Source organism: Chromobacterium sp. HL1, from assembly GCF_057418835.1.
The window spans coordinates 3,271,809-4,182,124 of record NZ_CP162399.1; the positions used below are offsets into that span (position 1 = coordinate 3,271,809).

Here is a 910,316-nt window from a genome sequence, read left to right on the forward strand (position 1 = left end):
GCGCGCCGCCAGGGCGACAGCTGGCACGTGTATCCGGGCAGCCACGACCGCTGCATCAACGGCCACGAAGTCACCTATCTGGCGGTGCAGCCGCCCAAGCGGGCCAACAACAAACGGCTGCTGGTGGCGGTGCTGGACGATATGGACGCCGACATCCTGGCGGCGGTGCTGGTGCGCCAGGGCCTGTTCGCCCTGCCCTACGAGTCCCCGTCCGAGCTGCTGGCCGCGCTGCCGCACGAGGAGTTCGACGCCTTCGTGCTGGACTGGGTGCTGGGCGACGACGATTGCATGAAAGTGATAGAAACCATACGCCAGCGCTCGGCCACCGTGCCCATCATCGTGCTGACCGGCCACGCCGAGGAATACGAATCCGCCTTGCAGCAGGCGCTGCGCATCCAGGGCGTTTACTACATCGGCAAGCCCACGCCGGGCTCCATCCTGGCGCTGCAGATCACCAATGTGGTGACCGCGGCCCACGATCTGGAAGTCTGAGCAGACCCGCTCCAGCCGCCGAGCGACATGAAAAAGCCCTGGATCTCCAGGGCTTTTTTCTGGCCGGCCATGCGCCGCCGCGTTCAGCCGCGTCTGGCCACCACGTCCAGCATCTGCCTCAGCTGGCCGGCGTCGAAGGGTTTGGCCAGGATGCCGGCGAAACGCTGGGCGCGCGGATCCTGAAACGCCTCCGGGTAAGCGCTCATGCCGACGACGGCGGTCTGTTCGGCGCGCCGGCCGCTCCAGGCCCGTTCCGCCACCTGATAGCCGCTGTCCGCGCCCAGATGCATGTCCAGCAACACGGTGTCGAAATCGGCCCGCTCCAGCGCCTGCTCGGCCAGCGCCGCCGTCTCCGCGGTGGCCACTTGATAGCCGTCGCGCTGCAGCAGCTCGGCCAGGGTGTCGCGGATATCGGCGTCGTCGTCCACGATCAGCACCGACTGCGGACCGGCCGACTCCAGCGCCTGCACCGGCAGGCGCACGGTGAAGCAGGCGCCCTTGCCCTCGGCGCTGTCCAGCTCAATGCAGCCGCCGAACAGATTGACCAACTCCTTGACGATGGACAGGCCCAGGCCGCAGCTGCCGGCGCGGCGGTGCTTGCCCTGGATGAAGGGCTGGAAAATGCGCTGCTGATACTCCAGCGGAATGCCCACGCCGGTGTCGCGCACCTGCAGCACCAGTTCATGGTGGCCGGTGGCGCGCAGGCAGGACACGCTGACCGTCACCGCGCCGCTGTCGGTGTAGCGGATGGCGTTGGACACCAGATTGCCCACCACCTGGCGCAGCCTGACCTCGTCCAGCACCACCTTGGCCGGCAGCGGCCCGGCCTGGTAGTTCAGAGCCAGGCCCTTGGCGTCGGCCAGCGGCCGCATCACGTCCATGGTGGCTTGCAGCACCTCGGCCAAGGGCATGGGCTGCGGATTCATCCGCAGCTTCATATTGCGGATGGCGCTGATGTCCATGATGTCGTGCACCTGGGCCGACAAATGCGACACGCTGGTTTTCAAACGCTGCAAGGCGGTGCGCGCGGTCTTCTGGCCGTCCGCCACCGGCTCCAGCAATTCGATGCACACCTGCATGGACTGCAAGGGCGAGCGGATCTCGTGGCTCAGCGTGGCCAGGAAGGTGGTGCGGTCCAGCTCCATCGCCACCGTGGCCTGATGCGCGGACTGCTCCTTCTCCAGCAAGGCCTGTTTGGCGCTGGCCAAACGCTTGACCGAGCTGTAGCGCGACAACAGCAGGATGACCGCGCAGATCACGCCCCACAGCACCGATTGCAGATACAGCACATTGCTGCGCTGGCGGTCCAGGTCCTCCAGCCGCTCGGTGCGGCTCTTGACCTCGGCCACCCTCGCCTCCACGGCGAAGGCCATCAGTTGCGGCCGCAGCAGATCGATGCGCTCCAGCAGCGCCGGCGCCGAGTCCAGCGCCGGGTGACTGAAGGCGGGGTCGTTGAACAATTGCTGGTAATCCGCCACCAGGGTGTCGAAGCCCTTCACCTGGCGCAGCAACATCTGCACCCGCACCGGCGCCGGTTCGGCAAACACGTGGAAACGGCTATTGGCCACTTCCAGCCGCCGCAACAACTCGTCTTGCTTGATGCGGCCGGCCTGGAAACCCACCAGCGCGGACTTGGCGCGCTCCATTTCCAGCTGGAACTGCGCCACCGACCAATACAAATCCTCGCTGCTATTGGCCACGGAATTGACCTTGCCCAGCTGGCTGATGCTGTAATACATGCCGCCGGCGGCGGTGATCAGCACCAGCAAGCCCACCCACAGCATGCGCCGGCCCTCCGGCCAGCCGCCCCAGCCGGAAATCAGCCGCCGCAGGCGGCTGAGCCAGCCCGGCGCGGCGTCGGACGACGCTTGATTGTCCTGGTCCATCAGTTCACCACCAAACCGTCTATCTGCCAGATCAGCTTGGCGTCCAGCGCCGGCCCCTTGGCCGAATCCGGCATCTGCTCCAGCGGATACATCAACCACAAGGGCCCGTAGCGGGCCACGTTCATCGGCTGCTGATTGAAGCGGCGCGCCAGGATGGCGCGATACTTGACCAGCTCACTGACCGGAATGGAATAGGTATAGTCGTTGAGCGCCACGAACTGGGCCTGGTGGCCGTAGGCGCCCACTTTATTCAGAATGTCCCGCACCAGCGGCCCGCTGAAGGTGGCCTTGGGCGTCCAGCTGGTGGCGGTGACCAGCGAAGTTTGCGGCAAGGCCATCAGCGCGCTCTCGCGGAACTCATACACGCCGCGCGCCGAATCGGTGAAATGGCTGATCTTGCCCGACACCACCAGCAAAACCGGATCGTCGCCGGCCCGGCACGCTTGCGCCAGCAGGGCGAAAACCAGCAAGCAAAAGACTCTCTTCATCTTGGCCAACGCTTCACTTGATTGAAAAACCGTACCGCCGCGCGCTGCTGGGCAACAGCCAGCGGCAGTTGAGAACCCGTTCGCGATCCGCGGGCCGCTTCGGCCGCGGCGTCCGTTTCGCGGGCTTGCCCCGCGGGATGGCGAACAACTTCTAAAAAAAATCGGCACTCGGGACCGGTGCCGCTTCGCCGCCGCAAACGGCGCCGCCCGCGGGCGGCCCGTTCTGGCGGCCGGCTTACTCTTCCAGCAGACGCTTCACCACGTCCACGTATTCCTGCTTGGCCTCGTCGCTGCTCTTGCCTTTCAGCTTTTCCCAAGCGTCGAATTTGGCGCGGTTGATGAAGTCCATCATGCCCGGGCGCTCGCCGGCGGCGTCGCCTTCGGTCGCCTGCTTGAACAGCGCGTACAGCTGCAACAGGGTCTGGTTGTCCGGACGCTCGGACAGGGTCTTGACATCGGCCTGAGCCTGGGTGAACAGAGTCTGCAGATCAGACATGGGAATTCCTTTGTTGAAGGCCGGGACGTTCGTACGCCCCTGATTGGAGATGTTAGCCTCCGGCAAGCAGCGCCGGAGAGCGGAATTTACCACGAACCCGCGCCCTTGGTCAGCCGCCGGCCCGGCGTCCGGCCTCAATTTTGTTCCACCGGCCCGCTCCAAGACCGCCCTGGCCCGGGAGAGCCTTGCACAGGCTTGAGAACGTGTTCGCGATCTCGCGAGCTAAGGCGAGACAAGGCGAAAACGTCTGAGAAAGCGGAGTGCGCGCGCGGCGCATGAGCCTTTCGAAGGGGCGCTCACCGTGCAACGCCCCACGACGCGCGGCGGATCGTAAACATGTTCTAAGGCCGGCCCGGCGCCGCCGTTTCCGTCAACGGCGCCGTCTCCAGCAGAATTCGTTTATAGCTCTTCACCGCAATGCCGTCTTTGCGCGCAGGCAAGAAGCGCGCGCGCCGGAACGGCTCCAGCTGCGCGTCGCCGTCCGCCGGCGCCGCGCCCGCCCATTGCGCCGCGTCCACCCCGCCCTGCTCATTGATATAGACGCGCAGCTCGAACACCGGCGGATCCCCAGGCATATCGGCCAGTATCGGCGGCACGATGGGCTCCAGCGGCTCCGCCAGGCGCTCCAGCTGTCCGGCCGGATAATAAAGGTCCAGGCCCAGCCGCTGCGGCAGCCCCTCATCGGCGGCGGCGGCTTGCTCGCCGTTTGCCGCCGGCGCGGAGGCTTCCGGCGCGGGGACGAACGCGGCCGCGGGCAGCGTCTCCTGCCGCGGCGCCGACGCCTCCGCCAAGGCTTGCGACGCCCCGGGCCCGGTCATGGCCGGCGGCAGAGCGCCCGGCTCCGCGGCAAGGCCGGAAGCCGCGGGCCGGACGGCGTCCCGCGCCGCGCTGGCAGCGGGCGGCGCGGCGGACAGACGCACGCTCAGGCCGGAAACCGCGCCCTGCGCGCCGCCGGCCGGCCACGGCGCGAACAAGGCCAGCCCGTGCAAGGCCAGCGACAGCGACAGGCCCAGCAACAGGCGGTCGCCGTCGGACAAGCGCCGGCCCGGCCGCGCCGTCATCGCCGTCCGCCAGGCGCGACAACGGCCTGCCCCGGCGTCGCGCGGACGCAGGGGCAGGCCGTGAGAATCCGCTTAGCGGCGCCTGCCTTCATGCGCTCACTTGGCGTTGAGCAGCTTCTCGATATCGTCGCCATCGATCGCGCCCGGCACCAGCTGGCCGTTGGCGAAGATCAGGCCCGGCGTGCCGGTGATGCCCAGCTTCTCGCCCAGCTGCTGAATCTTCTCCAGCGGAGTGTCGCAATTGTCCGGACCGGTCAGCGGCTTGCCGTCGCGCATGAAGCCGGACCAGGCCGCCACTTTGTCGGGCGAGCACCAGATCTGCTTGGACTTGCGCATCGCGTCCGGGTGCAACTGGGACAGCGGGTAGAGGAAGGTGTAGATGGTCACGTTGTCCAGGTTCTTCAGGCCTTCGCGCTCCAGCTTCTTGCAGAACGGGCAGTCCGGATCGGAGAACACCGCCAGCTTGCGCTCGCCCTTGCCGCGCACTTCCTTCAGCGCGTATTCAAACGGCAGCGACTTGAAGTCCACCTTGTTCAGCTCGGCCATTTTCTTCTCGGTCAGGCTTTCCTTCTTCACCGCGTCGATCAGATCGCCGACAAACAGATAGCTGGCGTCGGCGTTGGTGTACACCACCTGCTTATTGTCCACCACCACCTCGAAAATCCCTTTTACCGGGGTGGCGCTCACCGCCTTGACCGGCTTGCCGGGGAAACGGCCTTCAAACGCCTTCTTCACGTCGCCGGCGTTGCCGCTGCCGGCGGCTTGCGAGCAAGCGGCCAGCGCCATCATCAGGGAGGCGCCCAGCGCCAGGGACTTCAGGTTCTTCTTCATCAATCTTTATCCTTGAAAGGAGGTTCAGTAACCAATCGCCTGCCGAGCGAATTGCCGCTTCAAAGGCTTCAGGCAATTGGTCAGGTTCAAGCCGGTGTTGCGCAGCCAGGACAGGCCCGGCCCTTGGGCGTGAAACAGCTGGAACAAGCCGTCGCAGCCCAATTGCATGGTTTTCACCGCTTCGCGCCGCCGGCGCTCGTAACGGCGCAGCAGCATCCAGTCTCCGGCGTCGCGTTCGCCGGCCAACAGCGCGGCCAATTGCGCCGCGTCCTGGAAGCCCAGGTTCACCCCCTGGCCGGCCAGGGGATGCACGGTGTGGGCCGCGTCGCCCACCAGGACCACGCGTTCCGCCGCCACCCGCTCCGGCTGGATCAAACGCAGCGGAAACGCCGCCGCGGGGGTGAGGCAGGTCAACTCGCCCAGCTCCCGTCCTCCGGCCGCCGCCACCGTCGCCGCCAGTTGCTCCGGCGGCAGCTCCAGCAAGCGCGAGGGATCAGAAGTTGACCACACCATGGAAATTCGGTTCCCGGCCATGGGCAGCCAGGCCAGGATGCTGTCGCCGGTGAACCATTGCCGCGCCACGCCGCCGTGCGGGCGTTCGCAGTCGAAATTGGCCACCACCCCGCTCTGGCCGTAGGGTTTGACGCTGGCGTTCAAACCGGCCTGCTCGCGCACCCAGGAGTTGGCGCCGTCGGCGCCGGCCAGCAAGGCGGCGCTCAGCCGGCGGCCGTCTTCCAGCGTCAGCTCCGCGCCCAGCGCGTCGGCGCGCAGCGCCTGCGGCTTGATGCCCGCCAGGCAATCCACGCCGGACGCCGCCAGCCGCCGCCACAAGGCGGCCAGCAGCCAGCGGTTCTCTGCGATCCAGGCCAGCGCCGGCTCGCCGGCGTCGCTGGCGGCGAACTCGATGCGGCCGCCGGCGTCGCCGCGCACGTCCATAGCCTCGATCGCGCCCAGGCGCTCGGCGCCGGGCCAGGCGTCCAAGCTCTCCAGGAAACGGCGATTGGCCGGACTCACCGCGTAGATGCGCGCGTCCCAGCCCTGGTCCAGGTCCTGAAGCTCGGGCGGCCGTCCTTCGAGCAAGGCCACCCGCTTGCCGGCGAGGTCCAGCGCCAGCGCCAGGCTGGCGCCCACCAGACCGCCGCCGACCACGATCACGTCGTACTGCAATGCTTTCACATCCGCTCCCATCAGACGCCGAACACCAAATGGCTGGCGAACTTGCGCCGCAGCGGCGGCAGCGCGTCCAGCGCGCTGAGGCCGACGCTGCGCATCGCGCTGACCACCGGATGGTGGCCGTCGAACAATTTGATCAAACCGTGGGTGAAGCCCACCACCGCGTGGCTGTCCACCCGCCGCGCCGCCGCGTAGGCCGCCAGCGCGGCGGCGTCGCCGGGATCGGCCGCGCCGGCCAGCGCCGCGCTGAGGCCGGCGGCGTCGCGCAGGCCCAGGTTCAAGCCCTGCGCCGCCACCGGATGCATGGTTTGCGCGGCGTTGCCTATCATCGCCACCCGGCCGCTGACCACGCGGTTGAGCTGCTTCAACGCCAGCGGAAACGCCGCGCGCGGCCCCACGCTCAGAATGCGGCCCTGGCGCTCGCCGAAGGCCTGCTGCAAGGCGGCGGCCACCTCGGCGTCGTCGGCCGCCTGCAAGCGGGCGGCGTCCTCCGCGCTGCGGGTCCACACCAACATATAAGCGTCGCCGTGCGGCAACAGGGCCAGCGGCCCGTCATGGGCGAAGCGCTCATAGGCCACGCCCTTGGGCGGCAACTCGGTGCGCACCTCGGCCAACACCGCGCACTGGCGGTAATCGTGGCTCAGGCGCTTGATGCCGGGCAGGCTCTCCGCCAACGCGCCGCCCTCGGCCATCACCGCCAGCCGACAGGTCAACACGCTCTCGCCGGCGTCGGACGTCACCGTCACCACCGCGTAATGGCTGAGGCTTTTGACCGCCCGCACCCGGTGCCGCCACAACACGCGCACGCCGGCGCGCTCCAGCGCGCCGCCCAGCGCCGCCACCAGCGCCGGATAATCCACCACCGCGCCCAGGTGCGGCAGGCCCACGTCCTCGCCCCGCAACAGGGTGCGGCCGCAAGCGCCTTGCTGCGACACATGCACGCTGTCGATCACGGACGCCGGCAAATCCTCCGGCCAAGCGCCGGCTTCGCGCAGCAGTTCGCGGCTGTGCCAGGACAGCGCCAGCGCGCGCGCGTCGCGCACCGCCTCGTCGCGGCCGCGGGCTTCCACCAAGGTCACCTCGCGGCCGGCGCGCGCCAGCCGCAAGGCGGCCAGCGCCCCCACCGGGCCGCCGCCTATGATCACCACGTCCGCATGTTCATTTATCTGTTGCTGCATTCTGTTTCCTCCTGTTTCCTCGGGACACAGGCTCCGGAATTCAATCCTGATTCATCAGCGCCTCGATCTCGTCGATGCGCTTGGGCACGCCGCCGGTATAGACCTCGCAGCCCTGCTCGGTGATCAGCACATCGTCTTCGATGCGCACGCCGATATTGTGCAAGGCGGCCGGCACTCCGTCCGCCGGGCGGATGTACAAGCCCGGCTCCACCGTCACGCACATGCCGGGCTGGTAAGCGCGCCACAGGCCGTTGCGCTTGCGCGCGCCCACATCGTGCACGTCCAGGCCGATCAGATGGCCGATGCCGTGCATGTAAAACTGGCGGTAGGCGCCGGATTCGATCACCCCGTCCACGCTGCCTTGCAACAGCCCCAGGTCCAGCATGCCCTGGACCAGCACCGCCAGCGCGGCGTCGCCGGGCGCGTTCCAGGGCACATTCGGCCCCAAGGCGGCGATGGCCGCCGCTTGCGCCGCCAGCACCACTTCATAGACGTCGCGCTGCGGGCCGCTGAAGCGGCCGTTGATCGGGAAACTGCGGGTGATGTCGCCGGCGTAGCCTTCCAGCTCGCAGCCGGCGTCGATCAACAGCATTTCGCCGTCGCGCAGCAAGCCGTTGTTGGCGCAGTAATGCAGGGTGCAGGCATGGGCGCCGCCGGCGACGATGCTTTCGTAGGAAGGCTGGCGCGCGCCGCGGCTGACGAAGGCGTGCAGGATTTCCGCCTCGATCTGGTATTCATGCAGGCCGGGCCGGGTGGCGCGCATCGCCTGCACATGACCGGCGGCGGAAATCTCGCCGGCGCGGCGCAGCAGCGCGATCTCGCTGTCGTCCTTGATCAGGCGCATCTCGTCCAGCAGCGCGTGCACGTCGCCGTAGCAGCTGGGCGCCGGCGCGCCGTGATAGGCGCGCTGGCGCAGGCTGTCCAGCCAGCCGTTGACGCGCACGTCGAATTTGGCGTCGCGGCCCAGGCTCCAGCACAGCCGGCCGCAACCGGACAGCAGCTCCAGCATCCGCGCGTCCAGCTCGGCGACGGGATAAGCCTCGTCGAAGCCGAAAGCCTCGGCCGCCGCCTGCGGCCCGTGGCGGAAGCCTTCCCAGATTTCCATGTCCGGATTCTTGTCGCGGCAGAACAGGATGGACTTGCCGCTGCGCCCGTCCAGCACCAACACCGCTTCCGGCTCGGCGAAACCGGTCAGGTACAGGAAATGGCTGTCCGGGCGATAGGGATAGAAATTATCGGCGTTGCGCACCGCTTCCGGCGCGGTGGGCAGCACCGCGACGGCGTCGCCCAGGGCGGACAGCAGGCGGGCGCGGCGTGCGGCATGAGGCGTGGGCATGGCGGAATCCAGGCAAGGGACCGACGCGGTCGTAAAAGCGGCAGTTTACACCGCCGCCCGCGCCAACCCAAGCCCCGCCGCCGCGCCTCAGGTCGCGGCGGACAGCATCCACTCATGCGCCGGGTCGTTGTGGAAGCGCCATTCGCGGCGCGGCCCGGCCATCACGTTGAGGTAGTAGGATTCATAGCCGTGCGGCACGCACACCGGATGATAGCCGCGCGGCACCAGCACCACGTCGCCGTCCTCCACCGCGTGGGACTGGTCCAGATCGCGCTCGTCGGTGTAGACGCGCTGGAACACGAAGCCCTGCGCCGGGCTCACCCGGTGGTAATAGGTTTCCTCCAGCTGGCTTTCCGCCGGCAGCGCGTCGCGGTCGTGCTTGTGCGGCGGATAGCTGGACGAATGGCCGGACGGGGTGCGCACTTCCACCACCAGCAAGCCGTCCGCCTCCGCCTGCTGCGGCAGGATGTCGGTGACGTAGCGGGTGTTGCTCCCCTGCCCGCGCACGCTCTGCGCCATGTCCTGCGGCCGGATCAGCCGCGGCGGCCGGGTCAGCGGCCGGCCCGGCGCCGAACACAAAGCCACTTCCGCCGCGCCGCGGGCGACGATGCGCAACGCACAGCCGGCGGGAATATAAGCCGCCCACGGCGCTTGCCCGTCGAACACATCGGCGCGGCCGCCCACGCCCGGCCAGCGCTGTTCGCCGGCGATGAGATCGACGACGCCGGCCAGCACCACCACGCAGCATTCCCGCTCCGCTTGCAGCCAGTCCTCGGCTTCGCCGTCGGCCAGGCGCAAGGCGCGGAAACCGACATGGCGCCAGCCGGCGGAGGCCGGGGTGATGTCGGCGGCGACGCGGCCGGCCGTCGCCTTGACGCGCAAATCAGGCTGATTCATGCGCAGCTCCTTTCCAGCGCGCCGGCGCGGATGGCGGCCACCAGCCCGGCCAGGGTGCGGAAGCCCAGTTCGGCATAGCGGTAGCTGGGCGCCACCACCGGGTCCTGCTCCGCCTCCACCACCAGCCAGCCGCGATAGCCGTGCTCGGCCAGCATGCGCAGCAGGGCTTCGAAATCGATGACGCCGTCGCCGGGCACGGTGAACACGCCGTTGAGCACCGCTTCCAGGAAGCTCCAACCGCGGTTGCGCGCCAGCCGCGCCACCTGCGGGCGGATATCCTTGCAATGGACATGGACCACGCGGCCGATATGGCGGCGCAGCACCGCCAGCGGTTCGCCGCCGGCGAAGGCGATGTGGCCGCTGTCGAACAGCAGGCCCACTTCCGGGCCGGTGACCGCCATCAACGCGTCCACATCGTCCGGGGTTTCGACGTAGGCGCCCATATGGTGATGGTAGGCCAGCGTCAGGCCGTGGCTTTGCAGGTGGCGGCCGAAGGCGTTCAGCCGCTCGCCGTAATCGCGCCATTGCCGCTCCGAGCCAAAGCGCGGACGCTGGCTCAGGGGGCGCGGCTGGCCCTGTATCGCCTGGGCCACTTCGCCGTAGACCATCACCCGGCAGCCGCTGGCGGCCAACAAGCGCAGATGCGGCTCCACGGCGGCGATTTCCTCATCCACGCCGCGCTCGGCCAGCCGGCCGGAATGCCAGCCGGACACGCATTGCAGGCCGTGCGGCGCCAGCGCCGCCGCCAGCGCTTCCGGCTGGCGCGGAAATTTATTGCCCAGCTCAAAACCGCGGTAGCCGATGGCCGCGCCTTCGGCCAGCGCCTGTTCCAGCGAGATTTCGCCGCCCAGCGACGGCAGGTCGTCATTGCTCCAGGAGATCGGATTGATGCCGATTTTCACGTCGAATGTCTGCATAGTGCCCTCATTCAAAAACTCGCCACGAAATCCACGAAAAAATATGAAATCAAGAGTAAGGAAAAACCGACTTAGCCACGGAAACACACGGAAGAACACGGAAAAAGGCGTATTTTTGCCACGAAGTCCATGAAATGACACGCAGGCTACGTTTGTATTCGCGATGTGCTTACTCTGTGTGTTTCCGTGGTAAAGGGGATTTAAAACGGTGCACACCGCAGCACTGACGATTTCGTGTTTTCCGTGGGTTTCGTGGCTAAAAACCCAAAACGCTGACCACGAACCCCAGGAAACGATAAACAAGCTACGTTTGTATCCATGCTGTCGTCTTTTTCCGTGTCCTTCCGTGTGTTTCCGTGGCAAAAAAGATTTTCCTGGCTAGAAGCTAAGCCCTGGCCCGCAGGCGCTCCTCATATTCACGCCGCGCGGCGCGGACCTCGGCCCGTTCCGACACCTCCGGCACCGCCACTTCCCACCAGCAGCCGCCGGCCTCGGTGGTGCGCGCCGGATCGGTGTCGATCACGATCAGATAACTGCGTTCCGCGGCGCGGGCGCGGACCAGCGCCGCCTCCAGGCCGGCGATGTCGGCCACGTGCTCAGCCTCGGCGCCCAGCGCGCGGGCATGGGCGGCGAAGTCCACCCGCGGCGCGCCGTGGCGGCCCTGGCGGCAGTCGTCTAGCAGATTGTTGAACGGCGCGCCGCCGCAGGCCTGCTGCAGCCGGTTGATGCAGCCGTAGCCGCGGTTGTCCAGCAGCACCACGATCAGTTTCTGGTCCAGCATCACCGAGGTGGCCAGCTCGCTGTTCATCATCAGATAGCTGCCGTCGCCCACCATCACGATGACTTCGCGCTCCGGCCGCGCCATCTTCACGCCCAGGCCGCCGGCGATTTCATAGCCCATGCAGGAATAGCCGTATTCCAGGTGGTAGCCGCCCGGCGTCGCCGCGCGCCACAGCTTGTGCAGCTCGGCCGGCAGGGTGCCGGCGGCGCAGACCACGATGTCGTCGCGCTCGGAGCCGGGGTGGCGCTGCACCGCGCCGATCACCTCCCCGTCGTAAGGCAGGCCGTGCGGCTGGCGCTGACCGGTGACGCGCGCCGTATCCGCGCGCCAGTCATCGGCCAGCGCGCGCGCCTCGGCGCTCCAGCCGGCGTCGGCGCTCCAGCCGTCCAGCCGCGCCGACAGCGCGTCCAGGCATAGCGCGGCGTCGCCGCTCAGGGCCACGGCGTCGGCCTTGATCCCGTCCAGCGCATTGACGTTGACGCTGAGCAGCCGCGCCTGGCGGAACAGCTGCCCGGAGCCGGTGCTGAAGTCCTGCAAGCGGCTGCCCAGCGCCAGCACCAGGTCGGCCCGTTCCGCCAGCCGGTTGGCGGCCGGCGAGCCGGTGACGCCGATCGCGCCCAATTGCAGCGGGTGGTCCCAGGACAAGGCGCTCTTGCCGGCCTGGGTCTCGGCCACCGGCGCGCCGTGGCGCTCGGCGAAGGCGCGCAAGGCCGCCGCGCCGCCGGCGCTGTAGAGCACGCCGCCGCCGGCCACGATCAGCGGCCGCCGCGCGGCGGCCAGCGCCCGCGCCGCCCGCTCCAGCGCGTCCGGTTCCGGCGGCGGCGCGGCGATGCGCCACAGCCGCGGCCGGAACCAGTCGGCCGGATAATCCCAGGCCATGGTCTGCACGTCCTGCGGCAGCGCCAGCGTGGCCGGCCCGCATTGCGCCGGATCGGTCAGCACCGCCAGCGCGCGCGGCAAGGCCGTGAGCAGCTGCGCCGGGTGGACGATGCGGTCGAAATAGCGCGACACCGGCCGCAGGCAGTCGTTGACCGACAGCGTGCCGTCCTGCGGCGCTTCCAGTTGCTGCAGCACCGGGTCCGGCGCGCGCGACACGAACACGTCGCCGGGCAAGAGCAGCAAGGGCAGCCGGTTGACGTGGGCCAGCGCCGCGGCGGTGACCAGATTGGTGGCGCCGGGACCGATGGAGCTGCTCACCGCCATCATCCGGCGGCGGAAATGGGCTTTGGCGTAGGCGATGGCGGCGTGGGCCATGCCCTGCTCATTGTGGGCGCGCCAGGTGGGCAGGCTGTCGCCGGCCTGTTGCAGCGCCTCGCCCAAGCCGGCAACGTTGCCGTGGCCGAAGATGGCCCACACCCCGGCGAACAGCGGCGCCTCCTCGCCGTCCAGTTCCACCCGCTGCGCGGCCAGATAGCGCACCAGCGCCTGGGCCATGGTCAAACGGATCGTGCTCATGCTCATTCCTTATAAAATCAGCGCGGCTTTTCTTGCCACGGAACCCACGAAACCATTTATTAGCCACGGAAACACACGGAAGCACACCGACAATGCCAAAAACGATGACTGCATTTGTGTCACTCCCTGAGCTGCATGACAAAAATCGGGTCAAACACGGCGTTCTTCCTTGTGTTTCCGTGGCTCAAAACCCAAAACGCCAACCGCGAAACCCACGAAACAGCACGCAAGCCACGTTTGTATCTACGCTGTCTTTTTCCGTGTCCTTCCGTGTGTTTCCGTGGCTAAAAATCTTTTCGTGAGCTTCCGTGGCAAGAATTAGTCGGCGTTTTTCCGTGGATGTTGTGACTCAAGCGCCAACGCCCTCTCCTCGCGCCACACCGCCACCAGCTCGGCGAATCGCGCGCCGGCCTCGGCCACCAGGCCGGCGTCGTCGATCTCGCCCGCAAGCCAGCGTTCGGCCGGCCGCTGGAACAGGCTGCGCCCCACCATGAAGCCGCGGCAGCTGCGGCTGGCGCGCGCGGCGGCGAAGCCCTGGCGCAGCGCGTCCAAGGGCGCGTTCAGCCCCAGCAGCACCACGCCGCGGCAATAGGGATCGCGCTCGGCGATCAGCGCATCCAGCGCCGGCCATTGCGCGGCGGCGGGCGGCTCCAGCTTCCACCAGTCTGGATAAACGCCCAGGTTGTACAGGCGCTTGAGCGCGCGGTAGACGGTGTCGTCGGCGCGCGGCAAATCCTTGGACGGGATGATTTCCAGCAGCAATTCGTGGCCGCTGGCCTGGGCGGCGTCGTAGAGCGCGCGGACCTGCGCCTCCTGCTCCAGCCGGTTGTCCAGCTCATCGTCCGGGTGGTACTGGACCAGGCATTTGATCACCTGCTCGCGCGGCCAGGCGTTCAAAACGCCAGCCATCGCGCGGCCTTGCTCGAACACCAGCGGATTGGAGCCGGGCAGCTCCACCGGCCGGCCCACCCACCAGCCGCGGCCGGTGGCGGCGGACAGCGCGTCGGCGCCGTAGCGCTCGTCGATCAACACCCCCACCCGCCCGTGCAGACTCAGCCGCTGCTCGACGTCGGCCACCGCTTGCACCAGCAGTTGCTTCAAACGCGGCAGCCGCGCCTCGTCCGCGCCCGCCGCGCGCGCCAGTTCGAAAAACTGGCTGCGGTGGTCGAAGGCGAACACGCACAATTCGTCCCAGCGCGGCCTCGCCGCGCTGACCCGATGCAGCCGGCTCAAGGCCACGTCCTCGCCCGGCCGCCGCATCGGCGCGGCGAGAAAGCGCTCCAGTTCGGCCGGGGTCGGCATCGCCGGCGCGCAGCCGTGGCGCGACACCACCAGCGCGCCGCAGGCGTTGGCGCGGCGGCAGCATTCGGCGTAGTCGCCGCCGCGCAGCCAGGCGGACAGGAAGCCGGCCAGGAAGGCGTCGCCGGCGCCCAGCACATTCATCACCTCCACTGGCGCGCCGGCCACGCTGAAGGCGTCCTCGATGCGCGCCGGCACCGCGTCGGGAATCACCGCGCAGCCCAAGGGCCCCAGCTTGACCACCAGCACCGCCCGGCTCAGCGCGCGCACCCGGGCCAAGGCCGGCATCAGCTCGGCCGCGCCGCCGGCGATCAGGAACTCCTCCTCGGTGCCGACGATGAGGTCGAACTCGGGGAGCAGGCTCTGCAAGTGGGCGCTGACCTCCTCGCTGGCGATGTAGCGGGTTTCGCCGTCGCCGCGGCCGGCCAGGCCCCACAGCACCGGCCGGTAGTCGATGTCCAGCACCGTGCGCGCGTCGTGGCGGCGCGCGTATTGCAGCGCGCGGCGGCTGGCCGCCTCCACCCCGGGCCGGGACAGATGGGTGCCGGTGATCAGCAAGGCCTGGCTGCCGGCGATGAAGTCCTCGTCGATGTCCTCGGCGCCAAGCGCCATGTCGGCGCAGTTTTCGCGGTAGAACAGCAGAGGGAAGGTGTCGCGGTCCTTGATGCCCAGCAGGGTCAGGGCGGTCAGCCGCTCCGGGTCCACCCTCACCTGGCTGACGTCGCAGCCTTCGGCGCTCAGGGTGTTGAGCAGGAAGCGTCCCATCTGCTCGTCGCCGACGCGGGACAGCATCGCCGATTTCAAACCCAGCCGGGCCGCGCCGAAGGCGATGTTGGCGGAGGAGCCGCCCAGGTATTTGGCGAAGCTGGCCGCGTCTTCCAGCGGCGCGCCCAGCTGCTGCGCGTACAGGTCCACCGCCAGCCGGCCCAGGCAGACCAGGTCGCGGTCGCGGCCGCTGGCGAAACGGGTGGTGTTTTGCATTCATCCTCCTTCGAAAGCTTGATTGGCCACGGAATACATAAAGAGACATCAGCAGGCATTTTTAGCCACGGAAACACACGGAAATACACTGACAAACCCAACAAAACCTTGGGGGTTCTTTAACTTGGGGGTCGTAGTTGGCGCTATTCGTTTTCCGCTTTTTTCCGTGTGCTTCCGTGTATTTCCGTGGCTCAAAATCCAAAACGCCAACCACGAAACCCACGAGACAGCACGCAAGCCACGTTTGTATCCACGCTGTCTTTTTCCGTGTCCTTCCGTGTGTTTCCGTGGCTAAAAATGGTTTCGTGGATTTCGTGGCGATACCGTTGTTAGATATGGACGCCGTCCAGCTCGGCCATCAGTTTCTGCATTTCTGCGCCGCCGGCCATCATGTCCAGCACCTCCTCCTTGCTGACCGCGTCCTTGGCGTAAGTGCCGAGCGAGCGGCCGCGGTTGAGCAGGGTGAAGCGGTCGCCTATCGGGTAAGCGTGGTTGACGTTGTGGGTGATGAAGATCACCGAGATGCCCTTGTCGCGCGCCTTGGAAATCAGCTTGAGCACATTGACGCTCTGCTTGACGCCCAGCGCGGCGGTGGGCTCGTCCAGGATCAGCACCCGCGCGCCGAAGTAAATGGCGCGGGCGATGGCCAGGCATTGCTTCTCGCCGCCGGACAGGGTGCCTATCGCCTGGTGCGGGTCGCGGATGTGAATGCCCATTTCCGCCAGCTTGTCGCGCGCCACCTCGCCGGCCAGCTCCAGATCCAGCACCGGCAGCAAACCCAGCCATTTCTTCATCGGCTCCCGCCCCAGGAAGAAATTGCGCGCCACCGACATCAGCGGCACCAGGGCCAGATCCTGGTAAACGGTGGCGATGCCCTGGTCCAGCGCCTGGCGCGGCGAGTCGAAGCGCACCGGCTGTCCGTCCACCCGGTATTCGCCGCCGCTGGGCCGGTGCACCCCGGCCAGGGTCTTGATCAGCGTGGACTTGCCGGCGCCGTTGTCGCCCAGCAGACAATGCACCTCGCCGCGGCGCAGCTGCAGATCCACCTGCTGCAAGGCGATCACCGAACCGAAGGTCTTGCTGACCTGATCCAGCTCCAGGATGTAGTCGTCACACGGTTTCATCTTCGACTCCTTGCGGCCCGCGGCCAGGATTGTTCGGCGCAGCGGCTGCGGCAAGGCGCGCCGACGCGGACAGTACATCGAGTACGGCAAGGAAGCGCAAGGCCGCCACATCGTTTTGCCGGCTCGACCTCTGCCCGTCACGGCCGGAAAAATCCAGCACAGCGGCTGCGGCAAGGCGCGCCGACGCGGACAGTACATTGAGTACGGCAAGGAGGCGCAACGCGGCCGCAGGGATTTTGCCGGTCGTGACCATCATTTGGCCTCCGTCACGCGGCGTCTGACATAGTGATTGAACAACACCGCCATCAGCAGCATCAGGCCGAGGAAAACGCGGAACCAGTCGGAATTGATATTGGTGTAGGTGATGCCGATCTGCACCACGCCGAAGATCAGCGCGCCGAAGCAGGCGCCCACCACCGAGCCGTAGCCGCCGGTGAGCAGACAGCCGCCTATCACCGCGGCGATGATGGCCTCGAACTCCTTTTGCAGGCCGCGGTCGGCGGCGGCGGAACCCACGTCGCACACTTGCAGCACCGCGAACAGGCAGGCGCAGAAGGCGGTAAACATGAACAGGCCTATCTTCACCTGCTTGACCGGCACCCCCACGTTCTTGGCGGCGTTGGCGTCGCCGCCGGCGGCGAAGATCCAGTTGCCGATCCGGGTGCGCGCCAGCACGAAGGCCGCGATCGCCGCCAGCGCCAGCCACCACAGCAGCACCTTGGGCACGCCGGCCGCCGCCGCGCCGCCGTCCGGCAAGGAGGCGATGGCGCCGATGCCGGCCAGCCAGTGGAACAGGCCGGCGCCGACATGGCCGACGAACAGCCATTGCGCCAGCGGGTCCGCCGCCGCCAGATCGCCGACGCCGCTGACGATGGTGCGGTTGGCGAACAGAATGGACAGCGCCAGCGTCAGGCCGCGCAGGATGAACAGAAAAGCCAGGGTGACGATGAAGGACGGCAGCCGGGTCTTGAGCACCAGATAGCCGTTGAGCCAGCCCACCGCCAGCGAACCGGCGAAGGCGAACAGGACGGCCAGCCAGAACGGCCAGCCGAAGTACAGCGGCGGGATCGCCACCATCATGCCGGCGAAGCCTATCATCGAGCCCAGGCTCAGATCGAACTCGCCGGCTATCATCAGCAGGCAGGCGCCGATGGCGATGATGCCGAGATAGGCCGCCACCTGCGACCAGTTGACGATGCCGTCCACCGCGAACATGCCGGAACCGCCGGCGCCGACGCCGAACACCGCGAACACCAGCGCCGCGCCGGCGACGGCGGCGAATTCCGGCCGGCCCATCAGCCGGTCGAACAGCGACAGCCGCCGCACTCTTTCATCATCGCCGGGCGGCGCCATGCGGATGCCCGCGGCCTTGCCCGGGCTGGCCTTGCTCATGCTCATAGCTATGCTCCTCGCCCCGCAGCCGTCGCGGCGCCGGGCGTCAGATCCATCGGGAAACGGCGGTCAGCGGAACTGCCCGGCGTACTTCTCCACCTTGGCGATATTGTCCTTGGTGACGAAGCCGGGGCCGGAGTTGATGTGGCGGCCCTTGTAGAGGGGGGCCAGCCCGTACTCCCTCAGCCGGGCCTGGAATTTGGGATTGGCCTTGAGCGCCGCTTCCACCTTGACCGGGTCCGCGGTCTTGTCGCGTTTCATGATGGCCAGCGCCGCCACCGGGATATAGCCCTGCAGATAGGGTTGCTGGTCGATGGCGAACTTGATGGTGCCGTCCTTGATCGCCTTGGAAATGTCCTCGGACAGATCGAAGGTGGCGAAGTAGAGCTTGCCGGCCAGACCCATCTTCTTCACCGCCTTGATCGCCGGGCTGGCCGAGGTCGGCCCCAGCGTCAGCAGCGCCTGGGTGCCGGGATTGTTGCGCAGATAGGCGCTGACCTTGCTTTCGATGCCGGTGGGGTCGTCGCCGGCGTCCAGCGTGGATTTGCGCACATCGGCGCCGATGGCGTCGGCGAAGCCCTTGCAGCGCTCGAAGGAGGCCGGATTGGTGGCGTAGTGGTTGACGCAGAGAAAGCTCTTGATCCCGGCGGCCTTGGCCTGCTTGCCGGAATCGAAGCCGGCGTCGTATTCCGGCTGGCCGACGTGCAGCAAGGCGCCCAGGCTTTCGCTTTGCTTGACGGTGCCGGAATTGATGGTGACCAGCGGAATCTTCTTGGCCACCACCTGGCCCAGCGGCCGCTTCAGCACATCGTAATCGGCGATGCTGGCGATCACGCCGTCGTAATTGCGCGCCGCCGCCTGCTCGATCAAGCGCGCCATATCGGCCAGGTCGCCATTGGGCGGATTGCGGTAATCCACTTGGACATTGAAATCCTCGCCGGCCTGCTTGATGGCGTTCTTGATGGTGTTCCACCAGGCGTCGGAATCCGGCGCGTGGCTGACCAGCACGAAACGGGCGTCGGCCGCCAAGGCCGGCTGGGCCAGCGCGCAGAGCGCCAGCGCCGCCGCGGGCAGTGCCCGCCTCCACTTACACTTCCAGGATCGCTGCTGCATCTCTCTCCTCCTTCTTCTCCGCCGGCCCATCGTGGGGCCCGCTATGGTGTCGGCCGCGGCCGCTGTCTGGCGTCGGGCGTGAAATCACCTTAAGAGCTTTCGCTCTATTCTGCAAATAATTTTCCAAATATGTTTTTCAATAGAAAATTATTTTCGAACACAAGGACAAAACGTATACTGGTCAAAACCTTAGGAAAGCCCGCCCATGGCCAACACCGCCCCCGCCGAGGAATTGATGCAGCGCATCGCCGCCGAATACGACACGCTGAGCAAGCAGCTGAAAGTGATTGCCGGCTACGTGGAGCAACACCGGGGCACGCTGATGCTGCAACGCATTACCGACATCGCCCAGGCTTGCGAGGTGCAGCCTTCAGCCATCGTCCGCTTCGCCCAGCGCTTCGGCTTTGCCGGCTTTTCCGATATGCAGGCCGTGTTCCGTGACGCATTTACGCCACAGGGCGCGCCGCAGCCCAATTACCGCCAGCGCATCCAGAGCCTGATCGCCAGCCGCGACGAGCAGCGCTCCGCCGCCGGCATGACCCGGGACTTCATCGCCGCCTGCCAGCAAGGCCTGCAGGAACTGGACGCCGCGCTGGACGAGGCGCAACTGGAGGCGGCGGTGGAACTGCTGCTGAACGCCGACAACATCTACGTGACCGGGGTGCGGCGCATGTTTCCCATCGCCTCCTACATCGCCTACGCCTTGCAGCACACCGCCAAGAAAGTGCATCTGCTGTCCGGCCTGGGCGGCATGTTTCCGCAGCAAATCCGCAGCATTGGCGAACAAGACGTGCTGATCGCCATCAGCTTCCAGCCCTACGGCAAGGAAAGCCGCTATTGCGCGCGGGTGGCGGCGCAGCACAAGGCCCGGCAATTGGTGATCACCGACAGCCAGCTCAGCCCGCTGGCGCGCGGGGCCGACGCGGTATTGACGGTCAGGGAAGGCTCGGCCTTCTCCTTCCGTTCGCTGACCAGCACCATCTGCCTGTGCCAGGCGCTGTTCATCGCGCTGGCCTGCCGGCTGGAGCTGAACATAGAAGAAACCAAGGAGACTGGAGGATATGATGATTGACGCAGCGCTGTTCGGAGCCGGCCGCATCGGCAAAATCCACGCCGCCAACCTAGCCCGCCTGCCGGGCATGCGGCTCAAATACGTGGTGGACAGTCACGCGCCGGCGGCGCGGGAGCTGGCCGCCGCCCACGGCGCCGAGGCCTGCGCCGCGGAACAAGCGTTGGACGATCCCGCGGTGCGCGCCGTCATCATCGCCGCCAGCACCGACACCCACGCCGAGCTGATCCTGGCCGCCGCCGCGCGCGGCAAAGCCATCTTCTGCGAAAAACCGGTGGACCTGGAGCTGGAGCGCGCGCGCCAGTGCGCGCGGGCGGTGGCCGCGGCCGGCGTGCCCTGCCTGATCGGCTTTCAGCGCCGCTACGACCCCACCTTCGCAGCGCTCAAGGCCAGGCTGGCCGCCGGCGAGATCGGCGCGCCGGAAATGCTGATCGTCACCAGCCGCGACCCCGGCGCGCCGCCGCTGGACTATATCCGCCGCTCCGGCGGCATCTTCAAGGACATGCTGATCCACGACTTCGACATCTGCCGCTGGATTCTGGACGACGAAGTCCTCAGCGTGCACGCCAGCGCCAGCGCGCTGAGCGACTCGGCCATCGCCGCCGCCGGCGACGCCGACAGCGCGGCGGTGACGCTGCGCACCCGCCAGGGCCGGCTGTGCCAGATCAACACCAGCCGCCGCGCCGCCTACGGCTACGACCAGCGCTTCGAAGTGCTGGGCAGCCGCGGCATGCTGCAGGCCGGCAACCACCGGCCCACCGAGGTGATCGCCTACGGCGAGCGCGCCGTGGCCGCCGACCTGCCGGAGCCCTTCTTCCTGGAGCGCTACCGCCAGGCCTACGCCGCCGAGATGGCCCACTTCCTGGAGGTGATCCGCGACGGCGCCGCGCCGCGCACCACGGTGGCAGACGGCGTGCGCGCGCTGGAACTGGCCGACGCCGCCACCCGCTCCTGGCGCTCGGGTCAGGTCGTCGAATTGGATCAGGTCTAAGAGCCTGTTCACAATCTCGCGAGCAAGAGCGAGACAAGGCGTTGCGGCTGAGAAAGCGGAATGTACAAATGGTACATGAGCATTTCGAAGCGGTTTTCAACGCGGTATCGCCGCAGCGCAGCAGATCGTGAACAGGTTCTAGCTCAACAGGGAGGCTTGTCATGTCTACATTAAACCTCGGCGTCGCCGGCCTGGGCCGGCTGGGCCGCCGCCACGCGCTCAATCTGCGCGAGCGCATCGTCGGCGCGCGCGTGATCGCCGTCTGCTCGCCGCTGCCGGAAGAACTGGACTGGGCGCGCCGGGAACTGCCCGACGCCGCCGGCCACGCCGCGCTGGACGAACTGCTGGCCGAACCGGGGCTGGACGCGGTCTTGCTGGCCACCCCCACCGCGCTGCACGCCGAGCAGATCATCGCCTGCCTGGACGCGGGCAAACACGTGTTCTGCGAAAAGCCTCTGGCGCTGAATCTGGAGGACTGCCTGCGAGTGGAGCGCGCCGCCGCCCGCCGCCCGGAGCTCAAGGCCATGGTGGGTTTCGTGCGCCGCTTCGACCCCAGCTACCAGGACGCCGCCGCCAAGCTGGCGCAGGGCCTGGTGGGCCGGCCCTATCTGGTGCGCTCGCAAACCTGCGATCTCAACGACGACAGCGGCTTCTTCGTGCAATTCGCCCCCGCCAGCGGCGGCATCTTCATGGATTGCAGCATCCACGACATCGATCTGGCGCGCTGGCTGCTGGGCGCGCCGCGTCCGTTGCGGGTATGGGCCAGCGGCGTCAACGCGGTGCACGGCGCGCTGGCGCAATACGGCGACGTGGACAACGGCGTGGCGATGTGCGAGTTCGAGGACGGCAAGCTGGCCTGCTTCTACGCCTCGCGCACTCAGGCCCACGGCCACGAGACGCTGACCGAGATTTTCGCCACCCAGGGCCGGCTGAGCGTGGGCGCCAACCCGCGCGCCAACCGGGTGGAGATCAGCGACCGCCACGGCGTGCGCAATGAATGCGTGACGGATTTCTATCAGCGCTTCGCCGAAGCCTTCACGCTGGAGCTGCAGCACTTCGTCGACGCCACGCGCCTGGACCTGCCGCTGGCCTTGAGCCTGGCCGACGCCCGCGAAGCCACCCGCATCGGCCTGGCCATCGCGGAGGCCTTGAGGACCCGGCAGGCGGTGGAGTTGTAGAACCTGTTTACGATCTGCTGCGCGTCGGCGATACGGCGTTGAAAACCGCTTGCCTCGCGGTCGCCGCACAGGCGTGATCACCTTCAAAACTACCGCGCCGGGGGGCTTGCCGCCGGCGCGGCGATACCCTATCGTCCTACTCCTTTTCACCAAAACAAAACCATGACGATGCCGATGGACTGGCCGGGTTTCATCACGCCGACATCCGCGCATCCGATCATGGCGTCGCGCCAACGCCCATTGCGAACCACCCTAATATAAGGAGAAGCCATGTCATTCGCTTGCAAACCCCTGCTCGCCGCCGTCGCGCTGGCCATCGGTCTGGCCGCGTCCGCCCAGGCCGCGGACAAGATCGTCATCGCCCACCGCGGCGCCAGCGGCTACCTGCCGGAACACACGCTGCCGTCCAAGGCGCTGGCCTACGCCCAGGGCGCGGACTATCTGGAGCAGGACCTGGTGATGAGCAAGGACGACAGGCTGGTCGTGCTGCATGACCATTACCTGGACCGCGTCACCGACGTGGCCGAACGCTTTCCCGAGCGCGCGCGCAAGGACGGACGCTATTACGCGATCGACTTCACCCTGGCCGAAATCAAATCGCTGCGCTTCACCGAAGGCTTCGACATCGACAAGGGCGTCAAGCGTCAGAGCTATCCCGGCCGCTTCCCGATGGGCAAATCCGATTTCCGCATCCACACTTTTGAAGAGGAAATCGAGTTCATCCAGGGCCTGAACCACTCCACCGGCCGCAATATCGGCATCTATCCGGAGATCAAGGCGCCGTGGTTCCATCGCCAGGAAGGCAAGGACATCACGGTGAAGGCGCTGGAAGTGCTCAAGCGCTACGGCTACACCGGCAAGAACGACAAGGTCTACCTGCAGTGCTTCGACTTCAACGAGCTGAAGCGCATCAAGACCGAGCTGATGCCCAAGGCCGGCATGGACCTCAAGCTGGTGCAGCTGATCGCTTACACCGACTGGCAGGAAACTTTCGAACAGAACGCCGCCGGTCAGTGGGTGAACTACAACTACGACTGGATGTTCCGTCCGGAAGGCATGAAGGAGATCGCCAAGTACGCCGACGGCATCGGCCCGCAATACCCGATGCTGATAGACAAGGCCTCCGCCCCGGGCAAGATCAAGCTCACCGGCATGGGCCGCGCCGCGCACGCCAACGGCCTGGTGATCCATCCCTACACCCTGCGCAAGGACGCGCTGCCGGCCTACGCCAAGAATATGGACCAGCTGCTGGACGCGGTGTACAACCGCGCCCAGGTGGACGGCGCCTTCAGCGACTTCCCGGACCTGGCGGTGGATTTCCTGCGCCGCCAGAAACAGCACCGCTAAGAGCCGCTAACAAAACCCCTGATCCGGCGTTGCGCCTCCTTGTCGTACGACTTGTACTGCCTGCGTCGGCGCGCCTTGGCTCAGGTACGCTGCGCGGTTTTGTTAGCGGCCCTAAGCCCGCGTTCCGAAGCCGGTAGCCGCCGGCTGTCAACGCCAGAGCCGGGCCGGCCCAAAGCCAGCCTAGGCTCTGCCTGCCGCATGCGCACGCTCACAGAAATAAGCCTCAAGTTTCCGCGGGCCCGGCCGAAAATATGGCCATACTGAGGTAAGGCAGCCCTCGGTGTCCTTGCGCCCGCTGCGCAAGCCCCCAACAACACAGCAGATTCAGACCAGGTCGACCAACACCAACAGCGCCTTGGGCATGAAGGCGTCGCGCCGCTTCCGGCCGTCGATCGCAACCGCCCTTTCCGCTTAGGAGCGCACTATGTCCGTCAATTCCGTGAACAACCCATCCGTCGGCAGTCAGCTCAGCGCCAGCGTCCAGCAGAGCCAGACCAGCACGTCCTCCAGCCAGAACGTCAGCAGCACCGTCACCGCGCGCAATCAATTGAACGCGCGGTTGGTGGCCAATCTGGACGTTTCCACCAACGCCGACGGCAAATCGCTGTCCCTGCTCTACCGCACCGCCATCGACAGCATCAACCAGATCCTGGCCGATCAGCTGAACGGCGGCGGCGACGCCCAGGCCGCGTCCGACGGCCAAAGCGCCCAGGGCGCGCAGCAAACGCCCAACATCCTGCAACAGAAGATGAGCGAGGACAATTCGCCGGAAGGCACGTCCCAGCGCATCCTGTCCGGCGCGCTCAGCTTCTTCAGCACCTACGCCAAGCAACATCCGGAACTGAGCCAGGAAGAGCAGGCCAAGAACTTTGTCGACATCGTGCGCGGCGGCTTCGAGAAAGGCTATGCCGAGGCCGTGGACGTCCTCAACGGCCTCAAGGTGTTCAACGGCAATATCGCCGACGAGATCAAGAAAACCCGCGATCTGGTCAACAAGGGCTTTGACGACTTCGTCGCCAGCATGAAGCCCAAGACCCAGAGCGACGCCGCCGCGGCAACAAGCTGACGGTTAAAACTGAATGCAGCGTTAAATTAAAAATAAAGTTTTCCCCGACCATGCCGAAAATAGGTCATGGCCGGGGAAGCGAAACAGATCCGCACCGCGTTTCCGACCGAACGCCGCCAGCCAGACCGGCGGCATGCTCGCAAGGAGACCGTCATGCCCATCCTGCCCATTACCCTGACCCATGCCGGCCGCGCCGCCGGACATCAGCTCTCGCAACAGGAGCATGGCGGCAAACACGGCCGCCAGCGCGAGCCCGCGGCCGCCGCGGCCAAGCCCGGCGCCGACAGCCGCTTTTCCGCCGACAAGCAATTCCTGGATTTATTTCACCACGCGGTGATGGACCCGCTCAGCTGCGCGCTGGATCTGCCGCTGATGGGCAAGGACCTGCTGAGCGGCCTGGGCCTGGAACACAATCCCGGCTACGCGGCGGAACGGATCGTCCGCGACTTCTACCAGCTGTACGCCCTCTACCGGCAGCAACACCCCAAGCAATCGCCGATGCAGCAGCTGTTCATCTTCCTGGCCGTCGCGCGGCAGAGCCTGGACTGCGGCTTCAATGAAACCCATCAGGTGCTGGAAAACATGAATATGCTGCACCTCGCCTACCACGATCTGGTCTCGGCCAAGGAGCAAGTGACGGTGGCGCTGATCAACTTCGGCCAGCCGCCGGTCTAGGCAACGATTCCGGCTCTAGCGCGGAACGCGCTTCAGGCGCCTGTCCCTCTCTCCCTGCCCTCCCTAAGCGCGGCCGAACGCCACGCTCTTGCCCCATATCAATTTTGATTCATCTAGAAATATGCTCATTCGTATTTTTTAGTAAATTATAATTTTGTTATTTACATTGAGCTGGATATGGAATTACTGATAGGCACGATAGTCACGCTGCTGGTGGGCCGGGCTATCTTCAAAGGCTACTCCGCCACCGGCGTGCTGATGCTGGGCGGTCTGGCGCTGTTGATCGCCACCGCCTTGCAAGGCATGCCGGTGCTGCCCAAAAACGTGGCCGCCACCGGCCACGCCGCCACGGACATCGCCGAGTTCGTCAAATCCCTGCTCAGCAGCCGCGCCGCGGACCTGGGCCTGATGGTGATGGCGCTGTGCGGCTTCGCCGGCTATATGACCCATATCGGCGCCAACGACATGGTGGTCAAGCTGGCCTCCAAGCCGCTCAGCCGCATCAAGTCGCCGTACGTGCTGATGGTGGCGGCCTACTTCGTCGCCTGCCTGCTGTCGCTGGCGGTGTCGTCCGCCACCGGCCTGGGCGTGCTGCTGATGGCCACCTTGTTCCCGCTGATGGTGAACATGGGCATCAGCCGCGGCGCAGCGGCGGCCATCTGCGCGTCGCCGGCGGCGCTGATCTTGTCGCCCACCTCCGGCGACGTGGTGATCGCCGCCCAGGCCTCGGGCATGCCCTTGATCGATTTCGCCTTCAAGACCACGCTGCCCATCTCGCTGCTGGCCATCGCCGGCATAGGCTGCGCCCACTTCTTCTGGCAACGCTATCTGGACCGCAAGGAAAACCTGCCGCTGACGCGCCAGGACGTGCACGAGATCGTCACCGACGCGCCGGCGCTGTACTGCCTACTGCCGTTCACGCCCATCGCCGGCGTGCTGGTGTTCAACGGCAAGCTGGCGCCGGAGCTGCACATCGTCACTGTGCTGATCCTGTGCATCGCCCTGGCCGCGCTGGTGGAATTCCTGCGCCATCGCCGCGCCGCGCCGGTGTTCGCCGGCCTGGAAGTGGCTTACAAGGGCATGGGCGACGCCTTCAGCAGCGTGGTGATGCTGATCGTGGCCGCCGGCGTGTTCGCCCACGGCCTGTCCGCGCTGGGCTTCATCAATCAGTTGATCGGCCTGGCGCAGTCCTTCGGCTCCGGCGCCATGGTCTTGATGCTGGTGCTGGTGGCGATCACCACGCTGGCGGCGCTGACCACCGGCTCCGGCAACGCGCCCTTCTACGCCTTCGTGGAACTGATCCCCAAACTGGCGGCCGAAGCCGGCATCAACCCGGCCTTCCTCGCCATCCCCATGCTGCAGGCGTCCAATCTGGGCCGCACCGTGTCGCCGGTGTCCGGCGTGGTGGTGGCCTGCGCCGGCATGGGCCAGGTGTCGCCGTTCGAGATCGTCAAGCGCACCTCGGTGCCGGTGATCGTCGGCCTGGTGATTGTGGTGCTGGGCACGCTGGCGCTGGTGCCGGCCTGAGAACCCGTTCAATGTCTGCTGCGCGTCGGCAGGATGGATGTAAGAAGCGCGTTGAAAACAGCTCCGAAATGCTCATGTACCGTATGTACATTCCGCTTCCTTAGCCGCAACGCCTTGTCTCGCCCTAGCTCGCGAGACTTTGAACAGGCTCTGAGAACCCGTTTCCGATCTGCTGCGCTTCAGCCATAAGGCGTTTGAAGCGCCGCCAAACCCGGTTCCCGCCGAAGAGAAAACGGCCGCCCTCAGGCGGCCGCTTCTCATTGCGCAAGGGAAAGCTTATTGCTGGGCCGGGGTGTTCTCGGCGAAGTATTCGTGGTTGTCGGCGTTGTTCAAGGCCTGGGTCGGATTGGTCTTCGCCAGGTTCTTGGCGCCCGCCTGGCCATAAACGTGGTCGTCGGTGCCCGCCACCACGGTGAAGTGGGACAGCTCATGCACCAGGGTGCCGCCCTTGGAGTCGGTGCCGCTGGTCGGCGCGTTCCAGAAGGCGCCGCACAGATAGATCTTGTACGGCTGCGACGGATAGACGTAGGCGTAAGTGCCGGCCTGGGTGCAACCGCAATCGATGCTGATCGGCTTGGTGTCCAGCGCGTCCTTGATGCTGACGTAATGGGACTTGGCAGTGTTCCAGTTGGCCAGCGCGTACTTGCCGAACCACGTGGTGTAGCGCGGGGTGCCGGACGGAGAACCGGACAGATAGCTGACCGAATCGTTGGCCATATTGATGGCCGCGCTGACGCCGCCGTTGGTCTGGCTTTGTTGGGTCACCGAGCAATTGGCCGCGTAAGTGACGCTGGAAGCGGCCGCCTTGCGGCTGAGGATGGACCATTCGCGTTGCGCGTCCAGCGACTGTTTCAACAGCTTGCTGCTGCGGCCGGCCACCGACACGCTGGCGGTATTGGAGCTCAGCACCTCGTCGGCGGCGACGGCGGCGTCCGCGCCGGAGGCGATCTTGGCGTTCAGCTGCGGCGCGGCGCGGTTCAGCACGCGGGAGCTGGCCGCCTGGAAGCGCACGTCGAAACGGCCGCTTTTCGACATATCGTAGTAGTCGGACACCTTGACCTTGACGCTCAGCGAAGCGCCCGGCGCCAGCGCCACGGTATCCTTGATGGTGGGCACCGCCCGCTTGTAGCGCGGCCCCAGATAGCTGACCGGCTTGCCGTCGCGGCTGACCTCGAAAATCTGTTCCTGCAAATCCTGCCCCGGCACGTACCATTTGTAGATATGCAAGGTTTCCTTGCCGGTATTGCGGTAATTCAATACCACCTCGACGTCCTGATCCGCCGCCACCGCGGCCTGCTGCTTGGCCACGCTCACTTGCAGATCATGCGCCTGGGCGAAGCCGCCCCCCAAAGCCATCACGAACAAGGCAATCGGCAACACTTTTTTCATTGATCTTCTCCTGGCGGAAACACCGGCCCCTCTGCCGCGCTTGTGGCCCGACAGCGCGTTGCCAGCCCTTCCAACCCCTTTGTCATCACGTGTTTATTAAAATGGATCGCAAACATATTTCGAATGCGAAAGTCATTAATTACATGACGAAGACATGATTTCAATCAAGAAAAGCGGCCTTGCCGACACGAAATCGGCGGCTGTCTGATTTTTGGCACGCTTCATAAAACAGCCTGTTCTAGGTTAAAGTAGCGGGTTGCCCTGCTTGGTGAGACCGATCCAGGCAGGCGACATGCCGGCAGGCCCGCGCCGCGCCCGGCTCCGCATCTCAACCTTCGACTGTTTATCGAATGGCGAACACAATGAATCAGACTCCTGAAAAGGCTCTGGTCGTCCTTTCCGGCGGCCAGGACTCCACCACCTGCCTGTATTGGGCCTTGCAGACCTTCGGCCGCGACAATGTCGAAGCCGTCACCTTCGACTACGGCCAGCGCCACCGCGTGGAGCTGAACTGCGCGCGCAAGATCGCCGCGCTCGCCGGCGTGCGCCAGACCGTGCTGCCCATCGACACCTTCGCCGCCATCGGCGGCAACGCGCTGACCGACGCCGACATCGCGCCGGAAGACGGCGCCCGCGATGACGACGCGCTGCCCAACACCTTCGTGCCCGGCCGCAACCTGATCTTCCTGACCTTCGCCGCCGCGCTGGCCTATACCCGCGGCGCGCGCCACCTGGTCGCCGGCGTCGCCCAGACCGACTATTCCGGCTATCCCGATTGCCGCGAAAACACCCTCAAGGCGCTGGAAGTGGCGCTGCGGCTGGGCATGGACAGCCGAGTGGAGCTGCACGCGCCGCTGATGTATCTGTCCAAGGCGGAAACCGTGGCTTTAGCGCAACAAGTCGGCGCGATGGACGCATTATCCTGGAGCCACACCTGTTATAACGGACAGGTGCCGCCCTGCGGCCATTGCGCGTCTTGCGAGTTGCGCGCCAAGGGTTTCGCCGAAGCCGGCGTGCCCGACCCGCTGATCGTCCGCTGCCAAACCCGCCAGGAGGACTGAGATGCACACCTCCAGCCTGATCGCCGGCGCCCGCTTCGAAGCCGCCCGGCAGGTGAGCGGCGCGTCCGACCTCACCGCGCGCCCGCATGGCCACAGCTTTCGCGTCATCGCCCGCGCCGACGCCCAATACCCGGCCCACGAGCGGCTGCAGGCGGCGCTGGACGCCGCCGTCGCGCCGCTGGACTACGCCGATCTGAACCGCCAACTGAGCCAATGCGACGATCTGGCGCTGGCCGCCCACCTCGCCGCCGCCCTGCCCTGCCCGGCGGCGCTGAGCCTGCAAAGCTCGCCGCAGCGCGGCGTGACGCTGGACGGCGACCTCGCGCTCAACTGGATACAGGTTCAGTTCGAGGCCGCCCATCAACTGCCCCATGTGCCGGCTGGCCATAAATGCGGCCGTCTGCACGGCCACGGTTTCGGCGTGCGTCTCGCCGCCGACGCCAGGCTCAGCGGCCATCCGCGGCTGGAGGCCGCCTGGCGGCCCTTGTTCCAGGAACTCAATCACCGCTATCTCAACGACATCGCCGGCCTGGACAACCCCACCAGCGAAGTGCTGGCGCAATGGCTGCATCAGCGGCTGGCCGACACGCTGCCGGGCCTGGCCTGGGTGGAGGTGCGCGAAACCCATAGCGCCGGCAGCCAGTTCGACGGCGGGCGCTTCCGCATCTGGAAGGAACAGCGCTTTGAAAGCGCCCGGCCCTTCAACGACCAGGGCGCCTACACCGGCCACAGCTATCTGGTCCGGCTGATGCTCAGCGGCGAGCTGGACCAGGCCATGGGCTGGCTGCTGGACTTCGGCGACGTCAAGGACCGCTTCAAGCCCATCTACCGCCAGCTGGACCACAATCCGCTGGACCGGCTCAGCGGCGTACGCGGCGGCGACAGCGCCTCGGTGGCGGAGTGGGTGCACGCCCATCTGTCGCCGCTGGTGCCGGAACTGGCGCGCATCGATCTGATGGAGCAGGAGCTGCGCGGCGTGTCGCTGATGTTCCGCGACGATATGCGCTGGCCCCTGCTGTAAGAACCTGTTTACGATCTGCCGCGCGTCGGCGGGATGGATAGAAATGGGCGTTGAAACCAAGCTCAGTGCTCATGTACCACGTGTACATTCCGCTTTTTCGCTCGTTTTCGCCTTGTCTCGCCTTAGCTCGCAAGATCGTAAACACGTTCTAAGCCTGTCCCTTCATTACATTTAGAGAACGCGCTGTGACGACTTACACGGTCAAGGAAATCTTCTACACGCTGCAAGGCGAAGGCCGGCAGGCCGGCCGCGCCGCGGTGTTCTGCCGCTTCTCCGGCTGCAATCTATGGTCCGGCCGCGAGGAGGACCGCGCCAAGGCGGTCTGCCAATTCTGCGACACCGACTTCGTCGGCGTCGGACCGGACGGCGGCAAATTCAAGAGCGCGGCGGCGCTGGCCGCGCGCATCGCCGCGGAATGGCCGGCCGGCGCCGGCGGCGCGCCCTATGTGGTGTGCACCGGCGGCGAGCCCTTGCTGCAACTGGACGCCGAGCTGATCGCCGAACTGCACCGGCTCGGCTTCGAGGTGGCGGTGGAAACCAACGGCACCGTGGCCGCGCCGCCGGGGCTGGACTGGATCTGCGTCAGCCCCAAGGCCGGCGCGGAACTGCTGCTGCAAAGCGGCGACGAACTGAAGCTGGTCTATCCGCAGGCGACGCAGACGCCGGAAAGCGTCGAACAGCTGGACTTCGACACCTTCTATCTGCAACCGATGGACGGCCCGAACCTCGCCGCCAACACCCGCGCCGCCATCGCCTACTGCATGGCCCATCCGCGCTGGCGGCTGTCGATGCAGACACATAAAGTTACCAATATCCGCTGAACTTGCCGGGCCCTTCGGGGCCCAATCCTTATCCGCCTCCCTCGCCCCCTCGCTCCCCCCGCAAAAAAAATCGCGTTCCGCCGTAATGGAACCGCCTTGACGCCGACTTACCGGCAAGAAGGGCGGCCAGGCGGCGCGGTGAATCAAAAAATCGCATCTTACAGTGTAAGAAGCCGGCAAGGCCCCCGACTCAATCCATGTCCGACCCGGTGAAAGCAAGGGCGGGAAACGCGGGCTCGTTTATAATCCGCACCATCAAGTTTCGGCCACAGGCCGTTAAACAGGAGAACCACCATGAGTACCAGCAAAACCCTGATCGCATCCGCTCTCGGCGCCGTCGTCGCCATCGGCGCGCTGGCATCCGCTCCGGCGGCCGCCGCCGACAAGGAAAAGTGCTACGGCATCGCCCAGGCAGGCAAGAACGACTGCGCGTCCGCCACCGGCGCCCACTCCTGCGCCGGCCAGGCCAAGACGGACAAGGACCCGGGCGACTGGAAATACGTGGCCAAGGGCAGCTGCGAGAAAATGGGCGGCAGCACCGCTCCCAAGAAGTAAGCCGGACCCGGCCGGAGCGCGGCCCTTGTCGCGCGTCGGCCGGAATCTGAACGAAATCTGAAAGAACGAATTTCAAATCCATGTAGTCTCAGCGAGGTTTGCCAAACGCCGGTCTTGGAGTCCGCTCACAAACCGGCCCGCACCCACCTCACAGGAGACTGACATGAACACCGCTCGCAAACTGCTCGCTTCCGCCGTCGGCGCCGTCATCGCGCTGGGCGTCGCCGCCTCGGCTCAGGCCGAAGATCCGCCTCAGCCCAAGGAAAAATGCTACGGCGTCACCCCGGCCGGCAAGAACGACTGCGCGTCCGCCGACGGCGCCCACTACTGCGCCGGCGAAGCCAAGGTGGACAACGATCCCAACGAGTGGCACAACGTGCCCAAGGGCACATGCGAGGGCCTGGGCGGCCGCACCACGCCGCCGCCGAAGCAATCCTAATCGCGCCGCCGGGCCCGCCCGGATGGGCGACCCGAGGTGAATGATGATGGAAACCAAGCTTCCCGCGGTGTGCGGCGTCGGCCTGCGCGCCCCGCATTACCGCGAAGCGCTGGACAGCCGCCCGGAGCTGGGCTGGGTGGAAGTGCACAGCGAGAACTTCTTCGACGGCGGCATGCCCTGGAGCATGCTGCGCGAAGTGGCCGCCTGTTGGCCGCTGTCGCTGCACGGCGTCGGCCTGGGCCTGGGCTCGGCCGCGCGACCGGACCCGGCCCATCTGGCCTCGCTCAAGCGGCTGGTGGACGCCGTACAGCCGGCCGCGGTGTCGGAACACCTGTCCTTCAACCACTCCGAACGCCGCTTCGTCAACGATCTGCTGCCCATTCCCTATACCCGCGAATCGCTCGCGGTGATCGCCGGCCACGTCGCGGAAACCCAGGACGCGCTGGGCCGAGTCATCCTGCTGGAAAACCTGTCCAGCTATCTGGAGTTCCCCGGCAACGAGATGCACGAGGGCGAGTTCCTGGCCGAACTGGTGCGCCGCACCGGCTGCGGCATCCTGCTGGACATCAATAATCTCTACGTCAACCGCGTCAATCTGGGCGTGGACACCGACGCGGTGCTGGACGCGCTGCCGCCGGAGGCGATAGGCGAGATCCACCTGGCCGGCTACAGCGAACGCGAGGGCATGCTGGTGGACACCCACAGCCAGCCGGTGCACGACGGCGTCTGGCAGCTGTACCGCGAAGCCATCGCCCGGCTGGGCCCGCGGCCCACCTTGATCGAATGGGATCTGGAGATTCCACCGCTGGCCACCTTGCGCGGCGAGGCCGCCAAGGCCCAGGCCATCCTGGAGGCCGCGTATGAACGGGTTTGATTGGCAGGCGGAACTGCTGGAACAGATCGCCGATCCGGCGCGCGCGGCGGAAGCGGCGCTGGCGCTGAATCCGGCCGGCCTCGCGGTCTACCGCAACAATTACCGGGTGGGGCTGATCGACACCCTGGCCTTCATCTACCCGGTCTGCCGCCAGCTGGTGGGCGAGGACTTCTTCACCGGCCTGGCCCGCGTCTTCATCGGCGGCCACCCGTCGCTCAGCGGCAATCTGCATCTGTACGGCGCCGGTTTCGGCGACTTCGTCGCCGGCTTCGAACACGCCCGCGAGCTTCCCTATCTGGCGGACGTCGCGCGGCTGGAATGGCGGGTCCACCGCGCCTACTACGCCGCCGACGCCGCGCCGGCCGACAGCGCCGCGCTGGCCGCCTTCCCGCAGCAACGCTGGGGCGAACTCAGGCTGCGGCCGCTGCCCGACGTCGCCGCCCTGCTCAGCCCCTGGCCGGCCGCATCGATCTGGCTGGCCCACCAACGCCAGCCGGTGGAGCTGGACGTGGATCTGCACCGGCAGCCGGAGGCGACGCTGGTCTACCGCCTCCAGGGCCGGGTTCAGGTCGACATCGTCGGCCCCGGCCTGGCCGCGCTGCTGCAAGCCTTCCTCGACGGCGCGACGCTGGAAACCGCGGTGGAACAGGCGCTGGCCGCCGAAGCGGACTTCGACCTGCAAGCCGGCCTGCTGCGGCTGTTCCAGCAGCGTCTGATCCAAGACGTCACGCTGTAAACACGCTAAACCCTGAGTGCAGAACCTCATCCAAGCTTGCGGGCATGGAGGGGGAACGCACGCCCGCGGCTTGCCATGCGCCGCCGCTGAACCATACTCAACACACAGGAGACACCCGCCATGAACCCCTTGACCTGCTCCCGCCTCAACGCGCCCTACCGCTGGCTGATCCACGGCGGCGATCTGCTGCAACCGCTGCTCTTGCTGCTGTTCCGGCTGTGGATCGCCAATGTGTTCTTCAAATCCGGCCTGACCAAGATAGACGACTGGGACACCACCCTCCTGCTGTTCACCGAGGAATACCACGTGCCGCTGCTGCCGCCCGCCGTCGCCGCGGCCTTGGCCACGGCCGGCGAACTGGGCCTGTCCGCGCTGCTGGCGCTGGGCCTGGGCGCGCGCTTCGCCGCCGCCGGCCTGTTCATCCTCAACGCGGTGGCGGTGATCAGCTATCCGGGGCTGACCGAGGCCACCCGCGAATTCCATTACTACTGGGGCATGCTGATCGCCGCCGTGTTCGCCTTCGGCCCCGGCCTGCTGTCCCTGGACGCGCCGCTGCGGCGCTGGAGCCGGTGCCATGCGGCGCGGGACTGAACCGGCGGCCGGCGCGGCATGGCATAATGCCCGTTCCGACACGCATTGACCCGCCACGCCATGAGCCTCGCCTACACCCTGGTGATCCAAGCCGACGCGCTGGACCCGCATCATCTGCATGAACTGGCCCACCTCGCCGAGGCCACCCATATGGACCATCCCAGTCCAAACGTGGCGCGCCTGCGCGGCGCGGCGCCGGCGCAACGGACCGCGGCGCTGGCCTTGTGCGAGCAATGGGGCTACGACGGCGCCTATGTCGAAGCCGGCCGCAGCTTCGCCGATTTCGGCCTGCTGGTGTCGGATATGGACTCCACGCTGATCACCATCGAATGCATAGACGAAATCGCCGACATGAACGGCCTCAAGCCTCAGGTGGCGGCCATCACCGAGCGCTCGATGCATGGCGAGCTGGACTTCGCCGCCTCGCTGACGGAGCGGGTGGCGCTGCTGCGCGGGCTGCCGGAAAGCGCGCTGGAACAGGTCTATCGTGAAAGAGTCAGGCTGATGCCGGGCGCCGAGGCCTTGCTGGCCGCCTGCAAGCGCCACGGCGTCAAATTCATGTTAGTGTCCGGCGGCTTCACCTTCTTCACCGACAGACTGAAAGCCGAGCTGGGCCTGGACTTCGCCTTCGCCAATCAGTTGGAAGTGGAAAACGGCGCCTTGACCGGCCGGGTGCGCGGCCCCATCGTCGACGCCGCCGCCAAGAAGCGCTTGCTGATCCAGCAGCGCGAGGCGCTGGGCCTGAAGCCGGAGCAGGTGCTGGCGATGGGCGACGGCGCCAACGACTTGCAGATGCTGGCCGAAGCTGGCGTCGGCATCGCCGTGCACGCCAAGCCGGTGGTGCGCGCCCAGGCCGACATCGCCGTCAACCACGGCGGCCTGGACCGCATCCTGAACCTGTATCACTGAACGGCCACGCCGCGGGAGCCGACCGATGAGCTTATTTCCCGAACTGGGCAGCGCCAGTTTCGACGCCGAACTGCCGTTCTCGGTCCAGCCCTTGCCGGGCGGGATCTGCCCGGCGCGCCAGGAACGCGAAACCCGGCTGGCGCTGCGGGTGCTGGCCGCGCCCACCGAAACCCTGCCCGAGGCCGATCCGATGCTGGTCAGGCTGGAGGCCAAGCTGGACCTGGCGCTGGAAGTGTCGCTGCTGTCCCGCCATCCGGAGCGCCCGCCGCTGACGCCGTGCCGGCTGGGCCTGGACAGCATCGCCTGGATCTCCGACCACGCCAACCACGGCAGCGAGCCGGTGCTGGTGGCGCTATGCCCCAATCCCGATTCCGCGCTGCTGCTCTTCCTCGCCGCCCGCATCAACACGGTGACGCCGGGCGAAAACGGCAACTATCTGATTCGCGCCGACATCGCCGGCGCCTTCGACGAAACCACTCGCCTGCTGTGGGAGAAATGGGTGTTCCGCCGCCATCGCAAGGCGATACTGGAACGCTAAGAGCGTGTTCACGATCTCGCGAGCTAAGGCGAGACAAGGCGAAAACGGCTGAGAAAGCGGAATGTACGCACGGTACATGAGCATTTCGAAGCGGGCACTCATCGCACAATGTCTCTACCGACGCGCAGCAGATCGTAAACAGGTTCTTAGCCCTCGCGCGGAAAGGCGATCAAATGATCCAGTTCCAGCCGGATGCCTATCGCCTCCCCCACCGCGTGGTCGTGATGGCTGGGCACCTGGGCCAGCACCCGCTGACCGGAAGGCAGCGCCAGCGTGTAATGGAACTCCGCGCCGCGGAACACCTTGGCGCAGACCAGGGCCCGCGTCGGACTGGCGTCGTCGTGCTGCACATCGTCGGGCCGCACCAGCACGTCCACCTCGTCCCCGGTCTCGAACTGCAAGGGCACGATGCCGCAGAACTCGCCTATCTCCAACGCCACGCAACGCGGCCCGGTCACCTTGCCGGCCAGGAACACGCCCTGGCCGATGAAGTCGGCGACGTAGCGGGTGGCCGGCTCGTGGTACAGCCGGTACGGCGTGTCCCACTGCAATAGCCGGCCCTGCTGCATCACCCCGACGCGGTCGGCGATGGCGAAGGCCTCGTGCTGATCATGGGTCACCATGATGGCGGTGGCGCCCTGGCTTTTCAGGATGTCGCGCACCTCGCGCGACAAGCGCTCGCGCAGGTCCACGTCCAGATTGGAAAAGGGCTCGTCCAGCAGCAGCAGGCTGGGCCTCGGCGCCAGAGCCCGCGCCAGCGCCACCCGCTGCTGCTGGCCGCCGGACAGCTCGTGCGGGTAACGCCGCGCCCACTCCGCCAGGCCCACCACCTCCAGCACCTCCAGCACCCGCGCCGCGCGCTGGGCCTTGGGCAAGGCGTCCAGACCGAAGCCGACGTTGCCGGCCACGGTCAGATGCGGGAACAAGGCGTAGTCCTGAAACACCATGCCGATGCGGCGTTGATGCGCCGGCACCTGCTCGCGGATGGAGCTGATCACCTGGCCGTTGAGGCGGATCTCGCCGCCCAGCAGGCCCTCGAAACCGGCAATGCAGCGCAGCACCGTGGTTTTGCCGCAGCCGGAACTGCCCAACAGGCAGGCGATTTCGCCCGCCCGCAATTCGAAACTCATATTGTCGACCACGCGGGTCTCGCCGTACTTCTGGCTGACCAGATCGAACTCCAGCAACGCTTGCATATCCATACGCTTCATCTCAGGCCGCATCCTTCTGCCGCGACAGCACCCATACCGGCAACAGGCCGGCCAGCACGATGGCCACCGCCGGCAAGGCCGCGCGCTCCCATTCGCCCTCGGTGGTCAAATTGAAAATTCTCACCGCCAGCGTGTCCCAGCCGTAAGGCCGGGTCATCAGCGTGATCGGCATCTCCTTCATCACGTCGACGAACACCATCAGCGCCGCGGTGAACAGGCCGCCGCGCAGCAGCGGCAGATGCAGGCGCGCCAGCAGGCGCAAGCCGCTGTAGCCCATATTGCGCGCCGCCTCCTCCTGGCTGCGGCTGATGCGGTGCATGGCCGCGTCCACCGCGGAATGCCCCACGGCCAGGAAGCGCGCCACATAGGCCAGCATCAGCACCAGCAACGTGCCCTTGATCACCGCGCTGGCGTCCGCCGCCAGCCAGGGGCGCAGCCAGTCCAGCAACAGATTGTCGAACCAGGCCACCGGCACGAACACCCCCACCGCCAGCACCGTGCCCGGCACCGCGTAGCCCAGGGTCGCCAGCCGGCTCCACAAGCGGGTCCAGCGCGTAGGATCGCGCCGCGCCGCGTAACTGAGCAATAAGGCGATCATGGCCACCAGAACGGCGGCCAGCGAGGCCAGCAGCAGCGAGTTGGCCACGTGGCCGAGGAAATCCGCGTCCAGGTCCTCGGCCAGGTGGGCGCCGGCCCAGACCAGCAGCTGGCCGAAGGGCAAGACGAAGGCCAGCGCCAGCACCAGCGAGCAGGCGGCGGCGGCCAGCCAGCCGGCCGCGCCTTCCAGCCGCAAGCGCGGCTGCGGCGCCGCCTTGCCGGCCTGGGTATAGGCGCGGCGGCCGCGCGAACGCTGCTCCAGCCACAGCAGCAGCAGCACCATCAACACCAGCAAGGACGCCAGTTGCTTGGCCGCCGGCAAGGAGAACAGGCTGAACCAGGCCTTGTAGATGGCCGAGGTGAAGGCGTCGAAATTGAAAATGGCCACGGTGCCGAAATCCGCCAGCGTTTCCATCAGCGCCAGCATCAGACCGCCGGCGATCCACGGCCGCGCCATCGGCAGCGCCACGCGGCGGAAGCCCTGCCAGCGCGACAGGCCCAGCGATTGCCCCACCTCCAGCGCGCGCCGGCCCATGGTGGCGAAGGCGTTGCGCGCCAACAGATAGACATAGGGGTAGAAGGCCAGCGACATCACCAGGATCACGCCCGGCGTGGAACGGATATTGGGCACCCAGGACGAATCGCCGAAACGCTCGCGCAGCCAAGTCTGCAAAGGCCCGGTGAAATCGAACAGGCCCAATTGCGAAAACGCCAGCACATAGGCCGGCATCGCCAGCGGCAGCATCAGCGCCCAGTGGAAGAAACGGCGGCCGGGGAAATCGTGCACCGCGGTCAGCCAGGCCAGCGGCACGCCCAGCAGCAGCACGCCGGCGCCGACGCCGCCTATCAGATACACGGTGTTGAGCAGCAGCTCCGGCAGCGTGTAATCGTACAAATGCCGCCACACCTCCCAATCCGGCGCCAGCAGCGACCATAAAATCACCAGCAAGGGCGCGACGGTCAGCAGGCTGACGCCAAAGGCCAGGCCGCGCCAAGGCGACAGAGAACGGATCATCGGCGGAGAAACCATGTCAAAAACGCAGGGAAACAAGCAAAGACAGCCTGCCGGGGCTTTGGTGCCCGACAGGCTGTAAATAAATGCGGACTGGCTGCCCGCCGCGGCTTATTTGTAGCCGACGCGGTCCATCAGCTTCACCGCTTCCGCCTGGCGCGAACCGGCGTTGGCGACATTGATGTAGCTGTGCTTGAAGTCGCCCCAGGCGGCCACGCGCGCGTCAGGCTTGACCTTGGGGTTGACCGGGAACTCCATGTTCACGTCGGCGAACATATTCTGCGCCTTGGCGCTGGACAGCCACTCCAGGAACTTCAGCGCGCCCTTTTCGTTCTTGGCGTACTTGACCACGCCGGCGCCCGAAACGTTCACATGGGTGCCTTTGCCCGCCTGGTCGGCCCAGAAGATGCCTACCGGCAGATTGGGCGATTTTTCCATCAGGCGGCCGTAGTAATAGGTGTTGGCGATGCCCACTTCGCACTGGCCGGCGGCGATGGCCTCCAGCATCTTGGTGTCGTCCGGGAATTCGCGGGTGGCCAGATTATCCACCCAGCCCTTGACCACTTTCTCGGTCTTCACCGGGCCCAGATCGGACAACATCATCGCCACCAGCGACTGGTTGTAGACCTTCTTGGACGTGCGCAGGCACAACTTGCCCTTCCACTTGGGGTCGGCCAGGTCGGCGTAGCTGGACAGCTGGCCCGGCTTCACTTTCTGGGTGTTGTAGAAAATGGTGCGCGCGCGGATGGACAGGCCGTACCACTCATGACCCGGATCGCGCAGATAGGACGGAATGTTGGCGTCCAGCAAGGGCGACTTCACCGGCTTGAACAGACCCATCTTGGCGGCCTGCCACAGATTGCCGGCGTCCACGGTCAGCAGCAGATCGGCCGGGCTGTTGCTGCCCTCGGCGCGCAGGCGCTCCATCAGCGGACCTTCCTTGTCCGACACCAGCTTGATGTTGACGCCGGTTTCCTTCTTGTAAACCTCGATGATGGGCTTGAGCAGTTGCTCGGCGCGAGCGCTGTAAACCACTACGTCTTCCGCCATGGCGTGGCCGGCGAAACCCGCCAGGACGGCGGCAAGCATCAGGTGCGTTTTCAAGGTGTGTCCCCTGTTGGGTTGAGCGATAGGAATCAGAGCCTCAATCTAAGAGCCTGTTTACGATCTGCTGCGCTGCGGCGATACGGCGTTGAAAACGGCTTCGAAATGCTCATGTACCGTGTGTACATTCCGCTTTCTCAGCCGTTTTCGCCTTGTCTCGCTCTAGCTCGCAAGATCGTAAACGGACTCTAACAAAAATGAGAATGCTTATCAATCTAGTAAACACCCCTGCTTTCGTTTTAATCGAAACAAATAAAAAGACCCGCCGCGGCGGGTCTATCCCAAGCTTGCCAGCCATCACGGCCAGGCTTCACACATCCTCGGAATCGCCCCAGCCGCTGCGGTCGCCAATATTGAACACCTTGTCTGCCGGGGCCACGTCGCCGGCGCCCAGCGTCGGTTCCGCCGCCAGCCGCGCGTAGATGGGCGCGAAGTCCGGCGCGGTGGCGTCGAACAACTGCTGGAAGCTGTCGATGACGAAATAGGTTTTCTGGAAAGTGTCGATGCGGTAGCGGGTGCGCATGATGCGTTCCAGATCGAAGCCGACGCGGTTGGGGCTGGCGCTGTCCAGGCAGTACACCGATTCGCCCTTGCTGGACACGATGCCCGCGCCGTAGATGCGCATGCCCTTGGGCGTGTTGATCAGGCCGAACTCCACCGTGTACCAGTACAAGCGCGCCAGCATCGGCAAGACGCCCAAGGCCTTGGCCTTCATCCCGCCCTTGCCGTAAGCCTCCAGGTAGTCGGCGAACACCGGATTGATCAACAGCGGCACATGGCCGAACAAATCATGGAACACATCGGGTTCTTGCAGATAGTCCAGCTGATGCGGCTCGCGCAGCCACCAGGTGACCGGGAAACGGCGGTTGGCCAGATGCTCGAAGAACACGTCGTCCGGAATCAGGCCCGGCACCGCGACGATCCGCCAGCCGGTGGCGGCCATCAGTTGTTCATTCAGCTTGGCGAAGTCCGGCACCCGGTCCGCGTCCACGCCCAGGCGCTCCAGGCCTTCCAGGAATTCGTCGCAGGCGCGGCCCGGCAGCATCTCGCTCTGGCGGCGGTACAGCGTGGCCCAGGTGGCGTGGTCGGCGGCGGTGTAGCGCTCCAGCGGTTGCGGCAGGGTGAAGTCCGCGCTGTCGTGGCTGAGTCCGACGTTCTTGCGCGTGGTGATGTCGGGCACGACGAAATCGGCTCGGTCGTTCATGGCGGTGGGTCCGGATATTTAGGTGGATAACTCTAGTTTAGGCCCGGAGCGATGCGGGAAGACCGCAAAATTTGCCTGTATGCGATTTTTTTTGCACACTTGCCGCATATAACCGCCATGAAATGCTCACTATGCGCAAAATTGAATTGGACCGCTTTGATTACCAGATCCTGGACGCGTTGCAGCACGACGCCCGCGTCACCCATCAGAAACTGGCGCAGCAAGTGGCTTTGTCCGCGTCCCAGATCGGCCGCCGCATCCAGCGCATGGAGGAAAGCGGCGTGATCCAGGGCTATCAGGTGGCGCTGAAGCCGGAACAGGTGGGCTTGTCGGTGATGGCTTTCGCCCACGTCAGCCTGGAGCGCCACAGCGAAAGCGCCTTGCAGGAATTCGCCCAGGCCATCAACGAGCTGCCGGAAGTGCTGGAATGCTACGCCGCCGCCGGCGAGGCGGACTATCTGCTGCGCATCGTGGTGCCGGACCTGCCCTCGCTGTCCACCTTCGTGATGAACCGGCTGATGCGGCTGTCGCTGGTGCGCAGCGTCAAATCCACCATCGCCTTGAACGCGATCAAACAGACGATGAAGCTGCCGCTGTCCTCGGTGCCGGAATGAAAAACGGCGGGCAATGCCCGCCGTTTTTCTCTTAGAACCTGTTCACGATCTTTCCGAGAGATGGCTCCAAGACATGGAATCCGCTGCGCGGATGGTGATTTTCTTTGCCGGGGCTGCCCGGCGAGCAGGGAGGAGATATTTGCTTGGCCAAATATCCCCTCCACCCCTAAAGGCCACCCTGCAAGCCTGGCCTACGGCTTCCCGCCGGTTCCCGTCAGGCCCGAGGCGCGGCTGAACTCGCAGCGCGCTACCGTCGCGCTGCTCGAACAGGCAGCCGCTTAAGACCTCGGACCTGCCACCCGACGGCAGGCTTGAAGGGACCCGGGGCGCGTCGGATACGCGGCCTCCTGTGCAGAACACCGTGTTTCAAAACACAGACAAAAGATCGTGAACAGGCTCTTAAAACCGCCTCAGCGCTTGAGCTTGGCGAACGCCGCCGCCATCGCGGTGTCGCCGGCCGGCTGCTGGCCGCGCTGGCGGTCGCCGCCGCGCCGGTCCTGAGCGCGCGGGCCGTCGTTGCGCGGGCCGCGGCTGTTGCCGGCGCCCGGCGCGTCGTCCAGCCGCATGGTCAGCGCGATGCGCTTGCGCGCCGCGTCCACTTCCATCACCTTGACCTTGACCACGTCGCCGGCCTTGACCACTTTGCGCGGGTCGTCGACGAACTTGTTGGACAAGGCCGAGATGTGAACCAGGCCGTCCTGGTGCACGCCGATGTCGACGAAAGCGCCGAAGTTGGCGACATTGGTGACCACCCCCTCCAAGACCATGCCCGGCTGCAAGTCCTTGATGTCCTCGACGCCGTCCTGGAAGGTGGCGGTCTTGAACTCCGGACGCGGGTCGCGGCCCGGCTTGTCCAGTTCGCGCAGAATGTCCATCACCGTGGGCAGGCCGAAGCGTTCGTCGGTGTAATCCACCGCCTTCACCGTTTTCAGGAAACCGGAATCGCCGAGCAGCGACTTCATCTCGCGGCCGGTTTTGAGCACGATCCGCTCCACCACCGGATAGGCTTCCGGATGCACGGCGGAGCCGTCCAGCGGGTTGTCGCCGTCGCGGATGCGCAGGAAGCCGGCCGCCTGTTCGAAGGTTTTGTCGCCCAGCCGCGGCACTTTCAGCAATTGCCTGCGGTTGCGGAAAGCGCCGTTCTGATCGCGGTAGGACACGATATTGGCCGCCAATGTGGCGTTGAGGCCGGAGATGCGGGTCAACAGCGGCGCCGAGGCGGTGTTGACGTCGACGCCGACGGCGTTGACGCAATCCTCCACCACCGCGTCCAGCGCGCGCGCCAGCTGGCTCTGGTTGACGTCGTGCTGGTACTGGCCGACGCCGATGGACTTGGGATCGATCTTCACCAGCTCCGCCAGCGGGTCCTGCAAGCGGCGGGCGATGGACACCGCGCCGCGCAGCGACACGTCCAGATCCGGGAATTCCCGCGCCGCCAGTTCCGAGGCCGAGTACACCGAGGCGCCGGCTTCGGACACCACGATCTTGGTCACGCCCAGCTGCGGATAGGCGCGGATCAGCTCCTGCGCCAGCTTGTCGGTTTCGCGGCTGGCGGTGCCGTTGCCGATGGCGATCAGATCCACGCGGTGACGCGCGCACAAGGCGCCCAGCACCGCCAGCGAGCGGTCCCAGTCGCGGCGCGGCTCGTGCGGATAGATGGTGGCGGTGTCCAAGAGCTTGCCGGTGTCGTCCACCACCGCCACCTTGCAGCCGGTGCGCAGGCCCGGGTCCAGGCCCAGGGTGGCGCGCCGGCCGGCCGGCGCCGCCAGCAAGAGATCATGCAGATTGTCGGCGAACACCTTGATCGCCTCGGCGTCGGCGGCGTCCTTGAGCCGCGACACCAGTTCCAGTTCCAGCGACAGGAAGATCTTGGCGCGCCAGCACAGGCGCACGCCGTCCAGCAGCCATTTGTCGGCCGGGCGGCCGGCGTCGCTCACGCCGAAGCGCGCGGCGATCAACTGCTCGTAGGCGGAGCGCTCGGTGATCGGCGTCTCGTCCGGCTGATACTTCAGCGTCAGACTGAGCACGCCCTCGTTGCGGCCGCGCAATAGCGCCAGCGCGCGGTGCGAGGGCGTGGCGCGGATGGCTTCGCGGTGCTGGAAATAATCGGAGAACTTGGCGCCCTCGTGTTCCTTGCCGGCTACCACCTGGCCGGCCAGCTCGCCCTCGCTCCACAGTTTTTCGCGCAACCGCCCCAAGAGTTCGGCGTCCTCGGCGAAGCGCTCGATCAGGATGGCGCGCGCGCCGTCCAGCGCCGCCTTGGCGTCGGCCACGCCGGCTTCGGCGTTGACATAGGCGGCCGCGGCGGTGTTGGGGTCCTGGCTAGGGTCGGACAGCAGGCCGTCGGCCAAGGGCTCCAGCCCGGCTTCGCGCGCGATCTGCGCCTTGGTGCGGCGCTTGGGCTTGTAAGGGAGGTAAAGGTCTTCCAGCGTGGTCTTGTTGTCGGCGGCGTAGAGCGCGGCCTCCAGTTCGGGGCTCAGCTTGCCTTGCTCGGAAATGCTGCCGAGGATGCTGACGCGGCGCTCGTCCAGTTCGCGCAGATACACCAGGCGCTCGGCCAGGGTGCGAAGCTGGGTGTCGTCCAGACCGCCGGTGACTTCCTTGCGGTAACGGGCGATGAAGGGAACGGTGGCGCCGCCGTCTATCAGTTCGATGGTGGCGGCCACTTGCGCCTCGCGGACGGAGAGTTCCGCCGCCAGACGATGGGAAATGCTTTTCAACATCGGTTTTTATTCTTTCGAGTTGAACAAAAACCGCTACTCTACCGCCATTGCCGACAAAATCAACCGGGACGCCGCATAGGGCGTCCCGAAATCAGCGCAACCGGACAAATCAGGTGCCCGCCGCCACCGGGCTTTCCAACCAGGCCTGGGCCTCTTCCGCGGTATCGAAATACTGAGTGCGGGTATTGGACAGCAGGCCGGCGATGTGGGCGGCCAGCTTGATCCAGACATCGCTGACCACCAGCGCCACACGGCCGACGTGGTTTTCATGGGCGCGCATGAATTTGACCTCTTCCACCGCCATGTCCAGCGTGAAGTCCTTCAACTCGGTCAGGTCCAGCAGCAGGTCGGGCTTGGCGCACTCGGACTGGCGCTTGAGCAAGGCCTCTTCCAGCAGCTTGAAGTCCGCCAGCGTGAATTCGTTGTACAGCGCCACGTCCAGGCCGTAGTGTTGTTCGCGTATCGAGATCATGTGCTTCTCCTTTGCGGTGTCGCTTTCATTTTAAGGCCTGGCCGCATTGGCGCGGCAAGCTTTTTCAGGCGGCCGGCAGCGTCTTGAGCCAGGCGACGAGCCGCCCGCGGGCGTTGCGGCAGGGCGAGGCGGTATTGAACTGTATCATCCGCCCGCGCGTCCATTTGTCGTACCAGGCGCGGCCGTACAGCGCCTCGTCGGAGTAGCTCTCCACCAGCGCCTCCACCTGGCGCTGGCTGTCGTCCAGCATCGCGCATAGCCGCGTCCAGTCGCCTATCCCCTGGTAATCGCGGTAGAACTTCTGCGCCAGCAGACCCAGTTGATTCCAGCGGTAGCCGGCGTCGGGAAAGTCTATCGGCAGGCCTTCCCGCTCCAGCCGGTGCCACTTCAGCACCAGCGCCTGCCAGCCCAGCAGATAGGCCAGCAGATCCGCCGCGCTCATCCGGCTGTGCTTGGCGTGGCCGTCCAGTTCCTGGACGAAGGCGCGCTCCGGCGGCACCCGCGCCAACACCGCGCGCAAGCGCCGGTATTCGTCCCTCATCGCCGCCAGCAAAGCCGCCTTGTCCGCCGGTACCGCCATCCTCCCACCCTCCAGGCCGGGTCCGGCGCAGCGCCGGGTTTCGCTTCCAGCTTAACGCCGGCTGGCCAGCATGCCGCTGACGATGATCAAACCCATCGCCGCCAAGCCGGCGGCGCTGAGCGGGTCGCCCCACAGCCCCACGCCCAACAGGGTGGAAAACACCACGGTCAGATAGGACAGATTGGCGGCCAAGAGCTTGCGCCCCACTTTATACGCGCGGGTCATCGCCAATTGGGCGATGGTGGCGGTGGCGCCCAGGCCCAGCAGCAGCCAGACGTTTTCCAGCGTCACCGGGTGCCAGGTTTCGAACAACATCAGCAGCAGGCCGCCCAGCGTGGAGATCAGCGCGAAATAGAACACCACCTTCCATTCCGGCTCGCCCTGGCGGCCCAGTTCCCGCACGTGCAGATAGGACCAGCCGGCCAGCAGGCCGGAGCCGACGCCGAGCAGGCCGGCCACCCAGGCCTCGCTGGACAAGGTGGGCCGCAGCAACAGCACCACGCCGACAAAGCCCAGCGCCAGGCCGGCCAGCGCCTGCTTGGGCAGGCGTTCGCGCAGCAGGACCACCGACAGCAGCGCCAGGAACATCGGCGAGGTGTAGTTGAGCGTGACCGCCGTGGACAGCGGCAAATGGGCGATGGCGTAGAAATACAATAGCATCGAGACGTAGCCGATCAGGCCGCGCTGCACGTGATAGCGCAGCAAGGGGGTGGCGAAGCGATCGCGCCGCCACAAGGCCGCCGCGCCCAGGGTGACCACGCCCATCAGCGTGCGCCAGAACACCAGCTCGGTGGAGGAGAAATACTCGGCGCCCAGCTTGACGAACACCCCCATCAGGCCGAAAAACACCGCCGCCACCACCATCCAGCCCGAACCCAGGCGCCACTTTCCGCTAGTCAAACCACGTTATCCTTATGCATTGTTGTTGAATATCCAAGTTCTGTTTCAACGCAGGGCCGCCATCAGGCCGGCCCCCACAATCAAGGCCATCGCCGCCAGCGACCATCCGCTCAGCGGGTCGCCCCACAACACCACGCCCAGCAGCACGGAAAACAGCACCGTCAGATAAGCAAAGCTCGCCACCAGGTATTTGCGCCCGTCCTTGTAGGCGCGAGTCATCGCCAGTTGGCCCAGCATGCCGCAAACGCCGACGCCCAGCAGCGGCAAGACATTGTCCGCCGTCACCGCGCTGAAGCCCGGCCCCAGGATCAGCCAGACGCCGCCGAACAGGCTGGAAACGGAGAAGAACCAGAACACCACCTTCCAGGACGGTTCGCCCATCCGGCCCAGCTCCCTCACCTGAAACACCGCGTAGCCGGCGCTGACGCCGGACAAGAGTCCGATCAGGCCGGCCAGCCACTGCGCCGAACTGAAAGTGGGCCGCAGCAGGATGACGATGCCGACGAAGCCCAGCAACAAGGCCAGGCCGGTGCGCGGCGTCAGGCGCTCCTTCAGTTTGACCACGCACAATAAGGCGAAGAACAGCGAGGAGGTGTAGTTCAGCGTCACCGCGGTGGACAAGGGCAGCCGGGTCAGCGCGTAGAACAGCGCCACCATGGACATATAGCCGACGAAGCTGCGCTTGATGTGGCCGCGCCAATGCGGCGTCCGCGGCGACTGGCGCTTCCAGGCCATCGCCGCGCCCAAGGTCAGCGCGCCGATGGCGGTGCGCCAGAACAGCAGCTCGGTGGAGCCGAAGGCGTCGGCGCCCAGCTTGACGAACATGCTCATCAAGGCGAAGCACAGGGCCGCCACCACCATCCAGCCGGAGCCCAAACGTCCCTGGCGCAAGCGCAGCCCCAGGGTTCTCGCGCCCTCGCTCAGCGCCGGCGTCATCGCTTCAGCAATTCCAGCGACAGACAGATGGCCTCCATCTGCCGGCGGTAGGTCTTGAACTCCGACGCGTTGGCGGCGCAGCGCGCCTCCGCCATGCGCTTTTTGTCCCCCAGCTGGAACACGTGCAGATTATGCCGGACGATCCACAAGCGGTTGGAGACGAAACGGCCGTCGCGGTATTCGGTGACCAGCCGGCCGCTGCGGCTGTTGCCGCGGGCGAAATTGGCGGCTTCGCGGTTATCGCCCTCGCGGCGGTATTTCTGCGCCAGCCGGGCCAGGGTGTCGCCGCGCCCCGGCTTGCGCGCAAAGACCTGCACATCGATGGCGGCGCGCTCGCGCTGGTCCGCCTTGGGCGGCACCACGCGCAGCACGCGCTGACCGTCCACCACGCTGGGGCGGACCTTCCAGCCCGGCGGCACATTGAAACGCACCCGGCTGGCGGCGTCGGTATAGACGGCGGCCTGGGCCAGCGGAGCCAGCAAGGCCAGCGACAAGGGCAAACAGCGGAAAAGCGTTTTGAGCATGGAATCGGGCAAACCAGAATAAGAAAGGCGCGGACTGGGTCCGCGCCTTTCCATTATGACACTGCAAGCCGCCGCTTAACCAGCCAGCGCCGCGCCCATTTTGCGCCGGTAGAACTCGTGGAAGTGCAACATGCCCTCCTCGGTGGGAGATTGATAAGGCCCCACCTCGTTCTCGCCGCGCAGCCACAAGGCGCGTCGGCCTTCGTGCATGCGGTAGCAAATCTCGTCGTCTTCCTTGGCGGTTTCGAAGTAGGCCGCCTGCTCCGCCTCGATGAACTCCGGCTCGAACCACACCACGTCCTCCGGGTAGTAGAACTCGGTCAACACCGTGCACTGCTCCGGCCCGCGCGGCATCACCACGCTGACCACCAGCACGTGCGGATACCACTCCACCATGATGTTGGGGTAGTAAGTCAGCCAGATGGCGCCGAACTCCGGCTGCTGATCGGCGTAGCGCCGGCGGACTTCCTCATGCCATTTGCCGTAGGCGCGGGAACCGGAAGTGGCCAGCTGGTTCTTCACGCCCACGGTCTGCACATGGTATTGCGCGCCCCACTCCCATTTCAGGTCGCCGCAATCGACGAAATTGCCCAGGCCGGGGTGGAAGGGATCGACGTGGTAATCCTCGGAATACACTTCGATGAAGGTCTTCCAGTTGAAGCCGTACTCGCTCAGATGGCTGGAATGGTAGGCGTAGCCGTCAAAACTCATGTGCTTGGCCACGCCCAGGTTTTCCAGATCGCGCGCCACATTGCGGCGCGCGTCGAACAAGAGGCCGTTCCAACGCGTCAGCTCGGTCTGGTTCAACTTCAGGCACGGTGTTTCCGGAAAATGCGGCGCGCCCAGCAAAGCGCCTTCGGCGTCGTAAGTCCAGCCATGCAGATTGCAGACGATATGATTGCCGTTGCCGCGGCCTTTATAGATGACCGCCTGGCGATGGCGGCAGACATTGGAGATCAGCTTGACCCGTCCATCCACGTTCTTGAGCATCTTGCCGTGGCCCATCCATTCCAGAGTCTGATAATCGCCGGCGTTCGGCGTCATCAGCTCATGGCCATAGTAGAGGGGCGCGTCTCCAAACAGCAGCCGCTGTTCCTGAGCGTAATAGGCAGGATCGAAATAGGTATAGACGGGTAGCTGGGCAGCAGAAGCTTGAAGCAACTGAGCGGAAGCCAGATCAGACATTATTCCCACACCTCCGTGGTAGAAGATATAAGACCAGCCGAATCTCGCTTAAAACGAGTTTGCGGGACTATCAAAAACAATCAACAAAAACAAGGCCGAACCTTGCGACCGAGGGGCGGATTATGCCCCCGCCCCCCCACCGGGGCAAGCCTTTCCTCTCTGCTGGAAGCGGGTTCTTGGCGTAAAAACATCAGCTTGCCATACCCAAATCATACTTAGAATAATATTTTTGATAGGAATCAAAGCTTTAGCATTCACGCTGCAATGCAATATTAGAGTCGCTTAATTCATGATGTTATAATCGCCGTCATCGCCGCCGTCCGGCCCTGGAGCCTGACCCCATCTGGACTGTAGCCGATATGCCGCCAGTTACAATGCCTGCCGCGTAAAAGCAGGCGCAGCCATGCTTTTCGCCGGAGACCCCGCGGCGCTGACGCCGGCTTCCGGCAATGCTATACCGATTGAAAGCCGCGTCCGACGCAGCGGGAATCCATGCCCGCCGCCGCGGCCGCGAGCTCGGGTCCAACGGCGACAAAACCGCTGATTTTTGCCGAAATGCTGAATTTAACGACTCATCGCGCCAAGCGCCTGCAGCCTGCGACACCGTTCGGTCGGTGCCGGACCGCCATTCGCGCCCATTCCCGCCGCGCGTCACAGGAAAGTCTCTGAAACCATGCAAACCTTTTTCCTCGCACCCATCGGCTTCAACGCCGGCCTGACCTCGGTGGCGCTGGGCGCCATCCACAGCCTGGAACAGGCCGGCCTGCGCGTCGGCTTCGTCAAGCCCATCGCCCAGGGCGCGGACCCCAAGGAGCCGGAGCGCTCCACCCACTTCACGCGCGCCATCTGCCGGCTCAATCCGCCGGAGCCGATTCCGATGGAGCGGGTGGAACACCTGCTGTCCAAGGGCCAGGTGGATCAGTTGATGGAGGAAGTGGTCAGCCTGTATCAGCAGGCGGCCCATCAGGTGGACGTGGTGCTGGTGGAAGGCCTGGTGCCGGACCAGAAGCAGGTGTTCTCCACCTTCCTCAACACCAAGATCGCCCGCAATCTGCAGGCGCAGACCATCCTGGTCAGCGCCGCCGACAACCTGGCCAGCCACGAGATCGCCGAGCAACTGGAAATGAGCATCCAGGCCTTTGGCGGCGGTCAGGGCGGACAAGTCGCCGGCTACATCCTCAACCGGGTGCCCAAGGATCAGAACGCCCAGGACATCGCCACCGAGGTGCTGGAAAGCGGCAGCCTAATGAAGAAGGTCAGACTGCCGCTGCTGGGCGCCATCCCGCACGAACCCGAGCTGCTGGCGCCGCGCACGCTGGACGTGGCCAATCATCTGAAGGCGCGGCTGCTGCACGCCGGCCAACTGACCAGCCGGCGCGTGCGCACCATGGTGGTGACCGCCCGCACCGTGCCCAATATCGTGCACCTGCTCAAGCCCGGCGCGCTGATCATCACCCCGGGCGACCGCGAGGACATCGTGCTGGCCACCGCGATGGCGGCGATGAACGGCGTGCCGCTGGCCGGCCTGCTGCTGACCTGCGACTCGATGCCGGACCCGCGCATCATGCTGCTGTGCCAGCAAGCCTTCACCGGCGGCATGCCGGTGATGGCCAGCGAATCCAATACCTTCGACACCAGCAGCGCGCTCAACAATATGAGCTTGCAAGTGCCGTCCGACGACCGCGAGCGCATGGAGCGCGTGATCGAATTCGTCGCCGAACACCTGAACGTGGCGCCGCTGAAGCAATACATCGGCGCGCCGCAGGAACTGCGCCTGCCGCCGCCGGCCTTCCGCTATCAGCTGATGGAAAAGGCGCGCAAGGCCAATAAGCGCATCGTGCTGCCGGAAGGCAACGAACCGCGCACCATCCAGGCCGCCGCCATCTGCCACGAGAAGGGCATCGCCCGCTGCGTGCTGATCGGCCAGCGCGCCGAAATCCTGCAAGTGGCGGAAGCCCAGGGCGTGGCCCTGCCGGAATCGGTGGAAATCATCGACCCCAACGAGGTGCGCGGCCGTTACGTGCCGCCGATGGTGGAGCTGCGCAAGAGCAAGGGCCTGAACGCGCCGATGGCCGAGCAGCAACTGGAAGACAATGTGGTGATGGGCACCATGATGCTGGCGCTGGACGAAGTGGACGGCCTGGTGTCCGGCGCGGTGCACACCACCGCCAACACCATCCGCCCGGCCCTGCAGCTGATCAAGACCGCGCCGGGAGCCCGCATCGTCTCCAGCGTGTTCTTCATGCTGATGCCGGAGCAGGTGCTGGTTTACGGCGACTGCGCGGTGAACCCGGACCCGGACGCCGAGCAATTGGCCGACATCGCCATTCAGTCGGCGGACTCCGCCGCCGCCTTCGGCATTCCGCCGCGAGTGGCGATGATCTCCTACTCCACCGGTTCCTCCGGCAGCGGCTCGGACGTGGAAAAAGTGCGCGAAGCCACCCGCATCGCCAAGGAAAAGCGGCCGGACCTGCTGATAGACGGCCCGATGCAGTACGACGCCGCCAGCGTGGAATCGGTGGGCCGCCAGAAGGCGCCGGACAGCGCGGTGGCCGGCCGCGCCACCGTCTTCGTGTTCCCGGACCTCAACACCGGCAACACCACCTATAAGGCGGTGCAGCGCTCGGCCAACGTGGTGTCGGTGGGCCCGATGCTGCAAGGCCTGCGCAAGCCGGTCAACGATCTGTCGCGCGGCGCGCTGGTGGACGACATCGTCTACACCATCGCCCTGACCGCGCTGCAGGCGGAGCAAGGCGAGTCCGCTTGAACTGAAGCCGCCCTCCCCCAACCGCCTGCCGCCCGGCAGGCGGTTTCGCCGTTCCGCGCAACAGCGCCCCTCCCCTTCGCCGCCCTGTCCGGTCATGCCATTGCGTTAATTCAAACAATTGTTTTACATTGGAGCGCCATAAGAGCCGCACAACAACAAGCTGCGTCCGCAGCCGCGTCTACAACGCATCAGAGGGGCACTCCATGTCGATTCAAACCATCACCGAATGGTTCATCCCGGACCGCGTCCGCCAATCCCCGGAACAGGCGATCCGCGGCCGCACCGTCGTCGGCGTCGGCCTGCTGGCCGGCCTGGTGGCGCCGCTGTTCGCCGTCGAATACCTGCAACTGGGCCACCGCGCGATGGCCGCCGGCATCGCGCTAGGCGGCCTGGGCCTGCTGCTGGGGCCGCTGCTGCTCAAGCTCAGCGGCGCGGTGCGCTTCAGCGCGGAATTCATCACCAGCTGCATGTACGCGATGGTGTGCTGGATGGTCTACGTCAACGGCGGCATCCAATCCACCAGCATTGTCTGGTTCGCCGCCATTCCCTTCACCGCCGTCTTCGTCGCCACCCGCGTCTCCGGCATGGTCTGGCTGGCGCTGACCGCGGCCGCCATCGGCCTCTTCCTGTGGCTGAGCGCCCGGGGCCTGCTGCCGGCCAACCCGATTCCCCACGCGGAAATCCCCAAGCTGCAAGCCAAATCTCTGGCCGGCCTGTCCCTGGTGGTGCTGGCCCTGGCGCTGGCTTTCGACAAGGCCAAGGTCAAAAGCTTCGAGAAACTGGAAAGCGCGCGGCGCGAGGCCGAACAGGCGCAACAGGCGATGCGGCAGCTGATGGCCCAGCTGACCCAGTCCATCCAGGCCGCTTCCAGCGCCAGCCGCGACATCGCCGGCAGCACCGGCAATATGGCCGACACCATGGCCAGCCAGCGCGAACGCTCCGAGGACATGGTGGTGATCGCCCAGCAGATGGCGGTGGTCACCAGCCAGAACGCCGAGCAATCGGTGACCGCCACCCAGCTGGCCCACACCGCGGGCCAGGCGGCCTTGGGCGGCGGCGAGGCGATGGACCAGGCGGTGCGCCAGCTGAGCAAGGCCGGCGAGGTGATTGCGCTGGCCTCCGGCCGGCTGGAACAATTGGGCGAACGCAGCGCCGAGGTCAGCGGCATCGTGCAGCTGATCCGCGACATCGCCGACCAGACCAATCTGCTGGCGCTCAACGCCGCCATCGAGGCGGCGCGCGCCGGCGAGCTGGGCCGCGGCTTCGCCGTGGTGGCCGACGAGGTGCGCAAGCTGGCCGAGCGCACCCAAAACGCCACCTTGGACATTGAGCAGAAGATCCGGCTGATCGTCGACGGCACCAATCAGGCGCTGGTGGCGATGCGGGACGGCAATCAGCAGATGCGGACCGGCCGCGACCACTCGGTGGACGCCCAGCAAAAACTCACCGGCATCATCCGCGAAACCGGCGAGCTGGCCAGCCTGCTCAGCCAGATGTCTCAAGCGGAAGCCAATCAGAACCAGGGCTTCGCCCAGTTCGCCCACGACATCACCGCGGTGGGCGAATCCACGCGCAGCCTGTCCGGCGAAACCCAGGCCATCGCCGACGCCATCGCGCGGCTGGACCGCTTGCTGGTGGAACTGGGCCAAAACACCCGCCACCTGCAGCCGCACACCGCCGAGGCATGAAAAACGCCGGCCCCGGGCCGGCGTCGTCCTTTGGACTGGCGAACGCCCTTACTGCGGCAACTCGCTATTGCTGAACACCTCCAACTGCACCTGCTTGACCCGCTTGTCCGCGGCCAGACGCTGCTGCAAGGACAGCAGCTCGGCCTGGGCCGGCGCGTCGAACACCACCACGCTCTGGGTGCGGTAGCGCACGCTCAGGCTGTGATCGCGCGCCAGCGCGGCCTCGTCGCGCGGCGAAGCCAGCTTCACCATCACCACGCCGCTGACCTTGGACGGCGCCAGTTCGCCTTCGGAACGCAGCACGTCGCCGCGCTTCAGCGTCGCGCCGCCTTCGCTCGCCGCCGAGCGGGCGCTGACGCCCAGCGGCAGCTTGCCGGCCGGCGCCGCTTGTTTGTAATAAGTCTTGCCGTTGATCACCAGCGGCTGACCGCCCGGCTTCTGCTTGAAGGACGGAACGTCGGCGGCTTGGGCGCCGGCGGCCAGGGCCAGCAGGCCGGCCAGAATCAGGGAATGTTTCATCGTTATGCTCCTTTGTGGCCGATGAAGCGGATGGACCAAGACCGCAGGGTGCCGGCGGCGTTGGGCAGGCTCAGCGTGCGCTGACCCTGAGCGTCGCGGTAGTCGTAATAGTACTCGGCGCCGTTGGTGTCGATCACGCGCAGCCGCCATTGGCCGCGCGCCGATTCGCCGTAGAAGTGGTTGGACAACAGGCGCTGCTGGTTCAGGCCGTAGCTCTCATTCACCAGGCCGGTGCGCGGCGACAGCAATACCGAGCGGGTGCCGGCCGGCGAGATCAGCTCCACCGCCAGGTCGTTGGCGCGGCCGTGTTTCGCGTCCACCAACACCTGCACCGCTTCCACCGTCAAATCCTCGGCATGGGTGTACGCGCTGTCCAGGCCGGCTTCGCTGGCGTCCGGAATCGCCTTCATCACCGACACCGTCTGCCAGCGCGTCTTCTCCAGCGCCGTCAGCGGCTTGTGATTGCGGCCCAGTTCCACCGCCTTGTCCACATCGATCAGGCCGAAGCCGTAGAACGGGTGGAAAGCAAGGCCGGCGGCGTTGTTCTGCCATTCCGGCAAAGCCTGGTAGCTGTGCGCGCCGCCCTTGGCGTCCTTGAACGCCAGAGTCACGCCGGCATGATTGGCGTCCACTTTGCGCGCCGATTTGATCAGCAGATCGCGCACATCGCGCGCGCTCAGATTGGGATACGCCGACATCAACACCGCAAACGAACCGGAGGCGGCCGGCGCCGCGGCGGAAGTGCCGTTCATGGTGCCGCGGTAATCGCAATTCGGGTCCAGCGCAGTGCCGCCGTGCAACTGATTGGTGGACGGACGCAGCGTGGAGTTGGAACCGCGGTCGCAACCCACCAGATCGGTGGTCACCATCGCCGGGCTGGCGGTGCCGTACTCGCCGCCCGGCGAGGTCAAGAGCACGTTGGCGCCCACCGAGGAGTAGGACGAGCGCACGCCGTCGGCGTTCAAGGCCGATACCACCACGTTCCAGTAATTGCTGTTGTCGGTAGTCAGGTTGGAGTCCTGGATCGGCAGGCCGTCGTTGCCGGCCTTGGCCAAGACATAAGTGGGCTTGCCGTCGTCGTCAGAGCCGGACTGGAAGCTGACGTAGGCGTTGCCCGCCGACTTGACGAAGACCGCGCCCTTGCCGCCGTTGCTGCGCAGGCTGACGTCCTCGTGCGCTTCGTCGCGCACCCGCAGCGTCATATCGGTGTCCGGATTGCCCGGGATCGAGCGGATCGCCGAGCTGCCGTAGCTCTGGTTGAACACGCGGGAGAGGGTGGACGACCGACCGGCGCTGTCGCTCGGCGACTTGCCGTGAGACAACATCCAACCGGCGGTGGTTTGCGCCTTCAGCCAGTTGAAGCCGTTCAGGCTGGCCGCCGGCGCCACGCCGCGGCCGCCCAGATTGTTGAAACCCACCGCGGCGGCGATGCCGGCCACGGCCGTGCCGTGGCTGTCGGTGGCCGAGCTGGGGGTCGGGTCGTCGCTATTGTTGGCCAGGTTCTTGGAACCGGGCACCACATTGCCCGCCAGGTCCGGATGGCGGATTTCCAAGCCGTCGTCGATGACGGTCACCGTCACGCCGCGGCCCTGGATGCTGCGCGAATGGCTGAGCGCCAGGTTCAGATCGATGCCGGCCACGCCGCCGCGTTGCGAAAACGCGTTCTGCCCCGTGTTTTGCAGGAACCATTGCTGGGACACCAGCGGATCTCCCGCTTGCAAGGGCGTTGCGGCCTGACCGGCCAGGGACGCCAGGGCCAGCGAAACCGCGCCCACCGTGATATGGATACGCATTGCATCTCCTAAGTGTCGAAACTGCTGTCGATAGGGAACAACCGCCGCGAGTCCGGGGCTGCCACCCCATCGCTCCCGGCCATTCGCCGCCGCCTGCCAGCGGCGGTGAAATCCTCGGTTCTTCGCCGGCGCCCAAACCCGGAACACTAGCCGCCCTGCTCCGGGCGCCATGCGGCGAACCTGCGTCGGCGCTCGCGCCGGGCCGCCGAGGCGGCGTCCGTCGCCGCGTTCAGCCGGCCCAAGCGGCGCCTGCCTAAGCAGTGAATCATCAAAACCAAAAATGCCAAAGTCCTATTTATTTTTATCGTATATAAAAACTTCATAATACAAAATGCAATAATTCCCATTCGCAAATATGACAATACGAAGCAACAAATCCCGAAAAATCTTGTCAAAATCAACCGCTTAGCAGGGAAAGGACTAGACAAGCCACCGCCAGCCACGCCGCGAGCGGCCAGCCGAAAGCGCCGCCGGACCGGTGGGCGGGCGTCAGGATTTGTCAGACAGAAGCGCTAGGGAAGGGAAAAAAAAGGAACAAAAAAACGCCCCGGACGGGGCGTTTTGATTGGAAGGCGATGCCGGCGCGGGTTTTAGTCGCGCTCGCCGGCGAAGGCCAGCAGCAGTTGCAGCAAGCTGGTGAACAGATTGTAGATGCTGATGTAGATGGACAGCGCGGCGGAAATATAGCTGTCCTCGCCGCCGTCCACCACCACCTTGACCTGCCACAGAATCATCAGCGAGCTGAACAGCGCGAAGGCCGCCGAGATCATCAGATGGAAGGCCGGGATGCGCAGGAAGATGTTGGCCACCACCGCCACCATCAGCACGATGGCGCCCACGGTCAGGAAATTGCCCAGGCCGCTCAGATCGCGCTTGGTGGTGGTGGCGATGCCCGCCATCACGAAAAACACCAGCGCGGTGGCCGCGCCTGCGGTCATGATCAGCTGGCCGCCATTGGAAAACTTGAACGCCAGTTGCAGCAAGGGCCCCAACAGCAAGCCCATCAGGAAGGTGAAGCCCAGCATCAGGAACACGCCGGCCGAGCTGTAGCGGTTTTTCTCGATGGCGAACACCAGGCCGTAAAACACGGCCAGGATCGCCAGCATGCCGATGATGGGGCTGCCGGCCAGGAAGCCGAAATTCATATTGGTGCCGACGATGGCCCCCATCACTGTGGGGATCATCGACAAGCCCAGCAAACCATAAGTATTGCGAAGAACCTTATGGCGTACCTCGGCCATACCGGTCGTCTGATAGGCCGTCTCAAGGTTCGGGTGCATAATTAAGCCTTTCTCCAAAGGGATTTTTATCAAATTGTACCGACAGTGACCGCCGCCGTGGCAATAAGTTTCCAGGCGGGCCGGCTTGCGCCGGGAAAGCGCTTCGGGTATTCTTGCACTCCCTTGCAAATTAGGGCTTCTGGCCGGATTTGCAAGCGGCATCAAAGCGAAAGTGGCGGAATTGGTAGACGCACTGGATTTAGGTTCCAGCGCCGCAAGGCGTGAGAGTTCGAGTCTCTCCTTTCGCACCATCTCCTGGTTTTAGCTCCTAGCGGCGCAGCGCCGCGGCCCTCCCCTTAAAAACCCGCACAGCGGCGATTTTCCGCGTCCGGAATCATCACGCGCGCGCCGCAAGACACTGTCGTTTTGCGCCATCTCCTGCCCGATTCTCGTGCTGGACGCTGCAAACGCAAACACGCCACGCCATGAGGAACGCCCCCGAAACCGTTACGCTTCGAGGGCGTCAAGCCGGACGCCGGCTGCGCGCAAACCCGCCGCCGCATCAGCTCGCGGCGGCCGCCTGCTTGTCCATCATGATTTTCAGAATCTGCACATCGGTCTGCACCATGCCCTGGCTGGCCAGCTTGCCCAGGTTGGCAATGGAGGCGTCCAGTTCGCACTCGACGATGCCGTCGCTGCCGGCCACGCACACGCCGTCCAAGGCCATCAACACCGCCTTGTAAGCAGAGCCGGCCGAGGTGGACACCTTCATCGCGCAGCTATTGGACGCGCCGTCGCAGATCATGCCGGCCAGGTCGCCTATCATGCTCGAAATGGCCATGCCGGCCACCGCGTAGCCGCCGCCCAACAGATGGGCCATGCCCGCCGCCGCGCCCATGGACGCGGTGGTGACCGCGCACAGCGCGGACAGCTTGGGCAAGCGGGCGTGAATGTAAATCGCCATCAAGTGAGACAGCATCAGCGCCCGCGTCAGGGTTTCCCGGTCGGCGCCGACATGCTCGGCCACCACCACCACCGGCATGGTGGCGGCGATACCCTGGTTGCCGGAACCGGAATTGCTCATCGCCGGCAGGGTGGCGCCGCCCATGCGGGCGTCGGACGCCGCCGTGGTGCGGGTGAGAATGCGGGTCAGCAGATTATCCGACAGCAAGCCGGCGCTCACCTGCTTGTGCAAGGTCGCGCCGATATGCAGGCCGAACTGCCCTCCCATGCCCGCCCGCGACAGCGCCTCGTTCAAGGTGGCCGCCTCGTGGATGAAGTCCATCATGTCCAGCGGCGCCTGGGTGGCGAAGTCGTAGACATCCCGCGCCGTCGCGTCGGAAAAATCGTACGCGGCGCCGGCCTGGCCGGAGGTCTCGAGTTCAGCGCGGAACAACGCCGTGCCATTGCGTTCGATCAGCACCACATGGGTGTGCGAATCGGCGATGCAGACGCGGGCCGTCTCCTCGCCGGCGAAAACCCGGGCTTCCGAATAGAGGATGTTGGGCACGTCCGCGATGCTCAGCGTCACGCGATGCTCGGCGAGCATGCGCTTGGCCGCGTCCACCGTTTCACCGCTCAAACCCTTGAGCACTTCCAGCTTGCCGTCCGGATCGCCGCCCAGCGCGCCCACCGCGGCGGCGATCTGCAGGCCCACGGCACCGGTGCCCGGCACGGTCACGCCCATGCCGTTCTTCATCAGATTGGGCGATACCCGCGCCTCGATGCGCTCAGGCGCGCGGCCCAGCGTCTTGGCGGCGATGGCACAGGCCAGGGCCAATGAAATCGGCTCGGTGCAACCCAGCGCCGGCGCCACTTCCGCGCGTGCCGCCTTGACGAACTTCGTCCACAAATCAGTGTTGAGAGTCGATGTACACATGGTGATTAGCTTTCCAATCAAATTAAATCAAAGTCTTGCCGCCGCCCGCAAAATGGAACGGCGGCGGAAATTCAGGAGAAGGCCAGGAAGGGCGACACGCACAACAGCAGGCCGGTGGCGATGATGATCTTGAGCGCGCCGCCCTTGTATTTGTGCAGGAAGGGCACTTGGTAGACCAGATAGGCCGGGATCAAACAGCCCACCAGGCCGAAGACCGGGCTGCAGATCGAGGTGAAACTCAGCACCGGCGCGTTCAGCACGATGGCGCCCCAGGACAGCAAAACGGTGAACACCATGATGCCCTTGGCCACCCAATCCGGACGGATACGCTCCTCCGGCATCACCCGGCGCAGCAGATTCATCGCCAGGCCCTGGCAGGCCTCGCGGAAGCCCAGATAAACGCCGAAGTACGCGGTCATCACCGCGAAAATATTCAGGATCAGGCTGAACAGCTTGACCATATCGCCCGGCATGCTGCTGGCCACCATGGCCAGGGCCGAGATGTTTTCATGCGAGGCCTTGACCGCCTGCTCATGCCCCATCGCCAGAGTGAAGGACACCGCATAGAAAAAGACGGTGACGAAGAGGATGCCAAAGGCGATGTTCATCGCCCGCATCGCCTTGTATTGCGCCACCTTGCGCGACTTCTCCCGCGCGCGGTAGGAAATCACCATCGGGCTCAGGCTCTGGATGAACAGAATGGAGGTCAGCGTGAACGGCAGCATGATGATGGCGTCCTTGATCAGGCTGCCCACGGACGGGAAAGCGCCCACATTGACCAGCTTCCATTCCGACACCATGGCCAGGCCCAGCACCGCCACCACGCCCAGCTTGGTCAACACCATGCCGGTGGAAATCTTGAACAGCAGTTGCTCGCCGCGGGAGGCCAGCGCCACCAAGAGACAGATCAGGCCCAGTCCGTAGAAGGGGTTGGCGGACAACAAGGTCTCGGTGATGCCGAAGCTGTGCAGAAAGGAGGCGCTGTCGTTGGTGATGGCGGTCGAATACACAAAGACCCAGATCACCAACATGATGAAGTACAACGCGCCCAGCAAAATGCCCCAGTTCTTGCCCAGGTAGCCGCTGATCACGCTGGGGTAGTCCTTGCACTCGGGGGACTCCGCCAGGGTGTTGATGAACAGACGCTGAAACAGATACATCGCCGGATAGCCGATGACGGACGACAGCAGGAAAACCCACAAGCCCATCAGCCCCACCTGCACCGGTAGGAACACAATGCCGGCGCCTATCGCCATGCCTATGCTCATCACGACCCAACCGCGGTCGATGCCGTCGAAACGCACCGCCTCCCGCCACTCCGCCTCGCTCATTCCCGCGCGCTCGGCAGCGCTTGCCCTGGGCTTGACGCCCACCTGGGTGATGTCCATACTCGTTGATCCTTTAGTGGTTTCAATGCTGTCCCAAGCGCTCCGGCGCCAACCGGATGCTTGGATGTCCCCGCCGCGCTGCGCCAACAGCGCGGGAAGGGACGACGGACGCGAATCAGAAGCCCTCAGTCACGACACTGCTTCAGATAGCGGTAAAGCGTGGGCTCGGAAATCTCCAGCGCCTGCGCGGCCTTGCCGACGAATCCGCGGACGGAAAACAAGCCGCGCTGATTCAATTCCCGGATCGCCTCCAATTTTTCATCGCCGGACAAGCGCGCCGGATCGATCGCGTATTGCTCCAACACGCTTTGCATGATGCCCACGCCCACATCGTCGATACCCTGCGACAGCGTTTCCTGGTGCGGATCGTGAGACAGTTCCGCCGGCAGCAGCGCCTGCACCGCTTCCAGCGCGCGCTTGTAGCGGCTGTCGTCGGAGTTGACGCAAAGCATGGCCTGCGCGCGGCCGGCGTCGTCCTTGATCACCAGGGTGGACGAGCGCAGCGATACGCCGCTCCGGGTCTTGCTGCGGTAGTTCAGCCGGTAATCCTCGCCGCCCTTGCCGGAACACTCCCGCGCCATGCTCAAGGCGAGATCGGTGGCCGGCGCGCCGACGCTGCGGCCGGACACATGCCCGTTGCGGATGATTTTGAGCGAAGCGCTGGGATTGGACAGATCGTGCACCGCCACCTCGCTGTCCGGCCCCAACAGGGCGGATACGAAGTCGGCGAGCACTTCGGCGTCTAGATGCAGTTTCATGGCGATGACAAAAAAATTATCACGGCGAGATTCTATGCATCAGATTTCACCCATGTCATGCGCAACCACGAGCGCATTTGACGCGCGTCAAATTCGGCAAAACCGCCAGATTCCACCCTGGCGGCGCCCAATGAAAAAACCCGCCGGCGCGGCGGGTTGCAGGATTCGGGTCAGATCTTCGGGCGCTCGCTTCACAAGGCCTCGTCGGCCAGCAAGCGCCTGGCGAACACCTCCACCGGCGTGTCCGGAATAAAGTCCAAACTCAGCCTCCCCTCCACCGCGAAACCCAGTTTGCCCAGCACGCGAGCGGACCCGGCGTTGTCGGGGTGCACCAGGCCCACCAGCCTATCCAGCGCGTAGACGTCCCGCGCCAGACGCAGACAGGCGCGGCCGGACTCGGTGGCGAGGCCCAGGCCCCAGTACTCGGGCAGAAAGCGATAGCCCAGCTCCACCGCGTCCACCGCCGCCATGTATTTCAGGCCGCTGAAGCCGATCACCTCGCCGCTGTCCTTCCACACGCAGGCCACTCGGCCGAAACCGTGTTTTTCGTAGTCCGCCAGCGGGCCGTCGCGCATCGCTTGCAAAGCCTGTTCGCGCGAGCCGAAGGGCGTATTGCCCACATAGCGGATGGCCTCGGCCACAGTGCCGAGCCGGTAAAAAGCGTCCAGGTCGTTTTCGTCGAAGGGCCGCAGAATCAGGCGGCCGGTATCCATGGCTTGCATTGTTTATCCCCTTTGTTCCCCGTCTCATGACGATGGAAACAATTTGCCAGCAATCCCCCGTCCCCGCCAGATTTTTTGCGTCGCAACAAATCCGCGCGACAGCCGCGCCCGGCGGATCAACTGATATACTGTCGCTTTGATTTTCCCCGCCGCAGAACCCCGCCATGAACGATCTGTTTGCCAATGAACCGAAAAAACCGCTGGCTGAAGCGCTGCGTCCCGGCCGCCTCGACGAGGTGATCGGCCAGCGGCACCTGATCGGCCCCGGCAAGCCGCTGCGGCTGGCGGTGGAAGCGAGCACCCCGCACTCGATGATTCTGTGGGGCCCGCCCGGCGTAGGCAAAACCACGCTGGCGCGCATACTCGCCGCCAGCTTCGACGCTGAATTCATCCCGCTGTCGGCGGTGTTCTCCGGCGTCAAGGACATCCGCGAGGCGGTGGAGCGCGCGCACGCCGCGCTGCAACGCTCCGGCCGCCACACCATCTTGTTCGTCGACGAGGTGCACCGCTTCAACAAGAGCCAGCAGGACGCCTTCCTGCCCTTCGTCGAATCCGGCCTGCTGACCTTCATCGGCGCCACGACGGAAAACCCCTCTTTCGAGGTCAATTCCGCGCTCTTGTCCCGCGCCCAGGTCTATGTGCTCAACAGCCTGGACGAAGAAGAGCTGCGCCAGTTGTTCGAACGCGCCGCCGCCAACGGCGCGCTGGAGGGGCTGAGCTTCGACGACGCCGCCATCGACACCCTGACCGGCTACGCCGACGGCGACGCCCGCCGCTTCCTCAACCTGCTGGAACAGACCCGCACCGCCGCCTACGCGCGCAAGACCGGTCAGATAGACCGCGACTTCCTGTCCGAGGTGCTGACCGTCAACGCGCGCCGCTTCGACAAGGGCGGCGACGATTTCTACGACCAGATCTCCGCGCTGCACAAATCGGTGCGCGGCTCCAATCCGGACGCGGCGCTGTACTGGCTGACGCGGATGCTGGACGGCGGCGCCGACGCGCGCTATCTGGCGCGCCGGCTGGTGCGCATGGCCTGGGAGGACATCGGCCTGGCCGATCCGCGCGCGATGCAGATCGCCAACGACGCCGCCGCCACCTACGAGCGCCTGGGCAGCCCGGAAGGCGAACTTGCGCTGGCTCAAGCCGCGCTGTATTTGGCCGTGGCCGCCAAGAGCAACGCCGGCTACAAGGCGTATAATGAGGCCCGCGCCTTCATCAAGCAGGACAAATCCCGGCCGGTGCCGGTACACTTGCGCAATGCGCCCACTCGGCTGATGAAGGAGTTGGGCTACGGCCACGAATACCGTTACGCCCATGACGAACCCCATGCCTACGCCGCCGGCGAGACCTATCTGCCGGAAGGATTGGAGGACATGCGCTGGTATCAGCCGACTCCGCGCGGACTGGAAAGCAAAATAAGGGACAAGCTGGATTTCCTGCGTCAGCTCGACGACGACGCCCAGCAAGACTCCGAATAAGTGAAAGAAACAGGACCAACCTAACCATGCTCGACATCAATCTGCTTCGCAACGACATCGAAGCCGTCGCCGGCCGTCTGGCCGGCCGCGGCTATACCCTGGACACCGCAGCCTTCAACCAGCTGGAGTCCGAACGCAAATCCCTGCAAACCCGCATGCAGGAACTGCAAGCCAAGCGCAACGCCTCCTCCAAGCAGATCGGCGTGGCCAAGGGCAAGGGCGAAGACGTGTCAGCCATCCTGGCCGAAGTGGCGACGCTGGGCGACGAATTGAAAGCCGCCGAACAAGGTTTCGACGCGGTGCAAAAACAGCTGGACGCCTGGCTGATGTCCATCCCCAACCTGCCGCACGAATCGGTGCCGGCGGGCAAGGACGAAAACGACAATGTGGAAGTGCGCCGCGTGGGCGCGCCGCGCCAGTTCGACTTCGAAGTGAAAGACCACGTCGACGTGGGCGCGCCGCTGGGCCTGGATTTCGACACCGGCGCCAAGCTGTCCGGCGCACGCTTCACCGTGCTCAAGGGCGACATCGCCCGGCTGCACCGCGCCATCGCCCAATTCATGCTGAACACCCATACCGGCGATCACGGCTACGTCGAGCACTACACCCCCTACATCGTCAACGACAGCGCGCTGCTGGGCACCGGCCAGCTGCCCAAGTTCGCCGAAGACATGTTCAAGGTGACCAAGGGCGGCGAAGAAGGCAATGTGGACCAGTACCTGATCTCCACCTCGGAAATCACCCTGACCAACACCGTCAGCAACAGCATCCTCAAGGCCGAGGAGCTGCCGCTGAAACTGACCGCGCACTCGCCCTGCTTCCGCTCGGAAGCCGGCAGCTACGGCCGCGACACCCGCGGCATGATCCGCCAGCACCAGTTCGACAAGGTGGAGATGGTGCGCATCGAGAAGCCGGAAGACTCCTACGCCGCGCTGGAAGACATGGTCGGCCACGCCGAGAACATCCTCAAGGCGCTGGAACTGCCCTACCGCGTGATCACGCTGTGCACCGGCGACATGGGCTTCGGCGCCGCCAAGACTTACGATCTGGAAGTCTGGCTGCCGGCGCAGAACACCTATCGCGAAATCTCCAGCTGCTCCAACTGCGAGGCCTTCCAGTCCCGCCGCATGATGGCGCGCTACAAGGACGAAAACGGCAAGAACCAGCTGGTGCACACGCTGAACGGCTCCGGCCTGGCGGTGGGCCGCACCCTGGTGGCGGTGCTGGAAAACTACCAGAACGCCGACGGCAGCGTGACCATTCCGGCCGTGCTGCGGCCTTACTTCGGCGGCCGCGACAAGATCGGCGGCTAAGCCCCGGTTGATCCTCCGCCGCAGGAAGACAACGGCGCCCGCCATGGGCGCCGTTTTTCATGCCCGCGCCGCCAACAACGCCTCGAACTCGGCTCGCGGCAGCGGCTTGCTGAACAGATAACCCTGGCCCAAACGGCAGCCCTGCTGCAACAGGAAGTCTCGCTGCGATTCCAGCTCCACCCCCTCGGCCACCAACTCCAGGCCCAGGCTGCGGCCGATGGAAATGATGGCGCGGGTGATGGCGGCGTCGTCGCCGTCATGGTGCAAGTCCATGATGAAGGAGCGGTCTATCTTCAAGCCCTTGACCGGCAGCCGCTTCAAATAGGACAGCGAGGAATAGCCGGTGCCGAAATCGTCGATGGACAGATAGACGCCCAGCTCGCGCAGCCGCTGCAAGGCTTCCACCATGCCGCAGTCCTCATCCATCGCCACGCTCTCGGTGATTTCCAGCTCCAGTTCGCCGCTATCCAGGCCATGTCGGCGCAGCGTGTGCGCCACCGTGTCGGCGAAGCTGCCGTACTTGAGCTGGCGGCCGGACACATTGACCGCGATCCGCCCCGGGGTCAGGCCCTGTCTCCGCCACAGCGCCCAGTCGCGGCAAGCGGTGTCCAGCACCCATTCGCCCATCGGCACCATCAGCGAGCCGTCCTCGGCGATGGGGATGAACTTGGCCGGCGCCATCAGGCCCAGCTCAGGATGACGCCAACGCAGCAAGGCCTCGGCCCCCACCACCCGCCGCGTGGCCAACTCCACCTTGGGCTGATACCACACTTCCAGTTCTTCCTGCGCCAGCGCGCGGTGCAGGCTGTACTCCAGCTTCAGCCTCTCCATCGCCCGCGCGTTCATGTCCGAGGTGTAGAACTGGAAATTGTTCTTGCCGCGCTCCTTGGCCTGGTACATCGCCGAGTCCGCGTTCACCAACAGGGCGTCCGCGCTGACCCCGTCCTCCGGATACATGCTGATGCCTATGCTGGCCGAGATGAACAGTTCGTGGCCGGTCAGGCCGGACTGCTCGGTGACGCCGTCCAGCAGTTGCTGCGCCAGCGCCGCCACCTGGGTGACACGTTCCACCGTCGGCAGCAAGAGGATGAACTCGTCGCCGGACAGCCTGGCCACGGTGGAATGCGGCGGCGCGTGCTGCAACAGCACCGAGGCGATGCGCACCAGCAATTCGTCGCCGGCGTGATGGCCCAGGGTGTCGTTGACCAGCTTGAAGCGGTCCAGATCGACGAACAACAAGGCGAACTGGACCTGGGTCGGCGGCGCCCGCTCTATCGCCTCCTGCAAGCGCTCCAGAAACAGCGTCCGGTTCGGCAAGCCGGTCAGCGCGTCGTGATTGGCCAGAAAATGCAGCCGTTCTTCGGACTGCTTGCGCTGGGTGATGTCGGAGAACACCGCCACGTAATGCAGGCATTCGCCGTCCGCGTCGCGGATGGCGGTAATGCTCAGATGCTCGGTGTACAGCAAGCCGCCCTTGCGGCGGTTGACCACCTCGCCTTGCCAGACTCCGCTCTCTTTCAGGCTTTGCCACAGCTTCTGGTAGAAATCCGCCGGCTGCCGGCCGGACTTGAGCAAGGCGGGCGTGCGGCCCAGCGCCTCCTGGCTGCTATAGCCGGTGATGCGGCTGAACGCCGGGTTCACCATCTGGATCACCCCGTTGCCGTCGGTGATCAGAATGCCTTCCAGCGTCGATTCGAACACCTTGTCCGCCAGCAACAAGCTGCGCCGCGAATGCAGCAGCGCGTCGTCTCGCTCGCGCAAGGCGGAGTGCAATTCCTGCAGAAACTCCTGCTCCACCATCTGGATGATGTCGCGAAAACCCAGCAGCTGCAGCAGAACGCCGTCGGCGTCGTACACCGCCAGATGACGGATCTTGTGCTGCAGGATCAACTGCCTGGCCTGCAGCAGGCTGCTGCCGTCGCGCACGCCCAACAGCGGCCAGGAGCAGGCTTCGGCCAAGGTCGCCGGCGCGCGCCCCTCGGCCAGCAGCCGCAATAGGTCGCGCAGGGTCAGAATGCCGTAGTCGCCGTTGTCGAAGCGCACCGCCAAGGCGGTGGCGCCCTGCAGCCGCATCAGGGCCAGCGCCTGCTCCGGCGAGTCCGCCGCCCCCAGCTGGCACAAGGGCGCCGCGCGGTCCGCCGCCACCCGCCGCACGCCCAGAAAGGATTCGCTGCCCTGACTCAATACGATATCGGTCAGCGACACCACGCCGCACGGCTTGCCGGCCTGTTCCACCAGCGCATGCCGGATGCCGCGCTCGCGGAATAGCGCCACCGCCTCGCTCACCGGCAGATCGTGCGGCAGCACCACCAAGGGCGCGCTCATCGCGCCGCCCACCGGCCGCATGCCTGCCGCGCCGTCCAGCCGGTCCAGCGCCAGCGCGTCGGCCTCGGTCCAAATCCCCAGCGGCCGTCCCGCCTCATCCTGCACCACGATGGAGCCGCAGCCCGCCAGCAGCATGCGCCGCGCCGCTTCCGCCAGCGGCGTATCCGCCGCGCACGCCAGGATGTCAGGGCTAGAGATTTCTTTTATACACTGTTTTAAGTAATACATTAACAATCCAAGCCGGGCTGTTCACGTAAAAATTCCAAATGGCATTATAACGATGCAAACCGCCGTCATGTAGTCGGATTGCAACAGCCCCGCCCCGCAGCGGCGTCGAGACTCGAGATCTCCGCTCCGCTCCCGTCCCGCCCTCCCGCAGCGCATTCCCTTTGCATTCAGTAAATCGTCAAATACTCATATACATGATCTAGGACAAAGCGCGAGACCGGGGAGCGCTGCTAGGCTAGCAACAGAATCGGCGAATTTAAATTCGCCAAGGAAATGACAAAGGTATTGCGCATCGCAGCAAAACCTCTCAGAGCCTGTTGACGATCCCTCAAGCCGGAGCGGGACCAGGCGTTGCGGCGGAGACAGCGGAATGCATGCTTAGCACATCGGCATTCCCAACGCAGCACTCACCGCGCAGCGGATCGTGAACGACCTCTCGGACTGGCGGCATTGCGCATGACCTGCCCTACCACCCACACAGCGACACAAGCACCATGAGCCAACAACGCATCCACCTATCGGTTCAGGGCCGGGTTCAAGGCGTCGGCTTCCGTCCCTTCATCTGGCGCACGGCCAGCGAATGCGGCCTCACCGGCTTTGTCCGCAACAGCGGCGAAGGTGTGACGCTGGAACTGCAGGGCGAACCGCAGGCGCTGAGCGCCTTCCGGCAAGCGCTGCGAACCCGGCTGCCGCCGCTGGCGCACATCGACGCGCTGCAAGAACGCGACATCCCGCTGCGCGACGCCGAACAACGCTTTCAAATAGAAGAAAGCAGCGGCGCGGTCACTCACGCCCGGCTGCCGGCCGACGTGGCCACCTGTCCGCGCTGCGTGGAGGAGTTGTTCACCCCCGGCGACCGCCGCTACCGCTTTCCCTTCATCAACTGCACCGATTGCGGGCCGCGCTACACCGTCACCCACCGGCTGCCTTACGACCGCGCCAACACCAGCATGCTGGCCTTTCCGCTGTGCCCGGTCTGCCGCCAGGAATACCTGGACCCGAACAGCCGCCGCTTTCACGCCGAGCCCACCGCCTGCCCGGTGTGCGGCCCCAAGCTGCAACTGACCGACCGCTTCGGCCAAAGCCTGAACGGCGACCCCATCGTCGGCGCGGTGCAAATCCTCAATATGGGCCGCAGCATCGCGATGAAAGGCCTGGGCGGCTTCCATCTGGTCTGCGACGCGGCCAGCCCGGCGGCGGTGTCGCGGCTGCGCCAACTCAAGCATCGCCCCGGCAAGCCGCTGGCCATCATGGCCTTGAACGTGGAATCCATCCGCGCGCTCTGCCACGTCAGCGAGGAAGAAGCCGCCTGGCTGCAGCGCCCGGAACGCCCCATCGTGCTGTTGAACAAGAAGCCCGAAGCCGACCAGCTGTTGCCGGACATCGCCCCCGGCCTGTCAGCGCTGGGCGTGATGCTGCCCTACACCCCGCTGCAATGGCTGCTGTTCCACGAAGCGCTGGGCCGCCCGGGCGGCGCCAGCTGGCTGCGCCAGCCCTGCTCGCGGCTGTGGGTGATGAGCAGCGCCAATCTGTCCGGCGAGCCCATCGTCACCGGCAACCAGGAAGCGCGTGAACGGCTGAACCAGGTCGCCGACGTCTTCCTGCTGCACAACCGCGCCATCGTCACCCGTTGCGACGACAGCGTGGTGTCGCTGGAACGGCGGCGGCCGCTGTTGTTCCGCCGCGCGCGCGGCTTCGTGCCGGACCCGGTGCCGCTGGCGCTGGACGGCCCGCCGGTGCTGGCGCTGGGCGCCTATATGAAGGCCACCGCCACCGTGCTGCGCGGCAAGGACGCCTTCGTGTCGCAATACATCGGCGCGCTCAACCATCCGCTGACCTGCGAGGCGCTGCAGCAGGCGGCCGACCATCTGCTCGACCTCACCGGCGTCGCCCCGCAGGCGGTGGCCTGCGATCTGGAAACCGGCACCTACTCCAGCCTGTTGGCCGAACACCTGTCCAAGCAATGGGAGGTGCCGCTGATCCGGGTTCAGCACCATCACGCCCACCTGGGCGCGGTGCTGGCCGAACACGGCGTGACCGAGCCGGCGCTGGGCCTGGCGCTGGACGGCTACGGCCTGGGCCACAACAACGGCGCCTGGGGCGGTGAAATGATGCTGGTGGACGGCGACAGCTGCGAGCGCATCGGCCACATCTCGCCGCTGCCGCTGCCCGGCGTGGGCCGCAGCCGGCTGCCGCCGTGGAAGCTGGCCGTGGCCTTGTGGCAAACCCTGGAACTGGGACCGCTGCCGCCGCGGCTGGCGGCCCAGCCCGGCACCCAGCAATTGGAGAAGCAGCTCGCCATCCGCCGCGATTGCCAGGACAGCACCAGTCTGGGCCGCTGGTTCGGCGCCATCGCCGGCCTGACCCGCCAATGCGGGGTAGAAACCTTCGAAAGCGAAGCCGCGCAAAGACTGGAGGCTCAGGCCGGACCGGCCGAGCCGCTGGCCGGCGGCTGGCGCACCCGCGCCAATCTGCTGGACCTGACGCCGCTGGCGCGCCATCTTTGCGGGCTGGACGACGACCAGGCCATCGCCAGCCTGTGGCACGCCACGCTGGCCGCCGCGCTGGCGGACTGGGCGATCAAGGCGGCGCGCACCACCGGCACCCGCATCGTGGCGCTGGCCGGCGGCTGCTGCGGCAATCGCCAGTTGATGGCGCAACTGTTGCCGCTGCTGGAACAGGCCGGCCTGCGTCCGCTGACCGCGGAGCAGCTTCCGCCCAACGACGGCGGCCTGAGCCTGGGCCAGGCCTGGGTGGCGCGCCAGCGCCTGCTGCGCCGGAGCTGAAATGAAAACGGCGCGTCGCCCGAAAGCGACGCGCCGCGTGGATCGGCTCTTGTCGGCGGATCAGGACGACAGGCGCTCGCCCCACAGATCGTGCTCGCTGCAATCGACGATCTTCACCGAATAGAACTCGCCCGCGCGCATACCGGCGGCGTCCTCGACGAACACCAGGCCGTCGATCTCCGGCGCGTCCGCGTAGCTTCGGCAAATCGCCGTGCCTTCGTCGTCGATCTCGTCCACCAGCACCTGCATGGTCTGGCCGACGCGGCGCTCCAGGCGACGGGCGCTGATCTCTTCCTGCACCGCCATGAAACGCTCTTTGCGCGCCTCCTTCACCGCTTCCGGCACCGGGTTCGGCAAATCGTTGGCCGTGGCGCCTTCCACCGGCGAATAGGTGAAACAGCCTACGCGGTCCAGTTCCGCCTCGCGGATAAAGCTCAGCAATTCTTCGAAGTCTTCCTCGGTCTCGCCGGGGAAACCGACGATGAAGGTGGAGCGGATCACCAGTTCCGGACAGATCTCGCGCCATTTCTTGATGCGCGCCAGCACATTGTCGCTATTGGCCGGACGCTTCATCAGCTTCAGCACCTTCTGGCTGGCGTGCTGGAACGGGATATCCAGATAGGGCAGGATCTTGCCGTCGCGCATCAGCGGAATCACCTCGTCCACATGCGGATACGGGTAGACGTAATGCAGACGCACCCAAATGCCGTGACGGCCCAATTCCTCGCACAGCTCGGTCATCCGGGTCTTCACCGGACGGCCGTTGTGGAAGCCCAGCTTGTACTTGGTGTCCACGCCGTAGGCCGAGGTGTCCTGCGAGATCACCAGGATTTCCTTGACCCCGGCCTTGGCCAGGTTCTCCGCTTCGCGCAGCACATCGTGAATCGGCCGGCTTTCCAGATCCCCGCGCATGGACGGGATGATGCAGAAGGTGCAGCGATGGTTGCAGCCTTCGGAAATCTTCAGATAGGCGTAATGCTTGGGCGTCAGCCGCACGCCGATGTCCGGCACCAGATCGACGAAGGGATCGTGAGGCTTGGGCAGATGCGCGTGCACCGCGCTCATCACCTCGTCGGTGGCGTGCGGGCCGGTCACGGCCAAGACCGACGGATGCGCGTCGCGCACCACATCGCCCTTGGCCCCCAGACAGCCGGTGACGATGACCTTGCCGTTCTCGTTCAGGGCTTCGCCGATCGCGTCCAGGGACTCGGCCACGGCGGAATCGATGAAGCCGCAGGTGTTAACCACCACCAGGTCGGCGCCGGCGTAACTGCCGGAAATATCGTAGCCTTCGGCGCGAAGGCGGGTCAGGATCTGCTCGGAGTCGCTGGAGGCTTTGGGACAGCCCAGCGACACGAAGCCGATGCTTGGAATCTTGTCTGCCATGATGATGGCCTTGCTGAAGAAAAACGCGAGAGTATACAACGATTTGACAGGCGATGCGCAGCGTTCGGAGGGGTTTGCGCCGCGGGCTCCCCGATTCGTTTTCACCCCGCCGACGCAGGGCCGGATGCGGACGCCGCCGAGCAACGCTCTCCTTTCAGACCTCACTTGATAGTAAAATCCGACGCCTCCATATAGGCCTGAGAGCCGGTTCAAAGTCTCGCGAGCTGGGGCGAGACAAGGCGACAACGGCTGTAAAGCGGAATGTGGCAGTGATGCATGAGCATTTCGAAGCCGGTTTCAACGCCCAGGTCTAAAATCCCGCCGCCGCGCCGCAGACTTTGAACAGCTTCTGAGCCGTCAACCCCTCACACGATACCGATATGAAAACTCTCGTTTCACGCATGGAGTCCCTGATTTTCGCCAGCCGCTGGCTGCAGGCTCCGCTCTATCTTGGCCTCATCGTCGCCCAGGGGGTGTACGTCTATAAGTTTCTGCTCGAACTGATCCACTTGGTCGCCGACGCCTCCAGCATGACGGAAACCCAGATCATGCTGATCGTGCTGGGCCTGATCGACGTGGTGATGATCGCCAATCTACTGATCATGGTGGTGGTGGGCGGCTACGAAACCTTCGTCTCCAAGATCGACAGTCTGAACAGCCACGAGGACCGGCCGGAATGGCTGTCCCATGTCAACGCCGGCGTGCTGAAGACCAAGCTGTCGCTGGCGCTGATCAGCATCTCCTCCATCCATCTGCTGAAAACCTTCATCAGCGCGTCCAATCTGGGCAGCCCCGGCAACCCGCTCACCGAACAGGGCGTGATGTGGCAGGTAGTGATCCATTGCACCTTCCTGCTGTCCGCGCTGGTGATGGCCTGGACCGACAAGCTGATGCAAAGCAAGCACTGAGCGCCGGCGCCCGCAGAGGCCTGACTAAGGCATGCGCTCGGCGCAATAGAAAGCGCCGGGCACCGGACACCCCGCCTCCTCCCGCAACATCATGTCCCGGCGCTCCCGCAACGCCAACCCGCACGCCGCCAGCAGCCCCTCCACCCAGTCCGGATCGTGCAGATAGCGCCCGCAGGGCTGCAGCCGGTGGCCGCCCGGCAAAGCCCGCGGCGCGCGCTCTATGCTGAACAGCAGCAAGCCGCCCGGTTTGAGCGCGCGCGCCATCCAGCTCAAGGCCGGCTCCAGATCGCCAAAATAGCTGAGCGTGTCCAGGCAGCAGATCAGATCGACCGGCAATGGAGCCGTCGCCAGGAATTCGATGATGTCGCCCTGGGTCAAGACGTCGTACACGCCCTTGTCCGCGGCGCGCGCCAGCATTTCGCCGCTGAGATCCACCCCCTGCAAGCGGCGCGCATACGGCCGCAAGACCCCGCCGGCCAGGCCGGTGCCGCAGCCCAGATCCAGCGCGTCCAGAGCGGCCGGCGGCGGCGCCAATCGTTCCAGACATTGCGCCAGCCACTGCGGCCCCTGGTAATGCAGGCGGGTCAGGGTGGCGTCAAACGCCTCGGCGTTGGCGTCGAAAGTCCGCCGGATGAATTCCGGGCTGCACTGCGGCGGCGGCTCCGCACCGCCGCAGGCGGCCAGCAGATGCAAGGCCACCGGATCGTCCGGCGCTTGCGCCAGCCAGTCATGCAACAAGGCCAGGGCCGCGTCGCGCTGATCCAGCTCGCAATGCGCCTCGATGCGCGCGATCGGCCCATGCGCGGCCGGCTGGGCCACGATGCCCAACGCATTGTGGCGCCGCGCCTCGGCATGGCGCTCCTGTCGCAAACACAGGCCGGCCAGCAGGAAGTGCGCGTCGGCGCAGCCGGCGTCCGCGCTCAGCGCTTGCCGGCACGCCTGTTCCGCGGCGGCGAAATCGCCGTCCTGCTCGCAGGCGGCGGCCAGATTGGTCCAATACATGGGCTGGCCGCCGTCCAGCGCCGCGGCCGCGGCGAAAGCTCGCCGCGCGTCGCCCGAACGGCCCTGCCGCGCCTGCGCCATGCCCAGGCTGAAATGCCAGTCCGCATGGCCCGCCTCCGCGGCGATCGCCTCGCTCAGCCAGGCTTCGGCCTCGGCCGGGCGCTGCGTCTGCAACAAGAGGAAAGCCAGAAAGGATTTGGCCGCGGCGCACGCGGGCCAATCGCGCAGGCAGGCGCGATAAGCCCGCTCCGCCTCGGCCCAGTCGCCGTTCAGATGGCTGCGCTGCGCCGCGCGCAGGCAGGCGCTCAGCGCTTCGGCGGACATGGCGCGGCGCCTTGCCGGCCTGGCCGGCTAGAGTCGTCAATGGGAAATGGGAAAAATCGAAACACGGCGGACGCCGTGCAAGAGTAGCGGGCGCCGCTAACGGCGCCCGGCATCCAACATGCGGGAATCGGCATGGCAAGCCCTCCGGGGGCAAGCGGCGGATGGAAACGGACAGGCGGCCGTTCCAGCCGGCCGCCTGCGCCTTAGAGTCTGTTTGCGATCTGCTGCGCTGCGCGCGATACGGCGTTGAAAACGCCTTGTCTCGCTGGCTCGCGAGATCGTACACGCGCTCTTTAGGACGGGTCCTTGTCGTCCTCGCCCTGCTTGTAAGCCGGGAAGGCGAAACCGCCGAACAGTTGCTTGGTCTGTTCCTGCATCCGGTTCTGCATGTCCAGGAACATGCTGGTGCTCTGTTCCATGTAGTTGGCCATCATGTTCTGCACCGCCGGCCCCTGAAATTTCATGAACTCGCCCCACAGATTGGCGTTCAACATGGTGTTGTCGCCGTAAATCGCGCGGGTTTGTTCCTGCATTTTCTGCTGCAGCTGGGCGAACAGTTGCAGATTGTTCTCCAGGAAGGGCCCCATCATGCCCTGCATGGCCTGGCCGTAGGAGCGGATAAACTGGGTCAGCACCTCGTAGCTGAACATCGGCATGCCGCCGTTCTCCTCCTCCAGGATGATCTGCAACAGCACACTGCGGGTGATGTCCTCTTGGCTCTTGGCGTCGACGACTTGAATATCCACATTATCAAGCACCAATTGCTTCACATCCCCCAAGGTGATGTAGGAACTGGTGGCGGTATCGTACAGCCGGCGGTTCGGGTACTTTTTGATGACCCGCTTTTCAACACTCATGTAACGCTCCCGGTTTATTTTGGTACGGTGTGCCGTGTGCCGGCAATTTATCATAAATACAACACGCTAGAGTAAATCTTCAGTCAGTGCTCCCAATTTTGCTGCAATGCATGATACATTTACTCGTCATTGTGCAGTGCAAAATTTTTGATTCAGACTATCTCCTTTTAAGGTCTCACCCCACAGCGGAGGAATACATTATGTCCATCAGCAATGAGCAACTGAACAAGCTGTCCCTGAACGGTCTGGAAACCATTTTCCGCTTTTCGCAAATCACTCTGGATAGCGCCGAGCGCCTGGTCAAGCTGAACCTGGAAATCTCCAAGCAGTCGCTGGAAGAAAACGTCAAAATCGCCAAGCAGCTGAGCGGCGTGACCGACCCGCAAGAAGCGGTTAGCCACCTGAACAAGCTGGCCACCCAGAACATCGACACCGCTCTGGCCAATTCCCGCAATCTGTACGACATCGTTTCCTCCGCTCAAAGCGAACTGACCAAGCTGGCCGAAGAAAACCTGGGCAGCTTCAACAAGTCGCTGATCGGCGCGATCGAATCCGCAGCCAAAAACGCTCCGGCCGGCTCCGACGCCGCGCTGAACGCGGTGAAAAGCTCGGTAGCCGCCGCCGCCGCCGCGGTCAACACCTTCAGCAAAGCCGCCCAGCAAGTGGTGGAGTTCACCGACAGCAGCGTCAAGGCCGCCACTAGCGCCACCGCCGACGCGGTGAAGACCGCCAGCAAGCGCGCGCCCACCGCTTAAGTCCAGTTTCAGGCTAAAGCGCAACCCCGTCCAGCCGACGGGGTTTTTCTTTGCCTTGCGCCTGAGGATGGCATGTGAGCGGCGACAGGTTTACAATCTCCGCCTTAAGCACGTTTCAGGAAACCAATAGGTTCAGCGCATGAAAATCAGCAGCAATTTTGACGCCGGCAGCATCGAGATCGTCTCCGCCGACAACTACGAAGACATCCAACTGCGCATCCGCCGCGACAATGCGGCCGATTTCGCCCAGTGGTTCTACTTCCGCGTGCAAGGCGCCGCTTATCAGCACTGCACCTTCAATTTCCTGAACGCCGGCGAAAGCGCCTATCCGGACGGCTGGGTCGACTACCAGGCAGTGGCCTCCTACGACCGCATCAACTGGTTCCGCGTGCCCACCCACTACGAAAACGGCGTGATGACGATAGATCACGTGCCGCTGTCCGGCAGCATCTACTACGCCTATTTCGAACCCTATTCCTACGACCAGCATCTGAACCTGATCGGTCAGGCGCAGGGCTCCGGCCTGTGCCAGGTCAGCGACCTGGGCTTTACCGTGCAGCAGCGCGACATCAATCTGCTGACCATAGGCCACGAGGTGGAATCGGATCTCAAGATCTGGATCATCGCCCGTCAGCATCCGGGCGAAACCATGGCCGAATGGTTCATCGAAGGCCTGCTCAACCGCCTGCTGGACCCGCAGGATCCCACCAGCCGCGCGCTGCTGGACCGCGCCACTTTCTACGTGGTGCCCAATATGAACCCGGACGGCTCGGTGCTGGGCAATCTGCGCACCAACGCCGCCGGCGCCAACCTGAACCGCGAATGGGCGGCCCCCAGCGCGGAGACCAGCCCGGAAGTGCTGGCGGTGCGCAACAAGATGCAGGAAACCGGCGTGGACCTGTTCCTGGACATCCACGGCGACGAGAACATTCCCTATGTGTTCCTGGCCGGCACCGAAGGCGTGCCGTCGTGGAACGAGCGCCTGGAAACCCTGGCCGATCAGTTCCGCCACCACCTGCTGCTGGCCAGCCCGGACTACCAGACCGAACACGGCTACCCGCGCAACGCGCCGGGCAAGGCCAATATGACCATCGCCACCAACTGGGTGTGCGAACACTTCGGCTGTCTCGCCTTCACGCTGGAGATGCCGTTCAAGGACAACGCCAATCTGCCGGACGACGACTTCGGCTGGAGCGGCCAGCGCAGCCTGCGCCTGGGCGAGGCGGCCTTGTCGCCCATCTATGCGATTGCGCAGAACCTGCGCGCCTGAGAACCACCAGGCCGAAACCAAAAAAGCCACGGAGAACCGTGGCTTTTTTCATGCCCGCCGTCGCTCAAACGTGGTCGAGCAATTGCAGCGGATGATCGATGGCGATGTCGGCGCCCCACTCCGCCGGCCGGTCGCTGTCGGCGATGTAACCCCAATTGGCCAACACCGTCTTCATGCCCACGCTGCGGCCGGCGGCGATGTCGCGCTCAGCGTCGCCCACGTACAGGCAATGCTCGGGCGCGATGCCTATCCGCTCGGCGGCGAAGCGCATCGGCCGCGGGTCCGGTTTGGGCACGCCCACCGTGTCGCCGCTGACCGTCACCGCCGGCGCCGCGATGAAAGGCAGCGAAGGCACCAGACGGTCGGTGAAGCGCATCGGCTTATTGGTGATGATGCCCCACAGCAAGCCCTTGTCCATCAAGCCCTGGATCAGGCCGTTGACGCCGTCGAACAGGACGGTCTCGTCGGCGAAGCTGTGCTCGTAGTGATCCAGAAAGCGCAAGCGATATTCCTCGAAACGCGGGTGCTCGCGGTCGATGCCGAAGCCCAGGCTGACCAGCCCGCGCGCGCCGTGGCTGGCGATGGGACGCACCGCCGCGTACGGCTGCGGCGGCAGCCCCTCCTCGGCCAGCAGGCGGTTGAGCGCGGCGCCCAGATCGCGCGCGGTGTCGGCCAAGGTGCCGTCCAGATCGAATAGAACTGCCTTGATCATGATTCGCTTCAAAGAAGGAGCGCGGCGTCAGGCTGCCGACCACGAGCAGCCCGCCGGCCCGGTTCAACGTATGGTCTTGCCCAGGAACAGCTTGTAGGCCGGGTTCTGGGTTTCCTCGACATAGGGATAGCCCAGATTGTCGAGGAAGCGCTGGAACTCCGCGTCGTCGCTGGCCGGCACCTGTATGCCCACCAGCACGCGGCCGTAATCGGCGCCGTGATTGCGATAATGGAACAGGCTGATGTTCCAGTCCACGCTCATCGCCTCCAGGAAACGCATCAGCGCGCCCGGACGGTCCGGAAACTCGAAGCGCAGCACTCGCTCGTCCTTGAGCTGCGGCGCGTGACCGCCCACCAGATGGCGGATGTGCAGCTTGGCCAATTCGTTGTCGGTCAGATCGATGCTGTCCAGCTCATGCGCGTTCAGGCTGGAGAGTATGTTCTCCAGGTCCTGTTTGCCGCTGATCTGCACGCCGACGAAGACATGGGCGGTGCCGGGATCGGCGAAGCGGTAATTGAATTCGGTGATGTTGCGGCCGCCTATCACGGTACAGAAGCGCTTGAAGCTGCCCGGCTTTTCCGGAATGGTCACCGCGATGACGGCCTCGCGCCGCTCGCCCAGTTCGGAACGCTCGGACACATGGCGCAGGCGGTCGAAATTCATATTGGCGCCGCAGGAGATCGCCACCAGGGTCTGGTCCACGCAGCCTTCGCGCTCCACGTAAGCCTTGGCGCCGGCCACCGCCAAGGCGCCCGCCGGCTCCACGATGGAGCGGGTGTCTTCGAAGATGTCCTTGATCGCCGCGCAGATAGCGTCGGTGTCCACCAGGATGATCTCGTCCAGCAGCTCGCGGCAAATGCGGAAAGTCTCCTCCCCCACCAGCTTGACCGCCACCCCGTCGGCGAACAGGCCCACGTCCTTCAACTCCACGCGCTCGCCCTTGGCGATGGATTGGCGCATGGCGTCGGAATCCACCGGCTGCACGCCTATCACCTTGATCTCCGGCTTCAGCCGCTTGATGAAGCTGGAAATGCCGGCGGCCAGGCCGCCGCCGCCGATGGCGACGAAGACGGCGTTCAAGCCGTCCGGGTGCTGGCGCAGAATCTCCATGCCTATGGTGCCCTGGCCGGCGATCACGTCCGGGTCGTCGAACGGCGGAATATAAGTCATGCCGTTTTGCGCGGCCAATTCAGTCGCGTGGTGGAAGGCTTCGTTGAAGGAATCGCCATGCAGCAGCACCTGGCCGCCGTATTGCTTGACCGCGTCTATCTTGATCTGCGGCGTGGTCACCGGCATCACGATGGTGGCCGCGCAGCCCAGCCGGCTGGCGGACAAGGCCACGCCCTGCGCGTGGTTGCCGGCGCTGGCGGTGATCACGCCGCGCGCGCGCTGTTCCGCGCTGAGCTTGGCCATCTTGTTGTAAGCGCCGCGCAGCTTGAAGGAGAACACCGGCTGCAGATCCTCGCGCTTGAGCAGAATCGTGTTGCGATAGCGGCGCGACAGATTGGGCGCCAGCTCCAGCGGCGTTTCGATGGCGACGTCGTAAACCCGCGACGTCAGGATGCGTTCCAGATAGTCTTGCTTCTCTTGCATGGCAAAGCCTTTGTCCCGATCATTATTTTGCTTGAACTGCCAGAGTAGCAGGAACTCCAAGCAGACGGGAAGCCTTGATAATATTGGATTGTTGCATTGCGGTATCGCAACGGCTCCGTCCGCCCCGCCCGCAGAAAATCCCCACTTCGCGGCAACCGGACGGCAATCCGCGTGTATAATCAACGGCTACTATTTGGACCTCAACCCCCAGCGTTGCCCATAGGAACAATGAAAACATTCACCAGCATTCTCACGGCAGCGGCGATCGCGCTGCCGTCCGTCTCTTTCGCCTCCGCCGCCTTTCTGCCGCCCGCGCCCGAAATCGCCGGCAAGGCTTATTACCTGACCGACTTCAACAGCGGGCAAGTGCTGGCCGAGCGCGACCCGGACTCCCGCGTGGAGCCGGCCTCGCTGACCAAGCTGATGACCGCCTACCTCACCTTCAAGGCGCTGAAGGAAAAACGGCTGACTCTGGAACAGACGCTGACGGTGTCGCAAAAAGGCTGGAAAACCGAAGGCTCGCGCATGTTCCTGGATCCCAAGGTGCCGGCCAAGGTCGACGACCTGATCAAGGGCATGATCGTGCAATCCGGCAACGACGCCTGCGTGACGCTGGCTGAAGCCATCGCCGGCAGCGAGGAAGTCTTCGCCCAGGTGATGACCCAGCAGGCGCAGAAACTGGGCATGAAGAACACCCAGTTCCGCAACGCCACCGGCCTGCCCAATCCCGAGCACTACACCACCGTGCACGATCTGGGCATCCTGGCCGGCGCGCTGATCCGCGACTTCCCGGAGTTCTACCCGATCTACTCGATCAAGTCCTTCACCTACAACAACATCAAGCAGCCCAACCGCAACCTGCTGCTCTACCGCGACCCCAACGTCGACGGCATGAAGACCGGCTACACCGACAGCGCCGGCTACAATATGATCACCACCAGCCACCGCGACGGCCGTCGCGTGATTTCGGTGGTGGTGGGCACCGCCAGCCCGGAGGCGCGCGCAGTGGAAAGCTCCAAGCTGCTCAACTACGGCTTGCAGTTTTACGATACGCCCAAACTGTATAGCGGCGCCAAGCCGGTGTCCGAGCTGCCCATCTACAAGGGCGCGGCCAAAACCGTGTCCGTCGGCTTCGCCAGCGACGTCTACGCCACCGTGGCCAAGGGCCAGGCCGCCAAGCTCAAGGCCGATCTGACCACCATGCAGCCCTTGATAGCCCCGGTCAAAGCCGGCCAGGTGGTGGGCAAGCTGGTGGTGTCGCTGGACGGCAAGCCGCTGTTCGAGCGCCCGGTAGTGGCCTTGAAGGCGGTGGAAGAAGGCGGCTTCTTCAGCCGGCTGTGGGACAGCATCAAGCTGATGCTGGGCTGGAAATAAACGGCGTCCGCCGTTAATCGCTGCGCCGGGCATCGCCCGGACGCCGCGGCTGTATTATGATGTGACGTTTTAGTAATAAAGACGACCGTAAAATGTATTGGCGCGGGCGGCCCGGTTTGCAGTACAACTGGCTGCTGCGCCTTTGCCCGTTTCGGGTTCGGCGTCTTTAGAACCTGTTTACGATCTGCTGCGCTTCGGCGATACCGCGTTGAAAACCGCTTCGAAATGCTCATGTGCCGTGTGTACACTCCGCTTTCTCAACTGTTTTCGCCTTGTCTCGCTCTTGCTCGCGCAATCGTAAACACGTTCTTAGCGGATTTGATTGCATATGTCTGAAAAACAGGAACTCATGGAATTCCCCTGTCGCTTCCCCATCAAGGTGATGGGCGAGCGTCACGAGGATTTCGTCCTCACCATCACCGAGGTCGTCCGCGTCAACGCGCCCGACCTGGCCGATCACGACGTGACGCTGCGCGAAAGTGCCAACGGCCGCTTTTACGCGCTGACCGTCACCGTCACCGCCACCTCGCGTCAACAGCTGGACAACATCTATCTGTCGCTGACCGGCCATCCGATGGTGAAAATGGTGCTTTAAGCGCCTGGAGATTGCCGTGTCGCGCATCGTCAAACATCTGGGCCGGGTGGATTACGAACCAACCTGGCGCGCCATGCAGGCGTTCACCGACGCCCGCAACGCCGACACCCCCGATGAACTGTGGGTGGTCGAACATCCGCCCGTCTACACCCAGGGCCTGGCCGGCAAGCCGGAGCACCTGCTGCACGCCACCGCCATTCCGGTGGTGAAAACCGACCGCGGCGGCCAGATCACCTATCACGGGCCGGGCCAGTTGGTGGTTTATCTGCTGGTGGATTTCAAGCGCATGGGCATAGGCGTGCGCGAGCTAGTGCGCCGCATAGAACAGGCGGTGATAGACACGCTGGCGGAACTGGGCATACACGGCAACGGCGATGTGGACGCGCCCGGCGTTTACGTGGCCGGCGCCAAGATCGCCTCGCTGGGCCTGCGCATCAAGAACCACGCGGTCTACCATGGCCTCAGCTTCAATGTGGACATGGACCTGGCGCCTTTCGATTCCATCAATCCTTGCGGTTACGCCAACCTCAAGGTGACCGACCTGAAACAACTGGGAGTGGAGCTGAGCCTTGCCGCCGCCGCCGATACGCTGCTGCCGCATCTGGAGCGCCTCCTGAACAGCACCAAGGAACTGACATGAAGCCGGAAAACCAGGCTGGGGTCAAACACAAGGGCGCGGCCAAAACCGCCCGCATCCCCATCAAGATCGTCCCGCTGGACGAAAAACTGAAAAAACCGGAATGGATCCGCGCCAAGCTGCCCAACGGCCAGCGCTTCCACGAGATCAAGCAGATTCTGCGCGAACAAAAGCTGCACACAGTGTGCGAGGAAGCCACCTGCCCGAACATCGGCGAATGTTTCAGCAAAGGCACCGCCACCTTCATGATCATGGGCGACATCTGCACCCGCCGCTGCCCGTTCTGCGACGTGGGCCACGGCCGTCCCAATCCGCTGGACGCGGACGAGCCGCGTCACCTGGCGGAGAGCGTGGCCGCGATGAAGCTGAAATACGTGGTGGTGACCTCGGTGGACCGCGACGATCTGCGCGACGGCGGCGCCCAGCATTTCGCCGACTGCATCAGCTCGGTGCGCGAAATGTCGCCCAACACCCAGATCGAAACCCTGGTGCCGGACTTCCGCGGCCGCCTGGACGTGGCCGTCGACATCCTGAGCCAGACACCGCCGGATGTGATGAACCATAACCTGGAAACCGTGCCGCGGCTGTACAAGCAGGCGCGTCCGGGCTCGGATTACGCGCACTCGCTGCAATTGCTGAAGGACTACAAGGCCAAGAACCCCAATGTCCGCACCAAGTCCGGCCTGATGGTGGGCCTGGGCGAGACTGACGAAGAGATCCTGGAAGTGATGCGCGATCTGCGCGCCCACAATGTGGACATGCTGACCATAGGCCAGTATCTGCAGCCGTCCGACGGCCACCTGCCGGTACTGCGCTATGTGCACCCGGACGTGTTCAAGATGTTCGAGAAAAAAGCCTATGAAATGGGCTTCGTCCATGCCGCCGTGGGCGCGATGGTGCGCTCCAGCTACCACGCCGACGTGCAGGCGCACGAGGCCGGTGTGTGAGTAACCTTTTAATGCGGCTAAACAACGCTGACGTGCGCTGAACGTCAAACTAAAAAAATGCCTGATCAAATTCATGATCAGGCATTTTTTATGACTTCTCCAGCACATCAACCGGGGAAGGCTCCCAGATATTGCTGCCCCGTTCGAACTATCCGCAACGCCTATGGCGCCCCGCCAAAATGGAGACGCGCTAAAGCCACCACCGCTAAAACCTGCTTCAACGATCCACCAAGGAACCGACGCTGACAGCCGGCTCCGCCACATATTCATAACCCTGCTTGCGTCTCAGCACATTGCGCGCCCGCTCCAAGTCCATATCCCGCTCCCAGCGCGCCACCACCACCGCGGCCACGCAATTGCCGATTAAATTGGTCAACGCCCGAGCAATGCCCATGAACCAGTCCACCGACAACACCAACACCAGCCCGATCACCGGAATGGCGGGTATTGCCGACAGAGTCGCCGACAGAATCACCAAGGCAGAGCCAGGAATTCCATGCGCGCCCTTGGAGGTCACCAACGACACCGCGAGAATGGTCAACAAATCGTAATTGGACAGCGGCGTATTGGTGGCATGGGCGATAAACACCGCCGCCAGGGTAAGATAAATGGAAAAACCATCGAGATTGAACGAATAACCGGTGGGAATCACCAGGCCCACGGTGGCATTGCCGATGCCCAGATGTTCAAGCTTTTGCATGACTTGCGGCAACACCGCGTCGGACGAGGCCGTCCCCACCACGATCGATAACTCGTCTTTCAGATAGCGTAAAAATGCTACGATGTTAAGACCCGCCAATTGCAAAATAGTCCCCAGCACCACCAGAACAAACAAAGCGCAAGTGAGATAAAACATCAGCACCAGACCACCCAACTGCTGCAAGGACGATACCCCGTAACTGGCGGTGGTAAAGGCAATGGAGCCGAACACTCCCAGCGGCGCCAATTGCACCACCAGACCGATCAGCTTGAAAAACACATGGCCCGCCTCATGCACCAGCCGAATCACTCCGCCAGCGGAATCGCGCACTAGATTCAAGGCGCAACCAAACAATAAGGCAAACACCAACACCTGCAAGATATCGCCCGAGGCCAACGCGCCAAACACCGTGCCGGGAATCAAGTTCATGAAAAACGACCAGGTGCTGCCATGCTGCAAAGCCTGGGCTCTATCGGTGTAGGCGGCCATCGCTTGGGTATCCAAGGAGCCGACATCCACGTTCATCCCCAGACCGATGCTGCTATGCAGGGCCAACAGCAAGCCCAAAGCCAGAGCCAGAGTCGTGACCAGCTCAAAATACACAATGGCCTTCAAACCCACCCGGCCCACTTTTTTCAAGTCACCGGCACCGGTAATCCCGCTCACCACCACACAGAATACAATCGGCGCGATCAGCATCTTGATCAGCTTGATAAAACCATCTCCCAACGGTTTCAACTGTAGAGCCTGTTCCGGCCACAACAAGCCGGCGCAGATGCCGAGGACAAGTCCGATCATGACTCGTACAAACAACGACTTCTTAGTCAAACGCAGCATGGCTTCCCTTTCTCCTAATGAGGAGGTATGGCGAGAAGCCGCCCAGACAAGTCATCCAGGCCAAGACGGTTGACGCGGCGGCCTTCCGGAAACGGCTTCCAACATCCAACTGGCTTAGGTACCACCCTCCCCTTGTTGTGACCAGACGACAGACGTGCCACGAACCGGAATCCCCAAGCGTTCGCAAGCATGAATGATGTGCTGTTGCATGGCGGCGCTGGCCGCCGCGCTGTTATGCGCCTTGATGGCCCGCAAAATGGCCTCTTTCTCAATCAACGCCGCCTGTAACTCCTGCGGTCGCGCCAGCATGATGGCGCGGGCGTGACCAATGGCCTCGCTGGCCTGCTCCATCGACTGCTTGAACACTGGGTTGCGGCTAAATCCCACCAACTGCCGGTGGAACAAAATATCCGCCTCCACCACCGCAGCCATTTCGCCCGCAGCCAGCGCCTCACGCATATCCAGCAGCGTTAGCCGCAACTGCATCAGTTCTTCGGAAGTTATCGACTGCGCGACCAAGCCCACCACGAATGGCTCCAGCGCCAAGCGCAGTTGAAACACGTCCTCCGGACGCACCGTCGGCTGCGCCAACGGCTCACCCTGGGGATCGGTGCTAAGCACAAACACCCCCTTGCCGGGATGGGAGCGGACAAAGCCCAAGGCCTCAAGCACCGAAATCGCCTCGCGCAGCGGCGGGCGGCTTATGCCAAACTGCTCTGCCAGATCGCGCTGCGACGGCAGCATCTCTCCAGGCAACCAGACGCCGCGCTTGATGGCATCAAGAATATTGCGGGCGGCGACATCGCCCAGTTTGGAAGAAGTGAACATGGCGGCCAGGCGATCAAAAACATGATTAGTCATAAACGGCAAACTACACTGGTCTAACTGGCATTACCAGTAAGACCAATATTTTACCCGCTATCAAGTCGCGCCTCCGTCGCCCAAAACCGCCTCCGGCCAAGCCAGTTGCGGCATAGCTGCCGGTGACATTTCCGCAACGCACCGGGCGACCGAACTCAGCATCGCCGAAGTTCTGGCGGGCCGCCGGCAATCGACTGGCCTGTGCAGCTTGTTGCCAAGCCTGCGCTCAGATGTCGATATGCTCGTCATTCGCCACCACGGCGCTAATGATAAAGCTCGAAACCCGCTTAGATGCGCTCACGCGTGAAGGAACCACCCTAGCCGACCTCGATAGAACGATGAAAACGGCCAAACCAAAGGGAGTACCGGAGCGCCCTTTTCATTGCCATATCATTGGTACAGGCTCGCTGCAACAACGGATCGTCTATACCACGACATGCGCCCGCCATAGCGTCCGCGCACGTTTCATCCCGCAAACCGCGCGGTCGCGTCAGCGCCCGCCTGCCGATGGAGCAGCGCCATGTCCGCCAGCCCTTTCTTCCGCCTGCTGCCTTTGCTGCCGCTGCTGCTGGCCGCCTGCGCCAACGCCCCGGACACGCCATTCGCCGATTTCGACAACGCCGCCCGCAGCGTCACGCAAAGCTCCGCCGGCACCTTTGCGCGCATCCAGCAGAATGCGCGGCTCAACGCGGTGCTCACCGCGCCCAACGCGCCGCTGCGCGCGGACACCTTCCGCCCGCAAGCCGGCAACGGCGCCAGCTACGATCTTGCCCCCGCTCTGGCGCAGTTGCAGGCGACGTTGGACGCGCTGGAAAAATACGCCCGAACTCTGCGCAGCCTGGCTGGAGACCGGGAGGCCGAGGCCCGGGTCGACGCCGCCGCCCAGGACTTGGCCGACAGCGTTCAGGATCTCAAACTGCGCGGCGGCGACGAGGCCGCCGCCAAGATTCTGGCCACCGCGGCCGATGCGCTGGGCCGCCAGCTCACCACCGCGCAACGCAAGAACGCGCTGCGCGACACCATGGCCACCGCCCAGCCCGGACTGGACCGGCTGGCCGTCAGCAGCCACCGCGTCTTGAGCGCGCTGCCCGGCTATCTGAGCGTGCTCAGGGACAGCCTGCTGCGTCACGCCAATTTCAGCCGACCGCCCTACGGCAGCTGGGAGCGCTACCAATTCGACCTCGCCATCTCCGACCGGCTACGCGAATTCGAGCAGATCGAGGCCGCGCTGCAAGCCAGCGACAAGGCGATTCAGGGTTTTCCCGACACCAACCGCCAGTTGCTGCAAAGCCTGGACGCGCCCCAGTCCAAGCTGCAAGCGCTGCGCGACTTCGCCGCCGAAGCCAGGCGGCTGCGCAATTTTTATCGCGACCTGCCCGCCAAATAAAGGAGGCAGCATATGGACAGCCACCGAGTCACCGAGCTTGTCAGCGGCCTGGCATCCCGCATCAACAATCTGGCCGTCGCCAGCCTGGGCGCGGACAGCCGCGCCTTGCTGGCGCAACAGGATGAATTGGCCAACCAGACCCTGGCGCTGATCGCGCGGGATCTGAACGCCGACACCGACGACTTCCGCAACGCGATCGCCGCGCTGCAAGCGGCGACCGAGGCGGCCGATCACGCCGGGCGGCAGCTGCAACGCGTGGGCGACACCATCAAGCTGACCGCCAAAGCCATCGGCGCGGTGGCCAAGCTGCTGGCCTGAACGGCCGACGACGGGCGGCTACTCCCGCGCCGGGCGCGGCCGCGCACGTCCGTCCGCCAGGCTGAACGCCAGCATCAGGCCGGCGCTGGTCAGCAAGCTGAAATAAATCGGCGTATTGGCGTCCAGACCGTCCCGCAGCATGAAGAACACCGCCGCGCCCAAACCGCCCATCATGGCGCTCACCGCGCCGGCGGTCGTCGCCCGCGGCCAGCAGATCGCCGCCAACAACGGCACCAGCATGCTGCCCACCAGCAGGTTGTAGGCCAGGGTCAGCGCCTGGATCACGTCATTCACCCGCATCGCCAGCAGCAGGACCAAGGCCCCGGCCAGCAAGGTGGCCACCCGGTTGCGGCGTAAACCGGCGCGCCCTCCCGGCAACAAGTCCTCCGTCAAGGTGGTCGATGCGGCCAGCAAGGCGGCGCTGGCGGTGGACATCATCGCCGCCAGCGCCGCCGCGATCACCAAGCCGCGCACGCCGTCCGGCAACACCCCTTTGACGACGGCGGCGAAAGCGTTGTTAGGGTTCTCCAGCTCCGGCAGCAATACCCGCGCCGCCATGCCTATCAGCGCGCAGACCAAACCGTACAACAGGCAATACAGGCCGGCGGCGCTGCCGGCATAGCGCGCCACCTTGTCGTCGCGCGCGGTGAACACCCGCTGCCATACGTCCTGACCGATGAGGATGCCGAAAAAATAGATCAGGAAATACGTCAGCACCGTGCCCCAGCCCAGGCCCTCGAAGCTGAACGCGGACGCCGGCAGCCGGACGGCCAGTTGCTCCCAACCGCCCGCCCGCCACAGACAGATGGGCAGCAGCACCAGCATCAGGCCAACCGTCTTGATGACGAATTGCACGATGTCGGTCAAGGTCAGCGACCACATGCCGCCAATCGCCGAGTAAATCACCACAACGCCGCCGCCGATGACGACGGCCAGCCAGAACGGCAGCTCGAACAGCACCTGCATCACCGTGCCTATCGCCAACACCGAAGTCACGCAGATCATCAGCGCGTACGACAACATCACCAGCGCGCTGGCCTTGCGCGCCAGCGGATGATAGCGGCGCTCCAGCACCTGGGTGACCGTGAAAACCCGCAAGCGCAGCAACGGCTTGGCCAGAAACAGATTGAGCACCACGATGCCGCTGCCCAGCGCCGCGCACAACCAAAAGCCGGAAATGCCGTAAACATAGCCCAGCCGGACCGTGCCCACGGTGGAGGCGCCGCCCAGCACTGTCGCCGCCATGGTGCCCATATACATCATCGGCCCCAGATTGCGCCCCGCCACCAGGTACTGCTCCCGGTCGCTGGCCCGCCGCATGCCCAGCCAACCCAGCCACAACATGGCGCCGATATAGGCGGCCACCGTCAATAGATCCAGACTCATCTCGTTCTCCTCTTGTTCTCGGGACCGCGGCGCATTCTCCGGCGCTCGCGGGCATGGAATCAGCGCGGCTTAGCGCGCCGGCGCGGGCAAAACGCACAGCATTTCGAACAGCAGATTGGCGCCCAGCAAAGCGGTGTTGCCGCTGGCGTCATACGGCGGCGACACCTCGACCAGATCGCCGCCCACCAGATCCAGGCCCCGGCAGCCGCGCACGATTTCCAAGGCCTGCGCCGAACTCAGGCCGCCCACTTCCGGCGTGCCGGTGCCGGGCGCGAACGCCGGGTCGATGCCGTCGATATCGAAACTCAGATACGCCGGCGCCGCTCCCAGCTGCGCGCGCACCTCGGCCATCAACGGCGCCAGCGAGCGATGCCAGCATTGCTCCGCCGTCTCCACCCGAAAACCGCGCTGGCGTGACCAGTCGAAATCCGCCGCCCCGTAGCCGCTGCCGCGCAGACCAATCTGGACCACCCGCCCCTCGGCCAGCAGCCCCTCCTCCCAGGCGCGGCGGAAGGTGGTGCCGTGCGCGATCTTCTCGCCGAACATCTCGTCGTTGACGTCGGCATGAGCGTCCACGTGCACCAAGCCCAGCGGGCCATGCTTGCGCGCCAGCGCGCGCAGCGCCGGCAAGGTGACGGTGTGGTCTCCGCCCATGCCCAGCAAACGCACCGGGTGCCGCAGCGCCAGATCATAGGCGGCCTCGATCCGCGCCACGCTGTCCGCCAGGTTATAGGGATTGGTGGCGACATCGCCGAGGTCCGCCACTTGCAGCCGTTCGAACGGCGCCGCGCCGCTGCCCAGGTTGTAGGGGCGCAGCAGCGCCGACTGGCTGCGGATTTCACGCGGGCCAAAGCGGGTGCCGCTGCGGTTTGAGGTGCCGATATCCAGCGGCAGGCCGATGAAGGCGGCGTCCAGACCGGCGGCGCTGTCGCGCAGAGGCAGGCGCATCATGCTGGCGACGCCGCCGAAACGCGGCATCGCATTGCCGCTCAGCGGCTGGTTGAGCAAAGGGGCGGACATAAGACCTCCTGCGTCTTGATGGATGGGATCACGCAGTCTATGCGGCCGCCTCTCCGGCTAACATCACCAAACGCCACGGTTTACATGGATAAAAATGAATGTATTAATCAGCGGGTGCCCACTCATTGCGCCGCCGGCGCGGAGGCCCATGCTCAATACCTTAAGCAATATGGATTTGCGGCTGATCCGCGTGTTTCAGGCCGTGGTCGAGGCTGGCGGCGTCTCCGCCGCGCAAGGCACGCTGAACATCAGCCAGTCCACCATCAGCAATCAACTGGCGGCGCTGGAAACCCGGCTGGGCTATCGGCTGTGCGAGCGCGGCCGCGGCGGCTTCGCGCTGACCGCCAAGGGCGAGCGCCTGCTGGCCGCCAGCCGGCAGCTGTCCGAATCGATGGAATTATTCTGTCGGGAAGCCCGCCAACTGGACCGGCAGTTGGTCGGGCAATTGCGCATCGGCGTGATCGGCCATACCGCCCTGGGCGCCAATGCGCGGCTGTCGGCGGCGATCCGGCGCTTTCGCGCGCGGCCGCAAGCAGTGGAGTTGATTCTGTCCATGTTGCCGCCGGGCGGCCTGGAGGAGGCGCTGCTGTCGGGCGGGATTCACCTGGGCATCGGCTATTGCTGGCATCGCGCGCCCCAACTGGAGTACCGGCCGCTATTCGTCGAACGGCAGCTGGCCTACTGCGGCCGCGACCATCCGCTGTTCCCGCAGGCCGGCGCGCTTGGCCCCGCCGAGCTGGCCGCCCACGACTGGGCCTGGCGCAGCTATCCGCTGCCGGATACCGGGCTGCCGGTGGCGGATTGGCGCATCAGCGCCCGCGCCGACAATATGGAGGCGATCGCCGCCCTGATTCTGTCCGGCCGCCATCTGGGCTTTTTGCCGGAACACTATGCCACGCCGCTGGCGGAGCGGGACTTGCTGCGAGCGCTGGCCCCGGCGCGCTGGCGCTATCTGGCCGAATTCCAACTGGTCACCCGCAAACGCGGCCATCCCAATCCGACGCTGCAAGCCTTCGTCGACGACCTCGTCGCCGCCCACGGCGAGCCGCTTGCCGAGCGCCGGACATGAAAAATGCCGCCCCTGTTGCCAGGGGCGGCATTCCAAACTGTTCGCAGCTTTACGTCTAGCCCGTAACGCTTAGAACTTGTGTACGACGTTCAGACCGAAGGCCTTGATCTTGTCGGTGGCTTGACCATTGCTGACCAGGTAAGCGCTGTCAGCCTTGATTTCGCCGTACTGAGCGCCAATAACGGTGCGCTTGGACAGGCTGTAGTCAACGCCCAGCAGGAACTGCTTGTAGCCGCTGTCATCTTGCTTCACGCCGTCAACCTTCATGTCGCGAGCTTGAGCATAAGTGAACTTGGGCATGAAGGCGCCGATCTGGTAGCCGGCGGTCAGCGCGTATTCTTGCGATTCAAACTTGCTGGTCGCCCCACCAAGCGCAGGAGCCACGGCGGAAACAATACCATTGCTCAGGAAGTCTTGCGGGGTCACGGTGGCGTCACCCTTGTCATTGCGATAGCCCAGCGCCACGAAGATGTTGTTGGCGTTGTAGCCAGCTTCGATGCGGTGCTTGTTGTTGGCCTTGCTGCTCAGGTTCAGGCCGGCAACGATCGGGCTTTCGTGGATGTACTGGTACTTGCCGAAGAAGCCGCTGTTCTCGTAGGACAGGCCCAGGTTGTAGGTTTCGCGATCGGTGTTTTGAGCAACGTTCGGGTTGGTGGGATCAACGATGAAACCACGCTTGTCTTCCTTGGTGCCGTACAGGAAGGCAGCCTTGAAGCCGGCGAATTCCGGGGTGTCGAAACGCACGGCGTTCTTAACATAGCCGTCGCCGCGGGTAAAAGCGTTCAGTTGCAGCGCGTTGCTGCTGCTTTCCCACGGGTTAACTTGAGCCATGTCGGACTCGCCGAAGTTGGCCAGGTGACCCAGACGGAAGGTACCGAAGTTGGAGGACAGACCCACGAAGGATTCGCGGCTGGCGAAGGAACCGCTGCTTTCGCCGGTGCGGCTCTGGCCGTCGATGCCGAAGCCGGTTTCAACTTGCCAGATGGCTTTCAGGCCATTGCCCAGATCTTCATTGCCTTTGAAACCAATACGGGAACCCAGGTCGTCGATATTGGTTTGCTTGGTGCCCTTGCTGCTGTCGACGTATTCAACGCCGCCTTTGATGGTACCGAACACGGTTACGTCGGCGAAAGCGGCTGCCGGCAGAGTGGCAACCATCAGAGCGATCAGACTTTTTTTCATGATGTGGCTATCCTTCTTGTTTACTTAGGAAGTGAGCGAATACTAGTTGCTGTGTTTCACATTTGCAACTAGCCATGCAAACTTGTGGTCATTAAACAACAGTAGTGTCAAAAAAACAACATCAGACTTCAGGCAATCAGACTGGAACACTCAGGCGAAGTTTCACTCTCAACTTGTTAAAATTCATTAACTACAAGCATTTGAGCAAAAAAATGCCCGCACGCGGCGGGCTGAAGATTGGATAGACTTGACTCGAATTCAAAGAAGCGAAAAAGAATCTGTATCAGTGAATTCTGACACTGATTGTAATCAATCACTTTGTAAATGTCCATTTACAATACGGCTTTAATGTAAATAGAGTGTGAACACATCGTAAATTTTGAGAATTCGGCAGATACAAAACCGCTCACCCGCCCCCTCTCTCATCACACCCCGGCGATAAGACAAGAAAAAAGCCGCGCTAGCGCGGCTCGCCACAAGATCAATGCGTTCAATGTCCGGCCGGCAAACTCAGTTTCACGCACAAACCGCCCTGAGGCCGGTTGTTCAGTTTGAGATCGCCGCCATGGTCGCGCGCAATCGCCCGCGCGATGGCCAGGCCCAGGCCGCTGCCCCCGGTATGGCGCGCCCTGGAGTCCTCCAAGCGGACATAAGGCTCCATCACCCGTTCCAGCTCCGCCTCGGCGATGCCCGGCCCCTGGTCCTGAATCCGCACTTCCACCCAGTCTCCCCGCTGCCGCAGGCTGACCTCGATCCCCGCGCCGCCGTAACGGCGCGCGTTCTCCAGCAGATTGCCCAGGCAACGGCGCAAGGCGCCGACCTTGCCGGCGACCGGCGCCACCGCTTCGCTGTGCAGTTGGATGTCGGCGCCGAAAGCCTCCATATCCTCCACCACGCTTTCCAGCAAAGCGTTGAGATTCAGCTTCACCACCTGCTCGCTGCCGCAGCCGCCGCGCAGATAGGTCAGCGAGTCGTTGATCAATTGGTCCATTTCCAGCAGGTCGCGCTCTATCGCCTGCTTTTCCGACGACTCGGCCAGCCCTTCCAGGCGCAGACGGATGCGGGTGATGGGCAAACGCAGATCGTGCGACACGCCGGCCAGCATCTGATTGCGGGTTTTCAGCAGGCGCTGCAGCTCGGTCTGCATCCGGTTGAAGGTTCGGGCGGCTTCCGCCACTTCTTCGGAGCCGGTTTCCGGCAAGGGCGCCTGATTAAGATTGCTGGCCAGGCCTCGGGCCGCCTGCGCGAACAGGCCCAGCGGCCGGATCAGCTGCCGCACCGCCCAGGCGCCCAGAATAGCGGCGGTCAAGGCCACCAGCAGCAGCCAGGCCAGGATGCGGATGGGCTGATCGGCCAGCGAAATGGGCCGCGAGGCGTTGAAGGTCAATACCGTGCCGTCGCTCAGCCTGGCCTGCACCGTGGCCAGATGGGTCTTGAATTCGGCCAGCGGGCCCAGGGCGGTCAGTTCTTCGCCGACGATGGAGCCGGCAAGGCCGGCGTCCCGCGTGGGCGTGAAATTTTTCATCCCCAGCCCGCCCACCCTATCGATCAAGGCCGCGCGGCCGCCCGCCGACGAGTCCTGCTGCTTGGACAACACCTGCAGCTGATAAGGCTTGATCAGGTCGCGCTTGATCAATTGCTGAAACGAGCGGCCATGCCGGCTCAGCGTATTTTCTGGCTGCTCCCAGAACCGGTCCATGCGCACCAGCAGCGTGGGCTGGTTCAGGGCGGAAATCACCTGTTCCCGATATTTGCTTGGACACTCGTCCAACAGATTGACGATGTCGGCGATGTGCTGCGCGGTGTATTGCACGCGCAAGGAATTGCTCAAGCGGTCGCGGTCGCTGAGAATGAAATAAATGCCCAAGGCGTTGGCCAGCAGCAAGCCCCCCACCAGCGTCAGCGAAATCTGGCCATACAATGTGCGCGGCAACCACCTCATCGCAAGGCTTCCACCTCGCAGGCCAGCATATAGCCGCCGCTGCGTATGGTCTTGAGCAGCACGGGTTCGCGCGCGTCCTCGCCCAGCCGGCGGCGCACCCGCCCTATCATCACGTCGACGGTGCGGTCGAACGGTCCGGCCTCCTTGCCGTTCATCGCCTCCATCAGTTGATCGCGCGACATCACCGCGTTGGCGTTTTCCGCCAAGGCCTGCAGCAGTTTGAATTCGCCGCCGGACAGCGGAGTGACCACCCCGGCCTCGTCCAGCAGATGCTGGGCGTTCAGGTCCAGCGTCCAGCCGGCGAAACGCAGCCGGCGCACGCTGGCCGCGTTCGCCGGCTGATCCGACACCCGGCGCAGAATGCTCTTGATCCGCGCCAGCAGCTCGCGCGGGCTGAACGGCTTGGTCAGATAATCGTCGGCTCCCATTTCCAGGCCGATGATGCGGTCCAGTTCGTCGCCGCGCGCGGTCAGCATCAGGATGGGCATGCAGGAGCGCTCGCGCAGATTGCGGCACAGGGTCAGGCCATCCTCGCCCGGCAACATCAGGTCCAGAATCAACATATTGTAGTTCTGCGCGGCAATCGCCTGATGCATGGCCTGGCCGTCGCCGACGGCGTCGACGGCGAAACCCTGCTTGCCCAGGTAGTCGCGCAGCAGGTCGCGCAGGTCGGGGTCGTCATCCACCACCAGCAATCTTGGCACTTCGACAGTCATAACAGCTCACCTCCATTGCGGCTTTATTATAAGACCCGCTAACCCAAGCCCTGATCCTGCCTTGCGCCTCCTGGCCGTACGACTTGTACTGCCTGCGTCGGCGCGTCTAGGCTCAGCTTCTCTGCGAGGTTTGGTTAGCGGCTCTAAGGATACCGCGCCCGCCCGCCGGGCTGAGGGAGAAATCGTGGCCAAATGAGAGAGGTTTACAGAAGGTTTACAAAAAACCGGCCACGCGCATCGCGCATGGCCGGTTTCCCTTGCCCGCCGGAGCCCTGCTCCGGCGCGAACTTATGCATCCGCCTCAATCGTTGGGGTTCTGATCGCGCGTCTTGTGCAGCGAATACAGCACGCCCGCCAGCAACAGACCCAGCGTCGCCGCCAAGGACCAGGCGGTGGGGATCTTGAACGTCACCCAGCCCACGTCGTTGAAGAACACCAGACCCACTTTGACGCCTATCATCACCAATACCAGCGACAAGGCGTACTTCAGATAATGGAAGCGATGCACCATCGCCGCCAGCGCGAAGTACAGCGCGCGCAGGCCCAGGATCGCAAAGATGTTGGAGGTGTAGACCAGGAACGGGTCCTGGGTAATGGCGAAGATGGCCGGGATGCTGTCCACCGCGAACACCAGGTCGGCACTCTCCACCATGATCAGCGCCAACAGCAGCGGCGTCGCCCACCAGCCGCGGGCCAAGCCATGCGCCTCGCCGCGCACCAGAAACTGTTTGCCGTGCAAGTCCGGCGTCAGCCGCAGGTGGCCGCACAGCCATTGGTACATGCGGTTTTCCTGGATGGGCGCGTGCTCGTCGTCGGAAAACAGCATCTTGATCCCGGTGGCGATCAGGAACAGGCCGAACAAAACCAGCACCCACTGGAACTGCGCCACCAGCGCCGCGCCCAGGCCTATCATCAAGGCCCGCATCACGATCACGCCGAGAATGCCCCAGAACAGCACCCGGTGCTGGTACAAGCGCGGCACCGCCAGGCTGGAGAAGATCAGCGACATCACGAAGACGTTGTCCATGGACAGCGACTTCTCCACCACATAGCCGGTCAGGTACTGCATGCCGGCGTCCGCGCCCTGATACCACCAGATCCAGCCGCCGAAGGCCAGGCCGACGCCGATGTAGAAAGCCGACAGCATCAGGCTTTCCTTGACCCCGATCTCCTTTTCCTCTTTGTGCAGCACGCCCAGATCGAAAGCCAGCAGAGCCAGCACGATCGCCATGAACATCAACCACACCCACAAGGGGTAGCCGGCGAAGCCGGCGCTCAACCATTCCATAAGCATTCCTTTAGGCAATAGAAAGGCCCCGGGCCGAGCGAGCCGCCCCGGGGCCTGAATTCACATCAGCCGCCTCCGCTGCCGCGGAGGCGGATCAAAGCTTAACGACCGTGTTCCAGCGCGCCGATGCGCTCCTCGATGCTGGGATGGCTGGAGAACAGCGCCATCAGGCCGCCGCGCCCGCCGGAGATGCCGGAGGCCGCCATATTCTGCGGCAGGTCGCCGGCGGCGACGCCGCCGAGACGGCGCAAGGCGTTGACCATGGGACGCGCGCCGCCCAGCAGGGTGGCCGCGCCGGCGTCGGCGCGGAATTCGCGCTGACGCGAGAAATACATCACGATGGCGGAGGCCAGGATGCCGAACACGATCTCACAGACGATCACAGTGACCATATAGCCAATGCCCGGGCCGCTGGATTCTTCGTCGTTGCGGCGCAAAAAGTTGTCCACCAGATAGCCGACCACGCGCGCCAGGAAGAACACGAAGGTGTTGACCACGCCCTGGATCAGCGTCAGCGTCACCATGTCGCCATTCTGGATGTGGGCAACTTCGTGCGCCAGCACCGCTTCCACTTCTTCTTCCGTCATCGAGGCCAGCAGGCCGGTGGACACCGCCACCAGCGAGTTGGATTTGCTCGGGCCGGTGGCGAAGGCGTTGGGCTCGCCCTCGTACACCGCCACTTCCGGCATCGGCAGATTGGCGCGGCTGGCCAGCTTCTGCACGGTGTGCACCAGCCAGCGTTCGGTGTCGTTGCTCGGGGTTTCGATCACGCGCGCGCCGGTGCTCCACTTGGCCATGGTCTTGGACAGCATCAGCGAGATGAAGGCGCCGCCGAAACCCATCACCGCGGCGAAGCCCAACAGCGTGCCCAGGTTCAGGCTGTTGCCCGTCATGAAGCGGTTCAGCCCCAACAAGCTGGCCACAATGCTCAGCACCACCATCACGGCGATGTTGGTGGCGATTAATAGGATGACTCGTTTCATGGTGTTGGCCCTTGCGTTGAATTCGACGGCATTCCGAGGAACGCCCGACACAGTGCATTCTAGACGCTGCGTCCCTCGGAAAAAATCAAATATAATCAGAAAATACATCAAGTTTTTTCGAACCATTATGTCCGAACGGATCAACTTCAAGCATCTGCATTACTTCTGGGCGGTCGCCCACGCCGGCGGCGTCACCCGCGCGGCGGAACAATTGGGCGTCAGCGCTCAAACCGTCAGCGGCCAGATTTCGCGGCTGGAACAGAGCCTGGAGCGAACCTTGTTCCGACAACAGGGACGCCAGCTGGTTCTGACCGAGGCCGGCCATGTGACGCTGCGCTACGCCGATCAGATCTTCATGCTGGGCGAGGAATTGCAGGAAACGCTGGAAGACGCGCAGCTGGACAAGACCATCCGTCTGGCGGCGGGCATCTCGGACGTGCTGCCCAAGGCCATCGCGCTCAAGCTGCTGGAACCGGCGCTGCGGCTGGACGCCAAGGTCAGGCTGCAATGCGGCGAAGGCGATTTCGACGAGTTGCTGGCCGACCTGACCCGCCACCGGCTGGACGTGGTGCTGGCGGACCGGCCGATGGCGGCCGGCGGATCGCAGCCTTTTCAATCCTGGCTGCTGATGCGCTGCCCGGTGATGATAGCCGGCGCGGCCGAACTGTGGCGGCGCTACGCCGAAGGCTTCCCTGCCAGCCTGAACCAGGCGCCCATGCTCTTGCCCAGCCGCCACCATGTGCTGCGCAGCCAGTTGGACCAGTGGTTCGAGGAGCGCCGGATCAAGCCGGACATCGTCGCGGAGTTCGACGACGGCGCCTTGCTGGACGCCTTCGGCCGCCAAGGCTTCGGCCTGTTTCCCAGCACGGCGCCCAGCGCCGGCGACGCGAACGCGCCGCAGGCGCTGGGCGAGGTCGACGGGGTCTGGGAGCATTATTACGCCATCGCCAACCGCCGCCGGCTGCAGCATCCGGGCGTGCAGGCCATGTTGCAAGCCGCCATCGACGCCGCGCTCTGAAAGCAAAAAACCCCGGACAAGTCCGGGGTTTGGCGACGCGCGGCGAACTCACTCGCCCAGATAGGCGTTGCGCACGCGCTCGTCGTTGAGCAGGTCCTTGGCCTGACCGCTCATGGTGATGCGGCCGCTTTCCATCACATAGCCGCGCTGCGACACCTCCAGCGCCAGCTTGGCGTTCTGCTCCACCAGCAGCATGGTCACGCCTTCCTTGGCCACCATCTGGATGATCTCGAAGATCTTCTCCACGATGATGGGCGCCAGACCCATGGACGGTTCGTCCAGCAACAGCAGCTTGGGCTTGGACAGCATGGCGCGGCCCATGGCCACCATCTGCTGTTCGCCGCCGGACAAGGTGCCGGCCAGTTGCTTCTGCCGCTCCTTCAGGCGCGGGAACAACTCGTACACCCGCTCGGCTTCGCTCAGGATCGCGGCCTTGTCGTCGCGATAATAAGCGCCCATCAGCAGGTTCTCTTCCACCGTCAGCTTGGCGAACACCCCGCGGCCCTCCGGCACCATGGCCAGGCCGTGGCGCACGAAGTTGTGCGGCGCGATGGTGGAGATGTCCTTGCCGTCGTAGTGAATGCTGCCGCCGGATTTTTTCACCATGCCCACCAGGGTTTTCAGCGTGGTGGTCTTGCCGGCGCCGTTGGCGCCGATCAGGGTCACCAACTCGCCCTGCTCGATGTGAAAATCGACGCCCTTGACCGCCTGAATGCCGCCATAGGCCACTTGCAGGTCTTTGACTTCCAAAATGCTCATGCGTGTGCCGCTCCCAGGTAGGCCTCAATCACTTTCGGGTTCTTGCGCACCTCTTCGGGAACGCCTTCGGCAATCTTCTTGCCGTAGTCCAGCACCGCGATGCGGTCGCACAAGCCCATCATCAGTTTGACGTCGTGCTCGATCAGCAGCACCGTCACGCCTCCGGCGCGGATTTTGGACATCAGGGTCTTCAGTTCCTCGGTCTCGCGCGGGTTCATGCCGGCGGCCGGCTCGTCCAGCGCCAGCAGCTTGGGCTCGGTGGCCAGCGCGCGCGCGATTTCCAGCCGACGCTGATGGCCGTAGGACAGGTTGCGGGCGCGCTCATGCGCCACATCGGCGATGCCCACGTATTCCAGCAATTCCCAGGCCTTGTCGGTGATCGCCCTTTCTTCTGCCATGGTGCGTCTGTCGCGCAGCACAGCGCCCAAGGCGCCGGCCTTGGAGCGAATGTGACGCCCCACCATCACGTTTTCCAAGGCCGTCATTTCGGCGAACAGACGGATGTTCTGAAAGGTGCGGGCGATGCCGGCGGCCACCACCACGTGCGGCTTCTGTTGGAACAGATTGTGGCCGTCGAACTCGAACGCGCCTTCGTCCGGCACGTACAAGCCGGTCAACACGTTGAACAGCGTGGTCTTGCCCGCGCCGTTGGGGCCGATCAGGCCGTAAATCTCGCCCTTGTTGATGGTCAGCGCCACGTTGTTGAGCGCGTGCAGGCCGCCAAAGCGTTTATGGATGCCTTCTATCTTCAGCAAAACTTCAGCCATGGCTCAGCCTTTCTGCCCTGCGGCTTCTCTATCGTCACGGAACTCGGCTTTACGGCGCTTGGACGGCCACATGCCCTCCGGCCGCACCAGCATCATCACCACCATCGCCAAGCCGAACAACAGCATGCGGGCGTTTTCCGGATCGATCAGCATTTTACCGAAGGTTTTCATCTGCAGCGGGCCTATCACTTCGCGCAGGATCTCCGGCGCGATGGTCAGCACCACGGCGCCGAGAATCACGCCCGGGATGTGACCCATGCCGCCCAGCACGATCATCGCCAGAATCATGATGGATTCCAGCAGGCTGAACGATTCCGGCGACACGAAGCCCTGGAAGGACGCGAACAGGCCGCCGGCCACGCCGCCGGACAAGGCGCCCAAGGCGAAGGCCAGCAACTTGATGTTGCGGATGTTGATGCCCATCGCCGCGGCGGCGATGTCGTCTTCGCGCAGGGCCACCCAGGCGCGGCCGATGCGCGAATGCTGCAGGCGCCAGGCCATGATCACCACGCCCACGGTCAGCGCCAGGAACAGATAGTAGTAGAGATAAACGCTGTGGAAGCTCAGGCCGAACAGCTCCATCGTCTCGCCCAGCGATACGCCGCCCACCTTGATCGGGTCGATCAGGTTGATGCCCTGCGGGCCGTTGGTGATGTTGACCGGGGTGTTCAGGTTGTTCATGAAGATGCGCACGATCTCCCCGAAGCCCAGCGTCACGATGGCCAGATAGTCGCCCTTGAGCCGCAATACCGGCGTGCCCAGCAAGATGCCGCAGAAAGCCGCCAGCACCGCGCCCAAGGGGATGGTGATGTAAAACGGCAGATGCAGGCCGAAATGCGGCGAGCCCAGCAAGGCGAAGGTGTAGGCGCCCACCGCGTAGAAGGCGATGAAGCCCAGGTCCAGCAAGCCGGCGAAGCCCACCACGATGTTGAGGCCCAACGCCAGCATCACGTAGAGCAAGGCGAAGTCGACGATGCGGACCCAGGAGTTGCCCAGCAGGCCGCCCACCAGGAAAGGCAGTACCGCCATCGCCACCGCGGACAGCACGAACAGGCCGACTTTCTTGCCGGTGTCCATCTTGTTGATATTGAGTGCCATGGTCATGATATGTCGTCTCCAGGATCAGGCACGGTCGGCCATCTTTTCGCCCAGCAGGCCGGACGGACGGAAAATCAGCACCATGATCAACACCATAAAGGCGATGATGTCCTGATAGTTGGAGCCGAGGAAGCCGCCGGTCAGCGTGCCGATATAGCCGGCGCCCAGGCTTTCGATGATGCCCAGCAGCAAGCCGCCGGCCACCGCGCCGCCCAGATTGCCGATGCCGCCCAGCACCGCGGCGGTGAAGGCCTTCAGACCAATCATGAAGCCCATATAGTAATGAGCTTGCTCGTAGTTGGTGGCCACCATCACGCCGGCCACCGCGCCCAGGCTGGAGCCGATGACGAAGGTGGCGGAAATGATGGTATTGACGTTGACGCCCATCAGGCCGGCCACCGCCGGGTTCTGACTGGTGGCGCGCATCGCGCGGCCCAGCTTGGTGCGCTCCACCATCAGCAGCAGGCCGGCCATGATCACCAGACACAGCACGATGATGGTGATCTGCAGCTTGGTGATGCTGGCGCCGAAGAAGGACACCACGTCGTGGTCCAGGATTTGCGGGAAGGGAATGTAGTTGCGGCCCCAGATCAGGATGGCCACCTGCTGCAGCACGATGGACAGGCCGATCGCGGTGATCAGCGGCGCCAGTCTTTGCTTGCCGCGCAGCGGACGGTAAGCGATGCGCTCTACGGTGAAGCCCAGCAGCATGCAGGCCGCAATCGCCACCAGCAATCCGATCAGCACCAGGGCGGGACCGGGCAGGCCGGAACCGGACAAGGCGTTGACGACGGAGATGGTGACCATGGCGCCGAACATCACCACTTCGCCGTGGGCGAAGTTGATGAGCCCCATGATCCCGTACACCATGGTGTAGCCCAATGCGATCAACGCATAAATGCTACCCAGAACGAGACCGTTCAGGATTTGTTGCAGAAAAATGTCCACGTTGGGAGATCTCCTTTGTATTGACGACCGGCAGCTTGCGGGGTTTCCCCTCTTATTGGCTGCTGCCTGTTCTTGAGTGCCCGGACGAGCCTTGATTATTTGGATTCTGTCAGACAGGCGAACGGATTATGTAGGCGGATTCCAGCGACTGTCAATCTTAAAGATTGGTTAAAACGGCACCAAATCAAGCCCATTTAAAAACAATATAACACATTGTTTTTCATGCATTTTTTCAAAAAACAAGACGAAACCGGCCAAAGAAATTTTGAATTTCTCCGGATAAAGGAAAACCCTGGGCCAGCAGGTCGTTTTTCAGATTTTGATCATGCTTTGGCGCAAAATATGTTCGCTTTCGAAAAGACGTCCATCAAAGAATTCGCATTACAACATTCGCTCGCTTTCGCGATTCGAATGGATACAATCTCCCAAAATAAGGCCCCAAGTCGACAAAAATTGCATGCCGCGGCGCATCAAACATCAAGCAAGAACAGGGCCATCGCCTACAGCGCCCATCCGACATTCCAGCCTCCGCGCTTTTATGGCTGAAACATAGCCCATTCAGTCCGTCTTGGCTGCAACTGTCTAAGACGCCGCCCAAGCTCTCGCCCTTGCTCGCGATCCCTGGAGCCGGTCTGAGCAAGCGTCCGTCCCCTCCCCCGTCGTGGCCCAGCGCCTGAGTAGACGACGGAAAGCCCCTGAGGCTCCGACCAATTAGATCGAAACAAGCAACAATTTATTGCGATTTAGATGGTTTATTCCCATTAAGCGCACGTTTTATAGTGAGCGTCGAAATCCAGCCTACTCACCGCCGGCGATAGAAGCCGGGCCATATGGAGAATGAATCGATGTTCCGCCAAACCCTGATCGCCGGCGCCCTGACCCTGGCGGCAACGGCCGCCGTCGCCGCGCCGCTGAAACTGTCCATCTACAACGCCGACGGCAATAGCTTCAATGTCAGCTCGGTCCTGGTCAGCGGCGAGAAAGACGCCATCCTGATCGACACCGGCTTCACCCGCGCCGACGCCCACCGCATCGCCGCCAAGGTGCTGGACAGCGGCAAGCAACTGAAAACCATCTATATCAGCCAGGCCGATCCCGACTACTACTTCGGCGCCGCCGAACTGAAGAAGATCTTCCCGCAGGCCCAAGTGCTCAGCAACGGCCCAACCCTGGCCAAGATCAAGGCCAATATCCAGGGCAAGCTCGCTTACTGGGGCCCGCAAATGGGCGTCAACGCGCCCAGCGCGCCGCTGCTGCCCGAAGCGCTGAAAGGCGAACGTCTGGAACTGGAAGGCAAGGCGCTGGAAATCAAGGGCGCGCACGGCGTGCTGGCGCACCGCGGCTATGTGTGGATTCCGTCCCTGCGCGCGATTGTCGGCAATGTCGGCGTCACCGCGCCCAGCATGCACGTCTGGACCGCGGACACCCAGAGCCCGGCCGAACGCCAGGCCTGGATCAAGCAGCTGGACGAAATGGAAGCGCTGCAACCGGAAATCGTAGTCCCCGGCCACATGCAGGCGGGCGACAAAACCGATCTGAGCGCCGTGCGCTTCACCCGCCGGTACTTGCAGCAGTTCGAACTGAATCTGGCCAAATCGGCCAATAGCGCCCAGTTGATCCAGGCGATGAAGCAAGCCTTCCCGCAAGCGGGCGAAGACATGTCGCTGGAGATCGGCGCCAAGGTCAATAAGGGCGAGATGAAATGGTAAGCGCCTCCACGATCCGGCTGCACTACTTTTACGATCCGCTGTGCGGCTGGTGCTACGGCGCTTCGCCGCTGCTGCTGGCGGCCGCGGCGCGGCCGGAAGTCGAACTGGCGCTGCACGGCGGCGGCATGCTCAGCGCGCCGCACAACCGCCGCGTGAACCTGGAGTGGCGCGGCTACGTGATGCCGCACGATCACCGCATCGCCGCCCTCAGCGGCCAGCCCTTCGGCGACGCCTACTTCGACGGCTTGCTGCGCAGCGAGGCGCGTTTGGACTCGACGCCGCCCATCGCCGCCGTCCTGGCCGCGCCGGAACTGGGCATTGCGCCGCAGACCATGCTGGCCCGCGTGCAAGCCGCTCATTACCTGCACGGGCTTGAGATCGCCGACGTCGCGGTGCTCGCCCGGCTAGCGGCCGAATTGGGCGTGTCCGCCGACCGCTTCGCCGACGCCTACGCCGGCGGTCTGGCGCGCAGCGTCGAGCATATAGACCACAGCCGCCGGCTGATGACCCGCCTGGGCTTGCGCGGCTTCCCGTCCGCGGCGCTGGAAGTGGACGGCCGCTTCCAAGCCCTGGATCTGGGCTCCTATCTGGGCAAGCCGGACATGTTCAGCCAGCACCTGGCGCAACTCGGCGCCGCCACCCTCTCAGGCTCGGCCGAGCTGCCGCCGATGTGCGGGCTGGACGGCTGCTAAGCGCCTGTTCAAAGCCGCGCGCAGGGGCGCTACCTGGTGAAAGCCAGCGCTGAAAAAGCGGCCTTGCTCATGGGACGCATGAGCATTCCGAATGCGGCACGCCCCGAGTCGCGCCCTAGGCCGCGCAGCCTACCGTGAACGGCTGCCAAGGCCCCTCCCCTCGCCCTCCCCGCCAACGGCGGCCACGCCTGGACATGGCCGCCGTTCGTCTTCTCCGCTCGCGCGGCGCTTGATGACAAACAAATTCTCGGACGTTACAGTATTCGGACACATCAAAACAAATCCACTGTCTACAGCCATTGGCTGAATTAAGGGAAACCCGTCCGGATGAAAACCTTAGGCACCCCACTGTCCTTCGCCCTGCTCGCGCTCTGCGCCGCGGCGAACGCCGCGCAAGACCCCTATCTATGGCTGGAGGAGATTCAAGGCAAGGAAGCGCTGGCCTGGGTCGGCCGGCAAAATGAAAACACGCGCCAGGACCTCGGCCGGCAAACCGACTACCCGGCGCTGCGCCGCGAGCTGCTGACCATCCTGGACTCCAACGACCGCATCCCCTCCGTGGAGAAGATAGGCGGGCTCTACTACAACTTCTGGCGCGACAAAGACCACCCGCGCGGGCTGTGGCGACGCGCCACGCTGGACGAATACAGCAAGGCCGCGCCGCAATGGGAAACCGTGCTGGACCTGGACCGCTTGGCCAAGGACGAGGGGGAAAACTGGGTGTGGCAAGGGGCCGACTGCCTGCGCCCCGATCAGGAACGCTGTCTGCTGCGCTTAAGCCGCGGTGGCGGCGACGCCGCGGTGGTGCGTGAATTCGACCCGGCCGCCAAGGCCTTCGTCAAGGACGGCTTCCAACTGCCCGAAGCCAAGAGCGAAGTCAGCTGGCAGGACCGCGACACCCTTTATGTGATGAGCGACTTCGGCCCCGGGTCGCTGACCGACTCCGGCTATCCCCGCATCGTCAAGACCTGGCGCCGCGGCCAGCCGCTGGCCGAAGCGCAAACCGTGTTCGAAGGCCAGCAGGCCGACGTCGCCGTGCACGCGGCCAGGATAGACGCCCAAGGCCGACGCTACGATCTGATCACGCGCGCGCCCACTTTCTTCAGCACCGAGGCGCGGCTGCGGGTGGATGGAAAATGGCGCAAGCTGGACAAGCCCGACCATGTCGGCGTCGATTTCTTCGGCGACTGGCTGCTGTTGACGCCCAAACAGGACTGGACCGCCGGCGGCAAGACCTGGCGCGGCGGTTCCTTGCTGGCCATCAAGACCGACGCCTACCTGGCCGGCGAACGCGGCTTCAGCCCCCTGTTCGAACCCAGCGCCGCCGTCTCGCTGGCGGAGCAGACGTCCACTCGCGACAGCTTGCTGCTGACCATGCTGGACAATGTCGGCAGCCGCTTAATGGAATGGAAGGTCGTGGACGGCCAATGGCGGTCGCGCCCGGTGGCCACGCCCAGCTTCGGCAGCATCAGCGTGCGCGCGGTCGATCCCGACCGCGACAACCGCTACTTCTACAGCTTCACCGATTTTCTGACACCGCCGACGCTGGCCCTGGCCGAGACCGGCAGCGATGAGCGCCGGATGCTGAAACAGCAGCCCGGCTTTTTCGACGCCGGCCCCTACCGCATCCAACAGTGGTTCGCCGCCTCTCGCGACGGCACCCGCGTGCCCTATTTCCTGGTCAGCCGCAAAGACATCAAGCTGGACGGCTCCAACCCCACGCTCTTGTACGGTTACGGCGGCTTCGAAGTGTCGCTGACCCCGCGCTACAACGGCGCGCTGGGCAAGGCCTGGCTGGAACGCGGCGGCGTCTACGCGCTGGCCAATATCCGCGGCGGCGGCGAATACGGTCCGGCCTGGCACGAGGCGGCGCGCAAACAGCTGCGCCAGAACGCCTACGACGACTTCGCCGCCATCGCGGAAGACCTGGCCAAACGCGGCGTGGCCGACGCCCGTCATCTGGGCATCAAGGGCGGCAGCAACGGCGGCCTGCTGATGGGGGTGATGCTGACCCAGCGTCCGGAGCTGTTCAACGCCGTGGTCTGCCAGGTGCCGCTGCTGGATATGCGCCGCTTCAACCGCTTATTGGCCGGCGCTAGCTGGATGGACGAGTACGGCAACCCCGATTTACCGGAAGACTGGGCTTATATCCGCCGTTACTCGCCCTATCAGAACCTGAAAGCGGACGCGCGTTACCCGGCCACCCTGTTCATGACCTCGACGCTGGACGACAGAGTTCATCCCGGCCACGCCCGCAAAATGTTCGCGGCCATGCAGGCGATGGGCGCCCCGGTGCAGTATTTCGAGCGCACCGAGGGCGGGCACGGCGCCGCCGCCAACCATCAGCAGGAAGCCGATATCGCGGCCATGGAATACGCCTTCCTGTTGCGCCAACTGCGCTGACCCGCCCGGCCCGGCGGAACAGATGCGGGCATCAAAACAAACCGCCTGCGGCCGAAACGGCGGCAGGCGGTTTTGCATGGGACGCGGACCGTTCAATCATCGCCGGACTCGACCCAGCTGGGGCTGCGCTTGGCGATGAAGGCGCTGACGCCCTCGATCTGCTCCGCGCTGCCCATCAGCTGGCGCACCGCGGCGCGCTCGCGCTCCAGATGCTGAGCCAGCGTCAGATTGCCGCTCTCCTCGATCAGCCGACGCGCGGCGGCCACCGCGCCCGGCGCCTGGTTCGCCACTTTGTTGGCCAGGCTGATCGCCACGATCTTGGCGAAGCCCTGGTCCACCACTTCCTCGATCAGCCCGATGGTCAGGGCCTTCTCCGCCGTCACCACTTCGCCGCCCAGAATAATGCGCTTGGCCCAGGAAACGCCCACCTTGTCCGCCAGCGTCTTGGTGCCGCCCGCCGCCGGGATGATGCCCACCTTGGCTTCCGGCAGCCCGAGCTTGGCGCCGCGCTCGGCCACCATGTAATCACAGCCCAGCGCCAATTCCAGACCGCCGCCCAGGGCGTAGCCGTTGATCGCGGCCACCGTGACGCCGCGGTACTGCTGCAAACTGCGCAAAGCGCCGGCGAAGGCATCGAACACCTTGTCCGCCTCGGCCGCGTCGCCGGACGCGAATTGCTTCAAATCGGCGCCGGCGGAAAAAAACGCGTCGCCCGCCCCGGTCAACACCACCGAACGCACAGCCGGATCCGCATCCAGCGACCGCATCGTCGTAGCCAGCTCATTCAGGCTCTCCGTGGTCAGCAAATTCGCCGGCGCGTTTTTGAGAGTCACGATCGCTGACTGGCCCAGCCGCTCAAGTGTCAGATACTTGGCCATATTTTCCTCACTCTATCCCCATGGATTACATCGCTAATGCATATGTTTTGACCAGGTCGAGCGCCTGGATCCTCAGCGGGGGACCCATTGCGCATAGGTCCGAAGCCAAAGCAGCATTCTCATTGCAAACTGACCTTTTGACCAGTAGTCGGCCAGCTAGACCATCATTTTTTTTATAACTTTCTTTAAGGAGATGCCAAGTAAAATTTTGATAAAGGCAATAAATGCCAAAAGCAAATATGACCGCCGCGCGCGCAAGCGCGAGCCGCCACTCTGTTACCATAGAGCTTTCTGAGACAGGTTGCGGCATGATTGAAACGAGCGGGTGGATATTGTTTCTGGCGGGCTTGCTGGGCGGCGGCCACTGCATGGGCATGTGCGGCGGCATCGTCGCCGCGCTGACGCTGAATCTGCCCCCCGAGACCAGCCGCTGGCGCATCATGCTGGCCTACAATCTGGGACGCGTCGGCAGCTACGCGCTGATAGGCGCGCTGCTGGGCGGCCTGGCCGCCACCGGCCTCGCTCTGCTGGACATCCGCGGGCTGCAATTGGCGCTGGCGCTGTTGGCCAACCTGATGCTGGTGGCCATGGGCCTGTACCTGGCCGGCCTGTCCGGCGCGGTCAATCTGATCGAACGGCTGGGCGCGCCGATCTGGCGGCGCTTGCAGCCGCTGCTGGGCCCCCTGCTGCCGGTCCGCTCGCCGCAAGCCGCGCTGCTGGCCGGCATGGTCTGGGGCTGGCTGCCCTGCGGCCTGGTTTACAGCGCCTCGCTGTCGGCGCTGGCCACCGGCAGCGCGTCCGGCGGCGCGCTGGCCATGCTCGCCTTCGGGCTCGGCACCTTGCCCAATCTCCTGCTGATGGGCGCTTTCGCCGACAGCTTGCGCCGCTGGATGCAACAACGACCAGTCCGCCTGACGGCGGGACTGGTCGTTGCGGGCATCGGCGCCTGGCAGTTGCTGCGGGCGCTTATTTGAACGATTTCAAAATGGTGTCCACATTGTAACGGAACATCGCCAAATAGCTGGGCGCCGGACCGGACGGGCCGGACAGCGCGTCGGCGTACAACTTGCCGCCTATCGCCACCTTGGCCTCGCGCGCCAGCTGCTCCAACAGACGCTTGTCGGTCATGTTCTCCATGAATACCGCCGCCACTTTTTCCTGCCGCACTTGGCGCACCAGCCGCGCCACCGCCTTGGCCGACGCCTCGGACTCGGTGCTGACGCCCTGGATGGCCAGCACTTGCAGCTGGTAACGCTCGCCCAGATAAGCGAAGGCGTCGTGCGAGGTCAGCATCTTGCGCTTGGCCGCGGGCACGGCGGCGAAGGCCTTGGCTGCCCAGGCGTCCATCTCCTTCACCTTGGCCGCGTAGTCGGCGGCGCGGCGGGCGTACTCCGGCTTGCCGGCCGGGTCCGCCTGGCTCAGGCCGGCCTCGATGTTGCGGATATAGGTCAGCACGCGCCTGGGGTCGTGCCAGGCGTGCGGATCGACGGCCCCGTGGTCATGCCCGGCATGGCCGTGGTCGTGCCCGTGGTGATCCTCGTCTTCCGCTTCGCGGGTCTTGATGCCCTTGCCCGCCTCCACTTGCACGCCCTTGAAATGAGCGGCCTTGCTCAGCCGCACCATCCAGCCTTCCATGCCCAGGCCATTGGTGACCAGCAGCTTGGCGGCGGCCACTTTCTTGACGTCGGCCGGCGACGGCTGGAACACGTGGGCGTCCTGATCCGGCCCCACCAGCGAGGAGACTTCGACGCGATCGCCGCCGATCTCGCGCGTCATATCGGCGACGATGCTGAAGCTGGCGACCACCGGCAGCTTGGCCCAGGCGGACAAGGGCAGGCCCAGCAACAGCAGGGCCATGATTGATTTCTTCATCGGCGACTTCCTTATCAAGGGTTCAGGATTCCAGATGCCGGGCGCGGATGTAGCGCGGCAAAGCCCCGCCCACCGGCGCCAACAGCAGCGACAGCAGATAGACCAGGCCCGCCAGCAGAATGATGGCCGGCCCGGAAGGCAGTTCGAAGTGATAGGACAGCAAGAGGCCGCCCAGGCCGGCCAGGAAGGCGATGGCCACCGACAGCCCGAGCAGGGCCTCGATGCGCTCGGTCCACAAGCGGGCGGTGATCGCCGGCAACATCATCAGGCCCACCGCCATCAGGGTGCCCAGCGCCTGGAAACCGGCCACCAGGTTCAGCACCACCAGCATCAGGAACAGCATGTGCCACAGGCCGCCGCGCGCGCCCACGGCGCGCAGATAGACCGGGTCCAGGCTTTCCAGCAGCAAGGGGCGGTAGATCAAAGCCAGCGCCAACAGGGTGAAGGAAGCGACGCCGGCCACCAGGTACAGCGCCGCGTCGTCCACCGCCAGCACCGAGCCGAACAGGATGTGCATCAAGTCCACATTGCTGCCGCCGCGCGACACCAGCAAGACGCCGATGGACAAAGACAGCAGGTAGAAGGCGGCGAAGCTGGCGTCCTCCTTGATGCTGGTGAAACGCGTGGCCAGGCCGGCGAGCAAGGCCACCAGCACGCCGGCGAAGAAACCGCCCAAGCTCATCGCCGGCAGACTGAGACCGGCCATCATGAAACCCACTGCGGCGCCGGGCAGCACCGCGTGGCTCATTGCGTCGCCCATCAGGCTCATGCGCCGCATCACCAGGAACAGGCCGATGGGGCCGCTGCCCAAGGCCAGGGCCAGGCAGCCCACCAGCGCCCGGCGCATGAAGGCGAATTCGGCGAACGGCGCCACCAGTAAATCGTATAAGTGCAGCATCAGGCTTGCGCTCCATCCACTTCGCAGACCGCGGCCTGGGATTGCCAATGCGCGGCGGTGTCCACCGCGCGTTTCAGATTGGCGTCGCACAGCACCTCGGCGGTATCGCCCCAGGCCACCACTTCGCGCGCCAATAACAAGGTATGCGGGAAATACGCGCGCACCTGCTCATAATCATGCAATACCGCCACCACGGTGCGGCCTTCCTCGCGCCAATGGCGCACCAGCTCCAACAGATCGTAAGTGGTCTTGGCGTCCACCGCGTTGAACGGTTCGTCCAACAGGATCAGCCGCGCGTCCTGCACCAGGATGCGGGCGAACAGCACGCGCTGGAACTGGCCGCTGGACAGCGCCGAGATCGGCCTCAGCGCGAAGTCGGCCAGCCCCACCTGCTCCAAGGCCAGCAAGGCCTGGTCGCGGCCGCGGCGGCTGACGCCGCCGAACACGCCGGTGTCGTGCCACAGCCCGGTGCACACCAGATCCAGCACGCTGACAGGCAAGGAGCGGTCGATCTCCGATTGCTGCGGCAGATAGGCGATGTCCCGCCGCCGGAAGCCGCCCAGCTGCACCGAGCCTGAGTCCGGCTTCAACGCGCCTATCATGGCCTTGAGCAAGGTGCTCTTGCCGGCGCCGTTGGGGCCGAAGATGGCGGTGGCGTCGCCGGCGGCGAAACAACCGCTGACATGGTGCACCGCCGGATGGCGCTGATAGGAAACCGTCAGGTTCTGCAGACTGACGCTCATGCCGCCTCCCGCAAAGCCCAGATCACCAAGAACCAGAGCACCGCCAACGCGGCGCCGGCCAGGCCCAGCCGCTGCCAGGCCGACAGCGCCAGCAGGCTGAACGGCGCTTTGAAATTGTCCGGCGTCAGATGCCGGTGCGCGTGTGTGTGTTGATGTTTGGGCGTCATTCGAAACACCTCCGCAGGGTGTTCTCGATCGCGGCGGCGTCGAAATCCTCCGCGATCAGTTCGAAGCGGCTATCGCGTCTCCAGGACACCTGGGCCGCGCCCCACTGTCCGGCCGCCCAGTTCAGCCACACCCAGCTGTCCAGCACTTTGAACACGCCCTTGGCACGCACCAGGCCCGGCACCAAGGCGGGCAGCTCATCGAAGAAACGGGTCAGCCGCTCGCCGTCGAAAGCCTGCTCCGGCCCGAAAGTCCAGCCCATGGAACGCCATTGCGCGGCGGCATCGTCCGGCACCGCCGGCCGGTAACGCGGCTTGGGCGCGGCGGCGGCGTCCAGCCAGGCCGGATCCAGCTCGCCGTTGCGCACCTCGCCCACCAAGGACTTGGGCGGGAACAAGGCCGCCGCCTGCCGGCGGAAAGCCTCCATCGTCGGCACGTCGGCGGTGTCTATCTTGTTGGCCACCAGCACGTCGGCGATGGAAATCTGGTCGCGGTACAGCGGCTGGCGATGATAGTCCGGCTGAATGAACTGGCGCGGGTCCACCAGGGTGAGCACCGCGCCCACCTCCAGCGCCTCGCCCAAGGGCTTGGCGCGCAGCTCGTCGATGACGCCGGCCGCGTGCGCCAGGCCGCTGGCCTCGATCAGCAGACGGTCCGGGCGTTCGCGGCGCAGCAAGGTCGCCACCGTGGCGGTCATCTGCGGTCCGGCCACGCAGCACAGGCAGCCGCCGGCGATTTCCGCCACCGCCAGCTCGTCCTGGCTCAGCGCCGCGCCGTCGATGCCGACCTCGCCGAACTCGTTGACGATGATCGCCCACTTTTCATGCGCGGGACGACGATCGATCAAATGGCGCAACGCCGTGGTCTTGCCCACCCCGAGAAAGCCGGTGAACAAATTGACTATGGTTTTTTTCATGGATCAGGGAATTCTTGGATTCAGGCGCTGCAAGACTGGCAACGGCCGGTCAGCACCAGGTTTTGCGGACACAGGGAAAAAGCCACCGCTTGCGCGGCCTGGCGCAGCGCGCTCAAGGCCGGCGCGGCGTCGATCTCCTGCACCTGGCCGCAATCGCCGCAGACCAGGATCAGCCCTTCGTGCTGGCATTCGAAATGATCGCAGACGATGAAGCCGTTCAAGGCGTCCACCTTGTGCAGCAGACCGTGCTCCACCAGGAAATCCAGCGCGCGGTAGACGGTGGGCGGCGCGGCGGCGCCGCGCTCTTGCTGCAAATCCGCCAGAACCTGGTAAGCCTTGACCACCCCGCTGTAACGCAGCACCAACTCCAGCACCTGACGGCGCAATGCGGTCAGTTTGCTGCCGCGCCGTTCGCAATGCCGCTCCGCCGCGGCCAGATAGGCTTGATGGTCCATGCAGGACACCCGCTTGTTTAATCAGGACGCAATGTTACTGTATAACATATCGAATTCACAAGGATTAATCATTCATCGGTTTATCATGGCCGTCGGTCGTGGTAGCTTTGTGCTCCAGAATGTCCATGATAGGCTTATGGCTTATCCCTCATCGCTCATATAAGGAAATAACATGAAAACACTGATGATGGCCGTGGTGGCCGCCGTATTCGCCGGGCAGGCTTTCGCCGCCGATCCCATCGCGCAGCGCCAGGATGTTTTCAAGCAATACAAGCCGGTTGTAGGCGGCATGGGCAAGATGGTGAAGGGTGAAACCCCTTACAACAAAGACGAGTTCGCCAAACTCGCCGGCGAACTGGAAGCCCTGTCCCAAAAACCGTGGCAGCACTTCCCGGCCGGCAGCACCGCCGGCAAGACCGACGCCAAGCCGGAAATCTGGAGCAAGCCCGCCGAATGGCAAAAAGCCATCGACAACCACAAGGCCGCCACCGCCAAACTGAAGCAAGTGGCCGCCGCCGGCGATCTGGGCGCGATCAAGGTGCAGTTCGGCGCCACCCAGAAAACCTGTAAGGCCTGTCACGACGCCTTCCGCAAGGACTGAGCCCCGTCGCGTCGCGACCCCAGCAGCCCGCCCGCCAGCGGGCTGTTTGCTTGCCCGCCCCCAGCCAGACCCCACCCCCGAAGACCCCGGAATGAAAAAACTGCTGACCGTATTGCTGTTGGGCGCCGTCGCGGCGCCGCTGGCGCTGGCCGACACGCCGGCCGAAACCCGCACCAAGTCCTTCAAGAAAATATTGCTGGCCTTCGAGCCCATGGGCGCGGTGGTGCGCGGCCGGGATCCGTACCGGAAGGACGCCTTCATCCGTCAGGCCGACGCCTTGCAACAGATCGCCGCCGAGCCCTTCAATCACTTCCCCGCCAACAGCATCAGCGGCAAGAGCCGCGCCAAACCGGAAATCTGGAGCCAGCCCGCCAAGTTTCAGGCCGACAAGGACGTGTTCCTGAAATCGGTCGCCGATCTGGGACAGAGCGCCCGCGGCGGCGAGCTCGCCGCCATCAAGAAAAGCTACGGCGCGGTGGCGCAAAGCTGCAAAGCCTGTCACGACGCTTTCCGCGGCCCGGAGAAATAAGCGACGCCCATGAAAAAAGGGCGGATGCCCGCCCTTTTCGCCCCGCTGACGCCGCGGTCCGCCGCTTACAAACGCGTCAACAGCACATAGACGCCGCCGCTGGACACCAGCAGGGCCACCAGCGCGATGATGGCGGGCGCGAACGCCAAACGCGGCACATCGCCGGCGATGGCCTTGTTGCCGGTGATCATCGCCTTGACCAGATTGTTCTTCTTGAACACCCGGTAAGCGATGATGGCCAGCAAGTGCAGACCGACCAGGCCCAGAATCACATTGAAAAAGCTCTTGTGAAACGAGGTCGCGGCTTCGGCCATGTCGCCGCTCAGCAGCTTGGCCAGCGGGCCGTCGTACAGATAGCTGTCGACGTCGGCGGCGAACAGGCCGGTGCTCACCTGGGCCAGCAAGGCCAGCAACATCGCCAGCACCATCAGGCCGCCCAGCGGATTGTGACCCGGCTGCTCGTTCTCGCTCAGCTCGCCGCGCAGATAGCGGACAATGTTGCGCGGCCCCTTGATGAAGTTGCTGAAACGCGCGGTCTGGCTGCCGATCACGCCCCAGATCAAACGAAACAGCAACAGGCTGGCAAGACAGGAGCCGAACCAGATATGGTATTGCAGCCAATCGCCGCCCTGCTCGCCGCTATACCACATGCAGCCGAACAGAATCACCAGCGTCCAGTGAAACAAGCGAGTGGGAACATCCCACACTTTTACCATTTGCGTCATTGCGCTTTCACTCCTTGAATCCAAAACTCGCCCGCTCAGGCGCACCCGAATTAATGCATTGCAACATGATGATACCGTGCCGGCGGGACAAACCCTAAGCCAAATGGGGTTTTGTCCGGATTCTACCGACAAAAAGGGGGCAAAAACCACCGGTTTTCGGTTAATATCCTTGATTGGGCTCGCCTGGCGAGTCCGGCTACGCCGCCCGCCAACGGGCGGCCTAACTTTTTGCGGCGGCGCGTTCATTCCGCCATTGCCGCGCATCACCCTGTTGTTGGAGACCCGATAAATGAACCATGCCCCCCTGATTCAGGATCTGCAGGCCCGCGGCCTGATTGCGCAAACCACGGACGCCGTTGCGCTGGAAGAACTTCTGAGCAAGGAGCAGGTAACCCTTTATTGCGGCTTCGATCCCACCGCCGACAGCCTGCACCTGGGCCACCTGGTGCCGGTGCTGATGCTGCGTCGCTTCCAGCAGGCCGGCCATCGCCCGGTGGCGCTGGTGGGCGGCGCCACCGGCATGATAGGCGATCCCAGCTTCAAGGCCGCCGAGCGCAAGCTGAACACCCCGGACGTGATCCAGAGCTGGGTGGAGAAGATCCGCGGCCAAGTCGAACCCTTCCTCAGCTTCGAAGGCGACAACGCCGCGCTGATGGCCAATAACTACGACTGGTTCGGCCAAATGAACACGCTGGATTTCCTGCGCGACATCGGTAAGCATTTCTCGGTCAACGCGATGATCAAGAAGGAATCGGTGCAGCAGCGCCTCAACCGCGAAGACCAGGGCATTTCCTTCACCGAGTTCTCCTACAGCCTGTTGCAGGGCTATGACTTCTCCGAGCTGAACCGTCGCTTCGGCTGCAAGCTGCAGATCGGCGGCTCCGACCAGTGGGGCAACATCACCGCCGGCATCGACCTCACCCGCCGCCTGCAACAGCAACAGGTCTTCGGCCTGACCGTGCCCCTGGTGACCAAGTCCGACGGCACCAAGTTCGGTAAGACCGAATCCGGCGCCATCTGGCTGGACGCCAAGAAGACCTCGCCTTACGCCTTCTATCAGTTCTGGCTGGGCACCGCCGACGCCGACGTGTACAAATTCCTGCGCTACTTCACCTTCCTGTCGCTGGAAGAAATCGCCGCGCTCGAGGCCGCCGACCAGGCCCGTGACGGCAAGCCGGAAGCCCAGCGCATCCTGGGCGAGCAGATGACAACCATGGTGCACGGCGCGGCCGCCCTGGAGGCGGCGCAGCGCATCACCCAAAGCCTGTTCAACAACGATCTGAGCAGCCTCACCGCCGACGACTTCGCCCAACTGGCGCAAGACGGCCTGCCCAGCATCCAGCTGGAACGCGACGCCGACAGCCTGATCGACGCGCTGGCCGCCGGCGGCCTGGCCAAATCCAAGAGCGAGGCGCGCACCTTCATCCAGAGCGGCGCGGTCAGCGTCAACGGCGACAAGGCCGACAGCCTGGAGCAGCGCTTCGGCGACGCCGAACGCCTGTTTGGCCGCTACACCCTACTCAAGCGCGGCAAGAAGAATTACGCGCTGGTGGAATGGCGCTGAGCGCAACGCGCGCATAAGACCAAGCGGCCGTCACGGCCGCTTTTTTATCGCCCTCGCCTCACTTTCCCACTTCAAAAGCCTCCCCGGTCGCGAAAAAAGCGCCGCCGGCGATATAGTGCAAGCTGCGCTTGGCCTCGTCGTCGAAACGCCAATGGCCGTCAGCAAACACCTCCGCGTCGGCCTCCGCCGCCACCACTTCCCCGATGAAAAGATCATAGCGCTGCTGATTCAGCGGCTCGCTGATCACCTTGCACTCCAGATAGGCGATGCAGCCGTCCACGCGCGGCGCGGCCACCTCTTGCGCCGGGATCCGGCTCAGGCCGCTATGCGCGAACTTGTCCACCTGCCTGCCGTCGGCGCCGCCGGCCCGCAACACCGCGGCGGCCTGGGCGCGGCAAGGCAGATTGAGCACAAACTCGCCCGAAGCCTCGATCAACTCCCGGGTATGGGTCGCCTTGTCGATGACCACCGCCACCTTGGGCGGATCGAAATCCAGCGGCATCGCCCAGGCCGCCGCCATCACATTGCTGCGCTCCCCAGCCGCGCTGGACACCAGCACCGTGGGGCCATGATTCAATAAACGATAGGATTTCGCCAGATCGACTGCGAGCAAACGGGACATAAGCAAACTCGAGAAAGCATGAAGCGGCTATTCTAGCCGGAGACTCGAAGGCCCCGCCGGCGCGAATAAAAAAAAGCCCGGCGCTCGCCGGGCGTACAGATTGCTAATTTCAACAAAGGAGAAGTCATCGAGATGACTATCCAGATATAGGACGCTTTATATTGCGTTGCAAGAAACCCGCAAAGCCTTATCAAAACAGGAACATCGGCCCGCTGCCTAACGGATTGCCCTTCCCTTCCAGGCCGATATACACCTTGCGGCCGTAAAAGAAGGGCAAGCCCCAGTCAAAGTAGCTGCTAAGAAAGCCGCTGGCCGGCCCGCCCACCGCAGGCAGAGCGGAGTAACCTTGCGACAACAGTGTTCCAGCATTGCCCAGATTGAAGCCCACCGCGCTGCTGTTGCCGCCGCCGCTCAAGGTGGCGTTGAGATTCACGGTGCCGCCGGGGCAGAACCAGGTGCTGCTGCCCACCACGCAGGTGGCGATCGTGGCATCGGCGAAAAAAAGCCCATTGGAACCGCTATCCAGAAAGCTGCTGTAGTTGAGCGATTTATAGCTGGTCGTGATCGCATCCACGCCATTGCCGTCCAGCGTAGTGGGAAAAGCCTTGGCCGAACCCAAAGCGTTGTTGCTCTGCGTGCCCACACCGAAGTACAGCGTTCCGGCGGCGCTGGGCGCGCCGCTGATCGCCACCGCCGGCAATTGCAGCATCACCCCGTTATTGTCGCCGGCGAAGGCCGCCACGGGATTGGACACTTGCAAGGCCGCGGCCGCCGGCGCCTGCTGGCAGGTCAAGGCGGTGGGGCAGGTGTAGTAAAAGCCGTTATTGCTAAAGTTGACGCAGTTGCTGCCGCAATCCTGCTGCCGCAGGCCGACGCCCAGAATGCCGTTGGCCCCCAGAACCGACACGCTGCCCAAATTACTCCCCGTCCCGCTGCACGCGCCCGGGATGAAGCCGTAGGCCGGGTCGCTGATGATCTGGATGGGCAGGGAGGACGCCGTCTTGCCCGCCATTTTGACATCGGCGTAGCGGACGCTGCCCCAGGTGAAGCCGCTGGCGAACTGCATGCACTCCGCCAGTTGCCGGCTATTCGACGTCACGCCGGGCAGGCTGCCCAGCGTCGATCCGCTCACGGCGCTGGCCAACAGGCGCAAACCGCTGGAGCCGGTATCCACCAGCACCCGGCTGATCGTCTGGCATTGGCTGCCGCCCGGCGCGCACACCGTCACCGACACATAGGGCATATTGATCTGATAAACATTGGCCACCGGCCCGCTGTCTACCGTCAGCGTCACCGAATTGACCGTCGATCCTCCATTGTCCGGCGGCGCGACGCTGCCGACCCCGCCGCCCCCTCCTCCGCACGCCGTCAACAACAAGGCACAGCTCAACACCAGCCCAAAGATAGCCTGTTTCATCTCGTCCCCGCCCTGATTATTTGAGTTGATCGATGTCGAGGCCCGCCGGCACCAGCGCGGGCACATAGGCCAGGCCGAAGAAAGCGCGCGCGCGCCCGGCGGAGATCACCGTCAGCCCAGGCCCTCGGCCTTCCAAGCGATTCAGACCGGCCCGATTGGACTGCTGCGAGGAAACATAACTGGGAAAGTAATCACCAAGCAGCTGCCTCATATCCGGCAGCGACGCGCCCTGCCACGCCACCGCGAACACAACGCCGTCCGTCTGCCGGACGAACTCGCGGATGAGGCGGCCAGCCTCATCCCGGCTCTGCGCCACGGAATAGACCGCGGGCGGCGCGGTCTTCAAAGCCAGCGCTTGCGGAGCAGCGGCCGCGCGGCCCGCCGGCAAGGGCTGCCCCAAGGTGGCCAAGGCAGGACTGGAGAACAGGCTGAAGCTGAGGCAGAGCAGCAAGGCGCGCCTCGTCAGAAAAGACGTCTGCATGAATACCCCCGTCGAATGGAAACGACCGCCGCCCCGGATGCTTTGCCCGGGACTTCTGAATATGCGCAGCGTCGACGCCGCCATCAAAATATAGCACCTCAGCATGAAACGGCTGCCCGATCGAACGGAAGGGAAGAAACGTAGACCATAAAAAAAGGGGGGCGAAAGCCCCCCAGCGTCCTCAAAATTCGACCAGCTGCCCGCCAGTCAAATCCTGGATTTCTCCATCAATACGCCAGCGAATCGTCATGCCGGGTCGTCACCAGCTTGCCCGCGCCCAAGGACAGCATCAGCAGGGCGACGCGTTCATGGACGATCACGGTATGGGTATTGCCGGAAAACTGCATGTAACGCCGCAAGTCCTCGCGCACTTTGCGCGAGCCGGTCACATCGATGATGATGTCAATGCTGCTGCCCTGCTCGGCCAGCTCGATGAAATTATCGGTGACGGAAATGCCGCGCTGCTGGGCCAGCAAAATGCCCGGCGAATCCAGATTCAAGTCCGCCACCCCCACCATCCCGACAAAGGGTGCGTCCAACAGCTGCCGCAACAGCGGCGTTCCGGTTTCACCCGCGCCTATCATGCCTACTTTGATCTGTTCCATGCGGCCACCTGAATATGACTATCAAATAAACACAGCACTGTAACAGCTTTAGCCCGGGTCGCTATTTGAGCCAAATCAAGCGGAGCTGCGGGAAGGCTCCACAATGCAGCAGGCCCGGACATCGCCGGGCCTGCGAGCGTAAAGCCTAGAAGGGGTTCAATGCAGATTTTGCTGCGACAAAAAGCGTAGATAGCCAACGCCCTCCAACCAAAAACCGCCATCGGCCAACGGCGTCGCCTCCTCCAGATCCGCCACGGTCAACACCAACTCCTGACCATCCAGATTGGCCTCCAGCACCACATCGTCGTCATCGGAAAACTCTTCGGAAGCCGTATGGAAATCCGGCTTCACGAACTGATTGTTAACCTGAATATAGTCGGACTCATTCAGCAGACGCAGGATGTTCATGGCGACCTCCTAATGATGCGGTGAGAGACAAGGTCCAACAAGACAGCAAAGGCGGCGCCGGTTCCAAGCGTCGCGAGCGCTCCCCGCAACGGCTCAACGCCTACAACCAGCCTCGCTCGGCAAAGGATTCCGCCCGCGCGCCGGTCACGACGAAGTGATCCAGCAACCTTATATCGACCAACTGCAGCGCAGCTTTTAATGTATTGGTTAGAGAATGATCGGCGGCGGATGGTTCGCACACGCCGGATGGATGGTTATGGGCAATGATCACCCCCGCCGCGTTGTTGGCCAGGGCCCGCCGCACCAGTTCGCGCGGATAGACCCGGGTTTCGGTCAGGGTGCCTCGAAACAACTCTTCTACCGCTATCACTCGATTCTGCACGGTCAAAAACACGGCGACGAACACTTCCACGTCCTTGCCCGCAATCGCCAGTCTCAGAAAATCGCGCACCTGCCCCGGATCGCGCAAAGCGTCCGTCAGACTCATATTCTCCGCCAAGGCCCGCTGCGCCAACTCCTTGCAGGCCATCAGCTGCGCGTATTTGGCGGCGCCCAGGCCCCTGCGCGCCCGGAACTCTTCAAAACTGGCGTTGAGCAAGCCGGACAGCGAACCGAAGTCCAGCATCAACTGCCTGGCCATCTCCACCGCGCTCAAGCCTTGCATGCCGGTGCGCAGAAAGATGGCGAGCAATTCGGAGTCCGACAACGCCGCCGCTCCCTGGGCCAACAGTTTTTCACGGGGACGCTCGGCCTCCGGCCAATGGGCGATAGACATCTGCACGCTCCTCCTCTGGCTATAGCACTGTTTTCAAGGTCAGACCAAACGCGATGAGGCATGGCTCACCATATCATCGAAGCAATATGCCCGCCAGCGCGCCCAGTCCGTGGAAATCCGCTAAAATTGGACATTTACCGCCTGTTGCGACAAGTCCATGACAAGCAAGAAAATTCTGCTAGGCATTACCGGCGGCGTCGCCGCCTACAAGGCGGCGGAGTTGACCCGCCTTCTCGTCAAAGCCGGCCACAGCGTGGAAGTGGTGATGACGGAAGCGGCCATGCGCTTCGTGACTCCCGCCACCTTCCAGGCCTTGTCCGGCCATGCGGTGTACACCGATCTGTGGGACGAGCGCCCCAGCAACGCAATGGCCCATATCGACCTGTCGCGCCGCGCCGATGTTTTCCTGATCGCGCCGGCCACCGCCAACACGCTGTTCAAGCTGGCCCACGGCGCCTGCGACGATCTGCTGTCCACGCTGGCCGCCGCCCGCGCCTGTCCGCTGATCGTGGCGCCGGCGATGAACCGGCAGATGTGGGACAATCCGCCCAACCAGCGCAATGTCGCGCAGCTGCGCGCCGACGGCGTCGCCGTCTTCGGACCGGCCAACGGCGCCCAGGCCTGCGGCGAAACCGGCGAGGGCCGCATGCTGGAGCCGGAGGAGATCGCAGAGCTGCTGGAAGGGTTTTTCCGGGCCAAGGTGCTGGCCGGCAAGAAGGTGCTGCTCACCGCCGGCCCCAGTTACGAGGCCATAGACGCCGTGCGCGGCATCACCAATATCAGCTCGGGCAAGATGGGCTACGCGCTGGCGCGCGCCTGCCGCGACGCCGGCGCCGAAGTCACGCTGATCTCCGGCCCCACCGGCATGGAGGCCCCGCTGGGCATGCGCCGCATCGACGCGGCCAGCGCCCGGCAAATGCACGACGCGGTGATGGCCGAGGTGGGACGCAGCGATATTTTCATTTCCGTCGCGGCGGTGGCCGATTACCGGGTCAAGAACCCGTCCGACCACAAGATCAAGAAAGGCGCGGCGCCGCCCAGCCTGGAACTGGAGGAAAACCCGGACATTCTCGCCGCCGTCGCCTCCTTGCCCGCCGCTCCGTTCTGCGTCGGCTTCGCGGCGGAAAGTCAGAACCTGCTGGAGTTCGCCGAAGCCAAACGCCTGCGCAAAAAGCTGCCGCTGCTGGTGGCCAACCTGGCGCAGCAAGCCATGGGCGCCGACGACAATCAGGTGGTGCTGTTGGACCAGAACGGCCCCCACCCCTTGCCCGGCATGCCCAAGCCGGACGTGGCCAGGGCCATTGTCGAACATCTGGCCCAGCTGTTGCCGCACAAGCAATAAGCCATCAACACCGCGGCTGCCCCGCGCAGCCGACAAGAAAGGACTCTCATGAAAAAACCCGTCATCGACGTCAAGATCTTGGATCCGCGTCTGAAGCAGAATCTGCCCAACTACGCGACGCCGGGCTCCGCCGGGCTCGACCTGCGCGCCGCCATCGAGCAGGACATCACCATCGCTCCGGGCGAAACCCAGTTGATCCCCACCGGCATGGCCATCCATATCGCCAACCCCAACCTGGCCGCCATGCTGCTGCCGCGCTCCGGCCTGGGTCACAAGCACGGCATCGTGCTGGGCAACCTGGTGGGCCTGATCGACTCCGACTACCAGGGACAGTTGTTCGTATCGGTCTGGAACCGCGGACACGAGCCGTTCCGGCTGACGCCGCTGGAACGCATCGCGCAGATGATCATCGTGCCCATCGTCCAGGTGGGCTTCAATATCGTCGACGACTTCGACAGCTCGGAACGCGGCGACGGCGGCTTCGGCAGCACCGGACGCAACTGAGGCCGGCCGCCGCGCGATTGCCTATACTCACACCGTAGCGCAGCCGGCCTCGCACGGCCGGCTTGCGCCGCGCACGCGACCACCGCCCTCAATCGCCGGCAAAGGATGTCCAGGCATGACGCAAGCCCCTCAAGAGGACGACAGCAAGCGGATTCTCGACAATCTGGTCGAACTCACCTCCCAGCGCGAACAGGACATGCTGGAAAGCAGTCTGGCCTCCACCTTGGTCGAGGTGATGCGGGTGGACAAGGTGGAGTTGTTCGCCTGTCGCTGGGTCAACGGCGTGCCCTACACCCGCCGGCGCCTGAGCGCCTCCTCCGTGGACGGCAAGACCCAGATTACGGAAACCGCCAACGACAGTTGGCTGCCGCCGCCCATCTTCCTTTACGACCTGCTCAACTCGCTGGACAGAGACGAGGGCATTTTCCGTATTCCCCACGGCCTATGCCTGCCCTTGCGCTGCATGGGCAGCATCGTGTCCCTGCTGGTCATCCACGTGACGGCGGAGCAAAAGGTCAACAAGGCCATGCTGAAAGCCATGGCCAGGATTCACGAAAACTTCCTGCGCCTGCTGTTCGAGGCGGACCGCGACATGCTCACCGCGCTGAACAATCGCCGTAAATTCGATTTGCGCCTGTTCAACCTGATGGCGGCGCAATTGCAATCCCCCGGCGAAAATCACGCCTGCACCTTGGCGTTGCTGGACGTCGACCATTTCAAGCAGGTCAACGACCAGTTCGGCCACATGGTGGGCGACGAGGTGCTGCTCTTGCTGGCGCAGCTGATGCAACAGTCGTTTCGCGAAGACGACAGCTTGTTCCGCTACGGCGGCGAGGAGTTCGCCATCATCTTCCAAGGCTTGCCTCCAAACGAAGCCGCGGTGGCGCTGGAGCGCTTCCGCCAGCGCGTCGAGCAATACTCGTTTCCCCAGGTGGGCCGCCTGACCGTCAGCCTGGGCTTCACCCGCATCCTGCCGCAGCTCTTGCCGGGCCAGTTGGTGGAACAGGCGGACCGAGCGCTGTATTACGCCAAAACGCATGGCCGCAACCTGGTATGCGGTTACGAAGAGCTGGTCGCCGGCGGCCAACTCGACAATGCGCAACGCTTTGGCGAGATCGATCTGTTCTAAGCGCCCGTTAAAGCAGGCAAGCGGAACCCGCTCAAACCATCCAAGCCTTTCGAAGACGGTTGCAGCGCCCTTCGTCCTCCATCCTGCCGGCGCGCGGCCCATCGTAAACAGATTCCAAATTTCCCTGCCCCGCATCCCAAGCAGGTCCTCCGGACGCAAAAAAACCGGCTCCTAGGAGCCGGTTTTCAATTGACGCGATCCCTAGCGGGCGATCAGGCCAGCAGGTGGTTGCTCAGTTCGCGCATGCCGGCCGACAGCATGGCCAGATCCAACACGCTGAACGACTGCAGCTCGGCGAACATCTGCGCGCACACCTCCACTTCGTGATGGCGCTTCTCCATCCACTGCTGCGCAAACGCTTCCGCGCCGGCGGCGTCCTGCAAGGCCTGCCCCGCCAGATTGCGATGCACGCGGTACAAGTCGTCGCGCAGCGCGGAGCGCGCCAGCGACTGCCAGCGGTTGTCGCGCGGCAGGCTGGTGATCGCGTCGCGCAGCCAATCCAGCTGCATCGCGTGGCCCAACTGGTAGTAGTTCTTAGCCAGCTGCTCCAGCGGCAATGCGCTGCCTTCGCTGATTTCGATGATGTCCATCAACGGCACGGCGAACTCCAGACGCGCCAGCACCTGCGCCAGCGGCTGCGGCATGCCCGGCTGGCTCAGGCGCGCTTCCAGCGCCTCCACTGCCGGGTAGCTGCCGGAAGCGATCAGCTGAGGCAGTTGCGCCAACAGCGCTTTCACCTTGGTGGCGTACTGCTCGATCACGGCGTTCACCGAGGCGAACGGACGCTTGTTGCGCAGCACCCAACGCGTCACACGCTCCACCAGCGTGCGCACCAGCACCATCATTTCCACCTGATGATCCGCCGACACCTTGTTGTCCAACGCTTCGATCTCGCTCCACAGGCGCTCGGCGTCGAACACGCGGCTGGCAATCCACCAGGCGCGGGCGATGTCGCCGGCGGAGAACGGAGACTCTTCCTGCATGCGGAACACGAAGGTGGTGCCCATGCGGTTGATGATCTGGTTGGCCAACTGGTTGGCGATGATCTCCCGCTTCAGCTGATGCTGCTGCATCTGCGCGCCGAAGCGCTGCTGCAGCGGTTTCGGGAAGTAATGGGTCAGGATGGACAGGAAGTCCGCGTCGTCCGGCACATCAGTCGCCAGAATCGCCTGATCCAGCGAAATCTTGCTGTAGGACAGCAGCACCGCGATTTCCGGCACGGTCAGACCCTGACGCGCCAGGCGGCGCTCATTGATCTGGGTTTCGGACGGCAGGTACTCGATTTCGCGGTTCAGTTCGCCGGTTTTCTCCATGTGCGCGATCATGCGCGCATGGGTGGTCAGCATCGCGGCGGCCTCCTGGCGTTTGATCGCCAGGATCTGGGTCTGCTGGATATTGTTGCGCAACACCAGCTGCGCCACCTCGTCGGTCATTTCCGCCAGCAGTTGATTGCGCTGCTTCAAGGTCATGTCGCCGGCCTGCATTACGCCGCCCAGCAGAATCTTGATGTTGACTTCGTGGTCGGAGCAGTCCACGCCGGCGGAGTTGTCGATGGCGTCGGTGGCGATGCGGCCGCCGTTCAGCGCGAACTCGACGCGACCCAGTTGAGTGCACGTCAGGTTGCCGCCTTCGGCCACCACCCGGGCTTGCAAATCGCGGCCGTCGACGCGCACCGGATCGTTGGCGCGGTCGCGCGCGTCGGCGTGGCTTTGGCTGGACGCCTTGACGTAGGTGCCGATGCCGCCGTTGTACAGCAGGTCGATCTTGGCCTTGAGGATCTCGTGGATCAGCTCGTTCGGCGCCATGCTGTCCTTGTCGGTCTCCAACCAGGCCTTCACTTCCGGCGACAGCGGGATGGACTTGGCCGAGCGTTCGAAGATGCCGCCGCCCTTGGAGATCAGCTCGCGCTTGTAATCGGTCCAGCTGGAACGCGGCAGTTTGAACAGACGCGCGCGCTCGGCGTAGCTCTTGGCCGCGTCCGGCGTCGGATCCAGGAAGATGTGCAGGTGATTGAACGCCGCTTTCAGGCAGATGTGCTCGGACAGCAGCATGCCGTTGCCGAACACGTCGCCGGCCATATCGCCGATGCCGATCACGCTGAAATCCTGCTCCTGGGTGTTGACGCCCAGGTGGCGGAAATGGCGCTTGACCGATTCCCAAGCGCCGCGGGCGGTAATGCCCATGCCCTTGTGGTCGTAACCCGCGGAACCGCCGGAGGCGAAGGCGTCGCCCAGCCAGAAGCCGTAATCGGCGGAAATGCCGTTGGCGATGTCGGAGAAAGTGGCCGTGCCCTTGTCGGCCGCCACCACCAGGTACGGATCGTCCGGATCCAGGCGGCGCACATCCGCCGGCGGCACGATCTGGCCGTTCACCAGATTGTCGGTGACGTCCAGCAGCGCGGAGATGAAGATCTTGTAGCAGGCGACGCCTTCCGCCAGGAACGCCTCGCGGTCGCTAGGCGCCGGCAGTTGCTTGCCGACGAAGCCGCCTTTGGAGCCCATGGGCACGATCACCGAGTTCTTCACCATCTGCGCCTTCACCAGGCCCAGCACTTCGGTGCGGAAATCCTCCATGCGATCGGACCAGCGCAAGCCGCCGCGCGCCACTTTGGAGCCGCGCAGATGCACGCCCTCCACGCGCGGGCTGTACACCCAGATTTCGAACATCGGGCGCGGCTGCGGCAGGAAGGGAACCAGATTGGATTCCAGCTTGAACGAGATATAGGACTTGAACTCGCCGTCGGCGCCCTTCTGCCAGAAGTTGGTGCGGCGGGTGGCCAGGATCACCGACAGGAAACCGTTCAGAATGCGGTCTTCGTCCAGATTGGCCACGCCGTCCAGCTGCTCGCGCAGCTTGGCCAGCAAGGCGTCGGCGCGCGCATCGTCGGCATGCGCCGGGTCCAGACGCACGGCGAACAGTTCAACCAGCAAGCGGGTGATGGCCGGGTAATTGGCCACGCACTGCTCGATGTAAGCCTGGCTGAAGGTCAGGCCGCCCTGGCGCAGGTACTTGGCCAAGGCGCGCACCAGCGAAATTTCACGCCAGTCCAACCCGGCCACCAGCGCCAGGCGGTTGAAGCCGTCGTTCTCGCAACGTTTGGCGAACACCTGGGTCAGCAGCTCCTGGAAGTCCTGCTGCACTTCTTCGCTGGCGATCTGCTCTTCCGCGGAGCCCACGTCCAGGCCGAAGTCACTGATCCACACCTGACGGCCGTCCGCGCGCTGCACGCAGTACGGATGCTCGTCGCGGACCTTGACGCCCATGTTTTCCAAAATCGGCAGGCTGGCGGACAGGCCCAACGCCTCGCCTTCGCGGAACAGCTTCAGATTGAAGGCCGATGCGCCGCGATGGAAGGGCCGGTACAACTTCATCGCCAGCGGGGATTCGGCGTTGACCGATTCGATATGCTGGATGTCCAGCACCGCGTTGCGCACCGCGAACTCTTCGCGGTAAGCCACCGGGAAAGCGCCCTTGTAACGGTTGAACAGCGCATTGCCCAGTTCTTCGCCGTGTGTTTCCACCAGCAGTTGATGCAGCTCTTCCACCCAGCCGCGCACCAGGCGGGCGATTTCGGCCTCAATGTCGGCCTCGTGGAATTCCGGCAATTTGGCGGCGTTGGTGCGGATGATGTAATGCACGCGTGCCAGCGAGCCGTCGCTGATCTGCACGCTGAACTCGGCGCTGGTGCCGTTGAAGGCGTTCATCAACACCTTCTCTATCTTCAGGCGCACTTCGGTGTTGAAGCTGTCGCGCGGCACGTAGACCAGGCAGCTGACGTAGCGGTGGTAGCGGTCTTTGCGCACGAACAGGCGCACGCGCGGGCGTTCCTGCAGGCTGACGATGCCCTCGGAGATCGGTCCCAACACCTCGGCCGGGATTTCGAACAGCTCGTCGCGCGGATAGGCCTCCAGCACAAAGCTCAAGGTCTTGGATTTATAGCTGTCGTCCACGTAGTCGCAGTTGCTGACCACGGTCGCCACTTTCTGGCGCAGGATGGGCACGTCCTTGGGGGAGTCCTGGTAGGCGCTGGCGGTGTACAGGCCCAGGAAGCGGCGCTCGCCTATCACTTCGCCCTTGTCGTTGAAACGCTTGATGCCGACAAAATCGATGTAGGCCGGGCGGTGAATGATGGAGCGGGTCTGCGATTTGTTCAGAATGATCAGTTGCGGCAGGTGAGCCAGTTCACGCAGCTCCTGCGGCAGCTGTTCGAAGCTGGCGGAGTATTCCTTGTCGCCCTGGTCCTTCAAGATGCCCAGACCGGAGGTTTTGACGATCTTCAGGCTGTCCTTGCCGTTGCGGCGCACCAGGTCGTAATCGCAATACCCCATGAACAGGAAGTTGCGCTTGGACATCCAGGCCAGGAAGTCCACCGCCTCCTTGGCTTCCGCCGCGCGTTTGCCCTTGACCAGGGACAGGTCCTTGCTGATGTCGGCCAACACTTCGCGCATCTTGGGCTCGTCGCTCACCACCAAGCGGATGTCTACAATCACGCGGTTCAAATCCGCTTCCAGCTGCTTCAGCACCGCCGGATCGGTGACTCGGTCAATCTGCACGTGGATGAAGGACTCCAGCGGCAGGCTGCGGTCCTCGGTGCGCTTGACCGCCTGGATCGCACCGTTCTTGTCGCGGCCCACCGACAGCACCGGGTGCACCAGCAGGTGCAGGTTCAGGCTATGGCGCGACAGCAGCATGGTGATGGAGTCGATCAGGAACGGCATATCGTCGTTGACCACTTCAATCACGGTATGGGTGCTTTGCCAACCGTCGCGCTCGAAATCCGGGTTGTAAATGCGCGCCTTGTGCTGACCGGCCGCGCGCTTGGCGCCGAACGCGTAATGCGCCGACGCGGCGCCGAACAAATCCAGCGACGAAAACTGTCTAAGGTCGGCATGCTCGGCTTCCTCGAAGTAGATCGGGAAGAAGGGTTCGAGCTGGTGTTTCTCCTTTTCGGAAAGCTTGGTCTCTGCTACAGCCTGAATATCGGCGATCAGACTCGCGAGTTCGGTCTTATTGGTAAGCGACATGTTGCTTCTCTTGTTGTGTGCACGGAGTGTGTCGAGGCATTGTAGATACCCCCTTCATGCCGGGATTTCCTTAATGCGACGTGGACGTACATTTTCATGGAAAAGCCTGTTCGCCCCCATCGAATGCCGCAGGGATAAATCGTGGCGAACGCCACTTTTAGCCTTATAGCAATGCGACGGCGGCTTACAAGTTTCTCTCCCAGCCCCACATTGTACACAAGTCCAAAAAAGAAATATAAGTCATTGATTTTTCGCACATTTCACATGAAGCAAGAATATCGGTTAAAATACGAACACTTGCTCACACCGATTGCCAGACAATGGCCCCATCTTGCGCACGGCGGATAACCGTTGCAAGCTGCGGCCAACTACTGGCAAAAGTAGAAAAAACTACAATGGTTCCGGCTTGGGCGAGACACCGTGAGCAGCCTCGTTCCAAGCGCCGGGTTTACAAGCTTGGGTTTGCGTTCGTCGCAACGACGCGAACACCCGATAGAGAAGTAGAAATCCACGCCATGAAAAAAGTCCTGATCGCCTCCGCAGCGGCAGCTCTGCTGTCCGGTTTTTCCGTCCAAGCAGAGACTCTGCGTTTTGGGGTTGACCTCAACTACCCGCCGTTCTCCAAACAAGGCGCCGATGGCAAGCCGCAAGGCTTCGACATCGACATGGCCAATGCCCTTTGCGCCGCCATGAAAGTCAGCTGTCAAATCGTTCCGCAAGACTGGGACGGCCTGATTCCCGCCCTCAACGCCAACAAGTTCGACGCCATCCTGTCCTCGATGCAAATCACCGAGGAGCGCAAGAAAGCCGTCGACTTCAGCCGCAAGTACTACAACATCGCCAGCCGCATCGTCGCCAAATCCGGCACCGCCGTTGACCAGAACAGCTTCAAGGGCAAGAAGATCGGCGTGCTGCGCGCCTCCACTCAGGAAAAGTTCGCCAAGGACTACTGGGGCAAATCCGGCGCCACCATCGTGCCGTACGCCAAGTCGCCCGAGTCCTTCCTGGACCTGAAGTCCGGCCGTGTTGACGCCGTCTTCGTCGATGGCGCAGTCGGCGATCAAGAGTTCCTGAAAACCGCCAACGGCAAGGGCTACGCCTTTGTCGGCCCGAACTACGCCGACGTCAAATACTTCGGCCTGGGCGCGGGCATCGCCGTCAAGAAAGGCAATAAGGCGCTGGCCGAACGCCTGAACAAGGCGATTGATCAGGTGCGCAAGGACGGCAGCTACAAGAAAGTCCAAGACAAGTACTTCAGCTTCGACGTCTACGGCGGCTAAACCCCTCGTAACCGCATCCGTCCCGGCCAAGCGCCCCAGGCGCTGGGCGGCTTGCTGCCGCCCGCACCGCGCGCCTCGCCGGGACTTTTTTGTTCGGCCGTTCCCCCAGCGGCCGAGCAAGGACCGGCCTTGCGCGCAAGGCTGATGAATGAGGCAGTAACACCATGTTTTTGCAAGGTTACCTTCCCAGCATATTGCAAGGAGCAGTGCTCACATTGCAGCTGGCCGGCTCAGCACTGCTCGTGTCCATCGTGCTGGGCCTGATTGGCGCGCTATTCAAATCCGCTCACTCCAAACCGCTGGTCTGGCTGGCGGAACTCTATTCCACCGTGGTCCGGGGCGTGCCCGATTTGGTCTGGATGTTTCTGCTGTTCTTCGGCGTCCAGATGATGATCAACGACCTCTGCGGCCGCATGGGCTGGGAAAGTCCCAATATCGATCCCTTCGTCGCCGGCGTGCTGACCCTGGGCTTCATCTTCGGCGCTTATATGACGGAAACCTTCCGCGGCGCGATGATGGCGGTGCCCAAAGGACAGATGGAGGCCGGCATGGCCTACGGCATGACGCCGCTGCGCGTGTTCTTCCGCATCACCGTTCCGCAGATGATTCGCTTCGCCCTGCCCAGTTTCTCCAATAACTGGCTGGTGCTGGTCAAATCCACCGCCCTGGTTTCGGTCATCGGCCTGAACGACGTGATGTATCGCGCCGACGCGGCCAAATCCACCACCCAGGAACCCTTCACCGTCTATCTGATCGTGGGCCTGCTGTTCCTGGCGATCACCGGGGTGTCCAATCTGCTGTTGGGCAAACTGGAAAAACGCTATTCGCTGGGCGTCAAGGAGAGCGGACTGTGATCGACTTCCAACTGATTCTGGACAAGCTACCCGCCTTCTTCGGCGGCGGAGACGGCAACGCCGTCATGAGCAGCCGCGACGGCTTGGTGATGACGCTGGAACTGCTGTTCATCTCCCTTATTCTGGGCATGGCGATGGCCGTCCCGATGGCGCTGATGCAAGTCTCCAAAAACCGGCTGGCCTCCGGCGCGGTCCGCGTTTACGGCTATGTCTTCCGCGGCACGCCGCTCTTGGTCCAGCTGTTCATCATTTATTACGGTCTGGCCCAGTTTGGCTGGATCCGCGACAGCTGGGCCTGGCACTACCTGCAGGAAGCCTATTTCTGCGCCATCCTCGCCTTCACCCTGAACACGGCGGCCTACACCACCGAAATCATCGCCGGCCAGATCCGCAACACCCACTGGGGCGAGATCGAAGCCGCCCAGGCCATGGGCATGAGCAAATGGCTGATGATGCGCCGCATTGTGCTGCCCTCGGCGCTGCGCCGCGCTTTGCCCGCCTACAGCAATGAAGTCATCATGATGCTGCAAAGCACCGCCATCGCCGGCCTGGTCACTCTGGCGGACATTACCGGCGTGGCTCGCCGCATCTACGCGGACAGTTACATGGCTTTCGAGCCCTTCCTCACCGCAGGCGCCATTTACCTTGCGCTCACCTTCCTGCTGGTCTGGTTGATGAAGCAGGCGGAAAAACGCTGGCTGGCCTATTTGGCGCCACGCAAGCACTAATGCGGATAGCGATACAGGAACACCATCATGCACACCCCCACGGACAAGAATCTGAAGCTGCAAGTCAGCGATCTGCATAAGAGCTACGGCTCGCACGAAGTGCTGAAGGGCGTGTCGCTGACCGCTCACGCCGGCGACGTCATCAGCATTATCGGCTCCTCCGGCTCAGGCAAAAGCACCTTTCTGCGCTGCATCAACATGCTGGAACAGCCCAATAGCGGCCGCATTCTCGCCGCCGGCGAAGAACTCAAGCTGGTATCCGACCGCAAGACCGGCGCGCTCAAGGCCGCCGACGCCAATCAGCTGGCGCGCATCCGCACCAAGCTGGCCATGGTGTTCCAGCACTTCAATCTATGGGCGCACATGACGGTGCTGGAAAACATCATCGAAGCGCCCATTCACGTGCTGGGGCTCAGCCGGGACGAAGCCTGCGCCCGCGCCCGCAAATACCTGGACAAGGTCGGCCTGCGCGGCGTCGAAGACAAGTATCCGGCCCATATGTCCGGCGGCCAGCAGCAGCGGGTCGCCATCGCCCGCGCGCTGGCGATGGAACCGGAAGTGATGCTGTTCGACGAGCCCACCTCGGCGCTGGACCCGGAACTGGTCGGCGAAGTGCTGCGCGTGATGAAAGACTTGGCCGGCGAAGGCCGCACCATGGTGGTGGTCACCCACGAGATGGGCTTCGCCCGCGAAGTGTCCAATCACGTCATCTTCCTGCACCAGGGCCGGATAGAGGAGCAAGGTCACCCCAAGGAAGTGCTGATCCGCCCGCAAAGCGAGCGATTGGTACAATTCCTCTCCGGCAGCCTGAAATAAATCGTACAATAGGAAAATGTCGCACACCATGCCGGCCTCATGCCCGGCATGGTGTGTTTTTGTAATCTCCACCCTTCGCCGCGAAAACCAATGGGTCAGCATCCGTCCCACCCCGCCAAGCCTCTGCGCTACGGCTTCCTGCTCTTGCCCCATGCCTCGATGGCGGATTACGCCATCGCCTCCGAGGTTCTGCTGCACGCCAATTGGCTGGCGGAGAAAAAACTCTACGAAACCCTGCTGCTTTCCCTGGACGGACAAGCGGTGCCGCTTTCCAACGGCACGCGGCTGGCGGTGGATCTGCCGCTGGACGGCGCCCCCAAGCTGGATTGCCTGCTGATCCTGGCCGACGACATCAATCCCGACTTCAGCCTGGACGTCCTGAGCAAGGGGCTCACCGCCTGCGGCCCGGATAAAATCCAACTGGGCGGCATCGGCTGCGGCAGCTATTGGCTGGCCCGCACCGGACACTTCAACGGCCTGCGCGCAACGATACACTGGCGCGAGATCAGCCGTTTCACCGAAGAGTTTCCGGACATCATCACCTCGTCCAATCTATTTGAAATCGACGGCAAACGCCTCAGCTGCGCAGGCGGAGCGGCCACCTTTGATTTCATGCTGACCCAGGTTGGCAATCAGCACGGCCACGAATTTGTCGCTCAGCTGTCGGAACTGTTCAGCATGGAACGCATCCGTCCCGGCAATGAACGCCAACGCATCCCCCTGGCCACCCGCATCGGCGGCAGCCAGCCCAAGTTGACGGAAGCGGTCAGCCTGATGGAGGCCAATATCGAAGAGCCGCTGAGCACCGACGACATCGCCTACTATGTCGGCGTCTCCCGACGCCAGCTGGAACGGCTGTTCAAACAATACCTGAGCACGGTGCCGTCCAAATACTATCTGGAGTTGCGCCTGAGCCGAGCGCGCCAGCTATTGCAGCAAACCAGCAAATCCATCGTACAGATCGGTCTGGCCTGCGGCTTCTCCAGCGGCCCCCATTTCTCCAGCACCTACCGCAACCATTTCGGCATCACCCCGCGCGAAGAACGCTCGCATCGCACGCAGACCGCATCGCCGGCTCCGGCCCCCAAGAGCTAGCACCGTCAAACACCGGCGCCGCAGCCGTCAGGCGAGGGCACCGGAGCACGCTCCGGCTCGCCTTGGCGCGACAAAGGCAACTCGATCCGGAAGCAAGCGCCGCTGGCCGGGATGTTTTCCGCCGAGATCAGGCCGCCGTACTGCTCCACAATCGTCTGGCAGATGGACAAACCCAGCCCCATTCCGTTTGGCTTGGTTGAAAAGAATGGATGGAACAGCACCTCCAATGAACTCGGCGTAATGCCGCGACCGGTGTCCCGCACCTCCAGAATCGCTTTCTTGCCTTCTCGCCGGGTATGCACGATCACATGACGCTTCATCATCGGCTCGTCGCGCAAAGCGTCCATCGCGTTTGACAGCAGATTCAGCACCACCTGCTCCAGCTGAATGCTGTCGGCCAGCACCGCCACCGGATAACCCGACAACAGCTGAACCACCTCGATGCCGCGCTCCTTCAGATCGTACTCGGCCAGGAACATGCAATTGCCCACCACCTGGTTCAAATCGATCAGCCGCGTCTCGATCGCGCGCTTGCTGACCAAGGCGCGCAAGCGCTTGATGATCTCCCCCGCCCTCTCTGCCTGCGCCACCGCCAGACGCAGCGCCGCGTTCACCTGGGCCGGCGCCTCCTCAACCCCCTCCAGCAACTGAATGCTGGCCTGGCAATAATTAGCGATCGCCGTCAGAGGCTGATTCAGCTCATGCGCGATGCCGGACGCCATTTCGCCCATCGTATGCAACCGGGCCACATGGGACAATTTCTCCAAATGCTCTTTGACTTTGCTCTCGCTGGCCTCCAACGCCGCCACCGTGCGTTGCCGCAAAGGCCCCAGGTCGCGCAAGGCGCACACCACGCCGATCAGCCCCCCTTCCCGCGAGAACAACGGCGATACCCCGCCCTCCACCGAACGAATCTGACCTCGCGCCGACGTCAGCTGCATCCTCTCCGCCAATACCACCGGCTGCGCGGTCCGGAAACACTCTCGGATCGGATCCTCCGCCAGCTCCGCGGCCAACTCGGCCTGCAAGTGGAACACCTCGTGGCAGACGCGGCCAACCACCTCCTCCGCCGCCATGCCCATCAACTCCAAGGCCATCGGGTTTGCCAGCTCGATCGCATGGTCCTGGCGCAGAATGATCACCCCGTCATGAATCGCGCTCAGCGTGACGGACGCCCGTTCGCTCTGCAGAAAGATCGCCTCGTCCGATTGCTGACGTTCATGCCGCAAAGCCATTCTTTGCAAGTGAACCAGGCCGGCGAACACGAAGAAAGCCAGCAACAAAGACTGCTGCCACAGCCAAGGCAACAACGCCAAGTCCGTCACTCTGACATCCCGAGCCACGCCCAGCACAAAAGGCTGGGCCACGCTGGACAGCGGAAGCCGAGCCTCCAGCCTACGCAACACCGGCCACCAATCACGCTCGGACGAAGTATGCAGGCGCTGAAACAAGGGCGCGCCCGGCGCAAGGACGCCGTCCTGGTACAGGGTCAAGTCCAATCCAGGCAACAAGCGCTCCAGAGCCGGCGCCTGCAATAGGCGATCGCAAAACACCACCAGGCCCACCACGCCAACCAATTTGCCCGGCGCCTTCTCCCTATCTTCGAACAAGGGCTGGAACAAGAAATAAGCGCGTCCACCGCCCTCGTGCAACTCGAACGCGCCGCTGGCCACTCGCTGCCCAGTCTCCAAGGCCCTGCTCAAGGCCGGCCGGAAATAAGCATCGCCCAAAATATCGTAGCCAAACATCGGACCGGCTTCCGGCCGATCCGGCTCCAGCATGGAAATCACCAATGACTGCGGACGCACGGCGGCCGGCCGCCATGCCCGATTGCCCGCCACGTCGAAATCGCGAATGTAAAAGGTCGCGCCAAACTTGCCGCTCATCTGGCGCAAGAAGAGCGGCCTCTCCGCCAAGGGCACGCTTTGAAAAAAGATAAAGGAATGAAGCTGCGGATAATGGGGCAATAGCTCGCGCGCAAAGGTGGACAGCTCAGATGCCTCAAATGGCCGGCTTGCCGCCATCAGCGCATCCACGGAAGACAGCACCGACTCATTTTGGTCCAGCTTGCGCGCCACCATTGCATGCGCCCGCTGCGCCACTGATTCGAACTCGTCCCTCAAACGCTGCAGCTCCCCCATCCCCCACAGCACCGTCACCAACAAGGCGCAGAGAGCCCAGGCCAATACAAATAAATGCACACCATCCCGCCTGAAATTTCTCAAAATTCCCGCCTCGATTCCCGATCTTGATGCTGGAATTCTATTCATAACCAATAGGTTCTGCTGAGTAATTAGCCGAAATTTCAGTAAAAATAAGTGAAAATACAGCCACAAAAAGAACAATGGCTTAATAATCAAGGAGAAAGCTAAAGAATGGGGAAGACAGGAAGGAGAGTTCGATCGCGCCGTCTGGCGGTCAGCACAATGCATAAAGCCCAGCTCGTGTGAGCTGGGCTTTGCAATGGGGCGTCTGGCGGTGTCCTACTTTCACATGGCGAATGCCACACTATCATCGGCGCTAAGGCGTTTCACGGTCCTGTTCGGGATGGGAAGGCGTGGGACCACCTCGCTATGGCCACCAGACATAAACTGGTACAAACTTGAAGAAGCCTGGGATGGTCTACACCACCCCACATATATTCGGTATTCAATTGTGTCGCACAACACTATCTCGTCGCTCAGTTTCCCAAGCCACTCAAATGATAGGATCAAGCCTCACGAGCAATTAGTATCGGTTAGCTTAACGCCTCACAGCGCTTCCACACCCGACCTATCAACGTCCTGGTCTCGAACGACTCTTCAGGAGGGTCAAGCCCTCAGGGAAGTCTCATCTTCAGGCGAGTTTCCCGCTTAGATGCTTTCAGCGGTTATCTCTTCCGCACTTAGCTACCCGGCAATGCGACTGGCGTCACAACCGGTACACCAGAGGTGCGTCCACTCCGGTCCTCTCGTACTAGGAGCAGCCCCCGTCAAACTTCCAACGCCCACTGCAGATAGGGACCAAACTGTCTCACGACGTTTTGAACCCAGCTCACGTACCACTTTAAATGGCGAACAGCCATACCCTTGGGACCGGCTACAGCCCCAGGATGTGATGAGCCGACATCGAGGTGCCAAACACCGCCGTCGATGTGAACTCTTGGGCGGTATCAGCCTGTTATCCCCGGAGTACCTTTTATCCGTTGAGCGATGGCCCTTCCATTCAGAACCACCGGATCACTATGTCCTGCTTTCGCACCTGCTCGACTTGTCGGTCTCGCAGTTAAGCTACCTTTTGCCATTGCACTATCAGCACGATTTCCGACCGTACCTAGGTAACCTTCGAACTCCTCCGTTACACTTTGGGAGGAGACCGCCCCAGTCAAACTGCCTACCATGCACTGTCCCCAATCCGGATCACGGACCAAGGTTAGAACCTCAAACACACCAGGGTGGTATTTCAAGGACGGCTCCATGAGAACTAGCGTTCCCACTTCATAGCCTCCCACCTATCCTACACAAGTCTGTTCAAAGTCCAATGCAAAGCTACAGTAAAGGTTCACGGGGTCTTTCCGTCTAGCAGCGGGGAGATTGCATCTTCACAAACACTTCAACTTCGCTGAGTCTCAGGAGGAGACAGTGTGGCCATCGTTACGCCATTCGTGCGGGTCGGAACTTACCCGACAAGGAATTTCGCTACCTTAGGACCGTTATAGTTACGGCCGCCGTTTACTGGGGCTTCGATCAAGAGCTTGCACCCCATCACTTAACCTTCCAGCACCGGGCAGGCGTCACACCGTATACGTCCACTTTCGTGTTGGCACAGTGCTGTGTTTTTGTTAAACAGTCGCAGCCACCGATTCTCTGCGACCTCTCAAAGCTCCTCCCGCAGGGGATTCACTCTAAGAGGCATACCTTCTCCCGAAGTTACGGTATCAATTTGCCGAGTTCCTTCTCCTGAGTTCTCTCAAGCGCCTTAGAATTCTCATCCTGCCCACCTGTGTCGGTTTGCGGTACGGTTCTTATGCAGCTGAAGCTTAGTGGCTTTTCCTGGAAGCGTGGTATCAGTCACTTCAGGTCCGTAGACCCTCGTCATCACGTCTCGGCCTTAAGGGGCGGCGGATTTGCCTACCACCCCAGCCTACCGGCTTAAACAGACTATTCCAACAGTCTGATGACCTAACCTTCTCCGTCCCCACATCGCACTGCATAAAAGTACGGGAATTTTAACCCGTTTCCCATCGACTACGCTTTTCAGCCTCGCCTTAGGGGCCGACTCACCCTACGCCGATGAACGTTGCGTAGGAAACCTTGGGCTTTCGGCGAGCGGGCTTTTCACCCGCTTTATCGCTACTCATGTCAGCATTCGCACTTCTGATATCTCCAGCATCCCTTACGAGACACCTTCACAGACCTACAGAACGCTCCCCTACCATCTGCACTTACGTGCAAATCCGCAGCTTCGGTTATCAGTTTGAGCCCCGTTACATCTTCCGCGCAGGACGACTCGACCAGTGAGCTATTACGCTTTCTTTAAATGATGGCTGCTTCTAAGCCAACATCCTGGCTGTCTATGCCTTCCCACCTCGTTTACCACTTAACTGATCATTTGGGACCTTAGCTGGCGGTCTGGGTTGTTTCCCTCTTGACGATGGACGTTAGCACCCACCGTCTGTCTCCCATGCTCGCACTTTCCGGTATTCAGAGTTTGCCATGGTTTGGTAAATCGCAATGACCCCCTAGCCATAACAGTGCTTTACCCCCGGAAGTGATACATGAGGCACTACCTAAATAGTTTTCGGGGAGAACCAGCTATCTCCGAGTTTGTTTAGCCTTTCACCCCTATCCACAGCTCATCCCCTAGTTTTGCAACACTAGTGGGTTCGGACCTCCAGTGCGTGTTACCGCACCTTCATCCTGGCCATGGATAGATCACTCGGTTTCGGGTCTACGCCCAGCAACTAAATCGCCCTATTCGGACTCGGTTTCCCTACGCCTCCCCTATTCGGTTAAGCTCGCTACTGAACGTAAGTCGCTGACCCATTATACAAAAGGTACGCAGTCACGGAACAAGTCCGCTCCCACTGTTTGTATGCATCCGGTTTCAGGTTCTATTTCACTCCCCTCCCGGGGTTCTTTTCGCCTTTCCCTCACGGTACTGGTTCACTATCGGTCGATCATGAGTATTTAGCCTTGGAGGATGGTCCCCCCATCTTCAGACAGGATTTCTCGTGTCCCGCCCTACTTATCGTACGCCTAGTCCTTGGAATGCGTTTTCGTGTACGGGGCTATCACCCACTATGGCGGTCCTTTCCATGAACCTTCCACTAACACAATCCATAACACGTACAGGCTCTTCCGCGTTCGCTCGCCACTACTAACGGAATCTCGGTTGATTTCTTTTCCTGCAGCTACTTAGATGTTTCAGTTCGCTGCGTTCGCCTCCTCAGACCTATGGATTCAGTCTGGGATCTCCTTGCGGAGGGGTTTCCCCATTCGGACATCGCGGGATCAAAGCTCTATTGCCAGCTCCCCCGCGCTTTTCGCAGGCTTACACGTCCTTCTTCGCCTATGATCGCCAAGGCATCCACCAGATGCACTTAGTCGCTTGACCCTATCATTTCAGTAACCTAGATCACCAAAACAACAAGTGTGTTTGTGCGACGACTACACCGCCCCTTTTGATATGGCGACGTAGCCTAGATACAATCAAATACCCAAGATGACGATCCGTCCACGTAAAGAGTTAACTCTACGTTTCCTTCTCGCCGTCTTTATATATTCGGCTTCTTCAGTTTGTTAAAGATCAGTGCGTTCAAACAACGCGATCACAGTACTCATCCAAGCACTCTGATCGCGAGACTCAAACTCGCGAATAACCGATAGGCTGTAAGTACTCGATCAACAACCTTCTCTAGAAAGGAGGTGATCCAGCCGCAGGTTCCCCTACGGCTACCTTGTTACGACTTCACCCCAGTCATGAATCCCACCGTGGTAAGCGGCCTCCTTACGGTTAGCCTACCCACTTCTGGTGAAACTCACTCCCATGGTGTGACGGGCGGTGTGTACAAGACCCGGGAACGTATTCACCGCAGCATGCTGATCTGCGATTACTAGCGATTCCGACTTCACGCACTCGAGTTGCAGAGTGCGATCCGGACTACGATCGGTTTTATGAGATTGGCTCCACCTCGCGGCTTCGCGACCCTCTGTACCGACCATTGTATGACGTGTGAAGCCCTGGTCATAAGGGCCATGAGGACTTGACGTCATCCCCACCTTCCTCCGGTTTGTCACCGGCAGTCCCATTAGAGTGCCCAACTTAATGATGGCAACTAATGGCAAGGGTTGCGCTCGTTGCGGGACTTAACCCAACATCTCACGACACGAGCTGACGACAGCCATGCAGCACCTGTGTTAACGCTCCCTTTCGGGCACCGCCACATCTCTGCGGCGTTCGTTACATGTCAAGACCAGGTAAGGTTTTTCGCGTTGCATCGAATTAATCCACATCATCCACCGCTTGTGCGGGTCCCCGTCAATTCCTTTGAGTTTTAACCTTGCGGCCGTACTCCCCAGGCGGTCAACTTCTCGCGTTAGCTACGCTACCAAGGATTCAAACCCCCAACAGCTAGTTGACATCGTTTAGGGCGTGGACTACCAGGGTATCTAATCCTGTTTGCTCCCCACGCTTTCGTGCATGAGCGTCAGTGTCATCCCAGGGGGCTGCCTTCGCCATCGGTATTCCTCCGCATCTCTACGCATTTCACTGCTACACGCGGAATTCTACCCCCCTCTGACGCACTCTAGTCGTGCAGTCTCCAATGCCGTTCCCAGGTTAAGCCCGGGGCTTTCACATCAGACTTGCACAACCGCCTGCGCACGCTTTACGCCCAGTAATTCCGATTAACGCTTGCACCCTACGTATTACCGCGGCTGCTGGCACGTAGTTAGCCGGTGCTTATTCTTCCGGTACTCTCAGACCCAGCGGTTATTAACCACTAGGATTTGCTCCCGGACAAAAGTCCTTTACAACCCGAAGGCCTTCTTCAGACACGCGGCATGGCTGGATCAGGCTTGCGCCCATTGTCCAAAATTCCCCACTGCTGCCTCCCGTAGGAGTCTGGGCCGTGTCTCAGTCCCAGTGTGGCGGATCATCCTCTCAGACCCGCTACTGATCGACGCCTTGGTGAGCCTTTACCTCACCAACTAGCTAATCAGACATCGGCTGCTCGTATAACGTGAGGCCTTACGGTCCCCCACTTTCCCCCTCAGGGCGTATGCGGTATTAATCCGGCTTTCGCCGAGCTATCCCCCATTACACGGTACATTCCGATGCATTACTCACCCGTTCGCCACTCGTCAGCGGTGCAAGCACCCTGTTACCGTTCGACTTGCATGTGTAAAGCATGCCGCCAGCGTTCAATCTGAGCCAGGATCAAACTCTTCAGTTCAATTCCAAGCAAATTTTCTGGCACGCAAGATCAAAGAAACATCGAGACATTTCTCGTCTTGCAGTGCAAGTGTTTGGTCATCGACCGAGCACTTACACCTATCGGTTATTCGTTCTGTTAAAGATCAGTGCAGGTCGCTGCGTTTCGTTTCCGTCGCTGCGTTGTCTGCTGAGGAGGCGAACTATACGTCAGCCCCCTAAACCCGTCAACACCTTTTGCGAGAAAAACCTCAACAAAAGCGGGCCCCGCAGGGCAAACCCTTGATGCGGCAAGCAATATCCGGAAAGGGTATTTGCCGACACGCCTCAACCGCCCCGCCGAACCATGAAAAACGGGCCGGCGAAACGCCGGCCCGTCATGGCTTGCTATACCTTTTTATATAGAAGCGCTCCGGAGAGGTCAGTCCTCGCTACGGCGCTTGCTATTACTCCTGCGCGCCGCCGGCCTGCGTTGACGCGGAGCGGGAGACGCCTCTCCCACCGGCGACTTGCCGGCAAGCGATTGACCCGCTGGAGGCGTTGCAGCCTCGGACGCAGGCGTCGCTGTCGTAGGCGCCGGCTTGGCCGCCGCAGGCGCAGCACTAATAGTTTTGGGAGCTGCCGGTTTGCTTGCTGCTGGTTTGCTTGCTGCTGGTTTGCTTGCTGCTGGTTTGCTTGCTGCTGGCTTGCTCGCTACTGGCTTGCTCGCTACTGGCTTGCTCGCTACTGGCTTGCTTGCTACTGGCTTGCTTGCTACTGGCTTGCTTGCTACTGGCTTGCTTGCTACTGGCTTGCTTGCTACTGGCTTGCTTGCTACTGGCTTGCTTGCTACTGGCTTGCTCTCCGCCGGCGCGCTCGCGGCGGACGGACTCGCCACAGGCTTGTTGACCGCAGGCTTCGACACCGGCGATTGAGCCCCCCCTCTGCTTCGTCCCTTGGGCGCCGCTGGCAATGCCGGCGGTTTTGCCTCTACAGGCTTAGGCTCGGCAGCCCGGCGCGAACCGCCCTGGCGCGAACCGCCCTGGCGCACGCCGGCGCTACGCGCGGGCACTGGCCTGGCGGTTTGCAGGTCGCCTTCTTTGACCAGAGCGAAGTCGACTTGAGCGCTTTCCAGATTGGCGCTCATCACCTTCACGGTCAGCGTATCGCCCAAGCGGTATTGCATGCCGCTCTTCTCTCCGACAATCGCCTGGACGTCCTTTTTGAAGTGGAAGTAGTCCTTGCCCAGTTCGGAGATATGCACCAGGCCTTCGACATACACCTCATCCAGCAATACGAATACGCCAAAGCTAGTCACCGCGCAGATCTTGCCCTTGAAGATCTCGCCTACCTTGTCCCGCATATAGTAGGTTTTCAGCCAGGACTCGACGTCGCGACTGGCGTCGTCCGCCCGGCGCTCGGTCATAGAGCAGTGCACGCCCAGTTGCGCCCATTTGCCCGGCTTGTATTTGCCGCCTTTGAGCACCGCCTTGATCGAACGGTGCACCAACAAGTCCGGGTAACGGCGAATCGGCGAAGTGAAATGCGCGTAAGCCTCGTAAGCCAAGCCGAAGTGGCCGTTATTGTCCGGGGTATAAACCGCTTGCTGCATGGAACGCAGCAACATGGTCTGCAACACCGGCGCATCGGGCCGCCCATGAATTTGTTCCGCCAGTTTGGCGTAGTCCTTGGCCGTGGGCTTTTCCCCGCCGCCCAGACTCAAGCCGACCAGGCGCAGGTAGTTGCGCAGATTCTCCAGCTTCTCCTCGGTCGGGCCTTCATGCACCCGATACAAAGCCTTGTGCCCGTTCTGCTCCAGGAAATCTGCCGCGCAGACGTTGGCCGCCAGCATGCATTCCTCAATCAGGCGATGGGCATCGTTGCGCACCACTGGCACGATGCGCTCAATCTTGCCCGCGTCGTTGAAGATCATCTGAGTCTCCACCGAGTCGAACTCGATCGCCCCGCGCTGACTACGCGCGGCCAGCAGCACTTTGAACAAGGAATACAGGGTTTGGATCTGCGGCAACAGCGGGCTGTCGCTGCCTTTCTGGATCCAGTCCCAAACCTGGGTATAGGTCAGCCTGGCCTTGGACAGCATCACCGCCGGATAGAACTGGTAGCGCTTGACCACGCCCTTGGCGTTGATCTGCATATCGCAGACCATGCACATACGCTCCACATCCGGGTTCAAAGAGCAGATGCCGTTGGACAAGGCTTCCGGCAGCATGGGAATGACACGGCGCGGGAAGTAGACCGAAGTGCCGCGATTGAGCGCCTCCTGATCCAAGGCGTCGCCCGGCTCCACATAGAAGCTGACGTCGGCAATCGCCACCACCAGGCGGAAGCCCTTGCCCTGCTTCTCCGCATACACGGCGTCATCGAAGTCGCGCGCGGTTTCGCCGTCTATCGTCACCAGGGGCAAATCGCGCAGGTCGACGCGATCCTTGGTCCAGTCTTTCTTGCGAACCTTCTTCGGCGTCGCCTTGGCCTGAGCCAGCACCGCCTCCGGGAATTGGTGAGGCAGGTCGTGCTTGCGCAGCGCGATCTCGATCTCCATGCCGGGGTCGGCATAGTTGCCCAGCACTTCCACCACCTGGCCGACAGGCTGACGATAGGCGTCTGGGTGCTGGAGGATTTCCACCATCACCACCTGACCATCCTTGGCCCCCGCCTCGCCGCCCGGCTCAATCAGTATGTCGTGATTGATGCGACGGTCTTCCGCCGTCACCACCCACACGCCCCGGACCCGGTTGATGCGGCCAACCAGCCGCGTCACCACATGGTCCAGCACCTCAACGATCTTGCCTTCCTGGCGGCCTCGACGATCGACGCCGGACGGACGGACCATCACCCGATCGCCATGCATCGCTTTTTTCATTTCCCGCTCTGGCAGGAAAATATCGCCACCCTGGCCTTCGCCTTCATCCGGGATGGCAAAACCGTAGCCATCGCGATGACCGGATACTTTGCACTTGATCAGATCCAGCTTTTGGGCAACGCAAACAGCGCCTTTGCGATTGATGATGATTTCGCCGTCACGTTCCATTGCCCGCAATCGACGCTCGAAATAAATAGATTCGGCCCGCGCAATCGACAACATGCGCGCTAATTCGTCAGGAAACAGCGGCACCCCCTGCTCGGCCAGAATTTTTAAAACGAACTCTCGGCTCGGCAAGGGATTGGAATATTTAAGTTTTTCCCGTTCCAGGAAGGGGTCCTGTTCGCGGAGGGACAGGGTCTTTTGTTTTTTTTGTGTTCTAGCCATTGACACCCTCAAGAATATGTCTATAATTCGCATCTCGTTGCAGAGATGCAGCGAAATAATACAGCAAAGCGAAGCCCAGGTGGCGGAATTGGTAGACGCACTAGGTTCAGGTCCTAGCGCCCGCAAGGGTGTGGAAGTTCGAGTCTTCTCTTGGGCACCACTGATTTACTCTATTGTAATCGTGTTGTTCGCTCTGTATAGTAACAATCTGGTTGGCCCAGGTGGCGGAATTGGTAGACGCACTAGGTTCAGGTCCTAGCGCCCGCAAGGGTGTGGAAGTTCGAGTCTTCTCTTGGGCACCAACAGTTTCAATGGCTCCGATGATGTTTATATCGTAGTCGAGCAGCAAAACAATTTAAGTTTTATGCCCAGGTGGCGGAATTGGTAGACGCACTAGGTTCAGGTCCTAGCGCCCGCAAGGGTGTGGAAGTTCGAGTCTTCTCTTGGGCACCAATAAACCCCCGTTGATTTATGATCAACGGGGGTTTTGCATTTCCTCCCCTTCTCAGCGCGAAGCCATCTCTTCGCCAGCGCGCGGATCCAGCGAGGCGAACATCAGGCTGGACAACATGGTCAAGGCGCCCATGATGGCGAAAGCCCATGCGAAGTCGACCACGGTCAAGCGCGCATGTCCTTGCAACAGACTCACCCCCTGCACGACGAAGGCCCCCACCGTCACCCCCAAGCCCGCCGCCAGCTGCTGCGCCACCCCGGAAAGACTGGTGGCATGACTCATGCCGGCCGGCTCAACCTCGGCAAAAGAGATCGCGTTCAGGCTGGTGAACTGCAAGGAGCGAAGACAGCCGCCCAGCACGAAGACCAGCAACATCCAGACATAGCTCGGCGCCTCGTAGAACAACGCGTATGCGGCGATGGAAAGACCTGCGAGCACGCTATTGGCCATCAAGACCCGGCGAAAACCGTAGCGCCGCAAGATGCGCATCACCAAGGTCTTCATGAAGATGGCGCCCACCGCGGTGGAACAGGTCAACAAGCCGGAGACAAAGGGATTGAGGCCCAGACCCAATTGCAGCATCAGCGGCAGCAAAAAAGGCGTGGCGCCAATGCCGACGCGGAACACGAAGCCGCCCACCACGCCGGCATGAAAGGTCGACAGCCGCAGCAAGGACAAATCCAGCAAGGGATGAGCCGTGCGACGGTAATGCAGCAGATAAAGCCACAGCAAGCCCACGCCTGTCGCCGCCAGCACGACGGACCATTGCGCCGAGACCAAATGCTTGCCCTCGGAGGCCAGGCCAAGCATCAGCAAGGACAGGCCCACGCCGCTCAGGGCAAAGCCCAGCCAGTCCAGCGGCGGCACTTGTTCGTCTTTCAAGTCTTCGATATGACGCCTTGCCAGCACCCAGCCGAGCACACCGATCGGGATATTGATCAAGAATATCCAGCGCCAATGCAGATAGGTGCTGATGAAACCGCCCAAGGGCGGTCCAATCACCGGCCCCAACAAGGCGGGCACCGTCAGATAGCTGAGCGCCCGCACCAAGTCCGCTTTCGCGGTGGTGCGCAGAATCACCAAGCGCCCCACCGGCACCATCATCGCTCCGCCTATGCCCTGCACAAAGCGCGCCAACACAAAGCCGCCCAATGTATTGCTGAGCGCGCACAATACGGAACCCGCGACGAAAACGGCGATGGCGGCGCGAAAAATACGCCGCGAGCCGAAACGGTCCGCCATCCAACCGCTGATAGGAATGAACACGGCCAGACTGACCAGATAAGACGTCAGCGCCAATTTCAAGCCAATTGGATCCACCAATAGATCGCGCGCGATTTCCGGCAAAGAGGTGGAAATCACGGTGGCGTCCATGTTCTCCATGAACAAGGCGGTGGCCACGATCAACGGGGTCACCATGCCGGCGGCGAGCTTGAGCTGCATGACGATCAAACTTCTGGAAATGGAAACAGCAGTGTAGCACCCGCCGCCGCCGGAACGACGGACCCGGGCCGCGCAAATGATGTCGAAAGGTGAAGCGGGCTCGCTCAAGCCTCCGGCAGGCAAAACAGGCGCCGTCCCTCCCGCGCGCTCCTCTCCCCCAACTCCAGCAAGGCCATCACCTGACACGCCTCCCGCGCCGTCACCGGGTTGGCGCCCAAGCCCCGCGCGGCAAGCGCCACCGCCCGGTAATAATCTCGATAATCGCCCGAAGGGGACGGCCGAGTTTCGCTGAGGGCTTCATCGTCCCGCTGGCGGTACAAGACGCCGGGCGCAAGGTCCGCGCCCCAGCCTGCCTCGCCGGGGCGGCCGCCCCGCTTCAAGCACTCCTCCTGGCCGTCCAGGCCGAACTTGACGTAGCTCGCGAGCCCGCCGTGCAGACTAAAGCGCGGAGCGCCGCCGCTGACCAGGCAAGAGGCATGCAAGACCGCCTGACACTCTCCATATCCCAGCTGAACGTGAAAGTAATCCGTCGCCCGCGCGCCGACCCTTTGTTTGGACAAGCTCGCATAAATCGTCTGCGGCCAGCCCAGCAACTGCAGAACCTGATCCAGCAGATGCGGCCCCAGGTCGTACCACAGCCCCGCGCCCGGCTGGTCCTGTTCGCGCCAGCGCGCGCGCACCTGCGGCCGGTAACGATCGAAGTGGGACTCGAAATGGCTGAGCGGCCCCAACTCGCCGCTGGCCAGCAAGGCCTTGAGCGCCAGAAAGTCCGCGTCCCAGCGCCGATTGTGGAATACCGACAACAGCGGGCCGCCCGGCCGCTCCGCCATCAGGCACAACTCCCTCGCCTCCGCCTGCGTCACCGTGAACGGCTTGTCCACCACCACGTGCTTGCCGGCCTTCAAGCTCGCGCGCGCCTGCGGATAATGCAGTTGGTTGGGACTGGCGATAACGAGCATATCGATAGCCGGATCGGCCAGAGCCCGCTCCAAATCGGCCAACACCGGCACTTGCGGCCAATCGGCCCGCACCGCGTCCGGCCGGCTGCTGACCACGGCCGCCAGCCGCAACTCGGGCACAGCGGCGATCAAGGGCGCGTGAAAAGTCTTGCCGGCGTAGCCGTAGCCCACCAAGGCGACATTCAATGGCTGCATTTATATTGCCTTCGGAAACCAGAATCCAACAGTCTACGCCCGCCGCGGGCATGAAAAAACCCGCCTTGCAGGCGGGTTTCCATCGATGGGTCGAATCGGGCTTACAGACCGAAAGGATGACGCATCACGATGGTTTCTTCGCGGTCCGGACCAGTGGAGATAATGTCCACCGGCGCGCCGCACACTTCGGCGATGCGGGTCAGATAAGCCTGAGCGTTGGCCGGCAGGTCTTCCCAGCGCTTGGCGCCGAACGTGCTTTCGGTCCAGCCCGGCATGGTTTCATAAACCGGCACGCACTGGCTGACCGCGTCGGAACCAAACGGCAGGATGTCCACTTTCTCGCCGTCCAGGGTATAGCCCACGCACAGCTTGATCTCTTCCAGGCCGTCCATCACGTCCAGTTTAGTCACGCACAGACCGGACACGCCGTTGATCTGGATAGAGCGCTTGAGCGCGGCGGCGTCGAACCAGCCACAGCGACGCGGACGGCCGGTCACCGAGCCGAACTCGTTGCCGCGCTTGGCCAGGAACATGCCGATCTCGTTTTCCTGCTCGGTCGGGAACGGACCGGAACCCACGCGGGTGGTGTAGCCCTTAACGATGCCCAGCACGTAGTTGAGCATTTGCGGAGCCACGCCGGCGCCCGGCGCTGCGGCGCCGGCCACGCAGTTGGACGACGTCACGTACGGATAAGTGCCGTGGTCGATGTCCAGCAGCGTGCCTTGCGCGCCTTCGAACAGCAGCGGAATGCCCGCCTGGTTCATATCGTACAGGGTGCGGGACACATCGGCCACCATGGGCTTGATGCGCTCGGCCAGTTTCAGGGTATCGGCCAGAATGACGTCGAAACTCACCGGCTCGGCCTGGAACAGCTGGGTCAGCATGAAGTTGTAGTATTCGACGTTTTCCTTCAGCTTCTCGGCAAAGCGGGCGGTATCGAACAGGTCGATCACCTTCAAGGCGCGGCGCGCCACCTTGTCTTCATAGCAGGGGCCGATGCCGCGGCCGGTGGTGCCGATCTTGCCTGCGCCCTTGGCGGCTTCACGCGCCTGGTCCAGAGCGACGTGGTAAGGCAGGATCAGCGGGCAGCCTTCGGAAATCTTCAGGCGGGCGGCGACATTCACGCCGGCAGTTTCCAGCTCGTCGATCTCTTTGAGCAAGGCTTCCGGAGACAACACCACGCCATTGCCGATGAAGCACTCGACATCGTCACGCAGAATGCCGGACGGAATCAGGCGCAGCACGGTTTTCTTGCCGCCCACCACCAGAGTGTGCCCCGCGTTGTGGCCGCCCTGGAAGCGAACCACGGCACGCGCGTGGTCGGTCAGCCAGTCAACGATCTTGCCCTTGCCTTCATCACCCCACTGGGTACCGATCACGACAACGTTCTTGGACATTGGAAAAAACCTCTTCTTCAGTCAGATTCAAAAATCAGTTAAATGAAACCACATGCCAATCCGAGCCGTCCGAAGTCAGCTCGCGATCGCAATTCAAGGCCTGGGCGGACTCGCCCAGATAATCAATCACCACCATTTCGCCCGCTGCGCGCAGACGGGCCACTTCAGCCCGCGCCTGCGGCCAGTGCTTGGCGGCCAGGCGGATGCCCCTGACCGAGCCTTGCTCTGGCAGGATGCGGATCAGGTCGCGCAAATCCAGGCTGAAGCCGGTGGCCGGCCGGGCGCGGCCGAAACGACGACCCACATTGTCGTAGCGGCCGCCGCGCGCCAGCTCTTCGGCCCAGCCCTCAGCATAGGCGGCGAACAGCAGGCCGTTGTGATACTGCGTGCCGCGCAGTTCGGTCAGGTCGAAGCTCAGGGCCACCCTGCCCTCCAGCGCCTTGGCCACAGCGGACAGCTGCATCAGGCCAAGCTCCACCTCGGGCAAGGACGGCAAACGGGAACGCGCCCGGTCCAGCTCCTCGATCGGACCATAGAGCTCCGGCAAAGCCAGAAAAGCGCTGCGGTACGGTTCGGCCACATCGCGGACCAACTCGCGGATGCTGGCCACGTCCTTGCTCTGCAGCTTGGCGAACAACGCCCGGCTGGCCTCCGCCGACAAACCGGCGGCGGAAGCGATGCCGCGATAAATCGCCATATGGCCGATGTCCAGCCGCAGACCGGACACGCCGGCGCGCTCCAAGGCGCCCAGCATCAACTCAATGATTTCCAGGTCGGCCTCGATGCCGGCGTAGCCGTACAGCTCCGCCCCCACTTGCAGCGGCTCGCGGGAGCCGGCCAGGCCGTCCGGCCGGGTATGCACCACGCTGCCGGCGTAGCACAGCCGGGTCACGCCGGTGCGCTCGCCGAGCAAGTGCGCGTCTATGCGCGACACTTGGGGCGTGATGTCGGCGCGCAAGCCCATTTGCCGGCCGGACAACTGATCGTCCAGCTTGAAGGTCTTGAGCTCGAGCGAAGCGTCTTCCTCGCTGACCAGCGAATCGATGTACTCGATCAGCGGCGGCAGCACCAACTCGTAGCCCGCCACGCGAAAGCCTTCCAGCATCGCCGCCTTGGCGGACTCCACCTGGCGCGCGGTGGCGGGCAGAATATCCGCGATGTATTCCGGTAACAGCCAATTACGCATGATTCTTTTCAACAGAATAAAAGGCGGGAAGCGTCCCGCCTTGTTATCAGCAAACTGGCCAGGTCGCCCCGGCCAGTGTTCCATACTCGATTGTCTTGCGCGGCGTCTTCCGCCTGCCTTGGCCGCTTACTTGGCCTTGGCCGCTCCCGACTGCGGGTTCTTGAAGTACTTGAAGAACTCGCTGCTCGGCTCTAGCACCAGGACGTCGCTCTTGTTCTTGAACGACTCCTTGTACGCGTCCATGCTGCGCCAGAAAGCGTAGAAGTCCGGGTTCTTGCCGTAAGCCTCGGCGTAAATCGCCGCCGCCTTCGCGTCGCCCTTGCCCTTCAGCTCCTGAGCCTGACGATACGCTTCGGCCAGCACCACTTCGCGCTGCTTGTCCGCTTCGGCGCGGATGCGTTCCGCGTCCGCGGCGCCCTCGCTGCGCAACTGGCTGGCGACGGTGCGGCGCTCGGACTGCATGCGATCGAAGACCGAACTGCTTATTTTATCCGGAAAATCGACTCGTTTTAAGCGCACGTCGAGAATTTGTACGCCTATTTTACGCGCATCCGCGTCCGCGCGCTTGCGAACCGTATCCATCACCTGATCGCGCTTGCCGGAAATGACGTCGGCAACCATCTTTTGGCCGAATTCCGCGCGCAACCCGTCATTGATGGTCTGTTTCAAACGCGCCACAGCGGCGGCCTCGGAACCCACGCTCTTGTAAAACTGCTCAACGTCCACCACGCGCCATTTGACGAAGCTGTCCACCAACACGTTCTTTTTCTCGCGGGTGTTGAACAGTTCCGGCGCCTCGGCGTCGATGGTCTGCACGCGGCGATCGAAATAACGCACGTTCTGCAGCAGCGGCACTTTGAACTGAATGCCCGGCTCCTTGATGATGCGCACCACTTCGCCAAACTGGAAAACCAGCGCGTATTGGCGCTGATCCACGGTGAACAGCGACAGGCTGGCAACAAATAGCACACCGGCTATGGCAACTACAGTCGGAATCAGTCTATCCATTGCTTATCGCTCCGCCCCAAAAAAATCACGCCCGCGGGTCACGTCCCGCCCCCCTTTGGCATTGCCGGCCTGAGCGGCCGGCGCAGCCGGCTCCGCCTGCTGCGGAACCGCGCTGGCGGCGGGCGCCGCCGCGCCGGAAGCACCCGGATTGCTCTGCTGGATCAGCTTGTCCAAAGGCAGGTACAAGAGATTGTTGCCGCCCTTCTGGTCCACCACCACCTTGGTGGTGCTGCTCATGATCTGCTGCATCATGTCCAGATACAGACGATCGCGCATGACCTTGGGCGCTTTGTTGTATTCAGACAACACTTGCTTGAAGCGCGAAGCGTCGCCTTCCGCGCGGGAAACGACTTTCTGCTCGTAGGCTTCGGCCTCCTGCTGCAGGCGCGCGGCCAGGCCCTGGGCCTTGGGCAGCACCTCGTTGGCGTAAGCCAGGCCTTCGTTGCGCAGCTTGTCCTTGTCCTGACCGGCCTTCACCGCGTCGTCGAAGGCCGCCAGCACCTGCTCGGGCGGCTGCACCGCGTTGATGTTGACCTTGGCGATGCGCACGCCCAGCGAATAACGATCCAGCACTTCCTGAATCAGTTTCTGGGTTTCCACCGCGATCTGCGTCCGCCCTTCGTTCAACACGAAGTCGACCTTGTTGCGGCCCACCACTTCGCGAATCGCGGTTTCGGTCGCCTGCTTGACGATGTCCTTGGCGTCCCGCTCGCGCGAGGCGTTGTTGAACAGGAAGGCGCGCGCGTCCTTGATGTCGTACTGCACCGACAATTGGACGTCGATGATGTTCTGGTCCGAAGTCAGCATCAGCGACTCTTCCGCCACTCGCGTCTGGGCGGTGTTGCGGTAGCCCACTTCCACGCTGCGCACTTCGGTCAGGTTGACGATCTCCACCTTTTCAATCGGGAACGGCGCGTGCCATTGCAGGCCCGGCTCGGTCACCCGGTTGAAGCTGCCCAGGCGCAGCACCACGCCTTGCTCGCGCGCGTCCACCACGTAGAAACCGCTGGCCAGCCACAAGGCCGCCAATACGCCCACCACGGCGATGGCGCCGCCCTTGAACGGCGGTTTGACGCCGGACGCGGGACTGCCGCCGGCGCCGCTGCCTTTGGCGCCCAGCAGCCGCGACAGCTTCTGATTTAGGTTGCGGAATACTTCATCGAGGTCCGGCGGCCCTTCATTGCCTCGGCGGCCTCGGTTAGGGTCATTCTGCGACATGCTCGTAATAGTCTTTATGGTTGTTTTGGGAAGGATGCACGCATTCGGCAATCGCCGCGCGCAAGAGTTCCAGGCCGGCCCCGGTCAGGGCCGAAACCCGCACCGAAACCGGACGGCCCGCCGCATCGCGCTCGATCTCCGGCTCCATCTCGCGCAGATCGCATTTGTTCCAGACCAGCAGCTGCGGAATGCCGTCCGCGCCGATCTCGGCCAACACCTTGTTGACCTCCTCGATCTGCACATCACGCATATCGCTGGAGCCATCCACCACGTGCAGCAGGAGATCCGCACGCACGGTTTCCTCCAGTGTGGCGCGGAACGCCGCCACCAGGGTGTGCGGCAGATCGCGGATAAAGCCCACAGTATCCGAAATCACGATGGATGTCTGGTGATTGAGGAACAGCTTGCGGCTGGTGGTGTCCAGCGTGGCAAACAATTGGTCCGCCGCGTAGATGCGCGCCTTGGTCAGCGCGTTGAACAAGGTGGACTTGCCCGCGTTGGTGTAACCGACGATGGACACCGAGGCGATGCCGGCCCGGCCGCGCCCCTTGCGCTGGGTATTGCGCTGCTTTTGCACCTGGGCCAGCCGCTCTTTCAGCGCCTTGACGCGGATGCCGAGCAGCCGGCGGTCGGTTTCGAGCTGGGTTTCGCCGGGGCCGCGCAAGCCTATGCCGCCCTTCTGGCGCTCCAAGTGGGTCCAGCCCCGCACCAGGCGGGTGGACATATGCGACAGCTGGGCCAGTTCGACTTGCAGCTTGCCTTCGTGACTGCGCGCGCGCTGGGCAAAGATGTCCAGGATCAGGCTGTTGCGGTCGATGACGCGACACTGCAGCGCCCGCTCCAGATTACGCTCCTGGCCAGGCGCCAAAGCATGGTTGAATATCACTACATTGGCATCGGTGGCGCGCACCAGCAGGCCGATTTCCTCGACCTTGCCCTTGCCCGCGAACAGCGCGGCGTCCGGGCGCTGCCGCTTGCCCTGCACCACGCCCATCACCTCTACGCCGGCGCTCTTGACCAGCTCGGCGCACTCGGCGATGTTTTCCTGGTAATCGGCATCTCCAAAATCCAGGCAGACCAGAACCGCCTGGTCGCCTAAGTCGGGACGATCAAACACTATTCGGAAACCATAGTTGGGGCGCAAAAGATAAAAGGCCGACAAGCCGCGCCGGTTTGGCGCGGCCGATCGGCCCGGTCACAAGCACAGCAACGCTTTAGGCGTCTTGCTGCTCCTGCTTTTGCACCGGGTGTTCATGGGGAAGATTGACCGGACGGGCGGGCACGACGGTGGAAATGGCGTGTTTGTACACCATCTGAGTCACCGTGTTTTTCAACAGCACCACGTACTGGTCAAAGGATTCTACCTGACCCTGAAGTTTAATACCGTTGACCAGGTAGATGGACACCGGCACATGTTCCTTACGCAGGATGTTCAGGAACGGGTCTTGTAACATTTGCCCTTTAGAGCTCATTCGTTATTCTCCGAATCGTTGATTGTTGTATTAACTGAACCTTACAGCCCGGTTGTCTGCTTATTATTAGCAGAAAACATCCCGGCGTACTATTTTTTACTGCTGCTGCCCTTGCCGCTCTTGCCGTAACGCACTTCTTTTTCGCGTCCGCGCATCTTGGACATCGGCTTGGGCTTGGCTCGGGACTTCTCCTTGCCGTCGTCGGTGTCGAACGGATTCTCCGAAGACTTGTACTGTACGCGCAGCGGCGTGCCCTGCAGCTTGAACACTTTCCGGAAGGTATGTTCCAGATAGCGGGTATAACTGTTCGGCACCGCATCCAGCGCATTGCCGTGCACCACGATGATGGGCGGGTTCTGGCCGCCCTGGTGCGCGTAGCGCATTTTCGGGCGGATCAAACCGGAACGCGGCGGCTGCTGGCGCTCCAGCGCCACTTGCAGCACCCGGGTCAGCTTGGGCGTGGCCAGCTTGGCCATGGCCGCCCGGTAGGCCTCGTCGATGGACTTGAACAAGTCTGCCACGCCGCGGCCTTCAATGGCGGAGATGTAATGGAACTTTGCAAAATCCAGGAAGTTCAGCTTGCGCGCGATCTCGCGGCGCACCGTTTCCTTTTGCTCCCCGTCCAGGTTGTCCCATTTGTTCACCGCCACCACCAGCGCCCGGCCCGCTTCCAACGCGAAACCCGCGATGGTGGCGTCTTGCTCGGAAATGTCCAGTTGAGCGTCCAGCACCAGCACCGCCACGTTGGCGTCTTCGATCGCCTTCATGGTCTTGATCACCGAGAACTTCTCAAGCATCTCGCTGACCTTGGCCCGGCGACGCACGCCCGCGGTGTCAATGATGGTGTAGGTATGGCCATCTCGCTCAAAATCAATATATATGCTGTCGCGAGTGGTGCCGGCCTGGTCGAAGGCGATGACGCGCTCCTCGCCCAGGATGGCGTTGACCAGGGTGGACTTGCCGACGTTGGGCCGGCCGATCACCGCGAACTTGGGATGGCGCGAGGCTTCTTCTTCCACTTCTTCCGGGAAGTCCGCCAGCACCAGTTCCATCAATTCGCGCACGCCGTCGCCATGGGCGGCGGAGATCACCAGCGGCTCGCCCAGCGCGAGTTCGTGGAACTCGGCGCCGGCGATGGCGTGCCGCATGCCTTCCGCCTTGTTGACGGCGAGGAAGACCGGACGCTGCAGCTGGCGCAGACGATTGGCGATGATTTTGTCTTGCGGCGTCAGGCCGTTGCGGCCGTCCACCAGGAACACCACGGCATCGGCTTCGTCCACGGCCTGCAGCGTCTGCTTGGCCATTTCGAACAGAATGCCTTCGTCCACCACCGGCTCGAAACCGCCGGTATCGACCACAAGATACGGCTTTTCGCCCACGCGGCCATGGCCATAGTGGCGATCGCGCGTCAGGCCGGGCTGGTCGGCGACCAGGGCGTCGCGGCTGCGGGTCAGCCGGTTGAATAAGGTCGACTTGCCCACATTGGGGCGGCCGACCAGAGCTACGGTAGGTTTCATGAGTACTGCTTTATTATCCCAAAGTCAGCATCGCCAGACGGCCGTCCTTGCCTTGCATCAAGGCGGACGAACCCAGCGACACCGGTTGATTGGTCAGGGCGGGCCCGACCTTGACTCGGCCCACGATGCTGCCGCTCTCATTGGATAGCAGATGGGCGTAACCTTCGCCATCTCCCACCAGCACAAAGCGGCCCAACAGAGCGGGGCCGGTGACGTCCCGATATTTCAGGTCGTCGGTTTTCCAAATATTGCGGCCGGTGCCGCGATCAAACGCCCAGACCGAACCGTCTTCCGCGCTGACGTAGACATTGCGGCCGTCCACGGCCAGGCCGCGGCTGGACGAGATTTCGCGCGCCCACAACAGATTGCCGGAACGCGCTTCGAAGCAGGCCACGCGCCCCTGATAGGCGACCGCGCACACCTGGCCGGCGTCGAAGACCGGCCGCGAAGTCACGTCGGTCATCCGCTCCAGCTCGGTGGCGCCGCGGGGGTTGGCCACCGCGCCCTGCCACAAAGCGTTGCCGGTTTGCGGGTTGACGATGTCCAGGCGGCCGCCGGCCTGCCCCACCATCACCGCCTCCTTGCCCACCGCCTGCATCGAGCCGTTGTTGCGCACGGTCAGCTGCGGCAGCACATTGCCGCTGGACCACAGCTGCTTGCCGCCTTCGCTCAGGGAGAAGCCGGTCAGGCGCGCGTCGTTGGTGCGCACCAGCACCATATCGCCGGCCACTTGCGGCGCCTCCAGCATCAGGCTGGTCAGCGGCTGCTGCCACAGCACTTTGCCGCTGGCGCGTTCCACCGCCAGCAACTTGGCATCCTGGGTGCCCACCAGCACCATGTCGCCGGCCACGGCGACGCCAGCGCTCAGCTTGCGCTTCAGATCCACGTCCGCGCTGACGCGGCCGCTGAGGGCGTCGATGCTGCGCACGCGGCCGTCGGCGTCGGCGCTCACCACCAGGCCGTTGGCGTAGACCGGCAGGAAGCCGGCGGCCGGCGCGGCCTGTCCTGCCGTCCATTTGACCTCCAGCCCTTGCAAGGGCTTGATCGCGGCGAGCGGGGTGGGCTTGAACTGGGTATTACTTTCAAACCAGCTGGCGCAGCCGGCCAGCAAGGAGGAGGACAGCACAGCGGTCAGCAACAATTGGCGGCGCATGCGATCAGCCTCCCAGCGCGTCGAGTTTGGTCTGGATGAACTGGCGATTCGGGGAATCGCCCACCAGTTTGGCCAAAGCGGATTTATAGGCGTCGCGCGCGGCGGCGGCGTCGCCCTTGGCAACCAGCACGTCGCCCTTCAAATCCAGGAACAGCGCGTCGAAGCCGGCCGGATGCGCCTTGTTCAGTTCGGCGATCGCCGCATCGTAGGTTTTCTGGTCCAGCAACAGGGAGGCCAGACGCAGTCGGGCGATGGCGCTTACCGATTCGTCCTTGCTATTGGCCAGCACCCATTCCAGCTGGCTCTTGGCCAGCGCGAGCTCGTTCTTGTCGAAGGCGGCCTTGGCCAGAATCAGCGAGCCGCGGGTGGCGTAGGCCGAAGAGCCGAAGTCGTTCTGCAACAGCGTCACTGCGGACTTCAGCTTGGCGATGTCCTTGGACGCCACCGCCGCGTCGATGTTCTCGTAAGCGGCCGCGGCTTTCTGCGCCTGCTGCTCCTGGTAATAGCGGTAGCCCTTGAAGCCCAGATAGGCAATGGCGGACGCCGCCAGCACGCCGGCGATCAGCTTGCCCCACTGCTGCCAGAAGGCCTTGATCGAATCAATCTGTTCCTGTTCCTGCAAGTCGAACGCCATTGCGCCCCTCTCCCTTAAGCTTTCAATGAGATCAGCGTGGCGGCCACCGCTTCCGCCGCCACAGTGTGTTGGTCCATCTCGGCGCGCAGCGCCTTGATCACCGCCTGACCCGTTTTTATTTCATCTTCGCCAACGATGACGGCGAACTGCGCGCCGCAGCCGTCGGCTTTTTTCATTTGCGACTTGAAGCTGCCTTCGCCCAAGTGCTGCACCACCGACAGGCCGGCGGCGCGCAAAGTCTGCGCCAGCTTCATCGCGTACAGCCCCGCGCCCGCGCCCTGGTTCACCAGGTAGACGTCGACGCTGCGTTGCGCCGGCAAGAGCTGCTTGTCCTGCAATAGCAGCACCACGCGCTCCAGGCCCATGCCGAAGCCGATGCCGGCCGCGGGCTTGCCGCCCAGTTGCTCGATCAGGCCGTCATAGCGGCCGCCGGCGCAAATCGTGCCTTGGGCGCCCAGCTCGCTGGTCACCCATTCGAACACCGACTGGTTGTAGTAGTCGAGCCCGCGCACCAGACGCGGATTCTCCACGAAGTCGACGCCCAGTTCGCGGATCATCGCCTTCCAGCCTTCGTAATGCGCGCGGGACGCCTCGCCCAGGTAGTCGGACAGCTTGGGCGCTTCGTCGGCCATCTGCTGCAGCGCCGGGTTCTTGGTGTCCAGCACCCGCAGCGGATTGCTGTACATCCGGCGCTTACCGTCTTCGTCCAGGATGTCCACATGCCGTTCCAGATAGGCGATCAGCGCCTGACGGTGCGCGGCGCGCTCTTCCTGGTTGCCCAGAGAATTGATTTCCAGGCGCACATACTGGGACAGGCCCAGGCGACGCCACAGATCGGCGGTCATCGCGATGATTTCGGCGTCGATATCCGGGCCGGCGAAGCCCAGCGCTTCCACGCCCATCTGGTGGAACTGACGATAGCGGCCCTTCTGCGGACGCTCATGGCGGAACATCGGCCCCATGTACCACAGTTTCTGGGTGGCATTGTACAGAAGGTTGTGCTCGACCACCGCGCGCAGGGTGCCGGCGGTGCCTTCGGGCCGCAGCGTCAGGCTGTCGCCGTTCAGGCTGTCGATGAAGGTGTACATCTCCTTCTCCACCACGTCGGTGACTTCGCCGATGGCGCGGACGAACAGCGGCGTGGTTTCGACGATGGGGGTGCGGATATTCTGATAGCCGTAGTCGGCCAGCAGTTCGCGCAGCTTGCCTTCAAAGAACTCCCACTGATAGGACTCGGCCGGCAGCACGTCATTCATGCCTTTGACCGCTTGATATTTTTGAGCCATTGCTTGTTTTCTTGTGTATCGCTTGAATCAGTGCCCGGTCATTGCGCCAAACGCGCTCAAACGCCTACCGGACGAATCGGAATGGTGCGGCTCCCGCCCTCGCGGCGCTTGGCGCCGCCTTCGCCGTAACGGCTTTGCACATAGCGATCAACCAAGGCCGTGAACTCGGAGGCGATGTTGTCGCCCTTGAGGGTAACATCCTTTTGACCATCGACGTAAACCGGCGCCACCGGCACTTCGCCGGTGCCGGGCAGCGAGATGCCGATATCGGCCAGCTTGCTCTCCCCCGGGCCGTTGACCACGCAGCCCATCACCGCCACCTTCATGTCTTCCACGCCCGGGTATTGCAAACGCCATACCGGCATCTGCGTGCGCAGATACGTCTGAATCTGATCCGCCAGCTCCTGGAAGAAGGTGCTGGTGGTGCGGCCGCAGCCCGGACAAGCGGTCACCAGCGGGGTAAAGCTGCGCAGGCCCATGGTCTGCAGCAACTCCTGCGCCACCACCACTTCCTTGGTGCGCGCCTCGCCCGGCTGCGGCGTCAGCGAGATGCGGATGGTGTCGCCTATGCCTTGCTGCAGCAAGATCGCCAACGCGGCGCTGGAGGCGACGATGCCCTTGGAGCCCATGCCGGCCTCGGTCAGGCCCAGGTGCAGCGGGAAATCGCAGCGGCTGCCCAGATCGCGGTACACGGTGATCAGGTCCTGCACATTGCTGACTTTGCAGGACAGCAGGATCTGCTCGGCCGGCAGCCCCAGTTCCATCGCCTTGTCGGCGGACTCCAGCGCGGAAACGATCAAGGCTTCGCGCATCAGCCGCTCCAAGGGCAGCGGCTGGGCGACGCGGTTGTTGGCGTCCATCATTCTGGCCAGCAAAGCCTGATCCAGGCTGCCCCAGTTGACGCCGATGCGCACCGGCTTGCCGTATTCGATGGCGGTGCGGATCATGAAGGCGAATTTGTCGTCGCCCTTGGCGCCCTTGCCCACATTGCCCGGATTGATCCGGTATTTGGCCAGCGCGCGCGCGCAATCGGGATATTCCTTCAGCAGGCGATCGCCGTTGAAATGGAAATCGCCGACCAAGGGAACGGCACAGCCGGCATCGTCCAGCCGTTGGCGGATTTCCGCCACCTTGGCCGCCGCCTCCGGCGAGTTGACGGTGATGCGCACCAGCTCCGAGCCGGCTTCCGCCAGCTCCAGCACTTGGCGCACCGTGGCCGCCGCGTCCGCGGTGTCGGTGTTGGTCATGGACTGCACCACCACCGGAGCGTCCGATCCTACAATGACATGCCCCACCCTAGCCTGCAGGGTGGGGCGTCGCGCGATGTTCACGCTATCCATTCGCTACCTTGAATTACTTGAGTTCCAGCTTTGCCGTGGTGCCGCGGATCTTGTCCGTGAGGTCCACCGCTTGGCCATTGAAATTCACCGCCACTTGCGAGGCGTTGCCGATCACCAGTTTGAACGGCGGCGTGCCGACCGCTTCCTGGGTGCTGCCCGGCTGCAAGGTCTGGAACACCAGCTTCTTGCCGGTGGCGTCCACCACCGACACCCAGGCTTCCGCCTCCTTGACCGTCAACACCAGCTTGCCACTGGCCGCCGCCACGGCGGCGCTGGCCTGCGGTTTGGCGAGCGGCGGCGCCGACAGGACCGGGGCGCTGGCCACGCTGGCCGCCTTGACCGGCTGCGGCGCGGAGGCCGGAGCGACAGCCGGCGCCGAGGCGGGCGTCTCCGCGACGAAGGCGGCGGGAACGGAAGCCTCGCCCGTCGGCGCCGAAGACAGTTCGGTCGCCATGGCTGCGGACGCGTCCGCGGCCGCCCGGCCTTCGCCGCCACGGCTGCTGGCCAGCCACGCCACGCCGCCGCCCAGCGCCGCCACCACCAGCAAGCCTACGATCCATTTGCCGGAAGATCCGCCCTCGTCCGACGCAGGCGTCTCGCCGGAATGCCCGGGCGCCTCGTGCGCGCCGTCGCGCACCAGATTGGCCACGTCGTTGACCGCGGAAGGAAACTGCCTGTCCAGCGCATGCATCAACGGTTCGGGGTCAATCTGCAAAAAGCGGGCGTAATTACGGACAAAGCCGCGCACGAAGGTCGCGCCCGGCAAGATTGTGAAATCGTCGCGTTCTATCGCCTCCAGCTGCCGCATCGACAGTTTCAGCCTATCCGCGACTTCCCCCAAGCCCATGCCTGCCGCCTCTCGGGCGGCTTTCAGCCGGGCGCCGACGCTGGAACCCGTCGGTTGTCCCTGTTGTTCGAATTGTTGCTCCATCCTCAGCTTCCACTCAACAGCAGTTGTGTTTCTTTGGAATCCGGATAGCGGTTCTTGAGCGCGACGGAACATTCGCTCTCCAACGCCCTGTTGCCGCTTTTGCGCCCGATCTGCACGCCAAGCCACAGGTCGTCGGCTTGCAGCGCCGCGCCCTTGCCCATCCGTTCGAAATAGAAAGCAGCCAATTTGGCATTACCCAGCCCAAGATGCAACTGTGCTAATTCCCGCAACGCGGGCGCGAAATTGGGCGCGGCGCGCAGCGCCGCCAGCAAGTAATCATTGGCCTGCTCTTGATTGCCGGCCTTGGCGCTGCAATGCCCCAGGTTCAAATAAGCCGTCTGAGGCGAATCATACAGCGGGTTGGCCAGCGCTTTCTGAAAATAGGACAAAGAATCCTGCAGCCGGTTTCGGTCGCACAGAAACAAACCGTAATTATTGTTCGCTTCCGGGTTGTTTGGATCCAGTTGCAGGGCTTTGCGGTAATTGGCTTCGGCGGGCCCTTCTTCGCGCAGCTGGGTCAAAACATAGGCACGGGACACATAGGCCGGGACATAGGCCGGGTCCGCGGCGACGGCCAGATCCGCCGTTTCCAGCGCCACTTTGTAGTTGCCGATCTTGGCGTATTCGATCGCCAGCTGGCTGCGTATCGTCGCCAGCTCGCGCGACGTTTCGGGATCGGCGGCAAATGCGGTTGAACTCACAGCCATCCATAAGCAGGCCATCAACCCCATTTGCCGTATCGTCATTGCTTATTGTCCTCTACGAGCTGCATCCATTTGGCTTGACGGCGGGTTTTGTCCATCACCTGGCCGGCCAGCTGGCCACAGGCGGCGTCGATGTCGTCCCCGCGCGTTTTCCGCACCGTCACCACGTAACCGCGCTCCTGCAGAATTTCGCGGAACGCTCGAATCGCATTATTGCTGGAACGCTCGTAACCCGAGTTCGGGAACGGATTGAACGGTATCAGATTGAACTTGCACGGCACGTCCCGCACCAGTTCCAGCAGTTGGCGAGCATGTTCCGGCCTATCGTTGACACCGTCAAGCATCACGTACTCGAAAGTGATGAAGTCGCGCGGCGCCTTTTCCAGATAGCGCTGACAGGCCGCCATCAGCTGCGCCAGCGGGTATTTCTTGTTTATAGGCACAATCACGTCGCGAATGGCGTCATTGGGCGCGTGCAGCGACACCGCCAGCGCCACCGGGCATTCTTCGCGCAGCCTGTCCATCTGCGGCACCAGGCCGGAAGTGGACAGGGTCACGCGTCTGCGGGACAAGCCGTAGCCGTGGTCATCCAGCATGATCTGCATCGCGCTGACCACATTGTCGAAGTTGGCCAGCGGCTCGCCCATGCCCATCATTACCACATTGGACACCACGCGTTCGTTCTTGGGCGTAACGCCCATCGCCTTATTGGCCCACCAAAGCTGACCGATGATTTCCGCGGTGGACAGATTGCGGTTGAAGCCCTGGCGGCCGGTGGAGCAGAACGTGCACTCCAGCGCACAGCCTACCTGGGATGACACGCACAAGGTGCCGCGTTCATCTTCCGGGATGAAGACGGTTTCGACGCCGTTGCCGGTGCCTACGTCGAGCAGCCACTTGCGGGTGCCATCACTGGACGCCTGCCCGGTCATCAGCGAGGGGACCTTCACTTCGGCGCGCTCATGCAGCTTGGCGCGCAGGCTCTTGGCCAGATCGGTCATCGCGTCGAAGTCGGCTTCCGCCATCTGGTGCATCCAGCGCATCACTTGCTTGGCGCGAAACGGTTTCTCGCCCATTTCGGCGAAATGCCGGGTCAGCTGGTCCAGATTGAAGTCGAGCAGGTTGGTTTTCATGCATTCCTCGGGATAAAGCAAAGGCGGTGTGGACGACCGCCTTTTAGACGGAGCCCGTCCATGACGACGGGCTCCGCAAACAACGGAGTACTCTTTAGAGATTAGCGGGCGCTGATCTCGGATGCAGCAAAGAAATAAGCCACTTCGATCGCGGCGTTTTCCGCGCTGTCGGAACCATGAACGGCGTTGGCGTCGATGGAGTCGGCGAAATCGGCGCGGATGGTGCCGGCTTCAGCCTTCTTCGGATCGGTCGCGCCCATCAGTTCGCGGTTTTTCAGCACGGCGTTCTCGCCTTCCAGCGCCTGGATCATCACCGGGCCGGACACCATGAAGTCAACCAGGTCCTTGAAGAACGGACGTTCTTTGTGCACGGCGTAGAAGCCTTCGGCTTCGGCGCGGGACAGTTGCTTCATCTTGGCGGCCACGATTTTCAGGCCGGCGGATTCGAAACGATCGTAGATTTTGCCGATGACGTTTTTACCAACGGCGTCCGGCTTAACGATGGACAAGGTGCGTTCAATTGCCATATAAATTCTCCCAAACATCAAGACAAGTGGCTAAACTTGAGTATTATGCAGCCACTCGGGTTACCCAATTTTGACGAACCCGATATTTTAGCAGTGTTTTCAACCATGTGCTGCACATTTCTCAAGTCTCACGGACCATGCGCGAACAAAATCAACAAGACCCCGACAAGACCGGCGGCGAGGCCGAACTCAACAGCAAACTGAAAAAGCGTTTGCTGATCGCCGGCGGCCTGGTCGCCGTGGCGCTGGCCGCCATTCCGCTGACCGACAGTTTCAACAAACCCAAGGTGGAAATGACCGCCAGCAGCCAGAGCCCCAGCTCCGGCAAGATCATCAAGCCCGCCTCCGCCCCGGCGGAAGCGCCGCCGGCGCCCGCGCCCGCCAGCGCGCCGACGGCGGAAAGCAGCGCGCCCGCGACGGAGCCCGCCGGCGCGCCGCAAGCGCCCAGCGTAGCCAGCCCGGCCAGCCCGGACCTGGACAAGACTCCGGCCGTGGTCAACAACCGCCCGCCGGTCCATGCCGCCGCGCCGGCACCGGCGCACGAGCGCGCGGCGGCGAAAGCGCCTCCCGCGCCAAGCGCCGCAGCGGCTCCGCCGCAGACGGCAGCCGCCAAAGCCGCGCCGGCCGAAGCCGTCAAAGCCGCCCCGCCCGCCGCCGCCATCGCGGCGGACAAGCCCGTCGCGCCGGTCAAGGAGGCCCCGGTCAAGGCCAAGCCGGCCGGCAGCTCCATCGGTTATCAAGTCCAGCTGGGCCTGTTCTCCAGCATCGGCAACGCCGAAAAGCTGGTGAAAGAGCTGAAACAGCACGGCATCCCGGCCCACACCGTCACCCGCGTGCAGGTCGGCCCGTTCAAGAGCCGCGCCGAAGCCGACGAAACCATGGAGAAGTTGCGCGGCCTGGGTTATGCGCCCTTGCTGGCGCCCGCCGGACAATAAGACGAAATAAAAAAATCCCTCTCCGCAATGCGGAGAGGGCAAGCTCTGAACTCACTCAAACAATCGGAACAGAACGCACCGCCGCGCGCGGCGCGGCCCAAGCCGCGAAGACCGGCCAGCGGCCCTCCGCCCCATCCCTTTTGTCAGCGCATTCTCGCCGCCCGCCCCTCAAGACTCAAACAATCTCAAAGCAGACTCAAGCCGCGTCCCCCATGTGAAAAACCCTCTTCGCCGGCGAAGAGGGTTGATGCGTCCAATCCTTTCCGGCCGTCAACTCCAGTCCAGAATCACCTTGCCGCTCTGGCCGGACAACATGGCGTCAAAGCCCTGCTGGAACTCCGCCACCGGGAAGTGGTGGGTGATGATGGGGGTGATGTCCAGACCGGACTGGATCAGGGCCACCATCTTGTACCAGGTCTCGAACATTTCGCGGCCGTAGATGCCCTTGATTTCCAGGCCCTTGAAGATGACGTGGTTCCAATCGATGGCGGTGTCGGCCGGGGGAATCCCCAGCAAGGCCACTTTGCCGCCGTGGTTCATGGTGTCCAGCATCTGACGGAAGGCCTGCGGATTGCCGGACATTTCCAGGCCGACGTCGAAGCCCTCGCTCATGTGCAATTCGGCCATCACTTGCTTGAGGTCCTGCTTGGCCACGTTCACCGCGCGGGTCGCGCCCATTTTGCGCGCCAGTTCCAAGCGGTATTCGTTGACGTCGGTGATCACCACGTGGCGCGCGCCGACATGGCGCGCAATCGCCACCGCCATGATGCCGATCGGACCCGCGCCGGTGATCAACACGTCCTCGCCCACCAGGTTGAAGCTGAGCGCGGTGTGCACCGCGTTGCCGAAGGGGTCGAAGATGGACGCCAGATCGTCGGAAATGTCGTCCGGAATCGGGAAGGCGTTGAAGGCCGGAATCACCAGATACTCGGCGAACGCGCCCTCGCGATTGACGCCCACGCCGAAGGTGTTGCGGCACAGGTGGCGGCGGCCGGCGCGACAGTTGCGGCAATGGCCACAGGTGATGTGTCCTTCGCCCGACACGCGCTGGCCAATGCTGAAGCCCTGCACTTCCGAGCCGATGTCCTCGATCACGCCGACGTATTCATGGCCGACGTGCATCGGCACCGGGATGGTTTTTTGCGCCCAATCGTCCCAGTTCCAGATATGAATGTCCGTTCCGCAGATCGCGGTCTTGCGAATACGGATCAATAGATCGTTGTGGCCGATTTCCGGCTTGGCCACATCGGTCATCCACAGGCCGCGCTCGGCCTTCAGTTTGGATAATGCTTTCATTGCTGTTCCTATCCGCCGCGGCGCCCTCTTGGGCGCGCGGCGCTACGCCTCAGATCACGCCGAGCTCGCGGCCCACTTTGATGAAAGCCGCCACCGCCAGCCTAACCTGTTCTTCGCTGTGGCGCGCCGACATCTGGGTGCGGATGCGCGCCTTGCCCTTGGGCACCACCGGGAAGGAGAAGCCGATCACGTACACGCCCTCTTCCAACAGCTTGGCCGCCATCTCGCCCGCCAGCCGCGCATCGCCCAGCATCACCGGCACGATGGGATGCTGGCCCGGCACCAGGGTGAAGCCGGCCGCGCTCATTTCCTGGCGGAACACTTCGGCGTTGCGGCGCACCTTGGCGCGCAGCTCCGCGCCTTCCCCGCCCTTGAGGATGTTCAGCACTTCCAGGCTGGCGGCGGCGATGGCCGGGGCCAGGGTGTTGGAGAACAGATACGGACGCGAACGCTGACGCAGCAGATCGATGACGGCTTTGCGGCCGGACACATAGCCGCCGGACGCGCCGCCCAGGGCCTTGCCCAGGGTGCCGGTGTAGATGTCGATGCGATCGGCCACGCCGCACAGCTCCGGCGTGCCGGCGCCGCTGTCGCCGATGAAGCCGACGGCGTGGGAATCGTCCACCATCACCAGCGCACCGTGGCGTTCGGCCACTTCGCACAGGGTTTTCAGATCGGCGATGATGCCGTCCATGGAGAACACGCCATCGGTGACGATCAGCTTGAAGCGCGCGCCGGCCTGCTCGGCGGCGACCAGCTGCGCCTCCAGATCGGCCATGTCGTTGTTCTTGTAACGGAAGCGCTTGGCCTTGGACAGGCGCACGCCGTCGATGATGGACGCGTGATTGAGCTCATCGGAAATCACCGCATCTTCTTCGCCCAGCAGGGTTTCGAACACGCCGCCGTTGGCGTCGAAGCAGCTGGAATACAGAATGGTGTCGTCGGTGCCCAGAAAGCCGGAAATCGCCTGCTCCAGGTCCTTGTGCACTTGCTGGGTGCCGCAGATGAAGCGGACCGAGGCGCAGCCGTAGCCGAAGTCGTCCATGCCCTTCTTCGCCGCCTCGATCAGGCGCGGGTCGTCGGCCAGGCCCAGGTAGTTGTTGGCGCAGAAATTCAGCACATTGCTGCCGTTGCTCAAGGCGATGTCCGCGCGCTGCGGCGTGGCGATCACGCGCTCGGGCTTTTCAAAACCGTCGGCGCGAATCTGCGCCAGCGTGGCTTCCAGGTGGGCTAAGTAGGTTCGGTTCATGACTGTCCTTGTCCAGGGATGACAAAAGAATCACCATTGCGCCGCCGGATCCGCGGCGACTCAAAAACTGGCACCATTCTAGCCCAGCCATTTCACAGCCATCAGTGACAGTTCAATGCGTTTTTCCAAGATACTGTAACCTTGATAAATTAATACGAACCAACACTGTCACCATAAAATACCGCACGACAACTATCGTCACTTCAAATATTTGGCGATGATTTTTTCCAGCTTCCCGCTTTCGCGCAATTGCTGAAACGCCCTGCTCAGCCTCAGCGCGGTCGCATCCGACATTTTCGGACTGCAGGCTAGATAAATGCTGGTGGTTTGCACCTGCAAGGCCTCGCGGATGCTGTCCGTCGGCGTGCCCACCTGTTTGATGGTGTAGTTGGCCACCACGTCATGCACCGCCCAGATGTCCGCCACGCCCGCCGCCAGTTCGCGCTCGGCCTCCTCCGGCGTAGGCCTGACCGAATACCCTATATTGTTTTTTTTCAGATACTCCGCCAACGAGGAGCCCAGCAGCACCACGACGCGCTTGCCCTTGGCGTCGTCCAGCGAGTTCAAGACCACGGGATGATGCGTATTGATGAACAAGGATTGCTTGCTTTCCATCACCAGCCCCACCCAGCGATACATTTTCTCTCTCTCCGGGGAGCGGGTAAAAGGCGTCAGACAACTGTCCGCGTCTTGCTGCACCTGCATTTGGGCGCGCTTCCAGGGGATCTCCGGCATGCGCGCACTCAAGCCGGCCAATTGCAGCGCCTGGGCCACCGCCTCCGTGGCGATGCCGCTCAATTTGCCGCCCTCTCCTTTCAACACCAGCGGCGGATACTCCACGCTGTAGACGGAGAGCGTCGACGGCTCCGCCGCCAACGCCGCCATGCACCACAAGCCGCTTATCGCCCACCCCAGTTTCATCCCGCACCTCCGCCCGATGCCCATGCCCGTCACAGTCCTTAACATGATTTTTAGTCCAGCCGCCGGCGTTTGCGCACAGAAACCGCGCAGCCGCGGGCTGCGATGCTAAAATCGGCGCCATGTCCTTGCGCGTCCGCCTTATTTCCAGCTCCCTGTCCCTGCTGCTTGCCGCCTGCGCCAGCACCTCGCAACCCGCCGCGGTGGAGTCCGCCGGCTTTTACCGCGTCAAACCGGGAGACACCCTGTTTCGCATTGCCCAGAACCACCGGGTCAGCGTGGCGAACCTGGTGCGCTGGAACGGGCTGAAAGACCCGGGCAGCATCAATGCAGGGCAATTGCTGCGCGTATCGCCCCCCGGCGGCTCCGCGCAAGCCTCCGCCAAGCCCGGCCGTCCGCAGCCCAGCCGGCCCGCGGCCAAGCCTTCCGCCTCCGAGCCCAGCAAGCCCGCGCCTCGGCCGACGGCCAATATCAAGCTGGTCTGGCCGGCCAAGGGCCCCGTCATCGCCAAGTTCAACGGCCAGGGCAGCAAGGGCATCGACATCGCCGGCGAGGCGGGCGCCCCCATCCGCGCGGCGGCCGGCGGCAAGGTCACCTACTCCGGCAAAGGCATCCGCAGTTACGGCAATCTATTGATCATCCAGCATGACAATGCCCACCTCACCGTCTATGCTCACAATCAGTCCTTGCTGGTCAAGGAAGGGCAAGCGGTCAAGGCCGGCGACACCATCGCCACCATGGGCAGTTCCGGCACCACCCGGGTCAAGCTGCACTTTGAACTGCGCGTCCGCTCTTCGGCGGTCGATCCCCTGCCCTATCTGACGGACTGAGCCGCACGGCGGCGGAGCGCTTGTCAGCGCCGGCGGCGTACGCGCAAAATACATTCCTTATCTGATGCGCAACCTATCGCCCGGACAGCACGGTTTCCACTGCGCGGGCCCGAAGCGAGGAAGTCGAGAAGGCAAGCCGATGGGGAGATTACTGTTACTTGGCAGCTTGCTGCTGGCCCTCGCCGCCAACGCCCACGCCGCCAAGATCGTCAAGGTGGCCTTTGGCGAATCGCTGGAGCCCTATGTGATGGAGGGCGGCAAGAGCGGGCTTGAAGTGGAGATCGTGCGCGCCGCCTTGCAAGAGCGCGGCTACCGGATAGAACCGGTTTTCTTTTCCCAACCCCGGCTGCCGATGGCGCTGAAGAACAAGGACATCGACGCGGTGGCCACCGTGGGCGAGCAGGCCGGATTGCAAGCCGAGTATTCCGACGTCTACATCAGCTACGAGGATGTGGCCATCACCCTCAGCAGCCGCCGCATCCAGCTGCACCAAGCCAAGGAGTTGGGCGCCTATCGGGTGCTGGCCTTTTCCCTGGCCAGGCAATACCTGGGCGAAGCCTTCAAGGACATGGCCCGAAGCAATCCCAACTACGCGGAAACCGCCAATCAGGTGGATCAAAACCGGCTGCTGTACCGCGGCTCCGTGGACGTGGTGGTGGCCGACCGCAACATCTTCGCCTGGATGAACCACAAGCTCGCCACCCAGTTCAAGGAAAAAACCGCGCCGGTGGACATTCACCGGCTGTTCGCCCCCACCGTGTACCGGATGGCCTTCCGTAGCGCCCCCCTGAAGGACGAGTTCAACCTGGGCTTGCGCGCGATACAAAAAAGCGGCGCCTACAAGCAAATCGTGAATCGTTACCAGAACCTCTGAGCGCGATTGCCGATGACAGCAAGATAGCCTAACCTTCACGGTTTGATTCCGCACCGTCCCGCGCACCGTGAAACCGTCCCGTTTGCTGTTTGCCCTTTTGCCCGCGCTGCTGAGCGCCTGCGCCAACGTCAGTCCGCCGGCCCCGGTCGCCGCTCCCGTCGTCGTCGCGCCCGTCCCCCCCGAGCCGGAGGCCCCTGCGCCGGCGGTCGAAGCGCCGCCCTCGCCTCCGCCGGTGAGCGCGCCGCCGCTCAGGCCCGCCTACAACGATCCGCAGGCCGGGCGCCTGTTGCTCAACCGCCTGCTGCCGGCCAAGATCCGCGACCGCCAGGGCTGGAGCAACGACATGCTCTCGGCCTTCGCCCACCTGAAGATCCCCTACACCGCGGAGAATTTCTGCGCGCTGGCGGCGGTGATCGAACAGGAGTCCAGCTGGCAGGCCGATCCCACCGTGCCCAATCTGCCCGCCATCGTCTGGGACAAGATCGCCGAGCGGGCCCACGGCTATCTGATCCCGCTGCCGGTGGTCAAAGCCGCGCTGATGAAGACATCGCCCAACGGCAAAAGCTATAAGGCGCGCATCGACAGCCTGCGCACCGAAAGGGAAATGAACGATCTGTTCGAAGACATGGCGCGCGAAGCCAGCAAGCTGGGCCTGCCGATGAGCATGAAGAACCCGATCCGCACCGGCGGGCCGATGCAGGTCAGTGTCGAGTTCGCCGAAGGCCACGTCAGAGTCTGGCCCTATCCCTATCCGCGCAGCGGCAGCGTGCGCCAGGAAGTGTTCACCCGCCGCGGCGGCGTCTACTTCGGCGCGGCCATCCTGCTGCAATACCCTGCGCCTTACAGCCAGATGCTGTACCGCTTCGCCGACTTCAACGCCGGCCGCTACAGCAGCCGCAACGCGGCCTTCCAAGCCGTCATGGAAAAACTCAGCGGCAAGGACCTGACGCTGGACGGCGACCTGCTCAGCTACAAGGACGGCAAGGTCTACCCCAGCACCACCCAGAGCGCGGTCATCAGCCAGGGCGGCAAACTGGGCATGGGCCAGGGCGAGATTCTGCGCGACCTGAAACTGGAAAAAAGCGCCGCCTTCGGCCAAAGCGAGCTCTACCGCAAAACCTACGCGCTGGCGGACCAGCGCTTCGGCAAGCCCGCGGCGCGCGAACAACTGCCGCAGATCGATCTGAAAAGCCCAAAGATCACCCGCAAGCTGACCACCGAGTGGTTCGCCAAGCGCGTGGACGGCCGCTATCAGAGCTGCCTGGCCCGCGCGCGTTGACCTCAAAACCGCCGCGATTATAATCCCACGTCATCACCCGCCGGCGCCGCTCCCGACGCCGGCGCCGGGCGGGCCTGGCTCGTCCGGCACAACAAGGCGAATTCATTCATGCGCACCACGCTCTCCTACTTCACCGGCTCGCTGCTGTTCAGCGTCGTCGTGCTGGCCGCCGCCGGCTGGTACGGCTTCCAGCTGGGCGGCCCCGCCATGGCCAGCTCTTTCCTGGTCACCGCCCTGGTGCTGGCGATTCTGGAAACCAGCGTTTCCTTCGACAACGCGGTCGTCAACGCCAGCGTGCTGCAGGCGATGAGCTCCTTGTGGCGCAAACTCTTCATGACGGTGGGCATCGCCGTCGCCGTGTTCGGCATGCGCATCCTGTTTCCGCTGCTCATCGTCGCCGTCGCCGGCGACACGCCCTTGCTCGAGGCCTTCTCCATCGCCACCCGCGAACCGCTGCGCTACCAGCAGATCATGCACGACTCGCATCTAATGATCATGGGCTTCGGCGCCACCTTCCTGCTGATGGTGGTGGTGGAATACTTCGTCAAAAAGGAAAAGGACGAACACTGGCTGCCGGCCGTCGAGCCGCTGCTGGCCCGATTGGGCTCGGTTGAAAACGCGCAGTCGATGATCGCCATCCTGTTGATCGCGCTGGTGGCCGCCGCCATTCCCGCCGGACAGAAGATGGAGTTTCTCAGCAGCTGTTTCTGGGGCTATGTGGTGTTCATGGCGCTACATGTGTTCAAGCAGCTGTTCGGCGGCATGGACATTCAGACCGCCGCGGCCAAGAACGGCCTGATCGGCTTCGTCTATCTGGAAACGCTGGACGCCAGTTTCTCCATGGACGGCGTGATCGCCGCCTTCGCCATCACCAATAATTTCTGGCTGATCGCCGCCGGGCTCGGCATAGGCGCGATGTTCGTGCGTTCGATGACCATTCTGCTGGTGGAGCGCAACATCATCGGCCAGTTCAAATACCTGGAGACGTCCGCGTTCTGGGCCATCGGCGCCCTGGTCGCCATCATGTTCGCCGCCGCGCTCCACGTAGAGCTGGGCGAAGTGCTCACCGGCCTGATCAGCGTCGCCATCATCGGTCTGGGCATCGTCACCAGCCTGCCGGGGCGCAAGCGCCGGCGCGACTGAAACGCCCGCGCCGTAATGCGAACAGGCCTGGAATCCAGGCCTGTTCGTTTAGAGCGGCGACGGCCTTGCGCCGGCGCGCCTTGCTTCGGCCGTGAAACCGACTGTTGTTAGCCGCTCTTATCCGTCAAAGCCGATAACTGGCTCCCGTCATCAGCTTGGCGGACAGCTTCATCGCCCCCTTGACCGGAGCCGGCAATGGGGCCGCGCCCAGATCGTGGGCCATATCCGCATGCTTCAATTCGTCGTCGCGCATCTGCTCGACGATGGCGCGGCTCTTGGCGTCCGCCTCCGGCAACAGCTTCAGATGGCTGTCCAGATGCGCGCCCACCTGTTGCTCGGTTTCCTCCAGAAAGCCCAGATTCCACTTATCGCCCAACACCCCGGCGGCCACGCCTATCGCCAGCGAGCCGGTGTACCACAGCGGGTTGAACACGCTGGGCCGGCCGCCCAGCTCGCGAATGCGCCGCTCGGTCCAGGCCAGATGCTCCACCTCCTCCTGCGCCGCTTGGCGCAAGGCTTCGCGCGCCTGCGGCGTGCGCGCCGTCAGCGCCTGCCCCTGGTATAAAGCCTGGGCGCACACCTCGCCGCAATGGTTCACCCGCATCAGGCCCAAAGCGTGCCGCTTCTCCTCCGCAGCCAGCTCCGCCTCGTCCAGCGCCGCGTCAGGATGCGGCCGCAGGCTTTGCGCGGAAGCAAACAGGGTGCGCAGCCCCTTGTCGAACTCGACGATCCATTTGTCCAGCATCAATCGCTCTTTCTCGCGCTCACTCAATCGCCGGCGATTATACCCGCCCGATACGCGACGCGGCAGCTACTGCTATAATTGCGCGGTTTATCGAAACATTGTGTTCAACACGCTCAACAAGGATTCCCTGATGGATCTCGCTAGCATCGGCCCGGGCAAAGACATGCCGGGCGACTTCAACGTCGTCATCGAAATCTCCGCCAACGCCGCCCCGATCAAGTACGAATTCGACAAAGACTGGAACGCGCTGGTGGTTGACCGCTTCATGGGCACCTCCATGATGTATCCGGCCAACTACGGTTTCGTGCCGCAAACCCTCGCCGGCGACGGCGATCCGGTTGACGTGCTGGTGGTGACCCCCTTCCCGCTGCCCCCGGGCGTGGTGGTGCGCTGTCGCGCGCTGGGCCTGATCAAGATGGAAGACGAGTCCGGCGTTGACGCCAAGCTGGTGGCCGTGCCGGTGGAAAAACTGTGCCCGATGTACAAGTCCATCCAGAAACTGGAAGACCTGCCGGAACTGCTGCGCAACCAGATGGTGCACTTCTTCGAACACTACAAAGACCTGGAAAAAGGCAAGTGGGTCAAAGTGCAAGGCTGGGGCACGCTGGACGACGCCAAGACCGAACTGGTCGACGGCATCGCCAACTTCGAAAAATAAGCGCTCGGCGCTTATCCCAAGACAACCGGCGCGCGTCGCCGGTTTTTTCATGCCCGGCGTTTGCCTCCGCACATTCGCCAACGCTGATATTGCAACGCAATATGCCATCATTATTTGCTACAATCGCTGAGGCTTGGACACCGCGGCCGCCCGCAGTTAGAAAAGCAAGTGATTGTTACTAAATACCATAAATAATTCTTTTACCCGTCGCCGCATTGCAGGTATCGTTCCATTAGAACCTGCGACGGCCCCGCGGGCTAAAGTAAAACAAGGCCTTGCGGCTGAAAAAGCGGAATGCGCATACGGCAGATAGGCGCTTCGAAGGGGTTCTCAAAGACCGTACGCCGGCGCGCGGCGGATCGTGAACCGCTTCCGGAAGCCCGCCCGCGTCCAGGACCGCAATGCCCCGAACATGGCCCCCATGCCCCGCCGCCTGTCGTCGCCATGGCGTCGGGCAGCCCAACCGGAACCATAGTGACCTATATCGCCCAAGGCTCAGCACCGCAACTCCACTGGCTCCAGCAGCGCCTGGCCAGCCGGGGTTTGCCCGCGTCCGCCGGCGCGAGCGGTCCGCCGTCCTGGCTGCCTGGCGATTGGCAAGGCTTTTACCTGCCTTCCGGCTGCTGGATCAATATCGACCCCCTGCATCAAGCTCCGCTGCCTCCCCGCCTGCGGCTCTGCCGCAAGCACGAGGTCCAGTTGCTGGAGCTGGACGGCGCCTGGCAGGCGCTGGGCTCGGACTTCGGCTTCATGCTGTTGCTGGGCGCCGACCGCGCGCCGACCGCCGACGCCTTGGCCTTGCTGGACGCGCTGGCGCCGCTGCCGGCCGCCTGGCTGCGCTGCGGCCCGACGGGCAGCGCGCGCTACACCCGCCAGGTCTGGGAAGCGCTGCTGTTCATGCTGAGACGGCAGACGCCGCCCAGCCCGGCCACGCAAACCGCGCCGGACTGGGAAACCGGGCTGCGCGGGCAATGGCGGCTGTGGGAACAGCTGGTGCGCCTGTCGCAACGCTATCTGCGGGAACGCAAGCTGCCCGAGGACAATCCGACGGCGCGGCGGGACTTCGCCGAACCGCCGCGGGAGCAAGAACACTACGCCGCCAGCCTGGCCGGGCTGATCGTGCAGGCGGACGGCTGCCAGCAGGCCTGGCGGCAATTATGGGACGACTTCGCCGCCCAAGCTCCTCTGAGCCCCAAAAACTAAAAAGCCCGCGAGAACGCGGGCTTTTTTCACGACAAAGCCGGAATCAGGCGGCGCTGGTCGCCTTCTTGCCGCGGGCGACGGCGGCGCTGGCGGCCTTGGCGGAGTTGGTGGCGGCTTCCACGCTGGCTTCGGCGATTTCCGCGCTGACTTTCTTGGCGGTCTTGGACACGCTTTCGAAAGCGGCGTTGGAGGTGTTCACCAGGCTTTTCAGAGCGGACACCGCGGCGTCGGAGCCGGCCGGCGCGTTCTTGGACAGACGGTCCAGATTGCTCAGCAGGGTCTGATTGCCTTCGGCGATCTGCTCTTCAACAAAAGCGGCCAGTTCATTCTGGGTGGTCAGCGCGGCGTCGTAGACATTGCGCGCCACGGAGAAAGCCTGATCGATGGACGGCTGAGCCAGGCTGCTCTGCACTTCGGCGAAGGCCTTGGGATCCTTGGCTTCGCTCAGCGCCTTGATCGCCTGGGCGTTGTCGGCCAACAGCTTGCGCGACAGGTCCAGTTGCAGCGCGGCCAGACGCTCGGCGCCGGCCAGCACGATGGAGGAGAAACGCACGGCCTTGTCGAACTGCGACTGGCCGAGAGCGGAGAATTCTTGAGTAGTGGTAAACATGACGACTCCTAAAAAATATCCAAAATTGACAGCTCAGCAACGACAGCGAACTTAACCTGCGCCCTTGATGTTGCATCGCAACAATTGCCATTCTGGCGGGTCGGCTCTCTCGAGTCAAGAAAATGTTGCAATGCACAAGCGGCTAAACCGCTATTTTTCATGAATTTTTGCAACACAAACATTCCAAAGACATTACGGAAACGCGCTTCCTTTCTTCTCCGCGCGACAATTCCCTCAATTGCAACACTTGCCTGCGTCCAAGCCCGCCGCCTCGGCCGATTTCGGCCTTTTGGCCCCAAGCCGAGCAACGCCATTGAAAGCCTGTCAGCAACCCAGTACACTCGCCCCATAGAATAAATCTATCTACATGAAGCCAAGTACAATGAGCCCTGCGGCCAACGCATTCGACATAAAATCCGCCAGCCTGGATCTGCTGGCGCTCTTGCTGCGCACCGACGACCTGGACGAACTGAGCCAGGCGCTGGACGCGCGTTTCGGCACCGGCCACGACGCGCCGGCGGAAGCCTTCGTCCTCGACGTGGAAGCCTTGCCCGCCCCGGCCGAGCTGGATTACGGCCGCCTGCTGCCCATGCTCAGCCGCCGCGGCATCCGCGCGGTGGCCCTGCGCCACCCCAGCACCGCGCTGGCCGGCGTCGCCAGCCAGTTCGGCCTGGCCTACACCAGCAGCGCCACGCCGGCGCGCTCGGCGCAAAGCGCGCCGGAACCCGCCGACAAGCCCGCCGCGCCGGAACCGGCTCCGGCCACCGGCGCCATGATCGTCGACCGTCCTGTGCGCGCCGGCCAGCAAATCTACGCCAAGGGCTGCGATCTGATCGTGCTGGCCATGGTCAGCGCCGGCGCGGAAGTGATCGCCGACGGCAATATCCATATCTACGCGCCCTTGCGCGGCCGCGCTCTCGCCGGCGCGCGCGGCAACGCCGGCGCCCGCATTTTCGCCCGCAGCATGGAGGCCGAACTGGTGTCCATCGCCGGAGTCTATCGAACTATCGAACAAGCCTTGCCCGACAGCATTCTGGGCAAGCCAACTCAAATCTATCTCGAGAACGAGCGCCTGGTCATGACCGCGCTCGGCGAGTAACAAGCCATTATTCAAAGGGATCGACTGTGGCAAAAATCATCGTTGTGACGTCCGGCAAGGGTGGCGTCGGTAAAACCACTACCAGTGCCAGCTTCTCCTCCGGCCTGGCGTTGCGCGGTCACAAAACCGTCGTCATCGACTTCGACGTCGGTTTGCGCAACCTGGACCTGATCATGGGTTGCGAACGCCGCGTGGTCTATGACCTGATCAATGTCGTCAACGGCGAAGCCAGCCTGAACCAGGCGCTGATCAAGGACAAGAACTGCGACAACCTCTACATCATCCCCGCCTCGCAAACCCGCGACAAAGACGCCTTGACGCTGGACGGCGTGGAGAAGGTGTTGAACGACCTGGCCGAAGCCGGCTTCGAATACATTGTCTGCGACTCGCCGGCCGGCATTGAAAAAGGCGCGCTGATGGCGCTGTACTTCGCCGACGAAGCGCTGATCGTCACCAATCCGGAAGTCTCCTCGGTGCGCGATTCCGACCGCATCCTGGGCATTCTGTCCTCCAAGTCCAAGCGCGCGGAAGAAAGCCGCGAGCCGGTCAAGGAACACCTGCTGATCACCCGCTACTCCGCCGGCCGCGTCGACAAGGGCGAAATGCTGTCGGTGGACGATGTGAAGGAGATTCTGCGCGTGCCGCTGCTGGGCGTGATTCCGGAGTCGCAGACCGTTCTGCAAGCCTCCAACTCCGGCACCCCGGCCATCCACCTGAAAGGCTCGGACGTCGCCGACGCCTATTCCGACGTGGTGGCCCGTTTCCTGGGCGAAGAGCGCCCGATGCGTTTCCTCGATGCCCCCAAAGTGGGCATTCTGAAGCGCCTCTTTGGAGGTTAAGTCATGTCCCTGATCGAAATGATCTTTGGCAAGCGCCAGAAAACCGCGGCCATTGCCAGAGAACGCCTGCAAATCATCCTGGCCCACGAACGCAACGGCCGCAGCGCGCCCGACTATCTGCCGGCGCTGCAGCGCGAATTGATGGAAGTGATCTCCAAATACGTCGCGGTCAATCTGGACGACATCAAGGTGCAAGTGGAGCGCCAGGACGACTTCGAAGTGCTGGAAGTCAATATCGTGCTGCCGGAGCACCAGCGCTGAGCCATGACGCTGACCGAACTTCGCTATATCGTCGCGGTGGCGCGGGAGCGCCACTTCGGCCGCGCCGCGCAAAGCTGCTTCGTCAGCCAGCCGACGCTGTCCATCGCCATCAAGAAGCTGGAGGACGAACTGGGCGTCACGCTGTTTGAGCGCGGCGGCCAGGAAGTCAGCGTCACCGAGATCGGCGAACGCATCATCGAGCAATCGCAACGCGTGCTGGAGGAGGCCGAAACCGTCAAACGCCTGGCCGGCGAACATCAGAACGAATTGGTGGGCCCGCTGAAGCTGGGGGTGATTTTCACCATCAGCCCCTATCTGCTGCCGCGGCTGATCCCGGCCTTGCGCATCCTGGCGCCGGACATGCCCTTGATCCTGGAGGAGAACTACACCTCCCGGCTTTCGGAAATGCTCAAGCGCGGCGAAGTGGACGCCATCATCGTGGCCGACCCCTTCGACGAGGCCGGTACCGTGGCGAGCCCGCTGTACGACGAGCCCTTCGTCGTCGCCACGCCCAAGGGCCATCCCTGGGAAAAGCTGGGCGCCATCGCCGCCAATCAGCTGGCCGACGAAAGCGTCCTGCTGCTGACCCAGGGCAATTGCTTCCGCGATCAGGTGCTGCAGGCCTGCAGCGATCTGGCCAGCCGGCAGAGCCACGGCGGCACACTGGCCGCCAATCTGCAGGGCAGCTCGCTCAACACCATCCGCCACATGGTGGCCAGCGGCATGGGCGTCACCGTGATGCCGTCCACCTCGATAGGCCCCACCGACGAATCCTTATTGTCGGTGGTGCCGTTCAAGACGCCGGCGCCGCAGCGCCGCGTGCTGTTGGTGACGCGCAAGCAGTTCTTCCGCAAGAAGGCGATAGACACCCTGCAACAGGCGGTCTTCCGCTCCGGGCTGGAAGGCGTCGCCATGCTGGAAGGCGAAGCGCCGGCGCAATAAGCCGGCTCCCGCCCCCAAACGAGACAACCGCTGCGCGCCCTGCCGCAGCGGTTTTTTTCCGCCCCACCACCGCAAGGAGTTTCCCCGTGTCTCAATTGCGCAGCATTGAAATCAAAGCCTTCGTGCCCGCCCGCGACTACGCGCTGTCGCAGCGCTTTTACGCCGATCTGGGCTTCGAGCAAAAGTCGGACAGCCACGGCGTCAGCTATTTCGTCCATGGCCAGTGCAGCTTCCTGCTGCAGGACTTCTATCATCCGCAATTGGCGGAAAACCTGGTCTTGCACTTGCTGGTCGACGATGTCGACGCCTGGCACCGCCAATGGCTGGCCCAGGGCGTCGCCGAGCGCTATCCGGCCAAGATAGGCCCGCTCGTGGACCAGCCCTGGGGCATGCGCGACTTCTGCCTGCACGATCCCTCCGGCGTGCTGTGGCGCGTCGGCCAGAACCTGTAAGCCGCCGCGGGCCGGGCCCTCACACAGCGCGGCCAAGCTCCTCCTTCAGTATCGCGAACAGGCTTTCCGGCCTCCCGTTCAGGAAGAAGTGATCGCCGGGCAGGATCTCGCTGCGAAAACCGCCGGTGGCATAGCCCTGCCAGGAAGCGGCCGCCTCGACGCCGCCCTCTTCTTCGCTGCCGCCCAGGGCGACGATGCGGCAGCTCAAAGGGGGACGCGGCGCGGGACGGTAAGTCTCTATCGCCTCGAAATCGGCGTGCAGCACCGGCAGGATGACCTGGACCAGTTCCGGATGGGCCAGCACTTCCGCCGGCGTGCCGTTCATGCGCATCACCTCGTCCAGAAACTCATCGTCCGGCAAGCCGTGTATCGGCCGCTCTCTCGGCGGCAGATGCGGCGCGGCGCGCCCGGACACGATCAGGCAGCAGGGCGCCGGCAGGCCGCGCGCCCGCGCCCGCTGGGCCACCTCAAAAGCCAGGCTCGCCCCCATGCTGTGCCCGAACAAGATGTAAGGCCGGTCCAGCAGCGGCGCGATCGCGTCCGTCGCCTCCTCGGCCTGCTGATCCAGCCGGTAGCGCAGCGGATCGTGAAAGCGCCGCCCCCGCCCCGGCGGATGCATGGGCAGCACATCGACCGCGGCCGGCAAGCGCTCCGCCCAGCCGCGGTACACCGCCGCGCTGCCGCCGGCGTAAGGGAAGCAGAACAGGCGCAAGGCCGCGGCTTGGCCGGCCGGCGCGGCGTCCACCCAGCCGCGGTTCACGGCGCCACCTTGCGGATGAAGCCGCCGGCTTCTTTGATCGCCGCCCTCGCTTCCGGCAGCATGGGCGTCAGGGTGGCCCAGGCGTGCGGCAGCCGCCGCCACACTTTGAAATCCACGCCGACGCCGGCCGCGCTCGCCTTGCTGGCCACGCGCGCGGCGTCGTCCAGCAGCACCTCGCTGTCGCTGGCCTGGATGAACAGGTCCGGCAGGCCCGCGTACTCGCCGTAGAGCGGCGAAGCGATGGGATGATCGGCGGCGGCGTCGCCAAGGTAGTAGCGCGAGAAATTCCTCACCGCCACCGCGCTCAGCATCACGTCGGACGCGTCGTTCGCTTCCAGCGAGGCCCCGGTCGCCGCCAGATCCGTCCACGGCGAGAACAAGACCGCGCCGGCCGGCATCGGCGCGCCCGCGTCGCGCAGCGACAGCAGCAGCGCCAGCGCCAGCCCGCCGCCGGAGGAATCGCCGGCGACCACGATGCGCTCAGGCGCCACGCCCTCGTCCAACAGCCCCCGATACGCCGCCAGCGCGTCGTCGACGGCGGCCGGGAACGGATGTTCCGGCGCCAGCCGGTAAGCCAGCGAAAACGCGCGCGCGTCCGCCTCCCGCGCCAGCGCGGCGGCCACGCCGCGGTGCGTCAGCGGCGAGCAGAAGCAATAGCCGCCGCCGTGCAAATACAGGATCACCCGCCCGCCCGCCTCGCGCCGCGCGGCGGCTTCAGGCTCTATCCACTCGCCGCGCAGCGCCTCCGCGTCCAGCTTGCGCACCCGCCAGCCGCGCGGCGGCTTGATTTCGCCGCGCGCCCATTTCGCGCTGCGCTCGCGCATTTCCTGGGCGGTCAGGCCGGGCTTGCGGGTCAGGGATTTGGCCGTTCTGCGCAACAGCCAGGAGAAACATAGGTTTTGCCAACTCATGAATCGCTTTCCAGTCATGAAGAGAAAGAAGTCTGCCGTCGCGCGCGGCTTATCCGAACACCAGTTTGCGATGCGCGGCGATGCCCGCCAGCGCGCCGTTGCCGATGGCCAGCGCCACGGTGCCGCCCCGCTGCGTGATGTCGCCGCAGGCGAATACGCCCGGCGCCGATGTTTCCATCGCGTCGTCGGTCTGCACATAAGGCCCCAGCGGCCCCTCCTCGATCACGCAGCCCAGCTGCTCCGCCACCGGGCTGGACAGGCGGAAGCGGTTCATCATGAACAGCCCGTCAAAGGCCAGCCGGCGGCCATCGGCCAGCTCGACGGTGGCGTGCTCGACGATGCGCGCGATCCGTTCGCGCACGATGTCGACGCCCCGCTGCGCCAGCGCCTCGCGCTGCGCCGCGTCCGGCTCGAAGCCGCCGTCGCTCAGGAAGACGGTCGGGCCCCATTCCGGCATCAGCATCGCCGACAGATAGGACAGGGGGCCGCCGCCGAGCACGCCGATGCGGCCCTGCTTCAGTTCGTAGCCGTGGCAGTAAGGGCAGTGGAACACGCTTTCGCCCCAGCGCTCGCGCAGGCCCTCCAGCTCAGGCAATTCGTCCACCACGCCGAAGGCCAGCACCAGCTGGCGCGCCGCGTAGCTTTGGCCGGAGGCGCAGCGCAACGCGTAGCCGGCCTCGCCGCTCTCGGCCCGGACCACGGTGTCCGCGCGCCATTGCGCGTTGGGATAGGCCAGCAATTGCGCCTTGCCGTCCGCGGCGATCGCGTCGGGCGAGCGCCCGTCCAGGCCGATCACGCCGTGGGATTGGGCGGCGAAGCGATTGCGGCGCGCGCCGGCGTCGATCACCAGCACGCGGCGGCGCGCGCGCGCGATCTGCAAGGCGGCGGATTGTCCGGCGTGACTGCCGCCGATCACGATGACGTCGAATACAGTCGTGGAAGTTTCGGTATTCATGATGGGATGTCCTTATCGGGATGAATCGGAGGGCGCGCGGACGGCCGTCACAGCCGGCCGCCGCCGCAGGCTTCCGCCGCGCGGTCCAGCAGCCAGCGCACGATCAGCTTGGCGCGCGGCACGCGCTGCCCTTCGTCGCGGCGCCGCAGCGCCAGTTGTTGCGTGATCACCGCCAGCCGCAGCAGGCCGTAGGCGTACCAGTAGGCGGGTTCCGCCACCTCGCGTCCGGCCGCGGCGGCGTACAGGTCCACCAGCGCCGCGCGCGTCGGCGCGCCCGGCGCGCAGCTCGGCCCGGGCGCGTCCAGCCGCAGCAGCGACGAATCCCGGCCCTCTATCCAGTAAGCGAGCGCGGCGCCAAGATCCGCCAGCGGATGGCCGACCGCGGCCAGCTCCCAATCGACGACGCCCACCAGCCGCGCCGGATCGCCCGGGTCGACGAGGATGTTGTCCAGCTTGTAGTCGTTGTGCAGCCAGGCGGAGGGCGCGGTCTGCGGCATCCGCTCGCTCAGCCAGTCGGCCACCGCCCGGAAGTCGGCGTCGGCCGCCGCGCCCGCCTCCTCCGCGTTCCAGCGTCGCCGCCATTCGCTCAGGATGCGGCGCAGATAGTCGGGGGGCCGGTCGGCCGGCGCGACCTCCAGCGCATGCAGGCTCGCCAGCGTTTCGATGAAGTTTTCCGCGAGCCGGCGCACGGTGTCGGGGCCGAGCGCTCCGCAGGCGGCCGGCGCGACGCCGTCCAGCTTTTCAACCAGCAGCAGCGCGGCGTCGCCGTCCTCGTCCACCGCCAGCGGCCTGGGCGCCAGCCGGAACTGGCCGGACAGCCGCTCCAGCAGCGCGTAGCGGCGCCTCGCCTCGCGCGCGCCGCCCTCCGGCAGCCAGTAGGCGATGAGTTCGCTGTCGCCGCCCTGCACCAGGAACACTTCGCTGGCCCGGCCGCCGCCCACCCGCGTCGCGCGCGCGCCGACGCGGGGGCGGCCCAGCGCCGCCATCGCGCGCTCCGCGATCCGCGCGCTCATGCCAGCTCCCGCCGGAAACCGGCCAGCGCATGGCGCGCCACCAGGCTCTTGTGCACCTCGTCCGGGCCGTCGTAAATCCGCCCCGCGCGTTCGTGCCGCCACAGCACATTGAGAATCGTGTCGCCGCTGACGCCCAACGCGCCCTGCACCTGCAACGCGTGATCGAGCACGGTCTGCGTCACGCCGGCCACGAAGAACTTCGCGATCGAGATGTCGATCTGCGCGCGCTCGTGGCGGTTCTGCAGCCGCGTGGCCGCCTGGGTCACCAGCAGGCGCGCGGCGTCTATCGACGCGCGGCTCTCGGCGATCCAGTTCTGCACCGTCTGGCGCGAGGACAGCAGCTCGCCCGCCGCCAGCTCCCGGCGGCAGGCGCGCCGGCACATGATGGCGAAGGCGCGCTCGCACACGCCTATCCAGCGCGCGCAATGGTGTAGCCGCCCGGTGGCGAGCCTGGCCTGCAGCACGACGAAGCCCTCGCCGGGCTTGCCCAGCATCGCGTCCTCGCCCACCCGGCAATCGTCCAGCACCAGTTCGCCGTGGCTGGCCCAGCCGCAGCCCTCGTCCCCCATCACCCGCAGATTGCGGACGTGGCGGAAGCCGGGCGCGTCGGCGGGCACGATGAAGGTGCTGGTGCGCGCGTGCAGCGGCGCGGCCTCGTCGGTAACGGCCAGCACGATGGCGAAGCCCGCGCCGTCGGCGCCGGACGCGAACCATTTGCGGCCGTTCAGATGCCAGGCGCCGTCCCTGTACACCGCCGTCGTTTTCAGCGAGGAGGGATTCGATCCGGCGGACTCCGGCTCCGTCGCCGCGAAGCAGCTGCGCAGTTCGCCGCGCAATAGCGGCTCCAGCCAGCGCCGGCGCTGCGCGGGAGTCGCGTACTCCAGCAGCACGTCGATATTGCCGGCGTCGGGCGCCTGGTAGTTGACCGCGTAATGGCCCAGCGGCGAGGCGCCCAGCAGCTCGCCCACCTCCACCAGCTCAAGCAGGTTCAGGCCCAGGCCGCCGTCGGCGCGCGGCACCTGCGGCAGCCACAGGCCGTGCGCCCGGTTGGCCGCGCGGATGCCGCTCATCAACTGTTCCACGGTTTCGAAATCGCCGTTGGCGAGCGCCGCCTCCGGTTCCGCCAGCGCCGCCTCGACGGCGGCGAATGCCTTGACTCTGGTGTTCATTGTTCTTCCTCGGTTTCCATGTCCGAAACGGCCCGCCGCGCGGCGGCCTCCATGGCGCGCAAGGCGCCGGCCAGCCCGCTGACGAAGGGGGGGCGCATGATGCCGACGTGATCGCCGGGCAGGCGCAGCGGCGTCGCCGCGGCCGGCGCCGCCGCGCGCCAGCCGTCGATGAGCGCGTCGTCGTCGGGCGCGTCCGCCTCGCCGTCCCTGTCCGCGGCCACAATCAAATGCAGCGCCCCGGCATAAGGCGTCGCCGGCGCGTAATCCGTCAGCGAATGCGCGATGAAGGCGCGCACGCGCGCCGCGAACTCGGGCAGGCCAAGCTCCTCCGGCAGCACGCCCGCCGCTATCAGCCGCTCGCGCAAACGCCCCACTCTCCGCGCATCGTCCAGCGCGTCGAATTCATCGGCGTCGAATAGCCGCTTGGCGTCGGCCAGACGCGCGAAGCTGTTGCCGATCTCCGCCATCCAGCGGCTGTCCCGCCAGTCCCGCTTGTGCGGCCGCGCCGCCGGTCCCGGCGGCAGGCTGTCCACGATGGAGACCCAAGCCACCGCCTCGCCCTGGCCGGCCAGTTGCCGCGCAATCTCAAGCGCGACCCAGCCGCCGAAAGAATGGCCGCCCAGGCGATAAGGCCCGTAAGGCCGCACCCGCCGGATGTCGGCGATCAGCGCCGTCGCGATGGCTTCGACGCCGGCCGCGTCGGCCTCGCCGGACCCGGGCAGCTCCATGCCCCATACCGAGAAGTCCTTGGACAGCTCGGCCGCGAGCGCGCGCAGATACGGCACATGCCCGCCCGCGCCCGGCGCGAAGAACAGCGGCGGCGTGTCGCCCGGCGCGGACAGCGCGACGAGCGCGCCGACCCGGACGCCGTCCGCGCCCGCGCCCTCGGTCTCGATGATCCGGGCCTGCTCGGCCACGGTCTGCGCAGTCAACAGACGGGCCACCACCGCCGCGTCCAGGCCAAAGGCCCGGCCGGCGCGGGAGCAGATCCGCAGCATCAGCAAAGAATCTCCGCCCAGCGCGCTGAAATCGCTGTCCTCCGACGGCGGTTCGCGCTTGAGCACGGCCGTCCACAAGGCGCTCAGCTCGCGTCGCAACGCCGCGCCGCTGGGCCGCGCGGCGGCGGGCGCCTTGGCCGCCGCCGGCGTGGCGGCCGCCGAGGCCAGGCTCCGGCGCTCGCCGCCGTCCGCCCTGATCGCGCCGCCGCCGGCCGCGTCCCCAGCCGTGGTTTCCCCGAGCAGCGCGCGCAAGGCCGCCGCGTACTCCGCGACGAAGCGGACCACGGTCTCCGTCGAGAAATGCCCGCGCGACGGCACCAGGGTGATCCGCAATACGCCTTGCCTGCCGTCGAAGCTGCTTTGCACCACCAGCGGCACATTAGTCGTGTCGCTCGCGTAGCCGTCGGACACCTCGATGTCGCGCACCGCGTCCTCCAGCGCGCGGAAGTGCGTGAAGTTGAACAGCGCGTCGAACACCGTGCCCATCTGCCGATGCAGTTCGATCAAGGGATAGCGCCGGCGGCTGAACACCTCCAGCTCGGCCGCCTGCACCGCGCGCACCAGCGCGACCGCATCGAAGGCGCCGGCCGGGAAGTCGAAGCCGAGCGGCAGGCTGTTCAGGAACAGGCCCAGCACCCGGTCGCCGTCCGCGCCTTCGCTGCGGCCGTTGAACACCACGCCGCTCGTCACCGCCGGCCTGCCGCAGATGCGCGACAAGGCGAGCAGATGCGCCGTCAGCAGCACGCTCTTCACCGAAGCGCCCGCGCGCGCGGCGAGCGCTTCCAGGCCGGCGGACTCAGCAGCCGAAATCGGCACCTCCGCCGGCGCCGCGTCGCCGTCCGGCTCCCGCGCCAGCCGCGTGGCCGGCAAGGATTGCAGCCGCGCGCGCCACCAGTCGCGCAGCGCGTCCGAACGCGCCGCCTCGCGCTCGCGCTCGACGAAGTCGCGGTAGCGGCTGGCGGGCGCCGTCAGCGCCAGCGGCCGGCCGGCCAGCCGCGCCGAATAGTCCGAGATCAGCTCGGAGAGCAGCAGGTTGAAGCTCCAGCCGTCCAGAATCGCGTGGTGCTTGGTCACGCCGATATGCATCTCCTCCTCGCTCAGGCGATGCACGGCGAAGCGGATCAGCGGCGGATGCTCGACGTCGAAGCGCCGGCGCCGCTCGGCCTCGCGCCAATCCAGAATCCGCGCGTCCTGCCGCGCCGCGTCCAGGCCTCGCCAGTCGCTGACCGCCAGCGGCAAGGGCACTTGGCGATGCACGTACTGCAGCGGCTCCTCGTCGGCGGCCAGATCGAAGGCGGTGCGCAGCGCCGGATGGCGTTCGAAGGCGCCGCGCAACGCCGCCTCGAGCGCGGCCGCGTCGAAGGGCAGGGCCAGCCGCTGATCGTTGACGTTGTGATAGGCGGAGTCCTGGCCGTGCCGCATCTCGTTGGCCAGCATCGCCATCTGCATCGCGCTGAGCGGATAGGCGTCCTCGTAGGCGGCGTCCAGCGGCGGAGGCGGCGGCGGCGCGCTCGCGGCCGGCGGCGGCGAATCCGTGCGCCGGACCCGCGGCGCCAGCCTTGCTATGGTCAGCGAGCGCATCAGCTCGTCCAGCGTGAAGTCGATGCCGACCTTGTGCGCGGCCGACAGGATCTGGATGCTCAGGATGGAGTCCCCGCCCAGCTCGAAGAAGTTGTCAGTGACGCCGACCGGCGAGCGCTTGAGCACGGATTCGAACACGCCGACCAGCGCCTGTTCCACCGCATCGCGCGGCGCGACGTGCGGACGCGCCGCGTCGCCGTCCGCCGCCAGCGCGTCGGCCAGCCGGCGGCGATCGAGCTTGCCGTTAGGGGTCAGCGGGATCGCGTCCACCTCGATCAGGCGCGCCGGAATCGCGTGCGGCGGCAGGCGCTGCGCCAGCCAGTCCCGCAGCGCGGCGGGAGAGAGCGACGCGCCCTCGCGCGGCGCCGCGAAACCCGCCAGTTGCGCGTGGCCGTCTATGCTCGCCTCGTCCACCATCACCGCCGCGGCGGCGACGTCCGGGTGCCGGGCCAGCGCCGCCTCCACCTCGCCCAGTTCGATGCGGAAGCCGCGGATCTTGACCTGCTCGTCGATGCGGCCCAGATAGTCCAGCTCGCCGTCCGCGTCCCAGCGCCCGAGGTCCCCGCTGCGGTAAAGCCGCTCGCCGGGCAGGAAGGGGTCGGCGATGAAGCGTTCGCGGTCGAGCTCGGGACGCTTGTGATAACCGCGCGCCACGCCCTCCCCGCCCACGTAGATTTCGCCCGGCACGCCCGGCGGCACCGGATGTCCGGCGGCGTCGAGCAGGTAGACGCGGTAGCCGGGCAAGGGCCGGCCCACCGGGCTGCGCGAGGAGAGCGCGTCGCCCGCGCCCAGCACGCGCTCGGTCACGTGCACCGTGGTTTCGGTGATGCCGTAGAGATTGACCAGCGCGACGCCGCTCTCCTCGCCCAGGCAGGCGGCGAACTGGCTGGGAATCAGCGCCTCGCCGCCGAAGAACACATGGCGCAAGCCGGCCGGCAAGGGCCGCCGCGCGTCGCCCAGCGCGCGCAGCAGCTGCTTGAAGGCGCTGGGGGTCTGGCTCAGCATCGTGACGCCCTCGCGCTCCAGCAGCGCGAGAAATTCCTCCGGCGTGCGCGAGCAGCGGTAAGGCACGATTTCCAGCCGCCCGCCGTGCAGCAGGGCGCCCCAGATTTCCCATACCGAGAAGTCGAAGGCGTAGGAATGGAACAGGGTCCACACGTCCGACGGTCCGATGCCGTAGCTCCGGCGCGTCGCCGCGAACAGATGGTCCACATTGCGGTGCTCCACGCACACGCCCTTGGGCTGTCCGGTCGAGCCCGAGGTGTAGATCACATAGCACAGGTCGGCGGGCGAAGTGTCGCGCGGCGGCGGCGCGTCGTCGCGCTCGGCCAAGGCCCGCGTCTCTGCCATGACGATCAGCGCGCCGCCGAAGCCGGCGAAGCGCTCGCGCGCTTCCTCGCCGCAGATCAGCGCGCCGGCGCCGATATCCTCCAGTATCCAGGCGAGGCGCTCCGGCGGATGGTCGAGATCGAGCGGCACATAGAAGGCGCCCGCCTTCAACACCGCCAGTATCGCGACGATGCTGTCCACGCCGCGCCCGAACGCCAGCGCAACCGGCGTGTCGCCGCGCACGCCGGCGGCGTCCAGCCGCCAGGCCAGCCGGTTGGCGCGGCGATCCAGTTCGGCGTAAGTCAGCGCCTCGCCCTCGCATTGCAGCGCGACGGCGTCGGGCCGCGCGCGCGCCTGCGCCTCAAAACGGCGATGCAGGCACTGGCGCGCCGTCTCGTCCGCGCGCCGGGCCGCCGCGTTCCAGCCCGCGACCAGCGCGCCGCCCGCCTCCGCGCCCAGCAGCGACGCCGCGCCGATGCGCAGCGCGGCGCCGCCGCGTTCAAACTGCTCCAGCAGCCGCGCCAGCATCGCGACGATCCGCTCCGCCGACGCCTCCGACACGCGCTGGCGATCGTAATGCAGGCGCAAGCGCAGACGCTCGCCGGGAATCGCGACCACGGTCAGCGGATAGTTGGTCTGTTCCACCACCTCGATGTCTCCGACGCCCAGCCGTTCCCGATAGCGCGTCGCGTCCGCGCGCGCCGGATAGTTCTCGAACACCACCAGGCTCTCGAACAAGGGCGCGCCCGGGGCCACGCCGCTCCAGCCCGGAATCGCGTGCAGCGGCGTATAGGCGTAGGCTTCGGCGTCCACATGCCGGCGGTGCAGCTGTCTGAGCCAGTCGCCCAGCGTCTGCGCGGCGTCGACGGTCGCGCGCGTCGGCAGCGCGTTGACGAAGAGCCCCACCATCTGCTCGACCCCGCGCAGCTCGGCCGGCCGGCCGGACACGGTGGTGCCGAACACCACGTCGTCGCGGCCGCTCGCTCGCGCCAGCAGCAAGGCCCAGGCGGCCTGGATCACCGTGCTCTGCGTCAGCTCGCAGGCGCGCGCCAGCCGCTGCAGGCCCTCGCTCGTCCGCGGGTCCAGCTCGCGTTCCAGCAGACCGTGGCCGGACGCGCGTTCCGGGCCCGCCTCCTCGGCCAGCGGCAAGGGCGTGGCCGCGCGCACATCGCCCAGCCGCTCGCGCCAGAAGGCTTCGGCCGCCGCGCCGTCCTGCTGGTCCAGCCAGCGCAGAAAAGCGCTGTAGGGCTGGGGCGGCGGCAAGGCCGGATCGGCCCCGCGCCGGTAGGCGTCGTAGCAGGCGAGCGCTTCGCCCAGCACGATCTGCACCGACCAGCCGTCCAGCAGCAGATGGTGATAGCTCCACACGAACTCATAGCGTTCTTCGCCGGTGCGGAACAAGGCGCAGCGCATCAGCGGCGCGCGGCTCAGGTGAAAGCCCGGACGCCGGTCCGCGTCCCGGTAGGCGGCGAGACGCCGCCGCTGTTCCTCGGGATCGAAAGCCCGCCAGTCCTCCTCCACCCACGGCAGTTCGACGTCGCGGAAGACCACCTGAACCGGCTTGGACGGCCCGTCCCACAGAAAGCCGGTGCGCAGCACGCCGTGGCGCGCGATCACCGCTTCCAGCGCGCGCCGGTAATCGGCCGCGTCTAGCGCGACCTGGAAGGCGCAAGCGACCTGTTCGTAATAGACGCCGGACTCCGGCGCTTTCAGCGTATGAAACAGCAGGCCCTGCTGCGTCGGCGTCAACGGCAGCATGGTCTCGACTTTCGAGCCGGCTTGCTGCGCGGCGTTTGATAATGTTTTGTTCATGGCTGTTCGTTCAGTAGCTGTAACACTTCGTCGATATCGTTCTGGTCAAGATGGGCGAGCGGCAGGTCCGACGGCGTCAGGCCGCCCGACTGCGGCGACAGGCAATGCGCCAGCACCGCGTCCAGCTCGGCGCGGAAGTGCTCCGCCAGCGCCGTCATCGCGTCCGCCGCTTGCAGCGCCGCGTTGTACAGCCAGTCCACCCGCAGCCGCCCTTCGTGCACCTGCGCCACCACGTCCAGCGCGTAGCGACGCCTCATCCCGCCCGAGCGCGCGCCGCCCGGCGGCTCGCCCAGCCAAGCCGCGCCCGGCGCGCCGCCTTCCTCCAGCCGCCATTGGCCCAGGTAGTTGAAGCACACCGTGCGCGCATGGCCGCCCAGCTCCGATCCACGGCCGCCGTAACGCAGCGCCTGATAGGCGATGCCGCTGTCCGGCACGCCGCGCATCCGCTCCTTCACCGACTTCAGATCCCGCGGCAAGTCGCCGCTCAGCGGCAGCCGCAGCGGATACAAGCTGGTGAACCAGCCCACGGTGCGCGACACATCCACGCCCGCCAGCCCGTCGCGGCCGTGGCCTTCCAGGTCCAGCACGCATTCCTCCGCGCCCGTCCATTGGCACAAGGCCCGCGCCAGCGCGGCCAGCAGCAATTCCTCCGGACGCATCCGGTAGGCCTCGCCCGCCTGTCGCAGCCAGCGTTCCGTCGTCGCCGCGTCCCATTGCAGCGACACCCGCGATTCCGCCGCCACCGTGTCTTCGCCCGCGCCGACGCCGGGCAGGGTCATCCCCGGCGCGTCCATCTCCCGCCAGTAGTCCAGCGTCGATTCCGGCAAGCTGTCCGCCCAGGCCCACAGCCGCTGCGACCACGCCTGGTACGACACCGTCTTGGCCGGCCACGACGTCGCCTCGCCCCGGCTCAGCGCCGCGTAGGCCCGCCACAGGTCTGCCAGCAGAATCCGCCACGACACCCCGTCCACCGAGGCGTGATGCGCCAGCCACAGCAGGCGCCAGCCTTGGTCCAGCCGGTACAGCCGCGCCGCCCACAGGCCGGCGCCGTCCAGGCGCAGACCGGCCTGCAGTTCGGCCGCGTCGCGCTCCAGCGCGGCCTCGGCGTCGGCCAGGCCGCGCAGGTCCGCTATCTTCACTTCCGCCGGCGCGCCGGCGCCGCTTTCCTGAATCCAGCGCTCGCCGTCCCGCCGCCAGCCTATCCGCAGCGCGTCGTGCCGCTGCGCCACCGCCTGCAGCGCGCCGATCAGCGCCTCGGCGTCGAGCGGACCGCTCAGGCCCAGATAAGCCCCCTGGCTGAACTGTTGCCAGTCCGTGCCCGGCCAATCCAGATACCAGGCCTGGATCGGGCCGGGCCTCACTTCGCCCCTCACCTCGCCCTGCTCCGCCGGCGCGCCGGTTTCTTCCGCCGCGCCGCTTTCCGCCGCCAGTTCGGCGATGGTCGGATAGCGGAACACTTGCTGCGGGCTGATGCGCAAGCCCCGCTCCGCCGCCCGCGACGCCATCTGTATGCTCAGGATGGAATCGCCGCCCAGCGCGAAGAAGTTGTCCCTCACCCCCACGCGCTCCAGCTCCAGCAGGCCTTGCCAGATCTCCACCAGCACCGCCTCGGCCGCGTTCTCCGCCGCCGCCGCGCCCGCCTCGATCTGCGGCTCCGGCAGACGCTTGCGGTCCACCTTGCCGTTGGCGCTCAGCGGCACGCTGTCCAGCGCCATGATCGACGCCGGCAGCATGTATGGCGGCAGCCGCCGCGCCAGCGCGTCGCGAATCGCGGCGGAATCCAGGCTCGCGCCCGGCAGCAACAGCACATAGCCGGCGATGATCCGCCGCCCGTCGCGCTCGACCACCGAGGCCACGCCGCGCTCCACGCCCGGCGCGGCCGCCAGCGCGGCCTCGATTTCGCCGATCTCGATCCGGAAGCCGCCGATCTTGACCTGATCGTCCACTCGGCCCAGGAACTCCAGATTGCCGTCGGCAAGCGCGCGCGCGCGGTCGCCGGTCCGGTACATCCGTTCGCCCGGCACAAAGGGATTGTCGACAAAGCGGTAAGCAGTGAGATCCGGCTGGCCCAGATAGCCCAGCGCCACGCCCGCGCCGGCGATCCACAGATCGCCCGGCACGCCCACCGGCACCGCCTGCAGCGAGGAAGACAGCACATAGAGCCGCTGCCCCGGCAGATGGCGGCCGTAGGGCACGAAGGCGGCGTCGGCCGCCAGTCCCCGCGTGTCGTACCAGCACGACCAGATGGCCGCCTCGGTGGCGCCGCCCAGCGCCAGCACCTCCGGATCGGACGTCGCCGCCGCGCGGATCTGCGCGGGCAGCCCCACCGGCACGCGGTCGCCGCTCAACATCGCCAGCTTCAGCGAGGGCGGCAGCGCGCGCCCGCTCTGCCGGCACTCCAGCAACAGCAGCTCCATCACCGCCGGCACGGATTCCCAAACCGTCGCCCCCTCGCGCGCCATCAGATCCAGCCACGCCGCCGGCGCGATCGTCGACGACTCCGGCGCCAGCAAGACGGCGGCGCCCGCCGCGAACGCGCCGAAGAAATCGAATACCGACAGGTCGAAGCCCGCCGCCGACACGCACATCAAGCGGTCGGACGCGCCGATCTCATAACGGCGCAGGAAGACTTCCATCGTCAGCGCCGCCGCGCGGTGGCTGATCATCACGCCCTTGGGCTTGCCGGTGGAGCCCGAGGTGAACATCACATAGGCCAGATCGTCGGGCGCCGCCTCCGGCAGCGCGACCTCGGCCGGCGGCGTTTCGTCAATCAGGATCGCGCGCGCCGCGACGCCGTCCAGCAGCGGCAGATGCTCACGCGTCGTCAGCACATGGCCGACCGTGGCCAGCAGATCGCGCAAGCGTCCCGGCGGCATCGCCGGATCGGCCGGCACATAGGCGCAGCCGGCGCGCATCACGCCCGAGTAAGCAGCGACCGCGCGCGCGCTCCTCGGCAGCAGCACCGCCACCGGTTCGCGCCGCGCGCCCGCCGCCGCCACCGCCCTGGCGACGCGCAGCGTCTCGTCGGCCAGTTCGCGGTAGTTCATCGCCTCGTCCACGCCTATGATCGCCGGCGCCAGCGGCGTCAGCTCGGCGTGCCGCTCTATGCCGGCGTGCAGCAGATAGCCGTCGCCGACCGGCGGCGTCGCGTTCCAGTCGTGAATCAGCCGGCGCGCCTCCGCCTCGTCCACCAGGCTCAGATCGCCCAGCCGCGCGTCCGGCTGCGCGGCGAGCTGGGCCAGCAGATGCAGGAAGCTCGCGCCCAGCCGGCCTATGCCCTCCTCGTCGTAGCGCGAGGCGTCGAAATCGACATAGAGCACGGTCTCCTCGCCCGGAATCAGCTGGCCGACCAGCGGATAATTGGTGCGCGTCTCGGCCGCCGCGAACTCGCTGACGTCGAAACCGGCGTCGCCTCGGGCCAGCTGGCGGTCCACCGGATAGTTTTCCACCACGAACAGGCTGCTCAAGAGCTCGCCGCCCTCGTAGCCCGCCCAGCGCCGGATGTCGGTCAGCGAGGCGGCGCCCAGTCTGGCCCGTTCGCTCTGCTGTCCATGCAGTTGCTGCAACCATTGCGATACGCGCGCGTCGTCGTCTATGCCGACGCGCACCGGCACCGTGTTGATGAACAGCCCCACCATCCGCTCGACGCCCGGCAGCGTCGCCGGCCGGCCGGACAGCGTGGTGCCGAACACCACCTCGCGCCCGCCGCCGGCATAGCCCAGGGTCAGCGCCCAGGCGCCGGTCAGCAGGCTGGCGCGGGTGACGCCGGCCCGCCGCGCGGCGCGGTCGACCTGCTCGTTCAGCCCCGCGTCGAACACGAAGGCGCGCCGGCCCTGGCCCCGCGCTCGCGCGCCGCGCGCCGGCGCGGCGAAGCCTATCGGCGTGGGCTCTTCTATGCCTGCCAGCACCTGTTGCCAGTACGCCGCCTGCTCGCTCTCGTCCCGCGCCGCCAGCCAATTGACGAAGGGCAGAAAACGGCTGCCCGGCAACGGGGCCGCGTCACCGGCGCCCAGCTCGGCGTAGCGGCCGATCACCTGCTTCAGGATCAAGGGCACCGACCAGCCGTCGACCACCGCGTGGTGGTAGCTCCACAGGAAGCGCCAGGCGTCGCCGGGTTCGCGGATCAGGGTGCCGCGCAGCAAGGGCCCGTGTTCCAGATCGAAGCCGCGTTGACGGTCCAGCTCGCGCAGCGCGTCGAAGCGGCTGACGCAGGCCTCGGCGGACAGCGCTCGCCAATCCAGCGTGTCCCAGTCCGGGTCCAGACGGGGATGGACGATTTGGACCGGGCTCTGCAACTGCCGCCAGCGGAAGGTGGTGCGCAGCGCGGCGTGCGCCGCCGCGACGTCGAACCAGGCTTGACGGAAGCGTTCCGCGTCGAAGACGCCGCTCATTTTCCAGTGCAGTTGTTCTATATAGAGCGGCGCGTCCTCGTCCGCGATGGAGTGAAACAGAATGCCCTGCTGCAACGGCGTGACGCCGTACAAGGCCTCCAGCCCGGGATGCTCGCGCTCGATCGCGTCGATATCGCTCTGCTCCAGTTGGGCGAGCGGCAGGTCCGACGGCGTCAGGCCGCCCGACTGCGGCGACAGGCAGTGCGTCAGCACCGCGTCCAGCTCGGCGCGGAAGCGCTCCGCCAGCGCCGTCATCGCGTCCGCCGCTTGCAGCCCCGCGTTGTACAGCCAGTCCACCCGCAGCCGTCCTTCGTGCACCTGCGCCACCACGTCCAGCGCGTAGCGCCGCCTCATCCCGCCCGAGCGCGCGCCGCCCGGCGGCTCGCCCAGCCAAGCCGCGCCCGGCGCGCCGCCTTCCTCCAGCCGCCATTGGCCCAGGTAGTTGAAGCACACCGTGCGCGCATGGCCGCCCAGCTCCGATCCACGGCCGCCGTAACGCAGCGCCTGATAGGCGATGCCGCTGTCCGGCACGCCGCGCATCCGCTCCTTCACCGACTTCAGATCCCGCGGCAAGTCGCCGCTCAGCGGCAGCCGCAGCGGATACAAGCTGGTGAACCAGCCCACGGTGCGCGACACATCCACGCCCGCCAGCCCGTCGCGGCCGTGGCCTTCCAGGTCCAGCACGCATTCCTCCGCGCCCGTCCATTGGCACAAGGCCCGCGCCAGCGCGGCCAGCAGCAATTCCTCCGGACGCATCCGGTAGGCCTCGCCCGCCTGTCGCAGCCAGCGTTCCGTCGTCGCCGCGTCCCATTGCAGCGACACCCGCGATTCCGCCGCCACCGTGTCTTCGCCCGCGCCGACGCCGGGCAGGGTCATCCCCGGCGCGTCCATCTCCCGCCAGTAGTCCAGCGTCGATTCCGGCAAGCTGTCCGCCCAGGCCCACAGCCGCTGCGACCACGCCTGGTACGACACCGTCTTGGCCGGCCACGACGTCGCCTCGCCCCGGCTCAGCGCCGCGTAGGCCCGCCACAGGTCTGCCAGCAGAATCCGCCACGACACCCCGTCCACCGAGGCGTGATGCGCCAGCCACAGCAGACGCCAGCCTTGCTCCAGCCGATATAGCCGCGCCGCCCACAGGCCGGCGCCGTCCAGGCGCAGACCGGCCTGCAGTTCGGCCGCGTCGCGCTCCAGCGCGGCCTCGGCGTCGGCCAGGCCGCGCAGGTCCACTATCTTCACTTCCGCCGGCGCGCCGGCGCCGCTTTCCTGAATCCAGCGCTCGCCGTCCCGCCGCCAGCCTATCCGCAGCGCGTCGTGCCGCTGCGCCACCGCCTGCAGCGCGCCGATCAGCGCTTCGGCGTCGAGCGGGCCGCTCAGGCCCAGATAAGCTCCCTGGCTGAACTGTTGCCAATCCGTGCCCGGCCAATCCAGATACCAGGCCTGGATCGGGCCTGGCCTCACTTCGCCCCTCACCTCGCCCTTCTCCGCCGGCGCGCCGGTCTCTTCCGCCGCGCCGCTTTCCGCCGCCAGTTCGGCGATGGTCGGATAGCGGAACACCTGCTGCGGGCTGATGTGCAAGCCCCGCTCCGCCGCCCGCGACGCCATCTGTATGCTCAGGATGGAGTCGCCGCCCAGCGCGAAGAAGTTGTCCCTCACCCCCACGCGCTCCAGCCCCAGCAGGCCTTGCCAGATCTCCACCAGCGCCGCCTCGGCCGCGTTCTCCGCCGCCGCCGCGCCCGCCTCGATCTGCGGCTCCGGCAGACGCTTGCGGTCCACCTTGCCGTTGGCGGACTGCGGCAAGGCGTCCAGCCACATCCAGGCGCGCGGCACCATATAGCCCGGCAACCGCGTCTCCAGCCATGCCTGCACCGCCGCCGCGTCCGCGGCTTCGGCCGAATCTTGCCGCGCCACCAGATAGCCGACCAATTGCTTCTCGTCCGCGGCGCTGCGCCGCAGCGCGACGGCGCAGCCACTCAAACCGGGGTGATGGCCCAGCGTCGCCTCGATCTCGCCCAGCTCGATCCGGTAGCCGCGCAGCTTGATCTGCTCATCCACTCGGCCGAGGAACTCCAGCGTCCCGTCACGCCGCCAGCGCACGCGGTCGCCGGTGCGATACCAGCGCCCGCCGTCCGGCGGCGGCGCTGCGACGAAGCGTTCCGCCGTCAAGTCGGCGCGGCCCAGATAGCCGAGCGCGAGTCCGTCGCCGCCCGCCCACAATTCCCCGGGCACGCCGACCGGCACCAGCCGGCCGCCGGCGTCGACCACGCGCACCTCGGTATTACCTATCGGCCGCCCAATCGGAATCGAACCGCGTTTCACGTCGCCAGCCGTCACCCGATGGCTGCAGGTGAAGGTGGTGTTTTCCGTCGGGCCGTAACCGTTGATCAGCGCGACGCCCGGGCAGGCCTCGAGAAAGGCGCGGCAGCTCGCCACCGGCAGCGCGTCGCCGCCGGTCAGCAGTTCGCGCAGGCCGCCGAGCGCGGCCGGCTCCTCTTCCACCATCATGCGGAACAGGTCGGCGGTCAGCCACATCGTGGTGACGCCGTCGCGCGACGCCGCGTCCAGGAAGGGCATGCCGGGCTCGGCCAGCACCAGCCGCCCGCCGTTCAGCCAGCAGCCCCAGATTTCGAAGGTCGAGGCGTCAAAGCCCAGCGGCGATTGCTGCAGCATCACCGTCGACGCGTCCAAGCGCGCGTAGCCGCCGCCGACGGCGAGCCGGACCACCGCGCGATGCGGCACCGCCACGCCCTTGGGCCGCCCGGTGGAGCCCGAGGTGTACATCACATAAGCCAGGTCTTCCGCGCGCCGCGCCGCAGACGACAAGGGCCGCGCGTCGCCGGCCTCGCAGTCGGCCAGGCTCAGCACCGGTCCGGTGTAATCGCCGAGCCAGCCGGCGTCCAGACCGTCGGCGACGATCATCAAGGCCGGCGCGGCGTCGGCCGTCATCGCGCTCAGGCGCGCGGCCGGATAAGTCGGATCCAGCGGCAGATAGGCGGCGCCCGCCTTCAGCGCCGCGAGGAAGGCGGCCAGCAGCCGCGGCGAACGCTCGCCCGCGACGCCCACCACCGCGCCCGCCTCGACACCGGCCGCGCGCAGCGCGCCGGCCGCGCGGTCCGACCACTGATCGAGCTCCGCGTAAGTCCAGCGCTCGCCGCCCTGTTCCAGCGCGACGCGTCCGGGATGGGCAGCCGCGCATTCGCGGAACAACGCGTCGATCGCGGCGCCCGCCCGATACGGCCGCTCATGCCGCCCCCATCCGCGCAGGCGCGCTTCTTCGGCCTCGGACAGGATGGACAAGCCGCGCGCGTCCGCGTCCGGCGCGGCCAGCGCCGCGCGCAGCAGCGCCAGATAATGTTCGCCCAGCTGGCGGATGGTGGCCGCGTCGTACAGATCGGTGTTGTACTGCCACACCGCGAAAGTGCCGCGCTCGTCGCCCTCGATCGACAGATAAAGATCGAAGCGCGCGAACGGGCTGTCCAGATCGAAGGGCACGGCCGCGCCGCTCGCGGTGCGCACCGCCGGCAGGCGGACGTTCTGGAAGGCGAACACGGTCTGCGCCAGCTGCTCGTGCCGGGGGCCGCCGCGCGCGCGCAGCCGCTCCACGATGGCGTCCAGCGGCACGCTCTGGCGCGCGAAGGCCTGCGCGCTGGCGTCGCGGACCCGGTCCACCAGCGCGCCGAAGCTGTCCCCCTCGCCCACCTCGGTGGCCAGCGCCACCAGGTTGACGAAGTAGCCGGCGATGTCCTCCGCCGCCTGGAAGGGCCGGTTGGCCGCCGGCGTCAGCGTCAGCCCGCGCGCTTCGCCGGTGTAACGCTGCTGCAGCAGCGCGAAGGCGCTGAACAAGGTGGTGAACAGCGTGGTGTTATGGCCGCGGGAGAACGCGGCCGCCGCGTCCATGCACGCGGCCGGAATCTCGAAGCGCTCGGTGCCGCCGCGCCCGCTCAGCGCCGGCGGACGCGCGCGGTCGCCGCGTATCGCCGGCACCTCGTCCACCTCCGCCAGCGCCTCCGTCCAGGCGTCCAGTTGCGCGGCGTAGTCCGGCGACGCCATCCAGCGGCGCTGCCAGGCGGCATAGTCTCGATAACTGAGGCGGGGCGCCGAGGGCTCGGCCGCGTCCGGCGACGCGAGATAGGCGCTGAAATCGCGGATCAGCACGCTCATCGACCAGCGGTCGAAGATGGCGTGATGGATGGTCAGCACCAGCACCGCGGCGCGCTCGGGCGTCGAGAACAGATCGACGCGCCACATCGGCGCGCCGGCGGCGAAGGGCTGTCGCGCCAGTTCCGCGGCGCGCGCGCGCAAGGCGTCGTCGCCGTCCACCGCCCACGCTTGCAAGGCGACGAGCGGCTCGGGCAGCACCCGCTGTTGTTCCGACTCGCCGTCGCTGAAGACGGTGCGCAGGATGTCGTGCCGGCGCGCGAGCGCCGCGAAGGCGCGGGCGACGGCCTCCTCGTCGACGGCGTCCGCGAGTTCGATCGCCGCCTGTTCGTTGTACATCGCCGGATCGCCCAGCCGCGTCGCCGCGACCAGACGGGCCTGCCCCGGCGACAGCGCCGCCGCGTCGCCGGCCTCGCCCGGCAGCGCCGGCGCCAGCGGCGCGGCGCGCGCGCCTTCGTCGTCGAGCACGCTCAGCAGCGCCTCCTTGGCCTCGCGCAGCCGCGCGACCAGCGCGGCGTCGAGCGCGCCCTGCGGCGCCTGTACCTGAAGCTGGTCGCCGCGACGATGCAGCGTGACGCCCGCGTCGGCAAGATCGGTCATGAGCCGTGCCATGGTCATAGCGTGATTTCCTCCGTGTCGGCGCCCGCGGCCGAATGTTGTTCCGTCACCAGCTTGCGCTCCAGTTGCGCCATCACCTGGTCGATCAGTTCGTCCAGCGAGGAGCCGTCGATCAGGTGCGAGATCGCGACGGACACCCCCAGCGCGCGCTCAAGCGCGTTGCGCAGTTCCGCACCGGTCAGCGAGTCCACGCCCAGATCCAGCAGCGAAGTCTGACGCGGCAAGGCGGCCGGGCTGGACAGCACCGCGCGCAATTCCGCGTCCAGATAGTCGGCGACCCGCGCGCGGCGCTCGCCGGCGGGACGGCCGCGCAGTTGGTCGAAAGACAGGGTCCGCGCATTCGCCGCCGGCGCGCGGCCGACCAGGCCTTCGATCAGCGGCGGCAGATCGGGCTGCGCCGCGATCCGCGCAAGATCGATCGCGGCCACCACCAGATGCGGCTCGCCGGTGAACGCCCGTTCCAGCGCGGCGAAGGCCTCGCCCTCGCTCAGCGGGTTCAGGCCGCCGGCGCGAATCCGTTCCGCCGTCTTCGCGTCGGCCGCGCCCATGCCGGCCGCCCACGATCCCCAGCCTATGGACAGCGCCGGCCGCGCGCGCAAGCGCCGCCGCTGCGCCAGCGCGTCGAGATAACCGTTGGCGGCGGCGTAGGCGGCCTGGCCGTGACGGCCGACCGCCGCGGAGATGGACGAATACAACAGGAAGAAGTCCAGCGGCTCGGCCTCGGTCAGCCGGTCCAGCAAGACCGCGCCGCCCACCTTGGCGCGCAGGGTCTCGGCGAAGGCCGCGGCGTCCAGCGCGTCCAGCGTCGCGTCGCGCACAATGCCCGCGCAGTGCGCGACGCCGCGTATCGGCCGGCCGGCCGCGGCGAGCGCCCCGCGCAAGGCGGCCTCGTCGGCGACGTCGGCGGCCGCCACGCGGACCTCGACGCCGTCGCCGCGCAGACGGGCGCAAGCGGCCTGCGCCGCCGCGCCGGCTTCGCCGCCGCGGCTGATCAACAGCAGATGGCGCGCGCCGCGCCCGGCCAGCCAGCGCGCGGTGGCGAGGCCCAAGGCGCCGGAGCCGCCGGTCACCACATAGACGGCGTCGCCGTCCAGCGCGGGGAGTGCGCCGGCCGCGCCGGCGCCGGCGCGCCGCAGCCGCGGCGCCAGCACGGCGGCGCCGCGCACCGCCAATTGCTCCTCGGCGGCGTCGTCGGCGAGCAAAGCCGCCAGCGCGTCGAAGGACGCCGGCGAACCGTCGATATCTATCGTGCCGCGCCAGCTCCGGCCCTGTTCCCGCCGCGCGACGCGCACGGCCGCGCTCAAGGCGGCGAGGACGGGATCGAGCTCCTCCGCCGGCCCGGTGGCCGCCCCGCCGCGCGTGACAACCGTGATCGGCGCCGCCGACGGCGTCGCGGCGCGCTCTCGCGCCAGCGCGCTCAACAAGGCGCCGCGGCGCGCGACGGCCGCCAGCGCGTCTTCGTCTCCTGCCGCGCGGTCGAAGGCGAGCACCAGGCCGGCGTCGCCCGCGCGGCGGATGGCGTCGATCTCGGCGGGCGCAATCGCGCAGCGCTCGCCGGCGGCTTCCAGCGCGCGCGCCACTTCCGCGCACAAGGCCGGATCGCCGGCGACGATGCGCTCGCCCGAGCGGCGCGCGCCGGCCGGGGCCGGCAGCGGCTGCCAGGCGATGCGGTACAACGGCGACTCCGCCTGCGCCCGCCCTTCGTCCACCCAGTAAGGCTGGCGATCAAATGCGTAGCTCGGCAGCCGCGCGACGCGGCGCCCGGCGCCGGCCGGCGCCGGCCAGTCGACCGGCAGGCCGGCCACATAGCGCCGCGCCAAGGCGTCCAGCCGCTCGGCCGGTTCGCGTCCCGCGTCCGCCGTCTCCGGCGACGCGTCGCGGCTGGGCGGCATCCCGCCGCACACGCCGCTGTGAACGGCGGCGCCCTCGCCGCGCGCGAAGCGGCTCAGCTCGCGCGCCATCTCTTCCACGCTGACGGCCGTCAGCGCGAGCCGATGCGGGAAATGCGAGCGCGCCGCCCGCGACGCGTGGCAGGCGGCCGCCCACGCCGCGGCGTCGAGCCCGGCCAGATGGGCGGCCAGCCGCGCCGCGTTGCCGCGCAGCGAGGCGTCGGATTTCGCGGAAACGACCAGCAATTGCGCGCCTTCGTCCGCGCCGGCCGCCGTTTCGCCGGCGGCCGCGCGCGGCGGCGCGAGCAGCACCGCGTGCGCATTGGTGCCGCTGAAGCCGAAGGAGCTGACCCCGGCGACGCAGGGCGCGCCGCCGGCGTCTATGCGCTCCGCGCCGAGCGCGAGGCGCAGCGGCAGCGTGTCCCACTCAATGCCGCGGTTGGGCGTGCGCACATGCAGGGTGGCGGGCACCACGCCATGGCGCACCGTCAGCGCCGCTTTGATCAGCCCGGCAATCCCCGCCGCGCCTTCCAGATGGCCGAAATTGCTCTTGATCGAGCCCAGCAGCACACGCTCCTCGCGGCCGCGGCCGGCGAACACGGAGGCCAGCGCCGCCGCCTCTATCGGGTCGCCCAGCGCGGTGCCGGTGCCGTGCGCCTCGACATAGTTCACCTGCGACGCGTCGATGCGCGCGGCGCGCAAGGCCGCCCGCACCAGCTCGCGCTGCGCGTGCTCGTTAGGCACCGTCAGGCCCGCGCTGCGGCCGTCGTGATTGACCGCCGAGCCGGCGATCAGCGCGTCTATGGTCCGCCCGGCGGCCTCGGCGTCGGCGAGCCGCTGCAGCACCACCACGCCGCAGCCCTCGCCGCGCACGAAGCCGTCCGCGCCATCGTCGAAGGAGCGGCAGCGGCCGCTGGGCGACAACATGTGCGCCCGGCATTCGGCGGCGGTGGACAGCGGCGACAGCACCACATTGACGCCGCCGACGATGGCGATGTCGCACTCGCCGGCGCGCAGCGCGCTGCAAGCCAGGTGCACGGCGACCAGCGACGACGAGCACGCGGTGTCTATCGTCAGCGTCGGCCCGTGCAGGCCGAGCGCGTGCGACACGCGGCCCGCCAGCACGCTGGGCGCGTTGCCCGAGGCGGTGTAGAGGTCGACCTCCTCCGCCCGGCGGAAACGGTGCGCGTAGTCCTGATGCATGACGCCGGCGAACACCCCGGTGGCCGAGCCCTTCAGTTCCGCCGCCGTCATGCCGGCGCGCTCCACCGCCTCCCAAGCCACCTCGAGCAGCATGCGCTGCTGCGGATCCAGCATCGCCGCCTCGCGCGCCGAAATGCCGAAGAAGCCGGCGTCGAAGGAGGCGATATCGTCCAAAAAGCTGCCGGTGCGGCAGTAGATGCGGCCGCTCGCGTCCGGGTCGGCGTCGAAGTAGCGCTCGACGTCCCAACGCTCGGCCGGCACCTCGCTCACGCCGTCCGCGCCGTCGAGCAGCCGCTGCCACAGCGCCTCCGGCGAGTCGACGCCGGCGAAACGGCAGCCCATGCCGACCACGGCGATGGGCGCGTGCCGGCGCTGTTCTGCGCCGTCCAGTTCGCGCTGCAGGCGTTCGATCTCGCGCAGCGCGTTCCGCATCAGCGCGGTCGTGTCGATCTGGCTCATCGCGCGTCCTTTCTATTCAGTTCCTTCAGTTTCGCGGACAGCATTTCCACGATCTCCTCCTGCGACATCGCGGCGTCCGCCGGCGCGTCGGGCTCGGCGGCGGGCGCGGCGGGCGTCGCCTCCGCCTCGGCCATGCCGAACACCGTCCGCGCCAGATGGTCCGCCAAGGCGGCTATGGTCGGATTCGAGAAAATCACCGTGGTCGGTATCGCGCGGCCGAAACGCTTTTCCAGCAGCACGCGCAGATCGGTGATCAGCAAGGAGTCCAGGTCGTAGTCGAACAGCGAGCGCTCGGGGTCCAGCGAGGCCAGCGGCGTGCCGGTCACCAGCGCGGCGTCCTCGGCCAGCAGTTGGAACAGACGATGCCGTCTTTCCTCCGCCGGCAGCGCCAGCAGCTCGCTGACCGAGGAGGTGGAACCCGCGCCCGGCTGGGCGGTGGCGATGCCGGCGAAGCGGCTGGCCGGCACATGCGGCGGCCATTGCTCGATCAAGCGCCCCCAATCGATGGGCAGCAGCACGAGGTGGGCCGGCAGGTCCGCCCCCAGCGCGATCTCGAAAGTGGCGCGGCCGCATTCGGCCTCGATCTGGCCGATGCCCAGCTGCGCGAGCCGCCGCTTGGCGTTGGCGCTGGAGCGGGCCAGCATGCCCACGTCCTGCCACGGCCCCCAGGCGATGGACAGCGCGGGCAAGCCTTGCGCGCGGCGGCGCGCGGCCAGCGCGTCGAGGTAGGCGTTGGCCATCGCGTAGGTCGATTGCCCCGGCGCGCCGAAGGCGGCGGCGGCGGAGGAAAACAGCACGAAGTGTTCCAGCGGGTAAGCCAGGGTGCGCTCATGCAGCAGCCAGGCGCCGCGGGCCTTGCCGGCCAGGGTGGCGGCCAGCGAGGCCGGCGTGACGTCGCCGACCAGGCAGTCCTCCACCACGCCCGCCAGATGGCAGACGCCGCGCAGCGGCGGCATGGTCGCGTCGATCTCGGCCAGCAGCGCGTCGACGTCCGCTTCCGCCGCCACGTCGGCCTGCCACACCTTCACCTCCACGCCGTCGCGGCGCAGCGCGGCCAGCGCCGCCTCGGCCGCGGCGTCGGCCGGCCGGCGGCCGGTCAGCACCAAGGCGCGCGCGCCCAGCGCGGCGAGCCAGCTCGCGACGCGCAGGCCGAGTTCGCCCAGCCCGCCCGTGATCAGCCACGTGGCGTCCGCCGAGAGCGCGAGGTCCGCTCTGAGCGGCAGCGCGCGCTCGTCGAAGCGCGGCGCGGCGACCGCCTCGCCCTTGACCGCGACTTCGGTCTCGCGCTCGAAGTAATCCAGGCCGCGGCGGATCGCCCGCGCGTCGCCCGCGTGCAGCGCCAGCGTCTGCAGATGCGGCGTTTCCATCGCCACCGCGCGCGACAGCGCCTGCAGCGGCGCCGAGGCCGGCGCGTCCGGCGCCAGCGCCAAGGCGATGCGGCAAGGCCGCTCGCGCCGCGCGGCCGTGGCGAACAGTTCCAGCGCCCCGGCGTAAACCACCGGCGCCGGCGCGTCGCCGCGCGCCTCCAGCCCGCGGCAATCGACGATCAGGCCCGCCTTGTCGAAGGGAATATCGTTCACCGCCGCCACCACGACGGCCTCCTTGCCTTCGTCGCGCAGCATCGCCGCCAGCCCGGCCGCCGCCTGCCCCGCGTCGCTCAGGATGGCGATGGTCGCCGGCAGCGCGGCGGCGTCGCCGCCCGCCGCGTCGCGCCATTCCACCGCATAGCCCTCGCGCAGCGGTTCGACGCGCAGCAATTCATTGCGGGTCACCTCGCGCGACTCCAGGCCGGTCATTTCGAGCAGCACCTTGCCGGCGTCGAACAGGCTGGCCTGCCCCCGCTCGGCCGACGCGTGACAGCGCATCCCGGCGCCGGTCCGCCCGTGCAGCGCCAGCCGCGCGATGCGCGTCGGCACAAAAGCCTTGCTGCCCTCGGGCCGCGCGGCGGCGGCCACCAGTTGCAGCACCGAATCCAACACCCCGGGGTGCAGCAACCAGCCGGCGTCGTCGGCGTCGTCCCGCATATCGCAAGACGCGTCGCCGTCCCCGACCACGATGTCCGACAGACGCCGGAAGGTCGGCCCCATCACCACGCTGCGCGCGCGCAGCCAGCTATCCAGCAGCTCGGTGGAGATCGCTTCTCCGCGCACCGGCTCCGCCGGCGCGGCGCCCGGCGCCTCGCCGGCGTCCACCCTGGCCGTCGCGTGGACGTCGGCGGACTCCAGCGTCAACACCGTGGCTTCGAAACCGTCGCCGTCGCGCACCAATTGCAGCTGGACCTTGCGCGCCGCGCCCGACGGAATCACCAGCGCGGCCGGGAAGCGCAGATCGCTCAGCACGCAGCCGTCCGATCCGGTGAGCGCGCGCGCGCCGTCGGCCATCATCACCGCGAGCGCCGCGCCGGACACCACCACCTTGTCGTAAATCACGTGATCCTGCAGGAAGGGCAAGGCGGCCACACTCCATTCGGCGTCGAAGAAGGTCGCGCCCAAGGCCGGCGCGTCGGTGCGCCGTCCAAGGAAGGGCGTCGCGCCCGCCGCCAGGAAGCGCGGCGCGCGGTCTATCCAGTGACGCTGGCGCTGGAAGGGATAGGTCGGCAGCGCCACCCGGTTGCCGTCGCGGTAATGCTGGGACAGCTCCAGCGTCAGGCCCGCGGTCCACAGCCGCGCCAGCGCGTCCGGCGAGGCCGGATCGAGCGACGCCATGCCGGCAGCGCCCGCGCCCAGCGCCGTGTCGCCGAAGTCCAGCACCCATTCCGCGCCGGCCGCTTCCAGCGCCTCGGCGGCGTCCGCCGCGCCTGGCGCCGTGCCCGCGCCGGCCAGTTCTTCGCGCACCGCCTCCGCGCTGTCCAGCGGCAGGCCCGAGGCCGCGCTGATCCACAATAGCGACGGCGCGACGGCGCGCTCCGCGCGGCGCTGCCGCGCATCCTCAAGACTCAGCGCGCCCGCCGCGAAGGCCGCGGCGAACACCCCGCTCCCCGTCGCGCACACGCTGGCCGGCACGACGCCGCTCGCCTGCCACAGCTGCACGCGGGTCAATACCGCGTCCAGATCCTCGGCGCCGCCGAAGGCGAAGCTCAGCTCCGGCGCGCGCGCCGGCACTTCCGCCGCGATCGTCTCCGCGCTCGGCTTTCCGGCGGCGAAGGCGCGCAGCGCGGCGATCAAGGCCTCGCGGGATTCGGCGCGGAACGCCGCGCGCTGCTCCCAATGCCGCCGCCCCAGCGCCGCCGTCAGGCAAACGTCTTCTATCCTCAGCTCGGGATGGCCGTCGAGAAAGTCCGCGTAGTCCGCGCACAGCGCGGGCAAGGCCTCGCCGCGCGCCGACAGCAGCAAGAGCGGCGTGACGTCCGGCGTGCGCGGCACGCGCGGCGGCGCCGCTTCAAGGATCACGTGGGCGTTGGTGCCGCCGATGCCGAAGGAGCTGACCCCGGCGCGCCGCTGCGGCGCGTCCCAAGGCGCGGTTTCGGTCGGCAGGTAGAAGCCGGCGTCGCCGCGCAGCGCGTCTATCGCGCGTTCCGCGCCGACGGCGGCCGGAATCCGCCCATGCGCCACCGCCAGCGCGGCCTTGATCAGCCCGCAAGCGCCCGCCGCCGCGTTCAGATGGCCGACGTTCGCCTTCAAGGTGCCCAGCGCGCAGCGCGCGTCGGCGCCGGAACGCTGGCCCAGGGCCGCGCCCAGCGCCGCCAGCTCCACCTCGTCGCCGATCGCCGTGCCGGTGCCGTGCGTCTCCACATAGCCTATCGACGCGCCGTCCACCTCGCTGAGCGCCAGCGCCTGGCGGATCACGTCCTGCTGCCCGCGCCCGCCGGGCGCGGTGAAGCCCACCTTGGCCGCGCCGTCGTTGTTGACCGCGCCGCCGCGAATCACCGCCATGATGGGGTCGCCGTCGGCCAGCGCGTCCTCCAGGCGGCGCAGCACCACCACGCCCGCGCCGTTGCCGAAGACGGTGCCGCTGCTGTCCGTGGTGAACGGACGGCAGGCACCGTCCGCGGACAGAATGCTGCCCTCCTCGTACACATGGCCCTGCCGCTGCGGCAAGGCGACGCTGACGCCGCCCGCCACCGCGAAGTCGCACTGGAAGCTCAGCAGTCCCTGCATCGCCTGAACCACGGCGACGAGGGAAGTCGAGCACGCGGTCTGCAAGCTGATGGCCGGGCCGCCGAAATCGAGCCGGTAGGCGACCTGGGTGGCCAGATAGTCCTTGTCCACGCCCACCCATTGCTGCAGATAGCGGTTGGGCGACGCGCGGTCCAGCCGGTCGCGCACGTGGTCGACGAGATAATCGACGCTGGCCGAGCCGGCCCAGACGCCGACGCGCGCGCCGCGCGCCGCGCCGTGACCGGCGCGCTCCAGCGCCTCGTGCACGCATTCGAGGAAAATCCGCTGCTGCGGGTCCATCGCCGCCGCCTGCGACGGCGGAATGCCGAAATAGGCCGCGTCGAATTGATCGACGCCGTCCAGCGGACCGCCGGCGCCGACGAAGCCGGGCTGGGCCAGCACCGTCTCCGGCACGCCCTCGCGGCGCGCCGCGTCCGCGCCGAAGCGTTCAATCGCGACCCGGCCGTCGGCTATCATCGACCAGAACTGTTCCAGGGTGCTGACGCCGGGCAGGCGGCAGCTCGCGCCGATGATCGCTACGGCGTCTACGGGTGTTGCATCAGTCATTACAAAGCCTCCTTGCGTGCGCGTACGCGCTGTCGATAGGCGCGCGCGCCGTCGACGTCCATCATTGGGGAAAGGTCCGCCTCGCCCGTATCGGCGCGCTCGGCGAGCGCCCGTATCGTGGCCAGCGAAAAGAAATCGACCAGCGGGGGCACCGCGACGCCGCGCGACGCCAGCAGCGCGCGCAGCCTCACGATGTGCATCGAGGTGGCGCCCGCGTCGAAGAAGCCCTGCCGCGGGTCTATCTCGACGCCGACCACCTCGGCGAAGGCGGCCAGCATCGTGGCCTCCAGCGAAGCGTCGCGCCGCGCCGCCGCGGCTGGCGTCGCCGGCGCGGGAGCCGGGGCCGCCAGCTCGGCGAGACGCGCGCGGTCCACCTTGCCGTTCGCCGTCAGCGGCAAGGCGTCCAGCACCATCACGTGATGCGGCTGCATATAGGCGGGCAGATGCAGCACCAGTTGAGTGCGCACGGCCGCGACCACGTCGCCTTGATGATCCGGCAGCGCCACCACGTGCAGCTGGATCACCGTCGCGTCCTTGCGCCGGGCCACCGAGGCCACGGCGCGCGCCAGGCAGCCGGCGCGCATCGCGGCCGCCTCGATCTCGCCCAGCTCGATCCGATAGCCCTGCACCTTGACCTGCCCGTCCATCCGTCCCAGCAGTTCAAGCTCGCCGTCCGGCTGCCAGCGCGCGAGATCGCCGGTGCGGTAGAGCCGCCGGCCCTCGGCGTCGATGAAGAAGCGGCGCTCGGTTTCCGCCTCGTTGCCCAGATAGGCGAGCGCGAGGCCGCGGCCGCCCAGCAGCAATTCGCCCACCACGCCGTCCGGCCGCTCCCGGCCGTCGGGCGCGCGCACGAAGCATTGCTGGTTGGACAGCGGCCGGCCGTAGGGAATCGACGCCAGCACGGCGTCCTCGGGCGCGATCGGATGCACCACCGACCAGATCGACACCTCGGTCGCCCCGCCCAGGCTGATCGGCCGCAGCGCCGGAAACGCGTCGCGCAGCCGCCCGGCCAGGCCGGGCGCGATCCAGTCGCCGCTCATCAGCGCCAGGCGCAGATGCGGCGAACGCGGCGCGGACACTTCCAGCATCAGTTCCAGCACCGCCGGCACGGAATTCCAGATGGTGATCCCGCCGTCGCTGAGCGCCTGGGCCATCGCGTCCGGATCGCGCGAGCGGGCCGGGAACACCACCTCGCCGCCGACCGCGAGCAGGCCGAAGATGTCGTAGACCGACAAATCAAAGGCCAGCGAGGACACGCACAGCGCGCGATCGGCCGGGCCGACCGCGAAGCGTTGGTTGATGTCGTCTATGGTGTTCGCCGCGGCCTCGTGCGCGATCAGCACGCCCTTCGGCCGCCCGGTCGAACCCGAGGTGAAGATCACATAGGCCGCGTCGCCGGTCTCGAGGTCCGCGGCCGGACCCGCGTCGCCGCGCGGCAGCGGCTGGTCCAGACGCAGCGCGGGCACCGGCAGCGCCGGGCCTGCCGCGCTCAGCAGCGCGAGACGGGCGCCGGCCTCGCCGAGCAGTTCTTCCATGCGCGCGGCCGGCCAAGACGGCTCTATCGGCAGATAGACCGCGCCCGCCATCACAATGCCCAGCAGCGCCGCCACCGCGCGCGGCCCCGGCGCGACGATGGCCGCCACCACCTCGCCGCGCGCCACGCCGCTTTGCCGCAGCGCGCCGGCGATGTCTTCCGCCTCGCGCAGCAGCGCGCCGTAGCTCAGCGTCGTCTCGCCCTGCCTGACCGCCACCGCCTCCGGCGCGATCCGCGCCTGTTGGACGATGGGGGTTTCCAGCCGGCGCGGCGCGCGCTCCGCCGCGGTGGCGTTGACGGCCGCGCGCCGCGCCGCCTGCTGCGGCGCGAGCCGGGCCAGCGTCGGCCGCTCCACCGCCGCGGCGTCCGTCGCCATCGTTTCCAGCGCGCCGAGAAAGACCTCGAACATCGCGTCCACCATGCCGTCGGGGAACAGCTGCGCGACGGACTCCCACATCAGCACCAGCCTGTCGCCGCGCCGGCCCAGGACGGCGTGCAGCGATACCTGGGGCGTGGGATTGGCCATATCGACCACGCGGCCGACGCCGTCCAGCAGGGCCAGATCGTCCGCCGGGTCGCCGGACAGCAGGCTGGTCAGCACCACCGGCATCAGCACGGGCGCGCCGTTGCGCCGGCTCAGCTCGCGCAGAATCGACACGCCGGAGCACCAGGGCGCGTCCAGATCGGCCCACACTTGCCGCTGCACCGCTTGGGCGAAGGCGGCGAACGAGGGGTGACGCTCGCTCAGCGACAGCAAGGTGTTGCTGGTGTAATCGCCTATCGCCAGCCCCGCCTGCTCCGCCCGCGTGTTGCAAGTCACGTTGAGCGTGAAGGCGTGCGCCGCCGTCCACAGCCGCAGCGTGTCGGCGAAGGCGGCGATGCACAGCGAAGTCAGCGTGACCCCGAGCGCCTGCGCCCGCGCCGTCAGCGCCGCGGACATGGCGGCGGGCAGCTCCCGGCGGCGGTTGGCGAAGCGCGGCTCGGCCACCTCGGCCAGCGCCATCTTCATCGGCAACTCCGGCGCCGGCGCGATGGCTTCGACCCGGCGCAGCCAGGCCTCGCGCTGCGCCTCGGTCGCCGCCGGCGGCGTCATCGGCGTGATGCATTGCGCGGGGGCCTCGTCGGCCGCGTCGCGCGCCAGCTCGGCCATCAGTTGCAGGAAGCTGCGCAGATCGCCGGCCAGCAGGCTGAGCCGCAGGTGCAGGATAGCCGCGCTCTCGGTCAGACGGGAGACGACGGCGAGCACGGGCGGGCCGTCGCGCTCGGCCAGGCTCTCGCGCGTCGCCTCCAGCCGTTCCGCCGCCTCCGCCGCGTCCAGCCCGCGCAAATCCTGCGGCGGCAGCAAGGGGTCGTAGGCCAGCGCGTCGAACGCGCCGCGCCCGTCCGCGCCCACCGTCATCCGCAAGGACGGGTGGCGGGCGACCAGCCGCGCGAGGCGCCGGCCCAGTTCCGGCGCGCGCGCGGCGTCTATCTCGAAATCCACGCGGATATGCGGGGACACGCTGCCCAGCGGCACCCCGCCCTGCTGGCCTATCCAGTAAGCCTGCTGCATCTCGGACAGCTCGAACGCCTCCCCCGCCGCATAACGGCGAGCCGCGGCCGGCGCCGCGGCGTCCAGGCGCGGGGCGTCGACGATTTCGCGCCGCAGTTGCCGGGCGGAGAGCGCGAACAGCGCCGCGAACGACAACTCCACGCCATGACGCGCGCGCGCGGCGGCGGCAAGCCGCGCGGCCGACAGCGAATCCAGCCCCAGATCGATCAGCCTGGCGTCGGGCGACGCGGCCGCGCCGGGCACGAAGCGCGCGATCTCGGCCAGAATCGCGTCGTCGGCCGCCTCGGCCGCATCGTCGGCGACGATGCGCAGTTCGCCGCGCAGCAGCGCGTCGCGGGTGGCGCCGCGCCGGGTCTTGCCGCTGGAGGTGCGCAGGATGCTGCCGCGCCACAGCAGCGCGATGCGCGCCGGCGCCACGCCGTGCTCCCGCGCCAGCGCCGCGCGAATCACCGGCAGGATGTCACGGGCCTCCGCCTCCCCGCAGCCGCCGCGCACCTCGGCGCCGATCAGAATCCCTTCGCCGTCCTCGCCGTCGACGGCGGCGGCGAAGGCGCGCCCCTTCCGAATCGACGGATGGCAGGCCGACACGGTGTCCTCCAGATCGTGGCTGTAGACATTCCGGCCGCCGACGATGATCAAATCCTTCAAGCGGCTGGTGACGAACAGATCGCCCTCGTGCAGAAAGCCCAGATCGCCGGTTCTCAGCCATGCGCTGTCGCCGTCGGCCAGCCGCGCGCCGAAGATCTCGCGCGACTCCTCCGGGCGGCGCCAATAACTGTCGGCGACCGTGCTCCCGGTCACCCATATTTCGCCGACGGCGTCCGGCGCGCACGGCGCGCGCGTGTCCGGGTCCACGATGCGGACGCGCGTATCGATCAGGCTGACGCCGCAGGCCGCCAATTCGACGCCGTCCGTCTGCGGCGACACGCGGCCGCGCGCCAGCGCCTCCCGCGCGAAGCGCACGCCGCGCGTGCCCTCGCCGCAACGGCCGGCGGTCACCTTCAAGGTCGCCTCGGCCAGGCCGTAGCCCGGCACCACCACCGAAGAACGCAGCCCAAACGGCGCGAAGGCCGCCTCGAAGCGGCGCACCGTGTCACAGCGCACCGGCTCCGCGCCGTTCAGCGCATAACGCAAGGACGACAAATCGGTGCCCGGCGCGAGATCGCCCGCGCGGTCCGCGCACAAGGCGTAGGCGAAATTCGGCGCGGCGGTGTGGGTACCGCGCCGCGCGGCTATCGCGCGCAGCCAGGACATGGGCTGGGCGACGAATTTCTCCGGCGCCATCAGATAGGCGGGGAAGCCGCATTGCAAGGGGGTGAGAATGCCGTACACCAGGCCCATGTCGTGGAAGTACGGCAGCCAGCTGATCATCGCGCTGTCCGCGTCGTGCATCGCGCCGCGGTCAAGATCGTCTATCGTCGCCCACAGCCCGGTTTGCGTGACCACCACGCCCTGCGGCGTGCGCGTCGAACCCGAGGTGTACTGCAGCAGCGCCGGACTGGCGTCCTTCGCCGCCCGCAAAAAGGGCGCGGCGCGCTCGGCCTCGTCGGTGCGCATCCAGCGCAGGCCCGGCAAGGCGTCCCGCGCCTCCGCGCTCAGCGCGATGGCGGCGCCGCAGTCCTGGGCGATCGCCGCCATCGTGTCGCGGCCGTGACGCGGCGCCACCGGCACCGGGATCACGCCGGCCAGGCAGCAGCCGAAGAAGGCCGGAAGGAAATCGAGCGGCTCCTGATAGACCAGCATCACGCGCTCGCCGGCCTCGGTCGCTTGCGCCAGGCGCGCGGCGATGCCGGACGCGCGTTCGCACAGCGCCGCATAGCTTAGCGCGAGCGCTTTCTCCGGATCGGCCGACGCGTAGGCGAGACGCTCGGGACTCGCCTCCGCCCGCCACAGCAACTGCCGGGCGATGCTAGGCGCTTCGCTATGCGAAAAAGCTTGATGAGGGCCGAACTTGTCGGCGGCGGGCGTCCGCCGAGATGCGACATCGGATGAGGAATACATTGCATGACCTCCATGTATCGACAACTGCTCCGGGTATGCCGGGCGCGCGCCCATCGAATCCACCCATATGGCATGGCTCGAGTCGTCGCGTCGCCCTAATCGGGCCGGCTTGCGCCGTCGCCCTGTCACGCGCTCAGCCGCGACGGAATGCCGCGACGATCGCGAGAACCTTAAATACAGGCCGGGCCGTAGCCCGCCCCATTCAAGAAGCAGCCATGCTGTTTTTGATATATTCCGCCCTATCGAAACCGTTTCTTCGACAGGTTGGCGAGGATCATCCCTTCGTTTTCACGTAAGGATGCGTGACGCGTGCGCGGCGGTTTGCCTAAGCAGCGTTTGAATCAAGAGAATAGAATTGCCAATGTGTCTCATGCGCCGTAATCGGACTTTCTTTTGAGATGATTCGATATCATTTCAGCGATCAAACCATTGCGAATCAGCATTGCTTTACGCTTTGCATTCCTATTTCCCCGTGTCGTCCAAAACCAGGAAAACGCAATGAATATTGACGCTCAAATTGTTTTCGTATAGATTTACTTGATCGCGTTAATTCTAAAAATCCCGCACAGGAAGAATTAAGCGTCAGCACTATACTGAAAGACCTCTAGGAAAAGCATCCCCCGAACTGCCAGTTACAACTTCAGCCGATTTACGGCTTATATTTTTTGAAACACGAATTTTCGCGGCAATATCAAAGATTTAAGCGCCGCGAACTGGCCTATAAAAAGAGCGCCGAGGCCGATCAATTAAATTTCAATCGACCTGACAATTACGGCATAAACAACAGGCAATTGTTCAATTAATTGATCCAATACCGGAAAATCTTTTATTAAAGAAAATAAATATAAGGATGACGTTCGGTAACGAAACATCCGGCGCAGGCAGCATTGTCATAATGTTCGGACATCAATCAATGCTTATGACATATTAAATTTTCTTAATAATGCGATCTGGGCGGACAGACGGAAGGATAGAGGGGGAAAGCGAACCGAGGCCGGATGGCGGGAAGAGAGTGTGAAGCGCCGCCTCAAGGACGAGGCGGCGCGGTTCCGCTTAAGGCGCGGACTGCGCGGAGACCTGGAGCGGCGGCTTACTCCGCGGCGGCGGTATCCCGCAGCAAGGCCGCCAGTCTGGCGATGCCGATCTCGATCCGCTCCGGCGAGGCATGGCTGAAATTCAGGCGCAGATAGCCCAGGTTCTGTTCCGGCTCGGGGAAGAAGGCCTCGCCCGGCATGAAGGCGACGTTCTGCTTCAAGGCCAGCGGCAGCAAGGCGCGGGTATCTCTCGCCCGCTTCAGCTTGAGCCAGAAAAACAGCCCGCCCCGCGGCAACTGCCAATCGGCCAGATCGCCGAAATGCCGCTGCAGCGAATCCTGCATCGCGTCGCGGCCGGCGCGATACACCTCGCGCAAGTCCAACATCCGTTGCTCATGACCGGGGTCGCTCAGCTGGCGGGCGATGAACCACTGCGCCGGGCGGTTGGTGTGCAGATCGGTCGCCTGCTTCAGCCGCATCAGATAGGGATACAGCTCCGGCGAGGCGATCAGGAAGCCGACGCGCAGCCCAGGCGCCAGGGTTTTGGAAAAGGAGCCGGAGTAAATCCACGGCGCGCGCTTCAAATGGCTGACCAGCGGCGCCGGCGCTTCGCCGTCGTAGCTGAGCGCGCGATAAGGATCGTCCTCGATCAAGGGCACGCCGGCGGCGTCGATGACGGCCGCCAGCGCCTGCCGGTCTTCGGCGCTGTAACAGCTGCCCGCCGGATTTTGAAAGCTGGGAATCAGATAAGAGCAGCGCGCCTGAGACTCGCTCAAGGCGGCGGCCAGCGCCTGCGGCTCCAGCCTGCCGTCCCGTTGCGCCACTGCGTGAACGCGGGCGCCGAACAACTTGAAAGCCTGCAAGGCCGCTAGATAAGTCGGCCCTTCGGTCACCACCGGCGTGCCGGGATCGATGAACAGCTTGGCGCATAAATCGATGCTCTGCTGCGAGCCGGACAGCACCAACACCTGCTCCGCCTCGCAAGCGATGCCCATGCGCCGCGCCTGCTCCGCGATCAAGCCGCGCAATTCCGGCTCGCCTTCGCTGGCGCCGTATTGCGCCAGGCCCGCCGGCATATCGGTGAAATCGAGCTGCGGCAAGCATTGGCCGGCCGGCAGGCCGCCGGCGAAGGAAATCATCTGCGGCTGTTGCGCCGCCGCCAGGATTTCCCGGATCAGCGACCCGCTGAGCCGTTCGATGCGCTCAGAAAACATGGTACTCTGCATAAGCTTGTCCGCAACTTTCTTACTAATGTCAATAATATTGACTCAATCTACCGACCACAGCAGGTTCCGTCAACATGGCTGACCTATCTCCGTCCGACGACATGCGCGCCGCCATGGAAGCCTTCTTCCATGCCTACAAGGCTTTCACCGATAAACCGGATGAAATGCTGGCCAAACGCGGCCTGGCGCGCGTGCACCACCGCATCCTGTTCTTCGTCGCCCGCTACCCCGGCCTGTCGGTCAAGGACCTGCTGGCCGCGCTGGGCGTGACCAAGCAGGCCATCAATATGCCGCTGCGCCAACTGCTGGAAATGGCGCTGGTGCAAAGCGTGGCCGCGCAGCACGACAAACGGGTCAAACAGCTGACGCTGACTTCGGAGGGACGCAAGCTGGAGGAAGCCCTGCACCGCGAGCAGCTGAAACTGCTGCAGACGGCGTTTGAGCAGACGGGGAAGCCGGCCACCGCCGGCTGGATGCAGATCAACCGCAGCCTGGCCTCGCACTCGCGCCCCGACGACGCGCCCTCGCGCGGCAAAGCTTGACCCTGTAGCCGCTTCATGGTTTGCAATGCGCTGGCGAGGTCCGTCCATCGCATTTTCCCGACCTACCGCGCCAGTCCGGCGCGCCGAGGAGCACGCCATGAATTGTCCCAGTTGCCAAGTCACCCTGCTGATGGGCGAACGTTTGTCCGTCGCCATCGATTACTGTCCGCAATGCCGCGGCGTCTGGCTGGCGCCCGGCCAGCTGGAGCGCCTGCTGCAAACCCAGGCTCCGGCGGCCCCCGCCGCCGCTTACGCGCCGTCCGCGCACGGTCGCGGCCATGACGACGAACACCGTCGGGACAGCCGCCACGGAGGCCATCACGGCGGCAAGCATGGCTGGCTGCGCAAGCTGCTGGACTGATCCGTCCCCGGATACAAAAACGGCCCGGACTCATGTCCGGGCCGTCTTCCCCTGCTCTTGCTCGAAGATTCAGTCTATGCGTTCGTAACGCACTTCCAGCACCTCGATGTCTTCGTCGCCGTCCGGCCCGCGAAACAGCACCGAATCGCCCTCGCGCGCCTTCAACAGCGTCCGCGCGATAGGCGAGATCCAGCTGATGCGGCCGCGCGCCAGATCGATCTCGTCCACGCCGACGATGCGCAGCAATTGCTCGCTGCCGTCGCCGCGCTCTATCAACACGGTGGCGGAGAAGAACACCTGATCGGTCGCTTCCCGGGTTTCCGGGTCCACCACCTCGGCGATTTCCAAGCGCTTGGTCAGGAAACGGATGCGGCGGTCGATCTCGCGCAAGCGGCGCTTGCCGTACAGATAGTCGCCGTTCTCGGAGCGGTCGCCGTTGCTGGCCGCCCAGTTCACGACCTGCACCATTTCCGGCCGCTCGCGGTTGACCAGATGATAAAGCTCGTCCTTCAGCCGCTGCCAGCCGCCGGGCGTGATGTAGTTCTTGGTGGAAGCGGGCAGACGCCGCTCAACCGGAAGATCCTCTTCCGCCTCGTCGTTTTCCCTGGTAAACGCTTTGCTCATCTTCGTCCATCCATCCATGAAAAACGCCAGCCTCAACGGCCGGCGGCGGGTTCCAACAAGGCCAGGCAATGCGGCAGCAGCCCCTTGGGCTTCAGCTTGATCCGCTGCAACTGCTCGCGATCCAGCCATTCCAGCGCGTAATGATTGTCCGGCCCCATCTTGGCCAGCTCCGGCCCGCCCAACCTGAGTTCACCGGCGTGGCTGGCCGCCAGGAACACGTGTTCGACCCTGTCCTTGGCGTCCAGCACGCACAGGCTGCCGCCCAGACGGACGTTGAGCCCGGTTTCCTCGCGCGTCTCGCGCACGCAGGCGATGGCCGCCGTCTCGCGCCGCTTGATGCCGCCGCCCGGCAACACATAATAGTCCTTGCCGGGTTTGAGGCGATGCATCAGCAGGATGCGCCCGCCGTCGACGATGGCGATGGAAGCGCGCTCGCGTTTGCCGCTCGCAAGCGGAGCCGGCGCGGAGACCGGCGCCTCGCCGCGCAAGCGCGTCCAGGCGCGGGCGGCCAGGCCCCACAATAGGGCGCGCACGCTCAGCGGTGCGCCTTGGCCGAAGCCTTCTTGACCGGAGGCGCCTTCTTGCCGCCGGTGACGGTCAGATTGGACCACTTCATCACCGCGGCCACTTCAGCGGAGTTCAGTTCGTAGAACTGACCGCGCTTCAAGCGCGGAGGCAGGCCGATATTGCCGAAGCGCACGCGGATCAGCCGGCTGACGGTCAGACCGAAGTGCTCGAACATGCGGCGCACTTCGCGGTTGCGGCCTTCCTTGATCACCACGTTGAACCATTGATTGGCCGCCTCTTCCGGGCCGCCTTTCTGGAAGATGCGGTCAAAGCGCGCGTCGCCGTCTTCCAGCTCCACGCCGGCCACCATTTCCTTCATGATTTCCGGCGTCAGCTCGCCCAGCACCCGCACCGAGTACTCGCGCTCCACTTCGAAGCTGGGGTGCATCATGCGGTTGGCCAGTTCGCCGCTGGTGGTGATCAGCAGCAGGCCCGAGGTATTGACGTCCAGGCGGCCTATCGCCACCCAGCGGCTGGATTTGGCCTGCGGCAGGCGGTCGAACACGGTGACGCGGCCTTCCGGATCGTCGCGGCTGACGATTTCGCCTTCTTCCTTGTGATACATGATCACGCGCGGCAGGCGGTCCGGCCATTTCAGTTTGATCTGGTCGCCCTTGACCATCACGCGGTCGCGCGGGCCGACGCGGTCGCCCAGGCTGGCTTTCTTGCCGTTGACCGTGACCTGGCCGGCCTCGATCCACTCTTCCATTTCACGGCGCGAGCCGACGCCGGACGCCGCCAGCGCTTTTTGCAGCCGCACCGGCTCGATGTCGTCCAGGTCCACGCGGACTTCGCGCAGGCGCTTGGCCTTGTCCTTGATGTCCTGATTGGGGCTGCGCAAGCGCAGCTTCTTGGCCTTCTGCACCAATTGCGGCCTGCCGCCCTCCGGCTTGCCCTGACGCGGCTGAGCGCCGCCCTTGCCCGCGGCCGGCTGACCCGCCGGCGCGGCGGCGTTCTTGTTGCCGAAGCGGCGCTCGTGATCCAGGGCCACGTTGCCGTTGACGTCGCCGTTGCTGTCGCGCTGGTAGGTCGGCTTGTTGCGGCCTTGCGCCTGCTGCATCTGCTGCTGTTCCTGCTCGCGGCGGCTCAGCTTGAACAGCGGCGTGCCTTCGTGCATCAGCGGGTTGCCGTAGGCGTCGCGCGCGGCGCGGCCGTTCTGCGGCGCGCGGCCCTTGCCGCCGTTGGCGCGGGCTTGGCCTTGCCGGGCGTTGGCCTCGGCCGGCTGGCCATTGCGATTTTTGATCATGCCGCCCTGGGTCTTGCCGCGCGGCTGAACGCCGCCGGTGCCCGGCTGGCGCGCTTGGGATGTTTCGCGACCTTTGACACGCGCCACCGGCTGGCGGGCGTGATTGCGTTGTCCTTTAGACATATGTGCTTTGCTCTTTCCGTGCGAGCAACCGGCAGAATGTCGATGTTATTCTGCGATGGGCTCGAAATTATCCGCCTCATCGTCGAGGGGGATGTCGTCTGTGGCCGCTGCCGGGCCTTGATCCCTAGGCATCGCCTCGGGCACTACCAGGCTTCCCAGCTCCGCCAACGGCGGCAGATCCTTGAGCGAGACAAAGCCCAGATCGTCCAGGAATTTTCGGGTAGTGGCATACAAGCCCGGCCTGCCGGGTACGTCCTTGTGGCCGATGACTTCGATCCAGCCGCGTTCCAGCAGAGTCTGCATCACGCCGGTGGACACCGATACGCCGCGTATCGCTTCGATATCGCCACGGGTCACAGGTTGTTTGTAGGCGATGATCGCCAAGGTTTCCATTACCGCGCGCGAGTATCGCGGCGGCTTTTCCGGGTTCAAGCGGTTCAAGTATGGCGTGAACTCCGCTCGGGCGCGAAAGCGCCATCCCGACGCCAATTTGACCAGTTCAACGCCCTTGCCCCTCCAGTCGCTCTGGATATCGTCAAGGATGTCGTTGATCAGCGCGGCTTTCACCTCTTCGGTGAACAGCTTTTTGAGCATGGCAACCGACAGAGGTTCCTGCGCGGTCAGTAACGCCGTCTCCAGCACGATCTTCAGATATTTTAGGTCGGTGATGGTGGACATTGAGCCGTGAAGCCGAAACACGTTTGCGCAGGAAACCGGACATTCTACATGAACTCTCCGTCCGGAGCTAAATTAATCCTTCCGCCATGTCGTCCCAGGCCGCCAGCGCGGTCAGGCTGTAACGTCGGAACGCCCGCCCGCCGTGCTCCATCGTTTCCAGCAACTGGCCGCCGCAGGCCTCCACCGTGCGCACCGCCGCCGGCCGGTCCGCCGGACAGACCAGCACCCAGTTGCCGTGCGCCGGCTTCTCGCCCAGCGTCTGCACGTATTGCAACAGCACCCGGCCGTAGCCGTGGCCGCGCCAGGCCGGCAGCACTTCGAAGGCGATGTGGCCGATGCGCTCCACGATCAGCGCGCTGTCGGCCAAGCGCTGACGGATCGCGCCTATGATCTCGGTGCGGCCGTTGATCAGGAACCAGGTGCGGCACGGCACCCAGCCCTCCGGCAGCGCCCGCCCTTCGGCGTGTTCCAGCAATTGCCCAAGCCAGGCGTCGGGGTCCGCGCCGGCGCGGCGGTAATAGTCCAGCCCTTCCTCGTGGCAGGCCTGAAAAAAAGGCCGATAGGCTGGCAGATGTTTCTGGTCGGCCGCTTCGATGTGCATGGCATGCTCTCGCAATGGATACCTGTATCCTAATCGCTGCCGCGCCAACATCAAGTGCAAATCGGCGCGCGCCCGCCTCAGACCAGCGCAATCCTGACATAAATGGGCTGGTACGGCGCCTCCTGGCTGACCTTGACCATCCCCTCCTTCACCAGTTCCAGCACCGCGATGAAGTTGACCACCAGATGGGCGACGCCCTTGTCCGCGTCGAACAGCTCTTCGAAAGGCACGTACTCGCGGCCGTCCAGATAGCGCAGAATCCAGCTCATCTGCTCGCGCACCGACAGTTCGTCCTTCTCCACCTTGTGGTGGCGATGGTGGCGCGCGCGCGACAGAATCGCCATCCACGCCTGGCGCAGATCCACCGGGCAGACGTCGGGCAGCCGCTGCTCGGCGGACTGCTCGATCAAGACCGCCAGCCAGGCGAAGTCGCGGTCGGCCTGCGGCAGCTTGTCCAGCTCCAGCCCCGCCAGCTTCATCTGCTCGTATTCCAGCAGGCGGCGCACCAGCTCGGCCCGCGGATCGTCCGGCTCGCCCTCCTCGTCCAGCTGCGGCCTGGGCAGCAGCAAGCGCGACTTGATCTCGATCAGCAGCGCCGCCATCAGCAGGTATTCGGCGGCCAGTTCCAGACGCCCGTCGCGCATCGCGTCGATATAGGCCATGTACTGGACCGTGATGTCCGCCATCGGGATGTTCAGCACGTCCAGATTCTGTTTGCGGATCAGATAAAGCAGCAGGTCCAGCGGGCCTTCGAAGCTGTCCAGAATCACTTGCAACGCGTCCGGCGGGATGAACAAATCCTGCGGCACTTCCAGCACCGGCTGGCCGAACACGTGCGCGATCGGCACGCTGGGCGGCAATTCCGGCGCGGTCAGCTGAAAATCGTCGGCCGAAGATCCGGCCTCGGGAAGGGGGGCGTTGCTCATGGCGGCAAGGATACCAGCACTGGCAGGCTGCGTGGCGGAACTTGTCCGCCGCCGGGCCCGCCGCTCAAACGGCCGCGTCGGCGGGCAGCAGCTCGTCTATCTTGATTTCCACGAATTGATAATGCGCGGTCTGCTGCAATAAGCGCAGCGCGCGCACCCGGCACTCGCCGTCTGCGCCGCGCAGATGAAACGGCCGCATGGCCTGATACAGGCGGCCCGGCAACACCAGGATGCCGGAGTGGCGGAAATGGCGCTCGGCCTGCATGCGCAGCGCCGGCTCGAAACCGCCGGCCGCGTGGCTGGTGACGGCGGCGACTTCGACCGCCTGCGGCCGCTTGCCGATGAACTCTATCCCGCACTCGGTCTGCATGTCCTCGCCGCCGAAGCTGACCCAGCGCACCAGGCCCAGCTGCCAGCCGAAGCCCCGGCGGCGCAGCATCACCACCTCGCCGGCGCGCAAGGGCTGCCGCAAGGATTCGCCCTGCAGCAACAGGCCGGAAGCGCTGAGATTGCTGATCTGCAAACGGCAGGGCTCCAGTTCGCCGTCGGCCGGCTCGCCGGCGGCCAGCCGCCAGCAGCGCGGCAGCAGGCTGACCAGCTCTACGGTTTCGACGCTGAGCCGGCGCAGCCGGACATGGCGCCGGCGCGGCGGCGCGCCCCACTCCTGACGCAGACGCGCCAGCAGCCAGGCTTCGTGGCCGTCGTCCAGGCCCTGTCGCTGGCGCTGACGGCCCAATTCGTCCAGGCGCTCCAGCAAGCGGCCGGCGTCCAGCCGCCACCACACGCCGTCGCCGTCCAGGTCCAGTTCGGCGCAGAAGCGCGCCGGCCGGTCGGCGTCGGCGCGGAAGGCCAGCGCGCCGTCCTCGCCCAGCGGCTGATCCAGCTGCTCCACGCGCAGCAGGCCGGCGTGCTGCTCCAGCCATTGCAGCAGCAGGGCGATCTTGGCCGCCTCCAGCCGGTTGCTGGCGGTCATGCCCAACAACATCAGCCGGCGGTAGCTGAGCCCCGGCGCCGCCGCGCCGCCCTGCGCCTGCCGGCCCTCCCAGCCCTGGGCCAGCGCGTAGGCGTACAGACGGTGGCAATCGCGCCAGAAGCCCTTGTGCATCGGCGCGTAGCTGCGCGCGTGCAGCGCCAGCAAATCGTAGCCGCTGGCCAGCGCCAGTTGCAGAGCCTCCAGCCGCGGGCGCGAACTGGAAAAACGGCCGGTCTCCTGCGCGCTGAACGTCTGGGCCAGCAGCTTGCACTGCTCATGCCATTGCCGCAGCACATGGCGGGCCGACTGCAAGGCCGCGCGCGCCTCCGGGGTGCAGGACAGATCCTGCCGCGCCGCGCCGCGCTCCAGCCGCGCCGCCAGCGCGGCCAACGGCGCTCTCAACGCCTGCAGCAGTTGCAGGCGTTCCGCCGGCGCCAAGGCCGAACGCCGCCATTGCGCCAGCCACTGGCCGGCCTTGTCCGCGGCGAGGGCGGCCGGCTGCGCCGCCAGCGCCTCCAATTGCGCCTGGACCGCCTTGAGGTCCAGTGCCAGCCAAGGGCCATCCGGCAGGGCGTGAATCAGCGACAGTTCCATCATGACCAGGTCATAGCGAGAGAGAAGCCGCCGATGATACGCCCCGCCATGATTTTTGGCGCGGCATTATTGCCAGCGCAAAAAAAATGCCCCGCGCTCGGCGGGGCATTGCTGTGGAAGCGGCGTCCGGCTTAAGCCGACAGCTCCAGCATCAGCTTGTTGATGCGCTTGACGAAGGCGGCCGGGTCTTCCAGCTTGCCGCCCTCCGCCAGCAGGGCCTGGTCGTACAGCACCTGGGCCAGATCGCCGGCGCGCGCCTCGTCGGCCTCCTCGGCCAGTCGTTTCACCAGCACGTGCTCGGGGTTGATCTCCAGCGTGGGCTTGCTGGCTTCCACCGGCTGGCCCGCCGCTTTCAGCATGCGCTCCAGATGGGCGCTCATATCGTGCTCGCCGGCCACCAGGCAGGCCGGGCTCTCGGTCAGGCGGGCGGTGGCGCGCACTTCCTTGACGCGGTCGGCCAGGGCTTTCTGCACTTTCTCCACCACCGGCTTGGCGCTTTCCTCCACCTGCTTTTGCGCTTCCTTGTCGGCTTCGTCTTCCAGCGCGCCCAGATCCAGCGCGCCCTTGGCCACGGACTGCAGCGCCTTGCCGTCGAATTCGAACAGCGAACCCGCCACCCACTCGTCGACGCGGTCGGTCAGCAGCAGCACCTCGACGCCCTTCTTCTTGAACACTTCCAGATGCGGGCTGTTCTTGGCCGCGGCCAGGGTGTCGGCGGTGATGTAGTAGATCTTGTCCTGGCCTTCCTTCATCCGGCCGACGTAGTCGCCCAGCGTCACCGCCGGTTCGGCGCCTTCGGACGCGGTGGAGACGAAGCGCAGCAGCTTGGCGATGCGCTCCTTATTGGCCATGTCCTCGCCGACGCCCTCTTTCAGCACCTGGCCGAACTCTTGCCAGAACTCGGTGTATTTTTCCGGCTGATTGGCGGCGAGGTCTTCCAGCAGGCCCAGCACTTTCTTGACGCAGCCGTTGCGGATGGCGTCGATGTCCTTGCTTTCCTGCAGGATCTCGCGCGATACGTTCAGCGGCAGGTCGTTGCTGTCTATCACCCCGCGCACGAAGCGCAGGTAGTGCGGCATCAGCTTCTCGGTGTCTTCCATGATGAAGACGCGGCGCACATAGAGTTTGACGCCCTGCTTGCGCTCGCGGTCGAACAGATCGAAGGGCGCGCGCGACGGGATGTAGAGCAGTTCGGTGTATTCCTGGCGGCCCTCGACGCGAGCGTGGCTCCAGGCCAGCGGGTCGGTGAAATCGTGGGCGACGTGTTTGTAGAATTCCTTGTACTGCTCTTCGCTGATCTCGCTCTTGCCGCGGGTCCACAGCGCGGAGGCGGAGTTGACCGCTTCCATTTCGTCGCTGACGATGACTTCGCCGTTTTCGCCGTAGCTATTGCCCTTTTTCATCTCGATCGGGATCGAGATGTGGTCGGAGTACTTGCGGACGATACCTTTGAGCTTCCAGTCGTTCAGCAGCTCGTCCTCGCCCTCTTTCAGGTGCAGCACGATCTCGGTGCCGCGGCCGGCCTTTTCCACCTGTTCCAGCGTGTATTCGCCGGCGCCCTGGGATTCCCAGCGCGTGGCGGCGGCGTCGCCGGCGCGGCGGGTGGTCAGCGTGACCTTGTCCGCCACGATGAAGGCGGAGTAGAAGCCGACGCCGAACTGGCCGATCAGATTGGCGTCCCTTTTGGCGTCGCCGGACAGCTGCTCGAAAAAGGCCTTGGTGCCGGACTTGGCGATGGTGCCGATATTGGCGATGACTTCGTCGCGGCTCATGCCGATGCCGTTGTCGGCGATGGTCAGCGTGCGCGCCTCGGCGTCGTAGCCGATGGTGATCTTCAGCTCCGGCTCGTTTTCAAACAGCTCGGGCTTGGCCAGACCTTCGAAGCGCAGCTTGTCGGCGGCGTCCGAGGCGTTGGAAATCAGTTCACGCAGGAAGATTTCCTTGTTGGAGTACAAGGAGTGGATCATCAGCTGCAGCAGCTGCTTGACTTCGGTCTGAAAACCCAGGGTTTCTTTCAATGCGCTCATGGTGACTTAAACAAGAGTTGGTCAACGATGCGCATCAGATAAGGGCTGTCCCGGGGTTTTCAATACCCCTGCCTGCAACCCAGGATCGTCGCCGCGCGAACATGAAAAAGCCCCGCGACGAAATCGCGGGGCGGTTTGGCCTTTGGACCCGCCGGGCGGGCTCAGGCGCGCTTGTCTTCGCGCAGGGCCGGCGGCAGCGCGAACACAGTGTTTTCCTCCACGCCGTCCAGTTCGCTGACGCTGTCCGCGCCGAAAGCCTTGATCTGGTCTATCACCGCCTGCACCAGCACTTCCGGCGCGCTGGCGCCGGCGGTGACGCCGACGCGCCGCTTGCCGACGAACCAGGCTTCCACCAGTTGGCCGGCGTTGTCCACCATATAGGCGTCCACGCCCTTGAGCGCGGCCACTTCGCGCAAGCGGTTGGAGTTGGAGCTGTTGGGCGACCCCACCACCACCACGATGTCGCACTCGTCGGCCAGCACTTTCACCGCGTCCTGCCGGTTTTGCGTGGCGTAGCAGATATCGTCTTTTTTCGGGCTGGAAATCTCGGGGAAGCGCGCTTTCAGCGCGGCGATGATGTCTCGGGTCTCGTCCACCGACAGCGTGGTCTGGCTGACGTAGGACAGCGCCGCCGGGTTGCGCACTTGCAGCTTGGCGACGTCGGCGACGTTTTCCACCAGATACATGCCGCCGTCCACCTGGCCCATGGTGCCCTCCACCTCGGGGTGGCCGGCGTGGCCTATCATGACGATCTCCATGCCCGCCTTGTTCATGCGCTTGACTTCGACATGTACTTTGGTGACCAGCGGACAGGTGGCGTCGAACACCTGCAGGCCCAGCAGCGCCGCCTCTTCGCGCACCGACAGCGGCACGCCGTGAGCGGAGTACACCAGGGTGCTGCCGCTGGGCACGTCTTTCAATTCTTCGATGAACACAGCGCCCTTGGCGCGCAGGTTCTCCACGACGAAGCGGTTATGCACCACTTCGTGGCGCACGTAGATCGGCGCGCCGTAGAGTTCGATCGCCCGCTCGACGATGGCGATGGCCCGGTCCACCCCGGCGCAGAAGCCGCGCGGGTTGGCCAGCATGATGGTCTTCGTCATCACTCAATCCTTGCTCAAGCCGCGGCGCTCAGGCGCGCGGCTTTCTGAAACTGTCCAGCACCATCAAGGCGGCTCCCACGCAGATGAAGGAGTCAGCCAGATTGAAGGCCGGGTACGACCAGCTGCTGTAGTAATGCACCTGGATGAAATCGATCACATGGCCATGGACGATGCGGTCTATCACATTGCCGAGCGCGCCGCCCATGATGAAGGCCGCGGCCAGGTTCATCAGTCCGCTGAAGCGGTTCTTGAAGATATTCCAGCCCAGCCAGCCGGACACCGCGAAAGCCAGGCCGGAAAACAGATACTTCTGCCAGCCGCCGGCGTCGTGCAGGAAGCTGAACGCCGCGCCCGGATTGTACAGCAAGGTAAACCCGAAAAAGCCGGGAATGATTTCCCGGACTTCGCCGTACTGGTAATTGCCGTTGAAATAGATCTTGGTCAATTGATCCAGCAGCACGATCACCGCGGCCAGCGCAAACCACTTCGGCCATTGCTTGGCCTTGGGCATAGTCATTGCAGATTCCATCAGACCTTTCCACGACGCGAAGCGGAACTCCGCGCACTCTATATCAAAGCGCCGGAAGCCCGGAACGCTGAGCGTTCCCATGCTTCCGGCCCGGCCGTGCCGCCGCGTCGTCGACGCGGATCAGGCGAAGCGGCGCGTCTCGCCCTTGCCGTCGATATTGTCCACGCAACGGCCGCACACCGCGCCGTGGCCGGCGTGGCTGCCGACGTCGGCGCGGTAGTGCCAGCAGCGCTCGCACTTCTGCTCCGCGGACGACGCCACGCTGACGCGGGTTTGCTCGCCTGGCTTGACGCTGGCTTTAGAGACAATCAGCACGAACTTGAGTTCATCGCCCAAGGCGTTCAGCCACTGCGACAGCTCGCCGTCGGCCTCGATTTCGATCTCCGCCTGCAGCGAGGAGCCCAGCTGATCGGCGCTGCGCAGCGCTTCGATCTGCTTGTTGACCTGGGCGCGCAGCTCGCGGATGGCCTGCCACTTGGCGGACAAGGCCGCTTCGCGCTCGGCGGACTGGGCCGGGAACTCATGCCAGACGTGATACAGCGGCGATTCTTCCTCGCTGTCCACCAGCACGTTCCACGCCTCGTCGGCGGTGAAGCACAGGATGGGCGCCACCAGCAAGAGCAGGCTGCGGGTGATGTGGTACAGCGCGGTCTGAGCGCTGCGGCGCGCGTGGCTGTCCGCCTTGGTGGTGTACAAACGGTCCTTGATCACGTCCAGGTAGAAGGCGCCCAGATCCTCGGAGCAATAACCCACCACCTCCTGCACCACATGGTGGAAGGCGTAGCGCGAGTACAGTTCGCCCGCCGCCTTTTCCTGCACTTCGCGCGCGCGCAGCAGCGCGTACTGGTCCAGTTCCACCATATTGGCCAGCGGCACGGCGTGTTCCAGCGGATCGAAATCCGACAGATTGGACAGCAGGAAGCGGATGGTGTTGCGCAGACGGCGATAGCTTTCCGTCGTGCGCTTCAGGATTTCCTGCGACAGCGACATATCGCCGGAGTAGTCGGCGCTGGCCACCCACAGGCGCAGGATGTCGGCGCCCAGGGTGCCGCAGATCTCTTCCGGCGCAATGCCGTTGCCGCGCGACTTGGACATCTTGTAGCCCTTGTCGTCCACGGTGAAGCCGTGGGTCAGCAACTGCTTGTACGGCGCGCGGCCTATGGTGGCGCAACCGGTTTTCAGCGAGGACTGGAACCAGCCGCGATGCTGGTCGGAACCCTCCAGGTACAGGTCCGCCGGCCAGGCCAGTTCGGCGCGCTGCTTGAGCACGGCGAAATGGGTGGAGCCGGAATCGAACCACACGTCCAGGGTGTCGGACAGCTTGCGGTACTGCTCGGCCTCTTCGCCCAGCAACTCCTTGGCGTCCAGGCTGAACCAGGCTTCGATGCCCTGCTGCTCGATGCGTAACGCCACTTCTTCCAGCAATTGCGCCGTGCGCGGGTGCAGCTCGCCGCTTTCCTTGTGGATGAAGAAGGTCATCGGCACGCCCCAATTGCGCTGGCGCGACACGCACCAGTCAGGGCTGTTCTTGATCATCGCATCCAGGCGCGCGCGGCCCCAGGCCGGGAAGAACTCGGTGGCGTCCACCGCGCGCTGGCTGATGGAGCGCAGAGTCTCGCCGCCGTGGCCGGCCTTGTCCATGCCGATGAACCACTGCGGCGTGGCGCGGAAAATGATGGGGGTCTTGTGGCGCCAGCAATGCGGGTAGCTGTGCTCCAGCTTGGCCTTGTGCACCAGCGCGCCGTGCTCTTCCAGCGTTTCGATGATGCGCGGATTGGCGTCCCAGACCAGCAGGCCGGCGAACAGCTCGGTGCCCGTCTTGTAACGGCCGTTGTCCGCCACCGGGTTGGCCACCGGCAGCTTGTAATGCAGGCCGGCCTGGAAGTCTTCCAGACCGTGGGCCGGCGCGGTGTGCACCAGGCCGGTGCCGGCGTCGGTGGTCACGTGATCGCCCAGGATCACCGGCACTTGGCGCGCGTAGAACGGGTGTTGCAGCTGCAAGAGCTCCAGCGCCCGGCCCTTGGCCTCGCCCAACACCTGGCAGCTCTCGACGCCGTAGCGCTTCAGCGCCGCCTCGGCCAGCTCCTTGGCCAGGATCAGCTTGCCCTTGGGCGTATCCAGCAATTGATAAACCAGTTCGGCGCCGGCGGCGACCGCCTGGTTGGCGGGCAAGGTCCACGGCGTGGTGGTCCAGATCACCGCCATCGCGCCGGAAGCGTCGGCGCCGAAGGCTTCGCCCGCCTTGTTCGCGTCCACCACCTTGAAGCCGACGTCGATCGCCGGCGACAGCTTGTCCTCATACTCGACTTCGGCCTCGGCCAGCGAGGAGCCGCACTCGATGCACCAGTGCACCGGCTTCTCGCCCTTGGTCAGATAGCCGTTCTCGAAGATCTTGCCGAGGGTGCGCACGATGTCGGCCTCGGTCTTGAAATCCATGGTCAGATAGGGATTGTCCCAATCGCCCAGCACGCCCAGGCGGATGAAGCCCTTCTTCTGGCGCGCCACTTGCTCTTTCGCGTATTCGCGGCACAGCTCGCGGAATTTGGCGGCGGGAATGTCCTTGCCGTGCAGCTTCTCCACCATCAGCTCGATGGGCAGGCCGTGACAGTCCCAGCCCGGCACATAGGGCGCGTCGAAACCGGCCAGCGTCTTGGAGCGGACGATGATGTCCTTCAGCACCTTGTTGACCGCGTGGCCCAGGTGGATGTCGTTGTTGGCGTACGGAGGGCCGTCGTGCAGGATGAACTTGGGACGGCCGGCGGAGAGCTTGCGCAGCTTCTCGTAGCGCTTCTCCTCCTGCCAGCGCTTGACCCAGGCCGGTTCGCGTTTGGCCAGATCCCCGCGCATGGCGAAGGGGGTATCCAGCAGGTTTACGGTTTTTCGATAATCGATGCTCATGCCTGCTCTCGCTGCAAACTTGTCAAATAGGTCTTGGCGCTGGCCGCGTCTTTTTCGATCTGAGCGATCAGCGCCGATAAATCATCATACCGCGCCTCGTCGCGCAGTTTCTTCAGGAATCGCACCGTCAGCCGCTGGCCGTAGAGATCGCCGGCGAAATCGAACAGATGCACTTCCAGTTTGTAGTCCGGGGTATCGCTGACCGTCGGGTTCAAACCCAGACTGGCCACGCCGCCCAGCACGCCGGCGTCGGTCTCCGCCTGCACCACGAACACGCCCTGCAAGGCCGGACGCAAATGCGGCAGATGGATGTTGGCCGTGGGGAAACCTATGGTGCGGCCCAGTTTCTTGCCGTGCACCACGCGGCCGGAAATCTGGTACTCGCGCCCCAGCAGGCTTTCCGCGCCGCTCAAGTCGCCGGCGGCCAGCCGCTCGCGCACCAGGCTGCTGGACGCTCGCTCGCCCATGGCCAGCACCGTCGGCATCGCCTCGGTGACGAAATGGGGACAGGAGCTCAACATCTCGAAGTGGCCCTGCCGCTTGGCGCCGAACTGGAAGTCGTCGCCGATCAGCAAATACTTGGTCTGCAAGCCCTGCACCAGGACTTTGTCGATGAAGTCCTGCGCCGACATGCCGGCGAAACCGTGGTTGAAGCGATAGACGAACACATAGTCGACCAGGCCCAGCCGCTGCAAGAAAGCCAGTTTGTCGCGCAGCGTTGACAGGCGGCCGGGCGGCTTGTCGCGCGCGAAGAACTCCCGCGGATGGGGTTCAAAGGTCAACAGAGCCGTCGGCAAGCCGCGCGCGTCGGCTTCCAGCCGCAGGCGCTGCAGCATTTTCTGATGGCCAAGGTGCACGCCGTCGAAATTGCCTATGGTCAAGGCGCAGGCTGGCAGCTGATAACGCCGCGGATCTCCAAAAAATACCTGCATGTGCTGGTCTTATTGCGTCCTGAAAACCTTCGATTGTATCTGCCAGCCACGGATAGCGTCCAGACATGAAACGCAATTGGGGCGGCGACGGCGAAAGGAGCCCGCCCTCCGCCGTACAATGCAAAAAGCCCCGCAAGATTGCGGGGCTTTTTGAACAGAGCGACTAATCGAGATTACTTCTTCTCAACCAGGGACTCTTTAACCGCGTCGATGGTCAGCTCAACGCGACGATCAGACTCGATGCATTCCTTGATAGCCAGGTTCTGCTTGGAACCTTTCTTCTGGTATTTCGGGAATTTGGCCTTGCACTCGGCGGTCATCTTGGCTTCAGCGGAGCCGCGACCTACGGAGGTCACTTTTTCAGCCGGAACGCCAGCAGCGATGAAGTAGCCTTTAACAGCGTCGGCGCGCTCTTGCGACAGACGGTTGTTGTAAGCGGCGGAACCCATGAAGTCGGTGTAGCCAGCAACTTCAACGGACTTCAGGTAGCCTTTGCCGGCGTTGGCTTTCAGCTTTTCAACCAGCGGGTCCAGTTCGTTCTTGGCGTCGGCGCGCAGCTTGGCCTTGTCGAAGTCGAACAGCACTTTAGCGGACAGGGTGACTTTTTCTTTTTCGGAAACCAGCACCGGCTTCGGAGCTTCGGCTACCGGCTTGGCAGCTTCACGGTCGCCACATTCAACCAGGCCGTCCTTGGCCTTGTCGAAGAAGTTGGTTCTCCAGCACTCGCCGTAGTTGTTGCGAGTCACGGATTCGGTGGACTGGTCAACGGCATAGCCAGGTTTAGCAGCAAAAGCGCTAGCGGAAACCAACAGAGCAGCAACCAGGGCGCTCAGTTTCAGCTGTTTAGTCATGTTATTCCCTCTTTAATCTATAAAATGGGTAGCAATGCGGGCTGACGCAAAGACCACACGAACAATTTTACTGCAAACAACAGGGTGATCTGCAAACTGTGTTTATGCAGTTAACCCGCACTATAGAAACGCTGCAATCCCATGTCAACTTGAGGCGCCACAGATTGCGAGCAATCCGTTGCAAAAAAACGTCAAAAAAAGCGTTTTTTTTCAGCCTCTGTCTCGCATAAGCCACACATTACACCGATGTGACGCGCCTACGAAACAGTGGCAGCGGGTTCAGCACGGTAGCCTGATAGTTTTCGCTAAAAGTATTGAAACCATCCAGCGAAGATTCCAGTGTCTTGCCGTCCTTGATGGCAAATGCATCAAAACCAACTTGCGCCATGGAATGCAGCAAGTCTTGCCAGACATCCCCGATCGCCCGCAGTTCCCCGCGATAGCCGTAGCGCTCGCGCAGCAAGCGCGCATGACTGTAGCCGCGCCCGTCGGTGAAGGCCGGAAAATCGACGGCGATCAGCTCCAGCTCTGGCAAATCGGCCAGTAGCCGCGCCGGATCGTCCTCCGGTCCCAGCCAGACGCCCACCCGCGCCGCATGGCTGCGCCAGAACGCGCGTCGTTCCAGCCAATCGGACAGCGGCACGATCACATTGCCGCCCGCGGCGGTTTCCGGCAACTGGCCGTTTTCATCCTGGCGCAGCAGATTCCAATCGTCGGGCCGGACTTGTCCCTGTTTAATGATGTTTGGCATACACCCGCTCCTTGAAGGGTTCGATGCCGATGCGGCGCACGGTTTCGATGAAGCGCTCGCCCGGACCGCGTTGCTCCAGATAGACGCTCATGATGGTGGTGAAGGCCTTGGGCACGTCGGCCTGGGCGAACGAGGGCCCGATCACCTTGCCTATGCTTGTGGCGCTGCCCTGGCTGCCGCCCAGCGTGATCTGGTACCACTCTTCCCCGTTTTTATCCACGCCCAGAATGCCGATATTGCCGATGTGATGGTGGCCGCAGGCATTCATGCAACCGGAGAAATTGCAGTCGATGTCGCCGAGGTCGTAGAGATAGTCCATGTCCTCGAAGGTTTGCTGGATGGCCTCGGCCACCGGAATCGAGCGCGCGTTGGCCAGCGAGCAGAAGTCGCCGCCCGGACAGCAGATGATGTCGGTGAGCAGGCCGATATTGGGAGTGGCGAAGCCGTGCTGGCGCGCCAGCTGCCACAAGGCGTGCAAATCCTTTTCCGGCACGTCCGGCAGCACCAGGTTCTGTTCATGGGCGACGCGCAGTTCGCCGAATCCGAAGCGCTCGGACAATTCCGCCGCCGCGTCCATCTGTTCCGCGCTGATGTCGCCGGGCGGCACGCCGGCGCGTTTCAGCGACAGCACGACCGAGCGATAACCCGGCCGCTTGTGAGCGCGGGTATTGCGCTCCGCCCACCGGGCGAAGCCTTTGTCTTCTTCCAGCCAGGTCCGCAGCTCGGGCGGATTGGCCGGCAGCGTCTGATACGGCGGATCGGTGAAAAAGCTGGCGTAGTGCGCGACGTCCTCGTCGCGCAGCGTGGCCGGGCCGCCCTTGATATGCAGCCATTCGTCCTCCACCTTGGCGGCGAAGCCCTCCACCGTCATCGCCTTGACCAGGATCTTGATGCGCGCCTTGTATTTGTTGTCGCGGCGGCCGAAGCGGTTATAGACCCGCAGCACCGCGTCCAGATAGGTCAGCAGATGCGGGGTGGGCAGAAAATCCTTGACCACGTCGCCGACGATGGGCGTGCGCCCCAGTCCGCCGCCCACCATCACGCGGAAACCGACTTCGCCGGCCTCGTTGCGCACCACGTGCAGGCCGATGTCGTGCACGCGGGTGGCCGCGCGGTCTTCCACGCTGCCGGACACCGCGATCTTGAACTTGCGCGGCAGGAAGGTGAACTCGGGGTGCAGCGTGCTCCACTGACGGATGATCTCGCACCAGGGGCGCGGATCCAGCAGCTCGTCGCCGGCCACGCCGGCGAAGGCGTCCGTGGTGGTGTTGCGCACGCAGTTGCCGGAAGTCTGGATCGCGTGCATTTCCACCGTGGACAGCTCTTCCAGGATATCCGGCACCCGCGCCAGCTCCGGCCAGTTGAACTGGATGTTCTGGCGGGTGGTGAAATGGCCGTAGCCCTTATCGTAGCGGCGGGCGATGTCGGCCAGCTTGCGCAGCTGGCCGCTGCGCAGATGGCCGTAGGGAATGGCGACGCGCAACATGGGCGCGTGGCGCTGCACGTACAGGCCGTTCATCAGCCGCAGCGGGCGAAACTCGTCCTCGCTCAGTTCGCCGGCCAGATAGCGCCGGGTCTGATCTCGGAATTGAACCACGCGCTCGCGCACGATGCGGTGATCGACTTCATCATATTGATACATGGTGCTCTTTCAGGCGGCGCTATGCCGGGCGTTTCAACGGGCTGGCCTTGACGTGCAGGCCGCATTCCTTGGAATCGGGGTTTTCCCACCACCAGCGGCCGGCGCGGACGTCCTCGCCCACCGAAATGGCCCGGGTACAGGGCGCGCAGCCGATGGAGGGGTAATGGCGGTCGTGCAGGGCGTTGTAGGGCACTTCGTGCGCGCGCAGATAGTCCCAGACCTCGCCCTCGCTCCAGTCCAGCAGCGGGCTGAACTTTTGCAGGCCGTTGTCGGCGTCGTATTCGCTGACCTGCAGATCCTGGCGCGTCGGCGACTGTTCGCGCCGCAGCCCGGTGATCCAGGCCGAACGCCCGGCCAGCGCGCGCCTTAGCGGCTCCAGCTTGCGCAGCTGGCAACAGGACTTGCGCGCGTCCACGCTGCGGTAAAAGCCGTTGATGCCGTGGAGGGCCACATACTGCTCCACCGCGGCGGACTGCGGAAAATACACGGCGACGGGGTGGCTGGGATAACGCTCTTCCACCCGCTGCATCAGGTCGTAGGTTTCCGCCGGCAGGCGGCCGGTGTCCAGGCTGAAGGCCGCGATGCCCAGGCCCAGGCGGGCGATCAGATCGGTCAGCACCATGTCCTCGGCGCCATAGCTGTTGGCCAGCACGGCGTCCGGATGCTCGGCCGCGATCGTCCTGAGGCAGGCGACGGTGGCGTCCAGTTTTGCTTCCAGGCTCATCAAAGGCTCCAGGCAGGAAATTTCATGACAATCCTACCCAAGCCGCTTATAAACCGAAAAGAATATTGTGTTAGTATTTAATTACTACAGGTTTTATAGAGGATGGCGTCGCATGAAGCTGCAACAACTGCGTTACTTGGTCGAGGTGGCCAAGCAAGGGCTGAACGTCTCGGAGGCCGCGGAAAAGCTGCACACCTCGCAACCGGGCATTTCCAAGCAAATCCGGCTGCTGGAGGACGAGCTGGGCATCCAGGTTTTCATCCGCAACGGCAAGCGGGTGGTCTCGGTGTCCGAGCCGGGCAAGGAGGTGCTGCGCATTTCCGAGCGCATTCTGCGCGAAGCGCAGAATCTGAAACGGGTGGGCGACGAATTCTCCAAGGAGGCGGAAGGCGCGCTGACCATCGCCACCACGCACACTCAGGCGCGCTACGCGCTGCCGCCGGCCATCGCCGAGTTCGTTCGACGTTACCCCAAGGTGAGGCTGTCGATCAAGCAGGGCAGCCCCACCCAGATCTGCGAAATGGTGGTGTCCGGCGAAGCCGACCTCGCCATCGCCACCGAAGGCATCGCCTTGTATAAGGAATTGGCGATGCTGCCCTGCTATGAATGGAACCGCTCCATCGTGGTGCCGGAAGGGCACGAGCTGACCAAGCTGGATCGCCCGTTGACGCTGGCGGACATCGCACGCTACCCCATCGTCACCTACGACTTCGCCTTCGCCGGCCGCTCCAAGATCAACAAGGCCTTCGCCGATCAGGGCCTGGCGCCCAATGTGGTGCTGACCGCGATAGACACCGACGTGATCAAGACCTATGTCAGCCTGGGGCTGGGCATCGGCATCATCGCCAGCATGGCCTACGAGCCGGAGCGCGATATCAATCTGCAGCTGCTGGACGCCGGCCATCTGTTCGAGCCGTCCACCACCAAGATCGGCATCCGCAAGGACGCCTATCTTCGCGGCTTCGCCTACACCTTCATCGAACTGTTCGCGCCCCATCTGCACCGGCGCGAAGTCGAAGCCGCGCTGCTGGCGCGCGACCCGGACAGCGAGGATTGAGCCGCTTCCGGCCAGGCAAAACAAAACGCCCCGATATCGGGGCGTTTTCGCGTACAGGGGCGCCGGATCAGAGCGTCAGGCCACCTGTCACCTCGATGGCCGCGCCGTTGATGTAGCTGGCCTCGTCGGACGCCAGGAAGGCGTAGACGTTGGCGATCTCGGTCGGGTCGGCCATGCGCCGCATCGGCACCTTGTCTTCCATCGCCTGGATCACTTTTTCCGGCATCGATTGCAGGATGGGAGTGGCGACAAAGCCCGGACACACCGCATTGGCGCGGATGCCCTTCTTGCCGAGCTCCTTGGCCCAGGTCTTGACGAAGCCGATGACGCCGAACTTGGACGCCGCGTAGTTGGTCTGGCCGAAGTTGCCGTAGACGCCCACCACCGAGGACGCGTTCAGGATCACGCCGCCGCCCTGCTCCACCATGGTGTCGATCACCGCGCGGGCACAGTTGTAAACGCCTTTCAGATTGATGTCGATCACCTTGTCGAACTGGTCTTCGGTCATTTTCATCAACTGGGCGTCCATGACGATGCCGGCGTTGTTGACCAGCACGTCGATGCGGCCGCGGCGGTTTTTCAGGTCGGCGACCATGTCGGCGATCTGGCCCTTATTGGTCACGTCCACCTTATAGCCTATGGCTTCGCCGCCGGCCTGCTGCAACTCCTCGACCACCGCGTTGACCGCGTCCAGATTGAGGTCGCAAACGGCGACGACTGCGCCTTCTTTGACGAATTTCTCGGCGGTCGCCTTGCCGATGCCGCTGGCGGCCCCGGTGATGATGGAGACTTTACCTTTCAAGCGCATGGATTTTCCTTACTGACTTTGTAGATGACAGGCAATCCGCCCGGAGGCCGGACTTACAACTCCACCATCGACCACCTATGGCCAAACACCTGTTTTTATTGGTTATTTTCTAAAGCAAAAAAGAAAAGCGGGAGTTTGTGCGCTGCAGCCATTGCAGCGCACAAGACGCACTGCAATATAGCGCACTGACTCCCGCCGGTAAAGCAACTGCTCTACAGGTCAGTTACCGCGTGTAACCGACCAAGAGCCGAGGCTTACTCCAGGCCCTTGCTGGCCAGATAGTCTTCGTAGTTGCCGGTGTAGTAGTCGTAACCGCCCTTGCCGTCCAGTTCCAGCACGTGCGTCGCCAGCGAGCTGACGAACTGACGATCGTGGGAAACGAAGACCAGGGTGCCCTTGTACTTCTCCAGCGCCATGTTCAGGGACTCGATCGATTCCATATCCATATGGTTGGTCGGTTCGTCCATGATCATCACATTGGGCTTTTGCAGAATCAGCTTGCCGTACAGCATGCGTCCCTTCTCGCCGCCGGACAGCACGCGCACCGGTTTGCCCACTTCGTCGCCGCCGAACAACAGACGGCCCAGCGTGCCGCGGATCACCTGCTCGTCATCGCCTTCCTGGCCCCATTCGCGCATCCATTCGGTCAGCGTCATATCGCTGTCGAAATCGGCTTCATGGTCCTGGGCGAAATAGCCGACCTGGGCTTTTTCCGCCCATTTGATCGAACCGCGGTCGGCGCTCAGGCCTTCGGCGAACGGCGCGTTGAAGGCGCCGGCCAACAGCTTGACCAGCGAGGTCTTGCCCGCGCCGTTGGGGCCGATGACGGCCAGACGGGCGCCGGCTTCCAGGATCAGGCTCAGATCCTTGAACAGCACCTTGGCGTCGTAAGCCTTGTTCAGGTGATCCACCTCCACCGCCTGACGGTGCAGCTTGAACTTGTCGTCCATTTCAAAACGGATGAACGGGTTCTGACGGCTGGACGGCTTCACTTCCACCATTTCGGACTTCAGCTTGTCCACCTGCTTCAGTCGGCTGGTCGCCTGGCGCGCCTTGGATTTGTTGGCGGAGAAGCGGGCCACGAACTCCTGCAGTTCCTGGATGCGTTCCTTGGCCTTGCTGTTGGACGACAGCTGACGCTCTCTTGCCTGAGCCGACGCGATCATATAGTCGTCGTAGTTGCCCGGGTAGATGCGGATAGTGTTGTAGTCCAAGTCCGCCATATGGGTGCACACCGAGTTCAGGAAGTGACGGTCGTGCGAAATGATGATCATGGTGGCGTTGCGCTCGTTGAGCACGTGTTCCAGCCAGCGGATGGTGTTGATGTCCAGGTTGTTGGTCGGTTCGTCCAACAACAGGATGTCCGGATTGGAGAACAGGGCTTGCGCCAGCAAGACGCGCAGCTTCCAGCCCGGCGCCACTTCGCTCATCGGGCCGGCGTGCTGTTCCACCGGAATGCCCACGCCCATCAGCAGCTCGCCCGCGCGCGCCTCGGCGGTGTAGCCGTCGTATTCGGCGAACTTGGCTTCCAGTTCGGCCGCGTGCATATAGTCGTCTTCGCTAGCCTCCGGGTTGGCGTAGATGGCGTCGCGTTCGCTCATCGCAGCCCACATCTCGGTGTGGCCCATCATCACCACGTCGATGACGCGCTGATCTTCATAGGCGAACTGATCCTGACGCAGCTTACCCAGGCGCAGACCGTTCTCGATGGCCACCTCGCCGCTGGTCTGCTCCAGGTCGCCACCCAGAATCTTCATAAAAGTGGATTTGCCGGAACCGTTGGCGCCGATCAGGCCGTAACGGTTGCCTTCGCCAAATTTGACGGAAACCTTTTCGAACAAAGGTTTGACGCCAAACTGCATGGTAATGTTGCTTGTGGTAATCACGCTTAGGGATCCTTCAGCCAAATAGCCGTAAGTATCGGAAAAACGTGGGATTCTAGCACAGTGCCGGCGTTTTCCCGAGCCGTCCGTCACGGAAACGCCGCCTACCTTTTGCCAGCATCTGGAATTCCGCTACAATCGTAAGCCTTGTTTTCTATTCCCTGAGATAGGCTGAACTATGCTTACCGGCAGCTTGGTCGCCCTGGTCACCCCGATGTCCGCAGACGGCTCGGTGGACTACGAGGCACTGCGACGACTCGTCGATTTCCATATTGAGAATGGCACCGACGGCATTGTCGCGGTTGGCACCACGGGCGAATCCGCCACATTGAACGTGACCGAGCATATCGCCGTGGTCAAGGCGGTTGTCGAATACGCTGAAGGCCGCGTCAAAGTCGTCGCCGGCGCCGGCGGCAACTCCACGGCCGAAGCGATCGAGCTGAGCCACCTGTCCCAGGAGGTTGGCGCCGATTACGTGCTGTCCGTCGTGCCTTATTACAACAAGCCCACTCAGGAAGGTCTGTACCAGCATTTCAAAGCGATCGCCGACGCCAGCAAGCTGCCGGTCATTCTTTATAATGTGCCCGGCCGCACCGTTGCCGACATGAGCAACGACACCGCGCTGCGCCTGGCCGCCCACCCCAACATCGTCGGCCTGAAAGACGCCACCGGCGACATCGGCCGCGCCTGCGATCTGGTCATGCGCGTTCCGGACGGCTTTACCCTTTATTCCGGCGATGACACCACCGGCATGGCCTTCATGCTGTGCGGCGGCCACGGCGTGATCTCGGTCACCGCCAACATCGCCCCCAAATCCATGAGCGAGCTGTGCAAAGCCGCCACCAGCGGCAACGCCAAGCTGGCTCGCGAGATCAACGACAAGCTGCAAGGCCTGCACAAGCAGCTGTTTATCGAACCCAACCCGATTCCGGCCAAGTGGGCGCTGACGCGGATGAACCGGATTCCCTCCGGCATCCGCCTGCCGCTGACTCCGCTCTCCCCCGACGCGCAAGCGGCCGTGGAAGCGGCGATGAAACAAGCCGACGTCCTTTAACCCTTCCCCTGCCGAAACGATGGGAGACCGCATGAAACGAACCGCGCCCGCCGCGATTCTGCTGGCAACTGGCATTATCGCCGGTTGCAGCTCGCAACAGCCGCTGACCAAAAAGCTGGACTACCAGTCCGACAAGCCCAAAACCGTCAACACTCTGGAAGTGCCGCCGGATCTGACCGCGCCGCAAGTCCAGAACAAATACACCATCCCAGGCGCCGCCAGCGCCGCCGCCCAGGGCGCCAAGACCGACGCGCCGGCGCAACAGCCGGCGGCCGGCAGCTCGGTCGCGCTGAACCAGCTGGACAACGTCAAGATGGAACGCGCCGGCACCCAGCGCTGGCTGGTTGTATCCGGCAAGAGCCCGGAACAGCTGTGGCCCGCGCTGAAAGCCTTCTGGCAGGACAACGGCTTCGTGATCAAGAGCGAAGACCCGGCCGTGGGCGTGATGGAAACGGATTGGGCGGAAAACCGCGCCAAACTGCCCAACGACGGCCTGCGCAAGCTGCTGGAAACCGTCGGCCTCGGCAGCGTCTACTCCACCGGCGAGCGCGACAAGTTCCGCATTCGTCTGGAAAAGACCGCCAACGGCACGGAAGTTTACTTCTCCCACCGCGGCATGGAAGAAGTCTATGCCGACACCACCAAGACCAATACCATCTGGCAGCCGCGCGCCACCGACCCGGGCCTGGAAGCCGAGTTGCTGGGCCGCTTCATGATGAATCTGGGCATGGCGGAAGATAAAGCCCGCGAACAGGTCAAGCAGACGCTGAGCGCGCCGGCCAAGCCGCAAACCCCCATCGTCGACGGCCAGTTGCTGCTCAGCGACGAGTTCGACCGCGCATGGCGCCGCGTCGGCCTGGCACTGGACCGCGTCGGCCTGGTGGTCAGCGACCGCGACCGTTCCCAGGGCGTTTACTTCGTCAAACCGGCCAAGAGCGAAACCGACAAGAACGAGTCCGGCGGTTTCTGGTCCGGCCTCGCCTTCTGGAAGAGCGACGACGGCAAATCCGCCAAACCCACGGAGCAGGAATACCGCGTGCAGATCAAGGAAACCGCGCCCGGCTCCAGCACGGTGTCCATCCAGGACAAACAAGGCAAGCCGCTGTCGGACGCCTTCAGCAAGGCCGCGCTGTCCAAGCTGCAAACCGAGCTGCAATAAGACGCGAAATCAACGCGTCCCAAAAGATAAAGCCCGCTGTCGCGGGCTTTTCTTTGCGCCTTGTTTTCCCAATGGCCGGTCAATGAATCCGGCCATCCGTTATCAGGCGAAATGTAACGCTTTGTAGCGAACAGACAATTGTGTTGTTTTCATGTTGCAACACCCCTTGTTCCATTTGCTACAGATACAAAAAAACCGGCCATAGCCGGTTTTTTTGTCGCAGGCCAAGAATTACTTGGCAGCGGAAGCCTCAGCAGCCGGAGCGGAAGCAGCAGCCGGAGCGGAAGCTTCAGCAGCCGGAGCGGATGCCGGAGCGGCAGCCGGAGCGGATGCTTCAACAGCAGGAGCGGAAGCTTCAGCCGGAGCTTCAGCTTTCTTACCGCAAGCGGACAGGGCTACAGCCAGCAGGGCAGCAACGAGGAGCGACTGTTTCATTTTTTCATTACCTTTGAGGATAAGTTGAACAAGACGTCAGTTATCGCACGGTCTTCGAAATAAGCCGGGCGACTGAAAATCCATCAGTGCGCAAATTGTATCACGAAAAAAAAGGCTGTATAGGGGGCAAAATTCCAAAAAAACACCTTTGCCCATAATCCTCTTCCGCAAAGCAGCATAGCCACAAAAACGGGCGTTTACCCCTGTCGTTGAGGCCAGAATTTGTCGATATCACTTGCGCATCCGAACAATTTCTGTGGTTATTTTGCTACATTCGTCGCCAAATGCCAATAGCCTGCCAGGTATCCCTCGTACAAACATTCCTGCATGCCAGGCCCAAGCGCCGCGCCGGCAATGCTTCTGGCATTGGCGAAGACGCGCCAAGCGGCGAAATCCTCTTCCGCGGCCTCCAGTTTCTCGCCGTTGCAATAGAAACTATCGCCGCAGAACAGGATCTGGCTCTTGCGGTCCAGTTCCAGTCCGCGCAATGTCGCTTCGCTCTCGAATTCGGCCTCGTCCAACTCCTCTTCCGGCGCGTCGTAAAATACATGCGCCTTGGGTTCGGTCAGATAGTGGCCCAGGAAGTCCCCCACCGCGGCCTTGTCCCAACGGATCTGCTCCAGCAGACGGCTGACCTGCTCCACCATCTCGTCGCCGATCCGCGCCGGGTCCTGCTGCAGCTTGAGCCCGGGATCGGCGTACACGCCTTCCGCGCAGATGCGGTCCTGCAGATGCACCAGGAATTGCGTCGCCAGTTCCTGCGCCGGCGGCGCGCGGAAGCCGATCGAATAAGTCATGCCCGGGTCCAGCGCCACGCCGTGATGCGCGCACTTGGGCGGCAGATAGAGCATGTCGCCGTGCTCCAGCACGAACTCCTGCTCGCAACGGAAGTCCTTCAGCACCCGGATCGGCGCGTCTTCGATGAAGTCGTCGTCGTGCTGGGTGGAGATCTGCCAGCGCTTGCGCCCGCCCACTTGCAAGAGGAACACGTCATAGGCGTCGAAATGCGGCCCCACGGTGCCGCCCGGCGGCGCGTAGCTGATCATCAGATCGTCCAGCCGCGCATAGGGAATGAAGTTGAAGCGCCACAGCAGCTCGTCGATGTGCGGCAGATGCTGATTGACCCCCTGCACCAGCAAGGTCCAGTCCGTCTCCGGCAGCCGGCGGAAACGCGCCGGGCGGAACGGACCGCGCTCCAGGCTCCAGCGGCCGTTGCGGCATTCAATCAGACGCGACTCTGCGTCTTCACGGGTTGCCAGTTGCGACAGCACCGAAAAATCCGCCAGCGGCCCCACTTCGGTCAGGGCGCCGCGGATCAGCAAAGGCTTCTTATGCCAGTACTCGGCGAGGAACTGTTCGGGCGACATCCCGCCCAGCAAAGTTGTTGTGTTCATGGCAGTTTCACGGGCTGAAACGCCCGGCAATGGTTTACAATATGGGATGCGCGCAATTGGCGGCGCATCTGAAAATCGTTTTCGATGGCCGGCTTGCGCCGCCATCCGCTTTATTTACCTTCCTTCACGGATCCGCACTCATGCAAATCTCCAAAAACACCGTCGTGACCCTCCACTACGAGATGTTCGACGCTGACAACAACCTCCTCGACAAGACCGAAGAGCCGATCAGCTATCTGCACGGTGGCTACGACGGCATCTTCCCGCTGGTGGAAGAAGCTTTGGAAGGCAAGGCCGTTGGCGACGCCATCGACGTCAAGATGACGCCGGACGACGCTTTCGGCGACCCGGAAGAAGAACTGATCCGCTTGGAAGACCTGGACGTGTTCCCGGCTGACGTCGAAGTCGGCATGATGTTCGAAGCCGACGATCCGGAAACCGGCGACGTGCTGCTGTTCCGCGTCACCGACATCGCCGACGGCAAGGCCGTGGTCGACGCCAACCACCCGCTGGCCGGCCAGAGCATCCGCTTCACCGCCAAGGTAGTGGAAATCCGCGCCGCCAGCGCCGATGAAGTCAGCCATGGTCACGCCCACGGCGAGCACGGCCACCACCATTGATCAGGCATCCGGCCCTGCCGGCACCGGCGTCATTGTAATGCTTTTGCCGGCGCGCCGGCCTGATTTCGACAAAGGCGGCCCATTGGGCCGCCTTTGTCATGCCTGAGCGCAAACGCTCCGGCGCTATCCCAAGCGCGCGCGCCGCCAGCGCCAACAACCCGCGGCCAGCACCAGCGCGCACACCGCCAGCCTCAGGCCGTACTCCTCATGGCTGCCCGGCTTGTACAACAGCCACAGCAGCTGCAGCGCCAAGGCCGGCAGCATCAGCGACTGCAGCCGCGCGCTCAAGCCCGCCGGCCATCCCCGAGGCCAGGCCCAGCGGCAAGCGGCGCACATGGACGCCCATCCCAGCAAGGCGCCCACCGTCACATCCAGCGGCCAGTGCACGCCTATCGCCAAGCGCGACAACATCACCAAGGCCACGGCCGCCGTCAGCAAGGCTCCGCGGCGCAAGACGCCTGAATAATAAAGAAAGCTCGCCAGCGTGGCGGATGCCATCGCATGGCCGGAGGGGAAAGAGCCGTTGCCGGGCAAATCATCCAGCAATTGCACCGAGCCCGGCGGCAGCGCCAACGGCGGTCGCGGCACGGCGAAGCCCGCCTTGAGCACGATGGCCAGAAACACGCCGACGCCGCAGCCCGCCAACAAGGCCGGCAGCTTGTCCGGCCGCCGCCAGCTCAAGGCCAGCAGCAGGGCCAGCACCGTGGGCCAGTCGCCCAGCACGCTCAACAGACGCCAGAACGCGCCGGGCGCGACGCGGCCGGCTTCATGCAAAATCAGGAATAAATCGCGATTGAAGACCGGAGACGCCGCCAGCGGAATCGCCAGCGGCAATAACAACAACGCCGGCCACAGCCGGCGCAGACAGGACAACTTAAACCACATCAGTCAGCTTTCATCGTTGCGAGGGTGATTCGATCCAGACCCGCCAGATCGACAATGGTTTCCACTTGCAGCAAACCCGCGTCGGCGAAAAGCCCGCGCACCGCCGCGCCCTGGTCGTAGCCGTGCTCGACGATCAAGCCTCCGCCCGGCGCCAGCCGTCGCGGCGCGTCGGCGGCGATGGCGCGCAGACAGTCCAGCCCATCGGCCTCGTCGGTCAGCGCCATCCGCGGCTCGAAGCGCACATCCCCCTGCCCCAGGTGTTCGTCGTCGCGCTGTATATACGGCGGATTGGACACGATGAGATCGAAGACCGCGTCCTCGGGCAAGGCTTGATACCAGCTGCCCTGATAAAAATCGACGCGCGCGCCCAGGCGTTCCGCGTTGCCGCGCGCGATGGCCAGCGCCTCCGGCGACAGATCGACAGCGCAGACCCGCCATGCCGGCGCCTCCAGCGCCAGCGTCGCGGCGATGGCGCCGCTGCCGGTGCCCAGGTCGACAACGCGGGCGGCGCGGTCGCCAAACCGCTGCAAGGCCGCCTCGATCAAGTGCTCGGTTTCCGGCCGGGGGATCAATACCTGCGGGCCCACGGTGAAATCGCGGCCGTAGAATTCTCGCCGGCCGATCAAATAGGCCACCGGCTCGCCGGCGGCGCGCCGGGCGGCGAGCGCGCGGAAACACGCCTCCTGTTCCGCGCTCAGCGTCTGTTCCGGGTAGGCCGCAATGCGGGCGTGAGTCAGCTCCGGCGCCGCCTGCTGCAACAGCATGCGGGCTTCCAGGCGGGGCAAGGGGTATAGGCGCAGCGCCTCGGCTATCGTCAGCATGGTCGTCACAACAGGAACAGGGTGGCGAGACCCAGGAAAATGAAAAAGCCGCCGGAGTCGGTACAGGCGGTGATCAGCACGCTGGAGCCCAGCGCCGGATCGCGGCCGGAGCGCTGCATCAGGCAAGGAATCAACACGCCCATGGTGGCGGCCAGCATCAGATTGAGCAGCATCGCGCCCAGCATCACCAGACCCAGCGAAAAGCTGCCGTACAACAGCCAGGCCACGCTGCCTATCACCCCGCCCCACAGCACGCCGTTGATCATGCTGACTCGCAACTCCTTGCGCCACAAACGCCAGGCCTGGCTCAGCTGCATCTGCCCCATGGCCAGCGCGCGCACGATCATGGTGATGGTCTGATTGCCGGAGTTGCCGCCGATGCCGGCGACGATGGGCATCAGCGCGGCCAGGGCCACCAATTGGGAAATGGAGTGTTCGAACACGCCGATCACCCGCGAGGCGATGAAGGCGGTGCACAGATTGATTGCCAGCCAGGCCCAGCGGTTCTTCACCGAGTCGATCACCGGCGCGAACAGGTCTTCTTCCTCTTTCAAGCCGGCCAGATTCAGCACTTCGCTGTCGGATTCCTCCCGGATCACGTCCACCATCTCGTCCACGGTCAGCCGGCCGATCAGCTTGCCGGCCTCGTCCACCACCGGCGCGGTGATCAAGTCGTAGCGTTCGAAGGCCAGCGCCGCGTCGGCGGCGTCCTCGTCCGGGCTGAAGCTGACCAGCTCGGTGGCCATCACTTCGGCCACCAAGGCGTCGGGGTCCGACACCAGCAGTTTGCGGATGGACAGCACGCCCTTGAGCAGGCCCAAGTCGTCGATGACGAAGATTTTGTCGGTATGCGCCGGCAGTTCGTCGAAACGGCGCAGATAGCGCAGCACCACTTCGCAGCTGACGTCGGCGCGGATCTTGACCAGGTCGAAGTCCATCAGCGCGCCGACCTTGTCCTCGTCGTAGGACAGCGCGGATTGCAGCTGGGCGCGCTCTTCCTCGTCCAGGCCGCCCATCACTTCGTACACCACCTGGCGCGGCATGTCCGGCGCCAGTTCGGCCAGTTCGTCGGCGTCCAGTTGCTCGGCGGCGTTGACCAGCTCGCCGTGCTCCATCACTTCGATCAGCGATTCCCTGACCGCGTCGGACACTTCCAGCAGGATGGCGCCGTCGCGCGCGCCGCCCACCTGGTCCCAGACCAGCAGGCGGTCTTCCAGCGGCAAGGCTTCCAGGATATGGGCGACGTCGGCCGGGTGCAGCTGCTCCAGCTTCAGCCGCAGCGCTTCCAGATTGTAATGCGGGGCCAGCGGGTCCGTCGGCGGCTCGGACGCCTCCTGACGGGATACAAGATCTTCCAACTGCCGCTGGCGCTCGATCAGGCGCTGCACCAGGGCCAGGCTTTCTTGCAGACGATCGGCGGATTGTTGCTTGAAGGCAACCGTCATGCACGTCTCCTTCCGCCCAGATGGCGCGCGCGGCGCGGGCGGTCTGAGGCGGGCGTTATTCTCTAACGGTAAATCGGGATTGGATTACGGGGTAACTGGGTAAGTCCATTGCGTAGCCGCCATGCCTCGCGCATGGCGCACTCAAAGAAAGTCGCGATTGTAACATGCCGCCTGCGCCGCTCCAATCCGGCCCCCGGGCGCTCACGGCAGTTCCACATAGCCCATTCGCCGCTGGATGATGCGGGTCTTGCGCGCCAGGCCCGGCGCGCCGCGATGGCTGTCGTAATAGCGCGGATTGGGCACCATCGCCGCCAGCTTGGCCGCCTGCGACGAAGACAGCCGCGCCGCGCTGGAGCGGTAGTAATAGCGCGAGGCCGCCTCTGCGCCGAAAACCCCGTTGCCCCACTCGATCACGTTCAGGTAAATCTCGAAAATGCGCCGCTTGTCCAACACCGTTTCCAGCATCACCGTGATCAAGGCTTCCTCCACCTTGCGCCACGGCGTCTTGCTGCTGGACAGGAACAAATTCTTGGCCAGCTGCTGGCTGATGGTGGAGCCGCCGGCGACGATCTTGCCCTTCTTCAGGTTTTTTTCGAAAGCGGCCTCGATGCCGTCCCAATCGAAACCTTCGTGATCGACGAACTTGGCGTCTTCCGACGCGATCAGCGCGCGCTTCAGATTGGGCGAGATCTGCTCGTAACTCACCCATTTGTGGCGCAGCTCCGCCTCGGGATCGTCCTGCTGCAGCTTGGCCAGCTGTTCGTTCATGAAGGCGCTGGCCGACGGATTGTGGCCGCGCCAATAAACGATATGGCCGAAGATCCACAGGTTATACAGCAGAAAGGCGGCCATCAGGGCCGCCAGTACTTTCAGGAAGAGACGCATCATCTGACTCGCGAAGCGAGCCCCCTCGCAGGGCAAGGGGGATTGGGATTCAAACCGCGGGAGGGAAAAGCGACGCCTTGTTGATGGGTCCGGACCCGCCGGACCCGGCGAGCGTCAGGCCAGCACTTCCCGCAGCATATTGGTCACCTTGCGGGTGGCCGGCTCCACGCCGCGCCAGATGGCGAAGGACTCCGCCGCCTGCTCCACCAGCATGCCCAGGCCGTCGGCCAACATGCCGGCGTTTTCCGCCTGCGCGCGTTGCAAGAAAGGCGTCAGGCCCTTGCTGTACACCATGTCGTAAGCCAGGGTGCGCGCGGTGAACAGGCCGTAGGGGATGGGCGGCAATTCATTGCTGAGGCTGGTCGAGGTGGCGTTGATCACGATGTCGAAGCTGCGGCCCTTCAATTGCTCGTAGCCTATGGCCTCCACCTTGCCCCAGGGCGCGAAGTGATGCGCCAGAGCCTCGGCCTTGATCAGCGTGCGGTTGGCGATGGTCAAGGAGGCCGGCTTTTGCGCCAGGATGGGTTCCAGCACGCCGCGCACCGCGCCGCCCGCGCCCAGGATCAGCACCTTGGCGCCGGCGATCGGGTAGTCCAGATTGTCCACGATGTCGCGCACCAGGCCCACGCCGTCGGTGTTGTCTCCGTAGATCTTGCCGTCGCGGAAGCACAGGGTGTTGACCGCCTCCGCCGCGCGGGCGCGCTCGGTCAGCTCATTGGCGAAACGGTAGGCGTCGCCCTTGAACGGTAGCGTGATATTGAGGCCCTTGCCGCCGGCGGAGACAAACTCGGCCACCACCTCGTTGAAACGCCCCAGTTCGGCGAACAACTTGTCGTAAGCGATATCCTGGCCGGTGGCCGTCGCGAATTCGTTATGGATGAACGGCGACTGGCTGTGCGAAACAGGGTTGCCGATAACGGCGTAACGGTCGGTCATGAGTCAGCTTTCCAAGATTTGGCTATGTTTTCGGTATTCGGATAGAGAGTGGCTAACAAAGCCCCGGCGCCGCGTCTCGCTTGGCTTTGTTGGCGGCTCTCGTCGCGTCCGCGCCGCCCTGCCGGCGGCGCTATGACACTTTGCCGTGGAATACGCCAAACTTCAACCACGACGTCGCCGCGCCGGCCCCGGCTCAGCCTTGTTGCCAGGGCAGGCCGCGCGCTTTCCAGCCGCCCACGGTGTTGCGGTGGCCGTCGGCGTCCTTGTCGCCCTCAAACCCCTCCAGCACGTTGTAGGCTTCGGTGTAACCGGCGGCGGCGGCCATGCGCGCCGCTTCGTCCGAGCGCACGCCGGAACGGCACATCAGCATCAGCACGCCGTCCTTGGGCAGCATGTCCTGCAATTGCTCGATGAAACGCGGATTGGGCTGCATGCCGGGAAAGCTTCGCCACTCCAGCCGCTGGGCATAGGGCACCACGCCGACGAACTGCCATTCCGCCGCGCTGCGCACGTCCAGCAGCACCGCTTCCGGCATCGCCTGCTTCAGCTGGTGCGCTTCCTGCGGCGTCAAGGCGCCGCGATAGGGCAAGCCCTGTTCTTCCGCCCGGCGCCGCGCCTGTTGCAATAGCCGCGTCATCTGATCCATGCAAGCTCTCCCCGCGGCCCGGCCGCCTTGTCGAACCGCCGACACCCCTTGACGCTGCGCCGGCCGGCCTCAGCGTCTTAGCGGGGTTTTGTCAGCCGCTCTCGTTACCTTAATATACGGAATATACGGATTATCCATATCGACGAAGACGGCCGCAATGCCGTCAACGCCCTGTTTTGGTGCATAAGCCGAATCCAGGCACCACCCTGGTTCATTCAACTCCGCTAGCGCCCGGTTTTGGGCTATGACACAATGGAATCTCAGCGATTTCAAAGCTGGCACGCTTAATGCTTAAGAGCCTGCCATCCACTCATTCGCACATGATGCATGTAGCCTTTCAGGAGAAAACCATGGCGGTTGCAGACGTAGTCAAGCTGATTACCGAAAATGATGTCAAGTTCATCGACCTGCGCTTTACCGATACCCGCGGCAAAGAACAACACGTGTCGATTCCGGCCCATGTGCTGCTGGACGATCCGGACGCATGGTTCGAACACGGCCACGCTTTCGACGGTTCCTCGATCGCGGGCTGGAAAGGCATCCAGGCATCCGACATGCTGCTGATGGCCGACCCGGCCACCGCCCGCATCGACCCGTTCTACGATGAACCCACCGTCTTCCTGCACTGCGATGTGATCGATCCGGCCGACGGCAAGGGCTACGACCGCGACCCGCGCTCCATCGCCAAACGCGCCGAAGCCTATCTTAAGGCCTCCGGCCTGGGCGACACCGCCTATTTCGGCCCGGAACCGGAATTCTTCATCTTCGACAGCGTGACCTGGGGCACAGACATGTCCGGCTGCTTCGTCAAGATCAAGGCCGAAGAAGCCGCCTGGGCTTCCGCCGAGGAGTTCGAAGGCGGCAATATGGGTCACCGCCCGGGCATCAAGGGCGGTTACTTCCCGGTGCCGCCGGTGGATTCCTCGCAAGACATCCGCTCCGCCATGGTGCTGCTGCTCGAAGAGCTGGGCATCCCGGTGGAAGTGCACCACCACGAAGTGGCCACCGCCGGCCAGAACGAGATCGGCACCAGGTTCAGCACCCTGACCCAGCGCGCGGACTGGACCCAGATCCTGAAATACGTGGTGCACAACGTGGCCCACAGCTACGGCAAGACCGCCACCTTCATGCCCAAGCCCATCGTCGGCGACAACGGTTCCGGCATGCACGTGCACCAGTCCATCTGGAAGGACGGCAAGAACCTGTTCGCCGGCGACGGCTACGCCGGCCTGTCCGAAACCGCGCTCTACTACATCGGCGGCATCATCAAGCACGCCAAGGCGCTGAACGCGATCACCAACCCGGGCACCAACTCTTACAAACGCCTGGTGCCGCACTATGAAGCGCCGGTGAAACTGGCCTACTCCGCCAAGAACCGCTCCGCCTCCATCCGCATTCCGCATGTGGCCAGCCCCAAAGGCCGCCGCATCGAAGCACGCTTCCCGGACCCCTTGGCCAACCCCTATCTGTGCTTCTCCGCTCTGCTGATGGCCGGCCTGGACGGCATTCAGAACAAGATTCACCCGGGCGACGCCGCGGACAAGAACCTGTACGATTTGCCGCCGGAAGAAGACAAGCTGATCCCGACCGTGTGCGCCAGCCTGGACGAGGCACTGGCCGCTCTGGACAAGGACCGCGAGTTCCTGACCCGCGGCGGCGTGTTCTCCAATGACTGGATCGACGCCTACATCGAACTGAAGATGCAGGAGGTCAGCCTGACCCGCATGACCACCCATCCGGTGGAATTCGCGATGTATTACTCGCTGTAATACCGGCGCATGGAAAAACGGCAGCCTCCGGGCTGCCGTTTTCATATATGACTTGTCCGGCGGATTTGCATATCATTGCAGAGCTGAAACCCGGAACTCGACACGCCGCCCATGAAAACTCTATCGCTTTGTCTCTTGCTGTTGCTGAGCGCCTCCGCTCACGCCACCGTTTACAAGTACGTGGACAAAGACGGCAACGTCACTTTCACCAATGTGCCGATACGCGGCGCGCAGGCGATCCGGCTCAACCCGCTCTCCTCCTATCCCAGCCAGCACAAGAAAAGCGCCTCCCCCGCCAACAGCAGCGGCGGCAACGGAGACGCCAAGCCCTCCGGCAGCTACCCCAGCGTCGATCCCGGCACCCAGAAGCAGCGCGACAACGGCCGCCGCAAGATCCTGGAACAGGAGCTGGCCAATGAGCAAAAAGCACTGAGCGAGGCGGAAAAGGCGCTGACCGACGGCAAGGCCACGCGCAACGGCGACGAAACCCGCAATTACCAGAAATACCTGAACCGGGTGCAGAAGCTGCAGGACGAAGTCACCGACCGCCAAAAAAACGTGGAAGCCTTGCGTCGCGAGCTGGGGCAGAACTAGTTTGACGCACCATCATGGTGCATACTGAAAAGAAATGGGCCATTCCCGGGCGCGCGGGCATGGCCCGAATTTTGCTCAGCCTGCGCAAGCCCTCCGCCTCAGCCTACAGGACACACCGCACCATGCCGCCGACCAGCTTTGCCGGACTAGAACTGCTGGACACCCCCGTGCTGATCGTCGACGCCGACGGCGCGCTGCATTTCGTCAATCCCGCATGCGAGAACCTGCTGGCGCTGGGCAGCCGCGAGCTGCGCCGCCACAGCCTGTTCGATCTGTTCCAGCCCTGCCCGGCGCTGCGCCAGGCGCTGTCCACCGCGCTGCGCCACAACGCCAGCTTCATCGAGCACGATCTGGAACTGATCCCGCAGCACAGCGAACAGGCGCTGCACATCGCGCTGTCGGTGGCCCCGGTGGACGCGGACGGCGGACTCGCGCTGATCGAATTGCGGCCGCTGGATCAGCAGTTGAAGATCGCCAACGAGGAACGGCTGCTGCTGCAACACCAGGCCAATCGGGAGCTGATCCGCAACCTGGCGCATGAGATCAAGAACCCGCTGGGCGGCATCCGCGGCGCGGCGCAATTGCTGGAGCACGAATTGCTGGACCGCCCGGAGCTGAAGGAATACACCGCGGTGATCAAGGAGGAGGCGCTGCGGCTGCAATCGCTGGTCGACCGGCTGCTGGCGCCGCACCGCAGCCATGTGCGCGGCGAGATCAATATCCACGAAGTGCTGGAACGCGTGCGCAGCATCGCCCTGGCCGAATATCCGCAGGGCCTGCAGATTCGCCGCGACTACGACACCAGCCTGCCCCAGCTGGTGGCCGACAAGGAACAGCTGATCCAGGTGGCGCTCAACATCGTCAAGAACGCCGTTCAGGCGATGAAGGGCCGCGGCCAATTGATTCTGCGCACCCGGGTGGCGCGCCAGGTGACGCTGGCGCGCAAACGCCACACCCTGGCATTGAAATTGCAGATCATCGACGACGGTCCCGGCATCCCCGACGAGATCAAGGACCATATTTTCTACCCGCTGGTCACCGGCCGCGCCGAAGGCACCGGCCTGGGGCTGACCCTGGCCCAGGCCTTCGTCCACCAGCACGGCGGCAATATCGAATTCGACTCCCGGCCGGGACAGACCTGCTTCACCGTGACCTTGCCTTTCGCCACGGACTGAGCGGACCCGTCCACCCCAAACACATTGCCGCCGCCCGCTCACGCCGGCGGCGCCGAGCACAAGGATTTCGCGATGAACCAAGCGGTATGGATTATTGACGACGACAAGGCGATACGCTGGGTGCTGGAAAAGGCGCTGGGGCGCGCCGGCATCGGCTTCGACAGCTTCGCCAGCGCCGACGACGCGCTGAACGCGCTCTACGACCGCGCCCCGCAAGTCATCATTTCGGACATCCGCATGCCGGGCACCGACGGGCTGAAATTCCTGTCCAAGGTCAAGTCCGAGCACCCGACGCTGCCCGTCATCATCATGACCGCGCACTCCGATCTGGATTCCGCGGTAGCGGCCTTCCAGGGCGGTGCCTTCGAATACCTGCCCAAACCCTTCGACGTCGATCAGGCGGTGCTGCTGATCGAGCGCGCGCTGGCGGAAAGCCGGCCGGACATCACGGTCAGCGATCATCCGGAAGCGATGCCGGTGCTGCTGGGCCAAGCGCCGGCGATGCAGGACGTGTTCCGCGCCATCGGCCGGCTGTCCCAGTCCAACGTCACCGTGCTGATCACCGGCGAATCCGGCACCGGCAAGGAGCGCGTGGCCGAGGCCCTGCACCGCCACTCGGTGCGCGCGGGCAAACCCTTCATCGCGCTGAACACCGCCGCCATTCCCAAGGACTTGCTGGAGTCGGAACTGTTCGGCCATGAAAAAGGCGCGTTCACCGGCGCGCAAGCCACCCGTCGCGGCCGCTTCGAGGAGGCCGAGGGCGGCACCCTGTTCCTGGACGAGATCGGCGACATGCCCACCGAGCTGCAAACCCGGCTGCTGCGCGTGCTGTCCGACGGGCACTTCTACCGCGTCGGCGGCCACACCCCGATCAAGGCCAATGTCCGCGTCATCGCCGCCACGCATCAAAACCTGGAACAGCGCGTGCGCGACGGCCAGTTCCGCGAAGACCTCTACCACCGCCTGAACGTAATCCGCCTGCGGCTGCCGCCGCTGCGCGAACGGCGCGAGGACATCCCGCTGCTGGCCCGCCACTTCCTGGCCAAGAGCGCCACCCAGCTGGGCGTGGAACCCAAGCGGCTCAGCGACGCCGCCATGGACGTGGTCAAGCACAGCCTGTTCTCCGGCAATGTGCGCGAACTGGAAAACCTGTGCCAGTGGATCAGCGTGATGGCGCCCGGCCAGACCGTGGAAGTGGCCGATCTGCCGCAGGAACTGCGCGACCCGGCCGCCGGCGCGCGCCATGCCGGCGGCGCGGAAGCGGGACAGCTTGACTGGCCGCAGCTGCTGGCCGAAGAGGTCAGCCGCCGCCTGCGCGCCGGCGAGGCCGGCATCATCGACGAGCTGACCCGGCGCTTCGAAACCAGCTGCATCCGCAGCGGCCTGACCCATACCGGCGGCCGCAAAGTGGAGGCCGCTCACCTTCTGGGCTGGGGCCGCAACACCCTGACCCGCAAGATCCAGGAACTGGGTTTGGAAGCCCATGCCGATGAAAGCCATGACAAGGCCGATCTCGGGCTCATAAAATGAATCCATGATCATTCCGCAAGGACCCGCCCATGTCCAAATCCGCGCTGGCGCTGCTCACCCTGCTGGCCGGCGGGTGGGTCCACGCCGCTCCCGTCCTGCGCATCGTCGTCGGCAGCGCCGAACCGGCGCCCTTCATCCAACAGACCTCCTCGCAACTGTCCGGCCCCGTCATCGACCTCGCCCGGCAAGCGGCGGAACACTGCGGCCTGCACGCCCAGTTCCGACAGCTGCCGGCGCGACGCCTGCTGCGCAGCCTGGCGCTGAACCAGGCCGACGCCGCCGCCATGCTCTCCTTCCAGACTGACCGCGCCAAGCAGATGCTCTATCCGATGCGCGGCGAGCTGGCGGACAGCCGGCTGAGGCTGACCGCGCTGTCCTACGTGCTCTACGTTCCGCAAACTTCAACACTGCGTTGGGATGGCCACCGGCTGGACCTGCCCGAGGACGACAGCGTCGGCGTCAATCGCGGCTGGTCGGTCATCCGCGTATTGAAAGCCCGCCGGATTCCCACCGAGGCCGGCGCCGATCTGGAAGAAAATTTCGCCAAGCTGCAGGCGGGCCGCATCGCCGCCTTCGCCATGCACGAACCCGGCGGCGACGCTTACCTGGCGCAACACCCGCAGCTGCGCATGAAAAAGCTGCTGCCGCCGCTGAAGACCGAAAACAGCTATCTGGTGTTCGGCAAGGCTTACGGCCAGGCGCATCCGGAACGCATGCGCTGCGTCTGGAATCAATTGCCGTCGCTGCGCCGGCAATTGGACCTGCCCTAAGAACCGGTTCAAAGTCTCGTGAGCAAGGGCGAGACCAGCGGAGAAAGCGGAATCTACTCGTGGCGCATGAGCATGTCGCAGACGGCGCGCAGCCGATCGTAAACCGCTTCCCAGTCAGGCGGCCGCGCCCAGCGGCGTCAACCCCGGCAAGGTGGCGAAGCTCTGCTCTCTCACCGTGGCCAGAAAATCCTGCATATAGGCGAGGCCGCCGTCGTCGCTGCGCACCGCCGCGTACAACTCGCTGCTCAAACCGCTCTCGCCTATCGGCCGCGCCACCACGTAGCCGCGCTCCAGATAGGGTTTGACCGCCCAGTAGGGCAAGGCCGCCACCCCGCGGCGGCTGGCCACCAGCTGGATGATGGCGATGGTCAGCTCGCTGCTGCGCCGCGCCGGGTTGACGCCCGCCGGACGCAAAACCTTGCGCACCAGATCCAGCATCTCGTCCGGCACCGGGTAATGGATCAGCGTTTCCCCGGCGAAGTCCTCCGCCAGCCAGCAGCGCTTGTTCGCCAGCGGGTGATCCCGCGCCACGATGCCCACCATCTCATAAGCGAACAGCGGCTGGTAATCGACGCCGGCCTGCAGCTCCGCCTCCGACACGATGGCCAGATCGGCGCGATGGCTCAGCAGCAGGCTGACCGGATCGGTGTGGAAGCCGGACACAATGTCCAGTTCAACGCCCGGCCAATGCTGGCGGAATGCGTCCATCGCCGGCATCAGCCAGTCGAAGCAGGTATGGCACTCCACCGCCACCCGCAACTCGCCGGCCTCCCCCTGGCGCAGCCGCGCCAGATCGCGCTCCGCCGACGCCACCCGGGCGTTCAGGTCGTGCGCCAGCGCCAGCAGCCGCTCGCCGGCGGCGGTGAAGCGCAGCGGCTGGGTCTTGCGCTCGAACAAGCTCATGCCATAGCCCTGCTCCAATTGTTTCAACTGGTGCGAGAGCGCGGACTGGGTCAGGAACAGGCGGCTGGCCGCCAAAGACACGCTGCCGGTTTCGGCCAGCGCCAGCAGGGTGCGCAGATGTCGGATCTCCAGAATGCTCATCATGAATTCATTTCATGTTAACTGGCAAAATAATGAGTTTGTATCATACAACAGCTTGCGCAATGCTAGGGACATCACGAACCAAGGAGTCCGCCATGACCACCCTGCACCTGCTCGGCTTTCCCCGCATCGGCGCCAAGCGCGAACTGAAGACCCTGCTGGAAAACTACTGGAAAAACGAAATCGACGAAGCCGCGCTGCTGAGCGGCGCGCGCGAACTGCGCCAGCGCCACTGGCTGCTGCAAAAAGGCGCCGGCGTGGAACTGTCCCCGGTAGGCGACTTCTCCCTGTACGACCACGTGCTGGACGCGCAGCTGCTGGTGGGAGCTATTCCGCCGCGCTTCGGCTTCGACGCCGCCCGGCTGAGCACCGAGCAATATTTCCAACTGGCGCGCGGCAACGCCGGCCAGCCGGCGCTGGAAATGACCAAATGGTTCGACACCAACTACCACTATCTGGTGCCGGAATGGCATGAGGACACCGCCTTCCAGGCGCAGCCGGAGCGCCTGCTGGCGCAAGTGCGCGAAGCCCAGGCCCTGGGCCTGCGCGCCAAGCCGGTGCTGCTGGGACCGCTGTCGCTGCTGTGGCTGGGCAAGGCCAAGCACGCCGGCCTGGACAGGCTGTCCTTGCTGCCCGCCCTGCTGCAGGCTTATCGCGACGTGCTGGCCGCGCTGGCGGCGGCCAAGGTGGAATGGGTGCAGATCGACGAGCCCATCCTGGCGCTGGACCTGCCGCCGGAATGGCTGGCCGCCTTCGAACCCGCCTACCGGCAATTGCAGGACGGTTCCTTGAACCTGCTGCTGGCGACTTACTTCGGCAGCGTCGCCGAACACGCCGAGCTGCTGCAACGCTTGCCGGTTGCCGGCCTGCACCTGGACCTGGTGCGCGCGCCGCTGCAACTGGCGGCCTTCGCCGACGGCTGGCCGCAGGACAAGGTGCTGTCCGCCGGCGTCATCGACGGACGCAATATCTGGCGCGCCGATCTGTCCCGCGTGCTGGCCAGCCTGCAACCCTTGGCCGCCGATCTGGGCGAGCGTCTGTGGATCGCCCCCAGCTGCTCGCTGCTGCACGCGCCCTTCGACCTGGCCGCGGAAACCCAGCTCGACATCGACGTCAAAACCTGGCTCGCCTTCGCGGTGCAAAAACTCAATGAGCTGAAAGTGCTGAAACGCGGCGTGGAGCAAGGCCGCGAAGCCATCGCCAATGAATTGGCCGGCAGCGACTACGCCCGTCAGCAGCGCGCCGCCAGCCCGCTGATCCACCGCCCCGAAGTGCAGCGACGCCTGGCCACGCTGCCGGCCGACGCCGACCGCCGCCACAGCGCCTATCCGGCGCGCGCCGCCGCGCAGCAAGCCTGGCTCAAGCTGCCGCTGCTGCCCACCACCACCATAGGTTCCTTCCCGCAGACAGCCTCCATCCGCGGCGCTCGCGCCGCCTTCAAACGCGGCGAGCTGTCCGCCGACACCTACCGCCAGGCGATGCGGCAGGAAATCGAGCTGGCGATCCGCCGTCAGGAGGCTTTGGACATCGACGTGCTGGTGCACGGCGAGGCCGAACGCAACGATATGGTGGAGTACTTCGGCGAGCAATTGTCCGGCTTCGTGTTCACCGCGGGCGGCTGGGTGCAAAGCTACGGCAGCCGCTGCGTGAAGCCGCCCATTTTGTTCGGCGACGTGGCGCGGCCGCAAGCAATGACCGTGGAATGGGCGGAGTACGCGCAAAGCCTGACCCCGCGTCCGGTCAAGGGCATGCTGACCGGCCCGGTCACCATCCTGCAATGGAGCTTTGTCCGCGACGACCTGCCGCGCGGCGAAGTCTGCCGCCAGATCGCCCTGGCGCTGAACGACGAGGTGCGCGATCTGGAGACCGCCGGCATCCGCGTGATCCAGATCGACGAACCGGCCATCCGCGAAGGCCTGCCGCTGAAGCGCGCCGATCGCGCCGCCTATCTGGATTGGGCCGGCGAGGCCTTCCGGCTGTCTTGCCACGGCGTGGCCGACGCCACCCAGATCCACACCCATATGTGCTATTCGGAGTTCGGCGACATCCTGCCGGCCATCGCCGCACTGGACGCCGATGTGATCACCATCGAAACCTCGCGTTCGGACATGGAGCTGTTGCAGGACTTCGGCCACTTCCGCTATCCCAACGCCATCGGCCCCGGCGTCTACGACATCCACAGCCCGCGGGTGCCGCCGGAAGCGGAAATCCAGCAGCTGCTGGAAAAGGCGCTGCAAGTGATCGAGCCGGAAAAACTGTGGGTCAACCCCGACTGCGGCCTGAAAACCCGCGGCTGGCCCGAGGTGGAGGCCGCGCTCTCCAGCATGGTCAAGGTCAGCAAGACGCTGCGCCGGCGTCTGGCGCAGGAGGCCGACGCCGTCGTTTGAAGCGTTCAATCTGTCGACACAATAGAAAAGGCCCCTCGATCGAGGGGCCTTTTTTCGTTCCGACTCAAGGCTGCAACATGCCCGGCGTCATCATCGCCTTCAAACGCGTCTGCTCTATGCCGTGGCGCTCGCGGTGGCTCAACCACCAGATCGAGCCCTTCTTCACGCTCCACAACTGCTGCTGCTCGGACAACAGGCTGGACGCCAGCCAGCCGATATAAGGCTGATGGCCGACCAGCACCACGGTGCGGTCCGTCTCCGGCCAGCCTATCGCCTCCAGCACCTCCTCCGGCGACGCCGTCGGGTTCAGCGCCGGCAAGGTCTGAAAGCTTTTCGCCAGCAAGGCCGCCGTCTGCTGCGAACGCTTGGCCTCCGAGGCCAGCAGCAGATAATCGCGCGGCAGGCGCACCCGCAGCCAGGACGCCATCTGGCTGGCCTGCTGCTGTCCGCGCCGCGTCAGCGCGCGAGCCAGATCATCGGAGCCGTCCTCGGCCTCGGCGTGGCGCCACAAAATCAAATCCATACACACCCCTCGTCAAATATTTTTAATTCGGCGCAAGCGAGCCAAGTCGGGCACCCGCCCAAGGCGGGATGCGCGGCTTGGCGCGACTGCGAAATGAAAACCGCCGGCGCGCTACAACGGGAACAGCGCCAGCAGCAAGGGCACCAACAAGGCGGTGAGCACCCCGTTCAAGCCCATCGCCAGGCCGGCGAAGGCGCCCGCAGTCTCCGACAGCTGAAACACCCGCGCCGTTCCAATCCCGTGCGCGGAAATGCCGGTGGCCACGCCCAGCGCCATATCGTCGCGCAGGCGCAGACCGTTGAACAAGGGCCGCGCCGCCACCGCGCCGAAAACGCCGGACAGGATCACGCACATCGCCGCCAACTCCGGCACCCCGCCTATGCTTTGCGACACGCTCATCGCGATCGGCGTGGTCACCGCCCGCGTGCTCAGCGACAGCAAAACCTCGCGCGGCAAGCCGAACAGCCAACCCAGGCCCACGGCGCTGATGATGCCGGTGACGCCGCCCAAGGCGATGCTCAGCGCCAGCGGCCCGGCCGCGCGCTTGAGCCGGCTCAGATTGCCGTACAAGGGCACCGCCAAAGCCACCGTCGCCGGCCCCAGCAACATCTGTATCCACTGCGCGCCCTGCATGTACTGCCGGTAATCGGTGCGCGTCAGCAATAGCCAGCCCAGCACCAGCAACACCCCGATCAAGACCGGGTTGGACAGCGGATGGCCGCGGCAACGGCGATTAAACCCCAAGGCCAGCCGGTAAGCCAGCAGCGTGATGAACACCCCGGTCAGCGGCGACTCCCTCAGCGCGGACAATACGCCGACGCTAGTCATGCCCGCCTCCTCGCCGCCGCGCCAGCATCCAATGCAAGGCCAGCCCCGGCACCAGCAAGGTGATCAAGGTCGACAAGACCAGCACCGCCGCCAGGCGCGCGCCGTAATCGGCCAGCAAGGCCTGATACGCCAGCACCGCGCCGCCGGCCGGGATGAACAGCAAGGACATATGGGCCAGAAAACGCGGCGCATGGGTCTGCAGCGTCGCCGGCGCCCCGCGGCGCGCGCACAGGGTGACGAACAGCAGCAGCATGCCCAGAACCGGTCCCGGCACCGGCACGCCCAAACCGCGCGACAAGACCTCCCCCGCCAATTGATAGCCCAGCAGCCACAGCGCAGTCTCCATCATGCGATCATTCCTCCTTCCCCTTGATGACGACATGATAATCCGCCGGCTTGCGCTTGGGGATAGACAGATGGGCGCGCGTCGCGTCGCAGAAGGGGCGGGACAAGCCCCCGCCGGCTTTGGCATAATGCGCGCCATGCCCAATCCCCCAATCTGGCTGCCGGAACCGCCGGCGCTGTCCGCCGCCGCGCAATCCTGTCTCACCGAAGCCGGCTCGCTGACCGAACGGCTGCAAAGCACCGGCCGCCGCTTCGCCGTGCGCGTGCTGCGGCAAGGCCCCGACGCCTGCCTGGAAGACGAGGCGCAGCCGCTCGGCCTGGCCGCCGGCGCGCCGCTGCAGGCCCGCGAGGTGGCGCTGACTCTGGACGACACCCCGGTGGTGTTCGCCCGCAGCGTCACCCGTCTGGACTGCGCGGCCTGGCAGCCCATTCTAGACCGCGGCAGCCGCTCGCTGGGTCTGACATTGTTCGGCGGTCTGCCCGATTTGCTCCGCGACCCGCTGCGCTACCGCCTCATCGCCGCCGATCATCCGCTGTTCGCGCCGGCGGCCCGACTCAGCCCGCACGCCAGCTACCCGGCGCGGCGCTGCCGCTTTCTGCTGCGGCAGGCCCCCTTGCTGGTTTGCGAACTCTTTTTGCCGGAGCTGGAGAATTTCCTGCGATGAACGCCACCCGCCTCAATGAACGTTTGACGGTTTACATGCAACTGATGCGCATGGACAAGCCCATCGGCACTTTCCTGCTGCTGTGGCCTACGCTGTGGGCGCTGCTGATCGCCGGCCAGGGCCGGCCCGACCCGCTGATCGTGCTGATCTTCGTCGTCGGCACCTTTCTGATGCGCTCGGCCGGCTGCGTGATCAACGACTACGCGGACCGCGACTTCGACGGCCACGTGGCGCGCACCCGGCAACGGCCGTTCGCCCGCGGCGCGGTCGGCAAGAAGGAGGCCTTGCTGCTGGCCGCCGGTCTGGCCTTGCTGTCGCTGCTGCTGATCCTGCCGCTGAACGGCCTGACCCTGCTCTTGAGCGTGCCGGCGCTGTTCATCGCCGCCAGCTATCCGTTCACCAAGCGCTTCTTCCCGGTGCCGCAAGCCTATCTGGGCCTGGCCTTCTCCTTCGGCATCCCGATGGCCTTCGCCGCCCAGACCGGCGAGGTGCCGGCGCTGGCCTGGCTGCTCTTGCTGGCCAACGCCAGCTGGACGCTGGCTTACGACACCGCCTACGCGATCAGCGACAAACCGGACGATCTCAAGATCGGCATCAAGACCTCGGCGATCACCTTCGGCGACTACGACGTGCTGGCCATCATGCTGTTCCACGCCGTCTTCCTCGCGCTGATGGCCGGCATCGGCCTACACCTGGCGCTGGCCTGGCCTTTTTACCTGTCCTTGCTCGTGGCCGTCGTCTTGATGGCCAAGCAATATCAGGACATCAGGGAACGCGACCGCGCCGCCTGCTTCAAAGCCTTTCTCGACAATAATCGCGTAGGCGCGGCCATCCTCGTCGGCGTGGCGCTCAGCTACTGGTTGCCGTAAAACCCAATGTCATCATTTTGCGGCGCAGCGATACTTTATGAATTCCTGTGAACTTTTCGAGAAGGGTTCAATCCCAGAGAAGGCATATTCCACCCATTTGGAATTGCAGCCGACATGCACCACCGGCTTCACACAAGAAAGGACATATCATGAAACTGATTTCCGCTCTGATCGCCGCTGCTTTCGCCACTAGCGCCCTGGCCGCCTCCCCGGCGTCCGCGCCCGCCGCCGAAAAGAAAATGGAGCACAAGGCCGAACACAAGCAGGCCGGCAAAAAGCACCACAAGAAACATGCTTCGGGCGCCGCGCACCACAAGAAATCCGGCCACAAACATTCGGGAAAGAAAGCTGAACACAAAGCGGCTTCCGCCGCCAAGTAATTGATCGCCGGGCCGAGGGCCCGACGCAAAAACGCCGCGGCTCGCCATGCGCCGCGGCGTTTTCATATCCGGGTACGATCAAAGGCCGGCCGGAGGCCGGCGGCGGGCGTCAGCCGGGCGGAGAATTATTCGCCGAAGCCACAGAACACCTCGCGCATCATCTTCAAGACTTCCAGCGTGCGGATGTCGCCGACGCGGTAATAAACGCGGTTGGCGTCCTTACGCGTGCGCAACACGCCCTTGTCGCGCATAATGGCCAAATGCTGAGAAATATTGCTCTGCGACGTGCCCACCTGCTCGACTATATCCTGCACGCTCACTTCCTGGTCTTCCAGCACCGATATGATCTTCAAACGCAGCGGGTGCGACATGGCTTTCATCGCCCTCGAGGTCTGCTCGATCTGGTCATCGTTGAACAGCAAGGCTTCTCTCCCTGTAGAGTCATTTTATTTAGTCTGACTGCGGTACAATACTACACTAAATCCAATACCATCAAGATTTTCTAATATTCAGAATGTGAATGCCATGAAATCCATCAAACCGGTGTTGTTGTTGATTCTCGACGGTTTTGGCCATCGCACCGAAGGCGATGACAACGCAATTCTTCATGCCTCGATGCCTAATTGGAACCGTCTGCGCCAGACCTTCCCCTACGGCACCATCAACGCCTCGGAAAACTTCGTCGGCCTGCCCTCCGGCCAGTTCGGCAATTCCGAAGTGGGCCACCTCAACATCGGCGCCGGCCGCGTGGTGCAACAGGACATCAGCCGCATAGACTGCGACATCGAAGACGGCCGCTTCGCCGCCAATCCCGCGCTGGTCTCCGGCATCGCCAAAGCCAAGGACGCGACGCTGCACATCATGGGCCTGCTGTCCGACGGCGGCGTTCACAGCCATGAAAACCACATTCACTCGCTGATCCGCGCGGCCCAGGCCGCCGGCGTCGCGCGCATCCACGTGCACGCCTTCCTGGACGGCCGCGACACCCCGCCGCGCAGCGCCAAGACCTATCTGGAACGGCTGGACGCGGTGCTGGCGGAATGCCCGGCCGCGCGCCTGGCGTCCGTGACCGGCCGCTACTGGGCGATGGACCGCGACAAACGCTGGGAGCGCCTGGAGCCGGCTTACCGGCTGCTGGTGGAAGGCGAAGGCCGGTTCCACGCCCGCAACGGCCTGGAAGCGCTGGAAGCGGCCTACGCCCGCGACGAGAACGACGAGTTCGTCAAGGCCACCGCCATCGGCGAGAGCGCCCGGATGCGCGACGGCGACGTCGTGGTGTTCATGAATTTCCGCGCCGACCGCGCGCGCCAATTGGTCAGCGCGCTGACCGACCCGGCCTTCGACGGCTTCAAGGCGCGCCAGCCCAAGTTCGCCGACTTCGTCACCCTGACCTCCTACGGCGAAGCCTACAGCCGCCTGTCCATCGCCTATCCGCCGCAGAAAATCAGCAACGGCTTCGGCGAATACCTGGCCAGCCAGGGCCTGAAACAGCTGCGCATCGCAGAAACCGAGAAATACCCGCACGTCACCTACTTCTTCAACGGCGGCGAGGAGCAGGTCTATCCCGGCGAAGACCGCATCCTGGTGCCATCGCCCAAGGTGGCCACTTACGACCTGCAGCCGGAAATGAACGCTGGCGAAGTCACGGACAAAATCGTCGCCGCCATCGCCTCCGGCCAATATCAGGCCATCATCTGCAATTACGCCAACGGCGACATGGTGGGCCACAGCGGCATCTTCGACGCCGCGGTCAAGGCGGTGGAAGCGCTGGACGACTGCGTCGGCCGCTGCGTGGAGGCGATGCGCGCCGCCGGCGGCGAGGTGCTGATCACCGCCGACCACGGCAATTGCGAACAGATGTACGACGCCGAACACCACCAGCCGCACACTCAGCACACGCTGAGCCCGGTGCCCTTCCTCTACGTCGGCCGTCCGGCCCGGATCCGCGCCGGCGGCTCGCTGCGCGACATCGCGCCGTCGCTGCTGGCGATGATGGGCCTGGAACAACCAGCGGAGATGACCGGTCAATCGCTGATCGAACTCCAATAAGACCCGCCGCCGCCGGCTCCGCCGGCGTCAAGGAGCCGGACCCCTCGCTCGAGGACGGGGCGTCCGGCCCGCGGCCCAAGCAGAAAGCATATTCCCGGCCATGAAACCCTATGTCCTGATGGCGGCCTTGATCGCCGGAACCAGCCACGCCGCGCCTCCGGCCTCCGCCGCGCTGTCCACCGCCCCGCACCAGCAAGATCTCAAATCGGTGCGCAAGGAAATCGACACCCTGAAAAAAGACATCGCCCAGAAACAGGCGGTGCAAAAAGAAGCGCAATCGGCGATCAAGGAATCGGAACAAGCCATTAGCCAGACCAGCCAGGCGCTGGTGAAGCTGGAAAAGAAACAAAGCAGCTCGGAACAGCAGCTCGAAGCGCTGCGCGCCCAGATCAACGCCAGCCGCAACAGCCTGGCCGCGGTGCGCCAGCGCGTGGCCCTGATGCTGGCGCGCCAGTACAAGAGCGGCCAGCACGACGCGATGAAGCTGATGATGAACGCGAACGACCCCAATCAGAGCGCGCGCGACCTCGCCTACTATCAGCACATCGCCCGCGCCCAACAGCAATTGGTGGCCCAGCTGATCACCCACCAGCACGAGCTGGAAGCGCTGTCCTTCCAGCTGGAGCAGGAACTGGCGCGGCTCAACTCGCTGTCGGACCGCAAGAGCCAGGAAAAGAGCTCGCTGCAGCAGGACAAGGCCAGCCAGCAGCAAGAACTCAACAAGGTCACCGGCGAGATCAAGACGGGACAGAGCAAACTCAGCCAGTTGCAGGAAAACGAAAAACGCCTGACCGGCCTGATCGCCCAGATCAACAAGGAAATCCAGCGTCGCCGTGCCGAGATCGCGCGCAAGGCGGCGGAAGAACGCAAGGCCAGGCTGGCCGCCGCCCGCGAAGCCGCGCGCAAGGAAAACGAACGCCGCCGCAAGCTGGCGGAAAACGCCAAGAAACAAGGCAAGCCGGTGCCGGAGGAAGCCAAGCAGACGGTCACGGTGAAAGAGGAAGCCATCACCGACGTGGCCGACGACAGCGCCGCCGGCCGCGCCTTCGTCAGCCTGCAGGGGCGGATGAAAATGCCGGTGGCCGGACAATTGGTCGGCCGCTTCGGCAAGCCGCGTCAGCAAGGCGTCAGCTGGAAAGGCCTGTTCATCCAGACCGCCAACGGCACCCCGGTGCGCAGCGTGGCCGACGGCACCGTGGTGTTCGCCGATCAACTGCGCGGTTTCGGCAACGCCGTTCTGGTCGATCACGGCGGCAATTACATGACGGTCTATACCGGACTATCGGTGATAGGCAAATCCGTGGGCAGCAGCGTCAAGGCCGGCGACACGATCGGCAACACAGGAACACTGGACAGCGGCGAATCCGGCCTGTACTTTGAAATCCGACACATGGGACGACCCCTAAACCCGCAAGCCTGGGCGCGCTAAGCCAGGCAACGGAGACAGATAACAAACATGAGCAGCCAAAGAATGAAGAAGATTGCCTGGCTAGTGGCCGGCGCCATGGCCGGCGGCGTGCTGACGCTGAGCATGCAAGCCTTTGCCGACAAGGGCGAATCCCCTCTGCCACTGAGCGAGCTGCGCACCTTCGCCGAAGTGTTTGGCCGCATCAAGCAGGACTACGTCGACCCGGTGGAAGACAAGAAGCTGATCACCGCCGCCATCAAGGGCATGCTGACCGGTCTGGACCCGCACTCCGACTACATGGACCCGGAGGCCTTCAAGGAACTCAAGGAAGGCACCCAGGGCGAATTCGGCGGCCTGGGCATCGAGATCGGCGCCGAGGACGGCCTGGTCAAGGTGGTGTCCCCTATCGAGGACACGCCGGCGCAGAAGGCGGGCATCAAGAGCGGCGACCTGATCATCAAGATCGACGACACTCCGGTGCGCGGCCTGTCCCTGACCGACGCGGTGAAGAAAATGCGCGGCAAGCCGGGCACCAAGGTCACGCTGACCATCGCCCGCAAGACCGAGACCAAACCGCTGGTGTTCACGCTGGCGCGCGCGGTGATCAAGACCAAGAGCGTCAAATACAAGCTGTTGGAGCCCGACTTCGGCTATGTGCGCATCACCCAGTTCCAGGAGCACACCTCCGAGGACCTGGCCGCCGGCGTGCAGGCGCTTTACAAGGAAAACAAGCAGGGGCTGAAAGGCCTGGTGCTGGACCTGCGCGACGATCCGGGCGGACTGCTCAACGGCGCGGTCGGCGTGTCCGCCGCCTTCCTCGCCAAGAACCAGCTGGTGGTCTATACCGAAGGCCGCACGCCGGACGCCAAGATGCGCTTGACCGCCAATCTGCAGAACTACGCCCGCCCCAACGGCAGCGACCCGCTGGCCCGGCTGCCGGTGGAAGCCCGCAACGTGCCGCTGGTGGTGCTGGTCAACGGCGGCTCCGCCTCGGCGTCGGAAATCGTCGCCGGCGCGCTGCAAGACCACAAGCGCGCAGTGCTGGTGGGCACCCAGACCTTCGGCAAGGGCTCGGTGCAATCCATCATGCCGCTGGGCAACGCCGGCGGCATCAAGCTGACCACTGCCCGCTACTTCACGCCCAACGGCCGCTCGATCCAAGCCAAGGGCATCGTGCCCGACGTGGTGGTAGAGGACGGCACGCTGACCGCGGCGGAACAAGCCATCCGCGTGCGCGAAGCCGATCTGGAAAACCACTTGGCCAACCCCAACGGCGAGGACAAGCCGGCGTCCAAGAGCAGCGTCAAGCCGGCTCCCGCTCCGGCCCCCCAGCCGGCCCCGGCCAAGCCGGACGACGGCAAGGACAAGGCCAAGCCGGAAGAAAAGAGCCAGTTCGGTCCGCGCGATCCCAACCCCAAGAACGACAACCAGCTGTCGCAGGCGCTGAACATTCTCAAGGTGCAGCAAATCCTGCAGAAAAAAGGCAGCTGATCCCGCGACGGCAGCCATCCCGCGCCCCTGGTTTTTCCAGGGGCGTTTTTCATGCGTGCCCGCTATTGTCCTCCTGCAAAACACCGTCATTCCTGCTACGCTATCCGGCTCAACCCTAGTTTTCCGGCCGGAGCCGCTGACCCCATGCTTACCCGCGAATTCGTGCTTTCCTTTCGCGAAGCCGCCCCCTATATCAACGCCTACCGCGGCAAGACCTTCGTGCTGGCCGTTAGCGGTGAAACCCTGCAGGACGGCGAATTCGCCAGCCTGGCCCAGGACATCAACCTCTTGGTCAGCCTGGGCGTGCGCATCGTGCTGGTGCACGGCATCCGCCCCCAGATCGAAGGCCTGCTGAAACGACACGGCATCGCCCGCCTGTTCCACCGCGACCGCCGCGTCACCGACGCCGCCACCATGGATGTGGTCAAGCAGGCGGCCGGCGCCACCCGCTGCGACATCGAAGCGCTGCTGTCCATGGGCATGCCCAATTCGCCGATGCACGGCGCCCATCTGCGCGTGGCCGGCGGCAACTTCGTCACCGCCCAGCCGCTGGGCGTGCTGGACGGCGTGGACATGCAATACACCGGCCAGGTGCGCCGCGCCGACGGCGCCGCCATCCGCGCCCGCCTAGACCACGGCGAGCTGGTGCTGCTGTCGCCCATCGGCTACTCGCTGACCGGCGAGGCCTTCAACCTGACCATGGAAGAACTGGCCACCCATGTCGCCATCACCTTGAAGGCGGAAAAGCTGATCTTCGTGATCGAACAACGCGGCGTGATGCTGGACGAGGAACTGATCAGTACGCTGACCGCGCAGCAGGCCGAGGATCTGCTGGCCTCCGGCCGGCTGCAGGAAGACGTCAGCGCCTACCTGCCCTACGCCATCCGCGCCACCCGCGAAGGCATTCCGCGCGCCCACTTGATCAGCCGCCACGCCGACGGCGCCTTGCTGGTGGAACACTTCACCCGCGGCGGCAACGGCACCATGATCGCCCGCGATCCGCTGGTGAGGGTGCGCAACGCCAGCATCGAAGACATCGGCGACATCATCGGCCTGATCCAGCCGCTGGAAGAACAAGGCGTGCTGGTCAAGCGCAGCCGCGAACACCTGGAAGTGGAGATCGGCGAATACTCGGTGCTGGAGCACGACGGCAAGATCTACGGCTGCGTGGCCATGCACTCCTTCCCCGACTCCGGCACCGCCGAACTGGCCTGCCTGGCGGTGGCTCAGGACAAGCGCGACGGCGGCTTCGGCGAGATGCTGCTCAAACATGTGGAATACCAGGCGCGCACCCAGGGCCTGCAATCGCTGTTCGTGCTCACCACCCAGACCGCGCACTGGTTTGTCGAGCGCGGCTTCGCCGAAGCGGACAAGAGCGCGTTGCCGCTGGCGCGGCAGCAGTTCTACAACTATCAGCGCCGCTCCAAGGTTTTCGTCAAGGTCTTGTAAGCCTAGGGCCGCGTCGAGGTTGGAAGCGTTTCATCTCTGTGACACAATATTGAATTAACCTTTTTCCGATATTTTAAGGATTGCGCCATGAGCAGAACCGTCAATTGCGTCAAGCTGGGCCGCGAAGCCGAGGCCCTCGACTTCCCGCCGCTGCCGGGCGAACTGGGCAAGCGAGTGTTTGAGAACGTGTCCAAGGAAGCCTGGCAAGGCTGGCTGCGCTATCAGACCATGCTGATCAACGAAAACCGCCTGAGCCTGGCCGACGCCCGCGCCCGCCAGTATCTGGCCGCGCAGCTGGAAGCCTATTTCTTCGGCGACGGCGCCGACGCTCCCGCCGGCTATACTCCGCCGCAGAACTAATCGCCATGCCCAGCCCTCCAAGCGAGGGCTTTGTTTTTCCCTGAACTCTCCACTGTTGGCTTGAACCCCGTATGTCACACACGCAAGACCTGCTGATCAACCGCGAACTTGGCCTGCTCGAATTCAACCGCCGCGTGCTGGCCCAGGCGGAAGACGCCAACCTGCCGCTGCTGGAACGGCTGAAATTCCTGTGCATCGTGTCCTCCAACATGGACGAGTTCTTCGAAGTGCGCGTGGCCTGGCTGCAGGAAACCGCCGAGGCCACGCCGGAGCGCATCCTGGCCGACGGCTCCACGCCGGAACAGGCGCTGGCCAAGGTGGCCACCGCCGCGCACCAATTGGTGCGCGACCAGTACGCGGTGATGAGCGAAGTGCTGTTCCCGGCGCTGCGCGAGGAAAACATCATCTTCCTGCGCCGCAATGAATGGAGTCCGGCTCAGCAGCAATGGGTGCGGGATTTCTTCTTCCGCGAACTGATGCCCATCCTGACCCCGATAGGTCTGGACCCATCCCACCCCTTCCCCAAGGTGCTGAACAAATCCTTGAACTTCGCGGTGGAGCTGGAAGGCCGCGACGCCTTCGGCCGCGCCTCCGGCATCGCCATCGTCCAGGCGCCGCGCATCCTGCCGCGGGTGATCAAGCTGCCGGCGGACGTCAGCGACGGCCATCGCCACACCTTCGTCTTCCTGTCCTCCATCCTGCACTCGCACGTGCACGAGCTGTTCAGCGGCATGGCGGTCAAGGGCTGCTACCAATTCCGCGTCACCCGCGACAGCGAGCTGACGGTGGAAGACGAGGAAGTGAAAAACCTGCGCACCGCCTTGCAAGGCGAGTTGCGCCAGCGCCAGTTCGGCGACGCGGTGCGGCTGGAGATCGCCGACACCTGCCCGGCGCACATGGAAGAATTCCTGCTGACCCAGTTCAACCTCAAGCCGCGCGACGTCTACCGCGTCAACGGCCCGGTCAATCTGGTGCGGCTGATGCAGGTGCCGGACCTGGTGGACCGGCCGGACCTGAAGTTCACGCCCTTCATCCCCACGCTGCCGGAAATGCTGCGCAAGAAAACGCCGCTGTTCGACGCCATCCGCAAAGGCGACATCCTGCTGCATCACCCCTTCCAGAGCTTCCAGCCGGTGATAGACATGCTGACGCTGGCCGCGTCCGATCCGCACGTGGTGGCCATCAAGATGACGGTGTACCGCACCGGCACCGACTCGGTGCTGATGGAATCGCTGATCGCCGCCGCCCGCGCCGGCAAACAGGTGACCGTGGTGGTGGAATTGATGGCCCGCTTCGACGAGGAAGCCAATATCGGCTGGGCCAGCCGGCTGGAAGACGCCGGCGCCCACGTGGTCTACGGCGTGATCGGCTACAAAGTGCACGCCAAGATGCTGATGGTGGTGCGCCGCGAGGAACACGGCCTGCGCCGCTACGTGCATCTGGGCACCGGCAACTACCACCCGCGCACCGCCCGCCTCTACACCGACTTCGGCCTGCTGACCTGCAACGAGCAGATCGCCAGCGACGTCAACGACATCTTCGTGCAGCTGACCGGCCTGGGCCGCGCCAGCCAGCTCAAGCTGCTGTTCCAAAGCCCGTTCACCCTGCACAGCATGGTGATGGAGGCGATAGACCGCGAAATCGCCCACGCCCAGGCCGGCAAGCCGGCGCAGATCATCGCCAAGATGAACGCCCTGCTGGAAAGCCAAGTGATTCACGCGCTGTACCGCGCCAGCCAGGCCGGGGTCAAGATCCAGCTGATCGTGCGCGGCGTGTGCGCGCTGCGGCCCGGCGTGCCGGGGCTGTCCGACAACATCGTCGTGCGCTCCATCGTCGGCCGCTTCCTGGAACACCCGCGCGTGTTCTACTTCCACAACGACCGCAAGGAAGACCTGCTGATCGCCAGCGCCGACTGGATGGGCCGCAACTTCTTCCGCCGCATCGAAACCTGCGTGCCCATCGTCGACGTCAAACTCAAGCGCAGGGTGATTAAGGAAGCGCTGCGTCTCTATCTGGACGACAACGTCAACGCCTGGGACATGCTGCCGGACGGCAGCTACAAGCGCCGCACCTCCCGCGGCAAGCCGCACTGCGCGCAACTGCAATTGCTGGAAGAGTACACCCGCTGACACCCGGCCCGCGGCCTGGCCGCGGGCGCGTTCCCCCGCAAGGACCACCATGGAAATCGCCGGCTACAGTCTTGCCGCCCTGCTCATCGTCGCCGGCCTGGCCGGCACCATGCTGCCCATCATCCCCGGCCTGCCGCTGATGTTCGGCGGCCTGCTGCTGGCCGCCTGGCTGGACAACTTCAACCACCTGGGCGCCATCAGCCTGATCATCATGGCCCTGCTCACCGCGCTGGGCCTGGTGATCGATTTCTTCGCCGGCCTGCTGGGCGCCAAGGCCAGCGGCGCCAGCAGCCAGGCGCTGTGGGGCGCCTTCATCGGCGGCATCGTCGGCATGTTCTTCGGCCTGGCCGGCGTGCTGCTCGGCCCTCTGGTCGGCGCCGTCATCGGCGAGTTCATCGCCCGCAAGGACGCCTTCCAGGCCGGCAAGGTCGGCATCGGCACCTTTATCGGCTTCATCGTCGGCGCGGTGGCCAAGGTGGCCTGCGCCTTCGCCATGCTGGCGACGGCGGCGCTGGCGCTACTGTTCTAGCGGCCGGCTACGCGGCCGCGCGGCTGACCTAAGAACCGATTCAACGTCTACTGCGCTTCAGCGATACGGCGTTGAAACCGGCTTCAGAATGCTCATGTACTGTATGTACATTCCGCTTCTTCAGCCGTTTTTGCCTTGTCTCGCCCTTGCTCGCGAGACTTTGAACAGGCTCTACACCGGGGGATTTGGTAGAATCCCGGTTTATCCCCTTCAATCCAGCGTGAATACCGATGGCACAATATGTAATGTCCATGCTCCGCGTGAGCAAGATCGTTCCGCCCAAGCGCCAGATCATCAAGGACATCTCCCTGTCCTTCTTCCCCGGCGCCAAGATCGGCCTGCTGGGCCTGAACGGCGCCGGTAAATCCACCGTGCTGCGCATCATGGCCGGCGCGGACAAGGAATACGAAGGCGAGGTGCAGCACCTGGCCGGCGTCAAGATCGGCTACCTGCCGCAGGAACCGCAGCTGGACCCTGAAAAAACCGTGCGCGAGGAAGTGGAAAGCGGCATGGGCGACGTGATGGGCGCGCAAAAGCGCCTGGAAGAGGTCTACGCCGCCTACGCCGACCCGGACGCCGACTTCGACGCGCTGGCCGAAGAACAGGCCAAGCTGGAAGCCATCATCGCCGCCGGCGCCAACGACAACGTAGAACACCAGCTGGAAATCGCCGCCGACGCGCTGCGCCTGCCGCCGTGGGACGCCAAGATCGCCCCGCTGTCCGGCGGCGAGAAGCGCCGCGTGGCGCTGTGCAAGCTGCTGCTGTCCAAGCCCGACATGCTGCTGCTGGACGAACCCACCAACCACCTGGACGCGGAATCGGTGGAATGGCTGGAGCAATTCCTGGTGCGCTTCCCCGGCACCGTGGTGGCCGTCACCCACGACCGCTACTTCCTGGACAACGCCGCCGAATGGATTCTGGAACTGGACCGCGGCGAAGGCATCCCGTGGAAAGGCAATTACTCCAGCTGGCTGGAGCAGAAGGAAGCCCGCCTGGCGCAGGAATCCAAGAGCGAAGGCGCGCGCATGAAGGCGATGAAGCAGGAACTGGAATGGGTGCGCCAGAACCCGAAAGGCCGTCAGGCCAAATCCAAGGCGCGTCTGGCCCGCTTCGAGGAACTGTCCAGCTACGAAACCCAGAAGCGCAACGAAACCCAGGAAATCTTCATCCCGGTGGCCGAGCGCCTGGGCAATGAGGTGATCGAGTTCAACGGCGTGTCCAAGGGCTTCGGCGACCGCCTGCTGATCGACAATCTCAGCTTCAAGGCCCCACCGGGCGCCATCGTCGGCATCATCGGCCCCAACGGCGCCGGTAAATCGACGCTGTTCAAGATGATTGCCGGCAAGGAACAGCCGGACAGCGGCGAGGTCAAGATCGGCCAGACCGTGCAGATGGCCTTTGTCGAGCAGACTCGCGAGGGCCTGGACGGCGACAAGACCGTGTTCGAGGACGTGGCCGCCGGCGCCGACATCCTCACCGTGGGCAAGTTCGAGATGTCCAGCCGCGCCTACCTCGGCCGCTTCAACTTCAAGGGCGCCGATCAGCAGAAGAAGGTGGGCATGCTCTCCGGCGGCGAACGCGGCCGCCTGCACCTGGCCAAAACCCTGCTCCAGGGCGGCAATGTGCTGCTGCTGGACGAACCGTCCAACGACCTGGACGTGGAAACCTTGCGCGCGCTGGAAGACGCCTTGCTGGAATACGCCGGCACCGTGTTCGTGATCTCCCACGACCGCTGGTTCCTGGACCGTATCGCCACCCACATCCTGGCGGCGGAAGGCGAATCGCAATGGACCTTCTTCGACGGCAACTATCAGGAATACGAAGCCGACAAGAAGAAACGCCTGGGCGAGGAAGCCGCCAAGCCCAAGCGCATCCGCTACAAGCCGATCAGCCGCTAAAACAAAGCCCGGGTTCTCCGGGCTTTTTTCATGCGCTCACAGCGTCTTCAGCCGCCCGCGGAACTCATCCAGCCGCTGGTAACCCTTGGCCTGCATGATGGCGGCCAGCTCCGCCTCGATGCGATCGAAGGCGCTGACGCCCTCCTCGTGCAGGCAGGTGCCCACCTGCACCGCGGCGGCTCCGGCCAGGATGTGCATGAAGGCCTCCGCCCCGCTCTTCACCCCGCCGCAGCCTATCACATGCTTGTCGGCCAGCAGCAGAGCGAACTCGCGCACATTGGCCAGCGCCGTCGGCAACACGTAGTCGCCGCCCAAGCCGCCCAGCCCGCCCTTGGGCTTGATCACCGCGGACTCGCTGTCCAGGTCTATCACCAGGCCGTTGCCCACCGAGTTGATGCAGGTGACGAAGCGCAGCAGCGGGAAGGCGTTCAACACCGCGGCCATGGCGGCGAAGTGCGCCGGATCGAAATACGGCGGCAGCTTGACGCCGAACGGCCGCGCGTACACCCGGCTGATCGCCGCCAGAGCCTCGGCGCTGGCGGCGAAGTCATAGCCCAGCTGCGGCTTGCCCGGCAGATTGGGGCAGGACAGGTTCACCTCCGGCAGGCAGGGCAGCTTCAGCGCCGCCAGTTCGGTCAGGATGGTCAGGGTGTCGTCCAGCGTCATGCCGGACACGGACAGAAACAGCGGCTTGGCGTCGTCGTAAGCCTGGGCGTAGTCCAGGTAATAGCGGTAGCCCTCGTTGGGCAGGCCCATGGAATTGATGCTGCCCAGCGCGGTGCGCCGATAACGCGGCTCGGGATTGCCGGCGCGCGGCTCCAGCGTGCAGCTCTTGGTCACCACCGCGCCGGCGGCGGAGCGGCGCACCTGCTCCAGTTCCTCCCGCGTGCGGCAATAGACGCCGGAAGCGTTGAACAGGGGGCTGGCCATCTTCATGCCCAGCCAGGAAACGGATAGATCCAGCGACATCGCGCCCTCCGGCGAATTCATCTGCCGGCGATGATAGACGCAAGCCTCGCCGGCCATGCTGCGCCAAGTCAAAACCGGCGCGGACGCCGCAAAACAAACGGCCGCCCTGAAGGCGGCCGCGTCTTAACGCCGAAATCCCCGGAGCTTACATTTGGGACTGGATATAGTTCTGCTCACCCACCATATCGATCAGGCGCAGTTGCTGCTCCAGCCAGTGGGCGTGGTCGTTCTCGGTCTCTTCCAGCAGCACCATCAGTTCCTGGCGCGTCACGTAGTCCTTCACGCTCTCACAGTGGGCCACCACTTTTTTCAGCAAGTTGCCGACGCGGTATTCCACTTCCAGATCGCTGGCCAGCATCGCCCGCACGTTCTCGCCCACCACGATGGGCACGCGCTTGGCCACGTTCGGCTTGCCTTGCAGGAACAAGGTGCGCGCGATCAGCACCCGCGCGTGCGACAACTCGTCCTCGCGCTCGTGATCAATGCGCTCGAACAGCTTGTGCAGACCGAAGTCCTTGTACATCTCGGCATGAATGAAATACTGGTCCGCGGCGGACAGTTCTTCCGCCAGCAGTTCGTTCAGCAACTCGATGGTTTTGGGATCACCTTGCATAAAACGACCTCTTGTTGTTGTAGTTCAATAACGCCGGCGGGCGCGCCGCCGGCGCGAACGGAATTCGCGAACCATTCATTCTAAGCCCTCAGGGCCACAGTTGCACGCCGGCTTGATAAAACGCGAACGACAACAACCAGGCCAGTCCCACCGACCACGCCACCGACATCGCGGTGTAGGCCTTGCTGCGCGACTCGCGGTACATCGCCGCCACCGTGGACAGGCAGGGCACGTAGATCAAGGTGAAGATCAGGAAGCTCATCGCCGAGCGCCAATCCAGATGTTGCAACAAGGCCGCGCCCAGGCCGGCCTCCGGCACCCCGTAGATCACCGCCAGGCTGCCCAGCAGGATTTCCTTGGCGATGAAGCCGAACAGCAAGGCCGCCGCCAGTTCGTGGCGGATGCCTATCGGGTCCAGCACCGGGGCCAGCAGGCTGCCCAGAGCGTCGGCCAGGGTCTTGCCCTCGCCGGCCGGCACATGGGTCAGCAGCCAGACCAGCACCACGCCCAACAGGATGAAACTGGAGGCCAGTTGCAGAAAGGCGCGCACCTCCCCCACCGCCCGGCTCAGCAAATGGCTCAAGCCGGGCAGCCGGTACGGCGGCACTTCCAGCAAGAAGGCCTCGCCGCCGGCGTAACGGCGCTTGAACACCCAGGCGGTCAACACCGCGACGGCGAAGCTCATCAGATAAAGCCCCATCAACACCCACGGCGCCTGCGTCGGCGTGAACAACAGCCCGGCGAAGAACGCCACCACCTGCAAACGCGCCGAACACAGCGAAAACGGGATCACCAGCATGGTCAGCAGCCGCTGCTTGCGCTCGCGCATCACCCGGGTGCCCATGATGGCCGGCACATTGCAGCCGAAGCCCATCAGCTGCATCACGAAGCCGCGGCCGTCCAGCCCCAGCCGCGCCATGAAGGCGTCGGTCAGATAGGCGGCGCGCGCCAGGTAGCCGGAATCCTCCACCATCGCCATCAATACGAAAAACACCAGCAAAATGGGCGCGAAGGTCAGCACCGTCGACACCCCCTGCCAGATGCCGTCCAGCGCCAGGCTCTGCACAATCTCGGGCAAGGGCGCGAGCAAGGGCGTCAGCGCCTGCTCCTTGATCCAGTCCAGGCCGGCGCCGGCCAGCTCCTGCAATGGGGTGCCGATCTGATACGTCAGATTGAACAGCAGCGCCATCAGGGCGAAGAACAGCGGCAGGCCCAGCCATGGATGCATCAGCCAATGGTCCATCTTCTCCGTCAGCCCCGCCGGCAGCACGGGCGGCAAGGCCCAGCACCCAGCCAGCCGCCGCTTGGCCTCCGCCATCGCCTCCCGGGTGTCCGGCACCGCGTCCAGCCTGGCGCGCGCCGCCGGGCCGCCGTCGTTGGCCAGCCGGTTCAAACCCGCCATCAGCGGCGGCCAGCCTTGCATATGCCGGGCCGAGGCCAGAAACACCGGAGCGCCCAGGCGCTCCGACAAGCGCTCCACATCCAGGCTCACGCCCAGGGCTTTGGCCTCGTCGGCCATATTCAGCACCACCAGGCAGTTGAGGCCGCTGGCCAGCACCTGCAAGGCCAGCGGCAGTTGCCGGTCCAGCTGGCTGGCGTTGAGCACCAGGACCGCGCCGTCGAAGGCGCTGGCCAGCAGCACGTCGCGCACCACCGCCTCGTCGTCGGAATAGCCGGTCAAATCATTGACGCCGGGCAAATCCACCAACTCCACCATGTGGCCGCCCAGCAACAGGCGCGCGCTGCTCAACTCTATGGTCAGGCCCGGCCAGTTGCCGACGCGCTGCGACATGCCGGTCAGACGGTTGAACAAGGTGGACTTGCCGGTATTGGGCAGGCCGATCAGGGCGAAACGCTTCATACCGCCACCCTTGCCACGATGAGGCGCGCCAGGCTGCGGCGCAGCAGGAAGCGCGTGGCGCCGACGTCCAGCAATAATGGCCCGCCCAAGGGCGCCGCCCGACGCAGATAAAACCGGCAGCCCGGCTCCAGGCCAAAGGCGGCGACGCGGCGCATGGCCTCTTCGGCCAGCTCCAGGCTGTCGACCACGCCGTGGCGTCCGGCGGGGAATGCATCCAAAGTCAACATGATGATCCGATCAAGAACGAGAATGGTTTGCATTAGTATATCCAGCCGAACCCCGTCGAATATCGGCAAACCGCGGCAATTCCCGCCCTGCTTGACCTGCATCAATAGCATTGTCCTATCCGGATCGACGATGGATTATCGATAGCCGGCCACTGCGCTTGCGGTTAAAATCGCGGACAATCAATCGACAAGCTACGGGCCCAAGACAATGAGCATCAAATCGGACAAGTGGATTCGCCGGATGGCGGACGAGTACAAAATGATCGAACCCTTCGAGCCCAACCAGATCAAGATGGTGGACGGCCAGAAGGTGATCTCCTACGGCACGTCCAGCTACGGCTACGATATCCGCTGCGCCGACGAATTCAAGGTGTTCACCAATATCAACAGCACCATCGTCGACCCGAAAAACTTCGACCCCAATTCCTTCGTGGAAGTCTCCGGCAAGGGCTATTGCATCATCCCGCCCAACAGCTTCGCGCTGGCCCGCACCGTGGAATACTTCCGTATTCCCCGCTCGGTGCTGACCGTCTGCCTGGGCAAATCCACTTACGCCCGCTGCGGCATCATCGTCAACGTCACCCCGTTCGAACCGGAATGGGAAGGCTATGTGACGCTGGAGTTCTCCAACACCACGCCGCTGCCGGCCAAGATCTACGCCAACGAGGGCGTGGCCCAGGTCTTGTTCTTCGAATCCGATGAAATTTGCGACGTGTCCTACAGCGACCGCGCCGGCAAATACATGGGCCAGGTGGGCGTGACCCTTCCGCGCCCCTGAAACGCTTCCCGCCAGCAAAAAAGGGATGGCTTAGCCATCCCTTTGTCATTTAAATCCCGCCAAATCCGTCCTCGCAATTTCACCTTAATGTTCTAGGATAAACAGAGGGTTAGCTGACTTTCCCGGTTGGTCGGCCCTTGTACAGCAATTGATTTCTTCTTGGGGCGTAGCGGTTCCCCCTTGCCGTTGCGCCCCTTTTTTTTATCCGCCGATCCCATTGCCCTGCCTCCGGTTTCTTGCCATGATCTTCGCTTTGGCGAAAGGCGGAAATATGCCGGACATATATGATTTTTCCATTGAGTCTTTAAACGGGCAGACCCTGCCGCTGGCGAGCTATCGCGGCAAAGTGCTATTGCTGGTCAACACCGCCAGCGAGTGCGGCTTCACCGCGCAATTGGGCGGCCTGGAACAGCTGTACCAGCGCTACCGCGAGCAAGGCCTGGAGATCATCGGCTTCCCCTGCAATCAGTTCGGCAACCAGGAGCCTGGGGACGCCGCCGCCATCGGCCAGTTCTGTCAGAAGAATTTCGGGGTCAGCTTCCCGCTATCCGCCAAGATCGACGTCAACGGCGCCGACGCGCATCCGCTCTGGCGTCATCTCGTCGCCGCCAAGCCCGGCTTGCTGGGCAGCCGGCGCATCAAATGGAATTTCACCAAATTCCTGGTGGACGGCGAAGGGCGCATCCGCAAGCGTTTCGCCCCCTACGTCAAGCCGGCGGCGCTGGAGCGCGCCATCGAAACCCTGCTGCGAACGCAGAAGCGCTAGATTCTCTAGCGACAGCTCAGCTCAGTTCGCCGGACAGATAGAACCAGCGGCCGTCCTCGCGCAGGAAGCGGCTGCGCTCGCGCATGCGTTCGGCCTTGCCGCCCACCTTGTAGCGCGCGGAGAACTCCACCACGCCCTCGGCGTCGGCCGCGCCGCCGGCCTCCGTCGCCAACACCTCCAAGCCCAGCCATTTGACCACGCCGGCGTCCGCGGCCAGATCCAGCGCCTGCGGCCGGGTGCTGGGATGCCAGCTCGCCAGCAGATACGCCTCGTCGCCGCGCGCGTAAGCGGTGTAGCGCGAACGCATCAAGGCTTCCGCCGTGGGCGCGGGCGCGCCGTCCGCCCCCAGGTAACGGCCGCAACAGGCCGCGTAAGCGCCGCCCAGCCCGCAGGGACAGCCGGCCGCGTCCGGCTTGGCTTTCTTGCCCATGCTCAAGCCCCCAGGGCCGGCAAGCCGTACAGCTTGAGCAGGAAGTTGGTGAAGGCCGGCTCGGCCGGTTTCGGATTCATCTTGGGCCAGCGTCGCATCCATTCGCGCAGACGCTCGTCCATCTTGGCGCGAAACGTTTCCTGGTCGATGCGGCCCGCCTCGCGCTCCACCGTCAGATAGCGGTACATGGCGAAGGTGTTGTCGTCGATGGGATTGGAGCCCACCGCCTTGAGCCGGAACGCGCCCAGTTGATCCGCGGCGGCCAGCCGGGTCAACTCGCCGCTCTTGACCTTGTCGGCCAGGCGGTTGGCTTCCCGCAGCAAGGCGTCCGATTTGGCGCTGGGCGCCGGCGCCGTCTGCGGCCGGCTCTTGCCCGGCGAGGAAGGATGCGAGCTGATGGGCGCGCCCAATTGCTGCAGCGCGCTGCAAGCGGACAAGCTCAGGGCCATCGCGGCCCACAAGAAATAACGTTTCATGCCGGGAATTCTACTCCTGTCCTGATTCGGCGCCGCCGCACGGCGCGTTCTGCTGCGACCGCCCCGCCCACGCCAATGTTCCGTCCCGCCAATGCAAAACAGCCTGACAAACGGGTCTGTCAGGCTGTTTTACGTTCATGCCACGCGGCCGCGGCACGCTTATTCCGCCGCGTCGCCTGCGGGTTCGGCCGGAGCCGGGGCAGGGGCCGCCGCGGCCGGCTTGGGCGCGGACATCTGTTCCGCCGCCTTTTTCTCCTCGGCGCTGACTTCGCCCACCGGCTTGTTGGCCAGATCGAACCGCTTGCCGCCGCGCGCCAGAGACTTCACGTAGCGCGGCTTGCGACAGTGATTGGCCACCACGCGGGAGATCAGCGTAGAGTCGAACTGCGGCAAAGCCGCGATCAGGCTCTCATGGATGCCCAAGGCCAGCGGACGAAACTGGCGGAAAACGTCGAACTTGCTGTAGACATGATCCGCGATCATCTCGGTCTGCTTTTTCTTGGACAGACTTTGTACAGCGGACTTAAGTGCAGCACCGAGTGCCGTTTCAGTATTTGGCTTCATGAACTTCTATCTAGATCCATTGATGCAAAAGCAGCGCATGCTGCCCAATCAAGCGAAGCGCCGCAACCCGCCGCCCGGCCAGCTTGACAGCCGGTGAAAAAATGACGACATCGTAATGCGGTTTGACCAAGGCGCTCCGGCAAGACGCCGGCGCGCCGTAAAAAATCGCCGAACATGGCGAAGGCCTGGAACCGGGCCCAAGCGGCGCGGCCGGTCCGAAGACCAGGCGCCCGCCCCCATCGACCGCCGCTGTTTGTCGGCGGAGGAGCCGACTTGGCGGTCATGGGCGAAAACACCAGACGGAACGCTCCGGGCGTTCCCTCGCTCGGGCTGGCGCTTACGAGGGAGGGAGAGTACTAAGTAATGCCCCTTGATGTCCAGCATTAGACGCCGATTGCGCCCTTTCCGCCCTTATCCCGTCTTTCTTTTGCCACTTTCTCAAGCGTGATCCGGCTGCTTACAGGCAGGCGACGGGAAAGCGGCGATTCAAGCTGTCCCAGTCCGTCGCCGCGTCAGGGCCGGCGCTGGCCACCACGCAGGCCGCCAGCCGGTTGCCCAGATCCACCGCGTAATGCAGCGGCCAGCCGCTGGACAGGCCGGCCAACAAGCCGGCGCAATGCGCGTCGCCGGCGCCGATGGTGTCCACCACCGAAACCTGGTAGCCGGGTAGGTGCCACGGCGCGTCGGTGCCCGGGCACACCCAGGCGCCGTCCTGCCCCAGCCGGCAGATCAGCGTCAGCCGGTAATCCTTGGCGAAACGCTGCGCCGCCGCCACCGGATCGCCGTCGCCGCACAACAGGGCGATCTCGTCCCGGTTCAGCGTCAGCAAGGTCTCGGTGCCGCTCAGAGCGGACAGAAACGCCGGCTCCAGCAAGACGACGCGCGGACCGGGGTCTATCACCCGCAGCTGTTCCGCCGGCAAGGCCAGCAGCCAGGCGCGCAACGCCCTTCCGCCCTCTCCGGCCAGTTCATAGCCGTTGGCGTACACCAGGCCGTCGGCGGGCAAGGGCAGCGCGTCCAACTGCTCGCGCGTCCATTCCGTCTCGCAACCGGAGATCGAAATGAAGCTGCGCTCGCCGCTGGGCTCCACCATGGCCACGCACCAGCCGTTGTCGCGATCCGCGTTGCGCAGTAGCACCGGCAAGCCCAGCTCCCGCATGGCCGCGTCTATCGCCGCGCCCCAAGGGCCGTTGCCCACCGGCATGCCGTTGATCACGGGAGCGTTCAACTGGCGCAACGCTCGCGCCACATTGAAGGCGCAGCCGCCGATCTCGCGTTCCTGCTGCAACGCCTCCACGTCGGCGCCGCTGCGCGGCAAGGCCGGGAGGGTCAACACTACGTCGCCCACGGCGCCGCCCAAAGCCAGGATGGCTCTGGTCGGATGATAGTTTGGACACGGAATGGTCATGCGCGTCGCTCCTTCAGCAACAAATACAATCCATAAGCCAGCAAACTGGTCCCAAAGGATACAAACAGTCCCAGGCTGGAATCTGCGAAAACGCCCACCGCCAGCGGGCCGTCGATGAAGCCGGTCTTGCTCACCAGCAGGCCGCAAGCGGCGCCCAGCAGCCAGCACAGCAGCGGACCGCCGCGGAAGGCCTGCCGCCCGTCGCCGGACAGGGCCGCGGCCTCATAGCCTTGGCGGTGACGCAACAAGAGGTAATCCAGCACGAACACCGCCTCCCAGGCCGCCAGAAACACGCCGCAAAACAATAGAAACGCGATGAAGGGCCCCAGGAAGTCGCTGGACACGAACAAGACGTAAGCGGCGATGGCCAGCACGATCAGCGCATTGATGGACACCGCCTGCGCCTGCCTGACCTTGACGCCTATGGTCAGCAGATTGAGGCTGGCCGAATACAGGCTGAGCACGGCCATGGTGACGATGCCGGCGGTAGCGGTCAGCAGATAGGGCACCGCCATCCAGGCCGGCAGCACCGCGCCGATCTTGGCGATGGGATTGGCCGCGCTGGCCAGATCCGGGATCTGCGCCGACAACAGCACGCCGGTGAAGATCAGCAGCATCAGCGGCAGCGACGCCCCCACCATCACCGCACCGAAAATGCTGCCGCCGGACGCTCCGCTCCGCTGGTAACGGCTGTAATCGGCGCCGGCGATGGCCCAGCTGATGCCGGTGCCCGCGGCGATCACCGATACCGCCGGCCAGAAACCGGTCAGCCAGTCGCCGTCCGGCCGCGCCAAGATGGCGCCCCAGTTCGCGGTCGTCGCCACGTACAGAATCACCACCAGGGTCATACTGCCGAAGATCCGGCTCAGCCAGCTTTGCATCCAGACCACGGTGGCCTGGCCCAGCAGGCTGACCACGATGGTCAGACCGATGAACAGGAACAAGCAGACCGCGGTCAGCGGACGGCTTTCCGCCATGCCCAGCGACTGGCACAAGGCCGCCAGCGTCAAGGCGCCGGTCACCACATTGACCGCCTCCCAGCCCATCAGGTTGAACCAGCTGAAGGCGGTGGGCGCGGCGTTGCCGTGCAGGCCGAAAATGGCCCGCGACAAGGTCAGCGTGGAAGTGCGGCCGCGCTGGCCGGCAATGCTGGTCAAACCCACCAGCGCGAAACTGGCCACTCCGACCGCCGCGGCCAGCAAGGACTGGTAGAACGACAGCCCGAAGCTGGTGACGATGCCGCCGTACACCACGCCCAGGATGCCGATATTGGCGGCCAGCCATACCCAGAACAACTCCACCGGCCGGCCCTTGCACTCATGCTCCGGCACCAGATCTATGCCCGCGCTCTCCAGCCGCCAGCCGTCTACCGCTTGTACATCGCTCATCCCCTCACCCCCTAAACCGCAATGCGCACAAAGCCCGCGCGTAAGATTCGAAATCAACGCCATTCACGTCCCGGATGCGTTCCCGCCATGCGGCCGGCAAGGCGTCCGCCCCCTGCAAGGCGCCGCACACCGCAGTCGCCATCGCGCCTATGGTGTCGGTGTCTCCGCCCAGATTCGCCGCCAAGACCGCGCAGCGGCGCGGATCGCCTTGCGCGCAGTCCACCAGGGCCAAGGCGGCGGGCACCGACTCTATGGTGTTCATGCCGGCGCCCAAGGTCTGGTACAGCTCGGCCACCACGGCCGCATCGTCTTGGCCCCGCAAGCCTTCCGCCAGCTCGAAGCCCCAGGCCAAGCGCCGGCTCAGCAAGGGGCTGAACGTCGTCACCCGCTCCAGCTGCGCCAGATCGGCAATGGCGGGCAGCTCGGCCTTGATGTCGGACCAGGCCGCGCCCTCCACCGCCCGCGACACCGCCCAGGCGATGGCCGCCGCCCCGGCCACCGCGATATCGGACTGATGCGTGGGGCTGCAACTCAGCCTCACCGCTTGCACGAAAGCCGCGCGGTCCTGGCTGGACAGCAGGCAACCCAGCGGCGCCACCCGCATCGCCGCGCCGTTGGTCACGCCGTTGGCGCCCAGAGAATCAATGGACTGGCCGGACAAAATAGCCCTGAGCGCGGCCTTAGAACTGGGCCCCAGAATATTCTTGTTGAAGGCGTCGATGCGCTCGGCCCAGGCGATGATGTTGTCCGCGATGCGCTCCGGCTCTACCGCGCCGTCCGCGGCGATCAACGCGTCCATCAAGGCGATGGCCTGCTGGGTGTCGTCGGTAAACTCTCCGGCGGCGAACTCGGAAGCGGCGAAATTCTCGGCCGGGCCCGGCAGAAAATCGTCTATCCAACCAAAAAACGCCCGTACCTGCCGCTGCGGCCACAGCTCCGAAGGCATGCCCATGGCATCACCCGCCGCCTGCCCGTACAGGGCCCCGAGAATGGACTGGTAGCCCTTGCTGATCATCGTCAAACCCTGCCTCTCCGCCAGGATGCCCATCGACCGCCAGAACCCGTTTACGATCCGCCACGCGTCAAGGAAACCAGGAGCCGCCCGCGAAACGCCCATGCCTCGCAGGCGCATTCCGCTTTCCCGGCTGTTTCGCCTTGCCCGGCCTTCGCGCAATGCGAGCGTAAACAGGAACCATGGACTTCGATTGGCATCGTATGATAAGTCCAATACAAATCCAATAGTACATAACCATACTATTGATCAGGAAAGCATGCCACAGAGCTCAGCCCACCCCATTGCCGTCGGCATTGATTTAGACTGAAGCCCGCACGCACAGGAGCTTTCACACGATATGAGCGAGATTCTGGAATGCCTGTCCGCCAGCCTGCGGCAGCCCGGCGCAACGCCGCGCTATCTGCTGATCGCCGACGCGCTGGAACAGGCCATCCGCCAGCACCAGTTGCCCGAAGGGGCGTTCCTGCCGACCGAGCGGCAGATGGCGGAAAAACTGGGACTGTCGCGCGTCACCATCAGCAAGGCGATGGCGGAACTGGAACGCAAGCGGCTGATCACCCGTCAGCAAGGCCAGGGCACTCGCGTCGCCCAAGCCTTTCGCTATTCGCTCAACGACAGCGGAGGTTTCACCGAGCAGGTGCTGCGCAGCGGCAGCAGCGTGGCCAATCAGTGGCTGTTGCGGCGGCGGGAAAGCGCGCCGGCCGCCATCGCCAGCCTGCTGCGCCTGCCTGTCGGCGCGGACATCGCCAAGCTGCGCCGCCTGCGGCTGATGGACGGCACGCCGGCGGCGCTGGAAACCACCTATATCCCGCTGGCCTACCTGCCCGAACCGGAGCGTCTGGAACACTCGCTATACCAATGGTGGGAACGCCATGGCGTCGAGATCGGCCGCAAGACCTTCCGTCTGGCCTCCTGCGCGGCGGATCAGGACAGCGCCGCCCTATTGCATGTGCAGGCCGGCACGCCGCTGCTGCGCATCCGGCAGACCAGCTTGAACGCGGCGGAACAGGTATTGGAGTTCAGCGAAGTTTTGTGCCGCAGCGATCTCTATGAATTCGAGGCGCAGCTTTAAGAGAAGCCGATAAAAAAAACCCGCCCAGCGCCAGGCTGTGCGGGTTGTTTTCGTCTCGTGGACGGTTTTGCCGTAGTGGTGCCCCGGGCCGGAATCGAACCGGCACGACCGAAGTCGAGGGATTTTAAGTCCCTTGTGTCTACCAATTTCACCACCGGGGCGGGCAAAGAGACGGCGATTCTATCCCAGAGCCGGGCCGCTGGCAAACAGGGATGGCGATCAAGGCCATGGCACGCCGCCGCGGGGGACGGCGGGCCTGATCCCGATCCGGGATAAAGAGGAGAAACCACGCTGAGCTTGGCGATTGCGGGCGCGGGCCGAACAAAGCAAAAGCCCCGCAAGTCTTTGACTTACGGGGCTTTAACTGGAGGCGGGGGTCGGAATCGAACCGGCGTAGACGGATTTGCAATCCATTGCATATCATTACAAATCAAAGCATTAAAAACAAAAACACTCTAAAATCCACTCCGTTGTTTAAATGTGAATCAGTATATATAAGGAGTAACTTAAGATTTGCATGCATAGCGCGCATGAAAGTGAATGAACCAAGCCACCCCATCAGCCGACCGGAGCGCCGCACCTAGGGCGTTTGCGGGGCATCTATGCAGGTGCATAAATCCCGGCCTATTTAGTGCGGGGGCGAGGCGGGGCTTCGATAGCGCGCGCCGGGGGCTAGTGGGCCTCCTTAGCGGCCTGAGATTGTACAGATTGTCATACATGGAAAAAAAAGCCTCGCATCCGCTGGGCTGGTAGTTAGTTTGGGGAGCAGTAGAATGGGAAAAACAGCTAGGCTATTGGCATTTTTCGTGGCATAGCTTCTAGGTCCGATCCTCGGACTCCTCGTTCCCCACGGCCACCGACCCTCTACCTACCCGCCCCCCGGAGAATCGCGCGATTTCATAACAAACGAACTACGCGCATAAGTTTATTGAGTTATGCACACAAATAGCGCATCATGCGAGAATGACATTGTACGAGGAGTGACACATGGCATTCAGAGCGGACGAAGCGGCACGGATCGGATATGAGCAGGTTGAGGCCTACCTTGTCCCTAGGCCACGGGATGCGGATGAGAACCAGCGGGCGCGTAGCAAAGAGGCGCTACGGGACATCGTTGATAAACTTGGCCCAGTAGTTGACGCCTACCCCTCATGGCATCCACTGGTTTTTCACCACAATAGCCAGTACCCAGAAACGAGCCCAAGTTCTAAGTGTGGATACGAAGGTCTCGACCACACACGATACTTCGCTAACGGGTTTATCACCTGCCCCTATGGCGATGGACAGGAAGTCATGGACTCCGTTGCTGCACTTCCCCACCACCCAGCTGCCACTATCACGGCAGAAAGGTTGGGCGTGCAGCTATACAGCTCAAACGCAACACCCATACTGGTCAAGTGCGAATGGAATAAAACCCTTGAAGCAGATGGAACAATTCCTTTGTCTGTTGCCATTCCATTGCTTCTGGAAATGGAGGTGCCTTGCTGGAGGTGGTCGCAGGTAGCCGAAACATGGGAATCAATGCGTCCTTACTTCCTTGGTCAGCCACATGGTAGCCGATCGTCATTGTTTGTGAGCCAAGAGACCGGGCAGGCGATAAAGAAAATCTGGAATGCTCTGATCAACACGGGGATGTTTGGTCCGATCAAGGTCTGACCTGGCGGACAGATCGGTAAGTTTGGGGTTTGGGGAGCAACGGAACGGTTGTGCGCAGCAGAACATAACCGTTCCGTTGCTCCCCAAACCCATAGATCAATGGGGCGTGTCAGCCTGGGGGGGTGGCTAGTGCGTACTCTCCGAACTGGATCACCTCCTCACCCATCCAGTCGTTAACCTCCTGCACCCGCATCATCAGCGGCTTGATCTCATTTTCGTAGAACACCCCAGCCGCCTTTGGCGCATCGCCAAAGCCGCCGACGTTGCCAGGCATGATGCCAAGTAGTTGGGGCGGAACCCGGTGTGCGGCCAGCACGTCGTCGCGCGTCACGCTCTTGATATTGAAAAACTCATCCTTTGCAGCCACCTCGGCGAGCGGGATAACTTGGACTCCGTCTTTCTTGCCATTCGGCGTGTAGAGGAAAAGGTTTTTGAAGTTGCCCGGCCCCTTGCTGTCCTTCAATGCCTGACGCATGGCGTCGATGTCCTTCTCGTTATGGGCGGTGTCGGATAGATGCAAGATGAAGCCGGCGTGCGAGCCGTTCAGGTAGTACTTGCGGCGGAACAGCGTAGCCGATTCGTTGAGCCATGCAGATTGCAGCGCGGCCAGGTATTCCGGCAGGCCGTACACCTCCTGATTGATGTCCGCATCCATCAGGTGCATCACCTGGCCGGCAAGCAGCTGCTCTTGATCGTATCCCGGCACCCACCAGAATCCGAGCAGGTCTTTCGCGCGTCGCACATACTTGGCGCGCGCCGGCTTCATTTCCATCACTCCGCCCAGCCTGTTGGTGATGACCTGCAGGTAAGCATTGCCGAAGACAAGATAATCCATCAGCCAAGCCGAAAACGCCGACCGGCTCAGCAGCCGATGCGGCTTGAAGGTGCTGACCAGCACATTGCGCTTTACCGTCAGCGCGCTGGCATGGTGGACATTGGCGCGCAGGCTACGCGCCAGGCCATCCCAGCTGATGGGCGGCTCATACCAATGGTCATTGCCCATGCACTGCAGATAGTCCATGATCTCGCGCCGATCCAACATCGGCACCGGCTCGCCGAAAGTAAACGCAAGCGGCGAACCGCTGTCGCCGGCGGCTGCCGGCGTGCCAAGATGCGGCGGTGATGTGTGGGGAAGAAGGCGATAACGGTTACGCATCAGAAAATCTCCATGAGGCTGGAATTGGTGGTGGTCGCGCCTTCAAGTGGTTCGTTGAAAAGGGCGTGCATCGTGGCCCACGCGAGATCCGCGTGGCTGGTTTCTTCGGAACGTCCGGCCTGATATGTCGCCTGGCGGCCAGATGGTGTAAGTACTTTCTTGATGGACATGAAGCTGGCGGCGATATCGGTATGGCCGGCGTCGTACTCCAGCCGACCATTGCCCAGCACGTTCATCGCCTTCAGCACCATCTTGGTTTTCAGCTCGACGTTGTAATCGAAGGAGACCGCATCCGGCCGGAACTTCTGCACCAGTTGATAAACGGCGGAGCCAAGGCCAGTGCTATCGATGCCGATGTATGCCACATGGAAGCGGTCGCAAGTATCTTTGATGAACTTGGCCTGCGCCTCATAATCCGCGCCCTGGAACTGGTGGCGCTCCAGAATGCGGAACTTGCCACCAGGGACGGCTGGCGGCGCCAGCACCACCAGCGCCGATTTGTCGCCGCTCTTGGCCGGATCGTAGCCCAGCCACACGGGGCGATTGCCGAACGGTCGCAAGGTGAAGGGCTTCCAATCGCTGCCCCACTCCTCAAGGCTGTCCACCATGGCCCGCTGCATCAGGTTGAAGCTGAATACCGATGCACCGTCGTCGATGAACTGGCACAGGTAGAGCTGGGCGAAAACGTCCGGCGTGTTCTTGCGGCGCAAGTATTCGATATTGAACAGGTTGCAGCCGCTGGCCTGGGCGTCCTCAATTGTCACAATCTGGCGCCACAGGCCATCACCGCCGCGCGCGCCTCCTTGCAGCGCACCGTGGCTGACGTCGATTTGTACCTGCTCGGCTTTTGGCCTGCCCTGGTTGAACTCGTCGCCGGTCCACCACTTGTACGCCTCATGCGTCATGGTGGAAGGCGTGGAAAAGTAAGTGCTGCGGTATCGGGACTGCGAGGCGATAGCGCCCGCCAAGTCCCTCAATTGGCGATATCGCGGAATCCAGAAAAATTCGTCCAGATACAGGTTGCCGTGATAGCCCTGCGCGGTGCGCGAGTTGGTCCCCAGGAATGCCATTTCCGCGCCGTTGGGCAAGATAATCGTCTCGCCTTTTAGTTCCACGTCCGCCACCTGGGCGGCGAACTTCACGATGTAGTTGCGGAACAGCAGCGCCTGGCTTTTCGAGGCCGATAGGAAGATCTGATTCCGGCCGGTTTCGATGGCATCAATCAGCGCCTCATGGGCGAAATAATAGGTAGCCCCGATCTGCCGCGACTTCAAAATGACGCGGTCGCGCTCCGCCAGGCCGGCTCTGTGCCAGTGTTTCTGGTAGCCAAACATCCGCTCCAGAAAAGCGGCCTTAAGCTGGGCCGCCTGTTCCTCGCTGATCGCATTCTTGACCGGCTGGCGCTTCGGCGCGGCGTTGCGGTTCGCAACCTTTGGGTTGAGGTCCGCCGCGTTGCCGCCGTCGCGAAAGCGTCGCACTCGCTCCAGCCGCTCCATCTGCCGGCCGAGGGCGTCCAGCTCCTTGTATTCGCTGTTTCCCTTCGTCGGCAGGCTGATCAGCTGAATCATGCGCGTTTCCAGCGCACAATCCACGCGCTCCAGTGGCGTTGTGTCGTCCCACTGGTCGCGGCGCTTCCAGCTATGGATGGTCGCCGGCTTCTGTTTCAGCGTCTCCGCAATGCGCGCCACCCGCCAGCCCTGAAAGTACAGATGCTTGGCCAGGCGGCGCGGGTCCAGATCGTCGGGAATGGGAAAAGTGCTTGTCATGCCGCGAGTGTGCAGAGCGCTCCCGGCTAAATCCCGCCATGCCGGTTGTCCTGCGGCGTGACACAACGACATGTCGATGACGGCACGGCCTCACCGCCGGAATATGGGCGCATCGCCACGACCCATACCCGACCGAGGACAGCAAACCATGGCAAGCAAGGCAAAGAAATTCCGTGTCGCCACCGAGGGCGCGACCACCGACGGCCGCATTATCGAACGCAGCTGGATTGAGCAGATGGCCGCCAACTACAACCCGAAAAAGTACGCCGCCCGCGTCAACTTGGAGCACTTCAAGGGCTTGCTGCCCGATGGCCCGTTCAAGCGCTATGGCGACATTCTGGAGGTGGGCGCGGAAAAGGTTGAAGACGAAAAGTTGGGGCTGTTCGTCGTTGTCGACCCGACCGAGGATCTGGTGGCGATGAACAAGGCGCGCCAGAAGATATTCGCGTCCATCGAAGTGGACACGGATTTTGCCGGCACCGGCGAAGCCTATCTGGTGGGCCTGGCCGTCACCGACGACCCGGCCAGCCTGGGTTGCGAAATGCTGAAGTTCAGTGCCACCCAGAGCAAAAACCCGCTGGCCGGCCGCAAGCTCAGCCCCGGCAATCTGTTCACCGAAGCCGTCGAATTCACCCTGGAGCTTGAAGAAGACGGCACCAGCGCGCTGGCCGGTTTCAACGACAAGATCAAGGGCTTGATTGGCAAGTTCACCAAACGTCAAAGCGCCGACACCGCCGAGCTGTCCGCCGCCGTCCAAACCATTGCAGAGAGTCAGGGCGAGCTGCTGGAACAGTTCAGCGGCATGCCGACTGCTGCTCAGTTCAAGACGCTCAGCGAGCAAGTCGCCGCAGGCAAGGCTGAGCATGAGGCTCTGGTCGTCAGGCTGAGCAAAGAGCCAGCCAACCCGGCGCGCGCCCCCGCCACCGGCGGCGACGTCGAACACGTCACCGACTGCTGATCAGCCCTCACCCATCACCGGAGCCAAACCGAATGAAGACCAATACCCGCAATGTATTCACCCAGCTGATCGAGCAAATCGCCAAGCTGAACGGCGTCAGCGCCAGCGCCGTCGAAAAATCCTTCAGCGTCCAGCCGTCGATCCAGCAAAAGCTGGAGACTCGGCTTCAGGAATCCAGCGAATTCCTGTCCCGTATCAACGTTGTAGGCGTCGATGAACTGGAGGGCGAAAAGCTGGGCCTGGGCGTGTTCGGCACCATTGCCGGCCGCACCAAGGTCACGCCGAACAACCCGCGCCGCCCGCGCAACCTGGCCGACATGAACAGCCACAAGTATCGCTGCGAGTTCACCGAGTTCGACACCGCGCTGCCCTATGTTCAGCTCGACGCCTGGGCCAAGTTCCCGGATTTCCAGACCAGGCTGCGCGACGTCATCATCAAGCAGCAAGCGCTGGACCGCATGATGATCGGCTTTAACGGCGTCAGCGTGGCCGAACAAACCGACCGTGCCAAAAACCCGCTGCTGCAGGACGTTAACAAGGGCTGGCTGCAACACTACCGCGAGAAAGCGTCGGAACGCGTAATGGCCGAAGTCAAAAAAGGTTCCGGCAAAGTGGTGATTGGTAAATCTGACAAGGGCGGCGATTACGCCAATCTGGACGCGTTGGTGATGGACGCCGTGGCCGGTCTGATCGACCCGACCCTGGCTGGCAATCCTGAGCTGGTGGTCATCCTGGGCCGCGACCTGCTCCACGACAAGTACTTCCCCATCGTCAACCAAGACAACCAGCCGTCCGAGCAAATGGCGGCGGACATGGTCATCAGCCAGAAGCGTGTCGGCGGACTGCCGGCCGTCACCGTCCCGTTCTTCCCGGCTGGCGCGATGTTGATCACCCCACTGTCGAACTTGTCCATCTACTACCAGAACGGCAGCCGCCGCCGTCATCTGCGTGAAGAGCCTGATTACAACCAGGCCGCCAACTACGAGAGCAACAACGAAGCCTTCGTGGTGGAACGCTACGAGGCCGGTTGCCTGGTGGAAAACATCGAGCCGGTTAAAGCGGCATGAGCCACGCCCGCGCCCACTTCCAGCGGGCCAGCGCCGCCAAGGCTTCGACCTTGGTTAGCGACGAAAGCCCGGTCAACTGCTCAGCCTACGAGCTGATGCTGGTCAAGCTGGCGGAAGATCGCCGCCAGCTCAAACTGGTGCACTCCATGGAGCGCAAGGCAGAGGTCAAGCGCCAGGTGCTGCCGGATTACCTCCCTTGGGTGGAAGGTGCGCTGCAGTCGGATAGTGGGCGGCCTGACGATGTGGTCACCACCGTCATGATGTGGAGCATCGACGCCGGTTGCTTCAGCACCGCCTTGGACATCGCTGAGTACGTGCTCCGTCATGATCTGCCGCTGCCGGACCAATTCACGCGCACGCCGGCGACGGCTGTTGTCGATCAGTTCGCCATCGCCGCCAAGATAGCCAGAGACGGCAAGCAGCCTTTCGATGTCGGCATCCTCGTCTACACCAACGAGCTGACCAAGGGACATGACATCCCGGATGCCGCGCGCGCCAAGCTGCTCAAAGAAATCGGCCTTGCGCTCGCCGAAAGTGACCCGGCCGGCGCACTGGAGCATTTGCGCCGAGCCCAGCAACTGTATGACAGCGTCGGCGTGAAAAAAGATATCGAGCGCATTGAACGCGCCATCAAGAACAACGCCCAGCCGCCCAGTGGCGGACAGGCGTAACCGAGCGACCCCGCGCGACTGACGGCAGGGGGTTGACGCCGGGCACCCGCCCACAGCCGAAGCCCCCTCCACCGTCACACCAAGGACAGCCATGATCATCCCTTCCACCGCAGCCCCGGCCGCCGACAGCCCGCTGGCCAAGGCCATCCGCGCTGGCGCGTTCTGGCCGGAGATAGACCCGGCCCACGCGCGCGCCGTCATGCGCCTGGACGGCACCGTCACCGATGAACGGCTGCGCCATGAACTGGTGGTCGCCATCGCCAGCGTCAACGGCGAACTGACCGCGTGGCGCCAGCGCCAGCAGGCCGCCGGCGTCCAGCGGCTGGCCGACGTCGCCGGCGAAGACATCGACGGCGAGCCCGTCAATCTGACCCACTGGCGCCGCGCCATCTACGCCACCGCCGCGGCCGCGCTGAATGAACGCTATCGCAGCTTCGACAGCACCGCCGAAGGCCGGCGCCGTGCCGAGGAGCTAGACCTGGCCGCCGACGACCTGCGCCGCGACGCGCGCTGGGCCATCAGCGACATTCAGAGCAAAGGCCGCGCCACCGTGGATCTGATCTGATGCGCACCGTTCGCGCCCAGCAGCATGACAGCGTCGACGCCATCGCCTGGCGGCACTACGGCAAAACCGCCGGCGTGGTGGAGGCCATCCTGGCCAGGAATCCCGGCCTGGCCGACCACGGCCCGACCCTGCCCATGGGCCTGGCGGTGCAACTGCCGGAGCTGGACTCCGCCGACGCCGACCCCGTCAAAACCTTAATCAACCTGTGGGACTAAATATGGCCGAACCCATCAGCACCACCACCACCGCCGGCGCGCTCGCCACCGCCGCGCTGCTGACCCTGATTCCCGGCGTCGACGCCGCCGTCGTGCTCGGAGCGTTCGCCGGCGGCGCCGTCTTCGTCATCAGCTCAAGCGACATCAGCGTCGGCAAAAAAGCGGTCTTCTTCGTGCTCAGCTTTGTGGCCGGCCTCATCGCCGCCCGCGGCGTCGCCACCTTCGTTGACTGGCTGCTGCCGGAACCGGTGGAAGTCAGCAACGGCGTGGGCGCGCTGATCGCCTCCGCCCTCGCCGTCAAAGCGCTGCTGAGCCTGATCAGCGCCGCCGACAGTCCGGAGTTTTTCCAAAAGCTGCGCCTGCTCAAGGGGAAAGAGAAATGACCCTGCCCATCGCCACCGCCCTGGTTTGCCTGCTGATCGCCGCCCGCCTGCTGCTGTTCGCCCGCGGCGGCGCCGTGCACCGGCCGCGCGCCGGCCTGTTCGCCTACCTGCTGGCCGTCGCCGCCGGCAGCGTCGGCGTGTTCGAGCTGTTCGGCCTGGACAGCCGCCTGCCGCAGCTGGCGCTGAACTTGGCCTTGCTGCTGGCGTTGCTGGCGGTGCGCGGCAATGTGGTGGAGCTGTTCCGCACCACCGACAACCGCCAGTCCTGGCTCGCCATCCTGTTGCGCAAAGAAAAGTGGATCTGAGAGAGGAGATCGCCATGCCAAGCCGTCGCATTGAAGACCTGCACCCGGCGCTGCAGCCGCTGTGCCGCCAGTTCCTGGAACGCTGCCAGGCCGCCGGCCTCGACATCCTGATCACCTGCACCTGGCGCAGCGGCCAAGAACAAGACCAGCTCTATGCCCAAGGTCGCACCGCGCCCGGCGCCAAAGTCACCAACGCCCGCGCCGGCCAGTCCGCCCACAACGCCATGTTGGCCGGCAAGCCGGCGGCGCGCGCCTTCGACATCGTGCCCAAGGTGAACGGCAAACCGGAATGGAACGCCGCCCACCCGCATTGGCAGATCGCCGGCCGCATCGGCATGGAGCTGGGCCTCAACTGGTATGGCCGCCCCGGCGCGCCGTTCCGCGAGTTCCCCCATTTTGAGCTGCCAAAGGACGTGCGCTGATGCTCGCCGACATCGTCAAACGCTACGCCGTCACCCTGGCCCTGCTCGCCGCGCTGCTCGGCGGGCTCGGCCTGTGGCTGCAAGCCCGCGTCATCCAGCAGCAGCAAGCGGCGGCACGGGAGCGGATCGCCGCCTATGCCCAGCTGGAAGCCGCCCACCGCCAGCAGACCGCGCAACTGCGCCAGCAAGAACAGGACGCCCGCGCCCAGGCTGCCGCCGTGCGCCGGCTGACCGAGCGCCTGGAAGCCCTCGCCCGCAAACACGCCGCCAACGCGGCCAAACTGGAGCACGCCCTCAATGCCACCCCGGAAAATATTGCTTGGGGCGATGTGGCTATCCCTGCTGACATTGCCCGCCTGCTCGACTACGCCGCCGTGGGCGCCCCCGGTGCTGAGCAGCCAACGCTGCGCGCCGCTGACCCGCTGCCAGCTGCCGCCGACGGCGCCGGCCAACAACCGCCAGCTGGCCCAGGCGCTGCAACTGCAGCGGCAGGCGCTTGAAGTCTGCGCCGCCAAAGTCAACGCCACCATCGAATGCCAAGACCATGACTGACTTTTACGACCGCGCTCAGGCGCTGGAACAGCTGCAGCGCGACGCCGCCATCGACGCCCACTTCGCCGGCGTCCGCGCCGCCGGCGACAGCCTCAGCCACTGCGAGGATTGCGGCGAACCGATACCGGCCGCGCGCCAGCGCATCGTCCCCGGCTGCACCCGCTGCGTGCCCTGCCAGCAATGGGCGGAACGATGAACAAGCCGCATGCCCTTCGCGCGGCGCTGGAGGCAGCGCTGCCCGAGCTGCGTCATAGCCCGGACCGGCTGACCATGTGGACCGAGGACGGCCAGCTGGCCACCCGGCCCGGCGCGCTTCACTTCACCCTGCACTACACCGTGAAACTGGTCGTCATCGAGTACGGCCGCGGTATCGAATCCATTCTGCTGCCGCTGCTGGACTGGATCGCCGCCAACGAACCGCCGCTGCTGCAAAACCCGGACGCGCGCGCCGACGGCCTCAGCTACCGCAGTGAAATCATCAGCCACAGCGCCGAGGACATCGAAATCACCCTCAAGCTGAGCGAGCGCGTCAAGGCGGTCAAGGACGCCGCCGGCGACTTCGCCTTCGAATACCTGGGCGAGCCGGAAGACCCGCCGGGCATGTTCTGATGGCCGACGCCCTCGCCCAGCTGGACAGCAAACTGTCCGGCCTGCTCGCCCAGCTCGGCCCCGCTCAGCGCCGCGCGCTGGCGCGCCAGATCGTCTCCCGCCTGCGCGCCAGCCAGCAGCAGCGCATCCGTCTACAGCAAAACCCGGACGGCAGCGGCTTTGAAGCGCGCCGGCCGCAGCTGCGCAAGAAAAAGGGCGCCATCCGCCGCCAGATGTTCGCCAAGCTGCGCCTGGCGCGCTTCCTCAAGACCCAGGCCGGCCCGGCCGGCGGCGCGGTGGAATTCATCGGCCAGGTCCAGCGCATCGCCCGCGTGCACCAGCTCGGCCTGCGCGACCGCGTCAGCCGCCAACGCGGCGTGATGGCGCAATACCCGGCGCGCGAGCTGCTGGGCTTCAGCAATGCCGATATCGATGCGATACAAGGCCAGATTGTCGACCATCTGGCCTTCTAGGTTGTCGCAAGGCCCGGCACAACAGTCACCACGCCACAAGCTACGCCATGCCGGGCACACTGCCCGGCATGGACCACATCGACCTGATCACCCGCTTTGAAAACCTGCTGCGCACCGGCACCGTCGCCGCCGTGCAGGCCGAGCCGCCGCGCGTCCGCGTCCGCTCCGGCGGCCTGTTGACCGGCTGGCTGGCCTGGTTTCACGCGCGCGCCGGCGGCACCCGCGATTGGGACCCGCCGACGCCCGGCGAACAATGCCTGATCCTGAGCCCGTCCGGCGAAACCACCGCCGGCCTGGTGCTGCTCGGCCTCAATGCCGACGACGCGCCGCCGCCCAGCGCCGACGCGGGCGAATGGGTCCGCGTGTTCCCGGACGGCGCCCGCCTCGCCTACCACCACGGCCGCGGCGCACTCAGCGTGTCCGGCATCCAGACCGCCACCGTCCAGGCCGCGGTGCGCTGCCTAATCGACTGCCCGGAAACCGAAACCAGCGGCAATCTGATCGTGGGCGGCAATCTGCTGGTCAAGGGCGCCACCACCAGCGAAGGCCTGCTCAGCTATCAAGCCGGTCTGGCCGGCACCGGCGGCGGCGCCGGCACCGCCATCAGCGGCGCCATCATCCACAGCGGCGGCCAGCTCAGCAGCAACGGCGTGGTGCTGGATGGCCACACCCACCCCGACGCCCATGGCGGCAACACCGGAGCCCCGCAATGAACTACCTCGGACTCAACGCCAGCACCGGCCGCGCCATCGTCGACGATGCGCAGCTGCGGCAGTGCGTGCAAAAAGTACTGACCACACCGCTGTATCAGCGCGTGCAACGCCGGCTGTTCGGCAGCCAACTGCCGGAGCTGGTGGACGCGCCGCTCAACGGCAAAACCCGCATGCAATGCCTTGCCGCCACCGTCATGGCGCTGGCGCGTCATGAGCCACGCATTGAGCTACAGCGGGTGGGCATGCATATCGGCGCCGGCAGCCAGGCCAGCATGCTGACCATCGACATCGAGGCGCGGCGTCGTGACGGCCCGTCCGCCGGGCAGGCGCTCAATCTCTCGGTGGGCCTGCGATGATAGACCTGACCCAACTGCCGCCGCCGGACGTGATCGAAGCGCTGGACTTCGAAGCCCTGTTCCAAGACCGCAAGGACCGGCTGCTGGCGGCGGCCCCTACGGAGCTGCGAACCGGCCTCGCCGCCGCGCTGCAATTTGACAGCGAGCCGCTGACCATGCTGCTGCAGGAATTCGCTTACAACGAGCTGCTGCAACGTCAGCGCATCAACGAAGCCGCCCGCGCCAGCCTGCTCGCCTACGCTGAAAAGTCCGACCTGGACAACCGCGCCGCCGACTACGGCGTGCAACGGCTGCTGCTGCAGTCGGCTGACCCGGACGCCGTGCCGCCGGTGCTGGCGCGGTGGGAAGAAGACGCCGCGCTGCGCCGGCGCTGCCAGATGGCGCTGGAAGGCCTCAGCGTGGCCGGCAGCCGCGGCGCTTACCTGTTTCACACCTTGAGCGCCAGCGCCGACATCGCCGACGCCTCGGTGGACTCGCCGCGCTTCGAAGCGCTGGAGCTGTCAGCAGAGTTGCGCCGGCAGCTGCCCGCCGACGCCCTGGTCCTGCGCTGCAGCTACGATGCCGGCCTGAGCGCCCCCTTGCCCGGCGATGTCGCCGTTGCCGTGCTGCCCCGGCCTGGGGTGGACGCCGCGCCATTACTGGCGCGCGCGCTGGAGGTGTTGAGCGCTGACGATGTGCGGCCCTTGACCGACCGCCCCCGCGCGCTGGCCGGCCAGCCGCAAGCCTTTAGTGTGGTGGCCACGGTGGAAACCGAAAACGGGCCGGATGCCGATGTCGTCATGCGCCAGGCCCGCCAACGGCTGGACCAGACCCTGGCCGCCGCCCGACGCCTGGGCGGCGTGTTGCCGCGTTCCGCCCTCTTCGCGGCGCTGCATGTCCCCGGCGTCCGCCGCGTGGACCTGATCGAGCCGGCGGCGGATCTGCAATGCGACGTCCGGCACTTCCCGGACTGCCTGCGCATCGAGCTGCGAAGGGTTCAGCCATGAGCCGCCACTTGCTGCCCAACAACCGCACGCCGCTGGAAGCGGCGCTGGCAGACAGCTGTGCGCTGACGCTGGACACCACCCCACTGCGCGGCCTGGCCGACTCGGCGCGCTGCCCGGCGGAGCTTCTGCCGTGGCTGGCCTGGGCGATGTCGGTGGAAAGCTGGAGCGAAGCCGCCGATGAAAAGCAGCGCCGCGCGCTGATCCGCCAGTCCATCCCGATCCACAAACACAAAGGCACCGCCGGCGCGGTGCGGCGCGCGATGGCGGCGCTTGGTGTCAGCGTCGAATTTAAAGAGTGGCGAGATTACGGCGGTGCGCCTTACACCTTCCGGCTAACCGCCTGGGCCAACGACAACCACAATCCTGGTCACGAACAAGTGTTAAGCGCGGATCTATACCGCCGACTGCGGCGCGTGGTGGACGACGCCAAGAACGAGCGCAGCCATTACAGCCTCCGACTGGGTGCCCGTTTTGATAACGCGCTGGGCATTGCCAGCGCCGCCCGCGTCAGCGCGGTGCGTCGTGATGCCGCGGCATGCCGGCCGGCGCCGGCCCATCCCATCAATCACCCGGTACAGCTCGCCAGCGCCGCCCGCGCTCGCGCCGTGCTGCGCCTCACCATGGAGGGCAAACCATGAGCGGCACCGCTCTACTACCGCAAATGCTGGACGCTGGGCTGGCCGCCATCCAGCTGGCCAGCGGCGACGGCGTTCGCTTGCGCATCAGCCACATCGCGCTAGGCGACGCCGGCTACACCCCACACCCCGGACAGCTCGGCCTGCGTCATGAGATCGTGCGCTACCCCATCGCCGACGGCAAAACCACAGGCCCGCGGCAGTTGCATCTGACCGCGCTGGCAGACGACGGCGCTGAATTCTGGGTGCGCGAGGTGGCCTTCATCCTGGAGAACGGCCAGGCGCTGGCGGTGTGGTCGCACCCCAGCCAGGCGCTGGTCTACAAGCAAGCAGGGCTGGAGCTGCTGCTGGCCTACGACCTGACCCTGGCCGGCGTGCCGCCGGATAGCGTCGTCGTGCAATCGACGGGCGCGGGTCTGAATCTGCACCTGGCCGAGGAACTGGCCAGCCTGGCCAGTGCGGTGGTGGTGGGCATGAATGTCGATCTGCAGCAGGATGCGCAACTGGCGGGTCATCGCCAGTCGCTGTTCGATATCGGCGCGGACCTGTCTGCACTGGACAGGCGTACCGCGTACACGGCCATTGAGCATGACAGCCGGCTGGACGCGCTTGTCAAAGCCGGCCAGCGAACAACGGAACGCATTGACCACCTCACAAGCCAACACACAGCAGAGCATGACAGTTTGCTGACGATTCAAGCCGCCAATGCAGCTGCCATCGTTGACCTGCAACACCATTACCTGAAAGGAGCAACAGCATGAGCCTGGAATCGAGTATTGCCGATCTGGTCCGCGCTTCAACTGAATTGACCGGCACCGTGCGCGGCAAGTCTGCCGAAATTGACAGCAAAGTTGCCGCTAAGATGGCCGAGCTGGACAGCTGGCGTAGCGTGGCAAGATGGGAACTCCCGTTTCACCGCATCACCAAAAATCAGTTTGGAAACATGCTGAATGGTGCGCTGCTAGGGTGGTCGGTCGATGCTGGAACAGCCGTCACAGTGGCCGTTAAACGGGACATTGTTTCCGGTGTTGCGTGGGGGTCTCGTGATCCCGAAGAAGTCGCAATTTTGACCGCAATGGGGATGGCCGGGGTGCGTGACTTTTCGCCTGGCATTATCCGAGTGCTCTCGCTCACATGGAGCAAAAATCCTGGTGTCCCCAATACGCTGTTACCATTTCAAGTACTGCCGATGCGTCACGACGTGACGGTTGCAAGCTACGCCAGATTGATCAGCGGTGCGGTGGATGGTAGTTACCTGAGCGGCATCTCGGCAGTGTGGAAACAATGTGGTACGCACTTTGGCCACAGCCACGGCGGAGGCTACGCGCACATTCATCCTGTGGCGAGTACTGATGCCGGCTCTTTAGAGTTGATCCTGCCCGCGGCTGTCGCGGGGCACTACCCGCTGGACCCTTCCAGTCCGACATGGGGATGGTTTGATCATCGCAGTGCCGTGACGAATTTTGACACGTCCATCTGAGGAAAAACCTGTGGAAAATCCAATCAGCACCAGCGCCGTTGCAATCATGCAGTCTGAATACTATCGAAATCTGGCTAAAGCTCGCATCGAGGCGGTTTACCCTTTGTTCAAGCAGATGAACGTCTTGCGAGCCGGCAGCGCTGCGGAGAAGGACAAGATGGGCAAATATATTGATGCCATCCGGAGTTGGAGCAACGACGCGCAGCCGGACCCGGCCGAGTTGGAGCGCATCCACCCCTAAGCCCCAGCTACAAACAAAAAGCCCGGCCAATCGCCGGGCTGTTTCATTGGGGTAATGGGAATCAACGTTGACCCAGCCTGCCGGCTTCAAACCGTAGCGCCGCCGCGCAGCTGGCGGTGAAAAAATAGATGGACGGATCGGCATGACTGGCCGCCAGCGTTTCGCCCAGCCGGTTCAAACAGGTGGTCAAATTTTCCAGCGTGTCATGGCATGTGTCCCCGATCAGGGGGTTGAGTTGTTGTGGAGTCGTCACGGTGCCCAAGTTCATTTTTAACCTCGCTTGTTGTGCTGCTAATGCCAGGCAATTGTGACAATCCATGACGGCGGCGTTAATCGGCGGAAACGCCGATACGGTGCATAAACCCGCTTAAATACACATGGTGAATGATTTTTCTAACTGTGCTTTTTTTGTCTTCCAAACTGTGCACGCCAAGTTTTTTCCCAATATTTTCAATGTGATTGCGTACCGTTCTTTCGCTGATTTTCAGCCGCTCCGCTGCTTGTCGGTTGCTGCTGCCGGCGGCCACCACCTCCAAAACCTGAATTTCCCTGTCCGTCAATTGCCCGAAAGCATGGGAAATTTTTTGTTCACGCGCGGCCGCCTCACCCAATAAGCGTCGTAAATCCACCGCAATTCCGCTGGCCAGATGGGGCGGAATCTCGACATGGGCAACACCGGCCACATGCCGCAACAACATACGCATATCGTTGTCGCTGGCCGCCGCCAGGTAGTGCTGGAGCAGGTCGGCGGCATCTGGCGGCATCTCAAACATTCTAATCAGTACATTTACTTATTCACTCTAGGTTGTCCGCAGCTCTGACACAACGCCGCACGGTCGCATCATTGAACCGCCTGCGCCACCATGCCGGAAACCCCGCATGGAGAAGCCCGCATGGCCACTGATTACCATCACGGCGTCCGCGTCCTTGAAATCGACGAAGGCAGCCGCCCCATCCGCACCGTCGCCACCGCCGTTATCGGCATGGTCTGCACCTCCGACGACGCCGACCCGGTCGCGTTCCCGGAAGACGTGCCGGTACTGATCACCGATATTGACCGCGCCATCGGCAAGGCCGGCGTCAAGGGCACGCTGGCAACCAGCCTGGCCGCCATCGCCGACCAGTGCAAGCCGGTGCTGATCGTCGTGCGCGTCAAGCCCGGCAAGACCGCAGAAGAAACCACCACCAAAGTCATCGGCACCACCACCCCGGACGGCCGCAAGACCGGCATCAAGGCCTTGCTGAACAGCAAAGCCCGCTTTGCCCTGTCGCCGCGCATCCTCGGCGCGCCCGGCCTGGACAACCAACCGGTGGCGGCGGCGCTGGCGGCGCTGGCGCAGCAGACCCGCGCCTTCGCCTACCTGTCCGCCTACGGCTGCAAGACCATGGAAGACGCGGTGGCTTACCGCAAGAACTTCGGCCAGCGCGAGGCGATGCTGATCTGGCCGGACTTCATCGCCTGGGACAGCGCCGCCAACAAAGAGGCCGCCGCCTACGCCACTGCGCGCGCGCTGGGCCTGCGCGCCTTCATCGACGAAACCGTAGGCTGGCACAAGACCCTGTCAAACGTGCCGGTGCAAGGCGTCACCGGCATCAGCGCTGACGTCTACTTCGATCTGCAAGGCACCGCCACCGACGCCGACTACCTGAACAGCAACGACGTCACCACCCTGATCAACCAGAACGGTTACCGCTTCTGGGGCTCGCGCACCTGCAGCGCAGACCCCTTGTATGCCTTCGAAAGCTACACCCGCACCGCCCAGGTGCTGGCCGACACATTCGCCGAGGCGCAGTTCTGGGCCGTCGACAAGCCGCTGACCCCGGGCCTGGCGCGCGACATCATCGAAAGCCTCAAGGCCAAGGGCCGCAGCCTGGTCAACCAAGGCTATCTGCTCGGCTTCGACTGCTGGTTCGACGCCAAGGTCAACGACAAGGACAGTCTCAAGGCCGGCAAGCTGGCCATCGACTACGACTACACCCCGGTGCCGCCGGCGGAAAACATCACCTTGCGCCAGCGCATCACCGACCACTATCTGATGGACTTCGCCAGCCAGGTAAAAGCATAAGGACACACTCATGTCAGGCATCGCACTGCCGCGCGCGCTGCGCAAATTCAATGTCTTCATCGACGGCGTCGGCTTCATCGGCCAGGCGCTGGAAGTCAAGCTGCCCAAGATCGCCATGGAAACCGAAAAATACCGCGGCGCCGGCATGATCGGCTCCGTCGCGCTGCTCAAGGGCTTGGGCGATCTGGAGATGGAGCAGACCTATAACGGCCCCATCCGCGAAATCGTCATGACTTTCGGCGCCGAACGCCACGACGCCGCTCAAATCCGCTTCATGGGCAGCTACGCCAAGGAAGACGACGGCAGCGCCCAGGCGGTGGAAGTCGTGGTCCGCGGTCGCCACAACGAACTGGACATGGGCGACGCCAAGGCCAAGGAAAACGGCTCGTTCAAGGTCAAGACCGACCTCAGCTATTACAAGCTGATCGTCGACGGCGAGGAGTGGCTGGAAGTCGACGTCGTCAACGACGTGTTCAAGGTGTTTGGCAAGGATATCCAAGCCGCGCACCGCGCCAACGTCGGTCTGTAAAACCCTCACCCGGCCCGCCCGGGCCGCTCACACCAAGGATTGAACATGCACGACAAAGACCCGATCACCCTGGACCAGCCTATCCAGCGCGGACAGACCCAAATCGCCGCCATCCGCATCAGCAAGCCCAGCGCCGGCCAGCTGCGCGGCACCAAGCTGGTGGATCTGCTGCAAATGGACGTCGGCGCGCTGATCACCCTGTTGCCGCGAATCACCCTGCCGCCGCTGACCGAGCAGGAAGTGCAAGCCATGGACCCGGCCGACCTGACCGAATGCGGCATCGCGGTGGTCAGTTTTTTGGGGAAGAAGGAGCGGCAGCCGAGCGAAGCGGACACGGCCTCCCCGGCCGCGTAGAAGACGCCATTGCCGACGTGGCGGTCATTTTTCACTGGCCGCCGTCGGCGTTTGAACACATGAGCCTGGCCGAACTGGCCGACTGGCGCGAACACGCCCGCCTGCGCAGCGGCAACGAGGACACATGAGCGATACCCGGATGAAACTGGAAGTGCTGCTGGCGGGCGTGGACAAATTGAGCCGCCCGCTGCGCGACGCCATGGCCGGCAGCAAGGAGCTGGCCCAGACGGTCAAGCACTCCCGCGAACAGCTTAAGGCGCTGGAGCGCACCCAGGGGCAGATGGCCTCCTTCAATCGCTTGCGCGAGCAATCCAAGGCCTCCACCGAGGCAATGCGCAAATCCAACGAGGCGCTGGACAAGCACCGCCGCGCGCTGGGGCTGGCGCAAACCGAGCGCACCGCCACCGCCGCCAAACTCAAGGCCGCGCAAAAGAGCTATGACAACCTCAATCACGCGCTGATCAAGTTTCCCAGTCTGGCCGGCAACTACACCGCCGCCATCGCCAAACAAAAGTTTGAGCTGGAAGCGCTGCAGCACAAGCACAACCTGCAAACCAACGCCATCCGCCGCGCCAAGGACGCAATGCAGAAGGAAAGCCTGACGCTCAAGGAAAACACCGCCAGCCGCCAGCGGCTGGCGCAAGAGCTGGTGAAAAGCCGTCAGCTGCTGGGCAATGCCGGCATCAAGGTGGGCCAGCTGGCCCGGCACGAGGAGCAGCTCAAGTCCAGTGTCGCCGGCGTCACCGCCTCGCTGGAAAAGCAGCAGACCGCGTTAGAGAAGGTCAGCCGCCACCAGCAGCGCCTGAACGACATCCGCGGCCGCTACGGCCGGGCCAAGGAAGTGCGCGACAAGGTAGCCGGCGTTGGCGTGGCCACCATGGCCGGCGGCGTGGCCACCGGCGCGGCGGTGCTGAAGCCGGTTGCGGCCTATGCGGAGGCGGAAGACTCGGCAACCCAGTTGAAGGGCGCCATGATGCGCGCCGGCGGCGTAGTGCCCCCCGAATACGAGCAAGTCAACCGGCTGGCCGAAAAGCTGGGCGACCGTCTGCCAGGTACAACGGCGGACTTTCAGGACATGATGACGATGCTGCAGCGCCAGGGCATGAGCGCCAAGTCCGTGTTGGGCGGCTTGGGCGAGGCCACCGCCTACCTGGGCGTGCAACTGAAGATGGCGCCGACGGAAGCCGCGGAATTCACCGCCAAGCTGCAAGACGCTACCCGCACCAGCGAAAAAGACATGATGGGGCTGGTGGACATGATCCAGCGCGGCTTCTACGCCGGCGTCGACTCCGGCAACATGCTGGAAGCCTACAAGGGTTTGGGCGCGGCCATGGACATGATCAAGGTCAAGGGCCTGGAGGGCGCCAAGGCCTTCGCGCCCTTCGTCGTGATGATGGACCAAGCCGGCATGCGTGGAGAGTCCGCCGGCAACGCCATCCGCAAAGTCATCGCGGCGGGGCTGAACGTCGACAAGATCAAAAAAGTGGAGAAGTCCCTGCTCAAGAAGAAAAAGATAAGCCTGGGGCTGGACTTCACCAATGGCAAGGGCGAGTTCGGCGGCCTGGACAATCTGATGAAGCAGCTGGGTAAGCTGCAGAAGCTGGACACCGTCAACCGCCTGGCGGTGCTGAAAGACATTTTTGGCGACGACAAGGAAACCAATGAAGTTCTTTCCAAGATCATCGAGAAGGGCCAAGGTGGCTACGACGATGTGGTAAAGAACTTGGCGGAACAGGCCAGCCTGCAGGAACGCGTCAACCAACAGCTCGGCACCCTCAAGAACCTTTGGGACGCCGCCAGCGGCACCTTCACCAACGCCATGGTGAAGTTTGGCGAATCCATCTCGCCGGAGTTGAAGGCTGCCGCGGAATGGATCGCCGACTTATCCGAAAAAACCGGCGCCTGGGCGCGGGAAAACCCGCAACTGGCGGCCACGCTGATGAAAATCGCCGCCGTCGTCGCCGTGGCGCTCACCGCGCTGGGCGGGCTGCTGATCGCCGCGGCGGCCGTCGCCGGTCCCTTCATGCTGGCGCGCTTCGGCCTGTCCATGTTCATGGCCACCCTCAGCAGCGGCCTGGGCGTCCTCGGCCGGATAGGCCCGGCGCTGATGACGGTGCTGAAAGTCGTCGGCTTCGTCGGCCGCATGATGATGTTCACCCCGATTGGCCTCGCCATCACCGCCATTGCCGCCGCCGCCACGCTGATCTACCTCTACTGGGAGCCGATCAAGGCCTTCTTCGCCGACATCTGGGCGGAAATCGTTATGGCGTTCAGCGGCGGCGTCGCCGGCATTGCCGCGCTGGTCCTCAACTGGTCGCCGCTGGGGCTGTTCTATCGCGCCTTCGCCGCGGTGATGGGCTGGTTCGGCGTGGAGCTGCCAAACCGCTTTACCGGCTTCGGCAGCATGATCATGCAAGGCCTGGTCAGCGGCATCAAAAGCGGGCTGGACTGGGTCAAAGACGCCATCCTCGGCGTCGGCGACATGCTGCCGGAGTGGCTGCGCAACAAACTGGACATCCACTCGCCGTCCCGCGTGTTCGCCGGCATCGGCGGCTACGCCATGGCCGGGCTGGAGCAAGGCATCACCCAGGGCCAGGGCAGCCCGCTGGCCGCGCTGCGCAGCGCCACCGGCAAGCTGACCGCCCTCGGCGCCGGCGTCATGCTCGGCGCCGGCCCGGCGCTGGCCGGCCAGCTCGATACCCGCCCGCCACTGGCGCGGCCGGCCATGGCCGCCGCCGCCCCCATCATGATCAACGCCCCGATCACCATCCATGCCGCGCAAGGTATGGACGAACGCGCGCTGGCGCGGCTGGTGCGTCAGGAGCTGGAAAAAGCCCAGCGCGACGCCCAGGCCCGCGAGCGCAGCAAATTTGGAGACATCGACTAATGCTAGGCCTGCCAATGATGGCGCTCGGGCTGTTCGTGTTCACCCGCAGCACTCTGCCCTATCAGGAAATGAAACAGCAATACGGCTGGCGCTGGCCGGGCAATCCCCGCGTCGGCGCCGCGCCCGGCCGCCAGTACACCGGGCCGGAGGAGGAGCCGATTACCCTGTCCGGCAAACTGCTGCCGGAGCTGACCGGCGGCGACAGCTCGCTGGCCCTGCTCAAGCTGATGGCCGATCAGGCGCTGGCCTGGCCGCTGATTGAGGGCACCGGCATGATTTACGGCTTCTACGTCATCGAAAAGCTGGACCTGACCCGCCGCGAATTCTTCAGCGACGGTAAGGCGCGCGAGATCGACTTCACCCTAACCTTGCAGCGTGTCGACGGCAGCATGCTGGACCTGCTCGGCAATCTCAGTCGCGCGGTGATGGAGCTGGCGTTTTGAGCCCGGACAGCCTGATGGCCGCCGGCCAGGATATCGCCCAGCAAGGCATGGACCTGGCCGGCCAGGCGCTGGACGGTCTGGCCAGCTTCGCCGGCCTCAACGGCGCGCCGACGCCGGCCTGGCGGCTCACCCTCAACGGCAAGCCGCTGGACAGCGCGCTGCGCCGCCGGCTGGTGGCGCTGACGCTGACCGACAACCGCGGCTTCGACGCCGATCAGCTCGACATCGTGCTGGACGACAGCGACGGCATGCTGGAACTGCCCGGCCGCGGCGCCGTCATCGCCGTGGCGCTGGGCTGGCGGCATAGCGGCCTGATCGACAAGGGCAGCTACACCGTCGACGAAGTGGAGCACAGCGGCACGCCGGACATTCTGACCCTGCGCGCCCGCTCAACCGACCTGCGCGAAGGCATCGCCGCCAAGCGCGAAAAGAGCTGGAGCAAGACCACGCTCGGCGCCATCGTCCGCGCCATCGCCGCCGCCAACCAGCTGCAGCCGGCAATACCGGACTGGCTGGCCAAGCGCCGCGTCGAGCAACTGGACCAGCGCAATGAAAGCGACGCCCAACTGCTGCACCGGCTGGCGCGCGAACACGACGCCGTGGCCACGGTGAAAAACGGCCGCCTGGTGTTCTGCAAAGCCGGCGACGCCGAAACCGTCAGCGGCAAGCCCTTCCCGGTCTGCACCCTCACCCGGGCCAGCGGCGACAGCCACCGCTTCAACATTGCCGACCGCAACGCCTACACCGCCGTCAAAGCGCAATGGCAGGATCTGAACCGGGCAAAGCGCGGCGAAATCATCGTCGACAAAAACACCCGCTTCGAACGCCGCGCCACCGTCACCAAGCTGGGGCGCAAGACCAAACGCAAAAAACTGACCGCCATCCAGCAAAAAGGCGTGGAGCCCAGCGCCGGCAACGTCAAAGTGCTGCGCCACATCTACGCCAGCGAAGCCACCGCACTGCAGGGGGCGAAAGCCACATGGGAAAAGCTGCAGCGCGGCGCCGCCGAGTTCAGCATCAACCTGGCCTACGGCCGGCCGGAACTGTTCGCCGAACTGCCGGCCAGGGTGCAGGGCTTCAAGCCGGCCATCGACGCCACCGACTGGGTGATCAACAAAATCACCCACACCCTGAACGACGGCGGCTATACCTGCCAGCTGGAACTGGAGATGAAGCTGGAGGCGGCGGAAGACCCCGCGCCCTCCGGAACAACGCCGCGCTAGGCGACGTTGCGGCCACTTACACAGCGTCCATTCATATCGGGTTTTCCGATCAAAACCATCTTCTCACCATCTATAAAACCAATATAATCGCCTCACCTGTGATACACATTCCACCACGGAAACCCGAGTAAGCTTATTAAACGGGCACGCGGTGAATAGGAGAAAACATGCAAGTACAAGCACCCAAATCCTGGCAAGAACGCGTCTTCTACGCAGTCGTTTATGAAGTGTGCGCCATCATCCTGCTGATGCTGCTGGGAACCTGGCTGCTCAACCAAGACACCACCAAAATGGGCGTATTGGCTGTCATGCTGACCACCATGGCCATGCTATGGAACATGGTGTTCAACGCGCTGTTCGAGCGACTGGAACGGAGACAAGGCTGGACGCGCACCCCCGCGCTGCGCGTATTGCACGCCTTGCTGTTTGAAGGCGGCTTGGTAATCCTGCTGGTGCCGCCGACCGCCTGGTGGATGGGTCTCAGCTACTGGCACGCCTTTCTGCTGGACATCGGCTTCTTCTTGTTCTTCCTGCCCTACACCTTTGTCTTCGGCTGGGTGTACGACAAGCTCCGCGCCAGCCTGCGGAGCCGCCAACACGGCTTCTAAACAGCCAGCCGTACCGCAGTGTTGGAAGAAACGCCCGGCGCCGTGCCGGGCGTTTTTCATTAACAAGACTTGCGCCGCCGCGCATTCAGTGCCGCTTTGGACAGACCCTGAACTGGCGTCCAAACCTTAACGCAGCACGATTTTTGAGATCGAGCATTGCGTTCCATCCAAAGAGATGATTGGCGTGGAGATGACATCGTTCTTGCCCTGGTTTTTCGCAATGCAACTCAAGGGCGAAGCGGGTGAAAAAGTGATCGTTGTATCGGTAAACACAACGTCTCCGACCGGCTTCTGGTCATACCCCTCGATCACGAAAAATGCGCGGTTTTGGCTTTGCCGCTTCATGTCGATACTGAAGTCAACAGACCGCCCCGTCCGCATATTCCTTACCTTCTGATGCCACGCCGTGTCGCGTAGAGTCATAGACATTTTCAAGCGATCCCCCACATTGACCGGCATGATCGGACCGCCGTGGCAGTCCGTGTATCCGGGATGGCGCCCAAAAGTATTCACGTACTGCCCGGACACCCACCATGTCGAATATTCAGAAGGCTGGGCCCCCGGCGCGCAGGAGGGCCCCCAGGTTAACACTGGCTGCAAAACGCCATTGTCTATCGGCAGAAAGTTCGCCCCCTCAGGTCCGAGTCCGGGCCATAGAAAAAGCGTGCCGGAAGCCGGCGGTTTTTCCGGAACCGTCAGCGTGGTCTCCAGCGATACAATCTTCGTCTCCAAGGGATTGAACCCCGTAAACTCTCGCGTTTGATCATCATCAATCATGGTCGGCGGGGCGACGTAAACGGTGAGCGTTGCCGTTTTCTGCGGGTCCTGCGAAGCCACGATATTGATGTCGATTTTTCCACTCGCTGAATGGGGTATTGTCGCCCTCCACACTGAGTGTGTATTCGAATTGACCACCGGCGAAACCTGGCTTGATGTTGGATTCCATCTCACCGACGACCTGCTCGAATCCAGCTCAAGCGTTTGGCCTGCCTGCATGCCAATGGCTACAGTTTGGCCGGGAGCCAGTGAGAGAGAATCGACGGCCTTGCCGCCAACCTTGGCAGTGGCGCGGAAAGTGATGGAAGCCTTTGGAGAGTCTTGACAGCCTTGAAGCGTGATGGCCCCAAGCAGGAGAGAACGCAACGCCATTCGCATAACATATTCCTTGTTTGATTTGGTACCACGCGAAGGCTATGCAAATGAAATGCTATTGTTTTTTATCTACCCACAGCCTTAGCGACTGAACGGATAAGCTACCATAAAAATTCAGTCGGCAATTGAAGTGGCCCACGGCCGGCCGGAGCGGTTCGCCGAACTGCCTGCCAGGGCGCAGGACTTCAAGCCCGTCATCGACGCCACGAAATGGGCGATCAACAAAATCACCCACACCCTGAACGACGGTGGCCAAACCTATCAGTTGGAGCTGGAGAGGAAGCTTGGTGAGATGAAACAAAAGCAGGCCATACTATTTCAAATTTGTACTCGCATGACTCACGATATACCGCCAATGGTTTTCACGGCCTTCAGGCGAAGCAAACACATAAACATAATCATACCTATCCACAAAATAGACGATCGTATTGCCATTCTTGCCCGCCTTGCTGGTTGCAGACCTAACATTGCGTGGAATTAACGCATAAAGTTGTCCAGCCTCATCAGGGCTGTTTTCCCAGGTCACATTTGCCAAGCAAATCTTGAAAAACTCCGCTCCGCCTGGATAAACAAACACCGTGTTCTTTTTGACAAATCGAGGATTTTCAAAACTTAACCCCCCATTGCGATGCTGATGAATCGCTATTAATTCATCATCGCTCCCAATCGAGTCTCTAAGGTGCTTTTCTACAAAACCTTCACCGTATTGAATTTTTGCCATTTGTCGCCTCTACTTCATGAAAAGCGTCGCTGACAACAGAAGCTCTAACAAAACTATGAACATTTCAATCAAATAATTCAAATTACATCCGCTGTCATTTTGGATGGCTACTCAGCCCCTTCCCCATCCCATCCGGGACAAAGCCGCGCCCAGGCAAACCGCGCAGAGTAAAGCGCAAGACTGCCTTGTTCGCTTGCCGTTGCTTGACAATATCTCATTTTGAGATACACTAAGCTCATGAAACTGATCAGCAACCGCGCCTTGCGCGACTTCGCCCAGGCTCACCCGGACGCGGAACAGCCACTGCAAGGCTGGCGCCGCGTCATAGAAAAGAACGCGTTCGCCAACTATGCCGCAATGAAGCAAGCCTTCAACAGCGTGGACAAGGTGGGAGAGCTGATGGTGTTCAATATCGGGGGCAACAAGTTCCGGCTGATCGCCTTTGTGCAGTTCCCTCGACAAGTAGTGTATGTGAAGGCCGTGCTGACGCATGGCCAGTATGACAAAGGAGACTGGAAATCATGAACGCCCGTATCGACGCCGCCAGCCTGCTGCCCGCCTGGCGGGCTTTCAGCCAGGCCACCGACATCCGCCCCATCCGCGATGCCGACCACTACGACCGCATGAGCGAGCTGCTGGACGCACTGTGGGACAGCACCCAGGGCGATGAACAGCACCCGCTGTGGGATTTGAGCGAGCTGGTTGGGGATTTGGTCCACGACTACGAAAACCGCAATCACCCAATGCCGGACGCCAGCGGCCTGGATGCGCTGCGCCATCTGATGCAAGAGCACGGCCTGCGCCAGAACGACCTGCCGGAGATTGGCAGCCAGGGCGTGGTGTCCGAAGTGATGGCCGGCAAGCGCGAGCTGAACCTGCGCCAGGTCAAGCAACTGGCGGCCCGCTTTGGCGTCAGCCCGGCGACCTTTATCGATTGATTAGGCTAAGACATGCAAAAGCCCCGCTTGATGCGGGGCCTTGCATTGCTGGGACGCAAGAGCAAACGCAAGAAACTCACTCCCATCCAGCAAAAGGGCGCGGAGCCAATCTTCCACTGACCATGCAGGTCCGCAGATGCCCCCTCTTTCCTCATTGCAAAAACGAAACGCCCCACTTGGGGCGTTTTTTCATGGCTTTCATTTGCTCTAACCAGCTAGCTACACCCTCCACTGCATCAAACTAGGCAAGACCAAGCCTCAAATGTACAAGCTTGACTTACCGCCTGCTCCTTGTTACATGCCGTTCCTCTTCCGTTACAAAAAAAATCTGGATGTATCAAATCGTAAAAACAAATAATTCACCGGTGGATGCACATCAATTGAATATGAACACCCAAGCGCAAAATCACAATATCAAAAATCTTGCAAGCGCAGAGCGCGTAAAGAAGGTAAGAGGCTTCTTTCAACCCCTAAGACAGAAAGGAGGTGGAGAGGAAACTGTCAAGACTTGTAAAAAATGGAGATTTAGCAATACCATGATTGCGCTCGAATGAAGCTCAACAGCGCAGCGAGAAAGGGAATCTATTTGAAGAAAGCATTGCTGCAACTATGTGTACTGATCCATGTAGTCGGCACCTATATGGCGCCGCTTCTGGAGGAGAGAGACACAAATGAAAAGAGCGCCAGCTTTAGCGGCGCTCCCGTCATCGTCCTAGGGACGAACAACCAAATTATGATCAACCCACGCACCCCGAATGACGCATCGGAGAAAGGACAGCCTTAAGCTGGAGAAGGAGCTGGCGGCAACCAGCTCTTTCCCTTGATACATAGGCGGAGTGTAGTTAAGCCCCCTGCATCCGTCAACCCAAGCTCACTTATCCACAACATGGCACACCGCTGCCCCGCGCCAGTGAACAAGCCTGCGGCTACGCGCCAACCGTTTTTGGCGCTTGCGCGTCAGCTCGACCGCCTGGGTTTTGGTCTCAGGCTTGGACTCGGCGCCTTGATCAACAACTCGAATCATTCTCGAAAAAAACAGACTACAGCGGTCTAATTTATCTACTGTCATTCCCACAGACATCAATAAAAACCCACCCCCCAAAGCAGATAATAGATATAAAGCCAAATTCTGCAAAAATGGAAATATGCCCATAGCCGGACTAGAAGGGTCTTCTACCCTGTAAATATCGGCCATCGTTGTCAGGGCATCCGCAGCCACTACGCCACACATGATGGAAGAAAAACCGAGCACCCGTAGCATGGCTTTGCTATGGTGCCCCAAGTCAGCAAGCCTCAAATACAAGGAGGTGGAAAAAGCATAAACACCACTAAGACTCAGCAGCTCAATCTTGATAAAACTTGGATTACGGACCGCCAATTGACCAAACCAATAAAAAACTATTCCAGGGATAAGAAAAAAAATAACACTCGACGTGAACCTTGCGTATTTCCAAACTTGATGAACCATTATTCAGCCGATCATTTTCCCAATTCTTTAAAAATTAACCTTGTGTAGACATACGCTATGTCGACTACACATCAGGCCTGACCCAGCCAAAGCGAACAAACACCCCAAGCACATCATCATACACTTCCAGATCACCCATTCTTTGACAATGCACATAGAATTTAATCATTGCCTCATTTGAAGGCTTATTCATAAGCTCGGCGCTTCTCAAAGCAACAAACAATAGCCACGGAGTATTATTCGCGCTCCAGTTCTGCCCATTTGACACAACTGCATTTAACAACTCATCCCATTGATCACCATTCATTTCCTCAGCAAATGGAACAATCAATTTTCTAAAATTCTCCTCAGAACCGCGATAACTTCCTGACTCCCTATATATACTAATTCCACGACTCCAAAGTTCAGGAATAGCGACTTGAGATACTGCGCTTATCACAGATTCTGCATCTAACTCAGAAATAACTCTCAGCAAGGCACGCCGAAACTGTGGAGCATTCACACCTAACAAAACACGGTAATCAGTTATGCTTTGCGGGTCTATATTATTTACGGTTTCTTGAAGTGCTGTTTTGGTAGGATCTTGCAATTGATCCCAAAAAGCAGGAAAGCGGGCCAAAAATGCAATTATTCGATAGCGATACTCAGGCTCAGAGTTATCAATCAGTCTCACAATAGAAGCAGCGACATCTTGCCACGCCTCTACAGCGCGATCCTTTACCGCAACGAGGGAAGACTCAATCTTACTGTAATGAGCATCCCATTCAGCTGGCACAGCCTTAACTAACGACTTGGCCAACACGACACCAAAATTAGGGATATTAGCAACCCTAACTCGCTGAAGGTATCTCTGCTCAACATAGTCAATAATTTGCTCATGGTCTGCAGGAAACCCCACCGACTGGACATCCACATCAAATACATCGAAGATTGCCCGTCCCTGTCTTGGCTCACGCGCTAGCACAAGATCAACCACATTAACCAAATGAAGCCGTACAAGCTCCGATGAGGGCTCAAAAAGCTCAGCCTCGGCTGAGTATGCCGGATGTGCACATAAATGCCGGTCCTCGCGCAAACGAGACAGCTGAGTGAAGTCAATACTATTTAATATCTGTGTTTTATCTTTAGCATGGCCAAGGATATCTTTCTCCAACTCCAAAAGTTTTCTAAGATCCTGGCTACTATTGGCCTTGTCCCATGTTTTAATAAAATCAACTGCCGATCCTTCACCATCAGCGCTAAGCTCACGATATTTGGCGATCAAATCAAAAACCAAAGCCACCCAGGCTGAAGTTAGAGATGCACGCAACGCCCCAGCCTTATAAGACCTTACCGATTCAATAAAATATTTCTTTGATGGTGGGTTTCTAATTCTTGAAACCAAAATATCCAAATCAATAAAACCAGCATCCATGCTATCTGTTACCCTCTTGATTTATGAGTATTCAGCCCATCACTCAGAGCAATCCATATTGCTTTGATTAAAATCCATCTACATCTGCACACAGCCTTGCTCAAGGCAAGGCATTGCCATGGAGAGGTGGCCATTGGGCTAACGGTCCTAGCCGCGCCACAACAACAGCCAGCCTGTCAGCAGCACCCCGGCCAGCCAGGTGAGCCGCATCACCATCCGGCCGTAGCGGCGCGCGTCAGCGTAGTCGTCGCCATGGCGCCAGAGGCGCCAGTTCAGCGCGGCACGCCCAAGCAGATAGCTGGCCAGCGCAAAGCCGGCCAGGGAATAGGCCAGCCAGTACAGCGGAGTCAGGAAGTCGAGTGTCATTGGAATTATCCCAAGCAAAGACGCCACAATACGAAGCTACTTAAGCCCGCGAGGTTCTCAGGTCATGCGCCCAATCGAATGGGCTGGCCACCTCGCCGGACTCTTCAGACGTCACATAACCCTGAACCCGGTCCAGGCGAAAGGTGCGCTTTGACTGCCGTGTCAGGCAGTGCCCCTGGAAATACTCTTCATCGACCACCCGCACCACTACACGCCGTTCTGAGTACTCGCCATTGGCGTTGCGGTAAGCGAAACGGATGGTGTCCAGCTGGTTTCCGGTGATCCGATGTCGGCTGGGGGTCTTGGAGCGGCGCTTGACCTTGGGCGGGCTGGTATCGGTTGGTGGTGTCAGGGCCGTCCAACCGCGCATATCGGCGATGCTTTTGCCATAGGCCACAGCCTCGGCCAGTTCCAGTACATCCATGCCTTCCATGACGGAGACTTCGCCATCGGCCAACACTTCTCGGATGTAGTCGGCCATGAGTTTGACCGGGCCGCCGCTCGCCACCCAGGGGTGCAGATCCAACCAGCCCGCCAGCATGCGGACTTCCCCCTCCTCCATCACCCCGTCTTCCGCCATTTCGCGACACATCTCGCGCAGCTCTTCCAGCGCGCCATTCAAGCGCACGCCGCCAGAAAATGAAGTGCTGACCGGTTTAGGCTGCCGGGAAGGTGCCTTGGCAGTCGGAGGGCTTGAGGTCTTCGGTTTCTTGGCCTCCATGAGGCTCCCGGCAGCGCCAAGAACGATCAGGAAGCCCGCGGCATTCCAGTACCAGGCATCGGCGGCAAACAGCATGGCTTGGAGGGTGCCGATAATGAAAGCGGTGATTCCCGCTAACCAATGCCTGGTCAACCCGCTGCGGCCTTTTGAGGCATGTTCTTTTGCTGCCGCATACCAAAAGGCAGCCATGCTAAAAATGGCGGAAAGGAAGAAGATAAGGGACATGAGAGCCTCAATGTCAAAGGTGCAATATGTCGCGATACATTGTCGCAACACTCATTACAACCCAAAAGCATAGCACGTTGACATGATGCAAATCACAAACAAAGCACCCGGCACTTGGCCGGGCGTTGCTTTTGCGGACTTGGTTCCGCACTACTCGGAAAGATTCTGGTGGATCTGCTGCATCACCCCGAGGGCCAGGCGCTGGCCGCGCGGGTCCAGTTGTTGGAACTGGTTCAAGAGGGCGTGAGCTTCCGGCGTGAGCTTCGAGTCATCGCGCTTGCCGGTGATGATGTAGGTGACATCGAAGCCGGCAGCATAGAGCTTTGCTAGCACTTCAGCGTTAGGGAAGCTGGTCCCCTTTTCATAGCCGAGGTAGGTCGCATAGCTAACATCGGCGGCCTTATGCGCTTCCATCTGGATCAAGCCAAGACGGCCTCTTTCCTCTTTTAGACGTTCCCCGATGCTCACATTACACCCCGTTCGCCTGTGGCGAATATGAATCACACCTCTAGTTTTCTCGAGTATGTGGTTTGCAATATCAAATTTTCTAGAGTACGATTCACATCAACTCTACTTTTCCATAGATAGTAACTCACATGCAAAACGCCGAACAGACAGCCCGCCCGCGCCGCGCTTACGGTCCGCGCGGCACCTCCAAGGTCAAGGTTGTGCAGATGCGCCTGCTGCCGGCCGAACGCAGCGAGTTCGATCAGGCTAAAGCCGACGCCGGTTGCTCCGAAAGCAAGCTGGCCCGCGATATCTATCTGCTGGGCCTGGCCGCCTGGAAAGCCCGCCGCGCCGGCCATGTTTGAACTGTAGCCAAGCCGCCGTGGCCTGGAAACCACAAGACCTCTAGATTTTTGGTGATACCCGATGGACAACTTCAGAAATTGCTACCAACAGATGTGCAAGGGCATGCCCGGCGGCTGGCCGGCGATGGCCGCCGCACTGGGGATCACCAAGGACGCGCTGGAGAACCGCGTTTACGAACGCAAGGGCCAGGTGGTGAGCCTGCATGAGGCGATGCAGATGCAGGCCTTCCACGGCTCCACGCTGTTTGCCGAGGCGGTGGCGATGGACAGCGGCGGCGTGTTTGTGCGCATGCCGCATGTGGGCCCGGTGGACAACGAAGAAATCCAGAGTCTGTACATGGAGCTGGTGGAAGACGTGGCGCGGCTGGCGCGCGAGTGGCGCGAGGCCACCCGCGACGGCGAGGTGGACGGCCGCGAACGCCGCCGTCTTGAGCGCATCCAGCACGATATCTGCGCCAAGACGGTGCAGATGAACGAGCTGACATTCCAGTTGTTTTGCCGGAGCTGAGGCATGGCTTACCCGTGCAAATACTGCGGCAGTGTCTCCTACGCGCGCACCAGCCGAATGCTGACTGAAACGGTGCGGGAAACCTACTACCAATGCGGCGATTACGAGAACTGCGGCAAGCCGTTCAAAACCTATAGCGAAGCCTGCGCCATCGAGCACCAGCGCAAGCGCCTGGACTTGAGAACGCCCGTAGATGAAAGGCAGCTGGAGCTGCCCGGCCTCGCCTGACGAACTGACTTAACCCCGTTTCCCCCTTGCAAAAATCGCACCCGCGCGGCGCGAGGGGGCTTTTTACGCCCAAAAACTGGAGAACACCATGAAAAAGCTGCGTTACGTCCGCTTCAAAAACGGCACCGGCTGCTACACCGCGCCGCTGCGCCAGCCGGCCGGCAACGGCCAGGCCATCGCCGCCGCCCTGGTGCTGGCGCTGTTGGTGGTGCTCCAGTTCACCCTGCCCGTCTGAGGAAACCGTCATGTCCTACGCCGCATTCCAACAGGCCCGCCAACGGCTGGCCACCCAGGCGGAAGACCGCCGCACGGTCCAGCACTTGCAGTCGGTGCGCGCCTTGCAATCCAAGGTGCTGACGCTGGCGCAGCTGGAAGCCATCGCCGATATGCAAGACGGGCTCAAGGTGATGGCCGGCGTGCGCGAGCAGATCGTCCGCCTGTCCGCCTTGCACCGCCTGCCGCTGGCCGGCCTGGGTCTGGGCATGGCGGAGATGGGGCAGCTTTGGTATCAGCTGGAAACCCTGTTGGCGGAAAGCGAGCATGCCGCGGCGCGGCTGGCCGCCGGTGCGGTAGAAGTGGAAGCACCGGCAGCGCGGCCGCACAGCCAGGACGCGGCGGCATGACGCCCAAAACGCCGGAACTCAGCTATTTGCCCGACAGCTGGGCGCTGGCCAAGATCGGCCACTTTCCGCGCCACTTGCAGCGCGCGGTGCGCGGCAACTGGCTGCGCCGCCGCAATCGCAACATCACCGGCCGCAAGGGCGTGCTGGACGATGGCCGCGAGGCGGAGGCGAACAACTACTTGCGCGAACTCGTGAACAGGTTTCCGGCTAAGGCGCTGGAGCTGGGCGCCAGCGAAAGCCAGCTGGTGGAGTACGCCAAGGCCAAGGCCGGTCAGGCCGAGGCGCTGCACCGCGACGGCGCCAGCATGAAGGACTTGGAACGCTTCTGCAGCGAGCACGGCATTGCGCTGCCGAACGCGGACACCGACGGCGGCATCAAGCTGCGCCTGGCCTGCAGCCTGTGGTGGCGCCGGAATCTACGCAAGGTGAACGCGCGCAAGGCCGAGGCGTTGTCCATCGCGCTGGGCCTGGTGCACAAGCGCCACGCCTTGTACGCCAGTCACGACGCGGTGGCGCGCCGGCGCGAGCAGAAGCGCCGCAACCGCGCACTGCTGGAAGCGCTGACCGCCATCAACGAGCTGGGCGATGAGTTCAATCTGGCCGACGTGGCCGACGCCGGCATGAGCAATCCGCGCATCCGCCGCGCCGAGCTGATGTGTCGCATCGCAGGTTTTGAGCATATCGCCATCGGCCTGGAGCTGGCCGGCGAGTTCATTACCCTCACCGCCCCCAGCCGCTTTCACCCCCGCGTGGCGGCCAGTGGCCAGCGCAATCCACATTACGACGGCGTGAGCACGCCAACGGATACCCGCGATTACCTGGGCGGGGTGTGGTCACGCATTGGCGCCAGCCTGGCGCGCGCCGACATCAAGATTTTCGGCTTCCGAGTGGCGGAGCCCCACCACGACGGCACGCCGCACTATCACGGCTTGTTCTTCATGAAGCCTGAGCATGTGCGCGAGTTTCGCCGCATCGTGGCTCGCCATGCGGTGCGCGAGGACTGCCACGAGCTGGGGCTGCGCTACGCGCTGACGAAGGCCGACGCCATGGCCATAGCGCGGAAGCAAAAGGCCGCCGGCGCCAAGGAACCGCTGGCCGCGCTGGCGGACGCCATCGGCTGGGAAAAAGCGTTCTGGGCCGGCAAGGCCACGCGCTGGGTGTGGAAGGCCATCAAGGCCCGCGTCGACTTCAAGCGCATCGACTGGAGCCGCGGCACCGCCGCCGGCTACATCGCCAAATACATCGCCAAGAACGTGGACGGCACCCGCCAGGACGGGTTTTCCATCGGCCAGGACTATGAAGCCGTTGGCGGCCGGCCGGATGGCGACGATGGCGTAACGCTGGCCGAGGATTATGCCACCGACGCCACCGTCACCGCCCAGCGCGTGGACGCCTGGGCCAGTACCTGGGGGATTCGTCAGTTCCAGCAAGTGGGCGGGCCGCCGGTGGGGGTGTGGCGCGAGCTGCGCCGCATTGACTACGCGGACGCCGAGGACGTGCTGATGCGCGCCGCCGCCGCGGCGGACGCCGGAAATTGGGGCCGCTTCGTTGAGGTGATGGGCGGCCACGAAGCCAGCCGCAAGCACATGCCGCTGCGGCTGGCCAAGGACAGCGCGCCGGCCACCAACCGCTACGGCGAGCCGGGGCAGAAGCGTCTGTTCGGGGTTGTTGAAGTGGACGGCGGACAGCTGGCGGTGACTCGGATGCACACCTGGGAAATCAAGCGCGGGGTTGAGGTTTTAGGGCGCGAAAGCGCCCCTTGGACTCGTGTCAATAACTCTACGGAAACGAAATTCACCCCAATTCCGGCCCAGCCGGGCGACGCCCAGCGCATTGCGGCCGAGGCCGACGAGATGGACATCTACATGAGCACACGACCGGAAGACGACGCCTTTCTGCCGGAGGCCGAAAACCGCGCCCGCCAGCAGCGAGGCCGCTCCGCTCAGCGGCAGTTCCAGCAGCAGATCAGCGAGTTCATGCGCTTTGCCGACGACTGGGTGCAGCAAGCCCAACGTCAGGCCGAGCAGAAACGCGCCGACACCGTGCTGCGCCTGACCAGCCAGCGCCTGACAAAGCGCTTTAAGCGCATGGCGCCGGCGGCCGGCCTGGAACACATCAACGAAATCCGCATGGCCGCCCTGCTGCAAAGCCAGGACGCGCCACGGCCAGGTGCACGCTGGCGCGCCGAGGGCGGTAGCAGCAAGCCCATCGCCAGACAGCTGAACAACGCAATCGACCGCGCGCGGAAGTTCACCGCTCGGGTCCAGTGAGGAGGAGTCCGTAATGAACGTGCAAACCAATCTCTACATCCGTCTTGTGCAAGCCGCCACCGGTAAATACCGCGATGAACTGGACGCGGTAAATGGCCAGTTCCACAACATCGAACGTGCCGAACGCATCGCCCGGCGGCTGCGAGACATCGAGCTGGACGCCACCACCGAGGCTGGACCGGGTGCAGTTCCGTTCATCGTGCTGCGCTTGCCGATTGAGCTGTTGCAGCTGCAAGGCAACGTCATCGCCCTGGTGCGAAACACCCTGGAGCGCCAGCTCGTGCAGAACGGCTGCGACAGCCAGGGTCGCGACTGCTTCCAGATCCTGGACGACGAGCGCGCCAGCCTCGCTTTGGTGGTGGAGCCCATCTAATACCCCGGCCGCAACCGCGGCCATAGGCGAGCGGCCAGCCCAATCAACTGGGGTGCGCCGTTCTCTGATAAGCCGGCAAGGCCGCTCGCCTATGGCCGCTAGAAGAATGAAGAAGGAAAAGACGATGAAAGAAACGCTGAATCTCGACGAAGCCGCCGGCCTGATGAACATCGGCACGGAAACGGCCAGGGAGCTGGCGGACAAGGGCGCGCTGCCCGGCTGCAAGGTGGGCGTGGCCTGGGTATTTCTCCGCGACGATGTGCTGACCTACATCCGCGACGAAGTCCGCCGTCAGACCAATGAACGGCTGGCGCTGGCCGAGGCCTCCCGCGTCATGGGCGAGGGCTTCAAACCGGCGCGGGTCAAAACGGCCGCGCGGGCGGCGGGGACGCGGGGCAAGCAAACTCGCACACTGCCCAACTTGGAAGGATTAGAGGCTGTTTGAATTGAAGCCCGTGGGCCGCTAGTGAAGCTAAAGCATAGTCGGCCATGCTTTGGAGAGCCGACTCAAGAAATACCAAAATCCTTGAAAATGACAAAAACAAAACCAAGAGCATTTTTTGCCACATTCATGACATTTTTTAGTCCTTTTCCACTACATCTGTCTAATTTTTGCACCAACATTTCTTCGTCTGAAGAAAAAACCTAGACGAACAGCCTCCTAACTTCTACAATCCGAACCAATGATCAATCAATCAGTCATGACCGATTGATCATTGGCATGAGAATGACTTTGTCTTTGAAAAACCACCCTAAGGAAAATTGCAAATGCATAAAACCGCCATCGCACTGGCTTTACTGGCAAACATCGGCACGGCCTTTGCCGCGGAAAAAACAGGCCCCTACATGTATGGCAACATTGGGGGAACAATGAGCCCAGAAAAGTTTGGTGATAATTTTAGCAACACTTTTGTGGACGCTTTATTTAGCTCTATTAATGGACAAAAAACTGAAAGCGATGGGAATAGCAGCACCATAGCTTTTGAAGTTGGAGCCGGCTATAGGGTTAATAACAACTTTGCAGTTGAAGCAGGCTATTACCACACTGGTAAATTTAAAAATCCAAAGCTTGGCGACCTCGACTCCAGAGCCTTGCGATTATCTGGGCTGGCAATCGCTCCCATAGGGGAAAGCTTTGAACTCTATGGCAAAGCTTCTTTATACGGGGTACAAGAAAAATTTAGTAGTCACACAGCTCAAGTCGAAAGTTCAAAAACACACAAAATGGCCTATAGCCTGGGGGTAGGTGCAGCCTACCATGTAAACAAAAGTGTCAGCATAAAAACCGAACTGGATTACATGCAGTCATTTAAACAAAAAAATCCTATGTTCAAAAAAGATGGGAAATACAACTTTAATGTCGGCTTAAACTACCACTTCTAAAAAAAGCTAGCTGAGACATCGTAAGAGTTTCAGCTAGCTCGTTTTGCAAAATTAACACATCAATTACATTTTACTCTTAAGCTCTCCGCAGTCTCCAAAGCATCAACACTAGCAGCCACTATAGACTTGGCATAGGGAAGAACCACTACACCATGGGCCAACAACCCGTCAAACATTGCCATCAAATATACGCCGCACATTTTTTTATCTAAGCTTTTTGGAAATTCACCCTGTTCTATCCCACGTTTAATTTGCTTGTATATAAATGAATACGCAAATCTATCCATGAACTCTCGACACCTGATTATTTTTTCATTCTCACTATTGTTTTCACAACGACCAAACAAGATAGCAACAACCCTTTGAATTGAGCTAGGATTAATCAGTCTCTCCAAATAAAACAAGCCAATACACATTAACGCCTCTTTTGCTGAAGCAGGCACTCTAGGCAGCTTAAGCGTCTCATCACTAATGGCTCGCTTTACCATTTCAACGCACACATCTATCTTATTTTGATAATGGTTATACACGGCACCTCTAGACACCCCTGCTTTTTGTGCGATATCCGCCATTGTCGAAACTGAAAGCCCCCGCTCCATAAAAACCAATTCAGCAGCATCTAAAATAAGTTTTTTTGTCTTCTGAGAATCTTCTTTTGTCTTTCCAGCCATACCCACCCCCATCAAAATCAAGCCATTAAAATAGCTCAATTGAAAATCCAATTTTGCAGAGAACACAAACTAATACAAAATCATGTATGGCATCTATTGAAAAGTAAATACCATATTTTAATAATCACCAAAGTAGACAAGCAAGATCGCTCCCCCTCAGGTTGGCATACCTTGATAGCATCCTCGGATCTTTATGCCCAGTTACCTTCGCAATCTGCAGATCGGACAATTGAGTGCGTTCAAAAAAACGGCTAGTCGCCTCGTGCCTCAAGTCATGGAACCCAAAGTCAGTACAGCCGGCCGCCTCGAAAATCCGCGCGTACTGCCGCGAAAGCAAGGCGGTGGTCTGCTTTAAAGCCATGGGGCTGTCGTTGCCATTCCACCATGGTAGCAGTCGACCGCCGTCAAACTTCCAGCCAGCCATCCCACGTTCGCCAGTGTCTACCTGCAAGCGGTATCGCGCCAACGCCCCCAGCGCAATGGACGTCAAGGGCACCTGTCGCTTGTCCCCGTTCTTGGTCTTATCTAAAAAGATGGTTCGGCGTTCAGTGTCGATCTGATCCAGCGTCAAGGTGTACATCTCACGCAAGCGCATGCCGGTTTCAATCGCCAGCTCGAACAGCAGCTCAAGCGCACCTTGCCAGCGCAGCGCCAGGGCGCGCTGGCGGCCTTCCGGCTTCTGGCCATCCATGATGCCACGCACGGCCTTTTCTTCGTCTGGCGCCAGCCGCCTGTCCCGCCATTCATCAACCGGCACCTGTACCGCTTTCCCCTCTTTTGCTGTCGCGCGGAGCACGGCGGCATCGGCGTCGTTGTAGGTGGCGTAGCGCTTGGGCAGTAGCCGCAGCGGGTTGGTGACAAATGTGCTGTTCGGTCGTCGGGTAAGGTGGTCAAAACAGCGGGCCAGCGAGCCTACATAGTGACGAATGGTGGAAGGCGAAAGCTTTGCATCCTGCTTCATGCTGCGAACCCAGCTTTCCGCCCATGAGTAGTTGACCGTGCGCAGCTCAATCTCGCCCACCTTGCCTGTTAGCGTGGCCAGCACGGGCTTGTCGGACTCCGCAACGGCGACCTGCACCAGATAGTCACGGATCGCGTCGCGGATGGTCGCTATGTCCGGTTTCTCGTTGAGCAATTCGGGCGGCACAATGCCTCGGTCCAGTAGTGCTTCCAGCCTGGCACAGTAGTTGTCGCCCTCCTCCTCTCGTTCGAAGGTGAGGGACACGGGGCGCGGCAGTACGCCTTTGCGGCGGACGATGAACTCCCAGGAACCACTGGGGCGCTGACGTTTTGTGGCCATGCAAACTCGCGTAGTCGGCAAAAACTATAGTCTACGCGTGGTTCGCCGCTCTGAGCGAGTGGTTAAGGGCCGAAAAGGATGGGGAAAAGCTAGGATTTCGGTGGTTGACAGCTGGCGCCAGACAAAGCAAAAGCCCCGCAAGTCTTTGACTTACGGGGCTTTAACTGGAGGCGGGGGTCGGAATCGAACCGGCGTAGACGGATTTGCAATCCGCTGCATAACCACTTTGCTACCCCGCCGTTGCCGGCGAACCATCAGCCATGGCTGATGATTTTAATTTGGAGCGGGAAACGAGGCTCGAACTCGCGACCTCAACCTTGGCAAGGTTGCGCTCTACCAACTGAGCTATTCCCGCAGGGGTGATGCAACAACAAGCATGTGGGCGCTGGAGCGGGAAACGAGGCTCGAACTCGCGACCTCAACCTTGGCAAGGTTGCGCTCTACCAACTGAGCTATTCCCGCGTCGCACAATGCTATTGCAGAAGTTTTGGAGCGGGAAACGAGGCTCGAACTCGCGACCTCAACCTTGGCAAGGTTGCGCTCTACCAACTGAGCTATTCCCGCGTCGCATAACGCTATTGCAGAGGATTTGGAGCGGGAAACGAGGCTCGAACTCGCGACCTCAACCTTGGCAAGGTTGCGCTCTACCAACTGAGCTATTCCCGCATTCAAAACTGCTGCAATACTTCTGCTTTCTCTTCGCTGCTGCTGGAGCAGCGCTGAGAGATGCGAATTATAAGGATTTATCAGTCACTGTCAACACTTCAAACATCAATTTTTTTCCCGGAAAACTCCTTGGCGGCCATCCTCAGGTAATAAACCATTGACCACAAAGTCAAAATCACCGCCACCACCATGAAGGCATTGCCCAAAATTAATGTCGAAACCCCCGGCAGCAGCGGGCCGGCATACAGCAACAGCAGAATCGCCACCATTTGCGCCGCGGTTTTCAACTTGCCGATATAGGCCACCGCCACGCTTTTGCGGGTGCCCATCTCCGCCATCCATTCCCGCAGCGCGGAGATGGCGATCTCCCGGCCGATGATGATCATCGCCATCCAGCCCTCGGTGCGCCCCATCTGCACCAGCAGGATCAAGGCCGCGGCGACGATCAGCTTGTCCGCCACCGGATCCAGGAAAGCGCCGAAGGCCGAGGTCTGACCCAACTTGCGCGCCAGATAGCCGTCCAGCCAATCGGTGATGGCCGCCAAGGCGAAGATGGCGGCGCCTACCTGGTTGCGGCTTTCCAGCAGCAGCACGGAATCCGGCAAAAAGAAGACCGCTACGCAGATGGGGATCAGGGCAACCCTGAGCCAGGTTAGGAATATCGGCAAATTGAAGGGCATCGGTGTCAGTAATCTTATTGTTTGCGGCTCGGTCAAAAACTGCGCGTCCGCCCCAAGCCACAACGGGACGCACGGCAATGGTTACAGTGTATAAACGATGGCGCGCCGGCAATCAATGCAGCGCGTTGTAAATCTTCTCCGCCAGGGTGCGGCTGATGCCGTCCACCTGGGCCAGGTCGTCCATGCTGGCGGCGGTCACGCCGCGCAGGCCGCCAAAGCGCATCAGCAGCTGTTGCCGGCGCTTGGCGCCCACGCCCGGAATCTCCTCCAGCGTGGACGCGGTGCGCGCCTTGGCGCGCCGCGCGCGGTGGCCGGTGATGGCGAAGCGGTGGGCTTCGTCCCGCACCGTCTGGATCAGATGCAGCGCCGGGTGGTCCTGCCGCAGCTGCAGGCTCTTGTCCAGATAAGGCAGGATCAAGGTCTCCAGGCCCGGCTTGCGTTCCTCGCCCTTGGCGATGCCGACGATGGGCAGGTTCAGGCCGATTTCGGCGAACACTTCCAAAGCCACGCCCACCTGCCCCTTGCCGCCGTCGATGAACACCGCGTCCGGCAATTTGCCGTCGCCCGCCGCCAGCTTGCCGTAGCGACGTGACAACACTTCGCGCATCGCCGCGTAATCGTCGCCGGGCTTGGCGGTTTCGATATTGTAGCGCCGGTATTCGCCGGGCTGCATAGCGCCCTTGTCGTAGATCACACAGGACGCCACCGTGGCCTCCCCCATGGTGTGACTGATGTCGAAGCACTCGAAACGGCCGGCGCCCTCCAGTTCCAGCACCTCGTTGAGCTGGACCAGCCGCTGGTTTTGGGTGGCCTTGCTGCTAGCCCGCTGCATGATGGCCAGCGCGGCGTTCTTCTCCGCCATTTCCAGCCACACCCGTCGTTCGCCGATGGGATTGCTGGCGATGGCCAGCTTGCGCTCGGCCTGCCGCTCCAGATGCTGGCGCAGGGTCTCGGAAATTTCGCCGTTGATGATGATGGCCGGCGGCAAGGGCGCGCCCAGATAATGCTGGGCCAGGAAGGCTTCCAGGCTGTCTGCCAGTTCCCCCTCCTCCCCGCTGACCGGGAAAAAGCTCTTGTCTCCCAGATGCCGGCCGCCGCGTATCATCACCAGATTGACGCAAAGCATGCCCTCCTGCTGCACCGCGGCCACCACGTCGCAATCCTGCTGGCTGGAGTTGCTGGACACGAACTGCTTCTCTTGCACCCGCGCCAGCGCCTGGATCTGGTCGCGCAGCTCCGCCGCCTGTTCGAACTCCATCGCCTCGGCCGCCGTCATCATGCGCTGGGTCAGGCCGTCGATCAGCTCGCTCTGGCGGCCTTGCAGGAAGGCCACCGCGCTGGCCACGTCGCGCGCGTAATCGTCCTTGGAGATATGGTCGACGCAGGGGCCGGAACAACGCTTGATCTGATACAGCAGACAGGGACGGGAGCGATTGGCGAACACCGCGTCCTCGCAAGTGCGCAGCCGGAACACCTTTTGCAGGATCTGGATGCTCTCGCGCACCGCGTAGCCGTTGGGATAGGGGCCGAAATACTGGTGCGGCCGCTTGGGGTCGCCGCGGTAATAGGCCATTTGCGGGAAGGCGTGACCGCTCAGCATCAGATAGGGATAGGACTTGTCGTCGCGGAACAGGATGTTGTAACGCGGCGTCAGCGCCTTGATCAGGTTGTTTTCCAGAATCAGCGCTTCCGCCTCGGAACGCGTGACCGTGGTCTCGATGCTGGCGATCTGGCGCACCATCAGCTGGATGCGCGGCGACTGGTCGTTTTTCTGAAAGTAGGAACTGACCCGCCGTTTCAGGTCTATCGCTTTGCCAACATAAAGCACGCTGCCCGACGCGTCGAGCATTCGATACACGCCGGGCAGATTGGGCAGGGAAGCCAGTACCGCCTTGTAGTCAAAAACCGGTTTCGTCACTTATTTTCCGCACCAGGTTTGCACATTGGCCTGCGCCTGGCTAATCAGCTCGTTGCGCTGGGCGTCGGTGGCCAGCGCATTGGAACCCGGCATGCGGATGCGGCTATTGGTCTGCACCGAGGCCAGCTGATTGCGCGCGTTCTGGCAATTCTGCTCGCGGATCTTGGCGTTGGCCTCCACGATCTTGGCGTTTTCCGCCGCGATCTTGGCGTTTTCCCCGCCGGCGTCCTTGCCCGACGCTTTCTTGCTTTCCTTGGCCGGAGCCGATGCCGGCGCCGGCGCGCGCGTATTCATGCGGCGGGCGTTGACGCTGGCCGGCGGCTGGTCCGAATACACGGTTTTTCCGGCCTCGTCCTTCCATACATAGACTTCCGCGCTGGCGGCGGAGGAGCCCAGCAAAGCCAGCAAAAAGGTCCATACTAAGGTTGACTTCATCATCGACTCCCTGACCCGAATGCGCTGCAGATACTCAAATTGTAAGGCCTGCGCGGCCTGCGAGCAAAAAGGTAACAGGGTTGCGGGCGGAAAGCCCCTTTTTTTGCAATAGCGACAATGCCTCGGTATAATGCCGCTTTGCCGCAAAGGAAACGCCAAGATGCGTATCATCGAGAAAGCCTATACTTTCGACGACGTTCTCCTCGTCCCGGCCCATTCTGAAGTTCTGCCGCGCGACGTAGTTCTCTCCACCAAGCTTACCCGCAACATCACCCTGAACCTGCCCCTGGTGTCCGCCGCCATGGACACGGTGACCGAAGCCCGTCTCGCCATCGCCATGGCTCAAGAAGGCGGCATCGGCATCGTGCACAAAAACATGGACCCCGCGAAACAGGCCAGCGAAGTGTCCAAGGTGAAACGCCATGAAAGCGGCGTGGTCAAGGATCCCATCACCATCGCCCCGGACATGCTGGTGCGCGATCTGGTGCTGCTGACCCGCCATCACAAGATTTCCGGCCTGCCGGTGATCGAAGACGGCAAAGTGGTCGGCATCGTCACCAACCGCGACCTGCGCTTCGAGACCCGTCTGGACCAGAGCGTCGGCTCCATCATGACCCCGCGCGAGCGCCTGATCACCGTCAAGGAAGGCGCCAGCATCGACGAAGCCCGCGAGCTGATGCACACCCACCGCCTGGAGCGCGTGCTGGTGATCAACGACGCCTGGGAGTTGAAGGGTCTGATCACCGTCAAAGACATCATCAAGACCAGCGAACACCCCAACGCCAATAAGGACAACCAGGGCCGTCTGCGCGTAGGCGCCGCGGTCGGCACCGGCGGCGACACCGAAGAGCGCGTGATCGCGCTGGTGAAGGCCGGCGTGGACGTGATCGTGGTCGACACCGCCCACGGCCACAGCCAGGGCGTGATCGAGCGCGTGCGCTGGGTCAAGAAGAATTTCCCGGAAGTGGACGTAATCGGCGGCAACATCGCCACCGCCGCCGCCGCGATGGCGCTGGTTGACGCCGGCGCCGACGGCGTCAAGGTCGGCATCGGCCCCGGCTCCATCTGCACCACCCGCATCGTAGCCGGCGTGGGCGTGCCGCAGCTGACCGCCATCCACAATGTGTCCGAAGCGCTGAAGGGCACCGGCGTGCCGATGATCGCCGACGGCGGCATCCGTTTCTCCGGCGACATTTCCAAGGCGCTGGCCGCCGGCGGCAATTGCGTGATGCTGGGCGGCATGTTCGCCGGCACCGAGGAAGCCCCGGGCGAAGTCGAGCTGTTCCAGGGCCGTTCCTACAAGTCCTACCGCGGCATGGGCAGCTTGGGCGCGATGAGCCAGGGCTCGTCCGACCGCTACTTCCAGGACAACGAAGGCAATGTGGAAAAACTGGTGCCGGAAGGCATCGAAGGCCGCGTGCCGTACAAGGGCTCCATCGGCCAGGTGATCCACCAGTTGGTGGGCGGCCTGCGTTCTTCGATGGGCTACCTCGGTTGCGCCACCATCGCCGACATGCACGCCAAAGCGGAGTTCGTGGAAATCACTTCCGCCGGCATCCAGGAATCCCACGTCCACGACGTGCAGATCACCAAGGAAGCGCCGAACTACCACGTATCCCGTTAAGACCCGACGTCGTCAGGCATCCTTTACGGCAAAACCCGCGCCAAACGGCGCGGGTTTTTCATGGCTGAACCACCAGCGCGGTCAGGCCAGCGACAACATCAGCCGAGTGCGCAAGGCGGTGGGCGGATTGTCGTAAGGCGAATTCAAATACTCCTCCACGCACGGCACCTCGCCGAGCGCGCGCCCGCTGCCGGGCAGCCAGTGCCGGTACAGCCAGGACCAGGCCGTGGACAGTTCCGCGTACGGTCCCAGATGCGTCACGCAAGCGTACTCTCCGGCGGGAATCTCCCCCCATTCAAACCCATCCGGCAGCGTCCGGTCCTGCCAGGAGTCCGGCACCGTCACGCAGGCGATGGAGCGCAGCTTGGCCTCCTCCGTCTGTTCCGTATCATCCAGATACATCCCGAATGTGCGGCCTGGCGCGTCGCCGGCCGCGCAAGCCGGGCTGATGGCCTGTAAAGCGCCGAAGGCTTGGCCGATCTCCATATAACTGCCGATATGGCGGCGCATCAGCACCTTCAGCCCCTTATCCTGCTTGAGCAATGTCACTTCATGCATAACGGTCTCCCAGTCTTGCCTAGAAATGAACGCTCTGCGCTGGCGATAGCGGCCCGGACTCTCGCCGTAAGCCCTGGCGAAGGCCCGGACGAAGGCCGCGGTGCCGCCGTAGCCGGCGCGCGTCGCCACCCTCGACAAAGGCAGCGAGCCGCCGTCCAGCTGCCCGGCCGCGCGATGCAGCAACAGCCGCTGCCGGGTCTCTCCCACCGTTTCGGCCATCAGGCCGCGATACACGCGGTGAAAGTGAAAGGGCGACAAGCAGGCCTCCTCCGCCAACCTTTCCAGCGGCACCGGCCCATCCAGATGGCGCCACAGATAGTCCAGCACCCGCAGCATCCGCCACAAATACGGCGAATCCGGGCCGCCGTTGCGATAGAGCGTTCTCATGAAGTGAGCTTATCCCGCATCGATTGATTCGTTTTGCTGAGTTGGCTGTTGCAGCAGCAACCATTGCATGCGCTGGCACAGCTCCACCACGTAGTCCCACACCACGCGGTAGCGCAGCGTGCGGCGGATGTCGCTGCGGCCGCTGATCCAGTAAGAGCGGATGATGCGCAGCTCCGGCAACAACTGGCGCAGCCGCGCGTCGTCGTAGGTCAGATAATACGGCAATACCGCGATGCCGCCGTCGGCCAGCGCCGCCTGCTGCTGGCCCACCACGCTGGTGCAGCGCAGAGGGATCAAGGGGTTGCGGCACAGGCCGCGATGGAACATCAGCTCGCGCGAGAACAGCAGATCGTCGACATAGCCGACGATGGGATGCCCGGCCAGGTCCTCGCGCTCGCGGATGGGCGCATGCGCGTCCAGATAGGCCGGCGTCGCATACAGGCCCAGGCAGTAATCGGTCAGCTTGCGCGTCACCACCATATTGGCCTGCGGCCGCTCCAGCGCGATGGCGATGTCCACCTCGCGGTTGGTGATGCTGACAAAGCGCGGCACCGACACCAGATCGATCTCCAGCGCCGGGTAACGCTCCGTCAGCCGCGGCAGGTGCCGCGCCAGAAACAGCGAGCCCAAGCCCTCCGGCGCGCCCAGCCGCACCAGGCCGGCCACCTCCACATGGCCCACCCGCGCCTCGTCCTGCATCCGCGACGCGGTGTTTTCCAATTGCTCGGCCAGGGGCAGCAACTGCCGGCCGGCCGCGGTCAGTTGATAACCGTCCGGCTGCTGCACGAACAGCGGCTGGCCCAGCTGCCGCTCCAACTGTTCGATATGCCGGGCCACCGTCGCATGCGTGGTGCGCAGCTGCCGAGCCGCCGCCAGCAGCTTGCCGCTGCGCTGCAAGGCCAGAAAATAACGGATGTCGTTCCAGTCGAACATCAAGCCCTCCCCGTGTTTATGGTGCGCTTGCACACAAATATGACAGGCTTCAATTGCGCGGCTGTTAGAAAACTAACAGCTGTTGTTCCACTCTGGCTATTCCCAGGCCGGCCCGGCTTGATCTTATATGGTGGCGATACAGACGTCATAGGAAAGCGCGGCATGCAGGCATTGGCGGACACATTCGACTACATCATCGTCGGCGCGGGCAGCGCCGGCTGCCTGCTGGCCAACCGCCTGTCGGCCAATCCGCGACACCGCGTGCTGTTGCTGGAAGCCGGCGGCGAGGACAACTATCCGTGGATACACATCCCGGTCGGCTATCTCTACTGCATCGGCAATCCGCGCACCGACTGGTGCCTGCGCACCGCGCCCGAGGCCGGCCTGGGCGGACGCAGCCTCAACTACCCGCGCGGCAAGGTGTTGGGCGGCTGCTCCTCGATCAACGGCATGATCTATATGCGCGGCCAGGCCGCGGACTACGACGGCTGGGCTGCCCAGGGCTGCCCCGGCTGGAGCTGGGACGAGGTGCTGCCGGACTTTCTGCGCATGGAAGACCACTTCGACAGCGCCCGCGCCCAGCACGGCCACGGCGGCGAATGGCGGGTGGAACGGCAGCGGCTGTCCTGGGCGATCCTGGACGCCTTCCGCGACGCCGCGGAGCAGAGCGGCATCGCCCCGGTGGACGATTTCAACGGCGGCGACAACGCCGGCTGCGGCTATTTCGAAGTCAACCAACGCGGCGGACTGCGCTGGAACACCGCCAAGGCTTTTTTACGCCCGGTGCGCCAGCGCCCCAACCTCACCGTGCTGACCCATGCCGAGGCGGAAACCCTGCTGCTGGAGGACGGCCGCGCCGCCGGTATTGCATTCCTGCAACAGCGGCAACGCTGGCAGGCGCGCTGCCGCGGCGAAATCATCCTGGCCGCCGGCGCCATCGGCTCCCCGCTTTTGTTGCAGCGCAGCGGCATCGGTCCCGCCGCGCTGCTGCAAGAGCACGGCGTCGCCGTGCGCCATGCGCTGGCAGGCGTCGGCGCCAATCTGCAAGATCATCTGCAACTGCGCATGGTGTTCAAGGTCAGCGGCGCGCGCACGCTGAACCAACTGGCCAATAGCTGGAGCGGCAAGCTGGCCATGGGCTGGGAATACCTGTGGCGGCGCAGCGGCCCGCTGGCGATGGCGCCCAGTCAGTTGGGCGCTTTCGCCGCATCCGGGCCGGAACAGACGCGCGCCAACCTGGAATACCATGTGCAGCCGCTGTCGCTGGAACGCTTCGGCGAGCCGCTGCACCCCTTCCCCGCCTTCACCGCCTCGGTGTGCGACCTGCGTCCGCTCAGCCGCGGCCGGGTCGCCATCGGCGGCGCCGGTCTGGACGCCGCGCCGCTGATCCAGCCCAACTACCTCAGCCACCCGCGGGACCGCGCCGTCGCGGTGGCCGCGCTGCGGCTGACCCGGCGCATCGTCGCCGCGCCGGCGCTGGCGCGCTACCGGCCGGAAGAATACCTGCCCGGCCTCGCCGCCCAGAGCGACGCGGAGCTGGCCGCCGCCGCCGGCCGCATCGGCACCACCATCTTTCATCCGGTCGGCACCTGCAAAATGGGACAGGATACCGAGGCGGTGGTCGATGCCAGACTGCGCGTTCACGGACTATCCGGACTGAGAGTGGCGGACGCCTCCATCATGCCCGCCATCACCTCGGGCAACACCAACTCGCCCACGCTGATGATCGCGGAAAAAGCCGCCCGCATGATTTTGCAAGACCGCGCCGCGCAGGACTGAGCGCCGCGCGACATCGGAATCCATCCAAACAGAGGAAGCCCACTTCCCGCCCCACAACTTGTCGCAAAGCCACACCAAGAGGAGACAGCACCATGAGCAGCACCCTGACGCCCGCCGCCACGGCGGGACACGCGATCAGCGGCTCCGAGCGCAAAGTGATCTTCGCCTCGTCGCTGGGCACCGTTTTCGAGTGGTACGATTTTTTCCTGTACGGCGCGCTGGCGGCGGTGATCAGCAAGCAGTTCTTCGCCGGCGTCAATGAAACCACCGCCTTCATCTTCGCCTTGATGACCTTCGCCGCCGGCTTCCTGGTACGCCCCTTCGGCGCGCTGCTGTTCGGCCGGCTGGGCGATATGATAGGCCGCAAATACACCTTCCTCGCCACCATCCTGATCATGGGCGTGTCCACCTTCCTGGTGGGCCTGCTGCCCGGCTACGCCAGCATAGGCATCGCCGCGCCCATCCTGCTGGTGGTGCTGCGCATGCTGCAGGGCCTGGCGATAGGCGGCGAATACGGCGGCGCGGCCATCTACGTGGCCGAACACGCGCCGGATCACAAACGCGGCGCCTACACCAGCTGGATCCAGGTCACCGCCACCGCCGGCCTGCTGCTGTCGCTGCTGGTGATCCTGGCCTGCCGCAAACTCACCGGCCCGGCTTTCGACGACTGGGGCTGGCGCCTGCCCTTCCTGCTGTCGCTGGCGCTGCTGGCCATCTCCACCTGGATCCGGCTGTCCATGCACGAATCGCCGGCCTTTCTGAAAATGAAAGCCGAAGGCAAGCATTCCAAAGCGCCGCTGACCGAATCCTTCACCAACTGGAAGAACCTGCGCATCGTGCTCACCGCGCTGTTCGGCATCAACGGCGGCCAGGCGGTCACCTTCTATTGCGCGCAGTTCTACTCGCTGTTCTTCCTCACCCAGATCCTCAAGGTCGATTCGCAGATCGCCACCCAGCTGCTGGTGATGTCGCTGCTGATCGCCGCGCCGCTATTCCTGTACTTCGGCTATCTGTCCGACCGCATCGGCCGCAAGCCGGTGATGCTGACCGGCCTGCTGCTGGCGGCCTTGCTGACCTTTCCCGCCTTCAAATGGCTGACCGCCTACGCCAGCCCGGACATCGCCAACGCCGCGCGCCAGGCGCCGGTGGTGGTGGTGGCGGACCCGGCCAGCTGCCGCTTCCAGTTCGATCCGGTGGGCAAGGCCAAGCTCAGCAGCAGCTGCGATCAGGCCAAGGCCCTGCTGGCCAAGAACGGCGTGCCCTACCAGCGCCAGGCGGCGCCCACCGGCGGCGAAACCCAGATCAAGGTGGGCGAACAGACGCTGACCGGCTTCGACAAGGCCGCGTTGCTGGCCGCGCTGAAGCAGGCCGGCTATCCGGACAAGGCCGACCCGGACAAGATCAACTACCCGATGGTGGTGGCCGTGCTGGTGCTGCTCAGCCTGATCGCCGCCATGGTCTACGGCCCGCTGGCCGCCACCATGGTGGAGCTGTTCCCCACCCGCATCCGCTACACCTCGATGTCGCTGCCCTACCACATCGGCAACGGCTGGATAGGCGGCCTGTTCCCCACCGTGGCCTTCTCGCTGGTGGTCTACACCGGCGACATCCTCTACGGCCTGTGGTATCCGGTCATCGTCTACAGCGTCAGCTTCGTGGTCTGCCTGCTGGGCTTGAAGGAGACGCACCGCGCCGACATCCATCAATAAGCCCCTTCCCACGCGCACGGCGGACCTCCCGGTTCGCCGTGTTTCTGGGTAGACTGGGGCTTTCATCCCACCGCTCGCGCCGCCATGCCGATTCAACGCCTCAGCCAGCCCGAAACCCTGACCCTCAACCGCCACCGCCATCATCTGCGTCGCTGGGGCCCGCGCGACGCGCCGCTCTTGGTGCTGCTGCACGGCTGGATGGACAGTTCGGCCACCTTCCAATTCCTGGTGGACGCGCTGCCGGACGGCTGGCAAGTGGCGGCGCCGGACTGGCGCGGCTTTGGCGACAGCGACTGGAACGACGGCAGCTACTACTTCCCCGACTACCTGGCCGATCTCGACGCGCTGCTGGACGCGCTGTCGCCGCAACAGCCAGTGAAGCTGCTGGGCCACAGCATGGGCGCGATGATCGCCGGCATCTACGCCGGTATCCGCCCCGAACGCATAGAAAAGCTGGTGCTGGCCGAAGGCTTCGGCCTGGCCGCCACCAAGCCGGCGGAAGCGCCGGGCCGCTATGCGCGCTGGCTGCGCGAAACCCGCGCCGCGCCGGAGTTCGGCGATTTGCAGTCGCTGGACGCCGTGGCCGCCAAACTATTGGAACGCAACCCCAGGCTGACGCCGGAGCGCGCCCAATGGCTGGCGCGCGAACTGACCCGCCAGCGCGACGACGGCCTCTACTACCGCGCCGATCCGCGCCACAAAATGGTCAACCCGGTGCTGTACCGACTGGAAGAAGCGATGGCTTGCTGGCAGCGCATCAGCGCGCCGGTGCTGTGGGCGCTGGGCGGCGACACCGACGACCACCCGCTGGCCAAGAGCGTGGCCGCCAGCATGACGCAGCGGCGCGCCTGTTTCGCCCAACTCCAGGAAACCGTGATTGCCGACGCCGGCCACATGCTGCAATGGGAACAGCCGGAAACGCTAGCGGCGGCGATCCACGCGTTTTTCAGTCAGCCCCAATAAGAGCCGCTAAGAAAACCTCGCAGAGAACCTGAGCCAAGGCGCGCCGACGCAGGCAGTACAAGTGGTACGACAAGGAGGCGCAACGCAGGATCAGGGGTTTGGTTAGCGGATCAAAAAAAGCGCGGCCAAGCCGCGCTTTTCATCTCCCTTCCACAAACTCAAACACCTAGATAACGCCGCTCCAGGTGCGCCTTGAAATGCGCCGGGTTCAGCGTCTCGCCGGTGGCGCGCCGCACCAGTTCGTCCGTGCTACAGCGGCTGCCCTGGCTCCAGATATGGGTGTTCAGCCAGTTGAAGATGGGCTCCAGATTGCCGGCCGCCACCTGCGCGTCCAGCTCCGGCTCGGCGCGGCGCAGGCTGGCGAAATACTGCGCCGCGTACATCGCGCCCAGCGTGTAGCTGGGGAAATAGCCGAAGCCGCCGTCGGTCCAGTGGATGTCCTGCATGCAGCCGTTGGTGTAATTGCCGCGGGTGTCCACGCCCAGATAGGCCATCATCTTCTCGTCCCACAGCGCCGGGATGTCCTCGGCCTCGATCTCGCCGTCCATCAGCGCGCGCTCGATCTCGAAACGCAGAATCACATGCGCCGGATAGCACAGCTCGTCGGCGTCCACGCGGATGTAACCCGGCTGCACCCGGCTGTACAGGCCTTGCAGATTTTCCAGTGTAAACGCCGGCTGCTCGCCGAAATGGCTGCGGATCAGCGGCGCGATCAACTGCAGGAAGGCCGGGCTGCGGCCCAGCTGCATCTCGAAGGACAGACTCTGGCTCTCATGAATACCCATGGAGCGCGCGCGGCCCAGCGGCTGTTCCAGCCAGTCCTTGGGCAGGTTCTGCTCGTAACGGGCGTGGCCGGTTTCGTGAACAATGCCCATCAGGCTCTGGACGAAGTCATCGTCGCGGTAGCGGGTGGTGATGCGCACGTCTTCCGGCACCCCGCCGCAGAAGGGATGGCTGCTGACATCCAGCCGGCCGCCGTCGAAGTCGAAGCGCAGCAGCTTCATCGCCTCCACGCCCAAGGCGCGCTGCTGCGCCACCGCGAACGGCCCCACCGGCTCGATCACCGTTTCCGACGCCTGCTTGGCGCGCGCGCGTTCGATCAGGCCCGGCAGCCAGGACTTCACCTCGGTGAAAATGCGCTCGATCTCCGCGCTCTTCATCCCCGGCTCGTACTTGTCCATCAACGCGTCGTAACGGCTGCCGCCGCTGGCCTCCGCCAGCAAGCGGCCCTCCTCGCGCGACAGTTTGACCACCTCGCGCAGGTTTTCCAGAAAGCCCTTCCAGTCATTGGCCGGGCGCTGGCTGCGCCAGGCGTGCTCGCAGCGCGCGCCGGCCAGGGTTTTGGCCTCCACCAGCTCCGCCGGCAGCAGATTGGCCTGCGCCCATTCGCGGCGCATCTCGCGCAGATTGGCGCGTTGCAGCTCGTCCAGGTTTTCCTGTTCCGCCGCGTCCAGCTGCTCCTTCAGCTGCGGCGCGGTGATGATGCCGTGAGTCAGCACCCCCAGCTCCGCCAGCGCGGCGGCGCGGGCGTCGTTGCCCTTGCTCGGCATCATCGCCGCCTGGTCCCAGCCGGCGATGGCGCCGAGGTGGTTAAAGCGGTGCAGGCGGGCGAAAGTGTGGGTTAAAGCCTGGTAGGCGGATGTGTGCGTCATCTTGTCTCCTCTCTATAAAGAACCGATTTACGATCTGCTGCGCGTCGGCGATACGGTGTTGAGAACCGCTGTAGAATGCTCATGTAGCGCTACTCCTTCCGCTTTCTCAGCCGCAACGCCTGGTCTCGCCCCAGCTCGCGAGATCGTAAACACGCTCCACTTGTCAAAGCATGATGCCATCAGACTATTTGATCTGACAACTTCCGCCCCAAAATCCGCCAAAGCCGCGTATTGACAAGGATTTTGATTTTGTACATTATCAATATTCTATGACTCGCATGAGGTAAAATCATGCCATCCATCGCCGCCCAACTCTTTCTCGCCTACCAGGACCGCGACTGGGAGCGCGCGCGCCGCCTGCTGCGCGACGACGCCGTGATGCTGTGGCACTGCAGCGGCGAGTGCTTCCGCGGCGCGGACGCCATCGTCCACGTCAACCGCGTTTATCCGGAGGGCTGGAGCATACGCCTGCTGCAGGACAATCTGCTGGCCGACGGCCGCTGGCACGTGGTGGCGCAGGTAGACCACGGCGAGGCGCGCTTCTTCGCCAATTCCCTGTTCACGCTGGAACACGGGCTGATCAGCCAGATCGAGGAATACTGGGCCAGCGCCGAAGCGCCGCCGGCCTGGCGCGCGGGCTTGCCGGGCCGGGCCAGGCTGGAAGCCGCGCAGCCGGCTTGAGGCCGCGGGAACGGAAGCGTCGGGGGATGAAATAGCGGGCCCGTCGTTCCGACTCAAGCCGCCGGCTGGCCGGCGTTGCGCGCCTGGGCTTGCGGGAATTGGTGCCAGTAATAGAAGTACTCGCGCACCAGCAATAGAAAGGTGTTTTTCAGCTCCGCCTCGCGCAGATGCAATAACACCGCGTCCACCATCATGCGGAAGCTGTCGCCCTGGATGGGCTGGCCGTCCAATAGATAGAGCAGGGATTTGAGCAGGCGCTCGCGCAGATGGATGTCCGGCTCGGACATGCCGTCCTCGAACAGCTTGCCCAGGTAGAGGCCCAGCGACGGCGGGAAGCGGGAGAAGCCGTCGCGCTCCATCCGCGTCAGCAGCCCTTCCCAATCCGTCTCCAGCCACACCCGCACATTGCGCACCGAAAAACCGCTGCGCGCGGTGATCTCCACCACTTTCTTGGTATCGCCCAGCCAGAAGTAATAGAACTCGCGGGTACAGGTCAGCGCCAGCACCTGCTCGTCCGGCGAGCAGGCCTGCAGCAGGCGTTCGCAAGGACCGCGGAAGCCTTCCGCGTTGCGCTCGACGCCGTCCAGCCAGGGCAGCAGCAGTTCCAGAATGCGACGCCTTTCGTCGATCACCTGAGCCAGCGCGCCCTGACGCGCCAACAATCGCATATAAGCTTCCAGCGCCGCCTTCAAATCGCTCATGCCCTTTCCCCAGCCCTCCCGGATGCCGCGACTGCCCCGAATGCGAAAGCGAGCCGTTCTTGGCGGCCCGTCCTGAGCGTGCGTTCGCGCCCGCCGTCACGCGTCATGCGCACAGCGGGCGAACTGCTCTTATTTTCGGACAGAAATGTTGCAGACTCCAGACGGGATTCGCGGCGACGCGGTCATTTTCCCAAGCGCGGAGGCCATCCTCGCCTTGTCTCGCCCTAGTTCGCGGGACCTTGAGCAGCCGCCAAGACCGGCGTCAGGCTCAGGCGCAAATCCGCGCCCACCATGCGCGCGTCGCGTATGCTCAGCCGCTGCTTGTCGGCCAGGTCTTCCAGCGGCGGCCAGGCGAACAGGCCGCGCGCGGCGTCGCCGGCCAGCGACGGCGCCAGGTAGAGCACGATCTCGTCCACCAGCCCGGCGCGCAGCAGCGCGCCGTTGAGACCGGCGCCCGCTTCCACCATCAGCATATTGACGCCGCGTTGCGCCAAGGCCGCCAGCAAAGCCGGCAGATCGGCATGGCCGTCGGCCAGCCGCGGCAGGGTCAGCAGCTCCGCGCCGGCGCGGTAGGACTCCAAACGCGCGGCCTCGTGATCGCAGGTGGCCAGCAAGGTGGCGCCGTCCTGGTAGATGCGCTGTTCCGGCCGCGTGCGCAGATCGCTGTCCAGCAGCACCCGCAGCGGCTGGCGCTCGCAGGGGACTTCCCGCACCGTCAGTTGCGGATCGTCGGCCAGCACGGTGCCGCTGCCGGTGAGCACCGCACAGTGTTCGGCGCGCAGGCGATGCACGTCCCGCCGCGCCTCCGGGCCGGTGATCCATTGGCTGCGGCCGTTGAGCAAGGCGGTCTTGCCGTCCAGCGTGGCGGCGGCCTTGAGCGTGACCCAGGGGCGGCCGCACTCGACGCGCGACAGAAAACCGCGATGCACTTGCCGCGCCTCGGCTTCCATCAGCCCGGCGTCGGCGGCGATGCCGGCGGCGCGCAGCATGGCCAGGCCGCGGCCGGCCACTTCGTGGTAGGGGTCCACCATCGCCGCGGCCACCCGAGCCACGCCCTCGTCGATCAGACGCCGCGCGCACGGCGGGGTGCGGCCGTGGTGGCTGCACGGCTCCAGCGTGACGTAGGCGGTGGCGCCGCGCGGGGACAGGCCGCGCGCCAGACAGTCCTTGATCGCCTGGATTTCCGCGTGATCGCCGCCCACTTCCAGGGTGGCGCCCTCGCCGATCACCGCGCCGTCGCGCACCAGCACGCAGCCCACGCCCGGATTGGGCGCGGCGCGGCGGGTGGCCGCGGCGGCCAGCCGCAACGCGCGCTGCATGTGACGATGGTCATCGGCGGAATAATTCATGATTCATTGCTTCCATTCTTGAGCCAGCAGGCTGTACTGCCTGGCGTCGCAATAGCGGCCCTGCAACAACAAGTACTCGCGCAGCACGCCTTCGTAGCGGAAGCCCAGCCGCTCCGCCACCGCGCAGCTGCGATGATTGTCCGCCGCCGCGTCTATCGCCACCCGGTGCAGGCCCAAGGGGCCGAAGGCTTCGGCCAGCAACAGGCGCAGCGCCGCCTGCATCACGCCCTGCCCCACCTGGCGGCGGTCCAGCCAATAGCCGACGAAGGCGTGGCGGTTCAAATCGTCGATGGCGTGCAGATCGCAAACGCCGGCCAGCGCGCCGTCGCGCAATACCAGCCAAGTATAGGCCTTGCCGATCTGACGGCCGACGGCGGCGGATTCCAGAAAAGCGCGGGAGTCCGCCTCGGAGCGGGTCAGGGGCTCCCACGGCATCCACGGCCGCAGCGCATCGCGGTTGGCGTTGATCAGCGCGAACAGCGCCGGCGCGTCGGACAACTCCGGCGCGCGCAGCGAAACATTGGAAGGCAGGGGTTCTACCATGGAGGGCACCCGCGATGACGGAAGAATAGAGCAGTCTACTCCAGCCGCCCGCCGGTCGGTCAATGCGAAGACTTCTGGATTTCCTTGATGGCGTCGGAAAACTCGGACACATCCTGAAAGCTGCGGTACACCGAGGCGAAACGCACATAAGCCACTTTGTCCAGGCGCGCCAGTTCATTCATCACCATTTCGCCGATCTCGCGGCTGGAGACTTCGCGCTCGCCCAATTGCAGCAGCTTGTGACAGATGCGGTCTATCGCCTCGTCCACCAAGGCGGTGGGCACCGGGCGCTTGTGCAGCGCGCGCAGGAAGCTGGTGCGCACTTTCTCGATGTCGAATTCCGAACGGTGGCCGGCGGTTTTCACCACCTGCGGCATGCGCACGTCGGCGGTTTCAAAGGTCGTGAAACGCTTCTCGCACACCGGGCAGCGCCGCCGCCGCCGGATGCTGCTGCCGTCCTCACTGACGCGGGAGTCGATTACCTGAGTATCGGCATTGCCGCAGAACGCGCATTTCATGACTTAATCCTAAGGGTTCCAATGTAGGGATGTTATCAGCAATGCGCAGTCAAGTTAATGCCGCTATCGCCCGCCCATGAAAAAGACGCCCCTGGGGGCGTCTTTCAGCGGCCGAGACCAGCTTGGCTTATTTGGAGTACACCGGGAAACGATGGCACAGCGCGGTGGCTTGCTCGGCCACGCGGGCGATCAGCGCGTCGTCGTTCGGGTTGTCCAGCACGTCCGCCACCAGATTGGCCACCTGGATGGCTTCGGCTTCCTTGAAGCCGCGGGTGGTGATGGCCGGGGAGCCGATGCGGATGCCGGAGGTCACGAACGGGGTTTCCGGGTCGTTCGGAATCGCGTTCTTGTTCACGGTGATGTGGGCGCGGCCCAGCAGCGCGTCGGCCGCCTTGCCGGTCAGGCCCTTGGCGCGCAGGTCCACCAGGAACACATGGCTCTCGGTGCGGCCGGATACGATGCGCACGCCGCGCTCGCCCAGGGTCTTGGCCATGATGGCGGCGTTCTTCAGCACTTGTTCCTGATACACCTTGAACTCGGGCAGCAGCGCTTCCTTGAAGGCCACGGCCTTGGCGGCGATCACGTGCTCCAGCGGGCCGCCTTGCAGGGTCGGGAACACATTGCTGTTGATGCTCTTCTCGAACTCGGCCTTGGCCAGGATGATGCCGCCGCGCGGACCGCGCAGGGTCTTGTGGGTGGTCGAGGTCACGAAGTCGGCGAACGGCACCGGGTTCGGGTAAACGCCGGCGGCGATCAGACCGGCGTAATGCGCCATGTCCACCATGAAGTAAGCGCCGCATTTCTTGGCGATCTGACCCATGCGCTCGAAGTCGAAACGCAGCGCGTAAGCGGAAGCGCCGCCGATGATCAGCTTGGGCTTGGTTTCCATCGCTACGCGTTCCATGTCGTCGTAGTCGATTTCTTCCTTGTCGTTCAGACCGTAGGCGACGATGTTGAACATCTTGCCGGACAGGTTGGCCGGGGAGCCGTGGGTCAGGTGACCGCCGTGGCCCAGGTTCATGCCCATCACGGTGTCGCCCGGCTTCAGGATGGAGAAGTACACCGCCTGGTTGGCCTGGCTGCCGGAGTGCGGCTGCACGTTGGCGTATTCCGCGCCGAACAGCTGCTTGACGCGGTCGATGGCGAGCTGTTCCACCACGTCCACGTGTTCGCAACCGCCGTAGAAGCGCTTGCCCGGGTAGCCTTCGGCGTACTTATTGGTCAGTTGGGAGCCCTGGGCTTCCATCACCGCGGGGCTGGTATAGTTTTCCGAGGCGATCAACTCGATGTGATCTTCCTGGCGTTGGCACTCGGCTGCAATCGCAGCGGCAAGTTCTGGATCAAATGTGGCAATCGTCTGGTCAGCAGCGAACATCTTTGACTCATCCATCAAAGGGTTAACGATGCGGGCATTCTACACGAAATGCCGGAGCGAAATCCTTAACGTGAAGCAATTGTCGCGGGGGAAAATCCGCCCCGCCGCGCGTTCAAGGCAGGGTGTAATCGAAGTCGTAAAAATGCTCGCCGGCGGTGATGGTGATGCGCAGGCAGCCGCTGATGCCGCTCAGTTCCTCGGTTCCGGAATCCGGCGTCACCATGATGGCTTGCTCGGCAGTTCCGCGCGTCATCGTGGCGCTGTGCTGCAGCACAAAGCCGCCCTTGCGGCCGTGCAGGCTGCCCTGCACCCGCTCCATGGCGACATAGCCGGCCGAACCCGGCTCCGCGCTGCGAAAGCTCAGCATCTCGCCCTGGCTGACCGCGTCCAGGTCGCCATGGAAACGCTTGTCCAGCGACAGGCGGCCAAGACCGCTGGAGGCGGCGGCCTCGCTCAATGGCTCCGGGGCGAGCTTGACGTCGAAACGGCCGCTGGCGATGGCTTTCATCATGTCTCCTCAAGGTTGCGCCGCCGCGAGCGCGGCAAGCCATCGTCATGATAGCGCAGCCGCTCCGGCTTGCGCTCGCCGATAAGCCGCGTCCCATCCATAGGCGCGCGCCTTCCCGAACCAGGGCCTTTGATTAAGGAAAGAGGGCAACAGCCCCCTTTCTGTCATTCCCGGCTATCCACCAGAATCAGCTCGGCGTCTTCGCTGGCGACGATGCGCAACAGCGCTTCATCCTTAATCGCTGCGCCGTCGCGGGCTTGCAGCGCCACGCCGTTGACTTCCGCCAGGCCGCGGGCCAACACCAGGTAGCCGCGGCGCTCCGCGCCCAGCGGATAGTCCGCGCTTTCGCCGGCTTTGAGGGTGGCGCCCAACACGCGGGCGTCGGCGCGGATGGGCAAGGCCTGATCGTCGCCATCCATGCCGCTGGCCAGCGCGACGAAGGCGCCGGAGCGGTCCGCCTTGGGAAAGGGCTTGCTGCCCCAGGACGGGTCCCCGCCGCGCCGCTCCGGCATGATCCAGATCTGGAAGATGTGGGTGTCGACGGCTTCCAGATTGTATTCAGAATGCACGATGCCGCGGCCGGCGCTCATCACTTGCACGTCGCCGGCCTCGGTGCGGCCCTGGTTGCCCAGATTGTCGCGGTGGCTGATCGCGCCTTCGCGGACATAGGTGACGATTTCCATGTCCGCGTGCGGATGCGGCGGGAAGCCGGTGCCCGGCGCGATGACGTCGTCGTTCCACACTCGCAGCGCGCCCCAGTGCATGCGTGCCGGGTCGTGGTATTCGGCAAAGGAGAAATGGTGCTTGGCGTCCAGCCAGCCATGATGGGCGCCGCCCAAGGCGGCGAAGGGACGATGCTCGATCATATGGTCCTCCGATATTGTGGCGAGGCGCCGCCTGCGCGGCGACGCGTCCGATGCAGCCACTATACGCAGCGGGCCAGGGGCTGATAAGCCGAGGGATCGAATAGCATTCTTTCCATTTTTGATGCAATCAATGCGCCATACTGATTTTTAAACGCTAAAATTGGAATCAATCTATCCAACTCCTGCCTATTTATGAAACGACTGCCCGATCTGGAAGCCTGGGCGATTTTCGCCAAGGTGGCGGAATGCGGCTCCTTCGCGCGCGCCGCCGCGGAGCTGACGCTGTCCCAGGCCACGGTGTCCAAGGCGATTTCCCGCCTGGAAGCCCGGATGAAAACCATGCTGTTGCACCGCAGCTCGCGGCGGCTGTCCTTGACCGAGGCCGGCCACGCCGCGCTGGAGCGGGCCAGCCGCATCCTGGCGGAAGGCGAGGCGGTGGAGGCGGACATCGCCGAGCAATCCTCCAGCTTGCGCGGGCCGGTGCGGGTGACTGCGCCGATGTCTTTCGGGCTGTCTCATTTGGCGCCGCTGCTGCCGGAGTTCATGGCGCGGCATCCGGAAGTGGAGCTGGATTTCCATTTCAGCGACGAGCAAGTGGACCTGGTGGCCAAGCGCCTGGACCTGGCGCTGCGCATCGCCTCGCTGGCCGACTCCAGCCTGCTGGCGCGTCGCCTGTGCGCGGTGCGCATCCTGCTGGTGGGCTCGCCGGCGTATTTTGCGCGCCACGGCCGGCCCAGCCATCCCCGCGAGCTGTCCGCGCATCGCGCGCTGTTGTACAGCAACGCGCCCGGCGGCGAGTTCTGGCGCTTTCGCCACGCGGAGCAAGGCGAATTCGCGCTGGAAATGCCTACGTCGCTGCGGGTCAACAACGCCGAGGCGCTGACGCCGGCGCTGCGCGCCGGCCTGGGCCTGGCCTTGCAGCCGGAGTTTCTGGCCTGGCGGGACTTGCAGGCCGGCGAGCTGGAAACCGTGATGATGGATTGGCAGGTGGACCCGATCGCGCTCTACATCCTGACGCCGCCGGGCCGCAGCCGGCCGGCGCGGGTGCAGGCCTTGATCGACTACCTGGCGGCGCGGCTGGCCGTCGCGCCGTGGGCGGATTGCCGTTAGCGGCTAACGATAAGCGCAATGGCAAAGCCCCGCTCGAGGCGGGGCGTGATCACCGGACAAGGCGGGACGAGGCTTACAAATCGTCGGCGGTGAAGAACAGCGGCACGCCGTCCTTGCTGTCCGGATGCAGCTCCGCCAGCACATGCACTTCGCGCACATGGCATTCCGCCATCAGTTCACGGAAGCTTTCCTCGATCAGCGGCACAGTGTCCAGCGCCGCCAGCGGCCAGACGAAGGCTTCCCAATTGCGTTCGTCGCCTTCGGCGGACAGGGTGATGTGCAATTCGCCGTTGTCGTGGGCGGACAGGATGGCCACCGGCTCCTTGTTCAGTTCGCGCAGTCTGCGGATCTGGCTGCTGGCGAACACCTGCATCGCCACCTCGAAGCGAGCGTAGTTGCCGGCCACCATCGCCTGCATCGCCGGCATCGGCGGGCGGGCGATGGGGAAGAGCGTCACGCCGTCGGCCTTCAATTGCTCGCCCAGGAATTTCATCAGCGGCATGCCCCAAGCGCCCACCGCGCCGCCCAGGCGCAGCGGCGGCTCGGCGCCTTCCGGCTGGATCGCGACGCCCAGCAGGTAGCGCAGGAACACGCCCTCTTCCTTCACCGTGACCGGCGCCGGCTGTTGCGGCAGCAGCGCGCGCGCATGGGCCGGATCGCGGTTCAGCTTATAGAGCTGGGCGGAGTCCAGCCCCACCACGCTGTCCGGGTGCAGCAGCGCGCCGCCCAGGGCGACGTCGGCGTCGGCGGCGAACACGCCGTGCTCGCGCAGCAATTGGTTCAGGCCGGCCACATCTGCGATCTCGCCCGGCAGCGTGGTCTGGTTCTTGCTGCCGGCCACCAGCACCAGCGGCATGGCGAAGACGATGGCGCGGCCGCCGCCGGTGTTTTCCACCGCGTCGCGCAGCGCGTCCCACACCAGTTGATAGCATTGCTGAGACGGCACCATGGCCAGCGCCACCGAGATGGACAGCAGTTCGCCGCGCGCCAGCATCTCGGCCATCGCGTCGCGCACCGCGGAGAACCACATTTCCCGATCGGACTCGGTCTTGGCGTTCAACGCCGACTGGGCGTTGTGGATCAGCATATTGGTCAGCGCCACTTGCGGGTGGTACTGGCGCGGATCGGGAAGGGTGTGGCGTACGGCGTCCATGAAGGGGAATCCTGCGGCAATCGGAAAACCGCTATTTTGGCACAGCTGCGACAGCCATGGTGCGCCGCGACAGCGACGGCCTCGGCCGCGATGTACCAGATGCGCGACAGAAAATTATAATTTCACACATTTGCGAAAAACAACATGTTGACACTCGATACCGCAATCTGGATAATTCGTTCTCGTTGAGATGCAGCAATTGCTTCTTGATAGTTTCTCCTCTATTTCTCCTTTGTAGACTTGGCGCGGACCTAACGGTACCGCGCATTTTTTTTGCCTTTTTCCGGCGACGCCCCATGCTAAGCAAACGCTAAGCTTCTGTTAAATCAATAGAATTATTAAAATCCATGTAGCTAGGGAACTTGCCTGCCGGCACCGATCAGTGTCTCCGTTTTCTTCTTCACCCCCATCTCGCCCCTGCCCCGCCCCAGCCGAATCTTAGTCCCAAGCAATGCCATTTAGATTTAAACAGACCAAGTATATGATTAATGGCATTAGAACGGATTTCGTTTGTGAAAATTTAGGAAAACAAGCGGGAAGGAACTGTTGGATTCGAAAACAAATGAACAAGACTAAGACGCCGCCGAAAACCAGGAGGCTGGGGAGAGACGGGGCCGCGCCAGTGGAAAGCGGCGGCGGACGAATGAGGAGCAGATGGTTGCTGCGCCCCAAAAAACAATGGGCCGCGCGGCAAAAAACCGCACGGCCCGAATCCTATCCGGAAACCGGTTAAGGAAATATGACAAATATCAACGGCGTTCGACTTGCGTCACGTCGCGCACCGCGCCGGTGTCGGCGCTGGTGGTCATCGCCGCGTAGGCGCGCAAGGCCGGGCTGACCACGCGGTCGCGGCCCAGCGGTTTCCAGGCGTCGCGGCCCTTGGCTTCCATCGCCGTGCGCCGCGCCGCCAGCGTTTCATCGCTGATCGCCAGACGGATGGAGCGGCCGGGGATGTCGATCTCGATGCGGTCGCCCTCTTCCACCAGGCCGATGGCGCCGCCCTCGGCCGCTTCCGGCGACACATGGCCGATGGACAGACCAGAGGTGCCGCCGGAGAAGCGGCCGTCGGTCAGCAAGGCGCACTCCTTGCCCAGGCCCTTGGATTTCAGATAGCTGGTGGGATAGAGCATTTCCTGCATGCCCGGGCCGCCCTTGGGGCCTTCGTAGCGGATCACCACCACGTCGCCGGCCACGATGCGGTCGGCCAGGATGGCCTCCACCGCCGCGTCCTGGCTTTCGAAGATGCGGGCGCGGCCGTTGAATTTGAGGATGGAGTCGTCGACGCCGGCGGTTTTGACGATGCAGCCGCGCTCGGCGATATTGCCGGACAGCACGGCCAGGCCGCCGTCCTGGGAATAAGCGTGCTCGCGGTCGCGGATGCAGCCCTCGGCGCGGTCGTCGTCCACCGTCGGGTAACGCATGGACTGCGAGAAGGCGATGGTGGTGGGCACGCCGCCCGGCGCCGCGCGGTAGAAGCGCCGCGCTTCGCTGTCTTCGCCGTGGCGGCAGATGTCCCAGGCTTCCAGCGCTTCGCCCAGCGTGGCGCTGTGCACGGTGGGCACTTCGCGGCGGATCAGGCCGGCGCGGTCCAGCTCGGCCAGGATGGCCACCACGCCGCCGGCGCGGTGCACGTCTTCCATATGGTATTTCTGGGTGGCCGGCGCCACCTTGGCCAGACACGGCACCGAGCGCGAAATGCGGTCGATGTCCGCCATCTTGAAGTCCACGCCGGCTTCCTGCGCCGCCGCCAGCAGGTGCAGCACGGTATTGGTGGAGCCGCCCATGGCCACGTCCAGGCTCATCGCGTTCTCGAACGCGGCCTTGGAGGCGATGGCGCGCGGCAGCAAGCTGGCGTCGTCCTGTTCGTAATGGCGCTTGGTGATATCCACGATCAGACGGCCGGCGCGCAGGAACAATTCCTTGCGGTCCGCGTGCGTGGCCACCAGGCTGCCGTTGCCGGGCAGGGACAGGCCCAAGGCCTCGGTCAGGCAGTTCATGGAGTTGGCGGTGAACATGCCGGAGCAGGAGCCGCAGGTGGGACAGGCGGAGCGCTCCACGCGCTCGACGTCCTCGTTGGACACCGCGCTGTTGGCGGCTTCCACCATCGCGTCCACCAGGTCCAGCTTGCGGATGTCGTTGCCCCACTGCACCTTGCCGGCTTCCATCGGGCCGCCGGAGACGAACACCACCGGGATGTTCAGGCGCATCGCCGCCATCAGCATGCCGGGGGTGATCTTGTCGCAGTTGGAGATGCACACCAGCGCGTCGGCGCAGTGGGCGTTGACCATGTATTCCACGCTGTCGGCGATCAGGTCGCGGCTGGGCAGGCTGTAGAGCATGCCGCCGTGGCCCATGGCGATGCCGTCGTCGATGGCGATGGTGTTGAATTCCTTGGCCACGCCGCCGGCGCGTTCGATTTCCCGCGCCACCAGTTGACCCATATTGTGCAGGTGCACGTGCCCGGGCACGAACTGGGTGAAGCTGTTGGCGATGGCGATGATGGGTTTGCCGAAGTCGTCGTCCTTCATGCCGGTGGCGCGCCATAGAGCGCGGGCACCCGCCATATTGCGGCCGGCGGTGGAAGTGCGGGAGCGGTATTGGGGCATTGCTGATTCCTTAATTTCTACATGAGGGGAAAGGCGCTCCGGGCCTGGCCTGCTTTAAGGCCGGGCCGCCTGGCTCCGGGTGCCGGGGAGCTCAAGGCAAAAATGCGTCGGGCGGCGGGTGGGCCGCGCGACGCGTGGGAACGCTTTCCCATATAATCCGTCCACATTCTTTTACCGCAAACGCACACGGCTGACAAATGATCATTCATCCGCAGTTCGACCCCGTGGCCATCCAGCTGGGCCCGTTGGCCATTCATTGGTACGGCCTGATGTACTTGCTGGGCTTCGCCAGCTTCCTGATCCTGGGCAACTACCGCATCAAGCGCGGCCACGCTTTCCTCACCTCCAAACTGCTGGACGATCTGCTGATGTACGGCGCCGTCGGCGTGGTGCTGGGCGGCCGCCTGGGCGAGGTGCTGTTCTACCAGCCCGGCTATTATTTTAGTCATCCGCTGGAGATTCTGATGGTGTGGAAAGGCGGCATGTCCTTCCACGGCGGTTTCATCGGCGTGCTGATCGGTGTGGCGCTGTTTGCGCGCAAGCACGGCCGCAGCTTCTGGGAAGTCACCGACTTCATCGCGCCGCTGGTGCCGCTGGGCCTGGCCGCCGGCCGCATCGGCAACTTCATCAACGGCGAGCTGTGGGGCCGGGTGGCCGATCCCCAACTGCCGTGGGCGATGCTGTTTCCGCAGGCCAAGATGGACGATCTGATCCAGGCGCAGCAATCGTCCGACCTGATGGTAACCCTGCTCAACTACGGCGGCCTGCCGCGTCATCCGTCGCAGCTGTACGAGTTCGCGCTGGAAGGCCTGGCGCTGTTCGCGCTGCTGTGGTGCTTCAGCGCCAAGACCCGCGCGCGCGGCCAGGTGTCGGCGCTGTTCCTGATCGGCTACGGCCTGGCGCGCTTCGGCAGCGAATACTTCCGCACTCCGGACGCCGGCATCTTCGGCCAGTCCGACGTGATCAGCATGGGCCAGTGGCTGAGCCTGCCGATGATCGTGATCGGCCTGGCGCTGTTCTACCTGTTCGGCAAGCGCAAGGCGGCCTGAGCCGGGCTAGGCTAGAATGCTTGCTATACGCGGCGGTTTTTAGTCCGCCGCTTCAAGGCCAGTCTTAATGACTGGCCTTTTTGAATCGCCGGCCCGCCGGCGCCAGCCCTTGCGGCTTTTCGTCCGCAATAGAGGAAAACACTGCCATGACCGCCATCAAACTGACGCTGGCCGGCGCGCTGCTGGCCGCCGCCGCCCTGACCAACGCAGCCCCGACCGTGCTCAAGGTCTCCGCCATCCCGGACGAGTCCCCCACCGAGCTGCAGCGCAAGTTCGCGCCGCTCGGCCAATACCTGGAAAAAGAGCTGGGCATCCCGGTGCAGTTCGTGCCGGTGTCGGACTACGCCGGCGTGGTCACCGCGCTGACCTCGGACAAGCTGGACATGGCCTGGCTGGGCGGCTTCACCTATGTGCAGGCCAGCCAGCGCGGCAAGGTGGTGCCGCTGGTGCAGCGCGAGGAGGACAGCAAGTTCACCTCCACCTTCATCACCAGCGGCCCGGCCAAGAGCCTGAAGGAGCTGAAGGGCGACAGCTTCGCCTTCGGTTCCGCCTCCTCCACCTCCGGCCACCTGATGCCGCGCTATTTCATGCAGAAGGACGGCCTCAAGCCGGAAAGCTTCTTCAAGAACGTCGCCTATTCCGGTGCTCACGACGCCACCGTGGCCTGGGTGGCCGCCGGCAAGGTGGAGGCCGGCGTGTTGAACAGCTCGGTGTGGCAGAAGCTGGTGGAAAGCAAGAAGGTGGATACCGCCAAGGTGCGCGTGATCGCCACCACCCCGGCCTACTACGACTACAACTGGACGGTGCGCGGCAGCATGGACAAGGGCTTGCAGGACAAGATCCGCCAGGCCTTCCTCAAGCTGGACGCCAAGAACCCGGATCAGAAAGCCGTGCTGGATCTGCAACGCGCCAGCCGCTTCATCCCCACCAAGCCGGACAACTATAAGGGCATCGAAGCCGCCGCCGCGGCCGCCGGGCTGCTGAAATGAGCCTGGAGCTGCGTGGCGTCGGCCTGAGCCTGGACGGCGCCGTCATCCTGCGCGGCATCGATCTGCAGCTTGCCGCCGGCGAGCAGGCGGCCCTGATCGGCCCGTCCGGCGCCGGCAAAAGCACCCTGCTCTTGCTGGCCAACACCGGCCTGCGCCCGGACTGCGGCGCGGTCCGGCTGCTGGACGCCGATCCCTGGCGCTTGCCGCGCCGCGCCTTGCGCGCGCTGCGCGCGCGCATAGGCAGCGTCTACCAGACGCCGCCGCTGCCGCCGCGCCAGCGCGTGATCCACGCGGTGGCCGCCGGCCGGCTGGGCCAGGGCGGCGAACTGGCGGCCTTGCGCCGCCTGCTGTGGCCGGACGACGCCGCCGGCGTCGCCGCCGAGCTGGAACGGCTGGGTCTGGCCGACAAACTATGGCAGCGCTGCGATCAGCTGTCCGGCGGACAGCGTCAGCGCGTCGGCATCGCCCGCGCGCTGTACCAGCGGCCAGACCTGATGCTGGCCGACGAGCCGGTGTCGGCGCTGGACCCCAAGCTGGCCAACGACAGCATACGCCTGCTGTGCGAGGACGCCCGCGCCCGCCGCGCCACCCTGCTGGCCAGCCTTCACTCGGTACAGCTGGCGCTGGCGCATTTCCCGCGCATCATCGGCCTGCGCGACGGCGCCGTCGCCTTCGATCTGCCGCGCGAGCAAGTCCATACCCAGCTGCTGGCCGAGCTCTACGCCGGCGAGATGCCCGAGACCGCGGCAGAGCCGGCAGCGCCCGCCGCGCTCAGAGGCCTGCAATGCTGAGACCCGCGCCGCGCGACCCGGCCGCCCGCACGCGGCTGGGCTGGCTGCTGCTGACCCTGGCCTTGCTGCTGCCGACGCTGCCGCTGACCCAGTTCACGCTGAGCACTCTGTTCAACGGCGACACCTGGCTCAGCCTGGCGCGTTTCGCCGCCGGCTTTCTGCCGCCGGCCCACGACGGTGATTTTCTGAAAGAAGTGGCCAAGGAAACCGCCACCACGCTGGCGGTGGCCAGCGCCGGCCTGTGCCTGGCCATGCTGCTGGGCGCGCCGCTGGCCTTCGCCACCAGCCGCGCGCTGGACGATCACCAGCTCACCGCGGTCCGGCCGCGCCGCACCGTCCTGGCCGCGCAAAGCCTGCTGCGCGGGCTGATGGTGTGGCTGCGCGGCGTGCCGGACATCGTCTGGGCGCTGCTCTTCGTCCGCGCCGCCGGCCTGGGCAGTCTGCCGGCGGTGCTGGCCTTGGGCCTGGCCTACGGCGGCATGCTGGGCAAGGTTTACGCGGAGATCCTGGAATCCCAGCCGCGCGCGCCGGCCCAGGCGCTGGCAGCGGCCGGGGCCAGCCGCTGGCAACGGCTGTGCTGGGCGCTGTGGCCTCAGGCCCTGCCGGAATTGATCAGCTACAGCGTTTACCGCTGGGAATGCGCGATCCGCGCATCGGCGGTGATGGGCTTCGTCGGCGCCGGCGGCATCGGCCAATTGCTGGACAGCAGCCTGAAAATGCTCAACGGCGGCGAGGTCGGCGCCCTGCTCCTGGTATTCCTGCTGCTGGTGGGCTTGAGCGAGGGCGTCAGCCGCTGGTCGCGGCGCGCGCTGGAGCGCGACGGCGGCGGACGCCGCCTATTGCTGGCCGGCGGCGCGCTGACCGCGTTCAGCCTGTGCTGGCTGTGGCCGGATTGGCGCGCCAACGGCTTTGATTGGCGCGGCCTGCCGCGCTTCGCCATGGAATTCCTGCCGCCGGACCTCTCCGCCCCAAACTTGCGGCCATTGGGACAAGGCGTGGTGGAAACCTTGGCGATGTCGGCGCTGGGCACGGTGCTGGCCGCCTTGCTGGCCATGCCGCTGGCGCTGCCGGCCGCCGGCCGGCTGGGCACAGCCGCCAAGCGCGCGACGCGGCTGTTGCTGAATATGCTGCGCGGCATTCCGGATCTGCTGTGGGCGGCGCTGGCGGTATTGGCGCTGGGCCTGGGGCCGGCCGCCGGGGTGCTGGCGCTGGCGCTGCACACCGCCGGCGTGCTGGGCCGTCTGTTCGCGGAAACGCTGGAAAACGCGCCGCCGCAAGCGGAACAGGCGCTGCTCAACGCCGGCGCGGGCCGCATCGCCGCCTTCTGCTACGGGCCGCTGCCCATGGTGGCCAGCCAATGGCTGGCCTATACGCTGTACCGCTGGGAAAACAATATCCGCATCGCCACCGTGCTCGGCATCGTCGGCGCCGGCGGCCTGGGCCAGCAGCTGTATCTGGCGCTGTCGCTGTTCCAACAACAAGCCGCCTCGGCCGTCATCCTGGCGATGGTGGCGCTGTCCTGGGGCGTGGAACAGCTGAGCCGCGCGCTGCGCCGGCGCATGGGCTGAAACGAGGACGGGGCGGCAAGCCTAAGCCTGCCGCCCCGTCGTCTAGCGCCCTCACCCCACGTCTATCGAGCTTCCCTGCACGCGGCCAGGCCGCAGAGAAACATCGCCAGCGCGGCGAAAGCCAGCCCCTTGGCCAAGACGAACGGCCACGCCGCCGAACCGGCGTCCGCCAACGCCATGCCCAGCAAAGCCACCGCGCAAGCGGCCGCGGCCATGCACAAGGAGCCGAGATACCACCCTTTCTTGCTCATCACGTTTCTCCTCTTCCCACACATCGAATCTTCTTATTGTTCCAGCCTGCCTCGCCAGGCGACGTCCACGAACATCGCCCGTTCAGATTGCCAGCCATGGCCGGCTGCCGCAATAGGGCGTCTCCCCCAAGCCCGCCAAGGGGCGGACGGCGACGTCTCAGCCCTCCTGCTCCGCCGGCGCGGCGGGCAGCGTTTTTTGCTTCAAGTACAACAAGGCTTCGCGGATACGGTCGCGGAAAGCCGTTTTCTCTTCCAGCCACTGTAACGGCCGACCAACGGCGATGTCGACGAAGAAGGGCACCGGCAGCCATTGACCGCGCCCCATCGCCCGGCCCAGGCCGTGCAGATAGACCGGCACCACCGGCACCTCGGGGAAATCCCGGCTCAGATACCAGATGCCGGACTTGATCTCGGACAGCACCTCGGGCTCGCCGCGCGAGCCTTCCGGAAACAGGATCAGGATGCGGCCCTGGCGCAGCGCCTCGCGGCAGCCTTCCAGCGGGTCCAGACCCTTGGCCACGCCCCCGCGCACCACCGGGATGATGCCCACCACCTGGGTGGCGAACCAGGCGAACAGGCGGTTCTTCAGGAAGTAATCCGCCGCCGCCGCCGGCTGCACCTCGGGGATGCGGCCCAGCGGAAACAGGCTGTACAGCGCCAGGATGTCCAGGTGGCTGTTGTGGTTGGCCACCACGATGGCCGGGCCGCGCAAGGGCAGCCGTTCCTGGTGGCGCACCGTCACCCCCAGCCACAGACGCACCACCGGCCGGGCCAGCAGCAGTACGAACAGAATGCGCAGCAATCGGCTCATCATCGGCTCAGAAGTACAAGTAATGGACATAGTGGAAGAACAGCGGCGCGGTATAGGTCAGCGAATCCAGCCTGTCCAGCACCCCGCCGTGGCCGGGCAACAGGCGGCCGGAGTCCTTGACCCCGATGTCGCGCTTCACCGCGGAAATCACGATGTCGCCGATAAAGCCCATCACCCCGATCAGCAGGCCGGCCAGCGCCGCGTGCAGCGGCGAGAACGGCGTCAGCAGCGGCCCCAGCAACCAGCCCAGCAGGCAGGTGGTCAGCGCGCCGCCGAGGAAGCCCTCCAGCGTCTTGTTGGGCGATACCTTGGGCGCCACCTTGCGCCGGCCGAAGGCCTTGCCCCACAGGTATTGCGCCACGTCGTTGAGCTGGGTCAGCGCCACCAGGTAGAACAGCAGCATCGCGCCCTGGGCCGGTTCGCCGATATGCGTCAGTTGGGGCAGGGTCAGCACCGCGGCCATATGGCTCAGGCAGAACACGCAGATCATCAAACCCCATTGCAGCGAGGCGGCGGCCTTGAGAAAGCCCTGGGTCTCACCGATCAGCACCATGCGCATCGGCAGGAACAGGAAGATGTAGACCGGGATGAAAATGATGAACATGCCGTACCAGTGAACCCCCAGCCAGTAATACTGCAGCGGGATGCTCAGATAGGCCCAGAACAGCACCACGTGATCGGCGGTGCGGGTGGCGCACAGCGTCAGGTATTCCTTCAGCGCCAGGAAGCTGATCAGCGCGAACACCACCAGCGCCAGCGGCACATTGCCCAGCAAGGTCAGCGAGAAGCAGGCGACGATCCACCACCAGGTACGGATGCGCAGCTTCAATTCCAGCCAGTTCTTCTGCGGCGAGCGGCTCTCCAGCACGCGGATGGCGACGCTGGCGATCACCAGCAGTGCGAATACGGCGCCCAGCGCCCAGATCAATGCTTGCGGCAACAGCGGTTTAAACATCTTCGCCCTCTTTCAAAATGGCCCGCGCCCGGTTGACGCAGGTCAGCGCCATCAAGGCGGCGCTCAATCCAAACACCCAGCCGCCCCAGGCCGCCGCCTGCGGCCACAGGCCCAGCAGCAGCGCGAAGGCGCCGTAAACAAAGGCGCGGTCGCTCTTGCCCATCGGCCCGTCGTAGCGCCGGCTCGCGCCAAGGCTAGGGCCCAGCACGCCGACGAACTCGGTCAGCAGCGCCAACGACACCGCCAGCACCGCCCAGGCAGGCTGGGCCAGCAGCAGGGCGAAGGGCAGATAGAGCGCCGCGTCGGACACCACGTCGCCCACCTCGTTGAGAATGCCGCCCAGCCGCGACTTCTGGCCGTGCTCGCGCGCCAGCATGCCGTCGATGGCGTTCAAGGCCATGCGCAGGAACAGGAAGACGGGCAGCAGCAGCCAGGGCAAGGCCTGATCCGGCCGGCAGGCCAGCCAGCCGCCGTAGGCGATGGAGGCCAGCATGGCGCCGAGCGTGACGTGGTTGGCGGTGACGCCAAGGGAAACCAGGCCGCGCAGCAAGGGGCGCAGCAGGTCCTGAAAACGGGATTTGAGTTGATAGATGCTGGGCATTTCGGCTTCGGCTCGTCTGCTTCGTCCCGACGCGCTTTCGCGCCAGTCATCACAGTCGTCAAGAAAAGTTGCAAATCCGTCGACGCGTCCGCCAATGGGGAACGCACGGAAAACGCGATTATGCCGATTGCAGAAAAGCGCGGCAAAGGAAATTGTTTGGCAATCCTACCTAGAACAAAAATACCGGCCCGCCGCCGCCGCGGCCTCAATGCGAACAAGGCATTGTTCCAATGAGGAAAATCACACAATCAAAACAAATTAATATATAAGACTAATTTTTAATAATTTCCAAGAATTTGCAAGATGCCTTAGCATCAGCTCATCGCATGTCATGGGTTTATCCATGGCAGGAAATTTCTCAGAATCACGATGCGCCGGCATCTTCTGAAACCGCGCCGCCAACAGGCGCGATCGAAACCCGCGGCGCGTCTTCAGACTAGGGGCATCATCATGAAACACGCCATCGCATTGGCCATCGCCTTGAGCGCCACCGCCACCGCCGCCTGGGCCGACCGTCTGGACGACATCAAGAAAGCCGGCGTGCTGCGCGTCGCCGCCTTCGACAGCAACCCGCCCTTCGGCTTCCTCGACGCCAAGACCCGTCAGATTTCCGGCCTGGACGTGGACGTGGCCCAACACATCGCCAAGAAACTGGGCGTAAAACTCAGCCTGATCCCCACCAATCCGGCCAACCGCGTGCCGCTCTTGGTGTCCGGCAAGGCCGATCTGGTGGCCGCCAACTTCACCGTCACCGACGAGCGCAAGAAGCAAGTGGCGTTCAGCCTGCCCTACTTTGCCTCCGGCCAGCAGTTCATCGCCCGCAAGGGGTCGCTGCAAAAGCCGGAACAACTGGCCGGCCTGCGCGTGGGCGTGGACAAGGGCACCACCCAGGAAGTGAATCTGCGCGACAAATACCCGAAAACCACCGTGGTGGCTTACGACGACACCCCGCTGGCCTTCACCGCGCTGCGCAATGGCAACGTCCAGGCCATCAGCCAGGACGGCTCCAAGCTGGCCGCCTTGCTGGCCAATGCGCCGGACAAGGCCAAGTTCGAACTGGCGCCGTTCACCCTGACCCGCGAATACCAGGCCATCGGCCTGCCCAAGGGCGAGGCGCGTCTGCTGAAAGCGGTGAACGACAGCCTGCTGAAACTGGAAAAATCCGGCCAGGCCGCCAAGATCTACAATCAGTGGTTCGGCCCGGCCACCAAAGCGCCGCTGCCTAGGGACTTCAAGATCGGCGAAGCCAGCTAAGACCCGCGTTTTCCCATCCGTATCCCCAGCCGCCGGGCGCGCCCGGCGGTTTCGCCATTTCAGACGCCGCCGGCGCTGAAAGGCGGAGCGCAATCGCAATACAGGACAGCAAGCAATGAATCCCCCCTCCTGGCTCGGCCACCACTGGCTGGAGCCCCACTACCTGGGCTGGCTGCTCAAGGGCGCGCTGCTCACCGGCTGGCTGGCCCTGCTGGTCTGCGCCGCCGCCACCGCGCTCGGCATGCTGCTGACCGCGGCGCTGGAGTCGCGCTGGCGCGCGCTCGGCCGAGGCGTCGGCCTCTGGGTCAGCTTGCACCGCAACACTCCGCTGATGGTGCAATTGCTGCTGTGGTATTTCGGCGTGGCCGGCCTGCTCCCTGAAGCCGCCATGCTGTGGCTGAACACCCCGCGCAGCCTGCCCTTGCCGGGCGGTCTGACCTTGCCGTGGCCGTCCTTCGAATTCCTGGCCGCGCTGGTGGGCCTGACCCTGTACAGCGCCAGCTTCATCTGCGGCGAACTGCAGGCCGGACTGCGCGGCGTCGCCGCCGGCCAGCGCCAGGCCGCGCGCGCGCTGGGCATGAACGGCTGGCAGGAATTCCGCTGGGTGGTGCTGCCGCAGGCCTGGGCGCTGGCGCGCCGGCCCTTGGTCGGCCAATACACCGCGGTGGTGAAGAACACCTCCTTGGCGATGGCCATAGGCGTGGCCGAGCTGTCCTACACCTCGCGTCAGGTGGAAACCGAAACCCTGCTCGCCTTCCAGGCCTTCGCCGTCGCCACCGCCGCCTATCTGCTGCTGGTGTTGCTGACCCAGGCGCTGAGCCAGCGCGGCGAGCCGGCATGGAGGGCGCCGCGATGATGCCGCCGGTGATTCAGGACAATCTCGATTATCTGCTGTGGGGCAATCTGGCCAACGGCGAGCCCGGCGGCCTGCTGCTGACCCTGGCCATCAGCGCCGCCGCCGGCGTGCTGGCCAGCCTGCTGGGCCTGGCCGGCGGCATCGCCCTGGTGATGGGCGGGCCCGGCCCGCGCCGCGCGCTGGGCGCGCTGGTGGCGCTGCTGCGCGCCATCCCGGTGCTGATGCTGATCTTCTGGTGCTATTTCCTGCTGCCCATCCTGTTTGGCGTGGACATCCCCGGCGTGCTCACCGTGGTGCTGGCGCTGGCGCTGATCAACGCCGCCTATCTGAGCCAGTCGGTGCAGGCCGGCATCGCCGCCATCGGCCCCGGCCAATGGGCGGCCGGACTGTCGCTGGGGCTGGACCGCTGGCAGACGCTGCGGCTGATCGTGCTGCCGCAGGCGCTGCGCATGATGCTGCCCTCCTTCGTCAATCAGTGGATCACCCTGATCAAGGACAGCTCGCTGGCCTATGTGGTGGGCGTGGCCGAATTCACCTTCGTCGCCACCCAGGTCAACAACCGCGAGCAGGTCTACCCGCTGGAGATTTTCGCCTTCATCGCGCTGGCTTATTTCCTGGTCTGCGGCGGCCTGCAGTTGCTGGGCCGCTGGAGCGACAAGCGCTGGAGCCTGCCGGCCCGGGCCTGAACCCGGGGAAAACCACCCCGGAGCTGGAGCCGACCTCATCGAGCAGAATAACGTAGGAGTCGGAGTCCTGTAGCGCGGGGCTCCGGCTTTTGGATTTGAACTGGATGCGCTCCGGCGGGAAACGCGGCGAGCAAGCGCTTGATCCGCGTCAAGCCGCCTCGCAACAGCCCGTGCGTCCGCCGGGCCGCCGGGCGTAGCCTATTTCGGTCTCGGACAATCAGGATCATCATCATGCACTTGCCGCTACGCTTCGCCATCGTTTCCGCCTTCGCCGCCCTGCACCTCAGCCCGCCCGCGCACGCCATGCCGGCCGCGCCGGACTATGTAGACGACAGCCAATACCTGTCCGCCGCGCGCCAGCGGGTGTTGCCGCCGGACATCCCCTGGCAGGGCGACAGCCAGCGCTTCGCCGCCAAGGCGGACGACGCCTGGGCCACCCCGCTGGAAGCCAGCGGCTTCAAGCACACGCCGGCCTATCCGGAAACCATCGCCTACCTGCAAAAGCTGGCCGCCGCCAAGCCGGCGCTGCTCAAGCTCAGCCCGATGACGGAGAAAACCGACCAGGGCCGCGACATGATGATGGCGGTGGTGTCCGCCGCCGCCGATAAATCGCCGCAGGGCCTGCGCGCCAGCGGCAAGCCGCTGATCTATGTGCAAGCCGGCATCCACCCCGGCGAAGCCAACGGCAAGGACGCCGGACTGATGCTGATCCGCGACCTGCTGATCCGCGACGACGCGCTGCTGTCCAAGGTCAACCTGCTCTTCGTCCCCACCGTCAACGTGGACGGCGACATGCGTTACGGCAAATACGGCCGCATCAACCAGAACGGGCCGGAACAGACCGGTTGGCGCGTCAACGGCCGCAACCTCAATCTGAACCGCGATTTCACCAAACTGGACAGCCCGGAAATCCGCAATGTGGCGCGCGCGCTCGACGACTACCAGCCGGACTTCTTCATCGACACCCACAGCACCGACGGCGTCAACTACCAGTACGACGTCACTTATTGCAATAACGGCCAGGGCTGGTCGCCCGCGTCCAGCCGCTGGATGGACCAGGTGATGACACCCGAGGTCTACCGCGAGCTGCGCCGCTACGGCCACGAGCCCAATGTCTGCATCTCGATGAACGACAACGAGAACCCCGACAAGGGCTATTACCCGTACTACAGCGACCTGGCGCGCTTCTCCAACCAATACGCGGACGCGCGCGGCATCCCCGCCATCCTGGTGGAACTGCACGCGCTCAAGCCCTACAAGCAGCAAGTGCTGGGCAACTACGTGCTCTACCGCGCCATCTTCGACAGCGTGTCCCGACATTACGACGGCCTGCGCGCCGCCATCGCCAAGGACCGCGCCGCGCGGCCGGACCCGGTGACGCTGACCTGGAAGGAGGCCGAGGGCAAGCCCAAGCTGGTGGACTTCAAGGGCGTCAAATTCGACAAAGTGCCCTCCCCCGTCACCGGCGACAAAATCATGCGCTGGAGCAATCAGCCGCGCGACTACCGCCTGCCCATCACCCCACTGACCGTGCCGGACCTGATCGCCGCGCGGCCCAAGGCCTATGTGGTGCCGGCGCAATGGCATGAGGTGATCGCCCGCCTGCGCGCCCACGGCATCCAGCTACGCGAACTGAGCCGGCCGGAAACCCTGGACGTCACCGTCTATCGGCTGGACGACATCAAGCTGGGCACCCCGTTCGAGCCCGATCGCGAATCCGCCGACAAGATCCCCGGCTATGAAGGCCGCTTGCTGATAGACGGCAAGCCCAGCCCGCTGCAGCGCAAAGTCACCTATCCGGCCGGCTCCGTGGTGGTGGACCCGCAACAGCCGCTGGGCACGCTGGCGATGCTGCTGCTGGAGCCCGCCAGCCCGGATTCCTTCCTGCACTGGGGCTTCTTCAACGCCAACCTCACCTCGGCGGAAGCGCCGGAAGCCTATGTGATGGAGCCGATGGCGCGGCGCATGCTGGCGGAAAGCCCGGCCCTGCGCCAGGCCTTCCAGGCCAGGCTCAAGGACCCCAAGTTCGCCAAGGACCGCAACGCCCGGCTTAACTGGTTCTATGAGCAGACCCCGTTCGCCGACAGCAACCGCTTCCTCTACCCGGTAGGCATCGTGCGCTGATCCCGTCCCGCGCAAGCGTCCGCCGGCTTGTCTACAATGAATAGATTAAAGCCGGCCGGACTTCACGGCGCGGGCGCCCACTCAAGGCGGGGCGGGCAGCGGATCGTTTCCATGTTTGCAGCGGCGGACCGGCCAGGCCGGTCAACGGCCGCAACCAGGAGAAACCCATGCACATCAAGATTCTCGGCGCCGCCGCCTGCATCGGCCATCCCGGCCACACCACCAGTTTCCTGATCGACGAGGACACTCTGATAGACTGCGGCACCGGCGTCACCAGCCTGCGCCCGGACGAAATGCTGTCCATCCGTCAGGTGCTGCTCACCCACAGCCACGCCGATCACTGCGGCTGCCTGCCGCTGCTGGCCGACGTCCACGCCAGCCGCCGCGGGCCCGGCCTCACCGTTTACAGCCAGCAGGAAACCCTGGACGCGCTGCGCGCCCACCTGTTCAACGGCGAGCTGTGGCCGGACTACACCCGCCAGCCCAGCGTCGAGCAGCCCTGGCTGCGGCTGCAGGCGGTGGAACCCGGCTACGCGCTGCCGCTGGGCGAAGGCCTGGCCACCGCGCTGCCGGCCAATCACAGCGTGCCGGCGCTGGGCTGGCTGATAGAAGGCAGTTGGCGCGCGCTGGCCTTCAGCGGCGACAGCGGCCCCTGCCCGGCTTTCTGGCAATGGGTGTCCAATGTGCCCTCGCTGACCGACGTGATCTGCGAACTGACCTACACCGACGAACGCCAGGGCGAGGCCGCGCGCCAAGGCCATATGACGCCCTTGCTGCTGCTGCCCTTCCTGCCGCAGCTGCCGGCCAACACCCATCTGTGGATCAGCCACATCGACCCCGGCTGCCGCGAGCACCTGCTGGAACAGCTGCGCTCGGAATACCCCAACGGCCTGCGCGTCTGCCCGCTGCGCGAAGGCATGGTGATCGAACTGTAGCCGCAGGAGACCCGCGCCATGCAAGGCTATCAACTCTCTTTCTTCACTCAGCAGGGCCACAGCCACGACGGCCTGCCCTTGGCGGAATGGATACTGCAACAGGCGCGGCGGATGGGCGTCCGCGGCGCCACGCTGTTTGCCGCCAGCGAAGGTTACGGCCGCCACCGCCGGCTGCATTCCGCTCACTTCTTCGAACTGGCGGACCAGCCCGAGGAAGTCACGCTGGCGCTCAGCGCCGACGAGGCCGAACGACTGCTGGCCGCGCTCGCTGCCGCCGGTATCAAGGTGTTTTACGTGAAGACGCCGGTGGAGTTCGGCGTGCTGGGGGAAGAGGAATCATAAAAACGAAGCGCCAAGGGACGGCGGATAAAACAAACCCGCCGGCGGGCGAGGGAGAAGCTGCGTCGATTCAAGCGCTCAAACGCTCCGGCAGAGGCTGGCGCTCTTCCTTCATATGCTCGTACACGTCTTTCACCAGCGCGACGATGCCATGCAAGGCCTTGTCCTGAGTACTGTCAAGGTGCGACAGCAAGGGAAACTCGTCGCAGAGCCCAACATACTCCTCGTCTTCCGACGACCAGACGACCCGGTACGAGTAGTGTCGATAATCCATCTTACGCTCCTTCAATCTTCTCAATCGCTTTCAGCACCTGCTTAACCTGATAGGCTTTCGCTTTGCCGTGGCCATTGTCTTGAATATTAACCCCGCCCGGCACACCTGGGATCTTGTAGATATGATGGCTGCCCTTAACCCGCCCTTTGCCGAAAAGGGCATCACACACGGTCACAAGTTCATCAAAACTGATATTGCCCGCCGATGTCCTCATTTTCCCTATGGTTTTCTCGACAGTCATCATTGACCTCTGCCAGCCAAGTATAGCTTGATGCTGGCACCCACCCCTAAACCGTCAAGCCGGCAAGATCATTGAAAAACAATACATTGCCGTCAGCCCGCCGACGTCCACCCCTCTGAAAATCGCAGGTGCTCAGTCAACGCCCCACCATGGAGCACAATGAAATAGGGCATGGCTCGCAAGCCATGCCCTGTTCCGCTAAGTCGCCGTTTAAGGCTCAGCGCGTCACGTCGAAGCCCGCGTCCTCCACCGCCGCCGCCAACTCCTCCGGCGACACGATCTCCGCGTCGTACACCACCTTGGCCTGCTTCGCCTCCAGGCTGACCTCGGCCTCGCTGACGCCGGCCATGCCGCTGAGCACGCCGCTAACGCTTTTCACGCAACCCTGGCAGGTCATGCCATCCACTTTCATGATCAATTCGGACATTGCTTTCTCCTGAAAAAATTCAAAACTTCGCTAGCGCCGATGCCGCCTTATTTCCAGCGCCGCAACAACAGCGAATTACTCACCACCGATACCGAACTCATCGCCATCGCCGCGCCGGCGATCACCGGGTTCAACATGCCCAGCGCCGCCAGCGGTATCCCCATCACGTTGTAGATGAAGGCGAACAGCAGATTCTGCCGGATTTTGCGCAGGCTGGCGCGCGACAGCCGGATCGCGTCCACCGCGTGCATCAGGTCGCCGTGCATCAGCGTGATGTCGGCGGCCTCGATCGCCACGTCCGAGCCGGCGCCCATCGCCAGGCTGACGTCGGCGGCGGCCAGCGCCGGCGCGTCGTTGACGCCGTCGCCCATCATCGCCACCTTGAAACCCTGCGCCTGCCAGCGCCGCACCTCCGCCGCCTTGTCCTGCGGCTTCACCTCGGCGCGGTAATCGCGGATGCCCGCTTCCGCGGCGATGCCGGCGGCGGTGGCCGGGTTGTCGCCGGTCAGCATCGCCACCCGTATGCCCATGGCCTGCAACTGCGCCACCGCCTGGGCCGAACTGGGCCGGATGCGGTCGGCGATCGCCAACAGGCCCAGCAGTTCCTCGCCGCGCGCCACCGCCACCACGGTGTTGCCCGCCTGCTGCAGGGGCAAGGCGGCGGACAGCGCCTGCTCGCCCAGCCAGCCGGGCACGCCGGCGCGCACCAGGCCGTGGCCGGCCACCTCCGCCTGCACCCCCTGCCCCACCTGGGCGGCGAAGCCGCTGACCGGCAGCAAGGGCAAGCCCTGCTGCTGCGCCTGCTGCAGGATGGCGCGCGCCAGCGGGTGTTCCGAACCGGCCTCCACGCTGGCGGCCAGTTGCAGCACCAGGTCCGCGTCCGCCGCCAAGGGCAGCACTTGTTTCACTTGCGGCTTGCCCTCGGTCAGCGTGCCGGTCTTGTCCACCAGCAACACCCCCACCTGGCTGGCCAGTTCCAGCGCGGTGGCGTTGCGGAACAGAATGCCGCGCCGCGCGCCGTTGCCCACGCCCACCATCACCGCCGTCGGCGTGGCCAGGCCCAAGGCGCACGGGCAGGCGATCACCAACACCGCCACCGCGTGAATCAGCGCCGCCGACCAGTCCTGCAGCCACAGGCCGGTGACGACGAAGGTCAGCAGGCTGATGCCCACCACCACCGGCACGAATACGCCGGAAATCACGTCCGCCAATTGCTGGATCGGCGCCTTGGAGCCCTGGGCCGCGCTGACCAGACGCACGATCTCGGCCAGTTGGGTGTCGCCGCCCACGCCGGTGGCGCGCACTTTAAGCATGCCGTCCTGATTGCGGGTGGCGGCGTAGACGCTGTCGCCCACCCGCTTGGCCACCGGCAGGCTTTCACCGGTGAGCATGCTTTCGTCCAGCGCCGCCGCGCCGTCCACCACCTCGCCGTCCACCGGCAGGGTTTCGCCGTGGCGCACCACCACCACATCGCCCTGGCGCAGCGCGGTGACCGCCACCTCTTCCACCCGGCCGTCCTCGCGCTCCACGCGAGCGGTCTTGGGCGCCAGCCGGATCAACTCCTCGATCGCCGCCGAAGTCTTGCCCTTGGCGCGCGCCTCCAGCAGCTTGCCCAGCAGCACCAGGGTGATCACCGAGGCGCTGGCTTCAAAATAAACATGCTGGTCCTCCAGGCCCAACAACGTCACCACCGCCGATAGCAGCCAGGCCATGCTGGTGCCCAAGGCCACCAGCACGTCCATATTGGCGCCGCCGCCGCGCAACGCCGCCCAGGCACCCTTGTAGAAACGCCAGCCAACCACGAACTGCACCGGCGTGGCCAAGGCCAGCTGCCAGTAACGCGGCAGCCAGCCATGGTGGCCGCCGCTGAACATCGCCACCATTTCAATGACGAAGGGCAGCGTCAACAGAGCGGAAAACGCGAACCACAGCCGCTCGCGCCGGTAGCGGCGCGCATGCTCGGCCGCCAGGGTGTCGTCGCCCGGCCCGGCCTTGGCCGCGGCCTGGTAGCCGGCGCGGCTGACCGCGGCGATCAGCGCCGCCTCGTCGGCCAGCCCGGCCACGTAATCGACGCGCGCGCTCTCGCTGGCGAAGTTGACCTGGGCGGACACGCCCGGCAGCCGGTTCAACACCTTCTCGATGCGGCCGGCGCAGGCGGCGCAAGTCATGCCCTGAATATCCAGCTCCGCCTGCCGGCGCGGCACGGCGAAGCCGGTCTTGGCGATGGTGTCCACCAAGGTTTGCGGCGGGGTTTTGACCGGGTCGAACGAGACCTTGGCCGATTCGCTGGCGAAGTTGACCGCCGCCTCCACTCCGTCCAGCCGGTTCAACTGTTTTTCAATCCTGGCGGCGCAGGCCGCGCAACTCATGCCCTCAATCGGCAAATCCACGGTGCTTGCTGTCATGATGACCTCCTGAGCCGAATTATATACCCCCATAGGGTATTTGTGGCAAACCATTTTTTCACTCTTGTCTCCGTGGCGGGCTTTACCACGCCGGCGGCCGCGTGGTAACAAGATAGGCTGAGAACCCTTGCAGGAAAACGCTATGCCCCTGAAACGCTACGGCGACGATTGCGCCTTGATCGTGGTGGACGTGCAAAACAGTTTTTGTCCCGGCGGCGAACTGGCGGTGGCCGACGGCGATCAGATCGTGCCGCTGATCAACCACATGATGCAGTTCTTCAATCGGGTGATCCTGACCCAGGACTGGCATCCGGCCAAACATGTGTCCTTCGCCAGCCGGCATGCCGGCAAGCAGCCTTTCGACAGCATCCAGCTGCCTTATGGCGAGCAGACGCTGTGGCCGGACCACTGCGTGGCCGGCAGCCATGGCGCGGCATTCCACCCCGAGCTGGACACCAGCCAGGCCCAACTGATCATCCGCAAGGGCTGCAACCCGATGCTGGACAGCTATTCCGCCTTTGTCGAAGCGGATCGCCAAACCCCCACCGGCCTGGCCGGCTACCTGGCCGAGCGCGGCGTCAAGCGGGTGTGGCTGGCCGGGCTCGCCACCGACTACTGCGTGGCCTGGAGCGCGCTGGACGCGCGCGCCGCCGGCCTGGAAACCATGGTGGTGGACGATGCCTGCCGCGGCATCAATCTGAACGGCTCGCTGAGTAGCGCCTGGGCGCAGATGCTGGCCGCCGGCGTGCAGAGGCTGCGCTCGGACGAGGTGTAAGAAGCTGTTTACGATCTGCTGCGCGTAGTGAAGCGTTGCACGGTGAGTACGAACTCAAAATGCTCATGTACCACCTGTACATTCCGCTTTTTCGCTCGTTTCCGTCTTGTCTCGCCTTAGCTCGCGAGATCGTGGACAGGTGCTAAGCAAGCCCGGCGCTGGCAGGCGCCTGGAAACAAAAACACTTAGGAGAAAAAGAATGAAGCTATTCAAACACGCCCGCCTCTGGCTGGCCGCCGGCCTGCTGCTGGCCGGGCTGGCGCGCGCGGACGCGCCGCTGGTGCTGATGACGGACTTCGGCCTCAAGGACGGCGCGGTGTCGGCGATGCGCGGCGTCGCCTACTCGGTGGACCCCAAGCTGACGCTGTCCGACCTGACCCACGAGATCCCCGATTACGATATCTGGAGCGGCGCCTACCGGCTGTACCAGACCGCCAACTACTGGCCCAAGGGCACGGTGTTCGTGTCGGTGGTGGACCCGGGCGTCGGCACCGAGCGCCAGTCCGTGGTGCTGAAGACCCGGGACGGCCGCTACTTCGTCAATCCCAACAACGGCCTGCTGACCTTGATCGCCGAGCGCGACGGCGTGGCCGAACTGCGCCGCATCGACGAGAAAACCAACCGCTTGCAGGGTTCGGCCGACTCCTACACCTTCCATGGCCGCGACGTCTACGCCTACACCGGCGCGCGGCTGGCCGCCGGCAAAATCCGTTTCGAGGACGTGGGCCCGCCGCTGCCGGCCGCCGCCGTGGTCAAGCTGTCGTACCAGCGCGCGGAAGCCGCCGACGGACGGCTCAAGGGCATGATCCCGGTGCTGGACCCGCAATACGGCAATGTGTGGACCAATATCCCCAAAACCTTGTTCGAAGCCCAGGGCTTCCGCCCCGGCGACGCGGTGAAAGTGCGTATCTTCAAGCAGGGCAAGCCGGTGGACGAGGTGGTGGCGCCTTATCGCCGCACCTTCGGCGAAGTGCCCAGCGGCCAGCCGTTGGTCTATCTGAACAGCCTGCTGGACGTGTCGCTGGCGCTGAATATGGACAACTACGCCGCCAAGCGCGGCATCGGCTCCGGACCGGAGTGGTCGGTGGAGCTGAGCCGGCCCTGAACGCCGCCGCTACTCGAAATCGAATTTCAAAGTGGCGCTTCCCTGGAACCCGCCCGGCGTCGGGTTCTCCACCATCTTCACCGGCCAGGCGGTCAAGCCGAACAAGGCGCGCAGATTGTCGTAATCCAGCGCGACCGGAATCAATTGCCCGCCCGCCGGCGTCCCGCCAGGCAGGCTGGGCGGCACCAGCTTGCCGGCGCTCTCCATCGCCACCGCCACATTCTGATGCGTGGTTTCCAGATAGCGCGCGTCCCGGCCGTGCGGCCGTCCCTCCAGCGCCAGATTGATCTTGACCCCGGCGGAAATATTGGTGCATTGAATCTGGAAAGTACGACTCACCGCGCTTTGCCTGGCCGCGCCGGGGCGAGCCAGTTGCGCGGCGATCAAGGGGCCGAAATCGATGGTGGTTTGCTGCCCCGCGGCCAACTTACAGTTCTGCGGCACCGTCACGCTCATGCTCATGAACAGGCTGACCATGGGAGAGCTGCCCAGCGCCGTAGGGTAGCCACGCACGCCGAACACATCCAGCACTTTGAATTCCGGCACATTCAAGGTGCCGACAAAGGGGCGGCTGATCAACAAATGCACCCGTCCCAGGCTACCGGTTTCAAAGGGCCGCGAACCTATCGTCTCGCCATTTACGCAGCGTAGCTGGCCGGTCATTTCATTGCTCAAACTGTCCCACGGCACCGCTTTATACCGTCGAACCTCCCCGGCAAGAAAGATTTCCACCCCCACTTGCAGATTGCGGTTCAAGGCATAAAACTGCAGCGGCACGCCATTGACTGTTCTGGTCTCGCCCTGGGTCAGCTCGGTCCTGGTGGTGTAGAACACCTTGTAAGGTATTGTCGATCCAGTACAAGCGCAGCCCGCCACATACGTCTTGCCCAAATCCCATAAATAAGCGTTCGGATACAAGGCCCCCGCCGCATTGTCATCCGGCGAGGTAAAGGTCCGGTTAAACGCGAAACTGAATCGGGGGATCGAGCCGGTAGGCTCGCAAGGCCCCGCATTGGCCATGCCTCCAAGCAGGAAGCTCAGCAGCATGACGCCGATGCTCCGCCAGATTTTTATGTGCTTCATTCGCTGATGCTCCACTCGATCATATTGCAAAGTCGGCCCGCTCCCGCGGGCTAGCCGCAGTTCAGAATCCGCCGCTGGTAATAGCGGCCGGCCTTGGCCGGCGGCAGCCGGTAATCGGCCATACACTGGCCGCCCCGCCATTTCACCGTCAGCCGGCCGGTCTCCCGCTTCAGCAAGGCCAGCACCTTGCCCCTGGGGTCGACGATGCCCAGCGGTTTGCCGTCGGCGTCCTCCACGCTGGCGCCAAACGGCGCCGGAGCGCCGTCCGGCCGCAACAGGGTGAACTGGGCGCGCTGGCCGCTTCTGGCCTTGAACACGCCCTTGACCACGGCGCCGCGCCGCGGCACCACCAGCTTGACCGTATCGTCCAGTTCCACGTCGGCCCCCAGCTGCCGGGTGTCCAGGCTCAGGGTGTTGACGCGGTAGGGCTGCGCGTAGGGTTGCACCGCGTAGCCGTTGCGCCCCAGTTCGCCGCCGTTGCCGGTGCGCAGCGCCGGTCCGGTCACGCCGTCCACTTGCAAGAGCGCGAAAGTGTCGCCCACCGGACGGCTCAGGTTGACGCCGCCGCCATGGGCGACAATGGCGCCGGATAGGCCGACGCTGGCAGACTGGTAATGACGCGCCGCGTTGTAGGCCGCGCTCAATTGCACGAAATCGGCGTTGTGGTTGACGCTGAGCCCGCCCGAGGTGCTGCCGTTGCGCCCGGCATGGCCAAGCTGTACGGAATAGGTGGTGTTCTCGCCCAGCTGGCCGCTGACCCCGGTTTGCAGCGTGGAGCCGTTGCCGGAGGTGTGGCTCAGGTTGGCGTACATCCGCGGCGAGCGCGGCTTGGGCCCCAGCGGCACGGTGAAGGTCAGCATCACCTGGTTGCTGCTGACGCCGCCGGGCCGGCTGTCGCGGCTCCGGCTTAAGGTGAAGTTGTAGCCCAGCAGTTTCCAGTTGTTGCCGTAGCCCAGGCCCACGCTGCCGCTGCTGCCGTTCTGTCCCCAGTAGCTTTGCTGGCTCAGGTTCAGATACAGGCTGCCGAAACGCCGCTCGCGGCCCAGGTCCTGCTGGGTGCTCAGATCGATGCGCGAGCGGCTGCGGCCGAACTGTCCCTGGCTATTGCCGGCGAGATCGTTGGCGTGGTCGTTGAAACTGCGATAGCCGGAGGTCGAATAGCGATACGCGGCCAGCGTCAGGTTGGTCAGGGTGCGGGTAAAGGTTTTGGCGTAAAGCAGTCTCAAGCTCTGCCCTTGCCGCCGCGCGCCCCTGACCCGGCTGTTAGACTGGGTGAAGTCCAAGGACAGCGCGCCCAGCGGGGTGTTGGCGCCCACGCCCAGGTTGACGGCCTGAAAATTCGATGTGAGCTGGAAGCCCACCGCCACCGTGCTGTCGTCGCCCGCGCCGTAGACCAGGGTGCCGGCGGCGAAGCTGGGATGCACGTCCTGGCTGCCCTGATACTCGCCGAAGGCGGCGCTGTAGCGCCAGCGGCCCTTGCGCAGCATCAGGGGCAGGCTGGAGAAGGACTGCTGCGTCACCCGCTTGCTGCCGTCGGCCTCGGTGACGATGATTTCCAGATCGCCGTTGGAGCCGGACGGGAAAATATCGCTCAGCTCGAACGGCCCCGGCGGCACATTGGCGCGGTACAGCGTATAGCCGTTCTGGCGGACTTCCACCACTGCGTTGCTCTGCGCCTGGCCGCGCACCACCGGCGCGTAGCCGCGCTCGCCGTCCGGCAGCATCGCGTCGTCGCTGGCCAGCTGCGCGCCTCGGAAACGCACGCTGTCGAACAAGGTGGAGTCGGCGTATTGCTCGCCCAGCGCCAGCTGGCTTTTCCAGCCGATCAAGTCGCGCTGCAACACGCTGCGGTTGCTGCGCGCGCTCATGGACTGGCCGTCGGCCCAATTGAAGGTGCTGTCGTTGCGCAAACGCCAAGCGCCCAGATTAACGCCGTTTTGCAGGCCGAGGAAAGCGCTGCGGCGGTTGACCCCGCCCGGCTCGCTGCTGCGGCTCTCATTGCCGTTGAACTGGTAGTTGACGTAGGCGGCGGCCACGCCGGCGTCCCAGAGCGCCGGGTCGATATAACCGCGCGCGCCGCGGCTGAGAAAGGCCTGGGGAATGCTCAAGCTCAGTTGCAGCCGATTGGCGTCGTAGTCCGCCGCCGCCAGGTCCATCAGCGCCGGCAGATCCAGGCAGGCCGGGTCGTCCGCGGACAAGGGCGGCGTCAGGCTTTGCAGCTGCACGCCGGCCGCCTGCAGCAAGCCGGCGTCGATGCAGGCTTCCACCTTGCCGCTGGCCGCCTGGCGAAACAGCACGTCGCGGCGGCCGGTCAGATTGCCGTTGACCAGCACGTCCACGCGATAGTTGCCGGGCAGCAAGGCGTTGCCGGCGCTGAGCACCGCGCTCAAATCCGGCATCCGGCCGGAGCCGTTGATGAAGTTGGTGTTGAAGGCCAGCAAGACGGGCGCGGACTGCGCCTCTCCTTCCGCCGCCTCCGCCCGGGCCAGTTCCGCCAGCGCCATCAACAGGGCCAGGCAGCCGGGCTTCAGCGCGGAACGGCGTCGGATCGAGGTTTTATTCCAGGGCTGACGATTTGGACGTATGCGCATGATTGGGCTTTATACGGAGGGGATCCGGCAGATGGCCGAGGAAGATGGAAGCGACATGGTCAAGGTTCCTGGGGGCGCTGCTGAGGGCGGCCTTCCCGGCCGGCTTCGAGCGCGACCTCGTACTCCACGAGCCCGCCGAAGTCGTTGATGATGCCGTAGCGCAGTTGCGCGCTGCCGGCGGCGGACGGTTTCAGCGGCCATTGCCCGCTGCCGCCCGGCGCCACCATATAGGCGCTCGCCAGCTCCTGCGCTCCGGCGCCGGCCTTGAGTGTCAAATCCACCACCGTCACGTGATAGCGGCTGGGGTTGTCCACGCGCAAGGCCGGCCTGCCGTCGGCCTGGAGCAGGCTCCAGCGCAAGCCTTCCGGCGCTTGCAAGGCGGCATCGCTGCCCAGCCCCTGAGGCCGGAAGAACACCTTGACGCGCTGGCGCACCGCCAGTTGCAGCACATTGTCTCCGCGCGCCGCCTGGGGGATTTCCTGCACGTTCAGCCAAAATACCGACTCCCGGTCGGGCGCCGCTCCGGCGCCCTCGTACAACACCCGCAGCAACTGCTGCTGTTTAAGCGGCAAGCGCGCCAGCGGAGGCGTCACCGCGAACGGCAGTTCGTCCGGCTGGCCTTCCGCCGACTCCAACCAGGACTGGACCAGGATCTCCTCGCCCAGATTGCTGACGATGATGGAGGCCTCCTTGTCATTGCCGTCAAAGATGACGCGGGTGCCGTTAAGCGCGATGCCGGCCCAAACCGGACTGATGAGCAAGGCCAGGGAGAGGAACAGAATGATTTTCATGAGTGAGGCCACGAGATATCCAACAATGGTCCCAAGGCGGCTGACGCGGCCGGGAACGCGATGAGGAAAGGGAGGACGGCGCGCCGCCCTCCTGGCAGAGCCTGTTCAAGGGACTGCGCAGCGCGGCCAGTCCCGCGCCGCGGCATGGCGCGGACGCCTGATGACGCCGCGCCGGCGCTTTAGTCGTAAGTCAGGGTAAACGGCAGGCTGGCGTTGGCGATGCCGGGCGACATGGCCCCGCCGGAGCCGACATAGGCGGCGGCGAAACTGACGCGACGGATATCATCGGGCTGACCCGGCTGGTCCTCCTGCAAAAGAACGCCGCTGGTCAGGTTGTAGGCGGAGGGGTTGGCCACCGCGGCGCTGTCGAACACCGCGATGCCGACGCCCCGGGCAAAGCCCGGAGACGAGGTGCCGTTGTTGACGCGCAGGATGTTGTTGCCACTCATCACTTCCGGCGCCGCGCCGGCCAGCTTCATTGTCACTTTGCTGGCGGTTTTGCAAATGATGTTGAAGTTCACCTGCCGGCTGCCGGCGCCGGTGAACTTGGGATTGGCCAGCGTGCCGATGTCCTCCACCGACACCGTGCCCATGTCCACCTTGATGCTGTTGGCGTCGCCATTGGGCGAGCTGAGCCGGCAAGAATCGGAAATCACTCGGCCGGTAAAGTCGATCTGGCCGGAAAGGGTATCGGCAAAGACCGGACTGACGGCAAAGGCGGCCAGCGCCGCCAAAACGAATTTCCCTTGCTTGCTGTTTAACAATTTCATGCAAAACCTCCCTCAGATTGAAAAAGCCGCAGACCAAAGCCTGCGACGTTCGAATGGCGAAAACACGCCAATGCCAAGATTGTCAAACAATCTGAAGAGGATTTTAGGTTTTCAAATACTTATGAAATATAGGATTTATCCTATTTTATTGTCATATGGTTATATGAAATGCTAACCATGAGGTAATCATCTTAAAATCGCATAATATTAATATGCGAAATTAATGGATTTTTATTGGGAAACTCCATATAAAAATAAATCCCCCTCAGGGGAAGGAGAAAAGCCCAAGGCAAGCTGGGCCGAAAGAGGACTCGCCGCGCTTTTCAAGCGCGCAACGCGCGGGCGGAAAAAAAACGGCAGCCGCCGTACAGGCGTCTGCCGTTTCTCAGGGAATACGCTGGCCTGGTCCGGCCTAGGCGGGACCGCGCCTCAGAGCCAGCGCCGCTTCCAGAACAACCACCCCAGCCCGCCGGCGATGCCCAGCATCGCCACCAGCACCAGGTGATAGCCGTAATGCCATTTCAGCTCCGGCATGTATTCGAAGTTCATGCCGTAGATGCCGGCGATCAGCGTCAGCGGCATGAAGATCATGGTCAAGACGGTGAGCACCCGCATTTGCAGGTTGAGCCGATGGGACTGGGTGGACAGGTAGAGGTCCAGCATGTCGCCCACCATCTCGCGCGACATCTCCAGCGATTCGATCACATGCATGGTGTGATCGTAAGCGTCGCGCAGATAGACCAAGGTCTCCGGCTTGAAAAAGCCATGCTCGCCGCGGTTCAGCGAAATCAGCATTTCCCGCATCGGCATCAACGCGCGGCGCAGCTTCAGGCAATCGCGCTTCAGCCTCTGGATCTGCAGCAAAACGCCCTGATCGCGTCCGCGCAGCAGCATGGTGTCCATGCGCTCCACTTTTTCGTTGAACTCGGTGAGCACGCCGAAATAGTCGTCTATCATCGCGTCCAGCAAGGAATAGCCCAGGTAGTCGGCGTCCTTGTGGCGCAGCAGGCCGCGTCCGCGGCGCAGCCGTTCCCGCACCTCCTCGAACACGCCGGTGGGGCGCTCCTGAAAGCTCAGCACGAAACGGCGGCCGATGACCAGATAGATCTGATCGGACAACAAGCGCCCGGCGCCGTTTTCACTGTGCTGGTGGTAGTCGAACACCCGGCTGGCGACGAACAAATAATCGCCGTAGTCCTCCACCTTGGGCCGCTGGCGCGCGTTCATGATGTCTTCCAGCACCAGGGAATGCAGGCCAAAGCGCTGGCCGATGGCGCGCATCACCTCGGGCTGGTGCAGGCCGTAGACGTTGAGCCACAAGACGCCGCCGCCGGGCTGGTGGGCCAGGCCCTCGGCCACGGTCTGGAACACGGTTTCCTGCAATTGCTCCGGGCCGTATTCGAACAGCGAGATCGAGGCTTCCGGCAATTTCGCCTCGCCCACCGACAGCAGGGTACCGGGCGCCTCGCCCAGCGTGGGAATGCGTTTTTTCAGCGTGGCGTGGCGCATGGGCGGATCACACTTGCACGATGTCGAGCACGAAGCCGACGTTCTTCCACTGGCCGATCTCCTGCTTGAAGCCACTCGCCGTCAGCGGGCTGCCCTTCAGCCAGACCTTGTTCAGCGTCAGCGCGAAGCCGGTGGCGTGCTGGCGCAGGTCCAGCATTTCCGGCAGCGCGATGCTGTTGCGGCTGCGGTGGAACAAGACCGCCAGCCGCAGCGACACCACTGCCTGCCACAGGCTGGAGTCTTCCATGTATTGCCGCATCTTGCCCATGTCGCCGCGGTGGCCCAGCACGATGGCGGCCAGCGTGGCCTGCTCGCGCTTGGAGAAGCCGGGCATGTCGGCGTGCTGCAGGATGTAGGAAGAGTGCTTGTGATAGGCGGTGTGCGAGATGGTCAGCCCGATCTCGTGCAGCTTGGCCGCCCACAGCAGGCGCTTGAGCATGGCCTGGTCCACGTCCTCGCCGGCCACCATCCGGTACAGGCGCTCGGCCAGCGCGGTGACGCGCTCGGCCTGGGCGGTGTCTACATGGTAGCGGCGCTTGAACTGGGTGACGGTGGTATCGCGCATGTCCTTTTCACGCTGACGGCCCAATAGATCGTATAGCACGCCGTCGCGCAAAGCGCCTTCGGCCACCGTCATCTTGTCGATGGCCAGTTCCTGGAACACCGCGATCATGATGGCGAGGCCGCCGGCCAGCACCGGCGCGCGGTCGGCCTTGAGGCCGTTGACGTCGATGGCGGCGATGCCGCCCTGGCGGATCAGCAGCGCCTTGAGCTTTTCCATGCCGGACAAGGTGATGTCGGCCGTGCTCCAGTCGTTGATTTCCAGCACGTCGCGCAGGGAACGCGCGGTGCCGGAGGTGCCCACCGCCAGCTGCCATTCTTCGCGCTGGTATTGGTGGGCGATGCGCTGAATCTCGTTGCGCGCGGCCAGGATGGCGTCCCGGAAATTGGCCTGGGTCAGCTTGCCGTCGCCGAAATAGCGCAATGTGTAGCTGACGCAGCCCAAGGGCAGGCTTTCGGTGACCAGGGCTTTGTAATGGCTGCCGATGATGAACTCGGTGGAGCCGCCGCCGATGTCCACCACCATGCGCCGCTCCTTCGTGTCCGGCAGCGAATGGGCGGCGCCCAGATAGATCAGCCGCGCCTCTTCGCGGCCGGCGATCACCTCGATGGGAAAGCCCAGCAAGGGCTCGGCCTTGGCGATGAAGTCCGCCGCGTTCTTGGCCACGCGCAGGGTATTGGTGCCCACCGCGCGCACTTGTGCCGGGGTGAAGCCGCGCAGGCGCTCGCCAAAGCGGGCGAGACAGGCCAGGGCCTTGTCCTGGGTTTCCTGGTCCAGTTGTTTGTCGGCGGTCAGGCCCGCGCCCAGGCGCACGGTCTCCTTCATCACGTCCAGCGCGTACAGCTGGTCGTCCACCACCCGCGACACTTGCAGGCGGAAGCTGTTGGAGCCCATATCGATGGTGGCGAGCACGTTGTTTGGGGGCGTGGTCAGTGTCAAAGACACCCCTTCTCTCTTTATCAAGGCCCGCGCCCGCGCGGCGGCGCCGGCGGAAACGGGGGGATTCATCATCAGGTTGGATCGCCGGGGGACTGGCACGGACGCCGGACGCAACAATGGCGGTAACACCGAATGTTACCGCCATTTTAGGCAAACCGTCATGTCAAGTCGCCGTGGCCGGCGCGGGCCGGCTCAGCCCAGGGTTTCGCGCTTCTTGGTTTCCAGCGTGGTGTGGCGGATGTCCTTGCCCTTGACCAGGTAAACCACGTATTCGGAAATATTGGTGGCGTGATCGCCGATGCGCTCTATCGCCTTGGAGATGAACAAGGTGTCGATGGACATGCTGATGGTGCGCGGGTCTTCCATCATGAAGGTGATCAGCTGACGCAGTTCGGCGGCGAAGTCTTCGTCCAGCTCCTGGTCGGCTTCGGCCAGTTCCAGCGCGGCGCTGGTGTCCAGGCGGGCGAAGGCGTCCAGCGCGCGGCGCAGCATGCCCAGCGCCGCGTCCGCCATTTTCTCAATCTCGCGGAAGCGCGGCACCTGATAGCGCTCGGACTGGTAGATGGTCTTGCCCATGCGCGCGATCTTCTTGGCTTCGTCGCCGATGCGCTCCAGATCGGTGATCACCTTGATCACGGTGAACACGATGCGCAAGTCGCTGGCCGCCGGCTGGCGGCGGGCGATGATGTGCAGGCAGTCGTCGTCGATGGTGACTTCCATCGCATTGACCAGCGCATCCTCGGCTATCACCTTGTCCAGCTTGTCAATATCGCCGGCCAGCAGGGCTTCCACCGCGGACAAAATCTGCTGCTCCACCAGTCCGCCCATCTGCAGGACGCGGGTGCGGATGGTTTCCAGCTCCATATCGAACTGTTTGGAAATATGCTCTGCCATGTCTGCCCCAAACCAAAACCAGTCAAAAAACGCTATGTTAATGCGGGCAGATGACGCCGATGTGACAATTCATCTGCCCGCCTGCGGGCGGCCTGCTCGAAGGCGGACGGCCCTTAACGGATTTCTTCCACGCCGTTCTGCCGCCCCAACACCAGCACGTCGGCGCGACGGCGCGCGAACAGGCCGCAGGTGACCACGCCGGCCAGATGGTTGATGATCTCCTCCAGTTCCACCGGCTTCTGGATCTTCAAGCCGTGCACGTCCAGGATCACGTTGCCGTTGTCGGTGCTCACGCCCTGGCGCAGTTCCGGGTGCCCCCCCAGCTTGACCAGTTCGCGCGCCACATAGCTGCGCGCCATCGGAATGACCTCGATGGGCAGCGGGAAGCCGCCCAGCATGGCGACGTATTTGCTTTCGTCGGCGATGCAGATGAATTGATCGGCCACGCTGGCGACGATTTTCTCGCGGGTCAGCGCGGCGCCGCCGCCCTTGATCATGTGCAGGTGGTGGTTGATTTCATCGGCGCCGTCGATGTACACCGGCAGCGCGTCCACTTCGTTCAGGTCGAACACCGGGATGTGGTGGGCCTTGAGGCGGGCGGTGGAGGCGTCCGAGCTGGACACCGCGCCGCGGATGCGGCCCTTGATGGCGGCCAGCTCTTCAATGAACAGATTGACGGTGCTGCCGGTGCCGACGCCGACGATGCTGTCGTCCGGCACGAATTCGATGGCCTTCTTGGCCACGGCAAGCTTCAGTTGGTCCTGAGTCAACATGGTAATGCCTCCTGTGTTGGGATGGTATTGCGCCGGGCGGATTATGGCACGGGGCGGGCCGCCGGACACCTGTCATCAATCTCGAACGGCGAATCTCGGCGCGGTTTTACACGGGCATCAGCAGGCAGGCGGCTTGCGCCTCTATCGCCTCGCAGCGGCCCAGATAGCCGAGCTTTTCATTGGTCTTGCCCTTGACGTTGACCGCGCCGATCTCCAGGCCCAGGTCTTCGGCGATGGCCGCGCGCATCGCGTCGATGTACGGAGCCAGCTTGGGCTGCTGCGCGATCAGCGTGCTGTCCACGTTCACCGGGCGCCAGCCGGCGGCGCGCACGCGCTTGGCCGCTTCGCGCAGCAGCGCGCGGCTGTCCGCGCCTTTGAATTCGGGATCGGTGTCCGGAAAATGGCGGCCGATGTCGCCCAGCGCCGCCGCGCCCAGCAAGGCGTCGGTAATCGCGTGCAGCAAGGCGTCGGCGTCGGAGTGGCCCAATAGGCCCTTATCGTGCGGAATGCGCACGCCGCCCAGGATCAACGGCCGGCCGGCCACCATCTGATGCACGTCGTAGCCCTGTCCAACTCGAAACATATCAATCCTTTCTTGCCGCCAGCACCGCGCGCGCCAAGGCCAGATCGCGCGGATAAGTCACTTTGAAATTCTGGGCGTCGCCCTCCACCAGCCGCGGCTTGCCGCCGCAGCGCTCAATGGCGGAGGCTTCATCGGTCACATCCGCCAGATCGCCGCCTTGCAGCGCTTCCCGCAATTTGCCGCGGCGGAACATCTGCGGAGTTTGCGCCAGCCACAGGCCGGCGCGGGAAACGGTGACCGCCACGCGCTGTTCGGCGTCGGCGCGCTTGACGGTGTCCGGCACCGGCAGGGCCAGCAGGCCGCCCACCGGATCGTCGCCCACCTCGGCTAGCAGCCGCTCCACCGCGTCCGCGGTCAGACAGCAGCGCGCGGCGTCGTGCACCAGCACCCAGTCGTCGTCGGCGCAGTCCAGCGCCTCCAAGCCGTTGCGCACGCTCTCGGCGCGGCTGACGCCGCCCGCGCGCAGCACTTGCAGCTTGGGGATGTCCCAGTCGAAATCGTCGAACCACTCGTCACAAGGAGAGATCACCACCGCCACCGTCTCCACGGCGGGCACCGCGGCCAGCGCCTGCAGGGTGTGCCACATCAGCGGCCTGCCGTTCAATTGCAGGTATTGCTTGGGGCTGGGCGCGCCGAAGCGGCTGCCATGGCCGGCGGCCGGCACCAAGGCCAGATAGCGGCTCACGCGCCCTCTCCGGCCGGCGTCTCCAGGCTGCGCCACAGGCAGCTGCCCTTCACCGACTTGTCCAGATCGTTCAAATAACTTTGATGATCGGCCAGCTCCCGCTCGTTGGCGCGCTTGACGATCAGCGGCTTGCGCTCAAAATCCATCGCGCCGTGCTGGCCGCCGGGCAGATCGACGTCGATGTCCATCACCAGGCTTTCCTGGCCGCGGGTCATCCACAGATAGACTTCGGACAGCAGCTCGCAGTCCACCAGCGCGCCGTGCAAGGTGCGGTTGGAGCGGTCGATCTCGAAGCGGTCGCACAAGGCGTCCAGGCTGTTGCGCTTGCCGGGGAACTGGTCGCGCGCCTCGCGCAGGGTGTCAATCACATTGGCGCACAGGTTTTTGATCGACGGCAGGCCCACTCTTTCGAATTCGGCGTTGAGGAAGCCGACGTCAAACGGCGCATTGTGGATGATCAGTTCCGCGTCGCGCAGGAAGTCGGCCATTTCCTCGGCCACCTCGCGGAACTTGGGCTTGCCTTCCAGGAACTCCAGCGAGATGCCGTGCACGCGCTGGGCGTCCGGATCGATGTCTCGCTCCGGGTGGATGTAAAGATGCAGATGCTTGCCGGTCAGCTTGCGGTTGATCATTTCCAGGCCGGCGAATTCGATGATGCGATGGCCTTGGGCGTGTTCGAGACCGGTGGTTTCGGTATCGAGAATGATTTGTCTCATGCGCTATCCTGGCGACGGCCGCCGGCGGCGGCGTCGCTCTGACTTCAGAAGAAGGGCGGACGCGGCCGGCTCAGGCCAGCTCTACGCCGCGGTTGGCCAGCTGATCGGCCCTTTCGTTGAGCTCATGGCCGGCGTGGCCTTTGACCCAGCGCCACTCCACATGCAGATGGCGGTTGCGTTCGGCATCCAGTTGCTGCCACAGATCGGCGTTCTTCACCGGCTCCTTGGCCGCGGTCTTCCAGCCGCGCGCCTTCCAGCCGTGGATCCATTCGGAAATGCCTTTTTGCACGTATTGGGAGTCGGTGTACACCACCACCTGACACGGCCGGTTCAAGGTGGCCAGGCCCTTGATCACCGCCAGCAACTCCATGCGGTTATTGGTGGTGTTGGCCTCGCCGCCGCACACTTCCTTTTCCTTGCCCTTGAAGCGCAGCAAAGCGCCCCAGCCGCCCGGTCCCGGATTGCCCTTGCAGGCGCCGTCGGTATACATCTCTACCTTGTCTTCAGTCGTCATGCTGTCTCGTCATTGCCGGGGCTCGCGCCCCGCTTGCTGTGTTGTTTCATGGTTCCCGGTGGCTGTGATGGCGCTCGTTGCCGGCGGCCACCGCCAGGCCGGCCTTGGCCTTGCCCTGCTTCCAATTGGGCAGGATCAAGCGCATGCCGCGCTGGCGCTTGATCGCCTCGATGCCGTACACGCCGGCGGCCAGTGGCCACCAGCGGTCCCCGGCCCGCTCCATGAAGCGGAAACGCTGCACCCAGTCGCAGCGGGAGAACGGCGGCGCGTAGCCCATGAAGCCTCCGCTCGCGGGCTCCAGCTCCAGCAGGGTCAGCCAGTCCTTGATGCGCACCAGCGACAGAAAGTTGCCGCTCCACGGCGCGTTCTCGCGCCCTTGGACCAGTCGGCGCACGCCCCACAGCGACACCGGATTGAAGCCGGTGAGGATCAGGCGGCCCTCCGGCATCAGCACGCGCTCGGCTTCGCGCAGTACCTGATGCGGCACGGTGGTAAAATCCAGCACATGCGGCATCACCAGCAGGTCCAGGCTGCGACTTTCGAACGGCAGTTGCTCCGGAGCGCACAGGATCTGCGCCGGTCCGGAGTCCGAAACGCGGCACTGCCAGGGAATGCGGTTGGCGCGCAGGAAATCGACTTCCGGCAAACCCAGCTGCACCGCATGAAAGCCGAACACGTCGGCGACGGCGCGGTCGAAATAAGCCTGCTCGCGCTCCAGCAGATAACAGCCCAATTCGCTGGAGCTCAGCCAGTCGCTAAACGAATTCTTCATCGAGAGAAGCCTTATGCCAGCCAAATACACCGTCAGCCCGGTAGGGGCCTTCAGTGACAATTATATCTGGGTTTTGCATCACAGCGGCCGCGCTGTCGTGGTCGACCCGGGCGAAGCCACGCCAGTGGCCGCCTTCTTGGAACAGGAAGGACTGCAACTGGAAGCCATCCTGATCACCCATCACCACGCCGACCACATCGGCGGCGTGGCCGAGCTGTCCGCGCGCTGGCCGGACGCCGCCGTCTACGGCCCGGCCGACATCGCCTCGGTCTCCCGCCCGGTGATGGACGGCGCCCGCGTCGAGCTCTCCTTCGGCGCGGCCGCGGTGCTGGAAGTTCCGGGCCACACGCTGAACCACCTGGCCTATGTGATCGACGACGCGCTGTTTTGCGGCGACACCCTGTTCGGCGCCGGCTGTGGCCGGCTGTTCGAAGGCACGCCGCGGCAAATGCACGATTCGCTGGCCAAGCTGGCCGCGCTGCCGGACGCCACCAAGGTCTATCCGGCCCATGAATACACCTTGGCCAATCTGCGCTTCGCGCTGACGGTGGAGCCGGGCAACCCGGTGCTGGCCATCCGCATGAGCCGAGACCTGAAGCTGCGCGAGCAGAACCTGCCCACCCTGCCCTCCACCATCAGCCTGGAACGCGCCAGCAATCCCTTTCTGCGCGCGCATGAACCGGCGGTGCGTCAGTCCGCCGCGCACTGGAGCGGCCAGCCGCTTAATGATGTTGTCGAGGTCTTTTCCGCGCTGCGCGAGTGGAAAAATCGCTTCTGAGGGATTTGTTCACAATCTTGCGAGCCAAGGCGAAACACGGCGAAAACGGCAGGGAAAACGACGGGAAAAACGGAAGGCGCGTCGCGGTCCATTCGTATTTCAAAACGGTTTTCAAGGCCGTATCGCCTACGCGCGGCCTACCGCGAACGGCCCCTCAAACCATGACAAGGAACTGAATCCTGAGCGCCACTGTTAAAAATAACTGGCGCAGGACAGTCTGCATGGCCTATATGTCAGCAAAGCACATGAAGTTATTTGGTTTTTTGGTTGACACCCCTATGTTGGCTGTTTAGCATCAGCCGAAATCAGAATTCCGGGCCCGCCAAATGAATCGCTTCACCCCGTTGGCACTTTCGCTGTCATTTGCTTTTTTATTTGCCTCCGCCGCGCACGCGGACGGGGCGTTTCGCCAATCCGTCGGCGTGGACGAGGGCCTGGCCTCCGGCCTGGACATGATGCTGCTGAACTCCAGCCTGCTTCGCAACGGCGACAATGTCTGGGAGCGCGCGCGCGAAGGCTTCCAACTGCCGGAAGTAAACGCCGACATCGTGCGCCGCCAGGAACGCTTTTATGCCAGCAAGCCGGAATACTTCCGCCGCACGCTGGACCGCAGTAGAAAATATCTGTTTCACATCATGAACGAGGTGGAGCGCCGCGGCATGCCCACCGAACTGGCGCTGCTGCCGCTGGTGGAAAGCGCCTTCGTTCCCACCGCGAAATCCCATGTCGGCGCCTCCGGCCTGTGGCAATTCATGCCAGCCACCGGCCGCCACTACGGTCTGGAACAGACCTGGTGGTACGACGGCCGCCGCGACGTGATGGAAGCCACCCGCGCCGCGCTGGACTACCTGGAAAACCTGTACGGACAGTTTGGCGACTGGAATATCGCCTTGGCCGCCTATAACTGGGGCGAGGGCAACGTCTCCCGCGCCATCGCCCGGCTGCAGGCCAGCGGTCAGGAAGTGACGTACGAAAACATCCGCATGCCCAACGAGACGCGCAACTACGCGCCCAAGTTGCTGGCGGTGCGCAACATCCTCAACGATCCGGCCAAGTTCGGCGTGCGCCTGGACAAATTTCCCAACAAGCCTTATTTCGTCGCGGTTTCCACCGGCAAGCACATGAATATCGACATCGCCGCCAAGCTGGCCGGCGTGTCCATCGGGGAATTCAAAGAACTGAACCCGGCTTTCAACCTGCCGGTATACGCGCACAAAAACGGCCGCCAGATGCTGATCCCGGCGGCCAAGGCCGACAAGTTCCAGGCCAATCTGGCCAAGTGGGACAAGCCGCTGCTCACTTGGGAAGTCTACACTCCGCCCGCGGACGCCAACGTCAGCCTGATCGCCAGCGAGCACGGCATGAGCACCGGCCAATTGATGAGCGCCAACAATCTGAGCAGCAGCTCGCTCAAGGCCGGCCAGCCGGTGCTGGTGGCGATGAGCAAGGATCAGCACGACATCCGTCCGCTGGACGCCACCGACACCGCCTTGCCGGAAAGCGGCGACAGCGCCACCCTGTTGGCGCAGGCGGAAACGCCACGCGCCGCGCCGGCGGTGATGGTCGCCTCGGCCCAAGCCGTCCCGCAAGCCACCCCCGTCGCTCAGGTTCAGACGCCGCCGGCCGCCGTCCAGCCCGCTCCCGCCCTGGCGGCAGCGCCGGAAGCCCCGCCGGCCCCGGCCAAAACCGTCCTCGTGGCGGCCGCGACAACGGCCACGGCCGACGCCGACGGCAATTACACCGTGGCCGCGGGAGACACCCTGTACAGCGTCGCCCGTCGCTTCAACCTTAGTCTGGACGATTTGAAAACGGCCAATCAGTTGGACTCCAACACCGTTCTGGTCGGCCAGGTGCTCAACGTCAACAAAACCCTGGACAAGAGCGTGACCCTGCTGGCGGACAGCCGCGCCAGCCAGGCTCAGCAAGACACCTTGCTGAAAGTCAGCGGCCTGCAGATCAACCAGCGCGCCACCGGCAGCGTGCCGGCGGAATACGTGGTGCAGCGCGGCGACACCCTGTTCAGCATCGCCCGCCGCTTCGGCGTCAATCACAACGACATCCAGCGCTGGAACGATTCCCGCCAGTTGACCCGGCTGCAGCCGGGCCAGAAAGTGCGCATCCAGGGCCTGTAAGGACTTGGGCCGCAAAAAAAAGCCAGGGCTCGCCCTGGCTTTTTTTCATGTCCGCCGCTAGCGGCTGCGCCCCTGGCTGGCGCTGCTCAGCCAGTGCCACACCATCAGCAGCACCCCGCGGCTGGGCGGCGGCACCTGCATCAGGCTGGGCAGCAGCAGCGCCAAATCCTCGCGCAAATGCTCGGCGACCAGATTGAACTCCGCGGTCAGCCAGTGGCAATACGAAGGCTTGTCCAGCGCCAGCGGACTGACCGCCTCGCTCAGCACCTCCGCCAACATCGCCGGCTGATTGAAGCGCATGCCGTGAGCGGCGCGCATCAGCGTACGCACTATGGCGCGGCGCTGCTCGGCGCCGTCGCTCAGGGCCGGCGTGTTCTGGGCCACCTCGCCCATCCGGTCCAGCAAGCTGCACAGCGCGCGCTGACGCCGCTGGATGGCGTCGAAACCCGCCGCGGGCAGGCCGGACTCCTGCACCGCCGCCGCCACCAAGGCACGCATGCGGATCAAGCGGCTGTTGAAACGCTCCAGCGCCAGGCCAGCGTCCACCTCGCGCCGCCGCGCGATCTTGCTGTACAGGGTGGCCGCTTCGCGCAAATTATCCGCCAGCAAAAAACGCCAGCTGTCTATCGCCCGCAAAGGAAACAGGCCCGCGGCCACCAAGCCCAGTAGGGAACCGGCCAGCACATTGAAGCCGCGCCACAGCGCGGCCTCCACCGGCTCGTTGCCCAGGCCGGCGACAATCACCATGGTCAGCCCCACCAGCAGCGCCAGATACTCGCCCTTGCCCAGCGCGAACCAGGCGCTGAGCATCACCAGCGCCGTCATCCACAGATAGCAGGACAGCGGCGAATGGCGGTACAAGGCCATGGCCACCAGGCCGGCCGCCGCCCCCAGCAAAGAGCCGCCCATGCGCTGCAAGGCCTTGCGCCTTACCCCGCCCCAGTGCGGCACGCTGCCCAGCACGATCAGAATGGTCACCAGCATCCAGCTGCCATGCGGTATCTCGAACAACAGGTTCAAGGCCAAACCCACCAAAAACGCCGCGGCCACCCGCAGTACATGCGCCTGCCGGGCGTACAGGTTCAGATAATACGGCGTCAGCAGAATGCGCCAGGAGCGCCAGCGGCTGCCTTCCATCTCTCACTCCATCGTCTTGCTGTCCAGCCAGATCGTCACCGGACCATCGTTGACCAGCGCCACCTGCATGTCCGCGCCAAACACCCCGGTGGGCACCGGCTTGCCCAAGGTCTGCGCCATCGAGGCGACAAATTGATCGAACAGGGGACTGGAGCGCTCCGGCCGCGCCGCGCGCGAATACGACGGCCGATTGCCCTTCTTGGTGCTGGCGAACAGGGTGAACTGGCTGACCGCCAACACCTCGCCGCCGCAATCCAGCACCGAGCGGTTCATCACGCCGGCCTCGTCGTTGAAGATCCGCAGTTGGCTGAGCTTGCGCGTCAGCCAGGCGATATCCTCCGCCCCATCTTCCTCCTCAATGCCCACCAGCAACAGCAGGCCGGGACCGATCTCCCCGGTCACGCGCCCTTCCACCGTCACCGACGCCTGCCTCGCCCTTTGCACCAATACCCGCATGTCCTCTCCTTGCCAGACCATCATAGATTCAAATCCCGGCCTGCATTCTAGAGCCAAGCGCGCCGCCGGTCACGACGACGGGCCAAGCCCGGCGCAGTCCAGTACAATGACGGCTGCTCAATAAGGATTCGCCTCATGCTGATGGTCATCTCCCCAGCCAAGACGCTGGACTTCGACACCCCCGCCGCCACCGATCACTACACCCAGCCGGACTTTCTGCAACACAGCGCCGAACTGATTCAGGTGCTGCGCGCCAAGAGCCCGCTGGAAATCGGCAAGCTGATGAGCATCAGCGACGCGCTGGCGCAATTGAACGTGGGCCGCTACCACGACTGGCAAGCGCCGTTCAGCCCGGCCAACGCCAAACAGGCGGTGCTGGCCTTCAAGGGCGACGTCTACGAAGGCCTGAACGCCGCCAGCCTGGAGCCGGGGCAGATGAGCTATCTGCAAAACCATTTGCGCATCCTGTCCGGCCTCTACGGCGCGCTGCGGCCGCTGGACCTGATGCAGCCCTACCGGCTGGAGATGGGCACCCGCCTGAGCAACCCGCGCGGCAAAAACCTGTACGAGTTCTGGGGCGACACCGTCACCCACGCGCTGAACGCCGTGCTGGAGCAAAGAAAAGACCCGGTGCTGGTGAACTTGGCCTCGGAGGAATACTTCAAGGCGGTGAAGCCGGCCAAGCTCAACGGCAGCCTGATCACCCCGGTGTTCCAGGACCGCAAGAACGGCCAGTACAAAATCATCAGCTTCTACGCCAAGCGCGCGCGCGGCATGATGGCGCGCTGGGCCGCGCTGCATCAGGTCAGCCAGCCGGAGCAGCTCAAGCACTTCGACAGCGCCGGCTACGCCTTCGATGCGGCTGCCTCCAGCGAGCTCAACTGGGTGTTCCGCCGCGACCTGCCCTAAGAACCTCTAAAGTCTGCTGCGCTTCAGCGATACGGCGTTGAAAACCACTTCGAAATGCTCATGTACCCTCGTACATTCCGCTTTCTCAGCCTCAACGCCTTGTCTCGCTCTGGCTCGCGAAATCGTAAACAGACGCTAAGACCCGCTAACAGCATCCCTGATCCTGCGTCGCGCCTTCTTGTCGTAGGACTTGTACTGCCTGCGTCGGCGCGCCTTGGCTCAGCTTCTCTGCGCGGTTTTCTTAGCAGCCCCAACTAGGCGGAGACGGCGTTGACCAGCGCCTCTCCCCGCTCGAAAGCGCCGGCATTGCCCAAGGTGGTGTCGGCGATATTCATCAGCGCCTCGCGCGTCAAAAAGCCCTGGTGCGACGTCACCAGCACATTGGGGAAAGTCAGCAGCCGCGCCAGCTGATCGTCCTGCAGCCCGCTTTCCGACAGGTTCTCGAAAAACACGCCCTCTTCCATCTCGTACACGTCCAGGCCCACGCCGGACAAGCGCCCGGCCTTCAAGGCCTCCAGCAAGGCGGCGGTATCGATCAGGCCCCCGCGGCTGGTATTGATCAAGACCGCGCCCGGCTTCATCCGCGCCAGCGTCTCGCGATTGACCACATGCCGGCTCTCCGCCGTCAGCGGCAGATGCAGACTGATCACGTCCGCCTGCCGCCAGACCTCCTCCAAGGACACGAACTCGCAGCCCAGGCTCGTCGCCAGCTCGGCGTTGGGATACAGATCGTAAGCCAGCACCCGCATGCCGAAGCCGCGTGCGATGGACATCGTGGCCTGGCCGATGCGGCCGGCGCCCAACACGCCCATGGTCTTGCCGTGCAAATCGAAACCCACCAGTCCATCCAAGGAAAAATCCATCTCCCGCACCCGGGTATAGGATTTGTGAATGCGGCGCACCACCGCCAGCAGCAAGGCGAAGGCGTGCTCGGCCACCGCGTGCGGCGAATAGGCCGGCACCCGGGTCACCGCGATGCCGTGCCGGCGGCAGGCCGCCAGATCCACGCCGTTGTAGCCGGCGCAGCGCAAAGTCACCAGCTTCACCCCCGCCGCCGCCAGCTTGGCCACCACCGCCGCGTCCAGCCTGTCGTTGACGAAGGGGCAGACCGCGTCCACGTCCTGAACCAGGCCCACGGTGTCCAGGTTCAGACGCGGTTCGAAAAACTGCAATTGATGATGGTGGCTTTGATTGGCGGCCTCCAGCGCGTGGCGGTCGTAATTCTTGGCGTCGAAAACGGCAATGCGCATGCTGCGGCTCCTGAATGCGGATGGATGAGACCACTATAAAGCAGCTCTTCTCCCAACTAAAAGCCTAGCGTGCAAGCAACTCCGGCCCTCACGGGCGGGAACGGAAATGCAAAAAACCCGAAGCCGTTTGGCTTCGGGTTTTTTAACTTGGTTGCGGGGGCAGGATTTGAACCTACGACCTTCGGGTTATGAGCCCGACGAGCTACCAGACTGCTCCACCCCGCGTCTGATCTGTCTGCTGTGTTTCGTGCAGAGGAGCGAACTATACCCCGCCCCGTTTTTCTGGTCAAGCGTTTTGGGAAAAAAGATTTTTGATGCGGGGAAAGTTCGCACCAAGACGATTCATACTTGTTAACAGTTGATCTTTACTACCACACACCTGATCAACAAAGACCGTCTAAAGTGAACTCAAGGTCAGCGCAGTCGTTCTCCCCGAGCGATTGCGGCCCGAGAAGTCAGCCGCCTGTCTGCCAACAGGCGCTGCCGATGCGGGCGCGATCTTGTGCATTTTGGAAGACATTGCCGCTGCGGTTTCGACTGCCAGCGAAGCCGCAAAACAAGCAGCCGTGTCTTTCCTCCTAAGTGTTCATCACGGAACTTCAGGGCCGCTTTTGCGGCCCTTTTTTTTGTCTATTCGCCCGCGATCCGCTTCAAAGCGCGGCCATGGCCACGGCGGCTTCGCGGCGCATCTTCCGCCTATACAGCAAGGTCATCAGGCACAGCCCGCCCATCACGCCGTAGCTGATGAAGGGCGCCACCAGCAGAAAACGCTCCACCGGCCAGGTCCAGGCCAGATAAGCGCGCCCGCCCGCCTCCAGGCTCAAGCCCAAGCCCCACCACAGCGTCATTTGCTGGATGGCGCGCCTGAAGCCATCCGCGCGCCATAGTTGTTCGAACCGCTCCCGCCCCTGCTCCGATTCCCGCGCCAAGGTCGCCCGCGCCAGATAGAAGACCAGCGGCCGGCGCAGCGCCAAGGACAGCAGAAAGCCGCAGCCGATCAAACCGGTGATCAGGGACTCGCGCAGCAACAGCAGGCGCGCGTCGCCGCCCAGCAGCATGGCCAGCAAGGACAAGCCTATGCCCAGCAACACCAGCAGGCTCAAAGCGTCCACGCGCCGGAAGCGCAACAGCTCGATCACGCTCCACAGCACCGGCGGCAAGGCGGAAAACATCAGCGCGCCGGCTTCGCCCCAGCGCGGCTCGCCATAGCGGTAGCACAACCAGGGCAGCAGGAAATTGACGATGATTTCCAGTATCAGTTTTGCGCGTTTCGGCACGGCGCCTCCGCCTTCAAATGCAAAAAGCATGAACAATTTGCATCGAAACGTCAACTGCCTGACTTGAGTTTTTCGCAGGGAGAGAAAAAGGACGGGCCAAAAACAAAGCCCCGCGTTTTGCGGGGCTTCATCTGTAATCTGCGCAATGGAATGGACAAACGCAGGGGAGTGGCATCAGGCGGCCGCCTGAATGAAGGCGTTGGCGGGATACAAGGCGCTGGCCAAGCCCAAGGCGGACTTGAAAGTCACTTCAAACATCTTGCCAACCTGTCGAATGCTGACCACTTCGTAATGCATGGTAGAGCCGCTGTCCTTGTGCTCAAGGATTTTGTAGCCGGGTTTCAGTTGAGAAATTTTCATGATGGTTCATTCCTTTTTCTTTTTTTTGGGTTGTTCAAAATTCATTTCATCTAGAGACATACCATATTTTCAAAAGTTCCGCCAGCCGGACGAGAATGTTTCGCATTTGGCTTGCAGTGAATGTAACAGCCTCAGATGACAGCCCGGTGAAGGTTTCGGGGCCGCGAAATGACGCGGCCCCTGCATGCCAATATGACAGCAGGGGCCGCGGGACCCAACTAGTAAAAAGAACAGTCAGGATTAGGAACTACCGGCTCAGCCTATGCGCATGCCCGGCTTGGCGCCTTGATCGGCGTCCAGCAGGAACAGGCCTTCGCTGTCGTCCTGGCCGGAAGCGCAGACGATCATGCCTTGCGACACGCCGAAGCGCATCTTGCGCTCGGCCAGATTGGCCACCACCACCACATTGCGGCCCACCAGTTTTTCCGGCTCCTGATAAGCCTTGCGGATGCCGGAGAAGATGTTGCGCTTCTCAAAGCCCATATCCACGGTGAACTGCAGCAGTTTGTCCGAGCCTTCGACGAAGTTGCACTCCAGCACCTTGCCGATGCGCAGGTCCAGCTTGGCGAAGTCGTCGATCTTGATGGTTTCGGCCAGCGGCTCGTATTGAGCGGCGGCCGGGGTGTCTGCGGTGGCTTGCATATTCTGTTTGTTCGCTTCTATCAGTTTGTCGATCAGCACCGGGTCGATGCGCTGCATCAGGTGCTGGTAGGCGTGGATCTTCTTGCCCAGCAGCAGGTTGGCGGCGTCGCTCCAGGCGAGCGGCGCCACGTCGAGGAAGGCTTCCACGCCTTCGGCCAGCTTGGGCAGCACCGGCTTCAGGTAAATGGTGAGCAGGCGGAAGGCGTTGATCAACACGGTGCAGACTTCCTGCAAGCGCGCGTCCTGGCCTTCCTGCTTGGCCAGTTCCCACGGCTTGTTGGCGTCCACGTAGGCGTTGACCACGTCCGCCAGCGCCATCACGTCGCGCAGCGCCTTGGCGTATTCGCGCGCTTCGAAGGCGGCGGCCAGTTCATCGGCGGCGGCCTGCAGCTTGGCGAGGATGTCGCCGTCGCTGACCTGGCTGGCCAGCATGCCGTCAAAGCGCTTGGCGATGAAGCCGGCGGAGCGGCTGGCGATGTTGACGAACTTGCCCACCAGATCGGAATTCACCCGCGCGACGAAGTCGTTCAGGTTCAGATCGATGTCTTCGATGCGGCCGTTCAGTTTGGCGGCGATGTAATAGCGCATCCATTCCGGATTCAGGCCGCAATCCAGATAGCTCTTGGCCTGGATGAAGGTGCCGCGCGACTTGGACATCTTCTGCCCGTCCACGGTGAGGAAGCCGTGAGCGAACACGCCGGTGGGCGCGCGCAGGCCGGAGTAGTTCAGCATCGCCGGCCAGAACAGCGCGTGGAAATACAGGATGTCCTTGCCGATGAAGTGGTACATCTCGGTCCGGCTATCCTTGCCGAACCACTCGTCGAAATTCAGGCCGCTGCGATCGCACAGGTTCTTGAAGCTGGCCATGTAGCCGATGGGCGCGTCCAGCCACACATAGAAGTACTTGCCCGGCGCGCCCGGGATTTCAAAGCCGAAGTACGGCGCGTCGCGGCTGATGTCCCAGTCCTGCAGGCCGCCGGAAATCCACTCGTTCATCTTGTTCAGCGATTCCGGCTGCAAATGCGGCTGGGTCGCGCCGTCGGCGCGCACGCTGCTGCCGCCGGTCCATTGCTTGAGGAAGTCGGCGCACTCGCCCAGACGGAAGAAATAGTGCTCGGAGGTTTTCAGCACCGGCTTGGCGCCGGACACCGCCGAGTACGGGTTCTTCAGTTCGGTGGGGTTGTAAGTGGCGCCGCAGACTTCACAGTTGTCGCCGTATTGATCCTTGGCGCTGCACTTGGGGCATTCGCCCTTGACGAAGCGGTCCGGCAGGAACATCTGCTTTTCCGGGTCGAACAACTGCTCGATGGTGCGGCAGGCGATCTTGTCGTCGGCTTTCAAGGCCAGATACACCTGCTCCGCCAGCGCCTTGTTCTCCGGGCTGTTGGTGCTGTAGTAGTTGTCGTGGCCGATCAGGAAGCCCTGGGAATCCGCCAGGTGCAGTTCGCGCACGCTGTCCACCAGCTGTTCCGGGGTGATGCCCTGTTTTTCCGCCGCCAGCATGATGGGGGCGCCGTGGGTGTCGTCGGCGCAGACGTAATAGCATTCGTGGCCGCGCATCTTCTGGAAGCGCACCCAGATATCGGTCTGAATCTGTTCCAGCATGTGACCCAGATGCAGCCCCGCGTTGGCGTAAGGCAGTGCGCTGGTCACCAGAATCTTGCGTTTGCTCATTAGGATTGTTCCAAAGGTGCGATCTGAAACGATCGATTATAGAGGCAGTCGCCCCCGGCGGTCACGACGGATATCCGGGAAACGGCGGCCATCAAGACAAAGCCCGGCCGCGCATGCGGGCCGGGCTGTGCCAGCGGGGCCGGGTTCGGGCTCAGGAAGCCTGATTGGCCAGTTCCGGCTGCTTGGCCTCGGCCTGTTGCGCGCGCTCCAGCATGGCCCCGCGCACGGTGCGGCGCGCCACCTGCACATAGGCCAGCGAGAAGGCCAGCGACAGGCAGGCGAAGCCGAGCATGCCGGCCTGCTGGTAAGCGATGCGGAACAGCTCCACGCCCAGCGCGTAGCCGGCCATGGACAACATGCTCATGCTGGCGGACACCGTGCCCTTGCCGGCGGCGTCGCAGGACATCAGCGCGAAACGGTAGAGCACGCCAAACGCCAGGCCTTCGCCGAAAGCCATCAGCGTCATGCCGGCCACCATGAAGTATTGCGGATGCGCGGACAACAGCACGCCGGACAGCATCAGGCTGAGGCCGATCACGATGGGCCACATGCCGATCAGCGCGGAACGGCCCAGCGGCCAGCGGCCGGCCACCAGCACCAGCGCCAGATTGCCGGCGATCAGGCCGCCGAACACCGGCAGCTGCATCAGACCGTACTCCAGCGCGCTCATGTGCAGATCATTCACCAGCAGCACCGGCGACATGGCGATCCAGCCCATCAGCGGCAGCGCCAGCAGCGGGATACACAGCGCGGACAGCACGAAGCGGCCGTTGCCGAACACTTTCAGATAATCGCGGCCCATCTGCGCCAGCGGCAGTTTCTCGTGGCTGGGCTGGGTGGTTTCCGGCATTTTCCAGATCAGGCCCAGCAAGGCCAGGAAGGACAGCGCGGCGATCAGCAGGAAGCTGGTGCGCCACGGCGCCAGCTCCATCAGCGCGGCGCCGGCCAGCGGGCCGGCCAGCGGCGCGATCAGCGCCACATTGGCCATCAAGGCGGTGACCTTGACCGCGGCTTTTTCTTCAAAGGCTTCCTGCACCGCGGCGTAACCGACGGCGTTGATGAAGCACAGGCCAATGCCCTGCAGCAGACGCAGCGCGATGAAGGCCTCGATGGAGTTCACCAGATAGGTGGCCAGGCAGGTCACGGTGAAGTAGGCGACGCCGAACAGCAGCACCGGCCGGCGGCCGATGCGGTCGGACAGAGGGCCGGTCAGCCAGGACAGCAGCGCGCCGCCCAGCAGGAAGGCGGTCATGGACGCCGGCACCCAGGAGGCGTCGACCAGGAATTCCCGGGTGACCGCCAACATGGCCGGCTGCACCATGTCGTTGCAGATGTAGACGGCGAATTCGAACAGAACCAGGGCCAGCGGAAACAATAGATTGGAACGGCTAAGCTTTGCGTGTAGAGCGGACATTAGGGAGATGCAGCCTTTCTGAGACCGGCAAGCGGCGCGCTTGCCCATGCGGCCGGACGGACAAGGGCCAAATAAAGCGAAAAAGGGGCGCAATTGTACCTGCAGAAAGCCTGGCGCGCAAAGCAATTTTTGCCACAAACACAATAAAAACAGCAATTTGCAACTCAAACACCCCACGCCCCCGCCAAGAGAAGCGAGACGAGCGCGCAGGCGCCGGCCAAGCCATCGTCGATCGCTCCGGCTCGGCGCCACGGCGCGATTGATAGAAAAACAATCAATAAGCTTATGCTTATTAATATGAGTAAAGCGCGGGGAATATCGGTAAAATCGCCGCTTTTCGCCGTATTCCCCGGCGCGGCCGTGCGGGCTCCCGCCAGCGGCGCCCCGCCGGGCGAAGCTTTTTTATCAGGATTCCAAGCTCGTCTGACCTCGCTCAAAATGCCGACGCCGCGCCGTCGCTACGCTGAGCCCAGCTCGCCGCCCCACCCCAAAACCCGCCCCTGCGCTTTGACGCCAAGCCGGCCCGGGCGGCCAGCGGAACCTGACGACAAAACCAATAGATTAAGGGGTTTCCCATGACCTTGACCGTCATCGCCACGCTAGCCGTCACGCTGGCCTTGTTGGCGCTGCTGTGGCAGCAGCAACGCACTCACGTCTCCTTCACCAAGCGGGTCTTCACCGGCCTGGCGCTGGGCGTCGCCTTCGGCGCCGCGCTGCAATGGCTGGCCCAACCCGGCTCGCCGGCGCTGGCCGCCTGCCTGGAACTGTGCGAAATCATCGGCTCCGGCTACGTCAAGCTGCTGCAGATGATCGTAATCCCGCTGATCATGGTGTCCATCATCGCCGCGCTGTTGAAGCTGGAAGGCGGCTCCTCGCTGGGCAAGATCAGCGCCGCCACCCTGGGCGTGCTCTTGTTCACCACCATGCTCGCCGCCGGCGCCGGCATTCTGATGGCCAATCTGTTCGGTCTCAGCGCTGAGGGCCTGACCGCCGGCGCCGCCGAGGTGGCGCGCGGCGAATCGCTGGTGAAGAACCTGAGCACGGTGGAGGACTTGTCCTTCAGCAAGCTGGTGCTGGACTTCCTGCCGGCCAACCCCTTCCTGGACATGACCGGCGCGCGCAAGACCTCCACCATCGCGGTGGTGATCTTCTCGGTGCTGATCGGCCTGTCCGCCACCGGCATCGCCCGCAAAAAACCCGAGCTGTTCGCCAGCTTCAGCCATTTCATCGCCGTGGCCCAGGCCATCGTGATGCGCATGGTGACCCTGGTGCTGCGCCTGACCCCTTACGGCGTATTCGCACTGATGACCAAGGTGGTGTCCGGTTCCAGCTGGGCCGACATCGTCAACCTGATCAACTTCGTGCTGGCTTCCTACGGCGCGATGCTGCTGATGTTCGCCGTGCACCTGCTGCTGGTGGGCCTGGCCGGCGTCAATCCGCTGCGCTGGACTAAAAAAGTGATCCCGGTGCTGACCTTCGCCTTCACCTCGCGCACCAGCGCCGGCTCCATCCCGATGAACGTGGCCACCCAGAACAAGCTGCTGGGCATTCCGGACGGCATCGCCAACTTCGCGGCCTCCTTTGGCGCCACCATCGGTCAGAACGGCTGCGCCGGCATCTACCCGGCCATGCTGGCGGTGATGATCGCCCCCACCGTGGGCGTCAATCCGATGGACCTGCACTTCATCGTGCCGCTAATCGCCATCATCACCATCAGTTCCTTCGGCGTGGCCGGCGTTGGCGGCGGCGCCACCTTCGCCGCGCTGATCGTGCTGTCCGCGCTGGACTTCCCGGTGGCGCTGGCCGGCCTGCTGATCTCGATCGAACCCTTGATCGACATGGGCCGCACCGCGCTCAACGTCAGCGGCTCCATCACCGCCGGCACCGTGACCAGCCGCCTGCTGGGCCAGACCGATATGCAGGTGTTCAATAGCGACCGCGAGATCAATCTGGACGAAGAAATGGCTTAACAAGCGGCGCGAGACTCCGCCTTGAAAACCGCCTGGGAATGCCTATTTACAACCTGTAAATCCAGCATACTAGGCGGTTTTTCCATTAAAGCCGCCAACTGCCCCACAATGCGGCACAGCAACAACCCGGACGGGAACACACTATGAAAATCGTCATCATCGGCGGCGAAGCCGCCGGCATGAGCGCGGCGGCCAAGGCGCGCCGCAGCGCGCCGCAAGCCGAAATCGACGTCTACGAGATGTCCGAGGTCATTTCCTTCGGCGCTTGCGGCCTGCCCTACTTCGTCGGCGGCGAGTTCGACGAGCCCGGCTATATGGCCGAATTCAGCGTGGAAGACTTCGCCAAGCGCAATATCCGCGTGCACACCGGCCACCAGGCGCTGAGCATAGACCCCGCCTCCAAGCGGGTGCGCGTGCGCCGGCTGGCGGACGGCGAAGCCTTCGACGCCGCTTACGACAAGCTGATGATCGCCACCGGCGCCAGCGAAATCCGCCCGCCGCTGCCGGGCCTGGACTTGCCGGGCGTGCACACGCTGCGGGTGATGGAAGACGGCCTGGCGCTGCGCGCGGCCGCGGCCCGCGAGGACGTGCGCGAGGTCGCCATCATCGGCGCCGGCTTCATCGGTCTGGAGTTGGCCGAAGCCATGGTCCGCCTGGGCAAGCGGGTGAGGCTGATCCAACTGGCCGAGCGGGTAATGCCGGACGCCTTCGACGCCGAAATCACCAGCCTGATGGAGCAGGAATTGCGCGAACACGGCGTAGCCTTGCACCTGTCCGAGGCCGTCACCGCGCTGCGCGGCGACGGCGCGGTGCAAAGCGTGCTCACCGAACACGGCGACTACCCGGCCGACCTGGTGGTGCTGAGCATAGGCATACGCCCCAACACCGCCTTCGTCGCCGACGCCGGCCTTACGCGGCTGGGCAACGGCGCCATCGTGGTCAACGCCTACGGCGAAACCAGCCTGCCGGACATCTACGCCGCCGGCGACTGCGCCGCCGCGCCGCATCAGCTGACCGGCCAACCGGTCTACGTGGCGCTGGCCACCGGGGCCAACAAGCTGGGCCGGCTGGTGGGCGAGAACCTGGCCGGCGGCCGCCAGGCCTATCCGGGCACCCTGGGCTCCGCCGCGGTGCGGGTGCTGTCGCTGGACGCCGCGCGCACCGGCCTGTCCGAAGCCCAGGCGCGCGCCGCCGGCTTTGATTGCCAAAGCGTGCTGGTCAAGGACAAGAACCACACCAACTACGTGCCGGGCCAGGCGGAAGTCCACGTCAAACTCTGCTACGAAACCGGCAGCCGGCGGCTGCTGGGCGCGCAGATGATAGGCCGCAACGGCGATGTGGTGCACCGGCTGGACGCGCTGGCGGTCGCCATCGCCAAGGGCGTCAGCGCGCGCGAACTGGGCATGATGGATTTCTGCTACGCGCCGCCCTTCGCCCGCACCTGGGACGTGCTCAACGTCGCCGGCAACGTGGTCAAATAAGCCAGGCCGGCAGCCCCCGCCCGCCCGCGCCGATGCCAGCGCGGGCAAGTTGGGGTAAACTGCCGGACAGCCAAAGATTCAACGGATGTCCTCCCCATGCTCTCCAAGCTCACCCGCCTTTTCCAGTCCTCACCGGGAACCGAAAACAGCATGTCACTCAGCGATGCTCAAGTGCTGGAAGCCGTGTCCAGCCTGATCGACGACAACACCGGCAAACCCTTCGTCGCCGCCAAGGCGGTGAAAAACATCAAGATCAGCGACGCCGAACTGTCGCTGGACGTGGTGTTGGCCTATCCGGCCAACAGCCAGCACGAACCGGTTCGCCTGCGCTTTGAAGCCGCGCTGGCGCCGCTGGCCGAGCAACGCAAACTCAGCGTGCGCGTGGGCAGCCTGATCACCAGCCACTCCGCCCAGCGCGGCGTGCCGCTGCTCTCCGGCGTCAAGAACGTGATCGCCGTCGCCTCCGGCAAAGGCGGGGTGGGCAAATCCACCACCGCGGCCAACCTAGCGCTGGCGCTGTCCGCGGAAGGCGCGCGCGTCGGCATCCTGGACGCCGACATCTACGGCCCGTCCCAGCCGCTGATGATGGGCTTGCAGGGCCAGCGTCCGGAAACCCCGGACGGCAAAAGCCTGAAGCCGCTGGAAAGCCACGGCGTGCAAACCATGTCCATCGGCTATCTGGTGGACGCGGACCAGGCCATGGTCTGGCGCGGCCCCATGGTCAGCCAGGCGCTGCAACAGCTGCTCAACGACACCCGCTGGGACAATCTGGACTATCTGGTGATCGACATGCCGCCGGGCACCGGCGACATCCAGCTGACGCTGTCTCAAAAAGTGCCGGTCACCGGCGCCGTCATCGTCACCACCCCGCAAGACATCGCGCTGCTGGACGCGCGCAAGGGCGTCACCATGTTCCAGAAAGTGGGCATCCCCATCCTGGGCATGGTGGAGAACATGGCCATCCACGTCTGCTCCCACTGCGGCCACGCCGAACACATCTTCGGCGAAGGCGGCGCGGCGCGGATGGCGGCGGACTTCGGCGTGGACGTGCTGGGCTCCCTGCCGCTGGACATGGGCATCCGCCTGGCGGCGGACGGCGGCACCCCCACGGTGGCGGCCGACCCGGACGGCAAGGTGGCGGAACTGTACAAGGCCATCGCCCGCAAAGTGGCGGTGAAGGTGGGCGAGAAAGCCCAGGACTTCTCCGGCAAATTCCCCAAGATCGTCATCCAGAACAACTGACAAACGCATCATGATCGCGATGTTCGACTCCGGCCTCGGCGGCCTTTCGGTATGGAAGGCCGTGCGCGCCGCGCTGCCCGGCTGGGGCATCACCTATCTGGCCGATCAGGCCTACTGCCCCTACGGCCAACGCAGCCACAGCGACATCGCCGAGCGCAGCGTCAGAATGGGCCGCTATCTGCAAGAACAAGGCGCCACCCTGCTGGTGGTGGCCTGCAACACCGCCACCACCGCCGGCATCGCCGCCATGCGCCGCGAGCTTTCCATCCCGCTGGTGGGCATAGAGCCGGCGATCAAGCCGGCGGCGGCCATGAGCCGCACCGGCCGCATCGCCGTGCTGGCCACCCAGGCCACGCTGCAAAGCGAGCGGGTGCGCAAACTGCTGGACACCCACGCCGGCCACGTTGAAGTGCTGCGCCGCGTGGGCGCGGGCTGGGTGGAGCAAGTGGAGGCCGGCGAGCTGGACAGCCCGCGCACGCGCGAACTGGTGGCGGCCGTAGTGCGGCCGCTACTTGACGAGCGCATCGACCACATCGCGCTGGGCTGCACCCATTACCCGTTTCTGGAGCCGCTGATCCGCGAACTGACCGGCGACGGCATCGCCTTGTACGACCCGGCCGAGGCCATCGCCCGGCGCGTGGCCTCCTTGCTGCCGGACGCCGCGCCCGCCGTCGCCCCGGCCTACCGCTTCATCACCACCGATGCCGACAGCGCCGGCATGCGCCGCATCCTGCCGCTGCTGATAGGCGCCGACCACCCGGTTGAATCCCTGCCTCTGGAGCAAGCCCAATGATTCCACGTTTATCGCGCCTGTTGGCGCTGGCCTGTCTGATCGCCACCCCCGCCACCTGGGCCTTGCCGCAATGCTCGCTGGTGGCGGTCCAAGTCAATCAGCAAGCCGGCAACAAGCTCAACCAGAACGAGCTGAGCGCGGTGCTGAGCCAGTTGGGCAAGAACGGCCAGCTGCCGGCGCAATTCATCAACAAGCGCCAGGCCAAGAACGCCGGCTGGCAGCCCGGCCGCAGCCTGTGGAGCGTGCCCGGCCTCAACGGTAAATCCATAGGCGGCGACCGTTTCGGCAATTACGAAAAACGTCTGCCCAAGGGGCAATGGCAGGAAGCCGATCTGAACTATAAAGGGGGCAAGCGCGGCGCTTACCGCATCGTGTTCTCCGGTTCCGGCCAGCGTTTCGTCACCGTAGACCACTACAACCGCTTCATCGAGGTGCCACCATGCCAGTGAAAGTTTGCGAACTGCACCACATCAAGAGCCTGGACCAGCTGTTTGACGAGCTGAGCCGCCAGTTGCTCCTGCCGGCCCACTTCGGCCGCAATCTGGACGCGCTGTACGACAGCCTGGCCAAAGACGTGACAGGCCCCTTCGAGATCGTCTGGCGCGAAACCGAGGAAGCGCGCAAGGCGCTGGGCGTGGACCTTTACGCCACCATTCTGGAAATTCTGGAAACCGTGGCCGAGGAACGCGGCGACGTCACGCTGGACATCCACCACTGAAACACCGGGCCGCCGCCGCAAGGCGCCGGGGCGGCCCTTCATCCCGATGGCAAGTTCATCATCATTCGTTTCCGCAACACACACTCCGCTGCGAAATTCAAGACTCGAAATACAACAAAGACAAGCGTTCGCTAATTCACTATAATCCCACCCCTAAATAGGTCAACAACTGTCCTACAACTGGCAGCAATGCCAATAAAATCAAACAACAATAACGTAGGCAGGCCACTACATCGGCAACCTTGACACACACGAAGCGGCTGCTCCCTCCACCGGACCGGCGCCGGCATTGTTTCATTGCGAACTTGCCGTGTTGTTATCAAAACGCTCTCAAATACAGGTAGGAACTTCTCAATGCAGTCGAAAAAACTCACAGGGCTGATCCTCATCGGCCTGGTGCTGGGCATCATCACCGGCTATCTCTATCGCGAGAACGCCGCCAGCGAAGCCGACATCAAAGCCTTCGCCAGCAATATCTCCATCCTGACCGACATCTTCCTGCGCCTGATCAAGATGATCATCGCGCCCTTGGTGGTGTCCACCCTGATCGTTGGCATCGCCAAGATGGGCGACGCCAAGACCGTGGGCCGCATCGGCGGCAAGACCATGCTCTGGTTCATCAGCGCGTCCTTGATGTCCCTGACCCTGGGCCTGATCATGGTCAACCTGCTCAAGCCGGGCTTGGCGCTCAACCTGCCGCTGCCGGACACCCACGCCACCAGCGGCATCCAGGCCGGCGCGCTGTCGGTGAAGGACTTCGTCACCCACGCCATTCCCAAGAGCGTATTTGAAGCGATGGCCACCAACGAGATTCTGCAGATCGTGGTGTTCTCGGTGTTCTTCGGCTGCGCGATGGCCGCTTTGGGCGACCGCGCCAAGCTGCTGATCGACACCATTGACGTGGTGGCCCACGTGATGCTGAAAGTGACCAGCTACGTGATGCTGTTCGCGCCGCTGGCCGTGTTCGGCGCCATCGCCGCCACCGTGGCCAAGGAAGGCCTGAGCATCCTCGCCACCTACGGCAAGTTCATGGCGGAGTTCTACCTGTCCATCGGCATCCTGTGGGGCCTGCTGATCCTGGCCGGCGCGATGTTCATCGGCCCGCGCGTGCTCAAGCTGATGGGCATGATGCGCGAACCGCTGCTGCTGTCCTTCACCACCGCCAGTTCCGAAGCCGCCTACCCCAAGACCCTGGAACAGCTGGAGCGCTTCGGCTGCTCCAACAAGATCGCCAGCTTCGTGCTGCCGATGGGCTACTCCTTCAACCTGGACGGCTCGATGATGTACTGCACTTTCGCCGTCATCTTCATCGCCCAGGCTTACGGCATCGATCTGACGCTGGCGCAGGAAATCTCCATGCTGCTGATCCTGATGCTCACCTCCAAGGGCATGGCCGGCGTGCCGCGCGCCTCGCTGGTGGTGATCGCCGCCACCCTGGCCCAGTTCAACATTCCGGAAGCCGGCCTGCTGCTCTTGCTGGGCATCGACCACTTCCTGGACATGGGCCGCTCCGCCACCAATGTGGTGGGCAACTCCATCGCCACCGCGGTGGTGGCCAAGTGGGAAGGCGAGCTGAAAAAACACTGAGCATGGTCTGCTCCGTTGAACGCGCCGCCCCTCAGGGCGGCGTTTTTTATGGCTAGCTGCGACAAGGCTATTGACAGGTAATCCCTTGCCCAATAGAATGCCCCACTCTGAGTCGGAGAGGTGGCAGAGTGGTCGAATGTACCTGACTCGAAATCAGGCGTACGTGCGAGCGTACCGAGGGTTCGAATCCCTCCCTCTCCGCCAGATCACGCAATTAAGCCCTTGAGAAATCAAGGGCTTTTTTGTTTTGTTCTTCGCCCCGTTTGCGCCTACCATTACAGCCTTCCGCACCTGTCCAAGCCGCAGCCGCATGAATCATCTGGTCAACTACGTCAACGCCATCCTGAACGCGCCCTCCCCGCGCCGCGCGCGCCTGGACGGCTCAAGCCGGAACCGTTGGACGGATCAGGACTATACGGTCGTTGCAGAGCAGTCCACCTATGTTTTCGACGATGGCGCAATGATCCAGCGAACGACGGAACAGGACGATTACCCGGCCGAGGCCGCCTGCGCCGAGTGCTGGATTCGTTACGAAGTCGTCCGCCAGCCGTCCGGCGACGCCATCCAGCCCGGCCATATCAGCTTCAACAGCACCTGCCGCGAAGCTTTCTGGCGGCGCTACTTCAGTACGGCCCCATCCACCGGCACCAGACAAGACGGCTCTGGAGAGACCGGAGTTTGAATCACTACAGTGATAGCCCTTTTGAGCGCGCTCGCTCTGAAGCCTATTTGCCGCCGATAAGACGGCGAATCTTGAACGAGGCCAGCCTTCCCCACCTAACCTGGCCCTGGCAAACAGTAATGGTTATCGAACGGCTCCTGGCTCATCAAGACAAAACCATGACGCTGATAGAAACAATTGGCCTCACTATCGCGCAAGGCCGTGACACGTACCGCCAAACGTAGCGAGGCAGCGCGCTCCAGCACCCATCGTAGCACCAAGGCACCGACTCCTTTACCCTGATGCTCGGGCAGCACATAGAGATGGTCCAAGTGCATCTCTCCCTCTCGCTCCTGAAAAACGACAAAACCCAGCCGCTGTTCAGCACCGACAATAAAAAAGGTATCCTCTGGCTCAAATCCGACACGTAAGCGCTCTAGGGCACGAACAGGATCAAAAAGCCCGACACGCTCCAGGCTGACACGCATCGCGGCGATACGCATCCGGGCCAAGGCCTCAAAGTCCCCGGCGCTCACCGGCTCCAACAGTATCCCGTCAAGGCGATTGCTCCCCCTAGCTTCCATCACGCCACCTCCTGACAATCATCCACTCCCTGTTCGTCTTGGCCATTCCTCGCCCGGCCAAGCCAAGATCAAGGCGAGCGAGACCGCTGAGCTCCATCCAGACACCGACCCCAGGGCCTCCTACCCAGCCATGCGTCGCTCCCTACAAATCCCATTCGGCAAACAAGCCAGACCCTAACCCAGATCCATCCAAGCCACCAACAGCCGCTGGCTTGACCCTCCATCCCCAATCAGTAACAATCGCCGCGTGCCGCCTCATTCCGCGGCATTTGGGTGTAGCAGCTCATAAAGCCATAGCCTCGCCATAGTCCCCGCCTTATCAAAGGCAGGCGCTGGCGGGGAGGTGCATTCGTGCGCCTGCCGGAGCTATGGCCGGTCTGCTACCCTCGTCATTCGCCTGCCGTACCCGCGTAGCAGCGAAGGCAGGCCCAGCCATAGGAGCCTTCCGATGACGCACCAAACCCGGCGCTATCGCGCCCTGCTGTCTCCCTCTCTTCCCCTGAATACGCTGCTCTCCGAATTGCGCCCGTTCAACAGCGTGGCGCCGGCCTCGCTGAAACGGCTGGAAAGCCGGCTGTACGCCCGCGAGCAAAGCCTGCGCAGCGCCATACGCGATCTGCGCAAGGGCCACGAAAGCCTGCGCGCGGTATTGGCGCTGCTGGAGCAGGCCAAGGAACAGCCCTGCCCCTGCAATGTGCTGTACCTGACGCTGGAACCGGCGCAGCAGTGGTTGCAACACGGCCTGGACGCGCTGCAGGCGCGACCTTGAAGGGATGGCTAGCCCCGACCTGAAAAACAAGCAAGGAGGCGCCAAGGAGAGCGCTACAGGCGTGGTCATGTGCACCTATCGGAGCAGTCACCGCATGACAAAGCGGCTTTACACGAACAACAGGCGGTAGCTATTCCCTGCCACCATAAAAAAACGGACCGTGCTCTTCTGAGTAACGGTCCGTTTTCTCATTCGGCCGGCGCCCCGGCAGATGCTTCAATGCAGCAGATCGCCATCCTCCGACTTGGGCGAACGGCTCAGCAACTCCTGCACCACCCGCTGCGGATCATGCCCCTGGTAGAGCAGGCCGCAGACCGCGGCGGTGATCGGCATGTCCACTTCCAGCCGCTCCGCCATGGTCAGCACTTCGCGGGCGGTGGCCACGCCTTCGGCGACATGGCCCAACTCCTGCAGCGCTTGCTGCAAGGGTTTGCCCTCGGCCAGCTTCAGGCCCACCTGGCGGTTGCGCGACAGCGCGCCGGTGCAGGTGAGGATCAGGTCGCCCATGCCGGCCAGGCCCATCATGGTGTGCTGGCTGGCGCCCAGCGCGGTGGCCAGGCGGGTGATTTCCGCCAGCCCGCGGGTGATCAGCGCGGCGCGGGCGTTCATGCCGTATTCCAGGCCGTCGGCCACGCCGGTGGCGATGGCCATCACGTTCTTGACCGCGCCGCCCACTTCCACTCCCACCAGATCGGCGTTGGCGTACAGACGCAGCAAGGGGCTGTGCAGATCGCGCGCCACTTGCCGGGCGAAGGCTTCGTCGTCGGAGGCGACGGCCGCCGCCGCCGGCAAGCCCTGAGCCACTTCGCGGGCGAAACTGGGGCCGGACAGCACGCCGCAGCGGTGGTTGGCCGGCAATTCCTCGGCCACCACCTGGTGCGGCAGCAGGCTGGAGCCGGCCTCGAAGCCCTTGCAGGCCCACAGCAGCGGCGGCAGTTGCGAAGACAGCGCGGTCAGCGCCCGCAAGGTGGGGCGCAAACCGGCCATCGGCGTGACGATGAGGATGAGTTCGGCGTCGTGGATGGCGCGCGGCAGTTCCGCGGACAGCTTGAGCGCGTCCGGAAACGGGCAATCGGGAAGATAGCGCTGATTGACGCGCTTGGCGGCCAGTTCGGCCACCTGGTTGGCGTCGCGCGCCCAAAGCGTGACTTGATGGTGACGGGCGAAGGCGATGGCCAGGGCGGTGCCCCATGCGCCAGCGCCCAGGATGGCCAGTTTCATGCGTAGCCCTTACAAGCCCCAGAGGTCGGTAATACGAGCATAGCCGATGCTGCCGTCGCGGTGGCGCACTTTGACCCAGCCGCCCTTGGGCGGCTCTTGCAGCTCCACCACGCCGTCTTTGGGCACGGTGTAGGCCAGCGGGCCGTCGTTGGCCGGCGCGGCGCGCACTTCCGCCTTGTCGGCGGTGATCAGCAGCCAGCGCTGCTTGGACAGCGCGGCGGCCGGAATCCAGGCGATGCCGCCGGTGGCGTCGCGCACCCGCGACCATTCCTTCTGGCTGCTCAGCACTTCCACCGGGTAATAGCGGCTCACCACGAACAGTTTCTTCGAGGTGAGCGTCGGCGCCTCGTACAGCGCCACGCCGGTTTCCTTCACCGAGCGAAACTCAAGTGCGGCGGCGCCGTGGGACAGCAGGCCCAGGCTCAGCGCCAGCGGATATACGAGGCGTTTCATTGCTTGCGTCGCCTCAGGCGTTGCCGGCTTCGGCCTGTTGCGCGCGTTGCTGCATGTACAGAGCTTCGAAGTTGATCGGGGACAACAGCACCGGCGGGAAGCCTGCGCGGTTCACTACGCTGGACACGGCTTCGCGCGCGTAGGGGAACAGGATGTTGGGGCAAGCCACGCCCAGGATGGGGTCGATGTCTTCGGCCGGCACGTTGCGGATCTGGAAGATGCCGGACTGGCCCACTTCGCACAGGAACATGGTTTTTTCCGGCAGCTTGGCGGTCACGGTCACGGTCAGGGTCACTTCGTAGAAACCGTCGTCCAGCTGTTTGCCTTCGCTGGCCAGCTGCATGTCTATTTCCGGCTGTTCTTGCTCCAGGAACACCTGCGGCGCGCTAGGCACTTCCAGGGACATGTCCTTCACATAAATTTTCTCGATGGAAAACGCCGGCTGCAGCTCTTGTTGTTCGCTCATCTCTTTGTCTCACACGGAGGCCGCTCGCAAGCGGCCGGTTTTGGAATGGTTAAAACAGGCCTGCATCATCGCACGAAAGCGGTTCAGGGCCAACCGCCCGCAAGCGCGCGGTTTGATCGCGGGCAAGCCGGCTCAATCGGCCAGCAGCAGGTCCAGCTTGCCGGCCTGGTTCAGCGCCACCAGGTCGTCGCAGCCGCCGACGTGGGCGTCGCCGATGAAGATCTGCGGCACGGTGCGGCGGCCGGTCAGATCCATCATCTTGTCGCGCTCGACCGGGTCCAGATCGATGCGGATTTCCTTGATCTCGGCCACGCCTTTGGCGGAGAGGATTTGCTTGGCGCGGATGCAATAGGGGCACACCGCGGTGGTATACATGGTTACAGGTTTCATCGATGGCTCTCGCGGAATCGGGCGCTCCGGCGAGGAGCGCGCAAAACCCGATAGTATACTCCCGCCGCGCGCGCCGAAACCGTCAATCCGCCACGTTCTTACTTGGACGCCTCGAAGCGGTCGATCAGATCGGCGACGATCTGGTCCATCGCCTTGCCCATCTCCGGCGCGCGCGGGCTGTTGACGATCACCGCCAGCGCCAGCCGGCGGCCGTCCGCGCCCAGCCAGTAGCCGGCCAGCGCCTTGACGTCCTTGAGGGTGCCGGTCTTCATCCGCAGCCGCGGCCCTTGCTCGGCGAAGCGCTTGCGCAAGGTGCCGTCCTCGCCGGCGATGGGCAGGCTGGCCAGGAGTTCGCTGGCGTAGGGGCCGCGCGCGGCGTTGAGCAGTACTTGCCCCATCAGGCGCGCGCTCACCCGCTCCCGCCGCGACAGGCCGGAGCCGTTTTCCAGCACCAGGGTTTCATCGGAAATGGCGTTGGCCGCCAGCAGACGCCGCACCGCGTGCTCGGCGTTGGCGCGGGTGTCCTCTCCGCCGCCGCCCTCCTTGCCCAAGGTCAGGAACAAGGTGCGCGCCATGGTGTTGTTGCTGTATTTGTTGATGTCGCTGATCGCCACGGTCAGCGGCTGGGAATCGTGACCGGCCAGTTCGCGCGCGCCGGCCGGCACCCGCCCCAGCCCCGCGCCCTTGGGCCCGACGCCGCCCAGCGCCTGCCACAGGGCGGCGAAATCCTGACTGGCGAAGGCGTCGTGGTCCAGCACGTTGACGAAGGTTTTGACGCCGTCGCAACTGGGCGGCAAGGTGCCGCTGACGGTGACCGAGCGCACGTCGTTGGCGATGCTGACGTAGCGGCGCACGTCGGAGCAATCGTTCGCGCCGCCCTGGCCTCCGGCCTGCAGCTTGGCGTTGACGCTGACGCCGGCCAGCGGCGGGTCCAGCGCCACGCGCGCGCCGTCGGCGTCGACGTAGAAATTGAGCCAGGCCACTTTCAGATTGGTCAGATGGCTGTCCGGCTCCACGGTGAAGGCGCGGCCGGCGTCTTCGTCGAAGTCGCGGGCGCTGGACACGGCCTTGAAGGCGCTCTTGTCCAACACCAGCTTGCCGTCTATCCGTTGCACGCCGCGCAACCGCAGGCCGTACAGCAGATTGAGCAGGCTGTCGTTGTTGAAGCGCGGGTCGCCGGCGCCCAGCCAGTAAAGGTCGCCTTGCAGCGCGCCGTCTCGCAGCGGAGCGGTGGACCACAGCCCGGTATGCCAGCGATAACCGGGCTTGAGTAGATTCAGCGCGCTCCAGCTGGTGATCAGCTTCATGGTGGAGGCCGGGTTGACCGCGCTGTCGGCGCGATGGCCGGCCAGCGTCTTGCCGCTTTCCACCGGCGCGGCCCAGACGGCCACCTCCTCCGGCTTGAGGCCGTGCAGGTCCAGCGCGCAGGCCGGCCATGCCGACAGCAGCAGGCAAGCCGCCGTCAGGGTTTGTTTCGTTTTTGCTTTCATTGGGCGATCACATGTCTTGCGGATCCACGTCCAGCGACCAGCGCAGGCCGCGTCCATGGCGTTTGGCCGCCGCTTCCACCTGCGGCAGCAATGGGTTCAAAAAAGCGTGCAGCGCCTGCCGTTGCGGCGCTTCCAGCACCAGCTGGGCGCGTTCGCGATTGGCCAGCCGCGCCATCAGCGCCGGCGCCGGGCCGGCGATCAGCACCTCCGCCGCCAGCGGCTCGGCCAGCCGGCGCACTTCGGCCAGGAAGGCGGTGGCCAGTTCCAGACTGGGACTGTCGGCGCGCAACAGCGCTTGATAGGCGCAGGGCGGGAAGCCGGCGATGCGTCTCTCGTCCAGCAGGGTCTTGGCGTAGCCGTCGAAATCGTGGCGCGTCAGCGCTTGGTATAGCTCATGATCCGGCCACTGAGTCTGGATCAGCACTTCGCCGGGAGCGTCGGCGCGGCCGGCGCGGCCCGCCACTTGCATCAGCTGCGCGAACAAGCGCTCGGAGGCGCGGAAGTCCGCGGAGTACAGGCCGCCGTCCGCGCCCAGCGCCACCACCAGCGACAAGGTGCCGAAGTCGTGCCCCTTGGCCAGCATCTGGGTGCCCACCAGCATGTCCACCTCGCCTGCATGGACCTTGCGATAGATTTCGTCCCAGGCTTCCTTGCGGCTGGTGGTGTCGCGGTCTATGCGCAGGATGCGCGCCTCGGGAAACAAGCGCGTCAGCGCGGACTCCAGCCGCTGGGTGCCTTCGCCCAAGGGTTTGATGTCGGGATTGCCGCAATCCGGGCAGGCGCGCGGCACCGCTTCTTCCCAACCGCAATGGTGGCAGCGCAGCTTGCGCTCCAACAGATGAACCACCAGCTTGGCGGAGCAGCGCGGACAGCCGCTGGTCCAGCCGCAATCGGTGCAGGCCACCACCGGCGCGAAGCCGCGGCGGTTGATGAACACCAGGCTCATCTCGCCACGCGCCAGGCGTTGGCGCAGCGCCTGGATCACCGGCTCGGACAGGCCTTCGGCCAGCTTTTGCCTGCGCACGTCGACCAGCTTCACCTCCGGCAGCCGCGCCGCGCCGTGAGCGCGCCGGCTCAGGGACAGCCGGCGATAGCGGCCGGCCTCGACATTGGCCATGGTTTCCAGGCTGGGCGTGGCCGAGCCCAGCAGGATGGGCACGCCGGCCTGGCGCGCGCGCCAGATCGCCAGATCGCGCGCATGGTAGCGCAAGCCGTCCTGCTGCTTGAAGGAGCCGTCGTGCTCCTCGTCCACCACGATCAGGCCCAGGCGCGGCAGCGGCGTGAATACCGACAAGCGGGTGCCTATCATCACGTCGGCGCGCCCCTGCCAGCCGTCCAGCCAGCCCCTCAGACGCTCGCCGTCGGCCAGATGGCTGTGCTGCACCGCGATGCGGCTGTCCGGAAAGCGCTGGGTGAAGCGCGTGATCAGCTGCGGGGTCAGATTGATTTCCGGCACCAGCACCAGCACTTGGCGGCCGACGGCCAGCTGGTCGGCGATCAGCCGCAGATAGACTTCGGTCTTGCCGCTGCCGGTAATGCCGTGCAGCAACCAGGGCTGGTAGCCGGCCTGGCCGCGCAAGGCATCCAGCGCGGCCTGTTGTTCTTCGTTCAGTTCGGGACTGTCCGCCACCCGCAAGGGCGTGGCTTCCGGCTCCACGCGGCGGACCTTCTTGTCCGCCAGCCAGTCCGCCAGCACCTTGCCCGCCTGCGGCGTCACCACCTTGGCGGCGGCCAGCGTCAACGCGCCGTCCTGCAGCGCCTGCCACAGCGCCAAGCGGGCGCGCTGGCGGGCCGGCGGCGCTTCCGCCTCGCCTTGCGGCGTCAGCGCGTACGGCCGTTCATCCGGCAAGGCGATGTCCCGGGGCTCGCGCAAGCCGGTGGGCAAGGCGGTGAACAGCGCCTGCCCCAGCGGATGGTGGTAGTAATCGGCGGCGAAGCGGACCAGGGCCATAAAGTCCGCCGGCAGCGGCGGCAGTCCGCTCAGCACGCACTCCAGCGGCTTGAGCTTGGCCGGGTCGATACCCTGCTGAGGTATATCCGTGACAACCACGCCACACAGCCGGCGCGGCCCGAAGGAAACCGCCACTCTTTGCCCGGCCATGACAGACAACTGGGTCAGGTAACTGAACGTACCTGGCAGCGGCACGTCCACGGCCACTTGCACGATGCTTTGCTGCCCCATCCGGCGCGCCCCCGAAGACAAATGCTGTTGTGACAAGGCTTTGCGGCCACTGTACACAGATGCTGTGGATAACTTTGTGAACAAGCTGTCGCCTTGAGGTCGAAACGGCCCCAGATCAACATTTCCGTTAGATTGCGCAAAAATTAATCAATTATTTTTCTCTTTATTTTCAAAGACTTAAATTGATCAAAAAAACATGAGCAATCGGCTTGACAAGAACCTGAACTCTGACTAGCAAATGTGCATAACTCCGAGAACGACTACGGTTCGCCTTGTCAATATCCTTGTTCATCCCAGTGTAAAAATACAATCCGGCCGCAGGAGAACCATTGGCCGGACAGGTAAGGATACCCCGACGACGCGCGGACGGCCTCAGGGGAAAAGTTAAATTTTCTGTTGAAAAAACAAATCCTTTTCCGCCGGCCGCGCTAACAGCAGCTTGATGCCGGATTTAGACACTGATAAAGCCGGCTTTAATGCCCGCCGGCCCGCGCCAACTTGGTGCGCCCGCCGGGGGGTATCACGCCGGAACGGCAAAAACATGCCGCCGGCTTGGAAAGCGGTTTTTCAGCCCGCGGCATGGTAGGGGCGCGACAAGCGGTGCACCGCGTCCACCAAGGCTCCGGCATGCTCCGGTTTGACGTGCTGGGAGATGCCGTGGCCCAGATTGAAGACATGGCCGCTGCCGGCGCCGTAGCTGGCCAGGATGCGCGCCACTTCGCGCTCGATGGCGGCGGGCTCGGCGAACAGCGCGTTGGGATCGAAGTTGCCCTGCAAGGCCACCTTGTCGCCCACCCGGGCGCGCGCGGCACCCAGATCCGTGGTCCAGTCCAGGCCCACGCAGTCGGCGCCGATGGCCGCGATCTCTTCCAGCCACTGTCCGCCGCCCTTGGTGAACACGATCACCGGCACGCGGCGGCCGTCGGCCTCGCGCTTCAGTCCGGCGACGATCTGACGCATATAGGCCAGCGAGAATTCTCGATAAGCCGCCTGGGTCAGCGCCCCGCCCCAGGTGTCGAAAATCTGCACCGCCTGCGCGCCGGCGTCGATCTGGGCGTTCAGATAGTCGATCACCGTGCGGGCGTTCACGTCCAGGATATGGTGCAGCAGTTCCGGACGGCTGTAGAGCATAGCCTTGACGTGGCGGAAATCGTCGGAACCGCCGCCTTCTATCATGTAGCAGGCCAGGGTGAACGGGCTGCCGGAGAAGCCGATCAGCGGCACGCGGCCGTCCAGCGCCTTGCGGATGCTGGACACCGCGTCGAAGACGTAGCCCAGCTTGTCCAGCGCCGGCACCGTCAGCGCGCGGACGGCGGCTTCATCGCGCAAAGGACGCTCGAACTTCGGGCCCTCGCCTTCGGCGAAGTACAGGCCCAGGCCCATGGCGTCCGGCACGGTCAGGATGTCGGAAAATAGGATGGCGGCGTCCAGCGGGAAACGCTCCAGCGGCTGCAGGGTGACTTCGGTGGCGTAATCGGGACTGGTGCACAAACCCATGAAGCTGCCGGCCCGGCTGCGGGTGGCGCGGTACTCCGGCAAATAGCGGCCGGCCTGGCGCATCATCCAGATCGGGGTGTATTCGACGGGCTGGCCAAGCAGCGCGCGCAGGAAGGTATCGTTCTTGAGCTGGGTCATGCGGCAATCAGTCCTGAATGACGAAAAAATAGAGCGTCATTATACCCGAGTCCCCCGGCCCAGTCCCCCCGCTTGGCGGCGCGCCTCCGCGCGGCTAAGCTGTGCGCCATGAAGAAAACCGTACTCTTGTCCTGGAGCAGCGGCAAGGACAGCGCCTGGGCCTTGCATGTGCTGCGCCAAGATCCCGACGTCGAAGTCGTCGGCCTGTTCACCACCGTCAATCAGGCTTTCCAGCGCGTGGCCATGCACGCGGTGCGGGTGGAACTGCTGCAGGCGCAGGCCGCGGCGCTGGGTCTGCCGCTGCGCCAGCTGGCCATCCCCTACCCTTGCGGCAACGAGGATTACGCCAGCCGGATGGCCGACTTCGTCAACGCCTGCCGCGCAGACGGCGTCAGCCATATGGCCTTTGGCGATCTATTCCTGGAGGACGTGCGCGCCTACCGCGAGCAGAACCTGGCCGGCAGCGGCATCGCGCCGCTCTTCCCGCTGTGGGGCCTGCCCACCGCCGAGTTGGCGCAAACCATGCTGCGCAGCGGGCTCAAGGCCAGGCTGACCTGCCTGGACCCGCGCAAGCTGCCGCGCGAACTGGCTGGCCGCGAGTTCGGCCAGGCCTTGCTGGACGCGCTGCCGCCCGACGCCGACCCTTGCGGCGAATACGGCGAATTCCACTCCTTCGCCTGGGACGGCCCGATGTTCCTTCGCCCGGTGCCGCACGCGGTGGGCGAGACGGTGGAGCGGGACGGATTTGTATTCACGGACTTGCTGCCGCTGGACCCTCAACGCGGATAGAACCACAGCTCCTTGCGCTGCAGCGGCGTCTCCTTGGGCAGCAGGGGGTTGGGCAGCTCGATGATGCGCCGCTGCGCCAGGTTCAAGGCGCGCAGGCGCGGACCGTTGAAGCGCAGGAACAGCTTGTCGAAGCTGCCGTCCTTGATTGCGGCTTCCAGGCCCTGAGTCAGCGCCCGGGCCAACTCCGGCCGGCGCGGCGACACGAAGAAATAAAAAGCCGCCGGATAATGCAGCACAATGTAAGGGTCCAATACCAGGCCCTTGGCGGCGTCTGACTCCAGCTCCTGGCCCACCTCGATCACGCTGCGCGGGAAATAGTCGAAACGCCCCTGACGCAGCATGGCGAACAGCGGCAGGTACAAGGGGCTGGCCACCACCGGCAAACCGGCGGCGCGCAGAATCTGCGTATCCGGCCAATCCTGCCCTTGCCCGGCGCTCAGCGTCTTCAAATCCGCCAGCGTGAACGCCTTTTCAAACAGCCGGGCGCGCTTTTGCGACACCAGCGGCACGCGCCAGCCGATCAAGCCCTTGTACAGGGGAATCCGCACCGGCAGGGCCTTCTGTTCGCGCTCGCGGCTGCTCATGCCCCAGAACAGATCCACGCCGGCGTCGCCGTGCGCCATCTGCTCCAGCGCCCGCCCCTGATTCATGTCCAGCGCGCTGCTCAGCTCGCAACTGAGTTTGGCCTCGCTGCACGCCAGTTGCAGCAAAGCCTGCATATAGGGCAGATGCGGGTCTTGCTCTCCGGACACCAGCGCGTAGCGGATAGACAAAGTTTGCCCCTGCGCCGGCAGCGCCAGTACGCACAGCAGCAGCATCAAGATTCGCGTCAATGCGCGCCCTCCCGAGAAAACCCAGTTCATTATGGCCGCCGCTTAGACGCGGTTCAAAGTCAGCCGCGCTTCATTGAGCCGCTGCTTAGAGCCAGCCCAAGCCGCCCAGCAAAGCGCCGGCCGACAATAGCCACAAGGGATTGATCGCAGTGCGCCACGCCGTCAGCGCCACCGCGCCGCACAGCAGCCAAGCGCCCGCGTCGGCATTGGCCGCCTGGCTCAACAGCCAGGCGCTGGCCGCCACCAGTCCTATGGTCAGCGGCGCCAGTCCCCGTTGGATTGCCCGGGTCAGCGGCGCCTGCTGATAACGCTGCCACCAGCGCGCCACGTAATAACTCAACACCGACGACGGGCCGCAAATGCCGAGCATGCTGACCAGCGCGCCCGGCACCCCGGCCACCTGCCAGCCTATCAGACTGACCACCAGCACATTGGGGCCGGGCGCGGCCTGGGCGATGGCGAACAGCGCGGCGAACTCGCGCGCGTTCATCCAGCCCTGCTCCACCACCAGGCGTTGCAGCTCGGGTATCAGCACATTGGCGCCGCCCACCGCCATCAGCGACAACAAGGAAAACTGCCATAGCAGCGTCAGCAGTATCACGCGCCCTCCTTCGGCCGGTCGCGCCAGGCCAAGCCGATGGCGACGGGCGCCAGCAAGGCCAGCGACCACAGCAAGGGCAGTTGCAAGACGCCCAAGGCGCAGAAAGTCAGCGCCGCCACCAGCGCGCACCACAACTTGCGCTCGATGCGCGCCAGCAGCCGCAGCCCCATCGCCGCGATCAAGCCGGCGGCGGCGGAGGCCAGGCCGTGCAACACATTCTGCACCAGCGGCAGTTGCCGATAATGGCCGTAGAAGGACGCCAGCAGCAGCACGATGACCATGGGCGCCAGCAACAGGCCGGCGATGGCGGCCAAGGCTCCGCTCACGCCGTGAAAGCGGCTGCCCACCGCCACCGCGACATTGACGATATTGGGGCCGGGCAGCACTTGCCCCAGGCCCAGCACCACGGCGAAGTCCGCCTCGCTCAACCAATGACGGCGCAGCACCATCATCCGGTGCGCCTGCGGCAACACGCCGCCGAAACCGGTCAGCCCGATCGAGAAAAAACCGGCGAACAAATCACGCCGGCTGGGCGTCCGCACATCCGCTTCCATGCCCTTTCCCCTCGTCAAATCAGCCATGCGTCCACGCTACGCCGATGCGCGCCGCAGCTCAAACGAAAATCGCTGACAGGCCCTGTCAATAAAACTCACAGCGCGCCCAGGCGCTCCAGAATGAAGTCTATGAACACTCGCAGCTTGGGCAAAGGCCGGCGGTCCTGCAGATAAATCAAATGCATGGGCTTGGGCGGCGGCAAACAGCCCGGCAGCACCTCCACCAGCCGGCCGGCGGCCACATCGTCGCCCAGCAAGGCCTCGGCTTGCAGCACGATGCCGCCGCCGGCCAGCGCCACCATGCGCAGCGCCTGGCCGTGATTGGACTGAAAGCGGCTGGCGCGCGCCCACTCGCCTGCGCCCAGCAATTCCCAGCCATCGTCTTTGCGCCACAGCGAGAAACCCAGGCAATCATGCGCGGCCAGATCCGCCGGCGCGCGCGGCACGCCCTTGCGCGCCAGATAGGCGGGCGCCGCCGCCACCATCATCCGATAGGGCTGCAAGGGCCGCGCCACCAGGCCGGAGTCCGGCAGCCGGCCGATGCGAAAAGCGGCGTCGTAGCCGTCGGCCACCAAGTCGACCAGCTCGTCGGACAAACTCAGGTCCACGGTGATGTCCGGATAGGTTTGCATGAACTCGGCCAGCAGGCCGGCCAGGCGCAGAGAGCCGAAAGTCACCGAGGCGTTGACGCGCAGCACGCCGCGCGGCGCGCCGCTGATCAGTTCGGCCCCGCTTTCCGCCGCGCGGATTTCCGCCAGAATGGACTGGCAGCGCTGGAAATAGTGCGAGCCCAATTCGGTCAGTTGCTGGCGGCGGGTGGTGCGCGCCAGCAGCCGGCCGCCCAGCCGCTGCTCCAGGCTGGCGATATGCTTGCCCACCATAGGCTGGGACAAACCATGCGCCTCCGCCGCCGCGGTGAAGCTGCCGCGCTCCACCACCGCCACGAACAGCTCCATGCTCAATAGGCGATCCATGCCATTCATAACCCACAGTTTTCAATCTTGTTCATCTTAGCGGATTAATCAAGACGCCGCGCGGGCGCAAAATGGCCGGGTCTTGTACTTGTCCGGGAGATCCCCCATGAAAAAAATTCTCATCGTCGGCGCCCACGGCACGCTGGGCCAGGCCGTCAGCCAGGCGCTGTCCCATCATCAGCTGATCAAGGCCGGCAGCCGCCGCGGCGACACGCTGGTGAACCTGACCGACGGCGACAGCATTCGCGCGCTGTTCGAACGCATAGGCAAGGTGGACGCCATCATCAGCGCCACCGGCAAACTGCATTTCGGCCCCCTGGCGGAAATGAGCGCCGAGCAGTTCCGCGTCGGCCTCAAGGACAAGCTGATGGGCCAGGTGGAACTGGCCTTGATCGGCCAGCACTACCTGAACGCCGGCGGCTCCATCACGCTGACCAGCGGCATCGTCAGCGAGCAGCCCATCCGCTTCGGCAGCAACGCCAGCGCGGTGAACTCGGCGCTGGAAGGCTTTGTCCGCGGCGCGGCGGCGGAACTGGACGGCGGGCGTCGCATCAATGTGGTCAGCCCCAATGTGCTGCAAGAATCCTGGGAGCAGTACCGGGACTTCTTCCCCGGCTTCGAGGCGGTGCCGGCGGCGCGCGCGGCGCTGGCCTATGTGCGCAGCGTGGAGGGCGTGCAGACCGGTCAGACGCTGCGCGTCTGGTGAGCCCGGCGCCTTAGAAACCGTTCAATGTCGGTAGCGCGCCTGCGCTACGGCCTTGAACAGCGCCTTAGTCGTAAATCGTCAGCAATTCGGCCATTTCGCGCCTGCCGGCGCCGGACAGACAGGCGGCCTTCAGTTTGCCCAGCATCGCGGCGTCGCGCGCCAGCTCGCTGCGCTTGGACACGTAGAGCGCCATCGGTTCGTCGCCCTGCGCGTATTCGGTCAGATTGGGCAGGCTGCCGCCCATCTGCCGCAGCGCGTGGCCGCAGCCGGGACGCACGCACATCATCGCGTCCAGCCGGCCGGCTTGCAGCATGCGAAAACCCTGCGGCATGTCGGACACTTCCACCGGCGCTGCGCCGCTTTGGGCGATAAAGCCATCCAGGGTATGGGTGCCGCGCAGGACGCCCAGGCTGCGCTGGCGGAACCAAGACGGGCCGATAGGCGACACCAGGCCGCGGCGATGATAGAGCACGGAGATGCGGATCGACGCCGGCCGGCACAACTCCACGGCGAAACGCGAGCGCTCCGGCGAGGCGGTCACCAGCGCCAAGGCGTTGCGGCCCTGTTTCAGTTCTTCTATCACCCGAGGCAGAGGCCGAACGTCTTGGGTCAGCGCCAGCCCCGCCTGCCGCGCGACGAAGCGGATGAAACGCGGCGCCAGGCCGTCCTGGCTCGCGCCGTCGCCCCAGGGCCCGATGTCCTGGCTGGAAGAGTGGTAGCCGGCCGCCAGCGCGGGCAACGCCAGCCAGCCCGCCAACAGTCCCCGCCATCGCTTGGCCATGCCTTTCCCCTTGAGTTGAGACGCCGCGCCTAGCCTCACTATAGCCCGCAATGAAAAAGCCCCCGCAAGCAAGGCTCGCAGGGGCTTTCCTTCAAGCGGAACCGCCGACGCGGCCGCTCAGATGTCGGCCTCGACCGCGTTGCCGTTGGCCTCCATCCAGCTGCGGCGGCTGGACGCCTCGCCCTTGCCCATCAGCATGACGAAAGTGGACAGGGTCTGCTCCAGTTCGCCGACGCGCACGCGCACCTGCGACAGCCGGCGGGTGTCCGGGTTCATCGTAGTGTCCTTCAACTGCTCCGGGTTCATCTCGCCCAGGCCCTTGAATCGGGAAATGCTCCAGGCGTTTTCTCGCACGCCTTCGCTGCGCAGCCGGTCCAGAATGGCCGTCATCTCGCCTTCGTCCAGCGCGTACAGCTTGCGCGGAGGACGATGCTTGCCCTGCCCCGGCACGTCCACGCGGAACAGCGGCGGCTGGGCCACGTAGATGTTGCCGTTTTCGATCAAGCGCGGGAAATGGCGGAAGAACAGCGTCAGCAACAGCACCTGGATGTGGGAACCGTCCACGTCGGCGTCGGACAGGATGGCGATCTTGCCGTAACGCTGGCCGGACAGGTCAGGACGGTCGTTAGGGCCGTGCGGATCCACGCCGATGGCCACCGAGATGTCGTGAATCTCGGCATTGGAAAACAGCTGATCCTTGTCGGTTTCCCAGCTGTTGAGCACCTTGCCGCGCAAGGGCAGGATGGCCTGGTATTCCTTGTCGCGCGCCAACTTGGCGGAACCGCCGGCGGAATCGCCCTCCACCAGGAACAGCTCGTTGCGATCGATGTCCTCGCTCTCGCAATCGGTCAGCTTGCCGGGCAGCACCGCCACGCCGGAGCCTTTTTTCTTTTCCACCTTCTTCACCGACTTCAAGCGCGACTGCGCCTGGCGTATCGCCAGCTCGGCGATTTTCTTGCCGGACTCCACGTTCTGGTTCAGCCACAACTCCACCGGATCGCGCGCCAGGCCGGAAATCAGCTTCAAGGCGTCGCGGCTGGTCAGCTTGTCCTTGGTCTGCCCCTGAAACTGCGGGTCCAGCACGCGGGCGGACAATACGAAGCGCACGCGGCTCCACACGTCCTCGGCCATCAGCTTGACGCCGCGCGGCAACAGATTGTGGTGATCGATGAAGCTCTTCACCGCGTCGAACACGCCGGCGCGCAAGCCGGCCTCGTGAGTGCCTCCCACCGGGGTCGGAATCAGGTTGACGTAGCTTTCGCCGCTGGCGCCGTCTTCAAACCAGGCCATGGCCCACTGCGCGCCTTCCCCCTTGGCGAACTGCTCGTGATCATCGCCGATATAGGCTTCGCCGGCGAACAAGGGCGCCACCGGCTCGTCGCCGTTGCACAGTTCCGCCAGATAGCTCTTCAAGCCCTCCGGGTACTGCCAAACCTTGACTTCGTCGCCGCTGGGGCGCTCCACCACCAGGGTAACCGCCACGCCGGGCAGCAACACCGCCTTGGCGCGCAGCAGACGCTCCAACTCCGGCAAGGAGTAGCGCGGGCTTTCAAAATACTTGCCGTCCGGCCACACCCTGACCCGGGTGCCGCTGGTGCGCGGGCCGCAATCCGCCACCCGAGCCAGCGGCTCGATGACGTCGCCGCCGGAAAACACCAGGCGGTGCACGCCGCCCTCGCGCTTGACCTCCACCTCCAGCCGGGTGGACAGCGCATTGGTCACCGATACGCCGACGCCATGCAAACCGCCGGAGAAGGCGTAGGCGCCGCCGTCCTTCTTGTTGAATTTGCCGCCGGCGTGCAAGCGGGTGAACACCAGTTCCAGCACCGGCACGCCTTCTTGCGGATGCAGGCCGACCGGAATGCCGCGGCCGTCGTCTTCCACCGACAGCGAGCCGTCCTGATGCACCGTCACCGCGATCTTGCGCGCAAAGCCGCCTAGCGCCTCGTCGGCGGCGTTGTCTATCACTTCCTGGCAAATATGGGTGGGGTCGGTGGTGCGGGTATACATCCCCGGCCGTTCCTTGACCGGCTCCAAGCCTTTCAGCACCCGTACCGACGACTCATCGTATTGTTGCGTCATGTTTGAATCTTGTTGCTCAGCAAATTACGCCAAACGCCGCGGCCAAGGCCGCGGCGCAAAAAAAGACAGCGGGCCAGGCCCGCCGTGTCGCTTCGAGGCCGCGCGCGCAGACGCCGCCGCCCGGCGGCGCGTCAATGCGGCTCCTGGGCGCGGCCAAGCCGGGCCAGATAGGCCTCCCGACTCTCCACCCCGCGCAGGAAGCGCGACAACTCGGCCAGCGCGCGCTCGTACACCTCGCGCTTGAACTCGATCACCGCGTCCACCGGCGCCCAGTATTCGTTCCAGCGCCAGCCGTCAAACTCCGGGTGGCTGCTGGCGCGCAGGCAGACATCGCACTCGCGCCCCACCAGCTTCAGCAGAAACCAAATCTGCTTCTGCCCCTTGTAACTGCCGCGCCACTCCCGACGCACCCAATTGGTGGGCACCTCGTAGCGCATCCAGTCGCGGGTGCGTCCCAGTATTTTCACATGTTGCGGCAGCAAACCCACCTCTTCCAGCAGCTCGCGATACATCGCGGCTTCCGGACTTTCGCCTGGCTTGATTCCGCCTTGCGGAAACTGCCAGGAATGCTCTCGCACTCGCTTGCCCCAGAACACCTCATTTTTGCCGTTGATGAGGATGATTCCGACATTGGGGCGGTATCCGTCCCGGTCCAGCATTGGAAAACCTGCAATTCATCTAGTTGAACGAATTTTTGCACATTTCGCCCCGCCTTGCCATGGACTCTATCGCCGGCCCGGCAAAGGCCCGACTTCGTCCGGAACTGCGCTGGCGCAAGGATTGCGCAGGCGCGGACTCCCCCAAGAGGCGAAAACGATGCTACGATTCCACGATTAAACGTCAAACCCAACGCTTACATGGCATTTCTGCTAAAAAGATCGTTGCTGGCCCAGCTGCCCAAGCTTCGCCTGCAAGCCGACGCCATCACCACCCTGCACCAGACCGCAGACTTCCGTCTTAGCCTGCTGGAAGCGATCGCGCAGGCCCGGCACCGCATTTATATCGCCGCGCTCTATCTGGAGCACGACGAGGCCGGTCAGGAAGTGCTGGACGCGCTGTTCGCCGCCAAACAACGCCAGCCCCAGCTGGACATCCGCGTGATGGTGGACTGGCACCGCGCCCAGCGCGGGCGCATCGGCGAGAGCCAGGACAGCTGCAACGCCTCCTGGTATCGGGCCCAGGCGCTGCGGCACAGCGTTGACGTGCCCGTCTACGGCATTCCGGTGCAAACCCGCGAGTTGTTCGGCGTGCTGCACCTCAAAGGCCTGATTGTCGACGATCAGGTGCTGTACAGCGGCGCCAGCATCAACAACGTCTACTTGCACAAGCTGGACAAATACCGTTTCGACCGCTACCACCTGATCCGCAACCAGGCGCTGGCGGACGTCATGGCCGACTATATGCACGAGCAGTTCTTCAACGACCCCGCCGTCTTCCGGCTCGACAAGCCGGCGCCGGCCACCCGCAGCATCCGCAAGGAAATCCGCGTCTTCCGCGACAAGATCAGCCATAGCCAATACCGGATTGAAAACCAGGCCGGCGCGGAAGACGAGCTCAGCGTCAGCCCGATTGTCGGCATCGGCAAGGGCAACGCGCTCAACCGGGTGATTCTGGAACTGATTGCCAACACCCGCAGCTCGCTGTTCATCTGCACCCCCTATTTCAACTTTCCGCGGCCGGTGGTGCTCGCCATCAGCAAGGCGCTGCGCCGCGGCGTGCAGATCGACATCGTCGTCGGCGACAAGACCGCAAACGACTTCTACATTCCGCCCAGCGAGCCCTTCCGCGTCATCGGCGCGCTGCCCTATCTCTACGAAATGAATTTGCGCCGCTTCGCCAAGCGCCAACGCCATTACATCGGCACCGGCCAGTTGCGCGTGCACCAGTGGAAGGACGGGGACAACACCTATCACCTCAAAGGCATGTTCAGCGACCAGCGGCACATGCTGCTGACCGGCAACAACCTCAATCCGCGCGCCTTCCGCCTGGACATGGAAAACGCCTTGCTGATCAGCGACCCCAAGGCCGAACTCAAGCACCAGAACCAACAGGAACAGGAAAACATCCTGCGCCACAGCCGGCAGCTGCTGCACTACCGCGAGCTGGAAGACGTGCGCACCTATCCCGAGCAAATCAAGAAGCTGCTGACCCGTCTGAGCCGCGTGCGCATCGACCGCATGCTCAACCTGATGCTGTAAACGGTTCAAGGCGCGCTAAAACGCCGCCGTTCCCCGCCGGCATCGGCCCATATGCTAAAAAGATGAAAACGCTTAGCAAAACATGGAGCCCCCGATGCCGGCCATCAAGATCGACACCCAAAACCTGAGCATCAGCCGCGATCTGTCGGAAAAGTGGCAGCAGGTGCTGGATCTGCTGGCCAAAATCGTCGACATCCCCGCCGCGCTGATCATGCAAAAGCAGGCTCCGCGCATCAAGGTCTTCCTCTCCAGCCATAGCCAAGGCAACCCCTACGAAGAAGACGAGCTGGCCGACCTCAACACCGGCCTGTATTGCGAGACCGTGATGAGCAGCCGCAGAGAGCTGCTGGTGCCCAACGCCTTGAAAGACCCGGACTGGGATCACAATCCCGACATCAAGCTGGGCATGATCTCCTACCTGGGCATGCCGCTGATCTGGCCCAATCAGGACGTGTTCGGCACCATTTGCGTGCTCGACCGGGCCGAAAATCCCTATAGCCAGACCCACAAACAATTGCTCGGCCAATTCCGCGCCATGGTGGAGCGCGATCTGCACCAGGTGTATCACGATCAGGCCAGGGAACAGGAAGACGCCATCCTGCGCGCGGACGAGGCCGAGCGGGTCAGGCGGGAGTTCGAATCTTTGCGAGCCGGGGAGCAAAAAGCGCTGCAGGCGCTGCGTGAAAGCGAGGAGCGCTGGCATTTCGCGCTGGAAGGCGCCGGCGACGGCGTCTGGGACTGGAATATCGCCGGCGACACCGTCTTTCTGTCCTCCCGCTGCCGACAACTGCTGGGACTGGACGAGCGGGACAGCGAGGCGTTCAAGCTGTGGCAAACCGGCATTCACCCCGACGACCTGCCCGATGTAGAGGCCGCGATCAGCCGCTACCTGCGCCAACCGGAAGGGTCTTTCACCTCGGAACACCGTTTCCGCTCGCAAGACGGCTGGATATGGCTGCTGAGCCGCGGCATGGTGGTGGGCCGCGACGAGCAGGGACGGCCCTCGCGCATGATAGGCACCTACTCCGACATCAGCCGGCGCAAACAGGCGGAATCCGAGCTGCAGCAACTCAACAGCCACCTGGAAGAACGCGTTGCCAAGCGCAGCGCCGAGCTCAAGCAAGCCATGCAGCAAATCAGCATCGCGGAAAAACAGACTGCGCTCGCCCGCATGGTCGCCGGCATGGCGCACGAATTGAACACCCCGATAGGAAATATCCTGCTCAGCGCCTCGGTCTTGCACGCAGACCTCAAGTCCATCATTCAAGCCGATGAAGCCAAACAGCTCTCGCGCGGCAATCTGCAAGATTTTCTGCGCAAGACAGTCGAAACCAGCGAACTGCTGCAAAGAAACAGCGAGCTGGCCGGCGACCTGATCGGCCGCTTCAAGCTGATCGCCTCCGATCAACTCACGCAGCCCAAGCGCGCCTTCAAGCCCGCTCAAACCCTCGCCCAACTAACGCGAGCCTTGCTGCCGCCGGAGCACTATCCGGACATCCGACTGACGCTGGAAGCGCCGCAAGACCTGCAAATCGAGAATTATCCAGGCGCTTTAGAGCAACTCCTGTCCCACTTGATCGCCAACAGCCTCGCCCACGGCTTTGACGGGCATGATCGCGGCCATATCGACATCCGGCTGCAAGCGCAGGAAGATGCCCTGCTGCTCTGCTATTCAGACAACGGCAAGGGCATCGAGCCGGAGCTGCAACACAAGGTGTTCGACCCCTTCTTCACCACGCAAATGGGACAAAGCGGCTTGGGACTGGGGCTGGCCATGGTGCACAACATCGTGCACACCATCCTGAAAGGCGACATCCGGCTGGACAGCGCGCTAGGACAAGGCGCTAGCTTCACCATCCGCTTCCCGCCCAACCAACGCTGAGGCCACCAGGCGAAAATCCATAAAAAAAGCCTCCCTTTGGGGGAGGCTTCCGTGTCGCCGTTCAACAGCACAATGCATAAAGCCCAGCTCGTGTGAGCTGGGCTTTGCAATGGGGCGTCTGGCGGTGTCCTACTTTCACATGGCGAATGCCACACTATCATCGGCGCTAAGGCGTTTCACGGTCCTGTTCGGGATGGGAAGGCGTGGGACCACCTCGCTATGGCCACCAGACATAAACTGGTACAAACTTGAAGAAGCCTGGGATGGTCTACACCACCCCACATATATTCGGTATTCAATTGTGTCGCACAACACTATCTCGTCGCTCAGTTTCCCAAGCCACTCAAATGATAGGATCAAGCCTCACGAGCAATTAGTATCGGTTAGCTTAACGCCTCACAGCGCTTCCACACCCGACCTATCAACGTCCTGGTCTCGAACGACTCTTCAGGAGGGTCAAGCCCTCAGGGAAGTCTCATCTTCAGGCGAGTTTCCCGCTTAGATGCTTTCAGCGGTTATCTCTTCCGCACTTAGCTACCCGGCAATGCGACTGGCGTCACAACCGGTACACCAGAGGTGCGTCCACTCCGGTCCTCTCGTACTAGGAGCAGCCCCCGTCAAACTTCCAACGCCCACTGCAGATAGGGACCAAACTGTCTCACGACGTTTTGAACCCAGCTCACGTACCACTTTAAATGGCGAACAGCCATACCCTTGGGACCGGCTACAGCCCCAGGATGTGATGAGCCGACATCGAGGTGCCAAACACCGCCGTCGATGTGAACTCTTGGGCGGTATCAGCCTGTTATCCCCGGAGTACCTTTTATCCGTTGAGCGATGGCCCTTCCATTCAGAACCACCGGATCACTATGTCCTGCTTTCGCACCTGCTCGACTTGTCGGTCTCGCAGTTAAGCTACCTTTTGCCATTGCACTATCAGCACGATTTCCGACCGTACCTAGGTAACCTTCGAACTCCTCCGTTACACTTTGGGAGGAGACCGCCCCAGTCAAACTGCCTACCATGCACTGTCCCCAATCCGGATCACGGACCAAGGTTAGAACCTCAAACACACCAGGGTGGTATTTCAAGGACGGCTCCATGAGAACTAGCGTTCCCACTTCATAGCCTCCCACCTATCCTACACAAGTCTGTTCAAAGTCCAATGCAAAGCTACAGTAAAGGTTCACGGGGTCTTTCCGTCTAGCAGCGGGGAGATTGCATCTTCACAAACACTTCAACTTCGCTGAGTCTCAGGAGGAGACAGTGTGGCCATCGTTACGCCATTCGTGCGGGTCGGAACTTACCCGACAAGGAATTTCGCTACCTTAGGACCGTTATAGTTACGGCCGCCGTTTACTGGGGCTTCGATCAAGAGCTTGCACCCCATCACTTAACCTTCCAGCACCGGGCAGGCGTCACACCGTATACGTCCACTTTCGTGTTGGCACAGTGCTGTGTTTTTGTTAAACAGTCGCAGCCACCGATTCTCTGCGACCTCTCAAAGCTCCTCCCGCAGGGGATTCACTCTAAGAGGCATACCTTCTCCCGAAGTTACGGTATCAATTTGCCGAGTTCCTTCTCCTGAGTTCTCTCAAGCGCCTTAGAATTCTCATCCTGCCCACCTGTGTCGGTTTGCGGTACGGTTCTTATGCAGCTGAAGCTTAGTGGCTTTTCCTGGAAGCGTGGTATCAGTCACTTCAGGTCCGTAGACCCTCGTCATCACGTCTCGGCCTTAAGGGGCGGCGGATTTGCCTACCACCCCAGCCTACCGGCTTAAACAGACTATTCCAACAGTCTGATGACCTAACCTTCTCCGTCCCCACATCGCACTGCATAAAAGTACGGGAATTTTAACCCGTTTCCCATCGACTACGCTTTTCAGCCTCGCCTTAGGGGCCGACTCACCCTACGCCGATGAACGTTGCGTAGGAAACCTTGGGCTTTCGGCGAGCGGGCTTTTCACCCGCTTTATCGCTACTCATGTCAGCATTCGCACTTCTGATATCTCCAGCATCCCTTACGAGACACCTTCACAGACCTACAGAACGCTCCCCTACCATCTGCACTTACGTGCAAATCCGCAGCTTCGGTTATCAGTTTGAGCCCCGTTACATCTTCCGCGCAGGACGACTCGACCAGTGAGCTATTACGCTTTCTTTAAATGATGGCTGCTTCTAAGCCAACATCCTGGCTGTCTATGCCTTCCCACCTCGTTTACCACTTAACTGATCATTTGGGACCTTAGCTGGCGGTCTGGGTTGTTTCCCTCTTGACGATGGACGTTAGCACCCACCGTCTGTCTCCCATGCTCGCACTTTCCGGTATTCAGAGTTTGCCATGGTTTGGTAAATCGCAATGACCCCCTAGCCATAACAGTGCTTTACCCCCGGAAGTGATACATGAGGCACTACCTAAATAGTTTTCGGGGAGAACCAGCTATCTCCGAGTTTGTTTAGCCTTTCACCCCTATCCACAGCTCATCCCCTAGTTTTGCAACACTAGTGGGTTCGGACCTCCAGTGCGTGTTACCGCACCTTCATCCTGGCCATGGATAGATCACTCGGTTTCGGGTCTACGCCCAGCAACTAAAGCGCCCTATTCGGACTCGGTTTCCCTACGCCTCCCCTATTCGGTTAAGCTCGCTACTGAACGTAAGTCGCTGACCCATTATACAAAAGGTACGCAGTCACGGAACAAGTCCGCTCCCACTGTTTGTATGCATCCGGTTTCAGGTTCTATTTCACTCCCCTCCCGGGGTTCTTTTCGCCTTTCCCTCACGGTACTGGTTCACTATCGGTCGATCATGAGTATTTAGCCTTGGAGGATGGTCCCCCCATCTTCAGACAGGATTTCTCGTGTCCCGCCCTACTTATCGTACGCCTAGTCCTTGGAATGCGTTTTCGTGTACGGGGCTATCACCCACTATGGCGGTCCTTTCCATGAACCTTCCACTAACACAATCCATAACACGTACAGGCTCTTCCGCGTTCGCTCGCCACTACTAACGGAATCTCGGTTGATTTCTTTTCCTGCAGCTACTTAGATGTTTCAGTTCGCTGCGTTCGCCTCCTCAGACCTATGGATTCAGTCTGGGATCTCCTTGCGGAGGGGTTTCCCCATTCGGACATCGCGGGATCAAAGCTCTATTGCCAGCTCCCCCGCGCTTTTCGCAGGCTTACACGTCCTTCTTCGCCTATGATCGCCAAGGCATCCACCAGATGCACTTAGTCGCTTGACCCTATCATTTCAGTAACCTGGATCACCAAAACAACAAGTGTGTTTGTGCGACGACTACACCGCCCCTTTTGATATGGCGACGCAGCCTAGATACAATCAAATACCCAAGATGACGATCCGTCCGCGTAAAGAGTTAACTCTACGCTTCCTTCTCGCCGTCTTTATATATTCGGCTTCTTCAGTTTGTTAAAGATCGGGCGTTAAAAATACAACGCAAACACAATCAAGCTATCTTGCAAACTCGCTTGTGTTTGAGTTGTGGTGGAGGATGACGGGATCGAACCGACGACCCCCTGCTTGCAAAGCAGGTGCTCTCCCAACTGAGCTAATCCCCCTCTAAACCTGAAATGCCGCGTTGAAACGCGCCTCGTGTGCATCAGCACACTTCGCCGCCTTTCGCCTTGCCTTTCAGCTTTATTTGTGCGGCCGGATCACTCCGACAACAGAAATTCTGGTGGGTCTGGTTGGACTCGAACCAACGACCCCCGCCTTATCAAGACGGTGCTCTAACCAGCTGAGCTACAAACCCATTTCTTGTTCAGCCATCGCTGGCTGACGCCCTTAACTACAAATAACCGATAGGCTGTAAGTACTCGATCAACAACCTTCTCTAGAAAGGAGGTGATCCAGCCGCAGGTTCCCCTACGGCTACCTTGTTACGACTTCACCCCAGTCATGAATCCCACCGTGGTAAGCGGCCTCCTTACGGTTAGCCTACCCACTTCTGGTGAAACTCACTCCCATGGTGTGACGGGCGGTGTGTACAAGACCCGGGAACGTATTCACCGCAGCATGCTGATCTGCGATTACTAGCGATTCCGACTTCACGCACTCGAGTTGCAGAGTGCGATCCGGACTACGATCGGTTTTATGAGATTGGCTCCACCTCGCGGCTTCGCGACCCTCTGTACCGACCATTGTATGACGTGTGAAGCCCTGGTCATAAGGGCCATGAGGACTTGACGTCATCCCCACCTTCCTCCGGTTTGTCACCGGCAGTCCCATTAGAGTGCCCAACTTAATGATGGCAACTAATGGCAAGGGTTGCGCTCGTTGCGGGACTTAACCCAACATCTCACGACACGAGCTGACGACAGCCATGCAGCACCTGTGTTAACGCTCCCTTTCGGGCACCGCCACATCTCTGCGGCGTTCGTTACATGTCAAGACCAGGTAAGGTTTTTCGCGTTGCATCGAATTAATCCACATCATCCACCGCTTGTGCGGGTCCCCGTCAATTCCTTTGAGTTTTAACCTTGCGGCCGTACTCCCCAGGCGGTCAACTTCTCGCGTTAGCTACGCTACCAAGGATTCAAACCCCCAACAGCTAGTTGACATCGTTTAGGGCGTGGACTACCAGGGTATCTAATCCTGTTTGCTCCCCACGCTTTCGTGCATGAGCGTCAGTGTCATCCCAGGGGGCTGCCTTCGCCATCGGTATTCCTCCGCATCTCTACGCATTTCACTGCTACACGCGGAATTCTACCCCCCTCTGACGCACTCTAGTCGTGCAGTCTCCAATGCCGTTCCCAGGTTAAGCCCGGGGCTTTCACATCAGACTTGCACAACCGCCTGCGCACGCTTTACGCCCAGTAATTCCGATTAACGCTTGCACCCTACGTATTACCGCGGCTGCTGGCACGTAGTTAGCCGGTGCTTATTCTTCCGGTACTCTCAGACCCAGCGGTTATTAACCACTAGGATTTGCTCCCGGACAAAAGTCCTTTACAACCCGAAGGCCTTCTTCAGACACGCGGCATGGCTGGATCAGGCTTGCGCCCATTGTCCAAAATTCCCCACTGCTGCCTCCCGTAGGAGTCTGGGCCGTGTCTCAGTCCCAGTGTGGCGGATCATCCTCTCAGACCCGCTACTGATCGACGCCTTGGTGAGCCTTTACCTCACCAACTAGCTAATCAGACATCGGCTGCTCGTATAACGTGAGGCCTTACGGTCCCCCACTTTCCCCCTCAGGGCGTATGCGGTATTAATCCGGCTTTCGCCGAGCTATCCCCCATTACACGGTACATTCCGATGCATTACTCACCCGTTCGCCACTCGTCAGCGGTGCAAGCACCCTGTTACCGTTCGACTTGCATGTGTAAAGCATGCCGCCAGCGTTCAATCTGAGCCAGGATCAAACTCTTCAGTTCAATTCCAAGCAAATTTTCTGGCACGCAAGATCAAAGAAACATCGAGACATTTCTCGTCTTGCAGTGCAAGTGTTTGGTCATCGACCGAGCACTTACACCTATCGGTTATTCGTTCTGTTAAAGATCGGTGCAGGTCGCTGCGCTTCGTTTCCGTCGCTGCGTTGTCTGCTGAGGAGGCGAACTATACGTCAGACCCCGAAACCCGTCAACACCTTTTGCGAGAAAAACCTCAACAAAAGCGGGCACCGCAGGGCAAACCATTGATGCGGCAAGAAATATCCGAAAGGGGTATTTGCCGACACGCCTCAACCGCCCCGCCGGACCATGAAAAACGGGCCGGCGAAGCGCCGGCCCGTTGCGGGATGCGCGCAAATCTTCTAGTTTTTCACGCTCTCCGCCGGCTTCAGATAAGGCAGGAAGGCGTTGACGACTTCCGGATCGTCCGGCTTGGTGCGCGTGCCTATACTGACCACCTTGCTGGCGCCGGGCAGGATCAGGTATTTGTGGAAGTTCCATACCGGAGCGTCGTCGGTGGCCTTGATCAAGGCTTTGAAGAACGGCTGCGCATCGGCGCCGCGCACATGCCCTTTTCCGGCCATCGGGAAGGTCACGCCGTAATTGGCTTCGCAGAACGCGCCGATCTCCTTATCGCTCTCCAACTCCTGAAAGAAATCGTTGCTGGGAAAGCCGACTACCATCAGCCCCCTCTGCCCATAGGTCTGATACAGCGATTGCAGTTGCTTGAACTGCGGCGTGAAACCGCAGTGGCTCGCGGTATTGACCACCAGCAACGGCCGGTCCGCGTACTGACATAGATTGATCTGACCGCCCATCAGACCCGGCACCGTGTAGTTCAATAAAGCCGGGCAAGCCGCCATCACCGCCTGACTGCAAAAAATCAGCATTGCGCCCCATCGTTTCATTCGCGTCTCCTCGCTGCGCCATACCTATATAGATGGCAGACAAAATAATAAGGCAATGCCTGAAGCATTGCCTTATCTATTGTCCTGAGCGCCGCGCCTCGGCGCCAGCTGTCATTCCTGCTGGCTGGCGATGTCGGCCCGCACCTTGTCCATGTCCAGTTCGCGCAGCCCCTGGATCAGTTGTTCGAATTGCGCCGCCATCATCGCGCCGGCCTGGTTGAACACCATGATGCCGTCCTTGATGGCGATCAGCGTCGGAATGGAGCGGATATTGAAGTGAGCGGCCAGGTCGCGCTCGTCTTCGGTATTGATCTTGCCGAACACGATGTCGGCGTGTTTTTCCGACGCGGCTTCGAAAGTGGGGCCAAACATTTTGCACGGACCGCACCACGGCGCCCAGAAGTCGAGGATGACCAGGCCTTCCTCTTTCATATGGGTGTTGAAGTTGTCGGCGTTGAGATTGATGTAAGCCATGGGGATGTCTTTCGCTGTCTGAAGCGCCCGCCAGCGGCGGGCTGTTGCAGCAAAGATAGGTACGCGGTCACGGCATTGCAAGGCTATCGCCTGGTTGAATTTATCAATCCGGGCGATAGCCTCCGCTGCCGCAAGGCTTAGCCGATGAAGGGCAGCGCCAGGTAGAGCTTGATTACGATGGCGTTGACGATGTCGATGAAGAAGGCGCCCACCATGGGCACCACCAGAAAGGCCAGATGCGAAGGACCGAAGCGCTCGGTCACCGCCTGCATATTGGCGATGGCGGTGGGGGTGGCGCCCAGGCCGAAGCCGCAATGGCCGGCGGCCAGCACCGCCGCGTCGTAATTGCGGCCCATCACCCGGAAGGTGACGAAGATCGCGTACATCGCCATCGCCGCGGTTTGCGCCAGCAACAGCACGAAGATGGGCAGCGCCAACGCCGCCAAATCCCACAAGCGCAGCGACATCAGCGCCAGGGCCAGAAACAGCGACAGGCTGACATTGCCGAGCACCGACACTTCGCGCTCGAAGATCTGATACCAACCCAAAGCCGCCAAGCCGTTGCTGATCAGCACGCCGACGAACAATACGCAGACAAAGGTGGGCAGCTCCAGCGGCGTGCCTTTGAGCAGGCCGCCGAGAAAGGTGCCGCCAAGCAAGCAGACGGCGATCAGCGCCAGGGTCTCGATGAAGGAATGCGGCGTGATCAGACGCTGGGCGTCCGGTTGTTCGAAGGCCAGCGGCGGATCGTCGGCATTGTGCTCGGCGCCCGGGGTTTTGACTTTCTTGACCAGGAAGCGCGCCACCGGACCGCCGATCAGGCCGCCCAGCACCAGGCCGAAGGTGGCGCAGGCCAGCGCCAGTTCCGAGGCCGAGGCCAATCCGTATTTGGAGGCGAAGGTGCCGCCCCAGGCGGCGCCGGTGCCGTGACCGCCGGACAAGGTGATGGAGCCGGCCAGCAAGCCCATCAATGGGTCCAGGCCCAGCAGGCTGGCCAAGGCGATGCCCAAGGTGTTCTGCACCAGCAGCAGGCCGACCACCACGGCCAGGAAGACGCCGACGGTCTTGCCGCCCTGTTTCAGGCTTTTCAAATTGGCGTTGAGGCCAATGGAAGCGAAGAAGGCCAGCATCAGCGGGGTTTGCAGCGAAGCGTCGAAGCGGACTTCGCTGCCGGTGACTTGGCGGAACAGCAGCAGCAAGGCGGCGATCAGCAAGCCGCCGACCACCGGCTCGGGGATGTTGTAGGTGCGCAGCGCGCCGACATGCGCCACCAGTTTGCGCCCGAGCAGCAAAACCAGCGACGCGGCCACCAGGGTGCCATAGAAATCGAGTTGAATCATCGAGTCTCCTTATTGTGATGAGCGAAGGCGCGCATGATTCAGACTAGCAGCTGTCGGAATGTTGTCGCGCCATGCAATACGATAGGAAACCCGGCGATAAAGTTCGGCCTCTAATTAACCGGAACCTTATATAGAAGACTCAAACCGCTAGTCGCGGCGTATCTGCCAGCACTGATGGATGGCTCGGTTGCGGAAGTCTTCCGGCACCGATTGCGCGCTGATGTCGCGGATGACGTAATCCTCGGCCAGTCTCTCGTCCAGCTTGAAACTGCGCAGATTATTGGAGAAGTACAAGGTGCCGCCCGGCGCCAGCAGCGCCATCGCGTAGTCGATCAGCCAGACGTGATCGCGCTGCACGTCCAGGATGTCGCGCATTTTCTTGGAGTTGGAGAAGGTGGGCGGGTCCATCACGATCAGGTCGAACTGCTTGCCGCCGTCCACCGCCTCTTCCAGATACTGGAACACGTCGGCCCTCACCAGCTGATGCCGGGCCAGATCCAGGCCGTTGAGCTCGAAATTGCGGCGCGACCAATCCTGATAGGTATTGGACATGTCCACGGTTTCGGAACTGATCGCCCCGCCGCAGCCAGCATAGACGGTGAAGCTGCCGGTATAGGCGAACAGATTGAGGAAACGCTTGCCGGCGGCCTCTTCCCTCACCCGCTTGCGGGTGTTGCGGTGATCCAGGAACAGGCCGGTGTCCAGGTAGGCGTCCAGATTGACGATGAAACGCTGGCCGAACTCATCGATGATGAAGTCGTCGCCCGACTGTCCCACTTTCTCGTACTGGCTGACGCCCTTTTGACGGCGGCGGTTCTTCAGCGTCACCGCGCCGGGCGCAAGGCCGGTGACCGCGCACAGGCTGTCCACCACCGCGTTGATCCAGTCGCGATAGGCCTCGTCCTCCATCTCCCAACCAGTGTCGTACTCCTGCAGATGGACGCGCTCGCCGTACAGGTCCACCGCGAACGGGAACTGCGGCACGTCCTTGTCGTAAACGCGCCAGGCGTCCAGCCCCTGGCGGCGCGCCCATTTGGCGTGGTGCTTGAAATTCTTGGCCAGGCGATTGGCGAATGGGCTGACGTCCAGCATGAGTCCTCGATATGGGCGATGGGCAAAACACAAAACAAACGCGCCGCTGACTGCAGGCGGCGCGTGAACGGATATCCAATTCTATTACAGCCGCGGCTATTCGGACGAATACATCTCGATCAGCTTGCGGTAGACCGGCTCCGGCAGATATTGGCGAATCACGCTTTCCCAGCCGCGCGGCCCCACCAGGCCTTTGACCATCGTCGACGACACCTCGGCGTATTCGCGCGGCGGCAGCAGGAAGATGGTGGTGATGTCCGGGTGCAAATCGGAGTTGATGTAGCGCATGGTGCGCTCGTACTCATAGTCGCTGGCGGTGCGGATGCCGCGGATGATGTAGTTGGCGCCTATGCTTTGCGCGTAATTGACCAGGAACTGGTTCTCGAACACATCCACCCGCAACTTGCTGAAGCCGCCGGTGACGGCGCGCAGCAAAGCCACTCGTTCCTCGACACTGAAGGTACAGTGTTTTTCCGGGTTCACTCCGACCGCTACGATCAATTCGTCAAACAGTTCCACCGCTTCGCGAATCATCCATAGGTGACCGTTGGTCACCGGGTCGAAGCTGCCCGCGTACACGGCTCGCTTCAATTCTCGTTTTCCTTTGACTGTGTGTGCCATGGCGAATGTATCGTGGTCGTTGGGGGCGGGTAAAGCAATTTTTGTGCATTGCGCAAAATGTTTCGCTTCCAGCTGGACTATCCGCAGCAGAATCTGTCCATTTTCCTCATTATCGACAAAGCGCGGCCAAAAAAAAGCGGGCCGCGCATGGCGGCCCCGCTGACGATAGGACAATACGCGCTCAGACGTTGATGTCTTCGGCGCGATGGCAGGCGATCATGCGCTGATCCAGCTCGCGCAATTCCGGCACTTCTTCCGCACAACGCTGGTTCGCGTGCGGGCAGCGCTTGTGGAAGGCGCAGCCCGACGGCGGCTTCAAGGGGCTGGGCAGTTCGCCCTCGATCTTGATCTTGATGCGACGCTGCTCAGGATGGATGGACGGCGTCGCCGACAACAAGGCCTGGGTGTAGGGGTGCAGCGGCCGTTCGTAAACGCGGTTCTTTTCTCCCACCTCCACCGCCCGCCCCAGGTACATCACCATCAGGTCGTCGGCCACATGCTCAACCACCGACAGATTGTGGGAGATGAACACATAGGCGGTCTTGAACTCGTCCTGCAAATCCATGAACAGATTGAGCACCTGGGCCTGGATGGACACGTCCAGCGCCGAGGTGGGCTCGTCCGCCACCACGATCTTGGGGTTCAGCATCATCGCGCGCGCGATGGCGATGCGCTGACGCTGGCCGCCGGAGAACATGTGCGGATAGCGGAAGAAGTGCTCCGGCCGCAGACCGACCCGCTGCATCATGCCGCGCACCTTGTCTTCGCGCTCCTTGGCGTTCAGCGAGGTATTGATCAGCAGCGGCTCGGCCAGCTGGCTGCCGATTTTCTGACGCGGATTCAAGGACGCGTACGGGTTTTGGAACACCATCTGCACCTTGGTGCGCATGGCTTTCAAGTCGGCCTTGCCGGCCTGGGCCGCGTCCTTGCCGTCCAGCAGCAAAGAACCGGAGGTCGGCGCTTCGATCAGCGTCAGTTGCCGGGCCAGCGTGCTCTTGCCGCAGCCGGACTCGCCCACCACCGCCAAGGTCTTGCCGGCCTGCAGTTCGAAGGAGACGCCGTTGAGCGCCTTGACCTGCGCCGAGGGCTTGAGGAAGCCCTGGGACACGTCGTAATAGCGGGTCAGATCCCGCGCTTGCAATACGGTGCTCATTTCGCCTCCTTGTCCAGCAACGGGTAGTGGCAGCGCACGGCGCCGCCTTCCACCGGGGTCAGCCCCGGACGCTGGGTCCGGCAGTTGTCCTTGACATAGGGGCAACGCGGCGACAACAGGCAGCCGCTGGGACGGTCGTACTGCCCCGGCACGATGCCGGGCAAGGTGTTCAGCCGATGCGCGCCTTTGCTGTGCTCCGGAATCGACGACAGCAGCGCCTCGGTGTACGGGTGGGTCGGGTGGTTGAACACGCCGGGCACCGCGCCCATCTCCGCCACTTGGCCGGCGTACATCACCGCCAGCCGGTGGGCCACCTCGGCCACCACCGCCAGATCGTGCGTGATCATGATCAGCGCCATGTTCTGGCTTTTCTGCAGACTGACCAGCAACTCCATGATCTGCGCCTGAATGGTCACGTCCAGCGCCGTGGTCGGCTCGTCGGCGATCAAGAGCTTGGGATTACAGGCGATGGCCATCGCGATCACCACGCGCTGGCTCATGCCGCCGGACAGCTGGTGCGGATAGGCGTTGAGCCGCGAGGCCGGCGCCGGAATCTCCACCAGTTCCATCAGTTCCAGCGCGCGCCGCTTCAGTGCCGCTCCGCGCAGACCCTGATGCAGCTTCAGCACTTCCATGATCTGGTAACCGACGGTGTAGCTGGGGTTCAGCGAGGTCATCGGGTCCTGGAAGATCATCGCGATGTCCTTGCCGACGATCTTGCGGCGCTCGCGCGCGGAAATGGTCAGCAGGTTCTTGCCGTCGAAGCTCAGTTCGTCCGCCACGATGCGGCCCTGGCCTTCCAGCAGCCCCATCATCGCCATCATGGTCACCGACTTGCCGGAGCCGGATTCGCCGACGATGCCGACGATCTCGCCCTGATTGACCTCTAGGTCCAGCCCTTCCACCGCGCGGAAGGGATTTTTTTCCGAACCAAACTCCACCGAGAGGTTCTTGATTTGCAACAAACTCATGTCCATCCCCTCAAGCGGCGCGCTTCAGTTTCGGGTCCAGCGCGTCGCGCAGGCCGTCGCCCATCAAGTTGATGGCGAGCACCGACAGCAAAATGGTCAGGCCGGGCAGCGTCACCACCCACCAGGCGCTTTCAATGTAATCGCGGGCCGAGGCCAGCATGGTGCCCCACTCCGGGGTGGGCGGCTGCACGCCCAGGCCGAGGAAGCCCAGCGCGGCGATCTCCAGAATGGCCGAGGAAAAGCTCATGGTCGCGTGCACGATCAAGGGCGCCATGCAGTTGGGCAGCACGGTGACGAACATCAGCCGCGGCAGGCCCGCGCCGGCCACGCGCGAGGCGGTGACGTAGTCGCGGTTCAGCTCGGTCATCGCCGACGCGCGGGTCAGGCGCACATAGGCGGGCAAGGACACGGTGGCGATGGCGATCATCGCGTTCATCAGCCCCGGTCCGAGAATGGCCATGATGGCCACCGCCAGCAACAGCGAGGGCAAGGCCATCATGATGTCCATCAGCCGCATGATCGCGCCGCCGAGGGCCTTGGGAAAGAAGGCGGCCAACAGGCCGAGCACCACGCCCGGCAGCAAGGCCATCAGCACCGAGCACAGGCCGATGAACAGCGACAGCCGCGCGCCGTGAATCAGCCGCGACAGGATGTCGCGCCCCAATTCGTCGGTGCCGAACAGGAACTGCGCCGAACCGCCGTCCACCCAGGCCGGCGGGGTCAGCAAATGATCGCGGTACTGCTCGATGGGGCTGTAGGGCGCCACCAGCGGCGCCAACAGCGCACAGGAGGTGACGATCAGCATGAAGATCAGGCCGGCCACCGCGCCCTTGTTGTGGGAAAAACCCTGCCAGAACTCCTTCAGCGGCGAGGGATAGGCCAGCGCCAGGTCCGGCCCGGCGTTGACTTGCGTAGTCTGAGTCATAAGTCCACCTACTGGCTGTTACTTGGCGTGACGGATGCGCGGATTGGCGATGCCGTACAGGATGTCGACGATGAAGTTGGTGACGATCACCAGCGTCGCCACCATCAGGATGCCGTTCTGCACCACCGGATAATCGCGGCGGCTGATGGCGTCGATCAGCCATTTGCCTATGCCCGGCCAGGAGAAGATGGTTTCGGTCAGCACCGCGCCGCCCATCAGCGTGCCCACTTGCAGGCCGATCACGGTCAACACCGGGATCAGCGCGTTGCGCAGGGTGTGGATGAAGATCACTCGCGCCGGCGACAGGCCCTTGGCGCGCGCGGTGCGCACATAGTCTTCGCGCAGCACTTCCAGCATCGACGAGCGCGTCATCCGCGCGATCACCGCCAGCGGAATGGTGCCCAGCACGATGGCGGGCAGAATCAGGTGCATCAGCGCGTTCTTGAAGGCGCCGGCGTTCACTTCCGGATCCGCGACCTCCGCCATCCAGGAGTCGATCAGCATGAAGCCGGTGTGCGGCGCGATGTCGAAGGTCAGGTCGACGCGGCCGGACACCGGGGTCCAGCCCAGCTTGACCGAGAAGAACATGATCAGGATCAGGCCCCACCAGAAGATGGGCATGGAGAAGCCGGTCAGCGAGATGCCCATCACGCCGTGGTCGAACAGCGAGCCGCGCTTGATGGCGGCGATGACGCCGGCCAGCAGACCCAGCACGGTGGCGAAGATCAAGGCGGAGATCGCCAATTCCAGCGTGGCGGGGAACAGGGTTTTGAACTCGGTCCACACCCCGGTCTTGGTCACCAGGGACTCGCCCAGGTCGCCATGCAGCAGATTGACCACGTAGTCGAAATACTGAGCGTACAGCGGCTTGTCCAGACCCAGGCGATGCAAGGCTTCGGCGTGCATTTGCGGATCGAGCGCGCGCTCGCCCACCATCACCTCCACCGGATCGCCCGGAATCATGCGGATCAGGCCGAAGGTCAGCAGCGTGATGCCGAAGAAGGTTGGCACCAATAAACCCAACCTTCGCAGAATAAAGGAAAACATGAGGACTTCTCCCTTGCGCCGGCCCCGCTGGGCGACTGGGCGCAATACTCAAATGAGACCCAGAGCGACGACGCCTTGCATGGCAAACGGCGAACGACGGCTCTATTGCGTTTTGGGGAGACGTTACCGGAATCGGACGGAGAAGAAGCAAGGAAAACAGCAAGAAGAGCGCCGAAGCGATGGCATGCAACTGAACCACCCACCCACATCAGCTGCGCCACCGCCACGGCAAGTGCAAGATAGCACCCCTCGCCGCAGACGAGCTTGACCCAGGTCAAGCCGGACGCACAGCCTCTCCACGCTGTGACTGACTACCCTCTGAAAACCACCCAGTAGACGTTCCGCCGCCATCGGGCCCGCCGCCTCTGCGTGCGACTGGAAACCCAAGGCTTGTAGTGGCCAATAGCGCTCCGCTTCAGCGTCGGTCCCGGCCGCAACGCGGACAGGCCGGCATCAGCAGCGCCATTCGCCGAACTTAGCCAAAACATCGGGGGCCAGGCCCCGATGTCGCCGTGTTTTTATTATTTCAGGCTTACTTGACGCTGACGCCGTAGAAGGAGTTCAGGCCGAAGGGGCTGACCTTGAAGCCCTGCACCGATTTCAGCATCGGCTGATTGACGGTGGAGTGGGCGATGGTGGTCATCGGCACTTGCTGTTTGACGATTTCCTGAGCCTTCATGTACAGCTTGGTGCGCTCGGCCACGTTGGCGGTGCGCTTGCCCTTCTGGATCAGGTCTTCAAACGGCTTGTAGCACCACTTGGAGAAGTTGTTGCCGTTCATCGCGTCGCAGCCGAACAGCACGCCCAGCCAGTTGTCCGGATCGCCGTTGTCGCCGGTCCAGCCGATCAACATCGTGTCATGCTCGCCGGCCTTGGCGCGCTTGATGTACTCGCCCCATTCGTAGGAAGTGATCTTGGCCTTGACGCCGATCTTGGCCCAGTCCGACTGCACCATTTCCGCCATCAGTTTGGCGTTGGGGTTGTACGGACGCTGTACCGGCATCGCCCACAAGCTCAATTCAAAGCCGTTGGGGTAGCCGGCCTTGGCCAGCAGCGCCTTGGCCTTGGCCACATCGTAAGGCGCGTCTTTCAGGCTCTTGTTGTAGGACCACTGGGTCGGCGGCATCGGATTGGTGGCCGGCTGGCCGGCGCCCTGGTACACCGCGTCGATGATGGCTTTCTTATTGATCGCCATGTCCAGCGCCTGACGCACTTCCAGCTTCTCCAGCGGCTTGTGCTTGACGTTGTAAGCCAGGTAGCCCAGGTTGAAGCCCGGCTGCGCGGTCACCGACAGCTTGGAATCGGCCTTCATCGCGGCCAGATCGGTCGGCCGCGGGTTGACGGTGATCTGGCACTCGCCGGCTTTCAGCTTCTGGTAGCGCACGGAAGCGTCGGTGGTGATGGCGAACACCAGATTGTCCACTTTCGGGCCGTCGGCCTTGTTCCAGTATTCCTTGTTGGCGGCGAAGCGGATCTGCGCGTCTTTCTGGTAACGCTTGAAGATGAACGGGCCGGTGCCCACCGGCTGCTGATTGATCAGCTGCGGCTTGCCGGCCTTGAGCAGCTTGTCCGCGTACTCGGCGGACTGCACCGAGGCGAAGCTCATCGCCAGGTTCTGCAGGAAGGCCGCGTCCAGGCTCTTCAGAGTGAACTTGACGGTGTTGGCGTCAATTTTCTCGACCTTGACGATATTGGTGTCCAAACCCATATCGGTGAAATACGGGAATTCGGTCGGATAGGCTTTGCGGAACGGATGGTTCTTGTCGACCATGCGGCTGAAGGTGAACACCACATCGTCGGCGTTGAATTCGCGGGTCGGCTTGAAGTAATCGGTGGTCTGGAACTTCACGCCCTTGCGCAGATGGAAGGTGTAGCTCAGGCCGTCGGCGGCCACATCCCATTTCTCTGCCAGCGCCGGCACCACCTTGGTGCCGCCGCGTTGGAACTGCACCAGGCGGTTGAACACGGTTTCGGCGGAAGCATCGAAATCGGTGCCGGTAGTGTATTGACCAGGGTCGAAACCCGCCGGGCTGCCTTCAGAGCAGTACACCAGGGTGCCGGCGGCCTGGGCGGCCATCGCGGTCCCGGCGATCAGGCCGGCTGCCAACAGCGCTTTCTTGACAGTTTGCATCTTTATTTCCTTTCCCTTGTACAGACTCATCGGTCTTTCTTGTCAGCGGGATCCAAGCCCGCCATGGGGGGATACATTATGCAGAGAGGACGCTTTTGACAAGCATCCTCTGCTTTTTTCTGCCAAGGGCCCTTCGCGCTAGGACTATTTTTTCCGGCTTATCAGATTTTCCTCAGCACAACGCTGCCCACCGAATAGCCCGCGCCAAAAGATGAAATGACGCCGACATCCCCGCTCCGCAGGTCATCCGAATGCAGATGAAATGCAATCACGGAGCCGGCGGAACTGGTGTTGGCGTAACGGTCCAGAATCACCGGCGCCTCTTGATCGCCGGCCTCGCGGCCCAGCACGCGCCGGGAGATCAGCTGGTTCATCGCCAGATTGGCCTGGTGCAGCCAGAAGCGCGCCACCTCGGCCGGCGCGATGCCCAGGCCTTCCAGATGCGCGGCGATATGATCGCCCACCATCGGGCAGACTTCCTTGAACACCTTGCGGCCTTGCTGCACGAAAAGCTTGTCCGGCTGGCCTATCCCCGCCTCGTCGCAACGATTGAGGAAGCCGAAGTTGTTGCGGATATTATTGGAGAACACCGTGGCCAGCTTGCTGCCCAGCACATCGTAACGCTGCGCCGAGCTCGCCGCCTCGGCGCGCTCCAGCACCACCGCGGTGCAAGCGTCGCCAAAGATGAAGTGGCTGTCGCGGTCGCGGAAGTTCAAATGGGCGGAACAGATTTCCGGATTCACCATCAGCACCGCGCGCGCCTGGCCGCAGGCGACGGCGTTGACCGCGGTCTGAATGCCGAAGGTGGCGGACGAGCAGGCCACGTTCATATCGAAGGCGTAGCCCTGGATGCCGAGCGCCTGCTGCACTTCGATGGACACCGCCGGGTACGGACGCTGCATATTGGAGCAGGCGACGATGACCATGTCGATGTCCGCGGCGCTGCGGCCGGCGCGTTCCAGCGCCTGGCGCGCCGCGGCCACCGCCATCTCCGCCTGCACCGACAACTCGTCGTTGCCGCGCTCCGGCAAACGCGGCGCCATTCTGGCCGGATCCAGCACCCCGCTCTTGTCCATCAGGAAACGTTGCTTGATGCCGGAGGCTTTCTCAATGAATTCGGAACTGGACTCGGCCAGCGCTTCCATTTCTCCGGCGGCGATCCGGTCCGCGTGCTGCTGATTGTGAGCGTGTACAAAGGCATTGAAAGCCGCGACCAGTTCCTGGTTGCTGACCGCGTGCGGCGGCGTGAACAAGCCGGTTCCGCTAATGACGACCTTGTGCATGAATTGTCCTTTTAGCCCCCCGTGACCCGGGTAAGTGTAGATTTTTGTTGCGGCGACGACAGTCCTCGCTGCGCCGCCCGAGCGGAAATGCCCGCCCCGTTTCGGCCCGTCCGCGGACGATCCTTATCCGTCGCCGGATTCTACACCAAGCCCTTCATCTGAAAGTAATAAAACCGCAAACGCGGCCGCGGCGCGGCTCGCGGCCCTTCCCGCCTCTGCGCGGCCGGCTCGCGCCGCCCTGCCGACGCCCGATTCCGGCCTGCGGCCTGCCGCGGATCCCGTAGGCAAAACTACCCCTCGAACTAAAAACCGAGTAAAATGATCGGCTTTGCGCAGCCGCATCCTCTTGCCTCCGCCGATAATAGTTGACTAAAACAGTCGGATATTAGGTATAATCGTCTGCATCAGGAATTCATCCTCCTCCAAATACCCACTCTTGGAGACCAGAGACATGCGTTTAACCACTAAAGGGCGTTTTGCCGTCACCGCGATGCTGGATCTGGCATTGCGCGAGAGCGGCGGCCCGGTCACGCTGGCCGGCATCAGCGAGCGTCAAGGCATCTCGCTCTCCTACTTGGAACAACTCTTCGGTAAGCTGCGGCGCGCCGAACTGGTGGACAGCGTGCGCGGCCCCGGCGGCGGCTACACCCTGGCCAAGGCCCCGATCGACATCTCCGTGGCCGACATCATCACCGCCGTGGACGAACCGGTGGACGCCACCCAGTGCGGCGGCCGCGAGAACTGTCGCGGCAACCAGCGCTGCATGACCCACGATTTGTGGACCAATCTGAACGTCACCATTTTCGACTACCTGTCCAAGGTCAGCCTCGCCAGCCTGGTTGAGCAGCAAAAGACCAAGGAAAACACTGTATTGCAGGATAAGCGCGAATGCAGCGTGGTTCACGCTTCTGCCGCCTCCGGCGCCCTGTGAGGCGCGGACCCATCTTCTGTGGAGAGAATATAAATGAGCCAGCTCAAGCATCCGATCTACCTCGACTACTCGGCCACCACGCCGGTAGACCCGCGCGTTGCCGACAAGATGATTCCCTATCTTTACGAAAAGTTCGGCAACCCGGCCTCCCGCAGCCACAGCTTCGGCTGGGACGCGGAGGAAGCGGTGGAGAACGCACGCGCTGAAGTGGCCAAGCTGATCAACGCCGACTCCAAGGAAATCGTCTGGACCTCCGGCGCCACCGAGTCCGACAACCTGGCGATCAAGGGCGCCGCCCACTTCTACAAGAGCAAGGGCAAGCACCTGATCACCGTCAAGACCGAACACAAGGCGGTGCTGGACACCATGCGCGAGCTGGAGCGCCAGGGATTTGAAGTGACCTATCTGGGCGTGCAGGACAACGGCCTGCTGGACATTGAAGAATTCAAGGCCGCCATCCGCCCGGACACCATCGTCGCCTCCGTGATGTTCGTCAACAATGAAATCGGCGTGGTGCAGGACATCGAACAGCTGGGCGAAATCTGCCGCGCCAAGGGCGTGATCTTCCACGTCGACGCCACCCAGGCGCCGGGCAAGGTGATCATCGACATGGAAAAGCAGAAAGTGGACCTGCTCAGCCTGTCCGCCCACAAAGTGTACGGCCCCAAAGGCATCGGCGCCCTGTACGTGCGCCGCAAGCCGCGCGTGCGCCTGGAAGCGCAGATGCACGGCGGCGGCCATGAGCGCGGCTTCCGCTCCGGCACCCTGGCCACCCACCAGATCGTGGGCATGGGCGAAGCCTTCCGCATCGCCCGCGAAGAGATGGACAGCGAGCGCGAACGCATCCGCATGCTGCGCGACCGCCTGTGGAACGGCATCAAGAACATGGAAGAGGTCTACATCAACGGCGACATCGACCAACGCGTGCCGCACAACCTCAATGTCAGCTTCAACTTCGTCGAAGGCGAAAGCCTGATCATGGCGATCAAGGAGCTGGCCGTATCCAGCGGTTCGGCTTGTACCTCGGCTTCGCTGGAGCCGTCCTACGTGCTGCGCGCGCTGGGCCGCAACGACGAAATGGCCCACAGCTCGATCCGCTTCACGCTGGGCCGCTTCACCACCGAGGAGGAAATCGACTTCGCGGTGAATCTGCTAAACCAAAAGATCGGCAAGCTGCGCGAACTGTCCCCCTTGTGGGAAATGTTCAAAGACGGCGTGGATCTGAATTCGGTTCAATGGGCCGCCCACTAAGGGCGACAGCAATATCCAGCGCCGAGCCGGCCAGGCCGGAGCGGCGCTGAAGGAGACAATCATGGCATACAGCGACAAGGTAATGGATCACTACGAAAACCCGCGCAACGTGGGCTCTTTCGAAAAAGGCGACGACAGCGTGGGCACCGGCATGGTGGGCGCGCCGGCCTGTGGCGACGTGATGAAGCTGCAAATCAAGGTGGGCGAGGACGGCGTGATTCAGGACGCCAAGTTCAAGACTTACGGCTGCGGCTCCGCCATCGCCTCCTCCTCGCTGGTGACCGAATGGGTCAAGGGCAAATCGCTGGACGAGGCGCTGGATATCAAGAACACCGCCATCGCCGAAGAACTGGCCTTGCCGCCGGTGAAGATTCACTGCTCCATCCTGGCCGAAGACGCGATCAAGGCCGCGGTCAACGACTACAAGCAAAAGCACGGCAAATAATCAGCGGGGACACATCATGGCTATCACCCTTTCCGAACGCGCCGCCGCTCACGTCAGCGCCTTCATCGCCAAACGCGGCAAGGGCTTGGGCATCCGTCTGGGCGTCAAGACCTCCGGCTGCTCCGGCATGGCCTACAAGCTGGAGTTCGTCGACGCGGCCAGCGACGAAGACGTGACCTTTGAAAGCCATGGCGTCACCGTGTTCACCGATGCCAAGAGCCTGGCCTATCTCGACGGCACCGAGCTGGATTACGCCAAGGAAGGCTTGAACGAGGGGTTTCAGTTCAACAACCCCAACGTCAAAAACGAGTGCGGCTGCGGCGAAAGCTTCAACGTCTGACCCCGGCAGGCGGGCGCGCTTCGGCGCCGCCCGCCCGTCGTCCAACTGTACGCTAGGTTTTCCGGCCCCGTCCCTATGAGCACCGATTTCAGCCAAGACTTCTTCTCCCTGTTCAATCTGCCGCGCCGTTTCGCCATCGACGGCCAAGCGCTGGAGCACGCCTGGCGCACCGCCGCGGCCCAGGTCCATCCCGACCGCTACGCCAGCAGCTCCGACGCCGAAAAACGCAGCGCGCTGATGCAGGCCACCCGGGTCAACGAAGCCTACCAAACGCTGAAGTCGCCGCTGAACCGCGCCCGCTACCTGCTGACGCTCGCCGGCGTGGACACCCAGGAAGACACCAATACTCAGATGCCGGCCGCCTTCCTGATGGCGCAGATGGAATGGCGCGAAAACATCGAAGACGCCCGCGCCGGCGGCGCACTCGAACGCCTGGAAACCTTGTCGCGCCAGTTGCGGGACGAGAGCCGCTCGCATCAGGCTGAGCTGGAGCTGGCGCTGGACCAGCGCGCCGACTTGGACGCCGCCGCGCTTCTAGTGAGAAAATTGCGGTTTTTGGAAAAACTGGACCAGGAAATCGGCGATGCCATCGAGGCGCTGCTTGACTGAGCCCTCGGCCGCCGGCCCTTCCCCGTCGTGGGGATCGCGCTCCGGCCCGTCCTCTCCATCCGCCTCCGCAGCAGCAGGCGGCTTACCTCGAACTGATTTGAACTGAATATGGCCTTACTGCAAATCGCCGAACCCGGCCTCTCCGCCGCCCCTCACCAACACCGCTTGGCGATCGGCATCGATCTGGGCACCACCAATTCCCTGGTGGCCTCGGTGCGCAGCGGATCCGCCGCCGTGCTCAAGGACGAGCACGGCCGCAGCCTGCTGCCCTCGGTGGTGCGCTACGCCGAAGAAGGCGGCGTCAGCGTGGGCTACGACGCCCAGAAAGAGCAGAACAAGGACCCGCACAACACCATCGTCTCGGTGAAGCGCTTCATGGGCCGCGGCCTGGCCGATCTGCCGGACGTCCGCAACCTGCCCTATCGCTTCGTCGACGCGCCCGGCATGCTGCAACTGGTGACCCGCGGCGGCATCAAAAGCCCGGTGGAAATCTCCGCCGACATTCTGCGCACCCTGAAACAGCGCGCCGAAGCCAGCCTGGGCGGCGATCTGACCGGCGCGGTCATCACCGTGCCGGCCTATTTCGACGACGCCCAGCGTCAGGCCACCAAGGACGCCGCGCGTCTGGCCGGCCTGAACGTGCTGCGCCTGCTGAACGAACCCACCGCCGCCGCCATCGCCTACGGGCTGGACAACGGCAGCGAAGGCATATACGTCGTCTACGATCTGGGCGGCGGCACCTTCGACGTATCCATTCTCAAGCTCAGCCGCGGCGTGTTCGAAGTGCTGGCCACCAGCGGCGACTCCGCGCTGGGCGGCGACGACTTCGACCATCGCGTCTACTGCTGGATGCTGGAACAAGCCGGCCTGTCCGGGCTAGGCGCTCAGGATACCCGCTTGCTGCTGACCCGCGCCCGCGAGGCCAAGGAAGCGCTGACCGAGCACGCGGAGACTCAGATCACCGCGCTGCTGTCCGACGGCCAGGCCCTGAACCTGACGCTGGACCAGGACACCTTCCGCGGCATCACCAAGAACCTGGTGGACAAGACTCTGCTGCCGGTGCGCAAGGCGCTGCGCGACGCCGGCGTCGCCGCGGACGAGGTCCATGGCGTGGTGATGGTGGGCGGCGCCACCCGCATGCCCCAGGTGCAAAAAGCCGTCGGCGATTTCTTCCGCCAGGAGCCGCTGACCAATCTGGACCCGGACAAGGTCGTCGCCTTGGGCGCGGCGATCCAGGCCAATGTGCTGGCCGGCAACAAGGGCGAGGACGAGTGGCTGCTGCTGGACGTGATCCCGCTGTCGCTGGGCATCGAGACCATGGGCGGCCTGACCGAGAAGATCATTCCGCGCAACAGCACCATCCCGGTGGCCCGCGCTCAGGACTTCACCACTTTCAAGGACGGCCAGACCGCGATGTCCATCCACGTGCTGCAAGGCGAGCGCGAACTGGTGGCCGATTGCCGTTCGCTGGCCAAGTTCACCTTGAGCGGCATCCCGCCGATGGTGGCCGGCGCGGCGCGCATCCGCATCACCTTCCAGGTGGACGCCGACGGCCTGCTGGAAGTGTCCGCCCGCGAACAGACCAGCGGCGTGGAAGCGCGCATCGAGGTCAAGCCCTCCTACGGCCTGAGCGACGAGGAAATCAGCCGCATGCTGACCGAGTCCATGACCCATGTGCATGAAGACATCGAGGCGCGCAAGCTGCGCGAAGCCGTCGTCGACGCCACCAGCCTCAGCGAGGCCTGTCGCGTTGCGCTCGCCAGCGACGGCGATCTGCTGGACGCCGACGAACGCGCCGCGGTGGAAGAGGCGCTGGCTGCCGTGGACGCGGCCATCGCCGCCGCTCAAATCGCACGCGAGGTCAACGAGGCCTCCGGCCGCCTCAACCGCGCCACCGAAGAATTCGCCTCGCGCCGCATGGATCGCAATATCCGACGCGCGCTCAAAGGCCACAACATTTCCGATTTGTAAGGATCCGCCATGCCGCGAATCATCGTATTGCCCCACGCCGACCTCTGCCCGGAAGGCCTGGTCATCGACAACGCCGAACCCGGCCAGAACATCTGCCAGGTCCTGCTGGATCACGATATCGAGATCGAGCACGCCTGCGAGATGTCCTGTGCCTGCACAACCTGCCATTGCATCGTCCGCGAAGGCGGCGACTCCCTGAACGAAGCCGACGAGCTGGAAGAAGACCTGCTGGACAAGGCCTGGGGACTGGAAGCCCAGTCCCGGCTGTCCTGCCAGGCCATTGTCGCCGATGAGGATTTGGTGATAGACATTCCCCGGTACACCATCAACCACGCCCGCGAACACCACTAGGAACACGCCCTAAAATCCCTGTAGCCGCGTTGCGCCGCCTTGCCGTACCTCATGTACTGTCCGCGGCGGCGCGCCTTGCTACAGCCGCTGCGCTGGATTTTATGAGCGGTTCCCCGCTCAGGAGACAAGAAGATGAAATGGACCGACGTGCTGGACATCGCCATCGAACTGGCGGAAACCCATCCGGAAGTCGACCCCAAGACCGTGCGCTTCGTTGATCTGCACAACTGGGTCGTCGAGCTGCCGGATTTTGACGACGACCACAGCCGCGGCGGCGAACGCGTGCTGGAGGCGATCCAGCAAGCCTGGATCGACGAGGTGGAATAAGCCTCCCCACCCCCCGTTTTAGCAAGGCCGCGTCGCAGGATGCGGCCTTTTTGCCGTCTTGGGCCCAAAACCCGCCGTCTCCGCATAGGAAAAGACGGGCCGATGGCGGTATCATCGGACAAAGGCTGCGACAGCCCGCCGGCAGCCTCCTCTTTCGAAACGGAGCTCCCTGATGTTCACCCTCATCATCGGCAATAAAAACTACTCCTCCTGGTCCCTGCGCCCCTGGCTGGTGCTGAAAATGCTGGACGAACCGTTTGAAGAGCAGCAGATCGATCTCTACCTGTCCGACACCAAGGCCCGCATCCTGGCCGCCAACCCGGCCGGCAAGGTGCCCGTGCTGATAGACCGCAAGCTGCGGATCTGGGATTCGCTGGCCATCTGCGAATACCTGGCCGAATGCTTTCCCGCCGCCAAGCTGTGGCCGGACGACGCGGGACTGCGCGCGGTCGCCCGCTCCATCGTCGCCGAGATCCACTCCGGCTTCTCTGCGCTGCGCGAACACCTGGCGATGAATCTGACGCTGCGCCACATCAATTATCAGAGCACGCCGGCGGTGGAGTTCGACATCGCCCGCATCATCTCGCTGTGGGAAGAGCATCTGCCGCGCCACCAGGCCAACGGCGAATTCATCTTCGGCGGCTTCAGCATCGCCGACGCCTTCTTCGCGCCCATCGCCACCCGCTTCCACACTTATAACGTCAAATTGCCGGAGCAATCGCAGGCTTACGTCGATCGTCTGCTGGCTTTGCCGGCGATGCGGGAGTGGTATGAGGCCGCCCAGGCGGAAGGTCAGCGCGCTTCATAGCGGATAATGTCGCAATTAGAGTGGAAGGACGCGCCATAACTCATTAGAATGGCGCGTTTTTTTATCATTTTTACGCGTAGAAGGATAGTTTCATGACCACCCCGTTCATCATCGGCGTTGCAGGCGGCAGCGGCAGCGGTAAAACCACGGTGACCAATCAAGTGCTGGAAACCATTGGCTCCGAGATGGCGGCAGTGATCATTCAAGACTATTACTACCGCGATCAGAGCCATCTGACCTTCGAACAGCGGCTGGCCACCAACTACGACCACCCGCAAGCCTTCGATTGGCCGCTGCTGATCGAGCACATCGACGATCTGCGCAACGGCCGCGCCATCGAAATGCCGGTCTACGACTTCGCCAACCACACCCGCGCCGAGGAAACCATCACCGTGCAGCCGGCGCCGGTCATCGTCATCGAAGGCCTGTTCCCGCTGTACGACGCCGCGCTGCGCGACATGATGTCCTTGAAGATCTTCGTCGACACCGATTCCGACGTGCGCTTCATCCGTCGTCTCAAGCGCGACATCACCGAACGCGGCCGCACCACCGACAGCGTGATCGAACAATACCTGACCACGGTGCGCCCGATGCACAACCAGTTCATCGAGCCCACCAAGCGCTTCGCCGACGTGATCCTGCCGCACGGCGCCAATGATCCGGCGGTGGACATCATCACCACCAAGGTGGCCAGCCTGATGGTGCACAACTGATTTACCCGGCGGCGTCCGCGCCGCCGTCTTCCGCCCGCTTAGCGGGCCCCAAGCACAGGAGCACTCCATGCACACGATCAAACCGCGCAATCCGCACGCTTGCGCGCCCATCATGAAAAAAGGCGGCGCCCACGGACAAAGCCGCTCCGGACAGCGCCAGGCCGGACGCCAGGCCATGCTGGCCGAACTGGATCTGGATTGGGATCTGGATTGGAACGAAGCGGACGCCTATCCGCCGCAGCCGCAAGCCGCTGCCGACGACGAGCCGGCGGTTTTTGGCGACGTGAATAACAAAGAGCCGCGCAATGCGCGGCTCTTTGTTATTCACGGGGCCCAGCCGGCGTTTAAACGTCGGACTTCAACTGCAGCAAATCCCAGCGATTACCGTACAAGTCCTCGAACACCACCACGGTGCCGTATTCCTCCTCGCGCGGCTGCTCGCTGAAGCTCACGCCCGCCGCCGCCATGCGGCGGTAATCGCGCCAGAAATCGTCGGTATGCAGGAAGAAACCCACGCGGCCGCCGGTCTGGCCGCCCACCGCCGCCTGCTGCCGCGCATTGCTCGCCTTGGCCAGCAGCAGCGCGCACTCGCTCGCTCCCGGCGGCGCCACGCGCACCCAGCGCTTGTCCTCGCCCTGGCGTTCATCCTCCAGCAAGACAAAGCCCAGCTTGTCCACATACCAGGCGATGGCTTCATCGTAATCCGTCACCACCAGGGCGACCGAACCCAAAAACTGTTTCATATCACGCTCCAAACAAAAACGGCGCCCCCGAGGACGCCGTGACGCGTTAGCCGCTCAAGCCCCAAGGGGCCAAGCCGACAGCGCTTACTTGCCGATATGCGGCGCCAGCGTATGCAGCAGCTGCGCCAGCACTTTCGGGTTGGCGGCGACGATGTCGCCGGACTCCAGCCAGCCTTGTTCGCCGGACAAATCGGTGACGATGCCGCCCGCTTCCTGCACGATCAGGCTGCCCGCGGCGATGTCCCAAGGCTTGAGGTTCAGCTCCCAGAAACCTTCCACGCGGCCGCAAGCGACATTGCACAGGTCCAGCGAGGCCGCGCCTTCGCGGCGCACGCCGGCGGTCTTGGCCAGCACATCCTTGAGCATGCCCAGGTATTGGTCGATATAGCTTTGGTCGGACACCGGGAAGCCGGTGGCGATCACACATTCATTCATCATGAAGCGTTTGGACACGCGGATGCGGCGATCGTTGAGGAAGGCGCCGACGCCGCGCGAGGCGGTGAACAGATCGTTGCGGTTGGGGTCGAAGACCACGGCTTGCTGCACCTGGCCCTTATGCGCCAGCGCGATGGAGATCGCGTACTGCGGGTGGCCGTGCAGGAAGTTGGTAGTGCCGTCGATCGGATCGATGATCCACTCGTATTCCGACGAACCGATGCCTTTCGCGCCGGACTCTTCTGCTAGAATCGCGTGCTTGGGATAAGCTTCCAGAATGGAAGCGATGATGGACTCTTCCGCGGCGCGGTCCACTTCGGTCACGAAGTCATTGTGTTTCTTGCGCTCTACGCGCACCGCGTCGAGATTCAGCGACGCGCGCTGGATGACACTGCCGGCGCGGCGAGCGGCTTTCACCGCGACATTGAGCATCGGATGCATTGACGGCCTCTACACTTTCAACCATGACAGACGTCCGCCACATGACGCGACGTCTGCTAGTAACAATCTGGGTTAAGGAACAAGAAAAACCCGGCGCAATCGGGCAAGGCGACACGCCTGCCCAATCCGGCAAACGCTGGCCTTGCGCGCAAAACGGCGCGCGGGCTTTTCGATAAGCCGGCTATTTTAATGTGAAACTGCTGATGAATAAACCCCAAGTACCTGATTTTCTGAAAAACATTCGCATCGTGTTGGCCCGCCCCAACCATCCGGGCAATATCGGCTCCGCCGCCCGGGCGATGAAAACCATGGGCCTGAGCCGGCTGTATCTGGTTGAACCCAAAGTGTTTCCCAGCGACGAGGCCAATACGCTGGCCTCCGGCGCGGTGGATCTTCTGGAGCAGGCCACCGTGGTGTCCAGCCTGGCCGAGGCCTTGCAAGACGTCACCATCGCCTGCGCGCTGACCAGCCGCCGTCGCGAGCTGACCACCCCGCTGTCCACCCCGCGCCAGACCACGCCGGAACTGGTGGCGCGCGCCCGCGCCGGCGAACAGGTGGCCCTGGTGTTCGGCAACGAGACCTTCGGCCTGTCCATTGAAGAAGTCGAACAATGCAACCGCCTGGTGACCATCCCCGGCAACCCGGACTACTTCTCGCTGAATCTGGCGATGGCGGTGCAGGTGATGACTTACGAATTGTTCAGCCACACCGGCGTGGACGTCGACTATCTGCGCGCCGACAGCGACGCGGCGGCGCTGGGCGAGGTGGAGGGCTTCTGCGGCCACCTGGAACAGACCATGGACAAGATAGGCTATTTCCGCCGCCGCAACAGCGAACGGATGATGCGCCGGATGCGCACCCTGTTCAACCGCGCCGGCCTGCTGCGCGAGGAAATCGACATCCTGCGCGGCTTCCTCAAACAGGTGCAGCGCGCCGCCGACGGCGAAGTCCGCCGCGACGCGCCCGGACAGGATGGCGAATAAGCCGCTATTCACCCTGCCCTACGCGCACCCGGCGGTGCGCGATCTGGCTTTTCTGCTCTCCGCGCCCTCGCCCTGGCGCAGCGGCGCGGACATCCCGCCGCAGCGGCTGCTGGGGGCCGACGGCCCGGCCTTGCTGCAAACGCTGGACGCCGATCCTGCCGAACTTCAGCACTGGCTGGCGCGCCAGCCCACCCGCCGTCTGGGCCATTACGCGGAACGGCTGCTGTCCTTCTGGTTCCGGCTGGCGCCGCACATCGAACTGGTGGCCAGCAATCTGCCGGTGCGCGCGCCGGACGGCCGCACCGTCGGCGAGTTCGACTTCCTGCTGCGCCTAGACGGCCAACCGCTGCATCTGGAAGCCGCCAGCAAGTTCTATCTGCAACTGGGCCGCAGCGCGGACACCTTGACCGGCCCCAGCCTGCGCGACGCCTGGGCGCTGAAAGCCCATAAACTGCAAACCCAGCTGCGCCTGTCCCGCCACCCGGCGGCGCAAGCGACGCTGCCGGCGGGCTTTGAGGGCTGCGCGGTCGGCGCCCGGCTCAGCGGCTGGCTGTTCCACGCCCGCGACACCGCGCCGGAAGCGCCGCCCGGCGCCCAGCCGCTGTACGGGCAATACTGGCCGCTGCGCGGCGACTGGCCGGCGTTGAATGCGGATTCGCGCTGGGCCTGGCTGCCCAGGCTCAGTTGGCTGGCGCCGGCGCGCCGCTCGCGGGAACACACCGCCGACGCGGCGGAACTGCGCGCGCGCCTGGAACAGGCCGAGGCGCCGCAGCTGCTGGCCGAACTGCAGCCCGGCCCCGACGGCGACTGGCATGAAGTGGCCCGCGGCTTCGCCGTGCCGCCGGGCTGGCCTCAGGAAGCGCCGCTGTCGCGGCTGCTGCTGCAAATCGCGGACTGCGCGCCGGCCCCATGAAAAAAGGCAAGCCCGAGGGCTTGCCTTGCGTTTTCCATCTGTCCGCCCGCGCGGCGGAATCAATGTCCGTTGGCGTGAGCGCAGCCGGAAATCAGCGCCTTCAATTCGTCCACCATCACCAGTTGGATGTGCTTGTGATCGACGGTGATCCAGCCTTGCTGCTGGAACTTGGACAGCGTGCGGCTGACGGTTTCCAGCTTCAGGCCGAGGAAGCTGCCGATTTCCTCGCGGCTCATGCGCAGGATGAAGTCGTTGGCGGCGAAGCCGCGGGTGGACAGACGCTGCGACAGATTGAGCAGGAAGGCGGCCAGGCGCTCTTCCGCCTTCATGTTGCCCAATAACAACATTACATTCTGATCGCGAACGATCTCGCGGCTCATCAGACGGTAGAAATGGTGCTGCAGGGTGGGAATTTCGCGGCCCAGGCTCTCCATGCGGCTGAACGGCAGCTCGCACACCTCGCTGTCCTCCAGCGCGATGGCGTCGCAGCCGTGCACATTGGCGGAAATGCCGTCCAGGCCCATCAGTTCGCCGGACATATGGAAGCCGGTGACCTGCTCGCGGCCGTCCTGGCTGGCGACGCTGGTCTTGAAGAAGCCGGTGCGCACCGCGAACAGCGAACGGAAGCCTTCGCCGCTGCGGAACAAGTACTCGCCGCGCTTCAAACGGCGGCTTTGGCGGATCACCGCGTCGAGCTGGGTCAGCTCCTCGCGGTTAAGCCCCACAGGTAGACAAAGTTCCTTCAGGCTGCAGTTGGAGCAGGAGACCTTCAGGTTATGCAAAGAGATATGGTTCTGATCGGACATGGCATGTTTAGTACAAGCTTGCGATGAAGCTTGACCCTTATCAAAGCGAAATTCGCAGGATTTCCGCAAATTTACCAGTCCACCAGAGGTTTTGCCATCCAAATACGACATGAAGACCACCCACCCATTTTCTCCTGCCCATTTTGAATTCGACCGCGCGCTGATTGAGCGCCTCGACGGGACAGGTCCTAGATATACGTCATACCCGACAGCGGATCGCTTTACGCCGGGTTTTGCCGAAAGAGACTACATCCACTGGCTACGGCAGCGCAGCATCGGCGCCAACCGGAAACCTTTATCATTGTACGCTCATATACCTTTTTGCAACACTATCTGCTACTACTGCGGTTGCAACAAGATCATCACCAAGGACAGCGGCAAAGCGGACTTGTACCTGGACTACCTGGAGAAGGAGGTCCGCATGATCGCCTCCTGTCTGGGCCGCCGCGAGCAAGTGATACAGCTGCATTTCGGCGGCGGCACCCCCACTTTCTTGTCCGACGCGCAACTGGAACGATTGATGACCTTGCTCAAGACTCATTTCGAGTTCTTGAAGGAGGGGGAGTATTCCATAGAAATAGACCCGCGCAAAGTCAGCGCGGCGACAATCTTCAAACTGGCCGAACTCGGCTTCAACCGCATCAGCGTCGGGATTCAGGACTTTGAACCGGCGGTGCAGCAGGCGGTGAACCGGGTGCAGTCCGAAGAGGAAACGCTGGAGGTGATCCAGGCCGCGCGCGACGCCGGCTTCAAGTCCGTCAGCGTCGACCTGATCTACGGCCTGCCGCTGCAGACCCGGGAATCGGTGCGCCGCACGCTGGACAAGGTGATCGCCATCGGGCCGGACCGGCTGGCGCTGTACAACTACGCCCACCTGCCCACCGTGTTCATGCCGCAGCGGCGCATCAACGAGGCCGATCTGCCCTCGCCGGAAACCAAGCTGGACATCCTGCAGGACTCGGTGCAGCGCCTGGCCGACGCCGGCTATGTCTTCATCGGCATGGATCACTTCGCCAAGCCGGACGACGAACTGGCCTCCGCCCTGCGCCAGGGCCGGCTGCAACGCAATTTCCAGGGTTACTCCACCCATGCGGACTGCGACATGATCGGTCTTGGCGTGTCCTCCATCGGCAAGGTCGGCCCCTGTTACAGCCAGAGCGCCAAGGACTTGGACAGTTATTACGCGGCGCTGGACAGCGGCCATCTGCCGGTGTTGCGCGGGCTGACGCTGGACAATGACGACATCCTGCGCCGCAGCATCATCCAGGGCCTGATGTGTCGCTTCTCGCTGTCGGTGGAGGCGCTGGAAGAGATCCACGGCATCAACTTCGCCGAGTACTTCGCCGAAGAACTGCCGCAGATCCGCGAATACCAGCAACTGGGCCTGCTGTCCTTCGACGGCGACTTCATCATGGTGGAGCCCAAGGGCCGCTTCCTGATCCGCAATATCGCGATGATCTTCGACCGCCACCTGCGGGAGCGCCGCACCCAGGCGCGCTACTCCAAGACCATTTGAACGGGGCTAGCAACAAAACAGCCCGCGTCTGGACGCGGGCTGTTTATCGTTGGAGCCGGACGCGGCTTACCAGATGTCTTTTTCTACCTTGGCGGCCAGTTCCGGGTAATCCGCCACCTTGAACACCGGGGTGGACTCGCCCCGCTTCAGCTGACGCTCGTAATCCTTCAGCACAATGAAGAAATAACGCGACAGCAGCACGATGGCCACCAGATTGATCAGCGCCATCAGGCCCATGGCAAAGTCAGCCATATCCCACACCAGCGGCAGGCTGGCCACCGCGCCGAACATCACCATCGCCAGCACGATCAGACGGAAGGCCAGCAAGATCCCCTTATTGCTGCGGATGAATTCGACATTGCCCTCGGCGTAAGCGTAATTGCCGATGATGGTGGAAAAGGCGAACAGGAACATCGCCACCGCCAGGAAGGACGCGCCTATCGGGCCGAACTGCGATTCGATCGCCTTCTGCGTCAGCGCCACGCCGCTCAAACCCTGGTCATACACGCCGGACAACAGAATGATGGCGGCGGTGGCGGTACAGATCACCATGGTGTCGATGAAGACGCCGAACATCTGGATCGCGCCCTGGCTCGCCGGGTGACGCGAAGTCGCCGTCGCCGCCGCGTTGGGGGCGGAGCCCATGCCCGCCTCATTGGAGAACAGGCCGCGCTTGATGCCCAGCATCATCGCCTGGCTCACCGCATAGCCGGCGAAGCCGCCCGCCGCCTGCTCCAGACCGAAGGCGCTCTTGACGATCAACACGATCAAACCCGGCAGCTCGGCCGCGTGCGCCGCCAAGACATAGAAGGTCATCAGCAGATAAATGGCCGCCATCACCGGCACCAGCCACTCGGCCACCCGCGCCACCGAGCGCACGCCGCCAAAAATGATGGGGGCGGTCATCACCACCAGGGCGATGCCCACCATATAGCGGTTCCAGCCCCAGGCGCCCTCGGTGGCCGCCACGATGGAGTTGGCCTGCACCGCGTTGAACACCAGGCCGAAGGCCAGGATCAGACACAGGGCGAAGATCACGCCCAGCCAGCGTTGCCCCAGGCCTTTCTGGATGTAGTAGGCCGGGCCGCCGCGGAAGGTGTCGTCATGGTGATTGGTCTTGAACAGCTGCGCCAAAGTCGATTCGGCGAAAGCGCTGGCCATGCCCAGCATGGCGGTCAGCCACATCCAGAACACCGCGCCGGGGCCGCCGGCGGCAATGGCGATGGCCACGCCGGCGATATTGCCGGTGCCCACCCGGCTGGCGAGGCCGGTGGCGAAAGCCTGGAACGGCGAAATATCGTCCTTACTGCGATGGCCGCCGCGGCCGCCCATCATTTCGCGCCAGCCGCGCGCGAACAGCCTCAGCTGCAACAGGCCGGAACGCAACGAGAAATACAAGCCGACGGCCAGCAACAGGCCGATCAGCATCTTGCCCCAAATCACATCATTGGCGGCATTGATAAACGAATGAAGCAAGTCCATGGATCCTCTTAAAGCTCTGAGCGTGGCAATCTGGAAATGGGCGACGCGCGCCGGAAGGATTTCAGACTGGAAGATTGACCCCGTCCCGATCTTGGCGCCGGGCTCGAGGGTTGCGGTCTTGACGAGACAGCTCCCCGCAGCCGTCAGGCCGCCTGCTTCGGGACACCGCTTCGTCAGACTGTTTTGATGCGAAACCCGGCGAATTTAGCAAAATAGAGTGATTGCTGGCAATGCCGGACGCCATCGGCCAAAGCCGCGCCAGCCGGCTTTCCGTCGCGCCCGGACACGCCTTTGTCATTGATCCTATCCAGAGAGCGGCCTATTTATCCAAGCACAAAACAATCAAAAGTCATTTTTGATGACTTAAGCATTATGGCCGGTTGCCTGCATACGCCAGACAAGGCAAAGCTCATGCTCCCGCCCGCAATGAACTGATACGCGGCGCTTCAGCCCAGCCATCGCATTTCATGCGGCAATCGCAGTCCGTGAAAATTGCCTATTCTGGAACTGGCGCGGTAGACGTTCACATTGCGGGCGTCGCCGCCACAGTCAGGAGCGAAATCATGACAACGCCCGTGGTAAGGCTGATGCAGCGCTTGAGCTACCCCAGCCGCTTTGCGCTGATCGGCGCGGTCTTTGCCGTCGCCTTACTCTATATGGTGTACGGTCTGTATCGAACCAATCAGGACAATATCGACTTTTCGCAAAAAGAAAGAGTCGGCGTGTCCTACATCCAGCCGCTGCATCACCTGCTGGGCGCGCTGGAACAAGCTCAGGATCTGGCCGTGCGAGCGGCGCAGGGCGAGGCCGCCGCCAAGGCGGCGCTGCCGGCGGCGCAGGCGCAGTTGGAGCAAGGCTGGAACCGGCTGCAAAGCGCCCATGAACAATACGGCGCCATCCTGCAAACCGACGAGGCCTGGAAAACCGCCAGCGCCGCGCGAGGCACGCTGTCGCGGATAGGCGCGGCGCCGCCGCCGCAAGTGATCGCCAGCTTCGACAGCACAGCGGACAAACTCAACGCCCTGCTCGGTGCCGCCAGCGACAACTCCAATCTGACGCTGGACCCGGACATCGACAGCTATTACCTGATGGACGCCGCCACCGCCAAGCTGCCCTCGCTGAGCAACTACATCGGCGAAGCGCTGGCCTGGGCCGCCAAACCGGAAGCCGGCCAGGCGCTGACGCCGGCGGAACGCGACCGCCTGGTGGAACTGCGCCCGCTGATCAACGGCGCGCTGGACGGCTTGAATGGCGATCTGGCCAAGGCGCTGGCCTACAATCCGGCGCTGAAGACCGCGCTGAACGCCGAATCCCAGGCCTTGGCCGCGTTTCATCAAGGCCAGGGCGCGGCCATAGACAAGGCCATCGCAGGCCAAACCGGCGCGGCCTTGGCGGTGAGCGGCATGGCGGCGAAAAACGCCGAGATCGGCGCCCGCTTCGGCGACGTGACGCTGAACAATCTGGACACGCTGCTGCAAGCCCGCATCGAACGGATGCAGGCCCAGCGCAATTTCTACATCGGCATCGGCCTGGCCGCCATGCTGCTGGCCAGCTTCCTGTTCCACCAGCTCTATCTGTCCATCACCCTGCAACTGGGCGGCGAGCCTTTCTACGTTCAAAGCGTGGTCGAGCAATTGGCCGCCGGCCAGCTGGGCACCCGCATCCAGTTGCGCGAACAGGACCGTAGCAGCTTGCTCGCCTCCATCGGCCAGATGCGCGACCAATTGCGCGACACCGTGACCCAGTTGCTGGACACCTCGCGCGAAGTCAATTCGGCCGCCGACCAGATGGCGCAAAGCGCCCAGAACGTGTCCCACAGCAGCACCAAGCAAACTCAGGCGGCGGCCAGCATGGCGGCGGCGATCGAACAGTTGAGCACCAGCCTGATGGTCAGCGCCGAGCAATCGGAACAAGCCAATCAACTCTCGCGCGCCGCGGTCAGCCAATCCAGCGAGGGCAACGCCATCATCCACGACGCCAGCGCCAGCATGGACAGCATCGTGCGCGACGTGTCCTCGGCCTCGGAAACCATAGGCGCGCTGGGCCAGCAATCGGAGTCCATCGCCAGCATCGTCGATGTGATCCGCGATGTCGCCGACCAAACCAATCTGCTGGCGCTGAACGCCGCCATTGAAGCCGCGCGCGCCGGCGAACAAGGCCGCGGCTTCGCCGTGGTGGCCGACGAGGTGCGCAAGCTGGCGGAACGCACCGCGCAATCCACCACCGAGATCAGCACCATCGTCTCCGACATCCAGCGCACCTCGCAGCAGGCCATCGCCAATATGCAAACCGGCATGAGCGCCATCATGCAAGGCCAGGAAAACACCCGCAACGCCGGCGCCAGCATCGCCTCCATCCGCCAATGCGTGGACCAGGTGCTGGACAGCATCCATCAAATCACTCAGGGGCTGAAGGAACAGAGCAGCGCCAGCCAGTCCCTGGCTCAAAACGTGGAGAGCGTGGCGCGGATGTCGGAAACCAACGCCAGCGCCGTCGAAGCCAGCGCGCAGACCGCCGGCGAACTGCAGTCGGTGTCGCAGCGGCTGGGGCAGCTCGCCGGCCGCTTCAGCGTCTAGGCCGCGATGCGGCGCCTGCTGTGGCTGGGGATTGCGGCGCTGGCCCCGGCGCCGGCCGCGGCGGCCGGGCTGACCATACTGGTCAGCCCTCAGCCCCCCATCATCGAAGTGTCAGCCGATCAGCAACGCGTCTCCGGCGCCGCCATCGACCTGATGCGCGCGCTGTCGCAACGCGCCGGCCTGCCGTTCAAGTTCGCGCCCTACCCCACCGCCCGCGCGGTGCTGCTGGTCCGGCACACCCCGGACACCTGCCTGACCGCCGCCCGCTTTCCCGAACGCGAGGCGCTGTTCCGCTGGAGCGAGCCCATCATCCGCCTGCGACTGGTGCTGCTGGCGCGTCAAGACGAGACCCGCCGCTTCGGCAAGGCGGAGCAGGCCCGGCAATTCCACATCGGCGCCGTGCGCGGCACCGCCGTGGCCAGCCGGCTAAGACAACAGGGCTGGGCGCTGGACGAAAGCGCGGACTTGGAAACCAGCCTGCGCAAACTGCAGTTGGGGCGCATCGACTTGCTGGCCACGCTGGATGTGGGCATACAGGGCATGGCCGACAAAATGAAAATGGCGACGCCGCGCGTCGCCCTGGTGGTGAATGAGACGGACATCTATTTCGCCTGCCATCCTCAGTTGAGCGACGACGCCATGCAACGGCTGAACCACGCCATCCTGACGATGAAGGCGGACGGGAGCTTCAAGGCTTTCAATCTGAAATAGGCCGCAGCAAATCCAAGCGATCCGTGCAGACGCTGTCCACGCCCCAGGCCAGCAAGCGCTCGGCGTCGGCCGGCCGGTTCACCGTGTAGCACAGCAATTGAAAGCCGGCTCGCTTGATCTCGGCGCTCAGCTCAGCGCTCAAGCTCTGGTGATCACAGTGCAGCGCAATACAAGCCAGCTCGCGCAAACGCGCCTCCCAGTCCGCCGGCACCTGCTCCACCAGCCAGGCGCGCGGCAGACGCGGCGCGGCGTCGCGCGCGGCGCGCAGCGCCTCGTCGGAAAAAGACGACAGCAAGGGCGGCTGCGCGGCGCCGGCCCATAGCCGCGCGGCTTCCGCCGCCACCGCCGCTCCGGTGTCCGCCTCCCGTCCCGGGCAGGGTTTGATCTCGATATTCAAGGCGATGCCGTGCGCAAGGCAATAAGCGGCGACATTGTCCAGCGTCGGCATCGGCTCGCCGGCAAAAGCCGCGCCCTTCCAGCCGCCGGCGTCCAGCCGCGCCAATTGCGCCATGCTCATCGCCGCCGCCGCGCCTCGGCCGTTGCTGGTGCGCTCCACCGTGTCGTCGTGCAGCAAGAAGCAGACATCGTCGGCGGACAGCTTCACATCGCATTCCACGCCGCGGTAGCCGTAGCGCAAGCCTTCGCGAAATCCCGCCAGGGTGTTCTCCGGCGCCAGGACGCCGCCGCCGCGATGGGCGATGAAGCGGGGATAAGGCCATTGCCGGCCGGACGTGGACTGGGACATGGGCGCTTCCTTGCGGACCTCGGACAAAAGGCGTCATTGTCGCCGACGCGGATTGCAGGCGGATGACGCGCTTCCAGTATGGCAAAAGCCGCCTCTGCTCGGCAAAGGCGGCTTCGTCAAGGACGGAAATCGCAAGCTTATTGGTAAGTCAGCGCATTGGCCTTGCCGTGGAACACCCGATAGACGAAGGCGGTGTACAGCAGAATCACCGGCAGCACCGCCGCCGCGCCCCAGAAGATCACCCACAAGGCCGCGGTGTCGCTGGCCGCCTGCCAGATGTTCAACCGACCGATCACCACCTCGGGGAACACGCTATAGGTCAGGCCCCAGAACGACAGCAGCACGATGCCGACGGTGCAGGCGAACGGCGCCCAGCACCAATTGTCGTTGCCTGCCGCCTGGCGCACCGCCAGCCGCGGCAGGATCACCCACAAGGTGGCGAACAACACGATGCAACCCAAGGGCAGCGGCAGCAACAGCAGGAACTCCGGCAAGGCGAACCACTTTGCGGCGATATGGCTGCTGGCCAGCGGCGTGGCCGCCGACACCAGCAGCACCGACAGGCCGGCGCCGGCCAGGCTGCGCCGCGCCCAGGCCACCGCCTTGGCCTGCAAGGCGCCGCTGGTTTTCATGATCAGCCAGCCGGCGCCCAGCAAGGTGTAGGCCGCGGCCAGGCCGATGCCGGCCAGCAAGGCGAAACCCCAGGCCAGCCAGCCTTCGGCGAAGCCAGTCAGATAACGGCCCAGCATCACGCCCTGGGTCAACGCCGCCAACAGGGAACCGCAGGCGAAGGCGACGTTCCACCACGGCTTGTGCGGTTCGCGCGCCTTGACGCGGAAATCGAAAGCCACGCCGCGCACGATCAAGCCGGCCAGCATCAGCGCCACCGGCAGATAGAGTTCGCCCAGGATGATGCCGTGCGCCAGCGGGAAGCCCACAAGCAACAAGCCCACGCCCAGTACCAGCCAGGTTTCGTTGGCGTCCCAGAACGGGCCGATAGACGCGATCATCATGTCCTTCTCGTCGTCCTCGGCGAAGGGCAGCAGCAGGCCCACGCCCAGATCGTAACCGTCCAGCACCACGTAAATCAGCATGGCCAGGGCCATCAGGCCGGCGAACACCACCGGCAACCAATACACAGCGCCACTCATGCCAGTTTCTCCTCGAGATGCGCGGCTTCGCCGCCGGACTGCCCGGCAGCCTTGCCGGCCATATAGAACAAGACCGACACATAGGCGGTCAGCAACACCAGGTATAGACCCAGATACATCGCCAGGGTGGACGCCACCATGCCTCCGGTCGCCGGGCCCGCCGCCTGCGCGGTGGTCAGCACCCCTTCCACCAGCCACGGCTGACGGCCGATCTCGGTCACGTACCAGCCGGCCAGGGTCGCCACCCAACCGGCGAAGGTCATGCCCACCAGCGCCCGCAGCATCAGCGGCGCCAGCTGGCCGCGGCGGCGCAGTTGCCAACAGGCCAGCCAGGACACCAGCAGCATCAGCGCGCCGACGCCCGCCATCACCCGGAAGCTCCAGAACACCTTGCCCACCGGCGGATGCTGGGCGAACTCGTTGAGGCCGCGGATCTCGCCGTTGGGATCGTGGGTGATGATCAGGCTGGCCAGTTTGGGAATGCCCACCGCCATATCGTTCTGCCGCGTTTCCGCATTGGGCAGCGCGAACAGCAACAGCGGCGCGCCCTTCTCGGTATGCCAGACGCCTTCAATCGCCGCCAGCTTGGCCGGCTGATGCTTGAAGGTGTTCAGGCCGTGCATATCGCCCACGAAGATCTGCAGCGGAATCAGCAAGGCCGCGGTGATCACGCCGGTTTTCAAGGCCATCTTGGCGCCGTCGCTGCGGTCGCCCTTCAGCCGGCGATAAGCGGACAGGCCGGCCACCAAGAAGGCCGTGGTCAGGCCGGAAGCGATCAGCATATGGGTCAGCCGGTAAGGCAGCGAAGGATTGAAGATCACCTCCAGCCAACTGGTCACCACCGCCTTGCCGTCCACCATCTTGAAGCCGGCCGGAGTCTGCATCCAGGAATTCAAGGCCAGGATCCAGAACGCCGACACCGTGTTGCCGAAGGCGACCAGGAAGGTGGCCCAGGTATGGACCCGCTCCGACACCCTGGAACGGCCGAACAGCATCACGCCGAGGAAGGTGGCCTCCAGGAAGAAGGCGGTCAGGATTTCGTAAGCCAGCAAGGGACCGGCGATATTGCCCACCGTCTGCATATAGCCTGGCCAGTTGGTGCCGAACTGGAAGCTCATGGTCACGCCGCTGACCACGCCCAGCGCGAAGGACAGCGCGAAAATCTTCACCCAGAAGCCGTAGGCGTCCATCCAGCCCTGCTGGCCGGTCTTGAGATAGCGCAGTTTGAAGAACAGCAGCACCCAGCCCATCGCGATATTGATGGTGGGAAACAAGATGTGGAAGGAAATATTGGCGCCGAACTGAATGCGCGCCAATACCAGCGGGTCAAAGTCCATAGCTACTCCCTGTCGCCGTCGCGACTGGTCAGTTTCGAAAGCGAGTGGGTGAACTGCAGGATCTTCTGCACCTGCGAGCCCAGTTTCATCAAGCGTTGCAAGGTCTCCACGTCCATGTGCTGGATGTCGGAAAACCAGGTGGTCACCAGTTCGATCAACTGGTGCATCTCCTTCATCCGCTGCTGCGCGTGGCGTTCCGCGTCGCTGGCCGGCTTCTCCATGATGGCGCCGCGCAACATGGTCAGCGTGGGCTCCACCTCGCGCTTTTTGCGCTCCTCGGCCAGGGTCTTGAAGATGGCCCAGACATCGTCGGGCGTGGAGAAATATTCGCGGCGGTCGCCGGGAAAGTGCTGCAGCCGGACCAGGCGCCAGGACTCCAGCTCCTTGAGTCCCATGCTGACGTTGGAGCGCGAGAAGCTCAGGCTTTCGGCGATTTCATCCGCGTTCAGCGGCTTCTCAGATACATATAGCAGCGCGTAGATCTGCCCGACGGTGCGATTGATGCCCCAGCGGCTGCCCATTTCACCGAAATGCAGCACGAAAGACTGGACGAGTGGCGATAGATTCATGACGTTCTCAATTTTCAGGAATTTCTGAAACTTTGATATAAATCATAAATTCGCAATGAAACCAAGTCAATCACAACCATCGTTGAGCGGCTCGCTTGACAAGACGCCGCCTCATGCAAACCGCATTGCGACGCCCATGCCCGGCGCGGCTGACGCCGCTGTCGGGCTGCGCTAAAATAGCGCCGACTCTCCAAAGCCCCGCCCCGCGCGGGGCTGAAATCTTTAATCAGGGATGCCCGGCGCCCGCGCGGCCTTGATCCGCGGGCCGCGGCCGCGGCATCCTGTTGTCCATTGAAAACATAAGAGCCCATAGCCGATGAGCACGCCCCAACACACCCCGATGATGCAGCAATACCTGGCCATCAAACGCGAACACGCCGACAAGCTGGTGTTCTATCGCATGGGGGACTTCTACGAACTGTTCTATGAGGACGCGGAGAAGGCGGCGCGCTTGCTCGACATCACCCTGACCACACGCGGCGCCAGCGGCGGCAATCCGATCAAGATGGCCGGCGTGCCCTATCACGCCGCGGAAGGGTATCTGGCGCGCCTGGTCAAGATGGGCGAATCCGTCGCCATCGCCGAACAGATCGGCGATCCGGCCTTGTCCAAGGGTCCGGTGGAACGCAAGGTGGTGCGCATCGTCACCCCCGGCACGCTGACCGACGCCGCGCTGCTGGACGACAAGCGCGACAACCTGGTGCTGGCGGTGAACATGGTCAAGGGCGTGCTGGGCCTGGCCTGGCTATCCCTCGCCAGCGGCGAATTCAAAGTGCTGCAAACCCGGGTGGACGATCTGCACAGCGAGCTGGAACGCTTGAAACCGGCCGAGCTGGTGATCCCGGACGACACCGGCCTCAATGTGTTCGAAACCGTGGCCGCGCCCAAGAAAAAGCTGCCGCCGTGGCAGTTCGACATCGAATCGGCGCAGATGACGCTGACCCGGCACTTCGGCACCCGCGACCTGGCCGGCTTCGGCGCCGACACCCTGCCGGTGGCGGTGGGCGCCGCCGGCGCGCTGCTGGAATACGTCAAGACCACCCAGAGCGTGAACCCGGCCCACATCGCCAATCTGGCGGTGGAAGACGCCGGCGAACTGATCCGCATGGACGGCGCCACCCGCCGCAACCTGGAACTGACCGAAACCATACGCGGCGAACCGTCGCCGACCCTGGCCTCGCTGCTGGACGGCTGCGCCACCAGCATGGGCAGCCGTCTGCTGCGCCATTGGCTGCATCACCCCATCCGTAGCCACGGCAAGCTGGCGCGCCGGCTGGAAGCGGTGCGCGCCCTGCTGCCGGCCTACGACGACGCCCACGCCCAGCTGCGCGAAGTGGCGGACATCGAACGCATCACCGCCCGCATCGCGCTGCGCAGCGCCCGCCCGCGCGATCTGGCCGCGCTGCGCGATTCGCTGAAGGCGCTGACCGGCGTCAAGCGGCTGGCCGCCGGCCTGGACGCCGAGCTGCTGGGCGAGCTGGCGCGTCTGCTGCCGGACGACTCCCCGGTGGAAACCATGCTCAGCCAGGCCATCCTGCCCGAGCCCTCCACCTTCCTGCGCGACGGCGGCGTGATCAACCACGGCCTCAACGCCACGCTGGACGAATTGCGCGCGATCCAGACCGACTGCGGCGCCTTCTTGCTGGCGCTGGAAGCGCGCGAGAAGGAACGCACCGGCATTCCCACGCTGAAAGTGGAATTCAACCGCGTGCATGGCTTCTACATCGAAGTCACCAAGGCCCAGGGCGACAAGGTGCCGGACGATTACCGCCGCCGCCAGACGCTGAAGAACGCCGAACGCTACATCACGCCGGAACTGAAGGAATTCGAAGACAAGGCGCTGTCGGCGCAGGACCGCGCGCTGGCGCTGGAAAAGCAGTTGTACGAAGACCTGCTGGACCAGCTGGCGCCGCACATCCCAGACCTGAAGCTGATCGCCCAGGCGGTGGCCGGGCTGGACGTGCTGTCCGCCTTCGCCGAGCGCGCCAGCGTCAACAACTACGTGGAGCCGGAATTCGTCGCCGAACCGCGGCTGGAAATCATCGAAGGCCGCCACCCGGTGGTGGAGGCGGAGGTGGAGCGCTTCATCGCCAACGACACCCGGCTGTCCGACACCCGCAAACTGCTGCTGATCACCGGCCCGAACATGGGCGGTAAATCCACCTATATGCGCCAGAACGCGCTGATCACCCTGATGGCTCACGTCGGCAGCTTCGTGCCGGCCCAACGCGCGGTGATCGGGCCGATAGACCGCATCTTCACCCGCATCGGCGCCTCGGACGACCTGGCCGGCGGCCGCTCCACCTTCATGGTGGAAATGACGGAAACCGCCAACATCCTCAACAACGCCACCGAACACTCGCTGGTGCTGATGGATGAAGTGGGCCGCGGCACCTCCACTTTCGACGGCCTGGCGCTGGCCTGGGCCATCGCCAAGGCGCTGATAGAGAAAAGCCGCGCCTATACCCTGTTCGCCACCCATTATTTCGAGCTGACCAGCCTGGAAAGCGAATATCCCAGCGTCGCCAACGTCCATCTGTCCGCGGTGGAGCACAAGGACCGCATCGTGTTCCTCCACCATGTGGAGGAAGGTCCGGCCAGCCAGAGCTACGGCCTGGCGGTGGCCCAGTTGGCCGGCGTGCCCGGCAAAGTGATCCGGGAAGCGCGCCGCTATCTGACCGAACTGGAGAACCACTCCGCCAGCCGCGTGCAGCCAGACCTATTTATCAGTTTACCCACGACGGCAAACGTGGAACCGGAACCGAATCCCGCGGTCGAACGCCTTCTAGAGGTCGATCTAGACGATCTCTCGCCACGGGAAGCGCAAGCTCTGCTCTATGAATTAAAGAAACTGGCCAAATGACCAGGCCAGACCCGGGGACGTTTCCTATATTACTAGAAGGTAACATCCGAGACAGGAGCAACAACAATGTCGCTTGAAAACACTGCCACCGCCCCGGGCCTGGTCCAGCTGTTCAGTCAGGTCACGGACGATGGAAGCATTGCCCTTTCCTCCATCCGCGAGCGGGCCAACCTCGAATTGTCCAGCTTCGCCGAACTGGCGAACCAACAATTGCAACAACTGGACATCAGCATGCCGCCTGCGATCAGCCTGATCAGCACGCCGGCCTGCCAGCTGGACTTGGAAAACAACCACCCGCATGCCGAGGAAATCCGGGCCTGGTTGCTGGGCAATGACAACATCACCCGAAAATTCAAGGAAGTGGAAGTGCTGTACGAGATCGTGCGCGCCGCGGAAAGCATAGGCGAGACCTTCCCGGAAAGCTCAACCTTCCACATCGGCCTAACCAGCGCCGGGCCTATCGCCTACTTCGAGGACAGCCACCGCGCCTAAGCGCAGGCCCAAAGAACAGGGCCGCGTGCGACACCCAGGACGGGGAAGCGAAAGCTTCCCCGTTTTTCTTTGCGCCGTCGGCGCCAGGCAAGCCTCGCTTCGGGTGCGGTTCAAGGCTTGCGCGGGCCTCCGCGCCGAAAACCGCCGCCGCGCGGCTGCGCGCCGGGCTTGGCGGTGCGCTGAGCTTGCGAGACCCGCGGCAAATCCGCAAGGTCCACCTCCAGCTCGCGCATGTCCCCCGGCTGCAGGCCGTCCAGCGCCCACGGCCCGATCGCCGCCCGCACCAGGCGCAGCGTCGGCAGCCCCACCTTGGCGGTCATGCGCCGCACCTGGCGGTTCTTGCCCTCGCTGATGACGATCTCCAGCCAGCCGTCCGGCACCGTCTTGCGAAAACGCACCGGCGGCGTGCGCTCCCACAGCGCGGGCGCCTCAATGCGCCGCGCCTGCGCCGGCTGGGTGGTGAAATCGCCCAGGTCGACGCCGCGGCGCAGCTGCTCCAGCTGCTCCTCGCGAATCTGCCCCTCCACCTGCACCCAATAGGTCTTGGGCAGTTTCCAGCGCGGATTGGCGATGCGGTGCTGCAATTCCCCGTCGCCGGTCAAGAGCAACAGGCCTTCGCTGTCGGTGTCCAGCCGCCCCGCCGGATACACGCCCGGCAAGGGCACGCAGGATTTGAGCGTCGGATGCTTGGGATGCTCGGAAAACTGACAGATGACGCCGTAGGGCTTGTTGAGCAGAATGAGTCGGGACATGGCGTGAAGAGCGGCAAGAAAGAATGAGGCGAATGATACAAGAGCCGCGCGCCGCGCGCCGCAAGTTTGCCGGCGAAGCCGGCGCATGCACGCGCCGGATGCGGCCTATAATTCGCATTCGAACCGCCGTCGCGCAGTTATCAAGCATAAAAGTTCAAATGCGCTGCGAGCCAAGCGCGCGCACAGAGGTATAATTCGCTTTTGAAAATTGCCAGAGAGTCTCCGGACCGCGTTCAGGCCGCGTCGCCTGGGCCCGGCATCCGCCTTTCCAAGGTCTTTCAATGCGCCGGCAGCGCCCTGCGCAATCGTTCTGTCGTCACAAGATAAAGGAGATAGAGTAATGCCATCGGAACAGCCCAAAATCATCTACACCCTGACCGACGAAGCGCCGGCGCTGGCGACCAGCGCCTTCCTGCCGGTCGTGCAAGCCTTCGCCGGTTCCGCCGGCATTGAAATCGCTACCGCGGACATTTCGCTGGCGGCGCGCGTCCTGGCCGAATTCCCCGACTATCTGGCCGACGAACAGAAAGTGCCGAACACCCTGGCCGAGCTGGGCAAGCTGACCCAGCAGCCCGACACCAACATCATCAAGCTGCCCAATATCAGCGCCTCGGTGGCTCAGCTGATCGCCTGCGTCAAGGAACTGCAGGCCAAGGGCTACCCGCTGCCGGACTATCCGGAAAACCCGGCCTCGGACGCCGACAAGGCGATCAAGGACCGCTACGCCAAGTGTCTGGGCTCGGCGGTGAACCCGGTGCTGCGCGAGGGCAACTCCGACCGCCGCGCGCCGCTGGCGGTGAAGAACTACGCCAAGAAGCACCCGCACTCGATGGGCGAATGGAAGCAATGGTCGCAGACCCACGTCTCCCACATGCACCATGGCGACTTCTACCACGGCGAAAAGTCGATCACGCTGGACAAGGCGCGCGACGTGAAGATGGAACTGACCACCAAGAACGGCCAGACCATCGTGCTCAAGCCCAAGGTCGCGCTGCAGGCCGGCGAGATCATCGACTCCATGTTCATGAGCAAGAAGGCGCTGTGCGACTTCTACGAGCGTGAAATGGAAGACTGCCGCGAATCCGGCATCTTGTTCTCCCTGCACGTCAAAGCCACCATGATGAAGGTGTCCCACCCCATCGTGTTCGGCCACTGCGTCAAGATCTACTACAAGGAAGCCTTCGAGAAGCACGGCAAGCTGTTCGAGGAACTGGGCGTCAACGTCAACAACGGCATGGCCACCCTGTACGAGAAGATCGAAACCCTGCCGGCCTCCAAGCGCGAAGAAATCATCCGCGATCTGCACGCCTGCCAGGAGCACCGCCCGCGTCTGGCCATGGTGGATTCGGCCAAGGGCATCACCAACTTCCACTCGCCCAACGACGTGATCGTGGACGCCTCCATGCCGGCGATGATCCGCGCCGGCGGCAAGATGTGGGGCGCCGACGGCAAGCCTTACGACGCCAAGGCCGTGATGCCGGAATCCACCTTCGCCCGCATTTACCAGGAGATGATCAACTTCTGCAAATGGCACGGCAACTTCGATCCCAAAACCATGGGCACCGTGCCCAACGTCGGTCTGATGGCGCAGAAGGCCGAGGAATACGGCTCCCACGACAAGACCTATGAAATCCAGGAAGACGGCGTCGCCAACATCGTCGACCTCGCCACCGGCGAAGTGCTGCTGTCGCAGAACGTCGAGCAAGGCGATATCTGGCGCATGTGCCAGGTGAAGGACGCGCCGATCCGCGACTGGGTCAAGCTGGCCGTCACCCGCGCCCGCAACTCCGGCATGCCGGCAGTGTTCTGGCTGGACCCGTACCGCCCGCATGAGAACGAGCTGATCAAGAAGGTGCACGCCTACCTGAAGGATTACGACACCAGCGGCCTGGAAATCCACATCATGTCCCAGGTGCGCGCGATGCGTTACACCCTGGAACGCGTGGCCCGTGGCCTGGACACCATCTCGGTGACCGGCAACATTCTGCGCGACTACCTGACCGATCTGTTCCCCATCATGGAACTGGGCACCTCGGCCAAGATGCTGTCCATCGTGCCGCTGATGGCCGGCGGCGGCATGTACGAGACCGGCGCCGGCGGCTCCGCGCCCAAGCACGTGCAACAGCTGCTGGAAGAAAACCATCTGCGTTGGGACAGCCTGGGCGAGTTCCTGGCGCTGGCGGTGTCGCTGGAAGAACTGGGCATCAAGACCGGCAACGACAAGGCCAAGATCCTGGCCAAGACGCTGGACCTCGCCACCGGCAAGCTGCTGGACGAGGACAAGTCCCCGTCGCGCCGCACCGGCGAATTGGACAACCGCGGCAGCCAGTTCTACCTGTCCATGTACTGGGCTCAGGCGCTGGCCGCCCAGTCCGACGACAAGGAGCTGCAAGCCCGCTTCGCGCCGCTGGCCAAGAGCCTGGCCGACAGCGAGCAGAAGATCCTGGCCGAACTGAAGGCGGTGCAAGGCAAAGCGGCCGACATCGGCGGCTACTACCACCCCGATGCCGCCAAGTGCGGCGCGGTGATGCGCCCTAGCGCCAGCTTCAACGCCGCACTGGCCACCGTGCTCGGCTAAGCGCTGCGCAGCCATGGCGGAAAACCTCCGCCGGACAAAACGCCAAGACTCTCGTCTTGGCGTTTTTTTGCGTCAATCCTCCACCTGCTGTCCTGCGTCCACGCCTTGCAAGCCCATTCGCCGAAACGGGCATGGCTCGAAGACCGAAGCGAGACCGCCGAAGCATGCCCCACATCCAACAAACGGCTACAGTAGTCCGTGCTCATTCTCACGCCAGGCCTGCTGCACGCCTCAACTTTCGGCCCCCGCGGAGCGGAAAAACTGGTTTTGATCCTATTTCGCTCCTTCACGAGCCGAGTCATTAAGGAGTCATGAATGGACTCAGCAACACTTGCTCTCTACGTGGTCTCGGTGTCCGCCGTCACCGCCACGCCCGGCCCCACCATGTTGCTCGCACTGAACAATGGCGCCTATGGCGGCAAACGGGTCGCGGCCTGCGGTATCGCCGGCGCGGCCTTGTCGGACCTGATCTTGATCGGCGCGGTCGCCTGCGGCCTCGGCGCGCTTCTGCTGGCCTCCGAACAGTTGTTCACGCTGGTGAAGTGGATCGGCGCAGCCTATCTGCTTTATTTGGCCGCGGCGCTATGGCGAGCGCCCGTCCGCCCTATTCAGGCGGACGCGAGCGCCGTAAGGCCTCCAACCGGCCGGGCCGCCTTTGTCCGCTCGCTACTGGTCGCTCTTTCCAATCCCAAAGGGCTGCTGTTCTTCTCCGCCTTCCTACCTCAATTCATCCGTCCCCAAGACGACATCGTGACTCAATACCTTAGCCTCGCGTTGCTGACCGCAGTCATCGACATCGCCTTGATGAGCGTCTACGCCCTGGGCGGCTATCATTCGATGCGCCTCTTATCCGGCCGGACGATGCGCTGGCTGAACCGGGCTTGCGCCGGCATGTTGGCGGGACTGGGCGTCGCGCTGAGCCTGTATCGTCGCAACGAGCTCGATTGACCGCCCCCTGACCCGCTTGAACGGAAAACGCGGCAAGGCGGCAAACCTCATCCGGAACCCGCAACCGCCTTCATCAAAAAAACCCGCTCAAGGCGGGTTTTTGGCTCGAAACCGGTTCGCAGTCGCCTGCGCAAGGACAAGGCGAGGCGAAACCGCTTCAGGACGCGATCTCAGCGCCGCAGATAATCGACGAAGGCGTAAGCCAGCCCGGCGGCGCTGACATGTGCCTCGCGGCTGTCCTCGCGCCAGAGCTCGGCGGACACCTCGGGGAAATGGGCGTCGCCCGGGTAATCGCCGTCGATCTCGGTCAGACGCAGGCAATCCGCGCCGGCGATCGCCTGGCGGTACAATTCGGCGCCGCCGATCAAACACACCTCCTCCACCGCGCCGGCCAGGACCAAAGCCTGCTCCAGCGAATGTGCGGCCTCCGCGCCGTCGGCGCGCCAATCCGTCTGGCGCGTCACCACGATGTTGCGGCGGCCCGGCAGCGGCCGGCCTATCGAGTCCCAGGTCTTGCGGCCCATGATCACCGGCTTGCCCAGCGTCACCGCCTTGAAGTGCTTGAGATCCTCCGGCAAATGCCAGGGCAGGCGGTTGTCTATGCCTATCACCCGCTTGGCCGCCATCGCCGCCACCAGGGTCAAGCGCGGCTTCCCGGCCGCCGTCATACCGCCACCGCCGCTTTGATGTGCGGATGCGGATCGTAGCCTTCCAGTTCGAAATCCTCGAACTTGAAGCCGAAGATGTCCTTGACCTGCGGATTGATCTTCATCGTCGGCAAAGCGCGCGGTTCGCGCGACAGCTGCAACTCGGTCTGCTCCAGATGGTTGCTGTACAGATGCGCGTCGCCCAGCGTGTGGACGAAATCGCCCGGCTGCAGTCCGCACACCTGCGCCACCATCATGGTCAGCAAGGCGTAGCTGGCGATATTGAAGGGCACGCCCAGAAAGATATCGGCGGAGCGCTGATAAAGCTGGCAGGACAGCTTGCCGTCGGCCACGTAGAACTGGAACAGGCTGTGGCAGGGCGGCAGCGCCATCTCGTCCACCAGCGCCGGGTTCCAGGCCGACACGATCAGGCGGCGCGAATCCGGGTTGTTCTTGATCATCGCCACCACATTGGCGATCTGATCGATGTGGCGGCCGTCCGGCGCCGGCCAGCTGCGCCACTGGTAGCCGTAGACCGGCCCCAGATCGCCGTTTTCATCGGCCCACTCGTCCCAGATCGACACGCCGTTTTCCTTCAGATAGCGGATATTGGTCTCGCCGGACAGGAACCACAGCAATTCATGGATGATGGAACGCAGATGGCACTTCTTGGTGGTGATCAGCGGAAAACCCTGTTGCAGGTCGAAACGCATCTGGTGGCCGAATACCGAACGGGTGCCGGTGCCGGTGCGGTCGGACTTGTCGTGGCCATGTTCCAGCACATGGCGCATCAGGTCGAGATACTGTCGCATTGTGTTCATTCCATCTTTGATACCGGCCATTGTACCCGACTTGAAGCCGGCTCGGAAAAGCTGGCCCGGCCTCGCCGCTTCGGCTACCATTCTCTTTAAAATCAAGACAGAAGCATGAAACACCGGACATGGCTGAAGATTCCGATCTAGAACGCACCGAACCCGCGACCGCGAAACGGCTGGGCCTCGCCCGAGAAGACGGCAATATCCCGCGCTCGCGCGAGCTGACCACCTTCGCCATCACCATGGCCGGCGTGGCGCTGCTGATGGCCCAGGGCGGCCACATCGCCACCAATCTGGCGCAGACCATGCGCATGCTGCTCACCTTCGACCAGACCACGGTGCACAATGTGGAGCCGGCGCTGACCCGCTTCAAGGAAACCATTTTCAACGCGCTGTGGAGCCTGGCGCCGCTGTTGGCCGGCCTGGCGCTGGTGGCGCTGTTCGTGCCCATGCTGGTGGGCGGCTGGAACCTCACCTTCAAGGCGGTCGAGCCCAAGTTCAGCAAGCTCAACCCCTTGCCCGGCATCAAACGGATATTCTCGGTCAACGCCGCCACCGAAGCGCTGAAGGCCATTCTCAAAAGCGTGCTGATCGGCGGCATCGCCACCTGGTTCATCTGGCGCGAGCGCGCGGAAATCATCGGCCTGATCTCCATGCCGCTGCCCACCGGCATCGCCAAGATGACCGATATGATCATCACCACCTTCTTCGTGGTGACTTCGGCGATGATTCTGCTGGTGGCGATCGACGTGCCCTTCCAGCTATGGAGCTATCACAAGAAGCTGCGCATGACCAAGGAAGAGGTCAAGCAGGAATACAAGGAAGCCGAGGGCTCGCCCGAGGTCAAGGGCCGCATCCGTCAGATGCAGCGCGAAGCCGCGCGCAAGCGCATGATGCAGGAGATTCCCAGCGCCAACGTCATCGTCACCAACCCTACCCACTACGCGGTGGCGATCAAGTACGACGACGGCATGCGCGCGCCGCAAGTGGTGGCCAAGGGGTCTTTGAAGCTGGCGGAAAAAATCATCGACACCGGCAAGGACCACCACGTCATCGTGATGCGCTCGCCCAGCTTCGCCCGCGCGCTGTACTTCCACGCCGAAATGGGAGAGGACATTCCGGCCAAGCTCTATTCCGCCGCCGCCCAGGTGCTGGCCTATGTGTTCCAGCTCAAGAGCTATCAGGACAACGGCGGCCTGGCGCCGGTGTTCCCGGACCAGCTGGACGTGCCCGCCGAGCTTGACCCGCAAAGCAAACGCCAGCAAGATGCGACGCCACCATAATGATAAGGTCGACGAACCGATTCGACCGGCTTAAGCCATAAATCCAGCATGGACTCCATACTAGACATACTGAAGCGCTTCAAAGTCACCCAGCTGGCCGGCCCCGTGCTCATCATCCTGATTCTGGCGATGATGGTGCTGCCGCTGCCGCCGGTGCTGCTGGACATCTTCTTCACCTTCAATATCGCCGTTTCGGTGATCGTGCTGCTGGTGGGGATCAATGTGCGCAAGCCGCTGGACTTTTCCGCCTTCCCCACCGTGCTGCTGGTCACCACCTTGCTGCGGCTGTCGCTGAACGTCGCCTCCAGCCGGGTCATCCTGCTGGAGGGCCACTCCGGGCCGGACGCCGCCGGCAAGGTGATCGAATCCTTCGCCCACTTCCTGATCGGCGACAACGTCGCCATCGGCATCGTGGTCTTCGTCATCATCACCATCATCAACTTCGTGGTGATCACCAAGGGCGCCGGCCGCATCGCCGAAGTGAGCGCCCGCTTCACCCTGGACGCGATGCCCGGCAAGCAGATGGCCATCGACGCCGACCTCAACGCCGGCCTGATCGGCGAGGACGAAGCCCGGCTGCGCCGCGTCACCATCGCCGAGGAAGCCAACTTCTTCGGCGCGATGGACGGTGCCTCCAAGTTCGTGCGCGGCGACGCCATGGCCGGCATCCTGATCATCATCATCAACATCGTCGGCGGCTTGATCGTGGGCATGGTCCAGCACGATCTGGACGCCGGCGTCGCCGCCAAGACCTATACCCTGCTGACAATCGGCGACGGCCTGGTGGCGCAGATTCCGGCGCTGATCATCTCCACCGCCGCCGGCATCGTGGTGTCCCGCGTGGGCACCGACAAGGACATGTCCGAGCAATTCCTCGGCCAGATGTTCACCAAGCCGCAAGTGCTCTACATCACCGCCGCGGTGATCGGCATGGTCGGCCTGATCCCCAATATGCCGCACTTCTCCTTCCTGCTGATCGCCGGCAGCCTGGGCCTGCTGGGCCGCATGATGGAGAAGCGCCAGAAGGCCGAGGCGCAGCAGGCGGAGCAGCAGCAACAGGCCGCGCCGCCGCCGGAACACACCACGACCGAAGTCAGCTGGAACGATGTCCAGCACGTGGACCAGTTGGGCATGGAAGTGGGCTACCGGCTGATTCCGCTGGTGGACCGCAGCCAGGACGGCGAACTGCTGCGCCGCATCCGCGGCATCCGCAAGAAGATCGCCCAGGAGCTGGGCTTTCTGGTGCCGCCGGTCCATATCCGCGACAACCTGGAAATCAAGCCCAACGCCTACCGCATCCTGCTCAAGGGCGTGGAGCTGGGCCTAGGCGAAGCTTTCATCGGCCAATATCTGGCCATCAATCCGGGCCGGGTCAACGGCGAACTGGCCGGCACCCCCACCACCGATCCGGCCTTCGGCCTGCCGGCGATCTGGATAGACGCCGGCAAGCGCGAAGAGGCGCAGAGCCTGGGCTATACCGTGGTGGACGCCAGCACCGTGGTGGCCACCCATATTTCCAATCTGCTGCAGACCCACGCGGCGGAATTGCTGGGGCGCGAGGAAGTGCAGGCGCTGATCGATCATCAGGCCAAGGAATCGCCCAAGCTGATCGAAGACCTGGTGCCCAAGGTGGTGCCGATAGGCACGCTGCAAAAAGTGCTGCAACAGCTGCTGACCGAAGGCATCCACATCCGCGATTTCCGCACCATACTGGAAACGCTGGCCGATCACGTGGCCACCACTCAGGACATCGACGAGCTGACCAATATCGTGCGCACCGCGCTGTCCCGCGTCATCGTCCAGCAATTATTCCCCGGCGAGCAAGAATTACCCTTGATGACCCTGGAGCCAACATTGGAAAATGTGCTGATGCAGGCGGTGCAATCCAAGACCGGCGGCGGCCTGGAACCGGGCCTGGCGGAAAATCTGCTGGCCAGCGCCGCCCAGGAAACCGAACAAGTGGAAATTCAAGGGTACAATCCGGTACTCTTGACCGCGCCGGGACTGCGGCCTTTGCTGGCGCGCTTCCTGCGCCGCGCGCTGCCGCAGCTGCGTGTTATTTCTCATAATGAGATACCGGACAATAAATCAATTCGTATAATTGCTGTAATTGGGGGAAGCAAGGGCTAATCGAACATGGTGGTGAAAAAGTTTTTCGGCAAAACCACGCGTGACGCGCTCAGACAAGTTCGAGAAGAACTGGGCGCGGACGCCCTGATTCTGTCCAACCGCCCCACCATGGGCGGCGGGGTGGAAATCATGGCGGTGGCCGACGCCGACGTCGCCAACCTCGCCACCAATCTGGCCACTTCCTCCAGCAAGCATCCGCCGCGCAACGCGCCGCCGGTGGTCAACCGCGCGCCGTCGCCGCTGCCCACCCCGGCCGGCGCCGCGGTCAACCGCGCCATCGCCCGCACTTACGCCATGCCGGTGGAGCCGCTGGACAGCCCGCCGCCGCCGCGCATCGAAGCGCAAGCGCCGCGTCAGCGCATCGAGCCGGCCTTCGCGCCGGAGCCCCAGGCCGCGCCGCGGCCGGCCCAGCCGTCCTATCCGCCGCAGTACGCGCAAACCGCGCCCCAGCCCGCCGCCCCGCGCGTGCAGCCGCCTGCGCAAACCGCGCCGCCGCCCCGCCCCGCTGCGCCTCCGGTCGCGAACAACGGCGAGGAGCCGGAAGTGATGGCGCAGGAGCTGAAGCAGATCGGCGACGAGATCAAGCTGCTGCGCAGCCTGCTGCAAAGCCAGCTGGCCAGCTTCGCCTGGTCCGATATGGAGGGCAAGGCGCCCAATCGCCTGGAACTGTTCAAACACCTGCTGGCCATGGGTTTTTCCGCCCATCTGATCCGCCAGCTGATCGAAAAGATGCCGGCCCAGTACGAGGCCGATGTCGCGGTCAAATGGGCGCGCTCGGCGCTGATGCACAATCTGAAATGCGCGGACGCCGACAAGGAAATCATGGACCGCGGCGGCATCTACGCGCTGGTGGGCCCCACCGGCGTCGGCAAGACCACCACCGTCGCTAAGCTGGCCGCGCGCGCCACCATGCGCTTCGGCGCCCAGCACGTGGCGCTGATCACCACCGACAGCTACCGGATCGGCGCCCAGGATCAATTGCGCATCTACGGCAAGATTCTCGGCATACCCGTGTTCTCCATCCAGAACGAGGGCGATCTGCAGCTGACGCTGGCTGATCTGTCCAACCGCCACATCGTCTTCATCGACACCGTGGGCATGGGCCAGCGCGACGCCCGCGTGCTGGCGCAGATCGAAATGTTCCGCACAGCCGGCCGGCCGATAGAAAGGCTGCTGCTGCTGGCCTCCAACGCCGACGGCCAGACGCTGGAAGACGTGGTGCGCCGCTATCGCGGCGATGGTCTCACCGGCTGCGTGCTGTCCAAGATAGACGAATCGGTGGCGATGGGCCCCAGCCTGGACGTGATCATCCGCAACCGGCTGCGCCTGTTCTACATCACCAACGGCCAGCGCGTGCCGGAAGACCTGCACGCCGCCCACGCCGGCTTCCTGGTGGACCGCGCGATGCGTTCGCAGCAACAGCATTCCCCCTTCACCCTTCAGGCCGACGAACTGCCCATCATGAACGCGGCCCAGGCCGGATGGTTGTAAGCGCGATGCAGGATCAAGCCGCCAGCCTCCGCCTGCTCAGCGCCCGGTCCGCGCGCGCGCCCAGTTTCGCCTTCATCGGCTCCGCCAGCGCCGGCGCCAGCACCCTGGCCACCGAACTGGCGCTGGGCCTGGCCTACGCCGGCCAGCGGCCCTTGCTGGTGGACTGCACGCTGGGCCAGGTTCAGGCGCGCCGTCTGGGCGTGCCCACCACCGCCACGCTGGAAAGCCAGGTGCTGACCCTGGGCGGCCTGGACGAGATGATGATGAGTTCGCGCCAGGGCATTCAGTTGATCAATCTCTACGCGCGCCCGGAAGAGCGCGCGCTGTTCTCCGCCCAGCTATGGCTGAGGCTGGGCAGCGAATTCGCCGCGCTGGAGCGCGACGCCTCGGTGCTGCTGGTGGACGCCCCCAGCCCCGCCCACGACCCGGTGCCGGCCAGCGTGGCCGACAATTTGGTATTAGTGCTCACGCCGGCGGCGGAGTCGCTGACAACGGCCTACGCTAATATCAAGAGGTTGTCCGGCAGCTACGGCCGCCAGCGCTTCAATGTGCTGATCAACCGCGCTCGCCATCTGGAGGAAGCGCGCGAATTGTTCACCCGGCTGTCCGCCGCCACCGGCGAATTCCTGTCGGTATCGCTGCGCTGGGTGGGCTTTGTGCCGATGGACAACGCGGTGCGTCGCAGCCAGACGCTGCGCCGGCCGTTGATGGAGGCGTTTCCGGACAGCGAGGCCGCGATGGCCTTCTCGCAGCTGGCCGCGGTGCTGCCGCAGTGGGACACCCAGGAAACGCCGCGCAGCGGCACCGGATTCATGGATTTGTTGATTGCCGCCTCGCGCGACTGGGCCGAGGCGGATGGAGTCAAACCGCTATGAGCTTGCCGTCCTTACGCCGAACCGGCTACACCGCCGCCTCGCCTCCCGCCGAGATCGACGTGGAGGCCTACGCGCCGCTGGTCAAGAAGCTGGCCGGCATGATGATCGCCCGGCTGCCGGCCTCGGTCGACATCGACGACCTGATCCAGGTCGGCGTCATCGGCCTGATCGAAGCCGCGCGCCAATTCGACCCGGCCCAGGGCGTGATGTTCGAAACCTTCGCCAGCCAGCGGGTGCGCGGCGCCATGCTGGACGAACTGCGCCGCGAAGACTGGATGCCGCGCCAGGCGCGCCGCCACTCGCGCCAGATCGAAGACGCGGTCCGCCAGCTGGAACACCAGCTGGGCCGCTCGCCGCTGGAATCGGAAATCGCCGCGCAAATGGGACTGGAGCTGGAACAGTACCAGGACATGCTGGGCGATTGCCGCGGCATGACCTTGCTGCATTTCGAAGATTTTTCCAACGACGACGGCGACGCGCTGCCCGACGCGGTGGCCAATGTCGCCGACGACGACTCGCCGGACCCGTTCGCCGCGCTGGCCGACGGCGGCTTCCGCCAGGCGCTGATAGACGGCATCAAGCTGCTGCCGGAGCGCGACCAGTTGGTGATGTCCCTGTATTACGAGCAGGAATTGAACTTGAAGGAAATCGGCGCGGTGCTCGGCGTCTCCGAATCCCGAGTCAGCCAACTGCACAGCCAGGCCATCGCCCGGCTGCGCGCGCGCATCAAGGACTGGCTCTGACCCTCCGCGCCCTGACGCGGCATAACATTAAAAACCGGAACTTCGCGTGGACAAGATAAGCATTGTAGCCATTCTGATGGGCCTGACCGCCATTATCGCGGGGCAGGCGCTGGAGGGCGGCAACATCGGCTCCCTGATGCAGCTGACCGCCTTCATGATCGTCATCGGCGGCACCGTCAGCGCGGTGATGCTGCAAAGCACGCCCAAGCAATTCGCCGCCGGCGTGCGCATGCTCAAATGGATCTTCCAGCCGCCGGTGCTGGATCACGACAAGATGATCCGCGAAGTCATCAACTGGAGCCAGACCGCACGCAAGGGCGGCCTGCTGGCGCTGGAAGGCTACATCAATCTGCAAAAAGACCCCTTCATCAAGAAAGCGCTGCAAATGCTGGTGGACGGCGCGGAGCCTGACACCTTGCGCTCGGTGATGGACGTGGAGATCTCCATGTTCGAACACGCGCGCAAACAGGCGGCGCGCATCTGGGAATCCGCCGGCGGCTACGCGCCGACCATGGGTATTCTGGGCGCGGTGCTGGGCCTGATCCACGTGATGGAAAACCTGTCCGACCCGTCCAAGCTGGGCGCCGGCATCGCCGTCGCCTTCGTCGCCACCGTCTACGGCGTCGGCTCCGCCAACCTGTTGTTCCTGCCCATCGCCAACAAGCTCAAACACCTGATCGCCTCGGAAGTCGCCTTGAAAGAGCTGGTGGTGGAAGGCCTGGTCTCCATCGCCAACGGCGAAAACCCGCGCATCATCGAAAGCCGCCTCAAGGGCTTCCTGGCGATGCACGAATAAAAAGCGCGCGCCCAGCGCGCGCTTTCCCGCCAGCGGCCTAAAAACCTGTTCAATGTCTGCTGCGCTTCAGCGATACAGCGTTGAAAACAAGCTCAAAATGCTCATGTGCCACGTGCACATTCCGCTTTTTCGCTCGTTTTCGCCTTGCCTCGCCCTTGCTCGCGAGACTTTGAACAGGCTCTAAGCGGCCGCCTTCCTCCTCTCCGCTCTCCCCCTCCCCGTCGTCGTTTTTTGAAAGACAGGCCCCTCCTTTTTCGCTGCAATGGTCGGCGCGGCCAGCCCCCTGGCCCGAAACCAAAGCAGCGCCCTCGCGCCGGCCCAGCGCCACAGCGAGGGAAAGCCCTTCTCCATCCCCTATTCCGCCTGGAACAGCAGATGAAAATATCGAGTCCGATATCCATCAAAACAATCTACGAACAATTGCTTCAACAGCCGGCGGCCAAGCAGGGCAAAGCCCAAGACTTGAGATTCGGCCTGAGCAAAAGCGGCGCCCTGGTGGTGTACAACAGCCGGCTGCACAGCCTGCTGCACCCGGATCAGACCAAACGCGCCAAGGCCTTCGTCCGGCAGCTCTGCCAGGACCCAAATGCGCAAGCCAATCTTTACCACGCCAAAAAGGCCTTGATCAGCCAAAGCCGCGTCGTGCACGACCACGCCAAATACGGCGATCCCACGGCGAACTTCAGGCAGGACGTCAGACAAAACAAAACCGTCACCACCTCCTCGCCGCAAGAAAAGCTCTTGTTCGAGCGGGATAAATCGCAAGTGTTGTCCGGCAGCGTCGCTCCGCTGATCGGCAAGGGCGTGCTTTCCGTCGAAGGCGGCGCCCAGGCCTCCGCTCCGGCCGGCGTCGTCGACTGCGTCCGCCACGACCGGGAGGGCGATAAAAAAGGCGGCGACGCCGTCTCCTCGGACTTCATCAAGTACTCTCACGGCGGCCAGGCCAAAGCCAAGGAGCTGATTCCCGGCACGCCGATCGGCAACTATTACAATAAATTCCAGTTCGGCGACACGCTGCGGCTGATCGAAATCGGCAACGGCCTGCAAGGCACGGTAGGGGTGAAGTTCGACACCGGCGCGCTACGGGACGGCGATTGCTGCCTGTTCAACTCCGGCGCGCTCTCCGGCTGCACCATGGTCTACGCGCTGAAAGCAGGAATGCTTTACGCCTATCACGCCGGCACCGTGAAAAACGGCGACGGCGAATGGGAGACGGCGACCGACGGCGCGCGCTCCATTGTGGACGCCCATAGACGGCTATGCGGCGACCAAGCTCCGCCAGACCGTCCGGTCGGCAATAACCGCGAACTGGCCGCCTTTCTTCGCGATCACTTCGATCACGCGATGATGGTCTACAGCGGCAAGGGGGAAACGCCGGATCTAGCGGACAGCGGCCATGTCCACCACTTTGACTACAACAAGACGCCGCTGGGGCAAGAGCTGGCCAGCGTCGGCAACGCGTTGGCGTTGCTCAAGAAGACCGGCGACAGCCTGAGCCTTGAGTTCCTGGGCGACAGCATGCGGATCAATCACAACTGCGGCGTTCATTCACAGGACGCCGAAATTTACGCGGTCGACATGAGTCGGCTTTGAGCCCACGGCCAATCAGCTACGCGCCGCCGCTACTGGAAAAACTGCTGTAGGTAATCGACGAAAGCCCGGACCTTGCCCGGCACGTGCCGCCGCGCCGGGTACACCGCCGACAAATCCAGGCAGTGCCAGTCGTAATCGCTGAGCAGCGGCACCAGCGTGCCATCCGCCAGGCCCTGCTCCACCAGAAAGCGCGGCTGCAGGATCACCCCCATGCCGTGGACGGCGGCGTCCGTCAGGATGTCGCCGTTGTTGGCGCGCAGCATGCCCTTGACCTTGACCCGGCCGCTGCTGCCGTCCGGCGCGGTGAAATCCCATAGATTGGGCTGCGCGGTCAGCGCGTACAGCAGACACTGATGCTCGGCCAGATCCGCCGGCGTCGCCGGCGTGCCGCAGCGTTGCAGATAGCTGGGCGCGGCGACGACCAGATCCCGTATCCGCGCCAGCCGGCGCGCCACCAGGGAAGAGTCGGACAGATTCGACACCCGCAGCCCCAGATCGAAGCCCTCCTCCACCAAGTCCACCCGCCTGTCGTTCAAGTTCAGCTCCACTTCGATCTGCGGGTACTGCAGATGAAAGCCCGCCACCGCGCGCCCCAGATAACGCATGCCGAAGGACACCGGCGCCGACACCCTCAAACGCCCCACCGGGCTGCTGGCGCCGTGCGATAAACGCGCGTCCAGATCGTCAAGCTCGGCCAGCAGGCCGCCGGCCAGCCCCAGATAGGTTTCGCCCGCCTCGGTCAGCGACAAACGCCGCGTGGTGCGATGCATGAGCCGCACGCCCAGACGCCCTTCCAGACTGGACACCAGCTTGGTCACCATCGCCCGCGACAGCTCCAGCCGCTCGGCGGCGGCGGCGAAACTGCCCAGCTCCGCCACGCAGACGAAGGCGCGGATTTCCGAAAAGCGGTCCATGATCATTTCCTATTGGTAAACAATATTTTTATTAATAGCGGATTTATTGAGTTTTCTCTACATGGTCAAATGCACTCCATCGCAAACTTGATTGGAACCCACCATGAACCGCTTCCAGAACCCCGCCCTCGGCACCCTGATCCTGCGCCTGTCGCTGGGCCTGATGTATCTGTCCCACGGCCTGCTCAAGCTGCTGGTGTTCACACCGGCCGGCACCGCCGGCTACTTCGCCAGCCTGGGCCTGCCCGGCTTCGTCGGCTACCTGGCCATCCTGGCCGAAGTCGGCGGCGGCCTGCTGCTGCTGTCCGGCTTCTTCGCCCGCTGGGTGGCGCTGGCGCTGACCCCGCTGCTGCTCGGCACCATCGTGCTGGTGCACGGCGCCCACGGCTGGATGTTCGCCAACGAAGGCGGCGGCTGGGAATACCCGGCCTTCCTGATCGCCGGCTCGCTGGCCCTGTTCTTCCTCGGCGACAACAAGCGCCAGGCCTGAAACAACGGCGCCTGACCGCCTCCAAGACGGCGGCCCTCTCGAGAGGCCGCCGTTTTTCATTTCGCGCATAACAAAAATGCAACAGCCGCCCGGCCGCGGGCCCCGCCGCCAAGACGCTCGCATTTCCACGCCAAACCCATCCCCGTCGCAGCCCGCCTCGTCCCTCCGCCATCGTCTCCGCGCGAACTAGTGCAAATACGTGAATTCCTACTTGCGCAATTTCTTGATTGCCATCAAGCTGCACCGTTATTTCGATGTAGTTAAACTACAATATTGGCATCATATCGCCAGCTGGACAGTAAGCGTCTGTACTGTTGCCGCGCGATGGATGCCGCAGCGCCATCGAATCAAGACAGGCCTTTCCGTACGGTGTACCCTATCCGGCACGCCACGCGGAACCGCTCATGAAGAAGCAGGCCGACGCTCGTAATAAAACAACTGATAAATTCCCGATCTGAGGAGTTACATATGAGCACACCCTTGCCAAGACTGAAGATCCTCGCCCCCCTCTCCGGGTGGCTGGTCGCCCTGGACACCGTCCCGGATCCGGTGTTCGCCGGCAAGATGGTGGGAGACGGCATCTCGCTGGACCCCACCTCCTGCAGTCTGCTCGCGCCGGTGTCCGGCGTCGTCAGCAATCTCCATTCCGCGCACCACGCGCTCACCATCACCTCGCCCGAAGGCGTGGAAGTGATGGTGCACATCGGCATCGACACCGTGATGCTCAAAGGCCAGGGTTTCCAGCCGCTGGTGGAACAAGGACAACGCGTCAGCGCCGGCCAGGCGCTGATCGACTTCAATCTGGACATGGTGGCGCGCAACGCGCAGAGCCTGCTGACCCAGATCATCATCACCAACGGCGACGAAACCGTCAGCGCCATGCACCGCGCCAGCGGCTTGGCCGAGGCCGGCAAGACCGCGGTGCTGGAGTTGGAGCTGGCCGGCGCGGCCGCCGCCGCCGCGCCCGCGGCCGGCGGCGCCAAGCTGCTGTCCCCGGAAATCGAAATCACCAACCCCGCCGGCCTGCACGCCCGGCCGGCCGCGGTCTTCGCCAGCAAGGCGAAAAGCTTCCAGGCCGACATCCACCTGCTGCTGGACGAGCAGTCCGCCAACGCCAAATCCGTGGTCGGCGTGATGGGCCTGTCCACCCGCAACGGCGACAAGGTGCGCATCGAAGCCGTCGGCGCGGACGCCGAACAGGCGCTGGCCGAGCTGACCCAGCTACTGCTGGACCGCTGCGGCGAAGCCGAAGACGAAGCGCCGGCCGCGCCCGCGCCCATCGCCGCCGTCGCCCAACAACAGGAAAGCGCCGAGCTGCTGGTCGGCGTCGGCGCCTCTCCCGGCCTGGCCATCGGCCGCGTCTATCATCACCGGCTGCAGGAATTCGACGTGCCGGAATTCGGCCAGGGCGCCAGTCTGGAACAGCAACACTTCGCCCGCGCCACCGAAGAAGCCGCTCAGCAGATCGACGCGGTCAAGAGCCAGCTGACCGACAAGGCCAAGCAGGCCATCCTGTCCATGCACCAGGAACTGCTGCAAGACCCGGACCTGCTGGCGCAGACCTACGCCGGCCTGGCCGACGGCAAATCCGCCGCCTGGTCCTGGCGCGCCGCCTTCAGTTCCTACTCCGCGCGGCTGGAAGCGCAAGACAACGCGCTGCTGCGCGAACGCGCCAACGACATCCGCGACGTGGGCCGCCGCGTGCTGGCGCTGCTGGCCGGCGTCAAGCAGGCCAGCCTGGACGTGCCTGCCGGCTCCATCCTGATCGCGGAAGACCTGACCCCGTCCGACACCGCCGCGCTGGACCCCAACAAGGTGCTGGGCTTCTGTACCCGCACCGGCGGCGCCACCAGCCATGTGGCCATCCTGGCGCGTTCTCTGGGCATCCCGGCGATCTGCGGCATCTCCCAGGCCGCGCTGGCCCTGCCCGATAGCGAACAAGTCATCATCGACGGCGGCCGCGGCACGCTGCGCATCGCGCCGAACGCCGAACAGCTGGCCACCGCCGAGGCGGAGATCGCGCAGATCGCGGAGCGCCGCGCCGCCGAGGCGGCGATGTCGCAGCGGGAAGCCCGCACCAGCGACGGCGTCCGCATCGAAGTGGTGGTCAATATCCGCAACGCCGCCGACGCGCGCGAAGCGGTGGCCAAGGGCGCCGAGGGCGTGGGCCTGCTGCGTTCGGAGTTTCTGTTCGACAACCGCGACACCCCGCCCAGCGAGCAGGAACAGGCGGAGGAATACTGCGCGGTGGCCCGCGCGCTGGGCAAGGAGCGCCCGCTGGTGGTGCGCACCTTGGACGTGGGCGGCGACAAGCCGCTGTCCTACCTGCCGCTGCCCAAGGAGGACAACCCCTTCCTCGGCCTGCGCGGCATCCGCGTCAGCCTGGAGCGCCCGGACCTGCTGCGCACCCAGTTGCGCGCCATCCTGCAAGCCGCGCCGCTGACCCGCTTGCACATCATGTTCCCCATGGTGGCCTCGCTGGACGAACTGCGCGCCGCCAAGGCCGTGCTGGCCGAAGAGCAGGCCGCCAGCGGCCAGCATGACGTCAAGGTGGGCATCATGGTGGAAGTGCCGTCCGCCGCCGTCATGGCCGCGCGCTTCGCGCCGGAAGTGGACTTCTTCTCCATCGGCACCAACGACCTGACCCAGTACGTGCTGGCGATGGACCGCGGCCACCCGCAGTTGGCCAAGCAGGCCGACGCGCTGCACCCGGCGGTGCTGGCGATGATCGCGATGACTTGCGACGGCGCCCGCGCCCACGGCAAGTGGGTGGGCATCTGCGGCGGCCTCGCCTCCGACGAGCGCGCCGCGCCGCTGCTGGTGGGCATGGGGGTCAGCGAGCTGTCGGTCAGCACGCCGGCGCTGGCCGCGGTCAAGGCCACGCTGTCGCGCTGGAGCGCGGCGGAGTGCGAGGCTCTGGCGCAGCAAGCGCTGGCCCTGTCCACGGCGAGCGAAGTCCGCGAACACCTGAACGCGCAAGCCCGATAAACGAGACTCTCCGGCCATCCGGAGCGATGTGGGGCGGCGAGTGCGCCGCCCGCTATTTCCTACGCTGTTGAGCAAGGAATGAACCACCATGTTTAGTCAATCATTCGCATTTCTGCAAAAGATCGGCAAAGCGCTGATGCTGCCGGTGGCCGTGCTGCCGGTGGCCGGCCTGCTGCTGGGCATAGGCGCCACCGATTTCCACACCCAGAACACCGTCGCGCTGGCCATCCTGTCGCTGATGAAAAACTCCGGCGACGTGATCTTCGGCAATCTGCCGCTGATCTTCGCCGTCGGCGTGGCGCTGGGCTTTACCGAAAACGACGGCGTGGCGGCGATCGCCGCCGTGATCGGCCATCTGGTCACCACCGTCACCCTGGGGGTGATGGCCGGCCTGATGGGGGTCAAGCCCGACACCATCATGGGCCTGCCGTCCATCCAGACCGGCGTGTTCGGCGGCATTCTCGCCGGCGGCCTGGCGGCCTATATGTTCAACCGCTTCTACCGGATCAAGCTGCCCGAATACCTGGGCTTCTTCGCCGGCAAGCGCTTTGTGCCCATCATCACCGCCATCAGCGCCATCGCGCTGGGCGTGGCGCTGTCCTTCATCTGGCCGCCGATAGGCAACGGTATCAAGAGCTTCTCGCAGTGGGCCGCGGTCAGCGATCCGCGCACCGCCGCCACCGTCTACGGCCTCGTAGAACGGCTGCTGCTGCCCTTCGGCCTGCACCATATCTGGAATGTGCCCTTCTTCTTTGAAATCGGCGCCTTCCCGGACGCGATCAGCGGCAAGATGATACACGGCGACATCAACCGCTTCTTCGCCGGCGATCCGACCGCGGGCATCCTGTCCGGCGCCTTCCTGTTCAAGATGTTCGGCCTGCCGGCCGCGGCCATCGCCATCTGGCATTCGGCCAAGCCGGAGAACCGCGTCAAGGTGGGCGGCATCATGATTTCCGCCGCGCTGACCTCCTTTTTGACCGGCATCACCGAGCCCATCGAATTCTCCTTCCTGTTCGTGGCGCCGGTGCTCTACCTCCTCCACGCCTGCCTGGCGGCGTCGGCGCAGTTCATCGCCAACACCCTGGACATGCACATGGGCTTCACCTTCTCCCAGGGCGGCATCGATTTCCTGATGTTCAACCTGATCGGCGACAAGGCCAAGCACGCCTGGTACGTGTTCATCCTCGGCCCGATCTACGCGGCCATCTACTACGGGGTGTTCCGCTTCGTCATCGCCAAGTTCAACCTGAAAACCCCGGGCCGCGAGGACGAGAGCGCCGACGCCGGCGCGGCGGTCAGCGAAGACGCGCGCGCGCGCGAACTAGTTCTGGCCTTTGGCGGCCGCAGCAACATCAGCAGCCTGGACGCCTGCATCACCCGCCTGCGCATCGCGGTGCGGGAGCCGGCCAAGGTCAACCAGGCCAAGCTCAAGAGCATGGGCGCGTCCGGCGTGGTGGTGGTGGGCAACGGCATCCAGGCCATCTTCGGCCCACAGTCGGAAAACCTGAAAACCGATATGGAAATCTATCTGCGCGGCGCGGGCGCGGACGCCGAAATCGACGCCCCGGCCAGCGCGCCGGCTCCGGCGGCGCAAGCGGCGACGCCGACGCCGACGCCCGCAGCGGATCAAGGCCAGGCCGCGGCGCTGCGCCAGGCGCTGGGCGGCGCGGCCAATCTGGCCAAGGTGGAAGCCATCGCCCATACCCGCTTGCGCGTGGAGCTGAAGCAGAGCTCGCTGCTCAATCAGGACGCGGCCCGCGCGGCCGGCGTGGCGGCGATGCTGGAAGTGGCGCCCGGCGTCTGGCATTTGATCGTCGGCGATCAAGCCGCCGGCCTGGCTCAGGCGCTTCAAGGCTGAGCGAACCGAAACGATCCGCACCACGTAAAAACGCCAGCGCAAGCGCTGGCGTTTTTTATTGGCGGGGCCCGTCTCGGCTATAAGGCGAACAACTCGCGCAGATGGCGCGCCACGCCGGCTTCGCGGTTGCTGCCGATGCGCGGCACATCCGGCAGTTGCTCGGCCAGCCGCGCCTGGGCGTTGCCCATCATCCGCGGGTGGCCGGCGGTGCGCAGCAGTTCGATATCGTTCTGACCGTCGCCAAAGGCCAGGCAATGCGCCTTGTCCAGGCCCAGATCCGACAACACCAGCTCCAGCGCGTGGCCCTTGGATACCCCGGGCGCCATCACCTCCAGGCAATCGTCGGCCGAGAAAGTAATGTACAGCTCATCGCCGAAGGCCTGGTGCAGCTTGCGCTCCACCTCCAGCAAATACGCGTGCTCGCCGATGTAGAGCACCTTGCCGACGCCCTCGCCGCCGTGCCCGGCCAGATCGGCCAATTGATAGCGCAGGCCGGAATCGGCGTGGAAATTGAGTAGATACTGGCAGGGTTGGTCGATCAGCCAGGCGTCGTCCAGATAGAAATTCAGCACCGTGCCGGCGGCGAACTCCGGCTGCGCCAGCCGGCGCACCAAGGCGGGATCGATATCCTGGCGATGCACCAGCTTGTCGTCGGGATCATGCACCCGCGCGCCGTTGGACGTGATCAGGTGAGCGCGGATGCCCAGCGCCTGGCGTATGCCCTGCACATCCAGATAATGACGGCCGGTGGCGATGGCGAAACGCACGCCGCGCGCCTGCAGGGCCTGCAAGGTGCTGGCGGTGAAATCGTCCACCGCGTGATTGGGGTCCAGCAAGGTGCCATCCAGATCGGATGCGATGAAGTGATACACCATCAAACTCCCGCGACAACAGAAGCGCACAGTATACGCCCGCCCGGCGGCGCTGCCCATCAATGCGAGCGAGCGCTTTCTGGTCCGAACCGGGATCAGTCGGGCGCGGCCTCGCCGCCGAACTGCTCATAGGCCTGCAAGGCCTCCGCCGCCGTCATCAAGGAAGGACCGCCGCCCATATAGACGGCCACTTGCAGCATCTCCATGAATTCGGCGCGGCTGCAGCCCAGTTCCACCAGCGCCTTGGCATGGAAAGCCAGACAGCCGTGGCAGCGGTTGGCGATGCCTATGGCCAGCGCGATCAGTTCCTTGGTCCGGTTCGACAAGGCGCCGTCCGCGTGAGCAGCCCGGCTCATCTGGCCGAAGCCTTTCATCGTTTCCGGGATTTCCTTGCGCAGCTTGCTCAACTCCGCGCCCAGTTCCGCACTCAAATCAGGGTAATGAAGGCTCATGCTCGTCTCCTTAACATAACAATATATATTATATTTAATCATATATTGAAAGATGAAAGCAAGCCGCAATGCAAAAAGCCGAACTCATCGAGTTCGGCTTTTCTGGTAGCTGGCGGCCAGCCGCCATGGACAGCATGTAAAACGCCTCCGCCGCCCGCTCGGCCTAAATCCCCTCCCTGCCCGACAAGGCCAGCAAGCGCTCCTTGCGGGTTTTGCGCATGCCCACCAAGCTGATGACGATCCACAACACTTGCGCCAGCAATGAAGCCAAGTTGAAGGCGTAACACAGCGAGATCAGCAGCAGCATCGCGCCAATCAGATTGAAGCCGCTATAGCTGTAGTCGCTCAAGTCCACCAGCCTCCATTGCAGCAGGCTGTAGGCCAGGAGATAGAAAAACACCCCGATCAGCCCTATCCAGTCATACCACATCATCGCTCACCATCCTTGCGGTGTTCCGCCTTATTGGACCTGACGAGGCACCCATTCGTCCCATTCCCGCCGTTGCAGCAATTGCTCCCCCTCCCAAGCGCTTTGCTCCGCCTGAATGCGAAAATGATGGGCATCCGCCGTCAGCCTCAACTCGCTCTCCACCCTGACCCGCCAATCACCGCGGCCGGCGCTATAGCTCCACTTCACCACCCCGCTGGCCGATAAAGGCTGCTCGGGCCGGATACAGTAAATTTCCTCGCAGCTTTGCGCCACTTCCAAACCATGGTCGTCAAAGCGATAGTGGCCGAAGTCGTCGCGAATCTCGGTGCGCACCTCGCCGCTCATCGCGTCCTCGATGATTTCGCGGCTGCTGGCGGGAGAGCGCAAATAACTCAGCGCCAGCGGCGGCGCGCCTTCCGGCTCGGCAAAGGGCTGCGCCACCACGGTGCTCAGATCATGCACCGGCAGGCTGAGCGTGGCGCCGGCCAGATCCAATGTCAGCCGGGCATGATCCGCTGCCGGCCAGATCAGCGGGAAGTAAGCGCTGGAGACGCTCAAGCGCAGCCGATGGCCCGCCGGCAGACGGTAGCCGCAATCATCCAGTTGCAGCCGGATATCCATCCACTCGTCCGGCCTGACCGCCCGCCGCTGTTGATAACCGTCGCGCAGCGCCAGGTTCAGCACCCCGTAACTGATGCGGGTGACCGCGCCATCCGGCGCCACATCGTTGAGCCGCACCGCCAGTTGACCGCTGGGGCTGTCGCACTTCAGCCGCAGCCGCAGCGTCGGCGCGCCCAACAGCGGCAGCTCCCGCTCCAACGCAGGGCTGTCGAACACCAGCGAGCCGGCGTCGTCGCGGCGCTGATCCAGCGGGAACTCCGGTCCCAGCCAGATCACGCAGTATTCGCCGCAGGCGGCGCCGGTGGTCAGCGGCGAACGAATCGCGGCCACCCCCTCGCCGGCCATGTCCGGCCGCAGCTCGCCCGCGGCGTTCAGCCCCCACTCCCTTCGCTGAACATGCGGGCTGGGCCAGGCCGGGTCGCGCAGCCAGACGCCCGGACGTGCGGCATAACTGGCCCGCGGCGGCGCCGCGTCTTGCAGATACAGGGTGACCGGGTCTTCCGCCATGATGCCGGTGTCGATATCCTTCAGCCAGTAGTCCCACCAGCGCAGCGCTTCCTGCAAAAAGCCGATCGCCGGATCCGGTACCGCGAAGTGCGGATACTTATGGGCCCACGGACCGATCAGCGCTTTTTTCGGGCAGCTCAGATGCCGCATCATCCGGCCGACGGCGTTGTGATAAGCGTCGCCCCAACCGCCCACCGCGTAAACGGCGGCCTTGATGCTGCTGTAATCGGCGCAGATGGAACCATGCCGCCAATAGTCGTCATCGGTCTGATGGCTCAGCCAGGTTTTGAGCAGCAGGGGCGTCCGCTCCAAGCGTTGCAGCCAACGCTCCCGCCAGGCCTCGCCCACCAACAGCGGATCGGGCGCGGCGGCGCAATAGCTGAACATGGTGCCGGCCCAGCCCAGGTTTTCCAGCAATAGCGCACCGCCCTTATAGTGGATGTCGTCGGCATAGCGATGGTCGGTGGAGCATAGCGTGATGATGGCCTTCAAGGCCTCCGGTTGGCGGGCCGCCACTTGCAGGCTATTGAAGCCGCCCCAGGAGATGCCCATCATGCCGACCTTGCCGCTGCACCATGCTTGCGCGGCGATCCAGGCAATCACCTCCAGCGCATCGTCCTGTTCCTGTTGCAGGTATTCATCGACGAAGTCGCCATCGGACTCGCCGCAGCCCCTCATGTCCACCCTAAGACATACATAACCGTGGCCGGCGAAGTACGGGTGAGTCAGTTGGTCGCGCACAGCCGTGCCGTCGCGCTTGCGGTAAGGCAGGTATTCCAGAATCGCCGGCACCGGGCTGGCTTCGGCGTCCATCGGCAGCCACATCCGCGCGGCCAATTGGCAACCGTCAGCCAGCGTGATGGTGAAGTGCTCCACTTCGCGAATGGCCCGCGGCAGCTGAGTGACGGTTTTCATGATCGCGTCTCCTTGACGACTACGGGCGCGTCGGAAGGCGGACATGTCAGCTTGCCGGAACGCACCAAGGCGATAAGCGACAGCATGCAGCCCATGATGATGAGCAAGGCCGGCAAACCACCGAGATTGGACATCATTTTGACGCCATCGACGCCGCCGGCGTAACTGGTCATCACCCAAGACACCACGCCGATCACCCCGCCCCACACCACTTTCATGCCCATGCCCGCTTTTTCGGCGCTGTCTGAGGAAAAACCGGCGGTGCACAGATTGCTGATAGCGTCGGTATTGCTGTCCGCCGCAGTGACATAGTTGAGGAAGGCGATGAACACCACCATGGCCACCATCAGTTCGCTCAAGGGCATCTGGCGGATGATGGTGTACAGCACATTCTCCACGCCCTGACTCTCCAGCACGCCTTTGAGCAGGCCGGCCTGGCCCAAATCAATGGATAGGGCCGTGCCGCTGAAAATCATGATCCACAAGGCGGTGAAGCCGGCCGGCAGCAGCAAATTCATCACGATCACCTCCCGCACGGTGTAACCGCGGGAGATCTTGCCCAGAAACATGGCGCTGATCGGCGCCCAGGCAAACCATACCGCCCAATAGAAGATGGTCCAGGAGCCCGCCCAACCATCCTGGCTGGCCGCGCCGGTGGACAGGCTTAACCGAAAGAACTGGTTCAAATAGTTGCCAAACGACTCCAGGCCAAACGCCAGGATGAAAGTAGTCGGCCCAAAAATCAGCAAAAACCCGGCCAGCCCCAGCAAAACCCAGGTATTGACGCTGGACAACCAGCTCAGCCCGCGTTGCAAGCCGCTGAGCGCCGAGCAGACAAAGGTCACGACAATGCAGGCAATCACCAGGCCGATGCTGAACGGGCTGGCAGGCAGGGGCAGATACTGGTTGATGCCGCCCACCAGCGCCAGCGCGCCGGTGCCCAGGCTGGACGCCATGCCGGCCACCAGAGAGTACAAAGCCAGGGCGTCGATCAATTGCCCGCTGCGGCCGCCCACCCAGCGTCCCAGCAAGGGCCGCAACATGCTGCCTACCGAGAACGGCAGCTTGAGGTTGTAAAACACCAAGCCGAACAGCAGGGCCGGCACGGTGTAAATGGCGTAAGGGGTGAATGTCCAGTGCAGAAACATGGCCGACATGGCAAAACTGGCGGCCTCGGCGCTACCGGCGCGCAGGCCATACGCCGCCGGCGGGTAGTACAGGTGGTAGATCGGCTCGGCCGAGGTCCAGAACAGTACCCCAACCGCCATCGTGGTCATCAAGGTGACGGCGAACCAGCGCTTGCGGCCCAACAAGGGCAAGGCGTCCGCACCGCCGATGCGCAGCTTGCCTATCGGCGAGCAATAGACCCAGACACAGGTCAACAACAGGCTGAAACTGGCTAGGCTGAATAGCCAGGAAAAGTGGCCCAGTATCCATTTATTGGCTGCGCCGGCCAGACGGAGAAAGACCGACAGGTCAAGATAGCTGAGCAGCAAGGCCGCCAACAGCAGCAAAAAGGTGGGCCAGAACACCAGGGGCCGGATGCGATGATGGCTACGCATGGTTTGTCTCCTTGATGGAGCCTGCCGCCGCTGTCGCCCCCGGGGCGGCGGTTCTGATGCCGGCGCGGCTTGCAGGCAAGCCTGAGCTATTACCCAGGCCAAACCAGTGTCGGCGATAAACCCAAGCCGGGACAAACGATAGTTTTAGATAGATTTATGTTTTCAGCTCATCAATCAAGCCGTGTGATCGCCATCTTGCAGGCGTGAGGCCATCATCCGATGTCACCGCCGCATCACCGCCAGCGAGGCCAGCCAATCCGCGAACAATCTGGTGGCCGGCTTGGGCCGCCTCCGTTCCGGCAGCAACAAGTAAAAAGCGCCGCTCATCGTCACCTTGGCGTCCGACGCCATCACCAGCGCTCCGCTGGCCAGATAGCTGTCGATCAGATGCCCCCAGGCCAGCGCCACCCCCTGCCCGGCCAGCGCCGCCTGCACTGCCAAATGGTGGTTGGTCACGCTCAATTGTCTGGCGGCCGGTCTCCAGGCGATGTTTTGGGCGGCAAACCACTGCGGCCAGTTGAACCAGTCGCGCTGACCGCCATCCATGGTGATCAGCGTCTCGTCCAACAAAGCCACTGGCTGGGCCGGACCGGCCGGCAAATAGCCCGGGCTGCAAACCGCGTACATGTGCTCATCGAACAAGGCCACCGCATCGGCGTCCTTGGGAGGCTGACGGAAATAGTAAACGCCGAGGTCGAATTCGAATGCCTGCAGCTCTTGAATATTATCGTTGGCCAGAATGCGGATTGAGAGGTCAGGCTGAGCCTGGCGGAAGGCGGAGAGATTGGGCATGAGCCACAAGGAGGCGAGCGCGGTGGAACAGGCCACCGTCACCTGCTTGTCTTGCTGCCAATGCATCAGACTGGCGGTGGCGCCGGCCAATTGCTCCAGGGCGGAGCGGACTTCGCTCAGGTATTGTTCGCCGGCCGGAGTCAATTCCACCTTGCGGGTGCCCCGCTGCAGCAATTTGCACCCCAGATAGTCTTCCAGTAACTGCAGCTGACGGCTGACCGCGCCTTGCGACAGATTCAGTTCACCGGCGGCCTGGGTAAAACTGGAGAGCCGGGCCACAGCTTCAAAAGCGATCAGGGTATAAAGAGGCGGCAGCGGTTTCATGGCCTCATTATGGCACGCCCCCCAAAACCGGCGACAGGACAGGCGTCCGCCGCCGAAATGCAAAAAGCCGAACTCGATGAGTTCGGCTTTTCAGGTATCTGGTGGCCAGTCGCGGAATCGAACCACGGACACGCGGATTTTCAATCCGCTGCTCTACCAACTGAGCTAACTGGCCGACGGGTGCTGAAGCTAAGGCGGTGATGGTGGCCAGTCGCGGAATCGAACCACGGACACGCGGATTTTCAATCCGCTGCTCTACCAACTGAGCTAACTGGCCATCACTGCTGCGCTGTCGCGCCGTCAGAGCCACGCATTTAATCAGAGGACGAATTCAGAGTCAAGGAATAATTGCAAAAAAACGAACCGCGGCGGCGCGGGAAAAGCAGGCGGGCGGGCCGTCTGAAACGACCGGCCCGCCGGATCAAAGACTTAGATCGCGTCCGGCTGACGGGATGGATGCGCGTCGGCGAAAGCCGGCAGTTGCTCCAGCGCGTCCGCAACGCGGACGATGTGCGGATACGCGCTCAGGTCCAGGCCGAAACGCCGGGCGCTGAACACCTGCGGCAGCAGGCAGACATCGGCCAGCGTCGGCTGCTCACCCGCCGCGTAACGGCTGGGCGATTCCGCCAGCGCTTGCTCCAGCGCGTCGAAGCCGGTGCGAATCCAGTGCCGTATCCACGCCGCCTTGCCCTCTTCGTCCTTGCCGTACTCGGTCTGCAGATACTTGCCGACTCGAGTGTTCTGCAAGGGATGGATGTCGGCGGCGATGGCCAGGGCCAGCGCGCGGACCCGCGCCCGAGCCGCCGGAGCGGACGGCAACAGCCGCGGCGTATCCGGATAGGCCTCGTCCAGGTATTCGCAAATGGCCAGGGACTGCGCGACCTTGACCCCGCCGTCGTCCAGCAGCGGCACCAGCCCCTGCGGATTGAGGGCCAGATACTCGGGGCTGCGCTGCTCGCCCTTGAGCAGATTGACCGCTTGAGAGCGGTAATCCAGCCCCTTGAGATTCAGCGCGATGCGCACCCGGTAAGCGGCGCTGGAACGGAAATAACCGTAGAGCACGCGCTCAACCATGTTTCACCACCGTCTGCTCGATGGCGCCGAAGACGCTGGCGCCGGCGGCGTCCTTCATCTCGATGCGCACGCGGTCGCCCACTTTCATGAACGGAGTCGTCGGCGCGCCGTTCTCGATGGTTTCTATCATCCGTTGTTCCGCCAGGCAGCAGGAGCCTACGCTGCGGTCGTGATTGGACACGGTGCCGGAGCCGATGATGGAGCCGGCGGCCAGCTCGCGGGTCTTGGCCACGTGCGCCACCAGTTGCGGGAAGCTGAACTGCATTTCCACACCGGCGTTGGGACGGCCGTAAGGCGCGCCGTTGTATTCCACCAGCAGCGGCAGGTGCGCCTTGCCGTCGCGCCAGGCGGCGCCCAGTTCGTCCGGGCTCACCGCCACCGGCGAGAAAGCCGTGGCCGGCTTGCTCTGGAAGAAGCCGAAGCCCTTGGCCAGCTCGTTGGGGATCAGATTGCGCAGGCTGACGTCGTTGACCAGCATCAGCAGACGGATCTGGCCCGCGCAGGCGTCGGCGTCCGCGCCCAGCGGCACGTCGCCGGTGATCACCGCCACCTCGCCCTCGAAGTCCAGGCCCCAGGCCTCGTCGCGCAGCGGGATGGGCGCCAGCGGCGGCAGGAAGGCGTCGGAGCCGCCCTGGTACATCAGCGGGTCATGGTAAAAGCTGGCCGGCACCTCGGCGCCGCGCGCCTTGCGCACCAGCTCGACATGGTTCAGATAGGCGCTGCCATCCGCCCATTGATAGGCGCGCGGCAGCGGGCTGTGGCAGCGCTGCGGCTCGAACGGGAAAGCGCCCGGCACCTCGCCCGCGTTCAGCGCGGCGTAGACTTCCTGCAGCCGCGGTGCCAGCGCGTCCCAGCCGTCCAGCGCCTGTTGCAGACTGGCGGCGATCTGCGGCACCGCCACCGCGCGGGACAGGTCGCGGCTGACGACCAACAACTGGCCGTCGCGGGTTTGATTCTGATATGTGGCGAGTTTCATCTTCTATTCTTTCTGCAGCTGGGCAGCTGAAATTCTAGTGATACTGGTATGACATGAAAGCTTCGTTTGAGGAGCATTTCGTCGCGAGCGGGCTGAGGTCGAAACGAGAAGCGCAGCGGTACAAATGGTACCGCGAGCATCACAGTTTCGAGATCAGCCTGCGCAGTAGAAATGAACTCAAACAATCAGGGCTTGGGTTTCCAGCTGTCCACATACTGGGTCCACTCCACCGCCGGCATCTGCGGCCCCTGCTCCAAGGCGTCCCGCGTGTCTATCATCACCGCCACTTCGTCGGTGAAGGTCTTGGGCTCCGTCATCGCCTTGGCGAAGGCCTTGGGATGCGGCCCGTGAGTGAAGCCCGCCGGGTGGAAGGTCAGCATGCCCGGCTTGATGTTGTCGCGGCTGAAGAAGTCGCCGGCGTGATAGAAGATCACTTCGTCATAATCGTCGTTGTTGTGATAGAACGGGACCTTCAAAGCGCCGGGATCGGATTCGATCGGCCGCGGCACGAAGGTGCAGATCACAAAGCCGTCGGCGACGAAGGTGGTGTGCGCCGACGGCGGCAGATGGTAGCGATGGCTCATCAGCGGCCGGATGTCGCGCCAGTTGATGCGGGCGACGGAATGATTGCCGTGCCAGCCTATCGCGTCCAGCGGATTGAACGGGTAAGTCACGGTGGACAGCGCGCCGCGGCGCTTGATCACCACTTGCCACTCGTCCTCGGTCTGCTGCGCGCGGAAAGCATCGTCGATGGACGGCACGTCCAGCATCGCCTCGTCGAAGATGGCGTGCGGTCCCACCAGGCCCTTGTCCGGCAACTGGTAAGCGCCGTTGCTGGCTTCGATCAACAGCATGGTGGTGGGCGCGGCCGGTTCGATGCGCCAGCTGGTGGAGCGCGGCATCAGGATGTAGTCGCCGTCGCGGTAGCTCAGGTGGCCGTAATCGCAGAACAGCTCGCCGCTGCCGGCGTGGATGAACAGCATGTCGTCGCCGTCGCCGTTGCGGAACAGCTGGGTCATCGCCTGATCCACGCTCCAGATGCGCAGCTTGCATTGAGCGTTGTGCAGCACCAGCGGCGCGGCCCAGGGCGCGGCGACGCTCTTGGGCAGTTCGTTCAGATCAAAGGCGCGCGGGCGCAACGGGCCTTCCCAGGCGCTCCAGCCGGTGGGCGGATGCTTGTGGTGCAAATGAGTGGCGGGACCGAAAAAACCGCTGCGGCCCACTTCGCGCTCATAGATGGCCGTGTCCGGGAAATCGGCGTGGGCCTGGCGCGAGACGGTGCCTTCGCGGTGGGGGTACTGAATCCATTTACGCATGGTGTGTCCTTCAATCCCGCCGCCTGGGCGGCGGGATGGCATCGATGAACTGCGGGCTTTAGATGACGCCGCGGCGGATCTGGTCCTCTTCGATCGACTCGAACAGGGCGCGGAAGTTGCCCTCGCCAAAGCCCTCGTTGCCCTTGCGCTGGATGATCTCGAAGAAGATCGGCCCGATCACGGTCTCGGTGAAGATCTGCAGCAGAATGCCGGCGCCGTCCACCGGCGCGCCGTCCACCAGGATGTGGTTTTTGTGCAGGCGCGCCAGGTCTTCGCCATGGCCCGGCACCCGCTCGTCCACTTTTTCATAATAGGTGTCCGGGGTGTCGAGGAAGCGGGTGCCGGCGGCTTTCAGCGTTTCCACGGTGCGGTAGATGTCGCGGGTGGTCAGCGCGATGTGCTGAATGCCCTCGCCATGGTATTCGCGCAGGAATTCCTCGATCTGGCTCTTGTCGTCGGAGGATTCGTTGATCGGGATGCGGATTTTGCCGCAGGGGCTGGTCATCGCCTGGGACACCAGGCCGGTGAGCTTGCCCTCGATGTCGAAGTAACGGATTTCGCGGAAGTTGGCGATATCGGTGTAGAAACCCGCCCACTTGGCCATATTGCCGCGGAACACATTGTGGGTCAGGTGATCGATCTCATACAGGCCCACGCCTTGCGGATGCTGGTCTACGCCGTCCAGCGGCTGGAAGTCCACGTCGTAGATGCTGTGTTCCGGACCGTAGCGATCGACGAAATACAGTGCCGAGCCGCCAATCCCCTCCACCGCCGGAATATTCAGCTCCATGAAGCCGATCGGGCGCTCGTATTTCTTGGCGCCGTGGGCCAGCGCGTATTCATAGGCCTTGGCCGCGTCTTTGACGCGCCACGCCATCGCACAAGCCGACGGGCCGTGCTCGTGGCCGAAATCGTTGGCCGGCTGCGACGACTCGCCGTTCAAGATGAAATTGATGTCGCCCTGGCGGAACAGGCTTACGTTCTTGCTGCGGTGGCGCGCCACTTCGCTGAAACCCAGCGACAGAAACAAGGCCTTCAGTTTGGCCAGGCCTTCGGCGCTGGGCGCGGTGTATTCGACAAATTCAAAGCCGTCGGTGGCCAGGGGGTTTTGCAGTATGGTTTCCATTTTCATCTGTTTCTCCTGTTGTAGATGAGTGTGCGGCCGCTGGGCGGCGAGCGGAGCGTGGCGCCGCTCTGAACCGGCGACTTGATCTGGTATTCCGCGCAACAAGCTTGTTTATAAACAAGTAACAGTAGCTTTTGATGACATGTCTTGTGATAGTCTTGTCATGACATGTTGTAAAAAGCCCTGTGCAACGCATTTGGCTTCGCGTGGAAAAGTCGGAAGGGAAAAGACTGAATGAGGAGAAAGGCGCTTGCCGCGCGCTGGTTTGACTTGCCGCGACGAACGACAAGCTTCTCCTCAGAATGTGAATCTTATCTCCGCCGTCTTATTCACTCGACAAACCCCGGTGCTTTTTTAGCGCCGTGTGTAGAATGCGTTTTTAGGCTTTTTATTCTATGGAAACTACGGGGCAATTTTCTTGCTAAATACCAAGAAACCAGTAATAACTAAGTATAAAACACTAATATTTTGCCTCTTTTAGGAGAAAACATGCCAAGTCTTACATTAGATAAGACAGACTTGCGTATTCTGGCCGAACTGCAACACGACGGCCGCTTAACCAATGTGGAATTAGCAGAACGGGTGGCCCTGTCTCCATCCCCTTGCCTGCGTCGCCTAAAGCAGCTGGAGGAATCCGGCGTGATCCGCCAATACGTGGCGCTGCTGGACCCGGCCCGCATCGGCCTGGGCCTGCAAGCCTGGGTCAGGGTCACACTGGAGAAACGCGGCAACGCGCATCTGCAAAGCTTCATCGAATCGGTGCAAAGCTGGCAGGAGGTCATCAATTGCTTTGCGATGACCGGCGAGATGGACTATCTGCTGCAGGTGTACTTCGAGGACATGGAGCACTTTTCGCGCTTCGTGATGGACGAGCTATTGCAACACCCCGGTGTCGCGGATGTGAAGTCCAGCTTCGTGCTCAAGGAGATCAAGCGGACCACCTCGCTGCCGCTCGGCCAGCTGCGTGGTCTTTAAGGCGGCGCGGCCCCGAGCCGCATACGGATTTGAAAAAGAACGGCCCGGAATACCGGGCCGTTTTGCATGGGAACGCGTCCCGATTCACAAACCTAGCCGCTGCCAAATGGTGGACACCAAGCCGGCCTGATTCAGCGTGTAGAAGTGCAGACCCGGCGCGCCGTGCTGCAATAAGCGATCGCACAACTCGGTCACCACGTCCAGGCCCAGCGCGCGGATGGACGCGCTGTCGTCGTAATAGGCCTGCATGCGCTGGCGCAGCCAACGCGGCACTTCCGCGCCGCACATGTCGGAAAAACGACACAGTTGCCCGAAATTGGAGATCGGCATGATGCCCGGCACGATGGGAATATTCACTCCCCGGCCCTGAACCTCGTCGACGAAGCGGAAATAGGCGTCAGCGTTGAAAAAGTACTGGGTCATCGCCGAATTGGCTCCGGCGTGGACCTTGCGCACGAAGTTGCCGATGTCGTCCTCGGCCGAGCGCGCCTGCGGATGGAACTCCGGATAGGCGGCCACCTCGATGTGGAAATGGTCGCCGTGCTCGGCGCGAATGAATTCGACCAACTCGTTGGCGTAGCGGAATTCGCCGGCCGCCACCATGCCGGACGGGATGTCGCCGCGCAGCGCGACGATGTGGCGGATGCCGTTGTTGCGGTATTCCTTGAGGATGGCGCCGATATTCTCGCGGGTGGAGCCGATGCAGGACAGGTGCGGCGCGGCGGCGTGGCCTTCGCTGCGGATTTCCAGCACCGTCGCCAGCGTGCCGTCGCGGGTGGTGCCGCCGGCGCCGAAGGTGACGGAAAAGAACTGCGGCTTGAACTGGGCCAGCTGCTGGCGCGTGGTGCGCAGCTTGGCGATGCCTTCCGGCGTCTTGGGCGGAAAGAATTCGAAACTGAAGGTTCGGCTCTGTGCTGTCATGATCTCTCTGCATCTCCCTGCGGGAGACTCCTTTGTTTTTATAGATTGGCCGCGATCCGCAACAGCGGACAAGAAAAAACGGACAGCACCATTCTAATAGCCCTGTCCGTTTTTCTATCGTTATAAAAATCAATAACGATAGTGATCCGGCTTATATGGACCTTGCTTGGGCACGCTGATGTAGGCGGCCTGTTCGTCGGACAGCTCGGTCAGCCTGGCGCCGATGCGGCCCAAGTGCAGGCGCGCCACCTTCTCGTCCAGATGCTTGGGCAACACATACACCTGTTTGCCGTATTGCAGGCCGTTGGCGAAGATTTCCACCTGAGCCAGCACCTGGTTGGTGAAGGAGTTGGACATCACGAAGCTGGGGTGGCCGGTGGCGCAACCCAGGTTGACCAGCCGGCCCTCGGCCAACAGGATCACTCGCTTGCCGTCAGGGAAAATGATGTGGTCCACCTGCGGCTTGATATTGTCCCACTGGTACTGGCGCAGGCTGGCGACTTCGATCTCGCTGTCGAAATGGCCGATATTGCAGACGATGGCGTTGTTGCGCATCTTCTTCATATGTTCGTGGGTGATCACGCCGACATTGCCGGTGGCGGTGACGAAGATGTCGGCTTGGTCGGCCACTTCGTCCATGCGCACCACGCGATAGCCTTCCATCGCCGCCTGCAACGCGCAGATCGGGTCCACTTCGGTCACCCACACCGTGGCGCCCAGGCCGCGCAAGCTCTGCGCGCAGCCCTTGCCCACGTCGCCGTAGCCCAGCACCACCGCCACCTTGCCGGCCACCATCACGTCGGTGGCGCGCTTGATGCCGTCCACCAGCGATTCGCGGCAGCCGTAGAGGTTGTCGAACTTGGACTTGGTCACCGAGTCGTTGACGTTGAAGGCCGGGAACGGCAAACGCCCCTCCTTCTCCAGCTGATAGAGCCGGTGCACGCCGGTGGTGGTTTCCTCGGTCACGCCCTTGATGTGCTTGAGCCGCTTGGAATACCACTGCGGGTCTTTTTCCAGATAACGGGCGATGGCGGCGAACAGCGCGGTCTCTTCCTCGTTGGACGGGTGGCTGATCGCGCCGCGATCGCTTTCCGCCTTGCTGCCCAGCATCAGCAGCAAGGTGGCGTCGCCGCCGTCGTCCAGAATCATATTGGCGGGCTCCTGCTCCGGCCATTCGAAGATTTTGTGACTGAACTCCCAGTACTCGTCCAGGCTCTCGCCCTTGAAGGCGAACACCGGGATGCCGGCCGCGGCGATGGCGGCGGCGGCGTGGTCCTGGGTGGAGAAGATATTGCAAGAGGCCCAGCGCACTTCCGCGCCCAGCGCCACCAGGGTCTCGATCAAGACCCCGGTCTGGATCGTCATGTGCAGACTGCCGGCGATGCGCGCGCCGCGCAGCGGCTGGCTGTGCCGGTGCTCGTCGCGCAAGGCCATCAGGCCCGGCATTTCTGTTTCGGCAATCGCCAGTTCCTTGCGGCCCCAGGCGGACAAATTGATATCGGCAACATGAAAATCGGTGAAATCAGCCATCGCGAGCATTCCTTAGTTCACGCAGCCGGCCAGGATGCGGCTCACCCGCTCCCGTGCCCGGCACGGTTTTGATCAGGTGAGCGCCGTTGAAACGGGAGCGGCCCGAGCCTGGGGACGGATCATCCTCGCAGCGCCCCTCGGGCCGACCGGCCGCCGGCGGCGTGGACACGCGGACGGCGACGTTTCGATTATACCTATGCCGCTCGGAAAAGGTAGGAGTCTGCATGCCAAGAAGATACACTAGCCGCTTGCCGATTCATCCTCGCCCCATGACTTTCGACTTCACCCCGCTGGCCGCCCTGTCCGGGATCGCCGCGCTGATTTCCACCGCCATCGCCGCCATCGCCTGGTATCGCCGCCAGTTTCCCGGGGTACGCTGGCTGGCGCTGCTGATGAGTTCGGTGGCGTTCTGGGCCGCCGGCGCGATGTGCGAGCTGTCCGCCGCCAGCCTGTCCGCCAAGATCGCCTGGTCCAAGCTGGAATACCTGGGCACGCTGAGCACCCCGGTGCTCTTCCTGCTGCTGGCGCTGGACTACAACCGCATCCAGCTGAGCCGGCGCTGGCTGGCGGCGCTGTTCGCCCTGCCCTTGCTCTGCCTGCTGCTGGCGCTCAGCAACGAAAGCCACCAATTGGTGTGGACCAGCTACCGGCCCAGCCCCTCCGGCTACAATCTGCTGATCTACGGGCACGGCCCGGCGTTCTGGATCGGCGTCGCCGGCTATTCCTACCTGATGATGCTGATCGGCTCGCTGATGCTGATCCGCGCGCTGCATTACTACCCGGCCCACTTCCGCGGACAATCCATCGTGCTGATGGCCAGCGCCTGCGCGCCCTGGCTGGGCAACATCCTTTACCTGAGCGGCGCCATGCCCTTACAGGGCCTGGATCCGACGCCGCTCGCCTTCACCGTCACCGGCCTGGTGTTCGCGCTGGACCTGCTCTACCTGCGCCTGCTCTACTTGGTGCCGGTGGCGCGCGCGCGCTCCTTCGAAGCCATGGGCGACGGGGTGCTGGTGGTGGACGACGAGCTGCGCATCCTGGACCTCAATCCGGCCGCCGCGCGGCTGCTGGGCCGACCCGGCCGTCAATTGCTGGGTCAGCCCTTGCCGGCGGACTGGCCGCGGGAGCAGATCCTGCGCGGCCGGGAGCAATCCCTGGAGCTGTCCTTGCAAGACGGCGCGCGCATCCTGGATCTGCGCGTGTATCCGATCGCCCAGCAGCCTCAGCCTCACTCCAGCCGCATGCTGGTGGCCCGCGACATCACCGAGCGGCGCCGGGCCGAGGAGGCGCTGCGCGGCGCCAATCAGACTTTGGCCCTGCGCATCGCCGAAATCGAAGCGCTGCAGGCGGCGCTGCGCGAGCAGGCCTTGCGCGATCCGCTGACCGGTTTGTACAACCGTCGCTATCTGGACGATACCTTCGCCCGCGAACTGAGCCGCGCGCGCAGCGAGGGCGCGCCGCTCAGCATCGCGCTGATCGATCTCGACGATTTCAAGCGCATCAACGACAGCTTCGGTCATTACTTCGGCGACGAGGTCTTGCGCCGCCTGTCCGCGCTGCTGGCCGAAGACGGCCGCGGCGGCGACATCCTCTGCCGCCTGGGCGGGGAGGAGTTTCTGGTGCTGATGCCCGGCTGCTCGCCGTCCCAGGCCTGGGAACGCGCCGAGCGCTGGCGGCAAGCCTTCGCCCGTCAGCCTCACGGCGCCGGCGACGACAGTTTCTGCGCCACCTTCTCCTGCGGTCTGGCCGCCTTCCCCTTGCACGCGGACAGCCCGGCCGCCCTGTACCAGGCCGCGGACCGGGCTTTGTACGCGGTCAAGGCCGGCGGCAAGAACGCCTGCCGCCTGAGCGCGGCCCTCTAGCAAGGCACAAAAAAACGCCTGTCCATGGACAGGCGTTTCTTGGCGCGAAGCCGAGCGCGGTTTACAGACCGGCGTCGGCGCGCAGCGCTTCCACCTTGTCGGTGCGCTCCCAGCTGAATTCCGGCTCTTCGCGGCCGAAGTGGCCGTAAGCGGCGGTCTTGCTGTAGATCGGGCGCAGCAGGTCCAGCATCTGGATGATGCCTTTCGGGCGTAGATCGAAATGCTTTTTCACCAGCTCGACAATCTTCTCATTCGGAATCGAGTTGGTGCCGAAGGTGTCCACCGCGATCGAGGTCGGCTCGGCCACGCCGATGGCGTAGGAAACCTGGATCTGGCACTGGCGCGCCAGGCCGGCGGCGACGATGTTCTTCGCCACGTAGCGGCCGGCGTAGGCGGCGGAACGGTCCACTTTGGACGGATCCTTGCCGGAGAAAGCGCCGCCGCCGTGCGGCGCCGCGCCGCCGTAGGTGTCGACGATGATCTTGCGGCCGGTCAGACCGCAATCGCCCATCGGGCCGCCAATCACGAAGCGGCCGGTCGGGTTGATCAGGAATTTGGTTTCCGGCGTGATCATATCCGGCGGCAGCACCGGCTTGATGATGTCCTCGATCACCGCCTCGGTCAGCGTCTTGTGATCGATCTCCGGGGTATGCTGGGTGGACAGCACTACGGTGTCGATGCGCTTGGGCAGGCCGGTGGCGCCGTCATAGACGCAAGTGATCTGGCTCTTGGCGTCCGGGCGCAGCCACGGCAGGCGGCCGTCCTTGCGCAACTCGGCCTGACGCTGCACCAGACGGTGCGCGTAGTAGATCGGGAACGGCATCAGCGTCGGGGTTTCGTCGCAGGCGTAGCCGAACATCAGGCCCTGGTCGCCGGCGCCCTGGTTCAGATCCAGGCCTTCGCCTTCGTTGACGCCCTGGGCGATGTCCTGCGACTGCTTGTCGTAGCAAGCCATCACCGCGCAACCGCGGAAATCGAAGCCCAGCGCGGAATCGTCGTAACCGATGCGCTTGATGGTTTCGCGGGCGATCTTGATGTAATCGATATTGGCGCTGGTGGTGATTTCGCCGGCCAACACCACCAGGCCGGTGTTCACCAGGGTCTCGGCGGCGACGCGCGCGTGCTTGTCCTCGCGCAAGATGGCGTCGAGGATGGCGTCGGAGATCTGATCGGCGACTTTGTCCGGGTGTCCTTCCGACACCGACTCAGATGTAAACAGATATTCGCTCATTTATTATTCGTTCCCGAAAAATGCAAAACCTTGTGATGATAAAATAGGTCGCTTTAAGACCAAGACTGAGCTTCATATGTCTAAGCTAGTCCATTTATTGCTGTCTTTCCTGGCGCACCTGCCTTTATCCTGGCTACAAGGCCTAGGTGCCGTTCTTGGACGACTGACTTATCATGCGTCCCCCCGCTACAGAGCACGGCTCCGGGAGAACCTAAGTTCTAGTAAAATCTGTGGAAATTATCAGCTTTTACCGCGTTTAGTCAAACAAAGCGCCGCGGAAACCGGCAAGGGCGCGCTGGAACTGGCCATCGCCTGGTGCCGCGAGCCGGACGACATCGCCGCCATGGTCCAGTCCTGCTCCGGCTGGGAGCACGTCGAGGCGGCGCTGGCCAAGGGCCACGGCATCGTCTTCGTCACCCCGCATCTGGGCAGCTACGACATCGCCGGCCGCTACATCAGCTCGCGGCTGCCGTTTCCGCTGACCGCGATGTACCGCCCTCCCAAGATGGCTTGGCTGGAACCGGTGATGCAGGCCGGCCGCGCCCGCGGCAAGGGCAAGACCGCGCCGGCCACCGGCGCCGGCGTGCGCGTGCTGATGAAGGCGCTGAAATCCGGCGAAGCCACCATCATCCTACCGGACCAGGTGCCCGGCAACGGCGAGGGCGTGTGGGCGCCGTTCTTCGAACGCCCGGCCTACACCATGACCCTGGTGCCGCGCCTGGCGCAGATCAGCGGCGTGGAGACCTTGTTCTTCGTCGGCGAGCGCCTGCCGGGCGGCCAGGGCTTCCGCGTCCACATCGAACCGCCGGCGCAAGCCTTCAGCGGCGACAAGGAACAGGACGCCGCCCAGCTCAACGCCCAGGTGGAAGCGCTGATCCGCCGCTTCCCCAGCCAATACCTGTGGAGCTATAACCGCTATAAATGTCCGCCCGGCGTCAGCCGGCCGGACGCGCAATAACAGGGATCCAAGACAAACCGTCACGAGCGGCTTGAGAGCAAGGCGCCCCCGTTGGACATTGGCGCACAGCGACCGAGATAGTACAAACAGTACAGCGAGGGAGCGCGCACGGAGCAACGCAGCTATCGAGCCGCGCAGTCGGTTTGTCGAGCATCCCAACAAGGAAATCTATGAAATTCGCTTTTGCCCTACTCTGGCTCATCCGCCTGCTGCCGATGTGGGCGATCGGCCTGCTGGCCCGCGGCCTGGGCAATGTCGCCTACTGTCTGGCGCGCGACCGCCGCCGCGTCGGCATGATCAATCTGCGCCTATGCTTTCCCGAGATGCCGGTGGCGGAACGCCGCCGGCTGATCCGCCGCAATTTCCAGCACATGATACGCATGGTGCTGGAGTACGGCGTGGTCTGGTGGAGTTCGGCCGCGCGCATCGACAAGCTGGTCGAGATCAAGAACCTGCACTACGTCACCGAGCTGCGCGAACGCGGCGAAGACGTGATTCTGTTCTACCCTCACTTCATCGGCTTTGAAATGTGCGTGTATTCGCTGAACCAGCACATCCCGCTGGTCAGCGTCTACTCCCACCAGAAGAACGAGGCGCTGGACCGCCAGATCTATCAGGGCCGCCAGCGTTACGACAACGCCTACATCGTGTCCCGCCAGGAGGGCCTGCGCCCCATCATCAAGGCGATGCGCAAGGACCACGCGCCCTTCCTCTATCTGCCGGACCAGGACTTCGGTGTGCGCGACTCAGTCTTCGTCGACTTCTTCGGCGTCAAGGCCGCCACCATCACCGGCCTGTCCCGCATCAGCAAGCTGGCGCGCGCCAAGGTGGTGCCGGCCATCGCCCGCCGCGTCGGCGACCGCTTCGAGCTGGAGTTCTACCCGCCGTGGGACGACTATCCCAGCGAGGACGTGGAGGCCGACACCCGCCGCATGAACGCCTTCCTGGAGCAGCGCGTCCGTGAAATCCCGGACCAGTACTTCTGGCTGCACAAGCGCTTCAAGAGCCGGCCGCAGGGCGAGGCCCGCTTTTACTAAAAACCTGTTTACGATCTGCTACGCGTCGGTAGAGACATTGTGCGATGAGTGCCCGCTTCGAAATGCTCATGTACCGCTTGTACATTCCGCTTTCTCAACGATTTTCGCCTTGTCTCGCTCTTGCTCGCAAGATCGTAAACACGTTCTAAGCAAGGCGCCGCAACGCGGCGCCTTTTTCAATCAGCTGCCGGCCTCGGCGAAGGCGTCCATCAGCAAAAAGGTGCCCGCCTGTCGCTGCCGGCTGTCGATCTGCGGCACCAGCCGCCGAAAATGTTCGGTTTGGCAATGCCGATCCAGGGCCTCCCTGTCCGGCCAGGTCTCGATGAAGACGAAATGGCCGGGGTCTTTCTGATCGATGAACAGCTCATAGCCGATGCAATCCGGCTCTTGCCGCGTCTTCTCCACCAGTTCGCGATACAGCGGCATCACCTCGACCACGCGGTCCGGCTGAATGAAGTCCTGAGCAATCACTTTCAACATCCCGTCTTCTCCCTTCGTCTCATCGCGCGGGCCTCGCTACGCCGCCGCGCCCTTCCCCAAAAAAAACAGCGCGGACGGGAGATCCCGTCCGCGCCGCGTATTGCGTCCGCCCAGCCCGGCTAGGCCCGTCGCCGCCAGAAGTAGCGATAGACGTAGCCCGGAAACGCGAACACCAGGAATAAGGACAAGGTGGTCACGTAGAACTGCCAGTTCTGCGACTGCACCGGCATCAGCCGGCTTTCCAGCAGGTAGGCGAAACCGCCCACCAGCAGATACAGCGCCGTCAATTCCAGAAAGCGCCAGCCAAAATGCTTGTTGGCCACTTTCCACACTCCGCCCACTTTCTGGGTCAGGAACGGCAGGTTCGCCGCCGCCAGGGCGACGATCAGCAAAACGATGACGCTGGATTGCATGGTGGACAGGCCTTAAATCACGGTGAGCGATTGACGCACGACTTGCAGGCACAGCTCCATCGCGCGTTCCGGCAGCAGGCCGATGAAGAGCAAGGCCAGCGCGTTCAGCGACAGCACCAGTTTCATATCGCCGCGCACCACGATGTCGCTGCGGTCTTCTGCGTCGTCGAAGTACATCGCCTTCACCACGCGCAGGTAGTAGAACGCGCCGATCACCGACATCAGCACCGCGAAGATGGCCAGCTTGATCATGCCGATGTCGACAATGGCCTTGATCACCGCGAACTTGGCGTAGAAGCCCACCAGCGGCGGGATGCCCGCCATGGAGAACATGGTCAGCAGCATCAGCAGCGCGTACCAGCTGTTGCGGCTGTTCAGGCCCTTCAGATCGTCGACCTTCTCGCATTCGAAACCGGCGCGGGACAGCGCCAGCAGCATGCCGAAGCTGACCAGCGACATCAGCACATAGCTCAGCGCGTAGAACAGCGCCGCCGAGTAGCCGACCTTGGTGCCGGCCAGCACGCCCAGGAGCAGGAAGCCCATGTGCGAGATCGTCGAATAGGCCAGCATCCGTTTGATGTTGGTCTGCACGATGGCGGTGATGTTGCCGATGGCCATGGACAGCGCGGCCACGATCACCAGCATCTGCTGCCAGTCCGCCACCAGCGCGTCCAGGCCCTGGGCCAGGATGCGCAGCGTGAACACAAAGGCCGCCAGCTTGGGCGCCGCGCCCACCATCAGCGTCACCGAAGTCGGCGCGCCGTGGTAAACGTCCGGCACCCACATATGGAACGGCACCGCGCCCAGCTTGAAGGACAAGCCGGCCACGATGAAAACCAGGCCGAAGACCAGCAACACGTCGTTGGCCTTGTGCGCGGCGATGGACTTGGCGACCGTCGCCAGTTCCAGAGAGCCGGTGGCGCCGTAAACCATGGAGATGCCGTAGAGCAGCAGGCCGGAGGCCAGCGCGCCCAGCACGAAGTACTTCATCGCCGCCTCGGTGGCCTGCACGGAATCGCGCTGCAGCGCGATCAGCGAGTACAAGGCCAGCGACAGCAGTTCCAGGCCCATGTACAGGGTCAGGAAGTGCGAGGCCGACACCATCAGGTTCATGCCCAAGAGCGCAAACAGGGCCAGCGAGAAGTACTCGCCCTTGAACAGCTGACGGTCGGCGGTGTACTGCCGGCTGTAGATCAGCACGATGGCGGTGACCGCGTACATGGCCAGCTTGACCACGCCGCCCATCGGATCGGCGACGAACATGCCGGAGAAGGTGAGCACCGGCTGCGCGGTGAAAGTCATCACCTGCGCCACCGCCGCGCCCAACAGGCTCAGCAGGGTCAGGCCCAGGGTGATGCCGCGCTTTTCGTCCGAAACGAACAGGTCCGCCATCAGCACGAACAGAATCGCGCCGGCGAGGAACATCTCGGGAATTGCCGGTATCAGGTTGAGATCAGCCCAATTCATTGTTTCCATTCCTTCCGCGCTTACAGCTTGCTCTGCGAGACATGCAGGATCAGGTCATTGACCGACAGGTGCATTTTCTCGACGAAGGCTTGCGGATACAGGCCCATGCCCAGCACCGCGATGGCCAGGATGGCCAGCACCAGGAACTCGCGCTTGTTGACGTCGGACAGCTCGGCCACATGGCTGTTGCCTACCTCGCCGAAGATCACGCGCTTGTACATCCACAAGGTGTAGGCGGCGCCGAAGATCAGCGTGGTGGCGGCCAATACCGCGTACCAGAAGTTCACCTGCACCGCGCCCATGATCACCATGAACTCGCCGACGAAGCCGGAGGTGGCCGGCAGGCCGGAGTTGGCCATCGCGAACAGCATCATGAAGGCGGCGAAGATGGGCATCTTGTTGGCCACGCCGCCGTAGTCGGCGATGTTGCGGCTGTGCACGCGGTCGTACATCACGCCGATGCAGAAGAACATCGCGGCGGAGACGAAGCCGTGGGACACCATTTGCACCAGCGCGCCTTCAACCGCCCACTGGTTCAGTTCGGAACCGGTGAACAGGAACAGGCCCAGGGTGACGAAGCCCATGTGCGAGATGGAGGAATAAGCCACCAGCTTTTTCATGTCTGACTGCACCAGCGCCACCAGGCCGATGTAGACCACCGCCACCAGCGACAGCGCCACCATCACGCCGGACAGCTCGCGCGCGGCGTCAGGCAGGATGGGCAGCACGAACCGCAGGAAGCCGTAAGCGCCGATCTTCAGCGTGATCGCGGCCAGCACCATGGAGCCGCCGGTCGGCGCTTCCACGTGGGCGTCCGGCAGCCAGGTGTGCACCGGCCACATCGGCACCTTCACCGCGAAGGACAGGAAGAAGGCGACGAACAGCAGAATCTGCACCGTCAGCGGGATCTTGGCGATGTCGTGGAAAGCCTGGATGTCGAAGGACTTGCCGGCCTGGAAGTACAGGTAGATCAAGGCCACCAGCATCAGCAGCGAGCCGAGCAAGGTGTAGAGGAAGAACTTGATCGACGCGTACACGCGACGCGGGCCGCCCCAGACGCCGATGATCAGATACATCGGAATCAGCATGCCTTCGAAGAAGACATAGAACAGGATGGCGTCCAGCGCGGCGAAGGCGCCGTTGATCAGGCCGGACATGATCAGGAAGGCGGCCATGTACTGCGACACGCGCTTCTGGATCACCTGCCAGCCGGCCACCACCACCAGCAAGGTGGTGAAGCTGTTGAGCACCACGAACAGCATCGAGATGCCGTCCACGCCCAGGTGATAGTTGATGCCGAGGGATTCGATCCACGGCTTCATCTCGACGAACTGCATGCCGCCGCTGAGGTTGTTGAACTCGGTGAACAGCGGCAGCGACAGCAGGAAGCCCGCCAGGGCTCCCGCCGCGGCCAGCCAGCGCGCCAGCGACGCGCGCTGATCGCCCCCCGTAGCCAGCACCAGCAACCCGGCCGCGATAGGGGTCCAGATCACCAGAGACAATAGATTTGTGAACATAGTCAAACCCAAGTTGTTATTCCAATCCCGGAGCCCGGGCTCAACGCCAGATCAGTTGCCAGAACCACATCGTCATCAGCGCCAGCACCCCGATGATCATCGCGGTGGCGTAGCTGTAGATGAAACCGGTCTGAGCGCGGCGGATGAAGCCGGAGAAAGTCGCCACCAGCTTGGCGGTGCCGTTCACCAACAGACCGTCGATCAGCAACATGTCGCCCACCTTCCAGAAGAAGGTGCCCAGAGCGCGCGAGCCCTTGGCGAACACGGCGAAATAGATCTCGTCCAGGTAGTACTTGTTTTCCAGGATCTTGTTCACCAGGCTGAACTTCTGCTTGATGGCGGCCGGAATCTGCGGCGCCTTCATGTAGAAGAACCAGGCGGTGGCCACGCCAGCCAAGGCCAGCCACAGCGGCAGCGTGCTCAAGGAATGCACGCCCATGGCGGCGGCGCCGTGGAACTCGCGGGCGATCTCTTCCATCGCCGGATGCAGTTCGTGGTTGACGGCGATCACGCCCTTGAAGAAGTCGCCGTACAGCAGCGGCTCGATCGCGAAGTAACCGACCAGCACCGACGGAATCGCCAGCAGCACCAGCGGCAGGGTCACCACCCACGGGGACTCGTGCGGCTTGTCGTTCGGACCCAGACCATGGTGATGGTCGTGATCGTCATGGCCGTGATCGTGATGATCGTCCTTCTTCTCCATCCAGCGTTCCTTGCCGTGGAAGACCAGGAAGTACATGCGGAAGGAGTAGAAGGCGGTGACGAACACGCCGGCGATCACAGCGAAGTAGGCGAAACCGGCCGCGGACAGATTGGACGCGTGCACCGCCTCGATGATGGAGTCCTTGGAGTAGAAGCCGGAGAAGAACGGCGTGCCGATCAAGGCCAGCGAACCCAAGAGCGAAGTCAGCCAGGTGATGGGCATGTACTTGCGCAGGCCGCCCATATTGCGCATGTCCTGATCGTGATGCATGCCGATGATCACCGAGCCCGCCGCCAGGAACAGCAGCGCCTTGAAGAAGGCGTGGGTCATCACGTGGAACATCGCCACCGAGTAGGCCGAGGCGCCCAGCGCCACGGTCATATAGCCCAGCTGCGACAGCGTGGAGTAAGCCACCACGCGCTTGATGTCGTTCTGGACCACGCCGAGGAAGCCCATGAACAGCGCGGTGATGGAACCGGCGACCATGATCACGTTCAGCGCGGTGTCGGACAGTTCGAACAGCGGGCTCATACGCGACACCATGAAGATGCCGGCGGTCACCATCGTGGCCGCGTGGATCAGCGCCGAGATCGGCGTCGGGCCTTCCATCGAGTCCGGCAGCCACACGTGCAGCGGGAACTGCGCCGATTTGCCCATCGCGCCGATGAACAGCAGGATGCAGGTCACGCTCAGCAGCGACCATTCGGTGCCCGGAATCAGGCTGATGGTCTTGTTAGCCAGCGCCGGAGCGGCGGCGAACACATCGCTGTAGTTCAGCGAGCCGCCGAAGTAGGCCAGCACCAGGCCGATGCCCAGCAGAAAGCCGAAGTCGCCGACGCGGTTGACCAGGAAAGCCTTCAGGTTGGCGTAGATCGCGGTCGGACGCTTGAACCAGAAGCCGATCAGCAGATAGGACACCAGGCCCACCGCTTCCCAACCGAAGAACAGCTGGATGAAGTTGTTGCTCATCACCAGCATCAGCATCGAGAAGGTAAACAGCGAGATATAGCTGAAGAAACGCTGATAGCCCGGGTCTTCCTGCATGTAGCCGATGGTGTAAATGTGCACCATCAGCGACACGCTGGTCACCACCACCAGCATCATCGCGGTCAGCGAATCCACCAGGAAGCCTACGGAGAACTCGTAGCCTCCCACCGTCAGCCAGGTGTAAACCGGACCGTTGAACACTTCAGCCTGCCCGGTCAGGAAGGCGTGAAGCACCTTGAGCGACAGCGCGGCGGACAGCGCCACGCCGGCTATCGTCACGACGTGCGAAGCGCGCCGGCCGATGGCCCATCCAAATAGGCCTGCAATGATGGAACCCGCCAGCGGGGCGAGTGCAATCAGCAGGTATAAGCTCTTCATATCCATGCTTGTGTGCTTTGTGTAGGTTCCGGTTTGCCTTAGCCTTTGAGGCTGCCCAAGTCTTCAACGTTGATGGTGCGCAGATTGCGGAACAGCACCACCAGGATGGCGAGACCGATCGCGGCTTCGGCCGCGGCCACCGTCAGGATGAAGAATACGAAGATCTGGCCCGCCGTATCCGACAGGTAATGCGAGAACGCGATGAAATTGAAGTTCACCGCGAGCAGCATCAGCTCGATGGCCATCAGCAGCACGATCAGATTTTTCCGGTTCAGGAAAACGCCCAGCACGCCGATGGCAAACAGGATTGCGGCCAGCACCAGGAAGTGAGTCAGTGTCAGCACATTTCCTCCCTTATGTTGATTGGCCGTCAGGCCTGTTGCTTACCGGATTCGGCCTCGGAGGCCTCCTCCACCGTGGATTCTTCAGCAGGCTGTTCGGCCTGCATCTTCACCAGACGTACGCGGTCGTTGCGCTTGACCTTGACCTGCAGCGCCGGATCGATAGCTTTGGTGTCCTTGCGGCTGCGCATGGTCAGACCGATGGCGGCCACCATGGCCAGCAGCAGCACCACCGCCGCCACTTCGAAAGGCAGCAGATACGTGGTGTACAGCTGGCGCCCCAGCACTTTGACGTTGCTGAAGTCCGCCGCCAGCGGCGCGGCCGCCTGGTAGGCGTCCAGCCGCGCGCTGGGGCTGGCTAGAATCATCGCCATTTCAAACACCATGATGATGCCGACGGCGGCGGCAACCGGAAGATTCCTCCAGAAGCCCTCGCGCAGTTTCTCGATGTTGATGTCCAGCATCATCACCACGAACAGGAACAGCACCATCACCGCGCCCACATACACCACCACCAGGGTGATGGCCAGGAACTCGGCTTCCATCAGCAGCCACAGGCCGGCGCTGTTGAAGAAGGCCAGCACCAGGAACAAGGCCGCGTGAATCGGGTTCTTGGCCGTCACCACGCGGATGCCCGCGAACACCAGGATGGCGGACAGAACATAGAAGACAAACAGTGTGAAGTTCATGACCCCCCCTTAGCGATACTTGGCGTCGGCCGCCTTGTTGGCGGCGATCTCGGCCTCGTACTTGTCGCCGATCGCCAGCAACATCGGCTTGGTGTAGTACAAGTCGCCACGTTTTTCACCGTGGTATTCGAAGATGTGGGTTTCCACGATGGCGTCCACCGGACAGGCTTCCTCGCAGAAGCCGCAGAAGATGCACTTGGTCAGATCGATGTCGTAGCGCGTGGTGCGGCGGGTGCCGTCGTCGCGCTGCTCGGACTCGATGCTGATCGCCATCGCCGGGCACACCGCCTCACACAGTTTGCAGGCGATGCAGCGCTCTTCGCCGTTGGCGTAGCGGCGCTGCGCGTGCAGACCGCGGAAGCGCGGCGAAATCGGCGTCTTCTCTTCAGGGAACTGGACCGTGATCTTGCGGGCGAAGAAGTAGCGGCCAGTGACCATCAGGCCCTTGACCAGCTCCACCAGCAGGAAGGTCTTGAAAAAGTTTCGGATCGAATTCATCTTTTCACCTATCCCCGTCTCAGTGCCACAAGGACAGCGGGGTCATCATCCAGACGCCCACCACCAGGATCCACACCAGGGTCACCGGGATGAACACCTTCCAGCCCAGACGCATGATCTGGTCGTAGCGATAACGCGGGAAGGTGGCGCGGAACCACAGGAAGCAGAACAGCACCATGGCCACTTTAAGCGCCAGCCAGAAGAAGCCGCCCGCGCCCAGAATGCCCCAGGACGCAGGGAACGGCGACAGCCAGCCGCCGAGGAACAGCAGCGCGGTCAGCGCGGCGACCAGGATCATGTTGGCGTATTCGGCCAGGAAGAAGATGGCGAAGGCCATGCCCGAGTACTCGACGTGGAAACCGGCGACGATCTCGGATTCGCCCTCGGCCACGTCAAACGGCGCGCGGTTGGTTTCGGCCACGCCGGAAATCAGGTAGACCACGAACAGCGGGAACAGCGGCAGCCAGTTCCACGACAACACGGAACCGCCGGCCATGCCCTGCCCTTGCTGCTGGACGATCTCCACCAGGTTCAGGCTGCTGGACACCATCAGCACGCCGATCAGCGCGAAGCCCATCGCCAGTTCGTAGGACACGATCTGGGCGGCGGAACGCATGGCGCCGAGGAAGGAGTACTTGGAGTTGCCCGCCCAGCCGGCGATGATCACGCCGTACACGCCCATCGAGGTCAGCGCCAGGATGTAGAGCAGCGAGGCGTTGACGTTGGCCAGCACCAGCTTGTCGGTGAAGGGAATCACCGCCCAGGCCGCCAGCGCCGGAGCGATGGACAGCACCGGGGCCAGCAGGAACAGGCCCTTGCTGGAGTTGGTGGGCAGGATGATTTCCTTCATCAGCAGCTTGACCGCGTCGGCGATCGGCTGCAGCAGGCCCAGCGGGCCTACCCGGTTGGGGCCGATGCGGATCTGCATGAAGCCGATGACCTTGCGCTCGGCATAGGTCAGGTAGGCGACGCACAGCAGCATCGGCAATACGATGGCGATGATCTTCAACAGGGTCCAAACCACGAGCCCCGCGTCAGTGCCAAGAATACCTTGCAAGAACTCCATGCTTTACCCCTGGGTGATCTCGATAGCGTCGAACATGCCGCCCAGCGCCAGCGTGGCCGCGTGAGCGGTGGCGATGCGGACCGTATCCTGCGGCAGGCTGTCGTCGGCGACGATGCGCACGCGCGCCTGGCCGGAACCCTGGCTCAGCAATGCGGTGCTGTCGACGGCGATGCCCAGCTTCTGCAGCAGGCCGCTGTGGGCGGAAGCCACCGGCTCGGCCGCGTCGCGGGTCTGTTGCAGCGACTCGGCGCGGCGGCAGACGGCGTCGGCCTGGTACAGCGGCACTTCGCCGATGCGCGCCACGCCGGCGGCCGCGGCGGCCGCGACGTTCAGCTGGCTCAGCGCATTGTTCAGGCGCGCGGCGATGTCGCCCTTGGCCAGCAGCTCCGCGCGCACTTCCTCGGCGCTGTTGAAGTCGAAGCCGGACAGATTCAGCATATTGCCCAGTACGCGCAGCACTTTCCAGGCCGGGCGGGCTTCGCCCAGCGGACGCACCACGCCGTTGAAGCTCTGCAGCTTGCCTTCCATATTGACGAAGGAGCCGGCGGTCTCGGAGAACGGCGCGATCGGCAGCAGCACGTCGGCGTAATCCAGCAGGCCCTGGCCCTTGAACGCGGTCAGCGCGATCACGGTGGCGGCCTGCTTCATCGCGGCGACGGCGGCTTGCGGGTTGTAGCTGTCGAACTCAACTTCGGTGTTCAGCAGCACGTAAGCCTTCTTCGGCTGGGCGATCATCGCGGCGGCGTTGGCGCCCGCGCCTTGCGGCAGCGCGCCCGCCAGTTCAGCGCCCACGCTGTTGGCGGCCTCGGACAGCACGCCGAAGCGGGCGCCGCTCAGGCGAGCGATCTCCTGCGCCACGGCCAGCAGCTGGCTGAACGCCGGATGGTGTTGCGCCACGTTGCCCAGCACCACGGCGGCGGTTTCCGCGCCGCTCAGGCTCTCGGCGATGCGGCGCGCCTCGGCGGACACTTGCACCGCGGACAGATCGACGGCGGTTTCGCCGCCCTTGATCTCGGCCACGGCCTTCAGCACCTGGGCGAAGCCGTTGACCAGGGCCAGCGGCGATACGATCAGCTTGGCGTTGATCTTGATCAGCAGCTCGTCGTCGGCGACATGGATAATGTTAAGCTCGCTGCCTTTCTTGGCCGCGGTGCGCAGACGCGAGGTCAGCAGCGGCTGTTCCTTGCGCAGCGTGGAGCCGACCACCAGCACCGACTTGGCCGCGACCAGATCGGCAATGCCAGAACCCAGCCACTCGGCGCCCTGCTTGGCCGCGTCGGCGGCAAAGTCGCTGCGGCGCAGACGGTAATCAATGCTTTCCACGCCGAAGGCGCGCGCCAGCTTTTGCGCCAGATGCAGTTCTTCGGTGGTGGAGTGCGGGCTGGTCAGGAAGCCGATGGCGTCCTTGCCGTGATCGGCGGACACGCCGTTCAGGCCCTTCACCACGTAGTTCAACGCGGTTTCCCAGTCGGTCTCGTGCCACTGGCCGTCGAACTTGATCATCGGCTGCTTCAGACGCTCGGCCGAGTTCAAGCCCTCGTAGGAGAAGCGGTCGCGGTCGGCGATCCAGCACTCGTTGATGGCCTCGTTTTCCAGCGGCAGCACGCGCATCACTTCATTGCTCTTGACCTGAACGATCAGGTTGGAGCCCAGGCCGTCGTGCGGGCTGACCGATTTGCGGCGCGACAGCTCCCAAGCGCGGGTGCTGTAGCGGAACGGCTTGGAGGTCAGCGCGCCCACCGGGCACAGATCGATGACGTTGCCGGAGATTTCCGAATCCACGGTCTTGCCGAGGAAGGGCAGAATCTCGGAGAACTCGCCGCGATGAGCCATGCCGATTTCCTGGAAGCCGCCGACTTCCTCGGTAAAGCGCACGCAACGGGTGCAGTGAATGCAGCGCGACATTTCTTCCGCCGAGACCAGCGGACCCATGTCCTTGCCCACCACCACGCGCTTTTCTTCCTGATAGCGCGAGGAGGAGTTGCCGTAGCCCACGGCCAGATCCTGCAACTGGCATTCGCCGCCCTGGTCGCAGATCGGGCAATCCAGCGGGTGGTTGATCAGCAGGAATTCCATCACGCCGGCCTGGGCCTTCTTGGCCATGTCGGAGTGGGTATGGACCTTCATGCCGTCGGTCACCGGGGTGGCACAAGCCGGCAGCGGCTTGGGCGCTTTTTCCACTTCCACCAGACACATGCGGCAGTTGGCCGCGATGGACAGCTTCTTGTGGTAGCAGAAGTGCGGAATGTACGTGCCCACCGAGTGGGCCGCTTCCATGACGGTGCTGCCTTGCGGGACCGTCAGTTTTTTTCCGTCGATTTCGATTTCAAGCATCGCTCAACACCATTTGTGGTCCACCAAGGTCTTTCCGTGTTCGATCGCGTACTCGAACTCGTGACGGAAATGCTTGGTGAAACTGCGAACCGGGAACACGGCGGCGTCGGCCAGCGCACAGATGGTGCGGCCCGCCATATTGTTGCCCACGGAATCCAGAAGCTCCAGATCGCCCGGACGGCCCTGGCCGTTGGCGATGCGATGGATCACGCGGTACAGCCAGCCGGTGCCTTCGCGGCACGGCGTGCACTGGCCGCAGGATTCTTCATGGTAGAAGTAGGCCAGACGCTCCAGCGCCTTGATCATGCACACGTCTTCGTTCATCACGATGACGGCGCCGGAACCCAGCATCGAGCCGGCTTTGGCGATGCTGTCGTAGTCCATCGTGCACTGCATCATGACGTCGGCGGGCAGGATGGGCGCGGACGAGCCGCCCGGGATCACCGCCTTGAGCTTTTTGCCGTCGCGCATGCCGCCGGCCATTTCCAGCAGTTCGGAGAACGGGGTGCCCAGCGGGATTTCGTAGTTGCCCGGACGGTTCACGTGGCCGGACACCGAGAACAGCTTGGTGCCGCCGTTGTTCGGCTTGCCCTTTTCCAGGAAGGGCTGCGCGCCGTCGCGGATGATGAAGGGCACCGAGGCGAACGATTCGGTGTTGTTGATGGTGGTCGGCTTGCCGTACAGGCCGAAGCTGGCCGGGAACGGCGGCTTGAAGCGCGGTTGGCCCTTCTTGCCTTCCAGCGATTCCAGCAGCGCGGTTTCCTCGCCGCAGATGTAGGCGCCGTAGCCGTGATGGGCGAACAGGTCGAAGTTGAAGCCGGAACCCAGAATGTTCTCGCCGAGGAGGCCCGCCTTGCGCGCTTCGTCCAGCGCTTCTTCGAAACGCTCGTACTCGGCGAAGATTTCACCGTGGATGTAGTTGTAGCCGGCCTTGGTGCCCATCGCGTAACCGGCGATGATCATGCCTTCGATCAGCGAATGCGGATTGAAGCGCAGGATGTCGCGGTCCTTGAAAGTGCCCGGCTCGCCCTCGTCGGTGTTGCACACCACGTATTTGTCGCCCGGGAAGGAGCGCGGCATGAAGCTCCACTTCAGGCCGGTGGGGAAACCCGCGCCGCCGCGGCCGCGCAGGCCGGAGTTCTTCACTTCGGCGATCACGTCTTCCTGGGCCATCTTGCTGTCCAGGATGCGGCGCAGCGCCTGGTAGCCGCCGCGCGCCTCGTAGGCGCTCAGTTGCCAGCAATGGGGGTCGGAAGTGTCGACGCCATCGAAAATCACGCCATTGACGAAGATTGCCATTATTTCAGCTCCGCCAGTTTCTTATCGATTGCTTCGGGCGTCATGAAGCTGCACATCTTGTGGTTGTTGACCAGCAAGACCGGCGCGTCGCCACAGGCCCCCATGCACTCCCCTTCCAGCAAGGTGTACTTGCCGTCGGCGCTGGTTTCGCCGATGGCGACGCCCAGCTTCCGGGAGATGTACTCGGCCGCGTTGACGCCGCCGGACAAGGCACAGGGCAGGTTGGTGCAGACAGTGATCTTGTACTGCCCAACCGGCTTCATGTCGTACATATTGTAAAAGGTGGCGACTTCGTACGCGGCTACCGGCGGGATCTGCAGGTAGTTGGCGACGAACTCGATCACCTCGGTATTCAGGCAACGCTCCTCCGGAGCGGAGCCCGCTTCGCGACGTTCAGTCAGCGCGATGCGCAAGGCGCCCATCACCGCGGACCGTTTCTGGTCGGCGGGATATTTGGCGACTTCGCGATCGATTTTGGCTAGCGATTCAGCGGACAGCATCAGCGGTCAATCTCCCCAAACACGATATCCTGCGTACCGATGATGGCCACCACGTCGGCGATCATATGGCCCTTGGCCATCTCGTCCAGCGCCGCCAGGTGGGCGTAGCCGGGCGCGCGGATCTTCAGGCGGTACGGCTTGTTGGCGCCGTCGGACACCAGGTAGACGCCGAACTCGCCTTTCGGGTGCTCGGTGCCCACATAAGCCTCGCCCTCCGGCACGTGCATGCCTTCGGTAAACAGTTTGAAGTGGTGGATCAGGTCTTCCATATTGGCCTTCATGCCTTCGCGCGAAGGCGGCGCCACTTTATGGTTGTCGGTGATCACCGGGCCCGGGTTCTTGCGCAGCCACTCCACGCACTGGCGGATGATGCGGTTGGACTGACGCATTTCCTCGACGCGCACCAGGTAGCGGTCGTAGCAATCGCCGTTGACGCCCACCGGGATGTCGAAATCCAGCTTGGAATACACATCGTAGGGCTGCTTCTTGCGCAAATCCCAGGCAATACCGGAGCCGCGCAGCATCGGGCCGGTCAGGCCCAGGTTCAGCGCGCGCTCGGGCGTCACCACGCCGATGCCGACGGTGCGCTGTTTCCAGATGCGGTTGTCGGTCAGCAGGGTCTCGTACTCGTCCACATAGCCCGGGAAGCGCTGGGTGAACTCGTCGATGAAGTCCAGCAGCGAACCCTGGCGGCCTTCGTTGCGGCGGGCCAGCTCGCGGGCGTTCTTGATCTTGGAGACGGTGTACTGCGGCATGCTGTCCGGCAGATCGCGATACACGCCGCCGGGACGGAAGTAAGCCGCGTGCAGACGCGCGCCGGACACCGCCTCATAGCAGTCCATCAGGTCTTCGCGTTCGCGGAAGGCGTACAGGAACACGGTCATCGCGCCGATGTCGAGGCCGTGCGCGCCAATCCACAGCAAGTGGTTCAGCAGACGGGTGATCTCGGCGAACATCACGCGGATGTATTGCGCGCGTTCCGGCACTTCGATGCCCAGCAGCTTCTCGATGGACAGGCAGTAAGCGTGCTCGTTGCACATCATGGACACGTAGTCGAGACGGTCCATATAAGGCAGCGACTGGATGAAGGTCTTGCTCTCGGCCAGCTTCTCGGTGCCGCGGTGCAGCAGGCCGATGTGCGGGTCGGCGCGCTGGACGACTTCGCCGTCCAGTTCCAGCACCAGGCGCAACACGCCGTGCGCGGCCGGGTGCTGCGGGCCGAAGTTGAGGGTGTAGTTACGGATTTCAGCCACCGTAGTTCTCCTCGCGAATGATGCGCGGCGTGATTTCGCGCGGCTCGATGGTCACCGGCTGATAGATCACGCGCTGTTGTGTCGGGTCGTAACGCATTTCCACGTGACCGGACAGCGGGAAGTCCTTGCGGAACGGATGGCCGACGAAACCGTAGTCGGTCAGGATGCGGCGCAGGTCGGGGTGGCCGTCGAAAACGATGCCGAACAGGTCGAACGCTTCGCGCTCGAACCAGTTGACCCCGCTCCAGACGCCGACGACCGAGTCGACCACCGGAAAGGCGTCGTCTTCGGCGAACACGCGCAGGCGGACGCGCTGATTGTGCTTGACCGACAACAGGTGGTAGACAACGGCGAAGCGCGGACCGTCCCATACCTCGTCGCGGTATGCGCTGTAGTCCACGCCGCACAAATCGATGCATTGCTCAAAAGACAGGTCGGCGTGGTCGCGCAGCGTGGTCGCCACGGCGATCAGATCCGCCGCCTTGCATACAATGGTCAGCTCTTCCAGAGCCAGCGTGCTTTGCACGAGCTTGTCGCCCAGCGCCTGCTGCACAGCCGACCCTAACGCTTCCATTTTCTTGGAGGCCATAAGTTTCTACCTTAGCGGGCGATGGTGTTGGTGCGTTTGATCTTGTTCTGCAGCTGAATGATGCCGTACAGCAAGGCCTCTGCAGTTGGCGGACAGCCGGGCACGTAGACGTCGACCGGCACGATGCGATCGCAGCCGCGCACGACTGAATAGGAATAATGATAATAGCCGCCGCCGTTGGCACAGGACCCCATCGAGATCACCCAGCGCGGCTCGGCCATCTGGTCGTAAACCTTGCGCAGGGCCGGAGCCATCTTGTTGCACAGCGTGCCGGCCACGATCATCAGATCGGACTGGCGCGGGCTGGGACGGAACACGATGCCGAAACGGTCCAGGTCGTAGCGCGCCGCGCCGGCGTGCATCATCTCGACCGCGCAACAGGCCAGACCAAAGGTCATCGGCCACAGCGAACCGGTTCGGGTGTAATTGATGAGCTTGTCAGCCGTCGTGGTGACAAACCCCTTCTCCAGAATACCTTCTACTCCCATTCCAGAGCTCCTTTTTTCCACATGTAGACGAAGCCCAGGGTCAATACGCCCAGGAACTCCACCATGACGCCCAGACCATAGGTCCCCAGCTCCTTCAACACCACCGCCCACGGCAGCAGGAAGGCGACCTCGAGGTCGAACAGGATGAAGAGGATGGCTATCAGATAATAGCGGACGTCAAACTTCATGCGGGCATCTTCGAAAGCCTCGAAGCCGCACTCATACGGAGACAGTTTCTCAGGATCGGGACGGTTGGGAGCCAGCAGTTTGCCCAATAAAATAGGGCCTACGCCGACCAACAGTCCGACCATGACAAACAGCAGAATGGGAAAGTAATTTTGCAGCATTTCCCGTACACCCCCACAAAAAAGGGGGTTACCCCCCTTGGCTCCAAATAAAACAGGCCACCGGAGTCCCGGTGGCCTGTTTTTGAATGGTGGTGCCGACAGTGAGACTCGAACTCACACAGCTTTCGCCACTACCCCCTCAAGATAGCGTGTCTACCAATTTCACCATGTCGGCACAGCAAGCTTTAATTGTTACTCCGGTATTTTCGATGTCGTACCCGAAGCTTTATCGCTAGGCACACCGGCCGGGATTTGCGGTGCAACCTGTTCAACCTTGGTCCCCATTACGCCCAAATCGCTTTTTCCGCCCCCAGACAGAAAAACCAGAGCAAGGGAAGTCGAGAAGAACACGGCCGCTGCGACAGCGGTTGTCCTACTCAAGAAATTCGCAGAACCAGACGCGCCGAACAAGCTACCGGAAGAGCCGCTACCGAAAGCCGCTCCCATGTCCGCGCCTTTGCCGTGCTGCATCAAAACCAGCACGATAATAGCCCCTGCAGACAGGATATTTACAATCCAGATAAGCGTCTTAATAAGTTCCATACTATATCAATTTTCCTGCGGCTTGGCAAATTGCCCTGAATGAACCGGCGTCCAGAGATGCCCCTCCAACAAGGGCTCCGTCGACATTTTCAGTCGCCAGAATCGCTTCGGCATTCTCTGCCTTGACACTGCCGCCGTAGAGGACGCGAATATTATCGGAGGCCTTGACGTTTTGCAAGCACCAATTTTTGATCGCGCCGTGGATTTCGGCGATTTGCGCCAGCGTCGCCACCTTGCCGGTGCCGATGGCCCAGACCGGTTCATAAGCCACAACGTATTCACCATGGTCTATCTCGGACAGAAGCGCAAGCTGATCTCTAATCACCTCCAACTGACGGCCCGCCTCGCGCTCGTCCAGCGTTTCCCCGACGCACAGCACCGGCACCAGGCCGGCGGCGATGGCGGCGCGCATCTTCTTCAGTAGAACCGCGTTGCTCTCGCCGAAGTACTGGCGGCGCTCCGAGTGGCCCACTAGGGTGTAAGCGCAGCCGATGTCGGCCAGCATCGCGGCGCTGGTCTCGCCGGTGAAGGCGCCGTCCTGATCGAAGGCGCTGACGTCCTGCGCGCACAGGCGCAAGGCCTGACCGCGCAGCCGCTCGCCCAGGCCGGCCAGGTAGACCGCCGGCGCGGCCACGCCGACCCAGTCGCGGTTGCTCGTCTCATCCGCCAGCAGCGCCTGCAGCAGCGTCTGCGCGCTGTCGGCGCGGGTATTCATCTTCCAGTTGCCAATCACCAGCTTGCCGGCCATCTCCGCCTCCCGCGATTCTTGAATATCCGCCGATTATATCCGCAGCCGCCATCTTGGCTCAAACCGGCATCCGACTGATGTTGATTGTCCGCAAACAAAGCCGTTTCGACGACTTGTAATATTCCTGAAAAATTTCAGCCTTAGCATGCGCCCATCACCACGCACCTCATCCATTCTCAGGAGTAGGCATGAAACAGTCTGTTCGTCTGGCCGCATCGTTTGTACTGGGTTCCGTCTGCCTGTCCGGCGCGGCCGTGGCCGCCGACATCACCGGCGCGGGCGCCACCTTCCCGTACCCGCTGTACGCCAAATGGGCCGCCGCCTACAAGGCCGGCACCAATAATAATCTGAACTATCAATCCATCGGTTCCGGCGGCGGCATCAAGCAGATCCAGTCCAAGACCGTGGATTTCGGCGCGTCCGACATGCCGCTGAAGCCGGAAGAGCTGGAAAAATCCGGACTGACCCAATTCCCCACCGTGATCGGCGGCGTGGTGCCGGTGCTGAACGTGCCCGGCATCACCCCGGGACAAGTGAAGTTCACCGGCCCGCTGCTGGCCGACATCTACTTGGGCAAGGTGTCCAAGTGGAACGACCCGGCCATCGCCAAGCTGAACCCCGGCGTCAAGCTGCCGGACCTGCGCATCTCCGTGGTGCGTCGCTCCGACGGCTCCGGCACCACCTTCATCTTCACCAACTACCTGTCCAAGGTCTCTCCGGACTGGGCCAAGGAAGTGGGCTCCAACACCGCGGTCAGCTGGAAAGGCAACCCGGTGGGCGGCAAGGGCAATGAGGGCGTGGCCAACTACGTGACCCGCATCAAGGGCGCGATCGGCTACGTGGAATACGCCTACGCCAAGCAGAACAAGCTGGCCTTCGGCCTGATGCAGAACCAGGCCGGCAGCTTCGTCAAGCCGGACGAGTCCAGCTTCAAGGCCGCCGCCGCCAACGCCGACTGGAAAAAAGCGCCGGGCTTCTACCTGCTGCTGACCAACCAGCCGGGCAAGGACAGCTGGCCGATCGCCGGCGCCACCTTCATCCTGATGCACAAGAAACAGGACAAGCCGGCGCAAGGCGGCGAGGTGCTGAAGTTTTTCGACTGGGCTTACAAGAACGGCGACAAGACCGCGCTGGATCTGGACTACATCCCGATGCCGGACGCGATCAAGGGCGTGATCCGCGCCAGCTGGAAGCAAATTGCCGACAACGGCGGCAAGCCGGTGTGGAACTGAGCCGCATACAATGCACGCAAGCGGCCGGGGACGCGCTCCCCGGCTTTTTGTCTGATAAATGAGCATGCATATGCAAAAGTTGAGCAATCCGCAGCAAATCAAAACCCAGTTATTGCTGGACAATCTGTTCCGCTGGGTCACCCGTTTTTTCGCCTTCCTGGTGCTGGCCTTGCTGGTGGGCATCCTGATTTCGCTGTTGATCGGCGCGCTGCCGAGCATCCACGCCTTCGGCTTCAAGTTTCTGGTCACCAGCGACTGGGACCCGGTCAATGAGCGGTTCGGCGCGCTGGTGCCCATCTTCGGCACCCTGGCCACCTCTTTCATCGCCTTGCTGATCGGCGTGCCGGTCAGCTTCGGCATCGCCCTGTTCCTGACCGAGCTGTGCCCCACCTGGCTGAAGCGGCCGCTGGGCATCGCGGTGGAACTGCTGGCCGGCATCCCGTCCATCATCTACGGCATGTGGGGCCTGTTCGTGTTCGCGCCCATCTTCGCCGACCACGTGCAGCCGCTGCTGATCGACACCCTGGGCGAGGTGCCGCTGCTGGGCGTGCTGTTCCAGGGCGCGCCGATGGGCATAGGCATTTTCACCGCCGGCCTGATCCTGGCCATCATGATCATTCCCTTCATCGCCTCGGTGATGCGCGACGTGTTCGAAGTGGTGCCGGTGATGCTGAAGGAGTCCGCCTACGGCCTGGGCTCCACCACCTGGGAAGTGGTGCGCTACGTGGTGCTGCCCTATACCAAGACCGGCGTGGTCGGCGGCATCATGCTGGGCCTGGGCCGCGCGCTGGGCGAGACCATGGCGGTGACCTTCGTCATCGGCAACTCCACCCGTTTCGCCGCCGGCCTGTTCGAGCCGGGCAATTCCATCGCCTCCTCGCTGGCCAATGAGTTCGCCGAGGCCAACGGCGAGCTGTATCTCTCCTCCCTGATTCAACTGGGCCTGATTCTGTTCTTCATCACCTTCGTGGTGCTGGCGTGTTCTAAACTGCTGTTGCTGCGCCTGAAGAAACAGGAAGGTCGTCCTTCCTGAGCATGAGAGACGCTAACCGCATGAGCCAAACCGTTATGACTTCCGCCCTGCGCCCGCCCCAGTCCGCCATCGCCGCCAAAGCCGACAGCAGCGTCTATCGCCGCCGCCGGCTGGTGAACCGCGTCAATATGGGCGCCTCGATGTTCACCATGGCCTTCGGGCTGTTCTGGCTGTTCTGGATTCTGACCACCCTGTTGCAGCACGGCCTGTCCGGGCTCAACTGGGAGGTGTTCACCTCCAGCACCCCGCCGCCGGGCAGCACCGGCGGCCTGGCCAACGCCATTTACGGCAGCCTGATGATGACCGGCTTCGGCACCTTGTTCGGCACGCCGATCGGCATCCTGGCCGGCATCTATCTGGCCGAGTTCGGCCAGCGCGGCTGGCTGGCGCCGGCCACCCGCTTCATCAACGACATCCTGCTGTCCGCGCCGTCCATCGTCATCGGCCTGTTCATCTACGAAGTCTACGTGGTGTCGGTCGGCCACTTTTCCGGCTGGGCCGGCTCCTTCGCGCTGGCCATCCTGGTGATTCCGGTGGTGGTGCGCACCACCGAGAACATGCTGCGCCTGGTGCCGGGCAGCCTGCGCGAAGCCGCGTCCGCGCTGGGCGCGCCGCAGTGGAAAGTCACCTTGCACGTCACCCTGCGCTCGGCCAAGGCCGGCGTGCTGACCGGCATCCTGCTGGCGGTGGCGCGCATTTCCGGCGAAACCGCGCCGCTGTTGTTCACCGCGCTGAACAACCAGTTCTTCAACAGCAATATGAACCAGCCGATGGCCAACCTGCCCATCGTGATCTTCCAGTTCGCGATGAGCCCGTACGAGGACTGGCACAAGCTGGCCTGGGCCGGCTCCCTCTTGATCACCTTCAGCGTGCTGACGCTGAACATCGTTGCCCGCTGGATGGGCAGCCAGAAAAACCAATCGCATTAAGGCTTGCAGACCATGGCTGAAATCCACTCCAAGCTTCAGGTCAAGAATCTGAACTTCTTTTACGGCAATTTCCACGCGCTGAAGAACATCCAGCTGGAAATCGCCTCGCGCAAGGTCACCGCCTTCATCGGCCCGTCCGGCTGCGGCAAGTCCACGCTGCTGCGCACCTTCAACCGCATGTACGAGCTCTACCCCGGCCTGCGCGCCGAGGGCGACATCCTGCTGGACGGCCACAACGTCCTGGGCCGCGACGTGGACGTCAACCTGCTGCGCGCCAAGGTGGGCATGGTGTTCCAGAAGCCCACCCCGTTCCCGATGTCCATCTACGACAACATCACCTTCGGCGTGAAGCTCTACGAAAAACTGTCCAAGGGCGAGATGGAGGACCGGGTGGAATGGGCGCTGCGCAAGGCCGCGCTGTGGGACGAGGTCAAGGACAAGCTCAAGCAGTCCGGCAACTCGCTGTCCGGCGGCCAGCAGCAGCGGCTGTGCATCGCGCGCGCGGTGGCGTCCAAGCCGGAAGTGCTGCTGCTGGACGAGCCCACTTCGGCGCTGGACCCGATTTCCACCGCCCACATCGAAGAGCTGATCCATGAGCTCAAAGAGGACTACACCATCGCCATCGTCACCCACAATATGCAGCAGGCGGCGCGGGTGTCGGACTACACCGCCTATATGTATCTGGGCGAATTGATCGAGTTCGGCGACACCGACTCCATCTTCACCACCCCGCAGAAGAAGGCCACCGAGGACTACATCACCGGCAAGTTCGGCTGATTCCGCCCCGGCTCGCAGACCGCCGTCATGACCGTTTCCGGCATGACGGCCTTTGGCGTTTCCACGCGGGCAAAAGCGCATGACGGCGGCAAAAAACGGCCTAAATCCGCCGTTCTCCCCGCCCGGTCTGTCAAGGCGATTCCGCATGCTTTTCCGGCAAATGCGACACCATTTATTTTTTTTTTATAAGTACTTGACGGCATTGGCCTTGGACACAACAATCCCGCCTTTACGATACTGCGTGCACATTTCACCATGTTGGACCTGTTTTCCGGGCTTGAGACCCACGTCGCCATCACCTTGGTGCTTTCCCTGGGCTTCGTGCTCGCCTTTGAGTTCATCAACGGCTTCCATGACACCGCCAACGCGGTGGCAACCGTTATCTATACCCAATCGATGAAACCGCGTCTCGCGGTGTTCTATTCCGGCATTTTCAACTTCCTCGGCGTGATCACCGGCGGCCTCGCCGTCGCCTACGCCATCGTGCACCTGCTGCCGGTGGACCTGCTGATCTCGATCAACACCACCCGCGGCATGGCCATGGTGTTCGCGCTGTTGACCGCCGCCATCGCCTGGAACCTGGGCACGTGGTATTTCGGTCTGCCCGCTTCCAGCAGCCACACGCTGATCGGCGCCATTTTGGGCGTGGGCGTGGCCAATAGCCTGATCCACGGCACCTCGCTGTCCCACGGCATCAACTGGAGCAAGGCCATCGACGTCGGCGCCTCGCTGCTGGCCTCGCCCGTGGTGGGCGCCCTGCTCGCCGCGCTGATCGTCATTCTGCTGCGGCGCTACCGGCCGCACAGCAATGTGCATAAAACCCCCTACCAACGCCAGCAGGTGGAAGGCCGCAAGCATCCGCCGTTCTGGACCCGCTTCATGCTGATCGTGTCGTCCATGGGCGTCAGCTTCGCCCACGGCTCCAACGACGGCCAAAAAGGCGTGGGCCTGATCATGCTGGTGCTGATCGGCATTGTGCCGGCCAAATTCGTGCTGGATCTGGACAGCACGCCTTACCAGCTGGACCGCACTCGCGACGCCGCCATTCACCTGCAGAAGTTCTATGAACGCCATCAGGTCGAACTGAGCAAGATCATCGTGCCATCCAAGGGCAGCAGCCAGTACGAGTGCCATCCGCTGGAAACCGGCGACACTGTCAAGCGCCTGCTGAGCACCATGGGCGACGGCGGCGACTACCACGCGCTGAGCTCGGAACAGCGTTGGAACGTGCGCACCGAGCTGCTGTGCCTGGACGACGCCGCCAAGAAGGCCTCCGCGCTGCCCAAGCTGTCCGCCGACGACAAGCAGATGCTGCAGAACCTGCGCAAGGATCTGACCACCACCACCGAATACGCGCCCACCTGGGTGATCGTCGCCGTGGCGCTGTCGCTGGGCATCGGCACCATGGTCGGCTGGCGCCGCGTGGTGAAGACCGTGGGCGAAGGCATAGGCAAGAAGGACATGACTTACGCCCAGGGCGTGTCGGCGCAGATGACCGCCGCCATCTCCATCGGCCTCGCCAGCCAGTTCGGCTTCCCGGTGTCCACCACCCAGGTGCTGTCCAGCGCCGTGGCCGGCACCATGGTGGCGGACAAGGCCGGCCTGCAGATGTCCACCATCCGCTCCATCGCGCTGGCCTGGCTGTTCACCCTGCCGGTGTCCATGCTGCTGGCGGGCGGGCTGTACTACGTGGCCTCGCTCTGGCTGTAATCAAGTCCGGTCACGGTCTTTCAGCCTCTGTTTAAGGCTGCCGGAAAAAAACAAAGCCACCGCATCGCGGTGGCTTTTTCTTTTGGCATTTCCGCCCGGAAAATTTTCGATTGACCTGGGTCAAGCTTTAAGCCCGGATTGCTTGTGCCAATATTTTATAAATTGCTAATATTTGCTCGCTTCATCATGGTTTCTCCTTTGTTGTTTGCAGCAATCCCTTTGCGCCTCAGCCCCCCAGCCGAGGCGCTTTTTTTTGCCCGATTCATGGCTCACTCAAGCCTTGAGAAACTGTTCGCGCCCCGCCAGCCAACGGTCCAGATGAGCGTCCACCGCCTGCGGATGGCGCTCCAGCAGCAAGGGCGCCAGCTCGCGCGCCGCTTCCAGCAGTTCCAGGTCTTCTTCCAGGTTGGCGAAACGCAGCATGGGCAGGCCGCTCTGACGCGCGCCCAGCAGTTCGCCGGGGCCGCGGATCAGCAAATCCTGGCGCGCGATCTCGAAACCGTCAACATTCTCGTAAATCACTTTCAAGCGCGCCTTGGCCAAGTCCGACAAGGGGTTGTCGAACATCAGCACGCAGACGCTGCGCGCGCTGCCGCGCCCCACCCGGCCGCGCAATTGATGCAACTGGGCCAGGCCCATGCGTTCGGCGTGCTCGATCACCATCAGGCTGGCGTTGGGCACGTCCACGCCCACCTCGATCACCGTGGTGGCCACCAGCACTTGCAGCTCGTTGCGGGCGAAGGCCGCCATCACCGCCGCCTTTTCGTCCGCCTTCATCCGGCCGTGCACCAGGCCCACGCCCAAATGCGGCAGATCGGCGGTCAGTTGCTGGTGGGTGTCCACCGCGGTCTGCAATTGCAGGGTTTCCGATTCTTCGATCAGCGGGCACACCCAGTAGGCCTGCTGCCCGTCGGCGCAGGTCTTGGCCACGTGGGCGACGATTTCCTCGCGGCGCGCGCTATTGATCAGCTTGGTGACGATGGGCGTGCGCCCGGGCGGCAATTCGTCTATCACCGACACGTCCAGGTCGGCGTAGAAGCTCATCGCCAGCGTGCGCGGAATCGGCGTCGCCGACATCATCAGCTGATGCGGCTCGCCGCCCTTCTCTTTCAGCGCCAGCCGCTGGCCCACGCCGAAGCGATGCTGTTCGTCGACAATGACCAGGCCCAGGCGCTCAAAAGCCACCTCGTCCTGGAACAGCGCGTGAGTGCCCACCGCCAGCCGCGTTTCGCCGCTGGCGATGGCCGCCATCGCCTCCTGTTTCTGCTTCTTGCGCAGGCTGCCGGCCAGCCAGCGCACCGGGACGCCCAGCGGCTCCAGCCAGGCGGACAGCTTGAGGAAATGCTGCTCGGCCAGGATTTCGGTCGGCGCCATCAAGGCCACCTGGTAGCCGGATTCGATCGCGGTCAGCGCCGCCAGGGCCGCGACGATGGTCTTGCCGCTGCCCACGTCGCCCTGCAGCAGCCGGTGCATCGGGTGCGGCTGGGTCAGGTCGGCGCGGACTTCCGCCAAGGCGCGCTGCTGCGCGCCGGTCAGCGTGAACGGCAGGCGCTCGGCCAGCGCCCGGCTCAAGGCGCCGTCGCCGCGCAAGGGCGGCGCGCGGCCCAGCCTGCGCGCGCGATAGGCCAGCCGCATCGACAGCTGCTGCGCCAGCAACTCGTCGAATTTGAGCCGCTGCCAGGCCGGCAGGGCCGGATCGGCCAGCTGGCCGGCGCTGTAGTCCGGCGTCGGCAGGTGCAGCAGGCGGATCGCCTCGGCGAACGGCGTCAGCCGCAACGGCGCTGCCAACTCCTCCGGCAGCGTCTCGCCCAGCGGCTGGCTGTCCAGCTCGGCGTGGATCAGCTTGCGCAGCGCCGGCTGGGTCAGGCCGTTGACCGTGGGATAGATGGGCGTCAGGCTGTCCGCCAGCGGCGCGCCGTTGCCCACTTCGCGGATCTTGGGATGCACCATCTCGTCGCCTGCGAAGCCGCGGCGGATCTCGCCCAGCGCGCGCACCCGGTTGCCGGTGGTGAATTGCTTGACCTGGTTGGGGTAGAAATGAATGAAGCGCAGCACCAGGCTGCCGCTGGCGTCCTCGATGCGCGCCACCAGTTGGCGGCGCGGTCGGAACTGGATCTCATGGGCGATCACCTCGCCCTCCACCAGCACCGCCTGGCCGTAAGGCGCGTCGGCGATGGCGTACAGATGGGTCTCGTCCTCATAGCGCAGCGGCAGATGCAGGACCAGATCGAAACGGCGGCGTATGCCCAGCTTTTCCAGCTTCTTGGCCAGCGCCGGCGCCACGGCCGGCGGCTGATTGGCGGGGTCGATTAGGGAGCTCATCAGCAGCGATTGTACCCAATAAAGAAAAAGGCGGAAGCTGTTCGCGCTTCCGCCTTGCTCACGCGCGCCGCGTCGCGGCCCTTGCGCTTACTGGCGCTCCCACACCTGGGAACGGAAGAAGGGGCCGATGTAGCCGCGCACGCGCAGCTTCTTGCCGTCTTCGATCAGCTTGGCGCCGGAGGTGTAGATCTTGCCGGACTTGGGATCCAGGATTTTGCCACTGCCCCACTCGGCACCGTCCTTCTTCAGGCCCCACAGGATTTGCATGCCGTTAACCGGCTTGCCTTTGCGGTCCCCTTCGCACTTGTCGCACACCGCTTCCGGATTGGCGAACAGCTTGATGATCTTGCCGTTCAGCTCGCCGCCGGCGCTTTCGGTGATCTGCACCAGGGCCTTGGCCTGCTTGCTTTCGTCGTCTATCGTCTTCCAGACGCCGGCGGCGCTGTCGGCCAGCGCCATATGGCTGAACAGGCCCAGCGCGGACGCCAGGCAGGCGGCTTTGGCGAATTTGCTCATCTTGATTTCCTCGCGAATCGGACCGCGAGGCCGCGCCGCGAACGGGCGGCCGCAGCGGCCTTTTAATTATCTGAACGCCGCCCCGGAACCGCCGGCGCGCCGAAAAGAAACGTTGGTTTGGAGCAGCGGCTCTAGGATGCCAACAGCCAATGCCGACGTCAAGAATGGAAACGAGGGACGATGCAACTCACAGGGAGATCTCGCCGCGGCCTATCCGCAACACCCGCCCGCCCACCAGGATATCGCCCGCGGCGTCCACTTGCAGATGCAGCACATTGGGCCGCGCCAGCGCCGCGCCCTGCTCCACCCGCCACTGCAAGGGCCCCAGACCGTTGAGCGCGCACCAGCCGCCCAGATTGGCGCAGGCCGAACCGGTGCCGGGATCTTCCAGCACCGCGCCCTGCTGTTCGAAAAACAGCCGCACGGTGGCGACGCCGCCGTCCTCATGCCACAGATAGGCGACGCTGCGCCCCGGCCGCAAGGTGGCGTCGTGCACCAGCAAGGCGTGCACCGGCCGGGCGCGCAGCACCGCGCCGGCGCTGGCGGCGCGGATCAGCAATTGTTCGCTGCCGGTGTCCACCCATGTCGGCTCCAGCGCGATGTCCTCCTCGTCCAGCCCCAGCATCGCCGCGGCCTGGACGCGGCTGAGGCCGGCGTCGCGCGCGCTTGGCGGATTCGCCCGCAAGGTGTAAACGCCGTCGCTGTGGAGGATGGGGATCAGGCCGGCATTGGTGCGCAACTGAAAGCGGGAATCCAGTTCGCCGCGCCAGTGCAGCACCGCCGCCGCGCCCAGGGTGGGATGGCCGGCGAAGGGCAGCTCCTGGCTGGGCGTGAAGATGCGCAAGCGCGCCGCCGCTTCGCCGTCCGGAAACAGGAATACGGTTTCCGACAGATTCATCTGTCTGGCCAGGAGCTGCATCTCGCGCTCGTCCAGCCCGCTGGCGTCGGTGAACACCGCCAGCGGATTGCCGCCGAAGCGCTCCTCGGCGAACACATTGACCAATTCGAACGAATACCCGCTCATGCCCCCTCCTGGAATCGATGACACGCCGCCGCGGCCAGTTTCTCTTCCACGCCGGCCAAGCGCTCGGCCAGGGATTTCCTGGCCGGCGCCGCCGCCGCGGACTGCCGCAAGCGCCGTTGCTGAAGCTCCAGACCATGACAGCGGCGGCGCACTTTGTCCAGTTCCCGCGCCTGCGCGCGCTCGTCGCGGCGTTGCTGCGCCTGGCGCCTCCTAGCCTCGCGCGCCTCGTCGGCGGCCCAGCGCCGGCCTTGGTCCTGGTACTTGGCCGCCTCGCGGCGCTGGCTCTCGTCTTGCTCCACCACATTGAGCGGCGGCGGCTGGAAGGTTTCCGCCGCGCCGCCGTCGGCGCAAGCCCGATCGCTGTAGGCCAGCCGGCCGTCCGCGCTCCGACATTTGTAAACCTGGGCCCAGGCCAGGCCCGGCAGCAATAGCAATAGCGCGATCCGGACTCTCATGCGACCTCCACGGCTTAAGATGAGGAGTCCGGATAGTTAACATGAAAAAAGGCGGCCTGGGCCGCCTTGTGGTCTGACATTTGGAGCAGTTGGCGCTCAGAGCACCAGAACCGCTTCCGCTTCCACCAGCACGCCCTTGGGCAGGCTGGCCACGCCGACGGCGGCGCGCGCCGGGAAGGGCTGGCTGAAGTACTGGCCCATGATTTCGTTGAAGGTGGCGAAATTGGACAGGTCGGTCAGATAGGCGTTGAGCTTGACGATCTGGTCCAGGCTGCCGCCGGCGGCTTCGCACACGGCCTTCATGTTCTTGAACACTTGATGGGTTTCAGCGGCAAAACCGCCTTCCACCACGTTCATGGTGGCCGGGTCCAGCGGGATCTGGCCGGACAGGTAAACGGTGTTGCCGGCTTTCACGGCTTGCGAGTATGCGCCGATGGCGGCCGGAGCCTTGTCGGTGTGGATGATTTCCTTAGCCATTATTCATCTCCTTCTTTCAGGAACAGGGTTAATAAATCATTGAGGAAACGCTGGCCCTTGAGCGTGGGCCGCAACATCACGGCGTCGCGCGCGATCAGGCCTTGCGCCTCGGCTTGCGTCAAGGCGGATTGTATGACGGACAGCGGCAGGCCGGTGCGCTCCTGGAACAGGCGCAATTCGAAGCCTTCGGTCAGCCGCAGCAGATTCATCATGAATTCGAAGGGCAGTTCGCTCCGCCCCACCTTGCGGCTGTTTTGCAAGGGCTTGCCCTCGGCCACCGCCTGCAGGTAGGCGGCCGGCTGCTTGTAGCGCATCTGGCGCACGATGCCGGCATGGCTGCTGATCTTGCCATGGGCGCCGGCGCCGATGCCGATATAGTCGCCGAACTGCCAGTAGTTGAGATTGTGGCGCGCGCGGCGGCCCGGCCGCGCGAAGGCCGAGGTCTCGTAATGTTCGAAGCCGGCGGCGGCGAGCCGGGCTTCTATCGCCTCCTGCATGTCGGCGGAGACTTCGTCGTCCGGCAGATTGCGCGGCGTCTCCACGGCGAACAGGGTGTTGGGTTCTATCGTCAGATGGTAGGCGGACAGATGGGTGATGCCGTAGGACAGCGCGGTGTCCAGATCGGCCAGCGCTTCGTCCAGGGTCTGCCCCGGCAGCGCGTACATCAGGTCCAGATTGACGTTGTCGAAGTGGCTCAGCGCGATGTCGATGGCGCGACGCGCTTCCTCGCCGTCGTGAATGCGGCCCAGCGCCTGCAAATGCGCCGGCTTGAAGCTCTGGATGCCGATGGACAGCCGGTTGATGCCGGCCTCGCGGTAGCCGCGGAAACGCTCGGCCTCGAAGGTGCCGGGATTGGCCTCCATGGTGATTTCCGCGTCCGGCTGCAGCCGCATACGCGCGCGCACGCCGGCCAGCAGCGCGTCCATCGCCTGAGGCGAGAACAGGCTGGGGGTGCCGCCGCCCATGAAGATGCTGCTCAGCGGACGGCCCCAGACCTCGGGCAGGCTGAATTCCAGATCGCGCAGCAAGGCGTCGACATAGGCCATCTCGTCGAAGCCGCTCTTGGGCTCGTGCGAGTTGAAGTCGCAATACGGGCATTTGCGCACGCACCACGGGAAGTGGATGTAGAGCGACAGTGGCGGCAGCTCTTTCAAGCCGACTTGACCGCCCAGCCCAAGCGCGGACAGCGAAATCTTGCTCACCTGCACGTCGCGGCTCCTTGCGGCTCCAGCCGCGCCGGCCGGGCGCTGAACGAAGGGACCCGCTTCATGCCAGCGCGCGCAGCTTGGCCAGCAGCGCTTGCAGCGCCTGGCCGCGGTGGCTGACGCGGTTTTTCTCCGCCGCGTCCATCTCCGCCACGCTACAGCCGTGCTGCGGCAGCCAGAAATGCGGGTCGTAGCCGAAGCCGCCGGCGCCGGCCGCCTCGTCGCGCACTTCGCCGAACCACATGCCGTCCGCCACCAGCGGCTGCGGATCGTCGGCGTGGCGCACCAAGACCAGCACGCAGTAATACCAGGCGCGGCGATTGGCCTCGCCCTGCAGCGCCGCCACCAGCTTGGCGTTGTTGGCGGCGTCGGACTTGGGTTCGCCGGCGTAGCGAGCCGAGTACACGCCCGGCGCGCCGGACAGCGCCTCGACGCAGATGCCGGAGTCGTCGGCCAGCGCGGGCAAGCCGCTCACGCGGCTGGCGTGACGCGCTTTTTCCAGCGCGTTTTCCAGGAAGGTGTGGTGCGGTTCCGGGCATTCCGGCACTTGCAGTTCCACCTGCGGAATCACTTGTATGCCCAGCGGCGCCATCAGCGCGGCGAATTCCTTCAACTTGCCGGCGTTGTTGCTGGCCATCACTAATTTGTCGAACATGAGAACTCCATCGAATGCGACGCAGCCCCGACGATGCCGGGGCTGCGGAATATCTATTAAAGACAAGCTTAACGGCTGACCTTCACTTCCGTCCACATCCGCGCCAGCGAGCGCCGCTCCGCCGGCGTCAGTTCGCGCAACACCGTCCATTTTTTCACGGTGTCCGGCGTCGGATCGATCACCGGATGGCTTTTCAAATCCGCGCGGAAAAAGGGCGCGGCGGTCTTGACCGGATTGGTGGCGCCGTTGAGATTGGTCAATTGAGCGGCGTTCTTGCCGTCCAGCATGAAGTTGATGAACTGATGCGCCAGGTCCGGGCGTTTGGCGCTGGCCAGCACCGCCATGGTGTCCACGCCCAGCTCATTGCCTTCCTTCTGCGCCACATTGGCGATGCGGAAGCGGCGCTTGGCCTGGCGCGCGTCCTCGGCGGCCTGGAAGAACTCGGTGGAGTAGCCCAGCGACACCCAGATATTGCCCACCGCCAGCTCTTTCAGATAACTGGCGTTGGAGAAGGTGGCCCAGTAGGGCTTGGCCTGCTTGATCACCGCCTGCGCCGCGCGATAATCGGCCTGGCTGGCGGTGTTGGGGTTCTTGCCCAGGTAGAACAGCGCGGCGGCGAACACCTCGCGCGAGCTGTCCAGCACCGTCACCTTGCCCTTGATCTTTTGCAGCACCTTGGGATCGAAGATCACCGACCAGCTGTGCGGGTCGATGCCCAGTTTCTGCAGACGCTCCGCGTTGTAGCCGACCGAAGTCAGCGACAGCACCGTGGGCACGGTGTAGCGGTTGCCCGGATCGTAGCTTTGGGACAAATAGGCCGGGTCGACATTCTTCAGGTTCGGCAATTTGGCGTGATCCAGCGGCCGCAGCAGCTTCTGCTTGCTCATCGCCTCGATCACGAAGCTGGACGGAAACACCATATCGTAGCCCTTGGCCCCGGCCGCCAGCTTGGCCAGCATTTCCTCATTGTCGCCGTAGTAATTCTGCACCACGCGGCAATCACAGCTTTTCTCGAACTGGCGGAGGATGGCGTCCGACAAGGAGCCGCTCCAGTTATAGATGTGCAAGACGTCCTTGGGTCCGGCCCAGACGGCGGACGACAGGATGGAGGACAATAGGACAAGCTTCAGCGGTTTCAATTCAGATTCACCTCCAGACGGCCATGACCAGCATGGCGAACAGAAAAGGCGGCAAGCCGCCATGGCGGGCTCCCCCTTGGGAAGTCCCGCGACTTGGAACCTGTTCACGATCCGCAGCGCTTCGCGGGAGCTGACGCGGCGTCGAGACGCTCTTGCGCCACGCGCGGCTTCCGCCTTGTCTCGCGCTTGCTCCTTGGATCGTCAACACGTTCTTAATATGGCGGCGTCGGGCCCTGCCTCAGCAAGAACAGCGCTCTCGCCTTGCTACAGCAGACCCCGGCGCCGCGAATCCGTTCCTGGCCGCGGCGGCCAGGCGGTTTATTCTGTTGATTCCGCGCGGCGGGCGGCGCCCAGCGTCGCTTCCAAGGCCTGTTGCAGCAGACGCTCGTCGGCGCCGTCCAGCAGTTTGGCGTCGGACAGCATGCGCCGCCAGTTTCTCGCGCCGGGAATGCCCTGGAACAGGCCCAGGATGTGGCGGGCGATATTGCGCGTCTTGTGGCCCTCGGCCAGGCGCGCCGCCACATAGGGCATCATCGCGGCCACCACCTGTTCACGCTCCGGCGCGGCGCCGGCACCGTAGTAGCGCTGGTCCCAATCGGCCATCAGCCAGGGATTGTGGTAGGCCTCGCGCCCCACCATCACGCCGTCTACATGACGCAGATGCTCGTCGATCTCGGCCGGATTCTTGACGCCGCCGTTGATCAGGATTTCCAGATCCGGGCGTTCCCGCTTCAGCCGGTAGACGTAATCGTACTTCAGGGGCGGGATTTCGCGGTTTTCCTTGGGGCTCAGGCCCTTGAGGATGGCGTTGCGCGCATGGACGATGAAGGTGCGGCAGCCGGCGTCCGCCACTTGCTCGACGAAGTCGCGCAGATAATCGTAATGCTCGATGCGATCGATGCCGATACGGTGCTTGACCGTCACGTCGATGGACACCGCGTCGCGCATCGCCTTGACGCAGTCGGCCACCAATTGCGGCTCGGCCATCAGACAGGCACCGAAAGCGCCCTTTTGCACGCGCTCCGACGGGCAGCCCACGTTCAGATTGACTTCGTCGTAGCCCCATTCCGCCGCCAGCCTGGCGCAACGCGCCAGCTCCGCCGGCTCGCTGCCGCCCAGTTGCAGCGCCAGCGGGTGCTCCGCCTCGTCGAAGCGCAGATGGCGTTCGACGTCGCCGTGCAGCAGCGCGCCGGTGGTGACCATCTCGGTGTAGAGCCAGGCATGCCGGGTGATCTGACGCGCGAAATAGCGGTAGTGACGGTCGGTCCAATCCAGCATCGGCGCCACCGACAGCCGGCGCGACGGCAGGCCGCCGCTCTCCTGAACCCTAGAATGCTTCACTCCGCTGTCCTGCATCGTATCCCTATCCACCCGAAAGCCAATCGCCGCTCAGCGTTGGCGGCCAGCCGGCCCGCCATCGCGCTAAGCGTTTGAAAAAAGGCATGAATTATCCTCCCGTAGCCGATCCAGGGTCAAGCATTGAGACAAAAACGCCGAGCAATCAAGTAGATGCGTCACACAGCCCCAGGCAATTCCTCGCCGCAGGCAACTTTTTCAAAAATTGAATTTCATAAGCTTTAGTCTTGGCGAGCGCTTCTTCGCGCCGAGCGCGCCCTGGCAGGGGCGTCCGACGCGCAATTCATTACTAACAAAAACCATTCACAAATGAATATATTCACAAAAAGAGATCCCAGCCTCCACGGCTGTCCGCAGGTCCGGCCTCGCCGCCGGACCTGCGTCGCCAGCGGCAAGACGGGCCTGCCCGTCATTCCGGATGCCTCCACTTCAGCACAAGGTTGAACCATGTCCAAACCACTTTCCCTGCGCCTGCCGGCGCTGATGCTGTTGCCAGCGCTGCTGAGCGGCTGCCTTGAGCAGCCCAGCGTCGAGCAGCAAGCCGCGCGCATCGTCGAACAGATGAGCGTTCGCGAGAAGATCGGCCAGAAAATCATGATGGCCTTCCGTTACTGGTGCCCGGACGATCAGCCCGCCTGCACCGCCGGCATGACCGAACTGCCGGACGCCGCCAGCCGCGCGCTGCGCGACAACGCCATCGGCGGCGTGATTCTGTTCGCCAACAATCTGAGCGATTTGCAGCAAACCCGCCGTCTGTCCGAGCAGATCCGCCGGGCGCGGCCGCAGAACAGCCCGGTTGGCCTGCTGATCGGCTCGGACCAGGAAGGCGGCAATGTCTTCCGCCTGCCGCGCCCGCTGGCCACCAGCTTTCCCGGCAATATGGCGCTGGGCGCCGCCTATCAGGCGACGCGGGACAGCAACCTCGCCCGCGACTCCGGCCGGGTGCTGGCCGCCGAGATCCGCGCGGTCGGCTTCAACGTCAACTTCGCGCCGGACGTGGACGTCAACAGCAATCCGCTCAATCCGGTCATCAATGTCCGCGCCTACGGCGACGATCCGGCCACCATCAGCCTGCTGGGGCAGGCCACGACGCAGGGCATGCGCGAGCAAGGCGTGATCGGCTCCTTCAAGCACTTCCCCGGCCACGGCGACACCGCCACCGACTCCCATTACGGCCTGCCGGTGGTGAACAAGTCGCGCGCCGACGCCTACGCCATCGACCTGGCGCCCTACCGCCAGGCCATCGCCTCCGGCCAGCCGCCGGAGATGATCATGACCGCCCACATCCAGTACCCGGCGCTGGACAGCAGCCAAATCACCGCCCGCAACGGCGAACGCATGATCGCGCCGGCGACGATGTCGCGCAAAATCCAACACGATCTGCTGCGCGGCGAGATGCGCTACCAGGGCGTCACCGTCACCGACGCGCTGGACATGAAGGGCATCAGCGATTTCTTCGAGCAGGCCGACGCGGTGATCAAGGTGTTCCAAGCCGATGTGGACATCGCGCTGATGCCCACGGAGTTCCGCACCGCCGCGCAGGCCGGCCGGCTGCGTCAATTGATAGACCAGGTGGCCGCCGCGGTGGCGGACGGCAGGATAGACCGCGCCGAACTAGACCGCTCGGCGCGGCGCATCGTGGCGATGAAGCTGCGCAACGAGGTCACCCCGGCCGGCGAGGCCAAGCCGCTGCCGGCGCTGAGCACCATAGGCGGCGCGGAGCATCGCGCGGTGGAAGCTAAAATCACCCGGCAATCCATCACCCTGCTGCGCAATCAGGGCGCGGCGCTGCCGCTGCGCTCGCCCAGCCAGCGCATTTTCATCCTGACGCCCTGGGGCGAACAGGCCGAGGCGATGCGCCGCCGCTTCGATGAAAAGGGCTATCGCCAGGTCAGCGGCGCCAAATTGAGCGCCACGCCGTGGGAAGCGCAGAAACAGGCGATCGATCAGGCCGACGTGGTCGTCATCGGCACCCTGGCCACCGGCGTCAGCCCGGTGGAACGCAACGGCGACCCCAACGCGCCGGCCATCGCGCCGCGGATGAAGCGCAGCCTGCAGGCCGAGCCGTCGCCGGCCGCCGGCAACGGTTCCCTGGTCTTCAATGTGGCGGAAGACCTGCCCGCGCTCCGGACCCGCTTCGCCCGCAGCCTGTCCGCGCCGCCGCTCAGCGAGGCCCAGCAAATGCGCAATGCGATGGAATACGCCAAGCGGCAAGGCAAGAAGCTGATCCACGTGACCCTGCGCGCGCCTTACGACGTGATCAATTACGACGATCTGGCCGACGCCACGCTGGCCACCTACGCCTACTACGGCTATGAGAACGGCCTGCGCGGGCCGTCCATGCCGGCGCTGGTGGACGTGATGCTGGGCGCGAACCCGCCCGGCGGCAAGCTGCCGGTGGCCATCCACGCGCTGGACGAAAACGGCCAGCCGGGCGCGTTGCGCTACGCGCGCGGTTTTGGGCTGAGCTTCTGACGAAGCATCGCTCTTCTTAAACCCTCCTCCTGCGCACCGCGGCCCTCCGGCCGCGGTGTTTTCTTTTGTCCCTGCGGCGGGCGGCTCGGCCGCTCCAAGGCATTCGCATTGAAATAGACACAATTTATACTGTATGAATATTTTGTGCGCTGCAGTATCATGAGCCTGAACCGACGGCTGAAGACGCCCGCACAACAGGGCCGCAAGCCGCGCGGAACCGGGCTACCCTCAAATAAGAAAGCAAGCGCATGGCCATAGAATCCAACGCCGTCCTACCGGACTTCGCCGCGTGGAGCATGTCCAAGGACTTTCCCAGCGGTCATCAAGTCGGCCGCCACCAACACCGCGAAGGCCAGCTGATTTTCGCCGTTTCCGGCGTGATGGAACTCTCCACCGCCGACGGTCTGTGGCTGGTGCCGCCGCAGCGCGGCGTCTGGATGCCGCCCGCGGTGGAGCACAGCATGCGCGCCCGCGGCACGGTGTCGCTGCGCACCCTGTACATCCAGTCCCCGCACTATCTGGCGCAATTGCCGCGCCACTCCAAAGCCATCGCCATTTCGCCGCTGATGCGGGAACTCATCATCCGCCTGATGCGCACGCGCGGCATTCCCCACGCCGATCAAAAAGAAGGCCGCTTGCTGGACGTGCTGATCGACGAAATCGAATGGTCGGGGGAAACGGCCTTGCCGCTGCCGCCGCTGAGCGATCAGCGTTTGCAGCGGGTGTGCTCGGCGATTCTGGCCAATCCCGGCGACCGGCGCGGGCTTAACGAATGGGCGGAACTGGTGGGCGCGTCCAGCCGCACGCTGGCGCGGCTGTTCCAGCAGGAGCTGGGCGTGTCTTATCTGTACTGGCGTCAGCAAGTGTGCGCGATCTCGGCGCTGCCGCGGCTGGGCGCCGGCGAGCCGGTGACCCTGATCGCCTCCGATCTGGGTTATGAAACGCCCGGCGCGTTTTCCTCCATGTTCCGCCGCATCATGAACGCGGCCCCCAGCCAGTACTTCTCCTGATCCCATCCGCGGTTCAAAGCCCCGCCGACAAGAGCGAGGCTTTGAACCGTCTCTTTTCCGCCCCGCGGACCCGCGCGCCGACACGGCTTTGCCGCAGCGCAGCATGATTGTCCGTTTTGAAGCAGCAATTGTCCGCTTACAAGAAGCCTGAACCAAACCGTTTCAATATGATAAATGGCTATTGAAACCGCCGTCTGGCCAGGTGACCATGTCCCATCCCAACTACGACGCCAAACGCTATTGGCTGCTGATTCTGGCCGCCACCTTTCTGTTCGGCTCCACCTTTCCCACCTCCAAGATCGTGTTGTCGGAAATGCCGCCCTTGTGGGCCGCGGTGGCGCGTTTCACCGCCGCCGCCGCCGGCATCGTGCCCATTCTGCTGTGGCAGCGCTTCCGCTATCCGCGCGCCTTCGTCCGCCCTCGCCCCTGGGGCGTGCTGGCCTTGATCGGCCTGTTGCAGACCGCCGGATCGATGGGCTTTCTCAATATCGGGCTGCGCAGCACCACCCCGGCCAAGGCCGCCATCCTGATGGCCTGCACCCCGCTGATCGTGGCCTTGATGTCGCGGCTGGCGCTGAAGGAAAAAATCCACTCTCTGGCCGCCGTCGGCCTGGTCCTGGCCTTCTTCGGCGTCGCCGTCTGCATCGGCCTGAACAAGCTGGACGGCTTCGGCGCCGGCGACGCGCTGGTGCTGTGCGGCGCGGCCTGCTGGGCGGCATCCACGCTGGTGATCAAGGGCAGCCGCATCGTGATCAACGTCTGGGCGCTGACCTTCTGGCAGATGCTGGTGGGTTCGGCCTGCCTGGCGCTGCTGGCCTGGGCCGGCGGCGAAGTCCCGACACTGCCTCACAGCGAGCGGGTGCTGGCCGCCTTCCTGTGGCTGGCGCTGCCGGCCACCACCGGCGCGATGGCGCTGTGGTTCATGGCGCTGGATCTGGGCGGCGCGGTGCGCACCAGCGGTTTCCTGTTTCTGTCCCCGCTGTTCGCCACCCTGATTTCCTTCGCCGCCTTCGGCTATTCGCTGTCGCTGCATGAGCTGATCGGCGGCGTGCTGATCGGCGTCGGCATTTATTTGGTGTCCAAGCGCCCGGACGCCGCCGCGCAGCCGCAAACCGCGCCCGTCGGCGACAAGATCTGAACACCGCAGCTTTTTCCTCTTTCATTCACATGAGCGTTCCCACCATGCAAAAACTCATCATCACCGCCGCCGTCAACGGCGGCATCACCAGCCGGCAGAAACATCCCGGCGTGCCGTTTTCGCCGGAAGAAATCGCCCAGGCCGCCTATGAATGCTGGAACGCCGGCGCTTCGGTGGTCCACATCCACGCCCGCAACCCGGACGGCACGCCCAGCTACGACGCGGACATCTACGGCGATATCGTCCGCCGCATTCGCGAGCGCTGCGACATCCTGATCAATCTGAGCACCTCCGGCCTCAATCTGCCGCCGCAGCTGGAGAAGAAGGAAGCCTGGAACCATCTGTCCTTCCGTCCGGACATCGCCTCCTTCAACTGCGGCTCGGTCAACCACGGCAGCAAGCCCTTCATCAATCCGCCTGAACTTGCCCGCGCGCTGGCGCTGGACATCCGCGAATACCGCGCCAAGCCGGAGATCGAGGTCTATCACCAGGGCATCATCGGCGAGGCGCTGAAACTGCAGGAAGACGGCTATCTGAGCGGCCCGCTGTGCTTCAGCTTCGCCATGGGCATACAGGGCGGCGCGGCCGCCACCTGCAAAAACCTGCTGCATTTCGTCGAAAGCATTCCGCAGGACAGCGTGTGGTCGGCGCTGGGCATAGGCAAACACCAGCTGGCGATCAATCTGCACACCCTGCTGCTGGGCGGCCATGTTCGCACCGGCCTGGAAGACAACGTCTATTACCGCTACGGCGAACTGGCCCGAGACAACGCCCAATTGGTGGAACGCCTGGCGCGCCTGGCCGGCGAAGTCGGCCGCGAGATCGCCTCCCCCGCCGAAGCCAAGCAAATTCTGGGCATCCACTAAAGGACACATTACATGAGCACGATCGATCCCAATCCGCATAAAGAACACGGCCTGGAAATCTACGGCGCGCCGCTGAACCAGGCCAAGCTCGCCGTGGTGCTGCTGCACGGCCGCCGCCAGAGCGCCCAGGACGCCTACAAGAACGGCGAGGCCATCGACCTGGCCGACGTCGCCTACATTCTGCCCATCGCCAAGGACCGCACCTGGTATCCGCACAGCTTCATGGCGCCGCTGGACAGCAATCAGCCCTCGCTGGACCAGGCGCTGGACTGCGTCGAGGCCACCATCGAGGAACTGCGCGGCTACGGCTTCGCCGACAGCCGGATCGTGCTGATGGGCTTCTCCCAGGGCGCTTGCCTGGCCGCCGAGTTCATCTATCGCCGCCCACGCCCGATAGGCGGGCTGATCGCCTTCTCCGGCGGCCTGTTCGGCCCCGACGAGGCGGCCTGGGGCGCGCCGTCCGCGGCGCTGGACTTCCCGGCCTTCTTCGGCACCAGCGACAGCGACAGCTGGATGCCGCTGGAGCGCATCGAACGCAGCGCCGAGGCCTTCCGCCGCGCCGGCGCCGAGGTGGATTTCCGCGTTTACCCGGACATGCCCCACCACGTTTGCGCCGACGAGATCGACGCCGCGCGCGATTTGCTGTCCGCGCTGTTGCAACCGCAAACCAGCTTGAGCTGAGAGGAGACCGCGATGACCGACGCTTTCATCTGCGACGCCGTGCGCACCCCTATCGGCCGCTTCGGCGGCGCCTTGTCCGGCGTGCGCGCCGACGATCTGGCCGCGGCGCCGCTGCGCGCGTTGCTGGAGCGCAATCCGGGCCTGGACCCGGCGGCGATAGACGAAGTGATCCTGGGCTGCGCCAACCAGGCCGGCGAGGACAACCGCAACGTGGCCCGCATGAGCCTGCTGCTGGCCGGCTATCCGGAGAGCGTCCCGGGCCTGACCGTGAACCGCCTGTGCGCGTCCGGCCTGGACGCGGTGGCGCTGGCGGCGCGCGCCGTCAAGTCCGGCGAGGCCGAGCTGCTGATCGCCGGCGGCGTGGAGTCCATGTCGCGCGCGCCCTTCGTAATGCCGAAATCGGACAAAGCCTTCGGCCGCGACATGCAGATCTACGACACCACCATAGGCTGGCGCTTCGTCAATCCGGCGATGGAGAAACAATACGGCGTGGACACCATGCCGGCCACGGCGGAGAACGTGGCGCGCGAATTCGGCGTCAGCCGCCAGGATCAGGACGCCTTCGCGCTGCGCAGCCAGCAGCGTTACTTCGCCGCGCTGGAAACCGGCTTCTTCGCCGAGGAGATCGTCCCGGTGACGATCCCGCGCCGCAAGCAGGACCCGCTGATCGTCAGCCGCGACGAGCATCCGCGCCAGACCTCTCTGGAGGAGCTGGCCAAGCTCAAGGCGCTGTTCGGCCCGGAATCCAGCATCACCGCCGGCAACGCCTCCGGCGTCAACGACGGCGCGGCGGCGATGATCATCGCCTCGGCCGCGGCGGCGCAACGCCACGGCCTGCGTCCGCGCGCGCGGGTGCTGGCCTCGGCCAGCTCCGGCATCGCGCCGCGCATCATGGGCGCGGGCCCGATCGAGGCCAGCCGCAAGGCGCTGCGCCAGGCCGGCCTCGGCATCGAGGACATCGACGTCATCGAACTGAACGAAGCCTTCGCCGCCCAGGCGCTGGCGGTCACCCGCGCGCTGGGCCTGCCCGACGATTGCGAACGGGTGAACCCCAAGGGCGGCGCCATCGCGCTGGGCCACCCGCTGGGCATGAGCGGCAGCCGGCTGGCGCTGACCGCCGCCGCGCAGCTGCAGGCCGGCGGCAAGCGCTACGCGCTGTGCACCATGTGCGTGGGCGTGGGACAGGGCCTGGCGCTGATTCTGGAACGGGTATAGGCCGGACGAGGCGGCCTTGACGGCCGCCGTCAAACCATACGAGGGGGGAAACATGCATCAACACGCCAATATCAAAAAAGCCATCCAGTTGAGCAACAGCTTCTGGGACATCACCACCCAGGCCGGCCTGGCCAATATCGTCACCCGCAACCTGGGCGACGGCCGCCATGAGGCGGTGGCCAACGGCAAGCGCTTCGTCAATATGTCGTCCTATTCCTATCTGGGCCTGGACTCGCACCCGGACATTCTGCAGGCGGCGGCGGACGCGGTATTGAACACCGGCTCGTTGAACACCTCGATTTCGCGCATCCGGGTGCAGTTCGACATCCTGCAACAGGCAGAGGACGCGCTGGCGGAGCTGGTGGACGCGGAAACGCTGACCGTGCCGTCCTGCGCCGCCGCCGCCGCGGCCGCCCTGCCCCTGCTGGCCTCCGGCGCGCTGACCGAAGACGTGCCGCCCTTGATGGTGTTCGACAAGAACGCCCACTTCTGCCTGAACATGATGAAGCCGATCTGCGCCGACGAGGCCGAGATCCAGACCATACGCCACAACGATCTGAACGCGCTGGAAGACCTGTGCAAGACCCATGCGCGCGTGGCCTATGTCGCCGACGGGGTCTACAGCACCGGCGGCATGGCTCCGGTGCCGGAGCTGCTGGCGTTGCAGGACAAATACGGTTTGTTCCTGTTCTTCGACGAAGCCCACGGCCTGTCCACGCTGGGCCGCCACGGCCGCGGCCTGGTGCTGGAAACCATGGGCGGCATCAATGAGCGCACCTTGATCGTCACCTCGCTGAACAAGGGCTTCGGCGCGTCCGGCGGCGCCATCTTCCTGGGCCCGCGCCACGACGCCCAGCGCCGCAAGCTGGCCACCCGCTTCGGCGGGCCGGTGACCTGGTCGCAACGCATCAACACCGCCGGCCTGGGCGCCATCATCCAGTCGGCGGCCATTCACCGCTCCGAGGAGCTGCCGCGTCTGCAACAACGGCTGCAGGACAATATCCGCCTGTTCGACCAGCATGTGGCCTCGGACAATAGCGGCGAACCGCTGCCCATCCGCTTCGTCTCCATCGGCTCGGAGGAAAACACCATCTTCTACGCCAAGAGCTTGCTGGAAGACGGTTTCTACACCTCGCCCATCTTCTTCCCGGTGATCGCCAAGGGCCGCGCCGGCCTGCGCATCATGATCCGCGCCAATATGACGACGCAGGAGATCGAGCGCTTCGCCGCCTGCCTCAATCAGTTGCGAGCCGCCCATGAATGAGAAAACCCTGACCGCGCCGCCCGCGGCGCTGGCGCAGCCGGCCGGCCGGCTGATGGCGCTGGCCTGCCTGATCGTGTTCATGGCGCAGATGGCCACCACCGTGTATCTGCCCTCGCTGCCGGCGGTGATGCGGGAGCTGGCGATGAGCCAGAGCCTGGTGGAGATGTCGATTTCCGGCTATGTGGTGGGCGCGGCCTTGCCGGTGCTGTTCTGGGGCTCGGCGGCCGACCGCTGGGGCCGGCGCGGACCGCTGCTGATTTCGCTGGCGCTGTTCGTGGTCTGCAGCCTGCTGCTCGCCTTCGTGTCCAACGCCGCGGAGCTGCTGACGCTACGGGTGGCGCAGGGCATCGCCGGCGGCGGCGCGGCCATCATCGCCCGCATCATCGTGCGCGATCACTGGCGCGGCGACAATCTGGCGCGCAAATTGTCCGTGCTCTCCATCGCCTTCATCACCGCGCTGGGCGGCGGCCAGTTCATCGGCGGCCTGATCGGCAAATACAGTCATTGGGAAGCCGGCTTCGCCTTGATGGCGGTCACCGGCGCCGTAGCGGCGCTGCTGACCATGGGCCTGCCGCTGCAAGCCGGCCGCCCGGCCGCCGCGGCCTCCGGCCCCAGCCCGTACTGGAGCATTCTGCGCCGGCCCGGCTTTCTGTGGCCGGCCTGCGCCGGCGGCCTGGGCTTCGCCACCACGGTGACCTTGCAAGAGGTCAGCCCCTTCGTGTTTCAGGAGCACTTCGGCCTGGCGGTGGCCGGCTTCGGCAACGTCGGACTGTTGATCGGCCTGTCCTATTTCAGCGGCGCCATGGTGGTGAACCGCCTGGTGGCCCGCGTGGGCGGGCTGCGCCTGATGCGCGCCGGCGCGGCGCTGCTGGCCGCGGCCACGCTGGCCATGCTGCTGGGCTGGCACTTGGGCCTGCTGGAGCGTCTGCCCGGCCTGTGGCTGTTCATCGGCCTCTACTGCCTGACCATTTTCGGCCAGGCGGTGCTGTTCCCCAACAGCATGGCCACCGCCGTCAGCGACGCCAAGGAGCACGGCGCGCACGCGATGGCGCTGTGCGGCTTCCTGCAGCAGGGGCTGGCCGGCATCGCCGCCACCGTCTCGGTGCTGCTGCATCACGACGGCGCCTGGACGCTGGCAGTGGCCGCCCTGGGCCTGTTGACCCTGTCGCAAGTGCTGTTCAAGGTGCGCGCGCGCGCCGCCTGAATCGAGGAAGCTCTTCCATGTCCCGTATCGAATCCCGCGTTCCCGCCTCCGGCGAGACGTTTGAACGCAACGCCGAAGCCTACCGCCAGCTGCGCGAGCGCATCGCCGCCGCCCGCGACGCCGCCTTGCAAGGCGGCGGCCCGGAGGCGCGCGCCAAGCAAGCGGCCAAGGGCAAGCTGTCCCCGCGCGAACGCCTATCCCTGCTGCTGGACCCCGGCACGCCCTTTCTGGAGATCGGCCAGTTGGCCGCCCACGACGTGTACGAGCACGCGGTGCCCTGCGCCGGCATCGTCACCGGCATCGGCATCGTCGCCGGCCACGCGGTGGCGGTGTTCGCCAACGACGCCTCGGTCAAGGGCGGCACTTATTACCCGCTGACGCTGCGCAAGCATCTGCGCACCCAGCAGATCGCCCGTGAACAAGGCCTGCCCTGCCTCTATCTGGTGGATTCCGGCGGAGTCTACCTGCCCTTGCAGGAAGACATCTTCCCGGACGAGCAGCACTTCGGCCGCATCTTCCGCAATATCGCCGAGATGTCGGCGCTGGGCCTGCCGCAGATCTCGGCGGTGCTCGGCTCTTGCACCGCCGGCGGCGCCTACATCCCGGCGATGAGCGACGAAACCATCATCGTGCGCGGCAACGGCTCCATCTTCCTGGGCGGCCCGCAACTGGTGCGCGCCGCCACCGGCGTGATCGTGGACGCGGAAACCCTGGGCGGCGCCGATGTGCACACCCGCGACAGCGGGGTGGCGGATCACTACGCGCTCAGCGACGAACACGCGCTGCGGCTGATGCGGGACATCGTCGCGCGCCGCGGCCGCGGCCGGCAGTGCGCGCCGCCGCAAGCGCCGCGGCCGCCGCGTTACGATCCGGCGGAACTGGCCGGCATCGTCAGCGCCAACCCGCGCGAGCATATTCCGGCGCGGGAAATCCTGGCCCGGCTGCTGGACGACTCCGCCTTCGCCGAATACCGCGCCCGTTTCGGCGCCACCATTCTGTGCGGCACCGGCCACATCGGCGGCTATCCGGTGGGCGTGCTGATCAACGACGGCGTGCTGTTCTCGGAAAGCGCGCAAAAAGCGGCCAACTTCATCGAACTCTGCGCCCAACGCGGCATTCCGCTGCTGTTCCTGCACAATATCAACGGCTTCATGGTGGGCGCGGAATACGAGGCCGGCGGCATCGCCAAACACGGGGCCAAGATGGTCAACGCCGCCTCCTGCGCCCGCGTGCCCAAGTTCAGCATCCTGATCGGCGGCAGCTACGGCGCCGGCAATCTGGCCATGTGCGGCCGCGCCATCGGCCCGCAGTTGATGGCGATGTGGCCCAACGCCAAGACCACGGTGGTGGGCGGCGAACAGGCGGCAACGGTGCTGGCGCTGATCCGCGCCGAGCAATTGGAAAAACAGGGCAAGGCCTGGACGCCGGAAGAAGAGGAAAGCTTCAAGCGGCCGATCCGCGACGCCTACGAGCGCCAGGGCCAGGCGCTGTACGTGGCGGCCCGCATGTGGGTGGACGCCATCGTCGACCCGGCCCAGACCCGAGAATGGCTGGCGCTCAGCCTGGCGCTGGCCGCCGCCGCCCCGGTCCAAGACACCCGCTTCGGCGTATTCAGGATGTAAACACCATGTTCAAACGAATTTTGATCGCCAACCGCGGCGAGATCGCGCGCCGCATCGCCCGCAGCTGCCGGCGGCTCGGCATCGAGCATGTCGCCGTCTACTCCACGGCCGACGCCGGCGCCGCGCACCTGGAAGGGGCCGCGGAGCGGCGCTGGATAGGCGAGGCCCCGGCCAGCGCCAGCTATCTGAACGGCGAGGCCATCATCGCCGCGGCGCTGGACAGCGGCTGCGAGGCCATCCATCCCGGTTACGGCTTCCTGTCGGAAAACGCCGACTTCGCCCGCGCGGTGACCGCCGCCGGCCTGGTCTTCATCGGCCCCGACGCCGACACCATCGCCCAGATGGGCGACAAGGCGCGCGCGCGCCAATTGATGGCAGCGGCGGGCGTGCCGGTGACGCCGGGCTCGGCGGAAGCCACCGAGTCCTACGGACTGATTCTGGAGAGCTGCGCCGAGATCGGCTATCCGGTCATTCTCAAGCCGGTGGCCGGCGGCGGCGGCAAGGGCATGCAAGTGGTGTGGGAAGAAGCCGCGCTGCGCGAGGCGGTGGACGCCGCGGTGCGCGTCGGCCGCTCCAGCTTCGGCGACGGCCGGCTGCTGGTGGAGCGCTATATCGCGCGGCCGCGCCATCTGGAAGTGCAGGTGTTCGGCGACCGACACGGCAATGTGGCGCATCTGTTCGAACGCGAGTGCTCCTTGCAGCGCCGCCACCAGAAAATCATCGAGGAGGCCCCGGCCTGCGCGATGCCGGCCGCCACCCGCGCCGCGCTGCTGGACACCGCGGTGCGCGGCGCGGCGGCCATCGGCTACCAAAACGCCGGCACTTTTGAATTCATCCTGGCGCCGGACGGCCAGTTCTATTTCCTGGAGGTGAACACCCGCTTGCAGGTGGAGCACCCGGTCACCGAGGCCGTCACCGGACTGGACCTGGTGGAGTGGCAGCTGCGCGTCGCCGCCGGCGAAGCCCTGCCGCTGCGCCAGGAGGAGATCCGCGCCGACGGCCACGCCATCGAATGCCGGATCTACGCCGAAGACCCGCTGCGCGAGTTCGCGCCCATGCCGGGCATGGCGCTGCTGGCGCGCTGGCCGCAAGGCTGCCGCGTGGACGCGGCTTTCGACGGCGACGGCGGCGAGGTGCCGGCTTTCTACGACCCGATGCTGGCCAAGCTGATCGCCCACGGCGGCAGCCGCGCCGCGGCCTTGGACGCGCTGCAAGCCGCCGCGCGCGACACCGCGCTGCCGGGCCTGAGCACCAATCTGGGCTTCATCGAGCGGCTGCTGCGCGAGCCGCGGGTGCGGGCCGGCCAGCTGGACACCCATCTGGTCGACCAGCTCGCCGCCGCGCCGGAAGCCGCGCCGCTGGCCGAGGCCGCCGCCTGCGCCGCCGCCGTCGAACTGACCCTGGCCTGCGTCGAATCGTCCTCGCCCTGGCAGGGCGGCATCGGCCCGCACGACCGCGCCGCGCTGGACCCGGACGCGCCCTTGGGCCGGCTGAGCTATCGCGCCGGCGCCTCGCGCTGGCAGGCGCGCTTGCTGGAACGCTCAGGCGCCCAGGTCCGCGCGGCGGTGGCGGAGCGGAGCCTGCGCGTGGAACTGCGCCGCGACGGCGAGCTGTGGCGCGGCGAGGTGGACGGGCGGCAATGGAGCGCCCTCCCCTGCGGCGACGACATGGAGTTGACGGTGGCCGGCCATCGGCTGCGCTTGCAAGCGGAGCAGCCGGAAGCCGCCGAGGCGGACGCCGACGCCGGCCAGCGGGTGGCCTCGCCGATGCCGGGCACGGTGGTGGCGCTGCCGGTGGCGGTCAATGAGCGGGTGGAGGCCAATCAGGTGCTGGCCGTGGTCGAGGCGATGAAGATGGAAAACCGCATCTACGCGCCGCGCGCCGGCGTCGTCAGCGCGCTGCATTGCCGGGTGGGCGACATCGTCGCCGCCGACCAGCTGCTGGCCAGCGTCGCGGCCGACGAGGCTTGATCGGCCTCTAGCCGCTCAGCCATGAAAAAAGCGCGGGCCGCGGCCCGCGCTTTGTCTTGGCTTGCTGGCGTTCAGGACTGCGCTGACGCGCTCAGCCCGGCCAGTTGCTGCCGCTCCGGCTGCCGGAAATCCACCGCCATCATCACCGACAGCGCGGTGATGGTGACGATGGAGAAGAAGAACAGCTGACGCGCCCAGACGCGGTCGTCGATGCTGCGCTTGTAGCCGGACAAGGCCATCTTCAGCCACCACAGGCTGGTGGCCCCGGCCACCGCCAGATAGCCGTAGCCGGCGTAGCCGCCGAAAGCCAGCATCGCGGTGGCGGCGCCGAAGGCCAGGATGTAGAGCACGATCTGGCGCTTGGCGCTGGAAATGCCCTTGACCACCGGCAGCACCGGAATCCCCGCCGCCTGGTAATCCTGCAGACGGAAGATAGCGATGGCGTAGGAATGCGGCATCTGCCACAGACAGAACATCAGCAGCAGGATGGCCGCGCCGGCGTCGAAACGGCCGGTCACCGCGCAGTAGCCGGCCACCGGCGGCACCGCGCCGGACAAGCTGCCCACCAGGGTGCCGTACACCGAATGGCGCTTCATATAGAGGCTGTACACCCCCACATAGATGACGAAGCCGAACAGCACGCAGCCGAAGGCCAGCGGATTGGTCCAGCGCCACAGCGCGTAGAAGCCGGCCAGGCCGAGCAGCAGGCCATGAGCCAGCGCCGCCCGCGCGCTCATCGCGCCGGTGACCAGCACCCGCTTGCGGGTGCGGGCCATCTTGGCGTCGATGTCCCGGTCTATGCAGTTGTTGATCGCGCAGCCGGACGCCACCACCAGCGAGAGGCCGGCCAGGGTGGCCAGCAGCAAGCTCCAGTCAACCCGGCCCTGGGCCGCCAGCAGAAAACCGCCGACGGCCGAGATCAGGTTGCCGAAGATGATGCCCGGCTTGGTCACCTGCAGATAGCGCTTGAATGTCAAGACGGTCTCTCTCAAACCCGCCTCAGCGCATCATCAGCGCGTCGGCGGTGTAGATGATCCAGATCGACAGCCCGACCAGCAGCACGATCACCATGCCGGTGAACAGGAAGGAGAAGGTGTTGAGCTTGCCCTCCTTGCTGAAGTCCAGGTGCAGGAAATACTTCAGATGCACCACGATCTGCACCACCGCCAGCGCGAAGATGCCGATCGCCGTCGCCTGCGGCGTGAAGGCGCCGCCCATCACCATCCAGAACGGAATGGCGGTGAGCGCCACCGACAGCAGGAAGCCGATCAGATAGCTTTTCACGCTGCCGTGCGCGGCGTGTTCATGTGCCTGGCTCATCCCATGGCTCCTTTCAGGTAGACGACGGTGAACACGCAGATCCACACGATGTCGAGGAAGTGCCAGAACAGCGACAGGCAGTTCAGACGCGTCATCGCGCGGCCGGTCAGGCCGGTCTTGGCCACTTCCACCATCATCACCGCCATCCAGATCAGGCCGGCGGTCACGTGCAGGCCGTGCAGGCCCACCAGGCCGAAGAAGGCCGACAGGAAGGCGCTGACCTGCGGGCCGTGGCCCTCGGAGATCAGGTGGTGGAACTCGTTGATTTCCAGGCCGATGAAGGCGGCGCCGAACAGGAAGGTCATGCCCAGCCAGCCCAGCACCGCGGATTTATTGCCCTTCTGACCGGCGATCATCGCAAAGCCGTAGGTGATGGAAGACAGCAGCAGCGCCGCGGTCTCCACCAGCACGTATTGCAGATCGAAGATCTCCTTGCCGGACACGCCTTCCGCCACATTGCGGAACAGCACGGCGTAAGCCGCGAACGCGCTGGCGAACAGGATGCAGTCGGTCATCAGGTAGAACCAGAAGCCCAACACGGTTTGCGAACCGCTGTCGTGGTGCTCGTGGTCGTCGTGCGCTTCGTGCGCGTCTTTTACATAAGTCGTCATGTCGGATTCAACCTGTTACGCGGTGGTGGTCGGACGCGCCGCCTTGTGCGGCTGGGCCGGGTCGCGCTCGGTGTAGTTGTCCACATCGATGCCCAGTTTTTCGAAACGCTCGCGCTCGATGGCCTCCACTTCCTCCGGCTGCACGTAGTAGTCCAGATCGTTGTCGTAGGCGCGCGCCAGCATGCAGCCGACGATGCCCACCAGACCGACGATGGCCAGCCACCAGATATGCCAGATCAGGGCGAAGCCCAACACCGTGGTGAAGCCGCCGATATAGACGCCCATCGCGGTGTTCTTCGGCATGTGGATGGGCTCGTAGGACTTGGGCACCGCGTAAGCCACGCCCTTTTCCTTCATGTCGGTGAAGGCGTCGATGTCATGCACCACCGGCAGCTTGGCGAAGTTGTAGAACGGCGCCGGCGACGAGGTGGACCATTCCAGGGTATGGCCGTTCCACGGGTCGCCGCTGACGTCGGCCAGCTTCTTGCGGTCGCGGATGCTGACCACGATCTGCAGCAACTGGCAGGCGATGCCGCAAGCGATCAAGAGCGCGCCGAACAGCGCCAGATACAGCCACGGCTCCCATTCCGGGTTGGTGGTGTAGTTCAGGCGACGGGTCATGCCGAGGAAGCCCAGCACGTACAGCGGCATGAAGGCGAACATGAAGCCGATCTGCCAGAACCAGAACGAGGCCTTGCCCAGTTTCGGGTTCAGCTTGAAGCCGAACACTTTCGGGAACCAGAAGGTCACGCCGGCCAGATAGCCGAACACCGCGCCGCCGATGATGGTGTTGTGGAAGTGGGCGATCAGGAACAGGCTGTTGTGCAGCACGAAGTCCGCGCCCGGCACCGCCATCAGCACGCCGGTCATGCCGCCGATGGAGAAGGTGACCATGAAGCCCAGCGTCCACAGAATGGGGGGGTCAAAGCGCAGGCGGCCGCGGTAAATGGTGAACAGCCAGTTGAACAGCTTCACCCCGGTCGGGATCGAAATGATCATGGTGGCGATGCCGAAGAAGGCGTTGACGCTGGCGCCGGAACCCATGGTGAAGAAGTGATGCAGCCACACCATGAAGCCCAGGATGGAGATCGCGCCGCTGGCGTAGATCATGGACTTGTGGCCGAACAGGCGCTTGCCGGTGAAGGTGGACACCACCTCGGAGAAAATGCCGAAGGCGGGCAGCACCAGGATGTACACCTCCGGATGGCCCCAGGCCCAAAACAGGTTCAGATACATCATCGCGTTGCCGCCGGCTTCCGCGGTGAAGAAATGGAAGTCCAGATAGCGGTCCAGGCTCAGCATGGCCAGCGCGCCGGTCAGGATGGGGAAGGAGCTGGCGATCAGCACATTGGCCCAGGTGCAGGTCCAGGTGAAGATGGGCATGTCCATCAGCTTCATGCCGGGCGCGCGCATCTTGATCACGGTGACCAGGAAGTTGATCGCCGTCAGCGTCGTCCCTATCCCTGATATCTGCAAGGCCCAGGTGTAGTAATCCACCCCCACGTCCGGACTGAAGGCGATGCCGGCCAAGGGCGGATAGGCCACCCAGCCGGTGCGGGCGAAGTTGCCCACGCCCAACGACAGGTTGACCAGGATCACCGCCGCCACCAGCAGCCAGAAGCTCAGCGAGTTCAGGAAGGGGAAGGCCACGTCGCGCGCGCCGATCTGCAGCGGCACCACGATGTTCATCAGGCCCGTCATGAACGGCATCGCCATGAAGATGATCATGATCACGCCGTGGGCGGTGAAGATCTGATCGTAGTGATCCGGCGGCAGCACGCCGTGGCTGCCGCCGGTGGCGATGGCCAATTGCGCGCGCATCATCAGCGCGTCGGCGAAGCCGCGCAGCAGCATGATCATGGCGACGATGATGTACATCACGCCGATCTTCTTGTGGTCGACCGAAGTCAGCCACTCATGCCACAGATAGCCCCATTTGCCCATTTTGGAGATCAGGGCCACCAGCATCAGCCCGATCAGGCCGACGCCGCCCAGCGCGCCCATCACAATGGGCTCGTGGAAGGGGATGGCGTCCAGCGTAAGTTTGCCTAACAGCATGTCTTGATTACTCCTTCACCGTCAGCGGTTCGCACAGGCTCTTGGCCAGAGCGGCCAGCTTCACGTCGGCCTCGGTGGCGGCCAGCGAGGTGCGGCCGGTCATGTATTTGTGCAGCACGCCCTGGAACAGATAGGGGGTGACGGCGCCGTAATAGGCCACCGGGTTCTTTTCGCTGGGCAGCACCAGGCCGCGGTAGCCGTTCACGTCCAGCGTCTTGCCGGAGGCCTTGACCTTGGCGACCCAGGCTTCGAACTCCGCCGGCGTCTTGGTGGCGACGGCGTTGAACTTCATGCCGGAGAAACCGGCGCCGCTGTAGTTGGCGGAGAAGCCCTTGTACACGCCCGGCTCATGCGCCAGCAGATGCAACTGGGTCTGCATGCCGGCCATCGCGTAAATCTGGCCGCCCAATTGCGGGATGAAGAAGGAGTTCATCGCCGCGTCGGAAGTGATCTTGAAGTTCACCGGCACATTGCTGGGGAAGGCCAGCTCGTTGATCGTGGCGATCTGCTGCTCCGGATAGATGAACAACCATTTCCAATTCAACGCCACCACCTGCACCTCGATCGGCTTCTGGTCGGAATCCAGCGGGCGGTACGGGTCCAGCTTGTGGGTGGTTTCCCAGGTCAGCACGGCGAGGAAGGCGATGATGATGCAGGGAATCAGCCAGACCACCAGCTCGATCTTGGTCGAATGCGACCATTTCGGCTCATAGACGGCGTCCTTATTGCTGGCGCGGTACTTCCAGGCGAAGAAGAAGGTCATCAGGATCACCGGGATGACCACCAGCAGCATCAGCGCGGTTGCCGTGATGATCAGGGACTTCTGCTCCGCCGCCACGGGGCCCTTGGGGTCAAGGATTCCGCCTTGACACCCGGCGAGCAGCAGCGCCGAAGCTACAGCAAGTCCCCGCCACAGGCGTGAGGGTCTTTGGTTTCTCATCATTTACGACTTTACGGGTTGAACATTCTTGTTATCTCGCCCGGGCGCGTAAGGCTGCGCGCCATCGGCCCCGGCGGCGGTAATCCAGGCCCGGCTCATGACCGGACGGCAACGGCAAGCCCTTGCGCGGCCGACGGCCATGCAAATGCTATTGGCATAATAAAAAGCAATGCGGAACTCGCAGCGCGAGCTGATCAAAATCGAAAGGTCGGCATGATCAATCGACAGGGGCGACGCGAATCGCCCCGGGTGGATGACGCGACAGGAAAACGGCGACAAGCGGCCTTCCCCTGCTGGGACATCACAACGCTGACAGCCGGCGAACCCTCGGGCGGAGACGCGTCTTCCGGCGGGCCAAGCCCTGGACGGCGCAGAAAGCGGCGGGAGCATCCCGGTTGTGAAGCCAGGCGGCGCTATTAAAAACAGTTCGCCCCCAACTTTCAAGGGCAAATTTGATCCAGGTTAACGGCCGCTCGCGGGGTAAATCCAGAGAGCTTGTTACAGATCAATGACGAAAATAGAGCCAAAGCGCAGACATGGCGTGATCTAGAACGAAAGCATGAAGTAAATACTCGAACCTATATACAGTTTCAAACTGTTACAAAAAAGCTGGAACTCCGCCCCTTGCAGTGCACAAAAACAACGCGATTAAATACAAATCGCAACAAAAATATAAACCAAACAATATGGATTGACAGCGAGGAAAACGCCGGCCCCGCCTGGCTCAGGCGTCGGGCAGACATAGCAAGGCATTGCGCAGAAACGCTTCGAAACTGCGGCTCTCCACCAGCCGGGCGCCGGCGCGCTGGCGCATGAAGGAAACGAACAATTCGTAGATCGCCATCGCTTCCTCGTACTCGGTCTTGCTGATCGCCAGCAGGAAGATCACCCGCGCCACGCCGCCCTCCCCCCAGGCAATGCCGTGAGGCGCGATGATGGTGCACACCGTGGTCTTGCGCGCCAGCAAGCCCAGCGAGTGCGGCAAGGCGATGCCGTCGCCCAGCATGGTGCTGAGGATGTCCTCGCGCTCGCGCACCGAAGGCAGGAAATCGGCGTCGACATAGCCCTCCTCGCGCAGCCGCCCGCAAACGCGCTCGAACAGCGCCTGCTGGCTCAGCCCCTGCTCCGCCACCCAGAAATGCTGGGCGGAAAAATAGCGCTCCAGCATATAGGGCCGGGTGCGGTCCACCGCCACCAGCCGCGCCAATTGCTCCAGCTGGTAATCCGACGGAAACGGCGACAGCAGCGCCACCGGCTTGCGCTTGTCCTCCAGCCTCACCGTGGACACCACGAAATCCGCGCCCACATGCTCCAGCGCCTCGTACTCCTGACAGGACAAGGCGGCGCACACCTCCAGCTGCGGAAAGCGACGCCGCAGCACCGCCTCCAGCGTGCGCAGCGTGGCGTTGCCGCCGTCGCACACCAGCAGGGCCTGCGGCCGGCGCAGATAACCGATCTGGTAATGGCGCTCCAGCCCCACGCCGATGTGCAGCACCAAATAGCCGATCTCGTTCTCCGAGATCCGGTACGGCGAGTGCTTGGCCCAACTCGACACCGCCGCCAGCGTGAAGTCGTAGGCCAGCGCGTAATGCTGCTTGATGTCGGCCAGCACCGGATTGGCCAGCGTGATCTGGTAACGCACCCGGGTGATCATGGTTTTGACGTGGGTGACCAGATCGTCGCGCAATTGCCGGTCGGCGCGCAGATCGTAGCGGTAATGGCGGTTGATGTAGTCGAGGATGTAGCGGACCAGCGCGTCGGCGTCGTCGGCATTGATCGCGCTGGGCAATATGCCGCTCAGGCTGCGCGCGGCGATGTTGACGCAGAGGAAGGCTTGCTCGGCGGCGGCCATCTCCACCCCGCTCATGCGCCGCAGCAGGCCGGCGATGTGCGTCGCGGCCTGGGCCGCCGCCGGCGGCGCTTCCTCGCAGGAGAAATCCTGCAAGGGAAAACCGTCGACGATGCGCTTGGCCGCCACCGCGCAATAAAAGCTCAGGAACTGGGCGCCGTCGTCGCTGAGACGGACGCCGGCGCGGCTCAGGCAGCCGGGCAGGCCGGCGCGCACCGTCGCCAGCGCGTCGGCCAGCACCGGGTCCGCGCTCAACAAGGGATGGTCCGCCCGCTCCGCCGCCAGCTGCGCCAAGAGATCGCTGAGGCAGACGCGGATGGAGGATTCCGCGCCCAGCAGCTTCATGCCGTAATGCGGCTTGGCCTCTATGCTCAGGCCGTAGCCGGCCAGGCGCTCGCGCACCTCGGCCATGTCCGTCTGCAAGGTGGCGCGGCTGACGCACCAGGCGTCGGCCAGATCCTGCAGCTTCAAGGCGTAGGCGGAGCCGAGGAACTGCGCCAGCAGATAATGCACCCGCTCGCCGGCCTGACGCGGGATGGCGCGGCCGGAGCCGGCCTGCGGCCGCACCTGCTGGAAGCGTTCCGGGTCGTCGGCCTGCAGCCGGTAGCCCTCGCCGCGCTTGAGCACGAAGCGCGCGCCGTGCTCGGCCAGAATGGCGTTGAGCGCGTCGATATCATTGCGCACGGTGCGGGTGGACACCGCCAGCCGGCGCGCCAGCTCTTCCTGCGGCAACGCTTCCGCCTGCAGGGCGGCAAAGGCCTGGGCCAGCCGTTGATAGGGGAATTTGACCATGAGCCTCCTTCTTAAACCCATCCGCGCCCGGCCTCCCCGGACGCGTCTACAACAAGGCTTTCACCATCGACAACAGCCGCTCCACGTCGCCGGGCCGGGTTTCGCCGCTGGCGTCGATGATGGAACTGTACACATGCGGTATCACCTTGGGCACGCCGGCCTCCAGCGCCAGGCGGACGATCTCGCTGAAATTCTCCAGCGTGATGCCGCCGGTGGGCTCCAGCCAGAAATCATGCCGCGCGCAGGCCTCCGCCACCGCCAGGTATTCGTCGCGGCAATCCAGCCCGCCCATGGGGAAGTACTTGATCGAACTGCCGCCCATATCCTTGAGCATGGCGATGGCGGTGTCCACCGGCGCGGCGCAGACCGGCGCGCCGGCGCTGAGCGGGCCGGTGGACACCTTGACCAGGCCCGGAATGCCGCTGGGCGACACCAGGCCGTTGACCACGGTACGCGCCTGACCCAGCAGCGCGCGGCTGGCGCCCACGCCGGTGAACACCTGATTGACGTGCTGCGGCTGCACTTGGCCGGCAATGGCGCTGACCATGTCGGACTGGCGCGGATCGCCGGCGCCCAGCCCCACCGACAAGGCGTTGTCTATCAAGGCCGCGTACTCGCGCATGTCCGCCACCGCGCTGTCCACGTCGGCGTAGTTCTTCGACAGCACGCCCACCAGCACATGGCCTTCCGCCGCCTGATGAATCTGACGGGCATTGTGCTTGCTTCCAGCCAGTACATTCAAGCAAACGCGGTCCTGATAAAAATGGGGTTCCAGTTTCATGCCTTCTCTCCCGTCAGCAAGCGGCGGATGCGCGTGCCGATCTGTTCCAGCTGAGCGGCGTCCACGCTGCGCGCGTCCACCTCCAGCTTGCCCTCGTTGGCCCGGTATTCCCGGAAATAAATGGCGACCTCGCCCTGTTTCAGCGCGGCGGCGGCGGCCACCGCGCTGACGCCGGTGGCGCTGGCGTCGAAAGCGATCTCGGCGCGGGCGATGTCGCGGCCGGCGGCGTCCCAGACCAGGCGCGCGCTGACGCCGGCCAACTGGTTCAGCCCGGTGATGAAGGGCCGCAGCCGCTCCGCCATCGCCGCCCCGCTTTCCTTGTCCTGCTTCAGATAGCGTTCTATCGCGCACGTCAGGCCCAGAATGCCCTCCTTGCCCACCTTCATCGCCCGGCCTATGCCCTGGCTTTGCAGCTTGACCCATTCCACATACTGGCGGCGGCCAAGCACCAGGCCGCTGGTCGGCCCCTCTATCGCCTTGGCCCCGCTGTAGATCACCAGGTCCGCGCCCAGCCGGTAATACTCGCGCAAGTCCTCCTCCGCCGCCGCGTCGACGATCAGCGGCAGCTTCCGGCGGCGCGCCACCTCGGCGGCCTCGGCCACGCCGAGCACGCTTTTCTGCAAGGCGTGGTGGGACTTGATATACAAAATAGCCGCCGTGCCGGGGCCGACCGCCGCCTCCAATTGCGCGGCCGAGCACTCATTGCCCCAGCCGGCCTCCACCACCTGGCCGCCGCCCAGCGCCACCATGGCGCCCACCGGCGCGCCGAAATTGACGTTGTGCCCCTTGGGCAGCACGATCTCGCGCGGTCCGGCCACCGGCTGCGCGTGCAGATTCACCAGCAGGCGCGGATCGTCGCGGACGATGACGGCGGCCACGGACTGGGCGATGCCGGCGGCCGCGCAGGACACCACCGTCGCGGCCTCCGCCTCCAGCAGCCGGGCGATGTAGTCGCCGGTCTTGTCGACCAGATCCTTCATCTCGAAATACCGCTCCAGGCCCTGGACCATCGCCGCCCTCACTTCCGGCGCCGGCGTGGACACGCCGAGCAGGGTCATGCGGCCGGAAGCGTTGATCACCGGCTTAAGCTGGTACTGCTCATAGATCGAAGACATGGCAAGCCTTTCCTTGTTCGGTGGGCAGCAAGACGCCGCCCGCCACCGCCGCCAGCGGCGTCAGGTGCCGCACGCCGGTCAGCGTGTCGCCGTCGCTATCGCTCTGCGGCCGCGGCGCGGTTTCAATGTCGAAGATGGTCAGATCGGCGTCCGCGCCCGCTTCCAGCCGGCCTTTGCCGCCCAGTCCCAGCGCTTCCGCCGGCCGCCGGGTCACGCAGTCCAGCACCCTCTCCAGCGGCATGCCCAGGCTCAGGAATTTGGACATCACCGCTGCCAGGCCGAACACCGGCCCGGCCACGCGGTTGCGGCAATAGATGTCCGAGCTGATGGTGTCCGGGTACAGGCCCAGCGCCATGGCCTCGCGCGCCACGCGGAAACTGAAGCTGGCGCTGCCGTGGCCGACGTCCAGCAGCACGCCGCGCTCGATCGCTGCCCGCACCGAGGCGCGCAGCGCGCCGGCGGCGTCCAGGATGCGGTTGGGCTTGCCGTTGAAGCAGTGGGTGACGATGTCGCCCGGCTCCAGCCATTCGGCGATCTCGTCCAGCGACGGCGGGGTGTTGCCGATGTGCACCATCAAGGGCAGCGGCCCGAAGCGCCGCTGTATCTCCTTGGCCCGCGCCAGCGGCGCGACGCCGTTGGCGCCGACCACGCTGCCGCTGAGCCGCGCCTTGATGCCGACAATGAAATCGCGATGCGCGCGGATGGCCGCGCCGGCCAGCGCCACGTCGACGTCGTCCAGATTGGCCAATTCATGCTGGGTGACGAGGCCGATGCGCGAGATGTTCAGCAAGGCGCGCACATCGGTGCGGCAAGCGCCGGCCAGCTCGCGGAAGGCGGCGACGTCGTCGGCCCCTACGCTGCCGGCGTCCACCACCGTGGTGACCCCGCCGGCCACGCCCACCTGATCCGGCTCGTCGTGATAAATCGGCGAGGCCGGGTTGCAATGCACATGGCCGTCTATCCAGCCGGCGCTGAGCCGCCAGCGTCCGTCCAGCCGCAGCGTGCGCCGGGCCGGGCCGTCCAGCTGCCCCAGCCCGGCGATCTTGCCGTGACGGATAGCGATGTCCAGCACCGAGCCGTCGGCCAGCAAAGCGTCCTTGATCAGCAAATCATCCATCGCCGCCTCCTCAGGCAATCGCCACCGGGAACAGCGTGCCCAGCAGCATCGCGCCCAGGATGGCGCCGCCGGTGATGGGCTTACCCCACAGATAGAAGACCAGCGCGCCCAGCAGCGAGCCGACGCCGATGGGAATCGACGCCGCCATCGCCGACAGGATGATCAGCGGGCCGAGGAAGCGGCCGGAGGAGTTGCCCGCGCCCATCATCACATCGGCGCCGTAAGTGGAATTGCCCTGATTGATGGTGAATTTGCGCGCGAAAATAATGACCGCGCCGATCAGCAAGCCGATCACCATCCCGGTGGCCAGCGCCGCGCCGAAGTTTTCCACCGGAAACAAGATGCCGGCGCCGAGGAACATCGCCGGAATGCCCAGGCCGACGCCGGTCATGATGGCGCCGCCGATGTCCAGGATGCCCACCAGCGAGCCTTCTATCACCCGGGCGAACAAGAAGCTGGCGCCGAAGGCGGCCACCGCGCCGTAGACGCCGGTGTCCATGCCGGCACGCAGCATCGATACGAAGGCCACCTCGTTGAAAGCGCCGATGCCGTAGACGTAATACATATGCGTGCCGGCGAACACGCCGGCGGACAACAGCCCCACCAGCAAGGGAAAAGACCAGTCCGCCAGCCAGAAACCCCCGGTTTGTGCTTGTTCAGTCATCATTCTCTCCTTCAACCTCAAGCGCCGCGCACGGCGGCGTGCAGCAGTTCCAGCCAGGACGGGGCGTTCAGGTGGAAGCTGCTCAGCAGCTTCAGATCAAAGCCGCGGAAGAAGGCGCTGAGCGCGAACAGCGCCACGATGGCCGCCATCATCAGCTTGGTCACCTTGTTCCAGCCGCCCTCGTCCACGCCCTTGCCGATCAGAATGCCCAGCACCAGGCCCGGCACCGCATTGCCCATGATCAGTTGGGCCAGGCCGCCGAACACCGTGCCCCACAGACCGGAACGCCGGCCGGCCTCAATCGCCGCCAGCCAGAAAATCACCGGCATCACGGTGTTGACCAAGAGGTTGGCCGCGGGCACCAAGACCTTGACCGCGGTGATTTGCAGCGAAGCCGGCACCGCCGAAGCGGTGGTGTTCAGGAAGGCCACCAGCAGCATGCCGATTACCCCGCACACCAAGGCCATCTTGCGCGGGTTGTGCAGGGTCTCCGCCAGATTGCGGTTGCGCGCCAGCAAAGCCGCGGCGCCCCAGTGCGGAATCACCCGGTGGTCGATGTCCTGGGTGAAGGCGCCGGCGGCCACCGACGAGGCCCAGGCGTTGAAGAAAAAGCCCAGGCCGAAGGAAAAATGCGAGGCCGGGTCGCCCTCGCAGGAATTGAGCTCGCCCAGGGTGCGGAAAGCGCCCATGCCCTGGGAAGTCGGCGCGTGGAACATGCGGGCCGCGCCGGCGCCCACCGCGACGCCGACCAGACCGCCTATCAACAGCGACTTGAGAAGAATGATCAGAAGCATGGCTTCCTCCTCGGAATGAAACGACAGCCGGCGCCTAAACCTGGCGCGCGACGAAGGGCACGGCCTCGATATCCAGCGCCGTCACGCTGACCTCCACCTCCAGCGTGACGGCGTAGCTGAGCCTGTCCCGCGGCAGGAAGAAGAACAGAAAGCGCTCGCGGCGGCGGATCTCCTCCGCCGCGACCACCGTCACCCGCATGGGCTCGATGCGCAACAGCACCGGATGGCCGGCCGCCGTCACCGCGCGCTGCACGCCGGACAAGGCGTCGGCGCAAGCTTGCGCCTTGCTGTCGCCGCGGCCGCTGACCGTCACGCTGGACTCGAAACGCCTTTGCATCGCTCAGCCGCCGTATTTCTTCTGATAGGCCGCCACCAGCCGCTGCCCCAGCTCTTCCTTGTCCATGAAGCCAAAGCCGAGCACGGTGTAGCCCTCCTCGATCGCGGTCACGCCCTCCTCCACTGAACGCATGCCGTACTTGGCCTTGTAGCCGTACTTGGTCTGCGCGGTGATGGCGCCGGCGCCGCCGCTGCCGCAGAAGGAAATGCCCAGCTGCGCGCCCTCCGCCTGCATCACGTCGCCCAGCTTCATATCCGCGGCCATGCCCGCGATCACCACCGCGCGCGCGCCGGCGGCCTCCGCGCCCGCGCCCACTTTCTGTCCCTTGCCCAGGCGGTCGCCAATCACTACGGTTATCTGCGTCATTGTCTTCTCCTCTATCTCTCTATCTATGCACGGCGGACTTCAGGCCTTGTTCTTGGCCATCTCGAAATGAATGGACAGCAAAAGCGCTTCCTCTTCCGGCAGATTGCCGAACAAGGCCACCACCGCGGCGGACAAACGCCGCGTGGTGTCCGAGATCTCGTCGAACAGGCTCTTGTCGAAATCCGGCAGCCCTTCGCCGGTCAGCGAGCGGCGCGCCATCGCCAGCACGTGCGAATCCAGCTTCTGCTGCTGAACCTCGGTCAGAGACTTGCCGGCCGCGTCCAGCAAGGCGGGAATCTGGCCCAGAATCTGGTCCGCCAGGCGGCGGATCGCGGTCTGGTCGACGGCGGCGGGACGGACTTGATCGTTCATGAGCTTTCCTTTGCAAAACGGTTGGCGATGTCAGGAAACTGTAATCAAGCCGCCGGCAACTGTGGACCGGTGGATTTTCCGCTTCGAAACGGAAATCGCCTGCTCGCCGGGCGGAAACAAGGCGGTCCTGACCGTGCTTGCAGTTGAAGCGCGCGGCGGCTCGGGCGATACTTCGCGGATTGACCACTGAATAGATGGATGCAAGGCATGACCCACCGCATCGTGTTTGTAGAAGACGACGCCGACCTGGCCGAGCTGATCAGCGACTTTCTGTCCCGCCATGAAATGGACGTGGTGGTGGAACCGCGCGGCGACGCCGCGCTGGACACCATCGCCCGCGAAGCGCCGGACCTGGTGCTGCTGGACATCATGCTGCCCGGCAAAGACGGCCTCTCCATCTGCCGCGAGCTGCGTCCCAAATTCGACGGCCCCATCATCATGCTGACCTCGCTGGACAGCGATATGAACCAGATCCTGGGCCTGGAACTGGGCGCCAACGACTACATCCTGAAAACCACGCCGCCCTCGGTGCTGGTGGCGCGGCTGCGCGCCCAGCTGCGCAATCTGCGGCCCGCTTCGGCCAGCGCCGACGCCGCCGCGCCCAAGCCCGGCACCCGCAAAGTGGTGTTCGGCCAACTGGCGATAGACCCGATCAGCCGCGACGTGACGCTGGCCAACGAGAAGATTCCGCTGTCCACCTCGGACTTCGACCTGCTGTGGCTGCTGGCCAGCCACGCCGGCGAAACCCTGAACCGCGACATCCTGCTCAAGGAAATGCGCGGCGTCAGCTACGACGGCCTGGACCGCAGCATAGACGTGGCCATCTCGCGGCTGCGCAAGAAACTGGGCGACAATCCCAGCGAGCCGTTCCGCATCAAGACGGTGCGCAACCGCGGCTATCTGTTCTCCTTGTCCGGCTGGGAGTAAGCGCGCATGCGCCGATTGTTCATCCAGTTCTACCTGCTGCTGATGACCTGTTTCCTGGTGGCGGTGGTCTTGGTGGGCGCGGTCTACAAACAGGCGGTGGACGACGTGGGCGAGCGCTATCTGTCCGACCTGCTGCGCACCACGCTGTCGCTGATCGAAGCCGATCTGCGCGGCGTGCCGGAAGACCGCTGGAGCGAAACGCTGGCCAACTCCGACCACGGCTTCACCTTCCGCGTCAAAGTGGAGAAGATGAGCAGCTATCTGTTGGACGACGAATCCAAGCAGGCGCTGGACCGCGGCGAAATCGTGATGCTGGAAGACAAATACGTGTTCCTGCAAAAGCTGGAGGACAGCAACTACCTGTTGGTGGCCGGTCCGCTGCGCTATCTATTCTTCCTGCACCAGCTCAAATGGTTCGACTACGCGCTGCTGGGCTTCATCGGCCTGTCGCTGGCGATACCGGTGTTTCTATGGATGCGGCCGCACTGGCGCGACCTGGTGGCGCTGGAGCAAACCGCCGGCAAGCTGGCCAGCGGCAATCTGTCCGCCCGCGTGGACCTGCCGCCGCGCTCCGGCGTCAGCCAGCTGGGCGTCGCCTTCAACCACATGGCCGACAATATCGCCGCGCTGATCAATAGCAAGAAAACCCTGACCAACGCCGTGGCCCACGAGTTGCGCACGCCGCTAGCGCGGCTGCGCTACCGGATGGCGCTGCTGGAAGGCGACGAGAGCAGCCCGGAGCGGCAGGCGATAGAGCGCGACCTCTCCGCCATCGACAAGCTGGTGGAAGAGCTGCTGCTGCACGCGCGGCTGGACCGGCCGGAAGCGCCGCTGAAGCTCAGCAGCTTCGACGCCATCCCCTGGGCCAAGGACCGCATCGCCGGCCAGGCCGCGCTGACGCAGGACATTCAATGGCTGGAGCCGGCCGGGGCCAGCCTGGCCATCACCGCCGACGAACACCTGCTGACCCGGGTGCTGGACAACTTCCTGTCCAACGCCCGCCGCCACGCCAACCGCCTGGTGCAGACCAGCATCATCGTCGAGCAGCGCCACTGCATCATCATGGTGGACGACGACGGCCCCGGCATTCCGGAACAGGACCGCGGCCGGGTGTTCGACGCCTTTGTGCGGCTGGACGAAAGCCGCGGCCGCAAGACCGGCGGCCACGGCCTGGGACTGGCCATCGTCGCCGGCATCGCCCGCGCCCACCGCGGCGAGGTGAAAGTGGAAAGCTCGCCGCTGGGCGGCGCGCGCTTTCTGTTCCGCTGGCCGATCTGACATCTGCCGTCGCCGCGCCTGTACATTCCGTAACATTGGGATACACAGAAGGCATAGACTCAGCCCCTTGTCATGGTTAGCATTTCGGCCTGAAAAGGACTACATGTCCACTTTCATACCAATCCAAGAAACTTAGGAGTTTCATAAATGAAAAAGCTGGCTCTGCTTGCTCTGACCGCTGCTTTCAGCCTGGTGTCCGTTAACGGCTTCGCCGCTGAAAAAGCTGCTGCTTCCGCTCCGGTTGCGATCCACAAGGCTAAGAAAGCCGAGAAAAAAGTAGCGAAGAAAGAAGCTTCCGCTGCTCAAAAAGCTCAGGCCGCCAAAGCCGAAGCTTCCGCTCCGAAGGCTAAAAAAGCCAAGAAGCACGTAGCTAAGAAAGAAGCTTCCGCCGCTCAGAAAGCTCAAGCCGCCAAAGCTGAAGCTTCCGCTCCGAAAGCTAAAAAAGCCAAGAAGCACGTAGCCAAGAAAGAAGCTTCCGCCGCTCAGAAAGCCCAAGCCGCCAAAGCCGACGCTTCCGCTCCGAAAAAAGCCAAAAAAGCCAAAAAGCACGTAGCTAAGAAAGAAGCTTCCGCTGCTCAGAAAGCTCAAGCCGCTAAAGCCGACGCTTCCGCTCCGAAAGCTAAAAAAGCCAAGAAGCACGTAGCCAAGAAAGAAGCTTCCGCCGCTCAGAAAGCCCAAGCCGCCAAGGCCGACGCTTCCGCTCCGAAAAAAGCCAAAAAAGCCAAAAAGCACGTAGCTAAGAAAGAAGCTTCCGCTGCTCAGAAAGCTCAAGCCGCTAAAGCCGACGCTTCCGCTCCGGCCAAAAAAGCCGCTAAAAAGCACAAAAAGCACGCTGCTAAGAAAGAAGCTTCCGCTGCTCAGAAAGCTCAAGCCGCTAAAGCCGACGCTTCCGCCCCGGCCAAAAAAGCCGCTAAAAAGCACAAAAAGCACGTAGCCAAGAAAGAGGCTTCCGCTGCTCAGAAAGCCCAAGCCGCTAAGAAAGAAGCTTCCGCTCCGGCCAAGAAAGCCGAGAAGAAAGCTTCCAAAAAAGCTGCTTCCGCTGCCAAGTAATCAGGCGGCGAGCATTGCCGGAACCTCCGGCAATCGCACATAATTCGGGGCGCTTCGGCGCCCCGTTTTCATTTGCAAGGCCAAACTCGATGAAACTCCCGCTGCTTGTCCTCAGTGTTCTGCTTGCCCTGCCGGCGTCCGCCGCCCCCACCGTCTCCGCGGAACACAAGATCCTGTTCTTCGGCCAGGACGATCGCGTCCGCACTCGCCCCGACCATCAACCCTGGCTCGCCGTCGGGCAATTGCAAACCCGCTCCCGCACCATTTGCACCGGCGCGCTGGTGGCGCGCGACGTGGTGCTGACCGCCGGCCATTGCTTCGTCGACGAGAAAGGCCGTTTCGATCCGGCGGTCAGCTTCACCGTCGGCCTGTGGGGCGATGAATTCACCGCGCGCAGCAAGATTTTGGAAGTGCAGGTGGACAAGAGCTTCCTCAAAGGCCTGGACCGCCGCGCCGACGGCCTCTACATCCCGCCGCGCATCGCGCCGCGCGACTTCGCCTTCGTCCGCCTGGCCACCCCCTTGGGCGACACCCAGGGCGTGCTGCCCGTCTTCAGCGGCAACGCCAAGCAGTTGCGCGAATTGCTGAACCAGCGGAGCTGGACGCTGACCCAGGGCGGCTACCCCATCGACGATCAAAAACACCTGCTGGTACACAACGCCTGCAAGGCGACCAAGCTGCGCCCGGACGGCCGCCTGACCCACCGCTGCGACACGCTGGAAGGCAATAGCGGCTCGCCGGTGTTCGTGATGGGGCCGGGACAGCCGGTCATCGTCGCGGTGCAAAGTTCCGCCCCCACCGCCGCGCGGCGCAAGCAAGAAGACAATATGAGCGTCAGCGCGCCGATGTTCTACGATGCGCTGCAGCAGTTCATCAGCAAGAGCGCCAAGCCATGAAAAAAGCCCCGGCGACGGGGCTTTTTACTATTCAGGGCTTGCGCCCTCACTCCGCCAGCGCCTGGCGCTGCAACGCCACCAGCTCGCGGATGCCGGAACGGGCCAGGCCCAACATCGCCTGCAGCTCTTGATCGCCAAACGGCTCGCCCTCGGCGGTGCCCTGCACCTCCACGAAGCGGCCGTCGCCCGTCATCACCACATTCATATCGGTGTCGCAGTTGGAGTCTTCCGCGTAATCCAGATCCAGCACCGGCATGCCCTGGTACAGGCCCACCGAAATGGCGGCCACCTGGTCGCGCAACGGGTTCTCGCTCAGCTTGCCCTCGCGCAGCAGCAGGCCGATCGCGTCGGCCAAGGCCACGTAGGCGCCGGTGATGCTGGCGGTACGGGTGCCGCCGTCGGCCTGGATCACATCGCAATCGATCTGGATCTGGCGCTCGCCCAGCTTCTCCAGATCCACCACGGCGCGCAGCGAGCGGCCGATCAGGCGCTGAATCTCCTGGGTGCGGCCGGACTGCTTGCCGGCGGAGGATTCGCGGCGCATGCGGGAGCCGGTGGAGCGCGGCAGCATGCCGTACTCGGCGGTCACCCAGCCGCGGCCCTTGCCCTTCAGGAAGCCCGGCACGCCGTCGTCCACGCTGGCGGTGCAAATCACCTTGGTGTCGCCGAACTCGATCAACACCGAACCTTCGGCGTGCTTGAGGTAGTGGCGGCTGATCCGCACCGTGCGCAGGGCATCGGCCGGGCGTTGGGAAGGTCGCATCATGTCATCGTCCAGAACGGTAAATGCCGACGATTATATCAGTCGCCACCGACGACGGCGCTTAGTCGCGCTTGCCCGCCACCCGGCTGGCCAGAATCTCCTGATGCATGGTTTCCAGATTGGAGTCCAGAATCATCCGTCCCATCTGACGCGGCGTCGCCGTTTCCGTGTCCAGCACGTCCTCGCGCTCGCCGTAGTCCTGCGTCTCGTCCAGCAGGGTGACCGCCGCCGCGGACAGATTGTCCCCGCCGGCGCCGGCACGGCGCTCCGCCACATTCATCAGCGCCGGCAAGACCTGGCTGACATTACGGCGGACGAAGACCTTTTCCAGCTCCGGGTCCATCACCTGCGACCACAGGCCGTCGGAACACAGCAGGATGGAGCAGCCCGCGCCCACGCTTTGTTTCTCGCCGACGTCGATGTCCGGATCGCTGGCCGCGCCCAGACAGTTGTAAATCTTGTGGCGTTCCGGATGCACCTTGGCGGCGTCCTCGCTCAACTGGCCCTGATCGATCAGGCGCTGCACCTGGGAATGATCGCGCGAACGCAGACGCAAGCCCTTCTCGTCCAGCAGATAGAGCCGGGAATCGCCGACATGACACCAGTACAACTGCCCCTGCTGAATGATGGCCGCCACCACCGTGGTGCTCGGCACCTCCGGCAGCCGGTGGTCGGCGGCGTAATCGAGAATGACTTGATGCGCGGTGCTGACCGCGTTGACGAGAAAGCGGTTGGGATGCGTCAGCGTCGGCGTGGCTTGCTGGTAGAACAGCTCGCTGAGCAGGTCCACCGTGATTTGCGCCGCCACTTCGCCGCGCATATGCCCGCCCATGCCGTCGGCCACCGCCAGCATCACGGTGTCGCGCGAGTGCGCGATCACCAGCCTGTCCTGGTTGTACGCTCGCCCGCCGATGCGGCTTTCCTGATAGATGGATAGTTTCATGCCGATCCCCTCATCACGAGCGTCCGCCAGTCAGGTTTTTTATCCATCCCACCCACTTGCTGCCCGCCAGTTCTTCCGGCGGACTGTACTCCTCCGCCATCAGGCGCTTTTGCAGCCCCGGCACGGTGGCCGGCCTCTCCTCCGGAGACAGCGCCAGGCACTGATCGGTCAGCTCCAGCAGCTCGCGGGAGTACAAATGGCGGAAGGCCTTGCTCGCCGGCGTCAGCCGATCGCTTTCCTTGCGCTCCTTGGAAATCTGCGGCGTGCCGCCGCCCATGCAAGCGTAAAGACAGGCGCCCAGCGCGTAGATGTCGGTCCACGGCCCTAGCGGCGCGTCTTTTTCATATTGCTCGGGCGCGGCGAAGCCCGGGGTGTACATCGAGGCGAAGTGCTTGTCGCGGCGCGACAAGGTCTGCCTGGCCGCGCCGAAATCCAGCAGCAGCGGCGCGCCGTTGCGGCGCAGATAGATATTGGCGGGCTTGATGTCCAGATGCAGCAGACGCTGCAGATGGACCTCCCGCAGCCCGGACAAGAGCGCGGCGAACCATTTGCGCAGGCGGCGCTCGTCCAGCCGTCCGCCGGCCAGTTCCAGTTCCCGCACCAGCGAGCGGCCGTCGGCGTACTCCATCACCATATAAACCGTCTGGTTGGCGCGGAAGAAATTGATCACTCGCACCACGGTGGGGTGGGAAATGCCGGAGAGAATGCGCCCTTCCTCGAAAAAACATTTCAGGCCCAGATTGAAGGCCTCGCGGTCCAACTCATGCGGCACCGTCACGTGGCCGTCCTCGTCGCGCAGCGCCAGATTGCGCGGCAAGTACTCCTTAATCGCGAACTTATTGTCCTGATCGTCCAGCGCCAAATAGACAACACTGAAGCCGCCCACGGAGAGTTGGCGGACAATCGTGTACTCGCCCAGCCGGGAGCCGGCCGGCAAAGCGGTCTGCTGGTTCGATTGAGTCATGGGGTGTCAGTTGTTATAGTGTCCACAGGCCTTGGATTGAGCTTAGCAAAGCAATTCGGGCCCAGCCTTGAGAAAGTAAACAATCCGCTCATCTAAGGGGGTGTCTGATGATTTTAAGTATGACAGGCTTTGCCGCAAGCAGCAGGGAATTTCCCGGCGGTTTGCTGAGCCTAGAAATTCGCTCGGTCAACCACCGTTACCTTGATTTGCAAATGCGCTTGCCGGAAGAATTGCGCGTGATCGAGCCGCAATTGCGCGAGCTGATTTCCGCCAAGGTCAGCCGCGGCAAGCTGGAATGCCGCGTCGGCATCAATCAGGTGGACAGCGCCGTGCCGACGCTGGAATTGAACCAGGCCGTGCTGCAGCGCCTGATCGAGGTCTCGCAACAGGTGCGCGAGCAGGCCGGCGAAAACCGCGGCCTGTCGGTAGGCGAGCTGATGCGCTGGCCCGGCGTGATGAAAACCAACGAGTTGCCGCCGGAAGTGCTGCAGCAGCTGTGCACGGAAAGCCTGGCGGTGGCGCTGAAGGACTTCAACGCCTCGCGCGGCCGCGAAGGCGAAAAACTCAAAGTGGTGCTGGAAGAACGCATCACCGGCATGGAAGCCATCGTCGTCGCCATCAAGCCCAAGCTGCCGGCCATTCTGGACGCTCATATGTCCAAACTGTCCAGCCGCCTGCAAGAAGCGCTGGGCAATGTCGACGAAGACCGGCTGAAGCAGGAATTCGCGCTGTTCGCTCAGAAAATAGACGTCGATGAAGAACTGGCCCGCCTCAGCACCCATCTCAGCGAAGTGCGCCGCATCCTGAAAGCCGGCGGTCAGTCCGGCAAGCGTCTGGACTTCCTGATGCAGGAGTTGAATCGCGAAGCCAACACGCTGGGGTCCAAATCGGTCTCCACGGAAACCACACAGGCCTCGGTGGAGTTGAAAGTACTGATTGAACAGATGCGCGAGCAGATCCAGAATATCGAGTAAGCGCGGCGCCGGCGGCCAGAGCCGCCGCGGCAAGCCCTCCTAGACCTTAGGGAAAGACCAAAACATGACCAAAGCAGAACTGATCGCGGCCTTGGCCGAGACATCCGGCCTGAGCAAGGCCGACGTGCTCCGGGTGTTGGGCGCTTTTGACGAAGTGCTGCAAAACGCGCTGGCCAACGGCGACGAAATCACCACCGTGGTGGGCAAATACAAAGTCAAGGAAAGCGCCGCCCGCACCGGCCGCAATCCCAAGACCGGCGAGACCATCGAGATCGCCGCCAAGCGCAAAGTGGTGTTTCTGCCCAGCAAGCAGCTGAAAGACAAGGTCGCCTGAAGCGCCCTCCGGCGCTTCTGCTAAAACGGCGAGGCCTGGCCTCGCCGTTTTTTTGTCCGCCGCCTCAGTTCTGCCGCCAGATCAGCCGCGCGATCGCCGACGAATCCAGCTCGCCCTCGCCCTCGGCCACCAGCTGATCGATCAGGCCCGACACCCGTTCCGCTTCCGGCAAGCGGATGCCCTGCTCGCGCGCCGTCTCCAGCACGATGCGCATGTCCTTGGCGTGCAGCTTGGCCTTGAAGCCCGGCGCGTAGTTGTCGTCTATCATCCGCTGGCCGTGGACATCCAACACCTTGCTCTGCGCGAAACCGCCCAGCAGCGCGGCGCGCACCGGCGCGGGATCGACATTGCAGGCCTGGGCCAGCTTCATGATTTCCGCCACCGCGGCGACGCCGACGCCGACCGCGATCTGGTTGCAGGCCTTGGCCACCTGGCCGGCGCCGCTGGCGCCGATATGGGTGATGGTCTGCCCCATGGCCTGCAGGGCCGGACGCGCGCGCTCCAGGGCCTCGGCCTTGCCGCCGACCATGATGGTCAGCGTGCCGTTGACGGCGCCCACCTCTCCGCCGGACACCGGGCAGTCCAGAAAGTCCACGCCGTAAGCCGCCAGTTTCTCCGCGATGCGGCGCGCGCCGTTGGGCGCGATGGTGCTCATGTCCGCGCAGACCAGGCCCGCGCCGGCGCCGTGAACCGCGCCTTGCTCGCCCAGCAGCACTTGTTCCACATCCGCGGTGTCCGACACATTGGTGATCAGCAGCTCGACCTGGCCGGCCAGCTCGGCCGGGCTGTCCGCCCAGCTTGCGCCCGCCTGCAACAAGGGTTCGGCCCGTTCGCGGCTGCGCGCCCACACCGTCACCTGGTGACCCGCCTTCAGCAGGTTCAATACGCAGGGACGGCCCATGATGCCCAGACCGATATAAGCGACTTTCATTTGCGACTCCACGATGAAAACGACGAGATTCATCGAGGATAAGGGGAAGCGCGCCGCAACGCCAGCGCGCGGCGGGGAGAATCAGGGCTCGGGCAAAGGCGCGGGCTTGCGCCCGCCCAGCCAGGCCTCGAATTCATAATCCTTGCCGGAGGCGTGATGCTCCAGAAAGTAGACGAAGGCCAGGACCTCGGCCACCGCGCGGTAGAGCTCCGGCGGAATGTTCTTGTCCAGGTCCACCTGCATCAGCAAAGACACCAGCTCCGGCGAGTCGTGCACGAACACGCCGGCCTCCCGCGCGCGGTCTATGATGCGCTCGGCCAGCTCGCCATAACCTTTGGCGACGACCTTGGGCGAACGGTGCCCCTCCTGGTAAGACAAAGCCACCGCGGAGCGGCGCTTGTCCTCACTCGGCGGCCGCGCCATCGTCCTTCACCACCAAGCTGGCCAAGGCCAGGCCGGCCGAGGCCAGGCCCGCCTCCAGCCGGCCGGCGTTCTGGGTGATCAACTGCCCGGCCTGTTCGTCCTCGGCGGAGAACGACACCTGCACCGACTGGCCCACCAGACGAATGCGCGCGGCCATGCCGCCCAGGGCCGGCAGATTCAAGGACAGATTGGTCGACCAGGCCTGCATCTCCTGCTGGCCGTTGCCTTCGCGGTCGGCCTCGGTCTTTTCCTGCTCGATCACCATCTGCATGGGCTGGCCGGGCCAGGCCATGCCTTGAAACTGCAGTTGCTGGTTTTCCAGGCCGTTGAGCTGCCTTTGCACCAGATTGCCCAACTCCTGGGTTTGAGCCTGCGCCTGCGGCCGCGCGCTGGCCGCCGCGTGCTCGGTATTGGCCAAGGCTTGGCTCATCTTGGCCTGCGGCTCCTGCTTGATCTCGGCCAGGCTGGTGCGGCCGTCGGCGAAATCCTTCAGGTGGGATTCGTAAAACAGACCGCTCTTGGCCACGCCCTGCTGCAAATCCTCCGCCACCTTGGGCGGCGGCTGCTGCGCCGCGTTGACCAGCACCGGCTTGCCGGCGTCGCTGGTCTGGGTGGACAGCAGATGGGTCAGATAACGGGAAGCCGGGCTCAGGGCCACTTGCACCGAACTGCCCTTGGTCTGCTCCGCGCTCTCCTTGCCGCCGTCCTGCAATAAAAAGGTCAGCGCCGGTTGCAGCGACGCCACCTTCAGCTGCAGCGTATCGCCGCTTACCGTCGCCCCTTGGGGCAGGTTAAGCGTGAACAGCGAATTCTTGATCAATACCGCCAGCTGATTATTGTCGAGGCGATCCGCCACGCGCGCCGTCACCTGCTCGCCCAGCAGCAGCGTCGGCAAGCGGCTGGGAAGGGTCGCGGTTTCCAGCAGCAGCTTGGCGCCCTCGCCCAATAGCTGCGAGGGGTTGATCTGCTGCGCCGGCAAGACGCCGGTATTGATCGACGGAATCATGAGGTGGGACTATTTCGGTACAGGGAAACGATCAACTCGGCCTCGCTGCGGGAGATGCCGCAGCGGGAGGCCACTTCGGAAGCCGTCAAGCCCTGGCGTATCATCTCGATCGCCTGATTGTAAGGGCTGAGTCCGACATCCCCGTGCGCCTGCTGCTCCACCCGGGACAACAGGCGCGACATATCCCGCTGCATAGCGCTGATCTGCTGTTGCTGCTGGTCGAGATACATGGTGGTCAAGCTGTCGCGTTTGGTTTCCAGACGCAGCACGCGCCAGTAGACATACGCCACCGCCATGGCCAGCATCAGCCAGAGCACGACCATCAGGTATGGGAAAAAGGTGCCGGACATCTTGGTTCCCCATGGAAGAGTTTCCGCCGTGACTTAATTTTATGGCGAAACCTCCAACAACCCAAGGCCAACCCGCCATCAAATCGACTCCGCCGTCCTGGCCGGGCCGTCGCGGCGATTTGCGATCAACGATAGTGTTTCAGCACCCGGGAGTTCTGATTGATCAGCACCAGCTCCGAGCGTAGCGCTTCCGACCATTGGACCAGATCGGCCTGGATTTCCTCGCGCCGCCGCACCAGCTCGCGCAGCCTGTCGCGCTGAGCCTCCTCCAGGCCGGACAATGTTTCCTGGGTCAGCGAAGCCAACAGGCGCGACATCAGCTTTTCCTGCTGCGCCTGCAAGGCGTTGAAACGCTCGTAATCCTTGGCGGACACCGCTGCGGACACCTGAGGCGTCAAAGCCTCCAGTTCCGCCACCAGCTGTCCCAAGGTCGTCGCGCGCGCCGTCGCCGTCATGCGCCCGCCGCCGCGCTGGCCGCGGGCTGACTGCGGTCGACTTGCTGCCAGGCGGGGAGAATCGTTTCCAACAGGCTGCGGACTTCCCCCAAAATGGTCAGATCGTTCTTGAGGCTGGCTTGTCCCAAGCGCGTCTTCATATAGAGGTACAGCTCGTTCAGGTTGACGGCCGCCTCGCTGCCGGCTTCCACATCCAGCGCGATGCGCAGGCCTTCGATGATGTCCATCGCCTTGGAGATCATGCGCGCCTTTTCATCGAAGCGCTGAGCTTCGATCGCAATGCCAGCGGTCATGATCGCCTTGATCGCGCCTTCGTACAGCATGACCACGATCCCGATCGGGCTGGCGCCGTACACCGCTGCCTTCAAGGCGTCGTTTTCATAAGCCTTGTTGAATTGCTTCAACATTCTGGAGTTCAGCATATTGTTGCCACCGGCTGAGCCGGGCCGGCGGGCGGTTCTGCCCGATCCGACCTCAGCGTAAAATCATGACGAAATACCAAATTCATACTTGAGACATCAGACCGCTCAGATTATTGGTCGAAGCCTGCATTTTAGCCAGCGTCGAATTCAAGGCGGTGTATTGCTGGATATATTGTTTCTGTCGCGCGGTCAGCCGAGCGGTCAGCGCATCCTGCGACGCTTTCTCAGTGCTGATGCGCGAATTGATCGAGCTCTTGCTGCTTTCCACCACGCCGCTCGGGCCCAACAAACTGTTGATCTCTTTGTTCAACAACTGGGCAATCCCATTGCTACTGGTATTCCCGAACAGGTTTTTCACCGCGGTCGGGTCTTTTTTCAAGGCGTCGTTGAACTTGGTCTGATCCAGCTTGAGAGTGCCGTCCTTTTGAATCGCGATCCCGATCTGAGACAGGTAGGCAAAGGAGTTGACCGGGTCGACGCCGGGAATGGATTTGGTCAACACATCCTGCAGCTTTTGCTGAATCGACAAAACCGAGGCATTGCCTTTCATGCTGCCGCCGCGAGCATCCTTGATCGCGCTTAGGACTTGATTATACGCGTCGACAAAACCTTGCAGATTCTTGCCGATGCCGGCGGAGTCCTGATTCAGCGTCACCGTGGTGGAAACGCCGGTTCCGCCCTTGTACAAGTCCAACTCAACGCCAGGAATCGCGCCGCTGACTTTATTGCTGCCGGAGGTCACCTGCACGCCGTTCACAGTCAACTCGGCGTTGACCGCGTCCTTGGACTCGCCGTTGGCGGTTGGACTTTGCGTCAAGCCAGCCAGCGTCGAACCGCTGACTCCGCCGGAGTCGGTGCCGCCTGCGCTGATGGAGAACTTATTGTCGGTGCCGGAGGCGGTCGACGCCACCACCAGCTTGTAGTTGTCGCCGTTTTTAACGACAGAGGCGTTGATGCCCATGCCTTCGGCGTTGATCTTGTCGGAAATGGACTGCAAGGTGACTTTGTCGCCAGGATTATCCCTCAGCTTGACCGTCTGTTCCTTGCCATTGATGGTGAACTTCAGTTCATTGGGCGCGCCGGTGATTTCCGTTTGCGCGCTTTTGATGTCGGTGCCGTTGAACTGGTCGAACACCAGTTGCCGAGAGGTCGCCAGCTTGGCGACGTTGACGACATAAGTGCCGTTGACGCCGCCGGAAGTGGTGCTGACCCCGGCTACGGAAGTGTCGCTGGAGGACACCTTGAACGCTTGCAAGAACGATCCCGACGACAAGCTGGTGATCGCGCTTTGCAGCGCGGACAGCGCGGAACCGATCTTGCCAAGATCGCTCAACTGGGTGTTGTAGCCGTCCAGTTTCTTCTGACTGGCGACCAATGGCCGGGAATCGATCGCCATCAACTGGCTTACGATGGTTTGGACGTCGATCGCGCCGACTGATGTGGTTATCCCTGCCATGTTCATCACCCTTTAATGTGTATTTGTTGAGCCGCTCCCGGGACTCAAGCCTTGTCCTTCAGCAGCATGCCCTTGAAGTCGCCGATCGCCTTGGCGATCCGGATCGCGTCCTCGGAAGGTATCTGCCGGATGACCTTCTGAGTTTCCTTGTCCACGACTTTCACCACCTGCAGATCGGTGTCCTTGTCCACCGAGAACTCCAGCTGGTTATTGTACAGCGAGGCCACGCTGTTCAGTTGCTTCAGCGAAGACTGCAACTGCTCGGTAACCGATGGTTTTTCCTTGGCCGCGGTATTTTGCGCCTGCTGCTGCTGCGCCTGTCCGGCGGCGGCAACGGCCTGGGCATTGTCCGGCAAAGCGGAAGCGGCCTTATCAGCCCCCTGCCCGCTTTGCGCCAGCTCCACCGTTTGCTGCCGCGGCGCGGATGCGCCCGCGTTGGCAATCGGCAGCGATTGTAAAGAAGGTATTTGCATGACAACTCTCCTGACGCGCGCAGCTCCGGTTGCCCAACCAACCGGAGCCGCCGCTGGCTCATACCATCATTCTAGACTTATTGCAGCAGGGTCAGTGCCGACTGCGGCAGCGAGTTGGCGTTCTTCAGAATCGAAGTACCGGCCTGTTGCAGAATCTGGTTCTTGGTCAGGGTAGCAGTTTCCGCGGCGAAGTCCACATCCACGATACGGCTGTTGGCTGCAGTCAGGTTTTCCACGTAGTTCTGCAGGTTGGCCACCACCGCGTCGAACCGGTTTTGCACCGCACCGAAGGTCGAACGGATGTTCGAAATCTGGGCGATGTCGGCATCCAGCGAAGACAGCGCACCCGACGCGCCACCTTGAGTCGTAACGCTCACGGTGCCGGTGTTGGTCAGGCTCGAGTTGTAGCTGTTCAAAATCCCCGCGGAGGTCAGGTCGGTCGACGAGATCGAAACCTGGTTGGTCGCCGCGCCGGACGAGCCCACTTGGAAGGTCAGTACCGAACCGCCGGACAACAGGCTGGTGCCGTTGAACTGGGTGGTTTGAACGATACGAGAAATTTCCTGGGTCAGCTGGTCCACTTCACTTTGCAGCTGCGAGCGGTTGGTGTTGCTGACCGAACCGTTGGACGCTTGCACCGCGATTTCACGGATACGCTGCAGGTTGTTGGCGATCTGGCCCAAAGCGCCTTCCGCCGTCTGACCGACGGAGATGCCGTCGTTGGCGTTCTTGATCGCTTGGTTGTTACCGCGGATGGCGGCGCTCAAGGTCTGCGAAATCGCCAGACCGGCGGCGTCGTCCTTGGCGCTGTTGACGCGCAGACCGGAAGACAGACGTTGCAGCGAAACTTGCAACGAGTTGTTGGAGTTGCTGAGGTTACGCTGCGCGTTCAGCGAAGCAATGTTGGTGTTGACGGTAATAGCCATGGTGATTCTCCTGATGTTCAGTTGGGCAAAGCGACTTGCTTACTCACCATATCGTCAGGGCTTCTATAAACTTTACGGTCAAAACGTGAATTTTGCCAAAAACCTCATTCAAACCATGCCATTTCCCATCCAAGCACCAAAATAGAGCGGGGGCTTTGCCCGGTATGACAAAGCCCCTTCCCTCATTACTGCAGCAGCGTCAACGCGGATTGCGGCAGCGAGTTGGCGTTCTTCAGGATGGAAGTGCCGGCCTGTTGCAGAATCTGGTTCTTGGTCAGGGTGGCGGTTTCCGCCGCGAAGTCGACATCCACGATGCGGCTGTTGGCCGCCGTCAGGTTCTCGGTATAGTTCTGCAGGTTGGAGACCACTGCGTCAAAACGGTTCTGCACCGCGCCGAAGGTCGAACGGATGTTCGAGATCTGGGCGATGTCGGCGTCCAGCGAAGACAAGGCGCCAGATGCGCCAGCCTGCGTGGTCACGCTGATCGTGCCGGTATTGGTCAGGCTGGAGTTATAGGCGTTCAACGTGCCCGCCGAGGTCAGGTCGGTGGAGGAAATCGACACTTGGTTGGTCGCCGCGCCGGACGAGCCCACCTGGAAGGTCAGTACCGAGCCGCCGGACAACAGGCTGGTGCCGTTGAACTGGGTGGTTTGCACGATACGCGAGATTTCCTGAGTCAGCTGGTCCACTTCGCTTTGCAGTTGCGAGCGGTTGGTGTTGCTGACCGAGCCGTTGGACGCCTGTACCGCGATTTCGCGGATACGTTGCATATTGTTGGCGATCTGCCCCAGCGCGCCTTCAGCGGTCTGACCGACGGAAATGCCGTCGTTGGCGTTCTTGATCGCCTGATTGTTACCGCGGATGGCGGAGGTCAGGGTCTGGGAAATAGCGAGGCCCGCGGCATCGTCTTTGGCGCTGTTGACGCGCATGCCGGAAGACAGGCGTTGCAGCGAAACCTGCAGCGAGTTGCTGGATTGGTTGAGGTTGCGCTGAGCGTTCAGCGACGCAATATTGGTGTTTACTGTAATAGCCATGTGATTCCCCTTGAGATCAAGACTGCGTCAACCGGAGCGCCCGTATTCCGCAGCACAGCCATTAGATCGTCCAAAGGTTAATAAACTTGACCAAAATGGTATTTTTACCAATTAACACGCTTCAAGCCGATCATTAAAAAGCCGCTTTGGATCTCAATGATCGCAAAGCGGCTCCCCTACCCCCCTAGACTCAACCACGCAAGACTTTGGCCCAGTCCTCGTGATGGTCTTCCAACCAATAGTCGCGCTCTACCCAGGCACGCAGCAGGTCTCCCTCCCGCTCCGCCTGATCCAGGTCATGCGCGCGGCTGCGAATGGCGTCGACCCAGACGGAGACATCATTCGGCACGCGGCAAACGGGCGCGCCGTTGGTCTGATACGGATAGATGTCGGTACACACCACCGGCCATCCCATCGCGCCGTACTCCAGCAAGCGCAGATTGCTCTTCGCCTCATTGAACGCGTTCATCTCCAAGGGCGCCACCGCCAGGTCCAGATTCAGGGTTGCGACCTTTTCCGGGTATTCGCTGAAGGGCACGCCTTGATGCGCCTCGGCCACATATGGCCGGAACTGGGGCAGGCACATGCCCATGAACACCCAATCGACCTCCTGGTGAGTCTGTTTGATCACCTCGAACAGCAGCTCAAGGTCGCCGCGGTGTTGCGACGCGCCCACCCAACCCACTCTGGGCTTGGCTCCGACTCGCCGCTTGGCTTGCAATTCGCCCCAGATGCTGCGACGCAAACGGTTGGGGATCACCGCAACCTCGCCAACCATGCCCTGCGTGAACTCACGCAACGGTTCCGTCGACACGACCAGGGCATCGGACATGTTCAACGCCCGACGCAGACGCTGCTTGGCATCGGGATAGTGGCGTCGCCAATGGTCGTACAAGTCGCTCTTCAGCGGCGTGCCGCCCACCAGGTCGTCAATGCCCAAGATGGTTCGAATGCCAGGGAAGTAGGACCGGTATTGCCCCAAAGCGTCCAAAACGCCATCGTTCACCGCGGTATGCAGCAATAAGACATCCGGCGCCATGCGCGCCATTTCCACCAGAGAGGGCAAGCCATGCACCGGCTGCAGAATCTCCCCGTCCAGCAGGCCGTGCTCTTGCAATACCGATAAGGGCTGACTCAGCCGGTACTCGCCGCTGCCGCCAGGCACCGGCACACCCAATACCCGCTGCCGTCCGCCCAGGCTCGGGTCCCAAGATACGTGCCGTTCAGTTTCCAGTTCCATTCTGCGCTTGCGCAGGGATAGGTGCCGGTTGAAGCCAGGGTCTCGTTTCAACACCGGCATCCAGGCATGGAGGAAGTTCTCCATTTCCCCGCGCTCGCGAACCGCGGCCTGCAACGCTATACGCGGATCGGAAGTGGTGCGCCCTATGCTCTTGGCGTGATGGTGGTACATCACGGCAAACGGATTGTAAACATTGCGCCAACCCGCCGCCTGAACCTTCAAGCACAGATCGACGTCGTTAAAGCACACCTGGAATTTTTCTTCATCCATGCCTCCCACATCCAGGTAAGTGGACTTGGCCACCATCAGACAAGCTCCAGTGACGGCGGAGTAGTTCTGCATGGTCACGGCGCGGCTCATATACCCCGGCAGATTCATGTCCTGAGGCTCGAACACGTGATCCGCCACCGAGTGCATGCCCCCCGGCAAGCCCAATACAATGCCGGCATGCTGAATTTGCCCGACTTCCGGATACAGCAGGCGGGCGCCGACCACGCCCACTCCCGGTTGCTGAGCTGTCGCCAACATGCGTTCCAACCAGCTTTCCAGTGCCAGTTCGGTATCGTTGTTCAAAAGCAGCAAGTAGTCGCCGCGCGCATGCGCTGCGCCAAGGTTGCACTGGGCGGAGAAATTGAACGGCTGGTCATAGGCCACGATCTGGACCCGCCCGGGATAGCTCGCCTGCAACGCTTGGTAATACTCCTGGGTTTCCGGCTGCTCCGAACGGTTGTCCACAATGATCAACTCAAAGTGTTGGTAGGCGGTGCGCTGCAGCACGCTGTCTATGCACGGCTCCAGATATTCAAGCTTATCCCGCGTCGGAATAATGATGGAAACCAGAGGGCTGCCCTGGACCTGATACTCAAAATGGAAGGTCCCGTCCACCAGCCCCGGCCCCACGCTGGCAGACTGGTCGCAACGCTTGGCATGCTCTTCCAAGGCTACCTGGCAAGACGCCAGACACAAGGGCTGTTGATCGGGATGCCGCCACGGCAAGGAAAGCAACATGTCGTCGACATGGCCGATGACATGCGAGCCTTGCAGCTCGAACAAGCGCAGCAAGGCGTCGAAATTGTAGGCGCCGGGATAGGGCTGGAAGCCGCCCAGCATCGACAGCGCGGTTGTGGAGAAGGCGACCGCGTCGCCGATGTAGTCCATCGAGCGCAGATATTCCGGCGAGAAGTCCGGCCGGAAGGCCGGCAGGAAACGCTCCCCCATCGGCGACACGACGTCGCTGTCGCAATACACGGCTTTCCAGTCCGGATGCTGATGGATGGCCTCGCCAAAACGCAGCAAGGCCTGCGGTTGTAGACGGAAGCCTGCGGGCAACAACCACGTCCAATCGGATGCCACTTCGGAGATCACGCCGTTGATGGTCGCGGCCACCGTCTCAAAGTCGCTCAGATCATCCAACTGCACCCAACCCAGTTGATCGCTGCTGTTGAACACCGGATCCGGCACCGCGCTGTCGGACAGCACGATCAATCGCCAATTAGGGTAAAGCTGGTTTTCCAAGGCCGCCAGACTCTCCGCCAGACGAGTCAGCCGGGTTTGCGGCGCCAATACGATCAGATTGAACCAAGGCCGGCTTTGCCAGGCAGTGCACATCGACTCCGCCAATTGCTCCGCGTGGATCTCTCGTAGATTATGGTTTCCCAGCCAGCGCCGGTAGTCCCGCAACGCAAACTGTTCGGGTTCGGAAAAGGCGTAAGTGGTGACCTTTCCCATTTCGCTGATGCCGTTTGGCCGCAAGTTCTTGGGCAGCAGCTGGCGCCATTGATCAAACAATAAAGGCACGGCGTCTTCCAGTACCCTGCGCTCCTTGATGTAATGCTGGGACAGCGCAATACGCCGCTCTCTGAGATCCGCGTCCTCAACCAAGGCCGCCAAGGCCTCGAACCATGCCTGCTCCGTGTTCTCCACCACGCTGGCCATGCCGCTATCCTTGAGCCAGGCGTAGGCCGGCGTATCGGACAAAACCGTCGCCGCGCCGACCACGGAGTACTCCAGCCATTTCAAATCGGACTTGCTGTCGTTGAATGCGCCGTGAGCCAAAGGAGCGATGCCGATATCCAGCCGCAGGTCCGCAAGATCGGTCAGAAACTTGCTGTAATTCACAAACGTGGTGACTTGCCGGACATCCTTCATCCCCACCATGGATTTGGGGACTTCTCCCCAGAATACGAATTTCACCAAACCGGCGTATTCTCGATAAATACGCATCAGCGCCGGCTCTATCGCCGCCATTTCTTTGCCGCGGGACGTGGTGCCGGCAAAACCGATGGTGACTTTGTCATTGCGCGGCCTAGGCGTTACGAAGCGGTCCCGGGCCAGAGTGTTGGTGAAAACAAAAACCTTATCGTTGAAGGGGCGCACTTTCTCCGCCAATGGCTCGGTGGTCACCGTGACCAATGCGCATTTGGGCAGCAGCCATTTGATCTGCTCAAAAGAAGATTCGCACTCTTTGTACATCAGGTGCGACTCAGGCATTTCCGGCAACCAGTCGTCCACTTCGTAAACGATGGGCTTGCCGGATTCGACCAGCTTTTCAAGCATGGCCTTGCTCTCCGGCCTTGGGAACAGGCGCTGCACCAGGAAGATATCCATTTCCCTGACGAAATCGTCATCGCTGTCGAACGGATACACCCCGTCATATAGGTAGGCGGCCGAATGCTTGTAGTAATAGTGGTCGAACTCTTTTTCCACCAACTGCAGGGCGTCTCCCAAACGCAGACGATAACAAGCCTCGTCCAGGGCATCTCGGGTCAAGACGCCGATTCTCGGCTTGCGGCGCGGCGCTTCGGGAGCGGCAAGCACAGGACTCGCCAGCCCTGAAATATCCTGTCTGCTCTCGTTCTGCAAACGGTTGGCCTTGCCCCAGGAGAACGGCAATGGAATGTTTTGCAGCAGGCGGCTGCGCCACTGTTGATTCGGCACCTCTTGCAGCATGCCGGTGGCGGCGGTCAGCACCGACTCCACCGTCAGCATATCCATGCAATACGCGTGTCCTCTACGACACAGCGGCGCGGCTTCCGCCGGCAGCTCTGCGAGACACCCCTTGCACTCGATATCGGCAATCAGGCCCCGCGATGCGCCGCGCAACGGCAGGCGCTGCGCCGGCTCAGCCATGCCGAACAAGCCAAGCACCGGCGTGCCGACCGCATGGGCGATGTGGATCAGGCCGGAGTCCGGAGCGATCAGCATGTCGGCAACCGAAATCGCCGCCGCGGTTTCGGCCAGACGCAGCTCATTGACCAGGGACACCACGCCCGCTCTGGCGGCCTCGGGCAGGTTTTCCAGCGTAAAATCCTTGCCGCTGCCCAACAACACAAGCCCGATATTGCGGGCGGCCAGCGCCGGCAACAATTCTCCCCAACGCGCCGCCGGCCAGATGCGGTCCGGCGAACTTGCCGCCATATGGATGGCCACCAGATGCTCCGGCTTTTTAGCCGCCAGCCAGCCCGAGGCCACGATCTTGTTGGCCAATGGCCGATAATCCTGCATCAGCCGCGGCAGCGAGGGTGCGCTCGGCGCAACCCCGCTGCGTCGCGCATACGCCTCAATGATGTGCAAATCCCTGGCATGTTCATAAGCGCCATCCAGATCGACGACAATATCGTCCGGACGCAACTGCAGCGACATGCAACCAACGATGTCGGCCTCCTCGATGGCTTGGAAAGCCTCAACCACCTGGGTTCTGACCAACAATTGCCGATCAGGATATTTCCGGCGCAAAGCGGGCAATACCGAGCTGGCCAAGAGCGCGTCGCCCATGGCAAAACGTCTTTGAACGACCACCCGCTTGGCCAGTGCCCGCGGTCTTGGCTGCTCCAGCACCAGCAGGAAGCCTTCATCCTCGCCAGACTCGGCGCAGTTCTGGTGCAGCAACCCGGACTGGAAGGTCTCAGGGGACACCAACGATAACCGCAAACGATGCAAGTCCACCTTTTCGAATACGCGCGAGCACAAACGACGCACTCTGGACTCCGTCCAGTTGGTCCAATGCGTCGGGTTCAGGTGAGAGCCGGCCCAGCGCTCGGTGGGCAAACTCAGCAGCAAGCGGCCACCGGAAGCGATGCGTTCGGAGAGCTCCCACAGGAACAGCTCCGGATCATCCGTGTGCTCTATGGTTTCAAATGAGATCACCGTATCGTAGGCGGCAGGCGGCAGCGTATTCAGCAGACGCGCCTCAAATCGGCAATTCTCGGCGTCGCCGGGGATGAAACGCTGGGAAAAACGGATTGCGTCGGCGTTGAGGTCAATGCCGGTGTAATCGGCCATGCTGCCCGCGTCCGCCAGAATATGCCAGCCGTAGCCGGCCCCCGACGCACAGTCCAGCACCCGGCCCAGAGGCCCAAGATCGGCAGCCGCCCGGTAGCGTAAAGCGTGCTGGACCAAGGTCGCATACCCTTCCAGCCCAGGCAGAAAACGCCCGGCGCCGCTCTGCTCAAGCTCGCGCGCCAGGGCCGCATCGCGGACCTGGGCATGGTTGGGCTGAATCCCTTTCGCGCCATCCTGCAATAGCTCAGTCAGGCGAATCAAGGCGTCCTCCGGCCACGAGGCGAGCAAAGACGGCAGCACCCAGCGGCCATCTCCGTCCCGATAGAGCGCCATCAACTGCATGAACTGCCCATCCGGGTCTTGCAAGGTCGCGTCAAAACACTCCACACCCAGCAAACGGTCCAGACGAACCCATTCATGACGGATGGTCGCCAGCGTCATCGCTCCGGCTTGCGCTGCGAACGATTCCGCATAGGCGAAACTGGCCACCTGGATTCGGTCTATCTGCGCTTCCGCCATAACTCGCCAGCCTGCGCCCTCCAATAGCGGGCTTCTCAGCAGCGGCGCCTGAGGATATTGCTGGCGAAACACGCTGGACAATTGGCCAACCAAGTTGTCGGCCGCGCCTCGGTCGGTCAGCAGCCATGGCCGGTTCAGCGGCAGCAAGGCTTGCAAGGCCAAGCGCACCAGCAATTCATCCGCATAGACGTCGCACAACAATTCAAGCCAGCCCACAAGTTCACGCTGCAACCACAGGACTCGCTCTTCCTCTCCTTTAGCCAACGCATCGATATGCGTGGCCGCGGCCTGGGGCGAATGAGTCAAGACAACGGTTTCACCTCCCGCGAACGCCTGCCGTAAACGACGATGCAGCCATTGATGCGGCGATAAACGACGAGCGCCTGCGGCCAATTGCAAGAGCCAGCTTTTGCGTAGCCAGCCGTTGGCTTGCTGCGCCAATAGCCAACTCGGTTCCCCGCATTGCTGCAGATGAGCGGCGAAGTCCTCCACGCCGCTCAATTGGAAGCGGCCATAATCGCCTTCGCTCTGCCGCGCTCGCTCTCGACGCAAAGGCACTCCGCCCGGCAAACAAGCCCAACTATCGCTCACGCGCCAATGAGCGCCGTCGTCGGCGACCGGAGCGGTATCGACCGGCAAGCCCAAGCCGCAGGCAAAACCCACCCACTCTCCGCCGGCTGCAGCCAGATTATGCGCATCCAACATGGGCAGGCCATTCACGAATGGAACCAAACACACCTTGGAACGGGCTTGCAGCGCCGATAATGCCGGCGACATCAACTGGGCGTTAATCACCAGTACCAACTCAAACTGGTTGGGATCATGAACGGCAAGATAGGCCTGGACTTGCTCCAACTCCGCTTGAGTTTCGACAGTGAGAAAAAGTGAGTTCATCTTCTTGGTTTCCTGAATGGCGACAGCACAGCCCGCCAGGCTAAGACGGCAGGTTAAAATTCGGGTTGCCATATATTACTGAGAAACGTCATGGGCAACAGCCCAAATCATGCCGAAATCCTCGGAATCAAAGGGGGCCGCAGCGCCTCAGCGACACGATGTCCGCATGAATGGCCGCCCGCGACGCGAAAGACCGGCCTTTCCGAAGAATAGCCGGCGAACGCGGACAAGATACAGGACGCTCAGATACAAGCCCATGTCATCTTCGTACAGGAGCTAGGCAGCAAGCCCGAAGCGAGGTGGTCCCCCACCACACCGGCTCAAACCATGAAACCCGTCCCTCCCAAAGGAGATTCGGCCCGTATTCATGAAAATGTCATCATTGGTACGATTACCGCATACAAGCCAGACCTGCCGCCAGCGTCTCTGATTGGGATGGGACTATAATGCAGCAGCCCCGGACGCTGACACGATAAGGCCTGGACATGGCCCAAAGGCTTGATTTGCGCAATGCGCGCCTTAAGTTGAACGCGGACACCCAAACATGGCGGCTCGCCTCACATCATGCCCAGCTTAACGGAATCGCGTTTATCGCCGCCCAAAGAGGGCGCCGCCGCCAAGCCCGGCCTTTGAATCCCCATGCCGCCGCCTTGGCAAGGGACTACCGGCCCCTACCCCGCCTGGGTAGAATAAGCGCGCAGCCAATCGCGCCGCTTGCGACCGCAATGCGCAAGACTTCCCGGGCCGCTGTTTACAGTCGCCGATCTTCATCGGCCTTGGCTAGAATGCAGGCAGCAGCAACGACTTCCAATCTTTACAAGGTAGAACAATGACTATTCCAAAAGTAAGCATCGGCATGCCCGTCTACCGGGAGGCAAGATATCTGGACATGACTTTGCAATCGTTGCTGGGGCAGACTTACGGCGATTTTGAACTGATCATCTCCGACAACCATTCCGACGACGGCACTTATGAACTACTGCAAAGTTATGCCGCGGTAGATTCCCGCATCACTTTGCTGCGCACGGAAGAAACGGTTGCCGCGCCGCAGAACTTCTACCGGATTTTCGACCGCTGCCGCGGCGAATACATGATGTTCGCCGCCGGTCACGATCTGTATCACAAACAATACATTGAGCGCTGCGTCGCCCAACTCGACAACCAGCCCGATGTGGTTCTGGCGGTGACGGCATCCGCTTTTTTCAATGAAAGCGGCGTGGGCAGCCAGATCGGCGGTATTTTCGACACCCGCGGCATGGACACCTTCTCGCGCATGCATGTGGTGGCCTGGGGTCTGGTCTACGCCTATCAGGCCTACGGCATGAACCGCATGTCGGCCTTCCGCAAAGTGCAATACCGCAATGTGGCGATGCCCATCGTCGGCATCGACCATGTGCTGTTGTTCGAGATGGCAGCCCAAGGCGCATTCGCTTACGACCCTGAAATCCTGTTCTTCATGCGCCAGGCTCACGACTACGGCGATCAGGAAGCCTATAAGCGCAAGCTGATGCTGGATGGCCTGGATGGCTTCGCCAGCTATGAAAACCAGATCAACGCCTATATAGACGTCATCCGGCGCAATCTGCCCGCCGGACAGGAACGGGACATGATGATCAACAGCATAAGCAACTGCTGCCTGCTCAAGTACCGCAACACCCTGGCCTGCTATGGCTTGTCCTTCCCCCAGATCAGCGAAGAAACCTCCCCCATCCTGACCGAATACATCAAGGCCCAGGCCTCGGCCGCCAATTTCATGGATGTGTTGCTGCACGAGCGTTACGGCAGCATTCGTTGATTGACGCCATGGAAACTTGCAGATGAAAGCCGTGATCCTGGCCGGCGGACTCGGCACCCGGATATCGGAAGAAAGCCACCTCAAACCCAAGCCGATGATCAGCGTGGGAGGCCGGCCCATTCTGTGGCACATCATGAAGATCTTTTCCGCGCACGGCATCAATGACTTCATCATTTGCTTGGGCTACAAGGGCTATGTCATCAAGGAATATTTCGCCAATTATTTCCTGCACATGTCCGATGTGACATTTGATTTCACCCAGAATCAAATGAAGGTGCATCGCCAGCATGCAGAGCCCTGGCATGTGACTCTGGTCAATACCGGAGAGCACACGATGACCGGAGGCCGGCTCAAACGCGTGGCCCCTTACCTGCCGGCCGGCGAAGCGTTCTGCTTCACTTATGGCGACGGGCTGGCCGACATCGATCTGACCGCGGAGATCGCCTTTCACCGTGAGCACGGCAAACTGGCCACGGTGGCGGCGGTACAAGCGCCAGGCCGGTTTGGCGCCTTGGTGTGCAAAGGCTGCCGCGTCACAGGCTTCAAGGAAAAACCGCCGGGCGACGGCGGCTGGATCAATGGCGGCTTTTTCGTGCTGCAGCCCGAAGTGATCGCCTTGATCGAAGGCGACCACTCCAGCTGGGAGGGCGAGCCGATGGCGAAGCTGGCCGCCATGGGTCAGCTGACGGCCTTCCAACATGCCGGCTTCTGGCAGCCGATGGATACGCTGCGCGAAAAAATCCAGCTGGACGAGCTGTGGGAAAGCGGCCGGGCGCCGTGGAGGGTCTGGCAGCCCGAGCTGTCCTGATGGCTCAGGCGATACGCTTCAGATAACCGTCCGGCGCAACGGTGATCAGCAATTTATGGTGAATATCGGCGTCGATCTCGAATTCGGGATGGTCGGCCAGGTATTCGCGCACCGCGGTTTTGGGATTGTTGCCCGGCCCCCAGGGCCGATCCGTCGATAGTTCCGCCGGCATATCGTCAACAATGGTGTCGAAAACCACGCAGTAGCTGCCCGCCGTCACCAGGGGCGCATACGCCTTCAGCTCGGCCAGCACATGCTCATGAGTATGGTTGGAGTCCAGGCTCACCAAGATGCGCCGATGTCCTTTGGCGATGTCCCTGACCTTGGCTACCGTCTCGGGCGCCACGCTGGAACCCTCTATCATCTGAATCCAGTTGGCCATCGGATGGCTCTCAATCGCCGCGCGGTTGTGCGAGCGGATGTCGATGTCCAGACCCAGGACCTTGCGCCGGGTGCTTTTGGGATCGCACGCCGCCCCGCTTTCCACCGCCTCGCTCATATCCAGCATGGCCAGCAAGGACGCGTAATACACCAGGGAGCCGCCATGAGCGATGCCAGCCTCGATGATGAGATCCGGCTTCACCTGCCAAATCAATTCCTGCATCGCCCAGGCGTCGTTGGGAAACTGGATCGCCGGCCGTCCCATCCAGGCGAAATTATAGGACCACTTATGCCGGGCCACGTCGCGGGTCCAGGTGCGCGACAGTTGCTGGAGCGCTTGGTCTCCCGCCAGGCCTTGAATATTCTGCTCGACTTCCCGGGCAAACTTTTGAATCTCGTCCATTGGGTGCTTCCTTAGCATGGAATCCGGCGGCGGGCCTGCGAAGCAGCCCCGGCGTCGGAGGAAATCATCACTCGGGCTGTTCGATCACAAGCCGGAAACAATAGCGCTCATCCGGGCTGGATTCGTCTGACGCGCCCATCTCCCAGCGCGTTTCTCCGTTTTTGACGCGTTTGATCAGGGGATGACGCAGCCAGCCGGTGAAACCTATCTGCTTGTTCATCATCACCGAGGCCACGTTCTCCGTCATTACATAGGCATGGACGCGCCGCACCGCGGCCTCTCGCAATAACCAGGCAACCAACCGCCTTCCGGCGTAGACGAATAGTTTAGGATGCCCCAGGCGCTCGCCTCGCATCGCATTGTCGAGCAGAACCTCGTCCCGGCTCAGGTCCTTGAAGCCGAAATGCCCAACCACCTGGCCATCCGCACATACCAGGAACAGCAGCTGCCCCGGCGTTTTGAACAGCACCTCGCTCATCCAGCGCCGGGTTCGCTCAGGCGTCGCGACAAAATGGCTGAGAAAATTCGCCATATTCTGATTCCGCCATTCGGTGAGCTTGCGGATGATGTCGTCGTCGTCGAGGTCGGCCCGCGTCAGCGGCCGCAACACGCCGCAAGCCTGGCCCTCATCGTCCAGGATGTCGAGCTCCAGCGTCTGCCGGCCTGCGATCACATCGTCCAGGCGGGGCTGGATGGCATTAAGCGTCATCACGTTCAATGTCCCATTTTCACCTTAAGTAGAGGCCGGCTCATGGTCCGCCAGCAACGCCCACGTCAGCACCGTCTCAGCGCCCAGATCCTGTTTGAGCGTTCGCCCAAGCACCACCGCCAACTGCGATGGCGCAATGCCGTCGCCGGGGCGCTTGGCGTCTAAATCGGCCTCGGTCAATACATGGCCGGCGGGCAAAGCGCGTCGGGTGACGATGCTGCGGCGCATTTTCAATGCTTGCGCCCGCTCTTCATCGCTCAGCACGCGCCCCGCGCCGCCCATGGCCTCCTGCACCCGGTGACAGGCGCGTATCATCGCCCGCATCTCTTCGGGCTCCGTCGCCATCTGATTGTCCATGCCGATGCGCGAGCTATCCAAAGTGAAGTGCTTCTCGATCAGGCAGGCCCCCAGCGCCACCGCGGCGGCGGGTATCTCAATGCCCTGGCTGTGATCGGAATAGCCGATGGGGAAGGCGGGAAACTCGCTGCGCAAGCCGGCGATGTTCTGCAGACGGATCAGTTGGGGAGGAGACGGGTAGATCGAAGTGCAGTGCAATATGATCAGCTGACGGTTCCCGCTGGCCTCGATCGCGCGCACAGCCTCGCGGATTTCCTCGAACGACCCCATGCCAGTGGATAGCACCAGCGGCGCGCCCAGGCGTCCCAGCTGCTCTAGATAGGGTAGATTGTTGAGCTCCATCGAGGCGATCTTGATGAAGGGCGCCTTGCACTCCGACAGCAGAAATTCAGCTTCCTGGATGGAGTAAGGCGTAGAAGCGAAATCGATACCCTGCGCGGCGGCGTATTCGGCCAGCTCCTTGAGCTGGGCGCCGTCCAGAGCGAATTTCTTGACGATGCGCTTGGCGATGGCGTTGGCCTGGTAATAGCTGTCGCAATAAAGCGTCTCCGCGCTCCAGGACTGAAACTTCACGCAATCGCAACCGGCGGCCTTGGCCTCGTCTATCATCGCGCGCGCAATGCCCAGATCGCCGAAATGACTGGTATTGAGTTCGGCCACCACATAGGGCTTTAGATAATCCCCGACTTGGCGTCCATTGCCTAGGGTAATCACTGACATGCAAGGTCTCCGGCTTACTGGTCGATGGGCTCGACTATCATTTCTCGCAAGAACAATTCGCGTTCAAGAAAAGGCTGCTGATCTTCCAGCGGACGACGCACAAACCGGCGGTCCGCCTCGCTGCGGGCATGGCCCAACTCGATATAACCCTGATCGACTCGCCCCATGATTTCGCACAGCACCGGCCCGTCGTGGGCCAGCATGGCGGTCAAACCGGCATCCAGTTCGGAGGTACGCTCAATCCTCTGGTAGTGGAAACCGAAACACTGGGCCAATTGGGCGAAGTCGGGACAACTGACGCCGTTGTCCGGATCCGTGCCTATGGTCCGCTTGCGGAACAGATCCCGCTGCCGCCGCCGGATGATGGAGTAGACATTGTTGTTGATGACCACCACCTTGATCGGCAAGCGCTGATAGCGGATGCTCTCCAGCTCCTGCAGATTCATCATGATGGAACCGTCGCCGATAACGGCGACCACTGGCTGCGCGCGGCCATGCCATGCTCCTATGGCCGCGGGCAAGGCAAAACCCATCGAGCCTTGGGAAACCGGATGGACACAGTTGATTCCGGAGGAAAAGCGCATATTGGTCGGCAGAATCACTTCGGCCAGACCCGAGTCCGTCACCAACGTGGCCGGCGCGGGCAGCAGCCGTCCCAGGGACTCGGCCAACTGATAAAGATCGACGGCGGCGTCGGAGGCGAACGCAGGTTCTACCGCGCCGAACAGCGCTTTCCAATACCGACACTTGTCGGCCCATGGCGCCGGAGCCGTCGGCGTATTCTCGCTCAACAGCGCGCTGAGGAAGGCATGGACGTCGGCTTGCACCAATTGGTCGATGCGGACGCCGTCCTTGCTGTGTTCAACTGGATCGATGTCCACGACGACGGTATGCGCGCCGCGCGCGAATTTGCAGAAGTCAGGACCGGTGGTGAGCGAAGACAGCCGCGAGCCCAGCACCAGCACGAAGTCAGCGTTCTGCACCGCGAAATTGCCGGCGCGCGAGCAGCCCATGGACCCAACCGAGCCTATGGACAAATCATGGGCCGCGCCATAGCAGTCCGGCGCGGCGCTGGTATAGGTCAGCGGAATATTGCAGCGCTCGACCAGGATCTTGAGCAAATCCTCCGCGCCCGAGGCGCGCACGCCGCTGCCAATCAGCAATACCGGTCGTTTCGCGTCGCGCAGGCGAGCGCGCACCGCGGCCACGTCTTGCGGCGCCGGCCGCGGCGCTTCTACCGGGTACGCAGCGGGACGCTCGATCTGTTCCGGATCGATCAACGCGCTTTGCAGATCCAGCGGGATATCCAGCCAGACCGGGCCTTTGCGGCCAGACATGGCTTGCCGCAACGCCTCTTCCATCGCCGGGACGATTTCCTCCGGCGTGGAGATCATGCGCGCGAACTTGCTTATCGGGCTCACCAGAGCCACGATGTCGGCCTCTTGCTGCCCGTAGGTGCGCAAGGGAATGCCGGTATGGCGGCTGGTCTCGCGCAGGGTATTCTGGCCCGAGATGAAAATGCACGGCACCGCGTCCTGCCAGGCGCAGAGCACGCCGGTCAAGGTATTGGTGGATGCGCAGCCGGTAGACACCAGGCAAGCGCCCAAGCCCCCTCTTTGCTCCGCATAGGCCAGGGCGGCGAACGCGCAGGACTGCTCATGATGCAAGGACACCGGCTGCAAAGCCGCATGCTTGGCCAAAGCGTCGTTCAGAAACAAGGAGCCGCGCCCAGTCACCTGGAACACATGTTCCACGCCGGCTTGCGCCAGCCGCTGCATGATGTAGTCCGCAACCCGCATCATCATGCTTCCCTCGGCGCCTTGGGTTTGAACTGATCAAGAATATCCGGCACCGCCACCACGAATTCGGCGCTGCACGCCGGCTCGTCATCCACAAAGCTTTCGGCCGAGCCGATGGCGATGCCGCGCTTGAAGGACTTCAGGCTGGCTTCGATGCGCAGGGTGTCGCCCGGCACAATCTTGCGTTTGAACCGGATATTGTTGATTGAGACGAAGTTGGTCTTCATTCCCTTGTACTCCTCCTTGCACAAGAAGGTGAGGATGAAGGTCTGAACCAGGGTTTCGATCTGAACGAAACCGGGCACATTGGGCTCATCATCGAAATGGCCGGGAAAGAACCACTCGTTGTAAGTAAACCGTTTGACGCCGGTCGCCCGTTCTCCGGGCTGCAACTCAACAATCTTGTCGATCAACAGCACAGGATAGCGGTTGCGCTGACACTGGATGATGTCCTTGATGTCGAGGACCGCCGGTCCGTTCAGCGTGCTCATGCCGCCGGCTCGATGACGACCTTGTACTTGGCCAAAATCCCCTGGCCCGCCGCATAGCTGGAAAACTCGATGATGTCGTCGATATCCATCTCGATGTCGAACGCCTCTTCCAGCGCCGCCATCAAGGCCATATGCCCCACACTGTCCCAAGCCGCGATGTCTTGATATTTCAGCGCAGCCAAATCCTTTTGCTCCACCATGAAGGTTTCCATGAAAGCCTGGTCGTATTTTTCAAGATGACTCATCGCTTAATCCGTCGAAAGTTGAAAACCTTAGTTTACCGGTCGCTGATCACTCTAGATAGCGTGCCGACCAAGTCGTAACCGTCCCAAATCACGCCGATATCCAATGCTTTGCCCACCGGAACCACCCGGTCTATGCCAATCAGGCCTTCGGCCACGACAAACTGGATCAATTGCTGCCTGTCCACGCCAAAACAACTCAGGGTTTGATAACGCTCGCCCACTATCCGCTTCAGGCAATTCAGATCGGCGCAGACATATTCAAAAAAGAAACCATGGCTCCCTCGATGAATATCGATATCCTCAGGCAATTCCGCCAAACGCACGCGATAAATATCGTTGGCGTGCCGGCTCGAAGAAACGGCCGCATCCAAATGAATGGCCGTGCGGCACAAATGCGTGAACTTCTCGACAGCGTGCAGCGCCGGCGTCGCGCCCTTGCTCGCCAGCAAGCGCTGCATCGCCGGCCAGAAACGAAGCATCGCCGCTTCCGCTTGCTCTTGGCCGCCCAGCCATAAAATCAGATGCGGCGACGAGCAAGCGTTCTGATCCAGGAAAAACACATCGTTGTAAAACCCTTCGGCCAGCCCCCTCAGTTGCGGCTCGGAAGCCGTTAGCACCGCCTCCGCCGCCATCACGCACAGCGAGTAACGGTCGGCAAAAGCGACATCCACGCAACGCGCTTGCGTCGGCATCGCCCGCAAATGGGCAATGGTGCCGTCTCCGCCCCACAGCACGCGCGCATGGCAGGCGCGGGACAGCGCCGCCGTGACATCGTCGTTGCGCGGGTAACGGATCAAGGCGTTCATCGCCGCGATATCCGCGTGTTCCGGCAGGGAAAACAGGCGCTCGATCTCCTCGCAGATCACCGCCACTTGCGGATGAGCCGCGCCGGGAACGCGCACGATATTGGCGTTGCCCGCCAGCAATCCGAAGGCGAACGAGAAAGCGAAATTGACCGGCACATTGGATGGCGCGATATGCAAGGCCAGGCCGCGGCCAAGTCTATGCCCGGCCTTACCAAAGGCCCCGGCCAGCCGCCTCAGATTGGCTTTGCGGCACCAGAAGGCAAACGCGGCGATATCGGGATAGCGCCGCAGTTCCGGACGCGACAACAAGGCCTTGGAAAGATCCGCCAAAAACGCGATGGAGCTAGGCGAGTAAGGCGGCAACGGCCGGCAGGCGATCCGCTCCGGGCTGGCGCCGGCCAGAATCTCTACGGGGATATCAGACATGCGCTTCATAAGCATAGGTATCGCTGCAACCACGCGCTTCGGCCCGCGCCACGCGGCCGGACACTTTGAAATACTTGCCCAGCCGACCGCAAGGACAATCGTCCTCGCCCAGCACGGCGCCCAGGTCCTCGGTCAACAGCGCATGGCCGGGGTAGCTGCGCGGCGCCAGCGACAAGACCTCGATCAAGCCCTCCTCTCCCACGCCCGCAAGGCTGAAATCGCCGGGCCGGCGAACCAGGACATCGGAATAGATGGAGGCATGCAAATGGCCTTGCTCGCACTCCAGAAAGATGGAGCCGGTCTGCTCGACCATGCCGTAATAATTCACCACCTGCTCAACGCCGGCGCACTCCTGAAGCGCGCGGCGGAAATCCTCATTGCCCACGGCCAGATCCTGCAACTTTTTCCAGCCTCCGCCATGCAGCACAATGCCGCCGGCGATAGCCAGGCGTTGATTCATTTTCCGCAGCGGCAGCACCAAATGCTGCCAGATCATGAAGGTAAAACCGAAGATGAAGATAGGCTTCCCCGCATGCCGCTCCAGAAAGGCCTGCACCAGGCCCAGATCCAGTTCCATTCTCTCATTCAGCGCGTACGTCACATCCTGTCCGAACAGGGAGAAGCCCAGTATGCCGGCTCCCCGCGCGGAAAACGCCGCCCGGTCCCGCAGCACGCTTGGCGAATCGATCACCAGCATCGGCAATCTCTTCTTGCCCAGCACCGTTCCCATCAGCCGAGTCAGGATCTTGGTTTGCCAGGCCGCCGTCTCCTTATCCAGATAAATGCGCGACACTTGCTGACCAGAGGTGCCCGACGAAGTCATGGTCTTGAATACCTGGCTGCGCTCCACGCTGAGCAGATCAAACTCCTTGAACAAGCGGACAGGCAGGTATGGAACCCCCGCCAGACCAACGGCCGACGCGTCTTCCGCGCCCTGCAATGCCAGGATTCGCGCATACTCCGGGCACTGGCCGGCATGCCATTGCGTCAGTTCCCGCAAAGCGGCGGAGAGCGCGGCGGCTTTGGCCGCCGCATCCAACGAATACGGCCCCCACTCCAGCCATGGCGTGAAATCCGGCGCGCTCATGCCTGAGCTCCCCAAGCTTGCGGCGTCAATTCCGAATACAAGATCTTTCCCGAAGCATTGCGCGGCAAATCGCCTCCCGTCATCACCTTGACCGACTGCGGCGTCACCGTCAGATAGCGCGCCAGCATGATCTTGATCTCCTTGGCCAGGGCCGCGTCGCCCTGCGGCACATAGACTTCGAGCCTGTCGTCGACGCCGGCGCAAGCGGCGACATGGCCGGCGTCAAGCAGATACTGCTCCACTTCCTGCAAATTGATTCGATGGCCGAACAGCTTCAAAAAACGTTTCAACCGCCCAACAATGTAGTAATCGCCGTCGCTGTCCCTACGCGCGACGTCTCCGGTTCTCAGCACCCCCTGGCGCTCGTCGCCCGCGGCAAGATCGCCGAATCCGCAAGCATAGCCCATAGAGACATTGGGGCCTTGATACACCAGTTCCCCTTCCGCCTCCGCGCCGTCGAGCCGCTCGCCGCGCTCATCCTCCAGCCAGAACTCGCCGCCCGGCACCGCCGCGCCTATGCTGCCCGCCTTGAGCGCCGCCTTGTCCGCAGACAGATAAGACATCCTGGCCGTGGCTTCGGTCTGACCATACATGGTGAAAAACCGTATGCCGCGGCTCTGGCAATGCAATGCGAACTCGCGGCTGAGCTCCGGCGCCATTCGCCCTCCGGCCTGGGTCAGCGTGCGCAAGCTGGGCAGCTCCATGCCGGTGAAGCGCAACTTCCTCAGCATCTCGTAATGGTAGGGCACGCCGCCGAAACTGCTCGCGCGAACGGCTTGCAGGAAGCCCCAAAAACCACGCTCGAGAAACGTTTTCCGGCTCACCGCGATCTTGCTTCCCGCCAAGGCATGGCTGTGCAGGATCGACAGTCCGTAGGTATAACTGGGCGCCAAAGTGGTAATCGGCACTTCGTCGGCACCCAGCTCCAAATACTGAGCGATGGCCATGGCGTTGCTCAACACATTGCGCTGCGACAGGCGCACAAACTTGGGACTGCCGGTGCTGCCCGAGGTGCTCAGCAGCAAGGCCAGCTCGTCATGAACGCGATAGTCGGCCTCCTCTTGCGCAATCAGGCAGTAATCGCGGTAGGCAAACAGAGCCGTCGCCTCTGGAAACTCCGCGCGCCTCGCGGCAGGCAGCCAGATGAACGCGGGCCGATACGCGTCCAGCAAGGGCTGCAATTGCTGACTGGGCAGATTGGCGGCCAGCATCAAAGGCACCGCGTTGACGCTTAGCAGATGGAAATAACCGGCCAAACCGCCTATATCGTTGTCGCAAAGACAGAACACCAGCCGCCGCGCCAAGTCGCTCCCCAGCGACGGCGGCGCCAGCGCCAGCACCTCGCCATATGAGACGACCTCGCCTTGCTCCGACTCGAACAGCGGACGCGCGCCATGCTCCGCGAACGCGCCGGTCATGGCTTCCATCAGGCTAAGCGCCCTCATCGCAGAATGCTCCATCCGCTCAGCGGCCTTGCAGCACATCGCGCACCACGCCCGCAATGCGCTCGATGTCATCCGGCGTCATATCGTGAAAGCTGGGCAAATTGATGGCGCAGGCCGGCAAGGCCCAGGCATTGCGGTTTTCTGGCTTGGCGTCAAACATCGGCAAGCCCGACAAAGGCCAAAAGAACACCCGCGCATCGGCGTTTTCCTCAGCGAACGCCGCCTGCAGCACCTCGCGCGTAACCCCGGTCTCAGGCGAAAACACCGCGGTAGGCATCCAGGCGCCATTGACGACGCCCTCGGGTTCCGGATTCATCCTCACGCCGGAGAGCGGCTGCAACCGTTGGCGATAAGCGTCGAATATCTCACGCTTGCGCTGGATCAGTTCCTCGATGCGCTCCATCTGAGCGCAGCCCAGCGCGGCTTGGATATTCGACATCTTGTATTTGAAGCCCACCAAGTCCGGCCAGAACTGCTTGCTCTGACCGCTGGCGCGGCCATGATTGCTGAGGGTCAGCACGCGCTGATAGAGCTCGGCGTCATTGGTGACGAACATGCCGCCTTCGCCGGTGGTCAAGGTTTTGGTGCCGTGAAAGGAAAATGCGCCGAATCGCCCCATAGAACCGGCCCGCTTGCCGCGATACTCGGAGCCGATCGCCTCGGCGGCGTCCTCGATGACGGGAATCCCATGACGTTGCCCTATCGCCAGCAAAGCGTCCATATCGCAGACATTGCCGTACAGATGCACGGCCACGATGGCCTTGGTCCGCGGCGTGATGGCCGCCTCCACTTGGGCCGGGTCGAGGCACCAGGAGTCGGGCAGGATATCGACGAACACCGGCTCGGCGCCGAGATGGACGATGGGAGAAGCCGTTGCAATCCAATTGGTGTCGGCCAGGATCACTTCATCGCCGGGACCGATGCCAAGCGCGGCCATCCCCATATGCAAGGCCCCGGTGCAGCTGGAGGTCGCAATCGCGTAGCCCACCCCCAGATGGTTCTTGAACGCGGCCTCGAACTTGACGATGTAGTCGTAGCAGTGCTCGCCCCAGCCGTTGCGGGCGGCATCGGTCGCGTATTCGACCTCCAGATCGGTGATGGACGGCTTGGTGTAATGGATACGCGGTTTCATCGAATCTCCAGCGCGGGAGCCGCGGTGGCGAAGCGGCCGCCCCACTCCCGGATATAGTGAAGCTGTTGCATGACTTCGGCAGCGATATTCCAGGGCAGGATCAGCACGATGTCGGGTTTTTCCTGCTCCATCCTTGCCGGCGCGAAAATAGGCACATGGCTGCCCGGCAGATATTTGCCCTGTTTCGATGGCGCGGCGTCGCAGACGAAAGGCAGCAGATCCGGCTTCACCCCGGCGTAGTTGAGCAAAGTATTGCCCTTGGCCGCAGCGCCGTAGGCGGCCACTTTCTTACCTGTCCGCTTTTGTTCCAGCAGGAAAGTCAGCAAGCCATCCTTCACCTCGTCCACCCGCTGCTGGAAGGCCGCATAGACCGTCAGTTGACGCAGCCCGGCCGCGGCCTCCGCGGCCAACACGGCGGCGATGGCGGGACCATCGGCTCTCTCGTCGTCAACGTGGCAGGCGAACACGCGCAGGCTGCCGCCATGGGTCGGCAGTTCTTCCACATCGAACACCCGCAGGCCGGCGGCGACCAAAATGCGGGAAACGGTATACAGCGACAGGTAGGAAAAGTGCTCGTGGTAGACCGTATCGAATTGGACATGCTCGATCAGGCGCATCAGATGCGGAAACTCCAGCGTGATGGTTCCCCCAGGCTTGAGCGCCGCTTTCAGGCCACGGCTGAAATCGTTGATGTCCGGGATATGGGCAAACACATTATTGCCGACGATCAAATCCGCTTGTCGTCCCTCCCGCGCCAGACGCAGCCCCAAGTCCTCTCCAAAGAACTCGCGCAACACCGGAATGCCCAAGCGCTCCGCGGCCGCGGCGGTGCTGGCGGTCGGTTCGATGCCCAGGCAAGGAATGCCGGCGGCCAGCACATTCTTCAACAGATAACCGTCGTTGGCGGCAACCTCGACGACAAAGCTGTCCGCGCCCAGTCCCAAGCGCCCAAGCATCTCGTCGACATAGCGCGCCGCGTGAGCCAGCCAGCTGCTGGATGTCGAGGAGAAATACGCGTAGTCCTTGGAAAAGAGCAAGTCCGCCTTCGCGTAATCCTCGGTCTGAACCAACCAGCAATTGCCGCAAACTTTCAACTTGAGCGGGAAATAAGTTTCCGGCACACCCAGCTCCGCCTCGCTCAGATAGGCGTTGGACGGCGGCGCGAAGCCTAGATCAAGGAAGGTGTGCTGCAACGGCCCTGCGCAATGTCGGCAATTCATGGTTCAAACCCGGTGAAATCAGAGGACAACAAGGGATGGTTTTGGTCCCGCGTGGAAAGATCGCGGACCGGCAGCGGCCAGCGGACGCCCACCCGCGGCTCATCGTAACGCAAGCCTCCTTCGGCGGCGGGCTGATAGAACGCCGTATGCAGATACAACAGCTCGCTGTCCGGTTCCAGCACCTGGAAACCATGCGCGCAGCCCTCGGGAATGATCAGCATGCGTCCCGTGTCGGGGCTCAGCTCTTCCGCATGCCAATGCAGGAAAGTGGGAGAGCCCGCGCGCAGATCCACCAGCACATCCCATACCCGGCCGCGAATGCAGCGCACCATTTTCATCTCAGCATGCGGCGAGTGCTGAAAATGCATGCCGCGCACCGCGCCAAGCGCCTGGGTCCGCGAGTGATTGATCTGAACGATGCGTCGGCCGCCCAGCAAGCCGGCCAGCTCCTGCTCGCAAAACAAACGGGAAAACGCGCCGCGGTGGTCGGCATAAGGCGCAGTCTCCGCAAGCGCGGCACCGTCTATGTTGGTTTGTCGAATACGCATCAGGACACCCAAACCGCGTTTGCCGCGCGAGCGGACTCGATATAGCTCGCAAGTTGATCGAAGGTGATGATCTGCCCGGAGGCGTGGTGGTGACGATACCAGTCCGCCGTCATCTCCAGGCCTTGCTCCAAGCTCAATACTGGAAACCAGCCCAAGCGACTACGGGATTTCGCACAATCCAGGTACAACAAGCCAGCCTCATGCGGCTGCTCACCGACCGCCGCTTGCCAAGCCAATTGCAGCCAAAACCGCTGCAGCTTCGCCAATACATCCGCCACGCTGCGGTTGGCCTCCGCCTGCGGGCCAAAATTCCAGGCCTCGGCCAAGGATCTCTCACCTTCTAACAAACGCTGGCCAAGCAGCAGATAGCCGGACAGGCACTCCAGCACGTGCTGCCATGGGCGGGTGGAGCCTGGCGAACGGATGTGCAAGGGCCTTCCTTGCGTTACGGCTCGCACCAGATCAGGAATCAAGCGATCCTCGGACCAATCTCCTCCGCCAATGACGTTGCCGGCGCGAACCGTTGCCAACAGCGGCGCGTCGTCGTTCTGCCAGAAAGACTTCCGATAACTGTCCACCAGCAGCTCGCAAGCGGCCTTGGACGCGCTATAGGGGTCATGGCCGCCCAGCGCATCCACTTCTCGATATCCCCAAGACCACTCATGATTGGCGTAGACCTTATCGGTAGTCGCCACCACTACGGCGCGCACGCTAGGGGTTTGACGACACGCCTCTAGAACCTGGGCCGTTCCCATCACATTGCTTGACCAGTTCTGCAACGGGTCGCGATAGGAACGTCTGACCAAGGCCTGAGCCGCCAGATGAAAAACCATCTCCGGCTGCGCCTGATCAAATGCGGCGCGCACGGCTGCGGGGTCGCGAATATCCCCGCGCAGGTCCCGCACCGGACATTCCAGCAGATCCCAGTGATTGGGCGAGCCGTCCGGTTCCAAAGCCAGACAGGTGACATCGGCCCCCAAACGCGTCAGCCAGGCGGCCAGCCAGCTGCCCTTGAAACCGGTGTGGCCGGTCAATAGCACCCTGCAGCCAAGGTAGCGATCGCCAAACAGTCTCACGACCACACCTTCCACGGAGGATTGCCGTCCGCCCACAGTTTTTCCAACTGGTTCTTGTCGCGCAGCGTGTCCATTGCCTGCCAGAAGCCTTTATGCCGATAGGACATCAACTGCCCCTCCTTGGCCAAGCGCACCAGAGGCTCAGCCTCCCAACTGGTCTGATCATCCTCGATGTAATCGAAGATCTGAGATTCCAACACGAAAAAACCGCCGTTAATCCAAGCCCCATCGCCGGCCGGCTTTTCTTGAAACCCGCTCACCGTTTCACCCTTGATTTTCAGCGCGCCATAACGGCCAGGCGGCTGAATTGCGGTAACCGTGGCCGCCTTGCCGTGCGAACGGTGAAACTCAATCAAAGCCCTAATATCGATATCGGCAACCCCGTCGCCGTAGGTAAAGCAAAAAGGCTTGTTATTCAAATGCTCTCGGACTCGCTTAAGCCGCCCGCCAGTCAAAGTATCCTCGCCGGTATTGACCAGCGTCACTCGCCAAGGCTCGACATAGCGCTGATGCACCTCGATCTCATTATTGGACATATCAATAGTGACATCGGACATATGCAAGAAGTAATTCGCAAAATACTCCTTGATAATGTAGCCCTTGTAGCCGCAGCAAATCACAAACTCATTCACGTCGTAATGCGAATAAGTCTTCATGATGTGCCATAAAATAGGCTTGCCGCCAATTTCAATCATCGGCTTAGGCTTCAAATAGGATTCTTCCGATATTCGAGTACCCAGCCCGCCTGCAAGTATCACCGCTTTCACATTTGCTCCTATTTATTCTTTTCGCAAAATGGAACACACGCCTTGCAATGCGGCGCTCTCCAGCACAAGCCCTCGCACCTTGCTCCAAGCGAAAATACTATTCGACTACCGCTGCCGCTTCAGCTACTTCGAACAACAAAACGCCGCCAACGCCGCCATCACGCCCTCGACGCCGCGCGCGCCGGTTTCCGGATTAAACTCCACCGTCGCCGCGCCGCCCTTGCCGGCCGCCCAGTTGCTGACTAGGCACAGATGCGCATAAGGCAGATTCATCTCCCGCGCCAAGGCCGCCTCCGGCATGCCGGTCATGCCGACTATATCGGCGCCATCCCGCTCCAACTTCAATATTTCCGCGGCGCTTTCCAAACGCGGCCCCTGAGTGCAGGCGTAAACGCCGCCCACCACGCCGCTGTGGCCGCTGTCCGCCATCGCGCGGATCAGGCGCTCTCGCAACGCCTCGTCATAAGGCGAGGAGAATTCGGCGTGCACCACCGGGCGGTCCAGCCCCTCGAAGAAAGTGTGCTTGCGGCCCCAGCTGTAGTCGATGATGTTGTCCGGCACCACCAGGCGGCCCGGCGGCATGTCGGGGCGGATGCCGCCCACAGTGCCGATGGCGATCACGCCTTTGACGCCTTGATCGTGCAGCGCCCAGATATTGGCGCGGTAATTGATTTCATGCGGCGCCAGCGAATGGCCGTAGCCGTGGCGCGCGATGAACACCACGTTCTGCCCGTTCAATAGGCCGAAGGTCAGCGCGCAGGAGGGATCGCCGTACGGGGTGCGCACAACTTGACGGTGGGTGACTTCCAATACGGGCAGCTGGGCCAAGCCGCTGCCGCCGATGATGGCCAACATGATGTGTCCCCTTGTAATGGCGCGACGAATCGCTGTTTTTGCCGCGGCCTGAGCTGGGCGGCTGTGGGATTCTTGCTTGCGGCGGAGCGCCGACGCTCCAATTATGGCCGATTATTTTCCGCCGGCACATGCCGCCGCGCGGTGAATTTGCCCGCGGCCGCAGGGCTGGCGACGGCCGCTTTTGAAAACAAGCACTTGGCGAGCCGCCTGGAATTCCCGATGATTTATACAGATGTACAAATTCGGCTTGCATGAACTTATACATTCGTATAAGAATAGATGTATGAAACCGAACAACGCGACTCGACAGCAATTGCTGGACTACGGACTGGCCATGGCCAAGGAGGCCGGCCTGCGCGCGCTCACCGTGCGCGGCCTGTGCCAGCGCGCCGGGGTCAATCCGGGCAGCTTCGTCTACCACTTCGGCAGCCGCGACCGCTACTTGGCCGAACTGCTGGAAAACTGGTACGCGCCGCTGTTCCGGCACATGCAATCGCAGTTGCAGCAGCAAGCGTCGGCCTTGCCGCGGCTGCAGACCCTGCTGCGTCAGCTGCTGGCCTTCGTCGCCGAACACGGCGAGCTGATCGCCCACATGCTGCTGGACGCGGCCGCCGGCGAAACCGCCGCGCAGGGCTTTCTGTCCACGCTGGCGCCCCGCCATCCCAAGCTGCTGCTGCAAAGCATTGCCGACGCGCAACAGGCCGGCGAACTGGAACGCGGCGACCCGCTGCACCAAGCGCTGTTCCTGATGGCGGCGCTGGGCCTGCCGGCGCTGGCCCAGCACATCATCGCCGGCAAGCCGCTGCTGCCCGGCCTGATCCAGCAAGCTTTCAACACCTACGCCATCGATCCGCGCCATATCGAGCAACGCCTGCAATGGGCGCTGCGCGGTTTGCGCCCATTGGAGCCACAGCCATGAAGCGTCCCCCTCTGCTCATCGGCCTCATCGTCGTCGCCCTGATCGCCGGAGGCGGCTACGCTTGGCGGCAACGGCAGCTCGCCCAAGAACGCCTGAGCCTGTCCGGCAACGTCGACATCCGCGAAGTCAGTCTGTCCTTCCGGGTGGCCGGCCGCTTGCGGAGCCTGAACGTGGACGAAGGCGCCAGCGTACGCGCCGGCGAGCTGCTGGGCGAACTGGACGCGCAGCCTTATCAGAACGCCTTGCGCGACGCCGACGCCGGCCTGGCCGCCGCACAGGCGCGCAGGGCGCTGTACCGCGCCGGCCCGCGCGGCGAGGACATCGAACAGGCGCAGGCCAATCTGGACGCGCGTCGCGCCGCGCGGCTCAATGCCGAGCAGACCTACCAGCGCCAGCGCCAACTGGCCGACACCGGCGCCTCCGCCCAACGCGCGCTGGACGAGGCCCGCGCGCAACGCGACCAGGCGGCGGCGCAGGCCGAGGCGGCGCGCCAGCAATGGCAGGCGCTCAAGCGCGGCTACCGCAAGGAGGAAATCGCCGAGGCCGACGCCAACGCCGAACGCGCGGCGGCGCAGCAGGCTCAGGCCCAGCTGCAACTGGCCGACACCCGGCTGCTGGCCCCGGCCGACGGCGTCATCCTCACCCGCGCGGTCGAACCCGGCGGCATGCTGAGCGCCGGCGGCCCGGTGTTCACCCTGTCGCTGACCCGGCCGGTGTGGGTGCGCGCCTACGTCGCCGAGCCCGAGCTGGGCAAGGTGGCCCCCGGAACCAAGGTCAAGGTCCGCAGCGACGGCCGCGCCCAGCCTTACGACGGCGTGGTCGGCTTCGTCTCCCCCAGCGCCGAATTCACTCCCAAGAACGTGGAAACCCAAGACCTGCGCACCGCCCTGGTCTACCGGCTGCGCGTGGTGGTGCAAAACCCGGACGCCGCGCTGCGCCAGGGCATGCCGGTGACGGTGACGCTGGCGGACGGCCGCTGAGATGGACGCGCAAAACGCCATCGTCCTGCGCGGCTTGCGCCAGCGTTTCGACGCGCACGAGGCGCTGGCCGGCATAGACGCGACGATACGCCGCGGCGCGATCACTGGCCTGGCCGGGCCGGACGGCGCCGGCAAGACCACCTTGCTGCGGCTGCTGGCCGGCCTGCTGCAAGCCAGCGACGGCGCCGTCCGCGTCGAAGGGCTGGACCCCATCGCCGACGGCGACGCGCTGCGCGCGCTGATCGGCTATATGCCGCAGCAATTCGGCCTGTACGAAGACCTGACGGTGCTGGAAAACCTGGAGCTGTACGCCGATCTGCGCGGCGTCACCGGCGAGCGCCGCCGGCACAGCTTCGAACGCCTGCTGGCCTTCACCGACCTGGCCCGCTTCACCGCGCGGCCGGCCGGCAAACTGTCCGGCGGCATGAAGCAGAAGCTGGGTCTGGCCTGCGCGCTGCTGGGCGAGCCGAGGGTCTTGCTGCTGGACGAGCCCAGCGTCGGCGTCGACCCGATTTCCCGGCGCGAGCTGTGGAAGATGGTGGGCGAACTGGCCGCCGGCGGCATGACCGTGCTATGGAGCACCTCCTATCTGGACGAGGCCGAACGCTGCGACGAAGTGCTGCTGATCAACGCCGGCCAGCTGAGCTACGCCGGCGCGCCCGGCGAGCTGATCCGACGCATGGAGGGCCGCAGCGTGCAGCTGCGCGGCATCGCCGGCAACCCTCGTCAGATACTGCGGCGCGCGCTGCGTCAGCCGCAAGTGCTGGACGGGGTGATCCAGGGCCAGGCGCTGCGCCTGGTGCTGCGCCAGGCCGGCCGGCCGCCTGAGCTGAGCGCCTTGCAGGCCGGGCCGGACGCCTGTTTCGTCGTGGTTCCGCCGCGGCTGGAGGACGCCTTCATCGAACTGCTGGGCGGCGGCCCCGGCGGCGACTCGGGCCTGGCCGAGCAGATGCCGCCGGCGCAACTGCCGGCCGGCGTGGACCCGGAGGCGGTGATCCGCGCCGAACAGCTCACGCGCCGTTTCGGCGATTTCGTCGCCGCCGACAATATCGACTTCCAGGTGCGGCGCGGCGAGATCTACGGCCTGCTCGGCCCCAACGGCGCCGGCAAATCCACCACCTTCAAAATGCTGTGCGGCCTGCTGCGGCCCAGCGCCGGCCAGGCCAGCGTGATGGGCATAGACCTGAAACGCAGCGCCAGCCGCGCGCGCCGGCAGCTGGGCTATATGGCGCAGAAATTCGCGCTCTACGGCAATCTCAGCGTCGCCCACAATCTGGACTTCTTCTCCGGCATCTACGGCCTGAGCGGCCAGACGCAACGCGACACCGTCGCCGAAATGGTCCGCGTGTTCGCGCTCGCGCCCTATCTGGACATGCTCGCCGGCGCGCTGCCCCTGGGCTTCAAACAGCGGCTGGCGCTGGCCTGCGCGCTGATGCACCGGCCGCCGCTGCTGTTTCTGGACGAGCCCACCTCCGGCGTCGACCCCATCACCCGCCGCGAATTCTGGACCCATATCAACGGCCTGGTGGACAAGGGCGTCACCGTGATGGTCACCACCCATTTCATGGACGAGGCCGAATATTGCGACCGCATCGGCCTGGTCTACCGCGGCCGGCTGATCGCCAGCGGCACGCCGGACCAGCTCAAGCGCCAGGCCGCCGGCGTCGATGAAGACATCACCATGGAGGAAGCCTTCATCCGCCTGGTGACGGCCGACGACCGCGCCGGAGCCCCCGCATGAGCGCCGCCGTCAAACCCGCGCGCCTGCTGGCCTTGTGCCGCAAGGAAGCCATGCAGATCGTGCGCGACCCCAGCAGCATCCTGATCGCCTTCGTGCTGCCGATGGTGCTGCTGTTCATCTTCGGCTACGGCATCAATCTGGACGCCAACAAGGTGCGCATCGGCGTGGTGCTGGAAGACAGCGGCGTCGAAGCCCGCCGCTTCGCCGACGCGTTGGCGGGCTCGCCCTATCTGGAAGTCCATCCCGGACATGACCGCGCCGAGATGCGCGCGCGGCTGGCCGCCGGCGAAGTGCGCGGCATGGTGGTGATTCCCGCCGACTTCTCCGCCAAAACCCTCCAGGGGCGCGGCGCGGCCGCGGCGCAGCTGCTCACCGACGGCGCCGAGCCCAATACCGCCAACTTCCTGGCCAGCTATCTGCAAGGCGCCTGGCAGATCTGGCAGACCCAGCGCGCGCAGGATCGCGGCCAGCCGCCGCCGGCCCCGCTGCGGCTGGAGCCGCGCTACTGGTTCAATCCCGACACCGTCAGCCGCAACTATCTGGTGCCCGGCTCCATCTCGGTGATCATGACCATCATCGGCGCGCTGCTCACCTCTCTGGTGGTGGCGCGCGAATGGGAGCGCGGCACCATGGAGGCGCTGCTGTCCACGCCGGTGACCCGCGCCGAACTGCTGCTGTCCAAAATCCTGCCCTATTACCTGCTGGGCATGGCCGCGATGCTGGTCTGCGTGATGGCGGCCACCCTGTTGATGGACGTGCCGCTGCGCGGCTCCTGGTGGCTATTGTTCATCGTCAGCAGCCTCTTCCTGGGCAGCGCCCTCGGCCTGGGCCTGCTGCTCTCAACCATCACCCGCAACCAGTTCGTCGCCGCCCAGGGCGCGCTCACCGCCGCCTTCCTGCCGGCCACCATGCTGTCCGGCTTCGTATTCGAGATCAACAGCATGCCGCCGCCGGTGCAGGCCGCCACCTATCTGGTGCCGGCGCGCTATTTCGTCAACGCGCTGCAAACCCTGTTCCAGGCCGGCGACATCTGGCCGGTGTTGTTGCTCAACACCGTCTGGCTGCTGCTGTCCGCGGCCTTCTGGCTGGGGCTGACCGCGCTTAAATTCCGCCGTCGGCTGGACGGTTAGAAAGGGTTCTCATGTGGCACTCACTGCTAACCCTGATCCACAAAGAATTGCGGGCCCTGCTGTCCAACCCGCAAAGCCGCCGGCTGCTGATCATGCCGGTGCTGTTGCAACTGCTGCTGTTCCCCTTCGCCGCCACGCTGGAAGTCAAGAACAGCACCCTGGCCATCTACAACCAGGACGGCGGCGCCGCCTCCATCGAACTGTCCCAGCGCCTGGCCGCGGCCCAGGCTTTTCCGCAGCTGCTCAATATCCGCAGCGAAGCCCAATTGCGCGACGCCATAGACCGCCAACAAGCGCTGCTGGCCATCCGCATTCCGCCGGATTTCTCCCGGCGGCTGGCTCAAGGCAGCGCGCCGCCGCTGCAAGCCGTCATCGACGGCCGCCGCTCCAATAGCGCGCAAATCGCCTTCGGCTACGCCCAGCAAATCGTCGCCCAGTACGCGCGCGAACTCAGCCCCGCGCCGCCGCCGGCCCAATTGCTGGTTCGCCATCTGTACAACCCCAATCTGGAATACCGCTGGTTCGTGCTGCCCAGCCTGGTGGCCATCATCACCACCATAGGCTGTCTGATGGTCACCGCGCTGTCATTGGCGCGCGAACGCGAGGAAGGCACGTTCGACCAATTGCTGGTCACCCCGCTGACGCCAGGCTACATCATGGCCGGCAAGGCCGTGCCCGGCATGCTGGTGGCCGCGCTGCAAGGCAGCGTCATTTCCGCCGCCGCGGTATGGATCTACCAAGTACCCTTCGGCGGCGGCGTCGCGCTGCTCTATCTTTCCATGCTGTGTTACGGCCTGGCCCTGTCCGGCTGCGGCCTGCTGATCTCGGCGCTGTGCGCCAACCAGCAGCAGGCCTTTCTCGGCGTGTTCGGCTTCATGGCCCCGGCGGTGATTCTGTCCGGTTATATGGCGCCGGTGGAAAACATGCCCTGGCCGCTGCGCGCGCTCAGCGCCGCGGACCCGCTCAGCCATTTCATCATCGTGATCAAGGGCCTGTTTCTCAAAGGCTACGGCGCGGCCGAGGCCTGGCCACATTTGTGGCCGCTGCTGCTCATCGCCGCCGCCACCCTTGGCCTGGCCTACCTGATCTTCCGTCACCGGAGCGGACAATGAATCCATCTCGCCTCGCCATCTGCGTCTTGCTAGCCCTGCTCGCCGGCTGCGCCGTCGGCCCCGACTACCGGCCGCCAACGCCGGCGCAACTGCTGCCCGCCGCCAGCGCGGAAACCGAGCCGGAAGCCGCAGGCTGGTGGCAGGCCTTCCAGGACCCGGCGCTGAACCGCCTGGTCGGCGCCGCGCTGCGCCATAGCCCGGACCTGGCCAGCGCCGACGCCAACATCCGCCAGGCGCGCGCCGCGCTGGAGATCAACACCGGCGCGCAATGGCCTCAACTCAACGCCGGCGGCCGCGTCAGCCGCGACCAACTAAGCCGCCGCGGCGAAGCGCTGGCCAATATCCCCTTCGCCAACCCGCAGACCCTATTTACCGACTACCGCGCCGGCTTCGACGCCAGTTGGGAAATCGATCTGTTCGGCCATACCTCCCGCAGCATGGAAGCCGGCCGCGCCCGGCTGGACGCCAGCCGGGAACAAGCCGCCGACGCCGCCTTGCGCGTGGCCGCCGAAACCGCGCGGCTGGCGCTGGACTACCGCTACTGGGGCTTGCGCGCCGACAACGCCGCCGCCCAGGCCCGCTGGCGCGCGGAACTGGCGCGGCTGAGCCGGCTGCAAGTCCAGGCCGGCCTCGCCGGCGCCGGCGAACTGGATCAGGCGGAAACCGAAAAGCTGCGCGCCGACGCACAGTTGCAACCGCTGCTCGCCGCCCGCCAGGCCGCGCTCGCCGCACTGGGCCCGCTGACCGCGCTGCCGACGGAACAGCTGCGCGCGCTGCTGGACACCCCCGCGCCCGCCCCGCGGCTGCCAGCCGCGCCCGCCGCCGGCCTGCCGTCGGAACTGCTGCTGCGCCGGCCGGACCTGCGCGCCGCGGAACGGCAGCTGGCGGCCGCCAGCGCCGACATCGGCGTGGCCGCGGCCGAGCAATACCCGCGCTTCAGCCTGCTGGCCAGCGGCGGCTGGGACAGCGTCCGCCCCGGCGACTTCGCCTCCCAGGCCAGCCGCTACTGGAGCCTGGGGCCGCAGCTCAGCCTGCCGTTGTTCGCCGGCGGCCGGCTGCAAGCCCAGGTCCGGGCGCGCGAGGCCGGCTACGACGCCGCGCTGGCGCAATACCGCAAGGCGGTGCTGCAAGCGCTGGCCGATGTGGAAACCGCGCTGCTGCGCAGCCAGACCGGCCGCGTCCAGGACGCCCGGCTGGCCGAGGGAGAAGCCGCGCTGCAACGCCAGCTTGGCTACGCCCGCCAGCGCGTCGCCGTCGGCGAGGCCGCGCAAAGCCATGCGCTGGAAGCGCAATTGCAGCTTGCCGCATTGCGCGAACAGCGGCTGGCCGCGCGGCAAACGCTGTCCGCCGACCTGATCGCGCTGTACAAGGCGCTGGGCGGCGGCGCCTTAGCCGCCGACGCGCCGCCGCGCTAAACCCGCCCCCGCGCCGCGTTTAAGCTGCGCTTAAGTTTGCGGTGTTCCAATCGCCTTAATCCCCTATCGCAAGAAAGGACTAAGGCGATGAACCCTAGACTCCCCCTGCTCAGCCTGCTGCTCGCCAGCGGCGCCTTGTACGCCGCCGCCAGCCTGTGGCAAAACGGCCTGCCGGCCAACTACTGGCAATGGCGACACGAACTGGTGCTGCTCAGCGGCGTGCAATTGATGGCCGTCATGAGCGCCGCCATGCTGCTGGCCGCGCGCCCGCGCCGGCTGGAACCGCTGCTGGGCGGCCTGGACCGCCTCTACGCGCTGCACAAGCAGCTGGGCATCGCCGCCGGCCTGCTGCTGGCGGCTCACTGGCTGATCAAGCTGTCGCCCAAGCTGATGCTGGCGCTGGACTGGGTCGCTCCCCGCGTCAGAAGCGGCGGCGGCGGCAAAGACCCGCTGGTCTCGCTGGCCAAGGACGTGGGCGAATGGGCGGCCTGGGCGGTGCTGGCCATGGTGATCCTGGCGCTGCTGCGCGCCGTGCCCTATCGCTTCTGGCGCAAGCTTCACAAGCTGTTCGCCCCGCTCTACCTGATGGGCGCCTTCCACGGCCTGATCCTGATGCCGGCCGAGATGTGGGCGCAGCCGGTGGGCTGGCTGCTGGCCGCGCTGATGCTGATCGGCTCCGGCTGCGCGCTCTACTCGCTGGCCGGCCGCATCGGCAAGCGACAACAATACCCCGGCCGGGTGTGCGGCATCGAAACGCTGCCGGCCGGACAGTTGGAAGTGATCTGCCAGATGGACGCCTGGCCCGGCCACCGCGCCGGACAATTCGCCCTGGTCAGCTTCGACGCCGCCGAAGGCGCCCACCCCTTCACCATCGCCAGCGCCGACCATGACGACGGCCGGCTGCGTTTCATCATCAAGGCGCTGGGCGATTACACCCGCCGCCTGCCAACCGAACTCCAGATCGGCCAGACCGTCACCGTGGAAGGCCCTTACGGCCGCTTCCAGCCGCGCGGCGGCGCGCGCCAAGCCTGGGTAGCCGGCGGCATCGGCGTCACCCCTTTCCTGGCCTGGCTGCAAAGCCGGGAACTGAAGGAGAAGCAGCTCGACGTGGATTTCTATTATTGCGTGCGCAACCGCGGCGAAGCAGCGCGGCTGGAAGAAATGCGCCAGGCCTGTCGCCAGCGCGGCGTGCGGCTGCATCTGATCGAAAGCGAAGCCGGGGCACAGTTGAACGCCGGCATGCTGCCGGAAGTGGACGAGGTCTGGTTCTGCGGCCCGCAAGGCTTGGGCAAGGCGCTGCGACGCGGCCTGAAACAACGCGGCGCGCAGGCGCCGGCTTTCCACCACGAGGCGTTCTCAATGCGCTGACGCAAGACGGGCGTTCCGACCTGCCGGAACGCCCGTCATACACTCAAGCAAGCCGCTGCAAGGCGGCTGGCGCATCGCTAATCTAGAGTCTGTTCCAAGTCTTGCGAGCGAGAGCGAGACAAGGCGGAAACAACCGAAGAAGCGGAATCTACATACGGTACATCAGCATTCTGAGGTCTTTTCCAACGCCCTTTTCTATCCATCCCACCGCAGCGCAGCAGATCGTAAACAGGTTCTTAGAGTCGCTAACAAAACCGCGCAGCGTACCTGAGCCAAGGCGCGCCGACGCAGGCAGTACAAGTCGTACGACAAGGAGGCGCAACGCAGGATCAGGGGGTTTTGTTAGCGGGTCTTAACGCGTGGCGTAGACGCTGCGCCTCCCCTGCCCATCAAAACTCAACACCTGATAAGGCTGCTTGCTCGGCCCCTCCATGCCCGGGCTGCCCATCGGCATGCCCGGCACCGCCAGGCCGACGATCTTGGGCTTGTCCTTCAGCACCTTCTTCACCAGATCCGCCGGCACATGGCCTTCGAACACATAGCCGCCGATCTCGGCGGTATGGCAGGAACGCAGATCCGCCGGCACCTTCAAGCGGGCCTTCAACGCTGACATATCCGCCTCGTTGCGGCTTTGCAGCGCCACGCCGTTCTTTTGCATATGCTCGGCCCAGGCGGAGCAGCAACCACAATACGGGTCCTTGTGCATCACGCCGCCGGCGGCGGCCACCACGGGGGACATCAAGGAAACGGCCAGCGCGGCGGCGGCCCAATACATGCGTTTATTCATGAGATGAAATCCAATGCTATTTGAATGAAAAAGCGAACCAGCCCGCAAAACCGCGGTTGGCGCAAAAAAAGAATCATTCAACAGATTGGGGAGGCCGCTCCGGCGGCGCGGGGATGAAACCGGACCACACTATTTCAGCCTTGGCCTGCAGCACCGGGCGGATCGCCTGCAAGGGCAGGCTGGGCGCCGCCGGCCATGGAGCGGCCGGCAACTGGCAGCAAGCGGCGGCCTGAGCGGCGCTGGCCGGCTGGGTATGGCAAGCCGCGCCGTCGTCGGCCATCCAGACGCAGGGCGCGCTGGCGTCCACGCGTCCGCCCATGCTCCAACCCGCCTGCGGCAAGAGCAGCAGACACGTTAGCAACAGTAGCAAGGGCAGACGAATAGGCATCGATTCAGGTAGGGCGCTGAGTCCGGAACAGGCTTGAGACTGGCGGATAGCGCCTTGGTTCCCAAGCCATTTCGCCATTTCTCCCACCCCGCGCAAAGTTTGAGCCAGGTCATATCCGCGCCAGATTTGTGGCGACCGAGTACAATCACACCCTCAATCAATAACGATTCGCATTTGCGTTCGCATTAATTCGGTGGGATACTTATGGTCCCATTTGACATTCCTTGCGCAAACTAAACGCCAACGGCATGCACACAGCGCCGGCCTTGCCGGGACGCGGATCAAATGGGCTTCGTTCATGTGATGATTTCCAGGTATCCACGATAATGAAAACCTTTGACTCCGCCGCCCGTCACGGCGTGCGCCTTGCCCTGTTGTCCGCGGCGGTTTCCGCCCTCTACCTGCCCGCCGCCCACGCGGCGGAAGTCGAAGCCACGCTGCCCTCGGTCGTGGTCACCGCTTCCGGTTACGAGCAAAAAATCAAACAAGCCCCGGCCAGCATCTCGGTGATTACCCGTGAAGACTTGGCGAAAAAACCGTTCACCAATCTGACCGACGCGCTGACCGATCTGGAAGGCGTCAGCATCAATGGTTCCGGCCCCGGCGACAAGGACATCGCCATCCGCGGCATGCCCGGCGAATACTCGCTGATCCTGGTGGACGGTCGCCGTCAAAACACCCGCGAAACCCGCAGCCGCGGCACCGGCGGTTTCCAGCAATACCAGATCCCGCCGATGGAGGCGATTGAGCGCATCGAAGTGGTGCGCGGCCCGATGTCCTCGCTATACGGCTCCGACGCGATGGGCGGCGTGGTCAACATCATCACCCGCAAAGCGCCCAAGGAATGGCATGGTTCGATGACGCTGGGCGGCACCATCGCCGAACATTCGAACGAAGGCAATACCGGCCAGAGCAGCTTCTGGCTGGGCGGCCCGCTGATGAAGGACCTGCTGTCGCTGCAAGTCTACGGCGCAATGAATAACCAGGCCGAAGACAATATTTTCTACAGCAAGAGCGGCGACGGCGGCAAAGTCGCCAGCCATGTGGCCGACATCAACGCCAAGTTGAGCTTCACTCCGAATCAGGACCACGAGATCACCTTCGAGGCTGGTCATAACGAGTTGCGCAAGACCACTACGCCAGGCAAAAGCGTCGCGGCCCAAGTGAAAGACCGGAACGGCAAGCTCGTTTCCAATACTAAGGATGACTACTTTGACGTCCGCGACCACTGGAGCCTGAGCCACAACGGCAAGTACGGCAATGTACGCTCCAATGTCTCCCTGTATCAGGAAATCGATAAGCCCAGCCACTCGGTCAATAACATGGACGACGGCAAAGGCTTGAAGCTGACCAACACCACGCTGGACGGCCAACTGACCTTCCTGCTGGATCGCCATACCGTGAAAATCGGCACCCAAGCGGGTCAGCAAGTCGGCTCCGGCATGCGTGCCCAAGAAGCCATTGCCGGCTTCGTCGGCCCGGCCAATCCGGACAAGGTCACCGTCAATACCTGGGCATTGTTTGCCGAGGACAGCTTCGAAGCCACCGACAGCCTAACCATTACCGCCGGCGGCCGCGTCGACCATCACAGCTTGTTCGGCACCCATTTCACCCCGCGCGTTTATCTGGTTGAGCACCTGAACTCTCAGTGGACACTAAAGGGCGGTATCGGCAAAGGCTTCAAGGCGCCAACTATCCGCCAAAGCACTGACGGTTATTGCATGCGTACGGGAGCACAGAATGGTCCTGGCATCCTATGCGGCAACTCTCAGTTGAAGCCGGAAGAGAGCACCTCCTACGAAATCGGCCTGCACTTCGACGATGAGAAAGGCCTGAGCGCCAACGCCACCCTGTTCAACAACGACTTCAAGAACAAGGTGGTGAGCTACGGTACTGACAAGTTTTCCAATCAGTACGCTCCAGGAGTTACACCTGCCCGCATTTATGTTTATGACAATGTAGACTCTGTCAACATCCGCGGCCTGGAGTTGTCCAGCAGCTGGACCTTCATGCCGAAGTGGACGCTGTCCGGCAACTACACCTACACCAAGTCCAAGCGCGAAGGCGGCAAGGAAACCAGCTATCTTGGCCAGTCGCTGAACGGCATGCCTCTGGACAAGACGCCGGAACACGCCGGCAATGTGAAGCTGGCTTGGGCGCCGATGGAAAAGCTGGACCTGTACACTCGCCTGAACTTTGAAGGCAAGCAGTACTACACCGGCTTCCGCAACGGCGCCAATGTGGCCCGTAGCCGAGGCGGTTCCAGCACTTGGGACTTTGGCGGCAGCTACAAGCTGAACAAGAGCTTCGACGTCAACTTCGCCGTGTACAACCTGGCTGACCGCACCGTCGCGATCGACGACCGCGGTCGCGACGGCGGTCTTGATGGCAACTGGATGGTCGACGAGGGCCGCCGCTATTGGCTGACCTTGACCGGCAAGTTCTAAGCCGCACCCTGACGGCCCGTCCCCGGACGGGCCGGAAACACCGCACGGCAGTTGCCGAATCCGCCGGATTCGCCAACTGCCTGTTCCCGTTTTTACGATTGGAGAATTGATGATGTTGAGCAGCCGCGCCCAATTGACCACGCCCAATGCCGACAAGGTGCTGTACAAGCTGTGTAAGCACTACGCGCTGAAAGTGCCCGTCGAGTTCGACAGCCACCAGGCTCATGTGCACTTTCCGATCGGCGAATGCCGGATTCAGCGCCAGGACGACACCCTGGACATGATCTGTGCCGCCGACGCCGCCGACAAGCTGGCCAAGATCGAATTCATCATGGACGAGCACCTGGGCCTGATGGCCAAGACGCCGGACTTGAAACTGGATTGGGCCAAGACCGAGTAAGACCCCCAGCCCAGCCGCGTTTTCCGAGCGCGCCGGGCCTGCCCGGCGGCTCCCGTTTCTGTATGATGCTTGCCACCCGCTCCACGGCTAAAGCCCGTCCACCCGCCCTCTCCACCGCGGCGGGCTTTGGCAGCGGAGCCGTATCGCTCAAGGAATCACAATGAAAACACTGTTCTCCCGTCTGCTGCTGGCCGGCGCGCTGGCCGCGGCCACGCTGGCGGCCCAAGCCGCCACCGTCACCGACATCGCCGGCCGTAAAGTGGAAGTGCCGGCCAAGGTCAACCGCATCCTCCTGGGCGAAGGCCGGCTGTTCTACGCGCTGGCCCTGCTGGAAGGCAAGCAGCCCATCGCCCGCATCGCCGGCTGGCAGGGCGACTTCCGCCAACTGGACCCGCAAACCTACGCCCAGTACAAACAACGCTTCCCGGCCATCGACCAGATTCCGCTGATCGGCAAGACCAGCGAGAACTCGGTCAGCGCCGAAAAAGTGCTGACGCTGCGCCCCGACATCGCCGTGTTCAGCATCTCCGGCCACGGCCCGGGCCTGAACAACCCCATCGTGCAGCAATTGCAAGCAGCCAAGGTGCCGGTGGTCTTCGTCGATTTCCGCAACGCGCCGCTGGAGCACACCGTGCCCAGCCTGCGCATCATGGGCAAGGCGCTGCAGCGTGAGGCCGAGGCCGAGCGCTTCATCCGCTTCTACCAGGGCAAGATGGAGGCCATCCGCAAAGTTGTCGCCGCCATCCCGGCGCAGCAAAAGCCCAAGGCCTTCCTGGACCTGCGCGCCGGCGCCTTCAGCAACGTCACCAGCGCCGGCCGCGGCAGCCTGGGCGAGCTGGTGGACGCCGCCGGCGGCGTCAATATCGCCGACAAGCTGATTCCCGGCGCGGTGGGCGAAGTGAATATGGAGCATGTGCTGGCCAGCAATCCGGATCTTTACATCGGCACCGGCACCGCGGACGCCGCCGACAAGACCGGCATCCAGTTCGGCGCCAACATCAGCGCGGCGCAGGCGCAGGCCTCGCTCAAGCGCACCGCCGCGCGCAGCCCGGTGGGCGCCTTGCGCGCGGTGCGCGAAGGCCGCACCTTCGGCGCCTGGCACCACTTCTACAACACGCCTTACCACATCGTGCTGCTGGAAGCCTTCGCCAAGGAACTGCAACCGGCGCGCTTCGCCAAGCTGGACCCGGACGCCAGCTGGAAGCAGCTGCACCGCGACTTCCTGGCCATAGAGCCGCAAGGCACTTACTGGGTCAAGGGCGTTAAATGAGCGGCGAAACCCTAACGCTTTCCGCCGCCATGGTGGCGGCGGACTACCGCCGCACCCTGCTGCGCCGGCTGCTGCTGGTGGCCGTGCTGCTGAGCCTGCTCGCCGTCTCGCTGACGCTGGATGTCACCACCGGCGCCAGCGGCATGCCGCTGGCCGAGTTCTGGCAGACGCTGTGGCACCCGGCCGCCGCCGATCCGGCCACCGAGGTGATCGTCTGGCAGATCCGCCTGCCCTATGCGCTGATCGCCATCGCCGCCGGCCTGGCGCTGGGTCTGGCCGGCGCCGAAATGCAGACCGTGCTGCACAACCCGCTGGCGGACCCGTTCACCCTGGGCCTGCAGCCGGCGGCCGCCTTCGGTGCGGCGCTGGCCATCCTGCTGGACGTCAGCCTCCCCGGCATCCCCGGCCCGTGGATGCTGCCGGTCAACGCCTTCGTGTTCGCGCTCGGTTCCGCGCTGCTGCTGGACGTGGTGGCGCGCTGGAGCAATATGCCCACCAGCGGCGTGGTGCTGTTCGGCATCGCGCTGTTCTTCAGCTTCAACGCCCTGGTGTCCCTGCTGCAATTCGTCTCCACCGCGGACTCGCTGCAAGACTTGGTGTTCTGGCTGATGGGCAGCCTGTCGCGCGCGGACTGGCCCAAGATCGCTTTGCTGTTCGGCGCTTTCGCGCTGATCCTGCCCTGGTCGCTGAGCCAGTCCTGGCGGCTGACCGCGCTGCGACTGGGCGAAGACCGCGCCGCCAGTTTCGGCATCAATGTGCGCCGGCTCCGGCTCAGCTCGCTGCTGCGCGCCAGCCTGCTCACCGCGCTGGCGGTGGCCTTCGTCGGCACCATAGGCTTCATCGGCCTGATCGCGCCGCATATCGCGCGCCGGCTGGTGGGCGAGGATCACCGCTTCTACCTGCCGGTGAGCGCGCTGACCGGCGCCGCCATCCTGTCCATGGCCTCGGTGGTGACCAAGAATCTGGTGCCCGGCGTCATCGTGCCGGTGGGCATCGTCACCTCGCTGGTGGGCATCCCCTTCTTCATCGCCATCGTGCTGCGCAACGGAGGCCGCCAATGAGCTCCGCCCTGTCCATCCATCAACTCTCGGTCAGCTACGGCAAGCGCCAGGTGATACGCGGGCTGGACGTGCCCTGTCTGCGGGCGGGCGACATCACGGCCTTGCTGGGCCCCAACGGCAGCGGCAAATCCACCTTGCTGCGCGCCTTGGCCGGCCTGCAGCACAGCCGCGGCGACGTCCGCCTGGACCAGCGCGCGCTCAGCCGCCAGCGCGGCGAAGTGGCCTACCTGCCGCAAACCCTGCCGCCCAGCGTGCATCTTTCGGTGTTCGAATCGCTGATGGTGGCCGGCCAGGCCACCGCCGCCGGCCTGTCGCGCCGCCATGACGACCAACAGGTGTTCGCGCTGCTGCAATCGCTGGGCATCGAGCAACTGGCGCTGCGCTATCTGGACCAGCTGTCCGGCGGCCAACGCCAGCTGGTGGGCATCGCCCAGGCGCTGATCCGCGAACCGGCGGTGCTGCTGCTGGACGAGCCGCTGTCGGCGCTGGACCTCAACTACCAGTTCCACGTGATGGACCTGCTGCGCCGCGAAACCCGTCGCCGCGGCATGGTCACCGTCATCGTGCTGCACGACCTCAATGTGGCGCTGCGCCACTGCGACCGGGTGCTGATGTTGAAGGACGGCGCGCTGCAAGCCAACGGCGCGCCGGACGAGGTGATAGACAGCCAAAGCCTGCGCCGCGTCTACGGCGTCAGCGGCCGGGTGGAGCGCTGCTCCCAGGGCGTGCCGCATGTGCTGGTGGACGGGCTGCACAGCGGTTTGCGCTGAGAGCCTGTCCGATGTCTGCTGCGAACGGCCGAGGCCGCCGGCGATACCCACGCCGCCTCGGCCGTTTTCATTGCCAGCGCGCCTCAAGCCTTGCAAAACCCCAGCGCCGGATGGAAGCGCCATCCATTATCCGACTGCGGCAAGCTCAGCCCGCCAAAGCGCCGCGCGCAGGCGTCCAGCTCCATGCCCAGTTCCGCCGCCAGCTCGGCCAAGGCCGCCGGATAATCGCTGACGCCCCAGGGCCGGATATTCGGCTGCGTCAACGCCGCGTCCGGCACCCGCTGGTTCAGGCTGGCCTCCACCGGCGTGAAATGCGGCGGCTCCGGCCAGGGCCGGCTTTCCACCCGGTGCAGCGCGTAATCGTCCCCGTCCTCGGTGGGCAATAACAGTAAATCCAGCTCCGGCTCGCCGCCGGCGCGGAAAGGCTGCTGCTGCGCCAACACTCCGCTGAGCAGCGCCTGCGGCTGCTGCCAACAGCTATACGCGCCCAAGGGCGCGATGGCCTGACCCTCGCGCCCCGGCCGGCTGCTGGCGGCCTTGGCCTGGCCGGCCGGCGACATCATCTGCGCCAGCCGCGCATGCTCCAGATGCGACAAGCGCCGCTTCGGCCGCAAGGGCTCCGGCTGCACGATGCGCGGCCGCGCGTCCAGATGCCGGTACTCGTCCTCCTCCAGCAGTTCGCTCAATAGATGGCTGTCCAAGGCAAACGCCTCATTCTCGAAGCCCGGCCTGCGGAAGGCCGGCTGGCTGGGCTGTTCCACGCTGCGCAGATTGCGCTCGGCAATCAGCACATTCACCTTGTCCCACGGATCCGGACGGTGGCGGCGCAGCCGGCCGGCCAGCTGGATCAGCGAACGCATCGACGAGGGCTCGACGATCGCCCAGTCGTAATCGTGGTCCCGACCCACCTCGGTTACCGGCGAGCCCAGCACGATGAACACATGCTCGCGCTCCGGCTCAGCGTCCAGCTCGCGACGGATGGCCGGCAGCGTGAACACCGCTTCCGCTTGTTCGCGGTTCAGCGCCTGGTCCAGCTGGCGCTCGATGGCGGAACGCAACATCAACGGGTATTGCGAGTGGTAGACGCATAAATGCAGCTGCCAGTGCGCCGGCCACGGCAGCGCGTACAAGGCCAGCGCCACTTCGAACAAGGGCTGGATATTGGCCATGCGCACCAGGCCGAAGCTGACCGCCTGGCCGCTGATCGGGTCCCGCTGCTGATTGAGCCGGTGCAAGCGCTCGATGGCCGGCTGCAACTGGGCGGCGAACTCCCGACGCAAGGCCGGCGCCTGCCCCTGGCCAAAACTCAACGGCAATAGTTCAGCGTTGCGCCGCGCCGGCTGCGTGGCCAGCCAATCGGCGCGCCGGCCGGCAAACTGACGCTGCCGCCGGCGGAAAGCGTCGACATCGGCGCAGTCTTCCTGGGCCCGGTCCTGTTCATCCACCCAGGCGCAGCATACCGCCAGCGGCCGCCCCGGCTGGCCGCGATTAGCCTGGAACTGACGGCGGCCAGCCAGATAGGCCTCGAACAAGCCTTCGATCAGCGCCGGCGGCAAGGTGGCGGACGACAGCAGCAGCCGGCTGCCCAGCAAGCCGGCCCAATGCGCCAGCCGAGTCAGCGCCGGCAAGTCCGCCAGGTCGAAATCGTCCGGCTCGTCCAGCACCAGATCTCCGCTCATCAGCCGCAGCATGGGCGCGATCTGCCGCCCGCCGCGCTGGCTTTCCGTCGCCGGCGTCAGATGGTCTATGGTGCACACCAGCAGCGGCGCCTGCAGCAGCTTGGCCGTTTGCGGATCGCGCAGCGCGCGCGACAACAGCGGGTGCTCGCCGCCGGCCTCGTAACGCACCTCGCCGCCCTCGTCCCACAAGGCTTGGCGCGAGGCCGAGCCGCTGGCCTCCGCCTGCCGTTGATAGTGTTTGAACAACTGGGTGTTGGCGCTGCCGCCCACGCAGATGGCCAGATCGTCCTCGTTCAGGCGCAGCCGCTGGCGGAAGGCCTGGCCGGTTTGCAGCGTCAGCGCGCGCAAGCCCAGCGCAAACGCGCAACGCAGGCCCAGCGTCGGGTCCGCCAAGGCGTACATGATCCGCGCATTGCCCAGCGTCTTGCCGCAGCCGGTGGACGCCATATTGACGATGAAAGCGCCCTGCTCCGCCGCCCGCGCGCGCATTCCCGCGGCCAAATCCGCGGCGCGGTCCTGCCAGCGGAAGCGCGCGTCGGCGCTGCGTTGCTGCAAGCGCTTGCGCCGCAGCAGCCGCGGCAACTCGCGCTCGAAACCGGGCAAGGCGCGGCACACCAAGGCGCTCTGCTCCGCCACGCCCAGCAAATGCTCGTCCAGCGGCTGATTGAAATCGCCGGACCGGCCATGGGTATTCGCCCACAGCGGATAGCCGGCCTGGCCGCGCTTGTGCCGCAGCTGGGCGTAATCCAGGCTGGAAAAATGGTGATCCGCCAGCATCAGGCTCAGCCGCGCCACGTGCATCGCGTAAAGATTGTCCAGCCAGCGCGTCTCACCGCGCACGGTCAGGCGCGCCGCCAGCTTGTCCGCCAGCCGCGCGGCGCGGCGGCTCCAGGCCGGCGTGTTCACCGGCAGACCCTGTGGGAAACGCCAGTACGGCGCCAGCTGCGCCGGCTCGGCCTCCGCCTCCCGCCATTCGTTCCAGCGCGCGTCGATATGAGCGGGGATATTCAACAGCATGCGGCTTTGAAAACCCTGCACCTTGGCACCCAAGTAGCGTTGCTTTTCATGCTCGAAGTCCGGCATCAGCGGCAGCCGGTGATGCGTCAGCACCAGCCAGCCCACCGCGGCGCCCAGCGGCGGCAGACGGGAAAACGGCGGTTCGCACGCCGCTCCCATGCCGTCCGCCTGCAAACGCGCCAGCCAGCTGGCATGGTCTTGCGCCGTCGGCTGCCGCAAGCGCGCCAGCCAGCCGGCGTCGTCGTCATCGCCGACAAAGGCCTGGAACAAGCGCAGCGACACCCACTCGTGGCGATAGAGATTGCGCTCGCTCCGCTCGCCGCGCAGCCGTTGCTGAAACGCCTGGCTAGCCTTGCCCAGGTCGTGCAGCAAGGCCGCCAGGCCGGCCAGCAGCTGGATGTCCTCGCCGCTGTGCCAATCGTTCTCGTCCGCGCTGCGCAGCACATTGCGGCGGGTGCTGTGCGTGGGCGTGGCGCCGTCGGCGTTGAAACGGCTGGCGTCGCCGACGATCCACAGCAGCTCGCTATGGTCCTGGCCGCGTATCCAGTGGCAGGCCACCGCGGTGTTCTTGCGCGCGCTCTGGCGCAGCAAGCGCCGCAGCGTGTCCAGCCCGGCCTGGGTGATGGGCGTTTGCCAGACGCGATCGCCGCGACGCTCGGCGAACTGGTCCAGGATCTGCCGGCTGCGCGTCAGCGCCTTCTTGTCGCATTGCGAAATCAGCAGGATATTCATGCCGCCCTCCCCCGCCGCTCGGCAATGTCCTTCAAGGTGTCGATGATGAAGTCCAGCGCCTCGCCGCGGGTCAGCGCCTCGATGCAGGCCTGGCGGAAAGTCTGCTCATCGTCGCCGCGCATCGCGGACACAAAGGCCTGCGGCAGAATCAGCGCGTCCTTGACCAGGTCCGCCGCGTCGAACACCAGCCCGCCGCGCCGGGTCTTGCCGTGCAACACCGCCAGGCCGTGCGGCAAACCCAGCACCCAGGCCGCGGTGGCGCCCAGGCCGTAAGCCAGGTAATTGCCGTGATCCAGAAAGGCGTTGGCCGGGTCCGTGCCGGCGCCGCGCTTGGCGCGGCTGAAATCGCCATAACCGGTGGCCTGCGCCGCCAAACGGAACAACAGCTTGGTCAGCCGCGCCTCCTCGGTCAGCAAATGCGCGTGGTCCGGCGCCTGGGCGATCGCCTGGCGCGAAGCCTGCAAGGCCGCCTCCAGGCCGGCCTCCTCCACCACAAAACCGGCTTCGCGCAAGGCGCGGCTGCCCAGCCAATGCCGCTGCAAGCAGCCCAGCCGCGCCAGCTGCACATCCTTGGCCGCAGCCAGCCGCTGCGCGTCGTCAAACCAGAAACGCACCCAGTACTGCAGATATTCGGTGGGCCGGTACTCGCTTTGCGGCGCAAACCACGCCGCCTCCTGCTCCAGCTCATTGGCGCTGAATAAGGGCGTGCCGCCCCCGCCGCAAAACCCCACCATCACCCCGGCCTTGGCCAGCTCCCGCATCGCCGCCTGCGTCACCGAGGTGCCGGTGCCCAGCAGGATGCAACTAGTGTTGGCGATGGGGATATTCCAGTACAGCGAAGCCTTGCCCGCGTCGGTGACGTATTCCACCCGCCCGCCATTGACCAGCACCCGGCAGTGCTGCAGGTAGTAAAGATTGGCGCGCTTGGAATGCAGAATGGTCTTGAGATCGGACGGGGAAAAATCGGACACGGCGAATCCTTCGGAATGGAACGCGACAGCGCATCTTGCCATGGGCATGAGCGCAGGGACAGCCAGCGCGGTCTACCCTTTTTTTCTGCCCCCAGGGGCCGACATTTAAAAACAATGACTTAGCGATAAGCTGAAAATTTGGGTCAAAGCCGGAAGAATCGCTGAGAATGCCCACGCCATAAGGACTGTGGGCGGTGTAGACTCTAGTTCACTGCCGGATAGGCAGCTTAGAAATTTGCCGGATCGCGTCGGCGCGAAGGTCAGGAGTTCACTGCCGGATAGGCAGCTTAGAAATTGAAGCGCGTCCGCTATGGTGGCTGATGGAAGTTCACTGCCGGATAGGCAGCTTAGAAAACCAGCGCCGCATGGCGTTGTCGGTTGTGGACGTTCACTGCCGGATAGGCAGCTTAGAAATGAAAGTGGAGGTCAGTGTTCTTTGACGCGTAGTTCACTGCCGGATAGGCAGCTTAGAAAAAAAACCATTGGTGCGGCATACGATACTAATAGTTCACTGCCGGATAGGCAGCTTAGAAATGTCGATCTGCCGACAACGTCTGATGGTTGGCGTTCACTGCCGGATAGGCAGCTTAGAAAGACTTGGAGTGCCGCGTAGTGGACGTAGTGATGTTCACTGCCGGATAGGCAGCTTAGAAAATTTTGTCCGGTTTCCTTCACATGAATGGCATGTTCACTGCCGGATAGGCAGCTTAGAAAAGACGGACGACTGGCCGAGAAGCGAAGACAAAGTTCACTGCCGGATAGGCAGCTTAGAAAGCTCTTGTCGGACGGAGCGCGCGCCCGAGAAGGTTCACTGCCGGATAGGCAGCTTAGAAATTGCGCGCGTCGTTGGTGATCTTGAGCGGATTGTTCACTGCCGGATAGGCAGCTTAGAAAAATATTCAGGCGTGTCCGGATCATCTCCAGCCGTTCACTGCCGGATAGGCAGCTTAGAAATGAACAGGTTGAGCGATGACGCAAACCTACCGGTTCACTGCCGGATAGGCAGCTTAGAAATGGCCGGCCCAGCGCGGTATCACCCAGCCGAGGTTCACTGCCGGATAGGCAGCTTAGAAAGCGGAGGAGGCCAAACTCGAAAAAAGCAAAGCGTTCACTGCCGGATAGGCAGCTTAGAAATGGTGTCGGGTTTGTGCGAAGCGCTGTGCTGGGTTCACTGCCGGATAGGCAGCTTAGAAAATTTAGACTCAGAGCCATCAGCATTTTTGGTAGTTCACTGCCGGATAGGCAGCTTAGAAAACACCGGGATGGTGGCCGACCACGGCATGCCGGTTCACTGCCGGATAGGCAGCTTAGAAAAGCTGCAGATGGAAGGGCATGGTAGGGACAGAGTTCACTGCCGGATAGGCAGCTTAGAAAACAGGCAAGCGCGTTTCGGCATGCTGCAGAACGTTCACTGCCGGATAGGCAGCTTAGAAATTGGCGATTAAGGGTGTTCTCTAGAACCCCTGGTTCACTGCCGGATAAGCAGCTTAGAAATGAAATCTGCGCTTGATGCCGGACAGGGCTCGGTTCACTGCCGGATAGGCAGCTTAGAAAGGGCGACGCTCCACGCCAGAAAACCAGACCAAGTTCACTGCCGGATAGGCAGCTTAGAAATCGGTCCACACCACTTTGTCCAAATTCGGGTCGTTCACTGCCGGATAGGCAGCTTAGAAATGACACGCATGCACACAGGCGGGATGTCCTAAGTTCACTGCCGGATAGGCAGCTTAGAAAGAGATGTTCAAGAGCGGTCTCTTCCCTCCCAAGTTCACTGCCGGATAGGCAGCTTAGAAAGACAGCATCGTTTCTCAACTGGCTCGGCCTGAGTTCACTGCCGGATAGGCAGCTTAGAAAAGGAACTGCTTGGCCTCTACCAGCTCGCGTTCGTTCACTGCCGGATAGGCAGCTTAGAAAGCCAAAACCTACCGGCTGACCAACGACTGCGGGTTCACTGCCGGATAGGCAGCTTAGAAAAAAGATAATCCAATGGTATCAAATACTTAATCGTTCACTGCCGGATAGGCAGCTTAGAAAAATGGCGGCTGACCGCAAAACGAAACGCGCCGGTTCACTGCCGGATAGGCAGCTTAGAAAGACCTCGGAAACACCCAGCCTGGCGACGGCAAGTTCACTGCCGGATAGGCAGCTTAGAAAATTCGGCCACGCCGCCGGCGTAGCCGCCACGTTGTTCACTGCCGGATAGGCAGCTTAGAAACAGCTCCATGCCAATCTTGCCCATCACTTGCCGTTCACTGCCGGATAGGCAGCTTAGAAAATCGGCACAACGATATAAGGCCGGTACTGCGCGTTCACTGCCGGATAGGCAGCTTAGAAAACGGAGACGGGGCAACTCCACTTGCCATGCACAGCGATTGCCTGAAAACGAGCGCAGCAAGAATCGGGTCGCCCGCAGGGGTACGCCGCCATAGACTTCGGACATTTCAATGATACGAAGGAACGCGGCATGGCTTGGCAACTGGAAACCTTGGATCCGGTTTTCGTCGATCGGGCACGACACAAAGGGATTGATGCGCTTGGCCAAGCCGTGCGGCGGATGACTGCCGTCGGCGGCGAACCATTTCGCGATGCACTGCGCCGCGCCATTCCGGGTGAGGAGCTGATTCTGGCGAGCTACAGCCCATTCCACCAAGTCGGGCCATACCGCGAGTATGGTCCGGTTTTCCTGGCAGCTGAATCACAGCCGGAACCTTTGCCCGAGCTGTCAGCGCTACTGCACCGCGTTGGCGTGAATGCCTACCTCGGCGACAGCGTGGCGCTGCGCGCTTACGACAAAGAACAGACCATGCAGGAAGCCGCACTGCTGCAAACGCATGAGGTGGAGGCGACTCTGACACGCTGGGAGGCACGGCCCGAAATCGCTTTCGCGATGCTGCGTTTCCCCGCCCATGGATGCTATGCGCTGCGACTGAACCGGCACGAATAAATGGAGCCCATGCGATGCGTGATCGGCCATCGGAAAATCAGCCCTTAGAACCTGTTTACGATCTGCTGCGCGTACACGGTAAACAGCCCTTCGAAATGCTCATGTACCGGATGTACAATCCGCTTTCTCAGCCGCAACGCCTTGTCTCGCTCTTGCTCGCGAGATCGTAAACAGACTCTTACGGAGCAAGCCGCGCTCAAAAAGCAAAAACGCCGCTCACCCAAGGTGAACGGCGTTTTTCATCAAACCGGCGCGGCTCAAGTCAAGCGCCGCGCCAACTCCTCGCCTATCCTTCGCATCGGCTCCGGATCGCTCATGCCGAAGTGGTCGCAGTCCAGCTCCACGCACTCCAGCGTGCCGCCGAGGAAGGGCCGCCAATCATCCGGCTTGGGCGCGTCTTCCGGGTGGATGCCGGCGTGGAACAGCAGCACGTCGCCGTCGTAAGGCGGGGTTTGGCTGTCGCGGAACAATTGCATGCCGTGCAGCGAGGCCTCGCCCAGCCGTTCCAGTGCAGCACGGCCCAGCGGCGCCAACGGGCTGCCGGGGCGCAGCAGGCGTTGGTAGATCGCCTCATTGTCCAGCGGCTGGCCGTTCTCGTCGGCGTCCACTTCGCCGTTGACACTGAGCACCGTCACCAGCGCGTCGTGCAATGTCGGTTGCGGCCGGCCCTGCCAGCTGGCGGTCGGATAGCTGTCCATCAGCGCCGTCAGTTCCACGGTTTCGCCGGCGGCGCACAACTGCGCCGCCATCGCCTGCGCCAACCCGCCGCCCAGGGACCAGCCCAGTAGCCGGTACGGCCCTTGCGGCTGGACTTCGCGCACGCGGGCCACGTAGTCCGCCACCATCGCGTCGAAGCTGGCCGGCTTGTCGCCGGTGATGCCGGTGGCCTGCAAGCCGTAGATGGCCACGCCGGGCAGGTGTTTAGCCAGGCCCAGATAGCACCAGGACAGGCCTTCCGCCGGGTGCAGGCAGAACAGCGCCGGCAGCGCGCCGGGCTGGATGGTCAGCCGCGGCGCGAATTCCTGGCCTTCGCTGGCCGACGGCGGCCGGTGCGCGGCGGGCGCGCTCAGCGCCTGCGCCAGCGCCGCCACCGTGCTGTGGCTGAACAGCGCGGACACCGCCACTTCGCGGTTCAGGCGCTGCGCCAGCCGGTTGGCCACTTGGATGGCTTGCAGCGATTTGCCGCCCAGTTCAAAGAAGTTGGCGTGGCGGCTGGGCGGGTTCACGCCCAACACTTGCTGCCACACCTCCATCACCTGGCGTTCCAGCGGGCTGGCATCTTCCGCCGCGGTTGGCGCTTGCGCTTCCATGCCGGCGGCCAGCTGCTTGCGGTCTATCTTGCCGTTGACGTTGCGCGGCAGGCTGTCCAGCCAGCGCCAGTGATCCGGGATCGCCGCCGCCGGCAGCACCTCAGCCAAGCGCGAGCGCATCGTCGCCGGCTCGGTCTCGCCGCCGCTGAGGAAGGCGGCCAGGGTATAGCCGCCGCCGGCCAGCGGCAGGCCCACCACCGCGGCCTCGCGCACCTCCGGGCAGGCCAGCAGCGCGTTTTCGATTTCGGCCGGGTCGATGCGCAGGCCGCTGATTTTCATTTCATGGTCCAGCCGGCCCAGGAAGCGCAGCTGGCCGTCGCTCAGCCGCGCGCGGTCGCCGGTACGGTAGGCGCGCGGCGCGCCGGGCAGCGCGTCCAGCGTTACAAAGCGGCGCGCGGTCAATTCTTCCCGGCCCAGATAGCCGATGGCCAGCGCCTCACCCAGCAGGCACAGTTCGCCGTCCTCGCCCTGCGCCACCGGCTGCAGGCGCTCGTCCACGATGGCGGCGCGCACGCCGGGGCGCGGCAGGCCGATGGGCACGCTGTCGCCGCCGTCCCACACCGCGCCGGGGCCGGACAGGATGGCGCTGGTGGCGATGATGGAGGCCTCGGTGGGCCCATAGCTGTTGAGCAGCACGCTGCTGGGCAACAGCGCCTGCCAGCGGCCGGCGCGTTCCGGCAGCGCGGCTTCGCCGCCGATGATGGTCAGCCGCACGCTGGCCAGCTGCGCGGCCAGTTCCGGCTGCAAGGCGAAGGCCAGTTCGTGCCAGAAGGCGGTGGGCAGGTCCAGCACGCTGATGCGCTGGCGCGCCACCGCGGCGGCGAAGGCCGGCATCGACTCCAGCATCGCGTCGGTGCGCAGCACCAGGGTGCCGCCATGGCACAGCGCCAGGAAGATTTCCTCGATGCTGGCGTCAAAGTGCAGCGGCGCGAATTGCAGAATGCGTTCGTCGGCGCCGATGCGGTACAGCTGGCCGGCGCTGCTGACGAACTGGGCCAGCGCGCCGTGGCTGACCAGCACGCCGTTGGGCTTGCCGGTGGAGCCGGAGGTGTAGAGCAGATAAGCGGCTTGGCCGGCCGCCGGCGCCGGATCCGCGGCGGCCAGCGCGTCCTGTTGCGGTGGCAGGTCCAGGCATAGCGCCGGCACGGCGCCCAAGAGCGGACGCCAGGCGCTCAGGGTGACGGCCAGCCGAGGCTGCGCGTCGTCCAGCACCATGGCCAGCCGCGTCGGCGGGCCGTGCGGGTCCAGCGGCACATAGCAGCCGCCGGCCCACAGCGTGGCCAGGATGGCGACGATGGCTTCCGGGCTGCGCGGCAGCACGATGGCCACCCGTTCCTCCGCCTGCAGGCCGGCGGCTTGCAAGCGGCCGGCCAGTTGCAGCACGCGCTGCAACAGCTCGCGGTAGGACAGGCGCTCGCCGTCCTGTTCCAGCGCCGTCGCGTCCGGCCGCGCGGCGGCGGCGGCGCGGATCAGGCTCAGCACCTCCCGCGGTTCGCGCTCCAGCGCCGCGCCGTCCAGCACGCTCAGCGGCGGCAGCTCCGGCAGCAGCTCGCTCAGCGCGGCGTCCGGCGCGCGGCCGGCCCAGGCGTCCAGCCAGGCCAGCAAATCGTCGCGCAGGCCGTCCAGCTCCGTCTGCGGGTAGGCGTTGGGGTTGGCTTCCAGGCACAGCCGCCATTCGGTGTTCAACAGGCTGAAATTGATCGACACATCTTCCACCGGGCCGGAACCCAGCGGCAGCACCCGGCTGTCCAGACCGGCGAACGGCGCGCGGCGGTCGAAAGGCATCAGGTTCACCACCGCGCCGAACAAGCGCTGCTGGCCGCCGACGCGCGCCAGATCGCCGCGCAGCTGCTCGTAGCGATAGCGCTGATGCGGCCGGATCGCGCGCAGGCTATCCGCCAGCTGGCGGCTCAGTTCCGCCGCGCCCAGCTCTTCGTCCAGCCGCAGGCTCAGCGGCGCGATATTCATCGCCATGCACGGCACCGCCAGCGCCGGCGTGCCCAGGCGGTTCATCACCGGCAGGCCCAGGGTCAGCGCGCGGCGGCCGCTGCGCTTGGCCAGCCAGGCGCCCACCGCCGCCAGCAGCCAGGCGCCCCAGTCCACGCCGTGCTGTTTGGCCGAAGCCTGCCAGGCGGCGATCTGCGCCGGGCTCAGCCATTGCTCGGCCTTGTTCACCCCGTCCGCCAGCAAGGCGGCGGGCGCCAGCGTGCTGGCCGCCGGCTGACGGCCCTGGCGCTGCAGCCAGAAGGCGCGGTCCTGCGCGCAGGCCTCGCTGGCCTGGTAGTCGTGATCGGCGGCGACGATCTTGTCCAGCGACCAATCCGCCAGCGGCGGCAAGGCCTGCTGCTTGACGCGGGCGCTGTAGCGCGCCGCCAGCGCCTGGCTCAGCAGGCCGTAGGCGAAGCCGTCCAGCGCGATATGGTGGGTCTGCAGATACCACCAGTGCCGCTCCGGCCCCAGCTTCAGCAGCGCGCCCAGATAGAGCGCGTCCCGCGCCGGATCGCACGGCCGCGCCAGCGCCTGAGCCACCCAGGCGCGCGCCGTCGCTTCCGGTTCCGCTTCCGCGCTGAAGTCCAGGCAGGGTATCTCCGCCTGCGCGGCCACCGGCTGCTGCCACAGCTGGCTGCCGTCAAACTCGAAGCGCATGTTCAGCGCCGCGCAATTGGCCAACACCTCGGCGGCGCTGTCGCGCAAGGCGTCCAGGTTCAGCGCGCCGCGCAGCTCGGTGGCTTCGGCGGTGAGGTAACTCGGGTTGTCCGGGGAAAGTTGCTGTCCCATCCAGATGCCGTGCTGCGCGGCGCTGACGGGGAGGCGAGAAGCGGTCAAAGTCATAAGAAGGCGTGCCGTTGCGGTTCCATGCCAGCGCTATGATGCGTGGGCAGATCAAATGAGAGCAGCAATCTTACACTATAAATGGGAATGATTATCAATATTGAATTGATAAGCCTCACTACACAGCAAAGCACCTCACACCCTTCGCCTAAGTAGCAGGAACATTGAAGTACGGCACACCGCAGCAAGCATGCTTCACAATGCCGCTAGCGGGCACATTGGCTAAACGCCCTTTGAGATTCTGATAGCTATGAATTAGCCAGTGAGTAAAGAATCGTAGCCAGTTCCGTCACCTCCAAGGCCCCGGAAGCGACATCCACCATAATGTCTTCCAGCTTGGCACTACGCAGAATCACCACGCCTTGCAAGTCCAGATAAGTCAGCGCCGTCACCAGCGCGGTCCGTTTATTGGCGTCATTGAAGCAATGGCCGCGAGCAATGGCCACCGCATACATGGCGGCGATATCGAAGATATCCTCCATCCCCTCATAGCGGATCTTGTTATCCACTCGCGCCAACGCGCCCTCCAGCGGCCCAATGTCATGCATGCCCGCCAACCCTGGCTCCATCTCCAAAATGGCATCATGCAACTGCACCACCACGCGTGGATTGATCATCGATCCGCCAACGCCTTGATCACTTTTTTGTGGCGCTGGATCACCCGCTTGGCCGCAGTCTTGACAATGCGAACGCCGGGTTCACCGCTCAAATCCAGCTCTACCGGCTTGACCGGCCCTTTGCGCGCCTTCAGCACAATCCCATAGTTTTTAGCTGTTTTGCTCATCATTACTTTCCTTCAAGCCGAAGCCATTTTTGCTGAATAGACCTGTAGGAACATCAACCAGTCTGGGCAAGAGAAATGAGCACCTCATCCCGCAGAGAACAGCAGTCTGGCGTGGGATGGTGTGGTACCACTCTTTCCTAAATTGTCTATTCGGCAGTGAACATCACTGCTGGCAAAGGGTGACCGCCGAGCTTTTTCTAAGCTGCCTATCCGACAGAGAACATACGGGGTAGATGAACAGTAGGTTTATTCCGTTACTTAAGCTGCCTATCCGGCAGCACGCCATACAAGTCTAACAGCTTCCACAGCAGACAAATCGATATCACATGGCAGCACCATCCCGCCGAACACATGACTTAACCGCCTGAGTTCAGCACACCAGACCCCCTGCTCCACCCCCGCATGATGCACATCAAGTAAATCCAGACCGCTGTCCATACCAATATCACCTGCTCGCAGGCACACTAGATAGATGGCATTCCAGTTGAATGGACGTAAAAAAGGCCAGTCGCTTGCGCGCTGGCCGGTCTGAACTGCCTATCCGGCAGAGAACTGAAATGAAAATTCCAGCTTTACTATTTCTAAGCTGCCTTATGCCGGCAGTGGCGCCGATGTTACAAGCCACCCTGCCAATTACCGATAAATGTAAAATTCAGCTTTACTAGGTAAAAAATTAGCGTATGGTCGGTGTTGTGAGAGTGCGCTTGGCAGACCGGCCTCCACCCCAACCCCTTGCAAAACAGGAGGATGCGCATGCAATGAAGCACCGAGCCAAGGCCCCGGCAGCCCAATCGCGCCGGGGCCGCACTGCTGTTTGTTCCTGATTTTGATCCAAGGACCAGCCATGCCCCCTACCCTCACGCCCCGCGCCGCAGCACTACGCGCCTTGATGGCCGGCTTCATCCGGCAACGGCGCGACGACAAGCTGGACAAGCTCGCGCCCGACGACGACGCCAAGCGCGAAGCGCTGCTGACCCAACACCAGCCCACCGCCTGGCTGGCGGACGCCGCCCGCCGCGCCGACCAGCTGCAAGCCGCCACCCATACCCTTAAAGCCATCCACCCGGACGCCCGCGGCAGCAATCTGTACGCGCCGCCCTCCACCCTGCCGCCGCGCCGCGAAGTGGGCAGCCACTGCCTGGGCGCGGATTTTGCCGACGACGTGGTGGGCAACGCCGCCGCGCTGGATGTGTACAAGTTTCTGAAGCAGCAACACGACGGCCAAAGCCTGCTGGCGCTGGCCTTGGCGCAAGACGCCGATCTAGCCGCCGCGCTCAGCGACGACCCTGAGCAGGCGCAGGCCTGGATCGCCGCCTTCGCCGCGCTGACCGACGCCGGCGCGGCGGCCGCCAGCCATAGCCGCGCCAAGCAAGTGTATTGGCTGGTGGGTTACGAGCCGGCCAAGGACGAGCACTACCACCTGCTGGCCCCGCTCTATCCCAGCGCGCTGGCGCAGCGGCTGTATCAAACCATCCAGGAGCACCGCTTCGGCGAAGCCGCCAAGGGCGCGCGCCAGGCCCGCCGCGAACAACGCGATCACCCGCACGGCTATTGCGATTATCCGCAGCTGGCGGTGCAGAAACTGGGCGGCACCAAGCCGCAGAATATTTCCCAGCTCAATAGCGAACGCAAGGGCAATAACTATCTGCTGGCTTCCCTGCCGCCGCAGTGGCGAAGCCAGGGCCTGAAACCGCCGCTCAATAGCGAGGACGCGCTGCTGCGCTTTGGTCGCCGCAACGATGTGCGCCGGCTGGTCCGCCAACTGCGCGTTTTTCTGGAAAGCCAACCGCCTCAAAACAAAGATGCCCAAGATCGTCGTGACGATCTGGGCAATGCGCTGCTGGAGGAGTTGCTGCTGTTCGGCAAGGAAATGCACGAAGGCCTGCCGCCCGGCTGGAGCGCGGACACGCGCTGCCGACTGCCGGAATACCAGCAGCTGTGGCTGGACCCCTGGCGCGCCGATGCGGACGCGGACTTTGCCGCGCGTTGGCACAGCGAGGACTGGCCGCTGGAAGTGGCCAAACGCTTCGGCCGCTGGCTGAACCAGCAATTCGACGCCAGCCCGCTGGAGATGGGCGACGCGGAGTTCCGCCACTGGGCGCGCGAGCTGGCCGGGGATCTGGGCTGGCAGGCCCAGCACGATCAAACCCGCCGCCAGCTGGCGGCGATGGCCAAGGAGCAAGCATGAGCACTCTGCCCATGATCACCGGCCTGCTGAGCGTGCCCCGGCTGCGGGTGCAAAACGCCAACGCCATTTCCAGCCCCTTCACCTGGGGCTTTCCGGCCATTACCGCCTTCACCGGCCTGGCCCAGGCGCTGGAGCGCAAGCTGGCCGGCAGCCTGGATTTGCAGTTCGAGGCGGTGGGCGTGGTCTGCCACCATTACCAGGCGCAGACCAGCGGCGCGTATACCCAGGGTTTCCACCTCAGCCGCAACCCGGTGGACAAGGACGGCTCCACCGCCGCCATCGTGGAGGAAGGCCGCATCCACCTGGACATCAGCCTGCTGTTCGGCCTCACCGGCGAAGCACTGGCCGCGCCCGAGGAGCAACTGCCGGAACTGGCGCGGCAGGTAACGGACACCCTGCACGGCATGCGCATTGCCGGCGGCAGCGTGACGCCGCCGCTGCCCGGCCGTCGCCGTCCCGCGCCGCAGTTGATGACCTTGAGCGAGGACGAGACGGAACGACTCAAGCAATTCCGCCAGCTGCGACGCAGCCTGCTGCCCGGCTTTGCGCTGGTGTCCCGCGACGATCTGCTGCAAAGCCACCTGGCCGCCTTGCGCGCCAGCCAGCCGCAGACAGACCTCTTCGATGCCTGGCTGGATCTGTCTCGCATCAACCACGCGCCGCACTGGCAGGAACAAGCGGACCCGGCCGGCGGCGAGCCGCGCCGCACGCTGGAATGGCGCAGCCAACGCGGCCACAGCCAGGGCTGGACGGTGCCGATACCGGTGGGCTACGGCGCGCTGTCCCCGCTCTACCCGGCCGGCAGCGTGGTCAACGCCCGCGACGCGCAGACGCCGTTCCGCTTTGTGGAAAGCCTGTATTCGCTGGGCGAATGGGTCAGCCCGCACCGGCTGCACGATGTCAGCCAACTGCTGTGGTACGCCGACGACGACACCGCCAGCGGCTTGTACCGCTGCCGCAATGATTACGCCGCCACCTTGGAAATAGAAGACTAGAAAGGAAGCCTCATGAGCACCGCACCGCTGAAAACCGCTACCGTATTGGCCTTTGAACGCAAGCTGGACCCGTCCGACGCCTTGTTTCACGCCGGCGACTGGCAACAGCGCGAGCAGCACGCCGGCTGGGAGCCGGTCAGGGTCATCGAAAAATCCGTGCGCGGCACCATTTCCAACCGCCTGAAAACCAAGGACCAGGACCCGGCCAAGCTGGACGCGCAGATTGAAAACCCCAATCTGCAAACCGTGGACGTGGCCGCGCTGCCGCACCACGCGGACACCTTGAAGATCAGCTTCACGCTGCGGGTACTGGGCAATGTCGGCGCGCCGTCCGCCTGCAACGACAGCGCCTACCAGGCCAAGCTGCGCGCCACCGTGGCCGGCTATGTGCAGGCCCACGGCTTTGCCGAGCTGGCGCGCCGCTATGCCTGCAACCTGGCCAACGGCCGCTTCCTGTGGCGCAACCGCGTGGGCGCGGAGCAGGTGGAAGTGCGGGTGGCGCTGCTGGAGCAAGGCCAGCCGGCGCAGCAATGGCAGTTCGACGCGCTGGCGCTGTCCCTGTGCCACTTCGACCCCGGCAGCCAGGCCGCCGCGCTGGAACAACTGGCCGCCGCCATCGCCGCCGGCCTGGCCGGCCAGCGCCATCTGCTGCTGCAAATCACCGCCTTTGCGCGGCTGGGCGCCGGCCAGGAGGTGTTCCCCTCGCAGGAGCTGATCCTGGACCGCGGCCGCGGCGACAAGAGCAAGACCCTGTACGCCATCGAGCAAGGCGCGCTGAAAATCGCCGCCATCCACTCGCAGAAGCTGGGCAACGCCATCCGCACCATAGACGACTGGCACCCGGAAGCCGAACAGCTCGGCCCCATCGCGGTGGAGCCCTACGGCTCGGTCACCACGCTGGGCAAGGCCTGCCGCCAGCCCAAGGCCAAGTCCGACTTCTACACCCTGCTGGACAACTGGGTGCTGAAAGACCAGGCCCCGGCGCCGCATGATCAGCACTTTGTGCTGGCCACGCTGATCCGCGGCGGCGTGTTCGGCGCGGCGGAGTAAGCCATGGATCATTACCTGGACATCCGGCTGCGCCCGGACCCGGAGTTTGCGCCCACGCTGCTGATGAACGCGCTGTTCGCCAAGCTGCACCGCGCGCTGAGCGAGCAAGGCCGCGACGACATCGGCGTCAGCTTCCCGCGCGCGGCCCCGGCCGCCGCGCTGGGCGACACCCTGCGCCTGCACGGCGGCCACGCCGCCTTGCTGCGGCTGATGGCCGGCGACTGGCTCAGCGGCATGCGCGACCACATCGCGCTGGCCGCCATCCAGCCAGTGCCGCCGCAGGCGGAAGCCTGGCAGGTGCGGCGCAAGCAGGCCAAGACCAATCCGGACAAGGAGCGCCGCCGGCTGGTGCGGCGGCTGGGCATCAGCGCGGAAGAAGCCGCGCAGCGCTTCCCGGACAGCGCCGCCCGCCGCCTGGCCCTGCCCTTCCTCACCCTCAACAGCGCCAGCACCGGCCAGCGTTACCAGCTGCACATCGAGCAGCGCCCAGCCCCGGCCACCCACAGCGGCCGCTTCAACGCCTTCGGCCTCAGCCCCGACGCCACCGTGCCGTGGTTCTAACCCTTTTTTTCCAGCCCTACCGCCAAGCCTGTTAAATCAAGGGCTTGGCGCGGGGAGAAATAAAAGGGTTTTTATTGGGGAAAGCGATGCTTTCCCCCGCTGGCGCGGGTTTGCGGGGGAAAGGCTCTAGTTCTCTGCCGGATAGGCAGCTTAGAAAACCTGGGTCGCTTCATCGGCCTGGTGCGCGGCGTTCTCTGCCGGATAGGCAGCTTAGAAAGGCTGGACAACCCTCTTTTGTCGGGTCCATCGGTTCTCTGCCGGATAGGCAGCTTAGAAATCCAAAGTGGCGTCGTTCGCCTGGAGCTGGAAGTTCTCTGCCGGATAGGCAGCTTAGAAATGATAGCCGACCGCGCCGACGACGGGCGCGAGGTTCTCTGCCGGATAGGCAGCTTAGAAAAAACCCTCCTGCAGATGACCGTCGGCGGAGTGGTTCTCTGCCGGATAGGCAGCTTAGAAAAGGATGCAGATGAACTCATCGCGCCAGCCAAATGTTCTCTGCCGGATAGGCAGCTTAGAAAAGCGACCACAGCGCGAGAATGGCGCCAGAGACGTTCTCTGCCGGATAGGCAGCTTAGAAAGGCTCAAGAGCAGGCCGAAAGTGAAAGAGGCCGTTCTCTGCCGGATAGGCAGCTTAGAAAGCTCGTTTCGTTTTGGGCAATTCTTTCGTCGTGTTCTCTGCCGGATAGGCAGCTTAGAAATCGCTATCGCGCCGTCTATGACTACGGCGTGAGTTCTCTGCCGGATAGGCAGCTTAGAAATATCCCGCATTTGATCGCTTCGCAGGTCAGAAGTTCTCTGCCGGATAGGCAGCTTAGAAATTGGGGCGTTTCGTGGCAATGCCGAAGCCGAAGTTCTCTGCCGGATAGGCAGCTTAGAAAAGCGTGGTGGAGCATGAGATACGCGAGCAGTAGTTCTCTGCCGGATAGGCAGCTTAGAAAATCGGCAACAAGCCCGCCAGCGCCGCCTGGAAGTTCTCTGCCGGATAGGCAGCTTAGAAATCCGACCAGCCTCGGCTGCTCTTGATTTTTAAGTTCTCTGCCGGATAGGCAGCTTAGAAACCATCGCTGCGCGCGGCCCGGCTTGCCGTCGCGTTCTCTGCCGGATAGGCAGCTTAGAAAGCTACAAGCCAGATTTTGGCGTTACTTGGCATGTTCTCTGCCGGATAGGCAGCTTAGAAAAGCGAATGAACGGCCACGCCTGGCGCAAAGCCGTTCTCTGCCGGATAGGCAGCTTAGAAATGGCCCGCGTGGAAGCAAGCGCTCGTTGCCAGGTTCTCTGCCGGATAGGCAGCTTAGAAAACTGGGAGAAGACTTCGCACGCGCTGCTGGTCGTTCTCTGCCGGATAGGCAGCTTAGAAAAGGAGACGGCCCGGCCGCTGCTGACGCCGGGCGTTCTCTGCCGGATAGGCAGCTTAGAAAAAAAAGATTCATGGCGAAGGCAATCAGCAGGCGTTCTCTGCCGGATAGGCAGCTTAGAAAAGAGGCAAATCGGTCATGGCGGCCAACTCGGTGTTCTCTGCCGGATAGGCAGCTTAGAAAGGGATGAACGGCATGGAGTTCATCAGCGACAGGTTCTCTGCCGGATAGGCAGCTTAGAAATTAACGGCTGGCAGCCCCATGAATTCCTGATAGTTCTCTGCCGGATAGGCAGCTTAGAAATGCCAATCTTTCGCAGCGTGGTTAGTGCGCTTGTTCTCTGCCGGATAGGCAGCTTAGAAAGTATGGGGTTAGTTTCGTCCTTGACAGATCATGTTCTCTGCCGGATAGGCAGCTTAGAAAGAGTGCTTCACCAAAGCCGGCCAATCCCAGCAGTTCTCTGCCGGATAGGCAGCTTAGAAAACAATGCTGCCGCCCTCGGCCGGCTTTCCGACGTTCTCTGCCGGATAGGCAGCTTAGAAAGGCATCGGGCGTCTGTTTGCTCATGGGGATGTGTTCTCTGCCGGATAGGCAGCTTAGAAAAGCATCCGCGCCACCCTAGCCGCTGCCGGCATGTTCTCTGCCGGGTAGGCAGCTTAGAAACTGCTGATTAAAGCAAGAGCATTTCAGCTTAGGTTCTCTGCCGGGTAGGCCGCTTAGAAAATCCACAACTTGATCTGGTGTCCGAAAGGCGGCTTCACTGCCGGACAAGCAGCTCCCCACAACAAAATCAATGCTATATTAGGCATCTAAATAGATTTTAATTAGGGAGAAGTTATGGACTTGGTACTTGCCGATGTGGCTGTCAGCGTCACCGAGCTCAAACGCAATTTTGCCGGCATCATGCGCGAGGCCGCAGGGCATCCGGTGGTAATCCTGAATCACAACCGCCCGGAAGCCTATCTTGTTCCTGCCGCCCAGTACGAACGCATGATGAACCTGCTTGAAGACATCGAGGACGCAAAGTTGGTGCTGGAACGTCGGCAACAGCCCACCGTCAAGGTGGACCTGGATGAGCTATGAAGTTGTCTTCCGGGTGGATGCGGAGAAGGAATGGCAAAAGTTGGACCCATCAATCCGACAGCAGTTTGCCAAGAAACTGAGAGAACGAGCCGAGCATCCGCACAACCCTTCCGCCAAGCTGCATGGCCTGGAAGGCTGCTACAAGATCAAGCTGCGTCAGACCGGATACCGGCTGGTCTATGAGGTGGACGACGGCAAAATCATCATCATCGTGGTGGCTATCGGACATCGCGACAAGAATGAAGCGTATCTGAAGGCTAAAGCGCGCCAGGGCTGAGCCGACGCAAGCCCGTGACAGCGTGTCCGCGGTTCTCACTCTCCCAACCCCTCCCCTGCCACAACGGCAAACCCCGCGCCCAATCCCCACCCACGCCAAGCTCCCGCGATCCTTCCAATCACGTTATTCTCAATTTGAATAACAATCTAATTTTCAAGATTTTTAACATATATGCAATCGTGCTAGATTTTGTTTTCCAAAATCAATAAAGGGCCGGCGCAGCCGGCATTCCGCGATGGCATATCCCCATTTCACCCTCTCCGCGCTGGCGCTGGCCTTGGCAGGGCAAGCCTTGCCGGCGCTGGCCGCCGACGGCAACACGCTGGACAGCGTCACCATCACCGGGTCGCGCATTGCGCGCGCCGGCAAGGAAGGCCCCACCGGGGTCACGGTGCTGAGCGGCGCCGATATCGAAAAGCAGGGTTACACCAATGTCTACGACGCGCTGAACAATCTGGCGCAGAACACCGGCTTCACCCAGGGCGCAGATTTCGGCAATACCTTCACTCCGGCCGCCAACGCCATCAGCCTGCGCGGGCTGGGGCCCAACCATACGCTGACCTTGCTCAACGGCCGCCGCATCGCCGATTACCCGGTGGCTTACGAGGGGTCGGTCAACTTCGTCAATCTGGCCAATATCCCGGCGGCGATGATTGAACGCATTGAGGTACTCAACGGCGGCGCGTCGGCGATTTACGGCTCGGACGCCATCGCCGGCGTGGTCAATGTGATCCTGAAGAAGAAGGCCGACGGCACCACGGTCAACGTCAAGGCCGGCGGCAGCGAGCATCACGGCGGCGAAAACCTGCGCCTGCAACTGAGCGGCGGCAAGAGCTGGGACAAGCTGAATCTGGTCTATGCGCTGGAGTTGAGCCAGCGCAACCCGATCTGGTCGCGCCAGCGCGGCTTCATGGCGGACAACACCGTCAACGGCGCGGCGCCCACCACGGTGTGGTCGCAGAAGGATGTGAGCAGCGGCAAGTTCATCGACCCCGGCGCGGCTTGCGGCGCGCTGGGCGGCTTGTACGCCGGCAGCGTGCGCGCTTACCGCAGCAGCAAGAGCAATGTCTGCGCCAGCCCGCTGGCCAAGGCCTCCTACTGGACGGTGCAGACCGCCAACCAGAGCCAGAACGGTTATCTGAGCCTGAATTACGCGCTCAACGATCACCTGGAGTTGTTCAGCGACGCGCTGCTGGCCTTCAACCACAGCGAGAACAACACCCGCGGCCCCAGCTGGACCTCGGCCGCCGGCAACGGCGGCTATTTCCTGAACCAGAACAGCGGCCGCTACGAGGTCTGGAGCCGCTTGCTGTCGCCGGAGGAGATGGGCGGCGCCAGCCGCTACAACCGCAAATGGGACGATGTGGCGGCCAACCTGACTTTCGGCCTGCGCGGCACGGTGCCGGGCAGCAGCTGGAGTTACGAAGCCGCTTACAACGCGTCCATCTACACCAGCCAGAACATCGCGCCGCGGCTGCTGGCCAATGCGGACAGTTTCTTCCTGGGCCAACAGCAGGGCGTGGACGCCAAGGGGGTGCCGATTTACGCGCCGTCGGCCGGGCCGTTCAACCGCCGGCTGACGCAGGCGGAGTTCGACAGCATCGCCGGGCGCTCGGTGAGCCAGAACAAGTCCTGGCTGCAGGCGCTCAGCCTGAGCGGCAGTGGCGAGTTGTTCAAGCTGCCGGCCGGCGCGGTGAAGCTGGCCGGCACGCTGGAATGGGGCAGCCAGGGCTTCAGCAACGATCCGGACCCGCTGATCAATCAGGGCGCGTTCTACAACACCTCGCCGGCCGTGCACGCCGGCGGCGCCCGCTCGCGCCAGGCGCTGGGCGGCGAGTTGTTCATCCCGGTGTTGAAGCGGCTGGACCTGACGCTATCCGGCCGTTACGACCGCTACCAGCTGCCGGACAGCAGCGCCGGCAAGTTCACTTACGGCGCCGGCCTGGCGTTCCGACCACTGAACAGCTTGCTGCTGCGCGGCAGTTACGCCACCAGCTTCCGCGCGCCGGACATGAATTATCTGTTCCTGACCCAGAGCCGCGGCTATTACTCGTCCAGCACTGATTACTGGCGTTGCGCCCAGGCCAGCCAGCCCTTGGCCAGCTGCGACTACAAAAGCATGTCGCCGGGCGCGGACTACGTGAAGAACGGCAACGCCGAACTGAAACCGGAAAACGGCAAGTCCTACGGCTTCGGCTTTGTATGGTCGCCCAGCAGCAGTGCGGATATTTCGGTGGATTACTGGGACATCGCCATCAATGATCTGGTCACCGACCTGAGCGGCGACAAGCTGTTGCGCGACGAGGCGCAGTGCCGCGCCGGCGTGCTGGACGCGTCGTCCCAGCTGTGCCAGGACACATTGCGCCGAGTGCAGCGCAATCCGGCCAATGCCTTGATCAATCCGGGCGCGATCAAGCAGATCGTGGTCAACCCGATCAATGCGGCCAGCGAGCGCACCAGCGGTTTCGACATCGCCGGCAAGCTGCGCTGGAAAACCGCCAACTGGGGCAGCTTCCTGCTGAAAGCCAATTACACCAAGGTGCTGAAGCACACTTACCAGCAGTTTGCCGGCGATGTGGAAAAGAATATGTTGAACGACCCGGAAAACACCGATTGGCCGGACAAGCTGGACACCAGCCTGAGCTGGGACATCGGCCCCTGGTCGTCCACCGTGCTGCTGACCCGCTACGGCAAGATTCCCAAAGCCGACGGCTCCGGCAATCTGACGCCCACGGTACTGGCCAATTTCAGCACTCAGTATCAATGGAGCAAGCAGACTTCGGTGGGGCTCATCGTCAACAATGTGCTGGACACCATCAAGCGCGACGACACCAGCAACTGGCCCTACTACCCGGTGGGCAGTTATCTGCCCTATGGACGCCAGTGGTGGGTGGAGGTGAATCACAAGTTCTGAACGGCTGGCGCGCTCACGATTTATTGTAATAAGCAACTATTTAGTTGTATGTTACAACCATTACTACAGGAGAGCGCGCATGAACCCTACACAGCCGCAGCAGCTTGTCATCGACCAGATCCGCTCCGCCTCGCGGCGCATCGTGCGCGAGCTGGGTTTCATGCGCAGCACCCTGGCCATGAGCCGGCACTCCGCTTCCGCCGTGCATGCGGTGGTGGAGATCGGCCTGGCCGGCAGCTTGTCCGCCAGCCAGTTGACGGACAAGCTGCAGCTGGAAAAATCCACGGTGAGCCGGCTGGTGCGCAAACTGACGCAGGGCGGCGAGCTGCTGGAGCAGCCCTGCCCCAGCGACGGCCGGACCAAGCTGCTGGCCTTGAGCCCGTCCGGCCAACAGCTGTTCGCGCAGTTGCAGGACTACGGACGCGGCCAGGTGGGCGGCGCCCTCGTCCACCTGTCGGCGGAGCAGCAGCGGCAGGTGGAACAAGGCCTGAATTGCTATGCGGCGGCGCTGGAAGCCAGGCACGCCGAGCACACGCCGCCGACCGCCGCGCCCATCGCCGTTGAAACCGGTTACCGTTGCGGCGCGCTGGGCAGCATTGTCGCCATGCATGCGCGCTATTACCACGCCCACGCCGGTTTCGGCGCTTTTTTCGAACGGCAGGTGGCCACCGGCCTGGCCGATTTCCTCGGCCGCCTGAGCCAGCCCGGCAATCAGCTGTGGCTGGCCTTGCGCGACGGCCGCATCATCGGTTCATTGGTGATTGCGGCGGAGCCGGACGCGCCGGGGCAGGCGCAGCTGCGCTGGTTCATTCTGGACGAGGAGGCGCGCGGCAGCGGTCTTGGCCGCCGCATGATGGAACAGGCGATGGCGTTTTGCGATCAGCAGCGCCTCGCCGTCCGGCTGTGGACCTTCCAGGGCTTGCTGGCGGCACGGCATTTGTACGAGGCCTTCGGCTTTGTCTTGAGCGAGGAGCGCCCAGGAGCGCGCTGGGGCGAACAGGTGGTGGAGCAGTGTTTTACACGGCCCGCCAAAAGCTAGCCGCGCGCCGTGCTTCTGCCGGATGGGCCGCTTAGAAACAGCGGTCCCGTGTGGTGATGGTGCCGATGGGGTTCACTGCCGGATAAACAGCATTAGAAATGCAAAAAACCCACCGCTTGCGCGATGGGTTTTTCTAAATTTGGCGTCCCCACGGGGAATCGAACCCCGGCTACCGCCGTGAAAGGGCGGTGTTCTAACCGCTAAACTATAGGGACAGCAAGTGGCGCACCCGGAGCGATTCGAACGCCCGACCCTCTGGTTCGTAGCCAGATACTCTATCCAACTGAGCTACGGGTGCGCTGATTGGCCTAGAAAGAGGGATTCGTGAAAATGCCCGCTCTCAAACAACCAAACCCTTGAATTTTCTAGCAGCAGCGCTTGCTGTGCTGTCGATCAAGAGGCGCACAGTATGTGTCCTTTGCTGGACCTTGTCAACAGCTTGCTCTGAAATTTTTCCAAACCCGCAAAATAGAGAAAATTTTCGCAAAGCCATGCCTGACTCAACAAAACTCGCAATTTTCCCCGCCCGGCCTATAGCAAGCGCTACCCGCCGATTCTCATTTGTACGGTTCATTTTGGGTATGGCGTGTGGGCATCCTTCCGGTTCACCGATGGCGATGGCAGGTATGGGGATAGCGGCGGCTACTCGCTGCTCGACGAAGTGCCCTGGCAAGCTAGACCAAAAGTATTCATTTGGATGTTTTCGGCTGATTCAAACGTCCAACCAAGGTACAAGTTTCATGAGCTTTAACCCCTCAATCGAATCCAGCTGATGGCCTTGTTAATGAAAGGCTTTCAGCGGCTTTTGATGGCGGTTCACTCCGTTCACCCAGGGAGAAAATGAACGCATGGCCAAATTGGCCAGACTGCAGAAGCGGCGCCTGCGGGATGCGGATGATCCCCATGCCCTGTTCGGCAAAGAAAGGCAGTACCCGGTCATTGAGCAAGTTGGCCCCCGTTCGACCGGTCACCGCAGCGACCTAGACCGGAGCCGTTCCCTCCTTACTGTTCCCTTGTTGCGACAAGCTCAAGCAAGATTATCGACAACGATAAATTTCTTGCGGAATACCAATGTCCTATTTATCGTTTAACAATAAATCCAGGAGGAGGAAATGATGCCTAGCCGTCCAAACCTTTTGTCTACGACCCGCCTGGTCTTGCGCGCCCTGCTCAGCCTGAACTTCATACTGGGCATGGGAATTGGGGCACTTTTGCTTGCCAGCTTTATCGCGCCGCAATGGCTGCAAACCGCGCTGGGCGCGCGACCGGAGGCTCCGCCCGCGCTAATGACAGGCATGCGCCTGATCATGCTGATCGGGCTCGCTGGCGTGCCGCTGGCGAATCTTGTCTTGGCGCGCTTGCTGGCGATGGTGACAACGGTACGCGATGGCGACCCCTTCATTCCGGCCAACGCCGCCCGGCTGCAAGCCATTCCTTGGGCGCTGCTCGCCATACAAATTCTCAACCTTGCCGTCGGCGCGGTTTGCGCAAGCGTATCCATGATCTACCCGTTGGACATTGGGTGGAGCCCTTCGGTCGATGGATGGCTATCCGTATTGCTGCTGTTTATTCTGGCGCGAGTATTTGATGCAGGAACGAAAATGCGTATCGATTTGGAAGGAACCGTATAAGCCATGGCTATTCTGGTAAAGCTCGATGACCTGTTGCATGAGCGAAGAATGACTTTGAGCGAGCTTGCGGACCGTGTAGACATCACCCTGGCGAATCTTTCCATCCTCAAAACCGGAAAAGCCCGCGCCATCAGGTTCTCGACCTTGGAAGCAATTTGTGAAGCCTTGCAATGTCAGCCGGGCGATTTGCTGGACTATGCGGCCAGCGCTAAGGAAGACCAAGCCGTCCCCAAATAAAGCTTAAGCCATCTGTTTACGCGCCGGGCCTTGGCCAGTTCCATCTGGCGGGCCAGTAGCGCCAGTAGCAAGCGCCCGCCAAATCGAACGGCGTCCGAAGCAAGCTGTATCCACTCGCCCAAATGGGTCATTTTCATGGAGAAAGATAAAATGCAAGACATTTCACTATTTCGCCTGAACTGCTTGAGAGGCCTGTATCTGTTTATCGCCGTCGGATTTGGAGTCTCCCTGCTGCCTAATATCTTGAGTCCCCATACCCCGGCGGTTCCCACTAGAACCGTGGTGGACCACATGCTCTTGGCCTTTTGGCTGTTAACCCTATTTGGCGTGCGCTACCCGCTGCAATTGCTCCCGGTGCTGCTATGGGAAATGATCTGGAAAACCCTGTGGGTGGTGTTGGTAGCCATTCCCCAGTGGCGCAGCGGGCGCATAGAACCCTTTACCGAAGCCAATCTGGGCTGGATTCCCTTGCTGATCGTCTTCTATGCAGTCGTGCCCTGGCGCTACGTATACGCCAACTACCTGCTCAAGCCATCCGAGCCATGGCGAAAGAAGACCAGCGCACCGGGCAGCGCGTCGCTGGCGGATTAGCGGATCGGGCGTCTGCTCTAGCGCCATTACGCTACCGGGCAGGAAGTGGCGGTGAATGAAACAGAGGCAACTATTCAGCTCCCTTGACGGTTTGAATAGCAGCGTGAGCAAGCGACAAAATGGCCGGAGCGGACCACCCACCTGCTTCCGGCCATCAATCGAATTCATCCGCCTCCATCCTCCAGCCGATGGAAGACACCCCTTTTCCCCAATACACAGAGGCAATCGGGCATTGCCGCGCAAACCGATCGAGGGCGTGTCTCGACTATGTTTTATCTCGGTCAAATGGATTGATCGCGTTTTCGCAGAGACGGTTACGCTTCTTAGGAAGCTCTTGGTCTTGTTGATCCGTTTCAGGAATCTAACGATGAGGTTCGGACCGCTAGGACGCAAAAAAGCCCTCGACTGTTTCCAATCAAGGGCTTAATGCGAACTGGCGGAGAAAGAGGGATTCGAACCCTCGATACAGGTTTAAGCCCGTATGCTTCCTTAGCAGGGAAGTGCCTTCGACCACTCGGCCATTTCTCCGTTCAGAGAGCGCCATATTAATTAGCGCTGCGCCCCCTGTCAAGCGTGTATCCGAAATTATTTACGCCGGCTGGTCCAGCCCGAAAACTTTATGCAAAACGCGAACCGCCAGCTCCAGATACTTCTCGTCCAACAGCACCGACACCTTGATTTCCGAGGTGGAGATCATCTGGATATTGATGCCCTCTTCCGCCAGGGTGCGGAACATGGTGGAGGCGATGCCGCAGTGCGAACGCATGCCCACGCCCACGATGGAGATCTTGGCCACCTTGTCGTCGGCGTCGATCTTGGCGGCGCCGATATGGGTCTGCACTTCGCGCAGGATGGTCAGCGCGCGCTGGAATTCGCCGCGCGGCACGGTGAAGGAGAAATCGGTCGCGCCGTTTTCGCCCACGTTCTGGATGATCATGTCCACTTCGATATTGGCATCGGCGATCGGCCCCAGAATCTGGTAGGCGATGCCAGGCTTGTCCGGCACGCCCTTGACGTTGATGCGCGCTTCGTTACGGTCAAATGCGATGCCTGCGACAACGGCCTTTTCCATGCTTTCATCTTCCTCATACGTAATCAGGGTGCCTTCGCCTTCGTCTTCGAAGCTGGAGAGCACGCGCAAACGAACCTTGTACTTGCCGGCGAACTCCACCGAGCGGATCTGCAGCACCTTGGAGCCCAGCGACGCCATTTCGATCATTTCCTCGAACGTGACGGTCTTCAGGCGGCGCGCTTCCGGCACCACGCGCGGATCGGTGGTGTAAACGCCGTCCACATCAGTGTAGATCTGGCATTCGTCGGCCTTCAGCGCGGCGGCCAGCGCCACGGCGGAGGTGTCCGAGCCGCCGCGGCCCAGCGTGGTGATGTCGCCGTCCTCGTCCACGCCCTGGAAGCCGGCGACGATGACGACGCGGCCTTCATTGAGGTCGGAGCGCATCGCGGCGTCGTCTATCTCCTGGATGCGGGCCTTGGTGTGGGCGTTGTCGGTGACCAGCTTCACCTGCCAGCCGCAGTAGCTCTTGGCCGGCACGCCGATTTCCTTCAGCGCCATGGCCAGCAGGCCGATGGTGACTTGCTCGCCGGTGGATATCACCACGTCCAGCTCGCGCGGGTCCGGATAGTCCTGAATCTCCTTTGCCAGGGCGATGAGGCGGTTGGTTTCGCCGCTCATGGCGGACACCACCACCACGACATCATGTCCCTGCGACTTCCACTTGGCGACACGGCGGGCAACGTTCTTGATCCGTTCGGTGGTTCCAACCGAAGTGCCGCCGTACTTTTGTACGATGAGTGCCATGCTTGTTTCTTATATTCGAAAGGGTTGAAATGTCGAGCTTCGATTCTGACCCTATCCTGGCCAGAATTGCAAGGCGGAATTCTCCGCGGATGCTGCAACGCAAAACCCGCGGCCAGCCCCAGCCGGCACTGCGCGGCGCAAGCTGCCGACGCTGCGACGCTTGCCGGCATCAATCCACGGCTGCCATGCCGTTTACTGGCAGAATATTTCTGTTGGATTACATGCGCAAACGTTCGGGGCAGCTGTACAGATTGGCGCGGCCGTGGCCGGCGAAGCCGATCAGGGTCAGGCCGTAGCGCGCGGCCATCTCCACCGCCAGCGAGGTGGGCGCGGACAGCGCGATCAGGATCTCGATGCCGGCGGCGGCGGCCTTCTGCGCCATTTCATAGCTGGCGCGGCTGGTGACGATGGCCGCGCCGTCCCGCCAGCCCTGGCGCGCGCGCGCGCCGATCAGCTTGTCCAGCGCCACGTGGCGACCCACATCCTCGCTAAGGTGCAGAAGTTCGCCCTGCGGCGTCACCCAGCCGGCGGCGTGGGCGCAGGCGGTGGCCTGGGACAGGCTTTGCGCCTGCTGCAGCACCGGCAAGGCGCGCGCCAGCGCGTCCAGGCTGAAGCTTTGGGTCTGCGGCAGCGGCGGCAGCGGCCGGTGGATTTCGGCCAGCTGTTCCACGCCGCACAGGCCGCAGCCGGTGCGGCCGGCCAGCTGGCGGCGGCGCTCCTTCAAGGCCATGAAGCGGGCCGAGGCCAGATCGATGCGCGCTTCCACGCCGCGTTCGCCCGGAACGATGTCGATGCCGTAGATCTCGCCCGGATGGGAGACGATGCCTTCGGCCAGGCTGAAGCCCAGCGCAAAGTCTTCCAGCTCCCGCGGGCTGGCCATCATCACCACGTGGGAGAGGCCGTTGTACACCAGCGCCACCGGGGTTTCCACCGCCACCCAGTCCTGCCTGGCCTGGGCGCCGCCGTGACGGCAATCGACAATGCCGAGCTCAAGCGCCGCCTGCTCCAGCGCTTCGGTTTTTTTCATAAAATGTGGCCTGCCATTCACTGCAATAGTTTGTACTAATTGATACCTAGGGCGATAATAGATTTTCCGCTGTGAGTGAGCAACGCGTCCTTGGTGGGTCAGGGACGCGCCCAGTTCAACCCCAAGGAGACAAACCCATGCAAGTCAGCAGACGGCAGTTTTTCAAGCTCTGCGCCGGCGGCATGGCAGGCACCACCATCGCGACCCTGGGCTTCATGCCCGAGACCGCGCTGGCCGACACCCGCAGCTATAAATTGCTGCGCGCGACGGAAACCCGGAATACCTGTCCATACTGTTCGGTGGGCTGTGGCATCTTGATGTACAGCCTGGGCGACGGCGCCAAGAACGCCAAAGCCGATATTTTCCACATTGAAGGCGATCCGGACCATCCGGTCAATCGCGGCGCGCTCTGTCCCAAGGGCGCCGGCCTGATCGACTTCATCCACAGCCCCAACCGCCTGCGCTACCCGGAAGTGCGCGAAGCGGGCTCCAACGAATACAAACGCATCAGCTGGGACGAGGCCTTCGAGCGCATCGCCGCCCATATGAAGCGCGACCGCGACGCCAACTTCGTCGAGAAGAACGCGGACGGCGTCACCGTCAACCGCTGGCTGACCACGGGTTTCCTGGCCGCTTCCGCGTCCAGCAACGAGGCCGGCTGGCTGACCCACAAATTCACCCGCAGCCTGGGGCTGCTGGCGGTCGACAACCAGGCGCGTGTATGACACGGACCAACGGTGGCAAGTCTTGCCCCAACATTTGGTCGCGGTGCCATGACAAACCATTGGGTCGACATCAAGAACGCCAACCTCATCGTCGTCATGGGCGGCAATGCGGCCGAGGCGCACCCGGTGGGTTTCCGCTGGGCGATTGAGGCCAAGACCCGCAACAAGGCGAAACTGATCGTCATCGATCCGCGCTTCACCCGCACGGCCTCGGTGGCGGATTATTACGCCCCCATCCGCACCGGCACGGACATTGCGTTCCTGTCCGGCGTGATCCGCTACCTGCTGCAAACCGGCAAGTACAATAAGGAATACACGCTGGCCTACACCAATGCCGCGCTCTTGGTGAACCCGGACTTCAAGTTCGACGACGGCCTGTTCTCCGGCTACAACGCCGACAAGCACAGCTACGACAAATCCACCTGGACCTACCAGCTGGACGACAAGGGCATGGCCAAGCGCGACGACAGCCTGTCCGACCCGCGCTGCGTGATCAATCTGATGCGCGAGCACGTGGCCCGTTACACGCCGGAAATGGTGGAAACCCTCTGCGGCACGCCCAAGGACGCCTTCCTCAAGGTCTGCGAATACCTGGCGGAAACCGGCGCCCACGACAAGACCACCTCCTTCCTGTACGCGCTGGGCTGGACGCAGCACTCCATCGGCTCGCAGAACATCCGCACCATGGCGATGATCCAGCTGCTGCTGGGCAATATGGGCATGGCCGGCGGCGGGGTCAACGCGCTGCGCGGCCACTCCAACATCCAGGGTCTGACCGATATCGGCCTGCTGTCCACCAGCTTGCCGGGTTATCTGAACATGCCCTCGGAGAAGGAGCCCACGCTGGAGTCCTATCTGAGCAAGTACACCAGCAAGCCGCTGGCCGACGGGCAGATGAACTACTGGCAGAACTATCCCAAGTTCTTCGTTTCGCTGATGAAGGCGATGTGGGGCGACAAGGCCACCGCCGACAACCAGTGGGGCTACGACTGGCTGCCCAAGTGGGACAAGAGCTACGACGTGCTGCAGTACTTCGAGCTGATGCATCAGGGCAAGATCAACGGCTATTTCTGCCAAGGCTTCAACCCCATCCTGGCCTTCCCGGACAAGAACAAGGTGGTGGCCTCGCTTTCCAAGCTGAAATATCTGGTGATCATGGACCCGCTGGCCACCGACACCTCCACTTTCTGGAAAAACCACGGCGAGCAGAACGATGTGAAGACCGCGGAGATCCAGACCGAGGTGTTCCGCCTGCCCACCACCTGTTTCGCCGAGGAAGACGGCGCGGTGGTCAATTCCGGACGCTGGCTGCAATGGCACTGGAAAGGCGCGGACGCGCCGGGCGAAGCCATCACCGACGCGGAAATCCTGGCCGGCATCTTCACTCGTCTGAAGGCGCAGTACGCCAAGAACGGCGGCAAGAACGCCGAGGCCATCATGAGCCTGTCCTGGGCTTACGGCGATCCGCACGAGCCCAAGCCGGAGGAACTGGCCAAGGAGCTCAACGGCAAGGCGCTGGCGGACATCCCGGATCCCAAGAACCCGGGGCAGTTCCTGGCCAAGAAAGGCGAGCAGTTGTCCGGCTTCGCCCTGATGCAGGCCGACGGCAGCACCGCTTCCGGCTGTTGGATCTTCGCCGGCAGCTGGACCCAGGCCGGCAATCAGATGGCGCGCCGCGACAACAGCGATCCGTCCGGGCTGGGCAATACCCTGGGCTGGGCCTGGGCGTGGCCGGCCAACCGCCGCGTGCTGTACAACCGCGCTTCCTGTAAGCCGGACGGCACGCCCTGGGACAAGAAGCGGACGCTGATCAAGTGGAACGGCGAAAAATGGACAGGCATCGACGTGCCGGACTTCAAGGCCGACGAGCCGCCCGGCAGCGCCATGGGCCCCTTCATCATGCAGGCCGAGGGCCTGGGGCGGCTGTTCGCTCTCGACAAGATGGCCGAAGGCCCCTTCCCCGAGCACTACGAGCCGTTCGAAACGCCGCTGGGCACCAACCCGCTGCATCCCAAGGTGGTGTCCAATCCGGCGGCGCGGGTGTTCCCGGCGGACCGCGAGCAGATGGGCAAGCACGACGCCTTCCCGTACGCGGCCACCACTTACCGGCTGACCGAGCACTTCCACGGCTGGACCAAGCACGCGCGGCTGAACGCGATCGCCCAGCCGGAGCAGTTCGTGGAAATCGGCGAGGCGCTGGCCAAGGAGAAAGGCATCGCCCACGGCGACACGGTGAAAGTGTCGTCCAAGCGCGGCTATATCAAGGCCAAGGCGGTGGTGACCAAGCGCATCCGCGCGCTGCAGTCGGGCGGCAAGACGGTGCACCAGGTCGGGATTCCGATTCACTGGGGTTATGAAGGGGTGGCCAAGAAAGGCTTCAGCGCCAACACGCTGACGCCGTTTGTAGGCGACGCCAACACCCAGACGCCGGAATTCAAGTCCTTCCTGGTCAACGTCGAGAAAGTATAAGGAGCGACCATGTCATCACTGCAATCGCAAGATATCCTGCGCCGCTCCGCCAGCCCCACCCAGCCGCCGGTGGTGCGCGATTACAAGGCCGAGGTGGCCAAGCTGATCGACGTGTCCACCTGCATCGGCTGCAAGGCCTGTCAGGTGGCCTGCTCGGAGTGGAACGACATCCGCGACGAAGTGGGCAGCAACGTCGGCGTCTACGACAACCCGGCCGATCTCACCGCCCACAGCTGGACGGTGATGCGCTACAGCGAGGTGGAGGAAAGCGGCAAGCTGGAGTGGCTGATCCGCAAGGACGGCTGCATGCACTGCGCCGACCCGGGCTGTCTGAAGGCCTGTCCGTCGCCGGGGGCCATCATCCAGTACGCCAACGGCATCGTGGACTTCCAGTCCGAGCACTGCATAGGCTGCGGCTATTGCATCTCCGGCTGTCCGTTCAACGTGCCGCGCATCAACCAGAAGGACAACAAGGCGTATAAATGCACCTTGTGTTCCGACCGGGTGATGGTGGGCCAGGAGCCGGCCTGCGTGAAGACCTGTCCCACCGGAGCCATTCGCTTCGGCACCAAGTCCGATATGCAGGCCTACGCCCATGACCGGGTGGAAGAGCTGAAGACCCGCGGCTACGCCAACGCCGGGCTGTACGATCCGGAAGGCGTGGGCGGCACCCACGTGATGTACGTGCTGCACCACGCCGACAAGCCGGAGCTGTATTCCGGCCTGGCCAAGGATCCCAAGATCAGCCCGGTGGTCAGCCTGTGGAAGGGCATCCTCAAGCCGCTGTCCACCATCGGCCTGGCGGCTTCGGTCTTGTTCGGCTTCTTCCACTACATCGGCGTCGGCCCCAATAAGGCGGAAGAGGAAGAGGAGGAAAAGGCATGAGCAAGGAAAAGCTGATCAAGCGCTACAGCGCGGCGGAACGCGTCAACCACTGGATCGTGGCGGTGTGCTTCGTGCTGTTGGCGATTTCCGGCCTGGCCTTCTTCTACCCGGCCTTCTTCTGGCTGACCGGCGTGTTCGGCACGCCGCAGCTGGCGCGCATCATCCACCCCTTCGTCGGGGTGCTGATGTTCGTCGGCTTCGCGCGCCAATTCCTGCGCTACTGGCATCACAACTTCCTGGACAAGGAAGACGTGAAGTGGATGATGGCGGTGAAGTCGGTGCTGTCCGGCCACGAAGTCGGCGACATCGGCAAGTACAACGGCGGCCAGAAAGGCATGTTCTGGCTGATGACCGGCTGCATGCTGGTGCTGGTGTGCACCGGCTTCATCATGTGGCGGCCGTACTTCGCGATGTACTTCCCCATCCCGGTGATCCGCGTGGCCCTGCTCCTGCACGCCTGGAGCGCGCTGATCCTGATCGCCGGCATCATCGTCCACGTCTACGCCGCCATCTGGGTGCGCGGCACGATACGGGCGATGGTGGAAGGCGTGGTCACCCATGCCTGGGCCAAGAAGCATCATCCGCGCTGGTACCGTGAAATGACCGGAGACAAGAACAAGCCATGAGCATACGCATCGTCCCCCTGGACGAGGCTGGCCGGCTGCAAACCGCGGCGGGAGAGATCCCGCCCTTATTGCTGCCCCAGCCCGCCGAACGCTATCTGGCCCGCAGCCGGCGCCTGACGGCGCTGGCCGACGGCCACCCGATGGCGGCCTATCTGGCCTTCGCCGCCCGCATCGCCGCGGCTCAGCACCGCCTGGTGCGCGAACAGCCGGTGACGCTGCCGCCGCGCGGCGATTACTTCCATCATTGCGCCGAACACGGCCTGCCGCCGCTGGGCGCCGCCGCCTGGCCGCGCGATCCGGTCTGGCGCGATCTGCTGCGCGCGCTGTGCGCGGAGCTCGCCGCCCTGCCCGGCCCCGCCGGCCTGGTGGCGCGCGAGCTGGAACAGACGGACGACGCCGCGCTGGAAAGCGCCGCCCGCGCGCTGCTGGACGGCGACTTCGCCGCCGTCGGCTCGGCGCGCGCGCCCTTGCTGTGGGCGGCGCTGTCGGTCTACTTCAGCCAGTTGGCCGCGCAACTGCAGGTGACGGCGGTGGCAGAACCCGACGACGCCCGCCACCTGTGCCCGGTGTGCGCGATGCCGCCGGTGGCCAGCGTGGTGCGCCTCGGCAACGAGTCCGGCCTGCGCTATCTGCATTGCAGCCTGTGCGAGAGCGAATGGCATCTGGTGCGCGCCAAGTGCAGCAATTGCGAGGCGACCCGCGACATCGGCTACTGGTCGCTGGAGCAAGGCGACAGCCAGCAGGCCGCGGTGCGCGGCGAAAGCTGCGGCGACTGCGGCAGCTATCTGAAGATCCTGGCGCTGGACAAGGATCTGGGCGCCGAGCCGGCGGCCGACGATCTGGCCACGCTGGCGCTGGACCAGCAACTGGAGCAGCATGGCTTCGCTCGCAGCGGGGTCAATCCGCTGCTGTTTCCCGGCTAAGCCGCCGCTGCCAACATCCCCCAAGCCTCCTACACGGAGGCTTTTTTCATGGCGTCGGCGAACCCCGTGGCCGCGCCGTCCGTTTGCATAAGAAAAAACCAACAACTACAAAAAAGGTATGACTTTTTCCTATCCCGGTTGATCGACATGGCCCAGCTCCCGCCTCTGACGCCAAGAAACCGCCTATTGCTGGGCCTGGCCATCAATGGCGGCGTCCTGTGCTGGCTGTTCTGGGGGCATTCGCTGCTCTGGGCCGGACTGGCGCTCAGCTGCGCCGCGCTGGCGCTGGTCCTGTTCTGGCCGGCGCCGGCCGCCGCCGCGGAGCCGGCCCCGACTCCGGACGAATACTGGCAGGGCTTCGCCAGCCACGTCTGCGCCTTGCTGCCCTTGTGGGCCGGCCACATCTCCTTGGGCAAGGAGCAGATGGACGACGCCGCCAACCGGCTGACCTTGCGCTTCGACGGCATACTGCGCCAAGTGGGCGGCGCGGTGCCCAAGCCGGGCGAACACACCGACCAGGCGGCGCTGGCCCAGGCGGAGAGCCGGCTCAAGCACATGCTGCAGCTATTGCAGAACGCCACCCGGCAACAGACCGATCTCGCCATCCACCTGCACACCCTGGGCCAATCGGCCAACACCCTGCAGAACCTGGTGCGCAGCCTGGTCAGCGGCCACCAGCTGGACGGCGAGCAAAGCATGGAGCAATTGGGCAGCGACACGCTGGAACAGCTGTCCCGGCTGCAGAACCAGATCGACAAGGCCATGGACAGCCTGGCGCAGATGGCGCACGAGCCGCTGCGGCCGCACGCGCCGCTGAACGCCGCCGACGCCTCCGCGCCGGCGGAAGAAGCCGCGCCGGACGACGAGGCCGTCCAATCCCAATCCTTGCAGCAAGCGCTGGAAGACATCCTGGTGCAGCTGCAATTCCAGGACCGGGTCGACCAAATCCTCAGCGGGGTGCAGAACGATATGCGCCGGCTGGAGAGCGTCTTCAGCCAGGCGCTGGTGGACACCGAGCGTCGGCCGACGCCGCCGGACACCGCCGCCTGGCTGGACGCCTTGAAAAACAGCTATACCACCCATGAGCAGCGCGTCCTGCACAGCAGCGACCAAGCGGAATCGGGCAATAAGCAAAACAACATCACTTTCTTTTGATCCGGGGAATGTTCCAGATGGCCAAGACCATACTCATCGTCGATGACTCGGCCAGCCTGCGGCAGGTGGTTCGCATGACGCTCGCCGGCGCGGGCTATGAGGTGCTGGAGGCCGCCAACGGCCAGGAAGCCCTTGACGTGCTGGACGGACGCAAAGTCCATTTGATCGTCTCCGATGTGAACATGCCGTTGATGGACGGCATCGCGCTGCTGCGCAATATCAAGGTCCATCCCAATTACAAATTCACTCCGGTCATCATGCTGACCACGGAATCCTCCGAGGAAAAGAAGCAGGAAGGCAAGGCCGCCGGGGCCAAGGCCTGGGTGGTCAAACCCTTCCAGCCGCCGGTGCTGTTGACCGCCGTTTCCAAATTGATCCTGCCCTGATCGGGAGCCCGACATGCCGCGCGCCCGCAAAAAACCAGACGCCAAAGACAGCGCGCCCGCCGCGCCGGCCGCCGCCGTTTTCCAACTGACGCTCAGCGGAGAACAAACCATTTACCAGGCGGCGGAACTGCATCAGCAGCTCCACGCCGCCCTCGCCGGCCACGCCGCCATCGAACTGGACCTGTCCTGCGTCGGAGAGCTGGACTGCGCCATCGCCCAGGTCTTGCTGTGGCTGCGCCGGGAAAGCCTGCGCAAGGACGTCGCGTTGCGCTTCATCGCCCCCAGCCCGGCCTCGCTGGACTTCATCCGCCTGGTGGGCCTGCAAGGCCAGCTCTCTTTGGAGGAGGTCGCGCATGGATCTTGAACTGGCGCTGCAAACCTTCTTCGAAGAATCCAACGATCTGCTGGGGGAGATGGAAAGCATTCTGCTGGACGCGGAAGCCGACTCCACCACCACGGAACAGTTGAACGCCCTGTTCCGCTCCATGCACACCATCAAGGGCTCGGCCGGGCTGTTCGGCCTGGACGTCGTCGTCGGCTTCACCCATGAAGTGGAAAACGTGCTGGACCTGCTGCGCGACGGCGCGCTGCGGCTGGACGATATGCTGACCGGCCTGCTGCTGCGCTGCCACGACCACGTCAAGGAAATGCTGACCGCGCTGGCGGCCAAGGACAGCCTGGAACGTTTCGCCGGCACCGAGCTGCTGGACGAGCTGGTCGCCTACAGCCGCGCCGCCGGCGGCGCGGCCGCCCAGGAGGCGCCGGCCGGGATGGAGCAAACGGAAGCGCCGTCCGAGCCGCAGCCCGAGCCCGCCGCGCCGCTGCCGGAGCAATGGCTGCTGTCGCTGCGCTTCGGTCCGGACATGCTGCGCAACGGCATGGACCCGTCGTCCTTTATCCGCTATCTCGCCACCATAGGCGAGATCGACCGGATCGAGGCCGTCGCCACCCAGCTGCCAAGCGGCGACGACTTCAATCCGGAAACCAATTATCTGCGCCTGGAGGCGCTGTACCGCAGCCAGGAGGCGCAGCAGACGCTGCTGGACGTTTTCGAGTTCGCGCGCGAAGACAGCGAGGTCCATATCTGGCCGTGGCCGCCCAGCTCGCGGCAGCAGACTCAGGCCCTGGCCAGCGCGCCGCGGGAGGAAGCCGACGCGGTCCGCGCGGTATGGCTGCGCTTTGGCCTGGAACCCGCAGCCGACGCCGCCGAGCCGGAGGCGACGTTCGCCGAAGCAGAGGAGACGGCGCCGCCGGTGGAAATCGTGGAGTTCGCGCCGGACGAGCCGCTCGCCGTCGACGCCGCGTCCGATGCCCCCGCCGACGCCGCGCCGGAAGTGCCCACCGCGCGCGCCGCCGCCAAAACCGCCGGCGACGCCAAAAGCGGCAAACCGGCAGAAAGCAAATTCATCAAGGTGGAGGCCGGCAAACTGGACAGCCTGATCAATCTGATCGGCGAACTGGTGATCGCCGGCGCCGCCGCCAATCTGGTGGCGCGCCGCTCGCAGCAAAGCGCGCTGGTGGAGTCCACCCAGACCATCGCCAATCTGATCGAACAGATACGCGCCGGCACGCTGTCCATGCGCATGATACAGATAGGCGAAATCTTCAACCGCTTCCCGCGCGTGGCGCGCGACGTCTCGCGCGAACTGGGCAAGGACATCCAGCTGCACATTTCCGGCGCGGAGACCGAGCTGGACAAATCCATGGTGGAAAAGCTGGGCGATCCGCTGATGCACATCGTGCGCAACGCCATCGACCACGGCATAGAAACCACCGAGCGCCGGCTGGCCGGCGGCAAGCCGGCCGAAGGCCATGTCTGGCTCAACGCCTACCATGAATCCGGCAGCATCGTGATCGAAGTGGCCGACGACGGCGGCGGCCTCAATCAAGAGCGCATCCTGGCCAAGGCGATGGAACGCGGCCTGCTGCCCGCCGACATGGCGCTGCCGGAGCAGGACGTATTCCGCCTGATCTTCGAGGCCGGCTTCTCCACCGCGGACCAGGTCACCAACATCTCCGGCCGCGGCGTGGGCATGGACGTGGTGAGGAAAAGCATAGAGCAGCTGCGCGGCACCATAGACATCGAATCCGAACTGGGCTTAGGCACCACCTTCCGCATCCGGCTGCCGCTGACCCTGGCCATCATCGACGGCTTCCTCGTGGAAGTCGCCGCCGCCACCTTCGTGGTGCCGCTGGAAGCGGTGATCGAATGCATAGAGCTGCCCGCCACGCTGGACAAGGACAGCGTCCACGACTGCCTGAACCTGCGCGGCGAACTGCTGCCCTTGCTGCGCCTGGACGGCTTTCTGGATCTCCCCGCCGTCGCGGCCAAACGCCGCAACGTGGTGGTGGTGCACTACGGCGAGCGCAAGGCCGGCCTGGTGGTGGACGCGCTGCTGGGCGAATTCCAGACCGTGATCAAACCGCTGGGCAATCTGTTTCGCCACCTCAAAGCCATCAGCGGCTCCACCATTCTGGGCACCGGCGAAGTCGCCTTGATTCTCGACGTGCCCGCCCTGATCCACCATGCCACCCAAAAAGAGGCGGAGCGGTACGCGCTGCTTCCCGCCCGGGAATGGGAAGCTGGCACCACAAACACCGCGGCGAAAACGGATAGGAGCGCCCAATGAGCCAATACAAACACGGCATGTCCATCGCGCAGAAACTCGGTCTGGGCTTCGGCCTGATCATCGCGCTGATGCTGATCTGCGTCAGCGCGGCGCTGTACGGGCTGGAAATCAGCAATATCGCGCTGCGCAACATCACCCAGGTCAACAATGTGGAAAGCCGGCTGGCGCGCCAATTGATCAGCGACAACCAGGACATCCGCATCGCCTACCGCAATGTGATGCTGGCCGAGGGGCCCGCCGACATCAACAACGCGCTGCAAGCCTATCAGGCGGCCAAAATCATCTATATGGACAGGGAAAAGAAACTGGCCGAAGTCTTCCGGCAGGCCGACAACAACACCCCGCAGGAGCTGGAGCAGATGAGCCGCATTCAGAACATGCGGCCGGCCACACTCTCAATGGTGGACAAGGCGGTGGACCTGGCCAACCAAGGGCGTCAGGACGAAGCCAAAAAGATGATGCAAGGCGAGATCGCGCCGCAGATGATCGCCTTCAACCAGCAACTGACCTCGCTGGCGGACCTGGAGGACAAGCTCAACGACCAACTGGCCAATCAGGCCGACACCAGCTATCAGCAGGCGCACTGGGTGATGATCGCGCTGTCCTTGCTGGCCGCCGTGATCAGCGCCGGTCTGGCCACCATGATTACCCGCAACCTGCTGCGCACCCTGGGCGGAGAACCGCACTATGTGTCCGAGGTGATGCGCCAGGTGGCCGACGGCAATCTGGACGCGGAAATCCGGCTGCGTCCGGGCGACCAAAGCAGCTTGTGCGCCGCCATCGCCGTCACCATTGAACGGATGCGCAACATCATCGCCGAGGTCAAGAGCGGCTCCGAGGCGCTGTCCAGCGCCGCTCAACAGATCAACTCCACCTCGCAGGCGCTGTCCCAGGCCGCCAGCGAGCAGGCGGCCGGCATCGAAGAAACCTCGGCATCGGTGGAGGAAATGTCCTCCTCCATCAGCCAGACCAACGACAACGCCCGCGTCACCGAGAGCATCGCCACCAAGGCCTCGCGCGAGGCGGCCGAAGGCGGCGAGGCGGTGCGCCGCACCGTGGAGGCGATGCGCCAGATCGCCGACAAGATCGGCATCGTCGACGACATCGCCTATCAGACCAATCTGCTGGCGCTCAACGCCGCCATCGAAGCCGCGCGCGCCGGCGAACACGGCAAGGGCTTCGCCGTGGTGGCGGCCGAGGTGCGCAAGCTGGCCGAGCGCAGCCAGATCGCCGCCCAGGAAATCAGCGGCGTGGCCGGCAGCAGCGTCAAGCTGGCCGAGCAGGCCGGCCAGTTCCTGGAGGAAATCGTCCGCTCCAGCAGCCGCACCGCCGACCTGGTGCAGGAGATCGCCGCCGCCTCCAATGAACAGGCCAGCGGCGTCAGCCAGATCAACTCCGCCATCCAGCAACTGAGCCTGACCACGCAGCAAAACGCGTCCGCCAGCGAAGAGCTGGCTTCCACCGCCGAGGAAATGAACGATCAGGCCGAGCACCTGCACGAGTTGATGGGCTACTTCAAGCTGGGCGCCGCCGAGTCCTTCCACCCGGCGCCGCGCGCGCGGCGCGAGCCCCTGTTGCCGCACAAGCCGCTGCACCCGCCGCTGGCGGAAGAGTCCGACTTCATCCGTTTCTAACCGGACAGCGCCATGAAACCGCTCCATCTGCAGCGCAAGCACGACAACGCCGCCTCCGCCGAACCGCAGGCCGACGCCCGCCAATACCTGACTTTCCAGTTGGGCGGCGACGTCTTCGCCATCGGCATCCTGGCGATACGCGAAATCCTGGAATACCTGAAACCTACCCACGTGCCGCTGATGCCGGCCTTCATCCGCGGCGTGATGAATTTGCGCGGCTCGGTGGTGCCGGTGATAGACCTGTCGCTGCGCTTCGCCCGCGGCGAAACCGAAATCAATCGCCGCACCTGCGTCGTCATCATCGAAGTGGAGGGCGAAGAACAATTGCAGCTGATCGGCATTCTGGTGGACGCGGTGCATGAGGTGCTGGCCATCCCCGACGCCGACATCGAACCGCCGCCTCAGTTCGGCAGCAAGATACGCGTCGACTTCATCGCCGGCATGGCCAAGCTGGACGGCCATTTCATCGTGCTGCTCAACGTCAACAAAGTGCTGTCGGTCGATGAAATGGCCTTGATCTCCAGCCTGGGCCAACAGGACGCCGCCGCGGAAACCCAGACGGAAAAGGCCTGAGCGGCGATGCCGGCCCACTTCGTCCCCGCGCCCGGCCGAAGCCCCCTGTCCGTCTCCCGGCAACTGAAACTGGGCTTCGGCGCGCTGCTGATCCTGCTGCTGGCCCTGATCGCCGCCGGGCTCTACGGCCTTGAGCAATTCCATACCCAGTTGGAAGAAATCACCCAAGTCTATGGCCGCCACGCCCGGCTCAGCGACCGCATGCACGTCCAGATCCAGGAAATGCGCATCGACTACCGCTCGCTGATCATCGTCTCCAGCCGTCGCGACATCCAGGCCTGGCGGGAGCGCTATCTGGCCGCCCGCGGCCGCTATCTGGAGTTGGAGCGGAAACTGGCCGACGCCATCGAACGGCAGCAGGCGCCGGGCAAGGACGCGCTGCAACGCTCGATGCGGCAGCTGCAAGCCCAGCGCGGCCTGGCCTTCCCCATGCTGGACCAGGGCGTGCGCCAGGCCGCCGCCAATCAGAAGTACGAAGCCCGCAAAGCGCTGGACCAGGCCGCGCCGGCGCTGCTCGCCCCGCTGCGGCAAGTGCGCGAACAAGCGCACGCCTTGCGCCAGCAAGCCGCCCTGCAAGCGGAGCGCCGCGGCCGCGAACTGAAAACGCTGCTGCTAGCGCTGGCCGGCGGCAGCGCGCTGGCCGGCCTGGCGCTGGCCTGGGCCATCCACCGCAATCTGTGGCGCATTCTGGGCGCCGAGCCCGACGCGCTGGCCCAGCGCATGCGCGAGATGGCCGCCGGCCGGCTATCCCGCGGCGACAGGCCGCCCTTCGGAACGCGCCGCAGCGTGCACGCCACCCTGGGCTACTGCAGCCGCCACCTGAGCGACATCATCCTGGACGTGCGCCGCAGCGCCGACCAACTGGCCGACAGCGCCCAGGAAATCCGGGCCACCGCCGAGGCGCTGGCGCAAAACAGCTGGGCCGCCGCGCTCAGCGTCGGCGCCACCGCCCACTCCTGCGCCCAAATGCACGAAGTCAGCCAAAGCAATCTGGCGCAGGCGGAACTGACCAACGCTGCCGCGCACGACGCCGCGCGCCAGGTAGCGGACGGCAAGCAAGCGGTGCAGACCGCGGAAAGCGCGCTGGAGCAGATCGCCGGGCGCATAGAAATCGTCGAGGACATCGCCTACCAGACCAATTTGCTGGCCCTCAACGCCGCCATCGAAGCCGCCACCGCCGGCCCGCACGGCCGCGGCTTCGCCGTGGTGGCCGACGACGTGCGCAAACTGGCGGAACGCAGCCAGAACGCCGCCCGGGAAATCGGCGAACTGGCCCGGCGCAGCCGCCATGAAGCGCGTCTGGCCGCGCGCGCGCTGTCCGGCATTCTGGAGCGCAGCGCGGCCACCGCGGAGTTGGTGGGCGGCATCAGCACCGCCAGCCGGGAAGAAGCGCGCGGCATCGCCCAGGTCAACGGCTCGATGGAACACCTGGGCGACGTGTCCCAGCGCAACACCGCCAACAGCGAAGCCCTGGCCGCCACCGCCGCCGAAGTGCACAAACAGGCTGCGCGCCTGCAACAGCAAATCGCCTATTTTCTGGTCCGGGAATCGGGCGCGGCGGCGGAGGACGCGCCGAATCCGCCCTGAAACGGCGCGGCAACTGTTCTACATTGAAACGAATGAACCGGTCGCTTGGCCGACTTTCGGCGCAAAGGCCCTGGCAATGACAAAACAAGAAGTCGATATATTCCTGCATCCCGGCGATTGGTACTTCGGCGACAAGCACCACAAGATCCGCACGCTGCTCGGCTCCTGCGTCTCGATCACGCTGTGGCACCCCAAGGCCAAGATCGGCGGCATGTGCCACTATCTGCTGGCGCGGCGCACCGACCGCAAGCCGACGGCGCTGTCCGGCCGCTACGGCGACGAAGCCATGCTGCTGATGCTGCACGAGGTGCTGGCCTCCGGCCTGCCCTTGCAGGAATTCCACGCCAAGCTGGTGGGCGGCGCCGCGGTGCTGGCCGGCGTCGAGCGCGATCAGCCGCACGACGTGCCCTCGCGCAATATCGACATGGCCTACCAGTTGGTCAAGCAGCTCGGACTATCGGTGCAGGCGGAGGATTTGGGCGGCAACAGCCCGCGGTTGGTGATGTTCGATCTGGCCACGGGCGATGTGTGGGTAAAACAGACGCAGGACGCGGACATGAGCAGGATTTCCGCACACCATAAGGCAAGGACTCGGGCATGACTATCAAAGTGCTGATCGTGGACGACTCTGCAGTGGTTCGCCAGGTGCTGAGCCAGGTTTTCAGCCAGGCAACCGGCATGACGGTGATGGATGTGGCCACCGACCCCATCGCCGCGATGGAAAAAATGAAGCAGCAATGGCCGGACGTCATCGTGCTGGACATCGAGATGCCGCGCATGGACGGCATCACCTTTCTCAAGCAGCTGATGGCCAGCCGGCCCACACCGGTGGTGATCTGCTCCTCGCTGACGCAGAAAGGCACCGACATCAGCATGCAGGCGATGGCCGCCGGCGCGGTGGAGGTGATCGCCAAGCCCATGGCCGGGGTCAAGGGCTTCCTGGAGGAAAGCGCCAATCAGCTGGTGCACGCGGTGCGCAGCGCCGCCGCCGCCCGGATGAACCGGGTGCGGGTGATGCCCTCGGCCGGCGGCTCCGCGCCCGGCGGCGCCGCGCCGGCGTCCAACCCGCTGGAGACCCGGCCCAAGCTGTCCGCCGACGCCATCCTGTCCGCGCCAACCGGCGGCAATATGTTCGCCACCACCGAACGCATCATCGCCGTGGGCACCTCCACCGGCGGCACCCAGGCGCTGGAAACCGTGCTCACCGCGCTGCCGCGCACCTGCCCCGGCCTCGCCATCGTCCAGCACATGCCGGAAAAATTCACCCGCTCCTTCGCCGAGCGGCTGGACAGCCTGTCCCAGATCGAAGTCAAGGAAGCGAGCAACGGCGACCGCATCCTGCCGGGCCGCGCGCTGATCGCCCCCGGCGGCAAGCACATGATGATCAAGCGCAGCGGCGCTTTTTATCTGGTGGAGGTGGTGGACGGCCCGCTGGTCAGCCGCCACAAGCCCTCAGTGGACGTGCTGTTCCGCTCCGCCGCCAAGTTCGCCGGCAAGAACGCGCTGGGCATCATCATGACCGGCATGGGCGACGACGGCGCCAAGGGTTTGAAGGAAATGCACGACTGCGGCGCCAAGACCATCGCCCAGGACGAGGAAAGCTGCGTGGTCTTCGGTATGCCCAAGGAGGCGATCCGCCTGGGCGCGGCCGACGAAGTGATGCCGCTGGACACCATCGCCAAGGCGATTTGCCGTTGAACGAGGAAACACCATGCAACTGGATATCCAGGACGTCCTGATCATCGACGACAGCACCTTGCAGCGTCAGCACGGCTGCGAGATCTGCCAAGGCCTGGGCGCGCAGCAGATCCGCCAGGCCGCCAACGGCGAGGAAGGCCTGGAGCGGATGCGCGAGCAGCTTCCCAGCCTGATCCTGCTGGATTTGGAAATGCCCAAGCTGGACGGCGTGCAAGTGATGCAGCACATGGCCAGGGAAGGCCTGGGCGCACCGCTGGTGGTCACCTCCAGCAAGGATTACCTGCTGATCTCCACCGTGGAGCTGATGGGACGGGAACTGGGCCTGCCGGTGCTCGGCGGCCTAAAGAAGCCGCTGCGCCAGCCCGAGCTGCTGGACCTGCTCAAACGGGTGTGGACGCCCAAGGGCGGCGACGACCATCACGCCGAACTGTTCAGCGAGGTGGAAGTGCGCGAAGCGCTGGACAAGGGCGAGATCATTCCCTACTACCAGCCCAAGGTCACCCTCAACGGCGGCCTGCTCAAGGGCGCGGAAATGCTGGCGCGCTGGCAGCACCCGGAACTCGGCATCGTCTCCCCCGCCCGTTTCATCCCGGTGGTGGAGGCCAGCGGCTGGGCCACCGAACTGACGCTGAGCATGCTGGACCAGGGCCTGAAGCAATGGCAGGAATGGGCGCGCCGCGGCCTGCGGCTGCCGCTGTCGGTCAATCTGTCGGCGCTGTCGCTAAAGGGTGACGACCTGACCCAGCAAATCGAACAACGGCTGCTCAGCACCCATGTGCCGCCGCGCTTCATCATTTTCGAAGTGACGGAAACCGCCATCGCCGACAATCTGGCCGAAGCCATCGGCATCGCCGCCCGGCTGCGCCTGGGCGGCCTGGGCCTGTCCATCGACGACTTCGGCACCGGCTTCGCCACCTTGCAGCAACTGACCCGTTTCCCGTTCACCGAACTGAAAATCGACCAGTCGCTGGTCACCTCGGTGTCCACCAAGCCTCATCTGGAGGCGGTGCTCAACAGCGTGATCGAACTGGCCCAGCGCATGCAGCTGACCACGGTGGCCGAAGGCATAGAAACCACCACCGACCTGGACTTCATGGGCAACCGCGGCTGCTTGATGGGCCAGGGTTATTTCATCGCCAAGCCGATGGACGCACCCCACTTCGAAAGCTGGGTCAAGGAAAGGATGCAGCAAAGCAAGGAAGCCAGCACCGGCTGAACGGCACGCTCAGGCAGACCACAGCGGCGGCTCGTCCAGCAGCGCAATCTGTTCGCGCAGCGTCAGAATCTGCTCCTCCCAGTAACGCTGGCTGTTGAACCAGGGGAAGGCGGCCGGGAAGGCCGGATCGTGCCAGCGCCGCGCCAGCCAGGCGCTGTAATGGATCAAGCGCAGGGTGCGCAGCGCCTCCAGCAGATGCAGCTCGCGCAGATCGAACTCGCAGAAATCCTCGTAGCCGGCCAGCACCTCGGCCAGTTGCGCCGACTGCTCCTCGCGGCTGCCGGACAACAGCATCCACAAATCCTGCACCGCCGGCCCCATGCGGCTATCGTCGAAGTCGACGAAATGCGGGCCGTCGTCGGTCCACAGCATATTCCCGACATGGCAATCGCCGTGCAGCCGCAGCGCGCTCACCGCGCCGGCGCGCTGGTAAGCGCGGTCGACGCCGGCCAGCGCCTGCTCCAGCACGCCGCGGAAGACTTCGCGCAGTTCCGGCGGCAAGTCCGCGTGCCGCAATAGATAGTCCGCCGGCTCGCGGCCGAAGCTGTCCGCGTCCAAAGCCGGCCGCCGCGCGTAATCCTCCACCCGGCCCAAGGCGTGGATGCGGCCCAGAAAGCGGCCTATCCATTCCAGCGTGCGCGCGTCGCCCAACTCCGGCACCCGGCCGCCGCGACGCGGAAACAAAGCAAAACGGAAACCGCCGTGATGATGCAAGGTGGCGCCCTTGAAGGCCAGCGGCGGCACCACCGGAATCTCGCGCTCCGCCAATTGCAGCGAAAACGCGTGTTCCTCCAGAATCTGCTCATCGCTCCAGCGCTCCGGCCGGTAAAACTTGGCCACCAGCGGCGCGGCGTCGTCGATGCCGATCTGGTAAACCCGGTTCTCATAGCTGTTCAGCGCCAGCAGGCTGCCGGAGCTGTAAAGGCCAAGGCTGTCCACGGCGTCGAGAATGGCGTCCGGCGTCAGGCCGGCGAAGGGAGGCGTTTGATGTGTCTGCATCCAGGCATTATACGCAGCCGGCAGCGCTCGAGCGTAAGCGGGTAAAATGAAGGAATCTGACCTTGCGCCGGAAGCCTCCATGGACCTGAAGAACCTGTACACCCGCCTGCCCTCCGTTGACCGCCTGCTGGGCCACGAGCGCCTAGCCCGCCTGCTGGGCCGCCACGGCAACGCCGCGCTGGCCGAGGCCGTGCGCCAAACGCTGGAGCAGGCGCGCCGGACCATACGCGAACAACAGGCGCTGCCCGCCTGGGCCGACAGCGACGACAGCCTGGCCGCCGCCGTCGGCGACCGGGTCGCCGAACGGCAACGCATGCGGATGCGGCCGGTGTTCAATCTGTCCGGCACCGTATTGCACACTAATCTGGGCCGCGCGCCGATGGCCGAGGCCGCGGTGGAAGCCGTCGCCGCGGCGATGCGCGAAGCCGCCACGCTGGAATTCGATCTGCAAGGCGCCGGCCGCGGCCACCGCGACCAGGCGGTCAGCGAGCTGCTGCGCGAACTCACCGGCGCCGAAGCCGCCTGCGTGGTCAACAACAACGCGGCCGCGGTGCTCATCATGCTGTCCACCGTCGCCGCCGGCCGCGAGGTGATCCTGTCCCGCGGCGAGATGGTGGAGATCGGCGGCGCCTTCCGCATGCCGGACGTGATGCGTCAGGCCGGCTGCCGGCTGGTGGAAGTGGGCGCCACCAACCGCACCCATCTGAAGGACTATCGCAACGCCGTCACCGCGGAAACCGGCCTCCTGCTCAAGGTCCACACCAGCAATTACGCGATTCAGGGCTTCGCCAGCAGCGTGGCGGAGGCGGAACTGGCGGAACTGGCGCGCGAACGCGGCCTGCCGGTGGCCACCGACCTGGGCTCCGGCGCGCTGATCGACCTGGCCGCCTACGGCCTGCCGCACGAGCCTATGCCGCAACAGATGATCGCCGCCGGCGTTGACCTGGTCAGCTTCTCCGGCGACAAGCTGCTGGGCGGCCCGCAGGCCGGCCTGATCATCGGCAAGCGCGAATGGATAGACAAGATTCAGCAGCACCCGCTCAAACGCGCGCTGCGCTGCGACAAGATGACGCTGGCGGCGCTGGAAGCCACGCTGCGCCTCTATCTGGAACCGGACCGGCTGGCCGACACGCTGCCAACGCTGCGCCGGCTGAGCCGCCCGCAAGCGGCGATGCGCGCCAGCGCCGAGCGCTTGCTCGCCCCGCTGAGCGCGGCGCTGGGAACGGACTACCTGGTGGAGGGCGCCGCCTGCCTGTCCCAGATCGGCAGCGGCTCGCTGCCGGTGGACCGGCTGCCCAGCTGGGCGCTGGCGGTTTCGCCGGCCGACGGCCGGGGCGGCACGCTGGAACGGCTGGCCGAAGCGCTGCGCGCGCTGCCGCAGCCGGTGATCGGCCGGCTGGCCGACGGCAGGCTGTGGCTGGACCTGCGCTGTCTGGAGGACGAAGCCGGCTTCATCGCCAATCTGGCCTCATTGGCGCGTCCATAGCCAGATCAAGACGCCGGCGGCCGCGGCCCAGCACGCCGCCGCGCCCAGCAAGGCCGCGCCCAGCCGCCAGCGGTCTATCAGCCAATACAGGGCCAGCAAATAGATGAAATAAGGCAGCAGCGAAGCCATGCCGAACAGCAAGGTGGTTTTCAGCTCGGCCGCACCGCGCTCGCTGCCGACAATATAGTGCGCGATCAACGCGAAAGTGGGGAATAGCGGCACCAGGCCGGCGATATAGTAATTCCTGGACCTGGCCAACACGCTGATCAACAGCACCGCCAGCGCGCCCAAGGCGCTTTTCAGCAATAAAGCCATTCCCCTCCCCGTCCCCGGAAAACCCCAATTGTGTCACAAGGCGTCCCCGCCGCGGCTGAGGTTCATTCTTGTTCTCATTCTCATTAATAAAAACAATCAATTTTTTAAAATTAATAGCCTTTGTGCGATAATCAGGGCATCCCACCCACTGCCGGACTGCACTGCCATGGCCCACACTCATCACGCCATCGACGGCGACAGCGTAGAGAAACGCCGCGCCGGCCGCGTCAGCACGCTGGTCAGCGTCGCGGTCAACCTGATCCTCTCCACCACCCAGATCGTGGTGGGCGCGCTGGCGCACTCCTCAGCCTTGATCGCCGACGGCCTGCACTCGCTGTCCGACCTGATCGCCGACTTCGTAGTCTTGCTGGCCGGCAAACACAGCCACAAGGCGCCGGACAACGATCACCACTACGGCCATCACCGTTACGAGAACGCCGCCTCGCTGATCCTGGGCCTGCTCTTGCTGGGCGTCGGCCTGGGCATGCTGTACAGCGCCGCCGCGAAATTCCACGACCCCGCCTCCATTCCCACCGTCCACGCCGTCGCCCTGTGGGTGGCGCTGCTGGCCTTGGCGGTCAAGGAGGCGCTGTTCCGCTACATGCTGGCGGTGGCTAAGCGCGTGCGCTCCAGCATGCTGGTGGCCAATGCCTGGCACGCGCGCTCCGACGCAGCCTCCTCGCTGGTGGTGGCGCTGGGCATCATCGGCAACCTGATGGGCTATCCGCTGCTGGACCCGGTGGCCGCCCTGCTGGTGGGCCTGCTGGTCGCCCGCATGGGCTGGCGCTTCGGCTGGGACGCGATGCACGACCTGATGGACCGCGCCGCCGACGACGACGCCGTCGCCGCCATCCGCCAGACCTTGCTGAGCACCCCGGGCATTCACGGCGTGCACGATCTGCGCACCCGCAAGATGGGCGACCTGATCCAGGTGGACGTGCACCTGGAAGTGGACGGCGCCATCAGCGTGGAACAGGCCCACGCCATCTCGGAAGCCGCGCGCCACCGCGTGCTTGAACGGCACCCGGTGCTGGACGTGCTCGCCCACATCGACCCCGCCGGCCATTATCTGCCGGCCCCCTCGCCCGCCCGCTGAGCCCAGCCCATGGCCAAGTCCGCCGTTTCTGGCGATACTTGGCCTTTTACCCCTGCCGCTTCGCCCGCCATGATTATCGCCACCGCCGGACACGTAGACCACGGCAAGACCGCCCTGCTTCACGCCCTGACCGGCACCGACGCCGACCGCCTGCCGGAAGAAAAAAAGCGCGGCATGACCATAGACCTGGGCTATGCCTATCTGCCGACGCCCGAGGGCGGCGCGATCGGCTTCATCGACGTGCCCGGCCATGAGCGTTTCCTGAGCAATATGCTGGCCGGCGTCGGCGGCGTGCGCCACGCGCTGCTGGTGATCGCCGCCGACGACGGCGTGATGCCGCAAACCCGAGAACACCTGGCCATCCTGCAATTGCTGCAACTGGACAGCCTGACCGTGGCCATCAGCAAAAGCGACCTGGCCGGCCCGGAAGCGCTGGAAGGCGTCATGGACGAGGCGCGGCGGGCGCTGGCCGAACACGGCCTGCGCGCGGCGGCGCTGCTGCCGGTTTCCGCGCGCAGCGGCGCCGGCGTCGACGTCTTGCGGCGGCATCTGCTGCAACTGCGCGACCAAGCCGCCGGAACCGAACGTCGCTTCCGCCTGGCGATAGACCGCGCCTTCACCATAGGCGGCGCCGGCCTGGTGGTGACCGGCACCGCCTGGGGCGGCCGCGTGAACGTGGGCGACGCCCTATGGCTGAGCGGCAAGGACGTCGCCGTCCGCGTGCGCGGCCTGCACGTGCAAAACCAGCCGGCGCGGCAAGGCCAGGCCGGCCAGCGCATTGCGCTCAACCTGGTCGGCGACATCGACAAACGACAGATTCAACGCGGCGACTGGCTGCTGGAGCAAGCGGCGCCGGCGCCGGCCGCCCGCGTCAGCGTGCGCTTGCGCCTGGCCCCGGCCGCTCACGCCACTTTGCGCCACTGGCAGGCCATCCATCTCCATCACGCCGCCAGCCACTGCACCGGCCGGGTGGCCCTGCTGGAACGTCCGCAACTCCATCCCGGCGACGAGGGACTGGCTGAACTGAGCCTGGACCGGCCGCTGCTCCTGGCCGACGGCGACAAGCTGATCCTGCGCGATGCCGGCGCGCAGCACACCTTGGCCTGCGCCACGGTGCTGGAACGGCAGCCGCCTACGCGCGGCAAGCGCCAAGACGAACGGCTGGCCCATCTGCGCGCCCTGGCCGCGGCCGGAAGCGACAACGTCCAGAACCTGCGGCTGCGCCTGAGCCGACAGGCGCTTTCCCTGCCTGATCTCGCCTGGGACCGGCAATTGAGCGAAGCCGGGCTGGCGGAGCTGCTGCGCGCCGCCCCGCTGCTCACCGCCGGCCAGCACGCTTACGCGCCGGAACACTGGGCGGAGTTGCAAGGACAGCTGCTGGAACGGCTGGCGGCGCTGCATCTCCAGCAGCCGGACCAGCTGGGCGCCAGCCGCGGCCGCGCGCGCCGGCTGGCGCTGCCGCAGGAAAGCGAGGCCGCAGTCAATTTGATGATCGATCAATTGCTGACGGAGGGAAGGCTGGCCAATACCCGCGGCTGGCTGCATCTGCCCGGCCACGTGCTGGCTTTCGACGCGGAAGAGACCGCGCTGTGGCGGCGTTTGGAACCGGCTTTCACCGATCAGGGACAGCCGCATTGGGTGCGGGATCTGGCTGCGGCGGCCGGCGTGGAGGAGGACACGGCGCGCGCCGTGCTGCGCAAAGCCGCGAAGCTGGGCCATGTCCACGCCGTGGTGCGGGACCGCTATTTCTCCAGCGCGGCGATCCGCGGCATGGCGGCCATCGTGCACAGCCTGAATCAGGACGCCGGCTACGCCGACGCCGCCAACTTCCGCGACCAACTGGGCTGCGGCCGTAAGCTGGCGATTCAAATCCTGGAGTATTTCGACCGCTGCGGCTTCACCCGCCGCCTGGGGGACAGGCATTTGCTGCGCGAGGCGCGGCTGTTCGACTAACCTGCGTGTCCAGGGCCGGACGGCGATTCCAGCGCCCGGCCCAACACCGCGCGCAACCGGCTGATATCGAAAGGCTTCTCCAGCCGCGCGGCGAACCAGGCGGCGCGCGGATCAGCGTATTCCTCGGGGTAAGCGGTCATCGCGATGATTTTCACGCCGCGGTGGCGCACGCTGCGCTTCAGCGCCTCCGCCACCGAATAACCGCTCTCATTGCCCAGCTGCATGTCCAGCAAGACCACGTTGAAGCTGGCTTGCTGCAGCTTCTGACAAGCTTCCGCCACCGAGCTGGCGGTGGACACCGCGTAGCCGTTCATTTGCAGGCAATCGGAAAACGGCTCTCGGATATTCTTGTCGTCGTCCACCACCAGCACCGAACGTTCCGGCCCCGGCGGCTGATCCGGCACCACGATGGGCAAGCGGACGATGAACTCGGAGCCCACACCCACCACGCTCTTCAGCTCCAGCTCCCCGCCCAGCAAGGACACCAGTTCCTTGACCACCGCCAGGCCCAGCCCGCTGCTGCCCACCCGGCGCGCGTGCCCCTGGAAAAACGGCTGGAAGATGCGCGATTGAAACTCCTCCGGCACGCCGATGCCGGTGTCTATCACGCGGATATCCAGGATATTGCGACCGTCGGCGCTGTCCACGCCGGCCTCCACCGTGACCGTACCGTGATCGGTGTAGCGGATGGCGTTGGTCAGCAGATTGCCGACGATCTGCCGCAAGCGGTCGCCGTCCAGTTTCACCGTCTCAGGCAATTCGCCCAGCCGCACATGCAGGCCCAAGCCCTTGCCGTCCAACTGCGCGCGATGCACGTCGATCACCTCGTTCAAGGTCGCCGCCACATCCACATCGCCGATATGCAGCCGGAACTGCATATTCTTGATCGCGGAGATGTCCATGATGTCGCGCACCTGGGTCATCAGATGCGCCATGCAGGTTTTCAAGCGCCCCACCGCCTTGGCGGCCTTACCGGCCGGATCGATGTCCGGCTCGATCAACTCCACGCACACCTGCATGGTCTGCAGCGGCGAGCGGATCTCGTGGCTCAGCGTGGCGAGGAAGGTGGTGCGGTCCAGCTCCGCGTTCACCGTGGCCTTGTGCGCCGCCCGCTCCTGCTCCAGCAGCTGCTGGCGCGCGGCGGCGTCGCGACGCGCGCCCTGATAGCGGTACAACAGCACGAAAATCACCATGCAGATGCCGCCCAGCGCGAACCACAGCGAGGCGACCAATTGCTGGTTGTGCCGCAAGTCCTTGTTGCGCGCGTCGCGCGAAGACACCTCGGCCACGCGCGCCTGGACCGCGAACTCCGCCAGCGACGGCCGGATGCTGTCGATGCGGTCTATGTTCTGCTGCGCGCTCCGGACGCTGGGATGCAGGATGTTTTCGTCCTCGAAGAAATCCTGCAGCAGGCTGGCTGTGCCTTTGAAGCCGTCGACGCGGCTCAGCATCTCCTGCATCTTGGACGGCGTGACGAAATCCAGGAAACGGCTGTTGGCCACCGCCAGCCGGAATTGCACCTGAGACTCGGGAACTTCCCCCGCCTTCAAACGCAATAAGTCGGCGCGCGCTTTCTCCAACTCAAGCTGCATCTGCGCCACCGACCAGTACAAATCCTCGCTGCGTCCCTCAAAGCTGCGCGCCGGCACATAACGCTCGATCGCCATGTAAACGCCGATGCCCAGCAGCAAAAAGCCGAGCAAGGCCAGCGCCGGGATGCCCTTCCAGCCGGACAGCATCGACTTGTTCACCGCTCGTCCCGAGCCCTCCTGGCCGGCCGGCATCAGAACACCACCAGGCGGTTGATCTGCCACACCAGTTTAGCGTCCATCACCGGCCCTTTCTTGTCCTCCGGCATTTGATCCAGCGGATACATCAGCCATAAGGGACCGCGGTTGGTGATGTCCAAAGGCTTGTTGTTGACCGAGCGCGCCAACACCACGTCGAAGTCGTAGAACTCGCGGCGGTCTATCCAGTACACGTAATCGTTCAGGGCCCGCAGCTTGACCTTCTGGCCGCTGGCGCCCACCTTGGCCAGAATGTCCCGCATCAGCGGCCCGCTGAACACCGATTGCGGCGTCCAGGTGGTCCGGGTCACCACCGAATGCTGACGCAAGCTCTGCAAGTCCTGCTCGCGGAACTCGTACACATTCTTTTCTTTATTGGTGAACTGGCTGATCTTGCCCGACACCGTCAACACCACAGGCCCCGGCGCGGCATGAAGCGCGGCCACGCAACACGCCAGCGCCACTCCGCTCAAGACCGCCTTCCCGCTCTTCCCCATGCCAAGCTCCCAACCCTGCTCATCCCGCGTCCTTGGCCCGGCGGCTTCACGCGCCGGACTCATGACATTTGAACTTTGATTTCACAAGCAAAATAATTGAATCTAATTAGAACAAAAATGCCATTAAAATATTTCCGGCCAATATATCAAGCCGTCCAACAAAACGCCATCCGCCCGCATCCAGACCAGTCCCATGGGACAGTAGCCGCGACCCGCCGCCAGGGCGGCGCGCCGCGCGCAATGAAAAAGCGGCCCCTTGGGCCGCTTTTTCTTGGCTCCGCCGGCGTCGCCGGCCATGCTTTACTTGCCGCGACGCAGCCCCGGACGGCCGGCGACATGGCAAAGCTGGATAAACAGGGACAGAACGTGCTTCATGCTGATTTCCTTTATTCTCGGTAGACGGAATGCCCCGACGCTCTTGCGGCGCGTTCGGCGGGGCTCTCCATTCTAACGGCATGAGGCGAGGCCAAGACATTCATTTTATTTATCAGGCATAAAATTAACTTATCGCCGGTTCACCCTCTCACCAGCAAGACAAGCCGGCAGGGGCGGAGGAAGCGGATCGCACTAGCCGCGCATCCGCGTTTCAAAGCGGTGCTCAAGGCCCTTTCCCCGTCTCCTTGCCGCGCGACCGATCGTGAACGGGTTCCGATCCCGATTCCGCGATATAATGCGCGCTGGCGTCGCCCGGACGCCATCGGGCCAAGAGCCCGCTCGCTCGCAGGAAGAGACGCGTCCCCGGTGGGGCGGCTGGTCTTCAAAATCAGATGGGGCCGCCAGCGGTCCCGGGCAGGTTCGACTCCTGTTCTCTTCCGCCATTCGCTTCGGCGGCGCCCAGCCCCAGGCACAGCGAGCAATGGCATTGGATCGCATGCTGTTTCACCAGCGCGCGCAGACGCTCCAGCCGCTGCGCCTCCGCCAGCATCACCGACACCGGCGCGGGTTTGGCTTCGGTTTTTCTCGACGCCGGCCAAGCCGTCGTCGTCGCTCCCGCCGCCGCGCCAACGCCCAACATCGCGCCGCCCACACCGATATGCAGCCATTTCACCCGCATCGCGCTCTCCTCGCCCAGGGCAAACCGCCCAGACATCCGACTCCGCGGCCGGCGGGAAGTGCCGCCGACGCCCATAAAAAAACGGCCCCGTTCGGGACCGTTCCTTGCTCGTTCGCCCAATCAGCGAATGATTTCCACCTTGTAGCGCGGCGGCAGCAACAGCGCCGGCACTTCCCGCTTCGCCTTGCGGCTGCGGCGGCCGTTCAAGGGCTTCTTCACGCCCTCGGAGGAGCCGGCCAGAACCGAAGCCTCCGGCTTGGGCGGCGCAGACGGGCGCTCCCGCTCGCGTTCGCGCTCGTTGGGGCGCACCAGCCAGGAGGGACGGAAGCCGTCCACGATCTGCGGCGTCAGCGTCTGCTTGGTCAGCTTCTCGATGGAGTCGTGCTGGCGGGTTTCTTCCGGGGACATCAGCGAGATCGCCACGCCCTTGGCGCCGGCTCGGCCTGTACGGCCAATCCGGTGCACATAGTCTTCCGGAGCGTTCGGCAGTTCGAAGTTGACCACATAGGGCAGCTCCGTCACATCCAGACCGCGGGCGGCGACATCGGTGGCCACCAATATGCGCAGTTTGCCTTCCTTGAACGCCGCCAGCGTTTCCAGACGCGCGCCTTGAGCCTTGTCGCCGTGAATGGCTTCGGCTTGCAGACCGTCGCGCTGCAATTCACGCGACAGACGGTCGGCGCTGAGCTTGGTCTTGCAGAACACGATGACCTGGCTCATGTCGCGGGACTTGATCAGATGCGTCAGCAGATGACGCTTCTTGAAGGCGTCCACCGAGTAAACGATCTGCTCGACCTGATCGTTAGTGGCGTTCTGACGCGCCACCTCCACCGTTTGCGGCGACTTCATGAAATCAGCGGCCAGCCGCTTGATCTCCGGCGCGAAAGTGGCGGAGAACAGCAGGGTCTGACGCTCTTTGGGCAGCATGCCCATGATCTTGCGGATGTCCTGGATGAAGCCCATGTCCAGCATGCGGTCGCCTTCGTCCAACACCAGCACTTCCACCTTGTTCAATTGAACGGTTTTTTGCTGGATGTGGTCGAGCAGGCGGCCCGGCGTGGCGATCAGGATCTCAACGCCGCGGCGCAGTTCCTGAGTTTGCGGGTCCATATTGACCCCGCCGAACACCGTGGTGGCGCGCAGCGGCAGGTATTTGGTGTAGCTCTTGACGTTGACGCCGATCTGATCCGCCAACTCGCGGGTTGGCGACAACACCAAGGCGCGCAGCGGATGCATCGCCGGCGATACGCTGGTGTTGGCGTATTTCTTCAGGCGCTCCAGAATGGGCAGCATGAAGGCCGCGGTCTTGCCGGTGCCGGTTTGAGCGGCGGCCAGCAAATCGCGGCTGGACAAGACCAGAGGAATCGCCTTTTCCTGAATCGGGGTGGGCTGGGAATAGCCCTGTTCTTCGATGGCGCGCAGAATCTCGGGAGACAACCCGAGTTCGGAAAACAGCATGGACAACACTCCTGCAAAACTCGCGGGGCCTGTTGCGCGCATGCGCCAACACGCCCCCGTATTCAAATGACACGAACGGACAAGGCAACGCCGCCCGGACGGCGGCGTTGGGTCGTCAGCCCATGTGGCTTGCGACGCTGAGCAGTAGGATTACGGCCAACCATAGCAAGGCGGAACGCCAGACCAGACCAACCGCGCTTTTCAGGTAGTTGGGGTCCGCTTCGTCGCCCAAGCCCAGTTCGGGCCGGAAGCGTATGGAGTAATCCTGTCTGAGCGGATCGCCCAATTTCACGCCGATCGCACCCGCGGCCGAAGCCAACAAAATGCCATTAGCGTAGTTCCCCCATGTTTTGGCCTGGGAGCGCCAGCAATACACCGCATCCTCGAAATCGCCCATGATGGCGAAGCTGGCGGCGGTCAAACGCACCGGAATCCAGTCCAGCCAAGCGGCGGCGCTGGCCGAGAAACGGCCGAACGGGTCCTCGTTCGCGTCGCGGTTGCCCCATTTCTGATTCAGCATAGAACAGAGGCGGTACAACAGCGCGCCGGCCGGACCCGGCAACAGCACGAACCAGAACATGGTGCCGAACACGTGGCGGTAACTATCCACCACCCCCTGCTCGATCGCCAGCCGGGAAATTTCCTCAACCGACAACTCCGCGGTGCCCTGTCCGGTCCAGTTCGCCAAGGAGGCGCGCGCGTCCAGATCCCGCCCTTCGGCCAAAGCCTGGGAGATTTCGGAGAACGCGCTGGAGAAATGGCGGAAACCCATGGTCAGATACAAGACCAGGACATTCCACAACATCGCCAGAATCGGACTCAAGGCGTGCAGCGCGTAATAGATCAGCAAGCTGAGCAAGACCGCAGGCACGATCGCCAAGGACCACGCCAACACGCCATGACGGTTGGAGCCGGCATTCAGATTGCGTTCCAAATGATTGGCGTAGCGGGTGAACAGCAGCCAGACGCGATTGCGATTGCCCAAGGGCCGCAACTGCTCCAGTGCCAGAGCGATAATCAAGGAAATCAGGGTCATTGGTTCCGGATAGTGGTTTTCTCAGGCCCGGAGAGGAAGATACCATAAAGGCCAGGGCATTCCCACTGCTCCTTGAGAATAGACTCTAAAACCGTCGGACGGAAACGCCAAGAGCGCCGCAACGGCGCTCTTGCATACCCCCTCGGGAACGGCTTCAAACGCTCAGGCGGAGCCTAGAAAGCGTCGCCCGGCGGCCAGTTCCGGCAATTGGCCGGCCTTGTCGTAGCCCACGGTGGACGCGGCGGCGTCCTTCAAGGTATTCAGCGCGCCCTCCACCAGCGACAAGCGCTGATCGATGAAGCTGCCGTTGAGCTGATTGATGCTCTGCGCCCGCTGGATCGCCTCCTCCAACCCGGTCCAGGCCAGGCTGGCCTCCGGCTTGTCCGCCAGCCAGATGTAAACCGTCTCGCTGTCCTGCACGCCGATCCGCCGCATCAATTCGCCGCGCTGGGCGGCGCTGACGGCCAATAGGTCCAACACGCCGCTCTTGCTCTCGGCCAGGGCGTCCAACTGAACGTCAAAGCCCTGCACCAGCACCTTCTGTTCCTGCTCCAGCAATGCGATCAGCCGGGCGACGAGAGCGCTCTCGGCCCGGCACAGCTGGCAGAATTCTTCAACAACGTTCATGCCTGACTCTCACCTGCGCGCGCTCAGCGCGCCAACAATTCCTTGGTGGAGGCGATCAAGCCGTCGGCGATCTTCTCCGGATTGACGTTGAAGGTGCCCGCGGCTATCGCCGACTTGATCGCGGCCACTTTGCCTGCGTCGAAGCCGGAATCGCCGCTGACCTTGCTTTCCACCGCGCTCAGACGGCTGGCCAAAGGGTTGATCGTCACGCTGTCGGATCCACTGGCGGCAGGGTTGGCGTTGGCGGCCGCGTCGCGCGGCGCCGCCTTGTTCTGGGTGCTGTAGCTTGCTGACAGCTTGCCCGAGTTATCTACTTTCATGGCATGGCCTTCCCAAAGGGAACCTGGATTACCTCTATTATCGGACGGAAAAACAATATCTTGAAGACTTTCGCCCAATTATCCGCCGCGGCGCGCCGAGACCTGCCGGCGAACCGTCTCTAATATATCACCATCACGCTGCCGTCCGCTTGAACTTGCCCGCGTATCACCCGCCCGGAAGCCATGCGTACCGACACTTGCTCGCCCTCGGCGGCATTGCCTATCGCCAAACCGTCGGCCGCCGCGGCGAAGCCCTCGCCCGAGGCCACCACTTTGACCCGCTGGTTGCTGTTCACCAGATAAGGCGCGCGCACCATAAAGCTGCGCAGCCAGGCGCCGGCCGGCGCGCCGGAGCGCATGGTCTTGCCTATCGCCTGCTGCAGATCGTCCAGCACATTGCGCGCCAGGCTGGGGTTGGCCACCTCGACCAGGCGCAGGTCGGCGGCGCTCAGCACCTCGCCGGCCGCCACCGCGCGGCTCAAAGCCACGCCCATTTTCTTTTCATTGATCCGCACCGGAATCCGCAGCGCCCACCCCAGTTCCGGGCAGGACACCGCGACGAAGGTGGAACCGGTGGTCACCCCCGGCGTCGCCCAATCCGCCTTGGGCTGCGCGCAGGCCGGCACCGCCAGCTTGCGGTCCAGCTGCCCCAGCGTCCAGGTGGCCGGCCGCATCGACAACTCGTGCTTGAGAAAGTCGCCGGCCAAAGCCTCCAGCCGCCCCAGATCCTGCATGGCGGCCGACGCCGCCACGCTCCAGGCGCAGCACATCATCCACAGTAGTAAACGTCGCATTCCCGCATTCTAGCGCAAGCGGGCCCAGGGCTGCAGCCTGGGGCCGCTATTGACAATGCGATGCATACATTCAAATAATCGTTCGAATAGAGCTTAGACTCTTAAATCTAAATTAAATAAAACCAAAGTTTTATCCGGAAGGGGACATTCCAAATGCGCAAGCGCCTGAACACGCTGGCCGTGGCCACTCTGCTGGCCCTGCCGGCCGCCGCCAACGCCTATAGCAATTTCTATTTTTTCGGGGACAGTCTGACCGACACCGGCGCCTTCGGCGGCCTGGGCGGCCTGCCGTCCAACGCCCGCTGGACCTTGGGCTACGGCACCGGCTGGGCCGAAGTCCTGGCCAAGCACTATGGCCAGAACGTATCGCCCAACAACAGCCTAAATAGCCACATCGCCAATACTGCGGGCAATAATTACGCTCAGGGCGATGCGCGCGCGCAGCCGGCCAGCCCGCCCAACACCAATCCAGACACCCCCAGCCAGACCCCTGCAGCCGATGCGATCGCGGTCACAGACCTGCCGGGCCAGATCAACGCTTATCTGGGCCAGAAAGGCCAAAAAGCCGACCCCAACGCGGCCTACACCATCTGGATAGGCGGCAACGACGTCATTGCCGCCGGCAGCCAAAGCGATCCGACCGCCTATCTGGGCGCCTCCGCCGGCTACACTGTACAAGCCGTGGCCGCGCTCAAGGCCGCCGGGGCCAATACCATCATCTTGCCCAATCTGCCTGATATCTCGGCGGCTCCACTCTCTGTTCTCGCCGCCATTCAGACCGCTCTGCCCGGCGCCGGCAACGCCGGCAAAGTCGTCGCCGCCTGGGGCGCCGCATGGCAGATACTGAGCTCCGGTCAAACCAGCAATTCCCCCGCCCTGATCAATCAGGCGCTAAGCCAGGCGGAGACCGCCGCCGGTCTGAGCGCCGGCACGCTGAGCAGCGTTTACACCGCGGTGCAGCCCAATCTTCAGAAAGGCGCCAGCGGCTACAACCAGTTGGTAGACATGGCGCTTAGCGCCGGCAATCTGCAACACGGAATAGTCAGGGCCAATATATCGGGTCTGTTCACGGAGCTTCTGGCCAATCCGCAAGCCTATGGCTTCAGCAATACCTCCGGCGCGGCCTGCCCTCAGTCCGCGCTGTACTGCCTGGCCGCCGTCATACCTGGGCAAAGCTATCTGTTCACCGATGCCTTGCACCCCACTCCGGCCGCCTATCAGCTGATTGGCGACTATATATACGGCCTGCTGCAAGCGCCCTATTTCGCCGGCGCTCTGCCGGAGTCCGCGCTGAACAACGCCCGCCAGTTGGGCGGGACGCTGGATAGCCGCTACCAGGCCATCCGCGCGCAGAAGCGCGAAGTCGGCGTGGTCAGCGCCTTCGTCAGCGGCGCCTTCAACGACGACAAGGTCGGCTACGACGACGTATCCGCCAAGCCGCAAGGCCGGCTGTACACCGTGGGTCTGGACTTCCAGGCCAGTCCGGCGCTGAGCCTGGGACTGGCGATGTCCCGCCAGAACGGCAAGACCGACATCAACGGCATCGCCACCCCGGGCAGCGTAGACGACCGCAGCACCTTGATGAGCGCGCTGTTCAGCTATAAGCAGGAGCGGTTCTGGCTGGACGGCGACGCCCACATCGGCGCCGGCGATATCGACACCCGTCGCCAGGTCTCGCTGGGCGCGGCCCGGATCACGCTGAACGGCACGGCGCGCCAGAGCCAATACGGCCTGCGCGTAGCCGGCGGCTATCTGATGCCGCTGGGCACCTACCGCACCGGCCCCATCGCCGGCCTGGACTACGCCCACGTCAAGGTGAACGGCTTCACCGAGCAAGGAGGCAACAGCAGCAGCATGGCCTTCAACGCGCAAAACGGCACGTCCCTGGTGGCGCGCGTCGGCTGGCAGCTGGAAGCCGACATCGGCCGTTTCAGCCCCTACGCCAAACTCAGCTACGCGCACGAGTTCAAGCGCGACGACCGCGTGGTCACCGCCGGCCTGGCCACCACCCTGAGCGATTACAGCGTCAAGCTGGGCAAGCCCAAGGCGGACTGGCTGGAATGGACCGCCGGTCTCAGCGCTCAATTGAGCAAGAGCGTGTCGATGTTCGGCCAGCTCAGCGCCGCCAGCGGCCGCAGCGGCAGCAATCAGACCGCCGGCAATGTCGGCGTGGCGCTGACGTTTTAAGAGCCTGTTCAATGTCTGTCGCGCGTCGGCGAGAGGGATGGAACGGGGCCTTGAACAGGCTCTAACGCCGCGGCGGACGCAAAAAAAACGGCCCCTGGGGGCCGTTTTTTCGTCCGACGCGCGTCAGCCCAAACTGCGCTCGATAAAGGCTTTGACCTCGCCGGCGTCCGCCGGGAACACCGACACTTTTTGCGGCAAGTCCTCCAGGCCGTCGAAACCGGCCGGTCGCGGCGGATCGCGGTCCAGCGCTTCGCGTATGGTGGCGGCGAACTTTGCCGGCAAGGCGGTTTCCAGGCAAACCACGGTTTCGCCGGGGCGGCGCAGCTCGCGCGCCACCTTGACGCCGTCGGCGGTATGGGTGTCCACCACCACGCCGTCTTCGCGGTCCAGCTGGCGAATGGTGGCCAACCGGTCCGCATGCGCGCTCTTGCCGGAAGCGAAGCCGAACACCTCGGCCGCGGCGGCCATTTGCGCTGCGGACAGCGTGAAGCCGGTGCCGGCGTCCACCTGGCGCCACAGCGCTTTCAGCACCTCGGGGTCCCGTCCCAGCAGATCGAACACGAAGCGCTCGAAGTTGGACGCCTTGGAGATGTCCATCGACGGGCTGGAGGTGACATAGGTGTTGGCCGTGCCGCGCGGACGGTAGGCGCCGGAGCGGAAGAACTCGTCCAGCACGTCGTTCTCGTTGGTGGCCACCAGCAGGCGTTCTATCGGCAAGCCCATCTGCCGCGCGATGTGGCCGGCGCAGACATTGCCGAAGTTGCCGGACGGCACGCAGAAGCTGACCTTCTCCTCATTGCCGGCGGTGGCGTTGAAATAGCCCTTGAAGTAATACACCACCTGAGCCACCACTCGCGCCCAGTTGATGGAGTTGACGGTGCCGATCTTGTGGCGCGCCTTGAAAGCATGGTCGTTCTGCACCGCCTTCACGATGTCCTGGCAGTCGTCGAACATACCCTTGATCGCGATATTGTGGATGTTGGCGTCCTGCAGGCTGTACATTTGCGCGCGCTGGAACGGGCTCATCAACCCGTCCGGACTCAGCATGAACACCTGGATGCCCGCCTTGCCGCGCATCGCGTACTCGGCGGCGCTGCCGGTGTCGCCCGAGGTGGCGCCCAGGATGTTCAGGCGCTCGCCCTTCCTGGCCAGCACGTATTCGAACAGATTGCCCAGCAGCTGCATCGCCATGTCCTTGAAGGCCAACGTCGGGCCGTTGGACAGTTCCAGGACGGCCAGGCCGTCGTGCAGCCGCTTGAGCGGCGTGATCGCCTCGCTGCCGAAAGCCGCGCGGGTATAGGTGCGCTCGACGATGGATTTGAGATCGTCTTCCGGGATGTCGGTGGCGAACAAGCGAATGATTTCAAAAGCCAATTCGGCGTAGGACAGGCTGCGCCAGGCGTCCAGCTGCTCGCGGCCGATCTGCGGATAGCTTTCCGGCAACACCAGGCCGCCGTCGGGCGCCAGGCCCATCAGCAGGATGTCGCTGAACGATTGCGGGGCCATGCCGCCGCGGGTGCTGATATAACGCATCAGGGGGTTTCCAGATATTGGGCGCAGGCGGCGGAGGCGTCCTTCATCCGCTGTTTGCCGCGCGGGTCGTCTTTCTTGATCTGGCCGGTCAGCACGCCCATCACCTCTTCCGAGGAGAAGCGGCCGGCCAGATGCTGGCTGGCGCATTGGCAGTATTTCTGCACTTGCTCCGAGGAGCGCTGGCCGACGCCGTCCGAGGCCGGCGTGCGCTTGACGCAGCCTCGCATCAAAAAGCCCTGCAACAGGCTGTGCTGGCCGGGGGACAAGGGCGTCGCCCCGGCGCTCGCCAGGATCAGACCGGCGCCGAGGCCGGTCAGCCAGCGTTTAATCATTCAGCTCTTCCATGCGCAGGCGCACCACCTTGCCGGTAATGCTTTCCAGCGCCTCGATGCCGGTGATGGCGCGGTCTATCGCCTGTTCCTGAACGCGATGGGTCAGGATCACCACCTCGGCGGTGCCGTCGGACACCGAGCCTTTCTGGATCACCGCCTCGATCGAGATGCCGTTCTCCGCCAGCAAGCGGGTGATGTTGGCCAGCACGCCGGCGCGGTCGGCGGCGCCGATGCGCAGATAGTAGGAGCTGACCACGTCGGAGATCGGCAGGATGGGCAGGTTCTGCAGCTGGTCCGGCTGGAAAGCCAGATGCGGCACGCGGTGCTCCGGGTCCGCCGTCAGCAAGCGGGTCACGTCGACGATGTCGGCCACCACCGCGGAGGCGGTGGGCAGCGCGCCGGCGCCGGCGCCGTAGTACAAGGTCGGCCCCACCGCGTCGCCCTTGGCCAGCACCGCGTTCATCACGCCGTTGACGTTGGCGATCAGCTGGCGCGCCGGGATCAGCGTCGGATGCACGCGCAACTCGACGCCGGCGGCGGTGCGCCGGGTCAGGCCCAGCAGCTTGACGCGGTAGCCCAGCTCCTCGGCGTACTTGATGTCGCGCCCTTCCAGCTTGCTGATGCCTTCCAGGTAACAGCGGTCGAACTGCATCGGGATGCCGAAGGCCAGCGCCGCCATGATGGTGAGCTTGTGGCCGGCGTCATGGCCTTCGATGTCGAAGGTGGGATCGGCTTCGGCGTAACCCAGCTGCTGCGCCTCGGCCAGCACTTCGGCGAAGCTCGCGCCCTTGTCGCGCATCTCGGTCAGGATGAAGTTGGAGGTGCCGTTGATGATGCCGGCTATCCACTCGATGCGGTTGGCGGACAGGCCTTCGCGCAACGCCTTGATGATGGGGATGCCGCCGGCCACCGCGGCCTCGAAGGCCACCATCACGCCCTGTTCTTGGGCGCGGGCGAAGATTTCGGTGCCGTGCAGCGCCAGCAGTTTCTTGTTGGCGGTGACCACGTGTTTGCCGTTGGCGATGGCCTTGAGCACCAGTTCCTTGGCCACGGTGTCGCCGCCTATCAGTTCCACCACGATGTCGACGTCGGGGTTGTTCACCACCTGCATCGCGTCGGCCACCACGTCCACGTCCGGACCCAGCAGCGATTGCGCGCGCGCCTGATTGCGGTTGGCCGCCTGCAGCAGGCGGATTTGACGGCCGGCGCGGCGGCTGATTTCCTCGGCGTTGCGTTTGAGAACGGTGGCGGTGCCGCCACCTACAGTCCCCACGCCCAATAGGCCGATATTGATCGGTTTCATTCTTGCTCCCTGTCTCTAGTATTCTGTCCCTGCCCGCGGCGGCCAGGCGCAAGATCCTTGCGCGCGGCCCGCGCCGGCGGCCGGCCCTGATCAAGAGCCGCGCCGCCAGGCCGCTGCTGGCGCAGCGGGCGCGTGTCCCAAGTTTTCCTTGGCAGCGGACGGTATCCGCTGTCAAGGAAAGCCTGATGGCCAAACGGGGGCCGCAGCCCCCGTCCGCCGGCTCAAGCCGCCATGATTTCAGGCTTCGCCGCCGTGGCGCTTGCGATAGTTTTCCAGGAAACGCGCGATGCGGCCGATGGCCTCCACCAAATCGTCCGAGTTGGGAAGGAATACCACGCGGAAGTGATCGGGCGCAATCCAGTTAAACCCTGAACCCTGCACCAGCAGCACCTTTTCCTCCTGCAGCAGTTCCAGGATGAACTGCTGATCGTCGCCGACCGGGTAGATCTTGGGATCCAGCTTGGGGAACAGGTAGAGCGCGCCCTGCGGCTTGACGCAGCTGACGCCGGGAATGTCGGTCAGCAGTTTGTGCGCCAGGTCGCGCTGGCGCGCGAGGCGGCCGCCCGGCGCCACCAGATCGTCAATGCTCTGGTAGCCGCCCAAGGCGGTCTGGATCGCGAACTGCGCCGGCACGTTGGCGCACAAGCGCATCGAGGCCAGCATGTTCAGGCCTTCGATATAGTCCTTGGCGTGTTTCTTCTCGCCGGACAGAATCATCCAGCCGGCGCGGTAGCCGCAGGCGCGGTAATTCTTGGACAGGCCGTTGAAGGTGACCACGAACAGATCCGGCGCCAAGGAGGCAATGGAGGTGTGCTTGACCTCGTCGTACAGCACTTTGTCGTAGATTTCGTCGGCGTAGATGATCAGCTGGTGCTGGCGCGCCACTTCCACGATCTGCTTGAGCAGCGCCGGCGGGTAGACCGCGCCGGTGGGATTGTTGGGGTTGATCACCACGATGGCGCGGGTGGCCGGCGTGATCTTGGCGCGGATGTCGTCGATGCTGGGGAACCAGCCCTGCTCTTCGTCGCACAGATAATGCACCGCCTTGCCGCCGGCCAGGCTGACGCCGGCGGTCCACAGCGGGTAATCCGGCGCCGGCACCAGCACTTCGTCGCCGTTGTCCAGCAGCGCCTGCATCGACATCACGATCAGCTCGGACACGCCGTTGCCGACGATGATGTCGTCCATGCCCACATTGGGCAGCTGCTTTTGCTGGGCGTAATGCATGATCGCCTTGCGCGCGGCGAACAGGCCCTTGGAATCGGAATAGCCGGAGGCGGACGGCAGGTTGACGATCACGTCCTCGATGATTTCGTCCGGCGCGAAGAAGCCGAACGGCGCCGGGTTGCCGATGTTCAGCTTGATGATGCGATGGCCTTCGTCTTCCATCTTCTTGGCGTGCTCAAGCACCGGACCGCGGATGTCGTAACAAACGTTGGCGAGTTTTTGCGATTTATGGACTGGCTGCATGACGACAATGGTTTCCGTGGCTTGCCGCCCGCCGGAGACGGCGGTCTTGCCCTGGCGGCGCGGTTTGTGTTCTTTCATCTGATCTCTTTGGATGTCCCCGCTGAAGCGATGACCACGTTGACGTTGTGGCGGCAATCAGCGGCGGGGTCGAGTTATAATCCTATCCCAATCTCTGATGCACTGCAGCAGGTATTCGCGCCCGGAAAGGGCCGTCCGCCGCAGCGCTCGCAATCGGGAATCCGCTCACATGAAAATGCAGCAATCGCTGGGGCAAGGCCGCAACTTGTTCACCGGCTATGGCGACGGCCATGTTCTAATCAACGCCCAGCGCCACGAGGGCAATCTGATCGTCACCGCGGACAGCGTGGCGCCCTGGCCGGTGGACGCTTTCGAGGATTTGCAGGAAAGCCATTTCAGCGCGCTGCTGGCGCTGCAGCCGGAAGTGGTGCTCTTCGGCACCGGCAAAAGCCTGCGCTTTTGCCATCCGCGTCTGTCCGCCGCGCTGGCCAACGCCGGCATAGGCGTGGAAACCATGGACACCCAGGCCGCCTGTCGCACCTTCAACATCCTGCTGGCGGAAGACCGCCGCGTCGTCGCCGCATTGCTGGCGATCTGACTCAGACGGCGGCCGGCCGCGCCGCCTGCGGGCACATCCACACCAGCCAGGCCGCCAGCAAGGCCGGCGTCGCCGCCAGCATGAACAGGCTGGCCAGGCTCCAGTCCTGGCGCAGCAGCTCGCCGCCCAGCCACGGTCCCAACACCGAGCCCACCCGGCCCACGCCCAGACTCCAGCCCACGCCGGTGGCGCGCAAGGAGGTGGGATAGGCGTTGGCCGCCAGGGCGTTGATCGCCGGCTGGCCGCCCACCACGCAAAAACCGGCGGCGAACAATAAGCCGAACAAGCCGGCCTGCTGCGCCCCCCACTGCCCCAGCATGGCCACGGCGGCGGCGGCCAGCGCGAAACTGGGCAGCATCACCCGCAAGAAACCCAGTCTGTCTATCCAGACCCCCAACAGCAAGGTGCCGGCCACGCCGCCCAGTTGCAGCGCGGCGCCGGCGAGGATGGCGTTTTGCGTGTTCAGGCCGGCGTCCCGCGCCAAAGCCGGCATCCAGTTGGACAGGAAGTAGAGCAAGAGCAGGTTCAGAAAGCTGAGCGCCCACAAGGTCAGCGTCAGTCGCGCGCGGCCGGCCCGAAACAAATGCGGCAACGACGCCGCGGCGACGGGTTCGCGCAGCGCCAGGCTGGACGCCGCCGCCCCGCTCATCGCCGGGTCCAGACGACGCAGCCAGGCCAGCGCCTGTTCCCGCCTTTGCCGCGACAACAGAAACTGCAGCGACTCCGGCAATTGCCGCCACATCCACAGCGCCAGCAGCAGCGGCGCGACGCCGCCGGCCAGGAACACCGCGCGCCAGCCGTGCGCGGGCACCAGCCAGGCCGCCAACAAGCCGCCCAGCAGCGCGCCGACGGTAAAGCCGCAGGAAATCAGCATCATCATGCTGACTCTGCGCCGGCTCGGGCTGTACTCGCCGGCCAGCGCCATCGCGTTCGGCATGATGCCTCCCAGGCCCAGGCCGGTCAGGAAGCGCAGCCACAGCAACTGCTCCAGCGTGGCGGCGAAGCCGGTGGCCAACATGCCCAGGCCGAACCACACGGTGCACAGCAGCAGCAAGACGCGGCGGCCGAAGCGATCCGCCAGCGGGCTGAACAGCAAGGCGCCCAGCAGCAGACCCAGCAAGCCGGCGCTGAACACCGGCCCCAAGGCCGGCTTGGCCAAGCCCCAGTCCGCCAATAGCGCCGGCGCGACGTAGGCCATGGCCTGCACGTCGAATCCGTCCAGAATCATCAGCAAGCCGCAGATCAATAGCAGCCGGCGCTGAAACCCGCCCAGCGGCCGTTGATCCAGCCAGGCGTCTATCTCCAGGCGAGAAGCTTGCGCCATCCCCATCCCCATTTATGCAAACGGCAATAAAGATGTTCGCAAACCGCCGCCCGGTCAAGCCGCGCCAACGAAAAGCCCACCTCGAAGGTGGGCTTGGCATTGGACGGGGGCGGCTCAGTGCAGCTTCAAGGACGGCCGCGCCGCGCGGCGCAGCTTGTCGCCGACGTAGAGCAGAGTGGCCAGCACCCAGCCATGCACCGCCGCCTGATGCATGCGGTACAGAGAGCTGTAGATCAGTTTGGCGCCGAGGCCTTCCACATAATAATCGCGTTTGGGGCCGACCACCGCCGCCAGGCTGCCCACCGCGCTGTGCTTGCCCAGCGACACCAGCATGCCCTGCGGTTTGAAGACGAAGGGCTTGCCCTGGCGACCGGCCACGCGCCGGCTCAATTCGTCCGCCAGATAACGCGCCTGCTGGTGCGCCACCTGGGCGGTGGCCGGCAGATTGCGGCCGCTGTCGCCGTCCGGCGCCTCGGCGCAATCGCCCAAGGCGTAGACGCAGGCGGCGCCCTGGCAACGCAGCCACTTATCCACCTGCAGTTGATTGATGCGGTTGGTCTGCAAGCCGGCGAGGCCGGCCAGCCAGGTCGGCGCCTTGACGCCGGCGGCCCAGACGGTGATGTCGGCCGCCACCTTGTCGCCGCCCTGCAATTCCACGCCGTCGGCGCGCACCGCCGCCACCCGGCTGCCGGTCAGCACCTTGATGTTGCGCGCGGCCAATTGCTCCTGGGCGTAAGCGGACAAGGACGGCGGCGCGGCGGCGAGGATGCGGTCCGCGCCTTCGATCACGCTGATTTCCACGCGCTCCGGCTGCAGGCGCGCGCCGTAATGATGCAGTTCGCACAGGGTGTGGTTCAGCTCCGCCGCCAGTTCCACCCCGGTGGCGCCGCCGCCGACGATGGCGATGCCCAGCTTGGACAGCGGTTGCTGGCCGCTGCTGCAGCGGAAGGCCAGTTCCAGCACCCGGTGACGCAGCTTCTCCGCGTCGTCCGGGGTGTTCAGAAACATCGCGTGCTCGCCGACGCCGGGCGTGCCGAAGTCGTTCGCTTCCGCGCCCACCGCCAGCACCAGCCAGTCGTAGGGCACCTCGCGCGGCGGGCTCAGCTGCTCCCCGCCGGCGTCGCGCACTTCGGCGAGCTGAATGCAGCGCCGCTCGGTGTCCAGCGACTGCATATAGCCGAATTCGAACTCGTAGCCGTTACGATAGCCATGGGCGAAGTAATTGACCTCGTCCTCGCCGGTGTTGAGCGCGCCAGTGGCCACCTCGTGCAGCAGCGGTTTCCAGATATGGGTGGGCGAACCGTCGACCAGCACGACGCGGGCCTTGTGTTGCGCGCCCAAGCTGCGTCCCAGACGAGTGGCCAGCTCCAGGCCGCCGGCGCCGCCGCCGACGACGACGATGCTGGGCAATGCGGAATTGCGACTTAACATGACAGATCCTTACAAGGTAGAAATCACTAAACAAGCGTTCTGGCGGCAGCACGCTTGTTTAGTGAGTTCTTGCTTCAGATCAAAACGGAAGTATGCACAGACTGGCAGGGCAAGCCAATCTTTCCGTGCCACAAAATGCCGAAGACATTATAAAAAGCAGCCTCCGGGCAAGGCGCCGCCACGCTGTGGACGGTACAAGGGGGAAGATCAGGGCGAGGCGCGGCCGGCAAGAATGGCCGCGCAAGAGGAGAAGAACGCCGGCGCGGCCAGGCCGCGCGCTGACTGCCGACTTAGAATGGCGCTTTGGCGTCGAAGCTCATCTCTTCGCGAGTGATGGGGTGGCGCAGCGTCAGGCGATCCGCGTGCAGCAGCAGGCGATCGGCCTTGGCCAGCACCGCTTCCGGCGCGTAGATGTCGTCGCCCAGGATGGGGTGGCCCAGATGCAGCATATGCATGCGCAGCTGATGGGCGCGGCCGGTCAGGGGCTCCAGCTCCACCCGGCTGGTCTGGCGCAAACCGTCGCGCAGCACCACACGGAAATGGGTGATCGCCTGCTTGCCGTGTTCGAAATCCACCTTCTGACGCGGACGGTTCGGCCAATCTATGATCAGCGGCAGATCCACGGTGCCGCTGTTCTGTTCCACGATGCCGTCCACCACCGCCACATAGCGCTTGTCCACCTTGCGGTCCATGAAGGCGATGGACAGTTCTCGCTGCATGCTGGCGCCGCGTCCCATCACCACCAGGCCGGACGTCGCCATATCCAGCCGGTGCACGGTCAGCGCGTCCGGATAGACCCGCTGCGCGCGGCTGATCAAGCAGTCCGCCTTGTCTTCGCCGCGCCCCGGCACCGACAGCAAGCCGGAAGGCTTGTTCAGCACCAGCAAGGCCTCGTCGGCGTAAATCACGTCTAGGCCCGCGTCCGGCGGCGGATTGTAATGTTCCAGATTATGGCGAATGGTCATGAGAGCAATGGGCAGGAAGGCGGAAAAAGTCGGCGATTATCTGCGCTAAACGCTGTTGCGACAAGCTGTTGCCATGATTTTTCGCCAGCGCTGTCTCTTGAAATACACAGCCGGCGGCAGCATTCTCAAAATTATCGGGACCGGCGGCGACAAGCGACGCCGGCCTTCCCAGCATAGTCTGAAAAGGAATCACCGCATGGCAGAGCGCTTTTACATCGATCCCTACCAAACCCGCCTGGAAACCCGCGTGGCGCGGCATGACGACGCCGGCCTGGTGCTGGAGGACACGCTGTGCTATCCGCTGGGCGGCGGCCAGCCCGGCGACAGCGCCGCGCTGAGCTGGGACGGCGGCGGCTGTGCGATCAGCGATACCCGCCGCGACCGCGAAACGCGCGCCATCGTCCACCTGCTGCCCGCCGATGCGCCCCGGCTCGCCGCCGGCACGCCGGTCGTCCTGGAACTGGATTGGGCGCGCCGCCACCGCCACATGCGCATTCACACCTGTCTGCACTTATTGTCCGTGGTGATCAAGGCCGGCGTCACCGGCGGCAATCTGAGCGCGGAATCCGGCCGTCTGGACTTCGATCTGCCGGAAGGCATGGAGCTGGACCGCGAGCACATCGAGCGCGAGCTGAACCGGCTGGTGGCGGAGGACCGCGCGGTGCGCATCGAAATGAGCAGCGGCGAGGCGCTGCGGCGTCAGCCGGAGCTGATCAAGACCATGTCGGTGACGCCGCCGCTGCACCTGCCGGAAATCCGCTTGATCAATATCGACGGCATCGATCTGCAGCCCTGCGGCGGCACCCATGTGCGCAGCACCGGCGAGATCGGCCCGGTCGTGGTCAAGAAGATTGAAAGCAAGGGCGCGCGCAACAAGCGGGTGGTGGTGGCGCTGCGCGACTAAGAACCGGCTCAAAGCCTGCGCTCAGGCTAGCTCGCGAGACTTTGCACTGCCGCTAAGCCCCCGTCGGCGCGGCCAGCCTCCGGCTGACCGCGGCCAGCTCGGCCTTCAGACTGTCGACGAAGCGCTCCAACAGCGGCGAGGCGGGCCGGTGCAGCGGCCGCACCAGATTGACCGCGAACGGAATCGACACGCTGAAGCGCCTTGCGGCCAGGCCTGAGCCGGCATAATCCAGCGCCGTCAGCGGATTGACGACGGCCACGCCTATGCCCTGCCGCGCCATCGCGCATACCGAGGCGGCGCTATGCGTCTCCACCACCATGCGCCGCTTGACCCCCCGCTCGGCGAACACCTGATCCAGCTGTTGCCGATAGCTGTCGGTCGCCGCCAGGCTGATGAAGGCCTCGCCTTCGAAATCCTCCGGCGCCAACACCGTCTTGCTCAGCAGCCTATGCCCCTCCGGCAACACGCACAGCTCGTCCGCCAGCAGCAAGGGCTCCATCCGCGTCCCCGCCGGCGCGTGCGCGCTCTCGCTCAAACCCAGGTCATGACGCTGCGCCGCCAGCCACTCTTCCAGCAAAGGCGACTCCTGCGGCGCGATGTTCAGGCTGATGCCCGGCGCTTGCGACAGAAATCGCCGGCACGCCGCCGGCAACAGCGATTGCGCGAATACCGGCAAACAGGCAATCGATAACTGCCCCTGCTCGAACTGGCGAATCGCCGCCGCGCTGCTGACGATGCGTTCCAGGCCTTGATAGCTGCGCTGCACTTCCTCGAACAGCTGCAGCCCCTGCGCGCTTGGCCGCAAGCGGCCGCGGCTGCGCTCGAACAAGACCATGCCCAGCAATTGTTCGCAACGCGCCAGTTCTCGGCTGACCGTGGGCTGCGAGGTGCGCAGCAGGACGGCCGCCTCGGTGACGCTGCCGGTGGTCATCACCGCGCGAAACACTTCAATGTGGCGCAGACTGATTTCCATCCCCTACCCCTTGCGCATAGGCGGCGCCAAGCCCGCCTTTCCCCTTGGCAATCCATATCATAAATGAAAGAAGCAGCGATAATTTGATATTTTATTTTTGCCGCGGCGCACGCCATGATGCAGCTGTCTATCACCTACGCCATCGCCACGCCATGAAATGCTTCGACGCCCGCCAACTGGCCGAACTCGCCCGCCAATACGGCAGCCCGCTCTGGGTGTACCACGCCGACACCATTCGCCGGCGCATTGCCGAGCTGAAAGGCTTCGACGTGATCCGCTATGCGCAAAAAGCCAACTCCAACACCCATATCCTCAGCCTGATGCGGGAACAGGGCGTCAAGGTGGACGCGGTGTCGCTGGGCGAAATCGAACGCGCGCTGGCCGCCGGCTATCGGGCGGACTCCGCCGAGCCTTCCGACATCGTCTTCACCGCCGACGTGCTGGACCGGGCCACGCTGGCGCGAGTGGCGGCCGAGAGCATCGCCGTCAACGCCGGTTCCATCGACATGCTGCGTCAGCTGGGCGCGGCTTCGCCCGGCCATAGGGTCTGGCTGCGCGTCAACCCCGGCTTCGGCCACGGCCATAGCCAGAAAACCAATACCGGCGGCGAGAACAGCAAGCACGGCATCTGGCATGAACAGGTGGCCGACGCGCTGGCGGTGATCCGCCAGTTCGGCCTGCACTTGGTGGGCTTGCACATGCATATCGGCTCAGGCGTCGATTACGGCCACCTGCAACAGGTCTGCGGCGCCATGGTCAGGCTGGCGACCCAGTTGGGCCACGACATCGAGGCGATCTCCGCCGGCGGCGGCCTGTCCATCCCTTACCGCGACGGCGACGCCCGCATCGACACCGCGCATTATTTCGAGCTGTGGGACGAGGCGCGGCGTCGGATCGCCGCTCACCTGGGCCACCCGGTGCGGCTGGAGATCGAGCCCGGTCGTTTCCTGGTGGCGGAATCCGGCGCCCTGATCTCCGAGGTGAGGGCGGTCAAAACCATGGGCAGCCGGCGCTTCGTGCTGGTGGACGCGGGATTCAACGACTTGATGCGCCCCGCCATGTACGGCAGCCATCACGATATTTCCGTCCTCAGCGCGGACGGCGAGGAAAAATCAGGCGAGCGCGCCCCCTGCGTGGTGGCGGGCCCCCTGTGCGAATCAGGGGATGTCTTTACCCAACAGGAGGGCGGCGTGGTGGAAAGCCGCCTGCTGCCGGAGGCTCAGGTAGGGGATTTGCTGGTGTTTCACGACGCCGGCGCTTACGGCGCCACCATGTCGTCTAACTACAATAGCCGGCCGCTGCTGGCCGAGGCCATGATAGACGGCGCCTCCAGCCGGCTGATCCGCCGCCGTCAAACCATGGCGGAGTTGCTGGAGCTGGAACGCGTCTAAGTGCTCAGCTGAGCTTCAGGTCGGCCAGCGTCTGCTGGAAGGCCTGATAGATGTCCTGATAACTGGCGTAGCCGTCGAACACGCCCACCACCTGGGGCGATTGCAAACCGCGCGCCAGCAATTGCTGGCCGCGGCGCGAACGCGGACTCAGCGCGCGCAGCCGCTGGCTGCGTTCGTCCCAATACACCAGCTTGGCTTCGTCCGCGCCCTCCAGCCGTGAAATCAGTTTGTCCACCTGCTCCGCCGGTTGCAGCATCATGCGGTGGGAAACCCTCTTGCCAAGTGCGGATGCATATTCCATGAGTCGTGTCCGGTGCTTCGCAGTGGGCCGCGAGCGATCCATACTGCTGATTGGAAAAACCTTGCCGGCTCCAGCCTCCGGAAAGGCCGTCAGCCGGCAACACCACATATTTTTCGCAATAAGAGAAGGCACCACAATCGGATTAATCTTAAATTCCCGACGAAAAACTGGATGAATAAAATGACAAAAGGGCGCCGAAGCGCCCTTTGCTGCCGCCGGACAAGCCGCCGGAGCAAACCTTTTTAGTTTTTCAGCACCATATTGTTGATGACGAACTTCACGCCCGGCACTTTTTCGGCAATCTGCCCCGCTTTGAACATCTGCTGGTCGTCGGTCATGCCGCCTTCAATCGTCACCTCGCTCTTCTTGCTGCTCACCTTCAGGCTCAGCGGCTGCAGTTCGGCATCGCCGTTCAAGGCCTGTTGCACGCTGGCGGCCAACTCTTCATCGGTCGGCGGGGTCTGCTCGGCGTAAGCCGGCAGGCCGGCGGACAGCAAGGTGGTCAACAACAAGGCGCGGATGCAAAAACGTTTCATCAGATTCTCCAGTGATATGGCCTGCATGCGCTCAAGCCCAAGCTTCAGCGCGAATGTTTTACCGCATACTAGCGAGGAAACTTTTCAATTTTGTTGCCGGTCCATGACAACGCGGCGCGACGGTCTCGCCTGTTGGCGCCGCCGCAACAATCGCCGCGGCCGTCATCGCCCCGTCATGCGCGTCCCAGCGTAGAATCAGACCGGTTCGCAGCGCGTCGCTGCCCTAGCCCCGTTTCAGAGAACTTAGCGCATGTTAAAAAAATGGCTGTTGTTACTGCTTGTCGTCGGCCTGGCCGCCTGCTCCACTTCCAGTCCGCCCGGCAAGACGGGCGGGGCGGCGCGGGAAAGCGGCGCGCCGACCGCCTTGCCGGCCTGGGGCCAGCAGGACTTGGGCGATACCCTCCTCGCGCTGAAGCAAAGCTGTAAGGCCATCGCCAGAAAACCAGGCTGGACCGAAGTGTGCCGGCAAGCCGACGGCATCGCCGCCGACAACGCGCAGGCGGTGCGCCAGTTCTTCGAAAACCGCTTCGCCGCCTGGAAGGTCAACGACGGCAGCCGCGACAGCGGCTTGATCACCGGTTATTACGAACCGCTGCTCAGCGGCAGCCGGACGCGCAGCGAACGCACCCCCTGGCCGGTATACGGCATCCCTGCCGATTTTTACAGCGTGGACGTTCCGCCCTCGGTTCGCGGCAAGTCCAGCCTGACGGCGCGCCGCAGCGGGCCCAACCGGCTGGCGCTGAGCGCGGCCGGTGATATTGAAATCCGCCCCGGCGACTTTCCCGCCGACAACCGCGGCACGCGGCTGAAGGGCCGCCTGGAAGGCAAACGTCTACTGCCGTATTACACCCGCGCGGAAATCAACCAGGGCAAGGGCGTGGCCAACGCGCCCATCCTCGCCTGGGTCGAAGATCCGGTGGAGCTGTTCTTCCTGCAAGTGCAGGGCTCGGGCCGCATCCAGCTGGACGACGGCAGCTTCATCCATATCGGCTACGCCGAGCAAAACGGCTACGGCTATCAGTCGATCGGCAAATGGCTGGTGGACAAGGGCGAGCTGACCATGGGCGACGCGTCCATGCAGGGCATCAAGGACTGGCTGGCGCGCAATCCGCAACGCCGGCAAGAGCTGTTCGCGGTGAATCCCAGCTATGTGTTCTTCAAAACCTTGCCGGGCGACAACGGCGGCCCCATGGGCGCGCTGGGCGTGCCGCTGACCGGCGGCTACAGCATCGCGGTTGACCCGCGCTACATCCCGCTGGGCGCGCCGGTCTACCTGCTCACCACCTGGCCTCATTCCACCCAGCCGCTGGCGCGGCTGGTGCACGCCCAGGATACCGGCAGCGCGATCAAGGGCGCGGTGCGCGCGGACTTCTTCTGGGGCTTCGGCACCGAGGCCGGCATGTACGCCGGCAGAATGAAGCAGCAAGGCAATCTGTGGATGCTGCTACCCAAAGGCATGAACCCGTCCCAGGCCCTGTAAACCTTTAGCCTCCTCCGGCGGCGCATGCCTGCTTGCGCCGCCGCTTCCGCGCCCCGCGGTCCTCCTCCAGCACACCCATCCCGTCTTCTCGCCGTCCCGCGACGTCAGCGCCGCCTCACACTCTGCTGCGCCTGGCGTGACGCAAAGCGCTGAGCGCCGCCCGAAGCCCTCATCCGCCACGCGTGGGTTCCGTTTCTCAGCCGCAAGGCCTTGTCTCTCTCGCTTGCGAGAACGTAAACAGGCGGCCAAAACCGCCGCCGCGCCAGCGCCAAGCCAAATTCATCCTCAATAGCCTGATCCGCCCCAAGACCAATCAAAGCCTTGCCTGGCAAGGCTTTGCCGGCCTACTCCAATTATTCCATAAGAATTATCGTTTATCGAATTTTCCTAATATTGACTTTCATCAAACGCTGAACATGGCGAAATAAATAATATTTTCGAAATTTTATGTTTGAACGTTTTTATTTATTTGTTCGATGGAGATGAAAATGACGACAATCGATAAGGCGCCTCCCAAGATCAGCGTCTTCGCCTTCGTCATGATCACCGCCGCCGTGGTCGTCAGCGTCCGTACGCTGCCGATGACGGCGCAGCCGGGGATGATGACGATTTTCCTGACCTTGGCGGCCGCGCTGCTGTTCCTGGTGCCCACCGCGCTGGTGTCCGCGGAGCTGGCCACCGCCTGGCCGCAGGACGGCGGCCTGTTCATCTGGGTGCGCGAGGCCTTCGGCGAGCGCATGGGCTTTGTCGCGGTGTGGATGCAGTGGATACAGATGGTGTTCGGCATGACCTCCATCATCATGATCATCGCCGCCACCTTCGCCTATGTGTTCGACCCTGCTCTCGCCAGCAACAAGCTCTACATGCTGGCGATGATTCTGGGCATCTGGTGGGCCTGCACCCTGGTCAACATGCGCGGCGTGAAAACCCTGGGTTGGGTCTCCACCATCTGCGTGAGCCTGGGCGTGTTCCTGCCCGGCGTGGTGCTGATCGGCTGCGGCATCGCCTATCTTGCCGGCGGCCACCCCATCATGACCGACGTGTCCTGGAGCTGGAACAATCTGGTGCCCAGCTTTAGCGACAGCGGCACCCTCGGCCTGTTCATCGGCTTCATCTTCGTGGTGATGGGCATGGAGGTGTCGGCGTCCAATGTGTCCTCCATCAAGGATGCCCGCCGCAATTATCCGATCGCCATCATCCTGGTGTCGGTGATCATGGTGCTGCTGTCCGTGATCGGCTCCGCCGCGATCTTCATCGCCATCCCCAAAGAGAAGATCTCGATGACCGCCGGTCTGATGCAGGCCTTCGAGCTCTACTTCAATCAATGGGGCATGGGCTGGCTGGCCCCGGTCATGGGCCTGTGCATCGGCCTGGGCCTGGTGGGTCAGGTGAACTCCTGGGTGCTGGGCCCGGTGCGCGGCCTGCAAGCCACCGCCGACTCCGGCGCGCTGCCGAAATTCCTGCAGACGACCAATCGCCACGGCGTGCCGGTGACCCTGGTGCTGATCCAGGCGGCGGCCATCACCATCGTCGGCGTGCTGATCACCGTGATGCCCAATGTGGACAACTTCTACTTCATGCTGATGGGCCTGACCGGGCTCGTCTATCTGGTGGCCTATCTGTTCATGTTCTCCGCCGCCATCTATCTGCGCTACAAGCGCCCGGACGTGGAACGCAGCTTCCGCGTTCCCGGCGGCAAGGCGGGCATGTGGATCTGCTCCGGCCTGGGCATCGCCATCTCCCTGCTGGCCGGCTACCTGGGCTTCATCCCGCCGGGCAGCTTCCATGGCTCCGCGCATGAATACCTGCAGTTCCAGCTCATCGGCCTCGCCGTCATGCTGGTGATTCCCTTCCTGGTGTACGCCTACGGCCAAAAAGCCAAGCACGCCCGTTCCGCCGGCGTCGCCCCGCGCACCTCGCCCGCCAGCAAGGCTCGTCCCGCCGAAGGCAAATGAGCCGGCTCACGCCTCTCTTAAATAACAAGGTTACTCAGTCATGACCAATCCGACTTTCTCCCCGCTTAACGTCGATGCCCTGTTCATCGGCCCCAAATCCGAAAACCGCGTGTTCTTCAAGGAAATGATGGAATACGCCGTGTCCGAACACCTGCACTGGCGCGCGGACTTTCACCCGGAAGACCCGGCGCTGGTCACCCCGGTGGAACAGCACGCCGGCGATTTCCGCCAGACCCTGTATCGCACCGAAGGCATCTTGCGCCAGCTGTCCTCCAAGCTGAAGAACACCTCGGTGCCCTGGTTCTCGCCGCGTTATCTGGGCCATATGAATGCGGACACGCTGATGGTGTCCAATCTGGCCTACGTAATGACCATGATGTACAACCCGAACAACTGCGCGCACGAAGCCTCGCCCACCACCACCGAACTGGAAGTGGAAGCCGGCCTCGATCTGTGCCGGATGTTCGGCTACGACCCCAAGCGCAGCTGGGGCCACATCACCTCCGGCGGCACCGTGGCCAACTACGAAGGCATGTGGGTGGCGCGCAATCTGAAGACCATGCCGCTGGCCATCGCCCAGCATGAAAAAGCCCGCGATCTGGTCGCCGGCAAGAGCGAGCGCGAACTGCTGAACCTGTCGCCCAGCGCGGTGCTGGACCTGACCGACGAATTGAAAAAACGCGGCCTGTTCGAAGAAGTGCGCGCGATGTCCTGCCGCGGCGTCGGCATCAAGCAAGGTTCGCTGGGCAAGATCCTGGTGCCGCAATCCAAGCACTACTCGTGGATGAAGGCGATGGACGTGCTGGGCATCGGCCAGGAACACATCGTGCCGCTGCCGGTGGACGAGAACTACCGCACCGACGTGGCCAAGATGCGCGAGATCACCTTCCGCCTGATCGAGGAAGGCCACCCCATCCTAGCCATGGTCTCCGTGGTGGGCACCACCGAGGAAGGCTCGATCGACCATGTCGACGAAGTGATCAAGCTGCGCGCCGAGTGCGAACAGAAATACGGCGCCTCCTTCTACGTGCACGTGGACGCGGCCTACGGCGGCTATGTCCGCGCGATGTTCCTCGATGACAACAATCAGTTCATGGACTACGACGCACTGCTGGCCCGCTACCGCGCCGAAGACATCATCCCGGCCGGCGTGACCTGGCCCAAGCGCGACGTCTACGAAGGCTTCAAGGCGATGGCCGAAGCGGACTCCATCACCGTGGACCCGCACAAGGTGGGCTACATCCAGTACGCGGCCGGCGCCGTCTGCATGAAGGACAAGCGCATCGTCGACCTGATCTCCTACCACGCGGCCTATGTGTTCGAAGAAGTGGACGAGGCAGAAGGCGCGGACACCAAGGTGGTGCTGGGCTCCTCCATCATGGAAGGCTCCAAGGCCGGCGCCACCGCCGCCGCGGTATGGGCGGCCCACCGTCTGGTGCCGCTGAACATCGGCGGCTACGGCAAGGTGATCGGCCGCGGCATCGTCACCGCCGACTGGTTCGCCCAGCGTCTGGCCGCCGCCAAGCCGCTGACCGTCGGCCGCCGCCAGTTCGAAGTGCGTCCCATCATGCACCCGGACTTCCACATGGTGAACTTCACCTTCAAGGAAATCGGCAACGACAGCCTGGAAGACCACAACCGGCTGAACAAGAAGATGTACGAGATCTGCTCCTACGCTTCCGGCCGCACCTACACCAACGACTTCCTGACCTCCTCGACTTCGCTGTCGGTGGAAGAGTACGGCGACACCCCTTGGCACTACGTGGCCAGCCGCGGCTTCAGCCGCGCCGAATGGGACAAGGTGGAAAGCGTCTACATCCTGCGCGCCGCGGTGATGACCCACTTCCTGCGCAAGGCCGAGGACTTCGACGCCTACTGGGAACAGCTGCGCGAAGTCTTCGCCGCCAAGCTGGCCCAGATCGTGGACATGGAAGACAAGACCGGCGCCGACGCCCTGATCGCTGCCTGATCCCCCTCCGCTCCCGGCCTGGCCGGGAGCGTTTTTTTCACTACCAGACCCAATACCGACTATGAGTTTGTCCGGTTTTTATGAACGCATCCTTCTCTTCATCAAGGATGGTTGAGGATTCCACATGCAAGTCAATTTCAAGGCCATCGGGGCCACCTTGCTGATTTCCGGCACCATGCTGGGCGCGGGCATGCTGGCGCTGCCGCTGGTGTCCGCCGGCATGGGCTTCGGCTACGCCTGCCTGACCCTGTTTCTGATCTGGGCGCTGATGACCTATACCGGCCTGATGCTGCTGGAGGTCTGTCTGTCCTTTCCCGAAGGCTACGGCTTCGACGCCATCGCCCGCTCGCTGTTCAACGCCAAGGGCAGCTATCTGATCAACGCCAGCCTGTTGCTCCTGCTCTACGCGCTCTCCTCCGCCTATATCTCCGGCGGAGGCTCCACCTATCAATCCGGCCTGCACCAATACCTGGGCCTGACCCTGTCGCCCGGCCAGGTCTCGCTGGCCTTCACCGCGCTGATCGGCGGCATCGTCTTCGCCAGCACCACCGCGGTGGACAAGGTCAACCGACTGCTGTTCAGCCTCAACATCCTGATCTTTCTCTCGCTCAGCGCGGTCATTCAGCCCTATGTCGACACCGGCAACCTGTCGGAAAACACGGACTCGGCCAAATACATGCTGGCCGCCATCCCCATGTTTCTGACCGCCTTCGGCTTTCACGGCAGCGTGCCCAGCATGGTCAAATACCTGGGCCGCGACCAGCCCCGCACACTGCGCAATGTCTTCATCGCCGGCAGCCTGATTCCCATGGGCGTCTACCTGCTGTGGGTGTTCAACACGCTGGGCGCGCTGCCGCGCTACGGCAGCCACAGCTTTCAGGCCATCTCCGCCCATAACGGTTCGGTGGGCATGTTCCTGGACGAATTCCATGCGCTGGTGCCCACGCCGCAAGTGCCCTCCCTGCTGTCCGCCTTCTCGTCCATCGCGCTGTTCACTTCTTATCTATGCGTTTCGCTCGGCCTGTTCGACGCCATGGCCAGCACGCTGAAGCGCGGCGACAGCCTGCGGCAGCGGCTGCAGACCGCGCTGATCACCTATCTGCCGCCGCTGGGCTTCGCCCTGTTTTTCCCCAGCGGCTTCATCGCCGCGCTGGGCGCCGCCGCCATCTTCCTGGTGATTCTCGCCATCCTGTTCCCGGCGCTGGCCCTGATCAAGCTGCGCCGCCAGGACAACTACCGGCCCGGCTACCAAGTCAGCGGCGGCGGCACCCTGCATTGGGCGATAGGCGGTTCCGGCCTCGCCATCATCCTGTTCCAGATCCTGGTGATGCAAGGACTGCTGCCCGTGTTCTGACGGCGCAAGCGCGCCGTCGTCCGGACGCGCGGCCAATACGGCCGCGCGCCGCAATCATGGAGGTAAACGAAATGAAGCAATCGACCCTGATCCGGGATCTGCAGCAACGCGGCCTGATCTCGCAGGCCACCGACGCGGACGCGCTCGACGCGCTGCTGTCCCGGGAAACGGTCACCCTGTACTGCGGTTTCGACCCCACCGCCGACAGCCTGCACCTCGGCCACCTGGTGCCGCTGCTGTTGCTCAAGCGCTTCCAGATGGCCGGGCACCGCCCTATCGCCCTGGTCGGCGGCGCCACCGGCATGATAGGCGACCCCAGCTTCAAGGCCAGCGAGCGCAAACTCAACACCTCGGACGTGGTGGCCGGCTGGGTGGACAAGATTCGCCGCCAGGTGGAGCCCTTCCTCAGTTTCGAAGGCGACAACGCCGCCCTGATGGCCAACAACCACGATTGGTTCGCCCAGATGAGCGCGCTGGACTTCCTGCGCGACGTCGGCAAGCATTTCTCGGTCAACGCCATGATCAAGAAGGAGTCGGTGCAGCAGCGGATCAACCGCGACGATGTCGGCATTTCCTTCACCGAGTTTGCCTACAGCCTGCTCCAGAGCCACGACTTCGTGGAGCTGAACCGCCGCTTCGGCTGCAAACTGCAGATCGGCGGTTCCGATCAATGGGGCAATATCACCGCCGGCGTCGACCTGGTCAGACGGGTGACCCAGCAACAGGCCTTCGGCCTGACCATGCCCTTGATCACCAATAGCGACGGCACCAAGTTCGGCAAAAGCGAAGGCAACGCGGTGTGGCTGGACCCGAGCAAGTGCTCGCCCTACGCCTTCTACCAGTTCTGGCTGGGCGCGGCCGACGCCGACGTCTACCGCTTCCTGCGCTACTTCACCTTTTTGTCCAACGAGGAGATCGAGGTCATCGAGGCCGAGGACCGCACGTCCGGCGGCAAGCCGCGGGCGCAACGCATCCTGGCCGAACAAGTGACCGAGCTGGTTCACGGTCCGGCCGCGCTCGCCGCCGCCCAGCGCATCACCCTCAGCCTGTTCGACAACGATGTGGAGCGGCTCGGCGCCGCGGACTTCGCCCAACTGGCGCAAGACGGCATGCCCCGGCTGGCCTTGCCGCGGCAGTCCACGCCCTTGGTCGACGCCTTGGCGGCCAGCGGCCTGGCCGCGTCCAAAAGCGAGGCCCGCACGCTGCTGCAAAGCGGCGCCGTCAGCGTCAACGGCGCCAGAGCGGACGCGTTGGACGCGCGCCTGGAGCAGGCCGACCACCTTCATCAGCGCTACACGCTGTTGCGACGCGGCAAGAAACAGTACTGTCTGTTGATTTGGGAGTAAACGCGTGAAACGGCCCGGGCGCTGAAGCGCCGGGCTCGCCCCGTCCGGCCGCCCAAGCGCGCATGGGCGGGGCAGCCGGTTGGATAGGCTAGCGGGGCAGAAAAGCCTCTGTGCTCAGGCCTTCCACCACCTGCATCACGTGGGAATAATGCTGATCCAGCAATTGCAGCGTCCGGTCCGCGTCTCTGGCCAGCACCGCCTGCATGATGGCCTGATGCTCGCCCTCGTCGCTATAGCGCTTGGAGGTCGGCAAGGCCGGGTCGAACCAGATGTGCCGATAGCGCTCCAAGCGGTTGTACAAGGACTCCATCACCTCCACAATCACCGGCGAGTGGCTGCCGCTGATGATGGCCAGGTGAAACGCCATGTGGCGGTCCGCCCAGTCCTGCAAATCCACATTCACGTCGTTCAGATCTATCCGGCTCAAGCGGTGGTAGCTGGCCAACACCTCCAGCTCCCACGCCTCGTCGCCCTGCGCCAGAGAACGGCGCACCGCCTCCTCCGCCAGCACTCGGCGCACCAGCAGGATGTCGTAAAGCTCATGGTGGGAAATCGGCGCCACCCAAAAGCCGCGCTGCGGCTCCATCACCACGTATTTGCACCAGCTCAGGCGCAGCAGCGCCTCGCGGATCGGCGAGCCGCCGGCGTCGTAGCGCGCCTTGAGATCATGCAATAGCAGCTTCTGCGACGGGCGGTACACGCCCAGCAGAATGTCCCGCCGCAACTCCTGGAATACCTTGTCGGCCAATGTGGCGTTGCTGCTTGCCGCCTTTTTTTCCTTCTGGGGCATTCGGTCTTTTCCACATGAGAGCGCGCAATGATGCGCGAAACGCTAGATAGTAACTTAAAATAGCGCAGCATATTGATTTTCCCCATCGGCATAGCAGGGAAATAGCTAAAAGCTACGTCTCTCCGGCATGGAGATCGGGCGGGGAAACCCCAAAGAAAAGGCGGATAGGGAGGCCGCGGCGACGCGGCCGCCGCAACAAAAAAGCCGACTTGAGCGTCGGCTTCCGATATCAATGCGCCAAGCGCCGCCGCATGCTGCGCGGGAGTCTTGGTGGGCCCCCGGGGAGTCGAACCCCGCACCAACGGATTATGAGTCCGCTGCTCTAACCAAGCATGAGCTAGAGGCCCAGAGCAGCGCATTATAACAGCCAAAAAGCAAAACCCCAAGCGTCGAATTCTGACGGCTTGGGGTTTTCATCCGGCTCAGGCCATCGGCCTAGACCCGGTCTCGCGATCCGATCACTGACCGCCCGGCTCGTTGTCCAGGAAACTGCGCAGGCGTTCCGAACGGGTCGGATGACGCAGCTTGCGCAAGGCCTTGGCTTCGATCTGGCGGATGCGCTCGCGGGTCACGTCGAACTGCTTGCCCACTTCTTCCAGCGTGTGGTCGGTGTTCATATCGATGCCGAAGCGCATGCGCAGCACCTTGGCTTCGCGCGGCGTCAGCGTGTCCAGCACTTCCTTGGTGGCGTCCTTCAGGCTGGAATACATCGCAGCGTCGGACGGCGCCAGGTTGTTCTGGTCCTCGATGAAATCGCCAAGATGGGAATCGTCGTCGTCGCCGATCGGGGTTTCCATGGAGATGGGCTCCTTGGAAATCTTCATGATCTTGCGAATCTTCTCTTCCGGCATCTCCATCTTTTCCGCCAACTCGGCCGGATCCGGCTCGTGGCCGGTTTCCTGCAGAATCTGACGGCTGATGCGGTTCATCTTGTTGATGGTCTCGATCATGTGCACCGGGATGCGGATGGTGCGCGCCTGGTCCGCGATGGAGCGGGTGATCGCCTGGCGAATCCACCAGGTGGCGTAGGTCGAGAACTTGTAGCCGCGGCGGTATTCGAACTTGTCCACGGCCTTCATCAAACCGATATTGCCTTCCTGGATCAGATCGAGGAATTGCAAACCGCGGTTGGTGTACTTCTTGGCGATGGAGATCACCAGGCGCAAGTTGGCCTCGATCATCTCTTTCTTGGCGCGGCGCGCCTTGGACTCGCCCGCCGACATCTGGCGGTTGATTTCCTTCAGCGCCTTGATCGGCAGCATCGCGCGATCCTGCAGCTCGGAAAGCTTGGTCTGCTTTTCGATGATCGCGTATTTGAAGCGGGTCAAAGCTTCCGCCCAGGCCTTACCGGAATGGATTTCGTCTTCCACCCAGTCAAGATTGGTCTCGTTGCCCGGGAACACCTTGATGAAGTGGGCGCGCTCCATGCGCACGCGGCTGACACAGATATCCTGGATGTCGCGTTCGTAAGTGCGGATTTCGTTGACGCGGCTGCGCAGCGAGTCGCACAGGCTTTCCACCTGGCGGGTGGAGAAGCGCACCAGCATGAACTCGGTGGTGATCGCGTCCTGCAGCTCCAGGTATTCCTTGCTCTGCGCGCCCTTGACGGACAGCACCTTGACCATCTTGTCGAACAACATGCGCACGCCGGTGAAGTGCTCCAGCGCCTGCTGCTTCAGCTCTTCCAGGTTGACGCCGGCGGCGTCGGCGGCGTCGCCGTCCTCGTCCTCGCTCTCGTCTTCCTCTTCGGCCTCGGCTTCAAGCAACTCGTCCTCGTCCGCCGGCTCGGCGAACGCGGCGTCCTCTTCGGACGGCGCGTTCAGATCGATGAAGCCGTCAACCACTTCGTCCACGCGCACTTCGTCGCGGCCGACGCGCTCAACCAGCTCCAGCACTTCGGCGATGGTGCCCGGACAAGCCGAAATCGCCTGGATCATGTACTTCAGGCCGTCTTCGATCCGCTTGGCGATTTCGATCTCGCCTTCGCGGGTCAGCAGCTCCACCGAGCCCATTTCGCGCATATACATGCGCACCGGGTCCGTGGTGCGGCCAAATTCGGAATCCACCGAGGACAGCGCCGCTTCGGCTTCTTCCACGGCGTCTTCGTCGGCCACCGGCGGGGTGGCGTCGGACATCAGCAGCGTGTCCGCATCCGGCGCCTCGTCGTAAACCTGGATGCCCAGACCGGAAATCATCGTGACGATGTTTTCGATCTGCTCTGCGTCGGACACGTCTTCCGGCAGGTGGTCGTTGATTTCCGCGTAGGTCAGATACCCACGCTCCTTGCCCAAGGCGATCAGCTGGCGCAGGCGTTTACGCTGCTCTTCCAGGCTCATCACTTCGGTTTCGTTTTCCTGCACGTCTTTTTGATTTTCGGGAGAGGCCGCCATTTCGCTTCCTGCTTGAAATAAGCCGAAAAAAACAGTTGATAATAACACAAGCAAATAACGCTGTTTGTGTAGCCCTGCGGGGCGCTTTCTACCGCCGCGGCATCGCTTTCGGCAGTCCGGCGCGTACGCCAGACCGCTCTGCGATCTGCCGGGGCGGCGACGTCGTCAAGCGTTTGGCGTCAGCAAATCCCGCAGCAATTCCCCTAGCAATCTGACTTCTTCCGGAGTCAGGCCTTCGTTCCGGTCCTTTTGTTTTAGCCGCTCCACCTGAGTTTGATGCAGCATTTTCAGGAGCTTGGCCGCGCCGTCCTGAAACTGCTGCCTATCTTCCTCGCTGGGATCGGCGAACTCATCCGGATCCTGCATGGCCTGCTGCAGAACACTATCCACCAGCCCTTCATATGGAGTGCCACGCAGGCTTTCCATCAATTGCGCCGTATTCGGCGGCTGGTCGTGCCCTTGCACGCATTCGGCCAACATGGCAAAACAGGCAAGCTCGTCGGACAGCGCCATGCTGTCCGGCAAGCGCACATCGCCAGCCCAACCAGGATTCAACAGCAGCCATTTGATCAGGCGCGTCACCATGGAGGACTGTTGCGGACGATGCGATACCTCCGGCAAACGGTGCTCCCGCTTGCCTTTGCGCTCCGACTTCCTTTGGCCCGTCGTCAACATGTCGAATTCGTCGACATCCACACCGGCAAGTTCCGCCAGTCTTTTCTTGATGATGAAGCCCAGTGCCGGAGCGGCAATCTGCGCCAGAAGGGGGGCGGCCTGACGGATCAGATCGGCCTTGCCTTCCGGCGTGGTCAGGTTCACCTCGCGACACAGCTCGCGGGTGAAGTAAACGGACAGAGGCAGGCTCTGCTCTTCCAATACTTTTTCAAAGGCCTCGGCGCCGAACTCGCGGATATAGCTGTCCGGATCATGCTCCTGCGGCAGGAACAGAAAGTTCAGCGCCTTACCGTCCTGCAATTGCGGCAGGCTGTTTTCCAGCGCGCGCCAAGCCGCTTTTTGACCGGCCTTGTCGCCGTCGAAGCAGAAGTACACCTGGTCCGCGTGACGCATCAGCTTGCGCGCGTGCTCGCCGGTGGTGGCGGTGCCCAGCGTGGCCACCGCGTAAGCGACGCCGAACTGAGCCAGCGCCACCACGTCCATATAGCCTTCGACCACCAGCACGCGGTTTTTATCCCGTATCGCCTGTCGCGCCTCGTAGAGACCGTACAACTCCCGGCCCTTCTCGAACAAGGGCGTTTCCGGCGAATTCAGATACTTGGGCTCGCCCTTGCCCATCACCCGGCCGCCGAAGCCGATGATGGCGCCGCGCTGGTTGCGGATGGGGAACATCACCCGATCGCGAAAGCGGTCGTAACGCTGGCCCTTCTCTTCATTGACGATGACCAGGCCGGTATCCACCAGCTTGTCGTCCTGGTAGTCCGGAAACACCGCTTCCAGGTTCTGCCAGCCGTCCGGCGCGAAGCCAAGACCAAAGCGGCCGGCCACTTCGCCGCTTAAACCCCGGCCTTTCAGATAGGAAATGGCGTTGGGCGCGGACTTCAGCTGCTGTTTGTAGTAGCCTGCCGCCATCTGCATCATTTGTTCCAGCGACAGCTTGCGCTCGCGCGCGGCGCGGCTGGCTTCCGGGTTGGCGTGGGCGCGGCTGTCCGGCACCTGCATGCCGATGCCTTCGGCCAGCAGCTTCACCGCGTCGACGAAGCCCAGCCCCTGGTATTCCATCACGAAGCCGATGGCCGAGCCGTGAGCGCCGCAGCCAAAGCAGTGATAGAACTGCTTGGACGGGCTCACCGTGAACGACGGCGACTTTTCCTTATGAAACGGGCAGCAGGCCAGATAGTTCTGGCCGCCCTTTTTCAAGGGGACGTAACGGTCCACCACGTCGACGATATCGACGCGGGACAATAACTGATCGACAAAATCCTGAGGGATCAAACAAGGTCACCGATGGCGCGGGCCGCACACGCGGCCCGAAGCCGGCTAGCCGGCCAGCTTGGCCTTGATGGAAGCGGAAACCTGCGCCATATCGGCGCGGCCGGCCAATTGCGGCCGCAACAGCCCCATCACCTTGCCCATGTCCTGCATGCCGGCGGCGCCGCTGTCGGCGACGGCCTTGGCCACCAGCGCATCAATCTCTCCGGCGGACAATTGCTGCGGCATATAGGCCATCAGCACGTCCATCTCGAATTTTTCCTTGTCGGCCAGATCCTGACGCTGAGCCGCCTCGTACTGGCTGACCGAATCGCGGCGCTGCTTGAGCATCTTGTCGATGACGGCGACCACGCCGGCGTCGTCCAGCTCCACGCGCTCGTCCACTTCCTTCTGCTTGATGGCCGCCAGCAACAGGCGGATAGCCGCCAGCTTGTCGCTTTCCCGCGCTTTCATTGCAGATTTCATGTCGTCGCTGATTCGCTGCTTGAGGCTCATTGCTTGCTTTCCGGAAGATGACCGCCACTCGTCGCCGGCGGCGAGCGCGCACTTTAGAGAGAGTCAAACCCTGATGACATTGGTTTTGAATCGTTCAAAACCCATGCCGTCAGAGTCTGCAAACGGGGAACTACAAATGGCAAAACCGCAGGCTAAGCCTGCGGTCCTGCTTACTGACCAGACGAACTCTTAGTAGAGTTTCGGCGGCAGCATTTGGCTGCGGATGCGCTTGTAGTGGCGCTTAACGGCAGCTGCGTGCTTGCGCTTGCGCTCGGCAGTCGGTTTTTCGTAGAACTCGCGGGCGCGCAGTTCGGTCAGCAGACCGGTTTTTTCCACCGCGCGCTTGAAGCGACGCATTGCAACTTCAAACGGCTCGTTCTCTTTAACGCGAATGTTCGGCATTGAATCTAGTATCCTTAGTTCCTAGCGTCCAGACGTGGCTGGAGCTATAAAAAACAGCATTTTAACAATCTTACGCGGTTTGGAAAAGTCTGAAGCGTTCCGACCAAGCAATCTGTGGCGCTTTACGCATCACGGCTTGACGGAAGAAATCACCCCCTCACTAGGAGAACTAGGTACTGCACTATAAAAACGTTTCGGCATCCGGCCGGCAAGATATGCCGATCGGCCTGCTTCTACAGCCTGTTTCATGGCGTGGGCCATCAACACCGGTTGTTGCGCGGCGGCAATCGCAGTGTTCATCAACACGCCATCGCAGCCCAGTTCCATCGCGATCGCCGCGTCGGACGCGGTGCCGACGCCGGCGTCAACCAGCACGGGAACCTTGGACTGCTCGATAATCAACTTCAAATTCCACGGATTCAGAATCCCCATCCCGGAGCCGATCAGGCTGGCCAGCGGCATGATGGCGCAGCAGCCCATTTGCTCCAGCTCCCGGGCGATGATGGGATCGTCCGAGGTGTACACCATCACGTCGAAACCCTCGGCCACCAGCACTTCGGCCGCTTTCAGGGTTTCCTTGACGTTGGGGAACAAGGTATTCGGATCGCCCAGCACTTCCAGTTTGACCAGACGATGGTCGTCCAGAAGCTCTCTGGCCAGGCGCAAAGTGCGAATGGCGTCGTCGGCGGAATAACACCCCGCCGTATTGGGGAGAAGGTTATACCGGTTTTTCGGCAAAAAGTCCAGCAAATTGGGTTCGCCGGCATTCTGACCCAGGTTGACGCGACGAATGGCGACGGTGACGATTTCCGTTCCCGACGCGTCCAGCGCCCGGGCCGTTTCCTCAAAATCCCGATACTTGCCGGTTCCCACCAGCAAACGCGAATTGTAAGCCTTGCCTGCGATGATCAGTTGATCCGCCACTCCTGCACCTCTATCAGCTTTGCCGCTCAGCCTCCGCCGACGGCCACCACGATTTCGAGTTCGTCGCCGTCGGCCAGCCCGGTGGCCGGATACTGGCTGCGCGGCACGATCTCGCCATTCTTTTCCAGCGCCACGCGCTTGCCGACAAGGCCCAGCGCCGCCACCAGCTCGGCCACATTGGCGACGCCGCTCAGTTCGCGGCCCTCGCCGTTGATCTTGAGTTTCAGCATCTCATCTCCTTTGCACGCGCTGCACCACCGGCAGCACGCGGATGGCGCTCAGCACGCGCTCCAGATGCTCGACGCCCTCCACCTGCAAGCGGAAGTGGATGTTGAACAGCCCGTCGCCGTCGCGGCTGCTGTCCTGGGTGTCGGCGCTTTCGATATTGGCCGAGGCCTGGGAAATCGCGGTGGCGATGTCGGCCAGCGCGCCGCGCTCGTTGCGGGACAGCACGCCGACGGTGACGCCGAACATGCGGTCGCGCTGCGCTTCCCAATTGACGTCCAGCAGCTTGTCGTGATCCGCCCGCCGCGCGTTCGGGCAGCCCTTGCGGTGGATGACCAGGCCCTGGCCCTTGGTGATGACGCCCAGAATGTCGTCGCCCGGCAGCGGGTTGCAGCACGGCGACAGCTGCACCATGCCGCCCTCGTTGCCGCGTATGGTCACCGGTCCCACTTTCACTTCCTCGCCCAAGCGCTCGCCGGCCAGCTCCAGCAGCCTGCGCGCCACCACAATGGGCATCAGCTTGCCGGCGCCGATGTCGGCCAGCACGTCCTGCTGCGAGGCGAGCTTCTCGCCGAAAGCGGCCAGATACTCCACCCACAGCTCCTCGCTCAAGGCCAACGGCGTCACCGCCAGCGCGCCTATCGCCTGCTTGAGCAGCTTCTCGCCCAGGCCGACCGCTTCTTCCTGCTGCAAACTCTTCAGGTAATTGCGGATGCCGGAACGCGCGCGCCCGCTCTGCACGAAGGTCAGCCAGGACGGATTAGGCTTGGCCTGGGTGGAGGTGATGATTTCCACGGTGTCGCCGTTGCGCAGCACGGTGCGCAGCGGCACCAGCGCGTGATTGACGCGCGCGGCGATGCAGCGGTGACCGATGTCAGTGTGCACCGCGTAGGCGAAGTCCACCGGGGTCGCGCCCTGCGGCATCACCATGATCTTGCCCTTGGGCGTGAACACGTAGACTTCGTCCGGGAACAGGTCGATCTTAATGTGCTCGAGGAATTCGACCGGATCGTCGCTCTCCTCCTGCATGTCCATGATTTTTTGCAGCCACTGGTGGGTGCGCTGCTGCGCGGTGTTGACGCCGTCGCCGCTCTTGTACATCCAGTGCGAGGCCACGCCGGCCTCGGCCACGCTATTCATTTCGCGAGTGCGGATCTGCATCTCCACCGGCGTGCCGTAGGGGCCAAACAAGGTGGTGTGCAGACTCTGATAGCCATTGCCCTTGGGAATGGCGATGTAATCCTTGAATTTGCCGGGAATCGGCTTGTACAGGCTGTGCAGCGCGCCCAGGGCCAGATAACAGCCGGGAATGTCGTTGACGACGACACGGAAGCCGTAGATGTCCAGCACCTCGGAAAACGACAGGTGTTTTTCCTGCATTTTCTTGTAGATGCTGTAGAGGTTTTTCTCCCGCCCCTTGATGGTGGCTTCGATATTGCTCTGCACCAGCTTCTGGCTGACGGATTGCAGGATCTTGGTGACCACTTCGCGGCGATTGCCGCGCGCGGCGCGCACCGCCTTGGACAACACGCCGTAGCGATGCGGGTGCAGATGCTTGAACGCCAGGTCCTGGAGTTCGCGGTAAACCTTGTTCAGGCCGATGCGGTTGGCGATCGGCGCGTAGATTTCCAAGGTTTCCAGCGCGATGCGGCGGCGCTTGTCCTCGCGCATCGAATCCAGCGTGCGCATATTGTGCAGCCGGTCCGCCAGCTTGACGATGATGACGCGGATGTCGCGCGCCATCGCCAGCACCATTTTGCGGAAGCTTTCCGCCTGCGCGGTTTCCTTGGTCTGGTATTCCAGCCGCTCCAGCTTGGAGAGGCCGTCCACCAGATCGGCGATGATCTTGCCGAACTTTTCGATCAGCGTCGGCTTGGTGACGCCGGTGTCTTCCAGCACATCGTGCAGCAAGGCGGCGGCGAGGCCCTGCACGTCCAGCCGCCACTCGGCCAACATGCAGGCCACCGCCAGCGGGTGGGTGATATAGGGTTCGCCGCTCTTGCGGGTCTGCCCTTCGTGCGCCGCGCGGCTGACTTCGAAAGCCTGCCGCAACAGCTGGACGTCCTCCGGCTTGAGATAACGCGCGACAGACTCGAAGAACGCTTGCGCTTCGCTGTCGATCAGGGCGTCGTAGTCGATTTCATCCTCGATGCCGGTTGCCATAACCCACCACCCACTTGCAATCAGGCTTTGCCGCGGCTCAGAACTTCCTTGCCGACGTGGCCGGCGGCGATTTCACGCAGCGCGACGACGGTGGGCTTATGGCGGCCGGCTTCAACGAAGGGGCTGGCGCCGGAAGCCACTTGGCGCGCGCGGTAGGCGGCGGCCAGGGTCAGGTCGAAACGGTTCTGGATGCGGTCCAGGCAATCGTCAACAGTAATACGGGCCATGTGCTTTCTTTCTTCAAAGTTGCCAAGGGCGTTGTCGGTCGCCGTTCTTGCGGCCGCGGCAACGCCCAGAGGGATCACTATATCTAAATTTTAGTCGACTCACCAACAAACGGTCGGATCAGCCGGTCTGTCCCATCCGCGCCAGCATCGTCGCCAGCTTGCGGCATTGGATGGCGCTGCGCAGCCGATTGGCGCGCACGACGCTGATCAGGTCGAGGCGGGCGCGCTCGAAATCGTCGTTGACCACGATGTAGTCGTATTCGGCGATCTTGTCGATCTCGGCGCGGGCGGAAGCCAGCCGGCGGCGGATCACTTCCTCGCTGTCGGTGGCGCGTCCGCGCAGGCGGCGCTCCAGCTCTTCTATCGACGGCGGCGCGATGAAAATGCCTATCGCCTCGGGGAAGGCCTTGCGCACTTGCTCGGCGCCCTGCCAGTCTATCTCCAGCAGAATGTCCTGCCCCACGGCCAGGCGGCTGCGTATCCACGGCGCGCTGGTGCCGTAGTAGTTGCCGTAGACTTCCGCGTACTCGAGAAAATCGCCGCGTTCGATCATGGACTTGAACGTGGCCTGATCGACGAAGTGGTAATGCTTGCCGTCCTCTTCGCCCTTGCGCGGCGCGCGCGTGCTATAAGAAATGGACAGTTCCACAGACGGCTCCGCCTGGAGCAAGGCCGCCACTAGCGAGGTTTTCCCCGCGCCGGAAGGAGCGACCACGATAAAAATATTACCGGTTGGCTGGCTCATGAAAGGTACTTCCTGCCAAATGAGTAATTCTCCAGAATACCATAAGCGCGTACCGGCTGTTAATCGCCAAGTTATTTTCACGTCAAGATTTAGGCAAATCTCTTCAGGCTGAATAAAATGGCTGGTTTTTTTCCTACCTATCTCCTTTGGAGCGCGTTTCGCCATGCAATTCCTTGACAGCTTCTTCAAGCTGAAAGAAAACGGCACCACGGTGAAGACCGAAGTCATCGCCGGCTTTACCACCTTCTTGACCATGGCTTACATCATCCTGGTCAACCCGCTGATCCTGTCGAGCACCGGCATGGACCTGAACGCCGTCTTCGTCGCCACCTGTCTGGCCGCGGCGCTGGGCACCGCCATCATGGGCCTGGTGGCCAATTACCCGATCGCGCTGGCGCCAGGCATGGGCTTGAACGCCTACTTCACCTTCAGCGTGGTCAAGGGCATGGGGCTGTCCTGGGAAACCGCGCTGGGCGCGGTGTTCATCTCCGGCATCGTGTTCCTGGCGGTCAGCCTGTTCCGCGTGCGCGAGGCCATCGTCAACGCCATCCCGCAGTCGCTGAAATTCGCCATTTCCGCCGGCGTCGGCATGTTCCTCGCCATCATCGCGCTGAAGAACGCCGGCGTGATCGCGCCGCACCCAGAAACCTATCTGACCCTGGGCGACATCCACAAGCCCACCACCCTGCTGGCCATTCTGGGCTTCTTCCTGATCGTGGCGCTGGAATACCGCAAGGTGCCGGGCTCCATCATCATCGGCATCCTGGTGGTGACGGTGCTGTCCATCGCCATGGGCCTGTCTCCGTTCAAGGGCGTGGTGGCGCCGGTACCGAGCATGGCGCCCACCTTCATGCAGATGGATATCGCCGGCGCCTTGCAAGCCGGCCTGATCGGCGTGATCTTTGTCTTCTTCTTCGTCGACCTGTTCGACACCACCGGCACCCTGGTGGGCGTGTCTCACCGCGCCGGCCTGCTGGACAAGGACGGCAAGCTGCCGCGCCTGAAGCGCGCACTGCTGGCCGACTCGGTGGCGATCACCGCCGGCGCGGTAATGGGCACTTCGTCCACCACCGCCTATGTCGAGTCCGCCGCCGGCACCGCCGTGGGCGGCCGCACCGGCCTGACCGCCATGGTGGTGGCGCTGCTGTTCCTGGCCTCGCTGTGGCTGTCGCCGCTGGCCGCCACCGTGCCCGCCTACGCCACCGCGCCCGCGCTGTGCTATGTGGCGGTGCTGATGGCGCGCGGCCTGGCCGAGATCGACTGGAGCGATCTGACCGAATCCGCGCCGGCGGTGATGACCGCGCTGGCGATGCCCTTCACCTTCTCCATCGCCGACGGCATCGCCTTCGGCTTCATCAGCTACGCGGTGATCAAGATTCTGGCCGGCCGTTTCTCCGACCTGAAGCCGCCGGTGCTGGTGATCGCCGCGCTGTGGATCTTCAAGCTGGCTTTCTTCCACTGAAACGTCAATAATTGATGCGGACTCCTAGCCTGCCGCGCTGCGCGGCGGGCTTTTTCTTGTGGGGCGCGCGGCGACTCTCTTTATTTCGAAGTACAATAAGGCCATGGAAAACCTTAGCAATCTCGACTACTCCAGCTATCTGAAAGGCTGGATCCGCACTGTGCCCAACTGGCCGCAACAAGGCGTGATGTTCCGCGACATCACCCCGCTGCTGCAGAACCCCAAAACCTTCCGCATGCTGATCGACATCTATGTGCATCGTTACATGATGGAGAAAGTGGACCTGGTGGCGGGCCTGGACGCGCGCGGCTTCATCATCGGTTCGGTGCTGGCTTACGAGTTGAACGTAGGCTTCGTGCCCATCCGCAAACGCGGCAAGCTGCCCTTCACCACGGTGGAGGAGGAGTACGAGCTGGAATACGGCAACGCCGCGGTGGAAATGCACACCGACGCCTGCAAGCCGGGCGACCGCGTCATCCTGATTGACGATCTGGTCGCCACCGGCGGCACCATGATGGCTGGCTACAAGCTGCTGAAGCGCATGGGCGCCGACGTGCTGGAAGCCGCCGCCATCATCGAACTGCCCGAACTGGGCGGCGGCAAGCTGGTGCGCGACGGCGGCCTGGAGTTGTTCACCGTCTGCGCTTACTGAGCCGGATTCGTCGGCCAAGCGAACGGAGCCCTCGAGCTCCGTTTTTGTTTGGCCGCGTCTTAATCCGCCTCCACCGCCACTTTCAGCGCCTGCCCGCGCGCACTCAGCTTCAGCGGCGCGCCGGCGGTGCTGGGCAGCTTGCTGTCCACCGAGGCCGCCGTGCCGCGCACCTCGTATTGCAGCGTTGCGGACTTGGGCAGCGTCAGCGACAACTTGCCGGTGGTGGCGTCCAGCGACAAGGAGCCGCTGGGCTTGGCGTCGGTCAGCTTCACCTTCGCCTTCACCGCCTGGCCGTCAAAAACCATGTCGCGGCTGCTGCCTTCGAAACCCAAGGTCAGCGCCTGCCCCTTGAGCGCCAGCTTGTCGTAAGCGCCCTTGGCCTGCGCCCTGATCGCGTCGGCGGACATGGACAGGCTGGCGGCTTTGCCGTCCAGCGTTAGATCCACCGCCCGGCTGTCCACCCGGATCGCCGAATACGCGCCGCGGATCGACCCCTTGACCGCGGCCAGCCCCAATTCCACCTGTTTGCCCGGCTTCAGATTGCCGGCGATCTCCAACCCGCAACTGCTGCCCAACAGCTTGTCGTTGAGCTTGACCGTGATCGTGACCACGCCGCCTGCGCGCCGCACCAGGGCGCTGCACTGCTTGGCGTCCCAATTGCTTTTGTTCAGGTCCAGCTGATACGGCCGCTTGTCGTCCGCGCTCAGCTTGAGCACGGCCGCGTCGCCGTTGATCACCAGCTTTTCAATCGGCGCTTCCGCCGCGTAAGCCGCTCCGCCGCCCATCAGCCCCGTCAATGCCAGCAAGCGCACTATCCCACGCCTCATCACGCACCCCTTTCCCAAGTAGAAGCCGCCGCCTTGGCCGGCGGCGGCGGTTTTCCTCACTGCATGAACAACCAGTACATCGCGATCACACCGCAAGCGGCCGCCATCCCGCCCACCGCGTGGCGGGCCAAGCGCGCCCACTGAGCGCTCAGCGAGCCTTTGCGCGCAAGAATCGAAACGGTCCGCCGCGAATCCGCCCACGCGGCGATCAGGCGGCTCTCATTGCGCTGATCGGCCACCGCCTCGCGAATGTATTCGCGATAGTCGCTGAGAATCTTGCGCAGCTCGGCTTCGGGCAAGCGCTCCATGGTCAGCTGCAATTGTTGAATGCATGCATCGTGTTTCATGTTTCTCTCCCAAGTCCGGTCAAAAACACCACTCCTCACACCGCGTTGCCGCCCAAGCCCCTGCCCGCCACCAAGTCGATCTGATAACGGACGTAACGCACCAGCCCGCGCCAGGTCAGCCGCGTCAGCCATACGCAGAACACCAGCCCCAATCCGCCAACCAATAACAGCACCAGGCCGCTGACCGCCGCCGACCCCTGCAGCGACAAGCCCGGAATGCCGTCGATCTCGATATGGTCCTTGCCGTCCTTCAGCGACAGCCGGTTATCCTTGATCACCAGCGAGCTCTCGCCGTCGTTCAACACCAGATCGCCGGCTTCTTCGGCTTCGCCGACGGCGGCGGAGGCTTGCGCCGAGATCATCCGCCAACGCAGCGAACGGCCATCCCCATCCTGCGCCAGCACCATGCTGTCGCCGCCGTCCGAAACCAGCGTCAGCGCGCTCAGCTGGCCGCGCTCCAGGCTGACGGAGCGTTCGCCCTCGCGTTTGATCGTTTGCCGCGCCGCCGGATTGCTGGCGTCCACTTTCAACTCGCCGCCGTCGTAGCTGACCCTGACCGGCTCTCCGCTACGCAACTTCAGGCTGGCGGTTTCATCCTCCTCCAGCGTCAGCAACAGCCTCCCCTGCTTCAGGCTCACGCCGTGGACCGGCTCCCCGTCGGCTTGAAGCTTGAACTCGATCTTGCCGTTCTCGGGCGACAGGCTGGGCTCCAGTTCCGGCCAGCCGAACAGGCTGTTGCCGCCCCAGGCCGCCACCAGCGCCACGCCGGCGATCAACAGGCTGCCGGACACCATATAGCCTATGGACAGGCATAGCAGGTAGATCATGAAGGGCAGCGCCAGGAAGAAGTTCAGCACGCCCAGGCCGGCGACCGAAGCCACCACCCTCATCAAATTGCCGAAGGAACGATGGCTTTCCCATTGGCGGTAATGCGCCTGCGCCTTCAGTTCCTTGGCCAGCTTCTGCGGGCTGCCCAGGGCGGCGACCACCTCGTCCTCGTCGCGGCCGGCTTCTTGCGCGTCGCTGAAGTACTCTTGGTAGTCGGCGACGATTTCACGGATTTCCTCGGCCGGCATCCCCGCCAGGGCCTGTTCCAATTGCGCCAAAAACGCTTTGCGGTTCATGCTTGTTGTTCTCCCGGCTGGCCGGCCGCCGGCAGGCGGCTCAGCACGCTGTCCACTTCGCTGACGAATTCCTGCCACTCGCGCCGCATCAATTCCAACTCCCGTTTGCCCGCCTCGGTCAGCGTGTAATATTTACGCGACGGCCCGGACGCCGACTCCACCAGATAGGTGCTGACCCAGGATTCGTTCTGCAGCCTGCGCATCAACGGATAGATCGTCCCTTCGCTGATTTCCATCGTGCGCGACAAAGTGCTGACCAATTCGTAGGCATAGCTGTCGGACTGGGCCAATACCGCCAATACGCACATGTCCAGGGTCCCCTTCTTCAACTGGGTTTTCATCTTGCCTTCCTTGAAACCGCCCGGTCCTTTCCACTCAGCTACCTTGCATTGCAAGATAGCTAGACGGACCAAGGCATCGATCTGCTTGTGATTGCACTATACAAACCACTACCTTGTACCGCAAGGTATCTTTCATTACCCAATGACAAATCACTGTCACTGCGGCTTTCTCGCAACAAATCAGAATGTCATTACTGACACCATATTGCGTTGCAAAATACGCCTTGGCATCCATAATTCAACAGCAACAATGACATTGAACTAAATCATACTCCCAACCGGTTCCAACAACCGGCCACTCTCTCGACGAGGACTCCGATGGCAAAAGCAAACAGGCCCAGCATCGCGCTGGTCTTGGGCGGCGGCGCGCCCAACGCAACCTTGATGGCCGGCGCGCTGGTCGCGCTGATGGAGGCCGGCGTCGAATTCGACATCATCTCCACCTCCGGCGCCGGCGCCATCGTCGGCCTCTTGTACGCGGCGCCGCGCAAGGGCTCGCCGCTGGACAATTTGCGGCGGCTGGCCGATCTCGGCGTATCCGATCCGATTTACCGGCTGCTGCCGATCAACTACAAGGTGTTCAACAAACCCGGCCCGGCCGCCGACCTGTGGCGCAGCTGGCAAAGCCAGAACCCCCTGTTGCAGAGCATTCAACAACAGGCCGATCAAGGGCCTTGGCAGCGTCTGCTGGCCGACTGGACATCGCTGCTGCTGGCCACGCTCTGCCCCAGCGATCTGGGCCCCAACAGCCAAGGCCTGTGCGCGCACGTGCCCTTCATCGAGGAGATCGTGGATTTCGACCGCCTCAAGACCATTGCGCCGCAGTTCTACCTGAACGCCTACAACATCAGCCGCGGCGAGATGCGTTGCTGGGACAAGAGCGAGATCGGTCACGAACACTTCCTGGCCGCGCTGTCCTTTCCCTTCATCTACCCGCCGTATCCGCTGGCCGACGGCGATTACATCGAAGGCGCGGCCATAGACACACTGAACTTCAAGCAATTGTTCCGCGATCATCCTCACATCGACTACACCCTGGTGTTCGATGTGCTGGGCAGCGACCGGCTCCTGCATCCGCCGCGCGGCCTTTACGACGCCTGGGTGCAATCCATCATCACCCCGCTGACCGAAATCGCGCGCGACGACCTGAAGCTGTTCGAAGCCTTGCACAATAAGGATGAGCAAGGCCGGCCGCGCACCGAGGTGCTGAAGATCCAGTTCGACCAGCTGATTGACCCGCAACGCCGCGCCGAGGAGCTGGACTGGTCGCACTCCAATCTGTCCCAGCTCTACCAGATCGGCTATCAAGCCGGGCAGGACCTCCTCCGCCAGCACCGCGGCAAGCTGCTGGGCTAGACGCCGCCAATAAAAAAGGGCTGCCTGACGGCAGCCCTTGACGCTTGGCTAAGCAAAAACGGCATCAATACCAGCTGATGCCGGCCTGCTCGGTGGAGATCACCGTGCCGGCCTCGCCCTTGACGATTTTCTCGATGTCTTCCAGCGCGCCGATCACGGCCTTCTTGCCGGTCAGACGGGCAAACTCGCAAGCCGCCTCCACTTTCGGGCCCATCGAGCCGGCGGCGAAACCCAGTTTGTCCATCTCGTCCGGATGCGCCTGCTTGATCGCCTTGGCTTCCGGCGTGCCCCAACCGATGAATACGCTCTTCACGTCGGTGGCGATCACGAAGTAATCGGCGTCGATTTCACGCGCCAGCAAGGCGGAAGCCAGATCCTTGTCGATCACCGCTTCCACGCCCACCAGCTTGTCGCCCTCGTACATGGTGGGGATGCCGCCGCCGCCGGCGGCGATCACCACCACGCCTTTTTCGATCAGCCACTTGATCGGGCGCATTTCGAAGATGCGCTTCGGTTTCGGGCTGGGCACCACGCGGCGGAAGTATTCGCCGTCGGCCTTCACCGTCCAGCCTTTTTCCGCGGCCAGCTTGTCCGCCTCTTCCTTGCTGTAAACCGGGCCGACGAATTTGGTCGGATTCTTGAAGGCCGGGTCCTTGGCGTCCACTTCGGTCTGGGTCAGGATGGTGGCGATCGGCACTTCGAAGGGCAGCACATTGCCCAGTTCCTGCTCAACCATGTAGCCGATCATGCCTTCGGTCTGCGCGCCCAGCACGTCCAGCGGATAGGGCGTCACTTTTTCGTCCACGTGGCGGGCGTAGGCGTCGTTCTGCAGGCCCAGCAGGCCCACTTGCGGCCCGTTGCCGTGGCACATCACCAGGTTGTGGCCCAGCCGGGTCACGCCGGCCAGTTGTTCGGCGGCCACTTTGACGTTGGCGCGCTGGTTGTCGGCGGTCATGGCCTCGCCGCGACGTTGCAGGGCATTGCCGCCCAGAGCTACGACGACTCGCATATTCTATTCCTCGCTATTGCCGCGCCCGCCGTCTGCGACGGCGAGCCGCGTGCTTGATGTGAAACCGGCCAAGGTTCCCGGTCAGGGAAGCCTTGGCCGGCAAAGTGCAGCTAGGGATGCCTAGGGCCGGATCAATCGCCCAGCGTGGCCACCAGGATGGCCTTGATGGTGTGCATGCGGTTTTCGGCCTGTTCGAAAGCGATGCAAGCTTCGGACTCGAACACGTCCTCAGTCACTTCGATACCGTTGGCCAGGTCCGGATATTGCGCGGCGATTTCCTTGCCCACCTTGGTTTCGCTGTTGTGGTAGGCCGGCAGGCAGTGCATGAACTTCACTTGCAGGTTCTCGGCGGCGGCCATCAACGCGGCGTTCACTTGGTAAGGCTTCAGCAGCTTGATGCGTTCGGCCCAGACTTCGGCCGGCTCGCCCATGGATACCCATACGTCGGTGTGGATGAAGTCGGTGCCCTTGACCGCCGCTTTGGCATCCTCGGTCAGCGTGATGCGTGCACCGGTCTTGGCGGCGATTTCGCGGCACTGAGCCACCAGTTCGTCGGTCGGCCACAGGTGCTTGGGCGCGCCGATGCGCACGTCCATGCCCAGTTTGGCGCCGATCACCAGCAGGGAGTTGCCCATATTGTTGCGGGCGTCGCCCAGATAGGTGTAGCTGATCTGGGAGATGGGCTTGTCGCTGTTTTCCCACATGGTCAGCACGTCGGCCAGCATCTGGGTCGGGTGCCATTCATCGGTCAGACCGTTGTATACCGGCACGCCGGCGAACTTGGCCAGCTCGGTTTCCACCATGTGCTGGTCGAAGCCGCGGTATTCGATCGCGTCGTACATGCGGCCCAACACGCGAGCGGTGTCCTTCATCGATTCCTTGATGCCGATTTGCGAACCGGACGGCCCAAGGTAAGTCACGTTGGCGCCCTGGTCGTAGCAAGCCACTTCAAACGCGCAGCGGGTGCGGGTGGAGGTTTTTTCAAAGATCAGGGCGATGTTCTTGCCCTTCAGATGCTGCTGTTCGGTGCCGGTGTACTTGGCGCGCTTCAGGTCGCGGGCCAGGTCGAGCATGTAGCGGATTTCGCGCGGGGTGAAGTCCAGCATGCGGAGGAAGTTACGGTTGCGCAGATTGAAAGCCATGATATTGCTCCTGATTAGAGTCTGGGCAAGCCGGCCGTCGTTTCCGGGGAAACCGGCGGTCAACCTGTCTTTTTGCACATGAATCTTGGGTTTTCCTCCCGGCCGCGCCTGCGGCCGGGACACTACAGCTGAATTACAGTTTCACTTCGTCGCGAGTGATCGGGCAGGTCATGCAGTGACCGCCGCCGCGGCCGCGGCCCAGCTCGGAAGCCGGAATCTCGATCACTTCCACGCCATGCTCGCGCATCAGGCGGTTGGTGTAGGTGTTGCGGTCGTAGGCCACCACCACGCGGCGATCCAGCGCCACCACGTTGTTGCCGTCGTCCCACTGTTCGCGTTCGCGCTGGTAGGCGTCGCCGCCGGTCTGGATCACGCGGATTTCCTTGAGACCCAGCGCCTGGCGCACCACTTCCACCAGATGCACGCCTTCGTGGCGTTCGAAGCGGATTTCGCCTTCGCGGTCGCCAACGTACATGCTGGTGCAAGTGATGTCGTCCACCACGTCCGGGAACAGCGACAAGAGATCGATGTCGAGGAAGCTGAACACGGTATCCAGGTGCATCGCCGCACGGGACTTAGGCATCTGGCAAGCGATTACGCGAGTGGCGCCGCCTTCCTTGCCCAGCACGCGCTTGGCCACTTGCACCACCGCCTGCGGGCTGGTGCGCTCGCCCATGCCGATCAGGACCACGCCGTTGCCGATAGGCATCACGTCGCCGCCTTCCAGCGTGGCCGGGCCGTGTTCCTGGTCGCAATCGCCCCACCATACTTTCACCTTGCCGGCGAACATCGGGTGGAATTTGTAGATGGATTGCAGGATCAGGGTTTCCTGACGACGCGCCGGCCAGTACATCGGGTTCAGCGTCACGCCTTCATAAATCCAGCAAGACGGGTCGCGCTGGAACAGGCTGTTCGGCACCGGCGGCAGCACGAATTCGGATTGGTCCAGGTAGCCGCCGAACAGGCCTTTCGGGTCGAACGGCAGTTCGAATTTGGCGATGCCGCCCACCAGATGCTCGGCCAGTTGCGAAGACGGCATTTCGTCCAGCCAGCTGCGCAGATCGCGCAACATGCCGATACCTACGTTGTCGGCCTTGACCTTGCGGTCCAGAATCCAGGCACGGGAAGCTTTGTCGTCCAAGACCTTGGCCAGCGCGTCGTGCACCTCCACCACTTCGATGCCGCGGGAGCGCATTTGCTCAACCATGTAAGCATGGTCTTTCTGTGCGCGTTCCACCCAGATCACGTCATCGAACAACAGGCCGTGGCAGTTGTCCGGGGTCAGGCGCTTATGCGCCAGGCCGGGACGGCACACCATCACAGTTCGCAACTTGCCGCACTCGGAATGAACACCAAACTTGGTCATGACAAACTCCTTAATGATATTGGGGGAGCTGGTGGAGGCCCGTGGATCTCGCGCGCCTCCGGTAATCTTCTTACAAGGTTCCGGCTTAGAGCGTCAGCGCTCCGGTAGCCAGTTCGTAGGCGGCGAACAAGCCCGCCACTACAATCAGCGCAGCCAGTACCGCCTCGGCGCCGGTGAACGCTTTCTCGCCGCGCTCCTTGCGAGCCCACAGGTAGAACAGCAGGCCCGGGGCGTACAGCACCATGGACAGGAACAGATACTTCAGGCCGGCGGCGTAGATCAGCCAGACGCCGTAGACCGAGGCGACGGCGGCGATGCTGAACTCTTTGCCGCTGGATTCGCCCTGGGCGTAGCCCTCGCCGCGCTTGGCCACCAGCAAGGCGTAGCCGGAGCACAACAGGTAAGGAATCAGAATCATCGAGGTAGCCAGCGACAGCAGCGCCAGGTAGCCCGCGGAACTGAACAGCGTGATGATCAGGAACAGTTGGATCAGGCCGTTGGTCAGCCACAGCGAGGCGGCCGGGGAGCCATTGGCGTTGGTGGTGCCGAACACTTTGGGCATCACGCCGTCTTTGCCCGCCAGGTAGGGCGCTTCGGAAGCCAGCAGCGTCCAGGCCAGCAGCGCGCCACCCACCGAGATCACCAGACCGGCGTTCATCAGATTGGCGCCCCAGGGGCCGATGGCTTTTTCCAGCACATAGGCGGTGGACGGGTTCTTCAGCGCGGCCAGTTCAGTTTGCGACATCACGCCCAGCGACAGCACCGATACCGCAACCAGCAGGGCGATGGTCAGCAGGAAGCCGATCACGGTGGCCTTGCCCACTTCTTTCATGTTTTCCGCACGGCTGGAGAACATCGACGCGCCTTCGATGCCGATGAACACCCATACCGTCACCAACATGGTGCTCTTGACTTGATCGACGACCGAGCCGAGTTTGGCCGAGCCCCAGAAGTCCAGATTAAAGGTATCCACTTTGAAGGCGAAAATGACCAGCAGGATGAACAGCGCCAGCGGCACCAGTTTGGCCACGGTGGTGATGGTGTTGATGAAGGCCGCGCCGTGCACGCCGCGCAACACCAGGAAGTGCAAGGCCCACAACAGAATGGACGCGCAGACGATGGCGGTGGTGGTATTGCCTTCGCCGAACACCGGGAACCAGAAGGCCAGCGCCGAGAACATCACCACAAAGTAGGATACGTTGCCGATCCAGGCCGAAATCCAGTAACCCCAGGCCGAGTTGAAGCCCATATAGTTGCCGAAACCCGCCTTGGCGTAGCCGTAGACGCCGCCCTCCACTTCCGGTTTGCGATTGGCCAGCATCTGAAAGGCGAATGCCAGAGTCAACATCCCGAAGAAGGTAATCACCCAACCGATCAAGATGGCGCCGGCTCCGGCGCCCGCCGCCATATTCTGCGGTAGCGAGAAGATGCCGCCGCCGATCATGGAGCCCACCACCAGAGCGGTCAGCGCGCCAAGCTTGAGCTTGGGAGCGCCGCCGCCTTGGGTTTCAGTTTCCGTAGACATTTTCGTTCTCCGTGAGAGTACATTAACCTGCAAATCTGTTGTTATATAATTAAATTCTTATCATCTGAGACAATGGTATACCCCGGATTTAGTGATCGCCAGAACAGTCGAACATCCGTTTGACCTGCGTCAAATAGCGTCCTCCCGCTCCATTCGCCCCATCCCGACATTAGAACAAAAGCTTTATAGAAGCCCCAGACACAATTGGCAGAACTAACAATTGTGCTGCGCACAAAACATTTAATTAATTTTGTATTTAATTTTTATTAAAAATAAAACGCAATATCAGATTGTCTGAACGCGTCCAATAGAGAAGAGCCGCAAACGGCCAAAAGAGACGGGACAAAGAAGCAGTGAGATAAAGATAGAGAGAGGAGACGGAGAATAAGGCAGACCAGCCACGGCAATTGCGGGCAAAAAAAAGTGGATGCGGCCCACCACCGCATCCACCAACACACACATCAAGAGGATAAACACATCCTGTTTGCCCAGGCGCTCACTCCGGTTTTTTCACGTTCTTGAAAATCGCCACCAGAGCGCCCAGCACCACCAAGGTGGTCACCACAATGGTCACCAAGCTTAAAATGCCGACATCGTCGGAAAGAAGAAGAGTCAGAAGTTCCATCGCCACTCCTTTTCCGGGGCCACGCCCCATATAGGTTTCTTGATCCTCATCTTAGCCAGTTGGGCGGCCCGTCCATTGACGCAAATCAAATGGCATGACCCCCAAGTTTGATGCAAGACAAATAAAAAGCCCCTGGCTCGCGCCAAGGGCTCATTTCCTAAAAATCAGCAACTTATATCATTACAGTTGTGCGTCAGGCGATACAGTTCGAATCAGTTCAGCTGAAAAAATCGGCTTACGTCATCCCTGTCTCGCCGGCGTGTTCACTTGCTGCCGCCCATGTCCTTGGACAGGAAGAAGGCGTCGGAGAAGAACTCGTCTTCCGGCAAGCCGCGCTCGCGGGTGAAGCTGCCGTGCGCAGCCTCCACCATCAGCGGCGCGCCGCAGGCGTAAACCTGATAGCCGGCCAGATCGTCGAAATCCTCCAGCACCGCCTGGTGAACAAAACCGGTGCGGCCCGCCCACTCGTCGCCCGGCAGCGCGTCGGACAGCACGGGGATGAAGGTGATGTTGGGATGCTGCGCCTGCCAGGCGCCGGCCAGATCCGCCATGTAAAGATCCGCCTTGGTGCGCGCGCCCCAGTAGAACACCATCTCGCGCTGGATGCCGCTATGAATCGCGTGCTCGATGATGCCCTTGACCGGCGCGAAGCCGGTGCCGCTGGCCACGAAGAGAATGGGCTTGTCGGAATCCTCGCGCAGGAAGAAAGAGCCCAGCGGGCCTTTGAAGCGCATGATCTCGCGCTCCTTCATCTGACTGAACACATACTCGGAAAAAGAGCCGCCCGGCTGATTGCGGATATGCAGTTCCAGGAAAGCGTCGTCATGCGGCGCGTTGGCGATGGAGAAACTGCGCTTCTTGCCGTCCTTCATCAGGATGTCGATGTATTGGCCAGCCTTGAACTGCAAGCGCTCGGACACCGGCAGCTTGAGCTTGAGCACCGCCACGTCGTGGATTTTTTCGATTTTCTCTACGCGGCACGGCAAGGTCTTGATCTGGATATCGCCGGCGCCGGCCACTTCGCGCGCCTCGATGGCGATGTCGCCCTTGGGGCGGGCGCAACAGAACAGCGCCATGCCCTGGGCGCGTTCGGCCTCGGTCAAGGCCTTTTCCTGGAAACCGTCCTGGCTCACTTCGCCTTCCACCACCTTGCCTTTGCAGGCGCCGCACGCGCCGTCGCGGCAGCCGTAAGGCAGGCCCACGCCCTGGCGCAACGCCGCTTCCAATACGGTTTCATGCGGCTCGACGCCAAATGTATGCCCGCTGGGGAGCACTTTCACCTGCGCTGTCATCTGTTTCCTCTACTCAATATCTGGCTAAAATGCGCATCATGCGAACCTTAATGATCATCGGCGCCGGCGATGTCGCGCGCCGCGCCCTGCCGGAACTGACCCGCCGCTGGCGGGTGCTGGCGCTGTGCCGTTCCAACGCTAGCGCGGAAGCGCTGCGCCGCCAGGGCGTCACGCCCATCCGGGGCGATCTGGACGACCCCCGCGCTTTGCGCCGTTTGGCCGGCCTGGCCGACGATCTGCTGCTGACCGCTCCCCCCCAGGAAATCGGCCGCAAGGACTTGCGCATGCGCAAGTTGTTGTCTGCGTTGGCAAAAGGTTGCAGGATACCACAGCGTCTAGTCTATATCAGCACCAGCGGCGTGTACGGCAATGCCGACGGGGCTTTGCTGGACGAAGGCGCCCGCCTCCGCCCGCACAATGACCGCGCCTGGCGCCGCCTGGACGCGGAAACCTGCTTGCGCGGCTTCGCCGCCGCCCACGGCTGCCAGTTGACGGTGCTGCGCGCGCCGGGCATCTACGCCGACGACCGCCTGCCGCTGAGCCGCTTCGCCTCGCAAACGCCGCTGATCCGGCCGGAGGAGGACAGCTGGAGCAATCACATCCACGCCGACGACCTCGCCGCCGCTTGCGTGGCCGCCTTGCTGCAATGCCGCGGCGGTCCGCGCGTATTCAACGCCAGCGACGATCAGCCGCTGCCGATCAGCGAATGGTATCGCCGGCTGGCCGCCGCGCTGGACCTGACCTTGCCGCCCCTGTTGTCGCGCGAGGAGGTCCGCGCCCGGGTTTCCGCTGGTCTATGGTCTTATATGATGGAGTCCAGACGGCTTAGCAACCGGCGCTTGCGCCGGGAATTGCTGCCGGCTCCCCGCTGGCCCGACACCGCCGACTACCTGGCGGCGCTGGCCCAAGCGCCGGAGCGCATCGCCGCCGCGCTCGCTTCGGCGGCCAAGATTCGGTAACATCGCGGTTTTTTTGAGTTTTTAAGCAGGCTTCTCTATGGAAAATCCGGCATTTCAACGCGCCATCCGCAGCTTCGTGCTGCGCCAAGGCCATCTGTCTCCCGGCCAGCAACGCGCGATGGACGAAGGCATGCCGCGCTGGGGCATCGAATACCGCCCCGAGCGCATCGATCTGGAGCAGGCCTTCGGCCGCGCCGCGCCCAAGATCCTGGAAATCGGCTTCGGCATGGGCGGCGCCACCGCCGAAATCGCCGCCGCCAATCCGGCTCAGGACTACCTGGGCGTGGAAGTGCATTCGCCCGGCGTCGGCAATCTGTGCAAGCTGATCGCGGAAAAGGAATTGAGCAATCTGCGCATCATCCGCCACGACGCGGTGGAAGTGCTGGACCACATGCTGGCCGACGGCAGCCTGGACGGCGTGCATATTTTCTTCCCCGACCCCTGGCACAAGAAGCGCCACAACAAGCGCCGCCTGATTCAGGCCCCGCTGGTGGAGAAGCTGGTCGCCAAGCTCAAGCCGGGCGGCTATCTGCACGCCGCCACCGACTGGGAAGACTACGCGCTGCAGATCATGGAGGTGTTCAGCGGCCAGCCTCAGCTGGTCAACACCGCCGACGGCTACGCGCCGCGCCCGGACTACCGCCCGCTGACCAAGTTCGAAGCCCGCGGCATCAAGCTGGGCCACGGCGTGTGGGACGTGATTTTCCGCCGGCGCTGATGTCCGCCCGGACCCGCCGCCAGCGGCGGGTCTCAGCCGCCTTTAGGCAGCAAGGCCTCGATATCCTCCAGCAATTCATGCGGCTCCACCGCCGGCTCGTAGCGCTTGACCACCCTGCCCCTGGCGTCGATCAGGAATTTGGTGAAGTTCCACTTCACCGGGTGCGGGTGGGTGGAATCCGCCTGGGTCAGCCAACGCCACAGCGGATGGGCGCGCGGCCCGTTGACTTCCACCTTGGCGAACAGAGGGAAATCCACCTCGAAACGCGTCCGGCAAAAACGCTCGATCTCGGCCTCGTCGCCCGGCTCCTGGCCGCCGAACTGATTGCAGGGGAAACCCAGCACCGCCAGACCGCGGCCGCCCAGACTATGCTGCAAGTCCTGCAAGCCGGCGTATTGCCGGGTGTAGCCGCACTCGCTGGCGGTATTCACCACTAGCGCCACTTGGCCGGCGTACGCCGACAGCGGCTGTTCGCTGCCGTCTATGCGCGCGGCGGAGAAGTCGTAAAGCGTGGTCATGGCCACCTCCGTCTCGTATAATGAGCGCTCCCGAGAATCCACTCAGGCACTATCCGATGTTGTTCAATCCCAGCCGGCAGGACGCCCGGCGCTTCTTCTTCGACACCTGGCAGAAATCCAAATCCGGAACGGACCTGTCCGACCTGGAAAAACTGGTGCTCCCCATTCTTATAGACCACCCGGAGTATCACGCCATTCTGGATCGGCCGGAACAGTATATGGAACAGGAGTGGACGCCGGAAATGGGCCAGAGCAATCCCTTCCTGCATCTGGGCCTGCATGTGGCGATTGAGGAACAGCGCTCCATAGACCAGCCCTTCGGCATCCGCTCTCTGTACGCGCAGCTGGCGCTGCGCCTGGGCAGCGAGCATCAGGCGCAACACGCGATGATGGACTGTCTGGGCGAAATGATCTGGCACGCTCAGCGCCATGGCGGCGGTCCGGACGTGAACCGCTACATCGGCTGTATTCGCGGCAAGCTGGGCATGGGGGCGGAGGAACAGCCTCGCATCAACCCCAACGACGTCCCGGACTGACGCCGCACGGCCGGCAGACGCCGACTCAAGCCCAACGCCCGGTTCCGCCGGGCGTTTTGCATGGCCGCGAAACAGGCAAAAAAAGAGCCGTGGGGGGAAACCCTCCACGGCGATCAAGCGGGGCAGCTCGTACTGGCAAAGCCAGAAGAGCCTCCTCATGCTATTCTCACAATAAACAAAATGCAAATAGTTTTTTAACAGTTAACAATAAATAAAATATCTAATCATTTATATGAATATATAATTTAAAATACGCCGCCAAAAAAGCCGGCCTACGCCGGCTTGACGCCCCAAACTCACAACAAACGATTGCGCTCGATGCCCGCTACGAAAGCGGCGATATTGTCCACCAGCTGCGCGGCCAAACGCTCCATCGCCTGCCGGCTGGCCCAGCCGATATGAGGGGTGATGATCAGATTGGGCAAGCGGGTTTTCAGCAAGGGATTGCCGTGAACCGGCGGCTCTTCGCTCAGAACGTCGAAACCGGCGCCGCCCAACTGCCCATACTTGAGCGCGGCCACCAGATCTTCCTCGTTGACCAGGCCACCGCGCGCGGTATTGATCAACAAGGCACCCGGCTTCATCACGATCAATTCCGGCTGGGCGATCAGGTCCCGGGTGTCCTCGGTCAACGGACAATGCAGCGAAATCACATCGGCCTGCGCCAGGGCCTCGGCAAAAGCCACATGCCCGGAACGCACTTCCTTGGCGCCTTTGCGTTCGACGAACATCACCTGCATGCCAAGCGCGCCGGCCAGCTCCGCCAGGCGCAGGCCGATGCCGCCCGCGCCGACGATGCCCAGGGTCGCGCCGCGCAAATCTCGGATCGGCGCGCCGAAATGGCAGAACTGCCGCGACTGCTGCCACACCCCCGCGGCGACGTCGCGCTGGTAGGCCGGCAGGTTCTTGGCCAGGGCCAGCATCAGGGTCAAGGCGTGTTCGGCCACGGTGTCGTCGCCGTAATGGCGAATATTGCACACCGCGATGCCCAAGTCGCGACAGGCGTCCAGATCGACGTGGTTGTAACCGGTGGCGGCGATCGCCACCAGCTTCAGGCCGGGCAGTTGCTCCAGGGTTTCCCGCCGCAGCGGCACCTTGTTGGTGATAACAATGTCCGCTCCCGAACAGTTCATCGCCGCGTCTTCGACGCTGGTGGAGGGGAACTCGTGATATTCGGACGGGAACGGCAAAAGCGGAACCGGGACAGGCAAGCTGTCCCGGTCAAGAAACACGACGGAGTGGGTCATCAGCTATTCAGTCATCTCTCAAAGGTGATCAAATCGCGGTAAGCATGCCAGCTGGCCAGCGCCAGCACCGGCATGATGATGATCAGGCCCAGGAAATAGGTCACAAAGCCCACCGCGCTCAAGGCCACAATGATAGCCGCCCATATCCCCATCGTCAGCACATTCTTCAGCACCGCCTGCACACTGGCGATCATCGCGGTGACCGTGTCCACTTCCTTATCCAGCATCAAGGGAATGGAGACCACGCTGACCGAGAACACCACCTGAGCGAACACAAAGCCCACCGCGAAATAGGCCACCAGGAAGACGACATTGTCCGGGTTGAAGGCGTTGGCCACGATGTCGTTCAAGGACGGCAAGGCCGCGGTGTCGTAGAACAGCGCGAACATCAGCAAGGACACCCGGAACCAACCGAACACCAGCACCGCCAGCAAGGCCGCGTACAAGGTGAAGGCTGGCAGATTGACGCGCCAGGCCGCCATGCTGTGCGCCAGCTTGACCCTGCCATGGCCGTCGAAAGCCTCCATCTGCTTGGCGATGTCGTACAGGCCTATCGCCAGGAAGGGGCCGGCCAACAGGAAGATGGTGGCGAAGGTGATGATCAGTTCAGGAGAGTGCTCGGAGTACAAGGTCAGCAAATACCCCATCAACACGAAAACCGCGCCGTAAAACAGGCAGTCGGCCGGGGCTTTTTGAAAGTCGCGGAAGCCTTTTTTCAGCCATTGCAACGGCCGGGAGGTTTCCACCCTGCGCGCAACCGGGCGGTCGCGCGGGATATCGTGAGTCGCGTCCATGACAAATCCCCCTCAAGGATACGATGCGAGGCAGCCCCGCATCCTTACCGTTATACGCCACGCGTCGTAAAACACAAGCCGGCCGTCCGGCTGCTATAATCCCGCGATTGCCACGGCCCTTGGCGAGCGCCGCCTTCCGCGCCGCCGGGCCGGGCCTCATTCAGCGCTTGCGCGACAAGGACATATCATGAGCGAACTGATTATCGAAGAACTGGCGATAGGCGACGGCGCCGAAGCCGTCATCGGCCAGGAAGTCACCGTGCATTACACCGGCTGGCTGACCGACGGCACCAAGTTCGATTCCAGCAAGGACCGCTTCCAGCCGTTCAGCTTCCCGCTGGGCGACGGTTATGTGATCAAGGGCTGGGACCAGGGCGTGGTCGGCATGAAAGTGGGCGGCAAGCGCAAGCTGACCATCCCGGCCGAGCTCGGCTACGGCGCGCGCGGCGCCGGCGGCGTGATCCCGCCCAACGCCACCCTGGTGTTCGAAGTGGAGCTCTTGCAAGTGGGTTGAAACCCAAGAGCGCAAGAACGTAAAAAAAGCTTCCTCAGGGAAGCTTTTTTTATGGGACGACGCGGGCTTATTTCTTCACGCACTGATGCTGACGACGACGACGCATCCAGACGAAGGCCACGCCCAGCAGCAAGGCCGCCACCACCGCCAGAATACCGGCCTGACCGCGGTGCACCATGGTCATCAGCCACTCGCGATTGGCCGCGCCGTAATAGCCTAGATACACCCAGACCGGCACCGAAATCAGCGCGGCGAAGCCGTCCATCACCAGGAAACGCCAGTAGGAAATGCGGCGGGTCATGCCGGCGGTGATGAAGATGGGGGAACGCAGCCCAGGCAGGAAACGGGCGACGAACAGCACCCAATTGCCGTATTTTTCGAACTTTTCCTGCACCGCCTCGAAACGCTCCTGGGTCAGGATGCGCGCGATCGGCCGGAATTTCAGCACCCTGTTGCCGAACACTCGCCCGGCGGTGAACATGATGCCGTCGCCGGCCAGCACCCCGGCCATGCCAACGAAAAACATCCAATGCACATTGGTGTAGCCGAGGCCGGAAATGATGCCTCCGGCCACCAAGGTGATGTCCTCGGGAATCGGCACGCCGAAACCGCATACCAGCAACACGGTGAATACGGCGATGTAGCCGTAGCCAGTGAAAAAATCGAGAAGTATTTGCAGAGTGTCCATTTTGTTCCGCTTGCCGCCATGTCTCCGTTCAGGACGATCCTGGCGCGGCTGCGTTATCGGGGTACATCACCAGGGGCTTATAATAGCACACCTCCAACGCAGACTTTCTTGACATGACTCGCCCTATCCAGGTGGAAATCCACCGCGCCGCCATCCGCCACAACTACCTGCTGTCCCGCGCCCAAGCCCCGCAATCCAAGGCCTACGCCGTGCTCAAGGCCAATGCCTACGGCCATGGCCTGCTCGACGCGGTCCAGGCGCTGGCCGATGTCGCCGACGGCTTCGCCCTGCTCAATATCGAGGACGCCGTCCGCTTGCGCGAAGCCGGCGTCCAGCAGGACATCGTGCTGCTGGAAGGCGCCTTCGACGCCGAAGAGGCCGCGGCGATGGCGCATTACCGGCTGGGCGGCGCGATACATTCCCAACAACAGATAAGCTGGCTGGCCAAAGGTTCCGCCAAACAGCCGGTTTCCTGCTGGCTCAAGATCAATAGCGGCATGAACCGGCTGGGTTTCACGCCGGCGGAAGCCGCGCCCGCGCTCGCTCAATTGCGCGCCTTGCCCGGCGCGCGCCTCGACGCCTTGATGACCCACTTCGCCACCGCCGACGACGACTACGGCGTCGCCGAGCAATGGGGACGCTTCCAGCCCTTGATCGCCCCCAGCGCCTTGCCGGTCAGCGCCGCCAACTCCGCCGCCTTGTTCCGCCACCCGCATACCCACGGCGCCGTCGTGCGCCCCGGCATCGTGCTCTACGGCTGTTCGCCCTTCGCCGACGTAGACGGCGCCGGCCTGGGCCTGCAGGCGGCGATGACGCTGAGCAGCCGCGTCATCGCGGTGCAAAAGGTGCCGGCCGGCGACGCCGTAGGCTACGGCCGCCGTCTGGTGGCCGAAGGCGAAATGCGCGTCGGCATCGTTGCCTGCGGCTATGCCGATGGCTATCCGCGCATCGCCGACAACGGCACGCCGGTCGCGGTGGACGGCCAGCCGACGGGTACGGTCGGCCGGGTGTCCATGGACATGCTGGCGGTGGATTTGAGCAAGCTGCCGCAAGCCGGCGTCGGCAGCCGGGTCGAACTATGGGGTCCGCAAGTGCCAATTGAACAAGTCGCCGCCGGCGCCGACACCCTGGGCTATGAACTGATGTGCGCGGTGGCGCCGCGAGTACCGCGCCTCGTCCATAACTGAAGCCAGCAGCAAGCGGCCAGCAAACCCAAGGCGGCGCCGCTCCAATGCGCCGATACCAATACCGGCTCGCCGCCGCTCCAACTACCCGGCGACAGGCTCTGCCAAGCCAGCCGGCCCAACAAGGCGGCCAGCCACAGACCGCGCCAGTTCGGCTGCGTCAGCGCCAGCGCCGCCCACCAGCAATACACCAGGCCGGAGGCGCCGACGAAGGCCTGCGGCGCCGGCCACAGCCATTGCATCGCGGCGATGGCTGGAGGCGCCGCCAAGGCCAGCGTCAGCAACAAGGGCGCCCTATCCCGCCCCAGCCACGCCAGCGCCGCCAGCGCGGCGCTGTTGAGGCAGGCGTGGCGCGCGTCGGCGTGCACCCAGCCTCCGCTCAGTATCCGCCACCATTCCGCGGCGTTCCACGGCTCGAAGCGCCAGGCCAAAGCCGCCGCGCCCCAGGGCGCGGCCAGCGGCAGCAGCGCGGCCAGGGCCAGCCATAACGACCGGCCGCCGGCCATGGACCTTAGCGCTTGCGGCGCCACAGCGCCGTCGCTCCCAGCGCCCCCAAGCCCAGCAACAGGGCCAGGCCGCCTTCGTCCGCCGCCGCCACCGCGTTGCCGCGGCGCGCCACGTCGACGTACAGGGGATCATGGTCCGAAGAACGATAGGCGTCCGCCGCGTAGTATTTCTGCTGCTGTTCCGCGCTTTTGAACTCGCTGCTGTACTCCAGCGCCGTCGGCTCGTCGGCGTTGATGTGCCACTCGCCCGCGGCCAGCACCATGGCGCTCAGCGGCTTGTCGGCCAAGGCGTGGTCCAGATTGCCGGATTCGCCGTTGAACACATAGGAGTAAGCGTCGCGGCTCCAGCGCGCCAGCAGATTGTTGAAGCCGGCGCTTTCAAACGCGCGGATCGGATCTTCCTTGGCGTAGGAGTTCATATCGCCCAGCAACAACATGCCGTCGTTGGGGCCGGGCTGCGGGCGGGTGGCGTACCAGGCCATCAGATCGCGCACCGCCTGCACCCGGGTCAGATTGCAATTGCCCTGGCCGTCGCCCTTGTCCACATCGGCCTGGCCGTCCACCACCACATCGGCGCAGCTGCTGCCTTTGGACTTCAGATGATTGACCGCCACGGTGACCCGGGTCTTGCTCTTGGCGTCCAGCACAAAGGTCTGCAGCAGCGCCGGCCGGTTCTTCTGCGGATTGCCTATCGTCCTGACCTCGGCCTTGCCTTGCGCCGTCACCGCGGCCGGACGGTAGATCAGGCCGGTGGTGATCGCGTCGCTGCCCACCTGTGGCAGGCCGGGATTAGCGAACTGGTATTGCTTGGGCTGCGGCTGGCCCTGATTCAAGGCGTTGACCAGGTCCTGGATCGCCGAATAGCGGTCGAAACCGTCGTTCTCGATTTCCATCAGGCCCACCACGTCGGCGTCCAGCTGGCGAATCGCCGCCACGATCTTGGCGCGCTGGCGCTCGAAATCCTGCAGGGTCTTGGCGCCGCGCGGGGTTGGGAAGCCCTTGCCCTGACCGTCGCCGTTGAAGAAGTTGAGCACGTTGAAGCTGGCGAAGCGCACGCTCTCCGGCTGGCGCTTGGGCGCGCCCGGGCGCGGATTGCCGGCCGCGACGCGCGGCGCGGCCAGCGGTTGCAGCCGGTATTTGCCGAAGGCGTAGCTGACCACGCCGGTCACGCCGTCCAGACGGTCGCCGCTGCGCAGGGTGCGGCTGGCGGAGAGGCCGCCGGGCGCCGGCAGCCAGGCGTCGGCGTTCTGGATCTGCAAGCCGTCGTCCAGGGTCAGCTTGTCCAGCTGATTGGCCTCGCTCAACGCCTTGGCCTCGGCGCTGCCGGGCAGGAAGCGCTGGGTGGCGGTCCATAACCTGGGCCGGCTGGACAAGGTCAGTTCGCCGTAACGGCCGTAGTCGTAATTGGCGACGACGTGGACCGGGCCTTCCAGGCGCACGGCCATGCCGGCCAACGCCTCCAGCTGGGCGCTGGACTGCAAGGGCAGCCGCAGGCTGGCGTAAGTCAGCGGCTCGCTGTAAGCGCACTGCTCCACCGCGGCGAGATTGGCCGGGGTGATCTGGGTTTCGCTGGCGGCGTCGCCCTTGCGGCTGTACTCGGACACCTTGCCGGTCACGCGCACCACGTCGCCAGGCTTGAGCGTCGGCGCGGCCAGGTTGCCGAGGAAGACGAACACGCCTTCCGAGGTGGCCGGATCGGCGTCCTGATCCCGCGCCTCTTCCTGCAGATAAAAGCCGCGCAGCTGGCCGGCGCCGGTGAAGGCACCGCTGACCACGCCCTCTACGGTGACGGTCTTGCCTTGCAGCGGGCTGCCGACGACGCGGCCCTGCACATCATGGATCAAGGTGGCGCCGGCGGCGCCGCAAGCGGCCTGGGCCAGGGCCGGGATCGCCAGCGCCACTGCCATGGCGATGGGGCTCAAGGCCTTCAATGCGTTTGCTGTTTTCATGGTATGGATCATCACGAGCGTAAGGAGCGCTGATTCTAACCAGTGCGCAATGACAAAAAGATGTCATTAGATACAGTTGCACGCAAAGTCACTATCTGTATGTTTCATCTGAAAACAATAAGCGCCGTTTCTTTCCCCATTCAGGCAATAAAAAAACGCCAAACAAATAATGTCTGGCGTTTTCGTGCTGACGCCGGCGCAAGCCGGCTGTCGCGATCAGGCGACTCTCTGGATGGCCGCCGCGATGGATTGCGCCCACTGATCGGCCAGCGCCTTATCGTCGGCCTCCACCATCACCCGCACCACCGGCTCGGTGCCGGACGGGCGCAACACCACGCGGCCGCGGCCTTGCAGCGCCTGTTCGGCGGCGGCCAGCGCTTCCGCGGACGCGCCCTTCCAGTCGCAGCCGTTGTGGCGGACATTGATCAGCGTCTGCGGATAGGGCTGCCAGTCGCTGCAGGCGTCGGCCAGGCTCATGCCCAGATCGGTCAGACTGGCCAGCACTTGCAGGCTGGAGATGATGCCGTCGCCGGTGGAATGGCAATCCAGGCACAGGATGTGGCCGGAAGCTTCGCCGCCCACCTGCCAGCCCTGGCCGTGCAGCATTTCCAATACATAGCGGTCGCCCACCTTGGCGCGGCCGAAGGCCACGCCCTGCTTGTTCAGCGCCAGTTCCATCGCCAGATTGGTCATCACCGTGCCCACCACGCCGCCCTTGAGCTCGCCCTTGGCCGCGCGCGCCTTGGCGATCACGTAGATCAGCTGATCGCCATCGTAGACGGTGCCCTCGCGGTCCACCATGATCAGGCGGTCGCCGTCGCCGTCCAGCGCGATGCCGTAATCGGCGTGATGCTCCAGCACCGCCACCTGCAAGGTCTTGGGATAGGTGGCGCCCACCTTCTCGTTGATGTTGTAGCCGTCCGGCTCGCCGCCTATGGTCACCACCTCGGCGCCCAGTTCGTGGAACACCTTGGGCGCCACGTGGTAGGTGGCGCCGTGGGCGCAATCCACCACCAGCTTCAAGCCCTTGAGATCGCGGTCGTTGGGGAAGCTGCTCTTGCAGAATTCAATGTAGCGTTCCACCGCGCCTTCGATGCGGCGCACCCGGCCCAGCTCTTCGGACGGATTGGTCGCCATCGGCTGCTCCAGCATCGCCTCGATTTCCAGTTCGACGGCGTCGTCCAGTTTCTTGCCGCCTTCGGCGAAGAACTTGATGCCGTTATCCTGGAAGGGATTGTGCGAGGCGGAGATCATCACCCCGGCCTCCAGGCGCAGCGCGCGGGTCAGGTAGGCGATGCCCGGCGTCGGCAACGGGCCGGTCAGCAGCACATTGACGCCGGCGGCGGAAAAACCGGCTTGCAGCGCCGCTTCCAGCATATAGCCGGAAATCCGGGTGTCCTTGCCGATCAAGACCGTGGGGCGATGCGCCTTGTCGTGGTCGACCAGTACGCGGCCGGCGGCATAGCCCAGTTTCATCACGAATTCCGGCGTGATCGGGAATTGACCGACCTCGCCGCGCACGCCATCGGTGCCAAAGTATTTACGGCTCATGTTTTTCTCTCGAATCCGGCCGGCTTCAGGCCAACCGCGGTAATCGCTACGCCGGCTATTGTGCGCCAGACAACGCGCTCAGTTCAAACTTTCCACAGCATCCAGCACTTGCAAGGCCTGATGCGTGGCCTTGACGTCGTGCACGCGGATGATACGCGCGCCGCGCCGCGCCGACTCCAGCGCCACGGCCACGCTGGCGCCCAGGCGCTCCGCCGGCACCGCTTCGCCGGTGATCGCGCCCAGCATGGATTTGCGGCTCAAGCCCACCAGCAGCGGTGCGCCGGCGGCGCGCTCGATCCCGGACAGGCCGCGCAGCAGGGCCAGATTGTGCTCCAGCGTCTTGCCAAAACCGAAGCCGGGGTCCACCAGCAAACGCTCGCGGGTCACGCCGGCGTCCAGACACAGCCGGACGCGCCGCGCCAGGTAGTCGGCCACTTCGGCCACCACGTCCGCGTATTCCGGACGGTCCTGCATGGTGTCCGGATTGCCCTGTTTGTGCATCAGGCAGATCGCCGCGTCCGCGCCCGCCACCAATTCCAGCGCGCCCGCGTCTTCCAGCGCCGACACGTCGTTGACCAGGTCCACCGCGCCCAAGGCCAGCGCCTCGCGCATCACCGCCGCGCGGCGGGTGTCCAGCGACAGCGGCGCGCCGATATCGCGCAGACGCTCCAGCACCGGCAGTACCCTCTCCATCTCCTGCTCCGGGCTGACATGGGGCGCGTTGGGCCGCGTCGATTCGCCGCCGATGTCTAGAATGGCCGCGCCTTCGGCCAGCATCCGCTCGGCGTGGCGCAAAGCCTGGTCCAGCGCGTTGAAGCGGCCGCCGTCGGAGAAGGAGTCCGGCGTGACGTTCAGAATGCCCATCACCAAGGGACGGGACAGATCGAGCGTGAAGCGCCCGCATTGCAAAGAGGGTTTCATGATCTGACTGCACTCATGGATGGGGGGAGGATGTCGCAAAAAAACCGGGCAAGCCTGTCTAGGCTTGCCCGGCTTCGTCGCTTAAGGACTCAGACTTCCTGCGCCGGATCGGCGGTCGGCTCGGCGGCCGGCGGAGTCGGTTTGTCTTCCTGCGGCTTGGCCGCGAAACCGGCGCCCGGCTTGGGCGGACGCGGCGGCTTGCCGTCCATCAGATCGTTGATCTGATCGGCGTCTATGGTTTCCCATTCCAGCAGCGCGGCGGTCATCGCCTCCACCTTGTCGCGGTTCTCTTCCAGCAGACGGCGCGCCAGCGCGTACTGCTCGTCGATGATGCGACGGATTTCAGCGTCCACCTGCTGCATGGTGGCTTCGGACAGATTCTTGTGGGTGGTGATGGAACGGCCGAGGAAGACTTCGCCCTCGTTCTCGCCGTAAACCATCGGGCCCAGCTTGTCGCTCATGCCGTAGCGGGTCACCATGTCGCGCGCCATTTGCGTGGCGCGCTCGAAGTCGTTGGAAGCGCCGGTGGTCATCTGATTCATGAACAGCTCTTCCGCGATGCGGCCGCCGAACAGAATGGCGACGCGATCCAGCAGATAACCGCGGTCGTAGGCGAAGCGGTCCTGCTCCGGCAGCTGCATGGTCACGCCCAGCGCGCGGCCGCGCGGGATGATGGTGACCTTGTGCACCGGGTCAGCCTTGGGCAGCAGTTTGGCGACGACGGCGTGGCCGGACTCGTGATAAGCGGTATTGCGCTTTTCCTCGTCGGTCATCACCATGCTGCGACGCTCCGCGCCCATCATGATCTTGTCCTTGGCGGACTCCAGATCCTCCATGTCCACCAGGCGCTTGTTGCGGCGCGCGGCGAACAGGGCGGCTTCGTTGATCAGGTTGGCGAGATCGGCGCCGGAGAAGCCCGGCGTGCCGCGCGCGATCACCTCGGCGTTGACGTCGGCGGCGATCGGCACCTTGCGCATGTGCACGCCCAGAATCTGTTCGCGGCCGCGGATGTCCGGCAGCGGCACCACCACCTGGCGGTCGAAACGGCCCGGACGCTGCAACGCCGGGTCCAGCACGTCCGGACGGTTAGTCGCGGCGATCACGATCACGGTGGAATTGGTGTCGAAACCATCCATCTCCACCAGCAATTGGTTCAGCGTCTGTTCGCGTTCGTCGTTGCCGCCGCCGAGTCCGGCGCCGCGCTGACGGCCGACCGCGTCGATCTCGTCGATGAAGATGATGCACGGCGAGTTCTTCTTGGCCTGCTCGAACATGTCGCGCACGCGGGCCGCGCCCACGCCGACGAACATTTCAACGAAGTCGGAACCGGAGATGCTGAAGAACGGCACCTTGGCTTCGCCGGCGATGGCCTTGGCCAGCAAGGTCTTGCCGGTGCCGGGCGAGCCGGCCAGCAAGATGCCGCGCGGAATGCGGCCGCCCAGGCTCTGGTAGCGGGAAGGATCGCGCAGGTAATCGACGATCTCCTTCACCTCCTCCTTGGCCTCGTCGCAACCTGCGACGTCGGCGAAGGTGACGGTGTTGGCGTCCTGGTCCAGCATTCTGGCCTTGCTCTTGCCGAAGGAGAACGCGCCGCCCTTGCCGCCGCCCTGCATCTGGCGCATGAAGAACACCCAGACGCCGATCAGCAACAGCATCGGGAACCAGCTGATGAAAATATTCATCAGCATGGACGGCTCTTCTTCCGGCTTGGCGGAGAAGCGGACGTTGTTTTTGATCAGGTCGTCGACCAGCTGCGGGTCGTAAGGCGCGTAGGTGCTGAACGCGGAGCCGTCGGTCAGCTTGCCTTTCAGCCATTGCCCGCGCAGCGGGTGGCCTTCTATGGTCAGGGACTGGACCTTGCCGGATTCGACATCGCTGATGAACTGCGAATACTCAAGCTGATTCTGGGTATCCTGACGCTTGTTGAACTGATTGAATACCGTCATCAGTACCAAACCGATGATGACCCATATCGCGATGTTTTTGCCGATATTGTTCACGAGTAGCGGACTCCTCTGTGCCCTGACTTTTTGGTTGCTTGTCTAGATATTTGCTTTGATTGTACGCCGCGAGCCACTTTATGTCAGCGTCGGCCTTTGCCCAGCAGGTAAATTTCGCTGGAACGGTCGCGCGACGCTTTCGGCTTGCGGGTGACTACCTCGTCGAACAGCTCGCGCATGGACTTGAGATAGGCTTGGAAATCGCTGCCCTGGAACACTTTGACGAGAAAATGGCCGCCAGGTTTCAAATGATCTCGCGCAAATTCCAGCGCCAGCTCGCACAGCAGGAAACTCCTGGCCTGGTCGATGGCGCTCATGCCTGACATATTGGGCGCCATATCGGAAATTACAAGGTCCAATTCGCGGCCGCCGAGCAATTGCACGAATTGCGCCAGCACCTCTTCCTCGCGGAAGTCGCCCTGGATGAAGTCGACGCCGGGCACCGGGTCCATGTCCAGGATGTCGAGCGCGAACACCTTGCCGCCGTCGCCGACGATGCGCGCCGCCACCTGCGACCAGCTGCCGGGCGTGGAGCCCAGATCGGCCAGCACCGTGCCGGGGCGGATCAGCTTGTCCTTGTCGTTGATTTCCAGCAGCTTGTAAGCGGCCCGCGCGCGGTAACCGTCTTTCTGCGCCTGGTTGACGTAGGGATCGTTGACGTGTTCCTGCAGCCAGCCATTGCTGCTCTTGCTTCTAGCCATTGCGCTATGCTCTCAAAGGTGGGCAACAGGCCAGCCGCGCTATCCTGTTGTTTTTCATTTATTTTAGGTCCGGACTTTGGGAAAGCGCCCAACTCGAGTAGAATCGGCTTTTGCTTTGTAAATCCGTATTTCTCATGAAAATTGAACTCAAGCCGTTCCAGCGCAAGTATCTGCAGGGACTGGCGCACGGCCTCAACCCGGTGGTGATGATAGGCAACAACGGCCTGACCGAAGCGGTGATCCGCGAAGTCGCCATCAATCTGGACGCCCACGAACTGATCAAGGTTCGCGTGCTGGGCGACGACCGCGAAGCGCGCGTCGCCATGTTCGAGCAGATTTGCGAAGACCTGGGCGCCGCCCCGGTCCAGCACATCGGCAAGCTGCTGGTGCTGTGGCGCCCCAGCGATAAAGAGCGCATCGTTCTGCCCAAGAACAAGCAGGCGCTGAAGGGCTGAACGCCGTTCGCGGCGATCGCGCTTCGTAGAAAAGCGGTGGCATGCCACCGCTTTTGTTTTGTCCGCTCCCAAGGGAGCGCTACGGCGAACAGTCGCTTAATCGTTGCGCCAGACGTAGACCAAGCCCATCAGGCTCTGCACCAGATAGATCAGGCTGGAAATCGCGTGCCAGGTGGCGAAGCCGCCGCCGAACAGGCCTTCGGCCGCATGATTCATCTGCGCCTTGAGATTGGCGATGATGGGGGTGACGGCGAAGTGATTGATCAGCGTGCAGGCCAGCATGCCCATCACCAGCCAGAAACCGCTTTCCTTGACCCCGGCCGCGCCGTTGCGGCGGATATGGTCGACCAGCAGGATAGCCCCGCACACCAGCCCCACCCAGGCGATGCTGGCGAACAGCTTGCCCGCCACCATGCCGGCGGTGACCCGGTCCAGCATGGCGAACAGCACCGGCGCCACGACGATGCCTATCACCCACAAGCCGCCAATCCAGAACGTCTTGGCAATGGAACGCAACCCATCCATGTCTCAGCCCCTCTCCCGCGCCGCGCCGCGCGCGGACCGCCAAGCCCGCGCGCCGGCGGGATTCAGATGTATTTGACGTCGAGCACTTCGTATTCGCGAATACCGCCCGGGGCCACCACTTCGGCCACGTCGCCGGCTTCCTTGCCGATCAGCGCGCGCGCGATCGGGGAGTTCACCGACACCTTGCACACCTTGATGTCGGCCTCGTCGTCGCCGACGATCTGGTAGGTGACGTTTTCCTCGCTCTCCAGGTCCATCAGTTCGACGGTGGCGCCGAACACCACGCGGCCGTCGGCGTCCAGCTCGGCCGGGTTCACGATCAGCGCGTTGGAAATCTTGCCTTCCAGTTCGGCGATACGGCCTTCGACAAAGCCCTGACGCTCCTTGGCAGCGTCGTATTCGGCGTTCTCGGACAGGTCGCCATGCGAGCGAGCCTCGGCAATCGCCTCGATCACGGCCGGACGTTCCACGCTCTTGAGGCGCTGCAGCTCTTCTTTCAGCAGCTCTGCACCGCGCACGGTCAACGGGACTTTGATCATTTCAGAATTCTCTCCAGAGGCGGCATCCGCCTTCATCAAAAGCACAAGCCGCCGTACTGGACGGCGGCTTGAAGTAGCGGGTTATGGGAGGGATTGTAACGGCAAACCCCTCCCGCTTCCAAGCCCCCGCGTCAGGACTCAGCCCTGAATCTGGCTGTGCAGTTCCTGCACGCTGTAGACATCGAACTCCTCGGCGTGGGCCATGCCCACGCACACCGCCTTGGCGCCGGCCAGGGTGGTGTATTGCGGAATCCGCGCCTGCAGCGCCGAACGGCGGATGGAATGGCTGTCCTGAATCGCCTGGCGCTTCTCGTCCACGGTATTGATCAGCAGATCGATTTCCGAGTTCTTGATCATGTCGACGATGTGCGGGCGGCCTTCATTGACCTTGTTGACCACCTGCACCACGATGCCGGCGGCGGACAGATGCTTGGCGGTGCCGCGCGTCGCGCAGACGCCGAAGCCCAGGCGCTGCAGTTCGCGCGCCACTTCCACCGCGCCGTTCTTGTCGCTGTCGCGGACGGACAGGAAGACCTTGCCGGTCTTGGGCAGGCGGTCGCCGGCGCCCAGCTGGCCCTTGACGTAGGCTTCGGCGAAGGTCTTGCCCACGCCCATCACCTCGCCGGTGGACTTCATTTCCGGACCCAGGATGGTGTCTACGCCGGGGAACTTGATGAAGGGGAAGACCGCTTCCTTCACCGCGTAGAACGGCGGAATCACTTCCTTGGTGAAGCCCTGCTCGTTGAGGCCGATGCCGGCCATCGCCCGCGCGGCGATCTTGGCCAGCGGCGCGGAAGTCACTTTGGAGACGAAGGGCACGGTGCGGCTGGCGCGCGGATTCACTTCCAGCACGTAGATGGTGTCGCCCTGGATGGCGAACTGCACGTTCATCAGGCCGATCACGTTCAGCGCGCGGGCCATGGCCACGGTCTGGCGGCGGATTTCATCCTGCACCGCCGGGAACAGGCTGTACGGCGGCAGCGAGCAGGCGGAGTCGCCGGAGTGAACACCAGCCTGCTCCACGTGCTGCATGATGCCGCCGATCACCACGTTCTCGCCGTCGGACACGCAGTCCACGTCGACTTCGATGGCGTCGTTGAGGAAGCGGTCCAACAGCACCGGGCTGTCGTTGGACACCTTCACCGCCTCGCGCATATAGCGCTCCAGGTCGGCCGGTTCGTGGACGATTTCCATCGCGCGGCCGCCCAGCACGTAGGACGGGCGCACCACCAGCGGGTAGCCGATTTCCTCGGCCAGCTTCATCGCTTCGGCCGGCGCGCGCGCGGTACGGTTGGGCGGCTGCTTCAGGCCCAGTTCGTTCAACAGCTTCTGGAAGCGCTCGCGGTCCTCGGCGGCGTCTATCATGTCCGGCGTGGTGCCGATGATGGGCACGCCGTTGGCTTCCAGCGCGCGCGCCAGTTTCAACGGAGTCTGGCCGCCGTACTGGACGATGACGCCGAACGGTTTTTCGATGCGGCAGATTTCCAGCACGTCTTCCAGCGTCAGCGGCTCGAAATACAGGCGGTCCGAGGTATCGTAGTCGGTGGACACGGTTTCCGGGTTGCAGTTGACCATGATGGTCTCGAAACCGGATTCGCGCAGCGCCAGCGCCGCGTGCACGCAGCAGTAGTCGAACTCGATGCCCTGACCGATGCGGTTGGGCCCGCCGCCCAGCACCATCACCTTCTTGCGGTCGGACGGATTGGATTCGCACTCTTCCTCATAGGTCGAGTACATATAGGCGGTATTAGTGGCGAACTCGGCGGCGCAGGTGTCCACGCGCTTGTACACCGGGTGCAGGCTCAAGCTCCAGCGCTTGGCGCGCACCGCGGCCTGATCCGAGCCCAGCAGCTCGCCCAGACGGCGGTCGGAGAAACCCTTGCGCTTCAGACGGCGCAATTCGGCGTAGTCCAGTTCTTCCACCTTGCGGCCGGCCAGCGCTTGTTCTTCGCCGATCAGGTCTTCGATCTGGGCCAGGAACCAGGGATCGATCTTGCTGACCGCGTGGATGTCGTCGCGGCTCATGCCGATGCGGAAGGCGTCGGCCACGTACAAGATGCGTTCCGGTCCCGGCGTGCCCAGTTCGTGGCGGATCGCCGCTTCGTCGCTGGTCACCGGGTCGAAACCGGCCAGGCCGGTTTCCAGGCCGCGCAACGCTTTCTGCATCGATTCCTGCAAGGTGCGGCCCATCGCCATCACCTCGCCTACCGACTTCATCTGGGTGGTCAGGCGGTCGTCGGCCTGCGGGAATTTCTCAAAGGCGAAACGCGGAATCTTGGTGACCACGTAGTCGATGGACGGCTCGAAGGAGGCCGGGGTGGCGCCGCCGGTGATGTCGTTCTTCAGTTCGTCCAGCGTGAAGCCCACCGCCAGTTTGGCGGCGATCTTGGCGATGGGGAAACCAGTGGCCTTGGACGCCAGCGCCGAGGAACGCGACACGCGCGGGTTCATTTCGATGACGATCATCTCGCCGGTGGCCGGATTGGTGGCGAACTGCACATTGGAGCCGCCAGTGTCCACGCCGATCTCGCGCAGCACCGCCAGGCTGGCGTTGCGCATGATCTGGTATTCCTTGTCGGTCAGCGTCTGCGCCGGCGCCACGGTGATGGAGTCGCCGGTGTGCACGCCCATCGGATCGAAGTTTTCGATGGAGCAGATGATGATGCAGTTGTCGTTCTTGTCGCGCACCACCTCCATCTCGTACTCTTTCCAGCCCAGCACCGATTGCTCGATCAGCAGCTCATGGGTGGGCGAGGCTTCAAAGCCGCGCTCGCAGATGGCCAGGAATTCTTCGCGGTTGTAGGCGATGCCGCCGCCGGAGCCGCCCATGGTGAAGGACGGGCGGATCAGCGTCGGGAAACCCACCTTGGCCTGCGCTTCCAGCGACGCTTCCATGGTGTGGCAAACAAAGGACAGCGGGCAGGACAGGCCGATCTTGGCCATGGCCTCCTTGAAGCGGCCGCGGTCTTCGGCCTTGTCGATGGCGTCCTCGGTGGCGCCGATCAGCTCCACCTTGTATTTTTCCAGCACCCCGTTCTTGGCCAGGTCCAGCGCGCAGTTGAGCGCGGTCTGCCCGCCCATGGTCGGCAGGATGGCGTCCGGACGCTCCTTGGCGATGATCTTTTCCACCACCTTCCAGGTGATGGGTTCGATGTAGGTGACATCGGCCATGTCCGGGTCGGTCATGATGGTGGCCGGGTTGGAGTTCACCAGAATGACTTTGTAGCCCTCTTCGCGCAGGGCCTTGCACGCTTGCGCGCCGGAGTAGTCGAATTCGCAGGCCTGGCCGATGACGATGGGGCCGGCTCCGATGATCAGAATGCTTTTGAGGTCGCTACGCTTTGGCATGGTTCTACTCTTTATGATTGCATTTTGTGTGCCGCGAAGCCCGGACGCCTGGGACGCCCGGCCGCTTCGCGGCGAATATTAAATCTCTGCCTTACAGGCTGGCCGCGGCCAGTTTGGCGCCGAAGCCGACGAACAGCGCGCCCACCGAGCCGCCCAGCGCCGCGCTCAGCTTGCGCCGACGGCGGAAAGCCTGGGCCAGCCGGTGGCCGGCGACGATCAGCGCGGTCAGATACAGCGTGCTGCATACTTCCACGATCAGCCCCAGCGCGACGAAGGTCAGCGCCGGATGCGGGTAGGCGGGATCGACGAACTGGACGAAGAAGGACACGAAAAACAGGATGGCCTTCGGATTCATCAGGCTGATCAGCAGGGCCTTGACGAAGGGATTCTCCTCGCCCACCAACACCGACTTAGCCTCGGCGGCTTCGCCGCGGGCGGCGCGGCGCCAGGCCGTCAGCGCGCCGCGCAGCATATTGAAGCCCAGCCAGGCCAGGTAGCCGCCGCCCAGGTACTTGACCACGGCGAACAGCGCCGGATTGGCCTTCAGCAGGCCGGCCGCGCCGGTGGCCGCCAGCGTCATCAGGATGAAGTCCCCGATGATGATGCCGCCGGCGCCGGCAAAGCCGGCGCGGGTGCCGCGCTGCGCCGCCACCGACAGCACGTACATGGAGTTGGGCCCCGGCAGCAGTACGATGAGCACGGCGCCCAGCAGATAGGTGGTGAGATCGGTAATCCCCAGCATGTTCCCGCTCCCCGGCTTAAACGCGTTCCGCCATCGAGGCGATGAAGCGATCGAACAGATAGGCGACGTCTTCCGGGCCCGGACTGGCTTCCGGATGGCCTTGGAAGGAGAAGGCCGGACGGTCGGTCAGCGCGATGCCCTGCACCGTGCCGTCGAACAACGAACGATGGGTGACACGCACATTGGCCGGCAAGCTGGTTTCGTCCACTTGGAAACCGTGGTTCTGGCTGGTGATCATCACCCGGCCGCTGTCCAGGTCCTGAACCGGGTGGTTGGCGCCGTGGTGGCCGAACTTCATCTTGGACGTCTTGCCGCCGCTGGCCAGGCCCAGCAGTTGATGGCCGAGGCAGATGCCGAACACCGGCAGCTTGGCGTCCAAAATGTCGCGGATAGCCGCGATCGCGTAATCGCAGGGCTCCGGATCGCCGGGGCCGTTGGACAGGAAGACGCCGTGCGGATTCAGCGCCAGCACGTCGGCGGCCGGGGTCTTGGCCGGCACCACGGTCAGTTGGCAACCGCGCTCGGCCAGCATGCGCAGGATGTTGTGCTTGACGCCGAAGTCGTAGGCGACCACATGGAAACGGGTGGATGCCTGCACCTGATAGCCGGCGCCCAATTTCCACTCGCGCTCGGTCCAGGCGTAAGGCTTGTCGCAGCTGACTACCTGGGCCAGATCCTGCCCTGCCATGGAGCCGAAGCCGCGCGCCAGTTCCAGCGCGCGCACCTCATCGACGTCCCCGGCCATCACGCAGCCGGCCTGAGCGCCCTTCTCGCGCAGGATGCGAGTCAGACGGCGGGTGTCGATGTCGGCGATGGCGACGACATTGTGCCGCTTCAGATAAGCGGACAAGGAGTCTTCGGCGCGGAAGTTGCTGTGCAGCAGCGGCAGATCGCGAATGATCAGGCCGGATGCAAAAACGGCGCGAGATTCGGTGTCTTCCGAATTCGCGCCGACGTTGCCGATATGGGGATAAGTCAGGGTGACGATCTGTTTGGTATAGGAGGGGTCGGTCAAAATCTCCTGATAGCCGGTGATGGCGGTATTGAAAACCACCTCGCCCACCGTATGTCCGGCGGCCCCGATAGCACTGCCCTTGAACACGGTGCCATCGGCCAAGACAAGGATTGCGGGTACGGTTGACACAAGCTGCTCCTATTGCGTTTGCGGCGGGTAAGGAAAAACCGGCTGCGCCGGTTTTTGTTGACCCCCTCCGCCGGCCCGGCCGCCTCGCTCGCGCAAGGCCTCCGCCGCAACAGATGGGATCTGTCCCTACCCTAAGTTTTCGAATTGCTTTATGTGAAGAACGGGACTCGATGCCTGGCGCATCAGTCCCGTTTGGTTAAACCTTTCTATAGTAACGCTGTACCGGAAAAATCACAAGAAAATTCGATAACATGACAAATGAACCGTCATCAAGCCCCTGGACGAATCTGCCATTGCACGCTGGTCGGTCCGCTCGGTTTGCCCAGCATCAGCATCAACGGTTTCAAGGCGTCGTATTTTTCCGGCGGGCTGTCGGCGCTGCCGGCCAGCGAGAACGCCGCCCCCGGCTGCCACTGCCCCTGGCCGCTCAGATTCAAGGGGCCGTCCAGCGTCGCCACGTTCAAGGCCACGCCCGCGCCGGCGCCGTTGACGTCCATTTGGTAGGAGCCGAACGGCGACAACGGGCTCAAGGGCGAGGCCGCGCCCAGCCAGCTGAGCTGCAGATTGCCGGCCAGTTGCCCTCCCTTGCGGCTGAACTGGCCGACCTTGAGCTGCAGATCGCCGCCCAAGCGCGCCGCCTGCCAGGTCTTGGACAGATTCGCCAAAGCCGCCACCGGCACCGTCAGGTTGACGCCGTTCACTTCCACGCCGCCCCAACTCCACTCCAGCTTGCCGTCCTGACCGTCGCTCTCCAGCAGCCAGATCGCCCGCCCCGACAACAAGGCCTTGGGCTGAAAGCGCCAGCCTATCCGGCTCATCGGCAGCACTTCGCCCTTGTCGCCGACATAGACCAGCTGCGTCTTGCCCTGCCACACCGTGCCTTGCGCGCCGCTGAACTGCCAGCGCTCGCCGGTGGCGCGCAACAAGGGCAGCGACAGCAAACTCGCCGGCAAGGCGGCGATCAGGCCGGCCAGAAACAGCGCGCCCAATAGCGCGCCAATCAGCATTTTACGTTTCATGCGCCGCCTCCGGCGTGCGCCAGCAACGCCTTGATATGCACTTGGCCCGGCATCGGCTGCGCCTCCGCCCTCACGCTGAGCACCCGCACCTGGTGCTGAGCCGCCAGCACGCCGGCCAGCTTGACCCAGGCGTCGAACGCCATCGTCCCCTCCATCGCCACGCCGGACTCGCCCTCCGGGCTCAGTTGCCAGCCGGCCTCGGACAAGCCTTGGCTCTGCGCCACCTGACGGATCACCGGCAAGAGTTCCTTGGCCGGCAGCGCCGCCTGCGCCGGCTGGCGCTTCAGTTGCTCGGCCTCCCGCGCCAGAGACTGCACATAGCTCAGCTCGGCTTGCAGCCGGGACGCGGCGGCGCGGTTGCGCTCCACCGATTTGCCCGCCGGCTCCCAGACCCCGGCGTAGAGCACGCCGACGCCGAGCACCGCGGCCATCGCCAGCAGCAGCCCTTGTTCGCGACGGCTGCGCTGCCGCCAGTAGGCGGCGAATTGTTCACGGTATTGCTTCATATCACGGCTCCCGGGACAGGCTGAGTTCTTTGGTCCCCTGCTGGGTGGCGGTCACGTCCAGACGGATCTGCTTGGCCGCCAGTTGCCCGCGCCAGCGTTGCAGGGTTTCCGCCGGCACGTCCGCCACTTGCAGCTTGAGCCGGCCGCCGTCGTAGCTGAGGGAGCGGGTCTGCAGATCGCGGCCGCTGAGCGCGGCCAGCGCGCCCATCAGTTCCAAGGCGTCGTCGCGCGCCGGCAGGCCGTGACTCAATCGCAGCTTGTCCACCGCGCGCGTCATCGCCAGCGCGCTGCTGCCCGGCATCGCCTGACCGCCGATCCAGGGCTTGGCCGCGGCGCGGATGTCCGCCGACAGGCTTTGTTTCTGCCAGGCGTACCAAGCGGCCTGGCCCAGGGTCAGCGCCAGCTGCGCCGCCAGCAAGCCAACCAACACCAAGCCGGTCCGCCGCAGCGCCGGCCCCCAGTCGCGCCAGCGCCGATTGGCCGCCAGTTCGCCGTTGGCGAAGTCGAAAGCCTGTTGCGCCAGGCCCTGCCGCCAATCATGAGCGGCCAATTGCTTGGGCTCGCCTTGCCACGCCGGCAGGCGCGAGCCGATCAGGCCGGCCGCTTCGGCGCCGCACACGGTCAGGCTGGCCGGCGGCAGCTGCGCCGCCAGCCGCGCGAACAGCAGTTGTTCCGTCGTTTCGCCGCAGTAGGGCAGCCAGGCCGCGCGCGTGGCGCTCAAGCGCAGCAGCCAGCCCTCGCCGCCGCGCGCCACGCTCCAGCCGTCGCGCGCCGGCGGCGGCAACAGGCTTTCCTCCGGCAGGATGCGGTCGCACAGCCGCCCCGCGCTCTTGAGCATGGCCACGGCGCGGCGCACCGGAAAAGCCTCGGTCACCGCCACCGCTCGGCTGCCGTCCGGCAACTCCCCGCCGATGGCGTAAAGATTGGCGGAGGGATCGTTAATCAAGCCTTCTTCCAGGGCGAAGCCCATCATCGCCGCCGTCGGCTGTTTGACCGAGGCCGGCAGCCGCGCCTGGGTGAACAGGGTGCGGCCGGCGGGCAGGATCAATTCGCAGCGATCGGCGCGCGGCCAGCCGGCCGGCGCGCTGTCGCCCTGAGCGCTGGGTTCGCCGCGCGCGCCCAATAGGGCCCAGGGCAGCCCCGGCTCGCTATCGGGCCAACCGGCCCGCAGATACAGTCTAAGCGTTGTCATTCTGGTTTCCGTTTCCCCGCGGCGGACGTCCCGCGCCGTCTTGCCGCCACAGCGTCTTCACCACGTTCATATTGCTGTAGATCAGCGCCCGCATTTCCAGCCGCGCCCGCTCCAGCCGGGCCGAACTGTCCAGCATGAAGTAATTGGACGCCGCCGCGATATCGGTGTCGGCGATGATGCCCGGCGCCGGCAGCCGCGCCTTGAAATCGTTGGCGTCCTTGTAGTAATTGACCTTGCGCTGATTGAGCAGCACCAGCAGATTGCCTTCGCCCACGCCCGGCAGCAGCGTCTTCATCACCGCCGGCGTGGCGGTATTGATGTTGATCTGGCTGACGTCGGCCGGCAAGGCGGCCACATGCGGCAGCAGCTTGTCCAAGACCTCCGGGGTGTAGCCCGGCAGCCAGCGCAGCATCTCCACCCGCAGCAAGGGGTAGCCGGGCAGGGCCGCGCCCGGCTCCGGCGGCCGGCCCTCTCCCGTCGGCTGGCTGGCGTCCTCCGGATCCTTGCCGCCGCGCAGTTGCTTGACCAGCGGTTCGGACAAGCGCGTGGGCAGGCCCAGCGTGGTCAATAGCCGCTTGTAGAACACCAGTTGGCGCGCATTGGTCTGACCGTTCTGCACCAGCGAATTCAGATTGAAGCGCCCTTGCAGATCGCTCAGCCGGCCGGACACGGTCACGCCCTGGGCCTCGGTCTGCGGCAAGGGCTGGGCCCACAGCTGCGACAGGGCCACCACGCCGTTGCCGGCCGCGCCGTTGTTGAAGCGCAGGATTTCCATCGCCCAGCCCAGGCCGGCGTCGGCCACCAGGCGCAGCTGGGCGCGATTGCGGTCGTTGTCGAGCTGGTGCCACCACAGGCCTTGCTGCCACAGCACCAGCGAGGCGGCGGTGGTGGCCAGCGCCACGATCAGCAAGGCCATGATCACCGCCATGCCGCGCTGCTTCCGGCTTCCCGGCGTCCTCATGGCAGCGCCCATATCCGTTTCGCCCATTCATTGCCCGGCATGCGGATGCGCATTTCCAGCGCGCGCGGGCTGTGCGCCGGGCTGGCCTCGCGCGGCGGCCAGTTATCCAGCCAATTGCCGTCGTCCAGCAGCACGCGCCAGCGCACCGCGGCGTCCTTGCCCAAGAGCACGTAGGCGGTCGGCGCCGCGCCCTGGGCGTCGCCCGCCGCCCAGCTGAGGCCCTGAGCGCCGGCATGGTAGCTGATGCGCTCCTGGCCGCCGGGATAGCGGGCGGAAAAACTCTGCAAGGTCAGCGTCTGGCCGTCGCCGTCGCTTTGCAGCAATAGCTGGCTGCCGCCCAGACTGGGCCCCTGCCCTTGCGTCGGCGCCGGCATCTGGCCGGTCAGATCGCCCTCCAGCCGCCGGAAAGCGCGCGCGGCGTCCACCCATTGCTCGCTGGTCTGCATCAGCCGCTCGCGCGAGATCAGCAAGGAGCCGAAAGCCTTGTAGCCCAGCACCGACAAGATGGCGAGCAAGCTCATCGCCACCAGGATCTCGATCAAGGTCATGCCGTCCTGCCGGCCGCGCATCACGAACCGCCTCCGGCGTTCATCCGCAGATAGCCGGTCATCTCGGCCAGCACGTAACGGCCGTCGCCCTGCGCCAGCACGCGCACCACCACCTTGCGGAAATTGGGGTTGGGCGTCTGGCTGATCACGCGCTGCCAACGCCAGCGCGCGCCGTCGTCGTCCAGCTCTCCCGCCTGTTCGCCCACGTCCGGCCATTCGCGGCGCGCCTGCATCAGCGCGATCATGTTCTGCGCTTCCCAAGCGGCCTGCATTCGGCGCTTCATGCCTTCGCCGTTGTCGGCGGCCAGGCCGGTGGCGCGCAACAGCGCGCCCAGCGCCACCGCGATGATGGCCAGCGCCACCAGCACTTCAAACAAGGTAAAGCCGCGCTCGCGCTTCATGAGCCTTCGTCCACCCGACTGCGGCCCAGCGGCGACAGGGTCACGGCCAGGCCGCGCGTCTCGGTCTTGATCTGCAGGGCCAGCGCGTTGGCGCGCCCGTCCTGCCACAAGGGCAGCGGCCGTCCCGCCGGCCAGGGCTGGCCATCCAGCAACAAAGCCCCGCCATGCACGCCCTCCGGCCACAGCCGGTCGGCCAGCAGCTCGTCGTTGGCGCCGCCCCATTCGCCGTTGTCGCCGCGGCGCCGGAAGCCGTAACCCTTGGCGTCCCACATCAGGGCCAGCGGATCCCCCATTTCGGCGGCGTCCGCCGCCTGCTCCAGCACCCGCGCCAAGCGGTAGGCCTCGTCCGAAGCCTGGCGATGCGTGTCCGGCCGCATGCTGAGCGTCACCGTGGTGGCCAGCACGCCGATGATCAGCATCACCACCATCACCTCGATCAGGGTGAAGCCGCGCGCCGGAACGGAAGAGCCCATCAACGACTCCGCTCTTACTTGACCGCGTCCCAGTTGCCGATGTCGGCGTCCACGCCCTCGCCGCCCGGCTCGCCGTCGGCGCCGAAGCTCCAGATGTCGATCTCGCCGTGCGTGCCCGGGTTGGCGTACTGATAGGGATTGCCCCACGGGTCCTTGGGCAGGCGCTCCAGGTAGCCGCCCGGCTTCCAGTTCTTCGGCTCCGGCGCCGAGGTCGGCTTCTGCACCAGCGCCTGCAGGCCCTGCTCGCTGCTGGGGTAGCGGCCGTTGTCCAGACGATACAGTTTCAGGGCCTGGCTCAAAGCGCCCAGATCCTGCTTGGCGGCGACGGCGCGCGCCTCGTCCGGACGGCTCATCACCTTGGGCACCACCAACGCCGCGAGTACGCCGAGAATCACGATCACCACCATGATTTCGATCAGGGTGAAGCCTCGCTGGGCCGCTTTGGAAAGGTGTCGCATATCTACTCCTACTACCGAGGTTTCAAAGGGTCAAAACAGGGAGGGGCCGTCGCCGGACAACTCCCAGACGCCGGCGGGTCCGGCATTGGCCGGCTTGAGCTGGCCCAGCTTTCTCAACTCGCTCGCCGCCCAGCTCATATCGTATTGCCAGGTGTAGAACAACTCGGTGCCTTCCAGCTCGCGAGCGCGCGCATGCCAGATGTGTTTGGCCACCGTCAGCCGGCCCGCCTTGCCGCCGTGCGCGGCCAGCGCTTCCAACACCCATTGCTGTAAAACTGCCTTGTGAGACATTCCGTGCTTCTTTCCGCGAAAATCAATGCACCATCTGGTTCATGTCGATGATGGGCATCATGATGGCCAGCACGATCAACAAGACCATGCCGCCCATGAACAGGATCAGCAGCGGCTCCATCAGCGTGGTGAAGGTGGCGAGCTTGCGCTCCACCTCCTGCTCCTGCTGCTGGGCGGCGCGGTCCAGCATATGGGCCAGCGTGCCGCTGGATTCGCCGCTGCCGATCAGATGGATCAGCACCGGCGGGAATTGACGAGTGGCGTGCAGCGCGCGCGACAGCGCCACGCCCTCGCGCACCTTGGCCATCGCCTCGCTGACCGCGTCCTGCATCGGCAGCAGAGTCATCAGGCCGCGCGCGGTTTCCAGCGCGGTCAGCAAGGGCACGCCGCTGCCCACCAGGATGGACAGGGTGCTGGCCATGCGCGCGGTGTTGAGCGCGCGCAGCAGGCGGCCGAACACCGGCAGCTTCAACAGCCGGGCGTGGAAGCGCCGTTTCAGCGCCGGCGCGCGCAAGGCGCGCACGGTCAGGAACAGCGCGGCGACGATGCCGGCCAGCAGCGCTATGCCCCATTGCCGCAGGAAATCGCTGGCGGCCACCAACGCCCGGGTCAGAAAAGGCAGGGTCTGCTTGGTCTGCGCGAACACGCTGACCACCTGCGGCACCACATAACTCATCAGGCCGGCCACCACTAGGATGGCCACCACGGTGACCACGGCCGGATAGGCCATCGCCAGCATCACTTTTTGTTGGGTGTTCTGGCGCTTGTCCAGGTATTCGGCCAAGCGCGCCATCACGGTGTCGAGATGGCCGGACTGTTCGCCCGCCTGCACCAGCGAGCGATACAGCGGAAAAAACACGCCCGGCGCCGAAGCCAGCGCCTGGGCGAAGCTCTTGCCTTCCAGGATGTCGCTGCGCAAGGCCGCCAGCACGGTGCGGCTGCGCGGGTGTTCGCACTGCTCGGTCACCGCGGTCAGCGCCTTTTCCAGCGGCAGGCCCGCGTTGAGCAGGGTGGACAGCTGTTCGGTGATCATCACCAGTTCCGCGCGCGGCAGGCCGCGGCGCAGCGCCGAGCTGCCGGCGTCGCCGTTCTTGGCGCTGACGCTTTCCACCTCCAGCGGCAGCAGGCCGCGCTCGCGCAGCTGGCTGCGCGCGGCGCGCGCGGAGTCCGCCTCCAGCAAGCCTTTCTGCTCCTTGCCGGCGGGGTCGAAAGCGGTAAAACGGAAGGCGGCCATCAGTTCCTCGTCACCCGCATGATTTCTTCCAGCGAGGTTTCGCCGGCCTTGACCCAGCGCAAGCCGTCGTCGCGCAGCGAACGCATGCCGTGGCGGGCGGCGTAATCGCGCATTTTCTGTTCGGAGGCGCGATCGTGGATCAAGCGCTGCAATTGATCGTCGACCAAGAGCAGTTCATAAACGCCGTAACGCCCCTTGTAACCGGAATGGCCGCAGCTCGGGCAGCCCGCCGGCCGGTAATGCGGAGCGTCCGCCTCCCCTTCCAGCGGCACCGGATGCGGCGCCTTGCAGTGCGGGCACAGACGGCGCACCAGCCGTTGCGCCATCACGCCCAGCAGGCTGGAGGCCAGCAGGAAGGGTTCGACCCCCATGTCCACCAGCCGCGTCACCGCCGAGGCGGCGTCGTTGGTGTGCAGCGTGGCCAGCACCAGGTGGCCGGTCAGCGAGGCCTGCACCGCGATCTGCGCGGTTTCCAGATCCCGGATCTCGCCTATCATCACCACGTCCGGATCCTGGCGCAGAATCGCGCGCAGCGCCTTGGCGAAACTCATGTCGATGCGCGGATTGACCTGGGTCTGGCCGACGCCGTCCAGGTGGTATTCCACCGGGTCTTCCACCGTCATGATATTGGTGTGGCGCGCGTCCAGCCGCGACAAGGCCGCGTACAGCGTGGTGGTCTTGCCCGAGCCGGTGGGGCCGGTGACCAGCAGGATGCCGTGCGGCTGGCGGATCACCTTGTCCACCGCCTGCAGCGTGTCCGCCGCCATGCCCAGCGTGGCCAGATCCAGGCGGGCGTTTTCTTTGTCCAGCAGACGCAACACCACGCGCTCGCCGTGGCTGGTGGGCAGTGTGGAGACCCGCACGTCCACCGGGCGGCCGCCCAGACGCAGCGAGATGCGGCCGTCTTGCGGAATGCGTTTTTCGGCGATGTCGAGATTGGCCATGATCTTGATCCGCGACACCATGGCCGCGTGCAGCGCGCGGTGCGGGCTGACCACGTCGCGCAGCGAACCGTCCAGGCGGAAACGCACCACCGAGCGGTCTTCAAAGGCTTCGATGTGGATGTCCGAGGCGCCGTCGCGCAGCGCCTGGGTCAGCAAGGCGTTGATCATGCGGATGATGGGCGCGTCGCCCTCGCTCTCCAGCAAGTCCTCCACCGTTGGCAAGGACTCCACCATCTGGGTCAGATCCAGGTCCTGGCCGATATCGTCCACCACCTCGGCCGCCGCGCCGTCGCGATTGGCGTAATGCTCGGACAGGCGCTTGTCGAACAAGGCCGCCTCCAGCGTCTCGACGCTGGCCAGCCCCTGGCCGTGCAGGCGCAGCACTTCGGCCCAGGCCTCCGGCCGGCTGTCTTCGCGCAGCAGCAGATGACGGCCGCTTTCCCCGTCCAGCAGGATCACGCCGTTGGCGCGCGCGAACGGAAAGCCCAGCGCCGGCGACAGCTTGGGCTTGTTCATTTCGGCTGCGCCTTCAGGCTCTGTTCCAGCGTCGAGCGGATGCCGCCCTCCGGCAGGGACTTCAGAGCAGAATCCAGATTCATCTGCAGCTTTTCCCTCTCCGCCTTATGGCCTTCGCCGATGATGTAGTTGTAGCGATCGGTGGCGATGGAACGCGCGCCCAGATCGTCGCGGATGATGGTGGGCTTGATGAAGATCATCAGATTGGTCTTGTTGCGCTGCTTGTTGCTGTAGCGGAACAAGGCGCCCAGCCACGGGATGTCGCCCAACAGCGGCACCTTGCTCTCATTGTCGCTGACCGTTTCCTGCAGCAGGCCGCCGATGGCGATGATGCCGCTGTCGTCCACATTGGCGATGGTCTCTATCGTCCGCTTGTTGGTGGTTGGACCTTGCGGGTTTTTCTCGGTGCCCGGCACGATGGTGGACGCCTCCTGCAAAATCTTCATGCGGATGGAGCCGCCCTCGGAAATCTGCGGCGTGATTTCCAGATTAAAGCCTATGGTCTTGCGGTCGTAGGTCTGGAAGGGATTGACCGAGCCGCTGCTGCTGCTGCCGGTATTGCTGTACTGGCCGGTCAGGATGGGCACTTCCTGGCCGATCTGGATCTTGGCCTTTTCATTGTCCATCGCCATCAGGGACGGACTGGACACGATGTTGCCCCCTACCTCGGTCTCCATCGCCTTGGCCAGCGCTCCCATGTTCAGCACGGTGCCGATGCCGGGAATATTGACCGTGCCCTTGACCCAGCCCACGTTCAGGCCGCCGGAGCCCGCCAGGGTGCCAAGCGGTGTGGCGGCGGTGCCGCCGGCCAGCGCGCCGCCGGACAAGCCGATGATGCCGGGGGTGTTGCTGCCGGGGAAGTTGGTACCGCCGAACACGCCGGCGCCGTTGCCGTTGAGCGCGCCCAGCGCCTGCCATTGCACACCCAATTCCATCGCCCTTTGCGCGGCCACTTCCACCACCAGCGCCTCCACCAGCACTTGGGCGCGGCGCTTGTCCAGCAGGTCGATGACGTTGCGCAGATTCTGGTACATGGAATCCGGCACGTTCAGAATCAGCGCGTTGTTGGTGGGGTCGGCCTGGATCATGGATCCTCCGCCGCCGGCCCCGCTGCCGCTGCCGCTGGACGCGCTGTCGCCGCCCACCGGGCTGGCCGCCTGCGCGGCGCTGGCGGAGCCGCTGGACGAGGCGCCGGAACCGCTGCCCGAACCGCTCTGGTTCAGCAGGCTGGTACTGGAGCCGCCGTTGGTGCTCACCGCGGTGCGGCCCTGCAAGGGCCCCGCGTCGCCGGTCATCAAGGCTCGCAGCGTCTGCGCCACCTTGCCGGCCTCGGCGTTCTTCAGATAGACCACGCGCACATTGGCGCCGGCCTGGCTGGGCTGATCCAGGAGCTTGAGCAGGCTTTTGATCTTGCCGATCTTGCCCGGGGTGTCGGCGCGCACCATCAGCACATTGGCGCGCGCGTCCGGGATGATGGTGGTCTTGCCGCCGTCGGCGCCGGCGCCGCTGTCCTGCAACAACTTGTTCAGGCTGCCGGCCAGTTCCACCGCGGAGCCGAACAGCACCGGCACCACCACGGTGTCGCCGGCGGCCGCGCTCTCGATCGAATCGATGATGGACTCGATGCGCTGAATATTGTCCGCGTAGTCGGTGACGATCAGCGCATTGGACTGCGGGTAGGCGGCGATGGTGTTGTTGGGCGACACGATGGGCCGGATCACCGGCACCAGCTGATTGGCGTTGCCGTATTTAAGCGTGAACACCTTGGTGATCAGGCGGTCGCCGTCCCCGCGCGGGATGCCCTTGCTGGCCTTGGCGTGCAGCTTGGCGTCGGCCTCCGGCACGATCTTGACCACGCCGCCGCCCTCCACCGCGGAGAAGCCCTGCAAACGCAAGGAAGACAACAGGATCTGGTAAGACAGCGCGCGCGGCACCGGCTTGCTGGACACGATGTTGACCGTGCCCTTCACCCGCGGGTCGATGATGAAGTTCTTGCCGGTGATCTCGCCTATCGCCTTGACCACGGTTTCGATATCGGCGTTGACGAAGTTGAGCATCACTCCGTCGTTCTGCGGGGTGGTGGCCAATGCGGCGTTGCAACCGTAGACCAGGGCCAGGATGGCGACAAGTTTGTGGATACGCATATTCAGTCTTCTTATTGGCGAACCATGCTGGCGGAATCCAGCCCAGGTTGCGGCGGGGTTTCAGGATTCACAGGAACCACAGCGGGGGGCGAAACGGGAGCCTGGGAAGGAGGAGAAATCGGAGGCGGCATCGGCGGCGGCGCACTGCCGCCGACCGCGCCGCCCGCGCCGGGCACGCGCTCGACCAGCGGCACGAACTGCTCGCTGCCGCCGGAACGCATCAACACGCCGGAGGCGGTGATCTGGGCCAGTTCCCAGCCGTCGGGCGTAGTCTTGCCCAGCAACAGGGCGACGGAGCGGCCATTGTCGTCTATCACCGCGAAACCGGGCGCGCCGGAAGCCTGAGGCGCGTAGACGCCGATCAGCTTGACCGGCGGCAAGGCCGCCGCCTGCTGCGCCACCGGCTCGCCGAACCAGTGCGCCATCGCCACATTGGCGGCGGCGGACTGCGGCGCCGGCTCGCTTAAGCCTCGCCATTGCTTGGCCGCGGGACCCAAAATCGGCGCCACGGTCATGCCCAGCCACACGGCGGCGCCTGCCAGCGCCAGCCAAGGCAAAGCGGCGACCAGACGCCCCAGCGTCGCCGCCGACGGCAACAACCGCTTCCCCTTTTCACTCCAATGGACCACTTGCTTCATTGCATCCTGGCTTCTGTATTCATTCTTGAAATCTAAGCGCGGACCTTGCGGCCAAGTTCAAGCGGACGCCTCGCGCCGCGATGGGATCGGCCGGGACTTGGCTCGAGCTTGGCTGTGAGTCATGCAGCGGATTATTTGCACGCCATCAGGATACGGTCAATCCAAAAAAAGACCGAATTGCATAGCCAGGCAATATTCAAGCGAATATCAGCGCGCCATGCGATTAATTCTTCTATTAAGAACTATTTTTCCGCCTGATTTCGCACACCGCCCGTAGCTAGGGGCGGAGCAAACACTATGCGGCAAAATATTTTTAATGACAAACGGTTTTTGATGCCGCGCCGCAGCAACCCGCAACAAGGTCTTTTCCATTATCTCAAAGCCTGATTACACGCTCATGCAATAATCGCTCTTGCATCGGCCAGGCAACAAAAAACGCCGCGGCATCCCGCGGCGTCTGTTGCGCATCTTCCTAGAACCACCTCAGAACCAGGCTTCGTCCATCTCCAGCACGCTGTCCGCGCCGTCAACGATGGCGGCCGCCAAACCGCCCGCCTGCGGCAACAGATGTTCGCCGTAGAAACGCGCGGTGGCCAGTTTGGCGCGCATGAAGTCCTGATCGGACTCGCCGTCGCTCTGCTTTTCCTTGGCGATCAGGGCCGCGCGCGCCATCTGCCAGCCGCCCAGCACAATGCCCATCAGCTTGAGGAAGGGCACGGACCCGGCCGCCGCCCGTTGCGGCTGTCCGGCGAAGGTATCCAGGATGAAGTCGACGCTGCGGCGCGCCTGCTTGACCGCTTCGTCCAGATTGTCCGCCAGGCTGGCCAGCCCGGCGGCGCGCAGCTTGGCCACGCAGCCGGCGGCCTCTTCCAGCAAGGCGCGCGCGGTGACGCCGCCCTCGCCCGCGGTCTTGCGGCCGATCAAATCCAGGGCCTGGATGCCGGTGGTGCCTTCGTAGATGGCGGTGATGCGCGCATCGCGATAGTACTGCGCCACGCCGGTTTCCTCGATATATCCCATGCCGCCGTGCACCTGCAGCGCCAGGCTGGTGATTTCGTTGGCCTGCTCGGTGTTCCAGCCCTTGACGATGGGGATCAGGAAATTGGCCAGCGCCTGGTTGCGCGCTTTTTCGCTCGCCACCGGATGACGCGCCGCGCGGTCCAGCGCCGCCGCGGTATACAGGGCCAGCGCGCGCTGCGCCTCCACCTGGGCGCGCATGGTCAGCAGCATGCGGCGCACGTCCGGATGCTGGATGATGGCCACGCCGGACGGATCGGGCGAACCCACCGCACGGCTCTGCACCCGTTCGCGCGCGTATTCCACCGCCTTCTGGTAGGCGCGCTCCGACACCGCCAGGCCTTCGATGCCCACGCCCAGACGCGCGTGGTTCATCATGGTGAACATATAGTTCAGGCCCTTGTTGGCTTCGCCGACCAGATAGCCGATCGCACCGTCCTGATCGCCGAAGCTCATCACCGCGGTGGGGCTGCCGTGGATGCCCAGCTTGTGCTCCAGCGACACGCAGCGCACATCGTTGCGCGCGCCCAGGCTGCCGTCGGCGTTGACCAGGAATTTGGGCACGATGAACAAGGAAATGCCCTTCACCCCGGCCGGCGCGTCCGGCAGGCGGGCCAGCACCAGGTGGACGATGTTGTCCGCCATATCGTGCTCGCCCCAGGTAATGAAGATTTTCTGGCCGCTGATGCGATAGCTGCCGTCAGCCTGCGGCAAGGCCTTGCTGCGCACCTGGGCGAGGTCGGAACCGGCCTGCGGCTCGGTCAAATTCATGGTGCCGGTCCAGGCGCCGCTGGACATCGGCGGCAGATAGACGCTCTTGAGTTCTTCCGAGGCGTGATGATGAATGGCCTCGATCGCGCCCAGCGTCAACAGCGGCGCCAGCGAAAAAGCCAGATTGGCGGAACACCACATTTCCTCGGCCGCGGTGGCCACCAAGGCCGGCATGCCCTGGCCGCCGTAGGCCTCCGGCGCGCGCAGGCCCACCCAGCCGGATTCGACGTACTGACGCCAGGCGTCCTTGAAGCCGGGCGCGGCGCTGACTTCGCCGTCGCGCCATTTGGCGCCCTGATCGCCCTGCTTGTTGATCGGCGCCAGCACGCCTTCGGCGAACTTGGCGCCCTCCTCCAGAATGGCGTCCACCAGCTCCACCGAGCATTCGCCGTAGCCCGGCAGGCCGCAGACGGCCGGCAGCTCGGCCAGCTCGTTGAGCGCGAATTGAATGTCCTTGATCGGTGCTTGATAAATCATCGCCTTCTCCTCGTGTTTGGATGGCTGGGACCGCCGGTTCGGCCGGCAATCGGTTTCTATTCGCAGACATGAAAAAGCCGGCAAGCGCCGCGGCGGGTCCGGCCCGCATCGGGCCGATGACTGCGCGCGGGCGTTGCCGGCTGAATATTATTGTTCCGGGCGGCTCGCCCGGCCCGCTGTCCGCGCCGGCGAGAGACTCGCGGCGCGGATCCGGGATTATTTGGACAACTCGGCCATCAACTCCGGCACCACGGTGAACAGATCGCCGACGATGCCGTAATCCGCCACCTGGAAGATGGGCGCTTCCTCGTCCTTGTTGATGGCGACGATCACCTTGGAGTCCTTCATGCCGGCCAGGTGCTGGATCGCGCCGGAAATGCCGACCGCGAAGTACAGCTGCGGCGCCACCACCTTGCCGGTCTGGCCCACCTGGTAGTCGTTCGGCGCGTAGCCGGCGTCCACCGCGGCGCGGGAAGCGCCCACGGCGGCGGAGAGCTTGTCCGCCAGCGGATCGATCACCGCCTTGAACTGCTCCTCCGAACCCAGCGCGCGGCCGCCGGAAACGATGACCTTGGCCGAGCCCAGTTCCGGACGATCGGACTTGGTCAGTTCCTGGCCGACGAAGCTGGACAGCTGCGCGTCCGCTGCCGCGGCCACGGTTTCCACCGCGGCGGAACCGCCCAGGCCCGCCGCGTCGAAGGCGGTGGTGCGCACGGTGATGACCTTGATCGGGTCGGCGGACTGCACGGTGGCCAGCACGTTGCCGGCGTAGATGGGCCGCACGAAGGTGTCGGCGGATTCGATGGCGACGATCTCGGAGATCTGCGCCACGTCCAGCAAGGCGGCTACGCGCGGCAGCAGGTTCTTGCCGAAGGAGGACGCCGGCGCCAGCACGTGGCTGTAGCTCTTGGCCAGGCCGGACACCAGCGCGCCCAGGTTCTCGGCCAGGCCGTGCGCGTAGTGAGCGGCGTCGGCCAGCAGCACTTTGGCGACGCCGGCCACGCCCTTGGCGGCCTCGGCGGCGGCGGCGGCGTTGTGGCCGGCCACCAGCACATGCACCTCGCCCAGCTTGGCGGCGGCGGTGATGGTATTCAGGGTGCCTGCTTTCAGGCTCTGGTTGTCGTGTTCAGCGATAACGAGAATGGCCATGGCTTACAGCACCTTTGCTTCGGTTTTCAGTTTGGCGACCAGCTCGGCGGCGTTGGCCACCTTGATGCCGGCGCTGCGCTTGGAAGGCTCGGCCACCTTCAGCGTCTTCAGACGCGGAGCGGCGTCCACGCCCAGTTCCGCCGGCGTGGTCTTGTCCAGCGGCTTTTTCTTGGCGGCCATGATGTTGGGCAGCTTGATGAAGCGCGGCTCGTTCAGGCGCAGGTCGGAGGTGACCACCGCCGGCAAACGCAGCTTGACGGTTTCCAGGCCGCCGTCGATCTCGCGGGTGACGTCCACGGTCTCGGCCGACAAGTCCACCTTGGAGGCGAACGTGCCCTGGCCCCAGCCCAGCAGCGCCGACACCATCTGGCCGGTCTGGTTGGCGTCGTCGTCGATCGCCTGCTTGCCCACGATCAAGAGCTGCGGCTGTTCCTTGTCCGCCACCGCTTTCAGCAATTTGGCCACCGCCAGCGGCTGCAGCTCCGCATCGGTTTCCACCAGGATGGCGCGGTCGGCGCCCATCGCCAGCGCGGTGCGCAGCGTTTCCTCGCATTGCTTGACGCCCAGCGACACCACGACGATTTCGCTGACCTTGCCGGCTTCCTTGAGACGCACCGCCTCTTCCACCGCGATTTCGTCAAACGGGTTCATCGACATCTTGACGTTGGCGATATCCACGTCAGTGCCGTCGGCCTTGACCCGAACCTTCACGTTGTAATCCACAACGCGTTTCACAGCGACTAGAACTTTCATATTCCTCCAACAAACCTCTGGACATCTCTAAAAAGAAACCTGGAGCGGACCGTCGCCGCCGCCGCGCCAAGCGCGGCCGTTTCAGAAATGCCGCCGTCTGGATTGATCGAACGCGGAAGCAGCAATTGCCGAAGCAAACCTGATTATGCCCCAAGCACAAATTCAAACGAGCGTTTGGTTGATTTGTATTGCATACAGCGTGGCAAAAACGCAACTTATCGCCGATAGTACGTGATTTCTCGGTAATTTGCATTCCGGCCAAAAGCTGTCACAATGCACTGCAACATTTCCCCGTCATATCAAGTCAGGAGCGGTCATGACTGTTTGGTTTGAAGATCTTGGCCTCGGCGATTTCGCCGAATTCAGCAAGACCATCACCGAAGCCGACGTGCTGATGTTCGCCGCCGTGTCCGGCGACAACAATCCGGTGCACATCAATCAGGAGTACGCGGAACAGACGCCGTTCGAAACCCGCATCGCGCACGGCATGCTGACCGCCAGCCTGATTTCCACCGTAGTGGGCACCCAGTTGCCCGGCCACGGCACCATCTATCTATCGCAATCCACCCGTTTCAAGGCGCCGGTGCGCATCGGCGACACCGTGACCGCCCGCGCCACCGTGATCGAACTGAATCCGGACAAACACTTCGTCAAACTGGCGACCCAGTGCTCGGTCCGCGGCAAGGTGGTGCTTGAAGGCGAATCCCTGGTCAAGGCGCCCAGCAAACCCTGAGCTTCAAACGATGACGCCGTGCCGGCCCAGCGCCCAGCGCACCGGCTCGGCCACCATCTCGTCGGGAAAATCCAGACGCGCGCGCAAGCCCGCCACCACCTCCGGCGCAGTGGGCGCGTTGCCCAGCCCCACCGCCAGATTGGACAGCCACTTGAGGTAGCCGATGCGGTAAATCGGGCTGCCGGCCATCTTCTCCTTGAATTCGGCCTCGCTCCAGGCGAACAACTCTAGCAAGCTCACGTCGTCCAAACCATGACGCACCGCAAAATCGGTCTCCCGGGTGTCAACCGCGAAACGGTTCCAAGGACAGAACAGCTGGCAATCGTCGCAGCCGTAGACGCGGTTGCCGATCAAGGGCCGCATCTCCTCCGGAATCGCCCGCTTCAGCTCTATCGTCAGATAGGAAATGCAGCGCCGCGCGTCCACGGTATAGGGCGCGACGATGGCCGCGGTGGGACAGACATCGATGCAACGAGTGCAGCGGCCGCAATGGCCGTCCTCCGCCTCGTCCTCCGGCAGGGGCAGGTCGGTGAAGACCTCTCCCAGGAAAAACAGCGAGCCCTCGTTCTTGGTCAGCAACAGAGTGTGTTTGCCGCGCCAGCCCAGGCCGGCCTGCGCCGCCAGCGCCACCTCGGCCACCGGCGCGCTGTCGGTGAACACCCGGTAGCCGAACTCGCCTATCTCCCGCTTGATCCGGTCCGCCAGCGCCTGCAGCCGGTTGCGCAAGACCTTGTGATAGTCGCGCCCCAGCGCGTAGCGCGATAAATAGGCTTTGCCGCCGTCGGCCAGCACCTCGGCCGACGCGCGCGCCTGGGGCCAGTAATGCATGCGCAGGGAAATAACGGACAGGGTGCCGGGCACCAGATCCGCCGGCTTGACCCGCAAGGCGCCGTGGCGGGCCATATAGTCCATCTCGCCGTGATGGCCGGCGGCCAGCCAGGCGTTCAACTTCTGTTCCGCCTCCGGCGGCAGGCCGGCGCGACCGATTCTGGCGTCGGCAAAACCCAATTCGCGCGCCCAGGCTTTGATTTGGCGCGCCAATTCGGGATAATCCGGTTTTTGTAAAGAGTTTTCGGTCATGGCCATGGATGATACCAGCGTTCGCTGCGGCTACCTGGAAGATGAAACCGCCACCCTGGCGCTGGGCAAAGCCTTCGCCGAAGCGGCGCAAGCCGGCCTCGTCGTCTATCTATTGGGCGATCTGGGCGCGGGCAAGACCACGTTCACGCGCGGCCTGCTGACCGCGCTCGGCCATGCCGGCAAGGTCAAAAGCCCCACCTATACTCTGGTGGAGAGCTATCCTTTTCCTCACTATAGCGTGCACCATTTCGACCTGTACCGTTTCGCCGACCCCGAGGAATGGGAGGATGCCGGCTTCCGCGAATACTTCGGCCCGGACAGCCTGTGCCTGGTCGAGTGGCCGGACAAGGCAGCGGAGCTCTTGCCGCGCGCCGACATCGTGCTGGAACTAGCCGTGGCCGGAAATGGTCGCAATTATCGTTTACTTGCCCACTCAGAAACCGGACAGTCATGCCTGATTCGACTTTCGATCCCCTCCGCCGCCGCTTGATCGGCGCCGCGGCCGCCACCTTCATGCTGTCGGTGAGCCGCGTCGGCTTCGCCGCCAACAGTCAGATCGTCGCCCTGCGCATCTGGCCGGCGTCGCTTTACACCCGCATCACGCTGGAAGCCAGCGAGGCCATCCAATACAAGCAGTTCACCATCGCCAACCCCAACCGGCTGGTGATCGACCTGCAAGGCGTGCAGCTCAACAGCGTGCTCAAAGACATCGGCGGCCAGATTTCCGCCGCCGACCCCTATATCAAGACCGCCCGCGCCGGCCAGTTCGATCCGGACACGGTGCGCCTGGTGCTGGAGTTGAAAGCGGACATCACGCCACAGGCCTTCACCATGACGCCGGTGGCCGAGTACAAACACCGGCTGGTGGTGGACCTCTACCCGGCCGGCAAGCAGGACGATCCCTTGCTCGCCCTGCTTCAGGACTACAACAAGGGCAAGCTGGAACAGCCTGCGCCGCAGATCAAGCCCAAGAAAAAAGACAGCAATCGCCCCATCATCGTGATGCTGGACCCCGGCCACGGCGGCATCGATCCCGGCGCCGTCGGTCTGAACGGCACGCGCGAGAAGGACGTGGTGCTGAGCATCGGCAAACAGTTGAAGCGCATGATAGACGCGGAAAGCAATATGAAGGCCTATATGACCCGCGACGAAGACGTGTTCATCCCGCTGGGCGTGCGCGTGGCCAAGGCGCGCAAGCTGAACGCCGACCTGTTCGTGTCCATCCACGCCGACGCCGCGCCCAACCGCGCCGCGCGCGGCTCCTCGGTGTTCGCGCTGTCTGAAAAAGGCGCCACCAGCGCCTTCGCCAAGGCGCTGGCGCAAAGCCAGAACGACGCCGACCTGGTCGGCGGCGTCAAAATAGGCAGCAAGGACAAATACCTGGCCCACACCCTGCTGGACCTGACCCAGACCGCCACCATCAACGACAGCCTGAAACTCGGCAAGACCGTGCTGGGCCATCTGGGCGGCCTCAACAAGCTGCACAAGAGCGCGGTGGAACAGGCCGGCTTCGCGGTGCTGAAAGCGCCGGACATCCCGTCCATCCTGGTGGAAACCGCCTTCATCTCCAACCCGGAGGAAGAGCAGCGTCTGCTCAGCAGCGATTTCCAGCAGCAAATGGCCAATGCCATCTTCACCGGCATGAAAGGCTATTTCTCGCAGGGCGCGGCGCTGGCGGCCAGGGCCTGAGTCCGTCCCGCGGCCAAAACAAAACAGGTCCCGCTCAGGGACCTGTTTTTCATTGCGGCCGGGCGCTCACTCTCCGCGGCTCGCCTCGCTCGGCGACTCTTCCTGCGCCGGCACCCGATAGCTTTCCGTCGCCCACTCGCCCAAATCGATCAGACGGCAGCGCTTGCTGCAAAACGGGCGGAACTGGCTTTGCGGCTCCCAGCGCACCGGCGCGCGGCAAGTGGGACAGGCGACAACGCGAACAGAATCAGACATGGCTTCTCAAAACGGGGCAAGGTCCGGCGCAGGCGCCGGTCAGAACTTGCAATTGGTCAGGTGAAACTCGACATCCTGCTCGGTCTGCCGCGGCCGGGATTCCCCGGTCACCGCGCTGACGAAGCGGATATTGAGCGCGTATTTATTGGCGGACAGCTCGGGCAGCAGCTCCAGGCCGCCATCGTAGGCCACCCGGATCAGCTGCACCACCTTGCCGCCGGACATCTGCTGGAACACGCCGCGGCGCGCCACGTAATGATGGGTCTTGCCGCTGTCGCGCAACAGGGTCAGCAGAATGCCCGCCGCCTCGGCGGTGGGCATCAGCGGCGACGCCCAGCGCTTGATGTCCTGACGCCGCACCTCGGCCGACTTCTGCTGCCACTGGTGATAAGACGGCAAATCGAACTGGCAGGTGCCGCCGGGAATGCCGGCGCGCTGCTTGATCGCCATCAGCCACTCGTTTTCGCGCAGATGCTGGCCGAACTTGCCGGTCAGCGCCAGCAGCCGGCTGGACGCGTGCTCGATGTCCTCCAGCACGCCCTCCAGGGTCTCTTCCGCCACTTGCGGATTCTCGCGCAGCGCTTCCAGCATCTGTTTCTGCCGTTCCAGCTCCTGAAGCAGATCCGCCTTCAAGTCCGCGCGCGAGGCGGTTTCCATCAGCTCGAACAACACCAGCAGGGCCGCATGATGATCATACGGATGGTCCTTGCCGATGAAATACCCAAGACGTGCGTAGAGATGCTCCAGGCGGAGCAGGATGCGGGTTCGCTCGGTGACGGGAAACTCAAAACTGATCACGGCGCATCGGCCCTTCTGCTTGGCTCGCGAGAGCCCGGTTATGATCTATCGGCTAGGCTGGCAAGATAATAATCGTGTTTGGCGTCGACTTGAAGCCTCAACGCAGCCAAGCTGTCATTATTACAAATTATATCGTCGGCGCGTTCGCGTCGCTGCACTCTCGAACATTGCGCCGCCATGATCGCGCGCACGGCGTTTTCGTCCATGCCGTTGCGCCGCATCACCCGCTCCAGTTGCGCCGACTCCTCGCAATCCACCAACAAGGTGCGCGCCAGCATCGGCAGATAATGCCCGGTTTCAAACAATAAGGGCACCACCAACACGCAATACGGCCCGCGCGCCTCGGCCACCCTGGCCTCGCTCTGCTGCCGGATCAGCGGATGCAGCACGCTCTCCAGCCGCTGCCGGCTGCCGGCGTCGGCGAACACGCGCTCGCGCATCCAGCCGCGGTCCAAAGCGCCGTCCGCTCGCACCGCGCCCGCGCCGAAAGCCGCCGCCAAGGCCGGCATCGCCGCGCCATGCGGCCCGGTCAGCTCGTGCGCGATGGCGTCGGTGTCGACCACCGGCACGCCCAATTCGGCGAAGCGATCGGCCGCCGCGCTCTTACCGGAACCAATGCCGCCGGTCAGCCCCACCACTTTAATAGCCATGCAAATACCAATACACGATGTCTTGCCCACAGATCAGGGCAATCCAGCCGGCGGCCGCGAGATAAGGGCCGAACGGCAAGGGCTGGCCACGACCGTGCTTGGCCAGCAAAATCAAGACCACGCCCACCACCGCGCCCACCAGCGAGGACAGCAGGATCACCAAAGGCAGCAAGGTCCATCCCAGCCAGGCGCCCAAGGCGGCCAGCAGCTTGAAGTCGCCATAGCCCATGCCCTCCTTGCCGGTGACCAGCTTGAAACCGTGAAACAACAGCCACAAGCTCAGATAGCCGGCCATCGCGCCTATCACCGCGTCGGCCAAGGGCACGGTTCCGGTCAGCAGGTTGAACAGCAAACCGCCCCACAGCAAGGGCAAGGTCAGGTTGTCCGGCAGCAGCTGCGTGTCCGCATCGATGAAGGTCAGCGCCAAGAGCACCGCGGTCAAGGCCATATAGGCCGGCAACTGCGCCGACCACCCATAGCGCCAGGCCAGGAAAGCGAACAACACGCCGGCCGACAGCTCCACCGCCGGATAACGCCAAGGGATGTTGACTCGGCAGCTCGCGCAGCGGCCGCGCAGCAACAGGAAGCTCAACAGCGGAATGTTCTGCCACGGACGCACCACGGCCCGGCATTGCGGGCAGTGCGAGGCCGGCCGCATTAAATTATAGGGCTCGACCGCCTCGCTCTCCTCCAGCTGCAGACAATCAACGCAGTTCCGCCGCCATTCGGCTTCCAGCATCTTGGGCAAACGATGGATGAGCACATTCAGAAAACTGCCAAGCAATAAACCCAGCACCAGCGCCGCGCCGGCGAAAGCCAGCGGGTACGAGCCGGCGATCCAGCGCCACTCCTCGATCATCCAACCACCTGCCCCATTTTGAAAATCGGCATATACATCGCAATGATCAAACCGCCGATCAAGATCCCCAGAATCACCATGATGGCCGGCTCCAGCAAGCTGGACAGCGCGGCCACCGCATTATCGACTTCTTCTTCGTAAAAATCCGCCACCTTGTCCAGCATCTGGTCCAGCGAGCCGGACTCCTCGCCGATCGAGGTCATTTGCAGCACCATATTAGGGAACAAGTCGGTGCGTTGCATCGAATAATTGAGGCTGGAGCCGGTGCTGACGTCGTTCTGAATCCGCTTAGTGGCGTCCGCGTACACCTGATTGCCGGAGGCGCCGCCCACCGAATCCAGCGCTTCCACCAGCGGCACCCCGGCGGCGAACAATGTAGACAAGGTGCGCGCCCAGCGCGCGATGGTGGCTTTGCGGATGATGTCGCCAATTACCGGCATGCGCAGCAGAATGCGGTCCATCCGCTCTTGCAGCTTGGGCGTGCGCTTGAAGGCGTAGAGAAAGCCGAACAGGCTGCCGAAGATCACGCCGAAGATCAGCCACCAGTAATGGACGAAGCCATCCGACAGCCAGATCACGAACAAGGTCGGCGCCGGCAAATTGGCGCCGAAGCTGGAGAACAAATCCTTGAACGCCGGAATCACGTAAATCATGATGACGGCGGTAATGATGAAGGCGGTGCCGACGATGGCCGACGGATAGATCAGCGCCGACTTGATCTTGCCCTTGATCGCCATCACCTTTTCCTTGTAGGTGGCCAGCTTGTCCAGCAAGGAGTCCAGCACGCCGCCGGTTTCGCCCGCGGCGATGATGTTGCAGAACAGCTTGTCGAAGTACAAGGGCCGCTTGCGGAAGGCCTCCGCCAGCGACAGACCGGTTTCCACATCCGCGCGCACTTCCAGCAGCATCTTGGTCACGGCGGGGTTGCCGTGGCCCTTGGCCGCGATGTCGAAAGCCTGCAACAGGGGCACGCCGGCGCGCATCATGGTCGCCAGCTGCCGGGTGAACAAGGTGATGTCCCGCTCGGTGATGCGCTTGCCGAACCCGGCGCGCCGGCGCTTGATCTTGACGACATTGATGCCTTGACGCCGCAGCTGAGTCTTGGCCACCGCCTCGGACTCCGCTCTCAATTCCCCGCGTATCGCCTTGCCCGCCTTGTCCTTGCCTTCCCACTCCCAGACAAAGCCCGGCGTCGCTTTTTTCGCTACCGTGACTGCCATTCCATGGCCTCTTTCTTATTCCAAGCCGTTAAGTCAGCTTTCCGGCGGCTGCCGGAGGCGCGAAACCGCTTTTATTCGTTGGTCACCGCCTCGATCTCGGTCAACGAGGTCAAGCCCGCCTTGACCTTCAGCAGGCCGGCGTGGCGCAAATCCACCATGCCCTCCTTGCGCGCCAGATCGGCGATATCGATGGCGGTGCCGTTCTGCATGATCAAACGCGTCATCGCGTCGGTGATGGGCATCACTTCGTAAATGCCGGTACGGCCGCGGTAGCCGGTATTGCGGCACTCCTCGCAGCCCACCGGCGCATAGGGCTTCCAGCTGCCGTCCAATTCCTCTTTCTTGAAACCCGCCCGCAACAGCGCCTCTTCGGGAATGTCCGCCGGCTTCTTGCAATGCGCGCACAAACGGCGCGCCAGGCGCTGCGCCATGATCAGCAGCACCGAGCTGGCGATATTGAACGGCGCCACCCCCATGTTCAGCATCCGGGTCAAAGTCGCCGGCGCGTTATTGGTATGCAGGGTAGAGAACACCATGTGACCGGTCTGCGCCGCCTTGATCGCGATGTCCGCCGTTTCGAAGTCCCGGATCTCGCCCACCATGATCACGTCCGGATCCTGGCGCAGAAAAGCCTTCAGGGCCGAGGCGAAGGTCAGCCCGGCGCGCTCGTTGACGTTGACCTGATTGATGCCCGGCAAGTTGATTTCCACCGGGTCCTCGGCCGTGGCGATATTGATGTCCGGCTTGTTCAGCAAATTAAGACAGGTATACAGCGACACCGTTTTACCGCTGCCGGTGGGGCCGGTCACCAGCACCATGCCGTAGGGGCGCCCGATCGCGTCCAGCAACAAACGTTTCTGCTCCGGCTCGAAGCCGAGCTGCTCGATATCCAGATTCGCCGCCGACGAGTCCAGGATACGCATCACGATCTTTTCGCCGTACAAAGTGGGCAAGGTGCTGACCCGGAAATCGATCGCCCGCGCCTTGGAAATGACCAGCTTCATCCGGCCATCCTGCGGCACCCGCTTTTCCGAAATATCCAGCTTGGAAATCACCTTGATCCGGGAGGCGATCTTTTCCTTCAACACCAAGGGCGGCTGCGAGATCTCCTTCAACACCCCGTCCACCCGGTAACGAATGCGGTAGAACTTCTCATAGGGTTCGAAATGGATATCGGACGCGCCGCCATTGATCGCGTCCAGCAACACCTTGTGGATGAATTTGACCACCGGCGCGTCGTCGACGTCCGGCTGCGCGCCGGTATCCGCCGGCGCGTCCGGATCGGCGAATTCGAGATCGCCAAAATCCTCGTTTTCCAGGGCCTTGATCGCGGCGGTGGCGTCCTCGCCGTACTTGCCGAGCATCTTGCCCAGCTTATCGTCCTCCACCACCACCACTTCCACCGTCATCCCGGTCTTGAAGGTGATGGCGTGATAGGCCGAGGTTTGAGTCGGATCCGAGGTGCCGACATACAGTTTGTTGCCGCGCTTGAGCAGGGGCAGCAAGCGCCGGCTGGCGATCAGCTCGTCATCCACCACGCCCTTGGGCAACTGATCGAGATCGATGGCCGACATGTCCAATAAGGGATAGCCAAAGGTCTTGGACGCGAACATCGCGACATCCTGCGCCGTCATCTTCTTGCTCTGAATCAGCTGCTCGACAAAGCTGATATGCGATGCCTGAGACTGACGCAGAATGGCGTCCGCATCCTGCTGCAACAGCATATTGTTTTGCACCAAGGCCCGACCCAAGCCGGAAATGCCAGCCGAAGCTTCCATACGCTTGCAACTCACCAGTAAACAGATTTGAGGACACCGCGCGGCGCTCCCGTGCCAGAGCCCGCCGCCTTCAAGACAGCCGCACTACCGTTACAACATTATATGCAAAATGCGGATGCTGCTTTGACTTAAATCCCGGCGCGGCTGGATAGGTCCGGCTTAGCGCCAAAACAAAAAGGACTGCCGAAGCAGTCCTTTCAAGGTGATACTCAGGTGCGCTTAGAAGCGGTGCACCAGACCCAGGCCGAAGGAGTTTTCCTTGTCCAAAGCGCCGTCTTTCCACTTCACGTGACCGTAGGAAGTGTAAACCTCGGTACGCTTGGACAAAGCGTAGTCCAGAGCCAAAACAAACTGATCGTAGCCGGACTTGTCGATGGTATTGCCGTTCAAGCTGGCGTCATACCCTTTGACATAGGAGAAGTACGGAGTGAAGGCACCAAAGGTGTAGCCAAGGGTCAATGCAGCCTCCTTGGTTTTCAGCTTGGCGGCATTGATCGCTGCAGTTGCCTGAGCTTGGGTCAACCCAGGATTGTTATTCATCAGGTTAGTGGCAACCGCGTTATTGACTGCGGTACCGACCGTGCTGTTGTAAAAGCTGCCAAAACCATAGCCCTGAATTTGCTGATAGCCCAAAGCTACGTAGAGGTTGTTGGCCATATAGCCGGCTTCAAGACGATGCCAGTCTTTGTTGCCACCAACTTTGTCCGCATCGTTCCAGTTCTGGTAATTGTACTTACCGAAGAAACCGGAGTTTTCGTAGCTCAGGCCCAGGTTCCAGGTCTGGTTATTGGTGGTGGAACCGTTAACAACTTTGCGGCTTTCGTCAGTACCGTAGAGCAAAGCAAAGCTGAAACCATTCCAGTTCGGGCTGTCATAACGCACCGCGTTATTGACGCGATCATCCAGGCGAGTGAAATAGCCCAAACCACCAACACTCTGGTTGCTGTAGTAACCCGGATCCACTTGCTCCATCATATCGTTGGCGTAATTGGACAGGCGGCCCAGACGAATCTTACCCCAGCTGTCGCCGGCCAAGCCGATGAAGCTGTCGCGCGTAGCGAAAGTATCGCCGCTATTGGAGGCGCCATCGATATGTACGCGGTTCTCGACCTGCCAGATGGCTTTCAAACCATTGCCCAGATCTTCATTACCCTTGAAACCAATGCGAGAGGTCCAGTCATTGATCTCGGAACCGCCTTGCAGCTTGTTGTTGCCATCCAAGCTGATTGTGGAGCTGTAAGTCTTGTTGTACTCGTAACCACCGCGGATTTCACCGTAGATGGTGACGTCGGCCATTGCGGCGGCGGCCGGCATCAGGGCGGCGATTGCAAGAGCGATATGCGTCTTGTTCATTGCAGTTCCTTTCAAGTCAGTTGATATTGTCCTGTTGATTTCGCTAGTTCTAAGGCCAGAGAACCCGGACATTTATGTGTCGCCGATATGCTTCGGTGATCGCTAGGCTCAATATAAGACCGACGTTGCGAAAAAACAAAAACAGCATGCACTTCCAACAAAAAAGCACTCAAAAAAACAACACATGCATCACAAACCCTTGTTTTACATGAACAGCAGACTGAAGCGACACCAGCCGTGAGATGCAATTACGCAACACATGCAGCAACTTTAGTGCAAAAAAGCAACAAATCACAAAGCATAAAATGGACCATCCACTGTCAGACAATCAAACCATGACGAGCTTACCCATGAGCAAGGTTTCGCTTTACTGGCTCAGGCGCGACCTGCGCCTGGAGGACAACCACGCTTTGCAGCAAGCGCTGGCCTCGGGCCGCCCGGTGCAGTGCGTCTTTGTTTTCGACAGCAATATTCTCGACACGCTCTCCCCCGCCGACAGACGCATCGGCTTCATCTGGCAGTCCTTGCGGGAAGTTCAGACGTCCCTGCGCGCAGCGGGCGGGGAGCTATGGTGTGCGACAGGGCCAGCGCAAGACATCATCCCGAGGCTGGCGGCGCAGCTAGACGCCGAGGCCGTTTACGTGAACGAGGATTACGAGCCCTATGCGCGCCAGCGAGACCAGGTGGTTGCCCAGACCCTGGCAACAATGGGCAAGAGCTTGCTCTCATACAAGGACCAGGTCATTTTCGCCAGGGACGAGCTGCTCACCATCAGCGGCAAACCCTTCACCGTGTTTACCCCTTACTGCAATGCCTGGCTCAAAAGACTGAGCCCACAGCACAGCCAATCGCTGACCATGCCTCCGCTGGCGGGCCGCTTGCGCCCGCCAGCGGGCACGCCGGCCATGCCCGGCCTGGCGGAATTGGGCTTCGCCCAGGCAGAACCCTGCTTGCTGACGCCCGGGGCCTCCGGTGCCCAAGAGCGGTTCGCCGATTTCTGTCAGCAACGCATCCAACGCTACCATCAACAAAGGGACTACCCCGGCGTAAAGGGCGTGTCCTATCTGTCCACCCATTTGCGCTTCGGCACCATCTCGATTCGCCAGTTGGTGCAATTCGCCAGTTTCGACGGCGGAGAGGGCGCGATGTGCTGGCTGAAGGAGTTGATCTGGCGAGAGTTTTATCAGCAGCTGCTATGGCACTTCCCCGATGTCGCCGCTCACAGCTTCAAGCCGCAATACCGAGACCTTCCCTTTCCCAACCGCCAGGACTGGCTGGAAAGCTGGCAAAAAGGACTAAGTGGTTATCCGTTGATTGATGCGGCCATGCGACAACTGAACCAAACCGGCTATATGCACAACCGGCTGCGCATGATCGCCGCCAGTTTTCTGGTCAAGGATTTGCTGATTGACTGGCGTCTGGGCGAACGCTATTTCGCGGAGAAGCTGCTGGACTTCGATCTGGCCTCGAACAACGGCGGCTGGCAATGGGCGGCCTCCACCGGTTGCGACGCGCAACCCTATTTCCGCATCTTCAACCCGGTGACGCAATCGCAGAAATTCGATCCGGACGGCCGCTTCATCCGTCGCTACGTGCCGGAGTTGGCCGCGCTCAGCGATCAGGCGATCCACGCCCCCTGGCAGGCCAAGGCGCTGCCGGAAGGCTTCATGCTGGGCCGGGACTATCCACGCCCCATCGTCGACCACGCCGAGCAAAGGCAATTGGCGCTGGCTCTGTTCGGCAAGCAATGAAAAACGCCCGCATCCGCGGGCGTTGTTTCCAGCAAACCATTGACAGGTAAACGTCAGGGCTTTTTCTTGGCCACCGGTTTGGAGGCTTCTTTCTTGACGCCGGCCACCGGTTTGGCCGCAGCGGCGGCTGGCTTGGCGGCGGCGGCGGGTTTGGCCGCGGCTTTCGGCGCGGCGCTGGAAGCGCCGCTGACCGCGATCTCGCTGCGCAGTTTTTCCAAGGTCTTGTCGCCAATCCCGCTGACGTTCTTCAGATCGTCAACGCTCTTGAACGGGCCGTTCTTGGCGCGGTAATCCACAATGGCCTTGGCCTTGACCGGGCCGATGCCGTTCAACGCCTCCAACTCCTGCTGGTTGGCGGTATTAATGTTGACGGCGGCGAAAGCGGTGCCGCAAATCAGCATCAGGGCGGCAAACAGGGCTAACAATTTTTTCATCATTGATCTCCTTGTGAGACAGGACTGGCAACCTCAACCGCGTTGCAGGATCAATTCTATGACGACCTTGCTGCCAATGTAAGCTAGCGCCAAGGACAGGAAGCCGGCCAAAGTCCAGCGAATCGCCACCCGGCCGCGCCAGCCTTGCAACTTGCGGCCGATCAACAGGCCGCCGAACAATAGCCAGGACAACACGGCGAAGATGGTCTTGTGCGTCAGCGCCGCGGCATGTCCCAACACTTCTTCGGAAAACACCACGCCGGTCAACAAGGAAACCGTCAGCAGCAAGAAGCCGACGCCTATCACCTGGAACATCATTTTTTCCAGGGACAGCAAGGGCGGCAATTGCTTGACCAGCGGAGAGGCCCGTTTATCGTGCAGGGCTTTCTCCAAAAACAGCATCAGAATGGCGATCAGCGCGCCGATGGCGAACAGGCTGTAAGCAAACAGGGAGACCAGGATATGCAGCACAAAAGCCGGATTGCTCAGGTCTTGCACCACATGCTGGCCAGGGAACAGCAGGGCGAAGCCCAGCGCGGCCATCGCCAGCGGCATCATGAACAGCTGCAGGCCTTCCACGCGATAGAAGAAGCTGCAAGTCCAATAAATCAGCAGCATGATCCACACCATCACCGATAGCGCGCGGCCAACCCCCAGGGACAGCAAAGCGCCCTGAGTCAGCGGCAACAACACCGCAATCGCCTGCAGCAGCAGCAGCACGCCCAATAGGCTGTGTTCCAGCCGCGGCTTGCGCCGCCAGCACGCCAGGCCGCGCCAGTTGGCGAAGTAGTGCCAGCTGAAAACCCCGTAAGAGAGGATCAGCGCAATAGAAAGTACGAGCAGGAAACGGGTCATGTCGGGTGTTTTATCAAAACCGGGCGCAGCCCCGGCGGCTCGTGGTAAAATCGATAGTTTGAGAGTCTACACCAACCGGCAAGCCGTTGGCAGAAGTAAGGACGCACCATGCTAGACAACCTGACCAGCCGCCTGTCCGGCGTGATGAAAAATCTGCGCGGCAATGCGCGCTTGACCGAAGCCAATATCCAGGACGCGATGCGCGAAGTGCGCATGGCCCTGCTGGAGGCCGACGTCGCCCTGCCCGTGGTCAAAACCTTTATCGCTCAGGTCAAGGAGCGCGCGCTCGGCCAGGACGTGGCCGGCAGCCTGACGCCGGGCCAAGCCCTGGTGGGCGTGGTCAATGAGGAATTGACCAAATTGATGGGCGAGAAGAACGACGCCCTCAATCTGGCCGCCGTGCCGCCCGCCATCGTGCTGATGGCCGGCCTGCAGGGCGCCGGCAAAACCACCACGGTCGGCAAGCTCGCTAAGCTGTTGAAAGAGACCCAGAAGAAAAAAGTGCTGGTCGTCTCCGCCGACGTTTACCGCCCCGCCGCCATCGAGCAGTTGAAACTGCTGGCCCAGCAGGTCGGCGTCGAATGGTTCCCGTCCTCCGGCGACCAGAATCCGGTCGATATCGCCCGCGCCGCGGTGGATCACGCCAAGCGCCACTTCTTCGATGTGCTGATGGTGGATACCGCCGGCCGTCTGGCCATCGACGAGGCGATGATGGCCGAGATCAAGGCGCTGCACGCGACGCTGAATCCGGTGGAGACCTTGTTCGTCGTCGACGCGATGCAGGGCCAGGATGCGGTCAACACAGCCCAGGCTTTCAATGAAGCGCTGCCGCTGACCGGCGTCATCCTCACCAAGATGGACGGCGACTCGCGCGGCGGCGCCGCGCTGTCGGTCCGCCACATCACCGGCAAGCCGATCAAATTCATCGGCGTCGGCGAAAAAGTGTCCGGCCTGGAACCCTTCCACCCGGACCGGATCGCCAGCCGGATTTTGGGCATGGGCGATGTGCTGTCGCTGATCGAGGAAGTGCAAAAAGGCATCGATCAGGACGAAGCCGCCGCCATGGCCAAGAAGTTGAAGTCCGGCAAGGGCTTCGACCTTGAAGACTTCAAGGCCCAGATGCAGCAGATGAAGAAAATGGGCGGCATGAGCAATCTGCTGGAGAAAATGCCGGGGCAACTGGGCCAGATGGCCAAGGGCGTGCAGGGCGCGGAGGCGGAGAAAGCCATGCGCCGCATCGAAGGCATCATCAACTCGATGACGCCGCAAGAGCGCCATAAGCCGGAGTTGCTCAAGGCCAGCCGCAAACGACGCATCGCCGCCGGCGCCGGCGTGACGGTGCAGGAGGTCAACAAGCTGCTGAACCAGTTCGAACAGACTCAGAAAATGATGAAACAGTTCTCCTCCAAGGGAGGCATGATGAAAATGCTTCGCGGCATGAAGGGCATGATGCCCGGCATGTAAGCTGAAACGGGTGCCTGGCACCCGTTTTTCTTGATGTAAAAGGATTTCGATGTCGCTCGATGTTGCCGTTCTGACCGATTCGCGCCTGCTGCCGCCTGACGACGGCGACTGGTACCGCCGCCAGGTTCATCATGAAGACGGCCTGGTGCTGGCGGCGCTGCAGCGCCAGGGCTTGCGCGTCCGCCGCCTGGCCTGGGACGATCCGGACATGGACTGGGCCGACTCGGCTTGCGCACTGTTCCGCACCACTTGGGATTACTTCGAGCGCCTGCCCGCGTTTTCCGACTGGCTGGCGCGCGCGGCCGCTCAAACCCGCCTCTTCAACGAGATTGAGCTGATTCGCTGGAATCTGGACAAACACTACCTGTCCGAGCTGCAACAAAACGCTGTTCATACGGTGGACACGCGCTACATTGAGAAAGGCGCGCCGCAAACGCTGCGCCAGTTACTGGAAGAGCGGAACTGGGACGACGCCATCTTGAAACCGGCCGTCTCCGGAGCCGCCCGGCACACTTATCGCGTCGCCCCGACAAACGCGGAATCGCTGGAATGCGTATACGCCGAGCTGATCCAGCAGGAGACCATGCTGCTGCAGCCCATGCAACACAATGTGCTGAGCCAGGGAGAATTGTCCCTGATCGTCATCGACGGCCGCTTCAGCCACGCCATCCGCAAAACGCCGAAGTCCGGCGACTTCCGCGTGCAAGACGATCACGGCGGCCAGGTCCACCCGCATCAGGCCGACGCGCAAGAGATCGCTTTCGCCGAAGCCGCCGTGCGGGCGGTCCCTTTCGACGTGCTGTACGCGCGCGTCGACATGATTCGCGACAACCATGACCGCCTGGCGGTCATGGAGCTGGAAATGATTGAACCGGAGCTGTTTTTCCGCTTCCGACCGCAAGCCGCGGAGGAGTTGGCCGCGGCGCTCGCGCGCCGTCTGCGCTGAGCAATGAGCGATTTTGTACCGCAACCCGCCAGAACACCGGCAACCCACGTTTGGAACTACCCAGCATGAACCTGACCACGCTGACCGCCCTAAGCCCCCTGGATGGCCGCTACGCCGGCCAAGTCGAGGCCTTGCGCAATCTGTTTTCCGAGTACGGCCTGATGAAGTTCCGCATCAAAGTGGAGCTGGAATGGCTGAAGATGCTGGCCGCCGAGCCGGGCATCGAGGAAGTGCCTTCCTTCTCGGAGGCCACCATCCGTGAAATCGACGACGTGATCGCCAACTTCAACGTGCAACACGGCGAAGAAGTCAAAGCCATCGAGGCGCGCACCAATCACGACGTGAAAGCCATCGAATACTGGCTGAAGGAACGCCTGTCCGGCAATCCGGAAGTGATGGCGGCCAGCGAGTTCATCCACTTCGCCTGCACCTCCGAAGACATCAACAATCTGTCACACGCGCTGATGCTGAAAACCGCGCGCAACACCGTGGTGCTGCCCGCGATCGACGAAGTCATCCACAAGCTGCAAAAACTGGCCCACGAACTGGCCGACACCGCGATGATGTGCCGCACCCATGGCCAGCCTGCGACCCCGTCCACGATGGGCAAGGAGTTGGCCAATACGGTCTACCGCCTGAAACGTCAGCGCGAGCAACTGGTTCATCAGGAAATCCTCGGCAAGATCAACGGCGCGGTGGGCAATTACAACGCCCATCTGGTCGCCTACCCCGACATCGACTGGGAAAGCTTCTGCGGCCGCTTCGTCACCGGCCTGGGCCTGACCTTCAACCCCTACACCATCCAGATCGAACCGCACGATTACATGGCCGAGCTGTATCAGGTCCTAGCGCGGGTCAACACCATCCTGATCGACCTGAACCGCGACATCTGGGGCTATATCTCGCTGGGCTATTTCAAGCAAAAAGTGAAGAAAGACGAAGTCGGCAGCTCCACCATGCCGCACAAGGTCAATCCGATCGACTTCGAAAACGCCGAAGGCAATCTGGGCATGGCCAACGCCATCCTGGGCCACTTGGCGGAAAAGCTGCCGGTATCGCGCTGGCAGCGCGACCTGACCGACTCCACTGTGCTGCGCAATATGGGCGTGGGCTTCGGCTACACCATTCTGGGCCTCAAAGCCTGCCTGAAAGGCCTGAACAAGCTGGAAATCAATCCTCAGGCAATCGCATCCGAGCTGGACAATAGCTGGGAGCTGCTGGCGGAGCCGGTGCAAACCGTAATGCGTCGCCATGGCGTGCCCAACCCCTACGAGCAACTGAAAGAGCTGACGCGCGGCAAGGGCGGCATTACCCGTGAAACCCTGCATGCCTTCATCAAGAACCTGGAGTTGCCCGAAGCGGAGAAAGCCCGCCTGCTGGAATTGACCCCGGCCAGCTATATCGGCAAGGCCGCGGAACTGGCCAAGCGCATTTAATCTCGCCTGCGCGAGCAATAAAAAAACCGCCCTCACCCGGCGGTTTTTTTTATTCAACGACCATTTAAAAAAATAGATCGGCGCGAAAAACAAAAAACCCAGCTTTCAAAAGAAAGCTGGGTTTTTGAATTTGGTTGCGGGGGCAGGATTTGAACCTACGACCTTCGGGTTATGAGCCCGACGAGCTACCAGACTGCTCCACCCCGCGTCAGAGAGGTTGCATATTATACAAGCCAGCTTTGACTGTCAAGATATTTCTACCTTGAGCCAGTTCAGGCGCTCCAATTCACCCAGCCCAGCTGCCATGTCGCCAAGATCACCAAGCCAAAGACGATGCGGTACCAGGCGAACGCATTGAAATTATGGCTGGACACATAGCGGATCAAACCACGCACGGCGAAGAAGGCGCTGATGAAGGCCGCGACAAAGCCAACGCCTATCACCGGCACATCGGCGGCGGTGAATTGGTGCCAATGCTTGTACACATCGTAGAAGGTGGCCGCGAACATGGTCGGCACCGCCAGGAAAAAGGAAAACTCGGTGGCGACCTTGCGATCCAGGCCAAACAGCATGCCGCCGATAATGGTGGAGCCCGAACGCGACGTACCGGGCACCATGGCGAACACTTGGGCACACCCCACTTTCAAGGCGTCCTGCCAGCTCATTGCGTCCACGCTGCTCACCCGCGGCACGCGCTGTTTGCGCTCAACCAGCAGAATGATGACGCCGCCCACCACCAGGGCCAGCGCCACCGTCACCGGATTGAACAAATAGTGCTTGATCGCCTTGATCGCGAAAAAACCGATGACCGCCGCCGGCAGGAAAGCCACCAGCAAATTACTGATGAAGCGCAGCGACTGGGCCTCCCGCCGCAAAGCCCCCTGCGCCACGCCCAGAAAGCGCTGCCGGTACTCCCAAACCACCGCCAGGATCGCGCCCAGCTGTATCACCACCTCGAACACGTCGGCATTGTTCTGAAAGTCGATCAGATCCCCGACCACGATCAAGTGCCCGGTGCTGGAAATCGGGAAAAACTCCGTCACCCCTTCGACAATGCCCAGCAATAAAGCCTTGGCCAACAGCATTACATCCATGTCCACCCATCCCCCATCAAGGATTAATACGCACAAAAGGCAGCCCCAGGGCTGCCTTCTTCACCAAGCGTCTTGCTCGATTCTTATTTTTTCTCGGCTCGGGCTTTGGCCACCAGCTCGTTGATCACCTGCACCATGCGCTCCGGCGCCACCGGCGTCACCACGTACTTGCCGTTGACGATCACCGTCGGGGTGCCCTGGATCGCGTAATCGCGGGTCATCTTGGCCACCTTGGCCACCTGCGCGTTCACGCCGAAGGATTTGTACGCCTGCATCACCTTGGCGGCGTCAACGCCCTTCTGCTGCTTCAGCCAGTTGGCGAACACGCCCTCGTCCGACAGGTTGACGCGCGACTTCACCACGGCCTCGAAAGCCGGGCGATGCAGTTTGTCGTAAGTGCCGGAGGTCTTGAAGGCGGAGAACATGCGCACAAAGCCTTCCATCGACTTCTGCCACACGATCTGTTCCTTGGAGAAGGCCACGTCGGCGGGCTTGCTCTTCTCCCAGGCGCTCATCGCCGGCTCAAGTTCCAGGCAGTGAATGCAATGGTAGGAGAAGAACTCGATCACCTCGACTTTTTTCGGATCCGCCACCGGCTGCGGCGTCGCCAGCATGGTGTAATCCTTGCCCAGCTCAATCGCCGCGTTTGCCAAGCCGCTGAACAGCATCAACGAAAGCAATAACCACTTTTTCATTATCGATTTCCTAAATAGAGGAAGAGTTTATTCCGCCTTGACGACCGTTGCGCCAATGCCGTCCTGCTTCAACTGAGCCTTCACCCGATCCACCTCGTCCTGGCGGTTGTACGGCCCCACCCTGACGCGATGCACCAGCCCCTTTTCCGGCACAGTCACCGACTGGATTTTGGCTTCCACGCCCAACAAGGCCAGCTTGGCCTTGAGGTTGTCCGCCTCGTCCTGATTCTGGAAGGATCCCAGCTGCAAGTAGACCTTTTTGGCCGGCTGCTGCGCAGAAGGTTCCGTCGCTTTGCCGTTCTTGCCTGGCACCGCATCCACCTGTCCTGGCAGGATCTTATAGAAATCAAAGCGTTGCTCGTCCTTGCCGGCTTCCTTGGCCACCGGCGCGGCCGGGGCCGGCTTGGCCGGGGTTTCCGTCGGCATCGGCGGCGGAGCGGAAGGCGGCTCCTGAGCCGGCTTGACCGCCGGCGCCGGAGCGGCGGCGGTTTCCGAGGCGGCGTCGGCAATGCGGGTGCCCGGCGCCAGCAGCTCCGTCGGCGGCGCGGAAGCGCCGGCCGCCTTGCGATCCAACTTCTCCAAGTTGCTGAACGGCGTAGAGGACTTATTCAGATACATGGCGAGGCCGACCGCGACGGCAATGCCGACGATCAGACCGATGACGATGCCCGCCACCATGCCGCCGCCTCCGCTTTTGGAGCTGGATGAGCGACCGCGGGAACCACGGGAGGAATTTTTTAAATCTCGATTTGCCATGCAGCACTTACGCTTTTAACTAATCAAATAGTTCAACAAACTATCTGGATTGATCAATTCTTTATTTATTGTTAGCCATTAGGCATTGCGGCGCGTCGTAATTGAATCGCCTGCAACACATGCTCCCGCATGACCATTGCCTGACCCTGTAAATCGGCAATGGTTCTGGAAACTCGAAGTATCCGATGATAACTGCGCGCAGACAAGCCGATCTTGTCCAAAACTTGCCGCAATAATGCCAGCGCCTCGGCATGAAAATCGCCAATCGCCTCCAGTTCGGCCCCGCTTAAGCCGGCATTCGCCTTGCCCTGCCGGGCCAATTGCAGACGATACGCCGTCTCCACCCGTTCGCGCACCAAAGCGCTGGACTCGCCGGCGGCCCCGCCCACCAACTGCTCCGCCGGCAAGGACTGCACTTCAACGTGCAAATCGATACGATCCAATAAGGGACCGGAGATTTTACCTCGATAGCGCCCCACTTGCTCGGGCGTGCAGCTGCATTTTCCGCTGAAATGCCCAAGATAACCACACGGACAGGGATTCATGGCCGCAATCAGCTGGAAGCGCGCGGGAAAACTGGCTTGGCGCGCGGCGCGCGAGATGTGGATCACCCCGGCCTCCAGAGGCTCGCGCAGCACTTCCAGCACCTTGCGATCGAACTCGGGCAATTCGTCCAGAAACAAAACGCCGTGATGCGCCAGGCTGATTTCTCCCGGCCGCGGATCGCTGCCGCCTGTAATTTCCACAAATAAATGCAAAAATTAGTGGAATTTCCGGCGGAGCATGCAAATGAATCATCTCCAGCGATACACCCCAGTCAGGGACATCTCCTACAACAGCCGTAGCGTGACCGGCATGGTCCCGCTGTTGGGCGAGTACGAGTCCACCTTGGAGCGCGATCTCATGGAGATTCTGCGCTTCGACCCCAGTGTCGAGCATTTCACCGCTCAACCGATCACCATCGGGTATTTCGACCAGTTCGGCAAGCTACGCACCTATACGCCGGATGGCCTGATCCAGTTCAAATCGGCTGCGTCGTTGACCCCGCAACCCGTATTGTACGAGGTCAAGTATCGCGCCGACTTCCGACAGGACTGGCGAAACCTGCTCCGCAAGTTCCGAGCCGCAAAAACGTATGCCTTGGACCAAGGGTGGCGCTTCGAAGTTTTCACCGAACGCGAAATTCGTACCCCCTACCTCGACAACGCCAAATTCCTCTGGCGCTATCTGGAGCAGAGTCCGTCTCCGGATGCCCGTCGGCAAATTCTCCAGGTGCTCTGGGATCTCGATGAGACCGATCCGGAGATGTTGCTGTTTGCCCTCTGCCGTGACGCCCACAATCGCGCCCGGCTGATTCCCACCCTTTGGCATCTGGTGGGGATCGGCGCCATCGGCTGCGACTTGAATGTGCCGCTGACCATGCGTTCCCGCCTCTGGCCAGTGGAGGAGTGCTGATATGAAAACCATCCGCCCGGGCCAAGTGGTCTATTGGCGCGATCAAGCCGCCATCGTGCTGGAGCTGAAAGGCTTCTCTGATGCCATCCTGCGCACCATCGATGGCGCGCAAACCGAGATCGCCGGGGTCAACGACCTCAGCCTTGCTCCGGTCTCGTCTTCTGATCCTACGGCCCCTCACTTGCTGGCCAAGGACAAGGACTGGGACCTGGCGGTGCAGCGCTACGAGTGCATACGCCCCTTGCTGGATCTGCCCGGCCGCAGCACGCAGGACGTGCAGCAAGTGGCCGACGCCACCGGCAAGAGCCTCGTCACCATCTACCGCTGGCTCAACCGCTTCGAAGAAACCGGCCTGGTTTCCTCTCTGCTGCGCACGCCGCGCTCGGACAAGGGCGGCAGCCGTCTATCTGACGAGGTGGAGCAGATCATTTCGCTGCAGATCCAGCATTACTACCTGAAGCAGGAGCGGCCCTCGGTCCTCAAACTGTACAAGCTGATCAAGCTGGCCTGCCAGGAGGCGGATCTGGATCCGCCCAACCAGAACACGGTTTATGCGCGCGCCTACGCCATCGACCAGCGGGAGATACTGAGCAAGCGCTACAGCCCCCGGCGGGCACGCGAGAAGTTCGAACCGCTACGCGGCCAGTTCCCCGGCGCCGACTACCCCTACGCGGTGGTGCAAATCGACCACACCAAGGTCGATGTGGTGATCGTGGATGAGGCGCACCGCTTGCCGATCGGCCGCCCCTATCTGACCGTGGCCCTGGATGTGGCGACCAAGATGGTCGCCGGCTTCCTGATGACGCTGGATCCGCCGGGCTCGCTGTCGGCCGGCTTGTGCGTGGCCCACGCGGTGATGCGCAAGGAGCATTGGCTGGCGAAACGCGACATCGTCGCGGAGTGGCCGGTCTACGGCAAAATGAGCAAGATCCACGTCGACAATGCCAAAGAGTTCCACGGCAATATGCTCAACCGCGCCTGCGAGCAGCACGGGATCATCCTGGAGCACCGCCCGAAGGGACAGCCGAACTACGGCCCTCACATCGAGCGCGCCTTCCGCACCTTTATGGGCGAGTGCCAAAGCCTGCCCGGCACGACCTTCTCGAACGTGCAGGCCAAGATGAACTACGACTCGGAGGGCCGCGCCTGCATGACGCTGGCCGAGCTGGAACTGTGGTTCACGGTCTTCGTGGCTTACTGCTACCACCACCGCGCGCACAAGGGCATCAACGAGGTGCCGCCGATCAAGCTGTATCACCAGTTCGTCCACGGCACCGCCGAGCGTCCGGGCATCGGTCTGCCGGCGCCGATCGAGGATGAGGAGAACTTCCGTCTCGACTTCACCCCCTATGTCGAGCGCACCATCCAGCGCCACGGCGTGGTCATCGACAACATCCACTATTACGCGCCGATCCTGCGCCGCTGGGTCGAGTCCGAAGATCGCGCCACCGGCAAGGGGCGCAAGTTCCTGTTCGCGCGCGACCCGCGCGACATCAGCGTGGTGTATTTCCTGGATCCGGAAACCCGCTGCTACAGCCCGGTGCCGTATCTGAATAACACCCGGCCGGCCATCAGCCTGTGGGAGCTGCGCGCGACGCTGCAGCGGCTGAAGCAGGATCCGGTCAGCCACGTCGACGAGGAGATGATCTTCCAGGGCATCCGCCGGATGCGCGAGATCGAGGCCGAGGCTGTCGAAAAAACCCGCCTGGCCAAGCAGCAGCGCGCGACGGAAAAGCGTAAGCGCCGCATGGCAGAGCGACGTAATGGCTGGGCCGGCGTGCATGCGACGGCCATGCTGTCGCCTCAGCCCCCGGTGCTGCCGACGGCCAATGACGACGATATCCAACCCTTCAGCGACATCCAGCTCGGCTAGGGAGATCCATCATGAGCGCATACTCTCACCTCCACCCCAGTACGGCCGAGCAGGCCGAACTGGATGCGGCCAGCCGCATCACCTGGCTGAAGCGACCGCGCTGGATTGGCTACCCGCGGGCTCAAGACATCCTGGCCAAGCTGGAAGACTTAGTGCACCACCCACGCGAGGCGCGCATGCCCAATATGCTGCTGATCGGCGGCAGCAATAATGGCAAGACCCGGCTGATCCAGCACTTCGCCCAGCGCCACCCCGCCGAAGAAAACCCCGGCGGCGAATACATGATTGCACCAGTGATCTACGTCCAGGCGCCACCCACACCCAGCGAGGCCGGCTTTTATTCGGGCATCCTCAATGCACTATTCGAAAGCGTCCCGACCTCGTCCACCGATGCCAAGCGCGCCCAGGTGATTCGCGTACTACGTGGCATTCAGCTGAAGGTGCTGATCATCGACGAGCTGCACAACGTGCTGGCCGGCTCGTCGGTTAAACAGCAGCAGTTCCTCAACATGATCAAGTTTCTGGGCAACGAGTTGCAGATCTCGATTGTCGGCTGCGGCACCGGCGACCTGCTGCGCGCGGTCAGCGTCGATCCGCAGATCCAGAATCGCTTCCTGCCGGAGCTGCTGCCGAAGTGGCAGATGGATAAGGCATTCCGCCAGCTGCTGATGTCGTTCGAGCGCGTGCTGCCGCTGCAGCAGCCGTCCAACCTGCACGAGGCGATGCTGGCCGCCAAGATCCTCGCCATGTGCGAAGGCACTATCGGTGAGCTGTCGATGCTGCTCAACCAGGCGGCGATTTACGCCTTGCGCCAGGGCGAGGAGCAGCTCACCGCGGAGACGTTGAATGCCTGCGGCTACGTCTCGCCCAGCGACCGCACCCGCCAGGCTGCCCATGTGTAGACCATGCTGCCGATGCACCCCCAGCCGCGCCCCGGAGAGATCCTCTCTTCCTGGATGGTGCGACTGGCATTCGCCAACGGCTTCCTACTCCACACCTTCTACGACAAGCTGCTGGGCTACCACACACCCATCTGGAGTCGCGACATCGATCGCGACCCGCCCCTCGCACTGCTGACGCTGCTGGCACGCCATACCGGCCACTCGGCGGCCGAGCTGCAGGCGTTGACGCTGCTCTCCTACCAAGGCCAGTTGTTCGAGCGGCCGGCCACCGGCCATTGGTCCTGGGTGCGGCCGGTCGGGGTCTATCATCGCCAGCGCAAACGGCCCGGCATGCAGTTCTGCCCGCTGTGCCTGGCACAGCCTCCGGAGGCCTACTACCGTCTCCCATGGCGGCTGGCCCTCTATGTCGTCTGTGAGCACCATCAGTGCGTGATGGAAGAATGCTGCCCAGCCTGTCACACGCCGATCGCCTTTCACCGCCATGGCATTGGGCGCAGCAAGACGATAGACGATCAGGCCCTGCGGTTCTGCAGCCGCTGCCACTTCGATCTCGCCAGCATGAACCCGGTCTTCTGCGCCTGGCCAGACCCCCCATCCTGGCAGCGACTGCGCCACCTCATCGCCGCGATCGAGCACAGCACCTGGGACTGTGGCCCGCTGACCCCACCTTGCAGCTTGCCGTTCTTCATCGGCGTGCGTGCCTTGATCGGCGTGTTGAGCGGCCGTAACGGGCGGCAACTACGCCAGCACCTCGGGGATGCCCTGGGCGTGGAGATCCCCTGGCATGCTCCCGGCCAACACGATGAGTTCGAATACCAGTCCCCCGCCACGAGGCTCATCTTGCTGCTCGCCGTTGCCTGGCTGCTGGAGGAATGGCCATCGCGCTTCCTCTCCCTCTGTACCCGGGCCCACTTCACCCGTTCCCGACTGGCCGAGCACGTGGACCAGCTGCCTTTCTGGTTGGCCAGCATAGCAAACACTTATTTGGACAGACGCCACTACCTACCGAACTCAGCGGAAACAAGGAGTGCCGGGCAATACCTGCAGGCACAAGATCGAGATGTAACACCCCGAACTTTAGTCCAGACCCTAGGCCTCTCACGCGATTGCATGAAATTAGTGAAACAACAGTGGAAAGCTGATGAAGGAACAGATCATTAATAAAACAGATGGATAAAATCCAGAACGCCCTTCCTATCCCTAATAACAAAATGGTGGTTGATTTCTACAATCAATAAAAGGTCATCCATAAGCACAAGCCCCGCTTTGAATACGGGGCCTGGCAGACTAGTACGGTAAAAACCCTCTAAACTATGTCCGAATCGGAAGCGAAACTTGCGGTTGAATTGGCGTCAAAATCGAGGCATAGCTACGTAGGATTTCATTATAAAGATCGGCATGCTTCGGCGCCTCCAGAGTAAGGACAAGGGCATAGCGGATTTTTTCAGCACCCGAAGTAGAAGCTCCTCCCTCTCTAGCATTGTAGTGAATATCAAAAACAGGAGCATTTAATGAGCTACCACGCATATTATGCTCTGCATGCATGACGGTTTCCCACTTACCCATATCAGACCGTCGCTCTTCTTCCGTCGCATATGCCTTCTTTTCAAAAAAACTTTTTGAGTTAGCATTTGCCTTGCCCGGTTTAACCTTCCCATCGTGAGGACGGAAAGTAATCTCCAAACCTGCACGGGTATAAGAAGCTGCATCTTGCGGATCAACTGAAGATGCATAACAGAAGGTTGCTTTTAATTTAACAGACCCAGTCAATCCCCCATGCGGTAATGGCAATGAAGCACGAAGATACTTCCCTGGCTTCAGCTCTCCTTGATAGATTACACGCGCAACACCATCAGGACATGTAATCAGGCTCATGACGTCTTCAGGTATCTTACCCCAACCCACCTCTTGCTTATCATGTCCATTTTGGTCAGCTCCATGGACAAGCAGCGCTTTTAGCGCCAAAGGAGAAAGCTCTCGACCAAGAATTGCTCGCATACCAACAGCACTACGCAACAGATAGGGGGCTGCAAAGCTAGTCCCAAGCAATGGAGCAAGGGCTGGCTTTTTATTAGGCACTAAGGCATGAAAATACTTCCCACTTGCATCCCCCCCGAATGCCATAAGATCAGGCTTAACAACCCCAGGACTACGACCAGGACCAATAGCACTATATGAGGCACGCTCCCAGCCATGATCAGTATTACTAGCAGCACCAACGGCCACAGAATTTACACAGTCAGCAGGAACTTGTACACGAGCAAAGCCACACTCCCGATCTCTCTCACCATTATTACCTGCAGCGACAGTCATAAAAGTGTCGCCATCACTCAGTAAATCATCAATAACAGACGTCCACGCATGAACATCGGCATCCTCAATTGGCAAGTCTGGGCCAAGGCTAAGATTGATAAATTCATATTGTCGAGATAGCAGAACCTGCTCAATCAAGCCTAAGGTTCGATATAACTCCAATGGGTCTTCACTACACATTCCCTGATCGAGCACTCGCAAGTGGTCTGCATAAGCATATGGCCGCTGCGCGACCCCACCAGGAGTAATGGGACCAAATAGAAATGCCGAAGTTACAGCTAGTCCATGCTCCAATCCATTTGGATCTGCACTAGCATCTGGGTCCAACTCGCGGTAGAGCCCTACCCACTGTGCCAATGGATGCTCGTCCGGCAAACCTCCATCCAAAATCGCGACTTTAGGCTCACTTGACAAAGGTTGCTCAAGAGGCAATTGGCAGTGAACATCAATCGAGCTAGCACGCTGAATTGGACGCAAACTACGTAAAGGAGGAACGGGTCTCACAACACGTATGAAAGAGAAATCGGCAATTTTCTTTATTGCACTCAACTCTCCCTCAACCGGGACAAACCAAAGATTTCCCGCCGTAAATGCAAGGTCACTATACACCTCAATACCAAGCTTTGATGCATAGCCTACCAGGCCCGAACGGATAAAGCTGGAATCAACGCCAGGAAATAAATGCACGCCCACTTCAAAAAAACGATTTTGCTCATTAGCATACTCAACCACACGAGATGATGCAGAAAATGAGGCAAAACTCTCGATATGTGTCAGATCATCAGCTTCATCAGATTCTGGCTCTACCGCCTGCATCCAGTTTTGTAAATTTCTAAATGCATGCCGTTTTCCTGCAACAAACAGCTCAGTAGTTGAACATTCCCTTGTCGGATCTTTCTTAGTCCATTTTTCAGGCTTAATAGTAACTGCCCGACTTCCAATCGAAGTCAGCCCAATGTCTCTTAGTAGAGCCGAAGGGAAGTATGACTTTGCAATGTAACTAGGATTAAGCGTTAATAGTGCCACACCAAAGTCAGCAGGGCATGCTTCCTTAGGCAACAGATCTAAATCCAATGCAACCTGATTAGCCAGTGGAGCCAAGCGCTGAGTTGCCTCTCCCAAGGTATAGGCAATGGCCTTCCCTGGCATTCGTTTTGGACCAACAATATCCCGTGTCAGCAGTTCACCACGGCCGATCAAAAAGTTTCCTTGGCTCACACGTCACCCCCTTTTCGTCTTAGGTTTTTTCTACTGTGTATTTACGGATTGTGTCGCGACTTACACCTGTGATATCGGAAATTGTATGCTGTGATAGCGTAGAATTCTTAGCCATCTCAACTGCCATTTTAATTTTAAGTGTCCTATCAAGCTCACTTGCTCGCTGTCGTATGAAATCTCTTACCAAGTCAGAATCCGACGCAGTACCTAATGCCAGTGCTCGACGAAACCGCTGTATTGCACGATCAATATTACTAAAAGACTCTCCTTGGAATGCAAAAACTAGCAAATCAAGCCAACGAGCAAACAATGGAAAATCTGGCCCCAGATAACGTGTAATAGCGGCTTTGACTGCTAGTGGACCTGGCAATTCAAATGGTACAACCAGATCAAAACGACGCCACAAAGCGGGATCAATTAATTCAGGATGATTAGTAGCTGCCAGTAGCAATCCCTCGGCCGGCCATTCATCCACCTCCTGAAGAATCACAGTAACTAGCCGCTTCAACTCCCCAACATCAGAATCATCGCTACGGCGCTTGGCAATTGCATCAATTTCATCGAGCAACAACACACACGGGGTCCGCTTGGCAAAATCCAGCGCAGTACGCAAATTACTGCCACTCCTCCCAAGTAGGCTGCTCATGACTGCAGTAAGATCAAGTACATACAAAGGCACACCTAGCTGAGCAGCTAGCCAGCGAGCCGATAGTGTTTTTCCTACCCCTGGCGGGCCAACAAAAATGGCTGAACGTGTGGGCTGCAACCCCAACGATATCAGCCTAGTGGTCTGATGGCGCTCTTCAATCAGCTGCCCAAGCGTTTCCTCCAACCCAGCTGACAAGAGAGGGGCTGCTTGCGTGGCATCCTCACGAAATACTTTCAACAAAGACAATCTAGATTCGTCATCAACAGGTAGTGGATGCTCTTCCATTACCTTCGGTACAACTTTACGTAGCGGCTTGCTCGCTCGGGCCGGCTTTGCTCGTAAAAGCAGCTCCATTTGCTCAGCGACTGCAGGCTCACGCTCCCGATACTTGCGGACCAGCCTCGCCACAAATAAGCGAACGTCTTCACTTTGCTCCCCGATAGCAAGCCTGGCAAGCTGGGCTAAATCCGCATAAACTTCTTTAGTTTCGCCCATGATGTGTGCAACCCATTGAATTTTAAGTAAATTTTTTCATAGAAAAATGGACTACTTATTTTCTCATCAATTTATAGTAAAAGAAAGAGCGAAATCCACCCCCTCACCAGTCAACAGAGGCAAGTCCAACCTGCAGGTGAGGTACTATTCGCCACCGCAAGGAGGAACAACACATCAAGAATGGAGGAGCACGCGAGGAGGCCGCGCACACAGGAAAATCGCCAGTACTTGCGTACTTCGGCGTTCAGGCGTCTGCGAGTTGCGAGTCAAAGAAGCCAAGACGATTGGGGCACTAGAGGTGGGGCAGACGAAGACAATGTCTTCTAAAACATGTACGGACCAACACTACCTGTGGACTGCGCCGGCTCGTAGGCATCCCTGCCAGGCATCCACTTTGCACACATCCGCTATACTACTGACCCAGAGCACAAAGTCGATACCATTAGGTCATTATCCTGGAGACTAGGACACCCCATGCCGAAGCCCGACCTCCCCCTTCCTGCTGCCTCTACACCTCAGCCAGCTACCTACGACGCCTATTTTCGCAGCGCAGTCCAAGCGGCTCTGGACGATGCGACTCCGGGCATCCCACATGAGAAGGTCAAGCACGATTTTGCCATTAAGCGGGCAGCATTACTGACACGGCAAACTCTCAAATGAGGGGCTTGGCAGTAGTGCAAGCACAGGCAAGGCTCAAAGAACAAAGCAATAAGACCAAACAAACAACCTCAAGCGAAAAATGTCTTCATCATGATTGACCATGCCGCAATCGCAGTCTACAACTGCAAAAACTCCCTGACTTCGCCTGGGTGACGTGGTAAGTTTCAAGACCACAAAATGATGAGGACAGTTACATGTCAGATCTTCTGAAAATGACTGACGGTCCGAATGTACTGGAGATCGCTTATCGTTCTCTCCAAGGACAACCAAGCGCCCCCTTTTCTCCAGAACAAGCCGCGGATACGTATGATAAGTGGTTCACGGCACCGACTATTACAACTCTCCACAGGCCCATTGAGCGCTTCTCACTGACCGATCCAACCATCCGTACCTTTACCGCGACAACAACGGACGGCAGCACCTGACCATGCCGGGCTGGAACAGCGTCCTCCAGGAAATCAACAAAAAGCAGGCCAATGGTCAGCAAGCCGTTGACTTGGTGCGTCGCCGTTACATGGAGAGGCTGCAGCGCTATACAAAACGCAATGTAATCGCCTACTACTCCGCCTGGCTATCCCGCCCGCCACAGACGCCGAACCTAGACATTGGCGACGATGACAAAAATGGACTCATGACTGCAGTCCATCGCTTGGACCGCACCCGTGGGGTGGACTTGATCCTACACACCCCAGGGGGCAACATCGCGGCAACCGAGTCTCTAGTCGACTACTTATGGCGAATGTTTAGCCACGACGTACGAGTGATCGTCCCTCAAATTGCCATGTCGGCAGGCACGATGATCGCTTGCTCGGCCAAGTCCATCGTGATGGGTAAACAGTCCAGCCTCGGTCCCATCGATCCCCAATTCAATGGGATTGCTGCTCAAGCTGTCCTTGATGAATTCCAAATGGCGGTAGAAAGCATTCAGCAGAACCCAAATTGCGCTCCGCTTTGGCAAGCCATCATCGGGAAATACCATCCAACCTTTCTCCTGGAGTGCCATCAAGCGATTGATATGTCACGCCAAATGGTCGCCTCATGGCTAGTCAGAAATATGCTGAGTGACCATGCGGATCCCAACGAGAAGGCGACGCAAATTCTCAACGTGCTGGCAGATCATGCACACTCCAAAACCCACGCTAGGCACTTGTCGATAGAGACCTGCCAGTCGATTGGACTCAATGTTGAAGTACTGGAGGATGATCCCAAGTTGCAGGATTTGGTGCTGACCATTCACCACGCTTTCATGCATACCTTCGCACGCTCGCCCGCAATCAAAATTATCGAAAACCATCTAGGTGTCGCAACGGTGCTGATGGAAGGCATCCCCGCCATTGGGCAACCGTTCATGCTAGGAGCGATGCCAAACCTCCTCCCTCCTGCACCAACTCAACCTGTAGTACATCTGGCCGCAGCCGAAGCAGCCTCCCCTCCATCCCCACCGACTAACCAGTCTCAATAGTGCCGTCATACTCAAAACGATTGGCCAGCATGGTCTAGAGCAAATTATGAAAATTATGGTAATCCAATAATTATGAGTTTCCCATAATTTCCCATAAACGGGCGCGCGCATCGGCGATGCCCCTGTACAGCTTGACTCTCACCTTCATTTCGATAAATATAGAAAAATGGAAATGAAAAACGCTGTCACCCTCTTGGCCGCCCTGGCGCAAGACACGCGCCTAGCGATCTACCGACTGTTGGTTCAGCAAGGCCCCGAAGGCCTGGCAGTCGGTCAGATCGGCGAACGACTCGCCGTAGCCAATGCCACGCTGTCCTTCCACCTGAAGGAGCTGTCTCACGCCGGCCTGATCCAGGCTCGGCAGGAAGGCCGCTTCATCTACTACTCGGCCAACTACGAGCAGATGAACGGCCTGTTGGGCTTCCTGACCGAGAACTGCTGCCGCGGCGAGGCTTGCACGCCGGCGAGCAGCATCTCGCCCTGCGATGGCGCTTGTTCGTAACGAATCACTATCGGGAGTTCGATCATGAAACGCTTTCACATCCACGTCGCGGTAGCCAATCTGGAAGACAGCATTCGCTTCTACTCGGCGCTGTTCCACGCGCAGCCCACGGTACAGAAGACCGATTACGCCAAGTGGATGCTGGAAGATCCACGGCTCAACTTCGCGATCTCCAGCCGCGGCGCCACCACCGGCGTCGACCATTTGGGCTTTCAGGTGGACAGCGAGGAAGAACTGGCGCAGCTGCAGCACCAGTTGCAGAGCGCCGACATCAGCATGCTAACGCAGACGGGTACCGCCTGCTGCTACGCCGAATCGAACAAGCACTGGGTCACAGACCCCACTGGCATCGCCTGGGAGAGCTACCAGACGCTGGCATCGATCCCGACGTTCAACGGTGGCGAACCCGCAGCCGGCGAACCGGCCAGCGCCTGCTGTGCGCCGAAGATCGCCGTCAAGATCACTCCCAAAAATACCTGCGCACCTGGTAGCGACTGCTGCTGAGCATCGCTAAAAAAGGAAACCTGACATGAACCAAGCCACGGTCAATGTGTTGTTCTTGTGTACCGGCAATTCCTGTCGCTCCATCCTGGCTGAGGCGGTGTTCAACCACCTGGCGCCGATGGGCTGGCACGCGATGAGCGCCGGCAGCCAGCCGACCGGCCAGGTTCACCCACACTCGCTGGCGCTGCTGGCGCGAGAAGGGATCTCCATCGACGGCTACCACAGCAAATCCTGGGATCACCTGCCAGCCACGCCGGACATCGTGATCACGGTATGCGCCAGCGCCGCCGGCGAAACCTGCCCGGCGTATCTGGGCCCGGTCCTGCGCAGCCACTGGGGCGTCGAAGATCCGGCTCATGCAACTGGCAGCGATGAGGAGATCGACGCGGCCTTCTTGGTGGCCTATCGCATCCTGCGGGCACGGATTGAGACCTTCCTGGCCCTGCCGCTGGATGCGCTGCGCCAGAACCAGTCCCAACTCAAAGCGGCGTTGGATCGAATCGGTACGCTGCATTCCTGACGCTGCATTCTCGGCAGCGCGCAGGGTCGCCCCCATCCCACGGAGAATGACATGTCCACCCCATCTGAAGTCGCCCATACCTGCGCCGCCGGCACCTCGCTGAGTCTGTTCGAGCGCTACCTGACCGCCTGGGTTGCCCTCTGCATTGTGGCCGGCATCGGCTTGGGGCAGGCCTTCCCCGGCCTGTTCCACGCGATTGGCAGTTGGGAAATCGCCCAGGTCAACTTACCGGTTGGCCTGCTGATTTGGGTGATGATCATCCCGATGCTGCTGAAAATCGATTTCGGCGCACTGCATCAGGTCAAGGCGCATATCAAGGGCATCGGCGTCACCCTGTTCATCAACTGGCTGGTCAAGCCGTTCTCGATGGCCTTTCTGGCTTGGCTGTTCATCCGGGTATGGTTTGCGCCACTATTGCCGGCGGCGCAGCTGGACAGCTACATCGCGGGCCTGATCCTACTGGCGGCCGCGCCGTGCACCGCCATGGTGTTCATCTGGAGCCGGCTGACCGGCGGCGACCCGTATTTCACGCTGTCCCAGGTCGCGCTGAACGACCTGATCATGGTGTTCGCCTTCGCGCCGCTGGTCGGCCTGCTGCTGGGTGTTTCCAGCATCTCCGTGCCGTGGGCCACGCTGCTGACTTCGGTGGGGCTGTATATCGTGGTGCCGGTGCTGATCGCGCAGGCAATCCGCAAGACGCTGCTGGATAAAGGTCAGGCCGTATTTGATGCCGCCATGCACCGGATCCAGCCGTGGTCGATCTCCGCGCTGCTGCTGACTCTGGTGCTGCTGTTCGCTTTCCAGGGCAAAGCTATCCTCCAGCAGCCGCTGGTGATCGCGCTGTTGGCCGTGCCGATCCTGATCCAGGTGTTCTTCAACTCGGCGCTGGCCTATTGGCTCAACCGCCAGGTTGGAGAAAAACATTCGGTGGCCTGCCCATCGGCGCTGATCGGCGCCTCCAACTTCTTCGAGCTGGCCGTCGCGGCCGCAATCAGCCTGTTCGGCTTTCAGTCCGGCGCCGCTCTGGCCACAGTGGTGGGCGTGCTGATCGAGGTGCCGGTGATGCTGCTGGTGGTGCGCATCGTCAACTCCAGTAAGGACTGGTACGAACGCACAGCCTAGACATCGTGGTGGCTACCGCACCAATTTGATTTTATGCAGTCACCTTACCTTCGCTAATGCTTCTGTCCATAGCAAAAATTTAATCCGCGCAAAGCGTCTGAACAAACATTTCTGCCCATTTCAGCGAGTCAAACACCATCGGTTTTAGGATGGGTTTGGTGCCATGAACATCGCCCATTTTTGAGCGAAGCATTTGCATCACAAATGCACCTTGGTTCAGCGCACCTTTGTAGTTCTGAGCTAGCCGCGTGATCGCTACATCTTCCCAACCCAGATCCCTCAGCTGCTGCTCAATAGCCTGCAAGATCTGCCGGGCTTCCAGCGCTCGATTGCATCGTTCTTGGAACGATGCGTTGGTCGGATCACCCAAACTTAACGTCGCATAGACGCTGGATGTCACCGTATCCACCGCGCCGCATGCCGCAGATATCGCTCCGCCCAGATCGCCATCTCGATAACGCTGCGCAGCCTTAAGCAGATCAACTCGTGGGGCATTGGGGACTTGTGCCAGGTCAGCAGGATCATAGACCTTCAATTGGATGAGTGTGCTACCGACCACCCCCCAGCCATGACGGGACAGGGTCTCCTCAAGCCGGTCCTGAACGTCCGGCTGCCGCCGCAACAATTCCTCCAGCACAATGGTCAAAAATCTGACTCTTGCAGGCTCGCTCAGAGTCTTCAGCACCCCATCTATCGCCGTTAAAAGTTGGCCCTTTGTCGCACCTTGATTTGGCTTCTGATCCAGATGAGCAAGCGTACACATATCCAGTCCGGCCAGACCTGCCATTACCTTTATGTCATTAAAACTTACTTCACCTAGGAATGCCCGAATTGCCCCCCAAGCTTGCGAATAAGTCCTTATATCTTCCATGGTTAGTGACTTTCTTTGCTGTTTTTCCACTTGCAGATACCAGCTCTAGCAGCAGGCAAGAGCAAGGTGATTGTTTCCCTATACCTTCTGCTCTTCCCTGGAGAGGACATAGAGTAAGAGACCCAAGCCCACCCCTTGGCCGGCCGCGGCCAGTCAGGCAACAATCTCGCTCATCAGCCGCCCTGGACCATCAGAGAAGCTTGGCAACAGGTCGTCTATCCGGTTCAATAGAGATGCGCTCCATACTTTCGGGTGCGAAGCGGTCAGGATCTCTTCGCTGGGTGACGCCACACCATCGACGGAATCAGGCTTGCGTGGGCGCTTGGATTTCGAATTGGGATGTTGGACGCGATCGGCTTTGATCTTGCTGAATAAGGCTTGTGCCCGCCGATATTCGTCGTCCTTCTTCCATTTGTTTTCGATATCCGGCCAGCGGCGCCGCAAGACAGTCAACTGCAGCAACTCATCCAGCACCTCATCATCCATCCACTGGAACTCAGGAGTATGGACCAACAATGTGCACTGCCCCTTGGGCTCGGTTGGCCCTAACTCCATTTCCATCAGGTAAAAGAAAGGACCATCCTGCCCCAACTTGATCTCCGCGCAGATCAATTGCCGCCGGCGCCGTCCAGCATTCGCCTCATCTATCCAATGCCAGCGCGTCCGAGACCCAATCGGATCGGGAAAGAAGGTAATCCAATGCTGACCAGCGCGAATACCCTCACCCCCTCTACGGGTTTCAATCACCCAGCTGCGCGCACGAGTTCGGCGCTGCAGATAGTCCAGTACATCTAGGAACTGTTCGAGATTGCGTCCTACATCTTCCGTATGATTCAGAAAGTCACTGACGCCCAAATTGCCCTTGGCCTCTTCAGTCTGCTGGCCTTCGTTCATGGTCAGCGTACTGACCGGAACATCAATGTTTCCACCAGGCTCGTTGGCTCGCAACGGTGCCTTGGGCCTGCGATGATGGAAAGTGAGTTGCTTGAAACCCGCAAACGGACTGCCATGTTGCAGCACAGCTAGCCTTGGAAGACGGCCGTCAGCAGGTACATCGTCCACCAGCAGATCCTCTTCATCATCCTGCAACAGTGGGTTGAAATGAGGAGGCCTGACACCCGTTGGCGCTCCCCCAGCCATGACTTCGACCGCCCACGGTTCATCGCTTTCCAGAACCACGTTGCTGAATTCCAATGGATGCTTGCATTGCACAATCTCCATCGCAAACATCGCCCATTCCTGCTGACCACCACGCTTGTACAGGCACATGCGCTTCCCTTCCACCATCAGGGTGGTTTCATCTCGGAAGGGGAACCTCGCATGAACGGCTAAGGGTTTTTGCAGTTCCAGAGGGCTAAGCTGATTATTGGCATTTACCGTAGCGAGATGCTGGTGAGTGCCAAACAAGGCTTCCCGGGCCGAACTCGACGCCACCGCGCGACCTAAAACAAACGATTCCGTTCGGCTAAGACGGGTCTTGACCTGCAACACCGGCCAAGTCTCCTCCATCCTGACTCGATTCCAGTCGACATATTTGTCCAACCGACCCGACAAGGCACCAGTGAGGAAGCGCGAGGAAACACCGACATAAAAACGAAGGAGCTCAATCGCCGGTACAACCAGCCACTGGACCATTGGGTTGCCGATTACGGGAACGATCGCATACCGGGACGCGGCCAATATCTCGCGGTTATTGGCTAAATAGAAATAATCATCCGGTAAGACGGAGGGAATCGAAACGCCATTCAACGTTACTGCTTCGTCCAAGGCTACATACTGGGCCTTGCTGACATCGATATGGAAAACTTCAGGCGATTTACTTTGCGGACGGTAGATACATCTGCCTTCATGCCACACCGTACCGACTTTGAATGCTCGGAGTAGAGCGACATGGATAGGGAAGAGCAGTTGGACACCAGGGAGAACCGCACCCCTTTTATAGGGATCGTTCACACGTCCTGGCGCGATACCGGAAAAATGCACCGTCACTCTGGTTCCCAGCTTTGCACTGGGCTTGATCGGTCCAATTCCGTCTACACGCCAAATTCCAGGATGCTTTTTTGCCAAGCGCTTGAGAGGAAAGATGGCCATGATCTGCAATCAGCATTAACAGATAACGACCAATATTCTCATTGAATATTGCTTATTTGCAAATATTTGTAGAATTTACACCGCCGCCCACCAGCGCCACCGCGGACGCGGTATGGTGCGGTGAGCGGAACGGCCTTACGCCCCAATCGTCCAGCGCGAAGCCGTCGGTCCCCAAGGAGCGCACGGCGGCGCTTTCCAGCGCCTCTTCGTCCGGCATGCCGGGCAAGATGCCGGGCAGACGCGCGGCCAACATGGATTTGCCGGTGCCGGGCGGCCCCATCATCAAAAGACTATGCCGTCCGGCCGCGGCCACTTCCAACGCGTGGCGCGCCAGCGGCTGGCCTTTGATGTCTTGTAGATCGGGGTAGTCCGGGGCCGAACGAGGCAAACCGCCTTCTGGTCGATACGGTACCAGCTCGGAGAGGCCGTTGAGAAAGGCGCAGGCTTCCACCAGAGTGCTCACGCCGTACAAGGGCATGCCTTCCAGCACCGCGGCCTCCTTGGCGCTGGCCATCGGCAAGATGAAGGCGCGCCCCGCTTCCCGCGTCCGGCACGCCATCGCCAAGGCGCCGCGGACCGGCCGCAAGGCCCCGGTCAAAGCCAGTTCTCCCGCGATCTCATACTCCGCCAAACGGGGGCAACGCACCTGTCCGCTGGCCGCCAGAATGCCGATGGCGATGGGCAGATCGAAACGGCCGGAGTCCTTGGGCAGATCGGCCGGAGCCAAGTTGACTGTGATTCGCCGGGCCGGAAACTCAAAACCCGAGGTTAGAATCGCCGCGCGCACACGCTCCCGGCTTTCCTTCACCTCAAGGTCAGGCAGGCCGACAATGGTGAATGCGGGCAAACCGTTGGCCAGATGCACTTCCACCGCGACCTCGGGCGCTTCCAATCCTGCCAGCGCCCGGCTTGCCACCACGGCCAGCGTCATATCGCTAGGAGTGGCCGAGTTCTGATTGCGCTTCTACCGCGGCCTGCGTTTCCTCCGGGAATACCTGCGCCTCCAGGCGCGCCAGCTTCAGCTCCAGCTGCGCCAGCTTCTCCCGGGTGCGCACCAGCACCTCCTGCTGCACGTCGAACTCCTCGCGCGTCACCAGATCCATCTTGCTGAAGGTGGAGGCCATCATCGCTTTGACGTTTTTCTCGATGTCCTTGGCCGGGCTGGCGGCGATGGTTTCGCTGATCTTGTTGCCGATTTCCTCAAACAGCTTTTGGCTCAACATGACGCGGCTCCTTATGAGTAAGTGATAACAGTGCAGAGTGTAGCAAAAAGCCAAGTCCGCCACCCGCCGGCGCGCACCCGGCCTAGAGCGATCCGGCCAGGCCCCTCCCCTGACGCCACAGTGCTTGCGGCACCAAATCAGTGCGGCCCGCCACGACCCCATGCACCGGGAAAGTGCCAAAACGGCCAGTACAGGCCTTTTTTGCGTTGCAACATGATCTTAGGGTTTTCTTTTGCGCCAATCAGGCCTGGCACGATTCATGCGTATCGACGCTACAGCAGCGCTCATCTCAAGCCACCGGATCATCAGACCCTAAGGAGCAGTCATGAAACTCGTTTCCGCCATCATCAAGCCCTTCAAGCTGGATGAAGTCCGCGAAGCCTTGTCCGCCATCGGCGTGCAAGGGGTCACGGTTACCGAAGTCAAAGGCTTCGGCCGTCAAAAAGGACACACCGAACTCTATCGCGGCGCCGAATACGTGGTGGACTTCCTGCCCAAGGTCAAGCTGGAGATTGCCATAGACGACGCTTTGCTGGATCAGGTGGTGGAAGCCATCGAAAAGTCCGCCCGCACCGGCAAGATCGGCGACGGCAAGATCTTCGTCTACGACCTGGAACAAGTGGTGCGCATCCGCACCGGCGAAACCGGCGCCGACGCGGTCTGAACCGCGATAGAGACACAGGGGAAACGACAATGAAAAAACTGCTCGCAACCATTCAGCTCGCCGGCTTGAGCCTGGCGGCTCCGCTGGCCTTGGCCGCCGCGCCGGCGGGTCCGGCGATTGCCGACGCCAAGAGCATCAGCGCCGGCGACACCGCCTGGATGCTGATCTCCACCGCCCTGGTGCTGTTCATGACCATTCCCGGCCTGGCGCTGTTCTATGGCGGCATGGTGCGCAAAAAGAACGTACTGGCGACGCTGATGCAAAGCTTCGCCATCACCGCGCTGATCACGGTGCTGTGGGCGGTCATCGGCTACAGCCTGGCCTTCACCGTCGGCAGCCCCTATCTGGGCGATTTGAGCCGCGTGATGCTGGACGGCATGGTTTACCTGAAAGAGGCAGGCAAACTGGCCGTGCACCCGCTGGCCGGCACCATTCCGGAATCGGTGTTCATGACCTTCCAGATGACCTTCGCCATCATCACTCCGGCGCTGATCACCGGGGCCTTCGCCGAGCGGATGAAGTTTTCCGCCATGCTGGTCTTCATGGCCTTGTGGTCCTTGCTGGTCTACGTGCCGGTGGCTCACTGGGTCTGGGCGCCGGGCGGCTGGATGGCGGACAAGGGCGTGCTGGACTTCGCCGGCGGCACCGTGGTGCACATCAACGCCGGTATCGCCGGCCTGGTGACCGCCTTGGTGCTGGGCAAGCGCGTCGGCTTCGGCAAGGAGGCGATGCCGCCGCATAACCTGGTGCTGACCCTGGTGGGCGCGTCCATGTTGTGGGTGGGCTGGTTCGGCTTCAACGCCGGCTCCGCCGCCGCGGCGGACGGCCGCGCCGGCATGGCGATGGTCACCACTCAGCTCGCCACCGCCGCCGCCGCGCTGGCCTGGATGTTCGCCGAATGGCTCACCAAGAAAAAGCCTTCGGTGCTGGGTATTGCCTCGGGCGCGGTCGCCGGCTTAGTCGCCATCACGCCCGCCGCCGGCTTCGTGGACGTCAAGGGCGCGCTGATCATCGGCCTGGCGGCCGGCGTGGTGTGCTTCTGGGGCGCCACCGGGCTCAAGCACATGCTGGGTTATGACGACTCCCTGGACGCCTTCGGCGTGCATGGCATCGGCGGCATCCTGGGCGCGCTGCTCACCGGCGTCTTCGCCGTCAAGGAAATCGGCGGCGCGGAAGGCAGCCTGGCCGCGCAAGCGCTCGGCGTCGGCGTCACCGCGGCTTATTGCGCCGTCGTCACCTTCATCTTGCTGAAGCTGATCGATATCGCGATCGGACTGCGCGTCGCGGAAGACGAAGAGCGCGAAGGGCTGGACGTGATCCTGCACGGGGAGCGCGTCGAATAAATCCGGATTTTCTTGTTGTGGTAAGGGACTTGGGGCGCCGCTGGCGCCCTTTTTTTTGGGAAAGCCTCCCATGAAAAAGCCGGCCCTGACGGACCGGCTTTCGCTTGCGGAGTTGAAACCGCTATTTAACGATGCGCAGGCTGGGGCGGCCCGTCGGCTTGGCCGGCGCATCCGGCTCGGACGGCGCTTCCGCCGGCTTGGCCTCCTCGTCGGCCGCCACCGGTTTCAGCGTCGGCGCGGGCGCTTCCGTCTCGCCCAACTCCACCTCGAATCCCATGCCTTCGCCGGTTTCCCGGGCAAAAATCGACATCACATTGCCTATCGGCACCCAGATGTCGCGGGACACGCCGCCGAAGCGGGCGGAAAACGACAACCAGTCATTGTCGATACGCAGATTCTTGGTGGCCGACAGACCGATATTCAGCACGATCTCGTTGTTTTTCACGTACTCGCGCGGCACATCGGCACGCTCGTTGACCCATACCACCACATAGGGCGTGAAGCCGTTGTCGCCGCACCACTCGTGCAGCGCTCGGATCATGTAGGGCTTGGTGCTGGAGCTCATTGGCAATCCTTATTTGCGCATGGCCTTTTCGGACGGCGTCAGCGAGTCGATAAAGGACTGGCGCTGGAAAATACGCTCGGCGTACTTGAGGATAGGCGCGGAGTTTTTGCCCAGATCGATATTGTAATGCTCCAGACGCCACATCAAGGGCGCGATCGCCACGTCGATCATGGAGAAATCGTCGCCCAACATGAACTTCTGCTTGGCGAAAATCGGTGCGATCGTGGTCAGGCCGTCGCGAATGGCTTCGCGAGCCTTGTTCGCTTCCTTGCCGGTGGCGCCGGCTTCCAGCGCCTTCACATGGATGAAGAGCTCGTTTTCAAACCGGTAGAGGAACAGACGGGCGCGCGCGCGCATTACCGGGTCAGCCGGCATCAGCTGCGGGTGCGGGAAACGCTCGTCGATGTACTCGTTGATGATATTGGATTCGTGCAGGATCAAATCGCGCTCGACCAATACCGGCACCTCATTGTAGGGGTTCATCACCGCCAGATCTTCCGGCTTGTTATGGATGTCCACATCAATGATTTCGAAATCCATTCCCTTTTCAAAAAGCACGATGCGGCAACGCTGGCTGAACGGGCAGGTAATTCCGGAGTAAAGAGTCATCATGGCAGGAGGAAATCCTTAACTAACAATGGGTTGATTCAGCTGGACATTCTAGCACTTTCCGTCCACCAATTTCCAGCACCGCATCATAAGCCAATGATTAAAAAGAAAAAAGGCGGATTTCTCCGCCTTGATCAAATCAAGCAACCGGGCTTAATGCACGTCGCGCCAGTACTCTTTCTTCAGGAAATACGCCAGCGGCAACAGCAACAGCGACAGGAACATCAACACGACATAACCGATCTGCTGACGCTTCACCTGAGCAGGTTCGCCCACATAGACCAGGAAATTGGTCAGGTCCGCCATCCGCTTGTCGAACTCCACGGTATTGGCTTTGCCGTTCTCCAGCTTGGTCAGGGTGCCGGCCTTGATCAGCTCCAGCTTGTGCTCTTCGTGGCCTTCCGCGTTCTTCTCGGTCTTCAGCACCTGCTCGCCTTGCCATTCCCAGAAGATGTGCGGCATGCCCACCTTGTCGAACACCGCGTTGTTCCAGCCAGTCGGCCGGCTCGGATCCCGGTAGAAGCCACGCAGATAACCATACAGGTAATCTGCGCCGCGGGAACGCGCGATCAGCGACAAGTCCGGCGGCGTGGCGCCAAACCAGGCTTGAGCGTCCTTCTTGTTCATCGCGATATTCATCGGATCGCCGATTTTGGCGCCCACCGGTAGCAGGTTCGCCTTGATCTGCTCTTCGGTCAGGCCGATATCGGTCAGGCGGTTGTAACGCATCGCGCTGGCCGAATGGCAGGACAAGCAGTAGTTGGTGAAGATCTGCGCGCCGCGTTGCAGGCTTTCCGTATCTTGAATATTGATCGGCGCCTTGGGCAGCTTGGGGCCTTCGCCGGAAGCCAGGGCCGTAGCGCTGAACGGCAGCGCCAGCGCCATGGCCGCGATCAGGTGGCGGATTTTGCTTTTCATGAGTCCTCTCCCCTTTTTACACGTTCATGGCGAATACGGCGGCGGCCACCACGGTCACCACCACCAGCACCGCAAACCGGATCTGACGCTTGGCGTTGGTATCCGTCACCCGCGTCGGCACCGGGATGCTGCCTACATCGTTCTTGGTGTAGAACGGCATGCCCAGGAAGAAGACGAAGTAGACGAACGAGAGCACCTGCGCGATCACGGTGCGGGCATTGGTGGACGGCAAAGCGCCCAGAATGCCAAGACCGATGAAGGACACGATGAACAGGACCAGCATGAACTTGAACTTGGGACCGCGGTAGCGGATGGATTTCACCGGCGAGCGATCCAGCCACGGCAGGAAGGCGATCAGCACCACTGCCGCGCCCATCGCGATCACGCCCCACACCTGGGTGCCCAGGAAGGACGGGATGGCGCGCAAGATGGCGTAGAACGGCGTGAAGTACCATACCGGCGCGATATGCGGCGGGGTCTTCAGCGGGTCCGCCTGGTCGAAGTTGGGCTTCTCCAGGAAGTAACCGCCCATTTCCGGCATGAAGAAGACAATGGCCGAGAACACGATCAGGAACACCACCACGCCCAGCACATCCTTGACGGTGTAATACGGGTGGAAGGGAATGCCATCCAGGGGAATGCCCTTGTCGTCCTTCAGCTTCTTGATCTCAACGCCGTCCGGGTTGTTGGAGCCCACTTCGTGCAAGGCGATCAGGTGAGCCACCACCAGCGCCAGCAGCACCAGCGGCACCGCGATCACGTGCAGCGCGAAGAAGCGGTTCAGCGTGGCGTCGGACACCACGTAGTCGCCGCGGATCCACACCGACAGGTCCGGACCGATTACCGGGATGGAGCCGAATAGGTTGACGATCACCTGCGCGCCCCAGAACGACATCTGGCCCCAAGGCAGCAGATAACCCATGAAGGCTTCCGCCATCAGGCACAGGAAGATCAGCGTGCCGAACACCCACACCAGTTCGCGCGGTTGCTTGTAGGAACCGTAGATCAGGCCGCGGAACATGTGCAGATAGACCACCACGAAGAACATCGAGGCGCCGGTGGAGTGCATGTAGCGGATGATCCAGCCGCCGGCCACATCGCGCATGATGTATTCGACCGAGGCGAAGGCGACCGGAATGCCGGCGCCATTCAAGGTGCCGTCCGGCTTGTAGTTCATGGTCAGGAAGATGCCGGTAACGATCTGGATCACCAGCACCAGCATGGCCAGCGAACCGAAGAAGTACCAGAAGTTGAAGTTCTTCGGCGCGTAATACTCGGTGACGTGCTCTTTGAGCATCGACGATAACGGAAAACGTTCGTCCACCCAGTTGAGCAGCTTTTGTCCTTTAGTCATGTAGCCCCCTCAGCTTATTTGTCTTCGCCAATCAGCAGGCGGGTATCGGACAGATATTTGTGCGGCGGAATTTCCAGGTTCTTCGGAGCCGGCACGCCTTTGTAGACGCGCGCGGCCAAGTCGAACTTGGAACCATGACAGGGGCAATAGAAGCCTCCCACCCAGTCCGGGCCCAGATCGGCGGGCGCGATGTCCGGACGGTGGGTCGGCGAACAGCCCAAATGCGTGCAGATGCCGACGGCGATCAGCAGCTCAGGCTTGATCGAACGGTGCTCGTTCTGGCAATACGTCGGCTGCTGATCCATTTCGGACTTGGGATCCACCAGCTTCTCGTCCAGCTTCGGCAGGTTTTTCAATTGCTCCGGCGTGCGGTTCAGCACCCATACCGGCTTGCCGCGCCACTCGACGTTGATCTTCTGGCCCGGCTCGATCTTGCCGATATCCACCTCGACGGGAGCGCCGGCGGCCTTCGCCCTCTCGGACGGGAAGAAACTCATCAGAAACGGCGTCGCCACTCCGGCCGCCGCCACACCACCAACAGCGCTGGTTGCAACCGTCAGAAAGCGACGGCGCCCCGCATCGACTTGTTGTTCACTCATTACAGTCATCCTCAAACGTGGAAACCGAGCCCAAAACTGCCTGATTTTACCCGATTCCGAGTAGGGACTTGAAGCTTCTATGCAAATAAATTGGCCGAAGCCCTGCCTAGCCGCCTAAACCGGGTTGGAAATGTCTACAAATTCAACACTTATGCCATGAAGCTGAGCCAGGCGCTCGCCCAAAGCCTTGATGCCAAAACGCTCCGTGGCGTGATGCCCCGCAGCAATGAAAGCCACATCACACTCCATTGCCATATGATGATTTTGCTCGGACGCTTCGCCGGTGATGAAGGCGTCCACGCCCAGATCGATGGCTTCGGCGAAAAAACTCTGCGCGCCGCCGGTGCACCAGGCTATGCGCGAAATAGGTTTGTCCGCCCTGCCCAACAACAAAGCCTCGCGCCCCAGACGAGCGGAAACGTGTTCACGGAAGTCACTCGCACTGCCTCCTCGCCGCCACGCCCCATGCCACAGCAACCCCTGTTCACCGCCCTGCCCCTGGGCCTCCAAATCCAGCACCTTGCCCAACATCGCGTTATTGCCCAGCTCCGGATGCGCGTCCAAAGGCAGGTGGTAAGCCAGCAAGTTAAGATCATGCTCCAGCAGCGTCTTGACCCGCTGGCGCTTCATTCCGCAAATCCGGGCGTCTTCGCCCTTCCAGAAATAACCGTGGTGCACCAGCACGGCGTCCGCTCCGCGCGACGCCGCGGCATCGATCAAAGCTTGCGAAGCGGTGACGCCGGTCACCAGCTTGCGCACCGCCTGCCGCCCTTCCACCTGCAAGCCGTTAGGCGCATAGTCTTTGAAGCGCCAGGGCTCCAACAAGGCATCCAGGGTGGCGATCAGATCATTCAATTGCATCAAATTCATTTCCTTAATATTGGCGATGGCAATAGATTTGTCAGCTTGCACCTACGAGACGCAGGCTTTACCGTAGAGCCAAGAAAACCGGTAAAATCAGCGGCAAGGAGTGGAGCCCACAACACAGTCCTTCCTTGAGGCACACCCTGCCTAGCTCTCGGTTACTACAACAAAAACCTATTTGTAAGATTTTACTTAATTTTGAAGATGGCTTTCCGGCACACTCCCACTCAGTCAGTGGTGCATCAGATGGCGTAAGGCTAGCAAGAGGACACAGCCTCTTTGCATGAATAACATAAAGACTAGGAATATCGCATGACCATTCTTGTTACTGGCGGGGCCGGCTTTATCGGCGGCAACTTTGTGCTCGACTGGCTGGCCGGTCAAAATGAAACCATTATCAATCTCGACGCCCTGACCTACGCCGGCAACCTTGATACCCTGCACTCCGTCCAAACCGACTCACGTCATGCGTTCGTCCACGGTAATATAGGCGACCGGGTGCTGGTGGAGCGACTACTGGCCGCACACCAGCCCCGCGCTGTGATCAATTTTGCGGCAGAGAGCCACGTCGACCGCTCCATCCACGGCCCCGGAGACTTCATCCAGACCAATATTGTTGGTACCTTCAACATGTTGGAAAGCGTGCGCAGCTATTGGAACGGCCTAGACGCTAAGAGCCGGGCCGCATTCCGCCTCCTGCATGTTTCCACCGACGAGGTCTACGGCACGCTATCGCCGGAAGACCCACCATTCGCCGAAACCAATCGTTACGAACCCAACAGCCCTTACTCAGCGTCCAAAGCTGCGTCAGACCATTTGGTGCGCGCCTGGCACCACACCTACGACTTGCCGGTGCTGACCACCAATTGCAGCAACAACTACGGCCCTTATCACTTCCCGGAAAAATTGATCCCGCTGGTCATCCTCAACGCGCTGGCGAGCAAACCGCTGCCGATCTACGGCGATGGCCAACAAGTGCGCGACTGGCTGTACGTGAAAGATCACTGCAGTGCCATCCGCCGCGTGCTCGATGCCGGCGCGCCCGGCGAGACCTATAACATTGGCGGCTGGAACGAAAAAACCAATCTTGACGTGGTAAAAACCATCTGCGCTATTCTGGATGAGCTGAAGCCGCGCGCTGATGGCGCCAGCTATGCCGCGCAGATCACCTTTGTGCAGGACCGCCCCGGCCACGACCGTCGCTACGCCATCGACGCGCACAAACTGAAACGCGAGCTGGACTGGAAACCGACTGAAACTTTTGATAGCGGCATTCGCAAAACCGTGCAATGGTATCTGGACAATTCCCAGTGGGTGGACAATATCAGCAGCGGCCATTACCGCGACTGGATCCGCCAACAATACGGCTAGCCCACATGAAGTGTACCCTGATCACCGGCAAAAACGACCAGGCCTGCCATGAGCTGACGCGCGTGCTGGCGCCGCTGGGCAAACTGATTGCGCTGGACCGCGCGGCAACGGATCTGGCAAAGGCAAGCACCACCCTATACATATTGGATACACGGTGCCCCGACATCATCGTCAATCCCACTACAAGTCCACAATCGGTATACAACCTCTCCAGGGCAAGGAGAACAGGCTGCGCGAGGGACAAGTTCACGCCATCTTATCCTGTGCACCAGCAAAGTATTCGGCGCTCACAGCTCCAGCCTTCTCAAAACCATGCTACGCCTGGCCGGCGAATGTACCGAATTGAAGGTGGCTGCCGACCAAATCCGCACACCGACTTTGGGGGCTTTGATCGTGGACATCGCCGCGCAATGGATCCGTCACGATCTAACCGAGGGCAAGCGTGGCCCTTTCGATGCTTACCATCTGGCGGCTATCGGCGAAGCCAGCTGACACGGCTACGCGCAGCACTTGTCGAACAAGCGGACAAATTCAGCTTCCCGCTGACGTCGACGCCAGATGCCGTACATGGCATCCCGACTGAGGCCTATTCGATGCAAGTCAAATACCCGGCCAACTCGCGCCTCGACTGCAGCAAGTTGCAAGTCGCGCTTGGCATTATGCCCCCTACTTGGCACAAGGCGTTGACGATGCGCTCACCGTGCGATGGCAGCAACGACAAGCAGAACTAAACTAAAGGAACATCTATGAGCAAGGCTCGCAAAGGTATTATCCTCGCAGGAGGCTCCGGCACCCGGCTCTACCCGGCAACCATATCCGTTAGCAAACAACTGTTGCCGATCTACGACAAGCCGATGATCTACTACCCTCTGACCACGCTAATGCTGGCCGGAATCAGAGAAATACTGATCATCTCGACGCCGCAGGACACTCCTCGCTTCGAACAACTGCTGGGAGACGGCAGCCAATGGGGTATCCGCCTGCAATACACGGTACAACCAAGCCCAGATGGTCTAGCTCAGGCCTTTCTGATCGGAGAAGACTTTCTGAATGGGGCTCCCTCCGCACTGGTACTCGGCGATAACATCTTCTACGGCCATGACTTTGCAAGTCTCCTGCAGGATGCAGACTCACAGTCCCGGGGTGCTAGTGTTTTCGCCTATCGGGTGAACGATCCTGAGCGTTATGGCGTAGTAGACTTCGACAGTAAAGGCAAAGCGATGTCGATTGAAGAAAAACCTATGCAGCCCAAGTCCCATTACGCTGTTACTGGCTTGTATTTCTACGATGAGCAAGTTGTCGACATCGCCAAAACCATCCGTCCTTCTGCACGCGGTGAACTGGAAATAACGGACATCAACAATGCATACCTGAAACAAGGCACACTCAATGTGCAGACCATGCGCCGCGGCTATGCCTGGCTTGATACTGGCACTCATGAATCTATGCTAGAAGCCAGCCAGTTCATCGCCACCATCGAAAGCCGCCAAGGGCTGAAAGTAGCCTGCCCAGAGGAAATCGCTTACCTTTACAGCTGGATTGATAGCAACCAGGTTAAACGGTTGGCACAACCATTGCAAAAAACGGGCTATGGCCACTATCTGCTCTCCATGCTAGAACGAACTATCTATTAATATCTTGGATGCCGTCGGACCATATAGTCCTGCACGGCAAGGCGGCACAGCATGAGCATCATTTCCACCGCGATACCTGACGTAAAGATCATTGAGCCAACTGTTTTCGGTGATAACAGGGGCTTCTTCTTTGAAAGTTTCAACCAGCAAAGATTCGACTGTGGCGTCGGATATCCGGTGAAATTTGTACAAGACAACCACAGTGCCTCATGCAAGGGCGTTCTCCGTGGACTCCACTACCAACTTGAACCTCATGCTCAGGGAAAACTTGTACGCGTGGTCACAGGCTCTGTATTCGACGTCTCAGTAGACATCCGACCTAACTCTCCTACATTCGGGCAGTGGATAGGTATAGAGCTCTCTGCCGAGAACAAACGCCAGCTGTGGATTCCGCCAGGCTTCGCCCACGGCTTCCTCACCCTGAGCGATAACACAGAGTTCCTATACAAGACCACCGATTACTGGTTCAAGGAACTGGAGCGCAGCATCGCCTGGAACGACCCCACGCTAGCAATCGACTGGCCGCTGCAAGAAGCGCCGCAGCTGTCTGCCAAGGATCTAGAGGCGCCGCCATTCTCCTCCCTGATCACCATCTGACTTGCGGACTCAAATAAACAAGAGCGGCCTGGATAGCATTGCTATCCAGGCCGCTTTCTCTTGGCGCCGATTACTTTGCAACAACCGGCCTAATCAACGACTGATTGATTACATCATGCCGCCCATACCGCCCATACCACCCATATCCGGCATGCCAGCCGCCGGCTTGTCTTCCGGCAGTTCAGCGATCATGCAGTCGGTGGTCAGCATCAGGCCAGCAACCGAAGCCGCGTGCTGCAGAGCGGAGCGGGTTACCTTGGCCGGATCCAGCACGCCCATTTCCAGCATATCGCCGTACTCGCCGCTAGCCGCGTTGTAACCGAAGTTGCCCTTGCCTTCCAGCACCTTGTTCACCACGACCGACGGCTCTTCGCCGGCGTTCTTGACGATCTGGCGCAGCGGCGCTTCGATGGCCTTCAGCACGATCTTAACACCGGCGTCTTGATCGGCATTGTCGGTTTTCAGGCTGTCCAAAGTGGAGCGGGCGCGCAGCAGAGCAACGCCACCGCCAGCCACAACGCCTTCTTCCACAGCGGCGCGGGTAGCGTGCAAGGCATCTTCAACGCGAGCCTTTTTCTCTTTCATTTCCACTTCGGTGGCAGCGCCAACCTTGATCACCGCAACGCCGCCGGCCAGCTTCGCCACGCGCTCTTGCAGTTTTTCGCGATCGTAATCGGAAGTGGCTTCTTCCATCTGCTTGCGGATCTCGCCCACGCGCGACTGGATCTCGGCCGCTTGGCCGGCGCCGTCGATGATGGTGGTGTTTTCCTTGCCCACTTCAACGCGCTTGGCTTGGCCCAGCATTTCCAACGAAGCTTTTTCCAGGGTCAGGCCCACTTCTTCGGCAATCACGGTGCCGCCGGTCAGGAAGGCGATATCCTGCAACATGGCTTTGCGACGATCGCCAAAGCCCGGGGCTTTAACGGCTACCACTTTCAGGATGCCGCGGATGGTGTTGACCACTAGAGTGGCCAGCGCTTCGCCTTCCACGTCTTCTGCGATGATCAACAGCGGGCGGCCGGACTTGGCCACTTGCTCCAGAACCGGCAGCAGATCGCGGATATTGGAGATTTTCTTATCGAACAGCAGGATGAAGGGATTGTCCAGAGCGGCAATCTGTTTGTCCTGGTTGTTGATGAAGTACGGGGACAGGTAGCCGCGGTCGAACTGCATGCCTTCAACCACGTCCAGTTCGTTGTTCAGGCTCTTGCCGTCTTCAACGGTGATCACGCCTTCCTTGCCCACTTTTTCCATGGCATTGGCGATGATGTCGCCGATGTCGGAATCGGAGTTGGCGGAGATGGAGCCAACCTGAGCGATTTCCTTGGTGGTGGCGCACGGCTTGGCGATCTTGGCGATCTCACCCACCAGCGAGGCAACGGCCTTGTCGATGCCGCGCTTCAGATCCATCGGGTTCATCCCGGCGGCAACGTACTTCATGCCTTCCAACACGATGGCTTGAGCCAGCACGGTGGCGGTGGTGGTGCCGTCGCCAGCCACGTCGGAAGTCTTGGAAGCGACTTCTTTCACCATCTGCGCGCCCATGTTCTCGAACTTGTCCTTCAGTTCGATTTCCTTGGCGACGGATACGCCGTCCTTGGTGATGGTCGGCGCGCCGAAGGAGCGGTCCAGCACCACGTTGCGGCCTTTCGGGCCCAGAGTCACTTTAACGGCATCAGCCAGAATGTTGACGCCGGTTACCATCTTGGCGCGAGCGGAATCACCAAACTTTACGTCTTTAGCAGCCATTCTTTAAATCTCCAGAATTCTGAGTAGGGGAAGTTCAGATGTGGGTCGGATTACTCAACGATGCCCATTACATCTTCCTCGCGCATCACGAGGACTTCATCGCCGTCAACCTTGACGGCCTGACCGGAATACTTGCCGAAAATGACTTTGTCGTTAGGCTTCAGTTCCAGCGGACGGCGCTCGCCGTTCTCCAGAATCTTGCCATTGCCGATGGCCAAAACGATGCCCATATCCGGTTTTTCTGCGGCTGCGCCCGGCAGAACGATGCCAGAAGCGGTTTTTTCTTCAGCCTCGAGGCGCTTGATAACAACACGGTCGTGCAAAGGACGAATTGCCATGGATCTCTCCTGTTACAGTGGCTGTTGAGAGTGGAAACCTGTGTGAGTTGAGGCGAGCGTTAGCACTCACCTGCTGCGAGTGCTAATGATAGGGACGAGCGGGAGGGTTTTCAAGAGCCTGCCGTAGCTATTTTCGACAGGCCCAAGAGCGTCATGGGCGAGCCGACTTGCGAAGCAACATCCAGCGCGGAGTACGGAAACGAACAATCATACGATACAGGTAGATGTAACTGGCGATGAAGACCAGTACAAAACCGATGAGCACAGGAGTGTTGTTCCAAAAAAGCATTGCTGGCACGACCGAAAAAGATGAAAGAGCCCAGAGATAGGGGGATGTCAAGCTGTTACGCTGAGTCAAATGCGCAGCATCCTTTGAGCCGACCATCCATAGCACAACACGCTTATAAATAACCTGATGCAGATGCAAAGCGTCTGGATAACCAATTGCGCGTCGCTGTAGAAATTTTCTGCGATACATAGAAAAAACTGTCTCAAATACAGGGTAGATCACGCACAGCAGAGGAAACCAAGGAGAAACTTCAACATGACGCTGCACTAGCAGGACGGAAATTTCTGCGATCATAAACCCGACGAGATAAGCACCACCATCCCCTGCAAAAATCAATCCTCGTGGAAAATTCCAGAATAGAAAGCCCGCAACCGCCCCAATCATAGCAAAGCAGATCCCCATTAATTCAAAGTCCTGCACTTTAAATGCCACATAGGCCATAGCAAGAAAAATAAACACGGCAACAACCCCAGATAAACCATTGTAACCGTCAATGATATTCACTGCATGTGCAACCCCTCCAACAGCGATAACGGTCAACAATAGTGAAATCAACCACCATTGTTGCAACAGCGCATCCACCCAAGGAATACCTACCCTAGAGAGCCCTGCTTCAATCAAAAAAAACGCAACGCCCCCTGCTACAAAAGTAGCTAGCAATCTAGGCCATGGTCCTATCTTCTTAGTAAGATCTTCAACAAGGCCAGCACCAAAAGCTGGAATGGACGATATCAGCAACAAAACTGGAAGCAAAGACCCAGTCAAATATTTCAAGAGAAAACAGCCCGCACAGAGCCCTGCCATCACAGGAACCCCCCCAACTCTTGGAACGGGCTTTGCATGAAACTTTTGAACACCGCTCAAATCATGATCAGCAGAAAACTGCTCATGAAGGTGGATGTAGCGTATTAAAAGAGCTCCTAAAAAAAAAGCAACAACTGTCGAAAACAATAGTATCAATAACATACAAATGCCCAAAATTTTAGGAGAGATCTAAAACCAAACCACGCTTGCAGATGGCTAGCCAATATTCATGCAAGCCTGGCGGCCCTTGAAACGACATCATTCACAACCCTCCCTTGAAACATCGAAGCGCCTCATAGCAATTACACACAAAGATAGACATATGCTTTGATCACAATTTACTTTAATGCACCCCATAAACAATTACTAACTCAAACACCTATTCAAAACTGAATGATGGTTAGCAGACCTTCAATACGCCCCCAACACTAAAATGGGGTAATGCAAAACGGCCTCGAGCTCGCACTATAGAAATCGCAAGCCTCGGAAAGCTCTCCACACAACCAACGAACGGGATGAAAAAACAGTCAAAACTGTTAAAAAACAGCTATAAAATATGCAACAAAATGTTGACCATTAAAATACTCGCCTGCCAGCGCACCTACATAGGGAGAAACCATACCTCTAAAACAATAGAAACGGCCCCGCCAATTACCAAAAACTTAGCACCTCAGGCCAGCTCCCTCAGATGTAAATCATTCCGGACAATATCCACACCACAAAAGCCCCTCTCCTTCCTGTCAGGGACAAATAATCCATTTTGCTCCCTTATGTCAACTTATCTGCGCCTTCCAGCAAGCAATTAAACCCAAATCCACACTAAGCACGGGACTCCATCCCAAAAGTTCCCGCGCTTTTTGATCATTACCCAAAGACACTCCAACAAACATTGCGCAATATTCTTACGCCAGAGCATCGCAGCCCTACGCTGCAGGATTATCCCTGGAACATACATCAATCTTACCGGCCCCTCCATCGCTTGTCCAAACTGCAGCAACAATTCAGCGGTTGGCAAGCCCCCCCCTATCACAAACCAGAAATATCTGACTCAGCGCCCGAGCACGCTCGAAAAGGACAACCATAGAGAAGCAGATTCTCCATTGACCTTTATCGAACAGACGAACACAAAACGCTGTACTCCAAGAGCTGCCACCCGCCTGGCAGGACTCAGCGTGCTTCAAACGCTTACCTCACGGAAGGCCTCCAGCGGGATGCCCCACAGTACCCCTCATCACATCGAGCAGTAGTATGCACACTGACTCCACTCAATACTCGGCTCTAAACCAGCCCCGACGCTGCCAACAGGGCAATAGCGCAAATCCTCAGATCTATCCGGCTGTGGCTCTCACACGCATGAACGAGCAATCCGTTCTTGCCTTTCCAACATGTCGACCACACGTTCACCAAGAAAGCCATTGGCCCCGGTAACGGCAACAATCATTGCGCGCTCCTTACCGCCAATTGACTATATATCCGCATATGCTCCCTAACCACCGAGTGAATATCAAAGGCCTGTTCAGCTAAACGTCGTCCAGCAGCACCCATCTCTGCGCAAACAGATGGATGGTCTAAAAGGTACTTAATCGCTTTCGCAAGTGGCTCCACCTGCCTAGCAGGAACCAAGACACCTGTCACATCTGGCTCAATCGCATCACGGCAACCGGGTACGTCAGACGTAACAATAGCTCTTCCACAAGCAGCAGCCTCTATAAGCACCTTAGGCAGTCCCTCCCTATAGGATGGAAGAACAACTACTGTTGCCGAAGCCAAGACGTCAACCATATCGCTCCGCTTCCCCCAGACTTCGATAATGCCTTCCTCTCTCCAGAGTTCCAATGCCTCCGGTGTAATCGAGCTAGGGTTTTCAGGATCAGGCTCTCCAACCAAGACGCACCGTACACCATGCCTTGGCGCATACTCAGATCGTCGCAACAATCGAGCGGCCTCAACAAACTCTTGCACCCCTTTATCTTTCAACAACCTAGCTGCCAGGATAACAATTGGTGTACCGCCAGGCAGCTCTTTAACACAGTACTGCTCAAGATCCACACCAGAACCACGGATCAGCTCTATACTGTCCAAACCTAAGCCAGACATCTGACACACTTTAGTCTGATCGTCTGTGTTTTGAAAAATCACCTTTAAATTTTTATGTCCCAATGCGATTGCATACAGTCTACTAACAATCAGACGCCTAAGGGCTGCTTTAATACCTACATCCAAAAAAACAAAACCCATCCCCGAAATCGCCGCAACTACGGCGGGCACTTTCGCCATACGAGCAGCTAAGCCCCCCAAAAGCACCGGTTTAATCGTAACCAAATGAACCAAATCTGGTTTCACCGCCTTCATTACACGATAAATTTGAAGAACCGAATGCACTATCCCTGTGATATGAGTGCTACCTCTTTGCATATCTAGAGGATGAATAATAAAGCCATAACTCTCAAGCGTTTCTAATTTATCAGTCAGTCCAACGGCCACATGAACTTCATAATTTTGCTTTTGAGCCTCCAAAGCAATTGGCAGCCTATGCGAGAGAAAAAACCAATCTGCATTCACCACTAGGAGCAGCTTTTTTTTCATGAATGGTTTGACTCCAGCCACGATTGAAAAATCAAAACACTCCATAGGTGATGCTGCCAATTCCTTGCCCCAGAAAGATGCTCCCCCCATTTTGCTCTAATGGAATTGCTATGAAAAAATCCACCCTCCCTCAGCTTTCTTTCAGACAATAGCTCCTCCGCCCATTCTCTCAATGGACCACGCAACCATTCTCCCAGAGGTACGCCAAATCCCATCTTCGGCCGCTCAATCAGATCTCTCGGAACATGCCGATACAGTATTTGACGAAGAGGCCATTTAGTAACTCCATTACAAAGCTTGTATTGCAAAGGTAAAGTCCATGCAAACTCAACAACGCGGTGATCTAGAAAAGGAACTCTTGTCTCCAAGCTAACCGCCATGGCAGCGCGATCAACTTTAGCCAGGATGTCATCAGGCAAATAGCCCAACAAATCAAACAACATCATCAACTCTACAGGCCCAAGGCTTCCAAATTTTTGCTCTAAATGTGAATTCAAGCCATAATATTCTGCCCCACCAATCACAACAGAACTAGGATCCGTCCAATGAGATGCCAAACCTTGATATAACTCACCAGCAGTCCGGCTCGTCATCACTGCCGCACCTTTATAAATCTTGTCACCAATATGCGCATGCGGCATAAATCCAGCAAATCGCTCCCATGTTTTTGGCGAAATTTTTGTAATCATCTGAGCCAGAGACGTCCTCCAACTTAAAGGGACCTTTTTGAGCTTATTCCACCCTTGCGAAGTAATCTGATAGCGATTATAACCGCAAAATAGTTCATCCCCAGCATCACCGGAAAGCGAAACAGTCACATGCTCACGAGCTAATTCACTGACGAGGAAAGTCGGAATCTGAGATGAATCCGCAAAAGGTTCACTATAAAGTTTTGACAACTTTGGGATTACCGTCATCGCCTGTTCAGGGGTGACATATAGTTCAGTATGGTCAGTCCCAAGGTGTTTTGCTACAGCCTTTGCAAATTCAGCTTCGTTATACTTTTTCTCAACAAAACCAATAGAAAAAGTTTTCACTGCGCGCGATGATTGAGCTTGCATCAATGAAACTATTACAGATGAATCAACCCCACCAGAGAGGAAAGCACCCAAAGGCACATCAGCCACCATCTGCTGTTTTACCGCATCACACAATAGTCCATTTAATTCTTCAACTGCTTCTTCTGCACTACCACGAAATGGATTATTCAAGCCTTGCAAAACGACTTCTTGTGCAGACCAGTATGATTTCACTACTGGCGTAGGCTCTCGAAGAGAAAGGCTCAACAAACATCCAGGGGCAAGCTTAAAAATATTCTGATAAATGGAATGAGTACCACCGACACAATTGTGGCGAAGGTATGAGCAAAGCGCATTCCTATCAATTTCACCTGAAAAAGAAGGATGAGCGCGTAGCGCCCCCAACTCAGAACCGAAAAGAAACGTTGGCTTAGTCATGCCTTGCCAACCATAGTAGAGAGGTTTCTCCCCCAAACGGTCACGTGCTAGCGTCAGCTCTTGACGCTCACGATCCCATATTGCCAGCGCGAACATTCCAACTGTGCGTTGTAAAGTAGCCTCAATACCCCAAACTTCAAAACCCGTCACAATGGTTTCAGAGTCCGAATGTCCACGCCATTGGCCAACTAAACCGCTACTCTCTAATTCAGCCCGAATTGCTGTATGGTTATAAATTTCGCCATTATAAACCATGACAAAGCGTCCACTCGGGGACATCATTGGCTGCGCTCCAGCCGCCGACAAATCGATGACCGAAAGTCTCCGATGTCCAAGCGCAACATTACTTTCACGGCTCACCCATTCGCCCCCCTCATCTGGGCCACGGTGTAATATCGCATCCGTCATGGACTTCAGCCAACTCTTCGTCTCCTCTGAACTAGAGGCACTCGACATTAAAAAACCAGCAATACCGCACATGAGTCTACTTTCGGAAAATAATCAAATTGTAATGATTCGAAATGTATCGACTCATTCAATCATAAAGTCTTAAACCATCATAGCAGGCTGTTGAAAAAAATTTCAAAATAGAAACCTCTGAGCAAACACCATTCATGTCGATTTTTTACCAAAAATTCAATTTATTCCTACTTAATTTTGCAACACCTACGGATTAAGCAATTTTCATCATCAATAATAATTTTCAACGACCTATCAAACATTATTGCCTACTTTATCAACGATGGCATTTGTGATCGAGGAAATTGGACTTCATCACCCTCATCTTCACAACGCGAAAAGAAAAAAGGTGACAGAATAATCGACATCCAAATAACGCCTGACGTTGTGTAATAGTCATAAAAAACCGACAAAGTCAACACAGTCATATTAATGGCAGACCATACACGAAATAATCCTTGCCCAGGCACACAAACCTTTTGCAATGCACCCGACAACAAGCCAATAAGAAACATCATCACAAACAAACCGAACACACCATAGTCCACATAATAAACGCCAAACATCGTATAGACATTAGTTGGCAAAGGCGTAAAAACATTTGGAAGACTTATTGGTGGTATAAAATTAATAAAATTTGCCAAAATAGAATGGATAGGCGAAAAAGAAAGCAGATAGCCATCTAACGTACTTTGCCCCCCTAATATTGCATCGAATGCATGAAGGGGAGCCGCCGCGTATACAACGAAACCAAGCTCACTATTTGACTTCCCCACTACAATACCAATCAGCTCAAACCCAAAAAAGAGAATAGATACAACCACACCAATACGAATAATCGCAGAAAAATTGATTCGCTGAGGAAGTATCCAAAAATAAAAAGCGCTCAGTGCCGACACGAAAAGCACAGAACGTGCTGAAGAAAGATAAATATTAAAAAGAACAGCAACAATAATTAAAACAACATTAAAAGCATTAAATTTATTTCGATACGCAATCAAATATGAAGGCATCATGAAGAGAAAGAAATTTCCTAGAGACAAGCCCTTGATAATATTCTCTCCATCTTCCATGGTCATAGAAATCCGGTATTGCATTACCGTATCGGGCAAGAAAAAACTAGGCCCAAACATAAGAAACCGATCAAGCAGACCTAATAGAAAAAATAGCCAGAACATTGCCTGGAACACCCGGTGCCCACGTTGACTAGACAGCTTTAATTTAGTGAACATCCGAAGCAAACGGCCGCCACCAACTTTCAAGAAAAGCCACGCCCCTGGCCAGTATCCAAGGATGAAGAAAATCAGGGAAACTGACATTACTAGCCAATAAAGATCACTGAATGGATAAAAAAAATCAGCCCTCCATGATAAAACGTGAACGATAAGGAGAACTCCAAAAAGCACATGCCAAGCACGCAATTTCATGGTTTTTTTCGACCTAGCGTAACAACGGAAATTATAACAGCGCCGATGGCAGCAACTGTAGGCCAGACTTTGATACTGGCAAACAATGCTCGGGTATAATTTTTGTTTCCGTTCAGGCGCCTTAAGAGCCGCAAATGGATTGCATAACTCCGTAGTGCATCAAAAATATATTCAGGATGATTTACAGCAACCCAGTTAGAAGTATTAAGTGCATCTAGTATTGCTTGGCGATTTAGGGACGATACAGCAGAAGTGGTATTCGCACCGTGCCTACGATACTTTGCCAATACCTTGTTTATATATCCTATCCGACCACCATTAATCGTCGTAGAAATCCAAAGCAGCCAATCCGATGCCACGGGGAATACCTCGTTATAACCCCCTGGTGGTAGCGCTGCGCGCCGAACCATAACGGCATTACCACCCACAAAGCACCCATGAACGATAAGTTCTCGTACAGTTCCTTCGCGCGGTGGATTCTTTAACCCATTGTAGTAACCAAGTACTTTACCTGTTGTAGACTCGAATATCTCCAGATTGTGATAGCACAACACACAGTCTGGATTTTGGTAAAAATATTCGACTTGCGCATTGATTTTACCCGGAAGCATGACATCGTCCCCCGCGTGAAACGCAACAAACTCCCCCTTGCACAATGACAAAGCAATATTGGCATTCTTAGTGATGCCAACATTTTTATCATTTAGGTTAATTGTAAAAATCTCTGGATTCTTAGCGCAATACTCACTAATAATACTTTGCGTGCCATCACTAGATGCATCATCCGATACAACAATCTGTAAATTTTTATACCCTTGGGCAAGAACAGAATCCAATGATTCCCTGATAAATTCAGCTGCATTGTACGTTAATATCAAAACGCTAACTACTGATGGAAGTGAAGCATTATACATGCTGTGTTCGCCTCAAATGCCTAATAAATAACCCATTAATCACAACAGACAAAATCTGCCCAATTATAAACGTAACTGCAGTACCTTTTACGCCATAGTGCATTGTCATTGCATAACTCAAGGGAAGCATCAGCGTACCGGTCACGATAGTGAGCATCGAGGTTGCAGAGAAATAGCCGAATCCAATCCAAAATGGGGCCATAACTAGACTGAGGAACAATCCAGGAACTCCAACAACTAACAACATATACAACACGCTTACATTGACATATTGTTTATTAAAAAGATAGTGAGCTGCGCCCCATACTAGTCCAACAGAAAATACCGCAAGCACGCAATGTAAAGCAATTGTCTTATATAAAAGCCCTTGGAATCGCAACCATGCATTTTTCGCCCCTAATTGAGAAACAAGCTTGTATCCAAACTGAGCAATGGCAAAAGGGAGAATTGAAAGCGCAGATAACAGCTGCATAGCAATTTGATATTCAGATGCTGACTTAGCGCCAGCAAGTTTGAAAGCAATTAATATATCGACCCCACCGAAAATAATAGTTCCAATAATACTCGGATGAAGCCGAATCGACTTCCTTAGCATTCCAAAAAATGTCTTCCACTTAACCACCAAGAGAGTCGCCCGCTGACGAAACTCCAAAATGATGCCTATAGAATAACCAAGAACTATGACCAATTGACCACCTAGCAGTGATGCCAGTACTTCGTAAGCATTTAAGTGCCCCCTCACAAGCCCGAGGATTAACACACAACTCCATGCTAAAGTCTTGCCTACGACAATTGCGGCATTCCCTGCATTCAGTCGACCAAGTGCTGTAAGAAATGCATAAAAATAAACTTCAAGCACAAAAATCGGAAGACCAATAGCAAGCAGTAACAGAAATGGGCTGACATAAGTTCTTCGGAATTCCTCCGAAATAGAGCCATAAATATATAGCCCTACCACCGCAATCGCAGGAAATAATATGCAACCTATCAATAGGTTAGCACCAATCTCACCTACAGAACTATAACGTTTCTCACTGATATGGTGAATGGCGACCTGCCCAAAACTTAGCGAGCATATGATAGTAACCGTTTTCAACAACGCAAAACCCGCTATATAGACGCCACGGTCGCTTGGCGTCATCCAAGTAGTCGTAATGAGCAGCAGAAGCAGCTCTGACCCGAGAACGTATCCGCGAGAGAATCCAGACCCAAAAATTGCATTGAGGGCGTCTTTGTTACTCAAAACTTCTCCTTATTCATCACTTCTGTATACCTAGCGCTTCTCGCCCCATCTAATCACCATGCCCGGCGTAAGTAAATTTATTCAATACGCCACGACAAAAAAATTGACAAACAACACTACAATTTTTATATAAAATGGCAATGTAGAGATGCCGCTCAAAACTGAATACAATATTGAAAGCATCAGTATCATCGACATCTCTAGATATAACTAAACTACAGACTCTTTGCTACGCTTTCGACTACCTTCTGAACATCAGTACAGCTAAGCGTTGGGCCCATTGGGAGACTCAATACCTCTTCATGAATCATCTCGGAAATAGGGAAGTCGCCTTTAGAATAACCATGACTGGCATAAGCGCCTTGTAAGTGCGGAGGCACGGGATAATGAATTAATGCCGTAACACCTTGATCTTTCAGTCGCTGAAGTAACCGATCTCTCTGCTTTGCGCGAATGACATATAAATGCCAGACAGGCATCGCTTCGCTAATGACATGAGGCACAATCACATCACAAAGTTGTGTCGAATAGACAGCAGCAAATTGCCGGCGAATTTCGGTTTGGGCATCAAGATGATGAAGCTTAACTCTTAAAAATGCTGCCTGCAGTTCATCAAGCCTAGCATTATAGCCTTGTACATCATGTCTATATTTAATCTGCGAGCCATAATTGCTCAGCTGGCGAACCTTGGCAATAAGGTTTATATCATTTGAAGTTACTGCCCCACCATCACCCAATGCTCCCAAATTCTTGCCTGGATAAAAGCTAAACGCGGCCGCATCGCCCAATCCACCTGACTTGCGCCCCTTATAAGTGGCACCATGTGCCTGTGCTGCATCTTCGATGATCCGCAATCCATACTTCTTACCTATGGCAATAATTGGATCCATGTCAGCCGTCTGACCATATAAATGGACGGCTATAATAGCCTTTGTACGCTTATTTATCGCAGCTTCGATTCGTGCCGGATCAATGTTATAGGTATCAATTAACGGCTCAACTGGAATAGGTGTCGCACCACAATAGGTTACTGCTAACCAAGTCGCAATGAAGGTGTTCGACGGCACTATGACCTCATCACCTGGACCAATATCATATGCTTTCAAAATCAGATGTAGAGCATCCAGACCGTTACTAACACCAACGGCGCCAGATGTTCCACAGTAAGATGCAAACTCTTCTTCGAATTTCGCTACCTCCTGACCATGCACAAACCAACCACTATGCAAGACTCGATCGAATGCATTCTTTAGCTCATTCTCAATCGAAAGGTTTATTTTTTTGATGTCAAGAAATTGAATCATTTTACAAATCCCATTCGTAAAAATCGTGGACCATACCGCGGCCACCAAACCCTTCCTTTTGTCGAATCAAACCTTCATTCAGAAACAGGCCTTGTTGCTCAGTCGAAATACCAAAGCTCAAGTATTGCTTATGCGGAAATGTCTCTTCAATTAGTTTAATCAACAAATAGTCAAGAGCCCCCAGAATGCGACCCTCATCTGAAGAAGCCATATATTGCGTATGCACAACTTGGCCAAAATCAAATACAAGAGAAGCGGCAAGCAGTTGGCCCTCAAGAAGAACGCCAAACAGCCGAATATTATTGGGAAACCGTGACTTAAGTAGAGACAACTCTTCCACCGAATGAACCGGCACACTTCCAAACTTGACAAGTACGGAAGTCAACAGTGCGTGAAACCCTTCTACATCACCAATTTCTTCAAAACATGCACCTGCCTTAGGCGCCTTACGAGCCGTATTCTTTCGCGAGTCACTGAACTTGGGTCTGTTTGTTAACTCTATGACTGAAGACAAATCCCTACGGTTAAGCCGAGCACCAACGCGAAAGAGGCCGTAAAGATCTTCATCGGCCGGGTAGGTATGAAATACACGTGGCACTGGCTTATAAATAATCCTCTTAAATCCCGCGGATTTATAATGTTCTGCAAGTAATCGAAATACATCCAGAACAGTCTTCGCATGTACCTCTACACCATAAATGAGCCCACCATAGGTTAATCCACCATGGCTTATCACAGTATCATCATGCATGGTGCAAGGAAAAACTGCAATAGGATTACTTTTTTCATAGAGCAGCACTGACCTATCAAAGAATCGGTCCGCGTGGTAATCCATATAATCGCGTAGATGAAGAAATGTGCCATTCTTGGACTGCCGGACAACTCCATCCCAGGCATCTTTTAAATCTGGCTTGTAACTAAAAATTGCATTCATGATTAGGCAAGAATTACATCATTACTAACGGCCGCACCAAAGCCATCTATACCCATCTTATTTCCGTTATAAATCATCAAGGTTTGCTCCGCCGTCTTAATCAATGCAGGGTAGCATAGCGTTTCTGAGTCCCAACCCGATGCCGATGTAGCAATTCCAAGGGATGAGTCATCACGTTCCCACTGGATACCATCTTTTGATCGAAACAAGCTTGGTTCGTAGGCCCCAGATATAGTTCCTTTAGTCGCATACATAATGTATGAACCATCCACAACTCGATAGACCTTGGGTCGCCCGATACGGTATTCAGGCAAGACCGCATCAACACATGTCACTGCGGAGCGAGGAATATTCAGTAAATCCTCTGTTTCCGTATAACAGATATGATACTGGGGATAAGGAGCACCATTGATAATCTGCCAACCATCTCCACGTGCAAACCAGAGTCGCCAGACACCATTTTCATAGAGCGCCGTATGAATCGCTCCGATAGTGCTTTGAAAACGGCCACGCCCAAGAATTGGTGATTCGCTAATTCTTTGGAATGTATCACCGCCATCTTCAGAGAGTGCAACTCCAGAAAAGGCGAGAAATTTCGCTTTCTTTACGAGTTGGAATCCAACGTAAAAAAGATAGATGCCGGTAGGAGTTCGCACAACATCGCCCATAATAACGCCATTGTCATCAAAGCAACCATCTCGACCAATGTCAAGCACTGGTTTCTCGGAAACACCGAGAATTTTCGTAGGCTCATCCGATGCTAAATCAACGTAACCAATACGACTCACACCTTCGCTGTCGCGAAATCCAGCAAATACGCGAATCGTTTTGTCATTGAGCCTGAAGGGCTGCGGGGTCAACGCTGAATTACACAGCCACTGCTGATTAGCATATTCCGCCACATCAAATACAAGTCCGAGTTTATTCCACATACCCCCCCCTTAAATACCTGCATCAAAGCTAGATTTACCAGGCACAGGACGCGCTGGACCTCCTATGTAAATGCGCTCTGGCTCGGTATCTTTAGTAATATGTGCTGCCGCTCCAATCAAACAGTTTTCTGCAACTTTCACATTATCGTTAAATGTTGCATTAACGCCAATAAATGCACCACAACCGATCTCGCAATAACCTGAAATCACTGCATGTGACGCAACAAAGCAGTTGTCATGAATAACGGTGCGGTGGCCGACATGGTTACCGCTCCAAAGAATGCAATTATTGCCTATAGTGACGAATGGCTGAAGGGTATTCATTTCAAAGATGAACGAATTTTCACCAATAGATACGTTGCGCCAAACAAATGCTCGACTACTTACATATGTTGCGAATGCATACCCCATCGATTTCAAGTCTTGATAGAAGCGCGTGCGGGTGCGATTCATATCTGAGGCCGGTATGCCCGTAAATGCTAGATATTCATTTGCAGGCAAACGCTCTTGAACTTCTTCATATGGAATAACTGGCAAATCATACAATGTTGTGGCTTTGATATACTCTTTATTCACGCAAAATGCGACAACTTCGAAATCGCTATCATATGTGAAGTATTCATAAGCTATTTGCGCAAATTCACCAGTACCAACAATAAATATCTTCTTAGTTTGCATGAGATTCACCATTTGCAATTTCAAGAAATTCTTTGTAATCCCGAATGTAATCTGATTCATTGTAATGCTCATTGGCCAGAACCATCAAAACACAGTCGGGAGAGAAATCATACATCTCCCGCCATGTCATTGATTCGACCAACAATCCCTGAGCAGGATTGTCCAAAAATAATTCTACACGCTCTTTTCCATCATCAAGCAAAAAGCGGCATTGCCCACGCACTGCTATGACCATTTGACGAAGATTACGATGAGCATGTAACCCACGCCTAATTCCCTCTTTGGTGCTAAAGAGATAATAGACCCGTTTGATTTCGAAAGGCACATTGCGCTGATCCTCCAGTGAGATCAATGCACCACGATCATCTCCATGTGTTTGCAACTGAACCAGCTCAATCTCCATCCCTACTTCCTCTATAAAAATTTGAAATAAAATTCATCTAGGCAATTTTCGTTTTTTTCAGAGAAGAACCAATCTTCACTGTCAAAAAATCATAAAATCATCACCCAATATTTTAAAAACTATTTGCCACCAAGCAGGTGACGTCAACAACAAAAATTTCATTTAAATCAGATAATTTCCTGTAAAGCACAGGAAAATTTCAAGCTGTAGATAAGATGGCATCAAACACCCAAACCCCTGGTTTATTTTTGATGATCCACATACCACTCCATTGCCTCTACCAACCCTTCAAAAACCTTATAATGCGGCTTATATCCAAGCAAAGTTTCCGCCCTACTGATATCAGCGAGAGAATGACGCACATCACCCATCCGAAAATTTCGGTATAGTGGATGCGCTTCTTTTAAGTGTGGAAATCTAACAGAAAGATTATCTCTTAAATAAGAGTAAAGATCATTCAAACTTGTTCGATCGCCGACAGCAACATTGTAAATCTTATTGGTAGATTCTTCAGCCGTTGCTGTGGCGGCTAGCAAGTTAGCTTGGATCGCGTTCTCAACGTAGCAGAAATCGCGACTAGTTTCTCCATCTCCATTGATACAAACAGATTCATTCTTAATCATCGCAGAAATCCACTTGGGGATCACCGCTGCATAGGCCCCTTCTGGATCCTGCCGCCGACCAAAAATATTAAAATAGCGTAGCCCTATAGACTTGAAGCCATAGACTCTGGCAAAGACTTCTGCATAGAGCTCATTAACCAGTTTGGTTACCGCATATGGTGACAGCGGCTTTCCAATTTTACCCTCAACCTTTGGAAGGTCTGGGTGATCTCCGTAAGTCGAACTGCTCGCAGCATAAACAAAGTGTGTTACCTCGGCATCCCGTGCAGCCACCAGCATATTTAGGAAACCATCAATATTACTTTGGTTCGTGGCTATGGGGTCTTCAATGCTACGGGGAACGGAACCAAGGGCCGCCTGATGAAGAACGTAGTCCACGCCTTTGCATGCCTGATAACATACATTTACATCGCGAATATCTCCATTTATAAAATGGAAATCTGCCCATTGCGATTCAGAGACTAAAGTCTTGACCTCGTCTAGATTACGCTGATGTCCAGTACTAAAATTATCTAGGCCGATTACACGTTGATTCAGCTTCAGTAAGGTTTCTAGCAGATTGCTACCAATAAAACCAGCCACCCCTGTAACCAACCAGACCTTCGGTTCAATTTTGAGCTGCAGTTTTATAGATTCGTATACGCTCATAATCACAGCCTCAAATCAGATTGCTGCGGCGGCAGGATATATTTCAAGTCGTACACTACTACATTAGACTTACCCAGCCCACGAATAGTGTCAGCGCCCATTTTTTTAAACTCTTCGTGCGCGACAGCCAATACGATTGCATCATACCCAACAGAGTCGGGCTGGCTGATCGGTGTAAGTCCGTATTCATGCTCAGCCTCTTCAGTTGCCACCCAAGGATCGTATATATCTACTTCACAATTGTAGTCTTTCAATTCTGTAACTATATCGATCACTCGAGTATTGCGCAGGTCTGGGCAATTTTCTTTGAAGGCAAGCCCCATCACCAACACTTTGGCCCCATCAACCTGAATACGCTTTTTAGTCATAGCTTTGACAAGCTGCCCGACCACATACCGCCCCATACCGTCATTCAAGCGACGTCCCGCCAATATAACTTCTGGATGATAACCTATGGCTTGAGCCTTATGCGTCAGATAGTATGGATCGACACCAATGCAATGTCCACCGACCAAGCCAGGCCGGAAAGGCAAGAAATTCCATTTACTGCCAGCGGCCTGCAAAACTGCTTCGGTATCTATTCCCATTTTATTGAAGATAAGTGCTAACTCATTTATCAGAGCAATATTCAGATCACGCTGAGTATTTTCAATAACCTTTGCTGCTTCTGCAACCTTGATGCTTTCAGCCTTGTGAGTACCAGCGGTGATAATTTCGTTGTAGAGAGCATCCACCAAATCCGCAATTTTCGGAGTTGAACCGGCAGTCACTTTCTTAATTGTAGTTACACGATGTTCCTTATCGCCTGGATTGATACGCTCTGGACTATAGCCACAGTAGAAATCTTCATTGAACTTAAGCCCAGATAACTTTTCCAGCACAGGCACACAGTCTTCCTCCGTACAACCGGGGTAAACTGTTGACTCATAGATGACAACATCACCTTTTTTGAGCACCTTACCTACAGTCTCGCTAGCCTTAATCAAAGGTGTCAAATCAGGACGTTTATGTTCATCAATTGGCGTGGGAACCGTTACGATGTAGCAATTACAATCACGGATGTCATTGAGATCGGTGGTAAAGGATAAGTATTTTGCAGCCTGGAGCTCTTCCTGAGTAGTCTCCAAAGTGAAATCGTTACCAGACCGAAGTTCAACAATACGACGTTGATTTATGTCGAAACCGACGACTACTCGCTCACGGCCAAACTCAACAGCCAAAGGCAAGCCAACATAGCCGAGACCAACAATAGCGAGTTTAAGTTCAGATAACTTCATCAACCACCCCAAAACCACTTAATTTGGTAAAATTTAAAAAATATCAACACCGGAACGCTTATTAAGTATACCGTGTATTTAAGATCGAATTTTAAGCGGGATTACGCATAAATTAGTGAAAATACCTCATATTCCGTGCCAGTTGTGACGTACACCCCCTAGCAGTTTGGAATTGCAACGGAGCCACTCGTAAAAATAAGCCGACCCAACTTCAACTACACAAAGCTAGCCCTCACTCTAGAAAACCTCTTGATAGAACCAAGACATTCAGAAATAGTGCAAAGAGCCCAAATCGCTTGACATGCTCGAGGCCAAACCAAAGTCAACCCTCATTAAAATGCCTTTGTCATTTAAAATTATTTCAACCAGCCATCTTGAGTTCTTATTTTCCGACTTTTCCTTTTTCCCCGCAATCAGCCGCCTCCATGCGAACGGTGCCCCCTAACGAGCCATGACTTTCCTTAATCATCAAGCCGGCACTTTGCCATCAAAGAATTACAACGACACCATGCAAACTTAGATGCCCTGACAGTCTGCTATCAACAAAACAATGTCAAGCCATTGATTTTCACTAAAAAGCACTCTTCTAGCTGAACACCATAAGTGTCTACAATTTACCCTTCAATGGAGGTCATTTGCCATCAGGGTCGACCTCGCTACGGCATTTGTTGCTACATGTCGTTATTACTATCGAGCCTGTCCTCCGCGTCCGAGTTAGCCTTATACCATCTTCTGGAGCGCCCAAGTCAAGTCGAGGGTCACCCTTGTATATCGCTGGCAGCAGACATGACGACCATATGCAAAAGCACCCAAATTCAAGCTCGTCGCCCCGCACTTCCCGTCGTCATGCGAAACCACGCCATCTGCCAAACAGTCAGTGAGCCATACCACTATTTAGATCAGTCGGTCTGTCCTGCCGACGCCAAACATGCCATTCAGCATGAAAGCAGGCAAGCCATAGCCTATGGCACCTCAGGATTAAGGTGTTCACATCTAACTGATGCACGCCCGTCCAAACGCCGCTGTCAATGCTACGCGTTGGCTGACCCGTTAGGCAAGTGACCTATCCCACGCTCCGTGGGCACTAAACTTATGGTGGATATAACCACCTAGGTTCATGACCAAGACCAGACACCTCTTTCCAGAACCCCTCAAATGTGATGCTGTTGAGCAGGTCTTCGCGGCCCCCAGTACGGCATGTCGCTCAAGCTTTCGACATGACCAGAGTTGCTGCCTGGCAAGTGGAAACGCCAGACAAAGAGACCAAACCGAACGCGTTTTCGGAACGTGGCCAATAAATCAGCGAAGCTGCCGAGCGGAAACGACTCCGCGATATACCCACTCGCATCACTATGCGATGCATGATGCCCGAAACAGGTGCCCGCCCTGAGTCTCACTTCACATGGAGTGAGATTCTGGGAAGTTCACTCCCTATCGGACCGCTACCCGTCGACACCTACCTGTCAACTTCGTACATCTCACAATGCTTAACTATGCATGACCACACCTAGTGCCTTCGACGCGATGGATGGCAAATCGACAGGTATTCCATAATGTCCAACCATTCCATACAGGGATCAAAGGCACCGTTGTCGATCGACGAGTTCATGTCGAACTGCTGGCGCAGAACTTTAGCTGTGGCCATCAACGTGTAGCGGGCTTGATGCGGCAAAGCGAGATCACGGTCAGAACTCGTAAACGTTGGAGCACCATCAATGGCAAACGGTATCTCCGTCCGTGGCTACCAATCTGTTGCAACGACAATTCGCCGCAGCAGTGCATGCGGTTCTTGACGATGTCGTTTCATATCGCAAGCCTTCCGGAGCAGTGACTCTGCATTCGGATCCTAGCAGTAAATACTGTACCTTTGACCACTAAGCATTGCTGAAACGGCATGGGATGGTGCTGATTCACTCGCGCGCAGGGAACTGCAGGGATAATGCCGCGATGGAAAGCTTCTTCCGTTCGCGAAACACGGGACGTGCCATCTAACCCGATAGCAAAGCTACGAGGAGGCGAACACGGGCATGTTTAACTACATCCGCAGTTACCATCACCAACGACGTCATTCGACACTTGGGCATTTGACCCCGCTTGAATGCGCACAACGTCGTTTAGCGCACAGTGCTTAACCCGCTGTCTTCGGGACGTGAGACGGATTATCAAAGTAAGCCAACATCCCCTCCGCAGCCTCCCTCCCCTCAAATACCGCTCTAACCACTAGGTCCGCGCCGCGGACCATGTCTCCGCCGGCGAATACTTGGGGGTTACTGGTCTGATATTTGTGCACGCCATGCACGGGGACGAGGGTGCGGCCGTTTGCGGCGACGGCGATGCCTTGTTTGTCTGACCATGAAGCCGCTTCAACCTGGAAGCCGAAGGCGATGATGACATGGTCGCATTCTACGATTTCTTCGCTGCCTGGTACAATCTCGGCATTGCGGCGGCCTTTGGCGTCGGGTTCACCCAGACGGGTTTCGGCCAGCCTCACAGTCAGGGTACCGTTTATCATCGGCTCTATAGAGAGGGGCTGGCAGTTCCACTGGAATTCGACGCCTTCTTCGCGCGCGTTGGCGACCTCACGCTTGGAGCCCGGCATATTCGCCTCATCTCGACGGTAGGCGCAGATCACGCTCTTGGCACCTTGACGTATCGCGGTGCGATTGCAGTCCATCGCGGTATCTCCTCCGCCCAATACCACAACGCGCTTGCCATGCATCGTGACCGGCGGTTCGCTTTCCGGCAGCGTACCCAGCCCCTGACGCACATTGTTGATTAAATAAGGCAGGGCTTCCAACACTCCGGGCAAATCCTCTCCAGGAAAGCCGCCCTTCATATACTTGTACGCGCCCATGCCCATGAAGATGGCGTCGTATTGTTCCAGCAACTCTTCTATCGGGACATCCTTGCCGATCTCGGTGTTGAGCACAAACTCCACCCCCATGCCCTCCATGATCTCGCGGCGGCGCTTGATCACGGATTTTTCCAGCTTGAACTCCGGAATGCCAAAGGTCAGCAGGCCGCCGATTTCCTCGTAGCGGTCAAACACCACCGCCTTGACGCCATTGCGCACCAATACGTCGGCACAGGCCAGGCCGGCCGGGCCGGCGCCGATTACTGCAACTTTCTTGTCCGTCCACACCACCTTGGACATATCCGGCCGCCAGCCGGCTTTGAAGGCCTCGTCGGTAATGTATTTCTCGATGCTGCCGATGGAAACCGCGCCGAAGCCGCCCTGGTTCAGGGTGCACGCGCCTTCGCACAGACGGTCCTGCGGGCAGACCCGGCCGCAGATTTCCGGCAGGCTATTGGTTTTGTGCGACATTTCCGCCGCCTCGAACAGACGCCCCTCTTCCACCAACTTCAGCCAGTTGGGGATGTAGTTGTGCACCGGGCACTCCCATTCGCAGTACGGGTTGCCACAGGACAAGCAGCGGCCGGCCTGGTCGGCCGCGTCCACGCTGTGCAACGGCTGATAGATTTCTTTGAATTCGATCTTGCGCACCGAGGCGTCCACCTTGTCGCCGGGGTTGCGCGAAAGCTTCATGAATTGGAAAACATCGCTCATGGTTGTTTCCTGTCTTGCTGGGCCCGTCGCCCGCTGGCGCCCGGGTTTTGAATGAGGTATCGGCGGAACGGCACCAGGGCCGCCCGCCTTGCGCGTCTTAGTCCTTGAGCAGGCTGTCGAGCTTGGCCGCCTTGGGTTTGACTAGCCAGAAGTAATCGACGTAATCGTCGAAGTTCTCCAGCATCGCTTTGGCCGTCTCGGAACCAGTCAACTCAACGTGCTTGGCGATCTTCTCCAATAGATAGGCGCGATACATGCCCATGGCTTCGCCGTTGATCAGGTGGATGTCGATCAGCTCGTTGTTGTAGCGATAAGCGAATTTCTCATTCGGGTCGTAGACGAAGGCGAAGCCGCCGGTCATGCCGGCGCCGAAGTTGTAGCCGGTTTCGCCCAGCACGATGACGCTGCCGCCGGTCATGTATTCGCAGCAATGGTCGCCGGCGCCTTCGATGACGGCCAGCGCGCCGGAGTTGCGCACGCCGAAACGCTCGCCCGCCACGCCCGCGGCGAACAACTGGCCGCCGGTAGCCCCGTACAGACAGGTATTGCCGATGATGATGGACTCGCCCGCCCGGTATCCCGCGTTCTTGGGCGGATAGATGGTCACCCGGCCGCCGGCCATGCCCTTGCCCACATAGTCGTTGGCGTCGCCTTCCAGTTCCAGATGCAGACCGGACGCGTTCCATACGCCGAAACTTTGCCCGGCGCTGCCGCTGAACTTGATCTTGAGACAGCCGAACGGCAGGCCCGCCGCGCCGTGCACGCGGGCGATCTCGCCGGACAGGCGCGCGCCGATGGAGCGGTGGGTATTCTCGATCGGATAGCTCAGCTCCAACATCTGTTTATTGTGGATGGCGGACAAGGCGTCTTGCAGGATGGCCTCCGCCAGCTCGCCCTTGTCGAAGGAGGGATTGCTGGCGCTGACGCAGAAACGCGGCTCGCTGTCCGGCACCCGGCCTTGCGACAGCAGCGGCGACAGGTCCAGCTTCTGCTGCTTGTCGGTGTCGCCGGCCGTCAGGCTCAGCAGGTCCATCCGGCCTATCAGTTGCTCCATATTGCGCACCCCCAGCTTGGCCATCCACTCGCGGGTTTCGCGCGCGATAAACAGGAAGTAGTTCATCACCATTTCCGGCAAGCCGGTGAAGTACTTGGAGCGCAGCTTGATTTCCTGAGTGGCCACGCCGGTGGCGCAGTTGTTCAGATGGCAGATACGCAGGTATTTGCAACCCAACGCCACCATGGGGCCGGTGCCGAAGCCAAAGCTCTCCGCGCCCATCATCGCCGCCTTGATCACGTCCAGGCCGGTCTTCAAGCCGCCGTCGGTCTGCACCCGCACCCGGCCGCGCAGGCCGTTGGCGCGCAGCACCTGCTGGGCTTCGGACAGGCCCAGCTCCCATGGGGAGCCGGCGTATTTGACCGAGGTCAGCGGCGAGGCGCCGGTGCCGCCGTCGTAGCCGGAGATGGTGATCAGGTCGGCGTAGGCCTTGGCCACGCCGGCGGCGATGGTGCCGACGCCGGGTTCGGCCACCAGCTTGACCGACACCAGCGCGGACGGGTTGACCTGCTTGAGGTCGAAAATCAGCTGCGCCAGGTCTTCAATCGAGTAAATGTCATGGTGTGGCGGCGGCGAGATCAGGCTGATGCCTTCCTTGGCGTGGCGCAGCCGCGCAATCAGGCCGGACACCTTGTCCCCGGGCAGCTGGCCGCCCTCACCCGGCTTGGCGCCTTGCGCCACCTTGATCTGCAGCACTTCGGCATTGACCAGGTAATGCGGCGTGACGCCGAAGCGCCCCGAGGCCACCTGCTTGATCTTGGACATTTTCTCGGTGCCGTAGCGCGCGGCGTCTTCGCCGCCCTCGCCGGAATTGGAACGGCCGCCCAGGCGGTTCATCGCGATCGCCAGCGCTTCATGCGCCTCAGGCGACAAGGCGCCGAGCGACATCCCCGCGGAGTCGAAGCGCTTGAGGATGGCTTCCACCGGCTCCACTTCGTCGATGGAGATAGGCTCGCCCAGCGGCTGCACCTGCATCAGGTCGCGCAACATCGCCACCGGGCGCTGGTTCACCGCCTCGGCGTATTGCTGATAGGCCTGGTAATCGTCGTTCTGCACCGCTTTTTGCAGCAGGGTCACCACATCGGGGTTATAGGCGTGGTATTCCTCGCCGTGCACGTACTTGAGCAAGCCGCCCTGGGAGATCGGCCGCATCGGGTTGAAGGCGAAACGCGCCAGCTTGCGCTGATCGTCCTCGAAGTCGGCGAAACCCGCGCCGGACACCCGCGACACCGTGCCCTTCAGACACAACTCCACCACTTCCTCGTGGATGCCTACCGCTTCGAACAGCTGCGCGCCGCGATAGGAGGCGATGGTGGAAATGCCCATCTTGGACAACACTTTGAGCAAACCCTTGTTGATGCCCTTGCGATAGTGCTGCAAGGCTTCGTTGAGCTTGAGTTTGACCTCGCCGCTCTGCACCAGCTCGATGATGCTTTGATAAGCCAGATAGGGGTATACCGCGGTGGCGCCGTAGCCGATGATGCAGGCCATCTGGTGCGCGTCGCGCACCGTGCCGGTTTCCACCAGGATATTGGTCTTGCAGCGCAAGCCGCTGTCTATCAGCGCGTGGTGCACCGCGCCGGTGGCGAACAGCGCCGGGATGGGCAGGCGCTGAGGCGTCACATGGCGATCGGACAGCACCACGATGACCGTGCCCTCCTTGACCGCGTCCACGACATGTCGGGTCAGCGTCTCCAGCGCCTGGCGCAAGTCGGTTTCGCTGGGGTCGTAGCACAGGTCGAAGGTCGTCGCCTTCAGATAAGGCTCCGGCCGCGTGGTGACGCGGGTGAATTTCTCGTGCGACAGCACCGGGGAGCGCACTTCCAGCCGCTTGGCGTGCTCGGCGCTCTCCTCGAACATATTGCGTTCCGGCCCGAACACCGTGTTCAGCGACATCACCACCGCTTCGCGGATCGGGTCGATAGGCGGGTTGGTCACCTGGGCGAATTGCTGGCGCAGATAGTCGAAGGGCGAGCGCACTTTCCGGCTTAGCACCGCCATCGGCGTATCGTCCCCCATCGAACCCACCGCCTCCTGGCCGTCCTCGGCCAGCACGCGCAGGATTTGGTCTCGCTCTTCAAAGCTGATATTGAACAGCTTCTGCAAACGCGCCAGTTCGTCCTTGGACAAAGGCTCGACACCGGCGTCGTCCTCGATCGACAGCTCCAGGTATTTGGCGCTGTCCTTGATCCATTGGCGATACGGCTTGGCGCTCTTCAATTGGGCGTCGATTTCCTCCGGCAACAAGAGCTCGCCGGTGGCCAAATCCGCGGCGAACAACTGACCCGGCTTGACCCGACCCTTGCGCACCACGTTTTCGGGCTGGTAGTCCCACACCCCCACCTCGGAGGCGATGGTCAGCACATTATCCCGGGTCAGCACCCAGCGGGCCGGCCGCAGGCCGTTGCGGTCCAACATGCAGGCGGCGTAGCGGCCGTCGGTGAGCACGATGCCGGCCGGGCCGTCCCACGGCTCCATATGCATGGAGTTGAATTCATAAAAGGCGCGCAAGTCCTTGTCGGTGGAGTCGACGTTCTGCCAGGCCGGCGGCACCAGCAGACGCAGGGCGCGGAACAGCGGAATACCGCCCATCAGCAGGCCTTCCAGCATATTGTCCAGCGACATCGAGTCGGAGCCGTCGGTCTGCACGATGGGACGCACCGCGTCCATGTCCAGATGCGGTGACGCCATGATGCGCTCGCGCGCGCGCGCCCAATGGCGGTTGCCCTGCACGGTGTTGATTTCGCCGTTGTGGGCAAGGAAACGGAAAGGCTGCGCCAGCTTCCATTGCGGCCAGGTATTGGTGGAGAAGCGCTGGTGGAATACGGCCAGGCTGGACTCGAAGCGGGGATCGTTCAAATCCAGGAAGAACTTGGACAGGTTCTCCGGCGTCACCAGGCCTTTGTAGGACAGAGTATGCGGCGACAAGGTCGGCAGATAAAAAAACGGGTCGTCCGCCTTATTGGCTTTCTCAGCCTGGCGACGACCCATGTACAAACGGCGCTGGAACATTAACTCATCCATGCCGAATGGACAGTTAACAAAGACCTGGACCATGGCGGGAAGCGAGGCCAAGGCCGCCTCCCCACAGGCGCTGTCGTCGGTGGGAACCTGTCGGAAACCGGACACCTCCAAACCCTGGGACTCCAGAAACTCGCGCAGGCGGCGCAAGCTGCGCTCTCCCTGTTCCGGATCGGGATGGTGGAACACCAGCCCGGCGGCGTACACTGGCTTCAGCGTCAAGCCGGCCTCAGCGGCGACTTCGCGCAAAAAACCGTCCGGCTTGCGAAACAACAGGCCGCAGCCGTCGCCGGATTTGCCGTCGGCGGCCACCGCGCCGCGGTGGGTCAATTTGGCCAGCGAGGAGATGGCGGTTTCCACCAGCCAGTGACTGGGTTTGTCGTCAAGCTGGGCGATCAAGCCAAAACCGCAGCTATCCTGCTCGAAGTCCGGATGGTACAGGGTGCCCTGTAGCCAGCGTTGTCTGTCCATAGCTTTGTCCTGCTTATAATGTGAAACGAATGTTTCGATTCTAAGGGCAAGGAGCTTGACCCTGCAACCGGTTTTTGTGCACCGCATTAGACGATAAAAATCATCATGTTACAGTGATTTTTTTGATTTTTCGATGTCGAAAAATCGTGTTTTCACGGCGGATTAATTGTGATTTTGTGACGCGAACGTTCAATAAAACGACTGTCAAGCCGCCTTGTCAAGGACATCCAAAATGGCGATTTCAACCAAATTCAGTATATTGTCAAACAATAGCCAAATATAATGCCCATTCTGTCCCCCCACCCCGCCAATCAGGAGCTGATCCGTCACCTGGCCGAGCAGGCGTTTTCCCGCTCCGCCGGCGCCCCGCTGGTGGGCGGCAATCAGCTGGAACTGCTCTACGACAGCGTGGAGAACTTCCCGGCTTGGGAACAGGCCATCGCCGACAGCCGGGAATCGATCTTCATCGAGATGTATATCTTCGCCAAGGACGCGTTTGGCCTGCGCATACGGGATCTGCTGATTGAACGCGCGCGCGCCGGAGTGAAGGTCTGCCTGCTTTACGATTGGCTGGGCAGCTGGAAAACGCATCTGGGCAGTTTCTTCAAGCCCTTGCAGGCCGCGGGAGCGGAATTGCGCGCCTACAACCCGCCGTCTCTGACCGCCGGCCTCAGCATGCTGGGGCGCAATCATCGCAAGCTGATCGTGATCGACCGCCGGACCGTCTTCGTGTCCGGCCTGTGCATCAGCTCCAGCTGGGAAGGCCGTCCGGAGCGCGGCCAAGAGCCCTGGCGCGATACCGGCGTCAAATTCAGCGGACCGCTGGCGGCCGACGCGCTGGCGGCCTTCGCCGACAGCTGGGCCAGCTGCGGCGGCCCGCTGTCCGCGGAATGGCTGACGCCGCCGCCATTGGAAAACTGCGGCGCGGTGGCGGCGCGCCTGATCGCCACCACGCCCGCCACCGCGCAAATGATGCGGCTGGACTTGCTGATCGCCTGCTTCGCCCGACGCACCCTGTGGCTGACCGACGCCTACTTCATGGGCACCAGCATGTATCTGACCGCGCTGAAACAGGCCGCGCGAGACGGCGTCGACGTCCGCTTGCTGGTGCCGCGCTCCAGCGACATCGGCTGGATCGCCACGGTGTCGCGCACCCAGTACCGCCCGCTGCTGGAGGCCGGCGTGCGCGTCTTCGAATGGGACGGCCCGATGATCCACGCCAAAACCGCGGTGGCGGACGGCCGCTGGGCGCGCATCGGCTCCACCAACCTCAATCTGTCGAGCTGGCTGGCCAACCGCGAACTGGACGTGGCGGTGGAGGATCAGGCCTTGGCGGAAAAGCTGGCCGAGCGGTTCCTTCAGGATCTGGACCACGCCACCGAAGTGATCCTGGCCGGCCAGCGCCGCCGCCCGACGCTGACCAAGCCGCGGCCCAAGGACTATCACGGCCTGCTGCTGCCGCCGCATACCGCCGCCCTCAGCGGCGCCAGCGCCGCCGCGCGGCAAGCGGCGCGGATCGGCGACGCGCTGGGCGTGGTGGTGCGCGGCACCCGCAATGTCGACGCCAGCGAGGCGTCCGCCTTCCTGACCATAGGCATGGCGCTGCTGATCTTCGCCGGCCTGATCGCCTTCTTCCCCTGGCTGGTGGCCGCGCCCTTGCTCTTTTTGCTGCTGCTCAGCGGCGGCGCCATCGTCGCCAAGGCCCTGGGCTTGTACTGGGCCAGGCGTGGCAAAAAACAACAGCCGCCGCCGGCCGCGCCGGCTGGCGAGCAAGATGGCTCGCCCCAGGACAAATGCGATTAAAAACAATCCGTTGACTTGGGCTGATGTCCCCAAGACATCGCCGCCGCATCGCGCCTGGCCGCCGTCAGGCGTTTTTTTCGCGGAAAAAATTTTGCTGCGCAACAACATGACAAGCAAAAGGTCTAAAATGCGCGCTTTCTTGGGATGTTCTCCAGGCCGGCAGACGTGCCGCCCGCGCAGACAGCACAGCGCGAGCCGACTACGGACCGCGGCGCAAAGCGCCCTGTTTTTATTCGCGCCTCAAGGCCAGCCTCCATGGCGGCGGCGGACCCCGGTCTGCCCGTGCGTACAGAACTGCGCCCCAACGCGCACCGAGTGACACCGCAAAGGGTTACAGGTGCCCGCGGCTTCGGCCCTCGCCCACGGCGAGCCGACGGCCCATCCGCGTCCCGCCCCCGCGCGTGTCCGAGTTAACAGCAACAAGGACTCAGGTATGCGTTTTCATTTCCCCATCGTGATCATCGACGAGGACTTCCGCTCGGAAAACACCAGCGGCTCCGGCATCCGCGAACTCGCCGCCGCCATGGAGGCGGAAGGCATGAGCGTGATCGGCTACACCAGCTACGGCGACCTGACTTCCTTCGCCCAGCAGCAAAGCCGCGCCGCCGGCTTCATCCTGTCGATAGACGACGAGGAATTCCACACCGAGGACGCGGCGCAGGAAGCGCTGGGCAAGCTCTACGGCTTCGTCGCGGAAATCCGCCGCCGCAATCCGGACATCCCGGTCTATCTATACGGCGAAACCCGCACCGCGCGCCACATTCCCAACGACATCCTGCGCGAGTTGCACGGCTTCATTCACATGCACGAGGACACGCCGGAGTTCGTCGCCCGCCACATCATCCGCGAGGCCAAGAGCTATCTGGACAGCCTGGCGCCGCCGTTTTTCCGCGCGCTGGTGGATTACGCCCACGACGGTTCCTACTCCTGGCACTGCCCCGGCCATTCCGGCGGCGTCGCCTTCCTGAAGAGCCCGGTGGGCCAGATGTTCCACCAGTTCTTCGGCGAAAACATGCTGCGCGCCGACGTCTGCAACGCGGTGGACGAACTGGGCCAGCTGCTGGACCACACCGGCCCCATCGCCGCTTCGGAACGCAATGCCGCGCGCATCTTCAACGCCGACCACCTGTTCTTCGTCACCAACGGCACCTCCACTTCCAACAAAATCGTCTGGCACAGCTGCGTGGCGGCCGGCGACATCGTGCTGGTGGACCGCAACTGCCACAAATCCAATCTGCACGCCATCATGATGACCGGCGCCATCCCGGTGTTCCTGATGCCGACGCGCAACCATTACGGCATCATCGGCCCGATTCCTAAGTCCGAATTCCAGCTCGACAACATCAAGAAGAAAATTCAGGCCAACCCCTTCGCCCGCGAAGCGCTGGCCAAAAACCCGCAAGCCAAGCCGCGCATCCTGACCCTGACCCAGTCCACCTACGACGGCATTATCTACAACGTGGAGGACATCAAGCATCTGCTGGACGGCGAGGTCGATACCCTGCACTTCGACGAAGCCTGGCTGCCGCACGCCGGCTTCCATGACTTCTACGGCGACTTCCACGCCATCGGCGAAGGCCGGCCGCGCTGCAAGGACAGCCTGATCTTCTCCACCCAGTCCACCCACAAACTGCTGGCCGGCATCAGCCAGGCCTCGCAGATCCTGGTGCAGGACCCGGAGCAACGCCAGTTGGACACCGCTTGGTTCAACGAAGCCTATCTGATGCACACGTCCACCAGCCCGCAGTACTCCATCATCGCCAGCTGCGATGTGGCGGCGGCGATGATGGAACAGCCGGGCGGACAGGCGCTGGTGGAAGAATCGCTGGTGGAGGCGCTGGACTTCCGCCGCGCCATGCGCAAAGTGGACGAGGAATACGGCCGCGACTGGTGGTTCAGCGTCTGGGGACCGGACGATCTGTCCGACGACGGCATCTGCGACCCGGCCGAGTGGCAACTGCGCCCGAACGAGCGCTGGCACGGCTTCGTCGGCATTGAGGACGGCTTCAATATGCTGGACCCGATCAAGGCCACGGTGCTGACTCCGGGCCTGGATGTGGACGGCAGTTTCGAAGAGATGGGCATTCCCGCCGCCATCGTCACCAAGTATCTGACCGAACACGGCGTGGTGGTGGAAAAGACCGGGCTGTACAGCTTCTTCATCATGTTCACCATCGGCATCACCAAGGGCCGCTGGAACACGCTGATCTCCCTGCTGCAGCAATTCAAGGACGACTTCGACAAAAACCAGCCGATGTGGCGGGTGATGCCGGAATTCATCGCCCAGCACCCGCAATACGAGCGCGTCGGCCTGCGCGATCTGTGCCAGCGCATCCATCAGCTCTACAGCAAACACGATGTGGCCCGCATCACCACCGAGATCTATCTGTCGGAAATGGAGCCGGCGATGCGTCCGGCCGACGCCTTCGCCAAGATGGCCCACCGCGAGATCGAACGCGTGCCGGTGGAGCAACTGGAAGGCCGCGTCACCGCGGTGCTGTTGACGCCCTACCCGCCGGGCATCCCGCTGCTGATTCCCGGCGAGCGCTTCAACAAGACCATCGTCGACTACCTGCGCTTCGCCCAAGACTTCAACCGCGAGCTGCCCGGCTTCGAAACCGATGTGCACGGGCTGGTGGCGACGGAACTGGACGGCCGCAAGGTCTACTGCGTCGACTGCGTGAAATGAGAAAGGGCGGCGGCGCTCCGCCGGCGCGCCGCCGCACAATTTCTACACAATAATCCTTAACACACCAGGCTGGCGCGCTCGCGGCGGCGTGCGATAATCGCCGCCATGATGTCATTGGACCGCCGCTACGCCCTCACCGCCTGGCTCTTGCTCAGCCTGGCGGGTTGCCTATGGCTGGGCTGGCGCCAGTTTGGCGCATTGGAACAGCGCTTCCGCCAGGAATCCTTCATTACCCTGCGCCTGCTGAGCCAGAAAGCTTCGCAACACGACGCTGTGCTGGCCACCCTGGCTGCCTCGGAACAAAGCCGTTTGCCCGCCGACATGCTCAAGCGCCTGCAAACCGCCATGCCTCAGCTGAGCGCCATCGGTTTTTGGCAACAACAGCAATGGCATGGCGATCCCAGCGGCCTGCGTCCGCCGCTGGCCTTGCTGTGGCAAGCCCAGCAACAAGGCCAGACCCTGCTCGGCTTCGACGCTCAACAACGCTACTGGCTGCAAAGCCCGGACGGCTGGGCGCTGTTGATCGACCCGTTGCGCATGCTGGTCCAAGCCGAACTGCCCGAGCCGCTGGAAAACATCTCGCTGCAATTGCGCGGCCACCGCATCGAACTGCTGCAACGCAAGGCCGGCGCGTCTGCCAATGATTGGGATCTGAGCCTGGACCGCAAGCTGCCCAGCGCCAGCCAACCCTTCCGCCTGTCCAGCCGCACCGCCTTGAGTTGGGACAGCTTGCCCTGGATGGAAATCCTGCTGTGGAACGCGCTGCTCGCCGCCGTCGCCGTCGCCCTGTACGCCAGACATAGGCAACGCGCTTCTCAACAGCGCCAGCAACAGCAGGACCGTCTGGCCGCTCAAGCCCGGCTCAATACCCTGAATGAAATGATGGCCGGGCTGGCGCAGGAATTGAATCCGCCGCTGACCGCCATCATCGCCAATACCCGCCAGCTGGAACGGACGCTGGACGAGCCCTCGCAACGCGAAGCCGCGCGCGACACCCTGCTCGCCACCGGCGCGCAAGCGCGCCGCGCCGCGGCCCTGATCAGCCGGCTCAGCCGCCTGCTGGCCCATCCCAAAGCGACGGACACCACGCCGCTGGATCCCGACACGCTGGTGAACTCATTGCTGTTTCTGCGCCAGGCGGAATTGGCGAACCAGAACATCACCCTGGAATGGAATAATTTAAGCCCAGACGAGTGGCCGCGCGCGGAACGCACCGCGCTGGAACAGATTCTGCACAACCTGGTGCAGAACGCCTGCGACGCGCTGCAGGAACAAGGCGGCCGCATTGTGATCAGCGGCGAAAGCGACGGCCACAACTACCGTTTCAAGGTCATAGACAACGGCCCGGGCATTCCCGAAACCATCCTGTCCAAGATCTTCCTGCCCTTCTTCACCACCCGCTCGCGCGGCATGGGCCTGGGGCTGCCGCTCTGCGAGACCTTGGCGCGGGCCCAAGGCGGCAAGCTGCACGTGCAAAACGCCGCCAACGGCGGCGTCATCGCCCAACTGATACTGCCCTGGGCCAAGCGCGGCGCCTGAGGCGGCGCGCGTCAAACCCGTTCAAAAATCTGCTGCGCTTCGGCGAGACGGATGGAGCAGGCCGTTAAAAACAAGCTCACAATGCTCATGAGCGCTCGCACATTTCGCTTGTGTTCTCTTCGCCTCGCCCCTGCCCTCAAGCTTTTGAACAGGCTCTCAGCTCTTGCTCGCCAGCGCCAGCCGCAAAGCCAGCCCGCCGAACACCGAAGCCAGCAGCCATTGCGGCAGCCGGCTGTTCCCCAGCCTGTCGCCAAGCGCGCGTCCGAAACGGCTGGCCGCCAGGATGATCGCCCCATTGATCAGCAGGCCGATCGCGTTCAACAAGGTCGCCAACACCATGATCTGCAGCGAGACCGGCCCCGCGGACGGATGCACGAACTGGGGAAACAAAGCCAACACGAAGAGCGCCATCTTGGGATTGAGCAGATTGGTGAGCAGGCCCTGGGCCACGATGCGCGGCATAGACTGAGCGCCCGCGGCGCCCGGCACGCTCAACACGCTGCGGCTGCGCAACGTCGTCCAGGCCAGATAGAACAGATAGGCGGCGCCGGCGATGCGCACCGCGTCGTAGGCCAGCGGCGCGTGCACGAACAACTGCGCCAAACCGAAGGCCGCCGCCAGCGCATGGCAATACGTGCCCAGTTGAATGCCCGCCAGGGTGGCGAAGCCGGCCTTGCGTCCCTGGCTGGCGCTGCGGCTGGCGATCAGCAACATATCCGGCCCCGGCGTCGCCGCCAGCGCGACGCAGGCGAGACTGAATAGTAAAAGCGTGGACAAATCAGGCATGGCGGACATTCCGGGCAAATACAAAGCGATATGATACAAGCCGGCCCGGCGGAGTCAAAGCCTCACTCCACCAGCGCCGCGCCGCGCTCCCGCAACAAGGCCCGCAACACCGAGCGGTGACAGCGCGCCTCGTCCTGGCAGTAACAGCCTATGGAAAAGTGGCTGCCGTGCGACAAAGCTGCCAGCAAGTCCAGCTCGCGGCTTTGCTCCGGCGCCTTCATCTCCGCGCGATACGCCCGCTCGAACGTCTGCCATTCGGCTGCGCTCTGCGCCGCCTGCGCCTGTTTCACCAATTCCGCGCTGGGCGCCAGGTTGGGAAACCACACATCGTACCAATCGCCGCTGGCGAAGGCCTCCTTGGGCACGCCGCGCGGCGGCCGCCGCACCGTGCCGATGCGCGTGCCCTCCTGCGGGTGACGCGGACTGCCCAATTGCACCACGCGTATCGTCATCGCTCATTCTCCAAAACGGCGCGGCCCATGCGCCGCGCGCAACAACATTGTCATCGATGGCCAAGCCTGCGTAGACTAAGGGCCCGCCCCCTACGCGAACAATCCTCATGCAACACTATTCGCTTTATCTGCTGATGGCCGCGGCCACCGTGCTCAGCCCCGGCCCCGGCATTTTGATGACCCTGACCAACTCGCTGCGCTTCGGCCTGCGCGGCACCCTTGGCGGCATTCTCGGCACCGCCTGCGGTTCCTTCATCGTCGCCGGCGTGTCGGCCACCAGCCTCGGCCTGTTGCTGGCCGCGTCGGCGCTGGCCTTCACTGTGATGAAATGGATAGGTGCCGCTTACCTGTTTTATCTGGGCGTCAAACTGCTGCGCGCGCCGGCTTTTCGCTTCGATGAGATCCCAAGCCAGCCGCTCGGCTTTGCCCGGCGCTTTGGAGAAGGCATGGCGGTACAGCTGACCAACCCCAAGTCCATCTTCTTCTTTCTGTCCATCTTTCCGCAGTTCATCGACACTCAGGGGGCCTACGCGCCGCAATTCCTGCTGTTGGTCGGCACCTTCAGCGGCCTGATCATCCTGATCCACACCGTGTACGCGCTCACCGCGCAACGCGCGCGCCGTTGGCTGGCCAGCGACCGCGGCGGCAAATGGGTGAACAAGGCCGGCGGCGCGACCTTCCTGCTGTTCGGCGCCCTGCTCGCTAACTCCAACAGGTAAACGCCATGCGTCTGCAACTGGAGTCGCCGCGACAAGCCGATGTGCTGGCCTTGATAAGCCAGCTGGACGCATACCAGGCCGCGCTCTATCCGGCGGAAAGCAATCATCTGATGGACCCGGCGGCGCTGGAACCGCCACGGGCGCATTTCATCGTCGCTCGCGACGAGAAGCTCGCGGCGGTCGGCTGCGCCGCGCTAGTGCCGCATGAGGATTACGGCGAGATCAAGCGCATGTTCGTGGCGCCGTCCCAACGCGGCAAGGGCGTGGCCCAGGCGCTGCTGGCGCGCCTGGAGCGGGAAGCGCGCTCCGCCGGCCTGTCCGCGCTGAAACTGGAGACCGGCGTGTCCCAGCCTGAGGCGATCGGCCTATACCAGCGCGCCGGTTTCAAGCCCTGCCCGCCCTTCGGCGCCTACCAGCCCGACCCGCTCAGCCTGTTCATGAGCAAGGTCTTATAGGCCGCCCTGGGCGCGTCGGCTACCAACCGTTTTCCAACACCAGATGACCCGGCGCGCTCTGCCGGCTCATCCGGTAGCCCATCTTCATCAATTGCCGGTGGGTATCCTCCACCATGGCCGGGTTGCCGCAAATCATGAAGCGCGAGTTTTTCGGCGACATCGCCAGCCCCGCCGCCCGCTCCAAACCGCCATTGGCCAGCAAGGCCGGGATGCGCTCGTTCAACACGCCCTCCGGCGCGTCGCGAGTGACGATGGGCAAGTATTGCAACTTGTGGCCGTGCTCGTCCCACAAGGGGTGTTCGCTCAGCTCGGCGATGAAATCCTGATAACTGAGCTCAGCGGCGTGCCGCACGCAGTGCGCCAGCACGATGCGATCAAAACGTTGCCACTGAGCGGGGTCTTGCAGAATCGACAAATACGGCGCCAAACCGGTGCCGGTGGCCAACAACCACAAATCCTTGCCCGCCGGCAAGCGGTCCGCCAAGAAGAAGCCCATCGCCTTCTTGTCCAGCATCACTTCCGCGCCCACCTGCAGCTGCGCCAGACGCGAACTGAACTGGCCGTCCGGCACCACGATGGAATAGAACTCCAGATACTCGTCGGTCACTGCCGAACACATCGAATACGCCCGCCACACCTGACCGCCGTGTTCGCCCAACGGCAGGCCCAGCCTCGCGAACTGCCCAGGCTCAAAACGATAGGCGTCCGGCCGCCGCAAGCGGAAGCTGAGCAGATTGTCCGCCCAGCGCCGCAGCCACAAGATGGGTTGAACCGTGTACTTTTCTTCGATCGCTGTATCCATTGCCCGCCAATACCCAAGTAAATTACTCAAGTATTGTGCTCCAGATCGACGCCGGCTTCAAGCCTGCGCCGCGGCGGCGCTCACCGATAGGCGGCCAGCCATTCCTCGTGCAGCGTGGCGACCAGTTGCCCCGCCGCCAGCTCGCGGCCGGCCGCCACGTTTTCCCCGGCCCACAAGGACAGAAAATCGCTCAGCCCGGCCTTGGCCGCCGCGGCGCGCAAGGGTCCGGTCAAGGCGTTCATCACCGGATACGCCGGCACCAGGTCTTCCTTGTCGGCCATCAACTCCATATAACGGTTGTTCAGGCCGCGCGCGTAACGGCCGGAAAACGCGCGAGTCAAACGGGTGCCGCCGGGCGCGGCCTTGGCCAGCTCGCTTTTCCACAAGGCGGAAATGCCGGACTCCGGGCAACGCAAAAACGCGGTGCCCAACTGGCAGGCTTGGGCGCCGTGGCGCATTGCTGCGGCGATATCGCGTCCATGCATGATGCCGCCCGCGGCGATCACCGGCAGCGGCTGGTTCTGCGCCAATTCATAGACCAGCGACAAAGTGGGCCGCAGGCTGTCCTGGGGCCGTCCGATGAAGGTGCCTCGATGGCCGCCGGCTTCCCGACCTTGGGCGCAGATCGCGTCCGCGCCCAGTTCGGCCCAGGCCAGCCCTTCCGCCATATTGGTGGCGGTGCCGATCACGTCTATCTTAGCCTGCTTCAAGAGCTTGAGCTGATGGCGATTGAGAATGCCGAAGGTGAAGCTGGCCGCCGCCGGCTTGGCCTCCAGCAGCGCTTCGAACTGGCGCGCGAACGGCTCGCAGAAGCGCTCAGGGACCTGCGGCACCGGCAGCCCCAGCTCCCGGTGCAGCGGCGCCAGCCATTCCAGCGCCTGCCGCAAGGCCTCCTCGCTGGGAGCGGGATCGTCCTGCACGAATAGATTGATGCCGAAGGGCTTGTCGGTGAGGCGCCGCACCGCGGCGGCTTCGCTGAGCAGGCGTTCGGGCGGCAGCAGCGCCGCCGCCAGAAACCCCAGGCCGCCGGCCTGGCTGACCGCGGCCACCAAGGCCGGAGAGGTGGCGCCGCCCGCCATCGGCGCCTGAATCAAAGGGGTGCGCAACTGCCAGCGACGGCACAAAGCGGAAGCCATATATTTCCTCGATTACGCCCGCGCGGGCGTCGGTTGAAAGAATAGCGCAGTCAGCTCAGTCCGCCAGAGCCTGCTCCAGATCGGCCAGGATATCGTCGATATCCTCTATGCCTATCGACAGCCTCACCCCGCCTTCGCGAATGCCCAATTGAGCCTTCTGCTCCGGCGGCATGCCGCCGTGCGACATGGTGTAGCTGTGGTTGATCAGCGATTCGACCCCGCCCAGCGATTCGGCCAGCGCGAACAGCCTCAACCGCTCGGCCAAGCGGCTGGCCGCCGCGCGGCTGTCGTCCTTCAGCCAGATGCTGACGATGCCGCCGAAGCGACGCATCTGCCGGCGGGCCAGTTCATGGCCCGGGTGCTCCGGCAGCCCCGGAAAGAACACCCGCTCCACCTTGGGATGAGATCGCAGATAATCCGCCACCCGCTCCGCGTTGTCGCAATGGCGATCCATGCGCAGATGCAGGGTCTTGATGCCGCGCAGGGTCAGGAAGCAATCTTGAGGCCCCGGCACCGCTCCCGCCGCGTTCTGAATGAATTTGATCTCGCGGTGCAGCGCCTCGTCGTTGACGGCCGCCAGGCCCAGCAACACGTCGGAGTGGCCGGCCAGATACTTGGTGGCGGAATGCACGACGACGTCGGCCCCCAAGTCCAGCGGGTTCTGCAGATAAGGCGTGGCGAAAGTGCTGTCCACCGCCACTCGGGCGCCGTGCGCGTGCGCGATCCGGGCCAGTTCCGCGATGTCCACCATGCCCAGCAAGGGGTTGGTGGGCGACTCCAGCCACAGCAGCTTGGTCCGCGCGCTGATCAGCGCCGTCAGGTTCCGGCTATCGCTCAAATCCGCGAAAGTGACCTTGACGCCCGCCGGTTCCATCACCTTGCTCAGCAGCCGGTAAGCGCCGCCATAAAGGTCCGCCACCGCGATCACCTCGTCGCCCGGCTTCAGGCAGGCGCGCAGCACCGCGTCGATGGCCGCCATGCCGCTGGCGAAGGCCAGGCCGTGGCGGGCGTTCTCCAGGCTGGCCAGGCAGGCCTCCAGCGCCGCCCGCGTGGGATTGCCGGTACGGGCGTACACAAAGGGCATGGATTCGCCGACATGGCCGTATTCGAACACCGAAGTCTGGTACACCGGCGGCATCACCGCCTTGCCATGCTCTGCGTTGTCATAGCCGGCATGAATGGATCTGGTTGCAAATTTCACGACTTTTCCTCAAAAAATCATTCACTTGTCCGCTTTGTCGGACAAACCGACCGCAATCAAGCTTCTAGCGCGCCGCAGCCATGACTCTTTCATCATTTTTCGAAAACTTCAAGGAAACCGCCGTTAAAACGGCGACTACTCCCTTGATCTTGACTAAATTTTTAGCAGCTTTGGCTTTACATCCACGCTCTTTAGGACTATTTTGCAGCGTTTCGCATTCAAACAATTGTACGAATGAAGCTAGAACGCGTATTTGACATCCTGCCCCGCCAACTCGAACGCCACCCGCGCACCGACTGCCTCGCCGCCAAAACCGGCAAGGAATGGCGCAGGTTGTCCACCGAGGAAGTCGCGGACAGCGTCAACCGCTTCAGCCTGGGTCTGCTGGAGTTGGGCATCGCCAGCGGCGACAAAGTCGCCCTCGCCGCCGACAACTCCATAGAATGGGTGCTGGCCGATCTGGCGCTGCAGCAAATCGGCGCCGTCAGCGTGCCGCTCTATCCCACCATGACCCTTGATGATGCACGCTATATCCTGACTCATGCCGAGGTCAAGCTCGCTTTCGTCGGCAATGCCGCATTGCAACGCAAATTGCATGAGGCGCTGGGCAAATTCAGCTGCCCGATCTACGGCCTGAGCCAGATCGACGGCTGCCCGTCCTGGACCGAAATCCTGGCCCTGGCCAAACCGGAGCGGCAGGCCGAGCTGGAACGCCGCCGCGACGCGATCCAGCCGGACGACGTCTACACCATCATTTACACCTCCGGCACCACCGGACGCTCCAAAGGCGTGATGCTGTCGCACCGCAACGTGCTCAGCACCGTGGTCGCCACCGCGGAATTCACCCGCCTGCCGCACGGAGAATGCCGCGCGCTGAGCTTTTTGCCGCTGTCGCACATCTTCGAGCGCGCCGGGGTCTTCTACTATATGTACAGCAGCGCCGGCGTTTACTTCTCCAGCGTGGAATGCCTGTCCTCCGCGCTCTCCGACATCCGTCCGCACACCTTCAGCGCGGTGCCGCGCGTGCTGGAGAAAGTGCACGACAAGCTGGTGGGCAAGGCACGCGAATTCAGCGGCTTCAAACGCCGTCTTTATCTGTGGGCCGTGGAGCGCGCCGAGCGCTTCGACCCCAACGCCCGCCGCTCGCCGCTGGAAGCCGCCAAGCACGCGCTGGCCGACAAGCTGGTTTACCGCAAGTGGCGCGCCGCGATGGGCGGCGAGCTCAAATGGATCAATGTCGGTTCCGCCGCGCTGCAGCCGCGGCTGGCGCGCCTGTTCTGGGCCTGCGGCGTGTCGGTGGCGGAGGGCTACGGCATGACCGAATCCGCGCCGGTGATCTCCGCCAACCCGTTCAACGCCCGGGACACCCGGATCGGCAGCGTGGGCCTGCCCTTGCCCGGCGTGGAAGTGCGCCTGGCCGACGACGGCGAAATCCTGGTGCGCGGCGACAATGTGATGCTCGGCTATTACAAGGAGCCGGGACTCACCGCCGAAGCGCTGAACAACGGCTGGCTGCACACCGGCGACATCGGCGTGCTGGAACACGGCTATCTGCGCATCACCGACCGCAAGAAGGAAATGTTCAAGACCAGCAACGGCAAATACATTGCGCCGCAAGCGCTGGAGAACAAGCTGAAGGAATCCGCCTTCATCGACCAGATCATGGTGGTGGGCGACGGTCAGAAGTACGCGGCGGCGCTGATTGTCCCGCTCTTCGAGAAACTGAAGGAATGGTGCGCCGAACACGGCATCGCCTACACCACCGACAGCGAGATGAGCAGCCACCCCAAGATCGTCGAGTTGATTGACCGCGAGATCAAGCGCTTCAACCGCTACTTCGGCAACTGGGAACACATCAAGAAATTCACCCTGATCGACAAGCCCTGGTGCGTCGACGCCGGCGAATTGGCGCCCACGCTGAAGCTGCGCCGCAAGGTGATCGCCGAACGCTGCCGCGCAATGATAGAAAACCTCTACGCCCCGGCCTGAGCCGGATGCGACAAAGCCCCGCAACGCAGGGCTTTTTGCTTGAAGACGGCGGTCAACGCTTGTGGGCCAATTCCAGCCGCCGCTCCACATAACCCTGCACCCGCTCGAAGCTGGCGCTCAGCACCCAGTAGATCGCCGCCGCCGCCAGATAGAGCGGCAAGGGCTGAAAGGTCTGGGCGATCACTTCCTTCGTCGCCAGCATCAATTCGGTCACGGTGATCACCGATACCAGCGAAGTATCCTTGATCAGGCTGATCAGCGAATTGGACAGGCTGGGCACCGACAAGCGCAAAGCCTGCGGAGCGATGATGTGGCGCATGGTCTGCCACCAGCTCAAGCCCAAGGACAGGCCGGCGTCCCACTGGCCGCGGTGCACGCCGGCGATGCCGCCGCGCAGGCTTTCCGACAAATAGGCGGCCACATTCAGCGTCAAGGCCAGAATGCCCGCCGTCACCGGCCCCAACTCGATGCCCGCGCCGGGCAAGCCGTAATAGATGACGAAAATCTGCACCAAGAGCGGAGTGCCGCGCATCGCGCTGACATAGAAGGCGGCCAGTTGCGCCAGGACCGGCACTTGCGCCACTCGCAGCAAGGCCACGACGAAGCCCAGCGCCAGCCCCAGGATCATGGAAACCACCGCGAACATCAAGGTATAGCCCGCGCCTTGCAATAGCACCGGCAGCGCCGATTCGAACAGGACGATCCAGTCAGTCATTCACGTTTTTCCAAAAAAAAACCGACGCCCCCGCGCAAGCAGGGGCGTCTAGCCCTATCCACTCTGAAATCAACTGCCGCTTATTTCTTGGCCGCCGCCGGCGCTTTCGACACATCGATGCCGAACCATTTGACCGAGATCTTCTTGAAGCTGCCGTCGGCCTTCATATCACCCAGCGCCTTGTCTATCGCCGCCTTGAACTGCGGATTGTTCTTGGCGAACGGGATAGCCATCGTCGCCACCTCGCCCACCGGTGCGCCGGCCTTCAAGGGCAACTTGGCCTGCTTGATGGCGAAGGGAATCAGCAAGCTGTCGTTCAGCGCCGCGTCCACGCGGCCGCTGGCCAGATCCTGCAGGTATTCGGGTGCGCCGGGATAGGTTTTCACCTCGATGCCGGCCACGGCCTTGGCCATATCGGCGTAATTGCTGCCCTGGCCCACGCCCAGCTTCTTGCCTTTCAGCTCCGCCAGGCTCTTGAAAACGCGGCTCTCGTTCTTGCGCACGATCAACTGCGCGCTGGAGTAGGTGTAGGGCTGGGAAAAGTCGAACACGTCCTTGCGTTTGTCGGTCACGCCCACCTGATTGACCACGATGTCGAACTTGCCGGCCTGCAAGCCCGCCAGCAGGCCGCTCCACTCCGCCGTGGTGAATTCCGGCTTCACTTTCAGACGCTTGGCGATTTCAGTGGCGATCTCGACATCGAAACCCGTCAGCTGCTGTTTGGCGTCCTTGAAGTTGAACGGCGGGTAAGTGCCCTCCAACGCGATTTTCAGGCTGCCGCGCTGCTTGACCGTATCCAGCAAGTCCGCCGCGAACACCTGGCCAGCCAGGCCCGCCATTACGAGAAGCGTCATCAGCTTGCGCATATCAATATAACCTTTGGTAATTTTGAAAAACAAAATAGTCAAAAGTGAGAATATCACTAGCCGTTGGCGCTGCCAAGTTCTAGATAGAACAATGGCCGCGAAAAGCGGCCATGATGTCAATTCACCCCTACTCGGCGTGCTGGCGCTGGCGCAGCGTTGCCCCCAACTTACGCCCCAAGCCAATCAAGACCGCCAAGACAAAGCCCCCCAGACCGGCCAGCAACACGATCATAGTCCGTTTCGGTCCCGCCTTTTCCAAAGGGGGGCTAGCGGGCAACACAACCTGCACTTCTTGCGACACCAATGCCTTGCTCACCAAAGCCTGTTTTTGCAACTCCTCCAGCGCAGCCCGATAGAAGAAAAAATTCCTCATCATCGCCAACTTCTGCGAAGACATCATCTTGGCCTGTGGGCTCGCTCGCTCCAATTCCGCTCGCAATTGCAATAAAGACGACTGCAACGGGCTATTGCCCTCCATTTGCTGCGTGTTCATTTGCACTTCCAGGCGCGCGAATCCGTCGACAATCCGAGCCATCTCGCTATTCAGCAAGGCCTCCTCTGCGCCTTGCCGCTTCAACTGGCCCTGCGCCACAGACAGCTGCTGCTGCGCCGCTTTGATCTTTTCTTGCAACACCAGATACTTCTTACTCTGCTCGGTGACATGCAGGTCCAAAATCCTTTGCCTGGCCTGCTCCACCAAGTAATTGGCCAGCTTGGCAGCGAATACGGCGTCCTCGTCACTAACGGAAACCTCGAGCAGACCGTCTCTGCCCGCATTCACCTTGAGATTATCCAGCAAGCTCAGCTTGGTCTTATCAGCAGAGCCTGACTCATAATGCTTGGTCAATTCAAAATCGGCCACCGCGCGGTCCAGCATCGAACTATCCTTCAAAACACTAGCCCCTCCCTGAGGACCAAGCGGCGCCGGAACCAATAACAAAGAGGTCGCCACATATCTGGGAGGCATATTCATCACGATAACAGCTGACAACACCCCAAAGACCACAGGTAGTATCACCATCAAACGCCATTGTCTTCTGCAGAACAATATAATATCGACCAAGCTGATCTCATCAGAAACTTCACGCTTGTGTTCCAAATGTCATTATCCTTTTGCCGACCTTTATCTATGAATGATGCACTAGCAATACTCATTTTACTTACAAAAAAAAGGCATGCGCCAGAGCCACATGCCTTTTCTTCAGTTAATTATGATCACACATTAAATAAGAAGTTCATCACATCGCCGTCCTGGACCACGTAGTCCTTGCCCTCGGCCCGCATCTTGCCGGCCTCCTTGGCCTTGGACTCGCCACCCAGCGCGATGAAGTCAGTATAGGCGATGGTCTGCGCGCGGATGAAGCCGCGTTCGAAATCGGTGTGGATCACGCCGGCCGCCTGCGGCGCGGTGTCGCCGATATGAATTGTCCAGGCTCGCACTTCCTTAACGCCGGCGGTGAAGTAGGTCTGCAGACCCAGCAGCTTGTAACCCGCGCGGATCAGACGATCCAGGCCAGGCTCTTCCAGACCCAGCGTCTCCAGGAATTCGGCCTTGTCGGCGTCGTCCAGCTCGGCGATTTCGGACTCGATCGCCGCGCACAAGGCCACCACCGGCGCGCCTTCCTTGTCGGCCAGTTGCTGCACCCGCTCCAGCAAGGGGTTGTTGCTGAAGCCGTCTTCAGCCACGTTGGCCACATACATCGCCGGCTTGATCGTCAGCAGACATAGCGGCTTGACCAAGACCATTTCTTCCGGGCTCAAGTCCAGCGAGCGCGCCGGCAGGCCCTGATCCAGATGCGGCACCAGCTTCTCCAGCACCGCGATCAGCGCGCGCGCGTCCTTGTCGCCGGACTTGGCCTTCTTGCCTTCGCGCGTCATCGCCTTTTCCACCGCGGACAGGTCGGCCAGCGCCAGCTCGGTGCCGATGGTTTCGATGTCGGCGATCGGATCCACCTTGCCGGCGACGTGAACGATGTTCTCGTCTTCGAAGCAACGCACCACGTTAACGATGGCGTCGGTCTCCCGGATATTGGCCAGGAACTGGTTGCCCAGGCCCTCGCCCTTGGAGGCGCCCGCCACCAGGCCGGCGATGTCGACGAATTCGACGATGGCCGGCTGGATGCGTTGCGGATTGATGATCTTGGCCAGTTCGGCCAGGCGCTGATCCGGCACTTCCACGATGCCTACATTGGGCTCGATGGTGCAGAAGGGATAGTTGGCGGCTTCGATGCCGGCCTTGGTCAGCGCATTGAACAGGGTGGACTTGCCCACATTGGGCAGGCCGACGATACCGCATTTCAGACTCATGTCCGCATTCCTTCGAATTCTTGAAAAATCTTGTTCTGCCGCAGCATAGCGGCAAGCCGGCGATTTGCCCAGCGGCTCATTTGGCCGCGGTGTGCAATTCCTTCATCGCCGCCGCCATCTTGCCGCCGATGGCCGCCGGCAATTGCCGCAGCGCCTGCTCAATCGCCTCGTCCAGCGCCTGCTGTTCCTCGGCGCGCGGCTTCTTCAGCACGAAATTGGCGACTTCGTTGCGGTCTCCCGGATGGCCGATCCCCAGGCGCAAACGCCAGAAGGCCGGCGAACTCAGTCGCGCGGCGATGTCCTTCAAACCATTGTGGCCGCCGTGGCCGCCGCCCTGCTTGAAGCGGGCCGCGCCGGGCGGCAGGTCCAGCTCATCGTGCACCACGAGGATCTGGTCCGGCAGAATCTTGTAAAAATGGGCCAGCGCCAACACCGCCTGTCCGGACAGATTCATATAGGTCATCGGCTTGAGCAGCCAGACGTCCTGTCCCTCGATGTCCACGCGGGCGACGTCGCCTTGAAACTTGCCTTCCGTGCGCCAGTTGCCCTTATAGCGCCAGCACAACTCGTCCACCAGCCAGAAACCGGCGTTATGGCGCGTTCTATCGTATTCGGCGCCGGGGTTGCCCAGGCCGACTATCAGGCGAATGCCGGACATATTCTCTGTTCCAAATGAAAAAGCTCGTTGCGGGCCGACGGCTAGCAACGAGCTTTTCAACCGTTACCGTCAGACGGCACGGCAGCTAGATTACACGCGAGCGAAGTCGATGTGCATTACTTGCTGTTTGTACGGGTGCATTTGGAACGCAGCCACTTTAACTTGTTCTTTCTGGCCGTCGATCACCAGATCCAGAACGGAAGTGTGGAACGCTTCGTTCTTCAGCGCGTAGTACATGGTGTTGTGGTCCAGAACGATGGATACGGCTTCTTTGGAAGCGCCGTAAACAACGGCCGGAACCTGGCCGGCGTGACGCAGGCGGCGGCTCGCACTCGTACCCGACTCTTCACGCTTGCTGGCGGTATATTCAAAAGACATGGCAAAACTCCAGTTTCAGATTAAAAGCACCCGGCCCGCCGCGACCAGCGGGCCCGATGTTCACGGCAGGCAGGCGCCCGCCGCAACCAGTTCCTCATTGAAGAGGTAGGACACCGATTCTTCATTGTTGATCCGGCGCAGCGTCTCGGCCAGCAGGCCGGCGATGGAGGCCACCCGGATGTTCGGGCAGGCTTTGGCCTCGGCGGTCAACGGGATGGTGTCGGTCACCACCACCATATCGATGTCGGAATTCTTGATGCGATCGATCGCCTGACCGGAGAAAATCGGGTGAGTCGCATAGGCCAGCACGCGCTGGGCGCCGCGCTCTTTCAGAGCGCTGGCCGCCTTGCACAGGGTGTTGGCGGTGTCGATCATATCGTCGACGATCAGGCAGGTACGGCCGGACACGTCGCCGATGATGTTCATCACCTCGGCCACATTGGCCTTGGGACGACGCTTGTCGATAATGGCCAGATCGGTGTTCAAGGCCTTGGCCATCGCGCGGGCGCGCACCACGCCGCCCACGTCGGGGCTGACCACGATCAGATCTTCGATGCGCTGCGAGCGAATATCCTTCAGCAGCACCGGCGTCGCGTAGACGTTGTCCACCGGAATGTCGAAGAAGCCCTGAATCTGGTCGGCGTGCAGATCGACGGTCAGCACCCGGTCGATGCCGGCGCTGGTCAGCATATTGGCCACCAGCTTGGCGGAGATCGGCACGCGGGCGGAACGCGGACGGCGGTCCTGGCGCGCATAGCCGAAGTATGGAATCGCCGCGGTAATACGACCGGCCGAAGCGCGTTTGAGCGCGTCGGCCATAGTCAGGATTTCCATCAGATTGTCATTGGTCGGCGCACAGGTCGACTGCAGAATGAACACGTCGCGTCCGCGTACGTTTTCCAGCAGCTCCACCGCCACTTCGCCGTCGCTGAACTTGCCGACGTCGGCGCGTCCCAACGAGATATCCAGATGTTTGACTACGTTTTGGGCCAGTTCCGGGTTCGCGGTCCCGGTGAATACCATCAAACTGTCGTATGCCGCCATGATTCGTGTGCCTTAGCTAGATAAAGAAAAAGCGTGTAAGGGATTCTTACACGCTTTTTTCATGCTCTCTCTTATTGAGAGAAAGTCTTGGCTGGGGAGGTAGGGATCGAACCTACGAATGCCGGAATCAAAATCCGGTGCCTTACCACTTGGCGACTCCCCAGTAACCTTTATTCAGCGCTGTCGATTAAGGGATGGACATCGAGTCCTTTTGCTAAAAACCCCTTATATTTTATCGACACCGCCTGATAAACTTTATCGGCTTCGTCTTTAGACTGGCACTCCAGAAACACGCAGGAACCGGAACCAGTCATCAGCGGCGAACCATATTTTCTTAATTCGGTCAGCACTTCATTCACCGCTGGGTACATATTCGAAACAACGTTTTGCAGATCGTTTCGTCGCTGCTGCGTTGTTTCGAGGATTCGCATTATGCCGACGACCCCTACCTCTGTCAACACCTCTTGCGAAAAATTTTGAAATACTTTGCCGGTGGGCACCTGCACCTGAGGGTGAATTACCACATACCATGCCGGCTTCAATTTGATTTCATTCAGTTTTTCGCCAACGCCGGTGGCCAGCGCGCTGCGCCCGAAAATAAACACCGGAACGTCCGCGCCCAGCTTCAAGCCCAGTTCCTGCAAAGTCGCCCGCGGCAGATTTAGCCCCCACATGCGGTTCAAGGCCAGCAAAACGGTGGCGGCGTCGGAGCTTCCGCCGCCCAAACCGCCGCCCATCGGTATCTTTTTGTCCAGACGAATGGCCACGCCCAGCCCGCACTGGGCATGGACCTGCAATAGACGCGCCGCGCGCACCGTCAGATCCTGCTCCGGGTCCACGCCGGCGATCGGCGTCTCCAGCACGATGCGGCCGTCGTCGCGCAAGGCCAGCGACACGGTGTCGCTGAAGTCGACGAAGCGGAACACCGTCTCCAGCAAATGATAGCCGTCCGGGCGCTTGCCGACGACGTGCAATAAGAGATTGAGCTTGGCCGGGGCCGGAAAGTCTTGGAATACGGGGGAACTCATCAACAGAACACCATGGCAATCATTAGAAATAATACGGAGGAAGCGACACGCGTCAGCGCCAGTCGCGGGTCACCACTCTGACCGTCAAACCGTCTCGGGCCAGATCCACGCGCTTGGGATAGCGCTCGCCGGACTCGGCCTCGCGCACAAAGCGGATGCGCCAACCCTGTTGCAGCAATTCGCCGTCGGGACGGACTTCGCTCGCCTCGCCCGGCACGGGCATGCCGCGGATCCACCAGGCCAGGCCGGACAGCGGCAGCGGCCAGCCCAGGGTTTTCTCGGTCAGGCTTTCCACATCCGCAGCCTGCCAGGCCTTGCCGTCCGCCAGCAGGGTGACGCCGCCGGCATCGCGGATCACTTCGGCCACGGTATTGCCCAGCGGCGAGTTGATCGCCAACTGATCGCGCTCAGGTTGGTGCCGCCAATCGAAGTTGGCGACATGCCCCTTGCCGTCCAGATTCACCGACAAACGTCCGCTGACCGCGAAGGGCTGGTCCGCGGACTGCGTCGCGGCGGGCATGAACACCGCCTCGCGCGTCGCGCAGCCGGTGAGCGCAAGAGACAGGGCCAGGATCAGACCGCTCCACTTCATCAATGGGCCCCCAGACGGCGCATGGTTTCGCGCAGCACATCATGTTCCGGACTCGCCTCCAGCGCCTTGTTCCACACCGCCAACGCCTCGTCCTTCTTGCCCAGCTTCCACAACACCTCGCCCAGATGCGCGGCCAATTCCGCGTCCGGCAACAGCGCATAGGCCTTCTGCAGCGTTTTCAAGGCGGCGTCCAGGCGGCCCAGCTTGTATTGCGCCCAGCCCAGGCTGTCCAGAATGGTGGGATTGTCCGGCTCGCTCTTCAGCGCCTTTTCGATATAGCCGAGCGCTTCCTGATGGCGGCTGGTGCGATTGGTCAGGGTGTAGCCCAGCGCGTTAAGCGCCTGAGCGTCGCCGGGCTTTTCCTTCAGCACTTGCTTGAGATCGCGTTCGGCGTTGCCGACATTGCCCAGGCTGTCCGACACCAGCGCCCGCTCGTACAACAACTCCGGCGCCTTGGGCATGCGCAGCAGCGCCTTGCTCAACAAGTCATGGGCCTTGCCGGGCTGCTTGCCCTCTCGCGCCAACTGGGACTGCAGCAAAGCCAGGGTGATCTTCTCCTGGTCGTTGCCGCCCAAGGGCGCCAGACGCGTCAGGGCCAGATCCAGCTTGCCGTCGCCGGCGTCCATGATCGCCAGCCGGCCTTGCGCCGGCAGGAATTGCGGCCCGGCGCCCACCATTTCATACCAGCCCCTGGCCCCGGCGGCGTCCTGACGCTCCTCGGCGATCTGGCCCAGGGTGTAGCGAATGAAATTGGCCTCCGGATGGCCGGCCGCCAGCGCCTGGCGCAGATGCCGCTCCGCCGCCGGCAGGTCGCGCATCTGATAAGCCATCAGACCGGACGCGTAGAGCAAATCGGGATTATTGGGATTGCTAGGCAGCAGCTGGTCGAAAGCCAGGCGCGCCTCGGCGAAGCGCTTGGCGCCCACCAACAGCCGCGGCTTGGCCAGCTTCAGTTCCAGGCCGGCGTTCGGCCGCCGCGCCAGTTCACGCTGCAGAAAATCGATAGCCTGCTCCGGCTGCTCGCGGCGAAGCCGGTCCACCTGCCAGGCCACCGGCAAGTCCCAGGCCGGCGCGATCTGCGCCAGCCTGTCGAATTCGCGGTTCATCGTGGCCTGATCGCCGGCCTCGGCGGCCACGGCCAGGAGCGCGAAACGCGCCTCGGCCAGGTCCGGATAGCGGACGGCGAATTGCTTCACCAGCTCGTAAGCGGCTTGTTTGTCGCTCTGGCGCGAGGTCAGCCGCGCCAGTTGAACGAAGATGGCCGGCGCCCGCTCCGGCTCTTTTTGCAGCAGCGCCTCGATCAGCGGCTTGCTTTCCGCCAGCTTGCCGGCGCGCAGCAGGGTGATGAACAGCTGTTCTCTCGCCGGCACCGAGTCCGGCGCCAGCTCCATCCACAGGGTCAGGGCTTCCGAGGTTTCCTTCAGCAGGCCGGCGAACATGGAGAATTCGGCCGCGCGCTGCGCCAGCCGCGGATCCCGCGTCTGACGCGCCAGTTCCAGATAGGTCACGGCGGAGGCGCCCACCGAGCCGCGCTGGGCGGCGATTTCGCCGGCCACCACGCCATAGAGGATTTCCGGCGTCAGCTCCGCCTTGGGCAGTAGGGTTTCGTCTTCTTTCTGCGTGATCGCGGCCTCGTCGCCGGCCGGTTTGCCGGCATCGACCGACTTCGCCGCGCCCGGGTGCTTGAAATTGGCGCATGCCGACAGCAGCGCGACCATCAGCAAAGGGAGTGTTTTTTTCAGCCGTTGCATTCGCATGGAGTCAGAGACCTGCTTATAAACCTGTTGAATGCGTAGAATAGCATGACCTGTTTTTATCTTCGCGCCATTCTACCCATGCCTGAACTGCCAGAAGTCGAAACCACCCGTCGCGGGATTCTGCCCCATTTATTGAACGCCACGCTGGAGGGCGCCGTGGTCCGCCACGCCGGCCTGCGCTGGCCGGTGCCGCCGGAACTGCACGCCGCCTTGCGCGGTCTGACGATACGTTCCGTCGATCGCCGCGCCAAATATCTGCTGCTGGGCACCGACGCCGGCACCCTGATCATCCACCTGGGCATGTCCGGCAGCCTGCGTTTCTTGCCGGCCGACACTCCGCCGGAGAAGCACGACCACATCGATCTGCTGCTGGGCCCCAATGTGCTGCGTTACCGCGATCCCCGCCGCTTCGGCGCGGTGTTGTGGCATGTCGGCGCCATCGAGCACCACCCCCTGCTGCAAGCGCTGGGACCCGAACCGCTGTCCGATGGCTTCGACGGCGACACCCTGATCCGGGCCGCGCAACGCCGCGGCAGCGCGGTCAAGCTGATGCTGATGGACAATCACGTGGTGGTGGGCGTCGGCAATATCTACGCCAACGAGGCGCTGTTCCACGCAGGCATCCATCCCGCCCGCGCCGCCAACGCGGTGCGCGACGGAGAATACCGCCGGCTGGCCGAGGAAATCCGCAGCGTGCTGAACCGCGCCATCCAGGCCGGCGGCAGCACCTTGCGCGACTTTGTGCACAGCGACGGCAAGCCGGGTTATTTCCAACAGACTTATATGGTGTACGGCCGTCAGGACCAGCCCTGCCGCCAATGCGGCACGCCGATCCGGCATTTGCGCCAGGGCCAGCGCAGTTCCTACTATTGTCCGCTATGCCAGCCATGCTAGAGTTACGGCCTCAACCTTGCGCACCGAGCCTCAAAGCATCTTGAAGTCAATCGCCACAACCTCTTTGCTCACCCGGATAGGACGCGTCGCGCGCCTGTTCGGCCACCTGGCCGTCGGTGTTTTCATCCTGGCCACCCGTTATTCTCGGCTGGCCCACGCCGAGCGCGCCGTCGTCACCCGGCGCTGGGCCGCTCACGCGCTGAAGATCCTCGGCATCAGCGTGCGGATCCACGGCGTCAACCCCGGCTTTTACCCGCCCAACACCCTGCTGGTGGCCAACCACATTTCCTGGCTGGACATCTTCGTGCTCAATAGCTGCACGGTGTCCCGCTTCGTCGCCAAGCGCGAGCTCCGCTCCTGGCCTGTGCTGGGCTGGCTGGCGCATCTGGGCGGCACCCTGTTCATCGACCGCAGCAAACGCAAGGACGCCAGCCGCGTTTACAAGGCGCTGGCCCACGCCATGGAAAACGGCGCCTGCATGGCGGTCTTCCCCGAGTCCACCACCTCGGACGGCCTGGCCTTGCTGCCGTTCAAGGCCTCGCTGTTCGAAGCCGCCTTGCTTTCGCGCGGCACCGTTCAGCCGGTCGGCCTGCGCTATTACGGCGCAGACGGCGAACAGACGCTGGAGCCGGCCTTCATCGGCGACCTGACCTTTTTGCAAAGCGTGCGCAAAGTGCTGGCGATGCCGGCGATGGAGGTGGAGGTCAGTTACGGCCAACCGCTGAAAGCCTGGGAAAACGGCCTGGACACCCGCTTCGCGCTGGCGCAGCAGGCGCAGCAGGAAGTGGCGCGTGCGCTGCGCCTGAGCCCTCCTCCGGCCGCGGAAGCGGCGCAGGAACCGGCTCGGCAACACTGAGCACCTGCTGCGAAGCCTCGCCAATGCAAAAGCCCCCGGTTCCGGGGGCTTTTCTCATCCAGCGCCGACTACGCTCACAGGCTGAGCCGCGCCATCAGATTATCGAACAAATCGTCGGCCAGCTTGGCATAGCCCTGCTGCGAGAAATGCACCATGTCCGGCCGCGCCAGCTGCTGAGCCTGCCAGCGCTTCATGCTGCAAGGCCCGCCCATCGCCTGCTCCCAATCCCAATACAGCACATGGCTGTCGCGCGCGACTTTCTGCTGGATGCGCTTGACCGCCGCCAATTGCAGCGGGCGGCCCGGCGAGCACTCCTTGCTGGCCGCGCCGCGCTTGCGCGCGGCGTCCTGCGCGCCCAGCATCAGGATGGCCGCCTGCGGCAGATCGCGGCGCACGGTGTTGATCGCCGCCTGCAGATTGAGCTGGTACTCGATCAGGTCCAGCCTATCGTCAAAGGCCTCGTTGACGCCGTAGGCCAGGATCACCAGGTCGCTGTTTCGCTCCGCCAGCTGAGCGCTCCAGCTCTTGCCCCAGCGCTGCCAGATCGACAGCTGGGCGCCGTTGCTGCCTATGCTGTCCAGCACCACGCCGGGCGCCAGCCGCTCCAGCTCGACGCCGCCCAGCTCCACCGCCGGCAGCGCGCCGGCGCGCACCACAAAGGGGAAGTACAGCTTCTGCTCCACCGTCTGCCAGCCCCTGCCCGCCTCCGGCGGATTCAGTTTGCGGCTGCCGTGGCCGTCATCCACTTCCAGCGCGCCGGCGCCGTCCTGAGCCGCCCGCACGCGGAAGCGCGCGCGCCACAGGCCGTCCAGCGGATTGCGCGGCAGTACGCTGATGGCGGCGCCCGGCCGCTGCGCCTGAGCAATATAACCGCCCAGCGGGAAGTCCGGATCACCGTCTTTGCGGCTATTGATCAGCGTCCAGCCCTCGCTGCGCGCCATCACCAGCGCGTGGCGCTGGCCCGGCACCGCCATCGGCGGCGTCCAGCCGATGCCGGCGTCGCCGAACTTGGCCTGGAAACGCTCCCGCAGCGTGCCGGTCAGATAGTCGGCCGCGGTATGCGAATCCCCCAGCTGAGTAATGCGCACCGGCTGCACGGCGGTGGAAATCGCCTTCAGCCGCGACGCCAGCCTCGCCAGATTGATCTCGCCGAAATCCTGCACCGGCGCGGCCAGCGCCGATGCCGCCGCCAGCCAGCAGGCCAATGCCCCGCTGATTCTCAACTTCATTCAAACCTCAATTCTGCCAACACGCGCCGCGCCAGCAAAACCTGGCCCTGACGGGTGAAATGAATGCCATCGGCGGTGCGCACCGCCACTTCGCCCTGATCGGGCAAGGTCATGAACTTGGTGAACGTTTCGTCCTCGCTGCCCAAGGCCTCGCGGGTGGACAGATAGCGCTGACCCGCGCCTTCCACTTCCTCGCGGAAGACGCCGTTAATGTACTGCACGCCGCGATTGAGCTTGTCCTTGCCCATATTCGGCGCGCCCAGCCACAGCAATTGCGTCCCATGCTTGCGGGCCGAAGCCAGGATGGCGCGGATGCGTTCGCGGTAGCGCTGTTCCCACTCCTCGGAGGCGAAACGGATGTAGCGGCTGCCGCCCACCATGTCCCAAGTATCGTTGGCGCCCAGGAAGACCACCACCAGACCGGTGTCGGGATTCGCCGCCAACTGCCGTTCTATCGTGTCCGGCCAGTTGAAGAAATCCGGATAGGTCAGACCGGTGCTCTGCTTGCTGAGATCCAGCGCCTTGATCTGGTGCAGCTTGAACAAGGGGCGCAGCAAATGCGGCGCCACGCCCTGCATCATGGAGTCCCCGGCCAGCAACACCTTCTGTCCCGGACGCAGCAAGATGCGGGCGTCCTTGGGCGCCGCTTGCTGCGGCGGGGCCGACGGCGGCCGCGGCGCCGGGGCCGCGTTCGGCAAGGCCGCCGTTGCCGTTGTCTGCGCCGCCGCCGGCTCCGCCGGCGCGCTTGCCGGCGGCAATGCCGGCCTCAGGCAGCAGGCGTTGAAATAGGCGATCATCTCGTCGTCCCAACGATCCAGCCGGCTCAGCAGCCCTCGGCTCTGATCGCGAAACTCCCGCCCCAGTTCCGCGCCCAAACGCCAGACGCTCAGCTCGGACAAGGCTTCCAGCTGGCTGGGACGGTGAAAGGTCTGCCGCCAATAGGCGTTGATCGAGCTCTGCTCGATCCAGCACAGCAGCAGCATGCTGCTGCCTAGGATGGCCAGGGCCTGGCGGATGGCGGAACGGGCGATCATTTGACGCTTGCCTCAATGCGGTAAGGAATGAAACGCGCGGCGGCGGATGCGCAGCCGCGCCGGCACGACTAAAACACGGTTAAAACTGGTAATAGATAAAACCCGGAATGCCCGGCGGCGACACCACGATGATCAGCAAGGCGCAGCCGGCCAGCAAGCTGGGCTTGCCCCACCACGGCAGGCGGCCCAGTTGGGCGATGCCGCGTTCGCAAACCGCGCCCAGATGAGGCAGCGCGACAAACGCCGCCGCGCTCAGCGCCAGAAAGCCCGGCGCGTTCAGCGTCAGTTCCTGGCCGGTGCCGGCCATGGCCTCCAAAAAGCTCCAGGCGTCCTCCAGCGACGCGGCGCGGAAAAACACCCAGGCCAGGCAAACGTAATGGAAGGTCAGCAGCCGCGCCAGCCAGGCCCAACGCCGCGTCAGCGCCTCCTTGCCCAACAGCCGGTCCCCCAGGTTCAAGCCCACCACGCCCAGGCCGTGCATGCCGCCCCACACCAGGTATTTCAGGCTGGCGCCGTGCCACAGGCCGGACAGCAGCATCGCGGCCAGCAAATTGAGCTGGGCGCGGGCAAAGCCCAGCCGGTTGCCGCCCAAGGGGATATAGACGTAGTCGCGAATCCAGCTGGACAGCGACATATGCCAGCGCCGCCAGAAGTCGCGCAGATTGTGCGCCAGGTAGGGCGCGTCGAAATTGCGCGGCAACTGGATGCCCAGCAATAAGGCCAGGGCGGTGACCAGATCGGTGTAGCCGGAGAAATCCAGATAGATCTGGAAGGCGTAGGCGTAGAAAGCCGCCCAGACCTCCAGCGCATGATAGGTTTCCGGCGCGCTGAACACCGGGTCCACCCAGGCGCTGGCCAACCAGCCGGCCAGCCACAGTTTCTTGGCCAGGGCCAGCACAATCAGACCCAGCGCGCGATCCAGTTGCAGGATGTGGCGACGCGCGCCGCTGCGCAGCTGCTCCAGCAGACCGGTGGCGCGACAAATCGGCCCGGCCAACAAGGTGGGAAAGAACGCCAGGAACAAACCCAGCTCCCTGGCCCGGGCGAAACGCAATTCGCCGCGATACAGGGACACCAGATAACTGACCGATTGAAAGGTGTAAAAGGAAATGCCCACCGGCATCAGGAAATCCACCGCCGGCAATATCGCGGCGATACCCAACGCATGCAGCCCCGCTTGCGCGCTTTCGCGGAAGAAATCGAAGTATTTGAATATCGCCAGATTGCCCACCGCCATCAGCAAACCCGCGCGCAACCAACGCTTGGGCCGGACGGAATCAAGCATCCGCGACGATATCAGGGTCAATAACAGAGTATAAACGGCAAGAATCAGCGCAAATCGCCAATCAAGCTTGGCATAAAAGGCGTAACTGCCCAATAACAGCAAACCATTCTGCCAATCCGTGCGCTTGCGGCACAGCCAATACAGGGCGAAAAAGGCGAGGAATGCCAGCGCGAACTCAATGGAAAGGTAACTCATACAAATAAAAAAACGGCTCTGGCAAGAGCCGCGATTATGACAGCCATAGGGCCTGGCTGACTATGGCTTGTCGATATTTTATTTACGGCGGCGCAGCCGCCCATACTCTTTAGGCGGTGATTTCGCGATAAGCCGAACACGGCAGGGAGAATAAGGCCTGGTCCCCCAAACGCATCGCGGTCAGGCTGCCGCCCCACAAACAACCGGAATCAATCGCCACCACGTCGTCGGTGATATGCACGCCCAGCGCCGACCAATGGCCGCAGATAATCGGCATCTCGCCCTGCCAGCGCCCCGGCGCCTCGAACCAGGGCGTCAGCCCGGCCGGCGCGTTCTCCAGCTCGCCCTTGTAATTCAGATCCATCTCGCCGTCGCGGTTCAAGAAACGCATCCGGGTCATCGCGTTGACGATCACGCGCAGACGGTCGGAGCCGCGCAGCTCCTCGTTCCAGCGCGTCGGCCGGTTGCCGTACAGTCGAGACAGGAATTCGCGGTGCTTGGGGCCGGACAAGCCGGCCTCCACTTCCTCCGCCAGATCCAGCGCGCGGTCTATGCTCCACTCCGGCAGCAGGCCGGCGTGCACCATCGCGTAGCCGTGGCCGGCTATCATCATAGGCTGGCAGCGCAGCCAGTCCAGCAGCACCTTGCCGTCGGCGGCATTGAGAATGTCCAGCACCGTGTCGCTGCGATGCAGCTTGCCGAAACCCTCCGCCACCGCCAGCAAATGCAGATCGTGGTTGCCCAGCACGATCTCCACCTGATCCTGATGCTGGAACACCCAGCGCAGCACTTCCAGCGATTGCGGCCCGCGATTGACCAAGTCTCCCGTCAGCCACAGGGTATCCTTGCCGGGGTTGAAATCGATTTGCCGCAGCAACTGCTGAAACGGTTGGAAACACCCTTGAATGTCGCCAATAGCGTAGATGGCCATATGCACCTCATAAGTGGCGGATCGATCTGAGACGTCATCCGCGGATAGCGCCATGATACCGCATGCTACAATGCACTGGCTGAGTTACCGATTTACTGCGCCCCGCCGGGCCCCTTCCCCCATACCGCCATGTCCGCTCCCTTGCTCAATCCGCCGCAGCGCGCGGCGATCCAGTATCTTGACGGCCCCTTGCTGGTGCTTGCCGGCGCCGGCTCCGGCAAAACCCGGGTCATCACCTTCAAGATTTCGCACCTGATCCGCGAAGGCGGCATCAATGCGCGCAATATCGCCGCCATCACCTTCACCAACAAGGCCGCGCGCGAGATGCTGGAACGAGTGGGCAAGCTGATGACGCCGGCGGAGATCCGCGGCATCACCGTTTCCACCTTCCATTCGCTGGGCATGCAGATCCTGCGTCAGGAAGCGCCGCACCTCGGCTATAAGCCTCAGTTCTCCATCCTGGACGCCTTCGACGCCGGCAAGATCATCTCCGACATCCTGAAGACTACCTCCAAGGATGAGGTGCGCAAGGTGCAGAGCCAGATCTCGCTGTGGAAAAACGACCTGAAAACGCCAGACCAGATGCTGCTGGAAGCCCAGGGCGCGTGGGAAAGCGTCTGCGCCTCCACTTACGTCGCCTATCAGGACACCTTGAGCGCCTACCAGGCGATGGACTTCGACGACCTGATCCGCCTGCCGGTGCAGCTGTTCCAAAGCAATGAAGACGTGCTGCAGAAGTGGCAGAACAAGCTGCGCTACCTGCTGATAGACGAATACCAGGACACCAATACCTGCCAGTACCAGCTGGTCAAACTGCTGACCGGCTTGCGCGGCATGTTCACCGCGGTGGGCGACGACGACCAGTCCATCTACGCCTGGCGCGGCGCCAATATGGAAAACCTGCGCTTGCTGCAAAGCGACTTCCCCAAGCTCAAGATCATCAAGCTGGAGCAGAACTACCGTTCCACCGCCCGCATCCTGCGCGCGGCCAACTCGGTGATCTCCAACAATCCCAAGCTGTTCGAGAAACAGCTGTGGAGCGAGCTGGGCCTGGGCGAACCCATCCACGTGGTTCAGTGCAAGGATGAAGAGCACGAGGCGGAAACCGTGGTGCAAAGGCTGCTGGCGCACAAGTTCGAATACCGCACCGAGTTCAAGGACTACGCCATCCTCTATCGCGGCAACTATCAGGCGCGCATCTTCGAACAAGCCTTGCGCAATCAGCGCATCCCCTACCAGATGGCTGGCGGCCAAAGCTTTTTCGACAAGCCGGAAATCAAGGACATGCTGGCCTATATGCGCATGATCGCCAACCCCGACGACGATCCGGCCTTCATTCGCGCGCTGACCACGCCCAAGCGCGGCGTCGGCGCCGCCACGCTGGAACGGCTGGGCGCCTGGGCCGGCGAACGCGGCAAAAGCCTGTTCGCCAGCGCCCATGAGGAAGGCTTCCGCCTGCAAGTGCAAAAGGCCCAGCTGGAGCCGCTGGAACAGTTCTGCGACTTCATCGCCAATCTGCAATACCGCGCCACCCGCGAGGACGGCGGCCCGCTGGCGATGGAGATGATGCAGGCCATAGGCTACGAGGCCTGGCTTTACGATAGCGAGGACAGCCCGCGCATCGCCGAAACCAAGTGGAAAAACATCCTGGAAATGGTGAGCTGGCTCAGCCGCAAGGGCGAGGACAGCGGCAAGAACCTGGTGGAGCTGACCCAGACCATCGCGCTGATCACCATGCTGGAAGGACGCGAGGAAGGCGAGGTGGACGCGGTTAAAATGTCCACGCTGCACGCGTCCAAGGGTCTGGAGTACCCGTATGTTTTCCTGGTCGGCACCGAGGAAGGCATCCTGCCGCACAGCGAATCCGTCGACAACGGCATGGTGGAGGAAGAACGCCGGCTGATGTACGTCGGCATCACCCGCGCCCAGCGCATGCTGACGCTGACCTATTGCGTCAAACGCAAGCGCGCCGGCGAATGGCAGTTCGTCGAACCGTCCCGCTTCATCAGCGAGATCAACGGCGACGATCTGCGCCACTTCGGCAAACCCGGCGCCGAGCCCATCGTCAGCAAGACCGAGGGCAAATCGCGGCTGGCCAGCCTCAGCGCGATGCTGGCCAATAAGGAAAAGCCGGCCGAATCCTGAAAAGCCGAACAAGCCCTGCCCGCGTGGAGAATAGCGCGCGATGTCCGCCGCTTCGGCATGCCCAGATGACCATGGCCATCTCGCGTTCTCAGTCGCTTGACTTGTCGCGCGCAGGTTCGCCAGGCTTTGAACAGACGCTGAGCACCCGCCCCAAGCCGCGAGAACTTTCGCCTGCGTCGCCAGTCCATCCTGGCTGGCGCGACGCGCAAAAGAAAATGGCGCCAGTGGCGCCATATGAAGAATGAGGAACATCTCTGGGTGAAGCGAAAGTGGAAAGCCACTGAATCCCCACACCAAGCCGCGAAGCGCCTGACGCTTCACGACCTAAACAGATGGACTCATCATGCACCATGCGCCCCGCCAGGGCACCTGTCCCTTGTTACAGCGGGGTTTTGTTGACATAGCACATTGCCATTTCATCCAGTCAAAATTTTCCCAAAAACATAGGAACCCCCGCTTTTGGGCGATAAAAAACGCCTTGCAACCGTGCAAGGCGTTTTTTGCTGCGTTGATCCGCGGCTTATTTGGAATTATTCACCATGTACTCGACGGCGGAGCGGAACTCGGCGTCGCTGCCGGTATAACCGCCTTTAGCCGGCATCGCGTTCAAGCCCTTGATGCCGATCTTGACCACTTCGTCCAGACCCGGCTTCAGACGTTCAGCCCAGGCCGCCTTGTCGCCGAACTTCGGCGCGCCGGCGATGCCGGCCGCGTGGCAGGCCATGCACACGCTGTCGTAGATTTTCTTGCCCACCACGGCCGGGTCCGCCGCCGCGGCCGCGCCGCCTGCGCCGCCCACCGGCGGTTCGGTGAACTTTCCGCCCGCGGAGTTGCCCATATAGGCTACCGCGCGCTTCACTTCGTCATCGCTCAGGTCGGTGGCGCCGCCCTTGGCCGGCATCGCGTTGAAGCCCTGCAGCGCGTGCTGGGTCAGCGTGTCCCAGCCCTTGGCGATGCGCGAACCCCAGGTGGCGGTGTCGCCGAACTTGGGCGCGCCGGCCAGGCCGGTGCCGTGACAGGAAATACAGATGCCTTTATATACCTGTTCGCCAGTGCGCATTCCCGGAGGCGCGTCGCTGGCCTTGGCTTCGCCGACCGGTTTCAGGCGAGACGCAATGGCCTCCTTGGTCATTACTTCGGCATCCACGTTGTAACCGCTGGTAGCCAACTTGGCCAAAAGCCAGATTGCCACTACAAGAAAGACAACGACGCCAACCAGCACTTTGATGACCTGGCCGGGAGCCATTCCGTTCTCATTACTCATTACGAGCCTCGCCTGGAATTAATGACATTTAAAATAGGATAATTATACGGTAAGCCTGAAGGCAAGGCAAAACCATACACTGGACTCGGGTAAGGAAGTTGCGCTATGATGCGGGCCTGCCTCAAAGCAAGCACAGCGCACCCGTAGCTCAGTTGGATAGAGTGTCAGTTTCCGAAGCTGAAGGTCACAGGTTCGATCCCTGTCGGGTGCGCCACAACATCTCAGTATTTTCCGTTTTTCCGCTTTTTCCCATTATTTTTCCGCGACGCGCGCCGAAACCGCGTTTTCGTCTAAACGCGTCCTGCGTCGCCGCAGCCGTCTTCCCGTCTCCGCAATGAAAAAAGCGGGCCGCTTGCGCGTCCCGCTCTCTTGCCTTGGACTTGACTCGGCCTCAGGCCAGCGTCGCCACCGGCTCCGCTGCGTCGTCATCCTCTTCGCCGAGGAAGCCCCCGCTCTGATGCGCCCACAGCCGCGAGTACAGGCCGCCCTTGGCCAGCAGGCTGCGGTGGTCGCCCTCTTCCACGATGCGCCCCTTGTCCAGCACGATCAAGCGGTCCATCGCCGCGATGGTGGACAGCCGGTGGGCGATGGCCACCACGGTCTTGCCCTCCATCAGCCGATACAGACTGCACTGAATCGCCGCTTCCACTTCCGAATCCAGCGCGCTGGTGGCTTCGTCCAGCAGCAGGATGGGCGCGTCCTTCAACATCACCCTGGCGATGGCAATGCGCTGGCGCTGACCGCCGGACAGCTTGACCCCGCGTTCGCCGACATGAGCGTCGTAGCTGACGCGGCCCTTGGGATCGGTCAAAGTCAGGATGAAGTCGTGCGCCTCCGCGCGGCGCGCGGCGGCTTCCATCGCCGCGTCGTCGGCGTCCGGCCTGCCGTAAAGCAGGTTGTCGCGCACCGAGCGGTGCAGCAGCGAGGTGTCCTGCGTCACCATGCCCACCTGAGCGCGCAGACTGTCCTGCGTCACCCGCGCGATATCCTGGCCGTCGATCAGAATGCGGCCGCCGTCCAGATCGTAAAAGCGCAGCAAGAGATTGACGATGGTGGATTTGCCCGCGCCGGAGCGGCCGACCAGGCCGATCTTTTCGCCCGGGCGTATCGTCAGCGATAGCTGTTCAATCACGCTCTTGCTGCCGCCGTAGCTGAAATCCACCTGATCGAAGCGGATCTCGCCCTGCTTCACCGCCAAGGGCTTGGCGTCGGCGCTGTCATTGACCAGCACCGGGCGCGACAGGGTGGCGATGCCGTCCTGCACCGTGCCCACTTGCTCGAACAGCGAAGCCATCTCCCACATGATCCAGTGCGAGATGCCGTTCAGACGCAGCGCCATCGCGGTGGCCGCCGCCACCGCGCCGACGCCGACTTCGCCCATGCTCCACAGCCACAAGGTGGCGCCGGCGGTGCTGGCGATCAACAACATGCTCAGGCTGTGGTTGATGATTTCGAAGCCGCTGATCAAACGCATCTGGCGATAGGCGGTGGCCAGGAATTCCTGCATCGCGCCGCGGGCGAAGCCGGCCTCGCGCTGGGCGTGCGAGAACAGCTTCACCGTGGCGATATTGGTGTAGGCGTCGGTGATGCGGCCGGTCATCAGGCTGCGCGCGTCGGCCTGGGCGGTGGCGGCCTGGCCCAGACGCGGCACGAAGAAGTACAGCGTGGCCACGTACAAGGCCAGCCAGGCCAGGAAGGGCCACAGCAGACGGCTGTCGAAACTGCCGACCACGGCGATCATGGTGACGAAGTAAATCACCACGAACACCAGGATGTCGGCGACGATCATCACCGTTTCCCGCACCGCGATCGCGGTCTGCATCACCTTGGCGGAGACCCGCCCGGCGAATTCGTCCTGATAGAAATTCATGCTCTGCCGCAGCAGGTGGCGGTGGAAATTCCAGCGCAGCAGCATGGGGAAGTTGGCGGACAGGCCCTGGTATTTGATCAGCGCCTGCACGGCGATCAGCAAGGGACTGGCCAGCAGGATGCCCGCCAGCAGCAAGAGATTATGGCGTTGCGCGTCCCACAACAGCGCGGGCTTGACCGCGCTCAGCCAGTCCACGACGGAACCGAGCATGGAGAACAGCAAGGCCTCGAAGGCGCCGATGCCGGCGGTCAGCAAAATGACGGCCGCAATCAGGCCGCGCAGGCCGCGGGTACAGAACCACAAAAATGGGAAAAAGCCCTTGGGAGGTTGGGCCGGAGACGTGTCGGGATACGGATGGATCCGCTTTTCGAACCAGTTGAACAAAGATCGCTCCAGTGCAGAGGCCGCCTCTTGAGCCGCGCCTGCTTTGGGTTTAATGGGAAGTAGGACAATAGCCAAGCGCTGAAAATCGCGCAATGGAAAGTTGGCGTCGACCATGCCCGCATTTGTCATATTCAGCCAATAAACGCGAACAGGGTTGATTTGTAGGCAACTACATTGGCTAAAACGCGACAGTCAGCACAACTCCTCGAGCTTTTCCGTCTTGCGGCTGCGCAGGTCCACCACGCGGTGAATCTCGATGCGCAGCTGGCCGCGATAAACGTTCCACATCACCAGCGCGGCCCGCCGCGCTTGTTCCTGGCTGGGATGCAGCGGCCCGCTGTCGTCAACGCCGAACTGCTCCGAGATCAGTTTCAAACGATACATCCCCCTTGCGCCCCCCTAAGGCCGCGGCGTCCGCTTTCACCGCCGGCAAAAAGTGAGAAACTCGCCATGCCGATGTTTCCTTGATTTCGCCAAAAACAAACCATTGACATAATTTTACGCGAAGCAAGCGCCGTTTCGCGGACGGCGGCGCTTAACGACACGAGTATTTGACGCGGGAAACAGCGCGGGCCAAGGGCCCTTGGCATTTATTGACGGATTTTTCCGCTCTTGAGAATGATTCTACCCATTACCGGCGGCATCAGGCAAAGATTCCTGAATTAATTCACGCAGATGTAATATAAACGGATAGAACAATAGCGAGAGAGCCGCGCCGGCCACTGTGAAGAGCGTCCCGGCGCGGCAAGGGAATCAGCAGGAGGTCAAGGCGTGCACATCGCTGCGCTGAGGGTGGCGGATGCGCGCCAAGGCGGCGTCTATCGTCGGGGTGCGCTCTCCCCAATAGCCGTGGCGCGCCAGACAATCGCTGGCGACCAGGGCCGCGTCTATCATGAAGCGCTCTTCCAACAGCAGGCGTTCCACTTCGGCGAACGGCGTCAGGATGTGCTCTGCCACCTCGCCGTCCTGGTTACAGGGCGTCTCCCCCGCATCCAGCCACAGATCGAAAGCGTAAATCCATTCGCGGTGCAGGCCGCGCTGCACCGGGCGCTCGGCCAGCAGCAAGCTGGATTGCGGCAAATCCCGCACCTGCTCGCGGCGCACGCCGGCTTCTTCCCACCCCTCGCGCTCCAGCGCCAGTTCTATGGTTTCGCCGGCGGCGACGCCGCCGCCGACCAGGTTGTCCATGCGATTGGGGTCCACCGCCTTGTGCGGGCTGCGGCGCCCCACCCACATCCGCACTTCGCCGGACGGCAAACGGGTCAGCCCGTTCAGGTGCACGGCGCGGCTGGTCAGGCCCAGCGGGCGGAAAGCGGCGCGTTCCAGCTCGAAATAAGGGGAGCCGTCGTGGCGGAAGGCGGTGAAGTTCTCATTGCGCCAGCCATTGAGCCAGCCGGCTTGCTGCCAGCGCCGCGCCGCCTGCGCCAGCGCGTGGCTGATGCTGCGGTAGCTGCCGTCCAGCCGGCAATGCAGTTTCTGGTATTGCTCCTCGAACAGCTGCGATTCGCTGTTCAGCAAGCGTTCCTTCCACGCCGCGTTGACCCAGCCCAAGCGCTCTTTGCCGATGTACAAAGGCGTGAATTGCTGACGATCAAAACGGGTGATCTTGTCGAGATAGGCCAGAACCGCATCCACTTGCATTGCCGACTCCGCTGCGATGTGTTTCGGGAAGGCTGCATCTTAGGATGCTTCTTGGGCTTTGACTATATCTGGCGTAACAGCCGGCAAATAAACAGATTATTTTGCGTTGGGATGTTGCGGAATTGTCTCGGCGGCCGCTTCGGCCAACCCTCCGTCCAGACAATTTAACGACTTTGTCATTTCAATTTATCCGCCAGCCCCGAGTAACGCTGCGGCGCCGCGACGGCCGCCTGTTCCCACACCGGCTGCGCGCCGGACACGAGGAAGCGCTCCCGCGCCCGGGTGATCGCGGTATACACCAGCGCCCGGTTCAGCAAGGGCCCCGCCGCTTCCGGCAGCTGCAGACAGACCTCGCCGAACTCGGACCCCTGGCTTTTGTGCACCGTCATCGCGTACACGGTGTCGTGCTGCGGCAGCCGGCCGGGGGCGAATTCGCGCCAGCCGCCGTCGTCGCCGGGAAAGGCCACGCGCAAGCCGGCCTCGCGCTGCACCGTGAAGCCGATGTCGCCGTTGAACAGGCCCAGGCCGTAATCGTTCTCGCTGATCATCACCGGCCGCCCCGGATACCAGTCGCGGCCGGCCGGCTTGTCGCCGTCGGCCTCCAGTTGCCGCTCCACGCGCAGATTGAAGGCCTCCACCTGCCGCCGTTCCGCCGCCAGCAGCATGAAGCCGGCGAAAGCCTGCTGCCGCTCGGCCAGCGGCGCGTCCGCGCGCACCGCCCGCCAATACGGCCGCCAGCGCGCCAGCACCTCCGCCGCCTCCAAGGCCGGCACCGCTTCCACATCGCCCCACTCCGGGTCCTGCAGCACCGCCCAACTGCCGACGCCGTCGCCCGCGTTCACCCGCCGCGCCAGTTCGCCGATGCCGGAATCGGCGCCGAAACGATGGCTGTGGGTCAGCAGCGCCACGCAATCGGTGAGCTTGCCGCCCGCGCCCGGCGTCGACGGCAGGGTTTCGCCGCAGTTCGCCCGCAGCCAGTCCAGAGTATCCGGACGGTAATGGATGTCGGCGCACAAATCGCCCAGCACCGCGCCGGCGTCCACCGAGGCCAGCTGATCGCGGTCGCCCAGCAGAATCAGCCGCGCCTGCGACGGCAAGGCCTCCACCATGCGCGCCATCAAGGACAGGTCTATCATTGACGCCTCGTCCACCACCAGCACGTCCAGCGGCAAAGGATTGCCGGCGTGATGGCGCGGCGCCGCCGCGCCCGGGCGCAAGCCCAGCAAGCGGTGCAGCGTCTGCGCCTGCTGCGGCAATTGCCGCAGCGTATCCTCGGCCAGGTCCAGCCGCGCGCGCGCGCCGCGCACCGACTCCGACAGCCGCGCGGCGGCCTTGCCGGTGGGCGCCGCCATCGCCATCACCAGCGGCCGCGGCGACAGGCCGGCGAGCAAGGCCAGCAGCTTGAGCACGGTGGTGGTCTTGCCGGTGCCCGGACCGCCGGAAATGATCATCAGGCGCTGACGCGCCGCCAGGGCCGCCGCCAGCTTCTGCCGGTCCGGACCCGCCGCGGACGCCGCGCCGAACAAGGCCTCCAGCAAAGGGCGCAAGCGCGCGCCGTCCGGCGCCGGTCCCGGCTCGGCCAGCGCGGCCAGGCGCTCGGCCAGCCGCGCTTCGTCGAACCAGTGGCGGGCGAAATACAGCCGGCCGGCGGCGTCCAGGATCAGGGGCGCGTAGTCGCCGGGGCGGCCGACCAGCGCGCTGGCCTGCAAGGCCTTGCGCTCCGGACGCTGCGCCAGCGGCAGGCAGACATGGCCGGCCTGATTGGCGCTGGCCAGCTCGTGGATCAACGCCAACGCGGCCTCGTCCACGCCGGGATCGAGACGGGCGAACAAGTGGGCGAGTTCGGCGGGCAACAGGGCTTGCTGGACAGACATGGCTTGAAATCCGGATGCTTTGCGCTCCGCGACGCGGAGCCGGAATGGGTAGACTCGAAGCGCTTCAGCGCAATTTGCCGCTATCTTGCAGCTGCTGAATCGCCTTGTCCAATTGCGGCAACAGTTGCCGATATTGCGGATGCAGGCGCAGCATCACCGACACGCTGCCCACGACGTCGCCCGCCGCGCAGGGCTGCGCCTCCGGCGCGCGGTTCAGCAGCAAGTCCAGCTGACGCTGGCTCAAGACAATGGCCTGCATGCTGCCCTGGCGCAGACCGCTGATCAGATCGCTTTCGCTGGCGGCCTCCACCCGCTTGAATTGCCCGCTGGCGAAACCGGCTTCCAGCACGGGGTAGCTGCGCCCCTGCAGCACCCCCAGACTCAGGCCGCTGAGGCTGGCCGGCGCCGCGCCCTTGCGCCGCTTGCCGGGGGCGAAGCACAGCCGCAGCGTCTGCACGTCGATGGGCCGGGTGTAGAAGCCGGCCACCGGCGACAGCGCGCGCCAGGACGGATTGACGCCCACCTCCACGTCCACCTTGCCCACCTCGAACAATTGCTGCAGCCGCGACGACGGATAGTAATCCAGTTCGAAGCGGACGCCGCTGTGCCGGCCGATCAGCTCCAGCGCGGCGCGGTACTGGGTGGCCAGCGCGCCGTCCTGGGCGCTGTACAAAGGGCCGAAGCTGTCGTTGGCCACGCCGGCGCGCAAGCCGGGCGCGGCCGCGGCCGGCATCGCCAGCAGCAAGGCGATCAGCCGGACGCCGCTCTCAAGCAAGCCGGGCTTCCAGCGCATCGCAAATGGTTTTGAGAATTTTGATGCGGGCATAGTATTTATTATTGGCCTCCACCAGCGTCCACGGCACCTTGCTGGTGCTGGTGCGGTCCACCATATCGCTGACGGCCAGCTTGTAGGCGTCCCATTTGTCGCGGTTGCGCCAGTCTTCCTCGGTGATCTTGAAGCGCTTGAAGCCGGTTTCCTCGCGTCCCTTGAAGCGCGCCATCTGTTCGTCCTTGCTGATGGCCAGCCAGAACTTGACGATGACGGCGCCGTTTTCGCTCAGCTGATGCTCGAAATCGTTGATTTCGTAATAGGCGCGCATCCAGTCCGCCTCCTTGGCGAAGCCCTCCACCCGTTCCACCAGCACCCGGCCGTACCAGGTGCGGTCGAAAATGGTGATGCCGCCCTTGCCCGGCATATGACGCCAGAAGCGCCACAGCCAGGGCTTGGCCTTTTCTTCCTGGGTGGGCGCGGCGATGGGCACCACCCGGTAGCGCCGCGCGTCCAGCGCCTGGGTGATGCGGCGTATGCTGCCGCCCTTGCCGGCGGCGTCGTTGCCTTCGAAAGCCAGCACCAGCGAATGCTGAGCAAAGCGCGGGTGACGGGTCAGCCGGTGCAGCCGGCCTTGCAGTTTTTCCAGCTCGGCCTTGTATTCGGCTTTGTCCATGGGCTGGTCCAGTTGCAGGGTGTCCAGCAACAGCTTGTTGTCTATCGGCGCCAGCAGCGGCGGCGCGTCTATCAATTCGGCCTGCGACCCCTGCGCCTGCGCCAGCCGGTTGCGGATGGCGTTGAGCAGGGTGTTGCCCACGGTCAGGCTGCGGTAATTGGCGTCCTCGCCGTCCACCACCACCCAGGGCGCGGCGGCGGTATTGGTCAGCCGCAGGATGTGCTCGGCGGATTTGCGTATCTTGTCGTAGCGCTCGTAATGCTCCCAGTCGGTCTTGGTCACGCGCCAACTGCTGGCCGGATCTTTTTCCATCTGCTTGAGCCGCTTGTGCTGCTGCTCCCGGGTCAGGTGGAACCAGAACTTCAGCACCAGCGCGCCGTCCATGGTCAGCATGCGTTCGAAGCGCAGGATGTCGAAGATCTGCTTGTCCAGCGCGTCGCGGTCGCTGCGGGCGAACACCCGGTCGAACAGGGCGTCGGAGTAATAGGAGCCGAAGAACATGCCGATGCGGCCCTTGGCCGGCAGCTGCATCCAGTAACGCCACATCCAGGGCCGGGCGCGGGCGTCGTCGTTGGCTTCGGCGAAGGCCACGGTGTCGATCAGGCGCGGGTCCAGCCATTCATTGATCAGATTCATGGTTTCGCCGCGGCCGGCGCCGTCGAAGCCGTGAATCAGGATCAGCACCGGAAAATCGGCTTTCTCCTTCAAATCGTATTGCAGGTCCAGCAAGGCCTCGCGCAATTTGGGCATGGCTTCCCGGAATGTCTTTTTATCGATGCTATGGCCGATTTCGGCGGATTCGAACATGATGCGTCCTTGTTATTGTCGGCCCGCGCCCGGCGCTACTCTCCCCTTCCGGCCGCGTTCCACTTCAGATAGTTCAGCTTAGTCCCATGACCGCGGCTTGCGCACTCCGCATTCCTACGCATGCCCGGCGAACCATTGGTCCAGCGCCTCCAGCAAGGCCGGCGCGGGCTGATCGCTCCAGATCCCGCAAGCGTCGGCGCCGACGCCGCGCAGATAGAGATAACGCACGCCGCCGAAGCGGGCGGCGAAGTCCACGCCGCGCGCGCTGAAATAGCGCCGCAGGGCCACGCAGTAAATCAGATATTGCAGATAATAATGTTCTTGGGCGATGGATTCCGCCAGCCGCTCGGCGCGATAGTCTTCGCGCCGCCCGCCCAGGTGGTTGGATTTATAGTCCACCAGATAAATGCGCCCGTCGGACTCGAACACCAGGTCCATGAAGCCCTTGAGAAAACCGCGCACGGTGGAAAAGTCCAGTTGCGCCGCCGCCGCGCGCAAGGGCGCGGCCAGGCCGTGTTCCGGCGCGGACAGGATGGCGGCCAGCTTAGCCACCTCCAGCCTGGGCGCCGGCAGCATGAACTCCATCTCCACCAGCCGCTTGCCGTCTGGCACCTCGGCCAGTCTCACCCCCGGATCCAGTTCCGCGTTCAGCGTGGCCGCCACCATCTCGCAGCCGGCGTCGGCCCACTCCGGCGCGAAGCCGTGCTTGGCCAAGGCCCGCTCCACCGCCTGCCGCAGGCCGGCGTCGTCCACGCCGAAGCTGATGGTTTCAAAAATCTCGTGCAGGCAGGTGCCGGCCTTGGCCCCGCGCGGAAAACCGAAACGATCCAGGGCCGGCGGCTCCGGCGCTTCCGCCGCCGCCGCGGGCTGGCCCGCGTCGTGGTCCGGGCTCTCCTGCCATTTGCCGGCCGCCTGCGCGTGGGTCAGCGAGGTGAAGCTGGCCACCCGCCACGGCGCGGCCAGCCGGCGCGTGAACGCTTGAGCCTGATAATCCCGCCCCGTTTCGCGCCGCGCGGCCAAGGCCGGCCGCGCGCCGTCCTCCTCCAGCACCGCGCAAGCGCCTGCCGCGGCGGCGTTGGCCGTCGCCGCGAACGCCTCCAGCTCCCGCCTGAGCACGGCGTCGTCCAGTTCCAGCGTTTCCAGCTCCGGCAAGGCGCGCGCGTCGCGGCCGTGCAGCAGCCAGCTCAGCGCCGCCGTCTCCATGCCGCGCACCCAGCCCCAGCACAGGTATTGGCGATATTGCGCCCGGGTCAGCGCCACGTAGAGCAGACGCAGTTTCTCCGCCAACAGTTCGCTGCGCGCCGCCAGTTTCACCTCGGCGTCGGCCGCGGCGTCCGGCGCCAGCCAGGATTGATCCTGGGCGTGGTAGCGCCAGAACGCGGCGTCGCGTCGCTCCAGCGCGCCGCCCCACAAAAAAGGGCAGAAGGCCACCGGGTATTGCAGGCCCTTGGCGGTGTGGATGGTGACGATTTTGACCAGGGCCGCGTCGCTCTCCAGCCTCAGCACCGCCTCCTCTCCGCCCGGCGGCTGCGCCACCCGCGTTTCCAGCCAGCCCAGCAGCGGCGCCATGCCCTGGCGCTGATCGCTCTCTTGTTGCAGCAGTTCGGCCAGATGAGACAGATTGGTCAGCCTGCGTTCGCCGTCCGGCATCGGCAGCAGGCGTTCGGCCACCCGTTCCCGTGCGAAGAAATGCCGCCAGGCGGCCATGAAGCCGCGCTCCCGCCATAGCAGGTGGTCGGCGGCGTTGGCCTGCAGCTGCGCTTCCCAGCGCGCCTCGTCCTCCACCCGGGCCAACAACTCTCCGGCGTCGACCCCGGCCAGTTCGGTCACCAGCGCCGCGCGCAGCCGCGCCTCGCTGGCCGGCTCCGCCCAGGCGCGCAGCAAGGCCAGCATCTCGCCGGCCTCGCGGCTGGCGAACACGCTCTCCTGGGTCAGCGCCACGCTGGCCACGCCGCGTTCGGCCAAGGACTGGCGCACCCGGTCTCCCTGACGATGGGTGGACACCAGCACGGCGATGTCGCCGCCGGCCAAGGGCCGGCGCGCCTCGCCGGCGACGATGGCGGCGCGGTCGACCGCGGCCAGCGCCAGCAGACGCGCGATCTCGTCGGCGCAGGCCTCGGCGGCCCCTTCGGCGGCGGCTTCTCCGCTGGCGGCCTTGCCCTCGGTCTCCGGTCTCAGCCATTGAAAGCAGAACGGCGGCCTGTCGTCGTCGATGTCCAGCCGACCGCCGGAGGCCGGTTGCGCCGCCACCGGCTGATAGGCGATGCCCTCGATCAGAAACGGCAGTTCCCGCGCGAACAGCGCGTTGACGGTGCTGACCAGCGGAGCCTCGGAGCGGCGGTTGGTGTCCAGCGTGTAATGATGTTGCGCGTCGTTACGCGCCGCCAGGTAGGCGAAGATGTCGGCGCCGCGGAAACTGTAGATCGCCTGCTTCGGATCCCCCACCAGGAAGACCGGCCGCCGCTGCGCGACGAAGCAATGTCGGAAGATGGAATACTGAATGGGGTCCGTGTCCTGGAATTCGTCGATCAAGGCCACCTGGAAGCTGCGCGCCACGTGGGCCGCCAGCAGCGGACCGCTGATCGGGTCGGTCAACGCCGCGCCCAGATCGGTCAACAGGTCGTCGAAACTGCGGCTGCGCTCCCCCACGCGGCGCGCGCTCAATTGTTCATTGGTCCAGGCGATCAGCTCCAGCTTGAGTTGCGCCACCGACAGCGCCACCTCTTCCATATAAGCGTCCCAGGCGCTCAGCCAGGCCTCCGTCAAGGCGAACAAGGGGTGCTCCGGCGCGGCGTGGCCTTTCTTCATGCCCTTGGCCAGCGAGGCCGGCAGCAGCTTGTCCAGCTGGCGACGGCTCTCCTTGTCCAGCACCGGGGTGGTCTCCGGCGCGGCCAGCAGGCCGTCCAGGGCGCCGATGGCGCGTTCGATAATGGCCGGGCTGTAGCTGCGCGCGTTGAAGCCGACGGCGGCGCGCAGCAGATCGGCGGCCTCCGCCGCGCCTTCCGGCCGCGCCGCCAGCGCCCGCCAGCCCCGCTCCACCGCGAGCAAGGCGCGCTCCAGGCCGGCCACGTGCGGCGCGCGCATGCGCAGATAGGGCTTGGACAGATAGGGCCGGATGTCCGCCAGCCAGCCGTCCGGCGTTTCGCCGTTGTCCACCAGCACTTGGGCGAGCAAGGGATCGTCCACCACCCGCCTCCGCCAGAAGTCGTCGACGATCTCGATCAAGCGCTCCTCGTCGTCGCTGACCAGTTCGGCTTCGAAGGTCTGGCTGCTTTCAAAGGCGGCGTCGGTCAGCACCCGCTGGCAGAAGCCGTGGATGGTGTAGATGGCGGCGGCGTCGAAGCCGGTGATCGCGGCCTTGAGCCGCTGCGAGGCCTGCTCCCGCGCCGCGCCGGGCGGGAAACGCGCCGCCAGCGCCGACAGAAAGGGATCGCCGCCGGCCTCGCCCTCTCCGGCCAGCGTCTGCGCCAGCTCGCTCAAGCGCCGGCGCAGCCGTTCGCGCAGCTCCGCGGTGGCGGCCTTGGTATAGGTCACCACCAGCACTTGATCGACGGTGGGCGGCGGCTGACCGTCGCGCTCTTCCAGCAATAACCGGGCGAACAGAGCCGCAATGGTCCAGGTTTTGCCGGTGCCGGCCGAGGCTTCGATCAGGTTGATGCCGCTCAGCGGGCAGTTCAGCGCGTCCAGCGCTTGGGGAAGCAGGCTCATGATGGCGACACTTTAATGCGATTCGGCCATTTAAACGACCCGTCATCGGGGCCAGCGTCGCTTGTCCGCATTCAGAAGCGCTCGTCCAGGATAGCGGGCAGGACGATTTCCCGCGCGAAGGAGGCGTCGGACAAATTCAGCAAGGCGCGCGTCAGGCTCACCACGTCGTGCAGCGGGATCAGCTGGCCGGCGCCGCGCTCGGCGGCGTGTTCGCGGGGCACGGACAAATCGTCCTCCGTATTGAGGTAGCCCAATTGCAGGCAGGTCACGGCCAGGCGCTGCGCGCGGTATTCCTCCCGCAGCGCGTCGGCCATGCCGCTCAAGGCGAACTTGCTGGCGGCGAAAGCCACTTCGGGACGGCCGCTGCGCGGCAGGCCCGAAGTCGACCCCGTCAGGATGAGCTGCGGCTTGGCCGCGCCCGACATGCGCGGCAGCAGATGTTTGAGCAGCAGAATCGTCGAAGCGATATTGACCTGGACCACTTCCATCAGCTCCAGATCCGAACAGCGGGAAAACGCATAGGAGGACTCAAACGCCTCCCGCTCCCAGATCCCCACATTGCACATCACCACGTCCAGCCGTTCCGGCAGCGCGCTCATCACTTGCTCCACGGCCAGCGCCGGCTTGGACAAATCGGCCTCTATCCAGTCCAGCGCAACGCCGGCCGGCGGCTTCAGGTCTTCCGGCCGGCGCCTGGAAACGCCGATCACGCGGTCGCCCTCCCGCCCCAATCCTTCCACAAAAGCCTTGCCAAGGCCCCGGCTCGCTCCAATGATCAGTATATTCACGGCGTCTCCAAAATGAATCTGCGCGGCGGTTCCGCGGCAGTGACAGACGAGAAGGATACCTGATTCGTCAAATTTGTCGGCCACGCCGGCAAAGGGGATAATCGCCGCCCGAACCCCGCATTCAAGGCCTGACACAATGAGCGACGCCGCAATCCGACTTTCAAAACGCATGGTGGAACTGGGCCTGTGCACGCGGCGCGAAGCCGACGCCTGCATCGAGCAGGGCCTGGTGAAAGTGGACGGCCAGGTCGTCACCGCGCTGGGCAGCCGGGTGGAGCCGCAGCAGCGCGTCGAACTCCTGGGCCGGCCCGACGCGCAGCGCGACGCGGCGGTCACCCTGCTGCTGCACAAGCCGGCCGGCGCCGAGCCGCTGTCCCTGCTGGGCCCGGACAGCCAGATGCCGGGCGACGTCAGCGGGCTGAGCTGGCTGCCGCGCCATCGCCAGCATCTGCAAGGTGTCGGCGCCGTCGCCGATCGCGCCCACGGCCTGGTGGCGCTGACCCAGGACCGCAAGCTGGCGCAGCGGCTGGCCGATTGCCAGCTGGAATTCCTGATCAATGTCGACGCCGCGCCCGCCGCCGCCGAACTGCAACAAAGGCAGAGCGGCCTGCGCCCCGGCGGCAAACCGCCGCGCGAACTCAAAGTCTCGCGCCAGAGCGACCGACAACTGCGCCTGGTGCTCGCGGCGCGCGACGCGCGCTGGCTGGACGATATCTGCGCCGGCCTGGGCGTCAGCCCGCTGGCGCTGCGCTGCATCCGCATCGGCCGGCTGGCGATAGGCCAGTTGGCGGCCGGGCAGTGGCGTTATGTGCCGGACTTCGAGCGTTTCTGAGAACCCAGCTTCATGCCCAGCGCCAGCGCCGCCGCCGCGTTGCGCGCGGCGCGGCTGACATTGTCCGCGGCCTCGGCCAAGGCCTGTTCCTGGCTGCACGGCCGGCTGACCGCGGCGAACACCGCGTCCAGCCCGTGCGCGTGGGTCAGTTCGCTGCCCGCGCCCAGACAACCGCCTATCGCCAGCACCGGCACCCCATGACGCCGGGCGACGCGGGCGACGCCTATCGGCGTCTTGCCTTGCACGCTCTGGCTATCGATGCGGCCTTCGCCGGTCACCGCCAGATCGGCGTCGGCCAACGCCGCGTCCAGGCCGACGGCCTCGGCGACGATGGCGCTGCCGGAGCGCAGCCGGCCGCCCAGGCAGGCCAGCAGCGCGGCGCCCATGCCGCCGGCCGCGCCGGCCCCGGCCGCCTCGGCCGCGGCCACGCCCGACTCGCCTTCCATCAAGACCGCGAAATGCGCCAAAGCCGCATCCAGCGCCGCCACCATCGCCGGCGTCGCGCCCTTCTGCGGCCCGAACACCGCCGACGCGCCGCGCGGGCCGGTCAGGGGGTTGTCCACGTCGCAGGCCACGTCGATGCGGCAGGCCGCCAGCCGCGGGTCCAGCCCGGACAGGTCCAGCCGCGCCAGGCTCGCCAAGGCCGCGCCGCCGGCCGGCAGCTCGCCTCCATCCGCGTCCAGCAGCCTGGCGCCCAGCGCCTGCAACATGCCGGCGCCGCCGTCGTTGGTGGCGCTGCCGCCTATGCCCAGCACAAAGCGGCGCGCGCCGGCGTCCAGCGCGTCGCGGATCAGATCTCCGGTGCCGTGGCTGCCGGTCAGCAAGGGATTGCGCCGTTCCGGCGGCAATAAGGCCAGGCCGCTGGCGGCGGCCATTTCTATCACCGCCACGCCGTCCGCGGTCAGCCCGTAGCGCGCGGACAAGGTCTCGCCCAGCGGGCCTCGCGCCGACGCCTCGCGCCACTGGCCGCCCAGGGCGTCCAGCATCGCCTGCACCGTGCCCTCGCCGCCGTCCGCCATCGGCAGCTTGTGGTAGCGGGCGGCGGGAAACACCTGACGGAAGCCGTCCTCTATCGCCTGGGCCACCTGCAGCGCGCTCAGGCTTTCCTTGTAGGAGTCCGGGGCAATCACGATTTTCATGCGGTTTTCAATCACAAGAGACGACGATGGCAAGATATTAGCGATTGACCAGCCGCGGCGGAATCCGCAGCACCAGCAGCGCGCCGGCCAGCATCACGCCGGACAGAATGTACAGCGCCGGATCCGTGCTGTGAGTCAGGTCCTTGATCCAGCCCACCAGGAAGGGGCTGACGAAGCCGGCCACCTGGCCCAGCGAATTGATCAAGGCCAGCCCGCCGGCAGCGGCCGCGCTGCCGAGAAAGGCGGTGGGCAGCGGCCAGAACATGGACAGGCCGGCCAGCGCGCCCATGGTGGCCAGGCTCAGGCCCAGCATGGACAGCCAGACCGCGCCGCCGCTATTGGCCGCCATCAGCAAGCCCAGCACGCCCATCAGCAGCGGCAGCACCACGTGCCAGCGGCGTTCTCCGCGCCGGTCGCCGGAACGGCCGACCCAGACCATGAAGAAGCAGGCGGCCAGATAAGGCAGCGCGCTGAGCCAGCCGATGACGCCGGCGCTCTGGAAACCCAGACCCTTGATGATGGACGGCAACCAGAAGTTGATCGCGTACACCCCCATCTGGATGGCGAAATAGATCGCGCCCAACATCCACACATTGACGTTGCGCAGCACGCTGGCGAAGGACTGCTCCACCGGCCGCTGCGCCGAGCGCCGCGCCTCGTCGTCGATCAGCGCCTGCCGCATCGCCGCTTTCTCTTCCGCGCTCAGCCAGCGCGCCTCGGCGATGCCGTCGTTCAGATAGAAATACACGCCCAGGCCCAGCAACACCGTGGGCAGGCCTTGCAGCAGGAACAGCCACTGCCAGCCGGCCAGGCCGCCTTGGCCGGCGGCGAAATGCTGCAGCATCCAGCCGGACAGCGGCCCGCCCAACACGCCGGACACCGGGATGGCCGACATGAACAGCGCCATCACCTGGCCGCGCTTGTCGGCCGGAAACCAGCGGGTGAAGTACAGCACGATGCCGGGAAAGAAGCCGGCCTCGGCCACGCCGGTGAAAAAGCGCAGCGTGTAGAAGGACTGCGGCGTGGACACGAACATCAGACAAGCGGACAAGGTGCCCCACACCAGCATCAGCAAGGCGATCCAGCGCCGCGCGCCCACCTTGTGCAGCATCAGATTGCTGGGCACGCCGCACAGCACATAGCCGATGAAGAAAATGCCGGCGCCCAGGCCGTAGACGGTTTCGCTCAAGCCCAGCGCGTCCAGCATCTCCAGCTTGGCGAAGCCGACGTTGACGCGGTCCAGGTAGTTGAACAGATAACAAACGAAAATGAAGGGAATCAGCCGCCAAACGGCTTTCTTGTAAGCGCCGGCCAGAATGTCCTGCCGCGGCGCGCTCAGGGTATCGCTAGGGTTCACATCCATCTCCTCTGCGCGCGGGGGCTCTCCCTCCGGCGCGTCTCCTTGGTTCTGATGAATATTGTTTTTGTATCGCGTCGCTCATTCTGGTCAGCGCCAACGGAAAATACTTCGTGCAGACGTCTGGTTTATGCGCGGGAATTGCCGGAATATATTATGCAAACGCACAAACCCTGGACGCGCCATGCCCATTCTGACCGCCGAACTCGCGCAGGACATCGTCAGCCGCACCATGCGCATCATTCCGTTCAACGTGAACGTGATGGACGCCCAAGGCGCGATTCTGGGCAGCGGCGACGCCGGCCGGCTGGGGCAGTTGCACGACGGCGCGCTGCTGGCGCTGGCGCAACGACGCACGGTGGAGATAGACGAGGCCACCGCCGGCAAGCTGCACGGCTCCCGTCCCGGCATCAATCTGCCCTTGCACGTGAACGGCCGCATCGCGGGCGTGGTCGGCCTGACCGGCCAGCCGGAGCAGGTTCGCCAGTTCGGCGAACTGGTGCGGCTGACCGCCGAGATGATTCTGGAGCAGGCGCAGTTGCAGCGGGCGCTGCAACACGACGCGCGCCAGCGCGAAGCCTTTGTGCTGGAATGGATACGCGGCGAGCCCGGCGCGGCGCTGGACGCCTGGGCACAGCGCCTGGGGCTGCGCTTGGAACAGCATCATGTGGCGCTGAGCCTGCAACTGGACGAAGAGGGCTTGGCCGCCGATCAGGCCCAGGCGGCGCTGCAACAGCTGCAATCGGCGCTGGCGGCGCGCTGGCCGCGCTTGCTGAGCGCAGCCACCGGCCCTTACGAGCTGGTGCTGGTGGAGGCTTGCGAGGAGGAAGGCGAAGCCGAGCGCGAAGCGCTGCTGCAACGCCGGCTGCGCGCGCTGGCCGCCTGGCTGGAAGAAACGGCGGCGCCCGGCTTCCGCCTGGGCATGGGCATTGCGCTGCCGGGGCGGGACGGCGCGGCCCAATCCTGTCTCAGCGCCCGCGCCGCCGCGCGCATCGGCCGGCAACGGCAGCCCAAGCGGCGGGCGCACAGCTATTACGAACTGGCGCTGCCGGTGCTGCTGTCCGGCCTGGATCACGGCTGGCAGGCCCAGCAATTGCGGCAGCCGCTGCAAAGGCTGGAACAAGCCGGCAAAAGCGGACTGCGCCGCACCGCCGAGGCCTGGTTCGCCCACCAGTCCCACCCCGGCGCCACCGCGCGGGCGCTGCACATCCACCGCAACACGCTGGACTACCGGCTGGGCCGCATCGCCGACATCACCGGACTGGACCTGCAGCGTCACGAGGACCGTTTCCGGCTCTACGTCGCGCTGCTGCTGGGGTGACACTCGCTCGTCGACGGCCTCGGCCTCGGGCTACCGGCCGATGCGCTTGAGCCGCGCCGGCTTGGCCCCCTACTGCGCCAGCGCGATTTCCAGCAAGGTCTCCAGATGCTTATGCGCAGTCCATGACTGCTGCAACGAAACAAGACCAAGACGGCGTATGGACACTTTTTGAGAGGCAGGCTCCAAGCCTGTCTCTAGTATTGCCCCCTGTCGCGATGCCCGAGATCGCCCTCACCGCACAGGACCGCCATATGCCTTCCATCCCCTTTTTCTCAAGTCGCCCCTCCCAGCAGCCTAGCCCGATTGAAGCGCAGCTGCTCGCCAACGCAAAAACCCCGGCAGAACGCCGTGAAGCGGAAAATCTGTTTGCTCAGGTGAAAAAAATACGCAATGCACCCGATTCGTCGGCATCCACGCTTTCGCCCCCCGCCTTTCCCCTCACCTTGAAAAACGTTCTGCTGAGCGGCCTGTATGTCCAGGCCGGGGTCCAACCTCTTCTCAACCGCGAATCGCCATTGCTTCCAGCGTCCTCCGCGCCATCCGCCCTCCCCTCGGCGCTGGTCCAGGTCCACAGCCAGCCCTCTTCCCGCTCCGCGCCTCCACAGCCGGAAACGCCCCTGCTCCGCCAAGCGCGCCATGTCGTTCCCAAACCCAAGACCACGACCGCTGCGCCTGACGACGTCAAGATCGTTAAGATGTTTGATTTTTCCTGCATGAACGAAGGCGAGAATCTGTCCTTCGCCCAAGTGCTGCGCCAAATCGGCAAAACCTTGCGCAATCCCATCACCGCACTGGCCACGGAAAGCAAGCATGTCGACAGCTGGAGACAGGGCCGCGGCTGCGCCACGTCCGAGGAGATCTCGGCCATCACCGACATCACCGAGAAAGTCGATGCCATCACCTCCCAAGTCCTGACGCTGCTGCCAGGCAGCCAGCCCTTGGCCATCGCGCAATACATCGTCGGCCCTCTGCTGGAGCATGCAGCCAATGATCTGGAAGGCAAACCCACCTCGCGGGAAGAAGAACTCAACCTGTTGCAGCAAGTGACCCAACAAGCCCGCTTCAGCATTGATGGGATGAGCCATGCCGAGCGGCAGCGCTTGCAAACCGCGCCCCAGCCTGGCGGCAAGGCTTCAAGAATAGACCTGCCGGCATTCCATCTCAAAAACGGTCGTAACCACATCAAACTCAAAGCCAACGGCAAACACCATGACGTCGCCTTGTTGGAGAAGGATGGCCGCAGCTTTGCGCAAATCCCGGCCAAGCAGCAGGGAAAGTTCGCTAACCGCGAAGTCTATTTCAACCATCTCGCACAGGAATGGCGCTTGCTGGGCGATGGCAAATTCCGGCACTTCAGCAAGCAGGAACAATTAGCCGCCCATAAACTGGCGCTGGGTCCGCATCACTTGCATCGCTCCAGCAGCGCGAACACGCCTCATGTCTACAGCGTTCACAACTCCTTCACTGCGCAACCGGCACGGCTTGAAGCCATCGAGCTGTTTGGCCGCCTGGTGCCCTACCGTCATGAACTCGCCACCGGCAAGGAATACATCTACGATGCCCGCCGGCCTGACGCCGCGCCCCTGGAAGTGGAAAATCGTCTGGGCGAATGGCATCTCAAGCACGAGCTCACGCGACAGGCCACTCCCGAACTGCGCGCGGCCATCGCCAAGCACGACATCGCGCCGCTGGCCCTGGACGAGCGTCAGCTTTCCACGCCCAATCACTTCGGCATCCAGCGCACCGGCGATGGCCAATACGTCCTGGCCATCGACCAGCAGTACTACCCCGTTCAACGGCACGGCAAGCAAGTGCAGCTTGGGGACGCCCGCAATCTGCACATCGAGCTGAGCGCCCACGGCAAGCGCGTCGAGGTGGGATTGGCCAAACCAGCCAGCCGGGACAATCCCGCGTTCAAACTGGTTGACATGCCTATCATCGGCAAGCCGCTGAAAATCCGCGCCGCGCGCAAGGCCATAGGCAAGGCGCTGCCAATCGCGCAAACCAAAATCGCCAATGCGATCCAGGCCTTGAACCGCTCCGACCTTCGCCCCCAAGTCCAGTTGGCGGAGGAGGCCTATTTCGGCAAAACCTTCCATCAGGACCCGAAACGCTTGGCGCAGCTGGGCAAATATCTGGACCAGATCCGGGGCGACCTGGCGCGCATCGACACCGCCAACTTCAATTTCGACAGCCGGGTCGGCTCTCCCACCACGGTGGCGGAACTCTCCAGGGAGCAATACCAGATGCTGGGCCGCAAGCCCAAATCAAAAATCATCAATGTTGGCCGCGATGGCTTCTACGCCTATTACGAACGGATGGGCAAAAACCCGAGCGCGGTCGCCGATGTACTGATCCACGAGCTGTCGCATGGCGGCCCCAACACGCTGGACTTCGCTTATGTCGGTACGCAAAAGCAGGCCCGCGTCGGCGATGTCGATGTATTCGAACTGATCAACCTGGCCAATAAGCATATCGAGAAGGATAGCCGCTACGGCGGCGCCGACCTGCCGCAGATCGATAACATCAACATTGCGTTCAAAGGGCTCAAGAACGCCGACTCCATCGCCCAGTTCGTCTCCTTTCTGGGCAAGGCGGACAGCGACCCTGCCGGTTTCGAGCGCGACTACCAAACGCTGAAGGCCGCCGCCGACCGCTCTGACCATTTTCAACAACGCCTGCCGGAAGGCGTGCCGGTGAGCCGCAACCGCCGCTCCATTGAGACCCCGGTCCCGTCACTGCCGCCGTTGCTATTGCTAGTGGAACGACAAAGCGGCCGTTATCACTTGTATCGTCCGCTCGCAGGCTGATTCACGTGGCCCGCCGCCGGGCAGGGTCCGATCTCCCTGCCCGGCCCGCCGATGCGCTAAACTGTTCGGTTTAGACTTCTTGCGTAATCCCTCATGGGCCAGCCCACTGCCACTCCCCCCCTCTCCCGCCGGCTGGCCTGGATCGCCGCCGCCGGCTGCCTTGGCTACTATCTGCTGCTGGCGCTGCGTCCGGCCTGGCTGGAAGCCAAACTCGCCGGCTGGCCGGCGTCCGTTCTGCTGGCGCTGGCCATGTTCCTGCTGTTCTTCCTGCTGGCCGCCGGCTACGCGCTGGCCGCCGGCCGCGCCGACGACTCGGAGCGCGCATGAACCACGCGTCCGCCTTTTTCCTATTGTTCGTGCTGCTGACCCTGGCCATCACCGCCGCCGCCGCGCGGCGCACCGCCTCGGCCGGCGATTTCTACACCGCCGGCGGCCGCATCCGCGGCTGGCAGAACGGGCTGGCGCTGGCCGGCGACTACCTGTCGGCGGCGGCCTTCCTCGGCGCCGCCGGCCTGTATCTGTCCCAGGGCTACGACTCCCTGGCCTACGCCGTCGGCACCCTGGCCGGCTGGCCGCTCTTGCTGCTGCTGTTGGCGGAAAAGCTGCGCGGCAGCGGCTGCTACACCGCCGCCGCGGTGCTGGGCCGCCGCTTCGACCACGACGGGGTGCGGCTGGCCGCCAGCGTCAACTCGCTGACGGTGACGCTGTTCTACCTGATCGTGCAGATGGTGGGCGCCGGCAAGCTGATCGAGCTGCTGTTCGGCCTGCCCTATCTGGCCGCGGTGAGCCTGGTGGGCGCGCTGATGGTGCTCTACGTGGCGCTGGGCGGGATGTTGGCCACCACCTGGGTGCAGATGGTCAAGGCGGTGCTGATGTTCGGCTGCGCGCTGTTGCTGGCCGGCGGCGTGCTGGCGCGCTTCGGCGGCGATCCTGCGCGGCTGTTCGCCGCCGTGGAGGCCTTGCGCGGGCCGCAGGCCTTCCTGCCCAGCCCGGCGCTGAGCGATCCGCTGGAAGTGCTGTCGCTGGGCCTGGGCCTTTGCCTGGGCCTGCTGGGCCTGCCCCATGTGCTGATGCGCTTCTTCACCGTGCCTGACCGCCGCGCCGCGCGCCAGTCCGCCTGCTTCGCCACCGGCCTGATCGCGCTGTTCTTCGCCGTCAACATCGTCATCGGCTACGGCGCGCTGGCGCTGGTAGGGCCGGAGCCAAGCTTCCACGACGCCGCCGGCAAACTGCTGGGCGGCGGCAATATGGCCGCCATCCACCTGGCCACCTTGCTGGGCGGGCCGGCCTGGCAGGGCCTGGTGGCGGCGGTGGCCTTCGCCACCATCCTGGCGGTGGTGTCCGGCCTGGCCATGGCCGGCGCCAGCGCCATCAGCCACGATCTCTACGCGGTCTGGTGGCGGCGCGGCCGCGTCGACGCCCACGCCGAATTGCGGGTGTCGCGCTGGGCCACCGTCGGCCTGGGCCTGCTGGCCCTGCTGCTGTCCACGCTGTTCCAGCAGCAGAACATCGCCTTCCTGATGGGCCTGGCCTTCGCCATCGCCGCCTCGGCTAATTTTCCGGTGCTGCTGCTGGCCCTGCACTGGCCCGGCCTCAGCGCGCGCGGCGCGCTGTGGGGCAGCCTGGGCGGGCTGGCCGCGGCGGCGGCGCTGATCGTGGCCGGCCCGGCGGTATGGGTGGGCATGCTTGGCCACGCCAAGCCGCTGTTTCCCTACGCCAACCCGGCGCTGTTCTCTGTGCCGCTGGCCTTTGCGCTGGCTTGGCTGGGTTCGCGCCGCGGCGCAACGGCGGTATCATCGGCTAGCGATACTTCTCACCGACCCTGACACTCATGACCACACTGACTCTTTACGGCAACCGACTGTCCGGCCACAGCTACAAGGTGCGCCTGGCGCTGATGCTGGCCGATGTTTCCCATGATTACGTCCATGTGGACCTGGAGCTGCCGCGCGAACAGCGGCCGGAGGATTTCCGCGCCGCCAGCCGTTTCGGCGAAGTGCCGGTGCTGGTGGCCGACGGCACCGCGCTGTGCCAGTCCAACGCCATCCTGCAATGGCTGGCCAATAATTTCGGCCAGCTCAGCGGCGAGCACGGCAGCCGCGAGACCGTGCGCGAATGGCTGAGTTGGGAAGCCAACCGCGTCGGCCTGTCGGTGCCCAATCTGCGCTGGTCGCGGATGAACCGGCTGCCTCAGCCGGAGGTGGAAGCCTGGCTGGAACAGCGCGCGCGCGCCGATCTGGACGCCCTGGACGCCGCCCTGGCCGAACAGCCCTATCTGGCCGGCCAGCGGTTGAGCATCGCCGACCTGTCCGCCAGCGCTTATCTGTGGTGGCTGGCCGACGCCGGCCTGGACATCGCCGCTTGGCCTCAAGTCCGGGCCTGGCTGGAACGCATCGCCCAGCAGCCGGGCTGGCAGCACCCCGATGTGCTGATGGCGCCGGACATTCCCGACTAAGCCCCCACGGAGCCCCGCCATGTCGTCCCGTCCCGATTGCATCCGACACTGGAGCGAGCTGATCGAAGCCCGCTCGCAAAGCTATCCCGACAGCCGGGAGCCGCTGGCGCGCGGCGCGGCGCTGGGCAAGCATTACGGCTTCGCCCGCCTCGGCATCCATCACGAACTGCTGGAGCCGGGCCAGCGCACCAGCTGGCCGCACGCGGAAAAAACCGAGGACGAATTCGTCCACGTGCTGGAGGGCGAGCCCGACGTCTGGCTGGACGGCGCGCTGCACCGGTTGCGGCCCGGCGACTCGGTCGGCTTCAAGGCCGGCACCGGCCTCGCCCACACCTTCATCAACAATAGCGATAAGCCGGTGCGCCTGCTCTGCGTCGGCGACGTCAACCGCGACGACAATCAGGTGCACTACCCGCTGCACCCGGCGCGCAACGCCGCCATCGGCCCGCAGCACTGGAGCGACGCGCCCGAGCGCCCGCAGGGCGATCACGACGGCCTGCCCGATCTGCTGCGCGCGGCCGGAGGCCCTTTCTGACATGCACGATTTTCTCCAAGCCGCCGCGTCCCTGATCGGCCCCGCCCATCTGCTGACCGAAGCCGCCGACACCGCGCCCTACACGCTGGACTGGCGCCGCCGCTACCAGGGCCGCCCGCTGGCGGTGGCCTTGCCCGGCAGCACCGCCGAGGCGGCCGAGCTGGTCAAGCTCTGCCGCCGCCATCAGGTGGCCATCGTGCCGCAGGGCGGCAACACCTCCACCTGCGGCGCGGCCACGCCGGACGCCAGCGGCCGCCAACTGGTGGTGGCGATGCGGCGGCTGCGCGCCGTGCGCAAACTGGACGCGGACAACAACGCCGTCACCGTGGAGGCCGGCGCCACGCTGCGCGAGGTGCAGCTGGCGGCGGAACAGGCCGGACGGCTGTTTCCGCTGTCGCTGGCCTCGGAAGGCAGCTGTCAGATCGGCGGCAATCTGTCCACCAACGCCGGCGGCGTCGCGGTGCTGCGCTACGGCACCATGCGCGAACTGACGCTGGGCCTGGAAGTGGTGCTGCCGGACGGCCGGGTGCTGGACGCGCTGGCCGGCCTGCGCAAGGACACCACCGGCCTGGACCTCAAGCAATGGTTCATCGGCGCCGAGGGACAGCTGGGCCTGATCACCGCCGCCACGCTGAAGCTGTTTCCGCTGCCCAGCGCCCGCGCCACCGCGCTGATCGGCGTGAACGACATCGAAACCGCCATCGTCTGGCTCAACGGCCTGCGCCAACGCTTCGACGACCGCCTCACCGCCTTCGAGGTGATCGAGGCCGACTGCCAACAGGCAATCGAACGCCACCGCCCCGGCCAATTGCCGTTCACCGCGCCGTGGCTGCTCTTGATCGAGCTGTCCGACGGCGGCGACGACGCCGCGCTGAACGAGGCGCTGCTGGACTGGCTGGCCGGGCAAAGCCCGCGCGACGGCGTGGTGGCGCAAAGCGAGGCCGAGCGCCGCAAGCTGTGGCTGCTGCGCGAGGAGATTTCGGAAATCCAGAAACAGGACGGCCCCAGCATCAAGCACGACATCGCCGTGCCCACCTCGGCGCTGCCGCAATTGGTGCGCGACTGCGGCGCCGCGCTGCGCCGCGCTTATCCCGGCGTGCGCATCGTCGCCTTCGGCCACGCCGGCGACGGCAATCTGCACTACAACATCAGCTATACCCGGCCCGGCAACGTCGATCTGTTCGACGACGAGGCGGCGGTCAACGCCATCGTCTACGACCACGTCTACCGCCTGGGCGGCACGCTGGCGGCCGAACACGGCATAGGCCAGCTCAAGCCCCAGTGGCTGGAGCGCTACAAGGACCCGCTGGCGCTGGAGCTGATGCGCGCGCTCAAGGCCGCGCTGGACCCGGAGCGGCTGATGAATCCGGGCAAGTGGCTGTGATGGATTGCCCCGCCCCGCTCAGCCCTTAAGATCCGGATCGCCCGACAAGGCGCTCGCCAAGCGCGCCAGCGGCGCCGTCCAGTCCCCAGCCTCGCTTTGGCGGAACAGACGATGGTGCGGATACCAGGGCGTGGTTTCGCTCTCCAGCCCCCAGCGCCAGTCGGCGTGCCGCGCCGACAGCAGCAAGGCGCAAGGCAGCCCCAAAGCGCCGGCCAGATGGCCGAAGGCGGTGTCCACCGTCACCAGTCCGTCCAGCTCCGCCAGCAAGGCGGCGCTGGCGGCGAAGTCCGCCAACTCATCGCCCAGGGCCGGCACGCCGCGCGCGCGCAGCCAATCGCGCTCGGCCTGGTTCAGCTCAGGCTGCAAGGCCAGCCACTGAACGCCGGGCAAGGCCAGCAGGGGAAGCAACGCCTCCGGGCCCGGCAAGGAGCGGCAATGGTCGAACTCGTGCTCCGGACGGCCGCGCCACACCAGGCCCAGCTTGCGGCCGCCGGCCGGCAAGCGCGCGCGCCAGGCGGCGCGGCCGGCGTCGTCGGCGCGCAGATAGGCCGGCGCTGGCGCGGGCTCCGGCTGCAAGAGGCCGGGCAAACTCATGGAAAACACATGGCAATCGTGTGCCGGCCACGGACCGGCGAGATCGCTTATCGGCAGCCACTCCACCGGCCAGCCCTGCGCTTGCAGCAAGGGCAGCAGGACAGGCCGGCAGGCGACGATCACGCGCGCCGGCCCGCGCCCCAGCAGCAGCGGCAGGTAACGCGCCGTCTGCAAGGCGTCGCCGTAACCCTGCTCGAACCACAGCAGCAGACGGCGGCCAGCCAAGGCCTCGCCGCGCCAGCGCGGTGAGCTCAAGGCCGGCGACGGCGCGGTTTCCAGCCGCGCCTCGTGCAAGGGCCAGCCCTCGCCCCAACGCCCCTGGGTCAGCAGCAAATAGCCCAGATTGCGACGCAGCCCGGCGTGCAGCGGCTGAGCGTCCAGCCCCGCGCGCAGCGTAGTTTCGGCCTCTTCCCAGCCGCCTTGCTGCGCCAGAGCCAGCGCCAATTGCTGATGAGCGTCCGCGTCCGACGGCTCCAGCGCCAAGGCGCGGCGCGCCAGCGGCTCCGCCTCCTCGCTGCGCCCCTGCCGCCACAAACACAGGGCCAGATTGCCCAGCACCTGCGCCTGTTCCGGCGCGCGCTCCGCCGCCGCGCTCAGGCAGGCCTCGGCCTCGGCCCAACGCCGCTGCGCCTGCAACAACAAACCCAGATTGCTCAGCGCGCCGGCATGGCTCGCCTCCAGCGCCAGCGCCCGGCGCAACAGCGTTTCCGCCTCGGCCCGCTCCCCTCGCTCCGCCAGCCTTTGTCCCAGCAGATTGAGCGCGTCCACGTCGTCCGGCGCGCAGGCCAGCGCCCGGCGCAAGCAGTCCTCGGCCTCCTCCGGCCGCAGCCGATACAATAAACGGCCCAGATTGAAGCAATGAACGGCGGACTGCGGCCGCAGCCGCAGGGACAGCCGATACTGGGCTTCGGCTTCCTCTAGCCGTCCCGCCTCCTCCAGCAAGACGCCCAGATTGCCTTGGCAGGCGGCGTGCTCCGGACGCTGCGCCAGTTCCGCGCGGTAATGCGCCTCCGCCTGCGCCAACTGGCCTTGCGCCATCAGGCAGCGGCCCAGATTGTAATGGGCGTCCGGCGTCCGCGGATCGCATTGCAGCGCCTGACGCCAGCACTGCTCGGCCATGGCCAGTTGCTCCAGCCGCGCCGCGCATACGCCCAGCAGGTTCCACAATTCGGCATTGTCGGCCTGGGCCTGCAAGCCGCTTTGCGCGGCCAGCAAGGCGCCGTTCAGATCGCCGGCGGCCAATAAGGCGCCGGCGCGCAAGGCGTGGGAAGTCGGTTCGGTCATAAGTTTTCAGCGCCCGGAACGCAAGCGCCCCGGCCCCGTTCCGATTAAGCGCTTTTTGAAATCAGCGGAATATCGTCTCCCGCATAGTAACCAGCATCTCTCCTTGATGAAAACGCCCTTTGCCGTGCTCCGCCTGAATTTCCTCCACGCGCGGCGGCCTTTTCACAGGGTGGGCGGCAAGAACGCTGCCTGCCGGCTGGATGCTGGGGCCGGCTGAGCCGCCGCCTATGAAAACGGCCGGGGAGCAAGCTCCCCGGCCGTGTGTTCTCGCTCTCGCCGTTTTACAAACGGAATTTGTCGAACTCGGCGTTCATCTTGCCGGCATTGAGCGACAAGCCGGTCAGCGTGCTGCTGACGTTCTGCAAGGCGTCGTCGTTTTCCAGCACATGGCCGTTGATCGCCTCCGAGCTTTGCGCAATCAAGGTGGTCGCCTTGTGCTGCTCGCTGGTGGAATCCGAAATCTCGTTCATCTTGGCCACCACGTCCAACATGGACGCGCGGATTTCCTCGATCTTGGCCACCGCTTCGCGGGTCAGTTCCACGCCCTCGTCCACCGCGGCCACGGTCTGGTTGACGTCGTTGACCGCGCGGCCGGTTTCGTCGCGGATGGCGCTGACCATATTGGAGATTTCCAGCGTGGCCTGGGCGGTGCGCTCGGCCAGCTTGCGCACCTCGTCCGCCACCACCGCGAAACCGCGGCCCTGTTCGCCGGCGCGCGCGGCCTCGATCGCCGCGTTCAAGGCCAGCAGATTGGTCTGGTCGGCGATGTCGCGGATCACATTGGTGATGCCGGAAATTTCCTGAGAGCGCTTGTCCAGCGAGGACAACATGGTTTCCAGGCCGCGCACCGACTGCACCGTGCCCTCCATGCCGCTGGACAGCCTTTGCATATTGCTGGCGCTGGCCTCCAGGCTGGCGCCGGTCAGGCTGGTCAGCTCGTCGGCCTGCCGCGCGCTGTCGGCGATGTGGGAGATGGACACCGTGATCTGCTCCAGCGTGGCCGCGTTGGACGAGGACACATCGGAAATATGGCGCGAGCTGTCCGCCACGCCGGCCACCAGCTGGCTGGCGTCCTGCACCCCGTTGACCACGCCGGCGGCGTCCTGCTTCAGGCCGCGGAACAGCTGGGCCAATTGGGCGACGAAGGTGTTGAAGGCGCGCGCGGTGGCGGCGATTTCATCCTGGCCGTCGTCCTTCAGCCGCAAGGTCAGATCGCCCTCGCCGTGGGAAATGTCCTCCATCGCGTTCTTCAGCCGCACCAGGCCGGCCAGCATGCGGCCTATCACCAGACTCGCCAGCGGGATCATCAGCACGAACACCAGCGCGGTCAGGCCGGCGATGGTGTACAGCAGCGTGGTCAGCGGCGCCAGCACGGTGGCGCGGTCCGCCGCCAAGGCCATCACCCAGTTGGTGCCGGGGATTTCCTGCGCCGACAACAGCATGGCCTGGCCGCCGATCTGCACTTCCGACGCCTGGTCGTGGCTGACGATATCCGCCAGCCGTTCCGGCGTCAGTTCCGGCGCCACGCTGGTGATGGGCTTCAGCGCCAGATCGGTTTGCGGATGGGCGATCACCGTGCCCTTCTTGTCCATGATGAAGGCGTAGCCGTTGCCGCGCACTTTCAGGCCCAGCACCGATTTCACCAGCGTGTCCACCATCACGTCGCCGCCCACCACGCCGGCGAAAGCGCCGTTGTGGTTGAAGGGCGCGGAAATGGTCACCGTCAGTTTCTTGGTGGCTTCGTCCAGATAGGGGTCGGTCACCACCGCCTGGCCGCTGTCCTTGGCGCGCTTGTACCAATCGCGGTCGGCCACCTTGTAGTCGGCCGGCGCCGTCCAATCATCGGAAAACAGCGAGCGGCCGTCGGCGTAGCCGGCGTAGTTGACGTTGAAACCGCCGGCCTTGGCGCCGGTCTTGAGGAAGCGGAGGGCGTCGGGCTCGGACGCCATCGTGCTCTGCGCGACAATCTGCTGTTTCTTCTCGCCCAGCCAGGTGGTCACCACCGCGCTTTGTCCCATCAGGCTGGCCTCGAACTCCTGGTCCAGACCCTGCAATATTTCCGTGCGCATCTGCACGAAGACGATGACCACCAGCACCAAACCAAACAGCGCCATCAATAGCGCGTTCAGGGCGATCAGCCGGCTACGGAGCGATTTCATAACAGTCCTTTTTCTCGCGTGATTGACAACCATGGTTTTGATGCCCCGCCTTGCCGCGCGACACTCCCCTTACCGTTGGCAGCCAATTGTTATTGTTGGTTTATCTTCGGCCAGTTTAACGGATGTAACCCGTTTTAAATATCAAATATGGGTACAGTTGTGACAGATTATGATTTTGTTTGATCAAACACAGGAGCAAGGGAAGACGCGCGCCGGACGGCGGGCAAAAAAAACCCCCTGCGGTTTGACAACGGCAGGGGCCAACACGAGGAAGAAACGTCGTCCGGCGGACCGGCCGACATTTCGAGGGGCTAACACCTCAAAACCATACGGTTTTCAGTGCAGCCGCCACTGTAGCGTAATTACTCTATTCAGTCCAGTCCATTCCGCGACCGACGTCAGGAACGCCAGCGAAAATCGCGGAACTGCTCGCGCAGCCGCACCTTCTGCAATTTGCCGGTGGCGGTGTGCGGCAGCTCCTCGACGAAGGCCACATCGTCCGGCGTCCACCATTTGGCGATCTTGCCTTCGTAAAAGCCCAGCAGCTCTTCCGCCGTGGCGCTGGCGCCGGGCTTGAGCACCACCACCATCAGCGGCCGCTCGTCCCACTTGGGATGCGGAATGCCGATGGCCGCCGCCTCCGCCACCGCCGGGTGGCCCACCAGGATGTTTTCCAGCTCGATGGAGCTGATCCACTCGCCGCCGGACTTGATCACGTCCTTGGTGCGGTCGGTGATGCGCATGAAGCCGTCGGCGTCTATGGTCACCACGTCGCCGGTGTTGAACCAGCCGTCGGCGCTGTGGCTGGCGTCCAGTTCGCGGCGGAAGTATTGCGACAACACCCACAGGCCGCGCACCTGCAAGTTGCCGAAGGCCACGCCGTCGTGCGGCAGCGGCTTGCCGGCGTCGTCCACGATGCGGAGTTCGACGCCGTAGATCGGCCGCCCCTGCTTGGACAGCAGCGCGTGCAGCCGGGACGGCTCCAGGCCCTCGTGCTTGAGCTTGGGCGTGCCGGTGGTGCCGCAGGGCGACAGCTCGGTCATGCCCCAGAGCTGGCGCATTTCCACGCCGTGCTCGGCCAGTTGTTCGATCATGCTTTCCGGCACCGCCGATCCGCCGGCGATCACCCGCTTCAGGGAATGCAGCTTCAGATGGTTCTTCTGGCAATGCTGCAACAGCATCATCCACACCGTCGGCACCCCGGCGGTGACGGTCACCTGCTCGCTCTCGATCAGCTCGTACAGATTGACGCCGTCCAGCTTGGGTCCGGGCAGCACCAGCTTGCTGCCGTTCATGGTGCAACTGTAGGGCAGACCCCAGGCATTGACGTGGAACATCGGCACCACCGGCATCACGCAGGCGCGGGCCGAGATGTCGAAACTGTCCGGCAAGGCGCTGCCGTAGGCGTGCAGCACGGTGGAGCGATGCGAGAACAGCACGCCCTTGGGGTTGCCGGTGGTGCCGGAGGTATAACACAGGCTGGACGCGGCGTTTTCGTCCAGCAACGGCCACTGGTACTGGTCGCTGTGGCTGTTGACCAGGTCTTCGTAGCACAAGAGATTGGACAGCGGCGTCTGCGCCGGCATATGCGCCTTGTCCGTCATCAGCACGAAGGCTTCCACCGTGTCCAGTTGCGGCGCGATCTGCTCCACCAGCGGCAGGAAGCTCAGGTCGAACATCAGCACCCGGTCTTCCGCGTGCTGGACGATCCAGGCGATCTGTTCGGCGAACAGCCGCGGGTTCACCGTGTGGCACACCGCGCCGTAGCCGGACACGGCGAAGTAAGTCTCGTAATGGCGGTAGCCGTTCCAGGCCAGGGTGCCGACGCAATCGCCCTGGCGCACGCCCAGCGCCGCCAGCGCATTGGCCAGTTGGCGCGCGCGCCGCGCCGCCTCGCGGTAGGTGTAGCGATGGATGGGCCCCTCCACGGTGCGCGACACGATGGGCGTGTCGCCATGGTAGGTTTCGGCGTGGCGCAGCAAGTCGGAAATCAGCAAAGGCCGGTCCATCATCTGTCCGCGAAGCATGGTAGTCCCCTCCATTGGCATGGTTATGGACATTCACCATACGGCGGCTAGAGTGGACGCTCCAATCAATTTTTCTGATGGCGCGGCCAAGCCGGATTTATACCCTCGTCATGATCCGGTAATTGAAGAACAAAGACCGCTACAATCCGCATCCAGCCCATTGGCGGCGGGCAGCCGCGCAGTAGCAATGCAACAGGCCTGGCTTCAACTCTTCACCGGCTTCTTCGCCAGCATCCGCTGCAAAGTGCGCCGGTGCATGTTCAAGGCGCGGGCGGTGGCGGAGATGTTGCCGTCGTTTTCGCTGAGCACCCGTTGCAGATGCTCCCAGGTCACCCGCCGCAGCGACATCGGCTGCGGCGTCAGCGGCAGCTCGGGATTGGCCTGCTGCTGTTCGAAGGCGGCCAGGATTTCGTCCACCGTCGCCGGCTTGGCCAGATACTGCACCGCGCCCAGCTTGGTGGCCTCCACCGCGGTGGCGATGCTGGCGTAGCCGGTCAGAATCAAAATGGCGCTGCGCGGGCAGGCGGCGAGCAAAGCCGGCAGCAGACGCAGCCCGCTGTCGCCGTCCAGGTTCAAATCCAGCACGATGCGCGCCGGCGCGTCGCCGGCCAATTCCAAGGCCTGCGCGGCGGTTTGGGCCGCCGCCACTTCAAAACCGCGCCGGCTCAGGGAGCGCGCCAGAATGGCGACGAAGGCCTCGTCATCGTCCACCAAGAGAAAATCCAGCATCAGGCTCCTTCCTTATCGTCCGCCAGCAAGGGCAGGCGCACCTGCGCGTGCACGCCGCCCTCCGGCCGGTTCAGCAAACGCAGCGAACCGCCCAGCCGCGCCAGCGTCGCATGGCTCAGCATCACGCCCAGGCCCATGCCCACCGGCTTGTCGGACGGCAGCGGGGTCAGGCCGGCGCGCTCCAGCTGCTGCTCGGTCAAACAGCCCTGATGGTTGACGATGTCCAGCAGCAAGGCTCCCTGCTCCAGCCGCGCCGCCACCGTCAGTTCGCCGCCGCCGGCTTCGGCCGCGTTGTTGATCAGATTGAAAAACGCTGGCCAGAACGCCGGGTCCAGCGTCACCAGCGGGTCAGGCCCGCGCGGCGTCTGCCAGTCCAGCCTCACGTCCGGCCGCAGCGAGCGCCAGCCGGCCAGGCGCTCGGCCAAGGCCGCGAACAGCGCGGTCTCCCCCGGCGCGGACTCCGAACCCAGCTTCAAGCGCGCCAGCGCGCTGCCGCAGTTGGCCAGCTGCGCCTTCATCAGCAGCAAGTCTTCCATCAGCTCTGCGTCCCGCTGCCGCGTGGCCAGCAACTCGTCCACCAGCAGCGTCATGGTGTTCAAGGGCGTGGACAACGAGTGGGCGGCGCCGGCCGCCTGCATGCCCACCGCCAGCAATTGCTCGTCGCGCAGCTGGGTTTCCCGCGCCGTCGCCAGCGCCGCCTCGCGCAGGGCCAGCTGCCGCGCCAGCCAGGACACGAAGCCGGCGATCAACAGCGCCGACAGCGCGAAGCTCAACCACATCCCGGTCAGATGCATGGAGAAGATGTGCAGCGCGTTGCCGTGGTCCACCGGCCAGCTCAGATGCCACTCGAACAGCAGGCCATAGGCGGCGACGCTGGCCAGCGCCAGCGCCCAGGCGAACAGGCCCGGCGACAACAGCGCGGCGAACAGCACCGGCGGCAAAAACAGCGAAGCCAGCGGATTGGCCGCGCCGCCGGTGAAGGCCAGCAGCTCGGTCAGCACCAGCACATCGGCGGACAAGCCCAAACGCAAGGCCAGCAAGGGGTCGCCGCCGCGGCGCAGCCACCACGGCAGGCAGACGTTGACCGCGGCCAGCGTCAGCAGCGCCTGGGACAGCAAAGGCCAGGGCAGGTAGACGTGCTGCCACCAACAGACCAAGGCCACGGTGGAGCCCAGCAGCAGCATCAGCCAGCGCAGCCAGCCTATCAGCCGCGCCGAGCGCGCGATGTCAGCGGTCAGGCCCAGGCGGGGGGAGGAAACGGGGAATCCGGCAATCATGGCCGACACTTTATCACCATGCGCCGAACAGGGGCGCTGCGACACTTTGCCGCATTGGGCCGCCGCACCTCGCAACTTAGAATTGTCACCTCTAAATTTGTTAACGTTAGTTTCTAAAAAATGACTAAAAAACCGTATTTGCTGCCGATTCCCCTGGCGCTCGCCGTCGGCCACGCCTTTGCTCAGGAACTGCCGGAATTCCGCGGCGAGGAAGTGCTGGTCACCGCCACCAAGGCGGAGCAGCCGCTGAAAATGTCGGTGGACCCGCGCGCGCCGCGCCAGCCGCTGCCGTCGGCCGACGGCGCCGGCCTGCTCAAGGGCCTGCCCGGCTTCAACGTGATCCGCAAAGGCGGCGCCTCCGGCGACCCGCTGCTGCGCGGCCTGGGCGGCTCCCGCCTGGCCATCCTCGCCGACGGCAACTTCGTGTTCGGCGGCTGCGGCGGCCGCATGGACCCGCCCACCGCCTATCTCTATCCGGACGCCTATGACGAGGTGAACGTGGTCAAGGGCCCGCAAAGCGTCAAGCTCGGACCCGGCCTGATCAGCGGCGGCGTCAACTTCGAACGCAAGACCAAGCGCTTCGACGAGGCCGGCGTGCGCTTCAACGGCAGCCTGACCGGCGGCAACGCCGACCGCAACGACGCCTACGCCGACGCCGCCTTCGGCTCCAGCCTGGGCTATGTGCGCGCCATCGCCAGCCGCAATCACGGCGGCGACTACAAGGACGGCAACGGCGCCAAGGTCCACTCCAGCTTCGACCGCGACAGCCAGACCCTGATCGCCGGACTGACCCCGGACCGGGACACCACGCTGGAACTGGCTCTGGACCGCAGCCGCGGCCAGGCCGCCTACGCGGACCGAGGCATGGACGGCAGCCAGTTCGACCGCGACGCCTGGAGCTTCAAGGCCGAGCGCCGCAACCTCAGCGGCTGGCTGGACGCGCTGCGGCTGCAACTGGGTCACAGCTATGTCGACCACGTGATGGACAACTACTCCCTCCGCCCGCAAACCGCGCCGGCCAGCCGTTCCGCGATGAATCCCGACCGCAGCGCCGACACCGGCCGCCTGGCCGCCGACATGGCCTTCGGCGACTGGGAAGTGAGCGCCGGTTTCGACTGGCTGAGCGACCGCCACCGCAGCCGCATGGGCAAAGGCCCCAACGTCGGCCAATACGTGGATCAGCCACGCGCGCCCAACCAAAGCTTCGACAATCACGGCGTCTACGCCGAGGCCAGCCACCCGCTGGGCGCGGGCGGCAAACTGATTGCCGGACTGCGCCGCGACCAGACCCAGGCGGTGTTCGAGGCCAAGGCCGCGGCCATGGGCAAGCCGGCCCAAGCGCGCCAGGAAACCCAGTACCAGCTCAACGCCGGCTTCCTGCGTTACGAACACACGGCGGGCAGTTGGACCCGCTACGTCGGCCTGGGCCAAGCCGAACGCGCGCCTGACTTCTGGGAGCGCAACAAGAACGACAGCCTGAACAGCGAAACCAACCGCCAACTGGACGCCGGCCTGCTCTACCGCGACGACAAGCTACAAGGCTCGCTGTCCGCCTACGCCAGCCGCGTGCAGAACTTCATTCTGGTGGAAGGCGACGCCGGCGCCATCGGCGGCAAGGCCCGCAACATCGACGCGCGCCGCTACGGCTTCGAAGGCGACCTCAGCTGGCGCTTCGCGCCGGAATGGACGCTGTCCGGCAGCCTGGCCTGGGTCTGGGCCGCCAATCTCGATGAAAACCGTCCGCTGGGCCAGACCCCGCCGCTGGACGCCAAGGCGGCGCTGAAATGGGACAACGGCAAATACGCGACCGGCCTAACCGTGCGCGGCGTGCAGCGCCAGGACCGCGTGGCGCCCGGCCAGGGCAATATCGTCGGCACCGACATCGGCGCGACCCCGGGCTTCGGCGTGGTGTCGCTGGACGGCGGCATGAAGCTGAACAAGCACGCCAAGCTCTTGTTCGGCGTCGACAACCTGTTCAACAAGGCCTACGCCGAAAGCGTCAGCAAAGGCGGCGCGATGGTGGCCGGCTACGACCGCACCCTGCAGGTCAACGAGCCGGGCCGCACAGTGTGGGGCCGCGTGCAATTACAGTTCTGATTCCGCGGCCTCTCGCCGCCATGCCTCCAGTCTGCTAGGCTGGAGGCCTTTTGCCACCGCCCAAACTTCACCGCCGGATGAAAACGCCCTATCTGAAAATACTCGCCTGCGGCCTGACCCTGTTCATCCTGCTGGGTCCGCTGGTGGCCTTGCTGGCCAGCGGCGTGGTGCCGATGATGGCTTATTTGATGGGCGCGATTCCGGCGCTGGGCTTTGGCCTGCTGCTCTGCCTGCTGCGCATGCTGCTGGCCCGGCCCATCGCCGGCTGGCAGCAAGGCTGGCCGCGCTGGCTGCTGGCCCTGGTCGCCTTCCTGCCCGGCGCCTTCAGCGGCAGCGTGGTCACCTTCGTCTACGCCCGGCTGGCCGAGCCGCTGCTGTACAACGACCTGATGAACCTCTATCTGGGCGCGATGGCCGGCGGCGTCTGCAACGCGCTGTTCTGGCTGATGCGCTTCGGCGCGCCTAAACGCCCGAGCTAGACAAAAAGAAAGCCCGCCGAAACCGGCGGGCCGCAACCAAATGTAGAACGCTGGCTGCGTCAGGGCCAGCGTCGCCAGCATAGCCGGATTCCCCCTCTGCTCCCATGCGGCGAATTGCCGCAGTCCCAGAGCCTGCTCCAAGCCTCGTCTGCAAGACGAAAACGGCTGAGAAAGCGGAACGCACGAATGCCGCATGAGCGTTTCAAATGCTGCGCTCGCCGCGCCACGTCTCACGAAGCGCAGCGGACTTTGCACAGCTTCTCAGCGCCGCCGCAAGCCGGCCTCCAGCCCGCCGCCGTCTCGCTTGGCCAGAATCAGCCGCAGGCCGTGCAGCTCCGCCACCCGCTCGACGATGGACAAGCCCAGCCCGCTGCCGACCACGTCCTGGCCCGGCGGCCGGAAGAAGCGCTCGCGTATCCGTTCCAGCCATTCCGCCGCCACGCCCGGACCGCGGTCCAGCACGCTGACCGAGTCCTCGGCCAGCACCAGCCGCGCCTCGCCGCCCTCGGCGCCGTAGCGGACGGCGTTTTCCAGCAGATTGCGCAGCATCAGGCCCACCAGGGTTTCGTCTCCGTTCAAGGGCAAGACCCGTTCCGGCACGCAGCGCCATTCGGTTTCCAGCCTCACCCCCTTGAGCGCCGCCTCCGCAGCCATCTCCGCCAGCACGCGCTCGGTCAAGGCCGCCCAGGCGATGGGCTCGCCCTGGCGCGGCGCGTTCAAGGGGTCCAGGCGCGACAGGGCCAGCAACTGCTCCACCAAGCGCGTGGCGCGGTCTATGCCCAACATCAATTGCCGCATGGCGTGCCGGCGGCGGCCCTCGTCCGGCAGCAGCTCCAGCACCTCGGCCTGCACTTTCAGCGCCGCCAGCGGCGTGCGCAGCTCGTGCGCGGCGTCGGCGGTGAAGCGGCGCTCGTGTTCCAGCGTGGCCGCGATGCGGGCGAACAAGGCGTTCAGCGCGTCCACCAGCGGCAGCACCTCCCGCGGCACCTCCCGCGACACCGGCTCGCTGTCGTCCGGCGCGCGCTGGGCGATGCCGGCGGCCAGGCGCTTGAGCGGCCCCAGCTCGCGGCGCACCGCCAGCAGGATCAGCAGCAGCATCACCGGCAGGCCCACCAGCCACGGCAGCAGCTGGGCGGACACCACCTTCAACACCATCTCGTGGCGCAAGCCCTGTTTCTGTCCCACCGCCACCAGCCGCGAACCGTCCGGCGCGGCCAGATAGATCAGCCGCCAGTTGTGATCGCTGTCCTTGCCGCGGTAATCGTAGAAGCCGCGCCGTTCCGGCTCGAAGTCGAAGCGACGGCCGCGGCCGTCGCTAAGCAAGAGATTGCCGCGACGGTCCCAGACCGCCAGGCCGAAATCGTCGTTTTCCAGCTGCCCCTTGTCGGCGTGCTTGAGCAGGTGCTTGAGCTTGGGCAGCTCGATCAGCGAATTCTCGCTGACCTCCACCAGCAACAGCTGGCGGGCGAACTGCCCCATCTGGGTGTCGAACAGCTCGTCCACCTCCTCGTGCGCCAGCCAGGCCGCGGTGGCGGAAGCCACCAGCCAGATGGCCGGCACGATCAGCAACAGCAGCAGCAATAGCCGCGCCTGCAGGCTGCGCGGTCCCCTCATGCCGGATCTCCCAGGGTGTAGCCCACGCCGCGCAGGGTGCGGATGAAGGCGCTGCCCAGCTTCTTGCGCAAATGGTGCACATGCACCTCCACCGCATTGCTTTCCAGCTCCTGGCCCCAGCCGTAGAGCTTGTCCTCGATCAGTTCGCGCGGCAGCACCCGCCCCTTGTGGCTGAGCAGCAACTCAAGCAGCGCCAGTTCGCGCGCGGTCAGCTCCAGCGGCGCGCCGTCCAGCGTGGCCGCGCGCGCCACCGGATCCAGACAGAGGCGGCCGTGCCGCCATTCCGGGTGGCTCTGGCCGTGTCGACGCCTATGCAGCGCGCGCAGCCGCGCCGCCACCTCGCTCAGCGCGAACGGTTTGACCAGATAATCGTCGGCGCCGGCGTCCAGGCCGCCGACGCGGTCCGCCAGCGCGTCGCGCGCGGTCAACACCAGCACCGGCACGTCCTGGCCGCCGCGCCGCCAGGCGGACAGGATGTCCATGCCGTCCATGCCCGGCAGCCCCAGGTCCAGCACCACCGCGTCGTAGGGCGCGGCGCTCAGCGCCGCCAGCCCCTGCTTGCCGTCGCGAAACCAGTCCGCGACAAAGCCCAGCTGCTCCAGGCCGATTTTCAACCCGTCGCCGATCTGAGCGTCGTCCTCCACCACCAAAACCCGCATATCCGTCTCCCCGTCGCCGGGCGTTCAAGATCCCGGCAGCCTAGCGCGCTCTCGCCGCCGTCACAAGCGCCGCCGCAATGCCCGATTGCAACAGAGCGCGCTTAAGACAATCTTAAAGGCCCCGCTCAAGAAATTTCATCGCGTCGTCACCGAAATCTCACGCGACTGTCACCTGCCGCTGTCAGCATCGCCAGCAGTCCACAGGCCGACGGAGCCGCCATGCAGCCAGACCCCGCCCCCGACAGCGCCCGACAACTGCGCGCGATCTGGATTTCCGACGTCCACCTCGGCACCTCCGGCTGCCGCGCCGACCACCTGTTGGACTTCCTGCGCTGCCACGAATCCGAATACCTATACCTGGTCGGCGACATCGTCGACGGCTGGCAGCTGAAAAAATCCTGGTACTGGAAGCAGAGCCACAACGACGTGGTGCAAAAAGTGCTGCGCAAGGCGCGCAAGGGCACCAAGGTGATCTACGTGCCCGGCAACCACGACGAGGCGGCGCGCCAGTACGCCGGGCTGGACTTCGGCGGCATCGCCATCCGTCAGGAGGCCGAGCACCGCACCGCCGACGGCAAGCGGCTGCTGATCCTGCACGGCGACGAATTCGACGGCGTGATCCAGTACGCCAAATGGCTGGCCTATGTCGGCGACACCCTCTACACCCTGATCCTGGAACTGAACCGCGGCTTCAACTGGGCGCGGCTGAAACTGGGCCTGCCGTACTGGTCGCTGTCGCAGTACCTGAAACACAAGGTCAAAAACGCGGTCAACTTCATCAGCAATTTCGAAACCATTCTCGCCGGCGAAGCGCGCCGGCGCGGCTACGACGGCGTGATCTGCGGCCACATCCACAAGGCCGAGGTGCGCGACATCGACGGCATTCTCTACGGCAACAGCGGCGACTGGGTGGAAAGCCTGTCCGCGCTGGTGGAACACGCCGACGGCCGGCTGGAAGTGCTGTACTGGACCCAAATGGGACAGCCGGCCGCCGCCTTGCAAGCCCAAACGGCGCAAGCCGACCACAAGGAGACGACATGCGCATCCTGATTGTCACCGACGCCTGGCTGCCCCAGGTCAACGGCGTGGTCCGTTCGCTGACCGAAACCGCGCGCGAACTGGCCGGCTTCGGACACCAGGTGGAAATGATCACCCCGCAGGCCTTCCGCACCCTGCCCTGCCCTACCTATCCCGACATCCGCCTGTCGCTGTTTCCCTACCGCAAAGTGGCCGACCGCATCGCCGCCTTCGCGCCGGACGCCATCCACATCGCCACCGAGGGGCCGCTGGGCCTGGCTGCGCGCCGCTATTGCCTGCGCCACGGCCTGGCTTTCTCCACCGCCTATCACACCCGCTTTCCGGAATACGTACACGCCCGCTGCCGGCTGCCGCTGGCGCTCAGCTACGCCTGGATGCGCCGCTTCCACAACGCCGCTCATTGCGTGATGGTGCCCACCCAGTCCATCGCCGACGATTTGAGCGCCCGCGGCTTTCACAACGTCAAGCTGTGGAGCCGCGGCGTGGACACCGCACTGTTCAGCCCCGGCCCGCGCGAGCGGCTGGACGGCACCGCGCCGCCGCGCTTCGTCTACATCGGCCGGGTGGCGGTGGAAAAGAACATCGAGGCCTTTCTCAAGCTGGAGTTGCCGGGCAGCAAATGGGTGGTGGGCGACGGCCCGCAGCTGGCGCGGCTGAAGCAGCACTATCAGGACGTCCACTTCGCCGGCATCTTTCCCCAGCACGAGCTGGCGCGCTTCTACCGCGCCGCCGACGTCTTCGTGTTTCCCAGCCTGACCGACACCTTCGGCCTGGTGCTGCTGGAGGCGATGGCCTGCGGCACGCCGGTGGCCGCTTACCCGGTGGCCGGACCGCTGGACGTGGTCGGCGACAGCGGCGCCGGCGTGCTGGACGCCGACCTGCGCGCCGCCTGCCTGAAGGCGCTGGAACTGGACCGCGGCCATGTGCGCGCCGTCGCCGAGCGCTACTCCTGGCAGGCCGCCAGCCGCCAGTTCGAACAACATCTGCGGCCCGCTCGGCTGGCGCTGGACGCGCCGCTGGCCGACCCTAAGGCCAGTTGAGGCCGCCGCCCGCCGGCTTGCATTGGGAACGGCAGCGTCTATAGTGGAATGGTCAACACGACAGGGAGGGTTCCGAATGCTTTCATGGCAGTATGCCGGCGGCCATCCAGTTTTCCACGCGTTGAGCATTGGCCAATAAACACGGCCAGCCAAATCGGCACAGTCCGCAACGCCAAGCCAGCCTCCAAGACGGAGCGCATGCAACACCGGCCAGGCCGGTCCGCCAAATCCAGAGTCAATAAACTTGTGATTACCGTTTGTCGATTTGCCCATTAAGAAAGAAGCGGTTGGTCTTTCTGTGATGTCCATCAAGGACACGGTGCGCGGCAAGCTGCCATGATGGCGGCGCCGCCACGACACGGCATCGTCGTAGCGCTGTCTTGTACAGCCCGCTCTTTGGTAACGGCCTTGCGGTAAAGCGGTGGTCGTGCGGTTCTGCAAGGGTAAAGCGCATAGTCTTTCTCTGTAAGTTGTCCGAGAGGGCGTCCCGCCACGGTGACGCCCTCTTTCATTGCGTCGCGGACAAATAACGCGCAGCGATAAACACATCAGAAAACAATCGTTCGGCGGCGACGGCAATGTCGGTTAACATGCTGTTCCAATTGAATTTAACGTCGATATCGCCGGCCTTGCCCAGTAAGAACAAGCGGCGAAGCGACAAACCGGTTAAAATCGGCCCCATACTTTTCGAGCTTCTACTTCATAAATTAGCGAGCAGCAAACCTTATGTCCTCTCCCAACCTGACCTCCGAAAAGGTCCTGTCCGTCCATCACTGGAACGACACCCTGTTCAGCTTCACCTGCACCCGCGACGCCGGCCTGCGCTTCATCAACGGCCAGTTCGTGATGATAGGTCTGGAAGTCAACGGCAAGCCGCTGATGCGCGCCTACTCCATCGTCAGCTCCAACTACGAAGAACACATGGAGTTCTACAGCATCAAGGTGCAGGACGGTCCGCTGACCTCCCGCCTGCAGCACCTGAAGGTGGGCGACACCGTGATGATCAGCAAGAAGCCCACCGGCACCCTGGTGCAGGACAATCTGCTGCCCGGCAAAAACCTCTACCTGCTGTCCACCGGCACCGGCCTCGCCCCCTTCATGTCCATCATCAAAGACCCGGACGTGTACGAGCGCTACGACAAAGTGATCCTGACCCATGGCGTGCGCTGGGTCAGCGAGCTGGGCTACCACGACTACATCACCAAAGAACTGCCGGAAAACGAATTCTTCGGCGAGATGGTGCGCGAGAAACTGATCTACTACCCGACCGTGACCCGCGAGCCCTTCCGCAATCAGGGCCGGCTGACCGACCTGATCACCAGCGGCAAGCTGTGCGCCGACATCGGCCTGCCGCAAATGAACCCGGAACACGACCGCGCGCTGATCTGCGGCAGCCCGTCCATGCTGCACGATCTGTGCGAGATCCTGAACGGCATGGGCTTCAAGGAATCCCCGCGCATGGGCGAACCGGCCGACTACGCGATCGAACGCGCCTTCGTCGAAAAATAAGCCGATCCGCCTCCCGCGGCAGCAAAAACGCCATCCTTCGCGGATGGCGTTTTTCATCTCCCGGCGGCGCGGCGCGCGCTGACGCGCGCCCGCCGGACACAGGCCGCGCTTACTTCAACACGCTCTCCAGCGCCTTCAGGCACAGCGCCACGTTCTCGCGGCGCGCGCCGTAGCCCATCAGGCCGATGCGCCAGGCCTTGCCGGCCAGATCGCCCAGGCCGCCGCCTATCTCCAGGTTGTACTCCTGCAACAGACGATTGCGCGTGGCCGCGTCGTCTATGCCCTCGGGAATATAAACCGCGTTCAGCTGCGGCAAGCGCGCCGCGGCGTCCACCACGAACCTCAGCCCCAGCTTCTCCAGGCCGTCGCGCAGAATCAGATGCATGTCGCGGTGGCGCCGCCAAGCCGCTTCCAGGCCCTCGCCGGCCAGCTGGCGCAGCGATTCGTGCAGCGCGTACAAGGCGTTCACCGGCGCGGTGTGATGGTAGCTGCGCTTGCCGCCGCCCCAGTAGGCCATCACCAGGGTCTGGTCCAGGAACCAGCTGGGCACCGGGCTTTGCCGCGCCTGCAGCTTGTCCACCGCCGCCGGCGAAAAAGACAAGGGCGACAAGCCGGGCACGCAGGACAGACACTTCTGGCTGCCGGAATACACCGCGTCCACGCCCCATTCGTCCACGCGCAGCTCCACCCCGCCCAGCGAGGTCACCGCGTCGACGATGCTCAGGCAACCGTGGCGTTTGGCCAGCGCGCACAGCGTCTGGGCGTCGGACAGCGCGCCGGTGGAAGTCTCGGCGTGAACGAAGGCCAGGAAGCGCGCATCCGGATTGGCTTTCAAGGCGCTCTCCACCGCGTCCGGATCCACCGGCTGGCCCCAGGGGCTGTCCACCAGCACCGGCACCGCGCCCAGCCGCACCACGTTCTGGCGCATGCGCTCGCCGAACACGCCGTTGCGGCAGACGATGACCTTCTCGCCCGGCTCCACCAGGTTGACGAAGCAGGCTTCCATGCCGGCCGAACCCGGCGCCGACAGCGCCACCGTCATCGGGTTTGCGGTCTGGAACGCGTATTGCAGCAGGCTTTTCACCTCGTCCATCATGCCGACGAACAGCGGGTCCAGATGGCCGACGGTGGGGCGGGCCTGGGCGGCCAGCACTTCCGGATAAACGTCGGACGGGCCCGGCCCCATCAGAATGCGGCGCGGCGGCAGGAAGGCGGAAACTTGCGGGGCGGCTAGCATGGAAGCTCCTTAAGCGCGAAATCAATGGACGAAAGCGGTTTCAAGCCGGGCATGCGGCCGGCATCGAAGCGTTTGAGTGTAACAGCATAAGGCCGCCGGGCGCGCCTGTCCTGCCGGCGGTCCCGTTCAAAAAGAAAAAGGAGGCCGCGGCCTCCTTTGAGTCTTGGCCTCCCTGAGGGGCCTGTTTTTTTTAGCGAGCCAGACGCGAGGTCCGGTTTATTTGGCAGCCGATGCAGCGGCCTTCTTGGCCTTGCTGGCGTGCTTCTTGTGTTGAGCGGCCTTTTTCTCTACTTTCTTGGCCGGAGCGGAGGCCTCGGCCTTGGCGGCCTGGGCTTTCTGCGCCGGAGCGGAAGCGGCTTTTTTAGCGTGCTTGGCGTGCGGCTTTTTAGCGGCGTGCTTCTTGGCCGGAGCGGAAGCTTCAGCCTTGGCGGCCTGGGCTTTCTGGGCGGCGGCGGAAGCGGCCTTCTTCGCATGCTTGGCGTGCGGCTTCTTGGCGGCGTGCTTGGCCTTGGCCGGAGCGGACGCTTCAGCCTTGGCGGCCTGGGCTTTTTGCGCCGGAGCGGAAGCGGCTACCTTTTCGCCTTTCTTGGCGTGGTGGATCTTGGCCGGGTGCTTTTCAGCTTTCTTGGCGGCCGGAGCCATTTTGGCTGCCGGAGCGGAAGCGGCCGGCTTGGCGGTTTCGGCGGCGAAACCAGCGGCGGAGCTCAGGCCGAAAGCGGCGGTCAGGGCAAGCAGAGTCAGTTTGTTCATGATGCATCTCCAGTTTCAGGCTTGGGAGCCTTGGGCTCCCGTTCACCGATCACATCGCGCCGGATTCGGCGCTTCCTTGAGATGTATCCTAGCCCTGCCCCCGTCCCGGGTCTGTTAGTCGCTTGTAAGCCCGTGTAACGTCAAGTACGGCGCGCCCTCAAGGCTTCCTCTTCGCCGTCGTCACCTGGTACACCCCGCCGAACAGGGTGCGCTTGCTCCAGTCGAAGCCGTCCGCCTCTTGCGCGTAGTCGCGAATCTCATGGTTCCACAAGGCCTCGGCGAACGGCTCCAGCACGCGGTTCACCCATTTGAGCAGCCAGCCTATCGGCTGCCACGGCTTGGGCCTATGGTAGTCGACGAAGACCGCGCGGCCGCCGGGCGGCACCTGGGACAGCATATTGTCGACGATGGCGCGCTTCAGATGATCCGGCACCTCGTGCAGCAGGAAGAAACTGCAGATCAAGTTGAAATCGTCGGACTCCAGCCGGTGGTTGCCGGCGTTGGCGCGCACCACCGCGGCTTGGGGGCGATCGCGCAGCTTGCGCTCGGCGTGCTCTATCTGCACCGGCGTGATGTCGGTGAGCACGAAACGCCCGTCCCCGCCCACCCGGTCCGCCGCGCGCTGCACCAGGTCGCCGTAGACATGGGCCACCTGCCACACCTTGTCGCCGGGGCGGATCTGCTCCAGATAGGCGCGCATCAGCCTTTGATCGTTGAAGAACAACAAGACGCGCACCACCAGGTTGCGATCCAGCCAGCCGGCCTTGCGCGGGTTGACGTAAGCCCAGTCGTACACCTGGGTCATGTATTCCGGCACGCCCTCGTAATACGGGTCTACCGGCAGTTTGGGGTGGTTTTGGGTCATCGCGCAGCCATCTGAAAGCAAGAAAGCTCCAGACTAGCAAAACCGGCCGGCGATATTTTTGAGGCAAGCCAAGAAAGCTGGCGGATAGGCCGGCCGCGGCCGGCCTTTAGGCTCAATCGGCCAGGGTCAGCACCACCGGGGTGTGGTCGGACGGACGCTCCCATTTGCGCGGCGCCTTGTCGATCACGCATTCCAGCGCGCGCGGCTTCAAGGCGTCGCTGACCAGGATGTGGTCGATGCGCACGCCCTTGTTGCGACGGAACATCATCGCGCGGTAATCCCACCAGCTGTACTGCTTCTCCTCCTGATTGAACAGGCGGAAGCTGTCGCTCAGGCCCAGCGCGATCAGGCGGCGGAAGGATTCGCGTTCCGGCGTGCTGCACAACACTTGTTCGTGCCAGCTTTCCGGATCGTACACATCGCGGTCTTCCGGCGCGATATTGTAATCGCCCAACAGCAGCAACTGCGGGTGGCGTTGCAGCTCCGCGGCGACATAGCGCTCCAGATTGGCCAGCCACTCCAGCTTGTACGGATACTTGGGCGAATCCACCGCCTCGCCGTTGACGAAATAGCCGCAGATCACGCGGATGCCGTTCACCGTGGCGGCGATCACCCGGCGCTGCTCGTCGCCGTAATCGGGGATGCCGAGCACCACGTCTTCCAGCTCCAGCGGCGCGCGCACCAGAATGGCCACGCCGTTGTAGGTTTTCTGGCCGAACCAGGCCGCGCGGTAGCCGGCCGCTTCGATCTCGGCCAAGGGAAACACGTCCTGATCCATTTTCAGCTCTTGCAGGCAGAGCACGTCCACCGGGCTGTCCGACAGCCATTGGATCACCTGCGGCAGGCGGACCTTGAGGGAATTGACGTTCCAGGTGGCAAAACGCATCGGCGAGCTCTCCAAATGTTTTTCATGCAAAGGCCGACACCATAACCGCAGCGCGCGGCACTGCCAAGCTTTGGGCGGCGACAGTCGATGGCGTCGATTATTTGATGCTTGATTAAACAAAAGTGTTTAAACAAATAAACAACAGCCGGACGACGGGAATTTGCCAAGGCCCGGAACCCCGGCCTATGATCGAAAGCGTCGTCGTAACCGGAGCAAGTTCTTGACTATCAAGCACAAGCAGCACGACGCGCAACAGGCATTATGCCCGACGCGCAACCCCAACCGCCCTCGTCTGGCGCCGTTGACCCCGCCGTTCTCGATGCGGACCCCTACCTTCCAGCACCGCCACACCCTGCAGCCGCTGACGCCGCCCGCCAAACCAGAGCGGGACGACTGAATCTTTTTAGCCGCGCGATCCGCGGCAAAAAAAAGGCGCCTCCGTCTACACGGAGGCGCGCAATAGACACTATATCAATCTACCCTGATATGCGTCTGGCTCGCTTGCTGCTCTGGAGATAACCCACTGAGCAAAAAATTAGAGCCGCGGCGCTTCACAAGAGTTCCGACAAAGCCCGGAATATTTTTCCCTCAGCATAAAACGGCCGTTTCAAACTGTTTCCACCATGCCGGAATGGCGCAGCAAGGCGTCGATCTGCGGATCGCGGCCGCGGAAGGCGCGGAAGGATTCCAGCGCCGGACGGCTGCCGCCCACCGCCAGGATCTCGTCCCAGAAGCGCTTGCCGGTGTCCGCATTGGCGCCGCCGGCCTCCTCGAAGGCCGCGTAGGCGTCCGCGGACAGCACTTCCGCCCACTTGTAGCTGTAATAGCCGGCCGAATAGCCACCGGCGAAAATGTGGCTGAAGCTGTTGGGGAAGCGGTTGTAGGCCGGCGGGAAGTTCACCGCCACCTCGCCGCGCACCTCTTCCAACAGGGCCAGCCAATCGCCCTTGTCGGCGTCGAAAACGCTGTACAGCTGCAGGTCGAACAGCGCGAACTCCAGCTGGCGCACCGTGGCCATGCCGCTCTGGAAGTTCTTGGCCGCCAGCATCTTGTCGAACAGCTCGCGCGGCAAGGTCGCGCCGCTGTCCACATGGCGGGTCATGCCCTGCACCACGTCCCATTCCCAGGCGAAGTTCTCCAGGAACTGGCTGGGCAGCTCCACCGCGTCCCATTCCACGCCGTTGATGCCGGCCACGCCCAGTTCGTCGACGCGGGTCAGCATATGATGCAGGCCATGGCCGAACTCGTGGAACAAGGTGATCACTTCGTCGTGGGTGAACAGCGCCGGCTTGTCGCCCACCGGGCGGGTGAAGTTGCAGGTCAGATAGGCGATCGGGGTCTGCACCTGGCCGCTCTTGCGGCGGCGGCCGCGCGCGTCGTCCATCCAGGCGCCGGAGCGCTTGCCGTCGCGGGCGTACAGGTCGAAATAAAAGCTGCCGACCAGTTGGCCGTCCTTGTGGATGTCGAAGAAGCGCACGTCCTGATGCCAGACCGGCGCGCTGCTAGGCCGCACCTCAATGCCGAACAGCGTGGACACCACGCCGAACAGGCCGGGCAGCACCTTGCTTTCCGGGAAGTACTGCTTCACTTCTTGCTCGGAGAAGGCGTAGCGCGCCACGCGCAGCTTTTCCGCGGCGTAGGCCAGATCCCAGGCTTCCAGCTTGGCCAGGCCCAGTTCGGCGGCGGCGAAGGCCTCCAGTTCCTGGCGGTCCTTGACCGCGAACGGCTTGGCGCGCGCGGCCAGGTCGCGCAGGAAGGCGATCACCTGTTCCGGGCTTTCCGCCATCTTGGTGAACAAGGACAGTTCGGCGAAGTTGGCGAAGCCCAGCAGCTGGGCCTCTTCGCGCGCCAGTTTCAGCTTTTCGCGGATGATGGGGCTGTTGTCGCGTTCGGCCGGGCCGAACTCCGACGCGCGCTGCACATTGGCCTGGTACAGCTTTTCGCGCAGCGCGCGGTTGTCCGCGTACTGCAGCACCGGGAAGTAGAACGGGAATTGCAGCGTGATCTTGTAGCCGCTCTTGTCGTCGCCGGCCGCGGCGGCGGCGAACAGTTCCAGCGAATCCTCGGGCACGCCGGACAGCTCGGCCTTGTCCTCGATATACAGGCTGAAGGCGTCGGTGGCGTCCAGCACGTTCTGTTCGAACTTGGCGGACAGCTCCGCCAGCCGCGTCTGGATGGCGGCGAAGCGCTCTTTTTCCGCCTGCGGCAATTCCGCGCCGGACAGGCGGAAATCGCGCAGATCGTTGGATACGATCTTCTTGCGCGCCGCGCTGTAGCCGGCGTGCTCCGGGCTGGCCGCCAGCGCCTTGAAGCGGGCGAACAGCTCCAGGTTCTGGCCCATCTCGGTCCAGAACTCGGAAATTCTCGGGATATTGCTGTTGTAGGCCTCGCGCAGCTCCGGCGTGTTCACCACCGCGTTCAGATGGCCCACCACGCCCCAGGCGCGGCCCAGATGCTCGGTGGCGTCGGTCAGCGGATCGACAAAGCTTTCCCAGCTGGGCGCGCCCTGCTCCGCGGTCAGCCGCGCCACCGCGGCGCGCGCGGCGGACAGCAATTCGTCGATGGCGGGGGAAATGTGCTCCGGCTTGATCTCCGCGAAACGGGTCAGTCCGGAAAAGTCCAGCAAGGGGTTCTGGCTCATATTGGCATCCTGTGGGGGTATGATAGGAACTTTACCCGATTTCAGATGAGGACAGACCGATGAAAAGCAATATCCGCCCTTATGACGGGCATCAGCCGCAGATCCACGACAGCTGCTACATCGACCCGGCTGCCGTGGTCATCGGCGAAGTCTCGTTGGCGGAGGGCGCGTCGGTCTGGCCCTGTGCGGTGATACGCGGCGACGTCAACGCCATCAGCATAGGCGAGAACTCAAACATCCAGGACTTCGCCATGCTGCACGTCAGCCACAGAAGCGCAGCGGACCCCGTCGGCGCGCCGCTGGTGATAGGCCGCAACGTCACCATCGGCCACCACGTCACCCTGCACGGCTGCACCATAGGCGACGAAGTGCTGGTCGGCATCGGCAGCATCGTGCTGGACCGCGCGGTGATAGAACCGCGGGTGCTGATCGGGGCCGGCAGCCTGGTGCCGCCGGGCAAGCGGCTGGAGTCCGGCTATCTTTATCTGGGCAACCCGGTCAAGCAGGCGCGGCCGCTGACCGACAAAGAGCTGGCCTATTTCCAATACTCCGCCGAACACTATCTGCGCGTGGCGGCCAAGCACAAACCCAATCTGGAGGATTGAAGATGCAAGACGGCGCGGAAGAACTGGAATACGTCGGCTTCTGGCTGCGAGTGCTGGCCAGCCTGATCGACACCCTGCTGCTGTGCCTGGCCCTGGCGCCGGCGATCTGGCTGCTGGCCGGCGGCGGCGGCGAAACCCGCCGCGTGGCGGAAAGCGGCGACGGCTGGACGATGCAGGCCTTCATGATGCAAGGCGGCTTCGAGTTGAGCCCGCTGGCCGGCCTGATGGTCAACTGGGTCCTGCCGGCGGCGGCGGTGTTGGCTTTCTGGTGGTT

At 63.3% G+C, this 910,316-nt stretch carries 816 protein-coding genes, 25 tRNA genes, 6 rRNA genes, 2 pseudogenes, 2 CRISPR repeat arrays and 1 riboswitch (2 of these 852 cut by a window edge); of the genes and pseudogenes, 338 read left to right on the top strand and 511 right to left on the bottom strand.

Features of this window, described 5'->3' with window-relative positions:
• Window positions 1–492 carry the 3' portion of a helix-turn-helix domain-containing protein gene (locus tag AB1Z25_RS14810; protein ID WP_158274251.1) on the top strand. 372 nt of this gene lie to the left of the window's left edge, so the window shows 492 of its 864 coding nt (coding positions 373–864); its start codon lies beyond the left edge, outside the window; its stop codon occupies window positions 490–492.
• Between the two features lie 83 nt (window positions 493–575).
• On the opposite strand, the gene AB1Z25_RS14815 is transcribed toward AB1Z25_RS14810, so the two are convergent.
• From AB1Z25_RS14815 to AB1Z25_RS14890, 16 genes are all read right to left on the bottom strand, one after another.
• On the bottom strand, window positions 576–2,378 hold the full coding sequence (locus tag AB1Z25_RS14815; protein ID WP_227104219.1) for an ATP-binding response regulator: 1,803 nt from the start codon (window positions 2,376–2,378) through the stop codon (window positions 576–578).
• Window positions 2,378–2,848: a putative pterin-binding protein gene (locus tag AB1Z25_RS14820; protein WP_158274250.1), complete on the bottom strand. Its 471-nt coding sequence runs from the start codon at window positions 2,846–2,848 to the stop codon at window positions 2,378–2,380. The genes AB1Z25_RS14815 and AB1Z25_RS14820 overlap by 1 nt, the downstream gene beginning before the upstream one ends.
• A 253-nt stretch (window positions 2,849–3,101) precedes the next feature.
• The gene (locus AB1Z25_RS14825) at window positions 3,102–3,362 is read right to left on the bottom strand and encodes an acyl-CoA-binding protein (protein ID WP_486635564.1); all 261 of its coding nucleotides are present in this window, start codon (window positions 3,360–3,362) and stop codon (window positions 3,102–3,104) included.
• A gap of 341 nt (window positions 3,363–3,703) precedes the next feature.
• The gene (locus tag AB1Z25_RS14830; RefSeq protein WP_486635565.1) at window positions 3,704–4,423 is read right to left on the bottom strand and encodes an energy transducer TonB; all 720 of its coding nucleotides are present in this window, start codon (window positions 4,421–4,423) and stop codon (window positions 3,704–3,706) included.
• Between the two features lie 96 nt (window positions 4,424–4,519).
• Window positions 4,520–5,254, bottom strand: a complete 735-nt coding sequence (locus AB1Z25_RS14835) for a thioredoxin fold domain-containing protein (RefSeq protein ID WP_107800060.1) — start codon at window positions 5,252–5,254, stop codon at window positions 4,520–4,522.
• Between the two features lie 24 nt (window positions 5,255–5,278).
• Entirely contained in the window at window positions 5,279–6,430 is a 1,152-nt protein-coding gene (locus AB1Z25_RS14840) for a UbiH/UbiF family hydroxylase (RefSeq protein ID WP_486635566.1), read from the bottom strand.
• Between the two features lie 11 nt (window positions 6,431–6,441).
• Window positions 6,442–7,605, bottom strand: a complete 1,164-nt coding sequence (locus AB1Z25_RS14845) for an FAD-dependent oxidoreductase (RefSeq protein ID WP_486635567.1) — start codon at window positions 7,603–7,605, stop codon at window positions 6,442–6,444.
• A 40-nt stretch (window positions 7,606–7,645) separates the two neighbouring features.
• Complete coding sequence (locus AB1Z25_RS14850; RefSeq protein ID WP_486635568.1) at window positions 7,646–8,941, bottom strand: aminopeptidase P N-terminal domain-containing protein; 1,296 nt, start codon at window positions 8,939–8,941, stop codon at window positions 7,646–7,648.
• Between the two features lie 87 nt (window positions 8,942–9,028).
• On the bottom strand, window positions 9,029–9,838 hold the full coding sequence (gene iolB, locus AB1Z25_RS14855; protein ID WP_486635569.1) for a 5-deoxy-glucuronate isomerase: 810 nt from the start codon (window positions 9,836–9,838) through the stop codon (window positions 9,029–9,031).
• Window positions 9,835–10,755 carry a myo-inosose-2 dehydratase gene (gene iolE / locus AB1Z25_RS14860; protein ID WP_486635570.1) on the bottom strand — a complete coding sequence of 307 codons (921 nt, stop codon included), beginning with the start codon at window positions 10,753–10,755 and terminating at the stop codon, window positions 9,835–9,837. The genes iolB and iolE overlap by 4 nt, the downstream gene beginning before the upstream one ends.
• Window positions 10,756–11,140: 385 nt before the next feature.
• On the bottom strand, window positions 11,141–12,991 hold the full coding sequence (gene iolD, locus AB1Z25_RS14865) for a 3D-(3,5/4)-trihydroxycyclohexane-1,2-dione acylhydrolase (decyclizing) (RefSeq protein ID WP_486635571.1): 1,851 nt from the start codon (window positions 12,989–12,991) through the stop codon (window positions 11,141–11,143).
• 318 nt (window positions 12,992–13,309) lie between these two features.
• The gene (locus AB1Z25_RS14870; RefSeq protein WP_486635572.1) at window positions 13,310–15,271 is read right to left on the bottom strand and encodes a bifunctional 5-dehydro-2-deoxygluconokinase/5-dehydro-2-deoxyphosphogluconate aldolase; all 1,962 of its coding nucleotides are present in this window, start codon (window positions 15,269–15,271) and stop codon (window positions 13,310–13,312) included.
• Between the two features lie 329 nt (window positions 15,272–15,600).
• Window positions 15,601–16,395: an ATP-binding cassette domain-containing protein gene (locus AB1Z25_RS14875; RefSeq protein WP_486635573.1), complete on the bottom strand. Its 795-nt coding sequence runs from the start codon at window positions 16,393–16,395 to the stop codon at window positions 15,601–15,603.
• Entirely contained in the window at window positions 16,382–16,651 is a 270-nt protein-coding gene (locus AB1Z25_RS14880; RefSeq protein ID WP_486635574.1) for a hypothetical protein, read from the bottom strand. Before AB1Z25_RS14880 ends, AB1Z25_RS14875 begins: the two co-directional genes overlap by 14 nt.
• Entirely contained in the window at window positions 16,648–17,793 is a 1,146-nt protein-coding gene (locus AB1Z25_RS14885) for an ABC transporter permease (protein WP_082150805.1), read from the bottom strand. Before AB1Z25_RS14885 ends, AB1Z25_RS14880 begins: the two co-directional genes overlap by 4 nt.
• Before the next feature lie 63 nt (window positions 17,794–17,856).
• On the bottom strand, window positions 17,857–18,900 hold the full coding sequence (locus AB1Z25_RS14890; protein ID WP_253313953.1) for a sugar ABC transporter substrate-binding protein: 1,044 nt from the start codon (window positions 18,898–18,900) through the stop codon (window positions 17,857–17,859).
• Window positions 18,901–19,105: 205 nt separating this feature from the next.
• Between AB1Z25_RS14890 and AB1Z25_RS14895 the strand changes: the two genes are divergently transcribed.
• The 7 genes from AB1Z25_RS14895 to dcuC all read left to right on the top strand — a co-directional run bounded on the left by AB1Z25_RS14895 (window position 19,106) and on the right by dcuC (window position 26,753).
• The gene (locus tag AB1Z25_RS14895; RefSeq protein ID WP_227104244.1) at window positions 19,106–19,972 is read left to right on the top strand and encodes a MurR/RpiR family transcriptional regulator; all 867 of its coding nucleotides are present in this window, start codon (window positions 19,106–19,108) and stop codon (window positions 19,970–19,972) included.
• Window positions 19,962–20,960 (top strand): inositol 2-dehydrogenase, encoded by a 999-nt coding sequence (iolG, locus tag AB1Z25_RS14900; RefSeq protein WP_486635575.1) that lies wholly within the window; start codon window positions 19,962–19,964, stop codon window positions 20,958–20,960. Before AB1Z25_RS14895 ends, iolG begins: the two co-directional genes overlap by 11 nt.
• A gap of 161 nt (window positions 20,961–21,121) precedes the next feature.
• The gene (locus tag AB1Z25_RS14905) at window positions 21,122–22,138 is read left to right on the top strand and encodes a Gfo/Idh/MocA family oxidoreductase (protein ID WP_486635576.1); all 1,017 of its coding nucleotides are present in this window, start codon (window positions 21,122–21,124) and stop codon (window positions 22,136–22,138) included.
• Window positions 22,139–22,408: 270 nt separating this feature from the next.
• Complete coding sequence (gene glpQ / locus AB1Z25_RS14910) at window positions 22,409–23,485, top strand: glycerophosphodiester phosphodiesterase (protein ID WP_486635577.1); 1,077 nt, start codon at window positions 22,409–22,411, stop codon at window positions 23,483–23,485.
• Between the two features lie 424 nt (window positions 23,486–23,909).
• The gene (locus AB1Z25_RS14915) at window positions 23,910–24,551 is read left to right on the top strand and encodes a DUF5610 domain-containing protein (protein WP_486635578.1); all 642 of its coding nucleotides are present in this window, start codon (window positions 23,910–23,912) and stop codon (window positions 24,549–24,551) included.
• Window positions 24,552–24,704: 153 nt separating this feature from the next.
• Window positions 24,705–25,226, top strand: coding sequence for a DUF5610 domain-containing protein (locus AB1Z25_RS14920; RefSeq protein ID WP_107800076.1), 522 nt, complete (start codon window positions 24,705–24,707; stop codon window positions 25,224–25,226).
• A 177-nt stretch (window positions 25,227–25,403) separates the two neighbouring features.
• Complete coding sequence (dcuC, locus tag AB1Z25_RS14925; RefSeq protein ID WP_107800077.1) at window positions 25,404–26,753, top strand: anaerobic C4-dicarboxylate transporter DcuC; 1,350 nt, start codon at window positions 25,404–25,406, stop codon at window positions 26,751–26,753.
• A 276-nt stretch (window positions 26,754–27,029) separates the two neighbouring features.
• Here the strand turns inward: dcuC and AB1Z25_RS14930 are convergent, their stop codons facing one another.
• Window positions 27,030–28,142: a M35 family metalloendopeptidase gene (locus tag AB1Z25_RS14930; protein ID WP_486635579.1), complete on the bottom strand. Its 1,113-nt coding sequence runs from the start codon at window positions 28,140–28,142 to the stop codon at window positions 27,030–27,032.
• Between the two features lie 362 nt (window positions 28,143–28,504).
• On the opposite strand from AB1Z25_RS14930, the gene queC reads away from it, so the two are divergent.
• The 10 genes from queC (at window position 28,505) to AB1Z25_RS14980 (ending at window position 35,687) form a co-directional block, all read left to right on the top strand.
• Window positions 28,505–29,203 (top strand): 7-cyano-7-deazaguanine synthase QueC, encoded by a 699-nt coding sequence (queC, locus tag AB1Z25_RS14935; RefSeq protein ID WP_253313956.1) that lies wholly within the window; start codon window positions 28,505–28,507, stop codon window positions 29,201–29,203.
• A gap of 1 nt (window position 29,204) precedes the next feature.
• On the top strand, window positions 29,205–30,224 hold the full coding sequence (locus tag AB1Z25_RS14940; RefSeq protein ID WP_486635580.1) for a 6-pyruvoyl trahydropterin synthase family protein: 1,020 nt from the start codon (window positions 29,205–29,207) through the stop codon (window positions 30,222–30,224).
• A gap of 185 nt (window positions 30,225–30,409) precedes the next feature.
• Entirely contained in the window at window positions 30,410–31,045 is a 636-nt protein-coding gene (queE, locus tag AB1Z25_RS14945; RefSeq protein WP_486635581.1) for a 7-carboxy-7-deazaguanine synthase, read from the top strand.
• 294 nt (window positions 31,046–31,339) lie between these two features.
• Window positions 31,340–31,600 (top strand): BufA1 family periplasmic bufferin-type metallophore, encoded by a 261-nt coding sequence (locus AB1Z25_RS14950; RefSeq protein ID WP_107800082.1) that lies wholly within the window; start codon window positions 31,340–31,342, stop codon window positions 31,598–31,600.
• 163 nt (window positions 31,601–31,763) lie between these two features.
• Window positions 31,764–32,039, top strand: a complete 276-nt coding sequence (locus AB1Z25_RS14955) for a BufA1 family periplasmic bufferin-type metallophore (RefSeq protein ID WP_107800083.1) — start codon at window positions 31,764–31,766, stop codon at window positions 32,037–32,039.
• A gap of 46 nt (window positions 32,040–32,085) precedes the next feature.
• On the top strand, window positions 32,086–32,913 hold the full coding sequence (gene bufB, locus AB1Z25_RS14960; RefSeq protein ID WP_486635582.1) for an MNIO family bufferin maturase: 828 nt from the start codon (window positions 32,086–32,088) through the stop codon (window positions 32,911–32,913).
• Window positions 32,900–33,649 carry an HvfC/BufC family peptide modification chaperone gene (locus AB1Z25_RS14965; protein WP_486635583.1) on the top strand — a complete coding sequence of 250 codons (750 nt, stop codon included), beginning with the start codon at window positions 32,900–32,902 and terminating at the stop codon, window positions 33,647–33,649. The genes bufB and AB1Z25_RS14965 overlap by 14 nt, the downstream gene beginning before the upstream one ends.
• Window positions 33,650–33,769: 120 nt before the next feature.
• Window positions 33,770–34,240, top strand: coding sequence for a DoxX family membrane protein (locus tag AB1Z25_RS14970; protein ID WP_486635584.1), 471 nt, complete (start codon window positions 33,770–33,772; stop codon window positions 34,238–34,240).
• 60 nt (window positions 34,241–34,300) lie between these two features.
• Window positions 34,301–35,149, top strand: a complete 849-nt coding sequence (serB, locus tag AB1Z25_RS14975) for a phosphoserine phosphatase SerB (RefSeq protein ID WP_235087465.1) — start codon at window positions 34,301–34,303, stop codon at window positions 35,147–35,149.
• Window positions 35,150–35,174: 25 nt separating this feature from the next.
• Window positions 35,175–35,687, top strand: a complete 513-nt coding sequence (locus AB1Z25_RS14980; protein WP_227104264.1) for a hypothetical protein — start codon at window positions 35,175–35,177, stop codon at window positions 35,685–35,687.
• A 146-nt stretch (window positions 35,688–35,833) separates the two neighbouring features.
• Here AB1Z25_RS14980 and AB1Z25_RS14985 read toward each other — a convergent pair whose 3' ends face one another.
• The 4 genes from AB1Z25_RS14985 to phhA all read right to left on the bottom strand — a co-directional run bounded on the left by AB1Z25_RS14985 (window position 35,834) and on the right by phhA (window position 40,815).
• Window positions 35,834–36,898 carry an ABC transporter ATP-binding protein gene (locus AB1Z25_RS14985; RefSeq protein WP_227104266.1) on the bottom strand — a complete coding sequence of 355 codons (1,065 nt, stop codon included), beginning with the start codon at window positions 36,896–36,898 and terminating at the stop codon, window positions 35,834–35,836.
• Window position 36,899: 1 nt separating this feature from the next.
• A complete protein-coding gene (locus AB1Z25_RS14990) occupies window positions 36,900–38,510 on the bottom strand; it encodes an ABC transporter permease (protein WP_227104268.1) in 1,611 nt (536 codons plus the stop codon).
• 108 nt (window positions 38,511–38,618) lie between these two features.
• A complete protein-coding gene (locus tag AB1Z25_RS14995; protein ID WP_107800088.1) occupies window positions 38,619–39,611 on the bottom strand; it encodes an extracellular solute-binding protein in 993 nt (330 codons plus the stop codon).
• Window positions 39,612–39,921: 310 nt separating this feature from the next.
• Entirely contained in the window at window positions 39,922–40,815 is an 894-nt protein-coding gene (gene phhA / locus AB1Z25_RS15000; protein ID WP_107800089.1) for a phenylalanine 4-monooxygenase, read from the bottom strand.
• A gap of 131 nt (window positions 40,816–40,946) precedes the next feature.
• Here phhA and AB1Z25_RS15005 point away from each other — a divergent pair, with 131 nt between their 5' ends.
• Window positions 40,947–41,429 carry an Lrp/AsnC family transcriptional regulator gene (locus AB1Z25_RS15005; RefSeq protein WP_227104270.1) on the top strand — a complete coding sequence of 161 codons (483 nt, stop codon included), beginning with the start codon at window positions 40,947–40,949 and terminating at the stop codon, window positions 41,427–41,429.
• Window positions 41,430–41,839: 410 nt separating this feature from the next.
• On the opposite strand, the gene AB1Z25_RS15010 is transcribed toward AB1Z25_RS15005, so the two are convergent.
• The 7 genes from AB1Z25_RS15010 to AB1Z25_RS15040 form a co-directional block, all read right to left on the bottom strand.
• On the bottom strand, window positions 41,840–44,152 hold the full coding sequence (locus AB1Z25_RS15010; protein ID WP_486635585.1) for a Tex family protein: 2,313 nt from the start codon (window positions 44,150–44,152) through the stop codon (window positions 41,840–41,842).
• Window positions 44,153–44,261: 109 nt separating this feature from the next.
• Window positions 44,262–44,624 (bottom strand): SpoIIAA family protein, encoded by a 363-nt coding sequence (locus tag AB1Z25_RS15015; protein ID WP_048415463.1) that lies wholly within the window; start codon window positions 44,622–44,624, stop codon window positions 44,262–44,264.
• A 64-nt stretch (window positions 44,625–44,688) separates the two neighbouring features.
• Window positions 44,689–45,204 (bottom strand): ClbS/DfsB family four-helix bundle protein, encoded by a 516-nt coding sequence (locus AB1Z25_RS15020; RefSeq protein WP_486635586.1) that lies wholly within the window; start codon window positions 45,202–45,204, stop codon window positions 44,689–44,691.
• Between the two features lie 51 nt (window positions 45,205–45,255).
• Window positions 45,256–46,068: a DMT family transporter gene (locus tag AB1Z25_RS15025; RefSeq protein WP_107800092.1), complete on the bottom strand. Its 813-nt coding sequence runs from the start codon at window positions 46,066–46,068 to the stop codon at window positions 45,256–45,258.
• Between the two features lie 81 nt (window positions 46,069–46,149).
• A complete protein-coding gene (locus AB1Z25_RS15030) occupies window positions 46,150–47,040 on the bottom strand; it encodes a DMT family transporter (RefSeq protein ID WP_486635587.1) in 891 nt (296 codons plus the stop codon).
• Window positions 47,037–47,564 carry a hypothetical protein gene (locus AB1Z25_RS15035; RefSeq protein WP_107801906.1) on the bottom strand — a complete coding sequence of 176 codons (528 nt, stop codon included), beginning with the start codon at window positions 47,562–47,564 and terminating at the stop codon, window positions 47,037–47,039. Before AB1Z25_RS15035 ends, AB1Z25_RS15030 begins: the two co-directional genes overlap by 4 nt.
• A 75-nt stretch (window positions 47,565–47,639) precedes the next feature.
• Window positions 47,640–48,749 carry an aromatic ring-hydroxylating oxygenase subunit alpha gene (locus AB1Z25_RS15040; RefSeq protein WP_107800093.1) on the bottom strand — a complete coding sequence of 370 codons (1,110 nt, stop codon included), beginning with the start codon at window positions 48,747–48,749 and terminating at the stop codon, window positions 47,640–47,642.
• A gap of 673 nt (window positions 48,750–49,422) precedes the next feature.
• Here AB1Z25_RS15040 and pta point away from each other — a divergent pair.
• Together pta and AB1Z25_RS15050 are read left to right on the top strand one after the other, a co-directional pair.
• Complete coding sequence (gene pta / locus AB1Z25_RS15045) at window positions 49,423–51,516, top strand: phosphate acetyltransferase (protein WP_486635588.1); 2,094 nt, start codon at window positions 49,423–49,425, stop codon at window positions 51,514–51,516.
• Window positions 51,517–51,719: 203 nt separating this feature from the next.
• On the top strand, window positions 51,720–53,204 hold the full coding sequence (locus tag AB1Z25_RS15050) for a methyl-accepting chemotaxis protein (protein ID WP_486635589.1): 1,485 nt from the start codon (window positions 51,720–51,722) through the stop codon (window positions 53,202–53,204).
• Window positions 53,205–53,252: 48 nt separating this feature from the next.
• On the opposite strand, the gene AB1Z25_RS15055 is transcribed toward AB1Z25_RS15050, so the two are convergent.
• From AB1Z25_RS15055 to AB1Z25_RS15065, 3 genes are all read right to left on the bottom strand, one after another.
• Window positions 53,253–53,723, bottom strand: coding sequence for a hypothetical protein (locus AB1Z25_RS15055; protein WP_107800096.1), 471 nt, complete (start codon window positions 53,721–53,723; stop codon window positions 53,253–53,255).
• A gap of 2 nt (window positions 53,724–53,725) precedes the next feature.
• Window positions 53,726–55,516, bottom strand: coding sequence for a S8 family serine peptidase (locus AB1Z25_RS15060; protein WP_486635590.1), 1,791 nt, complete (start codon window positions 55,514–55,516; stop codon window positions 53,726–53,728).
• A gap of 590 nt (window positions 55,517–56,106) precedes the next feature.
• Entirely contained in the window at window positions 56,107–56,796 is a 690-nt protein-coding gene (locus tag AB1Z25_RS15065; protein ID WP_235087445.1) for a Bax inhibitor-1/YccA family protein, read from the bottom strand.
• A 166-nt stretch (window positions 56,797–56,962) separates the two neighbouring features.
• Here AB1Z25_RS15065 and AB1Z25_RS15070 point away from each other — a divergent pair.
• Window positions 56,963–57,047 (top strand) — tRNA-Leu (locus AB1Z25_RS15070).
• A 251-nt stretch (window positions 57,048–57,298) separates the two neighbouring features.
• Here the strand turns inward: AB1Z25_RS15070 and AB1Z25_RS15075 are convergent.
• The 4 genes from AB1Z25_RS15075 to AB1Z25_RS15090 form a co-directional block, all read right to left on the bottom strand.
• On the bottom strand, window positions 57,299–58,615 hold the full coding sequence (locus AB1Z25_RS15075; protein WP_486635591.1) for an L-cysteine desulfidase family protein: 1,317 nt from the start codon (window positions 58,613–58,615) through the stop codon (window positions 57,299–57,301).
• A 71-nt stretch (window positions 58,616–58,686) separates the two neighbouring features.
• A complete protein-coding gene (locus AB1Z25_RS15080; RefSeq protein WP_486635592.1) occupies window positions 58,687–60,003 on the bottom strand; it encodes an SLC5/6 family protein in 1,317 nt (438 codons plus the stop codon).
• Window positions 60,004–60,128: 125 nt separating this feature from the next.
• Entirely contained in the window at window positions 60,129–60,761 is a 633-nt protein-coding gene (locus AB1Z25_RS15085; RefSeq protein WP_235087437.1) for a helix-turn-helix transcriptional regulator, read from the bottom strand.
• A gap of 191 nt (window positions 60,762–60,952) precedes the next feature.
• Window positions 60,953–61,483 carry a GNAT family N-acetyltransferase gene (locus AB1Z25_RS15090; RefSeq protein ID WP_486635593.1) on the bottom strand — a complete coding sequence of 177 codons (531 nt, stop codon included), beginning with the start codon at window positions 61,481–61,483 and terminating at the stop codon, window positions 60,953–60,955.
• Window positions 61,484–61,647: 164 nt separating this feature from the next.
• Here AB1Z25_RS15090 and AB1Z25_RS15095 point away from each other — a divergent pair, with 164 nt between their 5' ends.
• A complete protein-coding gene (locus tag AB1Z25_RS15095; protein WP_486635594.1) occupies window positions 61,648–62,964 on the top strand; it encodes a replication-associated recombination protein A in 1,317 nt (438 codons plus the stop codon).
• Between the two features lie 26 nt (window positions 62,965–62,990).
• A complete protein-coding gene (gene serS, locus AB1Z25_RS15100; RefSeq protein ID WP_486635595.1) occupies window positions 62,991–64,277 on the top strand; it encodes a serine--tRNA ligase in 1,287 nt (428 codons plus the stop codon).
• 57 nt (window positions 64,278–64,334) lie between these two features.
• Here the strand turns inward: serS and AB1Z25_RS15105 are convergent, their stop codons facing one another.
• Window positions 64,335–66,830 carry an EAL domain-containing protein gene (locus AB1Z25_RS15105; protein WP_486635596.1) on the bottom strand — a complete coding sequence of 832 codons (2,496 nt, stop codon included), beginning with the start codon at window positions 66,828–66,830 and terminating at the stop codon, window positions 64,335–64,337.
• A gap of 494 nt (window positions 66,831–67,324) precedes the next feature.
• On the opposite strand from AB1Z25_RS15105, the gene hypF reads away from it, so the two are divergent.
• On the top strand, window positions 67,325–69,616 hold the full coding sequence (hypF, locus tag AB1Z25_RS15110; protein WP_486635597.1) for a carbamoyltransferase HypF: 2,292 nt from the start codon (window positions 67,325–67,327) through the stop codon (window positions 69,614–69,616).
• Between the two features lie 60 nt (window positions 69,617–69,676).
• Here hypF and rimO read toward each other — a convergent pair whose 3' ends face one another.
• On the bottom strand, window positions 69,677–71,002 hold the full coding sequence (gene rimO, locus AB1Z25_RS15115) for a 30S ribosomal protein S12 methylthiotransferase RimO (protein ID WP_107801704.1): 1,326 nt from the start codon (window positions 71,000–71,002) through the stop codon (window positions 69,677–69,679).
• 380 nt (window positions 71,003–71,382) lie between these two features.
• Between rimO and AB1Z25_RS15120 the strand changes: the two genes are divergently transcribed.
• Entirely contained in the window at window positions 71,383–71,910 is a 528-nt protein-coding gene (locus tag AB1Z25_RS15120; RefSeq protein ID WP_107798634.1) for a TIGR00645 family protein, read from the top strand.
• A 24-nt stretch (window positions 71,911–71,934) separates the two neighbouring features.
• On the opposite strand, the gene AB1Z25_RS15125 is transcribed toward AB1Z25_RS15120, so the two are convergent.
• A complete protein-coding gene (locus AB1Z25_RS15125) occupies window positions 71,935–73,236 on the bottom strand; it encodes a tetratricopeptide repeat protein (RefSeq protein WP_486635598.1) in 1,302 nt (433 codons plus the stop codon).
• 293 nt (window positions 73,237–73,529) lie between these two features.
• A complete protein-coding gene (gene phaR, locus AB1Z25_RS15130; RefSeq protein ID WP_107798632.1) occupies window positions 73,530–74,093 on the bottom strand; it encodes a polyhydroxyalkanoate synthesis repressor PhaR in 564 nt (187 codons plus the stop codon).
• Window positions 74,094–74,293: 200 nt separating this feature from the next.
• On the opposite strand from phaR, the gene AB1Z25_RS15135 reads away from it, so the two are divergent.
• Together AB1Z25_RS15135 and AB1Z25_RS15140 are read left to right on the top strand one after the other, a co-directional pair.
• On the top strand, window positions 74,294–74,848 hold the full coding sequence (locus AB1Z25_RS15135) for a phasin family protein (protein ID WP_019101299.1): 555 nt from the start codon (window positions 74,294–74,296) through the stop codon (window positions 74,846–74,848).
• Between the two features lie 139 nt (window positions 74,849–74,987).
• A complete protein-coding gene (locus AB1Z25_RS15140) occupies window positions 74,988–76,118 on the top strand; it encodes a M14 family metallopeptidase (protein ID WP_235087429.1) in 1,131 nt (376 codons plus the stop codon).
• 64 nt (window positions 76,119–76,182) lie between these two features.
• Here AB1Z25_RS15140 and AB1Z25_RS15145 read toward each other — a convergent pair whose 3' ends face one another.
• A complete protein-coding gene (locus AB1Z25_RS15145) occupies window positions 76,183–76,830 on the bottom strand; it encodes an HAD family hydrolase (protein ID WP_107798630.1) in 648 nt (215 codons plus the stop codon).
• A gap of 63 nt (window positions 76,831–76,893) precedes the next feature.
• Complete coding sequence (gene ilvA / locus AB1Z25_RS15150; RefSeq protein ID WP_107801702.1) at window positions 76,894–78,423, bottom strand: threonine ammonia-lyase, biosynthetic; 1,530 nt, start codon at window positions 78,421–78,423, stop codon at window positions 76,894–76,896.
• Between the two features lie 228 nt (window positions 78,424–78,651).
• Here ilvA and AB1Z25_RS15155 point away from each other — a divergent pair, with 228 nt between their 5' ends.
• From AB1Z25_RS15155 to lipA, 4 genes are all read left to right on the top strand, one after another.
• On the top strand, window positions 78,652–79,797 hold the full coding sequence (locus AB1Z25_RS15155; RefSeq protein WP_107798629.1) for a D-alanyl-D-alanine carboxypeptidase family protein: 1,146 nt from the start codon (window positions 78,652–78,654) through the stop codon (window positions 79,795–79,797).
• Between the two features lie 349 nt (window positions 79,798–80,146).
• Window positions 80,147–80,392, top strand: a complete 246-nt coding sequence (locus tag AB1Z25_RS15160) for a YbeD family protein (RefSeq protein ID WP_370445189.1) — start codon at window positions 80,147–80,149, stop codon at window positions 80,390–80,392.
• A gap of 16 nt (window positions 80,393–80,408) precedes the next feature.
• On the top strand, window positions 80,409–81,032 hold the full coding sequence (lipB, locus tag AB1Z25_RS15165) for a lipoyl(octanoyl) transferase LipB (protein ID WP_107798627.1): 624 nt from the start codon (window positions 80,409–80,411) through the stop codon (window positions 81,030–81,032).
• Complete coding sequence (gene lipA / locus AB1Z25_RS15170) at window positions 81,029–81,976, top strand: lipoyl synthase (RefSeq protein ID WP_486635599.1); 948 nt, start codon at window positions 81,029–81,031, stop codon at window positions 81,974–81,976. Before lipB ends, lipA begins: the two co-directional genes overlap by 4 nt.
• Before the next feature lie 217 nt (window positions 81,977–82,193).
• Here the strand turns inward: lipA and dctA are convergent, their stop codons facing one another.
• Complete coding sequence (dctA, locus tag AB1Z25_RS15175; protein ID WP_486635600.1) at window positions 82,194–83,513, bottom strand: C4-dicarboxylate transporter DctA; 1,320 nt, start codon at window positions 83,511–83,513, stop codon at window positions 82,194–82,196.
• Between the two features lie 114 nt (window positions 83,514–83,627).
• A complete protein-coding gene (locus AB1Z25_RS15180; RefSeq protein WP_486635601.1) occupies window positions 83,628–84,374 on the bottom strand; it encodes a FadR/GntR family transcriptional regulator in 747 nt (248 codons plus the stop codon).
• A gap of 520 nt (window positions 84,375–84,894) precedes the next feature.
• Here AB1Z25_RS15180 and AB1Z25_RS15185 point away from each other — a divergent pair.
• Window positions 84,895–85,761, top strand: coding sequence for a hypothetical protein (locus AB1Z25_RS15185; protein ID WP_486635602.1), 867 nt, complete (start codon window positions 84,895–84,897; stop codon window positions 85,759–85,761).
• A gap of 12 nt (window positions 85,762–85,773) precedes the next feature.
• Window positions 85,774–86,079, top strand: coding sequence for a hypothetical protein (locus AB1Z25_RS15190; protein WP_107798624.1), 306 nt, complete (start codon window positions 85,774–85,776; stop codon window positions 86,077–86,079).
• 18 nt (window positions 86,080–86,097) lie between these two features.
• Here AB1Z25_RS15190 and AB1Z25_RS15195 read toward each other — a convergent pair whose 3' ends face one another.
• Together AB1Z25_RS15195 and speB are read right to left on the bottom strand one after the other, a co-directional pair.
• Entirely contained in the window at window positions 86,098–87,465 is a 1,368-nt protein-coding gene (locus AB1Z25_RS15195) for a sodium:solute symporter family protein (protein ID WP_486635603.1), read from the bottom strand.
• 69 nt (window positions 87,466–87,534) lie between these two features.
• Window positions 87,535–88,485, bottom strand: coding sequence for an agmatinase (speB, locus tag AB1Z25_RS15200; protein ID WP_107798622.1), 951 nt, complete (start codon window positions 88,483–88,485; stop codon window positions 87,535–87,537).
• 148 nt (window positions 88,486–88,633) lie between these two features.
• On the opposite strand from speB, the gene AB1Z25_RS15205 reads away from it, so the two are divergent.
• Window positions 88,634–89,554, top strand: coding sequence for a LysR family transcriptional regulator (locus AB1Z25_RS15205; protein ID WP_486635604.1), 921 nt, complete (start codon window positions 88,634–88,636; stop codon window positions 89,552–89,554).
• Window positions 89,555–89,623: 69 nt separating this feature from the next.
• Here the strand turns inward: AB1Z25_RS15205 and AB1Z25_RS15210 are convergent, their stop codons facing one another.
• From AB1Z25_RS15210 to htpX, 5 genes are all read right to left on the bottom strand, one after another.
• The gene (locus AB1Z25_RS15210) at window positions 89,624–90,736 is read right to left on the bottom strand and encodes a porin (protein ID WP_486635605.1); all 1,113 of its coding nucleotides are present in this window, start codon (window positions 90,734–90,736) and stop codon (window positions 89,624–89,626) included.
• A gap of 490 nt (window positions 90,737–91,226) precedes the next feature.
• A complete protein-coding gene (locus AB1Z25_RS15215; protein WP_107798619.1) occupies window positions 91,227–92,678 on the bottom strand; it encodes an ATP-binding protein in 1,452 nt (483 codons plus the stop codon).
• Entirely contained in the window at window positions 92,675–93,394 is a 720-nt protein-coding gene (locus AB1Z25_RS15220; protein WP_107798618.1) for a response regulator, read from the bottom strand. Before AB1Z25_RS15220 ends, AB1Z25_RS15215 begins: the two co-directional genes overlap by 4 nt.
• Before the next feature lie 301 nt (window positions 93,395–93,695).
• Entirely contained in the window at window positions 93,696–94,682 is a 987-nt protein-coding gene (locus AB1Z25_RS15225; RefSeq protein WP_486635606.1) for a TerC family protein, read from the bottom strand.
• A gap of 101 nt (window positions 94,683–94,783) precedes the next feature.
• Window positions 94,784–95,665: a protease HtpX gene (htpX, locus tag AB1Z25_RS15230; RefSeq protein WP_227104316.1), complete on the bottom strand. Its 882-nt coding sequence runs from the start codon at window positions 95,663–95,665 to the stop codon at window positions 94,784–94,786.
• A 127-nt stretch (window positions 95,666–95,792) separates the two neighbouring features.
• On the opposite strand from htpX, the gene AB1Z25_RS15235 reads away from it, so the two are divergent.
• Window positions 95,793–96,683 carry a LysR family transcriptional regulator gene (locus tag AB1Z25_RS15235; protein ID WP_107798616.1) on the top strand — a complete coding sequence of 297 codons (891 nt, stop codon included), beginning with the start codon at window positions 95,793–95,795 and terminating at the stop codon, window positions 96,681–96,683.
• Between the two features lie 48 nt (window positions 96,684–96,731).
• Here AB1Z25_RS15235 and AB1Z25_RS15240 read toward each other — a convergent pair whose 3' ends face one another.
• From AB1Z25_RS15240 to AB1Z25_RS15255, 4 genes are read right to left on the bottom strand one after another with little or no spacing between them, the layout of a single operon-like run.
• Window positions 96,732–97,442, bottom strand: a complete 711-nt coding sequence (locus tag AB1Z25_RS15240; protein WP_227104321.1) for an ABC transporter ATP-binding protein — start codon at window positions 97,440–97,442, stop codon at window positions 96,732–96,734.
• Complete coding sequence (locus AB1Z25_RS15245) at window positions 97,439–98,209, bottom strand: ABC transporter ATP-binding protein (RefSeq protein ID WP_227104323.1); 771 nt, start codon at window positions 98,207–98,209, stop codon at window positions 97,439–97,441. The genes AB1Z25_RS15240 and AB1Z25_RS15245 overlap by 4 nt, the downstream gene beginning before the upstream one ends.
• A gap of 3 nt (window positions 98,210–98,212) precedes the next feature.
• On the bottom strand, window positions 98,213–99,313 hold the full coding sequence (locus tag AB1Z25_RS15250; RefSeq protein ID WP_107798613.1) for an ABC transporter permease subunit: 1,101 nt from the start codon (window positions 99,311–99,313) through the stop codon (window positions 98,213–98,215).
• An 18-nt stretch (window positions 99,314–99,331) separates the two neighbouring features.
• A complete protein-coding gene (locus AB1Z25_RS15255; RefSeq protein ID WP_107798612.1) occupies window positions 99,332–100,255 on the bottom strand; it encodes a branched-chain amino acid ABC transporter permease in 924 nt (307 codons plus the stop codon).
• 222 nt (window positions 100,256–100,477) lie between these two features.
• Here AB1Z25_RS15255 and AB1Z25_RS15260 point away from each other — a divergent pair, with 222 nt between their 5' ends.
• The 4 genes from AB1Z25_RS15260 (at window position 100,478) to AB1Z25_RS15275 (ending at window position 105,059) form a co-directional block, all read left to right on the top strand.
• Window positions 100,478–100,801, top strand: a complete 324-nt coding sequence (locus tag AB1Z25_RS15260; protein WP_486635607.1) for a hypothetical protein — start codon at window positions 100,478–100,480, stop codon at window positions 100,799–100,801.
• 299 nt (window positions 100,802–101,100) lie between these two features.
• Window positions 101,101–101,964, top strand: coding sequence for an MBL fold metallo-hydrolase (locus AB1Z25_RS15265; protein WP_486635608.1), 864 nt, complete (start codon window positions 101,101–101,103; stop codon window positions 101,962–101,964).
• Entirely contained in the window at window positions 101,958–102,656 is a 699-nt protein-coding gene (locus AB1Z25_RS15270) for a DsbA family protein (RefSeq protein ID WP_107798610.1), read from the top strand. Before AB1Z25_RS15265 ends, AB1Z25_RS15270 begins: the two co-directional genes overlap by 7 nt.
• A gap of 327 nt (window positions 102,657–102,983) precedes the next feature.
• The gene (locus tag AB1Z25_RS15275) at window positions 102,984–105,059 is read left to right on the top strand and encodes a prolyl oligopeptidase family serine peptidase (protein ID WP_486635609.1); all 2,076 of its coding nucleotides are present in this window, start codon (window positions 102,984–102,986) and stop codon (window positions 105,057–105,059) included.
• A gap of 92 nt (window positions 105,060–105,151) precedes the next feature.
• Here the strand turns inward: AB1Z25_RS15275 and AB1Z25_RS15280 are convergent, their stop codons facing one another.
• On the bottom strand, window positions 105,152–105,937 hold the full coding sequence (locus tag AB1Z25_RS15280) for an enoyl-CoA hydratase (protein ID WP_107798608.1): 786 nt from the start codon (window positions 105,935–105,937) through the stop codon (window positions 105,152–105,154).
• A gap of 308 nt (window positions 105,938–106,245) precedes the next feature.
• On the opposite strand from AB1Z25_RS15280, the gene AB1Z25_RS15285 reads away from it, so the two are divergent.
• Complete coding sequence (locus AB1Z25_RS15285) at window positions 106,246–106,911, top strand: sulfite exporter TauE/SafE family protein (protein ID WP_227104330.1); 666 nt, start codon at window positions 106,246–106,248, stop codon at window positions 106,909–106,911.
• Here AB1Z25_RS15285 and AB1Z25_RS15290 read toward each other — a convergent pair.
• The 6 genes from AB1Z25_RS15290 to AB1Z25_RS15315 are packed head-to-tail and all read right to left on the bottom strand — an operon-like array spanning window position 106,904 to window position 110,986.
• Entirely contained in the window at window positions 106,904–107,809 is a 906-nt protein-coding gene (locus AB1Z25_RS15290; RefSeq protein ID WP_235087400.1) for a metal ABC transporter solute-binding protein, Zn/Mn family, read from the bottom strand. The genes AB1Z25_RS15285 and AB1Z25_RS15290 overlap by 8 nt on opposite strands.
• Window positions 107,810–107,831: 22 nt before the next feature.
• Entirely contained in the window at window positions 107,832–108,704 is an 873-nt protein-coding gene (locus AB1Z25_RS15295) for a metal ABC transporter permease (protein ID WP_199225997.1), read from the bottom strand.
• A 2-nt stretch (window positions 108,705–108,706) separates the two neighbouring features.
• Entirely contained in the window at window positions 108,707–109,450 is a 744-nt protein-coding gene (locus AB1Z25_RS15300; RefSeq protein ID WP_227104332.1) for a metal ABC transporter ATP-binding protein, read from the bottom strand.
• Window positions 109,447–109,617: a hypothetical protein gene (locus tag AB1Z25_RS15305; protein ID WP_227104334.1), complete on the bottom strand. Its 171-nt coding sequence runs from the start codon at window positions 109,615–109,617 to the stop codon at window positions 109,447–109,449. Before AB1Z25_RS15305 ends, AB1Z25_RS15300 begins: the two co-directional genes overlap by 4 nt.
• The gene (locus AB1Z25_RS15310) at window positions 109,614–110,531 is read right to left on the bottom strand and encodes a CobW family GTP-binding protein (protein ID WP_486635610.1); all 918 of its coding nucleotides are present in this window, start codon (window positions 110,529–110,531) and stop codon (window positions 109,614–109,616) included. Before AB1Z25_RS15310 ends, AB1Z25_RS15305 begins: the two co-directional genes overlap by 4 nt.
• Window positions 110,532–110,551: 20 nt before the next feature.
• Window positions 110,552–110,986, bottom strand: coding sequence for a Fur family transcriptional regulator (locus AB1Z25_RS15315; RefSeq protein ID WP_019101166.1), 435 nt, complete (start codon window positions 110,984–110,986; stop codon window positions 110,552–110,554).
• Window positions 110,987–111,158: 172 nt separating this feature from the next.
• Between AB1Z25_RS15315 and AB1Z25_RS15320 the strand changes: the two genes are divergently transcribed.
• On the top strand, window positions 111,159–111,587 hold the full coding sequence (locus AB1Z25_RS15320) for a c-type cytochrome (RefSeq protein ID WP_107798602.1): 429 nt from the start codon (window positions 111,159–111,161) through the stop codon (window positions 111,585–111,587).
• 91 nt (window positions 111,588–111,678) lie between these two features.
• Window positions 111,679–112,116, top strand: coding sequence for a c-type cytochrome (locus AB1Z25_RS15325; RefSeq protein WP_235087393.1), 438 nt, complete (start codon window positions 111,679–111,681; stop codon window positions 112,114–112,116).
• A 65-nt stretch (window positions 112,117–112,181) separates the two neighbouring features.
• Here the strand turns inward: AB1Z25_RS15325 and AB1Z25_RS15330 are convergent, their stop codons facing one another.
• Window positions 112,182–112,841, bottom strand: a complete 660-nt coding sequence (locus tag AB1Z25_RS15330; RefSeq protein ID WP_235087392.1) for a cytochrome b/b6 domain-containing protein — start codon at window positions 112,839–112,841, stop codon at window positions 112,182–112,184.
• Window positions 112,842–113,130: 289 nt separating this feature from the next.
• Here AB1Z25_RS15330 and tyrS (AB1Z25_RS15335) point away from each other — a divergent pair, with 289 nt between their 5' ends.
• Window positions 113,131–114,405, top strand: coding sequence for a tyrosine--tRNA ligase (gene tyrS / locus AB1Z25_RS15335; RefSeq protein ID WP_107798599.1), 1,275 nt, complete (start codon window positions 113,131–113,133; stop codon window positions 114,403–114,405).
• A 58-nt stretch (window positions 114,406–114,463) separates the two neighbouring features.
• Here the strand turns inward: tyrS (AB1Z25_RS15335) and AB1Z25_RS15340 are convergent, their stop codons facing one another.
• The 6 genes from AB1Z25_RS15340 to radC form a co-directional block, all read right to left on the bottom strand.
• Entirely contained in the window at window positions 114,464–115,027 is a 564-nt protein-coding gene (locus AB1Z25_RS15340; protein ID WP_107798598.1) for a flavin reductase family protein, read from the bottom strand.
• A 190-nt stretch (window positions 115,028–115,217) separates the two neighbouring features.
• Window positions 115,218–116,444, bottom strand: coding sequence for a DUF3443 domain-containing protein (locus AB1Z25_RS15345; RefSeq protein ID WP_486635611.1), 1,227 nt, complete (start codon window positions 116,442–116,444; stop codon window positions 115,218–115,220).
• A 16-nt stretch (window positions 116,445–116,460) separates the two neighbouring features.
• Window positions 116,461–116,925, bottom strand: coding sequence for a DUF2844 domain-containing protein (locus AB1Z25_RS15350; protein ID WP_486635612.1), 465 nt, complete (start codon window positions 116,923–116,925; stop codon window positions 116,461–116,463).
• A 227-nt stretch (window positions 116,926–117,152) separates the two neighbouring features.
• On the bottom strand, window positions 117,153–117,530 hold the full coding sequence (locus AB1Z25_RS15355) for an oxidoreductase (RefSeq protein ID WP_019101158.1): 378 nt from the start codon (window positions 117,528–117,530) through the stop codon (window positions 117,153–117,155).
• 156 nt (window positions 117,531–117,686) lie between these two features.
• Window positions 117,687–117,938, bottom strand: a complete 252-nt coding sequence (locus AB1Z25_RS15360) for a hypothetical protein (protein ID WP_019101157.1) — start codon at window positions 117,936–117,938, stop codon at window positions 117,687–117,689.
• A 100-nt stretch (window positions 117,939–118,038) separates the two neighbouring features.
• A complete protein-coding gene (radC, locus tag AB1Z25_RS15365; protein WP_107798595.1) occupies window positions 118,039–118,713 on the bottom strand; it encodes a RadC family protein in 675 nt (224 codons plus the stop codon).
• Window positions 118,714–118,870: 157 nt separating this feature from the next.
• Here radC and coaBC point away from each other — a divergent pair, with 157 nt between their 5' ends.
• The 3 genes from coaBC (at window position 118,871) to AB1Z25_RS15380 (ending at window position 121,688) form a co-directional block, all read left to right on the top strand.
• On the top strand, window positions 118,871–120,055 hold the full coding sequence (gene coaBC / locus AB1Z25_RS15370) for a bifunctional phosphopantothenoylcysteine decarboxylase/phosphopantothenate--cysteine ligase CoaBC (RefSeq protein WP_486635613.1): 1,185 nt from the start codon (window positions 118,871–118,873) through the stop codon (window positions 120,053–120,055).
• A gap of 48 nt (window positions 120,056–120,103) precedes the next feature.
• Window positions 120,104–120,559 (top strand): dUTP diphosphatase, encoded by a 456-nt coding sequence (dut, locus tag AB1Z25_RS15375; protein ID WP_107798593.1) that lies wholly within the window; start codon window positions 120,104–120,106, stop codon window positions 120,557–120,559.
• A 115-nt stretch (window positions 120,560–120,674) separates the two neighbouring features.
• The gene (locus AB1Z25_RS15380) at window positions 120,675–121,688 is read left to right on the top strand and encodes a GGDEF domain-containing protein (protein WP_227104347.1); all 1,014 of its coding nucleotides are present in this window, start codon (window positions 120,675–120,677) and stop codon (window positions 121,686–121,688) included.
• A 212-nt stretch (window positions 121,689–121,900) separates the two neighbouring features.
• On the opposite strand, the gene AB1Z25_RS15385 is transcribed toward AB1Z25_RS15380, so the two are convergent.
• Entirely contained in the window at window positions 121,901–126,712 is a 4,812-nt protein-coding gene (locus AB1Z25_RS15385) for an NAD-glutamate dehydrogenase (RefSeq protein WP_486635614.1), read from the bottom strand.
• 515 nt (window positions 126,713–127,227) lie between these two features.
• On the opposite strand from AB1Z25_RS15385, the gene AB1Z25_RS15390 reads away from it, so the two are divergent.
• The 5 genes from AB1Z25_RS15390 to AB1Z25_RS15410 all read left to right on the top strand — a co-directional run bounded on the left by AB1Z25_RS15390 (window position 127,228) and on the right by AB1Z25_RS15410 (window position 131,485).
• On the top strand, window positions 127,228–127,992 hold the full coding sequence (locus tag AB1Z25_RS15390) for an ABC transporter substrate-binding protein (RefSeq protein ID WP_048407703.1): 765 nt from the start codon (window positions 127,228–127,230) through the stop codon (window positions 127,990–127,992).
• Between the two features lie 164 nt (window positions 127,993–128,156).
• Window positions 128,157–128,846 carry an ABC transporter permease gene (locus AB1Z25_RS15395; RefSeq protein ID WP_107798590.1) on the top strand — a complete coding sequence of 230 codons (690 nt, stop codon included), beginning with the start codon at window positions 128,157–128,159 and terminating at the stop codon, window positions 128,844–128,846.
• Window positions 128,843–129,574, top strand: a complete 732-nt coding sequence (locus tag AB1Z25_RS15400; protein WP_107798589.1) for an ABC transporter permease — start codon at window positions 128,843–128,845, stop codon at window positions 129,572–129,574. Before AB1Z25_RS15395 ends, AB1Z25_RS15400 begins: the two co-directional genes overlap by 4 nt.
• A 27-nt stretch (window positions 129,575–129,601) precedes the next feature.
• On the top strand, window positions 129,602–130,390 hold the full coding sequence (locus AB1Z25_RS15405) for an ABC transporter ATP-binding protein (protein ID WP_486635615.1): 789 nt from the start codon (window positions 129,602–129,604) through the stop codon (window positions 130,388–130,390).
• A gap of 90 nt (window positions 130,391–130,480) precedes the next feature.
• Entirely contained in the window at window positions 130,481–131,485 is a 1,005-nt protein-coding gene (locus tag AB1Z25_RS15410) for a GlxA family transcriptional regulator (protein ID WP_107798587.1), read from the top strand.
• 5 nt (window positions 131,486–131,490) lie between these two features.
• On the opposite strand, the gene AB1Z25_RS15415 is transcribed toward AB1Z25_RS15410, so the two are convergent.
• From AB1Z25_RS15415 to rnr, 5 genes are all read right to left on the bottom strand, one after another.
• Window positions 131,491–133,917 (bottom strand): ATP-binding protein, encoded by a 2,427-nt coding sequence (locus tag AB1Z25_RS15415; RefSeq protein WP_486635616.1) that lies wholly within the window; start codon window positions 133,915–133,917, stop codon window positions 131,491–131,493.
• Between the two features lie 38 nt (window positions 133,918–133,955).
• Window positions 133,956–134,070 (bottom strand): 5S ribosomal RNA (gene rrf, locus AB1Z25_RS15420).
• 121 nt (window positions 134,071–134,191) lie between these two features.
• Window positions 134,192–137,080 (bottom strand): 23S ribosomal RNA (locus AB1Z25_RS15425).
• Between the two features lie 304 nt (window positions 137,081–137,384).
• A 16S ribosomal RNA gene (locus AB1Z25_RS15430) occupies window positions 137,385–138,920 on the bottom strand.
• The 16S, 23S and 5S rRNA genes sit together here, the layout of an rRNA operon.
• Before the next feature lie 399 nt (window positions 138,921–139,319).
• The gene (gene rnr, locus AB1Z25_RS15435) at window positions 139,320–142,145 is read right to left on the bottom strand and encodes a ribonuclease R (RefSeq protein ID WP_486635617.1); all 2,826 of its coding nucleotides are present in this window, start codon (window positions 142,143–142,145) and stop codon (window positions 139,320–139,322) included.
• A 73-nt stretch (window positions 142,146–142,218) separates the two neighbouring features.
• On the opposite strand from rnr, the gene AB1Z25_RS15440 reads away from it, so the two are divergent.
• The 3 genes from AB1Z25_RS15440 (at window position 142,219) to AB1Z25_RS15450 (ending at window position 142,598) form a co-directional block, all read left to right on the top strand.
• Window positions 142,219–142,305 (top strand) — tRNA-Leu (locus AB1Z25_RS15440).
• A gap of 55 nt (window positions 142,306–142,360) precedes the next feature.
• Window positions 142,361–142,447: transfer RNA gene (locus AB1Z25_RS15445), tRNA-Leu, on the top strand.
• 64 nt (window positions 142,448–142,511) lie between these two features.
• Window positions 142,512–142,598 (top strand) — tRNA-Leu (locus AB1Z25_RS15450).
• A 52-nt stretch (window positions 142,599–142,650) separates the two neighbouring features.
• On the opposite strand, the gene AB1Z25_RS15455 is transcribed toward AB1Z25_RS15450, so the two are convergent.
• From AB1Z25_RS15455 to ndk, 17 genes are all read right to left on the bottom strand, one after another.
• On the bottom strand, window positions 142,651–144,042 hold the full coding sequence (locus AB1Z25_RS15455; protein ID WP_233246653.1) for an MFS transporter: 1,392 nt from the start codon (window positions 144,040–144,042) through the stop codon (window positions 142,651–142,653).
• A gap of 104 nt (window positions 144,043–144,146) precedes the next feature.
• A complete protein-coding gene (locus AB1Z25_RS15460) occupies window positions 144,147–145,196 on the bottom strand; it encodes an oxidoreductase (RefSeq protein ID WP_486635618.1) in 1,050 nt (349 codons plus the stop codon).
• Between the two features lie 101 nt (window positions 145,197–145,297).
• Window positions 145,298–146,593 carry an adenylosuccinate synthase gene (locus AB1Z25_RS15465; protein WP_107798564.1) on the bottom strand — a complete coding sequence of 432 codons (1,296 nt, stop codon included), beginning with the start codon at window positions 146,591–146,593 and terminating at the stop codon, window positions 145,298–145,300.
• Window positions 146,594–146,627: 34 nt separating this feature from the next.
• Window positions 146,628–147,779, bottom strand: coding sequence for an ATP phosphoribosyltransferase regulatory subunit (locus AB1Z25_RS15470; RefSeq protein WP_486635619.1), 1,152 nt, complete (start codon window positions 147,777–147,779; stop codon window positions 146,628–146,630).
• A 126-nt stretch (window positions 147,780–147,905) separates the two neighbouring features.
• Window positions 147,906–148,787, bottom strand: coding sequence for a protease modulator HflC (hflC, locus tag AB1Z25_RS15475; RefSeq protein ID WP_081547400.1), 882 nt, complete (start codon window positions 148,785–148,787; stop codon window positions 147,906–147,908).
• Window positions 148,788–148,790: 3 nt separating this feature from the next.
• On the bottom strand, window positions 148,791–150,005 hold the full coding sequence (hflK, locus tag AB1Z25_RS15480; protein WP_235087372.1) for an FtsH protease activity modulator HflK: 1,215 nt from the start codon (window positions 150,003–150,005) through the stop codon (window positions 148,791–148,793).
• Window positions 149,992–151,122 carry a ribosome rescue GTPase HflX gene (gene hflX / locus AB1Z25_RS15485; RefSeq protein WP_107798561.1) on the bottom strand — a complete coding sequence of 377 codons (1,131 nt, stop codon included), beginning with the start codon at window positions 151,120–151,122 and terminating at the stop codon, window positions 149,992–149,994. Before hflX ends, hflK begins: the two co-directional genes overlap by 14 nt.
• A gap of 97 nt (window positions 151,123–151,219) precedes the next feature.
• Complete coding sequence (hfq, locus tag AB1Z25_RS15490) at window positions 151,220–151,477, bottom strand: RNA chaperone Hfq (protein WP_039756760.1); 258 nt, start codon at window positions 151,475–151,477, stop codon at window positions 151,220–151,222.
• Between the two features lie 89 nt (window positions 151,478–151,566).
• Window positions 151,567–152,994 carry a ribosome biogenesis GTPase Der gene (gene der / locus AB1Z25_RS15495; protein WP_107798560.1) on the bottom strand — a complete coding sequence of 476 codons (1,428 nt, stop codon included), beginning with the start codon at window positions 152,992–152,994 and terminating at the stop codon, window positions 151,567–151,569.
• Between the two features lie 13 nt (window positions 152,995–153,007).
• Entirely contained in the window at window positions 153,008–154,147 is a 1,140-nt protein-coding gene (bamB, locus tag AB1Z25_RS15500; protein ID WP_486635620.1) for an outer membrane protein assembly factor BamB, read from the bottom strand.
• A gap of 4 nt (window positions 154,148–154,151) precedes the next feature.
• Window positions 154,152–154,781 carry a YfgM family protein gene (locus tag AB1Z25_RS15505; protein ID WP_107798558.1) on the bottom strand — a complete coding sequence of 210 codons (630 nt, stop codon included), beginning with the start codon at window positions 154,779–154,781 and terminating at the stop codon, window positions 154,152–154,154.
• A 14-nt stretch (window positions 154,782–154,795) separates the two neighbouring features.
• Complete coding sequence (hisS, locus tag AB1Z25_RS15510; RefSeq protein ID WP_486635621.1) at window positions 154,796–156,067, bottom strand: histidine--tRNA ligase; 1,272 nt, start codon at window positions 156,065–156,067, stop codon at window positions 154,796–154,798.
• Between the two features lie 56 nt (window positions 156,068–156,123).
• Window positions 156,124–157,407 carry a flavodoxin-dependent (E)-4-hydroxy-3-methylbut-2-enyl-diphosphate synthase gene (gene ispG / locus AB1Z25_RS15515; RefSeq protein ID WP_107798556.1) on the bottom strand — a complete coding sequence of 428 codons (1,284 nt, stop codon included), beginning with the start codon at window positions 157,405–157,407 and terminating at the stop codon, window positions 156,124–156,126.
• Window positions 157,408–157,420: 13 nt separating this feature from the next.
• Complete coding sequence (locus AB1Z25_RS15520; RefSeq protein ID WP_486635622.1) at window positions 157,421–158,338, bottom strand: RodZ domain-containing protein; 918 nt, start codon at window positions 158,336–158,338, stop codon at window positions 157,421–157,423.
• 2 nt (window positions 158,339–158,340) lie between these two features.
• Window positions 158,341–159,084, bottom strand: a complete 744-nt coding sequence (pilW, locus tag AB1Z25_RS15525; RefSeq protein WP_227104368.1) for a type IV pilus biogenesis/stability protein PilW — start codon at window positions 159,082–159,084, stop codon at window positions 158,341–158,343.
• Window positions 159,081–160,175: a dual-specificity RNA methyltransferase RlmN gene (gene rlmN / locus AB1Z25_RS15530; RefSeq protein ID WP_019104100.1), complete on the bottom strand. Its 1,095-nt coding sequence runs from the start codon at window positions 160,173–160,175 to the stop codon at window positions 159,081–159,083. The genes pilW and rlmN overlap by 4 nt, the downstream gene beginning before the upstream one ends.
• Window positions 160,176–160,276: 101 nt before the next feature.
• A complete protein-coding gene (gene ndk / locus AB1Z25_RS15535) occupies window positions 160,277–160,702 on the bottom strand; it encodes a nucleoside-diphosphate kinase (protein WP_107798554.1) in 426 nt (141 codons plus the stop codon).
• A gap of 137 nt (window positions 160,703–160,839) precedes the next feature.
• On the opposite strand from ndk, the gene AB1Z25_RS15540 reads away from it, so the two are divergent.
• Window positions 160,840–161,637 (top strand): SPOR domain-containing protein, encoded by a 798-nt coding sequence (locus tag AB1Z25_RS15540; RefSeq protein ID WP_235087360.1) that lies wholly within the window; start codon window positions 160,840–160,842, stop codon window positions 161,635–161,637.
• 270 nt (window positions 161,638–161,907) lie between these two features.
• Here the strand turns inward: AB1Z25_RS15540 and tdh are convergent, their stop codons facing one another.
• From tdh to AB1Z25_RS15555, 3 genes are all read right to left on the bottom strand, one after another.
• The gene (gene tdh / locus AB1Z25_RS15545) at window positions 161,908–162,933 is read right to left on the bottom strand and encodes an L-threonine 3-dehydrogenase (RefSeq protein WP_107798552.1); all 1,026 of its coding nucleotides are present in this window, start codon (window positions 162,931–162,933) and stop codon (window positions 161,908–161,910) included.
• A 49-nt stretch (window positions 162,934–162,982) separates the two neighbouring features.
• On the bottom strand, window positions 162,983–164,182 hold the full coding sequence (locus tag AB1Z25_RS15550; RefSeq protein ID WP_107798551.1) for a glycine C-acetyltransferase: 1,200 nt from the start codon (window positions 164,180–164,182) through the stop codon (window positions 162,983–162,985).
• Window positions 164,183–164,380: 198 nt separating this feature from the next.
• Window positions 164,381–165,103 (bottom strand): substrate-binding periplasmic protein, encoded by a 723-nt coding sequence (locus AB1Z25_RS15555; protein ID WP_158274245.1) that lies wholly within the window; start codon window positions 165,101–165,103, stop codon window positions 164,381–164,383.
• Between the two features lie 119 nt (window positions 165,104–165,222).
• Here AB1Z25_RS15555 and AB1Z25_RS15560 point away from each other — a divergent pair, with 119 nt between their 5' ends.
• The 4 genes from AB1Z25_RS15560 (at window position 165,223) to AB1Z25_RS15575 (ending at window position 169,226) form a co-directional block, all read left to right on the top strand.
• Window positions 165,223–165,930, top strand: a complete 708-nt coding sequence (locus tag AB1Z25_RS15560; RefSeq protein ID WP_107798549.1) for a peptidoglycan DD-metalloendopeptidase family protein — start codon at window positions 165,223–165,225, stop codon at window positions 165,928–165,930.
• 139 nt (window positions 165,931–166,069) lie between these two features.
• A complete protein-coding gene (locus AB1Z25_RS15565; protein WP_158274244.1) occupies window positions 166,070–166,804 on the top strand; it encodes a substrate-binding periplasmic protein in 735 nt (244 codons plus the stop codon).
• Between the two features lie 82 nt (window positions 166,805–166,886).
• Window positions 166,887–168,083: a DUF1615 domain-containing protein gene (locus AB1Z25_RS15570; protein ID WP_486635623.1), complete on the top strand. Its 1,197-nt coding sequence runs from the start codon at window positions 166,887–166,889 to the stop codon at window positions 168,081–168,083.
• A 108-nt stretch (window positions 168,084–168,191) separates the two neighbouring features.
• The gene (locus tag AB1Z25_RS15575; protein ID WP_107798546.1) at window positions 168,192–169,226 is read left to right on the top strand and encodes a DUF475 domain-containing protein; all 1,035 of its coding nucleotides are present in this window, start codon (window positions 168,192–168,194) and stop codon (window positions 169,224–169,226) included.
• A 124-nt stretch (window positions 169,227–169,350) separates the two neighbouring features.
• On the opposite strand, the gene coq7 is transcribed toward AB1Z25_RS15575, so the two are convergent.
• A complete protein-coding gene (coq7, locus tag AB1Z25_RS15580; RefSeq protein ID WP_227104378.1) occupies window positions 169,351–169,971 on the bottom strand; it encodes a 2-polyprenyl-3-methyl-6-methoxy-1,4-benzoquinone monooxygenase in 621 nt (206 codons plus the stop codon).
• Window positions 169,972–170,101: 130 nt separating this feature from the next.
• Here coq7 and ppa point away from each other — a divergent pair, with 130 nt between their 5' ends.
• Together ppa and AB1Z25_RS15590 are read left to right on the top strand one after the other, a co-directional pair.
• Window positions 170,102–170,629: an inorganic diphosphatase gene (gene ppa, locus AB1Z25_RS15585; protein ID WP_107798544.1), complete on the top strand. Its 528-nt coding sequence runs from the start codon at window positions 170,102–170,104 to the stop codon at window positions 170,627–170,629.
• Window positions 170,630–171,103: 474 nt separating this feature from the next.
• The gene (locus AB1Z25_RS15590) at window positions 171,104–171,832 is read left to right on the top strand and encodes a hypothetical protein (RefSeq protein WP_227104380.1); all 729 of its coding nucleotides are present in this window, start codon (window positions 171,104–171,106) and stop codon (window positions 171,830–171,832) included.
• Window positions 171,833–171,875: 43 nt separating this feature from the next.
• Here the strand turns inward: AB1Z25_RS15590 and AB1Z25_RS15595 are convergent, their stop codons facing one another.
• On the bottom strand, window positions 171,876–172,442 hold the full coding sequence (locus AB1Z25_RS15595) for a phasin family protein (protein WP_107798542.1): 567 nt from the start codon (window positions 172,440–172,442) through the stop codon (window positions 171,876–171,878).
• Between the two features lie 382 nt (window positions 172,443–172,824).
• Here AB1Z25_RS15595 and minC point away from each other — a divergent pair, with 382 nt between their 5' ends.
• The 5 genes from minC to AB1Z25_RS15620 all read left to right on the top strand — a co-directional run bounded on the left by minC (window position 172,825) and on the right by AB1Z25_RS15620 (window position 176,035).
• Window positions 172,825–173,541 carry a septum site-determining protein MinC gene (minC, locus tag AB1Z25_RS15600; RefSeq protein WP_107798541.1) on the top strand — a complete coding sequence of 239 codons (717 nt, stop codon included), beginning with the start codon at window positions 172,825–172,827 and terminating at the stop codon, window positions 173,539–173,541.
• A 26-nt stretch (window positions 173,542–173,567) separates the two neighbouring features.
• Complete coding sequence (minD, locus tag AB1Z25_RS15605; RefSeq protein ID WP_048409059.1) at window positions 173,568–174,380, top strand: septum site-determining protein MinD; 813 nt, start codon at window positions 173,568–173,570, stop codon at window positions 174,378–174,380.
• A gap of 3 nt (window positions 174,381–174,383) precedes the next feature.
• Entirely contained in the window at window positions 174,384–174,641 is a 258-nt protein-coding gene (gene minE / locus AB1Z25_RS15610; RefSeq protein ID WP_019104116.1) for a cell division topological specificity factor MinE, read from the top strand.
• 3 nt (window positions 174,642–174,644) lie between these two features.
• Window positions 174,645–175,583: a LysR substrate-binding domain-containing protein gene (locus AB1Z25_RS15615; RefSeq protein ID WP_107798540.1), complete on the top strand. Its 939-nt coding sequence runs from the start codon at window positions 174,645–174,647 to the stop codon at window positions 175,581–175,583.
• 86 nt (window positions 175,584–175,669) lie between these two features.
• Window positions 175,670–176,035 (top strand): VOC family protein, encoded by a 366-nt coding sequence (locus tag AB1Z25_RS15620; protein ID WP_081547350.1) that lies wholly within the window; start codon window positions 175,670–175,672, stop codon window positions 176,033–176,035.
• 19 nt (window positions 176,036–176,054) lie between these two features.
• Here AB1Z25_RS15620 and AB1Z25_RS15625 read toward each other — a convergent pair whose 3' ends face one another.
• The 11 genes from AB1Z25_RS15625 to AB1Z25_RS15675 all read right to left on the bottom strand — a co-directional run bounded on the left by AB1Z25_RS15625 (window position 176,055) and on the right by AB1Z25_RS15675 (window position 211,289).
• Window positions 176,055–176,795, bottom strand: a complete 741-nt coding sequence (locus tag AB1Z25_RS15625; protein ID WP_227104386.1) for a thioesterase II family protein — start codon at window positions 176,793–176,795, stop codon at window positions 176,055–176,057.
• Window positions 176,792–177,706 carry an alpha/beta hydrolase gene (locus AB1Z25_RS15630; protein WP_474454200.1) on the bottom strand — a complete coding sequence of 305 codons (915 nt, stop codon included), beginning with the start codon at window positions 177,704–177,706 and terminating at the stop codon, window positions 176,792–176,794. Before AB1Z25_RS15630 ends, AB1Z25_RS15625 begins: the two co-directional genes overlap by 4 nt.
• Window positions 177,707–177,755: 49 nt before the next feature.
• Entirely contained in the window at window positions 177,756–178,661 is a 906-nt protein-coding gene (locus AB1Z25_RS15635) for an NAD(P)/FAD-dependent oxidoreductase (protein WP_486635624.1), read from the bottom strand.
• Between the two features lie 47 nt (window positions 178,662–178,708).
• Window positions 178,709–179,674, bottom strand: coding sequence for a phosphotransferase family protein (locus AB1Z25_RS15640; RefSeq protein WP_227104392.1), 966 nt, complete (start codon window positions 179,672–179,674; stop codon window positions 178,709–178,711).
• A complete protein-coding gene (locus AB1Z25_RS15645) occupies window positions 179,671–180,843 on the bottom strand; it encodes an acyl-CoA dehydrogenase family protein (protein WP_227104394.1) in 1,173 nt (390 codons plus the stop codon). Before AB1Z25_RS15645 ends, AB1Z25_RS15640 begins: the two co-directional genes overlap by 4 nt.
• On the bottom strand, window positions 180,840–186,563 hold the full coding sequence (locus tag AB1Z25_RS15650; protein WP_486635625.1) for an amino acid adenylation domain-containing protein: 5,724 nt from the start codon (window positions 186,561–186,563) through the stop codon (window positions 180,840–180,842). Before AB1Z25_RS15650 ends, AB1Z25_RS15645 begins: the two co-directional genes overlap by 4 nt.
• Window positions 186,560–195,721: an amino acid adenylation domain-containing protein gene (locus AB1Z25_RS15655; protein ID WP_486635626.1), complete on the bottom strand. Its 9,162-nt coding sequence runs from the start codon at window positions 195,719–195,721 to the stop codon at window positions 186,560–186,562. The genes AB1Z25_RS15650 and AB1Z25_RS15655 overlap by 4 nt, the downstream gene beginning before the upstream one ends.
• A 2-nt stretch (window positions 195,722–195,723) precedes the next feature.
• Complete coding sequence (locus tag AB1Z25_RS15660) at window positions 195,724–199,278, bottom strand: type I polyketide synthase (protein WP_486635627.1); 3,555 nt, start codon at window positions 199,276–199,278, stop codon at window positions 195,724–195,726.
• Entirely contained in the window at window positions 199,275–203,942 is a 4,668-nt protein-coding gene (locus tag AB1Z25_RS15665; protein WP_486635628.1) for an SDR family NAD(P)-dependent oxidoreductase, read from the bottom strand. The genes AB1Z25_RS15660 and AB1Z25_RS15665 overlap by 4 nt, the downstream gene beginning before the upstream one ends.
• Window positions 203,942–209,029 carry an acyl carrier protein gene (locus AB1Z25_RS15670; RefSeq protein WP_486635629.1) on the bottom strand — a complete coding sequence of 1,696 codons (5,088 nt, stop codon included), beginning with the start codon at window positions 209,027–209,029 and terminating at the stop codon, window positions 203,942–203,944. The genes AB1Z25_RS15665 and AB1Z25_RS15670 overlap by 1 nt, the downstream gene beginning before the upstream one ends.
• A 1,090-nt stretch (window positions 209,030–210,119) precedes the next feature.
• Window positions 210,120–211,289: an aminotransferase-like domain-containing protein gene (locus AB1Z25_RS15675; protein WP_233246651.1), complete on the bottom strand. Its 1,170-nt coding sequence runs from the start codon at window positions 211,287–211,289 to the stop codon at window positions 210,120–210,122.
• Window positions 211,290–211,363: 74 nt separating this feature from the next.
• Between AB1Z25_RS15675 and AB1Z25_RS15680 the strand changes: the two genes are divergently transcribed.
• On the top strand, window positions 211,364–211,831 hold the full coding sequence (locus tag AB1Z25_RS15680; RefSeq protein WP_199225819.1) for a MarR family winged helix-turn-helix transcriptional regulator: 468 nt from the start codon (window positions 211,364–211,366) through the stop codon (window positions 211,829–211,831).
• Between the two features lie 97 nt (window positions 211,832–211,928).
• Window positions 211,929–212,192 carry a TFIIB-type zinc ribbon-containing protein gene (locus AB1Z25_RS15685; RefSeq protein WP_107798532.1) on the top strand — a complete coding sequence of 88 codons (264 nt, stop codon included), beginning with the start codon at window positions 211,929–211,931 and terminating at the stop codon, window positions 212,190–212,192.
• 69 nt (window positions 212,193–212,261) lie between these two features.
• Here AB1Z25_RS15685 and greB read toward each other — a convergent pair whose 3' ends face one another.
• The 16 genes from greB to AB1Z25_RS15765 all read right to left on the bottom strand — a co-directional run bounded on the left by greB (window position 212,262) and on the right by AB1Z25_RS15765 (window position 229,981).
• A complete protein-coding gene (greB, locus tag AB1Z25_RS15690; RefSeq protein WP_107798531.1) occupies window positions 212,262–212,816 on the bottom strand; it encodes a transcription elongation factor GreB in 555 nt (184 codons plus the stop codon).
• Between the two features lie 32 nt (window positions 212,817–212,848).
• Window positions 212,849–213,349 carry an NUDIX domain-containing protein gene (locus AB1Z25_RS15695; RefSeq protein ID WP_158274240.1) on the bottom strand — a complete coding sequence of 167 codons (501 nt, stop codon included), beginning with the start codon at window positions 213,347–213,349 and terminating at the stop codon, window positions 212,849–212,851.
• A gap of 2 nt (window positions 213,350–213,351) precedes the next feature.
• Window positions 213,352–214,443 carry a pseudouridine synthase gene (locus tag AB1Z25_RS15700; protein ID WP_486637350.1) on the bottom strand — a complete coding sequence of 364 codons (1,092 nt, stop codon included), beginning with the start codon at window positions 214,441–214,443 and terminating at the stop codon, window positions 213,352–213,354.
• A 354-nt stretch (window positions 214,444–214,797) separates the two neighbouring features.
• A complete protein-coding gene (gene scpB / locus AB1Z25_RS15705; RefSeq protein WP_107798528.1) occupies window positions 214,798–215,430 on the bottom strand; it encodes an SMC-Scp complex subunit ScpB in 633 nt (210 codons plus the stop codon).
• Between the two features lie 67 nt (window positions 215,431–215,497).
• On the bottom strand, window positions 215,498–216,031 hold the full coding sequence (locus AB1Z25_RS15710; protein ID WP_107798527.1) for a GNAT family N-acetyltransferase: 534 nt from the start codon (window positions 216,029–216,031) through the stop codon (window positions 215,498–215,500).
• Window positions 216,032–216,108: 77 nt separating this feature from the next.
• A complete protein-coding gene (locus AB1Z25_RS15715; protein WP_486635630.1) occupies window positions 216,109–216,957 on the bottom strand; it encodes a segregation and condensation protein A in 849 nt (282 codons plus the stop codon).
• A 64-nt stretch (window positions 216,958–217,021) separates the two neighbouring features.
• On the bottom strand, window positions 217,022–218,527 hold the full coding sequence (locus AB1Z25_RS15720) for a hypothetical protein (protein WP_486635631.1): 1,506 nt from the start codon (window positions 218,525–218,527) through the stop codon (window positions 217,022–217,024).
• A 128-nt stretch (window positions 218,528–218,655) separates the two neighbouring features.
• Window positions 218,656–220,551: a molecular chaperone HtpG gene (gene htpG / locus AB1Z25_RS15725; RefSeq protein WP_235087320.1), complete on the bottom strand. Its 1,896-nt coding sequence runs from the start codon at window positions 220,549–220,551 to the stop codon at window positions 218,656–218,658.
• Window positions 220,552–220,712: 161 nt separating this feature from the next.
• On the bottom strand, window positions 220,713–221,654 hold the full coding sequence (gene ispH, locus AB1Z25_RS15730; protein ID WP_107798523.1) for a 4-hydroxy-3-methylbut-2-enyl diphosphate reductase: 942 nt from the start codon (window positions 221,652–221,654) through the stop codon (window positions 220,713–220,715).
• 28 nt (window positions 221,655–221,682) lie between these two features.
• Window positions 221,683–222,171, bottom strand: a complete 489-nt coding sequence (gene lspA / locus AB1Z25_RS15735) for a signal peptidase II (protein ID WP_048412579.1) — start codon at window positions 222,169–222,171, stop codon at window positions 221,683–221,685.
• 132 nt (window positions 222,172–222,303) lie between these two features.
• On the bottom strand, window positions 222,304–225,081 hold the full coding sequence (ileS, locus tag AB1Z25_RS15740) for an isoleucine--tRNA ligase (RefSeq protein ID WP_486635632.1): 2,778 nt from the start codon (window positions 225,079–225,081) through the stop codon (window positions 222,304–222,306).
• Window positions 225,078–226,013, bottom strand: coding sequence for a bifunctional riboflavin kinase/FAD synthetase (locus tag AB1Z25_RS15745; RefSeq protein ID WP_107798520.1), 936 nt, complete (start codon window positions 226,011–226,013; stop codon window positions 225,078–225,080). The genes ileS and AB1Z25_RS15745 overlap by 4 nt, the downstream gene beginning before the upstream one ends.
• 173 nt (window positions 226,014–226,186) lie before the next feature.
• Window positions 226,187–226,864 carry an OmpA family protein gene (locus AB1Z25_RS15750; protein WP_107798519.1) on the bottom strand — a complete coding sequence of 226 codons (678 nt, stop codon included), beginning with the start codon at window positions 226,862–226,864 and terminating at the stop codon, window positions 226,187–226,189.
• Between the two features lie 238 nt (window positions 226,865–227,102).
• Window positions 227,103–227,615, bottom strand: coding sequence for a DUF934 domain-containing protein (locus AB1Z25_RS15755; protein ID WP_227104416.1), 513 nt, complete (start codon window positions 227,613–227,615; stop codon window positions 227,103–227,105).
• Window positions 227,599–229,257: a nitrite/sulfite reductase gene (locus tag AB1Z25_RS15760; protein ID WP_227104418.1), complete on the bottom strand. Its 1,659-nt coding sequence runs from the start codon at window positions 229,255–229,257 to the stop codon at window positions 227,599–227,601. Before AB1Z25_RS15760 ends, AB1Z25_RS15755 begins: the two co-directional genes overlap by 17 nt.
• 19 nt (window positions 229,258–229,276) lie before the next feature.
• Window positions 229,277–229,981 (bottom strand): phosphoadenylyl-sulfate reductase, encoded by a 705-nt coding sequence (locus AB1Z25_RS15765; RefSeq protein WP_107798516.1) that lies wholly within the window; start codon window positions 229,979–229,981, stop codon window positions 229,277–229,279.
• Window positions 229,982–230,093: 112 nt separating this feature from the next.
• Here AB1Z25_RS15765 and cysB point away from each other — a divergent pair, with 112 nt between their 5' ends.
• The gene (gene cysB / locus AB1Z25_RS15770) at window positions 230,094–231,038 is read left to right on the top strand and encodes an HTH-type transcriptional regulator CysB (protein ID WP_107798515.1); all 945 of its coding nucleotides are present in this window, start codon (window positions 230,094–230,096) and stop codon (window positions 231,036–231,038) included.
• 67 nt (window positions 231,039–231,105) lie between these two features.
• Here cysB and fabG read toward each other — a convergent pair whose 3' ends face one another.
• Window positions 231,106–231,846 carry a 3-oxoacyl-ACP reductase FabG gene (gene fabG, locus AB1Z25_RS15775; RefSeq protein WP_043638508.1) on the bottom strand — a complete coding sequence of 247 codons (741 nt, stop codon included), beginning with the start codon at window positions 231,844–231,846 and terminating at the stop codon, window positions 231,106–231,108.
• Window positions 231,847–232,100: 254 nt separating this feature from the next.
• Complete coding sequence (locus AB1Z25_RS15780) at window positions 232,101–233,732, bottom strand: ABC-F family ATPase (protein WP_107798514.1); 1,632 nt, start codon at window positions 233,730–233,732, stop codon at window positions 232,101–232,103.
• Between the two features lie 175 nt (window positions 233,733–233,907).
• Here AB1Z25_RS15780 and dapA point away from each other — a divergent pair, with 175 nt between their 5' ends.
• Both dapA and bamC read left to right on the top strand, forming a co-directional pair.
• A complete protein-coding gene (dapA, locus tag AB1Z25_RS15785) occupies window positions 233,908–234,783 on the top strand; it encodes a 4-hydroxy-tetrahydrodipicolinate synthase (protein WP_486635633.1) in 876 nt (291 codons plus the stop codon).
• A gap of 31 nt (window positions 234,784–234,814) precedes the next feature.
• On the top strand, window positions 234,815–235,942 hold the full coding sequence (gene bamC, locus AB1Z25_RS15790; protein ID WP_107798512.1) for an NlpB/DapX family lipoprotein: 1,128 nt from the start codon (window positions 234,815–234,817) through the stop codon (window positions 235,940–235,942).
• 695 nt (window positions 235,943–236,637) lie between these two features.
• Here the strand turns inward: bamC and AB1Z25_RS15795 are convergent.
• Window positions 236,638–237,771, bottom strand: a complete 1,134-nt coding sequence (locus AB1Z25_RS15795; protein ID WP_227104425.1) for a ribosomal protein uL16 3-hydroxylase — start codon at window positions 237,769–237,771, stop codon at window positions 236,638–236,640.
• A gap of 140 nt (window positions 237,772–237,911) precedes the next feature.
• Here AB1Z25_RS15795 and AB1Z25_RS15800 point away from each other — a divergent pair, with 140 nt between their 5' ends.
• Complete coding sequence (locus AB1Z25_RS15800; RefSeq protein WP_107798510.1) at window positions 237,912–238,391, top strand: FKBP-type peptidyl-prolyl cis-trans isomerase; 480 nt, start codon at window positions 237,912–237,914, stop codon at window positions 238,389–238,391.
• Between the two features lie 123 nt (window positions 238,392–238,514).
• Here the strand turns inward: AB1Z25_RS15800 and AB1Z25_RS15805 are convergent, their stop codons facing one another.
• The 6 genes from AB1Z25_RS15805 to AB1Z25_RS15830 all read right to left on the bottom strand — a co-directional run bounded on the left by AB1Z25_RS15805 (window position 238,515) and on the right by AB1Z25_RS15830 (window position 244,009).
• Complete coding sequence (locus AB1Z25_RS15805) at window positions 238,515–239,276, bottom strand: phosphatase PAP2 family protein (protein WP_486635634.1); 762 nt, start codon at window positions 239,274–239,276, stop codon at window positions 238,515–238,517.
• The gene (gene prmC, locus AB1Z25_RS15810; RefSeq protein WP_486637351.1) at window positions 239,276–240,094 is read right to left on the bottom strand and encodes a peptide chain release factor N(5)-glutamine methyltransferase; all 819 of its coding nucleotides are present in this window, start codon (window positions 240,092–240,094) and stop codon (window positions 239,276–239,278) included. Before prmC ends, AB1Z25_RS15805 begins: the two co-directional genes overlap by 1 nt.
• Window positions 240,095–240,102: 8 nt before the next feature.
• A complete protein-coding gene (gene mgtE / locus AB1Z25_RS15815; protein WP_107798508.1) occupies window positions 240,103–241,542 on the bottom strand; it encodes a magnesium transporter in 1,440 nt (479 codons plus the stop codon).
• A gap of 201 nt (window positions 241,543–241,743) precedes the next feature.
• Complete coding sequence (mtgA, locus tag AB1Z25_RS15820) at window positions 241,744–242,430, bottom strand: monofunctional biosynthetic peptidoglycan transglycosylase (RefSeq protein WP_199225817.1); 687 nt, start codon at window positions 242,428–242,430, stop codon at window positions 241,744–241,746.
• Between the two features lie 111 nt (window positions 242,431–242,541).
• Window positions 242,542–243,363: a shikimate dehydrogenase gene (gene aroE, locus AB1Z25_RS15825; RefSeq protein WP_107798507.1), complete on the bottom strand. Its 822-nt coding sequence runs from the start codon at window positions 243,361–243,363 to the stop codon at window positions 242,542–242,544.
• Window positions 243,364–243,556: 193 nt separating this feature from the next.
• Window positions 243,557–244,009: a rhodanese-like domain-containing protein gene (locus tag AB1Z25_RS15830; protein ID WP_107798506.1), complete on the bottom strand. Its 453-nt coding sequence runs from the start codon at window positions 244,007–244,009 to the stop codon at window positions 243,557–243,559.
• 350 nt (window positions 244,010–244,359) lie between these two features.
• Between AB1Z25_RS15830 and glnA the strand changes: the two genes are divergently transcribed.
• The 5 genes from glnA (at window position 244,360) to AB1Z25_RS15855 (ending at window position 249,847) form a co-directional block, all read left to right on the top strand.
• A complete protein-coding gene (gene glnA / locus AB1Z25_RS15835) occupies window positions 244,360–245,778 on the top strand; it encodes a glutamate--ammonia ligase (protein WP_486635635.1) in 1,419 nt (472 codons plus the stop codon).
• Window positions 245,779–245,889: 111 nt separating this feature from the next.
• On the top strand, window positions 245,890–246,372 hold the full coding sequence (locus AB1Z25_RS15840) for a DUF4124 domain-containing protein (RefSeq protein WP_107798504.1): 483 nt from the start codon (window positions 245,890–245,892) through the stop codon (window positions 246,370–246,372).
• Between the two features lie 122 nt (window positions 246,373–246,494).
• The gene (gene glnL, locus AB1Z25_RS15845) at window positions 246,495–247,547 is read left to right on the top strand and encodes a nitrogen regulation protein NR(II) (protein WP_107798503.1); all 1,053 of its coding nucleotides are present in this window, start codon (window positions 246,495–246,497) and stop codon (window positions 247,545–247,547) included.
• A 72-nt stretch (window positions 247,548–247,619) separates the two neighbouring features.
• A complete protein-coding gene (ntrC, locus tag AB1Z25_RS15850) occupies window positions 247,620–249,077 on the top strand; it encodes a nitrogen regulation protein NR(I) (RefSeq protein WP_486635636.1) in 1,458 nt (485 codons plus the stop codon).
• 29 nt (window positions 249,078–249,106) lie between these two features.
• Entirely contained in the window at window positions 249,107–249,847 is a 741-nt protein-coding gene (locus tag AB1Z25_RS15855) for a substrate-binding periplasmic protein (RefSeq protein ID WP_486635637.1), read from the top strand.
• A gap of 114 nt (window positions 249,848–249,961) precedes the next feature.
• Here the strand turns inward: AB1Z25_RS15855 and AB1Z25_RS15860 are convergent, their stop codons facing one another.
• Window positions 249,962–250,894 carry a LysR family transcriptional regulator gene (locus AB1Z25_RS15860; RefSeq protein WP_486635638.1) on the bottom strand — a complete coding sequence of 311 codons (933 nt, stop codon included), beginning with the start codon at window positions 250,892–250,894 and terminating at the stop codon, window positions 249,962–249,964.
• 92 nt (window positions 250,895–250,986) lie between these two features.
• Between AB1Z25_RS15860 and metE the strand changes: the two genes are divergently transcribed.
• Entirely contained in the window at window positions 250,987–253,278 is a 2,292-nt protein-coding gene (metE, locus tag AB1Z25_RS15865; protein WP_486635639.1) for a 5-methyltetrahydropteroyltriglutamate--homocysteine S-methyltransferase, read from the top strand.
• A 64-nt stretch (window positions 253,279–253,342) separates the two neighbouring features.
• Here the strand turns inward: metE and AB1Z25_RS15870 are convergent, their stop codons facing one another.
• The 3 genes from AB1Z25_RS15870 to AB1Z25_RS15880 all read right to left on the bottom strand — a co-directional run bounded on the left by AB1Z25_RS15870 (window position 253,343) and on the right by AB1Z25_RS15880 (window position 254,978).
• Window positions 253,343–253,801: a SixA phosphatase family protein gene (locus tag AB1Z25_RS15870; RefSeq protein ID WP_107798500.1), complete on the bottom strand. Its 459-nt coding sequence runs from the start codon at window positions 253,799–253,801 to the stop codon at window positions 253,343–253,345.
• Between the two features lie 111 nt (window positions 253,802–253,912).
• A complete protein-coding gene (locus AB1Z25_RS15875; RefSeq protein ID WP_486635640.1) occupies window positions 253,913–254,629 on the bottom strand; it encodes an LrgB family protein in 717 nt (238 codons plus the stop codon).
• Window positions 254,622–254,978, bottom strand: coding sequence for a CidA/LrgA family protein (locus AB1Z25_RS15880; protein ID WP_486635641.1), 357 nt, complete (start codon window positions 254,976–254,978; stop codon window positions 254,622–254,624). Before AB1Z25_RS15880 ends, AB1Z25_RS15875 begins: the two co-directional genes overlap by 8 nt.
• Window positions 254,979–255,111: 133 nt before the next feature.
• Here AB1Z25_RS15880 and AB1Z25_RS15885 point away from each other — a divergent pair, with 133 nt between their 5' ends.
• The 3 genes from AB1Z25_RS15885 (at window position 255,112) to AB1Z25_RS15895 (ending at window position 256,888) form a co-directional block, all read left to right on the top strand.
• Window positions 255,112–255,639, top strand: coding sequence for a chorismate--pyruvate lyase family protein (locus tag AB1Z25_RS15885; RefSeq protein ID WP_227104441.1), 528 nt, complete (start codon window positions 255,112–255,114; stop codon window positions 255,637–255,639).
• Window positions 255,636–256,508 (top strand): 4-hydroxybenzoate octaprenyltransferase, encoded by an 873-nt coding sequence (gene ubiA / locus AB1Z25_RS15890; protein ID WP_235087302.1) that lies wholly within the window; start codon window positions 255,636–255,638, stop codon window positions 256,506–256,508. Before AB1Z25_RS15885 ends, ubiA begins: the two co-directional genes overlap by 4 nt.
• A 149-nt stretch (window positions 256,509–256,657) precedes the next feature.
• Window positions 256,658–256,888, top strand: coding sequence for a hypothetical protein (locus tag AB1Z25_RS15895; RefSeq protein ID WP_199225815.1), 231 nt, complete (start codon window positions 256,658–256,660; stop codon window positions 256,886–256,888).
• 125 nt (window positions 256,889–257,013) lie between these two features.
• Here AB1Z25_RS15895 and AB1Z25_RS15900 read toward each other — a convergent pair whose 3' ends face one another.
• The gene (locus AB1Z25_RS15900) at window positions 257,014–257,310 is read right to left on the bottom strand and encodes an ArsR/SmtB family transcription factor (protein WP_019100570.1); all 297 of its coding nucleotides are present in this window, start codon (window positions 257,308–257,310) and stop codon (window positions 257,014–257,016) included.
• Between the two features lie 103 nt (window positions 257,311–257,413).
• Between AB1Z25_RS15900 and gpmI the strand changes: the two genes are divergently transcribed.
• The 8 genes from gpmI (at window position 257,414) to ettA (ending at window position 268,201) form a co-directional block, all read left to right on the top strand.
• Complete coding sequence (gene gpmI / locus AB1Z25_RS15905; protein ID WP_486635642.1) at window positions 257,414–258,937, top strand: 2,3-bisphosphoglycerate-independent phosphoglycerate mutase; 1,524 nt, start codon at window positions 257,414–257,416, stop codon at window positions 258,935–258,937.
• Window positions 258,938–259,037: 100 nt separating this feature from the next.
• Window positions 259,038–260,366, top strand: a complete 1,329-nt coding sequence (locus AB1Z25_RS15910; protein WP_486635643.1) for a murein hydrolase activator EnvC family protein — start codon at window positions 259,038–259,040, stop codon at window positions 260,364–260,366.
• 27 nt (window positions 260,367–260,393) lie between these two features.
• The gene (locus AB1Z25_RS15915; protein WP_227104445.1) at window positions 260,394–261,836 is read left to right on the top strand and encodes a S41 family peptidase; all 1,443 of its coding nucleotides are present in this window, start codon (window positions 260,394–260,396) and stop codon (window positions 261,834–261,836) included.
• A 144-nt stretch (window positions 261,837–261,980) separates the two neighbouring features.
• Entirely contained in the window at window positions 261,981–263,285 is a 1,305-nt protein-coding gene (gene argA / locus AB1Z25_RS15920) for an amino-acid N-acetyltransferase (RefSeq protein ID WP_107798492.1), read from the top strand.
• A gap of 87 nt (window positions 263,286–263,372) precedes the next feature.
• Complete coding sequence (locus AB1Z25_RS15925; protein ID WP_048409108.1) at window positions 263,373–263,645, top strand: oxidative damage protection protein; 273 nt, start codon at window positions 263,373–263,375, stop codon at window positions 263,643–263,645.
• A gap of 71 nt (window positions 263,646–263,716) precedes the next feature.
• Window positions 263,717–265,774 (top strand): polyphosphate kinase 1, encoded by a 2,058-nt coding sequence (gene ppk1 / locus AB1Z25_RS15930; protein ID WP_107798491.1) that lies wholly within the window; start codon window positions 263,717–263,719, stop codon window positions 265,772–265,774.
• A gap of 49 nt (window positions 265,775–265,823) precedes the next feature.
• Complete coding sequence (locus tag AB1Z25_RS15935) at window positions 265,824–266,303, top strand: DUF456 domain-containing protein (protein WP_019100492.1); 480 nt, start codon at window positions 265,824–265,826, stop codon at window positions 266,301–266,303.
• 230 nt (window positions 266,304–266,533) lie between these two features.
• Window positions 266,534–268,201 (top strand): energy-dependent translational throttle protein EttA, encoded by a 1,668-nt coding sequence (ettA, locus tag AB1Z25_RS15940; RefSeq protein WP_107798490.1) that lies wholly within the window; start codon window positions 266,534–266,536, stop codon window positions 268,199–268,201.
• 36 nt (window positions 268,202–268,237) lie between these two features.
• Here the strand turns inward: ettA and AB1Z25_RS15945 are convergent, their stop codons facing one another.
• The 4 genes from AB1Z25_RS15945 to AB1Z25_RS15960 all read right to left on the bottom strand — a co-directional run bounded on the left by AB1Z25_RS15945 (window position 268,238) and on the right by AB1Z25_RS15960 (window position 271,904).
• Window positions 268,238–269,170, bottom strand: a complete 933-nt coding sequence (locus AB1Z25_RS15945; RefSeq protein WP_227104449.1) for a dihydroorotate oxidase — start codon at window positions 269,168–269,170, stop codon at window positions 268,238–268,240.
• Window positions 269,171–269,315: 145 nt separating this feature from the next.
• The gene (gene bfr, locus AB1Z25_RS15950; protein WP_043591049.1) at window positions 269,316–269,783 is read right to left on the bottom strand and encodes a bacterioferritin; all 468 of its coding nucleotides are present in this window, start codon (window positions 269,781–269,783) and stop codon (window positions 269,316–269,318) included.
• Window positions 269,784–269,871: 88 nt separating this feature from the next.
• Window positions 269,872–271,644 carry a ferrous iron transport protein B gene (gene feoB / locus AB1Z25_RS15955; RefSeq protein WP_486635644.1) on the bottom strand — a complete coding sequence of 591 codons (1,773 nt, stop codon included), beginning with the start codon at window positions 271,642–271,644 and terminating at the stop codon, window positions 269,872–269,874.
• Window positions 271,641–271,904 (bottom strand): FeoA family protein, encoded by a 264-nt coding sequence (locus tag AB1Z25_RS15960; protein ID WP_199225814.1) that lies wholly within the window; start codon window positions 271,902–271,904, stop codon window positions 271,641–271,643. The genes feoB and AB1Z25_RS15960 overlap by 4 nt, the downstream gene beginning before the upstream one ends.
• A gap of 175 nt (window positions 271,905–272,079) precedes the next feature.
• On the opposite strand from AB1Z25_RS15960, the gene dcd reads away from it, so the two are divergent.
• The gene (gene dcd / locus AB1Z25_RS15965; protein ID WP_048412542.1) at window positions 272,080–272,649 is read left to right on the top strand and encodes a dCTP deaminase; all 570 of its coding nucleotides are present in this window, start codon (window positions 272,080–272,082) and stop codon (window positions 272,647–272,649) included.
• Window positions 272,650–272,920: 271 nt separating this feature from the next.
• Complete coding sequence (locus AB1Z25_RS15970; RefSeq protein WP_486635645.1) at window positions 272,921–273,415, top strand: glutathione peroxidase; 495 nt, start codon at window positions 272,921–272,923, stop codon at window positions 273,413–273,415.
• 16 nt (window positions 273,416–273,431) lie between these two features.
• On the opposite strand, the gene AB1Z25_RS15975 is transcribed toward AB1Z25_RS15970, so the two are convergent.
• The 6 genes from AB1Z25_RS15975 to AB1Z25_RS16000 form a co-directional block, all read right to left on the bottom strand.
• Window positions 273,432–273,845 carry a YchJ family protein gene (locus tag AB1Z25_RS15975; RefSeq protein ID WP_253315092.1) on the bottom strand — a complete coding sequence of 138 codons (414 nt, stop codon included), beginning with the start codon at window positions 273,843–273,845 and terminating at the stop codon, window positions 273,432–273,434.
• Between the two features lie 2 nt (window positions 273,846–273,847).
• Entirely contained in the window at window positions 273,848–274,321 is a 474-nt protein-coding gene (locus AB1Z25_RS15980; RefSeq protein ID WP_486635646.1) for a hypothetical protein, read from the bottom strand.
• A 159-nt stretch (window positions 274,322–274,480) separates the two neighbouring features.
• Window positions 274,481–274,885, bottom strand: a complete 405-nt coding sequence (locus AB1Z25_RS15985; RefSeq protein ID WP_107798484.1) for a ProQ/FINO family protein — start codon at window positions 274,883–274,885, stop codon at window positions 274,481–274,483.
• Window positions 274,886–275,342: 457 nt separating this feature from the next.
• A complete protein-coding gene (locus AB1Z25_RS15990; protein ID WP_235087280.1) occupies window positions 275,343–276,293 on the bottom strand; it encodes a PfkB family carbohydrate kinase in 951 nt (316 codons plus the stop codon).
• Entirely contained in the window at window positions 276,290–277,681 is a 1,392-nt protein-coding gene (locus AB1Z25_RS15995; RefSeq protein WP_486635647.1) for a purine-cytosine permease family protein, read from the bottom strand. Before AB1Z25_RS15995 ends, AB1Z25_RS15990 begins: the two co-directional genes overlap by 4 nt.
• Before the next feature lie 4 nt (window positions 277,682–277,685).
• Complete coding sequence (locus AB1Z25_RS16000) at window positions 277,686–278,696, bottom strand: ADP-ribosylglycohydrolase family protein (RefSeq protein ID WP_486637352.1); 1,011 nt, start codon at window positions 278,694–278,696, stop codon at window positions 277,686–277,688.
• 337 nt (window positions 278,697–279,033) lie between these two features.
• On the opposite strand from AB1Z25_RS16000, the gene AB1Z25_RS16005 reads away from it, so the two are divergent.
• Window positions 279,034–279,768 (top strand): GntR family transcriptional regulator, encoded by a 735-nt coding sequence (locus AB1Z25_RS16005; RefSeq protein ID WP_486635648.1) that lies wholly within the window; start codon window positions 279,034–279,036, stop codon window positions 279,766–279,768.
• A 76-nt stretch (window positions 279,769–279,844) separates the two neighbouring features.
• Here the strand turns inward: AB1Z25_RS16005 and AB1Z25_RS16010 are convergent.
• Window positions 279,845–279,929 (bottom strand) — tRNA-Leu (locus AB1Z25_RS16010).
• Between the two features lie 826 nt (window positions 279,930–280,755).
• On the opposite strand from AB1Z25_RS16010, the gene AB1Z25_RS16015 reads away from it, so the two are divergent.
• The gene (locus AB1Z25_RS16015) at window positions 280,756–281,424 is read left to right on the top strand and encodes a hypothetical protein (protein WP_486635649.1); all 669 of its coding nucleotides are present in this window, start codon (window positions 280,756–280,758) and stop codon (window positions 281,422–281,424) included.
• Between the two features lie 109 nt (window positions 281,425–281,533).
• Here AB1Z25_RS16015 and AB1Z25_RS16020 read toward each other — a convergent pair whose 3' ends face one another.
• Both AB1Z25_RS16020 and AB1Z25_RS16025 read right to left on the bottom strand, forming a co-directional pair.
• Complete coding sequence (locus tag AB1Z25_RS16020) at window positions 281,534–282,580, bottom strand: phage portal protein (RefSeq protein WP_486635650.1); 1,047 nt, start codon at window positions 282,578–282,580, stop codon at window positions 281,534–281,536.
• Window positions 282,580–284,346: a terminase large subunit domain-containing protein gene (locus AB1Z25_RS16025; RefSeq protein ID WP_486635651.1), complete on the bottom strand. Its 1,767-nt coding sequence runs from the start codon at window positions 284,344–284,346 to the stop codon at window positions 282,580–282,582. Before AB1Z25_RS16025 ends, AB1Z25_RS16020 begins: the two co-directional genes overlap by 1 nt.
• A 148-nt stretch (window positions 284,347–284,494) precedes the next feature.
• Here AB1Z25_RS16025 and AB1Z25_RS16030 point away from each other — a divergent pair, with 148 nt between their 5' ends.
• From AB1Z25_RS16030 to AB1Z25_RS16120, 19 genes are all read left to right on the top strand, one after another.
• Window positions 284,495–285,304 (top strand): GPO family capsid scaffolding protein, encoded by an 810-nt coding sequence (locus tag AB1Z25_RS16030; RefSeq protein ID WP_486635652.1) that lies wholly within the window; start codon window positions 284,495–284,497, stop codon window positions 285,302–285,304.
• Window positions 285,305–285,336: 32 nt separating this feature from the next.
• On the top strand, window positions 285,337–286,371 hold the full coding sequence (locus tag AB1Z25_RS16035) for a phage major capsid protein, P2 family (protein WP_486635653.1): 1,035 nt from the start codon (window positions 285,337–285,339) through the stop codon (window positions 286,369–286,371).
• On the top strand, window positions 286,368–287,042 hold the full coding sequence (gpM, locus tag AB1Z25_RS16040; RefSeq protein ID WP_486635654.1) for a phage terminase small subunit: 675 nt from the start codon (window positions 286,368–286,370) through the stop codon (window positions 287,040–287,042). Before AB1Z25_RS16035 ends, gpM begins: the two co-directional genes overlap by 4 nt.
• Window positions 287,043–287,133: 91 nt before the next feature.
• The gene (locus AB1Z25_RS16045; protein WP_486635655.1) at window positions 287,134–287,607 is read left to right on the top strand and encodes a head completion/stabilization protein; all 474 of its coding nucleotides are present in this window, start codon (window positions 287,134–287,136) and stop codon (window positions 287,605–287,607) included.
• Window positions 287,607–287,822 carry a tail protein X gene (locus tag AB1Z25_RS16050; RefSeq protein ID WP_486635656.1) on the top strand — a complete coding sequence of 72 codons (216 nt, stop codon included), beginning with the start codon at window positions 287,607–287,609 and terminating at the stop codon, window positions 287,820–287,822. Before AB1Z25_RS16045 ends, AB1Z25_RS16050 begins: the two co-directional genes overlap by 1 nt.
• Before the next feature lie 2 nt (window positions 287,823–287,824).
• Window positions 287,825–288,205: a putative holin gene (locus AB1Z25_RS16055; protein WP_486635657.1), complete on the top strand. Its 381-nt coding sequence runs from the start codon at window positions 287,825–287,827 to the stop codon at window positions 288,203–288,205.
• Entirely contained in the window at window positions 288,202–288,510 is a 309-nt protein-coding gene (locus AB1Z25_RS16060; protein ID WP_486635658.1) for a phage holin family protein, read from the top strand. The genes AB1Z25_RS16055 and AB1Z25_RS16060 overlap by 4 nt, the downstream gene beginning before the upstream one ends.
• Before the next feature lie 14 nt (window positions 288,511–288,524).
• Window positions 288,525–288,932, top strand: coding sequence for a M15 family metallopeptidase (locus tag AB1Z25_RS16065; protein WP_486635659.1), 408 nt, complete (start codon window positions 288,525–288,527; stop codon window positions 288,930–288,932).
• A 327-nt stretch (window positions 288,933–289,259) separates the two neighbouring features.
• Complete coding sequence (lysC, locus tag AB1Z25_RS16070) at window positions 289,260–289,484, top strand: Rz1-like lysis system protein LysC (RefSeq protein WP_486635660.1); 225 nt, start codon at window positions 289,260–289,262, stop codon at window positions 289,482–289,484.
• Window positions 289,477–289,680: a TraR/DksA family transcriptional regulator gene (locus tag AB1Z25_RS16075; RefSeq protein ID WP_486635661.1), complete on the top strand. Its 204-nt coding sequence runs from the start codon at window positions 289,477–289,479 to the stop codon at window positions 289,678–289,680. Before lysC ends, AB1Z25_RS16075 begins: the two co-directional genes overlap by 8 nt.
• Window positions 289,677–290,093 (top strand): phage tail protein, encoded by a 417-nt coding sequence (locus AB1Z25_RS16080; protein ID WP_486635662.1) that lies wholly within the window; start codon window positions 289,677–289,679, stop codon window positions 290,091–290,093. Before AB1Z25_RS16075 ends, AB1Z25_RS16080 begins: the two co-directional genes overlap by 4 nt.
• Complete coding sequence (locus tag AB1Z25_RS16085) at window positions 290,093–290,545, top strand: phage virion morphogenesis protein (protein WP_486635663.1); 453 nt, start codon at window positions 290,093–290,095, stop codon at window positions 290,543–290,545. Before AB1Z25_RS16080 ends, AB1Z25_RS16085 begins: the two co-directional genes overlap by 1 nt.
• Window positions 290,546–290,592: 47 nt before the next feature.
• Window positions 290,593–291,258 carry a phage baseplate assembly protein V gene (locus AB1Z25_RS16090; protein ID WP_486635664.1) on the top strand — a complete coding sequence of 222 codons (666 nt, stop codon included), beginning with the start codon at window positions 290,593–290,595 and terminating at the stop codon, window positions 291,256–291,258.
• On the top strand, window positions 291,255–291,614 hold the full coding sequence (locus tag AB1Z25_RS16095; protein WP_486635665.1) for a GPW/gp25 family protein: 360 nt from the start codon (window positions 291,255–291,257) through the stop codon (window positions 291,612–291,614). Before AB1Z25_RS16090 ends, AB1Z25_RS16095 begins: the two co-directional genes overlap by 4 nt.
• A complete protein-coding gene (locus AB1Z25_RS16100) occupies window positions 291,611–292,600 on the top strand; it encodes a baseplate assembly protein (protein ID WP_486635666.1) in 990 nt (329 codons plus the stop codon). The genes AB1Z25_RS16095 and AB1Z25_RS16100 overlap by 4 nt, the downstream gene beginning before the upstream one ends.
• Entirely contained in the window at window positions 292,597–293,238 is a 642-nt protein-coding gene (locus AB1Z25_RS16105) for a phage tail protein I (RefSeq protein ID WP_486635667.1), read from the top strand. Before AB1Z25_RS16100 ends, AB1Z25_RS16105 begins: the two co-directional genes overlap by 4 nt.
• A complete protein-coding gene (locus tag AB1Z25_RS16110) occupies window positions 293,235–293,996 on the top strand; it encodes a phage tail-collar fiber domain-containing protein (protein WP_486635668.1) in 762 nt (253 codons plus the stop codon). Before AB1Z25_RS16105 ends, AB1Z25_RS16110 begins: the two co-directional genes overlap by 4 nt.
• Complete coding sequence (locus AB1Z25_RS16115; protein ID WP_486635669.1) at window positions 293,993–294,715, top strand: hypothetical protein; 723 nt, start codon at window positions 293,993–293,995, stop codon at window positions 294,713–294,715. The genes AB1Z25_RS16110 and AB1Z25_RS16115 overlap by 4 nt, the downstream gene beginning before the upstream one ends.
• Before the next feature lie 10 nt (window positions 294,716–294,725).
• The gene (locus tag AB1Z25_RS16120) at window positions 294,726–294,956 is read left to right on the top strand and encodes a hypothetical protein (RefSeq protein ID WP_486635670.1); all 231 of its coding nucleotides are present in this window, start codon (window positions 294,726–294,728) and stop codon (window positions 294,954–294,956) included.
• 61 nt (window positions 294,957–295,017) lie between these two features.
• On the opposite strand, the gene AB1Z25_RS16125 is transcribed toward AB1Z25_RS16120, so the two are convergent.
• Entirely contained in the window at window positions 295,018–295,224 is a 207-nt protein-coding gene (locus AB1Z25_RS16125; RefSeq protein WP_486635671.1) for a hypothetical protein, read from the bottom strand.
• Window positions 295,225–295,285: 61 nt separating this feature from the next.
• Window positions 295,286–295,720 (bottom strand): LuxR C-terminal-related transcriptional regulator, encoded by a 435-nt coding sequence (locus AB1Z25_RS16130; RefSeq protein ID WP_486635672.1) that lies wholly within the window; start codon window positions 295,718–295,720, stop codon window positions 295,286–295,288.
• A gap of 129 nt (window positions 295,721–295,849) precedes the next feature.
• Between AB1Z25_RS16130 and AB1Z25_RS16135 the strand changes: the two genes are divergently transcribed.
• The 8 genes from AB1Z25_RS16135 (at window position 295,850) to AB1Z25_RS16170 (ending at window position 303,066) form a co-directional block, all read left to right on the top strand.
• A complete protein-coding gene (locus AB1Z25_RS16135; RefSeq protein WP_486635673.1) occupies window positions 295,850–297,022 on the top strand; it encodes a phage tail sheath protein in 1,173 nt (390 codons plus the stop codon).
• Between the two features lie 10 nt (window positions 297,023–297,032).
• Window positions 297,033–297,551 carry a phage major tail tube protein gene (locus AB1Z25_RS16140; protein ID WP_486635674.1) on the top strand — a complete coding sequence of 173 codons (519 nt, stop codon included), beginning with the start codon at window positions 297,033–297,035 and terminating at the stop codon, window positions 297,549–297,551.
• A gap of 45 nt (window positions 297,552–297,596) precedes the next feature.
• Entirely contained in the window at window positions 297,597–297,905 is a 309-nt protein-coding gene (locus tag AB1Z25_RS16145; protein WP_486635675.1) for a phage tail assembly protein, read from the top strand.
• A 17-nt stretch (window positions 297,906–297,922) separates the two neighbouring features.
• Window positions 297,923–298,033, top strand: coding sequence for a GpE family phage tail protein (locus AB1Z25_RS16150; protein ID WP_039753474.1), 111 nt, complete (start codon window positions 297,923–297,925; stop codon window positions 298,031–298,033).
• Window positions 298,030–300,792: a phage tail tape measure protein gene (locus AB1Z25_RS16155; RefSeq protein WP_486635676.1), complete on the top strand. Its 2,763-nt coding sequence runs from the start codon at window positions 298,030–298,032 to the stop codon at window positions 300,790–300,792. The genes AB1Z25_RS16150 and AB1Z25_RS16155 overlap by 4 nt, the downstream gene beginning before the upstream one ends.
• Entirely contained in the window at window positions 300,792–301,235 is a 444-nt protein-coding gene (locus AB1Z25_RS16160; protein ID WP_235086728.1) for a phage tail protein, read from the top strand. The genes AB1Z25_RS16155 and AB1Z25_RS16160 overlap by 1 nt, the downstream gene beginning before the upstream one ends.
• Complete coding sequence (locus AB1Z25_RS16165; RefSeq protein ID WP_486635677.1) at window positions 301,232–302,458, top strand: phage late control D family protein; 1,227 nt, start codon at window positions 301,232–301,234, stop codon at window positions 302,456–302,458. Before AB1Z25_RS16160 ends, AB1Z25_RS16165 begins: the two co-directional genes overlap by 4 nt.
• Window positions 302,459–302,625: 167 nt before the next feature.
• Window positions 302,626–303,066: a multidrug/biocide efflux PACE transporter gene (locus AB1Z25_RS16170; RefSeq protein WP_191185844.1), complete on the top strand. Its 441-nt coding sequence runs from the start codon at window positions 302,626–302,628 to the stop codon at window positions 303,064–303,066.
• 126 nt (window positions 303,067–303,192) lie between these two features.
• Here AB1Z25_RS16170 and AB1Z25_RS16175 read toward each other — a convergent pair whose 3' ends face one another.
• Window positions 303,193–304,221 carry a hypothetical protein gene (locus tag AB1Z25_RS16175; RefSeq protein ID WP_486635678.1) on the bottom strand — a complete coding sequence of 343 codons (1,029 nt, stop codon included), beginning with the start codon at window positions 304,219–304,221 and terminating at the stop codon, window positions 303,193–303,195.
• Window positions 304,222–304,531: 310 nt separating this feature from the next.
• Complete coding sequence (locus AB1Z25_RS16180; RefSeq protein ID WP_486635679.1) at window positions 304,532–304,939, bottom strand: hypothetical protein; 408 nt, start codon at window positions 304,937–304,939, stop codon at window positions 304,532–304,534.
• 237 nt (window positions 304,940–305,176) lie between these two features.
• Here AB1Z25_RS16180 and AB1Z25_RS16185 point away from each other — a divergent pair, with 237 nt between their 5' ends.
• From AB1Z25_RS16185 to AB1Z25_RS16200, 4 genes are all read left to right on the top strand, one after another.
• Window positions 305,177–305,464, top strand: coding sequence for a type II toxin-antitoxin system HigB family toxin (locus AB1Z25_RS16185; RefSeq protein WP_486635680.1), 288 nt, complete (start codon window positions 305,177–305,179; stop codon window positions 305,462–305,464).
• Complete coding sequence (locus tag AB1Z25_RS16190) at window positions 305,461–305,877, top strand: helix-turn-helix domain-containing protein (protein WP_081551040.1); 417 nt, start codon at window positions 305,461–305,463, stop codon at window positions 305,875–305,877. The genes AB1Z25_RS16185 and AB1Z25_RS16190 overlap by 4 nt, the downstream gene beginning before the upstream one ends.
• Before the next feature lie 332 nt (window positions 305,878–306,209).
• Entirely contained in the window at window positions 306,210–306,431 is a 222-nt protein-coding gene (locus AB1Z25_RS16195) for a hypothetical protein (protein ID WP_486635681.1), read from the top strand.
• Window positions 306,428–306,661, top strand: coding sequence for a hypothetical protein (locus AB1Z25_RS16200; protein ID WP_486635682.1), 234 nt, complete (start codon window positions 306,428–306,430; stop codon window positions 306,659–306,661). Before AB1Z25_RS16195 ends, AB1Z25_RS16200 begins: the two co-directional genes overlap by 4 nt.
• An 87-nt stretch (window positions 306,662–306,748) precedes the next feature.
• Here the strand turns inward: AB1Z25_RS16200 and AB1Z25_RS16205 are convergent, their stop codons facing one another.
• The 5 genes from AB1Z25_RS16205 to AB1Z25_RS16225 form a co-directional block, all read right to left on the bottom strand.
• A complete protein-coding gene (locus AB1Z25_RS16205) occupies window positions 306,749–307,345 on the bottom strand; it encodes a hypothetical protein (RefSeq protein ID WP_486635683.1) in 597 nt (198 codons plus the stop codon).
• A gap of 64 nt (window positions 307,346–307,409) precedes the next feature.
• On the bottom strand, window positions 307,410–308,759 hold the full coding sequence (locus tag AB1Z25_RS16210) for a hypothetical protein (protein ID WP_486635684.1): 1,350 nt from the start codon (window positions 308,757–308,759) through the stop codon (window positions 307,410–307,412).
• A gap of 147 nt (window positions 308,760–308,906) precedes the next feature.
• Window positions 308,907–309,125, bottom strand: coding sequence for a hypothetical protein (locus AB1Z25_RS16215; protein ID WP_486635685.1), 219 nt, complete (start codon window positions 309,123–309,125; stop codon window positions 308,907–308,909).
• Between the two features lie 40 nt (window positions 309,126–309,165).
• Window positions 309,166–310,071 carry a hypothetical protein gene (locus AB1Z25_RS16220; RefSeq protein WP_486635686.1) on the bottom strand — a complete coding sequence of 302 codons (906 nt, stop codon included), beginning with the start codon at window positions 310,069–310,071 and terminating at the stop codon, window positions 309,166–309,168.
• Between the two features lie 150 nt (window positions 310,072–310,221).
• The gene (locus AB1Z25_RS16225) at window positions 310,222–310,539 is read right to left on the bottom strand and encodes a helix-turn-helix domain-containing protein (protein ID WP_486635687.1); all 318 of its coding nucleotides are present in this window, start codon (window positions 310,537–310,539) and stop codon (window positions 310,222–310,224) included.
• A gap of 128 nt (window positions 310,540–310,667) precedes the next feature.
• On the opposite strand from AB1Z25_RS16225, the gene AB1Z25_RS16230 reads away from it, so the two are divergent.
• The 9 genes from AB1Z25_RS16230 (at window position 310,668) to AB1Z25_RS16270 (ending at window position 316,268) form a co-directional block, all read left to right on the top strand.
• Window positions 310,668–310,883, top strand: a complete 216-nt coding sequence (locus AB1Z25_RS16230; RefSeq protein ID WP_486635688.1) for a hypothetical protein — start codon at window positions 310,668–310,670, stop codon at window positions 310,881–310,883.
• 61 nt (window positions 310,884–310,944) lie between these two features.
• Window positions 310,945–311,391: a YmfL family putative regulatory protein gene (locus AB1Z25_RS16235; protein ID WP_486635689.1), complete on the top strand. Its 447-nt coding sequence runs from the start codon at window positions 310,945–310,947 to the stop codon at window positions 311,389–311,391.
• A 3-nt stretch (window positions 311,392–311,394) separates the two neighbouring features.
• Window positions 311,395–311,619 carry an ogr/Delta-like zinc finger family protein gene (locus AB1Z25_RS16240; protein WP_486635690.1) on the top strand — a complete coding sequence of 75 codons (225 nt, stop codon included), beginning with the start codon at window positions 311,395–311,397 and terminating at the stop codon, window positions 311,617–311,619.
• Between the two features lie 88 nt (window positions 311,620–311,707).
• Window positions 311,708–311,854: a hypothetical protein gene (locus AB1Z25_RS16245; protein ID WP_486635691.1), complete on the top strand. Its 147-nt coding sequence runs from the start codon at window positions 311,708–311,710 to the stop codon at window positions 311,852–311,854.
• Between the two features lie 10 nt (window positions 311,855–311,864).
• Complete coding sequence (locus tag AB1Z25_RS16250; RefSeq protein ID WP_486635692.1) at window positions 311,865–312,242, top strand: hypothetical protein; 378 nt, start codon at window positions 311,865–311,867, stop codon at window positions 312,240–312,242.
• On the top strand, window positions 312,239–314,512 hold the full coding sequence (locus AB1Z25_RS16255) for a replication endonuclease (protein WP_486635693.1): 2,274 nt from the start codon (window positions 312,239–312,241) through the stop codon (window positions 314,510–314,512). Before AB1Z25_RS16250 ends, AB1Z25_RS16255 begins: the two co-directional genes overlap by 4 nt.
• 13 nt (window positions 314,513–314,525) lie before the next feature.
• Entirely contained in the window at window positions 314,526–314,885 is a 360-nt protein-coding gene (locus AB1Z25_RS16260) for a hypothetical protein (protein WP_486635694.1), read from the top strand.
• Window positions 314,886–315,009: 124 nt separating this feature from the next.
• Window positions 315,010–315,330, top strand: coding sequence for a helix-turn-helix domain-containing protein (locus tag AB1Z25_RS16265; RefSeq protein ID WP_019102743.1), 321 nt, complete (start codon window positions 315,010–315,012; stop codon window positions 315,328–315,330).
• 323 nt (window positions 315,331–315,653) lie between these two features.
• Window positions 315,654–316,268: an outer membrane beta-barrel protein gene (locus AB1Z25_RS16270; RefSeq protein WP_486635695.1), complete on the top strand. Its 615-nt coding sequence runs from the start codon at window positions 315,654–315,656 to the stop codon at window positions 316,266–316,268.
• 59 nt (window positions 316,269–316,327) lie between these two features.
• Here AB1Z25_RS16270 and AB1Z25_RS16275 read toward each other — a convergent pair whose 3' ends face one another.
• The 10 genes from AB1Z25_RS16275 to AB1Z25_RS16320 form a co-directional block, all read right to left on the bottom strand.
• Window positions 316,328–316,978, bottom strand: a complete 651-nt coding sequence (locus AB1Z25_RS16275; protein ID WP_486635696.1) for a TetR family transcriptional regulator — start codon at window positions 316,976–316,978, stop codon at window positions 316,328–316,330.
• Window positions 316,979–317,063: 85 nt separating this feature from the next.
• A complete protein-coding gene (locus AB1Z25_RS16280; RefSeq protein WP_486635697.1) occupies window positions 317,064–318,239 on the bottom strand; it encodes a site-specific integrase in 1,176 nt (391 codons plus the stop codon).
• Between the two features lie 165 nt (window positions 318,240–318,404).
• A tRNA-Cys gene (locus AB1Z25_RS16285) sits at window positions 318,405–318,478 on the bottom strand.
• Window positions 318,479–318,518: 40 nt separating this feature from the next.
• A tRNA-Gly gene (locus AB1Z25_RS16290) sits at window positions 318,519–318,594 on the bottom strand.
• 31 nt (window positions 318,595–318,625) lie between these two features.
• Window positions 318,626–318,701: transfer RNA gene (locus AB1Z25_RS16295), tRNA-Gly, on the bottom strand.
• 26 nt (window positions 318,702–318,727) lie between these two features.
• Window positions 318,728–318,803 (bottom strand) — tRNA-Gly (locus AB1Z25_RS16300).
• A gap of 26 nt (window positions 318,804–318,829) precedes the next feature.
• Window positions 318,830–318,905: transfer RNA gene (locus tag AB1Z25_RS16305), tRNA-Gly, on the bottom strand.
• Window positions 318,906–319,003: 98 nt separating this feature from the next.
• Complete coding sequence (gene pgsA / locus AB1Z25_RS16310; protein ID WP_107798479.1) at window positions 319,004–319,585, bottom strand: CDP-diacylglycerol--glycerol-3-phosphate 3-phosphatidyltransferase; 582 nt, start codon at window positions 319,583–319,585, stop codon at window positions 319,004–319,006.
• A 112-nt stretch (window positions 319,586–319,697) separates the two neighbouring features.
• Window positions 319,698–321,503 carry an excinuclease ABC subunit UvrC gene (uvrC, locus tag AB1Z25_RS16315; RefSeq protein ID WP_486635698.1) on the bottom strand — a complete coding sequence of 602 codons (1,806 nt, stop codon included), beginning with the start codon at window positions 321,501–321,503 and terminating at the stop codon, window positions 319,698–319,700.
• A complete protein-coding gene (locus AB1Z25_RS16320; protein ID WP_253314863.1) occupies window positions 321,504–321,938 on the bottom strand; it encodes a DUF4124 domain-containing protein in 435 nt (144 codons plus the stop codon). It lies immediately after the preceding gene.
• Window positions 321,939–322,098: 160 nt separating this feature from the next.
• Between AB1Z25_RS16320 and guaB the strand changes: the two genes are divergently transcribed.
• The gene (guaB, locus tag AB1Z25_RS16325; RefSeq protein ID WP_107798476.1) at window positions 322,099–323,562 is read left to right on the top strand and encodes an IMP dehydrogenase; all 1,464 of its coding nucleotides are present in this window, start codon (window positions 322,099–322,101) and stop codon (window positions 323,560–323,562) included.
• Window positions 323,563–323,643: 81 nt separating this feature from the next.
• On the opposite strand, the gene AB1Z25_RS16330 is transcribed toward guaB, so the two are convergent.
• Together AB1Z25_RS16330 and AB1Z25_RS16335 are read right to left on the bottom strand one after the other, a co-directional pair.
• The gene (locus AB1Z25_RS16330) at window positions 323,644–324,507 is read right to left on the bottom strand and encodes an AraC family transcriptional regulator (RefSeq protein ID WP_486635699.1); all 864 of its coding nucleotides are present in this window, start codon (window positions 324,505–324,507) and stop codon (window positions 323,644–323,646) included.
• 9 nt (window positions 324,508–324,516) lie between these two features.
• Window positions 324,517–325,440: a LysR family transcriptional regulator gene (locus AB1Z25_RS16335; RefSeq protein ID WP_107798474.1), complete on the bottom strand. Its 924-nt coding sequence runs from the start codon at window positions 325,438–325,440 to the stop codon at window positions 324,517–324,519.
• Between the two features lie 162 nt (window positions 325,441–325,602).
• Between AB1Z25_RS16335 and AB1Z25_RS16340 the strand changes: the two genes are divergently transcribed.
• The 3 genes from AB1Z25_RS16340 to AB1Z25_RS16350 all read left to right on the top strand — a co-directional run bounded on the left by AB1Z25_RS16340 (window position 325,603) and on the right by AB1Z25_RS16350 (window position 329,891).
• The gene (locus AB1Z25_RS16340) at window positions 325,603–327,219 is read left to right on the top strand and encodes a GMC family oxidoreductase (protein WP_486635700.1); all 1,617 of its coding nucleotides are present in this window, start codon (window positions 325,603–325,605) and stop codon (window positions 327,217–327,219) included.
• 92 nt (window positions 327,220–327,311) lie between these two features.
• Window positions 327,312–328,928, top strand: a complete 1,617-nt coding sequence (locus tag AB1Z25_RS16345; RefSeq protein ID WP_486635701.1) for an MFS transporter — start codon at window positions 327,312–327,314, stop codon at window positions 328,926–328,928.
• Window positions 328,929–329,012: 84 nt separating this feature from the next.
• Window positions 329,013–329,891, top strand: coding sequence for an alpha/beta fold hydrolase (locus tag AB1Z25_RS16350; protein ID WP_486635702.1), 879 nt, complete (start codon window positions 329,013–329,015; stop codon window positions 329,889–329,891).
• Between the two features lie 158 nt (window positions 329,892–330,049).
• Here the strand turns inward: AB1Z25_RS16350 and AB1Z25_RS16355 are convergent, their stop codons facing one another.
• The gene (locus AB1Z25_RS16355; RefSeq protein ID WP_486635703.1) at window positions 330,050–331,543 is read right to left on the bottom strand and encodes a carboxypeptidase M32; all 1,494 of its coding nucleotides are present in this window, start codon (window positions 331,541–331,543) and stop codon (window positions 330,050–330,052) included.
• A gap of 291 nt (window positions 331,544–331,834) precedes the next feature.
• Here AB1Z25_RS16355 and AB1Z25_RS16360 point away from each other — a divergent pair, with 291 nt between their 5' ends.
• The gene (locus AB1Z25_RS16360) at window positions 331,835–332,224 is read left to right on the top strand and encodes a nuclear transport factor 2 family protein (RefSeq protein ID WP_107798469.1); all 390 of its coding nucleotides are present in this window, start codon (window positions 331,835–331,837) and stop codon (window positions 332,222–332,224) included.
• Between the two features lie 53 nt (window positions 332,225–332,277).
• On the opposite strand, the gene AB1Z25_RS16365 is transcribed toward AB1Z25_RS16360, so the two are convergent.
• The 7 genes from AB1Z25_RS16365 to AB1Z25_RS16395 all read right to left on the bottom strand — a co-directional run bounded on the left by AB1Z25_RS16365 (window position 332,278) and on the right by AB1Z25_RS16395 (window position 338,084).
• Window positions 332,278–332,925: a hypothetical protein gene (locus tag AB1Z25_RS16365; RefSeq protein WP_486635704.1), complete on the bottom strand. Its 648-nt coding sequence runs from the start codon at window positions 332,923–332,925 to the stop codon at window positions 332,278–332,280.
• A gap of 224 nt (window positions 332,926–333,149) precedes the next feature.
• Window positions 333,150–334,274: a bifunctional diaminohydroxyphosphoribosylaminopyrimidine deaminase/5-amino-6-(5-phosphoribosylamino)uracil reductase RibD gene (gene ribD / locus AB1Z25_RS16370; protein ID WP_486635705.1), complete on the bottom strand. Its 1,125-nt coding sequence runs from the start codon at window positions 334,272–334,274 to the stop codon at window positions 333,150–333,152.
• A gap of 3 nt (window positions 334,275–334,277) precedes the next feature.
• The gene (locus AB1Z25_RS16375; RefSeq protein ID WP_146176579.1) at window positions 334,278–334,817 is read right to left on the bottom strand and encodes a GNAT family N-acetyltransferase; all 540 of its coding nucleotides are present in this window, start codon (window positions 334,815–334,817) and stop codon (window positions 334,278–334,280) included.
• A 59-nt stretch (window positions 334,818–334,876) separates the two neighbouring features.
• A complete protein-coding gene (gene nrdR / locus AB1Z25_RS16380) occupies window positions 334,877–335,335 on the bottom strand; it encodes a transcriptional regulator NrdR (protein ID WP_019100637.1) in 459 nt (152 codons plus the stop codon).
• Window positions 335,336–335,462: 127 nt separating this feature from the next.
• Window positions 335,463–336,710 carry a serine hydroxymethyltransferase gene (glyA, locus tag AB1Z25_RS16385; protein WP_486635706.1) on the bottom strand — a complete coding sequence of 416 codons (1,248 nt, stop codon included), beginning with the start codon at window positions 336,708–336,710 and terminating at the stop codon, window positions 335,463–335,465.
• A gap of 112 nt (window positions 336,711–336,822) precedes the next feature.
• The gene (locus tag AB1Z25_RS16390) at window positions 336,823–337,218 is read right to left on the bottom strand and encodes a DUF3224 domain-containing protein (protein WP_486635707.1); all 396 of its coding nucleotides are present in this window, start codon (window positions 337,216–337,218) and stop codon (window positions 336,823–336,825) included.
• A 164-nt stretch (window positions 337,219–337,382) separates the two neighbouring features.
• The gene (locus AB1Z25_RS16395; protein ID WP_486635708.1) at window positions 337,383–338,084 is read right to left on the bottom strand and encodes a pirin family protein; all 702 of its coding nucleotides are present in this window, start codon (window positions 338,082–338,084) and stop codon (window positions 337,383–337,385) included.
• A gap of 192 nt (window positions 338,085–338,276) precedes the next feature.
• Between AB1Z25_RS16395 and AB1Z25_RS16400 the strand changes: the two genes are divergently transcribed.
• On the top strand, window positions 338,277–339,194 hold the full coding sequence (locus AB1Z25_RS16400; RefSeq protein ID WP_486635709.1) for a LysR family transcriptional regulator: 918 nt from the start codon (window positions 338,277–338,279) through the stop codon (window positions 339,192–339,194).
• Window positions 339,195–339,267: 73 nt separating this feature from the next.
• Here AB1Z25_RS16400 and AB1Z25_RS16405 read toward each other — a convergent pair whose 3' ends face one another.
• Both AB1Z25_RS16405 and ilvD read right to left on the bottom strand, forming a co-directional pair.
• On the bottom strand, window positions 339,268–340,347 hold the full coding sequence (locus tag AB1Z25_RS16405; protein WP_486635710.1) for a hypothetical protein: 1,080 nt from the start codon (window positions 340,345–340,347) through the stop codon (window positions 339,268–339,270).
• Window positions 340,348–341,096: 749 nt separating this feature from the next.
• Complete coding sequence (gene ilvD / locus AB1Z25_RS16410; RefSeq protein ID WP_486635711.1) at window positions 341,097–342,953, bottom strand: dihydroxy-acid dehydratase; 1,857 nt, start codon at window positions 342,951–342,953, stop codon at window positions 341,097–341,099.
• 197 nt (window positions 342,954–343,150) lie between these two features.
• Between ilvD and lgt the strand changes: the two genes are divergently transcribed.
• The 4 genes from lgt (at window position 343,151) to phnE (ending at window position 347,350) form a co-directional block, all read left to right on the top strand.
• A complete protein-coding gene (lgt, locus tag AB1Z25_RS16415; protein WP_486635712.1) occupies window positions 343,151–344,002 on the top strand; it encodes a prolipoprotein diacylglyceryl transferase in 852 nt (283 codons plus the stop codon).
• Window positions 344,003–344,148: 146 nt separating this feature from the next.
• Window positions 344,149–344,991 carry a putative selenate ABC transporter substrate-binding protein gene (locus AB1Z25_RS16420; RefSeq protein ID WP_486635713.1) on the top strand — a complete coding sequence of 281 codons (843 nt, stop codon included), beginning with the start codon at window positions 344,149–344,151 and terminating at the stop codon, window positions 344,989–344,991.
• The gene (locus AB1Z25_RS16425) at window positions 344,988–345,782 is read left to right on the top strand and encodes a phosphonate ABC transporter ATP-binding protein (RefSeq protein WP_486635714.1); all 795 of its coding nucleotides are present in this window, start codon (window positions 344,988–344,990) and stop codon (window positions 345,780–345,782) included. The genes AB1Z25_RS16420 and AB1Z25_RS16425 overlap by 4 nt, the downstream gene beginning before the upstream one ends.
• On the top strand, window positions 345,776–347,350 hold the full coding sequence (gene phnE / locus AB1Z25_RS16430) for a phosphonate ABC transporter, permease protein PhnE (protein ID WP_486635715.1): 1,575 nt from the start codon (window positions 345,776–345,778) through the stop codon (window positions 347,348–347,350). The genes AB1Z25_RS16425 and phnE overlap by 7 nt, the downstream gene beginning before the upstream one ends.
• Window positions 347,351–347,412: 62 nt before the next feature.
• On the opposite strand, the gene AB1Z25_RS16435 is transcribed toward phnE, so the two are convergent.
• The 4 genes from AB1Z25_RS16435 to AB1Z25_RS16450 all read right to left on the bottom strand — a co-directional run bounded on the left by AB1Z25_RS16435 (window position 347,413) and on the right by AB1Z25_RS16450 (window position 349,968).
• Window positions 347,413–347,601 carry a hypothetical protein gene (locus AB1Z25_RS16435; protein ID WP_107798457.1) on the bottom strand — a complete coding sequence of 63 codons (189 nt, stop codon included), beginning with the start codon at window positions 347,599–347,601 and terminating at the stop codon, window positions 347,413–347,415.
• 157 nt (window positions 347,602–347,758) lie between these two features.
• A complete protein-coding gene (locus AB1Z25_RS16440; RefSeq protein WP_486635716.1) occupies window positions 347,759–348,412 on the bottom strand; it encodes a lysophospholipid acyltransferase family protein in 654 nt (217 codons plus the stop codon).
• Window positions 348,413–348,419: 7 nt separating this feature from the next.
• Window positions 348,420–349,367: a phosphatidate cytidylyltransferase gene (locus AB1Z25_RS16445; RefSeq protein ID WP_107798455.1), complete on the bottom strand. Its 948-nt coding sequence runs from the start codon at window positions 349,365–349,367 to the stop codon at window positions 348,420–348,422.
• Window positions 349,360–349,968 carry a CDP-alcohol phosphatidyltransferase family protein gene (locus AB1Z25_RS16450; protein ID WP_486635717.1) on the bottom strand — a complete coding sequence of 203 codons (609 nt, stop codon included), beginning with the start codon at window positions 349,966–349,968 and terminating at the stop codon, window positions 349,360–349,362. Before AB1Z25_RS16450 ends, AB1Z25_RS16445 begins: the two co-directional genes overlap by 8 nt.
• Window positions 349,969–350,418: 450 nt before the next feature.
• On the opposite strand from AB1Z25_RS16450, the gene AB1Z25_RS16455 reads away from it, so the two are divergent.
• The 6 genes from AB1Z25_RS16455 to AB1Z25_RS16480 all read left to right on the top strand — a co-directional run bounded on the left by AB1Z25_RS16455 (window position 350,419) and on the right by AB1Z25_RS16480 (window position 356,165).
• Window positions 350,419–351,222, top strand: coding sequence for an ABC transporter substrate-binding protein (locus AB1Z25_RS16455; protein WP_486635718.1), 804 nt, complete (start codon window positions 350,419–350,421; stop codon window positions 351,220–351,222).
• 115 nt (window positions 351,223–351,337) lie between these two features.
• Window positions 351,338–352,078, top strand: coding sequence for an amino acid ABC transporter permease (locus AB1Z25_RS16460; RefSeq protein ID WP_486635719.1), 741 nt, complete (start codon window positions 351,338–351,340; stop codon window positions 352,076–352,078).
• Window positions 352,060–352,764, top strand: coding sequence for an amino acid ABC transporter permease (locus AB1Z25_RS16465; protein ID WP_233246649.1), 705 nt, complete (start codon window positions 352,060–352,062; stop codon window positions 352,762–352,764). Before AB1Z25_RS16460 ends, AB1Z25_RS16465 begins: the two co-directional genes overlap by 19 nt.
• A 231-nt stretch (window positions 352,765–352,995) precedes the next feature.
• Window positions 352,996–354,888, top strand: coding sequence for a M14 family metallopeptidase (locus tag AB1Z25_RS16470; protein WP_486635720.1), 1,893 nt, complete (start codon window positions 352,996–352,998; stop codon window positions 354,886–354,888).
• Window positions 354,889–355,055: 167 nt separating this feature from the next.
• On the top strand, window positions 355,056–355,823 hold the full coding sequence (locus AB1Z25_RS16475) for a 3',5'-cyclic-nucleotide phosphodiesterase (protein ID WP_107798450.1): 768 nt from the start codon (window positions 355,056–355,058) through the stop codon (window positions 355,821–355,823).
• An 18-nt stretch (window positions 355,824–355,841) separates the two neighbouring features.
• Complete coding sequence (locus tag AB1Z25_RS16480) at window positions 355,842–356,165, top strand: DUF190 domain-containing protein (protein ID WP_253314842.1); 324 nt, start codon at window positions 355,842–355,844, stop codon at window positions 356,163–356,165.
• Between the two features lie 67 nt (window positions 356,166–356,232).
• Here the strand turns inward: AB1Z25_RS16480 and AB1Z25_RS16485 are convergent, their stop codons facing one another.
• From AB1Z25_RS16485 to AB1Z25_RS16500, 4 genes are all read right to left on the bottom strand, one after another.
• On the bottom strand, window positions 356,233–356,436 hold the full coding sequence (locus AB1Z25_RS16485) for a hypothetical protein (protein ID WP_048409942.1): 204 nt from the start codon (window positions 356,434–356,436) through the stop codon (window positions 356,233–356,235).
• Window position 356,437: 1 nt separating this feature from the next.
• Window positions 356,438–356,680: a type II toxin-antitoxin system HicA family toxin gene (locus AB1Z25_RS16490; protein ID WP_486635721.1), complete on the bottom strand. Its 243-nt coding sequence runs from the start codon at window positions 356,678–356,680 to the stop codon at window positions 356,438–356,440.
• 214 nt (window positions 356,681–356,894) lie between these two features.
• Window positions 356,895–357,104 (bottom strand): heavy-metal-associated domain-containing protein, encoded by a 210-nt coding sequence (locus AB1Z25_RS16495; protein WP_019102750.1) that lies wholly within the window; start codon window positions 357,102–357,104, stop codon window positions 356,895–356,897.
• 47 nt (window positions 357,105–357,151) lie between these two features.
• The gene (locus tag AB1Z25_RS16500; RefSeq protein ID WP_486635722.1) at window positions 357,152–359,509 is read right to left on the bottom strand and encodes a heavy metal translocating P-type ATPase; all 2,358 of its coding nucleotides are present in this window, start codon (window positions 359,507–359,509) and stop codon (window positions 357,152–357,154) included.
• A 142-nt stretch (window positions 359,510–359,651) separates the two neighbouring features.
• On the opposite strand from AB1Z25_RS16500, the gene pncA reads away from it, so the two are divergent.
• A complete protein-coding gene (pncA, locus tag AB1Z25_RS16505; RefSeq protein WP_486635723.1) occupies window positions 359,652–360,284 on the top strand; it encodes a bifunctional nicotinamidase/pyrazinamidase in 633 nt (210 codons plus the stop codon).
• 199 nt (window positions 360,285–360,483) lie between these two features.
• On the top strand, window positions 360,484–361,389 hold the full coding sequence (locus AB1Z25_RS16510; protein WP_486635724.1) for an SAM hydrolase/SAM-dependent halogenase family protein: 906 nt from the start codon (window positions 360,484–360,486) through the stop codon (window positions 361,387–361,389).
• A 9-nt stretch (window positions 361,390–361,398) separates the two neighbouring features.
• On the opposite strand, the gene AB1Z25_RS16515 is transcribed toward AB1Z25_RS16510, so the two are convergent.
• The 13 genes from AB1Z25_RS16515 to AB1Z25_RS16575 all read right to left on the bottom strand — a co-directional run bounded on the left by AB1Z25_RS16515 (window position 361,399) and on the right by AB1Z25_RS16575 (window position 374,571).
• A complete protein-coding gene (locus AB1Z25_RS16515) occupies window positions 361,399–362,472 on the bottom strand; it encodes a fimbrial protein (protein WP_486635725.1) in 1,074 nt (357 codons plus the stop codon).
• 50 nt (window positions 362,473–362,522) lie between these two features.
• On the bottom strand, window positions 362,523–365,063 hold the full coding sequence (locus AB1Z25_RS16520; RefSeq protein WP_486635726.1) for a fimbria/pilus outer membrane usher protein: 2,541 nt from the start codon (window positions 365,061–365,063) through the stop codon (window positions 362,523–362,525).
• Between the two features lie 59 nt (window positions 365,064–365,122).
• Window positions 365,123–365,854 carry a fimbrial biogenesis chaperone gene (locus AB1Z25_RS16525; protein WP_107798440.1) on the bottom strand — a complete coding sequence of 244 codons (732 nt, stop codon included), beginning with the start codon at window positions 365,852–365,854 and terminating at the stop codon, window positions 365,123–365,125.
• Between the two features lie 179 nt (window positions 365,855–366,033).
• Window positions 366,034–366,624, bottom strand: coding sequence for a fimbrial protein (locus AB1Z25_RS16530; RefSeq protein ID WP_146176578.1), 591 nt, complete (start codon window positions 366,622–366,624; stop codon window positions 366,034–366,036).
• A 429-nt stretch (window positions 366,625–367,053) separates the two neighbouring features.
• Window positions 367,054–368,133 (bottom strand): magnesium/cobalt transporter CorA, encoded by a 1,080-nt coding sequence (corA, locus tag AB1Z25_RS16535; protein ID WP_048412489.1) that lies wholly within the window; start codon window positions 368,131–368,133, stop codon window positions 367,054–367,056.
• 7 nt (window positions 368,134–368,140) lie between these two features.
• Window positions 368,141–369,628, bottom strand: a complete 1,488-nt coding sequence (gene ppx / locus AB1Z25_RS16540) for an exopolyphosphatase (protein ID WP_449727711.1) — start codon at window positions 369,626–369,628, stop codon at window positions 368,141–368,143.
• A 198-nt stretch (window positions 369,629–369,826) separates the two neighbouring features.
• Entirely contained in the window at window positions 369,827–370,528 is a 702-nt protein-coding gene (gene phoU / locus AB1Z25_RS16545) for a phosphate signaling complex protein PhoU (RefSeq protein ID WP_107798437.1), read from the bottom strand.
• Window positions 370,529–370,641: 113 nt separating this feature from the next.
• Window positions 370,642–371,301 (bottom strand): ribose-5-phosphate isomerase RpiA, encoded by a 660-nt coding sequence (rpiA, locus tag AB1Z25_RS16550; protein WP_235087213.1) that lies wholly within the window; start codon window positions 371,299–371,301, stop codon window positions 370,642–370,644.
• Window positions 371,302–371,407: 106 nt separating this feature from the next.
• Window positions 371,408–371,884 carry a 2-C-methyl-D-erythritol 2,4-cyclodiphosphate synthase gene (gene ispF / locus AB1Z25_RS16555; RefSeq protein ID WP_107798435.1) on the bottom strand — a complete coding sequence of 159 codons (477 nt, stop codon included), beginning with the start codon at window positions 371,882–371,884 and terminating at the stop codon, window positions 371,408–371,410.
• Between the two features lies 1 nt (window position 371,885).
• Window positions 371,886–372,569: a 2-C-methyl-D-erythritol 4-phosphate cytidylyltransferase gene (gene ispD / locus AB1Z25_RS16560; RefSeq protein ID WP_107798434.1), complete on the bottom strand. Its 684-nt coding sequence runs from the start codon at window positions 372,567–372,569 to the stop codon at window positions 371,886–371,888.
• Window positions 372,566–373,285 carry a DNA polymerase III subunit epsilon gene (gene dnaQ / locus AB1Z25_RS16565; protein WP_227104610.1) on the bottom strand — a complete coding sequence of 240 codons (720 nt, stop codon included), beginning with the start codon at window positions 373,283–373,285 and terminating at the stop codon, window positions 372,566–372,568. Before dnaQ ends, ispD begins: the two co-directional genes overlap by 4 nt.
• A gap of 70 nt (window positions 373,286–373,355) precedes the next feature.
• Window positions 373,356–373,799, bottom strand: a complete 444-nt coding sequence (rnhA, locus tag AB1Z25_RS16570) for a ribonuclease HI (RefSeq protein ID WP_486635727.1) — start codon at window positions 373,797–373,799, stop codon at window positions 373,356–373,358.
• Between the two features lie 46 nt (window positions 373,800–373,845).
• Window positions 373,846–374,571 (bottom strand): class I SAM-dependent methyltransferase, encoded by a 726-nt coding sequence (locus AB1Z25_RS16575; protein WP_107798432.1) that lies wholly within the window; start codon window positions 374,569–374,571, stop codon window positions 373,846–373,848.
• 13 nt (window positions 374,572–374,584) lie between these two features.
• Between AB1Z25_RS16575 and gloB the strand changes: the two genes are divergently transcribed.
• On the top strand, window positions 374,585–375,349 hold the full coding sequence (gene gloB, locus AB1Z25_RS16580; protein WP_486635728.1) for a hydroxyacylglutathione hydrolase: 765 nt from the start codon (window positions 374,585–374,587) through the stop codon (window positions 375,347–375,349).
• Between the two features lie 326 nt (window positions 375,350–375,675).
• Window positions 375,676–377,481, top strand: a complete 1,806-nt coding sequence (locus tag AB1Z25_RS16585; protein WP_486635729.1) for a LysM peptidoglycan-binding domain-containing protein — start codon at window positions 375,676–375,678, stop codon at window positions 377,479–377,481.
• A gap of 57 nt (window positions 377,482–377,538) precedes the next feature.
• Here the strand turns inward: AB1Z25_RS16585 and AB1Z25_RS16590 are convergent, their stop codons facing one another.
• Together AB1Z25_RS16590 and dtd are read right to left on the bottom strand one after the other, a co-directional pair.
• Window positions 377,539–378,618 (bottom strand): FUSC family protein, encoded by a 1,080-nt coding sequence (locus AB1Z25_RS16590; protein WP_107798429.1) that lies wholly within the window; start codon window positions 378,616–378,618, stop codon window positions 377,539–377,541.
• Between the two features lie 3 nt (window positions 378,619–378,621).
• Window positions 378,622–379,074: a D-aminoacyl-tRNA deacylase gene (gene dtd, locus AB1Z25_RS16595; protein WP_107798428.1), complete on the bottom strand. Its 453-nt coding sequence runs from the start codon at window positions 379,072–379,074 to the stop codon at window positions 378,622–378,624.
• A 135-nt stretch (window positions 379,075–379,209) separates the two neighbouring features.
• Here dtd and yaaA point away from each other — a divergent pair, with 135 nt between their 5' ends.
• Entirely contained in the window at window positions 379,210–379,983 is a 774-nt protein-coding gene (yaaA, locus tag AB1Z25_RS16600) for a peroxide stress protein YaaA (RefSeq protein WP_486635730.1), read from the top strand.
• Between the two features lie 254 nt (window positions 379,984–380,237).
• On the opposite strand, the gene AB1Z25_RS16605 is transcribed toward yaaA, so the two are convergent.
• From AB1Z25_RS16605 to AB1Z25_RS16630, 6 genes are all read right to left on the bottom strand, one after another.
• Complete coding sequence (locus AB1Z25_RS16605) at window positions 380,238–381,233, bottom strand: 2-hydroxyacid dehydrogenase (protein ID WP_486635731.1); 996 nt, start codon at window positions 381,231–381,233, stop codon at window positions 380,238–380,240.
• Window positions 381,234–381,381: 148 nt separating this feature from the next.
• Window positions 381,382–381,458, bottom strand: a tRNA-Met gene (locus AB1Z25_RS16610).
• Between the two features lie 425 nt (window positions 381,459–381,883).
• Window positions 381,884–382,510: a VC0807 family protein gene (locus AB1Z25_RS16615; RefSeq protein WP_227104622.1), complete on the bottom strand. Its 627-nt coding sequence runs from the start codon at window positions 382,508–382,510 to the stop codon at window positions 381,884–381,886.
• 174 nt (window positions 382,511–382,684) lie between these two features.
• Window positions 382,685–382,870 carry a hypothetical protein gene (locus AB1Z25_RS16620; protein ID WP_019103612.1) on the bottom strand — a complete coding sequence of 62 codons (186 nt, stop codon included), beginning with the start codon at window positions 382,868–382,870 and terminating at the stop codon, window positions 382,685–382,687.
• Between the two features lie 255 nt (window positions 382,871–383,125).
• A complete protein-coding gene (gene metG, locus AB1Z25_RS16625; protein ID WP_253314825.1) occupies window positions 383,126–385,186 on the bottom strand; it encodes a methionine--tRNA ligase in 2,061 nt (686 codons plus the stop codon).
• A gap of 151 nt (window positions 385,187–385,337) precedes the next feature.
• Window positions 385,338–386,600, bottom strand: a complete 1,263-nt coding sequence (locus AB1Z25_RS16630) for an MFS transporter (protein ID WP_107800310.1) — start codon at window positions 386,598–386,600, stop codon at window positions 385,338–385,340.
• A 575-nt stretch (window positions 386,601–387,175) separates the two neighbouring features.
• On the opposite strand from AB1Z25_RS16630, the gene AB1Z25_RS16635 reads away from it, so the two are divergent.
• The 9 genes from AB1Z25_RS16635 to AB1Z25_RS16675 all read left to right on the top strand — a co-directional run bounded on the left by AB1Z25_RS16635 (window position 387,176) and on the right by AB1Z25_RS16675 (window position 395,073).
• The gene (locus AB1Z25_RS16635) at window positions 387,176–388,570 is read left to right on the top strand and encodes an L-cystine transporter (protein WP_235087131.1); all 1,395 of its coding nucleotides are present in this window, start codon (window positions 387,176–387,178) and stop codon (window positions 388,568–388,570) included.
• Window positions 388,571–388,713: 143 nt separating this feature from the next.
• Window positions 388,714–390,051 (top strand): CoA-disulfide reductase, encoded by a 1,338-nt coding sequence (locus AB1Z25_RS16640; protein WP_486635732.1) that lies wholly within the window; start codon window positions 388,714–388,716, stop codon window positions 390,049–390,051.
• Between the two features lie 150 nt (window positions 390,052–390,201).
• Complete coding sequence (gene apbC / locus AB1Z25_RS16645) at window positions 390,202–391,293, top strand: iron-sulfur cluster carrier protein ApbC (protein WP_107800313.1); 1,092 nt, start codon at window positions 390,202–390,204, stop codon at window positions 391,291–391,293.
• Between the two features lie 10 nt (window positions 391,294–391,303).
• The gene (murI, locus tag AB1Z25_RS16650; protein ID WP_235087122.1) at window positions 391,304–392,086 is read left to right on the top strand and encodes a glutamate racemase; all 783 of its coding nucleotides are present in this window, start codon (window positions 391,304–391,306) and stop codon (window positions 392,084–392,086) included.
• The gene (locus AB1Z25_RS16655) at window positions 392,083–392,535 is read left to right on the top strand and encodes a ribonuclease domain-containing protein (protein ID WP_486635733.1); all 453 of its coding nucleotides are present in this window, start codon (window positions 392,083–392,085) and stop codon (window positions 392,533–392,535) included. The genes murI and AB1Z25_RS16655 overlap by 4 nt, the downstream gene beginning before the upstream one ends.
• Window positions 392,526–392,804 carry a barstar family protein gene (locus tag AB1Z25_RS16660; protein ID WP_107800316.1) on the top strand — a complete coding sequence of 93 codons (279 nt, stop codon included), beginning with the start codon at window positions 392,526–392,528 and terminating at the stop codon, window positions 392,802–392,804. The genes AB1Z25_RS16655 and AB1Z25_RS16660 overlap by 10 nt, the downstream gene beginning before the upstream one ends.
• A gap of 354 nt (window positions 392,805–393,158) precedes the next feature.
• The gene (locus AB1Z25_RS16665; RefSeq protein ID WP_107800317.1) at window positions 393,159–394,391 is read left to right on the top strand and encodes a dicarboxylate/amino acid:cation symporter; all 1,233 of its coding nucleotides are present in this window, start codon (window positions 393,159–393,161) and stop codon (window positions 394,389–394,391) included.
• 114 nt (window positions 394,392–394,505) lie between these two features.
• Window positions 394,506–394,595, top strand: a tRNA-Ser gene (locus tag AB1Z25_RS16670).
• Between the two features lie 106 nt (window positions 394,596–394,701).
• Window positions 394,702–395,073, top strand: coding sequence for a hypothetical protein (locus AB1Z25_RS16675; RefSeq protein ID WP_486635734.1), 372 nt, complete (start codon window positions 394,702–394,704; stop codon window positions 395,071–395,073).
• 95 nt (window positions 395,074–395,168) lie between these two features.
• Here AB1Z25_RS16675 and AB1Z25_RS16680 read toward each other — a convergent pair whose 3' ends face one another.
• Entirely contained in the window at window positions 395,169–395,636 is a 468-nt protein-coding gene (locus AB1Z25_RS16680) for a GNAT family N-acetyltransferase (protein WP_486635735.1), read from the bottom strand.
• 448 nt (window positions 395,637–396,084) lie between these two features.
• On the opposite strand from AB1Z25_RS16680, the gene AB1Z25_RS16685 reads away from it, so the two are divergent.
• Window positions 396,085–396,405: a hypothetical protein gene (locus tag AB1Z25_RS16685; protein WP_486635736.1), complete on the top strand. Its 321-nt coding sequence runs from the start codon at window positions 396,085–396,087 to the stop codon at window positions 396,403–396,405.
• A gap of 216 nt (window positions 396,406–396,621) precedes the next feature.
• On the opposite strand, the gene AB1Z25_RS16690 is transcribed toward AB1Z25_RS16685, so the two are convergent.
• From AB1Z25_RS16690 to hemE, 7 genes are all read right to left on the bottom strand, one after another.
• Window positions 396,622–397,626: an NAD(P)H-dependent glycerol-3-phosphate dehydrogenase gene (locus AB1Z25_RS16690; protein ID WP_107800320.1), complete on the bottom strand. Its 1,005-nt coding sequence runs from the start codon at window positions 397,624–397,626 to the stop codon at window positions 396,622–396,624.
• Window positions 397,627–397,635: 9 nt separating this feature from the next.
• Complete coding sequence (locus AB1Z25_RS16695) at window positions 397,636–398,079, bottom strand: SH3 domain-containing protein (protein WP_107800321.1); 444 nt, start codon at window positions 398,077–398,079, stop codon at window positions 397,636–397,638.
• A 13-nt stretch (window positions 398,080–398,092) separates the two neighbouring features.
• The gene (secB, locus tag AB1Z25_RS16700) at window positions 398,093–398,545 is read right to left on the bottom strand and encodes a protein-export chaperone SecB (RefSeq protein ID WP_107800322.1); all 453 of its coding nucleotides are present in this window, start codon (window positions 398,543–398,545) and stop codon (window positions 398,093–398,095) included.
• 132 nt (window positions 398,546–398,677) lie between these two features.
• Window positions 398,678–398,935 (bottom strand): glutaredoxin 3, encoded by a 258-nt coding sequence (gene grxC / locus AB1Z25_RS16705; RefSeq protein WP_107800323.1) that lies wholly within the window; start codon window positions 398,933–398,935, stop codon window positions 398,678–398,680.
• A 98-nt stretch (window positions 398,936–399,033) separates the two neighbouring features.
• A complete protein-coding gene (dacB, locus tag AB1Z25_RS16710) occupies window positions 399,034–400,425 on the bottom strand; it encodes a D-alanyl-D-alanine carboxypeptidase/D-alanyl-D-alanine endopeptidase (protein WP_486635738.1) in 1,392 nt (463 codons plus the stop codon).
• 7 nt (window positions 400,426–400,432) lie between these two features.
• Window positions 400,433–402,607 (bottom strand): primosomal protein N', encoded by a 2,175-nt coding sequence (locus AB1Z25_RS16715; protein WP_486635739.1) that lies wholly within the window; start codon window positions 402,605–402,607, stop codon window positions 400,433–400,435.
• A gap of 567 nt (window positions 402,608–403,174) precedes the next feature.
• Window positions 403,175–404,242, bottom strand: a complete 1,068-nt coding sequence (gene hemE, locus AB1Z25_RS16720; RefSeq protein ID WP_227104671.1) for a uroporphyrinogen decarboxylase — start codon at window positions 404,240–404,242, stop codon at window positions 403,175–403,177.
• Window positions 404,243–404,350: 108 nt separating this feature from the next.
• On the opposite strand from hemE, the gene AB1Z25_RS16725 reads away from it, so the two are divergent.
• Window positions 404,351–405,031, top strand: a complete 681-nt coding sequence (locus AB1Z25_RS16725; RefSeq protein WP_107800327.1) for a Dph6-related ATP pyrophosphatase — start codon at window positions 404,351–404,353, stop codon at window positions 405,029–405,031.
• On the opposite strand, the gene AB1Z25_RS16730 is transcribed toward AB1Z25_RS16725, so the two are convergent.
• The 4 genes from AB1Z25_RS16730 to AB1Z25_RS16745 form a co-directional block, all read right to left on the bottom strand.
• Window positions 405,019–405,864 carry a substrate-binding periplasmic protein gene (locus tag AB1Z25_RS16730; protein WP_199225917.1) on the bottom strand — a complete coding sequence of 282 codons (846 nt, stop codon included), beginning with the start codon at window positions 405,862–405,864 and terminating at the stop codon, window positions 405,019–405,021. The two genes, AB1Z25_RS16725 and AB1Z25_RS16730, sit on opposite strands and share 13 nt — an antisense overlap.
• Window positions 405,865–405,949: 85 nt before the next feature.
• Window positions 405,950–406,465, bottom strand: a complete 516-nt coding sequence (locus tag AB1Z25_RS16735; protein ID WP_227104672.1) for a chromate transporter — start codon at window positions 406,463–406,465, stop codon at window positions 405,950–405,952.
• The gene (locus AB1Z25_RS16740; RefSeq protein ID WP_107800329.1) at window positions 406,462–407,019 is read right to left on the bottom strand and encodes a chromate transporter; all 558 of its coding nucleotides are present in this window, start codon (window positions 407,017–407,019) and stop codon (window positions 406,462–406,464) included. Before AB1Z25_RS16740 ends, AB1Z25_RS16735 begins: the two co-directional genes overlap by 4 nt.
• 95 nt (window positions 407,020–407,114) lie before the next feature.
• Window positions 407,115–407,993: a LysR family transcriptional regulator gene (locus AB1Z25_RS16745; RefSeq protein WP_227104674.1), complete on the bottom strand. Its 879-nt coding sequence runs from the start codon at window positions 407,991–407,993 to the stop codon at window positions 407,115–407,117.
• A 106-nt stretch (window positions 407,994–408,099) separates the two neighbouring features.
• On the opposite strand from AB1Z25_RS16745, the gene AB1Z25_RS16750 reads away from it, so the two are divergent.
• Entirely contained in the window at window positions 408,100–408,699 is a 600-nt protein-coding gene (locus AB1Z25_RS16750; RefSeq protein WP_486635740.1) for a short chain dehydrogenase, read from the top strand.
• A gap of 64 nt (window positions 408,700–408,763) precedes the next feature.
• Here AB1Z25_RS16750 and AB1Z25_RS16755 read toward each other — a convergent pair whose 3' ends face one another.
• The 3 genes from AB1Z25_RS16755 to AB1Z25_RS16765 all read right to left on the bottom strand — a co-directional run bounded on the left by AB1Z25_RS16755 (window position 408,764) and on the right by AB1Z25_RS16765 (window position 412,221).
• Window positions 408,764–409,480, bottom strand: coding sequence for a substrate-binding periplasmic protein (locus tag AB1Z25_RS16755; protein ID WP_486635741.1), 717 nt, complete (start codon window positions 409,478–409,480; stop codon window positions 408,764–408,766).
• Between the two features lie 117 nt (window positions 409,481–409,597).
• Window positions 409,598–411,562, bottom strand: coding sequence for a DNA topoisomerase IV subunit B (parE, locus tag AB1Z25_RS16760; protein ID WP_107800332.1), 1,965 nt, complete (start codon window positions 411,560–411,562; stop codon window positions 409,598–409,600).
• Between the two features lie 131 nt (window positions 411,563–411,693).
• The gene (locus AB1Z25_RS16765) at window positions 411,694–412,221 is read right to left on the bottom strand and encodes an RNA pyrophosphohydrolase (protein ID WP_019103838.1); all 528 of its coding nucleotides are present in this window, start codon (window positions 412,219–412,221) and stop codon (window positions 411,694–411,696) included.
• Window positions 412,222–412,419: 198 nt separating this feature from the next.
• On the opposite strand from AB1Z25_RS16765, the gene pssA reads away from it, so the two are divergent.
• Complete coding sequence (gene pssA / locus AB1Z25_RS16770) at window positions 412,420–413,760, top strand: CDP-diacylglycerol--serine O-phosphatidyltransferase (RefSeq protein ID WP_227104680.1); 1,341 nt, start codon at window positions 412,420–412,422, stop codon at window positions 413,758–413,760.
• 94 nt (window positions 413,761–413,854) lie between these two features.
• Complete coding sequence (locus tag AB1Z25_RS16775) at window positions 413,855–415,642, top strand: GAF domain-containing sensor histidine kinase (RefSeq protein ID WP_486635742.1); 1,788 nt, start codon at window positions 413,855–413,857, stop codon at window positions 415,640–415,642.
• Between the two features lie 116 nt (window positions 415,643–415,758).
• Here AB1Z25_RS16775 and rrf (AB1Z25_RS16780) read toward each other — a convergent pair.
• From rrf (AB1Z25_RS16780) to AB1Z25_RS16855, 16 genes are all read right to left on the bottom strand, one after another.
• Window positions 415,759–415,873: ribosomal RNA gene (gene rrf, locus AB1Z25_RS16780) — 5S ribosomal RNA — on the bottom strand.
• A gap of 121 nt (window positions 415,874–415,994) precedes the next feature.
• Window positions 415,995–418,883 (bottom strand): 23S ribosomal RNA (locus AB1Z25_RS16785).
• Between the two features lie 258 nt (window positions 418,884–419,141).
• Window positions 419,142–419,217 (bottom strand) — tRNA-Ala (locus tag AB1Z25_RS16790).
• 117 nt (window positions 419,218–419,334) lie between these two features.
• Window positions 419,335–419,411: transfer RNA gene (locus AB1Z25_RS16795), tRNA-Ile, on the bottom strand.
• 85 nt (window positions 419,412–419,496) lie between these two features.
• A 16S ribosomal RNA gene (locus AB1Z25_RS16800) occupies window positions 419,497–421,032 on the bottom strand.
• A gap of 377 nt (window positions 421,033–421,409) precedes the next feature.
• Window positions 421,410–421,955 carry a glutathione peroxidase gene (locus AB1Z25_RS16805; protein ID WP_107800335.1) on the bottom strand — a complete coding sequence of 182 codons (546 nt, stop codon included), beginning with the start codon at window positions 421,953–421,955 and terminating at the stop codon, window positions 421,410–421,412.
• A gap of 111 nt (window positions 421,956–422,066) precedes the next feature.
• Entirely contained in the window at window positions 422,067–422,429 is a 363-nt protein-coding gene (gene trxA, locus AB1Z25_RS16810; protein ID WP_107800336.1) for a thioredoxin, read from the bottom strand.
• A 137-nt stretch (window positions 422,430–422,566) separates the two neighbouring features.
• Window positions 422,567–423,769, bottom strand: coding sequence for a sodium/glutamate symporter (gene gltS, locus AB1Z25_RS16815; protein ID WP_107800337.1), 1,203 nt, complete (start codon window positions 423,767–423,769; stop codon window positions 422,567–422,569).
• Between the two features lie 147 nt (window positions 423,770–423,916).
• The gene (locus AB1Z25_RS16820; RefSeq protein ID WP_107800338.1) at window positions 423,917–424,861 is read right to left on the bottom strand and encodes a class I SAM-dependent methyltransferase; all 945 of its coding nucleotides are present in this window, start codon (window positions 424,859–424,861) and stop codon (window positions 423,917–423,919) included.
• Between the two features lie 96 nt (window positions 424,862–424,957).
• Window positions 424,958–425,482 carry a pantetheine-phosphate adenylyltransferase gene (gene coaD / locus AB1Z25_RS16825; protein ID WP_107800339.1) on the bottom strand — a complete coding sequence of 175 codons (525 nt, stop codon included), beginning with the start codon at window positions 425,480–425,482 and terminating at the stop codon, window positions 424,958–424,960.
• A 181-nt stretch (window positions 425,483–425,663) separates the two neighbouring features.
• Window positions 425,664–426,635, bottom strand: a complete 972-nt coding sequence (locus AB1Z25_RS16830) for a peptide ABC transporter ATP-binding protein (RefSeq protein WP_486635743.1) — start codon at window positions 426,633–426,635, stop codon at window positions 425,664–425,666.
• Window positions 426,632–427,606 carry an ABC transporter ATP-binding protein gene (locus tag AB1Z25_RS16835; RefSeq protein ID WP_253314517.1) on the bottom strand — a complete coding sequence of 325 codons (975 nt, stop codon included), beginning with the start codon at window positions 427,604–427,606 and terminating at the stop codon, window positions 426,632–426,634. The genes AB1Z25_RS16830 and AB1Z25_RS16835 overlap by 4 nt, the downstream gene beginning before the upstream one ends.
• Before the next feature lie 10 nt (window positions 427,607–427,616).
• Entirely contained in the window at window positions 427,617–428,531 is a 915-nt protein-coding gene (locus AB1Z25_RS16840) for an ABC transporter permease subunit (RefSeq protein ID WP_107800341.1), read from the bottom strand.
• A gap of 18 nt (window positions 428,532–428,549) precedes the next feature.
• Window positions 428,550–429,578, bottom strand: a complete 1,029-nt coding sequence (locus AB1Z25_RS16845; protein ID WP_107800342.1) for an ABC transporter permease subunit — start codon at window positions 429,576–429,578, stop codon at window positions 428,550–428,552.
• Between the two features lie 532 nt (window positions 429,579–430,110).
• Window positions 430,111–431,709 carry an ABC transporter substrate-binding protein gene (locus AB1Z25_RS16850; RefSeq protein ID WP_107800343.1) on the bottom strand — a complete coding sequence of 533 codons (1,599 nt, stop codon included), beginning with the start codon at window positions 431,707–431,709 and terminating at the stop codon, window positions 430,111–430,113.
• A gap of 161 nt (window positions 431,710–431,870) precedes the next feature.
• On the bottom strand, window positions 431,871–432,992 hold the full coding sequence (locus AB1Z25_RS16855; RefSeq protein ID WP_486635744.1) for a beta-ketoacyl-ACP synthase III: 1,122 nt from the start codon (window positions 432,990–432,992) through the stop codon (window positions 431,871–431,873).
• Window positions 432,993–433,443: 451 nt separating this feature from the next.
• On the opposite strand from AB1Z25_RS16855, the gene iscR reads away from it, so the two are divergent.
• The 10 genes from iscR (at window position 433,444) to udk (ending at window position 440,738) form a co-directional block, all read left to right on the top strand.
• A complete protein-coding gene (gene iscR / locus AB1Z25_RS16860; RefSeq protein WP_019102781.1) occupies window positions 433,444–433,923 on the top strand; it encodes a Fe-S cluster assembly transcriptional regulator IscR in 480 nt (159 codons plus the stop codon).
• A gap of 33 nt (window positions 433,924–433,956) precedes the next feature.
• Complete coding sequence (locus AB1Z25_RS16865; RefSeq protein WP_107800346.1) at window positions 433,957–435,174, top strand: IscS subfamily cysteine desulfurase; 1,218 nt, start codon at window positions 433,957–433,959, stop codon at window positions 435,172–435,174.
• Window positions 435,175–435,235: 61 nt separating this feature from the next.
• Complete coding sequence (gene iscU, locus AB1Z25_RS16870; protein ID WP_048411946.1) at window positions 435,236–435,619, top strand: Fe-S cluster assembly scaffold IscU; 384 nt, start codon at window positions 435,236–435,238, stop codon at window positions 435,617–435,619.
• A 16-nt stretch (window positions 435,620–435,635) separates the two neighbouring features.
• Entirely contained in the window at window positions 435,636–435,959 is a 324-nt protein-coding gene (iscA, locus tag AB1Z25_RS16875) for an iron-sulfur cluster assembly protein IscA (RefSeq protein WP_107800347.1), read from the top strand.
• A gap of 75 nt (window positions 435,960–436,034) precedes the next feature.
• The gene (hscB, locus tag AB1Z25_RS16880; RefSeq protein ID WP_107800348.1) at window positions 436,035–436,568 is read left to right on the top strand and encodes a Fe-S protein assembly co-chaperone HscB; all 534 of its coding nucleotides are present in this window, start codon (window positions 436,035–436,037) and stop codon (window positions 436,566–436,568) included.
• 108 nt (window positions 436,569–436,676) lie between these two features.
• Window positions 436,677–438,539 carry a Fe-S protein assembly chaperone HscA gene (gene hscA, locus AB1Z25_RS16885; RefSeq protein ID WP_486635745.1) on the top strand — a complete coding sequence of 621 codons (1,863 nt, stop codon included), beginning with the start codon at window positions 436,677–436,679 and terminating at the stop codon, window positions 438,537–438,539.
• 9 nt (window positions 438,540–438,548) lie between these two features.
• Window positions 438,549–438,890 (top strand): ISC system 2Fe-2S type ferredoxin, encoded by a 342-nt coding sequence (gene fdx, locus AB1Z25_RS16890; protein ID WP_107800350.1) that lies wholly within the window; start codon window positions 438,549–438,551, stop codon window positions 438,888–438,890.
• A gap of 132 nt (window positions 438,891–439,022) precedes the next feature.
• Window positions 439,023–439,217: a Fe-S cluster assembly protein IscX gene (gene iscX, locus AB1Z25_RS16895; protein ID WP_107800351.1), complete on the top strand. Its 195-nt coding sequence runs from the start codon at window positions 439,023–439,025 to the stop codon at window positions 439,215–439,217.
• Between the two features lie 172 nt (window positions 439,218–439,389).
• Window positions 439,390–440,025 carry a glutathione S-transferase family protein gene (locus tag AB1Z25_RS16900; RefSeq protein ID WP_107800352.1) on the top strand — a complete coding sequence of 212 codons (636 nt, stop codon included), beginning with the start codon at window positions 439,390–439,392 and terminating at the stop codon, window positions 440,023–440,025.
• A gap of 92 nt (window positions 440,026–440,117) precedes the next feature.
• Window positions 440,118–440,738 (top strand): uridine kinase, encoded by a 621-nt coding sequence (gene udk, locus AB1Z25_RS16905; protein ID WP_048413454.1) that lies wholly within the window; start codon window positions 440,118–440,120, stop codon window positions 440,736–440,738.
• Window position 440,739: 1 nt separating this feature from the next.
• Here the strand turns inward: udk and AB1Z25_RS16910 are convergent, their stop codons facing one another.
• The 3 genes from AB1Z25_RS16910 to AB1Z25_RS16920 form a co-directional block, all read right to left on the bottom strand.
• On the bottom strand, window positions 440,740–441,066 hold the full coding sequence (locus AB1Z25_RS16910) for a hypothetical protein (RefSeq protein ID WP_253314523.1): 327 nt from the start codon (window positions 441,064–441,066) through the stop codon (window positions 440,740–440,742).
• 16 nt (window positions 441,067–441,082) lie between these two features.
• On the bottom strand, window positions 441,083–441,481 hold the full coding sequence (locus tag AB1Z25_RS16915; RefSeq protein WP_107800353.1) for a VOC family protein: 399 nt from the start codon (window positions 441,479–441,481) through the stop codon (window positions 441,083–441,085).
• An 84-nt stretch (window positions 441,482–441,565) separates the two neighbouring features.
• On the bottom strand, window positions 441,566–442,357 hold the full coding sequence (locus tag AB1Z25_RS16920; protein WP_048411783.1) for an inositol monophosphatase family protein: 792 nt from the start codon (window positions 442,355–442,357) through the stop codon (window positions 441,566–441,568).
• A 203-nt stretch (window positions 442,358–442,560) separates the two neighbouring features.
• Between AB1Z25_RS16920 and AB1Z25_RS16925 the strand changes: the two genes are divergently transcribed.
• Window positions 442,561–443,340: an RNA methyltransferase gene (locus AB1Z25_RS16925; RefSeq protein WP_107800354.1), complete on the top strand. Its 780-nt coding sequence runs from the start codon at window positions 442,561–442,563 to the stop codon at window positions 443,338–443,340.
• The gene (locus tag AB1Z25_RS16930; RefSeq protein ID WP_486635746.1) at window positions 443,330–444,253 is read left to right on the top strand and encodes a DUF1853 family protein; all 924 of its coding nucleotides are present in this window, start codon (window positions 443,330–443,332) and stop codon (window positions 444,251–444,253) included. The genes AB1Z25_RS16925 and AB1Z25_RS16930 overlap by 11 nt, the downstream gene beginning before the upstream one ends.
• A gap of 59 nt (window positions 444,254–444,312) precedes the next feature.
• Here AB1Z25_RS16930 and fnr read toward each other — a convergent pair whose 3' ends face one another.
• A complete protein-coding gene (gene fnr, locus AB1Z25_RS16935; RefSeq protein ID WP_043590811.1) occupies window positions 444,313–445,059 on the bottom strand; it encodes a fumarate/nitrate reduction transcriptional regulator Fnr in 747 nt (248 codons plus the stop codon).
• Window positions 445,060–445,168: 109 nt separating this feature from the next.
• Here fnr and hemN point away from each other — a divergent pair, with 109 nt between their 5' ends.
• A complete protein-coding gene (hemN, locus tag AB1Z25_RS16940; RefSeq protein ID WP_107800356.1) occupies window positions 445,169–446,575 on the top strand; it encodes an oxygen-independent coproporphyrinogen III oxidase in 1,407 nt (468 codons plus the stop codon).
• Window positions 446,576–446,641: 66 nt separating this feature from the next.
• On the opposite strand, the gene AB1Z25_RS16945 is transcribed toward hemN, so the two are convergent.
• Window positions 446,642–448,057: an alanine/glycine:cation symporter family protein gene (locus AB1Z25_RS16945; RefSeq protein ID WP_107800357.1), complete on the bottom strand. Its 1,416-nt coding sequence runs from the start codon at window positions 448,055–448,057 to the stop codon at window positions 446,642–446,644.
• Between the two features lie 563 nt (window positions 448,058–448,620).
• On the opposite strand from AB1Z25_RS16945, the gene AB1Z25_RS16950 reads away from it, so the two are divergent.
• Window positions 448,621–450,633 (top strand): methyl-accepting chemotaxis protein, encoded by a 2,013-nt coding sequence (locus tag AB1Z25_RS16950; RefSeq protein ID WP_227104704.1) that lies wholly within the window; start codon window positions 448,621–448,623, stop codon window positions 450,631–450,633.
• Between the two features lie 6 nt (window positions 450,634–450,639).
• Window positions 450,640–451,344, top strand: a complete 705-nt coding sequence (locus AB1Z25_RS16955) for a substrate-binding periplasmic protein (RefSeq protein WP_107800359.1) — start codon at window positions 450,640–450,642, stop codon at window positions 451,342–451,344.
• Here AB1Z25_RS16955 and ugpQ read toward each other — a convergent pair.
• From ugpQ to AB1Z25_RS16975, 4 genes are all read right to left on the bottom strand, one after another.
• A complete protein-coding gene (ugpQ, locus tag AB1Z25_RS16960; protein ID WP_486635747.1) occupies window positions 451,331–452,089 on the bottom strand; it encodes a glycerophosphodiester phosphodiesterase in 759 nt (252 codons plus the stop codon). The two genes, AB1Z25_RS16955 and ugpQ, sit on opposite strands and share 14 nt — an antisense overlap.
• Window positions 452,090–452,226: 137 nt before the next feature.
• Window positions 452,227–453,240, bottom strand: coding sequence for a cytochrome d ubiquinol oxidase subunit II (locus tag AB1Z25_RS16965; protein WP_486635748.1), 1,014 nt, complete (start codon window positions 453,238–453,240; stop codon window positions 452,227–452,229).
• Entirely contained in the window at window positions 453,237–454,577 is a 1,341-nt protein-coding gene (locus AB1Z25_RS16970) for a cytochrome ubiquinol oxidase subunit I (RefSeq protein WP_227104710.1), read from the bottom strand. Before AB1Z25_RS16970 ends, AB1Z25_RS16965 begins: the two co-directional genes overlap by 4 nt.
• Before the next feature lie 2 nt (window positions 454,578–454,579).
• Window positions 454,580–455,146, bottom strand: coding sequence for a GbsR/MarR family transcriptional regulator (locus AB1Z25_RS16975; RefSeq protein WP_107800362.1), 567 nt, complete (start codon window positions 455,144–455,146; stop codon window positions 454,580–454,582).
• A gap of 316 nt (window positions 455,147–455,462) precedes the next feature.
• On the opposite strand from AB1Z25_RS16975, the gene mutS reads away from it, so the two are divergent.
• Window positions 455,463–458,009 (top strand): DNA mismatch repair protein MutS, encoded by a 2,547-nt coding sequence (gene mutS, locus AB1Z25_RS16980; protein WP_253314529.1) that lies wholly within the window; start codon window positions 455,463–455,465, stop codon window positions 458,007–458,009.
• Window positions 458,010–458,075: 66 nt separating this feature from the next.
• A complete protein-coding gene (locus AB1Z25_RS16985; protein ID WP_107800364.1) occupies window positions 458,076–458,501 on the top strand; it encodes a hypothetical protein in 426 nt (141 codons plus the stop codon).
• A gap of 110 nt (window positions 458,502–458,611) precedes the next feature.
• Here the strand turns inward: AB1Z25_RS16985 and AB1Z25_RS16990 are convergent, their stop codons facing one another.
• Window positions 458,612–459,253, bottom strand: a complete 642-nt coding sequence (locus tag AB1Z25_RS16990) for a pseudouridine synthase (protein ID WP_486635749.1) — start codon at window positions 459,251–459,253, stop codon at window positions 458,612–458,614.
• A 340-nt stretch (window positions 459,254–459,593) separates the two neighbouring features.
• Between AB1Z25_RS16990 and AB1Z25_RS16995 the strand changes: the two genes are divergently transcribed.
• Together AB1Z25_RS16995 and AB1Z25_RS17000 are read left to right on the top strand one after the other, a co-directional pair.
• Window positions 459,594–461,831: an NADP-dependent isocitrate dehydrogenase gene (locus AB1Z25_RS16995; protein WP_235087033.1), complete on the top strand. Its 2,238-nt coding sequence runs from the start codon at window positions 459,594–459,596 to the stop codon at window positions 461,829–461,831.
• 315 nt (window positions 461,832–462,146) lie between these two features.
• Window positions 462,147–462,779: a LysE family translocator gene (locus tag AB1Z25_RS17000; RefSeq protein WP_486635750.1), complete on the top strand. Its 633-nt coding sequence runs from the start codon at window positions 462,147–462,149 to the stop codon at window positions 462,777–462,779.
• Between the two features lie 170 nt (window positions 462,780–462,949).
• On the opposite strand, the gene AB1Z25_RS17005 is transcribed toward AB1Z25_RS17000, so the two are convergent.
• Both AB1Z25_RS17005 and AB1Z25_RS17010 read right to left on the bottom strand, forming a co-directional pair.
• On the bottom strand, window positions 462,950–463,447 hold the full coding sequence (locus AB1Z25_RS17005) for a dihydrofolate reductase (protein WP_253314531.1): 498 nt from the start codon (window positions 463,445–463,447) through the stop codon (window positions 462,950–462,952).
• The gene (locus AB1Z25_RS17010; protein ID WP_107800369.1) at window positions 463,444–464,238 is read right to left on the bottom strand and encodes a thymidylate synthase; all 795 of its coding nucleotides are present in this window, start codon (window positions 464,236–464,238) and stop codon (window positions 463,444–463,446) included. Before AB1Z25_RS17010 ends, AB1Z25_RS17005 begins: the two co-directional genes overlap by 4 nt.
• A gap of 128 nt (window positions 464,239–464,366) precedes the next feature.
• Here AB1Z25_RS17010 and flhB point away from each other — a divergent pair, with 128 nt between their 5' ends.
• From flhB to AB1Z25_RS17045, 7 genes are all read left to right on the top strand, one after another.
• On the top strand, window positions 464,367–465,524 hold the full coding sequence (gene flhB, locus AB1Z25_RS17015; RefSeq protein ID WP_107800370.1) for a flagellar biosynthesis protein FlhB: 1,158 nt from the start codon (window positions 464,367–464,369) through the stop codon (window positions 465,522–465,524).
• A 48-nt stretch (window positions 465,525–465,572) separates the two neighbouring features.
• Window positions 465,573–467,654, top strand: coding sequence for a flagellar biosynthesis protein FlhA (gene flhA, locus AB1Z25_RS17020; RefSeq protein ID WP_107801935.1), 2,082 nt, complete (start codon window positions 465,573–465,575; stop codon window positions 467,652–467,654).
• Between the two features lie 6 nt (window positions 467,655–467,660).
• Window positions 467,661–469,145, top strand: coding sequence for a flagellar biosynthesis GTPase FlhF (gene flhF, locus AB1Z25_RS17025; protein ID WP_486635751.1), 1,485 nt, complete (start codon window positions 467,661–467,663; stop codon window positions 469,143–469,145).
• 5 nt (window positions 469,146–469,150) lie between these two features.
• Window positions 469,151–470,020: a MinD/ParA family ATP-binding protein gene (locus AB1Z25_RS17030; protein ID WP_107800372.1), complete on the top strand. Its 870-nt coding sequence runs from the start codon at window positions 469,151–469,153 to the stop codon at window positions 470,018–470,020.
• Window positions 470,017–470,763, top strand: a complete 747-nt coding sequence (locus tag AB1Z25_RS17035) for an RNA polymerase sigma factor FliA (protein WP_486635752.1) — start codon at window positions 470,017–470,019, stop codon at window positions 470,761–470,763. Before AB1Z25_RS17030 ends, AB1Z25_RS17035 begins: the two co-directional genes overlap by 4 nt.
• Window positions 470,764–470,809: 46 nt before the next feature.
• A complete protein-coding gene (locus AB1Z25_RS17040; RefSeq protein ID WP_081545394.1) occupies window positions 470,810–471,559 on the top strand; it encodes a flagellar motor protein in 750 nt (249 codons plus the stop codon).
• A 375-nt stretch (window positions 471,560–471,934) separates the two neighbouring features.
• Entirely contained in the window at window positions 471,935–473,152 is a 1,218-nt protein-coding gene (locus tag AB1Z25_RS17045) for a cytotoxic necrotizing factor Rho-activating domain-containing protein (protein WP_486635753.1), read from the top strand.
• A gap of 29 nt (window positions 473,153–473,181) precedes the next feature.
• Here the strand turns inward: AB1Z25_RS17045 and AB1Z25_RS17050 are convergent, their stop codons facing one another.
• Window positions 473,182–474,066 (bottom strand): LysR family transcriptional regulator, encoded by an 885-nt coding sequence (locus AB1Z25_RS17050; RefSeq protein WP_486635754.1) that lies wholly within the window; start codon window positions 474,064–474,066, stop codon window positions 473,182–473,184.
• 103 nt (window positions 474,067–474,169) lie between these two features.
• On the opposite strand from AB1Z25_RS17050, the gene AB1Z25_RS17055 reads away from it, so the two are divergent.
• The 3 genes from AB1Z25_RS17055 to ptsG all read left to right on the top strand — a co-directional run bounded on the left by AB1Z25_RS17055 (window position 474,170) and on the right by ptsG (window position 479,402).
• On the top strand, window positions 474,170–474,556 hold the full coding sequence (locus AB1Z25_RS17055; protein ID WP_019103721.1) for a DoxX family protein: 387 nt from the start codon (window positions 474,170–474,172) through the stop codon (window positions 474,554–474,556).
• A 468-nt stretch (window positions 474,557–475,024) separates the two neighbouring features.
• A complete protein-coding gene (ptsP, locus tag AB1Z25_RS17060) occupies window positions 475,025–477,544 on the top strand; it encodes a phosphoenolpyruvate--protein phosphotransferase (RefSeq protein WP_235087020.1) in 2,520 nt (839 codons plus the stop codon).
• Between the two features lie 88 nt (window positions 477,545–477,632).
• Window positions 477,633–479,402, top strand: a complete 1,770-nt coding sequence (gene ptsG / locus AB1Z25_RS17065; protein ID WP_486635755.1) for a PTS glucose transporter subunit IIBC — start codon at window positions 477,633–477,635, stop codon at window positions 479,400–479,402.
• 77 nt (window positions 479,403–479,479) lie between these two features.
• Here ptsG and AB1Z25_RS17070 read toward each other — a convergent pair whose 3' ends face one another.
• The 12 genes from AB1Z25_RS17070 to hppD all read right to left on the bottom strand — a co-directional run bounded on the left by AB1Z25_RS17070 (window position 479,480) and on the right by hppD (window position 490,375).
• Window positions 479,480–480,277, bottom strand: coding sequence for a Cof-type HAD-IIB family hydrolase (locus AB1Z25_RS17070; protein ID WP_199225918.1), 798 nt, complete (start codon window positions 480,275–480,277; stop codon window positions 479,480–479,482).
• A 92-nt stretch (window positions 480,278–480,369) separates the two neighbouring features.
• Window positions 480,370–480,726 (bottom strand): carboxymuconolactone decarboxylase family protein, encoded by a 357-nt coding sequence (locus tag AB1Z25_RS17075; RefSeq protein WP_486635756.1) that lies wholly within the window; start codon window positions 480,724–480,726, stop codon window positions 480,370–480,372.
• 163 nt (window positions 480,727–480,889) lie between these two features.
• Window positions 480,890–481,159: a CBU_0592 family membrane protein gene (locus AB1Z25_RS17080; protein ID WP_107800380.1), complete on the bottom strand. Its 270-nt coding sequence runs from the start codon at window positions 481,157–481,159 to the stop codon at window positions 480,890–480,892.
• A gap of 27 nt (window positions 481,160–481,186) precedes the next feature.
• On the bottom strand, window positions 481,187–483,199 hold the full coding sequence (locus tag AB1Z25_RS17085) for a CocE/NonD family hydrolase (RefSeq protein WP_486635757.1): 2,013 nt from the start codon (window positions 483,197–483,199) through the stop codon (window positions 481,187–481,189).
• Entirely contained in the window at window positions 483,196–484,761 is a 1,566-nt protein-coding gene (locus AB1Z25_RS17090) for a BCCT family transporter (RefSeq protein WP_107800382.1), read from the bottom strand. The genes AB1Z25_RS17085 and AB1Z25_RS17090 overlap by 4 nt, the downstream gene beginning before the upstream one ends.
• Window positions 484,762–484,983: 222 nt before the next feature.
• Window positions 484,984–485,877, bottom strand: coding sequence for a LysR substrate-binding domain-containing protein (locus AB1Z25_RS17095; protein ID WP_227104735.1), 894 nt, complete (start codon window positions 485,875–485,877; stop codon window positions 484,984–484,986).
• A gap of 99 nt (window positions 485,878–485,976) precedes the next feature.
• A tRNA-Phe gene (locus tag AB1Z25_RS17100) sits at window positions 485,977–486,052 on the bottom strand.
• Window positions 486,053–486,078: 26 nt separating this feature from the next.
• Window positions 486,079–486,154: transfer RNA gene (locus tag AB1Z25_RS17105), tRNA-Phe, on the bottom strand.
• A gap of 152 nt (window positions 486,155–486,306) precedes the next feature.
• The gene (maiA, locus tag AB1Z25_RS17110) at window positions 486,307–486,951 is read right to left on the bottom strand and encodes a maleylacetoacetate isomerase (protein WP_486635758.1); all 645 of its coding nucleotides are present in this window, start codon (window positions 486,949–486,951) and stop codon (window positions 486,307–486,309) included.
• A complete protein-coding gene (locus AB1Z25_RS17115) occupies window positions 486,944–487,927 on the bottom strand; it encodes a fumarylacetoacetate hydrolase family protein (RefSeq protein WP_107800385.1) in 984 nt (327 codons plus the stop codon). The genes maiA and AB1Z25_RS17115 overlap by 8 nt, the downstream gene beginning before the upstream one ends.
• Before the next feature lie 185 nt (window positions 487,928–488,112).
• Window positions 488,113–489,243: a homogentisate 1,2-dioxygenase gene (locus tag AB1Z25_RS17120; RefSeq protein ID WP_253314542.1), complete on the bottom strand. Its 1,131-nt coding sequence runs from the start codon at window positions 489,241–489,243 to the stop codon at window positions 488,113–488,115.
• 58 nt (window positions 489,244–489,301) lie between these two features.
• Entirely contained in the window at window positions 489,302–490,375 is a 1,074-nt protein-coding gene (hppD, locus tag AB1Z25_RS17125) for a 4-hydroxyphenylpyruvate dioxygenase (protein WP_107800387.1), read from the bottom strand.
• A 483-nt stretch (window positions 490,376–490,858) separates the two neighbouring features.
• On the opposite strand from hppD, the gene AB1Z25_RS17130 reads away from it, so the two are divergent.
• Window positions 490,859–491,344 (top strand): Lrp/AsnC family transcriptional regulator, encoded by a 486-nt coding sequence (locus AB1Z25_RS17130; RefSeq protein ID WP_107800388.1) that lies wholly within the window; start codon window positions 490,859–490,861, stop codon window positions 491,342–491,344.
• A gap of 84 nt (window positions 491,345–491,428) precedes the next feature.
• On the opposite strand, the gene metF is transcribed toward AB1Z25_RS17130, so the two are convergent.
• Together metF and ahcY are read right to left on the bottom strand one after the other, a co-directional pair.
• Window positions 491,429–492,265, bottom strand: a complete 837-nt coding sequence (gene metF, locus AB1Z25_RS17135; protein WP_107800389.1) for a methylenetetrahydrofolate reductase [NAD(P)H] — start codon at window positions 492,263–492,265, stop codon at window positions 491,429–491,431.
• A 129-nt stretch (window positions 492,266–492,394) separates the two neighbouring features.
• A complete protein-coding gene (gene ahcY / locus AB1Z25_RS17140) occupies window positions 492,395–493,804 on the bottom strand; it encodes an adenosylhomocysteinase (RefSeq protein ID WP_199225919.1) in 1,410 nt (469 codons plus the stop codon).
• A gap of 62 nt (window positions 493,805–493,866) precedes the next feature.
• A riboswitch (S-adenosyl-L-homocysteine riboswitch) is annotated at window positions 493,867–493,940 on the bottom strand.
• A 79-nt stretch (window positions 493,941–494,019) separates the two neighbouring features.
• On the opposite strand from ahcY, the gene AB1Z25_RS17145 reads away from it, so the two are divergent.
• Window positions 494,020–495,657 carry a histidine kinase N-terminal 7TM domain-containing diguanylate cyclase gene (locus AB1Z25_RS17145; RefSeq protein WP_486635759.1) on the top strand — a complete coding sequence of 546 codons (1,638 nt, stop codon included), beginning with the start codon at window positions 494,020–494,022 and terminating at the stop codon, window positions 495,655–495,657.
• Between the two features lie 61 nt (window positions 495,658–495,718).
• Here AB1Z25_RS17145 and metK read toward each other — a convergent pair whose 3' ends face one another.
• Window positions 495,719–496,888: a methionine adenosyltransferase gene (gene metK / locus AB1Z25_RS17150; protein WP_107800392.1), complete on the bottom strand. Its 1,170-nt coding sequence runs from the start codon at window positions 496,886–496,888 to the stop codon at window positions 495,719–495,721.
• Window positions 496,889–496,964: 76 nt separating this feature from the next.
• Between metK and AB1Z25_RS17155 the strand changes: the two genes are divergently transcribed.
• Together AB1Z25_RS17155 and AB1Z25_RS17160 are read left to right on the top strand one after the other, a co-directional pair.
• The gene (locus AB1Z25_RS17155) at window positions 496,965–497,846 is read left to right on the top strand and encodes a lysophospholipid acyltransferase family protein (protein WP_107800393.1); all 882 of its coding nucleotides are present in this window, start codon (window positions 496,965–496,967) and stop codon (window positions 497,844–497,846) included.
• Window positions 497,847–498,016: 170 nt separating this feature from the next.
• Window positions 498,017–498,883 carry a lipid A biosynthesis lauroyl acyltransferase gene (locus AB1Z25_RS17160; protein ID WP_107800394.1) on the top strand — a complete coding sequence of 289 codons (867 nt, stop codon included), beginning with the start codon at window positions 498,017–498,019 and terminating at the stop codon, window positions 498,881–498,883.
• Between the two features lie 180 nt (window positions 498,884–499,063).
• Here AB1Z25_RS17160 and AB1Z25_RS17165 read toward each other — a convergent pair whose 3' ends face one another.
• The 19 genes from AB1Z25_RS17165 to tpiA form a co-directional block, all read right to left on the bottom strand.
• On the bottom strand, window positions 499,064–499,363 hold the full coding sequence (locus AB1Z25_RS17165; protein WP_107800395.1) for a putative quinol monooxygenase: 300 nt from the start codon (window positions 499,361–499,363) through the stop codon (window positions 499,064–499,066).
• A gap of 119 nt (window positions 499,364–499,482) precedes the next feature.
• Window positions 499,483–499,776, bottom strand: a complete 294-nt coding sequence (locus AB1Z25_RS17170) for a DUF2818 family protein (protein ID WP_107800396.1) — start codon at window positions 499,774–499,776, stop codon at window positions 499,483–499,485.
• A gap of 12 nt (window positions 499,777–499,788) precedes the next feature.
• Window positions 499,789–501,243, bottom strand: a complete 1,455-nt coding sequence (nuoN, locus tag AB1Z25_RS17175) for an NADH-quinone oxidoreductase subunit NuoN (RefSeq protein ID WP_235087002.1) — start codon at window positions 501,241–501,243, stop codon at window positions 499,789–499,791.
• A 20-nt stretch (window positions 501,244–501,263) separates the two neighbouring features.
• Window positions 501,264–502,760 (bottom strand): NADH-quinone oxidoreductase subunit M, encoded by a 1,497-nt coding sequence (locus AB1Z25_RS17180; RefSeq protein WP_107800397.1) that lies wholly within the window; start codon window positions 502,758–502,760, stop codon window positions 501,264–501,266.
• Window positions 502,761–502,800: 40 nt separating this feature from the next.
• Complete coding sequence (nuoL, locus tag AB1Z25_RS17185; RefSeq protein WP_107800398.1) at window positions 502,801–504,834, bottom strand: NADH-quinone oxidoreductase subunit L; 2,034 nt, start codon at window positions 504,832–504,834, stop codon at window positions 502,801–502,803.
• A 32-nt stretch (window positions 504,835–504,866) separates the two neighbouring features.
• Entirely contained in the window at window positions 504,867–505,172 is a 306-nt protein-coding gene (gene nuoK, locus AB1Z25_RS17190) for an NADH-quinone oxidoreductase subunit NuoK (RefSeq protein ID WP_019102195.1), read from the bottom strand.
• Between the two features lie 26 nt (window positions 505,173–505,198).
• Window positions 505,199–505,858: an NADH-quinone oxidoreductase subunit J gene (locus AB1Z25_RS17195; RefSeq protein ID WP_107800399.1), complete on the bottom strand. Its 660-nt coding sequence runs from the start codon at window positions 505,856–505,858 to the stop codon at window positions 505,199–505,201.
• 9 nt (window positions 505,859–505,867) lie between these two features.
• On the bottom strand, window positions 505,868–506,347 hold the full coding sequence (gene nuoI, locus AB1Z25_RS17200; protein ID WP_196783887.1) for an NADH-quinone oxidoreductase subunit NuoI: 480 nt from the start codon (window positions 506,345–506,347) through the stop codon (window positions 505,868–505,870).
• Window positions 506,348–506,375: 28 nt separating this feature from the next.
• Window positions 506,376–507,422, bottom strand: a complete 1,047-nt coding sequence (gene nuoH, locus AB1Z25_RS17205; RefSeq protein ID WP_048413406.1) for an NADH-quinone oxidoreductase subunit NuoH — start codon at window positions 507,420–507,422, stop codon at window positions 506,376–506,378.
• 3 nt (window positions 507,423–507,425) lie between these two features.
• Window positions 507,426–509,756: an NADH-quinone oxidoreductase subunit NuoG gene (nuoG, locus tag AB1Z25_RS17210; protein WP_486635760.1), complete on the bottom strand. Its 2,331-nt coding sequence runs from the start codon at window positions 509,754–509,756 to the stop codon at window positions 507,426–507,428.
• Window positions 509,757–509,759: 3 nt separating this feature from the next.
• Window positions 509,760–511,055, bottom strand: coding sequence for an NADH-quinone oxidoreductase subunit NuoF (gene nuoF / locus AB1Z25_RS17215; protein WP_107800401.1), 1,296 nt, complete (start codon window positions 511,053–511,055; stop codon window positions 509,760–509,762).
• Complete coding sequence (gene nuoE, locus AB1Z25_RS17220) at window positions 511,055–511,555, bottom strand: NADH-quinone oxidoreductase subunit NuoE (RefSeq protein ID WP_486635761.1); 501 nt, start codon at window positions 511,553–511,555, stop codon at window positions 511,055–511,057. The genes nuoF and nuoE overlap by 1 nt, the downstream gene beginning before the upstream one ends.
• The gene (locus AB1Z25_RS17225) at window positions 511,555–512,808 is read right to left on the bottom strand and encodes an NADH-quinone oxidoreductase subunit D (protein WP_107800403.1); all 1,254 of its coding nucleotides are present in this window, start codon (window positions 512,806–512,808) and stop codon (window positions 511,555–511,557) included. Before AB1Z25_RS17225 ends, nuoE begins: the two co-directional genes overlap by 1 nt.
• Complete coding sequence (locus AB1Z25_RS17230; RefSeq protein ID WP_227104752.1) at window positions 512,801–513,397, bottom strand: NADH-quinone oxidoreductase subunit C; 597 nt, start codon at window positions 513,395–513,397, stop codon at window positions 512,801–512,803. The genes AB1Z25_RS17225 and AB1Z25_RS17230 overlap by 8 nt, the downstream gene beginning before the upstream one ends.
• A gap of 11 nt (window positions 513,398–513,408) precedes the next feature.
• On the bottom strand, window positions 513,409–513,885 hold the full coding sequence (locus AB1Z25_RS17235; protein WP_019103471.1) for a NuoB/complex I 20 kDa subunit family protein: 477 nt from the start codon (window positions 513,883–513,885) through the stop codon (window positions 513,409–513,411).
• Window positions 513,876–514,232, bottom strand: a complete 357-nt coding sequence (locus AB1Z25_RS17240; protein WP_019103472.1) for an NADH-quinone oxidoreductase subunit A — start codon at window positions 514,230–514,232, stop codon at window positions 513,876–513,878. Before AB1Z25_RS17240 ends, AB1Z25_RS17235 begins: the two co-directional genes overlap by 10 nt.
• A 90-nt stretch (window positions 514,233–514,322) precedes the next feature.
• Window positions 514,323–514,407 (bottom strand) — tRNA-Leu (locus AB1Z25_RS17245).
• 17 nt (window positions 514,408–514,424) lie between these two features.
• Window positions 514,425–514,775 carry a preprotein translocase subunit SecG gene (secG, locus tag AB1Z25_RS17250; RefSeq protein WP_486635762.1) on the bottom strand — a complete coding sequence of 117 codons (351 nt, stop codon included), beginning with the start codon at window positions 514,773–514,775 and terminating at the stop codon, window positions 514,425–514,427.
• Between the two features lies 1 nt (window position 514,776).
• Window positions 514,777–515,523 (bottom strand): triose-phosphate isomerase, encoded by a 747-nt coding sequence (gene tpiA / locus AB1Z25_RS17255; protein ID WP_107800406.1) that lies wholly within the window; start codon window positions 515,521–515,523, stop codon window positions 514,777–514,779.
• A 188-nt stretch (window positions 515,524–515,711) separates the two neighbouring features.
• Here tpiA and pstS point away from each other — a divergent pair, with 188 nt between their 5' ends.
• From pstS to AB1Z25_RS17285, 6 genes are all read left to right on the top strand, one after another.
• Window positions 515,712–516,755: a phosphate ABC transporter substrate-binding protein PstS gene (pstS, locus tag AB1Z25_RS17260; protein ID WP_107800407.1), complete on the top strand. Its 1,044-nt coding sequence runs from the start codon at window positions 515,712–515,714 to the stop codon at window positions 516,753–516,755.
• Between the two features lie 70 nt (window positions 516,756–516,825).
• A complete protein-coding gene (gene pstC / locus AB1Z25_RS17265; RefSeq protein ID WP_107800408.1) occupies window positions 516,826–517,788 on the top strand; it encodes a phosphate ABC transporter permease subunit PstC in 963 nt (320 codons plus the stop codon).
• Between the two features lie 35 nt (window positions 517,789–517,823).
• Entirely contained in the window at window positions 517,824–518,717 is an 894-nt protein-coding gene (gene pstA, locus AB1Z25_RS17270; RefSeq protein ID WP_227108605.1) for a phosphate ABC transporter permease PstA, read from the top strand.
• A 12-nt stretch (window positions 518,718–518,729) separates the two neighbouring features.
• Entirely contained in the window at window positions 518,730–519,494 is a 765-nt protein-coding gene (gene pstB / locus AB1Z25_RS17275) for a phosphate ABC transporter ATP-binding protein PstB (RefSeq protein ID WP_043590752.1), read from the top strand.
• Window positions 519,495–519,521: 27 nt separating this feature from the next.
• Window positions 519,522–519,683 carry a hypothetical protein gene (locus AB1Z25_RS17280; RefSeq protein ID WP_486635763.1) on the top strand — a complete coding sequence of 54 codons (162 nt, stop codon included), beginning with the start codon at window positions 519,522–519,524 and terminating at the stop codon, window positions 519,681–519,683.
• 66 nt (window positions 519,684–519,749) lie between these two features.
• The gene (locus AB1Z25_RS17285; RefSeq protein ID WP_107800410.1) at window positions 519,750–521,204 is read left to right on the top strand and encodes an inorganic phosphate transporter; all 1,455 of its coding nucleotides are present in this window, start codon (window positions 519,750–519,752) and stop codon (window positions 521,202–521,204) included.
• Window positions 521,205–521,477: 273 nt separating this feature from the next.
• Here the strand turns inward: AB1Z25_RS17285 and recG are convergent, their stop codons facing one another.
• The 9 genes from recG to dusA all read right to left on the bottom strand — a co-directional run bounded on the left by recG (window position 521,478) and on the right by dusA (window position 530,353).
• Window positions 521,478–523,526 carry an ATP-dependent DNA helicase RecG gene (recG, locus tag AB1Z25_RS17290; RefSeq protein ID WP_107800411.1) on the bottom strand — a complete coding sequence of 683 codons (2,049 nt, stop codon included), beginning with the start codon at window positions 523,524–523,526 and terminating at the stop codon, window positions 521,478–521,480.
• An 87-nt stretch (window positions 523,527–523,613) separates the two neighbouring features.
• Window positions 523,614–524,042 (bottom strand): DUF2147 domain-containing protein, encoded by a 429-nt coding sequence (locus AB1Z25_RS17295; RefSeq protein WP_486635764.1) that lies wholly within the window; start codon window positions 524,040–524,042, stop codon window positions 523,614–523,616.
• 187 nt (window positions 524,043–524,229) lie between these two features.
• Window positions 524,230–525,066, bottom strand: coding sequence for a PhzF family phenazine biosynthesis protein (locus tag AB1Z25_RS17300; protein ID WP_486635765.1), 837 nt, complete (start codon window positions 525,064–525,066; stop codon window positions 524,230–524,232).
• Window positions 525,063–525,521 carry a DUF4124 domain-containing protein gene (locus tag AB1Z25_RS17305; RefSeq protein ID WP_486635766.1) on the bottom strand — a complete coding sequence of 153 codons (459 nt, stop codon included), beginning with the start codon at window positions 525,519–525,521 and terminating at the stop codon, window positions 525,063–525,065. Before AB1Z25_RS17305 ends, AB1Z25_RS17300 begins: the two co-directional genes overlap by 4 nt.
• 96 nt (window positions 525,522–525,617) lie before the next feature.
• On the bottom strand, window positions 525,618–525,998 hold the full coding sequence (locus AB1Z25_RS17310; protein ID WP_043642167.1) for a RidA family protein: 381 nt from the start codon (window positions 525,996–525,998) through the stop codon (window positions 525,618–525,620).
• Window positions 525,998–527,206: a radical SAM family heme chaperone HemW gene (gene hemW, locus AB1Z25_RS17315; RefSeq protein ID WP_227104765.1), complete on the bottom strand. Its 1,209-nt coding sequence runs from the start codon at window positions 527,204–527,206 to the stop codon at window positions 525,998–526,000. Before hemW ends, AB1Z25_RS17310 begins: the two co-directional genes overlap by 1 nt.
• 58 nt (window positions 527,207–527,264) lie before the next feature.
• On the bottom strand, window positions 527,265–527,858 hold the full coding sequence (gene rdgB / locus AB1Z25_RS17320) for an RdgB/HAM1 family non-canonical purine NTP pyrophosphatase (RefSeq protein WP_107800416.1): 594 nt from the start codon (window positions 527,856–527,858) through the stop codon (window positions 527,265–527,267).
• 68 nt (window positions 527,859–527,926) lie between these two features.
• Window positions 527,927–528,997: an ABC transporter substrate-binding protein gene (locus tag AB1Z25_RS17325; RefSeq protein ID WP_107800417.1), complete on the bottom strand. Its 1,071-nt coding sequence runs from the start codon at window positions 528,995–528,997 to the stop codon at window positions 527,927–527,929.
• 318 nt (window positions 528,998–529,315) lie between these two features.
• Window positions 529,316–530,353 (bottom strand): tRNA dihydrouridine(20/20a) synthase DusA, encoded by a 1,038-nt coding sequence (dusA, locus tag AB1Z25_RS17330; protein WP_486635767.1) that lies wholly within the window; start codon window positions 530,351–530,353, stop codon window positions 529,316–529,318.
• Window positions 530,354–530,800: 447 nt separating this feature from the next.
• On the opposite strand from dusA, the gene AB1Z25_RS17335 reads away from it, so the two are divergent.
• The 10 genes from AB1Z25_RS17335 (at window position 530,801) to AB1Z25_RS17380 (ending at window position 543,798) form a co-directional block, all read left to right on the top strand.
• On the top strand, window positions 530,801–532,828 hold the full coding sequence (locus tag AB1Z25_RS17335; RefSeq protein ID WP_486635768.1) for a glycoside hydrolase family 3 protein: 2,028 nt from the start codon (window positions 530,801–530,803) through the stop codon (window positions 532,826–532,828).
• A 248-nt stretch (window positions 532,829–533,076) separates the two neighbouring features.
• A complete protein-coding gene (locus AB1Z25_RS17340) occupies window positions 533,077–533,838 on the top strand; it encodes an AraC family transcriptional regulator (RefSeq protein WP_199225921.1) in 762 nt (253 codons plus the stop codon).
• A gap of 181 nt (window positions 533,839–534,019) precedes the next feature.
• A complete protein-coding gene (locus tag AB1Z25_RS17345) occupies window positions 534,020–534,976 on the top strand; it encodes a DMT family transporter (RefSeq protein WP_486635769.1) in 957 nt (318 codons plus the stop codon).
• Window positions 534,977–535,020: 44 nt separating this feature from the next.
• On the top strand, window positions 535,021–535,842 hold the full coding sequence (locus tag AB1Z25_RS17350; protein ID WP_048415426.1) for a beta-keto acid cleavage family enzyme: 822 nt from the start codon (window positions 535,021–535,023) through the stop codon (window positions 535,840–535,842).
• A 12-nt stretch (window positions 535,843–535,854) separates the two neighbouring features.
• Entirely contained in the window at window positions 535,855–536,523 is a 669-nt protein-coding gene (locus tag AB1Z25_RS17355) for an alpha/beta hydrolase (protein ID WP_486635770.1), read from the top strand.
• Window positions 536,524–536,535: 12 nt separating this feature from the next.
• A complete protein-coding gene (gene pcaF, locus AB1Z25_RS17360) occupies window positions 536,536–537,738 on the top strand; it encodes a 3-oxoadipyl-CoA thiolase (RefSeq protein ID WP_253314363.1) in 1,203 nt (400 codons plus the stop codon).
• Between the two features lie 52 nt (window positions 537,739–537,790).
• Complete coding sequence (locus AB1Z25_RS17365; RefSeq protein WP_107800423.1) at window positions 537,791–539,002, top strand: 8-amino-7-oxononanoate synthase family protein; 1,212 nt, start codon at window positions 537,791–537,793, stop codon at window positions 539,000–539,002.
• Window positions 538,995–540,206 carry an MFS transporter gene (locus AB1Z25_RS17370; RefSeq protein WP_486635771.1) on the top strand — a complete coding sequence of 404 codons (1,212 nt, stop codon included), beginning with the start codon at window positions 538,995–538,997 and terminating at the stop codon, window positions 540,204–540,206. The genes AB1Z25_RS17365 and AB1Z25_RS17370 overlap by 8 nt, the downstream gene beginning before the upstream one ends.
• A 17-nt stretch (window positions 540,207–540,223) precedes the next feature.
• Entirely contained in the window at window positions 540,224–541,828 is a 1,605-nt protein-coding gene (locus AB1Z25_RS17375) for a carboxyl transferase domain-containing protein (RefSeq protein WP_486635772.1), read from the top strand.
• Window positions 541,829–541,833: 5 nt separating this feature from the next.
• Entirely contained in the window at window positions 541,834–543,798 is a 1,965-nt protein-coding gene (locus AB1Z25_RS17380) for an acetyl/propionyl/methylcrotonyl-CoA carboxylase subunit alpha (RefSeq protein WP_486635773.1), read from the top strand.
• Between the two features lie 71 nt (window positions 543,799–543,869).
• Here the strand turns inward: AB1Z25_RS17380 and cyoE are convergent, their stop codons facing one another.
• The 14 genes from cyoE to AB1Z25_RS17450 form a co-directional block, all read right to left on the bottom strand.
• Window positions 543,870–544,775, bottom strand: coding sequence for a heme o synthase (cyoE, locus tag AB1Z25_RS17385; protein ID WP_048408832.1), 906 nt, complete (start codon window positions 544,773–544,775; stop codon window positions 543,870–543,872).
• A gap of 22 nt (window positions 544,776–544,797) precedes the next feature.
• Window positions 544,798–545,118, bottom strand: a complete 321-nt coding sequence (gene cyoD, locus AB1Z25_RS17390) for a cytochrome o ubiquinol oxidase subunit IV (RefSeq protein ID WP_048408833.1) — start codon at window positions 545,116–545,118, stop codon at window positions 544,798–544,800.
• On the bottom strand, window positions 545,115–545,729 hold the full coding sequence (cyoC, locus tag AB1Z25_RS17395) for a cytochrome o ubiquinol oxidase subunit III (RefSeq protein ID WP_166452675.1): 615 nt from the start codon (window positions 545,727–545,729) through the stop codon (window positions 545,115–545,117). The genes cyoD and cyoC overlap by 4 nt, the downstream gene beginning before the upstream one ends.
• A 15-nt stretch (window positions 545,730–545,744) precedes the next feature.
• Complete coding sequence (cyoB, locus tag AB1Z25_RS17400) at window positions 545,745–547,787, bottom strand: cytochrome o ubiquinol oxidase subunit I (RefSeq protein ID WP_486635774.1); 2,043 nt, start codon at window positions 547,785–547,787, stop codon at window positions 545,745–545,747.
• Window positions 547,788–547,794: 7 nt separating this feature from the next.
• The gene (cyoA, locus tag AB1Z25_RS17405) at window positions 547,795–548,730 is read right to left on the bottom strand and encodes a ubiquinol oxidase subunit II (RefSeq protein ID WP_319792906.1); all 936 of its coding nucleotides are present in this window, start codon (window positions 548,728–548,730) and stop codon (window positions 547,795–547,797) included.
• A 721-nt stretch (window positions 548,731–549,451) separates the two neighbouring features.
• On the bottom strand, window positions 549,452–551,368 hold the full coding sequence (locus AB1Z25_RS17410; protein WP_486635775.1) for a BglG family transcription antiterminator: 1,917 nt from the start codon (window positions 551,366–551,368) through the stop codon (window positions 549,452–549,454).
• 46 nt (window positions 551,369–551,414) lie between these two features.
• Window positions 551,415–552,149: a 2-dehydro-3-deoxy-phosphogluconate aldolase gene (dagF, locus tag AB1Z25_RS17415; RefSeq protein ID WP_081545444.1), complete on the bottom strand. Its 735-nt coding sequence runs from the start codon at window positions 552,147–552,149 to the stop codon at window positions 551,415–551,417.
• Window positions 552,146–553,264, bottom strand: a complete 1,119-nt coding sequence (locus AB1Z25_RS17420) for a DgaE family pyridoxal phosphate-dependent ammonia lyase (protein ID WP_486635776.1) — start codon at window positions 553,262–553,264, stop codon at window positions 552,146–552,148. The genes dagF and AB1Z25_RS17420 overlap by 4 nt, the downstream gene beginning before the upstream one ends.
• Window positions 553,248–554,381, bottom strand: a complete 1,134-nt coding sequence (locus AB1Z25_RS17425) for an amidohydrolase/deacetylase family metallohydrolase (RefSeq protein ID WP_486635777.1) — start codon at window positions 554,379–554,381, stop codon at window positions 553,248–553,250. Before AB1Z25_RS17425 ends, AB1Z25_RS17420 begins: the two co-directional genes overlap by 17 nt.
• Window positions 554,382–554,391: 10 nt before the next feature.
• Window positions 554,392–555,045, bottom strand: a complete 654-nt coding sequence (locus tag AB1Z25_RS17430; RefSeq protein WP_019101591.1) for a DUF4310 family protein — start codon at window positions 555,043–555,045, stop codon at window positions 554,392–554,394.
• Between the two features lie 17 nt (window positions 555,046–555,062).
• Window positions 555,063–555,839, bottom strand: a complete 777-nt coding sequence (locus tag AB1Z25_RS17435; protein WP_166452683.1) for a DUF4311 domain-containing protein — start codon at window positions 555,837–555,839, stop codon at window positions 555,063–555,065.
• Between the two features lie 34 nt (window positions 555,840–555,873).
• Window positions 555,874–556,176, bottom strand: a complete 303-nt coding sequence (locus AB1Z25_RS17440) for a DUF4312 family protein (RefSeq protein ID WP_043591096.1) — start codon at window positions 556,174–556,176, stop codon at window positions 555,874–555,876.
• 3 nt (window positions 556,177–556,179) lie between these two features.
• Window positions 556,180–556,542 (bottom strand): SFCGS family glycine-rich protein, encoded by a 363-nt coding sequence (locus tag AB1Z25_RS17445; protein WP_107800435.1) that lies wholly within the window; start codon window positions 556,540–556,542, stop codon window positions 556,180–556,182.
• A 39-nt stretch (window positions 556,543–556,581) separates the two neighbouring features.
• Window positions 556,582–556,914, bottom strand: coding sequence for a hypothetical protein (locus tag AB1Z25_RS17450; protein ID WP_235086937.1), 333 nt, complete (start codon window positions 556,912–556,914; stop codon window positions 556,582–556,584).
• On the opposite strand from AB1Z25_RS17450, the gene AB1Z25_RS17455 reads away from it, so the two are divergent.
• The 5 genes from AB1Z25_RS17455 to AB1Z25_RS17475 all read left to right on the top strand — a co-directional run bounded on the left by AB1Z25_RS17455 (window position 556,913) and on the right by AB1Z25_RS17475 (window position 561,065).
• Window positions 556,913–557,104, top strand: coding sequence for a hypothetical protein (locus AB1Z25_RS17455; protein WP_146176699.1), 192 nt, complete (start codon window positions 556,913–556,915; stop codon window positions 557,102–557,104). The two genes, AB1Z25_RS17450 and AB1Z25_RS17455, sit on opposite strands and share 2 nt — an antisense overlap.
• A 17-nt stretch (window positions 557,105–557,121) precedes the next feature.
• Window positions 557,122–557,841, top strand: coding sequence for a two-component system response regulator RstA (gene rstA, locus AB1Z25_RS17460; protein ID WP_235086934.1), 720 nt, complete (start codon window positions 557,122–557,124; stop codon window positions 557,839–557,841).
• A gap of 6 nt (window positions 557,842–557,847) precedes the next feature.
• The gene (gene rstB, locus AB1Z25_RS17465; protein ID WP_107800437.1) at window positions 557,848–559,119 is read left to right on the top strand and encodes a two-component system sensor histidine kinase RstB; all 1,272 of its coding nucleotides are present in this window, start codon (window positions 557,848–557,850) and stop codon (window positions 559,117–559,119) included.
• 147 nt (window positions 559,120–559,266) lie between these two features.
• Window positions 559,267–560,169 carry a hypothetical protein gene (locus tag AB1Z25_RS17470; protein WP_235086929.1) on the top strand — a complete coding sequence of 301 codons (903 nt, stop codon included), beginning with the start codon at window positions 559,267–559,269 and terminating at the stop codon, window positions 560,167–560,169.
• Window positions 560,170–560,258: 89 nt separating this feature from the next.
• Window positions 560,259–561,065, top strand: a complete 807-nt coding sequence (locus tag AB1Z25_RS17475; protein ID WP_107800439.1) for a trypsin-like serine peptidase — start codon at window positions 560,259–560,261, stop codon at window positions 561,063–561,065.
• A 46-nt stretch (window positions 561,066–561,111) separates the two neighbouring features.
• On the opposite strand, the gene rph is transcribed toward AB1Z25_RS17475, so the two are convergent.
• The 3 genes from rph to AB1Z25_RS17490 all read right to left on the bottom strand — a co-directional run bounded on the left by rph (window position 561,112) and on the right by AB1Z25_RS17490 (window position 563,735).
• Entirely contained in the window at window positions 561,112–561,828 is a 717-nt protein-coding gene (rph, locus tag AB1Z25_RS17480; RefSeq protein ID WP_107801945.1) for a ribonuclease PH, read from the bottom strand.
• Between the two features lie 61 nt (window positions 561,829–561,889).
• Complete coding sequence (locus AB1Z25_RS17485; protein WP_235086925.1) at window positions 561,890–562,771, bottom strand: PP2C family protein-serine/threonine phosphatase; 882 nt, start codon at window positions 562,769–562,771, stop codon at window positions 561,890–561,892.
• 13 nt (window positions 562,772–562,784) lie between these two features.
• Window positions 562,785–563,735: a serine/threonine protein kinase gene (locus tag AB1Z25_RS17490; protein ID WP_081545449.1), complete on the bottom strand. Its 951-nt coding sequence runs from the start codon at window positions 563,733–563,735 to the stop codon at window positions 562,785–562,787.
• A 107-nt stretch (window positions 563,736–563,842) separates the two neighbouring features.
• On the opposite strand from AB1Z25_RS17490, the gene AB1Z25_RS17495 reads away from it, so the two are divergent.
• Together AB1Z25_RS17495 and AB1Z25_RS17500 are read left to right on the top strand one after the other, a co-directional pair.
• Window positions 563,843–564,709, top strand: coding sequence for a YicC/YloC family endoribonuclease (locus tag AB1Z25_RS17495; RefSeq protein ID WP_107800441.1), 867 nt, complete (start codon window positions 563,843–563,845; stop codon window positions 564,707–564,709).
• Window positions 564,710–564,773: 64 nt separating this feature from the next.
• Window positions 564,774–565,043: an HU family DNA-binding protein gene (locus AB1Z25_RS17500; protein WP_048414328.1), complete on the top strand. Its 270-nt coding sequence runs from the start codon at window positions 564,774–564,776 to the stop codon at window positions 565,041–565,043.
• Window positions 565,044–565,107: 64 nt separating this feature from the next.
• Here AB1Z25_RS17500 and AB1Z25_RS17505 read toward each other — a convergent pair whose 3' ends face one another.
• From AB1Z25_RS17505 to AB1Z25_RS17555, 11 genes are all read right to left on the bottom strand, one after another.
• A complete protein-coding gene (locus AB1Z25_RS17505) occupies window positions 565,108–565,974 on the bottom strand; it encodes an NAD(P)-dependent oxidoreductase (RefSeq protein WP_486635778.1) in 867 nt (288 codons plus the stop codon).
• A gap of 81 nt (window positions 565,975–566,055) precedes the next feature.
• On the bottom strand, window positions 566,056–566,397 hold the full coding sequence (locus tag AB1Z25_RS17510) for an EscU/YscU/HrcU family type III secretion system export apparatus switch protein (RefSeq protein ID WP_019103813.1): 342 nt from the start codon (window positions 566,395–566,397) through the stop codon (window positions 566,056–566,058).
• The gene (gene fliK / locus AB1Z25_RS17515; protein WP_486635779.1) at window positions 566,378–567,403 is read right to left on the bottom strand and encodes a flagellar hook-length control protein FliK; all 1,026 of its coding nucleotides are present in this window, start codon (window positions 567,401–567,403) and stop codon (window positions 566,378–566,380) included. The genes AB1Z25_RS17510 and fliK overlap by 20 nt, the downstream gene beginning before the upstream one ends.
• Window positions 567,400–567,753, bottom strand: coding sequence for a DUF2802 domain-containing protein (locus AB1Z25_RS17520; protein ID WP_081545453.1), 354 nt, complete (start codon window positions 567,751–567,753; stop codon window positions 567,400–567,402). The genes fliK and AB1Z25_RS17520 overlap by 4 nt, the downstream gene beginning before the upstream one ends.
• A 125-nt stretch (window positions 567,754–567,878) precedes the next feature.
• Window positions 567,879–568,208, bottom strand: a complete 330-nt coding sequence (gene fliT / locus AB1Z25_RS17525; RefSeq protein WP_235086921.1) for a flagellar protein FliT — start codon at window positions 568,206–568,208, stop codon at window positions 567,879–567,881.
• The gene (gene fliS, locus AB1Z25_RS17530) at window positions 568,205–568,630 is read right to left on the bottom strand and encodes a flagellar export chaperone FliS (RefSeq protein WP_107800445.1); all 426 of its coding nucleotides are present in this window, start codon (window positions 568,628–568,630) and stop codon (window positions 568,205–568,207) included. Before fliS ends, fliT begins: the two co-directional genes overlap by 4 nt.
• Before the next feature lie 82 nt (window positions 568,631–568,712).
• Window positions 568,713–570,086 (bottom strand): flagellar filament capping protein FliD, encoded by a 1,374-nt coding sequence (gene fliD, locus AB1Z25_RS17535; protein ID WP_486635780.1) that lies wholly within the window; start codon window positions 570,084–570,086, stop codon window positions 568,713–568,715.
• 44 nt (window positions 570,087–570,130) lie between these two features.
• On the bottom strand, window positions 570,131–570,559 hold the full coding sequence (locus AB1Z25_RS17540) for a flagellar protein FlaG (protein WP_043642102.1): 429 nt from the start codon (window positions 570,557–570,559) through the stop codon (window positions 570,131–570,133).
• A gap of 77 nt (window positions 570,560–570,636) precedes the next feature.
• Entirely contained in the window at window positions 570,637–571,485 is an 849-nt protein-coding gene (locus AB1Z25_RS17545) for a flagellin N-terminal helical domain-containing protein (RefSeq protein ID WP_048414322.1), read from the bottom strand.
• Between the two features lie 185 nt (window positions 571,486–571,670).
• Window positions 571,671–572,519 (bottom strand): flagellin N-terminal helical domain-containing protein, encoded by an 849-nt coding sequence (locus AB1Z25_RS17550; RefSeq protein ID WP_081545457.1) that lies wholly within the window; start codon window positions 572,517–572,519, stop codon window positions 571,671–571,673.
• 190 nt (window positions 572,520–572,709) lie between these two features.
• On the bottom strand, window positions 572,710–579,453 hold the full coding sequence (locus AB1Z25_RS17555; RefSeq protein WP_486635781.1) for a glycosyltransferase: 6,744 nt from the start codon (window positions 579,451–579,453) through the stop codon (window positions 572,710–572,712).
• 829 nt (window positions 579,454–580,282) lie between these two features.
• On the opposite strand from AB1Z25_RS17555, the gene AB1Z25_RS17560 reads away from it, so the two are divergent.
• Complete coding sequence (locus AB1Z25_RS17560; protein WP_081545459.1) at window positions 580,283–581,248, top strand: glycosyltransferase family 2 protein; 966 nt, start codon at window positions 580,283–580,285, stop codon at window positions 581,246–581,248.
• 22 nt (window positions 581,249–581,270) lie between these two features.
• Complete coding sequence (rfbF, locus tag AB1Z25_RS17565; RefSeq protein WP_486635782.1) at window positions 581,271–582,056, top strand: glucose-1-phosphate cytidylyltransferase; 786 nt, start codon at window positions 581,271–581,273, stop codon at window positions 582,054–582,056.
• A 4-nt stretch (window positions 582,057–582,060) separates the two neighbouring features.
• Here rfbF (AB1Z25_RS17565) and AB1Z25_RS17570 read toward each other — a convergent pair whose 3' ends face one another.
• The 15 genes from AB1Z25_RS17570 to AB1Z25_RS17640 form a co-directional block, all read right to left on the bottom strand.
• On the bottom strand, window positions 582,061–582,840 hold the full coding sequence (locus AB1Z25_RS17570; RefSeq protein ID WP_235086914.1) for a cephalosporin hydroxylase family protein: 780 nt from the start codon (window positions 582,838–582,840) through the stop codon (window positions 582,061–582,063).
• Window positions 582,841–582,907: 67 nt separating this feature from the next.
• On the bottom strand, window positions 582,908–583,549 hold the full coding sequence (locus tag AB1Z25_RS17575; protein ID WP_235086912.1) for a GNAT family N-acetyltransferase: 642 nt from the start codon (window positions 583,547–583,549) through the stop codon (window positions 582,908–582,910).
• Between the two features lie 24 nt (window positions 583,550–583,573).
• On the bottom strand, window positions 583,574–584,626 hold the full coding sequence (locus tag AB1Z25_RS17580; protein WP_235086909.1) for an N-acetylneuraminate synthase family protein: 1,053 nt from the start codon (window positions 584,624–584,626) through the stop codon (window positions 583,574–583,576).
• A 14-nt stretch (window positions 584,627–584,640) separates the two neighbouring features.
• Window positions 584,641–586,431 carry a thiamine pyrophosphate-binding protein gene (locus AB1Z25_RS17585; RefSeq protein ID WP_486635783.1) on the bottom strand — a complete coding sequence of 597 codons (1,791 nt, stop codon included), beginning with the start codon at window positions 586,429–586,431 and terminating at the stop codon, window positions 584,641–584,643.
• Complete coding sequence (gene fabZ, locus AB1Z25_RS17590; RefSeq protein ID WP_486635784.1) at window positions 586,428–586,916, bottom strand: 3-hydroxyacyl-ACP dehydratase FabZ; 489 nt, start codon at window positions 586,914–586,916, stop codon at window positions 586,428–586,430. Before fabZ ends, AB1Z25_RS17585 begins: the two co-directional genes overlap by 4 nt.
• Window positions 586,913–587,128 (bottom strand): hypothetical protein, encoded by a 216-nt coding sequence (locus tag AB1Z25_RS17595; protein ID WP_486635785.1) that lies wholly within the window; start codon window positions 587,126–587,128, stop codon window positions 586,913–586,915. The genes fabZ and AB1Z25_RS17595 overlap by 4 nt, the downstream gene beginning before the upstream one ends.
• A 65-nt stretch (window positions 587,129–587,193) precedes the next feature.
• Complete coding sequence (locus AB1Z25_RS17600; RefSeq protein ID WP_486635786.1) at window positions 587,194–588,393, bottom strand: acyl-CoA reductase; 1,200 nt, start codon at window positions 588,391–588,393, stop codon at window positions 587,194–587,196.
• Window positions 588,386–589,432 (bottom strand): LuxE/PaaK family acyltransferase, encoded by a 1,047-nt coding sequence (locus AB1Z25_RS17605; RefSeq protein ID WP_486635787.1) that lies wholly within the window; start codon window positions 589,430–589,432, stop codon window positions 588,386–588,388. The genes AB1Z25_RS17600 and AB1Z25_RS17605 overlap by 8 nt, the downstream gene beginning before the upstream one ends.
• A gap of 44 nt (window positions 589,433–589,476) precedes the next feature.
• Window positions 589,477–590,925 carry an AMP-binding protein gene (locus AB1Z25_RS17610; protein ID WP_486635788.1) on the bottom strand — a complete coding sequence of 483 codons (1,449 nt, stop codon included), beginning with the start codon at window positions 590,923–590,925 and terminating at the stop codon, window positions 589,477–589,479.
• Between the two features lie 19 nt (window positions 590,926–590,944).
• On the bottom strand, window positions 590,945–592,057 hold the full coding sequence (locus tag AB1Z25_RS17615) for a DegT/DnrJ/EryC1/StrS family aminotransferase (RefSeq protein WP_486635789.1): 1,113 nt from the start codon (window positions 592,055–592,057) through the stop codon (window positions 590,945–590,947).
• Window positions 592,054–593,277, bottom strand: a complete 1,224-nt coding sequence (locus AB1Z25_RS17620; protein ID WP_486635790.1) for a methyltransferase domain-containing protein — start codon at window positions 593,275–593,277, stop codon at window positions 592,054–592,056. Before AB1Z25_RS17620 ends, AB1Z25_RS17615 begins: the two co-directional genes overlap by 4 nt.
• Complete coding sequence (locus tag AB1Z25_RS17625) at window positions 593,274–593,837, bottom strand: dTDP-4-dehydrorhamnose 3,5-epimerase family protein (RefSeq protein WP_486635791.1); 564 nt, start codon at window positions 593,835–593,837, stop codon at window positions 593,274–593,276. Before AB1Z25_RS17625 ends, AB1Z25_RS17620 begins: the two co-directional genes overlap by 4 nt.
• On the bottom strand, window positions 593,825–594,916 hold the full coding sequence (gene rfbG, locus AB1Z25_RS17630; RefSeq protein ID WP_486635792.1) for a CDP-glucose 4,6-dehydratase: 1,092 nt from the start codon (window positions 594,914–594,916) through the stop codon (window positions 593,825–593,827). The genes AB1Z25_RS17625 and rfbG overlap by 13 nt, the downstream gene beginning before the upstream one ends.
• On the bottom strand, window positions 594,898–595,668 hold the full coding sequence (gene rfbF, locus AB1Z25_RS17635; RefSeq protein ID WP_235086877.1) for a glucose-1-phosphate cytidylyltransferase: 771 nt from the start codon (window positions 595,666–595,668) through the stop codon (window positions 594,898–594,900). Before rfbF (AB1Z25_RS17635) ends, rfbG begins: the two co-directional genes overlap by 19 nt.
• Before the next feature lie 123 nt (window positions 595,669–595,791).
• Entirely contained in the window at window positions 595,792–596,523 is a 732-nt protein-coding gene (locus AB1Z25_RS17640; protein ID WP_235086875.1) for an S-methyl-5'-thioinosine phosphorylase, read from the bottom strand.
• 283 nt (window positions 596,524–596,806) lie between these two features.
• On the opposite strand from AB1Z25_RS17640, the gene AB1Z25_RS17645 reads away from it, so the two are divergent.
• The 7 genes from AB1Z25_RS17645 (at window position 596,807) to AB1Z25_RS17675 (ending at window position 605,188) form a co-directional block, all read left to right on the top strand.
• Window positions 596,807–597,442, top strand: coding sequence for a TetR/AcrR family transcriptional regulator (locus AB1Z25_RS17645; protein WP_486635793.1), 636 nt, complete (start codon window positions 596,807–596,809; stop codon window positions 597,440–597,442).
• A complete protein-coding gene (hlyD, locus tag AB1Z25_RS17650; protein WP_486635794.1) occupies window positions 597,439–598,422 on the top strand; it encodes a secretion protein HlyD in 984 nt (327 codons plus the stop codon). Before AB1Z25_RS17645 ends, hlyD begins: the two co-directional genes overlap by 4 nt.
• Before the next feature lies 1 nt (window position 598,423).
• Window positions 598,424–600,163: an ATP-binding cassette domain-containing protein gene (locus AB1Z25_RS17655; RefSeq protein WP_486635795.1), complete on the top strand. Its 1,740-nt coding sequence runs from the start codon at window positions 598,424–598,426 to the stop codon at window positions 600,161–600,163.
• Window positions 600,160–601,293, top strand: a complete 1,134-nt coding sequence (locus AB1Z25_RS17660; RefSeq protein ID WP_486635796.1) for an ABC transporter permease — start codon at window positions 600,160–600,162, stop codon at window positions 601,291–601,293. Before AB1Z25_RS17655 ends, AB1Z25_RS17660 begins: the two co-directional genes overlap by 4 nt.
• A gap of 11 nt (window positions 601,294–601,304) precedes the next feature.
• Window positions 601,305–602,405, top strand: a complete 1,101-nt coding sequence (locus AB1Z25_RS17665; RefSeq protein ID WP_107800462.1) for an ABC transporter permease — start codon at window positions 601,305–601,307, stop codon at window positions 602,403–602,405.
• Window positions 602,402–603,820 (top strand): efflux transporter outer membrane subunit, encoded by a 1,419-nt coding sequence (locus AB1Z25_RS17670; protein WP_486635797.1) that lies wholly within the window; start codon window positions 602,402–602,404, stop codon window positions 603,818–603,820. The genes AB1Z25_RS17665 and AB1Z25_RS17670 overlap by 4 nt, the downstream gene beginning before the upstream one ends.
• 87 nt (window positions 603,821–603,907) lie before the next feature.
• Entirely contained in the window at window positions 603,908–605,188 is a 1,281-nt protein-coding gene (locus tag AB1Z25_RS17675) for a ferredoxin reductase family protein (protein WP_486635798.1), read from the top strand.
• A gap of 352 nt (window positions 605,189–605,540) precedes the next feature.
• On the opposite strand, the gene AB1Z25_RS17680 is transcribed toward AB1Z25_RS17675, so the two are convergent.
• Both AB1Z25_RS17680 and AB1Z25_RS17685 read right to left on the bottom strand, forming a co-directional pair.
• A complete protein-coding gene (locus AB1Z25_RS17680) occupies window positions 605,541–605,975 on the bottom strand; it encodes a DUF411 domain-containing protein (RefSeq protein ID WP_486635799.1) in 435 nt (144 codons plus the stop codon).
• A 73-nt stretch (window positions 605,976–606,048) separates the two neighbouring features.
• Entirely contained in the window at window positions 606,049–606,363 is a 315-nt protein-coding gene (locus AB1Z25_RS17685; RefSeq protein WP_253313764.1) for a hypothetical protein, read from the bottom strand.
• Between the two features lie 326 nt (window positions 606,364–606,689).
• Between AB1Z25_RS17685 and AB1Z25_RS17690 the strand changes: the two genes are divergently transcribed.
• The 5 genes from AB1Z25_RS17690 (at window position 606,690) to AB1Z25_RS17710 (ending at window position 612,311) form a co-directional block, all read left to right on the top strand.
• Window positions 606,690–608,810: a TonB-dependent receptor domain-containing protein gene (locus tag AB1Z25_RS17690; RefSeq protein WP_486635800.1), complete on the top strand. Its 2,121-nt coding sequence runs from the start codon at window positions 606,690–606,692 to the stop codon at window positions 608,808–608,810.
• A 109-nt stretch (window positions 608,811–608,919) separates the two neighbouring features.
• Complete coding sequence (locus AB1Z25_RS17695; RefSeq protein WP_227104831.1) at window positions 608,920–609,210, top strand: DUF2218 domain-containing protein; 291 nt, start codon at window positions 608,920–608,922, stop codon at window positions 609,208–609,210.
• A 160-nt stretch (window positions 609,211–609,370) separates the two neighbouring features.
• Entirely contained in the window at window positions 609,371–610,480 is a 1,110-nt protein-coding gene (locus AB1Z25_RS17700) for an ABC transporter substrate-binding protein (RefSeq protein WP_486635801.1), read from the top strand.
• On the top strand, window positions 610,477–611,541 hold the full coding sequence (locus AB1Z25_RS17705) for a FecCD family ABC transporter permease (RefSeq protein ID WP_107800468.1): 1,065 nt from the start codon (window positions 610,477–610,479) through the stop codon (window positions 611,539–611,541). Before AB1Z25_RS17700 ends, AB1Z25_RS17705 begins: the two co-directional genes overlap by 4 nt.
• A complete protein-coding gene (locus AB1Z25_RS17710) occupies window positions 611,538–612,311 on the top strand; it encodes an ABC transporter ATP-binding protein (RefSeq protein WP_235086851.1) in 774 nt (257 codons plus the stop codon). Before AB1Z25_RS17705 ends, AB1Z25_RS17710 begins: the two co-directional genes overlap by 4 nt.
• An 83-nt stretch (window positions 612,312–612,394) precedes the next feature.
• Here the strand turns inward: AB1Z25_RS17710 and cas3f are convergent, their stop codons facing one another.
• Together cas3f and cas1f are read right to left on the bottom strand one after the other, a co-directional pair.
• The gene (cas3f, locus tag AB1Z25_RS17715; RefSeq protein ID WP_486635802.1) at window positions 612,395–615,739 is read right to left on the bottom strand and encodes a type I-F CRISPR-associated helicase Cas3f; all 3,345 of its coding nucleotides are present in this window, start codon (window positions 615,737–615,739) and stop codon (window positions 612,395–612,397) included.
• Window positions 615,736–616,710, bottom strand: a complete 975-nt coding sequence (gene cas1f / locus AB1Z25_RS17720; RefSeq protein ID WP_235086847.1) for a type I-F CRISPR-associated endonuclease Cas1f — start codon at window positions 616,708–616,710, stop codon at window positions 615,736–615,738. Before cas1f ends, cas3f begins: the two co-directional genes overlap by 4 nt.
• 206 nt (window positions 616,711–616,916) lie before the next feature.
• A CRISPR array of direct repeats spans window positions 616,917–619,045; the repeat unit is 28 nt; unit sequence GTTCACTGCCGGATAGGCAGCTTAGAAA.
• A 129-nt stretch (window positions 619,046–619,174) separates the two neighbouring features.
• Between cas1f and AB1Z25_RS17725 the strand changes: the two genes are divergently transcribed.
• The gene (locus tag AB1Z25_RS17725; protein ID WP_486635803.1) at window positions 619,175–619,654 is read left to right on the top strand and encodes a DUF1203 domain-containing protein; all 480 of its coding nucleotides are present in this window, start codon (window positions 619,175–619,177) and stop codon (window positions 619,652–619,654) included.
• Window positions 619,655–619,911: 257 nt separating this feature from the next.
• Here AB1Z25_RS17725 and AB1Z25_RS17730 read toward each other — a convergent pair whose 3' ends face one another.
• The 3 genes from AB1Z25_RS17730 to AB1Z25_RS17740 all read right to left on the bottom strand — a co-directional run bounded on the left by AB1Z25_RS17730 (window position 619,912) and on the right by AB1Z25_RS17740 (window position 624,580).
• On the bottom strand, window positions 619,912–623,796 hold the full coding sequence (locus tag AB1Z25_RS17730; protein WP_486635804.1) for an amino acid adenylation domain-containing protein: 3,885 nt from the start codon (window positions 623,794–623,796) through the stop codon (window positions 619,912–619,914).
• 248 nt (window positions 623,797–624,044) lie between these two features.
• Window positions 624,045–624,413, bottom strand: coding sequence for a type II toxin-antitoxin system death-on-curing family toxin (locus AB1Z25_RS17735; RefSeq protein ID WP_166454272.1), 369 nt, complete (start codon window positions 624,411–624,413; stop codon window positions 624,045–624,047).
• Window positions 624,410–624,580 (bottom strand): hypothetical protein, encoded by a 171-nt coding sequence (locus AB1Z25_RS17740; protein ID WP_162788165.1) that lies wholly within the window; start codon window positions 624,578–624,580, stop codon window positions 624,410–624,412. Before AB1Z25_RS17740 ends, AB1Z25_RS17735 begins: the two co-directional genes overlap by 4 nt.
• 844 nt (window positions 624,581–625,424) lie before the next feature.
• Between AB1Z25_RS17740 and csy1 the strand changes: the two genes are divergently transcribed.
• From csy1 to AB1Z25_RS17780, 8 genes are all read left to right on the top strand, one after another.
• Entirely contained in the window at window positions 625,425–626,768 is a 1,344-nt protein-coding gene (gene csy1 / locus AB1Z25_RS17745) for a type I-F CRISPR-associated protein Csy1 (protein ID WP_486635805.1), read from the top strand.
• The gene (gene csy2, locus AB1Z25_RS17750) at window positions 626,765–627,763 is read left to right on the top strand and encodes a type I-F CRISPR-associated protein Csy2 (protein ID WP_486635806.1); all 999 of its coding nucleotides are present in this window, start codon (window positions 626,765–626,767) and stop codon (window positions 627,761–627,763) included. The genes csy1 and csy2 overlap by 4 nt, the downstream gene beginning before the upstream one ends.
• A gap of 12 nt (window positions 627,764–627,775) precedes the next feature.
• Window positions 627,776–628,813 (top strand): type I-F CRISPR-associated protein Csy3, encoded by a 1,038-nt coding sequence (csy3, locus tag AB1Z25_RS17755; RefSeq protein ID WP_486635807.1) that lies wholly within the window; start codon window positions 627,776–627,778, stop codon window positions 628,811–628,813.
• A gap of 3 nt (window positions 628,814–628,816) precedes the next feature.
• Entirely contained in the window at window positions 628,817–629,374 is a 558-nt protein-coding gene (gene cas6f, locus AB1Z25_RS17760; protein WP_486635808.1) for a type I-F CRISPR-associated endoribonuclease Cas6/Csy4, read from the top strand.
• Between the two features lie 129 nt (window positions 629,375–629,503).
• Window positions 629,504–631,452: direct repeats of the CRISPR family, unit length 28 nt; unit sequence GTTCTCTGCCGGATAGGCAGCTTAGAAA.
• Between the two features lie 114 nt (window positions 631,453–631,566).
• A complete protein-coding gene (locus tag AB1Z25_RS17765) occupies window positions 631,567–631,812 on the top strand; it encodes a type II toxin-antitoxin system Phd/YefM family antitoxin (protein ID WP_019103002.1) in 246 nt (81 codons plus the stop codon).
• Window positions 631,802–632,089, top strand: a complete 288-nt coding sequence (locus AB1Z25_RS17770) for a type II toxin-antitoxin system RelE family toxin (RefSeq protein WP_486635809.1) — start codon at window positions 631,802–631,804, stop codon at window positions 632,087–632,089. Before AB1Z25_RS17765 ends, AB1Z25_RS17770 begins: the two co-directional genes overlap by 11 nt.
• A 235-nt stretch (window positions 632,090–632,324) precedes the next feature.
• On the top strand, window positions 632,325–635,003 hold the full coding sequence (locus AB1Z25_RS17775; protein ID WP_486635810.1) for a TonB-dependent receptor plug domain-containing protein: 2,679 nt from the start codon (window positions 632,325–632,327) through the stop codon (window positions 635,001–635,003).
• A gap of 79 nt (window positions 635,004–635,082) precedes the next feature.
• Entirely contained in the window at window positions 635,083–636,042 is a 960-nt protein-coding gene (locus AB1Z25_RS17780) for a bifunctional helix-turn-helix transcriptional regulator/GNAT family N-acetyltransferase (RefSeq protein WP_486635811.1), read from the top strand.
• A gap of 140 nt (window positions 636,043–636,182) precedes the next feature.
• Here AB1Z25_RS17780 and AB1Z25_RS17785 read toward each other — a convergent pair.
• Window positions 636,183–636,257 (bottom strand) — tRNA-Glu (locus AB1Z25_RS17785).
• Window positions 636,258–636,263: 6 nt separating this feature from the next.
• Window positions 636,264–636,340 (bottom strand) — tRNA-Arg (locus AB1Z25_RS17790).
• 814 nt (window positions 636,341–637,154) lie between these two features.
• Here AB1Z25_RS17790 and AB1Z25_RS17795 point away from each other — a divergent pair.
• From AB1Z25_RS17795 to AB1Z25_RS17805, 3 genes are all read left to right on the top strand, one after another.
• Window positions 637,155–637,673 (top strand): DUF2975 domain-containing protein, encoded by a 519-nt coding sequence (locus AB1Z25_RS17795; RefSeq protein WP_486635812.1) that lies wholly within the window; start codon window positions 637,155–637,157, stop codon window positions 637,671–637,673.
• Window positions 637,674–637,676: 3 nt separating this feature from the next.
• Window positions 637,677–637,910, top strand: coding sequence for a helix-turn-helix domain-containing protein (locus tag AB1Z25_RS17800; protein ID WP_235086820.1), 234 nt, complete (start codon window positions 637,677–637,679; stop codon window positions 637,908–637,910).
• Between the two features lie 291 nt (window positions 637,911–638,201).
• Window positions 638,202–638,501: a hypothetical protein gene (locus tag AB1Z25_RS17805; RefSeq protein ID WP_486635813.1), complete on the top strand. Its 300-nt coding sequence runs from the start codon at window positions 638,202–638,204 to the stop codon at window positions 638,499–638,501.
• 434 nt (window positions 638,502–638,935) lie between these two features.
• Here AB1Z25_RS17805 and AB1Z25_RS17810 read toward each other — a convergent pair.
• The 3 genes from AB1Z25_RS17810 to fdhD form a co-directional block, all read right to left on the bottom strand.
• A tRNA-Ser gene (locus AB1Z25_RS17810) sits at window positions 638,936–639,029 on the bottom strand.
• 61 nt (window positions 639,030–639,090) lie between these two features.
• On the bottom strand, window positions 639,091–640,317 hold the full coding sequence (locus AB1Z25_RS17815; protein WP_227104858.1) for an aspartate kinase: 1,227 nt from the start codon (window positions 640,315–640,317) through the stop codon (window positions 639,091–639,093).
• Between the two features lie 217 nt (window positions 640,318–640,534).
• A complete protein-coding gene (gene fdhD / locus AB1Z25_RS17820) occupies window positions 640,535–641,344 on the bottom strand; it encodes a formate dehydrogenase accessory sulfurtransferase FdhD (protein ID WP_486635814.1) in 810 nt (269 codons plus the stop codon).
• Window positions 641,345–641,481: 137 nt separating this feature from the next.
• Between fdhD and fdnG the strand changes: the two genes are divergently transcribed.
• From fdnG to AB1Z25_RS17890, 14 genes are all read left to right on the top strand, one after another.
• A complete protein-coding gene (fdnG, locus tag AB1Z25_RS17825; RefSeq protein WP_486635815.1) occupies window positions 641,482–644,538 on the top strand; it encodes a formate dehydrogenase-N subunit alpha in 3,057 nt (1,018 codons plus the stop codon).
• 9 nt (window positions 644,539–644,547) lie between these two features.
• Complete coding sequence (fdxH, locus tag AB1Z25_RS17830) at window positions 644,548–645,423, top strand: formate dehydrogenase subunit beta (protein ID WP_107800487.1); 876 nt, start codon at window positions 644,548–644,550, stop codon at window positions 645,421–645,423.
• Complete coding sequence (locus AB1Z25_RS17835; RefSeq protein WP_107800488.1) at window positions 645,420–646,049, top strand: formate dehydrogenase subunit gamma; 630 nt, start codon at window positions 645,420–645,422, stop codon at window positions 646,047–646,049. The genes fdxH and AB1Z25_RS17835 overlap by 4 nt, the downstream gene beginning before the upstream one ends.
• Window positions 646,046–646,972 (top strand): formate dehydrogenase accessory protein FdhE, encoded by a 927-nt coding sequence (gene fdhE, locus AB1Z25_RS17840; RefSeq protein WP_486635816.1) that lies wholly within the window; start codon window positions 646,046–646,048, stop codon window positions 646,970–646,972. The genes AB1Z25_RS17835 and fdhE overlap by 4 nt, the downstream gene beginning before the upstream one ends.
• 147 nt (window positions 646,973–647,119) lie before the next feature.
• Window positions 647,120–648,127 (top strand): hypothetical protein, encoded by a 1,008-nt coding sequence (locus tag AB1Z25_RS17845; RefSeq protein WP_486635817.1) that lies wholly within the window; start codon window positions 647,120–647,122, stop codon window positions 648,125–648,127.
• A 17-nt stretch (window positions 648,128–648,144) separates the two neighbouring features.
• The gene (locus tag AB1Z25_RS17850) at window positions 648,145–648,513 is read left to right on the top strand and encodes a response regulator (RefSeq protein ID WP_048409685.1); all 369 of its coding nucleotides are present in this window, start codon (window positions 648,145–648,147) and stop codon (window positions 648,511–648,513) included.
• A gap of 13 nt (window positions 648,514–648,526) precedes the next feature.
• On the top strand, window positions 648,527–648,877 hold the full coding sequence (locus AB1Z25_RS17855; protein ID WP_107800491.1) for an STAS domain-containing protein: 351 nt from the start codon (window positions 648,527–648,529) through the stop codon (window positions 648,875–648,877).
• Window positions 648,867–651,143, top strand: a complete 2,277-nt coding sequence (locus AB1Z25_RS17860; RefSeq protein WP_486635818.1) for a chemotaxis protein CheA — start codon at window positions 648,867–648,869, stop codon at window positions 651,141–651,143. Before AB1Z25_RS17855 ends, AB1Z25_RS17860 begins: the two co-directional genes overlap by 11 nt.
• Entirely contained in the window at window positions 651,140–652,777 is a 1,638-nt protein-coding gene (locus AB1Z25_RS17865) for a methyl-accepting chemotaxis protein (protein WP_486635819.1), read from the top strand. The genes AB1Z25_RS17860 and AB1Z25_RS17865 overlap by 4 nt, the downstream gene beginning before the upstream one ends.
• A 12-nt stretch (window positions 652,778–652,789) precedes the next feature.
• Window positions 652,790–653,350: a chemotaxis protein CheW gene (locus AB1Z25_RS17870; RefSeq protein WP_107800494.1), complete on the top strand. Its 561-nt coding sequence runs from the start codon at window positions 652,790–652,792 to the stop codon at window positions 653,348–653,350.
• A gap of 6 nt (window positions 653,351–653,356) precedes the next feature.
• A complete protein-coding gene (locus AB1Z25_RS17875) occupies window positions 653,357–654,937 on the top strand; it encodes a methyl-accepting chemotaxis protein (protein WP_486635820.1) in 1,581 nt (526 codons plus the stop codon).
• 76 nt (window positions 654,938–655,013) lie between these two features.
• On the top strand, window positions 655,014–655,538 hold the full coding sequence (locus tag AB1Z25_RS17880; protein ID WP_486635821.1) for a chemotaxis protein CheD: 525 nt from the start codon (window positions 655,014–655,016) through the stop codon (window positions 655,536–655,538).
• Window positions 655,535–656,635, top strand: a complete 1,101-nt coding sequence (locus tag AB1Z25_RS17885; protein ID WP_107800497.1) for a protein-glutamate methylesterase/protein-glutamine glutaminase — start codon at window positions 655,535–655,537, stop codon at window positions 656,633–656,635. Before AB1Z25_RS17880 ends, AB1Z25_RS17885 begins: the two co-directional genes overlap by 4 nt.
• A 13-nt stretch (window positions 656,636–656,648) precedes the next feature.
• Window positions 656,649–657,851, top strand: coding sequence for an EAL domain-containing response regulator (locus tag AB1Z25_RS17890; protein ID WP_227104868.1), 1,203 nt, complete (start codon window positions 656,649–656,651; stop codon window positions 657,849–657,851).
• Between the two features lie 9 nt (window positions 657,852–657,860).
• Here the strand turns inward: AB1Z25_RS17890 and AB1Z25_RS17895 are convergent, their stop codons facing one another.
• On the bottom strand, window positions 657,861–658,850 hold the full coding sequence (locus AB1Z25_RS17895) for a serine/threonine protein kinase (protein ID WP_107800498.1): 990 nt from the start codon (window positions 658,848–658,850) through the stop codon (window positions 657,861–657,863).
• Window positions 658,851–658,896: 46 nt separating this feature from the next.
• On the opposite strand from AB1Z25_RS17895, the gene selA reads away from it, so the two are divergent.
• On the top strand, window positions 658,897–660,336 hold the full coding sequence (gene selA, locus AB1Z25_RS17900; protein ID WP_486635822.1) for an L-seryl-tRNA(Sec) selenium transferase: 1,440 nt from the start codon (window positions 658,897–658,899) through the stop codon (window positions 660,334–660,336).
• Here selA and AB1Z25_RS17905 read toward each other — a convergent pair.
• Window positions 660,319–660,651, bottom strand: coding sequence for a GlpM family protein (locus tag AB1Z25_RS17905; RefSeq protein ID WP_107800500.1), 333 nt, complete (start codon window positions 660,649–660,651; stop codon window positions 660,319–660,321). The two genes, selA and AB1Z25_RS17905, sit on opposite strands and share 18 nt — an antisense overlap.
• A gap of 166 nt (window positions 660,652–660,817) precedes the next feature.
• On the opposite strand from AB1Z25_RS17905, the gene AB1Z25_RS17910 reads away from it, so the two are divergent.
• Together AB1Z25_RS17910 and selB are read left to right on the top strand one after the other, a co-directional pair.
• Window positions 660,818–661,747, top strand: a complete 930-nt coding sequence (locus tag AB1Z25_RS17910) for a cation diffusion facilitator family transporter (RefSeq protein WP_486635823.1) — start codon at window positions 660,818–660,820, stop codon at window positions 661,745–661,747.
• Window positions 661,748–661,816: 69 nt separating this feature from the next.
• Entirely contained in the window at window positions 661,817–663,700 is a 1,884-nt protein-coding gene (gene selB / locus AB1Z25_RS17915; protein WP_486635824.1) for a selenocysteine-specific translation elongation factor, read from the top strand.
• Here the strand turns inward: selB and AB1Z25_RS17920 are convergent.
• Window positions 663,697–665,451 carry an ATP-binding response regulator gene (locus AB1Z25_RS17920; RefSeq protein ID WP_158274333.1) on the bottom strand — a complete coding sequence of 585 codons (1,755 nt, stop codon included), beginning with the start codon at window positions 665,449–665,451 and terminating at the stop codon, window positions 663,697–663,699. The two genes, selB and AB1Z25_RS17920, sit on opposite strands and share 4 nt — an antisense overlap.
• 32 nt (window positions 665,452–665,483) lie before the next feature.
• Window positions 665,484–665,984, bottom strand: a complete 501-nt coding sequence (locus tag AB1Z25_RS17925) for a putative pterin-binding protein (RefSeq protein ID WP_107800504.1) — start codon at window positions 665,982–665,984, stop codon at window positions 665,484–665,486.
• A 723-nt stretch (window positions 665,985–666,707) separates the two neighbouring features.
• Between AB1Z25_RS17925 and AB1Z25_RS17930 the strand changes: the two genes are divergently transcribed.
• Window positions 666,708–666,802: transfer RNA gene (locus tag AB1Z25_RS17930), tRNA-Sec, on the top strand.
• Window positions 666,803–667,158: 356 nt separating this feature from the next.
• Here AB1Z25_RS17930 and AB1Z25_RS17935 read toward each other — a convergent pair.
• From AB1Z25_RS17935 to flgA, 5 genes are all read right to left on the bottom strand, one after another.
• Window positions 667,159–668,496: a DEAD/DEAH box helicase gene (locus AB1Z25_RS17935; protein WP_486635825.1), complete on the bottom strand. Its 1,338-nt coding sequence runs from the start codon at window positions 668,494–668,496 to the stop codon at window positions 667,159–667,161.
• A gap of 115 nt (window positions 668,497–668,611) precedes the next feature.
• On the bottom strand, window positions 668,612–669,532 hold the full coding sequence (locus tag AB1Z25_RS17940; RefSeq protein WP_107800507.1) for a CobD/CbiB family protein: 921 nt from the start codon (window positions 669,530–669,532) through the stop codon (window positions 668,612–668,614).
• Window positions 669,533–669,694: 162 nt separating this feature from the next.
• Window positions 669,695–670,159, bottom strand: coding sequence for a flagella synthesis protein FlgN (locus AB1Z25_RS17945; protein WP_107800508.1), 465 nt, complete (start codon window positions 670,157–670,159; stop codon window positions 669,695–669,697).
• A 23-nt stretch (window positions 670,160–670,182) separates the two neighbouring features.
• Window positions 670,183–670,479 (bottom strand): flagellar biosynthesis anti-sigma factor FlgM, encoded by a 297-nt coding sequence (gene flgM, locus AB1Z25_RS17950; RefSeq protein WP_019100618.1) that lies wholly within the window; start codon window positions 670,477–670,479, stop codon window positions 670,183–670,185.
• A 119-nt stretch (window positions 670,480–670,598) separates the two neighbouring features.
• Window positions 670,599–671,273 (bottom strand): flagellar basal body P-ring formation chaperone FlgA, encoded by a 675-nt coding sequence (gene flgA, locus AB1Z25_RS17955; RefSeq protein WP_227104876.1) that lies wholly within the window; start codon window positions 671,271–671,273, stop codon window positions 670,599–670,601.
• A 153-nt stretch (window positions 671,274–671,426) separates the two neighbouring features.
• Here flgA and AB1Z25_RS17960 point away from each other — a divergent pair, with 153 nt between their 5' ends.
• Window positions 671,427–673,460 (top strand): autotransporter outer membrane beta-barrel domain-containing protein, encoded by a 2,034-nt coding sequence (locus tag AB1Z25_RS17960; RefSeq protein ID WP_486635826.1) that lies wholly within the window; start codon window positions 671,427–671,429, stop codon window positions 673,458–673,460.
• 123 nt (window positions 673,461–673,583) lie between these two features.
• Here AB1Z25_RS17960 and thrC read toward each other — a convergent pair whose 3' ends face one another.
• The 4 genes from thrC to AB1Z25_RS17980 form a co-directional block, all read right to left on the bottom strand.
• Window positions 673,584–674,993, bottom strand: coding sequence for a threonine synthase (gene thrC / locus AB1Z25_RS17965; RefSeq protein ID WP_486635827.1), 1,410 nt, complete (start codon window positions 674,991–674,993; stop codon window positions 673,584–673,586).
• Window positions 674,993–675,325, bottom strand: coding sequence for a hypothetical protein (locus AB1Z25_RS17970; RefSeq protein ID WP_107800512.1), 333 nt, complete (start codon window positions 675,323–675,325; stop codon window positions 674,993–674,995). The genes thrC and AB1Z25_RS17970 overlap by 1 nt, the downstream gene beginning before the upstream one ends.
• On the bottom strand, window positions 675,318–676,628 hold the full coding sequence (locus AB1Z25_RS17975) for a homoserine dehydrogenase (RefSeq protein ID WP_107800513.1): 1,311 nt from the start codon (window positions 676,626–676,628) through the stop codon (window positions 675,318–675,320). Before AB1Z25_RS17975 ends, AB1Z25_RS17970 begins: the two co-directional genes overlap by 8 nt.
• A gap of 237 nt (window positions 676,629–676,865) precedes the next feature.
• Window positions 676,866–678,098 (bottom strand): pyridoxal phosphate-dependent aminotransferase, encoded by a 1,233-nt coding sequence (locus AB1Z25_RS17980; RefSeq protein ID WP_227108608.1) that lies wholly within the window; start codon window positions 678,096–678,098, stop codon window positions 676,866–676,868.
• 247 nt (window positions 678,099–678,345) lie between these two features.
• Here AB1Z25_RS17980 and AB1Z25_RS17985 point away from each other — a divergent pair, with 247 nt between their 5' ends.
• Window positions 678,346–678,714 carry an Mth938-like domain-containing protein gene (locus AB1Z25_RS17985; RefSeq protein WP_227104880.1) on the top strand — a complete coding sequence of 123 codons (369 nt, stop codon included), beginning with the start codon at window positions 678,346–678,348 and terminating at the stop codon, window positions 678,712–678,714.
• 1 nt (window position 678,715) lies between these two features.
• On the opposite strand, the gene AB1Z25_RS17990 is transcribed toward AB1Z25_RS17985, so the two are convergent.
• The 3 genes from AB1Z25_RS17990 to AB1Z25_RS18000 all read right to left on the bottom strand — a co-directional run bounded on the left by AB1Z25_RS17990 (window position 678,716) and on the right by AB1Z25_RS18000 (window position 682,434).
• The gene (locus AB1Z25_RS17990; RefSeq protein ID WP_486635828.1) at window positions 678,716–680,038 is read right to left on the bottom strand and encodes an MFS transporter; all 1,323 of its coding nucleotides are present in this window, start codon (window positions 680,036–680,038) and stop codon (window positions 678,716–678,718) included.
• Window positions 680,039–680,152: 114 nt separating this feature from the next.
• The gene (locus tag AB1Z25_RS17995) at window positions 680,153–681,469 is read right to left on the bottom strand and encodes an NAD(P)/FAD-dependent oxidoreductase (protein ID WP_107800516.1); all 1,317 of its coding nucleotides are present in this window, start codon (window positions 681,467–681,469) and stop codon (window positions 680,153–680,155) included.
• 290 nt (window positions 681,470–681,759) lie between these two features.
• Complete coding sequence (locus tag AB1Z25_RS18000; RefSeq protein WP_107800517.1) at window positions 681,760–682,434, bottom strand: pseudouridine synthase; 675 nt, start codon at window positions 682,432–682,434, stop codon at window positions 681,760–681,762.
• A 196-nt stretch (window positions 682,435–682,630) separates the two neighbouring features.
• On the opposite strand from AB1Z25_RS18000, the gene AB1Z25_RS18005 reads away from it, so the two are divergent.
• Window positions 682,631–683,338, top strand: a complete 708-nt coding sequence (locus AB1Z25_RS18005) for an alanyl-tRNA editing protein (RefSeq protein ID WP_227104882.1) — start codon at window positions 682,631–682,633, stop codon at window positions 683,336–683,338.
• Window positions 683,339–683,390: 52 nt separating this feature from the next.
• Here AB1Z25_RS18005 and AB1Z25_RS18010 read toward each other — a convergent pair whose 3' ends face one another.
• Window positions 683,391–684,311 (bottom strand): LysR family transcriptional regulator, encoded by a 921-nt coding sequence (locus tag AB1Z25_RS18010; RefSeq protein WP_107800519.1) that lies wholly within the window; start codon window positions 684,309–684,311, stop codon window positions 683,391–683,393.
• Between the two features lie 152 nt (window positions 684,312–684,463).
• Between AB1Z25_RS18010 and lysA the strand changes: the two genes are divergently transcribed.
• Window positions 684,464–685,702 carry a diaminopimelate decarboxylase gene (gene lysA / locus AB1Z25_RS18015; protein WP_486635829.1) on the top strand — a complete coding sequence of 413 codons (1,239 nt, stop codon included), beginning with the start codon at window positions 684,464–684,466 and terminating at the stop codon, window positions 685,700–685,702.
• Between the two features lie 4 nt (window positions 685,703–685,706).
• On the opposite strand, the gene AB1Z25_RS18020 is transcribed toward lysA, so the two are convergent.
• Together AB1Z25_RS18020 and AB1Z25_RS18025 are read right to left on the bottom strand one after the other, a co-directional pair.
• Window positions 685,707–686,003, bottom strand: coding sequence for a hypothetical protein (locus tag AB1Z25_RS18020; RefSeq protein ID WP_227104885.1), 297 nt, complete (start codon window positions 686,001–686,003; stop codon window positions 685,707–685,709).
• A gap of 242 nt (window positions 686,004–686,245) precedes the next feature.
• Window positions 686,246–686,539, bottom strand: coding sequence for a BON domain-containing protein (locus tag AB1Z25_RS18025; RefSeq protein ID WP_158274334.1), 294 nt, complete (start codon window positions 686,537–686,539; stop codon window positions 686,246–686,248).
• A gap of 250 nt (window positions 686,540–686,789) precedes the next feature.
• Between AB1Z25_RS18025 and mltA the strand changes: the two genes are divergently transcribed.
• The 5 genes from mltA (at window position 686,790) to tyrS (AB1Z25_RS18050) (ending at window position 694,643) form a co-directional block, all read left to right on the top strand.
• Window positions 686,790–688,019 (top strand): murein transglycosylase A, encoded by a 1,230-nt coding sequence (gene mltA / locus AB1Z25_RS18030; protein ID WP_486635830.1) that lies wholly within the window; start codon window positions 686,790–686,792, stop codon window positions 688,017–688,019.
• A gap of 488 nt (window positions 688,020–688,507) precedes the next feature.
• A complete protein-coding gene (locus tag AB1Z25_RS18035; RefSeq protein WP_158274335.1) occupies window positions 688,508–689,974 on the top strand; it encodes an amino acid permease in 1,467 nt (488 codons plus the stop codon).
• 40 nt (window positions 689,975–690,014) lie between these two features.
• Window positions 690,015–691,943 carry a pyridoxal phosphate-dependent decarboxylase family protein gene (locus tag AB1Z25_RS18040; RefSeq protein ID WP_227104888.1) on the top strand — a complete coding sequence of 643 codons (1,929 nt, stop codon included), beginning with the start codon at window positions 690,015–690,017 and terminating at the stop codon, window positions 691,941–691,943.
• 124 nt (window positions 691,944–692,067) lie between these two features.
• Window positions 692,068–693,297 (top strand): amino acid permease, encoded by a 1,230-nt coding sequence (locus AB1Z25_RS18045; protein ID WP_235086655.1) that lies wholly within the window; start codon window positions 692,068–692,070, stop codon window positions 693,295–693,297.
• Window positions 693,298–693,368: 71 nt separating this feature from the next.
• Window positions 693,369–694,643, top strand: coding sequence for a tyrosine--tRNA ligase (tyrS, locus tag AB1Z25_RS18050; protein ID WP_486635831.1), 1,275 nt, complete (start codon window positions 693,369–693,371; stop codon window positions 694,641–694,643).
• Between the two features lie 88 nt (window positions 694,644–694,731).
• On the opposite strand, the gene AB1Z25_RS18055 is transcribed toward tyrS (AB1Z25_RS18050), so the two are convergent.
• The 11 genes from AB1Z25_RS18055 to gmk form a co-directional block, all read right to left on the bottom strand.
• On the bottom strand, window positions 694,732–695,433 hold the full coding sequence (locus tag AB1Z25_RS18055) for an FCD domain-containing protein (protein WP_107800528.1): 702 nt from the start codon (window positions 695,431–695,433) through the stop codon (window positions 694,732–694,734).
• Window positions 695,434–695,701: 268 nt separating this feature from the next.
• Window positions 695,702–695,780: transfer RNA gene (locus AB1Z25_RS18060), tRNA-Ile, on the bottom strand.
• 111 nt (window positions 695,781–695,891) lie between these two features.
• Window positions 695,892–697,823, bottom strand: coding sequence for an RNA polymerase sigma factor RpoD (gene rpoD / locus AB1Z25_RS18065; protein ID WP_107800529.1), 1,932 nt, complete (start codon window positions 697,821–697,823; stop codon window positions 695,892–695,894).
• Window positions 697,824–697,988: 165 nt separating this feature from the next.
• The gene (dnaG, locus tag AB1Z25_RS18070; protein WP_107800530.1) at window positions 697,989–699,773 is read right to left on the bottom strand and encodes a DNA primase; all 1,785 of its coding nucleotides are present in this window, start codon (window positions 699,771–699,773) and stop codon (window positions 697,989–697,991) included.
• Window positions 699,774–699,818: 45 nt separating this feature from the next.
• Window positions 699,819–700,265 carry a GatB/YqeY domain-containing protein gene (locus AB1Z25_RS18075; RefSeq protein WP_107800531.1) on the bottom strand — a complete coding sequence of 149 codons (447 nt, stop codon included), beginning with the start codon at window positions 700,263–700,265 and terminating at the stop codon, window positions 699,819–699,821.
• 189 nt (window positions 700,266–700,454) lie between these two features.
• Window positions 700,455–700,667 (bottom strand): 30S ribosomal protein S21, encoded by a 213-nt coding sequence (gene rpsU, locus AB1Z25_RS18080; RefSeq protein WP_039756346.1) that lies wholly within the window; start codon window positions 700,665–700,667, stop codon window positions 700,455–700,457.
• A 129-nt stretch (window positions 700,668–700,796) separates the two neighbouring features.
• A complete protein-coding gene (locus AB1Z25_RS18085; RefSeq protein WP_199225925.1) occupies window positions 700,797–701,591 on the bottom strand; it encodes a thiazole synthase in 795 nt (264 codons plus the stop codon).
• 26 nt (window positions 701,592–701,617) lie between these two features.
• The gene (gene thiS, locus AB1Z25_RS18090; protein ID WP_253313733.1) at window positions 701,618–701,821 is read right to left on the bottom strand and encodes a sulfur carrier protein ThiS; all 204 of its coding nucleotides are present in this window, start codon (window positions 701,819–701,821) and stop codon (window positions 701,618–701,620) included.
• Window position 701,822: 1 nt separating this feature from the next.
• Entirely contained in the window at window positions 701,823–703,979 is a 2,157-nt protein-coding gene (locus AB1Z25_RS18095; protein WP_107800534.1) for a RelA/SpoT family protein, read from the bottom strand.
• A gap of 20 nt (window positions 703,980–703,999) precedes the next feature.
• A complete protein-coding gene (rpoZ, locus tag AB1Z25_RS18100) occupies window positions 704,000–704,206 on the bottom strand; it encodes a DNA-directed RNA polymerase subunit omega (RefSeq protein ID WP_019103869.1) in 207 nt (68 codons plus the stop codon).
• Window positions 704,207–704,324: 118 nt separating this feature from the next.
• Complete coding sequence (gmk, locus tag AB1Z25_RS18105; RefSeq protein WP_474454547.1) at window positions 704,325–704,951, bottom strand: guanylate kinase; 627 nt, start codon at window positions 704,949–704,951, stop codon at window positions 704,325–704,327.
• Between the two features lie 163 nt (window positions 704,952–705,114).
• Here gmk and AB1Z25_RS18110 point away from each other — a divergent pair, with 163 nt between their 5' ends.
• The gene (locus AB1Z25_RS18110; protein WP_107800536.1) at window positions 705,115–706,413 is read left to right on the top strand and encodes an NCS2 family permease; all 1,299 of its coding nucleotides are present in this window, start codon (window positions 705,115–705,117) and stop codon (window positions 706,411–706,413) included.
• A gap of 103 nt (window positions 706,414–706,516) precedes the next feature.
• Complete coding sequence (locus AB1Z25_RS18115) at window positions 706,517–707,065, top strand: adenine phosphoribosyltransferase (protein ID WP_019103866.1); 549 nt, start codon at window positions 706,517–706,519, stop codon at window positions 707,063–707,065.
• Window positions 707,066–707,124: 59 nt separating this feature from the next.
• Here AB1Z25_RS18115 and AB1Z25_RS18120 read toward each other — a convergent pair whose 3' ends face one another.
• From AB1Z25_RS18120 to AB1Z25_RS18135, 4 genes are read right to left on the bottom strand one after another with little or no spacing between them, the layout of a single operon-like run.
• The gene (locus AB1Z25_RS18120) at window positions 707,125–707,892 is read right to left on the bottom strand and encodes a hypothetical protein (RefSeq protein WP_227104896.1); all 768 of its coding nucleotides are present in this window, start codon (window positions 707,890–707,892) and stop codon (window positions 707,125–707,127) included.
• A 56-nt stretch (window positions 707,893–707,948) separates the two neighbouring features.
• Window positions 707,949–708,239 carry a DUF1700 domain-containing protein gene (locus AB1Z25_RS18125; RefSeq protein WP_146176709.1) on the bottom strand — a complete coding sequence of 97 codons (291 nt, stop codon included), beginning with the start codon at window positions 708,237–708,239 and terminating at the stop codon, window positions 707,949–707,951.
• Window positions 708,240–708,274: 35 nt separating this feature from the next.
• Window positions 708,275–709,363, bottom strand: coding sequence for a DUF1700 domain-containing protein (locus AB1Z25_RS18130; RefSeq protein ID WP_486635832.1), 1,089 nt, complete (start codon window positions 709,361–709,363; stop codon window positions 708,275–708,277).
• On the bottom strand, window positions 709,360–709,704 hold the full coding sequence (locus tag AB1Z25_RS18135; RefSeq protein ID WP_107800540.1) for a PadR family transcriptional regulator: 345 nt from the start codon (window positions 709,702–709,704) through the stop codon (window positions 709,360–709,362). Before AB1Z25_RS18135 ends, AB1Z25_RS18130 begins: the two co-directional genes overlap by 4 nt.
• Window positions 709,705–710,022: 318 nt before the next feature.
• Between AB1Z25_RS18135 and AB1Z25_RS18140 the strand changes: the two genes are divergently transcribed.
• Window positions 710,023–711,060, top strand: coding sequence for a patatin-like phospholipase family protein (locus AB1Z25_RS18140; RefSeq protein WP_107800541.1), 1,038 nt, complete (start codon window positions 710,023–710,025; stop codon window positions 711,058–711,060).
• 64 nt (window positions 711,061–711,124) lie between these two features.
• Here AB1Z25_RS18140 and arcC read toward each other — a convergent pair whose 3' ends face one another.
• The 6 genes from arcC to AB1Z25_RS18170 all read right to left on the bottom strand — a co-directional run bounded on the left by arcC (window position 711,125) and on the right by AB1Z25_RS18170 (window position 718,019).
• A complete protein-coding gene (gene arcC, locus AB1Z25_RS18145; RefSeq protein WP_107800542.1) occupies window positions 711,125–712,069 on the bottom strand; it encodes a carbamate kinase in 945 nt (314 codons plus the stop codon).
• A gap of 131 nt (window positions 712,070–712,200) precedes the next feature.
• A complete protein-coding gene (locus tag AB1Z25_RS18150) occupies window positions 712,201–713,211 on the bottom strand; it encodes an ornithine carbamoyltransferase (RefSeq protein ID WP_048409588.1) in 1,011 nt (336 codons plus the stop codon).
• Between the two features lie 133 nt (window positions 713,212–713,344).
• Window positions 713,345–714,577 carry an arginine deiminase gene (locus AB1Z25_RS18155; RefSeq protein WP_043637845.1) on the bottom strand — a complete coding sequence of 411 codons (1,233 nt, stop codon included), beginning with the start codon at window positions 714,575–714,577 and terminating at the stop codon, window positions 713,345–713,347.
• Window positions 714,578–714,662: 85 nt separating this feature from the next.
• Window positions 714,663–716,102 carry an arginine-ornithine antiporter gene (gene arcD / locus AB1Z25_RS18160; RefSeq protein WP_107800543.1) on the bottom strand — a complete coding sequence of 480 codons (1,440 nt, stop codon included), beginning with the start codon at window positions 716,100–716,102 and terminating at the stop codon, window positions 714,663–714,665.
• A 496-nt stretch (window positions 716,103–716,598) separates the two neighbouring features.
• Window positions 716,599–716,727 (bottom strand): DUF3149 domain-containing protein, encoded by a 129-nt coding sequence (locus AB1Z25_RS18165; RefSeq protein WP_019103856.1) that lies wholly within the window; start codon window positions 716,725–716,727, stop codon window positions 716,599–716,601.
• A gap of 263 nt (window positions 716,728–716,990) precedes the next feature.
• Window positions 716,991–718,019 (bottom strand): CDP-6-deoxy-delta-3,4-glucoseen reductase, encoded by a 1,029-nt coding sequence (locus AB1Z25_RS18170; protein ID WP_227104900.1) that lies wholly within the window; start codon window positions 718,017–718,019, stop codon window positions 716,991–716,993.
• A gap of 38 nt (window positions 718,020–718,057) precedes the next feature.
• Here AB1Z25_RS18170 and AB1Z25_RS18175 point away from each other — a divergent pair, with 38 nt between their 5' ends.
• Entirely contained in the window at window positions 718,058–718,978 is a 921-nt protein-coding gene (locus AB1Z25_RS18175) for an NAD-dependent epimerase/dehydratase family protein (RefSeq protein ID WP_486635833.1), read from the top strand.
• Window positions 718,979–719,015: 37 nt separating this feature from the next.
• Window positions 719,016–719,696, top strand: a complete 681-nt coding sequence (trmB, locus tag AB1Z25_RS18180; protein ID WP_107800545.1) for a tRNA (guanosine(46)-N7)-methyltransferase TrmB — start codon at window positions 719,016–719,018, stop codon at window positions 719,694–719,696.
• Window positions 719,697–719,728: 32 nt separating this feature from the next.
• Here the strand turns inward: trmB and AB1Z25_RS18185 are convergent, their stop codons facing one another.
• Complete coding sequence (locus AB1Z25_RS18185; RefSeq protein ID WP_227104904.1) at window positions 719,729–720,214, bottom strand: glutathione peroxidase; 486 nt, start codon at window positions 720,212–720,214, stop codon at window positions 719,729–719,731.
• Window positions 720,215–720,270: 56 nt separating this feature from the next.
• Here AB1Z25_RS18185 and AB1Z25_RS18190 point away from each other — a divergent pair, with 56 nt between their 5' ends.
• Window positions 720,271–720,750: a DUF1841 family protein gene (locus AB1Z25_RS18190; protein ID WP_199225926.1), complete on the top strand. Its 480-nt coding sequence runs from the start codon at window positions 720,271–720,273 to the stop codon at window positions 720,748–720,750.
• A 296-nt stretch (window positions 720,751–721,046) separates the two neighbouring features.
• On the opposite strand, the gene AB1Z25_RS18195 is transcribed toward AB1Z25_RS18190, so the two are convergent.
• The gene (locus tag AB1Z25_RS18195) at window positions 721,047–721,997 is read right to left on the bottom strand and encodes a D-2-hydroxyacid dehydrogenase (RefSeq protein ID WP_486635834.1); all 951 of its coding nucleotides are present in this window, start codon (window positions 721,995–721,997) and stop codon (window positions 721,047–721,049) included.
• Between the two features lie 11 nt (window positions 721,998–722,008).
• Window positions 722,009–722,791 (bottom strand): DUF2189 domain-containing protein, encoded by a 783-nt coding sequence (locus tag AB1Z25_RS18200; RefSeq protein ID WP_107800548.1) that lies wholly within the window; start codon window positions 722,789–722,791, stop codon window positions 722,009–722,011.
• Window positions 722,792–722,978: 187 nt separating this feature from the next.
• On the opposite strand from AB1Z25_RS18200, the gene AB1Z25_RS18205 reads away from it, so the two are divergent.
• A complete protein-coding gene (locus tag AB1Z25_RS18205; protein WP_199225927.1) occupies window positions 722,979–723,305 on the top strand; it encodes an FKBP-type peptidyl-prolyl cis-trans isomerase in 327 nt (108 codons plus the stop codon).
• A gap of 67 nt (window positions 723,306–723,372) precedes the next feature.
• Here the strand turns inward: AB1Z25_RS18205 and AB1Z25_RS18210 are convergent, their stop codons facing one another.
• Window positions 723,373–723,993 carry a DedA family protein gene (locus tag AB1Z25_RS18210; protein WP_107800550.1) on the bottom strand — a complete coding sequence of 207 codons (621 nt, stop codon included), beginning with the start codon at window positions 723,991–723,993 and terminating at the stop codon, window positions 723,373–723,375.
• Between the two features lie 113 nt (window positions 723,994–724,106).
• On the opposite strand from AB1Z25_RS18210, the gene alr reads away from it, so the two are divergent.
• On the top strand, window positions 724,107–725,180 hold the full coding sequence (gene alr / locus AB1Z25_RS18215) for an alanine racemase (RefSeq protein ID WP_486635835.1): 1,074 nt from the start codon (window positions 724,107–724,109) through the stop codon (window positions 725,178–725,180).
• Here alr and AB1Z25_RS18220 read toward each other — a convergent pair.
• The 6 genes from AB1Z25_RS18220 to rlmE all read right to left on the bottom strand — a co-directional run bounded on the left by AB1Z25_RS18220 (window position 725,126) and on the right by rlmE (window position 732,805).
• Window positions 725,126–725,683: a rhomboid family intramembrane serine protease gene (locus tag AB1Z25_RS18220; protein ID WP_486635836.1), complete on the bottom strand. Its 558-nt coding sequence runs from the start codon at window positions 725,681–725,683 to the stop codon at window positions 725,126–725,128. The genes alr and AB1Z25_RS18220 overlap by 55 nt on opposite strands.
• 5 nt (window positions 725,684–725,688) lie before the next feature.
• Window positions 725,689–727,632, bottom strand: a complete 1,944-nt coding sequence (locus AB1Z25_RS18225; RefSeq protein ID WP_486635837.1) for an ExeM/NucH family extracellular endonuclease — start codon at window positions 727,630–727,632, stop codon at window positions 725,689–725,691.
• A gap of 216 nt (window positions 727,633–727,848) precedes the next feature.
• Entirely contained in the window at window positions 727,849–729,183 is a 1,335-nt protein-coding gene (gene glmM, locus AB1Z25_RS18230) for a phosphoglucosamine mutase (protein WP_107800554.1), read from the bottom strand.
• Window positions 729,184–729,261: 78 nt separating this feature from the next.
• Window positions 729,262–730,104 (bottom strand): dihydropteroate synthase, encoded by an 843-nt coding sequence (gene folP, locus AB1Z25_RS18235; RefSeq protein WP_486635838.1) that lies wholly within the window; start codon window positions 730,102–730,104, stop codon window positions 729,262–729,264.
• 89 nt (window positions 730,105–730,193) lie between these two features.
• The gene (gene ftsH, locus AB1Z25_RS18240) at window positions 730,194–732,104 is read right to left on the bottom strand and encodes an ATP-dependent zinc metalloprotease FtsH (RefSeq protein ID WP_107800556.1); all 1,911 of its coding nucleotides are present in this window, start codon (window positions 732,102–732,104) and stop codon (window positions 730,194–730,196) included.
• Window positions 732,105–732,187: 83 nt separating this feature from the next.
• Complete coding sequence (gene rlmE / locus AB1Z25_RS18245; RefSeq protein ID WP_227104917.1) at window positions 732,188–732,805, bottom strand: 23S rRNA (uridine(2552)-2'-O)-methyltransferase RlmE; 618 nt, start codon at window positions 732,803–732,805, stop codon at window positions 732,188–732,190.
• Between the two features lie 134 nt (window positions 732,806–732,939).
• Here rlmE and yhbY point away from each other — a divergent pair, with 134 nt between their 5' ends.
• Window positions 732,940–733,260, top strand: coding sequence for a ribosome assembly RNA-binding protein YhbY (gene yhbY, locus AB1Z25_RS18250; RefSeq protein ID WP_107800558.1), 321 nt, complete (start codon window positions 732,940–732,942; stop codon window positions 733,258–733,260).
• A 96-nt stretch (window positions 733,261–733,356) separates the two neighbouring features.
• Here yhbY and AB1Z25_RS18255 read toward each other — a convergent pair whose 3' ends face one another.
• From AB1Z25_RS18255 to AB1Z25_RS18355, 21 genes are all read right to left on the bottom strand, one after another.
• A complete protein-coding gene (locus AB1Z25_RS18255; protein WP_235086625.1) occupies window positions 733,357–733,785 on the bottom strand; it encodes a DUF4149 domain-containing protein in 429 nt (142 codons plus the stop codon).
• 62 nt (window positions 733,786–733,847) lie between these two features.
• The gene (greA, locus tag AB1Z25_RS18260) at window positions 733,848–734,324 is read right to left on the bottom strand and encodes a transcription elongation factor GreA (protein WP_048414210.1); all 477 of its coding nucleotides are present in this window, start codon (window positions 734,322–734,324) and stop codon (window positions 733,848–733,850) included.
• Between the two features lie 138 nt (window positions 734,325–734,462).
• Complete coding sequence (gene carB, locus AB1Z25_RS18265; RefSeq protein WP_107800559.1) at window positions 734,463–737,672, bottom strand: carbamoyl-phosphate synthase large subunit; 3,210 nt, start codon at window positions 737,670–737,672, stop codon at window positions 734,463–734,465.
• A gap of 91 nt (window positions 737,673–737,763) precedes the next feature.
• A complete protein-coding gene (gene leuE / locus AB1Z25_RS18270; protein WP_107800560.1) occupies window positions 737,764–738,414 on the bottom strand; it encodes a leucine efflux protein LeuE in 651 nt (216 codons plus the stop codon).
• A 16-nt stretch (window positions 738,415–738,430) separates the two neighbouring features.
• A complete protein-coding gene (gene carA, locus AB1Z25_RS18275; protein WP_486635839.1) occupies window positions 738,431–739,558 on the bottom strand; it encodes a glutamine-hydrolyzing carbamoyl-phosphate synthase small subunit in 1,128 nt (375 codons plus the stop codon).
• Window positions 739,559–739,827: 269 nt separating this feature from the next.
• A complete protein-coding gene (locus tag AB1Z25_RS18280) occupies window positions 739,828–740,577 on the bottom strand; it encodes a type II secretion system protein N (protein WP_107800562.1) in 750 nt (249 codons plus the stop codon).
• Window positions 740,574–741,083, bottom strand: a complete 510-nt coding sequence (gene gspM / locus AB1Z25_RS18285) for a type II secretion system protein GspM (RefSeq protein WP_107800563.1) — start codon at window positions 741,081–741,083, stop codon at window positions 740,574–740,576. The genes AB1Z25_RS18280 and gspM overlap by 4 nt, the downstream gene beginning before the upstream one ends.
• Window position 741,084: 1 nt before the next feature.
• A complete protein-coding gene (gene gspL, locus AB1Z25_RS18290) occupies window positions 741,085–742,275 on the bottom strand; it encodes a type II secretion system protein GspL (protein ID WP_486635840.1) in 1,191 nt (396 codons plus the stop codon).
• Complete coding sequence (gspK, locus tag AB1Z25_RS18295) at window positions 742,262–743,203, bottom strand: type II secretion system minor pseudopilin GspK (RefSeq protein ID WP_486635841.1); 942 nt, start codon at window positions 743,201–743,203, stop codon at window positions 742,262–742,264. Before gspK ends, gspL begins: the two co-directional genes overlap by 14 nt.
• A 29-nt stretch (window positions 743,204–743,232) precedes the next feature.
• Window positions 743,233–743,805, bottom strand: a complete 573-nt coding sequence (locus AB1Z25_RS18300) for a type II secretion system protein GspJ (protein WP_227104923.1) — start codon at window positions 743,803–743,805, stop codon at window positions 743,233–743,235.
• Entirely contained in the window at window positions 743,805–744,185 is a 381-nt protein-coding gene (gspI, locus tag AB1Z25_RS18305; protein WP_107800567.1) for a type II secretion system minor pseudopilin GspI, read from the bottom strand. Before gspI ends, AB1Z25_RS18300 begins: the two co-directional genes overlap by 1 nt.
• A complete protein-coding gene (locus AB1Z25_RS18310; protein ID WP_107800568.1) occupies window positions 744,182–744,658 on the bottom strand; it encodes a prepilin-type N-terminal cleavage/methylation domain-containing protein in 477 nt (158 codons plus the stop codon). The genes gspI and AB1Z25_RS18310 overlap by 4 nt, the downstream gene beginning before the upstream one ends.
• A gap of 14 nt (window positions 744,659–744,672) precedes the next feature.
• Complete coding sequence (gspG, locus tag AB1Z25_RS18315; RefSeq protein WP_019100905.1) at window positions 744,673–745,116, bottom strand: type II secretion system major pseudopilin GspG; 444 nt, start codon at window positions 745,114–745,116, stop codon at window positions 744,673–744,675.
• 30 nt (window positions 745,117–745,146) lie between these two features.
• Complete coding sequence (locus AB1Z25_RS18320; protein ID WP_486635842.1) at window positions 745,147–745,407, bottom strand: hypothetical protein; 261 nt, start codon at window positions 745,405–745,407, stop codon at window positions 745,147–745,149.
• A 22-nt stretch (window positions 745,408–745,429) separates the two neighbouring features.
• The gene (gspF, locus tag AB1Z25_RS18325; protein WP_486635843.1) at window positions 745,430–746,641 is read right to left on the bottom strand and encodes a type II secretion system inner membrane protein GspF; all 1,212 of its coding nucleotides are present in this window, start codon (window positions 746,639–746,641) and stop codon (window positions 745,430–745,432) included.
• Window positions 746,641–748,101, bottom strand: coding sequence for a type II secretion system ATPase GspE (gene gspE / locus AB1Z25_RS18330; protein WP_107800571.1), 1,461 nt, complete (start codon window positions 748,099–748,101; stop codon window positions 746,641–746,643). The genes gspF and gspE overlap by 1 nt, the downstream gene beginning before the upstream one ends.
• Window positions 748,098–750,245: a type II secretion system secretin GspD gene (gspD, locus tag AB1Z25_RS18335; protein ID WP_486635844.1), complete on the bottom strand. Its 2,148-nt coding sequence runs from the start codon at window positions 750,243–750,245 to the stop codon at window positions 748,098–748,100. Before gspD ends, gspE begins: the two co-directional genes overlap by 4 nt.
• A gap of 11 nt (window positions 750,246–750,256) precedes the next feature.
• A complete protein-coding gene (locus AB1Z25_RS18340; RefSeq protein WP_146176710.1) occupies window positions 750,257–750,883 on the bottom strand; it encodes a hypothetical protein in 627 nt (208 codons plus the stop codon).
• Between the two features lie 483 nt (window positions 750,884–751,366).
• Window positions 751,367–753,148 carry an acyl-CoA dehydrogenase C-terminal domain-containing protein gene (locus tag AB1Z25_RS18345; protein ID WP_486635845.1) on the bottom strand — a complete coding sequence of 594 codons (1,782 nt, stop codon included), beginning with the start codon at window positions 753,146–753,148 and terminating at the stop codon, window positions 751,367–751,369.
• A 216-nt stretch (window positions 753,149–753,364) separates the two neighbouring features.
• Window positions 753,365–754,297 (bottom strand): electron transfer flavoprotein subunit alpha/FixB family protein, encoded by a 933-nt coding sequence (locus tag AB1Z25_RS18350; protein WP_486635846.1) that lies wholly within the window; start codon window positions 754,295–754,297, stop codon window positions 753,365–753,367.
• A gap of 3 nt (window positions 754,298–754,300) precedes the next feature.
• The gene (locus AB1Z25_RS18355; protein ID WP_227104935.1) at window positions 754,301–755,050 is read right to left on the bottom strand and encodes an electron transfer flavoprotein subunit beta/FixA family protein; all 750 of its coding nucleotides are present in this window, start codon (window positions 755,048–755,050) and stop codon (window positions 754,301–754,303) included.
• A 316-nt stretch (window positions 755,051–755,366) separates the two neighbouring features.
• Here AB1Z25_RS18355 and AB1Z25_RS18360 point away from each other — a divergent pair, with 316 nt between their 5' ends.
• Window positions 755,367–755,783, top strand: coding sequence for a MaoC family dehydratase (locus tag AB1Z25_RS18360; RefSeq protein ID WP_107800577.1), 417 nt, complete (start codon window positions 755,367–755,369; stop codon window positions 755,781–755,783).
• 3 nt (window positions 755,784–755,786) lie between these two features.
• On the opposite strand, the gene queG is transcribed toward AB1Z25_RS18360, so the two are convergent.
• A complete protein-coding gene (gene queG / locus AB1Z25_RS18365; RefSeq protein ID WP_370445204.1) occupies window positions 755,787–756,869 on the bottom strand; it encodes a tRNA epoxyqueuosine(34) reductase QueG in 1,083 nt (360 codons plus the stop codon).
• Here queG and tsaE point away from each other — a divergent pair.
• Both tsaE and AB1Z25_RS18375 read left to right on the top strand, forming a co-directional pair.
• Complete coding sequence (gene tsaE, locus AB1Z25_RS18370; protein ID WP_370445205.1) at window positions 756,868–757,353, top strand: tRNA (adenosine(37)-N6)-threonylcarbamoyltransferase complex ATPase subunit type 1 TsaE; 486 nt, start codon at window positions 756,868–756,870, stop codon at window positions 757,351–757,353. The two genes, queG and tsaE, sit on opposite strands and share 2 nt — an antisense overlap.
• On the top strand, window positions 757,314–758,552 hold the full coding sequence (locus AB1Z25_RS18375) for an N-acetylmuramoyl-L-alanine amidase (protein WP_107800579.1): 1,239 nt from the start codon (window positions 757,314–757,316) through the stop codon (window positions 758,550–758,552). Before tsaE ends, AB1Z25_RS18375 begins: the two co-directional genes overlap by 40 nt.
• A gap of 66 nt (window positions 758,553–758,618) precedes the next feature.
• Here AB1Z25_RS18375 and yacG read toward each other — a convergent pair whose 3' ends face one another.
• From yacG to AB1Z25_RS18410, 7 genes are all read right to left on the bottom strand, one after another.
• The gene (gene yacG, locus AB1Z25_RS18380) at window positions 758,619–758,807 is read right to left on the bottom strand and encodes a DNA gyrase inhibitor YacG (protein WP_048409544.1); all 189 of its coding nucleotides are present in this window, start codon (window positions 758,805–758,807) and stop codon (window positions 758,619–758,621) included.
• 39 nt (window positions 758,808–758,846) lie between these two features.
• Complete coding sequence (gene zapD, locus AB1Z25_RS18385; protein WP_019100891.1) at window positions 758,847–759,605, bottom strand: cell division protein ZapD; 759 nt, start codon at window positions 759,603–759,605, stop codon at window positions 758,847–758,849.
• Window positions 759,606–759,643: 38 nt separating this feature from the next.
• Window positions 759,644–760,255, bottom strand: coding sequence for a dephospho-CoA kinase (gene coaE, locus AB1Z25_RS18390; RefSeq protein ID WP_486635847.1), 612 nt, complete (start codon window positions 760,253–760,255; stop codon window positions 759,644–759,646).
• The gene (locus AB1Z25_RS18395) at window positions 760,245–761,114 is read right to left on the bottom strand and encodes a prepilin peptidase (RefSeq protein WP_486635848.1); all 870 of its coding nucleotides are present in this window, start codon (window positions 761,112–761,114) and stop codon (window positions 760,245–760,247) included. The genes coaE and AB1Z25_RS18395 overlap by 11 nt, the downstream gene beginning before the upstream one ends.
• Window positions 761,111–762,334 (bottom strand): type II secretion system F family protein, encoded by a 1,224-nt coding sequence (locus AB1Z25_RS18400; RefSeq protein ID WP_107800582.1) that lies wholly within the window; start codon window positions 762,332–762,334, stop codon window positions 761,111–761,113. Before AB1Z25_RS18400 ends, AB1Z25_RS18395 begins: the two co-directional genes overlap by 4 nt.
• A 71-nt stretch (window positions 762,335–762,405) precedes the next feature.
• Entirely contained in the window at window positions 762,406–764,112 is a 1,707-nt protein-coding gene (gene pilB / locus AB1Z25_RS18405) for a type IV-A pilus assembly ATPase PilB (protein WP_107800583.1), read from the bottom strand.
• Between the two features lie 219 nt (window positions 764,113–764,331).
• The gene (locus AB1Z25_RS18410) at window positions 764,332–765,465 is read right to left on the bottom strand and encodes a porin (RefSeq protein ID WP_486635849.1); all 1,134 of its coding nucleotides are present in this window, start codon (window positions 765,463–765,465) and stop codon (window positions 764,332–764,334) included.
• 350 nt (window positions 765,466–765,815) lie between these two features.
• Here AB1Z25_RS18410 and AB1Z25_RS18415 point away from each other — a divergent pair, with 350 nt between their 5' ends.
• On the top strand, window positions 765,816–767,216 hold the full coding sequence (locus AB1Z25_RS18415) for a cryptochrome/photolyase family protein (protein WP_486635850.1): 1,401 nt from the start codon (window positions 765,816–765,818) through the stop codon (window positions 767,214–767,216).
• Window positions 767,217–767,269: 53 nt separating this feature from the next.
• Here AB1Z25_RS18415 and AB1Z25_RS18420 read toward each other — a convergent pair whose 3' ends face one another.
• Window positions 767,270–767,650: a ComEA family DNA-binding protein gene (locus tag AB1Z25_RS18420; protein WP_486635851.1), complete on the bottom strand. Its 381-nt coding sequence runs from the start codon at window positions 767,648–767,650 to the stop codon at window positions 767,270–767,272.
• Window positions 767,651–767,683: 33 nt separating this feature from the next.
• Window positions 767,684–768,505 (bottom strand): cytochrome C assembly family protein, encoded by an 822-nt coding sequence (locus tag AB1Z25_RS18425; protein ID WP_486635852.1) that lies wholly within the window; start codon window positions 768,503–768,505, stop codon window positions 767,684–767,686.
• Between the two features lie 108 nt (window positions 768,506–768,613).
• Here AB1Z25_RS18425 and ffh point away from each other — a divergent pair, with 108 nt between their 5' ends.
• The 3 genes from ffh (at window position 768,614) to purB (ending at window position 772,351) form a co-directional block, all read left to right on the top strand.
• A complete protein-coding gene (gene ffh, locus AB1Z25_RS18430) occupies window positions 768,614–769,969 on the top strand; it encodes a signal recognition particle protein (RefSeq protein ID WP_227104941.1) in 1,356 nt (451 codons plus the stop codon).
• Window positions 769,970–770,018: 49 nt separating this feature from the next.
• Window positions 770,019–770,915: an ATP-grasp domain-containing protein gene (locus AB1Z25_RS18435; protein ID WP_486635853.1), complete on the top strand. Its 897-nt coding sequence runs from the start codon at window positions 770,019–770,021 to the stop codon at window positions 770,913–770,915.
• A 65-nt stretch (window positions 770,916–770,980) separates the two neighbouring features.
• A complete protein-coding gene (gene purB / locus AB1Z25_RS18440) occupies window positions 770,981–772,351 on the top strand; it encodes an adenylosuccinate lyase (protein WP_107800590.1) in 1,371 nt (456 codons plus the stop codon).
• A 131-nt stretch (window positions 772,352–772,482) separates the two neighbouring features.
• On the opposite strand, the gene AB1Z25_RS18445 is transcribed toward purB, so the two are convergent.
• From AB1Z25_RS18445 to AB1Z25_RS18465, 5 genes and pseudogenes are all read right to left on the bottom strand, one after another.
• Window positions 772,483–772,559: transfer RNA gene (locus AB1Z25_RS18445), tRNA-Met, on the bottom strand.
• A 64-nt stretch (window positions 772,560–772,623) separates the two neighbouring features.
• Window positions 772,624–773,445: an undecaprenyl-diphosphate phosphatase gene (locus AB1Z25_RS18450; protein ID WP_107800591.1), complete on the bottom strand. Its 822-nt coding sequence runs from the start codon at window positions 773,443–773,445 to the stop codon at window positions 772,624–772,626.
• An 83-nt stretch (window positions 773,446–773,528) separates the two neighbouring features.
• The gene (locus AB1Z25_RS18455) at window positions 773,529–774,140 is read right to left on the bottom strand and encodes a thiol:disulfide interchange protein DsbA/DsbL (protein ID WP_486635854.1); all 612 of its coding nucleotides are present in this window, start codon (window positions 774,138–774,140) and stop codon (window positions 773,529–773,531) included.
• Window positions 774,141–774,167: 27 nt separating this feature from the next.
• On the bottom strand, window positions 774,168–774,818 hold the full coding sequence (locus AB1Z25_RS18460; protein ID WP_486635855.1) for an SPOR domain-containing protein: 651 nt from the start codon (window positions 774,816–774,818) through the stop codon (window positions 774,168–774,170).
• Between the two features lie 149 nt (window positions 774,819–774,967).
• Window positions 774,968–775,636: pseudogene (locus tag AB1Z25_RS18465) on the bottom strand (ATP-binding protein); the annotation flags it as partial.
• 49 nt (window positions 775,637–775,685) lie between these two features.
• On the opposite strand from AB1Z25_RS18465, the gene AB1Z25_RS18470 reads away from it, so the two are divergent.
• Genes AB1Z25_RS18470 through AB1Z25_RS18485 form a run of 4 tightly spaced genes read left to right on the top strand, consistent with a single transcriptional unit; the run spans window position 775,686 to window position 780,287 of the window.
• Window positions 775,686–776,351 carry a TnsA endonuclease N-terminal domain-containing protein gene (locus AB1Z25_RS18470; RefSeq protein WP_486635856.1) on the top strand — a complete coding sequence of 222 codons (666 nt, stop codon included), beginning with the start codon at window positions 775,686–775,688 and terminating at the stop codon, window positions 776,349–776,351.
• Window position 776,352: 1 nt separating this feature from the next.
• Window positions 776,353–778,224: a transposase gene (locus tag AB1Z25_RS18475; protein ID WP_486635857.1), complete on the top strand. Its 1,872-nt coding sequence runs from the start codon at window positions 776,353–776,355 to the stop codon at window positions 778,222–778,224.
• 11 nt (window positions 778,225–778,235) lie between these two features.
• Entirely contained in the window at window positions 778,236–779,126 is an 891-nt protein-coding gene (locus AB1Z25_RS18480; RefSeq protein ID WP_081527257.1) for a TniB family NTP-binding protein, read from the top strand.
• A 3-nt stretch (window positions 779,127–779,129) separates the two neighbouring features.
• Complete coding sequence (locus tag AB1Z25_RS18485; protein ID WP_486635858.1) at window positions 779,130–780,287, top strand: TniQ family protein; 1,158 nt, start codon at window positions 779,130–779,132, stop codon at window positions 780,285–780,287.
• Between the two features lie 150 nt (window positions 780,288–780,437).
• Here the strand turns inward: AB1Z25_RS18485 and AB1Z25_RS18490 are convergent, their stop codons facing one another.
• Both AB1Z25_RS18490 and AB1Z25_RS18495 read right to left on the bottom strand, forming a co-directional pair.
• A complete protein-coding gene (locus AB1Z25_RS18490; RefSeq protein ID WP_486635859.1) occupies window positions 780,438–782,657 on the bottom strand; it encodes a S8 family peptidase in 2,220 nt (739 codons plus the stop codon).
• A 19-nt stretch (window positions 782,658–782,676) separates the two neighbouring features.
• A complete protein-coding gene (locus tag AB1Z25_RS18495; protein WP_486635860.1) occupies window positions 782,677–783,801 on the bottom strand; it encodes an AAA family ATPase in 1,125 nt (374 codons plus the stop codon).
• A gap of 474 nt (window positions 783,802–784,275) precedes the next feature.
• Between AB1Z25_RS18495 and AB1Z25_RS18500 the strand changes: the two genes are divergently transcribed.
• From AB1Z25_RS18500 to arsB, 7 genes are all read left to right on the top strand, one after another.
• Window positions 784,276–784,461 carry an antitoxin PaaA2 family protein gene (locus AB1Z25_RS18500; protein ID WP_486635861.1) on the top strand — a complete coding sequence of 62 codons (186 nt, stop codon included), beginning with the start codon at window positions 784,276–784,278 and terminating at the stop codon, window positions 784,459–784,461.
• A 194-nt stretch (window positions 784,462–784,655) separates the two neighbouring features.
• Complete coding sequence (locus AB1Z25_RS18505) at window positions 784,656–784,886, top strand: hypothetical protein (protein WP_486635862.1); 231 nt, start codon at window positions 784,656–784,658, stop codon at window positions 784,884–784,886.
• Between the two features lie 2 nt (window positions 784,887–784,888).
• The gene (locus AB1Z25_RS18510; protein ID WP_486635863.1) at window positions 784,889–785,923 is read left to right on the top strand and encodes an SDH family Clp fold serine proteinase; all 1,035 of its coding nucleotides are present in this window, start codon (window positions 784,889–784,891) and stop codon (window positions 785,921–785,923) included.
• A 172-nt stretch (window positions 785,924–786,095) separates the two neighbouring features.
• Complete coding sequence (locus tag AB1Z25_RS18515; protein WP_486635864.1) at window positions 786,096–786,425, top strand: ArsR/SmtB family transcription factor; 330 nt, start codon at window positions 786,096–786,098, stop codon at window positions 786,423–786,425.
• A gap of 24 nt (window positions 786,426–786,449) precedes the next feature.
• Complete coding sequence (locus tag AB1Z25_RS18520) at window positions 786,450–786,929, top strand: ArsI/CadI family heavy metal resistance metalloenzyme (RefSeq protein ID WP_486635865.1); 480 nt, start codon at window positions 786,450–786,452, stop codon at window positions 786,927–786,929.
• A 25-nt stretch (window positions 786,930–786,954) separates the two neighbouring features.
• Entirely contained in the window at window positions 786,955–787,449 is a 495-nt protein-coding gene (locus AB1Z25_RS18525; protein WP_486635866.1) for an arsenate reductase ArsC, read from the top strand.
• Between the two features lie 51 nt (window positions 787,450–787,500).
• Window positions 787,501–788,571 (top strand): ACR3 family arsenite efflux transporter, encoded by a 1,071-nt coding sequence (arsB, locus tag AB1Z25_RS18530; RefSeq protein WP_486635867.1) that lies wholly within the window; start codon window positions 787,501–787,503, stop codon window positions 788,569–788,571.
• A gap of 79 nt (window positions 788,572–788,650) precedes the next feature.
• On the opposite strand, the gene AB1Z25_RS18535 is transcribed toward arsB, so the two are convergent.
• The 4 genes and pseudogenes from AB1Z25_RS18535 to AB1Z25_RS18550 all read right to left on the bottom strand — a co-directional run bounded on the left by AB1Z25_RS18535 (window position 788,651) and on the right by AB1Z25_RS18550 (window position 792,756).
• Complete coding sequence (locus AB1Z25_RS18535) at window positions 788,651–789,472, bottom strand: hypothetical protein (protein WP_486635868.1); 822 nt, start codon at window positions 789,470–789,472, stop codon at window positions 788,651–788,653.
• Window positions 789,473–789,595: 123 nt separating this feature from the next.
• Window positions 789,596–791,533: a hypothetical protein gene (locus tag AB1Z25_RS18540; protein WP_486635869.1), complete on the bottom strand. Its 1,938-nt coding sequence runs from the start codon at window positions 791,531–791,533 to the stop codon at window positions 789,596–789,598.
• Between the two features lie 79 nt (window positions 791,534–791,612).
• Window positions 791,613–792,464 (bottom strand): annotated as a pseudogene (locus tag AB1Z25_RS18545) (YifB family Mg chelatase-like AAA ATPase); the annotation flags it as partial.
• A gap of 4 nt (window positions 792,465–792,468) precedes the next feature.
• Entirely contained in the window at window positions 792,469–792,756 is a 288-nt protein-coding gene (locus AB1Z25_RS18550) for an accessory factor UbiK family protein (protein WP_107800595.1), read from the bottom strand.
• A gap of 325 nt (window positions 792,757–793,081) precedes the next feature.
• On the opposite strand from AB1Z25_RS18550, the gene glnK reads away from it, so the two are divergent.
• Entirely contained in the window at window positions 793,082–793,420 is a 339-nt protein-coding gene (gene glnK / locus AB1Z25_RS18555) for a P-II family nitrogen regulator (RefSeq protein WP_043591378.1), read from the top strand.
• 29 nt (window positions 793,421–793,449) lie between these two features.
• A complete protein-coding gene (locus AB1Z25_RS18560; RefSeq protein WP_107800596.1) occupies window positions 793,450–794,763 on the top strand; it encodes an ammonium transporter in 1,314 nt (437 codons plus the stop codon).
• Window positions 794,764–794,884: 121 nt separating this feature from the next.
• Here AB1Z25_RS18560 and AB1Z25_RS18565 read toward each other — a convergent pair whose 3' ends face one another.
• From AB1Z25_RS18565 to AB1Z25_RS18590, 6 genes are all read right to left on the bottom strand, one after another.
• Window positions 794,885–795,328, bottom strand: coding sequence for a ClpXP protease specificity-enhancing factor (locus AB1Z25_RS18565; protein WP_486635870.1), 444 nt, complete (start codon window positions 795,326–795,328; stop codon window positions 794,885–794,887).
• A gap of 9 nt (window positions 795,329–795,337) precedes the next feature.
• Complete coding sequence (locus tag AB1Z25_RS18570; RefSeq protein ID WP_039756141.1) at window positions 795,338–795,940, bottom strand: glutathione S-transferase N-terminal domain-containing protein; 603 nt, start codon at window positions 795,938–795,940, stop codon at window positions 795,338–795,340.
• Window positions 795,941–796,090: 150 nt separating this feature from the next.
• Window positions 796,091–796,855 (bottom strand): cytochrome c1, encoded by a 765-nt coding sequence (locus AB1Z25_RS18575; RefSeq protein WP_107800598.1) that lies wholly within the window; start codon window positions 796,853–796,855, stop codon window positions 796,091–796,093.
• A gap of 16 nt (window positions 796,856–796,871) precedes the next feature.
• Window positions 796,872–798,209 carry a cytochrome b gene (locus tag AB1Z25_RS18580; RefSeq protein WP_107800599.1) on the bottom strand — a complete coding sequence of 446 codons (1,338 nt, stop codon included), beginning with the start codon at window positions 798,207–798,209 and terminating at the stop codon, window positions 796,872–796,874.
• Between the two features lie 14 nt (window positions 798,210–798,223).
• The gene (petA, locus tag AB1Z25_RS18585) at window positions 798,224–798,808 is read right to left on the bottom strand and encodes a ubiquinol-cytochrome c reductase iron-sulfur subunit (protein ID WP_107800600.1); all 585 of its coding nucleotides are present in this window, start codon (window positions 798,806–798,808) and stop codon (window positions 798,224–798,226) included.
• A gap of 114 nt (window positions 798,809–798,922) precedes the next feature.
• A complete protein-coding gene (locus tag AB1Z25_RS18590) occupies window positions 798,923–799,669 on the bottom strand; it encodes a Nif3-like dinuclear metal center hexameric protein (RefSeq protein WP_486635871.1) in 747 nt (248 codons plus the stop codon).
• Window positions 799,670–799,984: 315 nt separating this feature from the next.
• Between AB1Z25_RS18590 and rfbB the strand changes: the two genes are divergently transcribed.
• From rfbB to rfbC, 4 genes are all read left to right on the top strand, one after another.
• Window positions 799,985–801,043: a dTDP-glucose 4,6-dehydratase gene (gene rfbB, locus AB1Z25_RS18595; RefSeq protein ID WP_486635872.1), complete on the top strand. Its 1,059-nt coding sequence runs from the start codon at window positions 799,985–799,987 to the stop codon at window positions 801,041–801,043.
• Window positions 801,044–801,130: 87 nt separating this feature from the next.
• Window positions 801,131–801,535, top strand: coding sequence for a sugar nucleotide-binding protein (locus AB1Z25_RS18600; protein ID WP_486635873.1), 405 nt, complete (start codon window positions 801,131–801,133; stop codon window positions 801,533–801,535).
• Window positions 801,536–801,789: 254 nt separating this feature from the next.
• The gene (gene rfbA, locus AB1Z25_RS18605; protein ID WP_486635874.1) at window positions 801,790–802,677 is read left to right on the top strand and encodes a glucose-1-phosphate thymidylyltransferase RfbA; all 888 of its coding nucleotides are present in this window, start codon (window positions 801,790–801,792) and stop codon (window positions 802,675–802,677) included.
• 51 nt (window positions 802,678–802,728) lie between these two features.
• Window positions 802,729–803,274: a dTDP-4-dehydrorhamnose 3,5-epimerase gene (gene rfbC, locus AB1Z25_RS18610; RefSeq protein ID WP_474454589.1), complete on the top strand. Its 546-nt coding sequence runs from the start codon at window positions 802,729–802,731 to the stop codon at window positions 803,272–803,274.
• A gap of 108 nt (window positions 803,275–803,382) precedes the next feature.
• On the opposite strand, the gene groL is transcribed toward rfbC, so the two are convergent.
• The 15 genes from groL to tviB all read right to left on the bottom strand — a co-directional run bounded on the left by groL (window position 803,383) and on the right by tviB (window position 821,339).
• Window positions 803,383–805,023 carry a chaperonin GroEL gene (groL, locus tag AB1Z25_RS18615; RefSeq protein ID WP_048414165.1) on the bottom strand — a complete coding sequence of 547 codons (1,641 nt, stop codon included), beginning with the start codon at window positions 805,021–805,023 and terminating at the stop codon, window positions 803,383–803,385.
• A gap of 50 nt (window positions 805,024–805,073) precedes the next feature.
• Window positions 805,074–805,361 carry a co-chaperone GroES gene (locus tag AB1Z25_RS18620; RefSeq protein ID WP_235086449.1) on the bottom strand — a complete coding sequence of 96 codons (288 nt, stop codon included), beginning with the start codon at window positions 805,359–805,361 and terminating at the stop codon, window positions 805,074–805,076.
• A 151-nt stretch (window positions 805,362–805,512) separates the two neighbouring features.
• The gene (locus AB1Z25_RS18625; RefSeq protein ID WP_474454590.1) at window positions 805,513–806,616 is read right to left on the bottom strand and encodes an MraY family glycosyltransferase; all 1,104 of its coding nucleotides are present in this window, start codon (window positions 806,614–806,616) and stop codon (window positions 805,513–805,515) included.
• Between the two features lie 1,275 nt (window positions 806,617–807,891).
• Complete coding sequence (locus AB1Z25_RS18630; protein WP_486635875.1) at window positions 807,892–809,040, bottom strand: glycosyltransferase family 4 protein; 1,149 nt, start codon at window positions 809,038–809,040, stop codon at window positions 807,892–807,894.
• A complete protein-coding gene (gene asnB / locus AB1Z25_RS18635; RefSeq protein WP_486635876.1) occupies window positions 809,037–810,977 on the bottom strand; it encodes an asparagine synthase (glutamine-hydrolyzing) in 1,941 nt (646 codons plus the stop codon). The genes AB1Z25_RS18630 and asnB overlap by 4 nt, the downstream gene beginning before the upstream one ends.
• A 248-nt stretch (window positions 810,978–811,225) precedes the next feature.
• Entirely contained in the window at window positions 811,226–812,383 is a 1,158-nt protein-coding gene (locus tag AB1Z25_RS18640) for an O-antigen polymerase (RefSeq protein WP_486635877.1), read from the bottom strand.
• On the bottom strand, window positions 812,380–813,297 hold the full coding sequence (locus AB1Z25_RS18645; RefSeq protein ID WP_486635878.1) for a glycosyltransferase: 918 nt from the start codon (window positions 813,295–813,297) through the stop codon (window positions 812,380–812,382). Before AB1Z25_RS18645 ends, AB1Z25_RS18640 begins: the two co-directional genes overlap by 4 nt.
• Window positions 813,290–814,540: an MATE family efflux transporter gene (locus tag AB1Z25_RS18650; RefSeq protein WP_486635879.1), complete on the bottom strand. Its 1,251-nt coding sequence runs from the start codon at window positions 814,538–814,540 to the stop codon at window positions 813,290–813,292. The genes AB1Z25_RS18645 and AB1Z25_RS18650 overlap by 8 nt, the downstream gene beginning before the upstream one ends.
• 215 nt (window positions 814,541–814,755) lie before the next feature.
• Entirely contained in the window at window positions 814,756–815,844 is a 1,089-nt protein-coding gene (locus AB1Z25_RS18655) for a DegT/DnrJ/EryC1/StrS family aminotransferase (RefSeq protein ID WP_486635880.1), read from the bottom strand.
• 1 nt (window position 815,845) lies between these two features.
• Entirely contained in the window at window positions 815,846–816,778 is a 933-nt protein-coding gene (locus AB1Z25_RS18660) for a hypothetical protein (protein WP_486635881.1), read from the bottom strand.
• A gap of 2 nt (window positions 816,779–816,780) precedes the next feature.
• A complete protein-coding gene (locus AB1Z25_RS18665) occupies window positions 816,781–817,710 on the bottom strand; it encodes a glycoside hydrolase family protein (RefSeq protein WP_486635882.1) in 930 nt (309 codons plus the stop codon).
• A gap of 9 nt (window positions 817,711–817,719) precedes the next feature.
• Window positions 817,720–818,388: an acetyltransferase gene (locus AB1Z25_RS18670; RefSeq protein WP_486635883.1), complete on the bottom strand. Its 669-nt coding sequence runs from the start codon at window positions 818,386–818,388 to the stop codon at window positions 817,720–817,722.
• Window positions 818,378–818,791, bottom strand: coding sequence for a sugar 3,4-ketoisomerase (locus tag AB1Z25_RS18675; protein WP_474454601.1), 414 nt, complete (start codon window positions 818,789–818,791; stop codon window positions 818,378–818,380). Before AB1Z25_RS18675 ends, AB1Z25_RS18670 begins: the two co-directional genes overlap by 11 nt.
• 242 nt (window positions 818,792–819,033) lie before the next feature.
• Window positions 819,034–820,062: an NAD-dependent epimerase/dehydratase family protein gene (locus AB1Z25_RS18680; protein WP_486635884.1), complete on the bottom strand. Its 1,029-nt coding sequence runs from the start codon at window positions 820,060–820,062 to the stop codon at window positions 819,034–819,036.
• 2 nt (window positions 820,063–820,064) lie between these two features.
• The gene (gene tviB / locus AB1Z25_RS18685; RefSeq protein ID WP_486635885.1) at window positions 820,065–821,339 is read right to left on the bottom strand and encodes a Vi polysaccharide biosynthesis UDP-N-acetylglucosamine C-6 dehydrogenase TviB; all 1,275 of its coding nucleotides are present in this window, start codon (window positions 821,337–821,339) and stop codon (window positions 820,065–820,067) included.
• Window positions 821,340–822,867: 1,528 nt separating this feature from the next.
• On the opposite strand from tviB, the gene AB1Z25_RS18690 reads away from it, so the two are divergent.
• Complete coding sequence (locus AB1Z25_RS18690; protein WP_486635886.1) at window positions 822,868–823,170, top strand: IS3 family transposase; 303 nt, start codon at window positions 822,868–822,870, stop codon at window positions 823,168–823,170.
• 297 nt (window positions 823,171–823,467) lie between these two features.
• Here the strand turns inward: AB1Z25_RS18690 and AB1Z25_RS18695 are convergent, their stop codons facing one another.
• On the bottom strand, window positions 823,468–824,907 hold the full coding sequence (locus AB1Z25_RS18695; protein ID WP_486635887.1) for an FAD-dependent oxidoreductase: 1,440 nt from the start codon (window positions 824,905–824,907) through the stop codon (window positions 823,468–823,470).
• A gap of 97 nt (window positions 824,908–825,004) precedes the next feature.
• Window positions 825,005–829,453 carry a glutamate synthase large subunit gene (gltB, locus tag AB1Z25_RS18700; RefSeq protein ID WP_486635888.1) on the bottom strand — a complete coding sequence of 1,483 codons (4,449 nt, stop codon included), beginning with the start codon at window positions 829,451–829,453 and terminating at the stop codon, window positions 825,005–825,007.
• Between the two features lie 282 nt (window positions 829,454–829,735).
• Between gltB and AB1Z25_RS18705 the strand changes: the two genes are divergently transcribed.
• The 3 genes from AB1Z25_RS18705 to AB1Z25_RS18715 all read left to right on the top strand — a co-directional run bounded on the left by AB1Z25_RS18705 (window position 829,736) and on the right by AB1Z25_RS18715 (window position 835,484).
• Window positions 829,736–831,256 (top strand): phospholipase D-like domain-containing protein, encoded by a 1,521-nt coding sequence (locus AB1Z25_RS18705; protein ID WP_107800616.1) that lies wholly within the window; start codon window positions 829,736–829,738, stop codon window positions 831,254–831,256.
• A gap of 433 nt (window positions 831,257–831,689) precedes the next feature.
• Window positions 831,690–833,945 carry an Orn/Lys/Arg family decarboxylase gene (locus tag AB1Z25_RS18710; RefSeq protein ID WP_486635889.1) on the top strand — a complete coding sequence of 752 codons (2,256 nt, stop codon included), beginning with the start codon at window positions 831,690–831,692 and terminating at the stop codon, window positions 833,943–833,945.
• A gap of 105 nt (window positions 833,946–834,050) precedes the next feature.
• On the top strand, window positions 834,051–835,484 hold the full coding sequence (locus AB1Z25_RS18715; protein ID WP_486635890.1) for a sensor histidine kinase: 1,434 nt from the start codon (window positions 834,051–834,053) through the stop codon (window positions 835,482–835,484).
• Window positions 835,485–835,640: 156 nt separating this feature from the next.
• On the opposite strand, the gene AB1Z25_RS18720 is transcribed toward AB1Z25_RS18715, so the two are convergent.
• Both AB1Z25_RS18720 and AB1Z25_RS18725 read right to left on the bottom strand, forming a co-directional pair.
• A complete protein-coding gene (locus AB1Z25_RS18720; RefSeq protein ID WP_235086407.1) occupies window positions 835,641–836,270 on the bottom strand; it encodes a LysE family translocator in 630 nt (209 codons plus the stop codon).
• A 62-nt stretch (window positions 836,271–836,332) separates the two neighbouring features.
• Window positions 836,333–836,722 (bottom strand): DUF488 domain-containing protein, encoded by a 390-nt coding sequence (locus tag AB1Z25_RS18725; protein ID WP_107800619.1) that lies wholly within the window; start codon window positions 836,720–836,722, stop codon window positions 836,333–836,335.
• A gap of 107 nt (window positions 836,723–836,829) precedes the next feature.
• Here AB1Z25_RS18725 and AB1Z25_RS18730 point away from each other — a divergent pair, with 107 nt between their 5' ends.
• Window positions 836,830–837,441 carry a LysE family translocator gene (locus AB1Z25_RS18730; protein ID WP_486635891.1) on the top strand — a complete coding sequence of 204 codons (612 nt, stop codon included), beginning with the start codon at window positions 836,830–836,832 and terminating at the stop codon, window positions 837,439–837,441.
• A 5-nt stretch (window positions 837,442–837,446) separates the two neighbouring features.
• Complete coding sequence (locus tag AB1Z25_RS18735) at window positions 837,447–837,896, top strand: GNAT family N-acetyltransferase (RefSeq protein ID WP_253313698.1); 450 nt, start codon at window positions 837,447–837,449, stop codon at window positions 837,894–837,896.
• A gap of 19 nt (window positions 837,897–837,915) precedes the next feature.
• On the opposite strand, the gene AB1Z25_RS18740 is transcribed toward AB1Z25_RS18735, so the two are convergent.
• From AB1Z25_RS18740 to AB1Z25_RS18750, 3 genes are all read right to left on the bottom strand, one after another.
• Entirely contained in the window at window positions 837,916–838,698 is a 783-nt protein-coding gene (locus tag AB1Z25_RS18740; protein ID WP_486635892.1) for a ferredoxin--NADP reductase, read from the bottom strand.
• An 80-nt stretch (window positions 838,699–838,778) separates the two neighbouring features.
• Window positions 838,779–839,834: an NAD(P)H-dependent flavin oxidoreductase gene (locus AB1Z25_RS18745; protein ID WP_486635893.1), complete on the bottom strand. Its 1,056-nt coding sequence runs from the start codon at window positions 839,832–839,834 to the stop codon at window positions 838,779–838,781.
• 55 nt (window positions 839,835–839,889) lie between these two features.
• Entirely contained in the window at window positions 839,890–841,035 is a 1,146-nt protein-coding gene (locus tag AB1Z25_RS18750) for a trans-sulfuration enzyme family protein (protein WP_486635894.1), read from the bottom strand.
• 234 nt (window positions 841,036–841,269) lie between these two features.
• On the opposite strand from AB1Z25_RS18750, the gene AB1Z25_RS18755 reads away from it, so the two are divergent.
• Window positions 841,270–843,024, top strand: a complete 1,755-nt coding sequence (locus AB1Z25_RS18755) for an AMP-dependent synthetase/ligase (protein ID WP_486635895.1) — start codon at window positions 841,270–841,272, stop codon at window positions 843,022–843,024.
• A gap of 52 nt (window positions 843,025–843,076) precedes the next feature.
• On the opposite strand, the gene AB1Z25_RS18760 is transcribed toward AB1Z25_RS18755, so the two are convergent.
• From AB1Z25_RS18760 to AB1Z25_RS18810, 11 genes are all read right to left on the bottom strand, one after another.
• Window positions 843,077–843,739: an amino acid ABC transporter permease gene (locus tag AB1Z25_RS18760; protein WP_118268338.1), complete on the bottom strand. Its 663-nt coding sequence runs from the start codon at window positions 843,737–843,739 to the stop codon at window positions 843,077–843,079.
• 80 nt (window positions 843,740–843,819) lie between these two features.
• Window positions 843,820–844,593: a transporter substrate-binding domain-containing protein gene (locus tag AB1Z25_RS18765; protein WP_486635896.1), complete on the bottom strand. Its 774-nt coding sequence runs from the start codon at window positions 844,591–844,593 to the stop codon at window positions 843,820–843,822.
• 139 nt (window positions 844,594–844,732) lie between these two features.
• Window positions 844,733–845,704 (bottom strand): Wzz/FepE/Etk N-terminal domain-containing protein, encoded by a 972-nt coding sequence (locus AB1Z25_RS18770; RefSeq protein WP_486635897.1) that lies wholly within the window; start codon window positions 845,702–845,704, stop codon window positions 844,733–844,735.
• A gap of 116 nt (window positions 845,705–845,820) precedes the next feature.
• Entirely contained in the window at window positions 845,821–846,912 is a 1,092-nt protein-coding gene (ychF, locus tag AB1Z25_RS18775; protein ID WP_107800628.1) for a redox-regulated ATPase YchF, read from the bottom strand.
• 76 nt (window positions 846,913–846,988) lie between these two features.
• Window positions 846,989–847,570, bottom strand: a complete 582-nt coding sequence (gene pth, locus AB1Z25_RS18780; protein ID WP_107800629.1) for an aminoacyl-tRNA hydrolase — start codon at window positions 847,568–847,570, stop codon at window positions 846,989–846,991.
• A 90-nt stretch (window positions 847,571–847,660) separates the two neighbouring features.
• Window positions 847,661–847,948, bottom strand: coding sequence for a 50S ribosomal protein L25 (rplY, locus tag AB1Z25_RS18785; protein WP_043589895.1), 288 nt, complete (start codon window positions 847,946–847,948; stop codon window positions 847,661–847,663).
• A 60-nt stretch (window positions 847,949–848,008) separates the two neighbouring features.
• Window positions 848,009–848,992, bottom strand: a complete 984-nt coding sequence (locus tag AB1Z25_RS18790; RefSeq protein ID WP_043589892.1) for a ribose-phosphate pyrophosphokinase — start codon at window positions 848,990–848,992, stop codon at window positions 848,009–848,011.
• An 88-nt stretch (window positions 848,993–849,080) separates the two neighbouring features.
• A tRNA-Gln gene (locus AB1Z25_RS18795) sits at window positions 849,081–849,155 on the bottom strand.
• A gap of 7 nt (window positions 849,156–849,162) precedes the next feature.
• On the bottom strand, window positions 849,163–850,020 hold the full coding sequence (gene ispE / locus AB1Z25_RS18800; RefSeq protein WP_486635898.1) for a 4-(cytidine 5'-diphospho)-2-C-methyl-D-erythritol kinase: 858 nt from the start codon (window positions 850,018–850,020) through the stop codon (window positions 849,163–849,165).
• Between the two features lie 52 nt (window positions 850,021–850,072).
• Window positions 850,073–850,612 carry a lipoprotein insertase outer membrane protein LolB gene (gene lolB / locus AB1Z25_RS18805; RefSeq protein WP_227105020.1) on the bottom strand — a complete coding sequence of 180 codons (540 nt, stop codon included), beginning with the start codon at window positions 850,610–850,612 and terminating at the stop codon, window positions 850,073–850,075.
• Complete coding sequence (locus AB1Z25_RS18810; protein WP_227105022.1) at window positions 850,612–852,369, bottom strand: tetratricopeptide repeat protein; 1,758 nt, start codon at window positions 852,367–852,369, stop codon at window positions 850,612–850,614. The genes lolB and AB1Z25_RS18810 overlap by 1 nt, the downstream gene beginning before the upstream one ends.
• Window positions 852,370–852,447: 78 nt before the next feature.
• On the opposite strand from AB1Z25_RS18810, the gene mutM reads away from it, so the two are divergent.
• Window positions 852,448–853,263 carry a bifunctional DNA-formamidopyrimidine glycosylase/DNA-(apurinic or apyrimidinic site) lyase gene (mutM, locus tag AB1Z25_RS18815; protein ID WP_107801968.1) on the top strand — a complete coding sequence of 272 codons (816 nt, stop codon included), beginning with the start codon at window positions 852,448–852,450 and terminating at the stop codon, window positions 853,261–853,263.
• Between the two features lie 40 nt (window positions 853,264–853,303).
• On the top strand, window positions 853,304–854,119 hold the full coding sequence (locus AB1Z25_RS18820; protein WP_107800633.1) for a lysophospholipid acyltransferase family protein: 816 nt from the start codon (window positions 853,304–853,306) through the stop codon (window positions 854,117–854,119).
• 74 nt (window positions 854,120–854,193) lie between these two features.
• Here AB1Z25_RS18820 and AB1Z25_RS18825 read toward each other — a convergent pair whose 3' ends face one another.
• The 4 genes from AB1Z25_RS18825 to AB1Z25_RS18840 form a co-directional block, all read right to left on the bottom strand.
• Entirely contained in the window at window positions 854,194–855,348 is a 1,155-nt protein-coding gene (locus tag AB1Z25_RS18825) for an SGNH/GDSL hydrolase family protein (RefSeq protein ID WP_486635899.1), read from the bottom strand.
• Window positions 855,345–856,382, bottom strand: coding sequence for an SGNH/GDSL hydrolase family protein (locus AB1Z25_RS18830; protein ID WP_486635900.1), 1,038 nt, complete (start codon window positions 856,380–856,382; stop codon window positions 855,345–855,347). The genes AB1Z25_RS18825 and AB1Z25_RS18830 overlap by 4 nt, the downstream gene beginning before the upstream one ends.
• 79 nt (window positions 856,383–856,461) lie before the next feature.
• Window positions 856,462–857,667 carry an MBOAT family O-acyltransferase gene (locus AB1Z25_RS18835; RefSeq protein ID WP_486635901.1) on the bottom strand — a complete coding sequence of 402 codons (1,206 nt, stop codon included), beginning with the start codon at window positions 857,665–857,667 and terminating at the stop codon, window positions 856,462–856,464.
• Window positions 857,668–857,971: 304 nt separating this feature from the next.
• Complete coding sequence (locus tag AB1Z25_RS18840; protein ID WP_107800637.1) at window positions 857,972–858,793, bottom strand: symmetrical bis(5'-nucleosyl)-tetraphosphatase; 822 nt, start codon at window positions 858,791–858,793, stop codon at window positions 857,972–857,974.
• Between the two features lie 129 nt (window positions 858,794–858,922).
• On the opposite strand from AB1Z25_RS18840, the gene AB1Z25_RS18845 reads away from it, so the two are divergent.
• Window positions 858,923–860,938 carry a UvrD-helicase domain-containing protein gene (locus AB1Z25_RS18845; protein WP_486635902.1) on the top strand — a complete coding sequence of 672 codons (2,016 nt, stop codon included), beginning with the start codon at window positions 858,923–858,925 and terminating at the stop codon, window positions 860,936–860,938.
• Between the two features lie 520 nt (window positions 860,939–861,458).
• On the opposite strand, the gene AB1Z25_RS18850 is transcribed toward AB1Z25_RS18845, so the two are convergent.
• Window positions 861,459–862,070, bottom strand: a complete 612-nt coding sequence (locus tag AB1Z25_RS18850; RefSeq protein WP_227105032.1) for a c-type cytochrome — start codon at window positions 862,068–862,070, stop codon at window positions 861,459–861,461.
• 269 nt (window positions 862,071–862,339) lie between these two features.
• Between AB1Z25_RS18850 and AB1Z25_RS18855 the strand changes: the two genes are divergently transcribed.
• Window positions 862,340–862,416 (top strand) — tRNA-Arg (locus AB1Z25_RS18855).
• A 177-nt stretch (window positions 862,417–862,593) separates the two neighbouring features.
• Here the strand turns inward: AB1Z25_RS18855 and AB1Z25_RS18860 are convergent.
• The 8 genes from AB1Z25_RS18860 to AB1Z25_RS18895 all read right to left on the bottom strand — a co-directional run bounded on the left by AB1Z25_RS18860 (window position 862,594) and on the right by AB1Z25_RS18895 (window position 874,719).
• Window positions 862,594–864,456: an ABC transporter ATP-binding protein gene (locus tag AB1Z25_RS18860; RefSeq protein ID WP_486635903.1), complete on the bottom strand. Its 1,863-nt coding sequence runs from the start codon at window positions 864,454–864,456 to the stop codon at window positions 862,594–862,596.
• Window positions 864,457–864,648: 192 nt separating this feature from the next.
• Window positions 864,649–864,840, bottom strand: coding sequence for a hypothetical protein (locus tag AB1Z25_RS18865; RefSeq protein ID WP_048409471.1), 192 nt, complete (start codon window positions 864,838–864,840; stop codon window positions 864,649–864,651).
• A 369-nt stretch (window positions 864,841–865,209) separates the two neighbouring features.
• Window positions 865,210–866,097 carry an NUDIX hydrolase gene (locus tag AB1Z25_RS18870; protein ID WP_107800641.1) on the bottom strand — a complete coding sequence of 296 codons (888 nt, stop codon included), beginning with the start codon at window positions 866,095–866,097 and terminating at the stop codon, window positions 865,210–865,212.
• 176 nt (window positions 866,098–866,273) lie between these two features.
• Window positions 866,274–867,971 (bottom strand): exodeoxyribonuclease V subunit alpha, encoded by a 1,698-nt coding sequence (recD, locus tag AB1Z25_RS18875; RefSeq protein WP_227105036.1) that lies wholly within the window; start codon window positions 867,969–867,971, stop codon window positions 866,274–866,276.
• 64 nt (window positions 867,972–868,035) lie between these two features.
• On the bottom strand, window positions 868,036–868,746 hold the full coding sequence (locus AB1Z25_RS18880) for a substrate-binding periplasmic protein (RefSeq protein ID WP_486635904.1): 711 nt from the start codon (window positions 868,744–868,746) through the stop codon (window positions 868,036–868,038).
• A complete protein-coding gene (pap, locus tag AB1Z25_RS18885; protein ID WP_486635905.1) occupies window positions 868,739–870,223 on the bottom strand; it encodes a polyphosphate:AMP phosphotransferase in 1,485 nt (494 codons plus the stop codon). The genes AB1Z25_RS18880 and pap overlap by 8 nt, the downstream gene beginning before the upstream one ends.
• Window positions 870,224–870,337: 114 nt before the next feature.
• Entirely contained in the window at window positions 870,338–873,931 is a 3,594-nt protein-coding gene (gene recB, locus AB1Z25_RS18890) for an exodeoxyribonuclease V subunit beta (RefSeq protein WP_486635906.1), read from the bottom strand.
• A gap of 71 nt (window positions 873,932–874,002) precedes the next feature.
• The gene (locus tag AB1Z25_RS18895) at window positions 874,003–874,719 is read right to left on the bottom strand and encodes an SDR family NAD(P)-dependent oxidoreductase (protein ID WP_107800646.1); all 717 of its coding nucleotides are present in this window, start codon (window positions 874,717–874,719) and stop codon (window positions 874,003–874,005) included.
• A gap of 136 nt (window positions 874,720–874,855) precedes the next feature.
• Between AB1Z25_RS18895 and AB1Z25_RS18900 the strand changes: the two genes are divergently transcribed.
• On the top strand, window positions 874,856–875,551 hold the full coding sequence (locus AB1Z25_RS18900; protein WP_486635907.1) for a S4 domain-containing protein: 696 nt from the start codon (window positions 874,856–874,858) through the stop codon (window positions 875,549–875,551).
• Here the strand turns inward: AB1Z25_RS18900 and AB1Z25_RS18905 are convergent.
• Together AB1Z25_RS18905 and AB1Z25_RS18910 are read right to left on the bottom strand one after the other, a co-directional pair.
• Entirely contained in the window at window positions 875,524–876,690 is a 1,167-nt protein-coding gene (locus AB1Z25_RS18905) for a glycerate kinase (protein WP_227105048.1), read from the bottom strand. The genes AB1Z25_RS18900 and AB1Z25_RS18905 overlap by 28 nt on opposite strands.
• 37 nt (window positions 876,691–876,727) lie before the next feature.
• Window positions 876,728–878,047, bottom strand: a complete 1,320-nt coding sequence (locus tag AB1Z25_RS18910; RefSeq protein ID WP_227105050.1) for an MFS transporter — start codon at window positions 878,045–878,047, stop codon at window positions 876,728–876,730.
• 184 nt (window positions 878,048–878,231) lie between these two features.
• On the opposite strand from AB1Z25_RS18910, the gene AB1Z25_RS18915 reads away from it, so the two are divergent.
• The 7 genes from AB1Z25_RS18915 (at window position 878,232) to AB1Z25_RS18945 (ending at window position 886,552) form a co-directional block, all read left to right on the top strand.
• Entirely contained in the window at window positions 878,232–879,368 is a 1,137-nt protein-coding gene (locus tag AB1Z25_RS18915; protein WP_107800650.1) for a sugar diacid recognition domain-containing protein, read from the top strand.
• 251 nt (window positions 879,369–879,619) lie between these two features.
• Window positions 879,620–882,178, top strand: coding sequence for a hypothetical protein (locus AB1Z25_RS18920; protein WP_486635908.1), 2,559 nt, complete (start codon window positions 879,620–879,622; stop codon window positions 882,176–882,178).
• 93 nt (window positions 882,179–882,271) lie between these two features.
• Complete coding sequence (locus tag AB1Z25_RS18925) at window positions 882,272–882,505, top strand: DUF485 domain-containing protein (protein WP_486635909.1); 234 nt, start codon at window positions 882,272–882,274, stop codon at window positions 882,503–882,505.
• Window positions 882,502–884,004 (top strand): sodium:solute symporter family transporter, encoded by a 1,503-nt coding sequence (locus AB1Z25_RS18930; RefSeq protein WP_486635910.1) that lies wholly within the window; start codon window positions 882,502–882,504, stop codon window positions 884,002–884,004. Before AB1Z25_RS18925 ends, AB1Z25_RS18930 begins: the two co-directional genes overlap by 4 nt.
• A gap of 5 nt (window positions 884,005–884,009) precedes the next feature.
• The gene (locus tag AB1Z25_RS18935; RefSeq protein ID WP_227105058.1) at window positions 884,010–884,633 is read left to right on the top strand and encodes a glutathione S-transferase family protein; all 624 of its coding nucleotides are present in this window, start codon (window positions 884,010–884,012) and stop codon (window positions 884,631–884,633) included.
• A 19-nt stretch (window positions 884,634–884,652) separates the two neighbouring features.
• Window positions 884,653–885,168 carry a cupin domain-containing protein gene (locus AB1Z25_RS18940; protein ID WP_107800656.1) on the top strand — a complete coding sequence of 172 codons (516 nt, stop codon included), beginning with the start codon at window positions 884,653–884,655 and terminating at the stop codon, window positions 885,166–885,168.
• Window position 885,169: 1 nt separating this feature from the next.
• Complete coding sequence (locus AB1Z25_RS18945; protein ID WP_253313680.1) at window positions 885,170–886,552, top strand: FAD-binding oxidoreductase; 1,383 nt, start codon at window positions 885,170–885,172, stop codon at window positions 886,550–886,552.
• An 18-nt stretch (window positions 886,553–886,570) separates the two neighbouring features.
• On the opposite strand, the gene AB1Z25_RS18950 is transcribed toward AB1Z25_RS18945, so the two are convergent.
• The 5 genes from AB1Z25_RS18950 to AB1Z25_RS18970 form a co-directional block, all read right to left on the bottom strand.
• Window positions 886,571–888,430 (bottom strand): tetratricopeptide repeat protein, encoded by a 1,860-nt coding sequence (locus tag AB1Z25_RS18950; RefSeq protein ID WP_486635911.1) that lies wholly within the window; start codon window positions 888,428–888,430, stop codon window positions 886,571–886,573.
• A 281-nt stretch (window positions 888,431–888,711) separates the two neighbouring features.
• Entirely contained in the window at window positions 888,712–890,589 is a 1,878-nt protein-coding gene (locus AB1Z25_RS18955) for a methyl-accepting chemotaxis protein (RefSeq protein ID WP_107800661.1), read from the bottom strand.
• A gap of 398 nt (window positions 890,590–890,987) precedes the next feature.
• The gene (locus tag AB1Z25_RS18960) at window positions 890,988–892,616 is read right to left on the bottom strand and encodes a 3-(methylthio)propionyl-CoA ligase (protein WP_107800662.1); all 1,629 of its coding nucleotides are present in this window, start codon (window positions 892,614–892,616) and stop codon (window positions 890,988–890,990) included.
• 204 nt (window positions 892,617–892,820) lie between these two features.
• Entirely contained in the window at window positions 892,821–893,345 is a 525-nt protein-coding gene (locus AB1Z25_RS18965; RefSeq protein WP_107800663.1) for a response regulator transcription factor, read from the bottom strand.
• Window positions 893,345–894,622, bottom strand: coding sequence for an ATP-binding protein (locus AB1Z25_RS18970; protein ID WP_107800664.1), 1,278 nt, complete (start codon window positions 894,620–894,622; stop codon window positions 893,345–893,347). Before AB1Z25_RS18970 ends, AB1Z25_RS18965 begins: the two co-directional genes overlap by 1 nt.
• A gap of 120 nt (window positions 894,623–894,742) precedes the next feature.
• Between AB1Z25_RS18970 and AB1Z25_RS18975 the strand changes: the two genes are divergently transcribed.
• Window positions 894,743–896,719: a TonB-dependent copper receptor gene (locus AB1Z25_RS18975; protein WP_486635912.1), complete on the top strand. Its 1,977-nt coding sequence runs from the start codon at window positions 894,743–894,745 to the stop codon at window positions 896,717–896,719.
• Window positions 896,720–896,796: 77 nt separating this feature from the next.
• On the top strand, window positions 896,797–897,198 hold the full coding sequence (locus tag AB1Z25_RS18980; protein ID WP_107800666.1) for a hypothetical protein: 402 nt from the start codon (window positions 896,797–896,799) through the stop codon (window positions 897,196–897,198).
• A gap of 261 nt (window positions 897,199–897,459) precedes the next feature.
• Here the strand turns inward: AB1Z25_RS18980 and AB1Z25_RS18985 are convergent, their stop codons facing one another.
• Window positions 897,460–898,812 carry an ATP-binding protein gene (locus AB1Z25_RS18985; protein ID WP_227105077.1) on the bottom strand — a complete coding sequence of 451 codons (1,353 nt, stop codon included), beginning with the start codon at window positions 898,810–898,812 and terminating at the stop codon, window positions 897,460–897,462.
• Window positions 898,809–899,471, bottom strand: a complete 663-nt coding sequence (locus tag AB1Z25_RS18990) for a response regulator (protein WP_107800668.1) — start codon at window positions 899,469–899,471, stop codon at window positions 898,809–898,811. The genes AB1Z25_RS18985 and AB1Z25_RS18990 overlap by 4 nt, the downstream gene beginning before the upstream one ends.
• 219 nt (window positions 899,472–899,690) lie before the next feature.
• On the opposite strand from AB1Z25_RS18990, the gene AB1Z25_RS18995 reads away from it, so the two are divergent.
• Both AB1Z25_RS18995 and AB1Z25_RS19000 read left to right on the top strand, forming a co-directional pair.
• Window positions 899,691–900,521 carry a UDP-2,3-diacylglucosamine diphosphatase gene (locus AB1Z25_RS18995; RefSeq protein WP_107800669.1) on the top strand — a complete coding sequence of 277 codons (831 nt, stop codon included), beginning with the start codon at window positions 899,691–899,693 and terminating at the stop codon, window positions 900,519–900,521.
• Window positions 900,509–901,549: a glycosyltransferase family 4 protein gene (locus tag AB1Z25_RS19000; protein ID WP_107800670.1), complete on the top strand. Its 1,041-nt coding sequence runs from the start codon at window positions 900,509–900,511 to the stop codon at window positions 901,547–901,549. The genes AB1Z25_RS18995 and AB1Z25_RS19000 overlap by 13 nt, the downstream gene beginning before the upstream one ends.
• A gap of 508 nt (window positions 901,550–902,057) precedes the next feature.
• Here AB1Z25_RS19000 and AB1Z25_RS19005 read toward each other — a convergent pair.
• Window positions 902,058–902,231 carry a hypothetical protein gene (locus AB1Z25_RS19005; protein WP_158274344.1) on the bottom strand — a complete coding sequence of 58 codons (174 nt, stop codon included), beginning with the start codon at window positions 902,229–902,231 and terminating at the stop codon, window positions 902,058–902,060.
• 44 nt (window positions 902,232–902,275) lie between these two features.
• Between AB1Z25_RS19005 and AB1Z25_RS19010 the strand changes: the two genes are divergently transcribed.
• Window positions 902,276–903,058, top strand: coding sequence for a ferredoxin--NADP reductase (locus tag AB1Z25_RS19010; RefSeq protein ID WP_019104206.1), 783 nt, complete (start codon window positions 902,276–902,278; stop codon window positions 903,056–903,058).
• Between the two features lie 109 nt (window positions 903,059–903,167).
• Here the strand turns inward: AB1Z25_RS19010 and AB1Z25_RS19015 are convergent, their stop codons facing one another.
• The 4 genes from AB1Z25_RS19015 to xth form a co-directional block, all read right to left on the bottom strand.
• Window positions 903,168–904,295, bottom strand: coding sequence for a pyridoxal-phosphate-dependent aminotransferase family protein (locus AB1Z25_RS19015; protein WP_486635913.1), 1,128 nt, complete (start codon window positions 904,293–904,295; stop codon window positions 903,168–903,170).
• Window positions 904,296–904,511: 216 nt separating this feature from the next.
• Complete coding sequence (locus tag AB1Z25_RS19020; protein WP_486635914.1) at window positions 904,512–905,045, bottom strand: hypothetical protein; 534 nt, start codon at window positions 905,043–905,045, stop codon at window positions 904,512–904,514.
• Between the two features lie 157 nt (window positions 905,046–905,202).
• Window positions 905,203–905,910: a rhodoquinone biosynthesis methyltransferase RquA gene (rquA, locus tag AB1Z25_RS19025; protein ID WP_107800673.1), complete on the bottom strand. Its 708-nt coding sequence runs from the start codon at window positions 905,908–905,910 to the stop codon at window positions 905,203–905,205.
• 112 nt (window positions 905,911–906,022) lie between these two features.
• Entirely contained in the window at window positions 906,023–906,796 is a 774-nt protein-coding gene (xth, locus tag AB1Z25_RS19030) for an exodeoxyribonuclease III (RefSeq protein WP_107801970.1), read from the bottom strand.
• 220 nt (window positions 906,797–907,016) lie between these two features.
• Here xth and AB1Z25_RS19035 point away from each other — a divergent pair, with 220 nt between their 5' ends.
• Entirely contained in the window at window positions 907,017–907,193 is a 177-nt protein-coding gene (locus tag AB1Z25_RS19035; RefSeq protein WP_158274345.1) for a hypothetical protein, read from the top strand.
• 210 nt (window positions 907,194–907,403) lie between these two features.
• Here the strand turns inward: AB1Z25_RS19035 and AB1Z25_RS19040 are convergent, their stop codons facing one another.
• Window positions 907,404–909,437: a M3 family metallopeptidase gene (locus AB1Z25_RS19040; RefSeq protein WP_107800674.1), complete on the bottom strand. Its 2,034-nt coding sequence runs from the start codon at window positions 909,435–909,437 to the stop codon at window positions 907,404–907,406.
• Window positions 909,438–909,496: 59 nt separating this feature from the next.
• Between AB1Z25_RS19040 and AB1Z25_RS19045 the strand changes: the two genes are divergently transcribed.
• Window positions 909,497–910,042 carry a gamma carbonic anhydrase family protein gene (locus AB1Z25_RS19045; protein ID WP_107800675.1) on the top strand — a complete coding sequence of 182 codons (546 nt, stop codon included), beginning with the start codon at window positions 909,497–909,499 and terminating at the stop codon, window positions 910,040–910,042.
• Window positions 910,043–910,044: 2 nt separating this feature from the next.
• Window positions 910,045–910,316, top strand: the 5' portion of a protein-coding gene (locus AB1Z25_RS19050; protein ID WP_486635915.1) for an RDD family protein. The gene runs 256 nt beyond the window's last position; 272 of the gene's 528 nt are visible here — the first part of the coding sequence; it begins with the start codon at window positions 910,045–910,047; its stop codon lies beyond the right edge, outside the window.

Coding starts and splice junctions, on each gene's coding strand:
- AB1Z25_RS14815 (WP_227104219.1), bottom strand. CDS start 2,378: ATGGACCAGGACAATCAAGCGTCGTCCGACGCCGCGCCGGGCTGGCTC.
- AB1Z25_RS14825 (WP_486635564.1), bottom strand. CDS start 3,362: ATGTCTGATCTGCAGACTCTGTTCACCCAGGCTCAGGCCGATGTCAAG.
- AB1Z25_RS14830 (WP_486635565.1), bottom strand. CDS start 4,423: ATGACGGCGCGGCCGGGCCGGCGCTTGTCCGACGGCGACCGCCTGTTG.
- AB1Z25_RS14835 (WP_107800060.1), bottom strand. CDS start 5,254: ATGAAGAAGAACCTGAAGTCCCTGGCGCTGGGCGCCTCCCTGATGATG.
- AB1Z25_RS14845 (WP_486635567.1), bottom strand. CDS start 7,605: ATGCAGCAACAGATAAATGAACATGCGGACGTGGTGATCATAGGCGGC.
- AB1Z25_RS14850 (WP_486635568.1), bottom strand. CDS start 8,941: ATGCCCACGCCTCATGCCGCACGCCGCGCCCGCCTGCTGTCCGCCCTG.
- iolB (WP_486635569.1), bottom strand. CDS start 9,838: ATGAATCAGCCTGATTTGCGCGTCAAGGCGACGGCCGGCCGCGTCGCC.
- iolE (WP_486635570.1), bottom strand. CDS start 10,755: ATGCAGACATTCGACGTGAAAATCGGCATCAATCCGATCTCCTGGAGC.
- iolD (WP_486635571.1), bottom strand. CDS start 12,991: ATGAGCACGATCCGTTTGACCATGGCCCAGGCGCTGGTGCGCTATCTG.
- AB1Z25_RS14870 (WP_486635572.1), bottom strand. CDS start 15,271: ATGCAAAACACCACCCGTTTCGCCAGCGGCCGCGACCGCGACCTGGTC.
- AB1Z25_RS14875 (WP_486635573.1), bottom strand. CDS start 16,395: ATGAAACCGTGTGACGACTACATCCTGGAGCTGGATCAGGTCAGCAAG.
- AB1Z25_RS14880 (WP_486635574.1), bottom strand. CDS start 16,651: ATGATGGTCACGACCGGCAAAATCCCTGCGGCCGCGTTGCGCCTCCTT.
- AB1Z25_RS14885 (WP_082150805.1), bottom strand. CDS start 17,793: ATGAGCATGAGCAAGGCCAGCCCGGGCAAGGCCGCGGGCATCCGCATG.
- AB1Z25_RS14890 (WP_253313953.1), bottom strand. CDS start 18,900: ATGCAGCAGCGATCCTGGAAGTGTAAGTGGAGGCGGGCACTGCCCGCG.
- AB1Z25_RS14895 (WP_227104244.1), top strand. CDS start 19,106: ATGGCCAACACCGCCCCCGCCGAGGAATTGATGCAGCGCATCGCCGCC.
- iolG (WP_486635575.1), top strand. CDS start 19,962: ATGATGATTGACGCAGCGCTGTTCGGAGCCGGCCGCATCGGCAAAATC.
- AB1Z25_RS14905 (WP_486635576.1), top strand. CDS start 21,122: ATGTCTACATTAAACCTCGGCGTCGCCGGCCTGGGCCGGCTGGGCCGC.
- glpQ (WP_486635577.1), top strand. CDS start 22,409: ATGTCATTCGCTTGCAAACCCCTGCTCGCCGCCGTCGCGCTGGCCATC.
- AB1Z25_RS14915 (WP_486635578.1), top strand. CDS start 23,910: ATGTCCGTCAATTCCGTGAACAACCCATCCGTCGGCAGTCAGCTCAGC.
- AB1Z25_RS14920 (WP_107800076.1), top strand. CDS start 24,705: ATGCCCATCCTGCCCATTACCCTGACCCATGCCGGCCGCGCCGCCGGA.
- dcuC (WP_107800077.1), top strand. CDS start 25,404: ATGGAATTACTGATAGGCACGATAGTCACGCTGCTGGTGGGCCGGGCT.
- AB1Z25_RS14930 (WP_486635579.1), bottom strand. CDS start 28,142: ATGAAAAAAGTGTTGCCGATTGCCTTGTTCGTGATGGCTTTGGGGGGC.
- queC (WP_253313956.1), top strand. CDS start 28,505: ATGAATCAGACTCCTGAAAAGGCTCTGGTCGTCCTTTCCGGCGGCCAG.
- AB1Z25_RS14940 (WP_486635580.1), top strand. CDS start 29,205: ATGCACACCTCCAGCCTGATCGCCGGCGCCCGCTTCGAAGCCGCCCGG.
- AB1Z25_RS14950 (WP_107800082.1), top strand. CDS start 31,340: ATGAGTACCAGCAAAACCCTGATCGCATCCGCTCTCGGCGCCGTCGTC.
- AB1Z25_RS14955 (WP_107800083.1), top strand. CDS start 31,764: ATGAACACCGCTCGCAAACTGCTCGCTTCCGCCGTCGGCGCCGTCATC.
- bufB (WP_486635582.1), top strand. CDS start 32,086: ATGGAAACCAAGCTTCCCGCGGTGTGCGGCGTCGGCCTGCGCGCCCCG.
- AB1Z25_RS14965 (WP_486635583.1), top strand. CDS start 32,900: ATGAACGGGTTTGATTGGCAGGCGGAACTGCTGGAACAGATCGCCGAT.
- AB1Z25_RS14970 (WP_486635584.1), top strand. CDS start 33,770: ATGAACCCCTTGACCTGCTCCCGCCTCAACGCGCCCTACCGCTGGCTG.
- serB (WP_235087465.1), top strand. CDS start 34,301: ATGAGCCTCGCCTACACCCTGGTGATCCAAGCCGACGCGCTGGACCCG.
- AB1Z25_RS14980 (WP_227104264.1), top strand. CDS start 35,175: ATGAGCTTATTTCCCGAACTGGGCAGCGCCAGTTTCGACGCCGAACTG.
- AB1Z25_RS14985 (WP_227104266.1), bottom strand. CDS start 36,898: ATGAAGCGTATGGATATGCAAGCGTTGCTGGAGTTCGATCTGGTCAGC.
- AB1Z25_RS14990 (WP_227104268.1), bottom strand. CDS start 38,510: ATGATCCGTTCTCTGTCGCCTTGGCGCGGCCTGGCCTTTGGCGTCAGC.
- phhA (WP_107800089.1), bottom strand. CDS start 40,815: ATGAACGACCGAGCCGATTTCGTCGTGCCCGACATCACCACGCGCAAG.
- AB1Z25_RS15005 (WP_227104270.1), top strand. CDS start 40,947: ATGCGCAAAATTGAATTGGACCGCTTTGATTACCAGATCCTGGACGCG.
- AB1Z25_RS15010 (WP_486635585.1), bottom strand. CDS start 44,152: ATGTTGAAAAGCATTTCCCATCGTCTGGCGGCGGAACTCTCCGTCCGC.
- AB1Z25_RS15015 (WP_048415463.1), bottom strand. CDS start 44,624: ATGATCTCGATACGCGAACAACACTACGGCCTGGACGTGGCGCTGTAC.
- AB1Z25_RS15020 (WP_486635586.1), bottom strand. CDS start 45,204: ATGGCGGTACCGGCGGACAAGGCGGCTTTGCTGGCGGCGATGAGGGAC.
- AB1Z25_RS15025 (WP_107800092.1), bottom strand. CDS start 46,068: ATGGTGGTGGCGGCGGTGTTTTTCGGCCTGATGGGGGTGTTCGTCAAG.
- AB1Z25_RS15030 (WP_486635587.1), bottom strand. CDS start 47,040: ATGACGCCGGCGCTGAGCGAGGGCGCGAGAACCCTGGGGCTGCGCTTG.
- AB1Z25_RS15035 (WP_107801906.1), bottom strand. CDS start 47,564: ATGCTCAAAACGCTTTTCCGCTGTTTGCCCTTGTCGCTGGCCTTGCTG.
- AB1Z25_RS15040 (WP_107800093.1), bottom strand. CDS start 48,749: ATGTCTGATCTGGCTTCCGCTCAGTTGCTTCAAGCTTCTGCTGCCCAG.
- pta (WP_486635588.1), top strand. CDS start 49,423: ATGCAAACCTTTTTCCTCGCACCCATCGGCTTCAACGCCGGCCTGACC.
- AB1Z25_RS15050 (WP_486635589.1), top strand. CDS start 51,720: ATGTCGATTCAAACCATCACCGAATGGTTCATCCCGGACCGCGTCCGC.
- AB1Z25_RS15055 (WP_107800096.1), bottom strand. CDS start 53,723: ATGAAACATTCCCTGATTCTGGCCGGCCTGCTGGCCCTGGCCGCCGGC.
- AB1Z25_RS15060 (WP_486635590.1), bottom strand. CDS start 55,516: ATGCGTATCCATATCACGGTGGGCGCGGTTTCGCTGGCCCTGGCGTCC.
- AB1Z25_RS15065 (WP_235087445.1), bottom strand. CDS start 56,796: ATGCACCCGAACCTTGAGACGGCCTATCAGACGACCGGTATGGCCGAG.
- AB1Z25_RS15075 (WP_486635591.1), bottom strand. CDS start 58,615: ATGTGTACATCGACTCTCAACACTGATTTGTGGACGAAGTTCGTCAAG.
- AB1Z25_RS15080 (WP_486635592.1), bottom strand. CDS start 60,003: ATGGACATCACCCAGGTGGGCGTCAAGCCCAGGGCAAGCGCTGCCGAG.
- AB1Z25_RS15085 (WP_235087437.1), bottom strand. CDS start 60,761: ATGAAACTGCATCTAGACGCCGAAGTGCTCGCCGACTTCGTATCCGCC.
- AB1Z25_RS15090 (WP_486635593.1), bottom strand. CDS start 61,483: ATGCAAGCCATGGATACCGGCCGCCTGATTCTGCGGCCCTTCGACGAA.
- AB1Z25_RS15095 (WP_486635594.1), top strand. CDS start 61,648: ATGAACGATCTGTTTGCCAATGAACCGAAAAAACCGCTGGCTGAAGCG.
- serS (WP_486635595.1), top strand. CDS start 62,991: ATGCTCGACATCAATCTGCTTCGCAACGACATCGAAGCCGTCGCCGGC.
- AB1Z25_RS15105 (WP_486635596.1), bottom strand. CDS start 66,830: ATGTATTACTTAAAACAGTGTATAAAAGAAATCTCTAGCCCTGACATC.
- hypF (WP_486635597.1), top strand. CDS start 67,325: ATGAGCCAACAACGCATCCACCTATCGGTTCAGGGCCGGGTTCAAGGC.
- rimO (WP_107801704.1), bottom strand. CDS start 71,002: ATGGCAGACAAGATTCCAAGCATCGGCTTCGTGTCGCTGGGCTGTCCC.
- AB1Z25_RS15120 (WP_107798634.1), top strand. CDS start 71,383: ATGAAAACTCTCGTTTCACGCATGGAGTCCCTGATTTTCGCCAGCCGC.
- AB1Z25_RS15125 (WP_486635598.1), bottom strand. CDS start 73,236: ATGTCCGCCGAAGCGCTGAGCGCCTGCCTGCGCGCGGCGCAGCGCAGC.
- phaR (WP_107798632.1), bottom strand. CDS start 74,093: ATGAGTGTTGAAAAGCGGGTCATCAAAAAGTACCCGAACCGCCGGCTG.
- AB1Z25_RS15135 (WP_019101299.1), top strand. CDS start 74,294: ATGTCCATCAGCAATGAGCAACTGAACAAGCTGTCCCTGAACGGTCTG.
- AB1Z25_RS15140 (WP_235087429.1), top strand. CDS start 74,988: ATGAAAATCAGCAGCAATTTTGACGCCGGCAGCATCGAGATCGTCTCC.
- AB1Z25_RS15145 (WP_107798630.1), bottom strand. CDS start 76,830: ATGATCAAGGCAGTTCTATTCGATCTGGACGGCACCTTGGCCGACACC.
- ilvA (WP_107801702.1), bottom strand. CDS start 78,423: ATGCAAGAGAAGCAAGACTATCTGGAACGCATCCTGACGTCGCGGGTT.
- AB1Z25_RS15155 (WP_107798629.1), top strand. CDS start 78,652: ATGAAAACATTCACCAGCATTCTCACGGCAGCGGCGATCGCGCTGCCG.
- AB1Z25_RS15160 (WP_370445189.1), top strand. CDS start 80,147: ATGGAATTCCCCTGTCGCTTCCCCATCAAGGTGATGGGCGAGCGTCAC.
- lipA (WP_486635599.1), top strand. CDS start 81,029: ATGAAGCCGGAAAACCAGGCTGGGGTCAAACACAAGGGCGCGGCCAAA.
- dctA (WP_486635600.1), bottom strand. CDS start 83,513: ATGCTGCGTTTGACTAAGAAGTCGTTGTTTGTACGAGTCATGATCGGA.
- AB1Z25_RS15180 (WP_486635601.1), bottom strand. CDS start 84,374: ATGACTAATCATGTTTTTGATCGCCTGGCCGCCATGTTCACTTCTTCC.
- AB1Z25_RS15185 (WP_486635602.1), top strand. CDS start 84,895: ATGTCCGCCAGCCCTTTCTTCCGCCTGCTGCCTTTGCTGCCGCTGCTG.
- AB1Z25_RS15190 (WP_107798624.1), top strand. CDS start 85,774: ATGGACAGCCACCGAGTCACCGAGCTTGTCAGCGGCCTGGCATCCCGC.
- AB1Z25_RS15195 (WP_486635603.1), bottom strand. CDS start 87,465: ATGAGTCTGGATCTATTGACGGTGGCCGCCTATATCGGCGCCATGTTG.
- speB (WP_107798622.1), bottom strand. CDS start 88,485: ATGTCCGCCCCTTTGCTCAACCAGCCGCTGAGCGGCAATGCGATGCCG.
- AB1Z25_RS15205 (WP_486635604.1), top strand. CDS start 88,634: ATGCTCAATACCTTAAGCAATATGGATTTGCGGCTGATCCGCGTGTTT.
- AB1Z25_RS15210 (WP_486635605.1), bottom strand. CDS start 90,736: ATGAAAAAAAGTCTGATCGCTCTGATGGTTGCCACTCTGCCGGCAGCC.
- AB1Z25_RS15215 (WP_107798619.1), bottom strand. CDS start 92,678: ATGAGGTGGTTGCCGCGCACATTGTATGGCCAGATTTCGCTGACGCTG.
- AB1Z25_RS15220 (WP_107798618.1), bottom strand. CDS start 93,394: ATGACTGTCGAAGTGCCAAGATTGCTGGTGGTGGATGACGACCCCGAC.
- AB1Z25_RS15225 (WP_486635606.1), bottom strand. CDS start 94,682: ATGGAATGGTTGAGCGCCGGCTTCGCCGGCTACCCCTTGTGGGTGTGG.
- htpX (WP_227104316.1), bottom strand. CDS start 95,665: ATGAAACGAGTCATCCTATTAATCGCCACCAACATCGCCGTGATGGTG.
- AB1Z25_RS15235 (WP_107798616.1), top strand. CDS start 95,793: ATGTCCGAACGGATCAACTTCAAGCATCTGCATTACTTCTGGGCGGTC.
- AB1Z25_RS15240 (WP_227104321.1), bottom strand. CDS start 97,442: ATGAGCATTTTGGAAGTCAAAGACCTGCAAGTGGCCTATGGCGGCATT.
- AB1Z25_RS15245 (WP_227104323.1), bottom strand. CDS start 98,209: ATGGCTGAAGTTTTGCTGAAGATAGAAGGCATCCATAAACGCTTTGGC.
- AB1Z25_RS15250 (WP_107798613.1), bottom strand. CDS start 99,313: ATGACCATGGCACTCAATATCAACAAGATGGACACCGGCAAGAAAGTC.
- AB1Z25_RS15260 (WP_486635607.1), top strand. CDS start 100,478: ATGCATTTTTTCAAAAAACAAGACGAAACCGGCCAAAGAAATTTTGAA.
- AB1Z25_RS15265 (WP_486635608.1), top strand. CDS start 101,101: ATGTTCCGCCAAACCCTGATCGCCGGCGCCCTGACCCTGGCGGCAACG.
- AB1Z25_RS15270 (WP_107798610.1), top strand. CDS start 101,958: ATGGTAAGCGCCTCCACGATCCGGCTGCACTACTTTTACGATCCGCTG.
- AB1Z25_RS15275 (WP_486635609.1), top strand. CDS start 102,984: ATGAAAACCTTAGGCACCCCACTGTCCTTCGCCCTGCTCGCGCTCTGC.
- AB1Z25_RS15280 (WP_107798608.1), bottom strand. CDS start 105,937: ATGGCCAAGTATCTGACACTTGAGCGGCTGGGCCAGTCAGCGATCGTG.
- AB1Z25_RS15285 (WP_227104330.1), top strand. CDS start 106,246: ATGATTGAAACGAGCGGGTGGATATTGTTTCTGGCGGGCTTGCTGGGC.
- AB1Z25_RS15290 (WP_235087400.1), bottom strand. CDS start 107,809: ATGAAGAAATCAATCATGGCCCTGCTGTTGCTGGGCCTGCCCTTGTCC.
- AB1Z25_RS15300 (WP_227104332.1), bottom strand. CDS start 109,450: ATGAGCGTCAGTCTGCAGAACCTGACGGTTTCCTATCAGCGCCATCCG.
- AB1Z25_RS15305 (WP_227104334.1), bottom strand. CDS start 109,617: ATGACGCCCAAACATCAACACACACACGCGCACCGGCATCTGACGCCG.
- AB1Z25_RS15310 (WP_486635610.1), bottom strand. CDS start 110,531: ATGAAAAAAACCATAGTCAATTTGTTCACCGGCTTTCTCGGGGTGGGC.
- AB1Z25_RS15315 (WP_019101166.1), bottom strand. CDS start 110,986: ATGGACCATCAAGCCTATCTGGCCGCGGCGGAGCGGCATTGCGAACGG.
- AB1Z25_RS15320 (WP_107798602.1), top strand. CDS start 111,159: ATGAAAACACTGATGATGGCCGTGGTGGCCGCCGTATTCGCCGGGCAG.
- AB1Z25_RS15325 (WP_235087393.1), top strand. CDS start 111,679: ATGAAAAAACTGCTGACCGTATTGCTGTTGGGCGCCGTCGCGGCGCCG.
- AB1Z25_RS15330 (WP_235087392.1), bottom strand. CDS start 112,841: ATGACGCAAATGGTAAAAGTGTGGGATGTTCCCACTCGCTTGTTTCAC.
- tyrS (WP_107798599.1), top strand. CDS start 113,131: ATGAACCATGCCCCCCTGATTCAGGATCTGCAGGCCCGCGGCCTGATT.
- AB1Z25_RS15340 (WP_107798598.1), bottom strand. CDS start 115,027: ATGTCCCGTTTGCTCGCAGTCGATCTGGCGAAATCCTATCGTTTATTG.
- AB1Z25_RS15345 (WP_486635611.1), bottom strand. CDS start 116,444: ATGAAACAGGCTATCTTTGGGCTGGTGTTGAGCTGTGCCTTGTTGTTG.
- AB1Z25_RS15350 (WP_486635612.1), bottom strand. CDS start 116,925: ATGCAGACGTCTTTTCTGACGAGGCGCGCCTTGCTGCTCTGCCTCAGC.
- AB1Z25_RS15355 (WP_019101158.1), bottom strand. CDS start 117,530: ATGGAACAGATCAAAGTAGGCATGATAGGCGCGGGTGAAACCGGAACG.
- AB1Z25_RS15360 (WP_019101157.1), bottom strand. CDS start 117,938: ATGAACATCCTGCGTCTGCTGAATGAGTCCGACTATATTCAGGTTAAC.
- radC (WP_107798595.1), bottom strand. CDS start 118,713: ATGTCTATCGCCCATTGGCCGGAGGCCGAGCGTCCCCGTGAAAAACTG.
- coaBC (WP_486635613.1), top strand. CDS start 118,871: ATGACAAGCAAGAAAATTCTGCTAGGCATTACCGGCGGCGTCGCCGCC.
- dut (WP_107798593.1), top strand. CDS start 120,104: ATGAAAAAACCCGTCATCGACGTCAAGATCTTGGATCCGCGTCTGAAG.
- AB1Z25_RS15380 (WP_227104347.1), top strand. CDS start 120,675: ATGACGCAAGCCCCTCAAGAGGACGACAGCAAGCGGATTCTCGACAAT.
- AB1Z25_RS15385 (WP_486635614.1), bottom strand. CDS start 126,712: ATGTCGCTTACCAATAAGACCGAACTCGCGAGTCTGATCGCCGATATT.
- AB1Z25_RS15390 (WP_048407703.1), top strand. CDS start 127,228: ATGAAAAAAGTCCTGATCGCCTCCGCAGCGGCAGCTCTGCTGTCCGGT.
- AB1Z25_RS15395 (WP_107798590.1), top strand. CDS start 128,157: ATGTTTTTGCAAGGTTACCTTCCCAGCATATTGCAAGGAGCAGTGCTC.
- AB1Z25_RS15405 (WP_486635615.1), top strand. CDS start 129,602: ATGCACACCCCCACGGACAAGAATCTGAAGCTGCAAGTCAGCGATCTG.
- AB1Z25_RS15410 (WP_107798587.1), top strand. CDS start 130,481: ATGGGTCAGCATCCGTCCCACCCCGCCAAGCCTCTGCGCTACGGCTTC.
- AB1Z25_RS15415 (WP_486635616.1), bottom strand. CDS start 133,917: ATGCATTGTGCTGACCGCCAGACGGCGCGATCGAACTCTCCTTCCTGT.
- rnr (WP_486635617.1), bottom strand. CDS start 142,145: ATGGCTAGAACACAAAAAAAACAAAAGACCCTGTCCCTCCGCGAACAG.
- AB1Z25_RS15455 (WP_233246653.1), bottom strand. CDS start 144,042: ATGCAGCTCAAGCTCGCCGCCGGCATGGTGACCCCGTTGATCGTGGCC.
- AB1Z25_RS15460 (WP_486635618.1), bottom strand. CDS start 145,196: ATGCAGCCATTGAATGTCGCCTTGGTGGGCTACGGCTACGCCGGCAAG.
- AB1Z25_RS15465 (WP_107798564.1), bottom strand. CDS start 146,593: ATGTCCAAGAACGTTGTCGTGATCGGTACCCAGTGGGGTGATGAAGGC.
- AB1Z25_RS15470 (WP_486635619.1), bottom strand. CDS start 147,779: ATGCGTAATTGGCTGTTACCGGAATACATCGCGGATATTCTGCCCGCC.
- hflC (WP_081547400.1), bottom strand. CDS start 148,787: ATGGATAGACTGATTCCGACTGTAGTTGCCATAGCCGGTGTGCTATTT.
- hflK (WP_235087372.1), bottom strand. CDS start 150,005: ATGTCGCAGAATGACCCTAACCGAGGCCGCCGAGGCAATGAAGGGCCG.
- hfq (WP_039756760.1), bottom strand. CDS start 151,477: ATGAGCTCTAAAGGGCAAATGTTACAAGACCCGTTCCTGAACATCCTG.
- der (WP_107798560.1), bottom strand. CDS start 152,994: ATGAAACCTACCGTAGCTCTGGTCGGCCGCCCCAATGTGGGCAAGTCG.
- bamB (WP_486635620.1), bottom strand. CDS start 154,147: ATGCGCCGCCAATTGTTGCTGACCGCTGTGCTGTCCTCCTCCTTGCTG.
- AB1Z25_RS15505 (WP_107798558.1), bottom strand. CDS start 154,781: ATGGCGTTCGACTTGCAGGAACAGGAACAGATTGATTCGATCAAGGCC.
- hisS (WP_486635621.1), bottom strand. CDS start 156,067: ATGGCTCAAAAATATCAAGCGGTCAAAGGCATGAATGACGTGCTGCCG.
- ispG (WP_107798556.1), bottom strand. CDS start 157,407: ATGGATAGCGTGAACATCGCGCGACGCCCCACCCTGCAGGCTAGGGTG.
- AB1Z25_RS15520 (WP_486635622.1), bottom strand. CDS start 158,338: ATGGAGCAACAATTCGAACAACAGGGACAACCGACGGGTTCCAGCGTC.
- pilW (WP_227104368.1), bottom strand. CDS start 159,084: ATGACGATACGGCAAATGGGGTTGATGGCCTGCTTATGGATGGCTGTG.
- rlmN (WP_019104100.1), bottom strand. CDS start 160,175: ATGAAAACCAACCTGCTCGACTTCAATCTGGACCAGCTGACCCGGCAT.
- ndk (WP_107798554.1), bottom strand. CDS start 160,702: ATGGCAATTGAACGCACCTTGTCCATCGTTAAGCCGGACGCCGTTGGT.
- AB1Z25_RS15540 (WP_235087360.1), top strand. CDS start 160,840: ATGCGCGAACAAAATCAACAAGACCCCGACAAGACCGGCGGCGAGGCC.
- tdh (WP_107798552.1), bottom strand. CDS start 162,933: ATGAAAGCATTATCCAAACTGAAGGCCGAGCGCGGCCTGTGGATGACC.
- AB1Z25_RS15550 (WP_107798551.1), bottom strand. CDS start 164,182: ATGAACCGAACCTACTTAGCCCACCTGGAAGCCACGCTGGCGCAGATT.
- AB1Z25_RS15555 (WP_158274245.1), bottom strand. CDS start 165,103: ATGAAACTGGGGTGGGCGATAAGCGGCTTGTGGTGCATGGCGGCGTTG.
- AB1Z25_RS15560 (WP_107798549.1), top strand. CDS start 165,223: ATGTCCTTGCGCGTCCGCCTTATTTCCAGCTCCCTGTCCCTGCTGCTT.
- AB1Z25_RS15565 (WP_158274244.1), top strand. CDS start 166,070: ATGGGGAGATTACTGTTACTTGGCAGCTTGCTGCTGGCCCTCGCCGCC.
- AB1Z25_RS15575 (WP_107798546.1), top strand. CDS start 168,192: ATGCGCACCACGCTCTCCTACTTCACCGGCTCGCTGCTGTTCAGCGTC.
- coq7 (WP_227104378.1), bottom strand. CDS start 169,971: ATGCTGGACAAATGGATCGTCGAGTTCGACAAGGGGCTGCGCACCCTG.
- ppa (WP_107798544.1), top strand. CDS start 170,102: ATGGATCTCGCTAGCATCGGCCCGGGCAAAGACATGCCGGGCGACTTC.
- AB1Z25_RS15595 (WP_107798542.1), bottom strand. CDS start 172,442: ATGTTTACCACTACTCAAGAATTCTCCGCTCTCGGCCAGTCGCAGTTC.
- minC (WP_107798541.1), top strand. CDS start 172,825: ATGAGCCCTGCGGCCAACGCATTCGACATAAAATCCGCCAGCCTGGAT.
- minE (WP_019104116.1), top strand. CDS start 174,384: ATGTCCCTGATCGAAATGATCTTTGGCAAGCGCCAGAAAACCGCGGCC.
- AB1Z25_RS15615 (WP_107798540.1), top strand. CDS start 174,645: ATGACGCTGACCGAACTTCGCTATATCGTCGCGGTGGCGCGGGAGCGC.
- AB1Z25_RS15630 (WP_474454200.1), bottom strand. CDS start 177,706: ATGAGTTGGCAAAACCTATGTTTCTCCTGGCTGTTGCGCAGAACGGCC.
- AB1Z25_RS15635 (WP_486635624.1), bottom strand. CDS start 178,661: ATGAATACCGAAACTTCCACGACTGTATTCGACGTCATCGTGATCGGC.
- AB1Z25_RS15640 (WP_227104392.1), bottom strand. CDS start 179,674: ATGAGCGCGCGGATCGCGGAGCGCGCGATGGCGGCGCTGGGCCGCCCC.
- AB1Z25_RS15645 (WP_227104394.1), bottom strand. CDS start 180,843: ATGAACACCAGAGTCAAGGCATTCGCCGCCGTCGAGGCGGCGCTGGCG.
- AB1Z25_RS15650 (WP_486635625.1), bottom strand. CDS start 186,563: ATGAACAAAACATTATCAAACGCCGCGCAGCAAGCCGGCTCGAAAGTC.
- AB1Z25_RS15655 (WP_486635626.1), bottom strand. CDS start 195,721: ATGGCACGGCTCATGACCGATCTTGCCGACGCGGGCGTCACGCTGCAT.
- AB1Z25_RS15660 (WP_486635627.1), bottom strand. CDS start 199,278: ATGAGCCAGATCGACACGACCGCGCTGATGCGGAACGCGCTGCGCGAG.
- AB1Z25_RS15665 (WP_486635628.1), bottom strand. CDS start 203,942: ATGACTGATGCAACACCCGTAGACGCCGTAGCGATCATCGGCGCGAGC.
- AB1Z25_RS15670 (WP_486635629.1), bottom strand. CDS start 209,029: ATGTATTCCTCATCCGATGTCGCATCTCGGCGGACGCCCGCCGCCGAC.
- AB1Z25_RS15675 (WP_233246651.1), bottom strand. CDS start 211,289: ATGCAGAGTACCATGTTTTCTGAGCGCATCGAACGGCTCAGCGGGTCG.
- AB1Z25_RS15680 (WP_199225819.1), top strand. CDS start 211,364: ATGGCTGACCTATCTCCGTCCGACGACATGCGCGCCGCCATGGAAGCC.
- AB1Z25_RS15685 (WP_107798532.1), top strand. CDS start 211,929: ATGAATTGTCCCAGTTGCCAAGTCACCCTGCTGATGGGCGAACGTTTG.
- greB (WP_107798531.1), bottom strand. CDS start 212,816: ATGAGCAAAGCGTTTACCAGGGAAAACGACGAGGCGGAAGAGGATCTT.
- AB1Z25_RS15700 (WP_486637350.1), bottom strand. CDS start 214,443: ATGCAGCAGGCGCAAGGCCGCAACAAGCCGACCTACCAGCGCGACAGC.
- scpB (WP_107798528.1), bottom strand. CDS start 215,430: ATGTCCACCATCACCGACCTAAAATATCTGAAGATCGTGCTGGAGACG.
- AB1Z25_RS15710 (WP_107798527.1), bottom strand. CDS start 216,031: ATGCACATCGAAGCGGCCGACCAGAAACATCTGCCAGCCTATCGGCCT.
- AB1Z25_RS15715 (WP_486635630.1), bottom strand. CDS start 216,957: ATGAGCAACGCCCCCCTTCCCGAGGCCGGATCTTCGGCCGACGATTTT.
- AB1Z25_RS15720 (WP_486635631.1), bottom strand. CDS start 218,527: ATGATGGAACTGTCGCTGATTCACGCCCTGCCGGATGGCCCTTGGCTG.
- htpG (WP_235087320.1), bottom strand. CDS start 220,551: ATGAGCGCATTGAAAGAAACCCTGGGTTTTCAGACCGAAGTCAAGCAG.
- ispH (WP_107798523.1), bottom strand. CDS start 221,654: ATGACGAAGACCATCATGCTGGCCAACCCGCGCGGCTTCTGCGCCGGG.
- lspA (WP_048412579.1), bottom strand. CDS start 222,171: ATGACTATGCCCAAGGCCAAGCAATGGCCGAAGTGGTTTGCGCTGGCC.
- ileS (WP_486635632.1), bottom strand. CDS start 225,081: ATGAGCATCGATTATCGAAAAACCGTAAACCTGCTGGATACCCCCTTC.
- AB1Z25_RS15745 (WP_107798520.1), bottom strand. CDS start 226,013: ATGCAGGTATTTTTTGGAGATCCGCGGCGTTATCAGCTGCCAGCCTGC.
- AB1Z25_RS15750 (WP_107798519.1), bottom strand. CDS start 226,864: ATGACTAAACAGCTGAAACTGAGCGCCCTGGTTGCTGCTCTGTTGGTT.
- AB1Z25_RS15755 (WP_227104416.1), bottom strand. CDS start 227,615: ATGCCAAACATCATTAAACAGGGACAAGTCCGGCCCGACGATTGGAAT.
- AB1Z25_RS15760 (WP_227104418.1), bottom strand. CDS start 229,257: ATGTATCAATATGATGAAGTCGATCACCGCATCGTGCGCGAGCGCGTG.
- AB1Z25_RS15765 (WP_107798516.1), bottom strand. CDS start 229,981: ATGAGCCTGGAAGCAAAACTGGACGCCACCGTCGCCTGCCTCAGGACG.
- cysB (WP_107798515.1), top strand. CDS start 230,094: ATGAAGCTGCAACAACTGCGTTACTTGGTCGAGGTGGCCAAGCAAGGG.
- fabG (WP_043638508.1), bottom strand. CDS start 231,846: ATGCGCTTGAAAGGTAAAGTCTCCATCATCACCGGGGCCGCCAGCGGC.
- dapA (WP_486635633.1), top strand. CDS start 233,908: ATGCTTACCGGCAGCTTGGTCGCCCTGGTCACCCCGATGTCCGCAGAC.
- bamC (WP_107798512.1), top strand. CDS start 234,815: ATGAAACGAACCGCGCCCGCCGCGATTCTGCTGGCAACTGGCATTATC.
- AB1Z25_RS15795 (WP_227104425.1), bottom strand. CDS start 237,771: ATGAACACAACAACTTTGCTGGGCGGGATGTCGCCCGAACAGTTCCTC.
- AB1Z25_RS15800 (WP_107798510.1), top strand. CDS start 237,912: ATGCAAATCTCCAAAAACACCGTCGTGACCCTCCACTACGAGATGTTC.
- AB1Z25_RS15805 (WP_486635634.1), bottom strand. CDS start 239,276: ATGTGGTTTAAGTTGTCCTGTCTGCGCCGGCTGTGGCCGGCGTTGTTG.
- mgtE (WP_107798508.1), bottom strand. CDS start 241,542: ATGACGGTTGCCTTCAAGCAACAATCCGCCGATCGTCTGCAAGAAAGC.
- mtgA (WP_199225817.1), bottom strand. CDS start 242,430: ATGATGCGTCTCTTCCTGAAAGTACTGGCGGCCCTGATGGCCGCCTTT.
- aroE (WP_107798507.1), bottom strand. CDS start 243,363: ATGACCGACCGTTACGCCGTTATCGGCAACCCTGTTTCGCACAGCCAG.
- AB1Z25_RS15830 (WP_107798506.1), bottom strand. CDS start 244,009: ATGGATCAGATGACGCGGCTATTGCAACAGGCGCGGCGCCGGGCGGAA.
- glnA (WP_486635635.1), top strand. CDS start 244,360: ATGGCGGTTGCAGACGTAGTCAAGCTGATTACCGAAAATGATGTCAAG.
- AB1Z25_RS15840 (WP_107798504.1), top strand. CDS start 245,890: ATGAAAACTCTATCGCTTTGTCTCTTGCTGTTGCTGAGCGCCTCCGCT.
- glnL (WP_107798503.1), top strand. CDS start 246,495: ATGCCGCCGACCAGCTTTGCCGGACTAGAACTGCTGGACACCCCCGTG.
- ntrC (WP_486635636.1), top strand. CDS start 247,620: ATGAACCAAGCGGTATGGATTATTGACGACGACAAGGCGATACGCTGG.
- AB1Z25_RS15855 (WP_486635637.1), top strand. CDS start 249,107: ATGTCCAAATCCGCGCTGGCGCTGCTCACCCTGCTGGCCGGCGGGTGG.
- AB1Z25_RS15860 (WP_486635638.1), bottom strand. CDS start 250,894: ATGATGAGCATTCTGGAGATCCGACATCTGCGCACCCTGCTGGCGCTG.
- metE (WP_486635639.1), top strand. CDS start 250,987: ATGACCACCCTGCACCTGCTCGGCTTTCCCCGCATCGGCGCCAAGCGC.
- AB1Z25_RS15870 (WP_107798500.1), bottom strand. CDS start 253,801: ATGGATTTGATTTTGTGGCGCCACGCCGAGGCCGAGGACGGCTCCGAT.
- AB1Z25_RS15875 (WP_486635640.1), bottom strand. CDS start 254,629: ATGACTAGCGTCGGCGTATTGTCCGCGCTGAGGGAGTCGCCGCTGACC.
- AB1Z25_RS15880 (WP_486635641.1), bottom strand. CDS start 254,978: ATGATGGAGACTGCGCTGTGGCTGCTGGGCTATCAATTGGCGGGGGAG.
- AB1Z25_RS15885 (WP_227104441.1), top strand. CDS start 255,112: ATGCCCAATCCCCCAATCTGGCTGCCGGAACCGCCGGCGCTGTCCGCC.
- ubiA (WP_235087302.1), top strand. CDS start 255,636: ATGAACGCCACCCGCCTCAATGAACGTTTGACGGTTTACATGCAACTG.
- AB1Z25_RS15895 (WP_199225815.1), top strand. CDS start 256,658: ATGAAACTGATTTCCGCTCTGATCGCCGCTGCTTTCGCCACTAGCGCC.
- gpmI (WP_486635642.1), top strand. CDS start 257,414: ATGAAATCCATCAAACCGGTGTTGTTGTTGATTCTCGACGGTTTTGGC.
- AB1Z25_RS15910 (WP_486635643.1), top strand. CDS start 259,038: ATGAAACCCTATGTCCTGATGGCGGCCTTGATCGCCGGAACCAGCCAC.
- AB1Z25_RS15915 (WP_227104445.1), top strand. CDS start 260,394: ATGAGCAGCCAAAGAATGAAGAAGATTGCCTGGCTAGTGGCCGGCGCC.
- argA (WP_107798492.1), top strand. CDS start 261,981: ATGCTTACCCGCGAATTCGTGCTTTCCTTTCGCGAAGCCGCCCCCTAT.
- AB1Z25_RS15925 (WP_048409108.1), top strand. CDS start 263,373: ATGAGCAGAACCGTCAATTGCGTCAAGCTGGGCCGCGAAGCCGAGGCC.
- ppk1 (WP_107798491.1), top strand. CDS start 263,717: ATGTCACACACGCAAGACCTGCTGATCAACCGCGAACTTGGCCTGCTC.
- AB1Z25_RS15935 (WP_019100492.1), top strand. CDS start 265,824: ATGGAAATCGCCGGCTACAGTCTTGCCGCCCTGCTCATCGTCGCCGGC.
- ettA (WP_107798490.1), top strand. CDS start 266,534: ATGGCACAATATGTAATGTCCATGCTCCGCGTGAGCAAGATCGTTCCG.
- AB1Z25_RS15945 (WP_227104449.1), bottom strand. CDS start 269,170: ATGTCGCTGGATCTATCCGTTTCCTGGCTGGGCATGAAGATGGCCAGC.
- bfr (WP_043591049.1), bottom strand. CDS start 269,783: ATGCAAGGTGATCCCAAAACCATCGAGTTGCTGAACGAACTGCTGGCG.
- feoB (WP_486635644.1), bottom strand. CDS start 271,644: ATGAAGCGTTTCGCCCTGATCGGCCTGCCCAATACCGGCAAGTCCACC.
- AB1Z25_RS15960 (WP_199225814.1), bottom strand. CDS start 271,904: ATGCAAACCATTCTCGTTCTTGATCGGATCATCATGTTGACTTTGGAT.
- dcd (WP_048412542.1), top strand. CDS start 272,080: ATGAGCATCAAATCGGACAAGTGGATTCGCCGGATGGCGGACGAGTAC.
- AB1Z25_RS15970 (WP_486635645.1), top strand. CDS start 272,921: ATGCCGGACATATATGATTTTTCCATTGAGTCTTTAAACGGGCAGACC.
- AB1Z25_RS15975 (WP_253315092.1), bottom strand. CDS start 273,845: ATGGGCAAGAAAGCCAAGCCGGACGCGGCCGGCTGTCCCTGCGGGCTG.
- AB1Z25_RS15980 (WP_486635646.1), bottom strand. CDS start 274,321: ATGAAACGTTATTTCTTGTGGGCCGCGATGGCCCTGAGCTTGTCCGCT.
- AB1Z25_RS15985 (WP_107798484.1), bottom strand. CDS start 274,885: ATGAAGCCAAATACTGAAACGGCACTCGGTGCTGCACTTAAGTCCGCT.
- AB1Z25_RS15990 (WP_235087280.1), bottom strand. CDS start 276,293: ATGACCATTCCGTGTCCAAACTATCATCCGACCAGAGCCATCCTGGCT.
- AB1Z25_RS15995 (WP_486635647.1), bottom strand. CDS start 277,681: ATGAGCGATGTACAAGCGGTAGACGGCTGGCGGCTGGAGAGCGCGGGC.
- AB1Z25_RS16000 (WP_486637352.1), bottom strand. CDS start 278,696: ATGATCAGCAAGGGCTACCAGTCCATTCTCGGGGCCCTGTACGGGCAG.
- AB1Z25_RS16005 (WP_486635648.1), top strand. CDS start 279,034: ATGAGCGAGATTCTGGAATGCCTGTCCGCCAGCCTGCGGCAGCCCGGC.
- AB1Z25_RS16015 (WP_486635649.1), top strand. CDS start 280,756: ATGGCATTCAGAGCGGACGAAGCGGCACGGATCGGATATGAGCAGGTT.
- AB1Z25_RS16020 (WP_486635650.1), bottom strand. CDS start 282,580: ATGCGTAACCGTTATCGCCTTCTTCCCCACACATCACCGCCGCATCTT.
- AB1Z25_RS16025 (WP_486635651.1), bottom strand. CDS start 284,346: ATGACAAGCACTTTTCCCATTCCCGACGATCTGGACCCGCGCCGCCTG.
- AB1Z25_RS16030 (WP_486635652.1), top strand. CDS start 284,495: ATGGCAAGCAAGGCAAAGAAATTCCGTGTCGCCACCGAGGGCGCGACC.
- AB1Z25_RS16035 (WP_486635653.1), top strand. CDS start 285,337: ATGAAGACCAATACCCGCAATGTATTCACCCAGCTGATCGAGCAAATC.
- gpM (WP_486635654.1), top strand. CDS start 286,368: ATGAGCCACGCCCGCGCCCACTTCCAGCGGGCCAGCGCCGCCAAGGCT.
- AB1Z25_RS16045 (WP_486635655.1), top strand. CDS start 287,134: ATGATCATCCCTTCCACCGCAGCCCCGGCCGCCGACAGCCCGCTGGCC.
- AB1Z25_RS16050 (WP_486635656.1), top strand. CDS start 287,607: ATGCGCACCGTTCGCGCCCAGCAGCATGACAGCGTCGACGCCATCGCC.
- AB1Z25_RS16055 (WP_486635657.1), top strand. CDS start 287,825: ATGGCCGAACCCATCAGCACCACCACCACCGCCGGCGCGCTCGCCACC.
- AB1Z25_RS16060 (WP_486635658.1), top strand. CDS start 288,202: ATGACCCTGCCCATCGCCACCGCCCTGGTTTGCCTGCTGATCGCCGCC.
- AB1Z25_RS16065 (WP_486635659.1), top strand. CDS start 288,525: ATGCCAAGCCGTCGCATTGAAGACCTGCACCCGGCGCTGCAGCCGCTG.
- lysC (WP_486635660.1), top strand. CDS start 289,260: ATGTGGCTATCCCTGCTGACATTGCCCGCCTGCTCGACTACGCCGCCG.
- AB1Z25_RS16075 (WP_486635661.1), top strand. CDS start 289,477: ATGACTGACTTTTACGACCGCGCTCAGGCGCTGGAACAGCTGCAGCGC.
- AB1Z25_RS16080 (WP_486635662.1), top strand. CDS start 289,677: ATGAACAAGCCGCATGCCCTTCGCGCGGCGCTGGAGGCAGCGCTGCCC.
- AB1Z25_RS16085 (WP_486635663.1), top strand. CDS start 290,093: ATGGCCGACGCCCTCGCCCAGCTGGACAGCAAACTGTCCGGCCTGCTC.
- AB1Z25_RS16090 (WP_486635664.1), top strand. CDS start 290,593: ATGCCGGGCACACTGCCCGGCATGGACCACATCGACCTGATCACCCGC.
- AB1Z25_RS16095 (WP_486635665.1), top strand. CDS start 291,255: ATGAACTACCTCGGACTCAACGCCAGCACCGGCCGCGCCATCGTCGAC.
- AB1Z25_RS16100 (WP_486635666.1), top strand. CDS start 291,611: ATGATAGACCTGACCCAACTGCCGCCGCCGGACGTGATCGAAGCGCTG.
- AB1Z25_RS16105 (WP_486635667.1), top strand. CDS start 292,597: ATGAGCCGCCACTTGCTGCCCAACAACCGCACGCCGCTGGAAGCGGCG.
- AB1Z25_RS16110 (WP_486635668.1), top strand. CDS start 293,235: ATGAGCGGCACCGCTCTACTACCGCAAATGCTGGACGCTGGGCTGGCC.
- AB1Z25_RS16115 (WP_486635669.1), top strand. CDS start 293,993: ATGAGCCTGGAATCGAGTATTGCCGATCTGGTCCGCGCTTCAACTGAA.
- AB1Z25_RS16125 (WP_486635671.1), bottom strand. CDS start 295,224: ATGAACTTGGGCACCGTGACGACTCCACAACAACTCAACCCCCTGATC.
- AB1Z25_RS16130 (WP_486635672.1), bottom strand. CDS start 295,720: ATGCCGCCAGATGCCGCCGACCTGCTCCAGCACTACCTGGCGGCGGCC.
- AB1Z25_RS16135 (WP_486635673.1), top strand. CDS start 295,850: ATGGCCACTGATTACCATCACGGCGTCCGCGTCCTTGAAATCGACGAA.
- AB1Z25_RS16140 (WP_486635674.1), top strand. CDS start 297,033: ATGTCAGGCATCGCACTGCCGCGCGCGCTGCGCAAATTCAATGTCTTC.
- AB1Z25_RS16145 (WP_486635675.1), top strand. CDS start 297,597: ATGCACGACAAAGACCCGATCACCCTGGACCAGCCTATCCAGCGCGGA.
- AB1Z25_RS16155 (WP_486635676.1), top strand. CDS start 298,030: ATGAGCGATACCCGGATGAAACTGGAAGTGCTGCTGGCGGGCGTGGAC.
- AB1Z25_RS16160 (WP_235086728.1), top strand. CDS start 300,792: ATGCTAGGCCTGCCAATGATGGCGCTCGGGCTGTTCGTGTTCACCCGC.
- AB1Z25_RS16170 (WP_191185844.1), top strand. CDS start 302,626: ATGCAAGTACAAGCACCCAAATCCTGGCAAGAACGCGTCTTCTACGCA.
- AB1Z25_RS16175 (WP_486635678.1), bottom strand. CDS start 304,221: ATGCGAATGGCGTTGCGTTCTCTCCTGCTTGGGGCCATCACGCTTCAA.
- AB1Z25_RS16180 (WP_486635679.1), bottom strand. CDS start 304,939: ATGGCAAAAATTCAATACGGTGAAGGTTTTGTAGAAAAGCACCTTAGA.
- AB1Z25_RS16185 (WP_486635680.1), top strand. CDS start 305,177: ATGAAACTGATCAGCAACCGCGCCTTGCGCGACTTCGCCCAGGCTCAC.
- AB1Z25_RS16190 (WP_081551040.1), top strand. CDS start 305,461: ATGAACGCCCGTATCGACGCCGCCAGCCTGCTGCCCGCCTGGCGGGCT.
- AB1Z25_RS16195 (WP_486635681.1), top strand. CDS start 306,210: ATGTATCAAATCGTAAAAACAAATAATTCACCGGTGGATGCACATCAA.
- AB1Z25_RS16200 (WP_486635682.1), top strand. CDS start 306,428: ATGAAGCTCAACAGCGCAGCGAGAAAGGGAATCTATTTGAAGAAAGCA.
- AB1Z25_RS16205 (WP_486635683.1), bottom strand. CDS start 307,345: ATGGTTCATCAAGTTTGGAAATACGCAAGGTTCACGTCGAGTGTTATT.
- AB1Z25_RS16210 (WP_486635684.1), bottom strand. CDS start 308,759: ATGGATGCTGGTTTTATTGATTTGGATATTTTGGTTTCAAGAATTAGA.
- AB1Z25_RS16215 (WP_486635685.1), bottom strand. CDS start 309,125: ATGACACTCGACTTCCTGACTCCGCTGTACTGGCTGGCCTATTCCCTG.
- AB1Z25_RS16220 (WP_486635686.1), bottom strand. CDS start 310,071: ATGTCCCTTATCTTCTTCCTTTCCGCCATTTTTAGCATGGCTGCCTTT.
- AB1Z25_RS16230 (WP_486635688.1), top strand. CDS start 310,668: ATGCAAAACGCCGAACAGACAGCCCGCCCGCGCCGCGCTTACGGTCCG.
- AB1Z25_RS16235 (WP_486635689.1), top strand. CDS start 310,945: ATGGACAACTTCAGAAATTGCTACCAACAGATGTGCAAGGGCATGCCC.
- AB1Z25_RS16240 (WP_486635690.1), top strand. CDS start 311,395: ATGGCTTACCCGTGCAAATACTGCGGCAGTGTCTCCTACGCGCGCACC.
- AB1Z25_RS16245 (WP_486635691.1), top strand. CDS start 311,708: ATGAAAAAGCTGCGTTACGTCCGCTTCAAAAACGGCACCGGCTGCTAC.
- AB1Z25_RS16250 (WP_486635692.1), top strand. CDS start 311,865: ATGTCCTACGCCGCATTCCAACAGGCCCGCCAACGGCTGGCCACCCAG.
- AB1Z25_RS16255 (WP_486635693.1), top strand. CDS start 312,239: ATGACGCCCAAAACGCCGGAACTCAGCTATTTGCCCGACAGCTGGGCG.
- AB1Z25_RS16260 (WP_486635694.1), top strand. CDS start 314,526: ATGAACGTGCAAACCAATCTCTACATCCGTCTTGTGCAAGCCGCCACC.
- AB1Z25_RS16265 (WP_019102743.1), top strand. CDS start 315,010: ATGAAAGAAACGCTGAATCTCGACGAAGCCGCCGGCCTGATGAACATC.
- AB1Z25_RS16270 (WP_486635695.1), top strand. CDS start 315,654: ATGCATAAAACCGCCATCGCACTGGCTTTACTGGCAAACATCGGCACG.
- AB1Z25_RS16280 (WP_486635697.1), bottom strand. CDS start 318,239: ATGGCCACAAAACGTCAGCGCCCCAGTGGTTCCTGGGAGTTCATCGTC.
- pgsA (WP_107798479.1), bottom strand. CDS start 319,585: ATGCCCTTCAATTTGCCGATATTCCTAACCTGGCTCAGGGTTGCCCTG.
- AB1Z25_RS16320 (WP_253314863.1), bottom strand. CDS start 321,938: ATGAAGTCAACCTTAGTATGGACCTTTTTGCTGGCTTTGCTGGGCTCC.
- guaB (WP_107798476.1), top strand. CDS start 322,099: ATGCGTATCATCGAGAAAGCCTATACTTTCGACGACGTTCTCCTCGTC.
- AB1Z25_RS16330 (WP_486635699.1), bottom strand. CDS start 324,507: ATGAGAACGCTCTATCGCAACGGCGGCCCGGATTCGCCGTATTTGTGG.
- AB1Z25_RS16335 (WP_107798474.1), bottom strand. CDS start 325,440: ATGTTCGACTGGAACGACATCCGTTATTTTCTGGCCTTGCAGCGCAGC.
- AB1Z25_RS16340 (WP_486635700.1), top strand. CDS start 325,603: ATGCAGGCATTGGCGGACACATTCGACTACATCATCGTCGGCGCGGGC.
- AB1Z25_RS16345 (WP_486635701.1), top strand. CDS start 327,312: ATGAGCAGCACCCTGACGCCCGCCGCCACGGCGGGACACGCGATCAGC.
- AB1Z25_RS16350 (WP_486635702.1), top strand. CDS start 329,013: ATGCCGATTCAACGCCTCAGCCAGCCCGAAACCCTGACCCTCAACCGC.
- AB1Z25_RS16355 (WP_486635703.1), bottom strand. CDS start 331,543: ATGACGCACACATCCGCCTACCAGGCTTTAACCCACACTTTCGCCCGC.
- AB1Z25_RS16360 (WP_107798469.1), top strand. CDS start 331,835: ATGCCATCCATCGCCGCCCAACTCTTTCTCGCCTACCAGGACCGCGAC.
- AB1Z25_RS16365 (WP_486635704.1), bottom strand. CDS start 332,925: ATGAGCGATTTGAAGGCGGCGCTGGAAGCTTATATGCGATTGTTGGCG.
- ribD (WP_486635705.1), bottom strand. CDS start 334,274: ATGAATTATTCCGCCGATGACCATCGTCACATGCAGCGCGCGTTGCGG.
- AB1Z25_RS16375 (WP_146176579.1), bottom strand. CDS start 334,817: ATGGTAGAACCCCTGCCTTCCAATGTTTCGCTGCGCGCGCCGGAGTTG.
- nrdR (WP_019100637.1), bottom strand. CDS start 335,335: ATGAAATGCGCGTTCTGCGGCAATGCCGATACTCAGGTAATCGACTCC.
- glyA (WP_486635706.1), bottom strand. CDS start 336,710: ATGTTCGCTGCTGACCAGACGATTGCCACATTTGATCCAGAACTTGCC.
- AB1Z25_RS16390 (WP_486635707.1), bottom strand. CDS start 337,218: ATGAAAGCCATCGCCAGCGGCCGTTTCGACGTCAAGCTCGCCCCGGAG.
- AB1Z25_RS16395 (WP_486635708.1), bottom strand. CDS start 338,084: ATGATCGAGCATCGTCCCTTCGCCGCCTTGGGCGGCGCCCATCATGGC.
- AB1Z25_RS16400 (WP_486635709.1), top strand. CDS start 338,277: ATGAAACGACTGCCCGATCTGGAAGCCTGGGCGATTTTCGCCAAGGTG.
- AB1Z25_RS16405 (WP_486635710.1), bottom strand. CDS start 340,347: ATGGACGCCGTACGCCACACCCTTCCCGATCCGCGCCAGTACCACCCG.
- ilvD (WP_486635711.1), bottom strand. CDS start 342,953: ATGCCCCAATACCGCTCCCGCACTTCCACCGCCGGCCGCAATATGGCG.
- lgt (WP_486635712.1), top strand. CDS start 343,151: ATGATCATTCATCCGCAGTTCGACCCCGTGGCCATCCAGCTGGGCCCG.
- AB1Z25_RS16420 (WP_486635713.1), top strand. CDS start 344,149: ATGACCGCCATCAAACTGACGCTGGCCGGCGCGCTGCTGGCCGCCGCC.
- AB1Z25_RS16425 (WP_486635714.1), top strand. CDS start 344,988: ATGAGCCTGGAGCTGCGTGGCGTCGGCCTGAGCCTGGACGGCGCCGTC.
- phnE (WP_486635715.1), top strand. CDS start 345,776: ATGCTGAGACCCGCGCCGCGCGACCCGGCCGCCCGCACGCGGCTGGGC.
- AB1Z25_RS16435 (WP_107798457.1), bottom strand. CDS start 347,601: ATGAGCAAGAAAGGGTGGTATCTCGGCTCCTTGTGCATGGCCGCGGCC.
- AB1Z25_RS16440 (WP_486635716.1), bottom strand. CDS start 348,412: ATGAGCCGATTGCTGCGCATTCTGTTCGTACTGCTGCTGGCCCGGCCG.
- AB1Z25_RS16445 (WP_107798455.1), bottom strand. CDS start 349,367: ATGTTTAAACCGCTGTTGCCGCAAGCATTGATCTGGGCGCTGGGCGCC.
- AB1Z25_RS16450 (WP_486635717.1), bottom strand. CDS start 349,968: ATGCCCAGCATCTATCAACTCAAATCCCGTTTTCAGGACCTGCTGCGC.
- AB1Z25_RS16455 (WP_486635718.1), top strand. CDS start 350,419: ATGAAACACGCCATCGCATTGGCCATCGCCTTGAGCGCCACCGCCACC.
- AB1Z25_RS16460 (WP_486635719.1), top strand. CDS start 351,338: ATGAATCCCCCCTCCTGGCTCGGCCACCACTGGCTGGAGCCCCACTAC.
- AB1Z25_RS16465 (WP_233246649.1), top strand. CDS start 352,060: ATGGAGGGCGCCGCGATGATGCCGCCGGTGATTCAGGACAATCTCGAT.
- AB1Z25_RS16470 (WP_486635720.1), top strand. CDS start 352,996: ATGCACTTGCCGCTACGCTTCGCCATCGTTTCCGCCTTCGCCGCCCTG.
- AB1Z25_RS16475 (WP_107798450.1), top strand. CDS start 355,056: ATGCACATCAAGATTCTCGGCGCCGCCGCCTGCATCGGCCATCCCGGC.
- AB1Z25_RS16480 (WP_253314842.1), top strand. CDS start 355,842: ATGCAAGGCTATCAACTCTCTTTCTTCACTCAGCAGGGCCACAGCCAC.
- AB1Z25_RS16485 (WP_048409942.1), bottom strand. CDS start 356,436: ATGGATTATCGACACTACTCGTACCGGGTCGTCTGGTCGTCGGAAGAC.
- AB1Z25_RS16490 (WP_486635721.1), bottom strand. CDS start 356,680: ATGATGACTGTCGAGAAAACCATAGGGAAAATGAGGACATCGGCGGGC.
- AB1Z25_RS16495 (WP_019102750.1), bottom strand. CDS start 357,104: ATGTCCGAATTGATCATGAAAGTGGATGGCATGACCTGCCAGGGTTGC.
- AB1Z25_RS16500 (WP_486635722.1), bottom strand. CDS start 359,509: ATGACAGCAAGCACCGTGGATTTGCCGATTGAGGGCATGAGTTGCGCG.
- pncA (WP_486635723.1), top strand. CDS start 359,652: ATGCCCCTGAAACGCTACGGCGACGATTGCGCCTTGATCGTGGTGGAC.
- AB1Z25_RS16510 (WP_486635724.1), top strand. CDS start 360,484: ATGAAGCTATTCAAACACGCCCGCCTCTGGCTGGCCGCCGGCCTGCTG.
- AB1Z25_RS16515 (WP_486635725.1), bottom strand. CDS start 362,472: ATGAAGCACATAAAAATCTGGCGGAGCATCGGCGTCATGCTGCTGAGC.
- AB1Z25_RS16520 (WP_486635726.1), bottom strand. CDS start 365,063: ATGCGCATACGTCCAAATCGTCAGCCCTGGAATAAAACCTCGATCCGA.
- AB1Z25_RS16525 (WP_107798440.1), bottom strand. CDS start 365,854: ATGAAAATCATTCTGTTCCTCTCCCTGGCCTTGCTCATCAGTCCGGTT.
- AB1Z25_RS16530 (WP_146176578.1), bottom strand. CDS start 366,624: ATGAAATTGTTAAACAGCAAGCAAGGGAAATTCGTTTTGGCGGCGCTG.
- corA (WP_048412489.1), bottom strand. CDS start 368,133: ATGCGCCACGCCACGCTGAAAAAACGCATTCCCACGCTGGGCGAGGCG.
- phoU (WP_107798437.1), bottom strand. CDS start 370,528: ATGGCAGAGCATATTTCCAAACAGTTCGATATGGAGCTGGAAACCATC.
- rpiA (WP_235087213.1), bottom strand. CDS start 371,301: ATGTTGACTCAGGACCAACTGAAGCTTGCCGTGGCCAAGAAGGCCATC.
- ispF (WP_107798435.1), bottom strand. CDS start 371,884: ATGTTTCGAGTTGGACAGGGCTACGACGTGCATCAGATGGTGGCCGGC.
- dnaQ (WP_227104610.1), bottom strand. CDS start 373,285: ATGAGACAAATCATTCTCGATACCGAAACCACCGGTCTCGAACACGCC.
- rnhA (WP_486635727.1), bottom strand. CDS start 373,799: ATGACGACTGAAGACAAGGTAGAGATGTATACCGACGGCGCCTGCAAG.
- AB1Z25_RS16575 (WP_107798432.1), bottom strand. CDS start 374,571: ATGAAGAATTCGTTTAGCGACTGGCTGAGCTCCAGCGAATTGGGCTGT.
- gloB (WP_486635728.1), top strand. CDS start 374,585: ATGCCAGCCAAATACACCGTCAGCCCGGTAGGGGCCTTCAGTGACAAT.
- AB1Z25_RS16585 (WP_486635729.1), top strand. CDS start 375,676: ATGAATCGCTTCACCCCGTTGGCACTTTCGCTGTCATTTGCTTTTTTA.
- AB1Z25_RS16590 (WP_107798429.1), bottom strand. CDS start 378,618: ATGGAAGGCAGCCGCTGGCGCTCCTGGCGCATTCTGCTGACGCCGTAT.
- dtd (WP_107798428.1), bottom strand. CDS start 379,074: ATGCGGGTATTGGTGCAAAGGGCGAGGCAGGCGTCGGTGACGGTGGAA.
- yaaA (WP_486635730.1), top strand. CDS start 379,210: ATGCTGATGGTCATCTCCCCAGCCAAGACGCTGGACTTCGACACCCCC.
- AB1Z25_RS16605 (WP_486635731.1), bottom strand. CDS start 381,233: ATGCGCATTGCCGTTTTCGACGCCAAGAATTACGACCGCCACGCGCTG.
- AB1Z25_RS16620 (WP_019103612.1), bottom strand. CDS start 382,870: ATGAAAATTTCTCAACTGAAACCCGGCTACAAAATCCTTGAGCACAAG.
- metG (WP_253314825.1), bottom strand. CDS start 385,186: ATGAGCAAACGCAAGATTCTGGTGACCAGCGCACTGCCTTACGCCAAC.
- AB1Z25_RS16630 (WP_107800310.1), bottom strand. CDS start 386,600: ATGTCCGCTCTACACGCAAAGCTTAGCCGTTCCAATCTATTGTTTCCG.
- AB1Z25_RS16635 (WP_235087131.1), top strand. CDS start 387,176: ATGACCTTGACCGTCATCGCCACGCTAGCCGTCACGCTGGCCTTGTTG.
- AB1Z25_RS16640 (WP_486635732.1), top strand. CDS start 388,714: ATGAAAATCGTCATCATCGGCGGCGAAGCCGCCGGCATGAGCGCGGCG.
- apbC (WP_107800313.1), top strand. CDS start 390,202: ATGTCACTCAGCGATGCTCAAGTGCTGGAAGCCGTGTCCAGCCTGATC.
- murI (WP_235087122.1), top strand. CDS start 391,304: ATGATCGCGATGTTCGACTCCGGCCTCGGCGGCCTTTCGGTATGGAAG.
- AB1Z25_RS16655 (WP_486635733.1), top strand. CDS start 392,083: ATGATTCCACGTTTATCGCGCCTGTTGGCGCTGGCCTGTCTGATCGCC.
- AB1Z25_RS16660 (WP_107800316.1), top strand. CDS start 392,526: ATGCCAGTGAAAGTTTGCGAACTGCACCACATCAAGAGCCTGGACCAG.
- AB1Z25_RS16665 (WP_107800317.1), top strand. CDS start 393,159: ATGCAGTCGAAAAAACTCACAGGGCTGATCCTCATCGGCCTGGTGCTG.
- AB1Z25_RS16675 (WP_486635734.1), top strand. CDS start 394,702: ATGAATCATCTGGTCAACTACGTCAACGCCATCCTGAACGCGCCCTCC.
- AB1Z25_RS16680 (WP_486635735.1), bottom strand. CDS start 395,636: ATGGAAGCTAGGGGGAGCAATCGCCTTGACGGGATACTGTTGGAGCCG.
- AB1Z25_RS16685 (WP_486635736.1), top strand. CDS start 396,085: ATGACGCACCAAACCCGGCGCTATCGCGCCCTGCTGTCTCCCTCTCTT.
- AB1Z25_RS16690 (WP_107800320.1), bottom strand. CDS start 397,626: ATGAAACTGGCCATCCTGGGCGCTGGCGCATGGGGCACCGCCCTGGCC.
- AB1Z25_RS16695 (WP_107800321.1), bottom strand. CDS start 398,079: ATGAAACGCCTCGTATATCCGCTGGCGCTGAGCCTGGGCCTGCTGTCC.
- secB (WP_107800322.1), bottom strand. CDS start 398,545: ATGAGCGAACAACAAGAGCTGCAGCCGGCGTTTTCCATCGAGAAAATT.
- grxC (WP_107800323.1), bottom strand. CDS start 398,935: ATGAAACCTGTAACCATGTATACCACCGCGGTGTGCCCCTATTGCATC.
- dacB (WP_486635738.1), bottom strand. CDS start 400,425: ATGAAAGCAAAAACGAAACAAACCCTGACGGCGGCTTGCCTGCTGCTG.
- AB1Z25_RS16715 (WP_486635739.1), bottom strand. CDS start 402,607: ATGGGGCAGCAAAGCATCGTGCAAGTGGCCGTGGACGTGCCGCTGCCA.
- hemE (WP_227104671.1), bottom strand. CDS start 404,242: ATGACCCAGCTCAAGAACGATACCTTCCTGCGCGCGCTGCTTGGCCAG.
- AB1Z25_RS16725 (WP_107800327.1), top strand. CDS start 404,351: ATGAAGAAAACCGTACTCTTGTCCTGGAGCAGCGGCAAGGACAGCGCC.
- AB1Z25_RS16740 (WP_107800329.1), bottom strand. CDS start 407,019: ATGGAAGCGGATGTGCGGACGCCCAGCCGGCGTGATTTGTTCGCCGGT.
- AB1Z25_RS16745 (WP_227104674.1), bottom strand. CDS start 407,993: ATGGATCGCCTATTGAGCATGGAGCTGTTCGTGGCGGTGGTGGAGCGC.
- AB1Z25_RS16750 (WP_486635740.1), top strand. CDS start 408,100: ATGAAAAAAATTCTCATCGTCGGCGCCCACGGCACGCTGGGCCAGGCC.
- AB1Z25_RS16755 (WP_486635741.1), bottom strand. CDS start 409,480: ATGGCCAAGCGATGGCGGGGACTGTTGGCGGGCTGGCTGGCGTTGCCC.
- parE (WP_107800332.1), bottom strand. CDS start 411,562: ATGACGCAACAATACGATGAGTCGTCGGTACGGGTGCTGAAAGGCTTG.
- AB1Z25_RS16765 (WP_019103838.1), bottom strand. CDS start 412,221: ATGCTGGACCGGGACGGATACCGCCCCAATGTCGGAATCATCCTCATC.
- pssA (WP_227104680.1), top strand. CDS start 412,420: ATGGCATTTCTGCTAAAAAGATCGTTGCTGGCCCAGCTGCCCAAGCTT.
- AB1Z25_RS16775 (WP_486635742.1), top strand. CDS start 413,855: ATGCCGGCCATCAAGATCGACACCCAAAACCTGAGCATCAGCCGCGAT.
- AB1Z25_RS16805 (WP_107800335.1), bottom strand. CDS start 421,955: ATGAAACGATGGGGCGCAATGCTGATTTTTTGCAGTCAGGCGGTGATG.
- trxA (WP_107800336.1), bottom strand. CDS start 422,429: ATGGCTTACATCAATCTCAACGCCGACAACTTCAACACCCATATGAAA.
- gltS (WP_107800337.1), bottom strand. CDS start 423,769: ATGATTCAACTCGATTTCTATGGCACCCTGGTGGCCGCGTCGCTGGTT.
- AB1Z25_RS16820 (WP_107800338.1), bottom strand. CDS start 424,861: ATGCTGGACGTCAGCCCATTCGCCAATCGCCTGGCCAAGAATTTCAAG.
- coaD (WP_107800339.1), bottom strand. CDS start 425,482: ATGGCACACACAGTCAAAGGAAAACGAGAATTGAAGCGAGCCGTGTAC.
- AB1Z25_RS16830 (WP_486635743.1), bottom strand. CDS start 426,635: ATGAGCACCGTATTGCAAGCGCGGGATCTGACCCGCTATTACGACGTG.
- AB1Z25_RS16835 (WP_253314517.1), bottom strand. CDS start 427,606: ATGAGTTTGTTGCAAATCAAGAACCTCTCGGTGGAGTTTGGTTCGGAA.
- AB1Z25_RS16840 (WP_107800341.1), bottom strand. CDS start 428,531: ATGACTCAGACTACGCAAGTCAACGCCGGGCCGGACCTGGCGCTGGCC.
- AB1Z25_RS16845 (WP_107800342.1), bottom strand. CDS start 429,578: ATGTTTTCCTTTATTCTGCGAAGGTTGGGTTTATTGGTGCCAACCTTC.
- AB1Z25_RS16850 (WP_107800343.1), bottom strand. CDS start 431,709: ATGCAAACTGTCAAGAAAGCGCTGTTGGCAGCCGGCCTGATCGCCGGG.
- AB1Z25_RS16855 (WP_486635744.1), bottom strand. CDS start 432,992: ATGCACAAGGTCGTCATTAGCGGAACCGGCTTGTTCACGCCGCCGCAC.
- iscR (WP_019102781.1), top strand. CDS start 433,444: ATGCGTTTAACCACTAAAGGGCGTTTTGCCGTCACCGCGATGCTGGAT.
- AB1Z25_RS16865 (WP_107800346.1), top strand. CDS start 433,957: ATGAGCCAGCTCAAGCATCCGATCTACCTCGACTACTCGGCCACCACG.
- iscU (WP_048411946.1), top strand. CDS start 435,236: ATGGCATACAGCGACAAGGTAATGGATCACTACGAAAACCCGCGCAAC.
- iscA (WP_107800347.1), top strand. CDS start 435,636: ATGGCTATCACCCTTTCCGAACGCGCCGCCGCTCACGTCAGCGCCTTC.
- hscB (WP_107800348.1), top strand. CDS start 436,035: ATGAGCACCGATTTCAGCCAAGACTTCTTCTCCCTGTTCAATCTGCCG.
- hscA (WP_486635745.1), top strand. CDS start 436,677: ATGGCCTTACTGCAAATCGCCGAACCCGGCCTCTCCGCCGCCCCTCAC.
- fdx (WP_107800350.1), top strand. CDS start 438,549: ATGCCGCGAATCATCGTATTGCCCCACGCCGACCTCTGCCCGGAAGGC.
- iscX (WP_107800351.1), top strand. CDS start 439,023: ATGAAATGGACCGACGTGCTGGACATCGCCATCGAACTGGCGGAAACC.
- AB1Z25_RS16900 (WP_107800352.1), top strand. CDS start 439,390: ATGTTCACCCTCATCATCGGCAATAAAAACTACTCCTCCTGGTCCCTG.
- udk (WP_048413454.1), top strand. CDS start 440,118: ATGACCACCCCGTTCATCATCGGCGTTGCAGGCGGCAGCGGCAGCGGT.
- AB1Z25_RS16915 (WP_107800353.1), bottom strand. CDS start 441,481: ATGAAACAGTTTTTGGGTTCGGTCGCCCTGGTGGTGACGGATTACGAT.
- AB1Z25_RS16920 (WP_048411783.1), bottom strand. CDS start 442,357: ATGCATCCGATGCTCAATGTCGCGGTGAAAGCCGCTCGCCGCGCCGGC.
- AB1Z25_RS16925 (WP_107800354.1), top strand. CDS start 442,561: ATGAATAAACCCCAAGTACCTGATTTTCTGAAAAACATTCGCATCGTG.
- AB1Z25_RS16930 (WP_486635746.1), top strand. CDS start 443,330: ATGGCGAATAAGCCGCTATTCACCCTGCCCTACGCGCACCCGGCGGTG.
- fnr (WP_043590811.1), bottom strand. CDS start 445,059: ATGTCCGATCAGAACCATATCTCTTTGCATAACCTGAAGGTCTCCTGC.
- hemN (WP_107800356.1), top strand. CDS start 445,169: ATGAAGACCACCCACCCATTTTCTCCTGCCCATTTTGAATTCGACCGC.
- AB1Z25_RS16945 (WP_107800357.1), bottom strand. CDS start 448,057: ATGGACTTGCTTCATTCGTTTATCAATGCCGCCAATGATGTGATTTGG.
- AB1Z25_RS16950 (WP_227104704.1), top strand. CDS start 448,621: ATGACAACGCCCGTGGTAAGGCTGATGCAGCGCTTGAGCTACCCCAGC.
- AB1Z25_RS16955 (WP_107800359.1), top strand. CDS start 450,640: ATGCGGCGCCTGCTGTGGCTGGGGATTGCGGCGCTGGCCCCGGCGCCG.
- ugpQ (WP_486635747.1), bottom strand. CDS start 452,089: ATGTCCCAGTCCACGTCCGGCCGGCAATGGCCTTATCCCCGCTTCATC.
- AB1Z25_RS16965 (WP_486635748.1), bottom strand. CDS start 453,240: ATGAGTGGCGCTGTGTATTGGTTGCCGGTGGTGTTCGCCGGCCTGATG.
- AB1Z25_RS16970 (WP_227104710.1), bottom strand. CDS start 454,577: ATGGACTTTGACCCGCTGGTATTGGCGCGCATTCAGTTCGGCGCCAAT.
- AB1Z25_RS16975 (WP_107800362.1), bottom strand. CDS start 455,146: ATGAATCTATCGCCACTCGTCCAGTCTTTCGTGCTGCATTTCGGTGAA.
- mutS (WP_253314529.1), top strand. CDS start 455,463: ATGAGCACGCCCCAACACACCCCGATGATGCAGCAATACCTGGCCATC.
- AB1Z25_RS16985 (WP_107800364.1), top strand. CDS start 458,076: ATGTCGCTTGAAAACACTGCCACCGCCCCGGGCCTGGTCCAGCTGTTC.
- AB1Z25_RS16990 (WP_486635749.1), bottom strand. CDS start 459,253: ATGTCCCGACTCATTCTGCTCAACAAGCCCTACGGCGTCATCTGTCAG.
- AB1Z25_RS16995 (WP_235087033.1), top strand. CDS start 459,594: ATGCCATCGGAACAGCCCAAAATCATCTACACCCTGACCGACGAAGCG.
- AB1Z25_RS17000 (WP_486635750.1), top strand. CDS start 462,147: ATGGACTCAGCAACACTTGCTCTCTACGTGGTCTCGGTGTCCGCCGTC.
- AB1Z25_RS17005 (WP_253314531.1), bottom strand. CDS start 463,447: ATGACGGCGGCCGGGAAGCCGCGCTTGACCCTGGTGGCGGCGATGGCG.
- AB1Z25_RS17010 (WP_107800369.1), bottom strand. CDS start 464,238: ATGCGACAGTATCTCGACCTGATGCGCCATGTGCTGGAACATGGCCAC.
- flhB (WP_107800370.1), top strand. CDS start 464,367: ATGGCTGAAGATTCCGATCTAGAACGCACCGAACCCGCGACCGCGAAA.
- flhA (WP_107801935.1), top strand. CDS start 465,573: ATGGACTCCATACTAGACATACTGAAGCGCTTCAAAGTCACCCAGCTG.
- flhF (WP_486635751.1), top strand. CDS start 467,661: ATGGTGGTGAAAAAGTTTTTCGGCAAAACCACGCGTGACGCGCTCAGA.
- AB1Z25_RS17030 (WP_107800372.1), top strand. CDS start 469,151: ATGCAGGATCAAGCCGCCAGCCTCCGCCTGCTCAGCGCCCGGTCCGCG.
- AB1Z25_RS17035 (WP_486635752.1), top strand. CDS start 470,017: ATGAGCTTGCCGTCCTTACGCCGAACCGGCTACACCGCCGCCTCGCCT.
- AB1Z25_RS17045 (WP_486635753.1), top strand. CDS start 471,935: ATGAAAATATCGAGTCCGATATCCATCAAAACAATCTACGAACAATTG.
- AB1Z25_RS17050 (WP_486635754.1), bottom strand. CDS start 474,066: ATGGACCGCTTTTCGGAAATCCGCGCCTTCGTCTGCGTGGCGGAGCTG.
- AB1Z25_RS17055 (WP_019103721.1), top strand. CDS start 474,170: ATGAACCGCTTCCAGAACCCCGCCCTCGGCACCCTGATCCTGCGCCTG.
- ptsP (WP_235087020.1), top strand. CDS start 475,025: ATGAGCACACCCTTGCCAAGACTGAAGATCCTCGCCCCCCTCTCCGGG.
- ptsG (WP_486635755.1), top strand. CDS start 477,633: ATGTTTAGTCAATCATTCGCATTTCTGCAAAAGATCGGCAAAGCGCTG.
- AB1Z25_RS17070 (WP_199225918.1), bottom strand. CDS start 480,277: ATGGTGTATCACTTCATCGCATCCGATCTGGATGGCACCTTGCTGGAC.
- AB1Z25_RS17075 (WP_486635756.1), bottom strand. CDS start 480,726: ATGAGCCTTCATTACCCTGATTTGAGTGCGGAACTGGGCGCGGAGTTG.
- AB1Z25_RS17080 (WP_107800380.1), bottom strand. CDS start 481,159: ATGATGTGGTATGACTGGATAGGGCTGATCGGGGTGTTTTTCTATCTC.
- AB1Z25_RS17085 (WP_486635757.1), bottom strand. CDS start 483,199: ATGAAAACCGTCACTCAGCTGCCGCGGGCCATTCGCGAAGTGGAGCAC.
- AB1Z25_RS17090 (WP_107800382.1), bottom strand. CDS start 484,761: ATGCGTAGCCATCATCGCATCCGGCCCCTGGTGTTCTGGCCCACCTTT.
- AB1Z25_RS17095 (WP_227104735.1), bottom strand. CDS start 485,877: ATGAAACCGCTGCCGCCTCTTTATACCCTGATCGCTTTTGAAGCTGTG.
- maiA (WP_486635758.1), bottom strand. CDS start 486,951: ATGGTTGAGCGCGTGCTCTACGGTTATTTCCGTTCCAGCGCCGCTTAC.
- AB1Z25_RS17115 (WP_107800385.1), bottom strand. CDS start 487,927: ATGAAACTCGCCACATATCAGAATCAAACCCGCGACGGCCAGTTGTTG.
- AB1Z25_RS17120 (WP_253314542.1), bottom strand. CDS start 489,243: ATGCGTAAATGGATTCAGTACCCCCACCGCGAAGGCACCGTCTCGCGC.
- hppD (WP_107800387.1), bottom strand. CDS start 490,375: ATGAAAATGGAAACCATACTGCAAAACCCCCTGGCCACCGACGGCTTT.
- AB1Z25_RS17130 (WP_107800388.1), top strand. CDS start 490,859: ATGCCAAGTCTTACATTAGATAAGACAGACTTGCGTATTCTGGCCGAA.
- metF (WP_107800389.1), bottom strand. CDS start 492,265: ATGACAGCACAGAGCCGAACCTTCAGTTTCGAATTCTTTCCGCCCAAG.
- ahcY (WP_199225919.1), bottom strand. CDS start 493,804: ATGCTCGCGATGGCTGATTTCACCGATTTTCATGTTGCCGATATCAAT.
- AB1Z25_RS17145 (WP_486635759.1), top strand. CDS start 494,020: ATGCCAAGAAGATACACTAGCCGCTTGCCGATTCATCCTCGCCCCATG.
- metK (WP_107800392.1), bottom strand. CDS start 496,888: ATGAGCGAATATCTGTTTACATCTGAGTCGGTGTCGGAAGGACACCCG.
- AB1Z25_RS17155 (WP_107800393.1), top strand. CDS start 496,965: ATGTCTAAGCTAGTCCATTTATTGCTGTCTTTCCTGGCGCACCTGCCT.
- AB1Z25_RS17160 (WP_107800394.1), top strand. CDS start 498,017: ATGAAATTCGCTTTTGCCCTACTCTGGCTCATCCGCCTGCTGCCGATG.
- AB1Z25_RS17165 (WP_107800395.1), bottom strand. CDS start 499,363: ATGTTGAAAGTGATTGCTCAGGACTTCATTCAGCCGGACCGCGTGGTC.
- AB1Z25_RS17170 (WP_107800396.1), bottom strand. CDS start 499,776: ATGCAATCCAGCGTCATCGTTTTGCTGATCGTCGCCCTGGCGGCGGCG.
- nuoN (WP_235087002.1), bottom strand. CDS start 501,243: ATGAATTGGGCTGATCTCAACCTGATACCGGCAATTCCCGAGATGTTC.
- AB1Z25_RS17180 (WP_107800397.1), bottom strand. CDS start 502,760: ATGTTCACAAATCTATTGTCTCTGGTGATCTGGACCCCTATCGCGGCC.
- nuoL (WP_107800398.1), bottom strand. CDS start 504,834: ATGGATATGAAGAGCTTATACCTGCTGATTGCACTCGCCCCGCTGGCG.
- AB1Z25_RS17195 (WP_107800399.1), bottom strand. CDS start 505,858: ATGAACTTCACACTGTTTGTCTTCTATGTTCTGTCCGCCATCCTGGTG.
- nuoH (WP_048413406.1), bottom strand. CDS start 507,422: ATGGAGTTCTTGCAAGGTATTCTTGGCACTGACGCGGGGCTCGTGGTT.
- nuoG (WP_486635760.1), bottom strand. CDS start 509,756: ATGCTTGAAATCGAAATCGACGGAAAAAAACTGACGGTCCCGCAAGGC.
- nuoF (WP_107800401.1), bottom strand. CDS start 511,055: ATGGCAATCTTCGTCAATGGCGTGATTTTCGATGGCGTCGACACTTCC.
- nuoE (WP_486635761.1), bottom strand. CDS start 511,555: ATGCTGTCCGCTGAATCGCTAGCCAAAATCGATCGCGAAGTCGCCAAA.
- AB1Z25_RS17230 (WP_227104752.1), bottom strand. CDS start 513,397: ATGGCCTCCAAGAAAATGGAAGCGTTAGGGTCGGCTGTGCAGCAGGCG.
- AB1Z25_RS17235 (WP_019103471.1), bottom strand. CDS start 513,885: ATGGGAGTAGAAGGTATTCTGGAGAAGGGGTTTGTCACCACGACGGCT.
- AB1Z25_RS17240 (WP_019103472.1), bottom strand. CDS start 514,232: ATGCTGCAAAATTACTTTCCCATTCTGCTGTTTGTCATGGTCGGACTG.
- secG (WP_486635762.1), bottom strand. CDS start 514,775: ATGGAACTTATTAAGACGCTTATCTGGATTGTAAATATCCTGTCTGCA.
- tpiA (WP_107800406.1), bottom strand. CDS start 515,523: ATGGCCGGCAAGCTGGTGATTGGCAACTGGAAGATGAATACCCGCGCC.
- pstS (WP_107800407.1), top strand. CDS start 515,712: ATGAAACAGTCTGTTCGTCTGGCCGCATCGTTTGTACTGGGTTCCGTC.
- pstC (WP_107800408.1), top strand. CDS start 516,826: ATGCAAAAGTTGAGCAATCCGCAGCAAATCAAAACCCAGTTATTGCTG.
- pstA (WP_227108605.1), top strand. CDS start 517,824: ATGACTTCCGCCCTGCGCCCGCCCCAGTCCGCCATCGCCGCCAAAGCC.
- pstB (WP_043590752.1), top strand. CDS start 518,730: ATGGCTGAAATCCACTCCAAGCTTCAGGTCAAGAATCTGAACTTCTTT.
- AB1Z25_RS17280 (WP_486635763.1), top strand. CDS start 519,522: ATGACCGTTTCCGGCATGACGGCCTTTGGCGTTTCCACGCGGGCAAAA.
- AB1Z25_RS17285 (WP_107800410.1), top strand. CDS start 519,750: ATGTTGGACCTGTTTTCCGGGCTTGAGACCCACGTCGCCATCACCTTG.
- recG (WP_107800411.1), bottom strand. CDS start 523,526: ATGAGCTCCCTAATCGACCCCGCCAATCAGCCGCCGGCCGTGGCGCCG.
- AB1Z25_RS17295 (WP_486635764.1), bottom strand. CDS start 524,042: ATGAGCAAATTCGCCAAAGCCGCCTGCCTGGCGTCCGCGCTGGGCCTG.
- AB1Z25_RS17300 (WP_486635765.1), bottom strand. CDS start 525,066: ATGAGCGGGTATTCGTTCGAATTGGTCAATGTGTTCGCCGAGGAGCGC.
- AB1Z25_RS17305 (WP_486635766.1), bottom strand. CDS start 525,521: ATGAGAGTCCGGATCGCGCTATTGCTATTGCTGCCGGGCCTGGCCTGG.
- AB1Z25_RS17310 (WP_043642167.1), bottom strand. CDS start 525,998: ATGGCTAAGGAAATCATCCACACCGACAAGGCTCCGGCCGCCATCGGC.
- rdgB (WP_107800416.1), bottom strand. CDS start 527,858: ATGTTCGACAAATTAGTGATGGCCAGCAACAACGCCGGCAAGTTGAAG.
- dusA (WP_486635767.1), bottom strand. CDS start 530,353: ATGCAGGACAGCGGAGTGAAGCATTCTAGGGTTCAGGAGAGCGGCGGC.
- AB1Z25_RS17335 (WP_486635768.1), top strand. CDS start 530,801: ATGTCCAAACCACTTTCCCTGCGCCTGCCGGCGCTGATGCTGTTGCCA.
- AB1Z25_RS17340 (WP_199225921.1), top strand. CDS start 533,077: ATGGCCATAGAATCCAACGCCGTCCTACCGGACTTCGCCGCGTGGAGC.
- AB1Z25_RS17350 (WP_048415426.1), top strand. CDS start 535,021: ATGCAAAAACTCATCATCACCGCCGCCGTCAACGGCGGCATCACCAGC.
- AB1Z25_RS17355 (WP_486635770.1), top strand. CDS start 535,855: ATGAGCACGATCGATCCCAATCCGCATAAAGAACACGGCCTGGAAATC.
- pcaF (WP_253314363.1), top strand. CDS start 536,536: ATGACCGACGCTTTCATCTGCGACGCCGTGCGCACCCCTATCGGCCGC.
- AB1Z25_RS17365 (WP_107800423.1), top strand. CDS start 537,791: ATGCATCAACACGCCAATATCAAAAAAGCCATCCAGTTGAGCAACAGC.
- AB1Z25_RS17370 (WP_486635771.1), top strand. CDS start 538,995: ATGAATGAGAAAACCCTGACCGCGCCGCCCGCGGCGCTGGCGCAGCCG.
- AB1Z25_RS17375 (WP_486635772.1), top strand. CDS start 540,224: ATGTCCCGTATCGAATCCCGCGTTCCCGCCTCCGGCGAGACGTTTGAA.
- AB1Z25_RS17380 (WP_486635773.1), top strand. CDS start 541,834: ATGTTCAAACGAATTTTGATCGCCAACCGCGGCGAGATCGCGCGCCGC.
- cyoD (WP_048408833.1), bottom strand. CDS start 545,118: ATGAGCCAGGCACATGAACACGCCGCGCACGGCAGCGTGAAAAGCTAT.
- cyoC (WP_166452675.1), bottom strand. CDS start 545,729: ATGACGACTTATGTAAAAGACGCGCACGAAGCGCACGACGACCACGAG.
- cyoB (WP_486635774.1), bottom strand. CDS start 547,787: ATGCTGTTAGGCAAACTTACGCTGGACGCCATCCCCTTCCACGAGCCC.
- cyoA (WP_319792906.1), bottom strand. CDS start 548,730: ATGATGAGAAACCAAAGACCCTCACGCCTGTGGCGGGGACTTGCTGTA.
- AB1Z25_RS17410 (WP_486635775.1), bottom strand. CDS start 551,368: ATGGTCAAATTCCCCTATCAACGGCTGGCCCAGGCCTTTGCCGCCCTG.
- dagF (WP_081545444.1), bottom strand. CDS start 552,149: ATGAAACTGGAACCCCATTTTTATCAGGACCGCGTTTGCTTGAATGTA.
- AB1Z25_RS17420 (WP_486635776.1), bottom strand. CDS start 553,264: ATGTCTTCGATCTATGAGCAGTACCAGCTTAAGCCGGTGATCAACGCT.
- AB1Z25_RS17425 (WP_486635777.1), bottom strand. CDS start 554,381: ATGGATGATTTGCTGATCAAGGACGCTTTGCTGGCCGACGGCTCGGTG.
- AB1Z25_RS17430 (WP_019101591.1), bottom strand. CDS start 555,045: ATGACTGAACAAGCACAAACCGGGGGTTTCTGGCTGGCGGACTGGTCT.
- AB1Z25_RS17435 (WP_166452683.1), bottom strand. CDS start 555,839: ATGCTTCTGATCATTCTTCTCAAGTCGCTGTTGATAGGCGGTCTGGTC.
- AB1Z25_RS17440 (WP_043591096.1), bottom strand. CDS start 556,176: ATGCAAAGGCGTTTCGAGTCCAGCGTGACGGTCAGCGGCCGCGGCGAC.
- AB1Z25_RS17445 (WP_107800435.1), bottom strand. CDS start 556,542: ATGACGCAGATAACCGTAGTGATTGGCGACCGCCTGGGCAAGGGACAG.
- AB1Z25_RS17455 (WP_146176699.1), top strand. CDS start 556,913: ATGAGCTTTCCTTTGCAAAACGGTTGGCGATGTCAGGAAACTGTAATC.
- AB1Z25_RS17450 (WP_235086937.1), bottom strand. CDS start 556,914: ATGAACGATCAAGTCCGTCCCGCCGCCGTCGACCAGACCGCGATCCGC.
- rstA (WP_235086934.1), top strand. CDS start 557,122: ATGACCCACCGCATCGTGTTTGTAGAAGACGACGCCGACCTGGCCGAG.
- rstB (WP_107800437.1), top strand. CDS start 557,848: ATGCGCCGATTGTTCATCCAGTTCTACCTGCTGCTGATGACCTGTTTC.
- AB1Z25_RS17470 (WP_235086929.1), top strand. CDS start 559,267: ATGAAAAAGCTGGCTCTGCTTGCTCTGACCGCTGCTTTCAGCCTGGTG.
- AB1Z25_RS17475 (WP_107800439.1), top strand. CDS start 560,259: ATGAAACTCCCGCTGCTTGTCCTCAGTGTTCTGCTTGCCCTGCCGGCG.
- rph (WP_107801945.1), bottom strand. CDS start 561,828: ATGCGACCTTCCCAACGCCCGGCCGATGCCCTGCGCACGGTGCGGATC.
- AB1Z25_RS17485 (WP_235086925.1), bottom strand. CDS start 562,771: ATGAAACTATCCATCTATCAGGAAAGCCGCATCGGCGGGCGAGCGTAC.
- AB1Z25_RS17490 (WP_081545449.1), bottom strand. CDS start 563,735: ATGACTCAATCGAACCAGCAGACCGCTTTGCCGGCCGGCTCCCGGCTG.
- AB1Z25_RS17495 (WP_107800441.1), top strand. CDS start 563,843: ATGATTTTAAGTATGACAGGCTTTGCCGCAAGCAGCAGGGAATTTCCC.
- AB1Z25_RS17500 (WP_048414328.1), top strand. CDS start 564,774: ATGACCAAAGCAGAACTGATCGCGGCCTTGGCCGAGACATCCGGCCTG.
- AB1Z25_RS17505 (WP_486635778.1), bottom strand. CDS start 565,974: ATGAAAGTCGCTTATATCGGTCTGGGCATCATGGGCCGTCCCTGCGTA.
- AB1Z25_RS17510 (WP_019103813.1), bottom strand. CDS start 566,397: ATGGCGCGGCCGCCGAGTGAGGACAAGCGCCGCTCCGCGGTGGCTTTG.
- fliK (WP_486635779.1), bottom strand. CDS start 567,403: ATGATTCCGTCGATCAATACCGGCGTCTTGCCGGCGCAGCAGATCAAC.
- AB1Z25_RS17520 (WP_081545453.1), bottom strand. CDS start 567,753: ATGTCCGGCACCTTTTTCCCATACCTGATGGTCGTGCTCTGGCTGATG.
- fliT (WP_235086921.1), bottom strand. CDS start 568,208: ATGACGGCGACGGCGCGCGCGACGACCTTGGGACAGCTGGTGGCGGAA.
- fliS (WP_107800445.1), bottom strand. CDS start 568,630: ATGCTGAACTCCAGAATGTTGAAGCAATTCAACAAGGCTTATGAAAAC.
- fliD (WP_486635780.1), bottom strand. CDS start 570,086: ATGGCAGGGATAACCACATCAGTCGGCGCGATCGACGTCCAAACCATC.
- AB1Z25_RS17540 (WP_043642102.1), bottom strand. CDS start 570,559: ATGCAAATACCTTCTTTACAATCGCTGCCGATTGCCAACGCGGGCGCA.
- AB1Z25_RS17545 (WP_048414322.1), bottom strand. CDS start 571,485: ATGGCTATTACCGTCAACACCAACATTGCTTCGCTGAACGCGCAGCGT.
- AB1Z25_RS17550 (WP_081545457.1), bottom strand. CDS start 572,519: ATGGCTATTACAGTAAACACCAATATTGCGTCGCTGAACGCTCAGCGC.
- AB1Z25_RS17555 (WP_486635781.1), bottom strand. CDS start 579,453: ATGAACTCACTTTTTCTCACTGTCGAAACTCAAGCGGAGTTGGAGCAA.
- AB1Z25_RS17560 (WP_081545459.1), top strand. CDS start 580,283: ATGACTATTCCAAAAGTAAGCATCGGCATGCCCGTCTACCGGGAGGCA.
- rfbF (WP_486635782.1), top strand. CDS start 581,271: ATGAAAGCCGTGATCCTGGCCGGCGGACTCGGCACCCGGATATCGGAA.
- AB1Z25_RS17570 (WP_235086914.1), bottom strand. CDS start 582,840: ATGGACGAGATTCAAAAGTTTGCCCGGGAAGTCGAGCAGAATATTCAA.
- AB1Z25_RS17575 (WP_235086912.1), bottom strand. CDS start 583,549: ATGACGCTTAATGCCATCCAGCCCCGCCTGGACGATGTGATCGCAGGC.
- AB1Z25_RS17580 (WP_235086909.1), bottom strand. CDS start 584,626: ATGTCAGTGATTACCCTAGGCAATGGACGCCAAGTCGGGGATTATCTA.
- AB1Z25_RS17585 (WP_486635783.1), bottom strand. CDS start 586,431: ATGATGATGCGGGTTGCGGACTACATCATGCAGCGGCTGGCGCAAGCC.
- fabZ (WP_486635784.1), bottom strand. CDS start 586,916: ATGAGCACGCTGAACGGACCGGCGGTCCTCGACATCAAGGACATCATC.
- AB1Z25_RS17595 (WP_486635785.1), bottom strand. CDS start 587,128: ATGGAAACCTTCATGGTGGAGCAAAAGGATTTGGCTGCGCTGAAATAT.
- AB1Z25_RS17600 (WP_486635786.1), bottom strand. CDS start 588,393: ATGTCTGATATCCCCGTAGAGATTCTGGCCGGCGCCAGCCCGGAGCGG.
- AB1Z25_RS17610 (WP_486635788.1), bottom strand. CDS start 590,925: ATGAGGGCGCTTAGCCTGATGGAAGCCATGACCGGCGCGTTCGCGGAG.
- AB1Z25_RS17615 (WP_486635789.1), bottom strand. CDS start 592,057: ATGAAACCGCGTATCCATTACACCAAGCCGTCCATCACCGATCTGGAG.
- AB1Z25_RS17620 (WP_486635790.1), bottom strand. CDS start 593,277: ATGAATTGCCGACATTGCGCAGGGCCGTTGCAGCACACCTTCCTTGAT.
- AB1Z25_RS17640 (WP_235086875.1), bottom strand. CDS start 596,523: ATGTTGGCCATCATCGGCGGCAGCGGCTTGGCCCAGCTGCCCGTATTG.
- AB1Z25_RS17645 (WP_486635793.1), top strand. CDS start 596,807: ATGAAACCGAACAACGCGACTCGACAGCAATTGCTGGACTACGGACTG.
- hlyD (WP_486635794.1), top strand. CDS start 597,439: ATGAAGCGTCCCCCTCTGCTCATCGGCCTCATCGTCGTCGCCCTGATC.
- AB1Z25_RS17655 (WP_486635795.1), top strand. CDS start 598,424: ATGGACGCGCAAAACGCCATCGTCCTGCGCGGCTTGCGCCAGCGTTTC.
- AB1Z25_RS17660 (WP_486635796.1), top strand. CDS start 600,160: ATGAGCGCCGCCGTCAAACCCGCGCGCCTGCTGGCCTTGTGCCGCAAG.
- AB1Z25_RS17665 (WP_107800462.1), top strand. CDS start 601,305: ATGTGGCACTCACTGCTAACCCTGATCCACAAAGAATTGCGGGCCCTG.
- AB1Z25_RS17670 (WP_486635797.1), top strand. CDS start 602,402: ATGAATCCATCTCGCCTCGCCATCTGCGTCTTGCTAGCCCTGCTCGCC.
- AB1Z25_RS17675 (WP_486635798.1), top strand. CDS start 603,908: ATGAACCCTAGACTCCCCCTGCTCAGCCTGCTGCTCGCCAGCGGCGCC.
- AB1Z25_RS17680 (WP_486635799.1), bottom strand. CDS start 605,975: ATGAATAAACGCATGTATTGGGCCGCCGCCGCGCTGGCCGTTTCCTTG.
- AB1Z25_RS17685 (WP_253313764.1), bottom strand. CDS start 606,363: ATGCCTATTCGTCTGCCCTTGCTACTGTTGCTAACGTGTCTGCTGCTC.
- AB1Z25_RS17690 (WP_486635800.1), top strand. CDS start 606,690: ATGAAAACCTTTGACTCCGCCGCCCGTCACGGCGTGCGCCTTGCCCTG.
- AB1Z25_RS17695 (WP_227104831.1), top strand. CDS start 608,920: ATGATGTTGAGCAGCCGCGCCCAATTGACCACGCCCAATGCCGACAAG.
- AB1Z25_RS17700 (WP_486635801.1), top strand. CDS start 609,371: ATGAAAACACTGTTCTCCCGTCTGCTGCTGGCCGGCGCGCTGGCCGCG.
- AB1Z25_RS17705 (WP_107800468.1), top strand. CDS start 610,477: ATGAGCGGCGAAACCCTAACGCTTTCCGCCGCCATGGTGGCGGCGGAC.
- AB1Z25_RS17710 (WP_235086851.1), top strand. CDS start 611,538: ATGAGCTCCGCCCTGTCCATCCATCAACTCTCGGTCAGCTACGGCAAG.
- cas3f (WP_486635802.1), bottom strand. CDS start 615,739: ATGAATATCCTGCTGATTTCGCAATGCGACAAGAAGGCGCTGACGCGC.
- AB1Z25_RS17725 (WP_486635803.1), top strand. CDS start 619,175: ATGGCTTGGCAACTGGAAACCTTGGATCCGGTTTTCGTCGATCGGGCA.
- AB1Z25_RS17730 (WP_486635804.1), bottom strand. CDS start 623,796: ATGACTTTGACCGCTTCTCGCCTCCCCGTCAGCGCCGCGCAGCACGGC.
- AB1Z25_RS17735 (WP_166454272.1), bottom strand. CDS start 624,413: ATGATCAATCCACGCGTGGTGGTGCAGTTGCATGATGCCATTTTGGAG.
- AB1Z25_RS17740 (WP_162788165.1), bottom strand. CDS start 624,580: ATGAGCAAAACAGCTAAAAACTATGGGATTGTGCTGAAGGCGCGCAAA.
- csy1 (WP_486635805.1), top strand. CDS start 625,425: ATGCCCCCTACCCTCACGCCCCGCGCCGCAGCACTACGCGCCTTGATG.
- csy2 (WP_486635806.1), top strand. CDS start 626,765: ATGAGCACTCTGCCCATGATCACCGGCCTGCTGAGCGTGCCCCGGCTG.
- csy3 (WP_486635807.1), top strand. CDS start 627,776: ATGAGCACCGCACCGCTGAAAACCGCTACCGTATTGGCCTTTGAACGC.
- cas6f (WP_486635808.1), top strand. CDS start 628,817: ATGGATCATTACCTGGACATCCGGCTGCGCCCGGACCCGGAGTTTGCG.
- AB1Z25_RS17765 (WP_019103002.1), top strand. CDS start 631,567: ATGGACTTGGTACTTGCCGATGTGGCTGTCAGCGTCACCGAGCTCAAA.
- AB1Z25_RS17770 (WP_486635809.1), top strand. CDS start 631,802: ATGAGCTATGAAGTTGTCTTCCGGGTGGATGCGGAGAAGGAATGGCAA.
- AB1Z25_RS17775 (WP_486635810.1), top strand. CDS start 632,325: ATGGCATATCCCCATTTCACCCTCTCCGCGCTGGCGCTGGCCTTGGCA.
- AB1Z25_RS17780 (WP_486635811.1), top strand. CDS start 635,083: ATGAACCCTACACAGCCGCAGCAGCTTGTCATCGACCAGATCCGCTCC.
- AB1Z25_RS17795 (WP_486635812.1), top strand. CDS start 637,155: ATGATGCCTAGCCGTCCAAACCTTTTGTCTACGACCCGCCTGGTCTTG.
- AB1Z25_RS17800 (WP_235086820.1), top strand. CDS start 637,677: ATGGCTATTCTGGTAAAGCTCGATGACCTGTTGCATGAGCGAAGAATG.
- AB1Z25_RS17805 (WP_486635813.1), top strand. CDS start 638,202: ATGCTCTTGGCCTTTTGGCTGTTAACCCTATTTGGCGTGCGCTACCCG.
- AB1Z25_RS17815 (WP_227104858.1), bottom strand. CDS start 640,317: ATGGCACTCATCGTACAAAAGTACGGCGGCACTTCGGTTGGAACCACC.
- fdhD (WP_486635814.1), bottom strand. CDS start 641,344: ATGAAAAAAACCGAAGCGCTGGAGCAGGCGGCGCTTGAGCTCGGCATT.
- fdxH (WP_107800487.1), top strand. CDS start 644,548: ATGTCATCACTGCAATCGCAAGATATCCTGCGCCGCTCCGCCAGCCCC.
- AB1Z25_RS17835 (WP_107800488.1), top strand. CDS start 645,420: ATGAGCAAGGAAAAGCTGATCAAGCGCTACAGCGCGGCGGAACGCGTC.
- fdhE (WP_486635816.1), top strand. CDS start 646,046: ATGAGCATACGCATCGTCCCCCTGGACGAGGCTGGCCGGCTGCAAACC.
- AB1Z25_RS17845 (WP_486635817.1), top strand. CDS start 647,120: ATGGCCCAGCTCCCGCCTCTGACGCCAAGAAACCGCCTATTGCTGGGC.
- AB1Z25_RS17850 (WP_048409685.1), top strand. CDS start 648,145: ATGGCCAAGACCATACTCATCGTCGATGACTCGGCCAGCCTGCGGCAG.
- AB1Z25_RS17855 (WP_107800491.1), top strand. CDS start 648,527: ATGCCGCGCGCCCGCAAAAAACCAGACGCCAAAGACAGCGCGCCCGCC.
- AB1Z25_RS17860 (WP_486635818.1), top strand. CDS start 648,867: ATGGATCTTGAACTGGCGCTGCAAACCTTCTTCGAAGAATCCAACGAT.
- AB1Z25_RS17865 (WP_486635819.1), top strand. CDS start 651,140: ATGAGCCAATACAAACACGGCATGTCCATCGCGCAGAAACTCGGTCTG.
- AB1Z25_RS17870 (WP_107800494.1), top strand. CDS start 652,790: ATGAAACCGCTCCATCTGCAGCGCAAGCACGACAACGCCGCCTCCGCC.
- AB1Z25_RS17875 (WP_486635820.1), top strand. CDS start 653,357: ATGCCGGCCCACTTCGTCCCCGCGCCCGGCCGAAGCCCCCTGTCCGTC.
- AB1Z25_RS17880 (WP_486635821.1), top strand. CDS start 655,014: ATGACAAAACAAGAAGTCGATATATTCCTGCATCCCGGCGATTGGTAC.
- AB1Z25_RS17885 (WP_107800497.1), top strand. CDS start 655,535: ATGACTATCAAAGTGCTGATCGTGGACGACTCTGCAGTGGTTCGCCAG.
- AB1Z25_RS17890 (WP_227104868.1), top strand. CDS start 656,649: ATGCAACTGGATATCCAGGACGTCCTGATCATCGACGACAGCACCTTG.
- AB1Z25_RS17895 (WP_107800498.1), bottom strand. CDS start 658,850: ATGCAGACACATCAAACGCCTCCCTTCGCCGGCCTGACGCCGGACGCC.
- selA (WP_486635822.1), top strand. CDS start 658,897: ATGAAGGAATCTGACCTTGCGCCGGAAGCCTCCATGGACCTGAAGAAC.
- AB1Z25_RS17905 (WP_107800500.1), bottom strand. CDS start 660,651: ATGGCTTTATTGCTGAAAAGCGCCTTGGGCGCGCTGGCGGTGCTGTTG.
- AB1Z25_RS17910 (WP_486635823.1), top strand. CDS start 660,818: ATGGCCCACACTCATCACGCCATCGACGGCGACAGCGTAGAGAAACGC.
- selB (WP_486635824.1), top strand. CDS start 661,817: ATGATTATCGCCACCGCCGGACACGTAGACCACGGCAAGACCGCCCTG.
- AB1Z25_RS17925 (WP_107800504.1), bottom strand. CDS start 665,984: ATGGGGAAGAGCGGGAAGGCGGTCTTGAGCGGAGTGGCGCTGGCGTGT.
- AB1Z25_RS17935 (WP_486635825.1), bottom strand. CDS start 668,496: ATGCTGTTTTCCGAACTCGGGTTGTCTCCCGAGATTCTGCGCGCCATC.
- AB1Z25_RS17940 (WP_107800507.1), bottom strand. CDS start 669,532: ATGACCCTGATTTCCTTGATTATCGCTCTGGCACTGGAGCAGTTGCGG.
- AB1Z25_RS17945 (WP_107800508.1), bottom strand. CDS start 670,159: ATGAACGTTGTTGAAGAATTCTGCCAGCTGTGCCGGGCCGAGAGCGCT.
- flgM (WP_019100618.1), bottom strand. CDS start 670,479: ATGAAAGTAGATAACTCGGGCAAGCTGTCAGCAAGCTACAGCACCCAG.
- flgA (WP_227104876.1), bottom strand. CDS start 671,273: ATGCGACGTTTACTACTGTGGATGATGTGCTGCGCCTGGAGCGTGGCG.
- AB1Z25_RS17960 (WP_486635826.1), top strand. CDS start 671,427: ATGCGCAAGCGCCTGAACACGCTGGCCGTGGCCACTCTGCTGGCCCTG.
- thrC (WP_486635827.1), bottom strand. CDS start 674,993: ATGCGTTATATCAGCACCCGCGGCGGCATGGCCCCGCAATCGTTCAGC.
- AB1Z25_RS17970 (WP_107800512.1), bottom strand. CDS start 675,325: ATGATTAAACGCTGGCTGACCGGCCTCGGCGCCGGTCTGATCCTGGCG.
- AB1Z25_RS17975 (WP_107800513.1), bottom strand. CDS start 676,628: ATGAAACCGATCAATATCGGCCTATTGGGCGTGGGGACTGTAGGTGGC.
- AB1Z25_RS17980 (WP_227108608.1), bottom strand. CDS start 678,098: ATGCAGCCAGTCCATAAATCGCAAAAACTCGCCAACGTTTGTTACGAC.
- AB1Z25_RS17985 (WP_227104880.1), top strand. CDS start 678,346: ATGAAAATGCAGCAATCGCTGGGGCAAGGCCGCAACTTGTTCACCGGC.
- AB1Z25_RS17990 (WP_486635828.1), bottom strand. CDS start 680,038: ATGGCGCAAGCTTCTCGCCTGGAGATAGACGCCTGGCTGGATCAACGG.
- AB1Z25_RS17995 (WP_107800516.1), bottom strand. CDS start 681,469: ATGTTAAGTCGCAATTCCGCATTGCCCAGCATCGTCGTCGTCGGCGGC.
- AB1Z25_RS18000 (WP_107800517.1), bottom strand. CDS start 682,434: ATGACCATTCGCCATAATCTGGAACATTACAATCCGCCGCCGGACGCG.
- AB1Z25_RS18005 (WP_227104882.1), top strand. CDS start 682,631: ATGGCAGAGCGCTTTTACATCGATCCCTACCAAACCCGCCTGGAAACC.
- AB1Z25_RS18010 (WP_107800519.1), bottom strand. CDS start 684,311: ATGGAAATCAGTCTGCGCCACATTGAAGTGTTTCGCGCGGTGATGACC.
- lysA (WP_486635829.1), top strand. CDS start 684,464: ATGAAATGCTTCGACGCCCGCCAACTGGCCGAACTCGCCCGCCAATAC.
- AB1Z25_RS18020 (WP_227104885.1), bottom strand. CDS start 686,003: ATGGAATATGCATCCGCACTTGGCAAGAGGGTTTCCCACCGCATGATG.
- AB1Z25_RS18025 (WP_158274334.1), bottom strand. CDS start 686,539: ATGAAACGTTTTTGCATCCGCGCCTTGTTGTTGACCACCTTGCTGTCC.
- mltA (WP_486635830.1), top strand. CDS start 686,790: ATGTTAAAAAAATGGCTGTTGTTACTGCTTGTCGTCGGCCTGGCCGCC.
- AB1Z25_RS18035 (WP_158274335.1), top strand. CDS start 688,508: ATGACGACAATCGATAAGGCGCCTCCCAAGATCAGCGTCTTCGCCTTC.
- AB1Z25_RS18040 (WP_227104888.1), top strand. CDS start 690,015: ATGACCAATCCGACTTTCTCCCCGCTTAACGTCGATGCCCTGTTCATC.
- AB1Z25_RS18045 (WP_235086655.1), top strand. CDS start 692,068: ATGCAAGTCAATTTCAAGGCCATCGGGGCCACCTTGCTGATTTCCGGC.
- tyrS (WP_486635831.1), top strand. CDS start 693,369: ATGAAGCAATCGACCCTGATCCGGGATCTGCAGCAACGCGGCCTGATC.
- AB1Z25_RS18055 (WP_107800528.1), bottom strand. CDS start 695,433: ATGCCCCAGAAGGAAAAAAAGGCGGCAAGCAGCAACGCCACATTGGCC.
- rpoD (WP_107800529.1), bottom strand. CDS start 697,823: ATGGCGGCCTCTCCCGAAAATCAAAAAGACGTGCAGGAAAACGAAACC.
- AB1Z25_RS18075 (WP_107800531.1), bottom strand. CDS start 700,265: ATGAGCCTCAAGCAGCGAATCAGCGACGACATGAAATCTGCAATGAAA.
- rpsU (WP_039756346.1), bottom strand. CDS start 700,667: ATGCCGAACATTCGCGTTAAAGAGAACGAGCCGTTTGAAGTTGCAATG.
- thiS (WP_253313733.1), bottom strand. CDS start 701,821: ATGCTGAAACTCAAGATCAACGGCGAGGGCCGCGAACTGAGCGGCGTC.
- AB1Z25_RS18095 (WP_107800534.1), bottom strand. CDS start 703,979: ATGGCAACCGGCATCGAGGATGAAATCGACTACGACGCCCTGATCGAC.
- rpoZ (WP_019103869.1), bottom strand. CDS start 704,206: ATGGCCCGTATTACTGTTGACGATTGCCTGGACCGCATCCAGAACCGT.
- gmk (WP_474454547.1), bottom strand. CDS start 704,951: ATGAGCCAGCCAACCGGTAATATTTTTATCGTGGTCGCTCCTTCCGGC.
- AB1Z25_RS18110 (WP_107800536.1), top strand. CDS start 705,115: ATGCAATTCCTTGACAGCTTCTTCAAGCTGAAAGAAAACGGCACCACG.
- AB1Z25_RS18115 (WP_019103866.1), top strand. CDS start 706,517: ATGGAAAACCTTAGCAATCTCGACTACTCCAGCTATCTGAAAGGCTGG.
- AB1Z25_RS18120 (WP_227104896.1), bottom strand. CDS start 707,892: ATGAGGCGTGGGATAGTGCGCTTGCTGGCATTGACGGGGCTGATGGGC.
- AB1Z25_RS18125 (WP_146176709.1), bottom strand. CDS start 708,239: ATGAAACACGATGCATGCATTCAACAATTGCAGCTGACCATGGAGCGC.
- AB1Z25_RS18130 (WP_486635832.1), bottom strand. CDS start 709,363: ATGAACCGCAAAGCGTTTTTGGCGCAATTGGAACAGGCCCTGGCGGGG.
- AB1Z25_RS18135 (WP_107800540.1), bottom strand. CDS start 709,704: ATGAAAACCCAGTTGAAGAAGGGGACCCTGGACATGTGCGTATTGGCG.
- AB1Z25_RS18140 (WP_107800541.1), top strand. CDS start 710,023: ATGGCAAAAGCAAACAGGCCCAGCATCGCGCTGGTCTTGGGCGGCGGC.
- arcC (WP_107800542.1), bottom strand. CDS start 712,069: ATGCGAGTCGTCGTAGCTCTGGGCGGCAATGCCCTGCAACGTCGCGGC.
- AB1Z25_RS18150 (WP_048409588.1), bottom strand. CDS start 713,211: ATGGCTTTCAATCTGCGCAACCGTAACTTCCTCCGCATGCTGGACTTC.
- AB1Z25_RS18155 (WP_043637845.1), bottom strand. CDS start 714,577: ATGACCAAGTTTGGTGTTCATTCCGAGTGCGGCAAGTTGCGAACTGTG.
- arcD (WP_107800543.1), bottom strand. CDS start 716,102: ATGTCTACGGAAACTGAAACCCAAGGCGGCGGCGCTCCCAAGCTCAAG.
- AB1Z25_RS18165 (WP_019103856.1), bottom strand. CDS start 716,727: ATGGAACTTCTGACTCTTCTTCTTTCCGACGATGTCGGCATTTTAAGC.
- AB1Z25_RS18170 (WP_227104900.1), bottom strand. CDS start 718,019: ATGACAGCGCAGGTGAAAGTGCTCCCCAGCGGGCATACATTTGGCGTC.
- AB1Z25_RS18175 (WP_486635833.1), top strand. CDS start 718,058: ATGCGAACCTTAATGATCATCGGCGCCGGCGATGTCGCGCGCCGCGCC.
- trmB (WP_107800545.1), top strand. CDS start 719,016: ATGGAAAATCCGGCATTTCAACGCGCCATCCGCAGCTTCGTGCTGCGC.
- AB1Z25_RS18185 (WP_227104904.1), bottom strand. CDS start 720,214: ATGACCACGCTTTACGACTTCTCCGCCGCGCGCATAGACGGCAGCGAA.
- AB1Z25_RS18190 (WP_199225926.1), top strand. CDS start 720,271: ATGTTGTTCAATCCCAGCCGGCAGGACGCCCGGCGCTTCTTCTTCGAC.
- AB1Z25_RS18195 (WP_486635834.1), bottom strand. CDS start 721,997: ATGACCCACTCCGTCGTGTTTCTTGACCGGGACAGCTTGCCTGTCCCG.
- AB1Z25_RS18200 (WP_107800548.1), bottom strand. CDS start 722,791: ATGGACGCGACTCACGATATCCCGCGCGACCGCCCGGTTGCGCGCAGG.
- AB1Z25_RS18205 (WP_199225927.1), top strand. CDS start 722,979: ATGAGCGAACTGATTATCGAAGAACTGGCGATAGGCGACGGCGCCGAA.
- AB1Z25_RS18210 (WP_107800550.1), bottom strand. CDS start 723,993: ATGGACACTCTGCAAATACTTCTCGATTTTTTCACTGGCTACGGCTAC.
- alr (WP_486635835.1), top strand. CDS start 724,107: ATGACTCGCCCTATCCAGGTGGAAATCCACCGCGCCGCCATCCGCCAC.
- AB1Z25_RS18220 (WP_486635836.1), bottom strand. CDS start 725,683: ATGGCCGGCGGCCGGTCGTTATGGCTGGCCCTGGCCGCGCTGCTGCCG.
- AB1Z25_RS18225 (WP_486635837.1), bottom strand. CDS start 727,632: ATGAAAACAGCAAACGCATTGAAGGCCTTGAGCCCCATCGCCATGGCA.
- glmM (WP_107800554.1), bottom strand. CDS start 729,183: ATGAGCCGTAAATACTTTGGCACCGATGGCGTGCGCGGCGAGGTCGGT.
- folP (WP_486635838.1), bottom strand. CDS start 730,104: ATGAAACCCTCTTTGCAATGCGGGCGCTTCACGCTCGATCTGTCCCGT.
- rlmE (WP_227104917.1), bottom strand. CDS start 732,805: ATGGCTAGAAGCAAGAGCAGCAATGGCTGGCTGCAGGAACACGTCAAC.
- yhbY (WP_107800558.1), top strand. CDS start 732,940: ATGAAAATTGAACTCAAGCCGTTCCAGCGCAAGTATCTGCAGGGACTG.
- AB1Z25_RS18255 (WP_235086625.1), bottom strand. CDS start 733,785: ATGGATGGGTTGCGTTCCATTGCCAAGACGTTCTGGATTGGCGGCTTG.
- greA (WP_048414210.1), bottom strand. CDS start 734,324: ATGATCAAAGTCCCGTTGACCGTGCGCGGTGCAGAGCTGCTGAAAGAA.
- carB (WP_107800559.1), bottom strand. CDS start 737,672: ATGCCAAAGCGTAGCGACCTCAAAAGCATTCTGATCATCGGAGCCGGC.
- leuE (WP_107800560.1), bottom strand. CDS start 738,414: ATGCTGGGGATTACCGATCTCACCACCTATCTGCTGGGCGCCGTGCTC.
- AB1Z25_RS18280 (WP_107800562.1), bottom strand. CDS start 740,577: ATGAAACGTAAAATGCTGATTGGCGCGCTATTGGGCGCGCTGTTTCTG.
- gspM (WP_107800563.1), bottom strand. CDS start 741,083: ATGAAGCAATACCGTGAACAATTCGCCGCCTACTGGCGGCAGCGCAGC.
- gspL (WP_486635840.1), bottom strand. CDS start 742,275: ATGACAACGCTTAGACTGTATCTGCGGGCCGGTTGGCCCGATAGCGAG.
- gspK (WP_486635841.1), bottom strand. CDS start 743,203: ATGGCGGTGATCATGGCCTTGCTGATCGTGGCGCTGGCCACCACCGCC.
- AB1Z25_RS18300 (WP_227104923.1), bottom strand. CDS start 743,805: ATGCGCGGCCGGCAGGACGGCATGACCTTGATCGAGATCCTGGTGGCG.
- gspI (WP_107800567.1), bottom strand. CDS start 744,185: ATGAAGCGCGAGCGCGGCTTTACCTTGTTTGAAGTGCTGGTGGCGCTG.
- AB1Z25_RS18310 (WP_107800568.1), bottom strand. CDS start 744,658: ATGGGCTCTTCCGTTCCGGCGCGCGGCTTCACCCTGATCGAGGTGATG.
- gspG (WP_019100905.1), bottom strand. CDS start 745,116: ATGCGACACCTTTCCAAAGCGGCCCAGCGAGGCTTCACCCTGATCGAA.
- AB1Z25_RS18320 (WP_486635842.1), bottom strand. CDS start 745,407: ATGTCTCACAAGGCAGTTTTACAGCAATGGGTGTTGGAAGCGCTGGCC.
- gspF (WP_486635843.1), bottom strand. CDS start 746,641: ATGGCCGCCTTCCGTTTTACCGCTTTCGACCCCGCCGGCAAGGAGCAG.
- gspE (WP_107800571.1), bottom strand. CDS start 748,101: ATGAACAAGCCCAAGCTGTCGCCGGCGCTGGGCTTTCCGTTCGCGCGC.
- gspD (WP_486635844.1), bottom strand. CDS start 750,245: ATGCGTATCCACAAACTTGTCGCCATCCTGGCCCTGGTCTACGGTTGC.
- AB1Z25_RS18340 (WP_146176710.1), bottom strand. CDS start 750,883: ATGAAGCAAGTGGTCCATTGGAGTGAAAAGGGGAAGCGGTTGTTGCCG.
- AB1Z25_RS18345 (WP_486635845.1), bottom strand. CDS start 753,148: ATGATTTATCAAGCACCGATCAAGGACATTCAATTCGCGCTCAACGAG.
- AB1Z25_RS18350 (WP_486635846.1), bottom strand. CDS start 754,297: ATGGCCATTCTCGTTATCGCTGAACACGACAACCAGAGCCTGAAAGCA.
- AB1Z25_RS18355 (WP_227104935.1), bottom strand. CDS start 755,050: ATGAAAGTTCTAGTCGCTGTGAAACGCGTTGTGGATTACAACGTGAAG.
- AB1Z25_RS18360 (WP_107800577.1), top strand. CDS start 755,367: ATGACTGTTTGGTTTGAAGATCTTGGCCTCGGCGATTTCGCCGAATTC.
- tsaE (WP_370445205.1), top strand. CDS start 756,868: ATGGATGATACCAGCGTTCGCTGCGGCTACCTGGAAGATGAAACCGCC.
- queG (WP_370445204.1), bottom strand. CDS start 756,869: ATGGCCATGACCGAAAACTCTTTACAAAAACCGGATTATCCCGAATTG.
- AB1Z25_RS18375 (WP_107800579.1), top strand. CDS start 757,314: ATGCCTGATTCGACTTTCGATCCCCTCCGCCGCCGCTTGATCGGCGCC.
- yacG (WP_048409544.1), bottom strand. CDS start 758,807: ATGTCTGATTCTGTTCGCGTTGTCGCCTGTCCCACTTGCCGCGCGCCG.
- coaE (WP_486635847.1), bottom strand. CDS start 760,255: ATGGCTATTAAAGTGGTGGGGCTGACCGGCGGCATTGGTTCCGGTAAG.
- AB1Z25_RS18395 (WP_486635848.1), bottom strand. CDS start 761,114: ATGATCGAGGAGTGGCGCTGGATCGCCGGCTCGTACCCGCTGGCTTTC.
- AB1Z25_RS18400 (WP_107800582.1), bottom strand. CDS start 762,334: ATGGCAGTCACGGTAGCGAAAAAAGCGACGCCGGGCTTTGTCTGGGAG.
- pilB (WP_107800583.1), bottom strand. CDS start 764,112: ATGGAAGCTTCGGCTGGCATTTCCGGCTTGGGTCGGGCCTTGGTGCAA.
- AB1Z25_RS18410 (WP_486635849.1), bottom strand. CDS start 765,465: ATGAACAAGACGCATATCGCTCTTGCAATCGCCGCCCTGATGCCGGCC.
- AB1Z25_RS18415 (WP_486635850.1), top strand. CDS start 765,816: ATGAGCAAGGTTTCGCTTTACTGGCTCAGGCGCGACCTGCGCCTGGAG.
- AB1Z25_RS18420 (WP_486635851.1), bottom strand. CDS start 767,650: ATGAAAAAATTGTTAGCCCTGTTTGCCGCCCTGATGCTGATTTGCGGC.
- AB1Z25_RS18425 (WP_486635852.1), bottom strand. CDS start 768,505: ATGACCCGTTTCCTGCTCGTACTTTCTATTGCGCTGATCCTCTCTTAC.
- ffh (WP_227104941.1), top strand. CDS start 768,614: ATGCTAGACAACCTGACCAGCCGCCTGTCCGGCGTGATGAAAAATCTG.
- AB1Z25_RS18435 (WP_486635853.1), top strand. CDS start 770,019: ATGTCGCTCGATGTTGCCGTTCTGACCGATTCGCGCCTGCTGCCGCCT.
- purB (WP_107800590.1), top strand. CDS start 770,981: ATGAACCTGACCACGCTGACCGCCCTAAGCCCCCTGGATGGCCGCTAC.
- AB1Z25_RS18450 (WP_107800591.1), bottom strand. CDS start 773,445: ATGGATGTAATGCTGTTGGCCAAGGCTTTATTGCTGGGCATTGTCGAA.
- AB1Z25_RS18455 (WP_486635854.1), bottom strand. CDS start 774,140: ATGAAAAAGTGGTTATTGCTTTCGTTGATGCTGTTCAGCGGCTTGGCA.
- AB1Z25_RS18460 (WP_486635855.1), bottom strand. CDS start 774,818: ATGGTGGCGGGCATCGTCATCGGTCTGATCGTCGGCATTGCCGTCGCG.
- AB1Z25_RS18470 (WP_486635856.1), top strand. CDS start 775,686: ATGAATCATCTCCAGCGATACACCCCAGTCAGGGACATCTCCTACAAC.
- AB1Z25_RS18475 (WP_486635857.1), top strand. CDS start 776,353: ATGAAAACCATCCGCCCGGGCCAAGTGGTCTATTGGCGCGATCAAGCC.
- AB1Z25_RS18480 (WP_081527257.1), top strand. CDS start 778,236: ATGAGCGCATACTCTCACCTCCACCCCAGTACGGCCGAGCAGGCCGAA.
- AB1Z25_RS18485 (WP_486635858.1), top strand. CDS start 779,130: ATGCTGCCGATGCACCCCCAGCCGCGCCCCGGAGAGATCCTCTCTTCC.
- AB1Z25_RS18495 (WP_486635860.1), bottom strand. CDS start 783,801: ATGGGCGAAACTAAAGAAGTTTATGCGGATTTAGCCCAGCTTGCCAGG.
- AB1Z25_RS18500 (WP_486635861.1), top strand. CDS start 784,276: ATGCCGAAGCCCGACCTCCCCCTTCCTGCTGCCTCTACACCTCAGCCA.
- AB1Z25_RS18505 (WP_486635862.1), top strand. CDS start 784,656: ATGTCAGATCTTCTGAAAATGACTGACGGTCCGAATGTACTGGAGATC.
- AB1Z25_RS18510 (WP_486635863.1), top strand. CDS start 784,889: ATGCCGGGCTGGAACAGCGTCCTCCAGGAAATCAACAAAAAGCAGGCC.
- AB1Z25_RS18515 (WP_486635864.1), top strand. CDS start 786,096: ATGAAAAACGCTGTCACCCTCTTGGCCGCCCTGGCGCAAGACACGCGC.
- AB1Z25_RS18520 (WP_486635865.1), top strand. CDS start 786,450: ATGAAACGCTTTCACATCCACGTCGCGGTAGCCAATCTGGAAGACAGC.
- AB1Z25_RS18525 (WP_486635866.1), top strand. CDS start 786,955: ATGAACCAAGCCACGGTCAATGTGTTGTTCTTGTGTACCGGCAATTCC.
- arsB (WP_486635867.1), top strand. CDS start 787,501: ATGTCCACCCCATCTGAAGTCGCCCATACCTGCGCCGCCGGCACCTCG.
- AB1Z25_RS18540 (WP_486635869.1), bottom strand. CDS start 791,533: ATGGCCATCTTTCCTCTCAAGCGCTTGGCAAAAAAGCATCCTGGAATT.
- AB1Z25_RS18550 (WP_107800595.1), bottom strand. CDS start 792,756: ATGTTGAGCCAAAAGCTGTTTGAGGAAATCGGCAACAAGATCAGCGAA.
- glnK (WP_043591378.1), top strand. CDS start 793,082: ATGAAACTCGTTTCCGCCATCATCAAGCCCTTCAAGCTGGATGAAGTC.
- AB1Z25_RS18560 (WP_107800596.1), top strand. CDS start 793,450: ATGAAAAAACTGCTCGCAACCATTCAGCTCGCCGGCTTGAGCCTGGCG.
- AB1Z25_RS18565 (WP_486635870.1), bottom strand. CDS start 795,328: ATGAGCTCCAGCACCAAGCCCTACATGATCCGAGCGCTGCACGAGTGG.
- AB1Z25_RS18570 (WP_039756141.1), bottom strand. CDS start 795,940: ATGATGACTCTTTACTCCGGAATTACCTGCCCGTTCAGCCAGCGTTGC.
- AB1Z25_RS18575 (WP_107800598.1), bottom strand. CDS start 796,855: ATGAAAAGCAAAATCCGCCACCTGATCGCGGCCATGGCGCTGGCGCTG.
- AB1Z25_RS18580 (WP_107800599.1), bottom strand. CDS start 798,209: ATGACTAAAGGACAAAAGCTGCTCAACTGGGTGGACGAACGTTTTCCG.
- petA (WP_107800600.1), bottom strand. CDS start 798,808: ATGAGTGAACAACAAGTCGATGCGGGGCGCCGTCGCTTTCTGACGGTT.
- AB1Z25_RS18590 (WP_486635871.1), bottom strand. CDS start 799,669: ATGCAATTGAATGATCTGATCGCCACCCTGGATGCCTTGTTGGAGCCC.
- rfbB (WP_486635872.1), top strand. CDS start 799,985: ATGACCATTCTTGTTACTGGCGGGGCCGGCTTTATCGGCGGCAACTTT.
- rfbA (WP_486635874.1), top strand. CDS start 801,790: ATGAGCAAGGCTCGCAAAGGTATTATCCTCGCAGGAGGCTCCGGCACC.
- rfbC (WP_474454589.1), top strand. CDS start 802,729: ATGAGCATCATTTCCACCGCGATACCTGACGTAAAGATCATTGAGCCA.
- groL (WP_048414165.1), bottom strand. CDS start 805,023: ATGGCTGCTAAAGACGTAAAGTTTGGTGATTCCGCTCGCGCCAAGATG.
- AB1Z25_RS18620 (WP_235086449.1), bottom strand. CDS start 805,361: ATGGCAATTCGTCCTTTGCACGACCGTGTTGTTATCAAGCGCCTCGAG.
- AB1Z25_RS18625 (WP_474454590.1), bottom strand. CDS start 806,616: ATGTTATTGATACTATTGTTTTCGACAGTTGTTGCTTTTTTTTTAGGA.
- AB1Z25_RS18630 (WP_486635875.1), bottom strand. CDS start 809,040: ATGAAAAAAAAGCTGCTCCTAGTGGTGAATGCAGATTGGTTTTTTCTC.
- asnB (WP_486635876.1), bottom strand. CDS start 810,977: ATGTGCGGTATTGCTGGTTTTTTAATGTCGAGTGCCTCTAGTTCAGAG.
- AB1Z25_RS18640 (WP_486635877.1), bottom strand. CDS start 812,383: ATGAAATTGCGTGCTTGGCATGTGCTTTTTGGAGTTCTCCTTATCGTT.
- AB1Z25_RS18645 (WP_486635878.1), bottom strand. CDS start 813,297: ATGTATAATGCTTCACTTCCATCAGTAGTTAGCGTTTTGATATTAACG.
- AB1Z25_RS18655 (WP_486635880.1), bottom strand. CDS start 815,844: ATGATTCAATTTCTTGACATCAAAAAAATAAACCTTTCGATTGAGAAT.
- AB1Z25_RS18660 (WP_486635881.1), bottom strand. CDS start 816,778: ATGAATGCAATTTTTAGTTACAAGCCAGATTTAAAAGATGCCTGGGAT.
- AB1Z25_RS18665 (WP_486635882.1), bottom strand. CDS start 817,710: ATGTGGAATAAACTCGGACTTGTATTTGATGTGGCGGAATATGCTAAT.
- AB1Z25_RS18670 (WP_486635883.1), bottom strand. CDS start 818,388: ATGCAAACTAAGAAGATATTTATTGTTGGTACTGGTGAATTTGCGCAA.
- AB1Z25_RS18675 (WP_474454601.1), bottom strand. CDS start 818,791: ATGGAGATTGAGCTGGTTCAGTTGCAAACACATGGAGATGATCGTGGT.
- AB1Z25_RS18680 (WP_486635884.1), bottom strand. CDS start 820,062: ATGAGCGTATACGAATCTATAAAACTGCAGCTCAAAATTGAACCGAAG.
- tviB (WP_486635885.1), bottom strand. CDS start 821,339: ATGAAGTTATCTGAACTTAAACTCGCTATTGTTGGTCTCGGCTATGTT.
- AB1Z25_RS18690 (WP_486635886.1), top strand. CDS start 822,868: ATGGCAAATCGACAGGTATTCCATAATGTCCAACCATTCCATACAGGG.
- AB1Z25_RS18695 (WP_486635887.1), bottom strand. CDS start 824,907: ATGAGCGATGTTTTCCAATTCATGAAGCTTTCGCGCAACCCCGGCGAC.
- gltB (WP_486635888.1), bottom strand. CDS start 829,453: ATGGACAGACAACGCTGGCTACAGGGCACCCTGTACCATCCGGACTTC.
- AB1Z25_RS18705 (WP_107800616.1), top strand. CDS start 829,736: ATGCCCATTCTGTCCCCCCACCCCGCCAATCAGGAGCTGATCCGTCAC.
- AB1Z25_RS18710 (WP_486635889.1), top strand. CDS start 831,690: ATGCGTTTTCATTTCCCCATCGTGATCATCGACGAGGACTTCCGCTCG.
- AB1Z25_RS18715 (WP_486635890.1), top strand. CDS start 834,051: ATGATGTCATTGGACCGCCGCTACGCCCTCACCGCCTGGCTCTTGCTC.
- AB1Z25_RS18720 (WP_235086407.1), bottom strand. CDS start 836,270: ATGCCTGATTTGTCCACGCTTTTACTATTCAGTCTCGCCTGCGTCGCG.
- AB1Z25_RS18725 (WP_107800619.1), bottom strand. CDS start 836,722: ATGACGATACGCGTGGTGCAATTGGGCAGTCCGCGTCACCCGCAGGAG.
- AB1Z25_RS18730 (WP_486635891.1), top strand. CDS start 836,830: ATGCAACACTATTCGCTTTATCTGCTGATGGCCGCGGCCACCGTGCTC.
- AB1Z25_RS18735 (WP_253313698.1), top strand. CDS start 837,447: ATGCGTCTGCAACTGGAGTCGCCGCGACAAGCCGATGTGCTGGCCTTG.
- AB1Z25_RS18740 (WP_486635892.1), bottom strand. CDS start 838,698: ATGGATACAGCGATCGAAGAAAAGTACACGGTTCAACCCATCTTGTGG.
- AB1Z25_RS18745 (WP_486635893.1), bottom strand. CDS start 839,834: ATGGCTTCCGCTTTGTGCCGTCGCTGGCAGTTGCGCACCCCTTTGATT.
- AB1Z25_RS18755 (WP_486635895.1), top strand. CDS start 841,270: ATGAAGCTAGAACGCGTATTTGACATCCTGCCCCGCCAACTCGAACGC.
- AB1Z25_RS18760 (WP_118268338.1), bottom strand. CDS start 843,739: ATGACTGACTGGATCGTCCTGTTCGAATCGGCGCTGCCGGTGCTATTG.
- AB1Z25_RS18765 (WP_486635896.1), bottom strand. CDS start 844,593: ATGACGCTTCTCGTAATGGCGGGCCTGGCTGGCCAGGTGTTCGCGGCG.
- ychF (WP_107800628.1), bottom strand. CDS start 846,912: ATGAGTCTGAAATGCGGTATCGTCGGCCTGCCCAATGTGGGCAAGTCC.
- pth (WP_107800629.1), bottom strand. CDS start 847,570: ATGTCCGGCATTCGCCTGATAGTCGGCCTGGGCAACCCCGGCGCCGAA.
- rplY (WP_043589895.1), bottom strand. CDS start 847,948: ATGTCTTTTGAATATACCGCCAGCAAGCGTGAAGAGTCGGGTACGAGT.
- AB1Z25_RS18790 (WP_043589892.1), bottom strand. CDS start 848,992: ATGGCGGCATACGACAGTTTGATGGTATTCACCGGGACCGCGAACCCG.
- ispE (WP_486635898.1), bottom strand. CDS start 850,020: ATGAGTTCCCCCGTATTCCAAGACTTTCCGGCCCCGGCCAAGCTCAAT.
- lolB (WP_227105020.1), bottom strand. CDS start 850,612: ATGAAGTGGAGCGGTCTGATCCTGGCCCTGTCTCTTGCGCTCACCGGC.
- AB1Z25_RS18810 (WP_227105022.1), bottom strand. CDS start 852,369: ATGCGAATGCAACGGCTGAAAAAAACACTCCCTTTGCTGATGGTCGCG.
- mutM (WP_107801968.1), top strand. CDS start 852,448: ATGCCTGAACTGCCAGAAGTCGAAACCACCCGTCGCGGGATTCTGCCC.
- AB1Z25_RS18825 (WP_486635899.1), bottom strand. CDS start 855,348: ATGAAGTTGAGAATCAGCGGGGCATTGGCCTGCTGGCTGGCGGCGGCA.
- AB1Z25_RS18830 (WP_486635900.1), bottom strand. CDS start 856,382: ATGATCGCCCGTTCCGCCATCCGCCAGGCCCTGGCCATCCTAGGCAGC.
- AB1Z25_RS18835 (WP_486635901.1), bottom strand. CDS start 857,667: ATGCTTGATTCCGTCCGGCCCAAGCGTTGGTTGCGCGCGGGTTTGCTG.
- AB1Z25_RS18840 (WP_107800637.1), bottom strand. CDS start 858,793: ATGGCCATCTACGCTATTGGCGACATTCAAGGGTGTTTCCAACCGTTT.
- AB1Z25_RS18845 (WP_486635902.1), top strand. CDS start 858,923: ATGTCCGCTCCCTTGCTCAATCCGCCGCAGCGCGCGGCGATCCAGTAT.
- AB1Z25_RS18850 (WP_227105032.1), bottom strand. CDS start 862,070: ATGACCAAGGAGGCCATTGCGTCTCGCCTGAAACCGGTCGGCGAAGCC.
- AB1Z25_RS18865 (WP_048409471.1), bottom strand. CDS start 864,840: ATGTATCGTTTGAAACTGATCTCGGAGCAGTTCGGCGTTGACGACAGC.
- AB1Z25_RS18870 (WP_107800641.1), bottom strand. CDS start 866,097: ATGCAAGTGGATGCGGTTCTGGCCTATCTCGACAAGATCACCCGTTTT.
- recD (WP_227105036.1), bottom strand. CDS start 867,971: ATGTCTGTCCAGCAAGCCCTGTTGCCCGCCGAACTCGCCCACTTGTTC.
- pap (WP_486635905.1), bottom strand. CDS start 870,223: ATGTTCGAATCCGCCGAAATCGGCCATAGCATCGATAAAAAGACATTC.
- recB (WP_486635906.1), bottom strand. CDS start 873,931: ATGAGCCTGCTTCCCCAAGCGCTGGACGCGCTGAACTGCCCGCTGAGC.
- AB1Z25_RS18900 (WP_486635907.1), top strand. CDS start 874,856: ATGAGCGACGCCGCAATCCGACTTTCAAAACGCATGGTGGAACTGGGC.
- AB1Z25_RS18905 (WP_227105048.1), bottom strand. CDS start 876,690: ATGAAAATCGTGATTGCCCCGGACTCCTACAAGGAAAGCCTGAGCGCG.
- AB1Z25_RS18915 (WP_107800650.1), top strand. CDS start 878,232: ATGCCCATTCTGACCGCCGAACTCGCGCAGGACATCGTCAGCCGCACC.
- AB1Z25_RS18920 (WP_486635908.1), top strand. CDS start 879,620: ATGCCTTCCATCCCCTTTTTCTCAAGTCGCCCCTCCCAGCAGCCTAGC.
- AB1Z25_RS18925 (WP_486635909.1), top strand. CDS start 882,272: ATGGGCCAGCCCACTGCCACTCCCCCCCTCTCCCGCCGGCTGGCCTGG.
- AB1Z25_RS18930 (WP_486635910.1), top strand. CDS start 882,502: ATGAACCACGCGTCCGCCTTTTTCCTATTGTTCGTGCTGCTGACCCTG.
- AB1Z25_RS18935 (WP_227105058.1), top strand. CDS start 884,010: ATGACCACACTGACTCTTTACGGCAACCGACTGTCCGGCCACAGCTAC.
- AB1Z25_RS18940 (WP_107800656.1), top strand. CDS start 884,653: ATGTCGTCCCGTCCCGATTGCATCCGACACTGGAGCGAGCTGATCGAA.
- AB1Z25_RS18945 (WP_253313680.1), top strand. CDS start 885,170: ATGCACGATTTTCTCCAAGCCGCCGCGTCCCTGATCGGCCCCGCCCAT.
- AB1Z25_RS18950 (WP_486635911.1), bottom strand. CDS start 888,430: ATGACCGAACCGACTTCCCACGCCTTGCGCGCCGGCGCCTTATTGGCC.
- AB1Z25_RS18955 (WP_107800661.1), bottom strand. CDS start 890,589: ATGAAATCGCTCCGTAGCCGGCTGATCGCCCTGAACGCGCTATTGATG.
- AB1Z25_RS18960 (WP_107800662.1), bottom strand. CDS start 892,616: ATGCTTCGCGGACAGATGATGGACCGGCCTTTGCTGATTTCCGACTTG.
- AB1Z25_RS18965 (WP_107800663.1), bottom strand. CDS start 893,345: ATGCTGGATTTTCTCTTGGTGGACGATGACGAGGCCTTCGTCGCCATT.
- AB1Z25_RS18970 (WP_107800664.1), bottom strand. CDS start 894,622: ATGATTGCCGGATTCCCCGTTTCCTCCCCCCGCCTGGGCCTGACCGCT.
- AB1Z25_RS18975 (WP_486635912.1), top strand. CDS start 894,743: ATGACTAAAAAACCGTATTTGCTGCCGATTCCCCTGGCGCTCGCCGTC.
- AB1Z25_RS18980 (WP_107800666.1), top strand. CDS start 896,797: ATGAAAACGCCCTATCTGAAAATACTCGCCTGCGGCCTGACCCTGTTC.
- AB1Z25_RS18985 (WP_227105077.1), bottom strand. CDS start 898,812: ATGAGGGGACCGCGCAGCCTGCAGGCGCGGCTATTGCTGCTGCTGTTG.
- AB1Z25_RS18990 (WP_107800668.1), bottom strand. CDS start 899,471: ATGCGGGTTTTGGTGGTGGAGGACGACGCTCAGATCGGCGACGGGTTG.
- AB1Z25_RS18995 (WP_107800669.1), top strand. CDS start 899,691: ATGCAGCCAGACCCCGCCCCCGACAGCGCCCGACAACTGCGCGCGATC.
- AB1Z25_RS19000 (WP_107800670.1), top strand. CDS start 900,509: ATGCGCATCCTGATTGTCACCGACGCCTGGCTGCCCCAGGTCAACGGC.
- AB1Z25_RS19005 (WP_158274344.1), bottom strand. CDS start 902,231: ATGGGGCCGATTTTAACCGGTTTGTCGCTTCGCCGCTTGTTCTTACTG.
- AB1Z25_RS19010 (WP_019104206.1), top strand. CDS start 902,276: ATGTCCTCTCCCAACCTGACCTCCGAAAAGGTCCTGTCCGTCCATCAC.
- AB1Z25_RS19015 (WP_486635913.1), bottom strand. CDS start 904,295: ATGCTAGCCGCCCCGCAAGTTTCCGCCTTCCTGCCGCCGCGCCGCATT.
- AB1Z25_RS19020 (WP_486635914.1), bottom strand. CDS start 905,045: ATGAACAAACTGACTCTGCTTGCCCTGACCGCCGCTTTCGGCCTGAGC.
- rquA (WP_107800673.1), bottom strand. CDS start 905,910: ATGACCCAAAACCACCCCAAACTGCCGGTAGACCCGTATTACGAGGGC.
- xth (WP_107801970.1), bottom strand. CDS start 906,796: ATGCGTTTTGCCACCTGGAACGTCAATTCCCTCAAGGTCCGCCTGCCG.
- AB1Z25_RS19040 (WP_107800674.1), bottom strand. CDS start 909,437: ATGAGCCAGAACCCCTTGCTGGACTTTTCCGGACTGACCCGTTTCGCG.
- AB1Z25_RS19045 (WP_107800675.1), top strand. CDS start 909,497: ATGAAAAGCAATATCCGCCCTTATGACGGGCATCAGCCGCAGATCCAC.